We start from the raw sequence: 913,945 nt of genomic DNA, 5'->3' as shown, positions 1-913,945 counted from the left end.
GGATCTTGGCGCGCGGCGTCAGTCCGGAGGACTTGCCCGCCTTGCGGTTTCCGATGAGCACGGCGGCCGCACCATCGACGATGCCGGACGAATTGCCGGCGTGATGGATGTGCTTCACCGCCTCCACTTCCGGATGCGCCTGGATGGCCACGGCATCGAAACCGCCCATGGAGCCCATCAGCTCGAACGAGGCGTTGAGCGCGGCCAGCGACTGCATGTCCGTGCCGGGCCGCATGTGCTCGTCGCGGTCGAGAATGGTAATGCCGTTGACGTCCCGGACCGGGATCACCGAGTTCTTGAAGTAGCCCGCGTCCCAGGCCTTGCCGGCGCGCTTCTGGCTTTCCACCGCGTAGGCGTCGACGTCGTCGCGCGAAAAGCCGTATTTCGTGGCGATCAGATCGGCGGAGACGCCCTGCGGCATGAAGTAGGACGGAAGCGCCACCTGCGGATCGATCGGCCATGCGCCGCCCGACGCGCCGATGCCGATGCGGCTCATGCTCTCCACGCCGCCTGAGATCACCATGTCGTGCTGGCCGGACATGACCTGCGCCGCGCCCGTGTTGACCGCATCGAGGCCCGAGGCGCAGAAGCGGTTGATCTGCATGCCGGGCACGCTGTCTGGATAACCCGCGGCAAACACCGCGGCGCGGGCGATGTCGCCGCCGGCCTCGCCGACCGGATCGACACAGCCGAGGATCACGTCGTCAACAATGCCTGTGTCGAGACCGTTGCGCTCGCGCACCGCCTCAAGCGTTGCCGCGGCCAGGCCCACGGCGGGCACCTCATGCAGTGCACCGTCAGGCTTGCCGCGTCCGCGCGGGGTGCGCACGTGGTCGAAAATATAAGCGTCGGGCATAACAATCTCCCGTGAGTGGACCGCTGCGGCTCAGAGGCTGCGGGCGATCAGGACCTTCATGATCTCGTTCGTGCCGGCATAGATCCGCTGGACGCGGGCGTCCTGGTACATGCGGGCAATCGGATATTCGTTCATGTAGCCATAGCCGCCGTGCAGCTGCAGGCATTCATCGACAATCTTGCACTGCAGATCCGTCAGCCAGTATTTGGCCATCGAGGCGGTGGTCGCGTCGAGCGCGCCCCTGATGTGGCGGTCGATGCAGTCGTTGACGAAGACCCGGCCGATGGTCGCCTCGGTCTTGAGCTCCGCCAGCTTGAACTGGGTGTTCTGGAATTCCAGGACCGTCTTCCCGAAAGCCTTGCGCTGCTTCACGTAGTCGAGCGTCACATCGAGCGCGCGCTCGATCATCGCCATCGCCTGGACGGCAACCAGCAGGCGCTCCTGCGGCAGCTGCTCCATCAACTGATAGAAGCCGCGCCCCTCCTCGGCGCCGATCAGCGCATCGGCCGGCACGCGGACGTCGTCGAAGAACAGTTCCGAGGTATCGTTGCCCTTCAGGCCGATCTTGTCGAGGTTGCGGCCGCGCCGGAACCCTTCGACCTGATCCGTCTCCACCACGAACAGCGACGTGCCTTTCGATCCGGCCGTCGGGTCGGTCTTGGCGACGACGATGATCAGATTGGCAAGCTGGCCGTTGGTGATGAAGGTCTTCTGGCCGTTGATGACGTAGTGGTTGCCATCCTTCTTCGCCGTGGTGCGCACGCCCTGCAGATCGGAGCCGGCGCCCGGCTCCGTCATCGCGATGGCGCCGATGAGTTCGCCGGTGGCGAGTTTCGGCAGCCAGCGGCTTTTCTGCTCCTGCGAGCCGTAATGCAGGATATAGGGAGCGACGATGGCGGAATGCAGGGCGATGCCGAAATGGTCAAAGCCCATATGACCCAGCACATGGGTGATCACGCTTTCATGCGCGAATGTGCCGCCCGCGCCGCCGAATTCCTCGGGCATGGCCGCGCAGAGCAATCCGGCCTCGCCGGCCTTCTCCCAGGCAGCCCGGGTCACGCATCCAGCCTCCACCCAGTCCTCGAAGTCGGGGCGACTTCGCGCTCGAAGAACCTGCGCGAAGCGTCCTCCAGCATGACGAGTTCCTCGTCCATCCACGCGGGGGCCGGCACGTCCAGTGCTGTCATGCGTCTGTTTCCTCCCAAAAACGGTGTATTGGCGCCAAGCGGCGGGCGTCAGAAAGCGTCCGCCGCCAGTTCCATCATGGTGTCGGAACCTGTCGAGATGCGGGCGAGATGTGCCCCGGTCTCGGGCATCAGCCGCTGCATGAAGAACCGGCCCAGCACCAGCTTGGTCTTGAGGAAGTCTTCTTTGCCGGTGCCGCCGTTGGCAAGCTTTTCGTTCGCGGCCTTGGCGATCTGCGCCCACATGTAACCGAGCGCCACCAGACCGAAGAGGTGCATGTAGTCGTTGGACCCGGCGCCGGCGTTGTCCGGTTTGGCCATCGCATTCTGCATGAACCACATGGTGGCCTGCTGCAGATGATCAAGCCCCTGTTTCAGCGGCTTGGTATAGTCGGCCAGCGCCTCATCCTCGGCGTTCTCCTGCAGGAACGTGCCCACTTCATTGAAGAAACTCATGACCGCGCGGCCGCCGTTGGCCGGCAGCTTGCGGCCCACAAGATCCAGCGCCTGGATGCCGTTCGCACCCTCGTAGATCATGGCGATACGGACGTCGCGGACGAACTGCTCCATGCCCCATTCCGCGATATAGCCATGGCCGCCGTACATCTGTTGCGCCATGACCGCATTGTCGAAGCCCTTGTCCGTCAGCACGCCCTTGAGCACCGGCGTCATCAGCCCCATCAGGTCGTCGGCCGCCTGGCGGGTCTTTTCGTCCTCGGAACGGTGAGAGATGTCGCCCTTGAGCGCGGTCCACAGCATCAGCGCGCGCGCCGCCTCATTGAACGACCGGATGGTCATCAGCACGCGGCGCACGTCCGGATGGACGATAATCGGATCCGCGGCCTTGTCCGGTTCCGCGGCGCCTGAAAGCGCGCGGCCCTGGATGCGTTCCCGCGCATAATCGGCGGCGTTCTGGTAGGCGACCTCGGACTGCGCCAGCCCCTGCACGGCAACCCCGAGCCGCGCCTCGTTCATCATGATGAACATGGCGCGCAGGCCCTTGTTTTCCTCGCCCACGAGCCAGCCCGTGGCCCCGTCATAGTTCATGACGCAGGTCGAATTGCCGTGGATGCCCATCTTCTCCTCAAGCGAACCGCAGACGACCGCGTTGCGCGCCCCCAGCGATCCGTCCTCGTTGACGAGCACCTTCGGCACCACGAAAAGCGAAATGCCCTTGGTGCCCTCGGGCGCGCCCTCGATGCGCGCCAGCACCAGATGGACGATATTGTCGGTCAGGTCGTGCTCGCCGGCGGAAATGAAGATCTTGGTACCCGAAATGGCATAGGAACCGTCGGGCTGCGGCACGGCCTTGGTGCGGATAAGACCGAGATCGGTGCCGCAATGCGGTTCCGTCAGGTTCATCGTTCCCGACCATTCGCCGGAGATCATCTTCGGAAGATAGGTCTGCTTCTGGCTATCCGACCCATGAGTGGTCAGCGCCGCGATGGCGCCCTGGGTGAGCCCCGGATACATCGCGAAGGCCATATTGGCCGAGGACATGAACTCACTCATGCTGGCCGCCAGCGTGTGCGGAAGCCCCTGCCCTCCGTATGCCGGATCCGCGGCGAGGCCGATCCAGCCGCCCTCCACATAGGACTTGTATGCCTGCTTGAAGCCCGTGGGCGTTGTCACCGACCCATCGTCGTTCCGCGTGCAGCCCTCGGTATCGCCGACACGGTTGAGCGGCTGCACCACTTCCTCGCAGAAGCGGGCACCCTCGGTCAGAATGGCCTCGACCATGTCCGGCGATGCATCGACAAAGCCGGGCAGATTGTTGTAGCGGTCGAAACCGAGCACGTCGTTCAGAAGAAACAGAACGTCTTGGACTGGAGCGTTGTAGCGGGGCACGGCATTGTCCTCCCTGACATGGCTTGGCCTGCATGGCATCGCCGAATCCGGCGCGGCACTGGCGCCCAATTCAACATGACGTTTGCGTAAACGTCAGCTTTGTAGCGTTATAGGATGTCGCCGCGCCCGCGACAATGGTCTCCTTACGGCATGTCGCGCACAAACGCACGGGCAACAAACCACGGTCCAAAGCACAGCCGGAACAACGGCCTATATTGTCAACGCGGACGCCTACTCGCCCGCTGCTTCCTTCTGCTTCAACATGCCCGACACGATCTGGACCGTGCGTCCGAGTTCGTCGATCGCCTGCTCGATGTCCGACTTCTGTTTCTGCAGCACGCCGATCTGCTCGGAGAATTTGTCGAGCGCAACGCGCAACTGCGTGACCTGACCGTCGCGCAAATCATAGAGATCGAGCATATCGAGGATCTCGTTGAGCGAGAAGCCGACATTCTTGCCCATCAGGACGAGTTTGAGGCGCGCCCGGTCGCGACGCGTGTAAATGCGGGTGAGACCGGCACGACGGGGATTGAGAAGCCCCTTGTCTTCATAAAAGCGCAGGGTGCGCAGGGTAATCCCGAATTCCTTGGCAAGCTCGCCGATGGAAAAACTGGTCTTCTTGCTCGACTTGTCCGACGCGGCCATCGCGGAAACGATGTCGTCGTCCAGCGAAAGAGGGTCGTTCAGAGATAGTGCTTCACTCATGGATCCATTCCGATTGATTGCGCCGGCAGGTCGTTGACCCGAAACCGGGTGCGCGCATCCAGCCGCCGCGACGAGAGCCCGAATTGTGAGGCACGGTCATCGGACGGCAGCACGGCACCAGCTTTTGCCGTCACATAGCTTACGTGAACGTAAACGTCCAGAGCGTGCTCAGAGATTTCCAGCGGGCGGTCGATTTGACGCATCGGGAACCAAGGCGTCTCCTGCGTTCGCGTCCCTTGGCCGCGAGATACTGAAACGCAACAATCAGGCGAAATCGTTAATTTCGATTAACTTGTAATTTCAACAAGATCGCCCTCATTAACTCGACGTTTACCCTGTCTGTTAAAGATTGCTCAACAGAACAAGCCTGCTCAATCACGCCAAAAGCGGCGTCCGATTGGCCAGGAGATGGTGTGCCGACACGTCAGCCGGTCCTATCGGTATTCAGTGGTATAGCGGAGACGCCTCATGTCGTGGAGCGTTCGTGGTGTGGACAATGATGCCCGCGAGTGGGCCCTCGAAGCAGCGCGCGAGGCCGGAGTCCCGGTCGGCGAGTGGCTGAACGGGCTTATCCGCAAGGGCGCGCACGCTCCGCAGCCGCAGGAAGCACCGCGTGCGCATATCCAGGAAAGATCCAGGGAAGCCGTGAGAGCAAAAGAACCTCTTCGAGATCGCGTGGAACGTCTGAGCAATACGGCCACGGCCGCACGTCGCCACGCTCCGGCGGCGCCGCGCGACGCGACGGCCCAGGACGGCGACATGCAGCAAGTCGCGGAAATCGCCCGGGCGCTCGATGATCTGCTTGGCGAGACCCGGGCACGCGGCCGCGCGGCGCCACAACAGCCCGAACCGCGCGACACCGCGCCGCGCAAGCGCACAAACAACGATACCGCTCGCGCCAAGCGCGTTGAACGGGTGCTGGCGACACTGGACAATCTCGACCGCCGCGTTCGCACGCTTGCCGGCGACAGCGCGGCCAGCCCGCAAGCCGCAACGCAGACCCGGGACAGGGCTCGCCCGCACGGCCGACGCCAGGGCCGGCGGCGGCGCCGCGCAAACGGTCGCTGCAATCCGCGATCGACGAGATTTCAGCACGAAAGAACGACCTGCGAGGGCCGCATGATGGTTCCCCGCGACGCGAACGCGCCGAGACACCGCAGACGCGCGGCGGCGGTGACATCGACCAACATTTCAGCGCCCTCGCCGGGCGCATCGACTCGCTTCGCGAACCGCGCGACGCGGAGTTCGACGGCCTGCGAACGGAGATGGCGGATCTGCGCCAGGCGATCGTCAGCCATGAGCGCGGCGGCGCCAGCCGTCGTGACCTCAGCGACATGAACCGGCTCGCTGATCTGGTCGAACGCCTTCATGGAGAAGCCGCCGGCACCGACACCATCGACGCCCTGCGCTCGGAGATCGCGCAACTGCGCGAGGCGGTGATCGACAACAACATCGACGGCACAGTGAAGACGCTCGAGCTTGGCTACGGCCATATCGTCCAGCGGCTTGACGAACTGCGGCGGATGGTCGGAGATCCCCGGATCCTGAACGGGCTGGACGACCGGCTCGTCGATATCGAGAACACGCTGGCGAACCTGCCGAAGCTGAATGAATTTCAAGCTCTCGAAGATCGTCTCGGCAATCTGTCCGACCGCCTCGAACGGGCCGCGAACCAGGGCAGCGGCGTGGACGTGGTGCATCTGGAAAACGAGATCCAGGCGCTGCGGCGGATGATCAGCGAACTCGACGTGCGCGATGTGGTGCGCAGCGTCGATGACCGGCTGCGCGGCGTCGCCGAGCGGATCGGCGAGCTCGAGCATGCGCTGACGCAATCCGGCGATGTCGGCGAACGGATCACCGCGATGGAACAGCGGTTGCCGGAGACCGATGCCTTCGACCGGCTCAACCATCGTCTGGAACGCATCTGCACGATGCTGTCGGAAGATCGCGCCAGCGCGAAACCCGATCGCGTCGACGCGCGTCTGAGCGAAATCGTCGGACGGCTCGACAGCATCGAGCGGCGACCCGCGGACGATACGAAATACGACACGATCCTCGATCTTCTGGCCACGCGTATCGACGCGCTAACGGACAAGCTTGACGCGTTCAACACCAATCCGCCGGGCCTGGACATGCTCGAAGCGGCCGCTCGGCGCATCGATGACGCCGTCGAGCGCGTGTCGGACACGCGCCGCTATGACGATCTGCAGTCGCAGATCGGTGCGCTCGTCACCAGTTTTGACGACAGCGCGCCTTCGGAACACCAGAACGGCGACATAGCCTCGCTGCGCCGCGATGTGGCGGAGCTCCGGCGCGAACTGACGCAGCCCGATCGTCTTGCCGAAATTCTTGAGCCGCAGATCCGGGAGCTGGCGCGCGCGCTGACAAGCGGCGACCGGGTGACGCCCGACGACGCGGCTCTGGCGCGCATCGAGCAACAGATTGCCGTGATCGCGGGGCAGTTGGACGCGACCGAAGATCGCCTGTCCGGGCTCGGTGAAATCGAGGCGGCTCTCGGCCAGATCGGCGGCGCGCTGAGCGACGGCCGGCACTCCGGCGCCGTTGAATCGCCGGGCCATACGGACCAGCGGCATGACGACATTGACGCGTTGCGCGGCGATCTCAGCCGCCTGATGCGGGCCGCCGGCGCCGGATCGCTCGACGCGGATGCGGGCGTCGCCGAAATCCAGTCGGCCCTGAACGCCATTGTCGATCGTTTGTCGATGCTTGAGGACGACGCCGCCGAGGTTCAGGAGCACGCCGGATACGCGATGGCCGGACAGGGCGGACGCGCGGCGCATGTCACCATGCCCGCACAATCCTTCGCGGCCGGCGCAACCGGCGGCGGGCGCGGCGGCAACCAGCCCCCCAGACCCCGATGGAAAGCGCCCTGGAATCGGCGCTCGCCGGCGACCATGCGCGCGCCGCCGGTGACGACGCCTATCTGCCCGCGGATCTGCCACTGGAACCGGGAAGCGGCAAGCCGAACCTGGCCGCGCTGCTGCGCGAACACAGCGACCGCGGCGCCCCGCGCGGCTCTGAGGCGGACGCACCCGAGGGCCCGCGCGACCGCAAGGCCGATTTCATCGCCGCCGCGCGGCGCGCGGCCCAGGCGGCCGCGAGCGAGATCGAAGCCGAGAGACTCGGCTCCAGCGCCGCGCCCGAAGACGGAGCCACTGGAGGCCGCCGCAGCCTCCTGGATCGCCTGAAGGGTGGCGCCTCCAGAAAGGCCGACAGCGCTGAACCGGCAGAGTTCGGTGCGGAGATCGTCGACGAGGCAACCGGACTTGGCGCCGCGACGGACGACAAGCCCAAGAGTCTGCTGCGCCGGGTGCTGCGCTCCAGGCGCCCCATCGTGCTTGCCGCGGCGGCCGTCATCCTGGCGATCGGCGCGCTTAAAATGGCCACGCCGGAACGCATTGATCAGATCACGAGCCTGATCGCCAAGCCAGCCAGCATGATGTCTGCGACGACCGCTCCGCAAAAGGCGTCCCCGACCGCGATTGCGCCCACGACAGCCTCGCCCGCGGAGCCGGTGCGTGACCCCGCAGGCCCGCGAACCTCAGCGCCACCCAGCCAATCAACGGCGAGATCAGACACCACCGGAACCGTGCTGCCGGACGCCGTCGCCTCCCGGCCCGACGACCAGATCGCCTTCCAGCCGCCATTGGCGGCCCGGGTCGCTTCAAGACGACCCCGCCTTCCGTGGCGGAGAGTTTTTCTGCCGGGCCCGCCCGGCCCAGCGTGATGGCAAGCATCGCGCCGGACGCCGCGACCCGCGCATTCGCGCCGCCGCAGGTCGCCATGGCGACGGCATCGCCCAGCCTGGAAGCGACGATCGGCAGCCCACAGGATTCCTCCGAGCACGATCTGGGACTTTCCGCGCCGATGCCGGAAGAGGCGGTCGGCCCGCTGAGCCTTCGTCTTGCCGCGGCCAACGGCAATCCGCGTGCGCAATTTGAAATCGCCGCCCGCTACACCGAAGGACGCGGCGTCCTCGCCGATCAGGTCAAGGCCGCGGAATGGTACGCCCGGGCCGCGGAGGGCGGCCTGGCACCGGCCCAATACCGCCTTGGAAGCCTGTACGAAAAGGGCCGCGGCGTTAGCCGCGACACAGACAAGGCGCGCGAGTGGTACATCCGCGCAGCAGACCAGGGCAACGCCAAGGCCATGCACAATCTCGCCGTGCTCTACGCCGCGGGCGGTGTCGATGCGCCGGACTTCGCCAAGGCGACGCAATGGTTCAAGAAAGCCTCGCGTTTGGGCGTCCGCGACAGCCAGTACAATCTCGGCATCCTCTATGCGCGCGGCTTCGGCGTCGGCCAGGACATGATCGAATCCTACCGCTGGTTCACGCTGGCCGCCCAACAGGGTGACGCCGACGCCTCCGCCAAGCGTGACGAAATCGCCAAGAAAATGAGCCCGCAGGATCTCTCCGCGGCCAGACTTCTGGTCAGCACCTGGGTTGCGGAACCTGTCGCGGAGGAAACCAACACCGTGACGTTGGATCCGCAGTGGACGGGTGGCGCGGCTGTGAAACAGGCGAACGCGGTTTCGGACGAACTGGTCTTGCAGGCCCAGCTTCTCCTGGGCGAACTGGGCTTTGACACAGGCCCGGCGGACGGGATGAGCGGTCCCAAGACTCGCGATGCCGTGCGGGCTTTCCAGAAGCAATCCGGCATGCCGGTGACAGGGGTCATCGACCGCAAACTGATCCAGGTGCTGGGTGGTCGCGCCATCTGACGCAACCGGCCTTGAACGAGCGTCCCAACGGCTTGCAACATGGAAACGGCGGGCGTTGCCGGGACACGACATGCCGACGCCAACACATTGATGGCCATCGACTTTCGCATGTCGAGATGACAGTGTAACAGGCGTGTCGCTCAACGGCCTCGCATGGTGCCGCTACCGGTCGTTCGCGGCGCCGGCGCAGCCAATGCAAAGCATGTTACGTCGGGCCGTTGACACAGATGTTTGTCAGGCGCTTTATCCCGCCAGACCGCCAGTACCGAAGCGCGGAGCGCATGCTCCGCAATGCCGAGCCCCGGATAGCGCCGTTGCAGATCTACCTGCCCATCGCCGAAATGCCTGTCAACATGTTCATGGTTCTGGGCATGGGCGGCGCCGTCGGGTTCCTCTCGGGACTGTTCGGCATCGGTGGCGGGTTCCTGCTGACGCCGCTGCTGATTTTCACCGGCATTTCACCCGCCGTGGCCGTCGCCTCCGTCACGGCGCAGATCGTCGCCTCCTCATCATCCGGCGCATTGACCTACTGGCGGCGAAAATCGATCGATTTCAAGCTCGCCTCGGTGCTGCTGGTTGCGGGCATCGTCGGATCAGGGGTCGGCGTCTGGCTGTTCACCCTGCTGAGCCAGATGGGGCAGCTCGATCTCGTCATCTCGATCTCCTACGTTTCCTTTCTCGGCCTGATCGGCGGCCTGATGCTGATTGAATCGATGCGCGCCATCATGCGCGCGCGCGCTGGAACCCAACTCGCCCTTCGCAGACCGGGCCAGCACAACTGGATCCACGGGCTTCCGTTCAAGATGCGGTTTCGCCGCTCCAGGCTCTATGTCAGCGTCATTCCGATCATCGTGCTTGGGGCGACCATCGGCTTTCTCGGATCCGTGCTGGGCATCGGTGGCGGCTTCATCATGGTGCCCGCGCTGATCTATCTGCTGCGGGTTCCCACGAACGTGGTGATCGGCACCTCGCTGGTACAGATCCTTTTCACAATGGCCGCGGCCACCATTCTTCACGCGATAAACAACCAGTCGGTGGATGCCGTCCTGGCGCTGACGCTGATGATCGGCGGCGTGATGGGTGCCCAACTGGGCGCGCAAATGGGACAGAAGCTGCGCGGCGAGCAATTGCGTGCCCTGCTGGCGCTGGTGGTCCTTGCGGTCGGTGTCCGCTTCGCGGTCGATCTGGTGATCATGCCGGACGAATTGTTTTCCCTGGCCGTCCGGGCGGAGGCGCGCCAGTGACCGTCCGCAGCACGATCATGCCGTTGCTTCAGGCCGCCGCGCTCGGCGCGGGCTTCGGGTCCGCGATCCCTGCTGCCGACGCGGAAACCCTGGTAACCGCCCTCTCCGCGCCAAAAGTCAGCATCACATCGAATTTCACCGGCACGGAAATTGTCGTCTTCGGCGTGGTTGAACGCGATGCGCGCACCGTATCGCGCCCCGATCCATACGACATCGTGGTCGTGGCGACCGGCACACCCGAGGATGTGGTAACGCGGCGCAAGGAGCGGCTGTTCGGCGTCTGGGTCAACCGCAACTCCCTGACCTTCCTCGACGTGCCCTCGTTTTATTCGCTGCACGGGTCGCGGCCGCTGGAGTCGATCGCCTCCCCGGCCGTGCTCAAACGCCGGCAGATCGGCGTCGACAACCTCATCCTGCCCGCCGCCATCGGCCAGCGCGAGCAACTCGTCTTCTCGCGGTCCTATCGCGACGCCTTTATCCGCCTCAAGCTGAAAAGCGGTCTCTACACCGAGGAATCCGGCAAAGTGGAGTTCCTGAGCGATGCGCTCTTCAGGACCACGATTCCCCTTCCGGCCAATGTGCCCGACGGCGCGTACACGGTGACAATTCATCTGTTTCGCGGCGGCGCGCTGCTTGCAAGCCAGGAGCAGGAACTGACCATCGCCAAGAGCGGCTTCGAGCAGATCACCTACACGCTGGCGCACAGCCAGTCGCTGCTCTACGGCATCGGCTGTGTGCTGATCGCCATGTTCACAGGATGGCTCGCGGGCGTCGTGTTCCGCCGCGACTGACACCGCCGGGCGAGCCCGGGCCGCTGCGCATCTCCGGTCAGGAAACGGCGCGGCTCAAGAAGCCAGTCTTGTCCTGAAATGCAGCCGCACTCCCCACGCGAAAATCCGCGCGGCCTCGCGCCCCGGAAGCCCGATCGTGCCGTACTGCGGTCGGGTATGGCTGCTCAGTCGCCACGCAGCTTGCGGGCCGCAATCGGATACAGGCGATCATCGCCCAGCAGATAGGCCGTGAAACCATCGTCGGCGAAAAGCCCGCTCCACGCATCATCGAGAACGTTCAATCCCCCGGTCAGGGATCCAAACGCCGGCAGCACCAGCCGGGCGCCGTCGGATGCGAAACACGGACGGCGGACCGAGCGCCCGTGGCGGCGGATCCGTCCGAAGGGGTGCAAATGGCCCGCGACCTCGCCCATCACAAGCTCGGCGCTCGGCTCGTGCCGGAAGGTCAGCGAGCGAATTGTCAGCGTATGCGCGTGATCGCCGAACACGCCATTGCTCGCCTTCGGATCATGGTTGCCGGTCATCCAGATCCACTCGCGGCCAAGCTGCAGCATGGCAAGCTGGACCTGCTGATTGATCGGCATGCGCGCGGCGCCCTCCTCGTCATGGAAGCTGTCGCCAAGCGCAATGACCCGGGCGGGATCGAACGTGTCGACAAGATCCGCCAGTCTGTCCAGCGTCACCGCCGTGTCATAGGGCGGCAGAAACACGCCGTGCCTGGCGAACGACGAGCCTTTCTCGAAGTGCAGATCGGCGACAACAAGCGTGCGCTCCGCCTCCCACCACAGCGTGCCCGAGGAGTGCAGGCCGAGATCCTCGCCGGCGACGGAAACGCCCAGCAGTTCTCCCTTGCGCCTGGCACTGCCGCGCCGCGGGAAAATGCGGTTGGGATCAATATGCGTCGGTTCAACCGAGAATGCGGGGAAAGGGTCGGTGGACGGCTGCTGGCTCGCGCCGGTTTCGCCATCAGAGGGCAAATCGACAGCCCGTGCCGCGGCTGATTGCATCTTTCCAAGCCTGAACACGCTGCTACCACTCCATTGCCTCGCGAACGAGGTCATCGACGGATTCGGCGAGAAGCGCTTCCTGCGCTTCACCGAAAATGGGCTCACGACCGATTTCCAACATCACCGGCACCGCGAGAGGAGATACGCAACTCAGCGGAGTATGAGTGATTCGCCCGCGAATGCGACGAAGAAAATCGTTCAGGCGTGCAATGTCCAGCAACCCGGAGGCGGCATCCGCCCAAGTTGCGCGCAACAGGATATGGTCGGGCTCATGGGCGCGCAGCACGTCGTAGATCAGATCGGCGGAAATCGTCACCTGCCGGCCGGACTTCTCGGCTCCCGGAAACCGCCGCTCGATCAATCCTCCGATGATCGCGCAATTGCGGAAACTGCGCTTCATAAGATTGGATTCCGCGAGCCATGCGTCGAGATCGTCCCCCAGCATGTCCTCGTCGAACAATGCATCCAGCGAAAGCCGGCCGCTGCCGATCTGCAGACCGAGATCCGACAGTCCCCACACGGCCAGCGCATAGTCGCTGGCGACGAACCCCATCGGCTTCGCGCCGGCGCGTTCCAGCCGGCGGGTGAGCAGCATGCCGAGTGTCTGATGCGCCAGCCGTCCTTCGAAGGGATAGCAGACGAGATAGTGTTTGTTGGCGCGCGGATAGGTCTCCACCAACAAGCCGTCGCTGCCGGGAAGTGTGGATTTCTCACGCTGCACCTCCAGCCACTCGCGCACCTGATCGGGAAGTTCCGTCCAGCGCTCGGGCTGCGCGATCGTCTCGCGGACGCGCGCCGCGAGATAGGTCGACAGGGGAAACTTTCCGCCCTGATAGGACGGGATCTTCGGCGCCTCCGCATGCGCGCGCGACACGAAGACCTCGTTTTCCTTCAAGGCCTCGAACCGCAAGATCTCGCCTGCGAAAATAAACGTGTCGCCGGGCGCCAATTGCTCGATGAACCACTCCTCGATGTCGCCCAGCTTACGCCCGCCACGGCCAACCGGCGTGCGCCGTCCTTGCGCGGCCGAGCGCACCAGCCGCACCTTGAGCATGGGCGCTTCCACGATGGTGCCCACGTTGAGCCGGTAACTTTGCGCAAAGCGTGGATGAGCAATGCGCCACAGCCCTTCGGGCGTGCGCTTCAGTCTTGCGTACCGGTCATAGCTCTTCAGCGCATAGCCGCCGGTTGCGGCGAAATCGAGCACGCGGTCGAACGTCTCGCGGTCCAGCGCGCGATAGCTTTCGGTGGAGACCACCTCGCCAAACAGCGCGTCCGCGTCGAAGGGTTCCGCGCAGGCCGAACCCAGAACATGCTGCGCCAGAACATCCAGCCCGCCCGCGCGAAGCGCCGGCGTATCCTGCGCGCCGTCGCGCGAGGCCTCGAGCGCAGCCCGGCATTCGAGCACCTCGAACCGGTTGGCCGGCACCAGCAACGCCTTGGAGGGTTCATCCATGCGGTGGTTGGCGCGGCCGATCCGTTGCGCCAGACGGCTCGCTCCCTTGGGCGCGCCGACGTTGATGACGAGATCGATGTCGCCCCAGTCAACGCCCAGGTCCAGCGAGGACGTGCAGACAACGGCGCGCAAGGCGCCCGCCGTCATCGCCGCCTCGACCTTGCGCCTCTGGCCGGCGTCAAGCGATCCGTGATGCAATGCAATGGGCAGATTGGCGTCGTTGATCCGCCACAGATCCTGAAACAGTCTCTCCGCCTGCGAGCGCGTGTTGACGAAGACAAGCGTGGTGCGGTGCGCCTGCAGCGCCGCATAGATGTCACCCAGCGCATAGGCGGCCGAATGCCCCGCCCAGGGAATGCGTTCCTCAGAGTCCAGAATGGAAATGTCGGGCGCGGCTCCGCCCGTCACCGTGACGAGATCCGCCAGTTGGCGATCCCCGCCCTGCTGACGAACCAGATAGGCGCGCAGATCGTCCGGCTCAGCCACCGTCGCGGACAGGCCGATGGTCCGCATGCGCGGCGCGAAGCGGCGCAGCCGCGCCAGGCCCAATGCGAGCAGATCACCGCGCTTGGAGGTGACCAGCGCATGCAGCTCATCGAGAACGACCGTCTCCAGGTCTTCGAAAAACCGCGCAGCCCCCTTGGCCGCGATCAGCAGGGCAAGCTGTTCGGGCGTGGTCAGCAGGATATCCGGCGGCGCGATCTTCTGGCGCTGGCGCTTGTGGCCCGGCGTGTCGCCGGTGCGCGTCTCCACCATCACATTGAGATCCATTTCCGCGACCGGAGTCTCCAGGTTGCGGGCGATATCGACGGCCAGCGCCTTCAGCGGCGAGATGTAAAGCGTGTGGACGCCGCGGCGCACGGGCTCGCCGGGCCGGCGTTTGCCGCGCCCGCTGAGCGCCGTCAGGCTGGGCAGGAATCCCGCAAGCGTCTTGCCGGCCCCCGTGGGCGCGATCAGCAAGACGGAACGTCCGTCACGGGCCTTGCGCAGCAGTTCAATCTGATGCGGACGCGGCGACCATCCGCGCGCGGCAAACCATTCCGCGAACCGGGGCGGCAACACATCCGTCTCTGCCCCGGCTGCGGGAGCAACCGGCGGGATCGGTGTTTCAACATCCATCACCGCACGCTAAGCCCCTTGTTGGGGAAATAAAATGGCGAAGCCGACGCCCAGGCGCTGTCCGCCTGGTGCCGGGTTTGTGGACGCGGCATCGTCCCGACCAGAAAACGTTTCCGATTTGCCCGCGTTTGATTCAAGCTGGCGGCCAACGGACAAAACCCGATGCGCGCGCCCTTCGTGCAGACACGGTCGGGACCGAGTGAAAAGCACTTTATGACAACAAACACCGATGAAATCGCGATCCGCGACCTTTTCGACACCTATGCTGCGGCCTTCGACGATTTTGATGCCGAGGCCATCGCCGGGCTGTTCGCCTATCCCACGGTCATCTGGCAATTCGACCGCGGCAACATGTTCGACACCGACGAGGATCTGATCGAGAACATCGAGGCTCTCCTGGCCGTTCTCGATTCAGAGGGCGTGGTGCACTCGGAATATGTCGTGGAGTCGCTCTCGATCTCCGGGCCGACCGCGCTGGTCGCTGTGTCCTGGGCGCAGGAACGCTCCAACGGCGACGTGGCGCTGGCCTTCACATGTCACTATCATCTGGTCAACATCGACGAAGAATGGACTATCGCCTCGATCTTCAACGTCAACGCACCGGAGACCTGAAGCCCGTCCTGCGCGTCACGCCGCCGCCAGCGCGTCCGCCTCGTTCAGAACCGCGCCAACATCCATGTGATACGGCAATTCCCGGTTGAGATGATGCCACGCGCCCTCAACCGGGATATGCGGCGTCCCGCGGCGCGAGTTCAGACCGCCGAACCAGTCGATGCTGCCCAGGAACTGGGCCGTGTTGTTGAAACCCCGGGGAACTCGACGACGGCGCCGGTGGTGATGAGCTGAATCGCGCCGGCCGCCTCGCGCCGCTCTGGGAGATCGAGAAGCGCCAGGGCCTCCATCGCAAAGGCAATGCTCAGGCATCCCTTGCTGTGGCCGAGGATCGTCTTGATGGTCCGCTCTTCATCCAGCAGCAATTGCAGCAGCGCGTCAGAATCCGGGCTCGAGGCAATCCTGCGCGCCGCCCTTTCGGCCTTGACCTCGCTGCGGACCTCCTGCCGCTCCAGCAGCCGCTGGGCCGTCTGCGCATTGGCAGACGTCGCGGTGTTGAACAGACTGAGCAGGCTGTTGGCCGCTCCGAGCACAAACCAGCCGCCCAGCGCCTCGCCCAACAGATCGGCCGCGCCATAGCCCGCAATGATGGCCCCGACCGGCTCGCCGTAGTGATCCGCGAGATTGCGCGCGAGCGCCGCCGCGCCGACATCGGAGCTGCCGACACCGGCAATCGAGAAACGCGACAGCAGTTTGCCGGGAGCGGCCCGGAGAGCGGAGTAATCCTCGTATTTGACGATCCCGGTGCTGTCGTCATTGCCGCGCGGCCGCACGACCAGAATCGAGCCTTCGATGTTGGTCTCGCGCACCAGCAGATCGAACTCGGGCGTGGTCAAAGACCCCACGTCGTAAAACAGCCAGTCCAGCGCCGTGTTGCGCTGCTTGGCCGCCATCGACAAGGGCAGCGTCACCGCAGCAACCGCTTGTGGCATCGTCTCCGGCACACCGACAGCGGCGGGTGCCATTGCGAGCGCCTTGGTCTTGAGTGGGTTCACCGGCGCGGTGGAGTATGGAACGGGAGTCTTCAACTGCGATTTCGGCATCGCGTGCACACCTTCTGCTGCACCCTGGCGCAACGACCGCGCAGGAAAATCAATCGAGAATGAAAAAAGATCAGCCAAGCGACAATGATCAAATCCTAGCATGCGGCAGCGCACAAATCATGCTTGAACTAGCGGCAAATTGACCGGAAATAGCGCAATGCCATCGAGAAATACCAATGTGAACGCCCCCGCAACGCATCACGCGCGGGCGAACTGCCGAAATAGCTGGCGCAATGGGGGACAGGCTCCCTATCTATAGAGCACACAACTTTTGAAAACGATGCGGCCGCAACGTGCCGCCGGCCGCCCTGCTCCACTGAAACGGAAGACAACAGATGCGCCAGGATACCCTTTATCGCTTTTTCGGCGGCTCGCCCGGCCGGGTCCTGCTGCGGCTTGTGTTTATTTCCTTTGTCGTCGGCATCATCCTGTCGGCCATCGACCTGAATCCGCTGGAGCTCATCAACTGGGCGCGAGACATCGTTGTGCGCATCTGGAACATGGGATTTGAGGCCATCGAGCGCGTCGGCGGCTATTTCCTCCTGGGCGCCATCATCGTGTTTCCGCTGTGGCTGCTGTCGCGTTTCCTCAAGATGGGCCGCGGTGAGCAGTAGCCGAAACGGGCCCTCAGGCGATTTCCTTGCGATCGCATGAAACGGGTCGCCGCTCGTGCGTCCCTCCGTCACGCTTGCGTCATTCCACAACGGAGAAGGCGCGACATGACACGACTGAATGGAAAGAGCATCATCATCACGGGCGCCAGCAGCGGCATCGGTCATGCGGCCGCGCTGCTGTTTGCGGAAAATGGCGGACGGCTTGTGCTCGGAGCACGCCGACAGGCGGAACTCGACGCCTTGGTGGCCGAGATTCGCCGCAAGGACGGCACGGCGATCGCCCTGGCCGGCGACGTTCGCGATGAAACCTATGCCAAAGCCCTGGTCGACCTCGCCCAACAGACCTACGGCGGACTGGACGCGGCGTTCAACAACGCAGGAACGCTGGGTGAAATGGGCGCGGCCCCCGATCTGACGCTTGAAGGCTGGGAGGATACGCTGCGCACCAACCTGACCAGCGCCTTCCTCGCCGCCCACTGCCAGATCCCGGCGCTTCTCAAGGAAGGTGGCGGCGCACTGCTGTTCACGTCGTCATTCGTCGGCAGCACCGTTGGCTTTCCCGGCATGGCCGCTTATGCCGCCAGCAAGGCCGGGATCGCAGGTCTGGCCATGACTCTGGCGGCCGAATTCGGCCCCCAGGGCATCCGGGTCAACACGCTGCTTCCCGGCGGTACCGACACGGACATGGGACGCGTTGTCGCCAACACGCCGGAGACACAGGCGTTCGTGCAGGGTCTGCACGCCCTGAAGCGCACCGCGCAGCCGGCCGAGATTGCCCAGGCGGCGCTGTTTCTGCTGTCCGACGACGCCAGCTTTGTGACTGGTCAGCAGATTCTGGCCGACGGCGGCGTGTCGATCACGCGTACGTGAGACGACAACGGCACGAGATCGCTACCCCGGAACAATCGGCTGAATTGGCGTCTCCTGCGCTTCCATGAGGCCCTTGAAATCGTGCAGTCCCAGGGTGGCGATCGTGTTGAAATCGCCGTCGAGCAACTCGTAGATCATCCCGTCGGTACCGCGATTGCTGAAATACACAATCGCATCGACGTCGCCGCCGCCTTCCGTGTGCGCAACGCCGCCGGCCGGGCGCGCAACATAACTCCCGACGGGGCGCGTCTCCATCAGGTCGCCGTTTGCGGCATAGATGCGCAATTCGCCCTGGATGACGAACGTCCGGTAGTCCGCGTGGTGATTGTGCAATATGACCCGCTGATTGGCGTCGAACTTGAACAACACGTCGACGATCTTCGCGTCAACGTCGACACTCAGCACATGGTAGGACGCGTGATCGACGCCCTCCAGTTGGTACCAGCGAATATTGCTGTCATCGAAACCCAGCTTCGTCATTACGACCCTCCCGCTTCTCATTTTCTTGAATTATGTTACGCTTCGAAGGTCTCGACTTGCCATTTGGCGCCAAATTTATGCAATTTCATTGATACGAAAGTACTATAGTGGGGCGGGAAAAGGGTTTTACGCGAGCCAGCGCGCTCGGACCGATCGCCGATCTTGTTGAACACCACGGCGGGAAGATCAGGCGCGTGTTCGACCGGGTCGACCTACCCGTGGGCATCCTCGATACACCCGACCTTCCGTTGCCCCTGTCCGAACAATTCAAGGTACTGCAAAGCGCGGGCCGCGAGACCGGCGATCCCTACTTCGGCGCCCGCCTCGGGCGACTGGTGCGCATCGAAAATCTCAGCGCCTTCGGCAAGTGGGTCAGCGAGGCGCCGACGGCCGCCGCCGCGATCGACCGCTCCAACCGCGGCCTGAACCGCTATTTGCAGACCGGAACGAACCTGCTGCTGGAAACAGACGGCGACCGGGCCCGCTGGTCGATCGAGTTCCTGGATCCGGGGTTCGAAGGCCGCTTTCAGAACGAGCTGCTTGGCGTCAGCTACCTCATCGATGTGGTCCGCTGCTTCCTCGGGCGCACGTGGACGCCGGATCTGGTGCGGGTGACCGGCACCCGTCACGGCCAGGCGGCCGTCCTGGAACATATCTTCGAGGCCCCGGTGCTTGCGGGGAGCCGTGTGCCCACGATTGAATTCCCCGCGAGACTGCTGGGCACGCACAAGGCCGCATCATGGGCTCTGCCGCACGACGACCAGTCTTTCTCATGCGAGGAACGGCAAATCCCGAACACCGCCGACCCCTCCAGCGAGGTGTCAGCCATGATCTCGATCGCCATGCTCAACAGCTATCCCCGGATCGACTGGGTCGCCCGAAAACTCGGACTGACGCGCCGGACCCTGCAACGGCGGCTCGGCACGCACGGAACGACGTTTTCCCGGTTGCTTGACGAGCAGCTGCAGGAGAAGGCGGCCCGGATGCTTCAGGATCGCGACCGGCAGATCACCGACATCGCCTTGGAGCTGGGCTACAGCGAACTGGCCCATTTCAGCCGGGCGTTCGCGAAATGGTCCGGCGTATCGCCGGCGCTGTACCGGAAACTGGACGCGCGCACGGACGCATGAGCTCCGCCCGGTCGCCTCGCGTCAGACGAATTCCGCCGCCACGCGATGCAACGTCGCGTGACGGCGGGCCAACAGGTCGACATCGTTCGAATAACCGCCGCCAAGGACGCCCGCGAGCGCAATGCCGCGCTCGCGCACCGCGCCGATAACGGTGCGGTCGCGTTCGGTCAGGCCTTCATCGCTCAGGGCCAGACGGCCCAGTCTGTCATCCGCGTGTGGGTCGACTCCGGCATTGAAGAACACGATATCGGGCGCCGCGGCCTCGATGATCACCGGCAGGGCCAGGCGCAGGATTTCCATATAACCTGCGTCCTGCGTGGCATCAGGTAATGCAATGTCGCGGCTCGATGGGTGCTTGCGGACCGGATAGTTCTTCTCGGCGTGCATGGAGAAGGTGAAGACGCTGTCGTCGCCGGCAAAGATCTCCGCCGTCCCGTCGCCCTGGTGCACGTCGAGATCGATGACCAGCGCCCGCTCGATCTCGCCGCATGCCTGCAACTGGCGGATCGCCACCGCCACATCGTTGAAGACGCAGAACCCCGCCCCTTGCGCCCGCCGGGCGTGATGGCTGCCACCGGCGGTGTTGCAGGCAATCCCGTGCTGGAGCGCCAATTGTCCGGCAAGCACCGATCCCGCACAGGCGCTGCGGGCGCGCAACGACACCTGATCGGTGACCGGCAAGCCGATCTCACGCGATATTCGCGGATCGACCGCCGCGGCGAACACCTGCCGCACATAGCCGGGCTCATGCACGGCAGCAATCCACTCGGCAGGCGCGGGCACCGGCACATGAAAGGTACCCGGAGCGGCCAGCCCCTCCTCCATGAGGACCTGCGCGAGACGGCGGAACTTGCCCATGGGAAAGCGATGGCCGCCAGGCAGCTCCGCGTGAAAATCCGGGGAATGAACAATTGGCAGCGCCATCGGACCATCCTGCCCGAACGCCCGCGAGACGCAAGCGGAGCCGCACGCTGTGAAAACGTTTTGAGCGGTCGCGCCGGGACACCAATGCAAAGTAATTGATGGCGTGCATCTGCGGATGCGGTTAAGGAAGTGCCATGCGCATTTCGAATACTCGCACATGAGCGCTTATTTGAGAAGCGAGAGTCGGGCTCTATGACTCCGATCAATCCACTAGTGTATGGCGAAGCTATCAATGATTTGGACCGCAAAAATTCTACTAATGGCGCGACTGAACTTCAGAAATATTATCTTTATATTGGTGCTAGTTCCTGTTTGTTCTTTCGCGCAGACGCCGCAGCAGCATCGAGAATTACTCGAATCACTCGACCTGAGTGACCGAGATCCAAAACTGTCAGCTAGAATCGTTTGGGATCAGAAACAGCTAATTCAGAACTGCCAAAAAAACTTTGAGCAAGGTGATTGCAATGATATTACTTATCAGTTCATTCAGGGGCCTTATTTGCGGAATGGCAGGAAATATAAAGTAGATATTAGTTTTCTTCCTAATCCGCTTGTAAATATACTTTCTTCTGCGTCAATAGAAAATCGTTACAAAAGCAAAAAATTAAACTGTGATGATGAAACCCTAACAAATTTGGCGGAGTGGGCGGAACAAATATTTGTTAAAAATGAAACAAATGGGTTGCTGATAACGTATTTGTCGCCGAGTGATTCTTGGTTTTACTGTTTCCATATAGATGTGAGATCCAGGGTCTTCGACGAGGATCGTGGCGGGATTCGTCTTGAGCATCGAGTTTTCTGGATCTGGCGGCGAGGAAAAATTATCGGCGAAGTGGCGTGCAGCACGCTATACTCCAGAAATTTTTCCATACAAATATTCCCTCAGTGCACGATGGAATTACACTTCGCAAACGGCAACTATCAAATGTCTATTGGGCCATTTCCTGCGATCAATATTCGTTGGATGCTGGGCAATCTTTCCACGCTCACGCGCCGTTTCTGGGAGCGCACTGGTCTCGATGTCGAGGCATTTATGATCGAACGAGATCAATTTTATGGCGCCGCGGTCATCAATGACGATGCGGCGATGGCCGTATCACTGATTGAGGAAGAAACAAAATGGCCGTTATCGCTCAAGAAGTGATAAATCAAGCACGACATTTAAACAGCATTGGAAATTACGTTGAGGCCTACCGGGCTCTTGGTCGCGCGGGCGATAATTATGCTTTTGCCGCCGCAAATATTATTGATGATATCAATGATGTTTATCAGGGAACAGTGAAAAGGCTATGGGAGACCGTTCGGCCTGGCAGTGTTGAGAAGTATTGGAGCTCTGTCGCTGGGCAACATCAGTTAAACTGTATTAGGTCCATTCCCATAAAATTGGACCGACTGGCACGCAAACGGCAATATGCGCCTGGGAAAGACCTGCGGAGCGATGCTGCCGCATTGGTCAAAGGTCCTCACGACGACGCTTGCCGCCGTTTGCGCGCCCGGCGGATCAGGCAATCCATCAACGCCGCTGCAAACCTATAAAGGCCAACGGGGGTTTCCGCAGGTTCGCGCCTTGTATCCGAACCACCCCGTGACGAACGGTGCGTTCCGTTTTATGGATCTGGACACTAGACTTCAACCGCATTGACCGGCTGTTGATTCCTGCAGCGCTTCACTCTCTCCGAGACATCTTGATGACCGAACGCCGCCGCGCCGTGCGCGCTTTTGACGTGAGCAACCGCGACGTGCTGGCGCTGGCCATCCCGATGACGCTCGCCTATCTGTCGACGCCGATCCTCGGCGTGGTCGACACCGCCGTGATCGGGCAGCTCGGCTCGGCCGCGCTGGTCGGCGGCATCGCGGTCGGCGGCATTCTCTTCGATCTCGTCTTCACCACCTTCAATTTCCTGCGCTCGGGCACCACGGGGCTGACGGCACAGGCGTATGGCAGCGGAGAGACCCGGGAGATCAAGGCGGGCCTCTTGCGCGCGCTGATCATCGCCGGCGTGCTCGGCCTCGCCACCATCGCGCTGCAGATCCCGATGATCGAGGTCGGCCTGAGGCTTCTGGGCGGCAGCGATGCCGTGCAGGAGGCGACGCGCAGCTATTTCGGCATCCGCATCTATTCGGCGCCCTTCACGCTGGCCAATTACGCCATTCTCGGCTGGCTGCTGGGTCAGGGACGCGCCAAGACGGGACTGCTGATCCAGACGTGGCTCAACGGCATCAACATCGTGCTCAGCATCGTCTTCGTCATGGGGCTGAGCTGGGGCGTGGCCGGTGTGGCGCTGGCAACGGTGATCAGCGAGATCGCAACGGTGGCCTTCGGCGGGCTGTTCGTCTGGCACACGTTCGCCAAGGGTCCGATGCCCTCACGCGCCAGGGTGTTCAACCGCACACGGATCCTCAAGATGGTGGCGGTCAACCGCGACATCATGATCCGCTCCTTCTCGCTGCTCTTCGCCTTCGCCTTCTTCACGGCGCGCGGCGCGGCGCAGGGCGACGTGGTGCTGGCGGCCAACGCCATCCTGGAGAAATTCTTCATCGTTGGCGGCTATTTCCTCGACGGCTTCGCCACCGCAGCCGAAACCATCGTCGGGCGCGCCATCGGCGGGCGCCACCGCCCCGCCTTTGATCGCGCCGTGAAGCTGACCGTACTGTGGGGCTTCGTCCTGGCCGGAGCTGCGGCGGTGGTGTTCTGGTACGGCGGACCGTGGCTGATCGATCTCATGACCACCCATGAGGGCACCCGTGAGACCGCCCGCGTCTATCTCGTCTGGGCGGCGCTGACGCCGCTTGCCGGCGTGCTGGCCTTCGAGATGGACGGCGTGTTCATCGGCGCGACCTGGTCGCGCGACATGCGCAACATGATGCTGCTGTCGCTCGTCGCCTATCTGGCAACCTATGCCGTGGCCTTCCCGCTTTGGGGAAACCACGGCCTATGGCTGTCGCTGGAAGTACTGCTCGGCATCCGCGGCCTGTCGCTCGCCTTCATGAGCCGCGTGCGGGCCCGCGAGGTCTTCGCCGCCTGATAGGCTGTGTCAGTCGCCGATGGTGGTGTTCATGATCGCGAACAGGATGTCTTCGCGCGGCGTGTAATCGAAGGCTTCGAATTCGAAGCGCGTGGGCGCGGTCTTCTTCAGGTCCCCCTTGAAGCACAAGGTAATGAGGTTCTTCGGGTGGCCCTTGTCGAGGGTCAGGTGAAAGCGGCCGATCGGGCCGGCCCAATTGGCGCCGGGTTTCAGCGCATAGCCGACCTCGCTGATCAGCCGGTATTCCTGCTTGCGCCCCGCCACCCGGTTCAGGCTGCGCCATTCGCCGGCGGACGCGCAGTAGCGCGCGCGGTACCAGCTCTCGAAATTGTCCACCTCCGGCGTGAAGAAGAAGCTGCCCGCCACCGGCTTGTAGCTGTGCGAGACCTCGACCGTGCGTCGGGCCGGAAAGATCGCTTCCCAGACGAAGGAGATCCGCGTCGTCCAGTCAGGCCGGCCATCCGCCGACAGCAGCCCGAGTTCCGCAAGGCGGGCCATGCGCGCTTCGGCCTCCGGTGTGCCGGTCTCGATGTCGTCGCCCCAGGCGGAGGAATAGGGCGCCAGCGGAAAGCCTTCGCGCCGGAAAATGTCGGTGATCGGCCGTCCGTCGGCGCCTATGATCTCGACGATCTCGCGCGTCACCACCGGCCGGCCGTCGATGCTGGTGGCGAAATTGATGAAGCGGGTGCTCTCGGCCTGCTCCGGCCAGGTGCCGTAGACGTTGCGCGCGTCGACATCGGGCAGCGGAAACGCCATTTGCACGGTCACGTCGCGATCGGTGATGTTTTCGAAGACGTAGTCGACGTCGATCCGCTCGGCGGAGACATAGAGGCCCTCGCTGGCGATGCGCACCGCATCTGTCGTCCCCAGCACGACGCCACCTGCAACGATGCTGGCGGAGCTGTCGTTGGCCAGCGCCGGCAGGACAGACACAAGTCCCGCAGCCACAATGATTGCCGAACTGGCGGCGCGCAAATCGATCATTCCTGCTTGCTCCTCAGGTCACGTGATTGAGGTTCCAGACCTAAGCAGCCGAGGTTACAGAATTGTAAGCACGTCTTCCGGCGGCCGGCCGAGCGCCGCCTTGCCATTGTTGATGACCACGGGGCGCTCGATGAGGATCGGGTGCGCCGCCATCGCCGCAATCAGCGCGTCCGCGTCCGCAACATCCTTGAGCCCGAGCTCCTTGTAGACGGCCTCGCCGGTGCGCATCAGGGCGCGCGGCGCAATCCCGAGCATGCCCAGAACGGCGCGAATCTCGGCCTCCGACGGCACGTCCTTCAGATATTCGACGATCTCCGGCTCGACGCCGCGATCACGCAGCAATTGTAACGTCTGACGCGACTTGGAGCAGCGCGGATTGTGCCAGATGGTGAGGCCCATCATGCTGCTCCCGAGAAGTCGACCGGCGCATCCGCCCAGGCGTCGACGTTGCTTCCAACCGCCTGTGACAGGCTTTCGAGACCATGTTCATCAAGCTTTGCCGCGAGATGGTCGAGGATGCGCCCGATCAGGCCCGGCCCCTCGTAGATCAGTCCGGTGTAGAGCTGCAGCAGGGTGGCGCCTGCCGTGATCTTGGTCCAGGCTGTCTCACCTGAGTCCACGCCGCCGACGCCGATGATCGGCAGGTCCGGACCGACATGCTTGCGCGCCTTGGCCAGCACCACCGTGGATCGCCGGAACAGCGGGCGGCCGGACAAGCCACCGGCCTCCGCTGAGAGCCTCTTGTCTGTAAGGCCGGTGCGGGTGATCGTCGTGTTGGAAATGATCAATCCATCGACCCGCGCGGCGAGCACCTCCTCGCAGATCCCCGCGATGCCGTCATCATCGACGTCGGGCGCGATCTTCAGCAGCACCGGCACCGAATGGCCGAGTTCGCCCGCCTTCGCATCCCGCGCCTGCATCACCCGGCCGAGCAGCTCCTTCAGGGCCGCACGCCCCTGAAGGTCCCGCAATCCCGGGGTGTTGGGCGAGGATACGTTCACCGTGAAATAAGACGCCAGATCCGCGAAGGCCTCGATGCCGGCCACATAGTCGGCGGCGCGGTCGGCCGTATCCTTGTTGGCGCCCACGTTGACGCCGATGATGCCGCCGCGCCCCTTGCGCGCCTCAAGCCGGGTGCGCAGCACCGCATGGCCTTCGTTGTTGAAGCCAAGCCGGTTGACGACGCCGTGATCGGCGATCGCGCGAAACACCCGCGGACGGGGATTGCCCGCCTGGGGCCGCGGCGTCACGGTACCGATCTCGGTGGAGCCGAAGCCCATCCGCAAGACGGCGTCAGGCACCTCGCCGTTCTTGTCGAAACCGGCGGCCAACCCCACCGGGTTGGCGAAATCGAGACCGAACACGCGCTGCGCCAGACGCGGGTCGACGCGCGGCGGGCACATGGGAACGACACCGCTTGCGAGCGCCCTGACGGTCAGCCCGTGCGCGGTTTCCGCATCAAGATTGAACAGCGCCTTGCGGCCGAGCGCATTCACCAGCCCGCCGATCATGCGCCCAGCTCCGGGAACGTGTGAACGCCGGAGGCGTTGACCGGCAGCGGCTTGACCCACAGCGCCTTTGCGGGGTCGAGCGGAGCGTAAAGATGCGGAAACAGCGCTCCGCCGCGAGAGGGTTCCCATTTCAATGCTGCACCCAGTGCGTCGCTCTCCAGCGCCACCAGGACCAGCCCGTCCTGTCCCGCGAAATGCTTGGCGGCGGTCTCGACGGCCTGCTCGCCGGTTGAGAAATGAATGAACCCGTCCGCCAGATCGACCGGCGCGCCGTCGAACCGCCCTGCGGCAACCGCCTCGTCCCACATGTCCTTGGGGCAAATCTTGTAGATCAGCGTCACCGGGCCACTCCGATATTTTCAATGCCCTCTCTTCGCCCAGCGGCGGGGAACAAGCAAGCCCGGCGCACGGAATTGGCATGCGCCGCCACAACCGAATATAACCGTGTCGAGGTCGACCAGGGAGCCCGCCTTCATGCCGCGCGCAGGCAAAGCTGTTGTTTTCGGAGCGCTCGTGCTCGCCGCCGGGGCGGCGCTGCTCCTGGCGCGCGCGCCCGAGACGCCCGCGCCTCAGCAGAACACCCCGGAAGAGCCCAAGGCTTCCGCGATCGGACAACCAGCGTCCCTCGATCTCACCCCGCAAACGGCCGGGTTCGGCGAGACAGTCTCGCCGGCGCGCCGCGATGTGACGCCCGAGAGCATGACCAAGGGCCCAACCGTGACCGGCCCCCTGGTGCGCATCGAAGACGCCAAGCCAGAACGGCCCAAGCGCCCGCCGCCGCCGAAGACCATGCGGCTTCATCCCGTGGTGGTGGTGGATGGCGGCACCCTGCGTCACGATCAGATGACGGTGCAGTTGGCGGGCGTGCGGCCATTGGCGCTCGACGCGCGATGCGGCGGCGGTGATGGCTGGCCCTGCGGACGCCTGGCGCGGACGGCGCTGCGACGGCTGATCCGCGGCCGCTCCGTGTCATGCGAACGCGAAGACGGCACGGCGATGACGGGCGCATTGGTCACGGCGCGCTGCCGCATCATCCGGCGCGACATCTCCGACTGGCTGATCGAACAGGGTTGGGCGACGCCAGCGGATGACGCCAACGATGCCGCGGCAAGATTGCTGGCGGCGGCGCGCGAAGCCGGACGCGGACAATGGCGCGTGAAACAGCTCGCCGCGGAGGAGACCACGCCCCTGCCCGATCCGGCGCAAACGACGCTCGAGGGCGTCGATCTCGATGTGCCTGAGATTGAAGGATCGCCTTTCGATTTCGGCGGCATCGAACCGGCGACGGAGCGTCCGGTCGTGCAACTGCCGATCCCCGGACTGCCGCCATCCCAATGGGGCGTGCCCGATCCCATTGAAACACGGCCCGGCAGCCTCCGCCCCGGCGGCCTCAATCCGGCGGGATCGGTTCAACCGGGCGCGGCGCTTCCGACCCTGCGCCTGCCGCAATAGCCGCGTATTGCCATCACGGCGTGCGGACAATACACACCCCTCATGACATTTTCCCTGCCGCGCGCAACTACGCGCCCTTCCGGCCTTGCCCTCACCGGCGCCTTCATGGGGCTCGGGTCCAGGGGCTATTTCCAGGCCATCGAGCGGCTGCCGGTGGCGCTCGCCGCGCTGATGGCCATCGTCGTTGCCGCGAAAGCCTGAACGCTGTCGAACCGGAGCGGCACTCAAGCGGCGGGATCGGTGTCCATATGCGCGGCGATATGCGCCGCCCAGCCCGCGAACCCCTTCTCGGAAGGGTGGAAGCCGTCGGGGGCGAAATCCTCGGGCGTCAGCCCAATCATGCGCGGGATCACCATCGCGCCGCGTTCGGGGCACAGGCCGCCGGCGATGCGGTTCACCATCTGCGCGCGGATTTCCAGGATATCGGCGATGGGACGGGGCAGCGCCGGCACCTCCGTCATGCGCAGGATCTGCGTCCAGTAGATCGCGGCCTCCGGAAACCGTGCGCGCAAGGCGAACAGCAGGCCGCCGAAGCCCTTGCTCCAGCGCCGCGCGGAATTGAAATTCTTGGTGTCGTTGACCCCGACCGTGATCAACACGTGGGTCCAGCCGCCGTCTTCCAGATGCGGCGCCACATGATCACGCAACTGCTCCGCGGTGGCGCCGTTAAAGCCTGCGGCGCGGTAGAACACCGGCCGGCCGCTGGCCCGGTTGAGCTCCAGCGCCACGCGGGCGGCAACGCCGTCCTCCATGCGCGCGATGCCCACCGCGGCCGCGGACGATTCCCCCACCACGAGAAGCCGGATTTCGGCGCCCGCTCCGGCAAAGCGCCCCGACAGCGCGCCGCGGGCGGGCAGCAGGCGCGGCGTGCGCAGCCGCACGCCGATGCCCTGCACGGCATAGACGGGAAAGGCCAGCCACGATGCCATCGCGGCCAGCCTTGCGAACCGGCCGCCTTCCGCCGGGCCGCGCATGCGCCTAGCCAAGCTCGCCGGCGAGACACTTGGCGATTAGCGCCCGGGTCTCGTCGATGCCGTAGAGCGCCACGAAGGAGCCGAAGCGCGGCCCCTTTTCCTGGCCCAGCAGCAGCTGGTAGAGCGAGGAGAACCAGACGACCGAAACGCCGGGACCGCCGTCCGGCCCCGTCTTCTTTGGATCCTGGTAGCGCTCAATCGCCCGCGCCACGTCCAGGATCGCGTCCTGGATGGTCGCGCCGTCCGCATCGGCGGGCAGCGAGGCCAGCTTGGCGTCCAGATCGCTCAACGCCTGGCGCTCGACCTCGTCGGGCTGCTTGAAGGTCTTCGCCGGCATGACGAAATCGTCGAAATAGCGGATCGCGTAGCCGACCAGCCTGTCCAGCTCCGGATTCGTTTCAGGCGTCTCGCCAGGCGCGTAGCGCGAGATGAAGGCCCACAGAACATCCTTGTTTTCCGCGTTGGAGGCGGAGACGAGGTTGAGCAGCATGGCGAAGGGCACCGGCATGTCGATCGCCGGCACATTGCCCGAATGAATGTGCCACACCGGGTTGCCGAGCTGCTGCTCGACCGGCTGGTCCGGGTACTTCTGCGCGAAGGTGAAATACTCGTCCGCCGCCTTCGGGATCACGTCGAAATACAGCTTCTTGGCGCTTCTGGGCTTCTGGAACATGTACAGCGACAAACTCTCCGGCGAGGCATACGTCAGCCACTCGTCGATGGTCAGGCCGTTGCCCTTCGACTTGGAGATCTTCTCGCCGTTTTCGTCCAGGAACAGTTCGTAGACGAAATGGTCCGGCGCCGTGCCGCCCAGGATCTCGCAGATCCGGTCGTAGATCGGTGCGTTCGCGAGATGATCCTTGCCGAACATCTCGAAGTCGACATCGAGCGCTGCCCAGCGCGCGCCGAAATCGGGCTTCCACTGCAGCTTCACGTTGCCGCCGGTGATCGGAAGCGTCATGTCGCGGCCGTCCTCGCCTTCGAAAGTGACGGTCCCGTCCTTGGCGTTGACCTCTTTCATCGGCACGTAGAGCACCCGGCCCGACGTCGGAGAGATCGGCAAAAACGGGCTGTAGGTCGCCTGGCGCTCGGCGCCCAGGGTCGGCAGCATCACATCCATGATCGCCTGATACTTCTCCGCGGCCTTCAGCAGAATCGCATCGAACTTGCCCGCCTTGTAATACTCGGTCGCACTGGCGAACTCGTAGTCAAAGCCGAAGGTGTCGAGGAAACGGCGCAACATGGCGTTGTTGTGCGCGCCGAAGCTGTCGTACTCACCCTCGAACGGGTTGGGTACGGCGCTCAGCGGCTTGTGCAGATGCGGCTCGAGAAAGCTCTTGTCCGGCACATTGTCCGGGATCTTGCGCATACCGTCCATGTCGTCGGAAAAGCACAGAAGCCGGGTGGGAAACCTGTCTTCCGTGAGAACGCGAAAGGCATGGCGCACCATGGTCGTGCGGGCGACCTCGCCGAACGTCCCGATATGCGGCAACCCCGACGGACCGTAGCCGGTTTCAAACAGAACCGTCTTGCCGTCCGCGCGTTTCTCCACCCGTTTGACCAGCTTGCGCGCCTCTTCAAACGGCCAGGCCTTGGAGGTCTTGGCTGCGGCGGTGATCTCAGGCGACAAGTCGAGCGGCGGCAGGGATTGCACGGTCATGATATTCAGTTCCGAATACAGGGATACGCGCGCTTCCTGCGCGCCGCCGGACACTAGAGCGCTTCCTCGCCAAATGGAACCAGTCTGCGGCGATGAATTTCACCAACGATCAGGAGGGTCGGCGATCGGCATATCGCCGGCATCGCGGCGACGAGCGTGGCGTCGATTGACGGCATGCGCCGGCCAATACCCGCGTATGGTCGCCCCATTCGCTTGCGGTGCGGCAGGCAAGTCCCTACGTTTCGCAACGTTGTTCCATCCACGCGCGAGAAGCACACCCTCATGACCGAGACAATTTCCCATCACCACGCCTTGATCTACACCATGGTGACGATATCCGCGGCCGACCGTACGATGACGGATTCCGAACTGCTGACGATCGGAGATCTGGTGCAGACCCTGCCGGTGTTCCGGGATTTCGAGAGCGAAGCGCTGGTCGAAACCGCGGAAAACTGCGGCGACATGCTGCAGGGTGACGACGGACTGGACGCCGTGCTCGATCTCATCGCCAACTCGCTGCCCAGGAAGCTTTACGATACGGCCTATGCGCTCGCCGTGGAGGTCGCCGCAGCCGATCTGCACGTGGAGCAGGAGGAGTTGCGCTTCCTCCAGTTGCTGCGCGACAAGCTCGATCTCGACAAGCTAACCGTTGCCGCCATCGAGCACAGCGCGCGGGTGCGTCACCGGGTCGCCTAAGACGCGCTCACATCCGCCAGAATTGCGGGATGAACAGCACCAGGACGGTGAACAGTTCCAGCCGTCCCAGCAACATGCCGAACGACAGCAGCCATTTGGCGGTGTCGTTCAGGGGCTGAAAATTGCCAGCCGGGCCGATGATTTCTCCAAGGCCCGGACCGACATTGGAAATTGCCGTTGCGGCGCCGGAGATCGCGGTCAAATCGTCCAGACCGGTCATGTTGAGCGCGATCGCCAGCGCGGCAAAGCAGAAGATGTAGAGAAACACGAAGCTCTGGACGGCGGCGATGACGTTGTCGCCCAATTGCCGGCCATTGAACCGCGGCACGAAGACGCCATTGGGATAGATCGTGCGGTTGAGGTGCTGGGCGAGGTTCGCGAAAACCACCTGGATGCGGAAGACCTTGATGCCGCATGACGTGGATCCGGCGCAGCCGCCAATGAACATCACCACGAAAAACAGTCCAGCCGAGAACGGTCCCCAGGCGTTGTAATCCGCATTGGCGTAGCCGGTGCCGGTCATGATCGAGACGACGTTGAAGGCCGCGTAGCGCAGCCCGTCGAGCCCGTCATGCACCCCGGTGGCATGCTCGTAGAGCCAGATCGTGAGAATGAAGCCGGCCAGCAGGATGAAGAACATCCGCACCTGCGAGTCGCGAAACAGCGATCCGGGCTCCCCCTGCAGGGTCTTGATATAGAGCATGAACGGCAGCGAGCCGCCGCACATGAAGACGATGGCGATCCAGTCAATGAACGCGCTGTCGAAGTGCCCGATCGACGCATCCTTCGACGAGAACCCGCCAGTCGCGACCGTGGTCATCGCATGCATGATGGCGTCGGTCAGTTGCATTCCGGCGATGTAGTACAGCGCGGCACAAAGGGTGGTCAGTGCGATGAAGATCAGCGTCATGATGCCGGAAATCTGAGTGGCGCGCGGCAGGATCTTCTCGGGCGCGTCGAAGGCCTCCGCCTTGAAAAGCTGCATGCCGCCGACACGCAGCATCGGCAGCACGGAGATCGCCATGACGATGATACCGAGGCCGCCCAGCCACTGCAGGATGGCGCGCCAGAACAGCACGCCCGGCGGCGCGTAATCGAGCCCGACGATCACGGTCGCGCCGGTGGTGGTCAGCCCGGACATCGCTTCGAAGAAGGCATCCGTGTAGCTCGGCACGATGCCGGACCACAACAGCGGCAACGCCCCGAAGGCCGACAGCGCCACCCAGACGGAGGCCGTCATGACAAAGGCCTGCCGAAGGGTCAGCTCCGCCGGGGCACCGCGTGATCCCGCCCACAGGCTGCCGCCGACCATCATGGTCAGAAGGGACGACGCGGCGAAAATGCGCCAGTCATCGTTCGCAGCGGCCAGATCGACGATTGCCGGCACCATCATGGCGCAGCCGAGCGTGGCCAGCAGAACGCCGATCACCAGCAGGATCGGCCTGAAATCGAACAATGCGGCGCCTCTCGAATCGGGTGTTCCGCACGACCATGCGCGCGGCCGCGACTTTCAACCGGGACGCACCTTGCGTCAATCGCTCTGCCACGGGAATGATGTGTTCCGCGGCACGCGTTGGGCGCGGCTGCACGGACTGCGGCATAGGCGAGCCCGCGCCGGTGCGATGCGGCGGCCGTGGCGAGGTGTTAGTTCAGGACCCGGGGAGCGTCGGGCAAATCGAGGGAGAAGGCCGGAATATCCACCGAGAAGGCCTCGCCGTCCGCGCCTTCCATCTGATAGGAACCGATCATGAAGCCCGATGCGGTGGCCAGCGGACAGCCGGAGGTATACTCGAAGCGCTCTCCCGGCTCCAGCCGCGGCTCTTCGCCGACAACGCCTGCGCCGCGCACTTCTTCCACGCGCCCCAGCGCGTCGGTGATTTTCCAGTGCCGCGCGCGCAACTGCACGGGCTCGGTCCCCTGATTGACGATCTCGACCGTGTAAGCCCAGAAATAGTGGTTTTCCGCGGGTGCGGATTCGTCTTCCAGATACACCGGTTCGACGGTGACTTGTATCCCGCGGGTGAGCGAACGGTACATGCGCCTATCCTGAACTTCCTGCCGGCCGGATACGGGCGGCCTCCCCGGCTGTCGCCCGTCGAGCCATCGGAACCCGGCGAGCCATCGTGCAGACAGGCGCGCGGTGAACCACAAGACGCGCCGTCATATCGACAGCGGCACTACCGCGACGCCGCCCCGGCGTCAATGGCAACCTGCACAAGACAGCCGCCGCATTGACGCCGGGGCTCCGATCGGGCGAGTGTGGCGCGATTTCGAGGCACCCGCCGATCCCCCGGACACGTTGAAGCCAATCCGCCATGCTCGACCGCCACGCGCGCAAACTGATCGATCCGCCGCTCAACGTTGCGGGACGCGGCCTCGCGGCGATGGGCATCGGCGCCAACACCGTGACGTCCGCAGGGCTTGTCCTGGGCCTGGGCGCGGCACTGGCGATTGTGTATGGGCACATGCTGATCGGCCTGGCGCTGATCATCGCCAGCCGTCTCGCCGACGGGCTGGACGGCGCCATCGCGCGCGCCAGCAAAACGACCGATCTCGGCGGCTTTCTCGACATCACGTTCGATTTCTTCTTCTACGCCGCCGTGCCACTGGCCTTTCTGATCCACGATCCTCAGGCCAACGCGCTTGCGGGCGCGGTGCTGCTGGCAAGCTTCTACGCCAGCGGCACGACGTTCCTGGCATTTGCCGTGATGGCGGAAAAGCGCGGCATGGCGACATCGTCGCAGGGCATCAAGTCGCTTTACTATCTCGGCGGCCTGGCCGAGGGCACGGAGACCATCGCGGCCTTCGTGCTGATGTGCCTGTGGCCTGCGTCGTTTGCCATGATCGCCTGGGTATTCGCGGGCCTGTGTTTCCTGAGCGCCGCCACGCGCGTGATCAACGTCGCCTATATCCTGACGCGACGATGAGCGGCCCTACCCGCGCAGCTTGCTCGCCATCACCGAGATGGTCTGCACGTAGACCTTGGCCCGGTTCCATTTGAACAGCACGTCATAGTTGGCCGAGCCAGGCTCCCAGGACTGGCCACGCCGCCAGCCATACTGCTTGAGATAGTTGGCGGTGGAGGCCAACACGTCGGGCACGGACCGGATCAGGTCGCGGCGGCCGTTGCCGTCATAGTCGACGGCATATTTCACGTAGGACGAGGCCAGGAACTGGGTCTGCCCCAGTTCCCCCGCCCAGGCGCCCTTCATGTTGGCCGGCGCCATGTCGCCGCGCTGGACAATCGTCAGCGCGCTCATCAGCTCGTTGGTGAAGAAGTCGGAGCGCCGGCAGTCGTAGGCCAGCGTGGCCAGCGAGCGGATCGCCGGCATGCTGCCGGAATTGCGTCCGAAGCCGGTCTCCAGACCCCAGATCGCCACGATGACCTCGGCCGGGACGCCGTATTGGCGCTCGATGCTGTCGAACAGCCGCCTGTTGCTGGCCATCAACGCGCGGCCGCGCTTGATCATCGCGTTGTCGACGCGGCGCTTATAGAACTGGTCGAAACTCAGCTTGAAGGATTTCTGCGAGCGGTCGAGCTTGATCACCCGGGGGTTGTAGCTGACTCCCTTGAGCGCCGCGTTGACGGTGCGCTGGGATATGCCTTGCGCCACGGCCTGGCGTTTGAAATCCGCCAGCCAGGCATTGAACCCGCCTGGTCCGTTGCCGCAGCTCGCCGCCGCGGCCGGCCCAACACATCCCAATACGGCCGCCAGCGCCGCCCCCGCAATCAGTCGCGCAATCCGCATGGCAATTCTCCCGACCTGCAATCAATCCGCTACAACCCGCCACAAAGCGGCGCAAGGATCAATCTATTGCAGGCCGGAAAAATCACGCAACGGCATTTCTCACGATACGGTTACTCAGGCTGTCTCGAGGCTCGCGCCGCGATGCAGTGTCACGGACTGACCCAACGCCTTGTCGAGATCCGCGATCAGATCATCCGGATCCTCGAGCCCGACGGACAGGCGCAGCATGCCGCCGGATATGCCCAGTTCCGCCCGCGCCTCTTCCTTGAGGCTCTGGTGCGTGGTCGTCGCCGGATGGCAGATCAGGCTCTTGGCGTCGCCGAGATTGTTCGAGATCTTGATGATGTCCACGCCGTTGCAGGCCGCGAAGGCCGCGGGCTTGCCGCCTGCGAGTTCGAAGGCGATGAGCGTCGAGCCGCCGGTCATCTGCTTGCGGGCGACCGAGGCCTGCGGATGGTCGTCCCGGCCGGGATAGATCAGCCGGGCGACGCCTTGGTGTCCGGCGAGATAATCCGCGATCATCGCGGCCGTCGCGGTCTGGCGCTCGACGCGCAGCGGCAGCGTCTCGAGACCCTTCAGCATCACCCAGGCGTTGAAGGGGCTCAGGCTCGGACCCGTGTGCTTGAACAGCGGATGCACCTTTTCCTCGATCCACTCCTCATCGGAGAGGATCACGCCGCCCAGACACCGGCCCTGACCGTCAATGTGCTTGGTGGCGGAGTAGATCACAACGTCCGCGCCCAGCTTGAGCGGCGACTGCCACAGGGGCGTGGCAAAGACGTTATCGACGATAAGCCGCGCGCCAACTACATGCGCGATGTCGGCAACGGCCGCGATGTCGATGATCTCGAGCGTCGGATTGGTCGGGGATTCCAGAAACAGCGCCGTGGTATTGGGCCTGACGGCCGCCTTCCACTGCTCGAGGTCGGTGCCATCGACCAGCGTGGCCTCGACGCCGAAGGTCGGCAAGAGGGTCTCGATGATGTAGCGGCAGGAGCCGAAGAGCGCCTTGGCGGCGACCACATGATCGCCCGCCTTCACGGCGGCCATGATCGCGGTGTTCACGGCGGCCATGCCGCTGGCGGTGCCGCGCGCGGCCTCGGCGCCCTCCAGCAGGCACATGCGCTCCTCGAACATCGCAACGGTGGGGTTGGCATAGCGTGAATAGATGAAGCCCTCGTCCTCGCCCTTGAAGCGGGCTTCCGCCGCTTCCGCGCTGTCGTAGACGAACCCTTGCGTCAGAAACATGGCTTCGGAGGTCTCGCCGAAGGGAGACCGCGTGATTCCGCCGTGCACCAGCGTCGTCGCCGGGCGCCAAGTCCTGTCCTGATATCCGCTCATCGTCAGCTCCAAAAACAAAAAAACCCGGCCATAGACGGCCGGGGTTTTTAGCTCCCGACCTTTTAGCGACTTGTTTAACGTGGCTGCAAGCCGGCCGGCCCAAATTACCACGGATCACCTTCTGATTACGGCAACTGATCCTTGGCGTCAATGCGCGGATCGGCTAGATCATCCTGCATCGGGACGGAGTCGCCCGCACGCGAACGAGTTGCCCAAGCCTACTCGCTTGACGCATCTTGTCCATGCCTTGCCGGATTCGGTCCCTTGCCGGGATCATCGGGCCGGTGCGGCGGGACGAGGCAACCAAAAGACAGGATGACCATGACGGGCGAGCCGATCGGCATACTTCCGGCGCACAGCATCGAAGCTCTTTTTGCGACCGGAGGCATTGCAGCCGGCCGGCCGCGCGACGCAGACCAGATCCAGCCCGCCAGCCTGGATCTCAGGTTGGGGCAGGTCGCCTGGCGAGTTCGCGCCAGCTTTCTGCCCGGTCCCGGCAATTCGGTCGAGAGCAAGCTCGAGCGGCTGAAGCTGCACGAGGTGGACCTGAGCGGCGGCGCCGTTCTGGAAACCGGCTGCGTCTATATCGTGCCGCTGCTCGAAGGACTGGCCCTGCCCTCGGACCTTTCCGCGACCACCAATCCGAAAAGCTCCACCGGCCGGCTCGATGTGTTCACCCGCGTGATCACCGACGAGGGCCGTGAGTTCGACACGGTGGCTCCGGGCTACACCGGACCGCTCTACGCCGAGATCAGCCCCAAGACGTTTCCCGTGCTGGTGCGCACGGGCTCGCGTCTTTCGCAGATCCGCTTCCGCCGTGGCCACGCCCTGATTTCCGACAGTGAACTCGTCGGCATCGACACGGAATCCGCCCTGGTGGATGGCGGCGCCGCGCGCATCGGCGGCGGCGTGCAGCTGTCGATCGATCTGGCCGGCATGGGCGACGACAGGCTCGTCGGCTACCGCGCCAAGCGCCACACCGGCGTCATTGACATGGACGTCAAGGGCGCGCTCGATCCGCTCGACTTCTGGGAACCCATCCGCCGGCGGGGAGACGCCTCGCTGATCCTCGACCCGAACGAGTTCTACATTCTGGTCTCCAACGAGGCCGTGCACGTGCCGCCGGATTTCGCGGCCGAAATGGTGCCCTTCGATCCCCTGGTCGGCGAGTTCCGGGTACATTACGCCGGCTTCTTCGATCCGGGCTTCGGCCATTCCGCCATTGGCGGGGAAGGCTCGCGCGCGGTGCTCGAAGTCCGCTCGCACGACGTGCCCTTCATTCTCGACCATGGCCAGACCATCGGCCGGCTGGTCTACGAACGCATGTGCGAGCGCCCAGGACGCTCTACGGCGAAGGCATCGGCTCGAACTACCAGGGTCAGGCGCTAAAACTGTCGAAGCACTTCAAACCCATCGGCTGAGCCCGCAAAGATGGCACTTCAGACCATCACCACCGAATGCCTTGGTGAACTCGAGGACCGCAAGTCGCGGTTTCTGGCCTCTCTCGTTCCCATTGCCGCCTTTGACGCACGGCTTTCCGAGCTGCGTGCCGAGCATCGCAAGGCCAACCATCATGTGACGGCCTTCCGGCGGATGATGGACGACGGCAGGATCGAGGAAGGCGCCAGGGACGACGGCGAGCCGGCGGGAACGTCCGGAATGCCATGTCTCAAGGTGCTGCAGGGCGCGGAGCTGGTCGATGTCGGCGTGATCATCGTGCGTTATTTCGGCGGTGTGAAGCTCGGCGGCGGCGGGCTGGCGCGCGCCTATTCGGGTGCCGTTCAGAACGCCATCGAACGGTCCGACCGTCGGCCGTGGCTTCGCATGGGCCGCAAGACCGTCACTGCCGGCTTCAACGAGTCATCCGCATTGGAGCAGCGCGCCGCCCAGGCGGGGCTCACCATCGAGGCGCGTGTCTTCGACGAGACCGGCGTTTCATTGACCCTGAGCGGCCCAGCCGACATGCTGGGGACCTTCTGAGCCCGCATTGCGTCGTTCCTGGCCGAAGGGAACGAACCGGCCATTCGGGCCGTTTATCGGGCGGCAGGTGCCGGCGGGCGCGGGAAAGGGTGGCGGGACGATGCAGGGGCGAACGCAGCATGAGTGACGAGCCAAAAGACGCACCCCGCCCATCCATGCCGGAATCCGGGCGCGCGCCGCACGCGCCCGGGGACTATGGATCCATGGATGACGCGCCGGGCGAGACCCTGGCGGAAGTGGCGGCGCATGCCGCCCCGGAGCCCGAGGACGTCGCCTCGCCGTCCGAACACGACCTGCGCACGGCCATGAGGGAACAGGATCGCGGACGCTACGCCGACCGCCCCTCCGCCATTCCCTGGCGGGGCTGGTTCGACGTCACCTGGCGTGTCTATCTGCAGCTGTCGCATGACCACGTCATGCTGGTGGCCGCCGGCGCCACCTTTTATTTCCTGCTGGCGCTTTTCCCCGGTCTCGCCGCCTTCGTGGCGCTCTACGGCATTGTCGCGGATCCTGCCACCGTCATCCAGCACATCGACCTGTTCAGCGGTTTCGCGCCCACCGGCGGCATCGATCTCATCCGCGACCAGCTCACATCCCTTGCCCGGCAGAGCGACAACACGCTGTCCTATGCGTTTCTCACCGGTCTCGCCGTCTCGATCTGGAGTGTCAACAACGCCATAAAGGCTCTGTTTGAGGCGATGAATATCGCATTTAACGAGCGCGAAAAGCGCAGCTTTCTCGTCGTGAACCTGCTGTCGCTTTGCTTCAGTTTCGCCGCGATGGGCTTGGGCATCCTGCTGATCTTCTCGGTCGGCATCGTGCCTCCCGTGCTGGCCCTGATCTCGCTGGAGGGCACGGCGCCCTATCTGCTGGCGCTGCTGCGCTGGCCGGTGGTGCTGGGCCTTGTCGGTATCGGCATCATCCTGCTGTATCGCTACGGACCCAGCCGGGAGCCCGCCAAATGGCGCTGGCTGACCTGGGGCGCGGGCTTTGCGACGCTGATCTGGCTTGCCATGTCCATCGGGTTTTCGCTCTACATCGAGAACTTCGCCAACTACAACGCGACCTATGGAACATTTGGCGCAGTGATCGGCCTGATGGTCTGGGTGTGGCTGTCGGTCATCATCCTGATCGTCGGCGCGGAAATCGACGCCGAGATCGAGCACCAGACAGCGATCGATTCCACCGTTGGCGATCCCAAGCCCATGGGCCAGCGCGGCGCCATGGTCGCCGACACGGTGGGCGCCTCGTTCAACCGCCACGACTGACCATCCGCTTCGTCCGCGCGGCCTATCCCGTCGCGCCGTCTTTCCCTCTGACTTCCTCGCGCAGCGCGGCGACTTCCACACGCAACGCCTTGACCTCCTGCAGCACCAATCCCGTCTCGTCATGGATCGCCTGCCGGTCCGCTTCGGCGATATGATCGTGCTCCTCCTGCATGGCGGAGACGATGATGCCGATGAACAGGTTGAGCACGGTGAAGGCGGTGGCGAGGATGAACGGCAGGAAGAAGATCCAGGCGAACGGAAACGCCTCCATCACCGGACGCACGATGCCCATCGACCAGCTTTCCAGCGTCATGATCTGGAAGAGCGTGTAGGCGGATGCGCCCAGCGAGCCAAACCATTCGGGAAAGGCGGCGCCGTAGAGATTCGTCGCCATGACCGAAAAGACATAGAAAACCAATGTCATCAACAGGACGATCGAGCCCATCCCGGGCAGCGCGTTGATCAGCCCGCCGACGACCCTCTGCAGTGAGGGCACCGAGGAAATCAGCCGCAACACGCGCAGGATTCGCAGCGCGCGCAGCACCGAGAGACCGCCCGCGGCCGGCAACAGGGCAATGGTCACGACGATAAAGTCGAACAGGCTCCACGGACGGCGAAAAAAGCCCAGACCGTAGGCATAGATGCGCACCGCGATCTCCGCGACAAAGATCGCAAGCACTGTGTGATCGATCGCGGTGAGAATTCCGCCGAATGCGGTCACGACCGTCTCGCTGGTTTCCAGTCCCAGCGTCACCGCGTTGAGCACGATGATCGAGATGATCGTGATTTCCCACTGGCGCGACTGAACGAGCGCCCTCAGTTTTTCCCGCATGGCCGATAGAGTCCCTTCGCCACCCCTGACAAGCACCCGTGCAAGATGGCCGATTTACCGGTGCATTCAAGAGAGCATCGCGCAACTGCACAGAATACGGCGGCCGGCACCCGCAATGGCGCTTGACAGAGCATGTCGGCGCGCGGGAAATAGGACCCTGATGCGGGTGTAGCTCAATGGTAGAGCAGAAGCTTCCCAAGCTTAAGACGAGAGTTCGATTCTCTTCACCCGCTCCAATTATTTCAATGGCTTACGCTGATAATCCGAAAACGACTATTTCCCGGGGAAGCAATAGGGAAGCACGCCAGCCAACCTTTTCGGCGGCAGAAAGGCCAGTCCCTATAACGCCACAGAACCCGCTAGACCCTGAAACCACCTTATCCAATTCATCTAGTTTCTCTAAATTAACGGCGCGGGCCTCTGGCATACTCATCCCCAAAAATGAAAATAGTTACAAATGAATCCTTTTTCATAGCTTCTTTTAATTTTTCACTTGATGCCTCCAAAATAAAAACATCATCTTTTTCAAAAAAGCAATATAAGTTACATACAAACACATAGAAATAAGTATTAGAGACAAGACTACATATACAAACGCCATATCTCCAACGGGAATTCCTCGCGGACTAAATTCGAGTTCGCCCCTGAAAAACGTCCTCACCCCAAACGTTAGAAGCCCCAATATTGCGAGCCCCGGGACGGAATAGTATATTACAAATCTAACGTTCACCTTCTCCTCTATTTTTGAATAAAAAATATACGCTACGGCCAATAAAATAAAATTAAACAAAAAACAAAAAATTAAAATAGCCGTAATATAACAATAGTATACTACATATTTTTGTGCAAATTCATATTCTGATATCGATATCAAATAATTATAATCTATTTTTAATTTTGTCCAGTATTCAAAAACTTTAAATTCAACCAAATAATCAAATACATTATTTGATTTTAAAATATCATATAAAAAAGCTTCAAATAAAAAAGTGGAAACAACTAATACGACAAAAGTCGAATAGAATGCAATTTTTGTAGAAAATACCACAAATCTAGATGTTCTAACCTGATCTTTTTTAAGTTCTTTTTTACTATTAAAAATACCAGCCATAATTACACAAACTTCCGCTATTCCATTACTTGACAAAAATTTTTACAATCATCGCCAGTAATAACTACATCCTATACACCCGCGCGGCGCGTTCGCATCTTATTCAAGACCACTCTCCAAGAGCATGTCCAGATCACTCAGGTCCGAACGTGCCCGTCGCCAGCGCGTCCAGCTTGTCCAGAAGCACGTTGTTGCGCTGGAACGCGCTGCGCCCCATGGTTCGCCAACCGCCGTTCCACGCGCCGCTTTGCAGTCGCCGCGCCTCTTCCATCGCGCCGCTCAGGCGCGCGCGTCCCAGAGAATCGGGTTTTGCAAACCCCGCACGAACCTGGCCCGCCGCAATGTCCGCCTCACCGGCGAAACACTGGTACCGGATATCCTCCCGCCCATAAAAGATCGCGCGGCACCGAAGATCCTGTCCGGAAATCGCCTGTTTGAGCGCCGCGCGCGCCATCAGTCCGCAGGGATATTTCGCCAAGAACCGGTCCATGCAGATGTCGTCCGGCGCAATGCCGTTCACGAAGGCCAGACGCACCGGGACCTGGCGGTTCAGAAACGTGTCCGAACCGGTGACGACATAGGGCGGCTGGAACGACAATTCCCGCCCGACGATCGAATAGGGCGGACGCGGCGGCGCGAGGGCACCGGGCGGCACCGCGCGTGCCAGCGGCCCCGATGCGGCCGGATCATGCTCTTGCGGCGCGGCGACGGGAACTGCCGCCCTCATGCGGACCTGTTTCGCCTCGCGCAGGATCTGCTCGCCATAGAGATAGGAGCCGACATTGAACGCGATAACCAGCACAATCAGGCCGGCATAGACGCGCGTCGCGCGGCGCCCAAGCCGGTCGCGCAGCGGCGCGATGGCGTCCCGGCCCACCGTTGCCGCGCGCCGCATCGCAGTGCGAAGTCTTTCAACCATCAAGACCGCGGTCGGCGCCATCACAGAGACACTCCAACATGCACGACACGCCCCTCCGACGCCGCACCGCCAGGGGGTATGGCGTCCAGCGCGTCTGCCCGCGCAGATGGGCGCGGACCTGGCATGGCCGGCCGCTCACCCATAACAGGCACGCGCGGCCGTGTCGCGCCTCCACCCGGGATAACGGTGTGGCGATGTCGCACCGACCGCCCATCCTCCCGGATCACCGCACTCTGTATCTCAAATTCGGCGACACCATGGGCGGCGGCGAAAGGCGAAGGCGCTCCTGGATTCGGGGGGCCGCGCGGCCGTTTCCGCATCGGCGTGCAAGATGGCGGACATGCACGTCATGTCAGCGGGCATCCGCACGCCCCCCGAACGTGGATACACAGAAAAAATTTACCTTTTATTCTTGGTTAAGAGGATCTTAACCGCATGATGGCCTTGTGTGGGTGACGTTGCAAAATGCAATTCAGGCGTCGGTTCCGGCTCGACGGATAACGTTAACGGCGCTCGCGGGACCGTGTTGGGCGCCGCGAACAACACGCCGGAGGCACGGCACACCGAACCGGGAACCGGCACTGCCACTTGTTTTTGCCACGTTTATGGCATTGCATGGTGACATTCGGTGACGTGAATACAGGCTGCGCACAAGTTGGACCGGCCTTGATATTTGACCGGTTAATTAAAAGCTGGGTTCCGGGACGTTTCCATCATGAATATCGTGCTTCTCATGTTCCTGGCGTTAGCCCTTCCGGTCGGCCTGTACCTGTCGATCGGCGCCTTGTATTTCATCTCCTGGACGAGCGATCTCATCGAGAACCAGGACAAGCGGGTCGCGCGTGTTCTGCTGGCAGGCATCGCGTCTCTGTTCTGGCCGCTGTCGGTCACCGCGACCTCCGCCGGCTTGTCGCTTGCCGCCGTCGCCCGCCGCAGCAAGACCACCGGGACGAAGATCTGAACTCTGCGCGCTCCGGAAAGTGAGCGCGGCAGGCTTCCCGGCGCATGTTCGGTCACCACGGAACAAGCCATCCGCGGATACGGCCCAGACGCCGCAGTAACCTGGCGCGCACGGGGACCCTTGGTACGCGTCGCGCTGGATCCGGCGGATGCGACGCCGGACGCGTTTTCGCCACGCCATGGGTTGTCTTGCGCCAGTGGCAGGGCCGAATGACCAGCTCTGCCGCCGCGATGGCGAGCGCGGCGCTCATCAGCAGCCAGTAGAACGGCAGTCCGGCCATCTCCCGCCAGCCAAAGCGCAGGGCCCTTTCCCGCGCCGCGCGCCTGATCGCAAGATAGAACCCGCCATACCCCAGGACGATGCACGTCAGGCCGATGCCAAGCACGAGGTCACCGATAATTCCGTCGCTCGACGGCCTCCACGCACCATCCCCCGCATAGAGCCCCACAAGCATCAGAAACGTCGGGTGCGCCGCCAGCGTCAACAGCGTTCCGGCGAAAATTCCTGCAATCACGACGGCATTCACGGCTCCGGCGTTCTTTATGAAATGAACCGGTTGGCGCATGTGAACCACCCATGTCTGCAACCAGCCCTTGTGCCAGCGGATCCGCTGATGGCACCAGGCGCGGAGATCGAGCGGCGCCTCCTCCCAGGTCGTCGAATCCAGAAATCCCACTCGCCAGCCGCTGCGGATCAGCCGGATACCGAGATCCAGGTCCTCGGTCACATTGTATGGATCCCAGCCGCCGCAGGCCCGCAGGGCGTCGGCACGAACATGATTCGAGGTTCCCCCCAGCCGGACAGGCAGGTGCAGCGCCGCCATCCACGGCAGCAGGACGTCGAATTGCAGCGCATATTCCAGGGCGAAATGCCGGGTAAAAAAGCTCTCGTCCGCGTGATCGACCGCCAACCGCGCCTGAAGGCAGCCGAGATCCGACGGAGCCGCTGCGAAGGTTGCGGCAGCCTTGCGAAGCTGGTCCGGTTCCGGCCTGTCCTCAGCATCATAGACGGTGATCAGGTCACCGTGTGCACAGGTGAGCGCGTGCGCGAGCGCCTTGGGCTTGGTGCGCGGGCCGAACGGTGGCACCACGCAGACTTCAAAGGGAGGCCGAAGGCCGGCCGCGTGAAGCGCGGCGTGCGTGCCAAAGTCATCCGCCTCGACGATCATCACGATTTGCAGGCGCTCCGCCGGATAGTCGAGTCGGCGGAGCACCTGCACCAGATCGCCGATGACCGCTTCCTCCCGGTAGAGCGGCACGAGCACACTGTAGCGCGGCAAGGCCGATGACGGTTGCCTTGGGAGCGGGAGCCTCGACGCTGGCCGCGGGGCTGCCGCGGCGGCGATCGTTCGTGCCGCGCCGGCGGCAATGAAAAGCGACCCGGAGGCGACAGACAGCGCGTTGAGCCCGGCGGCCGCATCAAGCCAGCCGATACAACCGGCACCGGCGGCCGCGCCGCCGATTGCCAGTTTCTGCGCCCGGGTGAACAGAAATGCAGCCGACGCCAGCGGCCGTTCGGCCTGCAGCGCCTGCACGGCGCCCTGGCAGACACGAACCGATTCAAGAGCCTGAGGCGTTGTGACCGACACCCGCGAGCGCACCTGCGGGTGGCGCGCCACATAAACGATCACCTCCGCCACACACGCCGGTCCGGGCGCAAGGGCCGCGTGAATCTCCGGACCAGCGTGTTCGACCGCCAGAACGGCCAGGCGCCCCTCCTCGACATTGGGCAGATACCCCTTGCCGCGAGGGTCAGGAACCAGATCCGATATCTCCACGTAGCGAACGCGCAGTTCCTCGGCGAGCCAGCGATAATAGGTCTCGGCCGCCAGGCAGCGTTCGGCGAGCAACACCTCGCCCGGCGCACGACCGGAACGGGCGGCCACATCGGTTGCGCGAATGGCATCCCGGCGCGGCAAGCCGCGGGCAACGAGAAACCGGACGTCGAGGGGTAGCGTGGAAGCGCGGCGAACGGACGGCGTGGCGCCGTTCACGGGCTCTGCCAATAGACCGGGGGAGTTCGGATATTTCCGATTCAGAACGCTGCGGCGCATGGCGAGGCGGCGACGCAACGCCTCAGTGGGTGCCAGAACGGACTCCTGCGGGCTCGCGACGGCCGGACTCTTCGCCAGGCCATCATCCCGGGATTTGCGTTTCAACGGCTTTCCCCCGTCACCGGTCTCGCCTATTGTCGATCCGGTGCCCCAGCAAACTGATTTGATCGATATGCCCCGCGCGACGGATGGCTACGCAGGTTCTGACGACGTGATCCAATTCCTTTCGAAAGCCGCCTCTGCCTCAATCGCGACGCTGGCGGCATTGTCATTCGCTTTTTTTACAACGTCATATTTTTCCGTCGCCAAGGCTGCCGACGTCAATACGTCAGAAGTGACACCGAACATCCCCAACTACTGGAGCCCCCACGTCCGGACCGAACGGCCGGCAACGAACCTGCGGCGGATCCGGTTCCTGACCAGCGACGACTTCCCGCCGTTCAGCTTCCGCGACCCGGCCGGACGCATCACCGGTTTCAATGTCGATCTGGCACGCGCCATCTGCGAGGAACTGGACGTTGCTTGCACGCTGCGGGTGAAACCGTTCGATGCGCTCGTCGAAACGCTGAACCGCGATGAGGGCGATGCGATCATCGCCGGCCTGTCGACCGGCGATCCTGCCCATGCGGACCTCGCTTTCACCGAGAGCTATTTGAAATTCCCCGCCCGCTTCGCTCAGCGCAGAGCCGACGCCGGCCCGATCACACCTGAAAATTTCGCCGGTAAATGGATTTCCGTGGTCGAAGGCACGCAGCATGAAGCGTTCGTGAGGCGCTTTTTCACCGGAAGCCTCATCGCCAGCTACCCCGATGCAGAAAAGGCGCGCGCGGCGCTGCGCAACGGCGACGTCGATGCCCATTTCGGCGACGGCCTGTCGCTCAGTTTCTGGCTGCAGGGGAGCCAGTCACGCGACTGCTGCGCGTTCTCGGAAGGCGCGTGGATCGAGCCGAACTACTTTGCGAACGGGCTGGCCATCGCCGTGCGCAAGGACACGGACGATCTCAGGGACGCGATCAACTTCGCCCTGCAGCAAATCCATGCACGCGGCCGATACGCGGAACTGTATCTGCGCTACTTCCCGATCAGCTTTTATTGACCGGCGGCAGATCGGCGGCGGGCGCCGCCTCGCGGCGCGCGCTCTTGCGGAAGGGCACCGTCAGGCACCAGGCCAGACCGGTCGGCGCGTCGCCGCGTTCCTCCGCCAGGCCGATGTCCATGCCCTCGTGCCCGAGCGCCGGCTGCGCAACATAGGTGCCGAACATCCGGTCCCAGATCGCCAGATTGAAACCGTAGTTGGAATCGGTCTCACGCCGCTGCACCGAGTGATGCACCCGGTGCATGTCCGGCGTCACGATCACCAGGCGCAGCACCCCGTCGAGCCACAGCGGCAGGCGGCAATTGGCGTGATTGAACATCGCCGCGCCATTGAGCACCGCCTCGAACACCAGCACCGCCAGGGCCGGCGCTCCCAGCGCCACCACGATCCCGGCCTTGACGAGCATCGACAGGACGATCTCGACGGGATGAAACCGCAACGCCGTGGTCACGTCGATATCCGGATCGCCATGGTGCATCCGGTGAATGCGCCACAACAGGGGCACCTTGTGAAACACCAGATGCTCCAGCCAGATCACGAAATCCAGCGCGACGAACGACAGGATCCCGGCGACCCAGGGCGAGATCCCGAGCGCGGGAAGCAGGCCATAACCTCGCTCCGCCGCCCAAAGCGCGGTTCCCACGGCCGCCATCGGAAAGACGACGCGCAAGACAAGCGAGTCGATCAGCACGATCCCCAGGTTGGTCGGCCAGCGCCGAACGCGGCCGAAGCGCTGCGCGCGGCGGGGCGCCAGCAGTTCGAAGGCCGCCATGGCAATGAAGACGCCGGCGAATATCACCAGTCGGATCGTCGCTTCACTCATCGGAATTCTTCACTGCCTGCCATCGCGCGGTTGCGCCGCCTGTCCTGTGGCACTATCGCATGACGGATGAGATCACCATGACACACCGTGTCACTTGCCCGTGACCGGGGCAAGAACTCCGCAACGGAACGCGCCGATGACCGATTTTCTCTGGACCCGCCCCGAGGGTGCGCCCGCTGCGACGCTGCTGCTGGCGCATGGCGCGGGTGCCGCGATGGATTCGCCCTTCATGAACCGCTTTGCCGCAACGGCCGCAAGTCTGGGGCTCGCGGTTGCGCGCTTTGAGTTTCCCTACATGGCGGAGCGCCGCGCCACCGGCAAGAAGCGTCCGCCGCCGCGTGCCGACAAGCTGATTGACGCCTATCTCGCGGCAATTTCCGACCTCGGGACCGATATCGCGGGTCCGCTTCTCATCGGCGGCAAGTCGATGGGCGGCCGCATCGCGGTGATGTGCGCGGGCGACCCCGCGCTGGACAAACGCGTCGCCGGCGTCGTCTGCCTTGGCTATCCGTTCCACCCGCAGGGCAAGCCGGAAGAACTGCGGCTGGAGCCGCTGCGCGGAGCCACCCTGCCCTGCCTGATCGCCCAGGGCGAGCGCGACCCCTTCGGCACGCCGGAGGAGATCGCGACCTACGACCTTCCCGCTCACGTGCGGCTGGTGGTTCTCGAAGACGGCAGCCACGACCTCGCCCCGCGCGGGAGATCGCCGGCGACATGGGACGGCAACATGCGCCAGGCGGCCGAAGCCGCGCGTGCGTTTGCGGAAGATTTGCCGTCCGCTCCCGCCTGAGCGCCAGGCAAAAATTTCATTCCGCCGGCAGCGTCGGCCGTGGTTCGGCCGGCGCGCGGCTGTGGCCGTAGATGGAGCGGTAGAGGCCCGCGATGTCGCCGCCGACACCCAGCAGCGCCGGGATCAGGAACAGAACCAGCAATGTGGCGATGCCCAGTCCGAAGACGATGGTGATCGCCATCGGCAACAGGAAGCGCGCCTGGATGCTTTGTTCGAAGATCAGCGGCAACAACCCGCCGATGGTCGTCAGCGAGGTCAGCAGCACCGCCCGCAAGCGGTCCTGACTGGCGCCGACAGCCGCCCCTTCAAGGCTTTCGCCTTCCCCCTGGCGTTCGTCGAAGCGGCTCACCAGGATGATGCTGTCATTGACCAGGATGCCGGCAAGACCGAGAAGCCCGATGAGACTGAGAATGGTCAGCTTGAATCCCAGCAGGTAGTGGCCGAACACCGCGCCGACGATGCCGAAGGGGATGATCGCCATCACCGCCAGCGGGCTGAAGTAGCTGGCGAAGACCCACGCAAGGATCAGGTAGATGCACCCCAGCGCGATCATCGTGCCGATCTTCAGGTCGTAGAAGGACTTCTTGCGCTCCTCCGCCCGTCCCGAGAACTTGTAGTCGACCCCGTTGCGTGCCGCGATATCGGCGAGCGGGCCGGCTTGCAGCTTCTGCACGATGGCCTCGTTCGACGTCACATCGAAATCCACATCCGCGGTGACGCTGACCGACGTCTTGCCGTTGGTGCGCAGGATCGCCGAAAAGCCCTGGCGGTCGAGGAGCGTGACCACCTCGCCAAGGGGCACGTATTCGCCGGTCTCGGCCCGCAACCCGAGATCACGCAAGGCGCTCGCTCCGGTTCCGTCTGTCAGGACCTGCCGCACGCGAATGGCGATTTCCTCGTCGCCGGCCGCGAACCGCCGTGCGACATTGCCCTGCAGCGCGTTGCGGATCTGGCGGCCGACGCTGTCGACCGTGAACCCCAGCGCGCGCCCGCGCGGCGTCAACTCCATGACCACCTCGGGCTTGCCGTAGGGCAGGTCGTCGGCCACGCCGGAGACCCCCGGATAGCCCGACAGCAGCTCCTGCACCTCCAGCGCCGCTGTCTTCAGACGTGCCGCGGGCGCATTCTGAAGCTGGATGTCCAGATCGCGACCCGGGGGCCGCCGCGGCGTTCGAAAATCGCGACGCGGCGGATGCCGGCGATGTCCGGCAAGGCCGAGCGCCACGCCTTGACGATATCGGGCGAGCGGACACTGCGCGCCTCGGACGCCGTCAGCTGGACGTCAATGCCGGCAACATTGTCGCCCTTGTTGCGTCCCGCCTCACCGAGCGTCACGTAGGACGCGACGATCAGATCCTGCGGGTCGTCCTTCGTCAGGCTCTTTTCCGCCGAGCGCAACGCCGCCTCGATCGCCTTGAGGCCGGACACTGCTTCGTCTTCGGGAATGCCGGCGTTGAAATAGACCGTGGCGCGCAGGTTCTCCGCTTCCGGCGAGGGGAAGAGCACGAAGCCGACGCGCCCACCCACAAAAAAGCCGAACGCCAGGATCAGCGAAGCCGCCGCGATCGACAGCGTCACGTAGCGCCAGCGAAACGATGCCGTGACCAGCGCGCGGAACGGGCCGTCACGAAACCGCGCGAATCCCGCGTCGAATGCCGAGCGGAACCAGCCGCTTTCCCCGTCGAGGCATCCTTGCTTTTGCGTCCCCACAACAAGAAAAAGCCGAATTCGATCAATCCACCCACCGCGAAGGCCGCGATGATGACGGCGGCGTCGAAACCGATTTCGCCGAGCGAGGCCTTCCAGGCGCGCAACAGATCCGCCGGCGCATCCAGGTATGGAACGACCTCGATGTCGGGTCGCGTCGCCAGGCCCATGGTGAAGAGCGCCAGCGCGGCCGCGATGATACCCTGCCGCCACCAGGACCAGACCGCGCGCGGCCGGGGTTTGAGCGAATGCGCCAGATGACCCGGCAGCACGAGGAAACATTCAATCAGGCTGGCAATCAGCACCGCGACCACGACCAGCGGGATGGCCGACATGATCTGGCCGATGACGTCACGCACCAGGAGGATCGGCATGAAGGCGGCGACGGTGGTAAGGCTCGCGGCCACCACCGGCGCGACCATGCGGCCGGCGCCGTTTTCCGCCGCGTCCTCCGCGCTGTCGCCAAGGGCGAAGCGCGTGGCGGTATGCTCGCCCACGACGATGGCATCGTCGACGATGATGCCCAGCATCATGATCAGCGCGAACAGCGACATCATGTTGATGGTCTGGCCGGTCATCCACATCACGCCGACCGTCGCCATCATGGCGACCGGAATACCCGCCGCCACCCACAGCGCGATGCGGGCGTTGAGGAACACGTAGAGCACCAGCACCACCAGAATGAGGCCCGATAGGCCATTCTCCAGCAGCAGATTGATGCGTCCCATCAGCACGTCGGCGCGGATTTCGTATTTGACGATTTTAAGGGAGGCAGGCAGTTGCGGGCGGATTTCCTCGAGATAGGTGTCGAGGATCTCGGCGGTCTTCAACGTGTCCGCCGAGACCGCGCGCGATATCGTCAGCTCGATGGCCCGTTCGCCGTCGGAGAAACCCCGCGTCTGGTCCTTGTCGAATTCACGCGTCACCGTACCGATGTCGCGAACGCGGATCTTCTCCCCTGTCGGAAACGTCTTGACGTCGATGCGGCCGATATCCTCGGGCCGCTTTCCTTCCGATAGCGTGCGGATCTGCTTTTCCACCGCCCCTTCGAGATTGCCTGACGGCAGGTCGCGGGTGTTTTCCGCGATGCTCTCGGAAACGCCGGCCACCGTCAGATCGAGGCGACGCATCTCGCGCTCGGGGATCTGCACCACGTATTCCTCGTCGCGCATTCCCGAAAAGGTCACCTGATCAATGCCGCGCGCGATCAGATCATCGCGGATCTTGCGCGCAAAAACCTTCAGCGCATCTTCGGAAAACGACCCCGTCAACGCAATGCGCGCCACCCGGTCATAGAACTCGCGAAACGCCACGGTGGGCGTTTCCGCATCCTCCGGCAACGTGGTCACACCGGTAACCGCTTGCTCCACGTCGGACAGCGCCTTTTGCATGTCGGCGGTCTGGGTGAATTCGAGCTGGATCGTCGCCGAGCCCTCGCGGGCGTAAGACAGGACCTCGTCGACGCCGTCGATGAAGCGCACCGCGGGCTCCAGCGCCTGCAGGATGTTGGCCTCGCCATCCTCGGCGCTGGCGCCCGGCCAGATGACCGAGATCGTGATGCGGTTGGTCTTGATGGTCGGAAAGAACTGCGTATTGAGCTGAGCCAGGCCATAGGCGCCAAACAGGATCAGCATCGCCATGACCAGATTGGCGGCATTGGGGTGGCGGACGAAGAAGCCGGCCACGCTGGTGACACGGTCGAACCGCTTCACGACGCGTTCTCCTTGCCGCCGGCTTTGGCGCCGTCCCCGGCCTTGCCGTCCGGACGCTTGCCACGCACAACCGGCGCGCCTTCCTCGCGCACCAGGAGGCCCTCGCCGGCCTCGGCGATCTGCGTCAGCAACACCCGGTCGCCCGATGCTATATCGCCGCGCAGGATGACATCGCCGCCGTCATAGGCGACCACGGCCACGTCGCGGCGCACCAGACGCCCGTCTTTCTCGACAAAGAGATGGTCGCCGTTGTAGAGCGCCGTCTCGGGGAAACGCACGACGTTCTCATAGGCGCGGTCGGGCACCTTGAGCTCGACGAAGGCGCCCGGCCGCAAGGCGCCCTGCGCGGCGTCGCCATGGATGCGGGCGTAGACATCGACGCCGCCGCGCTGGGACGCCACATCGGCGCCCACCCGGTCGATCGTCGCCCTGTAGACCACGGGCTCGGTCCCAAGATGCCACTGAACCTCGACCTCGCGGCCCGAAAGGGTTCCGCTTTCACCGATCAGCCGTCCGTACTGGCTGTCCGACAGGGTAAAGCGGGCTTCCAGCGCATCGCGATCGTAGAGAATGGCAATGACGTCGTTGACGCCGACCAGCCGGCCGGCTTCCGCCGCCTCGGTGCGCACGATGGCGTCGAAAGGCGCAACGAGCACCGTGTCCTTGAGATTGCGCTCGGCCTGGCTGACGCGCCACTGCAGACGCTGGATCACCGCGCGTTGCTGCTCCACCTTGGCTTCGGCGACAGCCAAAGCGTTGCGCCCCTGCTCGAGTTGCTGGTGGCGCTGGCTGACAATCAGCCGGCGATCGTCGAGCGTGCGCTCCGTCACCGATCCGCCGGACAGCAGTTGCTGGGCGCGTTCCAGATCGCGCCGGGCGAATGTCAGTTGTTCGTCGGCGCGCGCGACATTGTCACGCGCGGAGCTCACCCCGCCTTCAAGCTCGACGAGATGGGCGCGCGCCTCCTGCAGATTGGCCCGCGCCTCGACCAGAGCGCCCTTATAGGCGAAGGGATCGATCTCGACGAGCGCCGCGCCGGCATCGACGGCCGCGCCCTCGCGCAGATTGTCGTTGAGGGAAACGATTTCGCCGGCCACCAGCGCGCGCATCTCGACCGTCCGCGCGGCGACCACCTCGCCATACAGCGACAACGTGGGACGTTCGGTGGTCAACACCGCGGGTGCCGTGCGCACCACATAGACTGTTTCCCGCGGCGGTCTGGTGGGAATTTCGGGCTTGCTGGCAACCAGGGACTTGTACCCGGCAACCGCGCCGGCGAGGATGCCCGCGGCAATCACGGACTGCACAACGGCGCGCAGCACGACAACGGACGCCCGGCGGCCGGAATGACGCTTGCGCGTCGCGCCACCGGGTTCCTGCCCGGCCAGGTCAGCCTGATCGGCAGCGGAGGACGGGTCTTTCACAGTCTCGACCGACTTAAGCACTGATGCGGTTCTCCACTCACGGGCGACAGGTCAGCCGGCGACACACGTCCGGAAACAGGCACGCGCCCGGCCTCTTATGCGCAACAGACCGCAGCAGCGACGCATTGGGTTGACCAAAACGCGCTGCATCGGCACCTGTTCCCGACAGGCGCGCCGCAGCATGGACTCAGCCTGCGAAGACGACGTCCTTCAAGCACACCAATCGGTCAGCTTTGCGGCGTCACCGGAACCCACGCCGTTCACTGGGCCGCAAGAGCGCAAAATACGCAACTTACAATACTGTAATCTTTACTGGAAACAGCGCAATTGGGGGGCGCGGCGCACCTTCAGCACCGTCCCGTGGCCGACAGGAGACGACCGATCACAGCCGCCATCGTCACTCGAAGTCAGCCGGATCGAAATGATAGGTGGCGTTGCAGAACTCGCAGGTGACCTCGATCTGGCTTCCCACGGTCATGTGGTCGCGGTCGTCCTTGGAGAAGCCGCGCAGCATCTGCGAAACACCGTCGCGCGAGCATCGGCAGCGGTCAACCAGCGCCTGGGGCTCGAAGATCCGCACGCCATGCTCGTGAAACAGCCGGTAGAGAATCCGCTCGGCCGCCATGTCCGGATCAGTCAGTTCCACATCCTTGACCGTGGCGACCAGCGCCTCCGCTTCCACCCAGGCGTCGTCCGCATCCGCGTCATCGAGCTCGACCCCTTCCGGCAGATCTCCCGGATGCAGATCGGGAAGCCGCATGCGCTCCTCGGAATCGGGCAGAAACTGCACGATCACGCCGCCAGCGCGCCAGGAATGATGCGGCGGCTCACCCGGGCGGCGCGCCAGCATCTCGCCCACAGCCAGGCGGACGCGGGTCGGAATCTGTTCCGAGCGTGCGAAATACTCGTGCGCCACATCCTCCAGCGATCCGCCGTCGAGCGCGACGAGGCCCTGATACCGGCTCGTGTTCTCGCCCTGGTCGACGGTCATCGCCAGATGTCCCTTGCCGAGCAGATCGGCCGGAGCAATGCGGTCTTCGGCGATGGCCTGATCGAGAGCCGCGGCATCGAATTGCGCGCAGGCGCGCATGCGGTCGGGCGTTTCGAAATCCACCACCAGCATCGACACCGGGCCGTCGCTTTGCGTCTGCAGGATGAAGCGTCCGTCGAACTTCAGCGAGGTGCCCAGCAGGACGGTCAGCACAACCGCCTCGCCGAGCAGGCGCGACACGGGCGCGGGATAGTCGTGACGGTCGAGGATCGTGTCGAGCGCCGGTCCGAGATAGACCACGCGGCCGCGCACATCCAGCGGCTCGACCGAAAACGGCAGAACCGCGTCATCGCCGGCCAGCGCCGGCGGCGCTGCCTTCAGTTCATTCTTCATGCTTCCGACAAGGCTCCCAGGCACCACGTCAGGATGCCCTTCTGGGCGTGAAGCCGGTTCTCCGCCTCGTCGAATACCACTGACTGCGGGCCATCCATCACGCTGGCTGTTACTTCCTCGCCCCGGTGGGCGGGCAGACAATGCATGAATATGGCATCGGATTTTGCTTTTTCCATGATCCGGTCATTGACCTGATAGGGCGCGAGCATGTTGTGACGCGCAATGTTCTCGTCGTCGCCCATCGACACCCAGCAATCGGTGACCACGCAATCCGCGTCCTCCGCCGCCTCTTCGGCGCTCGCCGCCAGCACGATGTTGGCGCCCGCAGCGCGCGCCTTGCGCACCACGTCAGGATCCGCCGGCAGTTCCGGCGGCGTCGCGACACGCAATTCGAAATCGAAACGCTGCGCAGCGTGCATCCAGGAATTCAGCACATTGTTGGTGTCGCCGCTCCAGGCGATCCGGCGGCCGGCAATCGGCCCCTTCTTCTCCTCGAACGTCAGCACATCCGCCATCAACTGACAGGGATGCGACTCCTTTGTCAGGCCGTTGATGACCGGCACTGTGGCATTCGCCGCGAGTTCGGTGAGCGCGTCATGGTCCAGAATACGGATCATGATCGCATCCACATAGCGCGACAGCACCCGCGCCGTGTCGGCGATGGTCTCGCCGCGTCCGAGCTGCATCTCCGCGCCCGTCAGCATCAGGGTCTCGCCACCGAGTTCGCGCATGCCGACGTCGAACGAAATGCGCGTGCGCGTCGACGGCTGCTCGAAGATCATCGCCAGCACCTTGCCGGCCAGCGGGCCTTCGCCGCGCCGCACGCCGTTGCGCATGCCCTTCAGCCGCCGGGACTCGTCCAGGATTCTCGCCAGCTCGTCACTCGGCACATCGGACAGATCGAGAAAATCACGCACGCCACCGCTCTTCATTGCCCGCCGGCCCCCGCCCGGCCGCCGCGGTCGCTTCAAGCGCGGTCGCGGCCTGATCCAGCCGCTGGGCGGCCATGTCGATTTCATCGTCGCTGACGGTCAGCGGCGGCAGCAGACGCACCACGTTGTCGCCGGCCGGAACGGTCAGCAAGCCCAACTCCCGCGCCTTGACGACGATCTCGCCCGCCGGCATCCGGCAGCGAATACCCAGCATCAGCCCCTCGCCGCGCACCAGTTCGAAGACGTCGGGATGCGCGTCGATCACACCGGCGATCTTCTGCTTCAGCGCCAGTCCAAGCCGGCTGACGCGGTCCAGAAAGCCCTCTTCCAGGATCACGTCGAGAACCGCGTTGCCCACGGCCATGGCCAGCGGATTGCCGCCAAACGTCGTGCCGTGGGTCCCGGCGGTCATTCCCGATGCGGCCTCGACCGTCGCCAGACAGGCGCCAACGGGGAAGCCGCCGCCAAGACCCTTGGCGATGCCCATGATATCGGGCGTGACGCCCGACCATTCATGCGCGAAAAGCTTGCCCGTGCGGCCCAGACCGGTCTGGATCTCGTCGAAGATCAGCATAAGGCCCTTGTCGTCGCACAGTCTGCGCAATTCGCGCAGAAAGCCATGCGAGACCGGGCGGATACCGCCCTCGCCCTGGATCGGCTCGATCAGGATCGCCGCCGTCTCATCGGTAATGGCCGCCTTCAGCGCATCCATGTCCTCGAGCGGAACCTGCGTGAAGCCCGGCGCCTTGGGACCAAAACCCTCGAGATATTTCGCCTGTCCGCCGGCCGCGATGGTGGCGATGGTGCGTCCGTGGAACGCGCCTTCAAAGGTAATGATGCCATAGCGCTCGGGCGCGCCTTCGGCGAACTGGTAGCGGCGGGCCGTCTTGATGGACATTTCCATCGCCTCGGCGCCGGAATTCGTGAAGAACACCTTCTCGGCGAAGCTTGCCGCGCACAGGCGCGCGCCAAGCGTTTCCTGACCCGCGACGGTGTAGAGGTTGGAGACATGCCACAGGCGCGCCGCCTGCTCCTGCAGGGCGCTGACCAGATGCGGATGCGCATGCCCAAGCGAGTTCACCGCGATGCCGGCGGCAAAATCCAGGTAGCGCTGACCATCGGAGGTTTCGAGCCAGCAGCCCTCGCCCCTGACGAAGGTCAGTTTGCTGCGCGCGTAAGTGTCAAACAGCGCTGAGGCGCTCATCGACTTTTCCCAAGAAACACAGGCCAAAAACAAAGCGTGCCGCCAAGGATGGCGGCACGTCGGAGGGTCTCTATATACACTGCGGGGATGGTATCGTGTCAATGCTTGGCCGCGCCGCGCAGCATGCCCTGAAAACGGCGGAATACAGCCGCTCAATTCTGGGGAAAACTACGGATTACAGCCCTCTTCGCATGTGCGAGGGTTGCCTGGCAGACACGTGATATTGTATGGTTGTGTCTATCAGATACGACATATCGTGTTGCAGACCCCGTTCGTATACAACTCGTTAACAGATACGGGCGTCGGTGACGGCCCGCAGGCCATGTATTGCCGGTGCATAGCGGCGAACCGGTGGAGTTGAAAACTTATGTCTTGGACAACAGAACGCGTCGACCTCCTCAAAAAATTGTGGGCCGAAGGTCTCAGCGCCAGCCAGATTGCGGCGGAGCTTGGCGGTGTTACCCGCAATGCTGTGATTGGCAAGGTTCACCGGCTTGGGCTGTCGGGCCGGGCAAAATCCACGAACACGGCTGCGAAACCGCGCCGGCCGCGTGCCGCCCCGGCGACGCCCGCACGTCCCACCGCATCGCAGCCTCGGAGCGTCGGCGCGACCGCGCTGAAGATCGAGGAAGCCCCGGCCGAGGCAATCGAAACCAAGCCGGCGCCGGTGCATGAGCTGGTAATCCCGGTCGAGGAACGCGCCTCGATCCTGCAGCTCAACGAGCGCACCTGCAAGTGGCCGATCGGCGATCCGTCGACCGACGATTTCTACTTCTGTGGCCGGCAGTCGGATTCCGGTGCGCCCTATTGCGCCCACCACTGCCGCATCGCCTATCAGCCGGCGAACGAGCGCCGTCACAAGCGCGCCGCCGCACGCGCCTGACACGGGCGCACTCTACCGACGCAATCAAGGTCAGTGACCGACACCTGAGGTGAAGGTCCGATGCAATGAAAAGGCCGGCCCCACAAAGGCCGGCCATTTTGTTTCCAGCAGCGGCTTCCAGCCCGAGCGTCAGCCCGATGCGAACTGATCGTTAAAGGCATAGCCGGAACCGCGCACGGTGCGGATCGGATCCTTGGCGCGTCCCTTGTTGATCGCCTTGCGCAGCCGCCCGACATGCACGTCGACCGTTCGCTCGTCGACATAGACATCGTGGCCCCAGACCCCGTCGAGCAGCTGCTCGCGGGAAAACACCCGGCCGGGCGCCTGCATCAGATACTCCAGCAGCCGGAACTCGGTCGGCCCCAGATGGATCTCACGCGAGGCGCGGTGCACCCGGTGGGTCTCGCGATCCAGCTCGATATCGCCGGAGCGCAACAGGCTCGAGACCACTTCCGGCTTGGAGCGGCGCAGGATCGCCCGCACCCGCGCCATCAGTTCGGGGATCGAGAACGGTTTGACGACATAATCATCGGCGCCCGTCGACAGGCCCCGGATACGCTCAGCCTCCTCGCCGCGCGCCGTGAGCATGATCACCGGCAGCCGTTCGGTTTCCTCGCGCGCCCTCAGCCGGCGGCACAACTCGATGCCGGACAGGCCGGGCAGCATCCAGTCAAGCAACAGCAGATCCGGCTGGGTTTCACGCAAACGCAGCTCCGCCTCGTCACCCCGTGCACTCGTCTCGACGGTATATCCCTCGGATTCAAGGTTATACTGAAGAAGCAACCTGAGCGGCTCTTCATCCTCAACGACCAGAACCTTCGGCATTCCCAATCGCTCCTGATTGTTTCACTTCGATAGCTGGCTACATTTCCGCCGCGCCGAATGCCCGCCGGCAGTGGATGCCCCTTCCGGGGATGACATCCTCGCTGCGTCGGCGTTCATTGCGGCCGCGGTCCGCGCCCTAGCCTTCCGCCGGATTGTCCGCCAGAGACAGCTCGTCGGTGCGCGGACGATCGTCGGCAAGCTGTTCGCCAGTGACGATGTAGTGGACGTTTTCGGCAATATTGGTCGCGTGATCACCGATACGCTCAATGTTCTTGGCGCAGAACAGAAGATGGGCGCACAAGGAGATATTGCGCGGATCTTCCATCATGTAGGTCAGCAACTCGCGAAATAGAGACGTATAGAGCGTGTCGATCTCGTCGTCGCGCTGACGCACGATCGCGGCGGTCTCGATATCGCGCTGCATGTAGGCGTCGAGCACGCTCTTGAGCTGCGCCAGCGCCAGTTCCGCCATGTGCTCGACGCCGAGCGCCAGCTGCTTGGAATGGAACTGGCCGCCGATGGCGATCACCCGCTTGGCGATGTTCTTGGCCAGGTCTCCGACGCGCTCCAGTTCGTTGCACGTGCGCAACGCGGAGACGATCACGCGCAGATCCTGGGCGACCGGCTGGCGGCGGGCGATCAGAAGGACGGCCTGCTCCTCGATCTGCTGCTGCAGCAGATCGAGGCGCCGGTCGCTCAGGATCACCTGCTGCGCCAGTTCACCGTCCATCCGCACCAGGGTGGTGATCGCATCCGCGACGATGTTTTCCGCCAATCCGCCCATTTCGGCGATCTGGCCCGTCAGCGCTTTCAGCTCCTGATCGTAGGCCGATACAATATGCTCCGACATGGATTGCTCCCGTATCCCGCGCCTGGTGCGGGCGAAAAATCAGCCGAAACGGCCGGTGATGTAGTCCTGGGTCCGCTTGTCCTGCGGGTTGGTGAAGATATCGTCCGTCGGACCTTCCTCCACCAGGGTGCCCAGATGGAAAAACGCCGTGCGCTGCGACACGCGCGCGGCCTGCTGCATCGAGTGCGTCACGATGACGATCGTGTAGTTCTCGCGCAATTCGTCGATCAGCTCCTCCACGCGTGCCGTGGCGATCGGGTCGAGCGCCGAGCACGGCTCGTCCATCAGGATCACCTCCGGGCTCACCGCGATGGCGCGCGCGATGCACAGGCGCTGCTGCTGGCCGCCGGACAGGCCCGTGCCCGGCTCGTCGAGCCGGTCCTTGACCTCCTCGAACAGGCCCGCCTTGCGCAGGCTGGTGACCACAATCTCTTCCATTTCCGTCTTGGTGCGCGCGAGGCCATGGATTCGCGGACCGTAGGCGACGTTCTCGAAGATCGACTTGGGGAACGGGTTGGGCTTCTGGAACACCATGCCGACGCTGGCGCGCAGCTCGACGACGTCGATCTTGGGATCGTAGACGTCCTCGCCCTGCAGGGTGATCTTGCCGGTTACGCGACAGCCCTCAATGGTGTCGTTCATGCGGTTAAGACAGCGCAGGAACGTCGACTTGCCGCAACCGGACGGACCGATCAGCGCCGTGACCTCGTTTTCGCGCACGTCCAGATTGACGTCGAACAGCGCTTGCTTGTCGCCGTAGAAGACGCAGACATCGGTGCCGCGCATCTTCACGACCGGAGTCACGATCTGCGGGTCCACGATCGTCCCGGGGACCGTTTCCATCATCTTGTTCACCAAATCACTCCTTCATGCCCCGGTGCCCGTCTACGTCCGCGTGTCGAACGGCCAGGCACGTCGCATTGTCGGTTCGCGCGCCGGACCACCGGCGGGCGACCGCGGTTTACCATCTGCGCTCGAACCGGCGCCTCAACAGGATGGCGGTAATGTTCATGACCGCAAGGAACATCAACAGAATGATGATCGCGCCCGATGTGCGCTCGACGAAGGCGCGCTCCGCCTCGTTGGCCCACATGAAGATCTGCACCGGCAAGGCGGTGGCGGGCTGAAGCGGAGATCCCGGATAGTCCGCGACGAAGGCCACCATGCCGATCAGCAGCAGCGGCGCCGTCTCGCCGAGCGCCTGCGCCAGCCCGATAATCGTGCCGGTCAGCACGCCGGGGGCGGCCAGCGGCAGCACATGGTGAAACACCATCTGCATCTTGGAGGCGCCGATCCCCAGGGCGGCGGCGCGGATCGACGGCGGCACAGCCTTCAGCGCGGCGCGCGTGGCGATGATGATCGTCGGCAGGGTCATCAGCGTCAGCACCAGGCCGCCGACCAGCGGAGCCGAGCGCGGCAGACCGGCGAAATTGATGAACACCGCCAGACCGAGCAGGCCGTAGACGATCGAGGGCACCGCCGCGAGGTTGTTGATGTTGACCTCGATCAGGTCGGTCCAGCGGTTCTTCGGCGCGAATTCCTCCAGATAGATCGAGGCGGCGACGCCGATCGGCAGGGCCAGAACCAGAACGATCATCATCATGTAGAACGAACCGATCATCGCAACGCCCATTCCGGCCATCTCGGGCCGGCTTGATGCGCCGTTGAAGAAGATGCCGGAGTTGAACCGCTTCTGAAGGGTTCCCTCATCGGCGAGCTTGTTCATCCAGGCGACCTGAAGATCATCCACCTTGCGCCGCGACTCGTCGACCGAGAGGTCGAACTGGCCCTTGAAGGCGGAATCGACATCCGCGTTGGCGAGAATCCACAGTGTGCGCGTCTGCCCGATGATCGAGGGATTTTCGAGCACCATGTCGCGCAACTGCGTGCGGGCACCGCCGGAGATCATGCCCGACAGGCGCCGCGAGATCGTGCGGTCCTTGGGATCCACGCCGAGTTCACGGGCCAGCGCCTGCACAACAAGCGCCGGATAGTTGGCCATCAGCAGCACCTTGGGATCACTCACGCGTTTGTCGCGCGGATCGATCACCGACTTGTCGAAATGGATCGTGAGCTCCATTTCCGTCTGCTGAAAGGCGGTGTAGCCCTTCGAGACGACCGTATACATCAGCGTCGCCAGGAACCCCAGGCCGATGAGAACGGCGGCCAGACCATAGGCCTTGAAGCGGCGTTCGGCGGCGTAACGGCGCTTGATGCCGATGTCGCGCCACGGCTTGCGCTGCGCGGGAGTCGCGTCCATCGCGGCCATGTCCGTCATTCGTACTGCTCCCGGTATTTGCGCACGATGTACAGCGCATAGATGTTCAGCCCCAGCGTCATGACGAAGAGCGTCAGGCCCAGAGCGAAGGCGACCAGCGTCTGGGGTGTGTCGAATTCCAGATCGCCGGTCAACTGGTTGACGATCTTGACGGTCACGGTCGTCATCGGCTCGAAGGGATTGATCGACAGGCGGGCCGCCACCCCGGCGGCCAGCACCACGATCATGGTCTCGCCGACGGCGCGCGACGCGGTGAGCAGCAGCGCGCCGACGATGCCGGGCAGTGCCGCCGGCAGGATCACCCGGCGCATGGTCTCCGAGCGCGTGGCTCCCAGCCCCAGAGATCCGTCCCGCATGGAGCGCGGGACCGCGGTGATGATGTCATCCGACAGCGACGAGACGAAGGGGATCAGCATGATGCCCATGACGACACCCGCCGTCAGCACGCTCTGCGCCTGAATGAAGCTTGAGACGTTGCCCGTCACCAGACCGTTGAGCTCGGCGCTGAGATCGCGCAGCAGCGGCCCGACCGTCACCAGGGCGAAGAAGCCATAGACGATGGTGGGGATGCCGGCCAGCACCTCGATCAGAGGCTTGGCCGTCGCGCGGAACTTCGAGCCTGCGTATTCGGCCATGTAGGTGGCGGCGAAAAGCCCGATGGGCACCGCGAACAACATGGCGACCACGGCGATGTAAATCGTGCCGGCGAGCAAGGGGATCAGACCGAACTGGCCGTCCGTCGAGGTGGTGCCAACGGTTGCGGCGAAGCGGGGATCCCATACGGTTCCGAAGAAGAACTCCATCGGCGGCACCGAGGAGAAGAACTGAATGGTTTCCGACAGCATCGACAGCACGATGCCGATGGTGGTCAGGATGGCGATCGCGGAGGCGGAAATCAGCGCGACGAGGATCGCGCGTTCAACCGTGTTGCGGGCGCGCACAGCCGGCCGGATGCGCCACAGGCTGTAGGCCATGCCCAGTCCGGAGAGCGCAATCACGACGATCGACATCCACATCTGACTGACGTCAGACAGCGCGTTGAGCTTGACCGCCGAGACGATCATGTAGTCCTCGCCGTCGCCGGCGAGAGGCACACCCTTGTCTGCCAGCATCGGACGCACTGCCGAAAAACCCGCCCTGATGCGGGTTGTCTCGGTCTCGTTGAGCAGCCGCAGGCCGCGGGCGATCGATTCGACCATGCCCATGGACAGACGCTGCGTCGATTCCGATTCCGTCGATTTCACCGCTTCGGGAAAACTGTCGCGAACGGCCTGGTGAACCACGATCGGCGAGATCACAAGCCAGGCGGCAAGCATCGCAATACCCGGCAGCGCGGTCCACAGCATGGCGTAGGCGCCATAGTAGCCTTCGCGGGAATGCAGGAGCCGTGCATTGCCGTTGACACGCCGCATCGCGATAAACCGGCCAAGCACGAAGGCGGCGGCGGCGAGGGCCAGAACGATCGTCAGGAGGGTCGTCGTGGTCATGGATGTCCTGCCGGCATTCTCCCGGGACGGGAGATTGAAACACACTGTCGCAAACAAGATACGGGCGCGGCGGAACCCCGCCGCGCCCGAAAAGCCAGATTACATGGTCTTGCCGGCTTCGAAGTCGTTGCGCGTGGCTTCACGCTCGGCATCGGGGGCCGGGACGAGGCCATAGTTGGCGAGCGGGGAGTCCGGACCGGTCATCTGCTCGGAGATGAAGAACTCCACGTATTCCTTGAGGCCCGGGATCACGCCCAGGTGAGCCTTCTTGACGTAGAACTGCAGCGGACGCGACACCGGATATTCGCCCTTGGCGATCGTCTCGACCGTCGGCGTGACGCCGCTCATCGTGGCGACCTTCAGCTTGTCGGCGTTGTTCTCGTAGAACGACAGGCCGAACACGCCCATGCCGGTCTTGTTGGCGTCGATGCGCGCCAGCGTCTCGGTGTAGTCGCCGTCAATGTCGACAGCCATGCCGTCCTTGCGGACCGCCATGCAATCCTTGCCGGCAGCCTTCTTGTCCATTCCGGAAGCAATGCGGACTTCCAGATCACCGGCCACTTCACAACCTGCCGCGAGAACCTTCTCTTCGAAGACTTCACGGGTGCCGTGCTTTTCGCCGGGAATGAAGGCCGCGATTTTCCAGGCCGGGAAATCCGGGTTCACTTCGTTCCACATCGTGTAGGGGTTGTCGACCAGCTTGCCGTCGACGACGACCTTGGCCGCCAGACCCTTGTAGAGATCAACCGGCTCGAGGGCGAAGTCCGGGCCGTTCACGTCCGTGGCGAAGACGATGCCGTCATAGCCGATGCGGATTTCCTGGATGTCGGTCACGCCGGCAGCCTTGCACGCTTCGACTTCGCTGTCCTTGATGCGGCGCGAGGCATTCGCGACGTCGATGGTGTCGGGGCCGACGCCCTTGCAGAATTCCTTCAGGCCAGCCGACGAACCACCGGATTCAACGACCGGCGTCTTGAAGTCGGAAAAGGTCTCGCCGAAATTCTCGGCAACGATCTTGGCATACGGGAGCACGGTCGACGAACCGGCGATCTGGACCTGGTCGCGCGCCTGGGCCTGGCCGGCGGCGGAGATCATGAGGGCGCCGATGGCGACGCTGGCGAGAGTGATGCTTTTCACGGGTGTTCTCCATATTTCACGTGATCGAGAAAGCTTGTGTCGCGGTATCAGATGGGTCTGCGGGACCACAGAAGCGCTGCTGCGCGTCCACCCGGGACGGAAACCGCACGCTCATGCGGCCCGCCGGTTCTATGATGACGACATAACGTTGGTGTGACGCCGTATCACCTCTGAATTCATTGAGTATTTCCATTCAGCGCAGCGGGGATTCCCGATCTTGCAGTACCCCGGAAGCTGACCGCGGCCCTTACTTGATACCTTTGCTGGGCGTGCGATTTCGTCCTCTCACGCCACAGTGCCCGTCCCGCCTTTGCGGCCCGTGGTCTTGTGTGGGCTCAGCGGGAACGAGGCGACACTAGTCGCCCGTTGTGTGAGTTATATGACGGTTCAATCTCAGTTTTGTGACATTACAACCATTTGATAAATAACGTTTAATTATCAACAGCCGCGTCTCGCGCCATGCCGGAGCGAGCGCGCCTCCGCCGCCGCCAACACCGGAATACGGTGTGGCGAGTCCGCCCAAGCCGCGTAAGTCCGTAAAGAGGGGCGGCCACCGACTGCCCTCGCGGCCGCCGGTTGATCGCTACATGCCCATCGCAGTCAGGGATTCGGCCGCCGCGCGGGACTGGGCCCGTTTATCGTCCGGCAGTGGAATCAGGCCCTTGCCGGCGAGATATCCGGTGTAGCTCCAGGCCGCTTCAGACGTGAATTCCGCAACATATTCCATGATCCCGGGAATCACGCCCACGTGCTGCTTCTTGATGTAGAAATAGAGCGGACGCGACACCGGGTACTTGGCATCGGCGATATTGGCGAAATTCGGCTCGACGCCGCCGATCGTGGCGCCCTTGATCATGCGGGAATTCTGATCGAGATAGGAAAAGCCGAATATCCCGAGGACGTGCGGATTGGATTCCAGCTTGTGCACGATCAGCGTGTCGTTCTCGCCGGCCTCGATGTAGACGCCGTCCTCACGCATCTCCATGCAGCCATCGCCGTCGATCGTCACCGCCTGCGCGTCGGCCGCCGCCTGGCAGCCGGCCTCCATCGCCAATTCCTCGAAGGCGTCGCGGGTTCCGGAGGTGGGCGGCGGACCGATGACCTCGATCTTCTCGCCCGGCAGGGCGGGATCGATGTCGGACCATTTGCGATAGGGATTTGCAACCAACTTGCCTTCAAGCGGCACCACCTTGGCCAGCGCCAGAAAGATCTGTTCCAGCGTCAAGTCGAACGCAGGCCCGTCGGCCGAGTTGGCCAACACGATGCCGTCAAACCCGATCGTGACCTCGACCGGTGTCACCCCATTGGCCATGCAGGCCTCGAGTTCCGACGTCTTCATGCGCCGCGACGCATTGGAAATATCCGGAGTGCCCTCGCCGACGCCGCTGCAAAACAGCTTGAGCCCGCCACCGGATCCGGTCGATTCCACGACGGGTATCTTGAAACGGGAATCCTGGCCGAATTGCTCGGCAACGGCCATGGAGAACGGAAACACCGTCGACGATCCGACGATCTGCAACTGGTCGCGCGCCTGGGCACCCCCCATGGACAACGTGCCGGCCACGATCAGCGCCACGGCGCTCGCGAAGGTCTTGCTCTGCATCTGCCCTCTTTCTGGGTGTGCGGACAAGCCCGTGTCGCCACATCGTCGCCGCCTTTGTCCGGACCGGGGCGCGGACTTGCGCGGCGCCCCGGCGGCGGAAGGATGCCCGCCGCCCGACATCCAGACTTCTATGGCGTATTCGTTGCGGTTTTACGACACCCGATCGGTTGATCAGGACACAATCGCGTCAGGAGACAGGCTGGGAGCCGGTATCCTCGACGGCCTTGATGTGAACCGTGAAGGCGGCCCCGCTGCCCGGAGTGCTGACAATCTCGAGCCGCGCGCGGTGGCGGTTGAGAATGTGCTTGACGATGGCGAGCCCAAGCCCGGTGCCCTTCATTTCCCGGCTCATCGCGTCATCGACCCGATAAAAGCGCTCCGTCAGGCGCGGAAGATGCTTTGAGGCGATCCCCGGACCCCAATCGCGCACGGTCAGCAGCCACTCGCCAGGCCCGTTGGGCGCGGGCGCATGACGGGCGGAAATCTCCACGCGTTCGCCGTCAGCGCCGTATTTGAGGGCGTTTTCCGTCAAGTTCCCGAGCACCTGCACGAGTTCGTCGCGTTCGCCCGCCGCCAGCATCGGCGTGCTCGGCAGATTGACCTCGAGACGCACGCCCAACTCACGCGCCAGCGGCGTCATGGCGTCGATCACGCTGCGCGCGACATCGTTGAGATCGACGCGCGCATCAGGCCGCAAATTCGCCTTCAGCTCGATTCGCGACAGCGACAGCAGATCGTCGATCAGCCGCGCCATGCGCTCGGCCTGCTCGAGCATGATCTTGAGAAAACGCTCGCGCGCCGCGGGATCATCGCGCGCGGGACCCTGGAGGGTCTCGATGAAGCCGGTGAGCGAGGCCAGCGGCGTGCGCAGTTCATGACTTGCATTGGCCACGAAATCCGCCCGCATGCGTTCCAGGCGATGCTGTTCGGTCAGATCCAGCACGGACACCAGCACGAAGTCCGGCTTGCCGCCGTCGCGCAGCGGGCTCGATGGCAACCGCATCGGCGCCATGTGCGCCTCGTACCAGGACTCGGTGGGCACCTTCTCGGTCCAGGCGATGCGCTCCGTCGCGCCGCCGCCGCTCACCCGGTCCAGGCCCTCCAGAAGAGACGGCGCGCGCAAGGCGAACGACAGCGGATCCCCCGGCGTGATCGTACCGAAGCGTTTCGCCGCGAGAGCGTTCATATAGCGTGTGACACCGCGACGATCGACGATGAAACAGGGATGCGGCAGAGCGTCGACGATCACCTTCATTCCGGTTTCCGGCCAAACGAAACCCTTGCTCGGCGCATTCGTCGAGAGCTTCATCGCGCGGCGGCGCTGGGGCGCGAACGCCGCGACGAGCACGATCACACCCAGAGCCATCAAGGCGTGGCGCGGCGGCACCTCATGCAGACTGACAGCCGCTGTCAGCAGCGCGGCGACACAGGCCAGCAGCCAGCGCTGATGCTCCAGCCGCCGCCATGTGGCGTGCCAGCCGCCCTGTTCGCGCCGCTCCCCGTTCGTCCTGTTCACGTCGTCGGTCATGAGGTCCAGCAGTCTTCAATCATTCGGCGGCCTGCAGGAATCACCGGCCGTCTCAAAGTCGGTCGATCATAATACCAACTGCCGCCAGGAATGACCCATTTCGTAGGGTCACACCGATTGGTACGGCAAGGCGCGCCAAAGCGGCAAACCGGCGGGTCGGGGGACACTGTTGGTATCACATGGATCGTGACAGGGACGCGACGCCGCGTGAGCGCAGCGTCGGGAGCGTGGCCTCACGAAGCAGCCGCGGCCGGCGGCGCACTGCCCGCACTGCTCAAATCGCGGGCAACCTGCAGGAAGGCCTCGATCACCCTGCGGCGCGACTGAATCTCGAGGCAAAAGACGTTCTCGACCATCGCAGTCGTGAGATCGTCGATCGGAATCCGTTTCACACCGTTGGCGCGCGAGCTGCCGCCTTCAAAGATGAACCCGATACCAATGCCGCAATTCACCCCTTCGAGCACCGCCTCGCGCGTCTCCAGGATCAAAGAGGGGACGATAGTGATGCCCTGCGCCTGCAGCGCCTCGTCGAGCAGCCGCTGGCCAACCGACGCTCCGGTCCGGAAAATCACCGAGTGGCCGATCAGATCTTTGAGCGCGATCGACCGACGGCCGGCCAGCGGATGATGCTCCGGCACCATCGCCATCAGACGGTGGGCGCGAAAGGGCACCGATACAAACCGCTCCGCCTGGGGACTTTCCATCAGGATCGCGACATCGGCCTTGCGCTTCTCAATGGCCTGGAGAACTTGGGATCCGTTGCCAAAATTGGCGATGATACGCACGCTGGGATAACGCTCATGAAACTCGCTGAGCAATTCCATGGTGATCCGCGGCGCGGCGCTGATCACACGAATCTCGCCCTTGTCGAGATCATGATAGGCCGCGAGGATCTCCTCTGCGTCACGCTCAACGTCGTCGACCATCTCGGTGGTCGCAAACAGCGCCAGAGCCAGATCGCTCAACGTCAGCGTCTTGGAACTGCGTTCGAACAGCCGCACCCCATAGGTGTCTTCGATCGCCTTGATCTGGGCGGTTACAGCCGGCTGCGACACGCCGAGTTGCTTCGCGGCATTGGTGAAGCTTCCCTCCCGCACGACGGCGTTAAAGGCGCGTATCTGGGCGTATGTGAGGGACATTGACGAATTCTGGTCCGTGTTCACGGTTATTTGATGGCGTGCCGTCGTTCTGTTGTTGCCATGAGCGTAAACAGTCATGTGTGGCATGTCACGTATTTCTGACAGTGCGGCTCATGATTAATCCGCCAGCCGTCGCGAGGCCGAGCGATTCCGTTGGCGGAACGCGCCAGCCACGGCCCATCGGACGAGCGTTACATTCGCGTTACATGTCAGAAGTCGGATGCGGGTCCTGCGTCGGTTTGCTCCTGCGCAAGCATGCCGCGGCGCCGCGTCAACACCCCGTAGCGCGGCGCGAACAACATCGCCATGGTCTGGAACGCTCCCGCGACAAGCGCGATCATGCCCGCTGCCGACACGCTTGCGTCATAGCCCAGCCACAGCGGCCCGAAGGCAGCCAGAACGTAGCCCAGCACACCGCTTGATGCGGCAACGGCGGCGCTGATCCACAATTGCCACGCCAGACTGTCGGTCAAGAGCCGGGCCGTGGCGGCCGGGCAGATGAACATGGCGATGACGAGGATCGAACCGACCGCATCGAAGGCCGCCACGGCGGCCACGGCCGTCATCACGACAAGCACGAACCCGATGCCGCGTGAGGAAAACCCCAGGCTGTCGGCAAGGGCGGGATCGAAGCTGGTGATCTTGAGTTCCTTGAAGAACCCCGTGACGAACGCGATGATCAGCAGCGTGACCACGGCGAGCCGCTGCACGGCTGGCGGCATATCGGCGAGTTTCGCGGGATCAAGCAGATCCGACCACCGCTCGCCACTCAACCAGATGGCGCTTTCCAGATTGCCGTAAAGCGCGTGCTCCACATCGATGTGAACGCTGCTGGTGTTGCTCTGCTCCAGCAGCACGACGCCGGCGGCGAACATGGTGGTGAAGACGACGCCCATGGCCGCGCCCGGTTCGACGTTGCCGATGCGGCGTATCAGTTCGATCAGCGCCACGGAGACAATGGCCGCGGCGGCGGCGCCGAGCATCATCGGCCAGGTTGCCGTGGTCCCGGAGAGCAGAAACCCCACCACAATGCCCGGCAGCACCACGTGGCTTATGGCGTCGCCCATAAGGCTCTGCCGGCGCAGCACCAGATAGTTGCCCAGAAGGCCGCAGGAGATCGCCGCCAGCATGCCCAGCAGGATCGACGGGAGATCGTATTGCAGGAAGATGTCCAGGGTCATGCCAACGCTCCTCCCCTCGGTCCGCGCGGGCCGGGCGCACCCGCCGCCGCGGGCGCCAGCTTGTGTTCCAGCTCGCTGACGAGATCGCGCGGCAGCACGTCGTCAATGGGCTTCAGCGACCAGTCCGCAAGCGCGTGCGCGTCTTCGGGATAGTCCTCCCGGTACCGGTTCCACAGCGCCTGATCGCGGCTCATGCGGCCGCCGGCGGACAAGCCTTCCGGCGTCGGGCTGCCGTCGCCGCGCAGAAAGCCGCGCCGGCCCAGAACGCGAATGGTCAGCGGATCGAACACCGGCTCGCCGCGCGCAAGCGCCAGCAGCCCCTGACGCTCGTGCACCACGCGCTGAAAGCGGCGATGACGCAGAATTGCGGCGACCAATCCGTAGACGGGAGAAACCAGCATTGAGACGAGGAACAGGAAAAACAGCACCAGGACGATGACGCCGCCTGTGGGCAGGTTCGGCGCGATTGATGAGATCGCGGCCCCCACATAGCTGCCCGCCGCGCCGATACCGGATGAGATCGCCACCATCGCGGGCAGCCGGTCGGTCCAGAAGCGCGCCGCGACAGGCGGAATGATCGCCAGCGCGATGATCAGCACCAGGCCCACGGTTTTCAGCCCGATGACGACGACGGCGAGCAGCAGACCCAGCATGAGCAGATCGATCCGGCGCACGGACCAGCCGCGCGCCTGCGCATAGTCGGCATCGAAACAGACCAGACTGAACTGCTTCATGAAGGCCAGCGCCGCCAGTGCCACGCAGGCCGCCGCGGCGGCGATCATCAGCGCCTCGCCCTTCAGCATGCCGGCCGTCGCCCCCAGCAGAAAGCCCTCCAGCCCCGCCTGGCCGGAGACGTCCATCTCCTGGATGACCGTCAGCAGCACCATGCCGAGCGCGAAGAAAGTCGACAGCACGGTGCCGATCGCCGTGTCCTCGCTCAGACGCGTGTTGTTGCGGATCCAATCGACCGCCAGAACCCCGAGACCGGCGCTCATTGCGGCGCCCATCAGCATCAGGGGCAAGTTCCGGCCGTCGCCGAACAGCGCGACACCGGCCATGAAGCCGATGGCCACGCCGGGCAGCGTCGCATGGCTCATGGCGTCCGCCAGCAGCGAACGCTTGCGCAACAGAACGAACACGCCAATGGCGCCGGCGGCGGCGCCCAGAAGCCCCGCGCCAACGCAGACGAGCGTCGTGTTGTAACCGGCGGACAGAAAAAGTGCTTGCAGGATGGCGGGCATGGCTGGACCGTCGCCGCTTAACGCAGCGACGCCTCCTCAAGCGCCAGAAGCTGGCTGCCCGCTAGGCGTCCGCCGTAGGCTTTCTGCAGGTTCTCGGCCGTAAAGACGTCGGCCACCGGGCCTGACGCGATGGCCTGCCCGTTGAGAATGAGCACCTCGTCGAAATAGAGCGGCACGGTTTCCAGATCGTGATGCACCACGAGAACCGTCTTTCCCGCGTCGATCAGAAGCCGCATCACGTCGACGATGGCGCGCTCGGTGGCCGCGTCGACGCCGGCGAAGGGCTCGTCCATCAGGTAGATCGAGGCGCCCTGCGCCAGCGCGCGCGAGAGAAAGACCCGCTGCTGCTGACCGCCGGAGAGCTGGCCGATCTGCCGGTCCGCGAAATCCGCCATGCCGACCTGATCGAGATAGCCACGCGCGCGGTCGCGATGCCGGCGGCCCGGCCAGCGGAACCAGCCGATCTCGCCATAAAGGCCCATGGTAACCACATCGAGTGCGGTCGCGGGAAAATCCCAGTCGACGGAGGAGCGCTGCGGCACATAGCCGATCAGCCGCCGCTGGCGGGAAACCGACTCGCCAAAGACGGCAACTTCACCGGCAAGACGCGGAATCAGTCCCAACGCCGCCTTGAGGAACGTCGACTTTCCCGCGCCGTTGGGGCCGACAATCGCGATCAGCTTGCCGTCGGTGGCCGTGAACGACACGTTCCACAGCACCGGCTTGCGGTGATAGGCAACCGTCAGGCCACTGACCGCAAGCGGACTCGCCGGGTCGAGTTGCGCGACACGCTGACCGTGGTCGGCAACGACATGCAGGGCTTCATTCATGAGCGGTATCCAGACACGGAAGTGTTGCGGGCGGCGGACATCGGCGCGCGGATCTCGACACGATCAACTGCCCGCGCCAAGCCGGCCCAACCGGCCCGCGAGCGGCGCGGTGCCGCCGAGCGAACGGACGATCAGCGTGGCGTTGTGGTCGAGCATGCCGAGGTAGGTGCCCTCGTAGGAGCCGGGCTGCCCCATGGCGTCGGAGAACAGCTGCCCGCCGACCACGACCGTGTGACCGCGCGCCTGGGCTCCTTCGACCAGGGCGCGCACATTGCGTTCGGAGACGGAGGACTCCACAAAGACCGCCTTCACATTGCGGGCGACAATCAGATCGACAATCGTTTCGATGCGCCGCAGGCCCGCCTCGCTCTGGGTGGAAATGCCCTGAATGCCGACAACCTTGAAGCCATAGGCGCGGCCGAAATAGCTGAAGGCGTCATGCGCCGTCACGACGATCCGTTCCTCCTCGGGAACGGTGGCGGAGATGGCGCGGATATAGTCCGACAGCTCAGCCATCTCGGCGCGGTAGGCTTTCGCGTTGGCTTCATAGTCGGCGCGGTTGGCGGGATCGATCTCGATCATCGCGTCGCGGGCCTCGGCCACAACCCTGCTCCACAGATCGACATCCATCCAGATGTGCGGGTCGAAGCGTTCGGAATACTCCAGATGCGCCAGCAGTTCCTTGCGCGGCAGCCGTTCACCCAGCGCGATCACCGGCTTGCGGGTCGCCAGCTTGAGCAGAAGGTCTTCCAGCTGCGCTTCCAGATACAGACCGTTGTAGAAGATCACGTCGGCGCGCCCGAGCTTCACCACATCCGACCGCGTCTGGCGATAGCCGTGCGGGTCGACACCGGAGCCGATCAGCGCCTCCACCGTTGCGTGCTCACCGGCGATCCGCTGGATGGCGTCGCCGATCATGCCGACGGTGGTGACGATGTTGAGCGGCTTTCCGGCCGCATGCGCCGACAATCCGGGGGCGGATGCGGATAGAAGAACGGCCAGCCCGAGGACGGGCAGTTTTCCGACGCCCGACAGCAGACGTGAAAACAAGTGAGCCAGCCGCGAAACCAACATTACGTATCTCCTGTTCAAACGAGCGGCCGAAGACGGCATTGCACCGTGCGCCGCAACCGGACACGCCAACGTTTAATGCGAATAATTCGCAATTGCAAGAAACATTCGCGGCTTGGAGCGATTGGATCGTCACAGAGACCCGCCGCCGCGGCTTCCGGAACCGCCCGGCGGCCGTTCGCGGTGCCCAAACGCAAACGGCCGCGCACGAGGCGCGGCCGTTCAATCGATTTGTTCCGCTTCGGCGGGATATCAGCCCTTGATGCGGCTGATCAGCGCCCAGACGGCGGGCACGCCGCAGGCGGCCAGGGCAATCTTGGCCAGATCGCCATAGATGAAGGGATACAGGCCCCACTCGAGAATCGGCTTGTCCCAACCGAACAGCATTCCGAGCCAGGCGATGCCCAGCGCGAAGAGAACGGCATCGGCAACCAGCATCGCCGCGCCAAGCTTGAGGACAGACGTCGGACCCACTCGCTCGGCGACATAGCCGACGATGAACGCCGCGACGACGTAGCCGGCGAGATAACCGCCCGTGCCGCCCAACATGTAAGCGAGGCCGATTCCCTTCTCCGGCGTTCCGACGAAGACCGGCAGGCCCAGCGCGCCCTCGGCGAGAAAGACGAGCATGGTCGCGACCGCAAGGCGTGAACCATAGGCGGCGGAAATCGCCATCACGGCGAAGGTGCCCAGGTTCATCGGCACGGGAAAGAACGGCACCTGGATTTTCGAGGCCACGGTCATCAGCACCGAGCCGACCAGCGCCAGCACCACGAAGCGCACAGCCTGCTGAGCCGATGTCTGCGAAGCCGATGTCCGGGGCCAGAGGGCGTCAGCCAGGGTGCGGCCGGGAAGCGTAAGAGCACTCATCAGTTTCTCCGTTATTCTGTCGCGAAAGCTGCGGCATGCAGCGTGGCGCACGGCGGATGGCGAAAACGTCGCAGTCGGTATACTTGCCACGCGATGAGCAAGCAACCACATCGTCGGCAACCGCGCGCACCGAAGGACACGGATTTGGCACAACCCCTCGTTCACGACCGGAGCTTCGAGCCGCACCATGGCGACGCCGTGCGCCTGACGCCGCTGGTGCGCCGGCTGACCGCGCCCAACGCCGGGCCCTTCACCTTCCACGGCACCAACAGCTATCTGGTTGGCGACAAGACGCTGGCGGTCATCGATCCGGGTCCCGACGACGCCACTCATGTGGAGGCGATTCTGCGCGCCGCGGGCACCGCCCCGATCAGCCACATCGTCGTCACCCACACCCATCGCGACCATTCTCCCGGCGCACGCCTCCTGCAGCGGCTCACCGGCGCGCCGATCGTGGGCGCCGGACCGCATCGCGCCGCGCGGCTGCTGTCGTCGGGAGAGGTCAATGTACTGGACGCGAGCGGCGACACCGAACACCAGCCCGATCAGGAACTCGGCCATGGCGCCACGCTCAGGGGCGACGGCTGGACACTGGAAGCCGTCGCCACGCCCGGCCACACCGCCAATCATCTCGCTTTTGCGCTTGGCGAGGAAAACCTGCTGTTTTCCGGCGACCACGTGATGGCCTGGTCAACATCCATCGTCGCCCCGCCCGACGGGTCGATGGCCGATTACATGGCATCGCTGGAGATGCTGATCGGGCGCGACGAGCGTCGCTACCTGCCCGGACACGGTGGACCCGTCGAGGATCCCCAGACCTATCTGCAGGCGCTCAAGGCGCATCGGCAGGGTCGCGAGAAATCGGTGCTCGACCGCCTGGCGGCCGGCGACGAGACGATCGCCGCCATGGTGGCCACGGTCTACCGCGACGTCCCGCAGGCGCTGCATCCGGCCGCCAGCCTGTCTCTCTTCGCCCACGTGGAGGACTTGGTCGCACGCGGACTGGTTGGCTGCGAGGGACCACCGGAACTTGCCAGCCGTTACCGGCTGGCGTGAACGCGGCCCCTACCCGCTGACGGCGTTCGGCTTTGCCGCCGGCATTGGAACGCCCGGCTCGTCCGGCGCCTCTGTATCGTCAGGCGCGGCGTCTTCCTCGGGCGGCTCCAGCGTTCCGTAGGCTTCGGTCAACACGGTATCGAGGCTTTCCAGAAACGATCGGATGCGCCGCGCGTTGGCGCCCAGATCATGCACGCCGTATCGCGACGCGGAGCGCAGATCGAGCCGGCTGCCAATGCGGTCGGGGCGGATTCGGATGGTCATGTCGTCGACGAAACCAACGAACAGCGTGCGCGCCTCGATCCACATCTGCGCCGAATCGTCGTTCATCGCGGGTTTCAAATCGCGCACGATGGTCCAGCCCCGATCCGCCAACACCTGACGCACGGCGGCGTCAAGCTCCGCCGTGCCGATGGGAAACCGCCGCGGCACGATGTCCGGATAGGCGGCACGCTGCAGTTCGAACCCGGCCTTGCGTCCGGCATCGTCCGCGGGCGCGTTCCCACCCGATGCATCGATCGGCCGCAGCAGACGCGGCGGATCCGCGACGTCGGTGGATACGTCATTGAGGCGCGGATACTGGACGACCGCGTAGGTCGCGAGCAGCGCCGGAGTCAGGGCAATGCCGCCGTAGATGATCCCGCGCAGCGCCTCGGACGTCCCCAGACCGCCGTTTTGCCAAATCATGCTCAGAGCGCCGACACCTGTCAGCACCGCGACCAGCGCCAAAACGAAACCGGCCGCAAGCACCGTGTAAAGCGTCGGCGTGTCAAGGAACTCCATGCGATGCAGCAAGCCGCCGATAAGCAGCACCGGCACGCTGACGACGCCGGTCCAGCGGCTCGTCTGCGCGGCGAAAGACCGCCGGATGGGCAGGCGCTTGTGCATGGCGATCCACACTGGTGTCAGCGGCTCGAAAGACCGGGCCGGGCGCAATGGTGGTCCGGCGACCTCTTCATCGCCTGCCATATCATGCGAAAGCCCCGCGTGAACAGCCGGGAATGGGATTTACGCCGGCGCGTCAAACGGGCAGCGTGTAGTCCGCAAACTGCTCGCGCAGGCGCGTCTTCTGGATCTTGCCGGTGGCGGTATGCGGAATTTCCTCGACGAAGATCACGTCGTCGGGCATCCACCAGTTCGCGATCTTGCCCTTCATGAAGGCCAGAAGGTCCTCGCGCGTCGGCTCGGAGCCTTCACGCGGCACGACCACCAGCAGCGGCCGCTCGTCCCACTTTGGATGCGCCACACCGATCACCGCGGCCTCCGCGACATCGGGATGGCCGACGGCCAGATTCTCCAGATCGATGGTGGAGATCCACTCGCCGCCGGACTTGATCACGTCCTTGGCGCGATCGGTGATCTGCATGTAGCCGTAGGCGTCGATGTGCGCGACGTCGCCGGTGTCGAAGAAACCGTCGTCGTCCAGCACCTCGCCACCCTCACCCTTGAAATACGATTTCGTCACCGCCGGGCCGCGCACCTTGAGCCGCCCGAAGGTCTTGCCGTCCCACGGCAGCTCCTTGCCGGCGTCATCGGTGATCTTCATTTCCACGAGAAATGGCGGATGGCCCTGTTTCTGCTGGATATCCAGCCGCGCATCGCCCTCCAGCGCATCGTATTCCGGCTTCAGTGAACAGACCGAGCCGAGCGGGCTCATTTCGGTCATGCCCCAGGCGTGCATGACCCTGACGTCGTAGACGTTCTCGAACTTCACCAGCATGGCGCGCGGACACGCCGAGCCGCCGATCACCACCCGGTCGAGATAGGGCAGCTTCTTGCCGCTCTGTTCCAGATACTGCAGCAGCATCAACCAGATGGTGGGAACGGCGGCGGTGCAGGAAACCTTTTCGCTGTCCAGCAGCTCCCAGATCGCCTCCCCGTCCATGCGCGCGCCGGGCATGATCAACGCGGCCCCCGACATGGGCGCGGAGAAGGCCAGCGACCAGCCGTTGGCATGGAACAGCGGCACGACCGGCATCACCCGGTCGCGCGAGGAAAGATTGAGCATGTCCGGCTGACCGGCGGCCATGGCGTGCAGCACGTTCGACCGGTGCGAATAGACCACGCCCTTGGGATCGCCCGTGGTGCCGGAGGTGTAGCAGATGCCGGCGGCGGTGTTCTCGTCAAAGGTCTTCCAGGCGAAGTCGCCATCCGCTTCCGCCAGCCACTCCTCGTAGGGCGCCACATCGGGAAGCGAGGTCTGCGGCATATGGGCGGCGTCGGTCAGCACGATGACCTGCTCGATGGTTTCCAACTGATCCCAGATCTTCTCGACGATCGGAATGAAGGTGAGATCGACGAACAGCAGACGATCGCCGGCGTGATTGATGATCCAGGCGATCTGGTCGGGAAAAAGCCGCGGGTTGACGGTATGGTAGATGGCGCCGATGCCCATCAGGCCATACCAGACTTCCATGTGCCGCGCGGTGTTCCATGCCAGGGTCGCGCAGCGGTCGCCGAGCCTGATGCCACGGTGCTCGAGCCGCTGGGCCAGCCGCAGCGCGCGCCGGCGCATCTCGGCATAGGTCGTGCGGTGAATCGGCCCCTCGACCGTACGCGACACGACTTCCCGCCCGGCGTGAAATGTGGCTGCGTGATCAAGTATCCGGCTGCAGACAAGCGGCCAATCCTGCATCAGACCGAGCATCGGCGGTATCCTCCCAGATCCGTTTCAAGGCCCTCGATGCGGCCGGCTCACCGACAGCCGCCAGTCGGCGGGGATCGCTCAAGGGCATTGTGTTTGTTGCCGGAATTAAAGTCGACGGCGTGCAGCGTGTAAAGCGAAGCTTCAGGGAATCCGCGGGCAGCGCACCGCCGGGCGTTCGCTTCACGCATGGTGGCCGGATTGGGGGATACATGGATGCGGGAGTGCATATAACTGTGATAAGAGCGCCTGCCAAATGCCCCGCCAAACACATATTTGCGGCCCCAATGCTCCGAAACCGCTACGATTCCGCCGTTCCTGGGCCGGTCCCGGAAAATTACAAGCTGTTGTCGAATGTGATTGGCCTGAGAATTTCGTTATGCAATCCTGAAAACGTCACATTTGATTATAATTACTTGAATGTGCAAAGGCAAAGCCGGGCACCCATGCTTGGAACCGATCCAAGGTATCTGGGCTTCGGGAGATGGTTTTGCAGGCCGCGTCAGCGGTCAAACGTGTGTCCGGCAGCGTGGGAAGAAGCAGCGTTGGCACACGACATGAGGCGCGTTTGATACCGCCGCGCGGTGGGAGACCCGCAGGCGGGCAATCGGGCCTCGATAATGCCCATGAGTGGGCACACCCGACATGACCGGACAGGAAGCCGGCATGTCACGCAATGAGTTGAGACAATGCAGAAATCAAGTGACGGCAGCCAATCCAAGGCCGAGGAAAAGCCGGATCTCGATAAGCTCTACAAGCCGGTCGGCATTCAGGCGGTAACCGCCGCCGCGTATTGCCAGAAGACCCGTGATGCGCAGAAGCGCAAAGTGAAGAGCGGCAGCTAGGCGAGGTCCGGTCGGATCGGATCGATGCGACCGACGAGCCCGTGCTGGATGCTTTGATTCTCGAGTGATGTCCCCTCGATGGGCGGCTTTGCATTGATGCAAGGCATCCCAAGGCGACAGATGTGGCCCGGCTTGCGGCGTCGCATCATGCGGATTTGCCGCGTGAGAATCGCTCTGGATCTACCCTGAACAACGCATGGTGTGGGCGGCGTGACCGTATGGTTCCGCCGGCGGGTGGTGCTTGGCTTGTGCCCGGGGTCGTGCCGTGAGTCCGCTTCGGCGCCCGTGCGCGGGCTTACAGGATATCCGAAAGCAACCGGCCTGCCAGCGTCCACATGATGGCGCAGATCGCCCCGTCGAGCACGCGCCAGGCAAGCGGACGCGCGAAAACCGGCGCGAGCAGCCGCGCGCCGTAGCCCAGCGCGAAGAACCAGGCAAACGATGCGGCGACAGCGCCGCCACCGAAGGCCAGTCGCCCGGCGTCGCCGTAGCGCGCCGACAGGCCGCCGATCAGCACGACCGTATCCAGATACACATGCGGATTGGCCCAGGTCAGCGTCAGGCAGGTCAGCGCCGCAGGCGCCCAGCCCGTCGGCCCGCCGCCAGCACCGGACAGCACGCCGGGATGCACCGCGCGGCGCAACGCCAGCGCGCCATAGACAAGCAGAAACGCCGCTCCCGCGAGCGTCACCAGCGGCAGCAGCGACGGCGCGCCGCGCACCAGCGAACCCAGGCCCGCGACGCCGGCTGCGATCAGCAGCGCGTCCGATGCGGCGCAGATCAGCACCAGCAGCAGCACATGCTGGCGCAGCAGTCCCTGGCGCAGCAGGAAGGCGTTTTGCGCGCCGATCGCGATGATCAGGCTGGCGCCCAGGAAAAAGCCGGCGATCGCCGGTTGGAAGATCGGGAGATTCATGCGGGATCAGCGTCCAGTGTACGGCAATGCGGTCTCGCGCCGGCAAGGCGCCTACGGATAGAGCCGCTCGGTGCGCCAGGCGTCGCCGGCGTGATCGCGCGTGAAGCGGATGCGGTCGTGCAGCCGGAACGGACGGTCCTGCCAGAACTCGATCGCCAGCGGCACCAGGCGGAAGCCCGACCAATGCGCCGGGCGCGGAATGTCGCCGATGCCGAATTTGGCGGTGTATTTGGCGACTTGCTTTTCCAGCGCGAAGCGGCTTTCCAGCGGCCGCGACTGTTTGGAGGCCCAGGCGCCGATGCGGCTGCCGCGCGGGCGCGAGGCGTAATAGGCATCGGCCTCGGCGTCCGACACCGGCGTCACCAGCCCGCGCACCCGGACGGAGCGGCGCAGCGACTTCCAGTGGAAGCACAATGCAGCCTTGCCGGCACTGAGGATCTCCTCGCCCTTCTGGCTCTCGAAATTCGTGTAGAAGACAAAACCTTCCTCGTCCGCCTGCTTGAGCAGAACCATGCGCACATTGGGCATGCCGCCCGCATCGACCGTGGCCAGCGCCATCGCCGTGGGGTCGTTCACTTCCGCGCCTTCCGCTTCCGCAAGCCACTCGGCAAACACAAGGAACGGCTCGCTGGCGACCGTGAAATCATCCTTTGTTAAGGCTTTTGGCGGATTATCGGGGGTATCGGACATCAGGGCTTTTTTTCCGGTTTTCGAGCGTATTGGCGTAAACAGGTTGGCAGAGAATGAACCGATCCTCTCCGACGTCTTATAACCACTGGCGCGGATTGCGCCAGTATCGGTGCGCCCTCTCCGGGCTCGCGATCGCCGCCCTTGCCGCCGGCGCACTGGCCGGTTGCGCCGGAATCGCGATTCCTCTTGGAGGGGCCGCGGGCACGAGCGACGTCAACGCCCCCATCGATCTCACCGGCAACATCGGCAACACCGCCGATCTGGACGTCACCTTGAGTGACCGCCGGCGGATTGTCGAGGCGCTGCCGGAGAACCCCGCAGACGCGGAGACCATGGTGCCGCTGGCCTGGGCCAATCCCGAGACCGGCAACCGGGGCACGATCACCGAGCTTTTCGAGGCGGACCCGGCGGGAAACCGTGGTTGCGCGCGCTTCACCACCTCCGCCAACACCATCGAGGGGCTGCGCAACTACACCGGCATGGCCTGCCCGGACAGTTTCAACAAGTGGCACGTTACGGTGCTCGAGCCGGCCGGCTCGTAATCCCGGCCCCGGATTTCCGCGCGATTCCAGGCGCCTTGCCGCGCGCATGCGTCGCCGCATTGCCGCCGAAAGGCCGGGCCGCACCGGCATATGACCGCACCCACTGGCATTTTTTCCCCAATGGCCCCATATCTGGTGCAAATTTGCGCCCGGTACGCGGCGCGTCATCCAGACAACGGTTCCGACAATGCGAAATCCTTATGAGGTTCTCGGCGTCTCGCCCACGGCGTCCGAGGCGGAAATCAAGCGAGCCTTTCGCACCCTGGCTAAGAAGTACCACCCGGACCAGAACGCCGGGAACGATCAGGCGCAGCAGAAATTCTCCGAAGCCAATCAGGCCTATGAGATCCTTGGCGACAAGGAGAAACGCGCGCAGTTCGACCGCGGCGCGATCGATGCCGAGGGCAAGGAAAAGTTCCAGGGATTTGAAGGCTTTGGGGGCTTCGGTGGCGGCGGGGCGCAGAGCACGCGCAGCCACCGCTTCTCGACCGCCGGGGGGCCCGGCGGCGGCGGGTTCGAGGACATCCTCAGCGACATTCTGGGCGGCTTCGCCGGCGGTGGCGCCCGGGCGCATCCCGGCGGACAGCGCACAAGCGCTCAGCCGCGGCCGCGCGGGGAAGACATCACCCTGCTGGCCCGCGTCACGCTCGACGACATGGTCCACCGCGGCAAGGCGCGGGTAACGCTGCCCAGCGGCAAGACGGTGGATGTAAAAATCCCCGCGGGCACCCAGCCCGGCGAACAAATTCGCCTGAAAGGCCAAGGGCATGCGAGCCCGGTGGGCGGCCAGCCCGGTGACGCGATGGTGGAGATCGCGCTCGCCCGCCACCCGCTGTTCACCCCCGATGGCACCAACCTGCGGCTCAATCTGCCGGTGACGCTGTATGAGGCGGTGCTCGGGGCAAGGTGCGCGTGCCGACGCTGGAAGGCCCGGTTGAATTGAACATTCCCGCCAATTCCAGCGGGGGCAAGACCCTGCGCCTGAAGGGCAAGGGCATGCCGGACAAGGACGGCGGCCGCGGCGACCTGATGGTCAGCCTGCGCATCGCCCTGCCGGAGAAGCCGGACGCCGATCTCGACGCCCTGATGCGGGTCTGGAAGGAAACCAAACCCTATAATCCGCGCGGATCGGACTACGAATAAGCCTTTGATCGCCTGACGGTACGGACAGGACACCTTGGGTAACCGGGCCCGCGCAACGTGGGCGCCGGCAAGGGCGCGCGGGGCTCCCGCGCGCCTTTTTGCATTCCGGGGACCGATTTCCGGATGGATTCCGCGCCGAATTGCCCTAAGGTGATCCACGCAACTGCGACGACTATTTTCAGTCTATTTGCCGCGTTTTCGAGTCCGATTTGACTGTTTTTCGACTGTTTTTTGAATCAATTTGCGGAGATGCCCGATGCGCCACCCCGCCCGTCTTCACATCCGTCTCGCCGTCCACCCGACACGCCGCCACAACACCGGCCACCCCTCCGGCGGAATCGCAGCGGGACGCCTTGTCCCCGGCCTTGTGACACTGCTCGCGTTGCTGGCCTTCGCCGCGCCGCTGTCGCCCGCCCGGGCACAAGTGGGCAGCCGCGCGGTGATCGAGCCGCCCTCGGCCGAGCTGAGGACGCTGGCGCCGCCCGAGCGCCTCGATACGGACGCGCCGCTGGCCAAGCGGCAGCCGCAGGCCATCGCCCCGCAAGCCCTCTCCCCGCTTGCGCCGATGAGCAACGAAGGCCGCGGGCCAGGAACGGAAGTCTTCTACGATCTCGCCATCACATACACCCAAGGCACGCTCTACAACCCCGCCACCGGCCACAATGACGCGGTGAATCTGCGCTCCTATGTCGGCGATGTGACCAGCCAGACCGTGCCTTTCGTCGGACCGCGGGTCGACATCTGGCCCGGCGAGACCTTTCGCCTGACGCTGCGCAACCAGCTGCCCGCCGACGACCCTTCCTGCGCCTTGAGCATGGGCGATCCGAACATCCCGCACTGCTTCAACACCACCAACATGCACACGCACGGACTGTGGGTGAGCCCGACCGGCAACAGCGACAACGTGCTGCTGTCGGTCAAGCCGGGCGTCGACTTCCAGTACGAATACAACATCCCGTCCGACCATCCCGCCGGCACCTTCTGGTACCACTCGCACCTGCACGGCTCCACCGCGCTGCAGGTCTCCTCCGGCATGGCCGGCGCGCTGGTGATCCACGGCGACCGGTTGCCCCAGGCGCTTCCCGGCGGCGGCGTCGAGACCGGCGACATCGACACGCTGCTGCGCAGCCCGCAAGGCACGCCGTTTCGCGACCGGCTGGTGCTGTTCCAGCAGATCGCCTACGCCTGCCGCAACGCCGACGGCGCCATCAAGACCAATCCCGACGGCACCTGGAAATGCGATCCCGGCGATGTCGGCACCATCGAGGGCTATGACCAGTTCGGCCCGCCGGCCTGGAACGCATCCGGGCGCTACACCTCGATCAACGGCGTCGTCGAGCCGACGTTCAAGGGCGCCGTCGCCGGCCAGGTGGAACGCTGGCGGCTGGTGCACGCAGGCGTGCGCGACACCATCAACGTGCGGTTCCGCAAGCTGGAACCCTCCGCAACAGTGCTCGCCTACAACGCGGTGTCCTCCGACGCGCGGCAGGATTTCGTCGACGCGAACTGCAAGGGCGCGCCCTTGCCGGAAATGGTCATGGCGTCCGACGGGCTGACGCGTGGAAAAATTCTCGAGCAGCAGGACACGGTGCTGCAGCCGGGCTACCGGCAGGACCTTTTGATGGTGTTTCCCGAGCCCGGCACCTACTGCATCATCGACGGCGAGCTGGAGGCGGAGGAGACCGTCAACAGCCAGGAACACGGCCGCGAGCTGCTCGGCTACGTCGAGGTGGCCGCCTCGGGCGCGCCGTCCGGAGAGCCGGCGAACGTCGTGGTGCAACGCGCGCTGGTGACGGCCGCGCAAACCTTCATGCCGCCGGACGTGCGTGCATCCGTGGTGGCGGATCTCGAGGACGGGCTGAAGCTCTCCGCCTTCATCGATCAGCCGGACATTGCGGAGAACGAGGTGACCGGCCAGCAGACGCTCGGCTTCCGCATCTTCGTCGCGGGCCTTGAGGCCGATTCACCCGTGCAGTTCGAGATCGGCGAGCTGGGCCAGGATTTCTCCGGCAACACGGTGCTGTGGAACGCCGCGCCCTACGCGCCCGACCGCATCGACCGCACGTTGATGCTCGACGGCGTGGACGAATGGACGCTGACGTCGTTCACCGGCGGCCACCCGTTCCACATCCACGTCAATCCGTTCCAGATCGTCTCGATCACGGACGCCTCGGGCGCGGACGTGAGCGTCGCGGGCTCGAACAGCCAATACGCCGGGCTCAAGGGGGTCTGGAAGGACACGCTGTTCATCGAGCAGGGCGTGACGTTTACGACCCGCACCCGCTACCGCCGCTACATCGGCGAATTCGTCCTTCATTGCCACATCCTCGATCACGAGGACCAGGGCATGATGCAGAACATCAGCATCGCGATTCCCGACGGCTCCGGCGGGGTTGCGGCCATGGGGCACCAGTGAGGGGGGGAAGTGGGCGTATTCCGCTTTAAAGCGTGAAGCATAATTCTCAGTGTATTTTATGATATCAATTCGGCAATGATGATTTAGCTCAACAAAAATCGGAACTAAAATTTCCTAACTCAGAGCAACTTCAGTCTATATTGAATTTTTCATATCATAGCCGAGCATCTAAATTTCGCAATGGATTGAAGAAATGACATCGCTGCAAATCCTACAAATTCTCGACAAACGGTGCGCAACGAAACGTCCAATGAAAAATCCATTCCCGGGAGAAAAGCGTGCTTGAAGAACTTGCTTTGCAGTATTCAGAAATTCCGGACGATCAGGTACGCGCACTTAGCTATGGCTTCGTGATTCTTGGCGGGATCATCGGTGGCGTTACCGATCGATCAGTCACCGAGATAATGCGCGCCACTTACTTCGCTTTGTCAGGCCTGATTTTCCTCTGCGTGTCCGCTGTGACTTTCATCGGAATGGACTTAATCGTGCAGTCGATTATCGGCGGCTTCTTCTGGATCATCATCGGCCTTGAAATGCTCGCCTCAATGTTTGGCGGGTTCTTTCTGGCGCGTATCTCCGCCGCGCGCTCACGTGACGCCTATGGGCATGGCCGGATGGGCGCGCTAGGCTTTATTCCGATAGCGAACTTATGGGCTACTACTGAGCGCCTCGAAGAGCGAGGTATCGGTCAACCGCGTGCCGACGATCCCCCTACTGACAGGCGGCCTTGGCGTCGCTTCAGGTTTCGTCTTGCTTACCGCGGGCATGAGCCTTTCGAATTATGCGCAGGTCGAAGGGATACGCCGCGTTGAGGCGGCAGCAGCGGCGGGCGCCTTCAACCAGGCGTTGCTCGACCGCACCCTCACGACAATGGCTGCACAAGTAACAACACCGCGGGTAGTAGACAAGACGACGACCTTGCTGCGGATTGAGGCACAAGACGCGGAACTGAAATATATCTACGAGATGGATCCGCCTATGGATTTCTTGTCCGCGGGCATGCGCGTGAAGGTACAACAGCATAACTGCACCCTTGATGGTCTAATTGACATCATCGACGCAGGTGCGGTGATCACGCACCTCTATCTGCGCAAGGACGGCAGCGAAATCGGAGACATTCCGGTTACGCGGCAGGTTTGCGAGAGATAAACTGCTAGCTTTTGCGCTTGCCCCACTGGGCAGCAATCTTGGCCAAGACGCCATAGACCCGCTTCACCTGGGCCTTCGAACGACAGCACTCGATGACCGCCAGAGCCATTTCCTCTCGACGCAAAGGTGCCAGACGGGCATTCTTGTGAATGTTCATTCGGGTCCTGCGCGAAGCGCTGAAGCTTGGTAACTCAGGGCTCCTCGGCCCGGCCCGAAGGGACAACCTCCTGAGAGGCCACAAATAGCCCCCTCCACTCCCCCGCGATCACAAAAAAGCCGGACAGAGCAGCAAGTTTTTTTGTTGTCAACATCCAAATCTAACCTTACGGTACCTATCCAAATTTATTTCACATAACTCGGAATTATGGGTATGAGCCCATTGATGACAGATCACATCGCCGGTCGAAAATGTGCTCTCTACAATGAACTGAGCCATATGACACCGTATTACCTCCATCACGCATCGCCAGAAGAGATAAATGCCAAAAGCGAAGCGATATTCCACCTGAATAATATTAAATTGCTTTGCTTGTATTTCGATAAGATTTTCATACCAATTGAAAACATTCTAAGCTTTGCTAACAGGCGTAACATGCTAGTCGTTCAGCAAGTTGTCACGAGCGACCAGTTTAAACAGTTACTCGAATTAGGCATCGTCAATCTCTGCGGGTGGGGTGCTAACGATTCGGGAACGATGCTTGAAAAAGGCTTTAGCTATGCAACCAAAGAATACGCCCACCTAAAAGAAGACAAATATCTCAAAAGAGTGGAGAGCATTGCCCGGATAAATCCGCTTGTTACAAGAGACTCGTCTCGCTTCGATATCGGTCATGATCGTTTTTTGTTAGAGACATTATCCCTGCTTGACAATCCCATCTACCGATCGAATTTAGAAAATGGAGCTGGTTTTGTACGGCAATTCTACAATTCCTATAGTTATATTGGATCGCTCGAGTTCTATAAATGGATGGACAGCAATAACCTCGCCGAGGACTTATCCTCCGCCTTCTACAAATCGTACTACCGAGCCTGGCAGGATTATTGCTATCAAAACTACGCTCCCGTCATAACGGTGAATTCTGAGCGGATCAGGTATTCATACGGCGAAATAAACATTGGGAGCGAGGACAATCCCGTCTTCGTGAAGGCAATGCTCTATTCGCCCGCCATTTTCATGAGATTTCTGGACTGGCAGTTGGGTCGCGATGTGTCGAGAAAGCTGATACGTCTTAGTCCAACAAACATCCAAACAATAAGAAATGGGGATGGTGCATGGCACCGCTTCAAGGACAAATATCACAGTTGCGTTGAGGCCTCATCGGACATTTTTGATTTGGAGAAGGAGGTGTGGCACCTGCGCCATGAACTCGATGAGGAAAGTACAAAACTAATTCTAAACTCCCTGTTTGAAAACCGAATTCACAAACTTGGAAGGTCAGGAATAGTTGACATAATTAGCCTCTTAAGCCTCCCCCTATCTTGGCTCGCGCATGTTTTTAATCCCGCAGCAATTCTTGCTTTCGTGTTAAGCCATCTTTTTAAAAAGACAGCATCAGCTCCTTTTTCCAAAGAAGCTGTTCCCTTCTACAAAAAGGCAAATTACCTGGCCCGGTCTGCCGCCGCTATGCCGGCAGTATGACCAAGTGTTCGTTTTCCACAAATGATGACGCCTGAGCTTCGTAAAAAAACGCATCCTCGTCGATGAACTGAGAGCTTATGTAGCGAATAACTTCGTCAGAACAGTGGCCATGAGCCATCTCGACCGAATTTGCGTGTGTTTCCCTCATGAACTGAATTTGTTGCCTGGAAAATGGATGCGTATTGATGTATGACCAAATAGAGCTACAGGATTTCGCACCGGAGATCTCATTTGAAATACCGTGCAATGCGCCACCAACAAATTTGTTTATTTTCCCAGTCGGACGAACAATAAGCTCTTTCCTTACAGCCTCGATCAACTCGCCATGCAGTCTTTTATCAATCGGATTGTAGACTGATGTAGTCATGTCGAAATCCTTAATAATTAACAAGGAACCCGCCGAAAGGTTCTGATACAAATGTTCTATTGTTGACTTTAGATTTTCCTGATAAGAAAGGCAATTAAATAGTATGATTTTATTGAAGTATTTAAAATTTTTAGCGAACTGAAATATGTCGCTATTCACAATTTCCCAGTTGTCAAAGAAGCCCCTTTGGAGATTTTCCCTTGCGATCGACGTTAATTCGGGATCGTGATCCAGGCCAACGACTTTCCCGGCAGTTCCAACCATTCTCAGGAAGTATTCCATATAGAAACCAATGCCACACCCAAGATCCAGTACGCGGTCTCCAGGGAATATCGGCAACGATGCAACATAGCGCAATACTTGAGGGGACTTGGATAGATAGTGATTAATCAACCAGTCTGATGATGCAAAGGCTTGCCCAGTGGAAGCTGACGCTGAAGCTTTTTGCATACCCATAATTCCGAGTTATCAATGTTTCTTCCTCCTCATACCCCCACCCGTGCCACCACGTCCGCGCGTTCGAGGGCTTGGCGGAGGCTGATGTCGGTCACGTGGGTGTAGATTTCCGTTGTCGAGATGGTCGAGTGGCCCAGGAGCCGCTGCACGTAGCGGATGTCGATGCCCTCCTCGAGCAGGATCGTCGCCGCGGTGTGGCGGAAGCGGTGCGGGGTCAGGCGCTGGGAGAAGGCGAGCCCCTCGCCAAGCTTGCGCAGCCGGATGCGCAAGGCCTGCGGCGTCAGCGGCCGGCCGCGCGCGTTGCGCAGCAGCAGATCGTCGGGCACCACCAGGCGCATGCGGCGGCCGACATAGGCGCGCAGCGCCGCCGACAGCCCCGCATTGGCCAGAAACACCGTGCGGTCGCGCGAGCCCTTGCCCGACACATTGATGATCGTGCAGTCGGGATCGAGATCCTTCAACCGGATCGCCGTCAACTCGCCGACCCGGATGCCGGTGGCCAGCATCAGGCACACGGCGAGATAGGTGGTCGCGCGCCAGTCGCATGGGTCTTGCCCGGCGCCGCCGGCCTCCGCCATGGCCCGATCGGGCCCAGCTCCCACGGCGCCGGCGACCTCACGCACCTGCTGGCGCGACAGGGCGCGCGGCAGGCGCTTGGGGATGCGCACCACGATTGCGGTGTCGTCAAACGGCGACCGCGGCAGCGCCCGGCCTTCCTTCGCCCACTTGAAGAATGCCTTCAGGCAGGCGATCCGCCGCCGCACGGTCGCCGGGCTCAATTCCCTCTCCTCGCGCAGCCAGCGCACATAGGCGCCCATCAGTTCGCCGGAAAAATCGCGCTCCGTCTGCAGCCCGACAAAGACACGAAACTCCGTGAGATCCTGCGCATAGGCATCCAGCGTGTTGGACGACAGCGATTTTATGTCCCGGCAATAATCCACGAACCGCGCGCACTGCGCCGCGAGATCGAACGCCCCCATGATGTCCCCTCAGTATATTTGACATATCAGGGATAGCGGCCCGCGCTTAATCAATTGCTGTCAGACGGGTGCCTGCAATGCGCCTCGGCCATTTGCGCTGGCCGCGCGTACGGCGCCTTCGGCAAGTCTAGCGCTGGGTCCCGGATCTGCGCGGCAGCACTGCGTGCTGCAGCGCGTCCGGGATGACATCGGGAGAACACCTCAGCACCACGGCTGGCGGCGGCCGGTCCAGGGGCGGGCGAGGCCTTCGGCCACCAGCGTGTCGCCGAGCGAGCGGCCGTCGCGCATCAGCACGCGGAGCTTGCGGCCGTAGCGGTCCTCGTCGCGGCCCGGCCACGCCCGCATCCGGAACGGGCCGGCGTTGACCAGCTCGATCATGCGGCTGGTGGCGCGGTCGCCGAGCGCCTTTTCCGCCGCGCAGCGCGGGCGGCCGACCTCCGGCGTGTCGATGTCGGCGACGCGGATTTTCACGCCGCCGCTCCACAGCGTGTCGCCGTCCACCACGCAGTTGACGCGGATGGGTCCGGAGCAATGGCCGTAGGCCACGACAGGCGCAACGGAGACCGCGCCGAGCCCGGCAGCCACCGGGCCCTCCCCCATCACATGGTAGGCGGCCACGCCGATACCGATCACGATGACAACGGCGGATTTGATCCGGGCGCGCAAGCCCTTGCCCGGTTTGCCGCGCCGGGGCTTGAAGGTGATGATCCTGGACATGCGCTCTCCCTGTTGCGCGCAGGATGGAGGGAGAGCGTTTCGGTTCGCCTAACGCATGCGGGATCGTTCCGGATCCGCGGCGCACCACCGGGGTACCGCGCCCGGGACGCCACAGCGCGGTTGACTCGCTGGCTCTGTACCGATAGGTACAATACTAGACCAATCGGTACAGTTGAGGTTTTTCATGACAGCGCGCCCGCCCCTGCCGCCGTTCGACGATGCCAGTGCCGCGCAGAAGGCGCGCGCGGCGGAGGATGCGTGGAACACCCGCGATCCCGAACGCGTGTCGCTCGCCTACACACTCGACAGCACCTGGCGCAACCGCGACAGGTTTCTCACCGGCCGGGCGGAGATCGTCGCGTTTCTCACCGAGAAGTGGCGCAAGGAGCAGGACTACCGGCTGATCAAGGAGGTCTGGGCGCATGCCGGCAACCGCATCGCCGTGCGCTTCGCCTACGAGTGGCACGACGATGACGGCCGCTGGTTCCGCTCCTACGGCAACGAGAACTGGGAGTTTTCCGGGGACGGATTGATGCGCCAGCGCCACGCCAGCATCAACGATCTGGCGATCGCCGAGCACGAACGGAAATTCCGCTGGCCGCAGGGCCCCGCCCGGACGACCATCCCGGCCTGAGCGCGCTGGGGCTGTAACCCCATGCCCCGCCTGATCACCGAACGCGCCGATGTGATCCCAGGCTCGCGGAGGTGTTTCGCGAGCACGGCTATGAGGGCGCGTCGCTGACGCGCCTGGGGTCGGCCAGCGGGCTCGGCAAGGGCAGCCTGTATCACTTCTTTCCCGGCGGGAAGGACGAGATGGCCGAAGCGGTTCTGGCCGAGATCGACGGCTGGTTCGAGGCCAACGTCTTCGCGCTGCTGGAGACTGGCGGCGCGGACGGCATCAGCGCCATGTTCGACGCGGTGGAGACCTATTTTCACTCCGGCCGCCGGGTGTGCCTCGTCGGCGCGTTCGCGCTTTGCGACACGCGCGACCGCTTCAGAGGCGCCATCGCCGGCTATTTCGCCCGCTGGACAGACGCGCTGGAGGGCGCCCTCGCCCGCACCGGCAACGCGGATGCGACAGGCCTCGCCGAGGAGATCGTCGGCGGCATCCAGGGCGCGCTGGTGCTGGCCCGCGCGGCCGACGATCCGGCGATCTTTTCCCGCACGCTGGAGCGGCTGCGCGTGCGGGCTCAAGACATGTAAAGCGGCATCAGCGCGGGCCAAGATGATCGCGGGCCGAGCCCACGTCCCGCTCCAGATCATCGGTAATGTGCAGCCAGGCCAGTTTTTCGCCCGCATGCGCATGACGCGCGGGCGGATACGCATCCGCCTGGTCAAGCAATCCCACGCCGATATAGACCATGCCGGGCAGATAGTCGTAGCGGCCCGCGAGAGGCGAGCCGCAGCTGCCGCAGAAGCTGCGCGTGACTCCCGGGTTGGTGTTGACGACGCGCCCCTCGTCGGGCGCGAACGTCACCTCTTCGCAGCGGAAAGCCGCAAACGCCGCAACCGGCGCGCCCGTGACACGCCGGCAGTCCGCGCAGTGGCAATAGGCAACGAAGCTCGGCGGCGCGGACGCGTGAAAGGTCGTGACGCCGCAATAGCAACGGCCCGTCACGGGTGCTTCGGTGCAGCTTGTCGCGGTCCGGTCGCTCACAGCCCCTACCCCTTCACGGGCCCCAGATCCACCGGCGGGACGCTGTCGTCGGGGACGAAGAAATCGCGCATCAGGCCGACCGAGGGTCGACGCGGTAGCGGTCGAAATCGGTCACCCCATGCTCGGACATGAAGGTGTCGTCGATCAGGAAATTGCCGGTGAAGCTGTCCGAGGGCTGCTCGAAGATCATGTGGGCGGCATCGGCGAGGATCTCCGGCGTGCGGCTGGCCTGCATCATCTTGTCGCCGCCGAGCAGGTTCTTTACCGCCGCCGTGGCGATCGTCGTGCGCGGCCACAGCGCGTTGACGGCGATCTTCTTGGAGCGCAGCTCGCCCGCCAGCCCCAGCACCACCAGGCTCATGCCGTATTTGGCGATGGAATAGGGCATGTGGCCAGCGAACCATTTGGGGTTCATGTCCAGCGGCGGCGACAGGGTGATGATGTGCGGGTTCTCAGCCTTCTCCAGATACGGAATGGCGTGCTTGCAGCACACCATGGTGCCGCGGGTGTTGATCTGGTGCATCAGATCGAACCGCTTCATGTCGGTCTGCTGAAGCGGCGTGAGCTGGATCGCGGAGGCGTTGTTGACGAGAATGTCGATACCGCCGAAGACTTCGGCCGTCTTGGCGAGCGCCGCCTTCACCGCCTCCTCGTCACGCACGTCGACCACCAGCGGCAGCGCCTTGCCGCCGGCCTTCTCGATGGCCTCGGCGGCGGTATAGATGGTGCCTTCGAGTTTCGGATGCGGCTCGGCGGTCTTGGCCGCAATCGCCACATTGGCGCCGTCGCGCGCGGCGCGCAGGCCGATCGCCAGACCGATGCCGCGCGAGGCGCCGGTGATGAACAGGGTCTTTCCGCTCAGGGTCATGCGATGCTCCGTTCCTGTCTTGCGTGCCGCGCCCGGTTTTGGGGGCGCTGGTCACGGTCACCTCTCCCTGAGGGAGAGGGAGTGAGCGCTCAGCCCTTGGCCTTGCCCATGAAGGCCTGAAACGCCGCCTTGGCTTCGTCCGATCCCAACCGGTCGCGAAACGCCTCGGCTTCCGCGTCGATGCGTTTGAGGATCGCGTCGGTGTCGCCGCGCATGAAGGTGCGGGCGATCGTCAGCGCCTCGGCCGGTTTGGCAGCGATGGCTTGCGCGCAGGCCATGGCCTGCGCCTCCAGCGCGTCCTCGTCCACCACGTGATTGACGATACCCGCCTCGCGCGCCCGCGCGGCGTCAAAGCCCGCCCCAGGCACAGAAGCTCGAAGGCGCGGGCGTGGCCCATCAGGCCCGGCGCGATCAGGCTTGAGGCGGCTTCGGGCACCAGCCCGAGATCGAGGAACGGCGTGCGGAAGCTCGAGCGCGGGCTGCAGAACACCATGTCGCAATGCAGAAGCATCGTCGTGCCGACGCCGATCGCCAGCCCGTCGACGGCGGCGACCACGGGGGTTTTCGAGGCGGCGATGGCCTTGAGAAACCGGATCACCGAGGTGCCCAGACCCTCCCCGGTCATGGCGACCTGCAAGAAGTCGCCGATGTCGTTGCCGGCCGAAAAGGCGCCCGGCACGCCGCAGATCAGGCTGACGCGGATATCGCCGGAGGCGTCGGCGGCCTCCAGCGCGCCGGCCATGAGATCGTACATGGCGCGGGTGAGCGCGTTCTTCTTTTCGGGCCGGTTCATGCGGATGGTCTGCACGCCATCGCGGATGTCGACGTCAATCATTGCGTGGCTCCTCCTCACGCGCCGCAAGGCGCGGTGTTGCTCTCACGCCCGGAAGGCGGCCTCGGCGGCGAGCACGGCGGCGGCACCTTGCGTGACGCTGGCCCGCAGGCTGGCGGTCTCACCGATCAGGTTCTCGGCGAAGAAGCGGGCGGTGAGAATGCGCGCCTCATCGGCGGGCGCGCCCTGCGCGGTGCTGGCAAGCGCGCCCCTGGCGAGCAGCGCGCCGCCCGCCGCCAGGCCGAAGAGCCGCAGGTACGGCGTCGCGCCGGCCAGCGCCTCGCCCATGCGGCCGTCCTCAAGCGCGGCCAGCAGCCAGTCGGTCGCCGCCTCCAGATCATCGAGCGCGCCGGACACACGCTCGCCCATCTGGCCGAAGTCGGCGCGGTTGGAGCCCTTGGCGGCTTCCGCCGACGCGCGCAGCTCGGCAATCAGCCGCGCACCTGCCCGCCGCCGGACAGCGGCAGCTTGCGGGTGACCAGATCGATGGCCTGAATGCCGTTGGTGCCCTCGTAGATGGGCGCGATGCGCGCGTCGCGCAGGAACTGGGCGGCGCCGGTTTCCTCGATGTAGCCCATGCCGCCGTGCACCTGCACGCCGATGGAGGCGGCTTCCACGCCGATGTCGGTGGGCACCGCCTTGGCGAGCGGCGTCCACAGCCCGGCGCGCTCGCTCCAGTGGCGCTTGTCCTCGCCGTGCGACAGGCGCGCCATGTCGATGGCTTGGGCGCAGGAGAAACAGATGGCGCGGGCGATCTGGGTCAGCGCGCGCATGGTCAGCAGATTGCGGCGCACGTCGGGATGGGCCGCGATCGGGCTCATGCCATCGGACGGTTCGCCCGCCGCGCGGCCCTGACGGCGGTCGAGCGCATAGGCCAGCGCATGCTGGTAGGCGGCTTCGGCAACGCCCAGGCCCTGGATGCCAACGGCCAGCCGCGCGTTGTTCATCATCGTGAACATGCAGGCGAGCCCACGGTTTTCCTCGCCCACCAGCCAACCGGTCGCACCACCCTCGTCGCCGAACACCATGGTGCAGGTGGGCGAGCCGTGGATGCCGAGCTTGTGCTCGATGCCGGCGCAGCGCACGTCGTTGCGCGCGCCCAGCGAGCCATCGGCATTGACCAGGAATTTCGGCACCACGAAGAGCGAGATGCCGCGCGTGCCGGCGGGCGCATCCGGCAGGCGGGCGAGAACCAGATGCACGATGTTGTCGGTGAGATCGTGTTCGCCGTAGGTGATGAAGATCTTCTGCCCGAAGATGCGGTAGGTGCCGTCGTCGTTGCGCTCGGCGCGCGCCCGCAAGGCATTGAGATCGGAGCCGGCCTGCGGCTCGGTCAGGTTCATCGTGCCCATCCACTCGCCGGAGACGAGTTTCGCCAGATAGGTGTCCTGAAGCTCGGCGCTGCCGTGGGTGTGCAGGGCCTCGATGGCGCCGGCGGTCAGCGTCGGGCCGATGGCAAACGCCATGGACCCGGAATTCCACATCTCCAGCGCCGCGGCCTGCAGCATCATCGGCAGGCCCTGCCCGCCGTGGGATTGAGGCGCGTTGAGCCCGTTCCAGCCGCCTTCGATCCAGGCGCGATAGGCCTCGCGCCAGCCCGGAGGCGTGGTTACCGCGCCATCCTTGAGCGGCGTGCCGTGCGTGTCCGCGCCCCTGTTCAGCGGCGCGATTTCCTCCGCGACGAAGCGTCCCGCCTCCTCCAGAATGGCGCTCACCAGATCGTCGCCGAGGCCCAGATCCGGCGCCTGGGCAAGAACCTCGTCCAGTCCCGCGACATGCTTGAGGACGAACGCGATCTCGGTCACAGGAGCACGATACATCAGCCAATTCCTCCCAATCGCGCATTGTTCGGAAGCCTGTGTCCGGCGGCGGACGCACCCGCCCGCGGGACAGAAATCGCTCCGGCGCTTGACGCGCGCGCTCATTGTCCGCAAAACGCCGAAGAGACGGCAATCGTCGCGACAGTAGCGCTCATAACGTTTACGTCAATCGTGTCGCTACGGCACCCGGGATGCGCCGATCCTCCTGCCCGCTTTCGGCACGCGCCTGAAGGCCAAAGACGACTGAGACCCTGCATGGCCGTGTGGCGCCTTGACCCCCTGAGCGAAGACCTCGAAAGCGACGACGGCTTCCGCCGCGCCGTGGCGCTGATCCTGGCGGGCGAACCGGTCGCCGTACCGACGGAGACCGTCTACGGGCTGGCCGCCGACGCCACGAACGCCCGGGCCTGCGCGAAGATCTTCGCCGCCAAGGATCGGCCGCGCTTCAATCCGCTGATCAGCCATGTGGCGGATCAGGCCGCCGCGGAGGCACTCGGGATCTTCGACGACCGGGCGCGGTTGCTGGCGCGCGCCTTCTGGCCTGGACCGCTGACCCTCGTGGTGCCCAAACGTCCCGACGCCGCGATCAGCGATCTGGCGACGGCCGGGCTCGACAGCGTCGGCCTGCGCGTGCCCGATTCCCCCATCATGCAGGCCTTGGCCGCCGCCACTGGCCGGCCGCTGGCCGCCCCCAGCGCCAACCGCTCGGGCCGCATCAGTCCCACGACCGCGCAGGCGGTGGCGGACGACCTCGGCGACCGGGTGGCGCTGGTGCTGGACGCCGGGCCGACCAGGGTGGGCGTGGAATCCACCATCGTCTCGCTGACCGACGACACGCCGCGGCTGTTGCGGCCCGGCGGCATTGCCCGCGCCGACATCGAGCGCCTGCTGGGCTGCCCCCTCGCCGCACCCCTGCCCGAAACCGAAGACGGCGCGCGGCCCCTGGCGCCGGGCATGCTGGCGTCTCACTACGCGCCGAACGCGCGGGTGCGGCTCGATGCCGAGGCGGTTGCACCCGGCGAGGCCCTGCTCGCCTTCGGCCCGACCCTGCTGCCGGGCGCGGAGGCGGCCCGCCGGATCGAGAATCTCAGCACGCGAGGTGATCTTGTGGAGGCGGCGGCCGGTCTCTTCGCCAAGCTGCGGCTGCTCGACGCCTCGGGCGCCGCGACCATCGCCGTGATGCCGATCCCGAAATCCGGGCTGGGCGAGGCGATCAACGACCGGCTTTCACGTGCCGCCGCGCCGCGCGCCGGCTAGCTCCCCACGTTTCTCCCGGCGGACGCCGCGGATTCCGGGTGATTCGCCGGAACGGACCGCGCCCAGACGCCAGAAGCCGAGACCTGGCGTGCCCGGAGGTATAAGCCGAATCACTTACATGGCAGGAATTGTACAAAAGGGCGTTCTACGCAATACAGAAACTACCCTTAAGTATAACTAGGTAAGTCATTGCGAAAACACGCCTTTTATTCAAAATATTACTGTAATTTACTGGAAATCGGCGATCAGATGGGGTACTCAGAAGGCTGGAAAACCTGGTGATGCGGTGGACCTCCCAAATCGAGCGACTTCCTCCCAATCGCTCGCAACTTTCCGGCGGCGGCACACGATGTGTCAGCCGCCTTTTTTTTGTGCCACGCCCATCGGAGCCCTCCTGCCAAGGCGCGGCGCGGCGCGCCTGACCGGACAAACCGATTTAGCTCCATCATGCGGGTCATTGCTGGCGAGCATTGGGATGAGCATTGACACGCACAAGCCCGCGGCGTCTCATCGTGCGAGCGAAACGCACAGATGAGATCCGCCTTGGCCACCCTGCTGCTGCACCATCCCTGTTTTCTCGATCACCTGACCCCGCCGGGACATCCCGAACGCCCCGACCGAATGCGTGCAGTGGACCGCATTCTGGAAGCGGAGCGATTCCAGACGCTGGAGCGCGAGACCGCGCCGCTGGGCGACATCGACATCGCCCTGCTCGCTCATCCCGCTTCGCATGTGGACACGATCCGCGAACACATCCCCACAAGCGGCATCGTCCAGCTCGACGGCGACACATCGGTGTCACCGGGAAGCTGGGAGGCCATGCAGCGCGCCATCGGCGCCAGCACCCAGGCGGTGGACGAAGTGCTCGCCGGCAAGGTCAACAACGCCTTCTGCGCCATCCGCCCGCCCGGTCATCATGCGGAAACCGCGCACGCCATGGGCTTTTGCCTGTTCAACACGATCGCCATCGCCGCGCGCTACGCCCAGCGCAAACATGGGGTTGACCGGATCGCGATCGTCGATTTCGACGTGCACCATGGCAACGGCACCCAGGACATCTTCTGGAACGATCCCAGCGTGCTCTATTGCTCCACGCACCAGATGCCGCTGTTTCCCGGCACCGGCGCAACCAGCGAGACCGGCGTGGGAAACATCGTCAATGCGCCGCTGCACGCGGGCGACGGCAGCGCGGAGTTCCGCGAGGCGATGGACATCGCCATCCTGCCGCGCATCGACGCCTTCGCGCCCGAACTGATCCTGATCTCGGCCGGTTTTGACGCGCATTTCCGCGATCCACTCGCCAGTATCAATCTTGTCGAGGGCGATTATGCCTGGATCACGAAGAAACTGATGGATCTTGCCGACAAGCATTGCAACGGACGCCTGGTGTCGCTGCTGGAAGGTGGCTACGACCTGGAAGGCCTGGCGAAATCCGCGGCAACCCACATATCCACGCTGATGAACGCCTGAGACACGCGGCTGCCATGCCTGCCGCGGGTTGTGCCTTGACGCCGCCCGCCGGGCATCGGAGTCTGGCGGACGAGATTCCCTTGACCGATCGCGCAGACCGCGCGCTCAAGCATGTGACGGACGATGACCGAAACCACCGCCGACGACGTTTCCAACCTGAGCTTTGAGGATGCCTTGCGGCAACTGGAAACCATCGTCCAGCAGCTGGAACAGGGCAACGTTCCGCTTGAGAAGAGCATCGAGATCTACGAGCGCGGCGAGATCCTGCGCAAGCATTGCGACACGTTGCTGAAAGTGGCGGAGACCAAGGTCGAAAAGATCCGCCGCGGCCAGGACGGCGGCGTCGTCGGCACCGAGCCGCTCGACGTCGACTGACCGGCTTCGCACCCCATCATTTGTCTGTTCCTGACAGGACTTGTCTGCCCCCGAGAGGGTCCGGCGCTGGCGGCGCGCGTCCGGAGTCCGGCTGTGGCCGAGAGCGTGCCGCGGCGGTCCTTCCTGCCGATTGTTCTTCACAGATCCACAATGCGCGCTTACTCTGCGGCACAGACGCCCGCACCGGCCGGCACAAAGGAGACGTCCGCCGGGCCGCGGGCGCTCACGGCGGATTTCCGGCAATCTGGATTGGAAACAAGGCGCGTGCGCCGAGCGCCTGGGGAGATCGCTGCGAAACCGGGTGAATCGGGGGCCCGCGCAAAACAGCGGTGACTCGGATGCATAAGTCGGGCATTGTGAAATGATGATTTTAAATCATGAATCGCTTCTTCCGACCATGGTCCCTGCTGCCGTGCCACGCCGCCCCGCAAGGCCGTCCGCGGCGCCCTCGCCGCTTCCCCGCCATACGCTCTGAGAACAGCGACAATCACAGGAAACGACGCTGCCGCAATCGACCGAAACACTGATTTCCGAGATCTACGAGGCGGCTCTGGAGCCGGACGGCTGGCGTCCCGTGCTGACCAAAATCAGTGACCAGCTCAATGGCGCCGCGATCATCGCCGACGTGCGCGCCCATCCCACCGCAGCGCCCCTGGCGCTGTTTCCCGTGCGCTTCGATGTCGAGCGGCTTCTGGTTTCCGTTCAGGACTTCGGCGAACCCGGAGACAACCCCTCGCTGGATCACGCCCGCGGCGGGTCCACCGTCGGCACCTTCTTCGACCGGCGCGAGATCATGGACGACGTGGCCTTCGAGCGCAGCGCGGTCAGCCGCGCGGTGCTGTTTCCGCAAGGGCTCTACGAGGCCACCGCCTGCGCTCTGGACCGGCGGCCGGACCGGCTGAGCGTCATGGCGCTGGCGCGCGGGCGCAACAAGGGCGCCTTCTCCAGCGACGAGGTCGGTTATCTGCACAGTCTGTCGGGGCACCTCAGGCGCGCGCTCGAGCTGACCGCCCGGGCGCAGGAATGGCAGATCGCCAACCACTATCTCGATCAGATCATCGAATCCCTGCCGCATGGCGCGATTGCCGTGGACGAGCACTGGCGGGTGCTGGGCGCCAATGAATCCGCCCGCGCGCTGTTGTCGCAAGGCGCCGTGTTCGACTATCAGACCAACCGGATTTCCCTGCCCGATCCGCCGAGCAGCAGAAGCTGCTCGCCGCGATGGCCGGCGCGACGGCCTTTGCCGGCCAGCCGGCGCGCGATTCCGGCCATTGCATCATCCATGGCCGCAATCCGCCGGACACCCGCCATCAGATCTCGGTGCTGCGCTGCGACCGGCCGACGACGGCGCATGCCGCCGGCGGGACGATTTTCCTGCTGACGATCCGGCCGATGGCCACGCTCGGCCCCAACGTCGAGCTGCTGATCCGCGACTGCTTCTCGCTGACCCGCAGCGAGGCGCGGCTGGCGGCCAGTCTGGCGCGCTCGGGCACGCTGGAGGAAACGCTCGGCGATCTGTCGATCACCCGCAACACGGCCAAGACGCACCTGCGGCGAATCTTCACCAAGACCGCCACCCGCAACCAGGTCGAACTGGTGCGGCTGATCGCGGCGCTGCAATCGGTCTGACACCGGCGCGGCACAAGCGGCCTTGGGACTACTACCACCTGATAGAAATCCGAATTGCGGTACGACGGACGGATTCCGTAAAAATGACGAAGTGTGAGTCTCGATAATGGGGAAAATCCGCGGAATCGCGCCGCCGCGCGGCGGCGAGGGCACCTGCGGAAGATGCGCGCGCGCCATAAAAAAGGGCCGCGAATACTCGCGGCCCAAGTCGATCACTGTGCACGTGGCCCCATCGACCACCGGGATTTTGTATCTCTTCCGGCCACGAAAATCATCACCCGATCGGGTGACGAAACGAAAAAAATGCGTGACATCGCAAAAAACCGTCACAATTCAGGCTGCCTGTAAGGGGATACCGACCGAACGCGGCAATCGGCAACGCGAATTGCACCCCCAGCACACTGGTGTAAGCCTTGCGGCACAAGACGAACCCAAGCGCGATCGCACCTGTGACATGACGTTGCCCGACACTCCGCTTCTCGACACGATCCAGACTCCCGAACACTTGCGCACGCTGAGCGACGGCCAGTTGGCCCAGCTCGCAGCCGAATTGCGCGCGGAGATGATCGACGCCGTCTCGGTCACCGGCGGCCACCTGGGCGCGGGCCTGGGCGTCGTCGAGTTGACGGTCGCGCTGCACTCGGTGTTCAAGACGCCCGAGGACCGGCTGATCTGGGATGTCGGCCACCAGTGCTACCCGCACAAGATCCTCACCGGCCGGCGCGACCGCATCCGCACCCTGCGCCAGGCGGGCGGGCTTTCCGGCTTCACCAAGCGCACCGAATCCGAATACGACCCCTTCGGCGCGGCGCATTCCTCCACCTCGATTTCCGCCGGCCTGGGCATGGCGGTGGCCAGCGAGCTGGACGCGCGCGACAACCGCGTCATCGCGGTGATCGGCGACGGCGCCATGTCCGCCGGCATGGCCTATGAGGCGATGAACAACGCCGGCGCGCGCCACTCGCGGCTGATCGTGATTCTCAACGACAACGACATGTCGATCGCCCGCCGGTGGGCGCCATGTCCGCCTATCTCGCCCGCCTCGTCTCCGGGCGCGCCTATCATTCGCTGCGCGAGGTGGCCAAGCAGGTCGCCAAGGCGCTGCCCGATCCGCTGCAGAAGGGCGCAGCCCGCGCCGAGGAATTCGCCCGCGGCTTCCTCACCGGCGGCACGCTGTTCGAGGAGCTGGGCTTTTATTACGTCGGGCCGATCGACGGCCACAATCTCGACCACCTGCTGCCCGTGCTGCGCAACGTGCGCGACAGTCCCGGCGGGCCGGTGCTGGTGCATGTGGTCACCCAGAAGGGCAAGGGCTACGCCCCGGCGGAAAGCTCATCCGACAAGTACCACGGCGTCGCCAAGTTCGACGTGGTCACCGGCCAGCAGGCCAAGCCCACGCCGAACGCGCCGAGCTACACCAAGGTGTTTGGCCAGAGCCTGATCCAGGAGGCGGAAGCGGACGAGAAGATCGTCGCCGTGACCGCCGCCATGCCCTCGGGCACCGGCATCGACCTGTTCGGCGAGGTCTTCCCCGAGCGCACGTTTGACGTCGGCATCGCCGAGCAGCACGCGGTGACCTTTGCCGCCGGCATGGCGACGGAGGGCTACAAACCGTTCGTGGCGATCTATTCCACCTTCCTGCAGCGCGCCTACGACCAGGTGGTGCACGACGTGGCCATCCAGGGGCTGCCGGTGCGCTTCCCCATCGACCGCGCCGGGCTGGTGGGCGCCGACGGGCCGACGCACGCGGGCGCCTTCGACGTCGCCTATCTCTCCTGCCTGCCCGGCTTCACCGTCATGGCGGCGGCCGACGAGGCGGAACTCAAGCATATGGTGGCGACCGCCGCCGCCTACGACGACGGCCCGATCGCGTTCCGGTATCCGCGCGGCGAGGGCGTCGGCGTCGACCTGCCCGAGCGCGGCGTCCCGCTGGAGATCGGCCGCGGCCGAGTCATCCGCGAGGGAAGCACCATCGCGCTTCTGTCCTTCGGCACGCGGCTGGCGCATTGCCTGGAGGCGGCGGAGACGCTGGAAAGTTTCGGCCTGTCGACCACGGTCGCCGACGCGCGCTTCGCCAAGCCGCTCGACGAGGCGCTGATCGGCCGGCTGGCGCGCGAGCACGAGGTGCTGATCACCATCGAGGAAGGCTCCGTCGGCGGCTTCGGCAGCCACGTGCTGCAGTTCCTCGCAGACAGCGCGCTGCTCGACGGCAAACTCCGCGTCCGCGCCATGGTGCTGCCGGACAGTTTTATCGACCAGGACAAGCCCGACGCCATGTACGCGCTCGCCGGCCTGAACGCCAACGGCATCGTCACCAAGGTGTTCGAGGCGCTGGGACGGGACACCGCGGAGATCGTCCGGCTGGCGTGAGGGGAGAGGCAGTGGGCTCAAGAGCACTGGCTTCCGTGCTTCACATATTCAATCAACACGTTGAACTGACACCGGCTGTCCTCATGATGCGTTAGTAGTTATCTATCGAGCGGATAGCTGAACTTAGAAGCACCCGAAGTGGTGATCACTCTGCACCTTATTTGAAGAGCTCCGAGCTAGAATTGCACTCTCTGAAAGAGCCCGTTCCGCGTCGGGCGATTTCCCTGCCAAGGCACTACTTGTGCCCACCAATGTCGTTCAAGTGATCGCGTCCACTAAACAATTGACAGTTTTCGTGCACGTGATCCATGGAAAATCACGGCTTAAACTGCACTCGTCGACTGAACGATGAGTGAGATGTTAGCGCTGGTCGTTGACTACTAGACAGCCTGCCTTTCGAACTCGGCCAGCATCTCACGACCGAACTCATCGATCGTCACGTAGTCCTGCAGCAGCTGCGCGTGGAACACGGCACGCGGAGATTTTTCGGTGACGGAATGGGTCATCCAAGGCCGCCAGATGCCCAATCCGCGCTGCTGGGCCTGCAGCTTGTCGTAGAGCCCCAAGTCAAGCTCTCGGATGGCATCTCCACTGGCTTTTTCGAGCTCGTTGTACTTTTCGACAACCTCGGGGAAACGATGTAGGGCGGGATGTACAAGGGTATGCGGTGTGCGAGGCTATCGCGGAAGCCCTTCAGGTGCTTGTCCACCCAGTCCTGTCGCTTCTCCAAGTATGCAACAAACTCTTTGCTGAACGATGCGCGAACGTCCCTGCGCTTTGGCCCGAGGCCGACCTCCAGCGGCCCGAGTTCTTTGCCACGTGCGTTTAGAACGGGCTTCTCGCAGACCCAAATCCACGCCAGGTTGTCAAGACACCCGAAAGCGTTCAACACGAACGCCTGGATCATGAGAGTGGCATCGACGACAGTGTCCCTGTCAGGGATCGTGTCGAGCTCAGGAGGTAGTTTTTCGAACACCACGTCGATCGCGCGGACCATTGTGCCAAGGCGCCTGGAGAATCCGTAGCACGCGAACTCGTGACCCCGTTCGGTGCGGTATTTCCGAGCTAGGAAGCGGGCTCTGAGATCGGCGAATTGCCGGTGCATTTCCTCGCGGCCAGCATGAAGCTTCGCGATGTCTTCGCCTTGAAATATTGAGCCATGGGTCCACCTCTTGGCTATTCGCTAACAGACACCGGAAGCGGCCAAACCGTTTCCGGCCCTAGAGACGCCAAACCCGGTTCACGTGTCCGTGATGTGCAGAAAATATCAGCGGCCCGCCATCCGCACTACCCTTGAGGACATCATGGGCATCACCAAGATCAAATAAAACAGATGCAACTTCAACGACGGGCTGCCAGTCACTTTCCGTTTCGCGCGGATGGTCGGCGACGTCCTGACAATGGGATCGGCGAAAAGACAGGAGAGGCAGCCCTTCAAATTTTATGTATGAGGTCGCCTATTCGGCAAGCCATGCGGTCAATTCGTTAATGTGGACTGCGAAGTCGCGCGCCATGTCAGGCCCGCCTTTGTGATTGATGCCGATGACATTCTGATGGGCATCTAGAAGCGGGCCGCCCGACATTCCTGAGCGATTTTTTGCGTGACCTCGATCAGTTTGCACGCCACTTTTCATCGGGAGCGAACTGACCGTTCCTGACCGGATATTGAGCTTGTCCCCCGGTCCATAGCCCGGATAGCCGAGCGCGATCGTCGGAGCATCCTCGACGATGATTTGGCCGGAGCCCACCAGCTCAAAAATATTCGGTCTCAGGAAGTGCGGCTCGAGCAGTGCGAGGTCGCGATGCTCGTGCCGCTTGATCACCTTTACCTTGAAGCTGTTGGAAGATTTGCTCGGATGGTAGATCTCGACCGTCTCGACATTCTCGACGCAATGAGCTGCGTCACGAGACCGGCGTCTTCAGAAAGAAACAGGTGCCTTGTGTGCCGGCATCGCCATCATGCTCGACAAGCCATAACGCGCGGTTGCGCATCTCGATCGCGGTCGGCTTCACCTTTAGCGGGCTCTCGGGAAAGCATTGGTTTGAAACGCAGCATGATGCTGCGCACCAGAGGATCGGTCGGTCCCTTGATGAAGCCGAGCCACGAGATCTTGCCGCAAGATGATCGGCAAGCCTCGTGCAGCCGCCATATCGGTCTGAAATCTGGCCTGCGCGTCCTTGATCCCCAACGTCTCCACCGAGTGGAGTGCGGCACGCAGATTGCGCACATAGCGGCGATCTACGTTGATGAGCTCGTTGATCTTGAGGCCGGTGACTATGCGACGCGCATGACGATCGCATAGTGCGCCTTGTCCGGATTGATCGCGAAGCCGTTGCTGGTAACCGCCTGGAGAAGGTTCGCCGCCAGCGCCTCGGGCGCGAAGCGACCCGAAGACGGGATCGCGGCCTCGAAAAGCCCGGCGGGCGGTTGGTAGGTCGAGAAGGTGATGTCGTCGGCGTAGCGCGTGTAGATCGCGCGTGCGGCCTTCGCGATCTGTAGAAGGACCGTGTCGAGCCGGTAGCAGATCATGTTCGACAGAACCGGGCTGGTCGGCGCGCCCTGGGGCAGATGCCCATTGTAGCAGCAGAGCCGCGCAACGATCTCCGAAACGCGACGATCGACGCCAAGCGCTCGCAACACGCCCCGTATCCGGTTCTCCGTGATCGACGGGAAGAAGTCCTTCAGATCGAGATTGACCACATAGCGCCGGTTTATGTGCGCCTCGGCATTTGACCTGACCGAACGGTCTGGTACGAAGCCATGGACGGGGTTGCGAACGCGATAGAGCTGATCGAGGAGCGGTGCCAATTTCCGTTGCAGCATCTTGAGCCGATTATCGGGGGCGGTGATGAGCCGCAGCTTTCCCGAGCCTTTGGCGATCGAGAACTTCTTGTACATGGCCGCGCGATACCACCAGATCTTCTTTAGTTCTTTGGGCGAAACGTCGAGATGGGCCAGCAAGGTGGCTTCGCTGGCGAGTTCCGCCGGAATGGCGATCGGGATGTGCTTGCCAAAGATCTGAGTGAGCGATGGCAACGAGGTCTTCCTTCCAATCACGCCAGGGCGCACATCAGGTCATCCAGCGCACATGATATGTAGAGACATTCGCTCGTAAGCCGCAGTTTCACAGCCCGTATGCGAAGGAAGACCCCGTTGGGAGCGTTGATACCAGAAGCGATCTGGCTTTTCCAGAGCGGGCGCCCGAGACCGGGGCGGATTTAGGATGCAGTTAGGTCCTAATCGTGGTGGGGCTGCTGGCGTGATCGTCGCCGATCCTTCGAGACGCCGTCTTCGTCGGCTCCTCAGGATGACGTCATCGTTTTGATGTTTCTCCATGATTGTTCCCTGCTCGACGTCGGCGGGGACGCGCGCCGCCGGGCGCATTGCAGCCCGCAATGGTGCAAACCAAGCCCGGAACGGCCTCGCGCGGGCCGCCCCGGATCTGCGAAGCGGCACTGCATGCCGCATCGCGTCCGGGGTGAAGGGAACGCGTACCAAGATGTTGCGGTGACGCCGGTGGCCCGATCGAATGCGACCCTTCGAGACGGCGCTTTGCGCCTCATCAGGGTGACGTTCTCGTGTTGATTTTTATTGCAATCGACACCGGTCGAGCCTCAGGACAGCCGGTTTCGACGACGAGGGTCCCGCATGGCGGTTCCGGGACGCCGCCACCCATTCAACGTCACCCTGAGGAGCCGTCGAAGACGGCGTCTCGAAGGGCCGGCCGCATCATTGCGCGATGACGTGGCCACAGGCCGCACCCGCCGATCGGTCCCCCGCCGCTTCCGCAACACAGGCGCGTCGCGGGCACCCGTTTTTTACCTCTCCGGCACTCCCCCGATTGACACCTGCGGCGACGCGGCACAAGGTCGCGAACGGGGCCGTAATTCCGCCTCCTTCGGGCACGATGTCAGGGCCTGACCGATCACCCGCCGATTTTCCGGCGGGCGCCGCATGTGCGGACCACCCCAAGAGCGCCGGATGTTCTGATGCAGTCAGAGCGGCGCTCTCGTTTTTTGTTTGCGCGCCGGACCGATCCCGAACAGCCTTTGGGTCCGCTGCCGCAGAACGCCCGCGAAGAGGCCATGGCAAAGACCCTGAACCCGATTGCAGCCCTGCTGCTGTCCGTCGCCCTGATGCTGCTCGGCCACGGTCTGCAGGGAACCCTGCTGCCGGTGCGCGCCGACCTGGAGGGCTTTTCCGAGCTCGCCGTCGGCGCGATGTCCTCGGCCTATTTCGCGGGCTTCGTCGTCGGCTGCGTGGTCGCGCCTTACGCCATCCTGCGCGCCGGCCACATCCGCGCCTTCGCGGCGCTGGTGTCGATCGGCTCGGCCAGCGCGCTGCTCTACGCGGTCATTCCCGATCCCGTCGCCTGGGCGCTGATCCGCTGCATCTACGGCTTCACGCTGGCCGGCTTCTACATGATCGTGGAAAGCTGGCTCAACGAGCGCGCCACCAACGCCAACCGCGGCGCGCTGATGTCCACCTACATCATCATCAACATGGCCGCCATCATGGCGGGCCAACTGGTGCTGACGGCGGTCGACCCGTCGGGCTTCACCGCCTTCGTGCTGGCGTCGGTTGCCGTGTCGCTGGCCGTGGTGCCGATCTCCATGACGCGCTCCGAGCAGCCGGCGCCGATCACCTTCGTGCGCTTCCGGCCGCTGGAACTCTACCGCACCTCGCCCGCCGCCATGGTCGGCTGTCTGCTGATCGGCATCGCCAATGGCACCACCTGGACGCTGGCGCCGCTGTATGCGCGCCAGATCGGCCTGAGTACCGACCAGGCCGCCTATTTCGCCTCCGCCATCATTTTCGGCGGCGTGCTGGCGCAATGGCCCATCGGCCGCCTGTCGGACCGCATGGACCGGCGCTATGTGCTCATCGGTCTGTGCGGCGTGACCGGGCTCGTCGCCACGCTGATCGCGGTCGTCGCGCCGAGCACCGCAATCATGGCCATCGGCATGGCGGCGCTGGTGGGCTTCACCGCGCAGCCGGCCTATTCGATCGCAGCCGCCCACGCCTACGATCACGTGGAGGCCGACGGCTTCGTGGAAACCTCCTCAGGGCTCCTGCTGGCCAACGGCATCGGCTCGACCATCGGCCCGATCACGGCCGCCGTGATGATGGGAATGATGGGTCCCAGCGGCATGTTCGTGATGATCGCCGTGGTCGAGTTCGCGCTGGCCGGCTACATCATCTACCGCCTGACCGTGCGCCAGGCGCCCTTGCAGAGCACACGCACCGACTTCGATCTGGCCGCGACCTCGCAGGTTGGCGGCGTGCTGACGCCAGAGCTCTACGACGAGAGCGATCCGGATGTGGTGATGTCGGATGGGCCACACTACGAGCCGGAACCGCTGGACGCCGGACAGGTGGCCGAGGCGTGGGAAACCGAGGGCGAGGCGCTGGCCGACAGCATCGGCGACGAGGAACATCCCGAACCGGTGCGGCCGCAGCCAGACTAGAGCGTTTCCTTGTTAAATGGGATCGATTCTGTTGGTCCAAACCGGGTCGATCCGCGAGGAAACGGGCGAACGGCGTAGCCCATGCTACGGCGGAGGCCGTTGACGCGGCGGACGGCCGGTTTCGACCAACCCTTTGGGCGGGATGAATTTTCCCGATTATCGGCGAGGCCCGTCTCGGCCATATCCGCGATATGCCCTTCGCCAATCCTCTTGATCCTCGACAAAATTCATCTCCGCAGAATGGTTCCATTTGACAAGGAAACGCTCTAGCACGCCGCCGGCCGCGTGGCGGCAAATGCGCGCATTGCCCCGGCCCCTCTCGACGCCGGACGAGGCCTGCGGCATAGTCGCGCCGTGATGACACGCACCATGAGCCTGCTCGCCGGACTGCGGCGCGAACGCGGCCCGCTCGCCACCCTGGCGGCGGTGGCCATGCTGGCGCGCGTGGTGCTGGGTGCGCTGGGCATCGCGGCGATGCCGTCCGCGGCCATATCCGCCGTTCCCGTCATCTGTACGAGTTCCGCGTCCGCGCCGGTCTCCCATCCGTCCGGGATCCCCGGCCCCGCGCATCTCGCCGACTGCCCCTGCGGCCATGTCTGCCCGCACGGCGGCACGCCGGTGGCCGACGCCGGGCGCCTGGCGCCCGCCCTCACCCATCCCGCACCTCGCGCGCTGGGCGCCCTCGTCCCGCCGGACGACGCACGCCCCGATACCGCGCGGCGCGCCCGCGGGCTTTCCATCCGCGCGCCGCCGGCCGCCTGAACCTCCCAACGATCCCGATGCCTCTTTCCGGCCCCGACGGCCGGCACGACGGGGCACTCATTGATGTGATATCGCGCATCCCAGCGGCAGGCCGAACGGCACGCGGGACAGGCGCATGGAGTTCAGAATGAAAATCGCAGTTGCGCGCGCAAGCGCCCTTCTTCTCACCCTTTCCGCGATCGCCGTTGCGATCCTGCCCGCGCGCGCCGACGACGCCATCATGGTCGGCGCGATCAAGCTGGAGACGCCGTGGACCCGGGCGACGCCCGGCGCCGCCAAGGCGGGCGGCGGCTTCATGACCATCACCAACACGGGCACGGAGCCAGACCGCCTGGTCACCGGCGCCTCGCCGCGCGCGGCCAAGGTCGAGTTCCACGAGATGTCGGTCAACGACGGCATCATGGTGATGCGCGAGGTGGACGGCGGCATCGAGATCCCGGCCGGCGCAACGGTGGAACTGAAGCCCGGCGGCACCCATGTGATGTACATGGGCATCGAAAGCCCGTTCAAGATGGGTGAGACCGTGCCCACCACGCTGACGTTCGAGAAGGCCGGCACCATTGACGTGGACTTCTCGGTCGAGAAGATCGGCGCCAAGACGCCCGCGATGGGCCATGATGGCCACGGCATGACGCAGGATGCCCCCGAGACGGGCGACGGCGAACACAAGATGGCGAAGTGACAATGAACGCGACGAAGATCATTCGTTACGGTGCGTGGGCGGCGGTTGCCGCCCTCGTGGCCGGGATTGGCGCAATCACCTTCTCCGATTACCGCGACAAGCTGGCCGGCACCTCGGCGGAGCTGCTGTCGCCGGTGAATTCGGTCGGCGGGCCGTTCACGATGGTGAACGGCGCGGGCGAGCCGGTCGATGAGACGATGTTCATCGGCAAGCCGACGGTGTTGTTCTTCGGCTTCACCTCCTGCCCCGACGTGTGCCCCACGACGCTGGCCGAGGTGCAAAGCTGGATCGACAAACTGGGAGCGGACGCGAACAAACTGAACTACGCCTTCGTCACGGTGGACCCCGAACGCGATACGCCCGAGATCATGTCCTCCTACGTCGCGGCCTTCGACGACCGCATCAAGGCGCTGACCGGCTCGCCCACCCAGGTGGCCGATATGCTGAAGACCTACCGGGTCTACGCGCGCCGGGTGGAGCAGGACGATGGCGGCTACACCATGGATCACACCGCCGGCGTCTACCTGATGAACAAGGACAACCGCTTTGTCGGCACCATCGCCTATGGCGAGAACCCCGACGTGGCGATGGAGAAACTGAAGCGGCTGATAAGCTCCGCGGAAAGCTGAGTGACGCTGCGGCATCGCCGATATGGCCGTGCTGCGGCCGATGCTGTAGGATTGCGGCGCAACCGCTGATGAGAGAGCAATGCCCAACGCCCCAACGATCGCGATCACCGCTGCTGTCGGCATGACGCTGCTGGCGACGCTCGGGCTTTGGGCGCGCTACGGCGAGGTGATTTTCACCGATATCGCGCTCGCCGCGCTGGGCGGCTGCCTTTTCTGAAATCAGCCCTGTTGCAGGGGGCCGCGGGCGCTTGCGGGAAAACGACCGATAGCCGCGGGCCGCGCGCTCGTGTATTCCCCATCCCAATCGCCAACTTCCAATATCCGCGGACCGGCCTTCCGGCCGCCGCAGCAAGGTCCCGCATGTCCGAAACCGTCACCATTGCCTCGCTCGCCCATCGCGGCGACGGCGTCTGCGAAACCGCCTCCGGTCCGCTCTATGTGCCGTTCACCCTGCCCGGCGAGGTGGTGCGGGTGGAAGGCCAAGGCGAGCGGGCGCGGCTTCTGGGCATCGAGACGCCGAGCGCCGACCGGGTGACGCCGCCGTGCAGACATTTCGGCACCTGCGGCGGCTGCGCGCTGCAGCACATGGAGCACTCCGCCTATGCCGCATGGAAGCGCGCGCAGGTGACCGCGGCGCTTGAATCGCGGGGCTGCAGGCCACCGTCGAACCGATGGTCGCGGCCGAGCCCGGCTCGCGCAGGCGCGCGGTGTTTGCCGCGGCCCGCGCCGGCGGCCGGGTGCTGGTGGGTTATCACGAACGCGCCAGCAGCAAGCTGGTGCAGGTGGAGCAATGCGCCGTCGTCACGCCCGCGATTGCCGCGGCGCTGCCGCTGTTGCGCCGGCTGGGCGAGCTGGCTGCCCCAAGCGCGGCGAGTTGCGCCTCACCGTGCTGGACACCCAGGCCGGGCTCGACGTGACCATCGACGGCGCGGGCAAGGGAGCGGCAAAACTGTTCCCGAAACTCGGCCAGGTGGCGTTCGAGGCGGATCTGGCGCGGCTGAGCGTCGACGGCGAAGTGGTGATCGAGGCCCGTCCTCCCGCGCTCAACATGGATGGCGTCGCCGCGGTGCCCGCGCCGGGCGGTTTCACCCAGGCCTCCGCGCAGGCCGAAGCGGCGATGGCCGAGCGGGTGCTCGAAGCGTTCGATGGCGCGCGGCAGGTGGTCGATCTCTACTGCGGGCTGGGCACCTTCGCGCTCCGGATCGCGCGGACCACGCCGGTGCACGCGGTGGAAAACGACCGCGCCGCGCTCAAGGCGCTCGACGCGGCGTGGCGCCGGGCCAAGGGGCTGAAAGCCGTCAGCCATGAGGCGCGCGATCTGGCGCGGCGTCCGCTGATGAAGGACGAACTGGAGAAATTCGACGCCGCCGTCTTCGATCCGCCGCGCGCCGGCGCGCGCGCGCAGGCCGAGATGCTGGCCGCCTCCGCCATCAAGACCATCGCCGCGGTTTCCTGCAATCCGGCGACGCTGGCGCGCGATCTGCGCATTCTGGTGGACGGCGGCTACACGATCAAATCCGTGTTGCCGGTGGACCAGTTCCTGTTTTCACCCCACATTGAGGTTGTCGTTATCCTGAAACGGGAGTGAGCCATGCCTCAAGCCGGGCGTGATGACAATCGGCCCGCCGGTCTGCAGACCTGGATGCGGCGCGCCCGCTTCGGCGTCAGCCAGGGCGCGCGGATGGCCTGGTACGGCGCGCATGGCGAGGCCATGAAGCGGATCGCGGCGCGCACCGCCCGCACGCTTCCCGGCGAGCCGCCCAGGATCCGTCAGCCGGAGACGCCGCCGCCCTCCCAGCACCGCATGCTGGCCGACATCGCAAGACTGCTGGCGCGCGATCTGGCCAATGTGGAGGCCGGGCTCTATCCGATGCCCGCGCCGATGCCGTTCGACGAACCCGGCGGGTTTGCAAGCCTGCTCCGGCGCAGCGCGCGGTTCCTGCGCGACGTGCCCGAGGTCACCCGCCGCCGGCGCGAGGAGGCGCATCAGGAGGCGTCCGCCAAGGATCGCGCCCTGCCGCGCTACTACCAGCAGAACTTCCATTTTCAGACCGACGGCTGGTTGTCGGACGACTCCGCCGAGATCTACGATTTTCAGGTCGAGGTGCTGTTCACGGGCGCGGCCGCCGCCATGCGCCGGCAGGCGCTGGTGCCGCTGGCCGAGATGATGCGCGCCCGCGACCAGAGGAATCTGGCCTACGCCGATATCGCCTGCGGCACCGGCGGATTACTGCGCGACGTGACCCGCGCATGGCCCCGCCTGCCGGCGCTGGGCATCGATCTGTCGGAACCCTATCTGCGCCGCGCCCGCGCGAACGTACCCTCGCGACGCGCGCGTTTTGCAGTCGCCCAGGCCGAAGACCTGCCGCTGACCGACGCCAGCCTGGATGCGGCCTCCTCCGTCTATCTGTTCCACGAGCTGCCCCCAAAGGTGCGTCGGCAGGTGGCGGCGGAGATCGCCCGGGTACTGAAGCCCGGCGGGCTGTTCATCCTCACCGACAGCCTGCAGACCGGCGACGATCCGGACTACGACGGGCTGCTGGAGATCTTTCCCCAGCTCTTCCACGAGCCTTATTACACGTCCTATCTCACGGAGGATTTCGACGCGCTCTTCGCCGAGCACGGCCTGACGCGCGAGGACAGCCGCACCGCATTTGTTTCCAAGGTGAGCGTGTTCCGGAAGGGGTGACGGGGGCGGAACATCTTGCGCGCCGCAAGACGCACTGCGCATGTCATCCCGGCCGCAGCGAAGCGAAGAGCCGGCAACTGTGTTGTTGAGTGTGTCATGCGTGGAACGGGACACCGTCTCTTAGGATGGCGTTTGCGGTGACGAGGATTTTTCTGGCCAGCGCGATCATGGTGACCTTGAAGGGTTTTCCGCGATCGACCAGGGCCCGGGCATAGGCCTTGAAACGCGAGTTGGAGCGCGCCGCGGTGACGGCGGCCATGTAGAGGGCGTCGCGCACCCGCTTGCGCCCACCCTTGATCGCGCGGTGGCCCCGGAAACGGCCGCTGTCGACATTGAAGGGCGCAAGACCCGCAAGCGCCGCGATCGCCTTGGGCGATGTGGTGCCGAGCTCACGCATCAGCGCGATCAGCGTCGTGGCGGCGACCGGGCCGATACCGGGAATGGAGCGCAGCAGCCTTTCCATCCCCGCGAACGTCGCATTGGCCCGGATGAGGGCGGCGCGCTCGGCCTCCACAGCGGCGATCTCCTCATTCAGCCAGGCAAGGTGGCGCTCCAGGCTCGACCGCTCGCACTCATGGGCCTCGGCAAGACGAAGCTTTTCCTGCTGGCGAATGGCGACCAACTGGTCGCGGCGCTTGTGTACGCCGGAGAGCCGGTCACGCGCCTCGTCGGCCGCCGGCGTGGCCTGCGGATCGAGGCACTGCCCCATGGCGGCGAGCATGCGGGCGTCGATGGCATCCGTCTTGGCGATGAGGCCGAGTGAGCGGGCAAAGTCGCGGGCACGGGAGGGATTGACCCGGGCAAAGCGCAGCGCGTGTCCGGCCAACGCCCGGGCAAGCGTGCGGTCAAAGCGGCCCGTCGCCTCGAAGACGACGAAGAGCTGACGCTCACCAAGGCCTGCGAGCCATGCCTCGATGGCCTCGGCCGTGTTGTCAACGCGCCGATGGGTGTCGTAAAGCCCATCAAAAATATCGAGATGATGCTTGGAAACATCGATTCCAATGAAGCCAGGGTGTATCCTCATGGCGCCTGTCCCTGTGCTGCGAGGTCCGGTTGCGGCGGCCTCGATCAACTGTTCAGGTTTGGATCTGTCTGCGCGGGCGGGGATCCGTGCCGGTTCTCGGTCTGCAAAACCTGGGACCCAACGATCTCCCGTCCGCACCCATTCTGACACATCGACAATACACAGGGACCCAGTAGCCGACGGCCTCGGCGATGTCGCAGAGACATTGCAACAGCGCGTCGCGACGGCATCGGCAAGAATCGAAAATCTACTGTTTACTGGGTCCCGGGTCTCGCGAGCGCTCGCCCGGGATGACACCGAGTGGGGTTACGCGCTTCCCTCACCCCCTGCCCTCTGCGCCGCGCTCCGCATGTCATCCCCGACTTGATCGGGGACCCACTATGCCCCTCCACGGGCAATGGCGGCAGCGTGCCTTTGCCCCACCACGTGTCACCCCGGACGCAATGCGGCGCATCGTGCCGCTTTGCAGATCCGGGCCGGATGGAACGTCCCGGGTCTGCGGAGCATCACTGCGTGCTGCACCGCGCCCGGGATGACCACCAGAGGTAATTCCTCTCCTCAGGCCCCTGCCCTCTGCGCCGCGCGCCTCTTGTAGTCCGCGCCGGCCATCGACAGGCCGCCGTCGCCGCCGTCGATGAAGTGGATGTGGCGGCCGTCGGCAATGTCGGTGACGAAGCAGGTCATCAGCGCCGCATCGGACACGTGCAGCCCGTAGACGAGCCGCCCGGCATCATAGGCCTGCGCGAGATAGCGCGTGAGCGCGTCGAGCTGGGCGGGAGACAGATCCAGCACCAGGCGCAGGGAATCGTCGAGCTTGCGGTGATCGGTGTTGCGGCTGAGCTCATCGAGATAGCGTTTGGCTTCGAACGGCCCGATGCGCAGCCCGGTCATGTAGCCCCAGAGAAATCCGAAACTCTGCAGAACCACCCGGACCGCGCTGGGAACAAGCCCTTGCGCGGCGGCCAGCAGCCGGATTTCCTGCGCGAGCGACGATGGGCGCAACCGGAATTTCAGCTCCGTGGGCTGCACCAGCGCATCCTCGGGCGCTTCCGACAGCGGGTTGAAGCCGGTCGCCTCCTGGATCTCCGCCAGAATGCTGGAAAGGTAGAGATCGGCCGAGGGCCGCAGGATGAGCGAGACGATGCGGCCCCGGCGCGAGGGCACCGGGTCCCAGCGGCACGACAGGCCTTCCAGCAATGGGGCCGCGTGGACCGGCCGCTCAATCCTGAAGGGCGCCTGCAAGGCCGGGTCCTTGAGAATCCGGTCGGCCAATTCGAGCCCGCCGCCCACCGCCATGGCGAGAAAATTACCCGGGCTGAGCGCGTATTTGCGCAGCCGCACATCGGTGCCTTGAGCGCGCAGATGCGCCACCGGAATGGCCGCATGGCGCAATTCCAGATCCATGTCGCGCGCCGCCATGTCCGCGACGCCGGCAAGCGCGTCCGCCCCGGCCTGAGCGTCCCTGGCGGGCACCAGAAGCACCGCGCCGTCGCCGCCGAAGATGAAGGGAATGCGGTCGCGCCCGAGTTTGTTGAGCACCGCGGAGATGACGGCCGCGCCGACCAGGTTGACCTGCTTGTAGCGGCCCGCCTTCACCGCCTCGCCGGAGCGCACGATGTCGGCGACCAGCACCACCCAGTCGGTTGGCACGGGCTCGTAGGCGGCCAGTTCGCCGAGCGCGGAGAGTTTCGCAAAGCTCTTCAGCTCGAGATAAAAATCATCGCTTGGCATGCTTCGCCGGTCTCCCCGTGGGGCACGACCATACCGTGGAACAGGCGCGGCCGGTATTGACCTCCTCGTGAGGAGGAGCTCTTGTGGGTCCTACCGTCCTGACCGAATCGCGCGGCGAACCCATGTAAGCGATCCGTGGCGAGCCAGAATACCTGTGAGAAACCGCAAAGCCTTTCGAAGCTTTCGGCAGTTGGCGTCGCCCCCTCGCTTGTTGATACGGTCTGGCCGCATCAGCCTGGCATCGACGGTCGGGAGCCGGGACATTGAGAGCAAGGGCCTTGGAGTAATGAGTGCGTTTTCGCCAAATCATTTTCGCCATCTGCTGCAGAGGTTCGATTTCTACAAATTTGGATAATAAGAATTGTATCAATTGAACATACACGCATAGATAAAGTTTTGTATTTCAAAGTATCATTATGAAACTTGAAAAAACTGCATTCACTTTGATCTCTTTGGTGGCTTGGATGCTTCCGATATTGGTGGCTTTTGCATTTTCCGAACGATATTCGTTTGATCGATTTTTCGTTCTATTTTTGATTGTTTTTCCGGCGAGCCCGGTTTTGTTTGTTCTGTTTTTTGTTTCTCTATTTAAATATTCACGGTGGATGTGGCTTCCAATTCCTCCCTTCTTGTTCTTTCTTGTTGTTTTAGTGAGATGGAACTCTGCTTAGTAGAAGAATTTTTAATTTTATAATTCTATCGATTGAACAATATCAAAGAGCGAATGCGGGAGCTTTCGGCAACTTTTCTCAAATCAACACTACGAAGCAATTGGCTGATTGATACGGAGGCATTGGGACTTGCGCGCGAAAGGAACGGCAGGTGACTCGACCGATTTTCGCGCTGCCAATGCCGTGCCTCGGGCTATACACGAGTGCGGCATTGGCAACCGTCTGCGACAAGGAAGGCTGCCGGCTTCGGTTGACCAACAAGGCGGAAATAGCCCCCTTTCGTCATGGTCTGGCTTGTCCAGATCATCCATAAGTCCTTGAAATCATGGATCCTCGGCACAAGGCCGAGGATGACGATCGAGGGGCATGAGCGTTGTCGTCACGCTCAAGCCGTCGGCCCGAAAGACCGGCGGCTCCCCGCCGCGCGGCCTAAGCGGCGATGACCGTGTCGGCCGGCACGTAGTCCAGCCCCAGCGCCTCGGACACCGCCTTGTAGGTGATCTTGCCGCCGTGTGCGTTGAGGCCGGCCTTCAGATGCGGGTCGTCCGCCAGTGCCTTCCTCCAGCTCTTGTTGGCCAGCGCGCTGACGAAGGGAAGCGTCGCATTGGCCAGCGCGAAGGTGGAGGTGCGCGCAACCCCGCCGGGCATGTTGGCGACGCAATAGTGCACGATGCCGTCGACCACATAGGTGGGATCGGAATGGGTGGTGGCCTTGCTGGTCTCGGTGCAGCCGCCCTGGTCGATCGCCACGTCGACGATGGCCGCGCCCCGGCGCATGGTCGCCAGCATGTCGCGGGTGATCAGCTTCGGCGCCGAGGCGCCGGGGATCAGCACCGTGCCGATGACCAGCTCGGCGTGCGCAACGAGTTCCTCCAAGGTGTGCTTGTTGGAATAGGCGGTCTTCACGGCCGTGCCGAACTGCATGTTCAACCTGCGCAGCACGTCGCCGGAACGGTCGACCACGGTGACATTGGCGCCCATGCCGATGGCCATCTGCGCCGCGTGGGAGCCGGCGACGCCGCCGCCCAGGATCAGCACATCCGCGGGCGGCACGCCGGGAACGCCGCCCAGCAGCATGCCGCAGCCGCCCATCGCGTTCTCCAGGCAATGGGCGCCGGCCTGCACCGCCATGCGGCCGGCGACTTCCGACATGGGCATCAGCAGCGGCAGCCCGCCCGAGGCGCTGGTCACCGTCTCATAGGCGATGCAGGTGGCGCCGGAGTTGAGCAAATCCGTGGTCTGGTCGGGATCGGGGGCCAGATGCAGATAGGTGAAGAGGATCTGGTCGGCGCGCAGCCGGGCGCGCTCGACGGCCTGCGGCTCCTTCACCTTGACGATCATCTCGGACGCCGCAAAGACCGCTTCCGCGTCGGGGGCGATTTTCGCGCCCGCCGCCTCATAGGCCGCGTCATCCAGACCCGCGCCCAGGCCGGCGGATGTCTCGATCAGCACCTCGTGGCCCTGCAGCACCAGTTCGCGGACGCCTGCCGGGATGATCGCCACGCGGTCTTCGAAATTCTTGATTTCCTTCGGTACACCAATGCGCATGTCAGCTGACTCCAGTCCTGTTCCCTGTACGGCAGATTGGCGCGTCTGTTTCGCAATTTCCTCGCAATTTATGGTGTTGCGGGGCATCAAATTCGCATAATCTGCGACGATATTGAACTTCAGTGGCAGAAAATTCGAAATGAAATTCGATTCCCGCGACCGGGCCATCCTCAACGCGCTGCAGAAGAACGGCCGGCTGACCAACGCGGAGCTGGCCGAGAAAGCCAACCTCTCGCCCTCGGCGTGCCTCAGGCGCACGCGCATGCTGGAGGATGCGGGCGTCATCGCCGGTTATACCATGCTGCTCAACGCCAAGGCAGTCGGGCTTTCCGGTACCGCCTTCGTGCAGGTGACGCTGGAGAGCCAGGGCCGCGAGGAACTCGACCGCTTCGAGCGCGCCGTCGCCGACATTCCGGAAATCATGGAGTGCTACCTGCTCGCCGGCCAGCACGACTACATGCTGCGGATCGCCTATCGCGACGCGGAGGACCTCGAACGCCTGCACAAGGACACGCTCACCAGCCTGCCCGGCGTCGACCGCGTGCAATCGACGCTGACGCTGAGAACGGTCAAGCGGACCACGCGCATGCCGGTGTGAGAACGGCAGGCCCGCCACATGACGTGTCGCGGATGTCTCCCTGAGGGCCCATCGGCCAAAACACTTGCCGCCTCAAGGATACTTGCCTAGGGTCAGCATTCGGGAGAGTGGGGGATCGGCATGACCGTCGGCAGACCGTCGTTCCTTATCGCTTTGCTGATGACACTGACCGTTTGCTGGCTCATCGCAAGCGTTGGGACTGCGCGCGCGGAGTGTATCTATGGCGCATGGTCCGACAGCGCCGGCAACACCTATTATTGCCCGCCCGATTGCGGCGGGAACCCGGAATGCGGCAGCACCACGCCTCCGCCGCCTCCCGACGACTGTTACAAGACCTGTCCCGACGGATCCAAGATCCGGTGCAACCGGCAATGCGCCACGGTCCGGAGACCCCGAAACCCACCGGTCGTCTGCTATGGCGGCACCGTGCGTCGCGGCAACAAATGCTACTGCCCCGCGGGCCAGACATGGAGCAACGCGGAGAACCGCTGCGTCAAACCCGTCGTCTGCTACGGCGGCACGATCCGCCGCGGCGACAAATGCTATTGCCCCGCCGGCCAGAAGTGGAGCAACGCCGTGGACCGCTGCATTTCATCGGTTGCCTGCTCCGGCGGCAGAGTGCGGCGCGGCGACACGTGCTCGTGCCCGGAGGGTCAGACATGGAGCAGCGGCTGGAACCGCTGCGTCAAGGCCGTCGTCTGCTACGGCGGCACCGTGCGACGCGGCGACAAATGCTATTGCCCGCAGGGCCAGAAGTGGAGCAACGCCGAGGACCGCTGCATTTCTCCCCCATCCACGGCCGAGACGACGCCACCGAATAAAACGGAACCGCTGACGCCAGGGTCCGCGATGCCCGGATTGCTCAGCGGCGCCCCGGACTACGAGGCCAAGTATGCGGACTATCAGACACGCCGAGCGGACATAAAGCGGCGGTTGTTCGAAATATCGCGTTTGAGAAACCAATGCCGGGACAGGCTTCCCGCCTGCTCGCAATCGGGAGCGGCCTATGACGAGCAAGAGGCGATCCGGCGCCGCGACCGCCAGTACTCTTTGTGGGGGGAAGCGAGTTACTACATTCCCTGGAGCGAAAGCCTGAGCGACGTGCCGCCGGAGCTGGAGCGCGATATAGGAACATGGGGCGGCATCAAGGTGTTCGGCTACGGCGGCGACAAGCTCTGGATCTGGCTAAAGGGGAACGTGAAGAATTTCGGCTCCACGCCGGAAGGCGGCGACGGGCTGGCGCGGCAGGGCTGGCAGAAGGCGTACGACGACAACCAGGGCTTTCAACCGTGATGCGCGGGCCTCGCGGATGGCGTGTGTGAGGGGGCTAGTGCTTGAAGCAGTTCTCGCGATGCCACTTCAGAAAATGGGGATGAGGCCGCTCCGAGAGACGCTCGGGTGCAAGCGCGTGACCCGTCTTGTTCATCAAGGATCTGACGGACTGCACATCATTGACCTGCCGGGAGATCATGATCTCCAAATCATCCCTCAAGCTGATCAAGCCGCGATCGAACATCCAATGCGCGGTTCCGGACAGGGCGATTCCGTTGTTCACGATATCCGGGCCATTGGCTTCGACCGGCTTGATGTGGGCGGCATCGACCTCTGCCCGGCCGCCGCCATTGATCAGCTTCAGACCGGTGATGGCGCATCGTTTGTCATACGCGCGCAGGATGACGCTTCGAAACACACGGTCCCGGACGACCCGCGACGAAAGAAATTGAACACGGTCACGCGTTTCGTCGAACCGGAAGGGCGCCTGCTCTTCTTCGAGCCCTTGCATTGAGCCGGCATCGTCAACACGGGGCAGCAATGGTTCTTCGGCCTCAAGGCCAAGTGCGAGAATTCTGTTGAAGTCGGTTCGTGAAAGCGGGCGCACGGCGGACTGCGCACGCCCCGAAATGCGTCCCTCTTCATTGAGCAGGCCGTGCTCCACAAGCTCGCCAGACTCACTGAAAGGAACCGGAGAGGAAAACTCCAGGTAGCTCCCGGCCTCGATCAACGCGAGATACATTCCGGGTGCAGACGGATCAGTAATCACCTGCGCAACTTTGGCGACGGCGAAATACCCTCGCGTTTCCAATGCTTTTCGAGGTTCGTAGTAGATAATCCAGTCGCCTAAACAGGCTTCGACACGCCTCAAATACTGGCTGGGGAATTGATACCGCTCAGCCGGGCTGTCGTCGTAGATCGAATCTGAGCGATGAATGAAAACCCCGAACCCCATGCGTTTCCTATAGCACGCAGCTCGTGAGTGCGCACCGGCTACTTCCACCGGCGGGACGTGCCACACGGTCGCGATCGCGAACAATCTCTCGGCCCGTCATTGCCCGGCTTCGTCCGGGCAATCCAATCCAGGGTGCGGCAAGAGGGTCGCGAACGAGGGCGCAAAAGCCCTCGCCTCTATTCTTCCGTTGTCGCGCGCAGAGTGGATGCCCCGGACTTCGCCGGGGCATGACGGGAGAGATGCCTTCCCCCGACAAAACGCCCGCCGGATTGCTCCGGCGGGCGCTTGATACCTTTTTCGGATCCCTGGCTTATCCCTCGTAGGAAATCCGATACACCACATTGGCGAAATCGTCGGTGAGGATCAGCGAGCCGTCGGGGAGCTGGTCGATATCCACCGGGCGGCCGATGGCGGAGCCGTTGTCGAGCCAGCCCTCGGCGAAGACCTCCTTGCCGGTCGCATTGCCGTCGTCATCGAAGGTGATGCGCATGATGCGGTAGCCGTCGGGCACCGTGCGGTTCCACGAGCCGTGCTGGGCGACGAAGGCGTCGTTCTTGTACTCAGCGGGGAACTGCTCGCCGGTGTAGAAATGGATGCCGAGGTTGGCGGTGTGGGCGCCGAACTCGATCACCGGCGGCACCACATTGGCCGGCGGATCCTTTTCCTCCATCCCCTGAAGACGGACGTCCTTGCCGCCGAAGAAGGGGAAACCAAAGTGGGCGCCCACTTCGGTCACCGCGTTCAGCTCGTCGGGCGGAATGTCGTCGCCCATGCCGTCGGCGCCATTGTCGGTGAAATACAACGCGCCGGTGACCGGGTTCCAGTCGAAGCCGACCGAGTTGCGCACGCCGGAGGCGACCGTCTCGACGTTGGAGCCGTCCGGATCCATGCGGAAGATCGTACCTTCCATGCCCTTGGGCTCGCAGATGTTGCAGGGCGAGCCGATCGAGACATAGAGCTTCTTGTCCGGACCGAACTTGATGTAGCGCCAGCCGTGCAGGAACTCGTTGGGCAGATCCGCCTTCACGTCAAGCAGCGGCTCGAGCGGCAGGGCGGTGTCGAATTCCGCCGGCACCGGCCATTTGACGATCTTGTCCTGCAGCCCGACGTAGAGCTGCGAGTCCTGGCAGGCGACCCCGTTGGGCACGTTCAGCCCCTCGGCGCGCTGCAGTACCTCGTCGGCCACGCCGTCCTGGTTGGTGTCGCGCAAACTGTGGATCGTGCCGTGCCGCGAGCCGATGTAGATCGTGTTGAGCGGCTTGCACACGGTGATCGAACGCGGCTTGGGCAGTTCGGCGAAAACCTCGATCTTGAACCCCGCCGGCAGCTTGATCTTCGACAGGATGCCGTCGAAATCCGCCGCAAGCGTTGTCGTCGGCAGCATCAAAGCGGATGCCAGCATCGCGGCGGGCACAAGGCTCCGCCTGACAAGATGTTTCATGGTCGTTCCTCCCAGTGGGCGTCACGTGCCCCGCGGGCCGCGCCGCCTCATTTAAAATTGAACCTCACGCGATCTTCGCTGCGCGCCGGGTATCTTCCGGCTTCCCGAAGGGTAGCGCCCCGCAAGGCGAATTCAATTAATAAAACCGCTGGTTCGCACACCTGTGTCCGCATAGCGAACGCACTGTGGAATTGATCATTTTCATGGCGCTCCGCGCCTGCGATCTTGCCGCCTCCGGGCCGCGCTGTAATAGTCCAGCCACATGCCCGCGATACGGTTTGCGCGCGCAGTCAGGATCACCATGCCGCCCTTCTTGATTTTCATTCGCCACGGCGAGACGGCGTGGAACGCCGAAGGCCGCTTGCAGGGCCAACGCGACATCCCGCTGAACGATCTGGGCCGCGATCAGGCCCGGCGCAACGGACGGGTGCTCAAAAGCTATCTCGCCTCCATCGGCCGCGATGCGGAGACGTTTGACTGGGTGGCCTCGCCGCTTTCGCGGGCGCGCGACACCATGGAGCTGGTGCGAGAACACGCCCGTCTCGATCCGGCGCGCTATGTCTGTGACGACCGGCTGAAGGAAATCACCTTCGGCGCCTGGGAAGGCTCCACCATGAAGGAGCTGAAGGCGCGCGACCGGCCGTCGGTTATGGCGCGCAAGGCCGACAAGTGGCGCTTCGTGCCGCCCGAAGGCGAAAGCTACGAGATGCTGTCCGCCCGCATCGAGATCTGGCGCGACAGTCTTGAGCGCGACACGGTGGTGGTGGCGCACGGCGGCATCAGCCGCGTGCTGCGCGGGCTGGTCTTCGGCACCCCCAGCCGTCTGGTCCCGGTGCTGCACGTGCCGCAGGACCGGTTTCTGGTCATCCGCAACGGCATCGGCGCCTGGCTGTAGCAGCCTCGCCGGGGTCCGCCAGCGCGGACACCTCAACCGATTTTCCGGCTGGTGTTTTGCGGCGCGGGCTCGTAAGCCGGTGCTTGCCGGCTCCGTGCCGGCGCCTGCATGGTTTACCGGATGCCGAGCTTCCCGGCGCGCATCCGATGCGTTCCCGCCATGGAAGGACTGGACCATTTCCGCGCGTCTGAACCTTGTCATCTTTCCCATCGGCTGGCTGCTGATCGTCATCGCGCTTTCCGAAATGGCGCTGGGCGCGATCTCGGCGATGTTTCTCGACGGCGAGGCGGTGACGCTGATGGTCGCCTCGGCCGGCACCTTCCTGTTCGGCCTGGGCATCATCACCACCACCGCGCCCGAGGAATTCGGGATGGATTTCCGCCAGGCCACGCTGTTTGTCGTGCTGGCCTGGATCGCGCTGCCGGTCGTGGCGACGCTGCCGCTGGTGCTGCCGCCGATGAACATGCCGTTTGCCGATGCGCTGTTTGAAACCGTCTCCGCCATCACAACCACCGGCTCCACCGTGCTGAGCGGGCTCGACGAGCTGCCCCAGACCATCCTGCTGTGGCGCTCGCTGCTGCAATGGATCGGCGGCATCGGCATCATCGGCATGGCGCTGGTGATCTTCCCGTTCCTGCGCATCGGCGGCATGCAGCTGTTTCGGCTGGAATCGTCTGATCAGTCGGAAAAGCTGTTCTACCGGTCCGGCCAGCTCGCGGGCGCCATCATGGTGGTCTACGGCCTGATCACCCTTGCCTGCATCCTGGCCTACAGGTTTGGCGGCATGAGCTGGTTCGACGCCATCAACCACGCGCTGACGACCGTTTGCACCGGGGGGTTTTCGACCCACGACGCCTCCATGGGCTATTTCGACAGCGCGGTCATCAACTGGACCGCCGTCGTCTTCATGACGGCCTCGGGCATTCCGTTTCTCACCTACCTGCGGCTCGCGCGCGGCCATCACCGGCTGGGACGCCGGGCCAACTGGCTGGAAACCCAGGTTTTTGCGTTTCTCGCCTTCATCACGAGCGCCACTCTGGGCATCGCCTGGTGGCTGACGGTGTTCGACCACGTGCCCTTCGGCAAGGCGCTGGGACAGGTGGCCTTCCACGTCGTCTCAACCGTCACCACCACCGGCTTCGCCGTCACCGACTATCTCGCCTGGGGGACGCCGGTCGCCGGTATGTTCTTCCTTCTAACCTTCGTCGGCGGCTGCACCGGCTCGACCGCCGGCGGCATCAAGATCTTCCGCTTCCAGCTTCTCGCCCGCATGATCGGCCAGCACCTCAGCCAGCAGGCCTATCCGCACGCCATCGTCACGCCGCGCTATGGCGCGCGAAAGCTGTCGGACGAGGAAATCGCCTCCATCGCCAGCTTCATCTTCCTGTATTTTCTCACCTGGCTTGGCGTGGCACTGCTTCTGCAGATGACCGGCATCGACCCCATGACGGCGCTGTCGGGCTCGATCACGGCGCTGGCCAACGTCGGCCCGGGCATCGGCAACGTCATCGGACCGGCGGGCAATTTCGCCTCCCTGCCCGAACTCGCCAAATACATCCTCGCCGCCGCCATGATCATCGGCCGGTTGGAAATCATGACCGTCTTCGTGCTGCTGATCCCGGCGTTTTACCGCTAGCCGGTGCTGCGCGAGCCTCAATTGCGCTCGTGAAAAATACTGACTAGGCTCTGCGCACGAATTTTTGGGGGTTCACATGAAATTTGGCATTTTTGCTTTTGTCTTTTTGTCCTTTCTATTCTCGCAAGCCGCCTTGGCTGAAACCTACAGCCGCACGGTGAAACCGGGGCGGACATCCGCGGTTGGCGGATATTCTGTGGTGCACAGCGACACCTGCCTGAACGGGCCGTTGCCGCGCTACCGGATCAAGACGGCCCCGGAACACGGAAAGGTCGAATTCCGCAAGGAAACGTGGAAATTCAGAAACAAGTCCAGCCGATGCGACGGCAAGCCGGTCAAGGGGCTCGTGATCTACTACACCCCGAACAAGGGCTTTCGTGGCAAGGACAGTTTCAAAGTGGAAAACAGCCGCCTGCGCTATTCAAACGGCACACTGAGAGTCTCGACGACCAGCGTCTACGACATCACCGTGAAATAACACAGGCGGCCAAAGCGCTTCCTGCCAACAACAGTCAGATGCATCGCCGGCGTTTCGGCGGTCGTCTGATTATCCAACCGGGGCCTCGCTTACGCCCGTTTTTGTTGACCTGGTTTTTCATTGGTTGGTGCTGGGCTGAATTTTCGTCTAGAACGCGACGATCACGCATGTCCGTTCGACCCAGTCAGCCAGAGTTCCCATGTCCCACAATTCCTTCGGCCACCTGTTTCGATTCACCACCTGGGGCGAGAGCCACGGGCCGGCGCTCGGCTGCGTCGTCGACGGCTGCCCGCCGCTGATCCCGCTCGACGAGACCGACATCCAGGGCTGGATGGACAAGCGCAGGCCGGGGCAGTCGAAATACACCACCCAGCGCAAGGAGCCGGACCAGGTGAAAATCCTGTCCGGCGTGATGGTGGATGAGGACGGGGTGCAGAAGACCACCGGCACGCCGATCTCGCTGATGATCGAGAATGTCGACCAGCGCTCGAAGGACTATTCCGAGATCAAGGAACGCTACCGGCCGGGCCACGCCGACTACACCTATGACGCCAAATACGGCATCCGCGACTATCGCGGCGGCGGACGCTCATCCGCGCGCGAAACGGCCGCGCGTGTTGCGGCCGGCGCGGTGGCGCGCAAGGTGATCGCGCCGATGCAGGTGCGGGGCGCTCTGGTGCAGATCGGCCCGCACAAGATCAACCGCGACAACTGGGACTGGCTTGAGACGGCCAACAACCCGTTCTTCTGCCCCGACAAGGAGGCGGCAAGCCTCTGGGCGGACTATCTCGACGGCATCCGCAAGTCCGGCTCGTCCGTTGGCGCCGTGGTCGAGGTCGTCGCCGAGGGCGTGCCGCCGGGCCTGGGCGCGCCGGTCTACGGCAAGCTCGATCAGGACATCGCCTCGGCGATGATGTCGATCAACGCGGTCAAGGGCGTGGAGATCGGCAACGGTTTTGAGGCGGCGGCGCTGACGGGCGAGAAAAACGCCGACGAGATGCGCATCGGCCAGGGCAAGGTGCCGCTGTTTCTCTCCAACAACGCCGGCGGCGTGCTCGGCGGCATCTCCTCCGGCGAACCCGTCGTCTGCCGCTTCGCCGTCAAGCCGACGTCGTCGATCCTCACCCCGCGCCAGTCGATCACCCGCTCGGGCGAAGAGGTCGAGGTGATGACCAAGGGCCGCCACGACCCCTGCGTCGGAATCCGCGCCGTGCCCGTGGGCGAGGCGATGATGGCGCTGGTGCTGGCCGATCATTTCCTGCGCCATCGCGGCCAGGTGGGCTGAAGCCTCTCCGGAACTCCAAAGCCGACTGCTTCGGACACGCGCGGCGCCGCGCGATGGTGCGCGCGCTCGTCAGTATCCCGCTACGTCAATTTTGGCCATTGCGGAGGGCTCGGCTTCGCTGGTACCGTCGTCGCGGATGGCCTGCGGCCCTTTATTCGCCGCGCCGCCGTCAGCAAGAGCACGCCGCATGTTCGCACATGCCGCCTGCACCCAATGCCATCTGTATTGATTGACTGATTTGCATCGCGCGCCGGGCGCCTCGGATTGGAGGCATCACCCATGCAAGCCACCGGCTGTCCTCGGCGCGAAATATTGAGGGACACCATGCGCCACAGAGTCCGCGCGGCCGCGCGCCTCGCATTTCTCGCCGCCATCGCCACGACGATCTCCGGTTCGCCATCCTGGGCACAGGCCGACGGCCGGCAGTACACGCCGCCCGACTACGTCTTCAGCCCCGACATTCCGCACGACATGGTCACCCATGACGTCGGCGCGATCGGCTTCCAGCCGTTTGTCGACATTCTCGCCTGGGACACATTCATCGCGCTGAACTGGCCGGTGCCGCGGCCGATCACCGAGCGCGGCGTGCCCGACCGGCAGAACGTCATTGGCGGGTTCCTGTCCGGCCCCGGCGAGGGCGGCGGGCCGACCGCCCTGCCGACAGGGCCGACCGTGTGGGAGACCTTCAAGGACACCAACGACATCTATCTCGATCCGCCGGTGGCCCCCAGTTCCTTCGACACGCCGGAAAGCATTCCGCCGCAGTGCCAGTCTCTGGCCGCGGAGTATCCGGAAGCCGCCAGGCGCACGCTGACCATGACCTCGAAGTTCGGCGAGCTGCTGACCTCCATCGTGCAGGCGGACGGCAACCGGCTGGTCGACCAGAACGGCGAGAACGTCTGGTATGAGGTCAAGCTGAACCGCGTCTATTACGACTATGTCGTGGACAACAAATTCTATGTCAGCACCAACCAGAGCGGCAAGACGATCGCCTTTCCCGCATCCTCAAACACCACATCGCAGCCCGGCACGGTCAAGGTGAAGGCGGCGTGGAAGATGATGGGCGGGACCGGGTCCAAACAGCCCGACGACCCGAAGAAATTCTACACCACCGAGGCGCTGGTGCTCGATCCCGACACGCAGGTCTGCTCGAAGCAGCTTCTGGGGCTGGTCGGCCTGCACGTGGTGATGAAGACCGAGCAACTGCCGCAATGGATGTGGGCGACGTTCGAGCATGTGGACAACGCGCCGGACCAGACGGCGGGACCGGCGGCCGGACAGCAGTACAATTTCTACAACGCGGCCTGCACTTCTTGCACCGTCAACGAGCCGCCGGCGAAAAGCAGCCAGGAGCCCACGCAAGTGATGCGCGTCGTCCCCGTCGACACCGTCGCGGCCGGCGACAACACGCTGTATCAGGCGGCGCTGGTCACCTTGCGCGCCGACAACGTCTGGCAGAACTACGAGCTGGTCAACGCCCAGTGGGGCGCCTCGCCGACGCCGATCGGCACCCCCAACCAGCCCAAATATCTCGCCAACACGACGCTGGAGACCTACCTGCAGGACGCCGCGGAGCCGAACGGCTGCATCAATTGCCACGGCAAGTTCGCCGGCCAGACCGATCTCGACTTCCAGCTCACCAACGCCTATCCGCGCGCCTCCACGACGGCGTCGCAAGAGGTCATGGAGTTGCTGAGCCTTCCCGGCGTCGCGACGCCGCAATAGGGCGTTTCACTCCTCGGCGGAGGCACCCGCATCCGCCCCCTCTCCCGTGGGGAGAGGGCTGGGGTGAGGGATCAAAGCTCTTGGCTTCACGGAGAACCTGACGCCCCTCACCCGGCGCATGCGCGCCGACCTCTCCCACAGGGAGAGGTTAAGGAAAGGCGCTGCCAACAAATAGCGAGACAGTTCGTCTGCGAACGCCTCCCCTTTCAGTGCCACTGAAAACCCCTTTACGCGTGCCCGGCGATGCGTGTAGAAAGCCGCCATGCGACTTGATGATTGGCTTGCCCGCTCCAAGGAAACCCGCTCCGCCTTCGCGCGCCGCACCGGCCTCTCGCCGGCAGCGATCACCGCGCTGTGCAACGACCCGAACGTGTGGATTTCACGCGAGACGGGTTGCCGCATCGCGCAGGCGACGGGTGGCGCCGTCACTCCCAACGATTTCCTCGGGCTCGCCCCAGCAAAGGATTCCGACATGCAGCAGTCCCGCGTCGCCGACGCCATCCGCGCGTTCGAGCGTGGCGAGATCGTCGTCGTCACCGATGACGACGACCGCGAGAACGAGGGCGACCTGATCGTCGCCGCCTGCCATGCGACGGCGGAGAAGATGGCCTTCATCGTCCGCCACACCTCCGGCATCGTCTGCGCGCCGATCACCCGGGAGAACGCCCACCGGCTGCGTCTCGATCCGATGGTCAGCGCCAACGACGCGCCGCATGCCACCGCGTTCACGATCTCCATCGACTACAAGCACGACACCACCACCGGCATTTCGGCCGAAGACCGGGTGGCGACGGTGCGCGCCATGGCCAACCCCAACGCGGGCGCCGCCGATTTCGTGCGGCCTGGGCATATCTTCCCGCTGATCGCCAAGGATGGCGGCGTGCTGATGCGCTCTGGCCATACGGAGGCCGCCGTGGATCTGTGCCGGTTGGCGGAGCTGCCCGAGATCGGCGTGATCAGCGAGCTGGTCAACGACGACGGCACGGTCAAGCGCGGCCCGCAGGTGGCCAGCTTTGCCGAGGAGCACGGCCTGAAGATGGTCTCCGTGGCCGATCTGATCGCCTGGCGCCAGCGCAAGGAAAAGCTTGTCGAGCGCGTCTATGAGCAGTCGATCGAAACCATCGCCGGCCCCGCCTATGCGATCACCTATTCCACGCCCTACGATCCGATGGACCATCTGGCCATCGTCTACGGCGATATTCTCGACGGCCGTCACGTGCCGGTGCGGCTGCACCTGGAATCGGTGATCGACGATGTTTTCGGCAGGACCCAGCCGCTGGACACCATCATGCGCGGGCTGGCCGAACGCGGACGCGGCGTGGTCGTCTATCTGCGCGAGGGTTCGGTCGGCGTCGCGCGCCAGTCGCGCCGCGCGCGCGAGGAAATCGACAGCGACCGCGAGGAGCACGTCTCGGCGCAGAAGCGCGCGGAAAGCTGGCGCGAGGTTGGCCTGGGCGCGCAGATCCTGAAGGATCTCGGCGTGTCCTCGATCCTCCTTCTCTCCTCGCGCGAGCGCCACTATGTTGGCCTCGAGGGTTTCGGCATCGACATCGAGACGACCGAGATCATCGACGGGTAAGCGGCAAAACGGGGGACGATGGACATGCGCGATCCCTGGGCGGACGAGACGGAAGGGCCCAGGCCCTTCGCCATCGGCTATCGCAAAGGCACGGGCGAAGGCCTGGTCTATGGCGGCCTGTTCGTGGCCGGCCTGGGCGGTGTGGCTGTCGCCACCGGCTCCGGCCCGGCGTTTCTCGTGCTCATTGCCGCAGGTCTGCTCGCCACCTTCCACTACTATCCGCTGGTGGAGGCCGGCCGCCCCAAACTCGGCGCCAACGCCGGCGGGCTGTTCATCGAGGGCATCGGCTTCATCGACTGGGCCGAGATCGCCGACCTCGAGCTCTACCGCACCTCGGTGCGCTCCATCGTGCTGAGCAATCTCATCGTCACCCTGACGCGGCCCCTCGAGGACGCCGTGGTCAAACGCGAGGCGCAGCCGGTGTGGCGGATGCTGATGGCGCGCTGCTACACGCGCAAGACGCCCACCCGCATCGAGGTGCCGCTGCACACGATGCAGGGCGACGCCGAGGAAATCCTCGCCCTCCTGCGCGCCTATCGCCCGGCGCGCTGAGCGCCCGGACAGGATTTCGATGCGGAGGCTTCGCGCGCCGCCCGGACCCGCGCAGAAAGCGTTCCAACACACCGCCCATCCTTCGAGACGGCGCTGCCGCGCCTCCTCAGGATGAGGTCCATCGTGTTGATGTTTCATTGGAAAGCGACACGCACCGCCTCATCAGCTGCACCCACCGCCTCATCCTGAGGAGGGCCGCAAGGCCCGTCTCGAAGGATGGGCCGCGTGCTCGATTGTCCCGTCTCCACCGCCCCAACAAAAAGGCCGCGCATCACCCGATGCGCGGCCTTTTCCATTCAAACCGTGAGCCGGGTCACTTCACCACGGAGATGTCCGGCGCGTCGACGGCCTTCATGCCAACGATGTGATAGCCTGAGTCCACGTGCTGGATCTCGCCGGTGATGCCGCGCGACAGATCGCTGAGCAGGAACAGGGCCGCGTCGCCCACCTCTTCCACCGTGGTGGTGCGGCGCAGCGGCGAGTTGTACTCGTTCCACTTCAGGATATAGCGGAAATCGCCGATGCCCGACGCCGCCAGCGTCTTGATGGGCCGGCGGAAATGGCGTTGACGCGAATCCGCTGCTTGCCGAGATCCTCGGCCAGATAGCGCACGCTCGCCTCCAGCGCCGCCTTGGCGACGCCCATGACGTTGTAGTTGGGCATGACCTTCTCGGCGCCGTAGTAGGTCAGCGTGAGCATGGAGCCGCCGTCCGTCATCAGCTTTTCCGCGCGCTGCGCGATGGCCGTGAAGGAATAGCAGGAGATCTGCATGGTCATCGCGAAATTATCCGGAGACGTATCCACGTAACGGCCGGTCAGTTCGTCCTTGTCGGAAAAGCCGATGGCATGGACGACGAAATCGATCTTGCCCCACTTCTCCTTCAACGTGTCGAAGACGGCATCGATGGTCGATTCGTCGGTCACATCGCAATGGCCGACGACGAAACCGTCCAGCTTCTCGGCCAGCGGCTCGACGCGCTTCTTCAGCGCATCGCCCTGATACGTCAGCGCGACTTCGGCCCCGGCGTTCTTGAGAGCCGAGGCGATGCCCCAGGCAATCGACCGGTTGTTCGCGACGCCCAGAATGAGCCCGCGCTTGCCGTCCATAAGTCCACGCACTTCCGACATCTGTCTCTCCAGCCGAATCCCAACGCCTGGTCAAGCCCCTCGCGACCGGCGGTCTGCTATGGCACAGCGTCCTGCATCCTTCAAGCCGAAGCGGTTTTTCAATCCCGCATCGCGGATCACAAACATCGTAGCGGCGTAAGACTCCGTGATTTATAAGTGGCTCCCATGAGCAAGCATCTTCACGCCCCAAACGCCGAACTGATCGCGCGCTTCGCCGCGATCGTCGGTCCGAATCATGCCCTGACCAATGCGCAGGACATCGAGCCCTACCTCATCGAATGGCGCGATCTCTACGCCGGCAAATCACCGCTGGTCCTGCGCCCCGGCAACGCCGAGGAAGTGGCCGCCATCGTGCGGCTGGCCAATGACAACGGCGTCGGCGTGGTGCCGCAGGGCGGCAACACCGGCCTGGTCGGCGGCCAGACGCCGGACGACAGCGGCAAGCAGATCGTGATTTCTCTGTCGCGGCTGAACACCATCCGTGAGGTCGATGCCACCGGCAACACCATGACGGTGGACGCGGGCGTGGTGCTGGAGAAGATCCACGACGCGGCGGACGCCTGCGACCGGATCTTTCCGCTGACGCTGGGATCGCAGGGCTCGTGCCAGATCGGCGGAAATCTCTCCACCAACGCCGGCGGCACCGCGGTTCTGGCCTATGGCAACACGCGCGACATGGTGCTGGGCGTGGAAGTGGTGCTGGCCTCCGGCGAGATCTGGAACGGCTTGCGCAAGCTGCGCAAGGACAACACGGGCTACGACCTCAAGCAGCTGTTTCTCGGTTCCGAGGGCACGCTGGGCATCATCACCGCGGTCACGCTGAAGCTGTTTCCCAAGCCCAAGGCCCAGGAAGTGGCCTTCGCCGGGCTGGACAGCCCCGCCGCCGCGCTGAACCTGTTCAACCTCGCGCGCACCCGCGCGGGCTCCATGCTCACCGGCTTCGAGCTGATGCCGCGTATCGGCATCGAGTACGATCTGGCGCATCTGGAAGGCGCGCGCGACCCGCTGATGATGCCGCATCCGTGGTACGTGCTGATGGAGCTCTCCTCGGGCACCGATATGGAGGCGGCGCGCGCGCTGATGGAGCTGATCTTCGAGGACGCGTTCGAGGCGGGCCTGGTGAAAGACGCTGCGCTCGCGGAAAGCGTCGCCCACCGGCGCGATTTCTGGCACCTGCGCCACGGCCTGTCGGAGGTGCAGAAGCAGGAAGGCGGCTCCATCAAGCACGATGTCTCCGTGCCGGTCGCCAACATCCCGGAGTTTCTCGACGAGGCGCTCGCGGCGGTCGAAAAGGCCGTGCCGGGCTGCCGTCCGGTGCCGTTCGGCCACATGGGCGACGGCAACATCCACTTCAACGTCTCCCAGCCCATCGGCGCCGACCGCGAGGAATTCCTCGACAAATGGTACGACATGAACGCGGTGGTGCATGACATCGTGCTCAAGTACGGCGGATCGATCTCGGCCGAACACGGAATCGGCCGGCTCAAGCAGCCGCTGCTGCCGGGGGTGAAGAGCGCCGTCGAGATGGATCTGATGCGCAAGGTCAAGGCCGCGCTGGACCCCAACGGGATCCTCAATCCCGGCAAGGTGCTCTGAGACGCGACATCTTCGAGGCGGACGACGATGGACAAGGATCTGTTCGAAAAGGGCCTGGAAATGCGCCGCGCAACGCTGGGGGCGGAGTATGTCGATGCCAATCTGGCCAAGGCGGACGATTTCACCCGCCCCTTCCAGGAGGCCATGACGCAATGGTGCTGGGGGTTCGGCTGGGGCGACGACGCGATTCCGCCGAAAACCCGCAGCCTGATGAACCTCGCCATGCTCGGCGCGCTGGGCCGCATGCACGAATGGGAAACCCATTGCCGCGGCGCGCTCAACAACGGCTGCACGAAGGAAGAGATCCGCGCCGCCGTGCACGCCGTCGGCATCTACGCCGGCGTGCCGCTGGCGCTGGAATGCTTTCGCGTGGCGCGCAAGGTTCTTGAGGAAGCCGGGGAAATTTAGCCCGCAACGCTGCCGACGCGGGAAATCTCTGGCTCCCGGCCGCCGCGCCAGACCATCCGCCACAGCCCGCCCTGGGTGACGTTCTGCACACAAATCGGCTTGAAGCACGCAAGGCAGGTTCCGCCGGGGTTGCGCAGGGATGGATAGACGATCCCGTTTGAATCGCGGGCGCGCAGATCCGCCGCGAGCCCCTGCCCTTGCGGATAACCGATGCCGGGATCGGGATGCAGAATACCCTCACCGGCAGGCAGACCGCGCGCGTCATGGAACGGCCCGATGAAATCGGCAAGAAGCTCGGCGTAGTCGGTCTCGTTGACGAAGCAGTTCGTGGCTTCAAGCTCGCGCGTCAGGTGAAACGCCACTTCCGCCTGCGCCGTCTCCACCTCGAAACTCGCGTACCACGCGCCGCGCTGGGGGCCGTTGAAACGGTTGCCGGTGGCGCGCGTGTAGCAGAAGGCGGCGTTGACGTAGGTCCAGCCGTATTGCGTCTGGCTTTGCGTCAACAGCTCCGCCGGATCGACATCGAGCGCGACCTGATGGTGCTGGGCGCGGGCGCGCGCGCTGGTGAGCATTTCCAGATTGGCGATCGCCGCGAGCTCCGCCTCGTCATCGACAAGTTCCGCGAGTACCGGCGGTTTCAGCCGGCCGCTCGTCACCAGCCTCACCGTGCGCATCTGCGCGACCTGGGCAACCGGGAGCGGCATCAGACCCCGCCGCGCAAGGCGTCCAGATGGTGACGCACATCCATCATCGCGGGAATGCCGCCCGCACGCATGACTTGCACCGGCGTCTGGCCGCCAAACAGCGCTCCGGTATTCACGCGTTTGGCCCATTCGTCGGCAAGCGGCTTGGAGAACACCAGATTGAGGCTCTTGAACATGCCCAGAAGCAGGCTCATGCGGGTCAACTGATCCTGATTGAGCCGGAACTGCTCCGGGTGCTGGCGGATGCGGCTCCATTGCTTCGCCGAGATGCACAGAAGATCCGCGATCTCGGTTTGCGTCACGCCCCAGGCGTCGGCCAGCCGCGCCATCGCCTTGACGTAGGCCCGCTTGTGCGCGGCCTGGGCGTCATCGTTCAGATCGGAGATTTCGGCGCGAGCGGCGGGCATGGGCGGTTTCCGCTGGGCATGAGACATGGACATTTGTCTATCATACCTGGTGACATTTGTCCACTTATCAAGCCCTGTGCTGCCCGAGCCTGGCGAGCACCAGGTGACCGGGCACCGGAGTGCCCTCTTCCAGGCGCACCGTGATGTCGTCCATGGCGAGAATGAAAAAGCCGTTGGCCTCCAGAACCGTGCGCACATAGTCCGCCGCATGGGCGAAGCGCTGCTTGGCGCCCACGGTGTAGGACCTGCCGCCGAAATCGACCTCGCCCAGCGTCTCGGTGGAGAAGCCGAACAATCCGCCGGGGGTCAGCCGCGCCGCCGCGCCATTGATAATCGGCTCGATGCGGCCGAGGTAGGGAAACACGTCGGTGGCGACGATCAGGTCCCAACTGGGGCGCGAGCCGTCCTCCTCCTCGAACTCCTCGAGAAACGACACCGCCTCGCCGGTGTAGAGATCCTCGTAGACGCCCCGGTCGTAGGCGGTCTCCACCATGCGCTCGGACAGATCCGCGCCGGTAATGTGATCCGCGATGTCACGCAGCGCCGCGCCGGAAAGCCCGGTGCCGCAGCCCAGATCCAGCACGCGCCTATGAATGCCGGGCGCGTGGAGCTCCAGCATGGCGCGCATGAGCCCCGGCACGCCGTAGCCGAGCTGACCGACGAGGATGTCGTCAAAGGCGTCGGCGTGCTGGTCGAACAGCGTCGCGACATAGGCGTCGGGCATTTTTTCAGGCGCCTCGCCCAGCCCGAGCGCCGCCAGCCGGATCGAGACGCCGCCGTGATCGGCCGGGTCGATCGCCAGCGCCTGGCGATAGGCGCACGCCGCCTCATCAGGCCTTCCCGCCTTCTCCGCCGCGAGACCCCGGTTGTAGGCCTCGGCCAGCGCCTCCTCGTCGAAATCGTGGTCCGCGGCCGCGTCAAGCTCGGGGGGCGTTTCCGGCATGGTTCAACTCGCATGGGCCCCGGGATCCGTCGCCGGGAGCATTGAAAATCTGGCGCCTTGATAGAGACGATCGGTGCAAAAGGACAGCGCAAAGGATCGAACGGGACGTCCGGCCTCAGAACAGATCGAACTGATCGTTCGCCGTCTTGCGCGCCTGCCGCACAGGCTTCGGCGGAGCGTCCGGTTCGGGATCCACCGGCGTCAGGATGTCGGGATCGTCGTTGGCGACCTTGTTCACCCGCGACGAGATGGGGGTGGCGGCGAAGAGGTCGTCGGGCGCCGGTTTCAACATCTGCGCCGCTTCCTTGGCGCTGACATCCGCGGTGTCCAGCCAGCGGTCGAAATCGGCGGGATCGATCACCACCGGCATGCGGTCGTGGATGGGCGCGACGGTGGCGTTCGCCTGCGTGGTGAGGAAGGCCGCCGTCTCGATTTCACTGCCGTCCGCGCCCATCCAGTCGCACCACAGCCCCGCGAACCCCACGAGACCGCCGTCCTTCGGCGCGATCCAGTAGGCCTGCTTCGCCCCGCCGGGGCCGCGCCGCCATTCGTAGAAGCCGTTGGCGGGAATGAGACAGCGGTGATGGCGCATGGAGCCGCGAAACGCCGGCTTCACCAGCGCCGTCTCCGAGCGCGCGTTGATCAGCAGCGGCAGTGTGGAGGGATCCTTGGCCCAGCCGGGAATCAGTCCCCAGCGCACCAGCGCGAAATGCCGCGCGCCGTGCTGCGCGCGGACGATGGCGATCGGCTGGGTGGGCGCGATGTTGTAGCGCGGCGGGAAGTTCGGCTGCTCGCCATACAGAAAGCGCGCCCGCACGTCCGTGGGGCTGTCTTTCAGGGAATAGCGTCCACACATGGCTCGTTCACCGGATTCAACATGGATAATTCTTACAGGTCGTCGGCGGACACACCGGCGTTACGCAACACCCTCGAGGGGTCCACTTTGACGGGTAATCAATTGGCAATACAACAGCCTTATGGTGATTTGAAGTCATTCAGGAGAGACGCATTCGCATGTCCGATCTTGTGGACACAATCGGGGTCGGAGAGTTGAGCGCCGAAAGGCTCGCTCACGCCAACATCAATCCCACCACCGGACTCGCGACCGACTACCTGAATCACTTCAACGAAGTCATCATGCTGTTCGACCTGCTGCCGGCCATGCCGGACTGCACGGCAGACGTGCTCGCATGGCGTCCGCGCACCTATCAGGAGCACTTCCAGTGCTCGGGGTTCACGGAAAAGGCGCTCGCGGTGCGCGCCTATGAAGCCGCGCCGCAGGCGGCCCGCGCGACCTTCGACACGCTGATCACCGAGGTCGAGCGCGAGGTCATCGCCACCCAGGAACAGCTCTCCGAACTCGATCCCGCCGCCACCAATGATATCGCCATCACCGCCCAGCGCGCGTGCAACCGGCTGAAGCCGCTGCTTGCCTCCGCCGGCGGCGTGATCCATGGTCACGACGTCAGCGCGCAGATCGAAATCGAGGCGGAAGTCGAATCCTCACAGGAAGACATCGACGCGCTGTTCGCGTAGTTCCGGTTCGCCGAGACGCTCTTTCCGCCGCACCGGGCCGACATTCGGATACCCATGACGCCTCCTGACCCGCGCGCCTTTCCCGACCGTCCGTTCGTTGGCGTCAGCGCCGCGTGCTGCCGCGATGGCACGATCCTGCTGGTCAAACGCGGCAAGCCGCCCTACCGGGGCGCCTGGAGCCTGCCCGGCGGGCTTGTGGAACTCGGCGAAACGCTGCATCAGGCTGCGCTGCGCGAACTGGCCGAGGAAACGGGGCTTTCGGGCGAGATCGTCGACTTTCTGGAAGCCTTCGACATGATCAGCCGCGACGCGGCGGGCCGCATCGAGCGGCATTTCGTGCTCACCGTTTTCGTCGTGCGCCCCGGCGCGGGCGAGGCGATCGCCGCCGATGACGCGGAGGCGGTGATGTGGGCCGACACCGCGGCCCTCGCCGCGCTGGACGCCGCCGACGCCATGACGCCGGGCACCGCGGAGCGGGCGCGCCGCGCCATCGCCCTGTCGCGACGCTGAGCGTGCCCGCACGGTGCCGCACCATTCGGGGGATCGCGGCTCCGCGGATGTCATCAGCGCTTGAAAGGCCGCGGGCCTGCGCCCATTATCCCGCCATGACCCGCACCCGCTTCGTTCTCGTTGCCGCAATGATCGCCGTGCTTGCCGCACCCGGCGCGCGGCATTCGCATGCGCAGAGCAACAACGAACAGCCGCCCTACGAAGACGACCTGATGCGGCTTTCCGAGGTGCTGGGCGCGATCCACTATCTGCGCGCGCTGTGCGGGGCGACCGATGGCACCGTCTGGCGGGACCGGATGAACGCGCTCCTTGAGGTCGAGGCCGATGAGCCGGCGCGGCGGCACAAGCTGGTCGACCGGTTCAACCGCGGCTACCGCAGCTTCGCCTCGGTCTATCGCGAATGCACGCCGTCGGCGCGCAGCTCCACCGAGCGCTACATGACCGAAGGCCAGGCTCTGGCGGACGAGATCGCCACCCGCTACAGCCGCTGACGCGCCGGATGGCGCAGCATCCTTCCGCTTGGCCGGAAGTGCCGCGAAAGATTTCCCCCGAAAAACGCAACAGGCGCCGCGGTACCCCGGTCAGGGGGCCAAAGACCACGGCTTTCCGCCAAATACGACCTAAGCGTTAACCTCTTCTGTCAAATTTTTCATTGGTTATTAACACTTGCTAAACGTTCCCGATGCGCAAGGCGCTCAATGCATGATAGGTTTTGATTCGGAGATGGGGAGGTCCCGAAAAGAGTTCGGGAACCAGACAGCGGCGGTTTTTTTTATGATCAGCGATAAAGACGACGACGTCACCTGGGAAGAGACTGAAGAACGTGCTCAGGCGGAAGACGAACGCCGGATGGCCATGAGCTATATCAGCGACGCCTGGGCCGATGCCATTGCGGATGGCATCGATGCCGACGCGGTCGCCCAGGCAGCCCTGTTCACGGCGCTGATCGACCTGGTCGCCGCCTATGGCGAGACCGCCGTCGCAGAGCTGGCGGAGGCCTTGCCGCAGCGCATCCTGCAGGGCGAATATACGGTCAACCGCACGCTGCAGTAGACCCGGCACGAGCCGACACGAACGCCATTTCCGGCGCCGCATCGCGGCGCCGTTTCTGTTTCACCGACGGCTGTTCCGCTCAGCGCGCCAGCGCATAGGCCAGTTGAGCCAGCACCACGGCGCCGAAGACGATCAGGGCCGCGCCGGCGATCCGGTTGATGCGTTCCAGCCAGGCGTCCGTCGCCCGGTCACGCAGCCGCGTCGCGATGCCCGCCACGGTCACCCACCACAGCACGCCGCCCGCGATCACGCCGAGGACCAGCATCACCGCCGCCGCCGCGTCGTCGCCATCCGGCGCAAGCGGACCGAGCGCGCCGATCAGCGCGACCGAGCCCAGCGCCGCGCCGGGGTTGGTGATGGTCATGGCGAAGGCTGTCAGCAGGCCTGAAAGCCGCCCCGTTCCGCCGCCGCCGCCGTCGTCGAGATGCGGGTGCATGCGCCAGGTCAGCGCGCCAAAGACGAGCAGCAGCACGCCGCCCACCGCCTGGATCAGCATGTGATGCCCGGAAATGAACTGCGACACGGCGCTCACGCCGAAGGCGGCCGCGCCCGCGAACAGCGCGTCGGCGATGGCCGCGCCCGCGCCGGCGAACAGCCCGTTGAAAAACCCGAACCGCAACGCCCGCTGGATCGCCATCACGTTGACCGGGCCGACGGGCGCGGAAATGGCGATGCCGATGGCCATGCCGGTCGCAAAAAGTGTTGGATCGATCAAGCCGTCAGCCCCTTGCACATACAGTCCGTTTTCCGGTGGCGCCCGCACCCAGCCATACGCAATGGCCGGACGCGCGACAACTGCCCGCGATCAAACTTTATTGCTTGGATATCAAGCCCGCACGTCACATGTGTCCATCTGTGGTTATGCCAACGGCGGATGGCGCTGTATGATGCCGCCACACAATCGCACACCGGGCCCAGCGCCCGGCTCCGCCCGCAAACGGCACGACGCCCGGAGACCGAAATGCAAGACCGCATGCCGAAGACGACCGCCCTGCCGCCGCAAGACGCTGTCGGACAGCCGCGCTGGCTCTTGCCGCAAGGCGCCGGGCGGGCGCTCGCGGGAGCTCTCGCGGGTGTGCTGATCATCAGCGCCGGCGCACCGGCCTCGGCGGCCGCGGTGAAGACCGAAAGCATTCTCGTGGAGCCGGAAACACCCGACCCGGCGACCGGCGCCCAGGAGCTGGAGGTCTCGCCGCCGCAGGAGGCGCCCGACGCGGAGGTCGAGGCACCGGTTGTCTATTATGGCGACATAGACCTGCCGAAACCCGTGCAGCGGATGCGCGCGCAGATGCTGGACGCGGCCGCCAGCGGCGACATCGAACGATTGCGCCCGGTGCTGGAAGCCAATGAAGTGATGCCGACGCTGAGTTTCGGCAGCATCGACGATCCGATCGCCTTCCTCAAGCAATCCTCCGGCGACGACGAGGGCCGGGAGCTGCTCGCCATCCTCATCGAGGTTCTGGAAGCCGGCTGGGTGCATGTGGACGCCGGCACCCCGCAGGAAATGTACATCTGGCCCTATTTCGCGCGCTATCCGCTCGACAAGCTGGACGCGCGGCAGATGGTCGAGATGTACAAGCTGCTCACCGCCGCCGACTACGAGGACATGAAGAGCTTCGGCGCCTACATCTTTTACCGCGTCGGCATCGGTCCCGACGGCACATTGCATTATTTCGTCGCCGGCGACTGAGTGCCCGAAGGCAGGGGGCCGGCCCGTGCAGGCTCCGGGTACGTGGGTGCCCGCCTTGCTCCCAGCCACTTTCTCCCCTATCCCAAACGGGTAACCAGAAGCATGGAGGCGGCGGCATCATGGCGGACGGCACTATCTGCGAACTCGGCGACCGGGGCGTGATCCGTGTCAGCGGCGAGGACGCGCAGGCGTTCCTGCAAGGGCTGGTAACCTGCGACATCGACACGCTCGAATCCGGTGCCTACGGCGCGCTGCTGACGCCGCAGGGCAGGATCATCTTCGACTTTCTCATCACCATGAGCAGCGATTTCGGCCGCAAGCGCTATCTGCTGGACCTCGACGCGGGCAGCGCCGCGGCGGCGGCCAAGCGCCTCGCCATGTACAAGCTGCGGGCCAAGGTGGAGGTTGCCGACGTTTCCGACACGCTGTGCGTGATCGCCGCCTGGGGGGATGTGGACGGCGCGACCCTGCCACCGCATGCGGTGCCCGATCCGCGCCTTGCCGCGTTAGGCCTGCGCGCCGTCGTGGCGCGCGACGATGCCGACGCGATCATCAAGGCCTCGGGGCTGACCGTCGGCGAGACATCCGATTATCACGCCCACAGGGTGTCGCTGGGGGTGCCGCACGGCGGCAGCGATTTCGCCTTCGACCAGACATTCCCGCATGACGCTGACATGGACGGGCTCAACGGCGTCGCCTTCAAGAAGGGCTGCTACGTGGGCCAGGAAGTGGTCTCGCGCGTCCACCATCGCGGCACGGCGCGGCGCAGGATCGTCCAGGCAGCGGGCGCGGGCGCCTTGCCCGGCGCGGGCACCGACATCATGGCAAACGGCAAGTCCATCGGCACGCTCGGGTCCACCGACGGCGCCAACGGGCTGGCGCTGGTGCGCATCGACCGCGCGGCCGAGGCGCAGGCCGCGGGCGTCCCGATCCTTGCCGACGGCGTCGCGCTGACCCTCAGCCTGCCCGCATGGGCCAATTTCACCTGGCCCGAGGCCGGAGACGAAGCCCCGTGATTGCCGTCCTGTTCATGCGGAGCCGGTCCTGATGGCTGCGGATCGTGTGTCGGCGGGAGCGCGTGCCTGGCAGCGGATGCTGTCGGGCCGCCGGCTTGACCTGCTCGATCCCTCGCCGCTCGACGTGGAGATCGCCGACATCGCGCACGGGCTGGCCCGCGTCGCGCGCTGGAATGGCCAGACACTCGGCGAACACGCGTTTTCCGTCGCCCAGCACTGCATCGTGGTGGAGGATCTGGCGGTGCGGATGGATCCGGGGCTGGAGCCGCGCTGGCGGCTGGCAGTGCTGTTGCACGACGCGCCGGAATACGTCATCGGCGACATGATCTCGCCGTTCAAGACCGTGCTCGGCGGCGACTACAAGGCCGTGGAGGAGCGGCTGCAGCGGGCCATCCACCTGCGCTTCGGCCTGCCGGCCGTGCTGCCGCAGAAGATCAAGAAACTGGCCAAGCGCGCCGATCTCGTCTCCGCCTATTTCGAAGCCATCGAGCTCGCCGGATTTGACGACAAGGAGGCAGGCAGGCTGTTCGGCCGTCCGCGCGGTTTCGATGCCGACGCCCATGGCCGGCTGCGGCTTGGCCTGGAACCCTGGCCCGTGGCGCTGGCGCAGGCCCGGTTTCTCGACCGTTTCGGCGAGCTCGACGCCCTGCTGCAGCAAGCGCATGCAAAATGATACGATCGCGGGGTGGCGATTTCACGTTCCGGCCCTAGATTTGCTTGGGCACTGACCCAACGCCGCACCACAGAACCGCCTGCGTCAGGCGCAACAACCGGATCGCCATGCTTCACGTCTGCTCCCTCTCGCGCCTGCATGAGACCGTCGAACGCACCGGCGCGCGGCATCTGCTGACTCTCATCAACGAGAACACGCCGGTGGAACGGCCGGCGCGGATCGCCGAGGAAAACCATCTGTTTCTCGGCTTCAACGATATCCTGTCGCCGCTTCCCGGCATGGTGCCGCCAAGCGAGATCCACGTGATTTCGCTGCTGCGTTTCGTGCTGAACTGGGACGCCACCACGCCGCTGGTGGTGCATTGCTTCGCCGGGATCAGCCGCTCGACGGCGGCGGCCTATATCACCGCCTGCGCCCGCAATCCCGACCTGGATGAGGAAACGATCGCCCAGGCGCTGCGCGCCGCCTCCCCGTCCGCGACGCCCAATGCCCGGCTGGTTCACCTGGCCGACGACCTGCTGGGCCGCGAGGGGCGCATGGTGGCCGCGATCGGCCGCATCGGCCGCGGCGCGGACGCCTATGAGGGCGAGCCGTTTGAGCTGTACTTCGGTTCGGCGGAGTGACGCCGCAATGAACGAAGATACGACGCGGGCCATCGAAATCGGCCTCAACGCCGTCATCGTGTCCGTGCTCGGCCCCGCGCCCATGGTGCTCGTGGTCGGCAGCGGCGCGCGCGAGGCGCTGCCCTTCGGCCCCTTCGATCCATTACGCCACCGCACCTTCGAGATCGGCCTGCGCTCCTGGGTGGAGGCGCAGACCGCGCTCAACATCGGCCATGTGGAGCAGCTCTACACCTTCGGCGACCGCGGCCGGCACTCGCAGCCCGACGATGCCCGCGCGCATGTGGTCTCCGTCGGCTATCTGGCGCTGACGCGGCAAAGCCCGGAATCCGAGGAGGCGCTGACCATGGCCAACGCCAACTGGCGGCCCTGGTACGGCTATTTTCCATGGGAGGACTGGCGCGATGGCCGGCCGGACATGCTCGACGCGTTCATCCTGCCCGCGCTGGAGCAATGGACCACGGCGGGCGGACCGGGTCCCGACGCGCGGCGCGGCCAGCGGCGCAAGGACCGGCTGCGGCTGTCGTTCGGCGGCGACGGCAGCCCGTGGGACGAGGAGCGCGTGCTGGAGCGCTACGAACTGCTCTACGAGGCGGGCCTGCTGGAAGAAGCGCGCCGCGACGGGCGGCCTTGCGTGCTCGACACGCCGATCGCGCTGGGCCATCCGATGCAGTTCGACCACCGGCGGATCCTCGCCACCGCGATTTCGCGGCTGCGCGGCAAGCTGAAATACCGCCCCGTGGTGTTCGAGCTGATGCCGCCCGAATTCACGCTGACCGAGCTGCAGGGCACAGTGGAGGCGATTTCCGGCCGCCACCTGCACAAGCAGAATTTCCGCCGCCTTGTGGAGACGGCCGAACTGGTGGAACCGACCGGCGCGGCCTCCACCAGCACAGGCGGCCGTCCGGCGGCGCTGTTCCGCTTCCGCCGCGAGATCCTGCGCGAGCGCCCCGCGCCCGGGCTCAGGGTCGGAGGGCGGTAAAGCGCCCTTTTATTTAGGACTGGCGGCCGTTCTTCCCGGCAATGCCCCGCGCGGCGTCTTCCGCCTCCCCCAGAAGCTGCCACAGCAGCGCCAGCCGATCCGCGCCCATACCGCGCGCCATCGCGCTTTCCGCCCGCCGCCAGTGCCCCGCCGCCCGGCCATAGACCGCGCGGCCCTCCTCCGTCAGCCGCTGCGCGCGCATCCGCGCATCCCCGCCGTCCACCGGCCCGATCCAGCCCAGCGCCTGCATGCGCTCCAGCGTGCGCGTCATGGTGGTGCGCTCGGTGCCCAGGGAGTCGGCCAGCGCGGTGATGCCGCTGTCGCCGTCCCGCGCCAGCGCCGCAAGGATGGAAAACTGCACGATGGTCACCCCGCTGGGCTCCAGCGCGGCGTCATACAGGCGCGTCACCCGGCGGTCGGCGCGCCGCAGCCGGTAGCAGGTGCATTTCAGATCCTCAACCATGGGCATACTCGCGAAACGGGGTGGTGGCGCGTGATGAAATACGTGTTGGTACACGTAATTCTTGTGATACCATCGCTTGCGGATCACAATGCCAGAAATTGAGTGTATCAGCACCTAAAACATGAGGGACGGACATGGATGGCGCAAGCGAACGGACATACGGCGTGGTGTCGCCCGGGGATGCCGCCGGCAAGACCGGGCTCGAGGTGCTGCAGGGTATCATCGACGCCAGGCTACCCGCCCCGCCCATCGCCCGCACGCTGAGCTTCGCGCTCAGGGAGGCCGAGCACGGCCGCGCGGTCTTCGCCGGCACGCCGACGTTCGACAGCTACAACCCGCTTGGCACCGTGCACGGCGGCTGGACGGCGACGCTGCTGGATTCGGCCCTCGCCTGCGCGGTGCATTCGACACTGGCGGCCGGCGAGGGATACACCACCATGGAGTTCAAGGTGAACTGCGTCCGCCCGATCACCGAAGCGACGGGCGAGCTCGTCTGCGAGGGCCGGATCATTCACCGCGGCCGCCGCATGGCGACGTCGGAGGCGAGCCTGCGCGATGCCGACGGCACGCTCTACGCCCATGGCACGGAAACCTGCATGATTTTTCCCGCGCCATGACGCGCGATTGCTGCAGCACGGCTTGCGGTTTATGCGCGAACGGTTTCTTGTGAGCCGTCGATCATGACAGCTATTCGAACCGGACGGGCACCGCATTGGACAGCATCTTTGTCTTCGCCATCCTTTTCCTGCTGGCCCTGGTGCTGTGCGCGATCCTGGGGTTTGTCGCCTGGCTGCGCAGCGGCGATCTGCGCGATCGCATCAACAGGCTTGAAGCCGAGGTAGCGAAGCTGAAGGCCGCGCCGCCGGCCGCCAGCGCGCAGGCCGCGGCACCGCGCGAAGCGCCTTCCGGACCGCCACGCGAGACGTCCGCTGAACCCCCTCGATAAAAGCCGCCCCCGCGAGGAAGCAGTCCCCGCGCGCGCGGCAGCCGCATCGGTGCCGGGCGTGCGCAGTGAGGCTGCCTCGGAGCCGCCTGCGCCGCCCTCGCCGCCTGCCGCGCCCAAACGCGCCTTCGAGGAACGCTTCGGGGCGAGTTGGACGGTGTGGATCGGCGGCATCGCCCTGGTCTTCGGCGGCATTTTCCTGGTGCGCTATTCCATTGAAAGCGGCCTGCTGACGCCGCTGGCGCGCGTGCTCTGCGGCGCGGCCCTTGCGCTGGCGCTGATTGGCGCGGGCGAATGGACCCGCCGCGGCGCGGGCGGCATCGCCGCCAATACGGCCGGGCGGGCCTATATCCCCGGCGTGCTGACGCTGGCGGGCATCACCACGGCATTCGCCAGCGTCTTCGCCGCGCACGCGCTTTACGATCTGATCGGCCCGGCCACGGCCTTCGTGCTCCTGGGCAGCGTGGCGCTGCTGACGCTGGCGGCCTCCGTGCTGCACGGCCCCGCCGTGGCGAGCTTCGGCCTCATCGCCTGCTACGTCGTGCCGTTCCTGGTCACATCCGATGAGCCGGCCGTGCTGCCGCTGGCCTTCTACGGCCTGTTCGTGACGCTCGCCACCTATGGCGTCGCGCGCATCCGCCGCTGGCGCTGGCTGGCGATCGCGGGCGCCGGCGGCGCGGTGTTCTGGGCGCATGTGCTGGCCTTTGCCTCGGGTCCGGCGGATGCCGGAAACCTGGCGCTCTACGATCTGGCGGTGCTGGGCATCGCGGCCTTCATCTTCGTCGTCAGCCTGCATCCGCGCGATGCCAGCGACGCGCGCGCGACGCCGGACTGGCTGGCGGCGGGCGTGCTCGCGGCCCATGCCTTGCCCGTCTTGTATCTGCTGCAGATCGATTCATTCGGGACGCTCTCCGTCGCCACCCTGGTGATCGCCTGCGCGGCGCTGCTGGTCATCGCCAGCGAATGGCCGGCTGCCGCCGGCGCGGCGCTGGGGCAGCGGCGCTCGGCGCGCTCGCCTATCTCACCTGGGACGTGCCGCTGTCTCCCGACATCCTGGCCGACGACATCGCCGGAGACCCGCGCCTGCTCAACGCCCTGCAGAACCCGCAGACGGACAGCTTCCTGCGCTTCGGCACGGGCTTCGCGGCGCTGTTTGCCGCCGCCGGCATTCTCGGTTCCCTGCGTTCGGCCGGCCGCTGGGCGCTGGCCGCCGCCGGCACCGCCACGCCGCTTGTCATCCTCGCCATCGCCTATCTGCGCACGGACATATTCGAGCTGGAAACGCTGTTCGGTTCCGTGGCGCTGGCCATGGCGGCGGGCTTCGCCGCGCTGACCGCTCTGCTGGAGACCCGGCTCGCCCAGGACGCGCGCCACCGCGACGCGGCCATCGCGGCCTACGCCATCGCCTCCATCGCGGCACTGGTCGGCGGCATGGCGATCCTGCTCGAGCACGGCTGGCTGGTCGTCGGCCTGGCGCTGCTCACCACGGCGATCGCCTGGGTGGAGACACGCAAGCCCCTGCCCGTGCTGCGCTGGCTGGCCGTCGCTGTCGCCGCCCTGTGCTGCGAGATGGTGCTGCGCGAGCCCAGCATCGCGGGCGATGCGCTCGGCACCACGCCGGTGTTCAACTGGCTGCTCTACGGCTACGGCGTGCCCGCGCTCGCCTTCGGGCTGACGGCCTGGCTGCTGGGCCACCGCGCCCGCGACCTGCCGCAGCAGATCTTTGAAGCGCTGACGATCGTCTTCACGCTGGCCACCATCGGCGTGCTGATCCACCACGCCATGAACGGCGGCGATTTTTACGCCGACGCGGACACACTGCGCGAGCAGAGCCTCTATACGCTGCTGGCGCTGGCCGGCGCGCTGGGGCTGCAGCACCTGCACGGCAAGACCGGCGGTGTGGTGATCGACGCCGCAGCGACGCTGCTCGGCGCGCTCGGCATGCTCGGCATCGCCGCCGTGCATCTGGTGCTGTTCAACCCGCTGTTCAGCGGCGAGCCGATCGGCTCGAACGCAATCTTCAACCTGCTGATCCCGGCCTATCTGCTGCCCGCGATCCTCTGCGGTGCGCTGGCGGCATTGTCACGCGGCAAGCGGCCCGCCTGGTACGTCAAGATCGCCGCGACGCTTGCCGTGGCGCTGGCCTTCGCCTGGATCAATCTCGAGGTGCGCGCGCTGTTCCACCGGCCGCGGCTCGATCTCGGCGACGTGCTGGATGCGGAGCTCTATGCCTATTCCGCCGTCTGGCTGATCCTCGGCATCGCCCTGCTGCTGGCGGGTTTCCGCACCGGATCGCGGCTGCTGCGCAATGCCTCCGCCGCTCTGGTGGCGCTGACCATCGTCAAGGTGTTCGTCATCGACATGGACGGCCTCACCGGCATCTGGCGCGCGCTCTCCTTCCTCGGCCTCGGCGTGGTGCTGATCGGCATCGGCGCGCTGTATCAGCGACTTTTGAAGGGCGCGGCGACGGCGGAGTGAAGGGGGCACCTGAAATGATTTGGAATGTAGATTCCGAGGGCGCTCAGTGTTTGCGCAACTGCTCAATCAAGGCCAGATTTTTCGCCAACTCTTCTTGCGCGACGGCCAGATAGTGCGACGCTCCGGAAGCGGCAAAAACCTCCACCGCGCCACGATGAGCTGCCACTGCATTTTCCACAAATGCGCGGTCTCCGCTGCGCTTGCCGAGTATCCTCAATACGATCCCGAGATTGGTTTGCGTCATCGCCCAGTCGATGGGCAAACGTGACAGGGCACGTTCCTCAAGGGCCATGCGATAGGCAGCCACGGCCTCCTCCAAGTGAACCAAACCACTTTCGCGTACGCCTAACTCTGTAAGAGCGCTGCCCAAATTGTCATGTGTCGATGCCCAGCGGAGAGGCGCAACCGAGCGAGTGAACTCCCCGAGAGCCCGACGATGAGCAGCAGCAGCCTGTTCCAATAAGGCTATTTCACCTGCTCGTGCTCCGAGACTCTTAAGAGCATTTCCGAGATTGTTCTGCGTCATCGCCCAGTCGAGCGGTACGCGCTCGCGAGTCAGCTCCCCAAGCGCCGCGCGGAAGGCTGCCACCGCCGCCTCAAGCGGCGCCGTCCCGCTCTCGCGGGCACCGATTGTCCGAAGCGCAGCGCCGAGATTGTTCTGCGTCATCGCCCAGTCGAGCGGTACGCGCTCGCGGGTCTGCTCCTCCAGCGCCGCGCGATAGGCCTCCACCGCCTCCTCCAGCCGCGCCGTCCCGCTCTCGCGTTCGCCAAGGCGCGTGAGCGCATTGCCGAGATTGCTCTGCGTCATCGACCAGGCCAAGGGCACACGCTCGCGAGTGCGCTCCGTGAGCGCAGAGCGATAGGCCGCAACCGCCTCTTCAAGCCGGACTGTTCCACTTTCTCGCGCGCCGAGAGTCTGAAGCACATTGCCAAGATTGTTCTGCGTCATTGCCCAGGCCAGTGGCACGCGCTCGCGGGTTTGCACCTTTAGCGCCAAGCGATAGGCCGCTACCGCCTCTTCAAGCCGCGCTGTCCCGCCCGCGCGTTCACCGAGAGTCTGAAGCGCGTTGCCAAGATTGTTCTGCGTCATCGCCCAGTCCAGCGGCACCCGCTCGCGGGATTGCTCCTTGAGTGCCAAGCGATAAGCCGCCACCGCCTCGTCCAGCCGCGCCGTGTCGCTCGCACGCTCACCAAGGCTTAAGAGCGAATTGCCGAGATTCATCTGTGTCATCGCCCAGTCCAGCGGCGCGCGGTCGCGAGTCCGCTCCTCAAGAGCCGCACGATAGGCTGCAACCGCCTCCTCCAGCCGCGCCGTCCCACTCTCGCGGTTGCCAAGCACGTGCAACGTGGTGCCGAGATCATTCAAGGCAATGCCCGTTTCTTGTGAACCGACCGCCAGGTCTTGTGAGCGCCGCGCCAGCTCGATCGCGACTTCCAGATCGAAATTCAGGCCCTTGTCACGGCCGCGAACTTTCCATTCGCTCCATTTGGCGCGCAGGGCCTGAAAACGATCGGCGGCCTTATGCTGCAAGCCGACCATGCGGACGATGCGGTTGGCAGCGGAGGCGGGGTCGCGGCGCAGGATGTCCTGGTTGAGGCCGGCCTGCAAAAGCTTCAACCCGCTCTGATCCGCCGCCTGCCGGCGTTCGGCCTCCTCGCGCTGCCACTGCGCGAAGGCCTCATCCGCCTCATGCGCCGCCGCGTCATAGTCGCCCGCATTGGATTTCTCCGCGATGCGGGCCAGAACTGTATCAACGAAATCGCCCGTGTTGCTCCCGCGCCGTCCTTCCGCCGCGACCTCGATGGCGATTTCGACCGCGCGCTCCAGCTCGGCCATGGCGGCGTCCGCGTCCGAAACGGCCGCATCGACGCGCCGCGCCAACTCGATAATCGCCTTGGGATCGATGCCCGCCTCTTCGGCGCGGGCCGTGTCGCCGCGTTGGGCGAGTTGTTCGAGCATGCGTCGCATGCCCTCGTTCTGCGCAATCACGCGCTCCAACATGCGCCCATGGTCGTCCTGCGTCTGCGCAATCGCATCTTGCCCATCACCTAGAGCCGCGATGTCTGCCTCCAGCTTTGCCAGTCCCAGCGCCGCACGCAATTCGCGAACGGTCTCGACTTCCGTGAGAAAACCGCTGTCGTTGCCGGTCCAGCGTTGGAAACAGAACAAGCCGCCGGTGACAAGAACGAGGGCCAATGCATAGAGCGCGCAGCGGCGGCACATGCCCGCCCAGGACTGGCGCACCACTCCGGCAGCAACGAGAAGCACGGCCAACGTAACCGCAAGGAGAGCGGCGTAGCCCGCGACGGGGCCAATGGCGGAAAAGAAGTCGCTGGCAAGACCAACCAAGGCGCTGGCCGTCCCGGCCCACGCGGCATGGCGCCTCCATTCGCGGCGGAGCTTTACGCGATCGAAAAAAGTGGATGAAGACGCGACCGCCGAACTCGAGGCGCCAGAAACTGACGAGTCTTTACCCGCCCTTTTGGCGGAGGCAACCGTTGCGCTTTTGCCGGTTTCTAGGGGGCCGCTGACGTTCATGGAAGGCCTCGCCGTTTCTCTAGCGGCACCTTAGCCCGGATCTCCCCTCGCGAAAACCGACAAGGAGACCGCTATGGCGAAGCGGCCCTCACCCCATGTCCACCACCAGCCGCCCCCGGATCTTGCCGTCGAGGATGGCGGAGGCGTTGTCGATGATGTCGTCGAAACCGATGTGGGTGGTCATCTCGGCGAGCTTGGCCATGTCGAGATCCGCAACCAGCCGGTCGTAGGCCTCAATGCGCCGCGGCTTGGGCGCCATGACGGAATCCACGCCCAGAAGCGACACGCCGCGCAGGATGAAGGGGGCGACGGAGGACGGCAGGTCCATGCCCTGCGCCAGCCCGCAGGCGGCCACCGCCCCGCCGTACTGCGTCTGCGCCAGAACGTTGGCGAGCGTGTGCGATCCCGCGACATCGATGCCGCCGGCCCAGCGCTCCTTGCCCATCGGCCGGCCGGGTTCGGACAGCTCCGCCCGGTCGATGATGTCCGAGGCGCCGAGATCCCTGAGATAGGCCTCTTCCGAGGCGCGGCCCGTGGAGGCGATGACGGTGTAGCCGAGTTTTGACAGCACCGCGATGGCGACCGAGCCGACACCGCCCGCAGCCCCCGTGACCACGACCGGACCCTTGTCCGGCGTCACGCCGGCGCGCTCCAGCGCCAGCACGCAGAGCATCGCCGTATAACCCGCCGTGCCGATGGCCATGGCCTCAGCCCCCGTCAGCCCCTTGGGCAGCGGGATCAGCCAGTCGCCGGAAAGCCGCGCCATGCCGGCATAGGCGCCCATGTGGGTCTCGCCGACGCCCCAGCCGTTGAGCAGCACCGCGTCGCCGGGTTTGAATTCGGCGCGGGTCGAGGCGGTGACCGTGCCGGCGAGATCGATGCCGGGGATCATCGGGAAGCGCCGCACCACGGGGCTCCTGCCCGTGACCGCCAGCCCGTCCTTGTAGTTCACCGTGGTGTGCCCGACCCGCACGGTGACGTCGCCGTCCATCAGATCGTCGAGCGTGATCTCGCGGACCGCCGCCGGGTTCTGCTTCTTCTCACCCTCGTCTTTGGTGATCCAGATGGCCTTGAAACGGTCCACGGCGGCGCCTCCCTTTTGATGCTGCGGCTTGTGATGCCTTGGGAGCATTTGTCGCAAAGGCGGCAAGCCGGGGCAAGGGCAGTCCCGGCCGATCGTCTACTCCGCCGGCATCAGGCGGGCGACGGGGCTGTCCTTGATCGGCAGGTGCACCACCGCGGCAAACGCCGCCAGCGCCACGCCGAGCCACCAGACCACGTCGTAGGATCCGGTGCGGTCGTAGAGAAGGCCGCCGAGCCAGACGCCGAGGAATGAGCCGATCTGGTGCGAGAAGAAGGCGAAGCCGAACAGGGTCGCCATGTAGCGCGGGCCGAACATCACCGCGATCAGGCCCGAGGTCGGCGGCACGGTCGACAGCCACAGGAAGCCGATGGTGGCGGAGAACGCCAGCACGGTGACCGGGGTGACCGGCAGCAGCACGAACAGCATGATGACCACGCCGCGCGCCGCATAAATCGCCGCCAGCATCAGCTGCTTGGGCAGCCGCCCGCCGAGCGCGCCGGAAACCAGCGAACCGACGATGTTGAACAGGCCGATCAGCGCGATGGCCCAGCCGCCCCAGCTCGGGTCGAGCCCCTTGTCGACGATGAAGGCCGGCAGGTGGACCGTGATGAAGGCGACGTGGAAGCCGCAGACGAAGAAGCCGGCGACCAGCAGCAGGTAGCTGCGGTAGCCGAAGGCCTCGGTGAGCGCCTCGACCATCGACTGGTCCTTCTCGCCCGGGCGCACGGCGTGCGGCGCGGGCTTGCCCTTCAGCGCCATGGCGAAGAGCGGCAGCACCAGCATGAGCCCGCCGAGCAGCACCAGCGCCTGCTGCCAGCCGTAGTTGGAGATCAGCGCCTGACCCAGCGGCGCGAACAGGAACTGGCCGAAGGAGCCGGCCGCGGTGCCGATGCCGAAGGCGATCGAGCGCTGCGCCGGCGTGACGATGCGGCCGAAGGCGGCCAGCACGATGGAGAAGGAACAGGCGGCCAGCGCGATGCCGATGCCGACGCCGGCGGAGAGATGCAGCCACAGCGGCGACGGCGCCCAGCTCATCGCGAACAGCGACAGCGCATAGAGCACACCGCCGCCGGCCAGCACGCGTCCGGTGCCGTAGCGGTCGGCGAGCGCGCCGGCGATCGGCTGGCCGATGCCCCACAGCAGGTTCTGGACCGCGATCGACAGGGCGAAGATCTCGCGCGTCCAGCCCTTGGCCTCGGTCATCGGCGCGAGAAACAGCCCCATCGCCGAGCGCGGGCCAAAGGAGATGGTGGCGATGACACAGCCGCAAAGGATGATGAACGGAACAGAGCGCCAGAAGGGCACCGCGGAACCTGTTTCAGCCTGAGGCGTTGAATCGGACACGGGGCGGATCTCCCTGAGGGGCTGTAGCGTTTGGAAGCTGAGGGGAATTCTATAAGCGCACCGAAGCATCACGAACAATGAATCTTCTTCACGCTATGCATCACAATCACTTATACATTCGCCCCGCCGGTCGCCTCGGCTGCCGGCGTTGCGGCAGCGGATCGCGCCACGCCCCGTCTGCGGCGGGACCGGATGCCGGCAAATAGATTTTTTAATTCCGCACTGGCAATCACGGCGCAAAACCCCTATAAAACTCCTTGTGAGCATAAGGGAACCACGCAGCCGGCACGACGCCGGTTATTCTAATACCCCTGTTATGCTCAAAATGAGCATATATCGGAAGGACGACAGTCATGGCGATGCTCAACGGACTGACCGAGACCCAGACGAGCCGCAAAACGGAGCGTACGTTCCCGCCCGTCGCGATGCCGTCGCTGGAATACACGCCGGAAGTCGCCGCCGAGACCGCTGACGTCTACGAGAAGGTCAAGCACATCATCCCGGCCATCGAGTGGCCCGCCTATGCGCCCTATATCTCGGCCATCAACAAGCTGAAGAAGGAGCGCAACGCGGTCATCCTCGCGCACAACTACATGACGCCGGAAATCTTCCACGGGGTCGCCGACATCATGGGCGACAGCCTGCAGCTTGCCAAGGAGGCGGCCAAGTCGGAAGCCGACGTCATCGTCCAGTGCGGCGTGCACTTCATGGCCGAGACCTCCAAGCTGCTCAACCCCGACAAGACCATCCTGATCCCGGACATGGACGCGGGCTGCTCGCTGGCGGAATCCATCACAGCGGAGGATGTGCGGGGCCTGCGGGCGAAATATCCCGGCGTGCCGATCGTCACCTATGTGAACACCTCGGCCGCGGTGAAGGCGGAGTGCGACATCTGCTGCACCTCGTCCAATGCGGTTGCCGTAGTGGAATCCATGGGCAGCGACCGGGTGCTGCTGATCCCCGACCAGTATCTGGCGAAGAACGTCGCCGCCCAGACGGACGTCGAGATTCTCACCTGGGCCGGCGCCTGCGAGGTGCATGAGCGCTTCACGGGCACGGAGATGCGCGAGTACCGCGAAAGCGATCCGGGCGTGAAGATCATCGCGCATCCCGAATGCCCGCCCGACGTGGTGGCCGAAGCCGATTTCACCGGCTCCACGGCCGGCATGATCGACTGGGTGAAGACCAATCTTCCCGAAAAGGTGCTGCTGGTCACGGAGTGCTCGATGGCCGACAACATCGCCTCGGAAACCCCGAGCGTGAACTACGTGCGTCCGTGCAACCTGTGCCCGCACATGAAGCGCATCACGCTGCCGAAGATCCTCGACAGCCTGATCCACATGCGCGATGCGGTGACCGTCGACCCGGCGATTGCGCAGAAGGCGCGCCGGTCGGTCGAACGCATGATCAATCTGCAGAGCTAGGCTTGATGCCGGCCTGACGCAAACACAGCCACGCCGCGCGGGTCGCCCGCGCGGCGGAGCCGCCCCCCGCAACCTCATCGAGGCAGCCCCATGACGGGTGATCTCTCTCCCTCGCGCCCCTCCAGCGGCGTCGACGACGTCGTGATCCTGGGTGGCGGGCTCGCGGGCCTGTTCTGCGCACTCAAGCTCAGCCCGCGCCCGGTGACCGTGCTGACCGCCGCCCCCATCGGCGAGGGCGCATCCTCGGCCTGGGCGCAGGGCGGCATTGCCGCGGCCATCTCCCAAGGCGACACCGCGGCGAAACACGCAGCCGACACGATCGCCGTGGGCGGCGGCATCGTCGACGAGAAGATCGCGCGGATGATGACCAGCGAGGCGCCCGCGCGCATCGAGGACCTGCTGTCCTACGGCGTGCCGTTCGACAAGGATCTTGAAGGCAAGCTGACGCTGGGCCGAGAGGCGGCGCATTCCGAACGGCGCATCGTGCGGGTGCGCGGCGACATGGCCGGACGCGCCATCATGGACGCGCTGATCGCCGCCGTGCGCGCGACACCGTCAATCCGCGTGCTGGAAGGCTTTTCCGGCGAGGCGCTGCTGCACGAGGGCAGCCACGTCACCGGCATCCTGGCGCGCAAGGCCGGCGACGGCGCGATCGCCTTTCCGGCCCGGGCCGTGGTGCTGGCCTCAGGCGGCATCGGCCATCTCTACGCGGTGACCACCAATCCCGGCGAGGCCAACGGCCAGGGGCTGGCTATGGCGGCGCGCGCGGGCGCCGTGATCGCCGACGCGGAATTCGTGCAGTTCCACCCCACCGCCATCGACATCGGCAAGGACCCCGCGCCGCTGGCCACCGAGGCGCTGCGCGGCGAAGGCTCGTGGCTTGTCAATCGCGCCGGCGAGCGCTTCATGATGAAGATCCATCCGCTCGCGGAACTGGCGCCGCGCGACATCGTCGCCCGCGCCATCCATCAGGAGGTGCTCAGCGGCCGCGGTGCCTTCCTCGACACGCGCCAGGCCATCGGCGCGTCGTTCGCGGACCGCTTCCCCACCGTCTACGCCACCTGCCGCGCGGCTGGGCTGGATCCGGCGCGCGATCTCATTCCCGTGTGCCCCGCCGAGCACTATCACATGGGCGGCGTGATGACCGACGCGCAGGGCCGCACCAGCCTCGACGGGCTGTGGGCGGCCGGCGAGGTCGCCTCCACCGGCGCGCATGGCGCCAACCGGCTGGCGTCGAACTCGCTGCTGGAGGCAGTCGTCTTCGCCGCCCGCATCGCCGAGGACATCCAGGGCCTGATGCCGACGCCGAAGACCGCCGCATGGGCGGCCTTGCCCGCGGCCGACGAGGCGGCGGCCCTGACGGAACCCGACGCCGCCGCCGTGGCGACGCTGCGCCGAACGCTTGCCGATCACGTGGGCGTCGTACGCAACGAGGACGATCTTCTGGCGGCGCTGGCGACGCTCGAGGGGCTGGGCGCAGCCAACCGGCACCCGGGCCTCGCCAACATGATCGCCGCCGCCAAGATCATCACCTCGGCCGCGCTGCGCCGCAAGGAGAGCCGAGGCGCGCACATGCGCTCCGACTACCCGGACGAAGACCCTGCCCGCGCGCGGCGCAGCTTCATGACCCTGAGCGAGGCGGAAGCCGACGCCCGCGCCGCCGCTGAAACGCTTTGCGCCAACAGGACACCCGCCTGATGAACCGACGCATCCCCGATCTGGCCCGCCTCGTGGTCGACGACGCCGTGAAAGCCGCGCTGCTGGAGGACTGGGGGCGCGCGGGTGACATCACCACCCAGGCGACCATTCCCGCCGACGCGCGCGCCTCCGCCGTCATCGCCGCGCGCAAGCCGGGCCGCCTGGCAGGCCTCGATTTCGTGGAAAGCGCCTGCCGGCTCACCGATCCGGCCATTCGCGTCGAGCGGCTTGCCAACGACGGCGATCCGCTTGCGCCGGGCACGCTGGTCGCCCGGCTCACCGGCCCCGCGCGCGCCATCCTGTCGGCGGAACGCGTCGGGCTGAACTATCTGGGCCACCTGTCGGGCATCGCCACGGCCACCGCGTTGTTCGCCGAGCGCATCGCCCACACCAGGGCGCGCATCGTGTGCACCCGCAAGACAACGCCGGGCCTGCGGGCTTTTGAAAAATACGCCGTGCGTTGCGGCGGCGGCGCCAACCACCGCTTCGGCCTCGATGACGCGGTGCTGATCAAGGACAATCACATCGCGGTCGCCGGCGGCGTCACCGAAGCGATCGAAGCGGCCAAGGCATTTGCCGGACATCTTGTGAAGATCGAGGTGGAGGTCGATACGCTGGAGCAGTTGCGCGAGGCGATGGACGCGGGCCCCGACGTGGTGCTGCTCGACAACATGGGACCGGAATCCCTGCGCACCGCGGTGGACATCGTCGCGGGCCGGGCGCTGACCGAAGCATCCGGCGGCGTCACTCTGGACACCGTTCAGGCGATCGCCGAAGCGGGCGTGGATCTGGTCTCCTCGGGCTGGATCACCCATTCCGCCCCGACGCTGGATCTCGGGCTCGATATCGAGATCGGCTGAGCGGTTCCCCGATACCGCTCAGGCCACGACCGCCTGTCCATCAAGGCCGCAGACCCGGTTGCGGCCCGTGTTCTTGGCGAGATACAGAGCCTTGTCCGCCTCACGCAACAGCGCGTCGAGCATTTCCTCGCGGTCATCCGCCCCATGCACGCCGGCGCTGACGGTGCAGCTGATGGTGGCGTTTTCCCAGTCGACGCTTTCCCCCTCGAAGCGGGTGCGGATGCGCTCGGCCACACGCAGCGCATCCTCGCTCCGGCTGCCGGGCAACACCACGGCAAATTCCTCGCCGCCGATGCGCGCCGCGACGTCGCTTGCGCGCAGCACCTGCTGGCAGATCGCGGTGAAGCGGCGCAGCACCTCGTCGCCCAGCGCGTGCCCGTGCAGATCGTTGATCGCCTTGAAGTGATCAAGATCGAAAACGATCACCGCCGTGCTGCGCGGCGACCGGGCCCGGCCGTAGAGTTCATCGAGCGCCCGGCGATTCAGCAGACCCGTCAGAGCGTCCGTGCGCGACTCGATGCGGTGATCGCGCGCCAGCCGCTCCTGGTTGATCGCCAATGACAGGGCGCCGATGCCGGTCACCGCGAAGATGCAGATGATCGCGTTCAGCACCTCGGCCCAGTTTTCCGGCGCGCCCTGCAAATGCAAGGGCGTCTCGATGGCGATCATTACCGCGCAGGACACAAACGACGCGGCGGTGACCAGATACAGGCCGATGAGCCAGGAAAGCGAGGAGAGCTTCTCGCCCCGCGCCAGCCAGTACTGATGGGCCGAAGCCGCCAAGAACGCCGCGGTCGAGAGATTGGCGAGGATGTACATCACGCCATCCAGATCGAGGAAATAGAGCGTGACGTCCACCGCCGAGAGCGCGCTGCCCATCATCAACATTGCCCGCAACGGCAGCGCGCCGCTCCGGAACAGACACGCCGCGCCCCAGCAAATCACCATGCCGACGGCCAGAAGGACACAGGGAATAACGTTGGGAATACTGGTTTCGTCCGCGGCGTATGCGCCGTAGCCCACGATCGCGCCGACAAACACAAATGTCGACATCGCCCAGACCAGCAGGAATCCATCCCGCCGGTTGGCCAGCCACGACACCGCCAAGGTGAGGCTCATCGCGCCGCAGCCGACCGCGAGGGCCAACAGAAGGGAGCTGTATTCCAGCATCGGGCCTGCCAATTGTGACGAGAGGGGAATGCCCTATCACACGGCGTCGCAAAGGCGAAGACACTACGTCGCAGCGAGATGACCAAATTGTTAGCACGCACGACGGCCGCATACGGCTGACAGCCGCACACCAATTCGGGCCGCGCCCCCGCAAAGGCGCCAACGCGTGGAATCATTGTGAAAATTCGCCGAAAACGCCATGTTTCAGCGCAAATTCCGCATCCCGCGCCGGCTTCTGGCGTTCATTCGCAGTATTCGGCCTCTTTTGCGCGCGGCGCTCTCGGCGGCGCGGTCAATTGTCGCAGGGTCACCGTGAAGACCGGCCGCGATGTGACACGTGTTCGGCTTTCGCGGTTCGGCCGAATCAGCTCCAGCCGCCGCCATATGTCTTGTAGAACACATGGGTGCCGACCTTGCTCAGCTTTTCCATCGTGCGGGCCCAGCGCGGCTTCACGTAGGTGGCGTGATAGTGGGTCGAGGCGCCGATGCGCTTCATCCAGCGCTTGCCGGCGACGATCTCGCGCGCCAGCTTCTGCGCCAGCTCCCAGGATTCCTTGACCGAGGTGCGGTCGCGGATGCGGTCGCAGGCGAAGGAGAATTGACAGGCGTTGCGCTTGTGGCGGTTCTGGTAGACGACCTTGCAGATGGTGTCGGGATAGGCGGGGTTCTTCACCCGGTTGATCACCACTTGGCCGACGGCGACCTGCCCGTCGACGGATTCGCCCCGCGCCTCGAAATAGATCGCCTCGGCGAGGCAGCGCTGCTCGCTGGCTTTCAGCGCGCTGACCGGCAGAGGATTGGTAACCCACCAATGGGGATTTTCGCGGTCAACGGCCTGCTGCTCGGGCGTCGGACCCGGCGGCACGCCGAACAGGGCGGCAAACGGCAGCGCGGTGTCAGCCACCGCGTTCGGCGCGTAGGCGGAGACCAGCGAGAAGCCGGCGGCCGCGGCGCTGCGCGCCATCATCATCTTGTCCAAATCGAGAGGCTTGCCGGTCGCCTTGCCCTCGGCGTTATACGCCATGGCCGTGCCATCGGTGGCGCCGGTATAGGGCTGCGGCTGCACGAAGGCGACGCGCGGCAGATCGCGGCCCAGTTCAGGACCGATCAGGCTGGCCATCGCATACAATGACCCGGCGGACATCTCGACCATCTGGCGGTCGGGCGCCATGGATACGAGCCGGTTGCTCTTGGCGGCACGGTTGACACGCACCTCATCGGGCATGACGACGGCGGTCTTGCCGATCACCTTGGCATCGAGACCACGCACGATCGTGTCGCGGGCTCCTGGCTCGAGACTGGCGACCTTGAACGCGGCGGCGCCGCTTGCGCCACCCTGCCTGAATGTCATGGTCTGCGCATGAGCGGATCCGGTTCCCGCGTCCTCGATGGAGCGCATCCATCGCGCGCTCGGGTCCTGCCCGTCCTCGACCAGACTCATCACATCCTGATAGGCCACGCGGTCGGGAAACCCGAAATATAACGAGATCGCTACAAGACTTGTCTTCAACGCCACGCGTGGTGCGCGGCGAAGACGCCAGGATCCATGGCCGGACATAGCCATCTACTCCACTACTGAACCTATTCGGCAAGCGCCGATACGCGGTGCCGCTGGAATGCCGTCCCCCAACGCGCATCCCGATTAAGCCGCCTTAACCTTGAAAGAGCGTTAATCGCGCGCAGAAAGGCGGAATTCGGACAGCCGGCCGGCCCGTAGGGTCCAATCACGGTAAAAATGCGCCTGTGGAAAACATGTGGATAGCTGCGCAAAGAGTCGGAAAATCAGGGCTCTGCGCGCCGGCCGCGTAAATACAAATCGATGTAAAAGAGGCAAAAAACCCGTCCGAAACGTGTTTTTCGCCCTCTTTTTCAGAAACCGGCGAAAAGTGCCGTTACTGGATCTTCGAGAAATCCGCGACTGTGCGTGTCGCCTCGCGGATTTCATTGAGAAGCTTCAGGCGGTTTTCACGCACCAGGGCGTCCTCGGCATTGACGAGAATGTCGTCGAAGAAGCGATCCACGGGCCCGCGCAGGCGCGCCAGCGCCGTCATCGCGGCCCCGAAATCCTCCGCCGCCACCGCATCGCGGGCGTCGGCGCGGGCGCTCTCGATGGCGGCGGCCAGGTCGATTTCCGCCTGTTCCGTCAGGTGATCAGCGTGCGGCCGGCCGTCATAGGCGCGTCCATCCTTCTTTTCCTCGATGCGCAGGATGTTGACCGCGCGCTTGTAGCCCGCGAGCAGCGAGGCGCCGTCCTCGGTCTCGAGGAATTTTCCCAGCGCCTCGACGCGGCGGGCGACCATCAAGAGATCGTCCTGGCCGGGAAGCGCGAAGATCGCGTCGACCAGATCGTGCCGCGCGCCCTCGTCGCGCAGCTGACCCTTCAGCCGATCGGCGAAGAATGAGAGAAGATCGTCGGCTTCCGCGAAGCCGGAACGCGCCTTGCCCGCGAGATCGTGCAGCGGCAGCCGCAACCCGTTCACCAGAATGATCCGGATGACGCCGAGCGCGGCGCGGCGCAGCGCGTAAGGATCCTTGGAGCCGGTGGGTTTCTCATTGATCGCCCAGAAGCCTGTCAAAAGATCAAGCTTGTCGGCGAGCGCCACAGCAATGGCCACCGGATCGGTCGGCACGTCGTCGGACGGGCCCTGCGGCTTGTAGTGCATCTCGATGGCGTTGGCGACCGACGCGTCCTCGCCCTGAAGGGCTGCGTAGGTGCGGCCCATCAGCCCCTGCACTTCCGGGAACTCGAAGACCATGTGGGAAACCAGATCGGCCTTGGCGAGCCGGGCGGCGCGCTTGGCCATGGCCGCATCCGCGCCGACCAGCGGCGCGATCGCCGCCGACAGCGCCTCGAGCCGCGCAACGCGCTCGGCCTGGGTGCCGAGTTTTTCGTGAAACACGATGCTGTCCAGCTTCGGCAGATTGTCCTCGAGCTTCGTCTTCAGGTCCGTGTCCCAGAAGAATTTCGCATCCGACAGCCGCGCGCGGATCACCTTCTCGTTGCCGGAGATGATCTCCTTGCCGCCGTCCGACGCCTCCAGGTTGGCGATCAGCACGAAGCGGTTGGCAAGGCGCCCGCTCTTCGGGTCGCGCATCACGAAGCATTTCTGGTTGGCGCGGATGGTCGCCCGGATGACCTCGTCCGGCACGGCGAGAAAGCTCTCATCGAAGGACCCCACGAGCACCACCGGCCATTCGACCAGCCCCGCGACCTCTTCCAGAAGGCCCTCGTCCTCGACCAGTTCCAGCCCCAGCGCCAGCGCGTGATCGCGCGCGTCATGGAGGATAATGTCCTTGCGGCGATCGGCGTCGAGCACGACCTTCGCCTTCTCAAGGCTGGCGGCATAATCGGCGAAGCGCCGCACGGTGATCGCGCCGGGCGCCATGAAGCGGTGGCCGCGGGTGGTGTTGCCCGACGCGACGCCCTCGATCGCCACGTCGATGACCTCCGGCTCCTCGGTTTCCGGACCGAAGGTGCACAGCACCGAATGCAGCGGCCGCACCCAGCGCAGCGCGCCTGAATCGCGCGATGCCTCGCCCCAGCGCATCGCCTTGGGCCAGGGGAATTTCCTCACCGCATCGGCGACGATCTCGGCGATCACGCCCGTCGCCTCGCGGCCCGGCTTGTTGATCACGGCGACGTAGAAATCGCCCTTCTTGGGATCGCTGGAAATCGTCGCCTGATCGATGGAGGCAAGCCCCGCGCCGCGCAGGAATCCCTCAAGCGCCTTTTCCGGCGCGCCGACGCGCGGCCCCTTGCGCTCGTCCTTCGTGTCGGGCGAGCGGGCCGGGACGCCGGCGACCTGCAGCGCCAGACGGCGCGGCGTGGCGAAGGCCTTGGCGCCCTCGTAGACGAGGCCCGCCTCCACCAGAGCGTCGGTGACAAGCTTCTTCAGATCCTCGCCGGCACGGCGTTGCATGCGCGCGGGGATTTCCTCGCAAAACAGTTCGAGGAGAAGATCGGGCATCGGTCACTCGCTTTCGAGGGCTGGACATTCGAAGACTTCGCGTCTGTCGGTTAGCAAGTCCAACGGCAATTGTCACGCCCAATGCACACGCCGTCGCATCGCCCGGCCGAGCGGCCGCCTACCAGCCGCCGCCGCCACCGCCACCGCCGCCGCCGCCGGAACTGCCGCCACCGCTGGAGAAGCCGGAGCTGGAGGATTTCGGGGTCGGCAGGGACGAGGTGAAGGACCGGGACATGTCATGCACCGTGTCGGTCATGGTGCGCCCGAAGGTGGACGGCTCGAAACTGCGGCCGTGATACCAGACCGGCGCATAGGCGACCGCGCCCGCGGCCGAGGCCGCCGCGAGCCAGGACGCGAACGCCTCCGACCAGGGCTTCTCCGCCTTGAGCGCCACCGCGTAAGGCAGCAGGGTCTCGAACCGGCTCGGCGACATGGCGGGCGCGCCGGCCATGTTCATGCGATCGGTTTCCGCCACCGACAGATAGAGCTTCAGTCCCTCGATCTGGTCCATGAGGCCGCGTCCCACCTTCGTGGGCGCGCTGAGCAGCACGAAGAACAGCGCATCAAGCGCCACCAGCATCACAATCGTGAAGGAAAGCACCAGATTGATCTCGAGCTCGGCAAGAAGATCCACCATCGAGAGGGCGAATCCGCTGGCGAACACGACGCCAAACATGAACGCCAGGACGACCTGGACGACGCCCATCGGGCCGCGGGCGCGCGACCGGATATTGAGGATCTTGTAGGCGAGAAACGACATGATTCCAACGAGGACGAAGACGGGGAAGATGAAGACGATGTCGTCTTCGGCGAAATCCCCCGCGACCAGCAGCACAATGAGAGCGACGATGCTGAGCGCGATCCCGCCCAGGGCGTGACGGGTGTTGCTGCGGAAGAACTTGTTGCGGTTCTCGGTCGTGATCGCGTCGCGGAAGGCCGAGCCGAGCGCGCTGACCGATGTGCCGTTGGCCTTGCTCAGCGTCAGCGGTTCCCCGCCCAGGTGCTCCATGATCGTCTGCTCGCCCTTGGGCAGCCCGGTGAGCGGACCCGCTTGAGCCACGGGCGTCAGCGTCAGATCGCCGTCGAGATCCTCGAGCACCAGGTGGCCCTTGACCGCCAGATCGATGCAGGCGGCCGACAGCGCCTCCCAGCCGCCGCCGGACAGTCCCTTGAAGTGGATGTAGTTGGCGAGCGCCGGCGAGACGCCGTCAGGCGCCGAGAACAGCGGAATGATCGTGCCCTTCTCGGGATCGCGCCCGACGCGGCGCCATGCCCGCAGGTAATAGGCCGCGACGACCAGGATGGCCGCCAGCGCCTTGATCGCGTTGCCGTTGTCGAGCCAGAAGGCTTCCGACTGAGCGGCGCTCTCGTCGAACACGCCCTTGGGCACGGCGACGACGATCGTCAGCCCTTCGGAGCGCCCCAGCGGGCGGGTGGTGGCGAAGGCGATGCTGCGGCCGCCGGATTCCTCGCGCGCCTCCCAGTCGGTTCCCCGCGCGCCGAAAGCTCCCGTATAGGCGGTCCATCGGGTCGCCCGCGCGCCCTCGGGAAGGGTGACGAGGGCCGAGGCCCGGTCGATGGCGAAATCCCACTCGTTGCCGGTGACGTTCCAGTAGATCTCGTCGTGGTCGTCGAAGAAGCGGATCTGGCGGGTGGTGTCGTAGGTGAGCGTGTAGGTGTAGGTGCCGCGAGCGAGAAAGACGTCCGCGTCGCCGATGTAGATGCGCACGCCGCTGCCGCCGTAGTTGGTCGTATACGGCTCGGCTTCGCCGTCGCGCTCGACGCTGACGATCTCGAAGCCGACCTTGTGGCGCTTGCCGTCGTCGCCGGTCGCATACAGCGGAAAGTCGCGGTAGATGCCGCGCTTGATCTTGTTGCCTTCGGCGGTGACCTCGATGACCTCGGTGACGCGCAAGGTGCCTGAGGCATGCGCCTCGATGGTGCTGTCGTAGGAAAGAATGCGCTCCTCGGCATGCGCCGGGACCGCGAGAAGCACGAAGGCCGCCAGCGCGGCAAGGGTCCGGATGATCACGGCGCTATCCCCCGAAGCCGACCTTGGGGACGGCGCGTTCGGTCGCATCCTCGATCTCGAAATACTCGGCCTGTTCAAAGCCGAACTGGTTCGCCACCAGATTCGAGGGAAAGGATTCCACCATCACGTTGAGATCGCGCGCCGCACCATTGTAGTAGCGCCGCGACATCTGCAACTCGTGCTCGACCTTCTCCAGCGCCTGCTGCAGCTCGAGGAAATTCTGGCTCGCCTTGAGATCGGGATAGTTTTCCGAGACCGCCAGGAGCCGGCCCAGCGCCTGCCCCAGCATGCCCTCGGCCTGGGCGCGGGCCGCCACGTCGCCCTCGGGCACGGAACCGACGCGCGCGCGCATCTCGGTCACCGCCGTCAGCGTGTCACGCTCATGCGTCATGTAGCCCTTCACCGCCTCCACCAGATTGGGGATCAGGTCGAAACGCCGCTTGAGCTGCACGTCGATGCCGCTCCAGCCCTCGCGCATCATCTGGCGGGTCTTCACCAGCCGGTTGTAGAGCGAGATGACATAGAGGCCGGCAAGAACGACGGCGGCCAGAACAATCCAGGTGGTCATAGGCAAGGGCTCCCGCATGCCATCGAACAATATGGCGCGACGCTAGCGGGAGGTGCGGGAAATGTCACGCGGCACGAAGGGCAAACCGCGTTTTCAGCGCGTCGCCTCCGCGCCGCCGCCAACCGTCTGCAAATACGCCGCGCCGCAGGCTTTCGACAGTTCGCGCACGCGCAGGATATAGGACTGGCGCTCGGTGACCGAGATCACGCCGCGCGCGTCCAGCAGGTTGAACACGTGGGATGCCTTGATGCACTGGTCGTAGGCCGGCAGCACCAGCTTGTGGATGCCGTCGCCGGCCTCTTCCATGGCGCTCGCGCCGAACTCGAGCAGGCGCTTGCACTCTTCCTCGGCGTCGCGGAAATGCTGAAACAGCATGTCGGTGTTGGCGTACTCGAAGTTGTGCCGCGAGTATTCCTGCTCGGCCTGCAAAAACACATCGCCATAGGTGACCCTGGCGTCGCCCTCCAGCCCGTTGTAGTTGAGATCATAGACGTTATCGACGCCCTGCACGTACATGGCCAGGCGCTCGAGCCCGTAGGTCAGCTCACCCGCCACCGGCGAACACTCGAAGCCCGCGACCTGCTGGAAATAGGTGAACTGCGAGACCTCCATGCCGTCGCACCAGCATTCCCAGCCCAGGCCCCAGGCGCCCAGTGTCGGGCTTTCCCAGTCGTCCTCGACAAAGCGGATATCGTGCAGGTTGGCGTCGATGCCGATGGCCTTGAGGCTGGCGAGATAGAGATCCTGCAGCTCGGGCGGCGACGGCTTCAGGATCGCCTGGAACTGGTAGTAGTGCTGCAGCCGGTTGGGGTTCTCGCCGTAGCGGCCGTCGGTGGGGCGGCGCGAGGGCTGCACATAGGCCGCCTTCCAGGGTTTTGGGCCGAGCGCGCGCAGCGTGGTGGCGGGATGGAACGTGCCCGCGCCGACTTCCATGTCATAGGGCTGCAGGATCACGCAGCCCTGATCCGCCCAGAACCGCTGCAGGGTCAGGATAAGCCCCTGAAACGAGCGCTCGGGACGAAGGTGGGCGGGCTCATTCGCCAAACGGTCGGGCGCCATGGAAATCAGGTCCTTCGGGGCAGTCGCGCACTGCGCGTTGATTGTCCGGGATGCGGGCGCGCGGACCCTATCGGCGGGGCCGGGTGCGGTCAAGATCGGCGAGGGGTTCAGAGAGGGCGATGGGAAAAGGACAAAGGCCGCCGCTGCCGTCCATCCTTCGAGACAGCGCGTCGCGCTTCCTCAGGATGGCGTCGAATGAGTGGCCGGTTTTCCATATCTCTCAACACGACAACTTCATCCTGAGGAGCCTGCCCGGCAGACGTCTCGAAGGATGGGTACAGGCATGGGACATCAGCCGCGCGGTTCGTCGTCGCCCGCGCCGGGCTTGTACTTGCCGGTCACCGGATCGCGCTGGAGATCCACCCCGCTCCGCGCCTTCTCGCGCGCGGCCTTGGACAGCTTGCGCGCCACGCGGTCGCTTTCCCGGTTGTAGAGCTTGAGCGCCAGGTAGAACGCACCGAGAATCGCCGCCAGAACGGCCAGTTTTCCAATCACGTCGCTGTCCTTACAAACCAAACCGCGCCCAAAGCGCGCGCGCTTCCAGTGCCGATATGATATCCGCGGAGAGACCGTCGCGCCCGCCCATCAGCGCCTCCAGGCCGACGCCGGCCTTGCGCGGGAAGAAGCTGCGCTCGCCGCCGATCAGCCGCAGCTTCACGTCCTTGCCGAATTTTTCGCGCGCGGTGGAGCGCAGATCGCCGATGGCGTCGACAAGTCCCCTGTCGCGTCCCGCCTCGCCGGCCCAGAACAGCCCGGAGAACAATTCGTCGTCCTCCCGCAGCCGCTCCCCGCGCCGGGTGCGCACCATGTCGATGAAGACCTCGTGGATCTCGTGCTGCAGGGCTTTCAGGTGCGCCACATCGCCTTCCACCTCCGGGCGGAAGGGATCGAGGATGGCCTTGCGGGTGCCCGAGGTGTGGACCCGGCGCTCGACGCCGATCTTGTCCAGCAGATCGACAAAGCCGAAGCCGGCGGAAACCACGCCGATGGAGCCGACGACCGAGGAGGGATCGGCGATGATCTCATCGCCCGCCAGCGCGATCATGTAGCCGCCGGACGCCGCCACGTCCTCGACGAAGACCAGCACCTGCTTCTCGTGCTCCTCGGCCAGCGCGCGGATGCGCTGATAGATCAGCCGCGACTGGACCGGCGAGCCGCCCGGCGAATTGACGATCAGCGCCACCGCCGGCGCCTTCTTGAAGGCGAACGCCTTGTCCAGATTGTTGGCGACGCTGGACAGCGAAAGGCCGGGGCGCAGCGGTGTCGCCATGCCGATGGCGCCCTGCAGGCGCACCACGGGGAGGACCGGCGCGGGATTGCCGAGTTTACCGGGAAGATATCTGCGCACGGCGTTGAACATGGTCATCCAGTCAGGAAATGGGAATTGGCGTTCAAACATATGCCCGATCGCGCGCTTTTCAATTGCCAGGCCGCCGCATTCAGGAGGCGGGCGCCTGCGCGAGCCGGGCCTGGATCGCCAGAAGGTCCTGCCAGACGGGCTTCTTGTAGGCCGGGTTGGCCAGCAGATCGGAGACGCGCAGGGTCGCCATGGCCGGTATCTGGCGGGATTCGACGACAAAGGCGTGCCACTGCCCGCGTTCCTTGAGCACCGGGCCGCGCAGGCCCAGCAGGAGCTTCGCCGCCACGCCGCCCATGCAGACCAGCACGTCCGGATTGCACAGGGCGATCTGCCGGCGGATGAACGGCGCGCAGATGTCCGCCTCGATCGCGCTCGGCTCGCGGCCGCCCGGCGGCCGCCACGGCACCGTGTTGGCGAGATAGACGCTGGAGCGGTCCAGCGCGATGGCCGCCAGCATCCTGTCGAGCAACTGGCCCGCCGGACCGGTGAACGGCCTGCCCTCGATGTCGTCCTCGCGCTCCGGCGCGCCGCCGACGACCATCACCCGTGCCGCCGGATTGCCGTCGGCGAACACCAGCGATTTTGCCGTGGTGCGCAGGCCGCAGCCGGTGAACTGCGCCACCGCGTCTCGCAGGTCGGCCAGGCTCGCCGCGCCCTCGGCCAAAGCGCGTGCGGCGTCGATCGCCTCGTCCCCATGCAGCTCGGCGAAACCGCGCACCGGCTGGTCCGGCAGATGATGCAGCGACGGTTGCGGCGGCGCGGGACGTTGCGGGGCCGCCGGCTGAGAGGGTTGGGTCGCGGACGGCCGAGACGGCTGAGACGGGGCGAACGAGGGCTTCAGGCCCTGCGCCGCAGCCGGCGGCGCGGGCGCTGGTTGCGCGGGACGGGCCGCGCGCGCCTTGCTCGCCTGCTCGGCCGTCTCGGCGAAGCGGTCGACGGGCGTCTCCTCGAGCGCGCAATCCACCCCCGCCGCGACATAGAAATCCAGCAGGGCGTCGAGCGTCCGGGGGTCGGGGGCGTGCTGTGTATCCATCGCGCCCATTCATGACCCAGCGCGCGCGGCGGCGCAAGCGCGCCTTTGGCGCAGGCCGGCACGCGCAAAAGCGCGGTCCGGGCGAAAGGCGCGCATTGCGGCATCCGCAACGGTGTTTTAGACATGCACGTAACAACGGATTGGGAGACGCCCGCAGTGGGCGGACCGATGGGAGACGAGATGACCGACACACAGCCCGACGCGACCGATCTTCCCGAACGCGAGAGCATGGAATTCGACGTGGTGATCGTGGGCGCCGGCCCGGCGGGGCTTTCGGCCGCGATTCGCCTCAAGCAGCTGGCCAATGACGCGGGCCAGGAGCTGTCCGTGGTGGTGCTGGAAAAGGGCTCGGAAGTCGGCGCGCATATTCTCTCGGGCGCCGTGGTCGATCCCATCGGCCTCGACCGGCTGCTCCCCGACTGGCGCGAGGATGAGGCCGCGCCGCTCAAGACCCAGGTCACCGAGGACAAGTTCATGGTGCTGGGGCCCGCCGCCTCCCTCACCCTGCCCAACTTCATGATGCCGCCCTTGATGAACAATCACGGCAACTACATCGTCTCGCTGGGCAACGTCTGCCGCTGGCTGGCCGAGCGCGCGGAAGCGCTGGGCGTGGAGATCTACCCCGGCTTCACCGCATCGGAAGTGCTGTACGACGAGGCGGGCAACGTCATCGGCGTCGCCACCGGCGACATGGGCGTGACGCGCGAGGGCGTCCCCGGCCCAGCTACACCCGCGGCATGGCGCTTCTGGGCAAATACACCTTCATCGGTGAAGGCGCGCGCGGCTCCCTCGCCCTGAAGCTGATCGAAAAATTCAAGCTGGACGAGGGCTGCGAGCCGCCGAAGTTCGGCATCGGGCTGAAGGAGCTGTGGGACGTCGACCCCGCCAAGCACCGGCTCGGCCGGGTGCAGCATTCGTTTGGCTGGCCGCTGGACGGCAAGACCGGCGGCGGCTCCTTCCTCTATCACCTGGAGGGCAACCAGGTGGCCGTCGGCTTCGTGCTGCATCTCAACTACGAAAACCCCTATCTCTCGCCGTTCGAGGAATTCCAGCGCTTCAAGACGCATCCCGCAATCAAGGATGTGTTTGAGGGCGGCAAGCGGATTTCCTACGGCGCGCGCGCCATCACCGAGGGCGGCTGGCAGTCGGTGCCGAAACTCTCGTTCCCCGGCGGCGTCTTGATGGGCTGTTCGGCCGGGCTTGTGAACGTGCCGCGCATCAAGGGATCGCACAACGCCGTGCTGTCGGGCATGCTGGCGGCGGAGAAGGCCTTCGCGGCGCTCTCAGCCGGCCGCGCCAACGACGAGCTTGTCGAGTACAACGACGCGTGGCGCGCGGGCCCCATCGGCAAGGACCTGAAGACCGTGCGCAACGTCAAGCCTCTGTGGTCGCGCTTCGGCACGGTCGCCGGCATCATGCTCGGCGGGCTGGACATGTGGACCAACACGCTGCTTGGCTTCTCGTTCTTCGGCACCTTGGGCCACGGCAAGCCGGATTCCGCCACACTGAAGCCCGCCGCCAACTTCAAGCCCATCGCCTACCCCAAGCCCGACGGCGTCATCTCCTTCGACAAGCTGTCGTCCGTGTTCCTGTCCAACACCAACCACGAGGAGGACCAGCCGGTCCACCTCAAGGTGGCGGACATGGAGCGGCAGAAGGAGATCGAGCACGACGTCTTCGCGGGCCCCTCCGCGCGCTACTGCCCGGCCGGCGTCTACGAGTGGATCGAGGAAGGGGCGGACGCGCCGAAATTCCAGATCAACGCCCAGAACTGCGTCCACTGCAAGACCTGCGACATCAAGGACCCCAACATCACCTGGACCGTCCCCGAAGGCGCCGGCGGGCCGAACTATCCTAATATGTGAGGGGGCTTCCTCGGAATAATAGGCAAAGGCGGTCTCGCGAGGGACCGCCTTTTTTGTTTCGCACTTTCCAATAGCTGGTTTTGACCCATATCGGTCATTCGTTTCATTGCGTTCAATAGCGTGAATGGATCGAGGACAGCTACGTAAAAAAGCCAACTCGGAGCCAATAAATCAAGCGGACAACTTTTGCTCGAGCTGAGAAATTTCTCATCAAGTAGTGGGGTTACAAACTGCCACGGCACAAACACCTCATGCGAACCGAAGACAAATGGTAGGACTTCATATGGGCTAAAATTAATCGTTAAGCCACGGTCATCGAAATTATATTGCGAGGCGAGATTCCAAGTGTTCTTTCTATCCTCGAATGTATCTACAATGAATTCATCAAGTCCGTTACCGTCGAACATCGCGAGAAGAACTTTCTTGCAATATTCCACAAGCCGAAATGCCTTCTCGTCGTCATGACTAAGCATGTCTTTGATCGAGGAAAATCCAAACTCAGGCCCGAGAAAATTCATGGTTGCAATGCCATGGCTAGGATGCGCGCCTCCCATAAATTGGTAGAATGAATTCCGCACTGAAATGAATTCGCCATGACGGAAAAATTCCTGCATCGAAAATTCCCAGTCATATGGAGTATTGAAGTCCTTTATCCGCGCCTTGTCGTCGTTATCTATCCGGTTAAAGTCGGCAACCGCATCGACGAAACCGCCGAGGGCTTCTGAAGCAAGACGCGCATTAACAAAGTCCCAATAGACGCCATCAAAGGGATACTGAATGTAATCTGATGAAACGTCATAGAACTCTGTCGAAACCGACGACTCAACGCGCGACGGATGGGCGACGGCTCCTGTGGCGTTGACTTCCTCAATGACTGTCGTCTTCTCCGGTGCAATACTTGGAACAGCACCGGCGAGTTGAGCTTTCCGCTTCGCAATGGCTTGCGTAATTAGTTCTCGCCACGAATCTTTGAAGTAGTCGATGTATTGGAAGCGCAGAAGTTCTGCAGGCATCCTCAAGTCATCTAGCCGCAGGAATACAACGTAGATAGCTCCGATTGGCTGGTCTTCCACTAGCTTGAGCGTCTGCTTGATCTCTCGATTTACCACGCCGGGTCGCTCTAATATTTCGGCAGAAACTAGGTGGACGACGAAGTCAGCACTCTGTTGCGCGGCTGCTCGTTCCCGGTCCCAATCATCGCCCCCCACCAGCGATTCCTTGTCGAACCAGACGTCGTCGTTCACGCCTATTAGGTACGAATACACCTCGCGTGCCGTCTCATAGTGCTCAGAAGCGTAACCAAGAAAAATCTTCACGGTCGGCCCTTTTTACCATTCGCTGCGCAACGCAACCTTAAGCGACGCACATACAAAATAGAAGTCCGCGCATTAGTAGGTACCCTTCCTGCCACCGTTCTTGAAGGCAAACATATGCAAGACACACATGATGTCATCCCCGACTTGCTCGGGGATCTACTATGCCGTTCGAAACGCATGGCAGCTAGGTGGGATTCAGAGCGCCATCCGCGCGCTTCACTACGGCCTCAACAAGCTGGAATCAGAGTGGATCCCCGATCAAGTCGGGGATGACATCGAGAGAACGGCCAACGCAGGGACACCGGCAACAAGCCACGGCGATAGGCCGCAGACATCGCCTTTTTTGTCTGAAACATGTGCGGCGCAGCGCCGGCCCTACCTCCCGGGAACGTCATCCTGAGGTGCGAGGCGGAGCCGAGCCTCGAAGGATCGGCGGCTTGTTCCGTGGCCGATGCTTCGAGACGCCGTCTTCGACGGCTCCTCAGCAGGACGTTCGGTGCGGGGCGAAGGCGCGCGTCACGTCACTCCGGACCCCGCACGTCGCAATGCGCTGTGTCCACACAGCTCGAAGTCACGATGAAGGGACAGGCGCGCCATAAATGACGGCCGCCAGCGTCAAGTCTCAAAACGCGTGCTCCCAATCCCGGCCTCGATAGAACACTCGGAGAATGGTGACATGTGTGTCATCGACACTGAAAGCGATCGTCGCGTTGCGCTCAAAGCCGACGATGCGCAGGCCTGGGCGGATGTCATTGCGGGCTTGTCCACGCTCAGAGGCCAGATCCAGCCCCTGACAGAAACCTTCCAGTCGCTCAATATATACCATGGCGGTCAAAGCATCGGCCGCCTCCGCGATCCAATCGTAAAGCGCAAACAGATCATCGCGCGCTTCGGGCGCGAATTGGACAGCCCTCTGCTTCACATGGCTTCCCCAAGATGGGCTTCCTCAAAGCGGCCTTCGTCAGGTGCCTTGCTTGAGCCGGTCGGCGTGGCGCGCGCGCAGCTGCTCGAAAACCGACTTCGCGGACAGACCGCGCTCCGGATCGGCCCGCATGGCGTCATAGGCGGGGGCGACTTCGTCCCGCAGCCATTTCTCCACAGCCGCATCGCGCTCCTGCAGGGCGCGCAAGCCCGCCCGCACGACCTCGCTTGCCGACCCGTAGAGACCGGAGGCGACGAGGCCGTCAATATAGGCGGCGTGTTCGGCGGGTAGGCTGACGGTGCGCTTTTCGACGGTCGACATGATAGAGGCTCCCTCGAGAGCCATCTTATCATGCAGTATGACACTTTCATACCACATGATAGACGCTGACGAGCGCACAGCCGACGGCGAACCGCCGAAGCCCACCTCCCGGGAACGTCATCCTGAGGCGCGAGGCGGAGCCGAGCCTCGAAGGATCGGCGGCTTGTTTCGTGGCCGATGCTTCGAGACGCCGTCCTCGACGGCTCCTCAGCATGACGTTCGGTGTGGGGCGAAGAGCGCGCCAGTCCCCTCTCCCATGGGGAGAGGGTTAGGGACTAGATGCCGCCGCAAGCAAAGCAGCATCGACGGAATTCTAAATGCTTCGGCGATAACTGCAGCCATCAGACCGTCATTGCGGCGAAAGCCGGAATCCATGCCGCCATGCCGCCATGCAGCCATGCAGCCACGCGGCGATGCTGTGGCGGTTTCCGCGACGCCTCCGTACTGCGGAACGATACGCGATCACCACCCGTTCCGGGTCCTATCGGCATGGATGCCGGGTCAAGCCCGGCATGACGACTGTTGGTATTCTTGGGAGCCCCGTCTCGTTCCCCTCCCCACCGGGGAGAGGAAGCGTTCGGCCCGTTCCCCTACTCCACACTTCTTTCCGCCGTCTGCGCCTCGACGGAGGCAAACGCCGACATGTTGACCACGCCGCGCGAGGTGACAGACGGCGTGAGGATGTGCGCGGGCTTGGCCGCGCCCAGCAGGATCGGGCCGACGTGCAGCGCGTCGCTCATGACCTTGAGCAGGTTGAGCGCGATGTTGGCGGCGTCCAGCGTCGGGAACACCAGCAGGTTGGCGCGGCCCTCGAGCTTGGAGTTGGGCATGACGCGCGCGCGCAGTTCCTCGGACAAGGCGCTGTCGCCGTGCATCTCGCCGTCGACCTCCAGGTCCGGCACCATCTCCCACAGCATCTGCGCCGCTTCGCGCATCTTCATCGCCGAGGCGGTGTCGCGCGACCCGAAGTTCGAATAGGACAGCAGCGCCACCTTGGGCTCGATGCCGAAGCGGCGGATGTGGCGCGCGGCCAGCATCGTCATCTCGGCGATCTCAATGGCGGACGGGTTCTCGCTCACATAGGTGTCGGTGAGGAAATAGGCGCCCTTGGAGTTGATAAGCAGCGACATGGTCGACAGGTCGTGCACCCCCGGCGCCTGGCCGATGATGTCGCGGATGTTCTGCAGGTAACGCGAGAAGCGGCCGTCGAGACCGCACATCAGCACGTCGGCGTCGCCACGCTTGACCGCCAGCGCGCCGATCACGGTCGGGTTGCCGCGCACCATGCGCCGCGCGCCTTCCGGCGTCACGCCCTTGCGGCCGACGCATTCCAGTAGTTCGTCGACATAATCGCGGTAACGCGGATCGTCCTGCGGATCAACGACCTCGAAATCCGCGCCGGGACGGATCTTCAGGCCGAAGCGCTCGCAGCGCGCCTCGAGCACCGCCGGGCGGCCGATGAGGATCGGGAGGGCCAGCCCGTCCTCGATCATCACCTGGGCGGCGCGCAGCACGCGCTCGTCCTCGCCATCGGCGTAGATCACCCGCCTGGGGTTGGCCTTGGCGGCGGCGATGATCGGTTTCATCACCAGGCCGGAGCGGAACACGAAGCGGTTGAGCCGGTCGTGATAGGCCTCGAAATCCTCGATCGGCCGGGTCGCGACACCCGATTCCATCGCGGCGCGGGCGACGGCGGGGGCGATGCGCAGGATCAGCCGCTGGTCAAACGGCGAGGGGATCAGATAGCCCGCGCCGAACATCAGCGATTCGCCGCCGTAGGCCTGGGCGACCACGTCGGAGGGCTCCTCCTTGGCGAGCGCCGCGATGGCCTCCACCGCGGCGAGCTTCATTTCCTCGTTGATGGTCGTCGCGCCCACGTCCAGCGCGCCGCGGAAGATGTAGGGGAAGCACAGGACGTTGTTGACCTGATTGGGGAAGTCGGAACGCCCGGTGCACATCATCACGTCGTCGCGCACCTCGTTGGCGACGTCGGGCATGATTTCCGGATAGGGGTTGGCCAGCGCCATGATCAACGGCTTGGGCGCCATCTTCGCCACCATCTCCGGCTTCAGCACGCCGCCGGCGGAGACGCCGAGAAACACGTCCGCGCCGTCGATCAGCTCGGTCAGCGTGCGCTTGTCGGTGTCCTGCGCGAAGGCCGCCTTCCACTCGTCCATGAGGATCTCGCGGCCGGTGTAGACGCAGCCCTCGATATCGGTGAGCCAGATGTTCTCGCGCTTGGCGCCAAGCGCGATCAGCAGGTTGAGGCAGGCCAGTGCGGCGGCGCCGGCGCCCGAGGTGACGATCTTGACGCTCTCGATGTCCTTGCCGGCGAATTCCAGCGCGTTGCGCACCGCGGCTGCGACGATGATCGCGGTGCCGTGCTGGTCGTCATGGAACACCGGAATGTTCATGCGCTCGCGCAGCTGCGCCTCGATCTGGAAACACTCCGGCGCCTTGATGTCCTCAAGGTTGATGCCGCCAAACGTCGGCTCCAGCGCCGCCACGACATTGACCATCAGGTCGACGTCCATGGCGTCCACCTCGATGTCGAACACATCGATGCCGGCGAATTTCTTGAATAGAACCGCCTTGCCTTCCATCACGGGCTTGGAGGCCAGCGGGCCGATGGCGCCAAGACCCAGCACGGCCGTGCCGTTGGTGACCACGCCGACCAGATTGGCGCGCGCGGTGTAATCCGCGGCAAGCGCCGGATCGCGGGCGATCTCCGTGCATGGAGCGGCCACGCCGGGCGTGTAGGCCAGCGCCAGGTCGCGCTGGTTGCCCAGCGGCTTGGTGGCCTGAATCTCCAGTTTTCCGGGGCGGGGATAGCGGTGGTAGAACAGCGCCGCTTCATCAAGCTCGCTGGTTTTCTTCGGGGTGTCGTTCATGCAAATCGGCCGATGGTGTTGATATGTTCGGAGGGGACACTAGACCATCATCTCTCCGCAATCGACCTTCGTCTTATTCCAATTGCGCGTAACATTATTTCGTTGCCGGCATGCCGCCCCGCTCGTGAGCGGCGCGCGCGCATCGTGCCGCCGGGCGCGTGCCGGCCGGCCGTCACGGGCCTTCGAACATCTCGCCGTCGCGCCAGTGATCGCCGCGCGCGGCGCGGTGGCCGGCGCGCATCAGCGTGCGCAGCAGGATGGTGAGCACCATGGCGTTGAGCGCGTGCCACATGAAATGGGTGCCGATGGGAAACTGCCCGCACATCGGCTGGTCCAGCGTGCGGAAAGTCAGCGAAATCGCGAACAGAATGCCCGCCACGAACAACCCGTTGGCCGCCTTCACGTCGCGCCGCACGCAAAGCAGCCCCACGCCGAAGATCGCCAGCAGCGCCGGCAGGTATCCCGCCGACGAGCCGACGACCGGCGCCAGCAGCCTGATCAGAATGGAGCCGGCAAGGGCGAAGGCCACTGTAGCCGCCAGGCCATGGCGGAGCGGCAGGCCGAGAAACCGCGTCATCGCGAGGTGAAAGTAGCCGAAGATGAAGAGACTGATGGGGATGATGTCGAGAAGCTCGGCCCCGCGCGTCGCGTAGGTGTGAAAGGCGAACGACCCGCAGCCGACCGCCACCACGACCACGATCAGCGCCAGCACAGGCCAGTCCTTGCGCGGCAGACGGAGCCACAGCAGCAGGGAGACCAGCGCCGAAATCAGGAACGCGGCGTTGGAAATCGCGTTCGCCGGCTCCGCCCAGAAACTCGCGTCCAGGCGCTCGCAATATTGATTGACCTGCTGCGCAAAATCCATCCGGCCCTCATCCCCTGCCCGGCCCGGGCGCCGCCCTGATCGGGCCACGCCCAACGGGCTTTCCCGCCCCCTTGCGATCGCGGGCTGAACCGTAGGGTCGGCGCCGCCGCGAAACAAGGCCAAATGCCGCAACGGAATCGCTCATTCTCACAAGCGTGCGGCCGGTCGCCGGAACGGTCGCGGGAAACGATCGCGCCGCGAGCGAACCGTGGCGCCGATCCCGGCCTTGATCCTCCGTCCTTCACCGGTGCCGGGGCCGGTGCCGCGGCGATTGCCGCCGGTCGCCGGCGCGTCGTAGACTGCGCGCGACCCGGACCGAAACCCCGGCCGCGCCAGACGATTCCCGTGCACGAGAGACATCATGAACCGCATCGACGAGAGCCGCCCCTTCGTCCCGCTGAAAATCGCCGTGCTTACGGTTTCCGACACCCGCTCGCTGGAGGAGGACCGGTCAGGCTCGACGCTCGCCGCGCGCGTCGAGGAGGCGGGCCACACGCTTGCCGACCGGCGGATCGTCACCGACGACATCGCCCGCATCCAGGGCGCGGTGCGCGGCTGGATCAATGATCCGGCCATCGACGTGGTGATCACCACCGGCGGCACCGGGTTCACCGGCCGCGACGTGACGCCGGAGGCCGTCGAGCCGCTGTTCGAAAAGCACATGGACGGGTTCTCCGCCGTCTTTCACCGCATCTCCTACGACAAGATCGGCACCTCGACGATCCAGTCGCGCGCCACCGGCGGCGTTGCGGGCGCGACCTACATCTTCGTGCTGCCCGGCTCGCCCGGCGCCTGCAAGGACGCCTGGGACGGCATTCTCAAGGCGCAGCTCGACTACCGTCACATGCCGTGCAACTTCGTGGAAATCCTGCCGCGGCTCGACGAGCACCTCAAGCGCGGCAAGCTGCGCGAGGCGTGAGGCCCGCCCTGCGGCGGGAGTCGATCACGAAAATGTTGGCCAGCATGGCCGCTTGCGTCATTCGCCCGCGCCCCTGCGTGGATTATCCTGCCTGATCCACGGAGGTAGGATCATGCACGACACACCCATCACCAAGACACCGGTCACCGCGGCCCTCACCCGGCGGCGCACGCTGCAGCTCGCAACAGGCCTGCTCGCCGCCCCGTTCATTCTGCGCGCCGGCCCCGTTCGCGCCGCCGCTCCCATGCTGGGCGCGACACGCCCCAGCGTGAACCGGTTCAAGCTCGGCGACTTCGAGATCACCACGGCCGCCGACGGCGGCATCACGCTTGACGGACCGCACCCGATCTTCGGCCAGGACCAGGACGCGGCGGCCGTGCAGGCGCTGGCGGAGGAAAATCACCTGCCTCCGACAAAAATGGAAATCCAGTTCAACCCGGTGATCGTCAACACCGGCTCGGAACTGGTCATCCTGGATACCGGCAACGGCGCGGCGCGACGGCCCAACGCCGGCAATTTCGTCGCCGCCCTGCAACAGGCGGGATACGCGCCCGATCAGGTCGACGTGGTGGTAATCACCCACATGCATCCCGACCACATCGGCGGGCTGATGGAGAACGGCAGCCCCGCCTTCCCCAATGCACGCTATGTGACGGGCCGTCAGGAATACGATTTCTGGGCCGCGCCGGACCGGCTTTCCGGACCCACCGAGGGCGCGGCCAAGCTGGTGCAGGCGAACGTGGTGCCGCTGGCGGAGAAGATGACGTTCCTGGAGCCCGGCGGCGACGTCGTGTCGGGCATCACCGCCGTGGAGGCCTACGGCCACACGCCCGGCCACATGGCCTATCACATCGAGAGCGGCGGCAAGCGGCTGCTGGTGTGGGCGGATACCGCCAACCACTTCGTGGTCTCCGTGCAGCGGCCGGACTGGCACGTGCGCTTCGACATGGACAAGGAACGCGCCGGGGCGACCCGCAAGAAACTGTTCGACATGGCGGCGGCCGACGGCATCCCCGTGACCGGCTATCACATGCCGTTCCCCGCCGTGGGTTATCTCGAAGCCAAGGACGGTGCCTACCGCTGGGTGCCCTCGGCATACGAGCTGTTCCTCTAGGTCATGAATGGTCCGGCGGCGGGTGCCCGCGGGCATCCGCCGCCGGGTAAGCGGCACGCGCCGGCGCCGCTGATCAGGCAGGAGGCGTTACGGTCCAGACGAAGACGCCGCCCGGGATCTGCTCGAGCTGACTGACGTAGTTCGGAGTGCTTCCATGCAGCTCCAGCTTGCCGCCGCTGTCGAACCAGAACTGCTGCCCCTCGGCCTCGATCGTCGGCAGGCTCGGGATAATGGTGAACTGGCCCTGTTTGCCGCTGCATCCATGCCCATCGGTCCGCGCGAAGGCTATTCCGTGAGATTGCGACCGGGGCGCAACACGAACGACGGATCCCCGCGTTGGCTGATCGCAGCAGTTCCACCATTCATCATAGGGAATCCAGTATGCGATGTACCACTGGGAATTGTTCGATATTACCAAAGTACCTGAATCAGACACCCTGACCTCCTTAAGTATAAATATAAAATCTAACTATATTTACATTACTTCTTTAAGTAATTTTTGAATTATACAGTGTTTTTTTGAATTGTATCTCGCATATTTTGTCATAAATTTTTTTAATTACATATCAAACGGGATACAAAGGCGCCGACCGCCGCCGGTCCCGGCGCCAGCGGGTCTGATCGCGGCGCGATCGCCAAAACTGTGACATAAATCAACGAATGGCATGACGGTCGGCTGCTATTGATACAAGGGCGCACAGTGTATGTACGCATCGGTCCGGCCCGGAGTGCTTGATTTCGCCCCATTCGGATCGCTTCATGAGCGTCCGGCTTTCGCCGTTCGACTGTTTTTTCCAGTTCGCTCCGCAATGACCGGACACGTAATCCGGCCGCGGGTGCCAACCGCTGATTTGGTAACGGAGAGTTCTATGAATATTCGTCAATTGGCACGACGGCTTCTTGTTCCGGGCCTGTTTGGGCTCGCCCTCGCCGTCGCCCCCGCGTCGGCTTCCACTGTCCCCGCGTCCCAGTCAGGCATTGCGGCTGTGGGCGCCACCACCGTGACGCCGCCAATGCTGGCTGCCGCGGCGGCGACGCCCCTTGTTCTGGCCCAGTACTACGAGCCGTGGCCACGCTACCGCCGTCCGCGCTGGGACCGTCCGCGCTATCGCCGCCCGCCGCCGCGGCGCGATTACCGGCCGCGCCGCGCCGGCAGCCGCCATGTGCGCTGGTGCCTGAACCGCTACCGGTCCTACAACCCGCGCACGGACCAGTATCTGGGATACGACGGGCGCTACCACTACTGCCGCAGCCCGTTCCGCTGAGCCGCGCACCAACGCGACCAGGACACGACCGCGCCCGGATGAGCCCGCTCCTCCGGGCGTTTTCCACGCTCATGCTGTCAGGGAAGCGCCGCTCAGCGTGAGGTGCCGCACAGCCGGCCGATGAGCGGGGACGGCACGCGCAGCCAGAACAGCATCGGCCGAAGCGCCGCGCGCAGGGCCGCGCCAAAACCGCGCTCGGCCTCCCGAGCGACGCTTCTGGTCTCCGCCCGCACGCCCAGATGCACGATGCGCCGGCGGCCGAGGCGGCGCACGAAATCGGCGTCCGCCATCACCTCAAGCGGCCTGTGGCCGCCAAGCCGGTCGTACAATTGGCGCGACAGGACCAGCCCCTGATTGGCATAGCCGATGCCGAAGACGATGCTGCGGGTGCAGGCCCACCATTCCTTCAGCCGGGCGGTCCAACCGAGTTCATCGACGGCATAGCGGAAGCGCCCCGCAACAGTGTCGGCGCGCGCCGAGCGTTCCGCCCGTTCGACGAAACCCGCCACTTCATGGTGCCAGCCAGCCTCCAGAATACAATCGGGCTCCAGAAACATCAGCCAGGTGCCGCGCTTGGCCGCTGCGGCGCCGGCGGCCAGCTGTCCGCCGCGCCCGCCGGACACCACCACCCAGCGGCAACCGGCGCCGTCCGCGATCGCCTCCGTCGCATCAGTCGAACCGGCGTCAGCGACAATCACTTCCCTGACGATGCCGTCGGCCGCGGCAGGCACAAGCGCCGCCAGCACCTCGACGAGCGTGGCTTCTGAATTTCGGGTCGGGATCACAACTGCAAACATGCTTGATAAATACAGCTTTTTCCGCCGCAATGCGAGATCACCAAAAGTCCATGGCCCCACGCGGCAAATGTTCTTGATATGTTCTCATCTCGGACGTATCCTCGGGCCATGGAACACACACCCGCACCCACAGCCGATTCTCCAGCGTCGTGGCCCCCTGCGTCCGGCGAGGCGCACGACACCGTGGTCGGCGTACAGATCGATCCCGACCGGCGGCGCGGACGCGCCGCGGGCACGAACATCTCCGGCCGCTTCGAGAACGAGATCCGCGAGGATTTCGACGACGGCTGGGAGGGGCTCGCCGATCTCCCGGCGCTGAAGACGGAGGTGCAGATCGAGGCGGCGCGCCGGATCATCACCCGCAACGACTCGCCCGACATCTCGTTTGACCGCTCGATCAATCCCTACCGCGGCTGCGAGCATGGCTGCATCTATTGCTTCGCCCGCCCCAGCCACGCCTACATGGGCCTGTCGCCGGGGCTGGATTTCGAGAGCCGGCTTTTCGCCAAGCCCAATGCGGCGGGACTTCTGGAACGCGAGCTGTCGGCGCCGGGCTACCGGCCGAAGACCATCGCCATCGGCACCAACACCGATCCCTACCAGCCGATCGAGCGCGACTATCGCATCATGCGCCAGGTGCTGGAGGTGCTGGATGCGGCCAACCATCCCGTGGGCATCGTCACCAAGTCGGCCACGGTGCTGCGCGATCTCGACATTCTCTCGTCGATGGCCGAGCGCGGGCTGGTGAAGGTGGCGCTGTCGGTGACGACGCTGGACCGCAAGCTGGCGCGCGCGATGGAGCCGCGTGCCTCCGCGCCGATGAAGCGGCTGGAGGCCATCGCCCGGCTGGCGGAGGCGGGCGTTCCGGCCTCCGTCATGGTCGCGCCGATCATTCCGGCGCTCAACGACGCGGAGATCGAGCCGATCCTGCAGGCGGCCTATGACAGGGGCGCGCGCGAGGCGGGTTATGTGCTGCTGCGGCTGCCGCGCGAGGTCAGCGGGCTGTTCAAGGACTGGCTGGCGCGCAATTATCCCGACCGATACCGCCACGTGATCTCGGTGCTGCGCTCCATGCGCGGCGGCAAGGACTATGACGCCAACTGGTCGAGCCGGATGACCGGCACCGGCCCCTACGCCTGGCAGATCGGCCGCCGCTTCGAGCTCGCCTCCAGGCGCCTGGGATTCAACAAGCGCCGGCTGCGGCTCACGTGCGATGCCTTCGTCCCGCCGCTCAAAGCCGCGGAACAGCTCAGCCTGTTCTGACGCGGCGCGCATCCGCGCGAGAATCGCCGTATCATGGCGTTCCCTCATCAGCCGGATCGCTCAGCCGTGCCACGCGCCAAGAAACCCGCCGCGAAACCGGCCTCTGTTGCGAAGAAGCGCGGCTTTTCGCTGCCGCTCTTGCCTGACCTTTCCCTGGAAGGCGCGTTCGCGCGGCAACTGGGCAACGATGGCGCCCGGATCGCCGGCGTCGATGAGGCGGGACGCGGGCCCTGGGCCGGACCGGTGGTCACCGCCGCGGTGATCCTCGATCCCAATGCCATTCCCCATGGCCTGAACGATTCCAAGAAGCTCAGCGAGGCGGAGCGCGAGCGGCTGTATGGGGAGATCTGCGCGGTCGCGGACGTCGGCATCTCGATGGCTTCGGTCCGCCGCATCGATGCGACCGACATTCGCGCGGCGACCCTGTGGGCCATGCGCCGCGCCGTCGGGGCCTTGCCCGAAGCCCCTTACGGCGTTCTGGTCGATGGCCGCGACGTGCCGCCAGGGCTGATCTGTCCGGGTCAGCATGTCATCAAGGGGACGTGCGCTCCCTGTCGATCGCCGCGGCCTCCATCGTCGCCAAGGTCACCCGTGACCGGCTGATGCTGCGGCTTGCGGACCTGTTTCCCGCCTATGGCTACGAGCGCCACAAGGGTTACGGCACCGCGGCGCACGCCGAGGCGCTGGACGCCCATGGGGTCACCGCGCACCATCGCCAGAGCTTCCGCCCCATCCGCGACCGTCTGGAGCGGGCCTGAGCGGGAGCCCAGACAAAAAAGGCCGCCCCGGAGGGCGGCCTTTTCATTCACTCGCGACTGAAACCGGATGTCAGTTCAGCGCGCCCTTGATTTCGGCGATGCCGTCGGCGATGAGCTTGTCGGCCGCCGCATCCGTCACCTTGGCGGTGAGAATCTTCTCGGCCGCCAAGACGGCGACGTCGGCTGCGCGAGCCCGGACCTCGGCGATCGCCTGGCTTTCGGCCTGGGCGATCTTCGATTCCGCGGCCTTGGTCCGGCGCGCGATCATCTCCTCGAGGGCGGCGTTGGTTTCCGCCGTCAGGATTTCGGCCTCGCGCTTGGCTTCGGCGATGATCGCCTCCGCCTCGCCCTCGGCCTCCTGGCGCTTGCGCTGATAGTCGGCCAGCAGCGACTGCGCTTCCTCGCGCAGGCGGCGGGCTTCGTCGAGCTCGTCCCTGATGGCGTCGGCGCGCGAGTCGAGCGCGCCGGTGATCTTGCCCGGAACCTTGGCCCAGACGATCACGCCGAAGAACAGGATCAGTGCAACCAGAGCGAAGAATGTCGCGTCCATGACGTGCGTCCTCAGTTCATGCTGGCTTTGACGGCCTTGGCCGTGTCAGCCTTCGTCGGGGCCTTGCCGAGCAACGCCTCGACCAGCGCCGAGGTGGTCTCGGTGGCGATTTCGCCAACCTGCGCGAGCGCCGCGGTCTTGATCGTGGAGATCCGCTCCTCGGCCGCGCTCAGCTTGCCCGCGAGATCGGCTTCCACGGCGGTCCGCTTGGCGGTGACCTCGGCGGAGAGTTTGTCACGGCTGGTCTGGGCGATGCCGTGCGCCTTGTTGCGCGCTTCCGCCAGAGCCTGCTCGTAGGCGGCGATCGCCGCGTCCGTCTCGTGCTTCAGCCGCTCGGCTTCGGCGAGGTCCCCGGCGATCCGGTCGCTCCGGTCCTCCAGAATACCGCCGATGCGCGGCAGAACCATCTTGGCCATGATGTAGTAGAACAGGCCGAAGGTGATCGCCAGCCACAGAAGCTGCGAGGGAAATGTCGTGGCGTCGAACGGCGGAAAGGCACCCTTTGCGCCCTCGCCGCCATGCGGCACCTGAATTTCGGTGTTATGGGTCTCAGCCGCCATATACGCCTCCAGATACCTGATGGGTCCGACCCGGAAACAGGCCCGCGCGGGGTTCAGACCCCGTCACGAACCCTGCGGGCCTGCGCGATCCGGGCGCGGCGCCTGCCCCGGTGGTCTGGAGCAGGCGAACGGCGCCCGGAGGCGCCGCCACCGGTGTCGCGTCAATTGACCGTTTGCGATTAGACCGCGAACAGCAGGAGAAGAGCGACGAGCAGCGAGAAGATGCCGAGAGCTTCGGTCACGGCGAAGCCGAAGATCAGGCGGCCGAACTGGCCGTCGGCCGCGGACGGGTTGCGCAGGGCGCCCGCCAGATAGCTGCCGAAGATGTTACCCAGGCCGATGCCCGCGCCGCCCATGCCGAGACATGCGATACCGGCGCCGATGTACTTTGCTGCTTCTGCTTCCATGACGATGACTCCTTGGTAGATCGTTCGATCGATTGACGTGTTTGTGAAATCAGCCGGGTGGCCGGCGATGAGGTGTTCCTAGTGGCCCGGATGCAGCGCATCGTTGAGATACATGCAGGTCAGCACCGTGAAGACGTAGGCCTGCAGGAACGCAACGAGGAACTCCAGTGCCGTGAGGCCCACGACCATGGCCAGCGGCAGGACCGCTCCGCCAATGCCGAGGGCGCCCATTCCGCCCAAGCTCACCACGAAGCCGGCGAACACCTTCAACGTGATGTGTCCGGCAAGCATGTTGGCGAAGAGACGAACCGAGAGGCTGATGGGGCGCGAGAGGAAGGAAATCACCTCGATCAGCGTCACCAGCGGAATCAGAAGCGCGGGAACGCCTTCTGGTACGAACAGTTTGAAGAAGCCGAAGCCGTGCTTGCCCACGCCGTAGACCACCACCGTCAGGATCACCGACATGGCAAGCGCGAATGTCACGATCAGATGGCTGGTCACGGTGAAGAAATACGGGAACATGCCGATGAGATTGGCGATCAGCACGAACATGAACAGCGAGAACACGAAGGGAAAGAACTTCATGCCTTCGCTGCCCGCCGAGCTTCGCAGCGTGCTGGCGACGAACTCGTAGCTCATCTCCGCCAGCGACTGCCACCGGGTCGGCACGAGGCCACGGCCGCTCGTCGCCAGGACGAGAAACGCCGTGCTCACGGCCACCACCGCCACCATGAACAGGGAGGAGTTGGTGAAGGAGAAGTCGAGACCGCCGATTTCCACCGGGAAAATCTTGGTGATCTGAAACTGATGTATCGGATCGTTCGCCACCGGGTCAGCCCCTTGTGCTGGCTCGTTATGATGCGCCGAGGCGCGGTGTGTCAGTCTAAGTCGCGCCGAGTCTCATCAGCGGTGTCGCGGGCGGGGCCCGCACGATCATCGTCGGCCGCCCGAATCTTGTGTTCAGCCATCAAGCCCGCTGAACGCAACACATTCAGGACGCCGGCAACGAAGCCCAGAAGAAGGAACACGATCAGCCCCCACGGCGACGTGCCCAAAAACTGATCGGCGAACCAGCCGAGCCCGCCGCCCACCAGCACGCCCGCGACGAACTCCGTCGACAGACGCATCGCCTGGGCGAACCCCTGGGCATCGCTGGTGCGCGCCTTTTTCCGCTCGACCTCTTCGTCGATGCGGCGGCGCTCATCCAGCGACCGGTTCAACTGTTCCCGCCGCTCGGACAGGGTGTCCTTCGGATCCATTCGCGTATCCTCGCCTTTCCGGCCAACACAACCGTGTTCATGCGCCTTGCGCATTCCCACCGTCAACGCCGGAAAACCGGGAAACGTTCAACGCCCCGAAAGCCGGGCGCACCATAGTTGCCGCCCCGGCTGGTGTCAAGAAGCCTCAGATCACTATTAAGCTATTGAAACTAAACAGAAATCATCGGCGCAAAGCCCATCCGCCGCAGGTTATGCCACGCTTTGCGCGGCATGTCCATGCGACCTTGGAATGGCGGTGGGGATTCGCATCGCGGCGCGGCGACGGAGCTGTGGATAGAAACGCGCCGCGCGCCTATACCGCGTCGAGGATGCGTTCCGCCACTTCCAGATCGACGGAAACAAGCTGCGAGACGCCGCGCTCGGCCATGGTGACGCCATACAGCCGGTTCATCCGCGCCATGGTGATGGGGTTGTGGGTGATCACCACGAAGCGCGTGTCGGTGAGCTTGGCCATTTCATCGAGCAGATCGCAATAGCGCTCGACATTGGCGTCATCGAGCGGCGCGTCCACCTCGTCGAGCACGCAGATCGGCGCGGGATTGGTCAGAAACACCGCGAAAATCAGCGCCATGGCGGTGAGCGCCTGCTCGCCGCCGGACAACAGCGTCATGGTCTGCGGCTTTTTGCCCGGGGGGCGCGCGACGATTTCCAGCCCCGCCTCCAACGGATCGTCCGAATCGACCAGTTGCAACTCGGCCATGCCGCCGCCGAACAGATGCGTGAACAGCCGCTGGAAATGCTCGTTGACCACCTCGAAGGACGCCAGCAGCCGCTCGCGCGCCTCGCGGTTGAGATTGGCGATGCCGGTGCGCAACCGGCGGATGGCCTCGATCAGATCGTCGCGGTCGGTGATCAGCGCCTCGCGCTGCTCGGAGACTTCCGTCATCTCGTCCTCGGCGCGCAGGTTGACCCCGCCGAGCCGCTCGCGCTCGACCCGGTAGCGCTCCAGCCGTCGCTCGCTGGCGTCGAGATCGGGCAGCGGCGCGCCCTCCTTCAGTCCGGCGATCTCGCGCAGGGCGCCCGGCGGCACCTCCAGTGCCTCCTCGATGCGCGCCTCCACGTCGGCCATGCGCGCCTTGGCGGCTTCCGCGCGCTCCTCGGCCCGCACCTTGCCCTCGCGGGCCGACGACAGGCCTTCCAGCGCGTCCTTGGCGGCCCGGTCGGCGTCGCGCAGCAGGGTCTCGGCAACCGCCAGCGCGTCGTCAGCCTCCACGCGCGCGTCTTCCGCCTTGGCGATTTCACCGATCAGCGCGCGGCGCTTTTCCTCGATGTCCCCTGGCGCTTCCTGAAGGGCGGCGATTTCCTCCGCCGCCTCTTCCTGACGTTCGCGCAGCACGCTCAGATGGCGTTCGGCGTTGGCGGCGCGCTCGATCCAGCTCTTGCGTTCACGCGCAATCGCCTCGACGCGGCGCTGCCGCATCTCGTGCTCGCGGGACAGCCCGTCGCGGGTGGCGCGGATCTCGGAGACGGCCGCGCGTTCCTCGGCCACCGCCCCGCGCATGCGGGCGATGGCGTCCTCCAGACCGGAGGCGTCGGGAATCGCCTCCAGAGCCGCGCGCGCCTCGGCGAGCGCCTCGCCGGCCTCCTCGAGCTCCGGCAGGATGCGCTGCTGGCTGTCCTCAAGCGCGCCCTGGCGGGCGATCAGCTGGGCCACCGCGCGCTCCACCTCGGCCAGCGCGTTGCGCGCGTCCGACACCCGCCGCTGCGCCTCGCGCACCTCACCGCGGGTCGCCTGCTCGGCTTCGGAGGCCACGCGCACGGCACCTTGCGCGTTTTCCAGGGCCACGCGGCAGTCCTCGACCTCCCCGGCCATCGCCTGGATGCGGTCCTCGATCTCGATCAGCCTGTTACGCTGGGCCAGCCGCTGGGCGGCCGGCGTCGGCGCTTCGGCGGCGACGGTGAAGCCGTCCCAACGCCACAGATCGCCCTCGCGCGCCACCAGACGCTGACCCGGCTTCAACAGCGCCTGCAGCCGCGGGCCGTCGGCGCGATCCACCAGACCGATCTGGCGCAGCCTGCGGCGCAGCGCGGCGGGCGCGTCCACATGATCGGCCAGCGCCTCGACGCCGTCGGGCAGCGTGGGATCATCCGCGCCGGGGTGTTCCGCGCCCCAGTGCACCGGGGCCTCGGAACTCAGCGGCGCGTCCAGATCCTCGCCGAAGGCCGCGCCAAGGGCCGCCTCAAAGCCGGTCGCCACCGACACGCTGTCAACCGCCGGCGGCCATTGGCCGCCCGACGCCACGTCAAGAATGCTCTTGAGCGCCTTGGCCTCGCTCTGCAGCCCGCTCAGCCGCCGCTCGGCGTCCGTCAGCGGCCCGCGCGCGCTCTGCTCGGCCTCGCGCGCGGCGCGGGTCGCGGCTTCCGCCACATCCACCCGCTCCTCCGCCATCGCGAGGGCTTCTTCCATCGCCTCGAGACCGGCGCGTTTTTCCTCCACATCATGGGCGCTGGAGATGCGCTCGCGCACCGCCTCCAGCTCACGCACGATCTCGCCGGCCTGCTGCTTGAAGCGCTCCACGCGGCCCGCAAGCTCGCCCACGGCGCGCTGAAGCTGGTTGCGCTGGGCGGAGAGCCCCGCATTCTCCTCGGTCTTCTCCGCGAGCCGCGCCTCGCTGTCGGCCAGACGCCCCTGCGCCTCTTCGAGCTTCGCCTCGACTTCCCCGGTGCGCGCCTGGACGCTTTCGTTCTCTTGCTTGAGTTGCGCTTCTTCCACGTCGAGCGCGGCGAGCAGCTCGACGTTCTCCGCGCCCATGCGCTCCTCGCGCTCGAGATCCTGCGCCAACTGGTTGCGGCGCTGCTCCAGATCGCGCAGCCGCTCGCGAATGCGCCGGTCCTCGGCGTCCAGCTCGTTGCGCGCCAGCACCAGCCGCTGCAGCGCAGCGCCGGCGCGCGCGGACGCATCGCGCAGTTGCGGCACCTGATGGGCGGCGATCGCCTGATCCTTGGCGGTCTGCGCCTGAGCCGATGCCACCTCGTTGACCCGCGACAGCGCCTCGCCGAGCTGCGTCTGCGCCTGCGCCATGGCGCCCTGCGCCTCCTGCCAGCGCAGATAGAGGATCGCGGCTTCCGCCTGGCGGATGTCGGCGGAGAGATTGCGGTAGCGGCTCGCCTGGCGCGCCTGGCGCTTGAGCCCTTCGAGCTGGCCGTCGATCTGGACCAGCACATCTTCCAGGCGCTCGAGATTGGTCTCCGCCGCGCGCAGGCGCAATTCCGCCTCGTGCCGGCGCGAGTGCAGGCCGGAGATGCCGGCGGCCTCTTCGAGGATCTGACGGCGTGCGGTGGGCTTGGCGGCGATCAGCTCGCCGATGCGCCCCTGGCCGACAAGCGCCGGCGAGCGCGCGCCGGTGGAGGCGTCAGCGAACAGAAGCTGCACGTCCCGGGCACGCACGTCCTTGGCGTTGATCTTGTAGGCGGAGCCGGCCTCGCGCTCGATGCGGCGGGAAATCTCCAGCGCGTCGTCGTCGTTGAAGCCGGCAGGCGCCTTGCGCTCGGAATTGTCGAGAAACAGGGTGACTTCGGCGGTGTTGCGCGCCGGACGGTTCAGGGAACCGGAGAAGATCACGTCGTCCATGCCGGACGCGCGCATGTTCTTGTAGGAATTCTCGCCCATGACCCAGCGCATGGCCTCGACGAGATTCGACTTGCCGCAGCCGTTGGGGCCGACGACGCCGGTCAACCCGTCGCGGATGTGGAATTCCGTCGGCTCCACGAAGGACTTGAAGCCCAGAAGGCGCAGCTTGGAAAATTTCATCGCGGCGTGCCCGCCCCGCGGCTTGCAGGGCACAGGTCCGCCCGGGCGCATACCCGAAAGCCGTCCGGCGGGCCGGCCATTCGCATGGCGGCCACGCCGGTTGTGCAGAAGCTAGCCGAGGATCTTGTCCAGCTCTTCAACAGAGAGCGCCCCGCGATGCTGTTCGCCGTTGATGAAGAAGGTCGGCGTCGAGTTCACCCCGAACTCGGTGTTCGCCCGATCTCTCACCCAATTCAGTCCATCCAGAATTTCCTGATTCTTCAGGCATTCTTCAAAGGTTTTTTCGCTGAAGCCGATCTGCTTGGCCATGCTCTTGAGAGCGTCAAGCGGGTTCTGCGTGAACGCCCAATTCTTCTGCTGCTCGAAGAACAAGTCAATCGCACTGAAATACTTGTCTTCAGGCGCGCAGCGCGCCAGCATTGCCGCCGCAAAGGCAAGATTGTCAAGGGGGAAATCACGGAATATGAAGTAAACCTTACCCGTATCTACGTATTCTTTCTTGAGATGCGGGAACGAAGCGGTGTGAAAGTTGCGGCAGTGACCGCAGGTCAGCGACGCATACTCGATCACCGTGTTCGGAGCACTGGGATCGCCCAGGGTCTTCTCGCCGAGCGGCCCGGCTTCGCCGAGGGCTTCGACGTCGAAACTTTTTGCCCAGGAAAGCGTCGGGACGCTCACGAGCGCGGCGCAAAGCGCGGTGGCGGCGGAGCCTTCTAGAAAATCTCTGCGTGAAAGTCGCACGAATCCCATCCTGTTCTAAACCAACCCGTTTCAGTCCGTCCGGCTCCGCCAGATGCAGCGGTCCGGACCACGATCGCGATCACGCCACTTGGGCCGCAACTTGCGGCGTCATTGTGGCCTGCGCGCCCGGGCACGCAACTGTGATCCGGTGCGTGGCCTGCGCGCGCGGAAACAGTCCCCGCCGCGATTGATGGCACGTTCAGCCGCGCTTGGAAAGAACCGCGCGCCCAAGCCGCGCCAGCGCGTCGTGCAGCTTCTCGTTCTCGACGCCCGCGATGGTGCCATCCAGCCGCGCCTGCTCCGCCGCGTCGAGCGGACGCGGCACGGTGGGTGCCCGGCGCTTCTTCCGGGTCAGCGGCTTCTGCACGATCTTGATGCGGCCGACCGCCGCCCAGCCGAAGAACATGTTGATTCGCTCGACCACCTGCGGCAGCTCATGGGCGAGATAGAGCCCCGTCGGGCCGTCGGTGCGCACCACCAGGGTCGCGGGCTCCACCGCGCCGTCGGACGCGCCTTCCCTGCGCCGTGGCCAACTCAGCGTGTCGGGCTGCGTGGTCTCGGCATAGCGGTCGCCGACGATATCGGGCCAGTTGGCGATGAGATCGGCCGTGGCGAAGCCGCGCTTGCGGCACGCGGCTTCGATCGCGGGACCGATCAGATCGGCCAGCGGGCGTCCCTCGCGGCGTTTGAACGGCTTGGCCATGGCCTGCGTCGTCACTCTGCACGTGCGGGGCCAATGCGCGCGCGCCCCGCGATCCTCAATCAATAGCGCCGGACGGCCGCCGTGTCTGCATGCCGTCCCCGCTCCATCCCCGCTATCCTCAAACATTCCGGTGATTTGGTGGCCGATCGCGCACGCCCGCTCTTGCAATTGGCGGCGCGGGCCGGACACTGCTGCTATGGACGCCCGAATCCCGACAACCTCCCGCCCCGAACCCGCACCACAGGCACGCGATCTGCTGGCGTGGTACGACCGACACGCCCGCGCCCTGCCGTGGCGGGTGCCGCCGCAAGAGCGCGCCCACGGCGTGGTCGCCGATCCCTACCGGATCTGGCTGTCGGAGATCATGCTGCAGCAGACCACCGTTGCCGCCGTCAAAAGCTATTTCGAGAAGTTCGTAGGCCTCTGGCCGACGGTCGCCGATCTGGCGGCGGTCGGCGAGGAGGACGTCATGAAGGCCTGGGCGGGGCTGGGCTACTACTCCCGCGCGCGCAACCTCAAGAAATGCGCCGACGCAGTCGTGGCAAGGCACGACGGACGCTTCCCCGAGACCGAGGCCGCGCTGCAGGATCTGCCCGGCATCGGCGCGTATACGTCCGCCGCGATTGCCACCATCGCCTTTGATCAGCCGGCCATCGTGGTCGACGGCAATGTGGAGCGGGTGATTTCCCGGCTGTTCGAGGTGGAAACCCCACTGCCGGCGGCCAAGCCGGAGATCAAGGCGCTGACCGCGACAATCGCCCCGCGGGAACGGCCCGGAGACTTCGCCCAGGCCATGATGGATCTGGGCGCAACCATTTGCACGCCCAAACGGCCGGCCTGCAGCCTGTGCCCGTGGAACGATGCCTGCGCGGCGTTTGCGGCGGGGACCGCGGAAACATTCCCGCGCAAGATGCCGAAGAAGCAGAAGCCGACGCGTTCGGGCGCCGCCTTCGTGGCGGTGCGCGCAGACGGCGCCGTGCTGCTGCGCCGCCGCCCGCCGGAAGGCCTGCTCGGCGGCATGAGCGAGGTGCCGGGCACGCCCTGGGCGGAGGATTTTGCCGCGCCGGAAGCCGCGGCGCACGCGCCGCTTGACGCCCGCTGGGCCCTGCGCACGGGACCGGTGAAGCACACGTTCACCCATTTCCATCTGCTGCTCGACGTCTATCACGCCGAGTTGCCGCACGCCGTCCCCGCGCCCGACGGCCACTGGTGGTCGGCGCGCGACGATCTCGACGGCGAGGCCCTGCCCACCGTGATGCGCAAGGCGGTGGCGGCGGGACTGGGCAAGACCCTCAAGGCGCGGTGAGGAAACGCGTTTGGCCGTCCTCTGATGGTCGAGGAATCCGCATTGGGCTCGCAATCACCTCTCCCATGGGGAGAGGTCGGCGCGAATGCGCCGGGTGAGAGGTGACAATCTCTCCGCATCCTTGAGAGCCTGAAACCCCTCACCCCAACCCTCGCCCTGAGGGAGAGGCGGCGATCGCCGCGAACCCTTGTGCAATCGCCCCGCCCTCATCGGCCAGCCAGGCATATCGCGCCGCCGGCCGGGTGATCAGCGCCTTTGCGGTTCCAGTGCTGCGGCGGATTTCGCGAGCCGCACCAGGGTCACGAACTCGCCGCGATAGTTGAACGGGTCCGCGCCGCGCGCACCCTGCGCCAGCGCGATCACGTCGTCGTAGGAGTAGCTGCCGGTGTATTGGCCGCCGCGCAGGATCTGCCCGAAGGCCGCGACGGCGGCGGCGAAGCGCGCGTCCTGCGGCGCGTCCTCGAGCGCCCCGGCTTCCAGGCTCCGCGTCACCGGCGTCTCGATCAACTTGCTGGTATCCTCACCGGGCAGCTTGTAGCGAATTTTCAGATATCCGAATTCGTCCGCTGCCGTAGCGGGCGCCGCCGGCTTCGCGTCCTGATAGCGCAGCGGCTCGACCAGCCCGCCCTCCGAGCCCACCGGCGTGAACTCGTAGAGCGCCGTCACCGTGTGGCCCGCGCCGATGTCGCCGGCGTCCACCTTGTCGTTGTTGAAGTCGCTGCGCGCCAGCTGCCGGGTCTCGTAGCCGATCAGCCGGTAGTCGCTCACCGCGGCCGGATTGAACTCGAGCTGCAGCTTGACGTCCTTGGCGATGGTGAACAGCGTCGAACCCGCCTCCTCGACCAGCACCTTGCGCGCCTCGCCGAGCGTGTCGATGTAGGCGGCGTTGCCGTTGCCGTTCTGCGCCAGCGCCTGCATCAGCTCATCGTTGTAGTTGCCGCGGCCGAACCCCAGCACCGACAGCGACACGCCGGAGGCGCGCTTGCGCTCGACGAAATCCTTCAGCGCCTCCGGATCGCTGATACCGACGTTGAAATCGCCATCTGTCGCCAGGATCACCCGGTTCACCCCATCCGCATCAAACTGGCTTCCGGCGAGCTGATAGGCCTGGCGGATGCCTTCGGCTCCGGCCGTCGATCCGCCCGAGGACAGCCGGTCGAGCGCGGCGAGGATCGCCGCCTTGTCCGAGGCCCTGGTCGGCTCCAGCACCGTGCCCGCGCTGCCCGCATAGGTGACGATCGAGACGGTGTCGTCGGGCTTGAGCGATCCGACCAGCAGACGGAAGGCGTTGCGCAGCAGCGGCAGCTTGTCCGGCGCGTTCATCGAACCGGACGTATCGATGAGGAACACCAGATTGGCGTGCGGCGTGGCGCCGACCGGGATCTCATAGCCCTTGATGCCGATGCGCAGCAGCTTTGTCGCGTCGTTCCACGGCGTCGGCAGGATGGCGAGATCGGCGCGGAACGGCGCGCCGGCGTCATCGGGCGCCGGATAGTCGTAGTCGAAGTAGTTCACCATCTCCTCGATGCGCACGGCGTCCTTGGGCGGCAGCACGCCCCGGTTCAGCGATGACCGGACGAAGGCATAGGACGCCGTGTCGACGTCGACGGAGAAGGTCGAGACCGGATCGTCGGCCACCTGGCGGACCGGATTGGCGGTGATCTCGGAAAAGCGGTCGCGGCCCTGATCCTGATACACCGGCGGCATCTGGTCCTGCGGCATCGCCAGGTGCGTGGCGCCGCCCTGCGGCACCATGGACCGGTCGAGCAGCATCGGCGCGGGCGGCGCGGCATCGAACATCGGCTCGGCGGCCACCTGCGGAGCGGGAGCACTGGCGGACGGCGCGTCCGCTTCCGACGTGGTCTGCGACACGGCGTCCTGCGTGACAGGCGCGCGTTCCTCGCGCAGCCGCGCCAGATCCGTGGACTTGAACGCCTCCGCATCGCCGCGCGCTTCCGGCCGTTCGACGCGAGATTTCTCGACGCCCGGCGCGTTCTGCGGCATCCAATCCGCCACCTGCTGACGCACGGGCGCGAGATTGAGAGCGAGGGCAAGGGCGGCGAGGCTGACGCCGCCCGCAAGCATTGGGCCAAGCCGTGGCCGGATATGTGTCATGATCGGTCTCCTGAATGTGTCGAGCAAAGCCCAACCCCATTCCCTGAGACGCCTGCGGGACGCCGATCCTTGGGCCTCCGCGTGATTTTTTTCAAAGGCCGTCATCGCGGCGCGCATCGCAGCGTCGCGCGCGGCCTCGCGCGGCGGCGGCACGTCCTGCCCGAAGGCGGTCTTGGCTCTGTCCAGTTCGTCGCTCATGCGTCCACCAGGGCCTTCAGTTTCTTGCGCAGCTCATGCATGCGCCACGAGACGGTCGATTCCTTGACCATGAGGATTTCCGCCGCCTGGGCGTGGCTGAGATCCTCGGCCAGCACGAGAATCGCGGTCTCGCGCAAATCGCCGCCGATCCGCTCCAGCGCGTCGTACAGCCAGGCGAGTTCGCGGGCGGCCTGTGTCGCCTCGCCGCGGGCAAGCTCCGCCATCTCGCCGTAGGCCCGGTGCGCCCGCGCGGCATTGACGCCGCTGCGGTGGCGGTCGCGCGCGGCATTGACCACCACCCGGTACAGCCAGGTGGTGAAGCGCGCCTCGCCCTTGAACGAACGCAGCTTGGCCGGCAGGGCGATGCAGATGTCCTGCGCCAGATCCTCCGCGTCCGGACGGACTCCGGTGAAGCGGTAGGCCAGGCGATAGACAGTATCGTAGTGCCGCTCCAGCAGATGCTGGAACGCCTCCCCGTCGCCGTCCGCCGCCCGCCGGGCCAGCGCATTGTCATCCGCTCTCATGTGCATGCCGATTCATTGGACGCCGCACAGTGGCAAATCCTTGGCGCGACCTGAAGAATATTTTGGGCCGATCATGCGCGCGGCCCGCGCGCCGGCCCGGGCGCGCGTACGATTTGTGTTGCAATTTTCCGCGCATTGCCCGATTGGCGATCAGCTTTGTTGCCGTTGCGGAGACTTCGGCCATGTTCACGCATTCGATCCCCGCGCTTTTCACCCCTGCCGAGGCTTCGGAAATCATCCGATTGGGCGAGCAGAGCCGCGCCGCCAGGGGCGGGCTCGTCGGCGGCGTGCATCACCACAACATCCGCCGCGCCGAGATCGCCTGGCTCGATGACACGGGCGACGCCGCCTGGGTGATGCGGCGCATTGTCGAGAGCGTCGCCGAGGCCAACCGCGCCGTGTTCCACTTCGACATCGAGGAGTTCAAGGAGCGGCTGCAGGTGGCCAGCTACGACGAGAGCGACGAAGGCCACTACGACTGGCATTCGGACATCGGCGACGGCCCCATCGCCCGGACCCGCAAGCTGACGATCGTCGTGCAGCTCTCCGAGCCCGATGCCTATGACGGCGGCGCGCTGGAAATCAATCTCGGCGGCGCCTCGCTGGCGGCCGATCGCGAGGCTGGCGCGGCGACGCTGTTCGCCTCCTTCATGCTCCATCGGGTGGTGCCCGTCACCCGCGGAAAGCGCGCCTCGCTCACCTGCTGGTGCCACGGGCCGGAATTCCGCTGAACTGCCTGAGCGCGCCGACGCCGGCAACCTCGCTTTTTGCGCGCCTTTGCGGTAAGGTTACGTAAGGTAATTTTACGGAGCAGGGCCATGGCGGGACTTGACGGCCGCGCGGAATGCCTGGAGCTGCTGATCGCGTTTCTGCAGGAGCGCGGATTTGCCGGCGAGGACGAGGAACCCGTCGAGATCGACGACGGTGACACCAAGAAGGGCGACGGCCGCAAAGACGGCGGTGGCAAGAAACCCGCGCCGAAGGACGACAAGCCGGTCGTTGTCAAAGAACGCAAGGTCACCCGCGAGGAAATCGAACAGATCGCCCGGGCGCTGCAGCAGCTGGTCAACCGCGCAAACCGGGAGCGCGGCGGCGCCTGCTGCGACAACATGCTGGTTCCGGTCGTCTCCGGCATCACGGTGCAGCGCAAGCTTGCCAACGGCACCTTCGAAACGCCCGTGAACGGCCTTTTCGACGTCGGCGACACCATCACCGTTGGCTGCGACATCCTCGCCTGCCCTCCACTCGACATTCACGTCCACCTGATCGAACTTTCCGACCAATCGAGCACGCGCGTCCTGTCGCTCGCCGGGGTTACGCGCGGCGCCGATCTCGCCGCCGACCAGCGCCATCCCAACGACCCCGGCTCGCACCGCTTCTCCAAGGAAATCGACCTGTCGCAGACGCGGTTTTCGATTTCCGCGAGCCCCGCCGGCATGGCGCTGTCGGTCTCGGTGCGCGATGTCTGCAAACGGGTCGCGACCGCCACGCTTCCGCTGACATTTGTGGATTTCAGCTGATGCCCGACGCCTTCACTCTCAACACGGCCAAGCCCGAGGCCCTGAAGGAGCTGCCGAAGATGACGCCGGCGCGGCTCGCGGCGCTGCTGGAAGGCCGGCCGTTCCACTCAGCGCGCGCGCTGATGAAATTCGCGTCGCTCGATGCCGGTACGCTGAAACTCTGGGCCGCCAAGGGCCTCGCCTTCGACTTTGCGAAAGGCCCGTTGTCCCCATCACCGAAGAAACCATCGCGGCGCTTGTCGCCGGCACCCCGCTGACAGCGCCGGGCGCGGCCCTCGACGCGGAGCTGATCCGCTGCCTGACACTGCTCTGCGCGCCGCCGCCCCCGGCCTGCTGCGACCGCGTCACCACCGTCACCGTCGGCCCGCCGATCAACATGCAGCGCAAGCTCGTCAACGGCCGCTACGAGTCGCCGGTCAACCAGACCTTCGACGCCGCCGACGTGGTGCGCATCGGTTTCCAGTTCGTCGCCTGTCTGCCCGTCGACATCCGCATCCGTTTCACCCGCATCCACGACCGCGACGAGAGCGAAATCCGCTCCATCGACAAGAAAGGCGTGGGAGGCAACGTGGCCGGCGACGACGGACAGATCGTCAACATAAAGGACGACATTTACCAGTTCGCCATCGAGGATGTGGATCTCGACGCGGAGCTCTTCGTCTTCAACGAGCCGCCGCGCGCCTATCTGCTGACCGTGCTCGTGCGCGACGCCTGCGGCCGCATCGGACTGGGCGCCGCCCGCTTCACCCTGACGAACTTTGGCTAGATCGGACGCCCCGGCGCACGGATAGGACCGCAACGCTTCGGTCACGTTCCGTCATCGCGCCGTTGCGCGCCACCGCGCATCTGCTCTACGCTTCGTGAAGACGCCAAGCTGGTCGGGCGATGTATTGAGAGACCCGTCCAGTCTATTGTATTGCCCGATGGAACTGGACCTCGTCATGATGCGTGGTGCGATTGCTTTTGCCGTGTTGCTCACGAGCCTTGCCCTTCCCGCGGACAGCCGGGCGCAGTCCGTGCCGGCAGCCAGCATTCCGCCACTGCCCACGACGCCAGGTCCCTCCACCCCGCTGCTGGCGGCCTGGACCCAATTCGTCAACGATCGGGCGCTCGGCACGAAGGCGGAAAACGTCATTCAGGCCCGCTTCGTGGTGCTGGGCGATCTGGCTGACTGCTCGGGCTACGTGGTGAAGGACGCGCTGTCGGGCGCTCCCGGCCTGCCGACCGCGTTGCGCGGCCACATGCATGGCGTCGACCCGGCAACCGGCAACCCGATCACCGTCAGCGTGTGCACCGCCTCCCTGCCCGCCTACCTGTCGAGCGTCAGCATCAACAGCACCACGGCCGGGCGGATGACGGTCTATCCCTCGGGCCAGGGCGCGGTGCTGCCGGGGCCGGCGGCCATGAGCCAGAAGCCGGCGCTCACGGGCGTGGTGCTGGCGGACACCGGCTGCCGCGGAAAATACACCGGCGGCGGCGCTCGCGCCTATCAGGATTGCCAAACCGACTGGGGTCTGCCGCGCGTCATCGGCGACGCGGTCAAGCAGAACCCCGCCTTCGTGCTGCACGGCGGCGACTATCACTATTTCTTCGAGGACGCGTCCGCTTTCTGGGACGCCGACGACGGCCGCGACCGCTTCGAATACTGGTTGCAGGAGTTCCTGATCCCCGCCCATCCGCTGCTGATGCGCGCTCCGTGGGTGCTGGGACGCGGCAACCACGAACGCTGCATCGAGCAGCGCTGGTTCGGCGAAGGCTGGCACGTGCTCTTCGCCAACACCACTCTGACCAACGACAGGGACGAGCCGGTCCGCCCCTGCTACGATCCGGACCCCAACCACGCGGAATGGGTGACCCCGACGTGGGCCGTGGATCTCGGCGTGCCCGGAGGCGCGGCGCCCTGGCGCGTGGTGGTGATCGATTCCGACCAGCCGTATCTCTCCGCCTACGGCTTCACGCAGGCCGGCGCCCTGACGTCGGCGCACGGGCGCGACGCGCTGTGGCTGTCGCATTATCCCCCGTCAAGATGGTCTACTACGAGCGAAATCCCGATTTCGGCGACTACCGCATCAAGGAGGCCGCGGCCGGCGCCATGGATTGCGATGCTCCCTTTGCGTGCCGCCCGAAACTCGTTCTCGCCGGCCACCAGCATCTCTACCAGCACATTTCCTGGGACGATCCGGCGACCGCCGCCACGCTGCCTCAGGTGATCATCGCGGGCCACGGCGGCACCAAGCTCGACGCCAACGGCCTGCCCGGCTACAGCCGCGGCTCCATGGCCTCAATCACCTGCACGCAGACATTCCCCGACCAATTGCCCGACCGGCGCCATTCCCGCTTCGGTTTCGGCTCGGGCGAGACGGCGACGCTGGCGACCGCCAGCCAGTACGGCTACCTGCTCATCACCCGCAACCCGGCGGCTCCCGCGGGCTGGGACCTCGCTCCAATGTGGCTGGGTCCGGCGCCCGCCTTTCCGAAAGCGTCTGTGTCCTGCGACGGAACGAACATCCGCTAAGCGAAACAACGGGGACGCGCGGTCCCCGTCGCCCGGTCATCGCGCAGGCGGCGCGCCGGTGTGACGTCGCGCAATCCTGGAATGGCGGTTGAATACGCATTCCTACGCTTCGCAAGTCCGCGCGCATCGTTTGTATTGGCTGGGAGGCGCCCGTATCATCGGATTTTGTTCCCTCCCCGACCGAAGGTCATTGAGACATTTTGCCAGCGACACACACGCCAGACCCAAGCAACCGATCGCGCGAGGCGCCCGGTCAACGTGCCGAAACATGGGTGCCGGCCGGCGTTGGCCTTGTGTTCTTCATCCTGGTCGGCGTGCTGTGGATGTCCTTCGACAAGCAGAGCGAACGCGCCTTGCGCGAACTGGTGCAATCGGAAGCCCGGCAACACGCCGCGCTGATCGCCGCGGACGTCGACAGCCGCCTGCCGGCGCTGCAACGGATCGTCAATCGCTGGCAGGTCCGCGGCGGCACGCCCAAGGCCGAATTCACGGCGGACGCGGGCGATTACATCGCCGATATGCCGGGCTTCCAGGCGATCGGCTGGACGGACGACAGCTTGCACGTGCGCTGGATTGTCCCGACAAAGGGCAACGAGCAGGTCCTGGGCCTCAACCTCGGCCTTGAGGAAAAGCGGCGCCACGCCCTCGAAGCGGCGCGAGACAACCGGGTCCCGGCCATGGCCGGTCCGGTCGACCTCGTTCAGGGCGGCAAGAGTTTCGTGATCTACTTCCCGATCTACACGGATGGCCGCTTCGACGGCTTCCTCGGGGCCGCCTTCAAGATGCAGCCCTGGCTGGACTTCATCTTCAAGCCGCGCGAGGGACGCGACGACATCACCATCGCCATCAGCATCGACGGCACCCGCGTCCATGAACAGTCCGGCGTGTCGAACGAGCGGTTCGCGGAGTGGAAAGCGGCCGCGGAGATACGGATGCTGGAGCACACCCTGACGGTCGAGGCGCAGCCGACCGCCGCCTTTTTCGCGGCGAACGATTCGAGGCTTCCCGAGTGGTCTGTCGCCATCGGCCTGCTGCTGACGGTGCTCACCACGATCATGAGCCGGATGGTGTTCCGCCTCCGCAACGAAGTCGGCGAACGCAATCGGGCGGAACAGGCGCTGCGCCTCGCCCAGACGCATCTGGAGGAAAAGGTCGAAGAGCGGACGGCGGAGCTGAACGAGGAGATCAAGGAGCGCAAGCATCTCGAAAACCAGTTGCTGCGTTCCCAGCGCATGGAGGCGATCGGCCAGTTGACCGGCGGCATCGCGCACGACTTCAACAACCTGCTGAGCGTCATGATCGGCAACGCGGAGCTGTTGCGCGACACGCCCGGGCTCGATGACGACGCAAGGCGCAACCTGGAGTCGATCGTCCGGGCGGTGGGACGCGGCGCCTCGCTCACCAACCGCCTTCTGGCGTTCTCCCGCCAGCAGACCCTGTCGCCGCGCCCCACCGCGATCAACGCGCTGGTGGTCGGGCTCGAGGAGATGCTCAGGCGCACGCTCGGCGAGACGATCGAGCTGCAAAGCCGGCTGGACGCTGGTGTTTACGACGCGCTGATCGACAAGCACCAGTTCGAGGACGCGCTGGTCAATCTTGTGCTGAACGCGCGCGACGCGATGCCGGGCGGCGGCATCCTGACCATCGAGACCGCCAATGCCCGCCTCGACGAGGCCTATGCCGCGCGCAACGACGAGGTGACGCCGGGCGACTACGTGGTGGTCAGCGTCAGCGACACCGGTTCGGGCATGACGCCGGAGGTTTTGAACCGGGCGTTCGAACCGTTTTTCACCACCAAGGATGTCGGCGCGGGCAGCGGCCTCGGCCTGAGCATGGTCTACGGCTTCGCGAAACAGTCCAACGGCCACATCACGGTCGACAGCGACAGCGGCTACGGGACCACTGTCCGGCTGTATCTGCCGCGCTCGCGGGCCGCCAGCGCCCGCGAGCGCGTTGCGGACAACATCCCGGAACCGGAGCCGGGCTCCGAGCGCATCCTGGTGGTCGAGGACGATCCGGACGTGCGCGACATCCCGACAACCCTGCTGCGCAACCAGGGGTATGAGGTCGTCGAGGCCGGCGACGGCGCGGAGGCGATCCGGCACCTGCGAGCCGACCGCCCGTTCGACCTGCTGTTCACCGACGTGGTGCTGCCCGGCGGCATGAGCGGCGCGGAAATCGCCGAGGCGGCCGAGCGGATCCAGCCGGGCATCCGGATCCTGTTCACCACCGGCTATGCCGAGAGCGCGCTGGACCACAACGGCCAATCAGCCTCCGGCAAGGTGATCGTCCACAAGCCCTACCGCCGCCAGGACCTGCTCGAAAAGATCCGCGCCTGCCTCGACGCGACGGAGTGAGGGGAAAGAGTGTTGCGTGGCGCGCCGGCTTCCGGGGCGGAACGCCACACCCGCCGCCGTCATGCCACGGCGAAGCCCGGGGCATCCACTCTGCGTGCGGCAGCCAAAAGGCAGACGGATGGAAACTGGACTGTAATCCTCAGCGCAATCACAAAAGCCTCAGCAAGCGGGAATTCAGAGTGGATTGCCCGGACGGTGCCGGGCAATGACGCGTGGAGGGCTCTGCGGGCCCCCTCGATGTCACCCCCGACTTGATCGGGGCCCACTATGCCGTGCCGTGGTGTGCGGCGCTCTCGGTGGCAACCGATCATGGAACCGCGCCTGAACCCCGCACACGCGGCCCGCTCCGCGCATCCTGTTCAAGACCAGCGCAAATGGCGCGGCAGAGTGGATCCCCGGTCGAGCCGGGGATGACAATCGGTGGGTGGGGAGAGGACTGTGCCCGCGACCGGCGACACCTCTTTCCTCTCCCCCCTCACTGAAACGCCGTCTCGGCGAAGCTCCTGAGCTTGCGTGAATGCAGCCGCTCGCGCGGCATGGCGCGGAGTTTTTCCATGGCGCGGATGCCGATTTCCAGATGCTGGGCGACCTGGCGCTTGTAGAATTCGGTGGCCATGCCGGGCAGCTTCAGCTCGCCGTGCAGCGGCTTGTCGGAAACGCAGAGCAGCGTTCCGTAGGGCACGCGGAAGCGGAAGCCGTTGGCGGCGATGGTGGCCGATTCCATGTCGAGTGCGATGGCGCGCGACTGGGAGAAGCGGCGCACCGGCTCGCGGTGGTCCCTGAGCTCCCAGTTGCGGTTGTCGATCGAGGCGACGGTGCCGGTGCGCATGACGCGCTTGAGCTCGTAGCCCTCGAAACCCGTGACCTCCGCCACCGCCTGCTCCAGCGCCACCTGGACCTCTGCCAGCGGCGGAATCGGAACCCAGGGCGGCAGGTCGTCGTCGAGCACATGATCCTCGCGCACATAGCCGTGCGCCAGCACGTAGTCGCCAAGCTGCTGGGTGTTTCTCAACCCCGCGCAGTGGCCCAGCATCAGCCAGGCGTGCGGGCGCAGCACGGCGATATGATCGGTGATCGTCTTGGCGTTCGACGGCCCCACGCCGATGTTGACCATGGTGATGCCCGAGCCCTTGGGCCCCACCAGGTGATAGGCCGGCATCTGCGGCAGGCGCGCGGGCGCCACCCCGTGGCTGGGGTCCGTGTCCCCCGCCTTCGTCATGACGTTGCCGGGCTCGATGAAGGCCTCGTAGCCCGCCGAGCCGGAGCCCGGCGCCAGCAGCGTATGCGCCAGGCGGCAGAATTCGTCGATGTAGAACTGGTAGTTGGTGAAAAGCACGAAATTCTGAAAATGCTCGGGCGCGGTGGCGGTGTAATGCTGCAGCCGGTGCAGGGAATAGTCGACGCGCGGCGCGGTGAACGGCGCCAGCGGCTGGTCGGCGCCCGGCGGCACTTCGAAGGTGCCGTTGGCGATCGCGTCGTCCATGACGGAAAGCTCGGGCACGTCGAAAATGTCCTGCAGCGGCCGGTCGAACCCATCGATGATCGCCCCGTCCACATGCGCGCCGTCGAAGAAGGCGAAATGCAGCGGGATCGGCTGATCGGATTCCCCACCGTCACCGGCACGTCGTGGTTGCGAATCAGCTGCTCGATCTGCTCGCACAGATAGTCCTTGAAGAGATCCGGCCGGGTGATGGTGATGGAATGCTGCCCGGGGCCGGAGACGAACCCGTAGGACAGGCGCGAATCAAGCCGCGCGTGGGTCAGCGTCGACATCCGCACCTCCGGGTAGAAGGCGCGCACGCGGGAGCTGGGCATGTCGCCCGTGGCCAGCGCCTGAAAGCTGTCGCGCAGGAAGGCGGTGTTGCGGTCGAAAATCTCGGCAATCCGCGCCACCGCCGCATTCGCGTCGCGAAAGGCTTCCGCCGCGATCGGCTCGGGCGACTTTACGAACTGCGAGGCCAGTTGCGCGGGCAGGGTGAGGCGCTCGGTCAAATCGGTTCTCCGGATTGGGCGGACAGGGCCGCACGGCGTTCAGCGTCCGCCCGCGCCCCCCATCCGTCAAGCCTTGCGTCGCGCCTCATGCACCCACGTTGTGAAGATTGCGGTCTTCACCATGAAACCGATTTTGTGAAACCCGGCTTTGGAGAGAGGGGCATGCGGACATTCGACGAGATTTTCGAGCTGGCGGCGGAGCGGCATGGCGGCGCGGAGGCGCTGGAGGGCATGCTCGCGGAGCAAAAGCCCAAGAGCGAAGCCGAGCTTGCCGCCATTCCCGACGATCGATGGCTGTCGATGTTCTCCAAATGCGTGTTCCAGGCGGGGTTCAACTGGAAGGTCATCGAGCAGAAGTGGCCCGGCATGGAAGAGGCCTTTGGCGGCTTTGATACGGCCCGCTGCGCCATGCTGTCGGACGATGACGTCGACGCGCTGCTCAACGACACGCGAATCGTGCGCAACGCGCAGAAGGTGATGGCGGTGCGCGGCAACGCGTTCCTGCTGCGCCAGCTCGCCGCCGAACACGGCAGCGCGGCTGCGGTCTTCGCAAGCTGGCCGGTCTCCGACACCATCGGCCTTCTGGAGATGCTGAAGACGCGCGGCGCGCGGCTGGGCGGCAACACGGCGCAGATGGCGCTCAGGTTCATGGGCCGCGACACCTTCATTCTCTCCAAATCGGTGATCGCGGCGCTGAATCGCGAGGAGGTCATCGGCGCGGCGGTTTTTTCCAAACGCGCTATGCAGGCCGTGCAGACCGCGTTTAATGAATGGATGAAACAGTCCGGCCGCTCGATGAGCGAGATCAGCCGCACGCTCGCCTTCTCCGTCGACGAATAGCCGCGCGCGAACCGCGAGACGCGTCCACGTTTCGCGCCGAATTCCGTGCCGCGCGCCGGTCCCCGCCGGACCCGGGCGGCGTCATCGGCGGACGTCCACGCCTGACCGGACAAGTCTTAACGCATTCGCTGATTGTGTTAAGACTGGTAAACAAAGCATTGATTCAAAAACACATTTATCGTTTCGATCTTAACTCCCGGTTTACCTACATCGGTAACTATAACGCTCGTAATTGCGTAAGGTTTTGCGTCGCAATGAGTACACAGCGTATAGGGGCGCCGGCAACGGCGTCCCGCCCTTCCCAAGAGCCTTCGTGGCTCAATGCCATTCTCGCCGGCGACTGCGTTGCCGAGCTGGAAAGGTTACCAACGAACTCCGTCGACGTGGTGTTCGCGGACCCGCCCTACAATCTTCAGTTGGGTGGCGATCTGCATCGCCCCGACCAGTCGAAGGTCGACGCGTGCGACGACCACTGGGACCAGTTCGACAGTTTCGAGGCCTATGACGCCTTCACGCGAGCCTGGCTTCTCGCCGTGCGCCGGGTGCTGAAGCCGACCGGCTCGATCTGGGTGATCGGCTCCTATCACAACATTTTCCGCGTCGGCGCGATGATGCAGAACCTCGGGTTCTGGTTGCTCAACGACGTGATCTGGCTGAAGTCGAACCCGATGCCGAACTTTCGCGGCAAGCGGTTCACCAACGCCCATGAGACGATGATCTGGGCGTCGCCGAACAAGGACGGCAAGGCCAAGAGCTACACCTTCAACTACGAGGCCATGAAGGCGTTCAACGACGACCTTCAGATGCGCTCGGACTGGAACCTGCCGATCTGCAACGGCGGCGAACGGCTGAAGAACGGCGACGGCGACAAGGTGCACCCCACCCAGAAGCCGGAAAGCCTGCTCTACCGGGTGCTGCTGTCCTCGTCCAACCCCGGCGACGTGGTGCTCGATCCCTTCTTCGGAACCGGCACGACGGGTGCGGTGGCCAAGAAGCTCGGCCGCAACTATGTCGGCGTGGAGCGCGAACAGGACTACCGCGAGGCCGCCCGGGCACGCATCAGTGCCATCACCATGGGCGAGGGTTTCGCGCTGGAAACCGCCAAAAGCAAACGCTCCGAACCCCGCGTGCCGTTCGGAACACTTCTGGAAAACGGTCTTCTCGACGTGGGCGCGGAGCTGAGCTGCTCCAAGGGCCGCCGCAAGGCGACCGTGCGCGCCGACGGCTCGCTGGTTTCCTGCGAGCAGACCGGCAACCACACCGGCTCGATCCACAAGGTCGGCGCGCTGGTGCAGGGTCTGGACGCCTGCAACGGCTGGACCTTCTGGCACTATCAGGGCGCCAACGGCCGCGAGCCCATCGACGCCCTGCGCCAGATCGTCCGCGACGGCATGGCGCGCTAGAGCTTTCAAAGACCCCGCGACAGCGCCTCCGGTTGGAAACGGCCGGGGCGCTTCGCGTTTGGGCGGCCTTGCGGCTCCCGGCCCGCTACCCCAGAAAATCACTCGCCAGCAGCGCAAGGCAACTGATGAATCCGGCCGCCGGCACGAAGGCGGGCACGGTGAAGGCGCCTTGCGGGGCCGCCTCGCCGCGCCACTTCATGAGCCACAACGACGCATTGACCAGCGCGAAGGTGGCGAGCGCGATGCGCGAGGTCCATTCCGCCAGATCTCCCAGCGGCAGCGCCAGCGCCAGCACCAGCACAATGCCAATGATCACCAGCGTCGCGTTGAGCGGCGTGCGGGTGCGCGCGTTGACCGCGCCCAGGGCGGCCGGCAGCCGCTTTTGCCGCGCCAGCCCGTACAGCACCCGGGCGGCCATGATGATCTGGATGATCACCCCGTTCAGCGTCGCGACGATCGCCACCGCGGTGATCGCGGCGGGCGAGGCGCCGGTGATCGTGCCGAAGACAAGGCTCAGCGGCGCGCGCGACGCCGCCAGCTCCTCGATCGGCACCGACAGCACCGCGACGCTGGCCACCGCCATGTAGATCGTGGTGGTGATCACCAGTGTCAGGAAGATCGCCCAGGGCAGCGTGCGGCCCGGGTTCTTCACTTCTTCCGCCAGATTGACGATGTCCTCGAAACCGATGAAGGCGAAAAACGCCAGCAGCGATGCGCCGGCGATGGCGCTCAAGGCCACCGTGTCGGTGAAATCGGGAACGATGCGCGGCAGATCGTCGACCAGTTGCGGATGCGCGCCGAAACCGATCGCCACCAGCGCGAGCAGCGCGCCCACCTCGATCAGCGTGAAGATCGAGGCGAAGGTCACCGATTCCAATATTCCCCAGGCGGCGATCGCGCCCATGCCGAGGATCAGGAGCGTCGCCAGCAGCGGGTCGGGCCAGGCCAGGAACTCGCGCACATAGCCGGTGCTGCCCACCGCGATGGCCGCCGAGGACACCGTGCCCATGGCGATCACCATCAGGCCGACGATCAGCGCGAGCCTGTCGCTGCGAAAGCCTGCGCGCACGTAGGCCGCCTCACCCGCGCTCACCGGCAGCCGGGTGGAGAACTCGGCGAACGACGCGGCCGAAAAGCCCACCACGACGGCCGAGATCAGAAAGGCCACCGGCGCATGCACGCCCGCGCGTCCGGCGGTCGCCCCAGCAGCACGTAAATTCCGGCGCCGATCGTGACGCCAATCCCGTAGAGCACCACCAGCGGCAGCGACAACGCGCGTTTGAGTTCGTAATCCGGCATGAAGAAAGCCCCCGAGAGACACGCCGCCAGCAGGCCCGCCCGGGGCGCGGCGTCAAGGAGGCAGATCAAAGGGCGTCACCGGCTTCTGGATCTTCCGCCGTGATCAACGCCACGTTTAGTTTCCGACGTCATCCCGGCGAAAGCCCCGTGCGGCACGATAAAGAGCGCGTCGACGGATCCGGAAACCCGGAGAAAAGCCGCAGCAGGCGCTTCCTTACCCTGATGAGCAGCCAGATGCGGCGCAACCGCCTGATGAATAGAACAGGTGCCCTGCGGGCGACTCCCTCCTGGGTTCCGGATCACGTGATGCGGCCTTCGCCGCACACGGTCCGGAATGACGTTGAGAGATGAAGGCCCACGCCGGGACACGGTGGTCGGAGACGCGCCCTGCAATCCCTCACGCCAGCGTCGCCAGGTTGGATTTCACCGCCACGTTGGTGGCATCCAGGTTGGGCTCGCCGCTCACCGGCACCCGGAACTTCAACGAAACATCGGGGCCGAACACCAGGCAATGGGTGGAGCCGCCGAAATGGAACATGCCGAGCGGATCGCCCTTGCTCAGCACGTCGCCCGGCTTCACCTGGATCTGGCAGCTCGACACCTCGGCCATGCCGACGGCGACGAAGGCCATCAGGCCGATGCCCGGGTCCGTCGCGCGGATGAAGATGACGGCCCGGGTGGCCACCGAGGTGATGAAGGGCTGCGAGGCGTTGGGCGCCGACGGATCGGGATCGGGGCTATGCACGCCCTCGCTCATGCTTTCCAGATAATAGCTGCCGTTGATCACGAAGGCGTCCTCGACGGTGCCGTCGACGGGCGCATTCCAGCGGTGGTAGCTCAGCGCGCTGAGGAAGGCCTGATAGACCGAGCCGCCCTGAAAATGCGCCGCCTTCGGGTGGAATCCGAGCATGTTGTTCAGCGAATAGGGCTGCCCCTTCAGCCAGAAGCGGTCCGACAGGCCCACATTGGTCACGACTTGCAGCGGCGCGGATTCGCACGCGCTGACGACCGGCGCGTCGCCTACCGGCCGCACGCCGGGCTGGAACTCGCGGGTGAAGAAATCGTCCCACGACGCAAACCCCAGATAGACCGGATCGTTGGGATCCGGCACCTGAAAAATCTCGGTGAACGACTTGCTCAGGCAATCCGCACTTCCGCCCGACGGCTGGCAGGCGACCGCGATCATCTGCGCCTTGGCGTCGTCGCTGAGCCAGGCGACGACAGGCGGATCGGATTTGGGGTCGCTTTCCGCCAGCACATACCGCGACGCCTCGGAGGTGAGGAACGCGCTCCAGTGCCGCAGCACGGGCTGGAAGGCGCGGTTGAACAGCTCCGAGGAGAACACCGTGTAGCCCGCGCCGGTGCCCATCGGCCAGTCGAGCAGCGCGTTGATCGGAAAGCCCACCAGCCCCAGCGCCTCTCCCTTAGCATCGACATAAAACTCCGGCGCCGTGGTCATGATGGCGTTGAGCAGCCCCAAAAACTCCGGCCAGCTTGTCACCGAGGGCTGGCCCAGCGGGTTTTCCGGATCATAGTCGTAGCCCTCGACGAACATCACCTGCGTCAGCGCCGCCAGCGTGGGCGTGCTGGCGACCAGATTCTGCAGGTCCTTGATCGGCGGGATGTAGTCCGCCGGGTCGGCCTTTGGCCTTGAGCGCAGCTTTTCGACGAATTTGCGGATGAGTTCGGGATCGGACGGAAGCCATCCGCCCACGCGCCGCTTGTTGGATCGTGCCATGATGGGGTGCTCCGGTTGCCCGCCGGGACCACGCTCAATGCGCGTGCCGCGTCCACGAGGCGGACGGGATGAAAACACTTTTGGTCAATGATCCGAGTGTGCCACAGGCTGACGTTGCGTCAAAATACTGCAGAAGTGAGGGCGGCAGATGCAGGATGCCCGTCACGTCATTTCGGGATGCGGGTCCCAAGGCGATGCATGTCGGCATGGAAGAAGTCCGGCAAGACGACGCAGAACGCATTCACCGCCACTTTTGCGGCATGCCAGACCTCCCCGATTGTCATCCCGGGCGAGCATGGCGAGACCCAGTAACCGCAGGGTTCTCGCCCCTGCCACAGGCTTTCTGCCGCACTGATGCGCCTGCCCGGCGCATCCGCCAGCGGCATCGTTTACTGGGTCCCGGCTTTCCGCTGCGCTCCAGCCGGGATGACATGTAAGGATGGAGCGACGCTCCGAAAACGCCGCGCCCGGTTACCCCCCGTCCGCAGACCCACCATCGTCATCCCGGGCGCGGTGCGGCACGCAGTGCTGCTCCGCAGACCCGGGACCGGCAACCTCCATGCCATCGCCGGCTTCATCCCCCGTGTCATCCCGGCCTCCGGAGCCGGGATCCAGCAACAACAGGCCTCAGGACCGGTGCGCCGCCCGCCACGCACGCAGACGTCATCACCCGGCGCAGTCCGGGTGATCCACTCACGCCTGCCGCCAGCACCGCGCTCAACGTCCGGGCGCGGGTACACGTGTCCGATGGCATTGGGTTGCACGGACTGCACCCTCCCGGCCGTCATCCCGGGCGCGGTGCAGCGTGAAACGATGCGCCGCAGACCCGGGACCGGCGATCCGGTCATGCGCCCCGGATCTGCAAAGCGGCACGATGCGCCGCAATGCGTCCGGGGTGACATCGCCAGGTGCCGTCAGCCCCAAACGACGGAATAAGACCCTACTCCGCCGCCTGCGGGCTCACCTCCGCCGGTTGCGGCTTCTCCCATTTCAATGTCGGCTGAGCGATCCCATCACGTAACGGTGAGGACGGTTTATCGCCCGCGCCGCTTGGCACGGCTCAAAATTCTTCGCAAGCGCGCTATATTCGGATGACGGTCTCCTCCGGAGAGAACAGCCATCACCCTATGTGCCATAGGAGATATCTCGATGACCGCCGACCTGCTCACCCGCCGCACGCTGCTCGCCGCCGCTGTGGTGACCGCGGGTTCCGGGCTCCTTGTGCCCGCCCGCGCGAAAGGTCTTGCCCCAACGCAGTCGATGCGGGGCGGTTCCAACAACTACCTGCCCGGCGCGCCGATCGTGAATCGGATCGGCGAAGGAGGATTCTGGATGTCGGGCACCGTGCGTCGCGCGGGCGATGGCGCCCCGCTTGCTGGTCAACGTATCCAGATCTGGGCGCATACAACCGAAGGGCACGAGCGCGACCCGCACAGCCATGGGGCGACGCTCACCGACGCGGACGGAAGGTTCCGCCTCGAGATGCCGCAGATCGTCCCGGCCTTCGGCCAGCCGCATGGCCATCTCGCCTATGACAGCGGCGATTTTGAAACCGTCTTCCTGCGTCCCGTGATGAGCAGTTCGCGCGAGACCAGCCTTGAGGCGCATTTCGTCCTTCAGCCGGCGTGAGCGCGCCGAAAACCATGAGCCGGGCCGCAACAATCCTGACCTGGACCGCCCTTGCGGCCGTCCTTGCGGTGCCCATTGCCTTCGCTGCCGCAAGCCCGCTGCTTCAGTGGCGCGATCCTGTCTATATCGCGGGCGGGTTCGCAGGGGTGACCGCAATGGCGTTCCTGCTCGTCCAGCCTTTGCTGGTGGGCGGGACCCTGCCTGGCCTCGCTGCCCGCGCGGGCGGCGGGTGCATCGCTGGATCGGGAGCTGTCTGGTCGCGGCGGTGATCATCCACGTCGCGGGTCTTTGGATCACCAGTCCGCCCGACGTGGTCGACGTTCTCCTCTTCAGATCGCCAACGCCGTTCTCCGTCTGGGGCGCGATCGCCATGTGGGCTGTCTTCGCGGCAGCAAGCCTCGCCGCGTTGCGCAAGCGCCTGCAACCGCGCACCTGGCGCCTTGCTCACACGACCCTTGCGGCGACGGCCGTCTCGGGAAGCGTGGTCCACGCCATCCTGATAGAGGGGACGATGGAGACCGTGTCGAAGGCGGCGCTCTGCTTGGCTGTCGTCGCAGCGACCGTGAAGGTGGTCGCCGACCTGAAAGTCTGGACGATCAGAGCGCGCCGGGAACCGTCACGGTGAAGCGTATACTGGCAACATAACCCCGGCCACAAGGCCCAATAAAGCCAGCTATCCGAAGACAAAAGCGCCCCCTATCGGCGCCCAACGGCCGCGTCTGACCCGAAGCGGTCATTGGCCCTTTGAAGGCCGAATGGAAGGACGGTTATCAGCTCCAGCAGACTAATCACTGACCAAATGATCGAGACCGTCCAATTAAGAGGCGAAAGGGTCCCGGCGACTTTGTGCAACAGAGCCTGTTTCCTGCCTGCGAGGCGCACAGTGCGCCCTCTTAATATTGCCCAACCCAATAGGGGTCTACGGTGAAGCGTGGGAAAAAAGGCTCCCCGCGCACGTTGTTCATCAGGTCCCAATACATGGACTCGATCAGCGGGTTAGTAATGTCAGACGGTACATCATATTCGTACATTTGCGCGCCCGAGCAAACAACGGTCGGCCGATAGGCACGCCGGAATTCGGGCGTCAAATACTCGTAGATGCCCCAGCGGATGTTGTTAAGGAAGCAGGCGATGAAGGTCGCGGGATAGCAGGGAAAGATATGGTCTTGGAACCATTCTTGGAACTCCGGCACGACAAGATAGGCCTGCCCTTCGTCGATGTCGGTGCCATTATCGCTGAGTACCGTGCGAATGTCTTTCACGACCCTATCTAAGCGCGTAATGCCATGCTTCGAAATGTTACCGCAAATCTTGAGGTAGGTCATTCTCTTAACCCGGATCGGGCCATTGCGATCTATGGCGGGTAGCCACACCTCCTCGACATTAGTACATCCGTCCAGCCATACGGCGAACGCGTTGAGTGGCGTCGCCAATGCTGATGAATCTTGTCCAAGTTGAGGGTCTTTAGCGACGGCATCTAGAAGGCCGAGATAGGTCTTTCCGAGGCTGCCCTCGCCGTTCGGCTTGGATAGTCCGAGCGTCCCATCATTCGGCAATGAAAGGAAGTCAGCGAGGATGATCAGAAAGAGTTTGCAAGCTTCGCGCGACGTGAAATTGAGGATCGCGTCCTCGATTTTATGCCCTTTCTCAAAATGAGCATAGTGGACCATCGAGTCGATTAGGTCCCGCACGGCCGCTAGGATTACGACTTCTTTGTCGAGGGCAGAGTAGTGTTTAGCTTTCATGGCATGATTGTAGTCCCTCGCAACGATCTGACAATCATAGTCCTATGCATAAGATCGCCCGTGGAAATCTTGAACAGGCTAGTTGTCCGGCGACTCCACGACGCTCTCAAATTTTCTATTGAACGTCCCCTCTTGGCGCAAAGCAGCCAAACATTGCTGAATAGCGGGCACAGCGCAGCAAAAACCCGAGCTGGATGACAAAGCTCATACCCCTCGATCGTCATCCTCGGCCTTGTGCCGAGGATCCATGTTTTCAATGGCTTGTGGATGGTCGGGACAAGCCCGACCATGACGAAGGCCGGATTTCCCGGCTTTATCAGCAGCCTCACCCCGGCCAGATCGACCGGGGCTCTCGTCATTTCAGTGTGCTGAAGTGTCCTACTCCGCCGCCTGCGGGCTCACCTCCGCGGGCTCCGGCTTCACCCATTTCAGCACCGGCTTTCGCGCCGCCGCCGTCTCGTTCAGGCGGCGTCGCGGGGCGTGGTAGGGCGCGCCGGTGAAGCGCGCCGCATCGCCATTCTTCGCCGCCATCACCAGATCGCGCATGGTGGCGATGAACAGATCCATCGAGGCGAGACTTTCGGATTCCGTCGGCTCGATCAGCATCGCGCCATGTACCACCAGCGGGAAATACATGGTCATGGGGTGATAGCCCTCGTCGATCATGGCCTTGGCGAAATCCAGCGTGGTGACGCCGGTGCCTTTGAGGAAACTGTCGTCAAACAGCACCTCATGCATGTAGGCGCGCTCGCCGAACGGCAGGCTCATCAGGTCCTGCAGCCCGACGCGGATGTAGTTGGCGTTGAGCACCGCGTCCTCGGAGGCCTGTCTCAAACCGTCCGCGCCGTGGCTGAGCATGTAGGAGAGCGCGCGGATGAACATGCCCATCTGGCCGTGAAACGCCGTCATGCGGCCGAACGGCGTGTCGCCCGCCGCCTTGGCGTGCTTGCGCGTCTCGATGAACTCCGAGCCGTCTTGCGTGAATTTCACGTAAGGCACCGGCGCAAACGGCGCCAGCGCCTCGGACAGCACCACCGGACCCGCGCCCGGTCCGCCGCCGCCGTGCGGCGTGGAGAACGTCTTGTGCAGGTTGATGTGCATGGCGTCGACGCCGAGATCCCCGGGCTTCGCCTTGCCGACGATGGCGTTGAAATTCGCCCCGTCGCAATAGAAGTAGGCGCCGGCCTCATGCACCGCGTCGGCGATTTCCCGGACGTCGCGCTCGAACAGCCCGCAGGTGTTGGGATTGGTCAGCATGATCGCGGCGACATCGTCGGAGAGCAGATAGCGCACGGCGCGCGGATCCACGGTGCCGTCGTCGCGCGCCGGGATCTCGACAACCTTGTAGCCCAGCAGCGCCGCCGTCGCCGGGTTGGTGCCATGGGCGGATTGCGGCACCAGGACGATCGAGCGTTCCTCGCCGCGCGCCTTCAGCGCCGACTTGATGGCCATCATGCCGCACAGCTCGCCGTGCGCGCCGGCCTTGGGGCTCATGGCGACGGACGCCATGCCGGTCTCCACCAGCAGCCAGTGGCCGAGTTCCGCGATCAGGTCGACCGCGCCCTTGACGGTTGAAAGCGGCTGCAGCGGATGGGCGTCAGCGAATCCCGGCAGCCGGGCCATCTTCTCGTTCAGCCGCGGGTTGTGCTTCATGGTGCAGGAGCCCAATGGGTAGAGCCCCATGTCGATGGCGAAGTTCTTCTGGCTGAGCCGCACGTAGTGGCGCATGGCTTCGGGCTCTGTCAGCCCCGGCAGGCCAATGGGCGTGGAGCGCCGGTGCGCACCCAGCCGCGGCTTGAAATCCAGCGGCACGTCGATGTCGACGCCGGTCACGTCCTCGCGGCCGGTCTCGAAGATCAGCGCCTCCTCCAGCATCAGCGCCTTGTTGCCGGTGAACGTCTCATGCGCGGTGATCGGGCCCGCATCGCCCGGAGTGGAGGGGCGGCCTTGGGTGTTCATGGTCATGCCAGCACCTCCTTGAGCGCGTGCGCATAAGCCGCGCGGTCCTCGTCCGTGTTGATTTCCGTCGCCGCCACCACGATCAGATCCTCGACGCCCTTGGCCACCGGCTCGACGCGGGAGACGGGCACGCCGCCCATCACGCCCTTCTCCGCGAGCGCGTTGATCACGGCGTTGGCCGATTTGCCGGACACCCGGATGGTGAATTCATTGAAGAAGCTCTCGTTGAGCAGCTCCACGCCGTCGATGGCATCGAGCATCTCCGCCAGCTTCACCGCCGCCGCGTGGTTGGCGAGCGCCAGTTGCTCGAGCCCGGTCTGGCCCAGCAGTGTCATGTGGATGGAAAACGCGAGCTGGCACAGCCCGGCGTTGGTGCAGATGTTCGAGGTCGCCTTGTCGCGGCGGATGTGCTGCTCGCGGGTCGAAAGCGTCAGGACGAAGCCGCGCTTGCCGTCGGCATCCACCGTCTCGCCGCACAGCCGTCCCGGCATCTGGCGGACGTATTTCTGCTTGGTGGCGAAGAGCCCCACGTAGGGTCCGCCAAACGTCAGCGGGTTGCCCAGCGACTGGCCCTCGCCCACCACGATGTCCGCGCCCTGGCTGCCCGGCGGCTCGATCAGCCCCAGCGACACCACTTCGGTGAACACGGCTATGAGCAGCGCGCCGCAGGCCTGCGCCTTCTCGGCGATCGGCTTGAGATCGATGAGCTGGCCGTAGAATGACGGCGACTGCACGACGACGCAGGAGGTCTCCTCGTCGATCTGGCTGAGAATGTCTTCCGTGCCCATCGGGTCCGCCGGCAGGGAGACGACCGTGTCGCCCGCCAGATCGGCGGTGGTGCGCACCACCGCGCGGTAATGCGGGTGCAGCCCGCCCGAGAGCACCGCCTTGGAGCGCTTGGTGATCCGGTGCGCCATCAGCACCGCTTCCGAGGTGCCCGTGGAGCCGTCGTACATCGAGGCGTTGGCCACATCCATGGCCGTCAGATTGGCGACTTGGGTCTGGAACTCGAACAGCGCCTGCAGGGTGCCTTGCGTGATCTCCGGCTGATAGGGCGTGTAGGAGGTCAGGAACTCCGAGCGCTGGATCAGGTGATCGACAGAGGCCGGCACGTGATGCTTGTAGGCGCCCGCGCCGATGAAAAACGGCACCGAGCCGGCGGCGACGTTCTTCGCGGCCATGGCGGAGAGATGCCGCTCCACCGCCAGTTCGCTCTTGCGCCGCGGCAGATCGAGCAGACCGTCGATCCGGGCGGCCTTGGGGATGTCGGCGAAAAGATCGTCGATGGAGCCGACGCCGATGCGGTCGAGCATGTCGCCGCGCTCCTGGTCGGTCAGCGGAAGATAGCGCATGGGCTTTGTTCCCGAGTTCTAGGTGTCGCCGATCACGGCACATTCGATTGGCATCAACTTTGCCGCCCCTCGATCGTCATCCCCGCCGGAGCGCAAGCGGAGAGCGGGGACCCACTCTGATCCCGGCACGCAAAAGGACTGGCGATACGCGCAATCATTCCCGCGCGAACAGCCTCTCGCGCCGGTCGCTCGGCATAGTGGGCCCCGATCAAACCGGGGATGACGGCGGAGAACAGTCAGATCGCGCAGGGTGCTCGCACGTTCTGATGTCTCCTTCGACGGTATCCGTCATCCCGGCTCAGCGCTTCTCCGCGGCCGGGATGACATCCATTTTCAAGTCCCCGCCCTACAGCGTCTCCACGAACGCCTTGTAGGCGGCCTCGTCCATCAGGCCCTCGAGTTCCGAGGTATTGGCGATTGTCATCTTAATGAACCAGGCAGCCCCTTCCGGGTCCTCGTTGACCTTGGCCGGCGCGTCGGCCAGCGCGCCGTTGGCTTCCGTCACCTCGCCGGTGATCGGCGCGAAGACTTCCGACGCCGCCTTCACCGATTCCACCACCGCTGCCTCGTCGCCCTGGGCAAGCGCCTTGCCGGCATCGGGCAGCTCGACGAAGACGACGTCGCCGAGCTGGCTCTGCGCGTAGTCGGTGATGCCGATGGTGGCGGTGGCGCCGTCAACGGCGATCCATTCGTGGTCCTTGGAATAGTAGGTTGTCATCTGATGGTTCCCTGGAAGAACGCCGGTCGTCCGGCCGAAGTCATGCTGGTTTTCGGTGGTAGCGGTGCGGCACGAAGGGCATCGCGCTCACGGTGGCGGGCAGTTCGCGGCCGCGCACAAGCAGCAGCACATGGGTGCCTTCCACGGCGTGCAGCGGGTCGACATACCCCATGGCGACCGGTCCGCCGACGCTGGGCGCGAAGCCGCCGGAGGTGAGCACCCCGATGCGGTCGCCGCCGAGCGATTGTATTTCCGCGCCCTCGCGCGCCGGGGCCTTGCCCTGCAGCCGCAGGCCGACGCGCTTGCGCGACGGTCCGCCGGACAATTCGCGCAGGATGCGGGCGGAGCCGGGGAAATCGCCGGCCTCGCGGCGGCGCTTGTGCAGCACGAAGGGGATGTCGCCTTCCACCGGCGAGGTGGTCTCGTCGAGATCGTGGCCGTAAAGGCACAGGCCGGCTTCCAGCCGCAGGCTGTCGCGCGCGCCCAGGCCCACCGGCGAAACCGCGTCGTGGCTGAGCAGCGCGCGGGCCATCGCCTCGGCCGCGCCGGCCTTTACCGAAATCTCGAAACCGTCCTCGCCGGTATAGCCCGAACGGCTCACCTGGCAGTCGATGCCGTCGAATTCGAGGGTCGCGGCGCTCATGAAGTCCATGCCGGCGGCGCCGGGCACATGTTTGGCCAGCGCGTCCGCCGCCTTCGGCCCTGGATGGCGATCAGCGCGCGGTCCTCGACGACCTCCAGCGCGATGCCGTCGGGCAGGCTCTTGCGGATGACGTCGTAATCCACCGCCTTGCGCGCGGCGTTGACCACCAGGAACAGCCGGCCGTCATTCTCCTCGCCTGCAGGCCGCGTCACCATCAGGTCGTCGATGATGCCGCCTTTCGCGTTGAGCAGCACGGTGTAGCGGATCCGGCCGGGACTGATGCCGATGATGTCGGAGGGAACCAGGGTCTCGAGCGCCCGCGCCGTGGTCTCGTGATCCGGACCAACCAACCACGCCTGACCCATGTGGGAGACGTCGAACAGCCCCGCGCCCTCGCGGGTCGCGGCGTGCTCCTTGAGGATGCCGGCGGGGTACTGCACGGGCATGTCGTAGCCGGCGAAGCCCACCATACGGGCGCCGAGTTCGAGATGCAGCTCATGCAGGGGCGTGGTCAGAAGCGGGCCGCTTGCGGCGGATTCGGCCATGTGGCGTTCCTCGATCAGAGTCCGGGCGGTGATCTGGACAACCCTGTCCAGTCACGCCCCCTCTGTCCGAGAACCTGAGAGATTCCTGAGGCGATGGCCGCACCATCGCCCGCAGTTACTCCTTCGGTGTGCCGGTTCCCGGCTGGGGGAACGCAACCGCTTTCCAGAGTGTCGCTTGGCCGTGCGGTCCTGGGTGCCTGAGAGTTTCCGGGGCGGTTGCTCCTTCGGCGCCGGGGGATTCTCCCGGTCTCTCCCGCCTGGCCATTTTCCCGCGGGCTCCATGAACGAGCCCGCGAAAATGTCGATTCGCGACGATTGATCGACCAATTCATTGTGCGGCTGGCGCACGCGTACTGTCAATCGTGCTGCACTGCATTCAATGAAAAACGCAATGCAGCGCAGATCCGGTTACCGGCGCTTGCGGCCGGCCTCCTCGTCAAAGCCGATGTAGATGCGCGAGGCGCCGGCGGCCGGAACCGTGATCGAGTCGACCACGGTGTTCCAGGCCTGCGTGCCGCTTGCCGCGGTCATCGCGACCGCCACCGGCACCAGCTCCGAAGCCAGCACGGCGTCCTCGTCGCCGGTCACCGCGATGCGCAACGGCAGGTCCACCGCGCCATCGACGCCGGCCGGACCGCTCACCACGCGGCCGATGACACCCACCTTGATGGTCACCATGTCGCCGGAGTGGAAGCACTCGCGCGCCCACTCGCGGATCGTCGCCTGATACCGCAGCCCGCTCGGATCGTCCTCCTGGCCGCGCGCATAGACCGTCAGCAGGTGGGAATCGCCGCGCACCTCGACCTGCGGGCAGAATTTCTGCCTCTCGAACAGCGTCGGATCGACCGGCTTGTTCTCCTCGGCGATCTTGCCGCCGGAAAAATCGCCCGTCAGGAAGGGATTGCCCGCGCCCGGCGGTCCGTCGGAGGAACCGCAGGCGCCCAACAGCAACAGCCCCGCCAGCGCGCCGGCGCGCGCCGCGGCGCGTCCACGCATCCCCGGCATCGAGATATTTCTACGCATCGACCAAACACTCTCCTGCTGGTTCTCGCCTCGTCTATATCAGCCCAGCCGCCGCTTGGCGACCGTTGCAGGCGCCACACGTCCGCCTCATAGAGCCTTCAGGGTCCGCCGCGAACCCCGGCGCCCACGCCGTCCGCGACCGCACGCCCCTTGACAGGAGGCGGCGGCGTTCCTCTATTGCCAGAAAATCCTGATGCCGGAGCCGTCCATGTCCACGACCAGCGCGACCAAACCGCCGCTCACGGTGCTTCTGTGCGCCCCGCGCGGCTTTTGCGCCGGCGTCGACAGGGCCATCCAGATCGTCGAGCTGGCGCTGGAGAAATACGGCCCGCCGGTCTACGTGCGCCACGAGATCGTCCACAACAAGTTCGTGGTCGAAAGCCTGCGCGCCAAGGGCGCGGTTTTCGTCGAGGAACTGCACGAGATCGACCAGCCGGACCGGCCGGTGATCTTCTCCGCGCACGGGGTGCCGAAATCCGTGCCTGAGGACGCCCGGGCGCGCAACATGTTCTTTCTCGACGCCACCTGCCCGCTGGTCTCCAAGGTGCACAAGGAAGCCCAGATCCACCACAAGCGCGAGCGCGACATCGTGCTGATCGGCCATGCCGGACATCCGGAGGTGATCGGCACCATGGGCCAGTTGCCGCCGGGCACGGTGACGCTGATCGAGACCGTGGAGGACGCACGCGCTTACGAGCCGAAGGATCCGGCGAACCTCGCCTGGATCACCCAGACGACGCTGTCGGTGGACGACACCCGCGACATCATCGAGGTGCTGCGCGCGCGGTTTCCCTCAATCGCCAGCCCGCACAAGGAAGACATCTGCTACGCCACCACCAACCGCCAGGAAGCGGTAAAAGCCGTGGCGCCGAGCGCCGACGCGATGATCGTGGTGGGCGCGCCGAACTCGTCGAATTCGCAGCGGCTGCGCGAGGTGGCGGAGCGCTCCGGCTGCGCCACGGCGGTGCTTTTGCAACGCGCGCATGACATCGACTGGGCGGATTTCGACGGCATCTCCACGCTGGCGATCACCGCGGGCGCCTCGGCGCCGGAAGTGCTGGTGGAGGAAATCATCGACGCCTTCGCGACCCGCTTTGACGTCAGCGTGGAAAGCGTCCGCACCGCAGACGAGACCGTGTCCTTCAATCTGCCGCGCCAGCTGCGCCCAGATGCGGCGGAGTAGCCGCAGCCGAATGACCGAAAAGCCGGGTACCCGATAACATGGCTGTCTACACGGAAGTCCCCGACGACGAGCTCGCCGCCTTCGTCGCCCGATACGGCATCGGCGCGGTGCTGTCGTGCAAGGGCATCGCGGAAGGTGTCGAGAACTCGAATTTCCTGCTCCACACCGAGCGCGGCTATTTCATCCTGACGCTCTACGAGAAACGCGTCGATCCCGCCGACCTGCCGTTCTTCGTCGGCCTCATGGACCATCTCGCCGAGAACGGCATCTCCTGCCCGACGCCGCTGAAGACGGCGCAAGGCGAGGCTCTGGGCACGCTCGCGGGACGTCCCGCCGCCATGGTCACCTTCCTCGACGGGCTCTCTTTGAAGCGGCCCGGACCGGAGCATTGCGCCGAGCTCGGCCAGGCGATGGCGCGGATGCACCTGGCGGGACAGAGTTTCGGCATGCGGCGCGCCAACGCCCTGTCGGTAGACGCCTGGCGGCCGCTCTACGGCCAGTCGCGCGACCGCGCCGACGAGGTGCGTCCCGGGCTCGGACGCGAGATCGAGGCGGAGCTCGATGTGCTGGAGGCCGCCTGGCCGCGGGACCTGCCGAGCGGCGTCATCCACGCGGATCTTTTCCCCGACAACGTCTTCTTCATCAAAGGCACGCTATCAGGGATCATCGACTTCTACTTCGCCTGCACCGATGCCCTGGCCTATGACGTCGCCATCAGCCTCAACGCCTGGTGCTTCGAGGCCGACATGTCGTTCAACGTGACCAAGGCGCGCGCGCTTCTGGGCGGCTACGCCCGCGTGCGCCCCTTCTCGGAAGCCGAATTCGAGGCGCTGCCGCTGCTGGCGCGCGGCGCCGCGCTGCGCTTCATGCTGACCCGGCTCTACGACTGGCTGAGCGTGCCCGAGGGCGCCCTGGTGACGCCCAAGGACCCGCTCGAATACATCAAGAAACTGCGGTTTCACCAATCCGTGGCCAGCACCCGCGACTACGGCCTGAACCCCATGGGCGCCCCTGCATGACCGACACCGTGACGATCTACACCGATGGCGCCTGCTCGGGCAATCCGGGGCCCGGCGGCTGGGGCGCGGTGCTGCGGTTCGGCGACAACCAGCGCGAGCTGCACGGCGGCGAGGCCGAGACCACCAACAACCGCATGGAGCTGACCGCGGCGATCGAGTCGCTCAACGCGCTCAAGCGCCCCTGCTCGGTCGATCTCTACACCGACAGCGTCTACGTGCGCGACGGCATCACCAAGTGGCTGCACGGCTGGAAGCGCAACGGCTGGAAGACCGCCGCCAGGAAGCCGGTGAAGAACGTCGAGCTGTGGCAGGCGCTGGAGGAGGCGAAGGCCCGGCACGAGGTGCGCTGGCACTGGGTGAAGGGCCACGCCGGCCATCCCGAGAACGAACTCGCCGACCAGCTCGCGCGCGACGGCATGGAGCCCTTCAAGGCGCGGCGGCGCACGGGCGGCGGCGCCTGATGGCTCTTGAGCTCTCCAACTGCGCGGCCACGGCCGCCCCTGCGCCCGGCCCGCGGGATGGGAACGAGGTTTCCGGTGACGCGCGAAAAATCCTGATCATCGCCAATCCGACGGCCGGCGGCTTTCGCGCGGCCGTCCTCGACCGCATCGCGGCCGCGCTGCGCGGCGACGGCCGCGCCGTGGAGCTGCATCTCACAAGCCGCGCCGGCGAGATCGGCGAAATCTGTTCCAACCCCAATCTCGCCGTCGACATTGTGGTTGTGGCCGGCGGCGACGGCTCGGTCAACGAGGCGCTGACCGGGTTCGAGGCCATCGTCGCTCCGCCCGCGCTGGCCGTGGTGCCGTTTGGCACCGCCAACGTGCTGGCCTGCGAGCTGAGCCTGCCGCGCCGCGCCGACGCCATCGCGCGGATGATCCTGCGCCGCCGCACGCGGCCGCTGCACTATGGCACGGCAAACGGCCGGCCCTTCGTGCTGATGGCCTCCTGCGGCTTCGACGCGGAAGTCGTGCACGCGGTGCCGCTGAAGCTCAAACGCCGGCTCGGCAAGGCCGCCTATGTGCTGAGCGCGTTCAAGGTGGTGGTCGGACGGCCGAGGCGCGACATCGCCGTCGAGATCGACGGCGAGACGCTGCGCTGCCGGCTCGCGGTGGTGGCCAACAGCTCGCATTACGGCGGGCCCTTCGTGCTGTGTCCGCAGGCGGGCGCAACCCGCGAGGGGCTGCACCTGATCGCGCTGATGAACGACAGTTTTCCGGCCCTGGTCCGCGTCGGCATCGCCTTGCTGCGCGGGCGGCTGTCGCGCGCCCGCGACGTGGTCATGCGGCCGGTGACCCACGCCGTGCTGCGCGCCGACGAACCGGTCGCGGCGCAGATCGACGGCGATCCCTTCGGCACCACGCCGATCGAGGTCGCCCCCGCCGCCCGCGCGCTGACGATCATCGTTCCCTGAATTCGGACGCGGTCGGCGGCTCAGATCTCGTCGGGACCGGTCTGCTTTTCCAGGAGCTTTTCGGCGTCCGGAGCGGACATGGGCTGGCCGTAGAGAAAGCCCTGGGCGTATTCGCAGCCCATCTGGAACAGCTCCAGCGCGTCTGAATCGGTCTCGGCCCCTTCCGCCACCACCTGCATGCCCAGATCATGCGCCAGGCCGACGATGGAGCGCAGGATCACGGGACGCGCGCTCTTGCCGTCGCCGCGCACGAACGACTGGTCCACCTTGATGGTGTCGAAGGGGAAGCGCTGCAGGTAGCTCAGGCTGGAGTAGCCGGTGCCGAAATCGTCCAGCGACAGGCCCGCGCCCAGATCGCGGATGCGGGCCAGCACGCGCGCGGAATACTCCGGGTTTTCCATGATCAGCGACTCGGTCACCTCGAGCTTCAAGGTGCCCGGCGCGACGGCGGAGCGCGACAGCACGGACTTCACGTCGTTGACCAGCTCCTGGCGCAGCAGCTGGCGCGAGGAGACGTTGACGGAGGCGAACAGCCTCTGGTGCCCCGGCAGCCGCTGCTGCCAGTCCGAGAGCTGATGGGCGGCGCGTTCCAGCACATAGACGCCCAGGTCATGGATCAGGCCGTTGTCCTCGGCCGCCGGGATGAACTCCGCCGGACCGATGCGGCCGCGCTCGGGATGATCCCAGCGCACCAACGCCTCGAAACCCGAAATCGTCCCGTCCATCAGCCGCACGATCGGCTGGTAGACGATGAACAGCTCCTGCCGGTCGATCGCGGCGCGCAGGTCGTGCTCCATGATGTCGCGGTCATTGGGGGTGTGCTTCAGCGTGGCGCGGAACGCCTCGATCCGGTCGCCGCCCAGCTTCTTGGCCTGATACATGGCGATTTCGGCGTCATGCACCACGTCGCCCGCGTCGCGGTACTGCTCCTCGCCGATGGCCACGCCGATGGACCCGGTGACCATGATCTCGCTGTCGCCGAAGAGGATCGGCGCGCGCAGCCCGCGGCGCAGGTTGTCGCCGAAGGCGGCGATGCGGTCGGCCTGCTGCTCGGACAGCAGCACGACGCCGAACTGGTCGCCGGCCAGACGGCACAGCGAGTCCTGCGGCTTGAGCTGGCGGCCTATGCGCCGCGCCACCGTCAGCAGGACGCTGTCTCCCACGGCGATGCCATGGGTGTCATTGATGGTCTTGAAGTCGTCGAGATCGAACAGCACCGCGGTGGGGCGGCCGGAGCCGTCGGCGCGGTTGCGCGTCAGCGCGGCGTTGAAGCGGTCGTGAAAGATCTGCCGGTTGGGCAGGCCGGTGAGATTGTCCTTGATGGAATCATGCAGCATCCGCTCTTCGGCGGTCCGCTGCTCGGTGACGTCGTGCAGCGTGCCGACGCAGCGCACCACCTCGCCGTCGGAGCCCAGGATGGGCCGCGCGCGCAACAGGAACCAGCGGAAATAGCCGTCGGCGGCGCGCAGCCGGAACGTCTGGGTGATGCGGCCGCGGCGCTGGTCGACCACCGCGTCGAGCGTCGCGCGAAAGCGGTCACGGTCCTGCGGGTGGATGACGTCGAGCCAGTCGCGCGCCGGCCCTTCCAGCGTGCCGTATTTCAGGCTGAGCAGTTCCTCGACCTCGCCGCCGGTAAAAATCCGGTCGCGATCGACGTCCCAGTCCCAGACCATGTCGCCGCAGCCGGTCATGGCCAGCGCCCGGCGGTCGACGTCGTCGATCACCCCATGCGCCAGCGCGCCGCCCGCAAACGCGTGCTGCAGCACCGTGAAGCCCAGCAGCAGCACGATCAGCACGATGCCGCCGTCGATGGCCGGCTGCACCAGATCGTTGTTGAGCCGCCCCGTCACCGTCAGCCCCGCCGCCACCAGCCACGCAAGCAGCAGGAACCAGCTCGGGATCAGCATGATGGCGCGGTCATAGCGCTTGGAGGCCAGATACAGGATGACGCCGAAACCGACGACACCAATCACGCCCAGGGAAATCCGGGCGATGCCCGCGGCGATCGAGGGGTCGGCCACGGCGACGCCGAACAGACCCAGCAGCAGCACCAGCGCCGCCAGCGCGGCGTGGCTGAAATGGATGTGCCAGCGGTTGAGGTTGAGATAGGCGTAGAGGAACACGATCAGGCTGGCGGCCAGAATCACCTCCGCGCCCGCGCGATAGAGCTGGCCGGCCCCGGCGTTGAGCCCGAACACCCGGCTCCAGAACCCGAAGTCGATGCACAGATAGCCCAGCACCGTCCATGCGAGCACCGCCGTGGCGGGAAACAGCATGGTCCCCTTGATCACCACGATGATGGTGAGAAACAGCGCCAGCAGGCCTGAAATGCCCAGCACGATGCCCTTGTAGAGCGTGTAGGCGTTGACGCTCTCCTTGTAGACATCCGGCTGCCACAGATAGAGCTGCGGCAGGTTGGAGGTGCGCAGCTCCGCCACATAGGTGACGACCGCGCCCGGATCGAGCGTGATCAGAAACAGATCCGCTTCATTGGAGCGCTCGCGTTCCGGCGCGATGCCCTGGCTGGGGGTCAGCGAGGCGATCCGCGAGGTGCCGAGATCCGGCCACAGGATGCGCGACCCGGCCAGCCGGTAGAACGGCGCCACCAGCAGCCTGTCGATCTGTTCGTCGGAGGGATTGGAGAGCGAGAAGACCACCCAGTCGGTATTCTCCCCGTCACGCGAGGCCACCTCGATGCGGCGGACGATGCCGTCGATGCCGGGAGCGGTGGAAAACTGCAGGCGTGCGCCGTGGTTGAGATAGCGGTCGACCGATTGCGTCAGGTCCACTGCGTCCGCGTCCAGGGGCACGGGGATGGAATCGATCGCCCGCGCCGCCGTGGATGACAGGATCAGGACCGTGAACAGCGCGGCCAATACATACCCGAAACGATGCACCAGTGACTCCAGTGGGGACGCAAGCAGTGGCGGAAGCAGTACCGGCTGGACGGTCATCTCACAAGAGGTGTTTCGCCACCTGTCGCGAGATGGACCATATTCGCCGGACCCGGGAGCAACCGCCCCGCCTCACGGAGTTGCGGTCGCGGCTTGTACGAGGCCCGTAATGCCCGTTCATTTTTGGTGAAATTACGCCCTGACCGGCAAAATCCGAAAAATAGCCGGGACCGGCGCGGCGCTCCGCGCGGCCAGGCGGCACCCCTTACTTCAGCGGCTGGACGACGCCGTTCCGGGGAAGCGCGGCATTGCTCAGGGTGGCGGCGGCGGCGTCCTCCGCAAGCCGCGCGAACAGGACGTGATCCTGCCATTGCCCGGCTATCTTCAGATAGCCGCGCGCGTAGCCTTCCTGGGTGAAGCCGGCCTTTTGCAGCAGACCGATGGAGGCCTGGTTCTGCGGCAGGCAGGCGGCCTCGCAGCGGTGCAGCCGCAGTCCGTCGAAGATAAACGGAACGATCACCGACACCGCCTCGCTCATGTAGCCGTTGCGCGCGTGCGGCTGGCCGATCCAGTAGCCCAGCGAACACGACTGGGTAACGCCACGGCGGATTGACGACAGCGTCACCCCGCCGAGCAGAATGTCGCCGGCCGCCTTGAACACGAAGAAGGTATAGCTGCGGTCGCTGCGCTGCTCGTGCAGATAGCGGCGCAGGCGGCGGCGGAAGGCGGAACGGGTGAGATCGTCCTCGGGCCAGCTCGGTTCCCAGGGGGTGAGAAAGTCGCGCGACAGGGCGCGCAGCGCGGACCAGGACGGATAATCGCCGATGACCGGTGCCCGCATGTACAGACGTTGAGACCGCAGAACCGGGCTCTGTTCGCTGACCCCGATGGTGCCGAAAAACGCCATCGCCTTCCCTTTTCGCCAATCAGGCCATCAGGCTCAGATCGCTGCGCACCCCCAGCCGCTCGGAAATCTCGGCCGCGCTCATCACCTTGGCAACCGGCCCCACAGCGGTCAGGCTCGGCGTGCCGGAGCGGAAAATCTCGGCCGCCACGCGGCGCACGTCCTCCGCGCCGACCGCGTCGATCCTGGCCACGATCTCCTCGCTGGTGAGACAGCGGCCGTAAATCATCATCTGCCGGGCGATCTGGCCGGCGCGCGCCGCCGGACTCTCCATCGCCATCATCAGCGAAGCGCGGATGTGCGCGCGCGATCGCGCCACCTCCGCCTCATCGATGGCGTCCCCGGCGCGGATCAGTTCGTCGAGCACCACCGGCATCAGTTCGGACAGATCGTCCGCGCCCGTCGCCGCGTGCACCGCGAACAGTCCGGTGTCGGAAAACGCCCAGTGCAGCGCATAGATGGCATAGCACAAACCGCGGGTTTCGCGCACCTCCTGGAACAGCCGCGAGGACATGCCGCCGCCCAGGACCGAGGCCAGGATCTGGGCCGCGTAATAGTCCGCGTGCCCGTAGGGGCGGCCCTCGAAGGCCAGCAGCACCTGCGCTTCCATCAGCTCGCGGCTCTTGCACACGTGGCCGCCGATATAGCGCGCCTCGCCCGAATGGGCGACGGGCGTGCCGGAGAAGCACGCGAATTTCTCCTCGGCGAGCGCGACGATGGCGTCGTGGTCGACCTTGCCGGCCGCCGAGAGGATCATGTTGGGCGCGCGGTAATGGGCGGCGAGGTAATCGCGCACGCCTTGCGCCGTGAACCCCTTCACCGTCTCCGGCGTGCCCAGGATGCTGCGGCCCAGCGGCTGTCCCGGCCAGGCGGTCTCCTGCATCAGGTCGAAGGCCCAGTCCTCGGGCGAATCCTGCGCGGCTCCGATTTCCTGCAGGATCACGTGCTGCTCGCGCCGCAATTCCTCGGGGTCGACGGTCGGATCGCCGAGAATATCGGCGAGAAGATCGACCGCCAGCGGCACGTCGTCGGCCAGCACGCGCGCGTAATAGGCGGTGTGCTCGACGGAGGTCGACGCATTCAGCTCGCCGCCCACCGCCTCGATTTCCTCGGCGATGGAGCGCGCGGAGCGCCGGCTGGTGCCCTTGAAGGCCATGTGTTCGAGAAGATGGGTGATCCCGTGCTGGTCGGGGCCTCGTTGCGCGACCCCACGTGCACCCAAACGCCCAGCGCGGCCGTCTCCAGATGCGGCATGCGGTCGGTGACGACCGTAAGCCCGTTGGCAAGACGGCTGACGCGTACGTTCATTCTGTGGACCTCTTCGGTTTCAACTCGAACTCTCGACGATTACACGCTTTCAACGGCGCGGGCGCGTTCTTCGACCAGCGCCTCGATCGCCGCCTGATCATTGGCGACGACGCTAAAGGACTCTTCGCGTTCCATCAAATCCCCCAGCCAGTCCGGCAAGTGCGCATCGACGCCGCAGGCCTGTTTGACCGCGGCGGGGAATTTCGCCGGATGGGCCGTGGCGAGCACCACCATCGGCGCGCCGGTTTCCTCGGCCTGCTCGGCGACGTGCACGCCCACGGCCGTATGCGGGTCGAGCAGATAGCCGGCCTCCGCATGGGTCCGCGCGATGGTCGCGGCGACCGCATCCTCGTCGGCGCGCGCGGCGGAGAACAACCCGCGGATCTGCGCCAGGCCGGCGGGCTCGATCTCGAAGGCGCCGCTTTGCGACAGCCCGTCCATCTTGCGCTTCACCGCGGCGCCGTCGCGGCCGCAGACCTCGAACAACAGGCGCTCGAAATTTGACGAAATCTGGATGTCCATCGACGGCGAGCTGGTCGCCTCGACGCCGCGCATCTCGTAGCGGCCGCTCTCCAGCGTGCGCGCCAGGATGTCGTTGACGTTCGTGGCGATCACCAGCCGTTCGACCGGCAGACCCATCTTGGCCGCCACGAAGCCCGCGAAGACATCGCCGAAATTGCCCGTCGGCACCGTGAAGGCCACGGGACGGTGCGGCGCGCCGAGCGCCACGCCGGCGACGAAATAATAGACCACCTGCGCCATGATGCGCGCCCAGTTGATCGAGTTGACGCCCGCCAGTCCCACCCGGTCGCGGAAGGAGAAATGATTGAACATCCCCTTCACCATCGCCTGGCAGTCGTCGAAGTTGCCCTCGACCGCCAGCGCATGCACGTTGGCGTCGCGCACGGTGGTCATCTGGTGCTGCTGCACCGGAGAGACGCGGCCATGCGGAAACAGGATGAAGATGTCGGTGCGCGCGCGGCCCTTGAAGGCCTCGATCGCCGCCCCGCCCGTGTCGCCCGATGTGGCGCCGACGATGGTGGCGCGCTGGCCGCGCGCGCTCAACACGTGGTCCATCAGCCGCCCCAGCAGCTGCATCGCCACGTCCTTGAAGGCCAGCGTCGGGCCGTGGAACAGCTCCAGCACGAAGCGGTTGGGCGCCAGTTGCACCAGCGGCGTCACCGCCGGGTGGCGGAAGCCGGCGTAGGTGTCGCGGATCATGTCGCGCAGCACATCCGGCTCGATGGAGTCGCCGACGAACGGGCTGATCACCTCGAAGGCGACCTCGTGATAGGGGCGTCCGGCGAAGCCGGCGATGGCCGCGGCCGACAGCTGCGGCCACTCGGCGGGCACATACAGCCCGCCGTCACGCGCGAGGCCGCTCAACAAGACGTCGGAAAAATCCAGCTCGGGCGCGGTGCCGCGCGTGCTCACATATTTCAAGCCGCCGGTTCCTCTGCTACGGCCGCCGCGCATCTGCGGGTGGTCCAGTTCGGCGCGCGCACACTACCCATGAAGCCTGCCAGCGGCAAGCGTCGCTCTTGGCGGGTTTTGCAGACGGGATCGCCGGAGACGAGAGGCGCGCCTCACGCGTGGCCGGCCTCGCTCGACAGCATGCCCGGCGCGATGCCCATCTTGCGCAGGGCGTTGTCGTATTTGCCGTCAAGATCGGGACCGAAGATCAGCCCCGGGTCGGCGGGACAGTTCAGCCAACCGTTGGCCTGGATCTCGCTTTCGAGCTGGCCGGCGCCCCACCCCGCGTAGCCCAGGGCGAGCAGCGCGTTGCGCGGCCCGTCGCCGTCGACGATGGCCTTGAGGATCTCCACCGTCGCGGTCAGGCAGACGTTCTCCTGGATCGGCAATGTCGAGTTCTCGATGAAATAGTCGGGCGAATGCAGCACGAAGCCGCGGCCGGTCTCCACCGGCCCGCCGCGGTGCACCTGAATCTCGTCGATGCCGGAGGGCAGCAGGATCGCCTGGTCGTCGGAGATGATGTCGAGCTGCTGCAGCAGATCGGGGAAGGAAATATTGCCGGCGGGCTGATTGAGGACGATCCCCATGGCCCCATCGGCGGAATGAGCGCAGACGTATATGACCGAGCGGTCGAACCGGCTGTCCGCCATGCCGGGCATGGCGATCAGCAGCTGACCGTCGAGATACCTGCGCGCGGTGTCGGCGTGCATGGACATGGGCATATCCGCTTCGATCGTTTCATTTCTCCCCGGATGCACCAGCTTAGCGCTTGATTGAGCGTTTGTTAACGGCTGACAATGTCGCCAATGCCCGCACCTCACGCAGAAATGAGGATCATACGGGCTGACGCGGCCTCGCGCAGGGCGTAGAAGCAGCATCATGCAGAACAAATCCTCGCTTGTCGCACCCTCTTCCGCCTTGCCGGGCTCGGCATTGCTCGCGGCACTCGTGCTGATCGGGACGGCCGCGACGCCGGCGCTCGCCGGGTCCACCTCCTGGCGCGGCTCCATGGGCGGCGAAATCCGGCTGATCTCGGCGGGAGGCCCGCCGGCCGCCGACGGCACCCTGCAGGCCGGGCTGGAGCTGCGGCTGAAACCCGGCTGGAAGACATACTGGCGCTTTCCCGGCGACAGCGGCATCGGCACCAGCGCGGATTTCTCTACGTCGGTCAACCTGGCTTCGGCGGATCTCGCCTTCCCCGCACCCGAACGGCAGTTCGACGGATTCTCCACGTCGATCGGCTACACGGGGTCGGTGGTGCTGCCGCTGGCCGTGCGGCCTCATGACCCCGCCAAGCCGTTGCTGCTCAACGTCACCGTGACCTATGGCGTCTGCGCCGAGGTCTGTGTGCCGCTGCAGGACGAACTCAGCCTGGTGATGTCCGCCGGCGGGCCCGCGGACCCGGACGCCGCCGCGCAAATCGACGAAGCGCGCGCCCGTGTGCCGCGGCCGGCCACGGCGGACGATCCGCTGTCGGTGCGCGCGGTGACGGTCGGTCAAGCGCGGCCCCGCGTCCTCACCTTCTCCGCCGCGCTGAGCGATTCCTCCGCGCCCGCCGAACTGTTTGTCGAGGGGCCGGAGAATTCCTATCTGACGGTGCCCGATCCCGCCGGCACGCGCGATGGCCTCGCCCAGTGGACGCTGCCGCTCGACGGGCTGGTGTATGCGGGCGACAGCGCGTCGCTGCGGCTGACGCTGATCAACGGCGAAAAGGCCGTCGATCAGACCTGGATCCTGTCATCGGAAGAGCTGCAATAGGAGGATCACGTCCGCCATGCCGGTGCGCGAGACAGTGTGTTTCGCCGACGCGGCGGTTGAACTTTTCCCCTTTCACCCCCTATGTGAGGCTTGCAGCCGGCGCAAACGGCGCGCACCAGACACAATGCGACAGACGGCAAGCCGGGCGGAGCCCTCCGCCCCGCCGCGCGTCATCCAGAGGAGATCTACTCATGACAATTCAGGTTGGCGATCGTCTGCCCGACGCCACGTTCAAGATCACCACGGCCGACGGACCGGCCGAGACCACCACCCAGGAGGTCTTCGGCGGCAAGAAGGCGATCCTGTTCGCCGTGCCGGGCGCCTTCACGCCCACGTGCCACAAGAATCACCTGCCCGGATTCCTGGAGAACCTCGACACCTTCAAGGGCAAGGGCATCGACACGATCGCTGTGGTTTCAGTCAATGACGTCTTCGTCATGGACGCCTGGGCGGAGGCCACCGGCGGCAAGGGCAAACTGGTGTTTCTCGCCGACGGCAGCGCGGAGTTCACCAAGGCCGTCGGCCTGGAACTGGACGCCACGGCGGGCGGACTCGGGATCCGTTCCAAGCGCTACGCGATGGTCGTCGAGGACGGCGTGGTCAAGGCGCTCAACGTCGAGGACCAGCCCGGTCAGGCCGTCGCGTCCTCCGCCGCGGCGCTGCTCGCACTCGTCTGAGCAATCCGGCAATCCATCACAGCGGACGGGGACCTTCGGTCCCCGTTTTGCTTTGTACATCCGCTTGGTCCGGTCGTAGGCGACGACCCGAACACGCCCAGCAAGGCAATGGCCACGCCGTACCATGTCAGTGCGTAGCCGAGGTGCGGGTTGTTGAAGCGCACCATGGTCTCGCCGGGCTGCGGCAGGGCGCCTTCGCTGGCGTGGCTGGCGCGCAGGTCGACCGTGAACGGCGCGACCCTGGCGGCGTCCAGCCCGAAGGCCATGGCCATCTCGGACGGATCGCGCACGAACCAGACGTTCTTCTCCGGTTCGGCGTCGGGCGTGAACGTCTGCGCGGGTTCCGCGCGGCGGATGGTGCCGTCGATCTCGACAGTCCCCTCCGGCGCGGCGCTGCCCGGCCGCGAGGCGGGTTCCTTGCGCGCATCGGGCACGAAGCCGCGGTTGACGAAGACGAACCAGCCCGCCTCCGTCTGGAACGGCGAGACGATCCAATAGCCCGGGCCGCCATAGGCGCCGCGCGGATTGGCCAGCGCCGTGTACACGTGCAACTCGCCAGGCAGATAGTGGCCGGAGAAGCCCACACGCAGGTAGTCGATGTCCTCGACGGTCTGGCCGGCCCAGCGCTCGGGTCCCGGCGGCGGAACGGCCGCCGCATCCAAGCGCGCGTCCACGCGCGCGATCAGCGCTTCCTTCCAGGCGAGCCTGCGCATCTGCCAGTTGCCAAGCGTCAGCAGCACGACGAAGACGATCAGCACAAGGATGCCGGGAATGACCAGCGCGCGCGCCGCGCGGGCGGCGGGATCCTTCGGCCAGCGGTCGATCTTAGTCTTCTTCGCCAAGACGGCCCTCCCGGGCGTTGTGCTTGTACTGCAGCGCGATCATCAGCGCCTTCAGCGGCCGCAGCATGCCAAGCGACAGCACGATCGTCAGCGGCAGCCACAGCACCATGTGCAGCCAGATCGGCGGCATGTACTTGATCTCGACCACCATGGCGCAGGCGACCACGATGAAGCCGACGATCATGATGATGAACACCGCCGGGCCGTCGCCTGAATCGATGAACTCGAAATCCAGCCCGCAGTTGGAGCACCGCTTGGCGGTCTTGAGGAAACCGGCAAACAGCCGCCCCTGGCCGCAGCGCGGACAGGTGCACCCGAGCGCGGTGGACAGCGGCGACTGCGGGGCGTAGAGCGCCTTGTCGTGATCGGTCATCGCGCTGTCTCCTTGCTGCGGGCACATACAATTCGGGCGGCACTTGGACAATCCGTCCCCGCGACGCTGAGCATCGCGGCGACAGACGCCTCAGGCCGCCCGAACGGGACTCTTAGTGGGCGGCGGGTGCGCCCGCGCCCCAGACGTAGACGGCCACGAAGAGGAACAGCCACACGACGTCGACGAAGTGCCAGTACCAGGCGGCGGCCTCGAAGCCGAAGTGCTGCTTGGGCGTGAAGTCGCCCTTCATCGCGCGGAGCAGGCAGATGGCCAGGAAGATGGTGCCGACGATCACGTGGAAACCGTGGAAGCCGGTCGCCATGAAGAAGGTCGCGCCGTAGATGTTGCCCGAGAAACCGAAGGCGGCGTGGCTGTACTCGTAGGCCTGGCAGAGCGAGAAGATCACGCCGAGGATCACGGTCAGCGCGAGGCCCCACTTCAGGCCCTGGCGGTCGTCGTGCAGCAGCGCGTGGTGCGCCCAGGTCACCGTGGTGCCCGAGGTCAGCAGGATCAGCGTGTTGAGCAGCGGCAGGTGCCACGGATCGAAGGTCTCGATGCCCACCGGCGGCCAGTGACCGCCTGTGGCTTCCACGCGGGCGAACTGGATCGCCTCGCCGGCATAGAGCGAGGCGTCGAAATAGGCCCAGAACCATGCCACGAAGAACATCACCTCGGAGGCGATGAACATGATCATGCCGTAGCGCAGGTGAAGTTGCACGACGCGCGTGTGGTCGCCGGCGTGCGCCTCGCGGATGGTGTCACGCCACCAGCCGTACATGGTGTAGAGCACCAGCAGCATGCCGACCGTGAAGATGCCCCAGCCGGCCAGGTTCATGCCGAACAGCACGAATTCCTCGCCGCGGGTGTGGCGGAACAGGCCAACGGCGCCGATCGCCGTGATGAACGCGCCCATCGAGCCCAGGAAAGGCCAAGGGCTGGGGTCTACGAGATGATAGTCGTGGTTCTTGGTATGGGCTTCGGCCATGGCTTGCTCCCCGAGCTCCCTTGCTGCCGGGACGGTTGGCACCGTCCGGGTCTTAAAGTTTATTCGGCTCGGCGTTGCCGCCGACCGCCGCGATGGGTTGTTCCGGCAGATCCGCCGGGAAGAACGTGTAGGACAAAGTGATCGTCTTCACGCTCTTCAGATCAGGATCGTTGTCCATTTCGGGATCAACGAAAAACACGACGGGCATATCCTTCTTCTCGCCGGACTTTAACACCTGCTCGGTGAAGCAGAAGCAGTCCAGCTTGTTGAAGTAGGCGCCCGCCTGAAACGGGGTGACATTGAAGGTCGCGGTGCCCGCGGTCGCGTGCGCCGAGGTGTTTTCCGCCGCGTAGGCGACCTGCGCGACTTCGCCCATTTTCAGCACGATGTGGCGCTGTTCGGGCTTGAAGTCCCACGGCAGGCTGTTGCCCACGTTGCCGTCAAACCGCACCTCGATCGTGCGTTCGATGACCTTCACCGGCGCGCTCTCCGCGCGCTGGGTGGTGCCCGCGTATCCGGTCACCCGGCAAAACAGCTGGTAGAGCGGCACCGCGGCATAGGCCGCGCCCACCATGCAGCCGACGAAGACCACACAGGCGAGCGCCAGCGTCCGGTTGCCCCGGGCGGCGGATGTCTGCCTGTTGTCCTTGCGTTCGTCCTGCATCGGTCTTCGCTCTTGCTCTGCCGGAAGGCCCGCCCTACAGCGGCCGGTCCAGGATGTTGACGCCCAGCTTCACCACGGTGATCACGTAGAACAGCACCACCATGCCGGCAAGCGCCAGGCCGATCGCCACATTGCGCGAACGGCGGCGCTTCTGCTGCTCGTCGGTCAGCCGGATCCCATCGTTGCTCATCGCCATCGTCCTTACAGTCCTGGTGCGATCGCCGTCCATCCGGCCACATGCTCGACGAGCAGCAGCGCGAACAGGGCGAACAGATAGACGAGAGAGAACATGAACAGCCGCACGGATGCCTTGTGCGCCACGGCGCCCTCGCGCTTGCGCCACACGTCGAAGGCCAGCCACACGAAGACCGCGCCCAGGACCACGGCGCTCGCGCCATACAGCCAGCCGGCGAAGCCGAGCAGCGTCGGCGCCAGGCCGATCGGCGCCAGCAGCACCGAATACAGCAGGATCTGGTTGCGCGTCACCGTGTCCCCGCAGACCACCGGCAGCATCGGAATTCCGGCTGCCTTGTAGTCGGCCGACTTGAACAGCGCCAGCGCCCAGAAATGCGGCGGCGTCCACATGAAGATGATGAGAAACAGCGTGATGCTCTCGATCGAAACGGTGCCGGTGACCGCCGCCCAGCCGATCATCGGGGCAGCGCGCCGGCCGCCCGCCGATGACGATGTTCTGCGGCGTCGAGCGCTTCAGCCACATGGTGTAGACCACCACGTAGAAGAAGATCGTGAAGGCCAGCAGCCCGGCGGACAGCCAGTTGACGGCAATCCCAAGGGTCACGACGGAGCCGATCGACAGGGTCATGCCGAAGGCGAAGGCCTCTTCCGGCGTGACGCGGCCCGACGGGATCGGCCGGCCGCGGGTGCGCGACATGACGGCGTCGATGTCCGCGTCGTACCACATGTTCAGCGCGCCCGAGGCGCCCGCGCCGATGGCGATGCACAGCAGCGCAATGGCGGCGAGGACCGGGTGCAGCGCGCCCGGCGCCAGCACCAGGCCGACGAGGGCGGTGAAGATCACCAGGGACATGACGCGCGGCTTCAGCAGGGCGAAGAAATCGCCCACCGTGCCGGTGCCTCCGGTCCAGGCGGTCTGGGACACCGCGGTATCGTGGCGCTCGACGAGCGACATGCGTTCGGCCTTGTCTCAAGCGCCCCGCGGATAGCGCGGGGCATGGGTCTTTCGGTGCGCGACCGGCGCCGGAGAAGTCCGGCGCCGGTCACAATCGGTTGGACGCGAGCGCCTACTTGATGCGCGGCAGCGTCTCGAACTGGTGGAACGGCGGCGGAGAGGACAGGGTCCATTCCAGCGTCGTCGCGCCCTCGCCCCACGGGTTGTCGCCCGCGATGCGCTTCTTCATGAAGGCTTCCACGACGCAGACCAGGAAGATGATCACGCCGAAGGCCGAGATGTAGGAGCCGATCGACGAGACGTAGTTCCAGCCCGCGAAGGCGTCGGGATAGTCGACGTAGCGGCGCGGCATGCCGGCGAGCCCGAGGAAATGCTGCGGGAAGAACACCAGGTTCACGCCGATGAAGGTCACCCAGAAGTGCGACTTGGCGAGGAACGAGTTGTACATGTAGCCGAACATTTTCGGGAACCAGTAGTACCAGCCGCCGAACACCGCGAAGACCGCGCCCAGCGACAGCACGTAGTGGAAGTGGGCCACCACGAAATACGTGTCATGCAGCGAGCGGTCGAGACCGGCGTTGGCCAGCTGAACGCCGGTCACACCGCCGACGGTGAACAGGAAGATGAAGCCGATCGCCCAGAGCATCGGCGTGCGGAAGGTGATCGAGCCACCCCACATCGTCGCGATCCAGGAGAAGATCTTCACGCCGGTCGGCACCGCGATCACCATGGTGGCGAAGACGAAGTAGGCCTGCGTGTCGACATCCAGGCCGACCGTGTACATGTGGTGCGCCCACACGATGAAGCCGACCACGCCGATGGCGACCATGGCGTAGGCCATGCCGAGATAGCCGAAGATCGGCTTCTTGGAGAAGGTCGAGATGATGTGGCTGACGATGCCGAAGGCCGGAAGGATCAGGATGTAGACCTCCGGGTGACCGAAGAACCAGAACAGGTGCTGGAACAGGATCGGGTCGCCGCCGCCTTCGGGCGCGAAGAAGGTCGTGCCGAAGTTGCGGTCCGTCAGCAGCATGGTGATGGCGCCGGCCAGAACGGGCAGCGACAGCAGCAGCAGGAAGGCGGTGACCAGCACCGACCATGCAAACAGCGGCATCTTGTGCAGCGTCATGCCCGGCGCGCGCATGTTGAAGATGGTGGTGATGAAGTTGATCGCGCCGAGGATCGACGACGCGCCGGCGAGGTGCAGCGACAGGATCGCCAGATCCATGGCGGGGCCCGGCTGGCCCGAGGTCGACAGCGGCGGATAGATCGTCCAGCCGCCGCCCACGCCCATGCCGCCCGGAGGGCCTTCGACGAACATCGACAGCGCCAGCAGCGTGATCGCCGGCGGCAGCAGCCAGAAGGAGATGTTGTTCATCCGCGGGAACGCCATGTCCGGCGCGCCGATCATGATCGGCACGAACCAGTTGGCGAAGCCGCCGATCAGCGCGGGCATGACCATGAAGAAGATCATGATCAGGCCGTGCGCCGTGGTGAACACGTTGAACATATGCGGATCGGCGAAGATCTGCATGCCCGGCTCCTGCAGCTCCGCGCGCATGGCGACGGACAGGAAACCACCCAGGATCCCCGCGCAGATCGCGAAGATCAGGTACATCGTGCCGATGTCCTTGTGGTTGGTCGAGTAGATATAGCGCCGCCAGCCGGTCGGATGGGCGTGAGCGCCGTGGGCGTCGGAAGCCGCCATGTGTATCTCCCTGGTATCGTGGCCGGGCCGGCGCCAAGGTGCCTGCGCCTTAATCGGCCTCTCGCATGGGTTTGTCTGCTGCGTCGACTAGCGGTTTGCGACCGTCAAGGTCGCCGCACCGGTCGCGGCGGTCTGGTTTCTCGCATCGGCGTCGATCATCGACGCCAGGAGCGCATTGGCTGCGTCCATGTCGTCCTTCGCGGCCTCGACCCAGGAGGTGAACTGCTCCTTGGTGACGACGCGGATGGCGATCGGCATGAAGGCGTGATCCTTGCCGCAAAGCTCCGAGCACTGGCCGTAGTAGACGCCGGTGCCGTCGGCGCGGAACCAGGTCTCGTTCAGGCGGCCGGGGATGGCGTCCACCTTGACGCCGAAAGCCGGCATCGCGAAGGCGTGGATCACATCGGCCGCGGTCACCTGGACGCGAACGTTGGTGTCGACCGGAACGACGAGCTGGTTGTCGACCGACAGCAGACGCGGAACCTGCTTCTCGGTCTGGCCGCGCGCCGCCATGCGCTCCGCGCGGTCCTCGTCGGTCAGCATCAGGCTGTCGAAGGAGACGTCTTCCATGCCGTCCTCGGCGTACTCGTAACCCCAGTACCACTGGTAGCCGGTCGCCTTGATGGTCAGCTCGGTCTCGGGCAGCACCAGCTCCTTGTAGAGCAGACGGAACGACGGCACCGCGATCACCACCAGGATGAGGATCGGGACGACCGTCCACAGAACCTCGATCAACGTGTTATGCGTGGTGCGCGACGGCGTCGGATTGGCTTTCGCGTTGAAGCGGACGATGCAGATGCCCAGCAGCGCCGTCACGAGCAGCACGATCGGGATCACGATCCACAGCGTGAAGTTGTTGAAGTACGTGATGTCGTGCATGACTTCGGTGGCCGCCGGCTGGAAGCCGATCTGCCAATCTTCCGGCTGCGCGGCCGACGCGGCGCTCACGCCTGCGCCCAGCAGCGCGGCCAACCCGCCGACGCCGGTTTTGGCCATACCCATCAAACGATCGAGCGGATTCGTCACCTTGTAGCGCTCCCTTTCATCTCCCGCGCCCCTGCGGGATGAATCGCGTTGCCTGCGCCCTGCCATACACCGATTTTTCCGGCGCGGCGAGCGGCAGGCAGTATCAAGACCTGGTTCGGGGCGGCATATTAGGCGCAAACACAATTCACCGGCACCCGATAAACCGTACCGGGCGGCGATGTGCCGCACCCAATGCACCTTCCCCAACGAGAGACCGCGCAGCTTCGGCGGACGCGTGTTTCTCCTGATTTCGGCGCACAAAAACCACAAGCGGCAGCCGTTCGCAATCCCGCATTCGCACTATGGCGTAAGGAATACGGATGACAGGCCGTGACACCGCCGCAATTCCGCCATCTCATGCGATAAGCAAGAGCACGGGATTGGCAAACGGAGCCCGAGTCGGGCAATGTCTGCTCGAACGTCGGCCGTCGGGCCGGCAACGATTCGCTCGCCCGAGCCAGAGCGTCCCGGCAAGCGCCAACCGGCGCCCCACCGGCGCCCAAGTTCGAAAAGCGCTCCCGTATCACGAGAGCTCGGTCGCCGGGCTCCTGCATCGCATCGGAGGTTGATGTGCCCACCCTGACTTCACGCCTGGCTGCCCTGGGCATGGCGGCTCTCCTGCCGATCGGCATGGCGGCTCCCGCAGCGGCCCAGGGCGCGGTGCGCGCCTCGCACGGCGACTGGCAGATCCGTTGCGACACGCCGCCCGGCGCGGCGGGCGAGCAATGCGCCCTGATCCAGAACGTGACCGCTGAGGACCGCGAGAACGTGGGGCTTTCGGTGATCGTGCTGAAAACGGCCGACAAGGAAGCCAAGATCCTGCGGGTGCTGGCGCCGCTCGGCGTGCTGCTGCCCTTCGGCCTGGGTCTCAAGGTGGATGGGGCGGACATCGGCCGCGCCGGCTTCGTGCGCTGCCTTCCCAACGGCTGCATCGCCGAAGTGATCCTGCAGGACGAATTGCTGGACAAGATGAAGACCGGCAAGCTTGCCACCTTCATCATCTTCCAGACGCCCGAGGAAGGCATCGGCATCCCGATTTCGCTGAATGGCTTTCCCGCCGGCTACGACGCCCTGGAATAGGCGGGCGTGACGGCGGCTTCACTGCCGCCCGGGACGCCGCGCGCTCAAGCCCTGCGGCGCGCGTGCGCCGCGAAATCCACAAAAATCACAGTGCCTTCGCCCGCGCCGGGGAACCGGTGCGGGCGTTGCCGCCATGTTGCCCGTCAGACGCCGCCCGCGCGGCGTCGCGCTGCGCAAGCGCCGCCTTGACGCTGGCGATCCGGTCGCGCTCCATCGCCGCCAGCAGCGCGGGATGCATGCCCTCGCCGCGCGCCGCCGCCATGGCATGAAAATCCGACCAGCCCATGCCGGCGCTCGTCAGCGGCGCATGGCCGCCCGTCTTGACGCCTGTCCGCTGTCCGGGCTCGAAACCTCGATCGTCGCTCACGGATAGATCTCCTGTGCGCAGGCCGACGGCGCGCGCGGGGAATCGCGCGCCGTCCATGCCTGATCTGCGCCGGGCGATCCCTGGGGGCGTCCGCTCCCGGGAGGAAGAGAGGACAGGAGCGCATCGGCTGCATCCAATTAACATGAATGATATACTCAAGTTTAAAAAAATCAAGCTGGGACGATGCCCTACGCGCTGCCCCGGCGCGGGGAATCACGGCATCGCCCGCGGCTCCGGCAAATCGCGAGGGTGAAATTTCCCGCAAACACCCTATTATATGAGTCACAACCCCGAGCAATCGACCTGCAGTGGCGGCACGCACGCCCACGCGGCCTCATCGAGCCCCAGCGAACGGACCCATCATGAGCGATCAGACCCCCACCCTTGCGGCGCCAATCGACCTTCTCGAGGCATCCGGCATGGGCGAGGCCACGGCCCGCCGGCTCACCGCCGACGCGCTCGCCGGCGCCGACGACGGCGAGCTGTTTCTCGAATACCGCCAGTCCGAGGGTCTCGCCTGGGACAACGGCCGTCTGAAATCCGCGAGTTTCGACACCACGCAGGGATTCGGCCTGCGCGCGGTGGCCGGTGAGGCCGCGGGCTACGCGCATTCGGGCGAGATATCCGAGGCCGCGCTCAAGCGCGCAGCCGATGCCGTCTCCGCCGTCACCTCCGGCCATTCCGGCACCTATGCGGCGGCGCCCGCGCGCACCAACGCCGCGCTCTACGGCGACGAGAACCCGCTCGGCGCGCCGACATTCGAGGAAAAGGTCAAGCTGCTCGCCGAGATCGACGCCCACGCCCGCGCGCTCGATCCGCGCGTGCGCCAGGTCTCCGTCTCGCTCGCGGGCACCTGGCAGGTGGTCGACATCCTGCGCGCCGACGGCCACCGGGTGCGCGACGTGCGCCCGCTGGTGCGCTTCAACGTCTCGATCGTCGCCGGCGAGGGCGACCGGCAGGAATCGGGTTCGCACGGCATGGGCGGGCGCGAGGGCTATGGCGGTTTCATCACGCCGGACAACTGGCATTACGCCGTCGACGAGGCGCTGCGCCAGGCGCTGGTCAATCTTGACGCGGTCGCGGCGCCCGCCGGCGAGATGGACGTTGTGCTCGGCGCCGGCTGGCCCGGCATTCTCCTGCACGAGGCCGTCGGCCACGGGCTGGAGGGCGATTTCAACCGCAAGAAGACGTCTGCCTTCGCCGGCCTGATGGGCCAGCAGGTGGCCTCCAAGGGCGTGACCGTGGTCGACGACGGCACCTTGGGCGGCAGGCGGGGCTCCCTCAACGTGGACGACGAAGGCACGCCCACGTCGGAAACCGTGCTGATCGAGGACGGCAAGCTGGTGGGCTACATGCAGGACCGGCAGAACGCCCGGCTGATGGGCATGCAGCCGACCGGCAACGGCCGCCGCCAGTCGTTCGCCCACATCCCCATGCCGCGCATGACCAACACCATCATGAAATCCGGCGCGCATGATCCGGCCGAGATCCTCGCCTCGGTGAAGAACGGGCTCTACGCCGTCTCCTTCGGCGGCGGCCAGGTCGACATCACGTCAGGCAAATTCGTGTTCTCCTGCACCGAGGCCTATCGCATCGAGAACGGCAGGATCGGCGCGCCGGTCAAGGGCGCCATGCTGATCGGCAACGGCCCGGACGCGCTCACCCGCGTGCCGATGATCGGCAACGACATGAAGCTCGATCCCGGCATCGGCACCTGCGGCAAGCAGGGCCAGGGCGTGCCCGTCGGCGTCGGCCAGCCGACCCTGCGCATCAACGCGCTGACGGTGGGCGGCACGGCCGCCTGAGGCCGCCCGCCTCCGCCTCTTCCCGTATCCGTCCCTCTCCCATGGGGAGAGGGCCAGGGTGAGGGGATCAAATCTCTCAGGCGTACGGTAAGGCCGGCTCCCCTCACCCGGCGCTTTCGCGCCGACCTCTCCCCATGGGAGAGGTATTCCAGGTGGCATATTTGCATGAATTGCCCCATGCGCCCGCCGTGCCTTCATGGCCACGGCCGCCTCCCGACGCCTTGACCATGACGTCATGGCTTCTATGTAAGAAGAAATGGCGCGCACCCGGGGTCACGCAACCGCGATCTCACGGGGTGTGCGGATGGGACCAAACGCGCGGGTCGGCGATCACTCAGCCGTTCGCGGCACGCCATGGCGTGTCGCCACCGAACCGGCCCCCGTCCCTCCACGCGACACCCATGGCAGCCATCGGCGGCCTCGCCGCCTGACACCGGCCGCCTGACACCGGGAGGCACGAGGCATGGCGATCTCTTTCGTAATCTTCGACATGGACGGGGTGCTCTACGACAAGCGCGACGGCGTCCGCCTGCGGGCCCTGTCGGAGCTGTCCGGCCGTTCCCCTGAGGAAATCGACCAGGCGATCTTCCGCTCCGACTTCGAGGCGGGCGCGGAAGCCGGACACCCCGCCACCGGCGTGGAGTATCTCGACGGCTTTTCCCGCCGCCTCGGCGTAGAGCTTGACCGGGAGACCTGGATCCGCATCCGCCGCGCGATGGTGGCGCCGAAACCGCGCCTCTTTTCGCTGGCGCGGCGGCTGATGAAACACGTCGACGTGGCCATGCTGACCAACAATCCGATCTTGCTCAAGGAGACGATCACGGAATGCGCGCCCGAGGTCGTCGCCCTGTTCGGGGCCTCGGCCCATGTCTCGGCGGAATTCAGCGCCCGCAAGCCCGATGCCGCCGTCTATCACAAGATCTGCGCGCTGCACGGTCACACGCCTGAAAACACCGTGATGGTCGATGATTCGAGACGCAACGTGCGCGGCGCGATCCGCGCCGGCCTCAACGGCGTGCTGTTCACAAACCCGATCGCGCTGGAAACCGAGCTTGTCCGCAAGGGTCTGCGCACCGGCGGCCGCGGCCCCGGCGCCCTTGCCCGGCATGTCCGGTCGCCCGTCAGGTCCACCATGGGCCAGCGCCGGACGCACCCCGCCCCGCCCTCGTCACAGACGGCGCGCGTCGCGGGGCCGCTTGCGAATAAACTTTGAAAAGCAGTTTGTCTATTCGGAGCCGTCGACGGGTTCTTTCAAGAGTTCCCGTTTGACTTCGGACCAGACGGCCCGCGCTTTCTCTTTCTCTTTCTCTCTGTTCTCTTTGGTTCCAAATTGCAAATCCGATAGCGCACCCGTCCAGGCCGCAGCCGCCGTTGACGAGGGATCGAGCCCGCTTCCCCACACGAACAACCTAAAGGTTCTCTTGGAAAGGCGACCACCCGCGCGAAAGCCGGTTGAAGACGGACGAACGCCCAGATATTTCAAGGCCTTGAGAAGATCGCGGCGCGCATCCTCGCCGCGTCCAATCTCCAGTTCCGCAAAGGCCCGGGAGATGAACATGTCGGCAACCCGGCCGCGATTCTCAGGTATCCGGTCAAATACCGTCAACGCGACATCACACCGAAAGATCTTTGCATTCGGCGACAGATCATCATTTGCGCAAGGTATGCTGAAGAAAATACCCACTGCCATTACAGTCATTAATAAAACAATACACAATACAATAAGTGCGTATTTCGAATACCGGATATAGTCTCGCAGCCGCGGTGCGAAACTGTCTTCGTATTTGGATCCGTATTCCGACGCCATAAACTCGATGCCCAATGCGAAGAGAACCGTCCACATAGACGGATAGAAATCGCAAGCTACAGATGCCCGGCGTCAGTGCAAGCACTGTCTGTATCGCCAAGCCGCGTACGAATACGCTTTGAGAAATACTTCCCCAACGTCATTATGTCCGCATGTCGAATATTGTACCGAAATCTCATTCTGACGCAGGGTGATTGTCATGACATATAAGCATATCGTCGCGATTGCTTCGTTCCTTCATAAGACGTCAATCCAGCGTTTTTTGCTGCTTCGATTTTATGTACTGCCGACCAAAGCCCGCTTTTCCCCTTAGTTCCATCATCAAATTCTTCCGGAAGCCAGTTAAAATCGATATTATCTCGAAGCTCCAATCCATAATTAAAAGAGTCTAGGTTCTTTATGATATTGTGATCAGCATAGTCTTTGTATAGATAGTCGTAATACTCTTGTTGTGTAATAGCACCTGGACTACGCGGGTCCGCATTGTTCAATATAAACTTTGACCCTTGCGACCGCTGACCGTCAAACGACGCGGTGAGACCGTCAGCAAGAAAAACTGGAGCTTATTAATTTCACTATCGAGGTCCAAAGCCGTTATTCCGGCTCTAAAATTGCCATTTCCATCAAGAAATTCTTCGCCAATATCATCGGGAATTTCATCAATCATCTGCGAATAGGCAGCGTGGGATCCTATATGGACTGCGTCCGGATCGGCAGCTTGAGCTATTTCCATAACTTGGGCGGCAGAGCCCTTTTGGGGTAGTATAAGAAGACTGCGGCCATCCGCATCTTGATCGTAGCCGATCGAACTGTTTCGAAGGGCATCCAACACGGCATGCCCTTGGAGCTCATTCGGAATCAAATGGTGAACTTGAAAATCCGTGGACATGTCTCGCTCCAAAATTCAAAAAAGAACGTCGCTGTTTTCAGTGAGCCAAGGCTTCATACCCCGCTCAAGGCCGTGTTTAGATTCCCAATCAAGAGTGGGCTGGATGTTGTCTTCCGCCACCCAAGGTCCCTCGACTTCCTCGCAAGGATCCGCCCTGAAGTATTTGAGCTTCATCTTCTTCATCCGGCTATGAAGTTCATCCGAGACGAAAATGCCCGCGGCTCGAATGCGGAATCCGCACCAAACGTGGCGCCCGGCAATGGTCGGCCTGCTCAGGACTTTCTTGAGCCGCCACCGCACATTCACGCGCGGACATTCCGCCGGCTCATCGAGCTTCAGCCAAGTGACTTCGGATTGTTTGACGAGAAGACTGTCGAAGGAAACGGTACAGTTGAAGATAAAATATTCTTCTTCAACTCTTTCGCCATTCTTGTAGTAAAGCTCGAGCGGAAAGAATTGATGCACGCCGGGCTCGAATTCTTCTACTAAATCGCGAAAGCGCGAGCTCACCGCATTGAGACCGGGCATTGCAAAAATGTCCGGAAGGGTCTTTTTGCCTTTCGTTTCCCGGAAGCGCGTCGGTAGACGCCGAGGACCGACCGGAAGTCCAAGGCTCAAGCCGAAACGAAACTTGTCTTTTGGTTCGTCTTCGAACTCGAATATTGGTTCGCGGCTATTGAAATCGAGTTTGATCCAACAGGCCATCACCCCCTCCCGCGTTTGCCGAAGGGCGCGCGCTTGCGGCCATTGCAGGGCGCTGCGGAGTAAGGTGTTCCGCCCATTCCTGGAAGAGGTGGAGAGGCTGGCGCGTTTCTCTCGTAAGTCAGTTGCAGCACACGGCCGGAAAAATGCGCGCTCCGATCCTTGAAATGCACGCGGATTGTTTCTGATGGACTTTGTCCGAGCGTGTCGCCATCCTTCAAGACGGCGCCTTTCACCAGCAGATAGCCGATCGTGCCGTAGATCCGCTGGGCGATATCCAGCGGCTGCAAGGGCGCAGGAAGGAACTCGATTTCCATTCCAAAGAAAGCCCGCGCGCCCTCCGTCTCTGCACCTAAACTTTCCCCTTCCCTTTGATCCAAAAGAGGTTCACCCAATCTTCGACGGGAAGGTTCTTGTTTGTGATCGTCTCAGCGGCATTCCGATAAGATTCCGGGGAAATCATCAGTTGCCCGGTCGCCCAATAAACGCCAAGCCCACCAGCCGTTTGCAGGCAGGCGGCTGTGACAAGGGTGGTTGCCACCGCGAAGTGCAACGCCTGCTCGTGGTCCCTGGGCAGATCCAGACAGCCGACAATCACATGCGCAGAATGCCCGGCAACGGCTTCCGGCGCACCGGGCCAACCGATCGATGTTGTGGCAGGACGATCCAATGTCCCTCCCGGCACAGGCTCTGCCTTTGCGATGATACTGATTTTAACTCCGCCGAATTCGACAATTGCGGGCTGATCGCCCACCTCGCCTCGAAGAACGCTGGCGGACATGCCTATAGGACCAGCCAGTTCCTTCACGCGCGCGACTATAGCCTCGGCGTCGATGCGCTGGTGCTGGGGGAGAAGTACAAAACTGAAAAATCGGTCAGACATTTGGGGACCTTTTGCGGTGCTGTTGCTGTAATTCGTGTACACCAGCAAGCCGCTGGCGTCTCAAATCTTTAATTCGGAACACTACTCCTCTCACCCCAACACCTTTGCGCCTTGCCTTTCTTTCCTTGACCGCCTCCCCCACCCTTGCCGCCTGCGGGCCCGGCGAACGCAGCGTGAGCTTCGTCAACCAGTGCGTCCAGCAGGTCTGGATCGGGGTGACGGGCGGCGCGGGAGATGCCTGCGGCGCCAAGAACAGCTGCCCGACCGGTCAGGCCTGCAACACCAACAACAACACCTGCTACTACACGCTCGGCACTCCGGCGGCGGGCGGCTACGGCCTGGCCGCGAAAACCGGCACCGCCGAATTCTGCGTGCCGGCGCAAACCGGCGCGACCCAATGGAGCGGCAACGTGTTTGGCCGCACGGGCTGCGATGCCTCGGGCAACAATTGCCAGACCGGCGAATGCGGCGGCAGCCCCTGCCCGCCGGGCCAGGGCGGCAACCCGCCGGTGACCCAGGCCGAATTCACCCTGCAGACCACCGCGTCCGACTTCTATGACGTGGAGATCATCAACGGCTTCAACCTGCCGATGGAGATGAAGCCCACCGGCGGCGCACCCTACAAGAGCGTGCCGGACAATCCCTACACCTGCGGAAATCCCGGCGGCGTGACGCCGCTCAACGACACGCTGACCGGCTGCACCTGGACATTCGACACCACCGTCGGCGGCACGGACTATGCGAGTTATCTGCGCATGGTCGCGCCGGCCGATCCGCAGACCGCCTGCACCGCCGATTCCGATTGCTCCGGCGGCGCGCTGTGCGGCCTCGTGCAGCAGGGCGCGAGTCTCAGCCGGATGTGCGGCAGTGAGATCGGCTGGTGGAGCGGCGATCAGGTCTGCGGCGTCGATCCGACCTTCGGCGCGCCGTTCAACTGCGGCCAGGCGGTCCCGGCCGCCAACGGCGCCTTCGGCACCGTCGCCAATCTGTTCGGCTGCGTGCTCGACAAGACCGGCAAGCCCGCCGCCCAGTCGTGCTACACCGACGGCGCGTCGGACACCTGCTGCGGCTGCCCCAACTGGCCCTACCCGACCGACGACGGCAAGACCTGCCAGGCGATCAATTCCGCCTGGACCACCAGCGTCCAGCCCTGGGTGAGCTTCCTCAAGAACGCCTGCCCAACGGCCTACTCCTATCCATACGACGACAAGACCAGCACCTTCACCTGCCAGTCGCAGGCGGCCACCAACGCGGTCGACTACACCATTACCTATTGTCCCGGCTGAGCCGGAGCGGGCGCCTGTCGCCCCGGCCGATGAGGGGCGGCGCAATGGCTTTGACAAGAAGGGGCTTCGGGAATAGGAGGATCGCAGCCTGTTGCGATCCTCATCCCCGGAGTGTTTCATGACCGCCCTGACGCCCTTCCACCTCGCCTTCCCCGTGCACGACATGGACGCCGCGCGCGCGTTCTACGTCGACGTCATCGGCTGCGGCACCGGCCGCGAGGACCCCGGCCACTGGCTCGATCTCGACATGTTCGGCCATCAGGTCGTGGCGCATTACAAGGAAGGCATGGAAACCGGCATCGCCATTCGCAACGCGGTCGACGGCGACGCCGTGCCGGTGCCGCATTTCGGCTGCGTGCTGGCCATGTCCGACTGGGAAGCCCTGCGCGACCGGCTCGTGGCGCGCGGCGACATCACCTGGATCATCGAGCCGCGCGTGCGCTTCGCCGGCAAGCCCGGCGAGCAGGCCACCATGTTCGTGCTCGACCCCTCCGGCAACGCGCTCGAGTTCAAGGCCTTCGCCGACATGAGCCAACTCTTCGCCACGTAACTGTGCGTTCCGGCTCGCCGGACCATCCTTCATACCCGATTGTCATCCCGGCTGTAGCGAAGCGGAAAGCCGGGACCCAGTAAACGGCGGCCAAGCGGCTCTTGCCCTCATGCCGCTGCCGCCACAATCAAATTGCAGGCATCAATGGCTGCTGGGTCTCGCGTTGCTCGCCCGGGATGACATTGAAGGGTGTGGTGGCGCGGAGTGGACGGCGTCCGTGCGCAAGGCGCGCGCCCTGCCCTCACACCCTCCACACCATGCCAATAAAATAACCTAGCGAAGCCAGCGCGATACGTTACTCTGGACGGGCACCCGCACCGAGAGAGTCACGCCCGATGGCCAGCGCCGCAGCGCCACCGTTCATGCTTGAATCCATCGCCCTTCTGGGGGCGGCGGTCATCGCCGTGCCGCTGGCCAAGCGGCTGGGGCTTGGCGCGGTGCTCGGCTATCTCGCCGCCGGAATCGCCATCGGCCCCTTCGGCGCGCGGCTGGTCGCCAACGCGGAAAGCATCCTGGCGACGGCGGAGCTGGGCGTCGTGCTGCTGCTCTTCGTCATCGGCCTCGAGCTCAAGCCGGCGCGCCTGTGGCGGATGCGCCGCGACATCTTCGGCCTCGGCGCGGCGCAGGTCGCGCTCACCGGCATCATTTTGGCGCTCATGGCGCTGCCGCTGATCAACGACTGGCGCGTGGCGCTGGTCGCCGGCTTCGGCATGGCGCTGTCGTCCACCGCCTTCGCGCTGCAGATGCTGCAGGAGCGCGGCCAGCTTTCGACCAGCTACGGCCAGCGCGCCTTCGCCATCCTGCTGTTTCAGGATATCGCCATCGTGCCGCTTCTGGCCGGCGTGGCGCTTCTGGCCCCGCCGGCGAGGGCGAGGCCGCGTCGCTGTGGCGCGACACCGCCATTCCGTTCGCCGCGGTCGCCGCCGTGGTGATCACCGGACGCTACCTGCTCAACCCGCTGTTTTCGTTTCTCGCCAAATGGGGCGCGCGCGAAGTCATGCTGATCGCGGCGCTCCTGGTGGCGCTGGGCAGCGCGGCCATCATGCATCTGGCCGGGCTGTCGATGGCGCTGGGCGCCTTCATCGCCGGCGTGCTGCTGGCCGAATCCTCCTTCCGCCCCACGCTGGAAGCCGATATCGAGCCCTTCCGCTCGCTGCTGATGGGCCTGTTCTTCATGGCCGTCGGCATGGCGTTCGATCTCGGCGCCGTGCTCGACGCCTGGCCGCTGATCGCGCTCGGCGTGGTCGTGGTGATGAGCGTCAAGGGCGCCCTGCTGTGGGCGCTGACGCGGATTTTCGGCGCCACCAATTCCGATGCGCTGCGCATTTCGGTCACTCTGCCGCAAGGCGGCGAATTCGCCTTCGTGCTGTTCAGCGCGGCGGTCGCCGCCAATCTGATGGACGAGACCTGGGCCACCCAGTTCACCGCGATCGTCATCCTCACCATGGTGATGACCCCGGTGGGCGCCGCCGCCTTCGACCGGCTCGCCGCACGCCTGCGCGAACGCGGCATCGCCCCGCAGGTGATGGACAGTTTCGAGGAGGCCAAATCGTCGGTGCTGGTCTCCGGCTTCGGCCGTTTCGGCATGATGGCGGCGCAGATGCTGACCTCCGAAGGCATCGAGATCATCGCCATCGACAACCGCCCCGAGCGCATCGAATACGCCCGCAAGCTCGGCTACAAGGTCTATTACGGCGACACCACCCGGGCCGACGTGCTGCGCGCCGCCGGTGCCGCGGACGCCGCCATCATCGCCCTGTGCATCGAGCGCGACGATGTCATGAACCGCGCCGTCACCATGATCCGCTCCGAGTTTCCCAAGGCGCGCATTTTCTGCCGCGCCACCGACCGCGCGCACGCCATCGACCTGACGCGCCAGCAGGTCGATTTCCACATCCGCGAGACGTTTGAATCCGGAATCGTCTTCGGCCGCGCGGCGCTGGCCGCCCTCGACATCCCCACCGACCGGATCAACGCCATCGAGGAAGACGTCCGCCACCGCGACGAGGAACGCCTGCAACTGCAGCTCCGCGACGGCTATTTCGCCGGCGCCGATTTTCTGCACGCAAAGACACCGCGCAAGGAGCCGAGCAAGACGGAGGTGTGAGGGAGCTGGTGGCACAGCTCATATCCATCGTTCGTCATCCTCGGCCTTGTGCCGAGGATCCATGTTTTCAATGGCTTATGGATGGTCGGGACAAGCCCGACCATGACGAAACTTCGGTTTCTATGGCTTTATCAGCAGTCTGGTGTGAGAGTTTTCCTTCCCATCACCCTTGATGTCGTCCTCGGTCTCTCGAAGCTCGCCCCCTACTCCGCCGCCACCGCCTCTTCGCGCCATTCCTGTGTGGCCTGGCGCAGGATCAGGACCGACGACCACAGAAACAGCCCGGCCATGCCCAGCGCGACGAGAATATCCGGCCAGCCGCTCTGGCTCGCCCAGACGCCGGAAGCCGCCAGCATGACGACCACATTGCCAATCGCGTCGTTGCGCGAGCACAGCCACACGGAGCGCACGTTGGCGTCGCCGTTGCGGTAGGCCATCAGCAGGCCGACGCTGGCGAGATTGGCGACGAGCGCCGCAAACCCCACGGCCCCCATCACGGCGGCTTCCGGCACGCCCGGGCCGAGCACCTGCCACAGGGTTGAGCCGAACACCCACAGCGCCATGACGCCGAGACTGACGCCCTTGGCCAGCGCCGCCATGCTGCGCACGCGCACGCTGCGGCCCAGCACCCACAGGCTGATGCCGTAGGTCAGCGTGTCTCCGAAGAAGTCCAGGGCATCCGCCTGCAGCGCCTGGGAGCGCGCGGCGACGCCGGCGGTCATCTCCACAAAGAACATCACGGCATTGATGACGATCACCAGCCACAGAACCTGGCGATAGCGGCGCGTCAGTCCCTCGAAGCGCACCTCGTGATTGCAGCATCCAGCCATTTTTCGTCTCCGTGCCCTTGCCTCTTGCGTCGTGAGAACCAACCTACAAGCTACAGCCGCTGTAGCTTCAAGAGGATTCTTCAACATGTCCGGAACAGCCCAGCCGGCGCCAAAAGCCTATTCCATCGGCGATCTGGCGCGCGCCACCGACACGCGGGTGAACACCATCCGCTTCTACGAGCAGCGCGGGCTGCTGCCCGAGCCGCCGCGCTCGGACGGCGGCCAGCGGCGCTACGACCGCGCGCATCTCGACCGCCTCGCCTTCATCCGGCACGGCCGCGCGCTGGGGTTCTCGCTCGACGCCATCGCCGAGCTTCTGGCGCTCAGCGACGATCCGGACGCGCCCTGCGCGCAGGCCGACCAGATCGCGCGCGGCCATCTGGCGGCGGTGGAAAAGCGCATCAGCCAGTTGCAGGCGCTGCACAGCGAACTCACCCGCATCACCCGGGCCTGCCAGGGCGGCAGCATCGGCGACTGCCGCATCATCGAGGCCCTGTCGGACTGAGGCGGGCCCGCCGGGCAATTCGCGCGCCGGGACTGGAAATGCCCCGCCCCAGGGCCTATTGTCCGGCTGAACCGGACCGCCGCACGCCGGCATCGGCTGTCACCCCAGGAAGCAGAACCAAGAAGCAACGCGCATGAACCGCTATGAAGCTCCCAAGCCGGGCGGCGAGGCCCGCATCCGCTATCTCGACGGCGATTTCTCCGTGCTGTCGCCGGGCACCTTCGTGCGCTGCGCGGTCACCGGCCAGCCGATCCCGCTCGACGAGCTGAAATACTGGAGCGTCGAGCGCCAGGAAGCCTACGTCGACGCCCACGCCGCCATCAAGCGGCACGAGGAAGTCCAGGGCTGAAGCGTCCGCACCTTGCGCGCGACGACCTTGTAAATGTCATCCCGGGCGCGCAACGCGGGACCCGGTAACCATTGAGATTCCGGCTCTTGCCAAAGCGTCTCGTCTCGCTGGAGCGATCTTGACGTCATCTGTCAAACGCCGTCGGCTACTGGGTCCCGGCTTTCCGCTGCGCTGCAGCCGGGATGACAATCCCTGTAACGCATTCGAGCAAAGCCTCTCGTAAATTTTACCTATATCCGAAAAGCCGCTATGATTGGTCATGGTGCGGAGCCACGACTACTTCACCTATATTCTCGCCAGCAAGATCGGCGGCACGCTCTATGTTGGCGTTACCAATGACCTGATCCGTCGCGTCTCCGAGCATCGCGAGGGCACGGCGAGTCGGTTCACAGCGAAATATGGCGTGCATCGCCTCGTCTTTTTCGAACACCACACGTCCGTCGACCAGGCGATCGCACGCGAAAAGCAGATCAAGCGTTGGAAACGCGCGTGGAAAATCCAGCTCATCGAGGCGCGCAATCCCAACTGGGACGATCTGTATCCCGCCCTCGCCTGAGAAGCCAAACTTCGGCACATCCCACTGCTGTCATCCCGGGCGAGCAAAGCGAGACCCGGGACCCAGTAACCATTGAATTCCGCGCCCGTGCCGAAGCGTCTCGCCACGCTGGGGCGATCTCGACGTGACCAGTCCAACGCCGTCGGCTACTGGGTCCCGGCTTTCCGCTGCGCTGCAGCCGGGATGACAGCGTGGGTTGGCGAAAATCGCTCCCCCGCACCCTCCTACCGGAAGGCGTGGGTGCGGATCGCTTGCGCGGCGAGGGTGACCAGGCGCTGTTCGTCGCGCGGCACCATGTCGACGCTGAGCACCCGTGAGGAGCCCGTCAGCCAGCGCAGCAGCTCGCTGTCGTCCGCCTGCAGCCGCAGCATGTCCTTGGCCGTGGTCACCGGCAGCAGATCGTGCTTTTCCGCCAGCGTCAGAATGTCCTTGGCGTCTTCGGCGGTGAACGGATGGTGGTCGGGATAGCTGCGGGTCTGCACCACCTCGGCGCCCGCCTCCTCCAGCGTCTTGAAGAATTTTTCCGGCCGGCCGATGCCCGCGAACGCCAGCACCCGGCGGCCGTCGATATCCGGATTGGGCGCGGGGTCAGGTCGCCGCGCAGGATCGGCATGGCCCGGCGCGCCGCCCGGCGCACCATGGCCTCGCCCGGCTTGCCCTCGCCGATCACCAGAAGCGCATCCGCCCGGGCAATCTGGACGGCAAGCGGTGCGCGCAGCGGGCCCGCCGGGATCACCATGCCGTTGCCGACGCCCGCAGCCCCGTCCACGACGATGATCGACAGATCCTTGACGAGCGAAGGGTTCTGGAACCCGTCGTCCATCAGGATCACGTCGGCGTCCTGCTCGGCGGCGAAGGCCGCGCCGGCCACCCGGTCCGCCGCGACAATGGTTGGCGCCGCCTCGGCCAGCAGCAGCGCCTCATCGCCCACCTCGGCCGCCGTGTGCGTGTCCGCATCCACCAGCAGCGGGCCTGTCCGCGTGCCGCCATAGCCGCGCGTCAGGATCACCGGGCGATGCCCCTCGTGCCACAGCAGCCGCGCCAGCGCGATCACCGTCGGCGTCTTTCCCGCGCCGCCGGCCACCACATTGCCGATGCAGATGACCGGCAGGCGGCTGCGCGCGGGCGCGCCGCGGCTCATGCGCCGCCGGGCTATGACGCCGTAGATCCAGCCGATGGGCGCCAGCAGCAAAGCGCTCGGCCCGGGCCAGGATTTCCACCAGAACTTCGGCGCCCGCCTCATGTCCGCCCCCGGTCTCGCCGGCGGCGCGCGTGTCCTTGGCGGCCGTCTCGGCCGCCGCGTCTGACGCCGTGAAGATCGGATCGAGCGCCGCGATCACCCGCGTCAGCGCGCCCTGCCCGTCGGCCACGGCGCTGCGCGCGGCGTCCGCCATGGCCGCGCGGGCCTTCGGATCGCCGACAAGCCGCGTGAGCGTGCGGCCGAGGTCGTCCTCTCCCGCCGCCACATGGGCGCCGCCGGCGGCCTCGAGCACCTCGTAGATTCTCTTGAAATTGCGCGTGCTGGGGCCGCAGGCGATGGCGCAGCCCAGTTGCGCCGGCTCGATCGGGTTGTGGCCACCCTTGGGCACCAGCGAGCCGCCGACGAAGGCGACCTGCGCCAGCCGGTAGAAGAGCCCCATCTCGCCCATGGTGTCGGCCACATAGACGCCGGTCGCCTTGCGGATGGCGTGGCCGAGCGAGCGCTGCGACACGTCATGGCCGGCCTGCGCGAAAATGTCGCCCACCGCGCGGCCGCGGTGCGGATGGCGCGGCGCGCAGACCAGCAGCAGATCAGGGAAGGTTTCGCGCAGGGCGGCGTGCAGCCGGGCAACGATCTCCTCCTCACCCTCATGGGTGCTGGCGGCGAACCACACGGGCCGGCCGCCGATCACGGCGCGCAACCCCGAGAGCTGGTCCGCATCGACGCTCAGCATCGGCACGTCGAACTTGAGATTGCCCGCCACCCGCACATCCGCGACGCCAAGCCGCGTGAACCGCTCCGCGTCGCCAGCCGACTGCGCCAGGCACAGATCCAGCGCGCCGAACACGCAGGCCGCCGAGGAGCCCAGCCGCCGCCAGCCGTGAAACGAACTCTCCGACATGCGGCCGTTGACGATCACGGTCGGAATGGCGCGGCGGCGCAGCCGGGTCAGCGTCGCCGGCCAGATCTCGGATTCCACCGCGATCGCCGCCGTCGGCCGCCAGTGATCGAGAAACCGGTCGATCGCCGGCATCACGTCGAAAGGGAAATACTGGTGGATGGCGCCGCGCGGCAGCCGCGCCGCGGCCACATTGGCCGAGGTGACGGTGCCGGTGGTCAGCAGCACGGTCAGCCCGCGTCCGGCGATCCAGTCGATCAGCGGCAGCACCGCGTTGGTCTCGCCGACGCTTGCCGCATGCACCCACACCAAAGGCCCCTCGGGGCGCACATGGGCCGTACGGCCGAAGCGTTCGTCGCGGCGCGCGGGCTCTTCCTTGCCGCGGCGCACGCGCCAGGCATAGATGCCCGAGAGCAACGGCAGCGCCAGCCGCCCGCCCCAGCCATAGGCCGCAAGCAGCACGCCGCCCGACACGGGCATGCCGGACGCCGGCGTGCCGGAGCCGCTGCCGGCCGGTCCGGCCCGCTGCGGCCGGTCTGCGTTTGCGTCAGTCATGCCACTTCGGCCATGCCCATCTCCGGCCACCTTCGCCACCGGACATGGCGTAGGCCCGTTCGGTCGCCCGATCAAGCCCCGCTTCCACCGCAAGACGCGCCTCTTCCAGCGCCGCGTCATCGGCGTCCGCCGGAACGCGGATCGGCTCGCCGATGGTCAGCCCCACCGTTCCGAACGGCAGATTGATGCTCGCGCTGTCCCAGCTGTCGAGATCGATGTGCAGGCTGGAGGCGATCGCCACGGGCACGATCGGACAGCCGGAATGCTTGGCCAGTTGCACGATGCCCGGCCCCGCGATCCGCGCCGGGCCCTTGGGCACGTCCGCCGTCAGCCCCACCGAGGCGCCGTCGCGCAGCACGCTGAGGCATTCGAGAAATCCGCGCATGCCGCCGCGCTTGCGCATCTGGTGGGCGTTGCGGCCGCCCGAGGCGCGAATCAGCCCCATGCCCAGCCGGCGCGCGGCAATGGCGTTGATCTCGCCGTCGGCGGAGCGCGAGATCATCACCCGCATGTCCCATTCGCGCAGGCGCCCAAGCGGCACCATGAAATGCTGGCCGTGCCACATGGCGATGATCACGGGCAGCTCGTTGCCCAGCCGCTCGTAGAGATCCGGCGGGTCGATCACCAGGCGCGAGGTCTTGCGCACCAACAGCAGATAATAGGCAAGGAAGGTTCCGGCAGCCTTGAGGGCGAACGGATGCCGCCCGACGTGCTTCAGCATGCCGCCTCCTCGGTCGGCGCCTCCGCGGCGGGCTCCAGCACGCCGCTTTCGGTGAACTGCGCGGCATGCAGGCTGGCGTAGAGCCCCTTGCGGGCCAGCAGCTCGTCGTGCGACCCGACCTCGACCACCCGGCCGGCGTCCATCACGCAGATCTTGTCGGCCTTCTTCACCGTCGACAGCCTGTGCGCGATCATCAGCACGGTGCGGCCCTGCAGCAGCGTGTCCATGGCATCCTGCACCTTGGCCTCGGCGGCCGCGTCCAGCGCGCTCGTCGGCTCGTCGAGCAGGATGATCGGCGCGTTCTTCAGGATCGCGCGGGCGAAGGCGATGCGCTGCTTCTGGCCGCCCGACAGCCGGTTTCCGTCCTCGCCCGCTTCCGTGTCGAAGCCCTTCGGCAGGGCTGCGATGAATTCGGAGGCGGCAGCGGCCTGCGCGGCCTCCTCCAGATCCTCCTGGCTGGCGTCGGGCGATCCGTAGCGGATGTTGCCGCCCACCGTATCGTCGAAAATCACCGGATCCTGGGTCAGCAGCGCGCTGGCGCGGCGCACGCTCGACAGCGTGTGGTCGCGGATGTCCTCACCGTCGATCAGCACGCGGCCGGATTCCGGATCGAAGAACCGCGGCACCAGGTTGAGCACCGTGGACTTGCCGGCGCCGGACGGGCCGACCAGCGCCACGCGCGATCCGGCGGGGATCTCGAGCGAGAAATCGATGAGCACCGGCTTGCCCGGTTCATAGGCATAGGTGACGTTCTCAAAGGTGATCGCGCCGCCCGGCGCGGCCAGTGGCGTGGCGTCCGGCGGCGTCTGCACCATGCTCTTGCGGTCGAGGATCTCGTAGACACGGTTGGCCGCGATCACGCCCTCCATCAAGGTGTTGTGCAGCGAGGCCAGTGACTTGAACGGCTGATAGACCAGCATGGCGGCGGTCATGAACCCCATGAAATCGCCCAGCGTCAGCCCGCCGTGAATGCCCTGCCAGCCGCCGTAGAAGATGGCGCCGGCAAAGCCGATGCCCGACAGGCCTTCCGTGATCGGACCCGTGGCGGCGCGGGTGCGCTGGGTCTGCATGCCGTACTCGAACGTGCGCTCGATGATCGTCTCGGCGCGCTCCAGCTCGCGGGTTTCCTGATCGTAGGCCTTGACCACGCGGATGCCCGCCAGCGTCTGCGCGACGATGCGGCCGAGATCGCCCACACCCTGCAGCGAGCGGTTGACCGACTGCTTCATGCGCTTGCGCTGGAACCGCAGCAGCCAGCCGCCCAGCGGCATGACAATCAGCAGCAGCAGCGTCAGCAGCCAGTCCATGTAGAGCATGGAGGCGACGAGGAAGAAGACCGACAGCAGGTTCTTGACCATGGCCGTCAGGGTCGAGGCGGCGGCCGAGCGCACCAGGCCCACATCGTTCATGAACACGGAGACGAAGCGGCCGGAGTGGGTGCCGTGCAGCCAGCCCAGGTCGGCCAGCGCCAGCGTCTCGAACAGCTGCTTTTGCAGATCGGTGGTCACCCGGCCCGCGATAAAGGCCTCGGTCACCCGCGAGACGTATTCCGCCGCCGAGCGGACCGCCATCACCACGATGACGATCAGCGGCAGCATGTAGAGCATGGAGGTGTTCTTGCCGACGAAAATCTGGTCGGCGGCGTTCTTCATCAGGAACGGCAGCGCGCCGGTGGTGGCGGCGACGAAGGTCATCGTCACCAGGGCGACGCTCAGCACCTTCCAGTGCGGCGCCACGTGCTCCTTGAAGATGCGCCGCACGGTTTCCGGCACGTGATAATCGGCGCCGATGTAGCGGTCGTCCTCGGCATCCTTGCGGATGTTGTCGGTCAGAATGTTCCTCAAGGAGGTCGTGCCTCGCCTTTGCTCGGATCCTGTCGCGGCGAACCAAAGCCGTTCCGCCGCCGAGATTACGCGTCAATGTAACTGGCGGGCCACCGTATCCGGAGCGGATTTCCGCCCGGCGCGCGACACCGTCGCCGCGCGAAGCTTTCGCGAAGATGGCGCGCGGCGCAAGACCCGCTGGCGCAACGGCCGCAAACGCGCGGCCGCGCGGGTGTCATGCGGCGTCGGTTTCGGGATCGAGCAGCCGGTGCATGTGGACGATGAAATAGCGCATGTGCGCGTTGTCGACGCTGCCCTGCGCCTTCGCCTTCCAGGCGGCGTAGGCGGTGGCGTAGTTGGGATAGATGCCGACGATGTCGAGCGCGTCGAGATCCTTGAACTCGACGCCGCTCACGCTGGTGAGCTCTCCGCCGAACACAAGATGCAGAAGCTGCTTGCCTGTTTCCTGTCCGCTCATGACCGTCCTGTCTTGTCTTTGTAAAGCCCGTCCGCGCGACGGGCTCTGTGTCTTGCCTGCCGCGGCGCCGGCCGGGAGGAGCCAGGGCGCCGAGCGTGCGCGACGCTGCGTCTAAGCCGCCTCAACCGCGCGATGGACCAGGGCGCCGAGCCCCTTTTGCAGCGCGGCCGGAGCCGCGATCAGCGCCGGATGCCGGATGCTCGGCTGATTGTAGACCAGCGGCTCCCCATCAAGCGCGGTGAGCCGCCCGCCCGCTTCGTGCACCAAAAGATCCGCCGCCGCAAGATCCCAGTCGTGCGCGTTGGCGCGCGCGATGGCCGCGTCGCACCGTCCCGCGGCCACCAGCGCGATGCGCAGGGCCAGCGAGGGCACGACGATTCCGGGCGCCACGCCGGCATCCCGGAAGGCCTCGTGCCGGGTGATCATCCGGGGACCCGCGATCTCGGCACCCTCGAGATCGGTGCGCGCGCTGACGCGCGCCTCCGCGTCGTTCAGCGTTGCGCCGCCGCCGGCCACCGCCAGATACATATCATCGCGCGCGGGGCAATAGACCGCGGCCGCGATCGGCCGGCCCGCCTCCACCACCGCGATGCACACCGTCCAGTTCTTGTCGCCGGCGATGAAGCCGCGGGTACCGTCGATCGGGTCGACGATGAACACGCGGTCGCTGGAAAACCGCGAGCGGTCGTCCGCCGCCTCTTCCGACAGCCAGCCGTAATCAGGCCGCGCGCCGCGCAGCCGCTCGGCCAGCAGCGCGTCCACCGCCATGTCGGCTTCGGTCACGGGCGAATCATTGGCCTTGGACCAGACCTTCGGGTCCTTGCGGAAATAGCTCAGCGCCAGCGCGCCCGCCTCGAGCGCCGCCTGCCGGATCACGGCGAGATCCTCCTGCGCGGTTGTGAGCGTGATGGCGGGCTCAGCGTCCTGCAAGGGTCAGTCCTTCAATGGCGATCGAGGGGGTCGAGGTCGAGAAGCGGTCGTCGAGATCGCTGGCCGGGCGCAGCCGCGCGAACATGTCGATCAGATTGCCGGCAACCGTCACCTCGCTGACCGGGTAGGTCAGCTCGCCGTTCTCGATCCAGAATCCCGACACGCCGCGGCTGTAGTCGCCGGTCAGCCCGTTGACGCCGTGGCCGATCAGGTCGGTGACATAGATGCCCTCGCCGATCTCGCGCAGCAGATCCTCCGGCGCGATCTCGCCGGGTGCCAGCGTGAGGTTGGTGGAGCCGGGCGAGGTGCCCGAGCCGCCGCGCGAGGCGCGGCCGTTGGTGATGAGCCCCAGTTCGCGCGCCACGGGGCTGTCGAGGAACCAGCACCGCAGGATGCCGTCCTCGACCATGGTCAGCGGCGCCACGGCCACGCCCTCGCCGTCGAAGGCGCGCGAGCCGAGCGCGCGCGGCCGCAGCGGATCGTCGGTGATCGTGATGCCGGGCGCGAAGATCCGCTGGTCCATCTTGGACTTGAGGAAGCTCGTACCGCGGGCGATCGACGCGCCGTTGATGGCGCCGGCGAAATGGCCCAGCAGCGAGCGCGCCGCGCGCGGCTCGTAAAAGACGTTCGTGGTCCGCGTGGTGATCTTTTGCGGGTTCAGCCGGCGCACCGCGCGTTCGCCCGCGCGCCGGCCGACGGCGGAAGGATCGTCGAGATCGGCGCGGTGGGTGCGGTGATCGAAGTCGTAGTCGCGCTCCATCAAGGTGCCCTCGCCGGCCACCGCCGTGGCGGAGAAGCCGCTGCGCGACACCATATAGGAGCCGGTGAAGCCGCCGCTGGTCGCCAGCACGACGCCGGCCAGCCCCCAGGACGCCGATGCCCCGCCGGACTTGCTGACGCCGGAGACGTCCAGCGCCGCCGCCTCGCAGGCCAGCGCAACATCGCGCAGCATGTCCGCGTCCACCGGCGTCTCATCCACCAGGTCGAGCTCGGGAAAGGTTCTTGCCAGCAGCGCGGGGTCGGCCAGCCCTGCGAAACGGTCCGGCGGCGCGACGCGGGCCATGGCCACGGCGCGCTCGGCGAGCGTCGCGGGATCATCAAACACGTTGGCCGAGACGCTGGCCTGGCTTTGGCCAATGAACACCCGCAGCGTGAAGTCGTCGGACTCGGACCGGTTGGTTTCCTCGACCACGCCGTTGCGCACATCGACGCCCAGGGAGACCCCGGTGATGGCGACGGCGTCGGCGGCGTCGGCTCCGGCGGCCCGGGCGGCTTCAACGAGCCGGGCGGCCTGCGCCTCGAGCGCGGCCTGGTCAATATGTGCGGTCATGCGGGCGCAATCCAATCGATGGAAGACAGTTTCTCACAAGTGGCGCCGGGCTTCACGGAAGGACATGACCGCTCGGCGCGTCTGGGGCGCCACGGCAGGCGGCGCTCAGCCACTGTGTAGGACGCGCCGCGCCGCATCACAAGACCGGGCGAGCACCGGGGTCCGCGCGGGACGAAGGCGGGCTGTCGGGAAAGCCGCGGACCCGCCTGGTCATAATTCCCTAACCCTTTTCAAACTCACACAAATTTAACCAGCCTTCTTAAGCAGATTCCCATTTTGCGCCTGTAATGTCTCCCCATTCACGAGATCCGGCGCACACAAGACCGGTTCCGATGGAGAGGCAAATTGAGGCGTCAAACAGCAACCTGCGGAGCCACTTCCGCGGGGCCGGGTCCGTGCGAGCGGCTCGACCCCCAGAAACTTCCCTCGCGCTTCACGCTGCCCGTCACCACGGGCGGCGTGGACGCGGCGGATGTGTACCTTGATCGCAAGACCGCCATCATAGCACGGCGGACGGACGCGCCCGGCGCAAGCGTCACGCAAAGCGTCAGCGTGCCGTTCTCCAGCTTTCGCGGCGTCGCGGCGCGGGTCGAACCCGCCGCGGTGCCCGGCGAGATCCGCGTCACGCTCGAGCTGTTGCATTCCGACCCGCGGCTGTCGCTGGCGCTGATGCAGGCCGACTGTATGGACGATGTGGTCGCCGACTGGCAGGCCTGGTCGCGCCAGTTCGGCGTGCCGCTTCTGCTGATCGAGCAAGACGGCCGCATTCGCGAAATCGCGGGCGCGGCCAACCGCGCCCAGATCGGGCGGCCGGGACCCCGGCGGCGTTCTTCAGTACTGCGTGAACGCCGCCCCCGGTTTCTCATCCGCCGCCGCACCGGCCACACCAACCCGATGCCGCTGCACGCCGGCGAGCGCGAGATCATAGCCCGCACGTAAGGGCCGGGGATAACAATTCCGAGCGCGTCAAACAAAGCATCCGCCGACCCGGAAAACCGGGCGGCGGATTTTTTGGTTTCCGCTGACCGAGGCGCGCTGAAGACCAAGCCGGACACCCGGCGGTTCGCGGAAAACCCGGCCCTTCCCGGGCGTCGTCGACGCGGCTTGCGTCCGCCATCGCGCCTGTGCCAGAACGCCGGGACGCGCGCCTTCACGCGGCGTCGCGGATCGCATGTGGCCGAAAGCCGGACGTTCTCTTCCCAAACAAGCCCTGTCGAAGGCTCGCCGATGAAATCCCCCGCCCCCCGGGACCTGCCCCCGCGCCAGCGGTATCGGCCGCTGCTTCACCGTTTCTGGCGCCGTCTGGTTGATCACGGCAAGAAGCCGGTCAGATATTTGCGTCAGTTAAGGCGCATGAGCCGGGCGGGATTGGGGATCGCGCTCGGCATGCTCGACTACCCGGCCGCCTGGGTCGGCTGGTTCAGACCGCGTGACGAACTGGCCGCGGCCGTCGCGGAGCTTCTGATGGTCGGCTTTTACGGCAAGACCGCCGCATCGCCTTCGGCCCGCCTGCTCGCCCGGCAGGTGCGCCGGGGGAAATCGGGGGCGTCTTCTTCGTGACCCAGAACGTCGGCACGACCGGAGAGGTAACCGGCCTGCTGCGTCTGTTTCGCGGAGGCCGGTTGCCGCCACTGCTGGCCGTCGACCATGAGGGAGGCAGAGTGCAGCGGTTGAAGAACGCGCAAGGCTTTACCCGCCTACCCGCGGCGCGCAACCTCGCCGAAACGATGTCGCCTGCGGAGGCGCGCCCGCTGTACGCTCAGGCGGGACGCGAACTGGCCGCGATGGGGTTCAACGTCAATTTCGGACCGGTGCTGGATGTCGATGAGCCTTCCAACCCGGCGATCGGGGCCTCCCGGCGCGCCTACGGGACCGACCCCGAGCGTATCGCGGCCTATGCGCAAGCCTTCACCGAAGCGTTCGCGAGCGCCGGAATCCTCTGCGCGGCCAAACACTTCCCCGGCCATGGCCGCTCGGTCAGCGACAGCCATACCGGTGTGGCCGACATTTCCGCGACCTGGAGCGAGGCGGAACTGGAGCCGTTCGCGCGCCTGCTCGCCTCCCCGCATCCGCCGCCCATGGTGATGACGGGCCACCTCCGGCTCGATCCGGTGGCGCCCGATGGCCGGCCGGCAACCGTCTCCGCGCCGATCGTAACCGGCTTGCTGCGCGAGCGCCTGGGCTACACGGGCGTCGTTGTGACGGACGATCTGGACATGGGCGCCGTCAGCCGTCTCATGAACCGGCAGGAGGCGATCGTCCAGGCGATCGCCGCGGGCAATGACCTGCTCATGATCAAGAACCTCTTCGATTACGACCCCCTGCTGCCGCAACGCGCGGTGCGCTCGGTCCGCTCAGCCATCGCCCGCGGGCTCCTGAGCAAGGCGCAGGTCCTGGCCGCCGCCGAGCGCGTCCGCGCGATCCGCCGGCAGGCGCACCGGCACGCGGCCGCAGAGGAATAGATCTCGCCAGGGCGAGCAGCGCGGCGCCTTCGGACGCCGCCGTATCCCACCGCCTTCTGGACCGCCGCCGACCACAGCACTCCGGCACGCCTGCGCTGATGCGGCCCGACGGCCAGGCGATGTGGCGGCCGACAGGCAGGCCTGGTCGCGCCGGTTCGGCGTGCCGCTGCTGCTGATCGAGCCGGACGGCCGCATCCGTGACATCGCGGGCGCGGCCAACCGCGCCCAGATCGGGCGGCCGGGACCCCGGCGGCGTTCTTCAGTACTGCGTGAACGCCGCCCCCGGTTTCTCATCCGCCGCCGCACCGGCCACACCAACCCGATGCCGCTGCACGCCGGCGAGCGCGAGATCATAGCCCGCACGTAAGTGCCGGGGATAACAATTCCGAGCGCGTCAAACAAACCATCCGCCGACCCGGAAAACCGGGCGGCGGATTTTTTGTGCGGGGGAGGGACGGCCCGCCGGGTCGCCGTGGCCTGCAAACCGGTTTTCCCTACGACGTCATCCAAACCGGTGCCGTTCAGCCGCCTGTCATCCCGGGTCTCGCGGTGCTCGCCCGGGATGACAGTCGGGATGCGATCAGGAGACCGATGGTCAACGACAGGCTCGGTTACCAAGTTCAGCCGCCGATCGTCAGAGTTTTCCTATCGGACCTTCTAAGACGCCCTCACCTCACGCCTCAAACTCCCGTGCAAACCCGCCGATCAGCGCCGTGTAGGTGACGCCCAGCGGATCGAGCGCCGCCGCACTTCCCTGTCGCGTGCCTCTACTCGCCTCGCGGTCGTTGATCGCCCCATGGTTTGATCCTGCACGAAAATAGAACGGAAGAAAGTATAACTGGGCAGACGATGGGCTCGTCAACTAGCGACAATATTTTTGATATCGAAGAATTCTATCAACTGCCGCTTCTGGCATGCCTTTGTTAAATATAAATGAAATATAAGACGCTTTAGCTTCAATAAATATTTCTCCAGTACATGAATACAAAGAAACTAAACTTCGAATATTATTCGATTTTAAAAACTCATCGGCATCTGAACTATACGCATTCAATTCATAAGAGCGTGGCGTTATTGGCGGACCTTTAGGATAGGGGCGCCGCAGCTCAGAGCTATGCTTTTCAACGATTTTCGAAACTTCCTTCCGCTTTTCTGCAATCTCATTCCGAAATCTAAATATTAATACCTTAGATCTCGAGGTTTTACCTTGCATAATCTCCGCAACCTCCCGAAGATTCATTATCGTCTTGCTCTTCATCGCCTGAACGTATGACTTACATTCTTTTCGAAAATGATCAACTACCTCAAATTCACAGTTCCCTACTGATACTGAAAACTTTGAGATGCCAAAACTAAATAAATTTTCGCGCATATCCCTCTCAATATTTCTTTCCAGCACCAAAATATCATTTGCACTTACATGCCAAGATCCATAATGTTTGTTGCCCAATAGTCCAAAAAAATACGCAGACGTAATAATTATTAATATAAAACCTACCAGAATAGCTATTGTTCGAATATTCACTCAGGAATCACCAATTCACGATTTAAAAGCAACATGTTTTATACCGACTCTTGCCATGCCCATCGGCCGCCGCGCCTCACCCCTCAAAATCCCGTGCAAACCCGCCGATGGGCGCCATGTAGGTGACGCCCAGCGGATCGAGCGCCGCGCGCACTTCGTCGTCGGGCGATCCGTAGACGACGAACCGCTCCGGCTTGGCCAGAGCGAAGAAGCGTTCGGCGTAGGTGTGGCCGAAGGTGGTGAGATGGACCATGGTGGCGGCGGAGTCCGCGTAGCGTTCGTAGATGTGGACCGTGCCGCCGTCGGCGCTTGCCGACCATTCGTAGATCAGCGCGCCGGGCTCGTTGGTCTTGGTCGCCTCGACCATCTCGCTCATCAGCGTCTTGAGGTCGTCGAGCTTGCCGTCGGTGACCGACAGTTCGAGAATCCAGTCGACGTGATCCGCCATGCGCCTCATCCCTTCCGGCTTGTCCCCGCCAAGCGGGAGTTCTGACATTGCGGAATGAGACTATGGGGCCGATCCCTGTTGCGCAACTCGGCCGATTTCCGGTATCGCGCGGCCCGGTCGAAAGCCGATTCAAATTCCATTCAAAAAACATTCGAAATCGACGCAACAAAGCTGCGAATTCGATGAATTTTGACAGCCGCAGTTGATTGGCTTGTCAAAGATTTCCGATCATCGCGTCGGCGACCAGACCCGTAAAGACGATCCAGCCGTAACCGCGGTTGGCCTTGAACAGTTTCAGGCACTGGTCCGGCTCGTCGATGTCGAGCACGACGATCTGCCAGCCCAGGTGCAGGGCGCCTGCGGCAAGGCCTAAGAAGGCCAGCGGTCCGGTGTCGGCCAGGGTTGCGGCCAGCGCGAAAAAGCATGTCGCGCCAATGTACAAGAGCACGAGCGCGGGCTTGGTCCAGTCGCCAAACAGCCGTGCCGTGGAGCGCACGCCGACCAGCGCGTCGTCCTCCTTGTCCTGATGCGCGTAGATGGTGTCGTAGCCGATGGTCCACAGGATTCCGCCGCAGTAGAGCGCCAGCGGCGGCCAGCCGAGACGGCCGAATTCCGCCGCCCAGCCCATCAGCGCGCCCCAGGTGAACGCCAGACCCAGCACGAACTGCGGCCAGTCGGTCACCCGCTTCATGAAGGGATAGACGGCGACGACGGCGAGCGAGGCGATACCGAGAAAAATCGTGAAACTGTTGAACGACAGCAGCACCGCGAGGCCGACAAGCGACTGCAATACAAGAAAGAATGCCGCCTGAAACACGCTCACCTGGCCGCTCGGGATGGGGCGCGAACGGGTCCGCTCGACCGAGCCGTCGAGGTTGCGGTCGACGATGTCGTTGTAGGTGCAGCCCGCCCCGCGCATGGCGATCGCGCCGATCATGAACAGCGCCAGATGGGTGGGTTCGGGATACAGGCGCCCCGCCGCGCCCGAGGCCAGCGCCACCGACCACCAGCACGGCCACAGCAGCAGCCACCAGCCGATCGGCCGGTCCCAGCGCGCAAGCCGGGCAAAGGGTTTCAGCCAGTTCGGCGCGAACCGGTCGACCCAGTTTCCCTTCACGGCGTCGGCGACGCTGCCGTCCGGTGTCGTCTGCATGGCGGTCCCAGGTATCCCGAAAATGGAAGCCCTTCCCGTCGCGCGGATCGCGGCCTGCGTCAAGAGCCTTGCGAAAACGAGACGGCGTCGTTTGCATGAACCGGCACTCGTGCTAGACCGCGCGGCAACCGAATTCCTGCGACGGGGCATCCCATGAACGTCTTGCTGATCGGCTCCGGCGGCCGCGAACATGCGCTGGCCTGGGCGATGTCCAGATCCACGCAACTGGACACGCTTTACGCCGCCCCGGGCAACGCCGGCATCAACCAATTGGCGACACAGGCGGATCTGGATATCGCCGACCACGCGGGAATCGCGCAATTCTGCCGCGACAAGGCGATCGGCCTGGTGGTCGTCGGCCCGGAAGCGCCGCTGGTGGCGGGCCTCGTCGATGATCTCGCGGCGGCCGGCATCAAGGCCTTCGGCCCCAATGCGGCGGCGGCCCAGCTCGAGGGCTCGAAGGGCTTCACCAAGGATCTCTGCGCCAAATACACCATCCCGACCGGCGCCTATGGCCGCTTCAGCGATGCGGAGTCCGCCAAGGCCTACGTCCGCGAACGCGGCGCGCCGATCGTCGTGAAGGCCGACGGACTGGCCGCCGGCAAGGGTGTGGTCGTCGCCATGGAACTCGCCGAGGCGCTGGAGGCGGTCGACGCCTGCTTTGACGGCAGCTTTGGCGCGGCGGGCGCGGAAGTCGTGGTCGAGGAGTTTTTGGACGGCGAGGAGGCCAGCTTCTTCGCCATCTGCGACGGCGAGACCGCGCTGCCGCTGGCCACCGCCCAGGACCACAAGCGCGTCTTCGACGGCGACGCGGGCCCCAACACCGGCGGCATGGGCGCCTATTCGCCGGCCCCGTGATGGACGAGGCGATGGTGGCGCGGACCATGGCCGAGATCATCGAGCCGACCATGCGCGGCATGGCGGCGGACGGCCACCCGTTCAAGGGCGTGCTGTTCGCCGGATTGATGATCACCGACAAGGGCCCGCAACTCATTGAATACAATGTCCGTTTCGGCGATCCGGAATGCCAGGTGCTGATGATGCGGCTGAAGGACGATATCCTGCTGCTGATGCAGGGATCGGTCGACGGCACCTTGAAAAACATGAGCGCGCGCTGGCGCGACGAGGCCGCACTGACCGTGGTCATGGCCGCCAACGGCTATCCGGGATCTTACGAGAAGGGCACGGAAATCAAGGGCCTGGACGAGGCCGCAACCGATCCGGATGTCGAGATCTTCCATGCCGGCACGAAGGCCGACGGCGCGCGGATCCTCGCCAGCGGCGGCCGGGTGCTCAACGTCACCGCGCTCGGAGCATCCGTCACCGAGGCGCAGAAAAAGGCCTACGCCGCGGTCGACAAGCTCGACTGGCCGCAAGGCTTCTGCCGCCGCGACATCGGCTGGCGCGCCGTGGAACGCGAAGCTGGCGAATAGGCAGCTTTGAACAGGATTGAGAACGCCATGATGCTCCCCGATCTGTTTCCCGGCTTCGACACGCGCATGATCGCGGGCGACGGCGCCAATTTGCATGTGCGCATCGGTGGCGAAGGGCCGCCGCTGGTGCTGCTGCACGGCTATCCGCAGTGCGGCGTCATGTGGCACCGGATCGCCGGGGATCTGGCAAAGCGTTTCACAGTGATCATTCCCGACCTGCGCGGCTACGGGCAGAGCTCGGTGCCGAAGTCGTCGCGTGGCGAGGGCTATTCCAAGCGGGCGATGGGCAACGACATCGCCGCGATGATGACCCGGCTGGGTCACGATACCTTCGCGCTGGCGGGCCATGACCGTGGCGGCCGCGTCGCCTACCGGATGGCCTTCGATCATCCCGGGCGGCTGACGAAAGTCGCCGTCCTCGACATCCTGCCGACCTACGACTACTGGACGCAGATGGACTGGATTTCGGGCCTGCGGATGTATCACTGGCTGTTCCTGGCCCAGCCCGAGCCCCTGCCGGAGACGCTGATCAGCGGCGCGTCGCGGCTCTATCTCGAGCACACGCTGGCGGCCTGGACGGAGACCAAGAGCCTCGCCGCCTTCGACCCCCGCGCGCTGGAACACTACCGCGCCTTCTTCGACGAACCCGACCGTATTCATGCCTGTTGCGAGGACTATCGCGCCGGCGCGACCATCGACATGGAACTGGATACGGCGGATCGCGCGGCGAGCCGCACGATCGACGTGCCGCTGCTGGCGATCTGGGGCGCGCGCGGACTTTCGCCGCAGGGCGCCGCGCCGCTCGACGTCTGGCGGCAATGGGCGCCCGGCGCGCAAGGCGTGGGAGTGGGCGCCGGTCACTTCGTCGCCGAGGAAAGCCCGGACGGCACGCTGAAAGCCTTGCAGGAATTTCTCGCCTAGGGAGCATTCCCGTCTTGCATTCGCCGCAGTGCACCCGACATGATCCGGACAGGTTTTCACGCCAGTGCCGCTTGCCGCAAGGCGCATGCGCCCACCCCTGAAAGCCGTCTGTGCATGCTCTCCGGCTTGAAAGGCTGAAAACCATGGCTTCTCCGCGCATCGGCATTGCATTGGGCGGCGGCGGCGCGCGCGGCCTTGCGCACATCCCCGTGCTCGAAGCGCTGGACGAGATGGGCGTCAAGCCGGTCGCCATCGCCGGCACCTCGATCGGCGCGATCATCGGCGCGGGCTACGCGGGCGGTCTCACGGGCGCGGATCTTCGCACGATCGCCGTGGACACCTTCCGCAAGCGCACCGAAGCGCTGGGCAAGGTATGGAAGCTTCGACCGCGCAAATTCTCCGACCTGTTCGCCGGCGGCGGGCTGGCGCAATTCGATGCCGCCCGGGTTCTCGAGATTTTCGCCGGCCCCTCGATCCCGCGCGATTTCGACGCGTTGCAGATCCCGCTGACCGTCGTGGCGACCGATTTCTACGAGTGCACCGAGGTGATCATCCGCTCGGGCGACTTGCACCGCGCGGTGGCCGCCTCCATCGCCATTCCCGTGGTGTTCAAGCCCCTGACGTTCGAGGGCCGCGTGCTCATCGACGGCGGCGTGGTCAATCCGCTGCCCTTCGACACACTGCCGGCGGGTCTCGATGCGGTGATCGCGGTCGACGTGGTCGGCTCGCCCAACCGGCGGCACGGCCGCGCCCTGCCGACCGCCAGCGACTCGATCTTCGGCGCGACGCAGATCCTGATGCAGACGATCACCGCGGAAAAGCTCAAGACCCGCCATCCGGACATCCTGATCAAGCCGGCGATCAACGCCTTCCGCGTGCTGAACTTCCTCAAGGCGGAGGAAATTCTGGCGGCTTCGGAGCCGGTGAAGGACGAGTTGAAGCGCAAGCTGGAAAAAACGCTCAAGAGCCTGGAAGCGGCGTGAGCCGGCCGGCCTGAAGCGCGGTCAACGCCGCCCCTTGAAGAACGCCGTGAGAATCTCCGCTGCCCGGCTTTCACCGATGCCCGAATAGACCTCCGGCGCGTGGTGGCAGATGGCGCTTTCGAAATAGCGCGTGCCGTGCTCCACCGCCCCGCCCTTCACATCGCCCGCGCCGAAATACAGCCTGCGAATGCGGGCGAAGGATATCGCGCCCGCGCACATCGGGCACGGCTCGAGCGTCACATAGAGATCGCAATCGATCAGCCGCTCTGAGTCAATCGTCCGCGCGGCCTCGCGGATCGCCAGCACTTCCGCGTGCGCGGTCGGATCCTTGAGCTCCAGCGTGCGGTTGCCCGCCGCTGCGATCACCACGCCGTCGCGCACCACCACGGCGCCGACCGGCACCTCGCCGCGCGCGGCCGCCGCCTGCGCCTCGGCAAGGGCCGCACTCATGAAACTGTCGGAGGTAACCCCATTCTTGGAATGAGACGTCATCGACGGGCCTTGGCTGGGATGGCAATCACGGGCGCAGGCCCGCGATCTACACTATGACGTTTTGTCAAGAATTGACGGTGGACTGTCAATCTGGCGGCATCTTCCAGGCCCCGAAAAAAGCGTCCTGCCCGCCAGCAGACCCGCCATCGCAAGACGGCCGGAGCAACGGCCCTATTCCAGTTCGCCGGGCGATGGCCCGACGACAAAGCGGGGGCCTGTGCCGCTGCGTGCCGCACGATCCTCCGGATTGTAGAGGGCGCAACTTTCCAGCGACAGGCACCCGCAACCAATACAGCCGTCGAGGCGGTCCCGCAGCCGGGTGAGCGTTTCAATCTTGCGGTCCAATTGGTGCCTGAACGTCTTGCTGATGCGCGTCCAATCCGCCTTCGTCGGAGATCTGCCGTCAGGCAGGCCTTTCAGATACCCCGCGATCTCCGCAATCGTGAACCCGAGTTCCTGCGCGATCAGCACGAAGGACAAACGCCGGATGTCGGAGCGCAGGAAGCGGCGCTGGCCGCCCGCGTTGCGCGCAGGTGTCACAAGCCCCTTGGTCTCATAGAACCGGATCGCGGAAACCGACAGACCGGTGCGATCCGCCAGATCCCCAATCGCCAACAAATCAGAGCCTTTTCTTGCCGGCACTTTTTCTCTCCGAAAACCTTGACCTCAACTTAAGTTCAGGAATTACGTTAAGGGCCTCTTCAAGTCAAACAGGAGGACGGCCCATGGCCACCGCATTCTTGGAACACGTCAACATCACCGTTTCAGACCCGGTCAAAACCGCGGAGAATCTTGAGAAACTGTTCGGCTGGCATATCCGCTGGCAGGGCGAGGCCAAAGACAACGGCTGGACGGTTCATGTCGGCAACGACACGTCCTATGTTGCCGTTTACTCCGTGGGCCAGCCAAAGGCGCCAGCGGAGACCAGCTACCACACCCGCGGCGGACTGAACCATGTCGGCGTCGTCGTCGAGGATCTGCAGGCCGCGGAAAACCGGGTCAAGGAGATGGGATATGTGCCTCATAGCCATGCCGACTACGAGCCGGGGCAGCGCTTCTACTTTGACGGCGACGACGGCATCGAGTTCGAAGTGATCAGCTACTCCTAAGGCTCCCGTTCGGGCGCGCCGGTCTCACCGTCCCGCCGCGCCCGAACCGGTCCTCATACACCCTGTGCGCGCGATTTTGCATTCACGGCTGCGCATCCGCATCAATTCCGTTTCCGGATACGCGCGTTCCTGCTATCACCCGCAGTATGTCAAAAGACCGTTCAAGACCGCCGGCGTCCACAGACGCCAGGGCGGGCCAGTCGCGCGAGCGGCCGGCCTCCAAACCAACCAGAGGCGCAAGGCCTTCGGGCAATGCCGGGCCGCGTGCAAACAAAGCCGACGCGGCGCAGACAGCCGCTGCGCCATCAGCCGCGGCGGGCAAGGGCGAGCGCATCGCCAAGGTGATGGCGCGCGCCGGGCTATGCTCGCGCCGCGACGCGGAGGCCTGGATCGCCGCCGGCCGGGTCGAGCTCAACGGCCAGAAGCTGGAGACGCCCGCCGTCACGGTCACCGAGCGCGACAAGGTCGTCGTCGACGGCAATCCGCTGCCGGTCAAGGAACGCACCCGGCTGTGGCTGTTCAACAAGCCCAAGGGCCAGGTCACGACCAACAAGGATCCGGAAGGCCGCCGCACCATCTTCGACCGGCTGCCCAAGGACATGCCTCGGGTGATGACCATCGGGCGACTCGACATCAACACCGAAGGGTTGCTGCTGCTGACCAACGACGGCGGTCTGGCGCGGATGCTGGAACTGCCCGCCACCGGCTGGCTGCGCCGCTACAAGGTGCGCGCGCACGGCCGGATCGCGCAGGCCGAGCTGGACAAGCTCGCCGACGGCGTCGCGATCGACGGCGTCTTCTACGGCGCCATGGAGGCGACGATGGATCGCGAGCAGGGCACCAACATCTGGCTGACGCTGGGCCTGCGCGAAGGCAAGAACCGCGAAGTCAAACGCGTGCTGGAGCATCTGGGTCTGTCGGTCAACCGGCTGATCCGCCTGTCCTTCGGCCCGTTCCAGTTGGCCGATCTCGCCGAGGGCGAGGTCCGGGAGATCCGCGGGCGGGTGCTGCGCGACCAGCTGGGCGAAAAACTCGCCCAGGATGCCGGCGTCGATTTCGATGCGCCGATCGCCCAGCGCGCGGAAGAGAAACCAAAGGCGGAACCGGTGAAACAACCACGCGGACACAAGCCCCGATCCGGGGGAGAGCGCACCAAGTCGGGCGCCGATGGCGGCTTCGTCAGCGCCAAGGCCGGCAAGCTCGCCACCGACAAGCGCGAGGCGTCAGACGACAAGCGCAAGGCCGGACGGGCCGCCGAGCGCGCCGCCAGCAAGGCCCGCATCGTCGACCGCATCGCCGCCGCGCGTGCCGGCGCGCGCGCCAAGGGCACCGCGACGAAACGGCCCGGCGGCACAAAGCCCGCCGCGGCTCCGCGTGCCGCCCGTCCGCCGCGCGACGCCCGCGACGACAAACCCGCCAAGGCCGGATCCCGGGGCCCGGCGCTCGATCTGCGCCGCGCCAACGACGATGGCCCGCCGCGCTCGGCGGAGGGACGCAACCGGCCCGAGGGCCCGGCACGCGACAAGGTGCGGTCCGCGCCGCGCAGCCGCGCCTCCGGTCCTGCCGAGAGCCGCGCCCAGCGCAGCCCGCATCGTTCCGACGACGAGCGCGCACCGCGCGCCGGTGGCCGTGGCAGACCTGAGGGTGCGAAACGCGACGGCGCGCCGCCGAAATCCGGCTCACGCGGACGTCCCGAGGGCGCCGGACAGCGCGCCGCGTCGCGCAATCCGCGCCGATCCGAGGACGAGGGCGGCGCCGGACGTGGCAGGCCAGCCGGCCCGAAGCGTGATGGTGCGCCGTCGAAATCCGCGCCGCGCGGCCGCAACAGCGGACCGGGCGGCAAACCCGCCGCGCGCGGCCCGCGCAAGCCCGGCGGCGATCGCCCGTCCGGCGGCAAGCCGCGGTCGCGGGGTCCCAAGGCGTGAGGCGCGACGCATGAGGCCCGACTCATGAGGATTGTCGCCGGGCGCTTCAAGGGCGCGGCCCTCGCCGCGCCGAAGGGATCGGCCACCCGGCCCACGTCCGACCGGCTGCGCGAAACGATCTTCAATATCCTGGCGCACGGGCTCGACGTGAAACTTGACGGCATGCGCGTGCTCGATCTGTTCGCGGGCACCGGTGCGCTGGGGCTGGAGGCGCTCAGCCGCGGGGCCGGCTTCTGCACCTTCATCGAGGAAGCGGCCGAGCCGCGCGGCCTGATCCGCCGCAACATCGAGACGATGGGGCTGACGGGGGCCACGAAACTGTTCCGCCGCGACGCCACGAAGCTCGGAGAGGCGGGAACCGTCGCTCCGTTCGACGTGGTCTTTGCCGATCCGCCTTATCGCAAGGGCCTCGGCGAGAAGGCCCTGGCCTCGGCAGCGGCTGGCGGCTGGCTGAAGCCCGGCGCGCTGTGCGTTCTGGAGGAAGACGCCAAGGCGGAGATCACCCTCCCCGACGGCTTCGAGCTGCTGGACGAACGGGTGAGCGGCGACAGCAAGGTGCTTTTCCTGCGAGCCCCATGACCGACCTCCTGATTCTCGCCGGCCTGTTCTCGAGCGCCTTTCTCGCGGCAACGCTGGTGCCGGGATCGTCCGAAGCCCTGCTTGCAGGGCTCGTCGTCTCCGGCAAGACGAACCTGTGGCTCCTGCTCGCCGTCGCCACCGTTGGCAACGTGCTCGGATCGCTCGTCAATTGGCTCTGCGGCCGGTTCCTGGCGCGGTTCCGGGACCGCCGCTGGTTTCCCGTTTCCACACGGCGCTACGATCAGGCGTCGGCCTGGTACGCGCGTTTCGGCCTGTGGTCATTGCTGTTTGCCTGGGTGCCGATCGCCGGCGATCCCCTGACGGTCATCGCCGGCGCCTTGCGGGTCCCGCTTGTACCGTTTCTCGTTCTTGTCACGATCGGAAAACTGGCGCGCTACAGCCTTGTTCTGGCTGTCGCGCTCGCCTGGCTTGGAAACAGCGGCGCACACTAAATCATGTTTCGCATTGCGATTCCGTTCACCGATACCACATGACAGGCTGCTCGCCTTCCGGTACCAAACGACACTCCTCATCCCGCCCTTTTCAAAACGATATCCGGTCCATGACGCCCATCATTTCCATATCCGGTCTCTCCAAGACCTATTCCGGCGGTTTTCAGGCCCTGAAGAACGTCGATCTCGATATCCGCCGCGGCGAGATCCTGGCGCTGCTGGGGCCCAACGGCGCCGGCAAGACCACCCTGATCAGCATCATCTGCGGCATCGTCAATCCCTCCACGGGCACGGTGCTGGCCGATGGTCATGATATCGTGCGCGACTACCGCGCGGCGCGCTCGAAGATCGGGCTGGTGCCGCAGGAACTGACCACGGATGCCTTCGAGACGGTGCTCGCTACCGTCACGTTTTCGCGCGGGCTGTTCGGCAAGGGCCGCAACCCGGCGCATATTGAGAAGATCCTCAAAGAGCTGTCGCTGTGGGACAAGCGCGATTCCAAGCTGATGACGCTGTCGGGCGGCATGAAACGCCGGGTGATGATCGCCAAGGCGCTGTCGCACGAGCCTGACATCCTGTTTCTCGATGAGCCGACCGCCGGCGTCGATGTGGAGCTGCGCCGCGACATGTGGCAGGTGGTGCGCGAGCTCAGGACGAGCGGCGTTACCATCATCCTCACCACCCACTACATCGAGGAAGCCGAGGAAATGGCCGACCGCATCGCCGTCATCAACAACGGCGAGATCATGCTGGTGGAGGACAAGGCGGAGCTGATGCGCAAGCTGGGCCGCAAGCAACTGACCCTTGTGCTGCAGGAACCGATCACGGCCGTCCCGGAGAGCCTCAGCGACCGGGCGCTGGAGCTCAGCGAGGACGGCGAACAGCTCGTCTACACCTACGACACGCAGAGCGAGCGCACCGGCATCACCGCGCTGCTCTCCGAGCTCAGTGACGCGGGCATCCGCCTGAAGGACCTGCAGACCAAACAGAGCTCCCTGGAAGAAATCTTCGTCAATCTGTTGAGAGAGACACGATGAATTTTCATGCTGTGCGCGCAATCTACACCTACGAGATGGCTCGCACCTGGCGCACCCTGCTGCAAAGCATCGTCTCGCCGGTGATTTCCACCTCGCTGTACTTCATCGTCTTCGGCGCCGCCATCGGCTCGCGCATCGACGAGATCAACGGCGTCAGCTACGGGGCGTTCATCGTGCCGGGGCTGGTGATGTTGTCGCTGCTCACCCAGAGCATTTCCAACGCTTCCTTCGGCATCTACTTCCCGAAATTCGTCGGCACCATCTACGAACTGCTGTCCGCGCCGGTCTCCGCATTCGAGGTGGTGCTCAGCTATGTGGGCGCCGCGGCGACGAAATCGGTGATCCTGGGACTGATCATCCTCGCCACCGCCACGCTGTTCGTCGACCTGCACATCGCCCATCCGATCGTGATGCTGGTGTTTCTGGTGCTCACGGCGGTGACGTTCTCGCTGTTCGGATTCATCATCGGCATCTGGGCCGACAACTTCGAAAAGCTGCAGCTGGTGCCGCTGCTGATCGTCACCCCGCTGACGTTTCTCGGCGGCAGCTTCTATTCCATCGACATGCTGCCGCCGGTCTGGCGGACGATCACGCTGTTCAACCCGGTCGTCTACCTGATCAGCGGCTTTCGCTGGAGCTTCTTCGGCACCGCCGACGTGGACGTCGCCGTCAGCCTCGGCATGACCATGATGTTCCTGACGGTCTGCATGGGCATCGTGTGGTGGATCTTCAAAAGCGGATGGCGACTAAAGTCGTAGACAAACAGGCAATTTTGATGTATATTTGATAAATAAACATTCCTGAAAACACTCAAGCGGAATGTAGTTGTGATCCTATGACTATGTTTGTGTTTTAAGATCAAATCGAAATACGATTTGATTATCACAAGATATCGAATTTTTTCTAAGCCACACACGCAATTCGGGGACCAAGAACGAGGCGTCGGTACCATCATGTTTGCCAAGAGCCCGCCTGCACTGAGCAACAGAATCATGATCGTCGACGACGACGAGGATGACATCTATCTCATGGACAGGGCGATCTGCAGGCTCGAAGAGAGTGGCGATTTCAATATTGATCTCAAACTGGTGCTGAGCGGCTCCGAGGCCGTCGGCGAGATCGATCGCGGCCTGGTTGGCCACATTTTGCCTGACAAGATCTTCCTTGACCTCAACATGCCGGGCGTCAGTGGCTTCGATGTGCTGCGCCACTGCAAGGAGCACGAAATTCTCGACAAGGTCGCCGTCGTCGTCATCACGACCGCTTCCGATCAGGAAACGCACCAGGCAGCCCTTGATTGCGGCGCGACGTGCGTGCGTGTGAAGCCGCACAGCTTCCAGGAACTGTCCGACCTGTTCGCCGACCTGCTCGACATCAAGCAATGTCCCGCGACGTGAGCCGATCGCGAGGTGTTCTTCCCAAGCGCCCGTTCCGGGCAGCAGGCCATCTGACGCAGAGAAGCAGCGGATAGCGAAAGAGCGCGCCTTGCAAGACAAAGCCGGCAGACAGCATCAATAGTGCCACTACGGACGTCAGCGTGGTTTCACGCTGTATCCCGCACTACTTCCAATATTGACTGATCTCTCTTGTTTATTATATATGATCGTCAAGTGTAAAATACCCTGAGGGTATGCGAATCAGCGGCCAGAGTTCACGCTTCTCCAGAAATAAATGATGTATTTCGGAACGATTGTACAGTAAGAGACAATAAAGCTTGCATACTCCATGGAAAAATCAGCGCCAAACAGAATTATGATCATCGATGACGACGATGACGATATCTACCTCATGAAAAAAGCGATCTGCATACTTCAGAAATCGGCGGAGCTGAATCTCGAGCTGAAGTTCATCAACAGCGGTTCGGCCGCGGTGGGCGAAATCGACCGGGGGTTGCTGGCCGGCGACTTGCCGGGCACGATCTTTCTCGACCTGAACATGCCCGGCGTCAACGGCTTGGACGTGTTGCGCCACTGCACAGCGAACGAGATCATTGACGATGTGCGTATCATCGTGATCACAACGGCTTCCGACTCCCAAACCCATGAAGCCGCGCTCAGCGGCGGCGCCAGGAGCGTCGTGGTCAAGCCTGACAGCTTCAAGGGAATGGTCGAACTGATGGAAGGGCTGCTCGTCTGCCATTGCGGCGGCGGGTGCCATTGAGCGCACGGAGCACGTCCGCCCGCCCGGATGACATGCGCCGACGTCCTATTACGGCAGATGCCCGAAGGCGGGTGCACTATTGTCGATGACATTGTGACGGATGAAGGTCCAGGGCTGCGGCGTTTTGAAATGCCGACGCGCACGTCTCGTGCCGAACACGATCGGCGAGCGAACCTCAACGCTACGCGCGCCCTCTTCATCCCGGCATTCGCCGTGAGACGACCCGGCGCAACGCCTCCCCCAAGGACACCCTTCGAGCCGGATCCGCGCCACCGGCCCGCGGTGACCGTCGCGCGACGGCATCGTCGGCACCCTTGTTCCGCCGGCGCGCCTGGCCTTAGCTTGCGCACCGAAATCGGGAGACCGCAGGGCGCGCAACCCGGACTGTGCCCTCCGGCAACGGTTGATCGCCGGATTGAGGACCAACAGACAGGAGTTCCCCGGGATGTTCGGCAGCATTGAAACCTACTTCGAGACCACGTCATTCCTCGCCCACGGCTACTGTCTCACGTGGCGCAGCGATCTGATCGCCCTGCACGCGGTCTCCGACGCGGTGATCGCCCTGAGCTACTTTATCATACCCGTGGCGATCTTCTATTTCGTCGCGAGGCGACGCGATTTGGCGCACAAGGGGATCTTCTGGCTGTTTGCCGCCTTCATTCTCGCCTGCGCCACCACCCATCTTATCGGCCTCATCACCCTTTGGAATCCCATTTACGGCGTGGAAGGCATCGTCAAGGCGGCGACGGCATCGGTCTCCGCGCTGACCGTGGTCGCCGCATGGGTCGTGATTCCCAAGGCGCTGCTCCTGCCAAGCCCCAGCATGCTGCGCGAAGCCAATCTGAGGCTCATCGAGGAGGTGGACGACCACAGCCGGACCAATCGGGAACTGAGCGAGATCCGCGCCGAACTCGAGTTGCGGGTGGCGGCGAGAACACGGGAACTCGAAGCCAAGGCGGCGGAGCTGGAGACCGCAAACGAAGGCCTCCGTCAGTTCGCCCATATCGCCGCGCACGACCTGCAGGAGCCGCTGCGCAAGATCGCGTCCTACGTCGACCTGCTCGAACACGCGAATGCGGAAAACGACACCGCCGAAGCGGCGCGTTCGATGGAGCGGCTCGGCATCATGTCGAGACGCGCGCTGGCGCTGATCGCGGACGTTCTGCGGTTTTCGAGGCTGAACGATTACACCCCCACCCGCGAGCGCATCCAGCTTCGGGGCGCGATCAATGACGTCGCGGAGTTGTTCGATCAGCAGATAGAGACGCGCGGCGGCACGCTCGATATCGACGTCGAGGAACAGACAGTCGAAGCCGATCCCCTGCTGGTCCAGCAGATATTCCAGAACATCCTCAGCAACGCCGTGAAGTACGTCCCCGAATTCCGTGTTCCGCGGATCCAAATCTCCTCGCGGGAGTTGGACGGAAGCCTGCGCATCACGATCCAGGACAACGGCATCGGCTTCGAGCCGGCGCTGAAGCCAAAGATCTTCGAACCGTTCACGCGGCTGCACGGGCGCAATGTGGCGGATGGCTCCGGAATCGGACTGGCGATCGTCGCGCGCGCCGCCCAGAGGCTCGGTTGGCCGATCGACGTGGAAACCGAGGAGGGAACCGGCACACGCTTCACCCTCGACATTCCCTTGCGCGACCTCACCCCCCTGCACGACGCGCCCGGAGCCTGAGGCCGGCGCGGGGATCAGGCCTCACGGCGCACGGCCTGCGGCGCGACCGCCTCCCAATCCATGGCGCGCGCCTGACGCACGGCACTGGCCACGGGTGGCGAATGCCGCCGTCCGGCGACGGTGACGATCGACAGGGTGCGATAGACCTCCGGCTCGATGATCGGGCGGGCCTCGATGGTGTCAAGCATCGGCAGGAACTCGGGCATGATGGTGCAGCCCAGCTCGGCGGCCACCATCGACTGCACCCAGTCCTCGCGCTCCGACATATAGCTGACGCGGACGCTGTTGTAGGGGCGGGCGATCTCGAGGCGGGCGAAGTTGGAGGGGAACTCGCAATGCAGCCGCTTGATGTAGGCCTCCCCTTCCAGCTCGCGCAGCGGCACGGCTTTCATCGCCTGGAAGCGATGACCGGGCGCAAACGCGATCTGGTAGTACTCGCGGAACAGCGGCTCCGCGCGCAGCCGTTCGGGATAGTCCGGCAGGCTCATGATCGCCACGTCGATCTCGTTGCCCAGCAGGGCGTCGCCGAGTTCCTCGCAATGGCTCTCCCAGATGTGCAGCTCGAGGTCCGGCGCCGCCTGGCGCAGCAGCCGCAAATAGGCCACCAGATGCCGCGCCGGCATGGAGGAGACAATGCCCATCTTGAGACGCGTCTCGGCCCTCGTGTAGTGCGCCGCGGCCTCGACCGCCCGTGCCGTTGCGGCTTCCGCCGCCGAAAGATGCTGATGCATCAGCCGCCCAAGGTCCGTGAGATGAGTCAGGTGGCGCTCGCGGCGGAAAAGCTGCCCACCGAGTTCGTCCTCCAGCTTCTTGATGGCGCGCGTCAGGGTCGGGACCGCGACGCCGAGCGCCTCCGCTGCCCGCGTGAAATTCAGGGTCTCGCAGGATTTCAGGAAATATCGAACCTGATGCAGTTCCACGGCGCCTCCCCGGTTGTATCCCGGAGAGAAACTTACGCTGCGGCAGACGCATCGATCAACAAACGTGCTTGTGAAATTGACGGGTGCGGGGAAGACACCTGCGGCCCGGCGCATGTAGCGCGCCGGGCCGCAGGTGTCGGCGGAGCCGCTTAGCCGCAGCGGGCCGAGGGCTTGAGCTTCGGCGGCACCAGCTTGAAGTCGACCGTGATCGCCGTGGTCCGGTCCTGGTCGGCGCAGGTCTCGATCAGAGGCTCCAGCGTCTTGCTGACGAAAGCCTCCAGCAGGCCGTCGCAGATCGGCTCGGTGACCTCGCCGTCCTCCGCATCGATGACGAGGCAGATGGCGTTGGTCAGGGCGAAGGAGCCAAGTTTGGACATCACCTTGGTCGCGGCGGGATCGGCGGTCAGCGTGCAGTCGACCCCGTCGGGAATGCCGAGGAACTTGTTGACCTTGCACTTGCCGCCGAAGCCCGCGATGCTTTCCACGCCGCTGACGATGTGGCCGCTGCCGTTGCGCAGCGCCCGCGCCACCTGGAACTTCTCGGCCATGCTCAGCTCGGTCGCATCGCCGAGCGCCTGATAGTTGATCTTGTAGCCCGACCCGTCTTCCGCGGGAATGGCGTATTTCGTGGTATCCTGCGCAACTGATCCATGCGTCATCGCAGCGCAAAACGCCACCGAGACGAAGAACTTCCCGATCAATTTCGCCAGATTTACTGTGTAAGTCATCGAACCTCTCCGTTGTTAGAACGATGAGCCGAAAATAAAACTCATCCGGAGGGACCGACAGTCACGCGACAGGCAAGGTTTCGTTGCATGCAACGCAACGCCAGGCGCATTGCACCCGCGCACGCAACGAAAAGGCCCCCGGCATCGCGCGGATGCCGGGGGCCTTGTCATCGATCGAACACGGCCTGGGGCCGGGCGGCCTATGCGCCGCGCGCGTTCCGCGTGCTCTCGATCGCGCGGCGCAGATGCGCGTCGCGGTCGTAGATGTCGGCGAAATATCCCATCTCGCCATCGGCCTGCGGCCAGGCGGTGAAATACGCGACATAGACCGGGATGTTGCCGCCGACGTCATCGGAGTCGTTGCGCCCCTGGGCGATGCGGGAGGCGACATAGTCGGTCGTCTTCCCGAGAACGGCCGCCGCCATCCCCCGCGGATCGGCCAGACGGACGCAGCCGTGGCTGAAGGCGCGCATGTCGCGCTTGAACAGCGCCTTGGCGGGCGTGTCGTGCATGTAGATGTGGTGCTTGTTGGGGAACAGGATTTTCAGTTCGCCCAAGGCGTTGGAACTGCCGGGGCGCTGACGCACGTTGATCGACGACTGCTTGGTCGCAACCGAGTGCCAGTCGACGGCCGCCGAGGAAACCTGACGGCCGGACGGGGTCGTCACCTCGTAGCCGATACGATCAAGATACCCGGGATCCTCGCGCAGCTTCGGCATCATCTCGTTGACGATGATCGAATAGGGCACGCCCCAGTAGGGGTTGTATTCCACCGTCTCGATGGTGTCGTAGAAGAAGTTGGTCTGGTTCGACTTCTTGCCGACGACCACGCGCATGGTCAGCGGGTCGCGGCCCGACTGCAAGTAGGTCGCGGTGAAGGCCGGCTGGTTGATGAAGACGCGGCGGTCGCCGAGCTGGCGCGGCAGCCAGCGGACGCGTTCCATGGCCAGAACCAGCTTCTCGATCTTGTCGTCATTCGATACGCCGACCAGCGCCCGGATGGTGTTGCTGCCCACGACGCCGTCGGCGCTCAGGTTGTTTTCCTTCTGGAAATCCTTCACCAGGGCCACCAGCTCCGGCGTGTACTCGTCGGTGCCGACATAACCCGCAAGCGTCGCGGCATGAGCCTGCTTCAGCGTGTGGGACCCGCGCAGGTGAATGGCGGCGATCACATTGGCCAGTTCGGGATCCGCGCGGCCGGGCTTCAGCAGCGTGCCGTCGGCAATGGTCACGCGGGTGCTGTCGCCGGCGTCACGCAGACGGGCCAGTTCCCGCGCCATCGCCTTGAACTCGGCGTTGTCCGGGTTGTAGGCAACCATCGCCGCGGCGACGTCATCGGCACCGGCGAGTTCCGTGATCGCGGCATCGAGATCGACCGTCTTGCGCGGCAGATCGTGATAGCCCGACAGACGGTCGGCGTCGACACGGCCGCGCCTGGCGTCCAGCATGTAGGTCAGCGCCTTGGCGGAAAGCTCCATCTCGAAGCGCATCGACGCCTTGTGGCGCGCCTGCGCCGCGGTCAGATCGACCCCGCCATTGGCCGAGGCCACCAGCACCGCGCCAGGAAGCGCGACGGCGTAATCGCTCGGGTCGAGCCCCACGTCGCCGGCGCTGGCGAGCGCCGCCATCACGGCCTTGGCGCGGGCGTTGGGGGCATCGTCGGAAACCCAGAGAAAGGCGGGCTCCTCCGCATAATGGGCCTTCACGGCTTTGCCGACCTCGGGAAGCGCGCGCAGCGTGATGTGAGCGAGCTCGCCACGCGCGTCTGCGAAGGCGGCGACCGCCTGCGGCACGACCGGGGCGACCGGCTCGACGACAGCCTGAACGGCGGGCGCGGATACGGCGGGCTGCTCCAGCTCGGCCGGGGTGTCGGCCGCGGCATCGGATACCGCGAGCTCGCCTGCGGGAAGCGTGCCGGTGATCTCGGGAATGGTTTCGCCGGTGGATGAGGCCCCGTCGGCCTGCGGCGCTGCGGACGCATCGGAAGCGGCGTCAGGCGCGGCGTGCAGGGCGGTGTCCACCATGGACACGAAGGCCTGGTCGTCCGCGGCATCGGCCTGCGCGGCCTGCGGCGCGGCGGCCTCTGGCGTGACTGTCTCGGGCGCGGCGGCCAGGGGCTCGGACACCGCCGGCGCAGCGGCCTCGGGCGTTTGCGGCGCGACAGCCTCGGGCGCCACAGCTTCGGGCGCGACAATTTCGGGCTCAGGGGCGACCGCGAGATCCTCGAGGGACACGGTCGTCATGTTGTCCGGCTTGTAGGTGTAGTAGCGCGGGCTGGACACCCGGACGACCGGCGCGGCCTCGCGGACCCGGACCTTCTCCTCGCGGCGCTGATGCTCGCGATAGGCCGGCGTGTTGAAAACGCGATCAAAGAAGCTCACTGCACTGGCCGGGGCCGCCTGCGTGACCAAGGCACAGCTCGCAACCGCACAGATCATGACCGCTTGGCGGCCGCGCATTTTCAAAATCATCATTATTCCACCATCAAGCCGCTATTTCAGACCGGACCGCACTCCGCGCACCCGGCGTTTCCGCAATCAAACCGGTGATTCGCACCCACACTCGATGACCGGCTGCGCGAACTGTAACAGTCGATTCGCGCAAGATCCGGCCCGTGCCCGGCGAAGCGGTTCACAATCCTGTTGAGTGTCTCATTGAAGAGGCAAACAACACGTAGCAATTGTCACTACGGAGCCGCGATTTCACCATTTCGCGGCCGAATGTTGCGGATCAGCAACAAGTTAACGAAACCAGCCGCGCCATCAGTGTTCGCACCCGTGACTTTTCACAAGCGCAGCTCTGCGTAGACAGCCGCCAGCGCGAACCTTCCCGCGCGGATTGTTTCTAACGCCGGCCAAACAGCTTTTCGATGTCGGTCAGTTTCAGCTCGATCCAGGTCGGACGGCCATGATTGCACTGGCCCGACATCGGCGTGGCTTCCATCTCGCGCAACAGCGCGTCCATCTCCTCCGGACGCAGCCGGCGACCCGACCGCACCGATCCGTGACACGCCATCGTCGCGGCGACATGATCAAGCCGCTCGCGCAGCCGGGTCGCCGTGTTCCATTCCGCGATGTCGTCGGCGATATCCTTGACCAGACCGCGAATGTCGATTTCGCCCAGCAGCGCGGGCGTCTCGCGTACCGCCACCGCACCGGGGCCGAAGCCCTCCACCACCAATCCGACGTCGGCGAGTTCCTCCGCCCGGTCGAGCAGCCGGTCGACGTCCTCCTCGGGCAATTCCACCACTTCCGGGATCAGCAGGATCTGCGTGGGCACGCCGTTGGCCGCCAGCGCCTGCTTCAACCGCTCATAGACGAGGCGTTCGTGGGCGGCGTGCTGATCGACGATCACCAGGCCGTCGCGGGTTTGCGAAACGATGTAATTGGCGTGCAGCTGCGCGCGCGGCGCCCCAAGCGGCATGGCCTCGCGGGTCTCGTCCACCGGCATCGCGTTGGCGCGGCCATCGGCCGACGGCATGGCGACGCCACCGAACGCCGCCTGCTCCTCGGCGAGCCCGCCGTATGCGCCATTGGCGCTCTCAAAGTCCACCGGACGGAAGGCGCTGGCACGCCAATCAGCCGATTTCACATATCCCGGCGGCGGGTTCTGCGGATTGACGTAGGCCCCGCCGGTTGCCGCGCCGAAACCGTCGCTCGCCCAGCCACCACCATGCCCGGGACCGTTGGGCGCCTGGCCGTTGGGGCGCGCCAGATCCATAGCCTCCAGACCGCCCGTGGTCGACGACCGGTGCCCGGCCTCCACCAGCGCCCGCTTGATTGAGCCCACGAGCAGCCCGCGCACGAGTTGGCTGTCGCGGAACCTGACATCGGCCTTGGCGGGATGCACGTTGACGTCCACCTGATGCGGATCGAGGTCGATGTCGAGAACCGCCACCGGATGACGGTCGCGGGCCAGCACGTCCGCATAGGCGCCGCGCATGGCGCCGAGCAGCAGCTTGTCGCGCACCGGACGGCCATTGACGAAGAAGAACTGCTGCAACGCATTGGCGCGGTGAAACGTCGGCAGACCCGCGAAGCCGCGCAGGCGGATGCCCTCGCGCTCGGCCTCGATCGGCATGGCGTTGTCGACAAATCCCTTGCCCAGCACCTGGCCTATGCGGGCCAGCCGCGCGTCGGGCCCGGTGGCCGCGGCGAATTCGGTGGCCGAGCGGTCGGAGCCCGACAGCGAGAAGCGGATTTCGGGATGCGCCAGCGCCATGCGCTTGACGATGTCGGTGATGGCGGCGGCTTCCGCGCGATCGGATTTGAGGAACTTCAGCCGCGCCGGCGTGGCGAAGAAGAGATCGTGCACCTCGACGCGGCTGCCCCGGTTCAACCCCGCGGGCACCGGCTCGTGCTTGCGGCCGCCATCCACCGTGATCTCCCAGCCGTGCGGCTCGTCCGCATGCCGCGTGGCGATGGTCAGCCGCGCCACCGCGCCGATGGAGGGCAGCGCCTCGCCGCGAAATCCCAGCGTGCGGATGTCCATCAGGTCGCCTTCGGTCAGCTTGGAGGTGCAATGGCGCTCGATCGCCAGCCGCAGATCGGCTTCGCGCATCCCGAGACCGTCGTCGCTGACCCGCATCAGGGTCTTGCCGCCGGCCGCGGTGACGATCTCGATGCGGGTGGCGCCGGCGTCGATGGCGTTCTCGACCAGCTCCTTGACCACGGAGGCGGGCCGCTCGATGACCTCGCCCGCCGCGATGCGGTTGATGACCGTTTCCGAAAGCTGTCTGACCGTCACGCGTTTCGACCTGGTCTGGAGAGAAAGGCTGCCCTGACCGCACGGCGATGCGGCTGGGGCACATGGTCCACCATCTGGGTCCGCCATTTGGCGATGTCACCAGAGAGCGGCTTGAGCATTCAAGCGCGATCAAGTTTTCCGCCATTTGGTGATTTCACCAAAGGGCGGCTTGATCTATGGTCGCGGCTGCCCGCGAATCCTCCCCGATTATAGCAGATTGCAGAACCGATGAAGTTTGCCGACGAGAGCCTGTTCGTTCCCGGATTGTCCGCGATCGCCGATGGATACAAGGGAATCCTGTGCGACGTGTGGGGCGTGATCCACAACGGACTGGCAGTCCATCAAGGCGCCTATGAGGCGCTGTCGCGCTTCCGCAGCGAGACCGGCGGCCGCGTGGTGCTGATCACCAATGCGCCGCGACCCGCCGGACCGATCCACAAGCAGCTGGCCGAACTGGGGCTGGGACGCGACGCCTATGACGCGATCGTCACCTCGGGCGACGTGACGCGCGCGCTGCTGCTGGGCACCGGCGTGAGCAAGATCATCCATATCGGCCCCGACCGCGACCTGAGCCTTTACGAGGGCACGGGCATCGCGCTTGTCGAGGATCCTGCCGAGGCGGGCATGATCGTCTGCACCGGACTGGTCGACGACATCACCGAGACGCCGGAAGACTATCACGACCGGTTGCGCCGGCTCGCCGGTCACGGGCTGACCATGGTGTGCGCCAATCCCGATATCGTCGTCGAGCGCGGCGACGCGCTGTTCTGGTGCGCGGGCGCGCTGGCGCGCGACTACGCCACCTTCGGCGGCAAGGTCTCCATCCTGGGCAAGCCGTATGCGCCGATTTACGAGACCGCCCTGGCCGAGCTTGCGGCGCTGGTGGGCGAAACCGTACCCCGGGACAAGGTGTTGGCAATCGGCGACGGGCTGCCGACCGACATCAAGGGCGCGTTCGACCAGGACCTCGACGTGCTGTTCGTCACCGCCGGCATTCACACTGCGGATTTCGGAGAGGCGGAGGCGCCCGACCCGGTCAAGGTCAGGGCGCGGCTTGAAGCCGAGGGCCTGAACGTCCGCGCCGCCATGCCGCGCCTGGCATGGTAGCCGCCTGGGCCTTGGCTGTCGTGAGATAGGAATCCACACGAAAAACGGGACCGCACCTGGTGCGGCCCCGTCAGTCCGGTCAGGAACCGGAAATCTGTATCTGCGTGAACGGTCTGGCCGGCCTCAGCCGAACAGCTTGTCGATGTCGCCCTGATCGGATTTCGCCGTGGCGCCGTCGCCATCCGCACTGTCTTCGGACAGCATGGCATCGATATCGTCCTGGGAGACACCTTCACCGGCGGCTTGCGGACCGTGCAGGATCAACTCGCGCGCACGGCGTTCCTCCGCGGTTTCCTCAGCGGTGCCTTCGTCGGCGTCCATGATCTTCAGGCGCTCGACGAAGGCCGTCACACGCTCGTCGATATAGGCCAGCGTGCTGACCACCTTGGAAATCCGTTGTCCGGTGATGTCCTGGAAGGCGCAGGCCTCGAAGATGGTGATCATCTTGTCGCTGACAAGCGCCTGATAGGCCTCGACGTCGTCGGTGTCCGCGGCCATGATTTCTTCCGCGCTCGACATGATCGTGTGGGTGGCGGTTTCGGTCGCCTCCACAATCATGTCCAGCTCGAGACCCGCCTGCGGAATCCGGTTCTGCTTCATGTCGCCGGCGCGCAAGTCGACGATCTCGTTCTTCATGCGCGCGATTTCGTTGGCGATGTCCTCGAGCTCGTGACGCATCGACGGCGCGTGGGAATGGAGGAAATCCTTGAACGTGCCAGCCATGACTTCCGCAAGGCGCATCACGTCGTTCAGCGAAACGTCTTCGCCGCGCGCTTTGTTTTCCTTGAGAAAATCGATCACCTCGCTCAGGTGATCATTGTTCATCGCAGCCATCGTATTAGCCCTCCCCCCAAAGTCGTGGGAATCCGGCGAAACCGCCGGTTCTATTCGTGTGCAAGCGGCACAAAGCGCTCGCACCAGCTTGACGGCATGACAATGAAAGCCGCGCGCCAAATCGCCGCGAACGCCGGTTGAAGGCTCGCGCGCTCGGTGCGCGCCGTCCTACTCGCTGAAGACGGCGTCGATCTTGCCCTTGAGGGTCTGGGCATTGAACGGCTTCACGATATAGTTGTTCACGCCGGCCTTCTTGGCGGCGATCACGTTTTCGGTCTTGGATTCCGCCGTCACCATGATGAACGGCGTCTTGCAGAGTTCCGCGTCCGAGCGCACCTGCTTCAGCAGCTCGTAGCCGGTCATCGGCTCCATGTTCCAGTCGGAAATGACCAGGCCGTACTTGCGCGCTTTCATCTTCTCGAGCGCCTCGGTCCCGTCCGCCGCATCATCGATATCCTCGAAGCCGAGTTGCTTGAGAAGATTCCGGATGATCCGAATCATCGTCTTGTAGTCGTCCACCACGAGGACCGGCATCGTATGATCAAGGGCCATCGTCTACTCCATATGCACTCAGTTGCGCGGCCTTGGCTGATTTCGGCCACGTTCGCGTCTTCGATCCAGAATTATAGAGATCTGCCGGTGCCCGGCCTCCCCACGCCTGAGTGCACATTATGCGACGGGACTAAAAAGACCGTTAATAACGACGAGACCTTCGATTCTTCTTTTCCAATGCACCGAAAGCGTAATTGAGCGGGGCTCTTCGGCAATCTACGGTGCGCTGGAAATTCACTCCTTGCTTGAGGTTTCCACGTATGTCTTTGCCACCCCTGAGAACCCTGTATTATGAAGACCTGAGCGTCGGCATGAGCGAGACCTTGAGCAAAACCGTGCTGTCATCGGACGTGGTGGGCTTTGCCGAAGTTTCGGGCGACCGCAATCCGGTGCACCTTTCGGAGCACTTCGCCGCCACTACCCCGTTCCGCACCCGCATCGCCCACGGCCTGTACACGGCCAGCCTGATTTCGGCAGTGCTCGGGACCCGGCTGCCCGGCCCGGGCGCGATCTATTTGTCCCAGACGCTGAATTTCAAGGCGCCCGTGAGAATCGGCGATGTGGTCACGGTGACCGTCACGATCGCCGAACTCATCGATCGTGGCCGTCGCGCCAAGCTGGCGTGTGTGTGCAAGGTCGGAGACACGGTGGTGCTGGAAGGCGAGGCCGTTGTGAAGGTGCCCGCGCGCGGCGAGGCCGAGACCGACGACTGAGCGGCCGCCAGCCGCCTCGAAGGCCGGACCGCGGGCCGCCGCAATTCCCGCGCTTGACCTTTGCCGTGGAAATCGGCACCGTCCCGCACGATTTTCCAACCACGGGAAACCCCATGCTCAAACCCGCCGCGCCCGCGCCGCAGGCCTTCCAAGCCATCCCTTCGCTTGAAGCCTTCCCCGAGGCGTTGCGCGGCGCGGTTGTCGGCATCGGCAACTTCGACGGCGTGCACCGGGGTCACCAGGCTGTGCTGGAGGTGGTGCGCGAGACGGCAAAGACGCTCTCCCGCCCGGCCATCGCGCTGACCTTCGAGCCGCACCCGCGCACCGTGTTTCGGCCCGACGCACCCGTGTTCCGGCTCACGCCGGAGCATGCGAAGGCCGTGCTGATCGAGAAGGAAGGTCTCGACGGCATTCTGACGCTGCCGTTTGACCGGGCGTTTGCGGGACGCACGGCCGAGGATTTCGTCGACACCATCCTGGTCGGGCGGCTCGGCATCGCCCACGCGGTGACCGGGTATGATTTCCATTTCGGCAAGGCGCGCGCGGGGACGCCGGACTTCCTGCGCGAGGCGGGGGAGGAACGCGGCTTCGGAGTCTCCATCGTCGGCCGGCTCGGCGACGAGGGCGATGAGACGATCTCCTCAAGCCGCATCCGCCAGGCGCTGGCCGACGGCGAGATCGTGCTGGCCAATGCGCTGCTGGGCTATCGCTGGTTCGTCGAAAGCGAGGTCATTGACGGCGAGAAACGCGGCCGCGAACTCGGGTATCCCACCGCCAACATGAAGCTCGCGCCCGAAACCCGGCTCGCCGCCGGCATCTACGCGGTGCGCGTCAACATCGACGGCGTGCTGCACGCCGGGGTCGCCAGTTACGGGCGGCGCCCGATGTTCGACAACGGCGCGCCTCTGCTCGAGGTGCATGTGTTCGACTTTTCCGGCGACCTCTATGGCAAGCGGCTCGGCGTCACCTTCGTCAGCTACCTGCGCGGCGAGGAGACATTCGACTCCCTGGACGCCCTGATCGCGCAGATGGACCGCGACAGCGAGGAGGCGCGCGCCGCGCTGGCCTCCATCCGGCCGCTGTCGCCCCTTGACCAGGCGCTCTACGACCTGCCGCACGCCCGGCAAGCCTGAGCGTGCAGCACACCGTCGCCGCCCGGCCGACCCGGAATGGCGCGGACAATTGCCGCTTTATTCGCAACGCGCACGCTGCTAAACAGCATGCGATGTGGACCGATTTACGCCTTGCCTGCCGCACGATGGCCGCGGCGCTTGCACGAATTACCGGCCCGGCCTCCGAGTGACGCGCGATTTCCCCGCGCCGCGGAGGACCGGGACGAACCCGACCCGCGTGGGGCCCGGCCTTCCGGCCGCTCCCGCATCCGATCATGCCCTATCGACCGTTGAGCATGCGACAGCGCATCCGATCCCGATGACCTCCATGACCCAACGCGTCCAACCCGTCCGGCGGCACTTTTCATGAGCGACACGACACCCGATACGACCACCGAGCAGGCGGCGCGCGACTATTCGCAGACGCTGTTCCTGCCCCAGACCGACTACCCGATGCGCGCGGGCCTTCCCAAGAAGGAGCCAGAAATCCTGGCGCGCTGGAAGGAAATGGACCTCTACAGGCGCATGCGCGAGGCATCCGCCGGCAAGCCGAAGTTCCTGCTGCACGACGGCCCTCCTTACGCCAACGGCAACATCCACATCGGCCATGCGCTGAACAAGACGCTGAAGGACATCGTCACCCGCTCGATGCAGATGATGGGCTGGGACAGCAACTATGTGCCCGGCTGGGACTGCCACGGCCTGCCGATCGAATGGAAGATCGAGGAGCAGTACCGCGCCAAGGGCCGCGACAAGGACCAGGTGCCCATCAACGAGTTCCGCCAGGAATGCCGGGAGTTCGCCGAGCACTGGATCGGCGTGCAGCGCGAGGAATTCCAGCGGCTGGGCATCGAGGGTGACTGGGACAACCCCTATCTGACCATGCGCTTTGAGTCCGAGGCGGTGATCGCCTCGGAGCTGATGAAGTTCGCCACCTCCGGCCAGCTCTATCGCGGCTCCAAGCCGGTGATGTGGTCGGTGGTGGAAAAGACCGCACTGGCGGAAGCCGAGATCGAGTATCACGACTATCAGTCGGACATGATCTGGGTGAAGTTCCCGGTCAACGGGTCCGGACCGCTGGGCGATGCATCCATCGTCATCTGGACCACGACACCCTGGACGATCCCCGGCAACCGCGCGATCTCCTATTCCGACCGCATCGACTACGGCCTCTACGAGGTCACAGCGGCGGAGAATGATTTCGGCCCGCAGCCGGGCGAAAAGCTGATCTTCGCCGACAGCTTGGCGAACGAGTGCGCCGAGAAGGCAAAGATCACGCTGGAGCGCGCGCGCACCGTCACGGCGAACGAATTGGCCGCCCTCACCTGCGCGCATCCGCTGGCCGATCTCGGCTACACCTTCGACGTCCCCCTGCTTCCCGGCGACCACGTGACGGCGGACACGGGCACGGGCTTCGTGCACACGGCGCCGGGCCACGGCACGGACGATTTCGAGGTCTGGATGGACAATGCGCGGGCGCTCGAGGCGCGCGGCATCTCCCCGGCCATCCCCTTCACTGTGGATGACGCGGGCTATTTCACCAAGGACGCGCCGGGCTTCGGGCCGGACTCCGAGGACGGTGCGGCCCAGGTCATCACCCACAAGGGCGACAAGGGCAACGCCAACGAGCGCGTCATCAAGGCGCTGATCGCAGCCAACGCCCTGTTCGCGCGCGGCCGGCTGAAGCATCAGTACCCGCATTCCTGGCGCTCCAAGAAGCCGGTGATCTTCCGCAACACGCCGCAGTGGTTCGTCTACATGGACCGCGATCTCGAAGGCCCGGGCGATACGCTGCGCGCCCGCGCGCTCACCGCCATCGACGAAACGCGCTTCGTGCCGGCGTCCGGCCAGAAGCGGCTGCGCGGCATGATCGAGAACCGGCCCGACTGGGTGCTGTCACGCCAGCGCGCCTGGGGCGTGCCGATCACCGTCTTCGTCAACAAGGAGACCGGCGAGGTCCTCAAGGACGTCACGGTCAACGCGGCCATCCACAACGCCTTCGCCGCCGAGGGCGCTGACGCCTGGTTCGCCGAGGGCGCCAAGGAACGGTTCCTGGGCAATGCCTACAATCCGGAGGAATGGAACAAGGTCGACGACATTCTCGACGTGTGGTTCGATTCCGGCTCCACCCACGCCTTCTGCCTGGAAAAACGCGAGGACCTCATGCCGAAGCGCAAGCGCGACGGCGGCGAGGACTACGTTCTCTATCTGGAAGGCTCCGACCAGCATCGCGGCTGGTTCCACTCATCGCTGCTGGAATCCTGCGGCACGCGCGGCCATGCCCCGTTTGACGCGGTGCTGACGCATGGCTTCACCATGGCCGAGGACGGCCGCAAGATGTCGAAATCGCTGGGCAACCAGACGTTTCCGCAGGACATCATCAAGCAGTATGGCGCCGACATCCTGCGCCTTTGGGTCTCGTCGTCCGACTACGCCGACGACCAGCGCATCGGGCCGGAGATCCTGAAGACCAACGCCGACGCCTACCGCAAGATGCGCAACACGCTGCGCTGGATGCTCGGCTCGCTCGCCCATTACACCGGCGAGGAGGTCGCCATGGCCGACATGCCGGAGCTGGAGCGGCTGATGCTGCACCGGCTGGCCGAGCTCGATGCCGTGGTGCGCAAGGGATACGAGGATTTCGACTTCAAGCGGGTGTTCTCGCAGGTCTTCAACTTCATGACGCTGGATCTCTCCGCCTTCTATTTCGATATCCGCAAGGACACGCTGTATTGCGATCCGGTGTCCTCGGCGCGCCGCAAGGCGTCGCTGATGGTCATCGAGAAGCTCTTCGGCGCCGTGGTCACCTGGCTGGCGCCGCTGATGCCCTTCACCATGGAAGAGACATGGACGTCGCGCTACGGCGAGGACTCGGGCTCGGTGCACCTGCAGCAGTTCCCGGCGTTTCCCGCGGACTGGCGCGACGATGCGCTGGCGGCGCGCTGGACGAAGATCCGCACCGTGCGCCGCGTCGTTACCGGCGCGCTGGAGATCGAGCGGCGCGAAAAGCGAATCGGTTCCTCGCTCGAGGCGCATCCGCAGGTCTACATCAGTGACGCCGATCTGCTGGCCGCACTCGAAGGCCGGGACATGGCGGACATCTGCATCACCAGCCAGTTGACCGTCATCGAAGGCGAGGCGCCCGAGGGCGCATTCACGCTGGACGACGTGCAATCCGTCGGTGTCGTCCCGGCGCTCGCCGAGGGCCGCAAATGCGCCCGCTCGTGGAAGATCCTGCCCGAGGTCGGAACCATCGCGGATTATCCCGACGTCACCCCGCGCGACGCCGAGGCGCTGCGCGAGTGGGACGCACGCCACGGCTGACCATGAGCAGGAGCACGCGCGCATGACCCGCCGTTTGTGGGGACCCTTCAGCCCGGCGGTGGCGTGGATCACGCTGGCCGGGCTGATCGCGGACCAGGCGTCGAAGCTGTGGCTGCTGCACGGCTATGGGCTGGCGGAGCGCGGCGGCGTCGCGCTGGCACCGTTCCTGGATATCGTTCTGGTCTGGAATCGCGGCATTTCCTACGGTCTGTTCCAGCAGGACGGCGATGCCGGCCGCTGGGCTCTGGCGGGTTTCACCGTGGTGGCTTCCGTCGGCATTTGGATCTGGAGCGTGCACGCGGAAACCCGGCTGCAGGCCCTCGGTCTCGCCCTGATCCTCGGCGGCGCCATCGGCAATGGCATCGACCGGCTCGCCTACGGCGCTGTCGCGGACTTCGTGCATTTCCACGTGGGCGACTTCTCGTGGTATGTGTTCAATCTGGCCGATGCATGGATCGTTGCAGGCGTCGCGGCGCTCCTGTATGACTGGGCTTTCGGCGGCCCGAAAATTGCCGCAAAATAAGCGTCCTGTCGGGCGGATCGGTGACTGACCCGGACATTCGGGGAGGCGCCACGGCCCGATATGCGGTTGCCGCGATGCATATGAGTGGCGTCGCGGATCAATCACATGCACGAACGCCGCCGCCAGGCATGCAGACAAGGATTCAGACCCGTGCCGAGTTTCCGACCGCGTACCATTGCCCGTCTTGTCCTGATCTCCGGCGTCGCCGCCGGATTGAGCGGCTGCATGTCCGGCGGGCAGGACGGCTTCTACGGCAACGGCTCGGAAGCCCCTGACGTCGCCGCGGTGAAGCGGGTGATGACCGGAATCGGCCTGATGGATCCCCAGGCGCAGCCGATCGACTACAAGCCGCGCGCGCCGCTTGCCGTGCCGCCGTCGACGACCACCCTTCCCGATCCGCAGGCCGATGTGGCCAATGCGGAAAACCTGCCCGCCAACTGGCCGCGCAACAAGGATGCCGAGCTTCTCGCCTTGCAGCGTTCGCGTCAGGCGACGGGCGGCGAGGCTCTGCGCGAGGCCAATCGTGGTCCCGACCGGTTGAGTGTCGAGGAACTTCAGGCCGGCACGCGCGCAAGCTCGCGGCCGGCGCGCACCGCGGAACAGCAAAAAGCCGCGATCCAGGGCATGAAGGACAATCCCAACAACCGTCTGACACCGACCCAGTTGCGCACGCAGAAGCTGATCAAGCCTGAAACAGCCTCACTGCTGGGTCCCGACGGCAAGCCGACACGCCGCTATCTCGTCGAACCGCCGATCGAATACAGCACGCCCGCCGATTCCGCCCCGCTCGCGCTTCCGAAGGTAGTTGAGGGGCCGAAGAAGCATTGGATGGACGAGCGCAAGGACAGCGGGCCGAAATAGCCCGCGCCACCGCCGCCCCGCGCACGTTTTTCATGCACGCGCGACGCTGCTCCGCCTGAGATCTCAGGCGGGAGCGCTGGCGGACGCCACCGCGCATGTTTCGCCGGGAATCGCGCGTACCGGCTTTGCCCGCCGCCGGTGTCCAACAAACACCTACATTACGCATTTTTCATAAAACTCCGCCCGCAAAGGGCCTATATCCTTGTCTAGGTCATGCCTCGACCTCCGGTGAATTCAGCAAGGAGCCCCTTCGTGTCCGATTTCCCGATGAAACTCGCCGCCCTGGCGGTCAGCAGCCTCGTGGCGCTGCCGTTTTCCGCGCTGCCCGCGCGCGCCGAGACCCCTCCTCCGACCAGCAAGTGATGATCGGCGCGAACGCCGTCACGGCGATGCTGGACAACGGTCTCGAGGTGGTCGTGATCCCCGACCGCCGCGCACCGGTCGTGACCCACATGATCTGGTACAAAGTGGGCGCCGCCGACGAGCCGCCAGGCCGCTCGGGCATCGCCCATTTTCTCGAGCATCTGATGTTCAAGGGCACGACCAACCATCCGGGCAACGAATTTTCCACCAAGGTCGCTGAAATCGGCGGTCAGGAAAACGCCTTCACCTCGGCTGACTACACCGCCTACTTCCAGCGCGTGGCCAAGGAGCATCTGGGCCTGATGATGGCGTTTGAGGCCGACCGGATGGAGAACCTGATCCTGACGGAAGAGGTCGTGGCGCCCGAGCGCCAGGTCGTTCTGGAAGAACGCGCGCAGCGGGTGGACAACGATCCCGGCGCGCGGCTTGGCGAGACGATGGACGCCATGCTCTACGTCAACCACCCCTACGGCACTCCGGTCATCGGCTGGGAAGACGAGATCAAGGCGCTGAGCGCCAAGAGCGCCATTGAGTATTACGATCGCTACTACACGCCGAACAACGCAGTCCTGGTGGTCGCGGGCGACGTCGAGCCGGACGCGGTGATCGCTCTGGCGAAGGAAACCTACGGCAAGGTCGCCCGGCGCGCCGAGCCGCCGCAGCGCATCCGCCCCGCGGAACCCGTGCTGTATGGCGCACGCATCGTGCGGCTGGCCGATGAACAGGTGCGCCAGCCGAGCATCCGCGAAGCGTGGCTGGTGCCCAGCTACGCCAACGCCGAACCCGGCGAGGCCGAAGCCATCGACCTGCTCGCGGACATTCTGGGAAGCGGCGCCACCAGCCGCATGTACCGCAAGCTCGTCGTCGAGGACAAGCTAGCGACCAGCGCGGGAGGCTGGTACCAGAGCTCCGGCATCGACCAGACCCGATTCATGGTCTACGGCGTGCCGCATGACGGGGTGACGCTTGAGGATCTGCGCGACGGCATGCGCGCCGTCATCGCCGACATCGCCGAAAACGGCGTGACCACCGAGGAGCTCGACAGGGCGAAGCGCAAGGTGCTCGCCAGCGCCATCTACTCGCAGGACAGCCAGTCATCCCTGGCGCGGATCTTCGGCACCTCGCTGACCACCGGCAACACCGTGGCCGACGTGCAGCAGTGGCCCGAGCGCATCCAGCAGGTCACCGCCGAGCAGGTGCAGGCCGCTGCCAAGAAATATCTCACCGGTGACGACTCCGTGACCGCCTATCTCACAGGCAAGCCGGCCAAGGACGGGAACAAATCATAATGAAACATTCTGGTCCCAAATCCCGCGCACTGGCGCTTCAATCCGGTGCCGGTGCACTTCAGCGCACACTTCTCTCGATCTTGCTGCTGGCAACGCTTGCGGCCGTGTGGCTCCTGCTGGCCGCCCCCGCGCGCGCGACCGAAATCCAGCGCGTGGTGAGTCCCGGCGGCATCGAGGCATGGTTGGTCGAGGAACACGCCATCCCGCTGATCTCTGTGCAGATCGGCTTTACCGGCGGCGGCACGCAGGATCCGCCGGGCAAGGAGGGTCTTGCGCGGCTGATGGCCAGCCTTCTCGACGAAGGGGCCGGCGATATGGATTCGCAAGCCTTCCAGACGCAGCTTGAGGATCTGTCCATCGAGCTGGGTTTCAGCGCCGCAAGTGACAGCTTCACCGGCAGCCTGAAGACCCTGTCGATCAACCGCGACGTCGCCTTCGACATGATGCGGCTGGCGCTGAGCGAACCCCGGTTCGACCCGGATCCGATCGATCGCATGCGCCGCCAGGCGATTTCCGGGTTGCGGCAGGAAGAGCGCGATCCCGACGCCATCGCGGGCCGCCTGTGGTTCGCCACGGCCTTTCCCGACCATCCCTACGGCCGCCCCACCAAGGGCACCGAGGAAAGTCTGGACACCGTGACCCGCGACGATCTCGTGACGATTCACGCCCGAATGATCGCCCGCGAGACGCTGAAGATCGCCGTCGTCGGCGCCATCGACGCCAAGACACTCGGCCCCCTGCTCGACAAGACCTTCGGGGCGCTTCCGGAGAAAGCGGAGCTGACGCCGGTTGCCGACGTCATTCCGCGAGGCGGCCAGCATGAAACCGTCGCCATGGATGTGCCGCAGACGGTCATTCGCTTCGGCCTGCCCGGCCTGAAGCGGGCCGATCCGGACTTCATCCCCGCCTTCATCATGAACCACATCCTTGGCGGCGGCTCGTTCTCATCGCGGCTCTACGAGGAGGTGCGCGAGAAACGCGGCCTGGCCTATTCGGTGTGGACCTATCTCGCGCCCTATGATCATTCCGGCGTGCTGATGGGCGGCACCGCGACGCGGGCGGACAATGCGGAAAAAACCCTCGAGGTGATCAGCCAGGAATTGCGGCGGATGGCCGAGGAAGGCCCGACCGCGGAGGAACTGGCCAAGGCGAAGAGTTATCTCACAGGATCCTATGCGCTGCGTTTCGACACGTCGGACAAGATCGCGGGCCAACTCGTGGGCATCCAGATGGAAGGTCTCGGCATCGACTATATCGACAAGCGCAACGGGCTGATTGACGCGGTGACGCTCGACGACGTGAAGCGGATAGCGGCCGAACTTCTGGACGCCAAGCCGCCCACGATCGTCACTGTGGGCCGTGCGGCGTCTTAGAAACCGAGAATCACGGCGCCGAAAACGCAAAAGGCTTCGCGGTATCCGCAGGGCCTTTTTGCTTTCGTGACAAAGTCGAAAATCCCTCCATTCGTCATGGTCTGGCTTGTCCCGACCATCCATAAGCCGTTGAAAATCATGGATCCTCGGCACAAGGCCGAGGATGACGACCGAGAGGTAAGAGCCAGTTCATCAAGCTCGGACCCCGCGGCTGTCGCGGGGCGTTTTGCGTATCCGTCGTGTCGGGAGGTGCGTGATCAGCTGGCGACGCGCTTGCGGTCGGCAGGCGGCTGCGCGCCGCCCTGCACCACGTCCGAGCGCACCGGGCGCGGCGGCGAGAACAGGAATCCCTGACCAAAATGAATGCCGAAGTCGAGCAGCTCGATGACCTGCGCCTCGGTCTCGATCTGGTCGGCAATCAGTTGAACGCCATAGCGCGCGAGCAGACTGGACACATCCTCGGGATGGATATCGCCCGTGTCCGTCGGAATGCGTCCGAGCAGCCTGTCGGCGGAAATCTTGGCATAGTGAAAGCCGCGCTCGTTCAGGGCGCGGAAATTCGTACGCAGGTTGGTCACCTGGTCGACGGAGAACTGGAAGCCGAGATTGGCCAGTGCCGCCAGGCTTTCGTTCTCCACCGCGCCCATCTCCTCGACGGCGGCCTGGGTGAACTCAAACACCATGTATTCCGCCAGCGTCTGATTCTTCTGCATGAAGTCGATGAAGCCGGGGAAGAAATTGTCGTCGACCAGCGTCGACGGCGAGACGTTGCAGAACAGGCCGACGGAGCGGTTGCGCGTCGACAGGCGGCGCAGGACCTGCACCGAGCGCAGCAGCAGGGTGTTGTCGATGCCGGGCATCAATCCGTTGCGCTCGGCGATCTCGATGTAATCCGCCGGCAGCATGATCTCGCCGTCGTCCGCGCGCAGCCGCGTCAAGGCTTCGTAGAATCGCACCTGGCGCTGGGGCAGGGAAACGATCGGCTGCAGATACAGATCGATCCGGCTGGCATCGATGGCGCTCCGGACGGCCTCGCGCAGCGCCGCATCGGCGGCGGCATTGCGCGATTTGGGTGCGCCGGCGCCGTTGGACCACAGCTTGCCGTCGGGCTGTTCCCAGCCATTGGCGGCACCCGGGGCGACGGAATTCGGCGCATAGCCGTGGCTGCCCGGGAATGCGGGCCGGTCCAGATCGTTTCTGGGCGCCGCCAGGCTGGCTTGCGGCTGGCCGTGATAATCGTTCTGGGGGTGATGCGCGATCTGGGGCGCCTCAACGATCTGCGTCTCCAGATCGGCGACGGTTTCCGCGATCTGCTTGACCAGCGTACCGAGAACCTCGATCTCCACATACATCGGCTCGATTTCGGCGCGGGCGCGATTGGGAAATCCGTTCTCGATGGCGGTCAGCCTGCGTTCGAGATTCTGCAGTTCCTGATCGATCTGGCCGATGCCACCGTCGAGCATATCGGAGCGATGCCGGGCCTCATTGCGATCGCGCGAGCGCATGACCATGATGTTGACCAGAAACTCGGCGACCAGAATGGCAGTGCCAATGATCACCGCGGCCCCGAGATCCGTGCCGACCTGAAAATACAGGACAGCACTGACCGAGCCGGCGATCACCACCATGCACAGACCTATGAAGAGCGAGGAAAACCAGGCCATATTTGCGTCAAGTACCCGTGCGCCGCCGAATCGATAGTATTGAGCGGGAATTCTGCCTTAAACTATAACGATATCCCAATGCCCGCCGTTGTCGATCAGGCAAAATAGCCAAAAATCAACGGATATCGCGAACAGGCTTCGTTTTTCGAAGCCCGGCCCAATAACCGTGTCCGGCTGGCCCGGCAGCGCCGGTGCGCTTTTCCCCGGTACTGTTATCAGGCGGCGGGCGTGGTTACAAAGCGTTCGTCGGATACAAGCCGCCCATCGACCAAATGCACCCCGCGATGCATCCGCGCCGCCATTTCCACATCATGGGTGACGGCGATCACGGTCTTGCCGCGCTCCTCGACGATTTGCCTGAGGATATCGAACACCTGCTCGGACGACTTGCTGTCCAGGCTCCCGGTCGGCTCGTCGGCGAGGATCAGCGGCGGTTCGTTGGCCAGCGCGCGGGCCACGGCAACCCGCTGACGCTGGCCGCCGGACAGCTGGTCGGGCTGCTTGTGCCGATGATCGGCCAGGCCGAGGGCGTCGAGCAGCTCGTCGGCGCGGCTGCGCATGGCTCCCTCTCCAACGCGCGCCAGCCGGCGCATCGGGATCATCACATTCTCCCGGATCGAGAATTCAGGCAGCAGAAAATGAAACTGAAAAACAAAGCCGAGAGTTTCCAGCCGCATTTGCGCCCGGTCCCTTTCGCTCATTTCCTGCGTGCGCTGCCCCGCAATCAGCACCTCGCCGGCGCTCGGTCTGTCGAGCAGCCCCAACAGGTACAAGAGCGACGACTTGCCCGACCCGGACGGGCCGGTAATCGCCACATACTCCCCCGGGCCGACGCTCAGGTTGATATCGGCCACCAGCGTGACGGGCACGATGCCCGACAGCACGCGGGTCACGCCGCGCGCCTCCAGCAGCAGGTCCGGATGACCCGCGGCGCGATTGGCGTGCTCATCCATCAGGTCGCCCCCCGGATGATGTCGACCGGGTTGAGCCGCGCCGCCCGGCGCGCAGGCAGATAGCCGGCGATGCCGGCGGAAGCCAGCGCGAAGCCCGATGCGATCAGATAGTGCGTGATGGTGAAATAGATCGGCAGGAAGGTGCTGTCGGTGGTGCCGGGGATCTGGAACTGCACCGTGCTCAGCGCCAGGCACAGCACATAGCCGAGCGCCCAGCCGAACAGCGACCCGGCCGCGCCGATCATCAGGCCCTCGAAGACGAACATGTACTGCATGTCGGTCTCATAGAACCCGAGCGACTTCAAAATGGCGATGTCGCGGGCCTTCTCGTGCACGATGGTGGCAACGATGTTGAAGATGCCGAAGCCCGCGACCAGCAGGATCGCGCCGACAACCGTGTACATGATCAGGTTGCGGATCACGAAGGCCTCCTGGAGACTCTTGTTGGCCTCCTGCCACGACACCGCCTTGTAGCCGATCTGGCGCTCGATGCGCGCGGCGATGGCTTCGGCGTCGTTGACATTTGAGAGCCGGATATTGAGGCGGTTGATGACGTTCGGCCGCTCGAACAGGATCTGCGCCGCCTTGAGCGGCACATAGCCGATCGTGTCGTTGGTCTGGGCGAGCGAGGAGTGAAACAGCCCGACGATCTTGTAGCGTTTGACCAGGCCGCCGGCCGACGTCACGGTGACGGTGTCGCCGAACTCGGCACCGAGTTTCCTGGTCATGCCGTCGCCCACGACAATCCCGCTGGCCGTCGACTCGAGATTGAAAAAGCTGCCCTGGACGACGTCGTCGGCGATCTTCGAGACCGCCATCTCCGCGCGCGGCTGAATTCCGGTCAGCGTCACCGCGACGTCCTTGCCACCGTAGCGCACCACGGCCTGACCGCTGAGCGCGGGCGAAAACACCCCGTCCACCCAGCTCTCCAAACCCGCACGCACCGCGACAGGATTGCGGATGCCGCGACGGTCATCATCGACGCGCAGGCCGGAAAACGCAACCGCGTCATAGAGTTCCTGCGCGGGCTGACGCGGCGGATTGCGCTCCTCGTCGGTTACCTGGACGTGCGGGATCGCATCGATCAACTGGCTGACGAAATCACGCTGCGAACCTTCCATCAGCGAGGCCATGGCGATGGAAAAGCCGACGCCCAGCATGACACCAAGGATCGATACCACGGTCTGACGAAGCCGTCCCCGGACATGGGTCATGGCGATGCGCAACAACAGGTTCATGGCGGTTCCCCGTCGGGCCCTTCAGATTCAGACGGCAGCTGTTTCAGCGGGTATGGCATGTCACCCCGGTTCGGGCGCCTCCACGCGCACCTTCTGGCCCGCTTTCAGGCCCTGGATCAGCGGCGATACGATCCGTGTCCCGTCTTCCACGCCCTCCAGCACCTCGACCGTCTCGGTGCCGCGAATACCGATGCGCAAGCTGCGCTCCTCCAGCCGGCCGTCGGAGCCGACCACGAAGATCCGGTCGCCGTTGACGGCGGCCAGCGGGACCAGCAACACATCCTGCTTGGTGCGGGTAATGATATTGACGTCCACCGACATGCCGATCAGCAGCGGCGTATCCTCGGGCTGGTCCAGATAGACGCGGTAGGTCTTGAGCACGGGGTCGCCCTTCGGCGTGATGCGCGACACCGTCGCGCCGAGCCGATTGTCGGGGAAGGCGTCCGCGCGCAGCCACGCCTGCTGGCCGACGACGACCTTGGGGATGTCCTCCTCGTTGACCTCCGAGACGATCTGCAGGGGCGACGGCTCGCCGACCCAGAACAGTACGGTTCCCGGCTCAGCCACCTCGCCCACTTCGCCGTCGCGGCGCAGAACGACGCCGTCGAGCGGGGCGCGCAGCTCGTAGTTGTCGAGTTGCGCCTTCTGCGCGGCGACAAGCGCCACGGCGCGCTGCACGTCATTGAGCGCCCTGTCGTAGGCTTGGCGGGAAATGATGCGCCGCTCGATCAGTCCTTCGGCGCGCTCGCGCTCGGCCTGGGCGAAGTCCGCGCGCGCCTCAAGTTCGGCGAGTGTCGCCCTGGCGCCGCTGTCGTCGAGCTTGCCGAGCACGTCGCCCGCCTTCACGCTGTCGCCCTCGCACCGGCACATCTCGACGATCCGCTCGCGCACGATGCTGGTCACCTTGGCCCAGCGGCGCGGTTCCACGACGCCGGTCGCGTAAACCACGTCCGCGGCGCTGCCGCGCGCCGGCGTCACGACGCTCACCGCATCCGGGCGCGCGTACCACCACCACGCGCCGCCCGCGCCAGCCGCAAGAACCGCCGCAACGACCATGTATCTTGCAATCCGCATTGCCGAAACCGCGCCCCCATTGCCGAGGCGTTCGCGCGCCTCGCCGCCTGATACTGTCAGAACCGACAGTCCATGCCACCGCACACCTGCCCACAAGTGCTGTTTTCAACACGAAGACGGCGCTGGTATGGTGATCTGTGTCAATATTCGACCGCGTTTCTGCAAAAGACTATCCGAATGTCCGGCAAGGTGTCCTATGGTTCGGTTCACACGGCCCCATGAAGAGCCGAGGAGTAGACAGTGACCGGGGGAACAGCGAACACGGGATGCAATCCCGAGCACCGTGCGATGAGGCTGCGGTTCGTACCCAACTCGACAGAATTCTCGAAAGTCAGGCCTTTGCCGGATCGCCCCAGTTGCGTGCTTTTCTCGGCTATGTCGTCGACCAGCGGCTGAAGGGCAACGAAAGCCGGATCAAGGGGTACACGATTGCCGTGGAAGCGCTTGGGCGCGCCAGCTCGTTCGATCCCGCCGCCGACCCGATCATCCGCGTGGAGGCGGCGCGGCTGCGCCGGCTGATCAGCGACTATTACGCCGGTCCGGGCGCCAATGACCCCGTGCTCATCGATGTGCCGAAAGGCGGGTATGTTCCGGTATTCCAATATCGCGAGGCGGCCTCCGCGCCGGCCGACGCCCCTGCGCCGCAGAACAGCGGGCGCAAGCGCGTGGCGCTGGCCGCATTGGCCGCAAGCGCGCTGCTCGCGGCAAGCCTGGCGGTGTTTCTGCTCCTGCCGCAGTTCAATCAGCCCGGCGGTGAGCCGCCGGGTCCGGACGAAGTGCTCACCCGGTCTGACGGCGGGACCGGCGGCAACGCGACGGTCACTGCGGGCGGCGTATCCGACGCCGCGGCGCCTGCCGATTCGCAGACCGCCGGCGCGCCCGGCGCACCGGCGCATCCACCGCTCTTCAAGGGAGATCTGCCACGCATCTATGTGGCCGATATCGCGGTCGATGGCGCCCTGCCGCAGCCGGCCGTCTTCTCTCCCGCCAAGGTGCACGACAATCTCGCGGCCGCCTTGCGGCTGTTTTCCGAGGTGGAACTGAGCGAGACGGCGAACGAGGCCGATTATCGCGTCGAGGGCCGCGCCAGCTTCACCGGCGACAACGTCTTTCTCAGCTTCATCCTGGTCTACGCCCCGAGCACGAAATCGTCTGGTCGGCTCTGTTCGATCTGACATACGACCGCAATGCCGCGGATCTGGCGGAAGACCGGATCGTGCGCAACATCGCCAGCGCCATTGCCCGGCCGTATGGCGTGATCTTCAACCACGCGGCCAGCCATCGCGACGATCCATCCCAGGTCTCGGAAGGATTTCGCTGCGTGTTGCTGACCTTCCATTCCCAGCGCCGTTTCGCGCCCGACATCAACGCCCGCGGGCGCGACTGCCTGACCTCGCTGGCGGGCAACCAGGCCGATTTCGCCCCGGCGCGCGCCTTGCTTCCGATGCTGTATGTCGACAATGCGCGCTTCGGCGCGAAAAGCGACCAGGAACGCGAGGCGTCGCTGGCGCAAGCCTTCGTGCTGGCCAAACACGCGGTCTCCGCGGCGCCCGACAGCGCGCGCGCCTATCAGGCGCTGCAATCGGTGCTGCTGTTTCTAGGGCGCAGCGACGAGGCGCTGGAGGCCGGCCGGCACGCGCGCGAGCTCAATCCTTACGACACCGACATCATGGCCACCCACGCCAGCACGCTGATCATGCTGGGCGACGCCGACCCGGGGCTCACCTTGATGCAACAGGCGCGCCGCATGAGCCCGGGGCACCCCGCCTGGTACAACACGATGATCGTTTTCGCGGCCTGTGGCAAAGGCGACATGGAGCTCGCCCGCAGGGAAGTAGCCCTGATCGAGCACGACGACACGCTGTCGGGACTTCTGGCGCGGATCCTCGTCGCGCACGGCGAAGGCGACACGGCGCGGCGGCGGGCGCTTGCGAAGAAGCTCGTCAGCCAGCACCCGGAGTTCGGCACCGATCCCAAGGCCATGCTGCACCGGATCTTCCCGGCGTCGTCCTTGAACAGGCAGTTGCTCGCCGCCCTCAACGCTTCGGGCGCCACGTCCGAAGAGTAACACCACCCACGTCCTCCCAAACGACGACACGCCCACGAATCAATCATGCCGCGCCGGTATCGGCGCGGCATGTCCAATTTGTCGATCAACCTGTTGCGCTGTCAGGGATACGGTCTTCAAACCACAGCTCTCTGACGGATCTCAATCTAGCGCGCCAAACGCAGCTTGCTGATTTCCTTGGCGATGTTCTGGAACGCCACCAGCAGTTCGGCATCCGAGTCCGACTGATAGGCCATCTCCGGCGTGGTCGCGCAATCACGCAGCATGTTGCGCGTGACCGTGTCGCTGATCTGGAAGGCGATCGTGTAGACCTCGATCTCGCCGTCCGCCTTGGCGTTGGCGCAGGCCTCTCCGGTCCGCGTGTCCATCACATCCGTCACATCGCCATTGTTGTTGTAGTCGATGCCCGTCCGGTTCTCCGGCACGTAGCCATAGGCATTGTACTTGGAGATGTTCGGGTTCCTGTCGTTCCACTCGTAGGTGTTCGCGCCATCGGTCATGACGATCATGATGCGCCGGTGGCCGGGATTGGCGGGATCGTTCATCGCGCGGCCCTCGGTAAACGGCGCCTGCGGCGAAATCGCCCGCCATCCCCACATCACACCCTGATGGATGTTGGTGTAGCCATCGGCGACCATGGCGTCGATCGCGGCGTCGACCGTATCCTTGCTGGTGGTCAACGGCGTGACCTGCTGCGTCTTGCAGCCATAGTTGGGACCCCGGCTCACGCCATTGTCCCAGGAGCTGAAGGAGGCGCCATCGTATTTGCACATCCGCTGCTGCTTCGCGGTATGGGCGTCCGCACCCAGGCCCGATACGCTGGTGGTGCAGGTGCCGCCATCGTCGTCGATCCAGCTGTTGGAATAGCTGTAGGAGCGGTAGTTGTCGTAGCGAATGTAACCGCCCTCGTCCGGCTCGTCGGGCGCGAACTCGGGCACGAACAGCGTCTCGGGAACCGCATCGCTAGCTTCCGTGTCCCGCACATCATAGGGATACGGACGCGCCTCGACACATCCCTGCCAGCTGACGCCGGAGATCTGGTTGAAGAGATCCAGGCGCGGCGTGTTGGTGGCCATGTTGTTGCCGTTGACCGGCGACAGGCCGTTCACGTCGATCCAGGCGGCGTCCGCCTTGTCGGCGCCGACGTTGACGAAGGCGGTGAACGGAACCAGACCGATCTTCACGCGATCTGGGACCGGGCTTGTGGCGTTCACGGCCAGCAATGTCGCCGTCAGGTCTTTCGCCGCCTCTTTCAAGGTGGTGATTTTCGTGCCGCCCATGGAACCCGAATTGTCGAGGACCATGACGACATCGAAGCTGGCGTCACCGACGATTGTCTCGGATTGCACGACAAAGTTGAGAGCGTCGATGCCGACCAGCGGGGTGAAGGCGGTGCCGACGCTGACTTCGGCAGTCACGTTGACCGCCCCATCCGCGTTGCGACTGGCGGAGAAGTCGGCAATCGTGCCGCTGCGGACATTGAAGTTCGCTTCGAACTCCGCGCGGGCCGCGGCCGTCATCGCGTCGTTCGTGATCGACGCGTACGCCTGGGTGTTGATGGCGAGCGCGGCGGAATCCACCGCTATCTGCGCACGCTGTTTGGCCGAGACGACTTGCGACATGTCAATGCCCGCACCGACGGCGAAAACCACCGGAACGATCGTAAGTCCGAAAAGAATCGCGATATTGCCGCGATCGTCTTTGCGGAATTTTGCCAAAATCGGGGCGAACATCTGATTGAACATCGTAGGAAGCTCCATGTGGCCGGAAACACCAGCTCAACTTCCCCAATCAATACCAGCATTTTTTGTTAACGCACCCCGATCCCGGCACTCTCCTTTCCAAGTTGTTTATGCGAATTCTTTAGTTTATTAAAATTTTCATCAATATTTCCGACAAATACTTCGTACAAGTCCGTACCTCAGGCGGAAATCAACGAACTTGGGCCGCAAAGCCAAGCAATCAAACGAAGTCAAACGAATTGGAAAGCCCCCGGTTTCGGCCATCACAGCGCGCGATGCGATGCGGTTTGCGAAATTCCGCTTCGCAATTCCAAAACGGTGCCTGCGGGTCCTCTTTTGTAGCAAGGTCCTGTTAACCACGGACGCAAGTGAACGTGCACCGCCTATTCCCAGGACGCCAATACGAATTGCATTTCGCGATGCGCCGGTCCGCCGCATTGTCGCTTTATGCGAGCGGCCCCGACACGCACCGCGGCACCAACGCGCACATCCTCGCCTTCCGGCATCGCGCCCCAGCTCCACACCACGCGCGCTTTTCGCCATCCACCGCATTGACAAAAGCGCGGGCCGAAACTACATCGGGGCAGCAGTTAGCACTCACCTTCAATGAGTGCTAACAATGCACCAGGGACATCCCTGCACCCGTATTCCGGCATCACCAATGGCAGCGCCGCCCAAGAGGGGCGCTCCAGGAGAGGAAAGAGCCAGATATGACATTCCGTCCGCTACACGACCGTGTCGTCATCCGCCGCGTTGATTCCGAAGAGAAGACCGCCGGCGGCATCATCATTCCCGACACCGCCAAGGAAAAGCCGCAGGAAGGCGAAGTCGTTTCCGTGGGCCCGGGCGCACGTGACGACGCCGGCAAGCTCGTCGCCCTCGACGTCAAGGCCGGCGACCGCGTCCTGTTCGGCAAATGGTCGGGCACCGAGGTCAAGATCGACGGTGAAGACCTGCTCATCATGAAAGAATCCGACATCATGGGCGTGATCGCTTAACAGCGGGCGCCCCTTTCGGATCCTTTTCGTACCAACAGTTTTTAGAGAGAAGTCAACATGGCTGCTAAAGAAGTCAAGTTCTCGACAGATGCCCGCGACCGCATGTTGCGCGGCGTGGACATCCTGGCCAACGCCGTCAAGGTGACGCTCGGCCCCAAGGGCCGCAACGTCGTCATCGACAAGGCTTTCGGCGCTCCCCGCATCACCAAGGACGGCGTCACCGTCGCCAAGGAAATCGAGCTTGAAGACAAGTTCGAGAACATGGGCGCACAGATGCTGCGCGAAGTCGCTTCGAAGACGAACGACATCGCTGGCGACGGCACCACCACCGCCACCGTTCTGGCCCAGTCGATCGTGCGTGAAGGCGTCAAGGCCGTCGCCGCCGGCATGAACCCGATGGACCTGAAGCGCGGCGTCGACATGGCCGTTACCGAAGTCGTCAAGGACCTGACGGCACGCTCCAAGAAGATCTCCACCTCGGCCGAAGTCGCCCAGGTCGGCACGATCTCCGCGAACGGCGCCAAGGAAATCGGCGACATGATCGCCGAGGCCATGCAGAAGGTCGGCAACGAGGGTGTCATCACCGTCGAGGAAGCCAAGACCGCCGAGACCGAGCTTGAAGTCGTCGAAGGCATGCAGTTCGATCGCGGCTATCTGTCGCCGTACTTCGTGACCAACGCCGACAAGATGCTCGCCGATCTGGAAAAGCCCTACATTCTCCTGCACGAGAAGAAGCTTTCCAACCTGCAGGCGATGCTGCCGATTCTGGAATCGGTCGTTCAGTCCTCGCGTCCGCTGCTGATCATCGCCGAAGACGTCGAAGGCGAGGCCCTGGCCACGCTCGTCGTCAACAAGCTGCGTGGCGGCCTGAAGATCGCCGCCGTCAAGGCGCCGGGCTTCGGCGATCGCCGCAAGGCCATGCTGGAAGACATCGCCATCCTGACGGGCGGCACGGTGATTTCCGAGGATCTCGGCATCAAGCTCGAGAACGTCACCATCGACATGCTCGGCACCGCCGAGAAGGTTTCCATCACCAAGGAAACCACCACGATCGTTGACGGCGCCGGCGAGAAGGCCGACATCCAGGGCCGCGTCGGCCAGATCAAGGCGCAGATCGAGGAAACCACCTCCGACTACGACCGCGAGAAGCTCCAGGAGCGCCTCGCCAAGCTCGCCGGCGGCGTTGCCGTCCTGCGCGTCGGCGGTGCGACCGAAGTCGAAGTGAAGGAAAAGAAGGACCGCGTCGACGATGCGCTGAACGCGACCCGCGCGGCCGTGGAAGAAGGCATCGTGACGGGTGGCGGCACGGCGCTGCTGCGCGCCAAGGGTGCGGTCTCCAAGCTCACCTCCGACAATCCCGACATCATGGCCGGCATCAAGATCGTGCTGCGCGCGCTTGAAGCCCCGATCCGCCAGATCGCCGACAATTCCGGCGTTGAAGGCTCGATCGTCGTCGGCAAGCTGATGGAGAGCGACGACAGCCTCGGCTTCGACGCTCAGAACGAGACCTACGTGAACATGATCGAGGCCGGCATCATCGATCCGACCAAGGTCGTGCGCACGGCGATCCAGGACGCGGCATCCATTGCCGGCCTGCTGATCACCACCGAAGCCATGGTTGCAGAGCTCCCCAAGAAGGAAGCTCCGGGCGGCGGCGGCATGCCGGGCGGCGGCATGGGCGGCATGGACTTCTAGGAAGTCCTGTCCATCGCGAAATCGAAAGGGCGGTCCTCGGGCCGCCCTTTTTGTTTTCCGCTCGCGTTCCCATTGCGGTACGCGTTTGATAAGTCACATCGAGAAACACGAGCCAGCGAACGGCGGGACCCGGCATGAGCGACGACACGCGCGAGCGCCTCGAAAAACTGGAAACCGAGGTCGCCCACCAGGCGCACACGATTGACGAACTGAACGGCGTCGTCACCGAACAGGCGCGCCAGATCGAACGGCTGAACCGGCGCATGACCGCGCTCGTGGAGCACGTCGAGGAATTGAACGATCTCGGTGATGGCAACGTGCCCGTGACAAAACCGCCGCACTACTGAGCGGCTGACGGATCCGGCGCGCACGCCAAAAGGGGCGGCCCTAGAGCCACCCCTTCGCGGCAGGCGCGCAGGGCCGCATGATCAACGCCCCAAGCGCTTCGGATTTGTGCCGACGCCGGTTTCAGCTCCGGCGCTTTATTTCGCGACGCATTCGGCGACGTTTTCGATCGTGCACTCGTCGAGCCCGGTGTAGAGCGGGTCCTCAACCTGGTTGCCGGAAATCAGGTCGATCATCACGCTGGGCGCGCGATAGCCCATCTCGAAGGGCCGCTGGCCGATCTGCACGTGACTGCGCCCGTCCTTGAGCGCCTGCATCTGCGGCGGCAGCGTGTCGCCGGCGACGATGATCAGGTCGCGCGCCTCGAGCTTGTCCATCACCTGATCGGTAACCTGGGCATAGGCCTGCGGCGCGAATTGCGCCCAGCCGCCCACCAGGATGAAGGCATCGAGATCCGGGTTGGCCGTGAATGTGTCGGCCATCTGCTGATTGGCCAGATCGATCTGGTCGTTGGTGAACACGGGGCACCCCGAGATCTCCGTCCAGCCGTTCTGACCGTCGAGCCGGTCCACATCCTTGGTGCCGGCGATGGTGTCGCGGAACCCCGCCGCGCGGGCGTTGATGTTGTCGGCGGCGACATTGCCGAGCTGCAGGCAGACCGTGCCGCCGGCCGGTTTCAGCTTGGCCGCATACTCGGCCATCTTGACGCCCATCAGGTAGTTGTCGGTGCCCAGATAGGTGGCCCGCAGGGACCGGTCGGCTTCGACAAAGTCGGCGTCGATGGTCATCACGGGGATGTCGGGAGCCCGCTGGCGGATCAGATTGCCCATGGCCGGCGCGTTGGATGGCGATATGGCAATGGCCGAAACGCCGCGGGTCAGCAGGTCGTCGACGATCTGCACTTCCCCCGCCTCATCGGCGCTGGAGGCCGGCCCCGTATAGAGGCAGGTGTACTCGCTGTCGGGATTTTCGGCCTGCCACTTCTGGCAGCCGAGATTGATCTGCTCGAAGAATGGATTGTCCAGACCCTTGACGACGATCGCCAGGATCTTCTTGTCCTGCGCCGCGGCGGCGCCTGCTGTCAACGCCAGCAGGCACACTGCAGCGAACAGTGCGAATGCCCGTTTCATGTCTTCCTCCCTGGTGCGGACGGTGGTGGTCATCAATCCCGCAACCGTCTTTTGGTATTCGGCTCTTGATGGCCACGGCCTTGCCTGGCCGTTTGTCCGGGAGCGCCGGGCCGGATCCATCCGTCGCACAGCCGCACCCGGGCATCATTCATCCAGCCCCGCCAAAGCTCCAACCGGACGCCTTCCGCAGGGTCATGCATGAAAGATGTCAATTCTTTCTCGATATCGCTAGTATTAATAATAATACTATTATGAAGTTGCCGCGTCAACGACGCTGGCTTTGGAAAAGCGTGCTGCAAAAGCTTTTCAAATCAAATGCATGAATGCGGAAATGCTTATTTAAAATCGGGGAAAGAGGGCGACATGGCGCTTCTGGAGCTTATCGGGATTTCAAAGCATTTCGGCGCCATCCGGGCGCTCGAGAATGTCTCCATGGCGCTGGCGGGCGGCGAGGTCGTCGGCCTTGTCGGAGACAATGGCGCGGGCAAGTCGACGCTGGTGAAGATCATCGCCGGCAATTTCCGCCCGTCTTCCGGCGAGATCCGCATCGACAACACCCCCACCCATTTCCACGACCCCAAGGACGCGCGCGAACACGGCGTTGAGATCGTCTATCAGGATCTGGCGCTGTGCGACAATCTCACCGCGGCGGCCAACATCTTTCTGGGCCGCGAAGCGAAGCGGCGCTTCGGGCCCGTGTCCATCCTCGACTACGGCGCGATGAACCGGCACGCCGCCGCGCTGTTCGCCGAGCTGAAATCGGAAACCCGGCCGCGCGATCTGGTCAAGCGCATGTCGGGCGGCCAGCGCCAGGCGGTAGCGATCGCCCGGACCCGGCTGTCGAACCCGAACATCGTGCTGATGGACGAGCCGACCGCGGCGATCAGCGTGCGCCAGGTGGCCGAAGTCCTCAACCTGATCCGCCGGCTCAAGGATCAGAAAATCGGCGTGGTGCTGATCAGTCACCGGCTGCCCGATGTGTTCGAGGTTTGCGACAGGCTGGTGGTGCTGCGGCGCGGCCTCAAGGTCGCGGACAAGCGCATTTCCGACAGCTCGCCCGAGGAAGTCACGGGACTGATCACCGGAGCCATCGAGCGGGCTTGAGGCCCGAGAGGGAGGATCAACATGGCGACGCAGCTCGAGGACGCAATCCGGCAACGATCGCATGCCAACTGGCTGAGCTGGCTGGCCGGCCGGCAGACGGTCTGGGTGACGCTGGCGGCCGTGCTGTGCTGTTTGGCGCTGGCGGTGGCAACGGACACGTTCGCGACGGAACGCAACCTGTTCAACGTGACGCGCAACTTCGCCTTCGTCGCCATCATCGCCATCGGCATGACCGCCGTCATCATCACCGGCGGCATCGATCTGTCGGTCGGCTCCACCGTCGTGGTCTCCGCCATCATCACCGGCGTGGTCATGGCGGCCGGCCACCCGATCTGGATCGCCTTCGCCCTGGCGATCAGCGCCTCGCTCTGCATCGGACTGGTCAACGGCCTGCTGATCGCCGTGGTCGGCATGCCGCCGTTCGTCGTCACGCTCGGCATGCTGTCGGTGGCGCGCAGCCTCGCCATGGTGCTGTCCAACAACAAGATGATCTATCAGTTCGGCCCCGACCAGCCGCTGCTGCTGTACCTTGGCGGCGGCTCGACCTACGGCGTTCCCAACCCGGTCATCGTGCTCCTCGCGCTGACGCTGTTCACAGGATTCGCCTTCCGGTGGACGCAATGGGGCCGGCACGTCTTCGCGATCGGCGGCAACGAGCGCGCCGCGGTGCTCACCGGCATTCCGGTGAAACGGATCAAGATCTCGGTCTACATGTTTTCCGCGCTTACCGCGGGAATCACGGGCGCGCTGGAAGTCGGATGGCTCGGCGGCGTGACCACCAATCTCGGTCAGGGCATGGAGCTGACGGTGATCGCCGCGGCCGTGATCGGCGGCGCGAATCTCGCCGGCGGTTCGGGCACGGCATTCGGCGCGGTCGTCGGCGCGGCGCTGATCGAGGTGATCCGCAACAGCCTCATCCTGCTCGGCATCTCCACCTTCTGGCAAGGATCCTTCGTCGGCAGCTTCATCATTCTGGCCGTCGCCTTCGACCGGCTCAGGCGCCGCGACAACGGGAGCTGAGCGGCGCTATTCGTCTGGCACAGGACGCGGACGGCCGCTGCCGTCGACCGCCACATAGGAAAAGCTCGCCTGGATGACCTTCTCGCGGTGGGTGGATTGGGCCCGCAGCGCCCAGGCTTCCACATGCACGCGCGCCGAGGTGCGGCCGACGGTCTCGAGTTCTGTGTAGACGCAAAGGACGTCGCCGACCTTGACCGGCCGGATGAAGTGCATGGCGTCCACCGCCACGGTCACGACGCGGCCCTTGGCGCGCTGGGCGGCGCAAAGCCCGCCCGCGATATCCATTTGCGACATCACCCAGCCACCGAAAATGTCGCCTTCGGGATTGGTGTCCGCCGGCATCGCAAGCGTTCTTGTCGTCAAATCTCCGCGCGGCTCGTCGCTCATGTCCCCATACACTCCGTTTCTTTGTTCTTCGCGCCTGCTTATAATCATTCGCGATTGAAGGTGTATCGGGCGCGCTCGCTGCCCGCAACCCGTCCGCTCCGCTCAGACGCCCGTGCGTCGGCACCGGTGTCTCGCAAGGATTGCCAAGGACTTGACATGGCTGCTCCTTCACCGCAATTTCGCGACCATCTGTTTGACCTCCTGGCGCCGCTGGGCGCGCTCGACACGCGCCGCATGTTCAGCGGCTACAGCCTGCGATGCCGGGGAACGCATTTCGCCATGATCATGCGCGAGCGGCTGTATCTGGTGGCCGACGAGACCCTGCGGCAACGGCTGATCGATGAAGGCGGGGAGATCTTCTCCTATGAAAAGCAGGGCAAACGGGTGAACGTGCCCCGCCTGGTGCATGTGCCCGACGACATGCTGGACGATGGCGACACCTTGCTTGAATACGCACAAGCGGCGCTCGACGTCGCATTGCGCGGCTAGCATGCCTCCGGGCAGGGCCCTGGATTTCATCGCCCGCGCGGTTGATATGGCGGGCGTATCCGCTACGGTCCGCTCATAAGATCAACGATCCGAAGAGCGCCCCATGGAATCCCAATTGCTGCAAACCAAGGACCTCGTCGCCGCCCAGGTGGTCGCGGTGGCCGAAATGCTGACCACCCACGGCCTCAGCGTGATTTACGCCATCATCATGCTGGTCGTCGGCTGGACGGCCGCCGGGATGATCGGCCGCGCCGTCCGCTCGGCGCTCCGGCGCACAGCGCGCGTGGACGAGACCATCACCGTCTTCGCCGCGTCCACCGCCCACTATTTCGTGCTGGCGGTGGTAATCATCTCCGTGCTGCAGCTCTTCGGTTTCCAAACCACCAGCCTGATCGCCGTCTTGGGCGCCGCGTCGCTCGCCATCGGCCTGGCGATGCAAGGCACCCTGTCGAATGTGGCAGCGGGCGTGATGCTGCTGATCTTCCGCCCTTTCCGTGTCGGCGACTATGTCGAGGTGGCCGGGGAAGCGGGAACGGTCAAGTCCCTGTCGCTGTTTCTCACCGAACTGGCGACCCCGGACAACGTGCAGATCATCGTGCCAAACAGCGAGGCCTGGGGCGCATCCGTGCGCAACTATTCGGCTCATCCGACACGGCGCGTGGATATCACCATCGGCATCAGCTACGAGGACGACATGGATGCCGCCATCGCCACGTTCCGCCAGACGATCGGCGCCGACGCGCGCATCCACGCCATGCCGGAGCCCTTTGTCGCGATCACCAATCTGGGCGACAGCGCGGTCGACGTGACGCTGCGGGTGTGGTGCGCGGCCCCCGACTACTGGGCGCTGAAATTCGATCTCATCAAGCGGCTCAAGGAAGCCCTCGATACGGCCGGAATCTCGATCCCCTACCCGCATATGCAACTGGTGCAGCAAAACGCCGAGAAGCCGGATTCGACGGCCTGACCGGAAAAGGCCGCCGCCTCACACGGCGGAGGCCCGCTCCAGCTTGCCGCGGTCCTCGATGCAGTAGTAGCCGGAAATGCGGCTGATCGTACCCGCGCGCTTCCAGTCGTTCAGCACGCGGCTGACGTTCTCGCGCGCGGCCCCCGCCATGTTGGCGATGTCACCCTGCGAGAGCTTGTAGTTGATCAGCAGCCGGCCGCCGTCCAGCGGCTTGCCGAAAATCTCGGCAAGCTGCAACAGCGTCTGCGCGACACGACCGGGCAATGGCAGGAAGGAGCGCGCCGCGAGCACGTCGTTGGCCTGGCGCAACCGCCCGCCGACGATCTTCAGCATGTGCCTGTAGACCGCCGGATTGGCATCGGCGAAACGCTCGAACGCGCTGCGGTCGACGAAGGAAAGCTTTGACGTCTTCAAGGCGCTCACGGTGGCCGACCGCGGGCGGCCGTCCAGCAATGCCAATTCACCCACGATATGCCCCGGGCCCAGAACGGCCAGCAGTTGCTCGTCGCCTTCCACCGACAGCATCGACACCTTCAGCGAGCCTTCAAGCACCAGGTAACAGCCGTTGCCGGGATCGCCGGTCTCGAACAGCGTGGTGCCGGCCTTGATCGGCATTGTATGCGCCAGGGCGAACAGTTTTTGCGCCAGGCCCGGGTCCAGTCCCTGCAGCGAGAAACTCTTCTCCAGGAATTCCGCGACTTCGTCCATGCGGCGGGTGTCTCCAGCGCTCGTGGCTGCCGGAAAAACTCCGGCGCCCGCAACTGTGCCGCATTGCGCGCCCTGTGAGAAGTGAGAATGGCCACCATCGGGTGCAGCGATGTGTGTGGACCGGTTGCAGACCTCCCGGTCACCGTCCGGCAAACGCCAAACGGATGCCGAGCAGACCGAACGTGGCCGCAAACGACCGCCGCAGCCACACCATCACGGACGGCCGCGAGACGACATAGCGGCGCGCCAGTGAGGCACATAGGCCATAGCCCACGAAAACCACGAAGGTCAGCGCCATGAACGTTGCCGCGAGCAAGAGCAGCAGCCCCATCGGATTGGAAGCGCCCGCGGGAATGAACTGCGGCAGGAAAGCGAGGAAGAACAGCGACAGCTTGGGGTTCAGGGCGTTCAGCAACACCGCGTCCAGAATGATCCGGCCGGGCGCGATCTTGCGCGCGTCGCCCGAGACCGCCAGTGCGCCGCCTTCACGCAGCATGCTCCAGGCCATGTAGAACAGATAGGCCACGCCGAGATACTTGATCACCTGGAAGGCGATGGCGCTTGTGTGCAGCAAGGCGGCGAGCCCGAGAATACTGGCGAGCACCGTCGGCACGATGCCCAGCGTACAGCCGAACGCGGCGATGACGCTCGCACGCCCGCCTTGGCCAAGCCCCACCGAGAGTGTGTAGAGCACACCGGTCCCGGGCAGCAGCACCACGACGATCGATGTGAGAAGAAATTCAATGCTCATGCCATGCCCTTCGCACTGGGAACGCGGCGGCGATGCGCGCTCCTCGTCTGTTCCGCTTCCGGGAGAGATGCGACCGCTCTGTCCATCGCCCGCAGGGATCCCACCTTACGGCCGGTCGCCGCCGCCTGACAATCCGCAACGGATCATGGAACAGTTCCCTCGTGCACGGCACTTTCGGTGCATTGTTCACGTTTGACAGACGATCCGTCCCGGCTTGCATGCCTTTCGCCGGATCGCGCGGGACCTATGTTGATGGCAACAGTCCAATCGAAGGAGAGATCTCCATGACCCATCCCGTCAACGGCTTGCATCACGTCACCGCCATCGCCTCGTCGCCGCAGGGCAATCTTGACTTTTACGCCAAGGTGCTCGGCCTGCGTTTCGTCAAGAAGACTGTGAATTTCGATGATCCCGACACGTACCATCTCTACTACGGCGACGAGCAGGGCCGCGCCGGATCGGTGATGACCTTCTTTCCGTGGATGGATCTGCCGCGCGGCCGCGCGGGCACCGGCGAGGTGGGCATCACCCAGTTCTCCGTGCCCAAGGGATCGCTGGACTTCTGGGCGCGACGGCTCGAAGCACACGGCACGAAGCCGGACCTGCGCGAGACGGTCCTGGGTGACGACCGGATTGTGTTCGACGATCCCGACGGCACCCGGCTCGCCCTGGTTGAGCGAACGGATGACGATCGCGCGCCGTGGCTGGCGGAAGGCATCGGCGAAGACGCGGCTATTCGCGGCTTTTTCGGCGTCACGCTGGTTCTCCATGAGACGGAGCCCACGGCGACGATCCTGACCGACCTGATGAACTATCGCGAGACCCACCGCGACGGCGCCCTAACGCGGCTGCGCAGCAACGGCGACAGTGCCGCCGGCATCGTCGATATCATCGCGGCGCCCAATCTCTCGCCCGCCCGCCAGGGCGCGGGCCGGGTGCATCATGTGGCCTTCAGCGTGCCGACCATCGCCGACCAGAGCGCGATCCGCGAGAAGCTCGCGGCAGCCGGAATCGGCGTGACGCCGCAGATCGACCGCGACTACTTCATGGCGATCTATTTCCGCACGCCGGGCGGCGTGCTGTTCGAGATCGCCACCGAAGAGCCGGGCTTCACCGTCGACGAGCCGCTGGAAAACCTCGGTCAGTCGCTGCGGCTGCCCTCCCAGCACGAGCCCTTGCGCGCAAGGCTCGAACGCAACCTGCCGCCGCTGACCGTGTGAGACCAATCATGACCCTCGACCGCTATCAACACGTCGCCCTGAACCTTCAGGGCGACGATCCGCGCACGCTGATCATGCTGCATGGCACCGGCGGGACGGCGGAGGATTTCGCGCGCCTTGGCGCCATGATCGCGCCGGAGGCCGCCGTGCTGTCGCTCGCCGGCAATGTCGATGAGAACGGCATGGCGCGCTTCTTCCGCCGCACGGGCGAGGGCGTCTATGACATGGACGATCTGGCAAGGCGGACGCACGAGCTTGATGCCTTCCTGGAGGCCGTCCTGGCGAAGCACGGCCGGGATCCGGCCAAGGCCATCGGCATCGGTTACTCCAATGGGGCCAACATTCTGGCGAACCTGCTGTTCACGAACCCGGCGCGGCTTGGCGCGTATGCGCTCATGCACCCGCTGATTCCGTTCACACCGGCGCCAAACGCCGCGCTTGCGGAATCACAGGTGCTGATCACCGCCGGCGCCCACGACCCGATCTGTCCGCCCGCGCTGACGGACGGGCTGATCGACTGGCTACAATCGCAAGGCAGTACGGTGGAGCAACTTGTCCATCGCGGCGGCCATGAATTGCGGCAGGAGGAAATCGACAGGCTTGCCGTCTGGATCGCAAAGCCCGAAGCCTAGACCCTAGAAAAGAAACCGTTCCTTCTCGGTCAGGGCGAGCAGGAACCGGTGCCCCTTGAGATAGGCGAGCTGTGCCTCGCGCAGCTCGACGGCCTCGACGGACTCGATCCGGCGCAAGCGGTCGTCGCCGTTGCCCGGGCGGCACCAGACACACGTGTTGTCGGGCTCGCCGTCGAGCGTCGACCAGTAGAATTTCTGCAGCGCGTCCTCATCCAGGCTCGCCGGCATTTCGGCGCTGCCGGGATTGCTGGCGCCACCAAGCTTGGCGATGCGCCGCGCCTGCCTGCGGCATCCCCAGCGCCGGGGCTGATGGAACATCACCGCCAATCCCTGCGATATCGGGTCCTCCAGCGCGTCGACCACCAGACGCGCCACACCCGCCCTGCGGTCAAGCGCGTCGTGCAATGTGACGAATTCCGGTTGCTCGCCATAAAGTTCAGTGAAACGGTCGAATTGCGCGCGGATTTCCTGCCCCAGGATTTCGTCCGGAAGCAGGCCGAAACGGCCGCGCCGCGAATAATAGCCCGGCGACGGGAAGCGGCTCGCGAAGATCTTCCGGGCGTTGGCCGAGAGCGGCTCGAAGGCGCCGCTGAGCACCAGGGTCACTCCAACCGCCGTGCGCCCGCCGGCCTGTTCCACGCATTCGCGCAAGGGCAGAAACTCGCGCGACCACAAATCGGAAACAACCAGGCACCCCACTGCCGACATCCGGTGGGCGGACACCAGCGCGCGGATCGAGCGATCGACACCGAAGGCCAGACCATAGTCGCTCGCCGTCAACACGATGCGCTTCATGGTCATGCCGTCAGTCTCCCCGCCCCGGACGCGCCGCGGATCACACGCGCGCGGCGCCTTCCTCGATACGTCAATTCGCAAACACAGGAAAGAGCGGATCGAGCGGCGATGCCGCAGCACCCTCAACGCGATAGACGCGGATTTCCTCAAGCGCCACGCCCCGCACGCGCCGCACCAGCACGGTGAGCGGCGTCACATCGGCGAACCGATCACGGAGGGTTAGGGAGGCATCGCGCCGCGCGACCGACACATAGAGCGCGGGCTTGCGCAGCAACGCGGGATCGGGTTCCGGCGCCATCACGTAGCGGATGCGCTCGGTCAGCGAGACCACCGGCAGGTTGTTGTGCCGCAGGGCGAAGGCCAGTTGCCCCGTCATGCCGTAGGACGTGGTCGCGACCCAGGACGCGTTGTTTTCCGTGCCGAGCGTCACGAGTTGGGAGGCGATGTCCTCCCAGCCGCGGATCTGGAAACTCGGGTCCTTGCGCGCGGCCGCGCCGCTCAGCGGCCAGACGGCGTGCACGTAGAAGACGAGCGACAACCCGACGCCGACGGGCACGGCGGCATTGCGGCAGATGCGGATGATCCTGCCGATGACGCTGCGGGGCGCATCGACGCCCGCAGCCATGCCGGCGGCCACCAGAACGGCGGCGGGCAGCAGCGGCGCCGGCCAGTTGGCCTGAACCCGGGCGTGGAAAGCGTGCACGACGAGATAGGCGAGAAAAGGCGCCGTGGTCAGCAGCAGCAGGGAGGCGACCGGCTCGCGCCTGAGCGCCGTGCGCTTGGCGGCGCAGCCGAAGCCGACCAGCGCGGGGATTGCGACCAGCGGATTGAGCAGGCCTATTTCCGCGCCGATGAATTCGAAGATGTATTTGAAGGTCCAGCCGTGCGGCACGGCGCGGCCGAACTGCTTGACGAAGGAGGCCCATTCGTAGGCCGCGTTCCACCACACCACCGGCAGGCAGATGAGCACCGCGACCAGCCCGCCCGCCCAGAGCTGCCAGGTGGCGAAGGACCGGCGCGCCTGCGGAACCCAGACGAGCCACAGCACGATACCGACGCCCAGGAACAGCACCGAATATTTCGAAATAAGGCCGAGGCCCGCGAAGAATCCGACCGCCAGCCACCAGTTGGCGTTGTCCGAATGCAGAAACTCGGCCAGCGCCCAGAGGGTCAGCCCCCAGAACAGCACCGAGGGCGCATCCGGTGTGGTGATCAGGCTGCCGATGCCGATCAGGAACGTGGCGTTGAAGAACAGCACCGCCCAGCCGGCGGCGCGCGCGCCATAGAGCAGCGAGGCCGTGCGCCAGATCGCCAGCGATCCGAAGGCCGCCGCGAGAATGCCGATGAGCCGCGTGCCCAGCGCCGTGTCTCCGGCGACCAGATGCCCCAGCGCCACCCACCAGCCGACCATCGGCGGATGGTCGAAATAACCCCACGCGGGATTGAGGCCCCAGAGACGGTAATAGGCCTCGTCCTCGGACAGGCCCGAGAAGCCGCCGGCCAGCAGCCGCGCCAGCGTCAGCGCGAGAACGAAGAGCACCAGCGCGCCGGGGCGCAACCAGATGGGCATCGGCTGTACGCCTTGCGGGTCGCGACCGGTCATCGGGCGGTCCCTTACTTGCGGCGCCAGGTGAGCACGGAGCTCGCGACGTAATTCCACACCGCGCCCATGGCCGCACCGGCGGTGCCCGCCATCCACCACGACGGGTCCATGCCGTAGATCCAGCTCGCCACGCCGACGTTGGCGACGACGCCGACCGAGCACACGACGTAGAAGCTGAGCAGCCCCTTGACCGCGGAGAGGCCCGTGAGCCGCCGGTCGCGATAGGTCAGCTGGTTGTTGAGGAAGAAGTTCCAGGTCATCGCCACGAAGGTGGCGAGCGTCTGGGCGTAGTCGAAGGGCAGTGTGATCAGCCCCGCGCGCAAGGACGCCAGATGGACGATAACGCCGGAGGCGCCCACCATGCCGAACATCAGGAAGCGCACCGAGACCAGATCGCGGGTCAGCTTGGAGACCAGCAGGCCGAGATATTCCAGCGTCACCAGCGTGTCGAGCTTGCTCTCGCCATGCAGTCTTTCGCGGAACACGAAGGGAAGCTCCTTGATGCGCAGGCTTCCCTCGGCGCTGGCCGCGATGTCGAGCATGATCTTGAAACCCTGCGCGGAGAGCTTCGGCGCCACGGCGTCGACCATCTCGCGGCGGATCATGAAGAAGCCGCTCATCGGGTCGGTCAGTTCCACGCCGAGGAGCTTTCTCGCCAGCGCATTGGCGACGCCCGAGCCCCAGGCCCGCGTCGCCGACAGTCCGGTGCCGACGTCCCCGCCCTCAACGAACCGGCTGGCGACGACAAGGTCTGCCTCACCGGCGTCGAGCACGGCGACCATGCGCGGCAGCAGGCTTTCGTCGTGCTGCAGGTCCGCGTCCATCACGGCGACATAGGGAGCGGCGCTCGACAGCATGCCCTCGACGCAGGCGCCCGAAAGGCCGCGGCGTCCGAACCGGTGGATGCAGCGTATGCGCGGGTCCGTCAGCGCGATGCGCTTGACCTCGGACGCCGTGCCGTCGGGCGAGTTGTCGTCGACGAAGATCGCCTCCCAGGCATGACCGCCAAGCGCGGCGTCGAGCTTGGCGACCACCGGTGCGATGTTGTCTCGCTCATTGAAGGTGGGCAGGACGACAGTCAGCCGCGGCGCGTGCGCGGCCCGAGGCGCCGGGTCCGTGGCGGGCGCCTCAGCGGCCATCGAGGCATCCGACGGACCACGGGATTGAAGATCGGTAGGCTGCATGGGTAATCCGTTTATCGCGGCCGGACCCGGTCCGGTTGCCGGGCGATCCGCGCTCGGGCGGACCATAGACAAACGCCCCCGTTTTGCAACCACGCGGCGCGCCACGTCGCGGATCCGGGCGGCCTGAGACGCATCGCCGCGCCCAAGCGCTTTCGGGGCCGGGGGCATCGCAATCGACGGCCGGAGCACCTACATTCGCATGTCACAGTTTTCCGGATTCCGCGATGTTTCCCATCCGCCCCGCCGTCCAACGCGAACCGCTGCACGCCTCCATCACGGCGGAGCAGATTTCCACGCTGGTCGACACGTTCTATTCCCGTATCCGCGCCCACCCGCGCCTCGGCCCGATCTTCGCGGCACGCGTTGGCGACGACTGGACACCGCATCTGGACAAGATGAAGAGCTTCTGGCGCTCGGTGCTGCTGAAAACCGGAGAATACAAGGGAAAGCCGGTCCCGACCCACTTCGCGATGAAAGAGGTGGAGCCTGAGGATTTCCGCATCTGGCTGGACCTCTTCAGGACAACCGCGCTTGAGATCTTCGACGATCCTGAAGCCGCGAGGCTGGCGCACGCCCAGGCGAAGCGCATCGCCCAGAGCCTGTGGATGGCCATGTTCGCCACGCCCTTCGACCGCACGCCGGACTATCTGACCGAGAACGGCTGACCGGCGCTTCCCCCTCGGTCAATCGCACCAAAGTGCCATTTGTGCGCAAGGCGATCTGCGCGAAACTCCGCCCGACAAAACGCGTCCGCATCCAGCGGACGCCTTCGTGTTTTTGACGTGTCATCCGACGCGTTCTCCGGGAGGACCTCGCATGAAAGCCCGCACGCTCGCCCTCTTGCGGTACAAGCCATCGCCGGCGCTGGCCTTCGGCCTGATCGTCCTGCTCGCCGCGTTGCTGGCGCTGCCGGCCGCCGCGCATGGGCCGACGCGCAAGAAGGTCACCGAGACCATCGAGATCGACGCCCCGGCGGATGTGGTCTGGGCGCGGATCGGCGACTTCCAGGACATGTCGTGGCACCCGGCCGTGCAGAGCCAGACCGGCGAAGGCGGCAACGCGATCGATGCCACCCGCGTGCTCGATCTGGGCAACGGCGCGACCATCGACGAGGTGCTGTACAAATATTCGGCCGACAAGATGTCCTATTCCTACCGCATCACGAAGGTCGACGTGGCCGTGCTGCCGGTCACCAACTATTCCTCGCGTCTGACGGTGAAGCCGATTGATGACACGCACACGAAGGTGGAATGGCGCGGCGCGTTCTATCGCGGCTACCCCAACAATGACCCGCCCGAGAATCTCAACGACGCCGCCGCCATCGCGGCCGTGACCGCCGTCTACCGCGGCGGTCTGGATGCGCTGAAGGCGGAGCTGGAAGCCGGACAGTGAGGGTGGCGCATTGCTTGGCCGAGTTGCGCCAGGATGCCGCAACAGAGTTGATGACGCTTTTGGACCACCCAACCGTCCACAGTCATCCCGCGCTTGACGCGGGATCCATGCCGTGATGGATCATTTCGGGCACGGGTCCGGAACCGCCAAGGCGCGGCGCCTCCCGACAGGATTTCCGGGTCTCCCCATCACGGCATGGATCCCGGCTTTCGCCGGGATGACGGCTGGGATTGCTCTCAGGACCACCCTCCTCACCCTCCTCCTCGCCCTCCTCGCCTCGCCGGTCCTCGCCGGCGACGTCGCGCTGGTCACCAACCAGTCCGACGAAACCCTGTCGCTGATCGACCTCGATGCCATGCAAAGCGTGGCGACGATCGATATCGGCGGTGCGCCGGCGGGCATCGCGGTCTCGCCGGACGGCGCGCACGCCTATGTCACCAGCCCTGAAGGCAAATATCTTTCCATCATCGATATCGACGCGCGCGCGGTCGAGGCGCGCATCGCGCTTGCCGGCGGGCCGCTGGGCGTCGCGGCGCATCCCGACGGCATCCACGTGCTGGTGGCGGACTGGTTCGAGCACCGGCTGTTCGTCGTCGATGTTGCGGCCCGGAAAATCACTGCCACGATCCCCGTCGGCAAATCGCCCTCGGGCATCGCCGTGTCGCGCGACGGCGCGCTGATCGTCAGCGCCGACAGGGACGACGACCAGATCTCACTGATCAATGGGAAAACCTTCAAGCCGCTGGGCACGATAAAAGTCGGCGTTCGTCCCTTCGGCGTGACGCTGAATGATGATGCCAGCCGGGCCTATACCGCGGACGTCGGCTCCAACACGCTGAGCGTCGTGGATCTGGCCACGCGCGCCGTCATCGCCAGCATCCCCACCGGGGAGCGTCCGTATGCGGTGGCTTTAGCCCAAGGCAAAGGCTTCACGACGGATCAATACGCCGGCACGCTCACCGTCTTCGATCTGGAAACGCATGATGTGCTCGCCACGCTGGAGAGCGGCGAATACCCCGAAGGCATCGCCACCGACGGCCGCTTCGTCTACGTCGCCAACTGGTTCGACAATCAGCTCGCCAAATTCGACGCCGTGACGCTGGAGAGGGTGGCCGAGGCGGAAACCGGCGACGGACCGAGGGCCTTCGGGCTGTTCATCGCGCGGCAATAGGTACACCGGCCGCTTCCCGCTCCGGCATCACCGGTGCTAGGATGACGGTTCCTTCAACACGATGTTGCCGCCTGAGGTTTTCCATGAAGTCTTTGCTCCTGACGGTATCGGTGCTGCTCCTGTCGACCGGCCTCAGCGCCGCCCAGAGCTTCAACTGCCGCTATGCCAAGCTGCCCGCCGAAGTCGCCATCTGCCAGGACCCGGAGCTGAGCGATCTCGACAGCCGGATGGCCGCGCTCTACTTCAGCCTGCCGCCCCGGGTCCGCAGCTATGAAAGCCGACCGCAGAAGGCGTGGCTCTCCCGGCGCAACCGCTGCGGCTACAACGCACGATGCATTGCCGACGCCTACGACGACCGGATCTACGAACTTCGCAACTATTGAGGCCACGCGCCTGCATTGCGCCGCCGCCGCGCGCCTTGCCCTCGGCACCGCTTTCGTCTAGGAAACGGCGGCCCGCCAAGCCTTGGCGGGCGCATGTTTTTTCGCGTGAAATCACCAGCGGGCAGTCCGGGCAAATGGCCAAGATCAAGAAACAGAAAATGAAAGCCCGCCTGCCGCGCGGCTTCGCCGATCGATCGGCCGCCGACATTCGCGCCACCGAGGAAATGGTCGCGAAAATCCGCGCCGTCTACGAGCTTTACGGCTTCGATCCGGTCGAGACGCCGATTTTTGAATACACCGACTGTCTTGGCAAATTCCTGCCCGATCAGGACCGGCCCAACGAGGGCGTGTTCTCCGTGCAGGACGATGACGAGCAGTGGATGAGCCTGCGCTACGACCTGACCGCGCCGCTGGCGCGTCACGTGGCGGAGAACATCAACGAGATCCAGCTGCCGTTCCGCAGCTACCGCGCCGGCTGGGTGTTCCGCAACGAGAAGCCCGGCCCGGGCCGCTTCCGCCAGTTCATGCAGTTCGACGCCGACACCGTCGGCGCGCCCGGCGTCCAGGCGGACGCCGAGATGTGCATGATGATGGCCGACACGATGGAAGCCCTGGGCATCGCCCGCGGCGACTACGTCATTCGCGTCAACAACCGCAAGGTGCTGGATGGCGTGATGGAAGCCATCGGGCTGGGCGGCGAGGAGAATGCGGGACGGCGGCTAACGGTGCTGCGGGCCATCGATAAGTTGGATAAGTTTGAGTGGTCGGAAGTCGCCAAGTTGCTAGGCGAAGGCCGTAAAGACGACAGCGGCGATTTCACGCCCGGAGCAAAGCTATCTGAGAATGCAATCTCAGAGCTTCATATGTTCCTTTATTCAGTACGGGCGACCAATCCCGGACGTATCGAAAACGCTGAACAGGTATTATTTGGCGGCCCATACGATTCAATTATCCAGAATTCTGGCGCATTCGAGAACATCGCAGCTTTTGCAAGCGATGACGACACATTTTCTCTTCTTGGTTTGATGGTATCACCTTTTAATGTCAACGAGCGTTTTGCTTCTGGCGCCCACGAACTTCTGAGCATATTTCTTGCGACGAAGATCGCAAACTACGGCCCAGATCGCATCCGCATCGATCCCTCCGTCGTGCGCGGCCTCGAATACTACACCGGCCCGGTCTACGAGGCGGAACTGCTGTTCGACGTCACCAACGAGAAGGGCGAGAAGGTCCAGTTCGGCTCGGTCGGCGGCGGCGGGCGCTACGACGGGCTGGTGAAACGCTTCACGGGCCAGGACGTGCCGGCGACGGGCTTTTCCATCGGCGTCTCGCGGCTGATGACGGCGCTGAAGAACCTCGGCAAGCTCGGCGTCGAAGAGGTCGTCGCTCCCGTGCTGGTCACCGTCATGGACGGCAACGAGTCTGACGCCATGGCGCGCTACCAGGGCTTCGTGCAGGCGCTGCGCGCGGCCGGCATCCGCGCGGAACTGTATCAGGGCAACTGGAAGAAGTTCGGCAACCAGCTCAAATACGCCGACAAGCGCGGCTGCCCGGTCGCCATCATCCAGGGCGGCGACGAGCGCGCGCTTGGGCAGATCCAGATCAAGGATCTGATCGAGGGCAAGCGGCTGTCGGAGGGAATCGAGGACAACGCCGCCTGGCGCGAAAGCCGCTCGGCGCAGGTCGTGGTCGCGGAAGCCGAACTGGTGGAGACCGTGCGGAAAATTCTGGACGATCAGGCCGCCGAGCGCGCTGCCGCCAACGGCAATGGGGGCTGACATGAGCATGGCGGATGAACGGTTCGAAACGCTGGCGCCGCTGTTTGCCGAGCGCGGCCATGCCGTGATCGCGCCGCCGATCCTGCAGCCGGCCGACATCTTTCTCGATCTCGTCGGCGAGGACATCCGCCGCCGGCTTTTCCTGACCAGCGGCCAGGACGGCGTGGACCTGTGCCTGCGGCCCGACTTCACCATTCCGGTTGCCCGCGCCCACCTGGATTCGGGCGAAGCCGATCGTCGGGCCGCCTATTGCTATTCGGGCCTGGTGTTTCGCCAGCGCTCCGGCGAATTGGGCGAGATCGCGCAGGCGGGCGCCGAGTGCATCGGCCGCGCCGACCGTTTTGCCGCCGACGCCGACATGCTGGCCCTCGCCGTCGACGCGGTGAAAGCGCTGGGCTGCGCGCGCCCCGCCATCCGCATCGGCGACGAGGCGCTGTTCACGGCGCTGCTCGAGGCGCTCGGCCTGCCGCAGGTGTGGCGGCGGCGGCTGCGCGATCTGTTCGGCGAGCGCTCGCGGCTCGACCACGCGATTGCGCGCATGGCCGGCGGCGGCGCGCCGCGCGACGAACGGCTGGGCTTTCTGGCAGCACTCGAAGGTTCGAACCCCGACGCCGCGCACGCGATTGTCGAGGACCTGCTGTCGATCGCCGGGATCTCCACCGTCGGCGGGCGCACGGCGGGCGAAATCGCCGACCGGTTTCTGGAGCAGGCAGCGCTTTCCTCTGGCGCCGGCGCGGGTCCGCAGGTGGCGGCGGCATTGAGCCGCTTCCTTGATATTTCAGGTGCGCCGGAACAGGCAGCCGACGCGCTGGACGCCTTCGCGCGTGACGAAAAACTGGATCTGGCGGCACCGATTGCCGATTTCCGCCAGCGCACGGCGCTGATCGCGGCGCGCGGCATCGATGTGGGCGCGGTGACCTTCGCGGCCGATTTCGGCCGCCGTCTCGATTATTACACCGGCTTCGTGTTCGAGCTGCACGGCGAACCCGGCGAGCCGCAGCCGCTTGCGGGCGGCGGTCGCTACGACCGGCTGCTGGCACTGCTGGGCGCGGGCCAGGACGTGCCGGCCGTGGGCTTTTCCATCTGGCTGGACCGGATCACTTCTGGAGCAGGCGCATGAGCGAGCGGCTTATCATCGCGATCCCCTCCAAGGGCCGGTTGCAGGAAAACACCGAGAGCTTCTTCGCGCGCGCAGGCCTCAGCGTCCAGCGTCCGGGCGGCGACCGCAACTATCGCGGCCGCATCAAGGGGCTGGACGATGTCGAGATCGCGTTTCTCTCGGCGTCCGAGATCTCGCGCGAGATTGCCGCGGGCACCGTGCACATGGGCATCACCGGGCTCGACCTGGTGCATGAGACCATCTCCCGGCCGGCCGAGCAGACCCACCTTGTGGCGGCTCTCGGGTTTGGTTCCGCGGACGTGGTCGTCGCCGTGCCCAAATCCTGGATCGACGTCGCGACGATGGCCGATCTCGCCGACGTGGCCTCGGACTTCCGGGGACGGCACGGGCGCCGGCTGCGGATCGCCACCAAATACGTCAACCTGACGCGGCAGTTCTTCGCCGAGCACGGCATCGTCGACTACCGCATCGTCGAATCCGCCGGCGCCACCGAGGGTGCTCCGGCGGCGGGGGCGGCGGAGCTGATCGTCGACATCACCACGACCGGCTCGACGCTTGCCGCCAACGACCTGAAGATCCTCGACGACGGCGTCATGCTGAGGAGCCAGGCGCATCTCGTCGCCTCGATGACCGGGCACTGGAGCGGCACGGCGCTCTCCGCCGCGCGCGCCATCCTCGACCGCATCGCGGCGGAGGAACGGGCGCGTCAGGTCAAGGAGATCCGCGCGCTGGTCGCTGACCCGGAAGCCACCGCGCAGCTTGCCATCGAAAGCTACGGCTGCACCGCACCCATGGGCGCGCCCTCAGGCCAGCCGCTGGTGCTGCATTGCCCGGCGCGCGACGTGGCCGATTGCGCGACGTTCCTGCGCGACCGCGGCGCATCGCACGTCAGCGTGGCGACGCTGGATTATGTCTTCGAGACGACCAACCCGCTCTACGACCCGCTGGCCGCGCGCATCGACGCCGGCTGAGCCGGCTGCCCGATGGGAACGCTGCCATGGACCTGATGCATCTGGGCGCCGTCGCGCTGTCGAAGGCCATCGCCGCGCGCGAGATCTCCTGCCGCGAGCTGATGGCGGCGACGCTCGCGCGCATCGGGCGGCTCAACCCGCAGATCAACGCGATCATCAGCCTGCGCGACGGCGATGCGCTGCTGGCCGAGGCCGACGCATGCGACGCGGAACTGGCGCGGGGCCGGTCGCGCGGCTGGATGCACGGCTGGATGCACGGCATGCCGCAGGCAATCAAGGATCTCGCGCTGACAAAGGGGCTGCGCACGACCTTCGGCACGCCGCTGTTCAAGGATTTTGTGCCTTCGGAGGATTCCATCCACGTGGCCCGAGTGCGCGACGCTGGCGCGATCCTCATCGGCAAGACCAACACGCCGGAATTCGGCCTCGGCTCGCACACCTACAACCCGCTGTTCGGCGCCACCCGCAATCCCTTTGATCCGACCAAGAGCGCCGGCGGCTCCTCCGGCGGGGCCGCGGCGGCGCTGGCCGCGCGGCTGCTGCCGGTTGCCGACGGCTCCGACATGATGGGCTCGCTGCGCAATCCCGCCGCCTACAACAATGTCGTCGGCTTCCGCCCTCCTACGGTCGCGTGCCCGCCGGCCCCTCGCCAGAGGTCTATTTGCACGACCTGTCGACCAACGGACCGATGGGCCGTTCGGTGGCCGATGTCGCCGCCCTGTTCGCCACCCAGGCCGGCTACGATCCGCGCAGCCCGCAATCGCTGCCCGGCGACGGCTCGGAATTCTCCACGCTCGCGCGCTGCGAACCCAAGGGCCTGCGCATCGGCTGGCTCAGCGATCTCGGCGGCCACCTGCCGTTCGAGCCAGGGGTTCTGGAGCTGTGCGAAGCGGCGCTTGGCGCCTTCACCGATCTCGGCTGCACCGTGGACCACGCCGCCACCGGCTTCGACATGGAGCGGGTCTGGCGCAGCTGGGTCACCCTGCGCCATGCGCTGGTGGCGGGAGACCAGCGCGCCGCTTACGACGATGTGGCCAAGCGCGCGCTGCTCAAGCCCGCGGCCATCTGGGAGATCGAGAGCGGTCGCGCGCTTTCCGCCGCCGATATCTTCACGGCATCGAGCGACCGCAGCGCCTGGTATCGCGCGGTCTCAAGACTGTTCGAGACATACGACTGTCTGGTGCTGCCCTCGGCGCAACTGTTTCCCTTCGACGTGACGCTGGACTGGCCGCACGAGATCGCGGGCCGGACGATGGACACCTATCATCGCTGGATGGAGGTGGTGGTGCCCGCGAGCCTGCTCGGCCTGCCCACCCTGGCGCTGCCTGCGGGCTTTTCCGCGAGCGGATTGCCGATGGGGTTCCAGCTGATCGGCCGGCCGCGCGCCGACGCGCAGGTATTGAGTCTGGGCGCCACTTATGAAGCGGCCACCGACTGGCTCACGCGCATGCCGGCGCTGGCGGACGATTGAGAAAGCGCTCGCCGTCGCGGCGATGCCTCCCGGCCTTTCGCGGATTGGGCGGCACTTGACGTCGCGCCCATCGACACGTTGCCCAAATCACCGGCATGATCGTCACGCAGTCGTCAAATCGAATTGATTTGCACGGATGCGGGGGCCGGCTCATGTGATAGCCAGCATTTTTGTCAATGATTTTTGGGGATCATCTTCATGCCGTCGACCGCAGCAACACACGACCGTTCGCATATGGTTCCGCCGCTGACCGCGGCAACCTTCATCACCATCATCCTCGCCGGCATCTTCGCCGATGGCGCCTGGGAGATCTGGGCGCGGTTCATCACGCCGTTCTGGGTCGGCGGTCCGCTGGAACCCGCGGCCCTCGTCCAAGGCGTCTTCGGACTGTCGAGCCGGTTTGCCGCGGAAGTGATCCATCTCGTCGTCGGCGTGGTGTTCTACCCGATCGGCTATCTCTACATCGCGCGGCCCATCGCCCGGGTCGTCACCCCGTTCCTGCCGTGGTGGATCGTCGGCCTGGGCTTCGGCGTCGGGCTGTGGGTCTTCGCGCTCTACATCATGGCGCATCTGTTCGCCGGCCAGCCGCCATTCCTCGGCTTCATCACGCTGACCTGGGCCTCGCTCGTCGGCCACCTGATCTTCGGCCTCGTCTGCGCCACCGTGGTACGCTGGCGCGAGGGCGGGTTCTGAGGCAGGTCCAAGCGAGCAGCCCATCCTTCGAGACGCCTGCTCACACAGGCTCCTCAGGATGAGGTCGAACAAGTTGGTTTTTACAAACCTATCAACACGATCATCCTCATCCTGAGGAGGCGCAAAGCGCCGTCTCGAAGGATCGGCGCCTCACCGAGAGCCGTTGCGGGCCCCTACTCCCGCGCGTCCGAGTAGCGCTGCTCTTCGTCGTAATAGGCGTCGAAGCCCACGTGGCGGCGCAGCTCGGCGAAGGGCAGCAGCATCTGGTCGGGATGCCGCCCGGCTTTCATTTCTGACAAGGCCTCGGTCATCGCCCTGGTTGCGGCGGAGAGCAGCGTCAGCGGATAGGCGGCGATGCGGTAGCCGATTTCTTCCAGTGCCAAAGGCGGCAGGGCCGGTGTTTCGCCGCCTTCAACGATATTCGCCATGTGTACGCCGGGAACCTCGCGGCAGATGCGTTCCATCTCCTCGCGCGATTCGGGCGCCTCAATGAACAGGATATCCGCGCCCGCCGCCTTGAAGGCCGCGGCGCGCTCCAGCGCCTCATCCAGCCCGTGACCGTGCCGGGCATCGGTGCGCGCCAGAATCAGAATGTCGCCGCCCTCCTCACGCGCGTCCACCGCCGCCTTGATGCGGTCGACGGCCTGGACCCGGTCGACCACCAGCTTGCCCTTGGTGTGGCCGCAGCGCTTGGGCGCCACCTGGTCCTCGATCATGATCGCGGCCATGCCGGCCTGCGCGTAGCCCTTCACCGTGCGCTTGACGTTGAGCGCGTTGCCGTAGCCGGTATCGCCGTCGCCGATCACCGGGATCGACGTCGCCGCCACGACGTTGCGCGCCGTATCCACCATCTCGCCGTAGGAAATCAGCCCGGTGTCGGGCGCGCCCAGCCGCGCGGCGGAGACCGCGAAGCCCGACATGAAGGTGAGATCAAAGCCCGCGTCGCCGATCAACTTGGCGGAGAGCCCGTCAAAGCAACACGGCATCACGCGGAGCGTCGGCTGGCTCAGCAGCGCGCGCAGACGGGCAGCAGGGGAATCGGTCATTGAACATTCTTTCGGTTTCGAACGTTTCGGCGGATTCACGCAGGCCGGCGCCCATCACATCTTGAACGGGATCCACAGCACGATGTCAGGGAAGGCGAAGATCAGGCCGACGGTAACCAGCATCAGCACCAGGAAGGGCCAGACACCGATCGACACCTCGCCGATACTGGCGCGGCCGACCGCCTGGATGACATAGAGGTTGAGGCCCACGGGCGGCGTGATCAGCGCGCATTCGACCATGACGACGAAGAACACGCCGAACCAGATCGGATCCACCCCCAGTGCAGCCAGTGATCCGGCCAGCACCGGCACCATGATCAGCATCATCGACAGCGCTTCCATCACCAGGCCCATCACCAGCAACACGGCGCCGACGAGCAACACGAACACAACCGCGCTGTCGACATTGGCCGACAGCGCCATCGAGATGTCCTGCGGGATGCGATAGAGCGTGATCGCCTTGCCGAACACCTTGGCGCCGGCGACGATCAGCAGGATCGCCACCGAGGTGGTCATGGCCTCGAGCGTGGCATCGCGCAGGCCCGCCCAGGTCAATGTGCGCAACACGAGGCCGGTCACGACCAGCGCGCCAAGAAAGCCGATCGCCGCGGCCTCCGTCGGCGTGAACATGCCGCCGTAGATGCCGACGATGACGAACAGCGCCAGCGCGATGGTCGGCAGCGCCCGCAGCAGCGTGCTGCCACGCTCGGCCCAACCGGCCTTCGGGCTCGGCATGCATCTGCCGGAAAAACGCGCGTAGAGCATGGCATAGACGATGAACAGGCCCATCAACAGCAGGCCGGGACCGATGCCGGCCAGAAACAGCTTGATGATCGATTCCTCGGTGATCACGCCGTAGACGATCATCGGAATCGATGGCGGAATCAGGATGCCGAGCGTGCCGCCGGCCGCCAGCAGGCCGAGCACGAATTTGCGCGGGTAACCGCGCGCCGTCATCTCCGGAATCGCCACGGTGCCGATGGTGGCGGCGGTGGCGACGGAGGAGCCGGAAATCGCCGCGAACAGCCCGCACGACAGGATCGTCGCCACCGCCAGCCCGCCCGGCCAGTGGCCGACCCAGGCCTGCACGGCGGCGAAGAGATCGCGTCCAACCCCGCCCTTCAGCAGCACATTGGACATCAGCAGGAAAAGCGGCACTGCGATGAGCACGAAACTGTCGAGCGTCGACAACAGCCCCTGCGGCGCCATCAGCGGCGAGAAGCCGCCGACGATCAGCAGGATCAGGCCAAGCCCGCCCAGCGCGAAGGCGACGGGAACGCCGGCGAGCAGGACGCCGAACAGGGACGCGAGAATCAGGGTGGTGGTCATCGCGTCCTCAATGGGCAACGTCAGCGGGATCGGAGATCGGCGCCGGGCCGTGCAGGGCGACCTGCAGGATCTCGGCGAGCGCCTGCAGGCACAGCAGCGCACAGCCGACGGGCACCGCGGCCTCCATCCAGACGATCGGGATATCGAGCATGGAGCCGGTGGTGCGGCCGCGCTCAAACGAATCGAACGCCAGCGGCGTTCCGTACCAGACCACCGCGGCAGCGAAGCCGCCGATGAACAGCAGGGCCAGGATTTCCTGCAGTTGCCGGCCGCGATGGGGCAGCCGGTCGGTCAGGATGGTGATGCGGATGTGCTGGCGCCGGTGCAGCAGGATGGCGGCCGCGGCGAAAGTGCCCCAGACGAGCAGCAGCCGCGACAGTTCCTCCGCCCAGATGGTCGGCGCCGTGAAGAGATATCGGGCGAAGACCTCGTAGCCGAGCATCAGCCCGATCGCGAAATACGCCACCGCCGCCGCGACGCCGAGCGCGGCCGACAGGCGGTCGAGGAGTTGGATCATGGACACACTCTTGTCTGGCGGCACGGGCCGGTCTTGTCTGGCGGCACGGCCGGTGGCGGGCGATGGCTTGTACTTGAGAGTTGCGGGCGCGAAGGCCGGTCGGGCGGAGAAGGGCCGGAACCGGGCGCGGGCCCGGCTCCGGCCGTCATGCTCAGTCGCGCAGCGCTTGCGCCGCGTCGAGCACCTGTTTGCCAAGATCGCCGGACGCCTTGAGATATTCGTCAAAGACGGGCTGGGCGGCGGCCTGCCAGGCCGCGAGTTCGTCCGCGGTCGGCGTGTAGATGGTCATGCCGTTCTGCTCGGCCTCGGCGAAGGCGTCGGCCTCGATCTTGGACATGGCGTCACGCACGGTCGTCTCCGCCGTCAGCGCCGCCTGCTGGATCCAGGCGCGGTGCTGTTCCGGCAGGCCCTGCCAGAAGGTCTCGTTGATGACGACGATGAACTCGATGTCGGCGTTGTTGGTCACGGTGATGGTGTCCATCACCTCCCACAGGCGGCGGCTGTGCACGCCGGAAACGCCGGTCATGCCCACATCGACGGTGCCGCGCTGATAGGCGAGATACTGCTCGGAGCCGGAGATCAGCGTCGGCGCGCCGCCGGCCGCCTCGATCCACTGGCCGAGCGTCTTGCCGAAGACGCGCGCCTTCTTGCCCACGAGATCGGCCGGCGTCTTGATCGGGCCGCCCTTGGACAGCAGGATCACGCCGCCATAGGCCTGCCACCACAGCACGCGGCTGCCGGTTCCCAGGATCGCCTCGTCGAGAGGCCCGCGCACCGGGCTGCCCGGCGCAACCGCCTTGCGCACCAGGTCCTCGGAATTGAAGGTAAACGGCGTGTAGAAGATGTCGACCGCGGGCACGTCGCCCACGTAGCGGGTCAGCGAAGCGACGCCCATCTCGATGGCGCCGGAGCCCACCGCCTGCGGCACTTCCTTGTCCTTGTAAAGCTGCGCGGAATCGTAGATCTCGACCGCGACGTCGCCGCCCGACAGCTTCTCCACCTCGTCCTTGAACACCAGAAGGTTCTGGCCAAGGTGGCTCTTCATCGGCAGCTGCAGCGTGATGCGCAGCGTCGTCTTCTCGGCAAAGGCGGCAGTGGCGGACAGCGACAGCGCAAGCGCTGCGGCGCCGGCGAGAGCCAGACGGGTCAGTTTCATCGGTGTTCCTCCCAGAACGTTACTCGGGTTATGTTGGACCCTCAGGTCGCGCACGCTTGCCGTGCGTCGGCGGAGGGCAAGACTAGACCGGCCCGAGCAGCGCTTGCAATCGCGGATCTGCCGACGCCCCGACAAAAAACACCAACGACCACAGGATGCTGGTCGGTCTACTGGCCAGAACCCGTGTGGCGGGTGATCTTTGCAAGTTCCCGGGCCCAGGCAATGTGCCGGGAGGCCGAGGTCCGCGCCGGAATGCCCTGCTCCACCATCTCGCGCGCCTTCTCCGCGCGCGCGGAATCCCGATCCTGTCCCTCGGGACCGAACAAGTAGACCCCACCCGCCCCGTAGGCGAGATACTTGAGCCGTTCGAGGACCCTTGCCAGATCCACGTCGATGAGATCGATCTCGGTGGAGCCGGCTTTCAGATGGAAGGAAGCCTTCCAGGTCTTGGCACTAATCTCGACCTTCTCGATCGCGAATTTGGGTTTTGAGGCTTTCGCCTGAGCGTCCAGCGCGCCGAGAACCTCCTTGTCGAACTCGGCTTCCGGGATCTTCCGGCCCGCAAGCGGCGCTGTCGCCTTTTCAAAGAATTCCGCGACTTCCCCTGCTGCGCGGTTGGCGGCGGAGCGGTCCTTCGCACCGGGAACGGGGGCTTGGTAACCGCTCACCACCTTGCCGTCATTGAGGCCATGGAGCACGGCATCGGACAGACCGGTTCCAGTCAATGCATCGAGCGTTGCAATATCGAGACGCGAAAGCGTCGCGGACGCGCGCATCAGATCTTCGCCCGGCAACTCCGGTTTTGAGACACACGCCGGGCAGGCAATCGCCAGAGAGCCCGTGGCGCCGGCCCGAGACAAAAGCGTGTACAAAGCGTCCGACAGTTTTTCCGGTTCAGGCAGATCCTCACCTGCAGCGCGGCCATATTCTTCCAAGATCCGCCTGACGCCGGGCAAAACTTCGTCAAGATTTTTCGGAGGCGGGACCGTGGAGGGATTGGTCTTGATGACGCGTGTGAACAGCAAGCCGCCAACTTCATTCAACCATTTGAGCGGCACCGCGCCCGCAGGTGCTGTCCACACGGCCGCCGCCCCCAGGGCTGCGGCCAGCACCACACGAACCAGGGTCTTTGCCGCGCTCCGCCTGAACCGTTGCGCCATGTCTCCACCTCCCCACATGCCTGGCCTTGCATCCGAATGCGCGTGAGAGCTTACAGGACGGTGCGGCATTTCAGCAATCGCCACGAGGCTGTGGCCCTCAGCCCGGCCGTTTGAACGCCGTCCGTTCCGCCTCGACCGGCTCGCGGCAGCAACAGCCTTCGAGGTGATCGTTGACCAGGCCCATCGCCTGCATGAAGGCGTAGACAGTGGTCGGGCCTACGAAGGACCAGCCGCGCTTCTTCAAGTCCTTGGACAGCCGGGTGGACTCATCGGTCTTGGTCAGCGTCATCGCCGCCGCCTTGTCGAGACGCGCCGGACGGCTCGCAGGGTCGGGCTCAAAGGACCAGAAAAAAGCGCCGAGCGAGCCGTATTCGTCGGCCAGTTCCACCGCATGCCGGGCATTGTTGATGGTCGAGACGATCTTGCCGCGATGACGGATGATGCCGGCGTCCTGCACCAGCCGCTCCACGTCCGCGTCGCCGAAGCGCGCGACCTCGACAAAATCGAAATCCGCGAAGGCGGCGCGGAAATTCTCGCGCTTGCGCAGGATCGTCAGCCACGACAGGCCCGACTGGAAGCCTTCCAGGCAGATCTTCTCGAACAGCCGCCGGTCGTCGTCCACCGGCCGCCCCCACTCGGTGTCGTGGTAGGCGCAATAGTCCTCGAGCCCGCCATGCCAGGCGCATCGCACCTTGCCATCCGGTCCGCTCAGCAATCCATCCCCGGCCATGAAGTCCTCCGCGATATCCGTTCCCTTTTTGTTCATTAACACGCGCACGCCTTCGAGAAAAGGGCGAGATTGGCAGCAGGGAGGGCATCATTTCAAGCAGAGCCGCCAACGCAAAAAATCCAGGCCTTGGGAGACCCGGACTTGCCGATTGGACGACTGTTGCCTCAAGAACCGACGGGCTGGGCCGGTCAGGCGAACAGGGCGTCGATGTCGTCCTGGGACGCGACATTGATGTCGTCTTCGAGCGCGGGACCGTTAAGCAAAGCTTCGTCGCCGGAACGCTCCGCCTTCTTGTCGATCGCGACGTCATTGAACGATTCAATACCACCCCAGATATCCATCATCCGGATGATGCGTTCCTCGATGAAGGAGAACGCGCGCACGACCTTGGTGATCCGCTGCCCGGTCAGATCCTGGAAGTTGCAGGCCTCGAAGATCTCCAGGACGCGCTCCTGGATTTCCTGCGCGATGGTTTCGTCGTCACCGGTCAGGTTCTTGGCGAGCATGCCCGCGCGTTCATCGACATATTCGGCGGCCGACAGAATCGATTCCGTGGCGGTTTCCGTGCCGATCACGACCGCATCAAGTTCATTGGTGACGCGCTGCATCTCGTCGCCCTCAAAGCCGCTGTGATGCAGCGTGGCGATTTCATGCTTGGTGCGGTTGATGGCTTCGTAGATTTCGTCGAGTTCGGTCTTGAGCTTGACGGCCTGCGCGAGCTCCTGCTTGTAGTTCTCAAGCACGTGCTCGCCCATTTCCTGGGTCGGCTGCACAAGTCCCTTCAGCTCACCGAGCGCCTTCATGAGCTCGGCGTGCCGCTCCTGGGCCGCCAGGTCATCCTTGACCGCCACATCCTCGCCGCCACGCGCGGCGCCGCGCAATTGAGCTTCGATTCGGAAGAGTTTTTTTGTTGCCGTCATGGATGCGTCCGGTAGCGTTCGTGTCCAGCACACGCTAGGGCGCGGGGCATTAAAGAACTGTTCCCAAAATCCATTTTGCGGAAGCGCTGGCGTTGATTACCGCTAAGTCAGGGAAAATTGTGCAGTTACCCTTAAATCGGTGGCGGTCTTGCCAAGCCCCTGAAATTTGGCAAAGTTTCAGATGCATCCGCATAACGCGGCCGCGTCCGACACCGACGCCGTCGACCAACTGGGCCTGAGACCGAAATGCGAGAAGCGGATGGCGCTGTGCGGCGCCACGATTGCTCAGCCGGATGCAGGCAAGCGGCGCGCGCGCAACGCTGGTTCGTGTGCGCTTGCGCCGGCTTCGCCCTGCTGGTGTGCGCCGGCGCACAGGGCCACGCCGGGACCTTCACCAACCGGGAGCTGACCGAGGGCTTCGTACGCACCGTGTTCGGGCTGGAATACCGCACTTGGAGCTGGCAACCCTATCTGGTGAAAAAATACACCGGACCGGTGCGCTTCTACGTGCACAACCTTTCCAAGGCCAACCGGCTGCCGATGGCGCACCGTTTCCTGCTCGAGATCGGAAACAAGATCGATGGCCTGCAGACAACGATCGCGCGCTCGGCCGCTCAGGCGAATTTCCACGTCTATATTGTCGACCGGCCGCAATATGCGGAAACCGTCCAGAACCACATTTACGATGATCCGAGCGCCGACGCGCCGGGACGCTGCCTGGTGCGGGTGATGTCCGACAAGAGCGGCATCAGCCGCTCCGCCGCCGTGATCGTGTCCGATGAGGGCGAATTCCTGTTCCGGCGTTGCCTGATCGAGGAAGTGCTGCAGGGCCTGGGCCCGATGAACGACGACGAGTCGCTGGAACACAGCGTCTTCAACGACAGCTCCCGGCATGCCCGCTTCACGGAATTCGACCGCTATATTCTCAACATGCTCTACGACTCGCGCATCATGCCGGGGATGAACGCCAAGGCCGCGCGGGACGTGTTGCCCGCGGTCATCCGCGACACCCGCAAACGCCTGCGCTGATCCCGACGTCGCGAGCGATGGCGGCTGCCGCACCCCCAAGTAGAAGAGTTCGAAATCTGTGAATACAGGTTTCCATTCGACTTTTTCTTGACGGCATTTGAAACATGAATGGTTCTACCTGCAGTTTCCATTCGATACATATTTCATAAACCATTCATCGAAACCAAGCGCTAACCACCACATCAATTTGCAATCACGGTTACGCGGCGATTCACCATTTCCTTCAGGTCACGCGACTAGGGTTTGTCCCGATCAAACGACAGTCATTGCGCTCATTGCCATCAGTCGCGAGTAACCCGATGAACAGATCCTTTTCCGCGCTTCTGGCCGCGGTCTGCCTTGCGGCGGCCGCGACGCCGGTCACCGCCTTCGCCGAAAGCTCCTTTCGCGCGCCGCCGCCGCCGCTGGTCCTCAGCCCGGACCTCACCGGTCCGTGGGTGATGAAGCTCGACACCTCGCGCAGAACGCCGCGGGTCAGCCTGCCGGCACCGCGCGGCTTCCGTCACGCCGCCCTGCCCGGCGACACCCGGGCGGAACGCCCCCGCGCGGCACAGCAAAAGAGCAAGTCGCCGCCGCCGATGGACCCGGCCTTCCTGCCCACCGTCGTCGACTATCGCGGCGGGCAAGCTCCCGGCACCGTGATCATCGACACGCCGGCGCGCTATCTCTATCTCGTCGAATCCGGCGGCAAGGCGCGGCGCTACGGCGTCGGCGTGGGCCGTCCGGGCTTCGAATGGGCAGGCACCCACACCGTGACCCGCAAGGCCGAATGGCCGGACTGGCGGCCGCCGGCGGAGATGCGTCAGCGCCAGCCTGGACTTCCCGCGTTCATGCCCGGCGGACCATCCAATCCGCTCGGCGCCCGCGCCATGTATCTCGGCAGCACGCTGTACCGCATCCACGGCTCCAACCAGCCGTGGAGCATTGGCCGCGCGGTCTCCTCGGGCTGCATCCGCATGCGCAACGAGGACGCGATCGATCTTTACGCACGGGTGCAGGTGGGCACCAAGGTCATCGTCCAATAGTTGTCTCGAAACAAAATTCCCAAACGCAATCAAGCCGGGCCATTGCGCCCGGCTTTTTTTTCGCCAGGCACGGCAAACTGCTTTTTGGCCGGACAAATATTTGACAATGAATACCAATCATAATAGTTGAATTTGTACGGCCAACCGGTCGAACGTTGCCCACGCCAGGGATTTTGGCGGACCCTCTGACGTTTCGACTGACCGATGTCGGGCACAGCTATTCGAAACTCGCCCGCAGGCTGGAGCAAAACGCGATGAGTCCAATTTCCGACGCTGGCTATACTCCGGCAGCCGTCGATATCAGGGATGCCCTGGACGGAATTCTCGCTTCGGACAACTTCGCCAGGTCCCCGAAAATCAGCCGGCTGCTGAGCTATCTCGTCGACAAGCAGATCGAGGGCGATGCGGAGAGCCTCAAGGAAGTCGCCATCGCGACGAGCGTTTTCAACCAGCAACAGGGCTTCAACCCGCGCACCAATCCCATCGTCCGGGTGAACGCCTCACGCCTGCGCAACCTGTTGCGTCTCTACTACGCGGATCCCGGCGTCGATTGCGACGTGCGCATCACGCTGCCCGACGTGGGGTACGCGCCGATTTTCGCGAAGGCGCCGCCGCAAGAAGAGACGAAAGGCGAGCTGACGGAGGAAGATCATGGTGCCGGCCAGCCGCAGCCTGCGGCGGCCGGGTCCGCGGCCGTCCGGAACTCTGCCGAGCCCGATGCGCCCGGGGCGAACGAGGCGCGGCCGCGCAATGCGGGGTGGCGTGAACGGTCGACTCGGATCGGCAAGGTTCTCGGCATGCCGTCCTCGGTCGCTTTCGTGGTTGCCAATCTCATCATCGCCTGCGTGTTCGCCGTGCTTCTCAATCGCGCGGGAACAACACAAGGCGACTATCTGATCAGCGTGCCGAACACGCTTGAGGAAGCGATCCCGCCATCCTCACTGATCATGCTGTGCAGTCAGGAGTCGGAGCCTGCCGCACGTTATCCTGTGAGGATCGGCGAGCGCACGGTGTTCTGCCGTCCGCTGAAGCTGCGACAAACCCTCCTGAGCGTCGATCCGGCCTGAGCCGCGCCCGGCCTGCGCTTCACGACCCCGCAATCAAGACACCCTCGCCGATGCGACGGCGCGGGCGAAATCTTCCGCCGCCGCTCGCGGATCCTCCGCCGCGCAAATCGCCGAGACGACCGCAACCCCATCGGCCCCCGCCCGCATGATCTCCGCCGTGTGTCCCGCCTTGATGCCGCCGATGGCCACAGCAGGCAGCGCGATTTTCGGCCTGAACGTGGCGAAACCCTCCACGCCCATGGCGGGACCCGCGTTGGTCTTCGTCTGCGTGCCAAAGACCGGGCCGATGCCGACATAGTCGACCGGACCCAGATCCGAGTTCGCAAGCTCCCCATCCGATCCGACCGACAGACCAAGGATCGCATCGCGACCGATGAGCGTGCGCACGTCGGCAGGCCTCATGTCGCTCTGGCCCACATGCACCCCATGCGCACCGGACGCCAGCGCCACATCAATGCGGTCATTGACGATCAGCGGCACGTTGAAGGGCGCAAGGGCGGCGACCAGCGCGCGCGCGCTGTCGACGAGTTGCCGGGTGGACGCATCGGGATCGCGCAACTGGACGAGCGTCGCCCCGCCACGCGCCGCGGCCACGGCCGTCTCCACCACGCCGCGCGCGCCGCACAGCCTTGTGTCCGTGACCAGATAGACGGACAGGTCGAACGCATGGGCCATCAGGAGCCTTCCGTGATCAAAACATGGGCCGCCAGCATCCCGGCGGTTGACGCATGAAGCGCGTTGCAGAGTTTGGCCGGCAGATCGCCGGGGCCGTCGCTCGCCGCGGCGGCGGCAGCTCCGGCCGCGCCATAAACCGCAAGCGCCGCGACCGTCGCCGCCAGCGGATCTTCACCAGCAGCGAGAAAGGCGCCGCACAGCGCGCTGAGCGAGCAGCCCAGACCGGTCGACAGCGGCATCATGGGATCGCCGCCGGTCACAGCGATGATGCGCGCGCCATCGGTGGCGTAATCGGTCTCGCCGGTCACCGCGACGATGCTGCCGGTGGCGAGGCTGAGCGCCCGCGCGGCATCCAGCGCCGCATCCGAGCCGACCGTGCTGTCGACACCCTTGGGCGCCGCGCCCGAGGCGCCCGCCAGCGCCATGATTTCCGACGCGTTGCCGCGGATGAGCGTCGGCTTCAGGGCCGCCAACCGCGTGGCAACCTCCGTGCGATAGGCCGTCGCGCCGCAGCCGACCGGATCGAGCACCCAGGGTTTCCCGGCTTTCGATGCAGCCGCCCCGCAGGCCTCCATGGCCTCGACCCAGCGCGGCGACAGCGTTCCGATGTTGGCGACCAGCGCGGACGAGATGCCGAGAAACTCCTCGGCCTCCTCCACCGCGTGCACCATGGCGGGCGAGGCGCCGGCGGCGAGCAGCACGTTGGCGGAGATCGTCATGACCACATAGTTGGTGATGTTGTGCACCAGCGGCGCCTTGGCGCGCATGGCCTGATGCATGGCAAAGGCGGCATCCGTTGAGAATTGGGGGGACGGCATCAGGCGGTTCCTCGCGTTGGCCGGCGAGAAACGGCATGCATGGCTTTTGCGACAAACACCAAGGCCTCAATCCCTCCGCCGGCATGATCCGGATCAGGTTCGACGGGTTGGCAAGCCTCTCAGCCGGCAGATCCGCCGGCACCCCGTTGAGTGGAGGAGAGTGTAGGGGAGCGCATGGTCCGGGTGCAAGGGGGCTTCCGGACCGAAGCAGTTTTCCGTCACCTTGCATCTGATGGCGGGAAAGGGCGGGAAGGGGAACTTCGCTGTACGCCAGCTGTGTTAGCGACTGAACAGGGCAAGCCTACATTCCAGAAGGTAGGGCCAAAAAGATTCTTAATTTAGTTAGCTGAGAGGATTTACCTGCCAGTGACTCGATCTAGGTGGTTCTTAAGATAGAATAACCAGTCACGCTCTCCCACCTTTTGATTTCTCTGTATCCACGCGTTTTCTGAAAAAATGCGAATTCATAGGCTATCCGCAATATTTTGGCTAAGTCTTCACGACCAACATCTGTATTGAATCTATTGGTGCTGCCAAACCGACGACGGAACGCCCTGCCGAGCACCACTACACAGTCATGTCCGTTCGCTAGATTACGACTGCCATTGTTTCTAATGCAACTCCGCACAGCGGTTTCTATGGCGGCCAGGTCGGGCAACTCATCTCGGACGGATCGGCCAACGACATATCGAACCGTTTGGACGATGCAAAATTCCGGACTGTTCGTATCAACGAATTTATACTTCATATCCTTGAACTTGAGTTTCCATCTGTTTTGCGCAGATAATAACCGCAGTGCGCCCGTGGCTTGCGACCACTGAAGAACCAATTCTGATGGCGACGTATTTTCTCGGTCTATTTCTGCGGCGATGCGATCAGTGTGCCCAAACTCCTCCAGAACTTTCCCGAGAGCTTCAGAGCATATTATTTGTGTTTCTATGTCATTCTCATCAGTAAAAACAATGGACCCATTATATTCTGAGTAACCAACGATATCTGAATAATCTCGATCACAATAACCAAGAATTTGGGTTTGTTGTAGTTCAGAAAGAATGCTAATAGACTCAAATAGATTTTTCCATCCGATACAAACAACAATTGAACATTGTTTTTTATCTGAAAAATTTGCAAACATACTAGCGTCTGAGCTTCCCTCAACCAATAAAAAGCTACCACTGTGGGACGCTTTCTCTAACATGATTTGGTTAGCCAGTGTTTGACCGGTGATCTCGTCTTTTACACTACTCATTGCTAGATCCTACGAGGCTAAGTCCTGGACGAGATCCCACTTATCATTAATGATTTGTGGAGAATGTGTAGCTATAACAAAAGTCATATGTTTTAGTCTTTGTATTTTTTGGATATCCGAAATAAATCGTTTTTGCCATCCAACATGCAGTGAAAGCTCCGGCTCGTCGATCAAAATCAATGAACCATCTTTCACTTTGAACAGCAGTTCATAGATAAGAACCAGTTCATGCTGCTCCCCCGATGAAAGTTCTGAAAGTGGGATTTTTGTGTCTGTATCTTGGTCTCGAATCTCGATTCCGCTCTGCTTACTAAAGTCAATTCGCTTGAATGAAAAATGCTCATCAATTATTTGTTTAAAAAGTCGGATTTTTTCATATATATCATCAAAAATTCTTAACTTATTTTCAGTATTTACAATATATATCGAAAGAAACTTCCTGAGAACTTCTTGTTGGAAAATATCGCTAGGTTGAATAGGTTCACTTATAGTCTCACCAATCAAACCAACCTCTACAAGTCTATCGCGTTTTTTACTTAATTCGCTTAGGCGCGCGCGAATTTGATCTTCACCATCTACGATCTGCAAAGTGTCTTGAGTAGGCCTATCTGAAAAAACGTCGATGATACGTTTTGGGAAAGACTCATCAAGTTTTTGGGATTCATTTGCATATTCTGTAAGTATGTTGCCGATGCGCTCGGACAAATCTTCTGCATCTTCGTCAACTACAGAAGAGTACTTAGAGTATCGGCCTCTGTTTCGAAATCTCGGATCTTCTTCGGACTCCAAAGAGAGAAGGCGCTGCGTCTCGATCAAATGCGTGTCAGCAGCCCCAATAGCCTCCGTAAGCCATGTCGGTGTCTTCGTGTGGGCCGCATACCCTTCTGGCAGCAAGTGCCCGTATTTTTCGAGAACCTCGTTCGTACTGAGAACCTCTCCAAGAGTAACATCAAGCCAACGGCCTGCCCCGACTCTGTCAACCGGAAGGTGTCGATCGATGTATGAAATGGCACGCGGAGATGCGCTTGGCTTAACATCATAGAATTCTTCGTCATGACCAAAACCAGAACTACGGATTGTAACAACTAATTTTTCCTCTGCATCTTCAACCGGTTCTTCAACATCATCTTTGATGACTTTTCTTGATTCTCTGGAAATCGAAATTCTTTTGCCGCTTGCGAAGCAAATTACAATTTCTTGAAAATCAAGTTTCCAAAAAAAATGTAGGCGTCGATTGAAGAAAGCATCAAGAATTCGGATCAACATTGTTTTACCGTAGCCGTTCGGAGCGGTAATAATTGTAAGATCGCTTAATGGATTGAACTCGATCAGGTGGTTGAATCTCCCGAAAAGTCCCGTTACTTTAAGTGAGGCCACCTGTTCAAGAGGTTCGCTCCCAGTTTTCGTCATAAATATCTCCCGAATAGGTTGGCATCTCAAACGGACGGCGCTTCGTCCTTTTTGCCAACGCCAGATCCCCGAGTGGATATGTCCTTTTTATCTTCGATAATGCTCCATTAGGCAAGCTTTGCCCTACACAGAGTGGCGCAAGTCCAACAGCAGCTGGATTGCCCCGCAGCGGAATTTCGGTTGATCTGTCCACTTAACCTTCTTTCCGTGCTATTTATGGGAAGGAGGAATTCGCCATGGGACGATCATCGACAGCAAGGAAATCGGAGCCGCGTGATTCTGCCAGCAAGCTCGCGCAGCAGCGACGTCCGGTCTCCGGCGACACGACACGCTTTCCTCCCCTACCGCCCCGCCAGCGCTCCCGGCTTCGGCCCGCCGTAGACCCAGTCCAGCAGCTCCGCCGTGTGCACGATGGGAATGTCGGTGCCGCCGGCGATCTGGGTCATGCAGCCGATGTTGCCGGTGGCGATGCAATCCGGTGTGGTCTTCTCGATGTTGGCGACCTTGCGGTCGCGAAGCCTGCGGGCGAGATCGGGCTGCAGGATGTTGTAGGTGCCGGCGGAACCGCAGCACAGGTGCCCCTCGGGCACATCCTTGACGGTGAAGCCTGCGGCGGTGAGCAGCGCCTTTGGCTCGCGGGTGATCTTCTGGCCGTGCTGCATCGAGCAGGCGGAATGATAGGCAACGGTGAGCGGATGCGGGCGCACCGGCGCCCCGAGATCGAGGGTTGAGAGAAACTCCGTGATGTCCTTGGTCAGCGCCGAGACGCGCGCCGCCTTGTCCGCATAGGCCGGGTCGTCGCGCAGCATGAAGCCATAGTCCTTCACCGTGGTGCCGCAGCCAGACGCGGTGATCAGAATGGCGTCGAGACCTTTTCCGTCTTCCGGGGCGCCCTCGATCTCGGCCATCCAGGCGTCGATGTTTTTGCGCGCGGCATCCAGCGCGTCATGCTCGCGACCCATGTGGTGGACCAGCGCGCCGCAGCAGCCCTCGCCTTTCGGCAGCACCACCTCGACATTGGCGCGGTTGAGCAGCCGGATCGTGGCGTCGTTGATGGTGGGCGCCAGCACCGGCTGGGCGCAGCCCGAGAGCACCGCCACGCGGGCGCGCCTGTGCGATGCGGCGGCGAATGTCGCGGGGCCGGGGTATTGCGCGGGCGGCGCGGATCTTGTCGGCGCCAGCTCCAGCATGGCGGCCATCCGCCTGAAAGGTCCGCCGAGCAGGCGCAGCAGCGGCGCCAGCGGCTTGGCGAGGAACGCGCCCGTCAGCGCCAGCCGGAACCGGCCGGGATGCGGCAGCACATAGGCCAGCACCGACCGGATCAGCCGGTCGGCAACCGGACGCGTGTAGGTCGCCTCGATGTGCGTGCGGGCGTGATCGACCAGATGCATGTAGTTGACGCCCGAGGGACAGGTGGTCATGCACGACAGGCACGACAGACACCGGTCGATGTGGCGCACAGTGCGCGCGTCGGCCGCGCGGTCGTTTTCCAGCATCTCCTTGATCAGGTAGATGCGGCCTCTGGGTGAGTCGAGCTCGTCGCCGAGCATCTGGAAGGTCGGACAGGTCGCCGTGCAGAAGCCGCAGTGGACGCATTTGCGCAGGATCTTCTCGGATTCCGCGACTGCCGGATCGGCGAGCTGGGCGAGGGTAAAATGTGTCTGCATGGACGGGTGTCCGGCCTTCCTGAAGCTGTCAGCCCTGTCGGGCGGTCGAGGGTGTCAGGCTCAGATGAGCCAGGTCATATCAGCCACGTCTGGGGATCGGCGATCGCCTCGCGCCGGCTGGCCGCCTGCAGGCCCTTGATGCAGCGGATGATCATCCACACCGCGACAGCGATCATCAGGATGAAGCCGATGCCGATCACCGCCAGCGCCACGCAGATCAGACTGTAGAGCAGGCCGATCCAGAAGGTGCGGATCTGGTAGGTGTAGTGGCTCTGCGTCCAGGCGGGGCCCTTGCCGCGGTTCAGATAGGCGAAGACGAGGCCGATGAGCGCGGTCAATCCGACCACGAATGCGGCGAGATAGAGGATGTAGACCAGGGTGACGTTGTTGCCGCCCGGCTCCAGATAGCTGTTGGCGCCGCCTTCCGATTGCATGCTCATTTCGAAACTCTCCCTGCTGTAAAACGAAACCCGCGGCTCCAAATGCGCCTCCGCGCGCTGGCTCATGACCCCCGAGTCAGTTCCACAATCCTCACACCCCGCAACCATGCGGCCCGGATTGAGGATGCCTTGTGGATCGAATTGCTGTTTCAGCCGCTTGCCGAGCAGCGCAAGCGCGGCCTCCTGCGGCTGGAACACGGCAACCGCTGCCCTGACCGCGGCCGGCGCGCGAATCAGCGTCGCGTGTCCATGAGCCCCCACGGCCCCGCGCACCACGTCGGCATGCGCCTCGCCGCCGTCGGGCACCATCAGCCAGATCAAGCCGCCGGCCCAGTCGTAGTAGGCATGGCAATCGACGCTAGAGCGGATGCGCCCGAGCACCGCCGGCGCCTCGCTCGGGGTCACCGACAGCTTCCACACCGGATCGGACGATCCCGCGAAAGCGGTCACGTCGCGGATCGCGCGCCAGATCACCGCCGACGGTGCGGCGTCGACACGCTCGACAGATCCGAAGGGCGCCAGCAGCGCGCTCAACGCTTCGGCGCGATAGTCGACCGACGGCCTGATGCCTTCCAGCCGCAGCAGCGTCACGGCATGTCCGCCGCCCGGCATGTCCACGCCAAACCGTCCAGCGGTATCGGCGGGTACATGCGCGGCCGCCGAGACTTCCGCAGAGGAGCCCATCCCGGCTGCCAGCGCGTCGACGGCGCGCGCATCATCGAGACCCGTGAGCGCAATCGTTGCCTGGGTTTCCGCCTTCGGCAGCACCTTGAAGGTGACCTCGCTGGCCACCGCCAGCGTGCCCCAGGAACCCGCGATGGCCTTGGACAGATCATAGCCCGTGACGTTCTTGACCACGCGGCCGCCGGACTTGAAGACCTCGCCACGGCCGGAGACAGCCTGTACGCCCAGGACGTGATCGCGCGCGGCGCCCGCCTTGATGCGCCGGGGCCCTGCGAGATTGGTGGCATAGAGCCCGCCCAGCGTACCGCGCCCGGCACGCTCGCCCAGCAGCAAACCGTAGTCCATCGGCTCAAACGCCAGTTCCTGATTGTGTTCGGCGAGCAGCGTCTCGATCTCGGCGAGCGGCGTGCCGGCCCTGGCCGTCAGCACCAGTTCATCCGGCTCATACAGCGTCACACCGGACAGATCGCCGAGATCCACCATGTGGCCCGCCTGCGTCGGCCTGCCGAGCGCGGCCTTGGATCCATGCCCGCGAATCTCCAGCGGCTGCTCCTCCGCCACCGCCCAGGCCACCGCCTCGCGCAGTTCCTCCGCCGTCCGCGGCTTGAAATTCTCTGCCATTGCCGGGACCTTCTAGAACCGCGGAATATCGGGGAAGGGCAGCTTGCCCTTGTGGATGTGCATGCGGCCGAGCTCGGCGCAGCGGCGCAACTGCGGAAACACCTTGCCGGGATTGAGAAGCTGTTTCTCGTCGAAGGCGCATTTGACGCGCATCTGCTGCGCCAGATCCACCTCGTTGAACATCTCCGGCATCAGGTCGCGTTTCTCCACGCCCACGCCATGCTCGCCGGTGAGCACGCCGCCGACCTCGACGCAGAGCCGCAGGATGTCCGAGCCGAAGTCTTCCGCCTTCTCGAGTTCGCCGGGCACATTGGCGTCATAGAGAATGAGCGGATGCAGATTGCCGTCGCCCGCGTGAAACACGTTGGCGACGGCCAATCCGTAGTGCTCGGAAAGCTCGCGCATCCGCGCCAGGACCCTGGGCAGGGCCTTGCGCGGGATGGTGCCGTCCATGCAGTAGTAGTCGGGCGAGATGCGGCCGACGGCGGGGAACGCCGCCTTGCGCCCCGCCCAGAAGGTGTTGCGCTCCTCCTCGGAGGTGGAGACGCGCAGATAGGTCGATTTGTTCGCCCTGGCGATTTCCTCGACGCGTTCCAGCAGATGATCCACCTCGGCCTCGGGGCCGTCCAGTTCGACGATCAGCAGCGCCTCGGCGTCGAGCGGATAGCCCGCGTTGACGAAGGCCTCGGCGGCGTGGATCGCCGGCTTGTCCATCATCTCCATGCCGCCGGGAATGATGCCGGCCGCGATGACATCGGCCACGCACTGGCCGCCGTCCTCGCTGGACGCGAAGCCCACCAGCAGCGCGCGCGCGGTTTCCGGCTTGCGCAGGATGCGTACGGTGACCTCGGTGACAACGCCGAGCAGGCCTTCCGAGCCGGTCATCAGCGCCAGCATGTCGTAGCCCTCGGAGTCCAGGTGCTTGCCGCCCATGCGGATCACCTCTCCGGTGATCAGCACCACTTCGAGACCCAGGACGTTGTTGGTCGTCAGCCCGTACTTGAGCGAGTGCACGCCGCCGGAATTCTCCGCGATGTTGCCGCCGATGGAACAGGCGATCTGCGAGGAGGGATCGGGCGCGTAATAGAAACCTTCATGCTCGACCGCACGCGTGATGCCGAGATTGGTAACGCCGGGCTGGACGACCACCGCGCGGTTGGCGAAATCGATCTCAAGCACCTGATTGAACTTCATCATCGACATCAGCACGCCGTCGGCCAGCGGCAGCGCGCCGCCGGACAGCGAGGTGCCCGCGCCCCGCGGCACGACCTTGACGTCGTTCTCATAGCAATAGCGCAGAACGCGCGAGACCTGATCGACCGTTTCGGGAAGCACGACGACGAACGGCAACTGCCGGTAGGCGGTCAGCCCGTCGCTCTCATAGGGACGCATTTCGGTCTCGCCCGAAATCACGCCCTCGCCCGGGACGATGGCCGACAAGGCGCGCACGATCTCGTCGCGCCGCTCCAGTGTCGCCGCATCCGGTTTCGGCATCATCAGGCCCGACATGGCGTTCTCCCGCATTTCGCGCTGTTCAGGTTTTTGTTGTTCATATATTCCATTTCGTTGAAAGTAGGAAACCTGCCGTCGACGACAAGCGAGCCGAAAACGCCCTGCTTCCAACGTCCCGGCGCGGACTATGGCAAATCGGACCGGGGGCCTGTATGCCGCCTCTGGACGAATTATTGTTTCCGGAAGATTGAAAATGAATAGCTTCTCGGACATGGAAATCTTCGCACGCGTCGTCACCGCCGGCAGCATGTCGGCCGCGGGACGCGAAATGGGGCTGTCGCCGGCCGTGGTCTCCAAGAGGCTGCGCCGGCTCGAGGATCGCCTCGGCACACGGCTTCTGCAGCGGACCACGCGGCAAATCGCGCTGACCGAAGCGGGACAGGGCTATTTCGACCGCGTCGTCGCCATTCTCGCCTCGATGGAAGAGGCGGAAGCCTTCGTCTCGCGCCGCTCGGCGCTGGCGCGCGGCACGCTGAAGGTCGCAGCCCCCACCTCCTTCGGCCGCATGCATATCGCACCGCATCTGGGACCCTTTCTCGACGCCAATCCTGACCTCAGCGTCAATCTGGAACTCTCCGACGAATTTGTCGACATCGTCGGCGAAGGTTACGATGTGGCGATCCGCATCGCCGAACTTTCCGATTCCAGTCTCGTCGCCCGGCGGCTTGCCCGCAACCATCGCATTCTGTGCGCCAGCCCGTCCTATCTGGAAAAGAACGGCGAACCGGACTCGATCGACGCGCTGAGCGGCCACGTGTGCCTTGCCGCCGCCAACCAGGATCCCTGGCGGCTGGACGGACCCAATGGACAAATCGTCATTCGCGCCACCGGACGGCTGTCGACGAACTCCAGCGAGGTCGTGCGCGAGGCGCTGATCGCCGGCGCCGGCATTGCGCTGCGGTCGACGTGGGACGTCGGCGAGGAATTGCGCGACGGCCGGCTGAAGATCATCCTGCCGGAATTCCGCGCCTCCAAACACGTCGGCATCTACGCCGTCTATCCCAGCCGGCGTTTCCTCCCGGCCAAGGTTCGGGTGTTCATCGACTATCTGGCGCAGCTCTACGGCCCCGATCCCTATTGGGACGACGGGCTGGCCGATTTGCTCGCCCTGCCGCCGGTTGCCGCCGCGGGGTGACGCCGTCAACGGCCATGTTGGACTCTTCAGCGACCGCGGCCGCGTCGTGCTGCAAGGAGCGCCTCGCCGCGCGATGCAAGGCGCTGTCCCGAAAGCGCGTCGCCGCGCAGAAACGAGCAAGGATCGGCCGGAAACAGACAATGAGAACGGGCAACCGGTGCCCGCCGTTGGCATAATTTTGCCATATAGGTCATAAGGTTTATTGTTCCGCGACATATGGTCTGGTTTTCATTTGCCAAGCGCCTTGCGAGACTGCGCGCGAATTGCAGTCGCCAAAACGGGCCTGACCTGGAATGAATGGGAGAGACAGAATGAAGCGTTTGATCCTCATAGCCGGCGCCGCCCTCCTGGCGAGCACGGCCGCGAGCCTCGCCGATGGAGACGTCGACAAGGGTGAAAAAGTCTTCCGGAAATGCAAAGCCTGCCATGCGGTTGGCGAAGATGCGAAGAACAAGGTCGGACCCGAGCTGAACGGCATCATCGGACGCGTGGTCGCCAGCGTCGAGGATTACAAGTATTCCAGCGCGATGACCGAGTTCGGCGCCGACGGCAAGGTGTGGGACGCGGAGACGCTGACGGCCTATCTGCACAAGCCCAAGGACGTTGTCCCGAAGACCAAGATGGCCTTCGCTGGCCTGAAGAAGGACGACGACATCGAAGACGTCCTCGCCTATCTCGGCCAGTTCAATGCCGACGGCACGATGAAATAGCGCGCCTGTTCCGCGAAACACGCGGAGCGATCGCCATACGACGACACCGAAGCCGGGCGCCGCGCCCGGCTTTTTCGTGCGCGGCTTTTGTGTCAGGGCCCTATTCGTCGGCCTCGTCATGATGGCGGCGAATGCGCCGGACAAGCCACCAGATCACCAGCAGCACCAGCGGCACGGCCGCCGCCGTGAGGATGCCCGCGTCATAGGGCAGCCCAAGCTCCTTGCCGCCCTTGGCGACGTAGCCGATGAGCCCGACCACATAATAGCTGATCGCGGCCACCGACAGGCCCTCGACTGTCTGCTGCAGCCGCAGCTGCAGCCGCGCGCGCCGGTTCATGGCCTCCAGCAGATCGCGGTTCTGGCGCTCGAGTTCGACGTCGACGCGCGTACGCAGCAAGGTCGCGGCGCGCGCCAGCTTGCGCGACAGGGCGTTCTGCCGCTCCTCGGTCGTCTCGCAGGTCCGCATCGCCGGGCGGAGCCGGCGCGCCAGGAACCCGCGCCACGAATTGCAGCCCGGCAGGGCCACATCGCCCAGTGCCGCAAGCCGCAGGGTGACGATCTCGTCGTAGGCCCGGCTGGCGCCAAACCGGTAGCCGCTTGCGGCGGACCCCGCCTCCACTTCGGCCGCCATCTGCGAAAGTTCGTGCAGCAGCGCCTGGTTGGCGTCGAGTCCGGTGCTCTCCAGGATCTCCGAGGCGATGGTCGCGAGACTGCTTTCGGTGGCGCTGATCTGCGGCGCGAGGCGCTGGGCCTCCGGCAGGCCAAGCAGCGCCAGCGTGCGGTAGGTCTCCACCTCCAAGAGCCGCTGGCACACGGAGCCGATCCCCTGGGGGGCGTCGCCGGTGTCGACAACCAGAATCCGCGTGCGTCCGTCGCCGTCCTGTCGAAAGTCGGTCGCCGCCACCGCCGCTCCCGCATCGACCTGGGACGCGGCGAGACTCGTCATGTCGAACAGCCCGGCAAAGTCGATCGGCTCCCCGGCCTTCCCGGCGATCAGATCGAGGCGCGCGGCCACCAGCAGCGGGCCGGGCGCGCGGAATTTCGTGCCGAACGGTGTGTTGGCCGGCAGAGGCCCGAATACCCCGGACCCGGCTGCGGGCGCGCCGTCCCACGTATAGGTGGTGAATTCCGCGTGGCGCTCCCAGCGCAACAACCCACCGGCGAAAGCCACCGTGAAGTGACGCTCGCCGCGGCTCGGACCGCCGACCCCCTGCGCCTGGCAAAAGCCCTTGAACCACTCGCGGTCCACCTGGGCGGCCGCGTCATCGGTGGCAAACCCATAGTGCAGGAAGACGCGCGGCGTCTGCACAAGCTGGAAGGGCCGCGCGTGCATCTCGCCAAGCACCATCTGCCGCAGGGGATGCGGCGCAAACAGTTCGCCGTTGGACGGAGTGGTGCCGGCGTCGGCCGACTCGCCGCCAGGCGCGGATCCAGACGCTTCGCGCGCCGCGGTGTTTGCTGGTTCGTTCATGCGGCGATTGTGATGCAGGACCAGCGCCCTGTCACGCCTGACAATGCGACGCATGGCGCGGCAGCCGTACAGGCCGGCCGCGACGCCCCGGGAGACCGGCATCCCTTGCCCCGCATCGGGCCGGCTCATGACGCGGGCGGCGCACTCTACACACAGATGTTATTTTGCCCGTACCGTTGAAACTGCTTTCGGCCAGACGCAACAATGCGGCGCGGGCCCGGCGTCGGCGATGCCTCCCGCTGTCCTCACGACTCGCATCGGCGCGCCTGCGCGGCGGGAACCAGACCATCCCGAGAGGCCGTTCGCTCACCGGCTCGGCCACCGCTCCCGAGCTGCGCGCGGCGCTCGCGGCAAGCTCGCGAAGGAGGCCTGAAGCGACGAACGCCAATCTTCATAAATGAGATTCCGCGCAGCTTGCACCTGCCTAATCCCCTGCCCGCAAACGACAAGCGACCGCTTGTACATAGACCCGCGTATTCGTGCGTGCGATCGCGGCGCGGTACCGGCCTACACATGCGCGCGCGCCGCCGGATCCCGGCACCTGACCCGCGCGACGCTGCCGCGGAAACCCCGAATGCCGCCACAAGCACGGCGTGTGCTCGCCACGCGCCGCAATGCAATATTCACTCGCACTTGCAGCATTCGATGCATTTCATGCGACGGCTGCATGCGCCACATCTGCGGCAGATGCAGAATCGATATGACGCGCTGCACCAAAACGCGCGCACGCACTTGTCCTTACGCAGTGATGGTGCTTAGGTTTCAATGTTTAACATTGAGGGCGCTGCGAAAAGGCGCCGGTTTAAACGGGAGGAAATCATGACTGAAACTCTGAACCGGAGGCGGTTTCTGAAAGGCAGCGCGCTTGCTGCGACGGCTACCGCCGGCACGCTCGCCGCGCCTGCGATCGCGCGGGCAGAACCAACCGTACTGAAAATGCAGGCCGCCTGGGCGGCGGCATCTTCCTCGAAAACGCCAAGTCCTATGTAGACCGGGTTCATGCCATGGCCGGCAAGGATCTCAAGATCGACCTTCTGTCCGTGGATTCTGTCGTCAAGACCAGCCAGATGCAGGACGCGGTTCACCGCGGCGTTCTCGATGCCGCGCACTACGTGCCGGCCTACTGGTATTCCAAGTCCAAGACCGCATCGCTGTTCGGCACCGGCCCCTGCTTCGGCTGGTCCTCGCAGGAAGTGCTGGGCTGGGTCAACTATGGCGGCGGACAGGAACTCTTCGATGAGCTGATGGGCTCGCTCGGCCTCAACATCGTGTCCTTCTTCAACAGCCCGATGCCGGCGCAGCCGCTCGGCTGGTTCAAGGAAGAGATCAAGAGCGTCGACCAGTTGAAGGGCCTGAAGTACCGCACCGTGGGCCTCGCGGCAGACGTTCTGCTGGAAATGGGCATGTCGGTCGTGCAGCTTCCCGGCGGCGAAATTCAGCCGGCCATGAAGTCCGGCCTGATCGACGCGGCCGAATTCAACAACCCGACCTCGGACCGCGACTTCGGCATGCAGGACGTCTCCAAGTTCTATCACCTGGCCTCGTTCCACCAGAGCCAGGAATTCTTTGAGGTCACCTTCAACAAGCGCAAGTTCGAAGCCCTGCCGGAAGAGCAGCGGGCGATCCTCAAATATGCGTCCGAGGCCGAGAACTCCAACTTCTACTGGCACAACACCAAGCGCTACGCGGACGACCTCAACACCCTGCAGGAAGAGCAGGGCGTGCAAGTGTTCCGCACGCCGGACGACGTCATGGCGGCCCAGCTGGATGCCTGGGACGTGGTCGTCGACCGGATCTCCGGCGAGGATCCGTTCTTTGCCAAGGTGATCGAGTCGCAGAAGGCCTACGCCAAGAACGTGATGGGCTACCTGAACCTCAACCAGCCGGACTACAAGCTCGCCTACAAGCACTACTTCGGCTGATCTGGAAGAACAAAACCAAGAAAAGACGGGGGCCGCCGACAGGCCCCGTCCCCATAGTGCTGCAAGGGAAGAAGCAGACGTGAACAAGATCATTTATGCGATCGAGGGCCTGAGCGTCTGGGTGGGACGCGCCTTCGGATGGTGCATCCTTATCCTGACATTCTCCGTGTCCTACGAGGTCTTCGTCCGATACGTGCTGAACGCGCCGACCGTCTGGGCCTTCGACATGATGGTCCAGATGTATGGCGCGCTGTTCCTGATGGCGGGACCTTACGCCCTGGCGCAGGATGCCCATGTGCGCGGCGACGTGCTGTACCGGCTGTTCCCCGTGCGCTGGCAGGCGCGGATCGACTTCCTTCTCTACCTGCTGTTCTTCTTCCCCGGCATGCTGGCGCTGTTCTGGTACGGCATGGAAATCGCCTCCGACAGCTGGCGCTACAAGGAGGTCAGCTGGAACAGCCCCGCCCGCATCCAGATCTACTTCTTCAAGACCCTGATCCCGGTCGCCGGAGGGTTGCTGATCCTTCAGGGAGTGGCCGAGCTTCTGCGCTGCTGGAAGGCCATGAAATCCGGCGTCTGGATTGAACGGCTGGACGACGTCCGCGAGACCGAGGACCTGCTCGCGGACTCCGACATCCCGAAGAAAATCATCGGCTGATCAGACACAGCAACGCAACGACGAGAGACGACGATGACAAACCCTGAAGTCGCCATTTTCATGCTGTGCCTGTTCATTGTACTGGTACTGCTCGGCTTTCCGATCGCCTTCACCCTGATCGCCATGGGCGTCGGTTTCGGCTACTACGCCTACTACCAGGGCGGCGTGGAAACCTTCTCCGACATCTTCAACAACAATATCTTCTACCTGCTGAACCAGAACACCTACTCGGTGATGGAGAACGACACGCTCGTCGCCATTCCATTGTTCTTGTTCATGGGCTACGTGGTGGAACGCGCCAACATCGTCGACCGGCTGTTCTTCTCGCTCTACATGGCGGCGCGGAACCTTCCAGGCTCGCTGGCGATCGCCGCACTGCTGACCTGCGCGGTGTTCTCGACCGCGTCGGGCATCGTCGGCGCGGTGGTCACCCTGATGGGCCTGCTCGCCTATCCCGCCATGGCCAACGCCAACTACAACAAGAGCTTCGCCTCGGGCGTGATCTGCGCCGGCGGCACGCTGGGCATCCTCATCCCGCCGTCGATCATGCTGATCGTCTATGCGGCAATCGCCGATCTGTCGCCGTTGCGGCTCTATGCGGCGGCGGTGTTTCCGGGGCTGATGCTCGCCGGCCTCTATATCCTCTACGTGATCATCCGGGCCACATTGACCCCCTCCATCGCGCCCAAGCCGCGCGCCGAGGACGTGCCGCCCATTGGCAAGATCTATCTCGACCTGCTGGTCTCCTTCGTGCCGCTGACCATGCTGATCATGCTGGTGCTCGGGTCGATTCTCGGCGGGCTGGCGACGCCGGCGGAGGCCGCGGCCATGGGCGCGCTCGGCGGGCTGTTCCTGGCCACGCTCTATCTCGGACCGGTGGAGCAGGTGCTGAAGCGAAATGTGACGCTCAAGGATCCGACCATGGCCGCCTTCGCGGTGGCCGCCTTCCTCATCTTCTACACGCAGGTCGAAAATCCGGCGCTCTGGCAGATCGTGGTCATTCCCGTGCTCGGCGCCCTGTTCGGCCTCTGGCTCGCCTGCCTGCGCTTCGCCTACAAGAGCGTGTGGAAGAAGCTGACCGAAAGCGTCTTCCTCACCGCCAAGGCCACCGCCATGGTGTGCTGGCTGTTCGTCGGCTCCTGGACCTTCGCCTCGGTGTTCTCCTATCTCGGCGGACACGACCTGATCTCGGACTGGGTCATCGGCATGGATCTGGAGCCCTGGCAGTTCCTGATCATGGCGCAGCTGATCATCTTCGTGCTCGGCTGGCCGCTGGAATGGTCGGAAATTCTGATCATCTTCGTGCCGATCTTCCTGCCGATGCTCGATACATTCGGCATCAATCCGTATTTCTTCGCCATGCTGGTGGCGCTCAACCTGCAGACCTCGTTCCTGACGCCGCCCATGGCGATGTCGGCCTATTACCTGAAGGGGGTGCTGAAGAAGCAGATCGAGCTGATCGAGATCTTCAAGGGGATCCTGCCGTATCTGGCCATTGTCATCCTGTCGATGGTCCTGATGCACGAATTCCCGGCCATCGCGCTGTGGTTGCCCGACTACCTGTTCGGCGTCTACGTTCCGTGATTGACATGGACATGACACCCGACACACAGACGCCGAATGCGCTTTCGGCCACGGAGGCCGCCCGGAAGATCCGGGACGGCCTCCTCACCTCGGAATCTCTCGTGCAGGCATGCCTTGCCCGCATCAAAGAGACCGACGGACAGATCAAGGCCTGGGCGCAGCTCGATCCCGAGCGTGCCCTCGCCCAGGCGCGGGAGATGGACGAGATCCGCCGCGCCGGCCGGCCGATGGGAGCGCTGCACGGCGTGCCCGTCGGGCTGAAGGACATCATCGACACGGCGGACTTTCCAACCGAACGCGGCACGCCGATCTTTGCGGGCCGCGAAAGCGGCGCCGATGCCACGATCGTCGAGCGGCTGCGCGACGCCGGCGCCGTCGTCCTCGGCAAGACGGTGACCACCGAACTGGCCTTCCTGCATCCCGCGCAAACCCGCAACCCGCACAACACGGAGCACACGCCGGGCGGCTCCTCCAGCGGATCGGCCGCAGCCGTCGCCGCCTTCCACGTGCCACTGGCAGTGGGCACGCAGACCAACGGCTCGGTGATCCGTCCGGCCTCCTTCTGCGGCGTGCACGGCTTCAAGCCGACGCGCGGCGTGATCGCGCGCACCGGCCTGCTGCAGACCTCGCAATCCCTGGATCAGGTGGGCGTCTTCGGCCGCACGCTGGAGGACGTGGCGCTGCTCACAGATGCGATCTCCGGCTACGACCAGCGCGACGCGCTCAGCTACCCGCGCCCCCGGCCGCACATGCTCGAAGGCTGCCGGGCCGAGGTGCCTGTGGAACCCTCGCTCGCCTGGTTCGACCTTCCCTTCGCCGACCGGCTCACGGCGGACGGCGCGGCCGCGCTCAACGAAGTGGTCGAGGCGCTGGGCGCGCGCGTCGAACGCCTGCCCTCGCCGCCGGCCTTCGCCGGCCTCGTCGAGGTCCAGCGGGTCATCCACGAATACGAGATCTGCCGTCACCTGAGGGAGGTCTTCGAGGCGCATTGGGACCGGATCAGTCCCTCTCTGCAACCGGTGATCGAGCGCGCCCGCGGCATCCCCGACGCGCAATACGAGGACGCGCTGGGGACCATGCAGGCGGCGCGGGATTTCTTTTCCGTGTTCTTCCACGACTATGACGCGGTGATCGCGCCCAGCGCCACAGGCGAGGCGCCCCCTGTCTCGGCCGGAGGCACGGGCGACCCCGTGTTCTGCACGATCTGGACGCTGGCGGGCCTGCCCTGTGTGTCCCTGCCGCTGCTGGTGGGAAGCCGCGGCTTGCCGATCGGCGTGCAACTGATCGGCACCTATGAGGCCGACGACCGCCTGCTGCGGACCGCGCGCTGGGTCGTGGACGCCCTGCAGCAGGCCGAGGGCTGAACGGCGCGTGACATTTTGCGAGACAGGCCCCAGGGGGCCGTTGCTTGAGGAGCATCGATGATGTTTGGGAAGACGACAAAACTGCTGTGCGGGCTGATCGGCACCATCCTGCTGTGCATCTTCGTGATCGGCCTGGCGCAGAGCATTTCGTCCGGCTTCGCCGGCTTCAAGGGCGGACTCCCCTTCTGGGTGATCATCCTCTTCGTGCTGGCCCTGGCGATCTACGATTTCTATGAGGAATGCATCCTGGGCAAGACGTGGAACAAAAATGGCGAACGCTAAGCCCGCCGTCTGGATCCCGCGGGTCCTGTCGCAGGCGACTCTGGAACGCGCCGCGCGCGACTATGAGGTCATCCTCAACGAGGCGGACACGCTCTCCAGCGCCGAGGACATCGTCGCCATGAGCGCCCGCGTCGACGCAATGATCCCGTGCCATTCGGAAATCTTTTCCGCCGATGTCGCGGCCCGGCTGGATCCGCGCCTGAAGATCATCGCCAACCATTCGGTCGGGGTCGATCACTGCGATCTCGCGGCGCTGAAGGCGCGCGGCGTCACGGTCACCAACACGCCCGATGTGCTGTCCGATGCGACCGCCGAAATCGCCATTCTGTTGATGCTGGGCGCCGCGCGCCGCGCCGTGGAGGGCGACCGCATCGTGCGCTCGGGCGGCTGGTCGATCTGGAGCCCGTCCTTCATGGTGGGCAAGCAGGTCAGCGGCTCGCGGCTCACCATCGTCGGCATGGGCCGCGTCGGCCAGGCCGTGGCGCGCAATGCCCGCGGCTTCGGCATGGAAGTCCACTACCACAATCGCCGCCGGCTGGACGCCGGCAAGGAGCACGGCGCCATCTTCCACGACACGCTGGAAGGCGCGCTCGGCGTCGCCGATTTCCTGTCGCTGCACTGCCCCGCAACGGCCGAGACCAAAGGGCTGATGAACGCGGAGACCTTTGCGCTGCTCCCCGATGGCGCGGTCGTGGTGAACACCGCGCGCGGCGCGCTGATCGACGAGGACGCGCTGATTGCGGCGCTGGAGAGCGGCAAGGTGTCCGCGGCGGGTCTCGACTGCTTCGTCAGCGAACCCGGCGGCAATCCGGCTTTCGCCGCGTACGACACTATCTTCATGCTGCCGCATATCGGCAGCGCGACGGTGCGCACGCGCGACGCCATGGGCTTCCGCGCCCTCGACAATCTCGACGCCTTCTTCCGGGGCGAGGTGCCGCGCGACAGCCTCTAGCCGACCATCGGCCGTCCACCGGACGCCCATGACCACCCAAAACGGCGGACCTCAACAGGGACCGCCGTTGCCGCTTCGCGACACTGTGAAACCGCTGCGGGAAGTGGATAAATAAATTGACCAGAAAAGCGCGACCCCCTAGCCTGCCGTTCAAAGCAGCGGAACAATCCGCGCGGACGACAGGGAGAGGCGCGCAATGACAACGCGCATGCTGGCATCTATTTTCACAATTGTTAGGCGCCCGGCGGTGGATTCATCCGCATCAGCGCTCATTTCCAGATAAAGCTCCAAAAATGGAGTTTTTTTCATGACATTCAACAAGATCAGCCACAGCCGCACCGCCGACGCGGTGGTGGAGCAGATCGAGCGGCTCATCCTGCAAGGCATTCTGCGGCCCGGCGCGCGCCTGCCGGCCGAACGTGAATTGGCAAAAAAAGTTGACGTCTCTCGGCCGATCTTGCGTGACGCGCTGAAGATCCTCGATGAACGCGGCCTACTGACCAGCCGGCACGGCGAAGGCACCTTCGTGGCCGACGTGATCGGAACCGTGTTCTCCGAGCCGGTGGTCAACCTGATCCGCCGGCATCCGCCGGCCATCGCCGATTACCTCGAATACCGCAAGGAAGTGGAGAGCATGACGGCCGGATTCGCCGCCCAGCGCGCAACCGAAGCCGACAAGCTGATCCTGACCCGGTTGTTCTGCGCCATGGAAGCGGCGCACGAGCACGAGAATTTCTCCGAAGAGGCCGCGCTCGACGTGGAGTTCCACCACGCGATTGGAGAATGCGCGCACAACATCGTTCTGCTGCACACGCTACGCGCCTGCTACCAGCTTCTTGCCGACGGGGTGTTCTACAGCCGCGAGTATCTCTACGGCTACCCCGGCGCGCGCGACCGGCTGCTCGAGCAGCACCGCTCGATCTTCGAGGCCGTGGTCGGCGGCGACGCCGGAGCCGCGCGCAAGGCCGCGTCCGACCACATCGCCTATGTCGAGAGCATCATGCGCGAGGTGCAGCGCGCCGGCCAGTGGCATGAGGTCTCGGAGATGCGGCTGCAGCAATTCAGCGAAGACGACAGACCGATCGTCGCCCAGCGCAAGGCGGCCAAGGCCGCCAGACGCCCCGCACCGCGCCCGAAACGGGACAAACAGGAAAAAGTCGCGTTATGAGCGTTCAATCCGCATCCCCCAGGGTCGCCCTGTTCGTGACCTGCCTGGTCGATCTGTTCCGGCCGTCGGTCGGATTTGCAGCCGTCAAGTTGCTGGAGGACGCGGGCTGCGATGTCTCGGTTCCGAAGGCGCAGACGTGCTGCGGCCAGCCGGCCTACAATTCCGGCGACATGGAGGACGCGCGCGCCATCGCCAAGGCGACGATCAAGGCGTTCGAGGGATATGACTATATCGTGGCGCCTTCGGGCTCCTGCTCGGGCATGCTGATGAAGCATTACCCGGAGCTGTTTGAGGCGGGCAGCACGTGGCGGACCCGGGCCGAGGCGTTTTCGGACCGCGTGCACGAGCTTGTCAGCTTCCTCACCGACGTCCTGAAGGTCGAGTCGGTCGAGGCGCAGTTTCCCGGCACGCTGACCTATCACGACAGCTGTTCGGGACTTCGCGAACTCGGCATCCAGGCGCAACCGCGCAAGCTGCTCGGCAGCGTCGAGGGTCTGGAACTCAAGGAGATGCCCGACCCGGACGTCTGCTGCGGCTTCGGCGGCACCTTCTGCGTCAAATACGCCGACATATCCAACACCATCGTGTCCAAGAAGACCAAGGCCATCCGCGCCTCGGGCGCGGGCACGCTTGCCGCCGGCGACCTGGGCTGTCTGATGAACATGGCCGGCAAGCTGAAGCGCGAGGGATCCGCGATCCAGGTCCGTCATGTGGCCGAAGTGCTGGCCGGAATGACCGACGAACCCCCGATCGGCGAAAAGCGGCGCTGACACCCGAGCAGTTGGAGGAGGACGCCGCAATGCAGATCACGTCGCCACGGTTCAAGGACAACGCGCGCGACGCGCTGGCCGACACGCAGTTGCAAAGGGCGCTTTCCAACGTCGAGCACAATTTCATCGACAAGCGCCGGATCGTCGCCGACGCGCTGCCCGAGTTCGAGGCTCTGCGCGACAGCGCGCGCGACATCAAGAACCACACGCTGGCGCATATGGACCTCTATCTCGAGGAATACGAGAGCAAGGTCACAGCCTCCGGCGGACATGTGCACTGGGCGGAGACCGCAGGCGACGCCTGCCAGATAATCCTCGGCATCTGCCGCGAGGAAAAGGCGCGGACCGTCACCAAGGGCAAGTCGATCGTCACCGAGGAAATCGGCCTCAACGCCTTCCTCGAGGAGAACGGCATCACCCCGGTGGAGACCGATCTCGGCGAATACATCATCCAGTTGCGCGGCGAGGCGCCGAGCCACATCATCGCGCCGGCGGTGCATGTGAACCAGAGCCAGGTGGAGGAAGACTTCCGCCGCGTGCACACGCATCTGCCCGAAGGCCGCGACCTCAGCGAACCGACAACCCTGCTCAACGAGGCCCGCGGCGTGCTGCGGCAGAAATATTTCGACGCCGATGTGGGCATCACCGGCGCCAATTTCCTGATCGCGGAAACCGGTTCCTCGGTGATCGTCACCAACGAGGGCAACGGCGATCTGACCCAGACGCTGCCGCGCGTGCACATCGTTGTGGCGACGCTGGAAAAGGTGACCCCGACGCTGGAGGACGTCAGCCAGATCCTGCGGGTTCTGGCGCGCTCCGCGACCGGCCAGGACATGTCGGTCTACACGACCTTCTCGACGGGACCGAAGCGGGCGGCCGATCCCGACGGGCCGGAGGAATACCACGTGGTGATCCTCGACAACGGCCGCTCCGGCATGCTCGGCACGGAATACCAGGACATGCTGCGCTGCATCCGCTGCGGCGCCTGCATGAACCATTGTCCCGTCTATCACGCCATTGGCGGACACGCCTACGGCTGGGTCTATCCGGGGCCGATGGGTGCCGTGCTCACGCCGTCGCTGATGGGTATCGACAAGGCCGGACACCTGCCCAACGCCTCCACCTTCTGCGGCCGCTGCGAGAGCGTGTGCCCCATGCGCATTCCCTTGCCGAAGATGATGCGGCACTGGCGGACCCGCGAATTCGAACGCCACCTGCAGCCCTCCGCGGCCCGCTACGGACTGGGCCTTTGGGCGTTTTTCGCAAGGCGCCCGGCGCTCTACCAGTTGGCGACACGCCTGGCGATCGGAGTGCTGGCAATGCTGGGCGCACGGCGAGGGCGATTCTCCAGCCTGCCGATGGCCGGTGGCTGGACGCGGCACCGGGACCTGCCGGCGCCCCAGGGCGCGACATTCCAGCAGCTCTGGTCCCGGCGCGAGAAGACCAGACGGAGAAACGCGGCATGAGCGGGCGCGACGCGATTTTCAGACGACTGCGGACCTCGCTGGAGGTCGGTGATGACGACAGCGCGCGCCGCCAGGCGGTGCGGACACGACTGACGGATGCGCCCAAGGGACTGATCCCCAAACGCGGCCAGCTGCCATTGGATGAGCGCGTCGCGCTGTTTTGCAAGATGGCCGAAGCGGTCCAGTCGACGGTCCAGCGCGTGCCGGACGCATCGGCCGTGCCTCACGCGGTGGCGGAGCTCCTGCGCACCAGAAACCTGCCGTCGTCCGTCCGCATGGGCGCCGACCCGCTCCTGCGGGCCATGCCGTGGGCCGACGTCTCCACCCTGCAGGTCCTCGAGGGCCGCTCTCACGGCGACGACATTGCGACCGTCTCGCATGCCATCGGCGGCATTGCCGAAACCGGCACCCTGGTCCTGCATTCCGGAGTGGACAATCCGACTACTTTGAATTTTCTGCCGGAAATCCACATTATTGTGATTAGGATCACAGACATTGCCGGCGATATGGAGTGCATCTGGGAGGGGTTGCGCAAGCAATTCAGCAAGGGGGGCATGCCACGGGTGGTCAACATGATCACCGGGCCGTCTCGCTCCGCCGACATCGAACAGAAACTCATCCTGGGGGCCCATGGACCGCGGTCACTGCATGTGATCATCACAGAAAATTGACCCCCGGATCCGACAGGCATCCGGCTGCGCAGGACGATGCGGAAACGATCTGTCGCAACGCCTTCATGCCGCGCGCGGCAGCGCGCGATGCGGTCGGGCGCACGGCGCTTCGACATTTTTGATCGCTGCGTCGTTGCTGCGCGGCACAAGTGTAAACGCCGAAGACACCACAGCGCAATAATTGTCCAAAACAGCAATATGTACGGACATTTTCTGATATCCTTTCGAAGAGAAGGAACTCCGTTGCGCTTTCACAGGCACCCAGGGAGGAAGTCTTCGCCGTCATGAGATTCCAACAGGAAACCTGCATTGACCCTGTGGCCTTTTGGGATCGACCTCTCTACGTAGGGGCGCAATTCAACGGATATTTTCGGAAGCAGGAACGTTTTCGCAAAAATCAGGCCAGCGCCGCGTGGCGCTTGCGGTGCGTGCGATTCTGCCACGCCAGTCATTTGAGGTTCCGGTCACGCAAGGAATTGTGCCCGGACGAAACATCAAAATGCCCTATCTATCGGACCACTATGAGCAACGATCAACAAACGGTCCGTCACAGTGCACGCCACGGGACACACCGAAATGGATAAACGACTTCTGGTCGTCGACGACGAGATCGAGTTCGGAGAAATAATCGAGAGGATCGCAACAAAACTGGGTTTTGACGTCTGCAAGACCACCCGTCCCTCGGAATTCCGCAAAATGTACGATCAGTTCGACCCGACGCATATCTTCATGGACGTGATCATGCCGGAGATGGATGGGGTCGAGCTTGTGCAATGGCTGTCGCAACGCGGCTGCAAGGCCAAGGTCGTGATCATGTCCGGATCCAGCGCCAGCTACATCAACTCGACCCGCGCCATTGCCGCTGATACCGACCTCAACATCGTCGCCACACTCGCCAAGCCGTGCAAGGTCGCGGCCATTCGCAGCGTGCTGTCGGACTAGGTCATGGACTCATAAACAGAGTCGATATGGTGGCGACGCACGACGAGCCGACTGGTCGGGACGCCGGAGGTCCATGCCCCGCCGCCGGTCCGGCGCCGCACCGCTGCAAATGTCGGCGGGCAAGGCTTGTGAATTCCGGAAACTTGCGATTACATTCACAGACAAGAATATTTTGACCCTGAGCACCGCTCAGCGTCGCCGCGCCGATTCAGGGAGCCGGTCATGTTCACACGTCGTCATCTCATGGGCGTCGCCGCGGGCGGCGCAGCAGCCCTCGCACTGCCGCTGAAAATCGCGCGCGCCGCCGCGGCCGAACTCGGCGACGACGGGCTTTATCATCAGGACTGGTTTGTTCAGAGCTTTCTCGAACTGGAGGCCGATCTCACGGAAGCCGCCGAGGCCGGCAAGCATTTCGCCGTGATGTGGGAGCAGGCCGGCTGCCCGTTTTGCCGCAAGACCCATGAGATCAATCTGGCGCGCCCCGACATCGCCGATTACCTCAAGGAAAACTTCGCCATTGTGCAGCTCAACCTGTTCGGCGCCCGCGAGGTCACCGACTTCGACGGCGAAACCGACGAGGAGCGCGCCATCGCCCGGCGCTGGGCGGTCAACTTCACGCCAACCATCCAGTTCTTCCCCAACGATCCGGCCGAGGTGGCCGGCAAGGACGGCCGCACGGCCGAACTCGCCCGCATCCAGGGCTACCTGCCGCCGTTCTATTTCTATCATTTCTTCGAATGGATCCGGTCCGGAGCGCAGGCGGAAACCGGGTTCCAGCGTTACTCCAACGACAAGGTCAAGGAGTACGCGGACAAGGGCGTCACGCCGCAGGACTGGGTGCTGAAATAGGACCGGCCATGCCGCTGCAGAACCGGGTGACGCCGTTTGGCGAGATCGTCGCGCATGAGGCGCGCGGCACCCTGTTCGGCAACCGCGGCGGCCGCATTCACGACCCGCGAACACGCGCGCTGAGCTCCCGCCGCTGGGCGTCGCGACGGTGGATCTGCTGCCTGCTCGCCTTCAAAGGGCGTCGCCGCGCGGTGATGGGCACAGGCTACACGGAGCTGTTCTTCCTCGATGAGGTGACGGCACTGGCCGCCGGCCACCGGCCGTGTTTCGAGTGCCGCCGCAGGGACGCTGCCGCCTTCGCGCGATCCTGGGCCGCGGCACAGGGTCTCGACGCACCTCCGAAAGCCGATGAGATGGACAGGGTCCTGCATGACGAGCGCCGGCAGGACGCCCGCGCGCGGCCGCTCGATGCCGCCGCCGTCGCCCGCCTGCCCGACGGCGCGATGATCGCGACGCCAACGGACGATGCAGCCGGCACATCCTTCGCCCTGCGTGGCCCGCAGGCGTTTCCCTGGTCGCCCGACGGCTACGGCGCACCACGCCCGCGCGCCAAGATCGCCTCTGCCTGGCTGCTGACGCCACCGGTGACATGCGCCGCACTCAAAGCGGGCTTCCGCCCGCTGTGGCACCCGAGCGGGCAGGCATAGCTCAAAAGCCCGCGCGAAGGACGGCCCGCGCCTCCATTCACCACAAAAATTGATCGATTCGATTAGAAACATTCTCTGGACGGAATGATGGAACGCGCAGATCCTTGACACGCGGCACCGATGCCCGCCGGCCGGGCCTGCGTCGCCACGCACCCGCTCAAGACCATTCAGACCGGCAGTGTTCCGGGTCGCCTCGAAAGCTTCGACGTTCCATGACGATTGCCACCGAAACCACGTCCGCCACCCGCCACCTGGCGCTGTCCTCCGCGCGGACATCGGCGATGATGCCCGTCGACTTCGGTCTCTATGCACTGGTGCTGTTTTCGTGGGGCACCAGTTGGCTGGCGCTGAAGATGCAAGTCGGCGTCGTGGCGCCCGAGGTCTCGGTGTTCTGGCGCTTCCTGTTCGCAGCAACCTTGATGATGACATGGGCGATGGTCTCGCGACGGCGGCTGCGGTTCGCGGTCGGCGACCATCTGCGCTTCGCGGGCCTCGGCGGGATGATCTTCTCGACCAACTTCGTGCTGTTCTACTACGGCGCGCTTCATCTGCCCTCCGGCCTGCTGTCGGTGGTGTTCTCGCTCACCTCGATCATCAATCTGCTCCTCGCGGCCGTGATTTTCCGCCAGGGCATTTCCCGGCGGGTGCTGATCGGAGGCATTCTGGGAGCTTGCGGCATCGCACTGATGTTCTGGCCGCAGATCGCCGGCACCCGCATCAATCACGACGCCCTCGTCGGCCTGGGATTTTGCGCCGCCGGCACCGTGTCCTTCTGCCTGGGCAATATGCTGTCGGCGTCGAATCAGGCGCGCGGGCTGCCCGTCGTCTCCGCAAACGCCTGGGGGATGGTCTATGGCGCGGCGTTTCTGGCGGTCTTCGCCAGGATCAAGGGCGACGCCTTCATCATGGAACTGACCCCGGCCTACATCGGCGGGCTTGTCTGGCTGGTGGTGTTTTCCACCGTCCTCGCCTTTGCCTGCTATCTGACCCTGCTCGGACGCATCGGTTCGGCACGCGCCGGATACGCCACCGTGATGTTTCCGATCGTGGCTCTGGCGATCTCCACGGTCGTGGAGGGTTATCAATGGACCCCTGGCGCGCTCGCCGGCCTGCTGTGCGTGCTCGCTGGCAATCTGTTCGTGCTCACGCGCGGACGAGACGTGCGACAACGGCCCGCCGGCTCTTAGAGCGTTTCCTTGTTAAATGGAATCAATTCTGTTGGTCCAAACCGGTTCGATCCGCGAGGAAACGGGCGAACGGCGTAGCCCATGCTACGGCGGAGGCCGTTGACGCGGCGGACGGCCGGTTTCGACCAACCCTTTGGGCGGGATGAATTTTCCCGATTATCGGCGAGGCCCGTCTCGGCCATATCCGCGATATGCCCTTCGCCAATCCTCTTGATCCTCGACAAAATTCGTCTCCGCAGAATGGTTCCATTTAACAAGGAAACGCTCTAGCCGGCAACGCGGCCGCCGGCATCGCCATCGCGCAGCCAAAACATGCCGCGCCGGCAATGCAGATGCAGCGCGTTGTGGTTTTACCTACAAGCAAAACCTTATGACTTGCGTCAAATTTCGATATTGAAAACTTTAACTCACGCTTAACTCGGCATTTATAGTGTGGCACGGCACTCAGCGTCAAACCATTGCAGATAATACAATATCGAGTTGCGTAAAATGAATGCGGTAGTGAGCTGTATTACTGACAGCCATATCCTGTGGGTACTGGCCATCGCAGTGATTGTATGCGTCGCCGGAACATGGACGACGCTGGTTTTGCTCAGCCAATCCGACAGGGAAAACGGATCGCAGCGACTCGGCTGGTATTTTCTGACCTCTGTGGCTGCCGGCGCTTCAAGCTGGTGCACGCATTTCATTGCGATGATCGCCTACACCCCCAATGTCCCGGTGAGTTTTGATCCCATTCTGACGGCTGTCTCGCTGCTGATCGTCATTGCCGGCACCAATGTCGGCCTCCTCATTGCGACGAGCCGCGCGATCCCCTGCACCGCGACTCTGGGCGGCGGGATCATCGGCGCGTCCATCGCCGCCATGCACTACACCGGCATGGCGGGCTATCATGTCGTCGGCATCGTGGAATGGAACCAGTCCTACGTGATCGCCTCGGTGATCCTGGGGGTCGTCTTCAGCGCGGCCGCATTGGAGGTCGCCCTGCGCCACGAGAGCGGATCGAGCAGACAGCTTGCAAGCGCTCTCCTGCTGACCGCCATTCTCAGCCTGCACTTCACGGGGATGACCGCAATTCGGATCACGCCCATGGCGTTCACCGAGGAGATCAGCGATCCGGCGGCCGTTCAGGCGCTGGCGTTCGCGGTCGCGACCGTCGCGCTGATCGTCTTCGGCACCGGACTGACCAGCCACCGGATCGATGCCCGCGCGCACTCGGAGTCCCGTCGGCAACTGCACAAGCTGGCGCATTGCGATACGCTGACCGGGCTGCCGAACCGGGCGGGCTTCAAGGACTGTCTCGATCACAGCCTGACGTTGGCGGACGAAGAGCGCCGAAAGATCGCACTGATATCGATTGACCTGGACGGCTTCAAGGAGATCAACGATGCCCATGGGCATCGTTTCGGCGACGAGGTGCTGCGTGTTGTGGCGCGGCGGATCGAAACGTCGCTTGGCAGCGACGGCCAGGCCGCCCGGCTGGGCGGAGATGAATTCGCCGTCATCCGCTATTTCGATGACCGCGCCGAGCTTGGCGACTATGTCCAGCGGCTCGGCGACCTCCTGGCCGCGCCTATCCAGATCAACGGCTCGGACATTGCCACGGGCGCCAGTCTCGGCATCTGCACCTATCCCGACCACGCCGATTGCAACGAAAGCCTGGTCAACAACGCGGATCTGGCGATGCAATGCGCCAAGCCCGACACGGCGGAGAAGATATCCTTCTACAATCCGTCGATGGGCGAAACACACCGCAGCCGCAGGGTTCTGGTCACGGACCTGCGCCGCGCCATCGCCAACAACGAACTGAAGGTCCACTATCAGGTGCAGGCCTCCATCACGACCGGCGAGATCCGTGGCTTCGAGGCTCTGCTGCGCTGGAATCATCCGCTTTATGGCAACATTCCGCCGTCCACATTCATTCCGATGGCCGAGGAAACAGGCCTCATCCTGCCGATCGGCGAATGGGTCTTGCGGCAGGCCTGCGCGGATGCGGCGAGATGGCCGCTGCCGTGCAAACTGGCGGTCAACCTCTCGCAGGTGCAGTTCACCCACGCGGACCTGCCGAAACTGGTGCACGAAATATTGTGGGAGACCGGGCTTCCGGCGCACCGGCTGGAGCTGGAGCTGACCGAAACCGCGATCATGCAGGACAGGGGCCGGGCGCTGCACACGTTGCGCCGGATCAGAAACATCGGCGTTTCAATCGCGCTGGACGACTTCGGAACCGGCTACTCCTCGCTGGAAATCCTGAGCGCGTTCCCCTTCGACAAGATCAAGCTCGATTGTTCGTTCATGGCCAATATCGAAACGAGCCGGCAGTCGAAGGCGATCCTGCGGGCAATTCTGGCGCTCGGGCACGGCATCGACATCCCGGTCCTTGCCGAGGGCGTCGAAACCCGCTCGCAGCTTGCAATCCTTCAGGCCGAAGGATGCGACGAGGCCCAGGGCTATCTGTTCGCGCGCCCGGCTGCGACTCCGGTGTTTGAGTCTTTTGGCGACCTGACCGGCCCCGCGCAGGACAATGAAAACGTTCCGATGGATCCGTCGCCGCCCGACAGCGGCGCTCACCAAAAGCGCCGCACGTCCACCGGGGCGTAGCGCCGGCACGGAAAGAAAACCGGCCGCCCTATTCCGCCGCCATCTGCATCGAGATATTGCCGATCGACGCGACGATGTGGTCACACAAGGCGTTGTGCACAGACTCGGTCGCGCGCGCGGATCGCAGCAGCGCGATGTCGCATACGGGGAGCGGCGGCATGCCGTCGCGCTCATCGAAGGTGCGCAGGCCCGGCCGCAGGGCGCTTTCCGGCATCACCGTGACGGCGAGCCCCGCGCGCGCGGCACTGGAAAGCACCGCTGAATTGCCGCTGGTGTAGGCCACGCAATAGGGACGGGCGATGCCGTCCAGCGCATCCATGGCGCCCTTGCGCCAGGCGCAAGGCTCGCTGGCCAGCGCCAGCCGCAACACCTCGTCGTCCTGCAGGCACCGGTCGGATGCCCCCACCCAGTGCAACTGTTCACGCCGGATGATGTCCCCCTGGCCGAACGTGTCCTCGCACGAGGTCACGATGCCGATGTCGAGTTCGCCGCGGCTGACCCTCTCGGCGACGCTGACGCTGCCGAAACACTCCACCACCACCTCGATGGACGGATTGATGCGGGCGAAACCCGACAGCATCTGCGGCAGCAGCCGCTCGGCATAGTCATCCGGCAGACCGAGGGAGATCCGTCCGACCAGGTCCGGATCGGAAAAGGCGGACAGTGTCTCATCGTTGAGCCGGATCAGGCGCCGCGCGTATTCCTGCAACCTGTGGCCGTTCTCGGTCAGCCGCGACTGGCGCCCGTCGCGCGCGAAAATCGGCTGGCCGACGCGCTCCTCAAGCCGGCGCATCTGCATCGAGACAGCCGACTGCGTCTTGTTCACGGCCTCCGCGGCGCGGGTGAAGCTGCCCAGTTCGGCGATGGCAACAAAGGTTCGAAGCTGATCGATATCAAGGGCATAGGCCATATGAAGCGGCTCCCGGAAAGGCGCATTTCGCCATACATAACAAATTGCGATGATTATACATTAAAAACATTCGTTGGATAGATCAATACATATCTCCCATAGTCCATACATCGACATGCCGTTGCTGATTTCGCGGCATGAAACGTACTCGACAAAGGCCTAACGGACTTGCCGCGGCAACGCGGCGCATACAACGGGCGGAGTCTTGACCTCCGCGCCGAACGCTGGAGGTTTGCCATGAACTCGACCCTTTGCCCCGACCAACATTCCTTGCGCACATCAAAGGTGAGTCTGCCGGCTCTGGCGGTTCATCTCGCCCGCCACATCGTCGCACGGATCACGGCGGGCGTGGCGCATGTTGTCAACCAACGCGGCAAGCGCCGCCGGATAGGCTCGTTGCGGCGGCTCGATGCGCGTCAGCTCCAGGACATCGGGCTGACGCATGGCGACGTCGAATACGCCTTGTCCCGTCCGCGGACGGAAGATCCGTCGCAGATCCTGCAACGGCTGACGCAGGAACGGCGGCGGGCCGAACGCGCCATGATGCGCGAGAACGTGGTCGGCCTGCGCGCGGAAAGGCGGCGGATGACCGGCCGGCCCGCAGGCATCGCGCAGTACAGGAGTCCGGGTGATGTTTGAGACGCACAGAGGCACTGCCCGCAATCCCGTGGAGCGCGGACGGCACACGCTCGCGGCATTCGGGCTGCAGCGCGATCGCGCCGCCATCGCGGCCTACGTTGCCTACGCAACGACAATGACGCGGCCCCGCCCCGTGCGCCGCGATGAGATATCCCTACGGCGCCACGCGTAGGCATGCCGCCACCGGTTCGATCAGAGGCGCAAGCATCCGAACGAATCGGTGGCTGCCAGTCCCTTCGGGCTTCGGCCCTCGCCGCATCACTCCGCCGCCAGGGGCACGGACATGTTGTCGAGCGACGATACGATATGCTCGGCGAGCGCATCGATGAGCCGTGTGCTTTGGTGCCACGACCGGAGAATGGCGATTTCGCACGTTGGCAGCTTGGGAAATCCGTCGCTTTCCGACAACACGCGCATGCCGGTGCGCAGAGCCGATTCCGGCAGCACCGACACCGCCAGACCGGCCATCACCGCGGCGCTCACGCCGGCCGAGCTCCAGCTCGAGTAGAGCACGCGGTAATCGCGCCCCATCTCCTCGAGCGAGGCCTGCGCGGCATGGCGCCAGTCGCAGGTCGACCGGCCCAGCGCCAGCGGCAGCGGGACCTCCTCATGGGCGCAGTGACGCGCCGAGGCGACCCACAGCAGCGGCTCGCGCCGCACCACCTCCTCCGATCCGCGCCCCTTTTCACGCATGTAGGTGATGATGGCGATGTCGAGCCGGTTGGCCTTCAGGTCCTCGACCAGCAATGGCGTCGGCGCGCAGGTCACAGCCACTTCGGCCCGCGGATTGGAGCGCGAGAATCGGGCCATGATCTCCGGCAGGAAACGGTCGGCATAATCGTCCGGCGTGCCGAGACGGACGTGTCCGGCAAGTTCGGTGTCGTCGAACGCCGACAAGGTCTCGTCATTCAACTGCACGAGCCGCTGGGCATATTGCCGCAACCGCTCGCCATCCTCGGTCAGCCGGGACTGCCGGCCGCTGCGGGCGAAGATCGGCCGTCCGATACGTTCCTCGAGCCGACGCATCTGCATGGACACCGCGGATTGGGTTTTGTTCACGATTCCAGCGGCCTGGGTGAAGCTGCCTGTTTCCGTGATGGCCAGGAACGTCCGCAGTTGATCCAGATCGAGCATTCCGGCCATTGAGATGATCCATAACAATTTACGATCAATTCCATCAGAAACATTCGTTTGATCAATTGTAAAAGGCAAGCGATTATCGTGTTGCTTTCTGAACATCCGCAACTGCCGGAGCGATCCGGCCAACCTTCTTGCATGACTTGATCCGACGGACCCGCGTGTCCCTCGGTGGGTTTTGCTTGCCTTGGAGCTTCTCGTCCCGACTCCCATCGGGTACGGCGGCCCCGAATCTCTAGAACCGCACATGTCTTTTGCACCGGCGCCATTGGCTCCCGGTTGCAACGCTATCCAGGAAAGGATGCTGTTATGTTCACGCACACCACCACACCCACGCTGCCCTGCGGATCACCTTTGCCGCGGCCTCGGCTGGCCGTGCGGTGGTGCGTTTCGTGACGACAGCCCACAAACGCCATCGCAATCGCATTGCCTTGCGCCAACTGCTGACCTGGAACGACTACATGCTGACCGACATCGGCATCACGCGCGACGACATCCGTTGCGCGCTGGCATCGGGCTCCCGGATCGAGCCGACACGGCGCCTTCAGGTGATGGCTGTGGAACGGCGCGTCATCGCAATGGAGGATGCCCGCCGCCGGCGTGATGCGATTGGCGTCGACGGCGTCTCGCTCGCCCGCGCCGGCATGCGGCGCAACCGCGACACCGAAAAGGCATAGTCGATGGACGGCGACGCACATTCTGATGATGCGCGGGGGTCCCTGCGCATCCAAGACTGCATCAACGCCGTCTGCCCGTGGTCCGGCAACCCTGTCGATGCGGAATCGCTGACGCTTTATCGCGGACACGTGGTGGGATTTTGCAACACCGGTTGCCGCGACAAGTTTGACGCGGCAACCGGCGTCTTTGAAGCGGCGCTTGCCGCGCGCGGCGCCCGGGGTACCGGCTGCTGAAGACCGTCCTCCCGGGAATGCCTCCTGGCCCGGCTGACTTGCTCAGCCACACCTTCAGCCCGCTGCTCCCCCGGCAGCGGGCTTTTTTTGCGCGTGACCGTGGGCCTTGCCCCGGAGCAAATCCAGGATAAGTGGATACCGGTTATCGGTCCGGACTTGCGCCAAAACAAGGACTTAGAGCAAAGATCCGATTCTGTGAGAAACGGATCTGCTCTAGCCGGCCTTGCCCGACGCGAAGGTCTCGAAGAGTTTTTCGAAGGCCCGCACCTGGCTTTCCTGGATGCCGCGGCTGGCCGTGAAGAGGTCCCCCAGAGTGGCGTCCCCCGGTGTGCCGTCGGCCGCGGCTTCGTCCGCGGTGTGTTCGTCCGTCCCGTCCTGTGCTGCATCGTCTCCCTTCGCGGCGGCCGGCTCGGGCGTCCTTGCCCCGGCGCGCTCCTGCGCGGCGGCGTCCCCGGACGGCACGGTGCCTGCGAAGCCGGCAAAGAAGGCGTTCATCGCGTCGGCGAACGGCGCCATCATCTCGGCCGCCGTCGGCGGCGGCTTCGGCCGCCCCCTGGCGTAACCGGCCATGAAGGCGTCGAGCCAGTCGCGCGCCGGACCGACCGCGAAATTCCGCGCCTGCGATCCAATCATCATCGTGGCGGCCACCGGCATCATTTCGGACAAGGCATCCCGACCAAGGCCCGTGCTTGCCGCCACCTGATCCAGCACCGCCTTGCGGATCGCATCATTGGGAAACAGCAGGCCGACGAGGGCGTCGCCGCCGGGAAAGGCCGTTGAACCGGCCCCGAGCCCGGAGCGCGCGAAACCGGGGCGCCGTAGCCCGGGGACGCAAAGGCCGACATGAGCGCCTGCAAACCGTCCGGACTGCCCGCGGAATGCCTGACGCCGGCCCAGAATGCCGGCATCAATCCGGACATGGCGCGCTCCACGTCCGCTTCGTTCATCCCGAACCGTTCCCGCGTCTCCACCAGCAGGGCCACGGGATCGAAAGGCATGGGAAACGGAGGGTTGGTCATGAACTGATCCTGATTGATGGTATGCCATGATCCGGTGCTTCGCCGGTGTGGTCAATTGGCTTGTCCCGCTCGGCGCGCCTGGGTCACGGAAACAGCCCCCGAATACGCCGGAAAGCGCGGTTCTGCTGCCCTCGCGCACGCCGAGCCGGCGGGCAGAAGTCTTCACCAAAACTTTACCCAGTCGTCCGTTTCCTCACGATACGTAAACTTCTGATTGGGGTCTTGCTATAAGTCTATGTGACGAGCGTTCATAGCGAGTCTCTTGATGTCAAAACTGTCGATACGCCATCGCCTCAACATCATCGTATCCGTGCTTCTGGCGCTGATTTTCGTCGCGCTGGGCATCATCGGCTATGACGTGCGGACGGCGATTGGCGACATCAAGCAGGAACAGACGCGGCTGGACAGGCTGCAAACCGTATGGCCCGTTGTCCTGGCCGCGGCCCGCTCGCCCGGCGACCGGCAGCCGGCCCTGACGCTCGCCGAGGCGGCGATTGCCCGCACCACTGGCTCGCCGCCGCTGAAGCCGCTTGAGCCGCTTCTCAGCAAGATCCTCGAGCAGCCCGACACGCTGTCGATCCTCAAGCTGGCGCGCGACGAGCTTCCCCAGATCGCCTTCCACAGGCTCACCGACACCGGCGCCAACTGGAGCGAGCTCGAGATCACCCGGCTGCTGTCCATCCAGATTCCGGAGTTCATCTGGCGGCTGGCCAATCTGCACAACAACGCGCACGGGCTGGCCGCAAGCCGGAGACTCGGCCCCGGCGACCGCATGCAGTTCCTCGTTAACGCCGGCCAGTTCAAGGCATCCGCCGACACCATCGATGCGAACATGCGCAAACTCGCGGCCGCCGCGCCCGGCACCAGCGCACTCTCAGCCGCCAGCGCGCGCTACGGCTCTGCGAATGGCGCATTTCAAACCACCGCCGCCAAACTGGCCTGGACGATCAACGCGACGGAGGCACCGAAGCCGTTCAACACACGCGCCATCGACCGGGGCTACGATGATTTCATTGCCGTGACCGCCGATGTCTGGGACAGCGCGCTTGAGCACGTGTCGACCCATGTGGACTCGCGGCTGAACGCCCGGTTCCGGACCATGCTGGCCGTCACCGCCACGGCGCTGCTGTTCACCGGTCTCGCGCTGTGGTTTGCCATTTCCCTGTCGGATTCGATCGTCCGCGCCATCGACAAGCTGGAAACCAGCATCCGCACCCTGGCCGACAGTGTCGAGGGCGACGCCCACACGACCACCGTGCCCGAGGTCGATGGCAAAACCGAACTGGCCCGCATCGCCAAGGCCGTTGTCTACTACCGCGACCGCGTCACGGACCGGATCGCGGACGCGCTGCAGGATGAAAAACGCCGCGAGCTTGAATTGCTGTTCGAGCGGAATCCCGTGCCGATGTTCATCCGGGACCCGGTCACCGACCGCATCCTCAACGTCAACCAGACCGCGGTCGACCATTACGGCTATTCGCACACGGAATTCCGCAAGCTGTCCTTGCAGGACCTCAGGCCCGCCGGATTTGAGCAGGAACCGAGCGAGAGCTATGACGGCTCGACCGTGCACCGCCACCGCAAGGCCAACGGCGAGACCGTCGAGGTGATCGTCTTCGAGCGCACCATCGGCCTCGACGGACAAAACGTGCAGTTCGCGGCGATCGTCGACATCACCGAACGCCGGCGGGCGGAAAACCGCCTGTCGTTCCTGGCCCACTACGACGCCCTGACCAGCCTCGCCAACCGCGTGTTGCTGCACAAGCATCTGGGCGAGGAAATCGAGCTGAGCGCAGCCGATCCAGCGCATACATTCTCGCTGCTGTGCCTCGATCTCGACCGGTTCAAGAACGTCAACGACACCCTTGGCCACGATGCCGGCGACCAGGTGCTGAAGGCGGTGGCCGATCGTCTGTGCAAGCTGGTCGGCCCCAAGGACACCGTCTCACGGCTGGGCGGCGACGAATTCACCATCCTGCTCAAGGGACCCATCGGTCCGGACAAGGCCGAACATCTGGCGGAACGGATCTGCCAGACGATGGCCCAGCCGTTTTACGTGGGCGGTTCCCGGGTCATTCTCGGCGCCAGCGTCGGCATCAGCCACCATCCGTGCGACGCCACGGACAACGACGCGCTGATGAAGCACGCCGATCTCGCGCTCAACCGCGCGAAGGCGAACGGTCGCGGCTCCTATTGCGTCTTCGAAGTCGCGATGGACGAGGATCTGCGCAAGCGCCAGGCGCTGGAAGGCGACTTGCGCGACGCGTTGACCCTGTCGCGCTTCGAGCTCTACTACCAGCCGCTGGTCAACATCAGCACGAACACGATTTCCGGCTTCGAGGCCCTGTTGCGCTGGCACGATCCCGAGCGCGGCATGGTGTCGCCGACCGAATTCATTCCCATCGCCGAGGATGTGGGCCTGATCGAGGCGATCGGCACCTGGGTGCTCAACCAAGCCTGCCATGAAGTCGCCTCCTGGTCGAGCACGGTCAAGGTGGCCGTCAACGTGTCCTCGTACCAGTTCCGCGACGGACAACTGGTCGATGTCGTCAAGGCGGCACTCGATTCATCGGGGCTCGATCCGCAGAGACTGGAACTGGAAATCACCGAGAGCGTGCTGCTGGCCGACAGCGAAACCACGCTGGAAACCTTGCACCGGATCCGCAAGTTCGGCGTCCGCATCGCCATGGACGATTTTGGCACGGGTTACTCGAGCCTGAGCTACCTTCGATCCTTCCCCTTCGACAAGGTCAAGATCGACCGTTCCTTCGTCGGCGACCTGGGCAACACGGCGGAAGCGGATGCCATCGTGCGCGCCATTGCCGGGCTGAGCAGTGAGCTGGGCATGATGACGACCGCCGAAGGCATCGAGACCCATGAGCAACTGCTGCACGTCCAGGCGCATGGCTGCACGGAGGCGCAGGGTTTCCTGACCGGCCGGCCGGTGCCCGCGTCGGTGGCGCGCGAACTCGGCACGGCTCATACCGACGACCTGCGCGCCATTCTGGAACGCATGAAAAAACCCGACCATCCGCCGCTCATGGCGTTCACCGCCGACTGACCGACCGCGATCGGCTGTGGTTCACACGCCGCCGCTTCAGTAGGCGTATTCCTTGAACACCCGCGTGATGTCGCGGTTCCACTCGCCTTCGTACTTGCGCAGCATGTGCTCGGCCGGCGTCATGCCGGAGGCGACCGTCTCCTCGACCGCATCCAGGTGCACGGTCTCGTCGAAACCGCCTTCATTCAAACGCCCGCGGCGCTTCAGCCCCTCGCGCGACAGAGCCACCGCCTCGCGGGCGATCTCGTGCACCGAGTGGTTGCGAAACACCGTCTTGAGCGCGGTCTTGGGAACCCCGTCGCGCAGCGCCTCGCGCTCCTGCGCGCTCCAGTCCTTGACCAGCTCCCAGGCCTGGTCCAGCACGCCGTCGTCATACAGCAGACCGACCCAGAAGGCCGGCAGCGCGCAGATACGGCGCCAAGGACCCGCGTCCGCGCCGCGCATCTCGATGTAGCGCTTGAGCCGCACGTCGGGAAACACCGTGCCGAGATGATTGTTCCAGTCGCCCAGCGTCGGCCGGGCGTCCGGCACGCGGCCTTCGAGACTGCCCGCCATGAACTGGCGGAAGGTCGTGTCGGTGGCGTCGAAATAGGTGCCGCCGCGCTTGACGAAATACATCGGCACATCGAGCGCCCATTCGACATAATCGGAAAAGCCGAAGCCCTCGTCGAACGCCATCGGCAGCAGGCCCGCGCGGTTGTTGTCGGTATCGCGCCAGATCTCGGCGCGGTAGCTGAGAAAGCCGTTCGGCTTGCCGTCGGTGAAGGGCGAGTTGGCGAAGATGGCGGTCGCGATCGGCTGCAGCGCCAGGCCGACACGCATCTTCTTGGCCATGTCGGCCTCGCTGGAGAAGTCCAGATTCACCTGCACCGTCGAGGTGCGGTACATCATGTCCAGTCCCTTGCTGCCGACCTTCGGCATGTAGTTGGTCATGATCTCGTAGCGCGACTTCGGCATGCGTGGCATCTCGGCCAGCGTCCATGTCGGCGCCATGCCCAGACCGAGGAAACCGACGCCCAGCGGCTCGGCAATCTGGCGCACCTGGGCCAGATGCGCATTGGTCTCGCGACACGTCTGATGCAGATTGTCGACCGGCGCGCCGGAAAGCTCGAACTGGCCGCCCGGCTCGATCGAGATCGCGCCGCCGCCGACCGGGTCGGCAAGGCCGATGATGTTGCCCGCGTCCTCGATTCGCTCCCAGCCGAGCAGTCCCTCCATGCCTTCCAGCACGGTTTTGACACCCCGGTTTCCGTTATACGGGATCGGTGTCAGGTCCTTGGTGAAGAAGCCGAATTTCTCGTGCTCGGTGCCGATGCGGAAATCTTCCGGACCCTTGCAGCCTTCGCTCAGGGTGGCGGCCAGCTCGGTGGCCGTCGCAATCGGCGTGGTATCGATGGTGTCGCGTGCCATTAGGGTTCCTTGGCGGGATTAGGCGCGCACAATAACGAGCGATGCGAACTGGCTCAAACACGAAATATCGCTCGTGCAAAGGTTGAACACTGTGTCAGCAAATCGTGATCGTGCCGGTCTCCGCTGCTTCGCCTATCGTCCTATCGTCAGGCGTGGTGTGAAACTACTGGTCATTGGTGCCACGGATCACCGCCAATCGCCGGCGACCGCCTGGACGACCGCAAGTGCCGCCACGGCCGCGGTATCGGCGCGCAGGATCCGCGGGCCAAGCGGGATCGGCGTGACAAAGCTCTGGGCGCGCAGCAGGCTGCGCTCGTCTTCGGAAAACCCGCCTTCGGGGCCGATCAGCACCGCAAGGGGCCCGCGTTCCAGCGCCGAAAGGGCCGCCAGCGGATTCTGGCCCGCCTCGCCTTCGTCGCAGAAGATCAGCCGCCGGCCCGGATCGCTTTCCGCCCATCCCGCGATGATGTCCTCGAGCGCCACGGGATCGCGCACCTGGGGCACCGTGAGCACGCCGCACTGCTCGCACGCCTCGATGACGTTGGCCTGCATGCGGTCGAGCTTGACGCGCCCGGTCTGCGTATGCCGGGTGATCACCGGCTGCAACAGCCCCGCGCCCATCTCCACCGCCTTTTGCGCCATGTAGTCGACGCGCGCCTGCTTCAGCGGCGCGAACAGGTAGGTCAGATCGGGATGCGGCGTCTGCTCGCGGGTCTGCTCGGCAGGCACCAGCGCGCAGGCCTTGCGGCCGAGCTCACTGATTTCCGCGCGCCACTCGCCGTCGCGGCCATTGAACACCAGCACGCTGGCGCCGGCCTTCAGGCGCAGCACATTGAGCAGGTAGTTGGCCTGCGCACGCGCCACCGGCAGCGCAACCCCGGTGCTCAGATCCTGTTCGACGAAGAGACGGTGCATTCGGAACTCGTATCGGGACATGGCCGGGGCGTCGTGGTCCGCATCTGACGTGTGACTTGCGCCCCCGACCTAACCATTGGCCGGCGAGGAAACAAGCACGAGACGCGCTTACGGTGTCATTTTCCCGAAAGCGGGCGCGCCGGCCCCTTGACCGGAACGGGCGAACGGGCCACCACTTGGCAACCGCAGGGAGCATACCTTGGCCGAAACGCCGTCCAACATCGCCGAATACTCCGTCACCGAAGTCTCCTTCGCCATCAAGCGCACGATCGAGGACGGGTTTGGCTATGTGCGGGTGCGCGGCGAGCTGGGGCGGATCTCCCGGCCCGGCTCGGGCCATATCTATCTGGACCTGAAAGACGACAAGTCGGTGCTCTCCGGCGTTATCTGGCGCGGCTCCGCCGGCAAGCTGAAGATCCAGCCCGAACAGGGGCTGGAGGTCATCGCCACCGGCAAGATCACCACGTTCCCCGGCCAGTCGAAGTACCAGATGATCATCGACTCCATCGAGCCGGCCGGCGTCGGCGCTTTGATGGCGCTGCTCGAGGAACGCAAGAAGAAGCTTACCGCCGAGGGCCTGTTCGATCCGGCGCGCAAGCAGCTGCTGCCCAGCCTGCCGAAGGTCATCGGCGTGGTCACCTCGCCCACGGGCGCCGTCATCCGCGATATCCTGCACCGGATCTCCGACCGCTTCCCGGTGCACGTTCTGGTCTGGCCCGTGCGCGTGCAGGGCGAGAGCTGCGGTGACGAGGTCGCCGCCGGAATTCGCGGCTTCAACGCGCTTGCACCGGGCGGCCCCGTGCCCCGGCCGGACCTTCTGATCGTCGCGCGCGGCGGCGGCTCGCTGGAGGACCTTTGGGGCTTCAACGACGAGCAGGTTGTGCGGGCTGCGGCCGAAAGCGCCATTCCGCTGATTTCCGCCGTCGGCCATGAAACCGACTGGACGCTGATCGACTACGCCGCCGACGTGCGTGCGCCGACACCCACGGGCGCCGCCGAGATGGCCGTGCCCGTGCGCGCCGAACTGATCAGCCTCGTCGACGATCTCGCCCGGCGCAACGGCACGGGCCTTTTGCGGCTGCTGCAGAGCCGGCGCACGGAACTGCGCGCGGCAGCCGCCGCTCTTCCCGCCCGCGCGATCTGCTCGCCCTGCCGCGCCAGCGCTACGACATGGCGGCCGGCCGGCTGGGCCAGTCGCTGCGGATCAACACCCAGACCCACAGGGGCCGCTATCAGGCTGCCGGCGGACGGCTGTCGATCAACGCGGTGGAAAACGGCGTGCGCCAGGCGCGCGAACGGATGACGGCGCTGGAGGACCGCGGCAAGCGCGCCTTCGCCGTCAACATCGACGCCAAGCGGCCCCGCCTCGACGGCCTGTCGAAATTGCTCTCCACCCTGTCCTACAAGAGCGTGCTGGATCGCGGCTACGCCTTGGTGCGCGGCGGCGACGGCACGCCACTGTTCCGCGCCGGCGACGTGAACCCGGGCATGGCGCTGAGCATCGAATTCGCGGGCGAGGAAGTCGTCCACGCGGTCGCGACAGGCAGCGGCCCTGATGCCATAAAGGCCGGTACGCCCCAGCCGAAGGCCGCCCGCAAGCCGGCGCCGAAAGCCCCGCCGCGAGCAGCCGCGAAACCCGACACCCAGGGCAGCCTGTTCTAGGGAGGCCGTCCTCCCTGGTGCGCGCCCGACGTTTCCCCCAGCCGGAGTCCTCAGCCATGACCCACCGTGTCCGTTTGCTTCTGCCGTTCCTCGCAATGCTCTGCGCGATGCTCGCCCCGCTGGCGCCGCCCGCGCTCGCCGCCGAACAGGATGCTGAATGGGGACCCGTCCACAAACTGGTGCTGCAGATCAGCGACAGCAATCCGGAAAAAATGACCTCTGTGCTGAACGTGGCGGCCAACGTCTCGCGCCACTATTCCGAGATCGGCGAGGAGGTGGAGATCCGCATCGTCGCGTTCAACGACGGGCTGGACATGCTGCGCGCGGACAGATCCCCCGTATTGGATCGCCTGAAAAGCTTTGAGCAAAGCATGCCCAACGTCCGCTTCAACGCCTGCGGCAACACCATCGACAGCATCACCCGGGCCGAGGGCAAGGCTCCGCCCATTGTGGAATCCGCGACCACCGTTCAGGCCGCCGTGGTGACCCTGATCGAGCTCAGCGAGGACGGCTGGACGATCGTCCGCCCCTGAACCTCGCCGGGTCGGCTTCAGGGAGCCTCCGCGCGCCGAGCGGCACGGAGGGCGCGCAATCGCGTGCATGTGACTTCTCATTCACATATTCGCATGTCATGATGCTTTCCTTCTTGGGAGGGAAACACATGCGAAAAACAATGCTTGCCTGTCTCTGCGCGATGGTGCTCGGAGCCGCTGCCTTTGCATCCGCACCGGCGAATGCCGCGGACGGGGTGCATCATCTCGCGCTGCAAATCAGCGACAACGACCCGCAGAAGATGAACACCGTTCTGAACGTCGCGGCCAATGTGGCGCGCCACTACGGCGATCTGGGCGAGGAAGTCGAGATCCAGGTCGTGGCTTTCAATCTGGGCCTGCACATGCTGCGCGCCGACACGTCGCCGGTACAGGAACGCCTGAAGGGCTTTGCCCAAAGCATGCCGAACGTCACCTTCGATGCCTGCAGCAACACACTCAGGGGCATGACCAAGGCCGAAGGCAAGGAACCGCCATTGGTGAGCAATGCGGTCAAGGTCCCGTCCGGCGCGGTGACGCTCATCGAACTCGATGAGGCTGGCTGGACCATTCTGCGCCCGTAACGCGCATCGTTTGAAACTGAAAAGGCGGACCGCTCGCGCGGCCCGCCTTTTTTGATTCCTCCGGGACCAGTGTCCGAGGTCACATCAGCGACGGCAGCCAGGTGATGATCGCCGGGAATGCCAGCAGGCCGGCGATGGTCACGATGTCGGCGAGGAAGAACGGCACGCAGCCGCGGAACACTTCCTGCACCGGAATGTCCGGCCGCACGCCGGCCACCACGAAGCAGTTCAGCCCGATGGGTGGCGTGATCAGACAGAGCTCGGCCATTTTCACCACCAGGATGCCAAACCAGATCGAGCAGGCCTCGCCCGACATGCCCATGGTGCTGTCGGCGGCCGAGACGAACTCGCCGCCGTTGAGCGCCATCACCGCCGGATAGACCACCGGCAGCGTCAGAACCAGCATGCCGATGGCGTCGATGAACATGCCCAGCACCGCGTAGGCGCACAGGATCAGCACCATGGTCAGCATCGGCGAATGCGGCAGCGAGACAATGTAGTCGCGAAACGCGTCCGGCAGGCCGGCGAAGCCGAGGAACCGCACATAGACCAGCACGCCCCAGATCAGCGTGAAGATCATCACCGTCAGCTTGGCCGCCTCGTGCAAGGCCATGCCCAGCTGCTTGAAGCGCATGCCCTTGTAGATTGCGGTCAGCAGCACGACGAAGGCGCCAAGCGCGCCGGCTTCCGTCGGCGTGGCGAAGCCGTAGTAGAGCGAGCTGAAGATGATCACCACCACCGCGACAATGGGCAGCGTTCCGGGCACGGATTCGAACCGCTGCATCCATGTAAAGCCCCGCACCGGCGGCGCATCGCCGCGCCAGGCGGCCATGCCGACGATGATCAGCACATAGATGAACGCCGAATAGATGCCCGGCAGAAAACCGGCGATCAGCAGCTTGCCGACCGATTGCTCGACCAGGATGGCGTAGATCACCAGGATGGCGCTGGGCGGGATCAGCGAGGCGAGCGTGCCGCCCGCCGCCACGACGGCGGCGGCAAGGCGCGGCGAATAGCCGACCGCCAGCATTTCCGGGATCGCCACGCGGGCGAAAACGGCGGCGGTCGCCACACTGGCCCCGACACGGCGGCGAAGCCGGCGGTGGCGAAGACCGTGCCGACCGCCATGCCGCCCGGCAGCCAGCCGAGCCAGCGCTTGGCGGCCTCGAACAGCTGCGTGGTCAGCCCCGCGTAGAAGGCGAGAAAGCCGATCAGGATGAAGGTCGGCAGCACCGACAGCGAATAGGTGACGGACTTGGAATGCGGCACCGTGCCGGCCATCTTGATCGCGGTGACAATGCCGCGCTCAAATCCCAGCTTCATGGAAAAGATGACGATCAGCCCGACCATGCCGACAAAGGCCGCGGCGAAGGCCACGCGCACGCCGATCACGACGAGCACCAGCATGACGCCGGTCATCAGCAATCCGACTTCAAACGGCGTCATGAACGCGTCTCCCCATTCGCATCCGCGTCGAATTCATCGCCGAAGGTTTCCTCGATTTCATGCCGGGCGGTTTCCTCGACATTGAGGATCACCGGCACGTCGATCGGCGTGCGCTGGGGATCGATGACGAGCCGCAGGTAGCCGTAGAGCTGCATCAGCAGGCGCAGGGCCAGCAGGCTCAGCGCCACCGGCACGATCAGTTTCGACGGCCAGGTCGCCAGGCCGATGTCGATGGTCGAATCGCCGATCTGCCAGGCGCGCAGGAAATGGAACCACGAGCCGATGATCAGGCCGACGACGATCGCCAGCACGATGGTGACGCCGGCCATCTCGGCCAGCCACAAGGCCCGGCCGCGGAACGTGCCAAGCACGATCTCCATGCGGATGTGGCCTCCGACGCGCTGGCAATAGGCGATCCCGAAAAACGTGAAGATCGCCATCCCCTGTTCGGTGATGTCGATGAAGCCGGGGATCGGCATATTGAACAGCGTGCGTCCGAAAATCTGCGCAACAGCCAGCAGCATCAATCCGAGAATACTGGCGGCGGCGATGAGGTTGAATGCGTCCTCGACCTTGGCGAGGGCGCCGCTGAACATCCGATAGCTAGGCGCTTCGGAGGCGTCAGCCTGCCGATGGGGGTGATCATATGTCTGGTTCGCCTGGAAAAGGGCCCCCGGCGCGGCGCGCGCCGGGGGCGTTTATACTGCTCAGCGGCGGCCCTGAGCGGGCCGCGATGCTCAGTCGTTGATGGTCGACGTCACCAGGTCGAGGAGTTCCTGACCGGGAATGCCCTGGGACTCCATGTCGGCGACCCATTCCTTCCAGATCGGCGCGGCTTTTTCCTGCATCGCGGCAAGATCGGCGTCGCTGAACTTCACCTGAGTGATGTTGCGCTTCTCGAGATCCGGCCACCAGCGGTCATAGACCTTGGCGTAGGTGTCGAGATAATGCTGCACGGCCGGCTCGGCCGACTCGTCCAGCGCCTTGCGGAAATCATCCGGCAGGGCTTCATAGGCATCGGTGTTCACGACGACCGGGCACTGGACGGTGCCGGGGCTCATGTTGGAGGTCCACCAGGTGCCGACTTCCACCGTCTTGAACGCCAGATGGGCGTGCGGCGCGAAGGATGCGGCGCGCACGGTGCCCGATTCCATCATCTGGTATGTCTCGGAGGCCGTCACCGTCGTCGGCACGGCGCCCAGAGCCGACATCAGCCTGCCGATGCCGCCGAGCGCGCGCACGCGCATGCCCTCGAAATCCTTGGTCGAGGTCGGGACGTCGCCATTGCCGAGGAAATTGTACTGCGGCATCGGCGAGGGCATCAGCACCTGGGCGTTCCAGCGCGCCAGGTCCTTCTTGACGGCGGGATGGTCGTACACCGCCATGCTGACCTTGATTTCCATGTCCAGGTCCTGCACGCCGAGCAGCGGCAGCTCCAGCACGGTCAGCGTCGGGTTCTTGTCGGCATGATACGAGGCGCAGATCTGTGCCATCTCGAAGGCGCCGATGGCGATGCCGTCGAGGTTCTCACGCGACTTGGACAACGCCTCGCCGTAGGCCAACTTGATCTCGAACTTGCCGCCGGTCTTTTCCGCGACCTTCTCGGCCAGATATTCGATGTGCTCGGTGAAGGCGCGGCGCTTGCCCCAGACCGACACGTTCCACGTCACGTCGGCCGCGAAGGCTTCGGACGCGAAGGCGAAAGCGAGAGCGGCGACGGAGACGCTCGTCGCCAGCTTGCTGACTTTGATCATAGTTTATCCTCCCAGGATTCAATTTGTGACCAGCATCCTCCAGTCGCGGCAACCCGTGGTCACCCAGGTCGCGCGGCCCTATGGCTCGGCATTTTGTAACATGCAAAATCCTTTTTGCGCGCGGAACTTGGCGATTGGTTCAAAATTCTAACCACGGCTGTGGGCAAATTGAAGCTGTCGCAATGAATGTGCCGGGCCTCGCCGCGATGACGACAGGCCGGGGCGACCGGGCGCACGCTTTGGGATGCGCATTCGCCCAGGCCGCCGGCTGCCGCGTCCGGGGCCGCCTGTCGTTGAGCACGGCGGGCGGCTGCGGCGTGACAAGATCGCGCGAAAAAGTTACCGGTAGGCAGCGCGGACAATGCCGGTCTCGCGCCGCCAGAGGACGCCGCCATGGATTTCGCGCTCACCGAAGAACAGCAGATGATCGCCGACACGGCGAAGCGGATCGCCGGCGACCGGCTGGCGCCGCTTGCCGAGACGCTCGATTCCGGAGGCGGACGCGAGGCCTTCCTCGGCAACCTGCGGCATCTGGCGCAAAACGGCTTCATGGGGCTCAACGTCTCCGCCGAATACGGCGGCACGGAAGCCGGCAGCACGGCGTTCGCGCTGACCATCGAGGCGCTGGCGGGCGCCTGCGCGTCCACCGCCGTGACCACGTCGGTCACCAACATGGTCGGAGAGGTGATCCAGGCGGTCGGCTCGCGTGAACAGAAATCCGCCTATCTGCCCAAACTCTGCGACGGCACCTATCCGGCCGGCGGCTTCTGCCTCACCGAATCCGGCGCCGGATCGGACCCTCGTCGATGAAAACCCGCGCGGCGATGGACGGCAACGAGTGGGTGCTCAACGGCTCGAAGCTCTACATCACGTCCGGCGAATACGCCGGGGTCTTCGTGGTGTGGGCGGTCACCGACCCCGACGCGCCCAAGGGCAAGGGCATCTCGTGCTTTCTGGTGGAATCCGGCACGCCGGGGCTGGTGATCGGCAAGGCGGAAAAGAAGATGGGCCAGGCCGGCTCCGTCACCAACGAGGTGGTGTTTCAGGACTGCCGCATTCCCGCATCGGCGCTGATGGGCAAATTGAACGACGGCTTCCGCATCGCCGTGGGCGAACTCGCCGGCGGGCGCATCGGCATCGCCGCGCTGGCGCTCGGCGTGGCGCGCGCGGCCATGGATGCCGCCAAGGCCTACGTCAAGGAGCGCCAGCAGTTCGGCAAGGCCATCGCCGACATGCAGGGCATCCAGTGGATGATCGCCGACCGCGAGACCGAGCTTGAGGCCGCCCGCCTGCTGATCCTGCAGGCCGCGTGGCTCAAGGAGCACGGCAAGCCGTTCGTCCGCGAGGCGTCGATGGCGAAACTCTTTGCCTCCGAAGCCGCGCAGAAGGCCACCTACACCGCGCTGCAGATGCACGGCGGCGCCGGCTACATCCGCGACTATCCGCTGGAACGCTACGCGCGCGACGCCCGCATCACCACCATCTACGAAGGCACGAGCGAGATCCAGCGCCTGATCATCGCCCGCGAGGTGATGAAGGCGGTCTGAGGGGATTCGACCCGGTTCCGGCACCAAGCGCGCTGCCGCCATATTGCCAGCGGCGCGGCCGTCACCTAACGTCATGGGTCATTGTGTTTGAGTGATTTCAGGGACTGCCGTGATGATGTGGCTGCACGGTTCCGGGGAGCGCATGCGCGGATTTTCAATGATCGCTTTTGCCCGCGTGGTCTGCGCCGCGCTGATGCTGACGCTCGCCACATCGACCGTCTTCGCCCAAGATCCCGATCCCGTCGCGGCGCTGGCGGCCGCCGCCGATCCGCTTGACGAGTGGGACATCGCGATGAGCACCGGCGCGGCGGCGGGCTATGTGCCGGACACGGCGTGCGCACTGTGCCACGACGACAAGGCGCAGTCATTCAAGGCCATGGGCATGGCCAAGAGTTTCTATCGGCCCTCGCCCGACAAGATCATCGAGGATTTCGAGAACAACCACTACTACCACGCGCCGACGGACCGGCACTACGAGATGGAGCTGCGCGGGCAGGACTACTGGTTCCGCCGCTACCAGATCGCGGACGACGGCGCGCGCATCAATCTGTTCGAGCAGAAGGTCGACTGGATCCTCGGCTCCGGCCACCATACCAGAGTCTACATCTTCCGCACCAACGACGGCATGATGTTCCAGCTACCGCTGGCGTGGTATTCGCAAGACGGCAAGTGGGGCATGGGTCCCGGCTTCGAGACCCTGCCGCATCCCGGCGTGACGCGCACGGTGAAGCGGCAGTGCATGTTCTGCCACAACGCCTTCCCGGACGTGGCCTCGGGCAGCGACGCTTACGCGATGCCCGAGCATTTTCCAGAAGACCTGCCCGAAGGCATCGGCTGCCAGCGCTGTCATGGTCCGGGCGCCGAGCATGCTGGCCTGGCGCTTCAGGACGAGGCGCCGCTCGCAGCGATCCGCGCGGCGATCGTCAACCCGTCGAAGCTGCCGCGCGAGAAGCTCTACAGCATCTGCTACGGCTGCCACATGCAGCCCATCGTCGCCGTGCCCGGCGTGCGCCGCTTCGGCCGCGATGCCTATTCGTTCCGTCCCGGCGAGGATCTCAGGGATTTCGTCGCCCAGATGGACGTGGAGGCGACCAATCGCCCGCGCCGGGAGCGCTTCGAGATCAACCACCATCCCTACCGGCTGGAACAGAGCACCTGCTTCATCAAGAGCGAAGGCAAGCTGGGCTGCCTCACCTGCCACGATCCGCACGTCAAGATCACGCCTGATCAGCGCGCCGGCCATTATCGCGCCGCCTGCCTCACCTGCCACGCAACCGACGGCGCCGGCCTGCCGCTGGCCACCACGGCGGCCCGGACGCCACCTCGACTCATCCGGCGATCGCGGCGGATGCCGATTGCACCAGCTGCCACATGCCCGCGCGGCGGACGCAGGACGTGATCGAGGTGGTCATGACCGACCACAAGATCGTGCGCGATCCCGGCCCCGATGATCTCACCGCCCCCATTGCCAAGGAGACCACCGAAGTCGCGGAAGTCTTTCTGCAGGACCCGCACAACGGCCTCGATGCCACCCAGCAGGTGATCTACAAGGCCACCGCCGTGCTGCGCCACACCAGCGGCGGCGCGGATTACGCCGCCGATGCGCTGGCCGCCAAGCTGGAGGCGAGCGCCGATCCGCATTTCGAGCCGTGGCTGGAGCTGGCGCGCAGCCAGATCCGGCGCGGGCTGTTCGACGAGGGCCTCGATACGCTGCTGCAGGCTGAGCTTCGCAAGCCGGGTCACCCGAAGATCCTCGAGTATCGCGCCGTCGCCACCTTCAGCAAGGGCGAGCGCGCCCGCGCCATCGCGCTGATGCGACAGTTGCTTGACAAGTTCCCTGACCTCGCCGGCCAGCGCTTCATCCTTGCCGAAATGCTGCAGCGCGTGGGCAATGAGGAAGAGGCCGTGGCGCAGGCCCGCGAGGCGATCGGCGGCAGGCACACCCTGTGGCCCGCCTGGCACCTTTTGGGCGAGATCGCGCAATCGCGCGGCGAACTCGAACAGGCGGCCGACGCCTTCAAGACGGCCCTGGCAATCAAACCGGATTCCGCGCTCACACAAAAGGCGCTGTCAGCCACGCTAACCAAACTCGGCCGCGCCGGAGAGGCCGCGCGCTACCGGACCAGGGCCCCGGAATAACCGGCCGCTCGCGCGGCCGCGACAGACCGAATACGCGTTTCCATTTCGAGTTTTTCGACCGGCGGCGGCAGCCGGAATTGAATTGACACCGGCCTATTGAGCCGTCGCCCCAACAAGGGGAGTGCTTGATGTGACTAAGAAACCGACCAAACCGAAAAAGCCGACGAAGGCGGAGAAAGCCAAGGCCCGCAAGGCTCAGCATGAGGCGGAAGCTCTGTCGAGCAGATGCTTCTGGGGAGGCCTTGGGCTTTCGGTGCTCGGCGTCGGAGCCGCCTTCCTGTCGGCGGGGGCTGGCGCTTCCATCGCCATTGGAGGCATCGGCACGGTGGCGCTGTCCGAGGCGGCCGACATGGCCGCCAAGGCGGCCAAGAAAACCGCCGACGATCCACCGGTGCCCCACCCGCATCAAGGCGAACCGTTCCGCATACGCCCGCGCGACATGACGCTCTTCATCGGCGACGCGGATGCGCAAACCGCCGCGGCCATCCGCGCCACCGCTGCGGCTCTGGATCATCTTGAGGCCTATGCCGAATCCGTTCTGCGCGCGGCGCATGCGGCGGATACTGACGCCCTTGACGATCTGAACCTGCAGCTGCGCACAATCGCCTACTACGGCGGCGGCCTCACCGGCAGCCTGGAGACGCTGAACGCCGCCCTGGCGCCGATGGCGGCGCTGTTCGACGTCCACACCCTCGCGCCGAAACATATCCGCGCCTACGTGTCCGGCCTTGAGGCCGAGGGGTTGACGCCGGATGTGCTTGCCGCGGCAACCAAGGGTCTGCGAATGTCGGAAGACGAAATTGCCGCCTATCGCAAGCGCGCTGCCACGATCGATCCCGAACGCGATCTCGATGCAGTCGCAACCGGCGTCAAGTCGCTTCGCGCGCAGGTCCCGGTCTTCAACGCCGCTGCCCGCGAATTCACGGAAGCCTTCGCGCTTGATATCGTCTGACGGGACGCAATTCCTCCGGCGCGCTTCGGAGCAGCATCCTGGCCGCAAGAACCGGATGCGCGCCGGGGATCCCGCGGTGCCAGGCCCGCGTCCGCGCCATCCTTCGCAAAACTCCGGATGCGTGACTTGATCGTTATCAATGTTGACCGGGAAAGGCTGCCGCATTGTCTGGTGGGACCCGCGATTGCGGGCCGCTTCAAGAGAGGGTGGAGACGACAATGGCATTGAAAGACATCATCACGCTGGTGGATCTGAACGGTCCGCGCCACGCCATCAAGGTGGCGCTGGAGCTGGCGCAGACGACGGATGCGCATGTGACCGGCCTCGCGCTGGCCTTCGATCCGGTCATCCCCGGCTTCATTTCCGCGCCGATGCCGTCCAACTATCTGGATGTGGCCCGCGAGCAAGCGATGGAGGCGGCGAGCAGCGCGCTGGAGACTTTCAAGGAATCGGCCAAACGCGCCGGCGTCCATTGGGAGGCCCGCACCGCCAACATCGTTTCCGGCGGCGCCGCCGATCCGTTCATCGCCCAGGCGCGGATTTCGGACCTCATCATCATGGGGCAGGACGATGGCAAGGTCAGCGAACCGATGCGCGAGATGCTGATCGAAGCCGCGATGTTCGAGAGCGGCGTGCCGGTGATGCTGGTGCCGTATATCGGCACGCCGTCATTTTCCACCGATCACGTGATGATCGCCTGGGACGGCAGCCGCACCGCCATGCGCGCCGTGCACGCGGCGTTGCCGGTGCTCAAACTGGCCAAGAAGGTCAGCGTGGTGATCGTCGACAAGGGACAGGCGCGCGCCGGGGAGCCGGGTGCGGATCTTGCGACCTATCTCAGCCGGCACGGGCTGCAGGTGACCATCGAAACCATCAGCAGGCCGCAGACGAAGGTCGCCGACGCGCTGTTGAACTTCATCTCCGACAATGCGGTGAACCTTGTGGTTATGGGCGGATACGGCCACAGCCGGATGCGCGAATTCGTGCTCGGCGGCGTGACCCGCAGCATGCTGACCTCGATGACCGTGCCGGTGTTGATGGCGCATTGAGCCAGACCGCGCCGCGCGATCGAACGCGGCGCAAGACAAGCATCCAGGGGCGCGCCCGCAACGGCGCGCCCCTGTTTCGTTTTCGGATAATGGGAACCGGCGCGGGCCCGCCGCCGCGAGGGGGTCCGCGTCAACCCTCATCTGTTTGACGACTTGATAGTTTTCATCAAGCGAGCATGATACTGGTTCGGACGTGCGTTCCCTCTCTTCCGACGTGAGCGCGACGCGCTGCAACCGCTGGCCAACGGAGCCGGGAACCGATGACGATCCGGAATCTGGACGGCCTGCTGCGGCCGACCTCCATTGCCCTTGTCGGGCCCAATACCATCGGCAAGGCCGCGCTGACATGCCTGCTCGACCGCATCGCGGACAGCGGTTATCTGGCTCCGGTCACCCTTGTGGGCTTTGGCGAGGATGCGCATGGCGCCTTCCAGACGCAAGCATCGCTGTCCGATCTCAAACGGATGCCTGATCTGGCCATCCTGGTTTGCGGTCCGGAACCGGCGGCCGAATTGATCGCGCAACTCGGCGCCGGCGGCACCCGCGCCGCGCTGCTGATTTCCGGCGAATACGAGACCTGGCCGCAAGATGTGCTCACCGCCGTCCTCAAGGCGGCACAGCCCACCACGTTGCGCCTCGTCGGACCGGGCAGCATTGGCGTCGCCTCGCCCGACCATACGCTTCAGGCACATCTCGCCGTGAGCGCGGCGCCCGCCGGCAACCTGGCGCTGGTGGCGCGCTCGGGCGCCATCATCAACGCCACGCTTGCCTGGGCCTCCGGCCACGGCGTCGGCTTCTCGCATATGGTCTCCTTGGGTGAACGCGTCGATGTGGACGCCGCCGACCTGCTCGACTGGTTCGCCGCCGACACCGCCACGACCGCCGTGCTGGTGCATATGGAGGCGATCGCCAACGCCCGCAAATTCCTCTCCGCCGCCCGCGCCGTGGCCCGCACCAAGCCCATCGTCGTCATTCGCTCCGGCACAAGCACGGACACCCACGGATTGGGCCAGACGCACGCCGGCCGGCTCGCCAATGTGGACGCCGTCTACGAAGCCGTGTTCCGGCGCGCCGGCATGCTGCGTGTCGACGGACTCGACGAGATGTTCGACGCGGTGGAAACCATCACCCGGCTGCGGCCGACCACCGGCCGGCGGCTGGCGATCGTCTCCAACGGACTGGCGCTGGCCACGATGACGGCCGACGCGCTGCGCGCGCAGGAGGGTCTGCTGGCGGCGCCCGGCAAGGAGACCCTGGAAACCATCGAAGCCTGTGTCGCCGGTGAGGGACAGGCGAGCAATCCGGTCGTGCTGAGCAGTGCCGCAACCGGTGACGCCTATGAGACGGTCATCGCGGCGCTGCTCGCGGATCGCGCGGTGGACGGGGTGCTGATCGTCGCCGCCCCGACAGCGCTTGCGCCCATCACCACCACCGCGAAATCGATCGCCAAGGCGGCGCAGACCGCGCATATGCGGCCGCTGCAGCGCAAGGCGGTGCTCGGCGCGATGATCACCAGCGACGCCCAGGCCCGGCGCATCCTGGAAGCGGCGGGAGTGCCGTGTTCGCGTTCGCCCGCGGAAGCTGTGCGCGCCTTCATGTATCTCGCGCGATACGCGGAGGCCAAGAAGCAGTTGATGGCCAACCCGCCCAGCGTGCAGAGCGACTTCACGCCCGAGCCCGGCAAGGTGCGCGCCATCGTCGCGCAGGCGCTGGCCGCGAAACGCGCGTGGCTGACGCCGACGGAATGCTATGACGTGCTGGCCGCCTACGGGATTGCCTGTGTGGATACGATCCTCGCCTCCACCGCGGAGGAAGCCATGGAAGCGGCGCGGATTCTGTTCCAGTCCACCGACGACTGCACGGTCAAGATTTCCTCGCCGGACCTGCCGTTCGCCCCGGAGACCGATGGCATCGTGGTCGGACTGCGCAGCGAAGAAGCGGTGCGCGACGCGGCGCAGAAGCTGCTCGATCACTATGCCAAGACCCATCCCGACGCGACGCTGACGGGCGTCATCGTGCAGCCCACGGCGTCCAAGCGGCCCGGCACGGACCTCTTCGCGGGTCTCGCCGACGATCCGGTGTTCGGCCCGATCATCGTCACCGGTCAGGGCGGCGAGGCTGTCGAGGTCACTGGCGATTTCGCGCTGGATCTGGCGCCGCTGGATCTCAATCTGGCCCGCGCGCTGTTCGAGCGCACTCGCGTCTCGGGTCTGTACCGCGACCCGAAGAACCGGGCGAAGGCGGAAATGGTCGCCCTCACCCTGGTCAAGCTGTCGCAGATCGCGGTGGATATCCCCGAGATCCGCGAGATGGACCTCAACCCGTTCCGCGTCGACATCAACGGCGTGCTGGTTCAGGACGTCCGCATCAATGTCGCGCGCCCCGCCGCCGTTCCGGGCCGGCTGGCCAACTCCCGCCTGGCGATCCGGCCCTACCCGAAGGAATGGGAGCAGACGCTGGACCTGAAGGACGGGTCGCATGTCTTCGTGCGACCGGTGCGTTCCGAGGATGAAAACCTCTTCAAGGCCTTTTTTGAGAAGGTCAGTGCCGAGGACCTGCGGCTGCGCTTCTTCGCCCCGGTGCGCGATTTCAGCCACGCCTTCCTCGCGCGGCTCACCCAGCTCGACTATTCCCGCGCGATGGCGTTCGCGGCCTTCGACACGCCGGACGGCGAGCTTCTGGGCGCTGTCCGGCTGCATGCCGACCCCGATCACAAAAGCGGCGAATACGCGATTCTGGTGCAGTCATCCCTGAAAGGTAAGGGCTTGGGCTGGGCGCTGATGAATCTGATCATCCGCTATGCGGCGGCCGACGGCATCGAGACGATCACGGGCGAGGTCTTGAAGGAAAACACCACGATGCTGGAAATGTGCAAGACGCTGGGCTTTTCCATTCACTCCACGCCCGGCGACGAAACGGTCGTGACCGTCACCCTGCCCGTCTCCGCGGCGGCCCCCGAGGCCGGCAAGACCGCGGCCAAATCCGTCAAGACGGCGTCCTGAGATACTCCCGACAGGGTCGTTCCGCGCCGCAGAAGTCCGTTTGGTGCTCGCCGACCAATCGGAAATCGAACTCCTCATAGAGCCTGCGGGCCTCTTCGGGGTCCTGAAATGTCGACAGGCGGCAGCTTGCGAAACCTGCCCGATCGACGTGGTCCATCGCGGCGGCCAGCATCCTGCGGCCAACGCCCCGGCCCGGCGAATCGACGATGAACCACCGCAATTCGGCCTGGTTCTCCGTCCCGCGCACATCGCCGCTGTCGATAACGATCGATCCGGAAATCCGGTCGTCCTCAAGGGCAGCCAGAACGAAGTCGCGCTGCGGATTGAAGGATTCGAAAAACGTTCCCAGATCCTGCGCCAACCGTGCTTCGAAACCCTGCTGGAAGTTCCAGCTCCGCGCGAAATACCGTGCATGCATCTCGATGATGCGGCCTATCAATCCGGGCCGCCAGCCGGATTCCAAAACCAGAATTGACTCCATTGCGTCCCCTTCCCCCTCGAGCCCGCATGCCGCGAAGCGACCGCGCACACAGGCACGATGCCCTGTCAAGCCGCGGCAGAAAGGCGTCGTGCCCGGCGCGCGCAACAGAGGCGATTCTTGTACGGACACCCTATGCGTGGGCGCCGCATCGATATATATGACAATAGTTTAATCAACAATTGGCGTGCAAGCCTCGGGACAGATCACGGTTAAGCATTGCTCAAGGCGGCGTCGCGCAACTGGCTCAAAGAGGCTGCGGGCGTGATGGCCTCAGGGTCCAGCAGCAGGTGCAGCAGCGCCGGCTTGCCGCTCGCCTTCGCCTGTTCGAATGCCGGACCGAACGCCTCGGTTTCCCGCACGGTGGAAGCATGCATCCCATAGGCGCGCGCCAGCGCCGCGAAATCAGGGTTGTCCAGCTTCGTCGCGGAGACACGGCCCGGATAGGTCTTCTCCTGGTGCATGCGGATGGTGCCATACATGCCGTTGTCGACCAGCACGACAATGATCGCGGCACCCTCCTGCGCGGCCGTGCCCAGTTCCTGCATCGTCATCTGGATGCAGCCGTCTCCCGCGAAACACACCACCGTGCGGCCGGGATGCTTGAGCTTCGCCGCGATGGCGGCGGGCAGCCCATAGCCCATCGAGCCGCTGGTGGGCGCAAGCTGCGTGCCGTGGCGGCGAAAGCGGTGGAACCGGTGCAGCCACGTGGCGTAATTGCCCGCCCCGTTGGTCATGATCGCATCATCATCCAGCGCCCCGCGCAGGAACGTCATCACGCCCCCCATCTGCAAGTCGCCCGGCGTCTGTGGCGGCGTGTCCGTCCAGGCGAGATAGTCCGCATGTGCGTCCGTCGCGCGCCCGGCCCAGCTAATCTGCGCGGGCGGCTGCAGTCCCTCGAGCGCCGCGGTGAACCCTTCCGCGCCCGCCTGGATCGCCAGATCGGGACGGTAGACGCGTCCGAGTTCCTCCGCGCCGGGATGCACGTGCACAAGACTGGTTCCGGGATCCGGAATGCCCAGCAGGTCGTAGGATTGGCTCGGCACCTCGGACATGCGGGCGCCGATGAGCAGCAGCAGATCCGCCTCGCGCACCCGTTTCACCAGCTTGGGATTGATGCCCAGGCCGATGTCGCCCGCGTAGTTGGGGTGCTCGTGATCGAACAGCATCTGGCGGCGGAAGGAACAGCCGACCGGCAGATCGAAGCGTTCGGCGAAGCGGCGCACCCGATCGACCGCGGCCTGCGACCAGCCGCCGCCGCCCAGGACGACGAAGGGATTTTTCGCCGCCCAGAGGCGCTTCTGAAGATCCGCCATCTGGGTGAGCCCGGGATAGCCTTCCACCGCGTTCACATACCCGGGCGGCGCCACGTCGGCGGTCGCGATCAGCATGTCCTCGGGAAGGGCAAGCACCACGGGACCCGGCCGGCCCGAACAGGCCACGTGATAGGCCCGGGAGATCATTTCCGGGATGCGGTCGGGCGTCTCGATCTCGGCCACCCATTTGGCGATGCGGCCGAACATCTGCACGTAGTCGACTTCCTGGAAGGCGTCGCGGCCGCGCATGCCGCGGTCGATCTGCCCGATGAACAGGATCATCGGCGTGGAATCCTGCTGGGCGATGTGCACCCCGGCCGCGGCGTTCGTCGCGCCGGGCCCGCGCGTGACCATGCAGATGCCGGGACGGTTGGTCATCTTGCCCCAGGCTTCCGCCATCATCGCGGCGCCGCCTTCCTGGCGGCAGACGGTGACCGGGATCGACGCGTCATGCAGCCCGTCGAGCACGGCGAGATAGCTCTCGCCCGGAACACAGAAAACCCGCTCCGCGCCCTGCGCTTCCAGCGCCTCGACCACCAGCTTGCCGCCACTGCGCGCCGTCATCGCCATTGTCATCTCTCTATGCAAAACAAAACCCGGCCACGCGGGCACCGCCAATACGGCCATTCGAATCCGGCGCGATCATAGGACGTTGGGCGCAGCCCGCCAGCGCAAAAAAGGCCGCACCGGGAGGTGCGACCTTCAAGGATGGCGGCATAGTCGCAAACCGTCGCGCGGGACGCGGTTCAACTCTTGCCGATCTTGATCTTCTTTTCCTTCTGCGCCACTTCGGCCGGCTTGGGAATGTGAACGCTCAGCACGCCCTTGTCGAAATCCGCCTGAACCTTGTCGCTGTCGGGTTCGAACGGCAGGGAAATGGTGCGGCGAAACGCGCCGTAGCTGCGCTCGCTGACGTGGACATCCTTGTCCTTGGTTTCCTTTTCCTGCTTCTTCTCACCCTTGATCGTCAGGTAGTGGTCGTTGATCGAGACGTCGATATCGGACTCGGCGACGCCCGGCAGTTCAGCGGTGACATCCACGCCACCATCGGTTTCCGTGACTTCGATGGCCGGCATCTTGCCTCCGAACATCTCGGCGCCGGGCAGGCCGCGTTTCGTGAAATCGTCGAACAAGCGGTCGATTTCCTTGTGAAGAGATGAAAACGGCTTGTCCTCTCCACCCCACAGAGTGGGAATTACTGAACGCATCGCAATTACCTCCTATTACCATGGCGAGCACAACACATTCGCCATTTCTCAAGAAGGATACACGGCCCGCCCCCTTGTAACTTTGACGAGGGTCAAAGGGAAAGGTTACAGGTCCCACGGCCGAGCAATTCCAGAGTTTCCCCACGGGAATTCAGGCGTCCTGCACCGTAACAACCTGAAAGGGATGCAGTTCGCCGTCCTCGTCACGGATCGACACATATTCGCCGGGCCTGAACGCGTGGGACGCGAAACGGTATCCGGCCTCATCGTCCTCATCGCCGCCGATGTCGTAGTGGAATGCCCACGAACCGCCCGGCCGATGCATGAGATGGCCAATATCCTCCTCCTCGTCGCCCAGAAGCGGCGCACCCGGCAATGATCGCGCACCTTCTTCCAGGCGGCAGCGTCAATGTGGCCATCGTCGGACAACGGCGCGGCGAACTCGTAGCCGTGCCGGCTCGAGCCGTTGGGATACTCATGGGTGCGGGCCAGATTCAGGCGGATCTTCTTCAGCCCCAGCGTTGCGCTCATAATGGGTGGTCTCCTCAACCATTCGTTGATGCCAGGCATTCGGGCACACCAGGCGTATTGGGCTATCGGGCATACTGGATGTCCGGGCCGGTCGGAGTGCCGGACCGAGTGTGATGCCGGGCCCGTTGACACACTTCGGTCGGGTTACCGCCGTCTCATTGCCGCCGGTGCGATGCCCGATCGCCACGGCATCCGAATCCGACGGACCGTTCTGCACTTTCCCAATGCTGCGGGAACTTGTTGGCGGCAACATGGCCTTGCGCAGACTGACAGAACTGGCCGGGCGGACATTGACTAATGTCAACGCCGACAGGCCATCGACCCGCCACACTGCATGGCCAATCCCTCAGTTGCGATTTCACGACAAGCCCCGGAAGGCCTCAAAACATTGCCCCGTTCCGACTCGCAAACCGAGGTTCTTGAGCTGCTTGCCGAACCCGCGACCCACGGCGCGGACGGCCCCGTCACACGCATCGACACCCACGCGTCCGTGGTGTTTCTCGCGGGCTCAAGCGCGCTGAAGCTCAAGCGCGCGGTGACATTCCCGTTTCTCGACTATTCGACACTGGAGAAGCGCAAAAAGGCGTGCGAGACGGAAATCGCCGTGAACAAGGACAATGCGCCGACGATCTATCGCGGCGTGGTGCCGGTGACGCGCGAAGACGACGGCCGGCTGGCCATCGGCGGCGCTGGAGAACCGGTCGAGTGGCTGGTGCGCATGCGCCGCTTCGATGAAACGATGACCCTGGACCACGTCGCGGAGTCCGGTCCGCTGGATGACAGCATGGTCATCGCGCTTGCGGAGACGTTTGCGCAGGCGCACGCCCGCGCGCCACGCATGCCGGCGGAACCGTGGATCGACGATCTGGAAGACTACATCTGTCAGAACAAGACCGCGTTCCTGGCCGAGCCGGACCTGTACGAGCCGAATCGCGTGCGCATGCTCAGCGCCGAGGCGCATGCGATCCATGCGCGGATCAAGCCGTTGCTGCGGCAGCGCGGACGGATGGGCTTCATCCGCCGCTGTCACGGCGATGGGCATCTGGGCAACATCGTGCTGATCGACGGAAAACCGGTTCTGTTCGACGCCATCGAATTCGACGACCGGGTGGCCACCGGCGACGTGCTTTACGATCTCGCCTTCGTGCTGATGGACCTGTGGGACCGCGGCCACCGGCGCAACGCGAACCTGCTGCTCAATCATTACCTGCTTGTCACGCACAAGATCTCGGATCTTGAGGATATGGGCGCGCTTCCCTTTTATCTGATGATGCGGGCGGCGATCCGCTCGAAGGTCACGGCGGCGCGGCTTGCCCATATCGAGGGCGACGCCCGGCGCGCCGCGCGCGCCGAAGCTGTCCGGCACTTCGAGTTCGGCGAACGTTACCTGGAGCCCGCCACACCCGTTCTGATCGCCATAGGGGGCCTGTCGGGGACCGGAAAGACCACGCTCGCGCACGCCATCGCGCCGGACCTGGGCCACCCGCCCGGCGCGATCGTCCTGCGGTCCGATGAGGAGCGCAAGATCATGTTCGGGCTTGATCCGACCGACGCGCTGCCGCCGGAGGCCTACAGCCAGCAGGTGTCCGGGGAGGTCTATTCGCGGGTTGCGGAGAAGGCCCGCGCCGCGCTTGCCGCCGGGCACAGCGTGATCGCGGATTCCGTGTTCGCCCATCCCGCGGCGCGCGATGCGATCGCCGCCGTCGCCCGGGCCGCCTCGGCGGAGTTTCGCGGCTACTGGCTGGAAGCGCAGCCCACGACGCTGTTTGAACGCGTCGCCGGACGCCATGGCGATGCGTCCGATGCCGATGTCTCGGTGGTCAAGCACCAGTTGGGCTACCGCCTTGGCGCCATCAGCTGGACGCGCATCGACGCCGCCGGCGGGCCTGAGACGACGCGCGATGCAGTTGAGGAGGATCTCAGGGCGCTGCGGGCGCAACCCGCCCGTGTGCCGAATCCGGCGCGCGCGGACATTCGGGCCGCCCATCGGGATCCGGAGAAAAACCCCGAATAGGCCCGTTCCCGCTAAAATCCGAAATGCCGCAACAGGGCGGCGGCCGCAAGGCCAGCGATGACGGCCACGAGATCGCGGCGGACGATCGCCATCGCAAGCGCGGTGACGAGCATGCAGATCGAGGCGGGGATTCCCTTTTGCAGAGCCACAGGCACGATGGTCGCGACGATCAGTGCGCCGGGCAGCGCCTGAAGTCCGCGCCGCAGCCGGTCCGTCATCGGCAGGCGCCCCATCAGCCAGTAGCCGCCCGCGCGCATCGAGAAGGTCACCAGCCCCATGGCCGCGAAAGCGGCGAGCGCCGCCATGTCGACGGAAAGCACGTTACCGTTCATCGGCGAAGGCCCCCACCAGCGCACCGGCAAGCGCTCCGGCGATGATGAACCAGTAGCCGCCGGCCAATTGCCACACGACGACCGACACCACGGCGGCGACGCCCCAGGGCGCGGCCTGTGCCCGCCCCTTCCACAATGGCACCAGCAAGGCCGTGAAAAACGCCGGCATCACCAGATCGAGCCCCCAGGCCTCGGGATGGGCGACCAGCGCGCCCAGCACGTGGCCGGGAATCGTGCCCAGCACCCAGGCGGCATACAACAGCGCCGCGGATCCGAGATAGATCCCCCAATCGCGCCCGCCCCCGGCATGATAGCGCATCGACAGCAGCCAGCCCGGATCGGTGACAATGCCCAGCGCGGGATAGACCTGCCACACGGGCAACGCCGAGAACCACGGCCGCAGGCTGGCGCCAATGAGGATCATGCGCAGGTTCACCGCCGCCGCCACGCCGACCATCGTCACGATCAGCGGCAGGCCGAGCGGTTCGCTCCAGACTTCCAGCGCCACGAATTGCGACGCGCCGGCATAGACCATCACGTTCATCAAGGTGATTTCGGCCAGCGACAGCCCCTTGAGCGCGGCGAAAGCGCCAAGCGCCGCCGCATAGGTGATGACGCCGGGCAGCAGCGGCGACGCCAGACGCGCGCCCAGCGCCATACCGGCGAGAGTGAGCGGCGGACGGGGCTGGGTCATGACGGTCCGAAGTTTTGAGTGGGAACGGGGCGCCGGGAGGACACCCGTTGCGTCAACTGGTTCAGCGCCTCCATCCGAAACAGGGATCGGGCCCGAACAGGAATCGGGACGGGGCGCAAGATCCGGCCGCGCGCCTTCCGGCCCGGCGTCAGGGTCCCGAAGGAGGATCTTGTCTGAAGGAAATGGTACCGCCTCCCCGAATTGAACGGGGACCTCTAGATCCACAATCTAGCGCTCTAACCAACTGAGCTAAGGCGGCCCGGAAGTGGGCGGACATTATGGAGAAACGATTCCGATTTCAAGGGGTAAGACCGGTATGCACAGCCCACCGGAGAAAAATCGAAATTGAACCCAAAAAGCAGACACGCCCGCGGCCAAAGGCCCGGGCGTGCCGGTTGATTTCGTTGCCTTGCGCGGTCCGCGCCAGGCGATCAGGCGGCCTTGATGTCCTTGAACATCTTCTCGACGGCGTCCTTGACCGGCTCGCCGGCGTCGCTTGCCATCTTCGCGGCGAGTTCCTGAATGTCCTTGGTCTGGCCGGAAAGCGCCTCGAACTGCTTGCGCGCATAAGACGTCTGCAGCTCGATCGCCTGCGACAGCGTCTTCACGCCGAACATGTCGCGCATGAACGAGTAGGCCGCATCGGTGTTCGACTTGGCGGCTTCGAGCGCGCGCAGGTTCAACTCGACCATGCCCTGGCGGCTGGTCTCGTAGCTGTCCTCGATGAGGTCGGTCGACTCTTCGGCCGCCGAACGCATGCGGTCATAGGCCTCACGGAACTGCTCGACGCCCTTTTCCGCGATCTCGCGGACGGCGGCGGGAACTTCCATCGTCGGCATGTCCATCTTGGGCAGAGTGAATGCCGAAAATTCGGCGCCCGACGTCGATTCGCCAGTCTTCTTGGCGCGGGTCTTCGGAGCGGCGGTGGTCTTCGTCTCGGTCTTCGCGGTGGTCATAATGTCATCTCCAATGGAAAGGCTGAAGGCTCCGGACCGGATGTTCCGGGGTAGAAGGCTCCAGCACTCGATAACCGGCCAGTGTCCAGCGCGGCGGTGCGTCCGCCCTGCGCCTCCTGACCGGGCGCCCCTTCGGAGCGCGCGTCGGCCGCAATCGGCCTGAATTCCAATACCGGGAAGATAGCACATATATATTGCATTGCAACAACTTTATTGCAGTGCACAAAAATCAAATAGATAACGGCGGAATGCGACCGCTTCTCACCGTGGTCCGCATCGATCCCGCCCTGAGCCGCGGCAATGTAGCGGACAATCTGGCAATCCGTGTGACGTCCGCCGGAGCGACGCGGGAGGGTCAAGCGGCCCGGGTCCGGGCCGCTTCTTCGCAGGGAGCCGTTCGCGACTCAGCTCTTCGAGGCCGGCTTGGTCGCATCGCTGGCCGCCTTGGTCGCGGTTTCGCTGAACTCGCGGGCCTGCTCGCCCAGGATTTCCATCTGCGACTTGAGAAACTCGCTCTGCAGTTTCATGATTTCCTGCACATCGTTGGCGCGCACGATGTTCTGGGCCAGCGCGAAGGCCGCGCCGATATGCTCTTCGGCATAATCCAGCGCCTTCTTGTTCATGTCGCGGGCGCCGCTCTGCACCGCGTTGGTCGAGCCGTCCATGGTGCTCACGGCCTTTTGCGAGGCCTCGATGAACGAATCGAAGGCCTTGCGCGCCTGATCGACGCTCTTGTCGGCGAAGTCGCGCATCTGCTCCGGAATTTCGAACGGGGGCGTTGTGCCAGCCATTTGGCTCTCCTCAACTGTTTCAACGGGTGCCATTCTAGCACGGGATCATCGCGCCAAACGCGAAAAAAACATCATCGGAATCAATATGCTAGAGTTGCCATTCCAGCGTCCTGGTGGACCGCCGCAACCCCCGCCTGTTCCGCGTGTTGTACGCAGTCTACCAGACATTTGTGCGACAGTGCGAGCGCGCAGCGCATGCCCGCGGATCCGACGCCGAACCGGAAACCGGCATCTCGCGGCGCACCGGTCTTGACGGTCGCGAGGCGCGGCGGTGCGCGAACACCAGCCTTGCGCGGAACGATCCGCCATGAAATGGAACCAGTTGCCGCGCTAGAGATGTGTCGCGAGACCGAGACAGACAAGCTTCGGATTGCAGAAAATTCGGATGTCCCAATTAACCAATCGACAAACGAGCAAGGCTAATCTGCCATCCGTTCGTGGACGATGTGGCCCATTCAAGATATTAACAAGCTATTAAGCGTATGCAACGGGGCTCCGGACGGCCGCGTTATCGGTTCGGACGTATTTGCAGCGGAGTTCGACACACCATGGACGGACACAACCGTGTCTATCTCGATATTTGCACCCTGGATGCGGTTGCTCCGCTTCTGGGCGATGCACGTCCGGCCTGGGTGTGGTCGGGCGACGGCCGCACGATTCTGTGGTCCAACGCCGCCGGCGCGCAATTCTTCCGCGCCGCGTCGATGGACACGCTGCTGAAGCGGCCCCTGCCCGATTCCGCTCCCGCCCGCGCCCACCTTCAGCGCATCGCCGCCAGCGGCGCGTCCGACCGCGACGCCATCGGCCGCCTGCGCTTCTATCTCGGCCCCAACATGGTCGTGGTGACGACGCTCGGCCGCCGCCTCAGCCTGCCCGATGGCGGGGATGCCGCCCTGATCGTCGCCATCGATGCCGCCAGCACGGCGTCCGATGCGCCGCTGCAGGCGCTTTGCGGCCTGCTCGCCTCCGACACCACCGCCGCATTCCTGATCGGCTCCGCGGACGCGGGCGAGGGCGGCGTCATCGCCAAGGCCGGAGCGCTTGCCCCGCCGCGACCGACCAGCATCGTGCCCGACGCGGACTCCGAGGACGGCGGCGCCATGGACGCGAGCGCCGAGATCGACGGCGCGCGCCATGCCGCGCGCATCGCCCATCTGGGCGACGGTGCCGGCGCCGATTTCCTGCTGCTGGTCAGCACCCAACCGCTGCCGGCCACAGACACGGCCGCCGCTGCGCTCGACGCGCCCATCGACGACGCCACCGGGACGCAGCCGGGGACGATGGTCCCGGTGAGGCGGCCGAAACCGCGCGGATCGAAGCCGCGCAGGGCGAATCCGCCACGCCCGGCATCTCCTCCGCTGATACCCCTTCGGAAATGGATGACGCGGCGGAATCAGAGCCGAGGGCACGGCCGAGCCTGGCCGAGGCTGTGGCCGCGAAACAGGCGTCGGAAACCGAAGCCGCGGAGCAGATCGCTGCGGAACAGCCGGCGGAGGACGCGCCGCGCCGCGCCGCGCGAACCGTGGCAACCTCGCGGTTTCCGAAAAACTTCTTCCCTTGGCGTCGGCTGGTGCAAGCCAATGAGCCCGCGGTCACGCCCGTGGTCACGGAAGGCAGCGCCAACGAGAACGGCGCGCCGGCTGCGTCGCGGTCGCAGACATCTCTCGACGAAAAGATCGTCGCCGAGGTCATGGCCGCGAAAAAGGCGCTCCAGGACGAGGATGAGCGGGCCGTGGAAAGCGAGCGTGCGCCGCTCATCAATGGCGCGTTGCGGAACGGCGTCACCGACTTCGATGAGTTCTCCGGCGCTGCCGGCGAGACATCCGAGACGTCCGAAGCCGCGGAAACCGAAACGGACGAGACCGGGACGGACGGTTCTGAGCCACAGGGGCTTGCGGTTGCAGCAGCCGGGGTTGAAGAGCAAGAGACGCCGGTTTCCGGTCCCGGGGAACCCGAGGCTGCGCCCGAAGCTATCGCAGACGATTTGCTCGCGGCGTCCGGCGAGATGCACGAGACCGTTGAGAGCGACGCAATCCAGCACGACGCAGATGACACGCACGATGGCGCCCTCGAGACCGCCGAGGCCGCCATGCCGCACGATGACACCGCGCCTGACGCGGACGTCCCGCATGTGGACGCGACCGGGAGCAGCATGTCCGAACAAGAGACCGTCGCCATCGCCCAAGACCCCTCCGACGTATCCGACACGACCGCTCCGGAGACCGGCGATACGCCCGTCGACGCCATGGCCACCGGTATCGACGACGGCAAGACTGAAACTGAAACTGAAACTGAAACTGAAACTGAAACTGAAACTGAAACTGAAACTGAAACTGAAACTGAAACTGAAACTGAGGCTGAGGCTGAGGCTGAGGCCGCCGCCAGCGACCGCTTTGTCTTTCCCGGCTACACGCCGCCGGTGCGCTTCGTGTGGCAGATGGACGCCGAACGACGCTTCACCTCGGTGTCGCCTGAGCTCGCGCAGGTCCTGGGCGGCGTCTCCACGGACATCGTCGGCCAGACATGGAGCGAGGTCGCCGACCGGCTTGGAATCGACGCCGACGGACGCATCGCCAAGTCGCTTGAGCGCCGCGACACCTGGAGCGGACTGACCGTCGACTGGCCCGTCACCGACAATCCGATCGCCGTTCCCGTCGATCTCGCCGCCCTGCCGGCGTTCGACCGCAACCGCGTGTTCGAAGGCTATCGCGGCTTTGGCGTCTGCCGTCCGGGCGACGCCATGCCGATGGCGTCGCAGGAAGCGGCCGTCATCTCCGACGTGCCCACGCCGGATCCGTCTGAACCGGACGACACGGTGAACACCGTTACAGACGCCGAGACGCATGCTGCCGAGGCTGGCGCCGCATCGGACTCCGCGCCAGATGTGGCCGCGACGCCCGAAACTCCGACGGACGAACCGGTGGCCATCGCATCCTTGATCGCCGCAACGCCGGCGATCGCGGCCCCGGACTCCGACCTCGATGGCCCCCGCATCCCGGTTGAAGCCGTCGAGACCACGGACACCGAAACGCTTGCGGCGGCAGCTCTTGTGACCGGGACCGCACAGACTGAGCCTGCTGAGGCCGCTGAGCCCGAGATTGCTGAGCCCGAAACCGCTGAGCCCGAGGCCGCCGAAACTGCGGACATCGAGGCATCCGGGGCCAGTGACACGCCTGCGGAGCGGCAGGGCGATGCGCCGGACACGGACGGCGCCACAGAGGAAGCCCCGGCGGCGAATGACGAACCGCGCGCCTCCACAGCGACCATCGTGCATCTCGCCGACCAGCCGTCGGCCATCCGCGGCTTGATCAGCGTGCCCGCCTATCCGGGTCTGTTTGCCTCCATCGACACATCGGCCTCCGAGGCGGACAACGACACGATGGAGCCCGTGGCCTTCGGTCTGCCGGAAGCGGCCAACGCGGATGTCTGGGAAGCGCCGGTCGATCCGGAACCGGAGGAAGCGCCCGAACCGCGCCTGGCCGGCGAGAGCCTCGCCACGGTCGAGGGCGTTGATATTGACGCGGAAGTGCTCACCGGGGAGACGATCACCGTCGAGGACGAGCCTGCCGGGACCGAAGCGCGTCCGCTCGGTGCGAGCGGCGCATTCGGCGCCGACAACGCCCTGCACGAGGTCACGCCGCTGCTGCCCTTCGTGCGCCCCGCAGAGAAGACCGCGAACCCGCGCGCGACACCGGTCGAGAATGCGCCGGCCAAACCGTCGGGCGGCGCCGCGGATGAGACCCCGGCCGCGACCGGCAACGGCGAGAGCTTTGCCGAAACCGTCATCCGCCTCGCCGAGCGTCAGCCCAATGCGCCGGAAGCGCTGCTGACCAAGCCCGAGCGGGAAGCCTTCCGCAAGATCGCCGAAGCCCTGGGCAACCGGATCGAGGACACCAACCGCAAGACGCCGCGGCCGACGGCGCCCAGCGATGCGGACGAGGGCCTCGCGACGACGGCCGGCACGGTCCCCCCGCAAGACCTGCCGCAAGATGAGCCGTCGGCTGACGATGCGGCGCCCGGCGGCACGGTGGCCGACGATGCCGTCGTCGCTCCCGCAGAGAAAGTGGCGGCGGACGTCCTCGTCATCGAGGAAGCCGTGGAAACAGCGGCGGACGCGGAGAGGCCCGTCAACGCGCCGATCCCCATGCCCATCGCCGCGCGCCCGACCGCGCGGTCGGCGGATGTCACGCAAAGCCGCGTCTCCGGCGCCGACGATGTGTCGATCCATCCCCGGCTGCTCGACCGGTTGCCCATCGGCGTCGCCATCGTGCGCGGCCGCGACGTGGTCTATGCCAACAACACGCTGATGAACCTGCTCGGTTACGCCGATCTCGGCGCGCTCACCGAAGCGGGCGGCCTGGAATCGATCTTCGCCGAGCCGGAGGAATGGCCCCCTGTCGCGGGACCCGATGAGGAAGTCGAGCGGACGCTGCGGGTGCAACTGTCCGACGGCAGCCTGCGGCCCGTGGATGCGCACATGCATTCCGTGCCCTGGCAGGGCGCGCGGGCGCTGATGATCTCATTGCGCGACAAGCGCGACCCCTCGCGCGAAACCGCCATCGACCGATTGCACGAAGCCAAGGCGGCGCTTGCGCGGGCCGAGGACCGCGTCGCCGAAATGGACGCTATTCTGGACACTGCGACGGACGGCGTTCTGGTGCTCGCCACCGACGGCCGGATCCTCAAGGCCAGCCGCTCCGCGCAGGCGCTTTTCGGCGTCGACGACGCGGACATGACCGGCAAGTCGCTGACCGATTTCCTGGCGCCGGAAAGCCATCGCGGCGCCCTGGACTATCTTGACGGGCTGCTGGTCAACGGCGTGGCCAGCGTGCTCAACGATGGCCGCGAGGTCATCGGACAGGTGCCGGGCGGTGGATTGACGCCGCTGTTCATGACCGTGGGACGCATCGGCGACACCGACGACGACACGAAGTTCTGCGCCGTGTTGCGCGACATCACCCAGTGGAAGAAGGCCGAGGAAGAACTCACCCGCGCCAAGAAACAGGCGGAAAACGCCAGCTCCCAGAAGTCCGACTTCCTGGCCAAGATCAGCCACGAAATCCGCACGCCGCTGAACGCCATCATCGGCTTCTCGGAGGTTATGATCGAGGAACGATTCGGCGCCATCGGCAACGAGCGCTACAAGGACTACCTCAGCGACATCCACAACTCCGGCTCGCATCTTCTGAGCCTGGTCAACGACCTGCTGGATCTGTCCAAGGTGGAGGCCGGAAAGCTCGATCTCAGCTTCGAGGCGGTGCCCGTGAACGAGTTGATCAGCGACTGCGTCGCCCTGATGCAGCCGCAGGCCAACCGCGAGCGGATCATCATCCGCACCAGCTTGCCCGCGTCGGTGCCCAACATCGTCGCGGATCAGCGGTCCTTGCGCCAGATCGTGCTCAATCTGCTGTCCAACGCCATCAAGTTCAACCAGCCGGGCGGCCAGGTCATCATGTCCACGGCGCTGGAGCCCAACGGCGTGGTGGTGCTGCGCGTGCGCGATACCGGCATCGGCATGTCCGCCAAGGACATCAAGGCGGCGCTGGAGCCGTTCCGGCAATTGCACACCGCGAGGCTGGGCGGCGGCACCGGTCTGGGACTGCCGCTGACCAAGGCGCTGGTGGAGGCCAACAGGGCGCATTTCTCCATCGACTCCACGCCCGCGCACGGAACCCTGGTGGAAATCACCTTTCCCTCCCAGCGCGTTCTGGCGGAATAGCCGCGGCCCGCGTGAGTGGGACCGCCGTGCGGGGCGCGTCAATCCGACGCGGGCCGCGCTGCATGTGCCCCATCCGCGCACCGCGGTGGAGGTAACCGGCGGAATTGCAACGCGGATTTGTCCTCCCTCGCGGCTAATACTTGCATCTTATAGTTTGGAATAATTCTAACCTATTGGAATATAACGCGGAATTGATATCCCGATCTTGCATTCGGCCGACCCGCGCGCAATATTATGATGGTTACATTCAAGAAAGCTAACCTTACGGCAGAGCCTTGACCTCTGCCTGATGGAGAAACAAATGACATTCCAGCCGTGCACGGCGCGCCGCGCTGTATCCCTGTTCTCCGGCGCGGGCCTCGTCGCCCTCGCCGCACTCTGCACCGCCTCGAGCAGCCCCGCGCTCGCCGATGGCGAGGTCAATATCTATTCCTATCGGCAGCCCTATCTGATCGAGCCGCTGCTGGACGCCTTCACCAAGGAAACCGGCATCGCGACGAACATCGTCTACGCCTCCAAGGGTCTTGGCGAACGCATCAAGGCGGAAGGCGAGAACTCCCCGGCGGACCTGCTGCTCAGCGTCGATATCGGCCGCGTGGACGGCGCCAAGGACCTCGGCATCACCCAGCCGATCGACGACCCGGCGATCAACGCCAACATCCCCCCCAGTACCGCGATCCGGAAGGCAACTGGTTCGGCCTGACGACGCGCGCGCGCGTCATCTACGCCTCCAAGGAGCGCGTGGCCCAGGACAGCATCACCTACGCCGAGCTGGCCGATCCGAAGTGGAAGGGCCGCATCTGCACGCGGTCCGGCCAGCACGACTACACCATCGGCCTGATCGCCTCGATCATCGCGCATGAAGGCGCGGAAAAGGCCGAGGAGTGGCTCGCCGCGGTGAAGGAAAACCTCGCCCGCAAGCCCACGGGCAACGACCGCGCCCAGGTCCAGGCGATCTTTTCGGGCGAATGCGACATCGCGCTCGGAAACACCTACTACATGGGCAAGATGCAGACGAACGACAAAGAGCCGGAGCAGAAGGACTGGGCCAATTCCGTGCGCATCCTGTTCCCCGACGCGGACGACCGCGGCACGCATGTGAACATCTCGGCGATGATGCTCACCAAGCATGCGCCCAACAAGGAAAACGCCATCAAGCTGATGGAATTCCTGACGTCGGACGAGGCCCAGCACATCTACGCCGAGGTCAACTTCGAATATCCGGTGAAGCCCGGTGTGGCGCCGAGCGACCGCGTCGCCTCCTGGGGCGCGCTGAAAGCCGATGAGATGCCGCTGATCGAAATCGCCAAGCACCGCAAGACGGCCAGCGAGCTGGTCGACAAGGTCGGCTTCAACGACGGCCCGTCGAGCTGAGCCTGGGACAGCCATGCCGGGTGGCGTTTACGCAACCGGCACCTTTGCGATATAGCGAATAGACCTCGAGCGCCGCGCTTTTATTCCGAAAGCGCGGCGTCTTCTTATCATCATCGGAACCAGATGACGCTCGCAACAGCCTCCCCGGACAACGACACGAAAACCGGCGTGCCCTGCGCGAAGGGGCGCGGCGAATTCGGATGGCTGATCGCGGTCGGGGCGGTCACGGCGCTTGTGCTCGCACCGATCATCACCCTGGTGATCCTGGCGATGCGCCCGGCGGGCGATATCTGGCCGCATCTGATCTCCACCGTCCTGCCGCGCTCGATCGCAACCACGGCGCTGCTGATGCTCGGCGTCGGCACGATGACGAGCATTATCGGCGTCGGCACCGCCTGGCTCGTCACCATGTGCCGCTTTCCCGGACGGCGGCTGTTCGACTGGGCGCTGCTGGTGCCGCTCAGCGTTCCCACATACATCATCGCCTATGCCTACGTCGAAATCCTCGACTACACGGGACCGGTGCAGACGGCGCTGCGCACGCTGTTTGGCTATCACACCTCGCGCGACTACTGGTTTCCGGAAATCCGCTCGCTCGGCGGCGCGGCGATCGTCATGGGGCTGGTGCTCTATCCTTACGTGTACCTGACCACGCGAGCGACCTTCATGATGCAGTCCTCGTGCATCCTGGACGTGTCGCGCACGCTCGGCGCGGGACCGCTGCGCCTGTTCTTCCGCGTCGCGCTGCCGCTGGCGCGCCCGGCCGTTGCCGTGGGCGTGTCGCTGGCGCTGATGGAATGCCTCAACGACATCGGCGCGGTGGAGTTTTTCGGCGTCCAGACGCTGACCTTCTCCGTCTACGACACCTGGCTGAACCGCGGCAGCCTGCCCGGCGCCGCCCAGATGGCCTGCGCCATGCTGGTGGTGGTCTTCGCGCTGCTGTGGGCGGAGCGCTACGCCCGCCGGCACCAGCGTTTCCATCTGACCTCGAGCCGCTACCGGCCGCTTCCCGGATATCGGCTCAGCCCGCCGCTCGCCGCGCTCGCCGTCATCGCCTGCGCGCTGCCCGTGCTGCTTGGCTTCGTGTTTCCCGCCCTGCTGCTGGCGGATTTCGCGAGCCGCCGCCTGGGACAGCTTGTGGACCCGGACTTCCTCTCGGCCATCACCAACAGCCTGCTGCTGGCAGCCATCGCGGCGATTGCCACGGTCGCGGTCGGCGTCACGCTGGCCTATGCGCAGCGCATCCGTCCCACGCCGCTGCTGCAGGGTGCTGCGCGGCTGGCGTCCATCGGCTATGCGGTGCCCGGGACCATCCTGGCGGTCGGCATCCTGATCCCGCTCGCCGCCTTCGACAACATGGTCGACGGGCTGTCGCGCCAGGCGTTCGGCATCGCCACCGGCCTCATGCTGACCGGATCGGGCGCCGCCCTCGTCTACGCCTATGTCACGCGCTTCCTCGCGGTCTCCTACGGCTCGATCGAATCCGGCTTCGGCAAGATCAGCCCGCATCTGGACATGGTCGCGCGCACGCTGGGGCGCACGCCGCTGCGCACGCTGACCGAGGTCAACCTGCCGATCATCAAGCCGGTGATGCTGTCCGCCGCCCTGCTGGTCTTCGTCGACTGCATGAAGGAGCTGCCGGCAACGATCCTGCTCAGGCCGTTCAACTTCGAGACCCTGTCGACCACGGTCTACACCGCCGCCTCGCAGGAGGTGTTCGAGGACGCCGCCTTGCCGGCGCTGGCCATCGTGCTCGTCGGCCTGATCCCGGTGATCCTGCTGGCCAGCACCAGCGCCTCCACGTACCGGACCAAACCGTCAAGCCGCGGCGGCAACTGACCGCGCCGCTTGCCGTCCGGATCCCACCTGACAAAAATCAATGCCGGCGCGCCGGCACGCGGGCATACTTGATGCCAGTGGGACACACGGCGGCGGAATGATCACGCGCGGACGGCCCAGACGAAGACACATCGCCAAGGACATACCGCCGATGACGCCGAAGCAGACCCAATTCAATCTCTGGTACGCATTTGCGGCCCTGATGCTGCTGTTCACGTTCCAGAGCTGGTGGATCGCCAACACCACCATCGAGCAGATCCCCTATTCGCGCTTCGAGGAATTGCTCAAACAGGGCAAGATCGGCGACATCACCGTCAAGCAGAACACCATCGAGGGCGCCTTCACGGACGCCGCCGAAGCCGATCACAAGTATTTCGTCACCACCCGGGTCGACAAGGATCTGGCGGAGCTGCTGACGAAATACGGCGTCACCTATCGTGGCGCGCTGGAGTCCACGCTGCTGCGCGATCTGCTGTCATGGATCGTCCCGGTGGCGCTGATTTTCGCCCTGTGGATGTTCGTCTTCCGGCGCGTCGCCGAAAAGCAGGGGCTCGGCGGCCTCATGACCGTCGGCAAGTCCAAGGCCAAGGTGTTCGTCGAGACCGGCATCGAGGTGACCTTCAAGGATGTGGCGGGCGTCGACGAGGCCAAGCGCGAGCTTCAGGAGGTTGTCGCCTTTCTGCGCAACCGCGAGGAGTATGGCCGCCTCGGGGCTCGTATTCCAAAGGGCATCCTGCTTGTCGGCCCTCCCGGCACCGGCAAGACCCTGCTGGCGCGCGCCGTGGCCGGCGAGGCGGGCGTACCCTTCTTTTCGATTTCGGGCTCGGAGTTCGTCGAGATGTTCGTCGGTGTCGGCGCGGCCCGGGTGCGCGACCTGTTCGAGCAGGCGCGCAAGCAGGCCCCTGCGATCATCTTCATCGACGAGTTGGACGCGCTCGGCCGTGCCCGCATGGCCGTCTCAATGGGCGGCAGCGACGAAAAGGAGCAGACGCTCAATCAGTTGCTGTCGGAACTCGACGGCTTCGACCCTTCCGTCGGCATCATCCTGCTGGCCGCCACCAACCGGCCGGAAATCCTCGATCCCGCGCTGTTGCGCGCCGGCCGCTTCGACCGGCAGGTGCTCGTCGACCGCCCAGACAAGATCGGCCGCCGCCAGATCCTCGATGTGCACATCCGCAAGATCAAGGCCGCGCCCGATCTCGATCTGGACAAGGTGGCGCAGATCACCGCGGGGTTCTCGGGTGCGGATCTCGCCAATCTCGTCAACGAGGCAGCGCTGCTCGCCACCCGGCGCGGCGGCAGCGCGGTGACCGATGACGACTTCACCCAGGCGGTGGAACGCGTGGTCGCCGGCATCGAGAAGAAAAGCCGTGTGCTGTCGGACCGCGAAAGACGCACCGTCGCCTATCACGAGATGGGGCACGCGCTCGTCGCCGCGAACCTCGATGGCGTCGATCCGGTGCACAAGGTGTCGATCATCCCGCGCGGCATCGGCGCGCTGGGCTACACCATGCAGCGGCCGACTGAGGACCGCTTCCTGCTGACGGTCACGGATCTCGAGAACCGGCTCCGGGTCCTGATGGGCGGCCGGGCGGCGGAGACCATCGCCATCGGCGAAATCTCGACGGGGCGGCGGACGATCTGCAGCAGGCGACCGAGGTCGCGCACGAGATGATCGCCCGCTACGGCATGGACCCGGAGCTCGGCAACCGGGTCTATTCGACGCCGCGGCAAAGCCCCTACGGGCAGCCCATGATGGAACAGAAGGAAATATCCGAGGACACGGCGCGGGAAATCGATCTGGCCGTGCGCGCGCGCGTCGAGCGGGCGTTCGCGGACGCCATCGGCATTCTCGAGGCGCGTCGCGCCACGCTGGACAAGGGCGCCCGGCTGCTGCTGGAAAAGGAAACGCTGACGGACCAGGACTTTCCCGAAATCGGCCCGCGCAAGCGCGACAAACCGGCCGCATGACGCAGGGCCCTTAAGTCCGGTATCGGCGACCCGCCGCGATCACGCCACCGCGCGCGGGCACACCGCATCCAGGTTGGACACGTCGCCCAGCGTTTTGGCCATCGCGCCGCCTTTTACAGCCACCAGGATGGCCCTCAGCTCCCTGGCGGCGTGTTGCGCCATCCACAGCTCGAACGCCTCCGCCGTCATCGGCCTGCCGAACAGGAAGCCCTGAACGTGGCGGCAGCCATGGCTGGTGACGAACGCCAGCTGCTCCGGCGTCTCCACGCCCTCGGCCACGCTCTCGTAACCAAGACTGCGCGCCATCGCCAGAATCGTCTGGACGATGACCATGGCGCTCTTGTCGACGCCAATGCCGGCGGTGAACGTGCGGTCGATCTTGAAGGCGTCGAACGGCAGCCGGGTCAGATGCGCCAGGCTGGAATATCCGGTTCCGAAATCATCGATGGCGAAGCGGATGCCGCCCCCGCGCATCGCGTCGACGGCGCGCGCCACCAGTTCCGTATTCGCCATCGCCATGGACTCGGTCAGTTCCAGCTCAAGCAGATGCGCCGGAAGCCCGGTTCTCTCGACGATCTCGAGAACCGTCTCGGCAAAACCGTCGGCGAGGAACTGCGCCTGGGAAATATTGACCGCAACCCGCAGGTTGCCGCCAGCGCGCGCCCATATCGCGCCCTGCCGGCATGCGGTCTCCAGCACCCATGCGCCGATCTCGACAATCAGGCCCGTTTCCTCGGCGATGTCCATGAAGGTGCCCGGCGCCAGCACGCCCCGCACCGGATGGTGCCAGCGCAACAGCGCCTCGACCCCGACCACCGTCCCGCCGGCCGCGTCGATCTGCGGCTGATAGTAGAGCTCGAACTCGTGGTGCGCCATGGCGGTGCGGAGTTCGCCCTCCATGCGCACCCGGTCGGACGCGATGCGGTCGAACTCCGCGTCGTAGTAGCGGAAGCCTGACCCGCCGCCGTTCTTGGCCTGGTACATGGCGATATCGGCGTTCTTCAAAAGGCCCGTGCAGGTCGTGGCGTCGGAGGGATAGGCCGCGATGCCGATCGAGGCGCCCACCACGATGGAGACACCCGCGATATCGATCGGCGCTGCCACGGCGCGGACGATATTGACCGCAAAGTCGCCCGCCGCGGAGACGCGTATGCGCCCGGGCAGCAGAACCGCGAACTCGTCACCACCCAGCCGCGCCACGACGGGCTGCTCCGGAAGCCGGCCCGTCGCCAGGACCGCGCCGGATCGCCCCGCCGACAGCACGGGGCCGTCCGCAATGCCCAGCTCACGTGTGATGCGCCCGGCGATTTCCAGCAGCAATCGGTCGCCGACGTCATGGCCGTAGGTGTCATTGACGCGCTTGAACCGGTCGAGATCGATGAACAGCACCGCGAGCGCCTCCCCGGTCTGTCCCGCGGCCGTGATCGCCGCTTCAAGCTCCTGGCGGAAGCGCTCGCGGTTGAACAGCTTGGTGACGTCATCGACGAAAGCCAGCCAGTGGATGTGTTCCAGGTTCTCGCGGATCCGATGCACCATGTCGCGATAGGCCCGCGCGAGAACGCCGATCTCGTCGCGCCGGTCGACGGGAAACGGCGCGTCGAAGTCGCCGGCGCTGACGCGGTGCGCGGTCTGGGTCAGGTGCCGCACCGGTTTGAGAAAGCCGTTGCCGAAATGGAAGGTGATCGGCATGGCGATGGCCAGCAGGAACACCGCGATCACCGCGTTGCGCTGCCAGATCGTCCAGATCACCGTCCCCGCTTCCGGCCGGACAATGCCGATGAAGGCGGCGCCGAGAATCTCGCCGCCGTGCGCCCGGATAGCCACGGAGATCTCGATCAGGTCGCCCGCCAGACGGAAGGTCTGCTTGCCGGTTTCCAGAACCCGCGCCATGTCGGCGGGCATCTCGGAGGCGTCGAAGTAGCTGGTGGCGGGGTTGCCGTCGACCGAGATATTGCGCGCCGGATCGAACACCTGGACGTGGCGCACCAGCGGATCGGCGACGATGCTTTCGAGCTCCTGCTCGAGGATCAGATAATGATGGTTGGTCAGATGCGGAACGGCCAGACGGCTCACCGTCACCGCAACCGCGGATGCCCGGTCCAGCGCCTTCTTTTCCTCGTCGCGCAGATCGAGGTAGCTGGCGGCCATGATCATCACAATCGTCAACCCGCAAAACAGGCTGACGACGAGAAGAATGAAGCGGACTCGCAAGCTCGCGGTCAACAGCCGCATCTCGTTCAGCCACGACTGGCCGGCTGTCTTGTCCCTACCGCGCACGCCCAACTCCCAGGCCATTCCATGTTCTGGGAAATACTTACAGCCGAAGAGTGTTTACAGGGTGTTGATGCGGTGCGCCAAAACAGATCTTTCCATTGAAAAAACAGTCATTTAGCCGCCTAACTCAGGTGCGCCGCGCACAAACCGGACCCGATAGCAGCACTTTTTCAAGGCGATGGCCGTGCCCGCGCCTCACGACGCCAGTTCGGGCAGGTCCCGGAACAGATCCAGCGCCTCGGGATTGGCGAGCGCCTCCTTGTTCTTGACCGCGCGCCCATGCACCACGTCGCGCACGGCAAGCTCGGTGATCTTGCCCGACTTGGTGCGCGGAATGTCGCTCACCGCCACGATGCGGGCAGGCACGTGGCGGGGCGATGCGCCGGTACGGATCGCGGTCTTGATGCGCTTTTGCAGATCCTCGTCGAGGCGCACGCCGTCGGCGAGCCGCACGAACAGCACCACGCGGCAATCGTTGTCCCAGTCCTGGCCGATGGCCAGCGCCTCGATCACCTCGGGCAGGCGTTCGACCTGGTTGTAGATCTCCGCCGTGCCGATGCGCACGCCGCCGGGGTTGAGGGTTGCGTCCGAGCGCCCATGGATGATGATGCCTCCGTGCGGCGTCCACTCGGCGAAATCGCCATGGCACCAGACGTTGTCGAAGCGCGAGAAATAGGCCTCGCGATATTTGACGTCGCCCGCGTCGTTCCAGAACATGACCGGCATGCTGGGGAACGGCTTGGCGCAGACCAGTTCGCCCTTCCCGCTGCGCAGCGGCGTGCCGTCGTCGTCCCACACGTCCATCGCCATGCCGAGGCCCGGGCCCTGGATCTCGCCCTTGTAGACGGGCTTTCCGGGCACTCCGAGCACGAAGCAGCCGGCAATGTCCGTGCCGCCGGAAATCGACGCCAGATGCACGTCCGCCTTGATCCCCTGATAGACGAAATCAAAATTCTCCGGCGCCAGCGGAGAGCCGGTGGAGGTCAGCGTGCGCACGGTTGAAAGATCATGCGTCTCGATGGGCTTCAGGCCGGCGTTGCGCACCGCATCGATGAATTTGGCCGAGGTGCCGAACAGCGTCATGCGCTCGTCGCGGGCGTAGTCGAACAGCACGTTGCCGTCCGGCGCGAACGGCGATCCGTCATAGAGCAGCAGGGTCAGGCCGGACGCGAGTCCCGAGACCAGCCAGTTCCACATCATCCAGCCGCAGGTGGTGAAATAGAACAGCCGGTCGCCGGGCTTCAGATCGCAATGCAGGCGCTGCTCCTTCAGGTGCATCAGCAGCGTGCCGCCTGCGGAATGGACGATGCACTTGGGGATGCCCGTGGTGCCGGACGAAAACAGGATATACAGCGGATGCGTGGAGGGAAGCCGCTCGAATGTCAGCTCCGAGGGCGCATAAGGCTCGACGAAGGCGCCGAACGAGACCCCGTTCGCGAGCGTCGCCGCGGTCGCGTCCGCCGTGCCGAGGTAGGGCACCACGAGCACGTGCCGGACGGATGGAAGCTGCGGCACGATCTCCGCCAGCTTTTCGGCGATGTCGATGCGCTTGCCGTTGTACCAGTAGCCGTCGCAGGCAATGAACACCTTCGGTTCGATCTGGCCGAAGCGGTCGACGACGCCCGTGCTGCCGAAGTCCGGCGAGCACGACGACCAGATCGCGCCCAGCGACGTGGCGGCGAGCATCGCGATGATCGTATCGGGCATGTTGGGCATCATCGCCGCAACGCGATCGCCCTCACCCACGCCGGCCGCCTTGAAGGCCTGCTGCAGGCGCGAGACCTGGGCGCGCAGATCGGCGCGGCTCAGGCGGCGCTCAACCTTGTCCTCGCCGCGAAACACCAGCGCGTCGCCGTCGCCTGTGCGCTGCAGAAGGTTCTCCGCGAAGTTCAGCCGCGCATCGGGGAAGAACACCGCGCCCGGCATCGCTTCGCCGTTTTCCACAAGCCGCTCGCCCTTGTCGCCGACAACGCCGCAGAAATCCCAGATCGCGTTCCAGAACGGCCCGCGCTCCTCGATCGACCAGGCGTGCAGCGCGTCGTAGTCGGCAAACGCCCGTCCGGCGCGCTCCGCGGCAAACGCCATGAAAGCCTGCATTTGCGAGGCGTCGATCCGCTCTTTCGACGGAGTCCACAGCGGCTGTGCGTCGCTCATTCGGTCAGTTCCCCCTACGCCACCAGCTCAAGAACCCACACTCCCGGCACTGGCATACTTGTTCACGCACCCGAAACGCGTACCCACAACCGCTTGCGTGGCTGCGGCGGCACGCGTGCGCGGATGCGCTCCCGCGTGTCAATCTTGGCGGTCAGTGGTATTACCCGTATGCTTGTTGCAGCATTCATGTCCGGCCACGTTCCCGATAGCATTGTCGCGGCGGCCGGACAAGCAACAGCCGGGCGGCGGGATTTTTTCGCCGCCCGGGACAGCCGCCTGATCCCGCATGGGCTGGCGGATGGCGCTCAGGCGGTGTAGCAAGCACGAGGCGAAGCCGGCGTCGGCCGCTCGCAGGCCGGACATTCCGGCGCAATCCGCCGGCCGGACATCAGGGCGCGAACGGTCGCCCGCCGCATGGACGCAGAGACATTTGGCTTTGAGACCTGGACCATTGTTGAAACGCGGGCTGATCGCCTCGGCCGTTGCCATCCTTTTCGTGGCGGCGCTGTTCGCCGCCGTGCCGCTGCTCGTCTCCACCGACATCGCCCGCGATCGCATCGCAGCGATCCTGTCGCAGTGGCTGGGTGCGAATGTCGTCGTCGGCGGCGAACCGCAGCTCATGCTGGTGCCGAAGCTGCACGTGGTGCTGCCCGACGTCCGCACGGAAAATTCCGCGCTTGGCCTCACCGCGACGATTGACGGCATCGAGGCGGATCTCGACCTTGTCGCCCTGCTGCAGGGCCGGATCGAACCGACACGTTTCACGTTGCGCAGGCCGCTCGTGCAGATATCCGCGCAGAGCGTCGCCCGGACCTTCGCCTTTCCGGCGGCCGGCGACGCGGCTGCCGGAGAGCTCCGGCCTGCGGGTGCCGCGCGCATGCTGACGGTCCACGACGGGGTGCTCACGCTGACGCGGGACGACGGACCGGCACAGCATTTCGACGGCATCAACGCGGCTCTCTCGTGGCCCGGCTCCACGGGTGCGGCGAGCCTTTCGGGCGCCATGCGGTGGCGCCAGCAGGACATCGAGCTGCGCGCCAGCCTGACCGACGCGGCGAGCCTTGTGGGCGACGGCGCCGGAAGCTTCAACCTGACGCTGGCCTCCAGCGCCCTGCGGGCGAGCTTCGCCGGCACGGTTTCGGGCGGCGCCACCGTGCAGGCTGACGGCGCGCTGAGCGTGACCGCGCCCAACCTGCGCCGGGTGCTCGCCTGGGCCGGCCAGGACCTGGGCGACGGCGCCACGCTGGGCGCCTTCTCAATCGAAGGCGCCGCGCGGGTCGGCAACGGCGGGCTCGTGCTCTCCCCGGCGGCGCTTGAGCTCGACGGCAACGAGGCGGAAGGCGCGATCGCGCTCACCTGGAACGGGGACGTTCCGTCCGTCAAGGGCACGCTGGCGTCCGAAACGATCGATCTCACCGGTTATGTGAGCGAGCTGATGCGCGCGACCAGCGACCTCGGTCCCGACGCCATCGCCCTGTCGCCGCGCGCCCTGTCCGCGGCGGATGTCGACTTGCAGATCTCCGCCCAGCGCATTCACATCGGCGAGACCCGGATCGGCCAGACGGCCGTGTCGCTGCTGGTGCAAGACGGCAATATGGCGATGGAGGTCGGCGAGGCGATGGTCTACGGCGGCCATGTCACCGCGCGGCTCTCCGCCAAGGCCCAGTCTCGATCGTCCGGTTCGGGCTCCAGCCTCGCGGTGCATCTGGAAACCAAGGCGAAGGGGCTGGTGCTCGGAGCGCTGCCGCTCGCCGATTGGCCCGTTCGCCCCACCGCGGGCGCGGCCGATATCTCGCTGAACGCCGGCGGCGCCGGCGCGACGCTCGCGGAGCTGCTGGCAACGCTGGGCGGCGACATCCGCGTCACGGCCACGGATCCCGTGCTCACCGGCATGGATCTCGCCAATGTGATCGAGACGTTTGCCGGTGGCGATCCGGCGAAGAGCAATGGCAGTACGGTCTTCACGACCGCCGCCGCCGCCGGCACCATCGACAGCGGTGTGCTGAGCGTCACCGGACTTTCCGCCGAAGGGCCGACAGCGCTTGTCAGCGCCAGCGGGCGCGCCTCGCTCGAGGACTTCAGCATCAGCATGAACGGGGTCGCCAGCCGCCCGTCAACCGGCGATACGCCGGGCACCGAACTGCCGTTCCTCATTCGCGGGCCCCTGTCCGCGCCGCAGTTCCTGCCCGATCTCAACAAGTTGATCGACACGGCCACGCCCAGTCTCGCGAATTAGGCGATGCCGCGTCTTGCCGGTGGAGCCGGACTCCTGGCGCGCGATCGATTGCGCCCAGCGCTCCCGCATTGGCCGAACGCACACTTGCCCTGACGGCGGCGCGGCGGTAACTAGTGACCTGATCCTAAATCATCGCAAGAGTTTTCCGGGGAGTTCGAGGTGGCCAAATCCATATCGCCGCCGGCCAAAGGCACACTTCGGGCCATCCGTATTTTTTACGAGCTGCCCGAAGAAGCGCTGGATATGCTGGAAAGCAAGTGCCGCTGGTCGACCTACGATGCCGGCGACGAAATCGTGCCCTATCTCGACGATCGCGACGACGTCTACTTCCTGCTCAAGGGCAAGGCGCGCGTCATGATCTATTCGGTGTCGGGCAAGGTCGTGGGCTTTCGCGACATCGAGCCCGGCCATCCCTTCGGCGAATACGCCGCCATCGACAAGCTGCCGCGGTCGGCGCGGGTCGAGGCGCGCGAACCGATGCTGGTGGCGCGCCTGTCGGCCAATGATTTCTGGACAGTCATGCGGTCGCAGCCGCGCGTCATGGAAGCCATGATGGTGCATCTGGTCGCCCAGGTGCGGCTGCTGACGGCGCGGGTCTTCGAATTCTCCACGCTGGCGGTCAACAATCGCATCCAGGCGGAACTGCTGCGGCTTGCCGGCAATCCCGAGCCCGGCTCCGGTCCGGCGATGATCTCCCCCTGCCCCAAGCACGCCGAGATCGCGGTTCTTGTGAGCACCCACCGCGAGGCGGTGACGCGCGAGATCAGCCGGCTGGCCAAGATGGGCGTCATCGAACGGCTGGAAGGGCACAACCTGCGCATCCGCGATGTGGATCGCCTGGTGCAGATGGTGCAGGACGCCACCGGCGAGTAACCGCCTTGCCACCCCCGGCGCAACACGCGCTTTCGAGCCTGTATCGCGCGCGGCGCGCCCAATCCGCCGCCTTGCCCTCAGTTTCGCCATGATGACGGTGTGATGGTCGCGCACTCCTGAACGCGCCATGCTCCGCCGTGCATTCAACCCCGGCGCACCCTGTTGGCGGCCAAGTCTGTATTGGGCCCATGACCACTGTCCCTGTGATCGAGAAGAGCGCCGTCTCCACGCGTCCATCGCGCGGCGGGTGGCGTCACGCTCTCGCGCTCGTCTCGATGGCCCTGCTGATCGCGGGTTGCGCGTCCGGGCGCCCCGTTACGGGCGCGCTGATCGCCAGCCAGGACAGCGCGCCGGGCGCGGTGGAGCACACGATCTTCATTGCCACGACGCGCGCGCGCGACGACAGCAAGGGAACCTATTTCTCGGGCGAACGCATCGAACCGGGCGATGACGGCGCCGCACTCGATTTCGCCAGCGCCACGGTCTCGGTGCCGCCCGGGCATGTGCCCGGCGCGATCGAATGGCCGAACGCGCCGCCGGGGGATCCGGCAAAGGATTTCGTCACCCGATCGGCCGGCTACATCGACAACGCTGATGCGTTTCAGGCCGCGCTGAAGTCCGAGCTCGCTGGCCGCAAGGGCGAGGCGCGCGACATCGTGGTGTTTGTTCACGGCTTCAACACGCTGTTTGCCGAAGGCGTCTATCGCATGGCGCAGAGCGTGAACGACACCGGGTTCAAGGGCGTGCCGGTGCTGTTCACCTGGGCCTCGCGCGGCAATCTGCTCGACTATGTCTACGACAACAACAGCGCCACGGCGGCGCGCGACGCGCTGGAACAGACCCTGCGCATCGCCAGCGCCAGCGGCGCGGGCAAGGTGCATGTCCTCGCCCATTCCATGGGAAACTGGGTCACGCTGGAGGCCTTGCGCCAGGCGGAGATCGGTGGACACGGCACCTTCGGCGGCAAGCTCGGCCAGGTGGTGCTGGCATCACCCGATATCGATGTCGACGTGTTCAAGGCCCAGGTGCGCCGGCTCGACAGCGCGAAATCGGAAATGTCCTTGCTGGTATCGACCGACGACCGCGCGCTCGATCTGTCCAGCCGCATCGCCGGCGGCAAGCCCCGGCTGGGCAGCTACATCAAGGACAAGGAAATCGCGGCGCTCGGCATCACGGTCTTCGATCTGACCGCCGTGCGGACGCCCGACAAACTGCGTCATGGCAAATACGCGGAAGTGCCCGGACTGGCGCAGTTGATCAGCACCCGTCTGGCGGCCGGCGACCAGCTCGCGGTGGCGCGCACCGGCTTCTCCGACCGGGTCGGCCAGTTCGGCACATCGCTGGGCGGCTTCGTCGGCGCCACGGCGGGAATCGTGATCACCACGCCGGCCATGGTGCTCGGCGCGCCCGCCGCGCTGCTCGGCCGCCGCTAGACCAATCACCCCTCGATCAGCGCGAAGCGGTCCACGTCGAAGAGGCCGAAATCGGTGATCTTGAGATGCGGGATCACCGGCAGCGGCAGGAACGCCACCTGCAGGAACGGCTCGGGCAGCGTGCAGCCCAGCGCCTTCGCCGCCTCGCGCAAGCGCTCCAGCCGCTCCCTGACGTGCTCGAACGGCCGGTCGGACATCAGCCCCGCGATGGGCAGCGCCAGTTCCGCCGCGATCTTGCCGCCGTCGGCCACCGCGAAGCCGCCGCGCAGCGCGATCAGCCGGTTGACCGCCAGCGCCATGTCCGCCTCGTCCACGCCGACCACGCAGATGTTGTGGCTGTCATGCCCCACCGACGACGCGATGGCGCCGCGCGTCAGCCCGAAGCCCGAAACAAAGCCCCGGCCGATGTTGTCGTTGACCCCGTGGCGCGCCACCACCGCCACCTTCACCGCGTCCTGCGCCGGATCGCATTGGACCGCGCCGCCGTCCACCGGCAGGCGCATGGTCAGGTGCTCGGTGAGGATCAGTCCCGCCTTGACGCCGATCACCGGCGTCTGCGCGCCGCCTTGCGGCACAATGAAATCCGCAGCCGAAATCTCCCGCGAGCGCACGCTGTCCAGTCCCACCGGGGCCACATCGCCGCGCGCCTCAAACAGCGCCGCTTCGACCGGACGCCCCGCGCTGATCACCGAATGAACAGTGCATGTCTCGAGATCGTCCAGCAACACGATGTCGGCGCGCCAGCCCGGCGCGATCTGGCCGCGGTCGCGCAGCCCGAAGGCCATGGCGGCCGACCAGCTCGCCGCGCGGTAGACGTGATGGACGGGCACGCCGCGCGCCTTGGCGCTGACGATCAGCCGGCCGATCATGTAGTCGAGATGGCCCTGCTCGCCGATGTCGAGCGGATTGCGGTCGTCGGTGCACAGGCACAGGAACGACGAGGTGTTTTCGTCGAGAACCTCCGCCAGCGCCTCCAGATCCTTGGACACCGAGCCCTCGCGGATCAGCACCACCATGCCCTTGGCGAGCTTCTCGCGCGCCTCCGCCGCCGTCGTCGCCTCGTGATCGGTGCGGATGCCGGCCGCCAGATAGCCGTTCAGCGCCTTGCCCGAGAGCAGCGGCGCGTGGCCGTCGATGTGGCCGTCCTGGAACGCCGCGAGCTTGTCCAGCGCCACCGGATCGCCCGCCAGCACGCCGGGAAAATTCATGAATTCCGCCAGGCCGATCACCTTGGGATGATCGCGAAAGGGCAGCAGATCCTCGATCTCCAGCCGCGCGCCCGATGTCTCGAACTCGGTCGCCGGCACGCAGGAGGAGAGCTGCACGCGCAGATCCATGACGGTCTCATCGCTGCTTTCGAGAAAATAGCGGATGCCCTCCGCGCCCAGCACATTGGCGATCTCGTGCGGATCGCAGATCGCCGTCGTCACCCCGTGCGGCAGCACGCAGCGGTCGAACTCATGCGGCGTCACCAGCGAGGATTCCACATGCAGGTGCGTGTCGATGAACCCCGGCACCGCAACCCGCCCGCCGCCGTCGATCTCGCGCGCGCCCTCGTACTCCGCGTGGGTGCCGACGATGCGGTCGCCGACGATAGCGATGTCGCAGGGCGTCAGCGATCCGTCGATAACCGACAGCAGCCGCACGTTCCTGACCACCAGATCGGCCGGGACCGCGCCCGCGCCCGCGTCGATCGCCCGTTTCAACATTTCATGATTCACGCAGATCATCCTTTCGCCAGCTCATGATTTCGGAACACCCAGTTCCTTAGCCAGCTCTGTAATACGCCGCTGTCAAAAAGAACAGGATCCGTATAAGGTGCCGCCCGATTGCGGATCAACAGTCAACGGATCAGTCTTGCATGGACATCAGCGGCAAGGAAGCGGAACTCAAGGTCGAACTCGGACCGGAAGATCTCGCGCTTTTGCGAAAACATCCCGTCCTGCGCACGCTGGCGACGGGCCCGGCGACAACCCGCAGCTTGCGCTCCATCTATTTCGACACCGCCGGCCAGGCGCTGCACGCGCACAGGATATCGCTGCGCGTGCGCCGCGTCGACGGTGCCTGGATCCAGACGGTCAAGCAGGGCGTGGGGCTCAGCGGCGGGCTGTCGACGCCCAGGGAATGCGAGGTGCCGGTGGATGGTCCCGAACCGGCGCTCGACGCGATCGCCGACGAGACCATGCGCGCGGGCGTGCTGGCGCTGGTGAAGAGCGCGCCGCTGGTGCCCTTGTTCGAAACCCGCATGCGCCGCACCCAGCGCGACCTGAAGACGCCGGACGGCGATCTGGTGGAGCTGGCGTTCGACGTGGGCGAGATCGTCGCCGGCGAGGCGTCCCGCCCGCTGTGCGAGGTGGAGCTGGAGCTCAAGGACGGCGCGCTGAGCGCGCTGTTCGAGGTCGCCCGCAGCCTGTTTTCCGATGTGACGATCCGGTTTTCAAAACTGTCCAAGGCACAGCGCGGATACGCGCTGGCCGCCGGGCTGCCCGACGCGCCGCTCGCGCCGTCGGCCGGCGCGCTGCCCGCGCTCAAGCCGAAGATGGGGGCGGAACGAGCCTTGCGCGCGACCTTGCGCGCCTGCGCGGAGCAGATCGCCGACAACCGCGCCGTGATTCTGGCGAGCGACGACCCGGAAGGCGCGCACCAGCTGCGCGTCGGCCTCAGGCGGTTGCGCAGCGCGCTGAAAACCTTCCATCCGCTGATCGAGAGCCCGGCCACGGAGCATCTGGACGCCCAGGCGCGGCATTTCGCGGGCATCGCCGGACGTTTGCGCGATCTCGACGTGCTGCTGGCGGACATCCTCGCCCCGGTCAGGGACAGGACGCCCGACCGCGACGGGCTGAAAATGCTGGAGCTGATGCTGGAGGACCACCGCAAGGCGGCGCGCGCCGAGGTGCGCGCGGCGCTCTCCGGCGGCGCCTTCAACGGCTTCCTGCTCGATCTCGGCGCCTACACCGAGACGCGGAGCTGGCGCGCGCGCACCGGCGCCGTCCAGTCGGTGGGGCTGGCGCAGCAACTCTCAGCCGCGCGCAAGGAGCCGGTGCGCGATTTCGCCGCCCGCGCGCTCGACGCCCGCTGGGCGCATGCCGAAAAGCGCGCCAGGCATCTCGAAAGCCTCACCATCGAGGAGCGCCACGCCCTGCGCCGCAGCCTGAAAAAGCTGCGCTACGCCACGGAATTCTTCGCCGCCCTGTATCCGGCGAAACCCACCCAACGCTTTCTCAAGCAATTGAAAAAGCTTCAGGATCTCTTCGGCTATCTCAACGACGTCGCCATGGCCGAGCGCCTGCCCGCGATGCTGCCCGACCCCGCGCCCACGCCCATGACGCTCGCCGCCGGCCACACCATCGGCTGGCACCAGGCCCACGCGGATCATGCATGGGAAGACGTGCAGAAAAGGTGGGAGAAGCTGTGCGGGACGGAGAGATTTTGGTGAGGGGGGCATTCACGTGATTTGAAACAAGAAAAATTTTCGAACGAATAATTCACGTCATTCATACAGATGAAGTAAATATCAAATGCTTGTGCTCCCCGATTGTATCTATAGGATCGCAACATAATTTGCCGCACAAGGACTGTCCAGATCCAACTGGAGAACCCTCGCGACGCAACGTTTTCGATCGAGTTAAGGCAATGAATAAAAAGATTTTTAGAAATGTCATCATTGACGAACCGACTGCGGAAGACCTTTTCCATGGAAAAGGTCACGAAAGAACCGCTGTTTCACTCGCAAAAACGATACGAAGTTTTGACGACAAAGACCGTGCGATAGGACTGGATGGGCCGTGGGGCAGCGGTAAATCCAGCGTGGTGGAAATAGCAGCACGACATCTCGAGAACACAAGAGAATTCAACGATGTACGTCACTACTTTTTTACTTTTGACATCTGGAAGTCGCAAGGCGCAGGTTTCCGCAGATCGTTCCTTGAGCACTTCGTGTCATGGGCCAGGGAAAATTTCCCGCAAAAACGGACGGCGTTGAATGAAATCGAAAAGGAGATCCATGGAAAAACACGAGAAATTCAAACTAATAGTCAGCCTATACTAGATTGGTTTGGGATTTTTGTCCTATTTTTTCTTCCATTTTTCCCAATATACTACTTTTGGTCGAAGAGCGTATTTGACGATTTGAATAAAATCGGCGAATTACATAAATTTTTATGGTCAACTCCGTTCATACTGCTGTCTCTTTTTGCTGGCGTGGCAATTATCGTAGCATTGATAAAATATTTTGGTGCCCGAGGGAGCAAAAATGAGCTGGACTTTAAAGCGTCTATATCCCGAGTCTTATTGATCAGTTCCAAGCAACATCAAGATCACAAGGTAACTCAGAGGGTCAGGGAAATTGACCCAAACGACTATGAGTTTCATCAAACCCTTAGAGAAATTTTGGGCGTCATACAATCGCGCGAATCAAAGGTTGTCATGGTCTTGGACAACATTGATCGTCTTCCCAAGAAGGAGATTAGGGACTATTGGGCACTTGTCAGATCAATTTTTTCCCGGACCCATCAGGCGACCAACGCCGACCCCCAAAAAACCATTACAGCCATTGTCCCATATGACCGGACGCTCATTGAGAGCAACGTCAACGAAGCGGATGTGAATGGAGAAAGCGCCGAGCTTCAGCCTTTGACGAGGCTGGCGTCGCGGGAGCTCTTCTCTAAAACATTTGACGAGGTTCTGACGGTATCTCCTCCCGTGCTGTCTAATGCTCGTGATTTCTTTACCGAGAAATTAAATATTGCGCTTCCGGAACAGGCATCAAAGGACGCTGTATTCAGAACCTATCGCATTTTCTGCGAGCTATTACGCAATGAAGGCGGAACAACGACTCCCCGACAAGTTGTGTCGTTTGTGAATGACCTTAGTGGCCTATTCGTTTTACACGAAGGACATTTCCCACTACCGACCGTAGCGGCGTATCTCGCGCACCACGATCTAATTAGCGATTATCCTAATAAGCTCACCGACATCGCAAACCTTGATAGCAAGATTGTCGAATTGGCATCAGACCCAATGTTGCCACGCAACCTCGCTGCAATGGTCTTTAACGTCGATGCACAGTTGGCTTACCAAATTCTTCTGGACGATGAGATAGCTGGCGCTGCGGTGGCAAGCAAATCAGAAGAATTGGCGGAGATTTCCAAATCCGCTGGCTTCGACCTGCGTGTTGATGATGTAGTAAGGTCAAACTTGGATGAATGGCTTTCTACCGGTGACTACCGAACCGTAATAGTAAATTTTTCTGAAATTCTTCCGTATTACGAAGAAGATGCGAAACCGCATATTATTGCGGCGCTAGTTGAAAGCTTCTCTAGAGTTGAGAATTTTAAAATTATCAAAGATGAATACGAACCTTACTTGACACTATTTGAAATTGCGGACCGCGAAGACCGGCCCGCTTTACTGACGAGCTATCTTCGGGCTGCATTTTCCGGGGCAAACGCTCCTAAAGAGCCAACCTTTGAGACAGGTCAGGATTTTGCGAAGTTTCTTTCAATTACGAAGACGCGACTGGAAGAAATCGGCCTTGGCGAAACTTTGCAAGAGCAGCTTGGTAGCTATACGCCGAATTCATCCGCAGATTTTCTCTATGGACTAGGTGTGAGTATTTCTGACGCCGGTTTTTCCTTCCAGGATTTCAAGGATGTCAGAATAGACCTGCCTGATGAAACAGACTTTTTTGAAAGCGTAGCAACGGAAGATCCGAGCGTAGCGAAACAGGCATTTGTGCAATTTAAGTATGCCGACCTGCTAGTCGACGAAAAATGGATATCGGTGGCCAATGCATGTTTAACGGCTTGCACTGATGAGACAGAGGACGAAGAAAGACTGGCAGACCTGCTGGACGTGGTCTGCTTTTCTTGGCGGTCACTTCCTGAAAAGAGACGCACTGAAATTAGGTTCCCACAAGCGCTGTCGAATGGACACTTTTTCCGAAAATTGGGCTCAGGTCAGACGGAAGCTAGTGAGAAATCAATCTCAAGTGCATTCTTTCTGGCCGGCCAGACACTCCTTGGAACAAGCCTTGAGAACCCGACAAAGCTCGACCCAAATGGGCAGGCGGTCGCGGATGTTTCAGAGGAATTCACTGCATTCAACAAACTACTATTGGGCGAATCAAAATTAAGTGTAGCGCAAGCTACAATCGTTGCCTCCAGAGCCAAGGAAGCCTTCAAGTTTGCAAACCCTTGGGTCGCTTTCGGTGAGAACAATCCCGACCATAATGCAGTTAGGCAAGTAGTTAAACAAGCCTTCTCGTTTGGAAACCCACCGCATCTCGCTTTGCGCGGATTGACTTCGCATTTTACGTATCTCCAAAATCTGCTCGGAGATGATGAATTTGTCTCTATGTTGGGCCAGTATAAGTCGAAAATTGATGACGGCCAGATTTCAAACATAGACCTTGATCAGATACCGGCAGGGTTTTTGACCGCGACCAATCGAGCTGAGGGAAATTGCTGGGTTAAATTTCAAGAACATGTCGAATCTAAACTAAAGGACATCGATAACGCGGATTGGCCTGATCATTTTGCAGAAATGGATCATGCGGCACGGCTGTTGGTCGAAAAGCTTTCCACCTCCGGCTGTGCCCTAGACAGCGCGAGCTTTCGGGACCCATTGCTTCAGATAATTTTCGATATATTGTCTGGAACGGTAGCGCCAGATGCAAACGAAGGCGCAATAGATGTTTTGATGTCAGGAATTGATAAAAACTATCATGCAGACATCTGTCGGACAATTCGGGAGAAAATGACCGGCGTAACGGCTCGTTCTCTCGACAATTCTGTTTTTCTTTTTCCCAAACTTCTTGTGGATCTCGTTCAGCGGGGTGATCGGATTAAGAAGGCCGAGAAGGACAATCTCGTTCGGCAAATTCTGTGCCCCGCGTTAGAAGGACGGAACCGTGCAGTTCTCGATATCTTTGTTAGGCTCGGGTACGCACGAATCTCAGACTTTATGAGATCGTCAGACGAGAGTACAAATGATCGTCTTCAAGGTGCGTGGAAATCATTCTCGGGGTCAGACGAAGATCGCGACTGGATCAGATCAGTTGGAGAAGCAATTTTAGGCAAAAGACGAACTAAGACATTTTGGGAAGCCGTGCTTGGAACGTAATCAACAACGAATATGAGTGCTCGTTGCCTCTCATTCACCTCATCCGCAAACGACAATCGCTCTCCGCCCTTCCCAACCTATTAGCCATCCCCCTCCCAAATCCGTGCTAAACACTCTCCGCCCAATTGCTTGGGAGATTCCAAAGGCCATGCCCCCGCGCCGCACGCACGAGACCGCCGTCGGCAAGCACCTGCTCGCGCCCAGCCGCACATAAATCGGGTTACGGGAACCCCAGAACCCTCCGCCGTCATCACCCGGCGAAGTCCGGGTGACCCTGCGCGCGGCAGCCAAAAGGCCAACGGGTGAGTGCAAGGCCGTCGTGCCTCACCGCAAGAGCCTCAGCAAGCGGAAACCGGATTGGATTGCCCGGACGGAGCCTGTGCCCGCGGAGTGCCGTGCAATGACGGCGGGGCCGGACGCCACGAAATCGAAATAAGGCGAAGACAGGGGGCCTTCATGCCGCGCCACCCGCGCAGGCCCTCCTCCTAAATCCCTGCGGAACCCTCTCCAAACATCCCTGCTTCAGAGAGCCCCATCGCCATGCTCCGACGCACCAGACCGTCAACAAGGCTCGCCGGCCTCGCGTCTGTCGCCGATCCTTCGAGACGGGCCTTCGGCCCTCCTCAGGATGATGTTATCGTAGTGATGGCGCCGTGAACTGCGCCCTGCCACCGGGCTTGCAGCCCGCCGCTTCGGCGTTCGCATGGCATTGCTTGCACGGCTAACTCTCTAAAAATATAGGCGCGATGGCGCCCCCCTCAACGTCATCCTGAGGTGCCCGCGCCAGCGGGCCTCGAAGGATCGGCGGCGCGGCCACACTCACGCCCAGCAGCACTTAAACCGAGTTTGGGGAACTCCAGCCCCATCCGCCGTCATCACCACCGCATGCCACGCGCCCCAAATCCATGCTAAACCTTCTCCAAACATCCCTGCATCGGAGATCCCCCATGGCCATGCCCCCGCGCCGCACGCATCAGACCGCCGTCGACAAGGCCGAGGCCCTGTTCAAGACCGCCACGACGAAACCGGTGCCGCCGGCGCCCGAGATCAAGCGCAACGTCATTCCGGCGGGCCGCGAGGCCGTGACGCTGAAGATCGACAACGACGTGCTGGCCCACTTCCAGGAGGACGGCCCCGGCTGGCAGGACCGCATCAACGCCGCCCTGCGCCAGGCCGCCGGGCTGGAGTAGGGCCGCGGGCGCTCATCGTGCGTCCGCGCGTTCCAGCCGTGCCTTCATCATCGGATGAAACAGGCAGGCGTAGGCTGCGGTGAACCCCTCGTCCACCACCAGCGCGACGCTTTCATGCGCGCCGATGATGCCGGTGTCCCAGCTGCCGTCATCGGCGCTTGCCGTATGCGCGACAAGGTCGCGGTTGCGCCAGACGACCGTGTCGCCCGGCCGCACGTCAAGCCGCTCCGGCACGAAGCGGAAATCGACGATGTCGACGCTGTGCGTCGCCGGCGGCCGCTGCCCCGCCGCCGCGCCCGCGGGCGCCGCGAAGGCCGTGGCGGCCGCAGCCGCCACGGTCGCCGCCAGCAGGAATGCCCGCGCCACGGGCCTCATTGCTTCACCTGCTCCACCATCGCCGACGCATGCTGCTGATGCGCCTGGAAAATCTTCAGGCCCGCCTCGAACAGCGTCTTGACCTCGGCGTTCTCGATGTTGGGGATGAAGGCGTTTTCGACGAGATCGTTGACGGCCTGGTGATAGGCAAGCTCGTTTTCGGCATAGGCGGCGTCGAACGCCGGACCGCGCAGCCTGCTCAGTTCGTCGATCTTTTCGTCCGCGCCCTGCGCCAGGCTCTGGCTCAGGAAATTGTCCTGCGGCTCGGCATTCAGTTTCTTCAGCAGGGCGAGCGCCTGCTCGTTGACCGCGGAATGGTCGCGGATCATCGTCTGCGCGAAATCGCGGATTTCCGGGGTCTGCGAAAGCGCCAGCGCCAGATGCGCGTAGCGAATGTCGATGGTGTCGGCCACATAGGCGACGTGGGCGATCTGCAGATCGTTGAGATCCGCCGGGGACTCCGCCTCGGCCGGTCCCTGTACCAGCACGGCGCCCAGCAGCGCCACGGCATGCAGCATGGTGATCTTCATGGTCGGTTCCTCGTGTTCACCCGGCCGCCGCGCGGAATGTCGGCGCCGGTGTGAATTGCATTGAACCGCAATGTTTCTGGTTTATGAATTACAGAAAATGCAATAAACTTGATCGATCGTACATCTCGTCCCTCTGAAGTCCGGCTTCATGTATGATGGCAATCGACGATTGGCTCCCCAGCCCCCGGTGAGACGCACATGGATCCGTTGAGCGACATCCTCTCGCACATGCAGCTCGCGGGAACCCTGTATTTCCGAACGTCGTTCACCTCGCCGTGGAGCGTCCGCGTGCCCGCCTACGCGAACGTGGCGCGCTTTCATTTCGCCCACAAGGGCCGCTGCCTGGTGCGGATCGACCCGCAACAGCCGCCCGTGCACCTCGACCAGGGCGACCTGCTGATCATCATGCGCGGCGCGGCGCACACGCTGTATTGCGATCCGTCAACGGAAAATCAGGCGGTGCTGCTCGATCAGGTCGTCGAGGATTCCGGCTTCACCGGCAGGGGCGCGCTGGTCTACGGCGAGCCGGGCACCGATCACGAAACCCAGCTGATCTGCGGCCATTTCACCTTCGCCGAGGCGGCGCGGCATCCGCTCATCGATGCGCTCGAGCCGTCCATCCATATCAGGAACTACGGCGAGGCGGCGGGCGCGTGGATGGAGAACACGCTGAAAGTCATCGGCCATGAAACCGGCCGCGACCAGCTCGGCGGCGACCTCATCGCCATCAAGATGTCGGAGATCATCTTCGCGCAGGCGCTGCGCGCCCACCTGCGCGCCGCGGGCGCCGCCACCCCGGTCCTGGCCGGCTTCGCCGACCCGAGCATCGCCCGGGCCCTTGCGGCCATCCACGGCGCGCCCGGTGAGGCCTGGACGCTGGACAAGCTGGCGCGCGTGGCGGGCATGTCGCGCACCGCCTTCGCCAACCGCTTCACGAGCCGCGTGACCATGACGCCGCTCGGCTATCTCACCCACTGGCGCATGCAGATCGCGCGGCGGCAGTTGACGCAGTCGCGCGCGCCGATCATCGAGATCGCGGAACAGGTCGGCTACCGGTCGGAAGCGGCGTTCGGCCGGGTGTTCAAGAAACACCACGCCAAGGCGCCCGCCACCTATCGCCGGATGGCGCAGGAAGACAATTGACCGTCTCGCGGCGGCCCTCCGGCAGGCCCCGCCTCACTTCACGATGGTGATCTTCTCCGCCGCCCGGGTCACCGCCGTGTAGTACCAGCGCGCGCGGTGCTCGCGGAAGGCGAAGCTCTCGTTGAACAGCACCACGTCGTCCCACTGCGAGCCCTGCGCCTTGTGCACGGTCATGGCGTAACCGAAGTCGAATTCGTCCGAGCGCCGGCGCAGCGCGTAAGGCAGGTCGTCCGCCCCCTCCTTGAACAGCTCCGGCAGGATCGAGGCGCGCACGCGCAGCTTGCCGCCGCCCTCTTCCGGCGCGAGGTCATACTGCAGCTTGTTGCGCTTGGGCGGATGCAGCGCCTTGACCTGCCACAGCCCGCCGTTGAGCAGCCCCTTGGTCTTGTCGTTGCGCAGGCACACCAGCTTCTCGCCCACCTCCGGCATCTGGGATGAAAAGCCCATCAGCTCGCGGATGCGGGTGTTGTAGAGCCGCCGCGTGCGGTTCATGCCCACCAGCACCTGGTCGGCCTCGAGGATCGCGTCGGCGTCGATCTCCTTGCGCCGGATCACCCGGCTGTCGCCATAGCTGCCGAAATCCAGCTCGCCGCCCTCGCGGATGTCCATCGACATGCGGATGATCGGGTTGTCGGCCGCCTGGCGGTGCACCTCGGTGAGCATGATGTCGGGCTCGGCCTCGGTGAAAAAGCCGCCGCCCTTCACAGGCGGCAGCTGCGCCGGGTCGCCCAGCACCAGCACCGGCGTGCCGAAGGACAGAAGGTCGCGGCCCAGTTCCTCGTCCACCATCGAGCATTCGTCGATGATGATCAGCTTGGCGTTGGCCGCCTCGCTCTCGCGGTTGATGGCGAACGTCGGGCCTTCCTCGTCGTCGCCGCCGCCGCGCGGCCGGTAGATCAGCGAGTGGATCGTCGAGGCGCCGGCGCAGCCCTTGCCGCGCAGCACATAGGCCGCCTTTCCGGTAAACGCGCCGAAGGCCACGTCGCCGTCCACCGCTTCCGCGATGTGGCGCGCCAGCGTGGTCTTGCCGGTGCCAGCATAGCCGAACATCCGGAAAACCTGGCTCGACCCGGACTTCAGCCAGGAGGCGACATCCACCAGCGCCTTGTCCTGCTGCGGCGACCAATCCATGCAGGCGGTTCCTTCTCGCGAATCCATGCGTTCTCGACACCGCACAGGTACACGCTCGCGGCCCAAATCACAAAGGCCCCGCTGCGCGCCCGAGCGGGAACCCTTCCGCCGGCGCGTCACGCAACTGTGACGCCGCCTTCAATTGACACGAGGAACGCGCTGACAGACCGTCTCGGCGAATGAGACCACCCGGAAATCCAGCGAAGGGAGATCGGCCATGGCGTCCCGCGCCGCCGCGCACACGCGGCATTCGGCAAGCCTTGCTGCCTTGCTGTTCCTGCTCTTGCCGCTGCTCACGGTGGCCCCCGCCATGGCCTGTGGTCCGGACACCGACTGTATCGTGCCCGACGGCACCTACCGCATCCGCATGCCCGAGAGCTGGAATGGGCAGAGCCAGGTCGGCGCGATCGTCTTTCTACATGGCTGGAAAGGCACGGCCGCCGGCGAGATGCGCAATGGCCACCTGGCGAAGGTCGTCTCGGACATGGGCCTGGCGCTGATCGCGCCGCAGGGGGCGGAAAAATCCTGGTCGTTTCCCGGCAGCCCACGCCAGCGCCGCGACGACATCGCCTTCATGAATTCCGTGCTTGACGACGCCATCGCCGAGCATTCCATCGCGCCGGAGCGGATCATGGCCTCGGGCTTTTCGGTCGGCGGCTCGATGGTCTGGTATCTCGCGTGCTACATGGGCGAGCGCTTCGCCGGCTTCGCACCTGTCGCCGGCGCCTTCTGGGAGCCGCAGCCGGTTTCCTGCCCCGGTCCCGAGCCCTATCTGTTCCATGTGCACGGCACCGCCGACAAGACCGTGCCCATGCAGGGCCGGGCGATCGGCACCATGGCGCGCCAGGGCGACGTCGGCGTCGGGTTCGAGATGTGGTTCGACAAGGGGAGTTGCGGCGCGGAAGTGCCCGAGGAAAGCGCCAAGGGCACGCTGGTGTGCGAGCGCCGGGTCAACTGCGCGGGCAAGGTGATCGAGCTGTGCCTGCACCCCGGCGGCCACAAGTTCGACGCCGCCTGGCTCAAGCGCGCCTGGACGGAGCTGGCCGAGCTGAAGGGCTGGAACGTGGCGAAATATATCCAACCAAATTGATGTTGGTATTCAACACATGCAACGGCACGAATAAAACGAGCGCATTTCGCGCCAGACTGCAATCACAACTCCTGCCATGACGATATAACATGCAAAGAACCGCGCGCCATTCGCGACGTGATAGGCATTGCAATTCCCGAGATGCTTGAGGCACCAAAATGACAGATCGGCTCTTTGACTTCTGGTCCAAGATCCCGCGAGATGCTTGTTGCCACCCCGAAGACGCCACTGTCCTTGGACGCGCTCCACATCACTTCCAGGCGGACTGCCTTCCTGCAGCGTATTGGGGGCCGCTCATCACGGCACCCATCGTCCTGCTGTTCCTCTCGCCAGGCTTCACAGCGTCAGACGTCGACCACGCCCAGTCCGAAGAAGGCAGATCCCTCTATGAAAGGCAGCGAACTGGCGCGGCCAACCTGCCGAATGAGGAAGAATATCCAGCCGCTTATGGCTGGTGGAATGCCGTCACCCGGCAGTTCGGCGTCGACTGGTCAACACTGCGAAAGTCGGTCGCCTTTCTCAACCTAGGCGCATACAAATCCAAGCAATTTCATGATCCGCATATGCTGAGCGCGCTACCGTCCAGTCGGGTCACCCTTGCATGGGCGCAAGCAATCCTCTTTCCGCAGGCCGAAGCCGGAGAGCGCCTCGTCATCTGCTTACGATCTGCGAAATACTGGGGTCTTGCCACAAAAGAAGACGGCCCCTTCGGCGACGCGCTCTACGCACCACCCCACACACGGGCAGGAGTCATGCTTCGAACACCACTGCGGGATCGAATTACCGCCGAGTTCCGGAGGCGCCTGAATGGATAGCCTGGAGAGGCTTTTGGCAAATAGTGCAAATGATTGTCGACCACAGATAATCCGTTCGAGGCTAGCCTCGAGAAACGCGCATATGTGTATCTTCCCCGCCCTTCCATGCTTCACTCGCCAAAACCGCCAAGGGGACGTTTCATGACCGGTGCCGATATCATCGCCGCCTCGCTCAAGGTCGCCGGCTGCTCCACCGCCTTCGGCATTCCCGGCGGCGAGGTGCTGGCGCTCGTCGATGCCATGAGCCTCGCCGGCATCCGCTTCGTGCTCACCAAGCACGAGAACGCCGCCGGCTTCATGGCGGAAGGCGCCTGGCACGCCGAGGCCACAGACAGCAATGACGCCGCGCCGGGCATCCTGGTGGCCACCCTCGGCCCCGGCATGGCCAATGCGGTCAATGTGGTCGCCAACGCGCATCAGGAGCGCGTGCCGATGATCTTTCTCACCGGCTGCGTCGATGAGGCGGAGGCCGAGACCTACACCCACCAGGTGTTCGACCATCAGGCCGTGCTGCGCCCCATCGTCAAGGCGAGCTTTCGCGCAAGCGCGGGCGCGCTGGCGCCGATGATGCAAAAGGCGCTGGCGCTGGCGTGCGAGGGCCAGCCCGGGCCGGTGCATATCGACCTGCCGATCTCGGTCGCCGAAGGCAGGACAACCGAGGTCCCGCCCGCGCGCATCGCGCCGCCTCCATCGCTTCGAGACACGCCGGCAGCCGGACTCGACGAAACCCGCGCGTTGCTCGCAGCCGCCAATCGTCCGCTGGTGATCGCCGGCGTCGACGCGCTCAACGAAGGCGCGGGCGATGCCATCGCAGAGTTCTGCAAGGCAGCAGGCGCGCCGCTGATCACTACCTACAAGGCCAAGGGGCTGATGGACGAGAGCCACGCGCTTGCGCTCGGCGGCGCGGGGCTGTCCCCCAAGGCGGACCGGATCCTGCTGCCACTGGTGGAGGCATCGGATTTCATCCTGCTCGCCGGTTACGATCCGATCGAGATGCGCACCGGCTGGCGCAATCCTTGGAGCGTGGAGACGAACGTGGTCGAGATCGCCTCGGTGCCCCGCACCCACGGCATGCATACGGTCAGCCACACGCTCACGGGCGGCGTGGCGCCAACGCTCAAGGCGCTCGCTCAAGGCATCGCGTCGCGCCCGGGTTGGTCAGACGGAGAACCCGGGCGCGCGCGCACGGACCTTGAAAATGCGTTCGCGGCGGAAGACGCCGGCTGGGGTCCGGCCACGGTCTTCCACGCCCTGCGCGAAGCCCTGCCCAAGACCACCGTTGCGACAGCCGACAGCGGCGCGCACCGCATCCTGCTCAGCCAGATCTGGCGCGTGGCAAAACCTCGCCAGTTGCTGCAATCCGCCGCCCTGTGCACCATGGGCTGCGCCGTGCCGCTGGCGGCCGGTTACAAATACAAGCGTCCGGACACCCCCGTGGTCGCCTTTGTCGGCGACGCGGGTCTGGAGATGGGCCTGGGCGAACTCGCGACCCTGCGCGATCTCAATCTGCCGGTGATCATCGTGGTTCTGGTCGACGCCAGCCTGGCGCTCATCGAGCTGAAGCAGCGCTCGTCGCAGCGCGCCAACGCCGGTGTGGATTTCGGCGAGAGCGATTTTCCCGCCATCGCCAAGGCGCTGGGAGGGCACGGTGTCTGGATCGGGGATACGGACACGCTGCGTCGCGAGGCGGACGCCGCCCTTGCCCGCGACAGCTTCACCGTGCTTGCCTGCCGCATCGGCCGCAAGGCCTATGACGGCACGTTCTAGCTCCCGCTTTGGTGTCGCGCGCGCCCTGGAGCGCCGCGCCGCTCAATGCCGGCACGGCCCGTTTCCTCACCATACTCCCCTTGTCGGCGCACCAGTATACGTTTTCCAAATTGCGAATATTCAATGAAACGTCGATTTCAATTCATCATTACTATATGAAGATTCAAGGATAGACCGGATCCAAATATAACTCTCCTTATAATTCAATGTAACAGCATTTATCTCTTAATGCTTACTCAACGATTTCACCTTAGGACCAGGGACACCACGGATCCGCGAGAGAACACCATGCGCATTTTTGCAATGAACAACGAGAATTCGGCCACGATCGCAGCCATGAGCAAGTCTCAGGCGCTCATCGAGTTCGCGTTGGACGGAACCATCCTGACGGCCAACGAGAATTTTCTCCAGGCAATGGGGTACGCGCTCGAGGAAATTCGCGGCAAGCATCACAGCCTCTTCGTGGAAGCGGATGAGCGCGACAGCGCCGCCTACAAAGAGTTTTGGGCCAACCTCAACAAGGGCGAGTTCCAGTCCGCGGAATTCAAACGCATCGGCAAGGGCGGCAAGGTCGTCTGGATTCAGGCGTCCTACAATCCGCTGATCGGCCGCAACGGCAAGCCGTTCAAGATCATCAAATTCGCCACCGACATCACCGCGCAAAAGCTGCGCAACATCGACTATGAGGGCCAGTTCGCGGCGATCGGCCAGTCGCAGGCCGTGATCTCCTTCGGGATGGACGGCACCATTCGCGTTGCCAACGAGAACTTCCTCAACGCCATGGGCTACGAGGCCTCCGAGGTGGAAGGCAAGAACCACTCGATGTTCGTCGAGCCCGCCTACCGCGAAAGCGTGGATTACAAGAAATTCTGGGATGCGCTGCGAAACGGCGAATTCCAGCAAGGCGAATTCAAGCGTATCGGCAAGGCCGGGCGCGAGGTCTGGATCCAGGCCACCTACAGCCCGATCTGCGGCATCGACGGCAAGCCCTTCAAGGTGGTGAAATACGCCACCGACCGGACACAGCAAGTCAAGGATCGATTGCGCCGGGCCAGCGTCCAGAAGACCATCGACGCCGACCTGACGGCCGTGGCAGAGGCTGTGTCGCTGGCGAACCAGCAGGCGGAGAGCGTCGCTGCGGCCTCAACACAGACCTCATCGAACGTGCAGGCGGTTGCCGCGGGCGCCGAAGAGCTGGCGGCTTCCGTGAGCGAGATCAGCCGCCAGGTCAGCCAGGCGCTGGACATCTCGAAGACTGCTGTGGATCAGGCGGGCCATACCAATACGATCATCTCCGGTCTCGCCACATCGGCCAGCACCATCGGCGAGGTCGTCGAGCTGATCAATTCGATTGCCGAGCAGACCAACCTTCTCGCGCTCAACGCCACCATCGAGGCAGCGCGCGCGGGCGAAGCCGGCAGGGGCTTTGCGGTTGTGGCCTCCGAGGTCAAGGAACTTGCGAGCCAGACGTCCAGGGCGACGGAAGAGATCGGTCAACAGATCACGGGGGTTCAGGGAACCACCCGGGAAGCGGTCTCCGCCATCGAGGCCATCACCAAAACCATTTCGACCGTCAACGAGATCTCCGCCGCCATTGCTACAGCCGTGGAGGAACAGGATTCCGTCAGCCGCGAAATGTCGGCCAACATGCAAACGGCTGCCGACGGCGTCGCAACGATCAACGTCAGCATCAACGAAATCGCCCGGTCAACCCGGACGGTGGATGAGGCCGCGACCAAGGTGCGCGAAGCGTCACGCTCGCTCGGCTGACACGCCGGGCCGCGCGCCGCCCATTCCGCTCAGCCGAGCGCGTCAAACAGCAGCTTGACCGCCAGCAGCCCGAGGAACCCCAGGATCAGCCTGTCGAAGACCGCGGGCGACAGGCGGCGCGCCAGCATGCCGCCCAGCGGCATGGCGAGGAAGATCGGCACCACGGCGGCCAGGCTCATCAGCCCCAGTTTCACCGTGATCAGCCCCGCCCAGGCGAGCGCGGGAATCTGCACCGCCACGAACAGCATGAACAGCAGCGACACGGTGGCGATGAAGGTCGGACGGCCCAGTTGCAGCGCGTTGAGAAACGTCAGGCTGACAGGGGCGGAAATGCCCGAGGCGCCCTGCAGGATGCCGCTCAAAAACCCCGCCGGGGTCGCAAGCCGGATGCCCGCGGGCATGGAGAGCTTCCAGTGCGGCCGCGCCAGGCGGAAGGCGATGTAGAGAATCACCACGATCGAGACGCCCACCGACAGGGTTTCGGAACGCAGCGCGGTGAGCATCCAGGTGCCCAGCGACACACCCGCGATTCCGGCCGCGACGAACGGCAGCAGAAAGCGGTTTTCCGGAAGCTCCCTGCGGTAGAGCCACAACTGCCAGCCGTTGGCGAAAAGATTGGGCAGCAGTAGCAGCACGACGGCGGTCTGCACATCAAAGAACGCGGCGAGCGCCGGAACCGCAAGAACCGGCGCGCCCGCGCCGGTTGCGCCCTTGAGCATCCCGCCAAGCGCGAGACACAGGACGACGAGCATCACTTCGAAAATCATGGAAGGTCATCACAAGGCGGGAACGAGGCGGCTGAGCCGCGGGCTTCGCGGGAGTCGCGCAGCCTGTCCCCGGTATACAGAAGAATCCTCGCTTCAGGTAGAGGCCTTGCCCGCACCTTTCACGATAGGGTCGCGCGCGCCGCGAAATCCGTAGCCAATGGTCAGGGTGCGATCGCCCGCTGCGCGATGGCCTCGAAGATCGCGTCGAGATCTTCGGCGAGCGCCTTCAGCTCCGCGCCGCCCTCCTCCATATAGGGCGCGAAGACATGGCTGGGTGTCTTGTACGACAGCGTCGCAGAGCCGGCCTCGTCCTCGGTAACGTAGAAGCGGATCGGCGCCTCGATGCCCGCGGCCACGCTGGCCTTGAGCATGCGGCGGGCGAAGTCGTTGCGGTAGACGCCGAGCACACGGTTGCCCGGGATCTCGATCCCCTGCCCCCGCGCGCCGTCGGACGCGCTTGCCTGGGTCACCAGCCCCATCTTCTCCGCCATGATCGCGGCGGTGAGCCGGTCGACCAGCGCCTGGTAGGCAAACGGCGTAGGATGGACCGTCCAGCCCTCGCGGGCCGACAGCGGCCCGGCGGTCGCGAAAGGCGCCGCGCACAGGCCGAAGATCATCGCGAAAAGGACAAGACGGAGGCGCATGAAACCTTCTACCGGCTGGCTACGCAGGGCACGACCCGCCCGGCGTCGGGCCGGCTGAGGGGTCGCGCACAAGTTTATTCGAAGCTGCGCGACGCTCCGCTCACAGGGGCATCACGTTTTGGTGCTCGTCCGAGATGCGCGGATGCCGCGCTAGCCCATGTCCAGCGCCCGGCGGATGCGGGTGCCCAGCAGCGATCCGGCGAAGCCGAAGGCGAACCAGAACCAGCCGTGCACGCTGCCTGAAACGATGCCGCCGAGATAGGCGCCGATGTTGCAGCCGAACGCCAGCCGCGCGCCGTAGCCCATCAACAGCCCGCCGGCGATCGCGGTGGCCACGCCGATGCGGTCGATGGACAGCGTCGGCCTGTACTTGCCCGCGAGCGCCGCCGCCGCCATCGCGCCGGCCATGATGGTGAAGTTCATCACCGAGGTGGCGTCCGCGAAGACCGAGCGCTCGAGCGCGCCCGTCTGCCACTTCCAGTATTCCCATGTCTCCACCGGGACGCCGACGCTGCCGGCGATCTTGGCGCCCCACAGCGCGAAGCCCGAGGTGATGCCCCAGGGCCGGCCCAGCACCAGGAAGGTGGCGATGGAAACGCCCGCGATCATCACCGCGCCGAGCAGCATCGACCAGGGTCCGCGCAGCAGCGATCCCGTGTCGCGCGTGACCTCAAGCGCCCCGTGGGCGCGGCGTTCCAGCACCACCGAGCCCAAGGCGATGAGCGCCAGCACGCCGGCGGTGAGCGCGAAGGCTCCGGCCGCGCCGAACTGCGTGACCAGCGAGATGCCTGGCACCGCGGGGAGGGAATTCCAGTAGCCCATATGCGCGGTGGCGATCACCGAGCCCGCGATGAAGGCCGCCAGCGTGATCATCATGCGGCTCGATCCGCCGCCCGCGGTGAACAGCGTGCCCGAGCCGCAGCCCCCGCCCAGTTGCATGCCGAGACCGAACATGAAGGCGCCCAAGGCGGCCGACACGCCGAAGGGAAACACGAAGCCGCCGATGCGCAATCCGAGGTCCGCGCCGTACTGCAGCAGCGGGAAGGAGATCGCCGCGACAAGCACGATCAGCACGAACTGCGCGCGCAGACCCGCGCCGCGCCGCTCGGTAACCATGCGCCGCCAGCCGGCGGTGAAACCGAAGCTGGCGTGATACAGCGCGAAGCCCGCGACACCCCCGATCAGCCCGGCAAGAGCGAGTTGGGAACCGCCATTGCTCCAGGCCGCCGCGACAACGGCGATCATCGCCGTAAATGACACGGCCAGCACACGATTTTGTGTGTTGCTTGTAATCATGGGCCTCACGATTTTCTCACGGAAGGGGCCGCGCGCGGGCGCACGGCGGCGGCTTCCCCTATAGATGGTTTTCACCTCCACGAAAACCACCCTCCTGGCGATTGCTGCCATGCGCGGGGCGCCATGCTCGAGATCGTTGGCGCCGGGATATCCCGGTGCGGGAGATCGGTGTGTGGGGCTCACCGCAAGGCACGAAGACCATTCCGCCGAAAGGGCGAGTGCATGACATTGCGAGACCAGTTCGGGTACCCCGTCTCCCTGCAGGGCGGCTCAACGGACGCCAGCCCGACAGACCGCCGCGCGGCGCTTGCCGCCTGGAACAAGACAGTTTTGGCCTTCCTCGCCCATTCCCGTCAGGCGCCGGGCCACCTGCAGGACGTGCTGCGGCTGGCCCCCGGCTTCGCCATGGCCTCCGCCTGCCAGGGGCTTTTCTGCCTGCTGCAGGCGCGGCGCGAACTGGTGGCCAGCGCCCACGCCGCGCTGGGCCGGGCGCAAGCGGCCGGACGCGGCGCCAACACCCGCGAGAAGGCCTATGTCGACGCGCTGGAACTGTGGCTCGCGGGTCAGCCGATGGCGGCGGCCAACGCCCTGGACGCGGCGCTCATGCGCCATCCCGCCGACGCGCTGGCGCTGAAGCTGTCGCACGCGATCCGCTTCATGCACGGCGACATCATTGGCATGCGCGCCTCGCTGGAACGCGTCATGAAGACCTATACACCCGACCACCCCGCCTACGGCTATGTTCAGGGCTGTTACGCCTTCGCGCTGGAGGAAAGCGGCGACTACGGCTGCGCCGAACGCATCGGGCGCATGGCGGTGGAACACACGCCCGACGACGCCTGGGGTGTGCACGCGGTGGCGCATGTCTTCGAGATGACCGGCGACACCGAACGCGGCGTCGGCTGGCTGACTGCCAATCCCGGCGGCTGGGCGCATTGCAACAATTTCGGCTATCACATGTGGTGGCATCTGGCATTGATGCGGCTCGAGCGCGGCGAGACCGACGCCGTGCTCGAGCTCTACGACACCCGTATCCGGCTTGAGCACACCGACGACTACCGCGACATCTCCAACGCCGCATCGCTGCTCAGCCGGCTGGAGATGGAGGGCGTGGACGTCGGCGGGCGCTGGGAGGAACTGGCGGAGCTCTCCAGCGGACGCACCGAGGACGGCTGCCTGGTCTTCGCCGACCTGCACTACATGCTGGCGCTGGTGGGCGGCGATCGCGAGGACGCCATGCGCGCCATGCTCGGGCGGCTGCGCGAAGACGCGGCGCGCGGCAGTTCGGAAATGGACAGCATCGCGCGCACCGCGGGCGTGCCCAGCGCATTGGGCCTGCAGGCGTTTCGCAACGGCGACTATGACCAGGCCTACCGCGCGCTGATGCGTGCCCGGCCCAACCTGCAGCGCATCGGCGGCAGTCACGCGCAGCGCGACGTCTTCGAGCAGATCACCGCCGAGGCGGCGCTGCGTGCCGGCCATCTTGACGATGCGCGCAGGCTTCTGGACGAGCGCCAGGTGCGGCGCGGCGGGCGCGACGGGTTCGCCACCCGGCGGCTGGCCTTGCTGGAAGGTCTGGCGGGAGACGGGTTGGCGCCCACGGGCACGTGAGCGCCCGGACAGTTCATGAAAGGGTGGACAACCAGCAGCGCCACCATGCGCCCGCGCGCCGGCCCTAAATTCGCCATCCTCTGGCAAATATCTGTCGCGCCATGTTATTTTGCCACGTGCCGCGCCGCGTGCACCCCTCTTTGAGTTGAAAGCACCGCCCCGTGATGACGACCGCGCGCCCTTCGCCTGTGTCACCCTCCGCCGCGACCCGGCCCCGCGACCCGCGGCTGGATTTCTTCCGCGGGCTGGGCATGTTCATCATTTTCATCGCCCACCTGCCCAACAACACCTGGACCCTGTGGATCCCGGCGCGTTTCGGGTTCTCCGATGCGACGGAAATCTTCGTCTTCTGTTCCGGCATGGCCTCGGCCATCGCGTTCGGCAAGATTTTCGATGATCGCGGCTGGTGGATGGGGGCTGCGCGCATCGCGCATCGCGTGTGGCAGGTCTACTGGGCGCACATCGGGCTGTTCTTCGTCATCGCGGCCATTCTGGCGGCCGTCAGCGCCTCCGGGTGGGTCGGGGCGGACTATGTCGGCCAGTTGAACCTGTGGCCGTTCTTCGAGAACGCCGTGCCCAATCTGCCGGCTCTGCTGACGCTCACCTATGTGCCGAACTACTTCGACATCCTGCCGATGTATCTGGTGATCCTCGCCATGCTGCCCCTCGTGATGGGCATCGCACGCCTCGGTCCGTTCTATGCCGGCGCCTTCGTCGTCACCCTTTGGCTGGCGGCCGGTTTCGGCTATCTGGACCTGCCGGCGGAACCGTGGTCGGACCGCACCTGGTTCTTCAATCCCTTTGCCTGGCAACTGGTGTTCTTCACCGGCTTCGCCTTCATGATCGGCTGGCTGCCCGCCCCGCGCGTCGACCGCGTTCTGATCGCGCTGGCCATCGTGATCGTCATCGCGACGATCCCCTTCGCCTATTTCCGCATCCTTGGCGCCTATCCGGCGCTGCTGGAGTTCAACCGCTCGATCACGCCGCTCATCGACAAGACCCATTTCGGCATCCTGCGCTACGTGCATTTCCTGGCGCTCGCCTATCTGGCATGGATCGCCGCCGGCGAGCACGGCCACCGGCTGGTGGCGGGCGGCGCGTGGGGCAAGTTCGTGGCCATCGTGCGCAAGGTCGGCCAGCAGTCGCTCGCCGTGTTCCTCACCAGCCTCGTCGTGGCGCAGTCGCTGGCGATCCTCCGCGACGAGCTCGGCCGCACGCCGCTCACGAACGCGCTCACCAACTGCATCGGCTTCGCCATTCTCATCGCCACCGCCTACACGGTCGCCTGGTTCAAGAGCCAGCCATGGCGGCGGCGGGCGAAACCCGTGGCAAGCGGCGTGAAAGCCGACACGCAGGCCCGGACCATCAACCGCAGCACAAGCCCGGCCGCGGCCGAATAGACGGCGATATTTCTGTGAAGGCCAGCGACACAAGGCGATGCCGAGTGGATGCTCGGGACAAACTCTGGCATGACGAAATCTGTTGTCTGTCAGTGGCTTACGCCACACCCTCGTCATCCGCGGCCTTGTGCCGGGGATCCATCGCGCACCAGACCGCGAGCCCGTCCCTCAAAAAACCGCACCACCCGCGACTGTCACCCCGGCCCCCGAGCCGGGGCCCACTATGCCGATCGGCGAACGCCGAGCCTCGGAGTGGGCCGCCAAGCGTCCCCACAAGCCCACAAGAGCCTCAACAAGCGGAATTCAGAGTGAGCCCCGGGTCAAGCCCGGGGTGACAATCGAGGAGGTGGGGGCGCAGAAAAACGTTCATCGCGCCTCAAGGACGCGCCTGTCATCCACCGGCCCAAACATGTCACGTGTCAGGTGACGCTTGACACATGCCACGAGAGTCCCTTCGTATCGAACCGGACCTGGAGGACTACCATGGCTCTTAGGATGCATCCGTCGCTGGCCGTTCACGTAGGAGACTGGCTCAAGACCGAGATCGTCGAGCCTGCGGGCATCAGCGTCACGGCGCTTGCGCAGCATCTGGGTGTGTCGCGGCAGACCCTGAGCACGCTTCTGAATGGAAATGCCGGCCTGTCCGCCGACATGGCAATCCGGTTTGAAAAGGCGTTCGGCTTGAAGGCTGAAACTCTCTTAAGGATGCAAACGGCATACGAGCTCGCGCAGGCCCGCAGGAACGAGGCTCACATCAAGGTCAAGCCGTTCGCGACAGCGGCCTGACCGGTCACCACGAGCTTCGCGGCGGCAGGGCGCACCGGATGTCGCGCCCCTGCGGTCCTCGCAGCGCGCGCCGGACAGCAAGCCCGTCCCTCAAAAAAATCATCACCACCCGCGATTGTCACCCCGGCCCCCGAGCCGGGGCCCACTATGCCGATCGGCGAACGCCGTCATCGGAGTGGGCCGCCAAGCGCCCCGCCAGCCACAAGAGCCTCAACAAGCGGAATTCAGAGTGGGCCCCGGGTCAAGCCCGGGGTGACAATCGAGGAGGTGCGCGTTCCCTCACCCCGCCTTCACGGGTACCGGCTCGGCCAACTCCGGAATCCCGTCCAGCGCCTCGTCGCGCAGGCGCGGCGGCAGGGCGTCCAGATGCAGCGCCTGCAGCTCCATCGGCGGGGCGGTTTCCTCGGGCAGGCGCCACAGGCCGCAGGCGAGGAATGCGCGCCCCACGGCGCCGTTCGCGGTGATCACGGCGAAGGGCACGGCGATCAGCGGACCGATGATGACGGGAAGTGCGGGCAGCAGCGCCGGCATGGCGTGCGCCGCGAACCACACCACCCCGATGCCGCCAAACAGCGCCTGCGGCCACAGCCGCCGCGCCGCGTGCGTCATCGAGACCGCATGCGCGTCGCGCGCCTGCGCGCTCCAGCCGATCTTGCGGCCGAAGGGCAGCCCCGCCAGAAACACCGTATGCGCGATCGCCATCACCGGCGCCAGCAGCATCGAGAAGACGACCTCTCCCAGAGAACTCAGCAGAACACGGGCCGCGCCGCCGTAGGATACGCGCGCCGTCCTGTCGGCCAGGATATGGGTGATGGTGGCGATCTTCGGCGCGAACACCATGCTCATGACGATGGAGAACAGCACCAGACCGCGCGACGTGTCGAACGTCTCCAGCGGCTTGTCCGCCAGCACCATGATGCCGGCGCTCAGCGTCATGAAGCCGACCCAGGCGGGCGAGCCGAGAAACATCAAGATCGCCAGCGCCAGTTGCATCCGGCCAACGGGCTTGAGCCCCGGCATGGCCAGCAGCCGCCAGTACTGCATGTTGCCCTGGCACCAGCGCAGATCGCGGCGGATGAACTCCAGAAGATCCGGCGGGTTCTCCTCGAAGCTGCCGTCCTCCTCGGGCACCACCCGCACCTCGAAACCGGCGCGGCGCATCATCACCGCTTCCACCTGATCGTGGCTGAGGATCGGGCCCGAGAGTGCGCCCTTGCCGGGGATGTCGGGCAGCGCGCACTGTGTGATGAAGGGCTTCAGCCGGATCAGCGCGTTGTGCCCCCAGTAGGGACCGCAGTCCGCCTGCCACCAGGCGCTGCCCAGCGTGTAAGAGCGCATGCCCATCCGCATGCCGAACTGGAAGACGCGGGCGAAGGCGCTGATCGTCGGCAGCCCGACGACGAGACTCTGGGCAATGCCGAGATTGGCGTCGCTCTGCATCAGCCGCACCAGCCTGGCGATGGCGCGCGCGGTCATGAAGCTGTCGGCATCCAGCACCAGCGCATAATCGTGGGCATCGCCCCAGCGCTCGCAGAAGTCGCGGATGTTGCCGGCCTTGAAACCGGTGTTTTCCGTCCGCCGGCGGTAGGTAATCTCGAAGGCGCCGCCCCAGCGCGCCTTGAGATCCGCGACCATCGCCTCTTCCGCCAAGGCGACGTCGTCCCACGAGGTGTCGCTGAGAACGTAGAGCGCGAATGCTCCCTCGTGCCCGGCGCGCGCCAGCCCCTCCAGCATCGCCTCGAGATTGCGGTGGATGCGGGCGGTGTCCTCGTTGCGGATGCAGCTCAGGATCGCGGTGCGTGTGGTGATCTCCGCCACCGGCAGCACCCGGGCCAGCGCCGGGTTGACGGCTTCCGCCGCATTGCGCGTCGCGCGCAGCAGCACGAGCCCCAGCAGGGCGTTCCAGAAACCGATGACCATCCACGGAAGGGTTATGATGAAGAGCGCCAGCATGACGGCCTCGGCGCCCGTGAGCCCGCCGGGTGACAGGGTGTAGGCCATCAGGGCCGCGAGCCCCGCGACGCATCCGGCCACGAGCCCCGCGAACAGGTGTCTGCGGCGCGCGACCGGCAAATTGACAAGGACGCGTGCAATGGTGCTATCGGGAATGGCTTGATACTTCATACAATAACCGGAACTGTGCGGGTCCCTCGGACCACGACTGAAAACGCCCTGACGCCGCTCTGCCGAACAGGCTCGGCGAGGGAGTCAGAGAACGGGAAGGCGGCAAAGGTGTGACGACAGGCAATGGCAGTGATGAGGCATCCGGCGCGGATGCGCTGTGGTACACCGGCGCCGGGTGCGCCGCAATACGCCATGAGACGCTGGGGCCGCTGGCGCCTGGGCATCTGCGCGTCGAGGCGCTGTACAGCGGCATCAGCCGGGGCACGGAAAGCCTGGTCTTCAACGGCCATGTGCCGGCGAGCGAATTCCAGCGCATGCGCGCGCCGTTCCAGGCCGGCGACTTCCCCTTCCCGGTGAAATACGGCTACGCCTGCGTCGGCCGGATTGCCGCCGGCCCCGACGCCGGCGCTTTGCTGCCCGGCCAAACTGTGTTCGTGCTGCATCCCCATCAGACCCTGTTCGATATCCCCGCAGACGCAGCACATATCGTGCCGGATCACATCCCGTCAAAACGGGCGGTTCTCAGTGCAAACATGGAAACCGCACTTAATGCCCTGTGGGACGGCGGACTAGCGCCGGGCGATCACATTGCCGTGGTTGGCGGCGGAGTCATCGGCGCCCTGACCGCCTGGCTGGCCTCGCGCACCCCGGGAACCCGGGTGACGCTGATCGACAAAAACCCGGAGAAAGCGCGCATCGCCCGCAAACTCGGCCTTGCCTTCGCGGAGCCTGAAAACACACGCGGGGATAACGATTTAGTGATACACGCCAGCGCGTCGGAAGCCGGTCTGGAGACCGCGATCGGACTGTGCGGCATGGAGGCGACGCTGGTGGAAATGAGCTGGTATGGCGAAAGGCGCGTCACAATCGGCCTCGGCGGGGCGTTTCACGCACGCCGTCTGAGGCTCATCTCCAGCCAGGTCGGGCAGATCCCGCCCGCCCGGCGGCCGCGCTGGGACCATGCCCGCAGGCTGGCCACCGCCATCCGCCTGCTTGACGACCCGTGCCTGGATGCGCTCTTGGAGGAACCGGTCGCATTCGCCGATCTGCCGCACTGCCTGCCGCGGGTGCTCGCGCCGGACGCCGCAACCCTGTGCCAGGTGGTGCGCTATCCGGCCGCAGCACCCGTTGCCTGTGACATAAGCTGAACCCGAGACCATCAGGAGCCTGCCCGTGTTTGCCGTCGAAGTCCGTGACCACATCATGATCGCCCACTCGTTTTCCGGCGCGCTGTTCGGCCCCGCGCAAGCGCTGCACGGGGCGACCTTCGTCATCGACGCCGCCTTCATGGCCTCGGCGCTGGACGCCAACGGCGTGGTCATCGACATCGGCCGCGCGCATGAGGCGCTGAAAGCCATCATCGAGCCGCTGAACTACAAGAACCTCGACGCGGTGCCCGAGTTCGCGGGCCGGAACACCACCACGGAATTCCTGACCAAGCACATCCATGACGGCCTGGCCGCCGCGGCGCGTGCCGATGCGCTCGGCCGCCCCGGCATGGAGATCGCGGCAATCCGCGTGACGCTCTCGGAAAGCCATGTGGCCCGCGCCTGGTACGAGGGGCCCGTCGCCCAGTGACGCCGCACCGCCTCACCTTCGCCTATCCCGGAGACCTCGACACGCCGACCGGCGGCTACGGCTATGCCCGGCGAATGATCGGCGGCCTGCGCGCGCTCGGCTGGCATGTCGAGGCGCTGCCGCTGGGCGACCCGCATGCTGACCGGGACGCGAAGGCGCGGGCGCTGTCCTTGCTGCGAAGCGTCCCGCACGACACGCCGCTGGTGATCGACGGGCTGGCCTTCGGCATTCTTCCCGACGAAGCCGAGGCGCTTTCGCGCGAGCGTGCGATCATCGCGCTGGTGCATCATCCGCTGGCGCTGGAAACCGGGCTCGATGCGGCCCAACAGGCGGCGCTGCGCGACAGCGAGACGCGCAGCCTCAAAGCCGCCCGCGCCGTGATCGTCTCAAGCCCCGCCACGGCGGAGGAGCTTGTCCGCGATTTCGGCGTCGCGCGCAGCAAGATCACCGTTGTCGTGCCCGGGACCGACCGCGCGCCTCTCGCCGCCCCCCGCGCGCATGACGGCATCGTGCGGCTGGTCAGCGTCGGATCGCTGGTGCCGCGCAAGGGGCACGACGTGCTGATCAAGGCGCTGGCGGCCCTGCGCGCCCTGCCGTGGCGACTGGACATCGCCGGCGGCGACCGGCTCGATCCGGGCCACGCGAATCTGTTGCGTGACATGGTCGCCACCGAAGGGCTTGGCGGCCGCGTCACGCTGCGCGGAGCCCTGTCGGCCGCGGATCTCGACGCGCTCTATGCGCAAGCCGATGTCTTCGTGCTGGCGACCCGCTACGAGGGATACGGCATGGCCTTTGCCGAGGCCACCGTGCGCGGGCTGCCGATCGTCGCCACGGGCGCGGGCGCCGTGGCCCAGACTATCGCGCCGGGCACCGGCCTGCTGTATGACCCGTTTGACACGGAGGGCTTTGGCGACGGTCTGCGGCGGATGATCGGGGATGCGGATCTTCGCGCCCGATGCGCCGCGGCCTCCCGCGATGCGGCGCACGGCTTTCCCGATTGGGAGGCCACGGCCGCGCTGTTCGCCAAGGCCGTCGAGAACGCCACACCCAAGATCCCCGCCGATGAGGATGCTTCATGAGCGGTTTTTCCACCGAATGGCTCAGCCTGCGCGAGCCGCTGGACGCCCGCGCCCGCAACCCCGGCATTCTGGCCAGCGCCGCCGCCCTTTGCGCGCAAATCCCCGCGCCGCGCATCACCGATCTGGCGTCGGGCACCGGCTCCACCCTTCGCGCCATGCAACCGGTGCTGCCGGCGGATCAGATCTGGCGGCTCACCGACCACGACCGGACGCTCGTCGCGGCCGCCCATGCCCGGGCGCAGGCTGAGTTCCCGGAGCTGGCCGTCGAAACCCTGCAGGTGGATCTGGCGCATGGCGTCGAGCCGCTGCTGGACGATCCAGTCGACCTGTTGACCACGTCGGCGTTTCTCGATCTCGTGTCCGCCGAGTGGCTGGACGGTCTCGTCGCCGCCGTCGCCGCGCGCCGCGTCCCCTTCTACGCCGCGCTCACCTACGACGGGCGCATCAGTTGTCACCCGGAGCATCCGCTGGACGAAACGGTCCGCGGCGCCGTCAACAAGCATCAGTATGGCGACAAGGGTTTTGGCCCGGCGCTCGGCCCGCGCGCGGTGCTGCAGGCGGTCAAGCGTTTCGAGGCGGCCGGTTTTTCGGTCGCCTTCGCACCGTCGGACTGGGACGCGGAGCCGGCGGACACGGCGTTTCAGGAGGCGCTGGTGCGCGGCTGGGCGCAAGCCGCGCTGGACATGGGTATCCCCGCGGGCGACGCAGCGGACTGGCAAGCCGCCCGGCTCGCGGCGATCACCGGCGGGACTTCCCGCATCATCGTCAGCCACCACGATTTTCTCGCCGTCCCGGCCTGACGCGCAACACATCGTTTTTGCCGCAAGTCACTGACATTGCGGCATTCCCACGCGCCCATCCGTTCGCTACAGTGGCCGCCGGGATAGGGGAAAGACCATGACTGAGACACAGACACCGGCCTACACGGCCACCGCGCGCTTTTTGCACTGGCTGACCGCCGCATGCGTGTTGAGCATGATCCCGGCGGGGCTTGCCATGCTGCGGATCAGCGGCGGGCCGATGCAGAATTTTCTGTTCGATTTCCATCGGTCCATGGGCGTGGTCCTGTTCGTGATCACCGTGGTGCGGCTGATCCACCGGATCAACCACCGGCCCGCGCCGCTGCCCGCCGGCATGCCGATGATCCAGAAGTTCGCCGCCCATGCGGTGCACACCGTGCTCTACGTCATCCTTCTGGCGAGCCCGATCGTCGGCTGGATCGGTACCTCCGCCTTTGGCGCGCCGATCAAGGTGTTCTGGACGGTCACGCTGCCGCCCATCGTCGCCAAGGACAAGGCGACCGCCGATCTGTTCCTCGGCCTGCACCAGTATCTCGGTTGGATCATGACGGCCGCCGTTTTGATGCACATCGGCGCGGCGCTGTATCATCAGTTCGTCGTGCGCGACGACCTGATCTCACGGATGGTTCGAGGGTAGCGATCCCACAGGCCGGTCATAGGGCGTCTCGGGCGCCTTTCGGCGGCGCTCGCGTTCGGCCTGCTTGCGCCGCTGCTCCGCCTCGCGCAGCTTGTCCTGATTGGCGTCGCGCGTCCGGCTCTGGTCTTCCAGCAGCCGGTTGAGCGAATCCCGCTGCTTCAGGAACCCGTCTGTGTTGCTCGGCGCGCGCGGCACCACGGGCAGCGGAACCACGACCTGCGCCTGCGCGGCACAGGCCAGAAGAGCTGCAACGATCACGGTGAGAGAAGCGGTGGCGCGTCTGGTCATGCCCTGAATATGGGGCCGCGCCCTCCCCCGTACCAGCCCCGTGCGGCTCACGACGCGGCGCGCAGTTTCGCCTGGCGCTCCAGTCCGGCGACCAGATCGTTGAAGCCGCCACCCTGGATGATGACGTGATCGGTGAGCGCGCGCTGGGCGGCCTCCGCGTCCTCGGCGGCGATCGCCTCCACCACCTGCCGATGCTCGACCAGCGACTGGCGCATGCGGCCGCGCACCCGCAACTGCAGCCGGCGATAGGGTTTCAGCCGCCGGTGCAGCGTCATCGCCTGGCCGGTGAGAAAGCTGTTACCGCAGGCGCGGTAGATCACATGGTGGAAGCGCTCGTTCTCATAGTAGTAGGCGTCCGCGTCGCCCCCCTCGAAGGCGCTTTCGCACGCTTCCATCGCCTCGCGCAGCGCCGCCAGATCCTCGGAGGAGATCCGCCGCGCCGTCAGCCGGCCGCACATGCCCTCCAGTTCCGCCATCACCTCGAACATCTCGATGATCTCGTTGATGCCGGCGCTGCGCACGAAGGCGCCGCGGCGCGGCTTCAACTCCAGGAGGCCGGAGGCCGAGAGCTGCTGGAACGCCTCGCGGATCGGCGTGCGCGACACCTTGAACCGCTCGGCCAGCTTCACTTCGTCCAGCCGCGCGCCGGGCGCATGCACGCCGGTGACGATTTCCTGTTCCAGCTGATCGCGCAGCCGGTCGGCCATACGGCCCGACAGGTGTTCGGGCAGGGCCTCCGGCGCACGGTCCTCCGCGCGCTCCGGCACGGTGTCTGACATCTGATTCGGCTGGCGATCGGCCATGCGATTCCCCGCTTCAAGGCAACGGACCTGCATAGCACACATTCTTGTATACAAAAACCTTGACTCTGTGTGCATAGGAAGGCCCTATTCAAGCCTCGATTAAAACAACATGCCGGCATGTCCGGTGGGAGGAAACAATGTTCAAAACGATAGTCATCGCGGCTGTCGCCGGCTCAATGGCCAGCGCGGCGTTCGCCGAAACCACACTGAAGGCCTCGCACCAGTGGCCGGGCGGCAAGGGCGACGTGCGCGACGAAATGGTCCAGATCCTCGCCCGTGAGGTCGAGAAGGCCGACGTCGATCTGAAGATCCAGGTCTATCCGGGCAAGTCGCTGTTCAAGCCGACCGAGCAGTGGGGCGCCATGGTCAAGGGCCAGCTCGACATCTCCGCCTTCCCGCTCGACTACGCCTCCGGCCGTCACCCGCAGTTCTCGGCCACCCTGATGCCGGGCCTGGTGCGCAACCATGACCGCGCGCAGCGGCTGAACGATTCGCCGTTCATGGACGACATCAAGCAGATCATCAACGACGCCGGCGTGGTGGTGCTGGCCGACGCATGGCTGGCGGGCGCCTTCGCCTCCAAGACCAAATGCATCACCTCGCCTGAGACGATGAAGGGCCAGGTCACCCGCGCTGCGGGTCCGGCCTTCGAGCAGATGCTGGTGGGCGCGGGCGCCTCCATCGCCTCCATGCCGTCGTCGGAAATCTATACCGGCCTGCAGACCGGCGTGCTCGACGCCGCCAATACCTCGTCGGGCTCCTTCGTCTCCTACCGCATCTACGAGCAGGCCACCTGCCTGACCAAGCCGGGCGCCAACGCCCTGTGGTTCATGTATGAGCCGATCCTGATGTCCAAGCAGAGCTGGGATGCACTCAATGCCGACCAGCAGAAGGCGCTGATGGACGCAGGCAAGGTCGCGCAGGACTATTTCGTCGGCGAAGCCAAGAAGCTCGACGACAAGCTGGTCGACGTCTACGAGAAGGCCGGCGTGGAAATCGTCGAAATGTCCGCCGACGACTACAACGCCTGGCTCGATATCGCCAAGGCCACCTCCTACAAGAACTTCGCGGAGAAGGTTCCCGGCGGTGAAGAGCTGATCAACAAGGCTCTGGCGGTCGAATAAGCCGCACATCCGGCCCCATTGGCCCGCTCCGGGCCGCCCGCGCGGCGGTCCGGAGCCTCTCTTTCCTCACATCAATGGTCCCCGTGGCGCGCCGTTGGCTGAAGCCGTGGCGCACGTGAAAAAAGACATGCCCGCATGAAGGCCTATATCCAGATCATCTCGGCGCTTTCGCGCGCGCTCGGCCTTGCCGCGATCCTGCTCGTCGCCTCCGCGGCGCTGGTCGTCTCCTACATGGTGTTCATCCGCTACGTGTTGAACGGCTCCACGGTCTGGCAGACCGAGTACGTCACCTTTTCGCTGGTCGCCGCCACCTTCCTCGGCTCGCCTTTCGTGCTTCTGGAAAAGGGTCACGTGAACGTCGACATCGTGCCCAATGCCATGCCGCATCCCGTGCGCCTGATCATGAACGTCGTGGCCGGCCTGTTCGGCCTCGCCTTCTGCGCGCTGCTGGCCTACTCCGGCTGGACCTATTTCGAGGAAGCCTGGAGCGGCGGCTGGACCACCGAAACCGTCTGGAAACTGCCGCTGTGGATCCCGCTGGCGCCGCTGCCGCTCGGCATCGGCGTCCTGTGCCTGCAGTATGTCGCCGAAATTCTCAAGCTGTGGGGGGATCCCGAATGAGCCCGCTGATGTACGGCCTCTTCGTTCTCGCGGCGCTGATGTCGCTGCTCGCCATCGGCACGCCCATCGCCTTCGCGCTGGGGTTTGTGTCCATCGCCGCGCTGATCCTCGTCGACGGCTGGGGCAGCCTGTCGATCCTCGGCGAAACCTTCTTCGGCGGCCTGGCCTCCTTCGGCCTCGTCTCCATCCCGATGTTCATCCTGATGGGCGCCTCGGTCGCTTCCTCGCCCGCCGGCAAGGACCTCTACGAGGCGCTCGACCGCTGGCTCAACCGCGTGCCGGGCGGGCTGGTGCTGTCCAACCTCGGCGCCTGCTCGATCTTCGCGGCGCTGTCCGGCTCCTCGCCCGCCACCTGTGCCGCCATCGGCAAGATGGGCATCCCGGAGATGACATCGCGCGGCTATCCGAAGGAAATCGCCGCGGGCTCCATCGCCGCCGGCGGCACGCTGGGCATTCTCATTCCCCCGTCGATCACCATGATCGTCTATGGCATCGCCACGGAAACCTCCATCGGCCGGCTGTTCCTCGCCGGCGTGGTTCCCGGCATGATGCTGACGGCACTGTTCATGGCCTGGACCATCTATTCCTGCCATCGCCGTGGCGTCGGCCTCAGCGCGCTGAGCGAGCGCTTCACCTTCAAGCAGCGCTTCGAGGTGTTGCCGCGCGTGCTGCCGTTCCTCGCCATCATCGTCGGCATCCTCTTCGTGCTCTACGGCGGCGTCGCGACCCCGTCGGAGGCCGCCGGCGTCGGCGCGCTGTTCTGCATCATCCTGGTGATGGTGATCTACCGCATCTGGCGGCTGTCCAGCCTGACGGCGGTGTTCCGCGACACGCTGAAGGAAAGCGTCATGATCATGATGATCATCGGCGCCTCGGAGCTCTTCTCCTACGCCCTGTCGTCGATGTTCATCACCCAGTCGATCGCCGAGTGGATCGGCAATCTCGACGTCAACAGGTGGGTCCTGATGGCGGTGATCAACGTCTTCTTGCTGTTTGCCGGCTTCTTCCTGCCGCCGGTGGCCGTCATCCTGATGACCGCGCCGATCCTGCTGCCGATCATCCTGCAGGCGGGCTTCGATCCCTACTGGTTCGCCGTCATCCTGACCATCAACATGGAAATCGGCCTGATCACGCCGCCCGTGGGACTGAACCTTTATGTCATCAACGGCATTGCGCCCGACATATCGCTGGCCCAGATATTGAGGGGGTCCATCCCCTATGTGCTGTGCATGGTGGTCGGCATTCTCCTCTTGTGCCTGGTCCCCGGCATTGCCACCTGGTTGCCCGTCTACGTCATGGGACCCGCCTTATGACACGAGTAAGCATGCTTCAGGATCTGCTTTCGGCGCTCGTGACCCGCGGCGCGCGGCTGATGGACCAGCGCGCCGAGGCGAAGACCGCCGCGGACCTGGAACTGTTGTGCGACGCCCTGCTGTCGTCGCGCGGCGAGGCGTCGGGCGTGGCGCTGGCCGCGCAGATCCTCGACGGTTTCAGCACGCTCGACGAGACCGAGCGGGCCACCTTCTTCGCCATGCTCACCGAGCGCTTCGATCCGGATCCCGCCCGCGCCATTCTCGCCGCGCAGGATTTCGCCCAGGAGCGCTCCGCGCGCACCCTGGGCGAGCTGATCGCCGCCTCCGAGCCGCCGCGCCAGGAGCTGATGCGTCGGCTCAATCTGGCGCCCGGCGGCACCGCCGCCCTGGTCGGCATGCGCGAGGCGTTGCTGTCCTATCTCGGCGAACATCCGGAATTCGCCCGGCTGGACGCGGATTTCCAGCACCTGTTCCAGTCGTGGTTCAACCGCGGCTTTCTGGTGCTGCGGCCCATCGACTGGGCCAGCCCGGCGCATATCCTGGACAAGATCATTGCCTATGAGGCCGTGCACGAGATCGGCAACTGGGACGAGCTGCGCCGCCGCCTGCGTCCCGCCGACCGCCGCTGCTTCGGCTTCTTCCATCCCTCCATGCCCGACGAGCCGCTGATCTTCGTGGAAGTGGCGCTGACGCAAGCCATCCCGGATTCGATCCAGGACCTTTTGGCGGACGACCGCGAGATCCTCAGCCCCGACAAGGCGACGACGGCGGTGTTCTACTCGATCTCCAACTGCCAGCAGGGACTGCGCGGCGTCTCCTTCGGCTCCTTCCTGATCAAGCAGGTGGCGCAGGATCTGACGCGCGAGATCCCGGCGCTGAAAACCTTTGTCACCCTGTCGCCCGCGCCGGGCTTCATACGCTGGCTCAAGGGCGTGGCAGCCGACGGCGCGGAGGATTCGCAAGCGGCCCGCGCGCTGGACGCCATCGCCGAACCGCTGTGGCATCTCGACGAAGCGAAAGCCGACGCCGCCAGGGAGTTGCTGCTGCCGCTTGCCGCGGAATATTTCCTCGCCGCCAAGCGGCCCGACGGCCAGCCCGTCGACGCCGTCGCCCGCTTCCACCTGGGCAATGGCGCAACCCTGCGGCAGATCAACTGGCTGGGCGACACCTCGCCCAAGGGGTTCGCGCAATCGGCCGGCATCATGGTCAACTATCTCTATGACCTCGCCGAGGTCGAAGCCAATCACGAAGCATACGCGGCGCGGCGCGAAGTGAAGGCGGCGAAGCCCGTGCGCGGCTTGCTACGCACCTCGGAAAAGCGTGCGGCGCGGAAGGACACGGTATGACGAATATTCTCTTCGACGCCCTGCTGGGGCAGCCGCGCGAGCCCGCGAAAGCCTTCCTTCGCATGGCCGACGGCACCGAAATCAGCTACGCCGCCATGCAGGCGCTGACCGGAAAGATCGCGGGGGCCCTCGTGGCGCTGGGCGTCAAGCCCGGCGACCGCGTCGCGGTGCAGGTGGAGAAATCGCCGCAGGCACTGGCGCTCTATCTGGCGACCGTGCGCGCCGGCGGCGTCTTCCTGCCGCTCAACACCGCCTACACCGCCCATGAGATCGCCTATTTCGTCGGCGACGCGGAGCCCGCGCTGGTCGTCTGCGATCCGCGCACCGAAAACGAGATCGCCCCGATTGCGAAAAGAGCCGGCGCCGCGCTGAAGACGCTCGCCGGAGACGGCTCCGGCAGCCTGATGGCGCTGGCCGAGGGCCAGCCCGAGGATTTCGCCACCGTGGAGCGCACCGGCTCCGACCTCGCCGCGATCCTCTACACCTCAGGCACCACCGGCCGCTCCAAGGGCGCCATGCTCAGCCACGACAATCTTCTGTCCAACACGCTGACGCTGGTCGACGAATGGCGCTTCACCGCGGACGACGTTCTGCTGCACGTGCTGCCGATCTTCCACACGCACGGGCTCTTCGTGGCCACCAACATCGTTCTGGCGGCCGGCGCGACGGCGATCTTCCTGCCGAAATTCGACGCCGACGAGGTCATCCGCCTGCTGCCCGCCTCCACCGCGATGATGGGGGTGCCGACCTTCTATACCCGGCTTCTCGGACGGCCCGACTTCAACCGCGATCTGGTCGCGCACATGCGGCTGTTTACTTCGGGCTCGGCGCCGCTTCTGGCGGAAACGCACGTGGAATTCGAGGACCGCACCGGCCACCGGATCCTCGAGCGCTACGGCATGACCGAAACCAACATGAACACCTCGAACCCCTACGACGGCGACCGCCGCGCCGGCACCGTCGGCTTTCCGCTGCCCGGGGTTTCGATCCGCATCGCCGATCCGGACACCGGCAAGGAAGTCGCCCGGGGCGAGATCGGCTCCATCGAGGTCAAGGGCCCCAACGTGTTCCAGGGCTACTGGCGCATGCCGGAGAAGACGGCCTCGGAATTCCGCACTGATGGCTTCTTCATCACCGGCGATCTGGGCAAGATCGACGCGGACGGCTACCTGCATATCGTCGGCCGCGCCAAGGACCTGATCATCTCCGGCGGCTACAACATCTACCCCAAGGAAATCGAGCTGATCCTCGACGATCTGCCCGGCGTGGTGGAATCCGCGGTCATCGGCGTGCCGCATCCGGATTTCGGCGAGGGCGTCGTCGGCGTCATCGTGCCCGAGAAGGGCGCGGACATCACAGAAGCCGGCGTGCAGGAGGCAATCCGCGACCAGCTCGCCCGCTTCAAGCAGCCCAAGCGCGTGTTCTTCGTCGACAGCCTGCCGCGCAATACCATGGGCAAGGTGCAGAAAAACCTGCTGCGCGACGAACACACGGCACTCTTCGCATCGGACCAGAAAGCCGGCTGATCATCTTTGCACCCCGCCCCCATGGCGCGGGGCGGCGGAGATGCTATACCGGCGCTCCCTGAAGCCGGTGCCCGATCCATGAGCGAAACAACGTCCTCTCCCACCGTGGCCATCATCGGCGCGGGTCCCGCCGGACTGATTGCGGCGGAGACGCTGGCGCGCGCCAGCGTGACCGTCTCCGTCTATGACGCCATGCCCTCGCCGGCGCGAAAATTCCTGATGGCCGGGCGCGGCGGGCTGAATCTCACCCATTCCGAGGAGCTCGACACCTTCCTCACCCACTATGGCGATGCGCGCGCCGTCCTCGAGCCGATGATCCGCGCCTTCGGCCCCGATGCTCTGCGGCAATGGTGCGAGGATCTGGGCGAGGAAACCTTCGTGGGATCGTCAAAGCGCGTGTTTCCGAAATCCATGAAAGCCTCGCCGCTGCTGCGCGCCTGGCTCAAGCGACTTGGGGATCTCGGCGTCACGCTGCATCCTCGCCACCGCTGGACCGGCTGGAACGACGGCGCGCTGACGTTCGAAACGCCGGACGGACCGGTTGCCCGCACCGCCGACGCAACGCTTCTGGCGCTGGGCGGCGCGAGCTGGCCGCGCTTGGGCTCCACCGGCGCCTGGACCGCAATCCTCGCCGCCCACGACGTGCCGGTCACGCCGCTCGCGCCCGCCAACTGCGGCTTCGACGTCGCCTGGTCGGACGTGTTTTCCGAGCGCTTTGCCGGCCGGCCGCTCAAGACCGTTACCGTGAGCTTCGATGGTCGCGCCGTGCGCGGCGACGCGATGATCACGGCGCACGGCATCGAGGGCGGCGCGGTCTATGCGCTCTCGGCGCCCTTGCGCGAGGCCATCGCGCGCGACGGTCCGGTGCCGCTCGCCGTGGATCTCCGCCCCGACATGTCCCTCGATGCCCTGATCGCGCGGCTGTCCCGCCCGCGCGGAAAGCAGTCGCAGACCGCTTTCCTGCGCAAGGCCGCGGGGCTGGCGCCCGAAGCCATCGGATTGCTGCGCGAGGCCGCGGGCAAGGATCTGCCCACCGAGCCTGAGGCGCTGGCGCGGCTCGTCAAGTCCGCGACGCTCACCCTCACCGCAACCCGCCCCATCGATCGCGCGATTTCCAGCGCCGGCGGCGTGTCGCGTGCGGCCGTCGACTCCGCTCTCATGCTGCGCACCATGGAGGGCGTCTTCGTGGCCGGTGAGATGCTGGATTGGGAAGCGCCCACAGGCGGTTACCTGCTGCAGGCGTGTTTCTCGACCGGCGTCACGGCCGCGCAGGGCATGCTGAGTTTCATGAAAGGTACTGCGCCGCAGCAATAGCGGGCCGCCACATTCATGCTGCGCTGCAGCATTCGACATGGGGCGCAGCATGGCCCCTCATCCGGCCTTGCTGGCCACCTTCTCCCCAAGGGGAGAAGGGAAGGCTGCCCCCTCCGAGCCCACAACCGCATTCTGCGCCTGCCGTCTCCGCCCCCTCTCCCTTCAGGGAGAGGGCCGGGGTGAGGGCCTTGCGCCACGCACCGATGCCGGCCGAGCGCATTCCCGCGCAAGCAGCCCTCATCCGCCCGCCTACCACTCGCCTTCGGTCGGAATGTTCAGCACCTTGCCGCAATGCTTGCAGTGCACGGCGTCCGGATCGTGCCGCGACAGCCCGCAGTCGGAGCAGGTGTGGACCACCTTGGCGGGGCGGAAGATCGTCTGCACGAGGCGCAGAAACAGCCCTACGCCGAACACCATGATCAGCACCGTCAGCGCCCGGCCCACCGAGTCCGTCATGGTGATATCGCCAAACCCGGTGGTGGTCAGCGTGGTCACGGTGAAATACAGCGCGTCGAGATAGTTGTTGATCGCCGGATTGCGGTGACCTTCCAGCACGAAAACCACGGCGGTGACGACAAACACGAAGACGAACAGGTTGATCGCCGAATGGACCATTTCCTCGTTGCGGCGGAACCAGGCCGAATGCTCGCGGAACTCGCGCAGCACATGATAGGAGCGCAGAAGCCGCAGCATGCGCACGACGCGCAGGAAACCCAGGTTGCCGATGAAGGCGGAGGCCAGCAGAGAAGCGATGACCACCAGATCGGCGATCGCGGTGAATTCCAGCGCCGCCCGCCATCGCCGGCGGCGATCATCAGCCGCGCGGCATAGTCGGCCAACAGCACCGCCGCGATGGCGTAGTCGATGGCATGAATCGCCGCGCCGGACTCCATCAGCGAGGAGACGATGAAATACAGGATGGTGACCACGTCGAAGGCCAGCAGAAACACCCGGAACGCCTTGGCGGTGGCGTCGTCGCCGTAATACAGCCGGGTCAGCTTCCGCTTCAGGCCGCGCTTCTCGTCCGATGTCGTCACGGATATCTCCTCTTGCGGCGCTTCGGCCTCGCGCGCGCCCGGATCGCGCCGGGCCGCCGTCGTGTTTCCGTCGGCGCGGCCGCGCTCACGCGTCCGGTTTCGCCGCCATGACGACCTCCACCGGACCGCGCACATGGATGTCGCTTTGCGGATAGGGGAATTCGACGCCGTTGTCCTTTAGCGCATACCACAGCGCCATCAGAACCGCGCCCTTCACGTTGACAACGCCCTTCGATGGATCATCGATCCAGAAGCGCAGCAGAAAATCCACCGAGGAGTCGCCGAAGGCGGTCAGATGGCACACCGGCGCCGGCGTCTTTTGCACCCGCGCGACGCCCGCCGCCGCCTTCGCGGCGATCTCGCGCACCGAAGCCGGGTCCGCGTCGTAGCTGACGCCGAAGGGCACGTCGAGGCGCACCTTCTCGTCGGAATAGGTCCAGTTGATCACCTGCCCGGTGATCAGGTCCTCGTTGGGGATCAGGTATTCCCGGCCGTCGCGGGTGACCACCGAGACGTAGCGCGCCCCAGCGAGGTGATCGCGCCATAGGTCTCCCCCAGCGTGATCACGTCGCCCGGCTTGATCGACTTGTCGAGCAGCAGGATGACGCCGGACACCAGGTTGGAGACCACCTTCTGCAGGCCGAAGCCGAGACCGATGCCCACCGCGCCGGAAAACACCGTGATCGTCGTCAGGTCGAAGCCGATGGACTGCAGCCCCATGACAAACGCCGTGGTGAACAGCCCGATGCGCACGAACTTGCCGGCCAGAACCCGCATCGACGGCGACATGTCCTCGACCTGCGCCACGCGGCGCTCGGTGACGCGGCTGAGATAGGCCGCGCCCCACAGGAGGATCGAAAGGGTGACCACCGCCTTGATGACCAGCAGCAGCGAAATCCGCAGATCGCCCACGGTGATCGCCGCCGCATCCATCACGCGGACGGCGAACGGCATCAGGTCGAGAATGGAAAGCGCGGCGAAGATCCAGGCGCCCAGCGCCACGGTGCGGGCGGCCAACGGATTGCGGATGACGCGCGAGGAAATCGAGATCACCAGCCATACGGCCGACAGATTGCCGACCACCAGCAGCAGGTAGCTCCAGCTCGGCCAGGCCACCGAGCGCATGGCAAGAACCGCGATCCAAACCAGGATCACGAAGAAGATCAGCCGCAGCCGCCGCAGCACCAGGATCAGGAACCGCAGCCGCTTCATGGAGGTCTCGATCGAGCGCACCCAGCGCTCGAACCGCGGCTCGACGAATTCGGCGCCGAAATGCGCCAGCGCGAAGGCGGAGATCAGGATCAAGATCTGCAGCAGCCCCGACGGCTGGCCCAGGGCGCGCACGGACAGGAACACATGGCGCAGCGTCGTCTCGATCGCCGCCAGAAAGTCCGTCCATGTCTCCATTCAGCTTCCTCCGCGCCCGGTTCCGCCGCGCCCTGAATCCGCCGGGGCGAACCCGTGTGGCGCGGCATGCAGCATAGCGCGAAGAGTATCCGCCTGTCAGTGCTTGTGGTTTTCATCCTCCAGCGCGCGGCGCAGCCGCCGGATGACCACGCCGCGGGCCTTCTCGTCGGCGGCCTTGTCCAGCGCCTCGCGGATATCGATCAGAAGCTGGGCGGCATCGTTGTGCCAGTCGAGACGGCTGCCGGCCTCCGGCGCGATCCGGCGGGCGACCGCATGCGGTCTTCGGCCCGCGCCGAGCAAATCGACCTCATCGTCGATGCCAGGCACGATGACCGTGTCGCGCGCGCTTCCCCGCGCCACCAGCGCCTCACGCAGGGCCTCGCTGCTCTCAGCGTCGCCGTGGGTGAGATAAAGCGCCCGATGGATCGGCGCGCGCTCCTCGATCCAGTCGATCAGTTCGCCATGATCGGCGTGGCCGGAGTAGACGTCGATTTCCCGGATGCGGGCGCGCACCTGAATCACGTCGCCCTGGATCGTGACCTGCTTGGCGCCGTCCACCAACAGCCGGCCGAGCGTTCCCGGCGCCTGATAGCCGACGATCAGCACGGTGCAATCGGCCCGCCACAGATGGTTCCTCAGATGGTGGCGGATGCGGCCGGCGTCGCACATGCCCGACGCCGCCATGATGATCGCGCCGCTGTGGATGCGGTTGATCGCCTTGCTCTCGTCCACCGTCTCGGTGAAGTGGATGTTGGGATTGTCGATGAGATGCGGTTGCTCGCGCAGCCCCTCCAGCTCGGAGGCGTGACGCTCGAACGTCTCCGTCGCCTTGATCGCCATCGGGCTGTCGAGGAAGACCGGCGCGGGGCCGATGTCGCCCGCGTCCTGCGCCAGGCTCAGATCGGCCAGCAACTCCTGGGTGCGCTCGACCGCGAAGCTGGGGATCAGCAGGTTGCCGCCGGCCAGCAGCGCTTCGCGCACCTCGCGCGCCAGGATCGAGCGGCGCTCCGCCGCCGAGTGGCGCGCACGCGGCCGGCCGCCGTAGGTCGACTCGCAGACCACGAAGTCGAAGTCGCTTGAGGCCTCCGGATCGGGATGGAACAGTTTCTGGTCCGGTCCGATGTCGCCGGAAAACAGCATCCGCAGCTTGGGCGGATCCTCGCGGCCGGTCTCCAGTTCCAGCTCGATGGAGGCCGAGCCCAGAATATGCCCGGCGTTCCAGTACCGCACGCGCACCCCCGGCGCCACCTCGCGCCAGACCTCGTATTCTATGGTCTCGAAACGCTCCTGGCAGGCATAGGCATCGCGTTGCGTGTAGATCGGCGTCACCACCGGCCGGCCGCGGCGCTGGTTGCGCCGGTTGAGCTGCTCGACCTCCATTTCCTGGATGAAACCGCTGTCGGGCAGCATGAAGGCCAGCAGATCGCGCGTGCCGCGGGTCATATGCACCGGTCCGCGAAAGCCGTCGCGGTAGAGCTTCGGCAGCAGCCCCGAATGGTCGATATGCGCATGGGTCTGCAGCACGAAATCGATGCCCGATGGCGTGAACGGGAATTTCTCGTAGTTCAGCGCGCGCAGGGTTTTGGGCCCCTGGAACATGCCGCAGTCGACGAGAAACCGCGCCGTCGGCGTCTGCAGCCAGTAACACGAGCCGGTGACGGTGCGCGCCGCGCCGCAAAACCGCATGGAAAGGGTCATGAGATGTTCCCGATCTGGACACCGCGATGAATCGCGGACACCCGACCATGCCCCAAAACCAAACCCGCGTCTTGATCGCGATCAAGGGGCGGGAAATCAAGCGTCTTGAGCGCTCAACGTCCACCCGCGCACCCCGCTACAGGCGCCGGCGCGCAAATTGGCAATTTGACAGGCCAGCGCGATGGCATACATTGTCCGACAAACGCTTATTCCTCGGCTGAGATGATGATCCCATGACCAGCAGCGCGCGATTTTCCATGAGGCTCGAGCCGGAACTCAAGGCTTGGCTTGAGCAGGAAGCGAAACGGCAGGACCGCAGCGCGGGCTATATCGCCGCGCGAGCCATTGCCGCGCAAAAGGTGCGCAGCGAGGCCCGTCACCGGGTGATTGCCGAGGCGATCGCGGAGGCGGACAAGGGAATCTTTGTCTCCGAGGAAGCGATGAACGCCTGGGTGGCGTCTTGGGACACGGACATGGAACTCCCGGAGCCGCAGCCCGATATCGTTCCTGAGCCTTCCGGTCGATGAAGATCAGATATCTCCAATCCTGCGTTGCGGACGTCCAGTGGATGCGCCGCTATTACCAATCCGTCTTTCCCGAAGGTTCGATCAACGCCCGACGGCCTTACGAGGCCGCGACAATCGCGCTGAAAGCGAATCCCTCCATCGGCCATCCGATCGAACGCACCGAAGACGTGCGCGCGTATCCCATTCCGCGAACACCTTTCAGTTTCATCTACCGCGTGAATGGCGACGTCATCGAGGTGCTTCGTATTCTGGACGAACGCTCCGGGGACAGCGGCATGAGCGGATAGGTTCCCGTTAAGCCAGCGCACGGCGATCGCCCCCCATTCCCCCAAAGCCCCGCCTTGGCTAGTGTCTCATCGCCCCGATTCACTCAGACAGAGCTCCGCCCATGACCCTCACCATCCGCCCGATGACCCGCGACAATCTCGAGACCGCGATCGAGTGGGCCTATGAGGAAGGCTGGAACCCGGGGCTGGACGACGCGGAGGCGTTTTTCGCGACCGACCCGGACGGGTTTCTCATGGGGTATCTCGGCGAGGAGCCGGTGACCGCGATTTCCGTCGTCGCCTATGATGAGGGCTTCGGCTTTCTCGGCTTCTACCTCTGCCATCCGGAGCATCGCGGCAAGGGCTATGGCTGGGCCACGTGGGCTGCCGGCATCGAGCGGCTGGGCAACCGCACCATCGGGCTCGACGGGGTGGCGGCGCAGCAGGCGAACTATGAGAAATCCGGCTTCAAGCTTGCGCATCGCGACATCCGCCACGGCGGTATCTCCATCGCCGACGTGCCGATGGACCCGCGCCTGACGGTCATTGGCCGCGGCATTTATCCCTCCATCCGCGACTACGACCGCCCGCTGTTTCCCGCCCCGCGCGAAACCTTTCTCAAGCGCTGGGTGCAGGCGGGGCACGCCACCCGGCGCGGCATGGCGCTCATCGAGGACGGCGCCGTCACAGGCTACGGCGTGCTTCGCGCCTGCCGCGCGGGTTTCAAGATCGGGCCGCTGTTCGCGGACACGGACGGGGGCGCCGACGTGCTGTTTCGCGGCCTCGCCGGCACGGTGAAGGGCCAGGAGATCTATCTCGACGTGCCCGAGCCCAACGAGGCCGCACTGGCGCTCGCCGAGCGCTACGAGCTGTCGCCGGAATTCATCACCGCGCGCATGTACAAGCCGGGCGGGACGTCTGGCACGAGCGGCCTCCCGGATCTGCCGCTGGAGAAAATCTTCGGCATCACGACGATGGAGCTGGGCTAGGGGCCGGCCCCGCGTGCGCGGCCGATGCGTGGAGACGGGCGCTTCGCAGCAGGGCATTTTGAGGGCCGGGCGCGTTGGGCTCGAAAGCACCTCTCCCATGGGGAGAGGGGGCGGATGCGGCGGGCTTGTGCCGGGGGATCGACACGCAGGCGGCCGATCCTTCGAGACGGGCCTGTCGGCCCTCCTCAGGATGAGGTTCTTTTTGTTGCTATTTTTTTAAATAAATCAACATGATAGACCTCATCCTGAGGAGGCGCGAAGCGCCGTCTCGAAGGATCGGCACCAGGCTCAACGGGTGGCCAAGTCAAGTCCGCAACTCTCCCTCAAGAGTAACATGGGCGGCTCGGTGGATCTTTTTGCGGTCGGTGACAATCAGACCGGCGCATGATCCGAGCGCTCGATTGCCTCGCGTGTCCGCCATCCCCGCCGCCATGTGGATTGCATCGGCCCCTGCCGGAGATTGTTTTTTATGCTAAGTACCCTTGCGTCATTTCATTATTCGGAGATTTTCATGCACACGTTGAAAAGGGCCGCCGCGGCGGCAATCTCTCTCTCGGTCCTGGCCACCGCACCCGCGCTCGCGCAGACGCCCTATATCGGACAGGTCGAGACCTTCAGCTTCGATTTCTGTCCGGAAGGGTGGATGCAGGCCAACGGGCAATTGCTGGCCGTTTCGAACCCCAATTACCAGAAGCTGTTTTCGCTCATCGGCACCCTGTATGGCGGGGACGGCACCACAGTCTTCGCGCTTCCCGACCTGCGCGGCCGCGTGCCGATCTCCGCCGGCCAGGGCCCCGATCTGAGCACCTACCGGGTTGGCGAAAGCGGCGGCGAGGAGGCCGTCACGCTGACGACGGAAACCATGCCCAGGCATACGCACAGCGCCTCGGTGCAGATCAATGTGCCCGCGCAACCGCTCGTAACCAAGCAGAGCAGCGGCCAGCCCGTCAACGGCCCGAGCGGGAAAACCAATGACGAGCCGGTTGCGGTTCGACCTGCCGGCGGCGACCAGCCGCATGAAAACCGCATGCCCTACCTCGCGCTGACATACTGCGTGAATATCGAAGGAACGTATCCGAAACGCGACTGACGGCGGGCACAAGAAGGGAAATGACGGTGTTTTGAAATATCCCAAAAGACCAATGTCATCCCTGCGCAAGCAGGGACCCAGTAAACGATGGCGCCCGCGCCGTCGCGCTGCGATCAGCGACCACGGTTACTGGGTCCCGGCATTCCGCTACGCTTCAGCCGGGATGACATCGCATGATCATTGGGAAATCGCGTCTTTGCTCACACACCTTGGAGCAAACCGAGAATAACCGGGCACGACTTGTCTCTCCGAATGTGCCCTACCCCGCCCGTCGACCAGTCCGTCCGGCGTCAGCTCGATGCCGCTCAGCCGTCGGTCGAGATGTTTGGCGCGCCATGACAACAGCCGCTCGGCCATTGCGATGCGGGTTTCGGCATGCGCCGGATCGGCCGCGAGATTGACGAGTTCGCCGGGATCGTCCCGCAGATCGAAGAGCAGCGGCGGCAGGGCGGCGAAATGGACGTATTTCCATCTCTCCGTGCGCACCACGGCCATGGAGCAGGCGTCCATCTCCAACCCGAGCGCGTCTTGCGCGGCGCCACTCGCCACCTCGCGGAAATCGTACTCCCAGAACACCGCGTCGCGCGGCGAGGGCAGTCCCTCCAGCGCCGGCACCAGTGAGCATCCGTCGAGGTGCGCCGGGGCATCGAGCCCGGCGGCGGCCATGAGGGTTGGGAAAATATCCACCGATTCCGAAAACCCCTCCACGCAAGCGCCGAAGCTTTCCGGCCTTGCGGGATCGCGGATGATCAGCGGGACGTGATAGCTCTGCTCGTGGAAGCCGAATTTGCCCAGCGTCCAGTGATCGCCCATCATCTCGCCGTGGTCGGAGGTGAGCACGAACAGCGTGTTGTCCCAGTCGCCGCGCGCTTTCAGCCCCGCGACGATGCGGCCGATCTGCCGGTCGACCTCCGAGATCATGCCCCAGTAGGTGGCGCGCAACTGGCGGAAATCGGCCTCCGTCCAATCGCAGACCAGCCCGTCGCCCGCGCCGATCACATAATGCTGCGAACGCTTCTGCCCGCCGATCCAGTAGTCCACCAGCGGATGGCTGGCCCGCTCCGCCTCGAGCGTCTCCGCGCGGATGAAATCCGGGCCCTCGGCCGGATCGTACATCGTGTTGAAGGGCTCGGGCACGACGAACGGCGGATGCGGCCTGAGGAACGAGATATGCGCGCACCACGGCTTGCCCGCGCGCAGCTCGGAGTGCTGCTCGTCGAGCCAGCGCAGGAACTCGTCGGTGAGGAACGCGGTCTCCGTCTCGTCCTGGCTGTAGCGCGAGGGCGCCGACGTCGGCCGGTCGCCTGGGCTGCCTTGCGGCAGATACATCTGCCACGGATCGGACGGCACCTCATGGCCGCGCGCCTTCAGCCAGGAGAGCCACGGGCCCACGTCCTCGGGCAGCCGCAGACGCACGGAGAAGCCCGGCAGGATGCCCTCGTAGCTGCGCAGCCACGGATCATCGCCGCTGGTGGTCCTGGGGTCGATCGCCTGGTCGGTGTAGCCAAACAGCGTCGGATCGTAGCCCGCGCGGCGCAGCGCCAGCGCGATGTTGTCGTGCCGCCCATCCAGCGGCGTACCGTTGCGCACCACCCGGTTGGTCATCTGGTAGAGCCCGGTGTAGAGGCAGGCGCGCGACGGGCCGCACGGCGAGGCCTGGGCGTAGTGGCGGGCGAACGTCGTCGCCTCGCTTGCCAGCGCGTCCACATGCGGCGTTCTCACCACCGGATGGCCGGCAACGCCCAGACAGTCGCCGCGCCACTGGTCCGCGGTGATCAACACGATATTCGGCCGCATGCAGCCCCCCTTTGCGCATATGCTCTCTTCGTAGGTACGAGCCTTGACAGTATGGTGACAGCGCACGCTAATCTGGATGATTGCCGTCGTCATTCAACTGTCACGAAATTATAACGAGCGCGTCACAGGACGCCGGTATTCCCACACGGGATTTCACCTAGGGAGACACCCATGTCACTTTCTCGCCGTTCCATTCTCCAAGGCACCGCCGCCGCCGTTCTGGCGTCGCCGGCCATTCTTCGCGCGCAGGATGCGCTCGCCTCTTCCGGCACCGTGAATGTCTTCGCCTGGGGCGACTACATCCAGCAGAACATGATCGACAAGTTCCAGGGCGACACCGGAATCACCATCAACCTGTCGACCTTCGGATCCAACGATGAAGCCGTCCAGAAGCTCAAGGCCGCCGGCGGCAAGGGCTTCGACGTGATCTACCCGAGCGTCACCAACGGGCCGCAGTATTATCCCGACGATCTGCTGCAGCCGGTGGACGAGGACAAGCTGGCGCTCGACAAGCTGATCCCCTCGATGCTGCGCGACAGCGTCCAGCTCGGCGCCACCTACCGCGGCAAGCGCATGCTGCTGCCCTTCGACTGGGGCACCGAGGCCATCACCTTTGACAGCGCCGCCATGCCGATGAGCGACTCCGACGTCTCCTATGGCGCCATGTGGAGCAAGGACGCCAACGGCAAGGCCACCTTCCGCCAGAAGTCCGGCATGGTCGGCGTCGGCCTGTATCTGGACTCCATCGGCGAGGTGAAGTCCGACCGCATGCTCGACGTCTACAAGTCCGAGGACGAAGCCCGCCGCGTCTACGGCGCGGCCGCCGATTTCATCATCGCGCACAAGGCCAATGTCGCGGCCTTCTGGAACAATGCGACGGAAGCCACCAACGCCTTCAAGCAGGCGGGCGCGGCCATCGGCCAGACCTGGGACACGACGGGCCTGCTGCTCAACCGCGAGGATGCGAAGTACAAGTACCGCATGCCCAAGGAAGGCGGCATCACCTGGATGGACTCCATGGGCATCCCGTCGGGCGCGGAGAACGTCGAGCAGGCCTACGCCTTCATCAACGCGATGCTGGATCCGGAAATGGCCGGCATGTTCTCCAAGAACACCGGCTACAACTCCGCCGTGCTCGGTGCCGCCGATCATGCCGGCGACGAGTACAAGGCGCAGTTCAACGAGGTCTACAACGCCGACAACCTCGCCAACCTGTGGTGGTGGCAGGCGGATCAGCCGTGGACTTCTCCGGTCGTCGGCGAGTTCGTGGACAAGATCACCAACTCCTAGAAAAACAAGACCCAGGCTCATGACGAAGGAAGGGACGCGTGGAAGCGCGCCCCACTTCCACCTCTCCCATGGGGAGAGGTCGGACCGAAGGTCCGGGTGAGGGGATCAGGGCTCCCGAGGATACGGACAGCCCTCATCCCCTCACCCTAGCCCTCTCCCCATGGGAGAGGGAACGCGGCTGCGCCGCGGGGGCCCTCCCGATGTCATGTCTCAGGCACTCTGTGACGGAGAAAGAAGGCAATGCACGGCCAGGACGTAACGCTTGATGGCGTGTCGATGAAATTCGGCGACTTCACCGCCGTGCACCCCACGGACCTGACCATCGCGGCGGGCCAGTTCTTTTCCATTCTCGGCCCTCGGGCTGCGGCAAGACAACCATCCTGCGCATGGTCTCGGGCTTCTTGCAGCCGACCACGGGCACGATCTCCATCGGCGGCAAGCCGATGACCGGCATCGGCCCGAACAAGCGCCCCACGGCGCTGATCTTCCAAAATCTGGCGCTGTTTCCGCTGATGAGCATCTGGGAAAACGTCGCCTTCGGGCTGGAGGCGCGCGGCATGCCCAAACGCCAGCGCCGGGCGCGTGCCGAGGAACTGCTGGCGCTCGTAGCGCTGGACGGCCAGGCGGAGAAGACGCCGGGCGAGCTTTCCGGCGGCCAGCGCCAGCGCGTCGCCGTCGCCCGCGCGCTGGCCGTGGAGCCCGCCGTGCTGCTGCTCGACGAGCCGCTGTCGGCGCTCGATCTCAAGCTGCGCCAGCACATGCGCGCGGAGCTCAAGGAAATCCAGCGCAAGACCGGCGTCACCTTCATCTACATCACCCACGACCAGGGCGAGGCGCTGACCATGTCCGACAGCATCGCCGTGATGAACGCCGGGCGCATCGAGCAGGTGGCGAGTTCCGACGAGATCTACGAGAACCCCGCCTCGCCGTTTGTCGCCACCTTCGTGGGCGAACAGAACGTCTTCAGGGGACGCATCACCGGCAAGGCCAACGGGATGGCGCAAGTGGAGACCCCCTTGGGCACCTTCACCGGCCAGACCCGCGGCACGCTCACCGAGGGCGCCGAGGCAATGATCTTCATCCGCCCCGAGCGGCTGGGGCTGGCGGCCGGCGCGCAGAGCTTTGAAAACACCTTGTCCGCCGATCTGGAGCGCCGCGATCTGGAGGGCGCCTTCGTCAACCTGTTCATGCGCGCCGATGACACCCGCGTCTCCATGCACATGACCAACGCCGGCGAGGCGGGCCGCAATCTCAGCGGACGGCAAACCATCGGCTTTAATTCCGACGACGCGATCGTCATGCCGGCGGGAGACCTCGCCCGTGACTAGCCTGATCAAGAGTTACGGACGCGGGCTGACGGCCGTCTTCACGCTGCTGACGCTGGCGTGGATCTTCGGGCTGATCCTTCTGCCGCAGATCCGCATGATCGAGCGCGCCTTCATTTATGAGGATCGCGGCGGCGAAGCGGCCCAGCTCACCACCGAGATCAACAGCCTTTACGAGCGCGTCTTCACCATCGATCAGCGGCTGAAGGCGCTTGAGACGGCGTCCGATGGGCCAGCCCCCGCCACGCCGGGTCTGCCGGCGCCGGGCTTTTCACCCTCGCCCAGCCTCGCGCCGTCACCATCCATGCCGGCCACGCCCTCCTTCGGTCCCTCACCCGGCCTCGTGCCGTCGCCGTCTGCCGGGACAGGCGCGATCGACGTCGCGGCCTTGCGCGCCGAGAAGGCGGAGATCGAGGCGCGGCTCGAGACGCTGGAAGCACAGGAGAAGGCCAGCGCGGCCGATGGCGGTGTCGACGCCTCCTATTCGGTGAAGAATTTCACCTCGATGAGCGGGTTGCACCTTAAGATCTTCGTCTCCTCGCTGGGCTACGCCTTCTGCGTGACGCTGCTGTCCTTCCTGGTCTGCTATCCGGTCGCCTATGCGGTGGCCACCACCAAATCCAGGGAACGTGTCGGACTGATCATGCTCGGCCTCGTCATCCCCTACGCCATCAACGAGCTTTTGCGCATCTTCGCCTGGGTGATGATCCTGGAAAAGCAGGGCATCCTGAACGCGCTGCTCGACGCGCTGGGGCTGATCGACATGTCCGCCGGCGAGGGCTACCGCTTCGTGGCGTCCAACGGCGCGGTGTTCACCGTGATGATGTACACCTACGTGCTGTTCATGGTGTTTCCGATCTACAACACCATCGACACGCTGGACAAGAACCAGATCGAGGCGGCGCGGGATCTGGGCGCCTCCACCTGGCGCATCCACTGGCGCGTGGTGCTGCCGCACGCCAAGCCCGGCATCGCGGTCGGCGCCATCATGACCTTCATGCTGTCCGCCGGCTCCATCGCCGCGCCCGAGATCGTCGGCCGGGGCCTGCATCCCGACTGGTTCTCCCAAGTGATCTACCGCCAGTTCTTCGAGGCCGACAGCTGGAACCAGGGCTCCGCCTATTCTGTGGCGCTGCTGGTCGCCTGCATTGCCTTCGTGCTCATCAACATGGCGGTGTTCCGCGTCGGCATCCGGGAGATCGCCAAATGAGCATCGCCGACACCCCGGTCATGGCGCAGCCCGACACCGCCCGCGCGAAGCCCGCGCGCGACTGGTCGCAGGCCGTGCTCAACGGCTACATGATGGTGTTCTTCGCCTACATGTTCCTGCCGCTGATCTTCATGGTCATCGCCGCCTTCAACGCCTCGCCCACGCCCTCGGTCACCGACTGGCAGGGTTTCACGCTCGACTGGTTCAGGAAGCTGCCCGATGATGCGCGCTTCATCCAGGGGCTGTTTCATTCCCTGTTCATCGCCGCCGGCGTCATCGTCATCGCGATTCCGCTGGGGCTGTCGGGCGCGCTGCTGCTCACCCGGCTTGAGACCCGCGGCACCACGGTGCTCTACACGCTGCTGGTCTCGCCCATCCTGACGCCAGGCATCGTGCTGGGCGTCACCACGATGATCTTCTGGCGCGACACCTTTGGCGTCGAAGCCGGGCTGTTCACCGCCATGGCCGCGCAAGCCTCGTTCATCGCGTCCTACTGCATGCTGATGTTCATGGCGCGGCTGCAGCGCCAGGAGCGCACCCAGGAGGAAGCGGCGCTGGATCTCGGCGCCTCGCCGTGGCTCGTCTTCCGCCGCATCACGCTGCCGTTCATGATGCCGACCATCGCCACCGCCTCCGTCCTCGCCCTGCTGCAGTCGATCGAGAACTACAACACCACGTTCTTTGCCATCGGCGGCTCCTGGACGCTGGTCACGGAAATCGGCGCGCGCATGCGCTTCGGCCTCTCCCCCATGGTCAACGCCATCGGCGTCATCTTCGTCGTCCTCACCATCGTCGCGGCGACCTCCTGGGTGCTGCTCAAGCGGAAGAAGTGACGGCACGTGATTGCCTTGCCCCCTCTCCCATGGGGAGAGGGCTGGGGTGAGCATCTGTGTTTCAGGTCAAGTGTATTTTGGGGTCCACAGTCTGTCCTCCTTGAGCAGGGTGTTGGCGAGGATGATGAGCTTTCGCATGACGGCGGTGAGGGCGACCTTGGGTTTTTTGGCGTTGTCGCGCAGGCGTTTGTAGAAGACGGCGAGGTCGGGATTGTACCTGGCGGCGGACAGCGCTGCCCAATAGAGCGCGCGGCGGGGCATGGCGCGGCCGCCCCTGATGTGGCGCGGCCCCCGGATGTCGCCGCTGTCGTTGGCGAGGGGGCGACGCCGGCCAGGCTGGCGCAGGCGTGGCGGTCGAGCTGGCCGAGCTCGGACATGTCGGCGATCAGCACGGCGGCGACGGTGGCGCCGATGCCGGGGATCGAGGTGAGGATGGCCTGGCGCCGCGCCAGCCCCGGATCGTCGGTGATGCGGCGCCCGATCTCGCGGGCCAGCCGCGCGATGTGCCTGTCGAGGCCGGCCAGCCGCCGCCTGAGCTCGGCCTTGAGGACGGCGACGTGGCTGGCCGTCAGCCGGTTGGCGAGCGCGGTGCGCTCCTGGGTCGCGGCGGCGCGCGCATGCACCAGCTCCCGCAGGTCCTCGAGCGCTTCGGGCGCCGGCGGCGTGGCCTGGGGGGCCAGCGTCGCGCCGAGGATCGCCAGCATTTTCGCGTCGACGCGGTCGGTCTTGGCGCGGCTGCCGAGGACTTCGGCGAACAGCCGCGCGCGCAGCGGGTTGACGACCGCCACCGGCCAGCCGGCCTGGGCCAGCGAGCGGTGGACGAGCCGATGGTAGCTGGCCGTCGGCTCCAGCACGACGCGCGCGACGTCGTGTCGGGCCAGCAGCCGCTTCAGCCGGCTCACGCCGTCGCGGTCGTTGGCGAGCCTCAGGCCGTGCCCGAGGGGATGCAGGTGGATGTCGAGATGGTCTTTACAGACGTCGATGCCGACGTAGACTGGCTGTGCGCTGGGTGTTTGCGGCTGGATCTGGCCTTGCATGCGGGTCTGGCTCCCAATCATCTGTTCAGAACAGGCGCAAAGGGATCGGCGGACCAGGCTCACCCGCGGGTCTTGACCAAGGGGATCGCGGCCCCGTCGATCCGGCCGCGTGCGGATGGCCATGCCCCCCGCCTTCCCGGCCCACCTCGCCCGTGCTATGCCGCTGAGACGCATCAAACGCGAGCCGCGCCCCATGAAACTCATCTGCCGCTGCCTGCCCGGCTATGAGACCCTGCTGCCCAGGCCGGTGGCGGCGTCCAGGGCCCTGCCGGACTGGCTGCGCGCCATGCCGGCGCAGGCGCAAAGCGAGACACTGGGCGGGGCGGAGGTGCGCACGCTGAAGCAGTGCCCGCCGGTGCTCGACGCCATGCAGGCCGGGATCATCTTTCCGCTCGCCGCCGACGTGACGGTGGAGGGTGGCCAGTTCTCCTGGGACTGGGATCCGCCGGCGCCACATACCGTCCATGAGGCAGCGCGCCTCACCCGCTCGCCCATCGGCGTGCATGCGCCCGAACAGGCGCAAGGCGCGCCGTTTGCCATGCCCGACGGTCAGTTCGTCATCAAATTCAACAATTTCTGGACGGTCGAGGCGCCGGAAGGCTGGTCGCTGCTGATCAGCCACCCGTTCAACCGCGAGGACCTGCCGTTCCGCACGCTGGCCGGCCTCGTCGACGTCGACACATTCTGCAACGGCTTTGTGCATTTTCCGGCGCTGTGGACCGACCCGGATTTTTCCGGCGTGCTGAAGGCCGGCACCCCCGTCGCCCAGGCGGTGCCGGTCCGGCGCGAGGCGCTGGAACTCGACTTCGAGGCGATGGACGCGGAGCATCTCGCCGCACACATCGAGATCCAGGACGGGTTGCAGGCCGACCCCGGCCTCTACCGCAAGAATTTCCGCGCCAAGCGGGAGAAGTAGCGGCGCATCCGCCCTGACCGGACGTTTCCCGCCCACGCCCACATCCCCCCGGACCTCATCCTGAGGAAGCCGCGAAGCGGCTGTCTCGAAGGATGGGCCGCACGCCAAGAACCAGCCGCCCATCCTTCGAGACGGGCCATGCGGCCCCCTCGAGGCATGAGGTCCCGGGTTGAACGGGACACGCCGACGCCCCGCCGCATCCGCCCCCTCTCCCACAGGGAGAGGGTTGGGGTGGGGATCAAGCCTCTCGGGATACGGTGAGTCCGGTTCCCCTCACTTTGCCAGGTCTGGCGTCGTCTGCTCCTCGGCCCGAACCACGGATCTGCCCATGCCGGCCTTCATGGCCGAGGCGACGTCGTCCAGGATCGCATCATATGGATTGTCCGAAGCCTGGGGCGATGGAGTCGACGATATTGGCTTCTGCGCAGTGTTGCGGGGCGCCGGGAGGTTTTCGACGAGCGCCCGGGTCGCAGGATCATTGTCGCTGAGGATCGCGAGGCCACCTCCGGTGGCGACCGGAGCAAGGTGCGGGCCGTGCGGGCCTTCATCCCTGCGCGGATCGATCAGGGCGCGGAGCGTATCGGCATTGGCCGGTCTCGCACCGCCGACTGTGGTACGGCCCGCGCCGGATCCCATCGCCACGGCCATACTATCCATCATGGCTGCATAGGGATCGTCCGGGGCCTTGAGGGTTGCCTCGTAGGGCGTGGGCCTCTGCGGCTCGCTGCCGAGCGTCGGGAGATCGCCGAAGAGCGCCCGGGTCGCAGAATCGTCATCGCTGACGATCGCGAGGCCGGCTCCGGTGGCGACCGGAGACAGCGGCGTGCGGGGCGAGCGACGACGCGCGTTCACAGAATCGAGGTATAATTGCGACTTGAGTTTCGTGAGATGCGTGAGGACGGCGCGCGTGGCGGCGTCGAGCGCCGGCCCTGCGCCGAAGCCGCCCGGCGTCCCGTCCCACCAATGTCCCGTATCATTGGGCGCGAGCAGTCCGTCGATACGGCCTTGCACGCTTGCCATGCGCTTTCCGAGGAGCGTGTCGTGCGGTCTTGCGGCCAAAAGATCTCTCAGGATGTCATGCGTGCTGTCGTAATCGATGAGTGCGTGCTCCGCTTGCCCCAACGCCTGGGCCCAGGACCCCATTGAAAAATAATAGGCCGACAATCCGCGTTCGTATCCGTCGTGCGCAGGGGCGATCCTGTCCAAATGCGAGGCGCCCTGAAACAGGCCGTAAGAAAGCTTTGCGTGCGCCGCTGCATATCGCCCATTCGGCATCGCATACACGATCGTTTCCAGCACCATGAGAAGATCATACTCAAGGGCGACATTGCGCTGGTCAGCGGCCGTCAGCCGCAGGAGAATCTTGTAGGCATTAATGTGACTTAGGAGCGCCGGAGACTTCAGACCGAGGTCCGCAAGGGCGTCGCCCAGCGCCACAAGGCCATGCGCCTTGTCCAGGTCGCTGATCGCTGTCATCTCCGGCAGATTGGCCGGCGAGTAAAGCCCTGACGCGGCTTCCTGTCGCCGCGTCGCGCCGCCGTCCTGTAGACGGGTCGCGTTCTCGGCCACGTTCGGCGTTCCCGCGCCCGGCCCGTCACTGGCGGACATCGTCTCACGCGCATTGCCGCTCGCGTCCGCGCGCCGGCTGACGTTCTGGGCGGAAGCAACTGTCGATCCGAAAATACCGATCAGAAAAAGCAAAAATATCCGCTTCACGAATGTCTCCCCGTCAGATGAAAAGCCCGGTCGCAGCGTCAATCATCACGTGCCGGATTCAAACAGAGGCAATGGAACAAGTATACAGTCCAGCCTCCTGGACCATAGGTATTTCTCGGTGGGCGTCGTTGTGTCTCCGCGCGATGGCCCGACTGCCCGCCCTCCGAGCGCGGCGCAAGCGCGCACCCGAGACGAGCACCGGCCGCATCCGCTCCCTCTCCCATGGCGAGAGGGGGCTGGCCCGCCCATCACCCTCCTTCGTCATCCCGTGCGCGGCGCAGCGCAAAGCGCTGCTCCGCAGACACGGGACCCACGCCGCGATCTCACCGCCCGATCAGCGGCGTCCGGTCGAGACGTCACGCAGTCCCGCGACAACCTCCCGCGCCGCCGCGTCACGGCATGGATCCCGGCTTTCCGCTGCGCTGCAGCCGGGATGACGGTGGCGGGATCTGTGAGCTGTCAGCAGGCCCTGCCAGTTGCAGCAGCCCGAGCCGGGGCTCCCCCAACACACACAAACTCCGGCACCCGCCCTCAACCGCCCAGAGTGCTCGCATTCAGCGGCACGCGGCCTTTGGAGCCTTGCGTCATCAGCTTGACGATGAGCGGCCGCAGGGCCGGCGCATCGCGGTAGAGCGGGCGGAGGATCGCGTCGGCCTCCGCCAGCAGGCCGAGATCTCGCAGCGCCTCGGCGCGCACCAGCAACAAATCCGGCGTCTTCTGGGATACCGCGTCGCAGTCCGCAAGCGCCTCCGCCGCCCGGCCGAGCCGCAACAGCAGCCGCGCCCGGTTGAGCCGCGCATCCGTGTCTTCGGGAAACCGCGCCAGGTAAGTGGTGAAGGCGTCAAGCGCCGCCTCGAGCAGGCCCGAATCCATCGAGCATGCCGCCTGCTCGAACAGCGCGCCCTGATGCGCCGGCTCCAGCGCCAATGCCGCGCCGATGGCCGCCAGCGCCTCGTCGAGGCGGCCCTGATGTTTCAGCACCAATGCGAGATTGTAGTGCAGCGAGGCGTTGCGGGGATTGGTTTTCAGAAGCAGCCCGAGCGCGGCTTCCGCCGCGGGCCAGTCCTGACCTTGCGCCGCGCGCGCGAAGTCGGCTGCCGGATCGGCGATCGGGGCGGTATCCGGGCGCGGCTTGCCCCCGCCCCCTGTACCCGGTCTGCTGCGGACGCGGCCTCCCGACTTGTTCCCGCTCCTGCTCACGATCGCCCCTCGTTCTGGTTCCCGCCGCCCCTGTGCGGGCGGCATGCCGATTGATTCAAATTTGAATCGAATTTCATTCAAATTCTTCTCGAAATCCTCTCAACAAACACGCAAATGGCGAGAAAATTGAAAGCCCCTTTTGCGGTTGGCTCGTCAAATGTGGCATTGTTCATTGTGGAGCGGCGCGTCCGGCTCCACAATGGCCCCGGCCGGCGGTGCATTGCGACCGCCGGAGAGACCGCGCCTGAGGGCGCGGGCATCGCCGCAGCCCGTTTCCGCGCGGCATTTCTTTTATGTTTTCATGCGTTTGACCTGATCATGGAGCAACGCTCATGTTTTATCTGACACCAGAAGAACGTGTGACCGGCAAGAAGGTGTTCGCCTTTCTCTACGGCGCGATTGTGTATGCCGGCGTATGGGGAATCCTTCTGTATATCGTTGGTTTCGTTGGCAATTTTTTCGGACCCCTGCTCGATTCCGAATGGGCCGACGTGATCCCCTTCAAGTCCATCGACATGGGCAAGCAGGAGCCCTTGTGGCTGGCGCTGACCATCAATTTTCTGCTGCTGGCCATTCTCGCGACCCAGCATTCGGTCATGCCGCGCAAGTTCTGGAAGCGCTTCATCACCCGGATCGTCACCAAGCATCTGGAACGCAGCACCTATGTGATCTTCGCTATCTGCGCGTTATCGTTGCTGATTTGGCAATGGCGGCCGATCACCATCACGGTCTGGCAGTTCGAGAATCCGGTTCTTGTCTGGGGGCTGAATGCGATTTCCGTCGGCGGCTGGCTGCTGGTGCTCTACGCCACCTTCCAGGTCGGCCACTGGAAGATTTTCGGCGTCGCCCAGGTCATGGATTACATCCAGGACAAGCCCTACACCAATCGCAAGGACCCGACGCTGACGCCGGAGTTCTATAAGGCCAGCTGGCCGAAAAGCGACGTCGGCGTGTGGAATTATTCGAGGCATCCGGACTTTCTGGGCTTCATCATCGCCTTCTGGGCCACGCCTCACATGACGGTAGGGCACCTGCAGTTCGCGCTCACGCTGACGCTCTACATCATGCTCGGCATCTTCCTGCTGGAGCGCAACATGGTCGAACTCTACGGCGCGCCCTTCAAGGCCTATCTGGCGGCGCGCAACAAGCTCATTCCCGGCCGGCCGCGCACGGAGAAATGAGGCGCCGCCCGGCGGACTCGCAAAACGCTCTTGAAATCATGGCCTTGGTCGATGTCCCGGCCCCGCAGCGGAACCGTTGCGGGGCCGGATCGTCTGCACGCATCCTCCCCCGCATGTCCCTGCGAACCGGCGCCGGCGCCCAGCGCGCGCCATAAGCGGCCCTTATGGCGGCTATCGGCATTTCGTGTTTTTTCAGGCCTCCGCTTTTGCCTATGGTGCGGTGTGCCGCAGGTCGAATGGTAAAATCGACACTTGTATACGACGGTATGCAACTGTACTTTGCGGTGAAATTGCCACGCTGCCTCAGCCAGGAGGATCCAATGCCGTCCCAGCCGTTAGATGCGGACGTTCTCGTTATCGGGGCGGCAACGCGGCCCTCTGCGCGGCCATTGCGGCTGCGCGCGAAGGCGCCAGCGTGCTGGTCGTGGAAGCCGCGCCGGAGTTCTATCGCGGCGGCAACACGCGCCATACCCGCAACATGCGCTGCGCCCATGACGCCGCCACCGACACGTTGACAGGCCCCTACGATGAGGACGAATTCTGGGACGATCTGTATCGCGTGACCGAGGGCCACACCGACGAGCCGCTGGCCCGCCACATGATCCACCTGTCGAAGGACATGCTGGGCTGGATCGCCGAGCAGGGCGTGCGGTTCCAGCCGTCGCTCGGCGGCACGCTCAGCCTGGGCCGCACCAATTCGTTCTTCCTTGGCGGCGGACGCGCGATGCTCAACGCACTCTATCTGACGGCGGAAAAGCTTGGCGTCACCGTCATCTACGACGCGCCGGTGACCGATCTGGATGTCGAGACCGAAACCGGCCGTTTCCGCTCCGCGACCATCACCAGGGACGGCGAAGAGATTTTGGTCACGGCGCGCGCGCTGGTCGCGGCGTCGGGCGGCTTCGAGGCCAACATCGACTGGCTGAAGGAAGGCTGGGGCGAGCGCGCCGAAAACTTCCTGATCCGCGGCACGCCGTACAACCGCGGCGACGTGCTGAAGATGCTCCTGGATCGCGGCATCGAGGCGATCGGCGATCCGACCCAGTGCCACGCGGTGGCGATCGACGCGCGCGCGCCGAAGTTCGATGGCGGCATCATCACCCGGCTCGACTGCGTCGTCTTCGGCATGGTGGTCAACAAGCACGCCCAGCGCTTCTACGACGAGGGCGAGGACTTCTGGCCCAAGCGCTACGCCATCTGGGGCCGCCTCGTCGCGGCCCAGCCGGACCAGATCGCCTATATCGTCTTCGACGCCAAGTCATTGAAAATGTTCATGCCGTCACTGTTCCCGCCGATCCAGGCCAACAGTATCAATGAGCTGGCGGAGAAGCTCGAGCTGCCCGTCGAGGCGTTCGAGAAGACCGTGTCGGACTTCAACACCGCCGTCCGCCCGGGCACCTTCGACCACACCGAACTCGACGACTGCCACACGGAAGGTCTCGAGCCGCAGAAGAGCCATTGGGCCCGGCGCATCGAGGATGCGCCGTTTTACGCCTATCCGGTGCGCCCCGGCATCACCTTCACCTACCTCGGCACCCGCGTCGACCAAGACGCGCGCATGCAGCTTGCCGCAGGCGGCGGCGCAGAAAACATGTTCGCAGCCGGCGAGATCATGGCCGGAAACGTGCTCGGACGCGGCTACGCCGCCGGCATCGGCATGACGATTGGCAGCGTTTTCGGACGCATCGCGGGAGAAAGGGCGGCCCAGAATGCACGCAACTGACCATCTGAAAGAAGCCGAGCGTCTGATGACGGTCTGCAACTCCTGCCGCTACTGCGAGGGCCTGTGCGCCATGTTTCCGGCCATGGAGCTGCGCCGCAGCTTCGCCGACGCCGATCTGAACTATCTCGCCAACCTCTGCCACGGCTGCGGCGCGTGCTATGTGGACTGCCAGTTCTCGCCACCGCATGAGTTCAACGTCAACGTGCCGCAGGTGCTCGCCAAGGTGCGCACCGGCTCCTACAAGAGCTACGCCTGGCCGAAGGCCTTCCAGCCGATGTTCGACCGCAACGGCCTGGCGATCGCCATCGTCGCGGCGATCAGCGTCGCGGCCTTCATTCTCGGCTTCACGCTCTGGCACGGCGCCGAGGTGTTGAGCACCGACAGCGGCCAGTTCTACCAATTGATGCCGCACAACACGATGGCGCTGCTGTTCGGCGGCGTGGCGCTCTACGCGCTCTTCGCCATGGCCATGGGCTTTGCCACCTTCTGGAAGGAAATCGGAGCCAACAGCGTGCACGCCGCTTCCGGCGGATCGCTGTGGCAGGCGACCAAGGACGCGGCCGGGCTGCGCTATCTCGATGGCGGCGGCGTCGGCTGCTACAACGAGGACGAGAAGCCGACCGACAACCGCCGGCTGTTCCATCACCTGACATTCTACGGCTTCATGCTGTGCTTCGCCGCCACCACCACGGGCACGCTCTACCACTACCTGCTCGACTGGCCCGCGCCCTACGCCTGGAACGAACTGCCGAAACTCTTCGGCATTCCCGGCGGCATCGGCCTGGTGATCGGCCCCATCGGCCTCATGCACGCCAAGCTCAAGCGCATTCCGGACATGACGGATCCGGCGAAGTTCGGCATGGAGACCGCCTTCCTGGCCATGATGTTCGCCACAGGCCTGACGGGGCTCGTGCTGATGGTGGCCCGCGAGACCCCCGCCATGGGCGTCACGCTGGCGGTGCATCTGGGCGTCGTCTTCGCCCTGTTCCTGACCATGCCCTACGGCAAGTTCGTGCACGGCTTCTACCGCTTCGGGGCGCTCGCGCTCTATGCGGCGGAACGCAAGGCCGAGCAGCCGGCGACGGTCGCGGGATAGACGGCACACGGACAATGCGCCGATATATCGAATGTTTGGGCGTTCATTGCCTGAATATCAATGTCATCCCTGCGAAAGCAGGGACCCAGTAGCCGACGCGGCCTGCGATACGGCTTAAACCGGGAGCATGGCGTCTACTGGGTCCCGGGCCTCGCCGTGCTCGCCCGGGATGACATCCAACTTTGTTTCACACACAAAAAACCCGCCGCCGATCCAGAAGGACCGGCGGCGGGTTTTTCACAGGTCCGCCTGGACCGTCGAAAGATCAGACCATGCCGCCGTTCGGCTGGACAATCTGGCCGTGCACCCAGGACGCCTTGTCGGAGGCGAGGAAGGCAATCACGGCGGCGACCTCCTCGGGCTGGCCGACGCGGTTGAACGGGCTCATACCGGCGGAGCGGCTGACCGCCGCCTCGTCCTTGCCGGCGCGGAACAGATCGGTGTCCACCGGACCCGGCGCCACCGCGTTGACGCGAATGCCGCGGCCGGCGAGTTCCTTGGACATGGAGCGGATCAGGCATTCGACCGCGCCCTTGGACGCGGTGTAGGCGCCACCGCCGGGCACCGCGACGCGCACCATTGAGGTGGTGGTGGCGATGATCGTGCCGCCGTCGGCCACGTTGCGCGCCGCCTGCTGCAGGATGTTGAAGGCGCCGACGATGTTGACCTCGACCAGCTTGCGGAAATTATCCGGGTCGAACTGGGCGATCGGTCCCGGCGGCACGTTGATGCCGGCATTGGCGATGACGCTGGTCGGCGCCGCGCCGAAATCCCTGGCGACATCGGCGAAGACCTGTTCCACCTCGGCCGGATTGCAGATGTCGACCTTGTAGGCGCGGGTGCCGGCGGCGATGTCCTTCGGCGGATTGGCGACGTAGGTGAAGGCCACCTCGAAGCCGTCGGCTACGAGCGCCGCGACGGTGGCGGCGCCGATGCCGCGCGATCCGCCGAATACGAGTGCGATTTTCTGAGCCATGGAGTATCCTTGATCGTCTGTCGCGACCGGGCGATGGCGCCGGTCACTGCGTCGAAATGGTGATGATCCGCTCTTCCGTCATTTCATGCACGGTGTAGTGCGGGCCTTCGCGGCCAAAGCCGCTGTCCTTCGAGCCGCCGTAGGGCATCATGTCGACCCGCGAGCTCGATGTTTCATTGATGTGCACGCCGCCAACCTCCAGCCGCCGGGCGGCCGAAAGCGCGTCCTGCAGGCGGTTGGTGAAGATCCCGGTCGCAAGCCCATAGGGGGTCGTGTTGACCCGCGTGATGGCCTCGTCGAGCGTCGAATAGGGCACCAGGCAGACGACAGGGCCGAAAATCTCGCAGCAGCCGACCTGCATCGTGTCATTGATGTCGGTGAGCAGCGTCGGCGGCAGCACCGCGCCCTGACGCGTGCCGCCGACAAGGCGCCTGGCGCCCTTGGCGATGGCCTCGTCGATCCAGCCCTCGATGCGGATGGCTTCCTTTTCGCTGATCATCGGGCCGACGACCGTGCCGTCGTTGCGCGGATCGCCGAAGGACAGCGCCGAGACCATGTCGACAAGCCGCGCCTGCACGGTGTCCATGATCGCGTCCTGCACCAGCAGGATCTGCACCGAGGTGCAGACCTGGCCCGCCTTGCGGTACCCGGCGCCGACGATCTTCGGCAGCGCGCGGTCGAGGTCGGCGTCGTCGCACAGGATGGTGAAGGCAATGGAGCCCAGTTCCATCTGCGTGCGGCGCAGACCCGCCGCCTGCTGGATGCTGCGGCCCACCTCCGTGCTGCCGGTGAAGGCAAAGAAACGCACGCGCTCGTCCGCCAGCAGGCTGCGCGCCACATCGCCACCGCCATGCACCAGAGACAGAAAGCCCTTCGGCATGCCCGCCTCGAGCAGAACCTCGCACAGGATCTGCGCCGTGATCGGCGTATTGCTGGACGGCTTTAGGATCACCGCATTGCCGGCGGCGAACGCCGGCGCGATCTTGTGCGTCACCGTGTTGAGCGGCGAGTTGAACGGCGTAATGGCGACGACCACGCCCAGCGGTACGCGCAACGTGAACGCCACGCGGCCCGCCTGCCCCGGCGCGCCGGAAAGCGGGATCACATCGCCTGCCAACCTGCGCGCCTCTTCCGCCGAAAGCTTCAGGGTCTGGACGCAGCGCTTGACCTCGCCCGACGCATCCGAGGCGGTGAATCCCGCCTCCGCCTGCATGGCGCGCACCAGGTCATCGATGCGCTGCTCAATCAGAACAGCCGCGCGTTCGAGCACGAGACCGCGGTCATAGGGCGACGGCGCACCGGCGCGAAACGCGGCGTCGGCGACGTCGATGGTCCTGGCAACCTGCGCCGCGCTCGCCGAGGCGATGGTGGCGAAAGGCTGAAGGCTGTATTTGTCCAGCACGTCGAACGGCGCGCCGTCCCCTTGCGTCCAGGTTCCGCCGATCAGCAGCGGATAGGCGTTCGTCACGTCCGGCTCCTCGAATGTTGTGGCATTGATGTCGGTCACGATGCCGTCCTTTTCAGCTGAAATCAGAGCCAGAGAATTTCCTTGCGGTAGTCCAGATCGGCCAGCAGCGCTTCCGCCGGCCCCTCGTGGAACACCGCGCCGCGCTCCAGCGCGAAAACCCGATCGGCCAGCGCCAGCACCAGATCCAGATTGTGCTCCACGATCAGGATCGGCAGTTCCCGGCGTAGCTGGTCGAAAACCGTGAAGAGCTCCTCGACGATCGCCGGGGCCAGGCCCTCGAAGGGCTCGTCGAGCAGCAGCAGGCTGACGTTGCCCGACAGGGCGCGCCCCACGGCCAGCATCTGCTGCTCCCCGCCGGACAGATAATCGGCCGGGGTGTTGAAACGCTCGCGCAGCCTGGGGAACATCTCCAGGATATGCTCCTCGCTCCAGGCGACGCCGCGGCTGCCGTCGGTGTCCCGCGCAATGCGGCCGAGCGCGAGATTGTCGGCGACGCTCATGCCGGAGAACACACCGCGTCCCTGCGGCACGTAGCCGACGCCGAGGCGGGCTATGTCGGGGGCGGCCATGCCGGCGAGTTCATGGCCTGAAAACAGGATGCTGCCGGACGCCGCCGGCACGAGACCGGAAAGGCTCTTGAGCAGGGTCGACTTGCCCGCGCCGTTGCGGCCCAGAAGCGCCACGATCTCACCCTCGCGGATGTTGAGCGAGGCGTCGTTGAGGATGTGGCTCTTGCCGTAGAAGGTGTTGAGCTTGTCGACCTGCAGCACCGGCGGGGCGGTTTCGTCGCGGCCGGTGACGCGGCCAGTGACCGGAGGCGTCCCGGTGCCGGTGTAGATCTCCTGCACCTTGCGGTCGGCGCGCACCTCATCCGGCGAGCCCGACATCAGCACGGAGCCCTGGTTCATCACCGTGACCTCGTGCGACAGAGCCAGAACGCGATCGAGATCGTGCTCGACAATGAGCACCGGGATGTTGTCCGCAACCCGCTCCACGAGGCTGGAAACTCGCTCGCGTTCAGCCGCCGCAAGGCCGGCGAGAGGCTCGTCGAGCAGCAACACCTGCGGCTTGCAGGCGAGCGCAATGCCAAGATCGACCAGACGCTGGCCGCCATAGGACAGATCGCCGCTCTTGATGTCCTCGATGCCTTCGAGCCCGAGGAACTTCATCAGTTCCGCCGTCTGAGCATGAATGTCATCGAAGCTGTCGGCGTCCCGCCAGATGTTGTAACGGCTCGCGTGCTGGGCCTGGATCGAAAGGCGCAGGTTCTCGTAGATCGTGAGCCCGTCAAACAGATTGGTGATCTGGAACGAGCGCGCCAGACCTCTTCCGGTGATCTGGTTCGGCGACAGACCACTGATGGTCTTGCCGTTCAACCGCACGGTTCCCGCGTTGGGCTCGAACATGCCGGAGATCAGATTGAACGTGGTGGTCTTGCCCGCGCCATTGGGTCCGATCAGCGCATGAATCCGTCCGCTGTTGACCTGAAGCGCGACGTTGTCGACCGCCCGGAAGCCTCCGAAATTCTTGACGATGCCGTCGACTTCCAGCACCGGTCCGGTGCTGGGTTCAGGCGACAGGAACCCGGGCAGTGGCAAGCCGTCATAGATCTTGCGGCGGCTCATGGCGGCGGCTTCCTCCGGCGGCGGCCGCAGCCAGCGCTTCACGAGCCCCCAGATGCCGACCAGCCCGCCGGGCGAGAACATCACGAAGGCCACGAAGATCAGCCCGAACCAGAACAGCCAGTTGCCCGTCCAGATGGAGAACATCTCGCGGAAGACGATGTAGAAGACGACGCCGATCGCCGGGCCGAGGATGTTGTGCATCCCGCCGATGACAACCATCGCCAGCAGTTCGCCGGACATCTCCACCGAGGTCGCTTCCGCCGTGACGAGATAATGCTGGAACCCCGAGAGCGCACCGGCCAATGCGGTGATCATCGACGACAGCACGAAGACGCCCAGCTTGTAGCGCTGCACCGAATAGCCCTGGAACGTCGCGCGCTCCTGGTTTTCGCGGATGGCGACCAGCACATGGCCGAAGGGCGAGCGGGTGACGCGCAACAGCACGTAGAGCACGCCGAGAGCGACAACGGCGACAAAGGCGTAGTAGGCCACAGCATTGTCGAGATCGATGCCAAACAATGTGCCACGCTGCAATCCGCCAAGCCCGTCCTCGCCGCCGGTCATCGCCGTCCAGCGGAACGAGATCGTGTAGGTCAGCGCGGACAGGGCCAGGGTCATCAGCGCGAAATAGACCCCGCGCCGGCGCAGCATCAGCGCGCCGACGACCGCCGACACCAGGCCGACAAAGACCATGGCGAAGAGGATCGGAACGATGATCTGGTCGTTGAACCAGGTGCGCTGGGCGATGGCCGCGGCATAGGCGCCGACGCCAAACCAGGCGCCGTGGCCGAAGGACACCAGGCCGGTGTATCCCATCATCATGTTGAGCCCGAGCACGGCGATCGTGAGAAACACCACGACGGTCGCCGTGTTCACCGTCAAGCCGATCAGCGGCATCAGCACAGGCAGCAGGATCAGCGCCACGGCTCCGATCAGAAGCGGCTGGTATTTTGCAAGCGGGGACACGGTCATTTTTCGAATTTCTCTATGGATTCGCCGAGCAGTCCGCGCGGCCGCAACAGCAGCACCAGGAACATCAGCACGTACATGGACGCCTCTCCGGCGGCCGGAACGAAGTGGATGGTGATGCCGCGGACGACGCCGACCAGCAGGGCCGCGGCGATGACGCCCCAGAAACTGCCGAGACCGCCAATGATCACGACGACGAAGGCGACCGTGATGATCTCCGAGCCCATCGCGGGATGCACGATGGTGATCGGCGCGAACAGCGCCCCGCCCAGAGCAGCGATGCCGACGCCGAGCGCGACCACGGTCGACATATACGGCTGCAGCCGGATACCCAGCGCGGCGACCATGTCCGGTTGCTGGATGCCGGCGCGCACGACGCGGCCGAAGGACGACTTGTTGAGCAGCAGCCAGATGCCGGTCAGCACCACCGCGACGATGGCGAGCATCAGCAGCCGGTACTTGGAGAACAGGAAATCGCCGACGATGACCGGGCCGCGGATCTCGGCGGGCATCGACGCGGGAAGCGGGGCCGCGCCCCAGATCATGCGGATCGCCTGTTCGGCGACCATCGCGAGCCCGAAGGTGACCAGAAGGCTGAGAATGGGATCTTCGCGGTAGAACCGCCGCAGGATGAAGCGTTCGAAGAACAGGCCGAGAAACCCGACCAGAATCGGCGATATGATGATCGACGGCGCGAAACCGGTGTACCGGCCAACGGTGACGGCGAGATAGGCGCCCAACGCGTAGAAGGCGCCATGCGCCAGGTTGACGATGCCGCCGACGCTGAAGATCAGCGACAGGCCGAGCGCGATCAGCAGGTAATAGCCACCGAGCACAAGTCCGTTGACCACCTGCTCAAGCAAGAAGACGATTTGCATTGTCAATCCAGTTTTGGAAGGCGCTGCCGCATGACGCGGCAGCGCTGAGACACGGATGCGCCCGACGGCGCGACTGTGCGGCCGGTTAGAGCGTACAGCCGTTCTGTTCGACGGTCGGGAAGATCACCTCAAGATCTTCGTCCGGATCGGGAACCGCATCGCCGAGAACGATCATGTCGTGCTCGTTTTCCGCGTTTCCGTCGACCGTGAAGGCGTAGGCATCCTGGATCAGCTGATGATCGCCCTTGCGGAAGTAGCCCTCGCGGCCCTTCAGCAGGTCGAACTTGGCGCCCGATTCCAGATACTCGATGAGATCGGGTGTCGCCGCGGACTTCGTGTCGCCCATCGCCTTGGCCATGATGTTCATGGCGACATAGGAGATCCAGGAGTGGTTCTCCGGCAGCTTGCCGTAGGCCTCCTTGAACGAGGACACGTAAGCGCGGGTGCCGTCCGTATCGACCGTGTCGTACCACGGGGTCGGCCAGGTTCCGCTGAGGTTACCGACGCCGGCAGCCCAGGCGTCCGCGGTGTTCAGGTTGAAGCCGACGGTCGGGAACGGCAGGCCGAATTCGGCGTACTGCTTGACGAAATTCGTCACCTGATTGCCCGCCAGGTTCAGGCAGACCACGTCCGGCTGGGTCTGGCGCACCTTGATCAGGAATGGGCTGAAGTCGGTGACATCGGTGGCAACCAGCTCGTCGGCGACGAGCGTGGCGTTGTTGGCGTCGAAGAAATTCTTCGCCGCCGAGAGAAGGTCGTGGCCGAAGACGTAATCGGCCGTCAGCGTCATGAACTTCTTGCCGTCGACCATGCCCTCGCGCTTCAGCGCGCCGCCGACCGCATTGACCATCACCGTGTTGGGGATGTCGGTGCAGAACATATACTTGTTGCAGCTCTTGCCGCGCAGCACGTCCGAGCGCGGTCCGACCGCGATGAACAGCTTCTCGTTGCGCGCCGCGACCTGGGAAATCGCCAAAGCGGAGGCCGAGCTGATCTCGCCGATCAGAAAATCGACGTTGTCGCGCTCGATCATGCGCTGGGCCTTGGTGGTGGCCGTGTCCGGATTGATCGAGTCCTCGCTGATCATGTCCAGCATCTTGCCGTTCACGCCGCCGGCATCGTTGATCTGGTCAACGGCGAGCTGGATGCCGAGCGTGGCGTATTCGCCGAGCGCGCCGAGAAACCCGGTCTTCGGCGTCAGATGGCCGATCTTGATGACGTCGGACTGCGCCCGCAAGATGTTGGGAAACCCCAGCGTCGTCGTCGCTGCCAGCCCGGCGGCGCCGAATTTCATGGCGCTGCGGCGGCTGAACTGTCCCGCGGTGTTGCCCAATTCGGGCGTATCTTTCTTCATGTCGTATCCTCCCTTGATCGTCAGTCGCGCGGGTCGCCTTGTGCTTCTTGTCATTTGCGCGATGAATGCGGCCAGCCCCCATGGGCGGACGAATGGCCGCTGTGGGCCGACTGTAGAAAGGCGTTGGCCTGAGCGGAAATACGAAATAGAGAGATTGGCTATAAGCTGGACTTATAGCCAGCGGTATGATCAGGTCGCGCGCCATGGACATCAGACAACTTCGCTACTTCGTGCAGATCGTGGAATGCGGCAGCCTGTCAAAGGCCTCGCGGCAATTGCACGTCGCCCAGCCGGCGCTCAGCCAGCAGATCGCCAAGCTTGAAGACCAGATCGGCAAGCCGCTGCTGCACCGCTCGTCGAAGGGCGTCAGCCCGACGGAAAACGGCCAGGCGCTGTATCATCACGCGCAATACATGCTGCGTCAGCTTGATCAGGCGCTGTCGATCGCCCGCAGCGGATCGGGCGCCATCGAGGGCATGGTGACCATCGGCCTGCCCGCGACCACCGTGGCGGCCATCGGCCTGCCGCTGGTGCGGCGGATCCGCGAACGCTATCCGAGCATCCTGCTGAATGTGGTCGAGGCGATGAGCGGTCATATCGGCCAGCTCATCCGGCTCGGACAGCTCGACCTCGCCGTGCTGTTCAGCGGCGACGTGGCGCCGGATCTGGTCATCGAGCCGTTGCTGATCGAAGAGCTTTTCGTGATGCTGCCCAAACACAGCAAACTGGTGCCGCCGCGCCGCAAATGCCTCAGCGTCAGCGAGGCCGCGGCCCTGCCGCTGATCCTGCCCACCAGCTCCCACGGCCTGCGTCAGCGCATCGTCGCGGAATTCGAGAACAAGGGGCTGACGACCAATGTCGTCGCCGAGATCGATTCCCTGTCGCTGCTGATGAACTGCGTCTACGACGACATCGGCGCGACGATCAAGCCGACGGGCGCCATCATGCACGAGGCGGCACGCGGCCGGAAATGGCGCGCCCTGTCCTTCTCCGACGTGCGCTTCCGGCGCCGCAATTTCCTCTACTCGCTGCCCGAGGACCGGTTGACCACCGCCGGCGCCATTGTCGCGGCAGAGCTGAAGGAGACCGTGCGCGAACTGCTCGAGAGCAACGAATGGTCGGGCTTCGAGACGATCGTGCCCGCGCAGACCCTGCCGCATGGGGTCGCCGCGGAATAGGCGGCGGCGTGGCTTTGGTGCTGACTAAAGCGCGTTCGCCAGCCGTTCGTCGCGCTGGCGGACGACCTCGCGCCGCTTGGTGGCAAGCGAGGCGATGATCACGCCGATGGTCACCAGCACCACCAGCACCGTGCACACCGCATTGATCTCGGGCGTGACGCCAAGGCGCACCTGGCTGTAGATCTTCATCGGCAGGGTGGTGGCGCCGGGGCCCGTCGTGAAGCTGGCAACCACCAGATCATCGAGCGACAGGGTGAACGCCAGCATCCAGCCGGCGACGACTCCCGGCAGGATCAGCGGCAGCGTGATCAGGAAGAAGGTCTTTACCGGCGGGCAGCCCAGATCGAGCGAGGCTTCCTCGAGCGAACGGTCAAACCCCACGAGGCGCGACTGCACGACGACGGCGACATAGCACATGGAAAAGGTGATATGAGCCAGCGTCACGGTCCAGAAGCCCCGGTCCTGCCCCATGGAGACAAACAGCAGGAGCAGCGACAGACCGAGGATCACGTCGGGCATCACCAGCGGCGCATAGACCATGCCTGAAAACAGCGAGCGCCCCAGAAACCGGCCCGCGCGCGCCAGCACCAGCGCCGCAAGCGTCCCCAGGATCGTGGCGATGGTCGCCGAGGCCGCGGCGACCCGCAGCGTGACCCAGGCCGAGTCGAGAAGCTGCTGATTGCTCAGCATCTCGACGTACCACTTGGTGGAGAAGCCGCCCCACACCGTGACAAGCCGCGACTCGTTGAAGGAGAAGATGACCAGCAGCACGATCGGCAGATAGAGGAAGGAGAACCCCAGCACGATCGAGGTGATGTTGAACCAGCTCGGTCCCTTGTTCATGAGCGGAACTCGTCCTGCAATGCGATGGAGCTGCGGATCACCGCGGAGTGCCGCGCATGACGTGCCTTGCTCCCCTCTCCCCCTTGAGGGGAGATGTCCCCGAAGGGGACAGAGGGGGTGAGCCACGAACTCTGAGCCTGCCGCTTCCCCCCTCTGTCGGCTGCGCCGAAATCTCCCCCTCAAGGGGGGAGAGGGACAAACGGGCCATACGGGTCCTCATTTGTCGCGCTCCGCAAGCTTCTGCTGCTGGTTCTGGAACAGGACGATCGGCACCACCAGAAGCAGCAGCAGCACCACGGCCACGGCGGAGGAGACCGGCCAGTCCCGGTTGGCGAAGAATTCCACCCACAATGTCTTGCCGATCATCAGCGTTTCCGATCCGCCGAGCAGGTCGGGAATGACGAACTCGCCCACCGCCGGAATGAACACCAGAAAACATCCGGCGATGACGCCGGGCATCGACAGCGGAACCGTGATTTTCCAAAACGCTTTCCAGGGCGGACAGCCGAGGTCCTCGGCCGCCTCGAGCAAGGCGCCGTCGAGCCTTTCCAGCGTCGCGAACAGCGGCAGGACGAGAAACGGCAGATACGAATAGACGATGCCGACGTAGACGGCCGTGTTGGTGTTCAGGATGATCAGCGGCTCGTCGATGACGCCCAGCCACAAGAGCAACTGGTTCAGCAGGCCCTCGTTCTTGAGGATGCCGATCCACGCATAGACGCGGATGAGGAACGACGTCCAGAACGGCAGGATCACCAGCATCAGCAGCGTCGGCCGCCATTCACGCGGCGCCCGCGCCATGCCATAGGCCAGCGGGTAGCCGATGAGCAGCGTGATCAGCGTCGAGATTCCGGCGATCCGCACACTGGAGAGATAGGATCTCCAGTAGAGGTCATCCTCCGTCAGCCAGACATAGTTTTCCAGCGAGAATGCCGAGAACGCATCGCGAATGCTCTGCCAGCCCTCCGCCAGATCGATGGTCGGCAGATAGGGCGGCATGGCGACCGCGATCTGCGACAGGGAGATCTTGACGACGATCACGAAGGGCACGAGGAAGAAAAACAGCAGAAAGGCGAAGGGCACCGAAATCAGCGCCCATCGGCCGAGAAACCGTGCGCGCAGGGCCAGCAATGTGGATTTCATCTCGCCCCCCTCACCGCGTCAGGATGATGCCGGCGTCCGCGCTCCAGGAAAGCCGGATGCGGTCGTCCCATGAAATCGGCCGCTCGACAAGCCGGGTCGCGTTGGCGACCGTCGAGCGCAGCGTCTCGCGCTCGGCGATGCGGCAGTGATAGGTCGAAACATCGCCGAAGTAGGCGATATCCCAGACTTCGCCGGAGACGGCGTTCACGCCCGGGACGACGGCCTCGTCCGGCGTCACCGTGCTGATGGCAATCTTTTCGGGCCGGATCGCGAACCACACCGTGTCGCCGGCCTTGGCGTCTGTTGACTGCGAGACCCGCAGGTCGACCGGCAACGAGGCGCCCTTGAGCGTCGTGCCGGATCCCGAGGTCTCGGTCACCGTCGCCTCGATGAGATTGATGTCGCCGATGAAGTCGGCGACGAAGCGGGAGTTCGGGCCCTCGTAGATCTCCGAGGGCGGCGCCACCTGAACGAGGCCGCCCGCGTCCATCACCGCGATGCGGTCGGCAACCGTCATCGCCTCTTCCTGGTCGTGGGTGACGATCACGAAGGTCATGCCCAGGTCGCATTGCAGATCCGTCAACTCGAACTGGGTTTCCTCGCGCAGCTTCTTGTCGAGCGCCGCGAGCGGCTCATCAAGCAGCAAGACCTTGGGGCGCTTGGCGAGCGAGCGGGCCAGCGCCACACGCTGGCGCTGGCCGCCGGAGAGCTGGTGCGGCTTGCGCTTGGCGAAGGGCTCAAGCTTCACCAGCCGCAGCATTTCCGCGACCCGCTCAGCAATTTCGTCCTTGGAGAGATCATCCTGTTTCAGCCCGAAGGCGATGTTGTTCTCCACCGTCATATGCGGAAACAGCGCATAGGACTGGAACATCATGTTCACCGGGCGCCGGTAGGGCGGCACACCGGTAAGCGACTGGCCTTCGAGCAGGATCTCGCCCTCGGTGGGCGCCTCGAAGCCGGCCAGCATGCGCATCAGGGTGGTCTTGCCGCAGCCAGAGCCCCCGAGCAGCGCGAAAAACTCGCGCTCATAGATTGTCAGCGACAGATTGTCGACGGCCGTGAACGTTCCGAAACGCTTGGTCACGTTCCGGAACTCGATGAAGGGCCGCGCCTGCGGGTCCTCCCAAGGGGCGAATGTTCGCCGGATCGGTCCGATCGGTTTCTTGCTCAACGTTACCCCCGCAACAACGACGCCCACGCCTGGTGGCCTTATCAATCGACACGATCCGGGCGATCAAAAAGGCCCGGGCAGATCGTCTGCCCGGGCCGTGCCGATCGATCAGGTTCCGCTCTTCACCTTCGTCCAGACGCGGTTCTGGATCCGGCTGACCTTGGGCGGCTTGGTCGAGACGGTGTAAAGCTTCTTCACCGTCTCATCGGTCGGATAGATGGCCGGATCCTCGAGCACTTCCTTGTCGAGCAGCGGCTGGCTGTCCTTGTTGCCGTTGGCGTAGAAGACGTAGTTGGAGGCCTTGGCGATGACCTCAGGGCGCATGATGTAGTTGAGGAACTCATGCGCCTCTTCGACATGCTTGGCGTCGGCCGGGATCGCCATGTTGTCGAACCACATCAGCGCGCCTTCCTTGGGGATGGAGTATTCCACCGTCACGCCGTTGTCGGCTTCGGCCGCGCGGTCACGCGCCTGCAGCACATCGCCGGACCAGCCGACGGCGAGGCAGATGTCGCCATTGGCCAGCGCGTTGATGTATTCGGACGAATGGAACTTGCGGATATAGGGGCTGATCGAAGCCAGCAGCTCGCCGGCCTTCTCGATGTCCTCCGTGGCGTTGGAATCCGGATCGAGGCCGAGGTAGTTGAGCGCCGAAGGGATCATCTCTTCCGGCGTGTCCAGCACGAAGATGCCGCAATCGGCGAACTTCGAGACCACGTCCTTGTTGTAGATCATGTCCCAGCTGTCGACGGGGGCGTCGGGCATGATTTCCTTGACCTTCCCGACGTTGTAGCCGATGCCGGTGGTGCCCCACATGTAGTTGATGGCGTGCTCATTGCCCGGGTCGTATTTGAGAAGGCGCTGCTCGATGTCCTTCCACATGTGCTCCAGATTCGGCAGCTTGGACTTGTCGAGCTTCTGGAACACGCCGGCCGAGATCTGGCGGCCGAGGAAGGTGCCCGTGGGCACCACGATGTCGTAGCCCGTGCCGCCGGCGAGCAGCTTGGTCTCCAGCACCTCGTTGGAATCGAAGACGTCGTAGACGACCTTGATGCCGGTCTCCTTGGTGAAGTCCTCAAGGATCGACTCGTCGATATAGTCCGACCAGTTGAAGACATTGACGATACGCTCCTGCGCCATGGCGGGCGCCGTGAACGGCGCCAGCGCCGACCCTGTCAGAGCGGCGATCGCCACCGCGGTTGAAAAGACAATGCCTCGCATTTTCATGCTCCCAATCTCAGCCTGGTGATGTTTATTGCGCCAGGCTTTCGCTTGCGAAAGCCCACCTCATGGCCCGACATGAGGTTAAAGGCGAACCCTCTCGTTCACAACGTCTCTGCCCGGCATGATTGCTCTTGTTCGCAGGGAATCCGCTGCATGCGTCACAGATATGTTTCCCGTTCCAGATTCGATATCTCGCGCCCGAATGACGCCAGTTCCTCGCGCTTGATCGCCGTCAGCGTCTTGTGCATGTCCTCGCCGACGGCCTCCTTCATGCGCTCGGAATCCTCAAACGCATCGATCGCCTCGTCCATCCAGGGCGTCAGGCGCTTGGCCTTCACCTCATAGGCATTGCCCTTGGTCGGCGGCGGCGGATCCTGCTTCTTGTCCAGACCCTCGAGGATGCCCGCCAGAATGCCGGTCAGCGCGAGATAGGGGTTCGCGTCGGCGCCTGCGATGCGATGCTCGATCCGCCGCGATCCTGGATCTCCGGCCGGAACCCGCACGGCGACCGAGCGGTTGTCGTGCCCCCATGTCAGCGACGTGGGCGCATAGGACCCCGGCTGCATGCGGCGGAAACCGTTGAAGGTCGAAATATACAGAAGCAAAGACTCCTGCATCGTGTCCAGCAACCCGTTGATGGCGTGGCCCAGCCGCCGCTCACCGTCTTCGGGATGCGCGAAGATGTTGCCCGAGGCGTTCTCCAGGCTGACGTGTGCATGCATGCCGTTGCCCGGCCATTCGACAAAGGGCTTGGCCATGAAGGATGCCTTCAGCCCGTGCTTGCGCGCGACGCCGATCACCAGCCGGCGCAGCAGCACCGCGTCGTCGGCGGCGGCCAGCGGATCGGTGCGGTGGTGCAGGTTGAGCTCGAACTGGCCGGGGCGGCCTCTGAGACGGCGGCGTCGGCGGCGATCTCCTGCTGTTCCGCGCCGCGGCGGATCTCGTCGACCAGCGGCTGCAAGGCTTCGAGATCAGACAGCGCGTACATGTTCTGCCGCGCCGGCCCCAGATGCGTGGAGAACAGCGGCCGCGGCGGCTTGCCGTCCGATCCGCTGTCCTCGAAGAGATAGAATTCCAGCTCGAACGCCGCGGTCGCGGTGACGTCGTGGGCGGCCAGCCTGTCGCACATGCGCGCCAGCACGTGGCGCGGGTCGATGGGGAACGGCTTGCCCTCGCGGTCGTACATCGACAGCAGCACCTGGGCGGTCTTGCGCTCGGCCCAGGGCACCAGTTGCAGCGTGTCCAGCATCGGCCAGCAGATGGCGTCCATGTCGCCGGTCTCGATGTGCAGACCGGTTTCCTCGACCTCGCGGCCCCAGACGTCGAGGCCGAACAGCGAGAAGGGCAGCGCAACGCCGCTCTTGAAGATCTTCGGCAAGCCCGAACCGGGCAGCCACTTGCCGCGCAGCACGCCGTTGGTGTCGGGCAGGATCACTTCAAGCGTGTCGAGATCAGGATTCTCGGCACAAAACCGGTCGACGATGTCGCGCTCGACGGCGTCGGGTCCGTTGAAGCGGCGACCGGGAGAGCCCTTTGCGACGGTGGTCACCTGGGTCATCGCGCGTCCCCGCGGACCATGCTCGCAACGCCGGCGTTCCTGCGGCCAGTGCTCGGGCGGCCACTACTCAGGCGGCCAGTGCTCCGGCGGATAAAATGCTCCAACGCGTGCTCCAGTTCGTGCATTGCGGAAGGCAAGCGCACCGGCGGACCGGCGCTGGTCCCGCCACACCGGCAAACCGCGACCATGCGATTGCTGTTTGGGCCGAAATGTGATCACGTTATGGGGTTGACTGTCAACTGGGCCGAACCGTTCCGTGACCAAGACCCCGCCAAATGACACCATGTCGGCCGCGACCGATGAAGGCCCGGAGCCGGAAGGTCACGCCCGAAACGATCAGCCGTCCGACGGGCACGCCACGGCACAGCCCGCCGGGACCCAGCGCGCGGTGACGCGCGATCGCGTGGAATCCAGCGTGCGCGAAGCGCTGCTCACCGGACGGTTCATTCCCGGCAACCCGGTCACCTTGCGCGGTCTGGCGGCGGAACTGGGTGTCAGCCCCATGCCGGTGCGCGAGGCCGTGCGCGCGCTGGCCGCGGCCCACGCGCTCGACATGCAGCCCAACGGACGCATCCGCGTGCCGCGCATGACGGCGCAACGCTTTGACGAGTTGCTGCATGCCCGCATTCTGCTGGAACCGCATGTCGCGGCGCTGGCGCTGGACGCGCTGGACAAGGCGGCAGCCGCCGATCTGACCCAGATCGACGACGCCATTGACGAAAGCCTGCGCACCGGCGACGTCGAAAGCTACATGCGGCTCAATCACGCCTTCCACTTCCGCATCTACCGCGCGGCCGGCTCCGAGGTGGTGCTGCCGCTTGTGGAAACCGTCTGGCTGCAGTTCGCCCCGTTCATGCGCACCGTTTACGGGCGGGTCGGGACGTTTGTCGTCCAGGACATGCACAAGGAAGCCATCGCCGCGATCCGGCGCAACGATCGCGAAGGCCTGCGCCACGCCATTGAATGCGATATAAGGGACGGCATGGGCATCATCGGCCACAGTGTGTTGGGCAAACCGGATGATGCGGCCTGACGCGCCGGGGGGCGTTGTTCGCGGCAGGCAGGCGGAGACGCGTCCCAACACGGATTGACACTCCGCGAAATGTGATCACAATTTACGGCAAGGCGCATGCCGCCGTACCCAGGAGCCAACGTGAGCGAGACAATGGACAGCCAGGGCGCCCAGGAATATTCCCGCGGAGTCGCCAACGAGGATGAAGCGCGCACGTGGCTGCGCTCGCGCGGCATCGAGGACATCGAATGCATCGTGCCGGATCTCGCCGGCGTGGCGCGCGGCAAGATGATGCCGACGGAGAAATTCTTCTCCGGCCCGGTGATGACCATGCCGGCGTCGATCTTCGCGCAGACGATCTCGGGCGACTATCCGCCCGACGACGACCGCTTCCAGCATAATCCCACGGACGGCGATCTGTCGTTCAAGCCTGACTATTCGACCCTGTCAGTGGTGCCTTGGGAGACCGATCCGACCGCGCAACTGATCCACGACACCTTCACGCGCAGCGGCGAGGAAATGGAAACCGCGCCGCGCAACGTGCTCAAGCGCGTTCTGCGGCGCTACGAGAAACACGGCTGGCAGCCGATCGTCGCGCCCGAGATCGAGTTCTATCTGGTCAAGCCCAACAAGGACCCCGACTATCCGCTGGAGCCGCCGATCGGCCGCTCCGGACGCCCCGAGGTCGGCCGTCAGTCCTATTCGATCTCCGCGCTCAACGAGTTCGACGACCTCATCGACGACATCTACGACCTGTCGGCAGCGCAGGGACTGGAAATCGACACGCTGATCCATGAGGAGGGTGCTGCGCAGATGGAGATCAACCTGCGTCACGGCGAGCCGCTGGAGCTCGCCGACCAGGTTTTCCTGTTCAAGCGCACGATCCGCGAGGCGGCGCTCAGGCACAACATCTACGCCACCTTCATGGCCAAACCGATGTCCAACCAGCCCGGCTCGGCGATGCATATCCATCAGTCGGTTCTCGACAAGGAGACCGGCCGCAATATCTTCTCCGATGCGCACGGCGAGCCGACGCCCGAATTCATGAGCTTTATCGCCGGTCATCAGGAATTCCTGTCGAAGGCGACCTGCATCCTGGCGCCCTATGTGAACTCCTATCGCCGCTTCACCCGCAACACGACCTCGCCGGTCAACCTGTTCTGGGGACCGGACAACCGCACCGTCGGCCTGCGCGTTCCCGATTCCGGGCCCGCCGCGCGGCGGCTTGAAAACCGTGTGCCCTCGTCGGACGCCAACCCCTATCTCGCTATCGCCGCCTCGCTGGCATGCGGACTTCTCGGCATCGAGCAGAAGCTGCAGCCGGACAATCCGCGCAGCAGCTATTCCTCCGACATCCAGCACGCGCTGCCGCGCGGTATCCTAGAGGCCGTGGCGCTGTTCGAGAACTGCGACGAGATGAAAGACGTGTTCGGCGAGCGCTTCGTCGCCACCTACCGCGCCATCAAGCAGGAAGAATACGAGACGTTCATGAGCGTGATCAGCCCCTGGGAACGCGAGTATCTGCTGCTGAACGTCTGATGCCACGCACGAACCCGTCCGGGCCGCGCCAAACGGACCGGCCCGCAGAACCGGCAAGGCAAGGCCCGCCAGCGCGAGCCGGCGACGCCAGTCCGTCCGCCGTCCCGGTATCCAATTTCACGCAATACGCCGTCCCTGGAGAGCCTCATGAACGTTGTGTCCAACATTCATCCCACAAGCGCCCTGCGCGAGAGCGACGCGAAACACCACCTGCATCCGTTCTCCGACCACAAGGCGCTGAACGCCGAAGGCAGCCGGGTCATCGTCAAGGGAGAGGGTTGCTGGATTTGGGATTCCGACGGCAACCGGATTCTCGACGGCATGGCCGGGCTGTGGTGTTCGCAAATCGGTCACGGCCGCAAGGAAATCGCCGATGTCGTGCATGCCCAGATGTGCGAACTGGAGTACTACAACACCTTCTTCAAGACCACGCACCCGCCGGTGGTGGCGCTGGCGCAGAAGCTCAGCGAACTGGCGCCGGCACACCTCAATCATGTGTTCTTCACGAATTCGGGCTCGGAGGCCAACGACACGGTGCTGCGCATGGCGCGCACCTATTGGGCGCTGCAGGGCAAGCCCGAGAAGTCGGTGATCATCTCGCGCCACAACGCCTATCACGGCTCGACGCTGGCGGGCGCCGCGCTCGGCGGCATGGGCGGCATGCACCAGCAGGCCGGCACCGTTCCCGGCATCCATCACATCGCCCAGCCCTACTGGTATGGCGAGGGCGGCGACATGGATGAGGACGCTTTCGGCCTGTGGGCGGCGCGCGAGCTTGAAATGGCGATCGATGCCCTGGGCGAGGACAAGGTCGCGGCCTTCATCGCCGAGCCGATCCAGGGCGCCGGCGGCGTGATCATTCCGCCGGCCACCTACTGGCCGGAAATCTCCCGCATTTGCAGGGAACGCGACATCCTGCTGGTCGCCGACGAGGTGATCTGCGGGTTCGGCCGGCTCGGAACATGGTTCGGCTCCGACCATTTCGGCATCACACCGGACCTGATGCCGATCGCAAAGGGCCTGTCGTCGGGTTATCTGCCGATCGGCGGCGTCATGGTGGCCGACCGGGTGGCCGATGTGATCATCAACAAGGCGGGTGAATTCTATCACGGCTTCACCTATTCCGGGCACCCCGCCTGCTGCGCGGCGGCGCTCGAGAACCTGCGCATCATGGAAGAGGAAAAACTCGTCGAGCGCGTGCGCGACGACATCGGACCCTATCTGCAGGCGAAGTGGAAAGAGCTGATCGGTCACCCCTTGGTGGGCGACGCGCGCATGGTCGGCCTGATCGGAGCGCTGGAACTGTCCCCGGGCGGGCGCGGCGCGACATTCGATCCCGTGGGAAGCGTCGGCACCCTGTGCCGCGACCATTCCTTCGCCAACGGGCTGGTAATGCGCGCGGTGCGCGACAGCATGATCATCGCGCCGCCGCTGGTGCTCAGCCACGAGGAAGCGGACGAGTTGGTGCGCATCACCGAGAAGACCCTCGACGACACCCTTGCGGATCTGAAGAAGCAGGGCCGCGTCTAGACCATGAGCGCCTCCGCCGGGCAACACGCACCCTCCCTCTATGCCGCCAGCGCCAAGGGCGACACCCCGCGCCCCGCGCTGCAGGACGCCACGCGGGCGGACGTCTGCGTGGTCGGAGGCGGCTTCACCGGCATCTCCACCGCCCTGCATCTGGCGGAACGCGGCTATTCGGTCATCGTGCTGGAAGCGGAACGGATCGGCTGGGGCGCGTCGGGCCGCAACGGCGGACAGTTGCACTCCGGCCAGCGCCGCGATCAGGACTGGCTGGAGAAGCGCTGCGGAATGGAGACCGCCCGGCGTTTCTGGAGCATGGCCGAAGAGGCCAAGGCTCTCGTCAAAGACCGCATCGCCAAACACGCCATTGACTGCGACTGGATGCCGGGACTGATTCACGCCGTGCACAAGCCCGGCTGGGTCGCAGAGGAGCAGGAGGCGGCCGAACGGCTGTCGCGCGACTACGGCTATGACGAAATCTCGATGCTCGATCGAGACGCGCTGGCGAGCGCCATCGGCACCGATGTCTATCACGGCGGCTACCGGGACGCGGGCGCGGGGCATCTGCACCCGCTGAACTTCGTCCTCGGCATGGCACGGGCGGCGGAAGACGCCGGCGTACGCATTTTCGAAACTTCCGGCGTCACAAAGATCGGTGACGGGTCCCCGGCGATCGTCACGACCGCGCAAGGCGAAGTGCAGGCCGATACCGTCGTGCTTGCGGCCAACGGCTATCTCGCGGGACTGGAGCCGGCCACCGAAGCGCGCGTCATGCCGATCAACAATTTCATTCTCGCGACCGAGCCGCTCAGCGAAGCGGAGGCGGATGCGCTCATTCCCGGCCGCGAAGCGGCATCGGATTCGCGCTTCGTGGTCCACTACTGGCGGCTCACGGCCGACCGGCGCATGGTGTTTGGCGGCGGTGAAACCTATTCGAGCCGGTTCCCCGCCGACATCGCGGCTTTCGTGCGCAACCATATGCTGAAGATCTATCCCCAGCTGTCGCAAGCGCGCATCGAATACGCCTGGGGCGGCACGCTGGCGGTAACCACAAACCGCATGCCCTATTTCCGGCGGCCGCGCAAAGGCCTCTATGTCGCCTGTGGCTATTCCGGACACGGGGTCGCGACCGCCAATTTCGCGGGCCGGGTCATCGCCGACGCGGTGGCAGGCGACGCCGAACGCTTCGACGTCTTCGAAAGCCTGCCGATGCGGCCGTTCCCCGGCGGCACCCTGCTGCGCTGGCCGACGTTGGCGCTGGCCATGAGCTGGTTCGCGCTGCGCGACAGGCTTTGACGCCCGATTTGCCTTGATCACACCGGCCTTCCGGCGCGCAAATCGCCGCGCAAGCGCCCGTCGAGGCGCCGCCCACGGCAGGCGCGATTTCCAGGGACCGGAAGCGGCTTTTGGTGGCGGCGGGAACATGCCCGTTTTTTCCCCATCGCCTCCGCGCGCCGCATTTCATCCTCTTTACAACACCTTACGGTGATTTCCCGCCTTTTCCTTAGTATGTTGTGTATTGATAAATTTTGCCACGTTAACCCAAGGGTAATTCATTAGGGTAATTACCAGAGTAATTCTACGGACATCGCTACGTTATTCGCCACTTTCCGCCAACGCGGCACAAGCCGCTGCGGCACCATCGCTCGAGGTGTGAATTTCAGTATGGAAACCATCCTGCTTGTCGAAGACACAAGCTTTTTTGAGAAGGCCGTCACGCGGCTTTTCAGGAAAACCGATGGTTTCAAGCTCATTGTCGCAAAGACCTATCGCGAGGCGCAACGCATTCTTGAGGATGGTGGCAACGAGATTTTCGTCGCCCTTGTCGATCTGACACTGCCCGACACCAACGACATCGAGATTGTCGATCTGACAGTCTCCTCCCGGATTCCCACAATCGTCTTCTCAAGCCGCTACGACGAGGGTCTCCGCACCAGGATCCTCGAAAAGGGCGTGGTCGATTATGTGCTCAAGGACAGTCCCGCGAGCCTCGGCTATCTCAAGGCGCTGGTACACCGGCTGCGCAAGAACCGGTCCGTGAGCACGCTGGTCGTCGACGACAGCACCACGCAACTGAGGATGATCGCGGAACGGCTCAAGAGACTGCAACTGACCGTGCATACTGCGAGCTGCGGGACGGACGCGCTCGCCGTCCTCAAGCGCGATCCCGCCATCCGCCTCGTGGTGCTCGACTACATCATGCCGAATATGGACGGCATCCAGTTACTGAAGGAAATTCGTCACCTGCGCGGAACCGACGGCCTCGCCGTCATGGGGCTGTCGAGTTGCCAGAATCCGACCAGCATGGCGCGGTTCCTGAAATTCGGCGCCAACGACTTTCTGTCGAAATCCTGCTCTCCGGAGGAGTTCATGCTCCGCGTCGGACAGAACCTGGACACGATCGACCGGATCTCCGAACTCACGGACGCAGCCAACCGCGATGCCATGACGGGGCTTCGCAACCGGCGCTTCCTTTTCGACGCAGGCCGGAAGGTCTTCGACGTCTGCCGCAAGAACGGCAGACCCGCCACGGTCACGCTGATCGACATCGACTGTTTCAAGCAGATCAACGATCGCTTCGGGCACGAGGCGGGCGACAGCATCATCAAGCTGCTGGCCGACGATCTGCGTGAGGCCGGGCCCGCCGATGTGATCGCCGTGCGGCAGGGTGGCGATGAATTCTGCCTGCTGATGCCCGACTGCAGTCAGGTGGAAGCAATCGAACGCTGCCAGCGCCTGCACGACCGCTTCGCCAGGCGCAAGCTGGATTATCGCAGTGCCGAGGTGCCTATATCACTGAGCATCGGCGTGGCTTCCGGCGTCGAGGCGGATCTGGACGAGGCAATCCGGGTTGCGGACGCGCATCTGTATGACGCCAAGAACCAGGGCCGCAATCGCCTGGCCGCCGCGGACTACAGCCGGACGCTCACCATCGGCACAGCGGCCGCCGCATCCGCCGCGCTTCCGGCCTGACACGGCAACGCCGGCGGCCCGTATTGGCGCTGGCGAACCGCTCAGGCGGGTTTGCGCGCCCAGGGCCGCGTTCCGGCGGGAACTTCCGCCACGGTTCCCACGGGCTGGTAGTAGAGCGTGACCTCCGGCATCGTGCCGTCCTCAAGCGCGGACCGCGTGGGTTCGTTGCCGACGTCGAAGGCGTCGACACCGCAGCGTCGCATCAGCGGAATCTGATCCAGCAGCACATCGCCAATCGCCCGGATCTCGCCGGTGTAGCCGAAATCCTCGCGTAGCAGACGGGCGGACGAAAATCCCCGGCCGTCGGTGAACTTCGGAAAGTCGACGGCAATCGCGGAGAACCGGCCGACATCGGCTTCGATGTCCTCGACATTGTCGCCGGCGCGGATCACCACGCCAAGCGGCGCGTTGCGACCCGCCAGCGCATCGCGCTCCGCCGTCCAGCGGCCCAGCGAGACGAAGGCCGCCCCTTCCGCGGGCACATCGGCATCATCGTCCAGCAGGACCCAATCGTCAGCCTCGAAGCGGCCGTTTCTGAATACGTCACTCATCGCTCAAATCCCGCTGCCGTCCGCTTCCTGCCCGTGAGTGGGAAGATGTATGCCGCACTCGACTTTCTCCGTGCCGCGCCAGCGGCCGGCGCGCGCATCCTCGCCCGGACGCACCCGCTCGGTGCAGGGCATGCAGCCGATCGACAGAAAACCCTGCGCCACCAGAGGATGGGGCGGCAGATCGTGCTTCAGGGCATAGGCCTTTACCTCCTCCGCCGACCAGTTGGCCAGGGGATTGACCTTGATGCGCTCGCCGTCGGCCTCAAACAGCGTCAGCTGCGCGCGCGTCGCGCTCTGGAAGCGCTTGCGTCCGGTGATCCAGGCGTCAAACCCTTCCAGCGCGCGCTCGAGCGGCAGCACCTTGCGGATGTGGCAGCAGCGGTCGGTGTCGCGCATCCACAGTCCGCCATCCGCGTCGGCCGCGGCAACGTCGCCTGCGTCGGGCACGATGGTGCGCACATCGGACAGACCAAACCGCGTCGTGAGCATGTCGCGATAGCGCTTGGTCTCGCCGAACAGCTTCTGCGTGTCGACGAACAGGATCGGCGCCGCCTTGTCCGCCTGTGAAATCAGGTGCAGGAGCACCGACGATTCCGCGCCAAAACTGGAGACCAGCGCGATGCGGCCGGGATAGACCTCGTGCAGCAGCGCGTCGAGCATCGCCACGGTGCCAAGCCCTTCGTAGGTCGCGTTCAGGGCCCGCGCCTCGGCGTGGACTGCGTTTTCGGGATCGAATGCGACGGCTGCGGCGTCAAGCGGAGCCATAAAGCGCCTCCTTGAAGGGTTGATCCCCGACGCGCCGGTAAGCGGTCAGGAATGGTTCGCCATCGCTCTCGCGCACCTTCAGATAGGTGTCGACGACCGTCTCCACGGCGTCGACGACCTTGTCGCCGGCAAAGCCGCGGCCGATGATGTTGCCGATGGAGGAGTTCTCGTCCGCCGACCCGCCGAGCGTGATCTGATAGAGCTCCTCGCCCTTCCGGTCGACGCCGAGAATGCCGATGTGGCCAACGTGGTGATGGCCGCAGGCGTTGATGCAGCCCGAGATCTTGATCTTCAGGTCGCCGATGTCCCGCTGCCGCGCGTCATCGCCGAAACGCTCGGAAATCTCCTGGGCAATGGGGATCGAGCGCGCGGTGGCCAGCGCGCAATAGTCCATCCCCGGGCAGGCGATGATATCGGTGACCAGCCCGACATTGGCATCGGCCAGCTCGATTGCGGCCAGCGCGTCGTAGACGGCCGCAAGATCTCCAAGCGCCACATGGGGCAGCACGAGGTTCTGCTCGTGGCTGACGCGGATCTCGTCGTGGCCATGGCGTTCGGCCAGATCGGCGATCGCATCCATCTGGGCGGCGCTGGCGTCTCCGGGGACACCGCCGATGGGCTTGAGCGACACGGTCACGGACACATAGCCCGGGACCTTGTGCGGATGCGTGTTGCGCTTCACCCAGGCGTTGAAGCTCGGGTTGGCGGCGCGCCTGGCCTCGAGCGCGGGGCTGACCGCCGGCGCCGCGTCCATCGCGGGCAGCGCGAAATAGGCCTCGATGCGGCGCACTTCCTCGTCCGGCAGCTTCAGGATGCCGTGCCGGATCTTCTCGAACTCCGCCTCGATATCCTTGCGCAGCTCGTCGATGCCGGTCTCATGAACCAGGATCTTGATGCGCGCCTTGTACTTGTTGTCGCGGCGCCCGTAGCGGTTGTAGACGCGCAGGATCGCTTCCGAATAGGCCAGCAGGTCCTCTTCGGGCAGAAAATCGCGCACCTGTTTCGCGATCATCGGCGTACGCCCCTGCCCGCCGCCGACATAGACGACAAAGCCGATCTCACCAGAGTCGTTGCGCGTCAGTTGCAGACCGATGTCGTGCACCTGAATGGCCGCGCGGTCGTGCGGCGCGCCGGTGACGGCGAACTTGAACTTGCGCGGCAGAAACGAGAATTCCGGGTGCAGTGACGACCACTGCCGCAGAATCTCGGCGTAGGGCCGCGGATCGGCGATCTCGTCGGCGGCTGCGCCCGCGAAATGGTCCGTCGTGATGTTGCGGATGCAGTTGCCCGAGGTCTGGATGGCGTGCATCTCGACTTCGGCGAGCTCGGAGAGGATCGCCGGCACGTCGTCCAGCCGCGGCCAGTTGTACTGGATGTTCTGCCGGGTGGTGAAATGGCCGTATCCGCGGTCATAGGTGCGCGCGATATGCGCCAGCTTGCGCATCTGCGCGCCCGACATGGTGCCATAGGGCACGGCGACGCGGAGCATGTAGGCATGCAGCTGCAGGTAAACGCCGTTCATCAGGCGCAGCGGCTTGAACTGATCCTCGGTCAGATCGCCCGCGAGCCGCCGGCGCACCTGATCGGAGAACTGGGAAACGCGCTGAGACACAAACTCGGCGTCGAATTCATCGTAACGATACATAGCAACGCTCCTGTTTGTTATGCCGCGCCGCGCGAGCGGACGGCTTGCTTGCCAAGATCGGCGCGGATGGTCGGACCCTTGGCGCGGATTTTCTCACGCAGCTTCACGGGCACGATCGCGCCGTCCTCCAGGCTGACGTCGATCTCATAGGGCTCGACGATGAGCCGGTCCTTCACCGCGGCGGCAGCGAACTCGAGCGCCCTGGCGACCGCATCCTTGTCATCCAGAATCTGAGCGGCCTCGACGGTTTCAACCCACTGCCCGCCTGTTCCAAGCCAGACGACCTCGCCGTCTCCAAGGCGGTTCGCGGTAACGATCTGCGACATTCTCTTCCTCATGCGGCGACGGAGACGGACCGGGAGGCGATCGCCCCGGAGGTCTGCGCGAAAAACGGTTTGGCATTGCGAAGAGCGGCTTCGGCCACGACCTCGCCGATAACGATCAGAACCGGGCCAGAGACATCGTCACGCGCAGCGAGTCCCTCAAGATCACGCAGAACGCCGGCATAGACGGTCTCGTCAGTCCGTGCGGCGTTCTCGATCGCGGCCACCGGCGTCTGCGGCGACAGACCCGCTTTGATGAGCCGGGTGGCGACCTTGGCGGCCACGCTGCGGCCCATGTAGACGGCCACGGTGGATCCGGTCAGCGCCAGTTGCGCCCAGCCAGGCAGCGTTTCGCCCGCCTGGTCGTGACCGGTGGCGAAGACCACCGACGAAGCGACGCCGCGCAGGGTCAGCGGAATTTCGGCGGAGGCCGCGGCGGCGAGCGCCGCGGTGATGCCCGGCACGATCTCATAGGCAATCGAGGCCCCGCGAAGGGCCGCGATTTCCTCGCCGGCGCGGCCGAAAATCATCGGATCGCCGGATTTCAGGCGCACCACGCGGCGGCCCGCGCGCGCCTCGCGCACAAGAATGTCGTTGATTTCGCTCTGTGTGTACGAATGCGCGCCCTTGGCCTTGCCGACGCACAGACGCTCGGCGTCCCGCCGGCCCATGGCGACAACGGCGTCGGGTACCAGTTGATCATGCACGATGATGTCGGCTTCCTGCAGCACCCGCTGGGCGCGCAGGGTCAACAGGTCTTCCGCGCCCGGACCGGCGCCGACGATCCAGACGTAGCCGTCCTCGTCCCGCGCGCCGTTCAACAGGCGCTGGGCATCGGACCGGGCCCGGTCGGGACGGCCGGCGTGCATGTTGTCGGCGACGGAGCCGGAAAAGAACGACGCCCAGAACCGGCGGCGCGCGGGAGCATCGGTGATCACGCTCGACACGGCGTCACGAAGGCTTTCGGCCAGATGCGCCAGATCGCCTGTCGCACTGGGCAGCATCGCCTCGATGCGCGCGCGGATATGGCGCGACAGCACGGGCCCGACACCGGTGGAGGTGACGGCCACCGCGACAGGCGCGCGGTTGACCAGCGCGCCTGTGTAGAAATCGCAAAGCTCGGGGCGGTCGACGGCGTTGACGGGAATGCCCGCGGCACGCGCGGCCTCGACAACGGCGCGATCCTTCGCCTCGTCCTCCTGCGCGGAAAAGACAAGCGCCGCGCCCTCGAGATGGACCGGGTCGAACGGCACGGCGATGTGCGAGGCGCCGCGCGCGCGGATATCGGCAGCCAGTCCCGGCTCTACATGAGGCGCGACCACCACCAGATCCGCGTTGGTCTCCGACAGCAGCCGAAGCTTGGCGGCCGCTTCCTCGCCGCCGCCGACGATCAGCACCCGCCGGCCCGCGACCTTGTGAAAGGCCGGGAAGACGTCGAGCTTGCGGTTCTGCGCCGCCTTGGCCGTGGTGGCCGCGTCTCGATAGTGTGCCGGTTGCCTGCTCATCGGGCGTACTCCGCCTTTTCAAAACTACGCTCCAACAGGTAGTACGGCGGCGGTCAAAACGCCGGGCATCGGATTTCAAGTTTCGCGGCAATTGGAGAAAAACCATCCGTCCGTGCGCACTCACACGCCAAAACCTCGAAATCCCGCGCCTTTTCGGCACGGGATCGGGCCGGCAAGTCGGGGAGGCGCGCGCGTGTCACATGATCGGCGAAGCGGAGGAAAGCCGGGCGGCACAGCAGTTCGGGAACCGGCGGCGGCACGACGCAGGTGCGTCAAAAGCGAGGAGCAAGGCGTCAGACGGTTGAGCGAGCCTCGCCGGAACGTCCGCTGGTTGGACTGGCCTGCTTCAGCGCCTGCAGCACCGAGATTGTGTTGGCGACCGCAGCACTGCCCATGTTGAAGATGCCGCCCAGATCGGGGCCGCTCGACTGCATGCCGCCGGCCTCACCCGCGGACTCCATGACGGTGATCCGGTGACAGTCGGGCACCATCCCACCGGCCCCGGTACTTTCCGCCGGCACCCGGATCGCGCCGCAGTGCGGGGCGCATCTCACCCTTCGAATTGATGTTTTGTATACAAGAAAATTGACTTCGTACGCAATAGATGCTCACGATAATGCAAGCCGGGTTGAACCGGGCTATTTGGAGGGAACAGATTCATGAAAAAAACAACCATCGCGATCAGCCTGCTGACAGCTGTCCTGCTGTCGGGAACCGCGTTCGCGCGCGTTGTCGACTTCAAGATCCAGTCGTCGGAAGCGGCCTTTGACGGAACCACGTTCGGCACCGCCGGCAGCTACGAACGGATCGATGCCGTCGCGACCTTCGCAGTTGATCCTTCGGAGCCCGGGAACGCCGCGATTGTCGATATCGGCAAGGCACCGCGCAATGACAAGGGAGAGGTCGTCTTCAGCACCGAGGTCTCGATCCTGAGGCCGGCGGAAACGGCCAATCGGTCGTCCCTGCTGTTTTACGAGGTACCCAATCGCGGGCGCAACCTGAGCTTCATGCTGCTCAACCGGTCGGGATCCACAGGCATTCCCGCGGCCGCAAAGGATGCCGGCGACGGCTTTCTCATGAAGCGCGGCGACACGGTGGTTTGGAGCGGTTGGCAGGCGGATCTGCCAGACAGCGCCATCAATCTGCACCTTCCGATACTGGAGGGCGTCACCGGCCGATCGCGCGAACAGGTCATCTTCGACAAGCCCGGTGAGACCGGCACAACCAAACTGGCCTATCCGGCGGCCGACATCGATCCCGCAATGGCGACGCTAACCGTGCGCGCGAAAGAGGCCGACGCGCCGCAGACGCCGGACGGTTTGAGCTTCAAGTATCTCAGCCCGACAGAAATCGAGATCACCCGTCCGGCTACCGCCGATGCCGGCGCGATTTATGAATTCATCTATCCGGCCAAGGACTCGGTGCCCGCTGGCCTCGCCTTCGCCGCGACCCGCGATCTGGTCTCGTTTCTGCGCGGCAACCCTGGCCACGACGCCACCAATCCGCTCGGCGGCATCGACCACACCGTGGCGATGGGCATTTCGCAGTCCGGCCGCTTCCTGCGCGATCTGATCTATCAGGGTTTCAACGCCGACGAGAGCGGCCAGCGTGTGTTCGACGGGGCCATGGCCCACATCGCCGGCTCCCGCAAGACCTTCACCAACTACCGCTTCGCGCAGCCGGGCCGCTATTCCCGCCAGCACGAGGACCACGACTATCCGGGCGATCAGTTCCCGTTCACCTACGCCGAGACGACCGATCCGCTGACAAACCGCCGCGACAGCGTGCTCGCCGCCTGCAGAGCGAGCGACACCTGTCCGAAGATCATACAGACGGACACCTCGACCGAGTTCTGGCAGGCCCGCGCCTACCTGCTGACGACATCGCCCGAGGGGCGGCCACTGACCATGCCCGACGACGTCCGGCTGTATTTCATTGCCGGCGCGCCGCACTTCAACAGCTGGACGGCACAATCCAAGGAAGACGCGGTCTGCGCCAACCCGACCAATCCGCTCAGCGCCGCTCCGGTAATGCGCGCGCTCTATGCGGCCATGGAGAGCTGGGTGGCCGATGGCATCGAGCCGCCGGCCAGCCGCTATCCGAGCCTCACCGACGAGACACTGGTCGCGCTGGCGGATCTGAAGCTGCCGAAGATCAGCGGCACTGTCGCCGAGCCGACGTTCAACGAACTGCGGGTGATGAACCATTCCACGCAACCGCCGCTGCGCGGCCAGGCCTATCCGGCCTACGTGCCTTCGGTTGACCGGGACGGAATCCCGCTTGGCGGTGTGCGCCTGCCGTTCGTGGCCGCGCCGCTGGGCACCTACGCCGGCTGGAACCTGCGCAAGGCCGGCTACAGTGAGGGCGAACTCTGCAGCCTGACCGGCAGCTACCAGCCGTTCCCGAATGAGGCCAGCGACAACGATAGCCGCACGCCGATCGCGGCGCGCTATGCGAACAAGGCGGCCTATGTCGACGCGGTCAAGGCAGCCGCAGACGGACTTGTCGCAGACCGGTTGATGCTCGCCGACGACGTCGGCTACGTGCTCGAGCGCGCCACCACGGACGCCACCATGCTGCCGTAACCCCCGGCATCGGCCGGGACAACAAAACGCCCGCCGGCATCCCCGGCGGGCGTCATCGATTCAAACCTGTCCGCAGCCTACTTCAGCGCCTGCAGCACCGAGACGTAATTGGCGACCGCAGCGCCGCCCATGTTGAAGATGCCGCCGAGCTCGGGGCTGCTCAACTGCATGTCGCCGGCCTCGCCCGCGAGCTGCATGGCGGTGATCACGTGCATGGAGACGCCGGTGGCGCCGATCGGGTGCCCCTTGGCCTTCAGCCCGCCGGAGACATTGACCGGCAGCTTGCCGTCGGGCCGGGTCCATCCTTCCTTCAGCGCGATGGCGCCCTGGCCTTCCGGGGTCAGGCCCATGGCCTCGTATTCGATCAGCTCGGCGATCGTGAAACAGTCGTGGGTTTCCACGAACGACAGATCATCCAGCGTGATGCCGGCCGATTGCAGCGCGCGCGCCCAGGCCACAGAACAGCCCTCGAACTTCAGAATGTCGCGCTTGGACATGGGCAGGAAATCCTGCGCGTGCGCGGTTGCGCGAAAGCCGATGGCCTTCTTCATGCCCATGGCGGTCTGCATGTCGGTGAGCACCAGCGCGGCAGCGCCGTCGGAGACCAGCGAGCAGTCGGTGCGCTTCAAGGGACCGGCGACAAAAGGATTTTTCTCGCTCTCCATGCGGCAGAAATCGTAGCCCAGGTCCTTGCGCATCTGCGCGAAAGGGTTCTTGACGCCGTTGGCGTGGTTCTTCGCGGCGATCGCGGCCAGCGCATCAGACTGATCGCCGTATTTCTGGAAATAGCTCTGGGCGATCTTGCCGAAGACGCCGGCGAAACCGGCGGGAATTTCCCCATCTTCCGGCAGATAGGAGGCCTTCAGCAGGTTCTTTCCAATTTCCGGACCCGGCGTCGTGGTCATCTGCTCGACGCCGACGACAAGGACGACGCGCGCGGTCTTGGCCGCAATCGATTTCACCCCCTGATGGACGGCGGCGGAGCCGGTGGCGCAGGCATTCTCGACCCGTGTCGCCGGCTTGAAACGCAGCGCATCGTCCGCCTGCAGCACCAAAGCGGCGGTGAAATCCTGCGCCGAGAACCCGGCGTTGAAATGCCCCAGCACGATCTCGTCGACATCGCCCGGCGCGATGCCTGCGTCGGCGATGGCGGCGCTCGCCGCCTTGACGATCAGGCTCTCGACCGTTTCCTCCGCGTGCCTGCCGAAAGGCAGATGCGACCAGCCGACGATTGCAGCACTCATGCACGTTCTCCCATCAATTCTCTTTCGGCACGAAGACCGGCCATCCATGCCAAGCCGTCCTCGGTGCGGCCGCGCGGGCGGTACTCGGCGGCGATGGCGCCAGCATAGCCCAGCCGATCCAGTTCCCGAAACAGATAGGGATAGCAAAGCTCGCCGTCATCGGGTTCGCCGCGATCTGGAACGGCGGCGATCTGCACATGGCCGATGAGGGGCTGGTGTTTCGCGAACCGCCGGGTCACATCGCCCTCGGTGATCTGCACATGATAGGCGTCGAACATCATCATCACGTTCTCCGCGCCCACGGCATTGATGATCCGCGCCGCCTGATCGGTGTGGGTGAGCGCGTAGCCAGGCACGTCGCGCCCATTGATCGGTTCGATCAGCAGCGTGACCTTGAGCGCAGCCGCGCGGCGCGCCGCAATCCGTAGATTGTCGATGAACAGCGGCTCGGCGCGGGCGGGGTCTTGCGGCACGCCCGCCATCACGTGCACCATCGGAATGTTAAGCGCTCCGGCATAGTCCAGCGCCTGCTCCAGGGTCTGGGTAAAATCCGCCCCGCGACCCTCGACAGCGGCAAGGCCGAATTCCCCGGCCGCGCTGCTGCCGGGCCAGGTGTTCAGTCCGCGCAATGGCAACCCGCTGTCGGCAATGGCCGCGCGCAGGTCCGCATGCGTGTGCTCGTAGGGCCAGTGACACTCGACCGCGTCGAAGCCGGCCCGGCGCGCCGCATCAAAGCGCTCGAGAAACGGCACCTCGGTGAACAGAAACGCAATATTGGCGACAAGCATGAAGGCTCCGGACAAGACGGACGCGACTGGCGACACCTAGGAATCGCGCGTGGAGGTTCAAGCCAACCAGCATTCCTCAGCGCAGACAACTGTTTCCCGCGCGCCGTCCTGGCCGCTTATTCCAACGACATGACGATCTTGCCCGTATGGCCGCCCGCTTTCATCAACGCGAAGGCCTGGCGATGGTCCTCAAGAGGCACGATCGCATGGATATGCGGGCGCAGACCATGGACCTCGATGGCGCGCAGCATGTCGGCCATCGCGGCGCGCGATCCGACCGTCACGCCTTGCAGCCGCACCTGGCGCATCACCGCCAACGGCAGGTTCAAGGGTGCCGTGGCGCCCGAAACGACCCCGATCATCGCAACCGTGCCGCCGACGCGCACGGCGCGCAACGATTGCTCCAGCGTGGCGGCGCCGCCGATTTCGACCACCAGATCGAACCCGTCGGGCGCCAGCGCCGCGCGCGCCGGCTTCGCCCAGGCCGGAGTCTCCTGGTAGTTGATCACGTGGTCGGGCTGCAGATGCGCAACGCTCTCCAGCTTCTCGTTCGATGAAGACACCAGAACCGTACGGGCGCCCATGATCCTGGCGAACTGCAGCGCGAAGAGCGCCACCCCGCCGGACCCCTGCACCAGCACCGCCGCGCCCGGTTTGACGGTCTCCGCGTCCGCAACCGCGCTCCAGGCGGTGATCGCCGCGCAGGGCAGACACGCGGCTTCGGCCAGACTCAGGTGATCCGGCACCGGCAACAGTGCCGATTCGTCAAAGCATACGAATTCGGCCGCCACGCCCTCCTTGTCGCCTCCGCCACGGCTGCCGCTGAGCAAGCCCGGCGCCGCGGTCCCGCCCGCCCAGTTCTCCATGAAGAGATTGACGACCCGGTCTCCGGGCTTGAGGTCCACAACGCCGGGGCCGACGGACGTCACCACGCCCGCGCAATCGGAGACCGGCACCGCCGGCAGCCTCGCCCTTGGATTGTAGCTTCCCTCGACGAACAGGAGATCACGATAGTTCAGCGATACGGCGCCGACGCGCACGCAGACCTGACCGTGTCCGGGCGCCGGCTCGTCGCACGCGACAAGCGACAGGCCATCAAAACCAAATGTGTTTTCCAGGACAAGTTTGCGCATCCGATCTCCCCATCACAGAAGGATACGAACCACAGCTCGTCACCCCGGCACAAGCCCCGGCGCGGCACGAAACGGTCGGGAAGGCGCCGCGCGAATGCGGCGCGCCTTCACCGCCCGTTCCCGTTTCTGTGCGAAAGGATGGAAAAGGCGCCCGGAGGGCAACTGGTGCGGATGTACAGGAACAGCTTGCCATCGGACGTGTAGCATCGCCGGCGGATGATCACCGTCCCGGCGAGGGACCCGTTCGCGCCGTTGGCGTCCTTGTGCGCATCCATGGTGATTTCCTGCGCCGCATTGCCGTTCTGCATGCCGTATGCCTCGGCAAGTGTCAGCGGGACGGAATGAATCGCACGCGCAAGTCCCGAAAAGAAACCTGTATGGGCCACACCGGCATAGAGCGTGGCGGGCGCCAGGTCCTGACGCGCCTCCTCGTCGGGACAGGCGAAGTGCCCGTGCACCTCGATCAGACGGGTTCCCGGGTCGCACTCCAGCCACTGCGCAAGCTGGTCGCTGGCGGCAATCGGCCGTGTGGTTTTCACATGCAAGTTCCAGTTGCATGGCGATGCCAGAAACGCGCTGAGGCGATGCAGCGTTTCGCCGTCGGCGTCCACTGGAACGGTGGCCGTTACCTCACTGCCGCGTCCCTGCCGTGAAACAATCAAACGGCGCGCGCGTAACTCGCGCAGCGCGTGCCGTATCGTATGACGGCTCATCCCGAAACGCGCGGCCAGTTCTGTTTCGGTCGGCAATAGGGTGCCGACTGGATAGGAGCCGTCATGAACATGGCGGGCTATCGTGTCGGCGACGAAGCGATATTTCGGGTCCTTACCCTGCATAAATGTTCACATCTTCAAAACGATTGAGCCGCTGTTTGTCTCTGGAAACCTCGTGCGCATCGCGACATGCGACCAGCGCGAGGCCAAGGTGTCCGCCCATGCGGCGTCCACGGCACCCCCATATCGGGTTACTTGACACGGTTACCAACGCAAATTCGACCCGGTATTGACCCATAACGTCTCGCAAAACCACTGATACACGGTCCGTCAGAAGTCCATTACACACGGAAGCGCCTGCGAAACTATGAACGGTTTTATCGACATTTGATACAAGGTAACAAACCTACCTTTAACGCACGCGACTGTGAGTGCATCCCTGTGTCCACAATGCAACTGTGCATCCCGATACCGCCCACCTCCCGTTGCATGGCCGCCGTAACCTGCTGAGCGCTCTTCCGGCACTCTCAACCACCCGTCTCCACCCCGGCCGACACGATGGCCGTGTACCGGGATGCGAGGGCCAAACGGCTCGCGGTATCGCCCCGCCGCGGCCCGCCCCTTGAGGAAAAGAATCTGGCCGCCGGCGCCGCAGCGGCCTTGCGATCCGGCAGCGCTGCGGCTACATCCCGATGCCATGGCGCCACCCCTTCTCACCCTGCAGACCATCGGCCTGACATTCGGCGGCACCGCGCTGCTGGAGAGCGCCGAATTGTCCGTGTCGGCCAACGAACGGCTTTGCCTCGTCGGGCGCAACGGCTCGGGAAAATCGACATTCCTGAAAATCGCCGCCGGCCTCGTCGAGCCGGACCGCGGAAAACGCTTCGTTCAACCCGGTACGACCATCCGCTACCTGCCGCAGGAACCCGATCTCGAGGGCTTCGACACGGTGCTGTCCTATGTGGAAGACGGCATGATGCCGGGCGACGACCACTACCGCGCGGCCTATCTGCTCGGAGAGCTCGGCCTGTCGGGAACCGAGGATCCCGCGACCCTGTCGGGCGGCGAGGCGCGGCGCGCGGCGCTGGCGCGCGCCATGGCGCCGGATCCGGACATCCTGCTGCTGGACGAGCCGACCAACCACCTGGACCTTCCCGCCATCGAATGGCTGGAAAACGAGTTGCGCGGCATGCGCAGCGCGCTGGTGCTGATCAGCCATGATCGGCGTTTCCTGGAAACCCTCTCCAAGACAACCGTCTGGCTGGAGCGCGGCGTCACAAGGCGCATGGACAAGAGTTTCGCGCACTTCGAAGCCTGGCGCGACGAGGTGCTGGAGCAGGAAGAGCTCGACCGTCACAAGCTCGACCGCAAGATCGTCGCCGAGGAGCACTGGGTGCGCTACGGCGTCACCGCGCGGCGCAAGCGCAACCAGGGCCGCATGCGCGCCCTGCAGGACCTGCGCAACGAGCGCCGCGACCAGCGCAAGGTGACCGGCAGCGTCAAGATGACGGTCTCGGAAGGCGCAACCTCGGGACGGCTCGTGGCCAAGACCAAGGCCGTGTCGAAGGCCTATGACGGTCGGCCGATCGTCGAGGACCTGTCGATGATCATCCAGCGCGGCGACCGGCTTGGCATCGTCGGACCCAACGGCGCCGGCAAGACGACACTGCTGCGCCTGCTGACGGGCGATCTCGAGCCAGACGCGGGAACCGTCAAGCTCGGTACCAATCTCGCGATGGTGTCGCTCGACCAGCGCCGCGCCAGCCTCGATCCCCAGTGGACGCTCAGCGAGGCGCTGACCGACGGACGCGGCGACATGGTGGAGGTCGCCGGCCAGCAGAAGCACGTCATCGCCTACATGAAGGATTTCCTGTTCGCGCCCGAACAGGCCCGCACGCCGATCAGCGCGCTGTCGGGCGGGGAACGCGGACGGCTGATGCTGGCGCGGGCGCTGGCGCAGCCTTCAAACCTGCTGGTGCTCGACGAGCCGACCAACGATCTTGATCTCGAGACGCTGGATCTGCTGCAGGAGACCATCGCCAATTATCCCGGCACGGTCATTCTGGTCAGCCATGACCGCGATTTCCTCGACCGCACCGCGACCTCCGTGCTGGCCGGCGACGGCGACGGGCGCTGGATCGAATACGCCGGCGGATACTCCGACATGGTCGCCCAGCGCGGCTCCGGCGTCACCGCGCGCGACGCTGGCGAGCCCGCGGGAAAGCCCGCGAAGAAGCAGGGCAACGACAAGGCGCCCCCCAAGCCGGACAAGCAAAAGCTGTCCTTCAAGGACAGCCATGCGCTGAAGACCCTGCCCAAGCGCATGGAAGAGCTCTCCACCGAGATTGCCCGGCACCAGAAGACGCTGGCCGACCCGGGTTTCTACGCGCGCGATCCGGAAAGATTTGCCAAGCTTTCCAGCGATCTGGAAGCGCGCGCGGCCGAGCTCGCGGCGACCGAGGAACGCTGGCTGGAGCTGGAAATGCTGCGCGAGGAACTGGAGGGATCAGCGTGATCTCGCTGCGCCGCCCATGACCGAGATCTTCGTCGATGCGGACGCCTGCCCGGTCAAGGATGAAGTCGTGCGCGTCGGCGAACGGCACGGGCTGGTGATGCATTTCGTCTCCAACCAGTGGATGCGGCTCGACGACAGCCCCCTGGTGAAACGCGTCATCGTGCCCGACGGCCCCGACATGGCCGACGACTGGATCGTCGAACACATTGCCGGCGCCGACGTCGCCATCACCACCGACATTCCGCTGGCCGCCCGATGCATGGAAAAGGCCGCGCGGGTTCTCGGCCCCACCGGCAAGCCCTTCACCGAGGACAGCATCGGCATGGCGCTGGCCATGCGCGAGTTGCACCAGCAGTTGCGCGACAGCGGCGAGATGATGGGCGGCAACCGCGGCTTCACCCGTCAGGACCGCTCGCGCTTCCTCAGCGCGCTGGAAAACATGGTGCAGGCGGCCAAACGGGGATAACCCGTTGCCGGAACGCCGGCTTCAAAGACTCCGCCCGGCGGCCGCGCCCGACGACCAGGCCCACTGGAAATTGTAGCCTCCAAGATGGCCGGTCACGTCGACGCATTCGCCGATGAAATACAGCCCCGGCACATCCTTCGCCTGCATGGTCTTCGAGGACAGGCCGGCGGTGTCGACCCCACCAAGCGTCACCTCCGCCGTGCGGTAACCTTCCGTGCCGCTGGGCAGCACGCGCCAGGCGTTGACCGCATCCGCGACGGCTTTCAGCTTCTTGTCCGAGAGATCCGCCATGCGAATGGGCACGCTTTTCGCCGCACCGGGAGCGCCGGCCTCCGCGGGCCTGCCCAAGCCGCTGTCGAGCGCCACCCGTTCCGCCAGCCGGCGCGGCAGCACGGCGCTCAGGACCGTGTGAAGCTCCTGCCGGCCATTGGCGCCGCGCGCCGCTTTCAGCTCGTCAAAGACGTCCCTGCGCGGCGCGAGATCGATCCGCACCTCCTGCCCCTCGCGCCAATAGGACGAGATCTGCAGGATCGACGGTCCTGACAAGCCGCGGTGGGTGAACAGAAGCGCCTCGTCAAATCCTGTCTTGCCGATGGCGACGCGCGCATCGACCGAGACGCCGGAGAGGTCGCTGGTCATCTCCAACAGGCCGCCCTGGAACATCAGCGGCACGAGGCCCGCCCGGGTCGGCAGCACGTTCAGACCGAACTGCCGCGCCAGATCATAGGCAAATCCTGTCGCCCCATTTTCGGGATCGACTTGCCGCCCGTCGCCACGACGAGATTCGCGCAGGTCAGCGCCCCCTTGTCGGTCGCGATCCGAAAGCCGCCATCGCTCTTCTCGACCGCGCCTATTGTCGTCGACAGCTGGATGCGGACCCCGGCGGCGTTGCATTCGTCGAGCAGCATGGCGATGACCTGGAGCGCGGAGCCGTCGCAAAAAAGCTGCCCCAGCGCCTTTTCATGAAACGCGATGGAATAGCGGTTCACCAGCGCGATGAAATCATGCTGCGTGTAGCCCTTCAGCGCGGACACACAGAAACGCGGATTGGCGGACAAGAACGCCTCGCGCCGGGTGTTGACGTTGGTGAAGTTGCAGCGCCCTCCACCGGAAATACGAATCTTTTCCGCCGGCTTTTTTGCGTGATCCAGCACCAGAACGGACCGCCCCCGCTTGCCCGCCTTGATCGCGCACATCAGCCCGGCTGCGCCCGCGCCCAGCACGATGGCGTCGAAATGGCCCATTGTCGTTCTCCATGACACACCGCTGCGGATGGCATCCAGGCGGCCGGTTTCCCGCAGGAACTGCAGATCACGCGTCGCAAGCAGCGCTTGCCCCGCCCGCGTTCACGGGTGGTAACGGCGCATAGCACCCGGTGCGCGAAACGGCCACCAAAAGCATGCGCTCTGCCGCCATGACGATGCAAAGGATTGCACCGGACGGCTCCCTTCGCCGCCCGCCGTATGACCGCACGCCATCACCGGAGAATTGTGAGATTTACCACATACGCGTTCCGGCGCGGGTCCGATAGTTGGCGCGAGGCTGCGGATTTCAGGTGCAGCACGGCCGCATTCAGGATTGCGAGGCGGCTGGACGGACCGATTGCGGCGAATCGGCTGAGCGGATGTTTTCCTCCGGCGGGACCCGGCTGTTCGAAGGAGCCTGATGCTTGCACCAAGAGACCTGGAGCACCTGACCGGATCCGAAGGAATGGTATGACACGGAGCACAATCGCGTGCTTTTTCATCGGCCCGCCGCTTGCCGTTGCGCGGGTTGGCAGTGGACGCACGCCGCTGGACAATTTCTCCCTTCATCGCAACACACAGGGAGTGGGGCATCGGCATGCCGTGGCTCCCGGCAGCACCGAGATCAAACCGGCGCTGACGCTGGATATGGACGAAGACGGTACGCTGTTCAGCTACATGCCGCGGGCCGTGCGGTTCAAGGCGCTGAACAAGGACGGAAAACTCGCCTTCCGGCCCGTCTGCCCCTGGTTCGAATTATGGTGCGAGGAGGTGGACTCCGACGGCACGCGGCGGCGGCGGCCTGTGCGTCCCGGAGACTTTCCGTCCGGCCACGGCGGCGTGGGATGGGATATCGAGCTTGGCAACCGCCGCGCCTGGGCGGTGACGCGAAGCCGGGGCGACATCGTACGATCCGGGCGGATTGCCATCGAACCGAACAACACCCGGCCGCATTCCGTGCCAGGCTGGTCGCAGGATGGCACCAACGCCGAGCCGCCGCTGGTGAGCGCGGACAAGCCGATCCTGCTTGGATCGCTGCGCGCCGCGCGGCCACATTCCGAATTCGGGTTTCGCGCGCGGTTTTCTCCGCCGCCGGGTCACACGTACGGGCCGAGCGATCTCGCCAGCCGGCTGGAAAGGCATGAAAGCGACAAGACGGGCCTTCATCCGGCGCCCGCATGGCGCCATCTGGCCATTCTGAGGGAGGGCATGCGCGAGCGTTTCCTGATCCTCAACCCGCAATCCCACTGGTGCGGAGGGCGGCTTGAGATGCCCGAAGACGATGCGGCGCGATCCGGCGCCGGATCATTGGTCGGCGGCCTGGTGGATGCCGATGCGCCCACGGGCCATCTCCACGCGCGCAGGCTGGGATTGCTGGACGACATGTCCGACGGGGTCATCGGATGCTCCTTCGACTACGGCGGCAAGGCGCATCGCGTCTGCGCCCGTGTTCTGGTTGGTCCTCCCGATTTTTGCCCGGATCAACGCCCGGCCTTGTCGCTTGCCGATCTGCTGCGCGACAGGGCGTATCAGGCCGACCGGACCTTGCTGCGCCGCTGCCATGGCGCCGACGGCGAACCGGGCACGGCCCTGACGGCGGCCATCACCGAGGAAATTCAGGCCCTGTTCGAAGGCTTCTTCATGCATGACGCGCGAGCCGGGCAGGACATGGCGCCCCGCGACTTCAAGAGCCTGGTCAATGCGCCGCCAAACGAGGTGACCGGCCAGCCGGCGTATGGCAACAGCTTCAACAAGATTCCGGTGACCTTGCCGGGATCAAACACAACGCCGATGCATCTCACCCGATGGCAATACGACCTGCTGGAACTCTGGATCAAGCGGCTGGAGAGTGCCTCCCTGGCATCCGCCCGCGCGATGGGAGAGACGCGGCATGACGCGTAACCCGCGGTATCCCGATCAGCCATCGCCGATGCATGCGGAGCTTTCCATCTCGGGAAACCCACCGAGCAGCCTGCCGCATTCCTGCGCGGCGGGCCCGGTGAGCGGACAGGTTGCCGGGCAATTGTTCGACGAGCGCGTTCTCGACGATCATTTCTTCCCCGGCCTGGTGTTCGAGTTTCACGACACGACCGCCCGGCGCCTGGGCGGCCGCCCGGATCTGCCTTATCTGCGCGCCCTCGAACCGCGAAACCCGATGGAGAGATCGCCGCCGGACCCGGAGAGCCCGAACGATGAGCGCTGCGGCCCCGGCGGGTTGACGCAGGCCGATATCGCTGGAGAAGCCATTGTTCTGTGCGCCCTGACGGTGGCGGAAACCGACCATGACTTCCGCTTCCACAGCTGGACGGGTGCCGACCGCAACATCGCGGAGGAAGCGGCCGACGCCATCCGCAGCATGCAATCCGGCCTGCCGACCCGGATTCTGCTGATGCACGAGGATCTGCTGCAGCCACGCGGGCAGGCGGCGGTCACCGCCGCGCTCAATGCCTATACCGGCGGGGCGTTCATGTCCGACCGGGTGGAGCGACGCGGAAACGCCTTTCAATGGGCCGTGCTCACACAGACGTCCCGAACCTTCGTGCATCCCGTATCCGGCCTTGTCGGCTTCGAGGGGCCGGAGGAGGCACCGGTATCGATCCTCCATGCCGGCGATTTGCAGCGCCGGCTCGCGACACCCTGGCAAGCCGGCTACAGCCGCAATTCGGATGCCTTCGCCGACCTGCGCGGCAGCGGTGATTTCGATTGCGTGTCCTTCGTCAACACGTGGGAAACCAGCCCGGTCATCGTGGATGCGAATCCGCGGACCGCCGAGGAGACAGAGGACCGAGGGAACAACGAAGCCGACCCAAAATGACTCGTGGCACGCAGCCGGAAAGTCGTATGTACATTTCAACCTTGGTAACAGAGCGCCAAATTGTGATTATTGTCACATCCATCCGCAACGTTGCGTACTAAAGTATGTCTCAGGCGTCCCCGGCACCCTTTTTCATCACCAAGACCTTTTCAACTCCCTAGTCTGCCGGGGCGCCCCTTTTCCATAAACCGCGCCTCAACCGCGAAATCCCAACTGCACGGACAGCGTTTCCGCGCACCTGCGCAGCACGGATGCATGCGCTTCGATTACCGTATCCGACAGACGCCAGACCGGTCCTGAAATGCCGATCGCACCGGCGCAGCGGCCGGTGAAGTCGCGCACAGGCACGGCGATGCAGCGAACGTCCGCGTCGAATTCACGCCTGTCATGGGCGAGCCCGGTCCGGGCAATCTCGTCGAGTTCGCGCCGCAAGGCATCCAGATCGGTGATCGTATGCGGCGTGAAGGCGCGCAGGTTCAGGGATGCGAGCGCGCGTTCGCGCTCCTCGGGCTGCATGAAGGCGAACAGCAGCTTGCCGATTGCGGTGGCGTGCGCGGGGCGCGTGGCGCCGGCGCGGCCGGACAGCTGCAGCATCCCGGTCGCCTCGGTGCGGGCCACAACGGTGATTTCGTGATGCGCGCGAACCGCCAGATGCGACGCTTCGCCGGTTTCCTCGCTCAGCATCTCCAGCACCGGCGTCGCCAGAGCCAGCAGCGCGCTTTCGTCAAGCGCCCCGGCCGCCAGCGCGAACAGATGCGCGCCGATGCTGTACTTCTTGGTCTCGGCCGACTGGCTCAGAAAACCGAGATTGACCAGCGTGCGGATCAGATGAAAGGCTGTGGATGTGTGCAGGCCGAGCCGCACGCTCAACTCCGCGAGCGTGATGCCCTTGGGATGTTCGGCGACCGCATCGAGAATCGCGGCGGCGCGCTCCAGGGACTGGATGCCGCCGCCGCTTACCGGTGCATCCCCGCCGGAGCGGCTGATTTCGGCCGCCCCACCTTCCTCGCCGCTTTCGGCTTGTCAGCCTGTTCAAGTGCCATGGCCCGCGCGCCGGAGCGCTCCTATTCGTCCTTGATCGGCGTGGTGACCACGATGAACGTGAGATCGCCCAGCCCGGTGTTCTGTATCGAGTGCCAGATGCCGGGCGGCAGGAAGATCACGTCGTGCTTGCGCACCACGCGGCTCACTCCGTCGATATCCATCAAGCCCTCTCCATCGAGCACATGATAGACCTGCTCTTGCACCTTGTGCACATGGTTCTCGACATAAGCCATCGGCTGATATGTGGAAATCCGGTAGTCGAGCTGGCGCGACCCGGTGGTTTCCGGGTGCACCAGCGCCTTCGACAGGGCGCCGCCGAAGTGACCCGGGAACTGCTGCCAGGGCTCTTCGGCGATGTTGCGGATCGAAGCCTTGTAGTCGTCGCTCATGGTTTTCTCCGAATGCGTGTTCATCACGCGACTGCGTTGTTGGTATCAGGGATCTTGGCGCGGACCGCTCAGGGCCGCCACGGGCCGCCGAACGCCGGTTCCTTCGGCGGGATCGGCGGCAGTTCCCAGGCGCCGGTTGCCGGCGGGCGGATGTCGGCATCCACATGCACGTCGATCAGCGCGGGACGGTTCGAGGCGACGGCCTGCTGCAGAACACCGGCGAAATCCTGCGAGCGGGTGACGGTGTAGCCGTCGACGCCCGCCGCCTTGGCCCAGGCGGCGAAATCCGGGTTGTAGGGCTTCTGGTTGTCGCCCTGGTAGAAGGCGGTGCCGTATTCGCGGCCGTCGAAATAGGCGTACTGCAGGTCGCGGATCGCGCCCCAGGCGAAATTGTTCCACACCACCCACACGACCGGGATGTTGTATTCCACCGCCGTGCACAGCACGTGCGGCACCATGGTGAAGCCACCGTCGCCGCAGATGGAGACACAGACCTTGTCGGGGCGGCGAGCTTGGCGCCGAGGATCGAGCTGGGCCCGAACCCCATGCCCGAATAGCCCCAGGTGTTGAGCATGGTGCGCGGCTGACGCGCCTCCCAGAACTGCATGAACCAGTTGTGGTGAATGCCGGAGTCCAGCGAGATGATCGCGTCGTCGGGCAGCACCTTGCGGCAATCGGCAACAATCCTCTCGGGACGGATCGGCGAGGAATGGGTCTCGAAGCCCGGCTTGACGAAGGCGTCCCACTCCGCCTTCCAGCCCTTGATGTCCGCATGCCAGCTCGCGAGCCGCGGCGCGCCATCAATGTTGCGCGCATCAAGCTCGGACATGATCTGCCGCAAAAACGCCTTCGCATCGGCGAGAATGCCGAGATCGGGGCAGTAGTTGCGGCCTATTTCCGCGTGATCCACGTCCACATGGATGAGCTTGGTCGAGGGGAAATTCCACGAGTAGCCCGGTTTCCACGACGAGGCCGAGCGATCATCGAAACGCGCGCCGATGGCCAGCACCAGATCGGTGTGACGGCCGGCCTGGTTGGACTGATAAGCGCCGTTACGGCCGATGAAGCCGAGCGACAGCGGGTCGCTCATGTCGATGCAGCCCATGCCGTTGGGCGAGCTGATCACCGGGATCGACAGGCGCCGGGCCAGCGCGACCAGTTCCTCCGAGGCTTCCGAGAGCGTCACGCCATGACCGATGAAGATCACCGGACGCTCCGCCGCAAGCAGCCAGTCGACCGTCTTGCGGACATCGTCCTGGCTGGCGCCGGAGCGGCGGCTCAAAAAGCCGTTCCACACCGGTTCCTCGGTCACGTCGGCGCTTTCCATGAACAGATTGTAGGGCACGTCGAGATTGACCGGGCCCGGACGGCCGCTGGTCATGGTCTGCGCGGCCTGACGCATGGCGAGCGGCAGCATCTCGACCCGGGTGGGCTGGAAGCTGCGCTTGACCACCGGCTTGATGACGTTGTTGAAATCCGCCTGGTGGTGCTGGTTGAGCTCCTGGAACGGACCACGGTTGAACTGCGAGGTCGGCACGTTGGCGGTGATCGAGAAGATGGCGGAGGAATCCGTCTGGGCGACCGCCAGCCCCATGATCAGGTTGGCCGAACCCGGGCCGGTCGACGTCAGGGTCGCCGCTGGCTTGTGGCTGACGCGGAAGAAGCCGTCCGCCATATGCGCCGCCGTCTGCTCATGGCGCGGGGAGACCAGCTTGACCTCGTCCTTCACGTCATAGAGCGAATCCAGCAACCCGACGTTGCCGTGGCCGCAGATGCCGAACACATAGGGGATCTCTTCCTTGACCAGGAATTCCGCGATGAGATCGCCGCCTTTTTTCTGAACCATCGTGTCTCTTGTCCCGTTGGGGCCTCTGGTCGGGCCCGATTTCAAAGTGAATGCGCCGCAGTCAGGCGGATGCCCGGTCCCGTGTGGTTTCGGTTGTGTGCTGCGCCGCGATCCAGCCGAAAGTCATGGCCTGCCCCAGTTGTCCGCCCGCGCCGGGGTATTCGCCGCCGAAAGCCGACTGCATGTCGTTGCCGCACACATAGAGCCCGGGGATCACGTCGCCCGAGGCCCGCAGCACCCGCGCCTTCGGGTCGGCCATCAGTCCTCGGCTGGTGCCCAGCGGCGTGGGATAGACGGCGACCGCATAGAACGGCGGCTTGGCGATCGGTCCCAGGCAGGGGTTCGGTCCGTGCGCCGGATCGCCGTTGCCGCGCTCGTAGATCGTCTCGCCCCGACGAAAATCCGCGTCCACGCCGGTTCTCGCGAAGCCGTTGAAGCGTTCCACGGTCGCGCCCAGCGTATCGGCGGGAACGCCGATCTTTTGCGCCAGCGCGGAGAGCGACGCCCCTTCAAGCAGGTAGCCTTCGGCCACATAGCGGCGCAGCGACGGCGTGCGGGGGCGGATGACGCCCAGGCCGTAGCGGCGGATGAAGCCGCGGTCGCACACCAGCCACGCGGGAATGCACGGGGTCTCGCCATGGGCGCCATACATGCCGCGGCAGAACTCGTGATAGGAGACGGCCTCGTTGACGAAGCGCCTGCCGGCGCTGTCCACCGCGATCAGCCCGGGCTTGGCGCGATCGAGCACGATGTGCGGGTAAACCGCCGTGCTGCCGTCCTTGCGCCGATAAAGGGAACTGGGGAACCACTGCGCGTTGTCCAGCCCGTCCGGGCCCAGCGCGCCTCCCGCAGCCATGCCGAGCGCGATCGAGCTGCCGTCACACCCCGGGGCCGCGGGCGTGTGCTCCGGCGTCGGCTTGGGCAGGTGCTGCGCCCGCATGACCGGGCTTGCCGGAAAGCCGCCGCCCGCCAGCACAACGCCGCGCCGGGTATTCAGCCGAACCGCGTGGCCACCCCGTTCCACATCGATGGCGACGATGCGTCCGCCTTCCTCGACAAGGCGTCGGGGCCGGACATCGGTCCAGATGCTCACGCCGCGATCCTTGAGCGCCATCATGAGGCGGGCAACCAACGCGTTTCCAAGAACCAATCGGGTCCCGCGGCGGTGTTTCAGGCGATCGACCAGGTAGCGCGCAACCAGCCGCAGGCCCAGCCACGCGGAGCGCGGGGAGCGATCCGCGCGCAACAACGCCGCGCCCTCGCCTCGGGTGACCATCATGCCACCGAACAGCATCAGTTCCGGCAACGGGCTGGCGAGACGGGAAAAATCATCTCCCAGCAGGCGCCCGTCGAAGGCTTGTGGCTCCAGCGGGCGGCCGCCGCGCGCCGCACCGGAAACATCCTGCCGGTAGTCCGGCGCGCTCATGAAGGGCTTGAAGCGCAAGCCTCCGCGAACCTCCAGATCACGCAGCATGGCGGGCGCGGTTTCGATGAAGGCGCGCCAGAGCCGGGTATCGCCCCGGTTTCCGACAAGCGCTGAAAGGTAGCGTTCGGATTCGGCCGCATCGTCATGGATGCCAGCGTCGCGCATGTGATGATTGTCAGGCACCCAGACCGTGCCGGAAGACCGCGCGCTGGTGCCGCCGATGACGGGCGCATGCTCGAGCACGAGAGCGCGCAGCCCCAGAAGCGATGCCGTGAGCGCCGCGGTCAGGCCGCCTGCGCCGCTGCCGACGACGATCAGGTCATAGGCATCCACACCGGGCGTTTCCGCCGGGGCTGCCGTGCCCGTTCCCGGCGTGGCCGGTGCCTGATCGTCTGCTCCGTGCACGTCTGCATGCCTCCCAACCGCAGGGTCGAATTATTTTTGTCAATATGAACTGGATTTTTGTAATGTCAAATAATTCGGCTCGCACTCATGAAAAGCCGCGCGGAGACCCGCCGCGCGCAACGCGCACGTGATCCCGCCGGCATCGGCCGACTTTGCTTGTGATTGCAGGAAGTTGGAGCGTATTTGAACAGAGCGGCCGGGCCGGGTCGAGACACACAGGGCGGTGGCGCGCATGGTTCTCGGCGGCCTTCGCCGAAAGTCGCCGCGCCCGCCCGTTTGGTGGAGTCGCCACGTTGCCGGCCGGAAGGGTCGGGGAAATCAATGGTGTCAACACGGCTCCGGCCGCCACGCACTTGACGCGCGTGCTCCTGGAGCCGGGCAAGGCCGGCCGTGAGATTGCGTATCGCGCCCTTTGCGCGCTTGTAAATGTGCCGTGAAAAATTCAGACCAGCGCGGCAAACAACACGAACCACAGCAAGCCGTTTGCCCGCAGCAGTGCCAAAAGCGCCCCGCGCCCTTGCCTGAAAGGCAATCAATCCAATGATTTAATTGAGATAATGGTGCACCGGGGAGGGACAAATCAATTTAAAAATATCAATGCATTAGCGCCCCGCACCCGCCCCCAGTGGCGCCTTATGCAATATTGAAGGCGTTGAGCTATTCGGCGTGAACCCCGCCCCTTCCAGTGCCGCCGCGATCCGCTGTTTAACCGGGTCGTTGGCGGATTCCATCCTTCTGTTTCTCCGGCCAGGTTCAGTTGGTAGCGCGTGTATCGGCGCTCCCCTTTTCGGATCTTAGAAGGAAGGATGCTTTCGAAATACAAGTGCGCGACACTGGCGTGTGTAAGCGGAGGAAGATCCTTGATTACGTTGAGCCCACCAAGAAAGCGCTCCCTTCCCGCTTTCACCTTACCGGAAGGCGACGCCTAGAAATGGACGGTTTTCAACAATGCTGAGAGAGCGACGACCCGCTGGGGCTCCGCCCCCGGACCCCCGAAGAGACGATGTAAAGAAACAAGATTAAATCGTCCTGGAGAGGCGGAAGCCGAGGTTTTCGCTCCGGATGACCGGCTGGAGCCAGAGGCGATTCGCGGAGCGAAGGCCCCCCGGATCGAAATTCGAGGAACCGCCGCGGAGAACCCGATCGGCCGAAGCCGCGTCTTTCGATGAGAGAAGGCGCGGCGTGCCATCCGTTGGTAGTCCGGCGTAACTGTCGATGTAAACGTCCTGCACCCATTCCCAGACGTTGCCGTGAACGTCGTGCAATCCCCAAGGATTGGGCGCATTCAGGCTGCCGACCGGGATTGTCTTTTTCCGGTATTCGCCTTTGGCACCATCGCCATAAACATCGTCTCCATTGTAGTTCGCCTGCTCCGTCGAAATCGTTTTCCCGATCCAGAACGGTGTCGTCGTCCGGGCCCGTGCCGCATATTCCCACTGTGCTTCCGATGGCAGTCCGTAGGGGCCGTTCTCGTCCCCAACCAGTTTCTTGTTCAGCCATGCCACATAGGATTGTGCGTCTTCCCAGGAAACCTTGATCACCGGTTGATCGCCCCGACCCCACACGTCGTCTGCCGCATCCATATTGCAGCCACCATCGGCAACGCAAGCGTCCCATTGCGCGAAGGTCACCTCCGTCTTACCGATCGCGAAACGTTGAGTAAACGTCACCTTGACCTGTGAGCCCCCGGGACCGGGCGTGTCGTCTTCGTCATCGCTGCGCTGATCCTCCGACTGAGGCGATCCCATCATGAAGTTGCCAACTGGGACCACGATCATTTCCGGAGCATATGTTCCGTCCGGAAGCTGCTCTCGAAGAACGGCCAGATCAGGAAGCGTGGCCGGATCGGACCAAGCGATAATGCGCGTATTGCCGTCGGGCCCCACTTGAGAGCTTTGGTACAATGTTACCGTTGGCACTTTCGCAAGTTCCGAAGTTGGTATAGCGACTGTGAGTGGGAGTTCCTCTGCCCGCATCCGAATAGCTTCGCGCGGAGCATTAGCGTCCAATTCCGTACGTCGAACGTCGGCGCTCGCTCCTACTACCGACCAAAACTGACGCTGGAGATCCGTCCATGAGATCAACGCGGCAGTGGCGAACAGCAGAAGACACGCGGCACCTCCACCGGAAGCCCACAGTAACGCATTGAGAGACCGAGATTTTTCGTGCTCAACGGGCCCAAGCTTAACCGATGGCGTGGAATTGTGCCCGCATAGGGCTGCCTGAATGGCCCTCTCCACCTCGACCCATTCCGGATCCCGCAGGCCTTCTTCCAGAATCTCCCGCGCCTGCCGCGCCGTATAGGACGCCTCGCCAGCGTCCAGCATCTTCCGAAGTTCGGCCACCGCCCCCAACCGTCCGAACTTGCTGCCTTCAAGCAGTTCCTTGCGCAATTCGTCCGGCACCGGCACCCGCACCTCCGGGTTCCGCGCGACGACCAGCTCGCCGCTGCCGCCGGAGATCCAGCGCTGCGGGTCCATCGGCATGTTGCGCTCGAGCACCCGGGCCCGGGTGTAGTGGTAGAGCGCGTCGATGGTGATCGTGTCGCTCTGCGGCGCGGCGTCCCCGGTTTTCAGGCCTTGCACGAAGCATTCGGTAAAGATCGAGCGCGGCCGGGCGTCCGGGTCGCCCTCGCGCAACTGGCCAGCTTCAAAAGCGAATTCCGTCGCCGTGCAGGCGGACAAGATATAGTGGCCCCTGCCTTCGGTATCGAACGTCTGTGCCGTTACCGCGGGTTCATTCGCGCCGCGTTTGGCGCCGCCCATGAAAGCGCCGCTGTGGCAGCAATCGAGGACAACGATCTGCGCTTCGGCATGCGATGCCCGCATGCGCTTGCGAACAAATTCAGCCTCAAGAGAACCGATGCTGGGCGTGCGTGCGTCGGAATTGTGTAAGCTCAGGTGAAGAGCGCCGTCCGTGTCGATCAGGCCGTGGCCGGTGTAGTAGAGAAACAGCAGGTCATCCGGGGCACGTTCATCGAACAGCTGATGCAAAGCCCTCTGCACCGCGACGAGCTCGCTGTTGAACAGCACCTCGGCGGACGAGAACGCACCTATCTTTGAAGCCAACAACGTCTCGCGCAGCGCATAGACGTCGTCCTTCGGCGCGAGCAACCGCGACAAGCGCTCGTCCTGAAAGAAATCCATTCCGATGAGAAGGGCATGCTTCTCGCCCACGCGTCACGCCTCAAAGCTATTTCTTGAACAAATTACGACCCGCAGCCAATACTGGACATCAGACATTACTGGAGGCGGGGATGGCAATCCTAAAATACGATACACCTGACGGAGAGATCCTTATCGAGGTTCCGGACGAAGACGCTCAAGCGTCATCAACACGGACGAAGGGGTTCGTTCCCGCCGGAGGGGCTGCGGCGGCCAAAGCCGCCCTCGACGAGGGCTCGTTCGAGGCCGCCATCACACGGGTCAAAGCTGCCGGCAATGCACTGTCGGAAACCATCGCCGGCATCGAGCTCACACCGGAGACAGCCGAACTGGAACTGACGTTGAAGTTCGTAGGCGGCGCAGGCGTGGTCTTCGCGTCGGCAAGCGCCGAGGCGCAGATGAAAGTCAAGCTGGTCTGGAAACCAAAGCCGAAGGCGGCAACCACAACATGACGCATCCGGCCGTCATGCCCGCGATCGCAAAGGGCGAGAACGCGGCTGGTGACCTTGCCGGGAAGGCCATGGCGCTTTGGCATCAATGAAGTTGATAATTGGCGGCGCATTGTGCACTCTAAACAAGAAATTGTTTTTACCGAAAGGGCCAAAGGATGCGTTGGGTACATTTTTCGGATTTCCACACTGGAAAGCATTGCGATGCATTCGTCGAGTCCATAGCCTTTGAACGATGCCTAGCGTTGGTCAAAAATCAACTTAAGCAAGGTTGGATTCCAAATGTATTTTTTGTCACTGGTGACATCAGCCAAAGTGGCAAGAAAGAGCAATTTGAAAGATATCGTCTAGAATTTCACGAGCCCCTTGTTTCTCTAATGGCCGATCAAAAGCAACGTGGGTGGTTAAACAAGATATTCTATATTCCAGGGAATCACGATGTTGATCGCGATGCAGACAGGTACACTAGATCACAGATACTTGATCCGACGCAGGACCTCAGGCCATCGAAAATTTCTAGCGGCAACCGAAGGGACTGCTTGAAAAGATTTGCGTTCTATTCGGATTTCGTTCGAAGGCCGGACGTGCAAGGAAATGACTGGTTAAATTCTGATAGTGCATATCACCTGGACGAAATTGATTTCGAAAAGCAAAAATACAGCATTGTGGCACTAAATACATCGTGGTTGTGCCAGGGCAGTGCAGATCAGGGAGAAGCAGATTTTGGTAAACTGTTCGTAGGCAAAGACATTTTAGAACATGCTCTCGGGCGGGCTCGGCGAGATTCAATTAAGTTGGTCTTAGGACACCATCCAATCAGCCATTTGGAAGATGCTGAGCAAGGTAAAATATCTAAGATCCTTTCAGAGCACGGTGTTCTCTATCTTCACGGACACAGGCACAAGAGTACTGTGAGCCAAACGACACATCATGGTAGCAATGCCTTACACATTCAAAGTGGGGCAGCATTCCAAGCACACGATGACGAACACTACGCAAATGGCGTCCTGTTTGGGGAGGTGGATCCGGAGCGTTTGTCGGTTTCACTCCAGGCGAAAGAGTGGCGTGATAATTGGGTGGATGCACCACAATGGTTTGATCCTGATGCAAAGGATAGAAAGCGCCCAGATTGGTATACATTTAATATATCAGGAAATGTATCAATCGAGAAAACCAAAACAACGCTCTCTAGTTTCGACCAACTCGATAAAGCTCTCGGTATAAATAAGGCGAATGTGAACTCAGAAGTTGACCCTGCATCTCCGAAGAGCGCGGGTGAAATCGAAGAGCCTGTTGTCGGTCCAAAGTTCCACCAGCTTTTAGACTCATGCTATTCTGAAAATCTCGTGGCCCTAAAAATGTTACGAAACATGGGGGAGATAAAATCGCGTGATGACTGGACGCTAACTGACCTACAAAACAAGTTCTTGGAAGAAATTCCAAAAATTCAATCTCCATTCCAAGATATAATCTTGGCCGGAGGAACATCGTCGGGTAAAACGACCCTTGCGGAGGCGGCGTTTGGGCTGGCAAAACCGTACGGTATAGAAACAGCGCGGATTATTTATGTTGCACCAACGAGAGCTCTTGCACAAGAGAGATACAGAGTCTGGAAACCTCTGTACAAAAATATTTCTAGAAACGCACTAAGAGCCAAGAGTGTGATCCTCTCTACTGGTGAGGACCACACTGATGATGGCGCGCTTTCGCGGGGCGATTTCTTTGTTGCATGCCTTGTTTACGAAAAGGCCAACGTGCTTTTGTCAATGTCTCCCGATTATCTAAGAAAAATCAATCTTGTAATAATCGATGAGCTGCACATGATCGAAAACCTGCATCGCGGATGTGTGCTTGAATCGTTGTTAGCGAAAATAAAATATGAGAAAGAGCGCCGCTCGACGTCCCTGGATGCGAACAATCCACTGCGTATCATTGGCGTGACTACAGACAATGTGAGTGAGACAGCCCTTAAAACGATGTTCACACACTTTGACAGCCATTCCCTGGGTGAATATCCACCTATAATCTCTCGATCAAATGTTCGGCCAAAGTCAGTAGACTTCAACTTTTTGCTTCTTGGGTCGAACGACACACGCACATATACAATAATTCCGTTCAAAAGTTTTGCGCGTGACGAGTTGACGTATTTGGAACCTGCAGAAATGAAGGCTAACGCCAGCCGGTTATCGCAACTTGAGGCGCTAATACCGATGGCAGGCATTGAGAACAAATCCGAAGGCAAGAAGGATGAGTATCTCAAAGTGGTGCGGGAATTTGTGGTTGATTGGATGTATTCAAATCCATCTGGGCACAGGCTCCTTATCTTTTCCCATACCAAAGACATCGGGCTTGAAATCTCAAGGTATGTTCGTGGAGGTATTAAACGTTCGCATACTCTGGCAGGATGGGACCCATCTCTGAGTGAACTGACGGAGCTGGCTGCAACGGTCGACAAGCAAGAAATGTCAATCAGCGGCGATGAATTAAAATTGGCAATCACAAGCGGTGTACTTTTGCACAACGCCTCGATAGCTCCCAGACTTCGTCATGCAATCGAGGATTATATTTCTAAGCCTATTGACGCTGATGTCAGATCGGAAATCATAATTGCAACAGAAACACTGAGCTACGGTGTCAACCTTCAGGTCGACGACGTATTCTTTGGATCACTTGTCTTCCCATCGAGTGAACGACGACCTTCGGATGGGCGAGGAGATAAGAGACTATCAACGAATGCATTTTTCAACATGGCTGGGAGAGCTGGAAGATTAAACCAATCCTCTTCTAGAGCGAATGTAGTAATATTCGTCTCGAAATCGCGTGGCGACTCTTGCGCACGCATTATTAATGAATACTTCGGAGGCGTGCCTGAGGTTACCAGTAGACTATTTGACGGAAAAGACGTGAACGCAACTCGATCGATTCAAGCTGGCGAAGAACCTAAGCACGCGGCTCCCGAAATTATTACATATCCTTTTGTTCGATCAGTTTTGGACGGCATGCGCTTCTTAGGAGGTACGCCAGGTCGAAATGGAGTTCAAAAACGAGCGGGAGCCACAGAAACAGAATTGGTCAACAAATACCTAAAACGGACGCTATTTTGGCAGCAGAAAGCTGATAATTCAAAATTATTGGATCTTGCCACTGCGGCCACGGGATTCACAATTTTAGGATGTCAATCTGATGATCTCATGCTAATCGAACCATACCTTGGGCGACCTCGCCTCACCAAGTTGGGGGCTTCAGTAATAGATACTGGAACTGAGATCGAAACCGTCCTGCCGTTGCGGCGATCTATGAGAGCCATGTTTAAGTCCTGGAAGGATGCATCCGAAAGGCCAATGCCCTTCATACTGGCGTTGTTGCCGATTATTGTGCAGGAGGAAACTCATCGAAGAGTAATAGAAAACTGTCCTGAAGTGGGATTTGTCGGAGACTGGAACGCCGACAGAAACTTGCGTGATTTGTCAGAGCGAATTGCGATAATGCTTTGTAGCGAAGTACCAGGGGAAGAAGACTCACAGAAGTCTTTTGAAACAGTTCTCAAGGAGTTTCGCAATTGGAGTGTAAAGAATCAACCTCTGAATCACCTTCAGGCCAGGTATCCGGAAGGTATCCATGACGCTTGTATGCGAATATTCCTAGGATTATTGCATTGGATTAGTGGCGCGCCAGCCTCAAACGCTTTAATCGTAATGCAACAGATTTATGACGCTCAGGCGATCAAATCTTCCAAAATTTCTTTAGACATTATGAGCTTCGCGGATGGACTGACTTGGAAAATTCTTTTTGCTTCAGAATTGTTGAATTCAATGAAGTCTGATTACTCAGGTCCAGTTCAGCGCTTTGACGCCGCTCGGCTTTCACATCGTGTTAGACTAGGATGCGTCGAGGACTCGATTCCGATGCTGTTTAAAAAGCAGGATCAGGAGTTTTTGCTATCTAGACAAGAAGCGCGCCGAATTTTCGACAAAGGAGTGCGAAGTTCGGACGTAGCTCTGGGAACGGCCGAGTTTGGAACAATGTTTCCGTTAGATCGTCAGGTTGCAGTCCGAGATCGAGTTCGCGAGTTCGTGAACTACCAGATATCGGAATTGGCTTTCACTTTTTCCTCCGGTCTTGGTGCAAGTGCTGCTGAGGCAGTTTCCAAGAAGTATTGGGAATTCGCGGTAGCGAAGATCGCGGCGCTTACAGTCGGTGGTGAACATCATGATGCGGGCGCGGTTTGGGAACATGGGGCCGTCGCAACCCTTCTGAAAGACCCGGATTTCGATGAGCCGGATGAGGCTGGAGTGGGGATAGGACTAACGTCGACAATGGGCGCCCTGAGAGTCGACGTATTCGCGGCGGGAGACCGTGAGACAGATCAGGAACCGCGCGAGAGGACTTGTTTGACCTCGTTGGTGGCATTTTTCGGCGATCCGTCCGATGAAATTCCGGAGGTCGCTGGTGTTCAGGTGATTGTTGATTTTCCTTGGTTGGTTGGTGCGAACAATGCGGTCGCGCAGCAAAATCTTAGGATCTCGCCTGCCTCTTATGGAGTATTGCTTGGCTTTTTAACGCGGAACCTTTTCGTTGACCCCGCTGGAGCGATTGAGGCCGTTCGAGCGGCGTCTTCTGGTAAGGTTCTCGCAGCTAGGGCACTAATGAATGAGATTTTCCCGTATTTAAAGGAAGACACGCCAGATGCGCTCATTGATGGTTGGGTGAGGTACATGGAGTTGAGCGACATCGCTTAGGAATCTACCTTTATAGTCAATTTTTAAAGAGCTTTGTGAGGGTCCGCTTTGGTTGGTCCTTGCTACTCGTATAGTCAGCATTGAGCGGTTCGCGACCGTTTATTCGCCACGCAGCAATAGATAATTTGGGCTCGAAGCGGTCCTTCGCTGCACCGAGCACTAACGACGGCATTGGTCCGAAATCGACTCATGGCCAACGACGGCTTCTTGTGCCTTTCTGCCGTGCCGGCACGAACCAGCGATGTCCGGAACTGCCCCCAAAGCAGTCATGAGAGCGAACTGGATAACTGCGACTATTTGTGCGGGCACGCCGAAGCCAAAAACCTCTAGCGGCGGGCCCTCAGAGGCGCGACCTTGGCGCCACCCGCCCAACCTCAAATCAACAGCCGCGGCAGCGCCCGCGGTCCGGTAATGATCAATTCACCGAACTCCTTCGGCGCCTCGCGCTGGATCGAGTAACTGACATCCACCGCCGTCAGCTCGAACGCGGCGAAGATCTCACGGATCTCCGGGCAATCGTTGATCGTCAGGATGAAGTGTCCCTTGATCTCTGCCAACTGCGCGGCCAGACGCGCGAAATCATCCCTCGTAAACATGCCGGCGCCGTAGTCGGTCTCACAGCCAAAGTACGGCGGATCGATAAAGAACAGTGTGTGAGGGCGATCATAGGTCTTGATGAAGCGATCGAACGGCAGCGCCTCGATCACGACGCCAGCGAGCCGCTCGTGGATGGATTCAAGCAGCGGCACGATCCGCGTGATGTCGAACAGCGCCGGCGCACCCGCTCGCGTCCCAAACGTGCGCCCCGAAACCTTGCCGGCATAGGCGGTGCGCTGGAGATAGAGGAAGCGTGCCGCGCGTTCGAGATCGGTCAGGGTCGACGGGTCAATATTGGTCAGGCGCTCGAACTCGCGCCGCGTCGTCAGCTGGAAGCGGAGCATTTCGACAAAGGCCACGTAGTGGCGTTGCAGGATGCGGAAGAACGTCGAGACATCGCCCGAGAGGTCATTGATGACTTCGGCCTTCGGTGCGCTCGGCCGGCGCAGGAACACACCGCCCATGCCGACGAAGGGCTCGGCATAGAGCTCATGCGGCACGGTGGAGATGAGATCAATCAGGCGGACCGCGAGCTTTGATTTGCCGCCGATATAACCGGCGGCCGGCGGGACGGGATTCACGTCGCGCATTTCAGTGAGGATTGACATTGGGGCTGTTGCCTCCTGCTATTCCCTCGCTGCAGCAGCGGCGGGGATGGCGGAAAGCTAGTTGCGTCGGGCAGGGTTCGGGTTGGCACTTTGACCCCTGTGGTCCGGAACCGAGATGTTCCGGGCTCCCCGCTCCTGGCGGGGATCGTCAGCCCGGCATGAACCGGGCTGAGAATCATTTGATGGTCTTGTCTGGGATTTGGTGTCGCCGCACAGCGCCAGCTCGCTGTGCGCGCCCACTCGCGAGGTCTACGGGGCTGACACCAGCAAGTTTCCCCAGATCATTTCCGTACCCCGCGAATGATCGCCGCGACCCGGTCCGCAAGCTCCAGCGGATCGCGTGACGCGCGGATGGCGAAGGCCACCCAATTGCGCCCCGTCACGGCCAGAACACCGGCGACCGCGTGCCCCCAGGACTCCGACAGCGACAGAAGGTCGAGCAACGGCTCGCAGAACACGGCCGCCGCCAGGACGCCGCAGACAAAGGTCATGATGCGGCCCGGCCAGCCCATGTCCCGCTGGGCCAACGCGCCGGTCAACGCGAAGGCGGCGATGACCAGCCATTTCATCGGTACGGCTTTGACGATCCCGTCCAGGTTCTCAATCATGGCTGCCCCCGCATCGCTTTTTCAGGATCCGGTTGTTGCCGGCCTGGTCGAGCACGTATTGCCGCTCCTGCGGCGACAGTGCGCGGCGCGGCCGGCCACGCTCATCGAGCCACCGGTGCTTCAAGTCCGCCGGCGCCTGGGTGACGCGCAGATCGCACGACGCGTCGAGTGTGTTTGAGGGTTGGCCTGGATCAGAGATCCCCAGACAGGTCCCCAGGATCATCAGCCCGAAGATGCATCCGCTCATTCTCCGCATCCTTTCTGAGAGTTTCCCGCTCGCGTCTCGCCTGGATCTCGGCGTCCTTACGGCCGAGATCCGTAAGCGCCCGATCGCGCCGCCAATCGGCCGCCAGGTCGCGCGCGAGACCAAGCAGCCAACCGGCTGCCTGGCTCGCGAGCCATTTGGCGAAGATCACAGCGTGGGGCTCGCGCCGGCAGCAAACGTCCCGCCAACAGCGCCGTCACCATTGAGATCAAAGCCCAGCCGGGCTTCCAGCATGTCCATGAGCCGGTCCCGGTCGATCCCGAAATGCGCAAGCGCCTGCGGCACGGCTACGATGGCATACTCGGCCGCGTGCTCGATGATGGCCGACTGCACATTGATGCGGACGCCGCCGGCGAGCGCATCGCGTGCCCAGCTTTGGCCGTAACCGACGGCCTGATACAGCGCCTGGTCGATGACCGAGCGCTGTTGTGCATCGATGTTGAGATTGAGCGCACGGGCGATGCGCGTGACCAGATAGCCGCCGGTGGCAACCAGGGCGCTGCCGAGAACGGCAAACGCCGGCTCGATCAGTGGCGAGAAATCAATCAAGCCGTCAGTCGCGGCGGACGCGGGAACAGTGGCGATCAGGCAAAGCGCGGCCACTGCCGCACCAAAAAGGCGCATCATCATGTCAGTCTCCAGATTTTCAGGGTTGAGGAAGGTGTGCGGCCGCTCAGGCCGCGGAAAGCGCGGTTATGGCCTGCTGCAGGTGCCGCAGGGCCGTCTCGATATCGGGCGGCGGGTTGTGGGCGGGGATCGCCTGGTAGGGCGGGAGATCCGACAAGGCGCGATCCATTTCAATGCGTGTTTGCTCGCCGACCTTGCCGTCCACGACAATGCCGCGGTCGTTTTGGAATTCGATCGTCACCAGCTCGATCGTGTGATCGAAGGTATCGCCCTGCGGCACGCCGAAGCGGTGGCCGATCTTCCGGCGGTACGAGGCGAGCCGCTCGCGCCAGGCGCGCACGGCCGGACCGCTGTCACCACGCGCGAGCACGCCGTTGTCACTGGTGGACGGCTGCGCCTTTGGCACACGGCCGGCGCCGAACAGATGGCCGTACTCAGCACGCGCATCAAACGACGGACAGGCCTTGGCCGCGTAGTCGTTGTGGCCGCTCACCTTGGTGATGCCGAAGCGATCGCGCAGATCGACCAGCTCGGCCAGCAGCGCCGCCTTCTGGGTCAGCGTTCGCGTGTCCTTCGCGGTTTTTCCGTCAGTCGCCACGCCGCCAACGTAGGTCACTCCGATCGTGCCCGTGTTGTGGCTGGCGACATGCGCGCCGATGTTTTCCAGCGGGCGGCCCTGCCATCGCTCGCCCTTGATGCCGATGACGCGATGATAGCCGATGCCCGACCAACCGCGCGCCCGGTGCCAGGCGTCGATGTCCGCAACGCTCACCGGCCGGCCCTCCGGCGTGGCCGTGCAATGCACGATGATTTCCGAAACTGGACGCATTGAGTTCTCCTTTTGCGCACAAAAAAACCGGCGCGCGGGCCGGTGTGGGTCAATTTGAGTTGGTGAAGGCGGGCGGGTTTTGAGAGCTTACTAAAATTCGCTATTAGCTATTTTCCATTTACAGAAATTAGCTATATGCTATCATTCCTCCATGAAACAGATCGCCTACAGCAAGGGCGCGACCAGGACCTTGAGCCGGATGCCGGCCAACGTCGCGCGCAATATCCGCTCCAAGATCGAGCAATACGCGAGCACTCCTGAAAGCCTTGCCGGCAACGTGAAGACGCTCAAGGGCATGGACGGCATCTTTCGCCTGCGCGTCGGCGACTGGCGGGTGATCTTCTCAGAGGCCGGCGACGTCATCGCCATCATCAGGATCGCGCCGCGCGGCGGCGCCTACAACTAGGAGCGAGAGCTATGTCCGAACAGATCATCACCACTCCCGCGGGCGAGCGCCTCGTCGTGCTGCCCGAGGACGAATATCTCGCCATGCGCGAAGCGCTGGACGACCGCGCGGATATCGAGGCCGTGCGCGCGTTTGAGCACAAGCTCGCCGCTGGCGAGGAGGAGCTTATCCCGGCCGAATTCGTCAACCGCATCCTCGACGGCGAGAACAAGGTGCGCGTCTGGCGCGATTATCGCGGGCTTACTGCCCGTGACCTCGCTGCCGCCGCCGGCCTGAGTGCTGCCTATGTCTCCGAGATCGAGACGAACAAGAAGGACGGGAGCGTCGCCGCGCTGAAGGCGATCGCCGCAGCGCTACGCGCCGACCTCGACGACATCGCCTGACAGCCTGCCTATTTCCGCGACTTGGCGGCGATCTCCGTCAGATAGCCCTGCGGCTTGGAAAACCGATGCGTCGCGGTCTCGATGACCAGCTTCTCACCATCGAGGCCCGGACGGACGCCTTCAAACACCAAAGGCGCGCCGGCGCGGATCGACGTGTCGCCGGGCACGGTGACCGACGCAGACAATCCGCCACGCATCAGCTCGCGCGCCTTGGCCTCCGCCGCCTTATCGGCTTCCGCAATGCTTGCGAAGGGTTCGGGGATCCTAAACGTCGCCTCCCCTTTCGGATCCGCATCGACGCCGACCTCGGTCCGCTTGGCCTTGTCGCGGTCCTGGTAGTAGGCGACGACCTTTTTGAACTTGCCCCGATCGGCAAACTGAAACCGGCAGCTGCCTGTGATCATACGCTGCGGCGCGATCGTGACGATGGCAAGCGCCGCGCCGCTCGCAGACGTGCCTGTTCCCTTGGCGGAGAACACCAGACGGCCGTCCTTGACGGTGAACAGCGCGTTGTGCCGGCCTGCCAGGCGCTCCAGGAAGTGCATGTCGGATTCGTCCTGCTGGCCGAGCCAGTCATAGACATGGCTCCCGATGGAGCCGGTGATCACCGGCGTCAGACCATTTTCATCCGCGAGCTGCTTGACGATATCGCTCAGCGATTTTCGGTCCCAATGCCGCTCCTTGCGCTCCTTCAGCTTGCCGTCGCGCAGATCGGCCGCGCGGCCGGTGATGCGTAGCGCATAGGGCAGACAGTTGCCCGACACTTCATCGACGACAAAAGCCCCCATATCGCGCACGCGGGTCTCGACATAGCCCAGTTGCACCCGGATCACGGCGCCGCGACGCGGCAATGCGAGATAGTCCGGCGGCCCATCCGCCAGCTCGATCGCGACGCTGTCCGAGCGCTTGCCGTCGCGGTCGGTGATGACCAGCGAGACCAGCCGCTCGTAGAAGGCGCCGGCGACGGGCTTGCCGTCGACGGTCACAATGACTTTGGGATGCATCGGCTAGTCCCACAGTTTTACGAGATCAATGGCCGGTGCCTCGACATCGAGATCGGGAGCCGTGACCGCCGTTCCAAGCGGCAGTACGACGCCGAGCGCGGCAAGGCCGGGGTTGGCGGCAAGCATGGCCTCGGTCGCCCTATCGGTGCGGCTGTAAGCGCGCAGCGCCACCAGGTCGACCGTGTCGCCGGTCGTGGATCGCAGGATCTCGGTCATGGATATTCCTTGAAGTTCAGGCGAAGAGCGACACGAACGAATTGAATGCTGAGGGCGACGGCGAGCCCGTGTAGCGCAGCAGCTTGATCACATAGGCGTTGCGGCGTGGTGCCCCGAAGGCGTCGTGAAACCCGCGATCCTCATCGATCCCCTGGATCGTGTGGTAGCCAAAGACCCGGCCACCCAGGGACACGAGCATCAACGGCACGCCGACGAGCGCCGCGGCGCGCAAACCATCGAGGCTGGCGCCACCGCCGAACTCTTCGGGAAACAGCACGCCCTTGATCGAGACTTCATCCTCGCCCGGGCCCGTCCATTGCTGCGCGTCCAGACGTTGGGCCACCGCAACCTTGGCCCAGGGCGTCGACAGCCGTCGCGCAACATCAGTGTAAGAAAATCCCAGCGCTTGGAAGGCAAACGCCCCAGCGCCATTCCCGTCGGTCCCGACATGTGGCCTCGCCTCTTGTTGATCAGTCCGCATAGGTTTCGCGAAGGGCGTCACCAACCGCGGCCCCCGTCGCCCGGCCGACCTCGCTGCCGATCGCGTGAGGGTCGGCCGAAGATGTTGCATGCACCGTCACCGAGACGGGCACGCTCAAGGTTGGCGGATTGGTCACCCGCACGTCCTGCGTGCCCAGTGGCCGCACGATGGCCTCGATCGGCTGTCCCATCAGCTTGACGTCGGACGGGCCCAGGCGCCCACCAGAAAGCGCACCACCACGCGATGACGGCAGCGAGGCGACATAGGCCTCGCTGCGGCGGAAGGCGAGCGGCGCGTTGATGAAGCCGTCACCGGTTTGCGCGCCTTTGTCCGCCCGCGAAACCCTCCGAATCCGCCAAGCGTATAATCGCCACGCGGAATGACCGGCACACCGGAGCCTGTCCGGTTGCGGCGCTGCGCGTCCGCGATCAGATCCTTGTTTTTGGCGTTGGGATCGGATTTCGCAGCCGCCCACATCCCAAATGCCGTGGCACCCGTGAGTGCCGCCGCACCTGCGCCGAGCGGATTGGCAAGCAGGCCCGACAGCAGGCCGGTTTTGGCTGCGGCGCCCGTAGCGGCACCGGCGCCGAGCGCCTTTGCGCCGGTGAGAACGGTCTTCAATCCGCGATAGGCAGCCGTCGCACCGCGACCCAGCTTGAACAACTCAGCGCCGAGCATGCCGACGCCGGCTGCGGAGACAGCCCAGTCCACAGCGCTCATTTCACCACCGGAGCTTGCCAGTTGCGACAGCCCCGCCGCAATGACGCCAAAGCGCACGAGGCGGCTTCCCAAACCAAGGGCTGCCAAGGCTCCTGAAAACCGCAGCAGCTTGGCCGCGGTCAGGCCGAGCACCACGGCCCCGCCCAATGTCATCGCTCCGCCGAGCTTGGACAGGCCCGCGCCGGCGGAGGCCATCGCCACGCCGGCGCCCTGCCCGCCAGTGAAGGCATCAAAAGCCGAGCGGAAATTCCGGCCGATCTCCATGAACCGATTGGAGATGCGCCCCAACCGGTCGGTGTCCTGCTCAAAACTCTCCAGCTGGCCGAAGATGCTGGTTTCCAGCCAATCCGCAAAGCTTGATGCCGCACCACCCGCGTCGGTGAAGCCCAGGCCCGCGGCCAGGCCATCCAATCCGGCCTTGATCTTGTCAAACACCGTTACGCGTTGATCGAGCGTGTCGAAAATCCCGCTGATGCGCTCGGCCGCCGCGCCCAGCGGCCCGGCCGCCATGTTGCCGAGCCGGATGCCGATCGCCTTGAGGTGATTGCCCAGCCGGCGGATACGGCCGATATCTGTGGCAACCTTATTGGAATACTCCGCCTGCACCGATCCGGCGATCCGCGCCTCTTCGCCTGCGAGCTGAAAGGCTTGGGCCAACAGCTTCGGGTTCTTCATCAGCTTGCCGAAATCGTCGGAAAAATCCTGCCCGAACAGATCCTGCATGGCCCGGGCGCCATCGGAATCCTTGTTCAGCGATTCAAACAGCTGCCGCATCGCCTGAGGGCCGTTCTCCTTCTTCAGCTTGGACCACTGCTTGAACGAAAGGCCGATGGATTTGAACGCCCGTTCGATCTTCGGCCCGCCCTTCACCATCTTGTTGGAGAACGCGTTGAGACCGCGCGCGGCAGTTTCCGGCACGACCCCGGCGGCCGTCATCGCAGCCCCCACCGCCGCCATCTGTTCCGGCAGCAGGTTGAGCACGTCGGCCGCACCGGCCGCGCGGTTTGTAAAATTCAGGATCTCACTGGCCTTGGCCGCCATGTTGTTCGACAGCAGGTTCGTCGCATCGGCGAGATGCTCCAGCCGTTGCTGATTGAGCTGATAGACGTTGCCGAGCTTGGCGAATGTGCTGCCGGTCTCTCCCGCCGCCATGTCGAAGGCGACCGACGCCTTGGCCGTGTAGTTGGTGAAACGTCCAAGCCGCTCCATGGCGATGCCGGCCTGGCCGGCTTCCGCCATGATCTCGGCAAGCCCGCCGGCGGAGATACCAGACAGGCTCGTCGACATTTTGAGGATCTGATCACGCAACGCGGCCAGGCCGCCGGTGTCGTATCGATCACCTTGCGGACCTCGGCGAACTTGTCCTCAAAGTTGAACGACGCCCCCAGCGTGTTGCGGAAACCGATATAGGCTCCGCTCAGTGCCACCAGCCGCCGCGTCATAGCAGTGACGCCGGCTGTCGCCTGCTGGCCGACGAGCCCAGACTGCATCCGCCGCCCTGCCCGGACAACCGGTTGAGCATGCCGAACAGGCCCCGGCCCTTGCCGGTGAGCCGGTCGTCGAGGCCAACGCGCAAGGTGGAATTGAGAACGGCCATGTCAGCTTTCCGGGTTTCCGCCGATCATCCGCGCGGCGATCTCATGCCAGGCGAGCGCCTCATCAGGCGGCATCGCCAGGACCTGCGGCAGGGGCGTGTGCAGCACATGCGCGATCAGCGCCGCGATCTCGCGCCAACGCCGGCGCGAGATCGTATGAGCGAAGCGGCGAACTACCCGTTCGCCTTGAAGAAGTTTCCCGTGAGCGGTTCCACCTTCTCCAGGATCGCATCCAGATCGACAGCCTTGATCTTGCGCACGAGTTCCTCGGTCTGCCCGGACAGCGCCGCCAGCAGCAGGATCGTCTTGGCGACGCCACCGGCGGCGGCGTCCGTCACCGCCAGATCGCCGAGCGACGCCTCATGGAAGGTCATGCTCGTGACCGTCTTGCCTTCGTGCTCAATGGGTTTGGAAAGGGAGATGGATACGTCAGTCATGGTCAGCACCTGTGCTCAGAAATGAAATGTGGGAGGGGCAGCGCGCGGTCGGCTCAGCTCAACAGCAGCGCGCCGCGAATGTCGCCGGTCTGGGAGACGCCGCCGACCGAGATGCCGAAGGGATCAACCTCGAGCAGTTCCTCGCCGTCGACCTCGAGCTTGTAGTAGCGCAGCGAAATCGGGTGATCGCTCTCCCCGACCTCACCGGGCTTCCAGGAGCCGGGATCATGGCTCTTGAGAAAGCCGCGCATATAGGCGACAGCCGGGTGAACGGTGCCGTCTTCGTCGACCAGAGCGCCGGTGGCCATGAAGGCCTTCTCGACGCCGGCCTTGAGGCCGACCAGCTTGATCACCTGCGGATCGAAAGCCGTCAGCTTGAAGCCGGCTTCCATTTTCTCAAAACCGAGCTTGACCTCGATCGGCATGATCATGCCGGCGTTGCGAAGCTCTTCGACTTTCTCGGTGGGCACGGGAAGCGTGATTTCCGAGGCCTGGCCAATCTTCGAATGCGTGTCGACGAAGATCGTGCAGTCGCGCAGGATGTAGCGCGGCAATTCCGACATGATGGGTGATCCTCACAGGATCAGCGCGCGCGCAACCAATGATGGTTGAACGTGGATAGGCTGATCGGATATGGAAATTTTGGGCAATAAGCCCGGCGTTGATGATGCGACGCGTCGCGCGCGGCGCTTTAGGCAGCCGTGAGAGCGCCGCCCTCGATCTCGCTAACGACATCGGCGATCAGCCGGTCGTAGTAGAGGATGTTGCGGTAGGCGATGATGCGGATGTCTTCCATCGGCGCCGGCGGTTCAAATTCCACCGAAAAAGTGATCCGGCCTTGCGCCAGCTCACTCGCCTCATTGAGATCCTGATCGATCCACATCTTGCCGCCAAGGATCGCGCCTTCTGCCCGCAACGTGCGCAGGAAGGCGTTACCGCTCTCGATGGCCAGTTTCAGATTGGCCTTGGAAAACGGCCGGTCGACGAACTCCAGGAACGCCGCCTCAAGAGCCTCATTGATGAAGTCGGCCGTGCGCACGACGGAGAAGAACTTCCACAGGCTTTCCGAACCGCAGCCGCGGTTACCCCACGTCCGGAACCCCGTGCCGTCGATGTTGACGATCGTGGCGACATCATTCTCGTTGAGATAGTCGGTCTGGTCGCCATAGGAGACCGGCCGGTTGATGCCGGCGATGCCGTTGATCGGCTTGTTCGATTCCGACCACCAGAAGCCGCGCTCGCGGTCCATGCGCGCCTGCACGCCGACAAAATAGGGTGCGGCCGGCATCGGCACATAGGCATCAAACACGCTATCCCAGACCAGCACGCGCGGGTCGACCACCTTGATGCGGCGGGAGTTGAGAAGCCCGCGGTAGATCGTGGCGGCCTCATCCGTCGTGTCCGGGCCGTCGACCCAGGCCACGGCCTTGAGCTTGTCCAGAACGCCGGCGAGCTCGACCACCACCGGGTTGGCGACAGCGCCAATGGTGGCCGTCGCGGTGGCAAGCGTTCCGGACGCATCGGTGATCGTCACTGTGGCGTCGGAATAGCCCGCGCCGTGGCGCGTGACGACAAGGCCGGTGAGAATACCACCGGCGACGATCGCCTTGGCCTCGGCACCCGCGCCGGCTCCCGCATCCGTGATGGTCACCGTCGGGTTGTCCGAATAGCCTGTGCCGCCGGCGGTAACCTGCAGGGCCTGGATCCCGTCAGCCGGCGTACCGCCGGTGTAGCCGGGCGCGCAAATCAGACGCGGCTTGATCGACAGCGTCGAGCGGGCCTTGAGGAAGGCGTGCACGCCGGTCATGGTCGCGGGATCGCCGACCAGGTTGCTCATGGTGTCCGCGGTGTCCTCACCGTCTTCGACCCGAACGATCACCATGTATGTGCCGATCTGCGCGTTGACCGCGTCGACGGCGTCCTTCAGCGTGCCCGCCGCGCCGAGTTTGGCGGCCTTCGCGAATTGCTGTCCCTTGAGCAGAACGGGTGTGTTGAGCGGAAACGCGTCGGCATCCGCATCAGCGGCTGTGCCGATGATCCCGACGACGGCCGACTGCGCGGTGCGGATCAGGACGGGCGTTTCCGCGGACTGCGAAATCCGCGTGCCGTGGTGAAAGGCGATGTCCGCCATTGCTGTCTCCTTGAGATATGAAAAAACCCGCCGTGTGGCGGGTCGGAAATTGCGGAACAGATCCGCATCACGCTTGGATTGATCGCGCGTTACAGCGCCGCGATGAACGCAGCCTCAACGCCGGCAAGATCGACGACGCCTTCCTCGTCGATCAAGGCGGATACGCTCGCCTCGGCGGCAAAGCAGGTGTTGACGTGCGCAAGCGCCGCATCCGACATGCCAACGATACCGGCGGCGTCCAGCGGGAAGAACCCGTTTGCCGCCTTCCAGGTCGTCGCAAAACCCGGGTCAGTCATAGCCGCGACGCGGGCGGCGAGAATTTTTGCCTGACTGTCGCGGTCCGTGGAGATTTCCATCGAGCCGACCGTGACTCCCGCGACCTCGCGGTCATAACGGATCGACGCGAGATGCGCCTCGAGGTCTTCGGCCAATGGCGCCGGGTCGCCCCATGCCGAGCCGTTCCAGATCTGACGGCCGTCCACCGGTGCGATACCCGTATCTGTGCAGCCATCCGGCATCAGGGCATCGACATAGGTGCCGGCGAAAGTGCCGTCCGGGCGCGCCGCGTAGCGGACTGTCTGGATCATAGCCATGCCCTCACGATGTATCTCCAATTTGCAGCGGCAAACGATGCCGGGTTGCTTACGGGTGACGACTTGTTCTTCCCATAGAAAATCGAACCGGTAATGATATCGACCGAAGTGGCGCTCACGGTGAATGAAACGCCGTTGTTTGTGACCTCAACGCCGCCCGTGGTCTCAATGGGCACCTCTTCGCCAACGGCATATCCGTTCTGTGCGATCTTGCAGATCAGCCAGACGTGCACCTCCTTCGGCTTCACTCCGAGGCCATGGCTAACGACGGCCACGGAAAGCATCGTTATCGTCAGTTCAGCGCTCTCATAGTCCGGTTCGCGAGGCGCCAGCGCCTCGATCGCGGCCTTGGTCAGCGCCGCATCCATGATGCCGGTACCGGTACCGGCCTGCGCCTGCGGCGTGGTCGCCTTAACCACCGACAGCGTCCGGTTGGCGCCTAGGTCACCGCCGCCGGTCAGGCCGGCGCCCGCCGAGATCGTCCGGCTGGCCAGGGCCTTTGCATCAAGCGTGGCCTGCAGGCTGGTGATGTTGGCGATCGTGTGCGCGTGGCTGTTATCCCCGACCGTCATCGGGATGGTGACATTCGCGCTACCGTCGAAGGCAATGCTGCCCGTGGCATCGCCCGAAAGGCTGATCGTGCGCGGTGTCGCAAGCGTTGCGGCCGTGGCCGCATCGATGCCGCTGCCGGCGCCGTCGACCGTCTTCAGCTTGGCCAGCACGTCCGCCGCCGTATAGCTCGCCGCCGGCAGCTTGGTCGCCAGCGACGCCATGATCGCGGCGATGTCACTGTCGTTGTCGGTGAGCGCGGCGGCCAGCTCCGCGATCGTATCGAGGGCCGCCGCCGGCGCGCCGCCCAGAAGTGCCGCGATCTGCGCATCGACATAGGACGTCGCCGCGCGGTCGGAAATCGCCGCCGCGATATCAGACGCAATCTGCGCCGCCGTGCGCCCATCCGTGATTCCATAGCCTGACAGCGTCGTCGGCTTGCCCGTCAGATCACCAAAAGCGTGCGTGTGGCCGGTATCCGACTTGCCCGCGAGCCCGGTCGTCAGGTCGGCTGCGGACGCCTTGGCGTCCAGCGCGGTCTTCACAGAACCAAGCACCGCCTGGATGGTGCCGCCGGCAAGCCCCGTGATCGCCGTGCTCGTAATCTTGTCGGCGGAATAGTCGCCGAGTTGCGCCGTGATATTGCCCGTGCGGCCGAAGATCGTCGTGACCTCGGAGCCGACCGGAACATAGGCGACCGTCCAGCCCGAGCCGTCATAGATTTTCTTGTTGCCATCGATCGAGTTCCAGTACTCCGCGCCGGCGACAAGCGCATCGCCGTTGAGGTCTGTCACCGGATCGGACGGGAACGCGCCGAGATAGGTTTGGGACTGACTGGCAAAAATCCCTTCAAGCGTGCCGATCGCGGTTTCCGAGCGGTCGGCGTCATCGGAGACCGAAACCGCGAACGCGGCGACCTCGTCCGCCTTCAAGACAGTGAGCCCGGCTTTCTCAACGGAGAGCCCCGCCGCGCCCAGCGCGCTTTCCTTGTCGGCGTTGACGATGTCGACGGCCGCGAGAACCGTCGCGATGGCCTCGGCCGTGTCCGATGGGGATGCGGCCGTGACCGTCCATGCGCCGTGCTCGCCCGTCCCGGAGATCCGATCGATGTCGACCGTCAGCTCACCCGTGCCGCTGTCGTAGGAGACGACCTCGCCCAGCATCGCCGCGATCGGGCTGGTCATCCGATAGATGGCGACATAGGCGGGTGCGGCGAAGCGCAGCCGCTGGCCTTCATCGATGACAAAAGTCTTGCCGCCGGTTGAGACAGCGTGTTCGGTGGCGCTGGTCGCACGCAGCATCGCGCCGACATCGGCGATCTCATAGACCTCGTTGATCAGCGGCAGCAGGACCTCATTCGCCTTGTCGCGAAAGACCGTCCGGCCTTCCTCGATCACGGCGTCGAGCGTCGATTTCTGATCCTCGACGCCCGATGTCCGGGCGTCGAGATCCTTGAACCGGCGGTTCCAGAAGGCCGGATCGCCGAGATTGTCGCCGCGCTTGACGCGGTAGTCTTCAAAGCGTGACGGCATGGGAGGTCCCTTAGGTCACATACTCATAAACGGGATTCCCTTGGCGCGAGGGTTCTGATTCACTGACCACCATCAATGGAGGTCAGGATGGCTCGCTTCGATCTGACGGATTTCGAGTGGTCTGTGATACAGCCGCTTCTGCCGACAAAGGTGCGTGGGGTCCCGCGCGCCGATGACCGCAAGGTGCTGAACGGCATCTTCTGGCGGCTGCGCACGGGAGCGCCTTGGGCCGACATTCCGGCGCGCTATGGCCCGTACACGACCTGCGTCAACCGCTTCAACCGCTGGCGCAAGGCCGGTCATTGGGCACGCATTCTTGAAGCGGTATCAGATGCTTACGACGGTGACGTGCAGATGATCGACTCGTCATCGATCCGCGTTCACCAGCATGCCGCCAACGGCCAAAAAAAGAGGAGCGATCCCGTTGCATGGGTCGCTCGCGCGGCGGCCTGACCACCAAGATCCATGCGCTCGTCGACGCCGAGGGCCGGCCGATCCGCCTCAAGCTGACCGAAGGCCAGGCCCACGACGGACGCTCGGCCACCGACATGTTCGAAACGCTCAAGGCCGGTCACATCCTGCTCGCCGACCGCGCCTATGACAGCGATGCCTTGCGCGCCGAAATGGCCGCGCGGGGCGCATGGGCCAACATCCGCGCCATGCCGAACCGCGTCAAAACCTTCCCCTTCAGCGCCTGGGTTTATCGACAACGCAACGCCGTCGAGCGTTTCTTTAGCAAACTCAAACACTTCAGGGCCATTGCCACACGATACGACAAGCGCGACGACAATTTTCTCGCGTCAGTCCAACTCGCTTCAATCCGCATATGGTTGCGAACTTATGAGTCGGTCACCTAGACCGGGGTGGCGGACTTGATCGCGTCGGCGGGAAGCTCAGTGAGGACGCGACCCTTGATCACGTATGTTCCGGACGGCCGCAGGACGGTTTTCTTGTGGGTCACGACGCGCGCGACCCGGGTCTCGTAGTCGGTCGCTGCCTCAAAGACCCGCGCCGGTTCAGTGCTCTTTTTCGGGCTCATGTGGGGTGTCCTTAAAATTCCACGTCGACGCGTTCTTCGATGTGGAAGAGGTCGAGGGCGGTTGTGGTCGTGCCGGAAGCCTCGATCTGGAAGCTGGCAACGGGAGCGTCGAGATTGAACGTCATCGTGCGCTTCAGGCGATTGCCGGGAAGCGCTTCGTCCGCGACGACATCGGGCATCTCGTCACCGCCGTCCGTTTTCAGGATCGCGGTGAACGTGTGGTAGTCGGCATTCCAGTGGCCGAGCTCCCATTGGATCCGGACCGTGTCGGAGGCGGAGGCGAGAACGCGGGGCGTTGAGATGTGCTTGAACGCCGTGCGCGGCCGCTCGACACTGACCTGCGATCCGCTCAGCGCGATACCCGCATGAAGATCCGGCGTCCCCTGGAAAACGACCTGTAACGGCAACAGCGGCGGCAGTCCGACGAGCGCATTTGGTGTGATCGACGCCAATGGCACCCATCCGCTGGCAAGCTGAACCTGGAACGTCAGGTCACAGGCGTCGGGCGTTATCATCGCGGCGAGCAGATCGATGCCGGCGATGCCGCCATCAAGATTGAGCGGCTGCATGTCGACCGCGACACGTGACGCCGAGAATTTTGCAAACCGCAGCCCGAACATCATGTCCTTGCTGATATCGCCCGCAAAATAAGCCCCATCGGTCGAATAGAAGAACGTGCCGGCGAGATATTCCCCGCCGTCGGCCATGCCGATGTAGTGGTTGCCCTGTGTGGTGAGGACGACCGCGTAGCGCTTGCCGGCGGTGAGATAGGTCGGCGTGAAGGCGACCGTCGTGGCGCTCGGGTATTGCTTGAGGTCGAGAAAATCGACCGTGACCTGCTGAACGGCGGCGGACAGGTCCGGCGTGCCGGAGGGGGTCAGTTCGCAGATCGTCAGATGCACGTTGCCGCTGGTTCCCCGGCGCGTGAAGTAGAGATCCACGCCCGTCAGCCAGCCAGCCTGGCTGTTCAAAAACGTCTGCGCGATCTGGGCACCGTTGAGCGTGTGATTGTTGGCGACAACCGTCCAGTAGGGTTCCTCGACCGAGTCGACCCAATACTGCTTGAGGCGGATCCAATCGTGCGCATAGACGTTGCCGGAGATGACTTCGAAGGTCTCGCCCGCACGCGTGAAGATTTTGGTGATAGGGTCGTATTGACCCGAGCGCCACCAGGCCGAGTTGGTGCAATACTCATAAATCTGCCCCCAGCGGACGCGCTGCCGGGTCATGGTCTTCTCAACCACCGTGTAGGACGTCTGCGTGTACTGCGTGATCGATTGCTCACCGACATAGCCGGTGACCGACAGCCGCAGTTGGGACGCGAATTTCGGCAGCAACAATCCGTTGGTCAGGGTCACCTGTGCATTGATCGAGGAAAACAGCGCCAGCTCGGAGACGTTCTTGTTCGCCGGGGCGAAGCGCACGCCCTCTTCGACCTTGGCGAGAAACTCAAGATCGTCGGTATCGCTCTCATCCGTGTCGAGATAGCGGTCGGCGCCATAGTCGGAATAATCGTCCGGAAGTCCCTGCAACTCCTTCAGCCTAGCTACGTCCGCGGCGACGGCAAACAGGTCTTCCATGCCGACCCGGCCCGTCTGTCCATTGGACAGATTGGCGACGTCGGTCGCAATCGTCGAGATGCGCGGCTCGGCGAGCGCCTTCCAGCCTTCGACGTCGTCGAGCCGTTCGTCGTTGCGGCGCGCCGACGACAGGTCGTTCGCGGTGTTGTAGACGATCTCCTCGATGCCGGTCGGCGACAGGATCACATAGGCCACGGCAATGCGATCGAGCGGGATGGTCGGTGCCTGCGGGTCGCCGCTTTCCACGCCGCCGATGGTGCCGATATTGGCAATCCGCGCGCGCTCCATATTGACCTGCCGCGCCTCGGTCTCTTCCGTCTCCAGATTGACGACATAGTCGCGATACGCAGGCGACTGGTCGATCGTCGTTCCCCAGGCGACAATTGCCACCATCCGCTTGTTGGCGACCGGCTGGTATTCGACCAGGTCGCGGGTCTGGATTGCGCGTGCGGCGTACATCTTGCCGGCCGCGAAGTAGACGCCGGGCTGGATGGTCACATCAAACGTGCCCGAGGCGGCGACAGCAAAGCCCGCATAGGCCTGACCATCGTGGATCGCGTATTTGACGAGCGCATCGACGCCGGCCTGCATGAAGCCCTGAATGTCCATGAAGTCGGACGCCGGGACTTCCTGAAAATCGTTGATGATGACCTGACGGTCCATGGTGTGCTCCTCAAGCTCGGGTCATGTGGCCGGCAAGGATGTCTTGCCCGGCAAACAGGGGTTGTCCGGCCTCAAAGGGCCGATAGGTCCGCGTGTCGATCAGGATCTTGTCAGACAGGCGCTTCGCGGCGCGCATGGCAGCGAAGGCCTCGCCCAGGCGGGTCTTGTCGACGGAAGCGGCGAATGCGCCCGCCGGCCGCGCGCCTGCGAACCAGCCATTGCGCAACCCCTTGCCCGGCATCGACGTTTTCAGCTCGGCCGTGTGCGCCGGCATGGCCAAGCGGGTGAGGCTGGCGAACGCCGTCGACTTGCGCGGTTCGGCGGGAGCCAGATCGTCGGCGATCGGGATCCGCTCAAAAATCCGCTGGCGCGCCGAAGACACGCCGGCAAAGCGATGCCAGGCGTTGGCATGGGAGAACCATGCACGCCCGATCGGCATCGGATCCGAGCCAATCGCCGGCAAGATGCCGTTGCCCGTGCCGGCGGGCCGCAGCGGGTTTGCCAATGCCGAATCATCGATGCCGGGATCGGCCGCGATCCTCGCCACCGTCTTCGCAGCCGATGTGGCCAGCGCGAACCGTCCCACCACGCGTCCGGCCGCGGCGCGCACGCCGAGCGCACGATGCAGGATCACGCATCGCACGCCCTCAACATCGGTCGCGATGCCAACTTCGGTCTCGACACCATCGCGAATGAACACCGCGCGCGGCCGCTTGCGCACCGTCGCACCCGATGCGAGCGCGAAGCGGCGCGACAAGAAGAACGGCTGCACCGCGCCACCGGCGATGATCCCGCGACTGCGCAACGCGCGCGCCGTCGAGCGATAGACCTTGATCACCGGCAAGGCGTCCAGCCAGGCGCGGCGCTGCTCCAGCGTGTCCGATCCACCGGCGAAGAATTTCTCCGGCGGCCGGTGTAAGCCCAGGATCTCTGCGCCCGCCATTGCCGCGTAAGCCTCTATGCCGGCCAACGTTCCTTTCAGCCGGTGGTGTCGCACAGCGTTGCGGATCACCGAGCGCTTCTTCGCCTCGTCCCAATCGCCATTCCAGAAATCGACCGAGAAGGCGGCGGCGAGATGCGGCAGGAAGGCCACCGGGCAGGTGTCCGGGTTCCACAAATCCTTGAGCGGTGCCGGAATATCGAGGACGCGCGCGCCAACGCGTTCAAGCGCCCGCTCAAGCGGGGTCGCGTTTGACGGCAGGACGATCGTGCGTGCCGCAATCACGGCAGAACCTCGACGGTGACCGTGATGCCGGCACACCAAAAAGCTTCATCGCTGGCGGCAGTCAGATCCGCGATCGGCGATGCGACCGACACGCTCTGGACGTTGGCGACATGCGCGGCGGCGACGATCGCGCTGACATTGACCGCCTGGCCGACCTCATGACGCGCCGCCGCCAAGGCAGAAAGTGCTGACATGGCGGCCGCGCGCAGCACGTCCGGATCGGGACCGGACGGCACCCTGAGTGTGACCGCGATTTCATAGGGCGTGATGGTTGCCGGCTTGACCGTCACAGCATCCGTCAGTGGACGGATATCATCTTGCATCAGCCGCGCGCGTACCGCGCCGACCACCTCGTTTGACGCCGTCCCGTCCCCCGTATTCGACAGCACCGCAACCACGACGTGACCCGGCTGCGGCACGCCAAGACCGACACCCTTGACCAAAGGATGCGCCGCGCGCGCATGGTATTCATAAGCGCCCGCCGGCCCGGCGGTTGAGAACGCCTCAAGCGCCAGAAGCACCCGCGCACGAAACGCCGTATCCGGCTCATTCGTTTGCCGCGCGGTTCCAAACAACGCCGCCAGGTGGTCAAGATCCGTGCCCGTCGCATGTGTGATCAAAACGGTCTTGGCGGCGTCGTTCACCCGGGCGCGTAACAGCAGCTCAAAATAGCCTTCCGCCTGCTGCGCGATGCGCAAAGGATCGGTTTCCAGAGCGCCGACGTCGAAGGCGGGATAGAGCTCAACGAGCTTGGCCAGCCGCGCGGCGATGATCGCCTCATAGTCGAGCGTCTCGATAACATCGGGCGCTGCAAGTGTCGCCAGATCGGGAGCGGTGAAACGGCTCATTGCGACACCACCACGCGCGTCTGCGCATCCTCTTGCACATTGAAATCGCCGAGATGGCCGCGCGGAAAATAAGTCCCGCTCAGCACAAGCAAGATGCCGCCCTCAGCCCCGGCTGCCGCTATGGCCACCCGGTCAAGGCTAAACCGCGGCTCCCAACGATTGAGCGCTGTCGCTGCGGCCACAAACATCGCCAACACCACGCGGTCACTGATCGGCGCATCAACCAGGCTCATCAGGTCTGAACCAAAGTCACGCCGCATCACCCTTGCGCCGATGCGCGTCGTCAGGATTGTCGCAATCGATTGTGCGACGTGCGGCCAGCCAGACAGCGTTACGCCCGCTGAGGCGTCAACGCCGGTGGAGCCGGCCAAGGCCTAGCCCTCGGCCGGCTCGGGGGCCGCCTTGCGGCTTGCCTTGGCCGGCGTACCGGCAACGGCGTCGCTCGGCTTGGAGGCAACAGTCTTCGGCGCGATCTTGCCCTCGATCAGGAGATATTTGGCCTGCGCATCCGTCAGCGCGATCGTCTCGCCGACGTCCTTCCAGGCGCCCGCGAAAAAGCCGGCGATAGCGACGTCATAGGATCTGCGGTGCATGTCTTATTCCCTTCAATCTGCCGCGAACACTCGCGACGAGCCTTCCACGATCGGCCACATCCCGGCCGAAGAACCGGCGCCGACGAGAACGTTGTCACCCAGGCGGGCGACCTTGGGTCCGCCCTCGCCGCCCAAATGCACGGCGTCCGAATTGATCACCGCTTTCGGTGTGTCGATTTTGACCAGCGCGTCGGCGATCTCGATCCGCACGCTGCCCTTGGTAATCACGGCCTCCGGCCCGTCGTGCGGGCGCGGATTGGCGGTCGATGGCACCGACATGTCGATCTCGCCATCAGTCAGATCGCCGTTCTCGGATGACACCGTCACCTGCTGGCCGACGGATGGTGGAATGTGGCTCTTGATGTCGCCGGCGGCGACTTCCTTCCAAGGCATCCAAGGGCTGACGAAGGGCACGCCGTCCGGTTCCGACAGCATCACCCGCGCAAGTCCCTTGGCATGATCGACCTCGCTCACCGTGCCGGTGCGCTTGGCGTTACGGCCGCGTCGCTCCAGTTCCGCAATGCGTCGATAAAGATCCACGATCTGATCCGGCAGGCTCATGCCGCACCTGGAGAAGGTTCAACGGGCGCCGGCTCGACCAGTGTCGGCTCAGCAAAATCAGGGGCCGCCGCTTCGGCTCCCACTGGTGGCGTGATCGAAAGGCCGCGGGCTTCACCAAGCGACAGGCCGCGCTGCGCTTGCACGGTCTTCCAGGCGGACATGCCCGCATCCTCCCCGACCACGGTCCGGATCACCTGCGCCAGATAGGCGACTTCAGGATCCGCCTCGATCAAGGCAAGGGCTGTGGGCCAGATCCCGCTCAAGGCCACGCCGAAGGCCGGGTCGCGCAAGGTCGCGCAGGACAAGACGATCTGCCGTCCGGCGAACCGCGGCCCGTCTTGGGCCTTCGCGCCGCGCTGCATCTCGATCGAGCGCACGCTCGTGACCATTCCGCGCCACAGATCTGCCCAGTCATTGTTCGGATCCATCAGGGCGCTGAGCGCCTGGCGCTGGATCACATCGAGCGTCAGCTCAAGACCGGCGTCGGTCACCGGCATACCCTGTTCTGTCACTTCCCGACCATGCTCATCACGCACGCACATTTGCGCCGTGATGCCGATCTCGAGCACCAAAGACATGTCGGTGCTGCCGGCCAGCAGATCCTTGCCTTGAGGCGAGGTCCTGGTCTCATCGACATAGACCGAGATAAACGGCTGGCGTTCGTTCTCGGCCGCCGCGTCGATTGGCGCGATCTCGCTGTCGCGCACGGCGGCACCCGCCCAGGTGGCGCCACCGAGCGCCTTGACGGTGGCAAGCCGCACCAGAAGTCGAACAAGGCTCATGATTTGAACGCCAATTGAAAGACCAGCCGATTGCGCTGATCGCGGTCCAGCCGCGCCACTTCGAAACGCGGCTCGCTGTTGCGATCCAACGCCACGATCTGATCGCCCTTGAGGATGGTCCGGGCCAGCGGATAGCTGTCCGGATCGACATGCAGCTCGGCCGCTCCGCCGGCGATCAGCACCGACCACGACTTCGAGCCGGCGCCGCCGAGATCGTCCTCGCCGCCATGGTTGCGCAGATGCGCGATCTCCAGCGTGAAGGGCGCTCGGTCCGGATCAGCAACCGCGCCCTGATACTGGCTCTTGCGCATCGGTTCGACGCGAAACGTCTCGCCGAATTCAGCGTCGATCGCCCGGCGCGCGAACGCCAGGCGGGTTTTCCATGGGCCGGCCATCTTGGTCAGTCCGCCCCGGTCGGCAGCATGCCCCCCGGTGCCAGCGGCAAGGTCTCAGGCGGATCGTCTGGCTCATTGACCAAGGGCTTTTCAACGGCCGCCGGTTTGGCCCCTGCCCGCTCGGCGAAACGATCGCCGATCAGGCTGAGGCCATAGGCCACCGGCACAGACACCGGTTCATGCGGTCCAACCCGGACGTCGGCTGATTTGCCCAATACCGCGCCCGGGATGATCAGGCCGCGCGGCGACGAGATGCGGATTTTCTTCTCTGCCATTGAATCACCCTCAGGTCAGCGTGAGCTTGCGCAGGGAGCCGGGGCGCGTGCAGAGCGAGATCGCATTCATCTGCACGTCCAGCTCACGCCCCTTGCCGTTCCGCATGGCGTACTGCTTGGCATAGAAGGGCAGCCCTTGCGTGTTGACCGTCTCTTCGTAGTCGGCCGGCGCGAAGCGGGTGATGAAGAGATCGGAGACACCCTTCGGGATCACGCGTGCCTCATTGGCGGCGATATAGGGCGCACCAAGATCGGAGGTCGCCTTCGCACCGGTGCGGTACCGTTCCCACGTCGCTCCGCCATACTCGAACGTGTCCGGCACGTCCTGGCGCAGCACCGCGGCGCCGGTGTTGTAGAGGAAGGTGTCGCGCACCGACTTGTGCCGCCACAGGGCCTTGTGGAAGTCGCGGCCGGTGAAGACGTGGATGCCGTCATAGGGCTCGTCCAGCTCGTCTTCCATGGCATAGATGACGTCCTGCCACAGACCGCCGACATCACTCGCCTCGACATCCAGCTCCAGCGAGATCGGTGCGGGAACAGCAAGACCAAACCGCGCATAGAGATCATGAAGGACCTTGCCGGACTTGGACGTGACGATGCCCTTGATCGCACCGACACGCTGATGCTCCAGCGTCATGGTCAGATCGGCCGCATGGCGCTGCGCCTTGCGCTCAATCCGTTCGATGAGAGTTTCCAGGCGATCCTCGGTGCCGAAGGCGCGCACGTTCTGGACTTCATCGGCTTTCACCGCATCGTTGCGCTCGTAGTGGTCGACCTCGAAGGGAATGCGGTTGCGCTTCTCGTCACCAGTCGTCTCGCCGGCGCCGCCGCGCACACTCGGCTCAACGAGCGCCAGCCTGCCTTCGCGTTCTTCGATCGAGAGCACGGTGGTTGTGACGCCGTCCTCGTCAAAGATCCCGGTCGCCGAGACCTGTCCCGGACGGTAGGGCTGTTTGTTGACCGCGGCGGTCAGCGATTCCAGCGTGAAACCGTCCGCGTCCCAAATATCGTTTCCAGGCATGTGTCGCCCTCCTATCGAGCCTTGATGCCGACAGCGCGCAGCTGCTCGACCTTGATTGCGATTTTTGTCGCGTCATCGACCGAGGCGTCGAAGACGAGCATCGGTTCCTTGACCTCGGCGTCCCCGTCGACCACCACCGCCTCGACATCGCTGTCGGTGGCGTCGACCCCATAGCCAAGGATCGCGGTGGCGATCTCCGCCCCCTCGATGTCCACGACCTCGGCATTGGGCGAGGTGATGAACTTGCCGCTCGCGGTGATCCGGCCGAGCACCGTGCCAGACTCGAGACGGCCAGCGCCGCTGGCGATCGTGATCGTGTCGAGCGAGCGCTTGCCCGATGCCAGCGAGAGAACAAAGCCCAGGTCGCGGGCGCCCTCGGTTTTAATGTCCATGGCCTAGGCCTCCTTCAGGGCACGGCGACGCAGCGCATAGATCTCGCCGCTGCTGAACGCCTTGGGCTTTTCGGATCGCTGGCCGGGCACGCCCTGGCCAGCGGCAGCCATGCGGCGCTGCTCATAGGCCTGCGCATCGGTGCCGCCAGTCACGTCGGTTTCGTTCTCAGTGGCCGCGGTTTCCTTCGACGCGGCGGCGAGAATTTTCACCGCGTCGTCCGCAGACATCTCCGTCTCAAAGGCGAGATGTTCGGCGAGCGCCGCGCGGCCCTTGGCCTCATCGCAGGCCGTGATCGCCTTGATCCGGGCGTGCGCCTCGGACCGGGCGGAAGCGCTCGCCTCCGCCTTGATCTTTGCAACAGCGGCGTCATCCTCCGCCTTCGGTTTCTCCGTCATCTCGATCTCCTGTTTGCGGGGATGGGCGGCGCCTGCCGCTGCCTCCGTGCGGGCCTCTTCCAAGGACCAGCGTTTCTTCTTCGCCAGCGCGACCAGGCGCTGCGGTGCATGGGCATAGGTGCGGTAATCGAAGGCCGCGAAGGCCTTGGCCTTGGCGGTCCCTGCCGAGGTCGCGAAGCCGCGCGCGACAGCCTCCTCGCCGGTCAGCCACAGCTCGTCGCGCATCTCGATGCGCAAGCCTTCCTCGTCCTCAGCCGTCACGTCGGCGTAGATGCCGGCCATCAGGGCTGCGAGCTTGTCGAGAATGGATTTTGATTTCTCATGATCGGCGGCCGTGCCCATCGTTGCGCGCGACGGATCGTGGATCATCATCAGCGCGCCCGACAGCATCACGCGATCGTCGCCCGCCATGGCGATGATCGAGGCGGACGAGGCCGCGATCGCGTCGACCTGCACCGTCACGTGGCCCTTGTGCGCGACAAGCGCGTTGTAGATGGCGACCCCATCGTCGACATAGCCGCCGGCGGAATTGAGCCGCACCACGATATCGGTGCCGCGCCCCGCTTCCGCGAGCGCATCCAGGACCTCGCGGGCCGTAAAACCCTCATCCCACAGGTTATCCCCGACGAACCCGTAAAGAACGAGCTCGCCCTCGGGCGACACGGAAACTGGCATGTGAACTCTCCTAGTCCCAACGGATCCGGCGCGCATAGCGTCGGCGTGGGCGGCGACCTGTCGTCGCCACTGAGCACGCGCCTTCAAAGCGCGCGATTTCGCGATCCAGCAGCTTCAGGTTGGCAGCCGAATAGCGGACCTCTTCCTCGCCGAAGCGAACCGTCTCAGCCTGGCCGCCCGCGGCGATCTGCAACCGCAGCGCCCTCAAGGTCTCGGCAACGGCACACGGATCGCTTGTGTCGAGCGTGCGGTCCTGGATCTTGATCACCGTCATGCGGCCGCCCCTGGCTGATCGTCTGTGCCGGAACCGGAGCTGGTGCCGGATCCACCATCCGCCTGGTCAGAGGCGGAATGGTTGCGGTCGAACGGGCTGCGCATGCCGGCGTCGACGTACCGCTGATGCTCGCGCCGCCGCATCTCAAAAAGCTCGTCCGGATCGATGCCCAGATCCGCAGCCTCGATCTGAATGGCCGAGGTGCCGTTGGAAATCCGCTCGCTTGCCGCCTTGGCACTCTTCAGGTCATCGGCCGAAGGCTTGGCCGGTCCCTGCCACTGCGCCCAGGTCACCCGCTCACGGTTGGCGGCAAACGCCCGATAGCCGCCCTTGAAGGGGATCCGACCCTCGCCGATTTCCTCATCAAACCAGTTCTCATAGACCTGTTGGTTGATGGGTGCTGCGATCCGCTCGCGACGACGCATCACCACCGGCCAGATCGAGGAATTCTCCATGCGCACCGAGGAATAGGTCGCGCTCGTGTGGTCCATCGTCAGCCCGCCGTAGGTGATGCCGATGGCCCGCGCCATGTCTCGGCCAAGTGCTGCGGAAAACGGCAGATACTGGTTGCCCGGCGTGCCCGCCGTCTTGATGTCGAAGGTCTCGCCCGGCGCCAGATGCGACACTTGCGGATCGCTGCCGACCGTCAACCGGCTGTCGGCAGCGCGCTCCAAGCTGCCGCTGAGATAATCAACGAACTCGCCGACATATTTGGACCCGCCATCGGCATCCTTGAGCGCTTCCAGCGCCTCGAACGCGTCGGCCGACGGCTGCTCGCTGGTGAGCACAGCCGCGAAGATCGTCTGCAGGATCGCGGTTTGCAGCGTCGCGTCGTCCAGCATTTCGTGCTGGATGTGCTTGCGGATCGCCGACGTCAGCACCGAGATCCCGCGCACGTCCGTCGCATCAACCGGATCGAAGATGTGCATGAAGGCCGCGCGGCCATCCGCATCGCGCGCCGGGTAGCGCCGCTTGCGAAAGCTGCCCGGGTCGCGATCCTGCAACAGATATCCAACCGCCCGCCCGTTTTCGTCGTGATAGACGCCCTGATGCAGTCCCTCGAATTCACTGGTGTCCTGCACAAGTCGAGGCGGCGGCACCAGACAGAGTTTCGAGCCCGTCGTGATGCCGTACCGCCGCCGCTCGGCTGCCGGCATATAGTCGAGCACCCCGGTCACTTCGCCATAGGCGATGTGCCAGCGCAGACCGATGTCGACCAGCTGCGGCAGCGTGAACTTGCCGCGGAAGTCGCACTCGGCCGGGTTCCACGCAAAGCGCTTCCAGCGCTGCTTGATGAGCCGGACGAAGGCGGTCGTCTCCGCCTCGTCGTATCCAAGGCCTGTGAGGTCCGGTTGCGGATTGAGCGTCAACTCAATGCCGACCGTGTCCGCCAACACCTGGTCGACGGCGCCCTTCAGCCGGCCGGAGTTCTGGATCAAGTCGTTTGCCAGGGCCGCGGCGCGCCGCCACGACCGGCCGATATCGTCGCGGCTCTCGGCCAGTACCGGCTGACGCGCCTGGATGACACCCGACGTGGTATCGCGCAAATAGCGCGCCTGTGGCCGGGCAGCCGCGCGCTGTCCGCCAGCTGCCCGATCAGGGCGCCGGTTGAAGAGGCCACCAAAAATGCTCATCGATGAGCCCACTTGCTGCGGCGCGATGCCTTGATCTCGCCTGAAGACTTGTTCGCCGTCCTGGCCTTGTCCGGCACGACAGCGGCCGGCCGGTCCATAAGGTCTTCAATGTCGAGCTGTTCACCAGTTGGCGCCGGGGTTTCGCGCGCGGCTTCCAGCGCGTCCCACACAGTGTCCGGCATGCCGCGAATGCCAAAACGCATCGCCGCGGCTTCTGCCTGGTTCATCGTGTCGAGCGCCTCATTGGCCTGCGCTGGATCTTTCTCCCAGCGGAATTCCTCAAACCCGTCCCGCGTTCGCTTGCCGACCCGGCGCTCGGCCGTCAGCTGGCGAAAATATTCATCCTCAAGCCCACGCGGCAGGGCCACATAGCCGGTCTCCAGCGGATCGATCTTCTTGGCGTTGCGATAAAACGCCATCTTCAGGACAGACGCGTTGAACGAATAAAACCGCTTGGAATAGCGCAGCACCTTGCCCGTGCGCCGGTTGCGCTCTTTCTTTACCCGCTCCAGCAGCGGTGCCGTGTCGCGGTTGTTGCCGCGCACCATGATCACACGGGACGCCGGGTGCCGTTTGACCCAATCCCAGACGTCTTCCGTCCAGGCGTTGCCGTCGATCGCGACCTTGTCGGCCACGATCTGATGACCGGCCTCGTTCATCCACGCCTGCGCGACCAGGCCGTCGAGACTGGCCTGGCACTGGCTTTCCGCGATGTGACCGGGAATGACGCCATAGTCGATGACGAAACGGTTCTTGTGCCGCCCCCAGCCAACCACCTGCCACTCCACGCGGTCGGTCTGGCAATCGATGCCGAGCGTGATGACCAGGGCGCCGGACGGGATCCGCCCGCGGTCGTAATGCGCCTCGGCCGCGCGGTCGCGCAACTCCTCCCAGGGCGGTGCCTCGCCTTGCGCCTGGTAGGCCTCACCGACCACATCATTCAGAAACGTCTGCTCGCTCGCCGGATCGCCCTTGGCCTTCAGCCAGGAGCGCGCGATGCGCTCCCAGCTTTGCAGGATCGAATAGGCCGACCAGATCCAAAACGAGCGATGCTCGCGCCGCGCGCGCGGATTGTGCGCCCGCCATTCCAGCTCGCGCAGCATCTGCGCGCGGTGATGCTCCTCGATGACGCCGCCGCACTCCGGTCCCTCGCAGACAAAGCAAGCCGCTTCCGGCTTTTCCTCATCGAGGTTCTCCAGCATGTTCGACCAGACCAGCACCTGCATGTGCCCGCAGTGCGGACAAGGCACGTAAGGGTGCTCCTCGCTGCCGGCCTCAAAATTGCGGGTGATGCGGCACCCCGGCATGATCATCGGCGTCGAGATTTTCGCGATCTTCGCGAACTCATGCGCCTGAGAACGACTGTCGGCTTGCGTCTCCGGATCGCCGGCGGAATTGATCTCCCATTTCGACAGATCGTCCTGGACCTGCCGTTTCATCGTCACCTGGCTGAGCGAAGCGGGCGAATTGGCGCCCGAGATCTGGATCGCGCCGCGCCCGTCGACCCTTTCCTTGTAGAGAACCGAGTCCAGACCATCGCGCGAGCGCATCGGAAACAGCTTGCGTAGCGCCGTGGTGCCCTTGAGCATCGGCACGAGTTTCATCTTCGACCAGCGCTGCGCGTTGCCGTCGGTCGGATGCACATAGAGGAAATCACCCGGGTCCATGGCGATCGACCCGCCGGTAAAGATGTTCGCCAGCACCGTGCCGCCAAGCTGCGCCGACTTCTTCACCGTCACCACCCGGCATGGATCGTCCGGTGACATCGCCCGCAGAATCTCATCGAAGTACGGAAACAGCGCCCGATTGTACGGTCCCGGATAAGGGCTCTCACGCTCGGAAAAGACGATGTTGGCTTCCGCCCAGGCGAGATAGTCGACCGGCGGCGGGGGATTGAGGATTTCAGCCATGACATCGGCCGCCAACCATTCAGCATTGGCGGTCTCGACGATCATGGATGTCATGGCTCAGCTCTCAGCCTCGATTCTGGTCGATAGTGTTTCCGGCATTTCTTCCTGCCGACGTCGTGTCTGCTCGCTCGCCCTGTCACGAAGGTTGCGGAACTCCGCGCGCAACAGGTGCAGCACGTCGCGCTGCGGGACACTGAACTTTGCGGCCACTGCCGATGCGATATCGGCAAGCGACCCTTCAAACACCTGAAGCATGCCCGCGGCAACCGACGCCATTTGCGCGCGCGCGGCAACGGTCTCGGTCAACCGGCCCTTGCGCGCCTCTTCCTCTTCCGCCGCCTTGCGGTTGCGATACTGGGCCTCGCGAAGCTTCTCGCGCTTGAGCTGCGCCTCGACCGAGACGTCTTCCTCAGGCTCGCGCGGCTCAAACACCCGGGCGGGCTGGGCGGCCGGCATCGCCATCAGCGGCACCTGCGGCTCCAGCCGCGTCGTGATGCCATTGCCAAGTCGCTGGCTGATATCGAGCCGGAGCTTCAGCTGACGGCAGGCCTGCTCGACCCGCACCTTGGCGCTACGCCCCGAGCCGTCAAAGGCATCCGCCGTCAGCTTGCCCTCGGTGATGTATTGCGACACCCGCCCAGGCGTGACGTTGATCAGCTTGGCGAACTCGCCTTTCGAGACGAGGGTCTCTTGGGCAAGGGGCTCGCTCACGTTCCAAACCTCGTGTTGTTTAGCCCGGCTGTTTAGCTCTTTAGGCTTCGAGTTTCGTGTCAGACTGGCGCAATCCCGCGCGGCCGCGCCCCCGCAGGAGGCTCGGGCGGAAACGGTCCCTAAATCTGGGGGAGGCCCGGGCCTCGCCCGCCGGCCGCTGGCCTCAGCTGGCCGTGCCCTTCATCAAGCGGCGGATCTCATGTTCGATCTTCGGCGGCAGTTCGCGCGCCACGGTCTCGACAAAAGCCGCACGGCTCGCGTCCTTGACGATCTCGCGCGGGATCGCCGGGCCGAACAGCTTTGCGATTGGAAACCGCGCCGCACCCGCGCGCTTGAAGACGTGGCCACCGAGCTTACCGGCGCTCAACCCAAAGGTGCTGGCGAAGACACGGCGGATGCCCCAGGGCGCCGCCGAGACGCCTTTGGCGATCTGGCGCGCCTTGAACTCTTTCAGGCTGATATGACCGCCGCGCGAGATGATCAGATATTCCAGCGCGGAATAATTCGCCCGCACGCGCCGCAAGCCGCCCTTGGCCTCGGTCTGCTTCTGCGACAGCCCGACCTGCTTGGCGACCGTGCGCTTTGTGGCGGTATAGGTCTTGTCGCCGGCCTTGTTGATGCCGCGGCGAAAGGCATGGCGCGCCTTGCCCGGCTCGAGGTTCTTGGCGGCAGCCGTGAGACGAGCCATGCCGTCGCCTTGCCATGTGAAGGTGACAGCCGCCATCGGATCCGCCCCACAAAAAAGCCGGCGCGGGCTGTTCGCCCCGCCGGCTCTTTAGTCGCTCAACAACCTAATTTAGCCTGTTGGTTGTGCGTCAAGTCCAACTCCCAAGTCAAGCGAGCGAGCCACCGTCGACCCACCTGCCCTGTCAGCATTTTGCCTCGACGCATCGTCTTCCCCGCCGGTCATCTCCTCGATCAGCCCCGCCAGCCCCATTCCCAGCCATGGCGAGAACGGTGCCTTCGGCCCTGTCACCGCGTGGCTTGCCAACTTCGGCCGCAGCAAAGCCGAAAGAAACGTCAGCGCGAACCACCAGTCGCGATAGGTCGCCCAGGCATGGGCCACGACTTCCAGCGATGGGCGCAGTTCCAGATCGCAGCGATGCGGCACGTCCCGCAAACCTCGTTGCCCGCGCTCAACCAGCTTGACCACCTCCGGCTTGCCGTTGGCCCCGATAAAGGGGCGCAACTCCGGCTCATAATCCCAATCCGGCCGCGTGCCCGCCATGCCGTAGCCCAGAACCAGCCGACGCTCGTGCGCATCCATCCCGCGCAGGGCGTCGCCGACCAACACCGCGTCCGGGTGCATGGCGCCCTTCCCGTTCGCGCGTCCAAACGTGTCGACCATGGTGCCCAGCTGCAGGATCGTCTCAACGCTGTGCCAGCTCGACCGCAGCCCCTCCGGCCCATAGGCGCCTTCCGACAGATCGTGGCCTACCGCCTGATCGCGCAACGCCCAATGCACCAGATCCTCAATGTCGATTGATTTCATCGCATGCCGCTCCATGGTTTTGTCGCCTCTTTGCAAAATCGAGCTCCGGTCCAACCTGTCCAACCTTGACCAACCTTAAAAAACAAAGGTTGGACGCGTTTTCGCTAGCAATCTCAAAGGCCTGCAATCCAAGTCCAACCTGTCCAACCTATTTCACCGTCGGGGGAGAACAGGGCGGAAGGGGTGCAATGCCTTTTCGCGCGCACGCGTGCGCGGGGCGTCAAAATAGGTTGGACAGGTTGGGCAGGTTGGTCATCGCATTGATACAATTTATGTATTCGGGTCCAACCTTGGGAATGCGAGGTTGGGAAGGTTGGACCGGTCAGGCCCTGTACCCCACATGTCCTGTCTCCCCGCGTCGCTGAACTGTGGATCCATCCCGTCATCGTGGCCGTCGTCATCTTCGTCACTGGGCCAGTCGACCTTTTGTCCAAGCGCCGCCTGGAACGCCTCCCGGCACTGGGTGAGCGACGGGAACTCGTAGCACCAGGCACGCCCGCCTCCGATGTCGTCGTCCATTCGCTTGGTCACCCGCACGTCGGGCAGCAGCTTTTGCAGCTTCATGCCGAACACGGTCTGTTCCGAACGGCGCTTCACGCCCACCTTGTCGGAGACCTCAAGGTAGTAATCGAACAGCTTCTCCTTGCGGATCAGCCCGCCCGGCGGCCAACCGTTCGCGCCCTTCACCAGATTGCCTTCCCAGAGCCTTTCAAACAGGAAGGACTCGACATGATCGAGCGAGCGGATTTTTTGCTCCAGCAGGCTGTTCGTTTTGGGGATTTTGCGCAGGTTGACCGCATCCACATCGAAGGCGAGCAGATCGGCCAGGAGCGCCGCGCGCCCGCCGCTGTTGAGTTCCGCGAACATCTCCTTGAAGTAGCCGTGGTCTTCCTTGGCGGTCGGCGCCACGTCGAGAACGCAAAAGCGCCGCTCGTCCTTGCCCGCGGGCACCACCCAATCCTCATTCGAGGTCATGATCAGCCGCACGTAATTGTCGATGCGGAAGGGATCGACGCCCTTGCTCTCGATCATCTGCGTCTTGGATGTCACCAGCCCCTTGAGCCGGCCTTCCGCCGCCTTGTCGCCGGCCCAGACCGCTTCCTCCGCCTGCAGCAGCAGACACGCCGCCATATGGGCATTGAACTGGCCGGTGATGTAGCGCGGGTCATCGACCATGAAGTAGTGCTGCTCGATCAGAGAGCCCATCACCTCACCGAGCACCGTCTTGCCGGTGCCCATCAATCCGCGCACCACCAGGGCTGTGCCAATGCGCTCCCGCGGCCGCTGGATCAGATGCGCGAACCATCCAAACACCCAGGCGAAGAGCTGGTCGTCGCCGCCGCAGATGTTGGTGAACACGTGATCGCGAAAGATGGCATAGCTGCCGGCCTGCGCATCCGGCACAAGGGCGAAGCCGCGCCACAGGTTGAGATATCCTGGCGTCCCGACCGCGCCGTCATGATTGGGAAAGAACTCAATGCCATCGAACTGTCGCCGGTCCCGGTCCGTCTCCCAGCGCTTCGACCAGGTGATCGTCTTGATCTTTGAATCGTGCAGGATCTGCGTGAACCGGTTGGCGTAGAGCGCGCGGAACGCCTCGATCTGGATAATCCGCACCCGGTCCTCGATCGGCGCATCGGGCTTGTCGCGCACCATCACCGCTTTGGAGCCCACAAGCGCCAGCGCCCATTCCTCATTCAACCGCTCAACCGAGTATCCCCAGTGCTGCGGCTGCTTGGCGGCGCCAGAGTCCTCGGGAGCGCCAAGGTCGTCCGCGTCACCGTCAGAGATGCCGCTCGGTCTGTCAGCAAAGCCCGCGGGCTGGCCAAAGTCATAGGCCTCGGCCGCGTCGATGCGCGAGACGATTGCGCCATAGGCTTCATGGATGTCGCTCATGCCCCCACCAATTCGCTTTCCGCGTCCGCTCGCTTGCGCGGCCTGCGCAATGGATCATTAAAATCCTCATCGTCATCCGCCCAGGCGCTGCGGATCGTGCGGCCCGGTTGCATCCAGCGCTTTGCCGCCCGCATGTGGACCTGTTCGGCCGTAAAACGATCGCTGTCGCCATCGCCCAGCATCAAGGCCTCGATGATCGTCTCAGGAAGCATGAGCGCCCGTTCATCATCTGGATGCGGCTCAGGACCCGGCACCCGCGAGGCACGTACCTGGCCGGAGCTCGTCGTCACGGTCATGGTTGGATGCTTCACCGTGGCCACCGCCTTGCCGCCCAGGTGCTGCAGGTCGACCGAGGCCGCGTAGCCGGTCGTTGCAAGCCTCCCCTGCCCGCGTACGCGCAGCTCCGCCTGCCACACCGAGCGCACCGTCTCGATCCCCTCGCCGATCACCAGCCGCTGAAACGCCTGACCATAGCGACGCGGGTCATGCAGCAGGATCCAGCCGCGCTTCTTCGAGCCGCGGATTTTCTTGGCCGGCAGATCTTCACCGGTGACCGGATGCGCGAGGCTGAGCTTCTCGCCGGGTCGGTCCTTGTCGAACCAGGTCATATGAACGCCGAGGAACCGGCCATCCGGGCCCGTGATCGCGGCCAGCATCGCCGGGCCGGAATAGATCAACACAGGCCTCTCGCCCTTGCTTGATGGCGGCAGCCAATAAGGACACTCGTGCAGATAGCGCAGCGGCGCGTCTTCCGGCGCACTGAGGCCCCGCCCGTGGAAATAGACAAGATTGCCCGGCGAGGTGACGAAGCCGCGCCCGGCTTTCCAGATCCGGTAGGCCTTGCGCCGCTCTTCCTCGCGAAAGGCGTTCTCGGCTTTCTCGCTTGCCGCTTGGTGTGCTGCGCGCTCCGCTTGCCGCCGCACCTCGTCTGCCGGGTCCGGCGGCGGCGCATCCGCCCGCCCGCCGAGCAGTTCAACCGCTTCGACAAAGGACAGCCCGTGCCGTTCCATGAGGTACGTGATGCCGTCGCCGGCCGCACCACAGCCAAAGCACTTGTAGGTGCCGCGCCGGTCATCGACATGGAAGCTTGCCGTGCGCTCGGCATGGAAGGGGCAGCACGCCCAATGATCGCCCGCGGAAAAGTTGGACTTGGATGCATCCCAACTCACATCGCGACCGACGGTTTGCGAGATCGGGATCGCCTTGATGCGATCGAGTTCTGACGCCGAGAAGCTCATTGCCACCTCCCCGCAATCCGCGCCTGTCTCGGAGCTTTCTCCCTCGACCCGCTGGGAGCGACCTCACCGCGTTGGCGCTGTGCGACCGCCACGCAAAGCCGACCGAGCCGGCACTTCATCCAGCGGTTTTCCGCCTCCAAAAAATTGGTGTAGTCGGCTTCCGCATCGGTCCGCTCCCACCGTCGGCGCGCGCGCTCCATCGCCATCGCGAGGGCGCCTTCCTCAAAACTCGTCAGCATGGCTCGCCCTCCCCTTCCATTCCATCAGGATCGACCAGGCGCCGTGGTGCGTGCCGTGCAGATCGTCGGCGACCACCCAGCCCGCAGCCAGGAAGTGAACGAAGTCCGTCAGCAGGACGTATTGCAGCCAGCGGATCATGGGCGGGCCTCGGCGCTGGTCTCTCCGCGTTTCACATGGGGTTCATGTGAAACATCCATGCGCTCCTGAAAGCTCGGCATGCGGATCGACGCCAGCAGCACGCCGGTGACCGACAGGACCGCCACGAGGCTCTGATCATCGATCGTCTGTCCGGTCAGGATCTTGCGGATCGTGGAGACCGATACGCCGCACGCTTTGGCGGCGTCCGCGCGGCTCAACCCGCGTGTCTTCATCCAACCGGCAAGCCGATAGGCAAAGGCCGCGCGGTCGATCACCGGCTCACGGCGCGGCGCACGTAAATCGGAAACGCGCTCAACGTGAACACCAACCCGCGCCGCATGCGCCTTGATCCCGTGAGCGACGGCCGCATGATCTGAAAGCCCAAGTTCCGCGGCAATCGTTGCAAGTGGCAGGTCTGTCTCGGTGAATAGCGCAAAGGCCGCGTGATGCCGCGCCGCCACCGCGCGCGCGCCACGGTTGGCGCCGTCTTGCGCAGGAATGTCTCGCGCCGCCATGTCGCGTTCCAGGGCGATGCGATGAAGGATCGAATGCACGCTCATGATCCGCGCCTCCAATGGCTGGCGCGGTTTTCGAATGCCTGCGGCGGCAATCCGTTCCACTCGGCAAGGCGCGTGAACACGTCACGCTTCAAGGGCGCGGCTCGTTCAGACGCCTCAAGCTCAACCTTGGTCACACCGGCGGCTTTTGCAGCCGTTGCCGTGCTGAGCCCCAGGTGCGCCCGGCGCGCGCTTGTGAACAGTTTCATGATCGACCGCGGGCCAAGCCCATTTGAAGACGGATTGCTCACCACAGTTCCTCCAGGATCGGCACCACGTGCCGCTGACCATCGTCCGGCAGACTGTCCAGTTCGGCCTCGGCCATTGCCAGCAGACCGCGCAGCCGGCCGATCTCAGTGCGATCGAGCCGCGGCCCGGTGCCGTCGCGCGGCAGGCAGAGCCGCACGTATTCGGCGCCCGTTTCCAGCCGGACGGCATGTGCGCCGATGAAGGGTTCACTGCGCATCGCGATACCGTTCGGTGATTTGGACAGTGCGCCCGGATCGGGTTTCGACAAGGCTCAGCACGCCTTTGACGGCGAGCCGGCTGGCCAGAACCGCCGTGACCGAGCGGGACACCGCGCTCACGGTCGCCAGGCGATCAATGGAGACCGGACCCGCTTGCGCCTCAGTTGCGACCAGACGCAAAAGCGCGCGTTCATCGCCGCCCATCGGCGGCAATGCATCCAACGGCCAAACCGCCGTGACATAGCCTTGCGGCGTCGCGTGAAACGCCACCTGTCTGGAGATGACCAGTTCGATCAGAACGGTGGCGGCGGCACGCATTCGCAATCCGTGCGCCGCAATCAAGACGGCGGCCGTGATGCCGCCCGGATGGACCGCATAGAGATCGGCCAGTCCCGCCAGGACGGAGTGCGCATTGCGTTCGAGCGCGCGACGCGGCGCCCTTTGATCGGTGAGGATGCGGGGCCTCATTCGGACACCCGCTCATCTTCGTGGCGCTCGATCGCGGACCGCACAGTCGCGCGCGCCGTCTGCCCCGCGGGGCCGACACGGTGCGCGCTGTACCAACAAGCAATCTCACCCACCGACCACTGCAGCTCGTGGCGCAGGTCGTGAAACAGCGCGTCGCGAGCCTTCACAGTTGATCCAGGCTTTTCACGGCCAAAAATCTCGATAATCGAGACGCCAAATCGGATCTGCATCCGAACGATCAACGCCAGGACCTCAGGCTCGCTCGTATCGAAGGTCGGCACTTGATCCCAAATCGAAACCGCACCGAGTTCGCGCAAGATTGTATTCACGTCACCAAACGACACGGCTCCGTGCACCAGGCGCATCCGTGCCAACAACGCCGCGCAGCCGGCACGTCCACGCTCTTCGCGGACAAGCTCAGGGTCCTCCGCGAATGCCGACTGAAAGAGATCGGCGATCGTCGCGGCAAACCACTCATCGACATGTCGCAACGCGAGATCGAGATCAAATTGCAGAACCGGTTCGAATTGGCGTGCGGCGCTCATGACAGGCCTCGCGGGCTGGAGAGGTCAGGCGCCCCGGTCGGGCGGGAGGAAAACCCGCCGGGGCGCTGCGCAAGGCGCGGCCGCGAGAGGCCGCGGACATCGCATTGCAGGTTCCTGCCGGTCGCCGCCGTTGACGTGGCGCACTCGGCGTCGTGTTCAGAGAAATGCGGGGCGCAGCTACTCATGCGCCTGCCCTTGCCGGCTCGGCATCGGTCTCTTCGAGCTGCTGAAGATGCATGTCGACGGCGGCCAGCGCCTCGATCGCTTCCTTGACCTCGCGCCGCAATTCCATTCCGCGGGCTTCCGCCGCGGTGATCGTGCCGCCTGTTGACAAGGCCTCACACAGCCGCGACACCGCCTGGCCGGCCTCACGCGCCACATCACCAATCTCGCGCGCCCAATCGGAACCAGCGCCCACCGCAGGCAGCGGCACATAGACGCCGCCGGAAAGCCGGCACAGCTCCACAAGCGCCACAGGTCCGCCGTCGAGCGTCAGGTCGAGCAGGACATCAACCGGGCATTGGATGTCGCGATAACGATCGTTGGCGGTATTCGCATAGTCGGACAGCGTCTGCGGTCCGACGCGGGTGATCGATGCGGCCGATTCCTGCCCGGCGCAGGCCTTCACCTGGCGCTTCATCGCAAGCTTGAGCGCATTGCGTTGGTGATCCGTGGAAGCGCGCGCGAGCTTCATGCCGAACCCTCCGCATTTGCGGTTGGGTTGCGGGGTGCATTGGAAAGATCGATTTGCAAAAGTTGCATTGTCGTCGCTTCGCATTCCGACTGATACAGATCGGGTCGGAGCATCTGCCGAGCGATACCCGTGAGCCGCTCAATCTCGAGAACGCGCTCAGCCGGAACCCGGTGATCTTCCCAGCGTTTGACTGTGGAGCGATGGACGCCGAGCGGATGACCGATCTGGCTAAGGCTCCATCCCCTTGCCGAGCGGAACTGCTTCAATGCATTCAGGTGCTGTGTCATGGGGCGCATCGTTGCGATAAACGCAATTTCCTGTCAAGGAATTTGTTGCGTTTATCGCTACCGACAGAAAGTTGTGGATGATGTATCTGTTGTGCATGCCGCAACCGCCGAGAATCCACACCAACAAATCATCACGCCGCGTGCACTACATTGCAGAGTGGGCGGAGAAGCGCGGCATGCGACAGTCGGACATCGCGCGCGACTTGGAGGTCGAGCGAAGCACGGTTAAACGCTGGTTCGATGGCGCGGTTCCCACCAAGCAGGATCACCTTGAGCGGCTATCCGAACTGCTCGGTACAGACGACATTTCGGCCCTGTTTCGCCATCCCGATGACGACTGGATTGCACGCTTTCTCCGCGATCGTAGCGAAGACGAGTTGGATCGGATCATCCAGACCCTGAAAGCGGCCTTCCCACGTGACGACCCTAAAACCGCAAACGGTGGAAAATAGCGCGTCACATTTGGGACGAAGTGAAGTCAACTTTACCTCTCCAGGTTCGACAAGAACCGTGTTTCTACAGCGCCGATTGCACCCCTGATGCTGGCCATGGTTGTGGCTATATCGTCGGAATCAGATCCGCACGAAATTTGTTGCGTTTTTAGCAATTTCTAACTTGACTGATTTGTTGCTATTAGAGCAACATCACCGATATCACGGGAGACCGATATGTCGGACACGAATATTCGCCTACTCGAAGTTCTAAAGGCGGAGGCTGCGGCCGCCGAAGCTGCTGTGGCCCACATCGAAATCGAGATTGAACGTCTCACCTGCCAAACAAAAGACGCCAAGATGGTTGGGCGCCACGGCACACAGCACGGGGCCTCAGAATAACCATGGCCGGACGCCCTGCCTTAGTCAAACAAGCCGACATCGCGCGCGCAGTCAAAGGTGCCCGCAATGGCGGACTCGACGTGTCCGGTGTCGAAATTCGCAAAGACGGCACGATTGTCGTCCTGTTCGGTACACCGGAAAAACCGACAGAACCCCAACACGACATCAGACTGTAACGAGCGGCATGACCAGACGCCTCCCCTACGTACAACGAGAGACTTCCCGCCACGGCCGCGTGACTTGGTATTTTCGGCGCGGCAAAGGAGCTCGACAGCGGCTGCCGGGAAAACATGGATCCCCTGAATTCACGGTCGCCTACAACGCAGCGCTCGCCGGCTTAGCTGCCAAGGCTCCTGCGCAACCGCGAGCGAAACACGGCACGCTGGCTTGGTTGTTTCAGTCCTACAAGGCAAGCGCCGCTTTTGCCGCCCTGGCGCCATCTACGCGTCGCGTACGGGCCAATCTGATGGACGGGATCTCCAAACGCGCAGGCCCGAATGCCCTGATTGTCGACATCACACCCGCCGTGATCCGCCGCGGTCGCGAGGACCGCGCTGACCGTCCTGGTGCCGCGAACAATTTCCTAAAGACGCTGCGCGCAGTTTTCGGCTGGGCGTTTGAATCTGAGCTTGTTGACGCCGACCCGACCCGATCGATCAAGTTGTTGGCCGAGAGCAAAACAGGCTTCCGCACATGGACGCCCAGCGAAATAGAGCAATATCAATCGCATTGGCCCCTCGGCACCAAGGCACGACTAGCGCTTGATCTGCTCGCATTTACCGGGCTGCGACGATCAGACATTGTTCGCCTGGGCTGCCAGCACGTCAGGAATGGTGCGCTTCAGATCACGGCACAAAAGAACGGTGAACTTATTACGCTACCGATTTTGCCAGCGCTACAAGCCTCGATCGAGGCCACCAGCACTGGTGATACGGTGTTTCTTGTAACCGAGTTCGGAAAGCCGTTCTCGGCAGCAGGGTTTGGCAACTGGTTCCGCAAAAAGTGCGAGGCTGCAGGCGTTACGGGCTCGGCGCATGGGATGCGTAAAGCAGCCGCTACTCTCGCAGCCGAGCAAGGAGCAACGACGTCGGAGCTTATGGCGGTATTCGGATGGAGTTCATCCAAGATGGCAGAACTGTACACACGAGCCGCGGATCGCAAGAGGTTGGCCATGCAAGCTGGCGCTAAATTGGCGCGCGAACATAAAGCAGAATAGAGCCCAGAAAACTCCACAAGCGACCATTGCGACAAGCCAGCTCCCGGCGCATTCGAAACCTTCTGGTCGGAGGGCCTGCGCCGACACTTTCGGACCATAACGGCAGGTCGGTAGCATTCCGCATAATGACCGCTTTGCGCCCCCGTTTTCGCCATTCCCGTTGCCGTTTGCTGATCCCGAAACCGGCCGCTCGTTCAGACGCAGGTCGGTTGGTCTGTTAAATCCAGCTATGGGACTGTTCTGACGGGCCATTTAGGTAAATTCGCCGGTGCGAAGATATGTTGTAGCAGGAATTGCGACGTCGCCTCGTCACGGATATGCGCCGTCTCGAAAACGTGTTCCATCTCGGGAAGGAAGCTCGATTGGCGCAGATCGCCCTCTCCGGCAATCTTAAGATCTTCACGGCGGGCTCGGATCGCGGTCTGAACTGCGGTGATTGCGAGATCGACGCGACTGTCAAGAACATAGCCCAGCATGCCGCCATGACGGACTTGATCGCCGTATTGTCGAGCCACAAAGCGGAACATGCCTTGGGTAACGTATTCTGTACCTAAGGTACGCCGTCGGCCGTGGTTGGTGACGTTGAGGCGTTTACACTCCAAACAGAAGTAGAAGGCCTCGTGCGGAATCATTGGTGAAAACGTGATGTCCATTCGACCTTGATCCTGACCTGCGGCTGGATCGAGCTCTACGATTTGAATGTCGATGCGAAACGGCAAGCTGGCACTGGTTCGGTTCTTACGCAGAGCTCGGCAAAGCGCTTCGGTTGTCGAATCTTCGAGCGCATCCGGTGAAAGGGACGGCATTTCGTCCCACGTGGAGAGGATAAGGCGAAGAATGTCGGGCACCTGGGAGTCGATTAAATCCAGCCAGGCCGTCGGGTTGCCTCCGAAGCTCATGGACGGGCTTGACCCGGGTAGGTCAGCAGCGTCCCCGCGATTTCATCAGCGTCGTTCAGGGCCGAGGATTGCGTCCAGTATCGGCATGCGTCCGGCTTGACGATGTAAAGGCTTAGACCATCAAAAACCATCAACCCCCGTACAAAATCGAGAGTCCGCTTGGTGCTGGGGAAAGCCTTTTGCAGCCTGTCGATGGTTGTCAGGACATCCATGTCATCGACCGTGATGGCGGGCGCGGGCGGCCTCTGCGCTTCTGTCCGTTCGATAACCGTCATCGCGAGACCGAGCTTCTGGGAGCGCACGACCCGCCCAATGACCGCATCAGCGCGCGACCACTGACCTAGTGTCGCGCAAAGCCGTTTATTATACGCTGCCAGCACTTCATCAGTCGCCGGCGTCATCGTTGGGACGCCGACCCGTGATCGGGTCGGCTGCACGCTGGGAATGATGACGTTTATGGCATCGTCGATCAGCAGCCGCTCCGAAGGCTGCACGCCAAAATACTGATCGACGAGTGGCTCTATCGCCCGCGTTGCGTCGACGACGGCGTTGTTGCGGACAAGATAATTCATCGAGGCCACGCCGATTGCGTCGTCGATAATCTTGACAACCTGTTCCACAATGGCGCGCGCAGCCACCGGGTCCTCATGGCCATCGGGCAGGATCATTGGCAATCGGAGGATTTCCTGGACGTGGACCTCCGGGCGGTAAATGCCCCAGTTGGAGGAAGTGTGAAACATGAGGTATTTGGCGAGCGAGGTTCGCAGATAAGCCGCGAGGAAGATGAGCAAGTCGCGATCTTCCTGCGGACCATGAATCCCCCGCACCGCATGCCGGAAGCTGACGTCGAAGTCGGCGTAAGCGATCCGCTGAAAGCCCTTGGTGATGAGGACATGTGGCGCACGAAAAATCTCAGTGTTCGTGTTTGACCGGCTCCTGACTAGGACTTCGTCGTCAGGAAGGGCGATCGCGTCCTCCGGTAGCGCGAACAAGTCAATGGCCGGGTGCGTGGCCTTGATGAAGTGTCGCGATGGGAGCTTGAGGCGCTTGGCGCGCTTCGGATCATCATTCTTTCCGGCCGGCTGAAAGCCTTCAGCTCGAACCCAGCGCTTTTCACCCGGCTCTTCGGAGGGCAGCCTCACAAGGTCGCGCAGACGGGGTTGCAGCAGCATTCGATCGATGAAGCGTAGATCCCGCGGAGAGCCCCAGAAACTCTGGCTCCACAGTTGCGGGGCGTCCGGCCCGTCAAGATCCGAGAGGAGCTTGTCGAGCCGGATGGAGCGGCGGTCAGCAGAGCCGATGACGATCACCTCGGCCTGTGTGGTGGTCCAGCTGGCCTTGGGCGTAAGATACTCAATCACATCTCGTTTCGGATCTCCCGCATGCGCCCGATAATTGACGACTAGCGCCGGATGGATCGCCTCACTGAACAGGAACAACCGAAGGTCAGCGAGATTCAGAACCCGCTCGATAGCGTGCTCTTCAACCCATTTTCGTTGGAAGCGCACCGCTGCGGGGCTGTGGTTGAATAAAACGCCATGCGGAAGCACGAAGGAAATTCGTCCTTCGTGCGACACATGCTCCACTGCCTTCCAAACGAAGGCCGCCGCGATTTGACTATCAGGGAGTGGCTTTTCAGCGCGGGCGCACCACAACCCGGCGTGAGTCTTCGCCCCAGCCGTGCTCCCCCAGGGAGGATTGCCAATGATGAGGTCGACATCCCTCGGAAAATCCTGATCGTCGAAGAAGTCGGCGCAACGTATCGTCCGGGGTTCTCCGGCCTGCTGAGGGCCGCCAGGATTGGCGGGTTCGGCGATCAGGCGCGGCAGCGCGCGCCCCTTTTCCTGCAGACCTTGGATGTCACGGGGCGACAGCTGATCCAGATAGGCGAGGTAGAGGCTAAACGCGGCGATCCGGCAGGCCGTGCCGTTGATGTCGACTCCGAACAGGTTGTGCTGAAGAATCCGGCTCAGCTCCTGCGCACGGCGGTCGTTGCGCGCTCCCGGGTTAGCCCGCTTCCATTCCTCCGCGATCCGATTGAACAGGCCAACCAAAAAAATCCCCGACCCGCATGCCGGATCCAGAAACCGCTTACCGAGGAGCGAGCCGATGCCTTCAAGCGCGGAATCCAGCACGATTTCGGCCAGGAAGCGTGGCGTGTAGAAGGCCCCGTCCTCCTGATCCTCGGCCTTGAGGAAATGCTCGTAGATCGCGCTGATGGTTTCGATCGGAATGTACTGGAAATCATAAGGCCAGAACGACAGCTGTCCAGTTCGGACCTGAGTGCCTTGGAAGAAGGCATCGAGGATCGCCAAGTGATTGTTCGAAACCAGGCGCGCCTCGACGTCGATATTGTCGCTGAACAGGTCGCCATTGAAGTCTTGGCTGAGCTGTCTGAATACCTTAAAAAGACCCTCCTTCGCTTGGGAAAGCGGCCTCTGGGCAAGCACATCTCGCAAGTGCCTCGCCGGACTTAAACCAAGATCCTTCAGATACCGATGGCCGACGACGCCTCTATCGAAAAGATAGCACGTGAAGACGAGTCGGCAGAGCAGAGCGTCGAGGACATCAATCGGTATTGCGTCGGGCACTCCTTCGCTGAGTTTGGTGCGGACGTCGCCGAGGTTGGACAGGAGGTCACGATCGACGCGTTTGCTGGCGTCGAACGAGCGGGAGTGTTCCCGAAAGAACGCGCCGGACTCGATGGCAAGAAGGAACTCCGGAATGGCAGTGGTCAATTGCTCGAGCGTCGTAATGAGCGAGGGGGCGACCGTGCCGATATCTTCACGGCGGACCGGTCGCGACATGCCAGAGTAGATCTCCGCGCGTCCGCCTGATATCAACACCAAAACCGGCGCACCACCGTGATTCCAGAACGTTTTGTGGGCTGCGAGCACTTCATCCAAATCAAAGCTCTCGACAAGCTTGAAGAAGACGACCGGGGCGTCGTCCGTGCAGAAAACGCCATCGAGTTCGAGAAGCTCGAATGCATGCCGGATAACGTGCGCTTGCGGGGTTGCAGGCGTCACCTCATCGGGAGAAAGAAAGAGGCTAGGAAAGTGCGCGTGGTTTATTCCGGCGCTCTTATGCCATCCGCCGGTCGGCTGAACCGTCATTACCGTTGCTCGCTGGCTGCGGAGCGCGCTTTTCGGGACCCATCCAATTCAAAAGCCCAAACAGATGCGAGGCGTCGCGCGGTGATGGAATACCCCCTGCTACGCAAAAAGCTGACATCGCGATTGATCGTCGCCTCGGAAACGCCGAGCGCCTTTGCAAGGGCTGCAGCCGAATGCCCGCCAGCCTCAATAAGCGCCAGCAGAGCTTCATGTCTTCTTGCGATAGCTAAATTCCGATCGTACCGCACGCCTTCCCCTCAAATCTGTCATGAATTGATAGACACGCTGAGCCGGGAAGGCAAGAACATTCGGAGAACGATGGCACTGTGTTCGCGCCATCACTATTCCGATCTGCCAAGGTCAGATCGCGTCGTTCGGCTTAGCTCCCTAAGCTTACTAGAGACGAACGCGGGCAAACTGGCCTATCTTGACGTCGGGAGCGCGGACTTCATAGATCCGCCAAATACGGCAGGGCCATTGCCAGCAAGCTGTGCCTGAGTCAGCTTGACCAGCATCATTCACCTTCGAGGCGCTCCTGCACTTCCGTCACGAAGCGCGACGAGTTGTGCTGCCCGTACATGAGATGAATTTCATGCCTCGCGCGTGTGAAGCCGACATAGAAGAGGCGTCGGGCTTCGCGGACGTCGTTCTCCGTAGCATTGTTGCGCGGCAACCGGCCTTCCTCCGCACCAAACAGGATCACTACATCGAATTCGCGCCCCTTGGCGCTGTGCAACGTCGAAAGATTGATGCGGTCGAGGCCGATGCCGATTCCGGCGAACTCGGCTAACGGAAAATCATCGACATCGCCGACGGGACCGATACGCGCGAGGAAGTCGTTCAGTGTGCAGTATTCGTCAGCGAGCGATCGGGCGAGATCGACCTGCGATCGAATAATGTCATCGCGCAGAGCTGTCAGCCAATCATAGAGGCCGAGCGACTCGTCCCGCCGATCCCATAACGCTGCGGTGAGATCGCGCTGGAAAGCGAGCCGCTTATCCTCATCGGCTATGGCTTCATAAAAAAGCCTGGTGCCTTCGCTCACCACGCGAGACAGCCGAGGCGTCCCTGATCGCCAGCCTCCGCAGCACCACATGGCACATTGCTCCAGCCATCGCATCAGCCTGCTGCCGCGCGGATACAGCGCGTTGCCGTCGGTCCGTATCACCGAGTAGCCATATTCCGCAGCCGCGTTGGCGACATCATCGCCGAGGAATGCCGCAGGATACAGCACCGCGATCTCGCCAAGAATAATGTCGGGCCGACGCTCGCGGATTTCCGGGATCAGCTCTTCGATGAGATATCGTGCCTGCCCGGCATAGCCACCTGTGCAGGGGTGAAAGTAGATCGTCCCTTCATGGGCATCCTCGGGCGCCTTGTAGCCCCGCTCCTCTCCGAGCGCATATTCGGACGCACTGACGATCCGCGATCCGCAGCGATAGTTAAGACCTAGTCGCACCGTCTCGACGTCCTCGCGCTCGGAAAGCCGCCGCAGCAGCTCTGGCGTCGCGCCGGTGAAGCCATAGATTGACTGATCGACATCGCCTACCGCGAACAACCGCATGCCCGCGCTGAAGCAGAGGCCCATCACCATACCGTGGAGCGCGAGACCCAAGTCCTGATACTCGTCGACGGCGAGGATCGGATATTTCGCCACCATCGCCGTTCGAAGCCATTTGTTCGCGGCAAGGGCACGCACTGCGAGGAGCGGCATGTCGTCAAAATCGATTAGCCCGAGTGCGCGAAGTTCGGCCTCATATGCTTCGACGAGCCCACTGAGCTGCGGATCGAGCGTCTTCCATTCCGGCCGCTCGCGGTTGAGGAACCGGCGCCGATGACGGCCGAGCCGCATCTCCCAGTCCTGCGGGTTCTCCGGCCCACCGATGACCTTGGCGTGAGCGGCGACCAAGGCGGCTCGAGTTTGCTGCCGACTCGCTACCGTGAATTCGTCGGGCAGGCCCAGCCCGGCCACCTTGGCGTAGGGCAGCAGAATTTGTGTGAGTGAGAATGAGTGGACAGTTCCGATAAAGACGCGACCGCCGGGTGTGATGCCGAGCGCGTCCAACCTGTTTTCGAGCTCGCGCGTGCATTCGTTATTGTAGGTGATACAGGCAATACCGCGCGGCTCGTCCACATCCTCGCTGAGCAATCTGGCGAGCTTGACCGTGAGCGTTTTGGTCTTGCCGCTGCCAGGACCAGCCAACAGCACGCAATGCCCAGTTGATTCATAAGCCTGCCACTGCTTCTCGTTGGGACGCAGATCCTCTGCCGCCCTGAGATAGAGCGCCCGATTAAACGAGACCGATGACATGATTGATCGCATCCGCAATGTAATCGGGCACAAGCTTGCCGGGTGCGCGCGTCGCCAATCTTTGCGCGAACCGGCCCTTGCCCATCTGCTCGATCATCTTGAGCAGTTCGTCAGCGTCAAAATCCTTCGGCTTCGCTTCCCACGCGTCGAGGATCGCTTTGCGCTCGGCGCTGAAGTTATGCTCGCGGAGTGTGTCGATCATCTCCTGAGCATAGCCGCCGTCGAACAGCTCCGTCTCGAGCGTGCTCCAGTTCACGAAGATGCTGGACTTCTCGATTTCGGCGAATGTCTCGCTCCAGGTCGTCTTGTCCTTTATGGCTTTGATCACCGCGTCGGTGTCGTCACCGCCAGCGGCCTCGTCGATGATCCGAATGAGCTTGAGCGCCCGATTGTAGGCGCGGGGTTTCTCGTCGACTTCGTCATAATCGGTGATGACGGAGAACGGGATGCCGAGGGCACAAAGCAGCTTCACGTAGGGCTGGAAGTTGGTCCCGGCGACTGAACAGACCGACACACCATGCTCGTCGAGCGAGATGTCCATATCCTTGGCAAATGCTGGGATCAGAAACCGCTCCGCGTCGCCTTCGACGAGAATGACACCGCGCGCGAAGACCATCTCCGCTCGGGTGACATCAAGATATCGCTCAAGATCTTCGGTGTCGGTTTTGGTGAAGTCCGCTTCGGCGGTCGAATATCCCATCGTTCCCTCGTTGGACTGCGACCGGAGAAGCAGGAGCGACTCCAGCGGGGCGACGCTTGCGATATGCGGCGAGTGGGTGGTCAGAATGACCGAGAGCGGCCCTGCGGCGTCCCTGTTATCGTCGCCATCGGTACCGTTTTCGCCATCGACGATCGTCTCAAACAGATGTTTATAGACTAGGCGCTGAAGATGCGGATGGAGGTGCGCCTCCGGCTCTTCGATCGCGAGAAAAGAGTGGTCACGCTTGTTGGCAGCGATCAAGCGCTGAAGATCGAGCAGCTTTAGCGTGAGGAAGATGAGATTTGCCGAGCCGAGGCTGGCGTCGGCGACGCCGCGTCGCCCCTCATCAATCAGCAACCGAATCTGCCGATTGATTCGTGTGGCGTCGGTCGCGCTGAATCCAAGCGATGTATGCACATCCTGCTTCGGTCCGGCCATTGCCAGAAACAGCTCTGCGATACTGGCTTCGAGCGTCTTCACCTCGTCGAAGTCGATCGCCGCAGCGCTTGCCTCCGCGATCTTGTCTCCGATTTCCTTGAGCGCATCCTTGTCGATGCCGATGAACGCATCTTCGACGAGGGACGAAGCGGTGACCGGCGCCAAGCCGCAAGATCGCCCTCGGCGTCCCGAAGCGCCGGCAGCAGGTCCATCGTGATGCGGCGCCGAAGATCATGGCCGAAGCGCTTGGCTTCATCCTCGCCACCGAAGCAGACGAATGAGAAATCGTCGTCACTAGCGGGAGCGCGATCGAGGCCAGGCTGAGCGCGCAATTGATAGGTAAGACGGACTGTATCCGGGTCGTCGTCGAGGCGGTAGTCGGTCAGTACCGCCAGGACGTCGAGGTCTTCCTCAAAATCCTTGATCTCCACCGAGATGGTGATGGTGGTGTCGGCGGTAATCTCCTCCAGCCCGTCCCAGAAGTCAGCGAGACCGAGCTGCCGGCTGCTATCGGGCAGTGAGGGGTCGAAGATCAAGCGCAGGCCAAAGAGCAGATTGCTCTTTCCGACGCGGTTCTCACCGACAATGACGATGTTGCCGCCAAGTGCGACATCAAGGTCGAGGAAGTTGCGAAAATTCTCAATCCTGATTCGCGACAGATACATCTTGCCCGCTCCATTAACCTCGGACTGCGGTCTATATCCTAAACGGTAACAGCTGAGCACGATTTCGTCTTATTCGATGCGATTTTCTGCAAGTGTCGGCACACCGGTTGCCCTGAGAGCAACTGGCCTTGGCAACCTGTGGAAGCCATCAGTCGGCTTTCGGCCAGGCTCTGCCAATGAACTCTGCCCACGTTTCACTCAGCAGAATGACGTACTCGGGGTCGGCTGCGAAACGGCAACTTTCCGCGCAGCGCTGCCAACACCGAACTGTCTGGAATCGGCCCCTTTGCGGCCCTTCGGCGTACCTTCAAGATGTTGCGGTGCAGCCCGTCAATGCAGCCATTCGCTGCGCGTGCTGAACGAGGAAGGGGTCGGATGTCGGCAGTGCGGACAAAGCAACCAAGGTGAAAGGCCAAATGTATCCGATCTGCGACGTGGGTCACATTGCCGGTTTGTGGCAGATCCGGACATGAAGGCAACCAGACGACATTGAAGAGTCACCTCAAGCCGACATTTGGGATATATGCCGCGAACGACCATTCTTGCACCGATGCGGACAAACGCCATACTGTTTAAGCAAAAAAGCTCAGAAACGAACGCTTACCAACCCTGACATTGCCCGATGCGGTCAAGCAGTGGTCGCTGACCTCGCTGCGGGAGCGGTTCATCAAGACCGGCGCACGACTGGTGCGCCGCGCCCGCTATGCCGTCTTCCAGATGGCCGAGGCTAGTCTTTGCCGGCGTGCTCGGCCTGATCAATGGTCTGCGTGGGCCGCCGATAGTTAGGGCCCCGCATAACCGGCACTGCCGCCAGATCGTCGGTACACGGCGTTGGTGAAGGCACCGCCGCGTCCGGAGTTCACAAAATCACGCTCCTTGCGGTATCGGCCGACCCACGTTGCTCTATCCGGCGCCGGCAAAGACCATCCGAACGGGCAGCAGTGGCGACTCCCGGGTTGACCGTCGTTTTCAGTCACGGCATCGTCGACGAAGGGAATACAAATGGGGAAACCCAGCTTACCATTGTCATAGATGAAAGACGAAGTAATTGAACAATTAAGCACCACAAGCGCTTCAGCGCATAAATGATAATTTGACCTAAGAATTTTTTTACTTGGGGCTATGAATGAGCAGTCAATCATCAACAATTCTAACTCCCTCTCAGATCTGTGCTTTTGGCGCGGGTTATGTAAAGGTGACAGAAAATATCGGTGCCAGAGACCGGTTCACGTCAGAAATATTGCACTCGATCCTTTTCAATGGGCCGATATCTGTAGATGCTCCCAGCGACTTTCTTGAAAACCTTGGCCTTTCTCAATTTATTGAAGAAGGATTGTTGTTTCCTCGGCAGCTTTCATACGCAGATCCAACGATAAAGCGACTTACCGCTGCCTATGATATGGCTTGGAACGGTTATAGGAAATTGGAAGAACACCCAAAGCATGCTCCAGTAGTTCCTTATGAGTATATTGGAAAAAAGATAATATATGATGAAGTCGAATTGTCTGCCATATATTCTGACATTGAGTTTGGTGTGGCACAAATTGAGCAGACCATTAACCCGATAGTTAAAGGTCTATTTGAGATATTTGGATATCATTTTATACAGAGTATTGAAATGTTCCACAGCATTGCACAGGGTGTTTTGCGCGATAGAGGAGTATTGGAAATAAGTTTGGAAGAATTATACTCAAATGATATTTGGCGTGATCTAGGTCTTTACATTCAGTCGCCAGAGCAAACGCAAAAAGAGTTTTCTGATTTACCTTTTACGCCAAATGATCTTAGAGAGGTCAGTCAAGATTTTTGGAGTCTATACTCAGAAGTTCGCGGCTTCGAAGATTACCTCACTTCGTTTTTCCAAGTAACAATGAATCCTAATCCTGCATCTAACATTAGAACACGAACGTATTTTAAAACAATATTTGATTTACACAACGCAATGAAATTCGCCCAAGACGGTCGAGGGGTGCTATTTCTACCATTTGATACTGAGGCCGACGACGAAGATGACCAAGAGATTATTTCAATAAACCCAGACTTGGTTAGAACCTACAAACTTTATCTCTCTGAACGCAATCTGATACCCCGGATACAAAGAATAGAGGACGTATTAAGACTTAGAGAAGACAAGGGACTGAAGCCGTTAATAGAGAATCTGAAGATTTGGAACGAATTAGAAATTGAGGGGGACAACAAAGTGATTGAGCAAATAAGAAACGACATAGATGCCGCTACGCGTGAGTTGAAATGGATAAGTACGGAGAAAACAGTTGGTCAAGTGGTTGGCTGGGCAAGCCTGCCTGTTGGGCTTGTTGACATGCTTTTGATGACACCATTTTCGCTAATCGCCGGTGGCGTCGGCGTTGCTATTGATAGAGACGCTGCAAGGCGTGCAGGCAAAATGAAGTGGTTAAGTTTCGGATGTGATAGCTAGTACTGAGGCAATCATTATCATGCTAACGCACGGCGCCGTTGGTGCCTCTATCGGGTGGCTGAGTTCCTAACTTCCTGCGCAAGCCCCACCGCTTGGCGGCCGGTGGCGAAAAGCGCTTTATAAGGCTCCGCTTCTAGCGCATGGTGGACATTGAAGCGGACCGCAGCGAAGGTCTGCCATCCGCCCACACCGGCCGCTTGTCTTGCGCAGCGAACGTCTCCCTTTTCATCTGCAGTCAACTACGCCCGTCGCCGATCGCGCGGCGAACTACACGATGACGCCATTGTTCTCACGACCCAACTTATCCCCGGTCTCCGACCGCATGTGACACTTTCCCGGCGCCGAGAATGGCGCGAACAAGGGAGGTTAGCATGACGAAGAGAATCGGAACGTTGACCAAACAGGAAACACGGCATTTGGTCGATTGTGCGAATGAACCCGAGTTTTCAAATGCGCTTCGGGCAATCATGAGCATGCCTCGAGCTCAGTGGCCCAACGTCACCTTGATCTGCACTCCGATCGACAAATGGCCCAACAGATGGCCTAACTGACGGCCGACGAGGCGGGGAGGTTATCGCCTCCCCGCCTACCTGTGTTAGCTTTCCATTTTCGAAACAATCGGAGGTCCGGCGATGCAATCGCATATCCCGAGAAGCGCTTGAAAGAGGCCACACAGCGCTTTCGCGATGCCGATCCATGCATGGCAAAGCTGTTGGACATTATGGAGGTCACAGACGCCGCGCGCGCCGATATCCTGGACGTCGAGGGATATCTGGAGAAACCTGCCCGGCCCATGCCGTGGTATCGGCGGTTTCTCAGGCTATCGCGGGACTGACGGGACGATGTCGTTGAGACCGAGAAAATGCCCAACAGCGACAGATTCGCAGAACGCGCTGTTCTAAAACATGCTGTCAAAATTTCAGGTCAGCTGGGCGTGCTAAACGAACTAGCGCAAAACTTTTGCCCCGCACCCTGTGCCAAAAGTACCCCGCACCTTTGCCCAAAAGGCAATAAATTCAATAATTTAGTTAAGGTGATGGTGCACCGGGGAGGATTCGAACCCCGACCCCAGATTCGTAGGCGGAAGCAAAATGCTGAAAACGCAGCATTAAACCGCAATATTGGGCAAAACTCGCCCCAACGAAATCAAGGGATAGGAGCCGGAATACAAACCCAATTGCGGACGAAATGCGCACCCTCGCGTATGCTATTCGGCGCATCGGCTCGCGTCGTTTTGCGAACCCCGAAACCATCCTGATCGAGAAGCACGAAGCCTCCGACCGTCTGCTCACGCTCGCGACGCGACTGGAGGCGGCCGATGCCTGACAAAGCCTCGCCAGAGATCGAGGAAGCCTATGCCAGCATCGTGGCACGCATCGATGCCGCGAAGGCGTACGACGAGCAGAAGAACGACGAGCAGCGGCAGCGAGTGCTGGCATCTCCAGGCGTCATTTCGATCGAAACGCTCCAGGGCAAACCCATCCCGTCCCGACGCTGGTGCATTCCCGACTGGATACCGGATAGACAGGTGACCTCGATCTATGGCGATGGCGGCACCGGCAAGTCGCTGCTCGCCATGCAACTCGCCACGGCTTGCGCACTGGGCTCCCCATGGCTGGGAATGGACGTCAACTCGCGCAAAGTCCTCTACGTGTCATGCGAAGACGATTGCGACGAGATGATGCGGCGGCAGGATCTGATCAACCGAAATCAGAGTGTCCATTTCCGCGACTTCGAGGGGCGGCTTGTTTGGCTCGATAGGTCGAATTCCGAAAATCCCGAGATGATGAGTTTCGAGCCGGGAAAGCGCGGCGTAGTGACCGGTTTCGGCCGTGAGGTCGAAGTCATGGCCGAGGCCGTTGGCGCGCAACTGATCATCATCGACACGCTGGCCGATGTGTTCGGCGGTAACGAGATTGACCGGTCGCATGTTCGCCAGTTCATCGGCTTTCTGAGGCGCTTGGCCCGCAAGATAGACGGCGCTGTCGTCTTCCTCGCGCATCCGAGCGCGGCCGGAATGAAAGACCGGGGTTACTCCGGTTCCACTGCCTGGCGCGGTTCGGTCCGATCGATGCTGACGTTCGAGTTTCCCGAAGCCGATACAGACGAGCCGTCAAACCCGGATCTGCGCGTCCTCACCCGACGCAAGTCGAATTACGCGGCCTCTGGGACGGTCCTGGAGCTGCGCTACGCGGCCGGCACGTTCCTCGCTTCGTCAAAGGCCGGACCGGAGCCGCTGCTCGATCAATTGAGTGAGGATGGCATTTTCATCCGCGCGTTGCGCAAGTGCCTGGACGCTGGCGAATGCCCCACCACGGCACGCAACAGGGGCCAAGAATACGCGCCGAAGCTGGTGAAGCGGATCTGCAGGAGGGACACCGAGAACATCTCTGTGCAGCGTCTAGAAGCCGCGATGAACAGGTTGCTTGATAGCGGTGAAATCATCCGCCAAAGGCACTGGAAAAGCGGCACACCATTGACCCCAAAAGACTACGACGTGAGCACCTGGAGACAGCCCAAAAAGTGACCCGCGCAAGCAACATCAGCACCGTTAGTCACCCACTAACCCATTGAAATCATTGACACCACCAATACAAACACCAGCACCGTTAGTCGAGTGGCAAGCCATTGATTTCATTGAACTATCACAAACACCACCAATACCCTCTCCCTAAAGGGAGAGGTGGGCCGCCTGATGGCGCGCCCCACCTTTTGCTGCCGAGGACAGGGGCAATCGCGGGTCCTTCCCGGCCCGCCCCAGAGCGGGGACGTAGCCGCCCGACATTTCGATCACTACAGGATTTTTACGAGGGGTTCCACACCGTGGCAAGTGCTGCCGAAATCGTCGGGCTGAAACAAAACCTGTTCGGGGAAGTCGATCCGGACTCACGCTTCGTCAGCGATCTTGCCGAGGCCGGATTGCAGGTCGATGCGGTGACCCTCGCCCGCCTGGTCAATCTCAGCGATCGCAAGGTCCGCGATCTGGCACAACGCGGCATCATGGTCCGGCTGGCGCATGACCGTTACGACCTCGCCGAAAGCCTCGCTAGCTATGCCACCCACCTGCGCGAGATGGCCGCCGGACGCGGTGCCGAGCAACCGCAAGTCGGCCTCACGGCCGAGCGGGCCAGGCTGGCGAAGGAACAGGCCGACACAGCGGCGCTTAAAAACGCGGCGATGCGAAAAGAATTGGTCGCGGTGACGGACGTCGAGCACGCCTGGTGCGACGTGCTGCGCAAGGTCCGCGCCGGCATCCTCGCCACACCGGAACGGCTTCGCTCAACCCTGCCACACCTCGCCAGCACCGATATCGAAGCCCTCGACACTGAGTTGCGACGCACTCTGGAAACCCTCGCCGATGACCATGCCTGACGCCCTGATCGAGATCCGCCGCAACGCGCTCGCCGCCCTTCGTCCGCCGCCAAAGATGCGGCTGTCGGACTGGATCGAATCCCACGTCCAGCTGCCGAGCGACGTTTCCAGCATTCCCGGCCCGGTTCGATTGTGGGCATTCCAACGCGAAATTGCCGACGCGATCGGCGACTCGACGATCGAGCGCGTCACCCTGGTCAAGCCGGTGCGCGTCGGCTTCTCGACCCTCCTGACCGGCGCACTCGCCAGCTTCGTCGCCAACGATCCGGCACCGATCCTGTCGCTGCTGCCGACCGAAGCAGATTGCCGTGACTACGTGGTCAGCGATATCGAACCGATTTTTTCCGCCTCGCCGACGCTGACCGGCCTGATCGTTGACGACAACGATCCGAGCGGCCGCAACACGCTGCTGTCGCGGCGTTTCCCTGGCGGCTCGCTCAAGATCGTCGCGGCAAAGGCACCGCGCAATCTTCGCCGGCACAACGTGCGCATTCTGTTCATCGATGAAGCGGACGGCATGGACAACGGCGCGGAGGGCAGCCCGATCCTGCTCGCCGAAAAGCGCACGCTCAGCTTCGCCAACCGCAAGATCGTCGTCGGCTCGACACCGGTCTATGAGGAAACCAGCCACGTGCTGCGCGCCTATGCGCTCTCCGACATGCGGGTTTTCGAAGTGGCTTGCCCGGATTGCGGTGATTTTCACGAAATCGCATGGCGCGATATCCAGTGGCCGGAGGGCGCGCCGGCGGCGGCGCACTACGTCTGCCCATCCTGCGGCAGCGTGGTCGAGGAACGGCACAAGCCGCAAATGGTCTCAGGAGGCCGCTGGCGTGCGACACGGCCCGAAGTGACCGAGCATGCCGGCTTTCGCCTCAACGCGCTGATATCACCCCTCGCAAACGCTTCTTGGGGTGCATTGGCGCGCGAGTTCCTGGACGCGAAGGACGATCCGGAGCGATTGCAGGTGTTCGTCAACACGATCCTCGGCCAGGGATGGCAGGCCGAAGGCGGAGAACTGGACGATGCGGCACTTGCCAGCCGGGCCGAAAGTTTCTCGACCGAGGCGCTGCCCGAGGCCGTGCTTGCCATCACGGCGGGCGTGGACGTGCAGCGCGATCGGCTTGAGATCACCTATGTCGGCTGGAGCCAGGACAGCGAGGCCTTCGTGCTGGGCCATAGCGTCGTCTGGGGACTGCCCGACGACAACGCCACATGGTCGGAACTCGACGACGTGTTGAAATCGCGTTTTCCGCACCCGCTGGGCGGCAAGCTGGGACTCGACGCGGTGGCGATCGACAGCGGCGACGGCGAGACAATGGAGGCGGTCTACGCCTTCGCCTTTCCCCGCGCCGGCCGAAAGGTGCTGGCGATCAAGGGTGCTGCCGGCAACCGGCCATGGATCGAGAAATCAAAGAGCCGGACGAAGGGCGGCTGGCTTTGGATCGTCGGCGTGGACGGCTTGAAAAGCCACCTGGTGGCGCGGCTGGCGAGTGGTCGCTCGATCCGATTCTCGCAAAGCCTGCCGGCGTCCTGGTTCGAGCAACTGGCGAGCGAGCGCGTTGTGGTCCGTTACAGCCGAGGGCAGCCGACCCGCCGGTTCGAACGTATCCCCGGCCGGCGCGCCGAGGCGCTGGATTGCGTCGTCTACGCCTTTGCAGCACGGCAAATCGTCAATGTGAACTGGGACCAGCGGGCGGAGGATCTGCGGCACGGAGTGGAAAGCAATGGGCCGAAGGTGGATTCTATTATCAGGTCGCCGTGGCTACGCTAACAACTCTTCCTAAAAGCCACCCTTGGAGCTCTATCGACATAGTACTAAACAAACATATTTAATATATATCGCGCCTTAGTTATATTTATAATTTACGAGCTATCCTCATCAATTTTTTCTACATTTTTATAATCTATATCTTTATAAGTCTGATTTTTGTAAACGGCTATAATTACGAACAATCCAAACAAAATACAGCAAATACTGAATAATTTAACGCAAATTCCAATTACGCTATTATCAATGTAGTATATTGACGAGTAAATTAAATATACAGCAGCCCCCAAAAGTGGCGTAAAAATTGTGACCAAAAAACCAAAGGTGATAATAACGCTTACTAATAATGAAGCTCCTTGAGGGTTTATTGAGTTTGTATCATAAATATTGAAATCAGCCCTAAATAATTTGTGAATAAAAAATTGCGGTTCATATGCCGCTTTTACTAAATCTGGGTCAACCACACCATATTCAGATTTTTTTATGATTATCTGATCTATCAAAGCAGAGTAAATATCCTCGTTCACAAAAGCAAAAACTAAAAAAAGCGCATTAAATGAACAGTATGGGACTAAAATGTACAGAATTCCTGGTATCTCTTTAATAGAAATGCCAATTCCGGGAACTTTTATATCACCACCATTTACTATAAGATATATTATAAATATACTGATTACCATTGTTTTCGCAAAAATATCCCTCTGCTTAGTCCAATATACTTTGTTTTTTAACACACCTTTCAAATACTCTTCATCAAATAATTTTGTATCTCTTGTATTCTCGATCCTCACCTCTCTGCCAAATAGAATTCTAGCCCTCACAGCGGGAGACAAACTAACTAAAGAAATATTTTTACTATTCGTTTCCATGAGAAATACCTTTAGAAAAATTTCGTAAAGCGCACAATTTTCTGCATTTAGCCAAGCTTATTCTCTTGTACTCCAAAAAAGCAACGCTTTCTAACCAGTCATTTGCACACCAATTAGGTCTGAGTAAGTTTTTTTTCCAATCTCACGCCCGGTCCGCCACCATTTCCAGAAATGAACTCGACGCCAGCAGTTTCCAGTGCTGTGCGGATTGCGTTGAGATTGTTTTTCACGGGATTGCTCCTACCCGTTTCGAAGTTTCGAACGGTACTCAATCCTACAGAAGCGGCTTGCGCGAGTTGTGCCTGCGACCAATCAATGAGGCCTCGTGCAGCTCGACATTGCGCTGGCAATAAAGGGCAACTTTTTTCGTTATTCATAACGCTTATCGCTTGACTCGAATTGATCGAACGGTTTAGCTTCATCTCACGTATTTTAGTTATGTATCACAGGAGCCGCGAATGGACACCCATTTTCGCGATCGGGAGAACTTTGTCCCGATCTGGATGACGGTCGTGCCGGAGACACGGCAAAAGATCGAAGCCGCGATCGAGCAGTTGATTGCGCTTCTCGATCACGTTGACGGGGATCCATGCCTTGAGGATACCCAAGACGACGAGCCGGCTTTGGGGTGGCCGGAAGGCTCAACAGCCCATGTTCTGCGGTCCGCGCCCGGCGATCCGGATGAGGAATGCGAAGACGATATGGACTTCGAGGACGAGGACCTCTGCCTTTTCGGTCCGAACCATAACCGCTGGTTCCGGTGAACCATGACCGATCAATCAAATTCCGCCGGTCTTTCCCGCCGCGCCGTGCTCGGCGCTCTGCCTGTCGTCGCCCTGCCGGCGGCGGCTCTGCCTGCCATGGCCTCCCCGTCGAAACCGTCGCCTTCCACGCCCGCGAATTGAAGCAAGCGATGGATGCAGCCACCTCGGACACCGGCAGCCGCTGGTTTGTCGGGCTGGGCGGCACGCCGGGCGAGCGATGCTCGTTCGTCCAGGTCGTGCGTTTTGATCGGGTCCTGGACGAGGGAACGTTTGTTGAGCGAACGCGCCACATTTTGCCCCGCGAAGACGCCGGCGTCCTGTGAACAACTCCGGGTCTGACAAGGCGATTCGAGAAATTGGTGACACGCAGGTGGGTCCTAGATGCCCTACCTTGTTGACCTCACGCGGTGGAATTGACATGGTACACGCAACCACGAAAAGGAGACTGATTTGCTTACCCGTGCCCAGTTCCTCGCCCTGACCAAACTCAACATCGACGATCTCAACAACACCAACCGTCGCGGCATGCTCCCTTTGAAAACCGCGAGTACTCCGCGTTCAATGCATTGATCACAAACGTGATGATGAACTTCCACGCTTCGCCCGACGGCCACGGCATGAGCATGGAACTGGCCCGCAATATCGTGCGCGCCGCCATTCCTGCTATCGAAGAGCAAATGCCGCTCATCCGCGACACCAGCGCGGTGTTCCGCTTGGATGAAGGCTTTAAGTCGGTCTTCATCGGACGGCTTACCGTCGGCGCCTTTCAGGGTGGTCCTATCGCGTTTTGCGGCACGGGCGCCGATCTGGCGCAGTTGACGACCGACGGTGCGGACATCCTCGGCATCATGCTGAGCAACATCACGGCCGCCGCCGCCGTCCTGCGTCAACGCGCCGAGCGTGCGGGCATCGACCTGGCGGTTGAGCTTTGGGGCAACGCCGGATGACCGTCCGCTCCACTCTCGCCCGTCTGTTCCAGCGCTCCGCGCCGGCCCTTGAGGCTGGCGGCGGGGGACGCCGTTGGCGCGACAGCGGCACGCTCGCCAATGCCGGCAGCGTGCATGCGCTGGCCTCTACCGTCGCAACCCGCGCCCTGCACTACGCCCTCAACAATCCGACGGGCGTGCGCATGCTGGAAAGCCTCGCCACCAACGTGGCGGGCGACGGCATCAAGCCGCGTTCCGAACATGAGGACGAAGCGACCCGGCGCATTCTGCACCGCCGCTTCAAAGCCTGGACGGACGAAGCCGACGCGGGCGGACTGACCGACTTCTACGGCCTCCAGCAACTTGCCATTCGCGACCTTGCCACCTTTGGTGAAGCCTTGTTCCTGCTTCTCGGCCACCCCGACACGGGCGCGCCGCAGCTTCGCCGGCTGCACCCGGAACAGTTGGACCGCTCCAAAACCCAATCTCTCATCAACGGCGGCGCGATCCACCAGGGCGTCGAGTTTGATGCCGCCGGCCGGGTTGCCGCCTACTGGCTTCGTCGGGCAGCGCCCGGCGATGCGCTCGCCGGCCTTCCGCACGCGCCCGTGCGGATGCCGGCGGGCGACGTCATTCATCTGTTCCGGCCCTGATCCCCGGACAGGTTCGTGGGCTGTCGTGGTTCGCTCCTATCCTCGTGCCGGCCCGCGAACTCGACAGCCTCATGGACGCCATGCTGGTGCGCGCCCGCGTGGCGGCGCTGCACGCGGGCTTCATCACCGAGCCGGACGGCACGCCGCCATACGATGGGGAACGGACCGACGGCACGCTCCAAGCCGGCCTTGAACCCGGCGCGCTGATCAACCTGCCGCTCGGCAAGCACATCGAATTCCCCGACGCACCCGACCAGGGCGGTGCCGGCGCGTTGATGGATACGACGTTCCGCATGATCGCCGCCGGCATGGGCGTCACCTACGAACAGGCGACCGGCGACTATTCCCACACCAACTATTCCAGCGCCCGCGCGGCACTGATGGAGTTCCGCCGCTTCTGTCAGGCTATCCAGCACCATGTCCTGGTCTTCGGCCTTTGCCGGCCAGTGTGGCGTCAGTTCATCCGTGCCGAAGTTCTGGCGGGCACGATCCCGGCGGCGAGCTATCAGGCGGACCGCTCGACCTTCGAGGCGGTCAAGTGGCTTCCCCCGCCTGGGCATGGGTCGATCCGGAAAGCGACGCGAAGGCGGCGAAGATCGCGCTTGATGCGCGGCTTCGGTCTCGCTCGGAAATCATCGCCGAACGCGGCTACGACGCGGAAGACGTGGACGCCGAGATCGCGGCGGATGCGGCGCGCCTGTCGGGCCTCGGCATCTCTATGGAGACAGCGCAATGAATGCACCGGTGACGATCCGCGCGGGCTTCACGCCCGCCTCCGTCGATGACGACACCCGCACCGTCGAATTGGTCGCCTCGACCGGCGCCGGCGTTGAGCGGCGTGATATCGCCGGCCCCTTTGTCGAGGTGCTGGAAGTCTCCGCGACCTCTATCGACCTGTCGCGGCTTGAAGGCATGCCGCTTCTCGACAGTCACCGGCAGGACGGCCTGGACAACGTGCTGGGCGTGGTGCGCGCCGTGCGCTTCGACGCCGGCAGCCTGATCGTCAAGGTTCAAGTCTCTCCCCGGCACGATGCCTTCTGGCAGGACATCAAGGCGGGGATCATCCGAAACGTGAGTGTCGGCTATCTGCCCAAGACATGGCGAGACGGCAAGGATGCGGCGGGCGCACGCATCCGAACCGTCACCGCTTGGGAGCTACGCGAAGTCAGCCTTGTGCCGGTGGGAGCCGACCCCGCCGCACGAACCCGAGGACATGAAATGCCCCCCGAAATCGAAACCCCGCAAGCGCCCCCGATCGACACCCGCGCGGTGGTCAATCAGGAAATCCGCGCGCTCGCCACGACATTCACGCTCGGCGCCGATTGGGCGAACGGGCTGATCGATCGCGGCGCCTCCGATGACGAGGCACGGGCGGCGGCGCTGGAGGAGATGCGCACCCGTCAGAGCGATACGCCCACGGCCCGCAGCACCAACATGCAGCACCACGACGACCCGGCCACCATCGCCACCCGCATGGGCGAGGCGGTTTATGCCACGCGCGTCAATCCCGGCCATGCCCTATCTGAGCCGGCACGCGCCTATGCCAGCATGACGACGCTGGACATGGCGCGCGACTGCCTCCAGCGCGCCGGTGTCTCGACCACGGCCTTCAACCCGGCCGAGACGATCACGCGGGCGCTCAACACAACCAGCGACTTCCCCGTGATCTTCGCCGACACCGCCAACCGGGTGATGCGGGCGAGCTATCAGGCGGCACCCTCGCCGATCAAACAGCTGGGGCGGCAGACGACGCACAAGGACTTCCGCGCCAAGACCAAGGTGCAGGCGGCCGACCTCGCCAAGCTGGAGAAGGTCAACGAGCACGGCGAGTACAAGCATTCCGGTTTTGTCGAGGCCAAGGAAACTTACGCCATCGGCACTTATGGAACGATCGTCGGCCTCTCCCGGCAAGCGCTGGTCAATGACGATCTCGGCGCCTTCACCGATATGGCCGGCAAGCTCGGCGCGGCGGCGTCCCAATTCGAGGCGCAGTTTCTGGTGGATCTTCTGGTCAAGGCCAATGGCCTCGGCCCGAGCATGGAAGACGGCAAGACAGTGTTCCATGCAGATCACGGCAACCTTGCTGCAGTCGGCGCGGGCATCTCGGTTGACGCGTTGTCAGCGGCCCGTCTCGCTATGCGCCGTCAGAAGGGCATCAACGGCCAGCCGATCGCGATCGCGCCCAAGTACCTGCTGCTGCCGCCGGAACTGGAGACGGCGGCGGAAACCATCCTCGCCAGCATCCAGCCGAACAAGACGGAAGACGTGAACCCCTTCGGCGGCAAGCTCACGCCGCTGATCGAGGCACGGTTGACCGATCCGGCCCGCTGGTACATCGCCGCCGACCCGGCCACCGTCGAGGGGCTGGAATACGCCTACCTGCAAGGCTCGGAAGGTCCGCAGACCGACAGCCGCGCGGGCTTTGAAGTGGACGGCGTGGAGGTGAAGGTCCGGCTCGACTTCGGGGCGTCGTTCCTCGACTGGCGCGGTTGGTACATGAACCCGGGCGAGTGAGGTTCTAGCCATGGCGGAAACTCTTGAGGGGCTGCAAGCCCGCCTCGAAAAGCTTCACGTGGCCCGCGACAGCGGCACACACAGCGTGCGCTTCGGCGAGGAGGAAGTCCGCTACCGGACCGACACAGAACTCGCCTCGGCGATCGCCGCCCTGGAACGCCGGATCACGGCGCTCCAGGGACGCAAGCCGGTCCGGACCGTCTACATCAATTCCACCAAGGGACTTTGAGACATGAAGAACTTCATTCAGGCCGGTGGGACGATCACCGCAACCGCGCCGGTGGGTGGCGCCACCTCCGGCGCCGGCGTGCTGATCGATCACCTGTTCGGGGTTGCCGCCATCACGGCAGCCGAAGGTGACGACGTGGAACTGGTCACCGAAGGCGTGTTCGACATTGCCAAGGAAGCCGGCGCTTCGATGACGGCCGGCGCGCCGGCTTATTGGGACGCCGCCGCCAAACAGGCAACGCCGACGGCCACCGACAACGTGCGTATCGGCACGGCGATTGTGGCTTCTGGCGCGGGCGATCCGACTGCCCGCGTCAAGCTGTTGGGCCACGCCCTTTAGACACAAGTGCCAGGCGGCGCGGTCCCGCCTTGAGCGGTTGCCCGATGCAGCTGGGTTCGCCCAGGGCAACCGCAGGCCGCAAATTCAATTGGAGACTGGTCAATGGCGAGAAAATTGATTTTCAGGCAGGGCGACGTGACCAGGGTGGCAAAGGGACTTCGCGCGGCGGGCCTCGGCGTTACCCGCGTCGAGATGGAGCCCGATGGGAAGATCGTGCTCCTGACCGGTAGCGATGAACCCACGGAAGCGGTGGCCCCGTTCGATATTTGGAAGAGGCAAAAAGATGCGCGTCCGGCTTAAGGGCATCAACACTGTGACGAAGCGGCGGGCAGACGGCACCAAAGCCGTCTACCGCTATCACCGCGCGACCGGCCATCCACTGCCGGGAGAACCGGGTTCGCCCGAATTCCTAGCGGCGATACACGAGGCGGAAAAGATCGGCCTCGATCGGCACGCAGGAACAGTGATCGGCCTCATTCGCGACTTCACCCTGTCCCCGGAATTCGACAACCGGGCGGACAGCACCAAGCGCGAATACCGCCGCATCCTGACGAAGGTCGAAGCCGAGTTTGGGGACATGCCGATCGCGGTCTTGAATGACCCTCGCGTTCGTCGGGAATTTCTGGAATGGCGCGCAAAACTCGCGCGATCCTCTGGCCTGCGCGAAGCCGATAACCGGCTATCGATCATTTCCGCTATGCTGTCGTGGGCAAAGGAAAACGGCCACGTTGACCATAACCATGTGATCGGCTTCAAACGGCTCTACAAGGCGAACCGGTCCGAAGCCATCTGGTTGCCGCAGCACATCAAAGCCTTTTGCGAGGACGCACCCGTGGACCTTCAGCGGGCATTGATCCTCGCGCTCCACACCGGCCAGCGCCAAGGCGACCTTCTGCGATTGTCCTGGACGAACTTTGACGGCCGATGCCTCGACATTCGCCAGAGCAAGACCGGCGCGCGTGTCGTGGTGCCATGCACCAAGGCGCTCAAAGCGATGCTGGACAGCCTGCCGCGCGATTCGGTTGTGATCCTGACCACGAAAACGGGAAGGCCCTGGACGGCCTATAATTTTCGCCATGCTTGGAAAGCGGCGGCCGACAAGGCTGGCATCACTGGGCTGCACTTCCACGACCTACGCGGCACGGCCGTGACAATGCTCGCAGAAGCCGGATGCACATTGCCGGAAATCGCCGCGATCACAGGCCATTCGCTGCGAACAGTGAGCACAATTTTGGAGAAGTATCTTGCGCTGACCCGGCCGCTTGCGGAGCAGGCGATAGCCCGGTTGGAGAACAAAAACGAGACAGCTTTTGCAAACCAACTGCAAACCATGACCTCGCAGGGCGAGAAGGAGGCAGCTAAGTGATTGAAAAGATTGGTGCACCGGGGAGGATTCGAACCCCCGACCCCCAGATTCGTAGTCTGGTGCTCTATCCAGCTGAGCTACCGGTGCATTCTTCGGCGTCATGTGAGCCGATGCGTCGGGTGGAGAACCCGCCGCGTGTTCGCAGCCGCGACCGGCTTGCCAACAGGGCGCTACTCCTACTGCCTCCTTTGGGCGAATGCAAGAGCTTGCCGGCGTATTTCTGCGCGCCCGCGAAAAGCCCTTCGCTGCCTGTGGAAAGCGCCGGCGCCGCCCGCCCGTAGGGTGCCCGTTTCAGCCATGGAATCGCGAATCCCTGCCACCGACGGATCCGCGTGCGCAGCCCTCGGCTTGGGCGACGGGGTCCCTTTTCCATGCCGGTACGGTCAGGAAACTGGTTCCCCACAGAACAGCTGCGGGAGAGAGACACCGTTGTTCTTTGATCGCGGGAGCTGGCGTCGGTCCTTCACCGGTGCTGCCGCAACCCCATGCAACCGCGCGAAGATACCGACAAGCCGTCAATGCCCTTCGGCCGCATACGGAGAGGCATGTATCAAGAGCGCGCGGAGCGGGCGGCGCGCGCGTGCTCGGACCGCGCCTGGGCGATGTCGACGGGCCTGTCGGGCAGGGAAATGCGGAAGGTGGCGCCCACGCCGGTGTCTTCCAGCACCACGGTCCCGCCATGGGCGCGCACCAGCTCCGCGGCAATGGCCAGCCCCAGCCCCGTCCCGCCGGGCCGCGCGGATCCCTGGAAGGCGCGGAACAGATGGGCGCGCGCACGCTCCGGCACCCCGGGCCCGGTATCGGCGACCCGGATGGTGGCGACCGTGCCCTGGCGCTCCGCTTCCACCACCAGGCGCTTGACGACCGCCGCATTGCTCTCGCCCTGCAGCGCCTGCACGGAATTGCGGCACAGGTTCATCAACACGCGGAAGATCTGCTCCGGATCCGCATCGACCTCCATGTCCGCGGCGACCCGATTCTCCCACTGGATCTCGGCACTCTCCACCAGACCCAACACCTGGCCGACATCCTCGACAATCGCGCGCAGGCGCACCAGGCGGCGCTTGGGCGGCGCTTCCTGCGCCCGGCCGTAGGCCATCACGGCACGCGTATAGTCGACGGCCCGGTCGAGGGTCGAGACGATCTTCGGCGCCAGCCGGCGCGCCAGAGGATCGGGGCTGGTTTCCAGCCGCTCGAGAAACAGCTGGGCGGAAGCCAGGAGATTGCGCAGGTCGTGGTTGATCTTGGAGACCGCAAGCCCGAGATCCGCGAGCCGGCGCTGCTGGTGCAGCGTCTGGCCCAGCGTGGTCTGCATGGCCGACAGCCGGACTTCCGCATCGCCGATTTCATCGGCCCGCCCGGACGGCACGATCCGGCGTTCCGGATCCTCCGGCGCTTCCGCGAACCGCGCCATGTTGGCGATCAGCCGCTGCAAGGGGCGCACGAAGAGCCACCGCAGGCTGATGTAGACCAGCGAGGCCGTGATCACCGAGATCACCAGGGACAGAGCGAGAATCCGGCCGGCAAACGCCAGCATTTCGTGCCGCAGCGGCGCCTCCGGCATGACAATCTCGATCTGACCGGACGTGCCCATCTGCGCCGAGCCGACAAGGCGAATCATCCGCCCCTCACCGTTGAACAGCGTGTCGAAAGCCTGCCAGATCGCGAGTGAGGGGTTCATGCCCGTCATGTCGATGTGCCGGTCGACCTGCGGCGGCATCTCGCTCATGGCGATCAGCCGCCGCGTCGGCCCGTCGTTGAGCGCAATCGCCACCGCATCGGTGGAGGCCAGCAGCCGCGCCTGCAGCGCCTTGGAAACCACGTCGGTCTCCGCCAGCACGGCCGCGGCGACGCCGGCCGTCGTCAGCTTGTCGGCAAGCCAGGTGTTGCGGAAATTGGCGACCGAGGGCACGAAGATCAGGATTTCGCTGAGCATCACGAACGAGATCGTCAGCACCAGCAGCTTGGCCGACAGGCCGACGTGACGGCGCGCCGGCTGCGCGTCAGCGCCCTCTTCCGTCGTGACCAGGGATCCCTTGTCAGCCCGTCTGTCGCTGCCCGTGTCGCTCATATGCAGCCAACCAATCTTCGGCCCGAAAACAACCACGCCTCACGATACCACAACTCAAGACCGCTTTGGGATCATCCGAAAACGCGCAAAAAGCGGATCAGCCGCCGCAGCCACGGATTGGCGAGGCTCGGCGTGTAAAAGCCGATCGCGGCGCGCTTGCCGATTTCCGCCATGGTCGGATAGGGCGAAATGAACCCGGTGAACGCCTTGATCTTCATTTTTTGCGACACCGCCAGCGCCCACATGTTGATGATCTCGCCGGCATTGGCGCCCGCAATGGCGGCGCCAAGAATGCGTCCGCGGGAATCGGTGATCACCTTGATGCTCCCCTCGGTGCGCCGCTCCGCCCGGGCCCGGTCGTTTTCCGCATATGCCGAGCTCAGCACGCGAATGTCGGAATGGCGCGCCCGCGCCTCCGCCTCGCTGAGACCCGCGGAGGCAAGTTCCGGATCGGTGAAGGTGACCCAGGGAATGATGCCGCGGTTCTCATGCACCGGCATGCGAAACAGGATCGAGCGGATCACCAGCCCGGCGTGGTAGCCCGCCACATGGGTGAACTGCAGCCCGCCCGCCTCCTCGCCGGCCGCCACGTCACCGATTGCATAAACGCGCCGGTTGGAGGTGCGCAGGCCCCGGTCGACGATGATGCCGCGCCGGTCGTGGATGATGCCGGCCGCGTCCAGATCGAGCCCGGCCAGGTTCGGTCGCCGGCCCGTGGCGACCAGCAGATGCGATCCCTCAATCGCGGCTTCTGCCGGAGCGTCATCACTCTCCACATGCACGGCGACGCCGGCGCCGCGCTGCTCGACACGCGCCACCTTTGCGCCCTCTCGGATGTCGATACCCTCGGCACGCAGCCGCTCGAGGACGATACCCGCGAGATCCGGGTCGTCCTTGCCCAGCGCCTTCATGGCCTCCAGCACCGTGACGCGCGCGCCAAGCCGGCGAAACGCCTGCGCCAGTTCCATGCCAATGGGACCGCCGCCGATGATCACCAGATGTCCGGGGCACTCGGTCAGGTCGAAGATCGTCTCGTTGGTGAGATACGAGACGTCATCCAGTCCGGGGATCGGCGGCACCATGGGAGAGGCGCCGGTGGCGATCACGAACCGGCGCGCGCGAATCGTGTGCCCGCCCGCGGATACGGTTCGCGCGTCGACAAAACGCGCCTCGTCCTGCAGCACACGCACGCCGAGGCCCTCGAAACGCTCGACCGAATCATGCGGCGCGATGCTGGCGATGACCTCATGTACGTGCGCGTGGACGCGGGCGAAGTCCACCTGAGGATCGCCCGCGTTGACACCGAAGGCCGCCGCCTCGCGGATGCCGTGGGCATGTTTGGCCGCCGCGACCAGCGCCTTGGAGGGAACGCAGCCATAGTTGAGACAGTCGCCCCCCATCTTGCCCTTTTCCACCAGCACCACATCGACGCCGAAGGCGACCGCGGCGGCGGCGACACTCAGCCCGCCGGAACCCGCCCCGATCACACAGATGTCAGGCGTCAGCAGGGTGCCGGAAGAAGACGGGGAACGATCGGTCATGGGAGCTCGATATTGTGGTGGCGGGAACATTCGGCTGCGTCCTGGCGGCAGATCAGGCCCGCGCTGCGGCTGCGGAAGACGATCGAAGCGGTATCACGCATCCCCGTCCGGTGCGGCGACGCCTGCCCGCCCACGCAGTTTCTTGAGGACAATGGGCAGCAGCGAGACGACGCCAAGCAACGCGAAGGCCACGATGAGTTCGCGGGTCACCAGCGCCGAGGGATCGATGGTGCAGGTTCCGGCCGATGCACAGCCGGGATTGGCCCTCTCCTGCGCCGCGATGACGCTGTCCAGCCCCGCGCCGATGAACGAATACGCGTAGGTGCCGGGGATAATGCCGAAGAAGGTCGCGATGGCGTAAGTGCGCAGCGGCACATGAAAGATCGCCGGTGCAATATTGACCAGCCAGAACGGAAACACCGGTGTCAGCCGCAGGAACAACAAGTAGCTGAAGGCGTTTTCGCGAAAACCGCCGGAAAGACGCGCCATGAATGGACCCGCGCGCTCTTTCAGGGATGCCCCGAGCGACGTCCGGGCGGCCAGGAAAATCACCGAGGCGCCAATGGTCGCCGCAACCGCCGTAAGGCTGCCGCCGATGAACCAGCCGAACAGAAAGCCGCCGGCAATCGTCATCAGCGACGCGCCGGGGAACGACAACGCCACGAGCACCACATACAGGGCGCAATAGACGACGATGGAAAGAGCGAAATGCGCGCTCACGAATGCGATCAGGAGGTCGCGGTGCATGATCAGGGCGGACATGGAGATGTAGTCGTGCCAGCCGAGGGCATAGCCGATCGCCATCAGGGCGACGATGACGCCGGCCACGCCCCAGCGCTTCACATGGTGCATTGCCCGCGCGACTTGGCCTGTGCCGTTTCCATTCGCGCCATGTCCCGATCCACATTCGCCATGCAGGCTCCAGTCGTGCTTGAACGCGCCGTCAGCCGGAACCGCTCGCGCCGGAACCGCAATCGCCGGCAGGTTCTCCGGCCAGCCTATCCGAACAGGGAGCGTTGACGAATGCAATCCTTGTTCAGGCCCTCGTACGGCGCTATACGCGCCCTCGGGCACCTGGTGTCCGACACGAAGAGGGCCGCGACGCACTGAACCCTGCGCGCCACGTGTCCGGCAGACCCGGCCTTGCGGCCTCAGCCCAGGGCCACATCGTCAGACCCGATGGCGCAGACCTTTCCGAGCGGTGTTCCAAAGCCTATGTAGGCCCGGGATGACTCGATTGCGCAGAAATTTCCGCGCTTTCACCCCGAATTGAAACCGCGCGACCCGGCGGTCACCCCCCTGTGAACAGCGATCTCATCGCGCCTTGATGGTGATTTTCATGGCCAAACGCGTTGACTTAAACCAGCCTCACTCGTATAAGCGCGCTCGATTGGGATCCGTTGTCCGGCATGTCTTCTCAGTGAGGGACCTCTCGGGTTTTTGAGGTCTGCGCCCCGGAGAGGCACTCGGGGGTGCACGTTGGCGCATCCCCAGCACAGATTCGAAGCACACATTCGACAGCCAAGGGCCGCGGTTTCCGCGGTGAAAGATCATGAAGCGTACTTTCCAGCCGAGCCGCCTCGTGCGCGCTCGCCGTCACGGTTTCCGGGCTCGCATGGCCACCAAGAACGGCCGTGAAGTCATCGCGCGTCGCCGCTCCAAGGGCCGCAAGCGCCTCTCGGCCTAGAGCATCGGTCACGAAAGCGGCAACGGTTTTGTGACGGATGACCGCTCAGGGCTCGACGGCAGGTTGCTTCTGGTTCGCTGCTGCGGCGCACGGAGCCGCCGGCCTGACGGCCCTTTGCTGCCGGATCGCGCCCGAAGGCCCATGCCAGAGCGGAGACGCATCCATGTCGCTATCCCGCCGCCGCGTCCCATGAAGACGTTGAAAAAGCGTTCCGAGTTTCTTGCCGTCGCCAAGGGCGTGCGGGCTGCTCGGCGCGCTTTTGTGCTTCAGAGCAAGTGCGATCCGGACAGCACCTGCGAGCCGCGCGTCGGCTACACGGTGACCAAGCGCACCGGAAACTCGCCGGAACGCAACCGCATTCGCCGTCGCTTGCGCGCCGCCATCGCCGCAGTGGGCGCCGATGCCGCAAGGCCTGGCTGCGACTACGTCCTTGTCGGACGGCGCGCCGCACTCGATATATCATTCTCCGAACTGAAGAAGGATCTGGCCGCGGGCTTCAAGCGCGTGCATAACGGTCCTGACACGCCGAAGACCCCGGGCCACGCGGCACGCGGATCGCGGCAACCAGCAACAACCGCAGGCCGCAACGCGGTCGGTCCAGACCCCCGATGAGACCCCAGTATGCCCGATAGCCGGAACTACATTGTCGCGATTGTCCTGTCTCTTGTCGTGCTTCTCGGCTGGCAGTATTTCATCGTGCAGCCGAAGGTCGAAGAACAGCGGCGTCAGGATGAGATCGCCCAGACGGCGGCCCAGAGCCAGACGGCGCAGTCTCAGAGCCCCCAGACGCCCAGCGCCCCTGGCGCACCCGGAACGGCGCCCGTACCCGGCGCGACGGGGCTTCCCTCGCTCGCGGGTGGCGTCACAGTGCCCGCAAGCCGAGACACCGTGATCGCGGCCAGCAGCCGCGTCGCCATCCAGACCGAAAGCCTGAACGGCTCGATCAATCTCACCGGCGGCCGCATCGACGACCTGCATCTCGTGAAATACCACGAGGAGGTCGATCCGGGCAGCCCGACCATCACGCTGCTGTCGCCCTCGGGCAGCGCGTCGCCCTATTACGCAAACGTCAACTGGACGGGCGACCCGGGCGCACCGGTCACATTGCCGACCCCAACCACCGTTTGGACGCAGGACGGCACGGGCGCGCTGACGGCGGAAAACCCGGTGACGATCAGCTGGGACAACGGCGAAGGCCTGATCTTCAAGCGCACGATTTCGCTCGACAAGGACTACATGTTCAACATCGAACAGTCGGTCGAGAACGCCACGGACGCGGATGTCCGGCTCTATCCCTACGGCCTGATTTCGCGGCACGGCAAGCCGCACACCACGGGCTTCTACATTCTGCATGAAGGCATGATCGGCGTCTTCGGCGAGGAAGGCCTCAAGGAAGTCGACTACGACGATGTTGAGGAAACGGGCGAGGTGCGTCCCGGAAAAGCCGCTTCCGGCTGGCTCGGCATCACCGACAAGTACTGGGCAACCGCGCTGGTGCCCGCTGATGGGGGCGAATTCCAGGGCCGTTTTTCCTACGGCAAGGCGGCCGAGAGCTTCCAGGCTGACTATCTCGGTGACGTCGTCGTGGCTCCGGCGGGTGGCAGCGCCAAGTCGACGACGCGGCTGTTCGCCGGCGCCAAGCAGGTCGATATCATCGACGGCTACCAGGACGAATACGGCATCCACAATTTCGAGCTGATGATCGACTGGGGCTGGTTCCACTTCATCACCAAGCCGATGTTCTTCATGATCGACTGGTTCTACAAGCTGGTTGGCAACTTCGGCGTCGCCATCCTGCTGTCCACCGTCGTCGTCAAGCTGATCTTCTTCCCGCTCGCCAACAAGTCCTACGTCTCGATGAGCCGGATGAAGCTGGTGCAGCCGCAGATGATCGAGATCCGCGAGCGCCACAAGGACGACAAGGCCAAGCAGCAGCAGGCCATGATGGAGCTGTACAAGAAGGAAAAGATCAATCCGCTGGCCGGCTGCCTGCCGGTCGTGGTGCAGATCCCCGTCTTCTTCGCGCTCTACAAGGTGCTGTTCGTCTCCATCGAGATGCGGCATGCCCCGTTCTTCGGGTGGATCAAGGATCTCTCCGCGCCCGATCCGACCTCGATCTTCACGCTGTTCGGCCTCATCCCCTGGGATGCGCCGAGCTTCCTGATGATCGGCATCTGGCCGCTGATCATGGGTGTCACCATGTTCGTCCAGATGAAGATGAACCCGGCGCCGACCGAGCCCGCGCAGCAGATGATCTTCAACTGGATGCCGGTGATGTTCACCTTCATGCTGGGCACGTTCCCGGCGGGTCTGGTGATCTACTGGGCGTGGAACAACTCGCTGTCGATCCTGCAGCAATATGTCATCATGCGCCGCCAGGGCGTGAAGGTGGAGCTGTTCGACAACATCAAGTCGATGTTCGCGAAGAAATCCAAGACCGAGAGCAGCTAGCACGCGCAGCCGCGCAGCCGCTTCGCCTCTCGAACGCAAACGGACCGGACCGGCGGCTTGTCAGCCCCGGACCGGTCTTTTGCGTGAAGGCCCCGGCGAACAGGACCGAGCACCCCGGTCCGGCTGACGACGACGGATCGAGTTTGAAGGCAAGACAATGAGCGACATGAAACCCGACGCAGCGACGGCCGAGCAGGCCCGCCAGACGGCCTTGCTGGAAGCCGGGCGGCTGCTGTTCGCCCGCGCCTGGGATTTCGTGATCTCCGTCAGCGATTTCGACCAGCTGCCCGAACCCGCCGGCGTCGAGGTCGCCTTCGCAGGGCGCTCCAACGTCGGCAAATCGAGCCTGATCAACGCGCTCACCGGTCGCAAGGCCCTGGCGCGGACCTCCAACACCCCCGGCCGCACCCAGCTTCTCAACTTCTTCCGCCCGCCGGAAGTGGCCGTCACCATTGTCGACATGCCCGGTTACGGATACGCGGAAGCGCCGAAGAAGACCGTTGAAGCCTGGACGGCGCTGATTTTCAGCTATCTTCGCGGCCGGCCGAACCTGCGCCGCGTCTTCGTGCTCGTCGATGCGCGTCACGGACTGAAAGGCAACGACCTGGGCGCCATGACCGAGCTGGACACCGCCGCGGTGATCTACCAGATCGTGCTGACCAAGGCCGACAAGGTGAAACCGCCCGCGCTTGAGAAAATCCGCCAGCAGACGGCGGAGATGATCGCCAAGCGCCCCGCCGCGCATCCGGAGATCCTCGAGACGTCGAGCGAAAAGGGAGCGGGAATCGCGGAATTGCGCGCCGTGATCGCCGAACTCGCGGGCCTGGGCGACTGACACGCCGCCCGTGGCGCGCGCGTCCGGGAAATTTGTTGCGCCCAAACGCCGCACGGTATTTGAGCCGCTGCGCCAAAACCGCTATAGACCCCGGATCGTCGCAGTCGCGGCTCCTGGCCAGGTATGAAAATGTCCTCTGACAACGCCGCTTCTCCGCAACAGAATTCCCAGATGCGCGCCACCATCATTTCCGAAGCGCTGCCCTACATGCAGCGCTACGATCAGCGCACGGTCGTGGTGAAATACGGCGGCCACGCCATGGGCGATCCGGAACTGGCGAAGGCCTTCGCCCGCGACATCACCCTGCTGCGCCAATCGGGCGTGCATCCGGTGGTGGTGCATGGCGGCGGGCCGCAGATCGGCTCCATGCTGGATCGCCTCGGCATCAAGAGCGAATTCCGCGCCGGCCTGCGGGTAACCGACAAGGCCACCGTGGAAATCGTCGAAATGGTGCTGGCCGGCGGCATCAACAAGGACATCGTCAACACCATCAATGCGGAGGGCGGACGCGCGGTTGGCCTGTGCGGCAAGGACGGCCGCATGGTCATCGTGGAGAAGCTCACCCGCACCATGATCGACCCGGATTCCAACATCGAGAAGATCGTCGATCTCGGCTTTGTCGGCGAACCCAAGCATGTCGACCCGACCGTGCTGAAGCTGGTGCTCAAGGAAGACCTGATACCGGTGATCGCGCCCGTGGCGCCGGGCGAGGACGGTGAAACCTACAACGTCAACGCCGACACCTTCGCCGGCGCCATCGCCGGATCACTGAACGCAAAACGCCTGATGTTCCTCACCGACGTTCCCGGCGTGCTCGACGGCGACGGCAATCTGATCAAGAAGCTGACCATCGCCCAGGCGCGCGCGATGATCGCCGACGGCACCATTTCCGGCGGCATGATCCCCAAGGTGGAGACCTGCATCGACGCGCTCAACCAGGGCGTGGAGGGCGTCGTGATCCTCAACGGCAAGGTGCCGCACGCGGTGCTGCTGGAACTGTTCACCGAAGGCGGTGCGGGCACGTTGATCACGCACTGAACGACGCCGCAAACGCCGCTGCGTTTCGAAAGCCCGCCCTCCGGCGGGCTTTTTTCGTGACGGCGGACGCCAGGCCGCGACCCGCTGTTTGCGCATGATCAATGCCGGGCCGGCGGTTACGCCCTTTACTGCGGAAATCGCAGGAGGCGGCGCAGGACGCAGAACGTCACGTGTCACCCCACGCACCAAAGCGCGCCGAGGGGCCTTGTTCGACATGATCTCACCGCCATCCACCGGTACCGCAGGCAAGCTCGCGCCCGACGCCCTCTACCGGCGCTGCGTGCTCGGGCAGTTTTCCTTCAAGACGACGGAAGAACTTGCGGATGTGCCACGACTCGTCGGGCAGGACCGCGCATTCTCCTCGATCGACTTCGGCACCCGCATCAGACGGCACGGCTACAATCTCTTCGTCATCGGCACGCCGCGGCTCGGCCGCCACACCTCCGTCAGCCAACTGCTCGAGGAGCGTGCGCGAGCCGAGAAGCCTCCCGGTGAATGGGTCTATGTCCACAATTTCGCCGTGCCGGATTGCCCGCAGGCGCTGGAACTGCCGTATGGCAGGGCGCTGGCCTTTCGCGATGCGATGGAAGAACTGATCGACGATCTCCGCTCGGCGCTGGCCGCCGTTTTCGAAAGCGAGGACTACCAGAACCGCCGCAACGCCATCGACGAGGCGTTCCACCAGCACCAGGAGGAAGGCTTCGCGGTCCTGAAGGAGAAGGCGGACGCCGCCGGCGTCGCCATCCTGAAGACGCCGATGGGATTCGCGCTGGCGCCGATGAAGGACGGCTCGGTGATCCCGCCGGAGACGTTCAATGCGCTGCCCGAGGAGGAGCGCGAAGGCTACAAGGAAAAGATCCAGACGCTGCAGGCGGAACTCGAGGCGATCCTCAAGTCGATCCCCAATTGGGACAAGGAGCGCCGCTCCAGTCTGCGCGATCTCAACCGCGAAATCGCCATGCAGGCGGTGGGGCAGTCCATCGCCGAGATGGTGGCCCGTTTCTCGGACCTGCCGGTCGTCCTCGATCACCTGGAGCGGGTAAAACAGGATCTGTCGGAGAATGTCGACATGTTCGTCGGCGGCAGCGACGACGGCGGCCAGGGTGGGCTGATGGAGCTCTTCAACGGCGGCTTCGACCGCTATCTGGTCAACGTTCTGGTGCCGCGCGAGGACGGCGATGCGTCCGCGCCGGTCGTCACGCTCGACAATCCGACCATGCTCAACCTTGTCGGCCGGGTCGAGCATGTGCCGCAGCAAGGCGCGCTGATCACCAACTTCCTGCTGGTCAAGGCCGGTGCCCTGCACCGGGCGAACGGCGGCTACCTCGTCCTCGACGCGCGCCAGGTGCTCGGCCAGCCGCTGGCCTGGGACGCCCTGAAGCGCGCGCTGAAGGCCCGCCGCATCGCTATCGAAAGCCCGGCCGACTATTTCGGCGGCATCAGCACCATCTCTCTGCGGCCCGAGCCCGTGCCCCTGGAGGTCAAGGTGGTGATGATCGGCGAACGCTGGCTGTATCACCTGCTGTGCGCCATCGACCCCGAGACCCGCGAGCTGTTCAAAGTCGTCGCGGATTTCGAGGACGATATCGATCGCGACGACGCGGCCACCGGCGACTTCGCGTGCTTTCTCGCCACCGCGTGCCGCCAGAATGCATTGCTGCATCTCGATCCCGGCGGCGTCGGGCGGGTTGTCGAGCACGCCTCCCGGCTGGCCGAGGACGCGCACAAGCTGACGCTTGAAGTCGGCGCCATCAGCGACCTGTTGAGCGAAGCGGATTTCTGGGCGCGCGAGGACGGCGCGTCGGTCATCACCGCGACGGCGGTGCAACGTGCGATCGACGAGCAGGAACACCGCGTGGGGCGGCTTCGCGAACGGATGCAGGAATACATCCTGCGCGATATCGCGCGCATCGAGACCACGGGGAGTCAGACCGGCCAGATCAACGGCCTCAGCGTGATCATGCTCGGCGCGATTCGCTTCGGCCGCCCTTCGCGGATCACGGCGCGCGTGCGCATGGGCACCGGCAAACTCGTCGACATCGAGCGCGAAGTGGAACTTGGCGGCCCGCTGCACTCGAAAGGCGTCATGATTCTGTCGGGCTATCTTTCCGGCCGCTATGCTCTGGAAGACCCCATGTCGCTCGCGGCGACACTTGTGTTCGAGCAATCCTACGGCGGCGTGGACGGCGACAGCGCGTCGGCCGCCGAACTGTTCACCCTGCTGTCCAGTCTTTCCGAAACACCCTTGCGCCAGGATCTGGCGGTGACCGGCTCTGTGGACCAGCGCGGACAGATTCAGGCCATCGGCGGAGCAAACGACAAGATCGAGGGATTCTTCGACATCTGCAAGGCGCGCGGACTGACGGGCCAGCAGGGCGTGATCATTCCCAGGAGCAACGTCCAGCATCTGATGCTGCGCGCCGACGTGGTCGAGGCCTGCGAGGCGGGACAATTCGCTGTCTATGCGATTGAGACCATCGACGAGGGCATGGCGCTGCTCACCGGATTGCCGGCCGGCGAACGCGGGGCGGACGGCACCTTCCCGCAGGACAGCGTGAACCGGCGGGTCGAGGACCGATTGAAGGGCTTCGCGGACAAGCGTCGGACCTTCGCGAAGGCCGGGTCCGCGGGCGAGGACAGCGGGAAGGCGGACAATGACTGAGCGACAGCCCGGATACACGCGCCTGGTGTTCGGATTTGCCGCCGGCTCCGGCAGCGACCGCTTGCTGGCGGAAGCCGCCGAAATCGCCAGTTGGCTGGGTCTGGAACTGCTCGCGATGACCGTTGAGGACGAAGCCGTCGCGACCCTGGGGGCGCATCCGGGCGCCGCATGGCTGTCGCGCTCCGGCGCGCCGCAACCCCCGGGCATCAGCGAGGCGATGGCGCGCGAGACCCGCACTGCCACAAGCGCCCTGCGGCGGCGGCTCGAACACGAGGCGGCCCGCGTCAAGCTGACATGGAGCTTCCAGACACTGCGCGGGAGCGCCGAAACGGTGATCGCGCAGACCGTGCGCCAGTCCGACATCGTCGTCTATTGCGAGCCGCCGTCGCCCCTGGAACGGGACGCCTTTCCCGAGCGCAACCTGTGGCGGGCCGTCGAGCGCTCTCCGGGCGCGGCGCTGTATCGTCCCGGCCGGCCGCTACCCAATCGCTCGGGCGTGGTCGCGGTTACAGCGTCCGGCGCATCGCGGGCGCCAGTGGAAGCGGTTGCCCAACAGCTTGCCCGGGCGACGCACGAGCCGCTGCATCATCTCGCAGGCATCGCGGACTGGCGCGCCCTGCCGCAGCAATGGGATCACAACCCGCCGCGTCTCATCGTGCTGGCGCGGGGGACCATGGGCCTTCTGGACAGCGACGCCATCGCGCAAGCCGCGCGTCACCTGCGCGTGCCGCTTCTGGTGCTGGAGGAAGCGCCGCAGGCGGTATGACCCCGATCAGGGCTTCGCGGCGAGACCGCCGTTCAGGTCCTCCTCCGCGTAGTGGCCGGCGATGATGGCCCAGGCCTCCTCGGCCGTGTCCACATAGGTGATCAGATCGAGATCCTCGGCGGAGATCGTCCCTTCGTCGACAAGCGCCTGGAAATTGACGATCCGCTCCCAGAAGCTCCTTCCGAACAACAGGATCGGCATCGGCTCGATCTTGCCGGTCTGCGTCAGCGTCAGCGTCTCGAACAGCTCGTCGAGGGTTCCCAACCCGCCGGGAAAGCAGACCAGCGCCTTGGCGCGCAGCAGGAAGTGCATCTTGCGCATGCCGAAATAGTGAAACTGGAAGCACAGATCCGGCGTCACATAAGGGTTGGGATCCTGCTCGTGCGGCAGCACGATGTTGAGCCCGATGGAATGCATGCCGACGTCGCTGGCGCCGCGGTTGGCCGCCTCCATGATCCCCGGCCCGCCGCCTGACACCACCACGAACTCGCATCCGCCATGTTGCGCCGAGACGCGGGACACAAGCGTCGCGAAGCGCCGCGCCTCCTTGTAGAATTTCGACTTGCGCTCCAGCGCGCGACCGGGCGCGCCACCGATTGCACTCTTCTTGCCCGGCTCGGGAATACGCGCCGAACCGAAAATGACGACGGTCGACTTGATGCCGCGCTCGCGCAGGGTGAGATCCGCCTTGGCGAACTCGAGCTGCAGACGCAGCGCCCGCATCTCGTCGCGCAGCATCAGGTCGCGATCATCGAAGGCCAGCCGATAGGTCGGCGAACGCGTCTGCGGGCTTTCGACAGTCCGCGCCGAAGCCTCGACATCTGCCTTTGAGCTCACGTAGCTCAGCGGGTGGTCGTCGTCCGGTGTGTCAGGCATAGGTGCTCTCGCCGATTGCAGATGATCTAGCCATAGCGGAGAGTGGGCTCGGGCGACAAGTATGAGCGCTTCGATCGTGATCCCTCGTGCCCGCGCACGGGCCGGGGCCCCGGGGTACCCTGATTGACGCAGTACCACCAAGCCACTACATCCCGGTCTCCATGTGACCGACAGCGCTGGCCCATACCGGGCCGTGGTCGCCGCAACGCGAGTCCTTCTTCATGACGGCAAGCTCCTTCCGCTCCGTCGACGAGTGGATCTTCGATCTCGACAACACGCTGTACCCGGCGCACACGAACCTGTTTGCCCAGATCGACGTGAAGATCACCAACTATGTGCAGCGGTTGATCGGTCTCAGTCACGACGACGCGCGCACCCTGCAGAAGGGCTACTACCAGCGCTACGGCACGACGTTGCGCGGACTGATGCTGGAGCACGACATCAAGCCGGACGCCTTCCTGGAGTTCGTGCACGACATCGACCACTCGGCGCTGCTGCCCGACCCGCGGCTCGGGGACGCCATCGCGCGGCTGCCCGGCCGCAAGTTCATCATGACCAACGGCACGCGCAAGCACGCCGAAAGCGTCGCCGCCAAGCTCGGCATCACGGATCATTTCAGCGACATCTTCGGAATCGTCGAGGCGGATCTGCTGCCCAAGCCGCATCGCGAGACCTACGATCTCTTCCTCACGCGCAACGGCATCCACCCCGGCCGCGCCGCCATGTTTGAGGACCTGGCGCGCAACCTGGAGGTGCCTGGCGCGCTGGGCATGCGCACCGTGCTCATCGTGCCCGACGGCACACGGGAGGTGTTTCGCGAGGCCTGGGAGCTCGAGAACAGCTCGGCCGCCCACATCGAGCATGTGACCGACGATCTGACTCAATTCCTCGAAGATCTTATGCCGCAATTCGCCTGAGCGGTCCCGCGCGGTCCAATGTCCCCGCGGAACTGACGTTTACACCCAGCCGCCGTCGACCACATAGGTCTGGTTGGTGCAGGCGCCGGCTTCGTCAGAGGCGAAGAACAGAACTGACTTGGCGATGTCGGCCGGCACCAGCTTGCGCTTCAGACACTGGCGGGTCATCAGTTCCTTCTCGCCTTCCTCGTCCAGCCACAGCTCGATCTGGCGTTCGGTCATGATCCAGCCTGGCGCGACAGACACCACCCGGATGCCAAATTCGCCGAGATCGCGCGCCAGCGCCCGGGTCAGGCCGACGACGGCCGATTTCGACGTGGTGTAGCCGGGCATGTTGCCCTGACCGATCATCCAGGACACCGAGCCCATGTTGATGATCGCGCCCCGGCCGGCAGCCTTCATGTCCGGCGCCACGGCCTGCGCGCAGAAGAACTGGTGCTTGAGATTGACCGCGATCCGGTCGTCCCAGTACTCCGGCGTTACCTCGTCGATTGCGTGGCGCTGGTCATGGGCGGCGTTGTTGACGAGAATGGTGATTGGTCCCAGCGCCTCGCGGATCCGGCCGATGGCGGCCTGCGTTGCGGGAATATCCTTCAGGTCGCACTGCTCGAAATGAACCGTGCCGCCCTCGGCGCGGATCTTGTCGACCAGCGCCTTGGACGCCTCCTCCGCGATGTCGATGAAACCGACCTTCGCGCCTTGCGCGATGAAATGCTCAACAATCGACTCGCCGATTCCGCTGCCACCGCCGGTGACCAGCACGGTGCGGTCCTTTAGGCTCGAATAAATCGCTCCGGGCGTCATGCGCTTCCCCTCTCCTTGATCGATCGTGATTTATTTTGGTGCCCAAAATAAACCCGATCGCGCCGCGAAAAAAGGGAAAATTTGCACGACGCCTCATCGGCGCGGCGGCGAAGGCTACTTGGTGCCGTACATCCGGTCGCCCGCGTCGCCAAGACCGGGCACGATGTAGCCGTGATCGTTGAGCTTCTGGTCGATGGACGCCGTGAAAATCGGCACATCCGGATGCGCCTCGTTGAATTTCGCGATGCCCTCGGGTGCCGCCAGCAGGCAGACAAAGCGCAGATTGTGCGCGCCGCGCTCCTTGAGGCGCTCGACGGCGGCGATGGCGGAATTGGCGGTCGCCAGCATCGGGTCAACGACGATGACCAGCCGGTCCTCCATGTCCTGCGGTGCCTTGAAGTAATATTCCACCGGCGTCAGCGTCTCGGGATCGCGATACAGGCCGATATGCGCGACACGGGCGGAGGGCACCAGATCCAGCATGCCTTCCAGCAGGCCGTTGCCTGCGCGCAGGATCGACGCGAAGACCAGCTTCTTGCCGGCCAGCGCCGGCGACTGAATCTCCGCCAGCGGGGTTTCGATGGTGACGCTGGTGAGCTTCAGATCGCGGGTGACCTCGTAGCACATCAGCAGCGAGATCTCGCGCAACAGCCGCCGGAAGCCCTGCGTCGAGGTTTCCTTGTTGCGCATGATCGTGAGCTTGTGCTGGACAAGCGGATGGTCGATGACGGTTGCGCCGGCCATGTGCGGATCTCCTTGAGGTGAATGTATCGCTCACACCGCCTGGCGGCGATCGAACCCGTATCAGATTACCGTGCCGTCGGTCGCAATCCCAAGCGGCGGGCGGCCCGCATCGCGCTTTTCCAACGCAATCTTGCGTGCCAGCGGCACCGTGCCACCCTGCATCACGCAGGCGAGCGGCAGCTCATGGGCATCCAGTTCGGCCAGAGCGCGAACCCGAGCGGCCAGACGATCAAGCAGCGCCACGGTCAACGCGCGCCACTCCAGCACGAAGGCGGCACCCGCGTCCCACGCAATCGACAGCGCATCGGGATCGCGCGGAACCAGGACGCCGGCATCGACAAAGAGACCGCCGTGGACCAGATCGGCAAGCCCGGTCAGTCCGTCAAAGTCATCCACCGCGACGCCGGCCCACAAAAGCGGCTCGACCAGCGACAGGACAAGCGCCTGCGCCATCGTGTGCAAGGGGACGAGATCCCCGTTCGCACCGCCGGTCAATGTCTCGGTATAACGCCATGTGTCGCCGAGCGGGATGCCGTCGACCGCCACCCGCTCCGGCCAGATCGGCGCCAGCGCATCGAGAATGACCGCGAGAATATGGTCAGCGGCGAGCGGCGCGTCGCCCTCGTCAATCAGCGCGTCGAACAGGCATCCGGGGCGCAGATCACTGCCTGCGGAAAATAGCGTATCGCGCAGGGCGACCGCCTCGCCGAGACGCCGCAGCAGAGCACAGCGCCCCTCGAAACCCGCCAGTTCATTGCCCTCGCCATGCTGCAAACCGGAGGCCAGTTCTTCGTCACCGAGCCGCGCCAGAGCGGTCGCGTCGGCGCGCAGCGGATCGACGGGATCAGCGGAAAACAAGCCGGCCGCCAGCATGGCAAGCGACGCGATCGCCAGCCCCGTAGCGCCTCGATAGACCTCGCCGGTCGCGGCCTCGCGGTAGCACCAGTGCCGCCCCGGATCGGCCCGAGGATCGCGGAGACGAAGGCCAGATCGAATGCCGCGCGCCCCATGTCGCGCACATCGTCCCATTGGCGATAGGCGCCCAGCATCGCCCAGCGGTCGCGGCCGCCCGCCTCGAATGCCCGCCAGCAGGCGTAAAACGGCGTGCCCCTCTCATCCGAGGTCTCGGACAGCATCTCGACAAGGCGCGCCGCGAGACCGTCCAGAACAGGCATGTTCAGCGTGAAATGCCCGAGTGTGCCTGCCAGCGCCCGGTCGAACATCGCATCGGCTCGCTGGCGCACGGCGCTGGCGGAGAGCAGCGCGCCGGCCGCGCCGGAAACCGTGTCGTTTGCTTCGTTCGTCATCATCTCGCCGATCGTGTGGAAGTCTCAAAACGGCGTCTTGCGCGCCCGAACGGGAATAGACCTTCGCTCCGCCCGCCTCAAGTGCCGGTGCCGGGCACTCAGGAAGCTTGCGCGACCGCGGCGGCCAGCGTTTCGCGCAGCTCCGTCTTTGTCGCTTCATCGCAGAAGGCCGCGCCGATGGCTGTGCGGGTGATGGCAAAGAGATCCGCGGCGCCCCAGCCGTGCGCCTGGGCAACGGTTGCGTATTCCCGCACGACACTGGTGTCGAAAAACGGCGGGTCGTCGGAGTTCAGCGTCACCGCCACCCCCGCGTCACGCAAGCGCGCAACCGGATGCGCCTCATATCCATCATAAAGCCCAGCGCGACGTTCGAGGCGGGGCAGACTTCCAGCACGATGCCCTCGTCCGCCAGACGCGCCACAAGCGCTGGCTCTTCGATGGCCCGAACGCCATGGCCAAGACGCGTCACGCCGAAATGATCGAGCGCGTCGCGCACGCTGCCGGGTCCGCCGAACTCACCCGCATGCGCCGTCAGCCCCAACCCGGCCTCGCGCGCCATCGCGAACGCCGGCGCGAAATCGACAGCCACGCCATGACGTTCATCGCCGGCAAGGCCAAAGCCGGTTACCAGCGCATGGGGATGGGCGATGACGGTGGCCGCCGCCCGCTGCACGGCCTCCGCGCCGAGATGCCGCACGCCGACGGCAATCATCCGCGCCTCGATGCCGCAGTCCTCCTTGGCTTGCAGGACCCCCTCGGCCAGCCCCTCCACGTAGGAGGCATAGCCAAGGCCCGCCGCCATCGCGTGATCGGGAGAGATGAAGATCTCGCCGTAGATCATGCCCTCTCGCGCGCATTGAGTGAAATGGGCATACGAGAGCGCGGCATAGTCCTGCGGTGTGCGAAAGACCGAACTGGCCAGATCATAGGCGGCGAGAAACGACGTGAAATCGTGCCACTGGTAGCCGCCCCCATCGTCAAACAGGCCCGTGACGTCAATGCCGTGCCTCTGCGCCAGTTCGCGCACCAGATCGGGCGGAGCAGCGCCTTCGATATGGCAATGCAGTTCCGCGGTGGGCAGCATCAGCTGACCCCGCGCATCGGCATGTCGCGCTTGATCCAGTTGTCCTGTGACCATGTCGCCGCGCCATCCACCATGTGCAGCGCATAGGCGTGACGCGACCGCGGCGAGCGGTTGGGCGCGGAGCGGTGCGGCACAAGTCCATGCAGCACCACGAGCGTGCCCTTTGGCGCGATCAGCGGCGCGTGCATGTCCTCCGGCGCCATGGGCGTGTCGTCGAGCACCTCCATCACCAGATCGCCGCGATCGTCATAGTGGAAACGCTTGCGCAGAGGCCCCTTGTGCCCGCCCGGCACGCCATAGAGACCGCCATTGGTGTCGTCCGCGTCCTCGAGCGCGAACCAGAAGCCGGTACATGTCATCGGATCGGTGTGCAGGAAGCTTGAATCCTGGTGGCAGTTCACTTCGCCGCCAATATGCGGCGGCTTGAAGATATACATCGACTGGGCAAGTTTCGGATCAACCAGTCCCAGGTCGGCGGCCACCTTGGCCAGTTTCGGAGTGTGCGAAAAGCCCTCGAACACCGGATCGAGATCGTGCAGCGCGTGGCCGACCTTGTTCAGCGCGGCATGCTTGTCCTTGACGAGATCACCGGCCTCGTCGAAGGCCTCTTCCTCGAAGAAGAAGCGGATCTTGTCCCCGGAGCCGCGGAAGTAATCGTCGCGGGCGTGCGACTGCGCGGTGGTGGAGAACACCGTGGAGACGCTCTGCGGATCGAAGTCATCGATCAGCGCCGTCATCCTGTGGCGCAGGGCATCGCAGGCCGCCGGTGCGACAAATCCCTCGAGCACCAGAAATCCGTCGTCATCGTAGGCCTGCTGCATTTCTTGCGTCAGGTGCCCGTCGCGGGTTGCCTGGAATGAACGCGCGCGCATGTTGCTTCTCACTTTCCGTTCAGAAAACTCGTGCCGTATTTGCCGGCCGCGATACCCAGATGCGCGGCAATGCTCTCGCCGATATCGGCGAACGTCTCGCGTCCACCGATCGCGCCGGGCCTGATGTCCGGACCGAAGGCGAGAACCGGTACATGCTCGCGGGTATGATCGGTGCCTTCCCAAGTCGGATCGCAGCCATGATCGGCGGTGAGAATGACGAGATCGCCGGGTTCCAGCCTGGCCTGGATTTCCGGCAGACGCCGGTCGAATTCCTCCAGCGCGGCGGCATAGCCCGGCACGTCGCGGCGGTGGCCGAAAAGCATGTCGAAGTCGACGAAATTGGTGAACACGAGATCGCCGTCTTGCGCCTCGTTCATGGCCTTCAGCGTCGCGTCGTGCAGCGCCGCGTTGCCGGTGGCCTTGTGCAGCTTCGTGATGCCCTGGTGCGCGAAGATGTCGGAAATCTTGCCCACCGCGATGACCGCGCGTCCCTGCGCCTTCAGCCTGTCGAGCAGCGTCGGCTCGGGCGGCAGCACGGAGTAGTCGCGGCGGTTGCCGGTGCGCACGAAGGTCTCGGCCGTCTCGCCGACGAAGGGCCGGGCGATCACCCGCCCGATGTTGTATTCGTCGACAAGCTCGCGGCAGATCTCGCAGAGCGCGTAGAGGCGGTCCAGGCCGAAATGCGTCTCGTGCGCGGCGATCTGAACCACGGAATCCGCCGAGGTGTAGAAGATCGGCTTGCCTGTGCGGATGTGCTCCTCGCCCAGCTCGGCGATGATCTCGGTGCCGGACGCATGCTTGTTGCCGAGCACGCCGGGAAGCTCCGCCCGCCGCATGGCCTCGTCGATGAACGCCTGCGGGAAGCACGGCACGGTATGCGGAAAATAGCCCCAGTCGAACGTTACCGGCACGCCGGCGATTTCCCAATGGCCCGACGGTGTGTCCTTGCCGTTGGAAACCTCGCACGCATACCCCCACAGGCCCTCCGGATCCCCTGAGAAATCCAGCCCCGGCGCCCGGGTTCCCGTCGAGGCGCGCGATGCTGCGCCCAGACCGAGACGATCCAGATTGGGCAGATGCAGCGGTCCCGCGCGCAGCCCGTCGCGGTCGCCTTCGCCGCGCGTGCAGGCCTGCGCGATATGACCCAGCGTGTCGGAACCGGCGTCACCAAAGGCTTCGGCATCGCCCGCGGCGCCGATGCCGAAGGAGTCGAGCACCATCAGGAAAGCGCGCGCCATTGTTTCCATCCTCGTTGAATGTTCCCTGATCGAGCGTCCCTCGCAGGGAACCCGCCGTGCTTGTTGAAGGCCGCCGGCTTTATTTGCTTCTTGTGGCGCGATCAGGGCGCGATACGCGCCTTGATCACGGCATTGTCGGGCACATCGCCGCCGATCGCATAGGCGGCCTTCAACGCCGCCTCGCCGCGCGCGGCCGCATCCTCGTCGCGCGCGTGCACCACGCCGACCGGCATGGCGTCGGGCCCCACCGGATGACCGAGACCGGCGAGTGCCGAATAGCCCACCGAATGATCGATGACATCGCTGGCCGCCCGACGCCCGCCGCCCAATTCCACCACGCCGATGCCGATCGCGCGCGTGTCGATAGCGCTGATCAGCCCGGGAGTGTCGGGATAGACCTCGCGGACAACCGGAGCCTCGGGCAAATAGGTCTCCGCCTTCTCCACGAAATCGGCAGGACCGCCCAGCGCCGACACCATCCGGCCGAAGATCTCCGCCGCCGCACCGCTCTCGAACGCAAGGCGCATGCGGTCGCCGCCCTCTTCCGCGTCCCGCACCAGACCACCGTTCGCCAGGAGTTCGCCGCCCAGCGCGACGGTCACATCGAACAGGCGATTGTCGATCTCCGCCCCCGTCAGAAAATCGACCGCGTTGCGCATTTCCACCGCATTGCCGGCGGCGGACGCCAGCGGCTCGTTCATGTCGGTGATCAGCGCCGTGGTCTTGAGGCCCGCGCCATTGGCCACCAGCACCAGGCTCTCGGCCAGCGCACGCGCCTCATCTTCGGTCGCCATGAAGGCGCCGGAACCGCATTTGACGTCGAGCACCAGCGACTGAAGCCCGGCGGCGAGTTTCTTCGACAGGATCGAGGCGGTGATCAGGTCGAGGCTCTCCACCGTCGCCGTCACGTCGCGGATGCCGTAGAAGCGCTTGTCGGCCGGAGCCAGATCGCCGGTCTGGCCGATGATGGCGCAGCCGACATCGCGCACGACCTTGCGAAACATCGCGTTGTCCGGCTGGGTCTGGTAGCCGGGAATGCTGTCGAACTTGTCGAGCGTGCCGCCGGTGTGCCCAAGACCCCGCCCGGAGATCATCGGCACAGCGGCGCCGCAGGCGGCCAGCGCCGGCGCCAGCATCAGCGAGACATTGTCGCCCACGCCGCCGGTGGAGTGCTTGTCGAGCACGGGGCGATCGAGGTCCGACCAGTCGAGCACCGTGCCGGAATCGCGCATCGCCAGTGTCAGCGCCACGCGCTCCTCGACGCTCAGGCCGTTGAAGAACACCGCCATGGCGAGCGCCGCGACCTGTCCCTCCGTCACGGAACCCTCGGTGAGGCCTTTTACAAAGAAGGCGATTTGTTCGCTTGTCAGGCTCTTGCCGTCGCGCTTGATCCGGATGATTTCCTGGGGCAGCACGGCTCAGTACCCTTGCCGGCGGACACGGCGTCGCCGCCATCCAGTACCATTGCGAGCGCATCGAGCAATCCGCTGGCGCCAAAGCGGAAATGCTCCGGACTGACCCAATCGGCGCCCAAAATCTCATCGGCAAGCGCCAGATAGACACCCGCATCGGCAACCGTGCGGATACCGCCGGCCGGCTTGAAGCCGACGTTGCGATCCATGTCGGCAATGGTCTCGAGCATGATTTTCGCCGCTTCCGGCGTCGCATTGACGGCGACCTTTCCCGTGGAGGTCTTGATGAAATCCGCGCCCGCCGAAATCGCCAGCTCGGACGCTTCCCGGATCACGTCCGGATCCTCCAGTATTCCGGTCTCCAGAATCACCTTCAGACGCGCCGGCGCCGGAATGGCCGCCTTCACGCGGACAATCTGTGTCTCCGCATAGCCCTTGCGGCTGTCGAGAAAGGCCCGATAGGGCATCACCAGATCGATCTCGTCCGCACCATCCTCAAGCGCTTGACGCGCTTCCGCGACAACGGCAGCCGTGTCCTCGCCGCCTTCCGGAAAATTCACCACCGTTGCGATGCGCACGCCGGTGCCCACGAGAAGGCTTCTGGCCTGTTGGACAAAGCGCGGCCAGATGCAGACGGCCGCCACGGGACCGTGCGGGGTCACCGCGCGACCGCACAGAACCTCGATGTCGGCGGCGCTGCACCCGTCGTCGAGATTGGTCAGATCGAGCAGCGGAAGAGCGCGCGCGGCGATCACGCAGGCGTCGGTGTCAGCCATATCGGGTCTCATCATCCGTATCAGTGTTGCGTTGCGGACAACGCGAGGGGCATCGGTCGCATACCGGGCCGGAACGTGGGTCTACTTGAACGCCGGGTTGTCCAGATCGGCCAGCAGGCCGCGCACGAGCGTTTTCAGCCGCCCCACGCCGACCAGACCCATTTCCTTGGTCTCCGCGTGCGACAGGCTTTCCTGCATGCCGGCGGCCAGATTGGTAATTGTCGAGATCGCCGCCACCCGCATCCCGAGATAGCGCGCCAGGATCACTTCGGGAACCGTCGACATGCCGACAGCGTCCGCGCCGAGCGTCCGCGCCATGCGGATTTCCGCCGGCGTCTCAAAGGACGGACCGGAGAACCAGGCGTAGACGCCCTCGGCCAGTTCCATGTCATTGGTGGCCGCAACGCGCATCAGGCGCTCGCGCAGACCCGGGTCATAGGCCTGGCTCATGTCGAGAAAACGCGCGTCGCTTTCTTCTCCGATCAGCGGATTGACGCCGGAGAAATTGATGTGATCGCTGATCAGCATCGGCGATCCGGGCGTCACTTCGGCGCGCAGGGAGCCGGCCGCGTTGGTGGCGAGAAAGATCTCGCAGCCCAGTTCCTTGAGCATTTCAATCGGCGTGCGCATCACCGCCGCGTTGCCGTTCTCATAGAAGTGCGCGCGGCCCGAAAGCACCACCACGTCCTGACCGGCAAGCCGGCCGGCGACGACCTCGCTGGAATGCGAGGAGACGCTGGAGACCGGAAAGTCGGGCAGATGCGTGTAGGAAATGCGTGCGGCGTCCTCAACCTCATCCGCCAGGGTGCCCAGTCCTGAGCCGAGCACCAGGCCGACGCGGTAGTCGCCGTCGCGCGCGGCGCGCACCATCTCGGCGCACTGGCTGCCGAAACCGCTCATGAACCATCTCCAAACTCGAAGCTCGCGGGCAACAATTCGCCCAGCGTGAAGCTCTTGCGCAGGCCCTCATGCCCGGCGATATGCACTTGGGTATCGGGACTTGCGAACTCCGACAGCCGCTGGCGGCACCCGCCGCAGGGCGTACACAGGCGCTCGCCGTCGGCCATCACCAGAACCTCGATGATCGTCCGGCTGCCGCCTTCCGATATCATCCTGCCCAGGGCGGTGGTCTCCGCGCACCAGCCCTCGGGATAGCTTGCGTTCTCGACGTTGCAGCCCGCATGCACCAAACCGTCGTCGCAGCGGATGGCGGCGCCCACTTGAAACCGGGAATAAGGCGCATGCGCCCGCGCCCGCGCGGCGCTTGCCGCCGCAAACAGTTCTTCCAGCGCGCTCATGTGCGCTCCTTGACGTAGGCCACGCCGCCCGCCTTGGGCGGCACCGCGCGGCCGATGAATCCGGCCAGCAAGGTGACCGTGAGGACATAGGGAAGCGCTTGGAAGACCTGCACCGGGATCTGGCCGATGCCGGGCAGCGACTGGCCCTGCAGGCGGATGGCGACCGCATCGAGAAACCCGAACAGAAGGCAGGCGAACATGGCCGGGACCGGCTTCCACTTGGCGAAGATCAGCGCCGCCAGGGCGATGAAGCCCTTACCCGCGGTCATGTCGCGGATGAATCCGGCCGACTGGGCAATCGCCAGGTAGGAACCGGCGAGGCCGCACAGCAGACCGCAGCACATGACCGCGCGGTAGCGCAGCCACACCACCGAGATGCCCGCCGTGTCGACCGCCGCCGGGTTCTCGCCCACCGCGCGCAAACGCAAGCCGAAGCGGGTGCGGAACAGAATCCACCACGACAGCGGCACCGTGAGGAAGGCGGCGTAGACAAGGATGTTGTGCCCCGAGAGAAGTTCGGAATAGAGCAGCCCCAGCACCGGCACATCGCGGAGGGCGTCGGCGCCTGGGAAGACGATGTTCTGGAAGCGGCCGTCAACGCTCAGAGACGGCGTGCGCCCGCCTTGATGGAACCAGGTCTGGCCCAGAAGCGTGGTCAGGCCGAGCGCCAGAAAATTGATGGCGACGCCCGAAACGATCTGGTTGCCGCGATGGGTGATACAGGCGAATCCGTGCACCAAAGCCAGCGCCACGGACGCGGCAATCGCTGCGAAAAGACCCAGCCAGGCATTCCCTGTAACTCCGGCCGCCGCGCCCGCCGCGAAAGCCGCCGCCAGCATCTTTCCCTCAAGCCCGATGTCGAAGACCCCGGACCGCTCGGAGTACAAGCCCGCAAGACACGCGAACAGCAGCGGCGTGGACAGCCGGATGGTGGAATCCAGCGTGAGGATCAGGGTTTCAAACATCGCCGCCTCCTCACTCCGCCGCTGGCACGGGCTTGCGCCCGATCGTTGCGAACAGGTTCGCCAGTGTCGGGCGGAACATATGCTCCAGCGCGCCCGCGAACAGGATCACCAGTCCCTGGATGACAATGATCATGTCGCGGGTGATGGCCGGCTTCTCGAACGCCAGCTCGGCGCCGCCCTGATACAGCATTCCGAACAGCACCGAGGCGAAGAGGATGCCGACCGGGTGAGCCCGCCCCATCAGCGCCACCGCGATGCCGACAAAGCCATAGCCCGCCGTGAACTCGATCAAAAGCCTGCTTTGTGATCCCATCACTTCGTTGATCGCCATCAGCCCCGCCAATCCGCCGGAAATGAGCATGGCGATGACCGTGATGCGCATCGGCGAGATGCCGGCATAGACGGCGGCGGTGGGATTGGCGCCAAAGGTGCGGATCGCATAGCCGAGTTTGGTACGCCAGATCAGCACCCAGACAAAAAAGCACGCCGCCAGCGCCAGACCGAAGGCAAGGTTGAGCGGCGCCTGACCGAGATCGAGTGACGGCCACAATTCGCGGATCAGGGGCAGCCGGCCTCCCGTATCGAATGTGCGGGTTTCCGGCTGCATGCTGGCGGCCGGCGCGAGCACGTTGACCAGCAGATAGACCATCAGCGACGCGGCAATGAAGTTGAACATGATCGTGGTGATGACGATGTGGCTGCCGCGTTTGGCCTGCAGCCAGGCCGGGATCAGCGCCCATGCGGCGCCGAACAGCGCGCCGCCGGCAACCGCCACGGGAAAGGTCACCCACCATGGAACATAATGGTCGAGCGTCAGGCAGGCCAGCGCGACGCCGAGGCCGCCGACATAGGCCTGTCCCTCGCCGCCGATGTTGAACAGTCCGGCATGAAAGGCCACCGCCACGGCTAGACCGGTGAACATGAAGTTGGTGGCGTAAAACAGCGTGAACCCCACGCCCTCGCCGAAGCCGAGAGATCCCCAGAGAAGAATCCTCACCGCCTCGAGCGGGTTCTCGCCGATCATCAGGACGACGAGGCCCGAGATGAGAAACGCCACGGCGACGTTGATCGCGGGCAACAGGCCGTAGTCGACCCATCGCGGCAACTGTCCGTCGATCATTCGGCCGCCTCCTGTTCGATGCCGGCCATCATCAGCCCGAGCTCGCGTTCGCTGGCGTCCGCCGAGCGCTCGCCCACGAGACGGCCGTCGAACATCACCAGCACCTTGTCGGAAAGCATGCGGATCTCGTCGAGCTCGACGGACACGAGCAGGATGCCCTTGCCCGCGTCGCGCAACTCGATCAGCCGCTTGTGAATGAATTCGATGGCGCCGATGTCGACCCCGCGCGTCGGCTGGCCGACCAGCAGCACCACGGGATCGCGTTCGATTTCCCGCGCCAGCACGATCTTCTGCTGGTTGCCGCCCGAAAAGCTCGCGGTCCGCAACAGGCAGCTCGGCGGGCGGATATCGTATTTCTCGATCTTTTCACGCGCGTCGTCGCGCATCGCGTCGATATCGAGAAAAATCCCTTCCCCGTATTTCGGGTCGTCCTGATAGCCCAGCACGGCGTTCTCGTATTCCGCGAAGGCGTTCACCAGCCCCATGCGGTGGCGGTCCTCGGGCACATGCCCGACGCCGGCGGCGCGCATGCGGGCGGGATCGCAGTCACCGTCCGAGGTGACGTCGCGGCCATCGACACGGATGCAGCCGCTCACCGCTCGGCGAATGCCCGCGATCGCTTCGAGCAATTCCGACTGGCCGTTGCCGGACACGCCCGCGATGCCCACGATCTCACCCGCGCGCACCGTGAACGACACATCATCGACCCGCGTGACGCCGCGTGTGTCGCGCACGGTCAGGCCCTCGACTTCCAGCACCGGACGGCCGGGATGCGCGGGACCCTTGTCGATATCGAGCAACACGTGACGGCCGACCATCAGTTCGGCGAGCCGTTCCGGGGTCGTTTCGGATGTCTTGTGCGTCGCCACCATGGCGCCGCGGCGCATCACCGAGACCGTGTCGGTCGCCGCCATGATCTCGCGCAGCTTGTGGGTGATCAGCAGCACGGTCTTGCCCTGCTCGCGCAGCACCCTGAGGATGCGGAACAGATGATCCGCCTCCGGCGGGGTCAGCACGCCGGTCGGCTCATCAAGAATCAGGATCTCGGCGCCGCGAAACAGCGCTTTCAGGATCTCCACCCGCTGCTGGGCGCCGACGGGAAGCTGACCCACCTCGGCATCGACATCGACCTTCAGATCATAGTCGTCGGCAAGCCGTTGCAGCTCCTTGCGGGCATGCGCCATTCCCCTGGCGAGCGTCATGCCGCCCTCTGCCCCCAGGACGACATTTTCCAGCACCGTGAAATTGTCCACCAGCATGAAGTGCTGATGGACCATGCCGATGCCGGAGGCGATCGCGGCGCGAGAATCGTTGAGAACGACCGGCTTGCCGTTGATGCGGATCTGGCCCCGGTCGGCCTGGTAGAAGCCATAGAGGATCGACATCAGCGTCGACTTGCCCGCGCCGTTCTCGCCGACAATGCCATGGATCGTGCCCTTGGCGACCACCAGATCGATATCGCGATTGGCGCGCACCGCGCCGAAGCTCTTGTCGATGCCGATCAGCTCGATGGCCGGTGTCATGGACGGATTCCTGGGTGAGCGATGCGACGCTTGCCTGGCATGGTCACTCCAACGGACACGGGCCGTCGGCGACGACATCATGCACCTTGATCGTGCCGTTTGAAATATCCGCAACCGCAGTGTCGGCGGCGGCCTTCATGGCGGGTGTGACGAGCGACGCGTTGTTGTCGTCAAGCACCCAGTCCATGCCGCCGTCGGCGACGCCCAGAACGCGGACCCCGGGCTTGAAGTCGCCGGCCACTGCGGATTGGAAACTGCTGTAGACGGCATTGTCGACGCGCTTGCGGATGGAGGTCAGAACCTGACCCGGATGCAGGCCGTTCTGGTTGGAATCGGTTCCGATCCCGAGCACGCCCTTGTCGGCGGCCGCCTGCAGCACGCCGATGCCGGTGCCGCCCGCCGCCTGGATGATCACGTCCGCGCCGCGGCCGATTTGCGACAAGGCGAGTTCCGCGCCGCGCGCCGGATCGGCGAAGGCGGCCGGTGTGTCGCCCGTCATGTTGTAGATGACCTTGACGGCGGGGTTTGTCGCCGCGGCGCCCTGCCGGTATCCGCACAGGAACCGGCGGATGATGGGAACGTCCATGCCGCCGACAAAACCGATGGTGCCGGATTTCGACGCCATGGCCGCCAGCACGCCCGCGACATAGGCGCCCTCGTGTTCCTTGAACACATAGGAAGCGACATTCGGCGCATCGACGATCATGTCGACAATGGCGAAGCCGACATCGGGAAAGCCGGCGGCCGCCTCGGCCACGGCGCCGGCCTGATTGAAGCCGATGGCGACGATGGGCGCATGACCGCGGCCGGCGAAGTTGCGCAGAGCCTGAAGGCTTTGGGCGTCGCGCAGGATTTCGAACTCCCGCACCGCAATGCCCGTCTCATTGGTGAACCGCGTGACACCGGCGAAAGCGGACTCATTGAAAGACCCGTCGGCCTTGCCGCCGACCGAATAGACGATGGCGGGCTTGAACGCCGCGGTGTCGTTTTCCGCCGCATTGGCGGGAAACGCGATCGCCGCTGTCAGCGCGGCAAGCCCAAGAGCCCAGGTTTTCATTGCCAGCACCATGTTGTCCGCACAGTCGCGACGGAGACGCCCATCGGGCCTTCCGGTCGCCAGATCCCGCGCGGTGCAGAGCGCACCGCGCGGGGCTCAGATCACATCGGGCAGGACTTGTCCGCCATATAGTCGTGAACCGCGATCTTGCCGGAGACGATGTCCGCGGTGGCGCTCTCGACCGCCGCCTTCATCTCGGGCGTGATCAGGTCCTTGTTGTTGTCGTCGAACGCCCAGCCCACACCACCCTCGGCGAGACCGAGAACCTGGATTCCGGCGCTCCAGTTGCCCTTGGCCGCGTCCTCGAACGCCGTGTAGACGGCGACATCGACGCGCTTGAGCATGGAGGTCAGCACGGAGCCGGGGTGCAACGCGTTCTGGTTGCTGTCGACGCCGATCCCGAGCTTTCCGGCGTCGGCGGCGGCCTGCAGCACACCGATGCCGGTGCCGCCGGCGGCGTGATAGATCACGTCGGCGCCACGGTTGAACTGCGACATGGCGAGTTCGCCGCCCTTGACGGGATCATTCCACGCAGCGCCCGTGGTGCCCGTCATGTTCTGGAAGACTTCGGCATTCGGATTGGTGGCCTTGACGCCCTGCACATAGCCGCAAGCGAACTTGCTGATCAGCGGAATATCCATGCCGCCGACAAAGCCGACCTTGCCGGTCTTCGACGCCATGGCGGCGAGCATGCCGACCAGATAGGAGCCTTCATGCTCCTTGAAGACGATCGAGCGGACGTTCGGCAGGTCGACCACCATGTCGACAATGGCGAACTGCGTGTCGGGGAATTCCTTGGCGACCTTTTCCACGGCCTGCGCATAGGAGAAGCCGATCGCGACGATCGGGCTCATGCCGCGGCGGGCAAAATTGCGCAGTCCCTGTTCACGCTGGCTGTCGTTCAGGATCTCGAAGTCGCGGTACTCGGTACCGGTGTCCACCTTGTATTTTTCCGCGCCGTTGTAGGCGCTCTCGTTGAACGACTTGTCGAATTTTCCGCCCATGTCATAGACGACGGCAGGCTGTTCCGCCGCCATGGCCGCCGACGACATCACTGCGAGCGCCGCGGCGCCCATCAGGTTCACGATCGATTTCATCCTGCTCTCCATCGTTCCGGACGCCACGTTCCCCCGGGCGCCATCGATTGAACTTCTTTTCGAACGGTCATGCTTCCGCCGCGCCTAGGCAGATTGCGGCAGTTTCTCCGCGGCCGCCGAGGCGAGGCTTTGCGCCAGCGTCTCGTCGACCACAAGATCTGTGATCACTCCGGTGCGCAGGGCCGACAGGGTGGCGGCGGCCTTCGAGACGCCGCCCGCCAGCGCCAGCACGCGCGCGCCCTGTACATCCTCGAACGGCAAGCCCACCGCCTGTTCACCCAGATGCACGGGCACCACCGCGCCACTGATGTCGATGAACCGGCCCATCAAATCACCCACCGCGCCACCGGTGCGCAGCGCCACCTGTTCCTCGGGGAGATCAGGCCCATGCGCACGAGATGGCCTTCATTTTCCAGCGAACCGATGCCAACGACAAACGTATCGGAACGCCGCGCCCTTACCAGCAGCTCCTGCACGCTCGGCTGGCTGAGAAACATGTCCTTTTCGGCGACCGTGGCCGCCAGATAGGGCACAGGCAGATAGTAGCCTTCGCCGCCGGTGCGCTCGACCATATGCTGCACGACATCATAGGGGTTCGCGGAGAGCTTGCGCGTGAGACTGCCGGAAATCGAGACGATTGCCAGGTCTTCACGCGCGACCCGCGGCATGGCCATCACCGCGGCCTTGAGCGTGCGCCCCATGCCGACGCCGATCTGTTTGATGTCGCCGGTGCCCAGCATTCCCGCGAGCAGATTGCCGGCCGCCGCGCCGACGCTGCGGATCGCGGCCTCTTCGCCCGCAGCACCTTGGGAGATATCGGGCGCGACAATGCAGTTGTTGAGACCGAAGGCGCGCGCGAGCTTCTCTTCCAGTTCGAGACATTCCAGAGGGCGGCCTTCGATCTGGAAACGGACATAGCCGTTGCGCTGCGCATGGGCGATCAACCGGTGCACCTTGGCGGGGGAAACCCCGAGACGGGTCGCGATGTCACCTTGCGTGCAGCCGCCGACGAAGGACATCCATGCCGCGCGAATGGCGAGATACGTGGTCCAGTCCTCGCGTCCGTTCATTGTGCTCGCCCGTTCATCGTTGCCGCGCCGTCATTGGGGCAGTCCGTTCATCCTCGCCACGTGGCATCCTGCCCCGACGGATCGGTCAACTGTTGTGCAGACCGGCCACGCCGCCGGCGCCCCTGCCGCCTCATGCCGGGATCCCGGATGGAGGCCCGGCACGGCAGCCCTGCCGGCTTGCGATCACCGCAAGACATTGAACCTGCAGGGTCGCGCGCGCCCGACGCGCCGGTCGGACGCGCGTTGTCCGAAAGGGCCGCGGACCGCCGGAAGGCTGCAAGAGCATGCATCGAGCATCGCCCGGTATTGGCATGGTATTTGCTCTAACCTTCGGTATGGCGACCCAACCGATCCACCGCACCACGGAGGCATGAAAATATATTCATCGGCCGAGATTTCTTTCATCAAACCCATCACGAATGGGTGACGTGGTCAAGGGCCGACTGACTGAATTGCACTGACGATGCGTTGCAGCGGCCTCCGGGATCCTGGGCGCGCGCGCGTATACACGCGGCACTTGCTATTAATCCGCAATTGAATCTTCGTTCGTAGTGCTACATATGCATCGCTCTTCCAAATTAACTTAAAATTAATTATCAAGTATCAAGATTATATTCGTATTTGACCGACTTCACTGTTGGGAGCCTTGGCCGTAAGGTCTTGGCTAAGTTCGAATAGTCGATCATATACTTACGCCAAACGCCGAAATAGAAAATCTACTTATGAACACACGTTCGGTAGGTCTCTATCAAGGCATGGATGGCAGGACGGGCCAAAATCGATCCAGCACCTTGCGCGTAGCGCCGCCCTCCCAGGCTGCAGGTGACCGGATGATCAGGCTGTCGATCCCGCGTGCATAAAGGACCGTGCCGATGCGTCGCGTTCAACAAGTAACAAAAACAGCCATCGCCGCCGTAGCGGCCGCGGTGATCGCCCTCCCCGCGAGCGCCGCGAGCCCGGTCAACTACGACCCGGCGGCGGAAGTCGACGTGGAGTTGATCCTCGCCGTCGACATTTCCCAGTCCATGGACGACGACGAGCAGACCATTCAGCGCAAGGGCTACGTTTCCGCCCTGACCTCTCCGGAAGTGCTGGAAGCCATCCGCATCGGCCCCACGGGACGCATTGCCGTGGCCTATGTCGAATGGGGCGGCGACGGCGAACAATACATTGTTGCCGACTGGCAGATCATCGACGGACCGGACACCGCCGCCGTCTTCGCCTCCAAGGTCGCCGAGGCGCCGCTGCGCCAGGTGCAGCGCACCTCCATCACGTCGGCGCTCAGCTTCTCGGTGGCGATGATCGACGACAACCAGTACTTCGGCCTGCGCCGCGTGATCGACATGTCCGGCGACGGGCCCAACAACCAGGGCGGGCAGGTCACCCAGGCGCGCGATCTCGCTCTGACCAAGGGCATCACCATCAACGGCCTGCCGTTGATGATGAAGGGCACGGGCACCGGCTGGTATCACATGCCGAATCTCGACCACTACTACGAGGACTGCGTCATCGGCGGCCCGGGCGCCTTCACGATCCCCGTGCATTCCAAAGATTCCTTCGCAGACGCCATCCGCATGAAACTGGTGCTGGAAGTGGCAGGGCTCTCGCCCAACCCGGCCAACGGGCGCGACACCGTGATGTTCGCCAAGGGCCGCCGAATGGTTCCGTGCGACCTGTTCAACTGAATACGGTCCCGGATTGTCGTTTGACCGATTGGGGCGGGCGTCCGCCCGCACCGATCGGCCGCTCAAAGAAGTGTCCCTCCCCGCTTCTTTGTTTCCTGGCTGCGGCACTCCGGTGCCGCAGCCTTTTTTTGCGATCACAGTTGTGACAGCGCGCGGTCTTTCTGTCTTTGCGCCGGCGGCGCGCTCTGCCAAACTGCCCTTGGGTGAGGGGAGCGAATCGCGATCGTCCGGACGGTCTTCGGCCAGGTCGCGCTGTTGGACGTAGAGCCATGCGCCAATATCCCGCCCGCCAGTATCCCGCCCGGCAATTCAGCACCGCCTTCGCGGCACTCCTTCTCGCTGTCGGGATCATCCTTCCAGCCATCCCCTCGGCAAAGGCCGAAGAGGTCGATCTCGCCCTGGTACTGGCCGTGGACGTCTCCTATTCGATGGACGAGGACGAACAGCGGCTGCAGCGGCTGGGCTACATCAACGCCATCACCTCGCCGCAGGTGCTTCAAGCCATCGGCACCGGGCTCACCGGCAAGATCGCACTCGCCTACGTGGAATGGGGCGGCGCCACGTCGCAACACACGCTGGTCGACTGGCAGGTGGTCTCCGACCGCGCCTCGGCGGAGCGGTTCGCCTCGGATCTGGCGCGCGCCTCGCAGCAAAGGGTCTTCCGCACCTCGATCAGCGGCGGCCTGTTCTATTCCGCCAGCATGTTCGGCAGACTGCCGCACACGGCCCTGCGCAAGGTGATCGACATCTCCGGCGACGGCCCCAACAACCAGGGATCGCCGGTGCATTTCGCCCGCGACGAGATCGTCGCGGCCGGTGTCTCCATCAACGGCTTGCCGCTTATGCTCAAGCGGATGACGTCGGGCTGGTACGACATCGAAAACCTGGACGCGTACTACAAGCAATGCGTCATCGGCGGCCCCGGATCGTTCGCGATCCCCGTGCGCGACATCGCCGCCTTCGCCGAAGCCGTGCGCATGAAACTGGTGCTGGAGATCGCCGGACTGACGCCGTCCGCCCCCGATACCGGCGTTCCCGGCAGCGCCCCGCCGGTGCGCAACGCCGCCTTCGATCCTGAATTCTGCCTGATCGGCGAGCGGCTGTGGCAAAAACGCATGCGCGATCGCGAGTGGGACTGACAGCGCGCGACCGGCAAAAGCCATTGAAATCTGCCGCCAGCGATTGAAAGCCGGGCGATTTCTTGCCATTCAGGAGAGGCCGCCCGCTTGAGGCCGGCGCAGCGCGAATGGAAGCCCATGACCGAACATCCCACCGTCGCCCTCGTCGCCCATGACGCGAAGAAGGCCAGTCTTGTCGAATTCGCCAAGACCCACGCCAAGCGATTGAGCGGTTTTCGGATCGTTGCGACGGGGACAACCGGTGCGCGGGTCAAGGAAGCATGTCCCGAACTCGACGTGGTGCCGGTCAAGAGCGGCCCGCTGGGCGGCGACCAGCAGATCGGCGCGATGATCGCCGAAGGAAAGCTGACCGCGCTGATCTTCTTCGCCGATCCACTGACCACCATGCCGCATGATGTGGACGTGAAGGCCTTGATGCGGCTGGCGCTGGTCTATGATCTTCCAATGGCCCTCAATTCGGCGACGGCCGAATATGTCATCGACGCGCTCGCCGAAAGCGCGCCCGGTACCAGGCGGCGTGCGGACATGGCCGCGGGACATCAATGATCACATCGACGAGTCATCAGGCGGCATGGCGGTATCCGGTTCTCATCGCCGATATCGGCGGCACCAACGCGCGCTTTGCCCTGCTGGTCGACGCCCATGCCGCCCTGCCCGAAGCGGTGGTGGTGACCACCGAGCAGTACGCGGGCCTCGGCGAGGCCCTGTCGGATGCCGTGCTGGCCCGCACCTCGCTGCGGCCGCGCACCGCGATCATCGCGATGGCGGGGCCGATCACCGGCGACCGCATTCACCTCACCAATGCTCCCTGGATCATCGAGCCCCGCGCGCTGATCGAGGCGCTCGGCCTCGAGACCGTCATCCTGCTCAACGATTTCGAAGCCCAGGCCCTCGCGCTTCCCGGCTTCGGTGAGGACGATCTGCAGCAGATCGGCGGCGGCGGCGTCGTGCCGCATGCCGCGAAAGTGGTCATCGGCCCGGGCACCGGGCTTGGGGCGGGCGCACTGATCCATGCCGCCGACCGCTGGATTCCCGTGCCCGGTGAAGGCGGCCACGTCGAGCTCGGCCCATTGACGGACGAGGAATACGCGCTTTGGCCGCATATCGAACGCAACGGGACCGGCAAGAACGCACGCATCGGCGCGGAACAGATCCTGAGCGGCCATGGAATGGTGCGGCTCGCGCGCGCATGCGCCGCCCTCAAAGGCGTGCCGCAGCCCTTCGCAAGCCCGCGCGATATTGTCGAGGCTGCCGAGAAGGGCGACCCGCTGGCGACGCAGACGCTGGAGCATTTCTCCATGGCGCTTGGCCGCATCGCCGGCGACATGGCGCTGATCTTCATGGCCTTGGGCGGCGTCTACCTCGCCGGCGGCATCCCTCCGCGCATCGCCAGGGCTCTCGACAGCGGGGCCTTCCGCCAGGCTTTCGAGGCCAAGGCGCCGCATGAGGCGATCATGGCGGACATCGCCACCTTCATCGTGCACCATCCGCAGGCGGCTCTTGACGGGCTGGCGTCCTTCGCACGCACGCCGAGCCGCTTCGCCGTCGATCTCATCGACCGGATGTGGCGCGCCGCGTGATGCTGCCCATCGACGCCATTCTACCAGACCTGTTGACGGCGCTCGAACAGGCACCCAACGCCGTGCTCGTCGCCCAGCCGGGCGCCGGCAAGACCACCCGCGTGCCGCTCGCGCTGCTGGATGCCTCCTGGCGGGCGGATGGAAAAATCATCGTGCTTGAGCCGCGCCGGCTCGCAGCGCGGGCGGCCGCCCGTCGCATGGCGGAGACGCTGGGCGAGCCCGTCGGGCAGACGGTCGGCTACCGCGTGCGCATGGAGACAAAGGTGTCCCGCGCCACCCGCATCGAGGTGGTCACCGAAGGTGTCTTCACCCGGCTGATCCTCGAGGATCCGGAGCTTTCGGGCGTCGCCTGCGTGTTGTTCGACGAATTCCACGAACGCAGCCTCGAAGGCGATCTCGGACTGGCGCTGGCGCTGGACGCGCAAGGCGCGCTGCGCGAGGACATCCGTCTCGTCGCCATGTCCGCGACCATCGATTCAGCCCGCGTGGCGGGCCTGCTCAAAGGTGCGCCGGTGATCGAGAGCGAAGGCCGCACCTTTCCCGTCGCGACGCGCTATCTCGGACGCGACGCCAATGCGCGCGTCGAGGACCAGATGACCCGCGCGATCCTCAAGGCGCTTGATGAGGAAACCGGCTCGGTGCTTGCCTTCCTGCCCGGCCAGGCCGAGATCCGGCGCACCGCGGAACGGCTTGAGGGAAAACTGGACGCCCGGACGGATCTCGCCCCGCTCTATGGCGCGCTGACGGGCAAGGAACAGGACGCGGCGATCCGCCCAAGCCCGGCGGGACGGCGCAAGGTGGTCCTGGCCACCTCCATCGCCGAGACCTCGCTGACAATCGAGGGCGTGAGCGTGGTCATTGATGCAGGGCTTGCCCGTGTGCCGCGCTACGAACCGGCAACCGGGCTGACGCGGCTTGAAACCGTGCGCGCGGCGCGCTCCTCCGTCGATCAGCGGCGCGGCCGCGCGGGCCGCACCGAGCCCGGTGTCTGCTACCGGCTGTGGGACGAGGCGCAAACCGCGGCCCTGCCCGCGCACGAGCGGCCGCAGATTCTGGAAGCCGACCTTGCGGGACTGGTGCTGGATCTGGCGCAATGGGGCACGGCGGACCCGTCGCAACTCGCCTGGCTCGATCCGCCACCCGCCGCCGCTTGGGCCGAGGCGACCGAGCTTCTGCGCGAACTCGACGCCATCGACGCGCAAGGCCGCATCACCGGCGAAGGCAAGGCGCTGGCCGGCCTTCCGCTGCATCCGCGCATTGGACACATGATCCGCCGGGCGATCCGCGAGGGGCACGGCGCGCTGGCGGCCAATATCGCGGTCCTGCTGGGAGAGCGGGGCCTGGGCGGCACATCCACGGATCTGCGCGACCGGCTGCGCGGCTTGCGGCGCGACAAGGGTCAACGCGCCAGAGACGCGAAAGCCATGGCCGCGCGCTGGCTCAAGCAGGCGGGCGGAAAAGAGACCCGTCAACCGGGCGAGGAAGAACACGCCGGTCTTGTCCTGGCGCGCGCCTATCCGGACCGGGTGGCGCAGGCGCGCGGAGCCCATGGCGCCTTCCGGCTGGCCAACGGGCGTGGGGCGTTGCTCTCGGAGACCGACGCGTTGGCGCGCGCGCCTTACCTCAGCATCGCCGAGGTGCAGGGCAGCGCGAAAGCGGCGCGCATTCTCCTGGCGGCGCCCATTTCACGCGAGGACATCGAGAGCGAGTTCGCCTCCCACATCCAGGACACGGAATCCGTATCCCTCGACCCGTCGGGGGGATGGTGCAGGCGCGGCGGCAGCGCCGGCTCGGCAAACTCGTGCTCGCGGAACAGCCGCTATCCAATCCCGATCCGGAACGGGTGAAGGAAGCTCTGGTGGAGGCCATCCGCAACCGGGGGCTGGACGCGCTGCCCTGGTCGAACGACCTGAAGCGCTACCGGGCGCGGATCGGATATCTTCACGCATCCCTCGGCGCGCCGTGGCCCGACGTCTCAAGCGCGCATCTTCTCGCAACGCTTGACGCGTGGCTGGGGCCCTATCTGGCGGGCAAGAAATCGCTCAAGGAGATCGCCTCCGGCGACGTGAAAACCGCGCTCGACGGCTTGCTGCCGTGGGACCGCCGCCAAGAGCTGGACGCCCTCGTCCCGAGCCATTTCCAGGCTCCCACGGGATCGCGGGTACCGATCGACTATGCGGCCGATCCGGGACCGCGCATCGCCATCCGCGTGCAGGAGCTCTTCGGCCTCGACCGCCATCCGTCCGTCGCGGGCGGCAAGATCCCGCTGCTGGTCGAACTGCTGTCCCCCGCCCAGCGGCCGATCCAGTTGACCCGGGACCTGCCGGGCTTCTGGCGCGGCTCCTGGTCGGATGTGAAAGCCGAGATGAAGGGTCGTTACCCCAAGCACCCCTGGCCCGACGATCCCACCCAGGCGGAAGCGACGCGGCGCGTCAAGCCGCGTGGCCAATGACCATCCTATTCCTCCGAAAGCGCCAGCAGGCTGGCGTTGCCGCCGGCGGCGGCCGTGTTGATCGACACCACCTGTTCCAGCGCGAACCGCGGCAGATAGCCCGGTCCGCCCGCCTTGGGGCCCGTGCCCGACAGGCCGGAGCCGCCGAACGGCTGGGTGCCGACCACCGCGCCGATGGTGTTGCGGTTGACGTAGACGTTGCCCACCGGAAGCCGGTCGACGACCTGCTGCACCGTGGTGTCGATGCGGCTGTGCACACCCAGCGTCAGGCCGAAGCCGGTGCTTGCGATCGTCTCCAGCACCGCGCCGAGCTTGGCAGGCTGGTAGCGCACCACATGCAGCACGGGCCCGAAGACCTCCTCCTCCAGCGCCTCCGCGCGGTCGAGTTCGATCACATGCGGCGCGACCCAGGTGCCGCCCGAAAGCGTGCCCTGAGGCGTCGCGCCGGCGTAGACCACTTTCTGCGTCTTGCCCATGGTCGCGATGTGCGCCTCCAGCCGCGCCTTGGCCTCGGCGTCGATGACCGGGCCGATGTCGGTGGCCGGATCGCGCGGATCGCCCAGCGTCAGCATGCGGGCGGCGCCGGCGATCATCTCGATCATCTTGTCGGCCACCTCGTCCTGCACGAACAGCAGCCGCAGGGCCGAACAGCGCTGGCCGGCGGAGCGGAACGCCGACATCACCACGTCGTCGGTAACCTGCTCGGGCAGGGCCGTCGCGTCCACCACCATGGCGTTGATGCCGCCGGTCTCCGCGATCAAGGGCACAATCGCCCCGTCCTTCGCCGCCAGCGCCCGGTTGATGGCCCAGGCCGTCTGCGTGCTGCCGGTGAACGCGACGCCCGCCACGCGCGGATCGTTGACCAGCGCCGCGCCAATGCGGCCGTCTCCGGGCAACAGTTGCAGCGCGTTCACGGGCACGCCCGCCTCATGCAGCAGCTTGACCATCTCAAACGCGATCAGCGGCGTCTGCTCGGCCGGCTTGGCGATCACCGCGTTGCCCGCGACGAGCGCCGCAACCACCTGACCGGTGAAGATCGCGAGGGGGAAATTCCATGGCGAGATGCAGATGAAGGTGCCCCGGCCGCGATAGCGGAAACGGTTCTCCTCGCCGGTGGGGCCGGGCATCAGGGTGCCGGCGCCGAACAACCCGCGCGCCTCGGCGGCATAATAGCGGCAGAAGTCCACCGCCTCGCGGATCTCCGCCAGCCCGTCGGGCAGCGTCTTGCCCGCCTCCAGCGCCAGCAGCGCCATCAGCCGGTCGCGGTGTTCCTCGATCAGGTCGCCCGCGCGCTCCAGCGCCTGCGCGCGATCGCCCACCGGCCGGCGCGACCAGTCGCGAAACCCTTGCCCGGCGATGTTGAATGCCGTCTCCACTTCGTCTTCGCGCGCCTCGGTGACGGTGCCCGCGACCGTCGTACCGTCGACCGGGGAGCGAACCGGATGGGCGACGCCGCGCCCCGGCTTGCCGCCGATCAGCGGCACGGCTTGCGGCGACGGACCATCGTTCTTGGCCATGCCGGAAAGCAGCGCATCGCGCTCCGCCTGATAGCCGAACTCGAGGCCTTCTGAGTTACGCCGCGCGCCATAGAGAGCGCCCGGCAGCGGCACGGCGCTGTGGCGGGCGTGGTCGCCCCCGTCGAGCGCCATGTCGGGATGCTCCAACAGCTTGGAGACCGGATAGGCGGGATCGCCGACCACCGCGACGAAGGAGGAATTGGCGCCGTTCTCGAGCAGGCGGCGCACCAGATAGGCCAGCAGGTCGCGATGGCCGCCCACCGGCGCATAGATGCGGCAGGGGTGTCCGTCCTTCTCGGTAACCGCGCGGTAGAGCGACTCGCCCATGCCGTGCAGGCGCTGGAACTCGAACTCCTTCGACCCGGCCGACAATTCCAGCACCTGCGCGACCGTCACCGCATTGTGGGTCGCGAACTGCGGGAAGATGTGCCGGCCCGCCGCAAACAGCCGCTTGGCGCAGGCCGCGTAGTTCAGATCCGTGGCCGCCTTGCGGGTGAACACGGGGAAATCGGCCAAGCCGCGCTCCTGCGCGCGCTTGATTTCCGTATCCCAATAGGCGCCCTTCACCAGCCTGAGGCTGATGCGCCGGTTGCCGGAGGCGGCCAGATCGCGCACCCAGTCGATGACCGCGCCGGAGCGCTTCTGGTAGGCCTGGACGGCGAGGCCGAAGCCGTCCCAATCGGCCAGCGCCGGATCGCGCAGGGTCGCGGCGAGAACGTCGAGGGAGATTTCCAGCCGGTCGGCCTCTTCCGCATCGACCGTGAAATTCAGATCCTTCGCCTTGGCAAGGGCGGCAAGCTCCGCGAGCCTCGGGGCCAGTTCGCGCACCAGCCCCTCGCCCTTCACCGCCTCAAAGCGCGGATGCAGCGCGGAAAGCTTGACCGAGATGCCGGGCCGCTGGTGCAGTTCCTTGCCCTTGGCCTTGCGGCCGATCGCCTTGATGGCGTCCGCGTAGGAAGCGAAATAGCGCTCCGCGTCCTCGGCCGTGCGCGCGCCCTCTCCCAGCATGTCGTAGGAGTAGCTGTAGCCCTTGCTTTCCTGCCCCTTGGCGCGATCCAGCGCCGAGGAGATCGTCTGGCCGAGCACGAACTGGTGACCGAGGATCTTCATGGCCTGGCGCGTCGCCGTGCGCAGGGCCGGCATGCCCATCCGCTTGACCAGGCTCGCCATGATGGTCTCGGGCGTGTCGCCGGGATGCAGCAGCCGCGCGGTGATGCCCAGCGCCCAGGAGGAGGCGGAGACCAGCCATGTGTCGGACTTGGCCTGATGATCGGAGAATTGCGCCGCCGCGAGCTTGTCCTCGATGAGCTTGTCCGTGGTCGCCGCGTCCGGAACCCGGAGAAGCGCCTCGGCCAGCACCATCAGCGCCAGGCCCTCGCGGGTCGACAGACCATATTCGCGCAGAAAATCCTCGACCCCGCCCAGCCCGCTGCGGGTGTTGCGGATCGCCTCGATGTAGCGCCCGGCGGTCTCGGCGATGCGCGCCTGGGCGCTTTCATTCAGGCGGGTGTCGGCCAGCAGCTGGCGAACCATGGCCTCGTCGGCGGGTGCAAAGGGCGCGCGAAAACGCGGCGTGGCGGCGGCATCCGATACTGCGTGCGGCGGAACATTTCTCACGACAAGGTCCTTTCTCACTCGACATTCGCCAAGATAACCGGTTTGTGGTAGAGATATTCGCCGAAGTTGGCCGTACGAACCGGGAAATATCTGGAAATGGATGATCTGATCGCGCTTTTCGCGGATTTGGACAAGTTGGACCGCAAGATCCTGGCCAACCTGCAGACGGACGGACGCATCACCACCACCCAGTTGGCGGAGCGCATCGGCCTGTCGCCCACGGCGACGGCCGAGCGCGTCAAGCGGCTGACCCGGGACAAGTATATCCTGGGGTTCGGCGCCCGTCTGGACGCGAAGAAAATAGGACTGGGGCTGCTGGTGTTCGTCGAGGTCAAGCTGGAGCGCACCACACCGGATGTCTTCGACGCCTTCGCCAAGGCGGTCGACCGCTCGCCGGAGGTCCTCGAGTGCCACATGGTGGCCGGGGCTTCGACTACCTGATCAAGAGCCGCGTCGCCGACATGGCCGCCTACCGGAAATTCCTCGCGGAAACCGTGCAGGCTTTGCCGGGCGTGCGCGAGACCCATACCTACGCGGTGATGGAAGAGGTCAAATGCACGGACAATCTGCCGATCTGATCTGATCGGGCCAAACCGGCCGGTCTTGCCCCGCGTTCAGGATGCCTGGGCACACGCAGGTCTCACACAGCTGTGTGTTGACGGCCAGTCGCACAAAATCGCAAGACATGTCAGTATGATACTTGGCGGGCCGTGGACCGGTGGCGCTTGCGGAAGAAGGCTGCATCCATGAACATTCCAAAGACACCCGGGCGCTCAAGAACCCGGATTGCCTCATCACTCGCCGCGGCGCTCGCGGTCCTTGGCTGCCTTGCCGGCCCGGCACTTGCCGCCGATCCCGCCGACTGGGACTCGCTGCGCAGCGAGGCGCGCGGCCAGACGGTGTATTTTCACGCCTGGGGCGGCGAGCCGCGGATCAACGACTACATCGCCTGGGCCGCCGGAGTTCTGCGGGACCGCGACGGGGTGACGCTGAAACAGGTCAAGGTCGATGACACCGGCAATGTGGTCAGCCGGGTGCTGGCGGAAAAGACCGCCGGGATCGACACCGGTGGTGCGGTCGATCTGGTGTGGATCAACGGCGAGAATTTCGCCGCCATGAAGCGCGAGGGCCTGTTGCTGGACACGGGCTGGGCCGACAAGCTGCCGAACTGGCGTTTTGTGGATGTCGCCGGCAAGCCGAGCGTCGCCAATGATTTCACCGTGCCCACCGAGGGGCTGGAAGCCCCCTGGGGCATGGCGCAACTGGTGTTCATGCATGATACCGCGCGGCTGACAGAGCCGCCGCGCTCCGCCGCGGCCCTGCTGGAATGGGCCAGGGCCAATCCCGGCCGCTTCACCTATCCGCAGCCACCCGACTACATCGGCACCACCTTCCTCAAACAGGCGCTCTACGAGCTGGCGCCCGACCCCTCAGTTCTCATGCTGCCTGCGACAGACGAGAATTTCGACACGGTCACGGCCCCGCTGCTCGCCTATCTCGACGCGCTGCACTCCGTCTTGTGGCGTTCGGGCCGGGTGTTTCCGCAAAACGGCAACGCGCTACGCCAGTTGCTCGCCGACGGCGAGATCGACATCGCGATGAGCTTCAACCCGGCCGCGGCCTCCAATGCGATCGCCAACAAGGAACTGCCCGACAGCGTGCGCACGTTCGTTTTCGACGGAGGCACCATCGGCAACACCCATTTTGTAGCGATACCCTTCAACGCCAACGCCACCGCCGGCGCCATGGTCACGGCCAATTTCCTGATGTCGCCGCTGGCCCAGGCGCACAAGCAGGATCCGGCCATCTGGGGCGATCCCACCGTGCTGGCGGTGGATGCTCTTGCCCCTGAGGACAAGGCCCGCTTCGACGCGCTGGACCTGGGCATCGCCACCTTGAGCCCGGCCGAGCTGGGCCGAACGCTGCCCGAGCCACACGCCAGCTGGATGACCCGGCTGGAGCAGGTCTGGCTCGGCCGCTACGGCGCCGGCTAGCTCATGAACCCATAGACAGGCGACCCGACCGGATGCTGCGCCTCTTCCCTGCCGTGACCGCCGCCGTGCTGATCGGCCCGGTCGTGGCCGGGCTCGCCGGCGTCGCGCTGCCCGCCTTCGGCTATTTTCCGGCGCTTGGCGGAACGGCGCTCACCCTTGATGCCTGGCGGGCGCTGCTGGAGGCGCCCGGAATCTGGCGATCCGCGTGGCTCAGCCTGTGGGTGGCGCTGGCAACCTCCGCCATATCGCTCGGCATCGTGCTCGGCTTTGTCGCCGGCTGGAGCGGCAGCCGCCTGTTTTCCGTGCTCCATCGCCTGCTATCGCCGCTGCTGTCGGTGCCACATGCGGCGGCCGCCTTCGGGCTCGCCTTTCTCATCGCTCCCTCGGGCTGGATCATGCGCTTGCTGTCCCCTGGGCGACGGGCCTGGACCGCCCGCCGGACGTGCTGATCATCCACGATCCCCTGGGTCTTGCGATGATGCTCGGTCTGATCGCCAAGGAAGTGCCGTTCCTGTTTCTGATGGTGCTGGCCGCCTTGCCGCAGACCGACGCCGAGAGACTGATGCGGGTTTCAGGCAGCTTCGGATACGGCCGGATCTCCGGCTGGATGAAAATCGTGCTGCCGCGGATCTATCCGAAAATCCGTCTGCCCGTGCTCGCGGTGATCGTCTATGCGTCCTCGGTGGTCGATGTGGCGCTGATCCTCGGTCCAACGCGCCCGCCGACGCTCGCGGTCCAGCTCACGCGCTGGATGAACGATCCCGATCTGGCGATGCGTTTTCAGGCTTCCGCCGGCGCCATGCTGCAACTGGGCGTCACGGCTGCGGCCATCATCCTGTGGCTCGCGGGCGAACGGCTTGTCGCCCGGCTCGCGGGCAGCATGCTCGCCGACGGGCGGCGCTACCCGAGGGACATCGGCCCGCGTGCGCTCATGGCCTGCGCCACGGCGCTTCTGGCAGCACTGGTGATCGGCGGCGTTCTGGCGCTGGTGCCCTGGTCTTTCGCGGGGCTGTGGTCCTTTCCCGATCCGCTGCCGCGCGCCATGACGCTTGCCAACTGGAGCCAGGCCCTGCCGCAGGCCGGCGCGGCGATCGCGACCACGCTGTCAGTGGGTCTCGGCGCGCTCGCCTGTGCCACGATCCTGACCATCGGATGTCTCGAGAACGAACTTCGGACCTCCCGCCCGATCAGCCGCCGCGCCCTGGTCCTCGTCTACGCGCCCCTTCTGGTGCCGCAGGTGGCCTTCCTGTTCGGCCTGCAATTCCTGTTTCTCGTCAGCGGCGTCGGCAGCCGCTGGATCGCGCTTGTGGCCGCGCACTTCCTCTTCGTGCTGCCCTACATGTTTTTGTCGCTCGGCGATCCCTGGCGCGCCTGGGACATGCGCTACGCCCACGTCGCGGCGGGCCTTGGCGCGGGCCCCGCGCGCATCTTCTGGCGCATTCGCCTGCCGATGATGCTGCGCCCCATTCTGACGGCAGCCGCGGTGGGCTTTGCCGTGTCCGTCAGCCAGTACCTGCCGACGCTGCTGATCGGCGGCGGGCGCTGGGCGACGGTGACCACCGAAGCCGTCGCGCTGGCCTCGGGCGGCAACCGGCGGCTGATCGCGATCTACGCGCTGATCCAGATGGCATTGCCGTTCTTCGGTTTCGCCATCGCGCTGGGTGTCCCCGCACTGCTCTACCGCAACCGCGCCGCCATGAGGCACAGCGAATGACCCTGTACCGCGCGCCCAATGATGCCGCCGGCCTGACCCTGCGCAACGTCCGCATCGCGAGGGGAGAGCGGCAGCTCCTGCACATCGATGCGCACATCGCGCCGGGCGAGGCGCTGACGGTCATGGGCGAGAGCGGCTCGGGGAAATCAACCCTGCTCGCCTATATCGGCGGGTTTCTCGCGCCCGCCTTCAGCGCGTCCGGGCAGGTGCTGCTCGACGGCGAGGACGTGTCCCTCCTGCCCGCCAACCGGCGCCACGTCGGCCTGCTGTTTCAGGACGACTTGCTGTTTCCGCATATGTCGGTGGTGCAGAATCTGATGTTCGCCATCCCGGAGGGCGGGGCGCGCGGCAAACGGCGCGCGCTGGCCGTCAGCGCTCTGGCCGATGTGTCCCTGACCGGGTGCGAAGACCGCGATCCCGCGACCCTGTCAGGGGGCCAGCGGGCGCGGGTCGCCTTGATGCGCGTGTTGCTGTCGCGGCCGCGCGCGCTGCTGCTGGACGAACCCTTCTCCAAGCTCGACATGGCGTTGCGCGACCAGGTCCGGGAGCTGGTATTCACCATGGCGCGGGCGCGCAACCTGCCGATGCTGCTCGTCACCCATGACATCCGGGATGCGGAAGCCGCCGGCGGCGCCCGCGTGGATCTCGACGCCCCTGACAGGGCACGAAAAAAGGCGGCCGAAGATTCTCCGGCCGCCTCGTGAATTGCTGCAAGCGCGGCCGGGAACACCCGGCGCGCCTTACTCGGCTTCGTTGGCCGGAACCGCCTGCGTCTGCATGTAGTTTGCGACGCCGATCGATTCCAGCAGCTCGAGCTGGGTCTCGAGGTAGTCGATATGACCTTCCTCGTCCGCCATCAGCTCTTCGAACAGCTTCATGGTCACGTAGTCGCCCTTGTCGTGGCAGACCTCGCGGGATTCCTTGTAGAGGGCGCGGGCGCTGTATTCGCCGGCAAGGTCGCACTCCAGGACTTCCTTGATGTTCTGGCCGATACGCAGAGGGTCGAGGCTTTGCATGTTCGGATGGCCTTCGAGGAAGATGATGCGCTGCACGAGCTTGTCGGCGTGCTGCATTTCCTCGATCGATTCCTCCCGTTCCTTGGCGGCGAAACGGGCAAAACCCAATCCTCGGTCAGCCGGTAATGAACCCAGTACTGGTTCACGGCCGTCATCTCATGGCGCAACGCCTTGTTGAGATATTCGATGACCTCGGGTTCACCTTTCATGTGAAGGACTCCTTAGATTTGCGGCGTGTGTGGCGATCTACCTGTTCAACTGGCGATCCTTGGCGGAGCCGGCGTGCGCGCACGCGTTGTCGCGCGTGTCGTCTTCGCGCCCGCTCTGCATCTCATGTATCACTTTCACGACCAGCGGGAAACAATTGCCGCACCGCGGCCGGCAGCCGAGCCGCTTGAAAACGCCGCCGGGAGTGACGATGCGTCCGCCGGGCGTGTCGCGAATTTCACTCGCCGCGCGCGCCAGGTCCTTGTCGCTCAACACATTGCAGGAACAGATGATCATTCGTTGAATGCCTACAGAATCACATTTGGCTCGGGGACCCTTCTCGGCCCACCTGGCTTGATTGCCTGACCCGGCGCACTTGGCAGTCTTGCATTCCCGACATACATGCAGGCCATGCTGACCAAACGTACATGGCGGTCATTGCGGGGATACGATACGGTGACACGCCACTTGGTTGAAAACCGCCAACAACTTCCCACCATTCGACAGCGCCGTGTCCTCCGGGACACGAAGCCCCTAGAAGAATGACAAGGCACACGCGATGAGCGACCTCGATACAGATACCGGTCCGCGCAAGGTGATCGTCCTCACAGGCGCAAGCCGTGGCATCGGTCACGCCACCGTGAAGCGGTTTTCCGCCTCCGGCTGGCGCGTCATCACGTGTTCACGCTTCGCCTTCTCCGACAAGTGCCCCTGGCCCTCCGGTCCCGAGGATCACATCCAGCTTGACCTGTCAGACGCCGACAATCTTGGCGCCGCCGTCGAGGACATCCGCAGACGTCTGGAGGCAGAAGGATCAAAGTTGAATGCACTTGTCAACAATGCTGCGATCAGCCCGAAGAACGAAAGCGGTGAACGGCTGGATTCTCTCAACACTCCCATGGACCTGTGGCGGGACGTGTTCCAGGTGAATTTTTTCGCGCCCATCATGCTGGCCCGCGGATTGTTCCACGAGTTGAAGGCCGCGGGCGGATCGATCGTCAACGTCACCTCGATCGCCGGCCTCCGTGTCCACCCATTCGCGGGCACCGCCTATGCGACATCCAAGGCGGCACTGGCCTCACTGACGCGCGAAATGGCGGCTGACTTCGGCCCGCACGGCGTGCGCGTCAACGCCATCGCTCCAGGCGAGATCGACACCTCGATCCTCTCGCCGGGCACCGAGAACATGATCCAGGACATTCCGCTTCGCCGCCTGGGCAGGCCGGAGGAGGTCGCCGAGACGATCCACTTCCTGTGCACGTCTCCGAGTTCCTACGTCACCGGCGCCGAGATCCACATCAACGGCGGCCAGCACGTCTGAGGAGCCGTGCGCCCTTGGCGTCTCACGGTCATTCAGCACGCCATCCGTTGCGGCACTTCGGATCAACGCACGGTTTCCGCGAGCTCATGCGCCGGACTGCGCCGCTATTTAAATAGAACAGGCAGTTTAACTTAAGTAATACTCCTTATATGCCCATCTATATTTCACCATTCCAATTTACAATCATAGATAATTTACGTTTTGTGCGCACAACATGAGAAAAGAACTCCTTGTGAGGTATACTCATGCGTTGGAATATTGGTGCCAGGCTCAGCGTTCTGGTCGTCGCCTGTTCGTTCGGGGCTATCATTCTGGCCGCCATCTTGGTGTTTCAGCAGCGTTCCACGCTCTATGAGCAACGCGGGTCGGAACTCAAGCACATCACGCAAACGGTCATAAGCATCCTGAAGGTCAACCATGATGCCGCCACGTCAGGCCTCATGACAGAGGATGAGGCCAAGACGCGCGCGGCGGATACCATTCGGCAACTGCGGTATTCGGGCTCTGAATATTTCTGGGTCAACGACTACAATGCGAAGGTCGTCCTGCACGGCGTCAAGCCGGAACTCGAAGGCAAAGACCTCACCGACATGGTGGATGTCAACGGAAAGCGCATCTTTTCCGAGTTCGTGGCGATCGTTAAGGCCAATGGCTCGGGGCTTGTCGATTACTACTGGCCCAAGGCTGGAAGCGATGTCCCGGTTGCCAAGATCTCCTATGTCGAGGGCTTCCAGCCCTGGCAGTGGATCGTTGGCACTGGCGTCTATGTCGACGACCTGGAGGCCATCTTCTGGAACCAGGTCTACACCTTGCTGATGCTCGCGCTTCCGGTCGTCATCGTCCTCGGCTTCGCGGCGCGCCTGCTTGTTCGCTCCATTACCAAACCTCTGGGACATCTGAGCGCGGTCATGGACGACCTGCGCGAGGGCAGGACCGACATGGAGATCGCCGAGATCGGCCGCACGGACGAGATCGGCGAGATGGCGCGCGCCGTCGACGTGTTCCGCACCAACGCGATCGCGCAGGCGCGCCTGGAAGACGAACAGGCGGCGGGGCTTGTCGCCCGCGAGGAGCGCCAGCAGCGCATCGAGTCTCTGATAGACGCCTTCCGATCCACCTCGCAGGATCTGCTCGGCGCGGTGGATACGACAAATACCAGCCTGGAAGCGACCGCTCGGGCGCTGGACAGCGTCGCCTCCTCAAGCGCCACGCAGGCCCAGGACGCCGCGGGCGCATCGGAAGAAGCCTCCGACAACGTCCAGTCGGTCGCAAGTGCCGCAGAGGAACTCGCCTCGTCGATCTCCGAGATCTCGCAGCAGGTCAGCCGCACCACGGCCATCGTCAATCAGGCGACGCATGCGGCGCAATCCTCCAACGAGAAGGTCGCCAGCCTCGCCACAGCCGCCTCCAAGATCGGCGATGTGGTCTCGCTGATTCAAGCGATCGCGGAACAGACCAACCTGCTGGCGCTCAACGCCACCATCGAGGCGGCGCGGGCCGGCGAGATGGGCAAGGGCTTTGCCGTCGTTGCTGCGGAAGTGAAGGAACTGGCGACCCAGACGTCGAAGGCGACGGAGGAAATCGGCACCCAGATCTCGGCGATCCAGTCGTCAACCGCACAGGCTGTCGATGCGATCGGCGGCATCACCAAAACGATGGACGACGTCAACGAATACACGGGCGCCATCGCGGCGGCGGTTGAGGAACAGGGAGCCGCAACCAACGAGATCAGCCGCAATATCCAGAGCGCGGCGTCGCGCACCCAGACGGTGGTGGGCAGCATCTCCGAGCTCGACAAGGCCGTGAAGGAAACCAACCGCTCGGCCGAGTCCGTGCTGACGGCGACCGCGGATGCGTCCGAGAACACACAGCGCTTCCGTGAGGAGATCGCCACCTTCCTCCGCGATGTCGCCGCCGCCTGACAGCGATGCCGTGAGCGCGGCGCCGCAAACCGCCGAGCCACGGCGCATCCCGCGCGTGCCCAACCGGCACACCCGGGGTGCGCGCCCTTGGGCATGTCACGCGCTCATGAGCCGCGGCCGCGGTGTTTCGGGTCTCTTCCCGGATCCACACCAACCCTCCGGCGCGCTGCAACCCGTCTCCGCGATGCGATTCAAGCATATACCCGCGGCCGGGCTTCAATGGCCGCGTCGGCGTTCTCCGCATGCGAAAACGCCGCAATGCCGCTCCCTTTTCAGACGTCCGTGCGCCTGAATGGACCGTCTCGCGTTACATGATCCACCTTGACAACAGTTCCTGCGTAACACGGCAAACACTTTCATACGCGCATTTGAAAGTGTTCCTTTACAATCAATTAAATATTGTCGCAGTTGAACTACTGTGCATCACCGAAGTCATGCCACTTCAGGTGGAGCCTAGATTGGAACAGTCATGAAATTCAACGTTTCACGCCTGCGTATCTCGACCGCGATGACAGTCGTCTCCGTGATCATGATCGCCGCATCCATTTCCGCAATTGGTCTTGTCGTCTATTCCATCATTTCCGACAAGGTTCGCGAGCAGGCGACAGATGGCCAGAACGCCAGCCTCCGTGTCGCCGCCACCATTCTCGAGCGCACCGTCGACGGCGTAAACGTAAGCTGGGGCAAGGATGGCAACGTCGAAAAGATCGTCGTCGATCAATTCCCGGATTTTGAAGAACACAGCATGATCGACACCGTCGGCCGCATGACCGGCGAAACCGCGACCGTGTTCCAATGGGACCCCGAGAGCCGTGATTTCTGGCGCAAGACGACCAACATCGTCAAACCCGACGGCAAGCGCGCCGTGGGCACCCCCCTGGGGCAGAAGGGCGCCGTCTACCCGGTCCTCACCGGTGGCAAGACATTCCGCGGCGAGGCGGTGATCCTGGGGCTGCCGTATTACACCATCTACCAGCCGATCTTCTCCAAGGCCGGCGAGGTCACGGGTATCCTCTACGCCGGGGTGAAGAAAGACGAGATCAACGCCATCATCGGCGAGATCCTCGGCAAGCTCGCCTTCGCCTTCGTCATCGTTCTCGCGGTTTCCGGCACCCTCAGCGTGTTCATCTCCCGCATTCTTCTCAAGCCGCTGCCGGTGCTCTCCGCGATCACCCAGAAGATCGCGAACGACGATTTTGAAGCCGACCTGCCCTACACCGAACGCAGTGACGAGATCGGTGAACTTGCGAAATCGGTGCGCACCTTCCAGCAACGGGGACTGGAGCGCGTCGCAATCGCCGCGGAGCAAGCCAGCGACCGCGCCGCCAGCGAGCAACGCCAGAAGCGCACCGAGCAGCTCATCGACGGTTTCCGCAACACGGTTCAGGGAATGATCGACTCCGTCGAGGAGACGGCGCACGGCATGGAAGAGACCGCCCGCGCGCTGACCGACATTGCGCGCGAGAGCGCCGGCCAGGCCAGTGAGACGGCCGCCGCCAGCGAGGAAGCCACCGGTAACGTCGAGACGGTCGCAAGTGCCGCTGAGGAACTCTCCTCCTCGATCTCCGAAATCAGCCGCCAGGTCGGCCAGACAACGGAAATCGTCGGCCGGGCGACGATCGGCGCCCAGTCCACCAACGAGAAGATTTCCTCGCTGGCCAACGCGGCCAACAAGATCGGCGAGGTCATTGGCCTGATCCAAGACATCGCCGAGCAGACCAATCTGCTGGCGCTGAACGCCACCATCGAGGCCGCGCGCGCCGGAGAGATGGGCAAGGGGTTCGCGGTCGTGGCGTCGGAAGTGAAGGAGCTGGCCACCCAGACGTCAAAGGCCACCGAGGAAATCGGCGCGCAGATCGCCGCGATCCAGAGCTCCACAACGGAAGCCGTGGAAGCCATTGGCGAGATCACGCGCACCATGGACGAGGTCAATGGCTACACCTCGGCGATCGCCAGCGCGGTCCAGGAGCAGGGAGCGGCGACGGTCGACATCTCGCGCAACGTGCAGCAGGCCGCCCAGGGCACGGTCGCGGTGACCGGCAACATGGCCACGCTGTCACAGGCGGTCGCCCAGACCAACGCATCGGCGGAAGACGTACTCAACGCGTCGACGGCGGTGACCGGCAAGACCGACCAGTTGCGGCAGGAAATCAACCACTTCCTGCAGGAAGTCAGCGCCGCGTGACGCGACCGGGCAGCCCCGGCGGGGCTTGTCGCGACCAACACTGACAATGGGAGGGCGCTTCGGCGCCCTTTCCGCGCGCGCATGGATGAAGATCGCCGCGCCGCGTTCATCGCGCGAAATTCCCCTTCGTTAGATTTCTCCTTTTTTCAATACTCTACATTACTCATGCTACTTTTGTCGAATACACTCCCAAAAACATCATGACCAACGTCGATTTCCGATATCCAGACAATGTAATATTAGAAAATTTACCAAGTCTTTACTCGCAATTGTTCAAATCCTCCCAACCAAAACAATTGAATCGGGTCCGGAAATGCACACCGTGAGAAATGCACTCGCCAACCTTCCATTCGGCGCCAAGATCGGTGGCGGCTTCGCCCTGGTTGTCGCGCTCTCCGTCATCCTCGGCCTGAGCGGGACCTTCGCGATCATGACGCTCAACGAGCGCATGGGTCTCACGGCACGCACCACGGGCATCATCACGCAGTTGCAGAAGGTTTCCGCAAGCCGCGAAGTCTTTCTGAAATCCCGTGACGCGGCGGCCGCGGTCACCGTCCAGGACAATGTCGACGCGTTGCAGCGCCAGCTTGGCGACATGCGCGACATGGCCCAGACGCAGGAGGTTCAAAGCCTTCTCACCAGCGCGATGGGCTCGGTCGATGGCCTCAAGTCCAACTTCGTTGATGTGACCGGAAATCTGGAGCAGCAAGCCGAGCAGCTCGCCGCGCTCCTCGCCGCGTCCACCCGCCTCGAAGGCGCCGCGAAGTCCATCAACACCGCGGTGGAAGCCGAACGCGAGGCTTCCTCCACGCAACTCCTGGAAAACACGTCCCTGCTGACCAAGGCCGATGCGCTCGGCCGGGAAATCACTCAGCTCCTGGACGACGCGAAATCAATTCAGAGCCGCTTCGCCGCCTCCACCAGCGGCCCGGAGCTTGTCGAGACCATCGCGCTCGCCAAGACATTGGCCGACGCCACCGGCGCGCTGGCGGCGGACGCCTTGAACGACACGCAACGCGGTGAAATCGACGGCGTCGCCTCCCAGGCGGCCGCGCTTGCCGCGAAACTGGAAGAACTGGCGACGACGACGGATTTCATGAAGCTCTTTGGCCTTCGGAGCGCAGTGAAGGACCTGGCGGCGGCGGCGGTCGAGCAGGTCGGCGCCCAGCGCGCCCGCACCTATGCGATCGCCGACGATATCCGCGCCACGACCCGCGCTCTTGGCGCCCAGCAGGCATCCATCAGCAAACTGGCGTCGGATTCGGTGGCTTTCATCAATCAGACCCTCGACGCAAAGTCCGAAACCTTTGCCTATCTCGGGGATTTGCAGGGCCATGAGGCCGAACGGGTCGCCGCCGCGATCGACGCGCTGAGCGTGTCCGCGAACACACTCAAGAGCGACGGCAAGGCCATCGAGAGCCTGGCAGAGGCAACGAACAGCATCGACGGTGTTATCGCCGACTACCGCCAGGTTTTCGACGGAATGGTCGCCACAAGACAGGCCCTGGCCGAAAAGCAGCTCGCGCTCGACAAGCTGTCCGGCGCCGTGAGCACCGGCATATCGTCTATTGCGGCAACCGAGGGCGCCGCCGCGGCAGCAGCCGGCGACGCCGCTCTGCTGAGGATTGCCGTCGTTCTGATCGCGGCGATTTCGCTCAGCTGCGCGATCGCTTTCTTCCTCGCGCGGGCCATTTCCCGACCGGTCCGTGCACTGACGGCGACCATGGAGCGGCTTGCGCAGGGCGACACGGAGCTTGAGATCGCCGGAACGCAACGCGGAGACGAAATCGGCGGCATGAGCCGCGCCGTCCAGGTGTTCCGCGACAACGCGATCGACCGTCGCAGGCTTGCCGAAAACCAGCAGCGCGAACAAGACGCGGAAGCGGCGCGCCAGACGCGCGTGACCACGCTGATCACCGGCTTCCGCTCCACCATTCAGGACCTGCTGAGCTCTGTTTCGGGCAGCGTCTCGGATATGGAGAAGACGGCCGGCACCTTGTCCGAGATCGCCACCCAGGCGGCGGCTCAAACCAGCGAGGCCGCCGACGCCTCCGAACTGGCCAACGCCAACGTCCAGACCGTCGCCAGCGCCGCGGAAGAACTCTCCTCCTCGATCCAGGAAATCAGCCGCCAGGTCGGCCAGACCACCGAGATCGTCAGCACGGCGACCACAGGCGCGAAGGAAACCAACGCCAAGGTCTCCTCGCTGGCAGCGGCGGCCAACAAGATCGGCGAGGTCATCAGCCTCATTCAGGACATCGCCGAACAGACCAACCTTCTGGCGCTCAACGCCACCATCGAGGCGGCGCGCGCCGGCGAGATGGGCAAGGGGTTTGCGGTCGTCGCCTCGGAAGTGAAGGTTCTGGCGACCCAGACGTCCAGGGCCACCGAGGAGATCGGCGCACAGGTGGCCGCGATTCAGGCCTCGACCTCCGACGCGGTGGATGCCATCGGCGCAATCACCGCGACCATGGACGAGGTCAACCAGTACACCGGCGCCATCGCCGCGGCTGTTGAGCAACAGGGCGCGGCAACCGGTGAGATCAGCCGCAGCGTCCAGGACGCCACCCGCGGCACGACCTCGGTGAGCCAGAATATGAAGACGCTCGCCGACGCCGTCGCACAGACGAGCAGTTCGGTGACAACGGTGCATTCGGCCACCACCGACGTCTCCCGCAAGACCGAGGACCTGCGCAGCGAAATCGATCGCTTCCTGCGCGAAGTCACCGCGGCCTGATTGCTGTCGCTTTTCTGGGAAGCCCCGGCATCGCCGGGCGCTTCCCGGACAAACGGCAGGAACCTCCCCCAACAGATCTTGTGACATGAAGCCGGATGCCGTGCGGACGCGCGCGTCCGGCACTCTCCGTTGCCCGGAGCCGTCGCTTGCCGGACCGGCAGCCGCGGTTCTCCGGAGACGGCCAGTCGGACCATCGAGCCGTCCCCCGTCATAAATATCAATAAATGCATATTTCAATGTCTTAATTTACGAATACTTCGATTCACAATCGATTAACTGTTCAAATCTATAATGCTACCAATATAAAATTTACTTGAACGCCAACAGGTTGATATCGTAAGAATCTATACATGACTCTTGCGATTACATGACTCAACCTTTGGAACCGATAGTAAAAAATGGAATCCATTAATTGGCAGGACCTGCCACCGGAGCAAATAGATGCCTGTACATACCCTACGGTTCAAGGGATTGGCTGCGGTCGGCGCATTCATCATCGCAATGGTCGCTGGCACGACCGCCATGCACTTTCTGGCCAAGAACTCGCAACAGCACGCGGCCGACATGATCGAGGAGTCGCAGATCATCGCGGGACCGATGCTCGATCTGACGCGGGCGATGGACGCGCTGGAATACGATGTGGTGCAGGTACAGCAGTGGCTGACCGGTATTTCCGCCACCCGCGGACTTGGCGGGCTGGACGACGGCTTTGCCAAAGCGGAGAAATACGCCGGCAAGTTCCATGAGGCGATCGGCGAGGCCCGGACGTCGGCAACGGACGCGGGAATGAGCGAGCTCACCGCGCAGCTGCTTTCCGTCGAAGAACGCTTCAACCCGTATTATGAGACCGGCAAGCGGATGGCCCAGGCCTATATCGACGGCGGGCCGGAGGTCGGAAACAAGCTGATGGGAGAGTTCAACGCCACGGCGGAATCCCTTCACAAGGCCTTGGATGAGGTCCACCAGATTCAGATCGGGCGCCTGAAAGAGGACCGCGTGCGTCTGGTGGAACTGAGCGCAAGCTATCTGGAGAGCCGTTCACTGGAGACGACCGGCGCCTTGATCATCGGCGTGTTCACGATTCTGGCCGCGGCCGCCGCGGGCGCTTTCCTCGTGCGCGGCATGCTCGCTCCGCTGTCGCGCGCCACTGCTTCGATCGAGGAGGTGGCCGAAGGAAACTATGACACCGACATCGAAGTCGCGGAGCGCAGCGATGAAATCGGGCAGATCGGCAAGGCTCTGATTGTGCTGCGCGACGGTGCGCGCGAGCGCCGCCAGCTCGCGGCCGAGCGGGTCGCCGACGCGGATGCCCGCGCAGAGCGTATCCGCGAGCGCGAGAAGATTGTCGTGGCGTTCCAGGACACGGTGAAGGGCCTGCTGGCCTCCGTCGGCACCAACATGGAATCGATGCAGTCGACCGCCAGCAGCCTGACGCGCCTGGCGAGCGACACCTCCAGCCGCACGAGCGACGCGGCGCGCGCCTCCGAGAGTGCCTCGCAAAACGTCCAGACGGTGGCCTCGGCCTCCGAGGAACTGTCCGCGTCGATCACCGAGATCTCCGGACAGATCAGCAAGACCACCGAAATCGTCGACAGGGCGACACGCGGCGCGCGTGCCTCGAACGAGAAGATTGCAAGTCTGGCGCAGGCGGCGAGCAAGATCGGCGAGGTTGTCGGACTCATTCAGGACATCGCCGAGCAGACCAACCTGCTGGCGCTGAATGCCACCATCGAAGCGGCACGCGCCGGCGAGATGGGCAAGGGGTTCGCGGTCGTCGCGGCGGAAGTCAAGGAACTGGCAAACCAGACCTCCAAGGCGACCGACGAAATCGGCTCGCAAATCGCCGCAATCCAGGGGTCGACGGGCGAGGCGGTCGACGTGATTCAGGAAATCGCCCAGATCATGGAAGAGGTCAATTCCTACACAAGCGCCATCGCGGCGGCCGTGGAGGAACAGGGAGCGGCAACCAACGAGATCAGCCGCAACGTGCAGCAGGCCGCGCAGGGCACGGACGAGGTGTCGACGAATGTCGCCAACGTGAATGCGGCCGTCGACGAAACCAGCAACGCCGCCGTCAAGGTGGACGAGGCCGCAACGGAAGTCGCCCGCGACACGGACCGGCTGCGCGGCACGATCGAGCGTTTCATCAAGGACTTCGCCGCCTGATCATCCGGTCATTTCTTGCGACCGGCCGCATCAGGCCGCGCGCGCCGGACCGGGCCGTGCGGAGCGACGAACAGAAGCAAGAAGGGCGGGGAATTTCCCCGCCCTTTTTCATGTCTCGCGCCGTACCGGTGTCAGGCGGCGGCAACCGCGCGCTTGGCCATCACGGTCACCAGATTGGAGCGGTATTCGGCCGATCCGTGGATGTCGCCGAGAAGGCCCGAGGCATCCACCGTGATACCAGCCACCGCATCCGGCGACCAATTGGACGCCAGCGCCTGCTCCATCGCGGTCGCGCGGAACACGCCATCCGCGCCAGCGCCGGTTACCGCGACACGCGGTGAACCGTCCGCCGTCTTGGCGACGAAGACGCCGGCCATGGCATAGCGCGAGGCCGGGTTGGGGAACTTGCAATAGGCGGAGGTCTGCGGCACCGGAATGCGCACGTGGGTGATGATCTCGTCGTCGTCGAGCGCGGTTTCGAACATGCCGGTGAAGAAATCCCCGGCCGCGATCTCGCGCTTCGTGGTGATGACGGTCGCATCGAGCCCCAGCAGAGCGGCGGGATAGTCCGCGGCCGGGTCGTTGTTGGCGACCGATCCGCCGATGGTGCCCGAGTGGCGCACATGCGGATCGCCGATCATCCCGGCAAGCGCCGCGAGGCCCGGAATGTCACCCTTGATGCTGGGATTGGTGGCGACTTCCGCGTGCCGCACGCCAGCGCCGATAACATAGGCGTTGCCCACCTTCTCGATGCCGCGCAACTCTTCGATGCGAGAGATATCGACCAGGTCCGACGGCGCCGCCAGACGCTGCTTCATGGTGGGGATCAGGGTCTGGCCGCCTGCGAGGATCTTCGGATCATCGCTCTGCGCGAGCAGGCCTGCCGCGTCCGCCAGCGAGCCTGCCCGGTGGTAGTGTGTCTCGTACATCCGTCATTCCTTCCCATTTCGCTCCGCGGCGCGCTGCGGAACACGCTGTGCCACCGCATATCGGCCGTCTCGGAGCAAACCGCATTGGATCGCTTCGAGTGCGCGGGCATGCCTGAAACCGGGACCTCCGGCAGGCGCGCCCGCGCCTTCAGTGTTTCCGGCCGTCCACCCGCACGGGTGACGGCCCGCAACCGTTATTCCGCCGCCTGCTGCAGACCCGTTTGCGCCAGACGCCAGACCTTCTCCGCCGTCGCCGGCATGGGCAGATCCTCGGACCCCAGCGCATCGGTCAACGCGTTGATGAGCGCCGGAGGCGAGCCGATGGCGCCGGCCTCGCCGCAGCCCTTGATGCCGAGCGGGTTGCCCGGGCACAGGGTTTCGGTGGTCATCACGTTGAACGACGGCAGATCGTCGGCGCGCGGCATGCAGTAGTCCATGTAGGACGCGGTGGTCAGCTGACCGCTCTCGCCGTCATAGACACAGCCTTCCAGCAAGGCCTGACCGATGCCCTGCGCCAGGCCGCCGTGCACCTGCCCCTCGACGATCATCGGATTGATGACCTTGCCGAAGTCGTCGGCCGCCACGAAGTTGACGATCTGTGTCTTGCCGGTGTCCGGATCGACCTCGACCTCACAGATGTAGCAGCCGGCCGGGAAGGTGAAGTTGGTGGGATCGTAGAACGCCCCTTCCTTCAGCCCCGGCTCCATGCCCTCGGGCAGATTGTGCGCCGTGTAGGCGGCCAGCGAGACCTCGGTCATCGACAGCTTCTTGTCGGTGCCCGCCACCTTGAACTCGCCGCCCTCGATGACGATGTCGGCCTCCGCCGCCTCCATCAGGTGAGCGGCGATCTTCTTCGCCTTGGCCTCGACCTTGTCGAGCGCCTTGACGATGGCCGACATGCCGACCGCGCCGGAGCGCGAGCCGTAGGTGCCCATGCCGAACTGCACCTTGTCGGTGTCGCCGTGGACGATCTGCACGGTGTCGACGCCGACGCCGAGACGGTCCGAGACCACCTGCGCGAACGTCGTCTCATGGCCCTGGCCGTGGCTGTGCGAGCCGGTCAGAACCTCGATGGTGCCGATCGGGTTGACCCGCACCTCGGCGGATTCCCACAGCCCCACACCGGCGCCGAGCGAGCCCACCGCCTGGCTGGGCGCGATGCCGCAAGCCTCGATGTAGCAGGAGACGCCGATGCCGCGCAGCTTGCCGCGGCGGGCGGCTTCCGCCTTGCGCGCCGGAAAGCCCGCGTAGTCGATGGCGGCGGTGGCCGCGCTCACCGAGGCCTCGTAGTCGCCCGCGTCGTAGCACATGATGACGGGCGTCTGATGCGGGAACTCGCGGATGAAGTTCTTGCGCCGCAGCTCAATCGGATCCAGCCCCTGCTCGCGGGCGGAGATCTCCATCATCCGCTCCAGCAGGAACGTGGCCTCGGGCCGTCCCGCGCCGCGATAGGCATCCACCGGCGTGGTGTTGGTGTAGACCGCCTTCACGTTGGCGTGGATCGCCGGGATGTCGTACTGACCCGACAGCAGCGTCGCATAGAGATAGGTGGGCACGGCGGAGGAGAACAGCGACATGTAGGCGCCGAAATTCGCCGTCGTCTTGACCCGCAGCCCGAGGATCTTGTTGTTGGCGTCAAACGCCATTTCCGCGCTGCTGGTGTGGTCGCGGCCGTGCGCGTCGGTGAGGAAGGCTTCGGTGCGGTCCGACACCCATTTCACCGGACGCCGCGTCCGTTTGGACGCCCACAGGCAGACCATTTCCTCAGGGTAGACATAGATTTTGGAGCCGAAGCCGCCGCCCACGTCGGGCGCGATCACACGCAGCTTGTGCTCGGGCGCGATGTTGTAGAAGGCGGAGAGGATCAGCCGCGCCGCGTGCGGATTCTGCGACGTGGTCCAAAGCGTGAAATGCTCTTCGGCGACATCATAGTCGGCCACCGCCGCGCGCGGCTCCATCGGGTTGGGAATCAGCCGGTTGTTGGTGAGATCGAGTTTCGTGACATGGGCGGCGCCCTGGAAGGCCGCGTCGGTCGCCGTCTCGTCGCCGATTTCCCAATCGTAGATGAGATTGCCTTCGGCTTCGGGGTGCAGTTGCGGTGCGCCGGGGGCCAGCGCGTGCGCCGTGGTCACCACGGCCGGCAGAACCTCCCAGTCGACCACGACGGCTTCCGCCGCGTCGCGCGCCTGCGCCTGGGTATCGGCGATCACCACGGCCACCGACTGGCCCACGAAGCGCACCACATCGGCGGCGAGCGCCGACCAGGCGCCCATCTTCATCGGCGTGCCGTCCTTGGAGTGGATCATCCAGCCGCAGATCAGGTTGCCGATCGCATCACCGGCAAGATCGGCGCCGGTCAGCACCGCTTCGACGCCCGGCATGGCGAGCGCGGCCTCGCTGTCGATCGAGCGGACCTTCGCATGCGCGTGCGGGCTGCGGACGAAGGCCGCCTGCGCCATGCGCGGCAACGTCATGTCGTCGGTGTATTTGCCGTGTCCCGTGATGAACCGCTTGTCTTCCTTGCGGATGACACGGGCACCAATACCTTCAGCTCCCATTTCTCGTCTCCTCCGACCGTTCCCTCGCCCGCGGCCCTTTTCAGGTCTCTTCGGACACTCTGGTCAATGCATATGTTTTATGAAATCCGCTCTATTCGGCAGCCTCCGAAAGCCCGCTCGCCATCTCGTCGGCGGCGGCTTTGATCGCCTTGACGATGTTGTGGTAGCCGGTGCAGCGGCAGATGTTGCCCTCGAGTTCGTGGCGGATCGTCGCCTCGTCGAGCTTGCCGCCATGCCGGTTGATCATGTCCACGGCGGCCATGATCATGCCCGGCGTGCAGAACCCGCACTGCAGGCCGTGATGCTCGCGGAACGCCGCCTGCACCGGGTGCAGCTCGTCGCCAGAGGCCAGACCCTCGATGGTCAGCACCTCGCCGCCGTCCGCCTGCGCGGCCAGCATGGTGCAGGATTTCACCGCCTTGCCGTCCACATGCACGACGCAGGCGCCGCACTGCGACGTGTCGCAGCCGACGTGGGTGCCCGTGAGGCCTTGCGTCTCGCGCAGGAAGTTCACCAGCAGGGTACGGTCCTCGACAGTCGCCGAGACCGGCTTGCCGTTCACGGTCATTGATACTGTTGCCATCAGCTTCCTCCCATCTTTTCCAAGGCCGGCGTCCTGCGGGGCGCCGGTGAATTTCTACATATTTGCAATGAGTATCACCGCGATCAGGGCGGCAAGAGCGATGAAGCCCCACATCATGGGGCCGCCAAGGGTCCCCTTGCCGGCTTCCACCTCGAGCTTTTCCTCGACATCGCGGAACGCGTCTTCAGCGGCATGAGTCGCGCCGGACAGGGAATCCATCGCCGACTCGCCTGCGCTCTCTTCCTGTCTGGCCTCGGCTTCGGCTCCGCCCACGACCTCGGAGAACTTGCCGAAGAATTCCTCGGCCATCTTGCGGGCCGTGGAATCGATCAGCCGCGAGCCCAGTTGCGCCAGCTTTCCGCCGACCTGAGCCTTCGCCTCATACGTCAGAATGGTGCCGTCGCCGTCCTCGGCGAGATGCACGTCGGCGCCGCCCTTTGCGAAACCGGCAACACCGCCCTTGCCCTCGCCGACGATGGAATAGCCTTCCGGCGGATTGAGGTTCTCAAGCGTCACGTCGCCCTTGAACTTCGCCTTGACCGGCCCGACCTTGGCGGTCACCGTGGCGCTCATATGGGTGTCGGATGTTTTCTCCAGAGACTCGCAGCCGGGGATGCAGGCCTTGAGGATGTCAGGATCGTTCAGGGCTTCCCAGACCTTTTGGCGCGGCGCGGGAATGCGGTACTCGCCCTTCATGTCCATGTGGGACGCTCTCCTTATGGATTGATTTTTCGTCTCCCCGCAGACTAGCCGCGCCGCTCGCCGGCGAAAAGGCAAAAGTGCCAAAGGTCCGTTCGCGCTCGCCCGTCAGCCACTTTTGCGCGCATCCACCGTGACCGCAACTGTACCAAATGGCTAGTCTCGCGGCGGCTCTGACAAGGCCGACGCAGGAGCGATCGCACGGGCCAATGCCCGCACGATCATTGACCGCACGGGCCGCACGGCCTAATCCACCGCGAGACAAACCTTGAGAGAGCGACCTTGGCCAAAAAGCCGTCCCGCAAGAACACCAGCACGCGCAAGCCAAAGGAAGGCGGCGCGAAGACCCGCACGCCGAGAACCGCGAAGGCGGACGGCCGGACGCGCGACGAAAAACCGCGCTCCAAGCCCTCACCGCGCAAGGTCGCGTCCCCCGCCCGCCAGGAATGGCCCGCGCCGCGCGACAAGGCTCCGGCTACCGCCGTCCGTCCCGCGCGTCCGCGACCGCAGGGGCCGCACCTGCTTCAGGAACGCTGGCCGGTGATGCTGGAAACCGCGGGCTGGGAGGACTACGCGCTGCTCGACATGGGCGATGGCGAGAAGCTCGAACGCTACGGCTCCTACACCATCCGCCGGCCCGAGCCGCAGGCCATGGGCGCCCGGCGGCTGTCCGAAAGCCGCTGGGAGAATGCGGACGCGGCCTTTACCGGCGATGTGGAGGAAGAAGGCCCCGGCCGCTGGCGGTTCGGCCGCGAACTGCCCGAGACCTGGCCCATGGCCTATGGCCCGGCAACCTTCAACGGCCGCTTCATGTCCTTCCGCCACGTCGGCGTCTTCCCCGAGCAGGCCAGCCACTGGGACTGGGTGAGCGAGAAGATTGCGGCCGCGCACGCCGCGCGCCACCGCCCTCCGGTAAAAGTGCTCAACCTGTTCGGCTACACCGGCCTCGCCTCGCTGCTGCCCGCCTCCATCGGCGCGGAAGTCACCCACGTGGACGCCTCGAAGAAGGCCATCGGCTGGGCGCGGGAGAACCAGGAACTATCCGGTCTCGGAGACAAGCCGATCCGCTGGATCTGCGAGGACGCGATGAAGTTCATCGCGCGGGAGGTGCGCCGCGGAAATTCCTATGACGGCGTGATCCTCGATCCGCCGAAGTTCGGCCGGGGACCCAGCGGCGAGGTCTGGAACCTGTTCGACGACTTGCCCGAGATGCTGGATCTCGCCCGCGCCGTCCTCTCCGACACGCCGGTCTTCGCGCTGATGTCGATCTACGCCATCCGCGCGTCGTTCCTGTCAGGGCACGAGCTGATGGCCGACGTGTTCCACGACCTGCCCGGCACGCTGGAATCCGGCGAGCTGGTCATCCGCGAGCGGCCCGACGATCCGGCCACCGGCGAGCACTGGCCCGCGCGCGCCCTGTCCACATCCCTGTTCAGCCGCTGGAGCGCTGCATGAGCCCGCGTCCGCCCCATACCGATGCCGCCTCGCAGGCCGGCCCCGCCAAACCGGGTCAGGTCAAGAGCATCACCAGCGTCTCCAACCCGATGATCAAGGAGATCCGGGCGCTCGCCACCCAGCGCAAGCGGCGCAAGGAGGCGGGACTGTTTGTGGCCGAAGGCCTCAAGCTGATCACCGACGCGATGCAGGCCGACTGGCCGATCCGCACCCTGGTGTTCGGCGCCGAGGTGCGCGAGCAGCCGATGGTGGCCCAGGCCGCCGCCAAGGCGCGGGCGCGCGGCGCCACGGTGCTCGACGTGAACCGCGCCGTGCTCACCGCCATCACCCGGCGCGACAACCCGCAGATGGTGGTCGGCGTCTTCGAGCAGCAGTGGTTCGACACCGAGCGCATCGATCCAGCGCGCGGTCCTCTGTGGATCGGGCTGGACACCATCCGTGATCCCGGCAATCTCGGCACGATCATTCGCACGGCCGATGCCGTGGGCGCCGACGGCATCATCCTGATCGGCGACACCACGGACCCCTTCGCGGTGGAAGCCGTGCGCGCGACCATGGGCTCGATCTTCCACATGCCGATCGCCCGCATGACGCGTGAGACCTTCCTCAAATGGCGCAAGAGCTGGCCGGGCGCCGTGATCGGCACCCATCTGGAAGGCTCGATCGACTACCGCAAGGCGGCCTACACGGACCCGACCCTGCTGCTGATGGGAACGGAGCAATCCGGCCTGCCCGAGGAAATGACCGCGGCCTGCACGCAACTGGTGCGCATTCCCCAGGCGGGCCAGGCGGACAGCCTCAACCTGGCGGTGGCCACCGGCGTCATGCTCTACGAGATCCGCCGCGACAAGCTGGTTCTGGAGGGATAACGATGCGTCTGTTCGTGTTCGGAATGGGATATTCGTCGCGCGCCTTCGTTGAGCGCACCCGCGAGCAATGGTCGTGGATCGGCGGCACCACGCGCTCGCCCGAGAAGGCGGACGCCCTGCGTGCCGACGGGATCGAGCCGTTTCTCTTCGACGGCACCGAGCGCAGCGACGCCCTCGCCGAGGCGCTCGCCTCCGCCACCCATGTGCTGGTCTCCATCGCGCCGGGCGAGCATGGCGATCCGGTGCTGGCGCAGTACCGCGTCGACCTCTCGGCCCTCGTGTCCAAATGGATCGGCTATCTCTCGACCGTCGGAGTCTATGGCGATCACGACGGGGCCTGGGTCGATGAGGAGACGCCGGTCAAACCGGTCTCGGAGCGTTCGGTCCGGCGCGTTGCGGCGGAAAACGCCTGGCTCGCGTTTTCCGGGGAAACGGGAATCCCGGTCGGCATCTTCCGGCTGTCGGGCATCTACGGCCCCGGCCGCAACGCCTTCGTCAATCTGGACAAGGGCACGGCCCGCCGGCTGGTGAAACCGGGCCAGGTGTTCAACCGCATCCATGTGGACGACATCGCCGGCGCGCTGGAAGCAGCCATCGCGGCGCCCGCCACACGCCTCTACAACGTCACCGATGACGAGCCCGCGCCGCCGCAGGACGTGGTGGAATTCGCCGCCAGGCTTATGGGCGTGCCCTGCCCGCCCGAGACCGATTTCGCCACCGCCGATCTTTCGCCCATGGCGCGGTCCTTCTACGGCGAGAACAAGCGGGTCTCCAATGCGCGCGTGAAGCAGGAACTCGGATACAGCTTCCGGCACCCGACATACCGCGAGGCGCTCACCGCGCTGCTGGAGAGCGGCTGGAGGTAAGCCATTACCCCTTGCCGCAGCGTTCTCCTGTCGGCTAGAAGATTTGCACCTTTGTATTTCGCGGATTGATTGCATGAACAGCTTTGCCCGGCTGGCCTTGATTGCGCTCGCACTGCCACTGTTGTCGTCCTGCGCGTCCCTGACGCCGGAGCAATGCGAAACCGGCAACTGGCGCACGATCGGCCTGAGCGACGGCGCGGAAGGGCGGCCCCTGTCCCGGCTCGACGATCACCGCGAGGCCTGCGGCAAGGTCGGGATCAGCATCGACACCGGCGCCTATATGGCGGGCCGGGACGAGGGCCTGACGCGCTATTGCACGCCCGTCTCCGGCTTCTCCGTCGGCAGCAACGGCCGCGCGAACGGCAATGTCTGCCCGGCCGAGCTGGCGGGCGGCTTTGAAGCGGGATACGTGCTGGGCTCGGAACTGCATGCCGCGCAGTCCGCCTTGACACAGGCCGAGAATGCTCTGCGCCGGGCGGAAAGCGCCGAGAGCGCAACCGAGGACCGCATGCGCGACTTGCGCGCCGCCATGGTCAGCGAACAGGATCGCGACAAGCGCAGGGCGATCGGCGACGAGCTGCGGCGGTTGCGCGACACGGCCCGCGACCAGCAACGCCAGGTGCGCCGCGCCGACCGCGAACGGCGCGATCGCCAGCACCACCTGGATATCGTGCGCGAAGACTCCTTCGCCCAATTGCGGCTTCTGGCGCCGGGCTGGGCCCCCGGTAGCCGGACCCGGGACCTTTGCCCGAACAAGACTGGCCGCTGGAGCGCAAGCGCGATAGCGTTCTCCCTGTGCCCGAAGAGGCAACGGGAGGATATACATGGCGCATATCGATCCGCTGGCGCGCGACGCGGTTCCGGAATTCAAGGAACGCTTCGATCATTATGAGAACACGCGCGGCTTTATTCCCAATTCCATTCTGACCATGCAGCGCCGTCCGGCGATCGCCGCCGCCTTCATGGCGCTCAACAAGGCGGTTCTCTACGAGGGAACGGTGCCGGAAGAGCTGAAGATGCTGGTCAGCCTGATCGCCAGCCAGGCTGCGGGCTGCCGCTACTGCCAGGCGCACATGGCGAACCTCTCCAGCATATACACCGCATCCGATGCCAAGATTCGGGCTGTGTGGGAGTTCGAGACCAGCGATCTGTTCAGCGAGGCGGAACGCGCGGCGCTGCGGCTGGCCTACAAGGCGTCAATCATTCCCAACGACACCGGCGAGGCGGATTTCGATGCGCTGAAGGCGCATTTCGACGACGGCCAGATCGTTGAGATCGTCGGCACGATCGCGCTGTTTGGCTATCTCAACCGCTGGAACGACACCATGGCGACCGATCTTGAGCAACACGCCCGCACGCTTGCTGAGCGTGTCCTGACGCCAGTTGCCTGGGATGCGGGCAAACACGGCGGCGGATGACCCCTGCTCAATACCCCGGCAGCACCAGGACCTTGGGCAGTTGCGGCAGCGTGTTCTGGGAAATCGTGATCGTCGGCGTCTGGCTGAGTTCCACGTCGAACACCTCGCCCATGGCGGAGACGAACTGGCTCAGCCGGCCAGGCCCAAAGGCATGCATCGGGATCAGCAGGCTGGCGCGCACGCGCTTGGCGATGTCGATCATGCCCGCGTGCCCCATGGTGTAGGTGCCGTCCACCGGCACGAACAGCACGTCGAGGCGGCCGATCATCGCGTAGTGCGCATCCGTCAGCCGGTGGTGCAGATGGCCGAGATGGCCGAGGCACAGCCCGGCGATCTCGAAAATGAAGATCGAGTTGCCGTCCACCTCCATGATGCCGAAGTCGTTGCGAATGTCGGTCGGCACGTTGCGGATCAGCACGTCATCCACCACCAGCCGGTGCTTCGCCGCGCCACCGTCCGGGTTCCAGCCGCGCAGCACGTATTCGATCTCCGGATCGGGAAAGGCCGTGTAGTGCGAGGAATGGGCATGGTTCATGGTGACGACGCGCGGCACGCCCTCGATGCCGGCATAGCCGTTGTAGTCTGTGGCGATCGTCACCCCGCCGCCGCTCTCGATGCGGAAGGTGGAGTGGCCGACATAGGTGATGCGCACGTCATGCGGCGACAGGGCACCGGTCGCGGCCATGACGACGGGCGCCCGGTAGGGAGGCTGGGGCGCCGAGGCCATCGCCAGGCATTGGCTGACCGGCGCCCGCGCCAGCGGATCCTGCGCCTGCACGCGCAGCGGCGCGGCCGATCCGGTCTGAACCGCCAAGACGCACCATGCGGCGGCAAGAACAACAAGGCGGGCTGATGGACGCGGCATGCGCGGTTCTCCCTCCGGACGCTCCATGCCGGTCAAGATTAACGGGCGCTTGCCGCACTGCAAGAGGCGTTGGGCGAGGCGCACGCACATATGCGTGAGGGCGCGCGTCAACGTCAAAGGCGTGGCGCGCGGGCGCTCGGCGCCCGGAATCTGGCCGCCCTCGGGTCCTGCCCGCCTGACCGCATCGGCGTCGTCACCGCACCGGATTCACTCCGATGTTGCGAGGCAATGCCCGTCTCACCCTCAATTGCAGGCGGCGACGCACTTTTGGTATTCGCTCTGGCAGATCGCCGTCGGCTGGTAGCGCGCTTCCTGACGCGCGGTGCAGGCGGCCCGCGCCTGGGTGCACTGGCGCTTGCATTGCGCGCCGGAGGCCTGCGCCATGAGGAGCGGCGAAAGCGTCATGGTGCGCGTGCTCTGCTGCGGCGCGCTCATCGGCGCTACCTCTGGCGAAGCGGGGGCCTGCGCGGCGAATGCCGGCGCGGCCGAAAGTCCCGCGATGACGGCGGCCAGAAGCGCCGCCTTGGAAAACCTGCTGTTCACGATCCCCTCCTGTGTCTGCCACTGCGGTCCCGTACCGGGAATACCGTTGCCCAAGCGTCAAGACTAGAGACACGAAAGCGCCGGGCAAGCATAGGCTGGCCCGGCGTTGTAAACTCGTTGTGATCGGAAAGATGCGCGCGAAGAAAGACGAGGCGCCGGAATGCCGCCTAGTCGTCCATCTTCAGCGCCTGGATGAAGGCTTCCTGCGGGATCTCGACCCGGCCGAACTGCCTCATCTTCTTCTTGCCGGCCTTCTGCTTGTCCAGAAGCTTGCGCTTGCGCGTGGCGTCGCCGCCGTAGCACTTGGCCGTCACGTCCTTGCGCATCGCCGAGAGCGTCTCGCGCGCGATCACCTTGCCGCCGATCGCCGCCTGGATCGGGATCTTGAACATGTGCCGCGGGATCAGCTCTTTCAGCTTCTCGACCATCGCCCGGCCGCGCCGCTCCGCCTGGGAACGGTGAACGAGCATCGACAGCGCGTCGACCGGCTCGTCGTTGACCAGAACCGACATCTTGACCAGATCGCCGGCGACATAGCCGGTGATCTGATAGTCAAAGGAGGCATAGCCCTTGGAGATGGATTTCAGCCGATCGTAGAAATCGAACACCACCTCGTTGAGCGGCAGATCATAGGTGACCATGGCGCGCGAGCCGACGTAGGACAGGTCCACCTGGCGGCCGCGACGGTCCTGGCACAGCTTGAGAATGCTGCCGAGATAGTCGTCCGGCGTCATGATCGAGGCGCGGATCCACGGCTCGCGGACCTCGGCGATCTTCACCACATCGGGCATGTCGGCGGGATTGTGCAGCTCGATCTCGGTGCCGTCGGTCATGCTCATCTGGTAGACGACCGAGGGCGCTGTGGCGATGAGATCGAGGTTGAACTCGCGTTCCAGCCGTTCCTGGATGATCTCCAGGTGCAGCAGGCCGAGAAAGCCGCAGCGGAAACCGAAGCCCAGGGCGGCGGAGGATTCCATCTCGTAGGAGAAGCTGGCGTCGTTCAGCCGCAGCCGGCCGACGGCGGCGCGCAAATCCTCGAAATCCGCCGCATCGACGGGAAACAGCCCGCAGAACACCACCGGCTGCGCCGGCTTGAAGCCCGGCAGGGCTTGCGCGCACGGCTTGCGGTCGTCGGTGATCGTGTCGCCGACACGGGTATCGGCCACTTCCTTGATGGATCCGGTGATGACGCCGATCTCGCCCGGCTCCAACTGCTCCTTCAACAGGAATTTCGGAGTCATGACACCGACCCGGTCGATGTCGTAGACCGCGCCCGTGCCCATCATCTGCACGCGCTGACCCTTTTTCAGCGTCCCGTCGATGATCCGCACCAGCACCATCACGCCGAGATAGGCGTCGTACCAGCTGTCGACCAGCAACGCCTTCAGCGGACCCTGCGGGTCGCCCTCGGGAGGCGGCAACCGCGTGACGATGGCTTCCAGCACATTCTCCACGCCAAGACCGGTCTTGGCGGAGATCATCACGGCGTCGGACGCGTCGAGGCCGATGACCTCCTCGATCTGTTCCTTGATGCGCTCGGGCTCGGCGGCGGGAAGATCCACCTTGTTGAGCACCGGCACGATCTCGTGGTTGTTGTCGAGCGCCTGATAGACGTTGGCGAGCGTCTGCGCCTCCACGCCCTGGGACGCGTCGACCACCAGCAGCGAGCCCTCGCAGGCCGCCAGCGAGCGGGACACCTCATAGGCGAAGTCGACGTGGCCCGGCGTGTCGATCAGGTTGAGCGTGTACTGCTTGCCGTCCTTGGCGTTGTAGATCAGCCGGACGGTCTGCGCCTTGATCGTGATTCCGCGCTCGCGCTCGATGTCCATCGAGTCGAGAACCTGCTCCTTCATTTCGCGCTCGGAGACGGTGCCGGTCATCTGGATGAGCCGGTCCGCCAATGTCGACTTGCCGTGGTCGATGTGCGCGACGATGGAGAAATTGCGGATGTGGTCGAGTTTCTGGGTCGTCATGAGCGCTCAGATAGCATCGGGGCGATGTCTGGGAAAGGGGAAAGAACTCCGGCGTTTGGATTTACGGCGCCGGGTGCACGGCGGCCGCTTGCATCGTGTCTTTCAAGATGGTGCAAACGAACGGGCCCGCATGAACCAAGTGGCATGACGGCGATTGCGCCCTGCGCAAATTCGGCAATTCCTCGTGCAGCACCCGACGGCGCGCCCCCGAGGCTGCGCTTGCCGAGCAAATCGTCGCGAGGCTCGGGGCGCTCCCGTCGCGAACCGGCTACCGCGCCTTCAGCACGTCCACGCAATCCGAAGGCAAGGCCGCAAGCGTCATCGGCGGCTTGGGCTTGTGCGGCTTGGCGCCGGGCTTGGGAACCCAGGGTTCGTCGGACATCCAGTAGTCCAGCGGCTTGCCGCAGCCGTCGCCGGCCGGCGGCGGATTCTGGTTTTTGCAACTGGCGTTGCCCGGCTCGCATTTCAGGCGCACGTGGAAATGATAGTGATGCCCCCACCACGGACGGATCACCCGCAGCCAGGAGCGGTCGCCGGTCTCGAACGCGCACAGCGCCTTCTTGATGCCCGGCGACACGAAGATGCGCGCCACACGGCTGTCCTGCGCGGCGCGGCGGATCAGCCGGGCGTGCCTGTCGGTGAACTTTTTCGGATCCACCGTGCGGTCGGCGCCGGTGACATTGAGCGGCCCGCGCAGCATGGAGACCGCCGAGACGTTCTCGCGCTCCGCCGCGCTCATCACGTGATCGGGCGCCTGCTTGAGCCAGATGTCCGCGTCCAGCCCGATCTGGTGGCTGGCGTGGCCCGAAAGCATCGGGCCGCCGCGCGGCTGCGCCATGTCGCCGACCATCAGCCCCCGCCAGCCGAGTTTGCGCGCATCGCCCGCGAGATCCTGAAGATAGTCGATCAGCCGGGGCTGCCCCAGAAGCGGTTGCGCGACAGGCGCATCACCTGCCATCCGGGCCCGTTTGCCGGCAGCGCCACGCCGCCGGCCTGACAGCCCTTCGCGTAGGAGCCGATGGCCCGCGGCGCAAGCGGCGCGGGTCCGTCGGCATGACCGAAATACTGCTTTGCCGGGGCACTCATGCTCAGCGTGAGTTGCTGCGCGGCGGGTTTTGCGGATGGCACCTCGGACAGTGGTTCGGCGAATGTTTCCGGAGCCGCCGGCTTGGCTCGAGGCAGGGCGTCCTGCGCCCACACGGGCGACATCAGCGCCCCGGCAAGCCAACCGGCAAACACGACCGCACCGGCAGTGCGCGCCGACCGGGACGCAAGCCCTGTCATCCATCGTCCGACATCCGCAATCATCGCTATCCCATCCTTCTGAGCGGAATCAAACAGTGCCATGAGGCCGTGGAGCACCTCAAGGCGGCAATCCGGCATGCGCGCCCGCGGGTCGCCATCTCCGCATCACCCGCCCCGACGGCGAACCGGTGCTCGCAGCGATCGGCCCGCCTATGCGCCGTCCGGCCGCATGACGCCGATGCCGAATTCGACGAGCGCCGGGATCAGCCGCAAATCGATATCCTGCGGCCGCGACAGGCGGTGATCGCCGTCCTTGACCAGGGTCACCGAGACATCGTCACTGGGAAGCCGGGCGACGAGTTCCATCGCATGCGTCCAGGGCACATCGGCATCCTGCATGCCCTGCAGGATGTGCACCGGACAGCCCGGCTCGATCGAACCGCCCATCAGCAAATTGTTGCGGCCATCCTCGATCAGCCCGCGGGTGATCACATAGGGCTCATCGTATTCCGAGGGCCGCTCGTAACGGCCCGTCCGCATCAGTTCGTTGCGAACCTCTTCGGGGAAGCCCTTCCACATCAGCTCTTCGGTAAAATCGGCCGCCGGCGCGATCAGGATCAGTCCGGCGAGGTTGCCGTTGCCGCGGCTCTTCAGCGCGCGGGCCAGCAGCAGCGCCAGCCATCCTCCCATCGAGGAGCCGACCGCGACGGTCGGACCGTCACAGACCGTCTCGAAGACGGCGATGGTTTCCTCGAGCCAGCGCGAAATCGTGCCCTCTTCGAAGGCGCCGCCCGATTCGCCGTGGCCGGAATAATCGAACCGCGTCATCGCGTGGCCGCTAGCGCGCACCCATTCGGCGATGGCCACCGCCTTGGAGCCGACCATGTCGGACTTGAAGCCCGACAACCACAGAACGCCGGGCGTCTTCGCAGGATCCGCGGCCGCGTCATGCCGCACGGCGATCTCGCGCGCGGCATTTCCCGCGCCGACGGTTATGAATTGCGGATCGCGCTCGCTCATTTAAAAGGTCTCCGAAGGAAATCGCGTCACCGGCCGCTTCGGTGATCTCCCTTTTGTGATGCCACGCCAATCCGGTGAAGGAAACCCCGTGCCCCCGCTTACACCCGTGACGATCCTGCAGATCGCGCCCGAACTGGATACCGGCGGCGTGGAGCGCACGGCGGTTGATGTGGCGCGCGCCTGTGTCTCGCACGGCTGGCGGGCGCTGGTGGCGAGCCAGGGCGGGCGACTGGTCGCGGAACTGGAACAGGCCGGCGGCGAGCATGTCACCCTGCCGCTGGCCTCCAAGAACCCCTTGACCATTCTTGCGAACGCCCGCGCGCTCGTAAACCTCATCCGGTCGCGCAACGTCTCGCTGGTCCATGCCCGCTCGCGCGCTCCGGCCTGGTCGGCGCTGATCGCGGCGCGGGTCACCGGGGTTCCGTTCGTCACCACGTATCACGGCGCCTACAACCAGAAGAGCGCTCTGAAGGGTCTCTACAATTCGGTGATGGCGCGCGCCGATACGGTGATCGCCAATTCGCATTTCACCAAGCGGCTGATCGCCGAGCGCCATGCGTGCGCCGGCGACCGCGTCACGGTGATTCACCGCGGCAGCGATGTCACGGGTTTCGCGCGCGCCGCCATCTCCGATGACCGCCTCGACGCCCTGCGCGCCGCCTGGGGACTTGGTGGCCATGAGCGGGTGATCCTGCAGATGGCCCGCATCACCCCGTGGAAAGGCCAGCCGGTGACCATCGACGCCTTCGCGCGGCTTGATCCGGCCGCGCACGGCGACTGCGTTCTCATTCTCGCCGGCGACGCGCAGGGCCGCGGCGGCTATCTCGACGCCCTGCGGGCGCGCATCGAGAGCCATGGACTGGGCGAGCGCGTGCGGCTGACGGGCCATTGCGCGGACGTGCCGGCGGCGATGGCCCTCGCCTGCGTGGTGGCGGTGTCCTCGGTGGAGCCGGAAGCCTTCGGCCGCGCGGCGGTGGAGGCCCAGCTCGCCGGCGCGCCGGTGGTGGTCAGCGATCTGGGAGCCGTGCCGGAAACCGTGCTGGCGCCGCCGCAGGTGACGGCGGAGCAACGCACCGGATGGCGCGTGCCGCCCGGCGATCCCGGGGCTCTTGCCGCGGCGCTTGACGAAGCGCTGTCGCTTGATGAGAGCGCGCGAAAGGCGCTGACGGATCGCGCCCGGGCGCATGCCGCGGAGCATTTTTCCCTGCATGCCATGTGCGCGGCGACGCTCGCCGTTTACGAAGACCTCATACCTGCGGTGTAACCAGAGCACCTGAGCGCCGTTCTTCGGTTGACTCGCCGGCGTTTTCAACGGATTCTTGCGCGGGCTTCAAAAGCCGCCTAGATAGGGCGAGCAGATACGCCGTCGTGCCTTTCCCTGCCCTTGGTCCCGACCCCGTCTTGGCCGCTGTGATCGGGAACAATATGGGCGCGGCGGAGTTTTTGTTTTGAAGCATGCGTGCTGAAATCTGCCTGTTCCGGCGCGACAGCCGGGCTTGGCATTCGGGCGCAATCATCAATTTCAGAGGAGATACCGACCATTCGCCGTCCGTTTCGTGCTCCGCCGCCTCCAAGGACGGGCCGCGCACCAACCAGGAAATTCGCGTTCCTGAAGTCCAGCTGATCGATCACGAAGGTGAAAACCGCGGGATCGTCGCTATCGAGGAAGCCATGGGAATCGCCACCGAGGCGGGTCTCGACCTCGTTGAAATTCAGCCGAACGCAAAACCGCCGGTCTGCAAGATCCTTGATTACGGGCGGTTCAAGTACCAGGCCCAGAAAAAGGCTGCCGAGACGCGCAAGCGTCAGAAGACCTACGAAATCAAAGAAATCAAGATGCGCCCCAACATCGACACGCACGATTACGACGTGAAGATGCGCAACATGGGCCGCTTCTTTGAGGACGGCGACAAGGTCAAGGTGACATTGCGCTTCCGTGGCCGCGAGATGGCCCACCAGGATCTTGGCTACAAGCTGTTGCAGAAGGTCAAGACCGAGGTTGCCGAGGTCGCCAAGTGCGAATCCGAGCCCAAGCTCGAAGGCCGCCAGATGGTGATGCTGCTGGCGCCGATCCAGCGTTAAGCCCGCACCGCGGCAACCATACGAATTTCCGATGCCCGGCATTTTTGCCGGGCATTTTGTTTTGCGGACGTTTCCTGCGGAAAACAGGGCATTTCACGCCTTGCGTTTGCCGCCCATCGCCCCTATAACCCGGCGGTTCCGAGCCGCCCGGCGCGATACAACGGGCATGCCGAGGCGGCTCCTCATGCATCCGGCAAGACAAGCGCTTCGATAAAGAAGTGCGACAAGAAAGGACGCGAAATGCCCAAGTTGAAGACTAAGTCCGGCGCTAAGAAGCGCTTCAAGGTGACTTCGAGCGGCAAGATCAAAGTCGCCCAGGCAGGTAAGCGCCACGGCATGATCAAGCGGACGAAGAAATTCATCCGCAACGCGCGCGGCACCACGGTCCTTTGTGACCAGGATGCCCGTATCGTCAAAAAATTCCTCCCCTACGCGTAATCGTAGCGGTCCAATCCGAGGAGATCATCCATGTCGCGTGTTACCCGGGGCGTCACGTCGCACGCCCGCCACAAGAAGACGATCAAGGCAGCCAAGGGCTACTACGGTCGCCGCAAGAATACGATTCGCATCGCCAAACAGGCGGTGGAGAAGGCCGGCCAGTACGCCTACCGCGACCGCAAGGTCCGCAAGCGCAACTTCCGCGCCCTTTGGATCCAGCGCATCAACGCTGCGACCCGCGAGCACGGCCTGACCTACGGCAGCTTCATCAATGGCCTGAACAAGGCCGGCGTCGAAGTCGACCGCAAGGTCCTCTCCGATCTCGCCATTCACCAGCCGGACGCCTTCAAGGCTCTGGTCGAGAAGGCGCAGGGCGCGCTGGCGTAAGCCACACGCATCTGGACGAATGAAAAAGGGGCGTGCCTGCCGGGCGCGCCCTTTTTGTTTGGCTCCCGCCTCCCTATCTTGAGGAGCCCGCACACCGACAGAGCCCCTCCATGCACCTCTCCGTTCTCGATCTCGCCTTCATCCGCGAAGGCGGCACAGCCGCCGAGGCGCTTGCCAATTCGCTCGATCTGGCCCGCCACGTCGAGGCGTGGGGCTACAAGCGCTTCTGGCTGGCCGAGCATCACAACATGACCGGCATCGCCAGCGCCGCCACCTCCGTGGTCATCGGCCACATCGCGGCCGGCACCAGGACAATCCGCGTCGGCGCCGGCGGCATCATGCTGCCCAATCACGCGCCGATGATCATCGCCGAGCAGTTCGGCACGCTGGAGACGCTCTATCCGGGCCGTATCGATCTGGGCCTGGGCCGGGCGCCGGGCACCGATCAGGCCACCTTGCGCGCCCTGCGCCGCTCCTATGAAAGCGCGGAAAGCTTTCCGCAGGACGTCTACGAGCTTCAGGCCCTTCTCGCGCCGGCGGGTCCCGGCCAGACCATCCGCGCGGTGCCAGGCGTGGGCACCAACGTGCCGCTGTGGATCCTCGGCTCGTCGCTGTTCGGCGCCAAGCTCGCCGCCGTCCTCGGACTGCCTTACGCCTTTGCGTCGCATTTCGCGCCCGACGCGCTGGAGCAGGCGCTGTCGGTCTACCGCTCGGAATTCCAGCCCTCCGAGCAGCTTTCGAAACCGCACGCGATGGTCGCGGTGAACGTCGTCGCTGCGGACACCGACGCGGAAGGCGTCCGCCTGGCCACCTCGCTGCAGCAGCGGTTCACCGACATGTTCCGCGGAACGCGCGGCCTGCTGCCGCCGCCCATCGACGACATCGACACCTATTGGTCGGCCGCGGAGAAGGCGCGCGTCTCCTCGATGATGCGGTGCTCCTTCATCGGCTCGCGCGACACGGTGGCAAGCGGGCTGGAGGAGTTCAACGCGCGGCTCCAGCCGGACGAACTGATCGTCGCCTCTGCCATCTTCGATCACGCCGCCCGGCTGCGCTCGTACGAAATCCTGGGCGAGATCGCGCGGCAAGACTGACCGATCTCGATCACTCGGGCGCGACAAAGGCCTGCGAGATTTCGCGAAACACCGGCAGGGCCTCACAGCGGTCCGCGTGGGAGGCGAGATGTGGGGTTCGGGTGGCGTCGAACAGCTCCGGGCTGGTGTCGCGCAGGAACCGCAAGGCGCAGGCGACGGCGATATCGGCATGGCCGATATCCGCACCGAACCAGTAGTCCCCGGTGCGCCCGGCGCGATCGACCTCGAGAGCCTGCAACACATCGGCAATCTGGCGGTGGCAGCGGGCGACCCACACCGTCGACGCCTCGCTGCGCAGCACCCGCTCATACACAAGAGAAATGGCCTTGTCGGCCAGCCCGCAGGCAAGCGCCATCGTCTTCAGCGCCTGACGCCGCGCGATGCCCTTTGGAGCGATCAGCGGCCGGCCGCCGCCCGCGATCTCGTCCAGATAGTCGAGGATCGCGGTGCTCTCGATCAGCGCCTCGCCGTCGTCGAGCACCAGCGTCGGCACCCGCACCACCGGGTTGTAGACTGCCAGCTTTTCCGCGTCGCCAAAAGCCGACCAGGGGCGATGCTCGAAGTCGAGCCCGTAAAGCCGCATCGCAATGGCCACGCGCCGGGTGAATGGAGAATCGAACTGGCCAATGAGGATCATGCGGGACTCCGATCTGCGGACGCGCTGCACCGGGCGAGCGATTGATCGCCATCAAGGCGCAAGCGCCGGTCGATTGCCACAGATATTTTCGTGAAGCGGTCAAAGACGATTCGTCACGCCGCAAGGGTGCGGCGGATCCGAACGCGCGGCTTGAGCCGGCCCGCCCAACCGGCTAAACCCGCTACACGCATTGCGCACACAGGGACGCCCAGATGGACAATCTCAAAGCCGAGCTTCTGCGCGGGCTGTGGTACGTCGCGACCGTCGGGTCCGAGGTCAAACCCGGCCGGACCATCGCGAAAAAACTGATGGGCGAACCGGTGATGATCGGCCGCGACGCCAGGGGCCGCGTCTTCGCGCTCACCGACATCTGCCCGCACCGCGGCATCCCGCTGTCATACGGCACGTTCGATGGCGACACCGTGCAGTGCTGCTACCACGGCTGGCGCTTCGACACCGCCGGCACCTGCACCGAGATCCCCTCGACGCATGAATACCAGACCATCGACCTTTCCCGCATCAACTGCGGCGCCTATGCGTGCCGCGAGCAGCAGGGGCTGATCTGGATCTATTTCCCCGAAAATGGTGAGAAGCCGGAAGACGGCCGCCAGCCGGAACCGCCGATGCTGCCGGACTTCGGCGTCGATGACGCACCGAAGATCGCCATCATGCAGCCCTTCGTCTGCTCGGTGGATCACGCGGCGCTCGGGCTGATGGATCCCACCCACGCCGCCTTCGTGCACACCTCGTGGTGGTTCAAGAAGAACGCCACCAGGCTGCGCGCCAAGGTCAAGGAGTTCGCCCCCTCCGAGCTTGGCTGGGCGATGGTGCGCCACAAGCTGCCGCCGCAGAACATCGCCTACCGCTGGCTCCTGGGCGACAACGTGACGACCGAGATCATCTACCGGCTGCCCGGCCTGCGCATCGAGCACATCAAGGGCGACAAGCATTCCGTCGTCGGCCTGACGACCATCACGCCGGTTTCCGAGGACGAAACGGAAGTCCGCCAGATCTTCTGGGCCACCATGCCCTGGGTCGCGCCCTTCAAGCCGCTGATCCGCCACCTGATGAACGTGTTCCTCGGCCAGGACCGCCGCGTGGTGATCCAGCAGCGCGAGGGGCTCGTCTACAACCCCAAGCTGATGCTGATCAACGACGCGGACACGCAAGGCCGCTGGTGGATGCAGCTCAAGCGCGAATGGGCGGCGTCCGGCGAGGCCAAGCGGCCGTTTGAGAACCCCGTCAAGGCCAAGACCCTGCGCTGGATGAGCTGAGGCGCGCGCGGCGAGACCACCTTTCGCGCCTTTGCGGCGCGCGCGCTCTGGAAACCGCCCGCATTTCTGCTAAAAGACCCCTCGCCGAACACGCGCGGCGCGCCGCCATAAGACAACGCTGGTACCCATGTCCGAACTTGATACGCCCGACACTTCCATGCTCGACGCGCTGGAATCCGACCTTGCCGCCAAAATCGACGCCGCCGCGGACGAGGGGGCGCTCGACGAGGTGCGCGTCGCGGCCCTTGGCAAGAAGGGCGCGATTTCCGAGAAGATGAAGACGCTCGGCAAGATGACGCCGGAAGAGCGCCAGATCTTAGGCCCGGCGCTGAACGGGCTGAAGGCCCGCGTCACCGACGCGATTGCGGCGCGCAAAAGCGTGCTGAAGGAACAGGCGCTGGAAGCGCGGCTTTCGTCCGAGACCGTCGACGTCACATTGCCGGTGCGTCCCGGCCCTTCGACAGAGGGCCGCATTCATCCGGTCAGCCAGGTGATCGACGAATTGACCGCGATCTTCGCCGACATGGGCTTTTCCATCGCCGAGGGTCCGGACATCGAGACGGACGAGACCAATTTCACCGCGCTGAACTTCCCCGAGGGCCATCCCGCGCGCGAAATGCACGACACGTTCTTCTTCCCCGAGAAGGAAGACGGCGGGCGACTGCTGCTGCGCACCCACACCTCCACCGTGCAGATCCATATGATGCGCGAGCAGGAGCCGCCGCTGCGCGTCATCATCCCCGGGCGCACCTACCGCTGCGATTCGGATCAGACGCACACGCCGATGTTCCATCAGGTCGAGGGCCTGGTCATCGACAAGGGCAGCCACATCGGTCACCTGAAGTGGATCCTCGAGGAATTCTGCAAGGCGTTCTTCGAGGTCGATGAGATCAAGATGCGCTTCCGCCCCTCCTTCTTCCCCTTCACCGAACCGTCGATGGAAGTCGACATCGGCTGCTCGTTTGCGGGCGGCGAGGTGAAGATCGGCGAGGGCGACGACTGGCTGGAGATCCTCGGCTGCGGCATGGTGCATCCCAACGTGCTGCGCAACTGCGGGCTGGACCCGGACGTCTACCAGGGGTTCGCCTGGGGCATGGGTATCGATCGCATCGCCATGCTGAAATACGGCATGCCGGACCTGCGCGCCTTCTTCGACGCGGACCTGCGCTGGATCAAGCACTACGGCTTCCGCCCGCTCGACATGCCGACCCTGTTCGGCGGCCTGAGCGCGTAAGCCAGGCACGCCCGGCCCGACGTGCCGGACTCTCCGTCGTCATCCTCGGCCTTGTGCCGAGGATCCACGGCGGCAAGGCACGAACAAGATGGATCCTCGGCACAAGCCCGAGGATGACGAAACGGCGGGTCAAGCCCGAGGATGACGAAAAGGAACGGTCCGAGAGGATGTGGAGAGCGGGCGAGGGCTTATGACGGGCTTCGTCTATATCGTCGCATCGAAGGCACGAGGAACGCTATACACCGGCGTCACCTCGGACCTTGCTCGTCGGGCCTATGAACATCGCGAAGGCCTGATCCCGGGGTTCACGAAGAAATATGGATGCAAGATGCTGGTCTGGTACGAAGAGCATTTCAACGTCACTGATGCCATCCAGCGGGAAAAATCGGTAAAGCGCTACTATCGCCAATGGAAGATCAATCTTATCGAGGCAACCAACCCGCAATGGGACGATCTTTACGAGACGCTGGCGTAACGCCGGATACCGGCCGAGACGTGCCAGGCTCTCCGTCGTCATCCTCGGCCTTGTGCCGAGGATCCATGGCGGCACGGGGGGACAAGATGGATCCTCGGCACAAGGCCGAGGATGACGATCGAGTTCGAAGCGGCGACCGATTCCGGCTCACACTATCGAATTGCCTATACCGTGCGTATCGCTCCACTGACAGCGCCGCGACCCAAATTGGAATGTTCCCATGAAATTCACCCTCTCCTGGCTCAAGGACCACCTGGAAACCGACGCCACACTCGGCGAGATCGTCGACATGCTGACGATGATCGGCCTGGAAGTGGAAGACGTGGCCGATCCGGCGAAGAAGCTGGCGCCGTTCCGCATCGCCAAGGTCGTCTCAGCCACCCAGCATCCCAACGCCGACCGGCTGAAGGTGCTCAGCGTCGACACCGGCGAGGGCGCCCCGCTGCAGGTCGTCTGCGGCGCTCCGAACGCGCGCGAAGGCCTTGTCGGCGTCTTCGCCAAGCCCGGCGACTATGTACCGGGCCTCGACGTGACGCTGTCGGTCGGCAAGATCCGCGACGTGGAGAGCTTCGGCATGATGTGCTCCGAGCGCGAGCTCGAGCTCTCCGACGAGCACGACGGCATCATCGACCTGCCGGCGGACGCGCCCGTGGGCGAAGCCTACGCCGCCTGGGCGGGGCTGGATGATCCGGTGATCGAGATCGGCATCACGCCGAACCGCTCCGACTGCCTCGGCGTGCACGGCATCGCCCGTGATCTGGCCGCCGCCGGCCTCGGCAAGCTCAAGGAGCACCGGCCCAGGCAGATCGCCGGCGAGGGACCGTGCCCCGTTTCCGTGGCGCTGGATTTCGGCGGCACGAAGCCGTTGTGCCCGGCCTTCGGTCTGCGGCAGGTCTCCGGCGTGAAAAACGGCGCGTCGCCCAAATGGATGCAGCAGCGGCTGATTGCCATCGGCCTGCGCCCGATCAATGCGCTCGTCGACATCACCAACTACATGACGTTTGACCGCGGCCGTCCGCTGCATGTCTTCGACGCCGCCAAGGTGACGGGCCACCTCACCGTGCGCCGCGGCCAGCCGGGCGAAACGATCCTGGCGCTCGACGGCAAGGAATACGCGGTCGACGACACCATGTGCGTGATCGCCGATGACAACACGCTCGATTCCATCGGCGGCATCATGGGCGGCGAACATACCGGCTGCGACGAGACGACCACCGACGTGCTGATCGAATCGGCGCTGTGGGACCCGATCAACATCGCCCAGACCGGCCGCAAGCTGGGGCTCAACTCCGACGCGCGCTACCGCTTCGAGCGCGGCGTTGACCCCGCCTTCATGCTGCCGGGCCTGGAAGAGGCAACCCAGCATGTGCTCGACATCTGCGGCGGCACGGCAAGCCAGGTCACCACCGCGGGCGCGGTGCCGGAAGTCGAGATGATCATCGATTTCCCGGTGACGGAAGTGAAGCGCCTGTCGGGGCTGGAGATCTCCGCCACCGAAATCAAGGTCATGCTGACGCGGCTTGGCTTCTGGGTATCGGGCGCGGGCAGCACCTGGAAGGTCGCCCCGCCGAGCTGGCGGCCCGACATCCACGGCAAGGCCGATCTGGTGGAAGAGGTGATGCGCATCGTCGGCGTCGACAAGATCCCGTCGACGCCGCTGCCGCGCATGGGCAGCGTCGCCGCCCAGGTTCTGACCACCGGCCAGGTCCGCCGCAACAAGGCGCGCCGGGCGCTCGCCGTGCGCGGACTGAATGAAGCCGTCACCTGGTCCTTCCTGCCCAAGGCGCATGCGGAAGCCTTCGGCGGCGGACAGCCGGAGATCGCGCTGGCCAATCCGATTTCCGCCGACATGTCCGACATGCGCCCCAGCCTGCTGCCGGGCCTGCTGTCGGCCGCCCAGCGCAACGCCGATCGCGGCTACGGCGACGTGGCGCTGTTCGAGGTCGGTCAGGTGTTTGCCGGCGACAAACCCTCCGACCAGACCATGGTCGCCACCGGCGTACGCCGGGGCACCGCCGTGCTGACCGGTTCGGGCCGTCACTGGTCGGGCGCCGCGGATCCCGTCAACGTGTTTGACGCCAAGGCCGACGCGATGGCGGCGCTCGAGGCCATCGGCGCGCCGGTGTCCAACCTGCAGGTCTTCACCGATGCGCCGGCGTGGTTCCATCCGGGCCGCTCGGGCATGCTGAAGCTCGGCCCGAAGAACGCGCTCGCCGCCTTCGGCGAGATCCATCCGCGCGTTCTCGAAATTCTCGACATCGAGGGCCCGGTGGTCGGCTTCGAGGTCTATCTCGACGCCGTGCCGCAGCCCAAGGGCAAGGCGTCGCGTTCCAAGGGCGCGCTGAATGTCGCCGATCTGATGCCGGTGAAGCGCGACTTCGCCTTCGTCGTCGACGGCGACACCCAGGCGGAAAAGATCCTCAAGGCGGCGCGCGGCGCGGAAAAGAAACTGATCAGCGACGTCAACGTCTTCGACGTCTATGAGGGCAAGGGTGTGCCGGAAGGCAAGAAGTCCATCGCCATCGACGTGACGCTGCAGCCCACGGAAAAGACGCTGACGGATGACGAAATCGAGGCCGTTGCGGCCCGGATCATCGCCGGCGTCGAAAAAGCCACCGGCGGCACGCTGCGCAGCTAGATGTGGAGCCTCAAGAGGTTGTCCTCGGTTAGATCGAGTCGACTGATCGGTGTTTTGGATTTTAGGCTGCCATGTGGCCGGTGCCAATTGTAGCGGTGTAGCCAGATCGGCAGTTCGGCTGCGCGATGGCGTGACGTTGGGTAGGCGATGGCATAGGCCCATTCCCGCAACGCGGTCTGTATGAAGCGTTCGGCCTTGCCGTTTGTCTTGGGCGTGTAGGGTCGGGTGCGGATGTGCTTGAGGCCGAGATCGCGGCAGGCTTTTGCGAAGGCTTTCGATTTGTAGCAGGCGCCATTGTCGGTCATGACGCGGGTGACGGTGACGCCCAGGCTCTCGTAATAGGCGAGCGCGGCGCGCAGGAAAGCGACCGCACTGTGTTTCTTCTCGTCGGGCAAGATCTGGCTGAAGGCGATGCGCGAGGCATCGTCGATGCAGACATGGACAAACTCCCAGCCGACACCGCGGCTGTTGGACTGGCCGGTGCGATCGCCGGTGATGCGGTGGCCGACGCGGTCGAACCGACCGAGTTTCTTGATGTCGATGTGGATCAACTCGCCCGGATGCTGGCGTTCATAGCGGCGCACCGGTTCGGCCGGATCGAGGTCCTTGAGCCGGGAGAGGCCTGCCCGCCGCAGCGCCCGGCTGACGGTGGCCGGTGACACGCCGACCTCCCGAGCGATGTGCTTACCTGTCCAGCGCTGACGGCGCAGGGCGATGATGCGTTCACAGAGGAGCGGATCGGTTGCGCTGGGCATCCGGCCTGGCCGAGAGGAGCGGTCGACCATGCCGGCCGGGCCTTCCGCCCTGTAGCGTTCGGCCCACCGGGCAACGATCTTGGCCGACACGCCATAGACCCGCGCCGCCTGGGCCCGGGAAAGACGACCTTCAATGACCGCTTGGGCCATCTCCCCTCGACGCAACGGTGTCAGGCGGGCATTCTTGTGGATGTTCATTCGGACCCTCCGATGCGTGCTGAAGCGTGGTAACTCCAGTCTCCTCGGTCAGGTCCGAATGGACAACCTGTTGAAAGCTCACAGCTAGAGCGCTTCCGTATCCGCCCCCTCTCCCTCAGGGAGAGGGTCGGGGTGAGGGGCTGTGATCCTTCAGCGTCACGGCGAGCCCTGCTCACCCGGGCGTGGAGCCTGTCCTTGGGCTGGCCACAGGCCAGACCCGAGGGCCCGACCTCTCCCCATGGGAGAGGTGATCCCGCGCAGCATTGCTACTCTTCCCCAATCAACACCGCCTTGATCAGCCCGCGCAGGGAGTTGCCCGCGTAGATCGCGTCAGCACTCACAAAGTCCTCCAGCCGCAGATCCGCCTCCACAGCCCGGCCGGTGTCCAGCAGCGCCTCGCGCAGAATACCGGGCAGCAGCCCGTGTCCGAGCGCTGGCGTCAGCAGACTGCCGTCCTTGCGGATGAACAGGTTGGTGAAGCTGCCCTCGGTGACCAAGCCGTCCGCGTTGAGAAACAGCGCCTCATCGCAGCCGGTGAGCCCCTGCAGGCGGACGCGCTCGTCGTCGTAATGCGCCCGGCGCGTGGTCTTGTGGAACAGGAACCGGTTGCCGGCATCCATGCGCTCGGGCGAGACCGCCAACCGCCAGGGGTTTTCGCTGGTTGCCGCAAGCGGCGCATCGGTGATGTCGAACGTTCCGCTCTCGGCGAGTTCCAGGCGCACCCGGCGCGGCGCATCGAAAGTGTCCGCGCGGGCCGCCAGCGCCGCCTCGATCGCCGGCAACGGACATCGGAACCCGAAATACTGCGCCGATCGCTGCAGTCGCGCCATGTGACGGCCTTGCAGCATATAGCCGTGCTGCGGGTCGAACCCCATGGTCTCGATAAGCCCGAACGGCGGGTCCTCACCGGTAAGGAAAGCCAGCTTCAGGTGACATTCGTCGTATTCGTCGTCGGCGTCGGAATCGAACACCACGCCGGAGCCGGTGCCGATCTCGCCGGTTCCGTCGGGGCGCAGCGTCAGCGTGCGGATGGCGACGTTGAAGCGGAAATCGCCGCCGGGGCGGATATGACCGATGGCGCCGGTGTAAACACCGCGCGGGCTGGTCTCCAGATCGTCGATGATGGCTTGCGCGCTGAGCTTCGGCGCGCCGGTGATCGAGCCGCACGGATAGAGCGCGGCAAAGACATCGGCGAAGCCGGTCTGCGGATTGAGCTGTCCACGCACGGTGGTCACCATCTGGTGCAGGCTGCGATAGCGCTCCACCTCAAATTTCTTCGAAATCCGCACGCTGCCCGGGCGGCTGATGCGCGACAGATCGTTGCGCATCAGATCGACGATCATCAGGTTCTCGGCCTGCGACTTCACGTCGGCGGCCAGCCAGCGGGCGATCTCCGTGTCCGCTTCCGCGTTCACTCCGCGCGGTGCGGTGCCCTTCATCGGCTTGGTGGTGAGCTGGTCGCCGGCGCGCTCCAGAAACAGCTCCGGTGACAGCGACAAGATCGTCGCGCCTTGCGTCGCGACCAGCGCCGCATAGCTGACCGGCTGGCGGCGCAGCAGCTCGAGAAACAGCCCCGCCGCGCTGCCCGAATGAGTGAAGCGGGCGCGCAGGGTCAGATTGGCCTGGTAGATGTCGCCGCTCGCCAGATGCCGCCGCACCTGCTCAAACGCCTTGCGGTAGGCCGCTCGGTCCATCTCGAAGCGCAAGCCGTGCACATGGCCGGCCGCGCCGCCCGAGGCGTTCTCGAGCCACCGCCGCGCCTCCGCCGCCGACAACGTCCGCGGCGCGTCATAGGCGCCGAACCACAGCAGCGGAGAGCCGTCCAGACGGGCGGGCAGGCGCGCGCGCAGCTTGTGCTCGAAGACATGGCCCATCTCGTAGGCGCAGAATCCGGCCAGATGCAGCCCGCCGTCCGACAACGCCTCGATGCGCGCCAGCGCGGCGGCCACCTCGCCCGGATCATTCGTGGTGACGATCTCGCGCGGGCCCTCGAACAGCAAGGCCTCCGCCCCGGTCAGGGCGTCGACCAGCAAGACGGTCCCTGCGGTGGGCGGGCACAGGTTCACGGCGCTTCCTTGAGGGCTCGAAAAGACTGAGGTCACTCAATCGATGTAGCGCGGACCGGCCCGCGCCGCAACGGCTGGTATACCAGCAACGTCAGTACCACAGCCCCATGCCACGGGCGCGAAAACGCGGCCTGCCGAGGCTCGGCACGATCGAGCGGCCAACGCGCGGCACGCCCCCTCCAGCGGAGCGGACAGGTCACCGCGCGGCGTCAACTCCATGATCCGCCGCACACGCTCTTCGGTCTTGGGGTGGCTGCGCAGCAGCGAGGGATCGGGCAACCGTCCGCCGGGCAGCGCCATCGCTTCCCACATGCGCCCCTCGGCGCGCTCAAGCTTCACCAGCGCTCCCGCAAGTCCCTTCGGGTCGCCGGTCAGCAGCACCGCGTCCAGATCGGCGTCATATTCACGGGTTCGCGACAGTGCCAGTTGCAGCAGGCCGCCGATCGTCGGCGCCACCATCAGCAACCCGATCCCGACCCATGGCACGCCGTTGCCCTGAATCAGGGCCGGCAGATTAAACAAGACCAGAAGAATACCCAGCGTCGACATGGTGCTGGTCATCCGCGACACCACGTCCGCCAGCGCCATGACGCGGATGTCGCCATTGGCGATATGGCTCATTTCATGCGCGATGACGCCCGCGAATTCACGCAAGGTAAGACCGCGCAGCAGCCCGTCGGTCACGCAGATCACCGGCGACTCGCGATTGCCCACGGCGAAGGCGTTCATCATCCGGCTCGGCACCACGTAGAGTTCCGGCACGGCGGGCAGAGCCGCGCGGCGGGCCAGGATATTGACGACGCGGTGACCGTCCACAAACACGGTCTCGGGCAACGGCCGGGCGCGGTAGAGCCGCAGCACCATCTTGGGCGACATATGCGTGGCCAGATACAGGCTCAATGCGCCGCCCAGCGAAACCCAGACGACGCCTTGCGGGCCCGCCAGCGCCCAGGCGCACAGCGCGAGCAGCATCAGGCTGCCACCGGCCAGCAGCCAGGTGTGCAGGGTGTTCATGAGTTTGCGGCGGCGGTGAAGGCCGGCCTGGGTCTCGGTCTGAATCATCACCTGATGCATATAGGCACCGCAACGCGGCTTCGCATCCCTTGTCTGCGCATCGGCCGCGCGCGCAACAAGAAAACGGCCGGACTCTCGGGTCCGGCCGTTCGTTCATTCCCAATCCGCTGAAGACGGACGATCAGGCGGCGACGTCCTTGAGGAAGGCCTCGACGGCTGTGTTGAGTGCCTGGGCCTGCTTGGAGACATCGGAGGCGGCCGTCTGCACGTTGGCGGCCGATTCGGTGGTCTCGCCCACCGCAGCCTGAAGGCCGGAAACATTCGCCGCCACCTGGCCGGTGCCGTCGGCGGCCTCCGCCACGTTGCGCGAGATGTCGCTGGTCGCCGCGCCCTGCTGCTCCACGGCGGCGGCGATCGCGGCCGTGTACTTGTTGACCTCGTCCATCGTCTCGGTGATCGCGCCGATCGCATCCACCGCATCACTGGTCGAGGCCTGGATCGCAGCCACCTGGGCGCCGATTTCTTCCGTCGCCTTGGACGTCTGGGTCGCCAGCTCCTTCACTTCCGCCGCAACGACCGCGAAGCCCTTGCCCATCTCTCCGGCCCGCGCGGCCTCGATGGTGGCGTTCAGCGCCAGCAGATTGGTCTGCTCGGCAATATCCTGGATCAGGCCGATGACTTCGCCGATCTTGTTTGCGCCGTCGGCGAGGCCCGCGACCTTCTGGTTGGACGCGCGCGCGCCCTGGGTCGCCTTGTTGACGATCTGCGTCGTCTGCTCCACCTGCCGCGCGATCTCGCTGATCGAGGCGGACAGTTCCTCCGCGGCGCTCGCCACCGTCTGCACGTTGGAAGAGGCCTGTTCGGAGATGGCAGCCGTGTCGCTGGCCCGCAGCTGCGTGCTGTCGGCGACGCCGGACAGCACGTCGGCGGTGGAGCGCATCAGCTCCGCCGCACCACCAATTCCTGCCAGCATCGTCTGAACCTCGCCCCGGAACGTCACAATCCGCTCGGCGATGCGGTCCTGCTTGACGCGCTCGTCACGGCCGCGCTGCTCTTCGGTCTTCAACAACGCGTCGGTCTCCGCGCGGGCGACTTCGGCCGCGGTGCTCGTCATCTGGGATGAGGCAAAGGCCTTTCCGAGCCGGTCGACCAGCCACACCAGCACGGCGAACTGCACAACCAGGATCACGGCGTGCATGACGACGCGCAGGAAGCTGGTGCCTTCGGGAAAAACGGCGTAGGGCAGCAGGAAGTTGAACGCCAGATGATGCACCGCCACCACGGCCGTGTAGGCGGCCAGAGCCCGCCAGTCGACCCAACCCGCGATCATCGCAAGCGCTGCAAAGAAATACATGTGGCCGTCGAGCTGGAAGCTGCCGGCCGAGCTGAGGCTGCCGGTACTCAGCGAAAACACAAGAAGGCAGACCATCGCGGCCATCGAGACCGACGACACCAGACGCGTCAGAACGCCGCTTCCGGCGCGAAGCCAGGCAAAGGTCGTGGCGCCGGCGAGCCCGGCGGCAAACAGTCCCGCAATCAGCGGCGGGACGCCTTCATAGATAATTGCCGCGCCCAGAACGACCGGAACATTGGCCCAAATGAACACCACGAATGCGCGTGCGAACTGAACACGCAGCTCTTCCAGACTGTTGCCGCCCTCGGTCATTTCCACCCCATCCGTCATTCAAGTCATCCTCTTTCCGCCACGCAACCGCCCGCGACAATCGGGTTCGCGACAATCCAGGCTCCGGCCGCATACAAGCGGTCTGCGAAACCGGGTTCTTCAGATGTCGCCAGAAACACCCAATTGGCGCTGCCGGTCCGCATGAAACGACCATTGGCCGCGGCGATTATGCTCATGGGCCCCGATTCGGACGCCCAGGGGGGCACGAAGACGGCCACAGCCCCGCGCGCCGGCGGAACCAGCGCCACGGCCGTAAGACCGATGCCGACCGCCACCACGAACAAGGCAAAGAAAACACAGTCACTGCGCCGCAATCATCCGCTCCAGAAGCGTTGCGCCCCTTCGTCCGCGACAAAGGCAGGCGGGCAGATACTGGCAAAAGTTACTTAACGGAGATCTAATGCGCCGCCGCGCGGCAAAGAATTTCCACGGCTGCCGGACGTCCATTATTCAAATACTTGTTTAAGATTAATTATCCCGTTGAAATCTCTATGGATCTGACATCAATCCGGACAAGTATCGCTTAGAGCGTTTCCTTGCCTCGCGGCAGACCTCGGCAAAACAACGGAGCATAGGCGTGAGCCTGCTGAAGGCGCGCGCATGCGGCGCACGGCGGTTGCCCGAGCAGCGCGCACGATCCCGGGACACGCGGTCCCGGATCGGCGTTAGCTAAAGGGCGCCGGCCGCGCTGACGCCCGTGGGCGCCGGGCAGGATACGCCGGTACCGCCAAGTCCACAGTAACCCGCCGGGTTCTTCGCCAGATACTGCTGGTGTTCGTCCTCGGCGAAGTAGAACGGCGGCATCCGCGCGATCTCGGTGGTCACGGCCCCACGGCCGGCCGCTTTCAGCGCCGCCTCATAGGCCTGGCGGGAGGCCAGCGCGAGCTCAAGCTGCGCGTCATCGGCGCAATAGATCGCCGAGCGATACTGCGTGCCGCGGTCGTTGCCCTGGCGCATGCCCTGGGTCGGATCGTGCCCCTCCCAGAATGTCTGCAGCAGCGAGGCAAACGGGACCGCCTGCGGATCGAACACCACCAGCACGGCCTCGGTGTGACCGGTGCCGCCCGAGCAGACCTCGCGATAGGTGGGATTGGGCGTCACTCCGCCGGCATAGCCGACGGCGGTCACATGCACGCCCGGACGCTGCCAGAATATCCGCTCCGCACCCCAGAAGCAGCCCATGCCGAAGAGCACCGTCTGCGCGCCCCCGGGATAGGGGCCGGCCAGCGGATGACCGCTGACCACATGCAGACCCGGCGTCATGATCGCTTCGTCGCGCCCGGGCAAGGCGGTCTCTGCCGTGGGCAGCGTGTCCTTGGCTGACAGGAAATTGAGCGAAAACATCGAAGCCTCCTGTTGAATGGCGAAACATCGGGCGCGGCCGGTTCAAGGATCCGGCGGCAAGGGCCGAGGCCGAACGCGACAAGGCGGCACACAAGACCCGCACCGAGACACGCGCTCCGCGCGAAACGCCTCAGATCCGGCTCAGGCGGACACGCCGGCGGCGGCGGCCGCGCGAGCCGAGCCAGACGAACAATGCCCCCAGCACGCCCGCAACCAGCCAGGTTGGCAGCAGCAGCACCCACTGGATCACCGGATCCCACAACAGCGGGCTCACATGGCGCTGGATGCCGGCCTGGGCGGCGTTGAGGCTTTGCGGGGCAAGCTGGAACCAGTGCTGGCCGAGCGGCGTCAGCGTAAGCTCAGAGGCCGCGATGGTCTTTGTGCCGTCGATGGCCGCCGCGACAACCGCCACCGCCACGAGCCACAAACCGATCACCCGAACAACAAACGAAATCATAGGATCTCTCGCACCTCTGGCAGGACAGGCGAATCGCCGCCGATATTAGAAACTGCGGCGCGCGGTGTCGCCCTCATAAACGATCACCGGCCGGACCAAATCCAGTCCATCCGTGCGCCCGCCAACAGGATTTCCCCATCTGTGTCAGCTTTGCGGACGCTCTCGGGATCGCCGCGAAAGCGCCGGATGCCGCGCTATTTCGCACGATAGATAGGCCTGCCGAAAGCCCCATGCAACACACCGCCGCCTCACGATCACGTCAGCGCCCGCGCCCCCTTGCGCTCGCCCGCCGGATCGCTATATTGCGCCTCCCAGTGGCACCTTTTGGTGTCTTGCGGAGAGGTGGCCGAGTGGTCGAAGGCGCACGCCTGGAAAGTGTGTAGGCGGGTGACCGTCTCCAGGGTTCGAATCCCTGTCTCTCCGCCATTTCCTGACTTTGGGCTCAGCTCCAGTCGGGGCTTGAACAAGCTCAGGCGGCTGTTCGCCTTGCGAACCCTGCGGGTTCGAACTCCCCCCAATGACCCGCCACTGCCGCCGATCGCGCGACATGACTTCCCGGTGTATCTTCGCCGCCTATCATTCTTTGACAGGCTGATCGCTGGTGGATTTTCCGCGGGAACCGAATTGTCCCCTCTCCGGGCGATAAGGTCGCTTTCCTGACCATCTTCAAGTCTGAGCAAGCCGGAGATGTGCAAGCTGATATTGCCGCGCGGCGTCAGAGATCCGGCGCGGTTGGGCGCCCGCGGTAACCCTGCAACTCGGCCTCCAGGCGCGCGATCCGCGCGTCGCGCTCGGCAAGCATCGCCGCCACGTGTGCCGCGTCGATCCGCTGGGGAATGTGCTGGCGGCAATTCACGTCCCAGGCCGTGATGGAGAAGACAATCGCCCGCTCGGGCCGGCCCTTGCCACCCTCGGCGCGCAGACGGGCTACGAGATCGGGGGCGTCCTCCACCACCCGGGCTGTGCCCCAGAGTTTCACCCGCCGCGCCCGCTCATAGTCGATCAGGAACAGGAAGGCCTGGGGATTTTCCGAGAGGTTGCCGAGCGTTATGTACTGCCTGTTGCCGGCAAGATCGGCGAAGCCGAGCTGTCGGTCCCCCAGCACTTTCAAGAAGCCCGCCGGTCCGCCGCGGTGCTGGATGTAGGGCTGCCCCGCCGCATTCGCGGTGCCGAGGAAGACGCTGGTTTGCTCACCGATAAACTGCGCGAGGTCCGGCGTGATCCGGTCCAGCCAGGGGCGCTGCGCCTCCATCCGCGCATAGGCCTCGCGCGAGCCCTTGGTTGCCTGGATTGCTTTCACCGCCGGCGAGAAGGCTACGTCGCTGGGCGTGTCTGGACCCTGCACCATGGTCACAGCCCCAACGTGCTCAATGAGGGGTGATCATCGGGGCGGCGACCCTGCGGCCAGTGAAAGAGCCGCTCTGACTCGTCAATGGCGACATCGTTGATGCTGGCATGGCGGACAGCCATCGGCCCGTTGTCATCAAGTTCCCAGCTTTCGTTGCCGCAGGCGCGGAACCACTGGCCGGTATCATCACGCCATTCACAGGCGAAACGCACGGCACTCCGGTTGCCCTCGAAAGCCCAGAGTTCCTTGATCGAGCGATACTCCCGTTCCGTCCGCCATTTCTCGGCAAGGAAGGCAACGATCTCCGAACGGCCGTCCAGGAAGATGGTGCGGTTGCGCGAGCGACTCTCCCGCGTGCAGGCGCGCGAGACGGCCTCGGGATCGCGGCTGTTCCAAGCGTCCTCGACCAGGCGCGCCTTGTGGGCGGCGGTCTCATCAGTGAATGGGGGAAACGGGGGCGGCTCATCTCCGGCTCCTTCGATGTTGAACGGCGGCGGGCGCAGGTCCCGCCGCCGAAGGGCAAGGCTCAGGCGGCGACGCCTTCGGCCACGGGGAAGTCGATTTCAGTCCGGGCCACCTCGTTGAGGTAGTTGGTCCAGATGTTGAGCGCGACGTGCTGCACGATTTCGATGATCTGCGCATCGTCGTAGCCGGCGGCGCGGACATCGCCGAGGTCGGCGTCTGAGACATGGCCGCGCCTCTCGGCGACCTTCACCGCGAAGACCACCGCGGCATTGGCCTTGGCGTCGGTCGACCGGCCCTTACGATTGGCAGCCATTTCTTCGGGCGACAGCTTGGCCAGGTTCGCGCCGAGATAGGTATGGGCCGACAGGCAATAGCCGCAGCCGTTGTATTCGGCGATCGCCAGTGCGATCCGCTCACGGGTGGCGGCCGGCAGGCGGCCCTTCCCGAGCGCGCCGAAGAGACCGAGATAGCCTTCCAGCGCGGCCGGGCTTTGGGCTGCGAGGCGGAACAGGTTCGGGGCGCTGCCGAGCTGCTTGCTGACCTGTTCCAGAAGCGGCCGGGAGGCCTCGGGGGCGGCTTCGATCGTGGCGGGAATATCAATGCGGGACATGGCAGTCTCCTTGGGGTTGGTTTCGATAATGCCAACATAGAGGGTTCCAATTCCCGCATGCAGAGCATACTTTTGAGAGCCATCCTCTCGGAAATTGGAAACATGGCCGACCGCCTCGACTCCATGTCCATCCTCATTGCCGCCGTGGATGCCGGCAGCCTCTCGGCCGGTGCGCGCGAACTTGGGATGCCCCTCGCCACGGTCAGCCGAAGAGTTGCGGAACTGGAGGAAAAGCTCCGCACTCAGCTCCTGTTACGGTCTGTAAGGGGGCTGGCGCTGACCGAAGCCGGAACGGTCTATGTCGCGGCGTGTCGGCGCATACTGGAGCAGGTGGCGGAAGCGGAACGCACCGCTGCCGGTGAATACAGCACACCCCGGGGGCTGCTGACCCTGACTTCGCCAATTGTCTTCGGACGCCTGCACATGGTGCCCGTGCTCGCGGACTTCCTGAAGGCCTACCCGGACGTCGACGTCAAGTTGGAACAGAGCGACCGTCTGGTCAGCCTTCACGAAGAGCAGATCGATGCGGCGATCCGCATCGGCCACTTGCCAGACAGCAGCCTCAGGGCGCGCCGGCTCGGGGAGGTGCGATGGGTGGTCTGCGCCAGTCCGGCTTACTTGGCGGCGCGGGGCCGGCCGGAGCGCGCCGAAGACCTTGCGCATCACGATTGCATCACCTTCGAGAACCTGATGTCTGCCGACCGGTGGCGGTTCGGCAACGGGCGGGATGACAGGCAGGTACGAATCCGGTCGCGGCTGATTGTCAACACGGCGGAAGCCGCCATCGATGCGGCCGAGGCCGGGCTCGGCATCGCGCGGGTCCTGTCCTATCAGGTGGCCGGCGCGGTGGCTGCAGGGCGCCTTGCGATCGCTCTCGAAACCGAAGAGCCAGAGGCTTGGCCGGTCAGCATTCTCTATGGGGGCGGTCTCGTCCCCCAAAAGCTCCGCGCCTTTATCGATTTCGCGGGCCCTCGCCTGAGTTCCGTGCTGTCGAAAGGCGTCGGCCAAGTGTGGACGTCATCCTAGAGCGTTTCCTTGGCACATGCGCCCATCTCCATTCCGCAAGGCTTGCCACTTCCCAACGTCGCGCTGGCGGATCCGGAACTGGATCAGGTCCGGTAAAACAAGGCCCATGCTGCGGTGAACGCGAACGCGGCGCGCGTGCCTCGCTCGCCGGCTCTGGCGCGGGCAGGCCGCCCTACCGCAGCAGGCGCTGGACCTTGTGCTTGAGGCCGCCCTGGGGCTTGTCGCCCAGCGCCCGCAGGCCGCCGAGCTGCTTGCGGAACTCGTCGGTGACGTCGTTCGCCTCGCGGAAGTCGCGCACCACATGCGGCGTGATCAGGATCAGCAGCTCGGTGCGCTTCTGCGTGTCTTCCTTCTGGCGGAACAGATTGCCGATCAGCGGCACATCCCCCAGAATCGGCACCTGCGACTTGGTGACGTCGGCGCGCTGCTGGATCAGTCCGCCCAGCGCCAGGCTGTCGCCATCGTTGACCACCACGGTCGTGGTCACCTTGCGCTGGCGAATGGTGGGGGAATCGATGCCCGACGTCGTCGTCTTGACCACGTCGGAGACCTCCTGCTCGATGTCGAGGATCACCCGGCCGCTGTCGTTCACCCGCGGCACCACCGTGAGGATGATGCCGGTGTCGCGCAGTTCGATGGTGTTGATGGTGGTGTTGATGGCGGTGGTGTCGACGGCCTGCTGGGTGGCGATCGGCACCTGATCGCCGATGCGCAGCACCGCCTTGCGGTTGTCCAGCACCATCAGGTTCGGCGAGGAGATGATGTTCACGTCGGTGATCGAGGAGAGCGCACTGAGCGCCACCGCCGACTGGCCGCCGGAGAACAGGAACGAGAAACCGGGAAAATTGTGCCCGATGGCGCTGCCGGTCGCATCGGACAATCCGAGGGAGAAATTGCCGCTCTCGAAGAACCAGCGCAGTCCGAACTTGAGCTGATCGGTCAACGTCACTTCCGCGATGGTGGCTTCCAGCAGCACCTGGTTGGGCAGTGAGTCCATCTGCCTGAGCATGGTCAGGATGGCGTTGTATTCGTCGGGCGTGGCGTAGATCAGGATGGCGTTGTTGGCCTCGTCCGCCACGACGCGCACGGCCTGGCCGCCCAGCGCCCGGTTCTGCGTCAGCTCCGCGGCCGACAGGCTGGCGCCCTGCGGTGTGGCGGGCGTCACGGCGCCGAAACTCGGCGTGGAGCGCCCCAAACCGCTGCTGCCCAGCCCCGTGCCGGACAACGACGGCGTATTGCCGTTCGCCGAAGCCGCCGTCTCGAAGGCGCCGTCCACCCGGGTCACCGGCTGGGTCGTGACCTGGAACCCGGTGCCGTTGCCGTCCGCCAGAATGGTCTCCAGCAGGCTCGCGAGTTCCGACGCCTCGCGGTTCTGGATCGAATAGACGAACAGCTGGCGCTTGGTGCCGCCGGCGATCCGGTCGAGCCGCGACACCCACTGCTGCGCCTGCTTGAGGTAGCGCGGGCGCGCCGAAATCACCAGGATCGACGACAGCCGCTTGTTGGGTACGAAGCGCACCAGTCCCTTCAGCGCGCCGCCGTCCTCCGTGGCGAAGATGGTCTCGAGCTCGGTGACCAGAGCGTCCGGCTCGGCGTTCTTGATCGGCAGCAGCGCGAACGACATGCCCTTCATCTGGTCGATGTCGAACAGATTGACCGCGTCCAGGGCCGTGGCCATCTCGCGCCGGTTGCCCGCCAGCAGCAGGATGTTGCGCCGGGTGTCGACGTGCAACACCTTGTCCTCGCCGACGATCGGCTTGAGCAATCGCGCCATTTCCTCGGCGGACACATAGTCCAGCGGCACGATTTTCACCGACTGACCAATGCCCTCGGGAAGCGCCGAGCGGTTGATGTTGCCGTCCACCGGCAGGGCGCCGCGATCGGACGCCGGCACGATACGCACCACATCGTCACGCTCCACCAGGGCGGCGCCGTTGAAGGCCAGCAGCGTGTTGAAGGTGCTCAAAAGCGCCTTCTTGTCGATGGCGTTGGTGGTCTGGATGGTGATCTTGCCGCTCACGCGCGGGTCGATGATGTAGTTGCGCTGCAGGATGTCGCTGATCACGACCTTGGCGGCCGCCTCGATGCTGGCTTCCACAAGGTTCAGATGCACCCGCTCGTCGTCGGCCACCTCGAAAGGCTGATTCTGGGCGGTCCCGACGAACTCACCGGTTCCGGGGAAAAGCTGCGCGTCCGACGAGGTGGCCGGGGTCGTATGACGGCTCACGGAATTGGTGGGAAGAAACGCGCGGCTGAATCCGCTCGGCGAGACGGAACCACGCGCAGCGCCCCCGTCCTCCGACACTCCCATCAGGCCTTCCGCGCAACCACCCAGCAAGACGGCCGACGTCAACAAAATGCCACTGAAAAATCGGACAGATACCCGCAAACCCACCGTCATACCGATTCTTTATTTTCGCCTGGTTTTGGGAAAAATCGCCAGCGTTTCCGGCCTCCACGCACTCCAGCACGGAACAGGCGCAAACACTACACCAGATGCCGTGTCCGGGCCGATTTAATTTGCGATAACACGTACAAACGACCCCGGATGGTGGTACTTTCGCCGAGGGCTTTCCAGCATGGGGCGGCCGGCATTCGCGACGCCATCAAAACGCCGTCACCACGCAAGGCGGCAGCGGTCCCGCCAGATCGCGCAAAGTCATTCCCGGACGGCCGCCGCGGCCGGTGGAAGCAGCGCGCATCCCCTGCCCGCGCCAGCGCAGCGGGCGATAGGGACGGGGGTCTTCCGGATCGAGATGCACGATCGTCTCCAGCCGGTAGCCACGCTGCGCGGAAATCCGGGCGACGACGTTCACCGCGAACACGCGGTCGGTGGGCAGGGAGCCGAAGAACGAGGCGCCGGGCGGATCGATCGCCGCGAGCCGGGCGCGCAAGGCGGGCGCCACATTCTCCTGCGCCAGCCCCGTGTAGCCGCTGTACAGCGTCAGATGCGGAGACACAGCCGTATAGAGTTCGGCGCCGACGCCGGGCAGCGCCGCCAGTTCCTCCACCAGCCGGAACGGCGTCGCCGTGCGCCGCGCGACCACGGCCGAGGTGATCGCGGCGGCCTCGTCGGCCGTGGCGAAGACGCCGAGCACGGCGCGCAAGAGGTCCGGCGAGACCTCGTTCAGATCGAGTTGCCCCGCCGCATCCTGGATCGAGATCGCGAGCGCCCCCTCGCCCTCAAGGCCGCAAAGGAACGGCGTCGCGTCGGCCTTGACGCGCCGTGCCGCGCCTTCGGGCCGCGCCAGATCGCCGAGCAGGCGAGCCACCGCGATCTCCACTCCGGCCTCCGCCAGCAACGCGCCCCGGGCCGCCTGTATCGTGTTCGAGACCCGCGCGGTGCGATTGTTCACCACCGCCGTGAACCCGATGGTAATGCTTGCAAGCAGCGCCAGACTTAATACAACCGTGAGAATGGAAAAGCCGCCCGTGCGCCCCGCGCGCGACCGAAGGGCAGGCAAACGCGCCGTGTCCGGAGCGCCGCGAGCAGGGTTTTTGGGCGAAACAGGCGAGGCATGGGGTCCCGGGAATTCCAGCATGGCTGTGGATGTGTCTAATAGCAGAAAACGCAAGCCGGTTGGAACGGCGGCGCTTTTTGGCGGGCTATTCGCCGTGATGGCGGGCGCGGCCTGGATCACCGGCGGCGCGATGCCGGTCGCGGCGGTGATCGCGGGCGGCGTGCTGGGCGGGCTGCTGGTGTTCGGCGCGGTGATCGACAGCCACAAGCTCTACATCCCCGACCGCGTCAGCCTCGGGCTGTTTCCGCTGGGGCTCCTCGCCACCTGGCACTTTGATCCGGCGGCAGTCTGGATCCATGCGCTGGGCGGATTGACCGCGGGGCTGTTCCTGTTGGGCTGCGATCTTGCCTACCGCCGGCTGCGCGGCCGCTCGGGCATCGGCATGGGCGACGCGAAACTCTTCGCCTCGGCGGGCGCCTGGGTCGGCCCGGCCGCCCTGCCCGGCGTGCTGCTGATCGGCTGTCTTTCGGCGATCGCCCTGTTGCTCGTCCGCCGGATGGAGGGCGACAGCCGGGCGCTGTCGCGCCGCCTCGCCTTCGGCCCGCATCTGTCGCTCGGGCTGTGGGCAATATGGCTGTTCGGCCCGCTGTCGTGGGTATAGCGCGGGAGAGCAAACCCGTGGCACGCTCACAAACCCGCTGTTGCGGCCGCAAAAATGTCATTACCGTGCGGCACGCATGTTTTCATAACTGGTTTGTCGGAGTTGTTTCGTGTTGAGAGCCATCAGATCCGGAACGGGGCGCAAGCGGTCCTCAAGACGCGGCTTCAGCCTGCTCGAGGTGCTGGTCGTCCTGGCGATCATCGCGCTTGTCGCCAGCGTCATCGGCCCGCGCGCCATCTCCTTCTTCAGCCGCGCGAAATCGAAGACCGCCAGCCTGCAGATCCTGGAGATCGAGAACGCGCTGGAGCTCTACTTCCTCGACACCGGCCGCTACCCGGCCGAGAACACCGGCCTTGCCGCCCTTGTCGAGGCGCCGCCGGCGGAAACCCGCTGGAACGGGCCCTATCTGAAAAAGAGCTCCGCGCTGACCGACCCGTGGGGCCGGCCCTACCGTTACCGCTATCCCGGCCAGTTCTCCGAATTCGACCTCTACACGCTGGGCCGCGACGGCTCGGACGGCGGCAGCGGCGAGGACACCGACATCACCAACTGGTAGCGGCCCGCTCAATGCAGCCTCGGCCGGATGCTCAGGGTGTGGCTTTCGGTCCGCGCGCCCTCAGCGAGAGTCAGCGTCATCTCGACGATCCGCGGCAATTGCGGCTGGCCGCTCCAGGAGTCGCGCCAGCGGGTCGAGTCGCCGTCGAGCATGCGGCCGAAATAGCGAAACCGGATCGCCTGCACGCCGTCGAGCAGCCTGAGCGGCCGCTTCTGCTCCGCCGATGCGGGCGCGAACATCGGCGCGAAGGACACCGTCAGCGCCGTCTCGCCGGGCAGCCGCTCGACGCTCAGCATATAGGGCTGATCGGGACCATCGGCGCCCGTGGGCTGAAACGACGCGAAGCTGACCCGGTCGGGCCGTCCGTCAAACGGGCTCGGCTGTTCGTCCTCGTCGAGATCCGGCGACGGGATCACCAGCGCCTGGGCGATCTGACGGCGCAGATAGTCCATCGCCGCCAGTTGCCGCCCGCTTTGCGAGATCACCGCCGAGCGCTCCCACACCCGGCGGCCGAACGTCATCGATCCCGAGACAATCGTCGCCAGCAACCCCAGCACCGCGATGCCGATGAGCAATTCCAGCAGGGCGAAGCCGGCCCGGCGCCGTTTGCGCGCCACGCCAGCCGCGCCGGCCTTGGAGATCGTGCGGGTCATGGCGGATCCCGCTGCAGCCGCATCGCGCTGAGCGCCAGCACCGGGCGGGCGGGGTCGGTCTTGCGGAAGGCGGCGATCTCGATGCGGTACAGGCTCGCCTGCGGGTCGCCGGGCGATGCATCCGCCAGTGCAACCTTGCCGATGCGCAGCGTCCGGCCGAACGTCTCATCCATCGACGCCGTATCCGTCCCCACAGCGAGCGCGGGTCCCGTTGCCAGCCGGTCGAGCTCCGATTGCAGCAGCTCCAGCGCCCCGGCCACATGCTCGGCGCGTTCCACGCCACGCGCGCCCGCGCCCACCGTGCGGTAGACCATCGCCAGCATCATCGCCAGGATCGCGAAGGCCACGACGGACTCCAGCAACGCGAAGCCGCGCCTGCGGGTCTTGCGACGGAAAGGGGAAACACGCTGCGCCATCGTCAGAACGCCAGGTCGTTGACGCTGAGCACCGCGTCCATGATCACCAGGATGAACGAGCCCACGCCCAGGCCGATCAGCAGGGTGAGCACCGGCGGCACAAGCTGGAACACCAGCGCCACCTGCCGGGTGGATTCCTCCTCCAGCGTCTTGGCCACATGGTTGAGCATATCGGGAAGCGTGCCGGTCTCCTCGCCGATGCGGATCAGCCGCTTGGCCAGCATGGGAAAATGCGCGGCCGCGTCGATGCTGTCGGCCAGCCGTTCGCCGTCGCGCAGATCGGCGATGGCGCGCGCCACCAGATCCCGCGAGGCATGGCTCTTGAGAGCACCGGCGGTCGCCTCCAGGGAATGCACCAGAGAAACGCCGTTGCGCAGCATGATACCCAGCGTCTTGGCGAAATGCGCCACTTCCACATTGGCCTTCAACGAGCCGATCAGAGGCGTGGCGAAGATCATGCGTTCGACGGCGCGCTGCACGGAGACCTGGCGCCACGCCCGCGCGGCGACCACAACGCAGAGCGCCAGCCCGATCAGCAGGGCGGCCCAGTTCTCGGTCACGAAGAGACGGGCCCCCGTCACCAGGGCGATGGCCGCGGGCAACTCCTTGCCGGAGTTCTCGAACAGCGGCGTGATCGCCGGGATCAGCACCGAGGAGATCACGAACAGCACCACCAGCGAGGTCACGAAGAGGATCGCCGGGTAGAGCAGGCCGGAGCGGATGCGGCTGCGAATCGTCTGCTCGTGCTCGATCTGCTCGGCCAGATCGCCCAGCACCACGCCCAGCGAGCCCGATCTCTCGCCGGCGACCACCATGGAGCGGTAGTAGGCGGGCGAAAATCCCGGCGCCTTCTCCAGCGCCTCGGACAGCGCCGCGCCGTTCAGGATCGCCTTGCGGATACCCTCGAGAATCCGCCGGGGCTTGGCCTTCTTCTCGTTTTCCAGGGTGATCGCCACCGCATCGATCAGCGGCACATGAGAGGCCAGCAGACTCGCCATCATGCGGGTGAAGCGGGCCAGGAAAACCCGGTCGTAGCGCGTCTTCGCGGGTTGGCGGCCACCGCTGGCGGACGCCGGATCCGCGCCGGCGGAAATCTCGACGGGAATCATCTGGCGCTCGCGCAGCGAGGCGAAGACGGCGGCCTCCGAGACCGCCTCCAGGCTCCCGGAGACCAGCGTGCCCTGCGGCGAATAGGCCTTGAACTGAAATTCAGCCATCTGTCGTGAAATCCGTACCCCTTACCCGCGCCGTCCGGCGATGCTGATCACTTCCTCAAGCGACGTGCGTCCCTGCTGGGCCACCTCCAGCCCGTGATCGATCAGTTGCGGATTGCCCGAGGCCTCCGCCGCGCGCGAGATTGCGTCCTCGCCGCCGCCGGCCAGAATGCGTTCGCGCACCGGGCCGTCGATCATCAGCAGTTCCGAGATCACCGTGCGGCCCGCGTATCCCGTGCCCCGGCACGCGTCGCACCCCACCGGCCGCCGGAAGCCGCCGCCCTGCTCTCCCACCTTGCCGCGGAGCGCCGGCGGCAGGGCGGAGGCTTCCAGCGGCGCGCTGCACTGATCACACAAGGTGCGCACCAGACGCTGCGACAGCACCGCGCGGACGCAGGCCGCCACCAGATAGGGCGCGGTGCCCATCTCGATCAGCCGGGTGATGGCGGCGGCGGCGGAATTGGTATGCAGCGTGGAGAGCACCAGATGGCCGGTGAGCGAGGCGCGAATGGCGATCTCCGCCGTCTCCAGATCGCGGATCTCGCCGATCATGATGATGTCGGGGTCCTGGCGCAGGATCGAGCGCAGGGCGCTGGCGAAATCGAGGCCGATCTCGGGCTGCACCTGCACCTGGTTGATGCCCGGAAGCTGATACTCGACCGGATCCTCGACCGAAACCAGCTTGCGCTCGCGCGCGTTGAGCTGGCGCAGCGCGGTATACAGCGTCGTGGTCTTGCCGCTGCCGGTCGGACCGGTGACCAGAAAGATGCCGTTCGGGTCCGACAGGACATCGCCGAGCTTGGCCTGGATGTCCTTGGAGAACCCCAGCTTGTCCCAGTTGAGGTTCGCTTCCTCGCGCCGCAGCAGCCGGATCACGGTGCTCTCGCCGTGCACGGTCGGCAGGGTGGAGATGCGCAGATCGACGTTGCGGCCGCGGATGGTCACCGACACCCGGCCGTCCTGCGGCACGCGGCGTTCCGTGATGTCCATGCGCGCCATGATCTTGACGCGCGAGATCACGGCGGCGCGCGCGCCCGGCTCGATTCTCTCCACCTCCTGCAGATAGCCGTCGATGCGGAAACGCACCTGCAGCCCGTACTGGTCCGGCTCCAGATGCACGTCGGAGGCTTCGCGCTCCAGCGCCTGCGACAGGATGCTGTTGACCCGCTGAATGGTCGGGCCGTCGCTTGCCAGCGCCTTCAGGTGCTCCACGTCGCTGTCGTTGGCGTGGGCCTCATGCGCCGCGCTGCCGCCGTCCTGGTGCACCGACACGGAGCTTTCATAAAGCTGCTTGAGAAGCTCGGCGATCTGCTTGCGGGTAGCCGCCACGATCCGGATCTCGGCGTCCAGCAGATATTCGATCGCCGAGATCGCCGCCTTGTCGAGCGGGTCCGCCATGGCGACCCACAGCTCCTCGCCTTCGAGCCGCACCGGCACCACCGAATTGGCGGCGAGAAACGTTTGCGTCAGGAGGTCGGCGAGAATCGGCTCATCCGGCTGCTGCATTTCCGAAAGCAGGGGGATCTCCAGCCACTTCGACCAGAAGGTGGCCAGTTGCTCGTCGCTCAGCAGCCCCAGCTCGGTGAGCACCGTGTCGAAGCCGGCCTTGGTCTCTCCATAGGCCCTGCGCGCACGGGCGACGGCTGCCTGATCGAGCATCTCCATTTCCAGGAGCGCCGCCGACATGCTATCTATAAACGCCTCGCGGCTTGCGCCGAATTGCTGCACGAAAGACATACTCCGAAACCCATTGTCCGGCCCCACGCAAGGGCCCGATTTGCATCCGTAGTCGCCAGTAAAACACAACGCCCATGCTCCGACTAACCGACAATTCCTCTTTTCCAGTTTTGTGGCGCGCGGCCGGCCGGTTCTGGACGTGGTGGCGCGGGGAGCTCGCCCAGTGCGCCGCCCCGCTTGCCGCCTCGCGCCTGGGCCGGCTGCTGTCTCGCGGAGCCAAGCACGGCGTGCGCGTGGACGTCTCGAAGGGCGCCGGAGACGCAGGCCCGTTTCACGCCGCGCTTGATGCGCCCTCATGGAACCTGCTGCATACGCGGCTGAAAGCGGCCGGCAAGGAGCGCGAACCGCTCACGGTGCATCTGGGCGCGGATCTCTATCTCTCGCGCATCGCCTCCTACCCGGCCGGGGCGCAGGCGAACCTGGACACGATCGTCGATCTGGACGTCGAGAAATCCACCCCTTCAATCCCGATACAGCCCTGTGGAAATGGCGCATCCTGGACAGGGCTGGCGGCCAGTTGCGCGTCGAGACGGTGATCCTGCGCCGCAACCACATCCTGACCATCCTCAATCTCGCCGGCGAAGCGGGTGTTGAGATCTCCGAACTCGCCGCCGCCGGCGCCACGCCGTTGCGGCTGCTCAAGCTGACCACGGCGGCCGACCGCAGGCAAACGTTCTGGCGCCGCGTCAACGCGGGGCTCGCGGCCACTGTCGTGCTGCTGGCGCTGGGTGCCGCGGGCACCGCCTACCAGCAGCGCGCCTCGGCCTATGAGGCGCTCGACGCGCGGGTCACGCAAGCCAAAACCCGGGCGCTGCGGCTGCGCAAGGCGCAGGCCGATGCCGAGGCGCAATTCGAGACCAACGCGCTGCTGCAGCGCGAGAAGGCGCGCTCGCCGTCGCTCGCCGGCGTCTGGAACGCGCTGTCGGAAACGCTGCCCTCGGGCGTCTGGCTGACCGAGATGCAGATCAGCGGGCGCAGCGGCCGGATCAGCGGCTTTGCCGACAGCGCCGCGCCGCTGATCGAGAAGCTCGAGACGCTTGACCAGCTCTCCGGCGTCTCCTTCGTCAGCCCGGTCACCATGAATCCTGACGACCGCAGCGAGCGCTTCGACATCTCGTTCACACTGGAGACGAACGATGGTTGACGCGCCTTTGACACGCGGACCAGGAGAGTCTCCGGACTTCGGGGTCTTGCGGTCCCATGCCCCTTCCTTGCGCCATTCCCTCGGCGTGCTGCCGGGCCGCGTGGCCGCGCTCGCCCTGCTTGCCGGGCTGGTGGCGAGCCTGATCCTCTTCATCGCCATCCCCGCCTACGACAGCTATGCGGCGCTCGGCGCGCAGATCGAGACCGCGCGGGTGAATCTTGGCCGCTTCCAGGCCATCATCTCCGGTCAGGCGCCCGCCGCATCCATGGATTCCGGCGAATGGGAAGGTCAGGCGTGGGACGGCCAGAGCGAGTCGATCGTCGCCGCGAATGTGCAGGCATTCATTCAGACCCAGGCGCGCGACAACAATGTCTCCGTCATCAGCGTCTCGCCGCTGCAGGCCCGCCCGTTCGAGAAATTCCGCACCATCGGCCTGCGCATCGAGTGCGAGGGCGAGATCGGCGCGGTCCGCGACCTGATCGGCGCGCTCGAGAACCACAAGCCGTTCATCTTCATCGCCGGCCTCGACCTGCGCCGCCAGTTGATCTTCGGCGAACGCATGCCGGGACAGAAGCTGCCGCTGTCCTTGCGGCTCGACGTCCACGTGCCGCTGAAGGTCGCGGAGGAGGACGGGTGATGCGACCGCGCCTTCTGCCTCCCATACCGTCGCTGGCGCTCTGCGGCCTGCTGGCGCTGACCGCCGCGGGCTTTGCCCAACTGCTGCGGCATCAGGTCGACATTTCGCCCCTGCGCGGCAGCGCCGCGAACAGTCAATCCCCCGCGCCCGAAGACCGCAGTCTGCCGGACTGGGACGCGCCCGATCCCGCCACGCTGACCGCCATTGTCGAACGGCCGCTGTTCATCGAGGGCCGCACCATGCCCGGTGACATCGTGGCAGACGTTGCGCCCGAGCCGCTCGAACAGGCCCCCGAACCGGTAATCGAAGAGGTGGCGCCGCCGCCGCCACCGCCGCTGGACTACGGTCTCGTCGGCGTGATGATCGCCGGCGGTGAGAAAAAGGCGCTGCTGGCGCATACCGCGACCGGCGTGCAGGTCTGGGTGGGGCTTTTTGACAAGCTCGCGTCCTGGTCAGTCACCGAGATCGCCAGCAACCGTGTCGTTCTGACCTACAAGGACGTCACCCGCAAGCTGGCGCTCTACCCGACCGACTGAGCCGCCTTGTCGCGGAGAATGCCGGGTCGGCCCGTCAGCTTTCCACCGTCAGCTGGATGCGTTCGGCCGCGAAGCGGCTGTGCGATACCTGGATCGGCACGCCCTCGCCGTCCACATTGACAATATCGTTCACCAGCACCGGCGCGCCGGGCGCGAGCTTCAGCCAACGCGCCTCCTCCGGCTCGGCAAGCCGGGCGGAAATGTCGGTGCGCTGGCGCGTGTAATCTTCAAGTCCGTGCGCGGCCAGCGCCATGGTCACCGAGCCGGTTTCCGCATAGCGGCTCACCAGGTCGGGAAAGCGCTCGGCGGAAAACCAGCTCGTTGACAGCGAGATCGGCACCCCGTCGGCAACCCGCAGGGTCTCCAGCCGGTGCACGGATTCGCCAGGCCTGAGCCGCAGCTTTTCCACCAGCCATGGGCTTGCCGTCTCGCGGCTTGAGGAAATCAGCCGGCCGCCTGGCGAGCGCGCCTGACGCCCGATGATTTCCGAAAACCGGGTCCGCGAGGCGATCGGATAGCTGATCGGAACGCTCTCGACGAAGGTGCCGCGGCCCTGCCGCGCCGCCAGCAGACCTTCCGCCGCAAGCTCCGCGACGGCCCGGCGCAGGGTATGGCGGTTGACGCCGAAGCGTTCGGCGAGCGCCGATTCCGCCGGCAGCCGTGATCCTTGCGCCCAGACGCCGGCGCGGATATCCGCCTTCAGCCGCTCGGCGATCTGCCGCCACAGCGCCACGCCGCCCGCCCGTTCCATCGCGAACCCGGCCGGCTCGGCGTGAAGGCCCGGCGTCTCTTCCCCGTCTCCCGAAAGCGTCATCTGCTGTCATCGCTCCGTCATGCTTGCCCGATAGGAATAGCACTCTAAAATATGGTTGTATAGATCACTAGACAATGTAGTGTGACATACAGCCACGAAGATCACCAATACGCCCGGACGCGGCCTCATGCGAGAGCGCAGGGCGCACTGGTTGCCTGACCACCGTTTCGAGGAGCCTGTCCATGACCCGCCAGGAAGCGATGACCCTGCTCGCACGCGCACCCACCGAAAGCCTGCGCGGCGCCTGGGAAACCTGGAGCGATCCGCCGGCGGCGGAAATGCTGCGCGGCCCGGAAAGCGGCATGATCATGCTGCGCGGACGCATCGGCGGCGGCGGCGCGCCCTTCAATCTGGGCGAAACCACGGTCTCGCGCGCCACCGTGCGGTTAGACAGCGGCGAAGTCGGTTTCTCCTGCGTGCTGGGCCGCGATCTGGAGAAGGCGCGACTTGCCGCGGTCTTCGACGGCTTGTGGCAGCGTCCCGAACATCGCAAGGCCGTGGAAGCCGCGCTGCTCGCCCCGCTCGCCAGATCGCTTGAGGAGGCCGACCGGCAAACCCGCGAGGAGGCGGCGGCCACAAAGGTCAACTTCTTCACCATGGTGCGCGGAGAAGACGAATGACCGCATCCGCCCAGAGCTTCACCGGCGGATTCAGTGCGCCGGTCTTCGATTCCCAGGCCACCTTCCGCGCGGTGCTGGATGCGCTGGCCCGCCCGGGCATGATCGTGCCGCTGGCGGCCCGCACCCATCCACCCAAGCCGCTGCCGCCGCTCGCCGCCGACATTCTGTGCGCGCTCGCCGATCAGGACACGCCGGTGCTGTTCAGCGCCGCCCCGGGCGGCTCAACCGTCGTCGCCGACTGGCTGCGGTTTCAGACCGGAGCGCCGGTCACAAATGATGCGGGCGCGGCCAGCTTCGCGGTCGCCGCCGATCTCAAGCACCTGCCCGCGTTGTCGCAGTTCCCGCAGGGCACGCCCGAATATCCCGACCGCTCCACAACGATCATCGTGCCGCTTTCGAGCCTCACCGGCGGCGACCCGGTGACGCTCAGCGGACCCGGCATCAAGGGTACGCGGACCTTCGCGCCCAAGGGCCTGTCCGCCGGCTTCTGGGAACAGGCCGCGGCCAACCACGCGCAATACCCGCGAGGCGTGGACCTGATCTTCGTGAGCGCCATCGCCATCGCGGCCCTGCCGCGCTCCACCACCATCGGAAAAGGCGAGGCCTGAGCCATGTATGTTGCCGTCAAGGGTGGCGAGACCGCCATCCGCAACGCCCACCGCCAGCTTGCCGACAAGCGGCGCGGCGATCGCACCCTTCCCGATATCACGCTGGAGCAGATCACCAGCCAGCTCTCACTGGCCGTCGACCGGGTGATGGCGGAAGGCTCGCTGTATGACCGCGATCTTGCGGCTCTCGCCCTCAAGCAGGCGCGCGGCGACATGATCGAGGCGATCTTCCTGCTGCGCGCCTACCGCACCACAGCGCCGCGCTTTGGCTTTTCCGAGCCGCTCGACACCGCGAAGATGATCGCCGAACGGCGCATCTCGGCCACGTTCAAGGACCTGCCGGGCGGGCAACTGCTGGGGCCGACGTTCGATTACACCCATCGGCTGCTCGACCCGTCGCTGGGACAGGATACGGATACGCCGGAGCCGCTGCGCGCCGAGCCCGACGCGGAGGCCGCCATTCCCCGCGTCACCGACCTGCTCGGCCACGAGGGCCTGATCGAGGGCGACGGCGAGCCCGATCCCGACGCCGAGGTCGGCGACCTGACGCGCGAGCCGCTGTCGTTTCCGGCCGATCGCGATCTGCGGCTTCAGGCGCTGGCGCGCGGCGACGAGGGTTTTCTGCTGGGGCTGGGCTACTCCACCCAGCGCGGCTATTCGCGCACCCATCCCTTCGTCGGCGAGATCCGCGTCGGCGAGGTCGAGGTGGAGGTCGAGATCCCGGAGCTGGGCTTCACCGTCTCCATCGGCCGCATCCAGGTGACCGAGTGCCAGATGGTCACCCAGTTCACCGGATCGGCCAAGGCCCAGCCGCAGTTCACCCGCGGCTACGGCCTGGTGTTCGGCCACTCCGAGCGCAAGGCCATGGCCATGTCACTGGTCGACCGGGCGCTGCGCGCGGACGAATTCGGCGAGGACCGGGTGGCCCCCGCGCAGGACGAGGAATTCGTGCTCTCGCATTCCGACAACGTGCAGTCGACCGGATTCGTCGAGCACCTGAAGCTGCCGCACTACGTCGACTTCCAGGCGGAACTCGATCTGGTGCGGCGCATGCGCGCCGAACACGACGCGCGATTGAAGACGCAGGCGACCGGCACGCAGGAGGCGGCTGAATGACCGACATGAGCCAGACAGAAACCCGACTGACGGGCACCGAACAGACCGCCTCCGGACCGGTCTACAATTTCGCCTATCTCGACGAGCAGACCAAGCGGATGATCCGCCGCGCGCTGCTGAAAGCCGTGGCGATCCCCGGCTACCAGGTGCCGTTCGCCAGCCGCGAAATGCCCATGCCCTACGGCTGGGGCACCGGCGGCGTGCAGGTCACCGCCGCGGTGCTCGGCCCCGAGGATACGCTGAAGGTTATCGACCAGGGCGCGGACGACACCACCAATGCGGTGGCGATTCGCGGCTTCTTCGAGAAAACCGCCCGGGTGAAGACCACGACGGCGACGGCCGAGGCGACGATCATCCAGACCCGCCACCGCATTCCGGAAGCGAAACTCACCGCCAGCCAGATCCTCGTCTACCAGGTGCCGATCCCCGAGCCGCTGCGCTTCCTGGAGCCGCGCGAGACCGAGACCCGCAAGATGCACGCGCTCGAGGAATACGGGCTGATGCATGTCAAGCTCTACGAGGACATCGCCCGGCACGGCCACATCGCCACCACCTACGCCTATCCGGTCAACGTCGCCGGGCGCTACGTGATGGATCCCTCGCCGATCCCGAAGTTCGACAATCCGAAGATGAACGACTGCGAGGCGCTGCAGCTCTTCGGCGCGGGCCGCGAGAAACGCATCTACGCCATCCCGCCGCACACTTCCGTGGTCAGCCTCGATTTCGAGGATCATCCCTTCGAGATCCAGGAGTTCTCGGAGCCCTGCGCCCTGTGCCACGCCACCGGCGTCTATCTCGACGAGGTGATCCTGGATGACGCGGGCGGGCGGATGTTCGTCTGCTCCGACACCGACTATTGCGAGGGCCGCCGCGCCGACGGGCATGGCCCCAGGGAGGCCGCCGTTGCCGGCTTCCCGGTCACAGATACCAAGGAGGCCTCCGCATGAGCCCCTCGTCCCAAGTCCCGGCGGCGACCATCGACGACCTGCCGCTGTTGCGCGCCTCCGGCTTGAGCAAATTCTACGGCGACCGCATCGGTTGCCGCGACGCCTCCCTGGCGCTCTGGCCCGGCGAGGTCCTGGCGATCGTCGGCGAGAGCGGCTCGGGCAAGACGACGCTGCTCAACTGTCTCGCCACCCGGCTGACGCCCACCGCCGGCTGCGTCGAATACCGCATGCGCGACGGCACCGTGCGCGATCTCTACCGCATGTCGGAAGCCGAGCGCCGCATCCTGATGCGCACCGACTGGGGCTTCGTGCACCAGAACCCCATCGACGGATTGCGCATGAGCGTGTCCGCCGGCGCCAATGTCGGCGAACGGCTGATGGCGGTGGGCGCGCGCCACTACGGCAACATCCGCAAGGAAGCGATGAGCTGGCTGGAGCGCGTCGAGATCACCACCGACCGGATCGACGATCCGCCGCGAAGCTTCTCCGGCGGCATGCGCCAGCGGCTGCAGATCGCCCGCAATCTGGTGACCAATCCGCGGCTGATCTTCATGGACGAGCCCACCGGCGGCCTCGACGTCTCGGTGCAGGCGCGGCTTCTGGATCTTCTGCGCCAGCTTGTGGCCGATCTCGGCCTGGCGGTCGTCATCGTCACCCACGACCTCGCCGTCGCCCGCCTTCTGTCGCACCGCATGATGGTGATGAAGGAGGGCCGCATCATCGAGGCGGGCCTCACCGATCGCGTTCTCGACGATCCGCGCGAGCCCTACACCCAGCTTCTCGTTTCCTCCATCCTGCAGGTCTGACCATGCCCGCCCGTCTCATCCTCACCGACGTCGGCAAGTGCTTCACCATGCATTTGCGCGGCGGCATGCAGATCCCGGTCGTCTCCGGCGTCTCCTTTTCGCTCGGCAGCGGCGAATGCGTCGTCCTCGGCGGCCCCTCCGGCATCGGCAAGAGCTCGATCCTGAAGATGATCTACGGCAACTACGGCACCGACCAGGGCCAGATCATCCTCTCCACCGACGACCGCGGGCTGATCGACATCGCTTCCGCCGACCCGCGCACCATTCATGCGCTGCGGGCGCGGACCATCGGCTACGTGTCGCAGTTCCTGCGTGTCGTGCCGCGCGTCTCCGCCCGCGACGTGGTCGCCGAGCCGCTGGTGACCCAGGGCGCGAACCGCGATACGGCCTACGCCCGCGCCGAAGATCTGCTCCAGCGCCTCAATGTGCCCAGGGCGCTTTGGGAGTTGCCCCCGGCGACGTTCTCGGGCGGCGAGCAGCAGCGCATCAACGTGGCGCGCGGCTTCATCTCCGATCACGCCATCCTGCTGCTCGACGAGCCGACCGCCTCGCTGGACGCGGAGAACCGGGCCGTCGTCGTCTCGCTGATCAACGAGAAGAAGGCCGCCGGGGTCGCCATACTCGGCATCTTCCACGACCACGACGTACGCGAGGTCGTCGCCGACCGGGTCATCGACGTCGCCGCCTTCTCCCGGCGCTCGGAGACCGCGGCATGAGCAAGCTGTCGGAAACACCCCTCATCCATGAGACGGCGGAGATCACCGCCACGACACTCGGGATCTACACCGAGGTTTCCGAGCGCTGCGTGATCACCGAGAGCAGCGTCAGCGACTATTCCTACCTGATGCAGGACTGCCAGGTCTGGGCGGCGGATATCGGCAAGTTCGCGAATATCGCCAGCCACGTGCGTCTCAACGCCACCAACCACCCGATGCAGCGCGCGACGCTGCATCACTTCACCTACCGCGCGGGCGATTATTTCGACGACGCCGAAAACGAGCCCGACTTCTTCGCCGCGCGCCGGGCCAATCGCGTCACCATCGGCCACGACACCTGGATCGGCCACGGCGCCACCGTGCTGCCGGGCGTCACCGTCGGCAACGGCGCGGTGGTGGCCGCCGGCGCCGTCGTCAGCAAGGACGTCGCGCCCTACGCGATTGTCGGCGGCGTCGCCGCCAAGCCGATCAAGCGCCGCTTCTCGCCGGACATCGCCGACCGGCTGGAGGCGCTTGCCTGGTGGAACTGGGATCACGCGCGCCTGCGCGCCGCGCTGGATGATTTCAGAAACCTCCCCATCGAGGCGTTTCTGGAGCGTCACGAAGAGTCATCGCCCTCCGGGCATGATGTTCGGCGGCTAAAAAAAGCCGATGTCACCCAACTGTCACGAAAGCGAAATACGGGCGCAACACAGACACGGTACGCACGAGCATCAACCGAGGGATTGCTTATGACCGCCGTGAAGATCGATGCGCTTTCCAAGAGCTTTGGCCGCAAGCTGGCCGTCAACGATGTTTCCCTGACGATTCCGGCGGGCGAAATGGTGGCTCTGATCGGCGCGTCGGGATCGGGCAAGTCGACCCTGATCCGGCACATCGCCGGGCTGGAGCGCGGAGACGCGGGCACCATCTCCATCGCCGGCCAGACGATCCAGGTCAACGGCAGGCTGTCGGGCGAAGCGCGTGAGATCCGCCGGCAGATTGGCGTCGTCTTCCAGCAGTTCAACCTGGTCAACCGCCTGTCGGTGCTGACCAATGTGCTGATCGGCTTCCTCGGACAGATCAGCACGTTCCGCGGCACCTTCGGCATGTTCACCGGATCGGAAAAACAAGCCGCCATGCGGGCGCTGGCCCGCGTCGGCATCGCCGACACGGCGCGCCAGCGCGCCTCGACGCTGTCGGGCGGCCAGAAGCAGCGCGCCGCCATCGCCCGGGCGCTCGTGCAGGGCGCAAAGCTGATGCTCGCCGACGAGCCGATCGCCTCGCTCGATCCGGCCTCCGCCAAGCGCGTCATGGAAATCCTCGCCGGGATCAACCGCGAGGACGGCCTGACCATTGTCGTCTCCCTGCACCAGGTGGAATACGCCCGCCGCTACTGCCCGCGCGCCATCGCCATGAAGGACGGCGGCATCGTCTATGACGGCCCATCGGTGGCGCTGACCAACGACTTTCTCAAGGAGCTGTATGGCGAGGCGTCGGAAGAACTGATCCTTCCCGATGCGCCCGTATCCGACGCTCCAGCTTCCGGTCAGCCCGTCTACCGGCCGGCGATCGTAACCGCATCCGGCGCCCAGGCGCTGGCAACCGCCTGAACCACAGCGTCAGGCCCCTCCCGGTCCCCCGCTGAATCGATGCTGGTTCAGCGAAGGATTCCGACCGGTTTTTTGATGCCGGACCGGCCTTGAAGCGTCCGAAGGACGCGGGCCGCCCCGGTTCGCACATGGAGAATACGATGAACGCGATCATGAAGGGCGCCGCCGCGGCCGCGCTTGCTCTCTCGCTCACCACGGCCGCCCAGGCCGAGATGACCGAGCTCAACTTCGGCATCATTTCCACCGAGTCGCAGCAGAACCTGAAGACCCAGTGGAACCCGTTCCTGGCCGAGATGGAAAAAGAGACCGGCCTGAAGGTCAACGCCTTCTTCGCCTCCGACTATGCCGGCGTCATCGAGGGCATGCGGTTTGGCAAGGTGCAGGTCGCCTGGTTCGGCAACAAGTCTGCCATGGAAGCCGTCGACCGTTCGGGCGGCGAAGTCTTCGCCCAGACCGTCGACGTCGAGGGCAACCCCGGCTACTGGTCGCTGCTGCTGGCCCACAAGGACAGCCCGATCAACTCGCTCGAGGACGTGCTGAAGTGCGACGGCACGCTCAACTTCGGCATCGGCGATCCGAACTCCACCTCGGGCTTCCTGGTCCCCACCACCTTCGTCTTCGCCAAGAACAACGTCGACCCGAAGAAATGCTTCAAGACGGTCCGCAACGCCAACCATGAGACCAACGCGATGGCGGTTGCCAACCAGCAGGTCGACGTGGCGACGAACAACACCGAGAACCTGTCGCGCATCGAGAAGAACAATCCCGAAGCCTTCAAGAACATCAAGATCGTCTGGAAGTCGCCGCTGATCCCGTCCGACCCGATCGTGTGGAAGAACGACCTCGACGAAGTCGCCAAGGCGAAGGTCTACAAGTTCTTCATGAGCTACGGCCGCATCGGCACGCCGGAAGCCGTCGCCAAGGCCCGCGAGATCCTCGCCGGTCTGCAGTGGGCGCCGTTCAAGCCCTCTTCCGACGCGCAGCTCTACCCGATCCGCGTGCTGGCGATCTCCAAGGACATCTTCAAGATCCAGGCCGACGAGAAGATGCCGGCTGCAGAGAAGACCGCCAAGCTCAAGGAGCTGGAAGCCGAGAAGAGCAAGATCGAAGCCCTGATGGCCGCCGTGCCGCAGGTCTGATCCTCAGTCATCTTCCCCCTGACGGCGGCGCGCTCTCGCGCCGCCGTTTTCACAGAACCCGCCGGACAAGACCATGACCACGCACTCCCCCGCCCACACGATCCCGGTTCCGCCGAAGGAGCTCACGCGGACTCTGTTCAGCTATGCGCTTTGGGGCGCGCTGATCGTGGGACTGCTGTGGAGCTGGGCGCCGGCGGAAATGAGCCGCTTCACCTATCTCTACACCGACGCCGGCAACATGGGCGAATACGCCTCGGCGTTCCTGTCGCCCAACTTCCGCGACTGGGAATATTATCTCGAGGAAATGATCCTCACGGTGCAGATCGCCCTGTGGGGCACGGTGCTCGCCGTGATCGTCGGCATTCCGTTTGCGCTGCTGTCGTCCTCCAACATCGCGCCGGCGTGGATCGTGCAGCCCGTGCGCCGGCTGATGGACGCCTGCCGCGCCATCAACGAGCTGGTCTTCGCCGTGCTCTTCGTCGTCGCCGTGGGCCTGGGCCCCTTCGCCGGCGTCATGGCGCTCTTCGTGCACAACACCGGCATCGTCGCGAAACTGTTCTCCGAGGCCGTCGAGGCCATCGATCCCTATCCCGTGGAAGGCATCCGCGCCACCGGCGCCTCCAAGCTGCAGGAGATCATCTTCGGCGTGGTGCCGCAGGTGCTGCCGCTGTGGATCTCCTTCTCGCTCTACCGGTTTGAGACCAACGTGCGCTCTGCGACCGTGCTGGGCATTGTCGGTGCCGGCGGAATCGGACAAATCATGTTCGAATCCATCCGCGGTTTCTACTATGCTGAAACGGCCGCCATTCTGATCATCGTCGTCGTCACGGTGACGATCGTCGATCTGATATCGCAGCAGCTGCGCAAGCTGGCGATCTGACGCTGCCGCTTGCGCGCCTTCATCCTTGCCGGCCCCTCCCGGACCGGCGCTCGCATGCGGACCCCATCCGCGGACTGACGAACCCGATGCGCACCGCCCTGTATTTCACGCCGCGACGCGACCACCCGCTGTTGCATGCCGCCGTCGACTGGCTCGGCCGCGACGCCTATGGCGAACGCGTCCCGTCGGGTCCCGATCTTGACGGTTCCGGTCCAGACACGCTCACAACCGAGGATTGGGCGAAGGTCACCGCGGCCCCGCGCCGCTATGGCTTCCACGCCACCGTCAAGGCGCCGTTCCGGCTGGCGCGCGGCAAGTCCGTGGCCGAGCTGGATGCGGCGCTCTCCGCCTACTGCCTGGAGACCGCGCCCGTGATCCTGCCGGGGCTGCGGCTCTCGCGGCTCGGATCCTTCTTCGCGCTGGTGCCCTCGGAACCCTCGGCACACCTGCAGGCGTTTGCCGGCGAGGCCGTGCGGGCGTTCGAGCCGTTTCGCGCGGAGTTGAGCGACGCGGAGATCGCCCGGCGGGAGAAAGCGAGTCTCACGCAGACGCAGCGCAAGAACATCCGCGACTGGGGCTATCCTTACGTCTTCGACGACTTCCGCTTCCACATGACGCTCACGGGCCCCGTGCCCGAGGCCGACCAGCCGCGCGTCGAAGCGGCGCTGCGCACGCACTTCCACGCGTTTCTCGGCGAGGAAGGCACCAGCGCGCCATTTGCCGTCGACACCCTGGCGCTGTTCGTCGAACCGGAAGACGGCGCCGATTTCACCATATTTTCCGCGCATGACCTGCGCTGCCCGTAACCCCTGCCGCCCCCGGCATACAGTCAAGGCCCGACAGATCCGATGAGTGAGACGATATTCAGAAACGCCCGCCTGGTGTTGGCCGACACCGTCATCCACGGCGACCTCTGCGTGCGCGACGGGGTGATCGCGGCGATTGACACCGCGAGCCCCGGCGCCGGCGAGGACATGCAAGGCGACTGGCTGGTCCCCGGCCTCATCGAGCTGCACACCGATCACCTGGAGTGCCACTACGCGCCGCGCCCCGGCGTGCGCTGGAACCCGCTCGCCGCCGTGCAGGCGCATGACGCGCAGATCGCCGCGTCGGGCATCACCACCGTGTTCGACGCCCTGCGCGTCGGCATGGACGAGGACTCTCGCGTCACCTCCGCCGACATGCGGCTACTGGCCGACGCCATCGAATTCGCCCAGACGTCGGACCGTCTGCGCGCCGACCACTTCATTCACCTGCGCTGCGAGGTGTCTTCGCCCGACGCGCTCGAGGGCTTTCATCTCTTCGACGACGACGAGCGCGTCAGGCTCGCCTCGCTGATGGATCACACGCCCGGACAGCGCCAGTTTGTCAGCCTCGACGCCTACAAGATCTACTACCAGGGCAAGACCGGCATGTCGGACGCCGAATTCGAGGCCTTCTCCGCCATGCGGATGGCCCAGGCCGGCAAATATTCCGACGCCAACCGCGCCGCGATCTCGAGCCAGTGCCACGAGCGCGGCATCGTGCTCGCCAGCCATGACGACGCCACTCAGGCGCATGTCGACGAGGCAGTGGGCCAGGGCATCGCGGTCGCCGAATTCCCCACCACGCTGGACGCCGCCCGCGCCTCGCACAAGGCGGGCATGAAGGTGCTGATGGGCGCGCCCAACGTGGTGCGCGGCGGCTCGCATTCCGGCAATGTGGCGGCGCGCAAACTGGCCGAGGCCGGTCTGCTCGATGTGCTGTCGTCCGACTACGTGCCCTTCTCGCTGCTGCAATCCGCCTTCATGCTGGCGGAAACCGTCGAAGGCATCTCGGTCAACGCGGCGATCAACATGGTCACGAAGACGCCGGCGGAAGCCGTCGGGCTCGAGGACCGCGGCATGATCGCCGTGGGACGCCGCGCGGATCTGGTGCGGGTGCGCACCGACGGCGACGTGCCGCTGATCCGCTCGGTCTGGCGCGAAGGCCGGCGGGTGTCGTGATGGCGCGCGCGGAGCCATCCCCGGAGGCGGGCGGCACCTTCGTCGCCGTCGTCGGGCCCAGCGGCGTCGGCAAGGACAGCCTGCTCGCCTATGCGGCGGAACGGCTCGGCTCGGATCCGCGATTCGTCTTCGTCCGCCGCATCGTCACGCGCGCGGCCACCGCCGATCTCGAGGATCACGACAGCGTGACGCCGGAGGCCTTCGCGGATGACGCGAACGCCGGCCGCTTCGCGCTGCACTGGCAGGCGCACGGCCTGGGCTACGCCCTGCCCGGCGGCCTTCGCGACGATCTCGCGCAAGGCCGCGTGGTGATCGCCAACATCTCGCGCGGCAGCATCACGGCGGCGCGCGCGCAGTTCGAAAACTGCCGCATCGTCTCGATCACCGCGCCGCGCGAGGTTCTCGCCGCCCGCCTCGCCGGCCGCGGCCGCGAGAGCGCGGAGGATGTCGCGGCCCGTCTGGCCCGCGCGGCCCAACCCATCGCCGGTGACGATGTCTGCACGCTCGACAACGGCGGCGCGCTTGCCGACGCCGGCGAGGCGCTGGTGGATCTGCTGACCCGCTACGCCGGGTAGCACGCCGAAGTCTCGTTTCACCCGCGATCGCCACAACGGGCGGCCACAAGGAGCCTTGCATGGACACCATCGACACCCTGGACCAGCTCGAGGCGATCTACGGCACGCCGGTGGACGCCTCGATCGTCAAGGAAGTGCCCCGCGTCACCGACCAGTATCGGGCGTTCATCGAGGCGGCGCCCTTCGTGGCGCTCGCCACCGCCGGGCCCGAGGGGCTGGACTGCTCGCCGCGCGGCGATCTGCCCGGCTTCGTACGCATCCACGACGACAAGACGCTGATGATCCCCGACCGGGCCGGCAACAACCGCGTCGACTCGCTGCGCAACATCGTCCGCGATCCGCGCGTGGGGCTGCTGTTCATGATTCCGGGCTCGGGCACCACAATCCGCTGCAACGGCCGCGCCGTGCTCTCCACGCAGCCGGAGCTGCTCGCTTCCTTCGCGGTCAACGACAAGCCGCCGCGCAGCGTCATCGTGGTCTCCATCGAGACGCTCTACTTCCAGTGCGCCCGCGCCATCGTGCGCGCAAGGCTGTGGGACGCGCAGGCTCAGGTGGATCCCAAGAGCCTGCCGACCGCCGGCCAGATTCTCGCCGCGCTCAGCGAGGGCCGCGTCGGCGGCGAGGCCTACGACAAGGCCTGGCCCGCCCGCGCCGCCAAGACGCTGTGGTAAGGGACCCGCGGTCCTGAAAGACGCGCAGTGTACGGCGGCCCCTTGGTGTTGGCGGTTGCCCCCGAAATCGTCATCAATCCTGCGCCCTCGCCACCCCTTCGATGTCATCCCGGCCTCCGAGCCGGGATCCAATATACCGTTCAACGAATACTGCGGCATGGCTTCGTTCGCGGGCGTCTCCACCAGCCCATAGGCGCCATCGCAAGCGGATATCAGAGTAGGCCCCGGCTCGGAGGCCGGGGTGACGATCATCGTGGGACATGCGCTGACGTCGAGCCGTTACAGGATCGTCCGATCCATCATGAAGCCCCGTCCGCCTCCCCCCACTCCGCCCGCACATCGGCCTCCGTCTCCGTCGCCTCGCGCGCATTCCTTAGCCGCCTAAGCTTCTCCTTCGGCAACAGCCGCGACAGCGCCCAGACAGCCGCGCCGCGCACCTCCGCCGCGCCGTCATCGAGCAGTGCTGCGACCGGCTGCGCGAGCGCCTCGGATCCCGAATTACCCGCCGCGATCAGCACGTTGCGCAGGAATCGGTCGCGGCCGATGCGCTTGATTGGTGAGCCGGCAAACTGTTTTCGGAATCCCGCGTCGTCGAGACCGAGAAAACCGGCCAGCGCGGGCAGCTTCAGGTCGTCGCGGGCGTGCAGTTTCGCCTCATGTGCTTCGGCGGCAAACTTGTTCCACGGACAGACCGCCAGGCAATCGTCGCAGCCGTAGATCCGGTTGCCCATGGCTTCGCGGAATTCCAGCGGGATCGGCCCCTTGTGCTCGATGGTGAGATAGGAGATGCAGCGCCGCGCATCCAACCGGTAGGGCGCGGGGAAGGCGTCCGTGGGACAGGCATCCAAACACGCCCGGCAGGAGCCGCAGTGATCGGCCTCCGGCGCATCGGCGGGCAGGTCAAGCGTGGTGAAGATGGCGCCGAGAAACAGCCACGAACCCAGCTCGCGCGACACAAGATTGGTGTGCTTGCCCTGCCAGCCGAGCCCCGCGGCCTCCGCCAGCGGCTTTTCCATCACCGGTGCCGTGTCCACGAACACCTTCACGTCCAGCGGCGCCGCGCCGGGTTCCGCCGCCGCCGAGGCGCGGGCCGCAATCTGGCCCGCCAAGGTCTTCAGCCTGCCCTTGATGATGTCGTGATAGTCGCGGTTGCGGGCGTAGACCGAGATCCCGGCGCGGTCGGGATGCGCCAGGTGCTCCAGCGGATCGCCGTCGGGCCCGTAGTTCATGCCCAGCATGATCACCGAGCGCACCTCGGGCCACAGCGCGCGCGGGCTGGCGCGCCGCTCCGCCGTCTCCGCCATCCACTCCATGCTGGCGTGATGGCCGTCGCTGAGAAACTGCCTGAGCCTGGGAGCGGCCTGCGGAATCGCGTCAGCCGAGGTGACGCGGCAGGCATCGAATCCGAGCGCCCCGGCGCGCGCGGCGATCTCGGCCTTCAGCCTTTCGGCCTTCTGCGTGCCAGCGTCCCGCGTCATCGGTTCTTTCGATCAGCCGCGCCGCCCGGGCGGCGGGTTTCAAAAATCCAGATCCTCATAGCTCGCGGAAGGCTTCATGCCGCGGATCTTCTCCGCCAGCAGCGGCCGGAAGCTCGGCCGCGACTTCATGCGTGCGTACCACGCCTTGGCGTTCTCATCCGTGTCCCATGGCACCTCGCCGAGATAATCGGCGCAGGACAGCTCGGCTGCGGCCGCGAAATCCGCGAAGCTCAGCCGGTCGCCGCCCAGCCAGCGGCGCGAGGCCGCCAGATAGCCGATGTAGCGCAGATGCGAGCCCATGTTGGCGCGCGCCGCGCGCAGCATGGTCGAATCAGGCGCTCCGCCCCCCGCTTCGCGCGGCATCTCCTGCTTGTAGACCTTCTCGCGCACGAAGGGGCCGACCACCTCGTTGTCGAACTTGGTCAGGAACCAGTCGACCAGGCGGCGGACCTCCGCGCGCCGTCCCGCGTTGTCGGGCAAGAGCCGCTTCTCCGGCGTCATGTAGCCGCGCGTCTCGTCGAGATACTCCATGAGCACGCCCGCGCCGCAGATCGCCGGGCCGTCGTTTTCCACAACCACCGGTACGGTGCCGGCCGGATTGACGAGCAGGAACTCGCGCCGCCGCTCCCACGGCTGCTCCAGCCGCGGATCGACATGAACCTCATATTCGGCGAGCACCAGGCGGGCGAACCGCGAGGCCGGCGAAAAAGGGTGATGATAAAGAACCAGCATGCGTGTTTTATTTCCGTCCACCGGTCACAAAGCGCCCTCAAATGCGCGGGAGGGATTCCGCCCGCGCGCAAAGCGCTTTAGTGTGTCGCGCAGCCTTCAGGCTCCCAAGCCCTGACCACCGACCCAAGCCATCGCCCCCAAGCCACGACCCTGTCGCTGAATAGACCGCGACGCGGTGCGAGACAAGAAGGGTGCGAGACAACATCGCCACGGATGCGGTATCACCTGTCCCGCCCGACACGCACAATGGATCGTTCCCCATGGAAGCACAAACGATTGCCGAAGCGCTGATCCTCGGCCTTGTCGAGGGGCTGACGGAGTTCATTCCCGTCTCCTCCACCGGCCATATCCTGCTGCTGGGGCATTTCATCGGCTTCGACAATCCCGGCAAGACATTCGAGGTGCTGATCCAGCTCGGCGCGATCCTCGCCATCCTGTCGGTCTATTTCGCCCGTCTGCTCAACATTCTCCTGGCGCTGCCGCGCGATCCGCGCACGCAGCGTTTCGTCGCCGGCATCCTGCTGGCCTTCCTGCCCGCCGCCGTCATCGGCTTCTTCGCGCACGGGTTCATCAAGACCGTGCTGTTTGAATCGCCCCAGCTGATCTGCACCACGCTGCTGGTCGGCGGAATCATCCTGCTGATCATCGACCGGCTGCCGCTGAAGCCGCGTTATGACGAGATCACCGATTATCCGCTGTCGCTGTGCTTCAAGATCGGCTGCTGCCAGGTGCTCGCCATGGTGCCCGGCGTCTCGCGCTCGGGCGCGACGATCGGCGGCGCGCTGCTGCTGGGCACCGACAAGCGCTCGGCGGCGGAATTCTCGTTCTTCCTCGCCATGCCGACGATGACCGGCGCCTTCGCGCTGGATCTTTACAAGAACTACGACATTCTCAGCGCCGACGACGTGGCGGTGATCTCGATCGGCTTCGTCACCGCGTTTCTCGCCGGCGTCGCCGTGGTGCGCTGGCTGCTGGGCTATGTCGCCCAGCACGGCTTCGCGCTGTTCGCCTGGTGGCGGATCCTCGTCGGCACGCTCGGCTTCGCGGGGCTTTACTTCCTCGGCTGAGCGCGGCGTCGGCTGGCCTCACACGATCGGATGCGCGTCGTACTGACCGTGCTCGCGGAAGCGCCACAGGTAGCTCGGCAGGATCGCGGCCATCGTGTCGGGCTGGATGCCCAGGCCGTCGAGCGTCAGCCCCGCCTCGCGCGCCGCACTGGACACCACGTTGTCGTGCTCCAGCATCCGCACCTGGTCCAGCGTCAGCGGCGCGCCGGGCAGGCGCTGGGCGACGCGGCCGATCATCCGGGCGGCGGCGAACGGCACAGGCAGCAGCAGGCGCTTGCGGCCGATGATCTCGAGCATCAGCTCCAGGCATTCGCGGAAGGACTTCACCTGCGGGCCGCCCAGCTCATAGGTCGCGCCCGCCCTCGCCTCACCCTCGACCGCCCGCGCGATGGCTTCCGCCACATCGCCGACAAACACCGGCTGGAATTTCGTCTCGCCGCCGCCGATCAGCGGCAGCGCCGGCGACATCCGCGCCATGCCGGCGAAGCGGTTGAAGAAATCGTCCTCGGGACCGAAGACGATGGAGGGCCGCATGATCACCGCGGCTTTCAGCGTCTCGCGCACCGCCGCCTCGCCGGCCGCCTTCGACCGCGCGTAGCCCGAATTGGACTGCGCGTCCGCGCCGATGGCCGACAGATGCACCACATTGGCAATGCCCGCGCCGCGCGCGGCTTCCGCCACAGCGCCCGCGCCGAACGCATGCACCGCGTCAAACGTCTGCTTGCCGCTTTGCGCCAGCACGCCGACGAGATTGATCACCGCGTCCGCGCCGTCCACCGCCTGGTCCACCGACCAGCGGTAGCGCAGGTTGGCCTGCACGGGCTGGATCTGGCCGACGCCGCCCATCGGCTGCAGGAAACCCGCCAGATCGGGGCGGCGCACCGCCACCCGGATCCGCCAGCCGCGCTGGGCCAGCGCGCGCACCACATGGCGGCCGACAAAGCCGGATCCGCCGAACACCGTCGCCAGTTTGCCGTTGAGTGCCGTGGTCATGGCCTGCCGTTCCTCGTCAAGTGCCCGTCCGCGCGCAAATCGCGCCGGGACGCGTTGCGCGCCGCGGGAGGGCGCACCGCGCGCCCAACCCCTTGAAAGCCTTCTGCTCGTTCTCATACCGCCTCGGCGCGGCGCTGTGAAGAGCGCTCGAAAACCGATCGCCTTGCGTGTGGCGGTGGAAAAGCGGAATGCCGCTTGAGAGTCGATTGACAAGCTCCCGCGCGCCCCGTAAACATCGCCGCCATCGGCCCAGGTGGCGGAACTGGTAGACGCGCTAGCTTCAGGTGCTAGTTCTCGAAAGGGAGTGGAGGTTCGAGTCCTCTCCTGGGCACCAAATCACTGCTTCGGATGTTCCAGTTCATCCGGATATCTCCAAGAAAAGCCCGGTTCGCCGGGCTTTTTTTGTGTCTGGATTCTCCTCTTTCCGACGCCTGCCGCGCCGCCGCACACACCATTGCGCGCGCCAGGCTTGATCTGGCGCGGCGTCTTGCGGGCCTGGGCACTCTTCCCCCGTTTGCATCGCTCGCCCGTTCTGGCGTACACAGCCTGTCAAAGCGCGGCCTGCGCGCCGTTCCACATTGCGAGACATCCATGACCATCCGGCTGCACAAGGGCGATCTGCCCGATCTTTCCGCCTATGCCGCCACCAATGCTGTGGCGGTGGACACCGAGACCATGGGGCTGAACCCCAAGCGCGACCGGCTGTGCGTGGTGCAGCTGTCGCCCGGCGACGGCACGGTGGACGTGGTGCAGATCGCCAAGGGCCAGACGGCCGCGCCGAACCTCGAGAAGCTGCTCAGCGACCCATCGATAACCGTGATCTTCCATTTCGCCCGCTTCGACGTGGCAGCACTTTCCGCCGGGCTGGGCATCTCGACGACGCCGATCTGGTGCACCAAGATCGCCTCGCGTCTGGTGCGCACCTACACGGACCGGCACGGGCTCAAGGATCTGACGCGCGAGCTGCTCGGCGTGGATCTGTCCAAGCAGCAGCAGAGCTCGGACTGGGGCGCGGACGATCTCACCGAGGCGCAGCTCACCTATGCGGCGTCGGACGTGCTGCATCTGCACGGGCTTCGCGAAAAACTCACGGTGATGCTGGAGCGCGAGGGTCGCCTGGACCTGGCGCAGGCGTGTTTCGACTTCCTGCCCGCCCGCGCGCGGCTCGATCTCGAGGGCTGGCCGGACATCGACATCCTCGCCCATTCGTAAGCCGTGTCCGCTCGCAGGAAGGCCGGAGCCCTCGCGCCCTGGTCCCCGGCCGCGCGCGGTTCTGCGGGAAATATTGCACGACAGGCGCTCGCACTTCGCTCATAAAGCGCCATATGGTGGTTTTGCACCCCCGGCCGAGGGCGCCCTTGCGCTTGCCCGGGACCGCCATGGCGGATTGAGCGGACACGACAGATGACGCACGGCACCATGCCCGGAGCACACGACATGCCCGCGCCGGATCTGCCCTTTCTCGGGCGGGAGCCGGGACGGACGGCGCCGCGTGCGTCCGGACGCGCGCGGCTGACGGGCTGGCGCGGCCATTCGGCGGCGCATCTGGCGCGCCAGCGCAAGGCCGCCCGGCGCCATTCCCGCCGGGTGCGGATCATGAAAATGCTGCTGCCGGCGATCAGCGGCCTGCTGGTGCTGGGCGTCGTCGGCGCCACCGCGCTGCAGAGCCTGCTGCCGGGGCTGGACCTCGGCCAGATCGGCCTGACCGGCGACGGCAGCATCGTCATGAACAACCCCAAGCTGTCGGGCCATGACGGCGAGCGCTCCTATCAGGTCTCCGCGCGGCGCGCGACACAGAACCTGTTCACCCCCAAGATCATCCAGCTGGAAGAGATCACCGCCCGGCTGAAGCTCTCGGCCACCGAATGGGCGGCGATCACCGCCGCGCATGGCACCTACGACAGCGGCGCGGAACAGCTCGCGCTCGACGACGGCATTGAAATCGAATGGAGCCGCGGCTATCAGGCGACGCTGAGCGCCGCGACCATCGATCTGAAGACCGGCGCCATCCTGTCCGACGATTCCATCGACATCTCGTCTCGACACGGCCACTTTCGCGCCGGCAAGATCGACGTGGACCAGGAGGGCACAACGGTGCGCTTTTCCAACGGCATCTCGATGAAGCTGCAACCGACGGCGCTGGACAAGGACTTCATGTCGACGTCCCCCGGCCAGGAAACCGCACCCGCCACGGAGACCGCTCAATGACGCCCATGACCCTCGCAGCCCGGCCCGCGGCCATGCGGCGCGGCGCGCTGCTTCTGGCGCTCGCGCTGGCGGGTGCGCTCGCATGTCTGATCCCGGGCGCGCAGGCGCAGACGTTTTCCAACGCGTTTGCCGGCTTCGGCTCCAACGCCAAGGACCCCATCGAGATCGAGGCGCGCGAACTGGAGGTGCACGACCAGAGCCATATGGCGGAATTCGCCGGCGACGTGGTGGTGCGCCAGGGCGAGGCGACGCTGAAGACCGAGCGGCTGAAGGTCTTTTACGCCGGCTCGGCCACCGGCGACGCCGTCCAGAGCCGCATCTCGCGGCTCGAGGCCAGCGGCACCGTCTATATTTCCTCGCGCGACCAGACCGCCACCGGCGACAGCGCCACCTTCGACATGGACAAGGAACGCCTGGTGCTCACCGGCCGCAAGGTGGTGCTCAGCCAGGGGCCGAACATCGTCGTCGGCAGCAAGCTGACGGTCAACCTGAAGACCGGCAAGGTGGATCTCGAGGCGCCCGCCAAGGGCCGCGTGAAGGTGCTGATCACCCCCAACAGCTTCCGCCAGCCGCCGCCGTCCAACTGATCGGTCCCCTGCCACAGCCGTTTGAGGCGCGCCGCCGCGGCCCGGCGTGTGATCCGCGCACCTCGACAGCGCGCGCGGAAGTCTCTAGATCAGTCTGCAAGACCATGGTACGGCCCGCCCGGAACGCCTGATCCCGGCCGCGGCCCTCACAGCCTTCGCGAGATCCGCCACAGTGAAACTGTTTCCCTTCCCCGGTTCCCGGGCCTCACGCTCAGGGACATCCCGCTCCCCGGCCAGCGGATCAGGCAACGGCTCGGCCGCGCCCGGCGCGCATCAGGGCGCGGAGCGGGACATCGAGGGCGAAGGCGCGCTGGTCATCGAGGGCATCGCCAAGAGCTACCGCCGGCGCAAGGTCGTCAAGCATGTCAGCCTGTCGGTGCGCCGCGGCGAGGCCGTGGGCCTGCTGGGGCCCAACGGCGCGGGCAAGACCACCGTCTTCTACATGATCACCGGGCTGATCCAGCCCGACCACGGCACCATCCATCTCGACGGCTTCGACATCACCCGGCTGCCCATGTACCGCCGCGCGCGGCTGGGCATCGGCTATCTGCCGCAGGAAGCCTCGATCTTTCGCGGCCTCAACGTGGAGCAGAATATTCGCGCCGTGCTCGAGGTGGTGGAGCCCGACCGGGCCCGCCGCGAGCATGAGCTCGACGAGCTGCTGGGCGAGTTCGGCGTGTCGCACCTGCGCAAGTCGCCCTCGATCGCGCTGTCGGGCGGCGAGCGGCGGCGCGTGGAAATCGCCCGCGCGCTGGCCAGCCGGCCGTCGTTCATCCTGCTCGACGAGCCCTTCGCCGGCATCGATCCCATCGCGGTCGGCGACATCCAGGAACTGGTGCATCACCTGACCGCGCGCGGCATCGGCGTGCTGATCACCGATCACAACGTGCGCGAGACGCTGGGGCTGATCGACCGCGCCTACATCATCGCCGCCGGCGAGGTGCTGACCGAGGGCCTGCCGCGCGACATCGTCGACAACCCCGACGTGCGCCGCCTCTATCTGGGTGAACAATTTACGTTGTAGCGGGGATTCGGAATCACTCTTTACGCTTTGATGCATTATTTGCGATAACCTGTAGGCAAGAATCGGACCAGATCGCAGGGACGCGTCGACGCCATATGGCCATCTCACCGAGATTAGAGGTACGTCAAAGCCAGTCGCTGGTGATGACACCGCAGCTGATGCAGGCGATCAAGCTGCTGCAGCTGTCGAATCTCGACCTCATCGCCTATGTCGACACCGAGCTGGAGCGCAATCCGCTTCTGGAGCGCGGCGAGGCCGAGGACGGCGCGCCCGCCGAGGCGTCCGGCGTGGATCGGGAGGCCGGTTCCGAGGCGGACCATGATGCCCCGGCCGGCGATCAGAACGCGGCGACCGGCGAGGCGGGCGAGAGCTTTGCGAACACCGCGGAGATGGATGGCGGCGGCGACCAGAACGCCGCCGACTGGCTGGAAGCCCAGCTCGAAAAAGACCCGTCCGGCATCGCCGACAAGCTGGACACCGATTTCAGCAACGTCTTTCCCGAGGACACGCCCGGCGGCAAGGGCGACGCGGGTCCGCAGGGCGGCGATCCCTGGCAGACCACCTCGTCGCGCGGATCGGGATCGGGCGAGGACTACAATCTGGAATCCTTCGTCGCCGCCGAACAGTCGCTGGCGGGATATCTTTCCGAACAGATGGTGCTGGCGGTCCAGCGTCCCGAAGACCGGCTGATCGCCCAGAACCTGATCGACAATGTCGATGAGGCAGGCTACCTGCGCGCGGATCTGACGGAGATTGCCGAAAAGCTCGGCGCCACGCCGGACGCGGTCGAAGCGGTGCTGGGTGTCCTGCAGACGCTGGATCCCACCGGCGTCTTCGCGCGCGATCTGACCGAATGCCTGACGCTGCAGCTCAAGGAGCGCAACCGCTACGATCCGGCCATGCAGGTGCTGATCGAGAATCTCGAGCTGCTGGCCCGGCGCGACTTCGATCCGCTGAAGAAGCTGTGCGGCGTCGATGACGAGGATCTGTCGGAGATGATCGCCGAGATCCGCGCGCTCGATCCGCGCCCCGGCAGCGCCTTCGGCTCGCTGCTGATCCAGCCGGTGGTGCCCGACGTGGTGATCCGCGCGGCGTCGACCGGCGGCTGGAACATCGAGCTGAACAGCGAGAACCTGCCCAAGGTGCTGATCAACCGCACCTACTACGCCAGCGTCGCCAGGAACGCGCGCGGCGAGCACGACAAGGCCTATCTCGTCGACTGCCTGCAGACCGCCAACTGGCTGGTCAAGAGCCTCGACCAGCGGGCCAAGACGATCCTCAAGGTGGCCACCGAGATCGTGCGCCAGCAGGACGCCTTCCTGACCCATGGCGTGCGCTATCTGCGGCCGCTCAACCTGCGCACCGTGGCCGACGCCATCGGCATGCACGAGTCCACGGTTTCCCGCGTCACCTCGAACAAGTACATGGCGACGCCGCGCGGGATTTTCGAGTTCAAGTATTTCTTCACCTCGTCGATCGCCTCTTCCGAAGGCGGCGACGCGCACTCCGCGGAATCCGTGCGCCACCGCATCAGGCAGTTGATCGACGAGGAACCACCCAGCGCCATTCTGTCCGACGACACGATCGTCAAGTTACTGAAGGAGGCCGGTATCGACATAGCAAGGCGTACGGTTGCAAAGTACCGCGAGGCGATGCGCATTCCCTCCTCCGTCCAAAGGCGGCGGGAAAAACGGGCATTCGCCTAGATCATCCGCGGCACTACGCATCCGCGGCGCAGCCCGATGTGATTGACTTACGTGCGCTTGAGTCTTAGAAGACCGGGCCTGACCGACGTCGGTGTCCCGGTATGGCGCACATATCGGAAACTGGGCATGCACGGCATGCCATGACGCAATAGGGGCGCCCCGTCCTGCGACGGGACCGCCCTTGTCAGACCGGAGCACACCGGGCCGCGGCATCGCGGAAACCGCGTGTTGATTCCGGCATGACCCACGTTTGCGTTGGGAAAACTCAGAGGTTCCTATGACTTTGCGGATTTCGGGAAAGAACGTCGATGTGGGCGACGCGATGCGCGTCCATGCACAGGAACGCATCGACGACGCGCTGTCGAAGTATTTTGACGGGGGCTATGACGGCACCGTCACGCTCGGGCGCGAGGGCTCCGGTTACCGCGCCGAATGCAAGATCCACCTGGACACCGGCGTGGTGCTGCAAACCTCGGCCGATTCCCAGGATCCGCGCGTCAGCTTCGATCAGGCGGCCGACCGGATCGAAAAGCGCCTGCGCCGCTACAAGCGCAAGCTGAAGGACCATCACAACGGCGACAAGGGCGCCGACGCCTTCGCCGCCACCGCCTATGTCATCGCCTCTCCGGAGGACGACGAGGAACTGGAAGAGAATTTCAATCCGATTGTGATCGCCGAGACGCCGGAGCGGGTCAAGACGCTGACCGTCGGCATGGCGGTCATGGAAATGGACCTCACCGAAGTTCCGCTGATCATGTTCCGCAACGCGGGCAACGGCGGCCTCAACGTCGTCTACCGGCGGTCCGACGGCAACATCGGCTGGATCGACCCGTCCCTGGTAGCCCAGGGAACCAACAACGCGTGAAAAACGTTGAGTCCGGACGCACCTGCGTCCGGGCTCCGCGCGCCGACCACCGGGACCGTCCGCGGCCGGGGATCACGGCGCCTCCGAGGCCCGATCGGGCCCGTCACGCAGCCAATGGGCATTTGCAATGGATCTGAGCGACCTCATCACCGCCGACGCCATCGTCCCGGCATTGAAGGTGAACAGCAAGAAGCAGGTGATCCAGGAACTGGCCGGCAAGGCAGCCTCGATCACCGGACTTCCCGAACGCGATATCTTCGACACGCTGCTGCAGCGCGAACGTCTCGGCTCCACGGGCGTCGGACACGGCATCGCCATCCCGCATGGCAAGCCCGTCGCGCTCGACCGGCTCGTCGGCGTCTTCGCCCGGCTCGACCGGCCGATCGACTTCGACGCGCTGGACGACCAGCCGGTGGATCTGGTTTTCGTGCTTCTGGCGCCCGAGGGCGCGGGCGCGGATCATCTCAAGGCGCTGGCCCGTATCGCGCGGCAGTTGCGCGATCCCAGCATCGCCGCCAAGCTGCGCGCCAGCACTGACACGGACGCGATCTACGCGCTTCTGACGCAGAACCTCAATTCCAACGCCGCCTGACGGCGGCGGCGAGCCTGTGGTTGTCGCCTTTAGAGGACACATCCCTCGATTGGCTATCCGCGAAGGGCCCGGCGAGCTGAGCCAGTGCGGGCTGCTCAGCCGAGCCCGAAGACAAAATCATCAATTTCGAAAACGTTTTCCAGCATTTCGCGGGGAACGAATTCTCCCTCATAGCCGTCGCCGTACTCGTAGATGAATTTCCTGGGACTAAGAAACAGGCCCCATTGAAACTGGTACCAGTCACGCGTCTCGACCGTCGAATGCGGCACGAGCACCAGGAACATCGGTACGTAAATGGGCTTTCCCTTCACCAATTCCGGCAACTTCAATTCAAATTTGCTCGGCTTGGTGTCGCCTACCGCCAAGGTGCACGGCCGCTCCGGGAAGCTATAAAGACATCCATTCTCAATTTTTGTGTAGTTGATGCTAAAGTGGGATATTCCCCGAAACGTTTCGTCGAGATCAAAGCGATCAAAAACCATCTTCGAAGACTTTATTGGCGCCCCACCCTCATTTTTGAGCATTATCCCAACAACATATAATTGATAGTAATCAATAGACGCACATTCTCCACTCTCGATGCGTATGTTGCACTCGCCGGCCTGTGCCAGCTTCCTGTTCTCCGATTCGACAAAGCCACGCATCTGCTCGTCGGTCGGTCCGCCCTGCCGAAGCACGGCGTTTTCAATGAAAACCGAGTCGAAAATTTCGTTGACTCGCTGGCGTTCAACGAGCCCCACAGCAAATGCCGCATAGCTGTTCACGACCTGCGGCGGTGCGGGGGCTTCTGCCCAAAACAGACCCAAAGCCTTTTCGGTCACACCAAGGGCATTTGAGACATTGCCCAGCAGGAACGCCATCAATCCGAGTATCCAGATCGGTTCAAACTTCATTCTGCTAAAAAGGCCACTCATCGCGTCAAGCCACCGTGCGCTGTCACCATTGAGCGACGGCTAAAATACCAGACTGGCTGGCACTCGACCAGAATTCATGAACCAGTCGATGGCTCCGCCTCACACGAGAAACGGGTAGCCGCCTTCCAGCTTCAAGAGCGCGATCTTGGTCTCGAGCCCGCCCGCGCCGGAATAGCCGCCCAGGCCTTGCGCCGAGAGCACCCGGTGGCACGGGATGATGACGGGAATCGGATTGGCGCCGCAGGCCTGGCCGACCGGCTGGCCGCAGGTGCCCAGCGCCGCGGCGATCTCGCCATAGGTTCGCGTCTGGCCATAGGGAATGGCCGACATGGCCGCGAAGACCTGCTGGTGGAACGCCGCGCCTCTGGGCGCGAGCGGCAGGTCGAAGGCCTTCAGTGTTCCGGAAAAATAGGCTTTGAGCTGGCCGAGCGCCTCGACAAGCAGAGGCGTGCGCGCGCCTTCGTCCTCGCCCGACCAGTCAAGCGCGACGATGGCATCGTCGCGCGCGCTTACCGCCAGCCGCCCGACGGGCGTGTCCAGCGTCGCTACAGGCATGGCATGTGCCTCGCGTCAGACATTCCCATCGGACCGCGGTTTGGCTAGAGCAAATCCAGGATAAGTGGATACCGGTTATCCGTCCGGATTTGCTCCAAAACAAAGACTTAGAGCAACGATCCGATTCTGTAAGAAACGGATCTGCTCTAGTGGACGCTGACCGTGGTCAGCTCGGCTTCCATTGCGTTGGCGATGACCGCATCGCGGCTGTCGGCCAGCATGATCGGCGAGCCGTCGGCGCTGAGCAGCGCCCACAGCTTCATGCCGCCGATCATCTGCGGCGCATTGGGGAACATGTTCTTGACGTCCTCGGAGCGGACTTCGCGGATGTATGCGATGTCACCATCACCCAAATGAGCGAATGTCTCCGCATCGACGCGGTTTACTTCATCGTGCACCATGGTGATCCCTTTTGTTGTGCGGCCTGCCAAATGGTTGCGCAGTTCCGCCGGCGCCTGTGCGCCCAACGATGCCGTCAGTCGTGCGTGCTGATGTCGATCTTGCGCACGATGCGTGCGGGTTCCGGACGGGCAAGGTCGATGGAGAGCAGACCGTCCTTGAGATCGGCGCCGAGAATCTCGATGCCTTCCGCCAAGACGAACGCGCGCTGGAACTGCCGCGCGGCGATGCCGCGATGCAGATACTGCCGCTCGCCGTTGTCGTCGCTCTGGCAGCCCCGGATCACCAGCTGGTTCTCCTCGGCGCTGACATCGAGCTGATCGCGCGTGAATCCCGCAACGGCCAGCGTGATGCGCAGCATCTCGCCAGTGACGCCGTCCGCACGCGGCAGGCGCTCGATATTGTAGGGCGGGTAGCCGTCATTCGCGGCTTTGGAAACCCGGTCCAGCACCCGCTCGATATCATCGAATCCGAGCAGCAACGGGCTGGAGAACGCCGATAGACGCGACATCGTCAAAGTCCTTTTCAAGCGACCTTGAAGGTCCGGACCCGAGACGTCCTCTTGCGACGCGCCTCATGTGGCATCCGGTCGGACCCGTTGGGGGTCCGCTTCCTCCCCAATATGGGCAAGTCGGTTTGCGGCTTCAAGCGAACAGGTGATTTATCCCGCCTGCGCGATGACGTGGGCGAAGGAGCCCATCACGGTGCCGGCGCGCAGTCCGATGGTGCCCAGATACTGGCCTTGCGCGTCGGTGGCGGCGAACAGCCGCTCCGTCTCGCGCCCGTCCGTACCCTCGCGCAGGATCGAGGCGTAGTGGAATTCATGGGCGCTGAGCGGATGCGCCCAGGGCGCGACCGAGCCCAGCGGCGTCAGCCGACGGTAGCCCAGATGCAGCTTGCGGCTGGCGAAACTCGTCTCCAGCGGCAGCAGCCCCGCCATGGCGTGGCGCGCGCCCTCCGCATCCACCAGCCCCTCGCCCAGCACCATGTAGCCGCCGCACTCGCCATAGACGCGGGTGCGGGCGCGCGCCGCCATGCACAGCCGGCTGAGGAACGTCCGCGCCGCGGCGATGCGGCCGGCGTGCAGTTCCGGATAGCCGCCGGGCAGATAGATCGCGTCGGCGTCCTCGGCGGGCGGCTCGTCGGCAAGCGGCGAGAAGAACGTGAGCTCCGCGCCGGCGCGGCGCCAGCCGTCGAGCAGATGCGGATAGGCAAAGGCGAAGGCGTCGTCGCGGGCGATGGCGATGCGCTGGCCCAGCGGCGCCAGCCCGTGGCCGCGTTCCGACCGCGGCAGCGTGCTCGGCGCGGGCTTTGCGAGCGGCCGCGCCACCTCCGCCAGCCGGTCGAGATCGAGCGCTGCGTCCACCGCGTCCGCCGCCGCTTCGAGAAATCCCTCGAGATCCGCATGCTCGCCCGCCTGCACCAACCCCAGGTGGCGTTCGGGCAGCGACAGCGCCTGGGAGCGCGGCACGGCGCCCAGAACCTCGACGCCGATATCCTCCAGCGCGCCGCGCAGCATCGCCTCGTGCCGGGTGCTGCCGATGCGGTTGAGCAGCACGCCGGCGAGCGTCAGTCCGGGGCGATGATCACGGAAACCCCGCACCAGCGCGCCGACGGACTGCGCCTGTTTCGCCGCATCCACCACCAGCACCACCGGCGCATCGAGCGTCATCGCCAGATCGGCGGTGGTGCCCGAGCCGTCGGCCGCGCCGTCGAACAGCCCCATGACGCCCTCGATGATCAGCAGATCGCGGCCCCGCGCCTGCCGCCCGGCGAGATCGAACAGCGTGCCCTCGCCCATGCCCCAGGCGTCGAGATTGACGCATGGCGCGCCGCTGGCCGCTTCATGATATCTGGGATCGATGTAGTCCGGCCCTGCCTTGGCCGACGCCACCTTGCGGCCCGCGCGGGCGTAGGCGCGCAGCAGGGCCAACGTCAGCACCGTCTTGCCGGAGCCGGACGCCGGTGCTGCCATGACCAGCGCCCTTGCGTTTCCCGTCTGCGCGCTCATCCCGCCTGCGACGCGTCGTTGCGGGCCAGCGGATCCGCGTCCAGCACGCGGCCTTCCAGCGCGCCGAGCCAGTCGAGGCCCGCGCGTAGACGCACGACGCCGCCCACGCAGACGATCGCCGGGGGCTCGAGATCCGACGCCGCCACATCGCTTGCCGCGCGTGCCAGTGTGGTCTCCAGAACCTGCTGGTCGGGCAGCGAGGCGCGGGTGATCACCGCCACCGGCTCGTCCGCGCTGCGGCCGCCCCTGATCAGTTCCTGCGCGATCTGCTCGAGATGCTTCATCGCCATGTACATGACGATCACCGGCGTCGCCCGGGCGATCGCCGCCCAGTCGAAGGCGCTCGGCGTCAGCCCGCTCTGGTCGTGTCCGGTGAGCAGGGTCACGGACTGGTTCACGTCGCGGTGGGTGAGCGGGATGCCCGCATAGGCCATGCCGCCGATGCCGGCGGTGACGCCGGGAATGATGCGGAAGGGAATCTTGGCCGCCACCAGCGCCAGCGCCTCCTCGCCCCCCGGCCGAAGACGAAGGGATCGCCGCCCTTCAGCCGCAGAACCCGTTTACCCGAGCGCGCCAGCTCGATCAGCCGGAGCGAGATGTCGCGCTGCTTGGGCGAGGGCTTGCCGCCGCGCTTGCCGGCGTATTCGGTCAACGCTCCCGGCTTGACCCAGTCCAGAATGCGCGTGTCGACGAGCGCGTCATAGACCACCACATCCGCCTGGCGCAGGCCGTTGAGCGTGTGCAGCGTCACCAGCCCCGGATCGCCGGGGCCGGCGCCGGCCAGCCACACCCAGCCCGGCTCGAAGTCGGGCAGGAAGCCGCCGGACGGCGGCGCGAGCGGATCGGATTGCGGTGGGGCGGATTCGTCTGTCATGTTCCGGTTTTACGCTGTCGCGCGCGCGCCGCCAAGGCCGCCCGGCACAGCGCCCCGATTGCGCGCTTGGCCCTCGCATCGCGCGAGGTTGCCGCCTATAAAGACGGCATGAACCAGGCCGCCCCTTCCGAGCTGCGCCGGGGCTGGACCACCGGCGCCTGCGCCACAGCCGCCACCAAGGCAGCCTTCGAGGCCTTGCTGTGCGGCCGGTTTCCCGATCCCGTGACGATCACCCTGCCGCGCGGCGAGCAGCCGTCGTTCGCGCTGGCGACGGAAGAGACAGGCGACGGCTGGTGCAGCGCCGGCATCGTCAAGGATGCGGGCGACGATCCGGATGTCACCCACGGCGCGCTGGTCTCCGCCCGGGTAGGGCTTTTGCCGCCGGGTTCCGGCGTGGTGTTCAAGGCTGGCGAGGGCGTCGGCACGGTCACCAAACCCGGACTGCCGATCCCGCCGGGCGAGCCCGCCATCAACCCCGTGCCGCGAACGATGATGACGGAGGTGGTCGCCGAAGTCGCCCAGCGGCTCGGCGCCAGGGGCGACGTGGAGATCACCATCTCGATCGCCGATGGCGCGCGGCTGGCGCAAAAGACCATGAACCCCCGGCTGGGGATCCTCGGCGGCCTCTCGGTGCTCGGCACCACCGGCATCGTGCGGCCGTTTTCCTGCGCCGCCTGGATCGCCTCCATCCATCGCGGCATCGACGTGGCCCGCGCCACGGGCCTCACCCATGTGGCGGGCGCCACCGGCGCCACGTCGGAAGCCGCGGTGCGCGCCCATCACGGCCTGCCCGAGGAGGCGCTGCTCGACATGGGCGACTTCGTCGGCGGCACATTGAAGTACCTTCGCCAGCACCCCGTGGCCCGCGTCACCATCGCGGGCGGCCCGGGAAAGATCACCAAGCTGGCGCAGGGCCATCTGGATCTGCATTCCAAACGCGGCCAGGTCGATTTGAACGCGCTCGCCGACCTCCTGCGGTCCAACGGCGCCGATCCGCGCCTTGTCGATCTCGCGCGCGGCGCCAACACCGCCAAGCAGGTGTTCGACGCCTGCGAAAAGGCCTCAATGCCGCTCGGCGACATTATCGCGGCCCGGGCGCTGACGACCGTGCGCCACGTGCTGCGCGACGCGCCCATCCAGGCCGACGTGCTGGTCATCGACCGCGCGGGAACCCCAATCGGCCATGCCCAGGAGCAAACGGCCGAAAACCAGACGAATGAGTGACCGATGAATGAACCGCTGAAGATCCTGCTGCTGGCCGGCACCCGCGAAGCCCGCCTGCTGGCCGCCCGGCTCAAGGATGACGGCCGGGTCCGCGTCACCGCGTCGCTCGCCGGCGTCACCAGCGCCCCCGCCGGCCTCGGCGTGGAGACCCGCAGCGGCGGCTTCGGCGGCGTCGAGGGACTGGTTGACTATCTGCGCGCGGGGAAATCGCCGCGCTGATCGACGCGACGCACCCCTTCGCCGCCCGGATGACGCGCCACGCCGCCGAGGCCTGCGCCGTCACGGGCACGAAACTGCTGCGGCTGCAGCGCCCGGCCTGGCAGCCGCTGCCGGAGGATGAGTGGAAACTGGTCGCGGATGCCGCGGCAGCCGCCGCCGCGCTGCCCGCCGGCGCCCGCGCCTTCCTCGCGATCGGCAAGACCGATCTCGCCGCCTTCTCGGCGCGCGCCGATGTCTCCTTCACGATGCGGATGATCGATCCGCCGGAGCCGGACGCGGAGATGCCGAAAGGAAAAGTCCTGCTGGCGCCACCGGGAGAAAACACCCGCGACGAGGCGGCGTTGCTGCGCGCGCACAGGATTTCCGTGCTCGTCGCCAAGAACAGCGGCGGCAAGGCGGGAGCCGCCAAGCTCGCCGCCGCCCGAGCCCTCGGCCTGCCGGTGGTGATGATCGACCGGCCCGAGCTGCCGGTCATGGAAACCGTGGCGAATGTGGAAGAAGCCTGCGCCTGGGTCGCGCGCCTGGCGCAGGAGTGACCGGGCTACCGCTCCGCGCCGGCGCTCTCGTGTTCGGCCAGCGCCTTGATGCCGGCGATCGAGAACGTCGTCACGTGCCGCGCGAAGGCGCGGATTTTCGCGCCGGGCACCACATAGCCCTCCTCGCTGCGGTGATCGAGCTGGCTGAGCATCATCAGGGCCCGGCACTGGCTGACAATGCTGGTGCAGCACAGCTGCACGTTGTCCGGGCTCAGGCCGCCGCCGGCGATCCGCTGGATCACGTCGAGGAAATGCTGCTGCGTCGATCGCAGCGCGGCGTCGCGCAGATCATCGACATGGCCGCTCGGCTGGGTGACCTCGAAGCGGATGAGCCGTTCGAGCTGGTCGCCACCGAGCAGCCAGGTCAGCCGGTCGACCACATAGCCGTAGAGCAAGTCGTCCGCGGCGATCTCGCTGCGTGGCGGCGTCGCCGCGCCGCCCTCCTCATAGGTCTTCAGCACTTGGCTCCACACTTCGCGGTAGAGCTTTTCCTTGTTGCCGAAATGATAGTTCACCGCGGCGATGTTGGCCTGCGCGACGTCACAGATGTCGGCGACGGTGGTGTCGCGAAATCCCTTGATTGAGAAAATTTCACAAGCAGCCTGAAGCAGCCTGTCACGAGTCGAGGCGGTTCTTTTGTATTGTGGCATTGGCGATCCGGGAATAGTCCGCCGGCGCGATGGCACCGTGCACGATTATGTTTATTCTTGTGAATATTTCACACACCTGGATCTTCTTTCCTGCCAAGGAGAAGAACCAACTGCACTGATATCAAGATAAATCGTATCAAGTTATCGAGGCAACGCCACAAAAATGTCCCGGACACCATGGATCAACTGGAACAAGCGCATTTGATATAGTAAATAATACCAATGATACTCACCATATTTTTGCAATGCACAAATCAACTGGTGTGGAATTCCTCGATTCGGCGCGCCGCTTCGCGCATCAGCGGCAGCACATCGCGAATCAGCGCCTCGCGCGTGATTCGCGCCGCCTGAGTGGAGATGTTGAGCCCGGCGAAGGCGCGGCCGGCGCGGTCGCGCAGCGGCACGGCGATGGAACACAGGCCCAGCTCAAGCTCCTGATCGACGATCGCATATCCGTTGACCCGGGCGCTTTCGATCTCGCGAAACAACGCGTCGCGATCGGTGATCGTGTGCTCGGTGTAGCGCCGGATCTGCGCGCCCTCCAGAAACCCGTGCAGCGCGGTTGCCGACATGTTCGACAGCAGCACCCGCCCCATGGAGGTGACCAGCGCCGGCAGCCGCGTGCCGATGGTGATGTTGACCGACATGATCCGCTTGCCCGCGACACGCGCCACATAGACCACATCGTCGCCGTCGAGCACGGCGGCCGAACAGGACTCGTTGAGCTGGCGCGACAGCTCCTGCATCGCCGGCTCGGCGTTCTGCCAGATCGGCCGGTTGGAGAGATAGGAGACGCCCAGCGACAGCACCTTCGGCGTGAGAATGAACAGCCTGCGGTCCTGGCGCACGAATCCCAGCTCCAGAAGCGTCAGCAGGAAGCGCCGCGCGGTGGCCCGCGTCAGGCCGATGCGCCCGGCGACGTCGGTCAGCGTCAGACCGTCCGGCGCCTCGCCCAGCGCCTGCAGCACCTTCAGCCCGCGCTCCAGCGACCCCACGAATTCACGCCCGCGCCCGGCCGGCGCGGCGGCCTCGTCTTCCGTGTGTGCCATGACCGTCTTTCCCATTTCCGTTGCGCGCGCCGCAAGCGTCTGTCCCGCCCGCCGGGGGCTCTTGACAGACCTTCCGGTTGGGAGCAAAAAGTATCGCAGTACGAATTTTAGTTCGCATCACGAACTTTTGCAACAGGGATTGCCGGTCCCCAAGCCGGCCGATCAGGGAGCACACGGACCGACATGGCACGGATCATGACGCTGAAGGAGGCCGTCGCGGACTTGGTGCGCGATGGCGACACAGTGGCGATGGAGGGGTTCACCCACCTCATTCCCTACGCCGCCGGGCACGAAGTCATCCGCCAGAAACGCACCGGGCTGACCATCATCCGCATGACGCCGGACATTCTCTACGACCAGCTGATCGGCATGGGCTGCGTCGACAAGATCGTGTTCTCCTGGGGCGGCAACCCGGGCGTCGGCTCGCTGCACCGCATGCGCGACGCGGTGGAAAAGCAGTGGCCCAAGCCGCTGGCCATCGAGGAGCACAGCCACGCCGCCATGGCCAACGCCTATGAAGCCGGCGCGAGCGGCCTGCCTTGTGCGATTTTCCGCGGCTATCGCGGCGTCGATCTGGTGGACGTCAATCCCAACATCAAGTCGATCACCTGCCCCTTCACCGGCGAGACGCTGGCCGCCGTACCCTCGATCCGGCCCGATGTCACGATCATCCACGCCAACAAGGCGGACCGCGCCGGCAACGTGCTGATCGAAGGCATCGTCGGCGTGCAGAAGGAGGCGGTGCTGGCCGCCAAGCGCTCCATCGTCACCGTCGAGGAGATCGTCGACGAGCTGAACCCGCCGTCGCCGAATTCCACGGTGCTTCCGGGCTGGACGGTCTCCGCCGTCGTCGCCGTTCCCGGCGGCGCGCACCCCTCCTACGTGCACGGCGCCTATGAGCGCGACAATGCCTTTTACAAGCGCTGGGACGACATCGCCCGCGAACGCGACAGCTTCCAGGAATGGATGCGCGCCAACGTGCTCGAGAAGGGCCCCGAGGCCTATGCCGTCTATGCGACAAAGAAAGCGTGAGGGAGGTCACCATGGACTACACGTCAACCGAAATGATGACCGTCGCCGCCGCCCGCGCGCTCGGCAATGACGACGTCTGCTTCGTCGGCATCGGCCTGCCGTCGGCCGCCTGCAACCTGGCGCGGCTCACCCACGCGCCGGACATCACGCTCATCTATGAATCGGGCACCATCGCCACCAAACCCGAAGTCCTGCCGCTGTCGATCGGCGACGGCGAGCTGTGCGAGACCGCGCTGACCACCGTCTCCGTGCCGGAGATGTTCCGCTACTGGCTGCAGGGCGGCCGTATTTCCATCGGCTTTCTCGGCGGCGCGCAGATCGACAAGCACGGCAACATCAACTCCACCGTCATCGGCCCGTACGACGACCCGAAGGTCCGCCTTCCGGGCGGCGGCGGCGCGCCGGAGATCGCCACCTCGGCGGAACAGATCTTCGTGGTCATGAAGCAGGGCCCGCGCGGCTTCGTCGACAAGCTGTCGTTCCGCACCTCGCTCGGTCACGGCGAAGGCTATGACGACCGCCAGAAGAAGGGCGTCACCACCAAGGGCCCGGGCCTGATCGTCACCGACCTGTGCATCATGAAGCCGGACCCGGTGAGCAAGGAATTCAAGGTCGTCTCCATCCACCCCGGCATCACCCGCGAGCAGATCGTGGCGGCCACCGGCTGGCCGATCCAGTTCGCCGACACGGTGGAGGAGACCGTGGTGCCGACGTCCGTGGAGCTCGAGGCTCTGCGCGCGCTCAATGCCCGCACCGCCGCCGCGCACGGCGATCAGGCGTAGGGGACACAGAAATTCCCCTCACCCCAACCCTCTCCCCGTCGGGGAGAGGGGCGGCTGCCGGACGCCCTAGGCGACCCCGCACGGCCTGTCCTTCTCCCCCTGGGGAGAAGGTGGCCTGAAAGGCCGGATGAGGGGGCATCCGTGACGACGTCGCCTGACCGGGCTACCTTGCCAACCCATTGCCCAACGAGGCCTGAGAGAAACCATGACCGACGCATATATCTGCGACTACGTCCGCACCCCGATCGGCCGCTTCGGCGGCTCCTTGAGCGCCGTGCGCGCGGACGACCTGGCGGCCGTCCCGCTGAAGGCGCTGATGGAACGCAATCCTTCCGTTGACTTCGGCGCCGTGGACGACGTCATCTTCGGTTGCGCCAACCAGGCCGGCGAGGACAACCGCAACGTGGCGCGCATGGCGCTGTTGCTGGCGGGGCTGCCCCTCGAGGTCACCGGCACCACCATCAACCGGCTGTGCGGCTCCGGCATGGACGCGACGCTCGCCGCCTCGCGCATGATCAAAGCGGGCGAGGCGGATCTGGTCATCGCCGGCGGCGTTGAATCCATGTCGCGCGCGCCCTTCGTGATGCCCAAGGCGACCAGCGCCTTTTCGCGCAACGCCGAGATCTACGACACCACCATCGGCTGGCGCTTCGTCAATCCCTTGATGAAGAAGCAGTATGGCGTCGACAGCATGCCGGAGACCGGCGAAAACGTCGCCGCCGACTTCAACATCTCCCGAACGGATCAGGACGCGTTTGCCGTGCGCTCGCAGGACAAGGCCGTCGCCGCTCAGGCCAATGGCCGGCTGGCGAAGGAAATCGTCCCCGTCACCATTCCGCAGCGCAAGGGCGATCCGATCGTCGTCGACACCGACGAGCATCCGCGCGCCGGAACGACCGTCGAGACGCTCGCCAGGCTCGGCACGCCGTTCCGCGAGAACGGTTCCGTGACGGCGGGCAACGCCTCGGGCGTCAACGACGGCGCGGCGGCTCTGCTGATCGCCTCTGAAGCGGCTGTGAAGAAATACGGCCTGACGCCGATCGCGAGGATCTCCGGCGGCGCCACCGCCGGGGTCGCACCCCGCATCATGGGCTTCGGCCCCGCGCCTGCGACGAAGAAGCTGATGGCACGGCTCGGTCTTGCGATCACCGACTTCGACGTCATCGAGCTGAACGAGGCCTTCGCGTCGCAGGGCATCGCCGTGCTGCGCGAGCTCGGCGTGGCCGAGGACGCCGATTTCGTCAATCCCAACGGCGGCGCCATCGCGCTTGGCCATCCGCTCGGCATGTCGGGCGCGCGCATCGTCGGCACCGCGGCGCTGGAACTGCAGATGCGCGGCGCCAAACGCGCGCTCTCGACCATGTGCATCGGCGTCGGCCAGGGCATCGCCTGCGCGATTGAAGCCGTCTGATCGTTTCACGGTCGAACCAAAAAGCCGCGGCTCCCAAAGGGTCGCGGCTTTTTGCGTGGAGATCGGCAAAGGCTCCGGAGAACGGCTGACCCGTGCGGCGTTGCATCCCGACGGTCGTCCGCTGTACGATTTAAGCGGGAAATCGCAGCTGTTTTCGCGAGCCAGGATGGGCACAGGCAGGAAACAATCATGGTCCAGCGCACGTTCACCGTGAAATCTCTTTGGGATGAGGAGGCGGGTGTCTTCTATTGCGAAAGCGATATAGAGGGCCTGCATATCGAGGCTGCGACCCTTGATGAATTCGAGGAAATCCTCAATGCGACAGCACCGGAACTGATTGTCGCCAATCATTTCAGCGAGGCGGAGCTCGCCGCCACACCGCTGAAGGATCTGGTGCCCACAATCCTCTGGCAGCGCCCCGACAAGGCGCCCGCGGCGGCCTGAAGTGCCGGCGGGATATTACAAGACAATCACCGATATCCTTCACGACCTCGGCTTTCGCTACATTCAAAACGCCAAAGGATCGCACGAGAAATGGCGGTCGGAGACGAGCGGAAAGATCCTTCTCGTCCCCCGCACTCTTAAAAGCCGGCATACGGCGAATGCCATCCTGAAAAGCGCCGGCTACAAGGGAAAAATATAAGCCCCCTACCGCTTCAGCACGCCCGTCGTGACATAGCGCAGCACCTCAACGACCTGTTCCGGTGTCTCGGCCACGGCCAGCGCCGCGCCGTCGACCTCCTTGAGCGGATGGGTCAGATCGGGTGCGTGATTGATGATCAGCGGCTTGCCGAGCGCCGCCGCATAGCCCGCGTCGAACGCGGCGTTCCACTGCTTGTACTTGTCACCGAAGCGCACCACCACGATGTCGGATTTCTCGATCAAGGTGCGGGTGCGGATGGCGTTGACCTGCGCGCCCTTGTGGTCCTTCCAGAACGGTTTTTCCTCCTCGCCGAGCGTCACGACGCCGCAGTCGTCGCTGGCCGGATGGTCGGTCACGGGGGCGGCGAAGCGCACCGGCAGGCCCGCCTCCTTGGCCCCGTCCATGATGCGTTCGCGCCAGTCGGTGTGGATTTCTCCCGACAGATAGATCAGCCAGTCCTGCACGGCGGTTCTCCCCTTGCGATGGTGTGTTTGATGCTCGTGGGAATAGCACGCGGGCACGCGCGGGATCGAGAGCCACACGGCAAAACTGCTTTGCCGCGCGCATGGCTCGTCTTACGGCGCGGGCGCCACGCGCTTGAACACGCCGGTGGCGGTCGCCACGATATCGCCGGCCTCATCGATGATCTCGCCCTCGGCGAACAATGTCTTGAAGCCGCCGCCGTTGACGCGCCCGGTGGCGCGGATGGTGCCATGCGCCGCGGGCTTCATGAAATTGGTGGTCAGCGAGACGGTGACCACGCCCGTGCTGGCGTCGTCGGCCAGATGGCGCGAGCAGGCGTAGCCGAGCGCGGAATCCAGCAGCATGGCGATGATGCCGCCGTGCAGCACGCCGCGCCTGTTGCGGTGATGATCCGCGATCGGCAGGTCGATTTCCGTGCGCTCGGCATAGACCCGCGCGCCATACCCCATGTGCCGCATGACGGCGGAATCGCATTCGATCACCAGCGCGCCATCGTGCTCCCGATCGCCTGCTCCCGCATCGCCGGTTTCGCCGCCTGCCTGCATGCCCTCGTGCTCCCTTGTGGTCCCGGGCCGGGCCCGCCCCGGAAAACCCTCAACGCGGCCTCTACCAAATAGAATTGTCCGCGTCGACCGCCCCGCCACGCAAGCCCCGGCGTCCAACCGCGGGCATGAGGGACCATGCTGCATGCCCTATGGGCAGTTTTCTCTATCGAATCCGCCCGATCTCCGGTAGCCTTGCCGACAATCACCGCAGAACCAACGGGATACCTGCATGACCCGCGATACTGCCGACTCCTGCAACGTTCTCATCGTTCAGCCGCGATTTTCGGTCAGCTCGTTCTGGAACTACCAGGCGACCTGCGCCATGATGGGCGCCAAATATCCCGCGCCGCCGCTTGGCCTGATCACCATCGCCGCCATGGTGCCCGAAAGCTGGACCGTCCGGCTTGTCGACTGGAACACCCAGGAGCTCGAGGACGCCGACATCGACTGGGCCGATCTGGTGATGACCGGCGGCATGCTGCCGCAGCAGCCCTCGACGCTGGCGATCATTGACCGCGCCCGCGACCGCGGCGTGCCCGTCATCGTCGGCGGTCCCGACGCGACCACCAGCACCGACCTCTACGAACGGGCGGACTTCATTCTCACCGGCGAAGCGGAAGGGATCTTCGACGATTTCATCGCGGCCTGGCGCGCGGGGGAACGATCCGGGCGCTTCAACGCGGAAAAGTTCAAGGCCGACGTCACCACGACGCCGATCCCGCGCTTCGATCTGCTGAATTTCAAGAATTACACCCAGATCTGCGTCCAGTTCTCCCGCGGCTGCCCCTTCACCTGCGAGTTCTGCGACATCATCGAGATCTACGGCCGCAATCCGCGCGCCAAGAACAACGACCAGATGCTGGCGGAACTGCAGGCGCTTTACGAACTCGGTTATCGCGGCAATGTCGATTTCGTCGACGACAATCTGATCGGCAACAAGAAGGCGGTGAAAGCCTTCCTGCCGCATCTGATCGAATGGCAGAAGCAGCGGAACTATCCCTTCGCCTTCTCCACCGAGGCCTCGCTCAACCTCGCCGACGACCCGGCGCTGCTCGGCATGATGCGCGACGCGGGCTTCTTCACCGTCTTCATCGGCATCGAGAGCCCGGATTCCGATGTCCTGGTGGCGACGCGCAAGAAGCAGAACACCCGGCGCGACATCGCCGCCAGCGTGCACAAGGTCTATGAGGCCGGCATTTTCGTGCTCGCGGGCTTCATCGTCGGCTTCGACGAGGAAAAGGGCAGCGTCGCCGATCCGATCAGCGAGCTGATCGAAGAGGCCGCCATTCCGGTCTCCATGGCGGGTCTGCTGTTCGCCCTGCCGGAAACCCAGCTCACCCGGCGCCTGGCGGCGGCGGGACGGCTGCATCCGGGGCACGAGAATTCCGACGGCGACCTGGGCGATCAATGCACCTCGGGGCTGAATTTCGACACGCTGCGCCCGCGCGCCGAAATCCTGGCTGACTATCGCGCGATCATCGACCGGATCTATGCGCCCGAGAACTACATGCGCCGCGTGCGCCGGGTGGTCGAGCTGCTCGACATGTCGGGTCCCAACGGCGACCTGCCGCGCGGCCGCATCGTCAAGGACGTCACGGATTTCCTGAAAATCGCCTGGCACCTCTCCGTCAAGCGGCCGGAGCACAGAAAGCCGTTCTGGTCGCTGATCTGGCATTGCCTGCGCCGCAACCCGCGCGCCATCAACGCCGCGCTGGTCATGTATGCGCTCTACGTGCATCTCGGCCCGTTCTCACGCTACGTGGTCGGCGAGATCGACAAGCAGATCGCGGATGTGGAATCCGGCGTGTGGCAACGCCCCATGCTGGAAGCCGCGCAGTAATTTTCATCCCTGGGGGACGCGACGAGACTTCCCGATCGGGAAGAATTGTGGCTCCGAACGATAATTTTACCGATCGGGAAGAATTTGCTACTATTCATGGATCCTTCCCGATCGGGAAGGCGTTCATCTCGTGCCCGGCGCTCCCATGACCGATGCCTTCATCAAGACCGCCGCCGACCTCGGCCGCCTGATCCGCGAGGCGCGGCAGACCCGCGGCTGGACACAGGCCGACCTTGCCGCCCGCTGCGGCACCGGCGAACGGTTCATCGTCGAGCTGGAGAACGGTAAGCCGACCGCCCAGCTCGGCAAGGCGCTGGTGGCCGCGCGCGAGGTCGGACTGAAGCTCGCCAGTCACGCATCCACCCCGACGGCGGCGTCCCGGGACCCCGACGACGCGCTCGACTTCCTGCCGAGGTTCGAGTAGCCGCCATGATCCCCCTGTTTTACGAGGACATGCCGGTGGCGGCGATCGAGACGCAGCGCGGGCCGCGGCTGCGCTACGATCCCTCTTGGACGCGGCGTCCCGCGGCTTTCCCCATATCCCTTGCCCTGCCCTTCTCTGACGCCCCTTATCCACCCGAGCGCTTCTTGCCATGGCTCGCCAACCTGCTGCCCGAAAGCCATCTGGCCGAAATCGGCCAGCAGCTCAAGCTGGCGCCACAGGACATCCTCGGTCTGCTCGAGGTGATCGGGCGCGACACCGCCGGGGCGCTCTCCATCGGCGTCCCGCGCAAGCCCGGCGAACATTTTAAGCCGGTCGCCAGCGAGGCCGCGCTTGAACGCATCATCGAGGAGCTGCCGCAAAAGCCCTTTCTCGTCGGTACGCACGGCGTCTCCATGTCGCTCGCCGGCGTGCAGGACAAGCTGCCCGTCCATGTCGACGATCATCGCATCGCCATTCCCATCGATGGCACGCCCTCCACGCATATTCTCAAACCGGATGCCGCGCGGCTTGCCGGCAGCGTGCAGAACGAGGCCTTCTGCATGACGCTTGCGCGGCTGTGCGGGCTGGATGCGGCATCCGTCACGACCGGGACGGCCGGCACGCGCTCCTATCTTCTTGCGAAACGCTACGACCGGATCAAGGCGGGCGGGGAGACCAGGCGCATCCACCAGGAGGACTTCTGCCAGCTCCTGGGCATCTATCCGTCCCGCAAATACGAGCGCGGCAGCGCGCTTGCAGGCCCCGGTCCCGGTCTCAAGGACATGTTCGGCGCGGTGGAGGCGCACGTCTCACCGGGCGCCCGGCTGGCGCTTCTCGACGGTGTGATCTTCAACGCCCTGATCGCCAACACCGATTCGCACGCGAAGAATTATTCCGTTCTCATCGGCGCCGGCGGGAGCGCGAAACTCGCGCCGCTCTACGACCTCATGTGCGCCGCCGTCTATCCCCATGTCGACCGCATGCTGCCACAGCGAATCGGCAGCCGGACCGATCCGGCCGATCTCAACCGTGAAGACTGGGAAGCCCTCGCACAGGAAGCCGGGCTCAGTCCCGCGAGAACACTGTCGCGCATAGGCGAACTGGCTGAGCGCATCGAAACCCATGCGGAAGAGGCCGAGGCCATCGTCGCCGAAATGCCGGCGGGCGGCCACCCCATGCTGCCGACGATTTGCTTCGAGGTCCGCAAACGCAGCCAACGCATCGCGCGCCAGGCGGTGTGATCCGCTCCGCGCGCGGTCGCACTATTGTCATGGAACAATCGGTTCCGTGGGCCGTTTGCATCATGCCGCGAAACTGAACGGTTCGTTCAGCGCGCATTCAGGCGAGGGCTCCTAAAACGGATCTCGTCACCAACGGAGTATCCACAGTGAACACGCGCAACAGATTGATCGCAGCCCTGATCGCCACCACGGTCGCCCTCGGCTCAGCCGCTGCTCCGGCGTTCGCGGCAGGCCCCGACTGGAAGCGGGACCAGGATTCCTCCAGGAAGACATTCATGGGGCAGCGCTTCGAGCCCAACAAGCGCCATGATGACAAGCGCGACGCCCGGCACGACAGCCGGCGCGCCGACGAACGCTACAAGAAGCCGTCCTGGCGGCACAAAGGCGGCAGGATGGCCGGCCACCGCCATGCCGCCCGGGTCGACTACCGCAAGCATCACCTGCGCCAGCCGCCGAAGGGCTACCACTGGGTGAAGAGCGACGACACCTTCGTGATGATCGCCATTTCCACCGGCATCATCGCGTCGATCATCGCCGCCAACCGGTAGGACTCCTCTGTCTCGTGATGAATCATCCGCCCCCTCTCCCATGGGGAGAGGGTTGGGGTGAGGGGATTAAAGCTCTCAGAGATATGGAGAGTCCTATTCCCCTCACCCGGGCGTGGAGCCTGTCCTTGGGCTGGCCACAGGCCAGACCCGAGGGGCCGACCTCTCCCCATGGGAGAGGTGACTGGGACAGTACCCTGGCCATTGGGGCCCCCGCGCCGCGTGCGCTCAGGAGGCCTTCTTCTTCGGCCTGAGCACGTGCACGTGGTCGGCGTCATAGAGCGCGCTGTCGCGGAAATCCGCGTCCGGCCGCAGTGCCCGGCCCACGAAGATCAGCGCCGTGCGGGTGATCTTGGACGCGCGGATCTTCTTGCGGATGTCGGCAAGCGTGCCGCGGATGAAGGCCTGGTCGGGCCAGCCGACGCGATAGGCAACGATCACCGGGCAATCCGCACCATAGAGCGGCGTCAGCTGCTTCTCGATCTCGCCCACGTTGCGCACCGACAGGTGGATCGCCAATGTTGCGCCGGATTTCCCAAGCGTCGTCAGATCCTCGCCCTCGGGCATGGAGGACGACTTCATTGCCGTGCGCGTGACGATGATCGTCTGCGCCACTTCCGGGATCGTCAGTTCCAGCTTCAGGGCTGCTGCGGCGGCGGCAAACGCCGGCACGCCCGGGGTGACGTCGTAGGGAATGCCCAGCGCGTCCAGCCGGCGCATCTGCTCGGCGATCGCGCCGTAGATCGACGGATCACCGGAATGCACCCGCGCCACATCGTGGCCTGCGGCGTGCGCCGCCTCGATCTCCGCGATGATGTCCTCGAGCGTCATCGGCGCCGTATCCACCACGCGCGCGCCCTCGGGCGCGGCCTGCACGATGGCCTCGGGCACCAGCGAGCCGGCATAGAGGCACACCGGGCAGGCCTGGATCAGCTTCAGCCCGCGCACGGTGATGAGATCGGGATCGCCCGGTCCCGCGCCGATGAAGTGTACCGTCATTCGTCAATCCCTTCCGCCAGAGCGGGCTCAAGTTTCTTCGCGTAGCCGCGCGGCGTGTAGACATAGGGCGTCCGGCCGGCGCGCTGAATCGCGCGTGTGGCGGAGGACCCCACCAGCACCACCGTCAGCATGTCGACCTCGTCCACCGTCAGCGCCTCCAGCGTGGTCACCCGCAGCGTCTCTTCCGCGCGGCCGAGATTGACGCCCAGCACCACCGGCGTGTCGGCCGGGCGGTGCTCGAGCAGGATGTCGCGCGCGCGGGCCAGTTGCGTGCGACGGCGTTTGGAGACGGGATTGTAGAAGGCGACGATGAAATCGCCCACGGCCGCCGCCCTCAGCCTTTGCTCGATGGTCTCCCACGGCGTCAGCAGGTCCGACAGCGAGATGGTGCAGAAGTCGTGACCCAGCGGTGCGCCGATGCGCGAGGCTGCGGCCTGCAGCGCCGAGATCCCGGGCGTGCCGACGATCTCCACCCGCCGGGCCGCATCCGAAATCCCGCCCTTGCCGGGATCGCGGTCCACCAGCTCATAGGCCAGCGCGCCCATGGCGTAGATGCCCGCGTCGCCCGAGGAGATCAGCGCCACAGTGCGGCCCTTGCCCGCGAGCTCCAGCGCGAAGCGCACGCGTTCCTCTTCCGCGCCCAACGGGAACACATGGCGTTCGGTGTTCATGATCAGCGGCGCGATCAGATCGAGATACAGCCCGTAGCCGACCACGCTCTCGGCCTCGGCGATCAGCGCGCCGGCTTCCGGTGTGCGCCAGGCGTCCTTGCCCGGGCCGATGCCGACGATGGAAAGCTTGCCGCGCGCCCGGCCGATGCTCTCCACATCGAGCGGCTGGGGCGCGCGCGCGATCGCCACGGTGGCGTTGGCCGACTTGCGTTTCGCCACCACCAGGGCGCCCCCAGCTCCAACCGCCGCCAGCGCCGCGCCCTCGCTCACCCCGTGGCAGCCGACTTCCGCAAACACAACGTCGGAGGGGTTGGCGAGACGGGGCGTCTCACGCTCCAGCGCCGCCGCGTCGAAGACCCGCAACGGCGCATCCAACGCCTTGGCCAGTTCCGCCATCGCCAGTTCGTCCGCCTTGAGATCCAGCGAGACGACGGCGCCCACGGCGCCGGCCGCAAGCCCGGCCTCCTCCAGCGCGCCCATCACCAGATCGCGCAGTTCGGAGGCCGCGCAGCCGCGCGCGCAGCCCACGCCCACCGCGAGATGCCGCGGATGATAGACCAGCGTCTTCTCATCGCCCGGCGTGGCCGCATCGGTAACCACCAGCCGGATCGCGGCGTCCGCGCTCTTTGCGAATGTCGCCTGTCGCAGCCAGTCAGCCTCGCCCTCGATCCTCGCCGCCTCGCCCGCCAGCAGCGCCGCCATCACCGGCTTGGCATCCGCCGGGTTTGCCAGCCGGTAGCCTTCGGGCGGCGCATCCAGCACAACGCCGAAGACCGTGTCCCCGGCGGTGGTGATCGCCGCATGGCCGCCGAGCGCGCCGGCAAGGACGCGCGCCAGATCGTTGGCGCCGTGATGGCCGCCGATCAGCGGCACGATGCTGGCGCCGTCCTCGGAGACCGCGACCACCGGGCTGTCGAGATGCTTGTCGCCGAGCGCCGCGCCCAACGCACGGATGAGAATGCCGGCAGCGCAGATGCCGATGATCGGCGTGTGGGCCACAAACAGCGCGCGGATATGCGCCATCGTGTCGTCAAAGGTCACGTCGGCGCCTTCGACGCGTCCGGCGAGCCCGTGGATCGCCCCGCCGGTGACCGCCTGGATGCGCCGTGCGGTGGCGAGGGCGACCGGATTCAGGACGAGGATTGCTGCGTGAGCTCTAGGCTCCAAGGCTCGTCTCCCTTGTAGATGAGGATCATGGAAAAATAGGGCGCGGCGTCCGGCGCGATATCGCTCAGACGTCCGGCCTTCTGGGTGTCCAGCGTGGCGCGCTCCACATAGCCGGCGCTCTCCGTCAGCCCCAGCTCATGCAGAATGCCGCGCACCTTCGGCAAATGCCGGCCGAGCTTGATGATGGCGGCCGCGTCGCAGCTCGCAAGCCGCGCGCGCAGCGCGCTTTCCGGCAGCGTCGCCGGAATCACCGAGAGCTGGTCGTTGCGCGCCGCCAGCGGCCGGCGCAGCGCCGCGGCACAGGCCGTCATCGAGGTGACGCCGGGCACGATCTCGCTCGGATAGCGGTCGGCGAGCCGCTCGAACAGATACATGAAGGAGCCGTAGAAGAACGGGTCGCCCTCGCACAGCACCACCACGTCGCGGCCCGCATCCAGGTGCCCGGCGATGGCGCGCGCCGCCCCGTCGTAGACCTCCTGCGCGGGGAAACGCTCGCTGCGCATCGGCACGACGATCGGGATTTCGGTCGTGCCCGCCGGGATGAAATCCGCCGCGATGGAACGGGCGAAACTCTCGCCCGTGTCGGGCGCCGGATAGGCGATGACGGACGCGCCGGTGATCAGCCGGTGCGCCTTCAGCGTCATCAGCTCCGGATCCCCGGCCCCACGCCCACGCCGATGAGTCTGCCGGTCATGCGAGGCCTCCGTGATCCTCATCCCGAGGAGGCCCGAAGGGCCGTCTCAGGATGAGGACTGGTGTGTTGAAACGGCGCATAGGACGAACCGGACACGGAGCGTCGGGAAGCCCTGCGCGCGGGCGCAACCGCGCCCGCCGGATCGGGAAACCGGTCTCTCCATCGTCATCCTCGGGCTTGGCCCGAGGACCCATCTTGTTCGTCCCACCCGTCGCATGGATCCTCGGGACAGGCCCGAGGATGACGAACGTCGCAACGTTGGGAATCCCGCCACACACACGAATGTCATCCCGGCCCGCGAGCCGCCGCAACCACTCTCGCCGGACGGGAACACCGATCTCTCCATCGTCATCCTCGGGCTTGGCCCGAGGACCCATCTTGTCCGCGCCACCCGTCGCATGGATCCTCGGGACAGGCCCGAGGATGACGAACGTCGCAACGTTGGGAATCCCGCCACACACACGACTGTCATCCCGGGCGAGCGCATGCGAGACCCGGGACCCAGTAATCACCAGTGCTGCCGCTCTTGCGCGATGCGCGCCATTTACGCGCCCAGCGACAAACGCCTGGCTCTCCACGTGTTGAAAACGCGAGAAAGTCCAAGGGCGGCGCTGCCGCGCCGGCTGATGCCCTGGGTCCCAGATCTGGCCATGCGGCTGCGCCGCAGACCGTCCGGGATGACATCCATGGTGCGCCATCCCCCTCATGCCGCGTGCTCCTTGGTGATCGCCCATTGCGTCACGGGCATCATCGGCCGCCAGCCGGTCAGACCGCCCACGGGGGAGGCGCGGGAGATGGCGATCCGCGTCAGCGCGCCGCCGTGGCGCCGGTGCAGCGCCAGCAGCCGCGCTTCGCTTTCCAGCGTCACCGCGTTGGCGACCAGCCGGCCGCCGGGCTTCAGCGCCGCCCACGCCGCCTCGAACACTCCCTCCGCCGTCAGACCGCCGCCGATGAAGATGGCGTCGGGCGCGGGCAGGCTATCCAGCGCGTCCGGCGCCGCACCCTCGCGGATCTCCAGCCCCGGCACGCCGAGCGCCAGGGCGTTCTCCGCCATCATCGCCCGGCGCTCGGCCAGCGGCTCAATCGCGACGGCATGCGCGTTTCGCGCCGCGCGCATCCATTCAATCGCCACCGAGCCGCAGCCCGCGCCGATGTCCCACAGAAGCGCGCCGGGGACCGGCTGCAGACGCGCCAGCGTGACGGCGCGCACCTCGCGCTTGGTCATCTTGCCGTCGTGCCGGAACGCCTCGTCGGGCAGGCCCGGCACCCGCGGCCGGACGGCCAGACCGGGATCGGCAAGACAGTCGATGGCGAGCGTGTTGAAATCGGCGATCGTCTCGCGCCACGCCCGCGCCGTCGCCTCGACAATCCGTTCCCGGTCGCCGCCCATATGCTCCAGCGCCACCAGGCGGCTTCCGCCATATCCATCGGCCGTGAGAATGTCGGCAACTTCCCGCACCGTGTCGCCGTTGCTGGTCAGCGCAATGATCCTCACCCCCGGCGCGAGAAATCCGCGCAGCGTCTCGACGGGCCTGCCGTGCAGCGAGATCGTCTCCACATCCTGCAGCGGCCAGCGCAAACGGGCCGCCGCCAACTGGAAGGCGGACGGAGCGGGCAGCACGCGCATCTCACCCGCATCGAAATGCCGGGCCAGCGTCGCGCCGATGCCGTACCACTGCGGATCTCCGGTGGCGAGCACCGCCACGGGCCGGCCGCGCAGGGCGTCGAGCTCCTCGTAGACGGCGGAAAACGGGCTCGGCCAGGTCTTCTGTTTGCCGCCCAGATTTTCAACGATCTCGAAATGCCGCGCGCCGCCATAGACCACTTCGGCCGCCTCCAGCGCGGCCCGCGCGGCGTCGGACAAAAATCCGTCCTCGGCAATGCCGACCAGCGTGAGCCAGGGGGTCATGGCTGACGCCCCCTTTGTCCGTCACCCGGTAGGGACGCCGTGGTTTTGGCGGGTCCAGCTCGCGCGGCGTCTGGTCGTTCACCGCCTCGCGCATGCCGCGCGCCCGCTCCGGCATCGCCTCGCCCTCAGGCGTGCCCTGCGACAGGAACCCGCGCGAGCGCAAGGGCTGTCCGCCTGCCGCTTTCACCGCGGATTTCACGCCCGGCCGCGCGCGATCGGTCTTTTTCACTGTGCGTCCTCCGGCAGTCCTGCGGCGAGCGCGTTGACCGCCGCCGCGGCAATCGCCGATCCGCCGCGCCGGCCCGCAAGCGTCACAAAGGGCACGCCGCGCGGATTGCCCGCCAGTTCCGCCTTGGATTCGGATGCGCCGACGAAGCCGACGGGAAAGCCGAGGATCGCCGCCGGCCTCGGCCAGCCGTCATCCAGCCGCTCGAGCAGATGATAGAGCGCGGTCGGCGCATTGCCGATGGCCACCACCGCGCCCTCGATCCTGTCCCGCCACAGCTCCACGCTTGCTGCGGATCGCGTGGTACCGAGGCTCTTCGCCAGATCCGGCACACGCGGGTCATCAAGCAGGCACAGCACCGCGTTGCCCGCCGGCAGGTAGCGGCGGATGACGCCCGAGGCCACCATCGTTGCGTCGCAGAGCACCGGCGCGCCATGGATCAATGCCTCACGTCCGCGCGCCATCACGTCGTTCGAGAACGCCAGATCGCTCGCCACATCGACCATGCCGCAGGCGTGAATCAGCCGGATGGCCAGCGGATGCAGATCCTCGGGCAGCCGCTCCAGCCGCGCCTCGGCGCGCACGGTGGCGAATGACGCGCGATAAATCGCCGCCGGATCGCGCTCATAGGCCAGCGTATTTTTCACAGTGGATACTGAGCGCTGATTGCCGCTCGGACTCCCTAATAAAGACCCGTCCCACTTAACTCCGAATATCCAGCCCTCTTCAGTTGTTACCTTTTGATATTCCAAATCCGGAAGCTTAAGCTCAAAATATTCAGACAATTCATTTTTTGAATCTGACTCTGAAAAAAGCATGGCCAATTGTTCGACTTGCCACTGATCCGGAATAACGCCTTCTGGCGGACGGCCGACGATCGACGGATAAATTTCGACGCAAACGCATTGAGAAAAATTCTTTGAAAACGGCCAAACAGAAATCTTATTAGACAATCTTTCGCTAGAAAGTAACTTTCCTAGAGAAGACATTCCTGTAATCGATTGACCACCAACGCTACCCGCCCCTGAAAGCTTCCACACCTCTTGTGCCTTCGGAACAAGAGCTTCAACATACCTCTTCGAGTTTGGGTATCGTTGGCCATATCCACCCGGACGGGTCTTCGATAGGCCGTCGTAGTGGTGTTGGTGCGGGCAGCCCCAGTACGGTCCCAATCCATCAAAACGTGCAAGATTGGCCGATGCCGCTAGCGCGTAGCGATTGTTTTCATTGCTCGTGACGTCGTCCTCTAAGTTGTCCGCAAAATACTTCCAAAGAACCTGCCAATCGGCCTCGCCCGTTATTTGGCGAGCTGCCCCGGCGGGATAACCAAATGGAAAGTCGAAACCAATAAGAATGCGGCGGTTGGCTTCCAATTCCATCGCCAGAAGGTCCTCGAGTTCCTCAATTGCTTGCCCTCGAGTGCGTGGATTATTTGTTCTTGAGGCCTCTACCCTGACACCATCACGCCGGACTAGAGACCACCAGATACTATCCTTCCCGCGTTTCGGCGACGATGCTGCGCTCCAGTCGACCATCACATAACTGTCGAACAACGATCCATGCGGATCGGAGCATGCAACACCTAACGTCACCCCTTCTTCTCCATGCTTATCGGCCCCAGCGGGTGGTCCGCGTGCGGATAGGGCGGGTGATGGTGCCCATGGTCGTGCCCATGATCATGCCCGTGCCCATGGTCGTGCCCGTGATCATCATCGTGGTGATGCGCGGCGGCGCGGACCTTGTCCTCGCAGGCGCCGGTGCAGATCTCGTCGCACAGCTGGCACTCGGCCTCCGCGCCCAGCCCCTCCACGTGATGGTGGTGGCTTTCCTGCGCCAGGCCGATGTCGGCCTCGAACCCCAGCACCTGCTCGCGGTACTTGCACATCTGGCAATTCATCAGGTTGGCGCCCTGCAGGATCTCGGTGACCCGGTCCGCCATGGTGTCGATCACCTGCGGATGGTCATTGAGATAGCCCGCCTTGATGAATTCGATCCCGGGATGCTTGGCCGCGACGTCGTCGGTGGCCGAATAGATCCGCTGCACCAGCACGCCGGTGAACAGGAAATACGGAAACACAATGATGCGGCGGTAGCCGAGCTTGGCCGCGTGCTCCAGGCCGGGGGCGACCAGCGGGAAGGTCACGCCGGAATAGGAGGTTTCCGCCCAGCCGAACCCCATGCCTTCCCACAGCAGCCGGGTGATCTTGGCGACGTTGGAGTTGGCGTCGGGGTCCGATGCCCCGCGTCCCACCACCATCAGCAGCGTCTCGTGCGCCGGAACGTCGCCGCCCGCCGCCTCCAGCGCCTCGCGCACCCGGTCGCCCGCGGCGCGCACCATGCGCATGTCCACCGCCAGCTCGCGGCCGTAGTTGATCGCCATCTCCGGATGCTGCGCCTGATAGGTGTTGAGCACGCTCGGGATGTCGTTCTTGGCGTGGCCGGCGGCAAACAGCATGCCCGGCACCGCCAGCACCCGCGTGCAGCCGGCCTCGCGCAGCCGGTCGAGACCGTCCTTGATCACCGGATTGGCGAATTCCAGATAGCCGTATTCCACCGGCCAGTCGGGAAAGCGCGCGCGCAGCCCTTCGGCCAGTTGCGCGAACTGCTTGACGGCGCCCTTGTTGCGGCTGCCATGGCCGCAGATCATCAGGCCCAGTTTTTCGGACATATGCTTCAGCCCCGAGCCGCGTCGGCGCCGGCTTCGGCATCAGCCTCGGACTGTGAGCCTTCGTCCCGCGCGCGCTTGCGCCGGCCCTTCAGCGCCATGACGCCGGCAACCGCGGCCGCGCCCGCAAGCGCCGCAACCCCCACCCAGTGGGAGTGGCCGGCGACATCGCCCAGATGGCCCACGTGAGCGCGTGCCGCACCGGGCAGCGCGGCGGTGGAAAGCATCAGGACAGGAACAAGGATTCGTAGGGCCATATCAGGCCTCCCGCGTTGTTTCGTTCAAACGACAGCGAGTGAGACCGACAGGTCAGCGGGCGCGCCGGGTTTTCCCCTTCGCGCCGCCGGACAGCTCCGGAATAGGCCCCCTGCTTGGGTCGGCCGCACCGGACTCGCTTTCAGCCCCTCATCGGGACGCCATCCATTTGGCCGCACGCTACCGAAAGGCACTCGCGGGATCAATCATCAATACAGGCAATCGCCGCGACATCGCGCCCGGTCCCGGACACCGCCAAAATGCGCGGCGGTCGGTTGCCGGTGGCCGCGCGCTGCTGCATACAGGGCTTGCGCGGATTGTCTGTTGCCGCGCCGGGCAGAACCGCAACGGGAATCATCATGTCACTGCGCGTCATCTTCATGGGCACGCCGGAGTTTTCCGTGCCCACGCTTCTGGAAATCGTCGGCCACGGGCATGAGGTCGTCGCCTGCTACACCCAGCCGCCGCGCCCCGCCGGACGCGGCATGGAGGAACGGCGCTCGCCGGTGCACGAGCAGGCGAACGCCTTCGGCATTCCCGTCTACACGCCCACCACGCTGAAATCGCCCATGGAGCGCCAGGCGTTCCTGTCGCATCACGCCGATGTCGCCGTCGTCGTCGCCTACGGGCTGCTGCTGCCGCCGGAAATCCTGCGCTCGCCCGAGCACGGCTGTCTCAACCTGCACGCCTCGCTGCTGCCGCGCTGGCGCGGCGCGGCTCCCATCAACCGCGCCATCATGGCGGGCGACGCGGAGACCGGCGTCGAGGTGATGCAGATGGCCGAAGGGCTGGACACCGGGCCGGTCTGCATGGCCGAGAAGATCGCCATCGGCCCGGACATGACCGCGGGCGATCTGCACGACAAGCTGGCCCGGCTCGGCGCAGACCTGATGGGCCGGGCGCTGGCGGCCCTGTCTCGCGGTGCGCTCCATGCGATCGAGCAATCCGGGGAAGGCGTCACCTACGCCAAAAAGATCACCAAGACGGAGACCCGGGTCGACTGGTCGCGTCCGGCGGCGGACGTCCACAACCACATCCGCGGCCTGTCGCCGTTCCCCGGCGCCTGGTGCGAGATGCCGCGCGGCGACGCCAGCGAACGCGTCAAGCTGCTGCGTTCCACGCTGGTGCCCGCCGACGATCCCGTCTCCGACGCCGCGGCCGATGCGGCGCCGGGCGAAATCCTCGACGACGCGCTAGCGATCGCCTGCGGCGACGGCGCGGCGGTGCGGCTCGTGCGGGTGCAGCGCGCCGGAAAGACGGCCACGCCGGCAGACGAGTTCCTGCGCGGCGCCAGGCTGCGTCCCGGTTTGGTGCTGGTGTGAGCCGTCTCATGCGTGACGGTTCGCAATGACCGAGAGCTTTACCCTGCGCGCCCCGAGCGCCGATGAGCACGCGGCCATCGCCACGCTGCTCACCGCGGCCTTCCAGGGCCCCGACGAGGCCCGGCTGGTGGATCTGTTGCGGCGCTCCGGCGCCATGCTGCTGGAACGCGTGGCGGTCGACGGCGCCGCCCTTCTCGGCCACATCGCCTTCAGCCGCGTGACGGTCACCGACGGCGACGACACGGTCCGCATCGCCGCTCTCGCCCCGCTCGCCGTGCGCCCCGATCTGCAGCGCCGCGGCATCGGCTCGGCGCTGGTTCGGGATGGTCTCAAGGAGTTGCGGACGCGCGGCGAGGATCTCGCCGTCGTGGTCGGCGACACGGCCTATTATCCGCGTTTCGGGTTTTCCACCGAACTTGCAAGGCAGGTCTCCTGCTCCTGGTCGGGTCCGGCCTTCATGGCCATGGCGCTGGCGCCGGACGCGGACCGGCATCTGCCGGTGAGCGTTGCCTTCGCGGAGCCGTTCGCGCTGTTTGAATGAGCCTCAAACGGACCCGCAAATGATTCGATTTGCCGCCAAAGTCCGCAATCCCGCGCTTCAGTCCCGGGAAACAAGATTTAACCTTTTGAAATCAAAGCGATATCAACCCCACCTTGCCGGGTATTCGCCTTCAGGTAGCCTCACAGAATGGCGAACGTCGAATACCGCATGGGGCTGCTGATCGCCGCACCGCTGATTCTGGTTTTCCTGGCCGGGCTCACGGCCGGGATCGTCACGGCGTTCCTCATCTGCAACATCCCGCTGCTCAAGCGCGTGCACGACCAGGGCCGCACCATCACGTTCGCGCTCACCGCGGCTTTGTCGCTCAGCGTGCTGGTGTTTCTCGGCTCGGTGCTCTCCGGCGTGATCCTGCAGAACGGCTACTGGGGCCAGACCGCCTATGTGCCGGAGGCCTTTCCCGGCTTCCTGCTGCCGCACATGGTCGAATTCTTCATCCTGATGCTGGTGCCGCTCGTTCTGGCGCTGACCACCTTCGGCGCGCTGCGCGAGGCGTCTGAACTGGTCCAGCGCATCGTCGTGCCAATGGTGTTTCTCATCACCTTCATCGTCGTCCTGTCGGCCACCAAGGCCTGGGAAAGCTATCGGGTGATCTCCGCGCAGTTCGAAGCCGGTCCCTTCATCGACACCACCTTGCAGATGATCACGGCGGAATGCGCCAGCATTCTTGCGGCCTTCACGGCATTGGCCGACTTCGCCATCGGGCCGGACGCGGATGCGGGACTGTTCGGCGGCATGTTCGACGCCATCGGCGGCCGCGTCGACTTCATCTGGGACGCGGTGAAGAGCGCCGGCGGCAACCAGTTCGTGCTGGCCGAGGCATTTCCGGAGATTTTCGCGGTGTCGTCGGTGCTGGCCTTGCTGTATATGGTGCTGCGCTGGCCGTTCACGGCGTTTTCCAGCGCCGAGGAATAGCGCTCGGCTTTTCCCAGACACACTGCACGGACACGGCCCACGGTGCCTCGTTACAAGCTTATCATCGAATACGACGGCACCCATTTTGTCGGCTGGCAGCGCCAGGAAAACGGCATGGGCGTGCAGCAGGTGATCGAGGAAGCGATCACCGGCTTCACCGGCCAGGACGTGCGCATTCGCGGCGCGGGGCGGACGGACGCGGGCGTGCACGCCACCGGCCAGGTGGCGCATGTGGATCTCGCGCGCGACTGGAAAGCCGACACCGTGCGCGATGCGCTCAACGCGCATCTCAGGGCCCACCGGGTGGCCATCCTCTCGGCGCAAGCCGTCGGCGAGGGTTTCGACGCCCGCTTCTCCGCCACCGCGCGCCACTATCTCTACAGGCTCATTGACCGCCGCGCGCCGCTGGCGCTGGAGAAGAACCACGCCTGGCACGTCCCTCGCCGGCTGGATCCCGACGCCATGCACGCCGCCGCGCAGGTGTTTCTCGGCACGCACGATTTCACCACCTTCCGCGCCACCCAGTGCCAGGCGAACAGTCCGGTGAAAACGCTCGACTCCTTTTCCGTCATCCGCGCCAGCCCCGGCCCGGATCGCGACGAGATCCACTTGATCTGTACCGCGCGCTCGTTCCTGCACAATCAGGTGCGCTCGATGGTCGGCTCGCTGAAGATGGTGGGCGAAGGCAAATGGACGGCGCGGGATCTGGCGGAGGCGCTGGCCGCCGCCGACCGCACGGCGTGCGGCCCCGTCGCCCCGCCCGATGGGCTGTATCTGACGCGCGTGGATTATTGAGGGCAGCGCGGCTCGGGAAATGGCCGATCAGGCGGTGTCAGCCAAAGCCGCCACCGACACAGCCGGCGAGCAGCAGACCCAGCGATGCGAGCGTGAAAATAAGATGCGGTTTCATGAGCTTACTTTCCGTTTGCCGGATTAGAAATGATAGTTGATCCCAAAACGGGCGATATGGTTGTTGGATCCGCCCACCACGTTCACGCCGCCGGCGTTGATCGTCTCCTTCGGCACGCCGACATAGAGATATTCCAGTCTCGCAGACCAGCGCTCGTTGATCTTGCCCTCAAGCCCGGCGCCGGCGGTAAAGCCGGTGATGATGCTGTCGCCACTGCCAAAGCCCGTGCGCTTCGCAACGGCATGAGTGAAGGCAATACCTGCGGTGGCATAGGCAAGGTAGCGGCTGAAGGCGTAACCGGCCCGCAACCGCGCTGTCGCCATCCAGTCTTCCGTGAAACTTCCGGGGGCGGCGCTGCCCTTGATGTCGAGCAGCGAGAAATCGGCTTCTGCGCCAACGACCCAGTTGCCGCTGAACTGATGATTGTAACCAAGCTGCGCGCCGCCGATCACGCTGCCGGAATAGCCGGTGGGACCTGCGCTGGCGGGAATGTCGTTTGAAAAATTTGCGCGGCCATAACCGATGTGGCCGCCGGCATAGAGCCCCGTCCAGGTGTAAACGGGCGCGGGGCTATAGTAGCTTGGCGTACCCCTGCTCGGATCCGCCGCGACGCTCGGCCCAACGAGGGCACAGGCAAATAAAATTCCGGCGACCGTTCCACGCATCGAAAAGCTCCTGTGTCTGAACAACACATGCCATCCGAAGCGATTGTGCCTTGCCAAGACAATCTCGTTCCCTCGGGAAACGCCCCGAATGTTCCCTGGCGTCACAATGACATGACCCGCCGCGGCCGCGCAAGAAAATTACCGGTCATGGAGTGTGGCCTGGAGCGTTTCCTTGTTAAATGGAACCATTCTGCGGAGATGAATTTTGTCGAGGATCAAGAGGGTTGGCGAAGGGCATATCGCGGATATGGCCGAGACGGGCCTCGCCGATAATCGGGAAAATTCATCCCGCCCAAAGGGTTGGTCGAAACCGCTGACCAATCCTTCCCCGGCGACCGCAGCTTCGGCGTCAGATCCCGATCGCGCGATTCACCGCCGTGCCGATCAGGAAGCTCAGCAGCGTGTCGAGCACCACGAGACCGATGGCGAGGCTCACGGTGGCATTGAGCGCCGCGCGGGCGACGACATAGCGGTAGCGCAGCACGAAGCCCACGGCGATCAGCGTCAGGACCATCGTCAGGCCGGCGTTGATCATGCCGAAATTGTACAGCAGCGCCGGCACCATGTAGGGCAGGATGGCAATCGCGCTGGTCCAGTTGCGCGCGACGATGTAGCCCACATAACGGTGCGAGATCGCCAGCGGCCGCGCCAGCAGCGCCATGATGACCGGGTAGCAGATCCAATCGAGCACGAAGCCGATGGCCTTGGCCAGCACGTAGGCGCGCTCCGAGAACGTGCCCTCGAGGAGAATCACTTCCTCGGCGATGATGCGCTGCTCGGCGATCACGGTGACGGCGTAGGGCACGATGAGCAGCACGATGACGCCAAACGAGCGCCAGAACCCCTCGATGGACACGTCGAAGCCGCGCATCGCGTGCGGCCGCCCCTTGAACAGGTCCCACGACGCGGCCAGCGACCGGCGGGTTTCCTCAACACTCGGGATCATGCCGCACTCCTTCAATCCCCGATGCCGGATTCAATCCCCGAGCCGGACGCCGCATTGCCGCGCGGATCAGGCGGCGAAGACGCGCGCCAGATAGCGCGCGTAGATCGCCGCGAGCCGGTCGAGATCCTTGATCTCGACGCATTCGTCGACCTTGTGCATGGTCTTGCCCACCAGACCGAATTCCACCACCGGGCAATAATCCTTGATGAACCGCGCGTCCGATGTGCCGCCGCCGGTGGACAACGCCGGCCGGCGCCCGGTCTCCGCCTCCACCGCGTCGCTCAGCGCCGCGATCAGCTCCGCGTCGCTGGTCAGGAAACTGTCGCTGCCGTCCGCCCTGAAGGCCAGCTCATAGTCGAGATCGCCGAGGCTGGCGGCGGCCGCGGCCAGTGTTTCGCGCAGCCGGTGCATCAGCGTCTCGCGCGTCCAGACGTCGTTGAAGCGGATGTTGAAGCGTGCCTCGATGCGCTCCGGCGTCACGTTGAAGGCCGGATTGCCCACATCCACGCTGACGATTTCCAGGTTGGATGGTTCGAAGCGGTCATTGCCGTCGTCCAGGTGCAGCGCCTCGAGCGCGCCCAGCAGGCTCAGCATGCCCGGCACCGGATTCTTCGCCAGATGCGGATAGGCCACGTGGCCCTGCACGCCGGTGACCGTGAGCGTGCCCGACAGCGATCCGCGCCGCCCCACCTTGATGGCGTCGCCCAGCGCCTCCGGATTGGTCGGCTCGCCGACGATGCAGGCGTCGAAGACCTCGCCGCGCTCGGCGCACCATTGCATCAGCTTGACGGTGCCGTTGACCGCCGGGCCTTCCTCGTCGCCGGTGATCAGAAACGAGATCGCGCCGGAAAATGCGTCGCCCGCGGTCCTGGCGAAGTCGATTGCCGCGGCGGCGAAAGCGGCGACCCCGCCCTTCATGTCCACCGTGCCGCGCCCGTAGAGCACGCCGTCGATGATCTCGCCGGCGAACGGTTCGTGGCTCCAGCTCGCCGGGTCTCCCGCCGGCACCACGTCGGTGTGCCCGGCGAAGGCCACATGCGGATGACCGGAACCGAACTTGGCGAAAAGGTTTTCCACATCCGGCGTGCCGGGTTCGGAAAACACCACCCGGTGCACGGCGAAGCCGGCCTGCGCCAGCAGGGCCTCCAGATGCGCCAGCGCGCCGCCTTCCGCCGGCGTCACGCTGGGACAGCGGACGAGATCGCGGGCGATGCGCACGGGCGGGCTGAGGTCGGTGTCACGAGTCATGCTGTGCCATGTGTCGGTTGCGGCGTCATCCGCTCGGCTGGGAGCCGCGCGGCGCGTCTAGTCGGGACGATCGGAAGGGCCGCTTGGACCGCGGCGCGGCGGGCGGCTGTTGGGCGCAGGGCCGTAGCGGTTGGGGCCGGGCTGGCCAGCGCCGATGCCCATGAAGATGACAAAGGGGATGGAGATCAGCGGCAGCATGGTCAGCAGGCTGAGAAAGCCCGTCAGGCCGCGGTCGTGACAGCGCTTGGCGACCAGCGCGATCATCACCCACTGCAGTCCGAAGGCGAGGATCTCGAGCAGCGTGCCTTGCTCGTCCATGCGCAGCACCATGTCGCCATCCGGGCCGGTCTCGATCACCGCCGTGCGCACCATGACGCTGGCGATGGTCGCCAGCAAGAAGAAGACCACACCCAGCCCCAGCCAGTAGGGCTCGCGGGAAATGCGTCCGCGCGGGCTGAAAAACACCCAGGCGAGTTCGCCGATGCTGGCGTCGGACGAGGGGGAGCGCGGTGGCATGTGCTGTTCGGCCTTGCTGGAATGACAAAGAAAGTCGGGTCACGGTGCAACGCGGTCCGGCGGACCGGCACGCGTCGCAAAACATGCTCGCGTGATACCTATTGCGCGTCCGGCCCGGACTCAAGGGCGTTTTCTGACGCAGGCACGGGCCGCGGCCGCGGCGCGGCTGCGCGCGGCGGTGCCGCCGGGCCCGCATCGGGGCGCTTTCGCCCTCCCGCGCCAGCGGATCCGGCCCATAGCGGTTGGGACCGCGCACGCCGCGTTGCACCCCGAGATAGAGCTGCAGCATGGCGGCCAGCAGCGCCAGACCGCCCAGCGCCAGCAACGGCGTCAGCGCCGCCAGCGCGCCCAGCGCGCCCTCGAGCGACATGGCGGCGATCGGACAGAACACCAGCCGGGTGACCACCGGCGCCGCCACATAGGGCGCCACGACGGCCAGCGCCAGCAGACCGGACAGACCCACGTCGTGCAGCCGTTTGGCGACATAGGCATAGCCCATCCAGCCAACCACGAGAATGGTTATTCCCAGCGCCGCGAAATAGGCTGTTCCGGTGATGCCGGTCGCGTCCATCGCGCAAAGCGTGCCGTCGTGCAGGCGGAACGCGGTGGCGCTGACCGCGACCATCAGCGTCACGATCGCCAGCGCCTTCCAGTAGTCGCGCCGGCCGATGCGTCCGCGCGCCGTCGTCAATAGCTGTTCCACCGTCATGCGACTCGTTTCCCTGGGCACCCGGCTTGCGCGGATGCCCGCGCGCGTTCGCGCCGTTGTGATCGCGGGCGGATTTGCGATGCGCGCCAAACCTGTCGCAGCGCGGCTGCGGCGTCAAGCCGCCTGCCCGCAAGCGTTCGCCACCGTTTCCCCCAGCCAGTCGAACGCCGCGCGCACGGATGGGCGGTCCTTGAGATCCTCATGCACCACCAGCCACACCGGGCGTTCGGCGCGCACCGTCTCATCGATCACATGCAGCAAGGGCGCGGCGCGAATCATCCAGTCCGGCAGCATGGCCGCCCCCAGGCCCGCCTCCACCGCCGCGCGCAGGCCCGTCAACGTGCCGATGCGCGCCAGCGGCGGACCGTCGAAGCGCCCGGCCAGGGCGCGGATTTCCGGCAGGCCATCGAGATCGCGGTCATAGGCGAGATACCCCGGCGCCCCGCCGTCAAGGCGGCCGGCAAGGCGAAACTGGATCATGCCGATGCGGCGCGCCACCAGCTTGCCGCGCTCGGGCCGTGCCAGGCGGATGGAAATATCCGCCTCGCGCCGCGCGAGACTCGCGACGTCGTTGGAGCCGACCAGTTCCAGCACGATGCCCGGATGGCGGGCGGCGAAATCCGGCAGGGCCGGGGCGATCAGCCGCTCGATCACCGCCAGAACCGCGCTCACCCGCACCGTGGCGCCGGACGCCTCTCCGCTCCCCGACACCGCCTCCAGCGCGCGTTCCATGGCCTCCGCCGCCGCGACGATCGCCCGGCCCGAGGCATTGGGAACGAGTTTGCGGTCCGCGCGGCGGAACAGCGTCGCCCCAACCGAGGCCTCCAATGCCGCCAGCCGGCGGGCGATGGTGGTCTCGTTGACGCCGAGATGACGGGCGGCGGCGGCCAGCGTGCCGCGCTGCGCCAGCAGCAGCACCAGATGGTGATCGTCCCAACTCAACATACCTGCATTTTCGCAGGTCTGGACGGCGATTGCGAGGTGTTTTGACTGCGAATTCGCAGGACTATGCTGCGCGCCGAGACAATCGGATCTCGTGTACCAGCGGTTGCTGGTCTTGTAACTGGAGATCGCCGCATGCCCGATGCCCCCAAAACCCTGCGCGCCATGGCCGGCGCGCCCGCCTGGCAGCATCCCGGCGCCGGCGAAGCCGCCGTCGTGCTGATCGACGCGCAGCGCGAATACACCATCGGCGCGCTGCCGCTGCACGGGGTCACCCCGGCGCTTGCCGAAATCAGCCGGCTGCGGGCGCGCGCCAGCGCGATGGGCCTGCCGGTGATCCATGTGCGTCATGCAGGCGCGCCGGGCGGACTGTTTGACCTCGACGGCCCCGGCGGAGCCTTCTGCGACGAGGCCGTGCCGCGCGACGGCGAGGCCGTCATCGACAAGAGCCTGCCCAACGCCTTCGCTGGTACCGATCTCGCCGCCCGCCTGGAAGCGCTCGGCATCCGCCGCATTGTCGTCGCCGGCTTCATGACGCACATGTGCGTCTCCTCCACCGTGCGCGCGGCGCTGGATCTGGGATTCTCCTCGGCCGTGATCGGGAGCGCCTGCGCCACCCGCGCGCTGCCCACCCCGCACAACGGCCCCATTGCGGCCGCGGACCTGCACCGCGCCTCGCTCGCCGCCCTGTCCGACCGCTTCGCCGATATCCTGCGCACCTCCGCGGAAATTTAGGCGGCGCACGAAAAAAGGCCGCGTCCCAACGGGACACGGCCTTAAACATCCGGCTTGCGGCGGTGATCAGTCGCGCAGCAGATCGTTGATCGAGGTCTTCGAGCGCGTCTGCGCGTCCACCCGCTTGACGATGACCGCGCAATAAAGCCCCGGCCCCGGCGTGCCGTCCGGCAGCGGCTTGCCCGCAATCGTGCCCGGCACCACGACCGAATAGGGCGGCACCTTGCCGATATGGATCTCGCCGGTGGCGCGGTCGATGATCTTGGTGGAGGCGGAGATGAACACGCCCATCGACAGCACGGAGCCCTCGCCGACGATCACGCCCTCGACGACTTCCGAGCGCGCGCCGATGAAGCAGTTGTCCTCGATGATCACGGGACCCGCCTGCAGCGGCTCCAGCACGCCGCCGATGCCGACGCCGCCCGACAGGTGCACGTCGCGGCCGATCTGCGCGCAGGAGCCGACGGTCGCCCAGGTGTCGACCATCGTGTTCTCGCCCACATAGGCGCCAAGATTGATGAACGACGGCATCACGACGACGCCCGGCGCGATATAGGCGGAGCGGCGCACGGTGCAGTTGGGCACGGCGCGGAAGGCGGCGGCCTCGAATTCGGAGGCGCCCCAGCCGTCGAATTTCGACGGCACCTTGTCCCACCACACGGCGTCGCCCGGGCCGCCCTTGATGACCTCCATCGGATTGAGACGGAACGACAGCAGCACGGCCTTCTTCAGCCACTGGTTGACGACCCAGGTGCCGTCGCGCTTCTCGGCCACGCGCGCAATGCCCTTGTCGAGCATGTCGAGCGCCGCGCCCACGCTGTCGCGGATCTCGCCGGTGGTGGTCGTGTCGATGTTGGCGCGATCATCAAACGCGGCGTCGATGATGGTCTCGAGCCTGGCGAGGTCGGTGGTGCTCATGGGTGCTCCGGCAAACGCGGTCTGTGAAATGGTCGCGCGGAGAAAACCCGCCCCGCGCGCGAAGTCAAGACGGCAGTCCGGGCCACAAGCCGCAAGCGCCGCATCCGCGGCATATGCTGCCGATCCGCGTCAGACCGCATCGCATGGATCCGCCGGCCTCGCGTGCGGCGGGCCTATCGCGGCGGCGTGCCGCCTGATACAGAAAGCCTCTTTCCGCGCCTCCCTCACGAGACCTTTCATGGAACTGTGGATCCCGATCACCATCGCCGCGGCGTTCTGCCAGAACCTGCGCTCGGCGCTGCAAAAGCATCTCAAGGGCAAGCTCGGCACCACGGGCGCCACCTTCGTGCGCTTCGGCTACGGCTTTCCGTTTGCCAGCCTCTATGTGGCGGCGCTGCATTTCGGCGCGGGCTATCCGCTGCCCGAGTCCAACATTCCCTTCGCGCTCGCCGGCATGGCCGGCGGTCTGGCGCAGATCTTCGCCACCTTCCTGCTGGTGCACCTGTTTTCCTACCGCAACTTCGCGGTCGGCACGGCCTATTCCAAGACCGAACCCGTGCAGGCGGCGATTTTCGGGCTTGTGCTGCTGGGCGAGACCGTAACCCTGCCCGCCGTCGGCGCGATCCTCATCGGGGTCATCGGCGTGATCACCATTTCGATGGCGCGCACGCCGCTGACCATGCGCGCGCTGGTCACCTCGCTGACCGGCCGCCCGGCGCTCATCGGCCTGGCGTCCGCCGCCTGCTTCGGCATCTCGGCGGTGTGCTACCGCTATGCCTCGCTGTCGCTGGGCGGGCCGAACTTCGTCATGCAGGCGGCCTACACGCTGGGCTTCGTCACCGTGTTCCAGACCGCGGCCATGCTGCTGTGGATGCGCAAGTACGAGCCCGAACAGCTCATCGCCAGCATCGAGCACTGGCGGACGGCCGTGTGGGTCGGGCTGGTCGGCGTGCTGGGGTCGGCCGGCTGGTTCACCGCCATGACGCTGCAGAAGGTGGCCTATGTGCGCATGCTGGCGCAGGTGGAACTGATCTTCACCTTCGCCGCCGCCTGGTTCATTTTCCGCGAGAAGAGCAACCGCTGGGAGGTGCTGGGCTGTGTGCTGATCGTCGCCAGCATTATCGGATTGCTGATGGGGCGGTGAGTCAGCCCCGGCCGCGATAGGGGGGCACGCCCTGGTCGGGGATCCAGACGCTCTTGGGGGCTTCGCCCGACTGCCAGAACACGTCGATGGGGATGCCGCCGCGCGGGTACCAGTAGCCGCCGATGCGCAGCCAGCGGGGCTCGAGCAGCTCGACGATGCGGCGGCCGATCTTCACCGTGCAGTCCTCGTGAAACGCGCCGTGGTTGCGGTAGCTGGTGAGATAGAGTTTCAGCGATTTGGATTCCACCAGCCACTGGTCCGGCACGTAGTCGATGACCAGATGGGCGAAATCCGGCTGGCCGGTGACCGGGCACAGCGAGGTGAATTCGGGGCACACAAAACGGGTGACGAAATCCACGTCGGCCTGCGGATTGGGAACCCGGTCGAGCGGCGCGGTCTCGGGATCGGTCGGGATCTCGACGGGACGGCCCAGGGCCGTGGTGTGCGCGTAGATATCGTTGGACATGGCGGCATTCCGTCTGCGGAAAATCGTGGCCCGGCGCCTTGGCCGGGGATTCCGCGGGACCATTGGCGAATTCCTGCCCAAGCGCAAGTCCGCAGAAGAGCCAAGCGCGGGCGGCGCCAGGGCGGAATGCTGGCGGCGACCGCCGCCAGCCTCGACTACTTCACCAGCTCGATCGCCTCGCTCTGGCCGCCGTCACAGGTGTAACAGCATTCCTCGCAGCCTTCCTTGTCGCCCTTGCCCGAGCCCCAATAGGTGCTGCTTTCGTTCTTGACCCAGGCGCCGTAGCAAATGTCCTCGCCCGCGTCGCATTTGAGCGTGTAGGTATGCTCGTCGTAATCGTCGATGACGTAGACCTTGCCCTTGCCCGGCCAGACATGCTTGCGGCTCTGCGAGTAGAACTCCAGCTCGATGGTGTTCGGATGCTGGCTCGTGATGGTCCATGTCAGCGTTTCGGCCGGTGCCGCGCCGGCGGACATCGTGACAGCCGGCCCTGCCACCAGCGCCATAAAGCCAAGCGTTTTCAGAACTTTCATGACAACCCCCAGTCGTCGTGCGGCATGATCGCCGAAGCGATCTAGACAGCGCTTCTCAGCGGCTGGCAAGAGGATCATGCGGCGATCTTGCGGTAACCGGGGGCGGCTCAAGGATTGAGCACGATCACCTGCGTCTCGCCGCCGTCGCAGGTGTAGCAACAACTGCGGCAGCGGTTGCGGTTGTTGGCGCCCACGCCCCAGTAGCTGCGCTTGCGGTTGCGCACCCAGGCGCCGTAGCAGATCTGTTCACCCGGCCGGCACGACAGCCGGTAGGTGTGGGTGTCATAGTCCTTGATGACATAGACCTGCCCGTCGCCGGGCCAGGAGACGCTGCGCCCCTGCGAATAGAACTCCAGGCTGACGACCTTCGGATGCTCGCTGCGGATCTGCCAGGTCAGCGTTTCCGCGCGCGCGACGGATGCCGAAGCCATGACCGCCTGCAGCACCGCGAGCCCGATGAAGATGAATTTCGCAAGCGACGTCACGATTGCCCCCGATCAATGCCACGATTCCCCGGCCCGAATATAAACAAGGGCGCGTTCGCCTTGGCAAGGGGCGCGCGCGCCCGGTCGTCATCGCGTGCCGGAGTCGCTGCGGCCTGCCGCCGCAGGCGGTGATACGGCTTGGCAAGGCGCGGGCGGGTTTGCTATGACTGAAACAGTTTAGAATAATTCCAAACGGGATCGCATCATGCTGAGCCGCATCTTTCGCGTCGGCCGCCGGCCCTTCTCAAGCCTGTCGGAACAGGAAATCCTGGCGCTGGCGATATCCTCCGAGGAGGACGACGCGCGCATCTACCGCGCCTACGCGGACGGTTTGCGGGCGGATTACCCGCAATCGGCGAAAATCTTTGACGGCATGGCGGAGGAGGAAGACGCCCACCGCCGCCGGCTGATCGAACAGCACCGCAAGCGCTTCGGCGAGACGATTCCGCTGATCAGGCGCGAGCACGTGCGCGGCTACTACGAGCGCAAGCCCGATTGGCTGGTCCGCCCGCTGGGGCTCGACAAGGTGCGTCCGATGGCCGAGCAGATGGAGGATCAGGCCTACCGCTTCTATCTCGAGGCCGCGCAGCAGACCTCCGACGCCTCCACCCGCACGCTGCTGGGCGATCTGGCGCGGGCGGAAAAGGCGCACGGCTCGCTGGCCCGGCGGCTGGGCGAGACCCACGCGCCGCAAGACGTACGCGCCCAGGAACGCTCAGACGAGCGGCGCCAGTTCATTCTCACCTATGTGCAGCCGGGGCTTGCCGGGCTGATGGACGGATCGGTGTCGACGCTGGCGCCGATCTTCGCCGCCGCCTTCGCCACCCAGGACACCTGGCAGACGTTCCTCGTCGGCCTGTCGGCCGCCATCGGCGCGGGCATCTCCATGGGCTTCACCGAGGCCGCGCATGACGACGGCAAGCTGTCGGGCCGCGGCTCGCCGCTCAAGCGCGGGCTCGCCTCCGGCATCATGACCGCTGTGGGCGGGCTGGGCCACGCGCTGCCCTATCTGATTCCGGACTTCTGGACGGCCACCAGCGTCGCCGCGATCATCGTCTTTGTCGAATTGTGGGCCATCGCCTGGATCCAGAACCGCTACATGGAGACGCCCTTCCTGCGCGCCGCGTTCCAGGTGGTGCTGGGCGGGTCGCTGGTGTTCGCCGCCGGCGTGCTGATCGGCAACGCCTAGGCGAAACGCGCCGGGGCAGGGCCGAAATCGCCGTCCGCGGCTTGGCTTTCAAAGGGCAACAGGCTATGAACCGCCCATCACATGGACCCGGGTGAGATCCCGGGTGGCTCTTCCGGCCGCCGATCCGCCGGACAACCCAAGACATTCATTCTGAACAACCGCGGCGGATCCCCGCCGGGACGACAGGACTTTGGGCTGTTTATGATTTCCTTCTCGCACTACAAGAATCAATGGACGGGCAACATCCGCGCCGATCTGCTGTCGGGTCTCGTCGTGGCGCTCGCCCTGATCCCGGAGGCGATCGCCTTCTCCATCATCGCCGGCGTCGATCCGAAGATCGGGCTTTACGCCTCCTTCTCCATCGCCGTGATCATCGCCATCACCGGGGGCCGTCCGGGCATGATTTCCGCGGCCACCGCCGCGACCGCCGTTCTGATGGTCACGCTGGTCAAGGACCACGGGCTGCAATACCTGCTCGCCGCCACGGTGCTGGCCGGCATGCTGCAGGTCGGCGCGGGTTTTCTGAAACTCGGCTCGGTGATGCGCTTCGTGTCCCGGTCGGTAATCACCGGCTTCGTCAACGCGCTGGCGATCCTGATCTTTCTGGCCCAGGTTCCGGAACTGGATCCCACGCGCGTGCCGCCGCTGACCTTCGCGCTCGTCGCCGCCGGACTGGCGATCATCTACCTGTTCCCGCGCGTCACAAAGGTCATCCCCTCGCCGCTGGTGACCATCATCGTGCTGACCGGCCTGACGCTGCTGTTCGGCTGGGACGTGCGCACCGTCGGTGACATGGGCGAACTTCCGGACACGCTGCCGGTCTTCCTGATCCCGGACATTCCGCTGACCTTCGAGACGCTGCGGATCATCTTCCCCTATGCGCTCGCCGTCGCGGTGGTCGGCCTTCTGGAAAGCCTGATGACCCAGCAGATCGTGGACGATCTCACCGACACGTCCTCAGACCGCAACCAGGAATGCGTCGGCCAGGGGATCGCCAACATGGCGACCGGCTTCATCGGCGGCATGGCCGGCTGCGCGATGATCGGCCAGTCGATGATCAACGTGAAGACCGGCGGGCGCGGGCGGCTGTCCACCTTCGCGGCCGGCGCCTTCCTGCTGTTCATGGTCGTCGTTCTCGGCGACCTGGTGGGCCGGATCCCCATGGCGGCCCTGGTGTCGATCATGATCATGGTCTCCATCGGGACGTTCTCCTGGAGCTCGATCAAGAACCTGAAGGACCACCCCAGATCCTCGTCCATCGTCATGCTGGCGACGGTCTTCTTCGTCGTCTACACCCACAACCTGGCGATCGGCGTGCTCGTCGGCGTGCTGCTGTCGGGGCTGTTCTTCGCCTGGAAGATCTCGCAGATCTTCCGCGTGACGACGACGATCACCCCGGACGGACGCCACCGGACCTACCGGGTCGAGGGGCAATTGTTCTTCGCCTCGGCGGAGGACTTCATGAAGGCGTTCGATTTCAAGGAAGCGCCGGAAAAGGTCACCATCGACGTCGGACGGGCGCACATCTGGGATATCTCGTCGGTCGCGGCGCTCGACATGGCGGTGCTGAAGTTCCGCCGCGAAGGCGCAGAGGTCGACATCATCGGCATGAACGAGGCGTCGGAAACCATCGTCGACAGGCTTGCAATTCACGACAAGCCCGGCGCCATGGACACGCTGATGGGGCACTAGGGAGTCAAGAATGACCACGGGAACGTTGATTGCCTTGGTGGATGGTTCGACATATTCCACCAGCGTCTGCCACTACGCCGCCTGGATCGCGACCCGGGTCGGGGCGATGGTGAAGATCTATCACGTGATCGGGCGGCGCGAGGGCGTCGACCAGCAGGACCTGAGCGGCGCCATCCAGCTCGGCGCCCGGTCTCATCTGCTCGCGGAGCTCAGCGAACTCGACGCCAAGCGCGCCAAGCTCGCCCAGGCCCAGGGCCGCGCGATCCTCGAGGACGCGCGGGCGATCGTCGCCAGCGACAGCGTCCGGGTCGAGACCCGGCTGCGGCAGGGCGATCTCGTCGAGACGCTGCTCGCCAAGGAAGACACCGGCGACATGATCGTGATCGGCAAGCGCGGCGAAGCCGCGGACTTCGCCAGGCTGCATCTGGGGTCGAACCTGGAACGGGTCGTGCGATCGAGCCACAAGCCGGTGTTTGTCGCCAACCGCGAGTTCAAGCCGATCACCAAGGTGCTGATCGCATTTGACGGCGGACACTCCGCGCTGAGAGCCGTGGATTTTCTGGCGCGGACCAGGCTGCTGGAAGGGTTGCCCGTCACCCTGGCGTTTTCGGGTGTGGAAACCCCCGACGTCCGCAAGAGCCTCGAGAACGCCAGGGCGACCCTGGCGGCGGGCGGTTTCGACGCGGAGATCGTCATCGAGACCGGCAAGCCCGAAGCCACGCTGGGCCGTCTGGTCGAGGAGCAGGGCTTCGATCTGCTCGTCATGGGCGCCTACGGGCACTCCCGCATCCGCAGCCTGATCATCGGCTCGACCACGTCCGACATGATCCGCACCTGCAAGGTGCCTGTCCTGCTGATGCGCTGAAGCGCGGGACGGGCGCGGCGATCCCGTCCGGGCGTCCGGCGTGAGGGCTACGATCCCCTGCTGAGGGGCAGCAGCGGCGCGCGCATGACCTCATCGTCGGAAGAGCCGTCGAGGCTCTCCCCGTGGTCCGCCGCGTCGCCGGTCTCCTCGCCCAGCTCGAGCGCCTCGATGCGCTGGCCGCGCTTGGAGATTTTGCCCGACGAGATCAGGATCTGCTCGATGTCCTTGTTGGCCTGGCCAAAGTGCTGCTGCAGTTTCAGCACGCGCTCGTCCAGCCGGTCGACGTCGCCGAGCATGGTGCGCACCTCTTCCTGGACGACATGGGCGAGTTCGCGCATGCGCGCATCCTTGAGGATCGACTGGATCACCTGGATCGACAGCATCAGCAGCGACGGCGAGACGATGACGATTCGGGCGCGGTGGGCCTTCTGCACCAGATCATCGAAATTCTCATGCAGCTCGGCGAAGATCGATTCCGACGGCACGAACATGAACGCCGTGTCCTGGGTCTCGCCGGCGATCAGGTAGCGCTCGCGGATATCGGCGACGTGCTTGGCGATGTCGCGGCGGAACTGGGTCTGCGCGATCTTCCTGTCCTCGGCGTCTTGCGCGTCGCGGATGCGGTTGAAGGCCTCCAGCGGGAATTTCGCGTCGATCACCAGCGGATGCGCGTCGCCCGGCATGTGGATGATGCAGTCCGGTCGGCTGTTGTTGGTCAGCGCCGCCTGGAACGCATAGGCGCCGTTTGGCAGCGCGTCCTGGACGATCGCCTCCATGCGGCCCTGGCCGAAGGCCCCGCGGGTCTGCTTGTTGGACAGGATATGCTGCAGCTCGACAACCTGTCCGGACAAATCCGTGATGTTCTTCTGCGCCCGGTCGATCACCACAAGCCGCTCATGCAGGGTGCGCAGGCCCTCCTGGGTGTTCTGGGTGGTCGTGGCCATGGTCTGGCCGAGTTTGTGGCCCATGCCGTCGAGCCGTTCATTGACGCCGCGCATCATGTCGGACTGACGGGTGGAAAACACCTCGGCCATGGTCTGCATGCGGCCCGTCATCTCCGCCTGGGTTTTCAGCATGGCGCCGAGCTGAGCTTCCAGCTCGCGCGCGTGCGCCTCCGCCGCGGCTTGCGTCGCGGCGCGGCCGCGCGACAGCCGCAAGAGCAGGACAAACAGCACCACCAGCAGCAACAGTCCGCAGACACCGGCGACAAGCGTCACCTCGCCAAGCGTGACCCAACGGCCGGAGAGCTGAAACAGCGGATCATTGAACGATGTGACCATGAAACAAACATAGAACGATTCGCACGGTCAGCGGGAGCCGCCAAGTTGCAGCTGGCAGTCAATAAATCGCCGGTTTCAATGGTCGGGGCGGTACGTTGTGTGGTAGTCGATTTGCCGATCGCGCTTGGAAGTTGGCAGAAATCTGTTTTCGGATGTCGAAGATGTTGCTCGAGTATCTCTCCATTTTTTTCTATTCCGCATTTCGCCATGTATCTTTTCAAGGTTCGGCGGGTCTTTTTGTGACCATTTGGCCGGTCATCGTCGTTGTGGCGCTTGCGATGACAATGAAGAAGCTGACCGGCCGTGGCCTCATGATAACGACATGGCTTATTGCGCTTGCCATCCCGATCCTTGGTTATGGCACGGGTGGCTACGCCTTTCATATCGTCTCGATGGGTATCGAGGAGCGTATCCGCGCAGTGGTCCAGCTTGCGGCGGTGCTCATCGTTCCTCTTTCGGCGTTGCTCTGGATTGCCCGGTCAATGCGTTCGGGCGATCAAGGCATTGCGTCGTCGAGCACGCCCCTTGGTTTCACGTCCGCGGGTCGCTTGCTTTGGCCGATCGGAATTCTGTTGGTTGCTTGGAGTAACTTCGCGGTTTTGGCTTGGGCGGTCTTCGGCATGACGGATGCCTTGGCATACGGAAGCACCGATAAGGTCTTTGTAGCTGAGGTCGGCATGACCCTCGCAACATGGGCCGTAATCATAACGCCGTCTGCGATCCTTGGGGCATTCTTGGAGCAATTTCCAGCACCTGTTTTTCGCAGGGTGGCGGTGATCATCATGACGCTTCCCTGGATTGTCCAGATCCCGTTCACGCTGATGCATGCGGGGGCAATCAAGGCGCTGACTTTCGGTTGGCGACCATAGTGTCATCTTGTTATTCGGTGTCGCTCACCGGCGCTTTAGAGCCTCGATCTTGGTCGCGTCGTATTTTTGCAAGACGGCACGCATCTTTTCCAGACTATGTTTCAGTTTTGCACGCAGCCTCAGCCAGCCACCCCTCTGTCCGGGTAAACGTCACCTTCCCCGTGCCCGTGCCCGCATCCCGGTGCCTGACGACAATCTCGACATCGCGGTTGAACAGGGTCAGGAACCTGAGCAGGCGCTCGACGGAGTATTCGCGAAACTGGCCGTTCAGCATCCGCGAGACTTCCGGTTGGGAAATACCCATGAGCGCGCCGGCGGCCTTCTGGGTCAGCTTGCGGGCTTCGATGATGTCCTCGATCTCGCTGACGATGCGCGCCTTGAGCTGGTGGGTTTCCGCGTCGGGATATCCCATCTCCGCAAAAACATTGCGGCCGCCCGCCTTGATCTGGTCCTGGCTCATGCTTCCGGCGCCCGTTTTGGTGGGTTGTTCGCGTAATCCTCTTGCGCCAGCCGCAGCCGCCGCGTGATCAGATCCAAATCCGGTTTGGGCGTGGCGATGCCCTTCCTGGATTTCTTCTTGAACGCGTGCAGGACATAGAGAACGTCAGCGAAGTTTACGGTGTAGACCGCGCGAAACGTGTCGCCGTCATGGTTCGCGATGATCTCGATGGCTCCGCCTTGCGCGCCCTTCAGCTTTTTCGAATGCCGCGGCACCTTGCCTTCCTGCGCCCGGTGCAGAGAATAACCGACCCTGTCGTGCACCTGCTGCGGGAACGTCATGTAGTCGTCGTAGCTGGAGCCGACCCAGCGAAGTTCCTTCAGCGAGCGGCGTTTCGCTTCCATAACAGAATTATGAGTAATCACTCATGCGGTGTCAAATCGCCTCTGCGGCAGGGTTGGCGAGGAGACGCGGGTCCCTATGACAGCGCGGCGCGCCGGTCCGGTGTCTTGGCGAGCCAGGCCTCGATGGCTTCGGCCGGCATGGCGCGCGCCAGCAGGTAGCCCTGGGCTGTGCGGCAGCCGAGCATGCGCAGCGCGTCCGACTGCCCCTCCGTCTCCACCCCCTCGACGACGACCTCGATGGACAGCGCCTGGCCCATGCCGACGAGGGCGGCGATGAGCGCCTGGTTCTTGCGGTTCCGCGCGATGTCCGCAACAAAGCTGCGGTCGATCTTCAGCCGGGCGACCGGCAGGGTCATCAGATAGGCCAGCGAGGAGTGTCCGACGCCGAAATCGTCGATGACGATCCGGAAGCCGGCGGCCTGCAGCGCCGCGAGCTCCGCGCCGGCGGTCTCGGTGTCCAGCAGCGCCTCCTCGGTGATCTCCACCTCGATGCGTTCGGGATTCGCGCCACAGGCCGCAACCACCTCGGCCAGCAAGGCGGACAACGAATAGGTGGTGATCTCCGACGGCGACACGTTGATCGCCACGCAGGCCTCCGGCAGGCCCATCTCCGGCAACCGCAGGCTGAAGGCGGCGGCCTGTTTCGCCACATGGCGCGTCAGGTGCTCCGACATGTACAGCATTTCGGCGGTGCGCACGATTTCCTGCGGCGAGACCGGCCCGATGTCCGGGTCGCTCCAGCGGATCAGCGCCTCGAAGCCGACAATCGCCTTGCTGGCGAGCGTGAACTGCGGCTGGAAGTGAACCGCGATCCGCCCGTCCTCAAGCGCGGCGGCGAACGCCAGCTCGATCTGCTTCTGGCGCTCCAGCCTGCGCCGGATCTCGGGATTGAACACGCACAGCCGGCGGCGGCCCTGATCCTTGGCGGCATAGAGCGCGATGTCCGCGCAGGCGAACAGCGCGTCCGGTTGCGTTGCGTGGTCGGGCATATGCGCCAGCCCGACGCTGCAGCCGATGGTGACCGGGCGGTCGCCGAGGTCGATCGGCTCGCCGGCCGCCTTCAGGATGGCGTCGCCGATGCCGCTTGCCCGTCGCGCCGCGTCCTCACCCTTCAGCACAACGCAGAACTCGTCGCCGCCCAGCCGCGCAACCAGATCATCCGGGCCGGCGAGGCCGGAGAGGCGCCGCGCGAAGGCGACGAGGACCGTGTCGCCGGCGGTGTGCCCGAGCGTGTCGTTGATGGACTTGAAGCGATCCAGATCGCAGACCAGAAGCACCACGGCCGCGCCATTGGCGCGCGCCGCCGCAATGGCGCGGGGAAGCTCGCGGTTGAAGGCCGCGCGGTTGCCCAGTCCGGTCAGCGGATCGACAGTGGCCAGCACCTCGAGCCGTGTATTGGACTGACGGATCTCGGAGTTGGCCAACGCCAGCGACCGGGCAAGCGCATGCGCCTCGATGCGATCGACCTGGCTGGCGATAAAGTGCCGCTCGGAAGAGATGCTGGCGCGGATCATCATCACCATCAGCAGCACGACGTTGACGGCCACGATGACGCTGACCATGCTGCCCGCGAGAAGCAGCGCCAATATCGAAGACAGCAGCGCCGGCACCATGAAGGCGACCGCCGCGCGGAAATACGTCGGGCTCTGAATGATGGCGCCGGCGGAAATGCCGCCCAGGATGAAGATCAGAAAGGCGTTGCCGCCGTCGCCGGAGATGCCGTTGCCCAGAAACGGCACCATCGCCCACAGGCTGCCGCCAATGAAGGCGCCGCCCGTCATCGTGCGAAAGGTCCGCTCGGGCTCGCGCAGGGCCAGCGCCTCGCGCCGCGCGCGGGCCGCGAAGGCGAGCCGCAGTCCGTTGACCAGCAGCAGCACCGCGATCCAGGTGCCGACGTCGCGCCCGGGAGACTCCAGCCACAGAATGCCCGCCGTCGTCAGCCCGATAAAACAGTTGGCGATCAGCGTCAGCGCCGCGCCGTCGACAAGTGACGTCGCCTGGGCCTGCCTGATCTTGTCAGACATGTCCGGATCGTGTGCGTTCGCGGGTGTCTGATCACGTTTCGGCATCGGCTCTCCGCCTGCGGGGCGCCGCTTGCAAGGCGCCCAGTATTGGTAACTTTTCACAGGCATAATAATTTTGGATTAATGGTCACTCCACGTTATATGTACTAATACGTAGCCTAGTCCTGGCCGCCACCCCTGCGTAACAAGCGGCATCTACTTGACGCGATCATTGCGACCCGAGATACAGCCCCGCGTTTGCCTTGAAGGCGTCGGCGGTGAACCGCATGAAGCGACGGATGCGCTCCACATGCTTCAGATCCGGGTGGGTCAGGATCCAGATGTCGAAATAGCGCGACGGCTCGAAGCCGGGAACGCGGACAAGCGCCGGGTCGGGATCGCCGAGATAACACGGCATGCGGCCGATGCCGAGGCCCGCGCGGGTGGCGGCGTGCAGCGTGATCATGTCGTCGCAGTCCACCGACGTGTAGGCGTTGGGGAAACGCTCGCGGATCTCCCTGGGCGGCGCCTTGCCCCACCACTTGAAGGCCACGCAGGCGATTTTCGCCGGATCGGCGTTTTTCGAGAACGCCTCCTCGTGCGCCCGCACGAAGGCCCTGGAGGCGTAAAACATCCGGTTCTGGCCCGTCGCCAGACGGCCGAACAGGCTCTCGTCCGGCCGGTCGGTGATGCGCACCGCCACATCCGCCTCCCGCCGCTGCAAACTGATGATGTCGTTGGCGGCGATCATCGTCAGCTCGATGCCGGGATGGCGTTCGGCGAATCGGGCGACGACCTCGGCCAGACCGGTCTGGAAGATGAGCTGCGCCGCGGTGATCCGCAGCGGCCCTTCGAGGTCCGCGTCCTGCGCGGTGATGCGGGTGTCGAGCGCCAGGAATTCGCTCTCGATCCGCTTGGCGGCCTCCATGGCTTCCGTGCCCGCCGGCGTCGCGGCCAATCCCTCCGGCAGGCGCTCGAACAGCCGCGTGCCCAGAGACGCTTCCAGAGCGGATATCCGCCGCGACACGGTGGAATGGTTGACGCCGAGCGTCCGCGCCGCCCCCGACAACCCGCCGGCGCGGGCCACCGCGAGTACGAATTTCAGATCGTCCCACTTGTCCATCATCCGTGCATTATTGCACAGAGTGGTTTCAATTATGTGTTATTTTGCTCAGACGCCGCAGGCCTTACGATCCCTCCGTTCGCAACCGAATGGAGAGAGATCGATGAGTGTCCAGGCCCTTGTTCTGATCCGCGTGACCGATGCCGAAACCTTCGCCCGATACCGCGAGGTGGGCGGCGAGGGGATCGCCCGCCACGGAGGCCGCATGGTGGCGCGGGACCCCGATCCGGTGGTGCTGGAAGCCCCCGGTGAACCGCCCGCGCTTGCCGTGCTGCTGAGCTTTCCGAGCCTCGATGCGGCGCAGAGCTGGCGCTCCGATCCGTCGCTGGCGCATGTGCACGCCCTGCGCAACGCCGGCGCGCAATCGACCATCGTCATCCTGCCGACGGAAAGCTGACCCGCGAGGAGCGGCGGACGGGCCGCCAGCGGCGCGCGGGAGCCGAAACCGCGCGCGGGCGTACCGATTTCGGCCGGAGTGACCTTGTCACGGCAACCTGAAACCTGCGAAAAGGGGCTTCAACGAGAACAACCTGATCGAGGTCGCCCAATGCCCCCGTATCGTTCACGCACATCCACGCATGGCCGCAACATGGCCGGCGCGCGCAGCCTGTGGCGCGCCACGGGCATGAAGGACGGCGATTTCGGCAAGCCGATCGTCGCGGTGGTCAACTCCTTCACCCAGTTCGTGCCCGGTCACGTGCACCTGAAGGATCTCGGCCAGCTTGTCGCGCGCGAGATCGAGAAGGCGGGCGGCATCGCCAAGGAATTCAACACCATCGCGGTCGATGACGGCATCGCCATGGGGCACGATGGCATGCTCTACTCCTTGCCCTCGCGCGAGATCATCGCCGACAGCGTGGAATACATGGTCAACGGCCACTGCGCCGACGCCATGGTCTGCATCTCCAACTGCGACAAGATCACCCCGGGCATGCTGATGGCCGCCATGCGGCTGAACATCCCCGTCGTCTTCGTCTCCGGCGGGCCGATGGAAGCGGGCAAGGTGGTGCTGGAGAACGGCGTCGCCAAGTCCGTCGATCTGATCGACGCGATGATCCTCGCCGCCGACGACAGCGTCTCGGACGCCGACGTGATGACCATGGAGCAGAACGCCTGTCCGACCTGCGGCTCCTGCTCGGGCATGTTCACGGCGAACTCCATGAACTGCCTGACGGAGGCGCTCGGCCTGGCGCTGCCGGGCAACGGCTCGACGCTGGCCACCCACAAGGACCGCGAGCGGCTGTTCGTGGAGGCCGGCCACCTGATCGTCGATCTGGCCAAGCGCTATTACGAGCAGGACGACGCCAGCGCGCTGCCGCGCAACATCGCGACCTTCGCGGCGTTCGAGAACGCCATGACGCTCGACATCTCCATGGGCGGCTCCACCAACACGGTGCTGCATCTGCTCGCCGCCTCTTATGAGGGCGAAGTCGGCTTCACCATGGACGACATCGACAGGCTGTCGCGCAAGGTGCCCGTGCTGTGCAAGGTCGCGCCCGCAGTGGAGAACATCCACATGGAGGACGTGCATCGCGCCGGCGGCATTTTCGCCATTCTCGGCGAGCTCGACCGCGCCGGCCTGCTCGACAGTTCGCTGCCGACGATCCATTCCGCCTCGCTCAAGGAAGGGCTGGCGCGCTGGGACATCGCCCAGACCAACTCCGAGGCCGTGCACACGTTCTACTCGGCCGCCCCCGGCGGCGTGCCGACCCAGACCGCGTTTTCCCAGGAACGCCGCTACGAGGAGGGCGTCGATCTGGACCGCAAGTCCGGCGTCATCCGTTCGAAGGAGAACGCCTATTCCAAGGACGGCGGGCTGGCGGTGCTGTTCGGCAACATCGCGCTCGACGGCTGCATCGTGAAGACGGCGGGCGTCGACGAATCGATCCTGAAGTTCACCGGCCCTGCCCGCATCTTCGAGAGCCAGGATTCCGCCGTCTCCGCGATCCTCACCGGCAAGGTGCACGAGGGCGACGTGGTGCTGATCCGTTACGAGGGTCCGCGCGGCGGCCCCGGCATGCAGGAAATGCTCTATCCGACCAGCTATCTGAAATCCAAGGGCCTGGGCAAGGTCTGCGCGCTGGTCACCGACGGACGCTTTTCGGGCGGTTCCTCGGGCCTGTCCATCGGCCACTGCTCGCCGGAAGCGGCCGAAGGCGGCGCCATCGGCCTGGTGGAAGAAGGCGACACGATCGTCATCGACATCCCCAACCGGGTAATGAAGGTGGATCTGCCCGACAGCGTGCTGGCCGAGCGCCGCACCGCGATGGAAGCCAGGGGCGCGGACGCGTGGAAGCCTATGGAGAAACGCAAGCGCAAGATCACCACCGCGCTGCGCGCCTACGCCGCGCTGACCACCTCCGCCGCCAGGGGCGCCGTGCGCGAGGTGAACTGAGCGGCGCGTCCGGCACCTCACGCTCCGTGTCATCCCGTGCGCGGCGCGGCGCGCAGTGCCGCACCGCAGACGCGGGATCCATGCCGTACTGTCGCCTCGCGGGGAGGCTGTCGGGCGCAGTAATCCGCCTGCCGCGAAACTCGCCACCATTGCCCGTGCCGGAAGATCACGGCATGGGTCCCTGTGTATTGTCGATGTGTCAGAATGGGTGCGGACGGGAGATCGTTGGGTCCCAGGTTTTGCAGACCGAGAACCGGCACGGATCCCCGCCCGCGCAGACAGATCCAAACCTGAACAGTTGATCGAGGCCGCCGCAACCGGACCTCGCAGCACAGGGACAGGCGCCATGAGGATACACCCTGGCTTCATTGGAATCGATGTTTCCAAGCATCATCTCGATATTTTTGATGGGCTTTACGACACCCATCGGCGCGTTGACAACACGGCCGAGGCCATCGAGGCATGGCTCGCAGGCCTTGGTGAGCGTCAGCTCTTCGTCGTCTTCGAGGCGACGGGCCGCTTTGACCGCACGCTTGCCCGGGCGTTGGCCGGACACGCGCTGCGCTTTGCCCGGGTCAATCCCTCCCGTGCCCGCGACTTTGCCCGCTCACTCGGCCTCATCGCCAAGACGGATGCCATCGACGCCCGCATGCTCGCCGCCATGGGCAGTGCCTCGATCCGCAGGCCACGCCGGCGGCCGACGAGGCGCGTGACCGGCTCTCCGGCGTACACAAGCGCCGCGACCAGTTGGTCGCCATTCGCCAGCAGGAAAAGCTTCGTCTTGCCGAGGCCCATGAGTGCGAGCGGTCGAGCCTGGAGCGCCACCTTGCCTGGCTGAATGAGGAGATCGCCGCTGTGGAGGCCGAGCGCGCCGCCCTCATCCGGGCCAATGCGACGTTCGCGGGATGGAAAGGCTGCTGCGCTCCATTCCCGGTATCGGCCCGGTCGCCGCCACGACGCTGATCGCGCTGATGCGTGAGCTCGGCACCACATCGCCCAAGGCGATCGCGGCGCTTGCGGGTCTTGCGCCCTTCAATGTCGACAGCGGCCGTTTCCGGGGCCACCGCGCGATCAAGGGTGGGCGCAAGCGGGTGCGCGACGCCCTCTACATGGCCGCCGTCACCGCGGCGCGCTCCAACTCGCGTTTCAAGGCCTATGCCCGGGCCCTGGTCGATCGCGGAAAACCCTTCAAGGTCACCATGATCGCGCTGGCCAGAAAAATCCTCGTCACCGCAAACGCCATCCTAAGAGACGGTGTCCCGTTCCACGCATGACACACTCAACAACACAGTTGCCGGATCTGCGCGGCAGCATTGCATGCTGCAGCGCGTCCGGGATGACGACGTGTGGTTTGTCGCTGGTGCGTCCGGCGCATCACGCCCCGCCGCGTCACCCGCGGTTGAGCAGCATCAGCTCCACGCGCTTGAGCTCGCGCAGGATGCGGTCCGCCTGCATCTGCGGCGCGAGGCTGAGCTTCAGGGTGGTGGCCGCCAGCATCAGGACGGCGGCCGAAAGGCCCCATTTGAGCGCCGGCAGAACCTCCGTGGCGCCAAAAAACCGCACGGCGCACCAGACGCCGCCGAGAAACATCGCGCCCTGGACCACCATGATCACCCAGGTGACCCAGCCGAGCCGGCCCCGGAACTGGTTGAGCCCCAGCGCGAAATAGCCCAGTTCCTTCGTATCCTCGAGCAGCGCCCGGTCCTCGCTCTTGAGCGCCTCTTCGATCAGCTTGTCGATCTTATCCATCCGAGTTTCCTTTCAGTTGGCCTTCCAGCCGGTCCCGCAACAGCGCGCGGGCCTTCATCAGCCGCGTCTTGACCGTGCCGACGGGAATATCGAGCGCGATGGCGACCTCCGTGACGCGCATGTCCTCGAGATAAAACAACGCAACGGTCGCCCGCTGCTCGGCCGAGAGGGTTTTGAGGGCGGCATGAACCGCGTCCCTGTCGGGCTGCGCCGGATCGCGGGCCGGTTCAAAGTGTTCCGCCTCGCTCGCATAGTCCCTGGCGATCGCCCGGGTCTTCTGCCGGCTCCGGATATCGGCGGCGACGCGGCGCGAGACGATGCGCAGCGCCCAGGGAAGGAACGCGGTCTCGTCCTTCAGGCTCTGAAGACCGCGGATAATCTGGACCCAGGCGTCCTGCACGATGTCGCGCGCCGCCTCCCGGTCGCCCGACAGCCGCACGGCATGGGCGTACAGCCGCGGTCCGCGCAACGCGACCAGCCGCGCCAGAGCCTGCCGGCCGCCCCTCCGGGCGTCCAGCACCAGAAGCGCTTCCAGTGCTTGAACCTTGCGTCGCGGATCCGCAGTCATTGTCACCTCTGAGGGCCATGGGTCATCACGATAGGTGCGCGCGGGGACGAGAATGGTTCATTCGGGAAGGAAAAACCCCATGCCCTTCCGAGATCCCAAGCGCTGCGGGCGCTTGTGGTCTTGCGACGGACTTCGTCTGACGGATTTGGCGGGTGAAGCCTCCGGCGCAGTATTGGCGTGGACTTGTGAGATATCTTGCAGACGCGTTAGAATTCAGGAATTGCAGATCGTGCGACAGGAGTTTTTCCATGGCCAAGTCGACGAACATTGGATCGAGCACATTCAATCTTGATACGCCCATTGCAGGCGGCAACAAATTGCAGCTCCCTGACGGATACAAGGGGCACACGAGGCACGGCGCACAAACCTCGTTCACGTCCACTCGAAAAGCGGTCCATCGTGGGCGAGAGATTCTGGTTCGCACCAGCTATCGTATCGACATCGATGGCGAGCCGCTCACAATCCATACCAGTGTGGCAAACGACGGAAGCGTTCGGTGTCACGGATTGCCGAACTACTCGTTCGCGTCCGCGGTCGATCTCGCCAGGGCGATCATCGATGCTTCTCTTCTGGCCTTTGAGCCTCAGGACGAGCTTAGCGACGGAGCCCCCAATGATGCGGGAGGGCACGGGTGATGACCGTTGTTCGCGAAAATATCTTCGTCAACACCACTGTTCGGGATCGGTTCCTGGAAGGGGTTCGCCTGCTCGATCAGCCCAATTCCGGTATCCGGGCGAGCGACTTGCGCGATTTCCTGCAAGCCAACAATCTTCCCCTCGGCATACGGGGCATAGACCAGGAACTCTCCATCTACGACATTTTCGTCTTCTGGCACTTGTTGGCGATGTCGATCCAGCTTTCGGTGGGCAATGCGGCGCATGGTGGTCCGATTTTCCTGCCATGGCATCGGATGTACATGATCCGCCTGGAAGAGTTTCTGCAGCAAGTCTTGGACGAGCCGGAGTTCGGTCTTCCGTATTGGGATTGGGCTGCAGACGGACATCTGCCGGTGCGGCAGCAGTGGAGGGCGGAATTGTGGACGCCCGACTATCTCGGCGAGGCACGCGGCGCGGTGAGATCCGGACCGATGGGTGAGATCCGCGTGCGATTGGTCCAGGATGCGCGCAACGGGAATCTGGTTTCAGTGACGCCTCGGCCGCTGCAACGCGCTGCAGGGCTTAATCCCGATGTTGCAAGCTTGCCCCGCCAGCCCGATGTCGACGCGGCGCAGGCACAGCCCCTGTATGATCAACCGCCTTGGAACAGGAGCGTGGTCGGGCACCGCAACATTCTCGAAGGCTGGATAAACGGGCCTCAGTTGCACAATCGCGTGCATGTCTGGGTCGGGGGCGACATGGCGCCGGGAACCTCGCCCAACGACCCCGTGTTCTTCCTGAACCACTGCAACGTCGACCGGCTCTGGGAACAATGGATGGCGCACAAGGGCAGGAATTACGAGCCAAAGCCCAACAGGGGGCCGAGCGGCCACAGACTCGACGATGTCATGGTGGCCATCATTGGTCAGGCCCTCACACCGCAGGGTGTTCTCGACCCCGCTCAGTGGTACGCCTATGACAGTTTGTTGATTGCATAGGCGAAAGGTCCGGGCGCGTTTCCCGGGCCTGTTCCCTGCGGCGGCCGCGCGCGCACATTGCGCAGAATTCCGGTAACCCGCGCATCCCCCGATTGACCAAACCGCGTCAATCTCCTATCTGAGCGCCATGACGAAACGCGACATCATCATTCTGCCCGACGCGCAGCTGCGCAGGGTCTCCGAGCCCATCAAGACGGTCGACGCCGGCATTCGCCAGCTCGCCGACGACATGCTGGAGACCATGTACGAGGCGCCGGGCATCGGGCTGGCGGCGATCCAGATCGCCGTGCCCAAACGCCTGCTGGTGCTCGACGTCTCCAAGGACGACGCGCCCAAGGAGCCGATGGTCGTCATCAATCCGGAAATCGTCTGGGAATCGGAAGAAAGATCCGTCTACCAGGAAGGCTGCCTGTCGATCCCCGATTTCTACGAGGATGTGGAGCGGCCCGAGCGCGTCCGCGTGACCTTCCTCGATCGCGAGGGAAAACCGTGCGAGCTTGAGGCCGACGGCATTCTGGCCACCTGCCTGCAGCACGAGATCGATCATCTCAACGGCGTGCTGTTCATCGATCACATCTCCAAGCTCAAACGCGACCGCGTGGTGACCAAGTTCACCAAACAGGCCCGCGCCAACGCCCGGCTCGACAAGCAGCGCAAGCTCGCCTAGAGCAAATCCAGGATAAGTGGATACCGGTTATCCGTCCGGATTTGCGCCAAAACAAGGACATAGAGCAAAGATCCGATTCTGTAAGAAACGGATCTGCTCTAGGACGCGTGCTTGCCCGGCGATGGCCGAAACCGCCATTCCGTTCAGCCCTTCGCGTGGCTCTCCAGCGCATCTCGCAGGGTCGTGATCTCGCGTTGCAGGCGGCGCAGATCATCGAGCCCCATGCCCGTGGCCGCCGCCATGCAGCCGGGGACCGGTTCCGCGTCCTGCTTCAGCGCGCGGCCCTGCGTGGTCAGCGTGACCCGCACCTGGCGTTCGTCCCCAGCGTCGCGGCGGCGCGCCACATGGCCCATCGTCTCCAGCCGCTTGATCAGCGGCGTCAGCGTGCTCGATTCCAGATGCAGGCGCGCGCCGAGCCCGCCGACAGTCTGATCGTCCTGCTCCCAAAGAGCCACCATCACCAGATACTGCGGATAGGTCAGGCCGAGCTTTTCGAGCAACGGCTTGTAGGCGCGGTTGAAGGCGTGACCGGCGGAATAGATCGCAAAGCACAGATGATCGCCGAGCCTGAGGTAGTCACCCGGCGCGGCGCCCGTTTGCGGATCCGCGGCATTCGTCCGTGCGTCGGTGGGGCTGTCAGCCATGCCTGTCTCCTAAGGAATCGCCTATTTAAATCGTGCGCGATGCAATCGCAAGCGGTTGACATCCGTCTTCCGGTTTTCTAATTATATCGTGCACGATTTAATCGTCCACAATATTCTTGTCCCGCCGGCCGGCGTGCCGGCACCCATCAAAGGAGCATCCCATGCCCGTGAACGTTGTCTATTCCACCTCCTCGCGCGCCACCGGCGGCCGCGACGGCTCCTCGAAAAGCCTCGACGGCGCGCTGGACGTGAAACTCGTCACGCCGAAGGAAATGGGCGGCCCCGGCGGCGAGGGCGTCAATCCCGAGCAGCTTTTCGCCACCGGCTATGCGGCGTGCTTTCTCGGCGCGATGAAATTCGTCGCCTCCAAGGGCAGTGTGAAAGTGCCGGCCGATGCCACCGTCACCGCCACCGTGGGCATCGGCCCGCGCTCGGAAGGCGGCTTCGGGCTGGAGATCGCCCTTGCGGTTTCGCTTCCGGGCGTCGAGACGGCGGCGGCCGAGAAACTGGTCGCCGAGGCGCATCAGGTCTGCCCCTATTCCAACGCCACGCGCAACAACATCGACGTCGCTCTCAGCATCGTCGAGTGAGTTGTCCGCCTTCCACCCCGCCGGTCGTTCCGGCGGGTGTCGCCCGAGCGACGGCGCATCGGGTCCTTTCGCGCTCAAATCGAAATCCAGTTCAAATCCAATTCAAATCCATCTCGAATTCTTCTCTACAACCCTGCTAATTCCTGGAAATTTGACAGCCCAATTCGAGCAGGCCGCGATGCCGCGCGCCGCACCGCGATTGCGGTGGCAAAACCGCGCGAATTGCGTCACAAGAGACCCTTGCCGCTGCAAAGGATCCCAAGATGACGGTGCTGATCGCGATCAAGGGCTGGGAGCCCGACACCTGGACAAGCCGCCTCACAGCGCTGCTTCCCGATCACGACGTGCGGCTGTATCCCGATGAAACCGTTGATCTTTCCAAGGTGCGCTACCTGTTCGCCTGGAAGCCGCCGGCCGAGATCATCGGCAGGCTGACCGGTCTGGAGGCGATCTTTTCGCTCGGCGCCGGCGTTGATCATCTGATGCGGATGCCCGATCTGCCGGACGTGCCGATCGTGCGCATCGTCGACCCGGACCTCACCATGCGCATGACCGAATGGGTCACGCTGCAGGTGCTTGCCCACCATCGCCGCCAGCGGCTGTACGCGCGCCAGCAGGCCCGCGGCATCTGGAAATCCCACAGCCAGCCGCCGGCTTCCGCCGTGCGTGTCGGCATCATGGGGCTGGGCGTGCTGGGACAGGATGCTGCGCAAGTGCTTGCCCGCATTGGCTTTCAGGTTGCCGGCTGGAGCCGCACGGAAAAGCGGATGGAGGGCGTCGAGACGTATTGCGGCGCTGACGGGCTCGACGATTTCCTCGCCCGCACCGACATTCTGGTCAATCTTCTTCCCCTGACGCCGGAAACAACCGGCATCCTCAACCAGGGCCTGTTCAACAAGCTCGCCCACGATGGCGCCGGGCATTTCGGCGAGGATGGACCGGCGCTGATCAACGCCGGACGCGGCGGATCGCAGGTCGAAGCCGACATCGTCAAGGCGGTTTCCAACGGCACGCTTTCCGCCGCGACCCTCGATGTATTCGAGACCGAGCCGCTGCCGAAAGCCTCGCCGTTGTGGCAGGATCCGCTGATCACCGTGACCCCGCATATCGCCGCCGAATCCGATCCCGACGCGCTGTCGCGCTACGTCGCCGCCCAGATCCGCGCCCATGAGGCGGGCGAGGGCTCAGCAATCTGGTCGACAGATCAGTGGGTTATTGATCAACGGGTGTTGCAGCCCCAGACGCGGATTTCGCATCCGGGCGCGCGCGAGTCGCACTCGTCGAACGCGGTGTACTCGGCCGCGTCGCGGGTCGGCCCGACACCCCAGCCATAGGCGCCGTTGGGCGCGGACGCATAGGCGCCGCAGCCGTTCTTGAAGCGCACCACGATCGAGCAGCCGCGGCCGCACTCCTGCAGCGCGCGCCGGTCCGCGTCGCGCGGGTTGTTGAAATCATGGGAATAACCGAAGGCGCCGGTGTCCGCGCGATAGGCGAGCGACCCATGCCGCTCGGCCGCAGCGGCGGCCGCTACCAGAACAGCGAGAGCGGCAAGCATGCCGAGCGATTTCATCAGAATTTTCATGTGGCTCCCCTTCCATTCAGCCCAAAGGCCAAACCTCGCGGGAAATCCTTAAAATTTGCCAATCGCCCGCGGTTTGCAACCCGATCAGGAGAGTCGTTTTATCGCGGTCATCGCGCCGAACTCAAGCGCCGCGATCCGCGCGATCGCCGCGGCAACCGGCTCGCGTGCCACCGTCATGGTGTTGCCATTGGCGTGCAGCAGCGTCGCGGCGTCGCTCATGATGCCCACGTGGCCCTTCCAGAAGAGCAGGTCGCCGCGCAGCAAGGCAGGCAATCCACCTGAAATATCAAGCGCTTCGCCCAGATCGCGTTGCTGCATGTCGCTGTCGCGCGGCGCCTTGATACCGCTTGCCGCCAGCGCAAGCTGCACCAGCGCCGAGCAGTCGAGTCCCAGGCTCGAGCGCCCGCCCCACAGATAGGGCGTGCCGAGGAATTCCTCCGCCACGGCCACCCAGTCCGGCGCCGTCTGATCCAGCGGCGCCAGATGATTTGCGATCATCGCGGAACCGTCCGCCAGCAACGCGTAGCGCGTGCCGCGTGTCTCGCTCTCGCCCACCACAGTGACCTGTGACTGCATGGACAGACAACCCCGCGCGGGAAACCGCAGATCGGCTCCGGGATACAAGAAGCTGCGCAGAGTCATGATCTTATGGGTGGGCGCGGTATCCGAAGGCGCCAGAGCATCCGCCTGAAGCCAGCCGACATAGCCGTCGGTTTCCGCCTGCACCCATGCCCAGCCACCCGCGGTCTCATAAAGCGTCACGGCCTCCCCGAACAGCAACTCGGTCTCGATGGAAAGCTCCGCGCGAGGCTCGCGGCGCAGGGGGACAATCGGCGCTGCGACCCGCCGCGGCTCGCCCGCAACAAAGCGCGCCGCCTCCACCTGACCTTGCAGATGGGCGGCCGCCAGGTCCGGGCGCCAGGCAGTCACACGGCGGTCAAGCATCACAGCCTCAGCTCCGCGGCCTTTTCGACCACAAGATCGGCCAGCCGCTCCAGGTGCAGCGCGCCTTCGACGGTGCGCAGGATCACCACATTCCGGCGATCCGCATCGTCGCGGCGGCGGTCGAGCAGCTTCATCCGGCCCATGGTGTCGAGCGCGCGGGTGATCGCCGGCTTGGTGACGCCGAGCTTCTTGGCCAGCCCGCGCACGGAATGCGGCGGCGGCTCGAGATAGACGGTGAGCAGGATCGTCGTCTGCCGGGCCGTCAGGTCCTGGTCGCCGTCCTTGACCAGCGCCAACGTGACGTCGTGCCACAGTTTCAGCGCCTGGCTGGGGCGGATTTCAATCGGCATGGCTGCGGCCTTCAACGGAAAAAACAACGTCAAAATAGCGCTATTTCGTTTCGGTTCCGTTATAGACCGGCCGCAATCGCTCCATCAAGTAAGGAGCCGCACGCATGGCCGAACACCGCCATGCGCGGGTTATCCATGGCCGCCTCTTCGGGTCAGGCCGCGTAGCGGTCCTTGAGCAGTGCGTAAAGCGCGCGGATGCCCTGCGCCTCGCCGCCCAGCGGACGCCCCGGCTTGGGCGCCGGGTTCCAGCCGTAGATGTCCAGATGCACCCAGGCTTCGGCTTTCTCGACAAAGCGGGCCAAAAACAGCGCCGCGGTGATCGAGCCACCGAAGGGACCGCTGGAGATGTGGTTGATGTCCGCGACCTTGGACTCCAGCATGGCCGCATAGGGCTTCCACAGCGGCATCCGCCACAAGGGATCGGTGACGGCCTCACCCTTGGCGGCGAAGCCGTCCGCGAAGCCCTCGTCATCGGTGTAGAACGGCGACAGCTCAGGGCCGAGCGCCACGCGGGCCGCGCCCGTCAGCGTCGCCATGTCGATCAGCAGCTCGGGGCTTTCCTCATCGGCCAGCGCCAGCGCGTCGGCCAGCACAAGCCGGCCTTCCGCGTCGGTGTTGCCGATCTCCACGCTCAGGCCCTTGCGGCTGGGAAGAATGTCGCCGGGACGGAACGCATTGCCGGCAATGGCGTTTTCCACCGCCGGGATCAGAACGCGCAGATGCAGCTTGAGGCCCGACGCCATGATCATCGAGGCGAGGCCCAGCACATTGGCCGCCCCGCCCATGTCCTTCTTCATCAGCAGCATGCTCGAAGACGGCTTGATATCAAGACCGCCGGTGTCAAACACGACACCCTTGCCCACCAGCGTCACACGCGGATGGGCGGCGTTGCCCCAGCGCATGTCGATGAGACGCGGCGCGCGTGTGCTGGCCTTGCCAACCGCGTGAATCATCGGGAAATTCGCCTCAAGCAGCTCCTCACCGACGGTCACTTTGAACTCCGCGCCGTGGCGCCTGGCGAGTTCCCCGGCCGCCGCGGCCAGTTCCTCCGGACCGAGATCGTTGGCCGGACGGTTGATCAGATCCCGCGCCAGATAGACGCCGGAAACGATCCGTCCGAGTTCGTCAAGATCAACCTCCCCGGGCACCGCGAGCTGGGCCGCCGGTTCGTCGCCGTTGGCCTTGTATTGCGTGAAGCGGTAGGCGCCGAGCGCGAAGGCCAGACAGGCGGCGAAGGGATCAGCAAAACCGCTGGCCAGGCGGTAGATCCCCGCGGGAAGAGCCGTCGCCAGATTGGCCGCGCCAAGCGGGGCACCGTTGCCCTCGCCAAGCCCGAAGAGCGCCGCGCTCACCTGGCCGTCCTCGCCCGGCACCGCGAGCACGGCGCCCGATTCCGCCTTGAAGCGGTTAGCCACGACCCAGCCGCTGGCGCTGGTTGGCAATTCCGTCAGCACGCCCTGCAGCGTCTGCGGCGACACCGCGTAAACGGGAACGGCGTCGGTTGCGGCGGCGGACGGCAGCAGGGCTTCGATCACGGAAGCATCTCCTCGGTGAATGTCTGGCTGTTTCGCGGATCGGCGGTGGCGTGGAGGCCCGGTCCGGAATCGCAGATTAGAGAGGCGGTTGCGCCAAGGCAATGGCCGCGCGCAGCCGCGAATTGCCCGTAAACGCCGCCAATTCGCGGCGCTTAACCAAGCATTAGGGTTAACGAACTATTTCTGATGGTACCCAATCAACGCGTTCGACAATCGGAGCGCTCCATGAGCGAATTCACCGCCCCCGTCCGCGCCGCCGGCTGCGCACCACGACGATCATCGCCTCGCTTGCGGCCGTCATGATGCTCACGAGCTGCGCCTCCAAGAACCGGTCGGTCACCACCCACGCGCCGGCCGGCCAATTCTATGCGCAAGGCAGCCCCGAAGCCCGCAAGATCGTGGACTACTGGGGCAAGCGTTACGACGCGGACCAGAAGGACCGCGCCAACGTTCTCAACTATGCAGCCGCGCTGCGCCGCAACGGCCAGATCGACCAGGCGATGGCGGTGCTGCAGCGTGGCATGGTCAGCAACCGCAACGACCGCGAACTCGCGGCCGCCTACGGCAAGATCCTGGCGATGAACGGCCGGTTCGACGAAGCGCTGAACGTCATACAGTCCGCCCATTCGGCCGACCAGCCCGACTGGCGGTTGCTGTCGGCCGAGGCCGCAGTGCACGACCAGCTCGGCGACCACAATTCGGCGCGGCAGATCTACGTTAAGGCGCTGAAGATCGCGCCGCAGGAACCCTCGATCCTCAACAACTACGCCTTGTCCTATGTGCTCACCGGTGAGCTCGACAGGGCGGAGAAGATCCTGCGCGACGCGACAGCGCTGTCGACCGCCGACGCGCGCGTGCGTCAGAATCTGGCGCTGGTGCTGGGCCTGCAGGGCCGCTTCGCGGATGCGGAGAAAATGGCGCGGGCGGATCTCGAACCCGAGCAGGCGGACGCCAACATCGCCTACCTCAAGCACATGCTGAGCCAGCGCAACACCTGGCAGGACATCCAGGCCAAGGACGGCGAGAAGAAGCAAAGCTGAGCGAGAGCGAACGCGCAAAAGACAGAAAAGGCGCTGTTGCGGTCCGCAACGGCGCCTTTTTCGTGTCCCGTGTGACCCCGCGAAGCCGCGCGCCCCGCGTGAGGCTACAGCCGCATCGCCTGGATGATCGCGGGCCCATGATCACGCCGAACAGCACCGGCAGAAAGAAGATGATCATCGGCACGGTCAGCTTCGGCGGCAGGGCCGCGGCCTTTTGCTCGGCCGCCTGCATGCGCTGGTCGCGGTTTTCGTCCGCCATCACCCGGAGCGAGCTGCCCAGCGGCGTGCCGTAGCGCTCCGCCTGGATCAGCGCGGTGGTCACCGACTTGACGCCCTCCAGCCCGGTGCGCCCGGCGAGATTCTCGTAAGCCGTGCGCCGCTCCTGGAGATACGACAGCTCCGCGTTGGTCAGCGCCAGTTCCTCGGCGAGCGGAACCGACTGAGCGCCGATTTCCTCGGCCACCTTCTTCAAGGCCGCTTCCACCGACATGCCGGATTCCACGCAGATCAGCATCAGATCGAGCGCGTCGGGCCAGGCGAGACGGATCGAGTGCTGACGGTTCTGTGTGCGATTCTTGACATAGAGGTTCGGCAGATAGAAGCCGATCATCGCCACGACCAGCGACGCCGACAGCTTGATGCCGGTGGGGTGCTCGGTATTGACGAGAACGAAGAAATACATGAGCGCCGCGCCGAACAATATGATCGGCACCACGAGGCGCGCAAACAGATACATGTAGAGCGCCTGCTGGCCGCGCAAGCCTGCGACGCGCAGCTTGGCCATCGTCGATTCATCGGCCAGCGCGTTCTTGAGGTTGAGCCGGTCGACGACGCTGCGCAGGTTCTGTTTGGGCTGGTTCCGGAGCGAGACCCTCGGCTTCTCCGCGATCTGCATGCGCGCGCGCTGGCGCGCGCGCATTTCCTGGCGCTCCGTGGCCACCGATTTCATGCGCCTTTGCAGCGTATCGCGCTCGAACGCCGGCATGACCAGCGTGAAGACCGTGGCCGACACCGCCAGCACGGTGAACACGGCGATCAGCACCTGTTCGTCGAGCAGCAAGTCCATGAGACCATCCATTGCCTGCTCTCCGTCAGATATCGAAGTTGATCATGCGCTTCATCACCATGACGCCGCAGAACATCCAGGCGGCGCTGACGCCGAGAATGATCTTGCCCATCGGCTCGGTGAACAGCAGCATGATGTACCCCGGCGAGGTGAGATAGATCAGAAGCGTCACGACCACCGGCAACGAGCCGATGATACCCGCCGACGCCTTGGCTTCGGTACTCACGGCCTTGATCTTGCCGCGCATCTTCTTGCGCTCGCGCAGCACCCGCGACAGGTTGCCCAACGCCTCGGACAGATTGCCGCCGGCCTGCTGCTGAATGGCGATGACGATGGCGAAAAAATTGGCCTCCGGCAGCGGGATGCGTTCCGGCAGACGCTGCACCGCCTCGGTCAGCGGCACGCCCATGGCCTGCGCTTCGATGATGCGGCGGAATTCGCTCCGCACAGGCTCGCTGGCCTCCATGGAGATGATCTTCAGACAATCGCCCAACGGCAGACCCGCCTTGACACCACGCACGATCACATCGACCGCGTTCGGCATCTCGTTGATGAAACGGTCCATCCGGCGCTTGCGGCGAAAGTCGATGTACCAGCGCGGCAGCCCCAGCATTCCGACCAGACCGATCGCGGCGACGATCATCAGCGGCAGGCCCTTGAGAAGCGCCAGCGCCGTGACGACCAGGCCCGTGGCCGCGCTGATGGCGAGAAACTTGTTGCGGCTCCAGCCGAGGCCGGCCTGCTGGATGCGCAGCGACAGCGGCGGGTTCTTGCCTTTGCGGGCCTGCTGCTTCTGCTTGCTCTCGATATCCTTCAGAGTGTCCTGAATGGATCTGCGCCGCTTGTCCGCGTCCTGCATCGTGCGCCGTTCGGCGGCCACCACGGTGCGCGGAATGCTGATCTGCGCCATGCGCTTGTCGCGCTTCTGGTCACCGGAGATCTTCGGCTGCAGCAACGCATAGAGAAAGCCGCCGGTGCACAGGATGACGAGAACGACGACGGCAATGACGGTGACTTGCGGTGTAAACATCGGTGTTTCCCGAACCCGGCCCTAGGCCTCGGCCCTTTCGTTGACCTCGGCGGCGTCGAGCGCCTCGGCAAGGCGGCCCTCCTCACCGAAGTAGCGCGCCTGTTCCCAGAATTTCGGCCGGCCGATGCTGGTCGACTTGTGCCGGCCGATGATGCGGCCGTTGGCGTCCTCGCCCATCATCTCGTAGAGGAACACATCCTGGGTGACGATGACGTCGCCTTCCATGCCGATCACCTCGGTGATGTGGGTGATGCGGCGAGAGCCGTCGCGCAGGCGGGCGGCCTGGACGACGACGTCGACGGAGGCGACGATCATTTCGCGGATGGTACGCGATGGCAGCGCGTAGCCGCCCATGGTGATCATCGATTCGAGCCGCGACAAGGCCTCGCGCGGGGTGTTGGCGTGCAACGTTCCCATGGAGCCGTCGTGACCGGTGTTCATGGCCTGAAGCAGATCGAAGGCCTCGGGACCACGCACCTCGCCGACGATGATCCGCTCGGGACGCATACGCAGGCAGTTCTTGACCAAATCGCGCATGGTCACCTGGCCCTCGCCTTCCAGGTTCGGCGGGCGGGTTTCCAGACGCACCACGTGCGGCTGCTGCAGCTGCAGTTCGGCCGCATCCTCGCAGGTGATGATCCGCTCGGTCTCGTCGATGAACTGCGTCATGCAGTTCAGAAGCGTGGTCTTTCCCGAGCCCGTGCCGCCCGAGATCAGCACGTTGCAGCGTGACCGGCCGATCACCTGCAGCACTGTCGAGCCTTCCTTGGTGATCGAGCCGAAGGTGACAAGCTGATCAAGCGTCAGCTTGTCCTTCTTGAACTTACGAATGGTCAGCGCCGGTCCGTCGATGGCGAGCGGCGGCGCGATGACGTTGACGCGCGAGCCGTCGGGAAGCCGCGCGTCGCAAATCGGGCTTGCCTCGTCGACGCGGCGGCCGACCTGGCTGACGATCCGCTGGCAGATATTCATCAGCTGCTGGTTGTCGCGGAAGCGGACCGCCGTGGGCTGCACCTTGCCGTCGGTTTCGATGTAGATCATGGACGCGCCGTTGACCATGATATCGGCGATGTCGTCGCGCGCCAGAAGCGGCTCAAGCGGACCATAGCCGAGCACGTCGTTGCAGATGTCGTCGAGCAGATCCTCCTGCTCGGCGATGGACATGACGACGTTCTTCAGCGAGATGATATCATTGACGATATCGCGGATTTCCTCGCGCGCCGACTCCGGGTCCAGCTTGGCGAGCTGCGACAGATCGATGGTGTCGATCAGCGCCGAGAATATCGAGGTCTTGGTGTCGTAATAGTCTTCGCTGCGCGGCTTGGGCGCATCGGAGACGGGTCGCGCGGGCTTGACGGCGGGAGCAGGCTTGTCCGCAAGCACCGGTTTGTCGACGGGCACGGCCGCCTTCGGCGCGGGCTTGGGCGCGGATTCGCGCGCCTGCACGGAGGGCGTGGTCTCGAATTTGGGCTCGGGCGCGGCCGCTCCGCCCTTCGCTCCAGTATTGCCGCGTTTGCCAAACATCGTAATCCGTTCCCCGCGCGTCGCGGTTCCTGACTCATACACATCTTGCCACCCAGGTGGCCTCATCAGCCCGACCGCGATCTCCAGGAACAGAGCAGTCCCAGACGCCGCCGGCGGATGCTTTACTTACGGCCGCGCAAGCGCGCCAGCAGCGGCGACAGCTTGGAGCGTTTCGGCTTTTGGACGCCTCCCCGGCCCGTGACCCGCTGCGATATCGTGTCAATCAGCGCGCCGACCGGATGCTTGGCGTCGAGCTCGGAGACCATCTGTCCGTTGTTCGCCGCCGTGCCGAACAGATGCGGCTCGAAGGGAATGTCGGCGATGATGTCGAGCTCCAGCGCCGCGGCGAAGTCGCCCGGGGTGATCTCCGGCCGCTTGGCGATGCCGACCTTGTTCAGCACCAGTTGCGGCGCCGCGTCGTTGGGACGAAGCTGCTTGAGCTTGTCGATCAGGTTCTTGCAGTTGCGCAGGTTCGCAAGATCCGGCTCCGCCACGATGATGATCTCGTCGGCGCCGGCGAGGGTGCTCTGCACCCAGCCCGACCACTGATGCGGCACGTCGAGGACCACGTTCGGCACCCCTGGCGCATCAAATCGACCATCTGGGCGAACGACTCCTCGTCGAAATCGTAGGTCCGGTCGAGCACGGCCGGGGCCGCGAGGATGCTGAGATGCTCCGTGCACTTGGAAAGCAGACGGTCGAGCAGCATGTCGTCGAGACGCTCCGGCGCGGAGATCGCCTCCAGAACGCCCTGCAGCGGATCCTGATTGAAATCGAGCCCCGCGGTGCCGAACGGCAGATCGAGATCGGCGAGGATGACGTCGCTTTCAAAACCGCGGGCGATCGCCCAGGAGACGTTGTGGGCGATGGTCGAGGCGCCGCAGCCGCCCTTCGCGCCAACGAACGCGATGGTGCGGCCAAGCGGATCCTTGCCCGGTTCGCCGTACAGGTCGCCGACCATGGCGATCACGCCATAGAGCGAGACGGGAGCGACCAGATACTCGCTGACGCCGCGGCGGATCAGGTCGCGATACAGCTCGATGTCATTGGTGTGGCCGATCACCACGACCTTGGTGCCGGAATCGCAGACTTCCGCAAGATCCTCGAGCGCCTCGCGCAGAGCATCCGCCGGGCCGCGGTTTTCGAGAATGATGAGGTTGGGTGTCGGCGCCGAGCGATAGAAGTCGATCGCCGCGGCAACGCCCCCATGTGCACCTTGGTGTGGGCCTTGCTCATGCGGCGGTCCGCGCCGGCATCCTCGATCGCCTGCGCGACGTCGTGCGTTTCGCAGAACGCCTGCATCGAGATGCGCGGCACCGCGTGCATCTCCTGAGTCGCCTGCGGATTGTGCGCCGCGTCCGCGCGGCCCGCACCGTCATCGATGATGTCCGCCGCGTCGTCTTCCGCCGGGGACGCTTCGTACGCCAACTCGTTCATCTTCACGCCTCCCTAGTTTCCAACATCGCTAACCTTGGCGCCAACGCCTTCCGCATATTTACCGCTCGGCGAGACGCCTTCGCGGTATTTGCCCTGCACCGTGTCGCGACGGCTGCGATCAGCCGGGCCCTCGGCGCGCGGATGCAGCAGATCCGCCGGATTGTCGATCATCGCGGCGAGATTGGACTGCGTCGCGCAGCCGAAATCGGCGTAATCCTCATTCGCCCCGTTGGAGGCGAGGTTGTCCGTCCAGCGGCCGCAGGCATGAACCGATGCCTTGACCCGCGAATAGGCGATGCGCAGGGGCGCCACCACGCGCGGATCGCCGACCGGATAGGAGCGGATGTGCACGCGATGCCCGGCGAACCCGGCGCGCAACAGAACGCGGCGCACCTCGCCAGCGATGGAATGAGCGCCCGCCTCGTTGCGCGATCCCGACGGCACGAGAATCTCGGCGTCGCCGCTGCCTTCCTGGCGCGCCTCGCGGGCAAAACCCTCGACGGACTCGCGCATCTGCCGCGAGAGGCTTCGGGTTTCAGCGCCCACCGGAATGTCGAAGGTTTCGGCCGCTTCGGAAATTACGATCGGATGGCGCAGCTTGTAGTCGTGCCGGGCGACGTTTTCCGCGGTGGGCACACTCTGGCATCCGGCCAGCGCCGCCGCGAGGCCTCCGGCCACGAAGAGCGCCCGCAGCGGACCGCCCGCAAGGCCATCGCGCGTGCGCAATCGCGCGCCAACACCGTTTCGCCGATCTGTCATCGAGGTGTCCTCACTCATAGATAAAGCCGATCTGACCCTGATACGACCCGTCCGGTTTCGCACCGGTGACCCGATAGACCTTGTTTAGCCGATTGAGAAAAAATCCGGCGGCATCGTGCGGCGGCGCCATGTTCTGGTCGGCGCGGGTCAGCTTGTTCGCCGCCACGGGCTTGACCAGATACGGGTCACGAAAACGACGAGTTCCGTCTGGTTGCGCCGGAATTCGCGACTCTTGAACAGGTTGCCGAGAATCGGCAGCTGCATCAGGCCCGGCAGGCCGCTGAGGTTCTGCGAGTAGTTGTCACGCATCAGGCCGGCCATCACCAGGGATCCGCCCGAGGGCAGCTCGACGGTGGATTCCGCGCGCCGCACCTTCAGTGCGGAAATTGTCAGCGAGCCGATGTCGACCGCGCCGTCGGTGGTCAACTCGCTGACCTCGGTCTTGATGCGCAGGCTGATGCGTCCGCCGGACAAGACGATCGGGGTAAAGTCGAGCCCCACACCGAAGGGCTTGAACTCGACAGAAACCACGCCGTCCGATTGAGAGGTCGGGATCGGGAACTCGCCGCCGACCAGAAAGCTGGCGTTTTCACCCGAAATCGCGGTGACCGTGGGCTCCGCGAGGGTGCGCACCACGCCGTCCTCCTGCAGCGCGCTGAGCACGGCGTTGATCTGCGTGGCGCCCTTGGAGAACCCAAGGCCCGCGACCGCGTTGTCCACGAGATTGCCGGTGTAGGTGGCGGTGTAGGGGCCCGCACCGACCGAGATGTTCTGGAAATCGATGCCGAGCTGCTTGATCAGGCTGCGCTCGACCTCGGAGATGGTCACCTTCAGATAGACCTGCTCCTTGCCGAGAACGGTCAGCATGTTGATGACCTTGGCCTCCGCGCCACCGGCAAAGCCATTCGCGATCTCGACGGCCCGGGAGGCATCGAGCGGCGAGGGAACCGTGCCGCTCAGCAGGATGGTTCCATTGACGTTTTCCGCAGCGATATCGCCATTGGGCACAAGCCGCTGCAACAGCCGGTTCAGATCACTGGTGTCCTGGGAAACGGAGATGTCGAAGCTGGCCAGCTGGCGGCCGCCGGCGCCGAACAGGAACAGGTTGGCCTGACCGGCCTTGACGCCGAGCACGAAAATACGCCGGTTGGTGCGCATGACCGCGTCCGCGACGGTGGGATCGGACACCAGAACGTCGCGCACGTCTTCGCCAAGCTCGATCACAACGGACCGGCCGAGCCCGACCGACAGGCCACGGTTGGTCACGCGTTCACCGGCCACGACCCGCACCTGCTTGGGAAAGCCTGTGTCGGCGGCGGCAGGAACGTTCGACGTTCCAAGCGCAACGACGCAAAGCATCGCCGCTGCCAGAAATCCTTTCAGAACGGTTCCACGGACCATCGGGTACTCCTTCGTGCGGGCTCGTCGCCGCATTCTCAATTAGCGCCGTGTCGTTGTTTGCGAGACCACACCGTATTTGACGAAACGCATTCCGCCCTGGCTCGTTTCCGGTTCATTGCCGCCTGCGATGGCGTCCTCGGCACTTCGCAGCACCAGCGACAACGTCCCCGCCTGACCCGCCTGCACGATGATCTCGGCCTGCTTCGGCGTCAGTTCGACGGTTGCCGTGCGGCTCGGCGGCAGCGACTTCTTCTCCTGTTCGCCGGCGGTAATCGTATCGATCGCCAGCACGCGGACATTTTCGAGAATCGTCTCACTGGGCGCGCTGCCGTTGCGGCGGCTCGAGCGGCTGAGAATCACGTCGACGCGGTCGTCGGGCAGTATGAAGCCACCGGCCGTGGTGACCGCCTCAACGGTGATGGCGACGGCGCGCATGCCCTTGGGCAGCATCGCCGACATGAAGCCGCTGTCGGTCTGGATGAGGCGCTCTTCGCGGATCGGCTCACCGGAATAGACCCGCGCACGGGCAATGCGGCCCTTGAGTTCGTCCACGGCCTCCGGACGCACCGTCCTGGTGATGAACCCATCACTCACCGCGTCCTTGGGCCAGGCCTGCCAGGACACATCCCCGTCCTGCAGCCGCGAACCCAGCACGATATCCTTGGAAGCGACGAGAACGGCCTCGGTGGTGACCGCCGGCCCACTGCGTATCACCTCGACGGTTTGCGGCGGCTGGTTGACGAGATTCGTTACCATACGCGCTGCGACCAATCCCGCAGCCAACGCCACACCCAAAACGGCAACACGCGCCAGTTTCATACCCTTGACTCACTTTCAACGCCCGACGACATGCCGGTCTTATTGTCAACGCAAGTTTCAGGGACAAATCGATAAAACAAGGTTAACAATGGATGATGAATTGCGATAAATAAATACTTAACGTTTATGGCAAGACATCCGGATCCGCCGCACAACAATTCATTAATGCATATTAATTTCAGGTTAAAAGACATCGATTCCGACAATAACATCGGTTAAACAGTTAAATTCTAAATTATTTCAATTCATCAACACTGTCTTCAAACGTCAGGTCGACACAATTAACCCTTGTGCCAACGATGCCGACAGGCGCCCGACAAATCGACAACCGCCAGCGATGCGGCACGCAATTGTGCGCAACCGTCTGGTGGGACGCCGAGCCCCGAGATGCTGGTCACCGCTGAAAACCCGCATGCAGCAACCAATGCGCCCAAGGCGCCCGGTCTGCCCGCAGACACAAAAAAGCGCGCGGCCACAGGCCGCGCGCTGTATCGGGTCAGCAGGAAACGCAATCCCGTGACAATGTCGTTGCGCAGCCTACTCGGCGGCCGCCTTGAGCGTCGGCGCGGCATCGCGGACGCTGGGATCCACGTAGTCCTCAAACTTCGCAAAATTATCAATGAACATCTGCACCAGCCGGGCCGCCTGCTCATCGTATGCGGCCTGATCCGGCCACGTGGCGCGCGGATCGAGGATCGCCGTATCGACATCGGGCACGGCGACCGGAACGCTGAAGCCGAAGTTCGGGTCGATGCGGAACTCGACGTCGTTGAGCGAGCCGTTGAGCGCCGCGGTCAGCAGCGTGCGCGTCGCCTTGATCGGCATACGCGAGCCAACGCCGTAGGCGCCGCCCGTCCAGCCGGTGTTCACCAGCCAGCAATCGACGTTGTTCTTAGCGATGAGATCCCGCAGCAGATTGCCGTATTCCGACGGATGACGCGGCAGGAACGGCGCGCCAAAGCATGTCGAGAAGGTGGCCTGCGAGCCTTCCACGCCCTTTTCCGTTCCGGCGACCTTTGCCGTGTAGCCGGAAAGAAACGTGTACATGGCCTGGGCAGGGGTCAGCTTGGCGATCGGCGGCATCACGCCAAAGGCGTCCGCCGTCAGCATGATGATGTTCCTGGGCGGCGGCGCAAGGCCCTTGGGGTCGGCGTTGGGGATGAAGTGCATCGGGTAGGCGCAGCGGGCGTTTTCCGTCTTCGACGCGTCGTCGAAATCGGGCATCCGGGTCTCCGGATCCAGCACCACGTTTTCCAGCACCGTGCCGAAACGCTCGGTCGTGGCGTAGATTTCCGGCTCCGCCTCACGCGACAGGTTGATCGTCTTGGCGTAGCAGCCGCCTTCGAAATTGAAGGTCCCCGTCTCGCTCCAGCCGTGCTCGTCGTCGCCGATCAGCGTGCGGTTCGGATCGGCCGACAGCGTGGTCTTGCCGGTGCCCGACAGACCGAAAAAGATCGCCGTATCGCCGTCATCGCCGACATTCGCCGAGCAGTGCATCGGCATGACGCCCTTGGGCGGCAGCAGGAAGTTGAGGATCGTGAACACCGACTTCTTCATCTCGCCGGCGTATTCGGAGTTGCCGACCAGAACCAGCTTCTTGGAGAAGTTCACCGCGATGATCGTTTCCGAGCGGCAGTTGTGGCGCGCCGGATCCGCGCGGAAGCTCGGCAGATCGATGATGGTGTATTCGGGGTCGAAATCCGGCAGCTCCGAACGGTCGGGGCGGCGCAGAAGATTGCGGATGAAAATGTTGTGCCAGGCGTATTCGCTGTAGATCCGCGTCGAGATCCGGTGCGCGGGATCCGCGCCGCCATACAGATCCTGCGCGAACAGTTCGCGGCCCTTGGCGTGCTCGATGAAGTCGGCGTAAAGCAGATCGAACTGCTCTTCGCTCATCATCTGGTTGTTGTCCCACCAGACGACGTCACGGGTCATGTCGTCGCAAACGACGTATTTGTCCCGCGGCGACCGGCCGGTGTGAACACCGGTATCGGCGACAAACGCCCCGCCGGCGACAATCTCGCCCTCGCCACGTCGGATCGCTTCCTCGTAAAGCTTCGGCTCGAGCAGGTTCCAGTGCACGCCAGAAAGACCGGTCAGGCCCACTGTTTCCGCGCCCTTGGCTGCGTTGCGAAGTCCTGTTTCTTTCATTGCGGAGACACCCCAATTCGACCGCTTGTTGTTTCACCGGCGGGATTGTTCTTGTGCTCGGGCTAGACCATGAACCAGGCCCGGCCGCCGGGTCGCGCGACGTTAGTTGATCACGCCCGGCGGAACAAGACGCCGCCAGGCGCTAATTCGGGAGCTAAATCGATTTAAAGCGTTTTTCGCTGAATTCCGCGCTCGCGCGCCCTCTTCGCGAGCGCCACGAGACGGAGGCGCACCGCTTGCGCATCGTTTGCCGGTTCATCAAAAACCATGCGCCGGACACCCGCCTCGCCGACGAGATCGATCCCCTCTGGATCACATCCGGTGATGCGCCAATTCCCGTCCGGCGCGCCCAGAAGTTTGGTCGCGTAAAGCGCCAGCGCATCGGCGTGATCGTCGTTCATGTGCTCGACGATACCGGGCTCGGCAGCCATCAGCGCTTCGGCGCCGGCAAGATCGAGCAGCAGCCCGGAGGCGGCCACCGTATGGATGCGGCCGAACCCCGCCACCAGATGCGCATCGCGAACCTCGAGCCGATAGAAGCTGAAATCCTTGAAGCCGGAATAGCCCTCCGCCTCCGGGTGGCGGGCCAGGAAGCGGCGGCGGATCCGCTCGTCCGCGCACGCGGCCAGGGCGCCGTTGATCGAGACGCGCGCATCCTGCATCGGATCGGCGATGTCCTGGGCGCACAGCAGCAGGCTGGCGCGCGGCTCCGCCTGAATGTTTCGGGTATGCACCGCCAGGTCCGAAAGGAGCAGAAGCGGCGTGCCATCGGTATCGCAGGCAACAACAACAAGAGACGCGAAGGGAGCGCCGTGATCGGCGGCCACGGTCGCCAGCGAGCCGCTTTTCGCCGTGCGCAGGATGCGCCGGGCGGTGGCGACGGGATCGAAGGCGGCGGCCTGATCGGCGGGTTCGAACTCGGTTTCGGGCATCTCGGAACGGGTCCTGTTTTTCATAAGGATTAAGGAGGGCCCGGCTGGCGAAAGACTGGCTTGGGCGGCATTGCCTTGCCCTGAGTGCCCGATCGGGGGACGACGGAGGCAATTTCACGCGGCGGCGGAAAACCGGATGACGGACCGGCGGCAAACAAGTAGCATCCGGCGTTTCGTCGAGGCGCGCAATCCGCATCCGGCTTGCCGGCGTCCGATTTCCCCTGTTGGCTCGACCCGGGTTGCCATGTCCACCGATCTGAACACGCCGCACACGCCCGGCATGCCGGACGCTCCCGCGCCGCTGCGCTATCACATCACGCGCACCCTGTTCTTCGCCCTGCCGATCATTGTATCGCGGACCGCGCTTCTCGTCATGTTCACCATCGACACCATCATGACCGGCTGGTCGGGCGGCAACGAGCTCGCCTATCTGGGACTGGGTGTCGCGTTCCAGTTGACCTTGATGCTGATCGGCATCGGCGCGTTACAGGCAACGGTGGTGCTGATCGCCCAGGCGGTGGGCGCGGGAAGACCGGAGGCCGCGGGCAGGGTCTTGCGCGCGGGGCTGGCGCACGGGTTGCTGTTCGGCGTGGCGATCATCGTCTGGTCGCTGCTTGGCGAGCGGTTCTACACATTCATGGGACAGACGCCGGAGCTTGCGCGCGGCGCGGCCGGCGTGTCCCTCGCCTTCGCCTGCGGCATACCCGGCATTCTCGCGTTCACGGCCTTCAGCCTGTTTCTCGAAGCCACAGGCCGCCCGAAAGCCTCCATGGTCGTGATGCTGTTCGCCAATGTCGCCAACTTCGGGCTGAACGGCGTCGTGGTGCTCGGCTGGGGCGGGTTCATGGAACCCGCCGGCGCTCAAGGAGCGGTCGCCGTCTCCTCCGCGCTGCGCACCCTCGCGGCCGTGATGCTCGGCATATATGTGGTGATCATCGCGATGGATCACGACGTGCATGACATCCTTGCCCCGCCGCGGCGCTGGATCTCCGAGATGCTGCGGCTCGGCGGCGAGACCGGGCGCACGATCCGCAGGCTCGGGCTGCCCATGGGCATCGCCCAGGGCGTGGAAAGCGCCGCCTTCGCCACGGTGGTGTTTCTGGCGGGCCTGCTCGGGCCCGACGCGCTGGCCGCCTATCAGATCGCCATGGCGCTGATGTCGCTTGTCTTCATGATGGCGATCGGCATGGCGGGAGCGACCTCGATCCGCGTCGGCCGCGCGATCGGCCGCGCCAACGCGGGCAATGTCGTGCGCGCGGGCTGGTCGGGTGTCGGCATCGGGGTGGTGCTCACCGTGCCCGCCTCCATCCTGTTCTGGACCGCGCCCGAGGCGGTTGCCGGCGTGTTCACGCAGCAGCCGGAGGTGCTTGCGCACGCGGTGGACGCCGTCTGGTTCATCGGCTGGATCATCGCCGCGGATGCGACGATGGCGATCAGCATGGGTGCGCTGCGCGGCGCAGGCGACGTGTGGGTTCCCACCGGATTGCAGGTGGCGGCCTTCTGGCTCGCCGGGGTGCCCACGGCATGGGTCCTCGCCCTGCATCTGGACATCGGCCCGGTGGGCCTTCTGGCGGGCACAGGCACCGGCATTCTGGTGTCAATCATCCTGATGCTGCGGCGCTGGATGCGGGTGTCGGGACATTTCGCACGCGCCCTGCCGGCGGCCGTCTGATCCGGATCCGCCCCAGGTCATGACCTAAAGGCCGGCCACAATCTCCGACGCCAGGGCTTTCTCGTGCGGGAGAACCTCGCGCAGCGATTCACGCGCGACATAGCGAAAGGGTTTCCCGGTTTCCAGATCCTTGTACCCTGCCTGTCCAAACCGCTTGAGAAGACCGTCGTATTGCGCGGCATACCGCTGCTCGACCATTCGGCGTTCGGTCTCGCTCAAAAAGCCGAGATTGGCGAGACCCGGTGTCCCGGTCCATCGATCACGCAACGCCTGATGCGCCCGCGTCATGGCCGCGGCCAGATCCTCGAGAGGCCGATCCTTCATCCGGCGCTTCACGTCCAGCAGCACCCGCAAGCTCGTCTCATCGGCGGCAGGGTTGGGGTCCACCGAGAAATCGGACGCAACGCTCCGCGGAGACAGTCCCCGCTTTTCCGCGCCAATCCAGTCAAGAAACGTGCCGATGACGTCCGTCCGGTGCGTATAGGGACGCACGGTGATCGTCGGATCGCCACCGTGCGTCCGCCACCGCGCAACGTGGGTTTCGATGTCCAGAAAGTTTGCCAGGCGATCGTTCTCAATGGAAAACGTATCGATGTCGGTGATCGTGACGCGATGCGCCTTGATCACTTGATTGAAGAAGGAATTGATCCAGTCGACCGGATGGCGCACGTACAACAGCAGGTTCAGCGTCCCCATCACGGCAAGATCCCGGATGAGACGACCCTCGACGAGATAGGCGGTCTCTTCGGAAAACAGCGGTGATCGGCTGCCGCCGCTTGCGGATTGCAGAATGGCCGGGAGCGACCTCGGCGGCGTTGCGTCTTCTCCTGGGCCGGCGGCAAGGGCGTCTTGCGGATTGAGGCGGCAATGTCGCGAAAATCCGGCACATAGTGCAGGCCGGCAGAGCCAAGGGCGGCGTGATTGTTCCGGAGAACGGTTTGCAAGGCGGTCGAACCGGTCTTCGGCATGCCCAAATGGATAAATATGTCCATCACCTGACCTTCCGCATACACGCGCGCCGCACCAGGTTCGTTGCATTGGCATCGTCGAGACAATCGCCAGAGCCCGCGCGCCCTGCCGGCGGCCGTCTGAGGCGGGAACCGCCCAATATCATGCCGTTTTGGACCCGATGTGGTACCGTGCCTTAATTTGCCCCATATGCCTCGGCAAACGCCGACGTAAGGCCTTATTGTCGAGACTACAGAAAGACAGGCATCAACATGGCGACAATTGCTCTGGTCGACGACGACCGCAACATTCTGACGTCGGTATCCATTGCGCTGGAATCGGAGGGCTACCGCGTCCAGACCTTCACCGACGGCGCCTCGGCGCTCGACGGACTTGTGGGCGAAACGGCGGACCTGGCCATCCTCGACATCAAGATGCCGCGCATGGACGGCATGGAACTGCTCCGCCGCCTGCGGCAGAGCAGCGACATGCCGGTGATCTTCCTGACGTCGAAGGACGACGAGATCGACGAGCTCTTCGGCCTGAAGATGGGCGCCGACGATTTCATCCGCAAACCGTTCTCGCAGCGGCTGCTGGTGGAGCGCGTGCGCGCCGTGTTGCGCCGCTTCCAGCCGCGCGACGCCAGCGCGCCAAAGAGCGACGACGACAAGTCTTTAGAACGCGGCCAGCTGGTGATGGACCAGGAGCGCCACACCTGCACCTGGCAGGGCGAACCGGTCACCCTGACCGTGACCGAATTCCTGATCCTCTACTCGCTCGCCCAGCGCCCCGGCGTGGTGAAGAGCCGCAATGCGCTGATGGATGCGGCTTACGATGATCAGGTCTACGTTGACGACCGCACGATCGACAGCCACATCAAGAGGCTGCGCAAGAAGTTCAAGGTCGTCGACGACAATTTCGACAAGATCGAAACCCTGTATGGTGTCGGCTACCGCTTCCGCGAAGGGTGACGTGCGGCCTGACGGAAATCCGGCGGGCTTGTCCGGCGTCAAGAAGGCCACGGGAACCACGATGGCGATCGATACGCAGACGGGTGCTGCGAAGGGCGATGCGACGCGCCGGGTCAGCCGGCTGCGCGCCCGCCGCCGCATTCTCGCGCGCATCAGCGGCCTGTTCGGCACCTATATCTTTTCGTCGCTGACCCGGCGCATCGTCGTTCTCAATCTCGCGGCGCTGATCGCGCTGGCCTCCGGCATTCTCTATCTCAACCAGTTCCGCGCCGGCCTGATCGAGGCGCGGGTCCAGAGCCTGCTGATCCAGGGCGAGATCATCGCCGGCGCCATCGCGGCGTCGGCCACCGTGGATACCGACGCCATCACCGTCGATCCCGAGCGGCTGCTGGAGCTGCAGGCGGGCGAAAGCCTGTCGCCGGTGGACGACGACACCCGCGCGCTCGAGTTTCCGATCAATCCCGAACGCGTCGCGCCGGTGCTGCGCCGGCTGATTTCGCCGACCAAGACGCGGGCGCGAATCTACGATTCCGACGGCACGCTGATCCTCGATTCGCGGCATCTGTATGCGCGCGGCCAGATCCTGCGCTACGACCTGCCGCCGACAGAACCCGAAGAACCGAGCCTGGCGGACACCTTGTGGCGCAAGCTCAATTTGTGGCTGCGCCGCGGCGACCTGCCTTTGTACGAGGAACGCGCCGGCGGCAACGGCCAGACCTATCCGGAAGTGACCGCGGCGCTGGGCGGCTCGCCCGCCTCCATCGTGCGGGTTTCGGAAAAGGGCGAGATGATCGTCTCCGTCGCCGTGCCGGTGCAGCGCTTCCGCGCCGTCCTCGGAACCCTGCTGCTGTCCACCCAGGGCGGCGACATCGACGCGATCGTGCGCGCCGAACGGGTCGCCATCCTGCGGGTGTTCCTGGTCTCCGCGCTTGTCACCACGGTGCTTTCGGTGCTGCTGGCCGGCACGATTGCCGGTCCAGTGCGGCGGCTGGCGGCGGCGGCCGAGCGCGTGCGGCGCGGCGTCAAGTCGCGGCAGGAGATTCCTGACTTCGCCGACCGCCAGGACGAGATCGGCCACCTGGCGCGCGCCCTGCGCGAGATGACCAACGCGCTCTACGGACGCATGGACGCCATCGAACAGTTCGCCGCCGATGTGGCGCATGAGTTGAAAAACCCGCTGACCTCGCTGCGCAGCGCTGTGGAAACCCTGCCGCTGGCGCGCAACGACGAAAGCCGAACGCGGCTGCTCGACGTCATCCAGCACGACGTGCGCCGTCTCGACCGGCTGATCTCCGACATCTCCGACGCCTCGCGGCTCGATGCGGAGCTTTCGCGCGCCGACGCGGCGCCCGTCGACATCGCCCGGCTGCTGACCACCATCGTGTCGATCGCGCGCGAGACCAAACCCGCCGGCAGCCCGGACATCGAGCTGGTGGTCGAGAAGGCTAGGGGCGACAAGGCCTATCAGATCATGGGCGACGACGGCCGGCTGGGACAGGTGATCAACAACCTGCTCGACAATGCGCGCTCGTTCTCGCCACCCGACGGCACCGTCAAGGTCACCGCGAAACGCAGCGGGCGCGAGATCATCATTACCGTCGAGGACGAAGGTCCGGGAATCCGGCCCGACGTCGCCGAGCGGATCTTCGAGCGCTTCTATACGGACCGCCCCGACGGAGAGGACTTTGGCAACAACTCGGGCCTCGGCCTGTCGATATCACGCCAGATCGTCGAGGCCCATCGCGGCACCATCGACGCCACCAATCGCGTCGCGACCGACGCGGCGGGCGACCAACGAATCCTCGGCGCGCGCTTCACCGTGCGGCTGCCGGTCGGAAGCGCGTCGTGAGCCCTGCAGCGGAGGGCCGGGGACACCCGGAAACCGTCCATGCCGGCTGCGTGGTCCTGGGCTCCGCGGGCGTTCTGATCCGCGGCCCCTCCGGCAGCGGCAAATCCGCCCTCGCCATCGCGCTGATCGAGGCCTGGCGGCTGCGAGGACTGTACTCCGCACTGGTGAGCGACGACCGGGTGCACCTCGCACTGCCTAACGATCGCCTGATCGCCTCCGCGCCTGAGACCATCAGCGGATTGATCGAGCAGCACGGCCGCGGGATCAGAAGCCTTCCCGACTTACCTCGCGTCGTCGTTCGGCTTATTGTCGATCTGCTGCCGCGAGAAACCATTGACCGGATGCCTGAGCCCGCCGCGCTGATGGTGGCTGTGAGCGGCGTGCTGAACGCGTGCGACACGATGGCCGGGGCGACGGACGGCGGGGGCGCAAGCCGGCCGCGGATGCCGCCACAGGGAGCATCATGGTGTCCCGGCAGCCGGTCCCGTGCCGCGACATCACGATCGCGATACCGCTCGTTCAGGCGGCACTGCATGATCTCGACGGGCAATCCGTCCGGTTTTTCACCTGAATTCCGTCGGATTTCCCTTGCACTGCGTCAAAGGCTGGCCAAGATGGGCGCTTGCGCGCAGGGCATTGCCTGGCGCCACGAATTCGAGCCGCGCGAAGCCTTGCCTCGTGGCGGCGGGGAAGCCGTTCCGAAGTCCATCGGGCGCGGGACCGGCGACCGGACAAGCAAACTGGAAAGTTAGCGGATAAACATGATCGGACTCGTCCTCGTTACCCACGGCCGGCTGGCGGAGGAATTCAAGGCCGCGCTGGAGCATGTCGTGGGCCCTCAGGAAATGGTCGAAACCATCTCCATCGGGCCCGATGACGACATGGAAAAGCGCAGGCAGGACATTCTGACCGCGGTCGAGCGGGTCAATCAGGGCAGCGGCGTGGTGCTGCTGACGGACATGTTCGGCGGGACGCCCTCCAATCTCGCCATCTCGGTGATGGACGACAAGGCCATCGAAGTCGTCGCCGGCGTCAATCTGCCGATGCTGATCAAACTGGCCAGCATCCGCGCCGACATCGGGCTGACCGAGGCGGTGGAGGAAGCGCGCAAGGCCGGGCGCAAGTATATTTCCGTCGCCAGTCAGGTGTTGTCGGGACAGTGAGGGATATCGCCACGCCGCAAACCAGCCTCGAACGCAAGCTGACCATCGTCAACCGCCGCGGCCTGCATGCGCGCGCGTCCGCGAAGCTTGTGAAACTGGTTGAGCAGTTCGACGCCGAAATCACCGTCTCGCGCGACGGGCACACGGTCGGAGGCACATCGATCATGGGATTGATGATGCTGGCCGCCAGCCCCGGCTGCTGCATCCACGTGGAAGCCAGCGGACCGGAAGCCGAAGCCGCCATGGACGCGGTTGCGGATCTCGTCGAGGACGGCTTCGGCGAAAAAGACTGAGCACGCGCTCATGCGACGCCCTGCGTCGCACATTTGACAAATTCCATTGCGTTTCCAGCCGCATTGCCCAACCCTGCGGCCTGATCTGCGCCGCGCGCCTCAGAGGCGGGCGGTTGTTCCCCGTGTTCGATGATATCCGGTTGAACGCGGGCGCCCCAGCGGTCGTTGAAGCATCAAGAGGAAACCAATGCCGTCAGTCGCCGCCGATCGCCGTCTCGCCACCGCCCGCAAGCTATGTGCGCATCTTCATGACATTTTGGGTCTCGAATTCGCAATCGAGCTTTGGGACGGCACGCGCGTTCCGCAAGGCGCACCCGACGACGGGTTGCGCGTCGCAATTTCGCAATCCGCCCTGCCACGCCTGTTGCGCCGGCCGTCCGCCAAGACCCTGATCGATCTCTATATGCAGGGGGCAATCGATCTGCGCGGCGGCAGCCTGTTCGACTTCGCCGAAAAGCGCCCCAAGGTGCGCAGCCGCGAGATCCGCAAGCGGCTGAACAAAACGCTGCTTGCCAAAAGCGTTCTCGCCTTCCTGTTCGCCCCGGGCAGCGCAACCGACGCGAACACCGGCAAGGATGCCGGTGACGCGGCGACCCGCGGCCAGGGCAGCGACCAGAAGGATATCGCTTTTCACTACGATGTTTCCAACGCCTTCTACCGCCTCTTTCTCGATCCCGAGATGGTCTACACCTGCGGTTATTTCACCGACTGGGACAACGATATCGCGACCGCGCAAGCCGACAAGCTGGACATGATCTGCCGCAAGCTGCGGCTAAAACCGGGCGACCGGCTGCTGGACATCGGCTGCGGCTGGGGTGCGCTGATCTGCCATGCGGCCGAGCACCATGGCGTCACCGCACTCGGGTCACCTTGTCGCAGGAGCAACTGGCGCTGGCGCGCAAGACGATCGCCGCGCGCGGGCTGCAGGACAAGGTGTCGGTGGAGCTGAAGGACTATCGCTTGCTGGAGGGCGAGAGCTTCGACAAGATCTCCTCCATCGGCATGTTCGAGCATGTCGGCATCGACAATCACGACGACTACTACAGCGCGGTGCACAGGCTGCTCAAGCCGCGCGGGCTGTACCTCCACCATGCAATCACCCGGCGCGGAAAAAAGAGCGAGAAGGCCTTTCGCCGCAAACGCGCCGAATACCGCTCGATGGTGCGCTATATTTTTCCCGGCGCCGAGGTCGACCACATCGGCATGACTGTAACCAACCTTGAGGCGCACGGCTTCGAAGTGCACGACGTCGAAGGCTGGCGCGAGCACTATGCGCGCACCACGCGGCTGTGGGCCGAACGGCTGATCGCCAACGCCGACGCAGCGATCGCGGAAACCGACGAGGCGCGCTTTCGCCTGTGGGTTCTTTATCTCAGCGGTGTATCGCTGGCTTTCGAGCGCGGCACGTTGTCGATCTTCCAGACGCTGTCGTCCAAACGTGCCAAGGGCGCCTCCGGCCTGCCGCCGACGCGCGCGGACCTGTACCGTCAGGATACGCACTCGACCTGATATAAAGAAATCTTTATGTCTTTATTGCCGGATCGGGCGCGGCACGCTATAACCCCGTCAGGTCCGGCGGATACGGCGGACCATACCGATTTATCGCCGGCCGGCGGAGAGCGACGCTCACCCGCCGCCACATGGCGATCTCACTTCTGTGCGCGCGCCAGCCAAGCTGCCGGATCCTGGATCCCGGCGGATGAACGGCGTCACCGACGAACCACGACGGGATACACTTCATGACAACCGCCACCGATTACATCGTCAAGGACATCAGCCTGGCCGACTGGGGCCGGACTGAAATCGAGATTGCAGAACACGAGATGCCGGGCCTGATGGCCTGCCGTGAAGAGTTTGGCAATACGAAGCCGCTGAAGGGCGCACGGATCGCGGGCTCCCTGCACATGACGATCCAGACGGCTGTGCTGATTGAGACATTGGTTGCTTTGGGCGCTGAAGTGCGCTGGGCGTCGTGCAACATCTATTCCACGCAGGATCAGGCTGCCGCGGCAATCGCCGCCACTGGCGTTCCGGTCTTCGCGATCAAGGGCGAGACGCTGGAAGAATACTGGGACTACGCAGACAAGATCTTCGACTTCCCCGATGGCGCGAACATGATCCTCGATGATGGCGGCGATGCGACGCTCTACATCCTCATGGGTGCGCGTGTCGAAGCCGGCGAGACGAATCTCATCGAAAATCCGACCTCCGAGGAAGAAGAGTACCTCTTTGCCCAGATAAAGAAGCGCATGGCCGCGAACCCGGGTTGGTTCACGAAGCAGCGCGACTTGATCCGCGGTGTTTCAGAAGAAACCACAACCGGCGTCATGCGTCTTTATGAAATGCAGAAGAAGGGCGGCCTGCCGTTCCCGGCGATCAACGTCAACGACAGTGTCACCAAGTCCAAGTTCGACAACCGTTATGGCTGCCGTGAGTCGCTCGTCGACGGCATTCGCCGCGGCACCGATGTCATGATGTCCGGCAAGGTTGCGGTTGTTTGCGGCTATGGCGATGTGGGCAAGGGCTCCGCTCAGTCTCTGGCGGGCGCCGGCGCCCGCGTGATCGTCACCGAGATCGATCCGATCTGCGCTCTCCAGGCCTCCATGGACGGCTTTGAAGTCAAGACAATGGAACAGGTCCTGCCGGAAGGGGACATTTATGTCACCGCGACCGGCAACAAGGACATCATCACCTTCGAGCACATGCAGGGCATGAAGGACATGGCGATCGTCTGTAACATCGGTCACTTCGACAATGAGATTCAGGTCGCGGCCCTGAAGAACACCAAGCGTCGCCCGGTCAAGGACCAGGTGGACTTGTATGAGTTCCCCGATGGCAAGCGCATGATCCTGTTGTCCCAGGGCCGTCTGGTGAACCTCGGCAATGCCACCGGTCACCCGAGCTTCGTGATGTCGGCCTCCTTCACCAACCAGGTGCTGGCGCAGATCGAGCTCTTCTCCAAGGGCGAGAACTACGAGAACCAGGTCTACGTGCTGCCCAAGCATCTCGACGAGAAGGTCGCGCGGCTGCATCTGGAGAAGCTCGGCGCCACGCTCACGGTGCTTTCCGACGAGCAGTCCGCCTATCTCGGCATCGACAAGACCGGCCCGTTCAAGAGCGACCTCTACAAGTACTGATCGGGTTGGTGCGTAGCCGCACCATGTTATCCACCGTTTGATCAGGTCTTGCGGGACTCCGCGAGGCCAAGGGTTGACTCCACGGGGCGCGTCAGATGGCGCGCCCCGTCTGTTTTTAAGGAAAGCTACTCTTCTTCACGATTCGCAAACGCGTTATGGTTAAGCGAATCAGACGTTCAGCGTGAGGCACCGCGGCGTTTGGCTTCGTTTTTTCACAAGCCTCCAGTGGCGGAGGGGACCAACCAGATGCCGGCATTCGGCGGAAAACGCGCGCGTTCCAACGCAGCGTGGCAGAGAAGGATTCTGTCAGGCACCAGCCTTGCGACGTTGTTGGCAACGACGCAAGCCGCGGACGCCGCACAGCTCTCGCTCAGTGCCTATGGTCTCACGTCCTTCCAGGTCGCCTGGTTCAGCGCCTTGTTCGGCGCCGTCGCGTTTGGCGTGGCCAACGCGGTTGTTCTGATGCGCAGCCGGCGCCGGTTCCAGGCGCTGACCAACAAGTTCAAGATCGAAAACGCCGATTTGAAACTGCGCCTCGACCGGTTCGAGTCGCTGCTGGACACCGACGACCAGCGGCTGGTGATCTGGGACGGCCGCAGCAGCGATCCCCTGGTCATCGGCGGGCTGGATCCGGCTTGCGGCGCCCCGCGCGGCGCGCAAGGGCTGCTGGCGTTCGGCAACTGGCTGGAGCCAGGCTCCGCCGCGCAACTCGAAGCCGACGTCGATGCCTTGCGCCAGAACGGTCAGGCCTTCACACGCACGTTGCCCACCCGCAGCGGCGGATCGGTGGAAGCCAGCGGGCGGACGGCCGGCGGATGGGCCGTGCTGCGATTGCGCGACTTGTCCGGCGAACGGCTGGCGCAGGCGCGGCTCGCCGAGAGCCATGCGCGGCTTGAGCAGCAGATCGCGACCGTACGCACCTTGCTGAACGAGCTGCCGGGGCCTGTCTGGCTGCGCGACGCGGACGGCAACATGAACTGGGTCAACAAGGCCTACGCGGATGCCGTGGAAGCGAAAGACCCCGAGGCGGCCGTGCAGGACAAGGCCGAGTTCCTCGACGCGGCAGGCCGCAAGGCGCTAAGCGCCAACCGCGCCGCCGGCGACAGTTTCCAGGCGCGCATGCCGATCATCTCCGCCGGAGAACGCCGGGTCTTCGACGTCATTGACGTTTCCGGCGCCGCCGGCAGCGCCGGCATGGCAATCGACATCAACGAAATGGAACAGGTGCGCGAGGAGCTCAAGCGCACCGTCGAGTTCCACGCCCGCACGCTCGACCAGCTCGCCACGGCGGTGGCGATCTTCGGCCCCGACCGGCGGCTGCAGTTCCACAACGCCGCGTTCCAGACCCTGTTCGGTCTCGACTCATCCTTCCTGGAAGGCGGCCCGGCGAACGGCGCCGTGCTCGACGCCATGCGCGCCGCCCGCAAGCTGCCCGAGCAGGCGGACTATCGCGACTGGCGCCGCAAGCATCTGGAAGCCTACCAGTCGCTCGAGCCCGACGATTTCTGGTGGCACCTGCCGGACGGGCAAACCTTGCGCGTGGTCGCCAATCCACACGCCCAGGGCGGCGTCACCTACATCTACGAGAACGTCACGGAACGGCTTGAGCTTGAGAGCCGCTACAACGCGCTGACACGTGTTCAGGGCGAGACGCTGGACCATCTGTCGGAAGCCGTGGCGGTGTTCGGCTCCGACGGCCGCCTGCGCCTGCACAATCCCGCCTTTGGCGCGATCTGGCAGCTCAGCGCCGAGGATCTGGCGGACAGCCCGCATATCTCGACCATTGTCGGCATCTGCTCTCGCCTGCATCCCGAGCCGGACACATGGAAGGACCTCACCACCTCGGTCACCGGCCTTGCGGAGAACCGCAGCCGCACCGCGGGCCGCATGGAACGCCCCGACGGCAACGTCATCGACTACGCCACCGTGCCGCTGCCCGACGGTGGCACGCTGATCGCCTTCGTCAACGCCACCGATACAGTCAACGTGGAACGCGCCCTGCGCGACAAGAACGATGCGCTGCGCGAGGCCGACCAGCTCAAGAACACCTTCATCCAGCAGGTGTCCTACGAGCTGCGTTCGCCGCTGACCAACATCATCGGCTTTGCCCAGTTGCTGTCGGATTCCAAGTTCGGCGACCTGACCGGCAAGCAGGCGGAATACACCAACTACATCATGTCGTCGTCGTCGGCGCTGCTGGCGATCATCAATGACATTCTCGATCTCGCGACCATCGACGCCGGCATCATGGAGCTGGATCTCGGCGAGGTCGACATCGCGGCCGCCGTCGACGGCGCGGTCGAGGGCGTCAAGGACCGGCTGGTGGAAGCCGACATCGAGCTGCGCGCCGACGTCCCTGATGACATCGGCGTTCTGATCGCCGACGAACGCCGGCTGCGCCAGGTGCTGTTCAACCTGATTTCCAACGCCCTGCGCTTCTCAGAGAAGGGCGGCGTCGTGGAACTGACCTGCACGCGCACGGCTAACGATTTGCGCTTTGTCGTGCGCGATCATGGCTGCGGCATCTCCGAGGAACACCTTCAGGAAGTCTTCAGCCGGTTCGTCGGCCACACCTCCGGCTCCCGGCGGCGCGGCGCGGGCCTGGGTCTGGCCATCGTCAAGAGCTTCGTCGAGCTGCACGGCGGCACCGTCGAGATCCAGTCGCAGGAAGGCGTCGGCACCACCGTCATCTGCAGGTTCCCCATACAAACGCGGATCCCGGAGCGCGAGGCCGCCGAGTAGCGGAGACTGTCAGTGGCCGCTTCCCTCACCATCGACCTCCCGGACGAGGCGGCGACGCGCCGGCTCGCCGAGGACCTGGCGCTCATCCTGCGCCCGGGCGATGTCGTCGCCCTGCACGGCGATCTGGGCGCCGGAAAATCGACGCTGGCACGCGCCGTGCTGCGCGCGCTCGCCGATGATCCGGACCTCGAGGTTCCCAGCCCCACCTTCACGCTGGTGCAGGCCTATGCGTTCCCGCGCCTGACGGTCTCCCACTTCGATCTTTACCGCATCGAACATGAAGACGAACTCGAGGAGCTCGGGTTCGAGGAGGCGGCAAGCGAGGGCGCGGCGCTGGTCGAATGGCCGCAACGTGCCGAAAGCGCCCTGCCCGCCGACACGCTGCTGCTGAGCCTGTCCGCGGGCGCCACTGCGGACTCGCGCGTCGCGCGCCTCGACTGGCAGACGGGCGACTGGGAGGCGCGGCTTGGTCGCACGCTGCGGATCCGGCGCTTTCTCGACGAGGCGGGCTGGACGCGCGCTACACGGCGCTTCCTGCTTGGCGACGCCTCGACGCGGTCGTACGAGCGGATTGCGCGGGCCGGCCGGCACGCGATCCTGATGAACGCGCCGCAGAGGGCCGACGGCCCGCCGGTGCGTGACGGCAAGCCCTACAGCCAGATCGCCCATCTGGCCGAGGACGTGCGCGCCTTCGTCGGTATCGGCGAGGGCCTTCGCGCGCGCGGCTTCCACGCGCCGGAGCTCTTCGCCCACGACATGGCGCACGGCCTGCTGTTGCTCGAGGACCTGGGCGCTGAGGCGATCGTTGCCGACGGCGCGCCGCTGCTTGAGCGTTATGCGGCGGCCATCGATCTGCTGGCGGAACTTCACACCCATGACTGGCCGGACGTGACGCCGCTGCCGGGTGGCGGCACCTACCGGGTTCCCGCCTATGACGCCGGCGCCCTGTCGATCGAGGCCGAGCTTTATCTCGACTGGTATGTGCCCGACGTCACCGGCGGACCCGTGCCCACGGAGGCGGCGGCCGAGTTCAAGACGCTGTGGGCGGCGCAGTTCGAGACACTGGCGCGATCGGAAACAACCTGGGTTCTGCGCGACTTCCACTCGCCCAACCTGATCTGGCGGCCGCAGGGCTCCGGCACGGACCGGCTGGCGCTGATCGACTATCAGGACACGGTGATCGGCCCCACCGCCTATGACGTCGCCTCGCTGGCGCAGGACGCGCGCGTGACCATCCCGCATGACCAGGAGCAGGAACTGGTCGCCCGCTATGTATCGCTGCGCCGGGCGCAGGCCGCGGGCTTCGACGCGGACGCGTTTCGCCGCGATTATGCGGTGCTGTCGGCCCATCGGGCGACCAAGATCCTGGGCATTTTCGTGCGGCTGGACAAACGCGACGGCAAGCCGGGCTACCGCAAGCATATCCCCAGATTGCGCGACTATCTGGCCCGTTCGCTGGAACATCCCGCACTGGCTGACATAAAGCGCTGGTATCAGCGGCACGGGCCGGCGCAGTAGCGCCCGGCGGGGCATCGTCCACAGGTGGCGCGTTGACCGGCACGGCCAGCGACCCCACGTGCACAGCCGACTGAGACCACACAGACGATCCGGATGGACAAGAACCGATGACAGTGACGCGCCCGACACGGGCAATGGTGCTGGCCGCAGGCCTGGGCACGAGAATGCGACCGATCACCGAAACACTGCCCAAGCCGCTCGTTCCGGTGGCGGGAAAGCCGCTGCTCGACTATGCGCTCGACCGGCTTGCAAGCGCCGGCGTGCAATCCGTGGTGGTCAACGTGCATCACCTCGCCGATCAGGTGGAACGTCATGTGGCGGGGCGCACAGCACCCGCCGTGATCCTTTCCGACGAGCGCGCCGCGCTGCTGGAGACCGGCGGCGGCGTGACCAAGGCCCTGCCGCATCTGGGCGAGGAGCCGTTCCTGCTGCTCAATTCCGACAGCTTCTGGATCGAGGGCATGCGGCCCAATCTGGAAGTGCTGGCCGAGCGCTGGGACGACGGCGAGATGGACGGGCTGCTGCTGCTCGCCTCCACGGTCAACAGCGTCGGCTATGACGGCACGGGCGATTTCGAGATGGAAAGCGGCGGCCGGCTGTCGCGGCGCGTCGATCGCGAGGTGACGCCGTTCGTCTATTCCGGCGTCGCCATGCTGCATCCGCGTCTGTTCGAGGGCGCGCCCGAGGGCGCCTTCTCGCTCAACCTGCTGTTCGACCGGGCCATCGAGGCGGGGCGGCTTTACGGCGTTCGCATGGACGGAATCTGGCTTCACGTCGGCACGCCGCAGGCGATCGGCGAGGCGGAGGAAGCCATCGGCGACAGCGCGCTGTAGGATAGGCCCGGGATTCGCCAGACGGGGGAGCGGGCGCGACAATGACGGATACTCGGCCGGCGGCACGGCTCTTCACGATCCCCAGTGGTGCTGCGTTTCTCGACACGCTGGTCGACTCGCTGCTGAGCGGCGAACTCGTCCCCGGTTTCGATCCGGCGCGCGACCCACTGGCGCTGGCCGACGCCACCATCTTCGTGCCCACCCGCCGCGCGGCGCGCACATTGCGCGAGAGTTTTCGCCTGGCGCTGGGCGGCAGTGCCGCGCTGCTGCCGCGCATCCGTCCGCTGGGCGGCGCCGACGAGGACGAGGTGCTGCTGCGCGGCGAGCCGGATGCGGAACCCTTGGCCCCGGCGATCTCCGGGCTCGAACGCCGCCTCGCCATGACCCGGCTGATCCTCGGCTGGGCCGGCCACGTGCGTCGCGAAGTCCTCAAGCTCGGACCCGACGAACCGATGGCGGTGCCCGCCTCTCCCGCCGACGCCGCCTGGCTCGCCGCCGATTTGCTGTCGCTGATGGACCAGATCGAAACGGAAGAAGCCGACTGGCAGGCGATCCAGGCGCTGGTGCCCGACGATTTCTCCCGCTACTGGCAGATCACTCTGGATTTCCTGAAGATCGCCACCGAGGCCTGGCCCGCCTATCTGGCCGAACGCGGCGCTATGGACCCCAACGCCAGGCGCTCGGCCCTGATTCGTCGCGAGGCGGCGCGCTTTGCGCAAGATCCTCCGAGCGGGCCGGTGATCGTCGCCGGCTCCACCGGCTCCGTGCCAGCCACCGCCGATCTCATCAAGGTGGTGGCACATCTGCATCAGGGCGCGGTGATCCTGCCGGGGCTCGATCAGACGATGCCAGACGACGTGTGGGACGCGCTTGGCGGGGCAGCCAATCCCGATCGCCCCGCCGTGCCCGGCCATCCGCAATACGGCCTCAAGCAGTTGCTCTCGCATTTGCGCGCCAGCCGCGCAGATGTTTCCGAACTGTCCGGCTCGGTCGCCGAACACCTGCGCGATCGCGAGCGGATCGTGGCCGAAAGCCTGCGTCCCGCCGAAACCACGGACGGCTGGCAGGCCTTCTTCAAGGAGCCCGTCGCGGCGCGCGCGGGCGCGGCCTTCGCCGATGTCGATCTGATCGAAGCGCGCAACGAGGTGGAGGAAGCGCTGGCGCTCGCCATGGCGCTGCGCGAGGCGGTGGAAAACGACAGGACAGCGGCGCTGGTAACACCCGATCGGACGCTGGCGCGCCGGGTGGCGGGCGAAATGCGCCGCTGGGGCCTGGAGGTCGATGATTCCGCCGGCCGGCCGCTGGACCAGACGCCGCCCGCGATGCTCGCCCGGCTCACGGCTCAGGCGGCGCTTGGCGGACTCGAACCGGTGGCGCTTCTGGCGCTTCTCAAGCATCCGCTCACGCGCCTCGGCCTGCCCGCCGCCGACATCCGCGAGACGGCGCGGGCGCTGGAACGCGCCGTGCTGCGCGGCCCACGCCCGCAGGACGGGACGCATGGCCTGCTGGCGGCGATCGATGCGGCCGAGCATGCACTCTCCACCGCCGCTCACGTGCCGCGCTGGCGGCGCATGAAGGAGGAGGACTGGGCGCGCATCCGCGACTTGGCGCAGCGCCTCGCCGCCGCGCTGCAGCCGCTGGAAGCGCTCGGCCGGCAGCCGGGCATTGTGGCCGTGGCACCGCTCGCCGAAGCCCATGCGGAAGCCTTGAAGGCGGTGGCGCGCGACGAGACAGGATCCGATCTGGCGCTGTTCTCACTGGAGGCCGGCGAGGCGCTGGCCAAGGCGATGACGGGCATCATGGAGGCGCGCGATGTGGGCCTCGAGATCCCGGCCGCGGACTGGCCGAGCGTGTTTGACGCGCTGATCGCCGGAAGCCCCGTGCATGGCGGTGTGGCGGCCGATCCGCGCATTCACATCTGGGGGCCCCTAGAAGCGCGCCTGCACCGGCCGGATATCCTGATCCTGGCCGGGCTCAACGAGGGCAGTTGGCCCGCCACGACCCGCAACGATCCTTGGCTCAACCGGCCGATGAAACGCGACGTCGGACTGGAGCCGCCCGAGCGGCGCGTCGGTCTCGCGGCGCATGATTTCGCGCAAGGCATGGGTGCGGACCGCGTGGTGCTATCGCGCTCGCGACGCAGCGGCGGCGCACCGACGGTCGCCTCGCGCTGGCTGCAGCGGGTGCTGACGGTTGCGGGCTCCGACGTGGCCGACGCCGCACGCGCCCGCGGCACGCGCTACACGGATTGGGCGCGCGCGCTCGACCGCGCCGCAGGGCCGCCCCGGCCCGCAGCCCGGCCCAATCCCAAGCCACCGGTCGCCGCCCGGCCGGAGCAGATTTCCATCACCTCGGTGGAGACCTGGATCCGCGATCCTTACGCGATCTTCGCCAAGCGCATTCTTGGGCTCGACCCGGTCGATCCGCTGGCCGCGAGCCCGGGGGCGGCGGATCGCGGCACGATCATCCATGACACGCTGGCGGATTTCCTCGCCGAATGCTCCGGCCCCTATGACGCGGGGGCGCGCGACCGGCTCATCACACTTGGCCGGGAGCAGTTCCGCGATCTGGAAGCCTTCCCGGAGGTGCATGCACTGTGGTGGCCGCGCTTCCTGCGCATCGCCGACTGGTTCATCGGCTTCGAGGCCGCGCGCAACCCACGCGTCTCGCGCCGGCACCTGGAGGTCGCGGGCAGCATTTCGCTGCCGCGCCGCGACGGGGTGTTTCGGCTCACCGGCCGCGCCGACCGCATCGACGAGATGACCGACGGCTCGCTCGCGGCCATCGACTACAAGACCGGCGGCGCCCCGACCAGGAAGGAAGTCGCAACCCTGTTCGCACCGCAACTGCCATTGGAAGCGGCCATGCTGCGGCTGGGCGGCTTTGAGGGCATCGATCCGGCGCGACCCGTCTCCGAACTCGCCTATGTGGTGCTGCGCGGCGGATCGACGCCGGGCGACTACGCCCCGCGCAATCCCGAAGAAGGCGGTATCGGCGATCTGGCCGACAACGCGCTGGCCCGGCTGGCGGGACTGATTGCCGCCTACGACGATGAGGCCCAGGGCTATCTGTCGCGCGCGCGGCCGAAATTCGAGGGCAATGTGGACGGCGACTATGATCATCTCGCCCGCGTGCAGGAATGGTCGCTGGGTGGCGACGACGAGGAGACCGCGTGATGGATATCCCCGTCCAGACCCGGCACAGCCAGGAGCGCGCCTCGCATCCGCAGGCTTCCGCCTGGGTGAGCGCCAACGCCGGTTCCGGCAAGACCTTCGTGCTTGCCCGCCGCGTGGTGCGGCTGCTTCTGGCGGGCACCGATCCGGCGCGCCTGCTGTGCCTTACCTTCACCAAGGCGGCGGCGGCCGAGATGGCCAGCCGCGTCTTCACCATTCTGTCGAGCTGGACCGCGCTCGACGACGAGCAGCTTGCCGACGCCATCAAGGACATGGGCGAGGCGCGGCCCGACCGGCGCCGGCTTGCCCGCGCGCGCCGGCTGTTCGCCGCCGCCCTTGAGACGCCGGGCGGACTGAAGATCCAGACCATCCACGGGTTCTGCGAAAGCCTGCTGCACCAGTTCCCGCTGGAGGCCAATGTCGCGGGGCATTTCACCGTGCTCGACGAGCGGGTGCAGCGCGAGCTGATGGCCCAGGCGCGCGCGCGGGTGCTGCACCGCGCCGCCGAGGAAACCGAGGCGCCGCTGGGCCGCGCCCTGCGCACGCTGATCGATCTGTTTTCCGACGCCAAGGTGGAAAGCGCGGTCTCCGAGATCATCAACCGGCGCGACGATCTCTACCGTTGGATCATCGAGGCGGGGACGCTGGAGACGGCGCTCGGCCAGCTTGCCGGCGCTTTTGGCGTGGCGCCGGGGGAGGGCATCGCGGCGCTGGAGGCGGATATTCTCGATGCCGCGCTGATCGAGCCGGAGCGCCGTCGCGCCATCGCCGAGGCCTTTCGCGCCGGCGGCAAGACGGACGCAACGAAAGCCGAGGCTCTGGACATGTCCGTGCTGGGCGCGGACGCGGCGACCCGCAGGGCGGCGTACCTGTCGGTGTTCTTCACCAAGTCCGGCGATCCCTACAAGGCGATGGCGACCAAGAAGATCAATGAGACCTACCCGGACATCATCGATCTCATGCAGCGCGAATGCGACCGGCTGCAGGCGTTGCTTGAACACCGTAAGGCGGTGGCGACCGTGGAGGGCACCGTCGCGCTGATTCATCTGGCGGACGCTGTGCTGCAGGGCTACGAGCGCGACAAGCGCCGCCGCGGCATGCTCGATTTCGAGGATCTGGTGGTCAAGACCGCAAATCTTCTGTCGAACGCCGCCGCCGCCCAATGGGTGCAATACAAGCTCGACCAGGGGCTGGATCACATTCTCGTCGACGAGGCCCAGGACACCAGCCCGCGCCAATGGCAGGTGATCAAGGCACTGGCGGAGGAGTTCTTTTCCGGAGAAGGCGCGCGGCCCGGCATCCGCACGGTGTTTGCCGTGGGTGATGAGAAACAGTCGATCTATTCCTTCCAGGGTGCGGTGCCCGCCTATTTTGCCGAGATGCGCCGCTTCTTTGACGCCCGCGCCCGAAACGCGCAAGCGACCTTCCACGACGTGCGGCTGACTCTGTCGTTCCGCTCGACGCCCGACGTGCTCGGCGCGGTCGATCAGGTGTTCGCCGACCCCGCGACCCGCGCCGGGCTGTCCCAGGACAACGATGCCACCGTGCACGAGGCGGTGCGCCGCAACGATCCCGGACTGGTCGAGATCTGGCCGCTGCTGGCGCCCGAGGAGGCGGACGCCGACGACGACTGGATGGCGCCTCTCGACCGCGCCGGCCCCGGCAGCCCGATGATCCGCACGGCGGAGCGCATCGCCGAACAGATTCTCGAGTGGACGCGGACGGGCGACGCCGGACCGGGCGACATTCTCGTGCTGCTGCGCAAGCGCGGCGGTTTCGTCGAGGCGCTGAACCGGGCGCTGAAGAGCCGCGACATTCCGGTCGCGGGCTCGGACCGGTTGGTGCTCAACGAGCACATCGCGGTCAAGGACCTTGTGGCTCTGGGCCGCTTCATCCTGCTGGCCGAAGACGATCTGTCCCTGGCGGCGCTGCTCAAGAGCCCGTTGTTCGGGCTCGACGACGACGATCTGTTCAAGATCGCCCACAAGCGGCCCGCGACCCTGTGGCGGGCGCTGGGCCGGGCGGCGCGCGAGGAGCCGAAATTCCGCGTCGCTTACGAGCAGCTGGAGCGCTGGCGCGCGCGCGCCGACTTCGTGCCGCCCTACGAGTTCTTCGCCCGCGTGCTCGGCCCCGACGGCGGGCGGCGGCGGATGCGCGAACGGCTGGGGCTGGAAGTCGACGACGTGCTGGACGAATTCCTGTCGCTGACGCTGGCCTACGAGAGCACCGGCGTTCCGGGACTGGAAGGCTTCCTCGCCTGGCTGACCGCCGCGCCCACCCAGGTGAAGCGCGAGATGGACGCGGCGGCGGGCGCGGTGCGCATCATGACGGTGCACGGCGCCAAGGGGCTGGAGGCGCCGGTGGTGTTTCTCGTCGATACCGGCGCCAAACCCGTGCACTCAAGCCACGACCCTGCGGTGTTGCCCCGCGCGCTGGACGACAATCCGCTCTCCGCCCCCGCGCTCGTCTGGCTGCCGGTCAAGGCGGAGCGCACCCAGTGGCATCACGACGCGCTTCAGGCGGTTCACGCCCGGGCGGGCGAGGAATACCGCCGGCTTCTGTATGTGGCGATGACCCGGGCGCGCGACCGGCTGGTGGTCTGCGGCTGGCGGCCGGCGCGCGGCGCGTCCGACGACTGCTGGCACGCGCTGGTGGAGCGCGGCCTCCGACCGGGCGCCCGCGAGATCCGCGACGCGGAGGGCGAACTCCGCGCCCTGCACTGGCAGCGGCCCGGGGCCTCGATGCATGCCGCCGCGGCCTCCGGGAGCGAGGCCCGCACGGCCGCGCCCGACACCGTTCTGCCGGATTGGGCGCGCGCCGCCGTGCCCGCGGTCGAGGCCCCCGCAGGCTCGCGCCCTCGCGCGCGCGCGATTTGCTGGCGGATGCGGACGGGATGGAGGAGCCGGAACCGCGCCACGCGCTGGATGCGGCGCTGCAGCCCGACCAGTGGGGCCTGGTGCGCGGGCGGCTGGTGCACCGGCTGCTGCAGACCCTGCCCGATGTCGCTGTGGACGAACGCCGGGCCGCGGCGGCGCGTTATCTCGACGCGGCGCTGGACGGCGCCTTCGCGGAGCGGCGCGAGCAGTTGGTCTCCGAGGTTTTCGGGGTTCTCGACGATCCGCGGTTCGGGGCGCTGTTCTCGAACCGCGCGCGCGCCGAGGTGCCCATCGTGGGCTCCCTGCAAGGTGCGCATGGGACGACCTTCGCGGTGTCGGGCCAGATCGACCGGCTCGTCGTGAGCGAGGAGGCCGTGCTCATCGTCGACTACAAGACGAATGCGCGCCCGCCGCAGGCGCTGGACGCCGTGCCAGCCGAGTATATCGCCCAGCTCGCTGTCTACCGGCGGCTGTTGCGCGACCTTTATCCCGACAAGCCGGTGCGCGCGGTGCTATTGTGGACGGCGACCCATGCCTGATGGAGGTTCCCGCCGCGCGGCTGGAATCCCTTGCCTCCGCAATCGCCGGTGACGAGGATACAGTTGCTTGACGGTGGGCAGTTGCGTTCCTACGTTCTGCATCAACTGATGGCGCGGACTCCCGGCGCCGGTTCAGAGACACTGATATTCCGGGCATCAACCCGAAACCGTTGAGAGGTTCAACATGACGACCGTTACAGTCAGCGACGCGTCTTTCGATGCCGATGTGCTGAAGTCCTCCGAGCCCGTCGTGGTCGATTTCTGGGCCGAATGGTGCGGCCCGTGCAAGATGATCGCCCCCGCGCTGGAAGAGATTTCCAACGAGATGGAAGGCAAGGTGAAGGTCGTCAAGCTCAACATCGACGAGAATCAGGCGACCGCCATCAAGTTCGGCGTGCGCTCGATTCCGACACTGATTCTGTTCAAGGACGGCCAGCCGGCGGCAACACAGGTGGGCGCGGCCCCGAAGGGCAAGCTGCTCGATTGGGTCAACGCCTCGATCTGACGATCACCGGCCTTCGACGTTCAGACCCTGGCCGCACGCGGCCGGGGTCTTGTCGTTTTTTCGGATCTCCCTTGCGACCAGTTGGCGTTCGACATGCCGCGCAGGGGTGTCCCGGTCTTGATTTTCGGACCAAAAAGCCTCAAATGCGCGTCGTGGCAGGCGCGCCCGCGGTGTTGCCGTTGCGTGCAGGGCTCTGGACGACGGGTCCATGCACAAGCAGGCGCGGCGCAGGCGCCGCAGACGATTTTCGATCAATCTGACGTTCACGGGATCACGATGACGGACGAGACCGACAAGATGGAAGCCGGATACGAGCCGGACACTGAACAGGCCGAGACGCCTTCAGCGGACGACTCCGGCGCAGGCGGGATCAGTGTCGAGGAAGCGGTGGAAGCGCTCGTGCGCGAAAACGCCGACCTCAAGGATCAGACCCTGCGCACGCTGGCGGAAATGGAAAACCTGCGCCGGCGTACCGAGCGCGAGGTCCGCGACGCCAAGCAATACGCGGTGGCGAGCTTCGCCCGCGACATGCTGACGGTGAGCGACAATCTGTCCCGCGCGCTGGAGGCGCTGCCGGCCGAGACCCGCGAATCCGCCGACGAAGGGCTGAAGGCGCTGATCGACGGCATCGGCATGACCGAGCGCGAGATGCTCAACCAGCTCGAGAAGCATGGCGTGCGGCCTATCAATCCGGAAGGCGAGAAATTCGACCCGAACTTCCATCAGGCGATGTTCGAAGTGCCCAACGCCGACGTGCCCAATGGCACCGTGGTGCAGGTTGTACAGACCGGCTACGTGATCGGCGAGCGGGTGCTGCGCCCGGCCATGGTCGGCGTCGCCAAGGGCGCGCCGAAGCCGGCACCCCGTCCGGTCTCCGGTGATCCCGGACAGACAGTCGACAAGACCGCCTGAGCATCGCGCTCACGGGCATGATATGACAGGGCGCCGGCGCAATCCGGCGCCTTTTTTATGCGGGGGTGGAGCATGCTGCAGATTCTGGATTTTGTCGGCGTTGCCGTCTTCGCGATTTCCGGCGGCATCGCGGCCTCGCGGCTGAAGCTCGACATCCTCGCCTTCATCCTGTTCGCGACATTCACCGGCATCGGCGGCGGCACGTTGCGCGACCTGCTGCTGGGCGCCCCGGTGTTCTGGGTTGCCGACCAGACCTACCTGATCGTCTGCCTCGGAATTGGTGTGGCCACCTGGTATCTCGCTCATCTGGGCGAGGCCTGGGGCAAGCCGTTGCGCTGGGCCGACGCGGTGGGGCTGGCGTGTTACAGCGTGATGGGCGCCGCGAAGACCATGGCGCTGACCGGCCAGCCGGTCGTGGCGGTGTTCATGGGGGTGGCGACGGCGAGTTTCGGCGGTGTCATTCGCGACACGATCGCCGGACAGCCAAGCGCCATCATCAAGTCCGAGCTCTATCTGACCGCCGCGTTCGTCGGCGCGTCGTGCTTCGTCGGACTCGTGGCGGCCGAAGCCCCGCCATGGTCGGCGGCGGTCGTTGGAGCGCTGGCGGCCTTTGTCCTGCGCGGCGGCTCGATCCAGTGGGGCTGGTCGCTGCCGGGCTATCGCGCGCCCGGCAGTTGACCCCATTCAGCCAAGACGCGCCCGCGCGCGGTCTGGCTATTGGCGGGTCTCAGGAGTGGTTGAACCACCCTGCACGCCCTTGAGCGCATTGCCGAAGATCGCCGCCGCACCCGCCAAGCCGCTGTCGCTGCCCCCGCTAACGACGGTGTTGGGCACCAGCTTGCCGACAAGAGCCACCAGTTCGGGCTTGCGTTCCAGCGACGCGAGCAGCTTTTCGAGCGCCTGCAGCAGCGCGACCCGGTCCTTGCCGAGGACTTCGGCCTGGGCCAGCTGACCGCGGGCGAGCTCTTCCAGGAACTGGCGCTCGGCACGGCCAAGCGCCGCGCGCTCCGCCTCACGCTGACCGGCGACCTTCACAGCAATCTGCGCTTCCACGAGACGCGGCTGTTCGTTCGCGGTGGCGCGCGCCTGCTCGGTCTCGATACGCTTGTTCTGCGCCTGGGTTTCGCGTTCATAGGCATTGGAAAGCTGATCGGCGAGTTGCACGCGCAGCCGCGATACCAGCAGTTCCGGCGGAATCGCCGGCTCGCCGATGCGGATCTCGCGGATCGCGACGCCCGCCTTGCGGCCTTCCACCTTGATCAGCAGTTCGATGGTTTCCTCGAGCGCCGTGCGGTTCTCGATCAGGTCGAGCACCCGGGTCGGACGCGTCTCATATTGCGGCGGCTCCATGAGCGTGCCGTCGGGATTGCGCAGCGGCACCCGCACGGAGGACCCCGCGACGTTGCGCACGATCGAGCGGATCGCGGGCGTGAGAATGCGGTTCTCGATCTCGATCAGGCCGCCGACCGAGCCGACGACAATCGGAGCGTTGTCCGGCGCCACCTGAACCAGCGCACGCAACTCGACCGGAATGTCCCAGCCCTCGACCTTGACGAAGACCGCGTTGTCGGCGGCGTTTTCCGGGACGGGCTCCACCACCTGACGCTCGGTCTGCTTGATGTTGCCCTGCTGATCAACCGACAGATCGATGATCCGCTTGGTATAGCCGCCCTTGTATTCCCAGGTCTGCACGCGCGTATCAACCAGAGTGACCTCATAAGCGTGCAGATTGAGGTAATAGGCACCGGGGAACAGCGATTCCTTCCAGATGCCGGCGCAACCGCGCGGCACCAGCGGCACGGACAGGGCGTCGCGCGCGGTCTCTGATGCTGAGACCTCCTCGCCGACGCAATTGGTGCCGGGCTCGGACACGTTCGACTTGACCACGCCGACGTGGCCGGCGGGAATGACGGTCGCCGTCGTCGTGTCATCCACGCGGACATCGAAAAGATAATGATTGATGCGGTAGCGCCCGGGCTTCAGGACGGTCTCCTGCGGTCCGCGATAGCCACCGTCGGTGCCGAGAAAGTTCTCCGCCACCAGCATGGCGCCGATGCGGGAATCGTCGATAGCGGGCGCGATGAACATGCCGTCAGGCATCGGCTTGCCATCCAGCGCGGTGAGCTGACCATAGTAGCCCTCCGGCACGGTGACCACGGGGAAACTCTCGACGTCATAGAGAACGCGGACGAAGGGAATGAAATGAAAGCCGGGACCGAGAATGCGGGCCTGCGGACCCTTCTCGCCGGCCACAGCGACAATGCGCCCCGGGGGCAATTCCTCGAACGCATAGATCCGCTTGAGATGGCCGACCTCATCGGCATCGACCGACACAAAGGACGACGACGCCAGCAGCAAAGCGCCGAAGCCGGCAAGCACAAGGCCCGCCAGGCGACTTGCGAGGAACCGGCGGAACGCATTTGCGCCCGCGGGCAAGCTCGGCGGCCGGATCAGTATCAGGATTCCGGCGACGCCACAGACGAGCCCAAGGAAAATTCCGAACATGTCGATGCCTCTGATTTCAAAAATGCTTCGTGAAAATCATCGAGACAGTACCGGCTCCAAGTTTCGAAATTGTTGCGCAGTTCACATTTCGCCGCAACCGCGGCGAGGTCATCGGGCGCGGTTGGCCCGGCACGGAACCGGACCAACGGCCTCGAACAATCGCCCCGCCGGTGCGTCAGACGGCGTCCACCACCTTGGCGAGCTTGTCGCGCACGGTGACAGCCACCTCACGCACCTCGGCGTTGTCGATCATGCTCATGGCGGCGGCGGGATCCATCGCCGAGATCTCGATGCCCTCGGCGCCCTTGTCCTGGACCACGACGTTGCACGGCAGCAGCACGCCGACCTTGTCCTCGGCGCTGAGCGCGCGATGGGCGAGGCCGGGGTTGCAGGCGCCGAGGATCAGATAGGGTCGAAAATCGACATCGATCTTGCTCTTCAGCGTTTTCTTGACGTCGATTTCCGTCAGCACGCCGAACCCCTCATCCTTGAGGGCCTGGGTCGTGCGTGCGACGACATCGTCGAAATCACCGGAAACGGTGCGGCTGATGTGATAGCTCATCGAAAACCTCGCGAAAGAATTTCAGGTATACGCGAGTGTCTTCGCAGCCCGATGCGGCCGCATTGCGACTGGTCAAACGTCAGGTTTTCAGGAACACCAGAATGGCGGCCGCCAGATCCTCGATGGCCGTCCCCACCGACTTGAAGACCGTGATCTGGTCATAGAAGCGCCGGCCGGCCTTCTCACCACGGCACAGCTCGAACAGATCCGCCGTGACGTCGGCCTCGGTGATCACGCCGTCGGCCAGCGGCTGGGTGAGATCGCCACCTTCCTCCAACGCCCCCGCGCGCGTGTCGACGAAGATCCGCGCCTTGCGCATGACCGCGTCGTCGCTTTCACGCATGGCCGGGGTGAAGGCGCCAACCAGATCGAGGTGCGCGCCGGGGCTCAGCCAGTCGCCCATGACCAGCGGCGTCCTGGACAGTGTCGCGCAGGAGATCACATCGGCGCCACGCACCCCGCCTTCCAGATCGCTGGTCGCGCGCACAGTGAGCCCGTCGAGCCCGTTCATGGACCGGGCGAGACGTTCGGCGCGCTCCCGGCTGCGGTTCCACACCAGCACATCGCGGATTGGCCGGACGCTGGAATGGGCGCGCATGAGATAGGGCGCCAGCGCGCCGGCGCCCACCAGCATCAGCTTGGACGCGTCCTCGCGCGCCAGATAGCTCGCCGCCAGCCCTGAGGCGGCGGCCGTGCGCCACAGCGTCAGCGCCTGGCCGTCCATCACAGCCAGCGTCTCGCCGTTGCGGCCCGACAGCAGCAGATAGACCCCTTGCACCGTCGGCGATCCGACCTCCGCGTTGTCCGGAAATACCGAGACAACCTTGACGCCGATGTAGCCGCGGTCGGAATGCGCCTGTTTCGTGAAATCGTTCCACGCCGGCATCAGGAGCAACGCAGCGTCCGAGCCATTGGTGCGTTCGATGGTGTGGTGGTGGCGGACCGGGGTCTCGATGTCGGACCGGAAGGCGCTGCGCAAGGTTTCCACGAGATCGCGGAACGTGAGAATGCCGTTGATTTGCGGGGCGGTGACGACTCGCATCGGCGCGCCAGTTTCAGGCGGCGCGCCGACTGTCGGGCGCCGGCAGGCCCGGCACTCCGCTGCCTTGGGCGATATCCTTCAGACGATCCGCCTCATGGCGCAGTCTCTCCGCCTCGCGCCGCTTGTCACGGGCCTGGCGGCGCCATTTGCGCTGCTTCACCCAGGCGCCGGCGCCACCGAGCATGATGCCGGCGAAGAGCGCGCCGAACAGCAGCCAGAACAGCGGCGCCTCGATGGCGAACGCCGGAGCCTCGGGAGCGAAGGGATCGAGCGACAGCACCACCGCCTGCCGGTTGGCCACGGCGAGGATAATCACGACGATCGCTGGCGGCACGAGAAGAATGATCTTGAGAATTCGTTTCAGCACCGCTTCGCACACCCGCTTGATTGTTTCCAGTTCGGCGCCAGACTCCCCGGCACGCACTCCGCGCGCCAGACGTCCGCCGAAACGGCGATCAGCCGGTCCGCGGACGGCCGGGAAGACGCCCTAGTCGCTGTTGAGCCGCTCGCGCATTTCCTTGCCGGTCTTGAAGAACGGCACATATTTTTCCGTGACATCGACTTTCTGGCCGGTTCTGGGATTGCGGCCCAGCCGTGCGGGACGGTTCTTCACCGAGAACGCGCCGAAGCCGCGCAACTCGACCCGATCGCCGTGCATCAGCGCAGCAACCACCTCGTCAAGGATTGCATTGACGATATTTTCAACGTCGCGTTGGTAGAGATGCGGGTTCTGCTCAGCAATCCTTTGAACCAGCTCGGATTTTATCATTCGCCGGCCCCCCGGTATTGGTTGCGTTTCCTACCCCGCGAGCGTGCCAAACCGATACAAGACCGTCAAGCATTTGCGCCTCGGGAAAGAGCATTTTGGCGATCGTACTTTGGCCGAAGAGTGTCGCCACCACGGATTGTCCGACAAATCCAGCCACAGCCTCGCCCAGCGGCAAGCCCGGCAAGCCATCCTCGACCTTCCAGTCGAGCACCGGCAGATCCTCGTCGAGGTGCTTCTCGTCAACCAGCCACTGCTTGGCCGTCTCCTCACCGCCGATCGCGTCGATGAGATTGAGTTCGCGCGCCTGGTGGCCGGTGTAGATGCTGCCGTCAGCCAGACGCAGGGCCGCGCTCCTGTCCATGCCGCGGCGATCGGCCACCACATCGACGAACCAATCATAGGAATCCGACACCAGCGACGCCAGCATGGCGCGGCTTTCCGGCGAAATCGGTTTGTAGAACGTCGGCTCGGCCTTCATCGGCGAGCTTTTCACGGCGTCCATGTTGACGCCGATGGTCTCCAGCAGCTTCTCGGCGTCGCCGAACTGGAACAGCACCCCGATAGAGCCGGTGATGGCGTTGCGCCGCGCAACGACATGGTCCGCAGCGATGGCGATCATGTAGCCGGCGGACGCGCCGACCGTACCGATATGCGCGACGACAGGTTTCTTTTCGCTGAACGCGCGCAAGGCCTCGAGCAGGCCTTCACCACCGGACGTCGAGCCGCCGGGACTGTTGATCGAGAGGATGAGGCCCTTGACGGCAGGGTCTTCGGCCATGCGGCTGATCATTTTCAGCCGCTTTTGGTCATCGAGAATGACACCGTTGACCGCCAGGCGCGCGATATGCGCATGCGCCCGCGCCCGGGGGTCGAACTGTTGCATGAACAGCCCGATCAGGGCGCCCGCGAGCACCAAAACGGCCGCTACACGCCAGAAAGTCAGTTTGCGCCTGAGCCGGCGCCGATCGACAAGTACGTCGGCATCTAGCGTCATGAATTCCCTCGCTTCGACAGCGGAGCAGCATCAGCCGGAGCGGTATCAGGCGACGCCGGTGGCGGCAAGGTAAAATGGAATTCCGCCACCACATTGGTATATCAAAAGAAAATCGCTGTGCCGTCAAGCGACGATGGGTTGCAAGCGTGGACCAATCGTAAATCGGACAGGGTAGGAACTGCCAAAGCGGACGAGAAACGGCGATCGGCGGTCATCCAGTATCCTGTGCTTGCGCGGTCCGCGGACCATCAAACGCAAAAAGCCCGGGCCAGCAGGCCCGGGCTTTCAATATGCGCCGGACCCGCGCAAGCGGGTCCGGAAGTCCGATCAGACAAGCCGATCAGGCGTCGTCTTCGTCCTCGCCGCGGGCCTTGAGAGCCGCGCCGAGAATGTCGCCGAGCGATGCGCCGGCGTCCGAAGAACCGTACTGTGCGACCGCTTCCTTCTCCTCGGCGATTTCAAGCGCCTTGATGGAGAGCTGGATGCGGCGGGTCTTCTTGTCGAACTGCGTGATACGCGCGTCGACCTTCTGACCGACGGAGAAGCGCTCGGGGCGCTGCTCGGAACGATCGCGCGACAGATCGGCGCGACGGATGAAAGCCGTCATGTCGCTGTCGGCGAGCTTCACCTCAAGGCCGTTTTCCTTGACCTCGACGATCTCGCAGGTCACCACGGCGCCCTTGCGCATTTCGCCGGCGGCCCCTTCGAAGGGATCGCCTTCAAGCTGCTTGATGCCGAGCGAGATCCGCTCCTTGTCGACGTCCACATCGAGAACGACGGCCTTGACGGTGTCGCCCTTCTTGTATTCCTCGATGACCACTTCGCCGGGACGGTTCCAGTCGAGATCCGACAGGTGAACCATGCCGTCGACGTCTCCGTCGAGGCCGATGAACAGGCCGAACTCGGTCTTGTTCTTGACTTCGCCTTCGACTTCGGTGCCCGCGGTGAACTTCTCGGCGAAGGCCTCCCACGGATTCTGAAGCGTCTGCTTGAGGCCGAGCGAGATGCGGCGCTTGACCGGGTCCACCTCGAGCACCATCACATCGACCTCCTGAGAGGTGGCGACGATCTTGCCCGGATGGATGTTCTTCTTGGTCCAGCTCATCTCGGAAACGTGGATCAGGCCCTCGATGCCCGGCTCCAGTTCCACGAACGCGCCGTAGTCGGTGATGTTCGTGACGCGACCGGTGAACTTGGCGCCGATCGGGTACTTGGCTTCGATACCCTCCCACGGATCCGCTTCCAGCTGCTTCATGCCGAGCGAGATACGGTGGGTTTCCTGGTTGACGCGGATGATCTGCACCTTGACCGTCTGGCCAATGGAGAGAACCTCGGTCGGATGATTGATACGGCGCCATGCGATGTCGGTGACGTGCAGCAGGCCATCGATGCCGCCCAGGTCGACGAACGCACCGTAGTCGGTGATGTTCTTGACGACGCCTTCGACGGTCTGACCTTCTTCCAGGCTCTGGACGAGCTCGGAGCGCTGCTCTGCGCGGGTCTCTTCGAGGACCACACGGCGCGAGACAACGATGTTGCCGCGGCGCTTGTCCATCTTCAGGATCTGGAACGGCTGCGGCGTGTGCATCAGGGGGCCGACGTCGCGGACAGGGCGGATGTCGACCTGGCTGCGCGGCAGGAAGGCCACGGCGCCGTCGAGATCCACGGTGAAGCCACCCTTGACCTGGTTGAAGATCTGGCCGGTGACCTTTTCGCCCTTCTCGAAGGACACTTCCAGGCGAACCCAGCTCTCTTCGCGGCGGGCCTTGTCGCGCGACAGAACGGCTTCACCGAGCGCGTTCTCTACGCGCTCCAGATAAACTTCGACTTCGTCGCCAATGTTCAGCTCGCCGTCGCGAGCCCGGGCGCCGAATTCCTTGAGCGGCACGCGACCTTCGACCTTCAGGCCGACGTCGATCACCGCGAGATCTTTTTCGAAAGCGATTACCGTCCCCTTGACGACGGATCCTTCCTGCATCTCGGATCCACCAAAGGCTTCGTCGAGCATTGCCGCGAAATCATCGGTGGTGGGGTTCATTGCAGTCATTGAAACTCCATAAGCCATCACTGGCTGGCGCCGGCGGTTTGTGTTGCACTGTGCCTTACGCGTTCACCCGGTCCCGATCGGACGACCGCCTGAAAAAACAGGCAGGCCGGCGCATTCGGGCAAACGGAAGGCCGTTTTGTTCCAAAGGCCGCCGCATCACGAGGTGCGTCGATACCGGCATCCCATCGAGGGACCCTCCGGCGTCATCCGCGACATCGTGCCCGCGTTCCTCAAAAACACGGGGCGCGCAAGCGGTTTGAAATGCCAAAAAGGCACGTCTCAAAGCGTGCTCCCCGGCGGCCATTGCTGACGCGTCGCGGGACCCCGCTTGAGGGCGTGCCCGTTCCCTGGCAAGTCAAATGCTGTCGATGATATCCACAGCCTTACGGAACGCGGTTTCTATATCCATTTCCGACGTATCGAGCAAGTGGGCATCTGCCGTTTGTTTCAAGGGCGCGACGGCCCGCCCGGCGTCGCGGGCGTCCCGCTTGACGAGATCGGCGAGAATGGCGTCGAAATCGGCCGCCTTCCCGCGCGCCGCAAGCTCGTCGGTGCGGCGCCGCGCGCGCACCTGGGCGGACGCCGTGACAAACAGCTTCACGTCGGCATCCGGGCAGATCACGGTGCCGATGTCGCGGCCGTCGAGAACGGCGCCGGTGGCCGCGAAGTCGCGCTGCAGCTTCAAGAGCGCGGCGCGCACGGCGGGCATCACCGCCACCTTTGAAGCCGCCTCTCCCACCTCGTGCGCGGACAGCATGTCGCGATCCAGTGCGCCGGTGTCGAGTCCGCTCGCGACCTCCGCCGCCGTCGCCTCGTCATCGAGCGGGAGACCGCGGTTGAGCAGTTCCGCCGCCACCGCGCGATACAAGAGCCCCGTATCGAGATGCTTGAGCCCGAGATGCGCCGCCAGCCGGCGCGCGAGCGTTCCCTTGCCGGAGGCGGCCGGGCCGTCGATGGCGATGATCATCTTGCGCGCGCTCCCGGTCATGCGGCGCCCGGGGTCTCGATATTGCCGCCAAGGCTTTCAAAAAGCTGCGTGAAGCCGGGAAAACTGGTGGCGATTGGGGCACCGTCGTCGACGGTGACGGGCGCCTGCGCGGCCAGACCCAGCACCAGGAAGCTCATGGCGATGCGGTGGTCGAGGTGGGTGACGACCGTGCCGCCGCCGGGCACGGTGCTCGCCCCGCGCACCAGCAATGTGTCCGCCCCTTCCTCGTGATCGATGCCGTTGGCCTTCAGGCCGGCGGCGACCGCGGAAAGCCTGTCGCTCTCCTTGACGCGCAACTCCTCGAGCCCCAGCATCACGGTCTCGCCTTGCGCGAAAGCGGCGGCGATGGCGAGAACCGGATACTCGTCGATCATCGAAGGCGCGCGGTCCGCGGGAACGGTCACACCCTTGAGAACCCCATGCCGGACGCGGATGTCGCCGAGGCGTTCGCCGCCGGTCTCGCGCTCATTGAGGATCTCGAGATCGGCGCCCATTTCCCTCAGCGTCGTGAACAGGCCGGTGCGGTGCGGGTTGAGCAGTACGTCGCGAACAGTGACCTCTGAGCCCGGCGTGATCAGGGCGGCGACGATCGGGAAGGCGGCCGAACTCGGATCGCAGGGCACCGTGATGTCCTGGGGCGTCAGTTCCGGCTGGCCGGTCAGCCGGATGACGCGTTCCCCCGCCTCGTTCTGCGTGGTCACAATGTCCGCGCCGAAGCCCGACAGCATGCGCTCGGTGTGATCGCGGGTCGGCACCGGTTCGATCACCGTGGTGACGCCGGGCGCGTTGAGGCCGGCGATCAGCACCGCCGACTTGACCTGGGCTGAAGGGACCGGAACGCGGTAGCTCAGCGGCATGGCGGTTTCCGGGCCGCGCAGGGTCAGCGGCAGGCGGTCGCCCGCGCGCGCCAGCACCTGGGTCCCCATCTGGCGCAATGGATCGAGCACCCGGCCCATGGGCCGCTTGGACAGCGACGCGTCACCGATGAAGGTCGCCGTGATCGGATGGCTGCCGACCATGCCCATGACCAGCCGGGCGCCGGTGCCGGCGTTGCCAAAATCAAGCGCGTTTTCAGGCTCACGCAGCGCGCCGACGCCAACGCCGCGCACATGCCACACGCCGTCGTCGCTCCTGTGCACGCTGGCGCCCAGGGCACGCATCGCGTCGCCGGTGTGATGCACGTCCTCCGATTCCAGCAGACCCGAAATCCGCGTCTCGCCCACCGCGAGCGCGCCGAACATCAGCGCGCGGTGCGAGATCGACTTGTCTCCCGGCACGCGAACCTCGCCCTTGAGTGGCTGGCCGGAGTGCGAAATCATCGGGGAAGCGGCTTGTACGGTCATTGCGTTAGGAACCATCGGTTACATCGGGCAGGGCGTTCAGAAAGGCGCGTGTCGCGGAGTGGGGTTTCGCAAACAAGACCCTATTTGAAAAAAGCTTTTCCGGTACGCCGGCGGCCGGAAAAGCGGCTGTGGCCTGAGTGGGGCGGCTGACTTTTCGACGCCCGCGATTCAACGGGAGCGCAAGTTGATCTAGCATGTCGTTCCTGCGGGGTCATCTTGCGGACGGTGAAAAATGCGCGGATGGGTTTTTTACGCTTTGACAGGACGACGCCCGCACGGTTATTGGGACGACGCTTTTTGAAGTAACAGGTTAGGCAGGACTGAAATCGTGACGAAACCGGACCTCGGGACCAAGCATCTGTGCCCTGGCTGCGGCACGAAATTCTATGACCTCAAGCGAACGCCGATCACCTGCCCGAAATGCGGCACAGTGGTGAGCCTCGCTGTGGCGAAAGGCTCAGGCGGACGGGCCGCGAAGGCGGCGGCGGCGGTGGAACCCGAAGCCACCGAGGATTTGGTGGTCGCCAAGGAGGAGAACGTCGAAATCGTCTCCCTTGAGGATGCCGACGCCGAGCAGATCAGCTCCAAGAAGAGCGTCATAGACGATGACGACGATGTGGACGACGTTGAGGACGTCGACGATATCGACGACGACGCGGCCGATGACGACACCTTCCTGGAAGACGACGAGGACGACGACGCCGTGCCCGATATCGTCGTCGTGCGCGAAACCGACGAAGACCTCTGATTGTCCACAGGCGGGGCGCCACAAAGGCGTTGACACCCACTTGACTTCCCGGCGGGCGGGGCTATGTTCCGCCCGCACAACGGCTCCGGGGCCGTACCCAACATCCGGAAACAGTGGGGCCATAGCTCAGTTGGGAGAGCGCTTGCATGGCATGCAAGAGGTCGGCGGTTCGATTCCGCCTGGCTCCACCAAATCTTCCCCGCGACTATTTTAACATTCCGAAAAGCCGCGTGTTTTCCGCGACATCGTCGGCCTGCGCGCTGGCTGTGCCGGCAGGCGGGCCGGATGTCTCGTGACGGCTGGTTCAAACGAACTTGCGGAACATCTTCATCTGGTCGAACAGGCCTTCCAGCGTCTTCATGCGGTCCTTGGTCTCCGACCATGTGTCGTTCTGCACCGCGGCGATCAGCGCCTCGAGGATGAACATCGTCACCACCGAGGAATCCCACGCCGAGGGCGCCTCGATGCGGCAATGGAAGGCGTGAGTGGCATGGGCGGCGGCCGGCGAGCCCCACTGATCGGTGAACAGCACCAGCGTCACGCCCCGCTCCCTGGCCATTTCCGCGAGCCGCTGGATGTCGTGCTCGTAGCGGCGGATATCGAAGGCGATCAGCACGTCTCCGGGCTTCATGTTCAGCACGTAATGCGGCCAGGTGTTCGCGTTCGGCGGCAGCAGCACCATCGCGCCGCGGATCATCTGCAGATGCGTGAAAAAGTAGTCCGCCAGCGACCGGGTGATCCGCCCGCCGGCCACGTAGACGCAGCGCTCGCGATCCGCAAGCAGCCGCGCCACGGAATCAAACTCCTCGCAACTGATCTGGTGCAACGTCTGGCGCATGTTGTCCATCACCACATCCGCGAAGCGGTTGAGAATGTGGGTGTCCGGCGCGCCCTGCGCCCAGCGGTCATGTTTGGCGATGGGGTTGGAGAGGGTGTCTTCCAGCTCGGACCGCAGTTTCGCCTGCAACTCGGGAAATCCGCCAAAACCCAGCTTGCGCGCCATGCGCGCCACCGTCGGGGTCGAGACGCCCGATGTCTCGGCAACAGTCGTGATGCTGCCCAGACCCGAGACCGGATAGTTTTCCAGCATCACGTTGGCAAGCTGGCGCTCGGCACGCGTGAGCGTGTCGAATTTTCCGCGTATGCGTTCCGCCACGGTCTGATCTTGCGCAGTCTCCATTCCCCGGCATTCCTTTCCGCGCCATTCGGACGAGTCCGCAATTCTAAACACGACTGAAGAGAATTCGCCAGCAAAGGCGCTTCAGAAAAATATCGTTCAGAAAGCGCCTTGACAGCCGCGTTGTGTCTGAAAAGATATCTTCAGAATGAGCGAGGGGCGGGCTGGTGCCGACAGGGGCGAATTCCGAGGCGATATCCGGGGCGACAACAGAAGCGCATGCGCCGGTGACTGAGGCCGGCCAAGGCGCATCCGGACCTGCGCGGGTTGTCGACGAGATCAATCTTTCGGGCGCCGGCGACGTTCTGCTGATCTGCGAGCACGCCTCCAACCACATCCCGCCCGCGCTTTTCAACCTTGGACTCACCGACGATCTGCTGCGCAGCCACATCGCCTGGGACCCGGGCGCGCTCCCGGTCGCGGTCGCCCTGTCAAAAGCGCTCGACGCACCGCTGCTCGCCCACCGCCTCTCGCGCCTGGTCTACGACTGCAACCGGCCGCCAGAGGCCGAAAGCGCGGTGCCCGCGATCAGCGAGATCCACCCTATTCCCGGCAATGCCAATCTGGCGCCGGAGGACCGTGAGGCGCGCGTCGCGCTGTGTTACACGCCCTTCCGCAACGCCCTGCGCGCGGCGATCGACCGTCGCATCGCGATGGAACGTCCCCCGGTTCTGGTGACCATCCACTCGTTTACGCCGGTCTATCGCGGCGAGCGGCGCGACGTGGAAATCGGTATCCTTCATCATGACGCCGACAGCCGCCTAGCCGACGCCATGCTCGACGCCGCCGCCTCGGACACGCGGTTCGACGTGCGCCGCAACGCACCCTATGGACAGAGCGACGGCGTGATGCACACGCTGCACGAACATGGGGTTTCGCACGGCCTGTTGAATGTCATGATCGAGATCCGCAATGATCTGATCGCAGCGACAGACGCGCAGATCGACGTTGCGCAGTGGCTCGCCGCACGCCTCCGCGCCGCCCTGGACAATATGGGCGGCGAGCGGCCGCGAGCACAGGAACACGGGCTTAGCAATGCCGCAGGCGATCAAAACCTTTGTGCGCTGGGTGGACGCGATCAATCACCGGATCGGCCGCATCACCATGTATCTGATTTTCGCGATGATGGGCGTGCTGCTGTGGTCGTCGATCTCAAAGACGTTTTTCACGCCGACGCTATGGACGCTTGAGACCGCGCAGTTCCTGATGGTCGCCTACTACATCGTCGGCGGGCCCTATTCGATCCAGCTCGGCTCCAATGTGCGCATGGATCTCTTCTACGGCGACTGGTCGCACAAGACCAAGGCCTGCGTCGATGCCGTCACGGTGTTCTTCCTGCTCTATTTTCTCGGCGTGCTGCTCTACGGCGGGCTGGGCTCCACCGCCTATTCGCTGGGCTATTGGGGAGACGAACCGCTGGTGTTCTTCGGCGGCCTGATCAAGGCATTCTTCACCGGCGGCTTCGACGCGGCCGGCGAGGTGATCGGACGGATGGAGCAGAGCCCGACCGCCTGGCGGCCGCTGCTGTGGCCCATCAAATCCGTGATGTGCTTCGGTCTGATCATGATGATCCTGCAAGCCTTTGCCGAGTTCTTGAGGGACATTGGCCGAATCCGCGGAGAAGAGCTCTGATGTCCCATGAGATGATCGCCCTCTTCATGTTCGCGACCATGATGCTGATGCTGCTCACCGGCCAGCGGGTGTTCGGCGCCATCGGCTTCGTCGGCGCTGTGGCGGGCGTCCTGCTGTGGGGCGTCGGCGGAGTCGACATCCCTTTCTCCGCCGCCATGAAGCTGATGAAATGGTATCCGCTGCTCACTCTGCCGATGTTCATCTTCATGGGCTACGTGCTGTCGGAATCCAAGATCGCCGATGATCTGTACAAGATGTTCCACGTGTGGATGGGGCCGGTGCGCGGCGGGCTCGCCATCGGCACCATCGGGCTGATGGTGCTGATCTCCGCCATGAATGGCCTGTCGGTGGCCGGTATGGCCATCGGCGCCACCATCGCCCTGCCGGAACTGCTCAAGCGCGGCTACGACAAGATCATGGTCACCGGCGTCATCCAGGCCGGCTCGTCGCTGGGCATCCTGGTGCCGCCGTCGGTGGTGCTGGTGCTCTACGCGATGATCGCGCGCCAGCCGGTGGGCCAGTTGTGGCTCGCCGGCGTGATGCCCGGGCTGATGATGGCCGGGCTGTTCATTGTCTACATCTACGTCCGCTGCCGGCTGCAGCCGCACCTCGGTCCCGTGCTGCCCGAGGAGGAGCGCCAGGTTTCGCTTGCGGAAAAACTGCGTCTGCTGCGCGCGGGCCTGCTGCCGCTGGTGATCTTCGCGACCATGATGGTGCCCTTCGTCAACGGCTGGACCTCGCTGGTGGAAAGCTCCGCCATCGGCGCGCTCACCGCCTTTCTCGCCGCCATCGTCAAAGGACGGATGACGCGCGCGGTCTTCGAGGTCTCCGTGCGCCAGACGCTGGCGATCTCATGCATGTTCATGTGGATCATCCTGGCGGCCTTGGGGTTCGGCGCCATCTTCGATGGCCTGGGCGCGGTCAACGCCATCGACAGCCTGTTCACCCAGCAGCTCGGTTTGAACCCCTGGATGATCCTCATCCTGATGCAGCTGTCGTTCCTGATCATGGGCACGTTTCTCGACGACACGGCGATGCTGGTCATCGTCGCACCGCTCTACGTGCCTCTGGTCGAGGGTCTCGGCTTCGATCTCATCTGGTACGGCGTGCTCTACACGATCACCACCCAGATCGCCTACATGACGCCGCCGTTCGGCTACAATCTGTTCCTGATGCGCGCCATGGCGCCTCCGGAAATCGGTCTCGGCGACATCTACCGGTCCATCATCCCTTTTGCGCTGGTCATGGTGCTGGCGCTGACGCTGGTGATGATGTTTCCGCAGATCGCCCTCTGGCTGCCCGACCTCGTTTACGGGAAATAACGCGAGACCGCCGCGGCCTTGGCGCCGCGACACGAGCACGGGAGACTATGCGCTAGCGGGACAGGACAAGACTGACAAACAGCGGCCCATCCCGCGCATACAAGAACGACAAGACGAACACGTCGCACATCTGAGCAACCACCAATAGGGGACTATTCAGCATGACCAACAGACGCGATTTCCTCAAGAACGCCGGCATCGCGGGCGTTGCCGCCGCCGGCGCCACCACGCTCGCCGCTCCCGCCGTGCACGGCCAGGCGCCGATCAAGTGGCGCCTGCAGACCTACGCCGGTCCGGCCCTGGCCGAACACGTCATCAAGCCGCACATCGACGCCTTCAACCAGGCCGCCAACGGCCAGATGGAGATCGAGCTCTATTTCGCCGATCAGCTGGTGCCCACCGGCGAGTTGTTCCGCGCCATGCAGAAGGGCACCATCGACGCGGTGCAGTCCGATGACGACTCCATGGCCTCGCCGACCGAGGTCACCGTTTTCGGCGGCTACTTCCCCTTCGCCTCGCGCTATTCCCTCGACGTGCCGGTGCTGTTCAACCAGTACGGGCTGAAGGAAATCTGGGAAGAGGAATATGCCAAGGTCGGCGTCAAGCACATCTCCGCCGGCTCCTGGGATCCGTGCCACTTCGCCACCAAGGATCCGATCAACTCGCTTGCGGACCTGAAGGGCAAGCGCGTCTTCACCTTCCCGACCGCCGGCCGCTTCATGGCGCAGTTCGGCGTCGTGCCGGTCACCCTGCCGTGGGAAGACATCGAGGTCGCGGTGCAGACCGGCGAGCTTGACGGCATCGCCTGGTCGGGCATCACCGAGGATTACACGGTGGGCTGGGCCGACGTGACCAACTACTTCCTCACCAACAACATCTCGGGCGCCTGGGCCGGCTCCTTCTTCGCCAACATGGACCGCTGGAACGAGCTGCCCGATCACCTCAAGACCATGCTGCAGCTCGCCATGGATGCGTCGCACTACTATCGCCAGTGGTGGTACTGGGGCGGCGAGGCGTCCTTGCGCGTCGAGGGCACCAAGATGAAGCTGACCACCATTCCGGACGCGGAATGGGCCACGGTCGAGGACGCCGCGGTCAAGTTCTGGGACGAGATCGCCGCCGAATCCGAGACCAAGAAGAAGGTCGTGGACATCTTCAAGAAGTACAACGCCGACATGCAGAAGGCCGGACGCCCGTATCGCTACGGCTGATCCATCCGCATCGCAGACGTGAGGCGGCACCCGGGGCGCAGATGTCCCGGGTGCCAACCTTCTGTTTCCGGCTCGCGCGGCCGGCCGTCCAGCTCCCAATTTTCGGAAGATCGTCCCATGGCAGGCAAATTGACATTCGAGGCGTTGAAACAGGCCGTCGCCGACGGCGAGATCGACACCGTTCTCGCGGTCCAGGTCGACATGCAGGGCCGGCTCATGGGCAAACGGTTCCAGGCGGAGTTCTTCGTCGACAGCGCCTGGAAGGAGACCCACAGCTGCAACTACCTGCTGGCCACCGACATGGAGATGAACACCGTCGAGGGCTACAAGGCGACCAGCTGGGAGGCGGGCTACGGCGACTACACGATGAAGCCGGACCTCGACACGTTACGGCTGATTCCGTGGCTGGAAGGCACGGCGCTGGTGCTGTGCGACATGCTCGACCACGCCACCCACGAGGAAGTGCCGCATTCGCCGCGCGCCATCCTGAAGAAGCAGATCAAGCGGCTGGAAGCCATGGGCATGAAGCCCTTCATGGCAACCGAGCTGGAATTCTTCGTGTTCCGGGAAAGCTTCGAGGAAGCCGAGGCCAAGGGCCATCGCGGCCTGACGCCGATCAGCGCCTACAACGAGGACTACCACATCTTCCAGACCACCAAGGAAGAGGAGCTGATGCGCGCCATCCGCAACGGATTGAACGGCGCGGACATTCCGGTGGAGAACTCCAAGGGCGAGGCGGAGGCCGGCCAGGCGGAAATCAACGTGCGCTACGCCGAGGCGCTGACGATGGCCGACCGCCACGTGATCATCAAGAACGGCTGCAAGGAGATCGCCTGGGCCAAGGGCCGCGCGGTCAGTTTCCTCGCCAAATGGCACTACGAGCGGGCGGGAAATTCCTCTCACATCCACCAGTCCCTGTGGTCGCTCGACGGAAAGCCGCTGTTCTTTGATGAGACCGCCGAGCACGGCATGTCGGATCTGATGCGCAAATACATGGCGGGGCTTTTGAGCCACGCCAGCGAGATCACCTATTTCCTGGCGCCCTACATCAATTCCTACAAGCGATTCCAGGCCGGCACCTTCGCGCCGACAAAGGCCATCTGGTCGATGGACAACCGCACCGCCGGCTACCGCGTCTGCGGCGCCGGCAGCAAGGCGGTGCGCGTGGAATGCCGCGTCGGCGGCGCCGACCTCAATCCCTACCTCGCCATGGCGGCGCTGATCGCCGCCGGCATCGCGGGCATCGAGAACGACTGGGAACTGGAGCCCGCCTTCGTCGGCGACGCCTACGGCGGCCGGGACATCCGCGAAATCCCGTCGACGCTGCGCGACGCCACAGCCGTACTGAACGGTTCAAGCATGTTGCGCGCGGCGTTTGGCGACGATGTCATCGACCACTATGTGCACGCCGCAAAGTGGGAGCAGACCGAATACGACCGCCGCATCACCGACTGGGAAGTCGCGCGCGGCTTTGAGAGAGCCTGACCATGAGCAAGATGATCCAGTGCATATCCCCCATCGACGGCTCCGTATACGCGGAGCGCCCCGCGCTCAGCCTGGACGAGGCCCGCACTGCCTGCGCGGCAGCCCGCAGCGCGCAAAAGGCCTGGGCGGCGCGGCCGCTTAATGAACGCATCGCGCTTGTGGAGGCCGGCGTCAAACGGCTCGGCGAGATGAACGACGAGATCGTTCCCGAACTGGCGCACATGATGGGCCGCCCGACCCGCTACGGCGGCGAATTCGGCGGCGTCAACGAGCGCACCGCCTATATGGCGAGCATCGCCGAAGAGGCGCTCGCGCCGATCGTCATCGAGAACTCGGATGCCTTCGAGCGCCGCATCATCCGCGAGCCGCATGGCGTGGTCTTCGTCATCGCGCCATGGAACTACCCCTACATGACGGCGATCAACACGGTCTCGCCGGCGCTGATCGCCGGCAACGCCGTAGTGCTGAAACACGCCACGCAGACGCTGCTCGTGGGCGAGCGCATGGCGCGCGCCTTTTCGGAAGCCGGGCTTCCTGAAGGGCTGTTCGTCAATCTGTTTCTCGACCATGCGACCACCGAGGCGCTGATCGGCGAGCGCCAGTTCAACTTCATCAATTTCACTGGCTCCGTGGGCGGCGGACGCGCCATCGAGCGCGCGGCGGCGGGCACCTTCACCGGCCTGGGGCTGGAACTCGGCGGCAAGGACCCGGGCTACGTGATGGAGGACGCGGATCTGGACGCGGCCGTCGCCACGCTCGTCGATGGCGCCATGTTCAATTCCGGCCAGTGCTGCTGCGGCATCGAGCGGATCTATGTGAACGAGACGCTCTACGACGCCTTCGTGGAAAAGGCCGTCGCCCTTGTCGCCAAATACAGGCTCGGCAACCCGCTCGATCCCGAGACCACGCTCGGCCCCATGGCCAATGTGCGCTTTGCAGCGGAAGTGCGCGCCCAGACGGCGGAAGCCATCGCCGATGGCGCAACCCCGATGATCGATCCGGTGCTGTTTCCTGAAGACGACGGCGGCGCTTACCTGATGCCGCAGATCCTCACAGGCGTCACCCACGACATGCGCGTCATGCGCGACGAGAGTTTTGGACCTGTTGTCGGCATCATGAAGGTGTCGAACGATGAAGAGGCCATCGCACTGATGAACGACTGCGAATTCGGCCTCACCGCCTCGCTGTGGACCAAAGACGCCGGCCGCGCGTCCGCCATCGGCGCGCGGCTCGAAACCGGCACGGTGTTCATGAACCGCGCCGATTATCTCGATCCCGCCCTGTGCTGGACCGGCTGCAAGAACACCGGGCGCGGCGGCGCGCTGTCGGTGATCGGCTTCCAGAACCTGACCCGCCCGAAATCCTACCACCTGAAGAAAGCCTGAACCGATGAATCTCGTCGCCAACTGGAGCTATCCGACCGCCATCCGCTTCGGCGCGGGCCGGATCAAGGAACTGGGCGAAGCCTGTCGCGCCGCCGGCATGCGCAAGCCGCTGCTGGTCACCGACAAGGGGCTGGCGGGGCTGCCGATCACCCAGGCAGCATTGGACCTGCTCGACGCCGAAGGTCTCGGCCGGGCGATGTTCTCCGAGGTCGATCCCAACCCCAACGAGATCAACCTCGCAGCGGGCATCGACGTCTACAAGGCCGGTGGCCACGACGGCGTCATCGCCTTCGGCGGCGGCTCGGGCCTGGATCTGGGCAAGCTGGTCGCCTTCATGGCCGGCCAGACCCGTCCCGTCTGGGACTTCGAGGACATCGGCGACTGGTGGACCCGCGCCGACGCCTCGGCGATCGCGCCCATCGTCGCGGTGCCAACGACCGCCGGCACGGGTTCGGAAGTCGGCCGCGCGGGCGTGCTGACCAACTCCGACACCCATGTGAAGAAGATCATCTTCCATCCCAAGCTGCTGCCCGCCGTCGTCATCTGCGATCCGGAACTGACCGTCGGCATGCCAATGGCAATCACCGCAGGCACCGGCATGGACGCCTTCGCCCATTGCCTGGAAGCCTATTCCAGCCCGTTCTATCATCCGATGAGCCAGGGCATCGCCCTGGAAGGCATGCGTCTGGTGAAGGATTATCTGCCGCGCGCCTTCGCCGACGGCTCCGACATCGAGGCCCGGGCGCAGATGATGTCGGCCGCCGCCATGGGCGCCACCGCGTTCCAGAAGGGTCTTGGCGCCGTGCACGCGCTCTCGCACCCCATCGGCGCGCTCTACAACACCCACCACGGCACCACCAACGCCATCGTCATCCCGCCGGTGCTGACCTTCAACCGCCCCGCGATCGAGCAGCGCATCGAGCGAGCCGCCGCCTACCTGGACATAAAAGGCGGCTTTGACGGCTTCTATGCCTATGTGGAACAGCTCAACGCGGAGCTGGGCATTCCGAAGAAGCTCGGCGACATCGGCGTCGGCACCGACAAGATCGACGCGATGGCCGCCATGGCCATCGAGGATCCCAGCGCCGGTGGCAATCCGGTGGAACTGACGCTGGAGGCTGCCAAGGCGCTGTTCATCGCCAGCATCTGAGCAAACCGGCCGCCGGGTTCCACGGAGCACCCTGCGGTCGCACCTTCCCCGCCTGGCCGTCAGCGCACGCCCCTTTCAAGCCCATGCCCTCGTCCTATATGCTGAGGGAAATACCATGGCAGCGGAGGATGGCATGAGCGAGGCCCCGGGCGAAGCAATCGACACGCACGACGTGCTGTTGACGGCGCAGGATTGGCGCAAGGCCGGACGCGAGGTGGCGCTGGCCACAGTGATGGAGACCTGGGGCTCCGCGCCGCGTCCCACCGGCAGCCATCTGGTGATCGACGGCGAAGGCAATTTCGAAGGTTCCGTGTCCGGCGGCTGCGTCGAGGGCGCGGTGGTCGGCGAGGCCATCGACGTCATCGAAAGCGGCGCGGCGAAAATGCTGGAATTCGGCGTCGCCGACGAGACCGCATGGCGGGTCGGACTGTCCTGCGGCGGGCGCATCCGCGTCTACGTCGAGAAGGTGGCCTGACCATGCAGCTTGCGCTTCTCGAACAGCTCAATGCGGAACGCGCCGCGCGCCGCGGCTGCATTCTCATCACCGATGTGACGACCGGCGCGCAACGCCTGGTGCGCGAGGCCGATCCGTGGGCCGACGACCCGCTGCACGAGGAACTGGACCGACGCTTCCGCTCCGGCAAATCCGGCATGATCGAGGACGCGGCCGACAACCGGCTGTTCCTTGGCGTGGAAGTGCCGCCGCCGCGCATCCTGGTAATCGGCGCGGTGCATATCTCACAGGCGCTGGCGCCGATCGCCGCGATCGCCGGCTTCGACGTCACCATCATCGATCCGCGCACCGCGTTTGCCACACCCGAACGTTTCCCCGGCACGCCGCTGTTTGCGCAATGGCCGGACGAAGTGCTGGGGGCGGAGGTGACGCTCGACCGCTACACGGCGCTCGTCGCCGTCACCCATGATCCCAAGATCGACGATTTTCCCTTAAAAAGCGCGCTGGAAGCCGATTGCTTCTATGTCGGTGCGCTCGGCAGCCGCAAGACGCATGCGACTCGAGTCGAGCGGCTGAAGGACGGGCTGTCGAGCGAGCAGATCGATCGCATCCATGCTCCGATCGGCCTCGACATCGGCGCCGCCAGCCCGGCCGAAATCGCCGTCGCGGTCATGGCGCAGATCATCGAGGACCTGCGCAAGAGCGGCCGCGCCTCGGCGGGCGTTGCGCGCGAGGCGGCCGCGTGACGTTCGGCGAACGCCCGTTGCGCGACTGCCTTAACGGCATTCTCGCCCATTCCTTCAAGACCGACGGCCTCGCGCTCAGGAAGGGCACGCGGCTGACGGCGGAGCACATCGCGCGCCTGCAAGCGGCCTCCGTCGGGTCCCTGACGGTGGCCATGCTGGAGGCGAGTGATGTGCCCGAGGACGAGGCCGCGCGGCGCATCGCGGCGGCGATCGGCGGCGATACCGTAGAGGTCGAACGCGCCTTCACCGGCCGCGCCAACCTGTTTGCCGCCAAAGCCGGCGTCCTCTGCGTCGACAGCGCCGCCATCGACGCGCTCAACCGCATCGATCCGGCGATCACCTTCGCCTGCCTGCCGCAGCATGCCGCCGTCGAGGCGGGGCGGATGGTCGGCACGGTCAAGATCATTCCCTATGGCGTCGCGGGGGATCTGGTGGAGCGGGCACTGGAGACGGTCGGCAAACAGCAGGACGGGCTATCGCTGCTCCGCGTCGCGCCCTACCGTCCGCTGAAGACCGCCATCATCTCGACGACGCTTCCCAGCCTGAAACCGAAGACCATCGACAAGACGCTGAGCGTCACGCGGGACCGGCTCAAGCCCGCCGGCGCGGAGATCGTGGCGGACCTGCGCGTGCCGCACACGGCGGAGGCAACGGCCGCCGCGCTGCGCGAGGCCAAGGCCGGCGGCGCGGAACTGCTGATCGTCTTCGGGGCGTCGGCCAACGTGGATCGCGGCGATGTGGTGCCCTCGGCCATCGAAGCGGCGGGAGGACACGTCACGCACTTCGGCATGCCGGTGGATCCGGGCAATCTGCTGGTGCTGGGCGATCTGGACGGCACGCCGGTCATCGGCGCGCCAGGATGCGCCCGCAGCCCGCGTGAAAACGGCTTTGACTGGGTGCTGCAGAGAACGCTCGCCGGCCTCGAGGTCAGCGCCGCCGATCTGACCGGCATGGGTGTCGGAGGATTGCTGATGGAAATCGTCTCCCGCCCGCAGCCGCGCGAAGAGGCTCCGCGTGCAACCGCGGCCCCGCGCCCCGACGTTGCGGCCATTGTCCTGGCGGCGGGCCGCTCCACCCGCATGGGCGGGCCCAACAAGCTTCTGGCGACCATCGGCGGCGAACCGCTGGTGCGCATCGCCGCGCGCGCGGCGCTCGAATCGCGCGCCGGACCCGTGACCGTGGTGACGGGGCACATGCGCGATCAGGTGGAAGCGGCGCTTGAGGACCTCGATGTACGCTTCGTGCACAACGAAGACTATCGCGAAGGCCTGTCGACGTCCCTGAAGACCGGTATCAAGGCCCTGCCCGCCTCCGCCGACGCGGCGATCGTGCTGCTCGCCGACATGCCGCGCATCACGCCGCAAACCATCGACCGGCTGGTTGCCGCCTACGACCCGGCCGCAGGCGCACTCATCGTGGTGCCCACGGTGAAGGGCAAACGCGGCAATCCGGTGCTCTGGTCACGCCGCTACTTCGACGCCCTGCTGGCGATCAAGGGCGACGTCGGCGCGCGGCATCTGATCGGCGACAATCCTGAAGCCGTCGTCGAGATCGAACTCGACGACACGATCCGGCTGGATCTGGACACGCCGCAGGCGCTCGAGGCCGCCGGAGGGGTTCTCCCAAACGCTTGACGTTGCCGTGCTGTTGCCGCGTAATAGCGGGGTCTCGCACGCAGGCGGGGGGTGGTGCTGTCTCGCCAAGCCCGTTTGCGCCCGCGCGCATGCAGGGAGGGCATCATGTTGCTGACGCGCAGAAAGATTCTGGAGGCAGGCGGCGCCTTGCTCGCCGGCGCAGCATTGTCGCAATCCGCATTGGCGAACACCGCATCCAAATGGTTCGCCGGAGCAGCGGATGACGCGGGATTTATCTACCGGCTGACGAATTTCAAGGTGATCAAGCCGCAGTGGCGGCGGCAGATGGTGAAATATTTCTCGCCGGAACCGCCGGGAACGGTGGTCGTCGATACCCGCAATCATTTCCTCTACTGGATCTGGGAAAACAACACCGCGCTGCGTTATGGGGTTGGCGTCGGACGCGAAGGTTTCCAGTGGTTCGGACACGCCCGCATCGACCGCAAGGCCCTGTGGCCGCGCTGGGTGCCGCCGCCGGAAATGCTGGAACGCAGCCCTGACCTGCCCAAGCTTGTTGAAGGCGGTTCGCCCGAAAATCCGCTGGGACCGCGCGCGTTGTATCTCTACCGGGACGGACGCGACCTGGGATACCGGCTGCACGGCACGCTGGAACCCTGGAGCATCGGTAACGATGTCTCGTCGGGCTGCATCCGCATGTTCCCCGAGGACGTTGTCGATCTGTACCAGCGCTGCCCGATCGGCACGCGCGTTCTGGTGCTCGAGCATCTGGGCGGCTCCACCGCCAATGTCAGCGCCGGCTGAGCCTGGGCACCGCACCGCTTTCCGGGGGAACCGAATGAAGCCGAGCCGACACTCCAGGCGGACAGGCGCCGCACGTGCCTGCACCGCGTCTGTGGCGCTGGTCGTCCTGTTTCTTATCGCGGGCTGCGCCAGCGTGGACAGCATCGCGGTGATCCCCGACGTGACCAACGCGCCGGCGCAGGGATTCGAGAAGGTGGCTTCCGGCAGCGAGCAGGATTTCATCCTGCACGTGGGCCGGCGCACCTATTTCACCGAGAAGTCGGCGGAGCTTGACGACACCGCGAAACGCACGCTCGACGCGCAGGCGCGCTGGCTGCAGGGTCACCCGCGCTGGTTCGTCAAGCTGCAGGGCCATGCCGACGATCCCGGCAACGAGGATGCCAACCGCGAGATCTCGCAACGGCGCGCCGAAGCCGTGATGAGCTATCTGATCTCCCAAGGCGTGCCGCAGAGTCGCCTTTGGGCGAAGGGCTACGGCCGCGAGCGTCTGGTGCGCAACTGCGCGGATATCGAGTGCAAGGCACAGAACAGGCGGGTCGTTTCCAACCTCCGGCTGCAGAAGGACGAGTCTGCGCCGGATTGGGGCAGCCGGCGCATCCAGTATTAACCAGTGCACGGCACGCATGGCGGCTATGATGTCGCACCCATTGCATGCGGCCTTGCGGCTGGTTATCTGTACGGTGCAGACTATCGCAGGCTACTACTTCGCGCCTGCGTTCATGATCCGCCGCCCAGAGCCCCATCGGTTCTCCCTCCGGTCAGCCGGATGGTGGAGCGCCGGGTTCCTTGAGATCGTTTTATTTCCTGCACCCGGACTGTCGCGCCGGCGTCCCACGTGAACGGCGCCAGGGCAATCGCCGGATGCATGAAATGAAACGGTCGCGGCGCTGATTGATGGTCGCACAGTCAAGACCCTTGCGAATGCGCGGTGCGGCTCCGGCTGCCGTCGCGCGTTCGGACATGATCAGGACCGAACGATGAAAACGACGCCGACGAATATGACGAATCTTCCGCGCAGCGGACAATGCAAATGGGTTGAAGGCAGCGGCAGCAGCGCGGACAGCTATGTCTTCCCGTGCCAGAACCGCGTCGAGGCCGGTGTTTCCTATTGCCAGGAGCATCACGCGCTTGTCTACATCGCTCCGGACGAGCGCCGGCGCTCGCGCGGCGGCAACACCGGCTTCAAGCGCATCGCCGCCTGACGCCGTCCGCTTTCAGAGCGATTGAGTACGAAAAAACCCGGCGGAAATTCCGCCGGGTTTTTTTCGATGTCCGTATTCAGGCCGGGGCCGTTCAGAGCGTCGCGAGCGCCGCCTGGACTTCCTTGAGCTGGCCGATCTTGTGCTGCGCAGCCGTGCGCGCCGCATCGTCGGAGGCGTCCGCCAGGTCTTCCTCTGCGTCCTTGATCTCGGCTGCGATCACGTCGGCCTTGAGATCTTCCGCTGGAACGGCACGCTCGGCCAGGATCGTCAGGCCATTCGGGCCGGTGTCGGCAAAGCCGCCCTGCACGAAGATCTTCGACGCGGATCCGTCCGTGTGCTTTACCTCGATGAATCCCGGACGGATCGTCGACATAAGCGGCGCGTGATGCGCCAGCACGCCGAAATCACCGTCGGAGCCGGGAACGACGACCTCTTCGACCGCCTCTGAGATCAGAAGGCGCTCCGGAGAGACAAGTTCGAACTGAAAGGCTTCCGCCATGATCGGCCTCGTTGCTTCGCATGCGGCGCGGCACGGGCATCAGCCCTGCGCGCCTTCTGTCAGGATTGGCCGACGCATGGCCGGCGACCAAGGCGCACACCTTGCGGGCGCGCGCCTCGGCAACATTCGGATCAGGCGGCTTCGGCAGCCAGACGCTGGGCCTTCTCGACCGCTTCCTCGATGGAACCGACCATGTAGAAGGCCGCTTCCGGCAGATGATCGTAGTCGCCATCGCAAAGGCCCTTAAAGCCCTTGATGGTATCGGCGAGATCAACCAGCTTGCCCGGCGAACCGGTGAACACCTCAGCCACGAAGAACGGCTGCGACAGGAAACGCTCGATCTTGCGGGCGCGCGCGACCGCGATCTTGTCTTCTTCCGAAAGCTCGTCCATGCCAAGGATCGCGATGATGTCCTGAAGCGCCTTGTAGCGCTGCAGCACTTCCTGGACGCGGCGGGCAACGCCGTAATGCTCATCGCCGATGATGCGGGCGTCGAGCATGCGCGAGGTCGAGTCAAGCGGATCCACGGCCGGGTAGATGCCCTTCTCGGCGATCGAGCGGTTGAGAACCGTCGTTGCGTCCAGATGGGCGAATGTCGATGCCGGAGCCGGATCGGTCAAGTCATCGGCGGGCACGTAAACGGCCTGCACCGAGGTGATCGATCCCTTGTTGGTGGTCGTGATGCGCTCCTGCATCGTGCCCATGTCGGTGGCCAGCGTCGGCTGGTAACCCACGGCGGACGGGATGCGGCCCAGCAGAGCCGACACTTCGGAACCGGCCTGGGTAAAGCGGAAGATGTTGTCGACGAAGAACAGCACGTCCTGGCCCTGGTCGCGGAAATGCTCGGCGACGGTGAGGCCGGACAGGGCAACGCGCGCGCGGGCGCCGGGGGCTCGTTCATCTGGCCGTAGACGAGAGCGGCCTTGGAGCCTTCGCCGCCGCCTTCCTTGTTCACGCCGGACTCGATCATTTCCCAGTAGAGGTCGTTGCCCTCACGGGTGCGCTCACCCACGCCGGCGAAAACGGAATAGCCGCCATGCGCCTTGGCGATGTTGTTGATCAGTTCCATGATCAGCACGGTCTTGCCAACGCCGGCGCCGCCGAACAGGCCGATCTTGCCGCCCTTGGCGTAGGGCGCCAGCAGGTCGACGACCTTGATGCCGGTGACCAGGATTTCCGATTCCGTCGACTGCTCGACGTAGGCTGGCGCGGGCTGGTGAATGCCGCGGCGGCCTTCAGCCTCGATGGGGCCTGCTTCGTCGACCGGCTCGCCGATGACGTTCATGATGCGGCCGAGCGTTCCTGCGCCCACCGGGATCATGATCGATTCGCCCGTGTCCTTCACTTCCTGCCCGCGAACGAGGCCTTCGGTGGAGTCCATGGCGATCGTGCGCACGGTGTTCTCGCCCAAATGCTGCGCCACTTCGAGAACAAGGCGGTTGCCCTGATTCTCGGTCTCGAGCGCATTCAGAATCTGCGGCAGGTCACCATCGAACTGGACGTCGACGACGGCGCCGATGACCTGGGTGACCCGTCCGACCTTGATGTCAGCCATCACACTGTTCCTCGTCTCAAATCCGTCAGAGCGCTTCCGCGCCCGAGATAATTTCGATCAGCTCCTTGGTGATCTGAGCCTGACGCTGGCGATTGTAGCTCATCGTCAGCTTGTCGATCATCTCACCGGCATTGCGTGTCGCATTGTCCATCGCGGACATGCGCGCGCCCTGCTCCGAAGCGGCGTTTTCAAGGAGCGCCCTGAAGATCTGAACCGAAATGTTGCGGGGCAGCAGATCGTTCAGGATCTCGCCTTCTTCCGGTTCATAGTCATAGATCGCGCCATCCAGGTCGGCAGCTCCCGGACCGGCCGCGATATCGGCCGGAACGATCTGCTGGACCGTCGGGACCTGGCTGATCACCGACTGGAAGCGCGCGTAGAACAGAGTGCAGACGTCGAAGGCGCCTTCGTCGAACATCGCCAGAACACGCTTGCCGATCGCGTCCGCGTCGCCAAAGCGCAGATTCTTGACACTGCGAAGATCGACCGTATCGATCACGTATTTGCCCATATCGCGTTTCAGCGCGTCGAAGCCCTTCTTGCCGACGCAGAGGATCTTGACCTCTTTGCCCTGAGCGAGAAGCTTGCGCGCATGTTCGCGCGCCAGCTTGGCGATCGACGAGTTGAAGCCACCGCACAGCCCGCGTTCGGCGGTACAGACAACGAGCAGGTGAACCTGGTCGTTGCCTGTTCCGACCATCAGCTTGTGGGCGTCGTCGCGGCCATCAAAAGCCCCGGCGAGATTGGCGAGCACCGCATCCATGCGCTCGGCATAGGGCCGGGCGGCGACGGCGGCTTCCTGCGCACGGCGCAGTTTCGCTGCCGCCACCATTTGCATGGCTTTGGTGATCTTTTGCGTCGCCTTCACGGAGGCGATGCGATTTCGTAAGTCCTTCAGGCTCGGCATGGCCGCTCCCGTTCCCGGTTCCGGTCAGCTACGCGAAACGTCACGCAGCAAAGGTCTTGGCGAATGCCTCGACGGCGGCCTTGAGCCGGCCCGTGAGGTCATCGTTCAACGCTTTCTTCTCCCAGATTTCAGCCAGGAGATCAGCGTGTTCGCCACGCAGGTTGAGAAGCAGTCCCTGCTCGAAATCACCCACCTTGTTGACGGGGATGGTGTCGAGGTAACCGTTCACGCCGGCATAAATGACGGCAACCTGCTCTTCGGTCTTCAGCGGCGAGAACTGCGGCTGCTTGAGCAGCTCGGTCAGTCGCGCACCGCGGTTCAGCAGACGCTGGGTCGTGGCGTCGAGGTCGGAGCCGAACTGGGCAAAGGCCGCCATTTCGCGGTACTGGGCCAGTTCGCCCTTGATCGGGCCGGCAACCTGCTTCATCGCCTTGATCTGAGCCGACGAGCCCACACGCGACACCGACAGACCGACGTTCACCGCCGGCCGGATGCCCTGGAAGAACAGATCCGTCTCCAGGAAGATCTGGCCGTCGGTGATCGAGATCACGTTGGTCGGGATGTAGGCGGAGACGTCGTTGGCTTGCGTCTCGATGACCGGCAGAGCCGTCAGCGAGCCAGCGCCCAGCGAATCGTTAAGCTTGGCCGAACGCTCCAGAAGGCGCGAGTGCAGATAGAAGACGTCGCCCGGATAGGCTTCGCGGCCCGGCGGGCGGCGCAGCAGCAGGGACATCTGGCGATAGGCCACGGCCTGCTTGGAGAGATCGTCATACGCGATCACGGCGTGAGCCGAGTTGTCGCGGAAGAATTCGCCCATGGCGCAGCCGGTGAACGGCGCCAGGTACTGCATCGGGGCCGGATCGGAAGCCGTGGCGGCGACGATGATCGAATACTCGAGCGCGCCGGCTTCTTCCAGGGCCTTCACGAACTGCGCAACCGTGGAGCGCTTCTGGCCGATGGCGACATAGATGCAATAGAGCTTGGCATCTTCGTCGTCGCCGGCGTGCAGCGCTTTCTGGTTGAGGAACGTGTCCAGGATGACGGCGGTCTTGCCGGTCTGGCGATCGCCGATGATCAGCTCGCGCTGTCCACGGCCGATCGGGATCAGCGCATCGATGGCCTTCAGGCCGGTCGACATCGGCTCATGAACCGACTTGCGCGGCAGAATGCCCGGCGCCTTGACGTCCACGCGACGGCGTTCGGACGACTCGATCGGGCCCTTGCCGTCGATCGGGTTGCCGAGGCCGTCAACGACGCGGCCCAGAAGACCCCTGCCGACGGGAACGTCCACGATGGCGCCGGTCCGCTTGACCGTGTCGCCTTCCTTGATGCCCCGATCGTCACCGAACAGCACGACACCGACGTTGTCGGTCTCGAGGTTCAGCGCCATGCCCTGGACGCCGCCAGGGAATTCGACCATTTCACCGGCCTGGACATTGTCCAGTCCGTAAACGCGCGCAATACCGTCACCGACGGAGAGCACCTGACCTACCTCGGAAACTTCGGCTTCCTTGCCGAAATTCTTGATCTGGTCCTTGAGGATGGCGGAGATTTCCGCGGCCCGAATATCCATCAGCCGACCTCTTTCATCGAGTGATTGAGAGAATTGAGCTTGGTCCGCAGCGACGTATCGATCATACGGCTGCCGACCTTGACGACGAGACCACCGATCAACGCAGGATCGACGGTCGGATTGATTTTCACGTCCTTGCCGGTGGATGCCTTGAGCGCCTTTTTCAGGGCGGCCAGATTGGCATCGGACAAGGGCTGTGCCGACACGACATCGGCAGTCACTTCGCCGCGATCGGCGGCGGCGAGCGCATGAAAGCTTGCGAGCATCGAGGGAAGCGCGAACAGACGGCGATTGTCCGCCACCAGGAAGACAAAGTTGGCAACGAGACCGCCGATACCGGCTTTCCCGAGCACGGCCTTCATCGCGCCAACCTGATCATCGGTGCCGAAAACAGGGCTGCGCACGAGGCGCATCAGATCCGAGCTTTCGTTCAGCATCGCCTCAAGACGAGAGATGTCGGCCTCCGTCGCCTCGACCGCCTTTTCCTCGCGGGCGAGGTCGAAAAGCGCAGAGGCGTATCGGGTCGCGACACCTGAGACTTGGGATACGTTGTCTGTCACCGGGTTCGTGCTCTCTCAAGACGCGCACCAAGGCCTTATCGTGTGAAATACTCACCAAATAAGACCTTGGAATTATTGGATATTTATGGACGCAGCCAGTTCAAGCCGCAACTGCATCCCGAATGTCGGGCTTCGCATAGCACAGGGATCACGGGTGCGCAACATCACCGACCCGCGGCAAGGACGCTTTCCCACGGTGTTTGGGTGCGAAACCGGCAAAACTACCACCAAAGGATAAGGCGCAGCGCTCCGCAAGCCCGATCTGGCCGCCGTTCGCCATGTGACGCCCGGCGCGTGAAGCAGGCCCGATGGCGCCGGACCGAATGCGGCTACATGAAACTTTGCGGGTCGATGTCGATCTGGGCGCGCAGCGATCCGCGCGCCTTGGGCGCCACGGCCAGCCAGCCGCGCAGGTAGGCCTGCAGATCGATCTTGCGGTCGGCCTGGATGAGAATCCGGAAGCGGTGGCGGCCGCGCACCAGCGCGAGCGGCGCATCCGCCGGCCCAAGCACCGCGACGCGATTGTCACGCGGGGCGGCCTGCGCGAAGGCGCGGGCATAGGCGTTGGCCTGCGCCCGATCCTCGCCTGAGATGACGATTCCCGCAAGACGGCCGAACGGCGGCAGCCCGGCGAGCCGTCTGGCTTCAATCTCGGCGCTGTAGAAAGCGTCCCGGTCACCCGACAACATCGCCTGGATCACCGGGTGCTCGGGCGCATAGCTTTGCAGTATCCCATGGCCGCCGCCGCCGATACGCCCGGCGCGTCCGGTCACCTGGGCAAGCAATTGGAAGGTGCGCTCGGCGGCACGGGGATCGCCATGCGCCAGCCCGAGGTCCGCGTCGACCACGCCGACCAGCGTCATCATCGGGAAATTATGCCCCTTGGCGACAAGCTGCGTGCCGATGACGATGTCCACGCCGCCCTCCTCGACCAACTTCAGCTCCTGGCGCATGCGCTCCGGTCCGCCGAGATTGTCCGAGGACAGCACCAGGGCGCGCGCGTCGGGGAAAAGAGCGCGCACTTCCTCGGCGATTCGCTCCACGCCGGGGCCGCAGGCCACCAGCGAGTCGGCGGCGCCGCATTCCGGGCAGACATCGGGCTTGCGCTCCTGATGGCCGCAGTGGTGACACACGAGCTGACCGCGGAACCGGTGCTCGACCAGCCAGGTGGAGCAATTGTCGCACTGGAAGCGATGGCCGCAGGCGCGGCAGAGCGTCAGCGGCGCGTAGCCGCGCCGGTTGAGAAACAGCAGCGCCTGCGCGCCTTTCTCGATGGTCGCCTTCAGGGCGTCGACCAGCGTCGGCGCCAGCCAGCGCCCGCGTTCGGGACCATGGCTGCGCATGTCGACGGGTTCGATGCGCGGCATTTCCGCGCCCGTGGCGCGCTCGCTGAGCACAATGCGCCGGTAACGGCCGACATCCGCATTGACCCGGCTTTCGATCGCCGGCGTCGCCGACGACAGCACCACGGGAAAATCCGCCAGATGGCCGCGCACCACCGCCATGTCGCGCGCCGAATAGGGCACCCGGTCATCCTGCTTGAAGGCGGTGTCATGCTCTTCGTCCACGATGATCAGCCCGAGCGTCTTGAAGGGCAGGAAAAGCGCCGAGCGCGCGCCGACGACCACCTGAACGGTGCCGTCCGCCACCCCGCGCCAGACGCGCGCGCGCTGCTTGGGCGCGAGATCGGAGTGCCATTCCGCCGGTCTTCCGCCAAAACGCGCCTCGAAGCGTTCGAGAAACTGCGCGGTCAGGGAAATCTCCGGCAACAGTATCAACGCCTGCTTGCCCGCTTTCAGCACCTCCGCCACCGCCTCGAAATAGACTTCCGTCTTGCCCGAGCCGGTGACGCCGTCAATGAGCGTGACGGAATAGCCGCCCTTTGCGGAGGCGCGCAGCGCCTCGGCCGCCTCCTGCTGCGCCGGCGTCAACTCGCGCCCCGGCTTGTCCGGATCCAGCGCCGCGAGCGGCGAGGCCGCCGGCATGGCGACGATCTCCAGCGCGCCGAGTTTCACAAGCCCGCCCACGACCGCGGAGCTGACGCCCGCCTGATGGGTGAGCTCCGCCCGGTTCCAGGCCTGACCATCCGACGCCAGTTCCAGCACCCGCTCGCGCGCCGCCGTCATGCGCTCGGGCACCACGGTGCCGACGCGAATGCCCTTGACCGGCGGCTCGGGCTCCAGCGCGTCCCGAAGCCGCACCACCATGCGCAGCACCAGGCCGGGCGGCGACAGCGTCCAGTTGGCGACCCAGTCGATGAACCGGCGCATGTCGTCGTCAAGCGGCGGCGCGTCATATACATGCGCGATGTCGCGCAGGCGTTTGGACGCAACCGCGCCATCGGCCTCGCCATCCCAGACCGCACCGATGACCTCGCGCGGGCCGACCGGAACGCGCACGATGGACCCCGGACGCACCGTCATGCCCGGCGGCACCCGGTAGGACCACGGGCCGTCCACCGCGACCGGCACCAGAACGGGAACGACGAGAGGCTTGTCCGACAACACGGGGTCCAACGATCTTGAGGCCTGAGAATCCGGCGCACCGGCGAAACACGATCAGCGTGCCTCCGCCGAACGGTCTAGCGTACAAAGCCTGCCTACCGCAAAGCACGGAAACGATTTCCCTTGCCTGGCGCGAGGCGGCGTCATCCCCGGAACGCAACTTTCGCGCAAATCGGCGCGGTCATTTGCGCAACTGAACACGAATTTCGCGCGAATTCGGGGTGCGATTCGCGTCGCATTACTATAAAGAAACGCCGAAAGCGTCCGCCATCGGGCGGCCGGCATTTTCAGGCCCGGACCTTGAATCCGGACACAGACCTTCAGGAGCGACCGACCCCATGAAATTCTTCGTCGATACCGCCGACGTCACGGAAATCCGTGAAATGGCCGAAACCGGCCTTCTCGATGGCGTCACCACCAACCCCTCGCTGATCCTCAAGTCGGGCCGCGACGTGCGTGAGGTGATCACCGAGATCTGCGGTCTGACCGACGGCCCGGTGTCGGCGGAAGTGGTGGCGCTGGAAGCCTCCGCGATGATCGCGGAAGGACGCGAGCTTGCGAAGATCGCGAGGAACATCGCCATCAAGCTGCCAATGACCTGGGATGGCCTGAAGGCCTGCAAGACGCTGACCGGTGAGGGCCACATGGTCAATGTCACCCTGTGTTTCTCCGCCAACCAGGCGCTGTTGGCCGCCAAGGCCGGCGCGACCTTCATCTCGCCGTTCATCGGCCGGCTGGATGATCTCGGCGTCGACGGCATGGAGCTGATCGCCGAGATCCGCGCCATCTACGACAATTACGATTTCGAGACCGAAATCCTCGCCGCCTCGATCCGTTCGGCCGACCACGTCAAGCAGAGCGCGATTGCAGGCGCCGACGTAGCAACCGTGCCGCCGGCCGTGCTCAAGAGCCTGGTCAACCACGCGCTCACCGACAAGGGCCTGCAGCAGTTCATGGACGACTGGGCGAAGACCGGCCAGAAGATCCTGTAATCCAAGCATCTGCAAACGCGATGAAAGGGCGTCCCGCGGGGCGCCCTTTTTTGTTGCGCCGTATCGTCCCTCGCGGCACAGTTCTACTCGGCGCTCCGGTCGGCGCCGCCTCTGTCCGCGGAAAGGGCTGCGCCCGCGACCTGACAAAGCGACGACTTCGCGCCTCGACACCCACTCGTTCTGGCTGGCGGACACAGATACATCGAGATTGGGTCCATTCATGTCCGAAAATCCCGTCCTCAGCGACGACGAACGCCCGCTTTCCCTCCCCCAGCAGAAGAAACAGGCCAAGGAGCTTCGCGACGGCATGCGCGCAGGAACTCCCGCCGCGCTCGACCGATTCCGGCGTCATCATCCCAAGGCATCCGAACTCGCCCCGGCAGACATGCCCGAGCGGTTCTCCGCGCTTGCTGACGCGCAGCTCGTGATCGCGCGCGAACTGGGGGTGCAGAGCTGGCCGCGACTGGTGCATCACATCGCCCGCATGGACGACGCGCGACGCGCAATCGCGCGCAACGCACCGGCTCCGGATGGCGCCCGCGCGACCCTGCACGTGCGCTGCGGCTCCGACATCCGTGAAGGCCTGCGCGCGGCAGGATTCTCGGGAGAGTTTCTGGAGTACTCCGACCCGCTCTGCCAGGGCCCTTTGGTCCGGCCCGCGAATGACCTCGATCCAGTCTATTTCGATCTGCGTGCGACATTCATCGACACGCACGACATCGGCCCCGGGCCGGGCTGGCAGCAGGTGCGCGCCAGCATGATCGACCAGCAGCAACGGCTGATGGCAGCCGGCAGCTTCGACGAGATCGTCCTGTGGTTCGAGCATGATTCCTACGACCAATTGCTGCTCGCCCGTGCGCTCGACGTGCTCGGACGGCATGCGGGCGACACGCCCGTGTCGATCGTCAGCTTGGACAGCTTTCCCGGCATCGAACGGTTCAACGGCCTGGGTCATCTCTCGCCCGTGGCGCTGCGTCGGATCTTCTCGGACCGGCAGCCCGTCACGGCCCCCATGGTTGCGGCCGGGACGGCTGTCTGGGAGACGCTTTGCGGACCCTCGCCTCTGCCACTGCATGCAATCGCGACGCGCCGCGCATTGCCCGGCCTGCCCTATATGGCGAGAGCCTTGATACGCCATCTTTCGGAGCTGCCCGGCAGTCGCGACGGCCTGTCGCTCACCGAGAGACTGACGCTCGATATCCTGCGTGACGGCCCCAAACGCGGCGGCCACATCTTTCGCGCGCTGGTGCTTGAACGCGAGCCGCTGACGTTTCTTGGTGATCTGATGTTCTGGTCCATCTTGGCGGGCCTGCTCGATGCCGACGACCCGGCGCTGGAGGTGATCGATGGCGGCCGGAATGATCCGGCGTCCGCGACATTCGCACTCACCGCAATCGGCGAGGCGCTTGCGATCGGAATGCGCGACTTCGGCTGTTGCGGGCCTGTCGCCCGTTGGGTCGGCGGAACCCGGTGCTTTTCGGATCCGGACTGGCGATGGGACCCGGTCCAACAAATACCGGTTGCGATCCCCGCGCGGCTTTGAGACTCTCGACGCAACCGCCGCTGAATCACCCGGAAGCCGGACAGATCCGCTCGATGACCGCACCCGCCCCCCTCGTCATCGCCACGCCCGCCCTGATGCGGCTGGTGTCCGACTGGCTCGACCATCTGGGATCGGAGCGGCGGCTCGCCGACAAGACCCTGGTCGCCTACGATCGCGACGTGCGGCAGTTCCTCTCCTTCCTGACGCTGCACAACGGCGGTGCGCCCGGACCCGAAGCGCTCGGCGCGCTGCTGCCCGCCGACATCCGCGCGTTCTTCGCAAGCCGCCGGCGCGAGGGGATCAGCGGCGAAAGCCTGGCCCGCGGGCTGGCGGGGCTGCGGTCGTTTCTCGGCTATCTGGAGCGCCAGGGGCTGGCCAATGCGGCCGCGGCGCGGGCCGTGCGGGCGCCGCGGCGCAAGAAGAGCTTGCCCAAGCCCGTGTCGGCGGAGGCCGCACGCAGGATGGTCGACGCGGAGGAGGCGCTCGACGAAGAACCCTGGATCGGCGTGCGCAACGCCGCCGTGCTGACGCTTCTCTACGGCTGCGGGCTGCGCATTTCCGAGGCGCTGTCGCTGACCCGGGCACAGGCGCCGGAACCCGGCGTCGAGGTCATCCGCGTCACCGGCAAGGGCGGCAAGCAGCGGATCGTCCCCGTGCTGCCCATCGTCAGCGAGGCGGTGGCCGCCTACATCGCCCTGTGCCCCTACCCGCTGGCCGCGGACGGCGCACTGTTTCGCGGCGCGCGCGGCGGACCGCTGTCCCCGCGCATCATCCAGCTTGCAGTGCAAAGGCTGCGCGGCGCGCTCAACCTGCCGGACACCGCCACACCGCATGCGTTGCGGCACTCCTTCGCCACGCACCTTCTTTCAGGCGGCGGCGATCTCAGGACCATTCAGGAACTGCTCGGCCACGCCAGCCTGTCGACCACGCAAGTCTACACGGATGTGGAAACGGAGCGCCTTCTGCAAGTGTACAAGCAGGCTCATCCACGCGCTTGACGCGCCTTAACTTGGTCCAGTTTTCAACATAACTACGATTTGAATCGATTGTGATTTATCGCTTTCTCGCTTCCAATAGATAAACGGCGCCGACAATTTTCGCCGCATAAAAGGGCGACGTCTGTGCCCGATCGCACAATTTACCAATGCTTCATTTCAATCTGTAACAATGCACGAGAGCTGGAGGCACAACGCCTGAAAGGAGGGCCTTCATGACGAAAGCTTCCTCATTCAAATCGCAGGCAGTCGGCATTTTCGCCCTCGTCTTCGCCGTCGTCGCCATTGGCGGCACGACGCTGGCCGTGGTCTATGAACGAGCGAGCAACCCGGAGTTCAACGCGTGTTACGCCCCGGAGACCGGGGTGTGGCGCAACCGGAATGCGCGGTCGGGCGACGTCAGCCGGATCGAGGTGGAAACCGAGTGCCAGGACAACCGTCTGGTGCATCGCACGCGGACCTTCACCAAATGCGCGCCGCGCGATTGCACCTGGGGCTGGACGAAAGGTATCCGGGCAGGCAATGGCCGTTTCCAGGCCATCTACACCACCTATTCGGCGCACCGTTTCGTTGAGCTGGCCGTCAACGACAGCCGCATGGACGCCTACGTGGAAAACGATTTCCACGACCCGCGCAAGAAGCGCGAGCGGCAGTCCTTCACGCTTCGCCGCGCCGACTGATACCAGCGATTGCGAAGAATGACGCGGCGGCGCACGCGGTGGCCCGTGCGCGGCCCTTTGCGGATGGTTTCCGTTACGGTATGCTGACGACGGCTGAGGGATCGCGCGCCCAGACGACGCATAGCGTGACGGGCGCGATACCGCGCGCAGGGTCCCAGGATCAGCGCAGCCACATCAGCAGGAGATTCACATGTCCCGCAAGATTGCAACGTTTGGCCTGGCATCGGTTTTCGCGCTTGCCGCCTCCGCCGCCTTCGCCTGCCCCTTCATGAAGCAGGATCAGGTGACCCAGGCGCCCATGTCACCCATCGCAAGCGTCGAGGAGCCCATGTCCAGCGCGCTTGCCACAAACGATCTGGAGACGCTGCCGCAGGTCGAGGCCGCGACAGACGACAAGACCGACGAATAGGGCCTGAAAGGAGCAAAAGCCCGGGCGCACGTCCCGGGCTTTTGTGAGTCCACGCGATTGATTGCGCGCCTTGCGGCGCGCGATCACATATGGATCGGTTTGCCGTAGGTCGCCATGGCAGCCTCGCGCACAGCTTCCGACTGGGTCGGGTGCGCGTGGCAGGTACGCGCGAGATCCTCGGATGAACCACCGAACTCCATCAGCACCACCGCTTCGTGGATCATCTCGCCGGCGCCCGCGCCGACGATATGCGCGCCCAGAACGCGGTCGGTTGCGGCATCCGCCAGGATCTTCACGAACCCGTCCGTATGACCCATGGCCCGGGCGCGTCCGTTGGCCGTGAAGGGGAACTTGCCTGCCTTGTATTTGACGCCGGCAGCCTTCAGCTCCTCTTCCGTTTTGCCCACGGATGCGACTTCCGGCATCGTGTAGACCACTCCCGGGATGACGTCGTAATTCACGTGGCCGGCCTGACCGGACAGGATCTCGGCCAAAGCCGCGCCCTCGTCCTCGGCCTTGTGCGCCAGCATCGGACCCGCGATCACGTCGCCAATGGCGTAAATGCCGTCCACATTGGTCTTGTAGTGCGCGTCGGTCTTCACCCGGCCGCGCTCGTCCAGCGCAACCCCGACCTCTTCAAGGCCGAGCCCGTGCACGTAGGGGCGACGGCCGATGGCGACGAGCACCACATCGGCCTCCAGGGTCTCGGCAGCCGCTTCGCCGGCGGCCGGCTCGACGACAACCTCGAGCGTCTTGCCAGATTTTTTGACGCCGGCGACCTTGGACGACAGCTTGAAGATGATGCCCTGCTTGGCCAGCATGCGCTGGAACTGCTTGGCGACATCGTTGTCCATGCCCGGCAGGATACGATCGAGGTATTCGACCACGGTCACCTCGGCGCCGAGACGGCGCCAGACAGAGCCCAGCTCCAAACCGATCACACCCGCGCCGACGACGATCATCTTGCCAGGAACCTTGTCGAGTTCCAGCGCGCCGGTGGAGGAGACGATTTGCTTCTCGTCGATTTCGACGCCCGGCAGCGGCGTCACATCGGACCCCGTGGCGATGACGATGTTCTTCGCCTCGAGAACCTGCGTCTTACCGTCCTCAAGCGCGACCTCAACCTTGCCTTTGCCAACAATCTTGCCGGTGCCCTGGAAGGCCTCGATCTTGTTCTTCTTGAACAGGAAGCCGACGCCGGAGGTGTTGGCGTCCACGACCTGCGTCTTGTGGCCCATCATTGCCTTCAGATCGAGCTTCGGCTTGCCGACCTTGATTCCGAACCCTTCGAAGGCGTGGCCGGCTTCCTCGAACAGCTCCGAGGTGTGCAGCAGCGCCTTGGACGGGATGCAGCCGACGTTCAGGCAGGTTCCACCATGACTGGCGCGCTTCTCGACAACGGCGACCTTCTGGCCGAGCTGGGCCGCCTTGATGGCGCACACATAGCCACCGGGGCCGGAGCCGATGACGACGAGATCATATTGGGACATTGCAGTCGCCTTTTGCTATTCGGACGCGGCCCTTGGCCGCGCGGATCATTATCTCGGGATCAGTCGCTCGGAGGCGAGGCCCTTGCTCCAGGTCCCGTTCAGGGTCCCGTCGGTGTTCACCACATAGGTCACCGGATCGGCCTGGCCCCAGTCGATGACCAGCACGTTGCCGACGAAGCCGCCCTCGCCGCGGTAGACATCACGGCCGATTTCCCAACGAAAATAGACGTCATCGCCGCGCACCGTGATGAAAACGCGGCCGCGATAAGGCGTGCCATTCGGGTTGCGGCCATCCACGCTGTACTCGCCCTCGAGCCAGCGGATATCGCGGGCGGCAAGCACCAGTCCACCCGCAGTGGTGGCCGGCGTACCGGGTATGGCCATCGCCGCGCCCGCCGGCGCGCCCGGCAAGGTGCCGGATGCGGCGGCGGGGAGGAGTGCGACGGCCAGTGCGGCCGCCATGACGAATGCGCGACCGCGTCTTGCTGATACGACGACCATTGCCATCCTCCGAAATGCGCCTTGACTGTTGTCAGAGATCCAGCACGAGACGCTGGATGTCTTCCAGGCTTTCCTTGACGCGCACAAGGAAGGTCACCGCTTCCTTGCCGTCGACGATACGGTGATCGTAGCTCAGCGCCAGATACATCATCGGGCGGATCTTGATCTCGCCGCCAACCGCCATCGGACGGTCCTGGATCTTGTGCATGCCCAGGATACCGGACTGCGGCGCGTTGAGGATCGGCGTCGACATCAGCGAACCGTAGACGCCGCCGTTGGAGATCGTGAAGGTGCCGCCCTGCATATCAGCCATGCCGAGCTTGCCGTCGCGCGCCTTGCGGCCGAGATTGGCGATTTCCTTCTCGATCTCGGCGATCGTCATCTGGTCGGCGTCACGCACCACCGGCACCACGAGGCCCTTCTCCGTGCCGACCGCCACGCCGATGTGGCAGAAGTTCTTGTAGATGATATCGGTGCCGTCGACTTCGCCGTTGACCGCCGGGATTTCCTTCAGCGCATGGCAGACGGCCTTGGTGAAGAAACCCATGAAGCCCAGCTTCACGCCGTGCTTCTTTTCGAACAGGTCCTTGTATTGCTTGCGCAATTCCATCACCGGCCCCATGTCCACCTCGTTGAAGGTGGTCAGCATGGCGGCGGTGTTCTGCGCGTCCTTCAGCCGCTTGGCGATGGTCTGGCGCAGCTTGGTCATGCGCACGCGTTCCTCGCGCGGACCGTCTTCCACGGCCACCGGGGCGCGAACGGACGCGGCCGGAGCCGAGGGCGCGCTCGTGCCCGCCTCGATCGCCGCCATCACGTCGCCCTTGAGAACCTGACCGCGTTTGCCGGTGCCTTCGACGGCTGCGGCGCTGACGCCCTGCTCGGCCATCAGCTTGCGGGCCGCCGGCGCCGGGGGCATGTCGGCTCCGCCTTCAGCCGGAGCCGCCGGAGCCGCGGCGGGCTTGGAGGCAGGCTCAGCCGGAGCGGATGCGGCAGGGGAGGACGCGCCGGAACCTTCCTTCAGCATGCCCAGAAGCGCGCCAACCTCAACGGTGACGCCCTCTTCGACGACGATGCTCTCCAGCACGCCTGCGGAGGGGGCAGGCACCTCGATGGTCACCTTGTCGGTCTCAAGCTCGACCAGCGGCTCGTCGGCCGCTATCGCATCGCCGGGCTTCTTGTACCACTGCGCGATGGTGGCTTCGGTCACGGATTCGCCCAGCGTGGGCACGCGGATTTCCGTTGCCATGATCCTCGTCTCTTCGCTTTGCAGCCTTGCTGCTGTGTGAATTCAATAGTCGTGTGTCAGTGGCACCCGACCGAGCTGCGGGAACCAGGGCCCGCACCCCATCGGGACGCGAGCCATTGATCAACCTTCCGCGAAGGCTTCGGCCAGGAATGCCTGGAGCTGCGCCTGATGCTTGGACATGAGGCCCGTGGCCGTGGCCGCGGCGGCCGGGCGACCGACGTAGCGGGGACGTTTGTGCTCCGCGTCGATCTGCGTCAGCACCCATTCGATGTAGGGCTGGACATGATACCACGAGCCCATGTTCTTGGGCTCTTCCTGACACCACACCACATCGGCATTCTTGAAGCGGCCGAGTTCGTGCACCAGAGCCTTGGTCGGGAACGGGTAGAGTTGTTCGACGCGCAGCAGATAGACGTCGTTCAGACCCAGCTTTTCGCGCTCTTCCTGCAAATCGAAATAGACCTTGCCGGTGCAAAGCACGACGCGACGGATCTTGTCGTCCTTGGCGAGCTTGATGCCTTCTTCGGGATGCAGTTCCGCGTCGTCCCACAGGAGACGATGGAAGCTCGAATCCGGCCCCAGTTCCTCCAGCGTCGACACGCAACGCTTGTGGCGCAGCAGCGACTTCGGCGTCATCAGGATCAGCGGCTTGCGGAAGTCCCGGTTCATCTGACGGCGCAGGATGTGGAAATAGTTGGCCGGCGTCGAGCAGTAGGCGACCTGCATGTTGTCCTCTGCGCACATCTGCAGATAGCGCTCCAGACGGGCGGAGGAATGCTCCGGACCCTGGCCCTCGTAGCCGTGCGGCAGCAGGCAGACGAGGCCCGACATGCGCAGCCACTTGCGCTCGCCCGACGACAGGAACTGATCGAAGATCACCTGCGCGCCGTTGGCGAAGTCGCCGAACTGCGCTTCCCACAGGGTCAGCGCGTTGGGCTCGGCCAGGGTGTAGCCGTACTCGAAGCCGAGCACCGCTTCCTCCGACAGCATCGAGTTGATGACCTCGTAGCGCTCCTGGTCCTTGCTCAGGTTGGCGAGCGGGATGTAGCGATCCTCGGTCTCCTGATCGTAGAGCACGGAATGGCGCTGCGAGAAGGTACCGCGTTCCACGTCCTGCCCCGACAGGCGCACCTTGTGGCCGTCCATCAGCAGCGAACCGAAGGCGAAAGCTTCCGCTGTGGCCCAGTCGATGTTCTTGCCCGTCTCCAGCATCTTGGCGCGATTGGCGAGGAAGCGGCGGATGGTGCGGTGGGCGTTGAAACCCTCCGGCACCGACGAGAGCTTTTCGCCGATGTGCCGCAGCATGTCCATCGGGATGCCGGTCTGGCCGCGGCGCGGGTCGTCGAAGTCGACCGCCTGCTTGAAGCCTGTCCAGCGCCCGTCCAGCCAGTCCGCCTTGTTGGGCATGTAGGACTGACCGGCCTCGAACTCCTCGTCGATGGTCGCGCGCCGGTTGGCGCGCATGGAATCCAGTTCCTCGCCCGTAATGATGCCTTGAGCGATCAGCTTGTCGGCGTAGATCTGCAGCGTCGTGGGATGCTGGCGGATCTTGGCGTACATGATCGGCTGGGTAAACGCCGGCTCGTCGCCCTCGTTGTGGCCGAAGCGGCGGTAGCAGAACATGTCGATGACGACGGGCTTGCCGAACGCCTGACGGAACTCGGTTGCGATCTTGGCCGCGAAGACCACCGCTTCCGGATCGTCGCCGTTCACATGAAAGATCGGCGCCTCGATCATCTTCGCCACATCGGACGGATACGGCGAGGAGCGCGAGAAGCGCGGATTCGTCGTAAACCCGATCTGGTTGTTGATGATGAAGTGGATCGAGCCGCCGGTGCGATGCCCACGCAGGGCCGAAAGGCCGAAGCATTCCGCGACAACGCCCTGGCCGGCAAACGCCGCATCGCCGTGCAGAAGCAACGGCAGCACCTTGGATCGATCGACGTCGACCGTTTCCACCCACTTGCCGTCGACCGTGGAATGCTGGTCCTGCTTGGCCCGCGCCTTGCCCAGCACCACCGGATTGACGATTTCCAGGTGCGAGGGATTGGCGGTCAGCGACAGATGCACGTTGTTGCCGTCGAACTCCCGGTCCGACGAGGCGCCGAGGTGATACTTCACATCGCCCGAGCCTTCCACGTCGTCGGGCGTGAACGACCCACCCTTGAACTCGTGAAAGATGGCGCGCAACGGCTTGCCCATCACCTGGGAGAGCACGTTGAGGCGGCCGCGGTGGGCCATGCCGAGGACGATTTCCTTCAGGCCGAGCTGGCCGCCGCGCTTGATGATCTGCTCCAGCGCGGGCAGCAGCGCCTCACCGCCATCAAGGCCGAAGCGCTTGGTGCCGGTGTATTTCACGTCCAGGAACTTCTCGAAGCCCTCGGCCTCGATCAGCTTGTTGAGGATGGCGCGCTTGCCTTCCGGCGTGAAGGTGACCTGCTTGTCGGGGCCTTCGATGCGCTCCTGGATCCAGGCCTTCTCCGCCGGATCGGAAATGTGCATGAACTCGACGCCCAGCGTCGAGCAATAGGTGCGCTTGAGGATCTCGAGCATCTCGCGGATGGTCGCGAACTCGAGCCCCAGCACGTGGTCGAGGAAGATCTTGCGGTCCCAGTCGGCGTCGGTGAAGCCGTAGGTGACCGGATGCAGCTCGACGTGATCCTTGGGCGGCTCGAGCTTCAGCGGGTCGAGATCCGCATGCAGGTGGCCGCGCATGCGGTAGGCGCGGATCATCATCAGGGCGCGCACGGAATCGCGCGTGGCCTGCTGCACCTGCGCCTCGGACATCTCGTTGCCCTTGGCCGCCGCCTTGCCCTTGATCTTGTCGCCGATCGCCGCTTCCGTCGCCGGCCAGTCACCGTCCAGCGCGGAAATCAGATCGCCGGAATCGGGCCTGGGCCAGTCGGCGCGCTTCCAGGAGGCGCCCTTCGCCTGCTTGAGAACGTCATCGGGCGCGTCCTTCAGCTTGGAGAAGAAATCCTGCCACTCCGCGTCAAGGGAACCGGGATCCGTCTGATAGCGCGCATAGAGTTCTTCGATATAGGCTGCGTTGGCGCCGTAGAGGAACGACGTCAGTGCGAAAGCTTCGTTCGCGTCCTGCCGTGCCATTGTTTTGTCAGCGGGAGATCAGCCCCCGCCCCGCTCGCAAATGGCGCGGTATCAAACCGCGCCGGACTGAATTCTGAGGACGCAGTCGCACCCCCGCCAAGTGGATGTGCGGCCGCGTACGGCCGCACTCAGTTTAAAACGTCTTAACCGTTATAGACGCCAAAGCCTTAATCAGCCCTTGAGAACCTCGACGAGGGTCTCGCCGAGTTTCGCAGGCGACGGCGACACGCGGATGCCTGCGGCTTCCATCGCCTCGATCTTGTCTTCCGCGCCGCCCTTACCGCCGGAAATCACAGCACCGGCATGACCCATGGTGCGGCCCGGAGGCGCCGTACGGCCGGCGATGAAGCCCGCCATCGGCTTGGAACGGCCCTTCTTCGCCTCATCCGCGATGAACTGAGCTGCTTCTTCCTCGGCCGACCCGCCGATCTCGCCGATCATGATGATCGACTTGGTGTCGTCGTCGGCCAGGAACATCTCAAGAACATCGATGAACTCGGTGCCCTTGACCGGATCGCCGCCGATGCCGACGGCTGTTGTCTGACCGAGGCCGGCGTTGGTGGTCTGGAACACCGCTTCATAGGTGAGCGTTCCCGAGCGCGAGACAATACCCACCGAGCCCTTGTTGAAGATGGAGCCCGGCATGATGCCGATCTTGCACTCGTCGGGTGTCAGGATTCCCGGGCAGTTCGGACCGAGAAGCCGCGAGTTGGACTTCTCGAGCCGCGCCTTCACCTTGACCATGTCCATCACCGGAATGCCTTCAGTGATACAGACGATGAAGGGGATCTCGGCGTCGATGGCTTCGATGATCGCCGCACCCGCGCCTGCGGGCGGAACGTAGATCACGGAGGCGTCGGCGCCGGTGCGGTCCCTGGCTTCCGCCACCGATGCGAAGATCGGCAGCTTGGCTTCCGATCCGTTCACGTTGCCGGTCCAGAACTCGCCGCCCTTCTTGGGATGCGTGCCCGCCACCATCTGCGTGCCGTGATAGGCCAGCGCCTGCTCGGTGTGGAAGGTACCCGTCTTGCCGGTCAGGCCCTGAACGATGACCTTGGTGTTTTTATTGACGAGAATCGACATTTACGAGGCCTCCTTGACGGCAGCAACGATCTTCTGGGCGGCATCGTCGAGGTCGTCGGCCGCAATCACGTTGAGGCCGCTTTCGTTGATGATTGTCTTGCCGAGATCGACGTTGGTGCCTTCCAGGCGCACCACGAGCGGCACCTGCAGGCCGACTTTCTTCACGGCCTCGACCACGCCCTGGGCGATGATGTCGCAGCGCATGATGCCGCCGAAGATGTTGACGAGAATGCCCTTCACGTTCGGATCGGCGGTGATGATCTGGAACGCGGCCGTCACCTTCTCCGTGGTGGCGCCGCCACCGACGTCGAGGAAGTTGGCCGGCTCCGCCCCGTAGAGCTTGATGATGTCCATGGTCGCCATGGCCAGGCCCGCGCCGTTGACCATGCAGCCGATCTCGCCGTCAAGCGCGACATAGGCGAGGTCGTATTTGGACGCCTCGATCTCCTTGGCGTCCTCTTCGGTCAGATCGCGCAGCGCCACCACATCCTCGTGACGGAACAGCGCGTTGCCGTCAAACGAGACCTTGGCGTCGAGAACGCGCAGTCCGCCGCCGCCGCCGAGCGTGATCAGCGGATTGATCTCCAGCAGGCTCATGTCCTTTTCGACAAAGGCCTTGTAGAGGATCGGGAACAGCTTCATGCCGTCGGCGCGGGAGACGTCGTCGAGCTCCAGCGCGTCGCAGAGCTTGGCCGCGTCGGCCTCCGTGACACCGGTTTCCGGGTCGATCGGCAGGTTGTGGATCTTCTCCGGCGTCGCTTCCGCGACGGCCTCGATGTCCATGCCGCCCTCGGTGGAGACCACGAAGGCCACCTGGCCGCAGGTGCGGTCGACGAGCAGCGAGAGATAGAGCTCGCGGTCGATGTTGGCGCCGTCCTCGATGTAGAGACGGTTCACGACCTTGCCGGCGGGGCCGGTCTGCTTGGTCACCAGCGTGTGGCCGAGCATTTCCTTGGCGTTGGCGACCACCTCGTCGATTGACTTGGCGAGACGCACGCCGCCTGCCGCGTCAGGGCCGAGTTCGGTGAACTTGCCCTTGCCGCGACCGCCCGCGTGGATCTGGGATTTGACAACGTAGACCGGTCCGGGCAGCGCCTTCGCTGCCGCTTCCGCCTCCCCAGCGGAAAAGATCGGAATGCCTTCGGCGACAGGCGCGCCATAGCTCTTCAGAAGCGCCTTGGCCTGGTATTCATGTATATTCATGCTCGGTGTCCCCCGAGTGGATTTCGGTACTGGTGATGAGAAAAAGGGGAGACTGATCCCCCCTTTTCCGATCCGTGCCTCAGGCTAGTGCCGGCTGGATTTTCTTGCAGGCCTCCACGAGGCCGTCGACGGAGGCGACCGATTTCTCGAACATCGCCTTCTCGTCGGAGGTGAGATCGATTTCGATTACACGCTCAACTCCACCGGCGCCGATCACGGTCGGGACGCCGACATACATGTCGCTCAGGCCATACTGGCCGTCCAGGTGCGCGGCGCAGGGCAGCACGCGCTTTTTGTCCTTGAGATAGGATTCCGCCATCATGATGGCGGCCGCGGCCGGCGCATAGAAGGCCGAACCGGTTTTCAGCAGACCGACGATTTCGGCGCCGCCGTCACGGGTGCGCTGAACGATTTCCTCCAGGCGCTCCTTGGTGCACCAGCCCATCTTGACCAGATCCGTCAGCGGCACGCCGGCGACTGTGGAATAACGGGTGAGCGGCACCATGGTATCGCCGTGGCCGCCGAGCACGAAGGCGGTGACGTCCTCGACGGAAACGTCGAATTCGGCCGCCAGGAAGTAGCGGAAGCGCGCGCTGTCTAGCACGCCGGCCATGCCGACGACCTTGTTGGCGGGCAGGCCGGAGAACTTCTGCAGCGCCCAGACCATCGCATCCAGCGGGTTGGTGATGCAGATGATGAAGGCGTCGGGGGCGTATTTCTTGATGCCCGCGCCAACCTGCTCCATCACCTTGAGGTTGATCTCGAGCAGATCGTCGCGGCTCATGCCCGGCTTGCGCGGCACGCCGGCGGTGACGATCACAACGTCGGAACCGGCGATGGCTTCGTAGGTGTTGGTGCCGGCGAGCTTCGCGTCGAAGCCGTCGACCGGCGATGATTCCGCGAGATCCAGGGCCTTGCCCTGCGGTACGCCTTCGGCAATGTCGAAGAGAACGATGTCACCAAGCTCTTTGAGGCCGGCGAGATGAGCGAGCGTGCCGCCGATCTGGCCAGCGCCGATCAGCGAGATCTTGTTCCGCGCCATATTCGTTGGTTTCCCTTTACGTAAACTGCACCTGCGGCCATAGATCATATGGTCGCGGTGTCACTACTCTGTTTACCCGTCAGGTGCAAGGTGTGCACCGCCAGATAAGGCTTTCAAGTGGCAAAAAATGCCGGCATTTTCACAAATTGAATGAATCGCGTCCAAATTCAGTCGCGCGATTCGCCAGCCAGATACGCTTCCGAGCGCATCTCGATCAGCCGCGACGCGGTGCGGTCGAATTCGAAGCTCTCGACCCCTGAAGATGCATGGTAAAGTTCAGTGGGCTCGGCCGCCGCCGACACCACGAGCTTGATCCGGTTGTCGTAGAGTGCGTCGATCAGATTGATGAACCGCTTGGCCTCGTTGCGGTTGTGCATCTCAAGCACCGGAATGCGGTCGATCATCAGCGTGTGATAAGCGTGCGCCAGACGCAGATAGTCCGCGGCACCCAGCGGTTTGGCGCACAGCTCGTCAAAGGTGAACCGCGCCACACCCGCGGCCGTCCGCGGCACCTCGATCCAGCGGCCCCTAGCCTCGAGCCTTTCGGCGCGCGCCGTCGCATGATTGGTCAGCCGGCCCCACAGGCGATCCATCTCGGCGTCCGCGGCTGCGTCCAGCGGCGTCACATAGACGGGATTGCCGGCCAGCTTCTCCAGCCGGAAGTCGGTGCGCGCATCCAGACGCAGCACTTCGACCCGCTGCTGCAGGAGCTCGACGAACGGCATGAAATGGCTCCGGTTGAGCCCGTTGGTATAGAGGTCTTTCGGCTCGACATTGGAGGTCGCGACGACGACAACGCCGGCGTCGAACAAGCGCGTGAACAGCCGCCCCAGCAGCATGGCGTCGGCAATGTCGGTGACGGAAAACTCGTCGAAGCACAACAGCCGCGTTTCCTCGGCGATCTGCGCCGCAACGGGCGGAATCGGGTCATCGCCCTTCAGCGCGCCGGACTTGATTAGCTGACGCACCGCGTGGACCCGCTCGTGCACGTCGGCCATGAATTCGTGGAAATGCACCCGCCGCTTGCGCTGCACGACAGCGAGATTGAAGAACAAGTCCATCAGCATGGTCTTGCCGCGGCCCACCGAACCCCAGATGTAGAGCCCGCGCAGCTTGTCGCGCGGCGGTTGGTTCTTGTTGAACAGCCAGCCCAGCGCGCTCTTCTTGGACGCCAGGCGCCGCTTGGAAAGCTCCAAATTCAGCGCATCGAGTCGCGCGATCACTGCCAACTGGGCTGGATCGGCCTCGACCTCTCCGGCGGTGACGAGGGTGTCGTAGTGCTCGCGAACGCTCCGGGTGAGCGGCAATGCTTGAGACATATCGGATTCCGGCTGGTCCGGGAGGACGCAGGCCCTTCGCGTTGAGGCAGACGCTTGCGGGAGGTGCTCCGGCACGGGGAGAGCTGTCAACGTCTATGCGGCTCGGTGATTCCACCTTGCCGCCCGTTGATCTAATGCATTTCTGCGGCGTTGAAAACCTGCCCGGGCCGGAAGGTCGGGCGGGACGGACATATCGGAGGGGCTCGATACGCGGATCGCGCGAAGGCCACCACAGAATCAGCTGATGAGCAGCACCGGCTCCAGCCCGGCCTGACGGTCGACGACCGCGGCGGCCCGGGCGACCAGCCAGCATTCGTCCTCGTTCGTCAGGTCCGCCTTGCGGCCGCGCCCATCAACCAGGATCCAGGCCTGGCCCGGCGTCGCCGCATCGACGCCGATATAATCGGCCTGGCGCATCGCCGCCTCGATCTCTTGGATCCCGGGCTCCCCGAGCCCCGGCACTGCCATGCCCGGCGGCGCGGAGTGGCCGTTGTAACCATTGACAGAGGCCGTCTCGAGCCGGCGCAACAAGGCATCGAGATCGGGAACGGCCGCCACCAGGACGCCGTGCTCTTCACCGGTAAAAATGTGGAAGCGGCACAGGGCCGGCACACTGGCCGCCTGAGGGAAGCGCCAGTGCTCGCCATCCTTGTGCGCGATGCCGACGTCAGTCCAGTCGATACGCGCCGACAGGTTGACGGTCTTCCGGCTGGCGTCCAGCACCTTGCGCAAGGCCTTGGGCATGCCACCGTCATCATCCGCGCGGATCTGCTGCTTTGGCTGAGCGGGCCGCGCCCGCGCCGCGGGCATACCGACCCCTTTGCGCCGGAATGTCACCTGGCGCCGGGAGATTTCCACCGACTCCACCCGCCAGCCGGCGGTGAGCCAAGCCTCCTGATGCACAAGAAGCCCGCCCGAATTGGCCCACCATGTCCGATGCTCGGTCGCACTGGCAGGCAGAGGCCCGCCGAGAATCTCTTCGATCTCGCTGAAACTCGGTGTCCACTCAATGTCCTGCAGCGCCGCGAGGTGCCGCTTCAAGGGATCGTATTTCGCCATTGTGGTCACATTTCCAAATGAACGTGACCATCGTTACATTTCCCGATACACAGGTCCAGCGGTCAAATCGCCGGACCCGCAGTTTGCCGCCGCTCCCTAACGGTAGAAGGCGATGGACTGGCCGACCGCCGTCTGGCCGTTAAACCGTTCCGGAGCGCTCTTGTAGAGATGCGCCAGAACGGCGCCCGAGGAATCCTTCAGCACGACCTGGGCGCCGTTCAGGTCCCACGCGGCGATCTGGCCCAACGGGCCCGCCGAGCAGCCACGCGTGCTGGCGCGATAGCCGCCGCTCCAGGTTGTCAGGTTCATGAACAGCTTGCATGTTTCTCCGCTCGCGGTGACGGTCCAGCCGCCCAGGACTTCGGTGCGTCCGAGCTGCGCGGCGCCCGCCGGCGCCGCCGTCGCGACCTGCGCCCCACCGGCGGGACCGCCGTCCTGAGCGGGATCGCCGGCGAGCGCCGGGTCACCGGCATTGGGGCCTGTGGCATAGGGGTCTTGCCCATAGGGACCACCCGGAGGGTTCTGCGATGGATCCGGCGTCAGCACCAGCGGCTGCAAAGAACCACCGTCAGCGACCGGCTGGGCGGGCACGGCCGGCAGCGGGTCCACCCGCGGACCGTAGTTGAGCCGCTGACAGCCGCCGACCAACGCCGTCACGCCGATGACGATCGCAACGACTGCGTTTCTGGTCATACCGTATCGCTCCTAATATCGATGTCCGCTCCAATATTAACCATGAATCCTAACAAAGGCTTCAGGATTGCGGAGGACGGCCGGCAATGATGCCCAAATGCGGCGCAATCGGGTTCGATGGGCCGAAATTCGCGTCTTGAGCGAAATATGAGACGCGGCGACGCGTCAGGCCGACTGCGGATTTGCCAGAAACCGCTGCACGGCCAGGCGAATGCGCCGAAACTGCTCATCCACGGGCAGCGCGGCGGATGCGGCGTCCGCCACCTCCCACAGGCAGTGCCGCGGCGCGCCGGTCCAGCACGGCTGGTGATCGCCATCGACCTCCTCGCTCAAGGCAATGACCATGTCGACGGCGGGTGCATGCGGAAGGGCAAATATGTCCCATGACTTGGGCGCCAGGACGTCGGTCTGAAAGCCCTCGCGGCGCAACAGCCTGTCGACGCCGGGATGAAGCCTGTCGGCGGGCATCCGGCCAGCGCTGAAGGCCCGGACCCTGCCCTTGCCGGCCGCGTTCATGCAGGCTTCCGCCATGGGCCCGAGCACCGCGTTGTCGGGACACACGAACAAAATGGTTTTCTGCGACATACCGCCTCCTCCCGGGCGCCGGATCAGATCGGCGGCTCGGCTCGTCGTTCCGGACAACAAGTCCGCAACAGTGTTCCAGCACGCCGACTCGGACGGGCGGTCCGATGGCCTCAGCGCACTGCGTACGGGCGTGATATAGGGCTGTGTGCCGACGCGGATGTGACAACGGGATGGTATTTTCGAGGCAACGTGAAAAAGCTGTCAAAAGGCTGAGATACTTGATGAAATGAGATTCTCCGCGATCGCGGCGCCACGGTGCGCAGGGCCGCGCGAAAGCTTTCGGTCGGGCGCGTCGCGGACCCAGGAACCCATCCGGCGATTGATTATTGATTTTCTTTGTGATTATTCACAGGCAAGAGCACGCAAGATGATCCATGCGCCCGGGATGACATGAAGCCTACCATCGACAAATCGACGGCGATCCTCAACGCGGCGGCCAGACGGTTTCGCCGCGACGGCTTCACCAAGACCTCGCTTGCCGACATCGCCGCGGACTGCTCGATCTCGATGGCGCATATCTACAATTTCTACGACAGCAAGATCGCGCTCGCCTGCGCGGTCGTGGAAGGCGCGGTCGAGGAGATCATCGCGACTATCGAGATGGGCATCGCTCAGGAAGCTCCGGCCACGGAGCAGATGACCCAGGCGCTGTTGCTGGAATTCGACACCACCTACCGGTTTTCCGAGAACAACACAGGATTCCTCAGCTGTCTCAACGCGGTGTCGGAAAAGCGCGCCGAGTTCTGGGGCAACCTGCTGCGCCGCTTGCGCGGGCCGCTGACCGCGATCCTGCGCAACGGCCGCGACACCGGCGTGTTTCCCTTGCGCGATCCGGCGCGCACCGCCGAACTGGTGCAGACCGCCATGATGCCGTTCCGCTTCCCGCAACGGCTCGGCCCGACGCGGCAGGCGCGGTTGCGCGCCGACTGCTTCGGCGTGGTGGAACTGCTGGTCTATGGGGTGACCGGCCGTTAGGCGTCGCCATGCGGGCGGACATCAAGAGGCTCGTATCCGAGACTGATTTTTAATTCAGATAATCAGCGACTGACCGTCCGCCTTGTCACCCTGGCAGGTGGCAGACGGCCTCGATGTTGCGGCCATCAGGATCAAGCACAAACGCCCCGTAGTAATGCTCGTGATAATGCGGGCGCAGGCCCGGCGCGCCGTTGTCGCGCCCGCCGGCGGCCATCGCGGCTGTGTAGAACGCATCCACCGTCGGGCGGTCAAACACGGTGAAGGCCACGTGCACAGGCCCGCTCAGGGGCGTCTCGCTCGGACCGATCCAGAATTCCGGATGCTCGCGGCCATAGCCCAGCACACCGCCAGCCTCGGGCACCTCCATCAGCAGTTTGATGCCCATCGGGGCAAAAGCCGCATCATAAAAGGCGCGCGACACATCAAGGTCGGACACCGCGAAACCAATATGATCAAGTATTCCCACGCCAGCCTCCCCGGCTCTGTCCCAAGTTCACCGACTACGATCCCTCGTGCGCGATGCCCTGGAACGCCTGGTCGCCCCAGACCGCCCGCACCCGCGCGTCGCGGCCGCAACCCTCGCGGTAGCCCTTATAGGCATATGCGCGAGTCACATAACCGAAGCGCGACAAGACACGTTCCTCGCTCTTGTAATAGCCCTGATGATAGTCCTCCGCCGGCCAGAAGGCCGAAGCCTGTTCCACCGGGGTGACGATTTCCTTGCCCAGCGACATCTGGGCGGCGTCGATGGCGGCGCGCGCGGCCTTGGCCTGGGCCTCATCGAGCGCGTAGATGGCGGTTGAATAGGAGAACCCGCGGTCGCAGAACTGGCCGCCCGCATCGGTCACATCGACAGAGCGCAAGAAGATGTCGACCAGCTTGCGATAGCTGACCACGGCCGGATCGAACTCGATCTTCACCACCTCGCGGTGGCCGCCGTCGTCATATGTCTTGTAGGTTGGGTTCTTGGTCGTGCCCCGGAATATCCCGAGACCGTCTCGCTGACACCGGCGACATGATCGAAATCGGATTCCACGCACCAGAAGCAGCCTCCGGCGAAAATCGCGGTTGCGGCTGAGGCGGGCGCAATGGCGAGACCGGACAGCGAGCCGGTCAGGGCGAGGATGGCGGCGAAAACATATGAACGCATGGGGATCTCCGAAAAACTGTCAGCGATTCACATAGGCTCTTTCGCGCGCACCGTCACCCGTCGGCGTCCCCGCCTCGCGCGAGTGTGATGCGACGTGAAATCCCATGAAGAGCCGGACGGCCGACGACTACTCCGCAGCCACGCCCTCCAACGGCGCATCCACAGGCGCGGGTGCGCCACCCGACCAATCGACGTTGCGAGTCGCCAGCATGGTCGCGGCAAGCGCGACAAAGGCGACGATGGCGCCGGCGAGAAGCGCGTAGTCCTGGTCGTTGAGGATCAGATAGAGCACGCCGTAGACAACCGTCAGCGCGGCGGCCGTGATCGCGCCCGAGGCCCGGCTGCCGGTGGCGCTCCCGACGTAGGCACCGACCAGCGTAGTGGTCGCCAGAAAGGCGATCAGATAGGCCCAGGCGAAGCCCACCTGCTCGGTAAGGGCCAGCAGCAGGACGAAGAAGACGACCAGGGCGAAGCCGACCAGCAGGTACTGGATCCAGTGCAGCCGCCAGCCCGAGCGCAGTTCCAGGACAAATACCGCCATGAACGTCAGGCCGAAGAACGCGACGGCGTATTTCAGCGCCCGGGCCACGGTCTGATAGATGCTGAGCGGATCAACGAAATTGACCTCGATGGACGCGTCGATCGGCAGGGCCTCCGCGACAATGGAGCTTGCGACGCCGCGCGCCAGATAGGGCACCGACCAGCGGGCGGAAAAGCCGTCATCGCGGATGTCACGCGTGTCGGGCAGATACCGTCCCGCAAAGCCGGGGTGGGGCCAGTCCGACGTCATCGCGAGCGTTGTCGACTGTCCGGCGGGCGCAAAGGAGATGGCGCGCGACCCGTTGAGCGCCAGCGTCGTGGCGAAGGAGAACCCACCGCGCCATTCGCTCTCGCTCACCGGCAGGTGGATGGCCGATCCCCGGGACCCGCGTCCTGCCCGCTCGTTGCCGCCCGGACCAGGTGCGAAGGGGCGCGGCGCGCCGCCGTTGATGCGCATGGCCACGTCATTCTTGATCGCCCGCACATCGCCGATGCCGATCACAACGAAGGCCTCCATCGGCAACAGGGTCACCGCGCCTTCCGCCGACAGGCTGTCGGGGTCGATGGTGGCCGGCGCGAACCGGCCCTTCAGGTCGATCGCGCCGCGAAACACAGGCAGCTTGAAGATTGACCGGTGCCGTTCCTCCACCCGGGCGTCCGCCGTGATGTCGAGACTTTCGGGAAACAGGAAAACGGTGCTGCGGCTCACCCGGAACCGGGGTTCATCGTTTTTCCCCGTGTCGGCAAGCGGGATGCGCGTCACGAACGGTACCGCCAGGACAGGGCCGACCACCGATTGCTGCTGCCCCCAGGCATTGGCGATGTCGTTGCCGACCTCACGCGCCCGGTCCGCCCGCTCTTCCACCAATCCCCAGACCAGCATCGTCGGCACCAGCAGGAGTAGGGTGAGGCAGCCGATTGCGATGAATTTCGTGGCGGGCAGGCGCGTGATGCGCTCCACCGCCGCATTCCCCTTGACGGTCATCCCCAACCTCCGCTTTGATCCCTGAAACATCCAAGGATAGTGGGAGGTCTCCGGCTAAATTGCGGGGGAACCGTGATCGTTTCGGGCCAAATTCGGGCCAACCCGGGCGGGGTCGCCCACAGAGACAAGAAGACCGCCCCTGCGGACGGCCTTTCGCATGTCATCGCGGTGCGCGAACCGGGTGCTAGAGCAGCGTTTCCTTGTTAAATGGGATCGATTCTGTTGGTCCAAACCGGTTCGATCCGCGAGGAAACGGGCGAACGGCGTAGCCCATGCTACGGCGGGGGCCGTTGACGCGGCGGACGGCCGGTTTCGACCAACCCTTTGGGCGGGATGAATTTTCCCGATTATCGGCGAGGCCCGTCTCGGCCATATCCGCGATATGCCCTTCGCCAATCCTCTTGATCCTCGACAAAACTCATCTCCGCAGAATGGTTCCATTTAACAAGGAAACGCTCTAGACCCGCCGCTCAACCATCATCTTCTTGATCTCGGCGATCGCCTTGGCCGGGTTGAGACCCTTCGGGCAGGCCTGGCTGCAGTTCATGATCGTGTGGCAGCGGTACAGGCGGAAGGGGTCTTCGAGATTGTCCAGGCGCTCGCCGGTGGCCTCGTCGCGGCTGTCGATCAGCCAGCGGTAGGCCTGCAGCAGGATGGCCGGGCCAAGATAGCGGTCGCCGTTCCACCAGTAGCTGGGGCAGGAGGTGGAGCAGCAGGCGCAGAGAATGCACTCGTAGAGCCCGTCGAGCTTGGCGCGGTCCTCGTGGCTCTGCAGCCATTCCTTCTGCGGCTCGGGCGTCACCGTCTTCAGCCAGGGCTCGATGGAGCGGTGCTGGGAGTAGAAGTGGGTGAGGTCCGGCACCAGGTCCTTGACCACCGGCATGTGCGGCAGCGGGTAGATCTTGACCGTCCCCTTGATCTCGTCGAGCCCCTTGGTGCACGCGAGCGTGTTGGTGCCGTCGATGTTCATGGCGCAGGAGCCGCAGATGCCCTCGCGGCAGGAGCGGCGGAAGGTCAGCGTGGGGTCGATCTTGTTCTTGATGTAGATCAGCCCGTCGAGCACCATCGGGCCGCAGTCGTCCTGATCGACGAAATAAGTATCGACATTCGGATTGGCGCCATCGTCCGGGTTCCAGCGGTAAATCCGGTACTCGCGGACATCCGTCGCGCCCGCCGGCTTGTCCCAGACCTTGCCCTCGCCCACCTTGGAATTCTTGGGAAGCGTCAGCTGAACCATTTCGTCGCTCCGCGTTGCGGCCCCGCTCGCAAGCCGGGCCCTGTCGGTCTCAGTCCGTGAGGACGAAAAACCCGTTGTCTTGCGTTTCGCCCACGCACCGGTAGCCCGAGGCCTCCAGGAAGGAGAGGCAGTCCTCGGCCCAATGCGCCTGGCAGTTTGTTTCCAGCATCACGGCGCGCGGCCAGAAAGCCTTCTCGCGCGCCCGCAGATACGGCAGAAGAACCCGGTCCTCGAACCCCTCGACGTCGATCTTCAGCACGTCGGGGCGGTCGATACCGGCGTCAGCCAGAAGGTCCGCCAGCGGTCGCACCGCAACCTCGAGCGGCCGCCAGTCGCCGGCCCATTCGCCCTGCGTCAGATCCTCGACCAGCGTGGCGAAGCCGCAATTCGACGGCTCGTGCCACAGGGTCAACGTGCTCTCGGCCTCACCCGCGGCGCTCTCGACCAACCGGATCGCGCCGGGCGGGCGCTCGCTGGCGTTTGCCGCAATGTTGAATGCAAGCTTGGATGCGGTCGCCGGATTGGCTTCCACCGCCAGCACGCGCGCGCCGCGTTGCGCGGCGAACAGGGCATAGGCGCCGATGTTCGCCCCCACGTCGACAAACGTCACGCCCGCATCGAGATAAGGCGCCAGCATGGCGTGCTCGGCCTTTTCCGGCAGCCGCCCCTTGGACAGCATCTTGCGGTCGTCATAGTTCTGGGCCGGATAGATCCGGAAGCGCAGGCCCTCGATTTCCGTATCATAAGGCCCGCTGAACAGCCGTGAGACGAGCCCGCGCAGCCGCTTGCGCAGGCCCGCCGACAGATCGTGCCGGTCCGCCAGCTTCCAGGCAAAATGGACCAGACCCTCGGCACGGTAGGTGCCGAAGGGGCTCGATGTGTCAGGCATGATCGCGGCGCTTGTCACGGGCTGGATCCGGTTTGCCAATCATGACGCGGCCGGGCTGAAGGGCCCGGGCGCGGCATGGCTCAATAGACGCGCGCTTTCGGCGCGATTTTCTTCGGGTCGATACCGCCGTCCGCGAGCTTGGTCAGCGGTTCGGTGACCACCGGACGGTAGTCGAGCGACACATCGCCGTTCTCCGCGACGCGCGCCAGCGTGTGCTTGCGCCAGTTGACGTCGTCACGGCCGGCGAATGGACCGTCCTTGTAATCCTCGCGGGCGTGCGCGCCACGGCTCTCCTTGCGCGCTTCCGCGCCATAGACCGTGGTGATCGCGTTGGCCATCAGGTTTTCCAGCTCCAGCGTCTCCACCAGATCGGAATTCCAGATCATCGAGCGGTCGGTGACCTTGACGTCGGTCAGCTCGCCCCAGATCGCGGAAATCCGCTTGCAGCCCTGCTCCAGGCTTTCCTGGGTGCGGAACACCGCGGCGTCGTCCTGCATGGCGCGCTGCATCTTCTCGCGCAGTTCGGCCGTCGGGATCGAGCCGTTGGCGTGACGCAGCCGGTCGAAGCGCTGCATGATCTTGTCGCACGACGCCTCGTTCGGTGTGGGCACGGGTGATTTCGGATCCACGACCTCGGCCGCGCGGATGGCGGCGGCGCGGCCGAACACCACCAGATCGGTCAGCGAGTTGGAGCCGAGCCGGTTGGCGCCGTGCACGCTCGCGCAGCCCGCCTCGCCCACGGCCATCAGGCCCGGCTGGATGCGGTCGGGATTGTCGGAGTCGGCGTTGAGCACCTCGCCCCAGTAGTTGGTCGGGATGCCGCCCATGTTGTAGTGAACCGTCGGCAGCACGGGAATCGGCTCGCGGGTCAGATCGACGCCGGCGAAAATCTTCGCCGATTCGGAAATGCCCGGAAGCCGTTCGTGCAGCAGCGCCGGATCAAGATGATCCAGATGCAGGAAGATGTGGTCCTTGTTCGGGCCAACGCCGCGGCCTTCGCGGATTTCCAGCGTCATGCAGCGCGAGACCACGTCGCGCGAGGCCAGATCCTTGGCCGACGGCGCGTAGCGCTCCATGAAGCGCTCGCCCTCGGAATTGACCAGATAGCCGCCTTCGCCGCGTGCGCCTTCGGTGATCAGGCAGCCCGAACCGTAGATGCCGGTGGGGTGGAACTGCACGAACTCCATGTCCTGCAGCGGAAGGCCCGCGCGCGCGACCATGCCGCCGCCGTCACCCGTACAGGTGTGCGCGGAGGTTGCGGAGAAATAGGCACGGCCGTAGCCGCCGGTCGCCAGAACCACCATCTTGGCGGAGAAGCGATGGATCGTGCCGTCGTCGAGGTTCCAGGCGATGACACCCTGGCAAACGCCGTCGTCCGACATGATCAGGTCGAGCGCGAAATACTCGATGTAGAACTCGGCGTTGTGCTTGAGCGACTGGCCATAGAGCGTGTGCAGGATGGCGTGACCGGTGCGGTCGGCGGCAGCACAGGTGCGCTGCACCGGGGGGCCGTCGCCGAAATTCTGCATGTGGCCGCCGAAGGGGCGCTGGTAGATCTTGCCTTCCTCGTTGCGCGAGAATGGCACGCCGTAATGCTCGAGCTCATAGACGGCCTTGGGCGCTTCGCGGGCGAGATACTCCATGGCGTCGGTGTCGCCGAGCCAGTCGGAACCCTTCACCGTGTCGTACATGTGCCACTGCCAGCTGTCCGGCGTCATGTTGACGAGCGATGCCGCGATGCCGCCCTGCGCTGCGACGGTGTGCGAGCGGGTCGGGAACACCTTGGAGATGCAGGCGGTCTTCAGGCCGCGTTCGGCCATGCCGAGGGTTGCGCGCAGGCCCGCGCCGCCGGCTCCGACGACCACGACGTCGAATTCGTGATCGACATATTCATAGGCATGGCCGCCCGCAGACGGACCACTGTTCGCGTTCGATGCTGCCATGCGTTCAGCTCCCGACGCTGATTTTGACGACCGCGAAGACCGAGGCGAGCCCGATGATCGCGCAAAAGAAGGTGTTGGCCATCAGCCAGATGACCCGCGCCAGTTCACCGGGCACATAGTCCTCGATGATGATCTGCATGCCGAGCTTCATGTGATAGATGCCAGCCAGCAGAACGAGCAGCACGGCGATGGCAACCAGCGGCGAGCCGATGAACGACCGCGCGGTCTCGTAGTCAGCGCCTTGCAGCATCACCAGAACGACGATGAAGAAGACGATCAGCGGAATATTGGCCACCGCGGTCACCCGCTGGCGCCAGAAATGCTCGGTGCCGTCCTTTGCAGACCCGAGGCCGCGGACCTTGCCCAGGGGCGTACGCATGCTCATGGTGTCTCTCCTGTGGCTCAGCGAACCGCGTAGCCGATGATCCAAAGCAGGATCGTCAGCACCACGGAGCCGATGACGGTTGCAAGCGCCAGCTTCTCGCGGGTGCCCTTTTCGAGGCCGCGACCGGTGTCCCAGACCAGATGGCGCATGCCGCCGATCATGTGGAACGTCAGCGCCCAGGTGAACCCGAAGAGCACGAGGCGACCCAGGATCGAGCCGAAGATCTCGCTGACGAAATCATAGTAGGCGGGCCCGCTGGCGATGGCGATGAGCCACCAGGCCACAAGCACGGTACCGACGTAGAGCGCCGATCCCGTAATGCGGTGCAGGATGGACGTGACCATCGTGAGGATGGGCTTGTAGATTTGCAGATGGGGCGACAGGGGCCTTGCGGCCTTGGCGTCGACTTCCGACATTTGGCGATCCCTTCCAGCTTACGTAAACGTAAGCAAAACCAAGGATTATTTCGTCGCCGTTCTAGGCCCAAACGGCGGCGGCGTCAAAACAGGAATACCCTATTTCCGCCTCACGCCTCAATTTTTCACTATCTGGCAGGCGTTGAGGTCCGTTTGAAGGCCGTTTCGCGCCGTTTCCCGGCAAATCGATCGCACCATGCGGCGCGGCAAAAAACCACCGCCGAATCGTCAAACTGAAGATTTCACGATTGTTCAACGCCATTGAGGCGGGCTGGAATGCCCCTTCAGTCACCGCAACGCAGCGACAATATCGGTGCGCCGCAGCATGAAATCGGGCGCGACCGCGGGTCGCGGGCTCAGACGGCCGCGGCCATCGTCCGCGCCCGAACACGCTTGTACAGGTGCACCATGAAGACGGTGGCGAAGATCGGCGTCAGCAGGTTGAGGATCGGAATCGCCAGCACGCCCGCGATCAACAGCCCGCCCAGGAGAACCGTGCCGCCATGCGCCTTGCGCAGCCGCTTGGCGGCCGCCTCGTCGACATCGCGCATGGCGGCGAACTGGAAGAATTCCCGTCCGAGCAGGTAGCCGTTGACGAGAAAGAAGGCGACGATGTTGATGCCGGGCACCAACAGCAGGATCAGCGCGATCAGGTTGCCCAGGATCACCACGCCGGCGAATTTCACCGCAAGCCACAACGAGGGAATCAGCGCCATGGGCTTGCCCGGCGGGTCAGCCGGATAATCCTGGCTCTCGACAAGATCCGCGACTTCGTCCTGAAACAGGCCCGCGAAAATCGCGCTGACAGGTGCGATCAGGAAACCCAGACCGATGAGGGCGCCGATGCCGGTGAGGATGCCGATCACCGTCTCCAGCCACGGATAGCTGGTGAAATCAATGAAATAGACGACCGTCCCCTGGATCGCCATCCACACGACGATCAGCAGCGCCACCGTGATGCCGAGCGACTTCCACAGGATCGCGCGAAACGGTGGCGACAGCACTTGGGAAAAGGAGCGGGTGGCGAGGGACAGCATGGCGATGCGGGCTCCTGTGGCTTGGCGAAACGTGCCGGACCGCTGACATAGGGGAGAGGGCGTACGGCCGCAAGACGCGGCCGCTGGTGGGATCTCTCAGACCTCGCCGTCGACGAAGGCCTTCATCAGGATGTGGGCGATGGCCATGGGCGGCGGCGCGATCAGGCCGTCGGGGTGCGTGCGTGGCAGCATCAGGGCCACGTCGTCGCGGTGGAACCATCGGCAATCGTCGAGCTCGGTCGCGTCCATGGTGATCCCCGTGGTCAGCGCTTCGACAATGCAGCCGATCATCAGCGAGGCGGGAAACGGCCAGGGCTGGCTGGCATAATAGCTCACCCGGCCCGCACGGATTCCGGCCTCCTCCCAGGTTTCGCGCCGCACCGCCGCCTCGATCGTCTCGCCCGGCTCAATGAAGCCCGCAAGCGCCGAATACATGCCCTCGACAAAACGCGGCTGGCGTCCGAGCAGGCAACGGTCGCCGTCGACCGTCAGCATGATGGCGACGGGATCGGTGCGCGGAAAATGCAGACCACCGCACGAGGGGCAGTCGCGCCGGTAGCCGCCCTGGGTCAGGATGCTCCTGGTGCCGCAGCGCGAGCAAAACCGGTGCGTCTGGTGCCAGTGCAGCAGCGAGCGCCCCTGCGCCAGAAGCCCCACGTCACCGGCGGGCATCTGGCCGTCCACCGCCAGCGAACGCAGATCGATGAGTTTCAGCGCCCCCGCGGCCTCCACGCTCTCCTCGGCCGTCTCGCCGAGTGGAATCCCGGCGGAGAAAAAGGCCGGCCCGTCGCGGCTGCCGAGAAACGGACAGTCGTCAAAATCGGCCTGCAGAGCCTCCGCGAGCGCTCGCGCATGTCCGATCCGAAGCGACTCGCCGATGCCGATCACCGGACGGTCGCCGCAGAACAGCAGGAAACGGGCCGCCTCGCCATCGCGTGCCGCCGCGATCCAGGCGGCATCCTCGCGCTTGTCCGCCAGCCTGTCGATGTCGTTTGCGGCAAAGCCAAGCAGGACCGAGGGATCGGAGGGATGCGCGAAGCTCATGGTGTGAAAACTTTCCCGGCCTGTCTCAGAAAGCGCGCCTGCTGGAGGCGGAGGGATTCGGTGCGGCGAGGCTATCGCGGCACCTCGCGGGATGCAAAGCGGCGCGGGCTCAGTCCAGCGCCCGTCGCAGGGCCCCAATCATCTCGCCGCGCGCTTCCGGCGATCGGGCCTGCGCCTCGCCCACGCCCCACACGGGCCCCGGCCAGGCCGGATCGTCGTTGAATCGCGCGATCACATGCACATGCAGTTGCGCCACCATGTTGCCCAGCGCGCCGACATTCAGCTTGTCGCAGCCGGTGATCGCCTTCAATGCGGAGGAGACCTGCGCGATCTCGGCCATCAATTGTGTGCGATCAGCCGCGTCCAGATCGATGATTTCGATGAGATTGGGCTTTCGCGGCACCAGGAGCAGCCACGGATAGCGCGCGTCACCTGACAGCCGCAGCGTGCTCAACGGCAGATCCAGGACGAAGGCGCTGTCGGTCTCAAGCCAGGGATCGAGTGAAAAGCCATCGGGTTCGGACATGCGGTTCCTCGAATGTTTGCGGTATCTCCAAAGCGCGACGGAGTCGGCTCCTCGGTGCGAGCGGCGGTGCGCGCCGTTTCGGGCAAAACTGTGCAGGAATCCGGCGCTTGCGACATTCGCCCGGATTGGCCCTTGCCAACGCCCCTCCTAATCCTGATATAACGGGCTCGGGAGGTTGGCTAGTGGACGCGCCACTCGCCAACCGGGTCAGGTCCGGAAGGAAGCAGCCCCAACGAGTATCGGCACGGGTCACCGTGTCCAACCTCCCACCTCCATTCGGCGCGCGGCGCGCCACAGTCAAACGGCTTACCACAAGCCGGGGCTCACAGGCCGCCGCAGGCCGGGCCGCGGCGGAATTGGCCGCTTTGCACGGCGGCCCGAACGGGGCGTCATGGACGGCAATCTCCACAATGACGACCAGCCTGACGGCACGCTGAACGATCCCGTTCAGCCGAGTCTCATCCCCACGCCCGACGCGACCAAGGATGACGGCGCCTACCGCGTTCTCGCCCGCAAATACCGCCCGCGCGATTTTACCGACCTGATCGGCCAGGAGCCGATGGTGCGCACCCTGTCCAATGCGTTCGAGACCGGGCGCATCGCCCAGGCCTGGATGCTGACCGGCGTGCGCGGTGTCGGCAAGACGACCACGGCGCGGATTCTGGCGCGCGCCCTCAACTACGAGATCCCCGGCGAGATCGACCAGCCGACCATCGCGCTCGAACGGCTGGGCATCCATTGCCAGGCGATCATGGACGGCGGCCACATCGACGTCATCGAGATGGACGCCGCCTCGCACACCGGCATCGACGACATTCGCGAGATCACCGATGCGGCGCGCTACCGGCCCGTTTCCGCGCGCTACAAAGTCTACATCATCGATGAGGTGCACATGCTGTCGAAGGCGGCCTTCAACGGGCTGCTGAAGACGCTCGAAGAGCCGCCCGAGCACGTGAAATTCATCTTCGCCACCACGGAAATCCGCAAGGTTCCGGTGACGGTGCTGTCGCGCTGCCAGCGCTTCGATTTGCGCCGCGTGGAAGCCGAAACGCTGGTCAAGCACCTGCGGCGGATTTCGGATTCCGAGAAGGTGGCGATCGAGGACGAGGCGCTTGCCATGGTGGCGCGTGCGGCCGAGGGCTCCGTGCGCGATTCACTGTCGCTGCTCGACCAGGCCATGGCGCATGGCGCGGGCACGATCACCGCCGACGAGTTGCGCGGCATGCTGGGACTGGCCGACCGCGCCCGGGTGATCGATCTGTTCGAACACGTGATGAAGGGCGATGCGGCCGCGGCCCTCGATGGGTTGCGCGAACAATACGATGTGGGCGCCGACCCGGCCGTGATCATGAGCGATCTCGCGGAATTCGTGCATCTGGTGACCCGCCTCAAGGTGGTGCCCGATGCCGGCAACGACACCTCTGTCACCGAGACCGAGCGCACGCGCGGCAAGGCTTTTGCCGAGGCGCTGTCGATGCGCGTGCTGGGCCGGGCGTGGCAGATGCTGCTCAAGGCGGTGGGCGAGGTACAGACCGCGCCCAAGCCGCTGGCGGCCGCCGACATGGCGCTGATCCGCCTGTGCTACGCCGCCGACCTGCCCACGCCCGACGACGCCCTGCGTCAGTTGCGCGGCACGCAGCAGGCTGCCCCTGCCGCGCCCGCTGGCGGCGGCCCCGCCGCAGGTGGCGGCGGACAGCCGGGCGGACATGCGCAACAGGCGCCGGCGCAACAATCCGCCCCGCCGGCCGGCGCACCATCCATGTCGGCACTCCAACAAGGCGCACCGCGGCTGCAGGCCATCACGGGCGGCCAGCAGGCCGCGCACCAGCCCAAGCATGTGCCCCAGCCGGAGCCTCAGACAGCGCAATCCCCACCCGAGCCTGCGCTCAGCGACGTCCCGTCCGAGACCACGCTCACCATCGGCACGCTGGAAGACGTGGCCGCGCTGGCGGCGCAAAACCGCGACATCTCCTTGAAATTCGCCATAGAGCGGCAAATCCGGCTGATCGCCATCCAGCCGGGCCGGCTCGACATCGCCATCGACAAGGGCGCGGCCGCTGATCTCGCGGGCGTGCTCGGCCGCAAGCTGAGCGACTGGACCGGACAACGCTGGCTTGTCGCCGTCAGCCGCGCCGAACCCGGCGCGCAGACGATCCATGAGCGCCGCGAGGCCGATCAGGCGCAGCTTGTCACCGACGCCCGCGCCAATCCGGCCGTCTCCGCCGTGCTCGACGCCTTTCCCGGCTCGGAAATCGTCGATGTGCGGGTTCTCGAGGGCGAAGACACAGATGTTCTTGATGCGTCTCCCGACGACGAGACGGACGACGACGACTGATATCAGAAAGCCGCGGAGCCGCATCGCCTCTTCCCGGCGCGGACTCTGGATTTCAACGCAAACGCGCCCATATCCGGCTGCGTGTTCCACCCACCCTCCGGCGCGTGCCAGGCCGCGACCCGGACAGATCCAACGAGGCGCCCCGATGGATTTCATGAAGATGATGAAGCAGGCCAAGCAGATGCAAGAGCAGATGGGCTCGCTTCAGGAGGAGGTCGCGGCCATCGAGGTCACTGGCGCCTCCGGCGGCGGCATGGTCGTCGTCACGCTGAACGGCAAGGGCACCATGCAGAGCCTGAAGATCGACCCCTCGCTCGCCAAGGCCGACGAAGTCGAGATCCTCGAGGATCTGATCATCGCCGCGCACAATGACGCCAAGGCCAAGGCGGAGGCCGCGATGGCCGAAAAGACCCAGGAGATGATGAGCGGTCTCGGTCTGCCCGCAGGCATGAAGCTGCCGTTTTGATCCGCCCTTCGCGCCGGGACATTCCATGAGCACGCGCAGGGTCACAGGACCGGAGATCGAGCGGCTGATCCAGTTGCTGGCCAAGCTTCCGGGGCTGGGGCCACGCTCGGCGCGCCGCGCGGCGCTGCAGCTGATCCAGAAGAAGGAACAGTTGCTGGTGCCGCTGGCCGAAGCCATGGGCGTGGCCGTTCAAAGCGTCGGCGTCTGCGCAACATGCGGCAACATCGACACCAGCGATCCTTGCACCGTCTGTGCCGATCCGCGCCGCGACGCGCGCACGATTGTCGTCGTGGAGGATGTTTCGGATCTGTGGGCGCTGGAACGCGCAGCCGCGATCAACGCGCGCTATCATGTGCTCGGCGGCACCCTGTCGCCGCTCGACGGCATCGGGCCGGAGGATCTGACAATCGACGCGCTGGTGGCGCGGGTAAAGGCCGGCGGCGTGGACGAAGTGATCCTGGCGGTGAACGCCACCATGGAGGGCCAGACGACCGCGCATTACGTCACAGACCAGCTCGCTGGCCTCGGTGCGAAGATTTCCCGGCTTGCGCATGGCGTGCCGGTCGGCGGCGAATTGGACTACCTCGACGAAGGAACGCTCAGCGCCGCCATCCGCTCCAGAACCCCGTTCTGATAACCGCAGCCTGATGGCGTTGACCGGAGCTATTCGCTGACCAGGCCTTCGCCCACGGCCTCGAGGCGGAAGGCCGCGGCCATCAGCGCCTTGGTGTAGTCGGTCCGCGGCGCGTCGAAAATCCTGTCCGACGTGCCGGATTCCACCACCTTGCCCTGGCGCATGACGATCACGTCGTTGGCGAGCGCGCGCACCACCTTCAGATCGTGGCTGATGAACAGATAGGCCAGGTCGTGCTTCTTCTGCAGGTCGCGCAGCAGATCGACCACCTGCGCCTGCACGCTCATGTCCAGCGCCGAGGTCGGCTCGTCGAGCATGACGAATTTCGGCTCCAGAACCATGGCCCGAGCCACCGAGATGCGCTGACGCTGGCCGCCGGAGAATTCATGCGGATAGCGGTGCATGGTCGCGGGATCAATGCCGACCTCGTCCAGCGCGGCGGCGACCTTGCGGTCGCGCTCCTGCTTTGACAGATGCGGCATGTGGATGCCCAGGCCTTCGGCGACGATCTCGGCGATCGACATGCGTGGGCTCAACGAGCCGAAGGGATCTTGGAAGACCACCTGCATGTCGCGGCGCAGCGGCCGCATGTCGCGCCAGGATTTCTCCTGGATGTCCTTGCCGAAAAACGCGATGCGACCTTTTGAGGAAATCATCCGCAGGATCGCCAGCCCGAGCGTGGTCTTGCCCGAGCCGCTCTCGCCCACCACACCCAGCGTTTGGCCCTCGCGCACCCGCACGTCGATGCCGTCCACCGCCTTGATGTGATCGACGGTGCGGCGCAGGAAGCCGCGCTTGACCGGGAACCAGACCTTCAGATCGTCCGCCTCCACGACGATGGGGCGCTCCATGTCGCGTTTCGGCGGTGTGCCCTTCGGTTCCGCCGCCAGCAGATGACGCGTGTAGGCGTGCTGCGGATTGGTGAAAATCCCCTCGACCGGTCCTTGTTCAACGATCTCGCCGTCGGTCATCACGCAAACCCGGTCGGCGGTCTTGCGCACGATCCCGAGGTCATGGGTGATGAACAGCATGGCCATGCCGCGTTCGCCCTGCAGATCCTTCAGCAGCTTCAGGATCTGCGCCTGCACGGTCACGTCGAGCGCGGTGGTCGGCTCATCGGCGATCAACAGGTCCGGTTCATTCGCAAGCGCCATGGCGATCATCACGCGCTGGCGCTGGCCGCCGGAAAGCTGATGCGGATAGGAGGCGAGCCGGGTCTCCGGATCGCGGATGCCGACCTGGTCGAGCAGTTCGAGCACCCGCGCGCGCGCCGCCTTGTCGCCCATGCCCCGGTGCAGCTTGAGAATTTCCGACACCTGCCGCTCAACGCTGTGCAACGGGTTGAGCGAGGTCATCGGCTCCTGGAAGATCATCGAGATGTCGTTGCCGCGCACCGCGCGCAACGCCGGTTCCCGGGCGTTGAGCAGATTCTCGCCGTTGAACAGAATCTCGCCATTCGGATGCGAGGCGGCCGGATAGGGCAGCAGCTTCAGGATCGACAGGGCGGTGACCGATTTTCCCGACCCGGACTCGCCCACCAGCGCCAGCGTTTCCCCCTTGCGAATGTCAAAGGAGACGTTCCTGACCGCATGGGTTGTGAAATCGGCCTGCGTGAAGTCCACGTCGAGGTTGCGGATCGAAAGGAGAGGGTCATTCATCTGCTTGGAGTCGTTCATCGCCCGCCTCACTTGAACGTCTTGCGCGGGTCGAAGGCGTCGCGCACCGCCTCGCCGATGAAGATCAACAGGCTGAGCATCACCGAGATCACCAGGAAGCCCGAGAACCCCAGCCAGGGCGCCTGCAGGTTGTTCTTGCCCTGGGCCAGCAGTTCGCCCAGCGACGGCGAGCCCGGCGGCAGCCCGAAGCCGAGAAAGTCCAGCGCCGTCAGCGTCGAGATCGAGCCGTTGAGGATGAACGGCATGAAGGTCAGCGTCGCCACCATGGCGTTGGGCAGCAGATGCCGGAACATGATGGCGCGGTTGGACACGCCCAGCGCCCGCGCGGCGTTCACATATTCGAAATTGCGGCCGCGCAGGAATTCCGCGCGCACCACGCCCACCAGCGCCACCCAGGAGAACGCCAGCAGAATTCCGCACAGGATCCAGAAGTTCGGCGTCAGAATACTGGCGATGATCAGGATCAGATAGAGCGTCGGAATCGACGTCCAGATCTCGATGAAGCGCTGGAAAAGAAGATCGATCCAGCCGCCATAGTACCCTTGCACCGCGCCGGCCGAGACGCCGATGATCGACGAGAGAACCGTCAGCGTCAGCCCAAACAGCACCGACAGCCGGAAGCCGTAGATCAGCCGCGCCACCACGTCACGACCCTGATCGTCGGTGCCGACCCAGTTCCAGTTGCCCAGCGTGCAGCCGCTGTCCGCCACCCCTTGCGGATAGCGCTGGCAGCGCGTCTCCTTGTCCAACATCCACGACGGCGGCGCGGGCGCCGGCACCGGGAGTTCGTTGTTCACCGTGTTGTAGGAGTATCGGATCGGCGGCCAGACCATCCAGCCGTTGCTCTCGACCTCCTCCTTGATGAAGGGGTCGCGGTAATCGGTCACCGCGAGAAAGCCGCCGAATTTCTCTTCCGGATAGTCGACGAAGATCGGCGTGAGCAGCTCGCCCTTGTAGGAAATCAGGATCGGTTTGTCGTTGGCGATGAATTCCGCGACCAGCGACAGCGCGAAGAGCACCAGAAAGATCCACAACGACCAGTAGCCGCGCCGGTTGGCGCGGAAGTTCGTGAGCCGGCGGCGGTTCATCGGCGACAGCTTGAATTTCTCGCGCGGTGGCTGCTCCTCGGCCGGCAATGGATTGATGGTCTCATATCCTTGGTCGGAAAGATCTTTTTCGAGACGCATGTCGGCTGTCATGGCTCAGACCTCCCGGCTTTCGAAATCGATCCGGGGATCGATCCAGGTGTAGGTGAGGTCGGAAATCAATCCGACCAGCAGCCCCATCAGCGAGAAGATGAACAAGGTCGCGAAGATCACCGGATAGTCGCGGTTGATTACCGACTCAAAACCCAAAAGCCCCAGCCCGTCGAGCGAGAAGATCGTCTCGATCAGCAGCGATCCCGCGAAGAACGACGAGATGAAGGCGCCGGGGAAGCCCGCCACGATGATCAGCATGGCATTGCGGAACACATGCCGGTACAGCACCTCGCGCTCGCTCAGCCCCTTGGCGCGGGCCGTCACCACATATTGCTTGCGGATCTCATCAAGGAAGGAATTCTTGGTCAGCAGTGTCGTGGTGGCAAACGCCGACAGCGCCATCGCGGTCAGCGGCAGCGCCAGGTGCCAGAAGTAATCGAGAATCTTTTCGCCCCACGACAGCGTGTCCCAATTGTCCGAGAACAGCCCGCGCAAGGGGAACCAGTCGAAGAACGAGCCGCCGGCGAAGAGCACGATCAGCAGCACAGCGAACAGGAAGCCCGGAATCGCATAGCCCACGACGATCACCGCCGAGGTCCAGACATCAAAACGGCTACCGTCGGTCACCGCCTTGCGTATCCCAAGCGGGATCGAAATCAGATAGGAGATCAGCGTCATCCAGAGCCCGAGCGAAATCGACACGGGCATCTTCTCGATCACCAGATCGACCACCGCGATGTCGCGAAAATAACTCTCGCCGAAATCGAAGCGGGCGTAGTTCCACAGCATCCGCCCGAAGCGCTCCAGCGGCGGCTTGTCGAAGCCGAACTGCTTCTCCAGATCCTTGATGAACTCCGGATCCAGGCCTTGCGCGCCGCGATATTTGGAGCTCGATTCCGCACCGCCGCCCTGGCTGGCGCTCTGGCCGCCGCCGAGATCGCCGCTGCCGCCGGAAATCCGCGCGGTGGCGGAGACATCGGTGCCCGTGAGCTGGGCAATGACCTTCTCCACCGGCCCGCCCGGCGCAAACTGGATGATCACGAAGTTGACCGCCATGATGCCGATGATCGTCGGGATCATCAGAAGCAGCCGTCGCAGGATGTAGGCGCCCATGGTCTGTTCTCAGTCCGTCTGCATCGGCGTGTGTTCGCCCGGAACCCGCTCATTGGCGAAAACCAACCGATTCCAACAAGCTATAGCATCATTAACGCGCGCGTCACCATCGTCGCAGGAGCGATAATGGAACATCGTTCTAGTCGAACGTCGCGGCTTTGGTCCCGTCGGACCACCAGGTGGTTTCCACGGGAAACCCGTAGCGCGGTTTCTCCGGAGGAAATCCGAAGCGGTCCCAATAGGCCACCGCGTGGCTGGCCTTGTACCAGTTGGGCACCCAGTAGTGCGACGCGCGCAGCACCCGGTCCAGCACCTTGCACGCGATGGTCATCGCCTCGCGGCTATCGGCGTGAATGATCTTTTCAATAAGCGCGTCAACGGCCGGATCGCTGATACCGGCGAGATTGTTGCTGCCCGGGCGCCCGGCCGCATCCGATCCCCAGAACTGCCGGATGCCCTCGCCGGGCGTCGCCTCCATGGCATAGCGCCGGCCCACGGCATCGAAATCGAAATCGTTGAGCCGCGACTGATATTGTGCTGAATCGACCACCCGGAAGGTCGCCTCCACACCGATCAGGCGGAGGTTCTTCACATAGGGCAGGATCACCCGCTCGAAGCTCGGCGAATTGGACAGGAACTCCACCGTCAGCGGCGTCCCGGATGCCGAGACCAGCGTCTGGCCCTCGCGTATCCAGCCGGCGTCACGCAGCAGCTCCGTCGCGCGGCGAAACAAAGCACGATCCTGGCCCGAGCCATCGGAGACGGGCGCGCGCCAGACCTCGCCGAACACGTCTGCGGAAAGCTGGCCGCGCAACGGTTCCAGCAGCGTCAGTTCTTCAGCCGAGGGCACGCCGTGGGCCATCATCTCGGAATTCTGGAAGAAGGAATTGGTGCGCTCGTAGAGCCCGTAGAACAGGTTCTGATTTGTCCACTCGAAATCGAACGCCAGGCCGATAGCCTCCCGGGTGCGCGGATCTGAAAATTTATCCCGCCGGGTGTTGAAGAACCAGCCCTGCGCTCCGGCGGGCCGGTCGTCGGGAAACGTCGTCTTGATCACGCGCCCGTCGCGCACGGCGGGGAAATCATACTCCGTCGCCCAGCTCTTGGAGACGAACTCCTCGTAGAACGTCAGCTTGCCCTTCTTCATCGCCTCGAAGGCGATTTGCCGGTCGCGGAAGAACTCGATGCGGATGACGTCGAAATTGAAGGCGCCGCGGGCGACGGGGAGATCGCGCGCCCACCAGTCCTCCACGCGCTCGTAGTCGATGGTGCGGCCCTGCTCGAAGGCGCCGACCCGGTAGGGTCCGGAGCCCAGCGGCGGCTCCATCGTGGTCTTGGTGAAATCCTGGGTCTCGTAGTAGCGCCTGGAGAAGACCGGCAGACCGGCGACGACCATCGGCAGTTGCCGGGTCTGCTTGCCGGAAAAGGCCACCTCGACCACCTCGGACGAAAGTGCCTCGGCCGAGACCATCTCGGTGATCGTCTGGCTGATCAGCGGATGCCCCTTTTCCTTCAGCAACATCAGAGTGAAGGCCACGTCCTCGGCCACAAGCGGCGTACCGTCGTGAAAGCGCGCCTCGGGCCGAAGATGGAAGCGATAGCGGTTGCCGTCGTCCGACACGCTGACGGAGCGCGCCAACAGCCCGTAGACCGCGTCCGGCTCATCCAACGCGCGCACCATCAGGCTGTCGAAACACAGCTCCATGCGCGGCGGCGCGTCGCCCTTGAGAATGAACGAATTGAGCGTGTTGAAGGTCTGTGGGTTCTGGTTGTAGGCCCAGGAGGGCGCGGTGAAGGCAATCCGACCGCCCTTGGGCGCGTCCGGGACCAGATAGTCGAAGTGCGTGAAATCGGCGCCGTATTTCAGATCTCCGAACACCGACAGGCCATGGTGCTCCGCGCCGTTGCGCGAGACGGCGCGGGCGAAGCGGGGCATCAGCGTCGTAGCAAGCGGCGCCAGCGCGGACGCCGCGGCCATGCGCAGGACTGAGCGCCGGGAGAACCCTCCAGCGCTCATCTCTGCGGCCCCACCCGGGCGGCCTTGGCCTCGTCCCACCACCAGATCTCGGGGAACCCGTGGGTGTATTCCGGGATATTCTCTGGGTGGCCGAAGCGATCCCAGCGTGCCGTGCGGCTGACGTCGAGATACCACTGCGGGATCACGAAATGGTGCGCCAGCAGCACCCGGTCGAGCGCATGGGTGGCGGCGACCAGCTCGTCGCGATCCTTGGCGAAAATCACCTTGTCGATCAGCGCGTCGACGCCCTTGTCACGGATGCCGGCATAGTTGCGCGATTGCGGACGGTCGGCGGAATCCGACCCCCAGAACTCGCGCTGCTCATTGCCCGGCGATAGGGACTGTCCCCAACCCAGCGTCGTCATGTCGAAGTCACGCCCGCGCACGCGGTTGATGTATTGCGGCGTGTCGAGAACCCGCAGAGTCATCGTGATGCCGATGCGCTCGAGATTGCTGGCGTAGGGCAGGACATAGCGCTCGGCTCCCGGATCCTGCGCGATGAACTCGATCTCAAAGGGCTCGCCCGTCTTGACGTTGACCATCTTGCGGCCCTTCAACTCCCAGCCAGCCTGCTTGAGCAGGCCCACCGCCTTGCGCAGGTTGTCACGCAGTTTCTGCGGATCGCCGTTGACCGGATTGACGTATGGCGTGATGAACACCTCCGGCGGCACCAGATCGCGCACGCTCTCCAGGATCTTGAGCTCCTTGCCTTGCGGCAGGCCAGTCGCGGCCAACTCCGTTCCGGCGAAATAGGAATCGATGCGCTTGTACTGGCCAAAGAACGTCGTGCGGTTGGCGTTTTCGAAATCGAACGCCAGGTTCAGCGCCTCGCGCACGCGGGGATCGGAAAATTTTTCGCGCCGCAAGTTCGGCACAAAGGCCTGCATGATGCCGCGCGCCTTGTCAGGGAACATCTCCAGGATCACCCGGCCGTCGTGGACGGCGGGAAAATCATAGCCTGTCGCCCAGTTCTTGGCGCTGTTCTCCGCGCGGAAATCGTATTGGTCGCCCTTGAAGGCTTCCAGCAGTACGGTCGCGTCGCGATAGGAGTCGTAGCGGATCTCGTCGAAATTGTTGGTGCCCACGCGCACCGGCAGATCGGCGGCCCAATAATCCTGCACCCGCTCGTAGGTGATCTGGCGATTGGCATCGAACTCCTTGATGCGATAGGCGCCCGACCCCAGCGGTGGTTCCAGCGTGCCCTCGGCGATGCTGCGCTTCTCGCCGTTGGGTGCCGTTCCTTCCCACCAGTGCTTGGGCAGGATCTGCAACTGCCCCATAATGTGCGGCAGCTCGCGGTTTCCGGTCACGTCGAAGGTGAAGCGCACGGCGTCATCGCCTACAGCCTCGGCCTTGACCACGTTGCGGTAGTAAAAGCGGTGCGCCGGGCTCAGCTCGACCTGCTTGTCGAAGCTCCAGGTCACGTCGGCCACCGTGATCGGTTCGCCGTCGTGCCAACGTGCTTCGGGCCGCAGACGGAACTCGACCCAGCCGAAATCCTCGGGATAGCGCATGGCGGAAGCGATCACGCCGTATTCGGCGCTGATATCGGCCTCGTCGAGCGCAAGGTCCATCAGGCTGTCGTAGATCAGCGCCGAGCCGGGCGCCGCGTTACCCTTGGGCAGCACCGGATTGAACGTGTCGAAGCCGCCGGATGTCGACAACCGCACCAGCCCGCCCTTAGGCGCATCGGGATTGACGTAATCGAAATGGGTGACGTCGGGGCCGTATTTCGGCGTGCCGGTCAGCGCGGTGGCGTGGCGCCATTGCGGCTCATCCGCCCAGACGGCGGATGACAACAGGCACAGCGCCATGATCAGAGTGCTTCGCAGTCCAGGCGTGTTCATGAATCCTCCGGATGTCGATCCGGCTTGAGACACTTCCCCATATCAGGACTCATGTCCACCGCGCGTCCGCAATCGCCGCATCACTGCGAATTAATTAACGGTGATTTCGCGGCAAAACAGCGGCAAACACAAAAAAGGCCGGACACGAATGCCCGGCCTTTGTTATTTCGACGGCTTGAAGACTTATTGCGCGGGAGCCTCGGCAGGCGCCTCGGTGGCCGGAGCTTCTGCGGCGGGCGCTTCAGCGTCCGTTTCTGCCGGGGCCACTTCAGACTCCACCGCGGGCAGCGGCTCCGGGTTTGCGGCCAGCGTGCGCATATAGGCCAGTAGATCGGCCCGATCGTCGGCCTTCTTCAGGCCCGCAAAGCCCATCTTCGTACCCGGGACAGCGTCCTTCGGCTTCTCGAGGAAGTGATCGAGATTTTCGAAACTCCAGACATGATCCGCGCCGTACTCAACCATCGCGGTGGAATAGTCAAAGCCCGGGTGAGTACCCGGCGTGCGGGAAACAGTCTCGTAGAGGTTCGGACCGACCTTGTTGGCACCGCCCTGCTCGAACGTATGACAGGCGGCGCACTTCTTGGCCACCTTCTCGCCGTTGGCGGCATCCGCGCTGGCCAGCAGCGTACCGATCGGCACAACCTCTTCAGCCGGCTCGGCCGCGGCTTCGGCGGCCCCATCGCCCGTATCCGCGACCTCGATCACGTAACCCGGCGTCTCGGGCGCTTCAGAATGGAAGATAATGTCCGAGGAGACCCCGAGCGCCATGACGATGAGAAGGGAGAGCAAGACCGCGCCGGCAATCTTGTTCAACTCGAAACTGTCCATGCTATCCGGCTCCACTTGGCATTCGGTTGGCGATCAGGCGCTTTGTCGCGCTGTGCTGGAGCGAATAGCGTGCGCGTTGCGCGGCGCGCACGGCCCGTCTCCCCCAGCCGATGTGTCTGGCCCGGCATTTCCGTCCGCGCGCGGTCCAATCCGGCGTTCGCGGCCAACGGTTGCCTGCCTGAGGCCTTTATTCGAAGTCGCCGGAAACTACAAATTTTTTGACGCGGCTGTCCATAGGTATAAAACACCCAGTTCATACAATGTCCGGCTTGGGTCCGCCCAGGAGGCTGCGCGCGCGTCGCCTCCGGCCATTGCAGCTTTTGCCGATCCGCCCCGGCCATGGAGTTCAACGCCCCGCATGCCCGCGTCTTCCACCGCATCAATGCCCGAGCGCGCGCTGAGCGCACTGGTTGTAATCCCGGCAAGAATGGCCTCCAGCCGCCTGCCCGACAAGCCTCTGGCGGAGATCGCCGGGGAGCCGATGATCGTGCATGTCTGGCGCCAGGCGAGCATTGCCGCCATCGGACCGGTCGTGGTCGCAGCCGACGATGCGCGAATTGTCGCAGCGGTGCATGCGGCGGGCGGTCAGGCCGTGCTGACAAGATCCGACCACGAATCGGGATCCGACCGGGTGTATGAGGCCGCGCTCAAGACCGATCCCGATGGCCGCCACCCGGTGATCCTCAATCTGCAGGGCGACGTGCCGCTGATCGATCCCGATGCGATCCGCGCGGCGTTTGCGCCGCTCATCGATCCAAAGGTGGACATCGGCACCATCATGACCGAGATCCGCAACGACGAAGATCGCAACGATCCCGGCTTCGTCAAGGCGGTGACCACGCCGGTTGAGGGTCCTATATCGGGCAGGCACAGGGCGCTTTACTTCACCCGCGCCACGGCGCCGGCGGGCGACGGGCCGCTGTATCAGCACATCGGCGTCTACGCCTACCGGCGCGCCGCGCTGGAACGGTTCGTCTCGCTGCCGCCTTCGGCTTTGGAGAAACGCGAGAAGCTGGAACAGCTGCGGGCGCTGGAAGACGGCATGCGCATCGATGTGACGCTGGTGGCGAGCACGCCGATGGATGTGAACACGCCCGAGGACCTGGCCCGCGTGCGCAAGGTCATCGAGGCAGGCAAGGTCAACGTCTGATAGAACGGCGGACAGGATGCCCGCGACGCGCGGGACATCCCCTGAGCGGCAAACAGAGAAGAGAAGACTATGAAGAAGATCGTCTACCAGGGCGAGCCGGGAGCCAACTCCCACATGGCCTGCCATGACGCCTATCCCGATTTTGAGGCGATGCCCTGCGCGACGTTCGAAGACTGCTTCGCGGCACTCGAGGAAGGTCGCGCCGACCTCGGCATGATCCCGGTGGAAAACTCTGTCGCCGGGCGCGTCGCGGACATTCACCATCTGCTGCCGCGCTCCGAGCTGCACATCATCGGCGAATACTTCATGCCGATCCGTTTCCAGCTCATGGCGCCCAAGGGGGCGACGCTGGCGGGTCTCAAGAGCGTGCAGAGCCACGTGATGGCGCTGGGCCAGTGCCGCAAGCTGATTCGCGCGCGCAAGCTCGAGGCGGTGATCGGCGCGGACACCGCCGGTTCCGCGCGGCAGATCGCGGAACGCGGCGATCTGACCGCCGCGGCGCTGGCGCCGGAACTTGCCGCACGCACCTACGGGCTGGAGATCCTGGCGCGCGACGTGGAGGATGAGGCGCACAACACCACACGCTTCTTGATACTCTCGCGCGACAACCTGCACGCGGCCAACAACGGGCAGCCGGTCATCACCACGCTGGTGTTCCGCGTGCGCAACGTGCCTGCGGCGCTGTACAAGGGCCTGGGCGGTTTCGCGACCAATGGCGTCAACATGACCAAGCTGGAATCCTATCAGCTCGAGGGCCAGTTCTTCGCCTCCATGTTCTATGCCGACGTGGAAGGCCACCCGGACGACAGGAACGTGGGACTGGCGCTTGAGGAACTGGCGTTCTTCTCCGCGGAACTGAAAGTGCTCGGCGTCTACCGCGCCAGCCCGTTCCGTGAAAAGATCCGCGAACCGGAAGCCAACCGCGCGCTACGCCCGACACCCAAGCTCTGACGTGAACAGGCGACGCCCGGCATCGGACGCCGCCTTCTGACTTCACCCTTTTGTTTTTCGACCCATGGACCCCCTCCGCATGACCGATTTGAAATTCGACGTCCTGGGCATCGGCAACGCGATTGCCGACGTCTTCGCCCACATCGAATCCGACTTCCTCGTCAACGAGAACCTGATCAAGGGCTCGATGCGGCTGATCGACACCGAGGAAGCCACGCGGCTTTACGGCAAGATGGGTTCGGCGGTGCGGATGTCCGGCGGCTCGGCCGGCAACACCATCGCGGGTCTCGCCTCGCTGGGCGGGCAGGCGGCCTATATCGGCAAGGTCGCGGACGACGAACTGGGCGAGGCCTATGGCCACGACATGCGCGGCATCGGCGCGCATTTCGCCACAGCGCCGCTGAAGAACAGCAGCCCCACGGCGCGCTCGATGATTCTCATCACGCCGGACGGCGAGCGCACCATGAACACCTATCTGGGCGCCTGCACGGAACTGACGCCGGACGACATCGACCCGCAGGTCGTGGGCGCCTCGGCCATCACCTACATGGAAGGCTACTTGTGGGATCCGCCGGCGGCCAAAGAGGCGTTCCGCCGCGCCATGCGGCTTGCCCATGACGCGGGCCGGCAGACCGCGCTGACCCTGTCGGACAGCTTCTGCGTCGACCGCTACCGCGACGAGTTCCTCGGTCTGGTCAAGGACGGTTCCGTCGACATCCTGTTCGCCAACGAGCACGAGCTGCGCGCCCTCTACCAGACGGCCGACCTGGACACCGCCATCAACGCTGTGCGGGAGGACGCGAAACTCGCGGTCGTCACCTTGGGCGAGAAGGGCTCGCTGAGCGTCACGCGCGAGGAAACCCACCACGTGCACGCCGCGCCCGTCGACAACGTCGTCGACCTCACCGGGGCGGGTGATCTCTTCGCCTCGGGCTTCCTCTACGGGCTTGCGCGCGACTACGACCTGCCGCGCTGCGCCTCCCTCGGCGGTCTTGCCGCGGCCGAAGTGATCTCCCATGTCGGCGCACGTCCAGAAAGATCACTGAAGGACCTGGCCCTACAGAACGGTTTCGAAATCTGAGCGCACCGCGCCTTGGAAGCAGAACGGCGGCCCTGGGGCCGCCGTTTTCGTATACGGCTCGACGCGCGGCTGCTCAGGCAGCCAGGTCCTCGACGCTCTTCACCGAACCGTCCTCATTGAGACGGTAAATGATCGGCGCTCCGGTGCCGAGTTCGCGCTTGAGAATTTCCTCCGGGCTGAGGTTCTCCAGCTGCATGATCAGGGCGCGCAGCGAATTGCCGTGCGCGACGACCAGCGTCTTCTCGCCCTTGAGCACCCGCGGCAGGATCTCGCTGTCGTAGTAGGGCAGGACGCGTTCGGCGGTCATCTTCAGGCTCTCGCCGCCCGGCGGTGGCACGTCGAAGGAGCGGCGCCAAATATGCACCTGCTCCTCACCGAATTTTTCCCGCGCATCATCCTTGTTCAACCCGGTCAGATCGCCGTAGTCGCGTTCATTGAGCTTCTGGTCGCGGATGGTCTTGAGATCCGTCTGACCGAGTTCCTCGAGAATCAGCTTCAGCGTGCGCTGGGCACGGCCGAGATCCGAGGTGAAGGCGATGTCGAACGACATGCCCAAATCCTTGAGCTTGCGTCCAGCCGCGATCGCCTCCGCGACGCCCTTCTCGGTCAGGTCGGGATCCTTCCAGCCGGTGAAAAGATTCTTCAGGTTCCACTCGCTCTGGCCGTGACGGACCAGCACCAGAAGACGTTCCATGCGGTACTCCATGCGCTATCCCGTGCCCCGGACGCCGCGAACGGGTGGCCAGGAGCGGAGGGACGGAAAAATCAGTCTTTCAGACCGAGCACGTCGGCCATCGTGAACAGGCCGGGCTTGCCGCCGCGGCCCCACAGCGCCGCCTTGACCGCGCCGCGGGCGAAGATCGCCCGGTCGCCGGCCAGATGGGACAGCTCGATGCGCTCGCCCTCGCCCGCAAAGATCACCGTATGATCGCCGATGACGGAGCCGCCGCGCAGGGCCGCGAAGCCGATGTCGCCCACCGGGCGCGGACCCGTGACGCCGTCACGCGTGCGCACCGAGCGCTGGTCGAGATCGATCTCGCGCCCCTCGGCCGCCGCCTGACCCAGCAGCAGCGCGGTGCCGGACGGCGCGTCGACCTTGTGGCGATGGTGCATCTCGGCGATCTCGATGTCGAAATCCTCGTCCAGCGCGCGCGCCGCCTGACGCACCAGCCCGGCCAGCAGATTGACGCCGAGGCTCATGTTGCCGGACTTGACGATGGTTGCGTGCCGGGCGGCGGCGGCGATTTTCGCGTCGTCCTCGGGCGCGCAGCCGGTGGTGCCGATCACGTGCACGATGCGCGCCTGTGCGGTCAGTTCGGCATAGGCGACGGTGGCTACGGGCACGGTGAAGTCCAGCACCCCTCGCAGGCCACGAAGGCCTCCAGCGGATCGTCGGTGACCGGCACGTCCAGCGCACCAATGCCCGCGAGCGTGCCTGCGTCCTGGCCGAGAAACTCCGAGCCCTCGCGCTCGATGGCGGCGGCGATCATGGCGCCGGGGATTTCGGACACGGCGCGGATCAGCGCGCGGCCCATGCGCCCGGAGGCTCCAACGACGGCTAGACGCATATCAGACATGACGGCTCCCACGGCTTTCCTTGCGGGCGATATAACAGGCGAAAGGGCGGTGGCAAAGAGGCAACGGCGCGCAAACCGCCCGCAAACGCAAAAGGCCGGAGCAGATGCCCCGGCCTTTCGCGATTGGTTTGGATCGAAACAGGTTCAGTCCTGCTTGATCTCTTCGCCGGTCTCCTGATCGACGACCTTCATCGACAGGCGCACCTTGCCGCGATCGTCGAAGCCGAGCAGCTTGACCTTGACCTTGTCGCCTTCCTTGACGACGTCGGTGGTCTTGGCGACCTTCTGCGGGGCGAGCTGGGAGATATGAACCAGGCCGTCCTTGGGGCCGAAGAAGTTCACGAAGGCGCCGAAATCGACGGTCTTCACGACGGTGCCGTCGTAGACCATGCCGACTTCCGGCTCGGCCGCGATCGAGTTGATCCAGTTGATCGCCGCCTGGATGGCCTTGGCGTCCGAAGACGCGACCTTGATCGTGCCGTCGTCGGCGATATCGATCTTGGCGCCGGTCTTCTCGACGATCTCGCGGATGACCTTGCCGCCCGAGCCGATCACTTCACGGATCTTGTCGACCGCGATCTTGACCACCTCGATGCGCGGGGCGTGCTCGCCGAGCTCCGGACGGGCCTCGGTGAGCGCACCGGCCATCTCGTTGAGGATGTGGATGCGGCCGTCGCGGGCCTGGCCGAGAGCGATCTTCATGATCTCCTCGGTGATGCCCTGGATCTTGATGTCCATCTGCAACGCGGTGATGCCGTCGGAGGAACCCGCAACCTTGAAGTCCATGTCGCCGAGGTGATCTTCGTCGCCGAGGATGTCGGACAGGACGGCGAAGCGCTCGCCCTCCTTGATCAGGCCCATGGCGATGCCGGCGACAGGTCCCTTCAGCGGAACGCCGGCGTCCATCAGCGACAGCGAAGTGCCGCAGACGGTGGCCATGGAGGACGAACCGTTCGATTCGGTCACTTCCGAGACGACGCGCAGCGTGTAGGGGAACTCATGGTGCGGCGGCAGCATCGGACGCACGGCGCGCCATGCCAGCTTGCCATGGCCGATTTCGCGGCGCCCCGGGGAGCCCATGCGGCCCGCTTCACCGACCGAATACGGCGGGAAGTTGTAGTGCAGCATGAAGGGCTCCTTGTAGGTGCCCGTCAGTGCGTCGACGAACTGCTCGTCGTCGCCGGTGCCAAGAGTCGCCACGGCAAGCGCCTGCGTTTCGCCGCGCGTGAACAGGGCGGAGCCGTGGGCGCGCGGCAGGATGCCGACCTCGGAGACGATCGGGCGAACGGTCTTCACGTCGCGGCCATCGATGCGGGTGCCTTCGTCCAGGATCTGGCCGCGAACGGTTTCCGCTTCCAGCTTCTTGAACATGCCGCCGACCAGCGCCGGCGTCGGCGCCTCGTCGTCGCCTTCCGGGCACAGCGTTTCGATGGCCTTGGCGCGCACGGCGTCAACGGCGGCCTTGCGCTCGCCCTTCTCGGCGATCTTGTAGGCCGCGGTCATCTCGGTGCCGGCGATTTCCTTCACCTTGGCAAAGAGTTCGGAGTTGTCGACGACGATGTGCTCGCGCGGCTCCTTGGCGGCCTTCTCGGCAAGACGGATGCAGGCGTCGATGACCGGCTGATAGGCGTTGTGACCGAACATCACGGCGCCGAGCATGATGTCCTCGGAAAGCTCCTTGGCTTCCGATTCCACCATCAGCACGGCGTCGCCGGTACCGGCGACAATCAGGTCCAGCGCGCTCTCCGGCATTTCGTCAACCTGCGGGTTGAGAACGTATTCGCCATTGATGTAGCCGACGCGGCAACCGCCGATCGGGCCCATGAAGGGCGTGCCGGACAGGGTCAGCGCGGCGGAAGCGCCAACAAGCGCGACGATGTCGGGGTTGTTTTCCAGATCGTGGCTGAGAACCGTCAGGATGACCTGAGTCTCGCACTTGTAGCCGGCTGCGAACAGCGGACGGATCGGACGGTCGATGAGACGCGAGGTGAGCGTCTCGTTTTCGGAGGGGCGTCCCTCGCGCTTGAAGAAGCCACCGGGGATCTTGCCGGCCGCGAAGGCCTTTTCCTGGTAGTTCACGGTAAGCGGGAAGAAGTCGAGGTGCGGCTTGGGCTGCTTGGCGGAGACGACGGTGGCAAGCACCTTGGTCTCGCCGTAGGTGACCATCACGGCGCCGTCGGCCTGGCGGGCGATCTTGCCGGTTTCGAGAATCAGCGGGCGCCCGCCCCACTCGATTTCTTCGCGTTGAATATCAAACATATGGCTGTCCTTTCCAGGAATTCCTGGGATGTTCTCGGATCAGCACGATAAGCCACGGGCAAGACGGCAAGACGTTTTCGATTCTCGTTGGTGAAGACGAAAACATCCGGCGATCCTGCCCCATGGCTCTCCTGCGGTTCCTGAATAAAAGCGCAGCGGGCCGGGCCCGCCGCGCTGGGTCGTTCTAGCGACGCAGGCCGAGACGCTTGATCAGATCCTGATAGCGTGCCGGGTCGTTCGCATTGACGTAGTCGAGGAGGCGACGGCGCTGACTGACCATCTTCAGAAGGCCGCGGCGGGAGTGATTGTCCTTGCCGTGGATCTTGAAGTGCTCCGTGAGGTTGGAAATCCGCTCGGAAAGAACGGCAACCTGGACTTCCGGAGATCCGGTATCGCCTTCCTTGGTGGCGAATTCCTTGATCAGTTCCTGCTTACGCTCAGCTGTAATCGACATCGGGGTTCCTTATATCTTGCGGCGGCCAGGGCGATGCGCCCGCGAACCGCCTGATGTTTTAGGGAGGACTGGGATACGCTCCGCCGGAGACGCGTCTTCGCCCGGACGTGATGTGCTGGCCAGTGCCGGGATGTCGTCCAGCACGGTCGCAATCACGCCGCCGTCACTCGGATTGCCCGCTCAAACACGGTGGTTCTCGCGGACAAGGGATCCGAGCGTCGGATGCGCGCGGAATATGGAGAAATTCCGCGCGAATATCCAGTTGTTTCTACCTGAGGTCGCTCAGAGGCTTAATCGCATTCCAGGAAGGCGCGGAACACCCAGCCCGAGATCTCCCGCGCGCCGCTGTCAACACTGCGCACGCGGGCCCAGGGACGGTCCTTGTCGTCATAGGCGATGTCGAGCATCTCGACGCGCGCGCCGGTGCGCAGCCGGCCCGCATCGCCGCCAGAGGGCGTCGCGCGCACCGTCAGCGCGCCACGGGTGGGATCCACAACGACACAGCGCCGGACGGCCTGCGATGCGGCATCAGCCGCCGTCGCCGCGACGAGGGCCGCAATGAGCGCGGTCAGGGCAAGAACAGGGGCGTTGATCATGGCGAAATCATACGCTGTGACGTTAAGGCACTCAACAGCCGCAACCAGGCTTTCCGGCCTGTCCACGCGGGCGGATGCGCCGTGGGAAACAGGCTAGAGGTTGAACACCCGCTTGGGCTTCATCTCCCGCGCTCGACCTCGCAGATGGCCACCAGCCGGCCCTGCGCCGTCGCGTAGACATCGCCGGAAAGCACGGGCGCGTCGCGGCCCCGCAGGATCACGCCCTGGCCATGGCGCAGCCGCGCCTCGTCGTTCAGCGACACCGGAATTTCCATCAGGCTTTCCAGCGCGGTCTCGATCGGCGCCAGATCACTGATGACATCGGCAATGTCCGCCGCCTCGTCCGCCATTTGGCGCAGCTCGGTCAAGGTGATCATGTCATCCTCGCCAAACGGCCCCACCAAGAGGCGCCGCAGAGTGGTCACGTGTCCGCAGGTGCCCAGGCGGCGGCCCATGTCGCGGGCGAGCGCACGCACGTAGGTGCCCTTGCCGCACTCGGTTTCAAACACCGCCGTGTCGGCATCGGGACAGTCGACCAGCTCCAGCCGGTGCACGTCAATCTCGCGCGCCGCGAGTTCCACCGTTTCGCCTTCGCGCGCAAGATCATAGGCGCGCGCGCCATCCACCTTGATGGCGGAGAACTGCGGCGGCACCTGTTCGATCACACCGGTGAACTCGGGCAGAACCTCGCGAATCGCCTCCGCGTCGGGGCGCACGTCACTGGTCGCGGTGACCGCGCCTTCGGTATCATCGGTGGCCGTTTGCGCACCCCAGGTCACCGTGAACCGGTACACCTTGCGGCCATCCATGATGTAGGGAACCGTCTTGGTCGCCTCGCCGAAGGCCAAGGGCAAACAGCCCGACGCCAGCGGGTCGAGCGTGCCGGCGTGTCCCGCCTTCTGGGGATTGAGGATGCGCTTGACGCGCGTGAGCGCGTCCGTCGAAGTCAGGCCGACCGGCTTGTCCAGCACAAGCCAGCCGTTGACGACGTTACGGTTCTTCTTGCCGCGTTGCCCCGCCATGATGCTTTCAATCGTGTGTGTGAGTCAGATGATGCGAAAGGCGCGGATGTGCCGATCAGCTGTCGCCGCGGTCGTCGTCGCCAATCACACCCGCGTCGTGCAGCAGCCGGTCGATGCGATCGTCATCGTCATACCGGGTGTCGAGCTTGAAATGCAGTTCGGGCATGTATTTCATTGTCAGGCGGCGGGCGATCTGGCCGCGCAGCCACTTGGCGTTGCTCTGCAGCGCCTTGACGACCGCCTCGCCGCCCACGCCGCCCAGCGGCATGATCAGCACGGTCGCGTGCTTGAGATCGGGGGACATGCGCACCTCGGGCACGGTGACGACGGTCGTCTCCAGCACGGGATCGCGCACGTCGCCGCGCGACAGAATATCCGACAGATCCTTGCGCACGAGCTCGCCCACGCGCAGCTGACGCTGCGAGGGCATGCCCTGACGACCATCCGAGAACCGGCTCATGATTGCGACTTTCAGTGGATCGGGAGGCCGCCGGGCGGGAACTTCCCGCGGCACGCGCCCGATGGCACGAGGGTGACGCGCGATGTCACGCGATCACATGTCGTCCGGCCGCCGCGAGCCTAAAGGGCCTGCGGCGGCACGGGTTTGCATTACAGCGTGCGGGCGATCTCTTCGACGCGGAAGCACTCGATGACGTCGCCGGGACGCATGTCCTGGTACGACACGAAGTTCATGCCGCATTCCTGACCGGAGGTGACCTGCTTGACCTCGTCCTTGAAGCGCTTGAGCGTGCCAAGCTTGCCTTCGTGGACGACGATGTCGTCGCGGATCAGGCGGACGTGCGCGCCACGTTCCACCACACCTTCGGTAACCAGACAGCCCGCGATCTTGCCGACCTTCGAGATGTCGAAGATCTCGAGGATCTTGGCGTTGCCGAGGAAGGTCTCGCGAAGCTCCGGAGACAGCAGGCCGGACATCGCCGCCTTCACGTCGTCAACCAGATCGTAGATGACGCTGTAGTAGCGGATCTCGATGCCGGCTGCTTCGGCCGCTTCACGCGCCTGGCTGTTGGCACGCACGTTGAACGCCAGGATCGGAGCGCCCGACGCTTGCGCCAGCGTCACGTCGCTTTCGGTAATGCCGCCAACGCCCGCATGAACGATCCGGGCGGCGACTTCGTCGGTGCCCAGGCCCTCCAGCGCGCCGGAGATCGCCTCCACCGAGCCCTGGACGTCGCCCTTGATCAGGATCACGAACTCCTTGCGACCAACCGTCTGCAAATCCGTCATCATCTGTTCGAGCGATCCGCGTGCCGAACCGGCATGCAGCGCGTCGCGCTTCATGCGCTGACGGTACTCGGCGATTTCGCGGGCACGGGACTCGTTTTCCACGACGGCGACCATGTCGCCGGCTTCCGGTGTCGACTGGAAGCCCAGGATCTCGACCGGCTTGGACGGGCCGGCCTCGTCGACCTGGTTGCCGTATTCGTCGAGCAGCGCGCGAACGCGACCCCAGGCGCTGCCGGCGACCATGATGTCACCAATGCGCAGGGTTCCGCGCTGAACCAGCACCGTGGCGACGGAACCGCGGCCCTTGTCGAGCTGTGCCTCGACGACGATGCCTTCGGCCGAACGGTTCGGATTGGCCCGCAGTTCGAGAACCTCGCTCTGCAGAAGGATGGCTTCCAGCAGCTTGTCGAGATTGGTCTTCTTGAGTGCGGACACCTCGACTTCGAGAACGTCGCCACCCATCGATTCAACGACCAGCGATTCCTGCAGCAACTCGGTGCGCACCCGGTTGGGATCCGCACCCGGCTTGTCGATCTTGTTGATCGCCACGATGATCGGCACATCAGCCGCCCGTGCGTGGGCAATCGCCTCCTTCGTCTGCGGCATGACGCCATCGTCGGCGGCCACCACCAGGATCACCAGATCGGTAGCCTTGGCGCCGCGGGCACGCATCTGCGTAAACGCCGCATGGCCGGGCGTATCGATAAAGGTGATCCTCTGGCCGTTCTGCTCGACCTGATAGGCGCCGATATGCTGGGTGATGCCACCGGCCTCGCCCTTCACGACATTGGATTCGCGGAACGCGTCGAGCAGCGAGGTCTTGCCGTGGTCGACGTGGCCCATGATGGTCACTACCGGCGGACGCGGCTGCAAATCGGCTTCGGCGTCGGGTTCGGAGAAAACACCGACCTCAACGTCCGCTTCCGACACGCGTCGGACCGTGTGACCAAGTTCCTCGGCAATCAGCTGCGCCATGTCAGCGTCAATGACGTCGTCGGCCTTCAGCATCTGACCCTGCTTCATCAACATCTTGATGACGTCGACGGAGCGCTCGGTCATCCGGTTGGCAAGTTCCTGAATGGTGATCTGATCCGGCAGCTGAACTTCGCGCATGACCTTCTCGCGCACCACCTTCTGGCCGGCGCGCTTTTCCTTTTCGCGGCGGCGGCGCAGGGCGGCGAGCGAACGACCGCGCTGGCTTTCTTCGGCGAAAGCGCTGGTGATCGTCAGTTTCGATTTGCGCCGGTCGTCGGTGCGCGGGGCCGCCTTCTCTGGCACCGGCTTGACGCGCTTGGCAGCGCGCAGCGCCATCGGCTTCTTGTCGTCCGCGCCAACACTGCGACGCGCCGGACCATCGTCCAGGCCGCTGCGGCGGGCTGCTTGCGCGGCCAGTTCCTCGGGCGTGATCGCGGGGCCGCTCGGTGCGGCCGGCTTCGGCCGCGCGGCTTCCTCGGCTTCCTTCGCCTTCTCGGCCTTGGCTTCCTCGACCGCGCGCACGGCGGCTTCCGCCTCTTCCTTCACGCGGGCTTCGGCCTCGGCCTTCAGCCGCGCCTCGTCCTCGATCTTGCGGCGCGCGTCATCGACAGCGCGCTGCTTGGCCTGTTCGACGGCAAGCTTGCGCTCCTCGACATCCCGGACCTGCGCTTCGCGCAACGCCATGGCGCGGGCCTTGGCCTCATCGGCTGTCAGCGTGCGCAACACCGCACCGCCGCGCTTCTGCTGGGCCGGGGCGGGGCGCTTGGCGCCGCCGTTGCGATCGCGATCGGACCGCTCGGGCCGCGCTGCCACCTTGGGCCGCGCCACTGCCTTGGGCGCCTGCGGCGCAGGTTCCGCAGCCCGCTCTTCGGGTTGCCCGGGCGTCACCGCCCGCCGTTTTTTCTTCTCAACGACAACCTGCTTCGAGCGCCCATGGGAGAAGCTCTGCCGAACAGTTCCCTGCTCGACGCTACGCGGCACGGAAAGCGTCTGCTTCCGCTCCATGGAAATCGTTTTGTCGCCGGTGTCTTTTGTGTCGCTCATTCTGCCTTCAAGTCCTGCGCCGCAGCTTTGTCCGCGCCGTTGCGGGTCGCCGCTGCGGAATCTGCCCGAAATCCTGCCAGCACGCGTTCGCGTGCCATGAAACTCTCGCTCGTCCGGCCTGCGAGCAATGCAGCATGTATCACATTTGCCCTGCCCAATGCCAAACTCAATTGGGACGAACTTAACGAGCGGATGACCGGTGGCCCGCTCGCTCTTCCAAACCGCGCCGCCGAGAGGGCGGCAAGCTTGCGTATTCCGTCGTCGGACGCATCCGACGCATGGATCAGCACTCCGGCCTCACCGCGCTTCAGCGCGGCCTCGACCTTGGCGAAACCCACCACCATCTGACCCGCCTTGCGGATCAGACCGAGATTGCCAAGCGCGGCCTTCTCGAGCAGGCCTTCGATCCTGTCGGCCAGGCCCGGCGCCACATGGGCGTCGGCCTTGAACGCGCGGCCGAAAACCTTCTTGCGTTCAGCCGTCTCGACCGCCGTTCGCGTCGCGGTGACCCATACACCGCGCCCCGGCAGGACCCGCTTGAGGTCCGGCACGACGGAACCGTCGGGCGCCAGGACGAAGCGGATCAGCTCATCCACCGGCCGCGTCTCGCGCGTTACCGCGCATTGCCGCTCGCCGGACTCGCCGCGCTTCGTCATGACACGCACCGCCGGAGCCGAACCGCTCAGGCGCTTTCCTCGTCAACGGAGCGCAGGATCACGGGCTCGATGGCCACAGCGGACGTCTCTTCATCGTCCTCATAGCCGTCCGCGTCGTCCGCTTCGTAAGCCTCGTCGTCCTCGACTTCCTCGACGACCAGGTCCTCGGCGGTGATCCAGCCGGCGGCGACACGCGCCGCCATGATCATTGTCTCGGCTTCCTGACGCGAAATGTCAAATTCGCTCAGAGCGCCAACGTGACGGGTTACTTCCCCGTCCTTGCGCTCGGACCAGCCGATCAGGTCGTCAGTGGCACAGCCGGCGAGATCCTCGATGCTGCGGATCTCGTTCTTGCCCAGCGCGACCATCATGGCCGTCGTGATTCCGTCGATGGTGCGCAGCTCGTCCAGCACGCCGAGTTCCTTGCGCTCAGCGTCGTACCGGGCTTCCTGCTCCTCGAGGTGTTCGCGGCCACGCGCCTGGATCTCCTCAGCAGTCTCCAGATCGAAGCCCTCGATGGAGGCGACTTCCTCAGGGTCCACATAGGCGACTTCCTCGACGGACGCAAATCCCTCGGACGCCAGAAGCTGACCAACCATCTCGTCGACGTTCAGCGCTTCCATGAAGAGTTGCGAGCGTTCGGCGAATTCCTTCTGGCGGCGTTCGCTCTCGTCGGCTTCCGTCATGATGTCGATATCCCAGCCGGTGAGCTGGGACGCAAGACGCACGTTCTGGCCGCGACGGCCGATCGCCAGCGACAGCTGCTCGTCGGGAACCACCACCTCGATGCGCTGGGCATCCTCGTCCAGAACCACCTTGGCGACTTCCGCCGGCTGCAGCGCGTTGACGATGAAGGTCGCCGGATCGGCGGACCAGGGAATGATGTCGATCTTCTCGCCCTGCAGTTCGCCGACGACGGCCTGCACACGGCTGCCGCGCATACCCACACACGCGCCGACCGGATCGATCGAGGCGTCGTTGGAGATGACGGCGATCTTGGCGCGCGATCCGGGATCGCGGGCAACCGAGCGGATCTCGATGATGCCGTCGTAGATCTCCGGCACTTCCTGGGCAAACAGCTTGGCCATGAACTGCGGGTGCGTGCGCGACAGGAAGATCTGCGGACCGCGCTGCTCGCGGCGCACGTCGTAGATATAGGCGCGGATGCGGTCGCCGGTGCGGAAGGTCTCGCGCGGGATCAGTTCGTCGCGGCGCACGATCGCCTCGGCGCGGCCCATGTCGACGATCACATTGCCATATTCGACGCGCTTGATGACACCGGAGCAGATCTCTCCGATGCGGTCCTTGTATTCGTCGTACTGGCGGTCACGCTCGGCTTCACGCACCTTCTGGACGATCACCTGCTTGGCGGACTGGGCCGCGATGCGGCCGAAATCGAGCGGCGGCAGCGGCTCGGAGATATAATCGCCGAGCTGCGCTTCCGGATTGCGCTCCAGCGCCTGATCGAGGCCGATCTCCGTTGACGTGTTCTCGACCTCTTCCACAACCTGCAGCAGGCGCGACAGGCGGATCTCGCCGGACTTGGGATTAATCTCGGCCTTGACGTTCGTCTCCGATCCGTACCGCGAGCGGGCGGCTTTCTGGATCGCGTCTTCCATGGCCTCGATGACGATCTCTCGATCAATCACCTTTTCACGGGCCACGGCATCCGCGATTTGCAAAAGTTCCAGACGGTTCGCACTGATAGCCATCGTCGTCACTCCTCCAACGCGCGCTGCGCGCGCGGTCGGTCCTTCCTCTCAAGGCATGGTCGACAGACCAGACCCCAACGCATGGATTGCCGGGCAGATCCGGAGCGATATCCGGAACCGTGTCTCCCGGACCCGTTCTAGTTGTCCGCGTGACCCTCGGCGCCAGGCACCTTGCCGGAGCGCAATGCCGCGTCGATCAAGTCATCCGTCAAAACAAGCCGCGCCTCGGCGATATCGCCGATCTGCAGCCAGAAAGTGTCCGGGGCATCGGCCTTGGCATCCGGGATCCGGATCCCCGCCGTGCCGTCGCGCATGCCCAGCAGCACGCCGCGAAAGCGCTTGCGCCCGTCGTGCATCACCGACATCTCGACCTTGGCCTCGTGACCGGACCAGCGCTCGAAATCCGAAGCCCGGACGAGCGGCCGGTCGATGCCGGGAGAAGACAGTTCCAGATGGTAGGCGTCGCCGACCGGATCGTCCACATCGAGCACCGGCGAAAGCGCGCGGCTGATTTCCTCGCAGCCCTCGACCGTCATGGTGCCGTCGGGCCGCTCGGCCATGATCTGCACCGTGCAGCCGTTCTGGCCTGTGACGCGCACGCGCACCAGCTGATAGCCAAGATCGTCGATGACCGGCTCGGCAATTGCCGCGATCCGGGCGTCGAGTCCCTGTTCCGTGATCAAGCGCGGTTCACGAACCGACATGTGGCATCCTTGATGCTACGGGTGATACCCGGGATTGACCGCGCGTCCATGGCGCCGGAGGAAACCCGCCTCATCCGAGGCCCGGCCCGTTCCGTTCCGCGACGATGACGCAGCGCGGTCGTCTTTTATCCGGCCCGTTCACGGGCCGCCTGTCTTCGGGTAACAAAAAAGGCGGGTCCCGCCGGGACCCACCCTCAAACTGCCCTTAGATAGGCCGATGAGAATTTGAACTTGGCGTGAATATAGTCGAAAGGCGCGCCAGTTCAAGCCCGCAGTTGCGCGGGTCCGACAATTGACCGGTTTACGGCGCTCTCAGATACGCCGGAAGGTCAGATAGGCCGGGGTGCGGCCCTCGCGGATCGCCTTGGCCTCGTAGCGGGTGCCCGGCCAGCCCTCCCACGGCGTTTGCCAGTCGGCAGCCGCCGCGTCGCGCCACTCGAACGCCGGATGGGCATGCAGGTGCTGCAGCGTCCAGTTCACATAGCTCTCGATGTCGCTGGCGAACCGGAACTCCGCGCCCGGGCGCAGCGCGCGCGCCAGTCTGTCGAGGTTGCGCGGCCCGACAAAGCGCCGCTTCCAGTGGCGCTTCTTGGGCCACGGATCGGGGTAGAGCAGATAGGCCAGATCGACCGAGGCTTCGGGCAACTGGTCAAGCAGGAGCCCTGCGTCGTCGTTGAGCAGCCGCACGTTGTCCAGCGCCTGCTCTGCCACCCGCGATACGGCCTTCGCCATTCCGTTGACGAAGGGCTCGCAGCCGATACAGCCGACCTGGGGGTTTTCGCCCGCCCGATGGATCAGGTGCTCGCCGCCGCCGAAGCCGATTTCCAGCCAGACCGCGTCGACGTCAGCTGAAAACAGCCCGCGCAGGTCGCCTTCGATCGGGCTGGAGACATCGATCTCCAACTGAGGCAGCAACTCCCGCATCAGAGCGGTCTGGCGGGCCCGCAACGGCTTGCCCTTGCGCCGCCCGAACAGCGCGGTCTTTTTATGTTCGCTCATGCTCGTACAATAATACCAACGGCGATCAGCCAAAAGCCGGCCCCATGGGGCCGGCTGTCGGATCAATGCGGCGGCCCGTCGGCGCGCCGCTACACAAAGCGACTGCGCGTCAGGAAATGATGCCGCGGAGCGCGTCGACCAGATCGGTCTTTTCCCACGAGAAGCCGCCGTCGGCCTCCGGCTCGCGCCCAAAGTGACCATAGGCCGCGGTGCGGGCGTAAATCGGCTTGTTGAGCTGCAAATGCTCGCGGATCCCGCGCGGCGTCAGGTTCATGACCTCGCGCAGACCGGATTCCAGCTTCGCCTCGTCGACTCGCCCGGTGCCGTGCAGGTCCACATAGACCGACAGGGGCTCGGCGACGCCGATGGCATAGGAAAGCTGAATGGTGCAGCGGTCCGCCAGATCGGCGGCGACCACGTTCTTGGCCAGATAGCGCGAGGCGTAGGCGGCCGACCGGTCAACCTTGGTGGGATCCTTGCCGGAGAAGGCGCCGCCGCCATGCGGAGCCGCGCCGCCGTAGGTGTCGACAATGATCTTGCGGCCGGTCAACCCGCAGTCGCCGTCCGGTCCGCCGATGACGAACTTGCCGGTCGGGTTGACGTGCCATGCGGTCTCGCTGGAAATCCAGCCGTCCGGCAGGCAGTCGGTAATGTAGGGCGTGACCATCGCCTTGATGTCGTCGGAGGTCAGCGTCTCATCGAGATGCTGGGTCGACAGGACGATCGAGGTGATGCCCATGGGCTTGCCGTCGGCGTAGCGCACCGTGACCTGGCTCTTGGCATCCGGGCCGAGCGCCGGCTCCTTGCCCGACTTGCGGGCTTCGGCGAGCACGCGCAAGATCTTGTGCGAAAACAGGATCGGCGCCGGCATCAGTTCCGGCGTTTCGCGGCAGGCGTAACCGAACATGATGCCCTGGTCGCCCGCGCCCTCGTCCTTGTTGTTGGCCGCGTCAACGCCCTGGGCGATGTCGGCGGATTGCGCGTGCAGATACACGTCGATCTTCGCCGTTTCCCAATGGAAACCGTCCTGCTCGTAGCCGATGTCCTTGATGGCCATGCGTGCCTTGTGCGCGAGAAGGTCGTGGCTGATCTCGGCCGGGCCGCGGGTTTCCCCCGCGATTACGACGCGGTTCGTCGTCGCCAGCGTTTCGCAAGCCACACGCGCTTCGGGGAGTCGTGACAGAAACGCATCGACGACGGTGTCGGAGATCCGGTCACACACTTTGTCCGGATGTCCCTCGGACACGGATTCACTTGTGAAGAGATAGTCTTGGCGGGCCACGGTCACGGTCCTTCTGGGAAACAGTCGATTTTGCGAAAAGAAACGGCGGGAGATGTCGCAATCCGCCGCCGCGCAGAAATTGCAGGTTGCAGGGTTTCCCGTGAAGGTCAAGCCTTTAGGGTGCGAACAATGTCTTCGCCAGCGGCGCGCGCCGACGCCGCGGCGCGCGGGCGAACCGCGGAAAAAGCCGGCTTTGAAAGCCGTCGCCGCCAACGTGCGGCACATGCCCGCCGCCCCGCGCCCGACTAGGTATCCTCACCCGCGAGAGCGCGCACCAGATCCACGATGCGCTTGCGCACCTTGGGCTCCTCGATGCGCACAAAGGCCTTGTTCAGCGACAGGCCTTCCGCGCTGGAGAGAAAATTCACCACATAGCTCGCCGGCTGAGCCTCGCCGAAACCCGGCGAATCCGCCTGGTTTCCGGGTGCATCCTCGAACAGGAAGGAGACCGGAACATTCAGCACCGTGGAAATGTGATGCAGACGGCTGGCGCCGATGCGGTTGGTGCCCTTTTCATACTTCTGGATCTGCTGGAACGTGATGCCCAGGTGCTCCCCGAGCTTTTCCTGCGACATACCGAGCATCATCCGGCGCAAGCGGACACGGCTGCCCACATGGACATCAATGGGGTTGGGTGTCTTCTTTGTCGGCATTGTCCGCCCGCGCTTTCCTGTTTCGCCCTGTGAACACGCCGCGCGCCGTGCGGCGCGGGTATCCGCAATTGAACGGAGAGTGCCGGATAATGCCCGTACGCGCACCACTCCGTCAATTGGAGCGGGAAAAACGCACGTTGCGCGGGTGCCGTGGGCAAGAGATCAGCCCTCGGATCCGCTCACTCCATGCGCCCGGCGCTGTCGTGGCGGGCCGTGAAAATGCGGCCGCCAAGCAGCACGCCCAATGCCAGCAGCAGCATCGCGCCCAGCGGCATATCGCCCAGCCGCGCATAGACGGTCGGTGGATCCGCCTCTGGAAGCGGCGCGTCGAGGATCCCGGTGTTTCCCAACGCGAGGCTGCCGCGGATGCGCCCGCGGGCATCGATTACCGCCGAAATGCCCGTGTTGGCGGCGCGCACCACAGGAAGGCCTTCTTCCACCGCGCGCAACCGCGCCCGGTGTAGATGCTGATACGGACCGATACTTTCGCCGAACCACGCGTCGTTGGTGACATTGAGCATCCAGCCGGGACGAGCCCCGTCGCGGCCCACCACATTGCCGGGAAAAGCGATCTCGTAGCAGATCAGCGGGGAAAACGCCGGCGCCGGAGAGGCGGTCATCGGGCGCCGCCGGTACCCTGGCGAAAAGCCGCCCGGCGTCTTGGTGAGATTCTCGAGACCGAGCGACTCCAGAAGCCCGCGCAATGGCAGATATTCACCGAACGGCACCAGATGCACCTTGTCGTAAGCGTCGCGGATGGTGCCGTCGCCGGCGATCACGTAGATGCTGTTGAAGAATGCGCGCGCGCCCCCCGCGCCCTCAGCGCGCAGCGCGCCGGTGATCAGGGTCGTCTCCTCCGGCAGCAGGGCGGCGATGGCGGCGAGCGCCTCCGGTTCCTCGGTCAGCAGGAAGGGAAACACCGACTCCGGCCAGATCAGATGGGTGATCCCGTCCAAGCCGTTGGCGTCAGGCCCGGATTCGTTTCCATCACCGGAAGCCGCGCCATCGGCCCCGACGCTCAATGACAAATAGCTCTCGAAGATCCACTGGCGGTTCTCCGGTACCCACTTGTCGCCCTGGGCGATCGCCGGCTGCACCAGACGCAGACGCACGCCGGCAACATCCTCGCTGCCCGGACCCGCAAGACGCACCGCCCCATAGCCCAGAAGCCCGGCGAAGAGCAGCGCCACCGCAACGGGGAAGGCAAAACGTCCGCGGTCGGATTGCGGCAGCGGATCGGTGATCACCGCCGGACACGCGAAGATCAGAACCGCCAGGAACGACAGCCCGTAGACACCAACCAGCGCCGCGGGTTGCATCATCAGGGTGTTGGCGGCGAAACCGTCGCCCAGCGCGTTCCACGGAAACCCTGTCAGCACATGCCCGCGCAACCATTCCACCAGCGCGAGACCTATGGCCAACGCCACGATCCTGCGCCAGTCGTCCGACCAGAACGTTGCCGCGAGCGCACAGCCAAGCCCCAGAACAGCGCCAGGCCGGCCGGCATGATGAGAACGGCAAACGGCATCATCCAGCCGAAATCCTCGGCCTCCACAAGGAAGGCGCCGCCGATCCACCAAAGTCCCGCGAGGAAGTAGCCGAAGCCGAACAGCCAGCCGACGAGGGCAGCCGCGCGCATGCGGGCCGGCAGCGCCTGCCGGCTTTGCGACAGCGCGCCGTCGAGCAGCCACACCAGCGCCGGCAGGGCCACCCAAAGCACCGGAAAGGCGCTCACCGGCGCCTGCGCCAGCGCCGCAAGCGCACCAAAGCCCAGCGCAAACGCGGCGCGCCGCCGCCCCAGCTCAGAACAAGCGTATCAGCGAAGCGCTGCAACATCTGGACGGGAACCGAATCACATGGTGAATATCGCCCTGACAATGCGGGGCGGAGAAGATCGGATCAACGGATTTGGTTACCTATGACCGATTGCCGGATACGGGCTCCTCGGCGGAGCCAGCAGCATGTTCAGCCGCGAACCGGGCACGCGCTAGGCGGCGTCCTGAGGTTCCGCCGCGGCGCGCTTCGGCCGCCTCCGGGCCTCTGGATTGACCCGATCATGCCGCTTGCGGGTAATCCGCAGCCGCTTGATGCGGCGCGGATCCGCGTCGAGGATCTCGAACTCGAAGCCCGGCAGGCTGCGCGCGGAAATCAGCTCGCCGCGCACCGGAACCCGGCCCACCAGCGTGAACAGAAGTCCACCCAGCGTATCGACTTCCTCGGCCATGTCTCCGATGTCGAAATCCGCGCCCAGTTCTTCTTCCGCGTCCTCGACCGTGACGCGCGCATCCGCCACCCAGCGACCATCGCTCTGGATGGTGATCATCGGCTCTTCGTCCTCGTCGTGTTCATCCTCGATATCGCCGACGACGGTCTCCACAAGGTCTTCCAGCGACACCAGCCCGTCGGTGCCGCCATATTCGTCGATCACCAGCGCCATCTGCACGCGCGATGCCTGCATCTTCGCCATCAAATCGGCCGCGGGCATCGAAGGGGGCACGAACAGCACGGGACGGATCAGCTTGAGTTCCGACAAAGGCCTGGTGACGTCGATCCGCCGTGGCTCGAAAACCGCGGCGCCATCGTCCGCCAGGTCGCCTGCCGGCTCGCCGCCATCGTCTTGCGCGGACTGAACGCCTGTGTCGATCAACGCGTCGGAGAAAAACCCCAGCAGGTCCTTGATGTGCACCATGCCCCGCGGGTCGTCGAGCGTCTCGTTGTAGACGGGCATGCGCGAGTGACCGGATTCGTGGAAGATTTCCAAGAGTTTGCCCAGCGGCACGCTTGCATCGACCGCATCGATGTCGGCACGCGGAATCATCACATCCTCGATGCGCACCTCGCGCAGCCGCAGGATATTGCTCAGCAGAACGCGCTCCTCGGGCGAGAAGGTGGCGTCCATGCCCTCATCATAGGCCAGCACGCTTTCGAGGTTTTCGCGCAGCGTGCCGTTCTTGCGCAACTGCAGCGCGCCGGTCATCCGCGCCCACCATCCCTGCCGGGCGCATGCCGGATCGGCAGCGACGCCCTCGTCGGATTGCGAGGCCCCAGATTCTGAGGTGCCTGGGGCGCCGGTACTCTGGGCGGGTTCTTCCGGTTCGGACATCGCGCGCGCCCTGGTTTTCAGGCTTTGACCGGCGCGGTCCCGTGTGTCGCGGCCGTGGCTTTCACGGCTATGGCTATCAATGTCGGTCATTGCTTCAAACAGCCCCGCAGGGCCGGTCACGATCCTCAATCAAACGGCCCCTCGTAGGGGTCCGGAATTTGTAATCTGGCAAGTATGCGCCGCTCGAGACTTTCCATCCGCTCGGCATCTTCCTCTATCTGGTGATCATATCCAAAAAGGTGAAGGATTCCGTGCACAATAAGATGGCTTAGATGGTTTTCGAACGGCTTGTCACCTTCTTTCGCCTCGCGTTCGACCGTCTCCAGGGCGAAAACGATGTCGCCCAGCAGCGGACCA

The 913,945-nt window shown here is 64.8% G+C and carries 823 protein-coding genes, 6 tRNA genes, 1 other RNA gene, 49 pseudogenes, 3 riboswitches and 1 other annotated feature (2 of these 883 running past the window's edge); of the genes and pseudogenes, 414 read left to right on the top strand and 465 right to left on the bottom strand.

Annotation, left to right across the window (positions count from 1 at the left end; all coding sequences use genetic code 11):
- From D1F64_RS05850 to D1F64_RS05830, 5 genes and pseudogenes are all read right to left on the bottom strand, one after another.
- Nucleotides 1-856, bottom strand: the 5' portion of a protein-coding gene (locus tag D1F64_RS05850; RefSeq protein WP_117411657.1) for an acetyl-CoA C-acetyltransferase. Its footprint begins 353 nt before the window's first position; only the first 856 of its 1,209 coding nucleotides appear in the window; it begins with the start codon at nt 854-856; its stop codon lies beyond the left edge, outside the window.
- A 30-nt stretch (nt 857-886) separates the two neighbouring features.
- Nucleotides 887-1,992, bottom strand: a pseudogene (locus D1F64_RS05845) (acyl-CoA dehydrogenase family protein).
- Between the two features lie 99 nt (nt 1,993-2,091).
- Nucleotides 2,092-3,888 (bottom strand): acyl-CoA dehydrogenase C-terminal domain-containing protein, encoded by a 1,797-nt coding sequence (locus D1F64_RS05840; protein ID WP_117411656.1) that lies wholly within the window; start codon nt 3,886-3,888, stop codon nt 2,092-2,094.
- A gap of 231 nt (nt 3,889-4,119) precedes the next feature.
- Nucleotides 4,120-4,593: a MerR family DNA-binding transcriptional regulator gene (locus D1F64_RS05835; protein ID WP_117411655.1), complete on the bottom strand. Its 474-nt coding sequence runs from the start codon at nt 4,591-4,593 to the stop codon at nt 4,120-4,122.
- A complete protein-coding gene (locus tag D1F64_RS05830; RefSeq protein WP_117411654.1) occupies nt 4,590-4,796 on the bottom strand; it encodes a hypothetical protein in 207 nt (68 codons plus the stop codon). The genes D1F64_RS05835 and D1F64_RS05830 overlap by 4 nt, the downstream gene beginning before the upstream one ends.
- A gap of 265 nt (nt 4,797-5,061) precedes the next feature.
- On the opposite strand from D1F64_RS05830, the gene D1F64_RS23135 reads away from it, so the two are divergent.
- The 5 genes from D1F64_RS23135 to D1F64_RS05795 all read left to right on the top strand — a co-directional run bounded on the left by D1F64_RS23135 (nt 5,062) and on the right by D1F64_RS05795 (nt 11,371).
- On the top strand, nt 5,062-5,931 hold the full coding sequence (locus tag D1F64_RS23135) for a hypothetical protein (RefSeq protein ID WP_162901330.1): 870 nt from the start codon (nt 5,062-5,064) through the stop codon (nt 5,929-5,931).
- A complete protein-coding gene (locus D1F64_RS23130) occupies nt 5,859-7,802 on the top strand; it encodes a hypothetical protein (protein ID WP_162901329.1) in 1,944 nt (647 codons plus the stop codon). Before D1F64_RS23135 ends, D1F64_RS23130 begins: the two co-directional genes overlap by 73 nt.
- A gap of 538 nt (nt 7,803-8,340) precedes the next feature.
- Complete coding sequence (locus D1F64_RS05805; protein WP_117411649.1) at nt 8,341-9,336, top strand: SEL1-like repeat protein; 996 nt, start codon at nt 8,341-8,343, stop codon at nt 9,334-9,336.
- Between the two features lie 314 nt (nt 9,337-9,650).
- Nucleotides 9,651-10,580: a sulfite exporter TauE/SafE family protein gene (locus D1F64_RS05800; protein ID WP_117411648.1), complete on the top strand. Its 930-nt coding sequence runs from the start codon at nt 9,651-9,653 to the stop codon at nt 10,578-10,580.
- Complete coding sequence (locus D1F64_RS05795) at nt 10,577-11,371, top strand: TIGR02186 family protein (protein WP_205470668.1); 795 nt, start codon at nt 10,577-10,579, stop codon at nt 11,369-11,371. The genes D1F64_RS05800 and D1F64_RS05795 overlap by 4 nt, the downstream gene beginning before the upstream one ends.
- 164 nt (nt 11,372-11,535) lie before the next feature.
- Here the strand turns inward: D1F64_RS05795 and pdeM are convergent, their stop codons facing one another.
- Entirely contained in the window at nt 11,536-12,378 is an 843-nt protein-coding gene (gene pdeM, locus D1F64_RS05790; RefSeq protein WP_117411647.1) for a ligase-associated DNA damage response endonuclease PdeM, read from the bottom strand.
- A gap of 22 nt (nt 12,379-12,400) precedes the next feature.
- On the bottom strand, nt 12,401-14,953 hold the full coding sequence (locus D1F64_RS05785; protein ID WP_117411646.1) for a ligase-associated DNA damage response DEXH box helicase: 2,553 nt from the start codon (nt 14,951-14,953) through the stop codon (nt 12,401-12,403).
- 213 nt (nt 14,954-15,166) lie between these two features.
- On the opposite strand from D1F64_RS05785, the gene D1F64_RS05780 reads away from it, so the two are divergent.
- Nucleotides 15,167-15,565, top strand: a complete 399-nt coding sequence (locus tag D1F64_RS05780) for a nuclear transport factor 2 family protein (protein WP_205470667.1) — start codon at nt 15,167-15,169, stop codon at nt 15,563-15,565.
- Between the two features lie 140 nt (nt 15,566-15,705).
- Here the strand turns inward: D1F64_RS05780 and D1F64_RS05775 are convergent, their stop codons facing one another.
- Entirely contained in the window at nt 15,706-16,710 is a 1,005-nt protein-coding gene (locus tag D1F64_RS05775; protein ID WP_162901328.1) for a hypothetical protein, read from the bottom strand.
- A gap of 233 nt (nt 16,711-16,943) precedes the next feature.
- Here D1F64_RS05775 and D1F64_RS05770 point away from each other — a divergent pair, with 233 nt between their 5' ends.
- Both D1F64_RS05770 and D1F64_RS05765 read left to right on the top strand, forming a co-directional pair.
- Complete coding sequence (locus D1F64_RS05770; RefSeq protein WP_117411643.1) at nt 16,944-17,222, top strand: DUF6460 domain-containing protein; 279 nt, start codon at nt 16,944-16,946, stop codon at nt 17,220-17,222.
- Nucleotides 17,223-17,327: 105 nt separating this feature from the next.
- Nucleotides 17,328-18,092 carry an SDR family oxidoreductase gene (locus D1F64_RS05765; RefSeq protein ID WP_117411642.1) on the top strand — a complete coding sequence of 255 codons (765 nt, stop codon included), beginning with the start codon at nt 17,328-17,330 and terminating at the stop codon, nt 18,090-18,092.
- Nucleotides 18,093-18,113: 21 nt separating this feature from the next.
- Here the strand turns inward: D1F64_RS05765 and D1F64_RS05760 are convergent, their stop codons facing one another.
- Nucleotides 18,114-18,572 (bottom strand): DUF4437 domain-containing protein, encoded by a 459-nt coding sequence (locus D1F64_RS05760; protein ID WP_117411641.1) that lies wholly within the window; start codon nt 18,570-18,572, stop codon nt 18,114-18,116.
- 194 nt (nt 18,573-18,766) lie between these two features.
- Between D1F64_RS05760 and D1F64_RS05755 the strand changes: the two genes are divergently transcribed.
- Entirely contained in the window at nt 18,767-19,702 is a 936-nt protein-coding gene (locus D1F64_RS05755) for an AraC family transcriptional regulator (protein ID WP_162901327.1), read from the top strand.
- A gap of 21 nt (nt 19,703-19,723) precedes the next feature.
- Here the strand turns inward: D1F64_RS05755 and D1F64_RS05750 are convergent, their stop codons facing one another.
- Nucleotides 19,724-20,626, bottom strand: a complete 903-nt coding sequence (locus tag D1F64_RS05750) for a histone deacetylase (RefSeq protein ID WP_117411639.1) — start codon at nt 20,624-20,626, stop codon at nt 19,724-19,726.
- A gap of 232 nt (nt 20,627-20,858) precedes the next feature.
- On the opposite strand from D1F64_RS05750, the gene D1F64_RS23125 reads away from it, so the two are divergent.
- The 3 genes from D1F64_RS23125 (at nt 20,859) to D1F64_RS05740 (ending at nt 23,652) form a co-directional block, all read left to right on the top strand.
- Entirely contained in the window at nt 20,859-21,770 is a 912-nt protein-coding gene (locus tag D1F64_RS23125; RefSeq protein WP_162901326.1) for a hypothetical protein, read from the top strand.
- Nucleotides 21,746-22,162: a hypothetical protein gene (locus tag D1F64_RS23120; RefSeq protein ID WP_162901325.1), complete on the top strand. Its 417-nt coding sequence runs from the start codon at nt 21,746-21,748 to the stop codon at nt 22,160-22,162. Before D1F64_RS23125 ends, D1F64_RS23120 begins: the two co-directional genes overlap by 25 nt.
- Before the next feature lie 152 nt (nt 22,163-22,314).
- Nucleotides 22,315-23,652, top strand: a complete 1,338-nt coding sequence (locus tag D1F64_RS05740) for an MATE family efflux transporter (RefSeq protein ID WP_117411637.1) — start codon at nt 22,315-22,317, stop codon at nt 23,650-23,652.
- 9 nt (nt 23,653-23,661) lie between these two features.
- Here D1F64_RS05740 and D1F64_RS05735 read toward each other — a convergent pair whose 3' ends face one another.
- Genes D1F64_RS05735 through D1F64_RS05720 form a run of 4 tightly spaced genes read right to left on the bottom strand, consistent with a single transcriptional unit; the run spans nt 23,662 to nt 26,488 of the window.
- Entirely contained in the window at nt 23,662-24,636 is a 975-nt protein-coding gene (locus tag D1F64_RS05735) for a DUF4424 family protein (RefSeq protein ID WP_117411636.1), read from the bottom strand.
- Between the two features lie 54 nt (nt 24,637-24,690).
- Nucleotides 24,691-25,038, bottom strand: a complete 348-nt coding sequence (gene arsC / locus D1F64_RS05730; protein ID WP_248304639.1) for an arsenate reductase (glutaredoxin) — start codon at nt 25,036-25,038, stop codon at nt 24,691-24,693.
- Nucleotides 25,035-26,147, bottom strand: a complete 1,113-nt coding sequence (locus D1F64_RS05725; protein ID WP_117411634.1) for a quinone-dependent dihydroorotate dehydrogenase — start codon at nt 26,145-26,147, stop codon at nt 25,035-25,037. The genes arsC and D1F64_RS05725 overlap by 4 nt, the downstream gene beginning before the upstream one ends.
- Complete coding sequence (locus D1F64_RS05720) at nt 26,144-26,488, bottom strand: DUF952 domain-containing protein (protein ID WP_248304638.1); 345 nt, start codon at nt 26,486-26,488, stop codon at nt 26,144-26,146. The genes D1F64_RS05725 and D1F64_RS05720 overlap by 4 nt, the downstream gene beginning before the upstream one ends.
- 133 nt (nt 26,489-26,621) lie before the next feature.
- Here D1F64_RS05720 and D1F64_RS05715 point away from each other — a divergent pair, with 133 nt between their 5' ends.
- On the top strand, nt 26,622-27,599 hold the full coding sequence (locus D1F64_RS05715; protein WP_117411633.1) for a thermonuclease family protein: 978 nt from the start codon (nt 26,622-26,624) through the stop codon (nt 27,597-27,599).
- 42 nt (nt 27,600-27,641) lie between these two features.
- Nucleotides 27,642-27,800: a hypothetical protein gene (locus D1F64_RS23115; RefSeq protein ID WP_162901324.1), complete on the top strand. Its 159-nt coding sequence runs from the start codon at nt 27,642-27,644 to the stop codon at nt 27,798-27,800.
- Nucleotides 27,801-27,823: 23 nt separating this feature from the next.
- On the opposite strand, the gene D1F64_RS05710 is transcribed toward D1F64_RS23115, so the two are convergent.
- Nucleotides 27,824-28,573, bottom strand: coding sequence for an SGNH/GDSL hydrolase family protein (locus tag D1F64_RS05710; protein ID WP_117411632.1), 750 nt, complete (start codon nt 28,571-28,573; stop codon nt 27,824-27,826).
- Nucleotides 28,574-28,577: 4 nt separating this feature from the next.
- Nucleotides 28,578-30,233 (bottom strand): lysine--tRNA ligase, encoded by a 1,656-nt coding sequence (locus D1F64_RS05705; protein WP_117414453.1) that lies wholly within the window; start codon nt 30,231-30,233, stop codon nt 28,578-28,580.
- Nucleotides 30,234-30,515: 282 nt separating this feature from the next.
- On the opposite strand from D1F64_RS05705, the gene D1F64_RS05700 reads away from it, so the two are divergent.
- Nucleotides 30,516-30,929 carry a tellurite resistance TerB family protein gene (locus D1F64_RS05700; RefSeq protein WP_117411631.1) on the top strand — a complete coding sequence of 138 codons (414 nt, stop codon included), beginning with the start codon at nt 30,516-30,518 and terminating at the stop codon, nt 30,927-30,929.
- Nucleotides 30,930-30,936: 7 nt separating this feature from the next.
- On the opposite strand, the gene D1F64_RS05695 is transcribed toward D1F64_RS05700, so the two are convergent.
- Nucleotides 30,937-32,385, bottom strand: a complete 1,449-nt coding sequence (locus tag D1F64_RS05695; protein WP_248304637.1) for a TrkH family potassium uptake protein — start codon at nt 32,383-32,385, stop codon at nt 30,937-30,939.
- A 188-nt stretch (nt 32,386-32,573) separates the two neighbouring features.
- Nucleotides 32,574-32,966, bottom strand: coding sequence for a Co2+/Mg2+ efflux protein ApaG (gene apaG / locus D1F64_RS05690; RefSeq protein ID WP_117411630.1), 393 nt, complete (start codon nt 32,964-32,966; stop codon nt 32,574-32,576).
- Between the two features lie 278 nt (nt 32,967-33,244).
- On the opposite strand from apaG, the gene D1F64_RS05685 reads away from it, so the two are divergent.
- Nucleotides 33,245-33,856 (top strand): CDP-alcohol phosphatidyltransferase family protein, encoded by a 612-nt coding sequence (locus D1F64_RS05685; RefSeq protein WP_117411629.1) that lies wholly within the window; start codon nt 33,245-33,247, stop codon nt 33,854-33,856.
- A gap of 6 nt (nt 33,857-33,862) precedes the next feature.
- On the opposite strand, the gene D1F64_RS05680 is transcribed toward D1F64_RS05685, so the two are convergent.
- Both D1F64_RS05680 and D1F64_RS05675 read right to left on the bottom strand, forming a co-directional pair.
- Nucleotides 33,863-34,678 (bottom strand): lytic murein transglycosylase, encoded by an 816-nt coding sequence (locus D1F64_RS05680; protein WP_117411628.1) that lies wholly within the window; start codon nt 34,676-34,678, stop codon nt 33,863-33,865.
- Between the two features lie 114 nt (nt 34,679-34,792).
- A complete protein-coding gene (locus D1F64_RS05675) occupies nt 34,793-36,019 on the bottom strand; it encodes an O-succinylhomoserine sulfhydrylase (RefSeq protein WP_117414451.1) in 1,227 nt (408 codons plus the stop codon).
- Nucleotides 36,020-36,061: 42 nt separating this feature from the next.
- A riboswitch (SAM riboswitch) is annotated at nt 36,062-36,140 on the bottom strand.
- Nucleotides 36,141-36,340: 200 nt separating this feature from the next.
- Here D1F64_RS05675 and D1F64_RS05670 point away from each other — a divergent pair.
- From D1F64_RS05670 to D1F64_RS05660, 3 genes and pseudogenes are all read left to right on the top strand, one after another.
- Nucleotides 36,341-37,440 (top strand): annotated as a pseudogene (locus tag D1F64_RS05670) (2'-deoxycytidine 5'-triphosphate deaminase).
- 10 nt (nt 37,441-37,450) lie between these two features.
- The gene (locus D1F64_RS05665) at nt 37,451-37,999 is read left to right on the top strand and encodes a YigZ family protein (RefSeq protein WP_117411627.1); all 549 of its coding nucleotides are present in this window, start codon (nt 37,451-37,453) and stop codon (nt 37,997-37,999) included.
- Nucleotides 38,000-38,202: 203 nt separating this feature from the next.
- Nucleotides 38,203-39,267 (top strand): YihY/virulence factor BrkB family protein, encoded by a 1,065-nt coding sequence (locus D1F64_RS05660; protein WP_248304636.1) that lies wholly within the window; start codon nt 38,203-38,205, stop codon nt 39,265-39,267.
- Nucleotides 39,268-39,289: 22 nt separating this feature from the next.
- On the opposite strand, the gene D1F64_RS05655 is transcribed toward D1F64_RS05660, so the two are convergent.
- Complete coding sequence (locus D1F64_RS05655) at nt 39,290-40,099, bottom strand: ion transporter (RefSeq protein ID WP_117411626.1); 810 nt, start codon at nt 40,097-40,099, stop codon at nt 39,290-39,292.
- A gap of 162 nt (nt 40,100-40,261) precedes the next feature.
- Between D1F64_RS05655 and D1F64_RS05650 the strand changes: the two genes are divergently transcribed.
- Nucleotides 40,262-40,335: transfer RNA gene (locus D1F64_RS05650), tRNA-Gly, on the top strand.
- A 1,008-nt stretch (nt 40,336-41,343) separates the two neighbouring features.
- Here D1F64_RS05650 and D1F64_RS05645 read toward each other — a convergent pair.
- On the bottom strand, nt 41,344-42,129 hold the full coding sequence (locus D1F64_RS05645) for a hypothetical protein (RefSeq protein ID WP_162901323.1): 786 nt from the start codon (nt 42,127-42,129) through the stop codon (nt 41,344-41,346).
- Between the two features lie 715 nt (nt 42,130-42,844).
- On the opposite strand from D1F64_RS05645, the gene D1F64_RS05640 reads away from it, so the two are divergent.
- Nucleotides 42,845-43,090 (top strand): hypothetical protein, encoded by a 246-nt coding sequence (locus D1F64_RS05640; RefSeq protein ID WP_117411624.1) that lies wholly within the window; start codon nt 42,845-42,847, stop codon nt 43,088-43,090.
- Nucleotides 43,091-43,142: 52 nt separating this feature from the next.
- On the opposite strand, the gene D1F64_RS05635 is transcribed toward D1F64_RS05640, so the two are convergent.
- Complete coding sequence (locus D1F64_RS05635; protein WP_117411623.1) at nt 43,143-45,248, bottom strand: glycosyltransferase family 2 protein; 2,106 nt, start codon at nt 45,246-45,248, stop codon at nt 43,143-43,145.
- 67 nt (nt 45,249-45,315) lie between these two features.
- Between D1F64_RS05635 and D1F64_RS05630 the strand changes: the two genes are divergently transcribed.
- Nucleotides 45,316-46,239, top strand: coding sequence for a transporter substrate-binding domain-containing protein (locus D1F64_RS05630; protein ID WP_117414449.1), 924 nt, complete (start codon nt 45,316-45,318; stop codon nt 46,237-46,239).
- Here D1F64_RS05630 and D1F64_RS05625 read toward each other — a convergent pair.
- Entirely contained in the window at nt 46,226-47,062 is an 837-nt protein-coding gene (locus D1F64_RS05625; RefSeq protein ID WP_117411622.1) for a sterol desaturase family protein, read from the bottom strand. The genes D1F64_RS05630 and D1F64_RS05625 overlap by 14 nt on opposite strands.
- A gap of 136 nt (nt 47,063-47,198) precedes the next feature.
- On the opposite strand from D1F64_RS05625, the gene D1F64_RS05620 reads away from it, so the two are divergent.
- The gene (locus tag D1F64_RS05620) at nt 47,199-47,852 is read left to right on the top strand and encodes an alpha/beta family hydrolase (protein WP_117411621.1); all 654 of its coding nucleotides are present in this window, start codon (nt 47,199-47,201) and stop codon (nt 47,850-47,852) included.
- A 16-nt stretch (nt 47,853-47,868) separates the two neighbouring features.
- On the opposite strand, the gene D1F64_RS24305 is transcribed toward D1F64_RS05620, so the two are convergent.
- The 7 genes from D1F64_RS24305 to D1F64_RS05595 all read right to left on the bottom strand — a co-directional run bounded on the left by D1F64_RS24305 (nt 47,869) and on the right by D1F64_RS05595 (nt 56,215).
- Nucleotides 47,869-48,945, bottom strand: a complete 1,077-nt coding sequence (locus D1F64_RS24305) for an efflux RND transporter permease subunit (RefSeq protein WP_248304750.1) — start codon at nt 48,943-48,945, stop codon at nt 47,869-47,871.
- 11 nt (nt 48,946-48,956) lie between these two features.
- A complete protein-coding gene (locus D1F64_RS24300) occupies nt 48,957-49,430 on the bottom strand; it encodes a hypothetical protein (RefSeq protein ID WP_248304635.1) in 474 nt (157 codons plus the stop codon).
- Nucleotides 49,427-51,271 carry an efflux RND transporter permease subunit gene (locus D1F64_RS24295; protein ID WP_248304634.1) on the bottom strand — a complete coding sequence of 615 codons (1,845 nt, stop codon included), beginning with the start codon at nt 51,269-51,271 and terminating at the stop codon, nt 49,427-49,429. The genes D1F64_RS24300 and D1F64_RS24295 overlap by 4 nt, the downstream gene beginning before the upstream one ends.
- On the bottom strand, nt 51,268-52,716 hold the full coding sequence (locus D1F64_RS05610; protein ID WP_162901322.1) for an HlyD family efflux transporter periplasmic adaptor subunit: 1,449 nt from the start codon (nt 52,714-52,716) through the stop codon (nt 51,268-51,270). The genes D1F64_RS24295 and D1F64_RS05610 overlap by 4 nt, the downstream gene beginning before the upstream one ends.
- A gap of 376 nt (nt 52,717-53,092) precedes the next feature.
- Nucleotides 53,093-54,079, bottom strand: a complete 987-nt coding sequence (locus D1F64_RS05605) for an Hsp33 family molecular chaperone (RefSeq protein WP_117411619.1) — start codon at nt 54,077-54,079, stop codon at nt 53,093-53,095.
- A complete protein-coding gene (gene argF / locus D1F64_RS05600; RefSeq protein WP_117411618.1) occupies nt 54,076-55,011 on the bottom strand; it encodes an ornithine carbamoyltransferase in 936 nt (311 codons plus the stop codon). The genes D1F64_RS05605 and argF overlap by 4 nt, the downstream gene beginning before the upstream one ends.
- Nucleotides 54,989-56,215, bottom strand: a complete 1,227-nt coding sequence (locus D1F64_RS05595) for an aspartate aminotransferase family protein (RefSeq protein WP_117411617.1) — start codon at nt 56,213-56,215, stop codon at nt 54,989-54,991. The genes argF and D1F64_RS05595 overlap by 23 nt, the downstream gene beginning before the upstream one ends.
- A 367-nt stretch (nt 56,216-56,582) precedes the next feature.
- Here D1F64_RS05595 and D1F64_RS05590 point away from each other — a divergent pair, with 367 nt between their 5' ends.
- Complete coding sequence (locus D1F64_RS05590) at nt 56,583-57,098, top strand: GcrA family cell cycle regulator (protein WP_117411616.1); 516 nt, start codon at nt 56,583-56,585, stop codon at nt 57,096-57,098.
- A gap of 129 nt (nt 57,099-57,227) precedes the next feature.
- Here the strand turns inward: D1F64_RS05590 and phoB are convergent, their stop codons facing one another.
- The 14 genes from phoB to D1F64_RS05520 form a co-directional block, all read right to left on the bottom strand.
- Complete coding sequence (gene phoB, locus D1F64_RS05585; protein WP_117411615.1) at nt 57,228-57,923, bottom strand: phosphate regulon transcriptional regulator PhoB; 696 nt, start codon at nt 57,921-57,923, stop codon at nt 57,228-57,230.
- A 136-nt stretch (nt 57,924-58,059) separates the two neighbouring features.
- On the bottom strand, nt 58,060-58,773 hold the full coding sequence (gene phoU / locus D1F64_RS05580) for a phosphate signaling complex protein PhoU (RefSeq protein WP_117411614.1): 714 nt from the start codon (nt 58,771-58,773) through the stop codon (nt 58,060-58,062).
- Nucleotides 58,774-58,812: 39 nt separating this feature from the next.
- Nucleotides 58,813-59,559, bottom strand: a complete 747-nt coding sequence (pstB, locus tag D1F64_RS05575) for a phosphate ABC transporter ATP-binding protein PstB (protein WP_248304749.1) — start codon at nt 59,557-59,559, stop codon at nt 58,813-58,815.
- Between the two features lie 175 nt (nt 59,560-59,734).
- Nucleotides 59,735-61,051: a phosphate ABC transporter permease PstA gene (pstA, locus tag D1F64_RS05570; protein ID WP_117411613.1), complete on the bottom strand. Its 1,317-nt coding sequence runs from the start codon at nt 61,049-61,051 to the stop codon at nt 59,735-59,737.
- The gene (gene pstC, locus D1F64_RS05565) at nt 61,048-62,538 is read right to left on the bottom strand and encodes a phosphate ABC transporter permease subunit PstC (protein WP_117411612.1); all 1,491 of its coding nucleotides are present in this window, start codon (nt 62,536-62,538) and stop codon (nt 61,048-61,050) included. The genes pstA and pstC overlap by 4 nt, the downstream gene beginning before the upstream one ends.
- A gap of 99 nt (nt 62,539-62,637) precedes the next feature.
- Nucleotides 62,638-63,633, bottom strand: coding sequence for a substrate-binding domain-containing protein (locus tag D1F64_RS05560; protein ID WP_117414447.1), 996 nt, complete (start codon nt 63,631-63,633; stop codon nt 62,638-62,640).
- 625 nt (nt 63,634-64,258) lie between these two features.
- Nucleotides 64,259-65,278 carry a substrate-binding domain-containing protein gene (locus tag D1F64_RS05555; protein ID WP_117411611.1) on the bottom strand — a complete coding sequence of 340 codons (1,020 nt, stop codon included), beginning with the start codon at nt 65,276-65,278 and terminating at the stop codon, nt 64,259-64,261.
- A 187-nt stretch (nt 65,279-65,465) separates the two neighbouring features.
- Nucleotides 65,466-66,806 carry an ATP-binding protein gene (locus D1F64_RS05550; RefSeq protein ID WP_117411610.1) on the bottom strand — a complete coding sequence of 447 codons (1,341 nt, stop codon included), beginning with the start codon at nt 66,804-66,806 and terminating at the stop codon, nt 65,466-65,468.
- Nucleotides 66,807-67,039: 233 nt separating this feature from the next.
- Nucleotides 67,040-67,945, bottom strand: a complete 906-nt coding sequence (locus D1F64_RS05545) for a LysR substrate-binding domain-containing protein (RefSeq protein WP_162901321.1) — start codon at nt 67,943-67,945, stop codon at nt 67,040-67,042.
- 209 nt (nt 67,946-68,154) lie between these two features.
- Nucleotides 68,155-69,126, bottom strand: coding sequence for a metal ABC transporter permease (locus D1F64_RS05540; protein ID WP_117411608.1), 972 nt, complete (start codon nt 69,124-69,126; stop codon nt 68,155-68,157).
- The gene (locus tag D1F64_RS05535) at nt 69,123-70,367 is read right to left on the bottom strand and encodes a metal ABC transporter permease (RefSeq protein WP_117411607.1); all 1,245 of its coding nucleotides are present in this window, start codon (nt 70,365-70,367) and stop codon (nt 69,123-69,125) included. The genes D1F64_RS05540 and D1F64_RS05535 overlap by 4 nt, the downstream gene beginning before the upstream one ends.
- A gap of 17 nt (nt 70,368-70,384) precedes the next feature.
- The gene (locus D1F64_RS05530) at nt 70,385-71,197 is read right to left on the bottom strand and encodes a metal ABC transporter ATP-binding protein (protein ID WP_117411606.1); all 813 of its coding nucleotides are present in this window, start codon (nt 71,195-71,197) and stop codon (nt 70,385-70,387) included.
- 63 nt (nt 71,198-71,260) lie between these two features.
- A complete protein-coding gene (locus tag D1F64_RS05525; RefSeq protein ID WP_248304633.1) occupies nt 71,261-72,247 on the bottom strand; it encodes a zinc ABC transporter substrate-binding protein in 987 nt (328 codons plus the stop codon).
- 273 nt (nt 72,248-72,520) lie between these two features.
- Nucleotides 72,521-73,138, bottom strand: a complete 618-nt coding sequence (locus D1F64_RS05520; RefSeq protein ID WP_117411604.1) for a biotin transporter BioY — start codon at nt 73,136-73,138, stop codon at nt 72,521-72,523.
- 144 nt (nt 73,139-73,282) lie between these two features.
- Here D1F64_RS05520 and D1F64_RS05515 point away from each other — a divergent pair, with 144 nt between their 5' ends.
- A complete protein-coding gene (locus D1F64_RS05515; RefSeq protein WP_248304632.1) occupies nt 73,283-74,194 on the top strand; it encodes an MBL fold metallo-hydrolase in 912 nt (303 codons plus the stop codon).
- Nucleotides 74,195-74,203: 9 nt separating this feature from the next.
- On the opposite strand, the gene D1F64_RS05510 is transcribed toward D1F64_RS05515, so the two are convergent.
- Nucleotides 74,204-75,163, bottom strand: coding sequence for a DUF1499 domain-containing protein (locus D1F64_RS05510; RefSeq protein ID WP_117411602.1), 960 nt, complete (start codon nt 75,161-75,163; stop codon nt 74,204-74,206).
- Between the two features lie 52 nt (nt 75,164-75,215).
- Entirely contained in the window at nt 75,216-76,841 is a 1,626-nt protein-coding gene (locus D1F64_RS05505; RefSeq protein WP_117411601.1) for a long-chain-fatty-acid--CoA ligase, read from the bottom strand.
- Between the two features lie 686 nt (nt 76,842-77,527).
- Between D1F64_RS05505 and D1F64_RS23110 the strand changes: the two genes are divergently transcribed.
- Nucleotides 77,528-77,683, top strand: coding sequence for a hypothetical protein (locus D1F64_RS23110; RefSeq protein WP_162901320.1), 156 nt, complete (start codon nt 77,528-77,530; stop codon nt 77,681-77,683).
- A 295-nt stretch (nt 77,684-77,978) separates the two neighbouring features.
- Here the strand turns inward: D1F64_RS23110 and D1F64_RS05500 are convergent, their stop codons facing one another.
- Nucleotides 77,979-78,587: a LysE/ArgO family amino acid transporter gene (locus D1F64_RS05500; RefSeq protein ID WP_205470763.1), complete on the bottom strand. Its 609-nt coding sequence runs from the start codon at nt 78,585-78,587 to the stop codon at nt 77,979-77,981.
- A 63-nt stretch (nt 78,588-78,650) separates the two neighbouring features.
- Nucleotides 78,651-79,289, bottom strand: coding sequence for a pyridoxamine 5'-phosphate oxidase (gene pdxH, locus D1F64_RS05495; protein WP_117411599.1), 639 nt, complete (start codon nt 79,287-79,289; stop codon nt 78,651-78,653).
- A 53-nt stretch (nt 79,290-79,342) separates the two neighbouring features.
- Between pdxH and D1F64_RS05490 the strand changes: the two genes are divergently transcribed.
- The 6 genes from D1F64_RS05490 (at nt 79,343) to D1F64_RS05475 (ending at nt 84,539) form a co-directional block, all read left to right on the top strand.
- Nucleotides 79,343-79,831, top strand: a complete 489-nt coding sequence (locus tag D1F64_RS05490; RefSeq protein WP_117411598.1) for an RT0821/Lpp0805 family surface protein — start codon at nt 79,343-79,345, stop codon at nt 79,829-79,831.
- 187 nt (nt 79,832-80,018) lie between these two features.
- Nucleotides 80,019-80,774 (top strand): DnaJ domain-containing protein, encoded by a 756-nt coding sequence (locus D1F64_RS05485; RefSeq protein ID WP_346432302.1) that lies wholly within the window; start codon nt 80,019-80,021, stop codon nt 80,772-80,774.
- Entirely contained in the window at nt 80,771-80,974 is a 204-nt protein-coding gene (locus D1F64_RS25330) for a DnaJ C-terminal domain-containing protein (protein ID WP_346432301.1), read from the top strand. The genes D1F64_RS05485 and D1F64_RS25330 overlap by 4 nt, the downstream gene beginning before the upstream one ends.
- Before the next feature lie 256 nt (nt 80,975-81,230).
- The gene (locus D1F64_RS05480; RefSeq protein WP_117411597.1) at nt 81,231-83,390 is read left to right on the top strand and encodes a multicopper oxidase family protein; all 2,160 of its coding nucleotides are present in this window, start codon (nt 81,231-81,233) and stop codon (nt 83,388-83,390) included.
- Nucleotides 83,391-83,668: 278 nt separating this feature from the next.
- Nucleotides 83,669-84,202 (top strand): hypothetical protein, encoded by a 534-nt coding sequence (locus tag D1F64_RS23105; protein ID WP_162901319.1) that lies wholly within the window; start codon nt 83,669-83,671, stop codon nt 84,200-84,202.
- Nucleotides 84,156-84,539 (top strand): hypothetical protein, encoded by a 384-nt coding sequence (locus D1F64_RS05475; RefSeq protein ID WP_117411596.1) that lies wholly within the window; start codon nt 84,156-84,158, stop codon nt 84,537-84,539. The genes D1F64_RS23105 and D1F64_RS05475 overlap by 47 nt, the downstream gene beginning before the upstream one ends.
- Nucleotides 84,540-84,552: 13 nt before the next feature.
- Here the strand turns inward: D1F64_RS05475 and D1F64_RS05470 are convergent.
- A pseudogene (locus tag D1F64_RS05470) lies at nt 84,553-84,696 on the bottom strand (IS481 family transposase); the annotation flags it as partial.
- A 225-nt stretch (nt 84,697-84,921) separates the two neighbouring features.
- On the opposite strand from D1F64_RS05470, the gene D1F64_RS23100 reads away from it, so the two are divergent.
- Complete coding sequence (locus D1F64_RS23100; protein WP_162901318.1) at nt 84,922-86,178, top strand: hypothetical protein; 1,257 nt, start codon at nt 84,922-84,924, stop codon at nt 86,176-86,178.
- On the opposite strand, the gene D1F64_RS05465 is transcribed toward D1F64_RS23100, so the two are convergent.
- The 3 genes from D1F64_RS05465 to D1F64_RS05455 form a co-directional block, all read right to left on the bottom strand.
- Nucleotides 86,162-86,995 carry a methyltransferase domain-containing protein gene (locus D1F64_RS05465; RefSeq protein ID WP_162901317.1) on the bottom strand — a complete coding sequence of 278 codons (834 nt, stop codon included), beginning with the start codon at nt 86,993-86,995 and terminating at the stop codon, nt 86,162-86,164. The two genes, D1F64_RS23100 and D1F64_RS05465, sit on opposite strands and share 17 nt — an antisense overlap.
- Before the next feature lie 35 nt (nt 86,996-87,030).
- Nucleotides 87,031-87,981, bottom strand: a complete 951-nt coding sequence (locus D1F64_RS05460; RefSeq protein WP_117411594.1) for a tyrosine-type recombinase/integrase — start codon at nt 87,979-87,981, stop codon at nt 87,031-87,033.
- 201 nt (nt 87,982-88,182) lie between these two features.
- Complete coding sequence (locus tag D1F64_RS05455) at nt 88,183-88,698, bottom strand: thermonuclease family protein (RefSeq protein ID WP_248304631.1); 516 nt, start codon at nt 88,696-88,698, stop codon at nt 88,183-88,185.
- 184 nt (nt 88,699-88,882) lie between these two features.
- Here D1F64_RS05455 and D1F64_RS05450 point away from each other — a divergent pair.
- Nucleotides 88,883-89,349, top strand: a pseudogene (locus D1F64_RS05450) (nuclear transport factor 2 family protein).
- 4 nt (nt 89,350-89,353) lie between these two features.
- Nucleotides 89,354-89,901 (top strand): annotated as a pseudogene (locus tag D1F64_RS05445) (TetR/AcrR family transcriptional regulator).
- 7 nt (nt 89,902-89,908) lie between these two features.
- Here D1F64_RS05445 and D1F64_RS05440 read toward each other — a convergent pair.
- The 4 genes and pseudogenes from D1F64_RS05440 to D1F64_RS05425 all read right to left on the bottom strand — a co-directional run bounded on the left by D1F64_RS05440 (nt 89,909) and on the right by D1F64_RS05425 (nt 93,875).
- A complete protein-coding gene (locus D1F64_RS05440) occupies nt 89,909-90,355 on the bottom strand; it encodes a GFA family protein (protein WP_205470665.1) in 447 nt (148 codons plus the stop codon).
- A 5-nt stretch (nt 90,356-90,360) separates the two neighbouring features.
- Nucleotides 90,361-91,223, bottom strand: a pseudogene (locus D1F64_RS05435) (NAD(P)-dependent oxidoreductase).
- Between the two features lie 89 nt (nt 91,224-91,312).
- A pseudogene (locus tag D1F64_RS05430) lies at nt 91,313-92,058 on the bottom strand (crotonase/enoyl-CoA hydratase family protein).
- Nucleotides 92,059-92,100: 42 nt separating this feature from the next.
- Nucleotides 92,101-93,875: pseudogene (locus D1F64_RS05425) on the bottom strand (acyl-CoA dehydrogenase).
- Between the two features lie 255 nt (nt 93,876-94,130).
- Between D1F64_RS05425 and D1F64_RS05420 the strand changes: the two are divergent.
- The 6 genes and pseudogenes from D1F64_RS05420 to dxs all read left to right on the top strand — a co-directional run bounded on the left by D1F64_RS05420 (nt 94,131) and on the right by dxs (nt 100,976).
- Nucleotides 94,131-95,132: an L-threonylcarbamoyladenylate synthase gene (locus D1F64_RS05420; protein ID WP_117411592.1), complete on the top strand. Its 1,002-nt coding sequence runs from the start codon at nt 94,131-94,133 to the stop codon at nt 95,130-95,132.
- Between the two features lie 531 nt (nt 95,133-95,663).
- A complete protein-coding gene (locus D1F64_RS05415; RefSeq protein WP_211200326.1) occupies nt 95,664-96,602 on the top strand; it encodes a histone deacetylase family protein in 939 nt (312 codons plus the stop codon).
- A gap of 123 nt (nt 96,603-96,725) precedes the next feature.
- Nucleotides 96,726-96,977 carry an exodeoxyribonuclease VII small subunit gene (locus D1F64_RS05410; protein ID WP_117411590.1) on the top strand — a complete coding sequence of 84 codons (252 nt, stop codon included), beginning with the start codon at nt 96,726-96,728 and terminating at the stop codon, nt 96,975-96,977.
- Between the two features lie 574 nt (nt 96,978-97,551).
- Nucleotides 97,552-98,358: a PAS domain-containing protein gene (locus tag D1F64_RS05405; protein ID WP_117411589.1), complete on the top strand. Its 807-nt coding sequence runs from the start codon at nt 97,552-97,554 to the stop codon at nt 98,356-98,358.
- A gap of 11 nt (nt 98,359-98,369) precedes the next feature.
- Complete coding sequence (locus D1F64_RS05400) at nt 98,370-98,606, top strand: hypothetical protein (RefSeq protein WP_162901316.1); 237 nt, start codon at nt 98,370-98,372, stop codon at nt 98,604-98,606.
- 454 nt (nt 98,607-99,060) lie between these two features.
- Nucleotides 99,061-100,976: pseudogene (gene dxs / locus D1F64_RS05395) on the top strand (1-deoxy-D-xylulose-5-phosphate synthase).
- 380 nt (nt 100,977-101,356) lie between these two features.
- Here dxs and D1F64_RS25025 read toward each other — a convergent pair.
- From D1F64_RS25025 to D1F64_RS24290, 3 genes are all read right to left on the bottom strand, one after another.
- Nucleotides 101,357-101,482, bottom strand: coding sequence for a hypothetical protein (locus D1F64_RS25025; protein ID WP_256372888.1), 126 nt, complete (start codon nt 101,480-101,482; stop codon nt 101,357-101,359).
- Nucleotides 101,479-101,973: a hypothetical protein gene (locus D1F64_RS05390; RefSeq protein WP_162901315.1), complete on the bottom strand. Its 495-nt coding sequence runs from the start codon at nt 101,971-101,973 to the stop codon at nt 101,479-101,481. Before D1F64_RS05390 ends, D1F64_RS25025 begins: the two co-directional genes overlap by 4 nt.
- 460 nt (nt 101,974-102,433) lie before the next feature.
- Nucleotides 102,434-102,841, bottom strand: a complete 408-nt coding sequence (locus D1F64_RS24290; RefSeq protein WP_248304748.1) for a serine protease — start codon at nt 102,839-102,841, stop codon at nt 102,434-102,436.
- Between the two features lie 189 nt (nt 102,842-103,030).
- Between D1F64_RS24290 and D1F64_RS24285 the strand changes: the two genes are divergently transcribed.
- Entirely contained in the window at nt 103,031-103,279 is a 249-nt protein-coding gene (locus D1F64_RS24285; RefSeq protein WP_248304630.1) for a hypothetical protein, read from the top strand.
- Here the strand turns inward: D1F64_RS24285 and D1F64_RS24280 are convergent.
- A complete protein-coding gene (locus tag D1F64_RS24280; protein WP_248304629.1) occupies nt 103,252-104,046 on the bottom strand; it encodes a reverse transcriptase domain-containing protein in 795 nt (264 codons plus the stop codon). The genes D1F64_RS24285 and D1F64_RS24280 overlap by 28 nt on opposite strands.
- Before the next feature lie 1,016 nt (nt 104,047-105,062).
- Here D1F64_RS24280 and D1F64_RS05375 point away from each other — a divergent pair.
- From D1F64_RS05375 to D1F64_RS05350, 8 genes are all read left to right on the top strand, one after another.
- Nucleotides 105,063-106,445 carry an MFS transporter gene (locus D1F64_RS05375; protein WP_162901314.1) on the top strand — a complete coding sequence of 461 codons (1,383 nt, stop codon included), beginning with the start codon at nt 105,063-105,065 and terminating at the stop codon, nt 106,443-106,445.
- 354 nt (nt 106,446-106,799) lie between these two features.
- The gene (locus D1F64_RS05370; protein WP_162901313.1) at nt 106,800-107,207 is read left to right on the top strand and encodes a hypothetical protein; all 408 of its coding nucleotides are present in this window, start codon (nt 106,800-106,802) and stop codon (nt 107,205-107,207) included.
- 127 nt (nt 107,208-107,334) lie between these two features.
- Nucleotides 107,335-107,889: a copper chaperone PCu(A)C gene (locus tag D1F64_RS05365; RefSeq protein ID WP_117411584.1), complete on the top strand. Its 555-nt coding sequence runs from the start codon at nt 107,335-107,337 to the stop codon at nt 107,887-107,889.
- Between the two features lie 2 nt (nt 107,890-107,891).
- The gene (locus tag D1F64_RS05360) at nt 107,892-108,518 is read left to right on the top strand and encodes an SCO family protein (protein WP_117411583.1); all 627 of its coding nucleotides are present in this window, start codon (nt 107,892-107,894) and stop codon (nt 108,516-108,518) included.
- Between the two features lie 79 nt (nt 108,519-108,597).
- Nucleotides 108,598-108,735 carry a hypothetical protein gene (locus D1F64_RS23095; RefSeq protein ID WP_162901312.1) on the top strand — a complete coding sequence of 46 codons (138 nt, stop codon included), beginning with the start codon at nt 108,598-108,600 and terminating at the stop codon, nt 108,733-108,735.
- 490 nt (nt 108,736-109,225) lie between these two features.
- The gene (locus D1F64_RS25325; RefSeq protein WP_346432300.1) at nt 109,226-109,435 is read left to right on the top strand and encodes a hypothetical protein; all 210 of its coding nucleotides are present in this window, start codon (nt 109,226-109,228) and stop codon (nt 109,433-109,435) included.
- Nucleotides 109,405-110,106, top strand: coding sequence for a methyltransferase (locus tag D1F64_RS25320; protein ID WP_346432299.1), 702 nt, complete (start codon nt 109,405-109,407; stop codon nt 110,104-110,106). The genes D1F64_RS25325 and D1F64_RS25320 overlap by 31 nt, the downstream gene beginning before the upstream one ends.
- Before the next feature lie 3 nt (nt 110,107-110,109).
- Nucleotides 110,110-111,207, top strand: a complete 1,098-nt coding sequence (locus D1F64_RS05350) for a class I SAM-dependent methyltransferase (RefSeq protein ID WP_117411582.1) — start codon at nt 110,110-110,112, stop codon at nt 111,205-111,207.
- Between the two features lie 94 nt (nt 111,208-111,301).
- Here the strand turns inward: D1F64_RS05350 and D1F64_RS05345 are convergent, their stop codons facing one another.
- From D1F64_RS05345 to ald, 3 genes are all read right to left on the bottom strand, one after another.
- Nucleotides 111,302-112,231, bottom strand: coding sequence for an IS110 family transposase (locus D1F64_RS05345; RefSeq protein WP_117411581.1), 930 nt, complete (start codon nt 112,229-112,231; stop codon nt 111,302-111,304).
- Between the two features lie 558 nt (nt 112,232-112,789).
- On the bottom strand, nt 112,790-113,962 hold the full coding sequence (locus D1F64_RS05340; RefSeq protein WP_117411580.1) for a DUF3095 family protein: 1,173 nt from the start codon (nt 113,960-113,962) through the stop codon (nt 112,790-112,792).
- A gap of 1,100 nt (nt 113,963-115,062) precedes the next feature.
- Nucleotides 115,063-116,181 carry an alanine dehydrogenase gene (gene ald / locus D1F64_RS05335; protein WP_117411579.1) on the bottom strand — a complete coding sequence of 373 codons (1,119 nt, stop codon included), beginning with the start codon at nt 116,179-116,181 and terminating at the stop codon, nt 115,063-115,065.
- Nucleotides 116,182-116,320: 139 nt separating this feature from the next.
- On the opposite strand from ald, the gene D1F64_RS05330 reads away from it, so the two are divergent.
- Complete coding sequence (locus D1F64_RS05330) at nt 116,321-116,779, top strand: Lrp/AsnC family transcriptional regulator (protein WP_117411578.1); 459 nt, start codon at nt 116,321-116,323, stop codon at nt 116,777-116,779.
- 426 nt (nt 116,780-117,205) lie between these two features.
- Nucleotides 117,206-118,072, top strand: coding sequence for a hypothetical protein (locus D1F64_RS05325; RefSeq protein ID WP_162901311.1), 867 nt, complete (start codon nt 117,206-117,208; stop codon nt 118,070-118,072).
- Between the two features lie 34 nt (nt 118,073-118,106).
- Here D1F64_RS05325 and D1F64_RS05320 read toward each other — a convergent pair whose 3' ends face one another.
- Both D1F64_RS05320 and D1F64_RS05315 read right to left on the bottom strand, forming a co-directional pair.
- Nucleotides 118,107-119,006 carry an HNH endonuclease gene (locus D1F64_RS05320; protein ID WP_117411576.1) on the bottom strand — a complete coding sequence of 300 codons (900 nt, stop codon included), beginning with the start codon at nt 119,004-119,006 and terminating at the stop codon, nt 118,107-118,109.
- Nucleotides 119,007-119,316: 310 nt separating this feature from the next.
- Nucleotides 119,317-120,447, bottom strand: a complete 1,131-nt coding sequence (locus D1F64_RS05315) for a PQQ-dependent sugar dehydrogenase (protein WP_117411575.1) — start codon at nt 120,445-120,447, stop codon at nt 119,317-119,319.
- A gap of 301 nt (nt 120,448-120,748) precedes the next feature.
- Here D1F64_RS05315 and D1F64_RS05310 point away from each other — a divergent pair, with 301 nt between their 5' ends.
- From D1F64_RS05310 to D1F64_RS05275, 7 genes are all read left to right on the top strand, one after another.
- Nucleotides 120,749-121,342 (top strand): histidine phosphatase family protein, encoded by a 594-nt coding sequence (locus D1F64_RS05310; protein WP_117411574.1) that lies wholly within the window; start codon nt 120,749-120,751, stop codon nt 121,340-121,342.
- A 79-nt stretch (nt 121,343-121,421) separates the two neighbouring features.
- The gene (locus D1F64_RS05305; protein WP_117411573.1) at nt 121,422-122,978 is read left to right on the top strand and encodes a TrkH family potassium uptake protein; all 1,557 of its coding nucleotides are present in this window, start codon (nt 121,422-121,424) and stop codon (nt 122,976-122,978) included.
- Between the two features lie 76 nt (nt 122,979-123,054).
- Entirely contained in the window at nt 123,055-123,456 is a 402-nt protein-coding gene (locus D1F64_RS05300; RefSeq protein ID WP_117411572.1) for a hypothetical protein, read from the top strand.
- 199 nt (nt 123,457-123,655) lie between these two features.
- Nucleotides 123,656-124,741, top strand: a complete 1,086-nt coding sequence (gene aroC, locus D1F64_RS05295) for a chorismate synthase (RefSeq protein WP_117411571.1) — start codon at nt 123,656-123,658, stop codon at nt 124,739-124,741.
- A gap of 324 nt (nt 124,742-125,065) precedes the next feature.
- Complete coding sequence (locus D1F64_RS05290) at nt 125,066-126,466, top strand: hypothetical protein (protein WP_117411570.1); 1,401 nt, start codon at nt 125,066-125,068, stop codon at nt 126,464-126,466.
- Nucleotides 126,467-126,728: 262 nt separating this feature from the next.
- Nucleotides 126,729-128,045, top strand: a complete 1,317-nt coding sequence (gene ribB, locus D1F64_RS05280) for a 3,4-dihydroxy-2-butanone-4-phosphate synthase (RefSeq protein WP_117411568.1) — start codon at nt 126,729-126,731, stop codon at nt 128,043-128,045.
- Between the two features lie 24 nt (nt 128,046-128,069).
- Nucleotides 128,070-128,597, top strand: a complete 528-nt coding sequence (locus D1F64_RS05275) for a hypothetical protein (RefSeq protein WP_162901310.1) — start codon at nt 128,070-128,072, stop codon at nt 128,595-128,597.
- Nucleotides 128,598-128,910: 313 nt separating this feature from the next.
- Here the strand turns inward: D1F64_RS05275 and fabI are convergent.
- A pseudogene (fabI, locus tag D1F64_RS05270) lies at nt 128,911-129,725 on the bottom strand (enoyl-ACP reductase FabI).
- Nucleotides 129,726-129,890: 165 nt separating this feature from the next.
- Here fabI and D1F64_RS05265 point away from each other — a divergent pair.
- Both D1F64_RS05265 and D1F64_RS05260 read left to right on the top strand, forming a co-directional pair.
- On the top strand, nt 129,891-131,321 hold the full coding sequence (locus D1F64_RS05265) for an FAD-binding oxidoreductase (RefSeq protein ID WP_117411566.1): 1,431 nt from the start codon (nt 129,891-129,893) through the stop codon (nt 131,319-131,321).
- 27 nt (nt 131,322-131,348) lie between these two features.
- Nucleotides 131,349-131,729, top strand: a complete 381-nt coding sequence (locus tag D1F64_RS05260; protein ID WP_117411565.1) for a carboxymuconolactone decarboxylase family protein — start codon at nt 131,349-131,351, stop codon at nt 131,727-131,729.
- Here the strand turns inward: D1F64_RS05260 and D1F64_RS05255 are convergent.
- The 4 genes from D1F64_RS05255 to D1F64_RS05240 form a co-directional block, all read right to left on the bottom strand.
- Nucleotides 131,726-132,433, bottom strand: a complete 708-nt coding sequence (locus D1F64_RS05255; protein ID WP_117411564.1) for an RES family NAD+ phosphorylase — start codon at nt 132,431-132,433, stop codon at nt 131,726-131,728. The two genes, D1F64_RS05260 and D1F64_RS05255, sit on opposite strands and share 4 nt — an antisense overlap.
- On the bottom strand, nt 132,433-132,840 hold the full coding sequence (locus tag D1F64_RS24275) for an antitoxin Xre-like helix-turn-helix domain-containing protein (RefSeq protein ID WP_162901309.1): 408 nt from the start codon (nt 132,838-132,840) through the stop codon (nt 132,433-132,435). The genes D1F64_RS05255 and D1F64_RS24275 overlap by 1 nt, the downstream gene beginning before the upstream one ends.
- Nucleotides 132,841-132,907: 67 nt before the next feature.
- Nucleotides 132,908-133,783 carry a methyltransferase gene (locus tag D1F64_RS05245; protein ID WP_117411562.1) on the bottom strand — a complete coding sequence of 292 codons (876 nt, stop codon included), beginning with the start codon at nt 133,781-133,783 and terminating at the stop codon, nt 132,908-132,910.
- Nucleotides 133,784-133,898: 115 nt separating this feature from the next.
- The gene (locus D1F64_RS05240; RefSeq protein WP_117411561.1) at nt 133,899-134,639 is read right to left on the bottom strand and encodes an SOS response-associated peptidase; all 741 of its coding nucleotides are present in this window, start codon (nt 134,637-134,639) and stop codon (nt 133,899-133,901) included.
- A 158-nt stretch (nt 134,640-134,797) separates the two neighbouring features.
- Between D1F64_RS05240 and D1F64_RS05235 the strand changes: the two genes are divergently transcribed.
- The 4 genes from D1F64_RS05235 to D1F64_RS05220 all read left to right on the top strand — a co-directional run bounded on the left by D1F64_RS05235 (nt 134,798) and on the right by D1F64_RS05220 (nt 136,882).
- Nucleotides 134,798-135,319 (top strand): hypothetical protein, encoded by a 522-nt coding sequence (locus D1F64_RS05235; protein WP_117411560.1) that lies wholly within the window; start codon nt 134,798-134,800, stop codon nt 135,317-135,319.
- 54 nt (nt 135,320-135,373) lie between these two features.
- Nucleotides 135,374-135,829 (top strand): NUDIX hydrolase, encoded by a 456-nt coding sequence (locus D1F64_RS05230; RefSeq protein ID WP_117411559.1) that lies wholly within the window; start codon nt 135,374-135,376, stop codon nt 135,827-135,829.
- Nucleotides 135,830-135,876: 47 nt separating this feature from the next.
- The gene (locus tag D1F64_RS05225; protein WP_117411558.1) at nt 135,877-136,320 is read left to right on the top strand and encodes a TIGR02301 family protein; all 444 of its coding nucleotides are present in this window, start codon (nt 135,877-135,879) and stop codon (nt 136,318-136,320) included.
- Between the two features lie 283 nt (nt 136,321-136,603).
- Nucleotides 136,604-136,882 carry a hypothetical protein gene (locus tag D1F64_RS05220; RefSeq protein WP_117411557.1) on the top strand — a complete coding sequence of 93 codons (279 nt, stop codon included), beginning with the start codon at nt 136,604-136,606 and terminating at the stop codon, nt 136,880-136,882.
- A gap of 79 nt (nt 136,883-136,961) precedes the next feature.
- Here D1F64_RS05220 and D1F64_RS05215 read toward each other — a convergent pair whose 3' ends face one another.
- Nucleotides 136,962-137,597: a LysE family transporter gene (locus D1F64_RS05215; RefSeq protein WP_205470664.1), complete on the bottom strand. Its 636-nt coding sequence runs from the start codon at nt 137,595-137,597 to the stop codon at nt 136,962-136,964.
- A gap of 246 nt (nt 137,598-137,843) precedes the next feature.
- Here D1F64_RS05215 and D1F64_RS05210 point away from each other — a divergent pair, with 246 nt between their 5' ends.
- The 5 genes from D1F64_RS05210 to D1F64_RS05190 all read left to right on the top strand — a co-directional run bounded on the left by D1F64_RS05210 (nt 137,844) and on the right by D1F64_RS05190 (nt 141,863).
- Nucleotides 137,844-138,572 carry a hypothetical protein gene (locus D1F64_RS05210; RefSeq protein WP_248304628.1) on the top strand — a complete coding sequence of 243 codons (729 nt, stop codon included), beginning with the start codon at nt 137,844-137,846 and terminating at the stop codon, nt 138,570-138,572.
- 119 nt (nt 138,573-138,691) lie between these two features.
- Nucleotides 138,692-139,588, top strand: coding sequence for a folate-binding protein YgfZ (locus D1F64_RS05205; protein ID WP_117411556.1), 897 nt, complete (start codon nt 138,692-138,694; stop codon nt 139,586-139,588).
- Between the two features lie 31 nt (nt 139,589-139,619).
- Nucleotides 139,620-140,261 carry an HD family hydrolase gene (locus D1F64_RS05200; protein ID WP_117411555.1) on the top strand — a complete coding sequence of 214 codons (642 nt, stop codon included), beginning with the start codon at nt 139,620-139,622 and terminating at the stop codon, nt 140,259-140,261.
- A gap of 107 nt (nt 140,262-140,368) precedes the next feature.
- Nucleotides 140,369-140,884, top strand: a complete 516-nt coding sequence (locus tag D1F64_RS05195; RefSeq protein ID WP_162901308.1) for a tyrosine phosphatase family protein — start codon at nt 140,369-140,371, stop codon at nt 140,882-140,884.
- 7 nt (nt 140,885-140,891) lie between these two features.
- Nucleotides 140,892-141,863, top strand: a complete 972-nt coding sequence (locus D1F64_RS05190) for an NAD regulator (RefSeq protein ID WP_117411554.1) — start codon at nt 140,892-140,894, stop codon at nt 141,861-141,863.
- 13 nt (nt 141,864-141,876) lie between these two features.
- Here the strand turns inward: D1F64_RS05190 and D1F64_RS05185 are convergent, their stop codons facing one another.
- Nucleotides 141,877-142,326, bottom strand: a complete 450-nt coding sequence (locus D1F64_RS05185) for a MarR family winged helix-turn-helix transcriptional regulator (RefSeq protein WP_162901307.1) — start codon at nt 142,324-142,326, stop codon at nt 141,877-141,879.
- Between the two features lie 134 nt (nt 142,327-142,460).
- Between D1F64_RS05185 and D1F64_RS05180 the strand changes: the two genes are divergently transcribed.
- From D1F64_RS05180 to D1F64_RS05165, 4 genes and pseudogenes are all read left to right on the top strand, one after another.
- On the top strand, nt 142,461-142,943 hold the full coding sequence (locus D1F64_RS05180) for a PaaI family thioesterase (RefSeq protein ID WP_117411552.1): 483 nt from the start codon (nt 142,461-142,463) through the stop codon (nt 142,941-142,943).
- Nucleotides 142,944-143,038: 95 nt separating this feature from the next.
- Nucleotides 143,039-143,272, top strand: coding sequence for a hypothetical protein (locus D1F64_RS05175; RefSeq protein ID WP_117411551.1), 234 nt, complete (start codon nt 143,039-143,041; stop codon nt 143,270-143,272).
- A 49-nt stretch (nt 143,273-143,321) separates the two neighbouring features.
- Nucleotides 143,322-144,179, top strand: a pseudogene (locus tag D1F64_RS24270) (DUF2339 domain-containing protein); the annotation flags it as partial.
- A gap of 122 nt (nt 144,180-144,301) precedes the next feature.
- Nucleotides 144,302-145,747 (top strand): DUF2339 domain-containing protein, encoded by a 1,446-nt coding sequence (locus D1F64_RS05165; protein ID WP_162901305.1) that lies wholly within the window; start codon nt 144,302-144,304, stop codon nt 145,745-145,747.
- A gap of 43 nt (nt 145,748-145,790) precedes the next feature.
- Here the strand turns inward: D1F64_RS05165 and D1F64_RS05160 are convergent, their stop codons facing one another.
- The 3 genes from D1F64_RS05160 to D1F64_RS05150 all read right to left on the bottom strand — a co-directional run bounded on the left by D1F64_RS05160 (nt 145,791) and on the right by D1F64_RS05150 (nt 150,714).
- Complete coding sequence (locus tag D1F64_RS05160) at nt 145,791-148,286, bottom strand: tetratricopeptide repeat protein (RefSeq protein WP_248304627.1); 2,496 nt, start codon at nt 148,284-148,286, stop codon at nt 145,791-145,793.
- An 88-nt stretch (nt 148,287-148,374) separates the two neighbouring features.
- Complete coding sequence (locus D1F64_RS05155; protein WP_117411548.1) at nt 148,375-149,418, bottom strand: MDR family oxidoreductase; 1,044 nt, start codon at nt 149,416-149,418, stop codon at nt 148,375-148,377.
- 48 nt (nt 149,419-149,466) lie between these two features.
- Entirely contained in the window at nt 149,467-150,714 is a 1,248-nt protein-coding gene (locus D1F64_RS05150; protein WP_117411547.1) for an MFS transporter, read from the bottom strand.
- 353 nt (nt 150,715-151,067) lie between these two features.
- Here D1F64_RS05150 and nadA point away from each other — a divergent pair, with 353 nt between their 5' ends.
- From nadA to nadC, 3 genes are all read left to right on the top strand, one after another.
- Entirely contained in the window at nt 151,068-152,138 is a 1,071-nt protein-coding gene (nadA, locus tag D1F64_RS05145; protein ID WP_117411546.1) for a quinolinate synthase NadA, read from the top strand.
- Nucleotides 152,139-152,228: 90 nt separating this feature from the next.
- The gene (locus D1F64_RS05140) at nt 152,229-153,836 is read left to right on the top strand and encodes an L-aspartate oxidase (RefSeq protein WP_117411545.1); all 1,608 of its coding nucleotides are present in this window, start codon (nt 152,229-152,231) and stop codon (nt 153,834-153,836) included.
- Entirely contained in the window at nt 153,836-154,696 is an 861-nt protein-coding gene (gene nadC, locus D1F64_RS05135; RefSeq protein WP_117411544.1) for a carboxylating nicotinate-nucleotide diphosphorylase, read from the top strand. Before D1F64_RS05140 ends, nadC begins: the two co-directional genes overlap by 1 nt.
- Nucleotides 154,697-154,714: 18 nt before the next feature.
- Here nadC and D1F64_RS05130 read toward each other — a convergent pair whose 3' ends face one another.
- From D1F64_RS05130 to D1F64_RS05085, 9 genes are all read right to left on the bottom strand, one after another.
- A complete protein-coding gene (locus D1F64_RS05130) occupies nt 154,715-155,866 on the bottom strand; it encodes a GGDEF domain-containing protein (protein ID WP_117411543.1) in 1,152 nt (383 codons plus the stop codon).
- A gap of 364 nt (nt 155,867-156,230) precedes the next feature.
- A complete protein-coding gene (locus tag D1F64_RS05125; protein WP_205470663.1) occupies nt 156,231-157,382 on the bottom strand; it encodes a cell wall hydrolase in 1,152 nt (383 codons plus the stop codon).
- A gap of 376 nt (nt 157,383-157,758) precedes the next feature.
- Nucleotides 157,759-159,834 carry a glycine--tRNA ligase subunit beta gene (glyS, locus tag D1F64_RS05120; protein WP_117411541.1) on the bottom strand — a complete coding sequence of 692 codons (2,076 nt, stop codon included), beginning with the start codon at nt 159,832-159,834 and terminating at the stop codon, nt 157,759-157,761.
- A 118-nt stretch (nt 159,835-159,952) separates the two neighbouring features.
- Nucleotides 159,953-161,863 carry a DUF2207 domain-containing protein gene (locus D1F64_RS05115; protein WP_162901728.1) on the bottom strand — a complete coding sequence of 637 codons (1,911 nt, stop codon included), beginning with the start codon at nt 161,861-161,863 and terminating at the stop codon, nt 159,953-159,955.
- Nucleotides 161,864-161,870: 7 nt separating this feature from the next.
- Entirely contained in the window at nt 161,871-162,434 is a 564-nt protein-coding gene (locus D1F64_RS05110) for a LemA family protein (protein ID WP_117411539.1), read from the bottom strand.
- Nucleotides 162,435-162,527: 93 nt separating this feature from the next.
- Complete coding sequence (locus D1F64_RS05105; protein WP_117411538.1) at nt 162,528-163,493, bottom strand: glycine--tRNA ligase subunit alpha; 966 nt, start codon at nt 163,491-163,493, stop codon at nt 162,528-162,530.
- Nucleotides 163,494-163,784: 291 nt separating this feature from the next.
- On the bottom strand, nt 163,785-163,988 hold the full coding sequence (locus tag D1F64_RS05095) for a hypothetical protein (protein WP_117411536.1): 204 nt from the start codon (nt 163,986-163,988) through the stop codon (nt 163,785-163,787).
- Nucleotides 163,989-163,998: 10 nt separating this feature from the next.
- A complete protein-coding gene (locus D1F64_RS05090; protein WP_117414440.1) occupies nt 163,999-164,853 on the bottom strand; it encodes a S49 family peptidase in 855 nt (284 codons plus the stop codon).
- Nucleotides 164,854-164,932: 79 nt separating this feature from the next.
- Nucleotides 164,933-165,886 carry a uracil-DNA glycosylase gene (locus D1F64_RS05085; RefSeq protein WP_117414439.1) on the bottom strand — a complete coding sequence of 318 codons (954 nt, stop codon included), beginning with the start codon at nt 165,884-165,886 and terminating at the stop codon, nt 164,933-164,935.
- A gap of 180 nt (nt 165,887-166,066) precedes the next feature.
- On the opposite strand from D1F64_RS05085, the pseudogene D1F64_RS05080 reads away from it, so the two are divergent.
- Nucleotides 166,067-167,751 (top strand): annotated as a pseudogene (locus D1F64_RS05080) (electron transfer flavoprotein-ubiquinone oxidoreductase).
- Here D1F64_RS05080 and D1F64_RS05075 read toward each other — a convergent pair.
- The 5 genes from D1F64_RS05075 to D1F64_RS05055 all read right to left on the bottom strand — a co-directional run bounded on the left by D1F64_RS05075 (nt 167,736) and on the right by D1F64_RS05055 (nt 174,066).
- Entirely contained in the window at nt 167,736-169,067 is a 1,332-nt protein-coding gene (locus D1F64_RS05075) for a TIR domain-containing protein (RefSeq protein WP_117411535.1), read from the bottom strand. The pseudogene D1F64_RS05080 and the gene D1F64_RS05075 sit on opposite strands and share 16 nt — an antisense overlap.
- 622 nt (nt 169,068-169,689) lie before the next feature.
- Nucleotides 169,690-169,989, bottom strand: a complete 300-nt coding sequence (locus D1F64_RS05070; protein WP_117411534.1) for a type II toxin-antitoxin system RelE/ParE family toxin — start codon at nt 169,987-169,989, stop codon at nt 169,690-169,692.
- Nucleotides 169,990-170,028: 39 nt separating this feature from the next.
- On the bottom strand, nt 170,029-170,310 hold the full coding sequence (locus D1F64_RS05065) for a type II toxin-antitoxin system ParD family antitoxin (RefSeq protein ID WP_117411533.1): 282 nt from the start codon (nt 170,308-170,310) through the stop codon (nt 170,029-170,031).
- A gap of 590 nt (nt 170,311-170,900) precedes the next feature.
- On the bottom strand, nt 170,901-173,201 hold the full coding sequence (locus D1F64_RS05060) for an NADP-dependent malic enzyme (RefSeq protein WP_117411532.1): 2,301 nt from the start codon (nt 173,199-173,201) through the stop codon (nt 170,901-170,903).
- Nucleotides 173,202-173,373: 172 nt separating this feature from the next.
- Complete coding sequence (locus tag D1F64_RS05055) at nt 173,374-174,066, bottom strand: ceramidase domain-containing protein (RefSeq protein WP_117411531.1); 693 nt, start codon at nt 174,064-174,066, stop codon at nt 173,374-173,376.
- A gap of 361 nt (nt 174,067-174,427) precedes the next feature.
- Between D1F64_RS05055 and moaB the strand changes: the two genes are divergently transcribed.
- Together moaB and D1F64_RS05045 are read left to right on the top strand one after the other, a co-directional pair.
- Nucleotides 174,428-174,985: a molybdenum cofactor biosynthesis protein B gene (gene moaB, locus D1F64_RS05050; protein ID WP_117411530.1), complete on the top strand. Its 558-nt coding sequence runs from the start codon at nt 174,428-174,430 to the stop codon at nt 174,983-174,985.
- A gap of 112 nt (nt 174,986-175,097) precedes the next feature.
- Nucleotides 175,098-176,099 carry an MBL fold metallo-hydrolase gene (locus tag D1F64_RS05045; RefSeq protein ID WP_117411529.1) on the top strand — a complete coding sequence of 334 codons (1,002 nt, stop codon included), beginning with the start codon at nt 175,098-175,100 and terminating at the stop codon, nt 176,097-176,099.
- A gap of 73 nt (nt 176,100-176,172) precedes the next feature.
- Here D1F64_RS05045 and D1F64_RS05040 read toward each other — a convergent pair whose 3' ends face one another.
- Nucleotides 176,173-176,535 carry a hypothetical protein gene (locus D1F64_RS05040; RefSeq protein WP_162901304.1) on the bottom strand — a complete coding sequence of 121 codons (363 nt, stop codon included), beginning with the start codon at nt 176,533-176,535 and terminating at the stop codon, nt 176,173-176,175.
- A 433-nt stretch (nt 176,536-176,968) separates the two neighbouring features.
- Between D1F64_RS05040 and D1F64_RS05035 the strand changes: the two genes are divergently transcribed.
- Nucleotides 176,969-177,364, top strand: a complete 396-nt coding sequence (locus tag D1F64_RS05035; RefSeq protein WP_117411527.1) for a BA14K family protein — start codon at nt 176,969-176,971, stop codon at nt 177,362-177,364.
- A 92-nt stretch (nt 177,365-177,456) separates the two neighbouring features.
- Here D1F64_RS05035 and D1F64_RS05030 read toward each other — a convergent pair whose 3' ends face one another.
- Nucleotides 177,457-178,161 (bottom strand): glycosyltransferase, encoded by a 705-nt coding sequence (locus D1F64_RS05030; protein ID WP_117411526.1) that lies wholly within the window; start codon nt 178,159-178,161, stop codon nt 177,457-177,459.
- Nucleotides 178,162-178,350: 189 nt separating this feature from the next.
- On the opposite strand from D1F64_RS05030, the pseudogene D1F64_RS05025 reads away from it, so the two are divergent.
- Nucleotides 178,351-179,424: pseudogene (locus D1F64_RS05025) on the top strand (PA0069 family radical SAM protein); the annotation flags it as partial.
- 33 nt (nt 179,425-179,457) lie between these two features.
- Nucleotides 179,458-180,182, top strand: a pseudogene (locus D1F64_RS05020) (ribonuclease HII).
- Between the two features lie 70 nt (nt 180,183-180,252).
- On the opposite strand, the gene D1F64_RS05015 reads toward D1F64_RS05020, so the two are convergent.
- The 8 genes from D1F64_RS05015 to D1F64_RS04980 all read right to left on the bottom strand — a co-directional run bounded on the left by D1F64_RS05015 (nt 180,253) and on the right by D1F64_RS04980 (nt 188,174).
- Nucleotides 180,253-180,732 (bottom strand): F0F1 ATP synthase subunit B, encoded by a 480-nt coding sequence (locus tag D1F64_RS05015; RefSeq protein WP_117411524.1) that lies wholly within the window; start codon nt 180,730-180,732, stop codon nt 180,253-180,255.
- Nucleotides 180,733-180,743: 11 nt separating this feature from the next.
- Entirely contained in the window at nt 180,744-181,292 is a 549-nt protein-coding gene (locus tag D1F64_RS05010; RefSeq protein ID WP_117411523.1) for a F0F1 ATP synthase subunit B, read from the bottom strand.
- A gap of 179 nt (nt 181,293-181,471) precedes the next feature.
- Complete coding sequence (locus D1F64_RS05005; protein WP_045648097.1) at nt 181,472-181,699, bottom strand: F0F1 ATP synthase subunit C; 228 nt, start codon at nt 181,697-181,699, stop codon at nt 181,472-181,474.
- Nucleotides 181,700-181,777: 78 nt separating this feature from the next.
- A complete protein-coding gene (locus D1F64_RS05000; protein WP_117411522.1) occupies nt 181,778-182,527 on the bottom strand; it encodes a F0F1 ATP synthase subunit A in 750 nt (249 codons plus the stop codon).
- 50 nt (nt 182,528-182,577) lie between these two features.
- Nucleotides 182,578-182,958, bottom strand: a complete 381-nt coding sequence (locus D1F64_RS04995; protein WP_205470662.1) for an AtpZ/AtpI family protein — start codon at nt 182,956-182,958, stop codon at nt 182,578-182,580.
- 313 nt (nt 182,959-183,271) lie between these two features.
- Nucleotides 183,272-186,730 (bottom strand): chromosome segregation protein SMC, encoded by a 3,459-nt coding sequence (smc, locus tag D1F64_RS04990; protein WP_117414438.1) that lies wholly within the window; start codon nt 186,728-186,730, stop codon nt 183,272-183,274.
- A gap of 111 nt (nt 186,731-186,841) precedes the next feature.
- Entirely contained in the window at nt 186,842-187,471 is a 630-nt protein-coding gene (locus D1F64_RS04985; RefSeq protein WP_117414437.1) for a thioredoxin domain-containing protein, read from the bottom strand.
- Between the two features lie 199 nt (nt 187,472-187,670).
- Nucleotides 187,671-188,174, bottom strand: coding sequence for a DciA family protein (locus D1F64_RS04980; protein ID WP_117411520.1), 504 nt, complete (start codon nt 188,172-188,174; stop codon nt 187,671-187,673).
- A gap of 196 nt (nt 188,175-188,370) precedes the next feature.
- Between D1F64_RS04980 and mutY the strand changes: the two genes are divergently transcribed.
- Nucleotides 188,371-189,480 (top strand): A/G-specific adenine glycosylase, encoded by a 1,110-nt coding sequence (mutY, locus tag D1F64_RS04975; RefSeq protein ID WP_117411519.1) that lies wholly within the window; start codon nt 188,371-188,373, stop codon nt 189,478-189,480.
- 246 nt (nt 189,481-189,726) lie between these two features.
- Here mutY and D1F64_RS04970 read toward each other — a convergent pair whose 3' ends face one another.
- A complete protein-coding gene (locus D1F64_RS04970; RefSeq protein ID WP_346432298.1) occupies nt 189,727-191,595 on the bottom strand; it encodes a VWA domain-containing protein in 1,869 nt (622 codons plus the stop codon).
- 194 nt (nt 191,596-191,789) lie between these two features.
- The gene (locus D1F64_RS04965) at nt 191,790-192,323 is read right to left on the bottom strand and encodes an RNA polymerase sigma factor (protein WP_205470661.1); all 534 of its coding nucleotides are present in this window, start codon (nt 192,321-192,323) and stop codon (nt 191,790-191,792) included.
- Between the two features lie 176 nt (nt 192,324-192,499).
- Between D1F64_RS04965 and D1F64_RS04960 the strand changes: the two genes are divergently transcribed.
- The 7 genes from D1F64_RS04960 (at nt 192,500) to D1F64_RS04930 (ending at nt 198,709) form a co-directional block, all read left to right on the top strand.
- The gene (locus D1F64_RS04960) at nt 192,500-193,048 is read left to right on the top strand and encodes a 2OG-Fe(II) oxygenase (protein ID WP_117414435.1); all 549 of its coding nucleotides are present in this window, start codon (nt 192,500-192,502) and stop codon (nt 193,046-193,048) included.
- A gap of 87 nt (nt 193,049-193,135) precedes the next feature.
- Nucleotides 193,136-193,837 carry a hypothetical protein gene (locus tag D1F64_RS04955; protein ID WP_117411517.1) on the top strand — a complete coding sequence of 234 codons (702 nt, stop codon included), beginning with the start codon at nt 193,136-193,138 and terminating at the stop codon, nt 193,835-193,837.
- The gene (locus D1F64_RS04950; RefSeq protein ID WP_117411516.1) at nt 193,837-194,094 is read left to right on the top strand and encodes a hypothetical protein; all 258 of its coding nucleotides are present in this window, start codon (nt 193,837-193,839) and stop codon (nt 194,092-194,094) included. The genes D1F64_RS04955 and D1F64_RS04950 overlap by 1 nt, the downstream gene beginning before the upstream one ends.
- Before the next feature lie 119 nt (nt 194,095-194,213).
- Complete coding sequence (locus tag D1F64_RS04945) at nt 194,214-194,603, top strand: hypothetical protein (protein WP_117411515.1); 390 nt, start codon at nt 194,214-194,216, stop codon at nt 194,601-194,603.
- A gap of 157 nt (nt 194,604-194,760) precedes the next feature.
- Entirely contained in the window at nt 194,761-196,047 is a 1,287-nt protein-coding gene (locus D1F64_RS04940; protein ID WP_117411514.1) for a metallophosphoesterase, read from the top strand.
- Complete coding sequence (locus tag D1F64_RS04935; RefSeq protein ID WP_117411513.1) at nt 196,044-196,352, top strand: hypothetical protein; 309 nt, start codon at nt 196,044-196,046, stop codon at nt 196,350-196,352. The genes D1F64_RS04940 and D1F64_RS04935 overlap by 4 nt, the downstream gene beginning before the upstream one ends.
- A gap of 272 nt (nt 196,353-196,624) precedes the next feature.
- Nucleotides 196,625-198,709 (top strand): ATP-binding protein, encoded by a 2,085-nt coding sequence (locus D1F64_RS04930; protein ID WP_117411512.1) that lies wholly within the window; start codon nt 196,625-196,627, stop codon nt 198,707-198,709.
- Between the two features lie 475 nt (nt 198,710-199,184).
- On the opposite strand, the pseudogene D1F64_RS04925 reads toward D1F64_RS04930, so the two are convergent.
- Nucleotides 199,185-200,671: pseudogene (locus D1F64_RS04925) on the bottom strand (AMP nucleosidase).
- Between the two features lie 117 nt (nt 200,672-200,788).
- Between D1F64_RS04925 and D1F64_RS25315 the strand changes: the two are divergent.
- A complete protein-coding gene (locus D1F64_RS25315; RefSeq protein WP_346432297.1) occupies nt 200,789-201,541 on the top strand; it encodes a DNA-3-methyladenine glycosylase I in 753 nt (250 codons plus the stop codon).
- Between the two features lie 254 nt (nt 201,542-201,795).
- Nucleotides 201,796-202,944 (top strand): site-specific DNA-methyltransferase, encoded by a 1,149-nt coding sequence (locus tag D1F64_RS04915; protein ID WP_117411510.1) that lies wholly within the window; start codon nt 201,796-201,798, stop codon nt 202,942-202,944.
- A gap of 85 nt (nt 202,945-203,029) precedes the next feature.
- Here D1F64_RS04915 and D1F64_RS04910 read toward each other — a convergent pair whose 3' ends face one another.
- From D1F64_RS04910 to D1F64_RS23090, 4 genes are all read right to left on the bottom strand, one after another.
- On the bottom strand, nt 203,030-204,112 hold the full coding sequence (locus D1F64_RS04910; protein ID WP_248304626.1) for an amino acid permease: 1,083 nt from the start codon (nt 204,110-204,112) through the stop codon (nt 203,030-203,032).
- Nucleotides 204,100-204,243 (bottom strand): hypothetical protein, encoded by a 144-nt coding sequence (locus D1F64_RS24265; RefSeq protein ID WP_248304625.1) that lies wholly within the window; start codon nt 204,241-204,243, stop codon nt 204,100-204,102. The genes D1F64_RS04910 and D1F64_RS24265 overlap by 13 nt, the downstream gene beginning before the upstream one ends.
- Nucleotides 204,244-204,640: 397 nt before the next feature.
- Complete coding sequence (locus tag D1F64_RS04905) at nt 204,641-205,981, bottom strand: phosphatidylserine decarboxylase family protein (protein WP_117411509.1); 1,341 nt, start codon at nt 205,979-205,981, stop codon at nt 204,641-204,643.
- 167 nt (nt 205,982-206,148) lie between these two features.
- Nucleotides 206,149-206,367, bottom strand: a complete 219-nt coding sequence (locus tag D1F64_RS23090) for a hypothetical protein (protein ID WP_162901303.1) — start codon at nt 206,365-206,367, stop codon at nt 206,149-206,151.
- 763 nt (nt 206,368-207,130) lie between these two features.
- On the opposite strand from D1F64_RS23090, the gene D1F64_RS04900 reads away from it, so the two are divergent.
- Together D1F64_RS04900 and D1F64_RS04895 are read left to right on the top strand one after the other, a co-directional pair.
- Entirely contained in the window at nt 207,131-207,610 is a 480-nt protein-coding gene (locus tag D1F64_RS04900; RefSeq protein ID WP_117411508.1) for a twin-arginine translocation pathway signal, read from the top strand.
- Nucleotides 207,611-207,624: 14 nt separating this feature from the next.
- A pseudogene (locus D1F64_RS04895) lies at nt 207,625-208,235 on the top strand (ferric reductase-like transmembrane domain-containing protein).
- A 268-nt stretch (nt 208,236-208,503) separates the two neighbouring features.
- On the opposite strand, the gene D1F64_RS04890 reads toward D1F64_RS04895, so the two are convergent.
- The 6 genes and pseudogenes from D1F64_RS04890 to D1F64_RS04865 form a co-directional block, all read right to left on the bottom strand.
- Entirely contained in the window at nt 208,504-209,355 is an 852-nt protein-coding gene (locus D1F64_RS04890) for a hypothetical protein (RefSeq protein WP_117411507.1), read from the bottom strand.
- Between the two features lie 378 nt (nt 209,356-209,733).
- Complete coding sequence (gcvPB, locus tag D1F64_RS04885) at nt 209,734-211,320, bottom strand: aminomethyl-transferring glycine dehydrogenase subunit GcvPB (RefSeq protein ID WP_117411506.1); 1,587 nt, start codon at nt 211,318-211,320, stop codon at nt 209,734-209,736.
- Nucleotides 211,317-212,666, bottom strand: coding sequence for an aminomethyl-transferring glycine dehydrogenase subunit GcvPA (gene gcvPA / locus D1F64_RS04880; protein ID WP_117411505.1), 1,350 nt, complete (start codon nt 212,664-212,666; stop codon nt 211,317-211,319). Before gcvPA ends, gcvPB begins: the two co-directional genes overlap by 4 nt.
- A 346-nt stretch (nt 212,667-213,012) precedes the next feature.
- Nucleotides 213,013-213,384 carry a glycine cleavage system protein GcvH gene (gene gcvH / locus D1F64_RS04875; RefSeq protein ID WP_117411504.1) on the bottom strand — a complete coding sequence of 124 codons (372 nt, stop codon included), beginning with the start codon at nt 213,382-213,384 and terminating at the stop codon, nt 213,013-213,015.
- Between the two features lie 40 nt (nt 213,385-213,424).
- Nucleotides 213,425-214,572 (bottom strand): annotated as a pseudogene (gene gcvT / locus D1F64_RS04870) (glycine cleavage system aminomethyltransferase GcvT).
- Nucleotides 214,573-214,746: 174 nt separating this feature from the next.
- A riboswitch (glycine riboswitch) is annotated at nt 214,747-214,838 on the bottom strand.
- Between the two features lie 142 nt (nt 214,839-214,980).
- Entirely contained in the window at nt 214,981-215,595 is a 615-nt protein-coding gene (locus D1F64_RS04865) for a hypothetical protein (RefSeq protein ID WP_162901302.1), read from the bottom strand.
- Between the two features lie 208 nt (nt 215,596-215,803).
- Here D1F64_RS04865 and ispH point away from each other — a divergent pair, with 208 nt between their 5' ends.
- From ispH to D1F64_RS04845, 4 genes are read left to right on the top strand one after another with little or no spacing between them, the layout of a single operon-like run.
- On the top strand, nt 215,804-216,778 hold the full coding sequence (gene ispH, locus D1F64_RS04860; protein ID WP_117414434.1) for a 4-hydroxy-3-methylbut-2-enyl diphosphate reductase: 975 nt from the start codon (nt 215,804-215,806) through the stop codon (nt 216,776-216,778).
- A gap of 38 nt (nt 216,779-216,816) precedes the next feature.
- The gene (locus tag D1F64_RS04855) at nt 216,817-217,797 is read left to right on the top strand and encodes a homoserine kinase (RefSeq protein WP_117411502.1); all 981 of its coding nucleotides are present in this window, start codon (nt 216,817-216,819) and stop codon (nt 217,795-217,797) included.
- Nucleotides 217,794-218,258: a ribonuclease HI gene (gene rnhA, locus D1F64_RS04850; protein ID WP_117411501.1), complete on the top strand. Its 465-nt coding sequence runs from the start codon at nt 217,794-217,796 to the stop codon at nt 218,256-218,258. Before D1F64_RS04855 ends, rnhA begins: the two co-directional genes overlap by 4 nt.
- Nucleotides 218,258-219,208: a YegS/Rv2252/BmrU family lipid kinase gene (locus D1F64_RS04845; RefSeq protein WP_117411500.1), complete on the top strand. Its 951-nt coding sequence runs from the start codon at nt 218,258-218,260 to the stop codon at nt 219,206-219,208. The genes rnhA and D1F64_RS04845 overlap by 1 nt, the downstream gene beginning before the upstream one ends.
- 20 nt (nt 219,209-219,228) lie before the next feature.
- On the opposite strand, the gene D1F64_RS04840 is transcribed toward D1F64_RS04845, so the two are convergent.
- The 5 genes and pseudogenes from D1F64_RS04840 to D1F64_RS04820 form a co-directional block, all read right to left on the bottom strand.
- Complete coding sequence (locus tag D1F64_RS04840; RefSeq protein WP_117411499.1) at nt 219,229-222,162, bottom strand: EAL domain-containing protein; 2,934 nt, start codon at nt 222,160-222,162, stop codon at nt 219,229-219,231.
- Between the two features lie 205 nt (nt 222,163-222,367).
- Entirely contained in the window at nt 222,368-223,009 is a 642-nt protein-coding gene (locus tag D1F64_RS04835; RefSeq protein ID WP_117411498.1) for a GNAT family protein, read from the bottom strand.
- Between the two features lie 19 nt (nt 223,010-223,028).
- Nucleotides 223,029-224,314: pseudogene (locus tag D1F64_RS04830) on the bottom strand (pitrilysin family protein).
- 39 nt (nt 224,315-224,353) lie between these two features.
- The gene (gene thrC / locus D1F64_RS04825; RefSeq protein ID WP_117411497.1) at nt 224,354-225,757 is read right to left on the bottom strand and encodes a threonine synthase; all 1,404 of its coding nucleotides are present in this window, start codon (nt 225,755-225,757) and stop codon (nt 224,354-224,356) included.
- A 143-nt stretch (nt 225,758-225,900) separates the two neighbouring features.
- Nucleotides 225,901-226,503: a YqgE/AlgH family protein gene (locus D1F64_RS04820; RefSeq protein WP_117411496.1), complete on the bottom strand. Its 603-nt coding sequence runs from the start codon at nt 226,501-226,503 to the stop codon at nt 225,901-225,903.
- Between the two features lie 163 nt (nt 226,504-226,666).
- Between D1F64_RS04820 and D1F64_RS04815 the strand changes: the two genes are divergently transcribed.
- On the top strand, nt 226,667-227,545 hold the full coding sequence (locus D1F64_RS04815; protein WP_117411495.1) for a protein-disulfide reductase DsbD domain-containing protein: 879 nt from the start codon (nt 226,667-226,669) through the stop codon (nt 227,543-227,545).
- Between the two features lie 191 nt (nt 227,546-227,736).
- Nucleotides 227,737-228,222, top strand: a complete 486-nt coding sequence (locus D1F64_RS04810) for a peroxiredoxin (protein WP_117411494.1) — start codon at nt 227,737-227,739, stop codon at nt 228,220-228,222.
- Here D1F64_RS04810 and D1F64_RS04805 read toward each other — a convergent pair.
- The 8 genes and pseudogenes from D1F64_RS04805 to coxB all read right to left on the bottom strand — a co-directional run bounded on the left by D1F64_RS04805 (nt 228,177) and on the right by coxB (nt 234,946).
- On the bottom strand, nt 228,177-229,064 hold the full coding sequence (locus D1F64_RS04805) for an SURF1 family protein (RefSeq protein WP_117411493.1): 888 nt from the start codon (nt 229,062-229,064) through the stop codon (nt 228,177-228,179). The genes D1F64_RS04810 and D1F64_RS04805 overlap by 46 nt on opposite strands.
- The gene (locus D1F64_RS04800) at nt 229,048-229,437 is read right to left on the bottom strand and encodes a DUF983 domain-containing protein (RefSeq protein WP_117411492.1); all 390 of its coding nucleotides are present in this window, start codon (nt 229,435-229,437) and stop codon (nt 229,048-229,050) included. Before D1F64_RS04800 ends, D1F64_RS04805 begins: the two co-directional genes overlap by 17 nt.
- A 112-nt stretch (nt 229,438-229,549) precedes the next feature.
- Nucleotides 229,550-230,422 (bottom strand): cytochrome c oxidase subunit 3, encoded by an 873-nt coding sequence (locus tag D1F64_RS04795; protein ID WP_117411491.1) that lies wholly within the window; start codon nt 230,420-230,422, stop codon nt 229,550-229,552.
- Nucleotides 230,423-230,474: 52 nt separating this feature from the next.
- The gene (locus D1F64_RS04790; protein WP_117411490.1) at nt 230,475-231,086 is read right to left on the bottom strand and encodes a cytochrome c oxidase assembly protein; all 612 of its coding nucleotides are present in this window, start codon (nt 231,084-231,086) and stop codon (nt 230,475-230,477) included.
- 34 nt (nt 231,087-231,120) lie between these two features.
- Nucleotides 231,121-231,276, bottom strand: coding sequence for a hypothetical protein (locus D1F64_RS23085; protein ID WP_162901301.1), 156 nt, complete (start codon nt 231,274-231,276; stop codon nt 231,121-231,123).
- Nucleotides 231,277-231,287: 11 nt separating this feature from the next.
- Nucleotides 231,288-232,236, bottom strand: a pseudogene (locus D1F64_RS04785) (heme o synthase).
- Nucleotides 232,237-232,348: 112 nt separating this feature from the next.
- The gene (gene ctaD, locus D1F64_RS04780) at nt 232,349-233,944 is read right to left on the bottom strand and encodes a cytochrome c oxidase subunit I (RefSeq protein WP_117411489.1); all 1,596 of its coding nucleotides are present in this window, start codon (nt 233,942-233,944) and stop codon (nt 232,349-232,351) included.
- A gap of 87 nt (nt 233,945-234,031) precedes the next feature.
- Nucleotides 234,032-234,946: a cytochrome c oxidase subunit II gene (coxB, locus tag D1F64_RS04775; RefSeq protein WP_117411488.1), complete on the bottom strand. Its 915-nt coding sequence runs from the start codon at nt 234,944-234,946 to the stop codon at nt 234,032-234,034.
- A 630-nt stretch (nt 234,947-235,576) separates the two neighbouring features.
- Between coxB and D1F64_RS04770 the strand changes: the two genes are divergently transcribed.
- Entirely contained in the window at nt 235,577-236,050 is a 474-nt protein-coding gene (locus tag D1F64_RS04770; RefSeq protein ID WP_117411487.1) for an invasion associated locus B family protein, read from the top strand.
- An 85-nt stretch (nt 236,051-236,135) separates the two neighbouring features.
- Here D1F64_RS04770 and D1F64_RS04765 read toward each other — a convergent pair whose 3' ends face one another.
- Entirely contained in the window at nt 236,136-236,417 is a 282-nt protein-coding gene (locus D1F64_RS04765; protein ID WP_162901300.1) for a hypothetical protein, read from the bottom strand.
- A 419-nt stretch (nt 236,418-236,836) separates the two neighbouring features.
- Between D1F64_RS04765 and tldD the strand changes: the two genes are divergently transcribed.
- Both tldD and D1F64_RS04755 read left to right on the top strand, forming a co-directional pair.
- Nucleotides 236,837-238,222: a metalloprotease TldD gene (gene tldD / locus D1F64_RS04760; RefSeq protein ID WP_205470759.1), complete on the top strand. Its 1,386-nt coding sequence runs from the start codon at nt 236,837-236,839 to the stop codon at nt 238,220-238,222.
- A 463-nt stretch (nt 238,223-238,685) separates the two neighbouring features.
- Nucleotides 238,686-239,435: an HAD-IA family hydrolase gene (locus D1F64_RS04755; RefSeq protein WP_117411484.1), complete on the top strand. Its 750-nt coding sequence runs from the start codon at nt 238,686-238,688 to the stop codon at nt 239,433-239,435.
- A 12-nt stretch (nt 239,436-239,447) separates the two neighbouring features.
- Here D1F64_RS04755 and D1F64_RS04750 read toward each other — a convergent pair whose 3' ends face one another.
- The 6 genes from D1F64_RS04750 to D1F64_RS04730 form a co-directional block, all read right to left on the bottom strand.
- The gene (locus D1F64_RS04750) at nt 239,448-240,044 is read right to left on the bottom strand and encodes a hypothetical protein (protein WP_162901299.1); all 597 of its coding nucleotides are present in this window, start codon (nt 240,042-240,044) and stop codon (nt 239,448-239,450) included.
- 182 nt (nt 240,045-240,226) lie between these two features.
- Complete coding sequence (locus D1F64_RS23080) at nt 240,227-240,520, bottom strand: hypothetical protein (protein ID WP_162901298.1); 294 nt, start codon at nt 240,518-240,520, stop codon at nt 240,227-240,229.
- The gene (locus D1F64_RS04745; RefSeq protein WP_117411482.1) at nt 240,517-240,918 is read right to left on the bottom strand and encodes an AHH domain-containing protein; all 402 of its coding nucleotides are present in this window, start codon (nt 240,916-240,918) and stop codon (nt 240,517-240,519) included. The genes D1F64_RS23080 and D1F64_RS04745 overlap by 4 nt, the downstream gene beginning before the upstream one ends.
- Before the next feature lie 15 nt (nt 240,919-240,933).
- Entirely contained in the window at nt 240,934-241,623 is a 690-nt protein-coding gene (locus D1F64_RS04740; protein ID WP_117411481.1) for a DUF1629 domain-containing protein, read from the bottom strand.
- A complete protein-coding gene (locus D1F64_RS04735) occupies nt 241,623-241,937 on the bottom strand; it encodes a DUF4261 domain-containing protein (RefSeq protein WP_117411480.1) in 315 nt (104 codons plus the stop codon). Before D1F64_RS04735 ends, D1F64_RS04740 begins: the two co-directional genes overlap by 1 nt.
- 35 nt (nt 241,938-241,972) lie before the next feature.
- The gene (locus D1F64_RS04730; RefSeq protein ID WP_162901297.1) at nt 241,973-242,551 is read right to left on the bottom strand and encodes a hypothetical protein; all 579 of its coding nucleotides are present in this window, start codon (nt 242,549-242,551) and stop codon (nt 241,973-241,975) included.
- Nucleotides 242,552-242,676: 125 nt separating this feature from the next.
- Here D1F64_RS04730 and D1F64_RS04725 point away from each other — a divergent pair, with 125 nt between their 5' ends.
- The 4 genes from D1F64_RS04725 (at nt 242,677) to D1F64_RS25015 (ending at nt 246,446) form a co-directional block, all read left to right on the top strand.
- Nucleotides 242,677-243,789, top strand: a complete 1,113-nt coding sequence (locus D1F64_RS04725) for a thaumatin family protein (RefSeq protein WP_162901296.1) — start codon at nt 242,677-242,679, stop codon at nt 243,787-243,789.
- Between the two features lie 118 nt (nt 243,790-243,907).
- Entirely contained in the window at nt 243,908-244,339 is a 432-nt protein-coding gene (locus D1F64_RS04720; protein WP_117411477.1) for a VOC family protein, read from the top strand.
- Nucleotides 244,340-244,674: 335 nt separating this feature from the next.
- Nucleotides 244,675-245,271, top strand: a complete 597-nt coding sequence (locus tag D1F64_RS25020) for a cation:proton antiporter (protein WP_205470659.1) — start codon at nt 244,675-244,677, stop codon at nt 245,269-245,271.
- Entirely contained in the window at nt 245,265-246,446 is a 1,182-nt protein-coding gene (locus D1F64_RS25015) for a cation:proton antiporter (protein ID WP_205470658.1), read from the top strand. Before D1F64_RS25020 ends, D1F64_RS25015 begins: the two co-directional genes overlap by 7 nt.
- Nucleotides 246,447-246,649: 203 nt before the next feature.
- On the opposite strand, the gene D1F64_RS04710 is transcribed toward D1F64_RS25015, so the two are convergent.
- The gene (locus D1F64_RS04710) at nt 246,650-247,276 is read right to left on the bottom strand and encodes a cation transporter (RefSeq protein WP_117411476.1); all 627 of its coding nucleotides are present in this window, start codon (nt 247,274-247,276) and stop codon (nt 246,650-246,652) included.
- A gap of 85 nt (nt 247,277-247,361) precedes the next feature.
- Here D1F64_RS04710 and D1F64_RS04705 point away from each other — a divergent pair, with 85 nt between their 5' ends.
- The 3 genes from D1F64_RS04705 (at nt 247,362) to D1F64_RS04695 (ending at nt 248,686) form a co-directional block, all read left to right on the top strand.
- Nucleotides 247,362-247,781: a helix-turn-helix domain-containing protein gene (locus D1F64_RS04705; protein ID WP_117411475.1), complete on the top strand. Its 420-nt coding sequence runs from the start codon at nt 247,362-247,364 to the stop codon at nt 247,779-247,781.
- 133 nt (nt 247,782-247,914) lie between these two features.
- Nucleotides 247,915-248,130, top strand: a complete 216-nt coding sequence (locus tag D1F64_RS04700) for a DUF2093 domain-containing protein (RefSeq protein WP_117411474.1) — start codon at nt 247,915-247,917, stop codon at nt 248,128-248,130.
- Nucleotides 248,131-248,389: 259 nt separating this feature from the next.
- A complete protein-coding gene (locus D1F64_RS04695) occupies nt 248,390-248,686 on the top strand; it encodes a GIY-YIG nuclease family protein (protein WP_117411473.1) in 297 nt (98 codons plus the stop codon).
- Between the two features lie 224 nt (nt 248,687-248,910).
- On the opposite strand, the pseudogene lpxK reads toward D1F64_RS04695, so the two are convergent.
- From lpxK to D1F64_RS04660, 7 genes and pseudogenes are all read right to left on the bottom strand, one after another.
- Nucleotides 248,911-249,827, bottom strand: a pseudogene (gene lpxK, locus D1F64_RS04690) (tetraacyldisaccharide 4'-kinase).
- Between the two features lie 856 nt (nt 249,828-250,683).
- A pseudogene (locus D1F64_RS24250) lies at nt 250,684-251,265 on the bottom strand (glycosyltransferase N-terminal domain-containing protein); the annotation flags it as partial.
- 67 nt (nt 251,266-251,332) lie between these two features.
- Nucleotides 251,333-252,061: a lysophospholipid acyltransferase family protein gene (locus D1F64_RS04680; protein WP_117411472.1), complete on the bottom strand. Its 729-nt coding sequence runs from the start codon at nt 252,059-252,061 to the stop codon at nt 251,333-251,335.
- Nucleotides 252,055-253,905: an ABC transporter transmembrane domain-containing protein gene (locus tag D1F64_RS04675; protein ID WP_117411471.1), complete on the bottom strand. Its 1,851-nt coding sequence runs from the start codon at nt 253,903-253,905 to the stop codon at nt 252,055-252,057. Before D1F64_RS04675 ends, D1F64_RS04680 begins: the two co-directional genes overlap by 7 nt.
- 214 nt (nt 253,906-254,119) lie before the next feature.
- A complete protein-coding gene (locus D1F64_RS04670; protein ID WP_117411470.1) occupies nt 254,120-254,362 on the bottom strand; it encodes a DUF4170 domain-containing protein in 243 nt (80 codons plus the stop codon).
- 111 nt (nt 254,363-254,473) lie between these two features.
- The gene (locus D1F64_RS04665) at nt 254,474-255,292 is read right to left on the bottom strand and encodes a 3'(2'),5'-bisphosphate nucleotidase CysQ (protein WP_117411469.1); all 819 of its coding nucleotides are present in this window, start codon (nt 255,290-255,292) and stop codon (nt 254,474-254,476) included.
- Complete coding sequence (locus D1F64_RS04660) at nt 255,279-256,622, bottom strand: TldD/PmbA family protein (protein WP_117411468.1); 1,344 nt, start codon at nt 256,620-256,622, stop codon at nt 255,279-255,281. Before D1F64_RS04660 ends, D1F64_RS04665 begins: the two co-directional genes overlap by 14 nt.
- Before the next feature lie 345 nt (nt 256,623-256,967).
- Here D1F64_RS04660 and D1F64_RS04655 point away from each other — a divergent pair, with 345 nt between their 5' ends.
- The 4 genes from D1F64_RS04655 (at nt 256,968) to D1F64_RS04640 (ending at nt 259,451) form a co-directional block, all read left to right on the top strand.
- Nucleotides 256,968-257,561 (top strand): DUF6101 family protein, encoded by a 594-nt coding sequence (locus D1F64_RS04655; protein ID WP_162901295.1) that lies wholly within the window; start codon nt 256,968-256,970, stop codon nt 257,559-257,561.
- Nucleotides 257,562-257,849: 288 nt separating this feature from the next.
- A complete protein-coding gene (locus D1F64_RS23075) occupies nt 257,850-258,182 on the top strand; it encodes a hypothetical protein (RefSeq protein WP_162901294.1) in 333 nt (110 codons plus the stop codon).
- On the top strand, nt 258,179-259,084 hold the full coding sequence (locus D1F64_RS04645) for a glycoside hydrolase family 3 protein (protein ID WP_162901293.1): 906 nt from the start codon (nt 258,179-258,181) through the stop codon (nt 259,082-259,084). The genes D1F64_RS23075 and D1F64_RS04645 overlap by 4 nt, the downstream gene beginning before the upstream one ends.
- Nucleotides 259,085-259,205: 121 nt before the next feature.
- Entirely contained in the window at nt 259,206-259,451 is a 246-nt protein-coding gene (locus D1F64_RS04640; RefSeq protein ID WP_117411464.1) for a DUF6101 family protein, read from the top strand.
- Between the two features lie 495 nt (nt 259,452-259,946).
- Here D1F64_RS04640 and D1F64_RS23070 read toward each other — a convergent pair whose 3' ends face one another.
- The 3 genes from D1F64_RS23070 to ubiA all read right to left on the bottom strand — a co-directional run bounded on the left by D1F64_RS23070 (nt 259,947) and on the right by ubiA (nt 262,210).
- Nucleotides 259,947-260,609 carry a hypothetical protein gene (locus D1F64_RS23070; protein ID WP_162901292.1) on the bottom strand — a complete coding sequence of 221 codons (663 nt, stop codon included), beginning with the start codon at nt 260,607-260,609 and terminating at the stop codon, nt 259,947-259,949.
- Nucleotides 260,610-260,685: 76 nt separating this feature from the next.
- Nucleotides 260,686-261,057, bottom strand: coding sequence for an antibiotic biosynthesis monooxygenase (locus D1F64_RS04635; RefSeq protein WP_117411463.1), 372 nt, complete (start codon nt 261,055-261,057; stop codon nt 260,686-260,688).
- Nucleotides 261,058-261,271: 214 nt separating this feature from the next.
- Nucleotides 261,272-262,210 carry a 4-hydroxybenzoate octaprenyltransferase gene (gene ubiA, locus D1F64_RS04630; RefSeq protein ID WP_117411462.1) on the bottom strand — a complete coding sequence of 313 codons (939 nt, stop codon included), beginning with the start codon at nt 262,208-262,210 and terminating at the stop codon, nt 261,272-261,274.
- 153 nt (nt 262,211-262,363) lie between these two features.
- Here ubiA and purD point away from each other — a divergent pair.
- From purD to D1F64_RS04615, 3 genes and pseudogenes are all read left to right on the top strand, one after another.
- Nucleotides 262,364-263,643, top strand: a pseudogene (gene purD, locus D1F64_RS04625) (phosphoribosylamine--glycine ligase).
- A gap of 27 nt (nt 263,644-263,670) precedes the next feature.
- Nucleotides 263,671-264,564 carry an alpha/beta hydrolase gene (locus D1F64_RS04620; protein ID WP_117411461.1) on the top strand — a complete coding sequence of 298 codons (894 nt, stop codon included), beginning with the start codon at nt 263,671-263,673 and terminating at the stop codon, nt 264,562-264,564.
- A 143-nt stretch (nt 264,565-264,707) separates the two neighbouring features.
- Nucleotides 264,708-265,547, top strand: coding sequence for a patatin-like phospholipase family protein (locus D1F64_RS04615; RefSeq protein WP_117411460.1), 840 nt, complete (start codon nt 264,708-264,710; stop codon nt 265,545-265,547).
- Between the two features lie 21 nt (nt 265,548-265,568).
- Here D1F64_RS04615 and D1F64_RS04610 read toward each other — a convergent pair whose 3' ends face one another.
- Nucleotides 265,569-265,997, bottom strand: coding sequence for a nucleoside deaminase (locus D1F64_RS04610; protein WP_248304624.1), 429 nt, complete (start codon nt 265,995-265,997; stop codon nt 265,569-265,571).
- 213 nt (nt 265,998-266,210) lie between these two features.
- Nucleotides 266,211-266,654: a redox-sensitive transcriptional activator SoxR gene (gene soxR / locus D1F64_RS04605; RefSeq protein WP_248304623.1), complete on the bottom strand. Its 444-nt coding sequence runs from the start codon at nt 266,652-266,654 to the stop codon at nt 266,211-266,213.
- Nucleotides 266,655-266,764: 110 nt separating this feature from the next.
- On the opposite strand from soxR, the gene D1F64_RS04600 reads away from it, so the two are divergent.
- From D1F64_RS04600 to D1F64_RS04560, 9 genes are all read left to right on the top strand, one after another.
- Complete coding sequence (locus D1F64_RS04600; RefSeq protein ID WP_117411457.1) at nt 266,765-267,148, top strand: VOC family protein; 384 nt, start codon at nt 266,765-266,767, stop codon at nt 267,146-267,148.
- A gap of 344 nt (nt 267,149-267,492) precedes the next feature.
- A complete protein-coding gene (locus D1F64_RS04595) occupies nt 267,493-269,073 on the top strand; it encodes a pseudouridine synthase (RefSeq protein WP_346432319.1) in 1,581 nt (526 codons plus the stop codon).
- A gap of 24 nt (nt 269,074-269,097) precedes the next feature.
- The gene (rsmD, locus tag D1F64_RS04590) at nt 269,098-269,652 is read left to right on the top strand and encodes a 16S rRNA (guanine(966)-N(2))-methyltransferase RsmD (protein ID WP_117411455.1); all 555 of its coding nucleotides are present in this window, start codon (nt 269,098-269,100) and stop codon (nt 269,650-269,652) included.
- Nucleotides 269,649-270,104, top strand: coding sequence for a YqaA family protein (locus tag D1F64_RS04585; protein ID WP_117411454.1), 456 nt, complete (start codon nt 269,649-269,651; stop codon nt 270,102-270,104). The genes rsmD and D1F64_RS04585 overlap by 4 nt, the downstream gene beginning before the upstream one ends.
- 110 nt (nt 270,105-270,214) lie before the next feature.
- Nucleotides 270,215-271,141 carry an ABC transporter ATP-binding protein gene (locus D1F64_RS04580; protein WP_117411453.1) on the top strand — a complete coding sequence of 309 codons (927 nt, stop codon included), beginning with the start codon at nt 270,215-270,217 and terminating at the stop codon, nt 271,139-271,141.
- Nucleotides 271,138-271,899 (top strand): ABC transporter permease, encoded by a 762-nt coding sequence (locus D1F64_RS04575; protein ID WP_117411452.1) that lies wholly within the window; start codon nt 271,138-271,140, stop codon nt 271,897-271,899. Before D1F64_RS04580 ends, D1F64_RS04575 begins: the two co-directional genes overlap by 4 nt.
- Before the next feature lie 234 nt (nt 271,900-272,133).
- Nucleotides 272,134-272,538, top strand: a complete 405-nt coding sequence (locus tag D1F64_RS04570; RefSeq protein WP_162901291.1) for a response regulator — start codon at nt 272,134-272,136, stop codon at nt 272,536-272,538.
- Between the two features lie 355 nt (nt 272,539-272,893).
- Nucleotides 272,894-273,301 (top strand): response regulator, encoded by a 408-nt coding sequence (locus D1F64_RS04565; RefSeq protein ID WP_162901290.1) that lies wholly within the window; start codon nt 272,894-272,896, stop codon nt 273,299-273,301.
- A 445-nt stretch (nt 273,302-273,746) separates the two neighbouring features.
- Entirely contained in the window at nt 273,747-274,985 is a 1,239-nt protein-coding gene (locus tag D1F64_RS04560; protein ID WP_117411449.1) for an ATP-binding protein, read from the top strand.
- A gap of 14 nt (nt 274,986-274,999) precedes the next feature.
- Here the strand turns inward: D1F64_RS04560 and D1F64_RS04555 are convergent, their stop codons facing one another.
- From D1F64_RS04555 to mutL, 4 genes are all read right to left on the bottom strand, one after another.
- Nucleotides 275,000-275,905 carry a LysR family transcriptional regulator gene (locus tag D1F64_RS04555; RefSeq protein WP_162901289.1) on the bottom strand — a complete coding sequence of 302 codons (906 nt, stop codon included), beginning with the start codon at nt 275,903-275,905 and terminating at the stop codon, nt 275,000-275,002.
- 149 nt (nt 275,906-276,054) lie between these two features.
- Complete coding sequence (locus D1F64_RS04550; protein WP_162901288.1) at nt 276,055-276,633, bottom strand: hypothetical protein; 579 nt, start codon at nt 276,631-276,633, stop codon at nt 276,055-276,057.
- Nucleotides 276,634-276,833: 200 nt separating this feature from the next.
- Nucleotides 276,834-279,014, bottom strand: a complete 2,181-nt coding sequence (locus D1F64_RS04545) for a L,D-transpeptidase family protein (protein WP_205470657.1) — start codon at nt 279,012-279,014, stop codon at nt 276,834-276,836.
- A 463-nt stretch (nt 279,015-279,477) separates the two neighbouring features.
- On the bottom strand, nt 279,478-281,379 hold the full coding sequence (mutL, locus tag D1F64_RS04540) for a DNA mismatch repair endonuclease MutL (RefSeq protein WP_205470656.1): 1,902 nt from the start codon (nt 281,377-281,379) through the stop codon (nt 279,478-279,480).
- Nucleotides 281,380-281,607: 228 nt separating this feature from the next.
- Between mutL and D1F64_RS04535 the strand changes: the two genes are divergently transcribed.
- Complete coding sequence (locus D1F64_RS04535) at nt 281,608-282,486, top strand: TIGR01459 family HAD-type hydrolase (RefSeq protein ID WP_117411445.1); 879 nt, start codon at nt 281,608-281,610, stop codon at nt 282,484-282,486.
- A gap of 123 nt (nt 282,487-282,609) precedes the next feature.
- Here D1F64_RS04535 and D1F64_RS04530 read toward each other — a convergent pair whose 3' ends face one another.
- Together D1F64_RS04530 and D1F64_RS04525 are read right to left on the bottom strand one after the other, a co-directional pair.
- Nucleotides 282,610-283,320, bottom strand: a complete 711-nt coding sequence (locus D1F64_RS04530) for a protein phosphatase CheZ (RefSeq protein WP_117411444.1) — start codon at nt 283,318-283,320, stop codon at nt 282,610-282,612.
- Nucleotides 283,321-283,488: 168 nt separating this feature from the next.
- Nucleotides 283,489-283,872 (bottom strand): response regulator, encoded by a 384-nt coding sequence (locus tag D1F64_RS04525; protein WP_117411443.1) that lies wholly within the window; start codon nt 283,870-283,872, stop codon nt 283,489-283,491.
- Nucleotides 283,873-284,132: 260 nt separating this feature from the next.
- Between D1F64_RS04525 and D1F64_RS04520 the strand changes: the two genes are divergently transcribed.
- From D1F64_RS04520 to D1F64_RS04490, 8 genes are all read left to right on the top strand, one after another.
- A complete protein-coding gene (locus D1F64_RS04520) occupies nt 284,133-284,585 on the top strand; it encodes a MaoC family dehydratase (protein ID WP_117411442.1) in 453 nt (150 codons plus the stop codon).
- 113 nt (nt 284,586-284,698) lie between these two features.
- On the top strand, nt 284,699-285,718 hold the full coding sequence (locus D1F64_RS04515) for a bifunctional riboflavin kinase/FAD synthetase (protein ID WP_117414432.1): 1,020 nt from the start codon (nt 284,699-284,701) through the stop codon (nt 285,716-285,718).
- 2 nt (nt 285,719-285,720) lie between these two features.
- Nucleotides 285,721-285,888, top strand: a complete 168-nt coding sequence (locus tag D1F64_RS23065; protein WP_162901287.1) for a hypothetical protein — start codon at nt 285,721-285,723, stop codon at nt 285,886-285,888.
- Nucleotides 285,889-286,063: 175 nt separating this feature from the next.
- Nucleotides 286,064-289,021, top strand: coding sequence for an isoleucine--tRNA ligase (gene ileS / locus D1F64_RS04510; RefSeq protein WP_117411441.1), 2,958 nt, complete (start codon nt 286,064-286,066; stop codon nt 289,019-289,021).
- A 22-nt stretch (nt 289,022-289,043) separates the two neighbouring features.
- Nucleotides 289,044-289,544, top strand: coding sequence for a signal peptidase II (lspA, locus tag D1F64_RS04505; protein WP_117411440.1), 501 nt, complete (start codon nt 289,044-289,046; stop codon nt 289,542-289,544).
- A gap of 150 nt (nt 289,545-289,694) precedes the next feature.
- Nucleotides 289,695-290,405 (top strand): hypothetical protein, encoded by a 711-nt coding sequence (locus tag D1F64_RS04500; protein WP_162901286.1) that lies wholly within the window; start codon nt 289,695-289,697, stop codon nt 290,403-290,405.
- Nucleotides 290,406-290,767: 362 nt separating this feature from the next.
- Nucleotides 290,768-292,057, top strand: coding sequence for a pitrilysin family protein (locus tag D1F64_RS04495; RefSeq protein WP_117411438.1), 1,290 nt, complete (start codon nt 290,768-290,770; stop codon nt 292,055-292,057).
- A complete protein-coding gene (locus D1F64_RS04490; RefSeq protein ID WP_117411437.1) occupies nt 292,057-293,430 on the top strand; it encodes a pitrilysin family protein in 1,374 nt (457 codons plus the stop codon). The genes D1F64_RS04495 and D1F64_RS04490 overlap by 1 nt, the downstream gene beginning before the upstream one ends.
- A 257-nt stretch (nt 293,431-293,687) precedes the next feature.
- Here D1F64_RS04490 and D1F64_RS04485 read toward each other — a convergent pair whose 3' ends face one another.
- The 4 genes from D1F64_RS04485 to D1F64_RS04470 form a co-directional block, all read right to left on the bottom strand.
- Complete coding sequence (locus D1F64_RS04485) at nt 293,688-295,094, bottom strand: EAL domain-containing protein (protein WP_117411436.1); 1,407 nt, start codon at nt 295,092-295,094, stop codon at nt 293,688-293,690.
- 215 nt (nt 295,095-295,309) lie between these two features.
- Nucleotides 295,310-296,047, bottom strand: coding sequence for an ABC transporter ATP-binding protein (locus D1F64_RS04480; RefSeq protein WP_117411435.1), 738 nt, complete (start codon nt 296,045-296,047; stop codon nt 295,310-295,312).
- Nucleotides 296,047-297,285 carry an ABC transporter permease gene (locus D1F64_RS04475; RefSeq protein WP_117411434.1) on the bottom strand — a complete coding sequence of 413 codons (1,239 nt, stop codon included), beginning with the start codon at nt 297,283-297,285 and terminating at the stop codon, nt 296,047-296,049. Before D1F64_RS04475 ends, D1F64_RS04480 begins: the two co-directional genes overlap by 1 nt.
- 60 nt (nt 297,286-297,345) lie before the next feature.
- On the bottom strand, nt 297,346-298,359 hold the full coding sequence (locus tag D1F64_RS04470; protein ID WP_117411433.1) for an efflux RND transporter periplasmic adaptor subunit: 1,014 nt from the start codon (nt 298,357-298,359) through the stop codon (nt 297,346-297,348).
- A 356-nt stretch (nt 298,360-298,715) separates the two neighbouring features.
- On the opposite strand from D1F64_RS04470, the gene D1F64_RS04465 reads away from it, so the two are divergent.
- On the top strand, nt 298,716-299,534 hold the full coding sequence (locus D1F64_RS04465) for a hypothetical protein (protein WP_117411432.1): 819 nt from the start codon (nt 298,716-298,718) through the stop codon (nt 299,532-299,534).
- 41 nt (nt 299,535-299,575) lie between these two features.
- The gene (locus tag D1F64_RS04460) at nt 299,576-300,427 is read left to right on the top strand and encodes a hypothetical protein (RefSeq protein WP_117411431.1); all 852 of its coding nucleotides are present in this window, start codon (nt 299,576-299,578) and stop codon (nt 300,425-300,427) included.
- A 146-nt stretch (nt 300,428-300,573) separates the two neighbouring features.
- Here the strand turns inward: D1F64_RS04460 and D1F64_RS04455 are convergent, their stop codons facing one another.
- A complete protein-coding gene (locus D1F64_RS04455) occupies nt 300,574-302,160 on the bottom strand; it encodes a pilus assembly protein TadG-related protein (protein ID WP_248304745.1) in 1,587 nt (528 codons plus the stop codon).
- A gap of 719 nt (nt 302,161-302,879) precedes the next feature.
- On the opposite strand from D1F64_RS04455, the gene groES reads away from it, so the two are divergent.
- The 3 genes from groES to D1F64_RS04440 all read left to right on the top strand — a co-directional run bounded on the left by groES (nt 302,880) and on the right by D1F64_RS04440 (nt 305,209).
- Entirely contained in the window at nt 302,880-303,167 is a 288-nt protein-coding gene (gene groES / locus D1F64_RS04450) for a co-chaperone GroES (RefSeq protein ID WP_117411429.1), read from the top strand.
- A gap of 57 nt (nt 303,168-303,224) precedes the next feature.
- Nucleotides 303,225-304,862 (top strand): chaperonin GroEL, encoded by a 1,638-nt coding sequence (gene groL, locus D1F64_RS04445; RefSeq protein WP_117411428.1) that lies wholly within the window; start codon nt 303,225-303,227, stop codon nt 304,860-304,862.
- Between the two features lie 134 nt (nt 304,863-304,996).
- On the top strand, nt 304,997-305,209 hold the full coding sequence (locus D1F64_RS04440) for a SlyX family protein (protein WP_117411427.1): 213 nt from the start codon (nt 304,997-304,999) through the stop codon (nt 305,207-305,209).
- A gap of 135 nt (nt 305,210-305,344) precedes the next feature.
- Here the strand turns inward: D1F64_RS04440 and D1F64_RS04435 are convergent, their stop codons facing one another.
- The gene (locus D1F64_RS04435; protein ID WP_117414431.1) at nt 305,345-306,337 is read right to left on the bottom strand and encodes a sugar-binding protein; all 993 of its coding nucleotides are present in this window, start codon (nt 306,335-306,337) and stop codon (nt 305,345-305,347) included.
- Nucleotides 306,338-306,700: 363 nt separating this feature from the next.
- Between D1F64_RS04435 and D1F64_RS04430 the strand changes: the two genes are divergently transcribed.
- Together D1F64_RS04430 and D1F64_RS04425 are read left to right on the top strand one after the other, a co-directional pair.
- Nucleotides 306,701-307,441, top strand: coding sequence for an ATP-binding cassette domain-containing protein (locus tag D1F64_RS04430; RefSeq protein WP_117411426.1), 741 nt, complete (start codon nt 306,701-306,703; stop codon nt 307,439-307,441).
- A gap of 21 nt (nt 307,442-307,462) precedes the next feature.
- Entirely contained in the window at nt 307,463-308,461 is a 999-nt protein-coding gene (locus D1F64_RS04425; RefSeq protein WP_117411425.1) for an ABC transporter permease, read from the top strand.
- A 6-nt stretch (nt 308,462-308,467) separates the two neighbouring features.
- Here D1F64_RS04425 and D1F64_RS04420 read toward each other — a convergent pair whose 3' ends face one another.
- Nucleotides 308,468-308,848, bottom strand: coding sequence for an acyl-CoA thioesterase (locus D1F64_RS04420; protein ID WP_248304622.1), 381 nt, complete (start codon nt 308,846-308,848; stop codon nt 308,468-308,470).
- 156 nt (nt 308,849-309,004) lie between these two features.
- Here D1F64_RS04420 and D1F64_RS04415 point away from each other — a divergent pair, with 156 nt between their 5' ends.
- Nucleotides 309,005-309,337 (top strand): TfoX/Sxy family protein, encoded by a 333-nt coding sequence (locus D1F64_RS04415; protein ID WP_117411423.1) that lies wholly within the window; start codon nt 309,005-309,007, stop codon nt 309,335-309,337.
- A gap of 103 nt (nt 309,338-309,440) precedes the next feature.
- Nucleotides 309,441-310,304 carry a mechanosensitive ion channel domain-containing protein gene (locus D1F64_RS04410; protein ID WP_117411422.1) on the top strand — a complete coding sequence of 288 codons (864 nt, stop codon included), beginning with the start codon at nt 309,441-309,443 and terminating at the stop codon, nt 310,302-310,304.
- A gap of 18 nt (nt 310,305-310,322) precedes the next feature.
- Here the strand turns inward: D1F64_RS04410 and D1F64_RS04405 are convergent, their stop codons facing one another.
- Together D1F64_RS04405 and D1F64_RS04400 are read right to left on the bottom strand one after the other, a co-directional pair.
- The gene (locus D1F64_RS04405) at nt 310,323-311,012 is read right to left on the bottom strand and encodes a Crp/Fnr family transcriptional regulator (RefSeq protein ID WP_117411421.1); all 690 of its coding nucleotides are present in this window, start codon (nt 311,010-311,012) and stop codon (nt 310,323-310,325) included.
- A gap of 139 nt (nt 311,013-311,151) precedes the next feature.
- Nucleotides 311,152-311,763 carry a LysE family translocator gene (locus D1F64_RS04400; protein WP_117411420.1) on the bottom strand — a complete coding sequence of 204 codons (612 nt, stop codon included), beginning with the start codon at nt 311,761-311,763 and terminating at the stop codon, nt 311,152-311,154.
- A gap of 284 nt (nt 311,764-312,047) precedes the next feature.
- Between D1F64_RS04400 and D1F64_RS04395 the strand changes: the two genes are divergently transcribed.
- Together D1F64_RS04395 and D1F64_RS04390 are read left to right on the top strand one after the other, a co-directional pair.
- Nucleotides 312,048-312,983 (top strand): ring-cleaving dioxygenase, encoded by a 936-nt coding sequence (locus D1F64_RS04395; RefSeq protein ID WP_117414430.1) that lies wholly within the window; start codon nt 312,048-312,050, stop codon nt 312,981-312,983.
- 8 nt (nt 312,984-312,991) lie between these two features.
- On the top strand, nt 312,992-313,615 hold the full coding sequence (locus tag D1F64_RS04390; protein ID WP_205470655.1) for an alpha/beta hydrolase: 624 nt from the start codon (nt 312,992-312,994) through the stop codon (nt 313,613-313,615).
- Between the two features lie 3 nt (nt 313,616-313,618).
- Here the strand turns inward: D1F64_RS04390 and D1F64_RS04385 are convergent, their stop codons facing one another.
- The 3 genes from D1F64_RS04385 to D1F64_RS04375 all read right to left on the bottom strand — a co-directional run bounded on the left by D1F64_RS04385 (nt 313,619) and on the right by D1F64_RS04375 (nt 317,152).
- Nucleotides 313,619-314,416: a ChbG/HpnK family deacetylase gene (locus tag D1F64_RS04385; protein WP_117411419.1), complete on the bottom strand. Its 798-nt coding sequence runs from the start codon at nt 314,414-314,416 to the stop codon at nt 313,619-313,621.
- Nucleotides 314,417-314,480: 64 nt separating this feature from the next.
- Complete coding sequence (locus D1F64_RS04380; protein ID WP_117411418.1) at nt 314,481-316,013, bottom strand: glycosyltransferase family 39 protein; 1,533 nt, start codon at nt 316,011-316,013, stop codon at nt 314,481-314,483.
- Between the two features lie 11 nt (nt 316,014-316,024).
- On the bottom strand, nt 316,025-317,152 hold the full coding sequence (locus tag D1F64_RS04375) for a glycosyltransferase family 2 protein (protein WP_117411417.1): 1,128 nt from the start codon (nt 317,150-317,152) through the stop codon (nt 316,025-316,027).
- Nucleotides 317,153-317,421: 269 nt separating this feature from the next.
- Between D1F64_RS04375 and D1F64_RS04370 the strand changes: the two genes are divergently transcribed.
- The 10 genes and pseudogenes from D1F64_RS04370 (at nt 317,422) to D1F64_RS04330 (ending at nt 326,176) form a co-directional block, all read left to right on the top strand.
- Entirely contained in the window at nt 317,422-317,862 is a 441-nt protein-coding gene (locus D1F64_RS04370) for a group III truncated hemoglobin (protein ID WP_117411416.1), read from the top strand.
- A gap of 151 nt (nt 317,863-318,013) precedes the next feature.
- Nucleotides 318,014-318,589 (top strand): SRPBCC family protein, encoded by a 576-nt coding sequence (locus tag D1F64_RS04365; RefSeq protein WP_117411415.1) that lies wholly within the window; start codon nt 318,014-318,016, stop codon nt 318,587-318,589.
- A gap of 217 nt (nt 318,590-318,806) precedes the next feature.
- Nucleotides 318,807-319,760: a YncE family protein gene (locus D1F64_RS04360; RefSeq protein ID WP_117414428.1), complete on the top strand. Its 954-nt coding sequence runs from the start codon at nt 318,807-318,809 to the stop codon at nt 319,758-319,760.
- An 83-nt stretch (nt 319,761-319,843) separates the two neighbouring features.
- Complete coding sequence (locus tag D1F64_RS04355) at nt 319,844-320,143, top strand: hypothetical protein (RefSeq protein ID WP_117411414.1); 300 nt, start codon at nt 319,844-319,846, stop codon at nt 320,141-320,143.
- Between the two features lie 134 nt (nt 320,144-320,277).
- Nucleotides 320,278-321,921: a HisS family protein gene (locus D1F64_RS04350; RefSeq protein WP_117411413.1), complete on the top strand. Its 1,644-nt coding sequence runs from the start codon at nt 320,278-320,280 to the stop codon at nt 321,919-321,921.
- Between the two features lie 7 nt (nt 321,922-321,928).
- Nucleotides 321,929-323,041, top strand: coding sequence for an ATP phosphoribosyltransferase regulatory subunit (locus D1F64_RS04345; RefSeq protein WP_117414427.1), 1,113 nt, complete (start codon nt 321,929-321,931; stop codon nt 323,039-323,041).
- Nucleotides 323,038-324,012, top strand: coding sequence for an ATP phosphoribosyltransferase (gene hisG / locus D1F64_RS04340; RefSeq protein ID WP_117411412.1), 975 nt, complete (start codon nt 323,038-323,040; stop codon nt 324,010-324,012). Before D1F64_RS04345 ends, hisG begins: the two co-directional genes overlap by 4 nt.
- A 26-nt stretch (nt 324,013-324,038) precedes the next feature.
- A pseudogene (locus D1F64_RS25310) lies at nt 324,039-324,581 on the top strand (amidase family protein); the annotation flags it as partial.
- 92 nt (nt 324,582-324,673) lie between these two features.
- On the top strand, nt 324,674-325,483 hold the full coding sequence (locus D1F64_RS25305; protein WP_346432296.1) for an amidase family protein: 810 nt from the start codon (nt 324,674-324,676) through the stop codon (nt 325,481-325,483).
- 234 nt (nt 325,484-325,717) lie between these two features.
- Complete coding sequence (locus D1F64_RS04330) at nt 325,718-326,176, top strand: hypothetical protein (protein ID WP_117414426.1); 459 nt, start codon at nt 325,718-325,720, stop codon at nt 326,174-326,176.
- Between the two features lie 173 nt (nt 326,177-326,349).
- Here D1F64_RS04330 and D1F64_RS04325 read toward each other — a convergent pair whose 3' ends face one another.
- From D1F64_RS04325 to D1F64_RS04295, 7 genes are all read right to left on the bottom strand, one after another.
- A complete protein-coding gene (locus D1F64_RS04325; RefSeq protein ID WP_117411411.1) occupies nt 326,350-327,222 on the bottom strand; it encodes an isocitrate lyase/PEP mutase family protein in 873 nt (290 codons plus the stop codon).
- A gap of 54 nt (nt 327,223-327,276) precedes the next feature.
- The gene (locus tag D1F64_RS04320; protein ID WP_117411410.1) at nt 327,277-328,551 is read right to left on the bottom strand and encodes a TRAP transporter large permease; all 1,275 of its coding nucleotides are present in this window, start codon (nt 328,549-328,551) and stop codon (nt 327,277-327,279) included.
- A 7-nt stretch (nt 328,552-328,558) separates the two neighbouring features.
- Complete coding sequence (locus D1F64_RS04315) at nt 328,559-329,068, bottom strand: TRAP transporter small permease (protein ID WP_117411409.1); 510 nt, start codon at nt 329,066-329,068, stop codon at nt 328,559-328,561.
- 151 nt (nt 329,069-329,219) lie between these two features.
- Complete coding sequence (gene dctP, locus D1F64_RS04310; protein WP_205470653.1) at nt 329,220-330,224, bottom strand: TRAP transporter substrate-binding protein DctP; 1,005 nt, start codon at nt 330,222-330,224, stop codon at nt 329,220-329,222.
- Nucleotides 330,225-330,391: 167 nt separating this feature from the next.
- A complete protein-coding gene (locus D1F64_RS04305; RefSeq protein ID WP_162901284.1) occupies nt 330,392-331,339 on the bottom strand; it encodes a hypothetical protein in 948 nt (315 codons plus the stop codon).
- 142 nt (nt 331,340-331,481) lie between these two features.
- Nucleotides 331,482-332,114 (bottom strand): DNA-3-methyladenine glycosylase I, encoded by a 633-nt coding sequence (locus tag D1F64_RS04300; RefSeq protein ID WP_117414424.1) that lies wholly within the window; start codon nt 332,112-332,114, stop codon nt 331,482-331,484.
- 188 nt (nt 332,115-332,302) lie between these two features.
- Nucleotides 332,303-333,034, bottom strand: a complete 732-nt coding sequence (locus D1F64_RS04295) for a protein phosphatase CheZ (RefSeq protein WP_117411407.1) — start codon at nt 333,032-333,034, stop codon at nt 332,303-332,305.
- A gap of 327 nt (nt 333,035-333,361) precedes the next feature.
- Between D1F64_RS04295 and D1F64_RS04290 the strand changes: the two genes are divergently transcribed.
- From D1F64_RS04290 to D1F64_RS04280, 3 genes are all read left to right on the top strand, one after another.
- Nucleotides 333,362-334,063 (top strand): DUF2927 domain-containing protein, encoded by a 702-nt coding sequence (locus D1F64_RS04290; protein WP_205470652.1) that lies wholly within the window; start codon nt 333,362-333,364, stop codon nt 334,061-334,063.
- 299 nt (nt 334,064-334,362) lie between these two features.
- Entirely contained in the window at nt 334,363-335,088 is a 726-nt protein-coding gene (locus D1F64_RS04285; RefSeq protein ID WP_117411405.1) for a L,D-transpeptidase, read from the top strand.
- Between the two features lie 254 nt (nt 335,089-335,342).
- Nucleotides 335,343-336,155, top strand: coding sequence for a hypothetical protein (locus tag D1F64_RS04280; RefSeq protein ID WP_162901283.1), 813 nt, complete (start codon nt 335,343-335,345; stop codon nt 336,153-336,155).
- 33 nt (nt 336,156-336,188) lie between these two features.
- On the opposite strand, the gene thiE is transcribed toward D1F64_RS04280, so the two are convergent.
- The 7 genes and pseudogenes from thiE to D1F64_RS04245 form a co-directional block, all read right to left on the bottom strand.
- A complete protein-coding gene (gene thiE, locus D1F64_RS04275; RefSeq protein WP_117411403.1) occupies nt 336,189-336,830 on the bottom strand; it encodes a thiamine phosphate synthase in 642 nt (213 codons plus the stop codon).
- A complete protein-coding gene (thiM, locus tag D1F64_RS04270; protein ID WP_248304621.1) occupies nt 336,830-337,648 on the bottom strand; it encodes a hydroxyethylthiazole kinase in 819 nt (272 codons plus the stop codon). The genes thiE and thiM overlap by 1 nt, the downstream gene beginning before the upstream one ends.
- A gap of 53 nt (nt 337,649-337,701) precedes the next feature.
- Nucleotides 337,702-337,804: riboswitch (TPP riboswitch) on the bottom strand.
- A gap of 220 nt (nt 337,805-338,024) precedes the next feature.
- Entirely contained in the window at nt 338,025-338,897 is an 873-nt protein-coding gene (locus tag D1F64_RS04265) for a DUF4435 domain-containing protein (RefSeq protein ID WP_117411401.1), read from the bottom strand.
- 9 nt (nt 338,898-338,906) lie between these two features.
- Nucleotides 338,907-340,307 (bottom strand): AAA family ATPase, encoded by a 1,401-nt coding sequence (locus tag D1F64_RS04260; RefSeq protein WP_117411400.1) that lies wholly within the window; start codon nt 340,305-340,307, stop codon nt 338,907-338,909.
- A gap of 341 nt (nt 340,308-340,648) precedes the next feature.
- Nucleotides 340,649-341,974, bottom strand: a complete 1,326-nt coding sequence (glcF, locus tag D1F64_RS04255) for a glycolate oxidase subunit GlcF (protein ID WP_117411399.1) — start codon at nt 341,972-341,974, stop codon at nt 340,649-340,651.
- 545 nt (nt 341,975-342,519) lie between these two features.
- Nucleotides 342,520-343,719, bottom strand: a pseudogene (gene glcE / locus D1F64_RS04250) (glycolate oxidase subunit GlcE); the annotation flags it as partial.
- A 12-nt stretch (nt 343,720-343,731) separates the two neighbouring features.
- On the bottom strand, nt 343,732-345,228 hold the full coding sequence (locus tag D1F64_RS04245) for an FAD-linked oxidase C-terminal domain-containing protein (RefSeq protein ID WP_117414423.1): 1,497 nt from the start codon (nt 345,226-345,228) through the stop codon (nt 343,732-343,734).
- A gap of 196 nt (nt 345,229-345,424) precedes the next feature.
- On the opposite strand from D1F64_RS04245, the gene D1F64_RS04240 reads away from it, so the two are divergent.
- On the top strand, nt 345,425-346,366 hold the full coding sequence (locus D1F64_RS04240) for a LysR family transcriptional regulator (protein ID WP_117411397.1): 942 nt from the start codon (nt 345,425-345,427) through the stop codon (nt 346,364-346,366).
- 311 nt (nt 346,367-346,677) lie between these two features.
- Nucleotides 346,678-347,076 (top strand): cytochrome c family protein, encoded by a 399-nt coding sequence (locus D1F64_RS04235; protein WP_117411396.1) that lies wholly within the window; start codon nt 346,678-346,680, stop codon nt 347,074-347,076.
- 100 nt (nt 347,077-347,176) lie between these two features.
- On the opposite strand, the gene D1F64_RS04230 is transcribed toward D1F64_RS04235, so the two are convergent.
- A complete protein-coding gene (locus D1F64_RS04230; RefSeq protein WP_117414422.1) occupies nt 347,177-348,547 on the bottom strand; it encodes a DUF3422 domain-containing protein in 1,371 nt (456 codons plus the stop codon).
- A gap of 819 nt (nt 348,548-349,366) precedes the next feature.
- Between D1F64_RS04230 and D1F64_RS24245 the strand changes: the two genes are divergently transcribed.
- The 7 genes from D1F64_RS24245 to D1F64_RS04200 all read left to right on the top strand — a co-directional run bounded on the left by D1F64_RS24245 (nt 349,367) and on the right by D1F64_RS04200 (nt 355,309).
- Entirely contained in the window at nt 349,367-349,537 is a 171-nt protein-coding gene (locus D1F64_RS24245) for a twin-arginine translocation signal domain-containing protein (RefSeq protein ID WP_248304620.1), read from the top strand.
- Between the two features lie 14 nt (nt 349,538-349,551).
- Nucleotides 349,552-350,469 carry a TRAP transporter substrate-binding protein gene (locus D1F64_RS04225; protein WP_248304619.1) on the top strand — a complete coding sequence of 306 codons (918 nt, stop codon included), beginning with the start codon at nt 349,552-349,554 and terminating at the stop codon, nt 350,467-350,469.
- A gap of 79 nt (nt 350,470-350,548) precedes the next feature.
- Complete coding sequence (locus D1F64_RS04220) at nt 350,549-351,127, top strand: TRAP transporter small permease subunit (RefSeq protein ID WP_117411395.1); 579 nt, start codon at nt 350,549-350,551, stop codon at nt 351,125-351,127.
- A gap of 33 nt (nt 351,128-351,160) precedes the next feature.
- Nucleotides 351,161-352,711, top strand: coding sequence for a TRAP transporter large permease subunit (locus D1F64_RS04215; RefSeq protein ID WP_117411394.1), 1,551 nt, complete (start codon nt 351,161-351,163; stop codon nt 352,709-352,711).
- Between the two features lie 11 nt (nt 352,712-352,722).
- Nucleotides 352,723-354,075 (top strand): amidase, encoded by a 1,353-nt coding sequence (locus D1F64_RS04210; protein ID WP_117414421.1) that lies wholly within the window; start codon nt 352,723-352,725, stop codon nt 354,073-354,075.
- A gap of 57 nt (nt 354,076-354,132) precedes the next feature.
- Complete coding sequence (locus D1F64_RS04205; RefSeq protein ID WP_248304618.1) at nt 354,133-354,357, top strand: hypothetical protein; 225 nt, start codon at nt 354,133-354,135, stop codon at nt 354,355-354,357.
- Nucleotides 354,344-355,309, top strand: coding sequence for a D-glycerate dehydrogenase (locus D1F64_RS04200; protein WP_117411393.1), 966 nt, complete (start codon nt 354,344-354,346; stop codon nt 355,307-355,309). The genes D1F64_RS04205 and D1F64_RS04200 overlap by 14 nt, the downstream gene beginning before the upstream one ends.
- Before the next feature lie 150 nt (nt 355,310-355,459).
- Here D1F64_RS04200 and D1F64_RS23060 read toward each other — a convergent pair whose 3' ends face one another.
- Nucleotides 355,460-355,627 (bottom strand): hypothetical protein, encoded by a 168-nt coding sequence (locus tag D1F64_RS23060; protein WP_162901282.1) that lies wholly within the window; start codon nt 355,625-355,627, stop codon nt 355,460-355,462.
- Between D1F64_RS23060 and D1F64_RS04195 the strand changes: the two genes are divergently transcribed.
- From D1F64_RS04195 to D1F64_RS04155, 9 genes are all read left to right on the top strand, one after another.
- Complete coding sequence (locus D1F64_RS04195; protein WP_117411392.1) at nt 355,617-356,477, top strand: FCD domain-containing protein; 861 nt, start codon at nt 355,617-355,619, stop codon at nt 356,475-356,477. The two genes, D1F64_RS23060 and D1F64_RS04195, sit on opposite strands and share 11 nt — an antisense overlap.
- Nucleotides 356,474-357,247, top strand: coding sequence for a (Fe-S)-binding protein (locus D1F64_RS04190; protein WP_117411391.1), 774 nt, complete (start codon nt 356,474-356,476; stop codon nt 357,245-357,247). Before D1F64_RS04195 ends, D1F64_RS04190 begins: the two co-directional genes overlap by 4 nt.
- 29 nt (nt 357,248-357,276) lie before the next feature.
- Nucleotides 357,277-358,713, top strand: a complete 1,437-nt coding sequence (locus D1F64_RS04185) for a LutB/LldF family L-lactate oxidation iron-sulfur protein (RefSeq protein ID WP_117414419.1) — start codon at nt 357,277-357,279, stop codon at nt 358,711-358,713.
- Nucleotides 358,710-359,384, top strand: a complete 675-nt coding sequence (locus D1F64_RS04180) for a lactate utilization protein (protein WP_117411390.1) — start codon at nt 358,710-358,712, stop codon at nt 359,382-359,384. The genes D1F64_RS04185 and D1F64_RS04180 overlap by 4 nt, the downstream gene beginning before the upstream one ends.
- A 576-nt stretch (nt 359,385-359,960) precedes the next feature.
- Complete coding sequence (locus tag D1F64_RS04175; protein ID WP_162901281.1) at nt 359,961-360,326, top strand: response regulator; 366 nt, start codon at nt 359,961-359,963, stop codon at nt 360,324-360,326.
- 222 nt (nt 360,327-360,548) lie between these two features.
- Complete coding sequence (locus tag D1F64_RS04170) at nt 360,549-361,175, top strand: thioredoxin family protein (RefSeq protein ID WP_248304617.1); 627 nt, start codon at nt 360,549-360,551, stop codon at nt 361,173-361,175.
- Nucleotides 361,176-361,183: 8 nt separating this feature from the next.
- Nucleotides 361,184-361,822, top strand: coding sequence for a hypothetical protein (locus tag D1F64_RS04165; RefSeq protein ID WP_117411387.1), 639 nt, complete (start codon nt 361,184-361,186; stop codon nt 361,820-361,822).
- A 212-nt stretch (nt 361,823-362,034) separates the two neighbouring features.
- Nucleotides 362,035-363,009 carry a DMT family transporter gene (locus D1F64_RS04160; protein ID WP_248304616.1) on the top strand — a complete coding sequence of 325 codons (975 nt, stop codon included), beginning with the start codon at nt 362,035-362,037 and terminating at the stop codon, nt 363,007-363,009.
- A gap of 501 nt (nt 363,010-363,510) precedes the next feature.
- A complete protein-coding gene (locus D1F64_RS04155) occupies nt 363,511-365,610 on the top strand; it encodes a bifunctional diguanylate cyclase/phosphodiesterase (protein ID WP_162901280.1) in 2,100 nt (699 codons plus the stop codon).
- 28 nt (nt 365,611-365,638) lie between these two features.
- Here the strand turns inward: D1F64_RS04155 and D1F64_RS04150 are convergent, their stop codons facing one another.
- Nucleotides 365,639-366,520 carry a LysR family transcriptional regulator gene (locus D1F64_RS04150; protein WP_117411385.1) on the bottom strand — a complete coding sequence of 294 codons (882 nt, stop codon included), beginning with the start codon at nt 366,518-366,520 and terminating at the stop codon, nt 365,639-365,641.
- Nucleotides 366,521-366,688: 168 nt separating this feature from the next.
- Here D1F64_RS04150 and D1F64_RS04145 point away from each other — a divergent pair, with 168 nt between their 5' ends.
- A complete protein-coding gene (locus tag D1F64_RS04145) occupies nt 366,689-367,159 on the top strand; it encodes a DUF1127 domain-containing protein (RefSeq protein WP_162901279.1) in 471 nt (156 codons plus the stop codon).
- A 258-nt stretch (nt 367,160-367,417) separates the two neighbouring features.
- On the opposite strand, the gene D1F64_RS04140 is transcribed toward D1F64_RS04145, so the two are convergent.
- Nucleotides 367,418-368,293 (bottom strand): LysR substrate-binding domain-containing protein, encoded by an 876-nt coding sequence (locus D1F64_RS04140; RefSeq protein WP_117414417.1) that lies wholly within the window; start codon nt 368,291-368,293, stop codon nt 367,418-367,420.
- A 395-nt stretch (nt 368,294-368,688) separates the two neighbouring features.
- On the opposite strand from D1F64_RS04140, the gene D1F64_RS04135 reads away from it, so the two are divergent.
- A complete protein-coding gene (locus D1F64_RS04135; RefSeq protein ID WP_162901278.1) occupies nt 368,689-368,973 on the top strand; it encodes a DUF1127 domain-containing protein in 285 nt (94 codons plus the stop codon).
- Nucleotides 368,974-368,976: 3 nt separating this feature from the next.
- Entirely contained in the window at nt 368,977-369,207 is a 231-nt protein-coding gene (locus tag D1F64_RS24240; RefSeq protein WP_117411382.1) for a glutathione S-transferase, read from the top strand.
- A gap of 213 nt (nt 369,208-369,420) precedes the next feature.
- On the opposite strand, the gene D1F64_RS23055 is transcribed toward D1F64_RS24240, so the two are convergent.
- Nucleotides 369,421-370,365, bottom strand: coding sequence for a hypothetical protein (locus tag D1F64_RS23055; protein WP_162901277.1), 945 nt, complete (start codon nt 370,363-370,365; stop codon nt 369,421-369,423).
- Between the two features lie 126 nt (nt 370,366-370,491).
- Between D1F64_RS23055 and D1F64_RS04115 the strand changes: the two genes are divergently transcribed.
- Nucleotides 370,492-373,287, top strand: a complete 2,796-nt coding sequence (locus tag D1F64_RS04115; protein ID WP_117411379.1) for an EAL domain-containing protein — start codon at nt 370,492-370,494, stop codon at nt 373,285-373,287.
- Between the two features lie 36 nt (nt 373,288-373,323).
- Here the strand turns inward: D1F64_RS04115 and D1F64_RS04110 are convergent, their stop codons facing one another.
- Together D1F64_RS04110 and D1F64_RS04105 are read right to left on the bottom strand one after the other, a co-directional pair.
- Entirely contained in the window at nt 373,324-374,697 is a 1,374-nt protein-coding gene (locus tag D1F64_RS04110) for a glutamate--cysteine ligase (protein ID WP_117411378.1), read from the bottom strand.
- A 186-nt stretch (nt 374,698-374,883) separates the two neighbouring features.
- Nucleotides 374,884-375,612 (bottom strand): 16S rRNA (uracil(1498)-N(3))-methyltransferase, encoded by a 729-nt coding sequence (locus tag D1F64_RS04105; protein ID WP_248304615.1) that lies wholly within the window; start codon nt 375,610-375,612, stop codon nt 374,884-374,886.
- Nucleotides 375,613-375,811: 199 nt separating this feature from the next.
- Between D1F64_RS04105 and xseA the strand changes: the two are divergent.
- From xseA to D1F64_RS04090, 3 genes and pseudogenes are all read left to right on the top strand, one after another.
- Nucleotides 375,812-377,274: pseudogene (gene xseA / locus D1F64_RS04100) on the top strand (exodeoxyribonuclease VII large subunit).
- A gap of 56 nt (nt 377,275-377,330) precedes the next feature.
- The gene (locus D1F64_RS04095) at nt 377,331-377,807 is read left to right on the top strand and encodes a hypothetical protein (protein WP_205470651.1); all 477 of its coding nucleotides are present in this window, start codon (nt 377,331-377,333) and stop codon (nt 377,805-377,807) included.
- A gap of 128 nt (nt 377,808-377,935) precedes the next feature.
- Entirely contained in the window at nt 377,936-378,388 is a 453-nt protein-coding gene (locus D1F64_RS04090) for a hypothetical protein (RefSeq protein ID WP_248304614.1), read from the top strand.
- Nucleotides 378,389-378,467: 79 nt separating this feature from the next.
- On the opposite strand, the pseudogene D1F64_RS04085 reads toward D1F64_RS04090, so the two are convergent.
- The 3 genes and pseudogenes from D1F64_RS04085 to D1F64_RS04075 form a co-directional block, all read right to left on the bottom strand.
- Nucleotides 378,468-379,795, bottom strand: a pseudogene (locus tag D1F64_RS04085) (TRAP transporter large permease).
- A 35-nt stretch (nt 379,796-379,830) separates the two neighbouring features.
- A complete protein-coding gene (locus tag D1F64_RS04080) occupies nt 379,831-380,430 on the bottom strand; it encodes a TRAP transporter small permease (RefSeq protein WP_117411376.1) in 600 nt (199 codons plus the stop codon).
- 141 nt (nt 380,431-380,571) lie between these two features.
- On the bottom strand, nt 380,572-381,588 hold the full coding sequence (locus D1F64_RS04075; RefSeq protein WP_205470648.1) for a C4-dicarboxylate TRAP transporter substrate-binding protein: 1,017 nt from the start codon (nt 381,586-381,588) through the stop codon (nt 380,572-380,574).
- Between the two features lie 393 nt (nt 381,589-381,981).
- Here D1F64_RS04075 and D1F64_RS24235 point away from each other — a divergent pair, with 393 nt between their 5' ends.
- From D1F64_RS24235 to D1F64_RS04045, 7 genes are all read left to right on the top strand, one after another.
- Nucleotides 381,982-382,398, top strand: coding sequence for an acyl-CoA dehydrogenase family protein (locus D1F64_RS24235; protein WP_248304613.1), 417 nt, complete (start codon nt 381,982-381,984; stop codon nt 382,396-382,398).
- Nucleotides 382,395-383,135, top strand: a complete 741-nt coding sequence (locus tag D1F64_RS24230; RefSeq protein ID WP_248304612.1) for an acyl-CoA dehydrogenase family protein — start codon at nt 382,395-382,397, stop codon at nt 383,133-383,135. The genes D1F64_RS24235 and D1F64_RS24230 overlap by 4 nt, the downstream gene beginning before the upstream one ends.
- 157 nt (nt 383,136-383,292) lie before the next feature.
- A complete protein-coding gene (locus D1F64_RS04065) occupies nt 383,293-384,534 on the top strand; it encodes a cytochrome c3 family protein (RefSeq protein ID WP_162901276.1) in 1,242 nt (413 codons plus the stop codon).
- Complete coding sequence (locus D1F64_RS04060; RefSeq protein ID WP_117411374.1) at nt 384,507-385,274, top strand: tetratricopeptide repeat protein; 768 nt, start codon at nt 384,507-384,509, stop codon at nt 385,272-385,274. The genes D1F64_RS04065 and D1F64_RS04060 overlap by 28 nt, the downstream gene beginning before the upstream one ends.
- Nucleotides 385,275-385,404: 130 nt before the next feature.
- Nucleotides 385,405-386,226 (top strand): hypothetical protein, encoded by an 822-nt coding sequence (locus D1F64_RS04055; RefSeq protein ID WP_162901275.1) that lies wholly within the window; start codon nt 385,405-385,407, stop codon nt 386,224-386,226.
- Nucleotides 386,227-386,444: 218 nt separating this feature from the next.
- Nucleotides 386,445-387,275, top strand: coding sequence for a universal stress protein (locus D1F64_RS04050; protein WP_117411372.1), 831 nt, complete (start codon nt 386,445-386,447; stop codon nt 387,273-387,275).
- A 260-nt stretch (nt 387,276-387,535) separates the two neighbouring features.
- Complete coding sequence (locus D1F64_RS04045; protein WP_117411371.1) at nt 387,536-390,277, top strand: GNAT family N-acetyltransferase; 2,742 nt, start codon at nt 387,536-387,538, stop codon at nt 390,275-390,277.
- Here D1F64_RS04045 and D1F64_RS04040 read toward each other — a convergent pair.
- The 4 genes and pseudogenes from D1F64_RS04040 to D1F64_RS04025 all read right to left on the bottom strand — a co-directional run bounded on the left by D1F64_RS04040 (nt 390,261) and on the right by D1F64_RS04025 (nt 393,810).
- Nucleotides 390,261-390,863: a GNAT family N-acetyltransferase gene (locus tag D1F64_RS04040; protein ID WP_162901274.1), complete on the bottom strand. Its 603-nt coding sequence runs from the start codon at nt 390,861-390,863 to the stop codon at nt 390,261-390,263. The genes D1F64_RS04045 and D1F64_RS04040 overlap by 17 nt on opposite strands.
- A gap of 104 nt (nt 390,864-390,967) precedes the next feature.
- Nucleotides 390,968-392,635 (bottom strand): thiamine pyrophosphate-binding protein, encoded by a 1,668-nt coding sequence (locus D1F64_RS04035; protein WP_205470757.1) that lies wholly within the window; start codon nt 392,633-392,635, stop codon nt 390,968-390,970.
- A 182-nt stretch (nt 392,636-392,817) separates the two neighbouring features.
- On the bottom strand, nt 392,818-393,279 hold the full coding sequence (locus D1F64_RS04030) for an Hsp20/alpha crystallin family protein (protein WP_117411368.1): 462 nt from the start codon (nt 393,277-393,279) through the stop codon (nt 392,818-392,820).
- 151 nt (nt 393,280-393,430) lie between these two features.
- A pseudogene (locus D1F64_RS04025) lies at nt 393,431-393,810 on the bottom strand (hypothetical protein).
- A gap of 388 nt (nt 393,811-394,198) precedes the next feature.
- On the opposite strand from D1F64_RS04025, the gene D1F64_RS04020 reads away from it, so the two are divergent.
- Nucleotides 394,199-395,824: an AAA family ATPase gene (locus D1F64_RS04020; protein WP_248304611.1), complete on the top strand. Its 1,626-nt coding sequence runs from the start codon at nt 394,199-394,201 to the stop codon at nt 395,822-395,824.
- An 11-nt stretch (nt 395,825-395,835) separates the two neighbouring features.
- Here the strand turns inward: D1F64_RS04020 and D1F64_RS04015 are convergent, their stop codons facing one another.
- From D1F64_RS04015 to D1F64_RS03985, 7 genes are all read right to left on the bottom strand, one after another.
- A complete protein-coding gene (locus tag D1F64_RS04015; protein ID WP_205470647.1) occupies nt 395,836-396,156 on the bottom strand; it encodes an AzlD domain-containing protein in 321 nt (106 codons plus the stop codon).
- Nucleotides 396,146-396,850, bottom strand: coding sequence for an AzlC family ABC transporter permease (locus D1F64_RS04010; protein WP_205470646.1), 705 nt, complete (start codon nt 396,848-396,850; stop codon nt 396,146-396,148). Before D1F64_RS04010 ends, D1F64_RS04015 begins: the two co-directional genes overlap by 11 nt.
- 183 nt (nt 396,851-397,033) lie before the next feature.
- A tRNA-His gene (locus D1F64_RS04005) sits at nt 397,034-397,109 on the bottom strand.
- Between the two features lie 172 nt (nt 397,110-397,281).
- Nucleotides 397,282-397,806, bottom strand: a complete 525-nt coding sequence (locus D1F64_RS04000) for a phasin (protein ID WP_117411365.1) — start codon at nt 397,804-397,806, stop codon at nt 397,282-397,284.
- A complete protein-coding gene (locus D1F64_RS23050) occupies nt 397,803-398,165 on the bottom strand; it encodes a hypothetical protein (RefSeq protein ID WP_162901273.1) in 363 nt (120 codons plus the stop codon). Before D1F64_RS23050 ends, D1F64_RS04000 begins: the two co-directional genes overlap by 4 nt.
- 45 nt (nt 398,166-398,210) lie before the next feature.
- On the bottom strand, nt 398,211-398,597 hold the full coding sequence (locus D1F64_RS03995) for a phasin (RefSeq protein WP_117411364.1): 387 nt from the start codon (nt 398,595-398,597) through the stop codon (nt 398,211-398,213).
- A 455-nt stretch (nt 398,598-399,052) separates the two neighbouring features.
- Nucleotides 399,053-399,799: a hypothetical protein gene (locus D1F64_RS03985; RefSeq protein ID WP_162901272.1), complete on the bottom strand. Its 747-nt coding sequence runs from the start codon at nt 399,797-399,799 to the stop codon at nt 399,053-399,055.
- A 173-nt stretch (nt 399,800-399,972) separates the two neighbouring features.
- Between D1F64_RS03985 and D1F64_RS24225 the strand changes: the two genes are divergently transcribed.
- The 4 genes and pseudogenes from D1F64_RS24225 to ftsH all read left to right on the top strand — a co-directional run bounded on the left by D1F64_RS24225 (nt 399,973) and on the right by ftsH (nt 409,500).
- Entirely contained in the window at nt 399,973-404,316 is a 4,344-nt protein-coding gene (locus tag D1F64_RS24225) for an ATP-binding protein (protein WP_248304610.1), read from the top strand.
- Nucleotides 404,317-404,617: 301 nt separating this feature from the next.
- Nucleotides 404,618-405,690, top strand: a pseudogene (locus D1F64_RS03975) (Fe(3+) ABC transporter substrate-binding protein).
- Between the two features lie 123 nt (nt 405,691-405,813).
- Nucleotides 405,814-407,529 carry an iron ABC transporter permease gene (locus tag D1F64_RS03970; RefSeq protein WP_117411361.1) on the top strand — a complete coding sequence of 572 codons (1,716 nt, stop codon included), beginning with the start codon at nt 405,814-405,816 and terminating at the stop codon, nt 407,527-407,529.
- 202 nt (nt 407,530-407,731) lie between these two features.
- Nucleotides 407,732-409,500: pseudogene (gene ftsH, locus D1F64_RS03965) on the top strand (ATP-dependent zinc metalloprotease FtsH).
- Between the two features lie 39 nt (nt 409,501-409,539).
- Here ftsH and D1F64_RS03960 read toward each other — a convergent pair.
- Together D1F64_RS03960 and D1F64_RS03955 are read right to left on the bottom strand one after the other, a co-directional pair.
- A complete protein-coding gene (locus tag D1F64_RS03960; RefSeq protein ID WP_162901271.1) occupies nt 409,540-411,777 on the bottom strand; it encodes a GGDEF domain-containing protein in 2,238 nt (745 codons plus the stop codon).
- Between the two features lie 192 nt (nt 411,778-411,969).
- Nucleotides 411,970-413,928, bottom strand: coding sequence for an acetoacetate--CoA ligase (locus D1F64_RS03955; RefSeq protein ID WP_117411359.1), 1,959 nt, complete (start codon nt 413,926-413,928; stop codon nt 411,970-411,972).
- 454 nt (nt 413,929-414,382) lie between these two features.
- Between D1F64_RS03955 and D1F64_RS03950 the strand changes: the two genes are divergently transcribed.
- From D1F64_RS03950 to D1F64_RS03940, 3 genes are all read left to right on the top strand, one after another.
- A complete protein-coding gene (locus D1F64_RS03950; protein ID WP_117411358.1) occupies nt 414,383-416,164 on the top strand; it encodes an AsmA family protein in 1,782 nt (593 codons plus the stop codon).
- Nucleotides 416,165-416,323: 159 nt separating this feature from the next.
- Nucleotides 416,324-417,037, top strand: a complete 714-nt coding sequence (locus tag D1F64_RS03945; protein ID WP_117411357.1) for a Crp/Fnr family transcriptional regulator — start codon at nt 416,324-416,326, stop codon at nt 417,035-417,037.
- 188 nt (nt 417,038-417,225) lie between these two features.
- Nucleotides 417,226-418,470, top strand: a complete 1,245-nt coding sequence (locus D1F64_RS03940) for an alpha/beta hydrolase (RefSeq protein WP_205470645.1) — start codon at nt 417,226-417,228, stop codon at nt 418,468-418,470.
- A 5-nt stretch (nt 418,471-418,475) separates the two neighbouring features.
- Here the strand turns inward: D1F64_RS03940 and ade are convergent, their stop codons facing one another.
- The gene (gene ade, locus D1F64_RS03935; protein WP_117411356.1) at nt 418,476-420,200 is read right to left on the bottom strand and encodes an adenine deaminase; all 1,725 of its coding nucleotides are present in this window, start codon (nt 420,198-420,200) and stop codon (nt 418,476-418,478) included.
- Nucleotides 420,201-420,331: 131 nt separating this feature from the next.
- Here ade and D1F64_RS03930 point away from each other — a divergent pair, with 131 nt between their 5' ends.
- The 3 genes from D1F64_RS03930 (at nt 420,332) to D1F64_RS03920 (ending at nt 426,782) form a co-directional block, all read left to right on the top strand.
- The gene (locus D1F64_RS03930) at nt 420,332-421,906 is read left to right on the top strand and encodes a CYTH and CHAD domain-containing protein (protein WP_117411355.1); all 1,575 of its coding nucleotides are present in this window, start codon (nt 420,332-420,334) and stop codon (nt 421,904-421,906) included.
- 197 nt (nt 421,907-422,103) lie between these two features.
- A complete protein-coding gene (locus D1F64_RS03925; RefSeq protein ID WP_117411354.1) occupies nt 422,104-425,592 on the top strand; it encodes a P-loop NTPase fold protein in 3,489 nt (1,162 codons plus the stop codon).
- A gap of 947 nt (nt 425,593-426,539) precedes the next feature.
- A complete protein-coding gene (locus D1F64_RS03920) occupies nt 426,540-426,782 on the top strand; it encodes a BrnA antitoxin family protein (protein WP_117411353.1) in 243 nt (80 codons plus the stop codon).
- 12 nt (nt 426,783-426,794) lie between these two features.
- Here D1F64_RS03920 and D1F64_RS03915 read toward each other — a convergent pair whose 3' ends face one another.
- Both D1F64_RS03915 and D1F64_RS03910 read right to left on the bottom strand, forming a co-directional pair.
- Nucleotides 426,795-427,157: a copper-binding protein gene (locus D1F64_RS03915; protein ID WP_117411352.1), complete on the bottom strand. Its 363-nt coding sequence runs from the start codon at nt 427,155-427,157 to the stop codon at nt 426,795-426,797.
- On the bottom strand, nt 427,154-427,687 hold the full coding sequence (locus D1F64_RS03910) for a DUF4142 domain-containing protein (RefSeq protein ID WP_248304609.1): 534 nt from the start codon (nt 427,685-427,687) through the stop codon (nt 427,154-427,156). The genes D1F64_RS03915 and D1F64_RS03910 overlap by 4 nt, the downstream gene beginning before the upstream one ends.
- Nucleotides 427,688-427,885: 198 nt before the next feature.
- Here D1F64_RS03910 and D1F64_RS03905 point away from each other — a divergent pair, with 198 nt between their 5' ends.
- A complete protein-coding gene (locus D1F64_RS03905) occupies nt 427,886-428,830 on the top strand; it encodes an AraC family transcriptional regulator (RefSeq protein ID WP_117411351.1) in 945 nt (314 codons plus the stop codon).
- Between the two features lie 33 nt (nt 428,831-428,863).
- Here D1F64_RS03905 and D1F64_RS03900 read toward each other — a convergent pair whose 3' ends face one another.
- A complete protein-coding gene (locus D1F64_RS03900; RefSeq protein WP_117414409.1) occupies nt 428,864-429,961 on the bottom strand; it encodes an ATP-dependent RecD-like DNA helicase in 1,098 nt (365 codons plus the stop codon).
- 217 nt (nt 429,962-430,178) lie between these two features.
- On the opposite strand from D1F64_RS03900, the gene D1F64_RS03895 reads away from it, so the two are divergent.
- The 4 genes from D1F64_RS03895 to D1F64_RS03885 all read left to right on the top strand — a co-directional run bounded on the left by D1F64_RS03895 (nt 430,179) and on the right by D1F64_RS03885 (nt 435,403).
- Nucleotides 430,179-431,051, top strand: a complete 873-nt coding sequence (locus D1F64_RS03895) for a polyhydroxybutyrate depolymerase (RefSeq protein ID WP_117411350.1) — start codon at nt 430,179-430,181, stop codon at nt 431,049-431,051.
- A gap of 158 nt (nt 431,052-431,209) precedes the next feature.
- Entirely contained in the window at nt 431,210-431,866 is a 657-nt protein-coding gene (locus tag D1F64_RS23040) for a hypothetical protein (protein WP_162901270.1), read from the top strand.
- Between the two features lie 141 nt (nt 431,867-432,007).
- Nucleotides 432,008-433,633, top strand: coding sequence for a thiamine pyrophosphate-binding protein (locus tag D1F64_RS03890; protein WP_117411349.1), 1,626 nt, complete (start codon nt 432,008-432,010; stop codon nt 433,631-433,633).
- A 288-nt stretch (nt 433,634-433,921) separates the two neighbouring features.
- Complete coding sequence (locus D1F64_RS03885) at nt 433,922-435,403, top strand: PAS domain-containing methyl-accepting chemotaxis protein (RefSeq protein WP_117411348.1); 1,482 nt, start codon at nt 433,922-433,924, stop codon at nt 435,401-435,403.
- Nucleotides 435,404-435,432: 29 nt separating this feature from the next.
- Here D1F64_RS03885 and D1F64_RS03880 read toward each other — a convergent pair whose 3' ends face one another.
- From D1F64_RS03880 to D1F64_RS03870, 3 genes are all read right to left on the bottom strand, one after another.
- The gene (locus D1F64_RS03880) at nt 435,433-436,170 is read right to left on the bottom strand and encodes a sulfite exporter TauE/SafE family protein (protein ID WP_117411347.1); all 738 of its coding nucleotides are present in this window, start codon (nt 436,168-436,170) and stop codon (nt 435,433-435,435) included.
- A 161-nt stretch (nt 436,171-436,331) separates the two neighbouring features.
- Nucleotides 436,332-436,814, bottom strand: coding sequence for a DUF302 domain-containing protein (locus D1F64_RS03875; protein ID WP_117411346.1), 483 nt, complete (start codon nt 436,812-436,814; stop codon nt 436,332-436,334).
- Nucleotides 436,815-436,964: 150 nt separating this feature from the next.
- Entirely contained in the window at nt 436,965-438,110 is a 1,146-nt protein-coding gene (locus D1F64_RS03870; RefSeq protein ID WP_117411345.1) for a YeeE/YedE family protein, read from the bottom strand.
- Nucleotides 438,111-438,332: 222 nt separating this feature from the next.
- Between D1F64_RS03870 and D1F64_RS03865 the strand changes: the two genes are divergently transcribed.
- From D1F64_RS03865 to D1F64_RS03855, 3 genes are all read left to right on the top strand, one after another.
- Nucleotides 438,333-439,721: a tetratricopeptide repeat protein gene (locus D1F64_RS03865; protein WP_248304608.1), complete on the top strand. Its 1,389-nt coding sequence runs from the start codon at nt 438,333-438,335 to the stop codon at nt 439,719-439,721.
- Nucleotides 439,722-439,972: 251 nt separating this feature from the next.
- A complete protein-coding gene (locus D1F64_RS03860; protein ID WP_248304743.1) occupies nt 439,973-441,121 on the top strand; it encodes an OpgC domain-containing protein in 1,149 nt (382 codons plus the stop codon).
- A 495-nt stretch (nt 441,122-441,616) separates the two neighbouring features.
- On the top strand, nt 441,617-441,907 hold the full coding sequence (locus D1F64_RS03855) for a HigA family addiction module antitoxin (RefSeq protein ID WP_117411343.1): 291 nt from the start codon (nt 441,617-441,619) through the stop codon (nt 441,905-441,907).
- Between the two features lie 279 nt (nt 441,908-442,186).
- Here the strand turns inward: D1F64_RS03855 and mdoH are convergent, their stop codons facing one another.
- On the bottom strand, nt 442,187-444,031 hold the full coding sequence (gene mdoH, locus D1F64_RS03850) for a glucans biosynthesis glucosyltransferase MdoH (protein ID WP_117411342.1): 1,845 nt from the start codon (nt 444,029-444,031) through the stop codon (nt 442,187-442,189).
- Between the two features lie 110 nt (nt 444,032-444,141).
- On the opposite strand from mdoH, the gene D1F64_RS03845 reads away from it, so the two are divergent.
- From D1F64_RS03845 to D1F64_RS03825, 5 genes are all read left to right on the top strand, one after another.
- Nucleotides 444,142-445,179 (top strand): zinc-binding alcohol dehydrogenase, encoded by a 1,038-nt coding sequence (locus tag D1F64_RS03845; RefSeq protein WP_205470643.1) that lies wholly within the window; start codon nt 444,142-444,144, stop codon nt 445,177-445,179.
- 25 nt (nt 445,180-445,204) lie between these two features.
- Nucleotides 445,205-445,609, top strand: a complete 405-nt coding sequence (locus D1F64_RS03840) for a 6-carboxytetrahydropterin synthase (protein WP_117411341.1) — start codon at nt 445,205-445,207, stop codon at nt 445,607-445,609.
- Nucleotides 445,606-446,688 carry a glycosyltransferase family 4 protein gene (locus tag D1F64_RS03835; RefSeq protein ID WP_248304607.1) on the top strand — a complete coding sequence of 361 codons (1,083 nt, stop codon included), beginning with the start codon at nt 445,606-445,608 and terminating at the stop codon, nt 446,686-446,688. The genes D1F64_RS03840 and D1F64_RS03835 overlap by 4 nt, the downstream gene beginning before the upstream one ends.
- Complete coding sequence (locus D1F64_RS03830) at nt 446,685-447,488, top strand: SAM-dependent methyltransferase (RefSeq protein WP_117411340.1); 804 nt, start codon at nt 446,685-446,687, stop codon at nt 447,486-447,488. The genes D1F64_RS03835 and D1F64_RS03830 overlap by 4 nt, the downstream gene beginning before the upstream one ends.
- A 97-nt stretch (nt 447,489-447,585) precedes the next feature.
- Entirely contained in the window at nt 447,586-448,125 is a 540-nt protein-coding gene (locus tag D1F64_RS03825; protein WP_117411339.1) for a cytochrome b, read from the top strand.
- On the opposite strand, the gene D1F64_RS03820 is transcribed toward D1F64_RS03825, so the two are convergent.
- Nucleotides 448,105-448,413, bottom strand: a complete 309-nt coding sequence (locus D1F64_RS03820) for a hypothetical protein (RefSeq protein ID WP_117411338.1) — start codon at nt 448,411-448,413, stop codon at nt 448,105-448,107. The two genes, D1F64_RS03825 and D1F64_RS03820, sit on opposite strands and share 21 nt — an antisense overlap.
- Before the next feature lie 47 nt (nt 448,414-448,460).
- Nucleotides 448,461-449,120 carry a GntR family transcriptional regulator gene (locus tag D1F64_RS03815; protein ID WP_205470755.1) on the bottom strand — a complete coding sequence of 220 codons (660 nt, stop codon included), beginning with the start codon at nt 449,118-449,120 and terminating at the stop codon, nt 448,461-448,463.
- 233 nt (nt 449,121-449,353) lie between these two features.
- Between D1F64_RS03815 and dctP (D1F64_RS03810) the strand changes: the two genes are divergently transcribed.
- From dctP (D1F64_RS03810) to D1F64_RS03785, 6 genes are all read left to right on the top strand, one after another.
- Nucleotides 449,354-450,340, top strand: coding sequence for a TRAP transporter substrate-binding protein DctP (gene dctP / locus D1F64_RS03810; RefSeq protein ID WP_117411337.1), 987 nt, complete (start codon nt 449,354-449,356; stop codon nt 450,338-450,340).
- Nucleotides 450,341-450,475: 135 nt separating this feature from the next.
- Nucleotides 450,476-450,961, top strand: coding sequence for a TRAP transporter small permease (locus D1F64_RS03805; protein ID WP_117411336.1), 486 nt, complete (start codon nt 450,476-450,478; stop codon nt 450,959-450,961).
- On the top strand, nt 450,958-452,274 hold the full coding sequence (locus D1F64_RS03800; RefSeq protein WP_117411335.1) for a TRAP transporter large permease: 1,317 nt from the start codon (nt 450,958-450,960) through the stop codon (nt 452,272-452,274). The genes D1F64_RS03805 and D1F64_RS03800 overlap by 4 nt, the downstream gene beginning before the upstream one ends.
- A gap of 11 nt (nt 452,275-452,285) precedes the next feature.
- A complete protein-coding gene (locus D1F64_RS03795) occupies nt 452,286-453,620 on the top strand; it encodes a malonyl-CoA decarboxylase (RefSeq protein ID WP_117411334.1) in 1,335 nt (444 codons plus the stop codon).
- Nucleotides 453,617-455,146, top strand: a complete 1,530-nt coding sequence (locus tag D1F64_RS03790; protein WP_117411333.1) for a malonyl-CoA synthase — start codon at nt 453,617-453,619, stop codon at nt 455,144-455,146. The genes D1F64_RS03795 and D1F64_RS03790 overlap by 4 nt, the downstream gene beginning before the upstream one ends.
- Before the next feature lie 78 nt (nt 455,147-455,224).
- Nucleotides 455,225-456,460 (top strand): TIGR03862 family flavoprotein, encoded by a 1,236-nt coding sequence (locus D1F64_RS03785; RefSeq protein WP_117411332.1) that lies wholly within the window; start codon nt 455,225-455,227, stop codon nt 456,458-456,460.
- 249 nt (nt 456,461-456,709) lie between these two features.
- Here the strand turns inward: D1F64_RS03785 and D1F64_RS24220 are convergent, their stop codons facing one another.
- The 4 genes from D1F64_RS24220 to D1F64_RS03765 form a co-directional block, all read right to left on the bottom strand.
- A complete protein-coding gene (locus tag D1F64_RS24220) occupies nt 456,710-457,219 on the bottom strand; it encodes a potassium channel family protein (RefSeq protein WP_248304606.1) in 510 nt (169 codons plus the stop codon).
- 363 nt (nt 457,220-457,582) lie between these two features.
- Nucleotides 457,583-458,005 carry a mechanosensitive ion channel domain-containing protein gene (locus tag D1F64_RS03775; RefSeq protein WP_117411331.1) on the bottom strand — a complete coding sequence of 141 codons (423 nt, stop codon included), beginning with the start codon at nt 458,003-458,005 and terminating at the stop codon, nt 457,583-457,585.
- Nucleotides 457,975-458,904, bottom strand: coding sequence for a mechanosensitive ion channel domain-containing protein (locus D1F64_RS25300; RefSeq protein WP_117411330.1), 930 nt, complete (start codon nt 458,902-458,904; stop codon nt 457,975-457,977). Before D1F64_RS25300 ends, D1F64_RS03775 begins: the two co-directional genes overlap by 31 nt.
- A 96-nt stretch (nt 458,905-459,000) precedes the next feature.
- Nucleotides 459,001-460,602, bottom strand: coding sequence for an MBL fold metallo-hydrolase (locus tag D1F64_RS03765; protein ID WP_117411329.1), 1,602 nt, complete (start codon nt 460,600-460,602; stop codon nt 459,001-459,003).
- A 233-nt stretch (nt 460,603-460,835) separates the two neighbouring features.
- On the opposite strand from D1F64_RS03765, the gene D1F64_RS03760 reads away from it, so the two are divergent.
- The 4 genes from D1F64_RS03760 (at nt 460,836) to D1F64_RS03745 (ending at nt 463,474) form a co-directional block, all read left to right on the top strand.
- Nucleotides 460,836-461,129, top strand: a complete 294-nt coding sequence (locus D1F64_RS03760; protein WP_117411328.1) for a hypothetical protein — start codon at nt 460,836-460,838, stop codon at nt 461,127-461,129.
- Between the two features lie 41 nt (nt 461,130-461,170).
- Complete coding sequence (locus D1F64_RS03755) at nt 461,171-461,416, top strand: type II toxin-antitoxin system RelE/ParE family toxin (protein WP_162901268.1); 246 nt, start codon at nt 461,171-461,173, stop codon at nt 461,414-461,416.
- 101 nt (nt 461,417-461,517) lie between these two features.
- Complete coding sequence (locus D1F64_RS03750; protein ID WP_205470642.1) at nt 461,518-462,384, top strand: GNAT family N-acetyltransferase; 867 nt, start codon at nt 461,518-461,520, stop codon at nt 462,382-462,384.
- Between the two features lie 511 nt (nt 462,385-462,895).
- Complete coding sequence (locus D1F64_RS03745) at nt 462,896-463,474, top strand: tail fiber protein (RefSeq protein ID WP_117411326.1); 579 nt, start codon at nt 462,896-462,898, stop codon at nt 463,472-463,474.
- Nucleotides 463,475-463,651: 177 nt separating this feature from the next.
- Here D1F64_RS03745 and D1F64_RS03740 read toward each other — a convergent pair whose 3' ends face one another.
- Nucleotides 463,652-465,271 (bottom strand): alkaline phosphatase family protein, encoded by a 1,620-nt coding sequence (locus tag D1F64_RS03740; protein ID WP_117411325.1) that lies wholly within the window; start codon nt 465,269-465,271, stop codon nt 463,652-463,654.
- A 171-nt stretch (nt 465,272-465,442) separates the two neighbouring features.
- On the opposite strand from D1F64_RS03740, the gene D1F64_RS03735 reads away from it, so the two are divergent.
- The 4 genes from D1F64_RS03735 to D1F64_RS03720 all read left to right on the top strand — a co-directional run bounded on the left by D1F64_RS03735 (nt 465,443) and on the right by D1F64_RS03720 (nt 469,929).
- Complete coding sequence (locus tag D1F64_RS03735; protein WP_117411324.1) at nt 465,443-466,561, top strand: extracellular solute-binding protein; 1,119 nt, start codon at nt 465,443-465,445, stop codon at nt 466,559-466,561.
- Between the two features lie 401 nt (nt 466,562-466,962).
- A complete protein-coding gene (locus D1F64_RS03730) occupies nt 466,963-467,889 on the top strand; it encodes an ABC transporter ATP-binding protein (RefSeq protein ID WP_248304605.1) in 927 nt (308 codons plus the stop codon).
- Complete coding sequence (locus D1F64_RS03725) at nt 467,882-469,096, top strand: ABC transporter permease (protein ID WP_117411323.1); 1,215 nt, start codon at nt 467,882-467,884, stop codon at nt 469,094-469,096. Before D1F64_RS03730 ends, D1F64_RS03725 begins: the two co-directional genes overlap by 8 nt.
- Nucleotides 469,093-469,929, top strand: a complete 837-nt coding sequence (locus D1F64_RS03720) for an ABC transporter permease (RefSeq protein WP_248304604.1) — start codon at nt 469,093-469,095, stop codon at nt 469,927-469,929. The genes D1F64_RS03725 and D1F64_RS03720 overlap by 4 nt, the downstream gene beginning before the upstream one ends.
- Before the next feature lie 66 nt (nt 469,930-469,995).
- Here the strand turns inward: D1F64_RS03720 and D1F64_RS03715 are convergent.
- Nucleotides 469,996-470,966 (bottom strand): annotated as a pseudogene (locus tag D1F64_RS03715) (IS110 family transposase).
- A gap of 193 nt (nt 470,967-471,159) precedes the next feature.
- Between D1F64_RS03715 and D1F64_RS03710 the strand changes: the two are divergent.
- Nucleotides 471,160-471,882 (top strand): hypothetical protein, encoded by a 723-nt coding sequence (locus D1F64_RS03710; RefSeq protein ID WP_117414402.1) that lies wholly within the window; start codon nt 471,160-471,162, stop codon nt 471,880-471,882.
- A 273-nt stretch (nt 471,883-472,155) separates the two neighbouring features.
- On the opposite strand, the gene D1F64_RS03705 is transcribed toward D1F64_RS03710, so the two are convergent.
- Complete coding sequence (locus tag D1F64_RS03705) at nt 472,156-473,598, bottom strand: hypothetical protein (RefSeq protein WP_162901267.1); 1,443 nt, start codon at nt 473,596-473,598, stop codon at nt 472,156-472,158.
- A 531-nt stretch (nt 473,599-474,129) separates the two neighbouring features.
- Nucleotides 474,130-474,798: a tetratricopeptide repeat protein gene (locus tag D1F64_RS03700; RefSeq protein WP_162901266.1), complete on the bottom strand. Its 669-nt coding sequence runs from the start codon at nt 474,796-474,798 to the stop codon at nt 474,130-474,132.
- Nucleotides 474,799-475,130: 332 nt separating this feature from the next.
- On the opposite strand from D1F64_RS03700, the gene D1F64_RS03695 reads away from it, so the two are divergent.
- From D1F64_RS03695 to tcuB, 3 genes are all read left to right on the top strand, one after another.
- Nucleotides 475,131-475,979, top strand: coding sequence for a DUF1295 domain-containing protein (locus D1F64_RS03695; RefSeq protein ID WP_117411320.1), 849 nt, complete (start codon nt 475,131-475,133; stop codon nt 475,977-475,979).
- Between the two features lie 415 nt (nt 475,980-476,394).
- Nucleotides 476,395-477,702: an FAD-dependent tricarballylate dehydrogenase TcuA gene (gene tcuA / locus D1F64_RS03690; RefSeq protein ID WP_305764471.1), complete on the top strand. Its 1,308-nt coding sequence runs from the start codon at nt 476,395-476,397 to the stop codon at nt 477,700-477,702.
- Nucleotides 477,689-478,798, top strand: coding sequence for a tricarballylate utilization 4Fe-4S protein TcuB (gene tcuB / locus D1F64_RS03685; protein WP_117411319.1), 1,110 nt, complete (start codon nt 477,689-477,691; stop codon nt 478,796-478,798). The genes tcuA and tcuB overlap by 14 nt, the downstream gene beginning before the upstream one ends.
- A 265-nt stretch (nt 478,799-479,063) precedes the next feature.
- Here tcuB and D1F64_RS03680 read toward each other — a convergent pair whose 3' ends face one another.
- From D1F64_RS03680 to D1F64_RS03660, 5 genes are all read right to left on the bottom strand, one after another.
- Nucleotides 479,064-479,774 (bottom strand): SDR family oxidoreductase, encoded by a 711-nt coding sequence (locus tag D1F64_RS03680; protein ID WP_117411318.1) that lies wholly within the window; start codon nt 479,772-479,774, stop codon nt 479,064-479,066.
- A gap of 43 nt (nt 479,775-479,817) precedes the next feature.
- Entirely contained in the window at nt 479,818-481,281 is a 1,464-nt protein-coding gene (locus tag D1F64_RS03675; RefSeq protein WP_248304603.1) for an aldehyde dehydrogenase family protein, read from the bottom strand.
- A 23-nt stretch (nt 481,282-481,304) separates the two neighbouring features.
- Nucleotides 481,305-483,839 (bottom strand): branched-chain amino acid ABC transporter ATP-binding protein/permease, encoded by a 2,535-nt coding sequence (locus tag D1F64_RS03670; RefSeq protein WP_117411316.1) that lies wholly within the window; start codon nt 483,837-483,839, stop codon nt 481,305-481,307.
- Nucleotides 483,836-484,714, bottom strand: coding sequence for a branched-chain amino acid ABC transporter permease (locus D1F64_RS03665; RefSeq protein ID WP_117411315.1), 879 nt, complete (start codon nt 484,712-484,714; stop codon nt 483,836-483,838). The genes D1F64_RS03670 and D1F64_RS03665 overlap by 4 nt, the downstream gene beginning before the upstream one ends.
- Nucleotides 484,715-484,799: 85 nt before the next feature.
- Nucleotides 484,800-486,068, bottom strand: coding sequence for an ABC transporter substrate-binding protein (locus D1F64_RS03660; protein WP_205470641.1), 1,269 nt, complete (start codon nt 486,066-486,068; stop codon nt 484,800-484,802).
- Nucleotides 486,069-486,271: 203 nt separating this feature from the next.
- Between D1F64_RS03660 and D1F64_RS03655 the strand changes: the two genes are divergently transcribed.
- On the top strand, nt 486,272-487,246 hold the full coding sequence (locus tag D1F64_RS03655; RefSeq protein ID WP_117414400.1) for a LysR substrate-binding domain-containing protein: 975 nt from the start codon (nt 486,272-486,274) through the stop codon (nt 487,244-487,246).
- Between the two features lie 24 nt (nt 487,247-487,270).
- On the opposite strand, the gene D1F64_RS03650 is transcribed toward D1F64_RS03655, so the two are convergent.
- The 5 genes and pseudogenes from D1F64_RS03650 to D1F64_RS03630 all read right to left on the bottom strand — a co-directional run bounded on the left by D1F64_RS03650 (nt 487,271) and on the right by D1F64_RS03630 (nt 492,756).
- On the bottom strand, nt 487,271-488,089 hold the full coding sequence (locus D1F64_RS03650; RefSeq protein WP_117411313.1) for an ABC transporter permease subunit: 819 nt from the start codon (nt 488,087-488,089) through the stop codon (nt 487,271-487,273).
- Between the two features lie 216 nt (nt 488,090-488,305).
- A complete protein-coding gene (locus D1F64_RS03645; RefSeq protein ID WP_117411312.1) occupies nt 488,306-489,232 on the bottom strand; it encodes an ABC transporter permease subunit in 927 nt (308 codons plus the stop codon).
- A gap of 10 nt (nt 489,233-489,242) precedes the next feature.
- The gene (locus D1F64_RS03640) at nt 489,243-490,403 is read right to left on the bottom strand and encodes an ABC transporter ATP-binding protein (protein ID WP_117414399.1); all 1,161 of its coding nucleotides are present in this window, start codon (nt 490,401-490,403) and stop codon (nt 489,243-489,245) included.
- Nucleotides 490,404-490,511: 108 nt separating this feature from the next.
- The gene (locus D1F64_RS03635; protein WP_248304741.1) at nt 490,512-491,543 is read right to left on the bottom strand and encodes a polyamine ABC transporter substrate-binding protein; all 1,032 of its coding nucleotides are present in this window, start codon (nt 491,541-491,543) and stop codon (nt 490,512-490,514) included.
- A gap of 242 nt (nt 491,544-491,785) precedes the next feature.
- Nucleotides 491,786-492,756, bottom strand: a pseudogene (locus tag D1F64_RS03630) (glutamine synthetase).
- Between the two features lie 685 nt (nt 492,757-493,441).
- Here D1F64_RS03630 and D1F64_RS03625 point away from each other — a divergent pair.
- The 5 genes from D1F64_RS03625 to D1F64_RS03605 all read left to right on the top strand — a co-directional run bounded on the left by D1F64_RS03625 (nt 493,442) and on the right by D1F64_RS03605 (nt 500,233).
- Nucleotides 493,442-494,218, top strand: a complete 777-nt coding sequence (locus D1F64_RS03625) for a GntR family transcriptional regulator (RefSeq protein WP_205470640.1) — start codon at nt 493,442-493,444, stop codon at nt 494,216-494,218.
- A gap of 132 nt (nt 494,219-494,350) precedes the next feature.
- A complete protein-coding gene (locus tag D1F64_RS03620) occupies nt 494,351-495,736 on the top strand; it encodes a glutamine synthetase family protein (RefSeq protein ID WP_117411310.1) in 1,386 nt (461 codons plus the stop codon).
- A gap of 147 nt (nt 495,737-495,883) precedes the next feature.
- On the top strand, nt 495,884-497,266 hold the full coding sequence (locus tag D1F64_RS03615; protein ID WP_117411309.1) for an aspartate aminotransferase family protein: 1,383 nt from the start codon (nt 495,884-495,886) through the stop codon (nt 497,264-497,266).
- A gap of 3 nt (nt 497,267-497,269) precedes the next feature.
- On the top strand, nt 497,270-498,556 hold the full coding sequence (locus D1F64_RS03610) for an FAD-binding oxidoreductase (protein ID WP_117411308.1): 1,287 nt from the start codon (nt 497,270-497,272) through the stop codon (nt 498,554-498,556).
- A 369-nt stretch (nt 498,557-498,925) separates the two neighbouring features.
- A complete protein-coding gene (locus D1F64_RS03605) occupies nt 498,926-500,233 on the top strand; it encodes a diguanylate cyclase (RefSeq protein ID WP_117411307.1) in 1,308 nt (435 codons plus the stop codon).
- Nucleotides 500,234-500,274: 41 nt separating this feature from the next.
- On the opposite strand, the gene D1F64_RS03600 is transcribed toward D1F64_RS03605, so the two are convergent.
- From D1F64_RS03600 to D1F64_RS03575, 6 genes are all read right to left on the bottom strand, one after another.
- The gene (locus D1F64_RS03600; RefSeq protein WP_117411306.1) at nt 500,275-500,784 is read right to left on the bottom strand and encodes a DUF934 domain-containing protein; all 510 of its coding nucleotides are present in this window, start codon (nt 500,782-500,784) and stop codon (nt 500,275-500,277) included.
- Nucleotides 500,785-500,787: 3 nt separating this feature from the next.
- Nucleotides 500,788-501,549: a phosphoadenylyl-sulfate reductase gene (locus tag D1F64_RS03595; RefSeq protein WP_117411305.1), complete on the bottom strand. Its 762-nt coding sequence runs from the start codon at nt 501,547-501,549 to the stop codon at nt 500,788-500,790.
- Complete coding sequence (locus tag D1F64_RS03590) at nt 501,536-503,194, bottom strand: nitrite/sulfite reductase (protein ID WP_117411304.1); 1,659 nt, start codon at nt 503,192-503,194, stop codon at nt 501,536-501,538. The genes D1F64_RS03595 and D1F64_RS03590 overlap by 14 nt, the downstream gene beginning before the upstream one ends.
- Before the next feature lie 17 nt (nt 503,195-503,211).
- Nucleotides 503,212-503,520 carry a DUF2849 domain-containing protein gene (locus D1F64_RS03585; protein WP_117411303.1) on the bottom strand — a complete coding sequence of 103 codons (309 nt, stop codon included), beginning with the start codon at nt 503,518-503,520 and terminating at the stop codon, nt 503,212-503,214.
- An 8-nt stretch (nt 503,521-503,528) separates the two neighbouring features.
- Nucleotides 503,529-505,022 (bottom strand): siroheme synthase CysG, encoded by a 1,494-nt coding sequence (cysG, locus tag D1F64_RS03580; RefSeq protein ID WP_117411302.1) that lies wholly within the window; start codon nt 505,020-505,022, stop codon nt 503,529-503,531.
- 293 nt (nt 505,023-505,315) lie between these two features.
- Nucleotides 505,316-505,483 (bottom strand): hypothetical protein, encoded by a 168-nt coding sequence (locus D1F64_RS03575; RefSeq protein ID WP_162901265.1) that lies wholly within the window; start codon nt 505,481-505,483, stop codon nt 505,316-505,318.
- A 198-nt stretch (nt 505,484-505,681) separates the two neighbouring features.
- On the opposite strand from D1F64_RS03575, the gene D1F64_RS03570 reads away from it, so the two are divergent.
- The gene (locus D1F64_RS03570; protein WP_117411300.1) at nt 505,682-507,607 is read left to right on the top strand and encodes an alpha/beta hydrolase domain-containing protein; all 1,926 of its coding nucleotides are present in this window, start codon (nt 505,682-505,684) and stop codon (nt 507,605-507,607) included.
- A gap of 77 nt (nt 507,608-507,684) precedes the next feature.
- Here the strand turns inward: D1F64_RS03570 and D1F64_RS03565 are convergent, their stop codons facing one another.
- The 4 genes from D1F64_RS03565 to D1F64_RS03550 all read right to left on the bottom strand — a co-directional run bounded on the left by D1F64_RS03565 (nt 507,685) and on the right by D1F64_RS03550 (nt 511,608).
- Nucleotides 507,685-508,851, bottom strand: coding sequence for an acetyl-CoA acetyltransferase (locus D1F64_RS03565; protein WP_117411299.1), 1,167 nt, complete (start codon nt 508,849-508,851; stop codon nt 507,685-507,687).
- Nucleotides 508,848-509,639 carry a TIM barrel protein gene (locus D1F64_RS03560; protein ID WP_117414397.1) on the bottom strand — a complete coding sequence of 264 codons (792 nt, stop codon included), beginning with the start codon at nt 509,637-509,639 and terminating at the stop codon, nt 508,848-508,850. The genes D1F64_RS03565 and D1F64_RS03560 overlap by 4 nt, the downstream gene beginning before the upstream one ends.
- A gap of 116 nt (nt 509,640-509,755) precedes the next feature.
- Nucleotides 509,756-510,772 (bottom strand): NAD(P)-dependent alcohol dehydrogenase, encoded by a 1,017-nt coding sequence (locus D1F64_RS03555; protein WP_117411298.1) that lies wholly within the window; start codon nt 510,770-510,772, stop codon nt 509,756-509,758.
- Between the two features lie 107 nt (nt 510,773-510,879).
- Nucleotides 510,880-511,608, bottom strand: coding sequence for a GntR family transcriptional regulator (locus D1F64_RS03550; RefSeq protein WP_117411297.1), 729 nt, complete (start codon nt 511,606-511,608; stop codon nt 510,880-510,882).
- A 574-nt stretch (nt 511,609-512,182) separates the two neighbouring features.
- Here D1F64_RS03550 and D1F64_RS03545 point away from each other — a divergent pair.
- Both D1F64_RS03545 and D1F64_RS03540 read left to right on the top strand, forming a co-directional pair.
- Nucleotides 512,183-514,000, top strand: a complete 1,818-nt coding sequence (locus D1F64_RS03545; protein ID WP_117411296.1) for an ATP-binding cassette domain-containing protein — start codon at nt 512,183-512,185, stop codon at nt 513,998-514,000.
- Between the two features lie 16 nt (nt 514,001-514,016).
- Nucleotides 514,017-514,466 (top strand): YaiI/YqxD family protein, encoded by a 450-nt coding sequence (locus D1F64_RS03540; RefSeq protein ID WP_117411295.1) that lies wholly within the window; start codon nt 514,017-514,019, stop codon nt 514,464-514,466.
- Nucleotides 514,467-514,487: 21 nt separating this feature from the next.
- On the opposite strand, the pseudogene D1F64_RS03535 reads toward D1F64_RS03540, so the two are convergent.
- Nucleotides 514,488-515,710: pseudogene (locus D1F64_RS03535) on the bottom strand (NAD(P)/FAD-dependent oxidoreductase).
- Nucleotides 515,711-516,181: 471 nt separating this feature from the next.
- On the opposite strand from D1F64_RS03535, the gene D1F64_RS03530 reads away from it, so the two are divergent.
- Nucleotides 516,182-517,612 carry a hypothetical protein gene (locus tag D1F64_RS03530; protein ID WP_117411294.1) on the top strand — a complete coding sequence of 477 codons (1,431 nt, stop codon included), beginning with the start codon at nt 516,182-516,184 and terminating at the stop codon, nt 517,610-517,612.
- Between the two features lie 121 nt (nt 517,613-517,733).
- Entirely contained in the window at nt 517,734-518,525 is a 792-nt protein-coding gene (locus tag D1F64_RS03525; RefSeq protein WP_162901264.1) for a hypothetical protein, read from the top strand.
- A 195-nt stretch (nt 518,526-518,720) separates the two neighbouring features.
- On the opposite strand, the gene D1F64_RS03520 is transcribed toward D1F64_RS03525, so the two are convergent.
- From D1F64_RS03520 to D1F64_RS03500, 5 genes and pseudogenes are all read right to left on the bottom strand, one after another.
- Nucleotides 518,721-519,410: an IclR family transcriptional regulator gene (locus tag D1F64_RS03520; RefSeq protein ID WP_248304740.1), complete on the bottom strand. Its 690-nt coding sequence runs from the start codon at nt 519,408-519,410 to the stop codon at nt 518,721-518,723.
- Between the two features lie 179 nt (nt 519,411-519,589).
- Nucleotides 519,590-519,958, bottom strand: a complete 369-nt coding sequence (locus D1F64_RS03515) for a cupin domain-containing protein (RefSeq protein WP_117414396.1) — start codon at nt 519,956-519,958, stop codon at nt 519,590-519,592.
- A 68-nt stretch (nt 519,959-520,026) separates the two neighbouring features.
- A pseudogene (locus D1F64_RS03510) lies at nt 520,027-521,804 on the bottom strand (thiamine pyrophosphate-binding protein).
- A 61-nt stretch (nt 521,805-521,865) separates the two neighbouring features.
- Complete coding sequence (locus D1F64_RS03505; protein WP_248304602.1) at nt 521,866-523,635, bottom strand: FAD-dependent oxidoreductase; 1,770 nt, start codon at nt 523,633-523,635, stop codon at nt 521,866-521,868.
- 1,019 nt (nt 523,636-524,654) lie between these two features.
- On the bottom strand, nt 524,655-526,811 hold the full coding sequence (locus D1F64_RS03500; protein ID WP_117411290.1) for an SUMF1/EgtB/PvdO family nonheme iron enzyme: 2,157 nt from the start codon (nt 526,809-526,811) through the stop codon (nt 524,655-524,657).
- A gap of 80 nt (nt 526,812-526,891) precedes the next feature.
- On the opposite strand from D1F64_RS03500, the gene D1F64_RS03495 reads away from it, so the two are divergent.
- Both D1F64_RS03495 and D1F64_RS03490 read left to right on the top strand, forming a co-directional pair.
- Nucleotides 526,892-527,251 carry a CU044_2847 family protein gene (locus D1F64_RS03495; protein WP_117411289.1) on the top strand — a complete coding sequence of 120 codons (360 nt, stop codon included), beginning with the start codon at nt 526,892-526,894 and terminating at the stop codon, nt 527,249-527,251.
- A 155-nt stretch (nt 527,252-527,406) separates the two neighbouring features.
- Entirely contained in the window at nt 527,407-531,987 is a 4,581-nt protein-coding gene (locus D1F64_RS03490) for a DEAD/DEAH box helicase (protein ID WP_117411288.1), read from the top strand.
- Between the two features lie 374 nt (nt 531,988-532,361).
- On the opposite strand, the gene D1F64_RS03485 is transcribed toward D1F64_RS03490, so the two are convergent.
- The 5 genes from D1F64_RS03485 to D1F64_RS03465 form a co-directional block, all read right to left on the bottom strand.
- Nucleotides 532,362-533,192 carry a DNA adenine methylase gene (locus tag D1F64_RS03485; RefSeq protein WP_117411287.1) on the bottom strand — a complete coding sequence of 277 codons (831 nt, stop codon included), beginning with the start codon at nt 533,190-533,192 and terminating at the stop codon, nt 532,362-532,364.
- A 281-nt stretch (nt 533,193-533,473) separates the two neighbouring features.
- Nucleotides 533,474-533,800, bottom strand: coding sequence for a hypothetical protein (locus D1F64_RS03480; RefSeq protein WP_117411286.1), 327 nt, complete (start codon nt 533,798-533,800; stop codon nt 533,474-533,476).
- Nucleotides 533,793-534,047 carry a hypothetical protein gene (locus D1F64_RS03475; RefSeq protein WP_117411285.1) on the bottom strand — a complete coding sequence of 85 codons (255 nt, stop codon included), beginning with the start codon at nt 534,045-534,047 and terminating at the stop codon, nt 533,793-533,795. Before D1F64_RS03475 ends, D1F64_RS03480 begins: the two co-directional genes overlap by 8 nt.
- 165 nt (nt 534,048-534,212) lie before the next feature.
- Entirely contained in the window at nt 534,213-534,695 is a 483-nt protein-coding gene (locus tag D1F64_RS03470; RefSeq protein WP_117411284.1) for a hypothetical protein, read from the bottom strand.
- A gap of 43 nt (nt 534,696-534,738) precedes the next feature.
- Nucleotides 534,739-535,521, bottom strand: a complete 783-nt coding sequence (locus D1F64_RS03465) for a peptidoglycan-binding domain-containing protein (protein ID WP_117411283.1) — start codon at nt 535,519-535,521, stop codon at nt 534,739-534,741.
- A 151-nt stretch (nt 535,522-535,672) separates the two neighbouring features.
- Between D1F64_RS03465 and D1F64_RS03460 the strand changes: the two genes are divergently transcribed.
- Nucleotides 535,673-535,927 carry a type II toxin-antitoxin system RelE/ParE family toxin gene (locus D1F64_RS03460; protein WP_117411282.1) on the top strand — a complete coding sequence of 85 codons (255 nt, stop codon included), beginning with the start codon at nt 535,673-535,675 and terminating at the stop codon, nt 535,925-535,927.
- An 11-nt stretch (nt 535,928-535,938) separates the two neighbouring features.
- Nucleotides 535,939-536,310: a helix-turn-helix domain-containing protein gene (locus tag D1F64_RS03455; RefSeq protein WP_117411281.1), complete on the top strand. Its 372-nt coding sequence runs from the start codon at nt 535,939-535,941 to the stop codon at nt 536,308-536,310.
- 8 nt (nt 536,311-536,318) lie between these two features.
- Here D1F64_RS03455 and D1F64_RS03450 read toward each other — a convergent pair whose 3' ends face one another.
- From D1F64_RS03450 to D1F64_RS03405, 11 genes are all read right to left on the bottom strand, one after another.
- Nucleotides 536,319-537,314: a contractile injection system protein, VgrG/Pvc8 family gene (locus tag D1F64_RS03450; RefSeq protein ID WP_117411280.1), complete on the bottom strand. Its 996-nt coding sequence runs from the start codon at nt 537,312-537,314 to the stop codon at nt 536,319-536,321.
- A gap of 3 nt (nt 537,315-537,317) precedes the next feature.
- A complete protein-coding gene (locus D1F64_RS03445; RefSeq protein WP_117411279.1) occupies nt 537,318-537,530 on the bottom strand; it encodes a tail protein X in 213 nt (70 codons plus the stop codon).
- A 16-nt stretch (nt 537,531-537,546) separates the two neighbouring features.
- Entirely contained in the window at nt 537,547-538,011 is a 465-nt protein-coding gene (locus D1F64_RS03440) for a phage tail protein (protein WP_117411278.1), read from the bottom strand.
- Entirely contained in the window at nt 538,001-538,201 is a 201-nt protein-coding gene (locus tag D1F64_RS03435; protein WP_117411277.1) for a hypothetical protein, read from the bottom strand. The genes D1F64_RS03440 and D1F64_RS03435 overlap by 11 nt, the downstream gene beginning before the upstream one ends.
- Complete coding sequence (locus tag D1F64_RS03430) at nt 538,201-540,018, bottom strand: phage tail tape measure protein (protein ID WP_117411276.1); 1,818 nt, start codon at nt 540,016-540,018, stop codon at nt 538,201-538,203. The genes D1F64_RS03435 and D1F64_RS03430 overlap by 1 nt, the downstream gene beginning before the upstream one ends.
- A gap of 151 nt (nt 540,019-540,169) precedes the next feature.
- The gene (locus tag D1F64_RS23035) at nt 540,170-540,328 is read right to left on the bottom strand and encodes a hypothetical protein (protein ID WP_162901262.1); all 159 of its coding nucleotides are present in this window, start codon (nt 540,326-540,328) and stop codon (nt 540,170-540,172) included.
- A 171-nt stretch (nt 540,329-540,499) separates the two neighbouring features.
- On the bottom strand, nt 540,500-540,763 hold the full coding sequence (locus D1F64_RS03425; protein ID WP_162901261.1) for a phage tail assembly protein: 264 nt from the start codon (nt 540,761-540,763) through the stop codon (nt 540,500-540,502).
- 53 nt (nt 540,764-540,816) lie between these two features.
- Nucleotides 540,817-541,326: a phage major tail tube protein gene (locus D1F64_RS03420; protein ID WP_117411274.1), complete on the bottom strand. Its 510-nt coding sequence runs from the start codon at nt 541,324-541,326 to the stop codon at nt 540,817-540,819.
- A 128-nt stretch (nt 541,327-541,454) separates the two neighbouring features.
- Entirely contained in the window at nt 541,455-542,894 is a 1,440-nt protein-coding gene (locus D1F64_RS03415; protein WP_117411273.1) for a phage tail sheath subtilisin-like domain-containing protein, read from the bottom strand.
- 89 nt (nt 542,895-542,983) lie between these two features.
- Nucleotides 542,984-543,481, bottom strand: coding sequence for a DUF4376 domain-containing protein (locus D1F64_RS03410; RefSeq protein WP_162901260.1), 498 nt, complete (start codon nt 543,479-543,481; stop codon nt 542,984-542,986).
- Entirely contained in the window at nt 543,478-545,568 is a 2,091-nt protein-coding gene (locus D1F64_RS03405; RefSeq protein ID WP_117411271.1) for a hypothetical protein, read from the bottom strand. The genes D1F64_RS03410 and D1F64_RS03405 overlap by 4 nt, the downstream gene beginning before the upstream one ends.
- A gap of 87 nt (nt 545,569-545,655) precedes the next feature.
- Between D1F64_RS03405 and D1F64_RS03400 the strand changes: the two genes are divergently transcribed.
- A protein-coding gene (locus D1F64_RS03400) for an IS5 family transposase (protein ID WP_162901259.1) occupies nt 545,656-546,425 on the top strand; the annotation gives its coding sequence in 2 pieces (ribosomal slippage) (nt 545,656-545,970 and nt 545,973-546,425; 768 coding nt in all).
- On the opposite strand, the gene D1F64_RS03395 is transcribed toward D1F64_RS03400, so the two are convergent.
- The 29 genes from D1F64_RS03395 to D1F64_RS03260 all read right to left on the bottom strand — a co-directional run bounded on the left by D1F64_RS03395 (nt 546,422) and on the right by D1F64_RS03260 (nt 568,564).
- A complete protein-coding gene (locus D1F64_RS03395; RefSeq protein ID WP_117411269.1) occupies nt 546,422-546,607 on the bottom strand; it encodes a hypothetical protein in 186 nt (61 codons plus the stop codon). The two genes, D1F64_RS03400 and D1F64_RS03395, sit on opposite strands and share 4 nt — an antisense overlap.
- A gap of 11 nt (nt 546,608-546,618) precedes the next feature.
- On the bottom strand, nt 546,619-548,850 hold the full coding sequence (locus D1F64_RS03390) for a hypothetical protein (RefSeq protein WP_117411268.1): 2,232 nt from the start codon (nt 548,848-548,850) through the stop codon (nt 546,619-546,621).
- 10 nt (nt 548,851-548,860) lie between these two features.
- Nucleotides 548,861-550,075: a phage tail protein I gene (locus tag D1F64_RS03385; protein WP_162901258.1), complete on the bottom strand. Its 1,215-nt coding sequence runs from the start codon at nt 550,073-550,075 to the stop codon at nt 548,861-548,863.
- Entirely contained in the window at nt 550,072-550,923 is an 852-nt protein-coding gene (locus D1F64_RS03380) for a baseplate J/gp47 family protein (protein WP_117411266.1), read from the bottom strand. The genes D1F64_RS03385 and D1F64_RS03380 overlap by 4 nt, the downstream gene beginning before the upstream one ends.
- A complete protein-coding gene (locus D1F64_RS03375; RefSeq protein ID WP_117411265.1) occupies nt 550,920-551,294 on the bottom strand; it encodes a GPW/gp25 family protein in 375 nt (124 codons plus the stop codon). Before D1F64_RS03375 ends, D1F64_RS03380 begins: the two co-directional genes overlap by 4 nt.
- A 3-nt stretch (nt 551,295-551,297) precedes the next feature.
- On the bottom strand, nt 551,298-551,516 hold the full coding sequence (locus D1F64_RS03370) for a hypothetical protein (protein WP_117411264.1): 219 nt from the start codon (nt 551,514-551,516) through the stop codon (nt 551,298-551,300).
- Between the two features lie 12 nt (nt 551,517-551,528).
- Nucleotides 551,529-552,056 (bottom strand): phage baseplate assembly protein V, encoded by a 528-nt coding sequence (locus D1F64_RS03365; protein WP_248304600.1) that lies wholly within the window; start codon nt 552,054-552,056, stop codon nt 551,529-551,531.
- A 17-nt stretch (nt 552,057-552,073) separates the two neighbouring features.
- On the bottom strand, nt 552,074-552,859 hold the full coding sequence (locus D1F64_RS03360) for a hypothetical protein (protein WP_117411262.1): 786 nt from the start codon (nt 552,857-552,859) through the stop codon (nt 552,074-552,076).
- The gene (locus D1F64_RS03355; protein WP_117411261.1) at nt 552,856-553,254 is read right to left on the bottom strand and encodes a hypothetical protein; all 399 of its coding nucleotides are present in this window, start codon (nt 553,252-553,254) and stop codon (nt 552,856-552,858) included. Before D1F64_RS03355 ends, D1F64_RS03360 begins: the two co-directional genes overlap by 4 nt.
- A gap of 5 nt (nt 553,255-553,259) precedes the next feature.
- Nucleotides 553,260-553,529: a hypothetical protein gene (locus D1F64_RS03350; RefSeq protein WP_117411260.1), complete on the bottom strand. Its 270-nt coding sequence runs from the start codon at nt 553,527-553,529 to the stop codon at nt 553,260-553,262.
- Between the two features lie 10 nt (nt 553,530-553,539).
- Nucleotides 553,540-554,550: a major capsid protein gene (locus D1F64_RS03345; protein WP_117411259.1), complete on the bottom strand. Its 1,011-nt coding sequence runs from the start codon at nt 554,548-554,550 to the stop codon at nt 553,540-553,542.
- A gap of 11 nt (nt 554,551-554,561) precedes the next feature.
- The gene (locus D1F64_RS03340; protein WP_117411258.1) at nt 554,562-554,942 is read right to left on the bottom strand and encodes a head decoration protein; all 381 of its coding nucleotides are present in this window, start codon (nt 554,940-554,942) and stop codon (nt 554,562-554,564) included.
- Nucleotides 554,943-554,945: 3 nt separating this feature from the next.
- Nucleotides 554,946-556,049, bottom strand: coding sequence for a head maturation protease, ClpP-related (locus D1F64_RS03335; protein WP_205470638.1), 1,104 nt, complete (start codon nt 556,047-556,049; stop codon nt 554,946-554,948).
- The gene (locus tag D1F64_RS03330) at nt 556,024-556,287 is read right to left on the bottom strand and encodes a hypothetical protein (protein WP_117411256.1); all 264 of its coding nucleotides are present in this window, start codon (nt 556,285-556,287) and stop codon (nt 556,024-556,026) included. The genes D1F64_RS03335 and D1F64_RS03330 overlap by 26 nt, the downstream gene beginning before the upstream one ends.
- Nucleotides 556,284-557,834 carry a phage portal protein gene (locus D1F64_RS03325; protein WP_248304599.1) on the bottom strand — a complete coding sequence of 517 codons (1,551 nt, stop codon included), beginning with the start codon at nt 557,832-557,834 and terminating at the stop codon, nt 556,284-556,286. Before D1F64_RS03325 ends, D1F64_RS03330 begins: the two co-directional genes overlap by 4 nt.
- Before the next feature lie 83 nt (nt 557,835-557,917).
- A complete protein-coding gene (locus D1F64_RS03320) occupies nt 557,918-559,885 on the bottom strand; it encodes a terminase gpA endonuclease subunit (protein WP_117411254.1) in 1,968 nt (655 codons plus the stop codon).
- Between the two features lie 3 nt (nt 559,886-559,888).
- A complete protein-coding gene (locus tag D1F64_RS03315; protein WP_117411253.1) occupies nt 559,889-560,542 on the bottom strand; it encodes a hypothetical protein in 654 nt (217 codons plus the stop codon).
- A 163-nt stretch (nt 560,543-560,705) separates the two neighbouring features.
- The gene (locus D1F64_RS03310; RefSeq protein WP_162901257.1) at nt 560,706-561,230 is read right to left on the bottom strand and encodes a hypothetical protein; all 525 of its coding nucleotides are present in this window, start codon (nt 561,228-561,230) and stop codon (nt 560,706-560,708) included.
- 108 nt (nt 561,231-561,338) lie between these two features.
- Nucleotides 561,339-562,034 (bottom strand): hypothetical protein, encoded by a 696-nt coding sequence (locus D1F64_RS03305; protein ID WP_162901256.1) that lies wholly within the window; start codon nt 562,032-562,034, stop codon nt 561,339-561,341.
- A gap of 270 nt (nt 562,035-562,304) precedes the next feature.
- On the bottom strand, nt 562,305-563,930 hold the full coding sequence (locus D1F64_RS03300; RefSeq protein WP_117411250.1) for a primase-helicase family protein: 1,626 nt from the start codon (nt 563,928-563,930) through the stop codon (nt 562,305-562,307).
- Entirely contained in the window at nt 563,927-565,168 is a 1,242-nt protein-coding gene (locus tag D1F64_RS03295; protein WP_117411249.1) for a CHC2 zinc finger domain-containing protein, read from the bottom strand. Before D1F64_RS03295 ends, D1F64_RS03300 begins: the two co-directional genes overlap by 4 nt.
- On the bottom strand, nt 565,165-565,407 hold the full coding sequence (locus D1F64_RS03290; RefSeq protein ID WP_117411248.1) for a hypothetical protein: 243 nt from the start codon (nt 565,405-565,407) through the stop codon (nt 565,165-565,167). The genes D1F64_RS03295 and D1F64_RS03290 overlap by 4 nt, the downstream gene beginning before the upstream one ends.
- Complete coding sequence (locus tag D1F64_RS23030) at nt 565,391-565,546, bottom strand: hypothetical protein (protein ID WP_162901255.1); 156 nt, start codon at nt 565,544-565,546, stop codon at nt 565,391-565,393. Before D1F64_RS23030 ends, D1F64_RS03290 begins: the two co-directional genes overlap by 17 nt.
- Nucleotides 565,543-566,007: a helix-turn-helix domain-containing protein gene (locus D1F64_RS03285; RefSeq protein ID WP_162901254.1), complete on the bottom strand. Its 465-nt coding sequence runs from the start codon at nt 566,005-566,007 to the stop codon at nt 565,543-565,545. Before D1F64_RS03285 ends, D1F64_RS23030 begins: the two co-directional genes overlap by 4 nt.
- A gap of 343 nt (nt 566,008-566,350) precedes the next feature.
- Entirely contained in the window at nt 566,351-566,569 is a 219-nt protein-coding gene (locus D1F64_RS03280) for a hypothetical protein (protein ID WP_117411246.1), read from the bottom strand.
- Nucleotides 566,559-567,038 (bottom strand): hypothetical protein, encoded by a 480-nt coding sequence (locus D1F64_RS03275; protein ID WP_117411245.1) that lies wholly within the window; start codon nt 567,036-567,038, stop codon nt 566,559-566,561. Before D1F64_RS03275 ends, D1F64_RS03280 begins: the two co-directional genes overlap by 11 nt.
- Nucleotides 567,035-567,583: a hypothetical protein gene (locus tag D1F64_RS03270; protein ID WP_117411244.1), complete on the bottom strand. Its 549-nt coding sequence runs from the start codon at nt 567,581-567,583 to the stop codon at nt 567,035-567,037. The genes D1F64_RS03275 and D1F64_RS03270 overlap by 4 nt, the downstream gene beginning before the upstream one ends.
- A 181-nt stretch (nt 567,584-567,764) precedes the next feature.
- Entirely contained in the window at nt 567,765-568,277 is a 513-nt protein-coding gene (locus D1F64_RS03265) for a hypothetical protein (RefSeq protein WP_117411243.1), read from the bottom strand.
- Nucleotides 568,274-568,564 (bottom strand): YdaS family helix-turn-helix protein, encoded by a 291-nt coding sequence (locus tag D1F64_RS03260; protein WP_162901253.1) that lies wholly within the window; start codon nt 568,562-568,564, stop codon nt 568,274-568,276. The genes D1F64_RS03265 and D1F64_RS03260 overlap by 4 nt, the downstream gene beginning before the upstream one ends.
- A 77-nt stretch (nt 568,565-568,641) precedes the next feature.
- Here D1F64_RS03260 and D1F64_RS03255 point away from each other — a divergent pair, with 77 nt between their 5' ends.
- From D1F64_RS03255 to D1F64_RS03250, 4 genes are all read left to right on the top strand, one after another.
- Nucleotides 568,642-569,016: a helix-turn-helix transcriptional regulator gene (locus tag D1F64_RS03255; RefSeq protein ID WP_248304598.1), complete on the top strand. Its 375-nt coding sequence runs from the start codon at nt 568,642-568,644 to the stop codon at nt 569,014-569,016.
- A 216-nt stretch (nt 569,017-569,232) separates the two neighbouring features.
- Nucleotides 569,233-569,397: a hypothetical protein gene (locus tag D1F64_RS23025; protein ID WP_162901252.1), complete on the top strand. Its 165-nt coding sequence runs from the start codon at nt 569,233-569,235 to the stop codon at nt 569,395-569,397.
- Nucleotides 569,398-569,399: 2 nt separating this feature from the next.
- Complete coding sequence (locus D1F64_RS23020) at nt 569,400-569,573, top strand: hypothetical protein (RefSeq protein ID WP_162901251.1); 174 nt, start codon at nt 569,400-569,402, stop codon at nt 569,571-569,573.
- Nucleotides 569,574-569,581: 8 nt separating this feature from the next.
- Nucleotides 569,582-570,613, top strand: coding sequence for a tyrosine-type recombinase/integrase (locus tag D1F64_RS03250; RefSeq protein WP_117411241.1), 1,032 nt, complete (start codon nt 569,582-569,584; stop codon nt 570,611-570,613).
- A gap of 227 nt (nt 570,614-570,840) precedes the next feature.
- Here D1F64_RS03250 and D1F64_RS23015 read toward each other — a convergent pair whose 3' ends face one another.
- The 5 genes from D1F64_RS23015 to D1F64_RS24215 all read right to left on the bottom strand — a co-directional run bounded on the left by D1F64_RS23015 (nt 570,841) and on the right by D1F64_RS24215 (nt 578,742).
- On the bottom strand, nt 570,841-571,512 hold the full coding sequence (locus D1F64_RS23015) for a hypothetical protein (protein ID WP_162901250.1): 672 nt from the start codon (nt 571,510-571,512) through the stop codon (nt 570,841-570,843).
- Complete coding sequence (locus tag D1F64_RS03240; RefSeq protein WP_117411239.1) at nt 571,509-574,628, bottom strand: N-6 DNA methylase; 3,120 nt, start codon at nt 574,626-574,628, stop codon at nt 571,509-571,511. Before D1F64_RS03240 ends, D1F64_RS23015 begins: the two co-directional genes overlap by 4 nt.
- A gap of 514 nt (nt 574,629-575,142) precedes the next feature.
- Nucleotides 575,143-576,939 carry an ATP-dependent helicase gene (locus D1F64_RS03230; RefSeq protein WP_117411237.1) on the bottom strand — a complete coding sequence of 599 codons (1,797 nt, stop codon included), beginning with the start codon at nt 576,937-576,939 and terminating at the stop codon, nt 575,143-575,145.
- Nucleotides 576,920-578,134, bottom strand: coding sequence for a TOPRIM nucleotidyl transferase/hydrolase domain-containing protein (locus tag D1F64_RS03225; RefSeq protein WP_248304739.1), 1,215 nt, complete (start codon nt 578,132-578,134; stop codon nt 576,920-576,922). The genes D1F64_RS03230 and D1F64_RS03225 overlap by 20 nt, the downstream gene beginning before the upstream one ends.
- Nucleotides 578,116-578,742 carry an AAA family ATPase gene (locus D1F64_RS24215; RefSeq protein WP_248304597.1) on the bottom strand — a complete coding sequence of 209 codons (627 nt, stop codon included), beginning with the start codon at nt 578,740-578,742 and terminating at the stop codon, nt 578,116-578,118. Before D1F64_RS24215 ends, D1F64_RS03225 begins: the two co-directional genes overlap by 19 nt.
- Before the next feature lie 1,126 nt (nt 578,743-579,868).
- Here D1F64_RS24215 and D1F64_RS23010 point away from each other — a divergent pair.
- The 5 genes from D1F64_RS23010 (at nt 579,869) to D1F64_RS03210 (ending at nt 586,322) form a co-directional block, all read left to right on the top strand.
- Nucleotides 579,869-581,179: a hypothetical protein gene (locus tag D1F64_RS23010; protein WP_162901249.1), complete on the top strand. Its 1,311-nt coding sequence runs from the start codon at nt 579,869-579,871 to the stop codon at nt 581,177-581,179.
- A gap of 1,188 nt (nt 581,180-582,367) precedes the next feature.
- Nucleotides 582,368-582,505, top strand: coding sequence for a hypothetical protein (locus D1F64_RS23005; protein ID WP_162901248.1), 138 nt, complete (start codon nt 582,368-582,370; stop codon nt 582,503-582,505).
- Nucleotides 582,498-583,706, top strand: coding sequence for an AAA family ATPase (locus D1F64_RS03220; RefSeq protein WP_117411236.1), 1,209 nt, complete (start codon nt 582,498-582,500; stop codon nt 583,704-583,706). Before D1F64_RS23005 ends, D1F64_RS03220 begins: the two co-directional genes overlap by 8 nt.
- 296 nt (nt 583,707-584,002) lie before the next feature.
- Nucleotides 584,003-584,551: a hypothetical protein gene (locus D1F64_RS03215; RefSeq protein ID WP_205470636.1), complete on the top strand. Its 549-nt coding sequence runs from the start codon at nt 584,003-584,005 to the stop codon at nt 584,549-584,551.
- Complete coding sequence (locus D1F64_RS03210; RefSeq protein WP_346432295.1) at nt 584,538-586,322, top strand: phage terminase large subunit family protein; 1,785 nt, start codon at nt 584,538-584,540, stop codon at nt 586,320-586,322. The genes D1F64_RS03215 and D1F64_RS03210 overlap by 14 nt, the downstream gene beginning before the upstream one ends.
- A 92-nt stretch (nt 586,323-586,414) precedes the next feature.
- On the opposite strand, the gene D1F64_RS23000 is transcribed toward D1F64_RS03210, so the two are convergent.
- Together D1F64_RS23000 and D1F64_RS25295 are read right to left on the bottom strand one after the other, a co-directional pair.
- Nucleotides 586,415-587,188 carry a hypothetical protein gene (locus tag D1F64_RS23000; RefSeq protein WP_162901247.1) on the bottom strand — a complete coding sequence of 258 codons (774 nt, stop codon included), beginning with the start codon at nt 587,186-587,188 and terminating at the stop codon, nt 586,415-586,417.
- Nucleotides 587,189-587,424: 236 nt separating this feature from the next.
- Nucleotides 587,425-587,565, bottom strand: a pseudogene (locus D1F64_RS25295) (helix-turn-helix transcriptional regulator); the annotation flags it as partial.
- A gap of 81 nt (nt 587,566-587,646) precedes the next feature.
- On the opposite strand from D1F64_RS25295, the gene D1F64_RS03200 reads away from it, so the two are divergent.
- The 10 genes from D1F64_RS03200 (at nt 587,647) to D1F64_RS03165 (ending at nt 593,979) form a co-directional block, all read left to right on the top strand.
- Nucleotides 587,647-587,952 (top strand): hypothetical protein, encoded by a 306-nt coding sequence (locus tag D1F64_RS03200; protein ID WP_117411234.1) that lies wholly within the window; start codon nt 587,647-587,649, stop codon nt 587,950-587,952.
- Nucleotides 587,953-588,101: 149 nt separating this feature from the next.
- Nucleotides 588,102-588,275 carry a hypothetical protein gene (locus D1F64_RS22995; RefSeq protein ID WP_162901246.1) on the top strand — a complete coding sequence of 58 codons (174 nt, stop codon included), beginning with the start codon at nt 588,102-588,104 and terminating at the stop codon, nt 588,273-588,275.
- 255 nt (nt 588,276-588,530) lie between these two features.
- Nucleotides 588,531-588,899 (top strand): hypothetical protein, encoded by a 369-nt coding sequence (locus D1F64_RS03195; protein ID WP_162901245.1) that lies wholly within the window; start codon nt 588,531-588,533, stop codon nt 588,897-588,899.
- A complete protein-coding gene (locus D1F64_RS25010; protein ID WP_205470635.1) occupies nt 588,896-589,531 on the top strand; it encodes a phage portal protein in 636 nt (211 codons plus the stop codon). The genes D1F64_RS03195 and D1F64_RS25010 overlap by 4 nt, the downstream gene beginning before the upstream one ends.
- 44 nt (nt 589,532-589,575) lie before the next feature.
- Nucleotides 589,576-590,316 (top strand): phage portal protein, encoded by a 741-nt coding sequence (locus tag D1F64_RS25005; protein ID WP_256372887.1) that lies wholly within the window; start codon nt 589,576-589,578, stop codon nt 590,314-590,316.
- A complete protein-coding gene (locus D1F64_RS03185; protein WP_117411232.1) occupies nt 590,264-592,045 on the top strand; it encodes a prohead protease/major capsid protein fusion protein in 1,782 nt (593 codons plus the stop codon). The genes D1F64_RS25005 and D1F64_RS03185 overlap by 53 nt, the downstream gene beginning before the upstream one ends.
- A gap of 10 nt (nt 592,046-592,055) precedes the next feature.
- Nucleotides 592,056-592,274 (top strand): hypothetical protein, encoded by a 219-nt coding sequence (locus D1F64_RS03180; protein ID WP_117411231.1) that lies wholly within the window; start codon nt 592,056-592,058, stop codon nt 592,272-592,274.
- Nucleotides 592,275-592,277: 3 nt separating this feature from the next.
- A complete protein-coding gene (locus D1F64_RS03175; protein ID WP_117411230.1) occupies nt 592,278-592,613 on the top strand; it encodes a DUF2190 family protein in 336 nt (111 codons plus the stop codon).
- 102 nt (nt 592,614-592,715) lie between these two features.
- Nucleotides 592,716-592,913 (top strand): hypothetical protein, encoded by a 198-nt coding sequence (locus D1F64_RS03170; RefSeq protein ID WP_117411229.1) that lies wholly within the window; start codon nt 592,716-592,718, stop codon nt 592,911-592,913.
- Nucleotides 592,897-593,979, top strand: a complete 1,083-nt coding sequence (locus D1F64_RS03165; RefSeq protein ID WP_117411228.1) for a site-specific integrase — start codon at nt 592,897-592,899, stop codon at nt 593,977-593,979. The genes D1F64_RS03170 and D1F64_RS03165 overlap by 17 nt, the downstream gene beginning before the upstream one ends.
- Nucleotides 593,980-593,989: 10 nt before the next feature.
- Here D1F64_RS03165 and D1F64_RS03160 read toward each other — a convergent pair.
- The 4 genes from D1F64_RS03160 to D1F64_RS03145 all read right to left on the bottom strand — a co-directional run bounded on the left by D1F64_RS03160 (nt 593,990) and on the right by D1F64_RS03145 (nt 598,443).
- Nucleotides 593,990-594,066, bottom strand: a tRNA-Arg gene (locus D1F64_RS03160).
- Between the two features lie 463 nt (nt 594,067-594,529).
- Nucleotides 594,530-596,050: a HAMP domain-containing sensor histidine kinase gene (locus D1F64_RS03155; protein WP_117411227.1), complete on the bottom strand. Its 1,521-nt coding sequence runs from the start codon at nt 596,048-596,050 to the stop codon at nt 594,530-594,532.
- 71 nt (nt 596,051-596,121) lie between these two features.
- Complete coding sequence (locus D1F64_RS03150) at nt 596,122-597,591, bottom strand: FAD-dependent oxidoreductase (RefSeq protein ID WP_117411226.1); 1,470 nt, start codon at nt 597,589-597,591, stop codon at nt 596,122-596,124.
- 93 nt (nt 597,592-597,684) lie between these two features.
- Nucleotides 597,685-598,443 (bottom strand): TVP38/TMEM64 family protein, encoded by a 759-nt coding sequence (locus D1F64_RS03145; RefSeq protein ID WP_117411225.1) that lies wholly within the window; start codon nt 598,441-598,443, stop codon nt 597,685-597,687.
- A 700-nt stretch (nt 598,444-599,143) separates the two neighbouring features.
- On the opposite strand from D1F64_RS03145, the gene rpmH reads away from it, so the two are divergent.
- The 7 genes from rpmH to D1F64_RS03110 all read left to right on the top strand — a co-directional run bounded on the left by rpmH (nt 599,144) and on the right by D1F64_RS03110 (nt 607,030).
- Nucleotides 599,144-599,278, top strand: coding sequence for a 50S ribosomal protein L34 (rpmH, locus tag D1F64_RS03140; protein WP_117411224.1), 135 nt, complete (start codon nt 599,144-599,146; stop codon nt 599,276-599,278).
- Nucleotides 599,279-599,392: 114 nt separating this feature from the next.
- Nucleotides 599,393-599,890 (top strand): ribonuclease P protein component, encoded by a 498-nt coding sequence (rnpA, locus tag D1F64_RS03135; RefSeq protein ID WP_248304596.1) that lies wholly within the window; start codon nt 599,393-599,395, stop codon nt 599,888-599,890.
- Nucleotides 599,891-599,899: 9 nt separating this feature from the next.
- Nucleotides 599,900-601,729, top strand: a complete 1,830-nt coding sequence (gene yidC / locus D1F64_RS03130; protein ID WP_117411222.1) for a membrane protein insertase YidC — start codon at nt 599,900-599,902, stop codon at nt 601,727-601,729.
- A 157-nt stretch (nt 601,730-601,886) separates the two neighbouring features.
- The gene (gene yihA / locus D1F64_RS03125; protein ID WP_248304595.1) at nt 601,887-602,564 is read left to right on the top strand and encodes a ribosome biogenesis GTP-binding protein YihA/YsxC; all 678 of its coding nucleotides are present in this window, start codon (nt 601,887-601,889) and stop codon (nt 602,562-602,564) included.
- Between the two features lie 171 nt (nt 602,565-602,735).
- Complete coding sequence (gene argB / locus D1F64_RS03120; protein ID WP_248304594.1) at nt 602,736-603,602, top strand: acetylglutamate kinase; 867 nt, start codon at nt 602,736-602,738, stop codon at nt 603,600-603,602.
- 214 nt (nt 603,603-603,816) lie between these two features.
- Nucleotides 603,817-606,264: an AAA family ATPase gene (locus D1F64_RS03115; protein WP_117414391.1), complete on the top strand. Its 2,448-nt coding sequence runs from the start codon at nt 603,817-603,819 to the stop codon at nt 606,262-606,264.
- Nucleotides 606,257-607,030 (top strand): hypothetical protein, encoded by a 774-nt coding sequence (locus D1F64_RS03110; RefSeq protein ID WP_162901244.1) that lies wholly within the window; start codon nt 606,257-606,259, stop codon nt 607,028-607,030. Before D1F64_RS03115 ends, D1F64_RS03110 begins: the two co-directional genes overlap by 8 nt.
- Before the next feature lie 6 nt (nt 607,031-607,036).
- Here the strand turns inward: D1F64_RS03110 and D1F64_RS03105 are convergent, their stop codons facing one another.
- A complete protein-coding gene (locus D1F64_RS03105) occupies nt 607,037-607,906 on the bottom strand; it encodes a TIGR00730 family Rossman fold protein (RefSeq protein WP_117411219.1) in 870 nt (289 codons plus the stop codon).
- 221 nt (nt 607,907-608,127) lie between these two features.
- Between D1F64_RS03105 and D1F64_RS03100 the strand changes: the two genes are divergently transcribed.
- Complete coding sequence (locus tag D1F64_RS03100) at nt 608,128-608,823, top strand: pyrimidine 5'-nucleotidase (RefSeq protein WP_117411218.1); 696 nt, start codon at nt 608,128-608,130, stop codon at nt 608,821-608,823.
- A 39-nt stretch (nt 608,824-608,862) separates the two neighbouring features.
- On the opposite strand, the gene D1F64_RS03095 is transcribed toward D1F64_RS03100, so the two are convergent.
- From D1F64_RS03095 to D1F64_RS03020, 17 genes and pseudogenes are all read right to left on the bottom strand, one after another.
- Complete coding sequence (locus tag D1F64_RS03095) at nt 608,863-609,627, bottom strand: SDR family oxidoreductase (RefSeq protein ID WP_117411217.1); 765 nt, start codon at nt 609,625-609,627, stop codon at nt 608,863-608,865.
- A gap of 114 nt (nt 609,628-609,741) precedes the next feature.
- Nucleotides 609,742-610,371: a uracil phosphoribosyltransferase gene (gene upp, locus D1F64_RS03090; RefSeq protein WP_117411216.1), complete on the bottom strand. Its 630-nt coding sequence runs from the start codon at nt 610,369-610,371 to the stop codon at nt 609,742-609,744.
- 60 nt (nt 610,372-610,431) lie between these two features.
- Nucleotides 610,432-611,400 carry a DUF1688 family protein gene (locus tag D1F64_RS03085; RefSeq protein ID WP_205470634.1) on the bottom strand — a complete coding sequence of 323 codons (969 nt, stop codon included), beginning with the start codon at nt 611,398-611,400 and terminating at the stop codon, nt 610,432-610,434.
- Nucleotides 611,397-611,594, bottom strand: a pseudogene (locus tag D1F64_RS25000) (DUF1688 domain-containing protein); the annotation flags it as partial. The gene D1F64_RS03085 and the pseudogene D1F64_RS25000, both read right to left, overlap by 4 nt.
- A 182-nt stretch (nt 611,595-611,776) precedes the next feature.
- Nucleotides 611,777-612,762 (bottom strand): annotated as a pseudogene (locus D1F64_RS03080) (adenosine deaminase).
- The gene (locus D1F64_RS03075; protein WP_117411215.1) at nt 612,762-613,634 is read right to left on the bottom strand and encodes a phytanoyl-CoA dioxygenase family protein; all 873 of its coding nucleotides are present in this window, start codon (nt 613,632-613,634) and stop codon (nt 612,762-612,764) included. Before D1F64_RS03075 ends, D1F64_RS03080 begins: the two are co-directional and overlap by 1 nt.
- A gap of 8 nt (nt 613,635-613,642) precedes the next feature.
- Nucleotides 613,643-614,872, bottom strand: a complete 1,230-nt coding sequence (locus tag D1F64_RS03070; RefSeq protein ID WP_117414390.1) for a phosphopentomutase — start codon at nt 614,870-614,872, stop codon at nt 613,643-613,645.
- Nucleotides 614,873-614,973: 101 nt separating this feature from the next.
- The gene (deoA, locus tag D1F64_RS03065; RefSeq protein ID WP_117411214.1) at nt 614,974-616,287 is read right to left on the bottom strand and encodes a thymidine phosphorylase; all 1,314 of its coding nucleotides are present in this window, start codon (nt 616,285-616,287) and stop codon (nt 614,974-614,976) included.
- Nucleotides 616,239-617,060 (bottom strand): deoxyribose-phosphate aldolase, encoded by an 822-nt coding sequence (gene deoC / locus D1F64_RS03060; RefSeq protein WP_117411213.1) that lies wholly within the window; start codon nt 617,058-617,060, stop codon nt 616,239-616,241. Before deoC ends, deoA begins: the two co-directional genes overlap by 49 nt.
- An 81-nt stretch (nt 617,061-617,141) precedes the next feature.
- A complete protein-coding gene (locus tag D1F64_RS03055; protein ID WP_117411212.1) occupies nt 617,142-617,960 on the bottom strand; it encodes a purine-nucleoside phosphorylase in 819 nt (272 codons plus the stop codon).
- Nucleotides 617,957-618,358 (bottom strand): cytidine deaminase, encoded by a 402-nt coding sequence (cdd, locus tag D1F64_RS03050; RefSeq protein WP_117411211.1) that lies wholly within the window; start codon nt 618,356-618,358, stop codon nt 617,957-617,959. Before cdd ends, D1F64_RS03055 begins: the two co-directional genes overlap by 4 nt.
- Nucleotides 618,355-619,323: an ABC transporter permease gene (locus D1F64_RS03045; RefSeq protein WP_117411210.1), complete on the bottom strand. Its 969-nt coding sequence runs from the start codon at nt 619,321-619,323 to the stop codon at nt 618,355-618,357. Before D1F64_RS03045 ends, cdd begins: the two co-directional genes overlap by 4 nt.
- 10 nt (nt 619,324-619,333) lie before the next feature.
- Nucleotides 619,334-620,443 (bottom strand): ABC transporter permease, encoded by a 1,110-nt coding sequence (locus D1F64_RS03040; RefSeq protein ID WP_117411209.1) that lies wholly within the window; start codon nt 620,441-620,443, stop codon nt 619,334-619,336.
- Nucleotides 620,440-621,966: an ABC transporter ATP-binding protein gene (locus D1F64_RS03035; protein WP_117411208.1), complete on the bottom strand. Its 1,527-nt coding sequence runs from the start codon at nt 621,964-621,966 to the stop codon at nt 620,440-620,442. Before D1F64_RS03035 ends, D1F64_RS03040 begins: the two co-directional genes overlap by 4 nt.
- Before the next feature lie 43 nt (nt 621,967-622,009).
- Nucleotides 622,010-623,023, bottom strand: coding sequence for a BMP family ABC transporter substrate-binding protein (locus D1F64_RS03030; RefSeq protein WP_117414389.1), 1,014 nt, complete (start codon nt 623,021-623,023; stop codon nt 622,010-622,012).
- A 101-nt stretch (nt 623,024-623,124) separates the two neighbouring features.
- The gene (locus tag D1F64_RS03025) at nt 623,125-624,120 is read right to left on the bottom strand and encodes a BMP family ABC transporter substrate-binding protein (RefSeq protein WP_117411207.1); all 996 of its coding nucleotides are present in this window, start codon (nt 624,118-624,120) and stop codon (nt 623,125-623,127) included.
- Nucleotides 624,121-624,204: 84 nt separating this feature from the next.
- Nucleotides 624,205-625,139, bottom strand: a pseudogene (locus D1F64_RS03020) (sugar-binding domain-containing protein).
- Between the two features lie 923 nt (nt 625,140-626,062).
- Between D1F64_RS03020 and D1F64_RS03015 the strand changes: the two are divergent.
- From D1F64_RS03015 to hrpB, 5 genes and pseudogenes are all read left to right on the top strand, one after another.
- Nucleotides 626,063-626,875: a DUF1194 domain-containing protein gene (locus tag D1F64_RS03015; protein WP_117414388.1), complete on the top strand. Its 813-nt coding sequence runs from the start codon at nt 626,063-626,065 to the stop codon at nt 626,873-626,875.
- A 269-nt stretch (nt 626,876-627,144) separates the two neighbouring features.
- Complete coding sequence (locus D1F64_RS03010; protein WP_117411206.1) at nt 627,145-628,014, top strand: DUF1194 domain-containing protein; 870 nt, start codon at nt 627,145-627,147, stop codon at nt 628,012-628,014.
- A 117-nt stretch (nt 628,015-628,131) separates the two neighbouring features.
- On the top strand, nt 628,132-628,560 hold the full coding sequence (locus tag D1F64_RS03005) for a methylglyoxal synthase (protein WP_117414387.1): 429 nt from the start codon (nt 628,132-628,134) through the stop codon (nt 628,558-628,560).
- A complete protein-coding gene (locus D1F64_RS03000) occupies nt 628,557-629,594 on the top strand; it encodes an ROK family protein (RefSeq protein ID WP_117411205.1) in 1,038 nt (345 codons plus the stop codon). The genes D1F64_RS03005 and D1F64_RS03000 overlap by 4 nt, the downstream gene beginning before the upstream one ends.
- Nucleotides 629,594-632,046 (top strand): annotated as a pseudogene (gene hrpB, locus D1F64_RS02995) (ATP-dependent helicase HrpB). The gene D1F64_RS03000 and the pseudogene hrpB overlap by 1 nt, the downstream one beginning before the upstream one ends.
- A 5-nt stretch (nt 632,047-632,051) precedes the next feature.
- Here hrpB and putA read toward each other — a convergent pair.
- Nucleotides 632,052-635,096: a bifunctional proline dehydrogenase/L-glutamate gamma-semialdehyde dehydrogenase PutA gene (gene putA, locus D1F64_RS02990; RefSeq protein ID WP_248304738.1), complete on the bottom strand. Its 3,045-nt coding sequence runs from the start codon at nt 635,094-635,096 to the stop codon at nt 632,052-632,054.
- Between the two features lie 180 nt (nt 635,097-635,276).
- On the opposite strand from putA, the pseudogene D1F64_RS02985 reads away from it, so the two are divergent.
- From D1F64_RS02985 to D1F64_RS02970, 5 genes and pseudogenes are all read left to right on the top strand, one after another.
- Nucleotides 635,277-635,758: pseudogene (locus D1F64_RS02985) on the top strand (Lrp/AsnC ligand binding domain-containing protein).
- A 168-nt stretch (nt 635,759-635,926) separates the two neighbouring features.
- A complete protein-coding gene (locus D1F64_RS02980) occupies nt 635,927-637,174 on the top strand; it encodes an ABC transporter substrate-binding protein (RefSeq protein WP_117411204.1) in 1,248 nt (415 codons plus the stop codon).
- A 32-nt stretch (nt 637,175-637,206) separates the two neighbouring features.
- Nucleotides 637,207-637,623, top strand: coding sequence for a hypothetical protein (locus D1F64_RS25290; RefSeq protein ID WP_346432294.1), 417 nt, complete (start codon nt 637,207-637,209; stop codon nt 637,621-637,623).
- Nucleotides 637,617-638,888, top strand: coding sequence for an ABC transporter permease subunit (locus D1F64_RS02975; RefSeq protein WP_346432293.1), 1,272 nt, complete (start codon nt 637,617-637,619; stop codon nt 638,886-638,888). Before D1F64_RS25290 ends, D1F64_RS02975 begins: the two co-directional genes overlap by 7 nt.
- Nucleotides 638,885-639,592 carry an ATP-binding cassette domain-containing protein gene (locus D1F64_RS02970; RefSeq protein WP_117411203.1) on the top strand — a complete coding sequence of 236 codons (708 nt, stop codon included), beginning with the start codon at nt 638,885-638,887 and terminating at the stop codon, nt 639,590-639,592. Before D1F64_RS02975 ends, D1F64_RS02970 begins: the two co-directional genes overlap by 4 nt.
- Nucleotides 639,593-639,628: 36 nt before the next feature.
- Here the strand turns inward: D1F64_RS02970 and bfr are convergent.
- Together bfr and D1F64_RS02960 are read right to left on the bottom strand one after the other, a co-directional pair.
- Nucleotides 639,629-640,113 (bottom strand): annotated as a pseudogene (gene bfr / locus D1F64_RS02965) (bacterioferritin).
- Between the two features lie 37 nt (nt 640,114-640,150).
- Nucleotides 640,151-640,387, bottom strand: coding sequence for a hypothetical protein (locus tag D1F64_RS02960; protein WP_248304593.1), 237 nt, complete (start codon nt 640,385-640,387; stop codon nt 640,151-640,153).
- 283 nt (nt 640,388-640,670) lie between these two features.
- Here D1F64_RS02960 and D1F64_RS02955 point away from each other — a divergent pair, with 283 nt between their 5' ends.
- From D1F64_RS02955 to D1F64_RS02935, 5 genes are all read left to right on the top strand, one after another.
- Complete coding sequence (locus D1F64_RS02955; protein ID WP_117411201.1) at nt 640,671-641,432, top strand: SDR family oxidoreductase; 762 nt, start codon at nt 640,671-640,673, stop codon at nt 641,430-641,432.
- A 245-nt stretch (nt 641,433-641,677) separates the two neighbouring features.
- Nucleotides 641,678-643,354 carry a cache domain-containing protein gene (locus D1F64_RS02950; RefSeq protein ID WP_117411200.1) on the top strand — a complete coding sequence of 559 codons (1,677 nt, stop codon included), beginning with the start codon at nt 641,678-641,680 and terminating at the stop codon, nt 643,352-643,354.
- A 469-nt stretch (nt 643,355-643,823) separates the two neighbouring features.
- Nucleotides 643,824-645,539: a Cache 3/Cache 2 fusion domain-containing protein gene (locus D1F64_RS02945; protein WP_117411199.1), complete on the top strand. Its 1,716-nt coding sequence runs from the start codon at nt 643,824-643,826 to the stop codon at nt 645,537-645,539.
- Nucleotides 645,540-645,861: 322 nt separating this feature from the next.
- Entirely contained in the window at nt 645,862-648,276 is a 2,415-nt protein-coding gene (locus tag D1F64_RS02940; protein ID WP_162901243.1) for a HAMP domain-containing methyl-accepting chemotaxis protein, read from the top strand.
- Between the two features lie 441 nt (nt 648,277-648,717).
- Nucleotides 648,718-650,442 carry a HAMP domain-containing methyl-accepting chemotaxis protein gene (locus D1F64_RS02935; protein WP_117411197.1) on the top strand — a complete coding sequence of 575 codons (1,725 nt, stop codon included), beginning with the start codon at nt 648,718-648,720 and terminating at the stop codon, nt 650,440-650,442.
- A gap of 131 nt (nt 650,443-650,573) precedes the next feature.
- On the opposite strand, the gene D1F64_RS02930 is transcribed toward D1F64_RS02935, so the two are convergent.
- From D1F64_RS02930 to D1F64_RS02915, 4 genes are all read right to left on the bottom strand, one after another.
- Complete coding sequence (locus tag D1F64_RS02930) at nt 650,574-651,371, bottom strand: xanthine dehydrogenase family protein subunit M (RefSeq protein ID WP_117411196.1); 798 nt, start codon at nt 651,369-651,371, stop codon at nt 650,574-650,576.
- A gap of 194 nt (nt 651,372-651,565) precedes the next feature.
- Entirely contained in the window at nt 651,566-653,929 is a 2,364-nt protein-coding gene (locus D1F64_RS02925) for a xanthine dehydrogenase family protein molybdopterin-binding subunit (RefSeq protein ID WP_117411195.1), read from the bottom strand.
- Nucleotides 653,930-654,020: 91 nt separating this feature from the next.
- Nucleotides 654,021-654,512, bottom strand: a complete 492-nt coding sequence (locus D1F64_RS02920) for a (2Fe-2S)-binding protein (RefSeq protein ID WP_117411194.1) — start codon at nt 654,510-654,512, stop codon at nt 654,021-654,023.
- 54 nt (nt 654,513-654,566) lie between these two features.
- Nucleotides 654,567-655,214: a carbon monoxide dehydrogenase subunit G gene (locus tag D1F64_RS02915; RefSeq protein WP_117411193.1), complete on the bottom strand. Its 648-nt coding sequence runs from the start codon at nt 655,212-655,214 to the stop codon at nt 654,567-654,569.
- A gap of 279 nt (nt 655,215-655,493) precedes the next feature.
- Between D1F64_RS02915 and D1F64_RS02910 the strand changes: the two genes are divergently transcribed.
- The 5 genes from D1F64_RS02910 to D1F64_RS02890 all read left to right on the top strand — a co-directional run bounded on the left by D1F64_RS02910 (nt 655,494) and on the right by D1F64_RS02890 (nt 659,819).
- Nucleotides 655,494-656,666, top strand: a complete 1,173-nt coding sequence (locus tag D1F64_RS02910; RefSeq protein WP_205470630.1) for a class I SAM-dependent methyltransferase — start codon at nt 655,494-655,496, stop codon at nt 656,664-656,666.
- Nucleotides 656,663-657,535 (top strand): RNA methyltransferase, encoded by an 873-nt coding sequence (locus D1F64_RS02905; RefSeq protein ID WP_117411192.1) that lies wholly within the window; start codon nt 656,663-656,665, stop codon nt 657,533-657,535. Before D1F64_RS02910 ends, D1F64_RS02905 begins: the two co-directional genes overlap by 4 nt.
- A gap of 2 nt (nt 657,536-657,537) precedes the next feature.
- Entirely contained in the window at nt 657,538-658,401 is an 864-nt protein-coding gene (locus tag D1F64_RS02900) for an SDR family oxidoreductase (protein WP_117411191.1), read from the top strand.
- A gap of 73 nt (nt 658,402-658,474) precedes the next feature.
- Nucleotides 658,475-659,293, top strand: coding sequence for a DUF2799 domain-containing protein (locus tag D1F64_RS02895; protein ID WP_117411190.1), 819 nt, complete (start codon nt 658,475-658,477; stop codon nt 659,291-659,293).
- On the top strand, nt 659,226-659,819 hold the full coding sequence (locus D1F64_RS02890) for a carboxymuconolactone decarboxylase family protein (protein ID WP_117411189.1): 594 nt from the start codon (nt 659,226-659,228) through the stop codon (nt 659,817-659,819). The genes D1F64_RS02895 and D1F64_RS02890 overlap by 68 nt, the downstream gene beginning before the upstream one ends.
- A 7-nt stretch (nt 659,820-659,826) precedes the next feature.
- Here the strand turns inward: D1F64_RS02890 and D1F64_RS02885 are convergent, their stop codons facing one another.
- The 5 genes and pseudogenes from D1F64_RS02885 to D1F64_RS02865 form a co-directional block, all read right to left on the bottom strand.
- Nucleotides 659,827-660,684 carry an MBL fold metallo-hydrolase gene (locus tag D1F64_RS02885; protein ID WP_117411188.1) on the bottom strand — a complete coding sequence of 286 codons (858 nt, stop codon included), beginning with the start codon at nt 660,682-660,684 and terminating at the stop codon, nt 659,827-659,829.
- 243 nt (nt 660,685-660,927) lie between these two features.
- Nucleotides 660,928-661,227: a hypothetical protein gene (locus D1F64_RS02880; protein ID WP_117411187.1), complete on the bottom strand. Its 300-nt coding sequence runs from the start codon at nt 661,225-661,227 to the stop codon at nt 660,928-660,930.
- 167 nt (nt 661,228-661,394) lie between these two features.
- Nucleotides 661,395-663,200, bottom strand: coding sequence for a translation elongation factor 4 (lepA, locus tag D1F64_RS02875; RefSeq protein WP_117411186.1), 1,806 nt, complete (start codon nt 663,198-663,200; stop codon nt 661,395-661,397).
- Between the two features lie 268 nt (nt 663,201-663,468).
- Nucleotides 663,469-664,286: pseudogene (gene mepA, locus D1F64_RS02870) on the bottom strand (penicillin-insensitive murein endopeptidase).
- Nucleotides 664,287-664,655: 369 nt separating this feature from the next.
- Nucleotides 664,656-665,465, bottom strand: coding sequence for an alpha/beta hydrolase (locus D1F64_RS02865; RefSeq protein ID WP_117411185.1), 810 nt, complete (start codon nt 665,463-665,465; stop codon nt 664,656-664,658).
- An 88-nt stretch (nt 665,466-665,553) separates the two neighbouring features.
- On the opposite strand from D1F64_RS02865, the gene D1F64_RS02860 reads away from it, so the two are divergent.
- The 5 genes from D1F64_RS02860 (at nt 665,554) to D1F64_RS02840 (ending at nt 669,466) form a co-directional block, all read left to right on the top strand.
- Nucleotides 665,554-666,729 (top strand): glycosyltransferase family 4 protein, encoded by a 1,176-nt coding sequence (locus tag D1F64_RS02860; protein WP_248304592.1) that lies wholly within the window; start codon nt 665,554-665,556, stop codon nt 666,727-666,729.
- Nucleotides 666,730-666,920: 191 nt separating this feature from the next.
- On the top strand, nt 666,921-667,547 hold the full coding sequence (gene infC / locus D1F64_RS02855; RefSeq protein ID WP_117411184.1) for a translation initiation factor IF-3: 627 nt from the start codon (nt 666,921-666,923) through the stop codon (nt 667,545-667,547).
- 240 nt (nt 667,548-667,787) lie between these two features.
- A complete protein-coding gene (gene rpmI / locus D1F64_RS02850; protein ID WP_117411183.1) occupies nt 667,788-667,985 on the top strand; it encodes a 50S ribosomal protein L35 in 198 nt (65 codons plus the stop codon).
- 30 nt (nt 667,986-668,015) lie between these two features.
- Nucleotides 668,016-668,372: a 50S ribosomal protein L20 gene (gene rplT, locus D1F64_RS02845; RefSeq protein WP_117411182.1), complete on the top strand. Its 357-nt coding sequence runs from the start codon at nt 668,016-668,018 to the stop codon at nt 668,370-668,372.
- 110 nt (nt 668,373-668,482) lie between these two features.
- Nucleotides 668,483-669,466 carry an LLM class flavin-dependent oxidoreductase gene (locus D1F64_RS02840; protein ID WP_117411181.1) on the top strand — a complete coding sequence of 328 codons (984 nt, stop codon included), beginning with the start codon at nt 668,483-668,485 and terminating at the stop codon, nt 669,464-669,466.
- Nucleotides 669,467-669,476: 10 nt separating this feature from the next.
- On the opposite strand, the gene D1F64_RS02835 is transcribed toward D1F64_RS02840, so the two are convergent.
- A complete protein-coding gene (locus D1F64_RS02835) occupies nt 669,477-670,103 on the bottom strand; it encodes a glutathione S-transferase family protein (RefSeq protein ID WP_117411180.1) in 627 nt (208 codons plus the stop codon).
- A gap of 212 nt (nt 670,104-670,315) precedes the next feature.
- Here D1F64_RS02835 and D1F64_RS02830 point away from each other — a divergent pair, with 212 nt between their 5' ends.
- The 4 genes from D1F64_RS02830 to pheT all read left to right on the top strand — a co-directional run bounded on the left by D1F64_RS02830 (nt 670,316) and on the right by pheT (nt 675,724).
- Complete coding sequence (locus tag D1F64_RS02830; RefSeq protein ID WP_117411179.1) at nt 670,316-671,377, top strand: aromatic ring-hydroxylating dioxygenase subunit alpha; 1,062 nt, start codon at nt 670,316-670,318, stop codon at nt 671,375-671,377.
- Between the two features lie 127 nt (nt 671,378-671,504).
- Complete coding sequence (gene pheS / locus D1F64_RS02825) at nt 671,505-672,611, top strand: phenylalanine--tRNA ligase subunit alpha (RefSeq protein WP_117411178.1); 1,107 nt, start codon at nt 671,505-671,507, stop codon at nt 672,609-672,611.
- A gap of 190 nt (nt 672,612-672,801) precedes the next feature.
- The gene (locus D1F64_RS02820; RefSeq protein WP_117411177.1) at nt 672,802-673,086 is read left to right on the top strand and encodes a GIY-YIG nuclease family protein; all 285 of its coding nucleotides are present in this window, start codon (nt 672,802-672,804) and stop codon (nt 673,084-673,086) included.
- A gap of 220 nt (nt 673,087-673,306) precedes the next feature.
- Nucleotides 673,307-675,724, top strand: a complete 2,418-nt coding sequence (pheT, locus tag D1F64_RS02815; RefSeq protein WP_117411176.1) for a phenylalanine--tRNA ligase subunit beta — start codon at nt 673,307-673,309, stop codon at nt 675,722-675,724.
- Here pheT and D1F64_RS02810 read toward each other — a convergent pair.
- The 6 genes from D1F64_RS02810 to D1F64_RS02780 form a co-directional block, all read right to left on the bottom strand.
- Nucleotides 675,721-676,677, bottom strand: a complete 957-nt coding sequence (locus D1F64_RS02810) for an IS481 family transposase (protein ID WP_117411175.1) — start codon at nt 676,675-676,677, stop codon at nt 675,721-675,723. The two genes, pheT and D1F64_RS02810, sit on opposite strands and share 4 nt — an antisense overlap.
- Nucleotides 676,678-676,943: 266 nt before the next feature.
- Nucleotides 676,944-678,743: an aminodeoxychorismate synthase component I gene (pabB, locus tag D1F64_RS02805; RefSeq protein ID WP_205470629.1), complete on the bottom strand. Its 1,800-nt coding sequence runs from the start codon at nt 678,741-678,743 to the stop codon at nt 676,944-676,946.
- Between the two features lie 36 nt (nt 678,744-678,779).
- Complete coding sequence (locus tag D1F64_RS02800; protein ID WP_205470628.1) at nt 678,780-679,805, bottom strand: zinc metalloprotease HtpX; 1,026 nt, start codon at nt 679,803-679,805, stop codon at nt 678,780-678,782.
- Between the two features lie 133 nt (nt 679,806-679,938).
- Nucleotides 679,939-681,441: a methyl-accepting chemotaxis protein gene (locus D1F64_RS02795; RefSeq protein ID WP_117411174.1), complete on the bottom strand. Its 1,503-nt coding sequence runs from the start codon at nt 681,439-681,441 to the stop codon at nt 679,939-679,941.
- Nucleotides 681,442-682,110: 669 nt separating this feature from the next.
- Complete coding sequence (gene msrA / locus D1F64_RS02785) at nt 682,111-682,785, bottom strand: peptide-methionine (S)-S-oxide reductase MsrA (RefSeq protein WP_117411172.1); 675 nt, start codon at nt 682,783-682,785, stop codon at nt 682,111-682,113.
- Between the two features lie 130 nt (nt 682,786-682,915).
- Nucleotides 682,916-683,242: a hypothetical protein gene (locus D1F64_RS02780; protein ID WP_117411171.1), complete on the bottom strand. Its 327-nt coding sequence runs from the start codon at nt 683,240-683,242 to the stop codon at nt 682,916-682,918.
- Nucleotides 683,243-683,578: 336 nt separating this feature from the next.
- Between D1F64_RS02780 and D1F64_RS02775 the strand changes: the two genes are divergently transcribed.
- Nucleotides 683,579-683,668: transfer RNA gene (locus D1F64_RS02775), tRNA-Ser, on the top strand.
- A 289-nt stretch (nt 683,669-683,957) separates the two neighbouring features.
- On the opposite strand, the gene D1F64_RS02770 is transcribed toward D1F64_RS02775, so the two are convergent.
- From D1F64_RS02770 to D1F64_RS02760, 3 genes are read right to left on the bottom strand one after another with little or no spacing between them, the layout of a single operon-like run.
- Nucleotides 683,958-684,590: a pyridoxamine 5'-phosphate oxidase family protein gene (locus tag D1F64_RS02770; protein ID WP_117411170.1), complete on the bottom strand. Its 633-nt coding sequence runs from the start codon at nt 684,588-684,590 to the stop codon at nt 683,958-683,960.
- A gap of 2 nt (nt 684,591-684,592) precedes the next feature.
- Nucleotides 684,593-685,072 (bottom strand): DUF1348 family protein, encoded by a 480-nt coding sequence (locus tag D1F64_RS02765; protein ID WP_117411169.1) that lies wholly within the window; start codon nt 685,070-685,072, stop codon nt 684,593-684,595.
- 44 nt (nt 685,073-685,116) lie between these two features.
- Nucleotides 685,117-685,665: a peroxidase-related enzyme gene (locus tag D1F64_RS02760; RefSeq protein WP_117411168.1), complete on the bottom strand. Its 549-nt coding sequence runs from the start codon at nt 685,663-685,665 to the stop codon at nt 685,117-685,119.
- Between the two features lie 102 nt (nt 685,666-685,767).
- On the opposite strand from D1F64_RS02760, the gene D1F64_RS02755 reads away from it, so the two are divergent.
- Nucleotides 685,768-686,691 carry a LysR family transcriptional regulator gene (locus D1F64_RS02755; protein WP_117414382.1) on the top strand — a complete coding sequence of 308 codons (924 nt, stop codon included), beginning with the start codon at nt 685,768-685,770 and terminating at the stop codon, nt 686,689-686,691.
- A 172-nt stretch (nt 686,692-686,863) separates the two neighbouring features.
- Here the strand turns inward: D1F64_RS02755 and gspD are convergent, their stop codons facing one another.
- Together gspD and D1F64_RS02745 are read right to left on the bottom strand one after the other, a co-directional pair.
- Complete coding sequence (gene gspD / locus D1F64_RS02750; protein ID WP_117414381.1) at nt 686,864-689,002, bottom strand: type II secretion system secretin GspD; 2,139 nt, start codon at nt 689,000-689,002, stop codon at nt 686,864-686,866.
- A 295-nt stretch (nt 689,003-689,297) separates the two neighbouring features.
- Nucleotides 689,298-690,155 carry a general secretion pathway protein GspK gene (locus D1F64_RS02745; protein ID WP_162901242.1) on the bottom strand — a complete coding sequence of 286 codons (858 nt, stop codon included), beginning with the start codon at nt 690,153-690,155 and terminating at the stop codon, nt 689,298-689,300.
- Nucleotides 690,156-690,231: 76 nt separating this feature from the next.
- Between D1F64_RS02745 and D1F64_RS02740 the strand changes: the two genes are divergently transcribed.
- A complete protein-coding gene (locus D1F64_RS02740) occupies nt 690,232-690,813 on the top strand; it encodes an A24 family peptidase (protein ID WP_162901241.1) in 582 nt (193 codons plus the stop codon).
- A gap of 112 nt (nt 690,814-690,925) precedes the next feature.
- The gene (gene gspG / locus D1F64_RS02735; RefSeq protein ID WP_205470627.1) at nt 690,926-691,369 is read left to right on the top strand and encodes a type II secretion system major pseudopilin GspG; all 444 of its coding nucleotides are present in this window, start codon (nt 690,926-690,928) and stop codon (nt 691,367-691,369) included.
- Between the two features lie 8 nt (nt 691,370-691,377).
- On the opposite strand, the gene D1F64_RS02730 is transcribed toward gspG, so the two are convergent.
- The 4 genes from D1F64_RS02730 to D1F64_RS02715 all read right to left on the bottom strand — a co-directional run bounded on the left by D1F64_RS02730 (nt 691,378) and on the right by D1F64_RS02715 (nt 695,338).
- Nucleotides 691,378-692,022, bottom strand: a complete 645-nt coding sequence (locus tag D1F64_RS02730; protein ID WP_117411165.1) for a type II secretion system protein GspJ — start codon at nt 692,020-692,022, stop codon at nt 691,378-691,380.
- Nucleotides 692,019-692,369: a hypothetical protein gene (locus D1F64_RS02725; RefSeq protein WP_162901240.1), complete on the bottom strand. Its 351-nt coding sequence runs from the start codon at nt 692,367-692,369 to the stop codon at nt 692,019-692,021. The genes D1F64_RS02730 and D1F64_RS02725 overlap by 4 nt, the downstream gene beginning before the upstream one ends.
- A gap of 71 nt (nt 692,370-692,440) precedes the next feature.
- Nucleotides 692,441-693,655, bottom strand: coding sequence for a type II secretion system F family protein (locus D1F64_RS02720; RefSeq protein ID WP_117411163.1), 1,215 nt, complete (start codon nt 693,653-693,655; stop codon nt 692,441-692,443).
- Between the two features lie 21 nt (nt 693,656-693,676).
- Nucleotides 693,677-695,338 carry a GspE/PulE family protein gene (locus D1F64_RS02715; protein WP_162901239.1) on the bottom strand — a complete coding sequence of 554 codons (1,662 nt, stop codon included), beginning with the start codon at nt 695,336-695,338 and terminating at the stop codon, nt 693,677-693,679.
- A 125-nt stretch (nt 695,339-695,463) separates the two neighbouring features.
- On the opposite strand from D1F64_RS02715, the gene D1F64_RS22990 reads away from it, so the two are divergent.
- The 4 genes from D1F64_RS22990 to D1F64_RS02700 all read left to right on the top strand — a co-directional run bounded on the left by D1F64_RS22990 (nt 695,464) and on the right by D1F64_RS02700 (nt 697,706).
- Nucleotides 695,464-695,925 carry a hypothetical protein gene (locus D1F64_RS22990; protein ID WP_162901238.1) on the top strand — a complete coding sequence of 154 codons (462 nt, stop codon included), beginning with the start codon at nt 695,464-695,466 and terminating at the stop codon, nt 695,923-695,925.
- Nucleotides 695,907-696,533, top strand: coding sequence for a PilN domain-containing protein (locus D1F64_RS02710; RefSeq protein WP_162901237.1), 627 nt, complete (start codon nt 695,907-695,909; stop codon nt 696,531-696,533). The genes D1F64_RS22990 and D1F64_RS02710 overlap by 19 nt, the downstream gene beginning before the upstream one ends.
- Before the next feature lie 67 nt (nt 696,534-696,600).
- The gene (gene gspM, locus D1F64_RS02705) at nt 696,601-697,170 is read left to right on the top strand and encodes a type II secretion system protein GspM (RefSeq protein ID WP_162901236.1); all 570 of its coding nucleotides are present in this window, start codon (nt 696,601-696,603) and stop codon (nt 697,168-697,170) included.
- Nucleotides 697,170-697,706, top strand: coding sequence for a hypothetical protein (locus tag D1F64_RS02700; RefSeq protein WP_117411159.1), 537 nt, complete (start codon nt 697,170-697,172; stop codon nt 697,704-697,706). The genes gspM and D1F64_RS02700 overlap by 1 nt, the downstream gene beginning before the upstream one ends.
- Nucleotides 697,707-697,740: 34 nt before the next feature.
- On the opposite strand, the gene phnF is transcribed toward D1F64_RS02700, so the two are convergent.
- Nucleotides 697,741-698,520: a phosphonate metabolism transcriptional regulator PhnF gene (phnF, locus tag D1F64_RS02695; RefSeq protein WP_248304591.1), complete on the bottom strand. Its 780-nt coding sequence runs from the start codon at nt 698,518-698,520 to the stop codon at nt 697,741-697,743.
- Nucleotides 698,521-698,702: 182 nt separating this feature from the next.
- On the opposite strand from phnF, the gene phnG reads away from it, so the two are divergent.
- From phnG to D1F64_RS02625, 14 genes and pseudogenes are all read left to right on the top strand, one after another.
- Nucleotides 698,703-699,140, top strand: a complete 438-nt coding sequence (gene phnG, locus D1F64_RS02690) for a phosphonate C-P lyase system protein PhnG (RefSeq protein ID WP_117411158.1) — start codon at nt 698,703-698,705, stop codon at nt 699,138-699,140.
- The gene (phnH, locus tag D1F64_RS02685) at nt 699,137-699,748 is read left to right on the top strand and encodes a phosphonate C-P lyase system protein PhnH (RefSeq protein WP_117411157.1); all 612 of its coding nucleotides are present in this window, start codon (nt 699,137-699,139) and stop codon (nt 699,746-699,748) included. Before phnG ends, phnH begins: the two co-directional genes overlap by 4 nt.
- Nucleotides 699,749-699,751: 3 nt before the next feature.
- Entirely contained in the window at nt 699,752-700,864 is a 1,113-nt protein-coding gene (locus tag D1F64_RS02680) for a carbon-phosphorus lyase complex subunit PhnI (RefSeq protein ID WP_117411156.1), read from the top strand.
- 5 nt (nt 700,865-700,869) lie between these two features.
- On the top strand, nt 700,870-701,811 hold the full coding sequence (locus tag D1F64_RS02675) for an alpha-D-ribose 1-methylphosphonate 5-phosphate C-P-lyase PhnJ (RefSeq protein WP_117414378.1): 942 nt from the start codon (nt 700,870-700,872) through the stop codon (nt 701,809-701,811).
- Nucleotides 701,812-701,840: 29 nt separating this feature from the next.
- The gene (phnK, locus tag D1F64_RS02670) at nt 701,841-702,617 is read left to right on the top strand and encodes a phosphonate C-P lyase system protein PhnK (RefSeq protein ID WP_117414377.1); all 777 of its coding nucleotides are present in this window, start codon (nt 701,841-701,843) and stop codon (nt 702,615-702,617) included.
- A gap of 2 nt (nt 702,618-702,619) precedes the next feature.
- A complete protein-coding gene (gene phnL / locus D1F64_RS02665; RefSeq protein ID WP_117411155.1) occupies nt 702,620-703,333 on the top strand; it encodes a phosphonate C-P lyase system protein PhnL in 714 nt (237 codons plus the stop codon).
- Nucleotides 703,330-703,935: pseudogene (locus D1F64_RS02660) on the top strand (DapH/DapD/GlmU-related protein); the annotation flags it as partial. The gene phnL and the pseudogene D1F64_RS02660, both read left to right, overlap by 4 nt.
- 129 nt (nt 703,936-704,064) lie before the next feature.
- Nucleotides 704,065-704,925 (top strand): phosphonate ABC transporter ATP-binding protein, encoded by an 861-nt coding sequence (phnC, locus tag D1F64_RS02655; RefSeq protein ID WP_117414376.1) that lies wholly within the window; start codon nt 704,065-704,067, stop codon nt 704,923-704,925.
- A 140-nt stretch (nt 704,926-705,065) separates the two neighbouring features.
- Nucleotides 705,066-706,064 (top strand): phosphonate ABC transporter substrate-binding protein, encoded by a 999-nt coding sequence (gene phnD / locus D1F64_RS02650; RefSeq protein WP_117414375.1) that lies wholly within the window; start codon nt 705,066-705,068, stop codon nt 706,062-706,064.
- A gap of 73 nt (nt 706,065-706,137) precedes the next feature.
- A complete protein-coding gene (phnE, locus tag D1F64_RS02645) occupies nt 706,138-706,944 on the top strand; it encodes a phosphonate ABC transporter, permease protein PhnE (RefSeq protein WP_117411154.1) in 807 nt (268 codons plus the stop codon).
- 86 nt (nt 706,945-707,030) lie between these two features.
- Complete coding sequence (locus tag D1F64_RS02640) at nt 707,031-707,750, top strand: DUF1045 domain-containing protein (protein ID WP_117411153.1); 720 nt, start codon at nt 707,031-707,033, stop codon at nt 707,748-707,750.
- Between the two features lie 42 nt (nt 707,751-707,792).
- Complete coding sequence (locus tag D1F64_RS02635) at nt 707,793-708,929, top strand: alpha-D-ribose 1-methylphosphonate 5-triphosphate diphosphatase (RefSeq protein ID WP_117411152.1); 1,137 nt, start codon at nt 707,793-707,795, stop codon at nt 708,927-708,929.
- Nucleotides 708,929-709,504, top strand: a complete 576-nt coding sequence (gene phnN / locus D1F64_RS02630) for a phosphonate metabolism protein/1,5-bisphosphokinase (PRPP-forming) PhnN (RefSeq protein WP_117414374.1) — start codon at nt 708,929-708,931, stop codon at nt 709,502-709,504. The genes D1F64_RS02635 and phnN overlap by 1 nt, the downstream gene beginning before the upstream one ends.
- 59 nt (nt 709,505-709,563) lie before the next feature.
- Nucleotides 709,564-710,175 (top strand): pyridoxamine 5'-phosphate oxidase family protein, encoded by a 612-nt coding sequence (locus D1F64_RS02625; protein ID WP_117411151.1) that lies wholly within the window; start codon nt 709,564-709,566, stop codon nt 710,173-710,175.
- Nucleotides 710,176-710,474: 299 nt separating this feature from the next.
- Here the strand turns inward: D1F64_RS02625 and queG are convergent, their stop codons facing one another.
- Nucleotides 710,475-711,653 carry a tRNA epoxyqueuosine(34) reductase QueG gene (gene queG / locus D1F64_RS02620; protein WP_117411150.1) on the bottom strand — a complete coding sequence of 393 codons (1,179 nt, stop codon included), beginning with the start codon at nt 711,651-711,653 and terminating at the stop codon, nt 710,475-710,477.
- A 39-nt stretch (nt 711,654-711,692) separates the two neighbouring features.
- Nucleotides 711,693-712,385, bottom strand: coding sequence for a glutathione S-transferase family protein (locus D1F64_RS02615; protein WP_117411149.1), 693 nt, complete (start codon nt 712,383-712,385; stop codon nt 711,693-711,695).
- Between the two features lie 260 nt (nt 712,386-712,645).
- Between D1F64_RS02615 and D1F64_RS02610 the strand changes: the two genes are divergently transcribed.
- Entirely contained in the window at nt 712,646-713,452 is an 807-nt protein-coding gene (locus tag D1F64_RS02610; protein ID WP_117411148.1) for an undecaprenyl-diphosphate phosphatase, read from the top strand.
- Nucleotides 713,453-713,470: 18 nt separating this feature from the next.
- Here the strand turns inward: D1F64_RS02610 and D1F64_RS02605 are convergent, their stop codons facing one another.
- Nucleotides 713,471-714,445, bottom strand: coding sequence for a complex I NDUFA9 subunit family protein (locus D1F64_RS02605; RefSeq protein ID WP_117411147.1), 975 nt, complete (start codon nt 714,443-714,445; stop codon nt 713,471-713,473).
- A gap of 247 nt (nt 714,446-714,692) precedes the next feature.
- Between D1F64_RS02605 and D1F64_RS02600 the strand changes: the two genes are divergently transcribed.
- From D1F64_RS02600 to ptsN, 8 genes are all read left to right on the top strand, one after another.
- Nucleotides 714,693-714,779 (top strand) — tRNA-Leu (locus D1F64_RS02600).
- 257 nt (nt 714,780-715,036) lie between these two features.
- The gene (locus tag D1F64_RS02595) at nt 715,037-715,657 is read left to right on the top strand and encodes a ribonuclease H-like domain-containing protein (RefSeq protein WP_117411146.1); all 621 of its coding nucleotides are present in this window, start codon (nt 715,037-715,039) and stop codon (nt 715,655-715,657) included.
- Between the two features lie 192 nt (nt 715,658-715,849).
- Nucleotides 715,850-716,653 carry an LPS export ABC transporter periplasmic protein LptC gene (lptC, locus tag D1F64_RS02590; RefSeq protein ID WP_117411145.1) on the top strand — a complete coding sequence of 268 codons (804 nt, stop codon included), beginning with the start codon at nt 715,850-715,852 and terminating at the stop codon, nt 716,651-716,653.
- Nucleotides 716,650-717,240, top strand: a complete 591-nt coding sequence (locus tag D1F64_RS02585) for an LptA/OstA family protein (protein ID WP_205470625.1) — start codon at nt 716,650-716,652, stop codon at nt 717,238-717,240. The genes lptC and D1F64_RS02585 overlap by 4 nt, the downstream gene beginning before the upstream one ends.
- Before the next feature lie 292 nt (nt 717,241-717,532).
- Nucleotides 717,533-718,264, top strand: a complete 732-nt coding sequence (gene lptB, locus D1F64_RS02580) for an LPS export ABC transporter ATP-binding protein (RefSeq protein WP_117414372.1) — start codon at nt 717,533-717,535, stop codon at nt 718,262-718,264.
- A gap of 95 nt (nt 718,265-718,359) precedes the next feature.
- Nucleotides 718,360-719,970, top strand: a complete 1,611-nt coding sequence (rpoN, locus tag D1F64_RS02575; protein ID WP_117411144.1) for an RNA polymerase factor sigma-54 — start codon at nt 718,360-718,362, stop codon at nt 719,968-719,970.
- 277 nt (nt 719,971-720,247) lie between these two features.
- Nucleotides 720,248-720,835 (top strand): ribosome-associated translation inhibitor RaiA, encoded by a 588-nt coding sequence (raiA, locus tag D1F64_RS02570; protein ID WP_117411143.1) that lies wholly within the window; start codon nt 720,248-720,250, stop codon nt 720,833-720,835.
- A gap of 127 nt (nt 720,836-720,962) precedes the next feature.
- Nucleotides 720,963-721,427, top strand: coding sequence for a PTS IIA-like nitrogen regulatory protein PtsN (gene ptsN, locus D1F64_RS02565; protein ID WP_117411142.1), 465 nt, complete (start codon nt 720,963-720,965; stop codon nt 721,425-721,427).
- A 95-nt stretch (nt 721,428-721,522) separates the two neighbouring features.
- Here the strand turns inward: ptsN and D1F64_RS02560 are convergent, their stop codons facing one another.
- The 6 genes and pseudogenes from D1F64_RS02560 to cobA form a co-directional block, all read right to left on the bottom strand.
- Nucleotides 721,523-722,287 carry a hypothetical protein gene (locus tag D1F64_RS02560; RefSeq protein ID WP_162901235.1) on the bottom strand — a complete coding sequence of 255 codons (765 nt, stop codon included), beginning with the start codon at nt 722,285-722,287 and terminating at the stop codon, nt 721,523-721,525.
- Nucleotides 722,288-722,440: 153 nt separating this feature from the next.
- Complete coding sequence (locus D1F64_RS02555) at nt 722,441-722,896, bottom strand: methylated-DNA--[protein]-cysteine S-methyltransferase (RefSeq protein ID WP_117411140.1); 456 nt, start codon at nt 722,894-722,896, stop codon at nt 722,441-722,443.
- Between the two features lie 146 nt (nt 722,897-723,042).
- Complete coding sequence (locus tag D1F64_RS02550) at nt 723,043-723,297, bottom strand: DUF1150 domain-containing protein (protein WP_117414371.1); 255 nt, start codon at nt 723,295-723,297, stop codon at nt 723,043-723,045.
- Nucleotides 723,298-723,371: 74 nt separating this feature from the next.
- Entirely contained in the window at nt 723,372-723,806 is a 435-nt protein-coding gene (locus D1F64_RS02545; protein WP_117411139.1) for an Hsp20 family protein, read from the bottom strand.
- 150 nt (nt 723,807-723,956) lie between these two features.
- Nucleotides 723,957-725,306, bottom strand: a complete 1,350-nt coding sequence (locus D1F64_RS02540) for a cobyrinate a,c-diamide synthase (RefSeq protein WP_117411138.1) — start codon at nt 725,304-725,306, stop codon at nt 723,957-723,959.
- Nucleotides 725,303-726,180 (bottom strand): annotated as a pseudogene (gene cobA, locus D1F64_RS02535) (uroporphyrinogen-III C-methyltransferase). Before cobA ends, D1F64_RS02540 begins: the two are co-directional and overlap by 4 nt.
- 108 nt (nt 726,181-726,288) lie before the next feature.
- Between cobA and D1F64_RS02530 the strand changes: the two are divergent.
- From D1F64_RS02530 to D1F64_RS02525, 3 genes are read left to right on the top strand one after another with little or no spacing between them, the layout of a single operon-like run.
- Nucleotides 726,289-727,404: a cobalt-precorrin-5B (C(1))-methyltransferase gene (locus tag D1F64_RS02530; RefSeq protein WP_117414370.1), complete on the top strand. Its 1,116-nt coding sequence runs from the start codon at nt 726,289-726,291 to the stop codon at nt 727,402-727,404.
- 3 nt (nt 727,405-727,407) lie between these two features.
- On the top strand, nt 727,408-727,623 hold the full coding sequence (locus D1F64_RS24995) for a precorrin-6A/cobalt-precorrin-6A reductase (RefSeq protein ID WP_205470624.1): 216 nt from the start codon (nt 727,408-727,410) through the stop codon (nt 727,621-727,623).
- 29 nt (nt 727,624-727,652) lie between these two features.
- Nucleotides 727,653-728,159 carry a precorrin-6A/cobalt-precorrin-6A reductase gene (locus D1F64_RS02525; protein ID WP_205470750.1) on the top strand — a complete coding sequence of 169 codons (507 nt, stop codon included), beginning with the start codon at nt 727,653-727,655 and terminating at the stop codon, nt 728,157-728,159.
- 5 nt (nt 728,160-728,164) lie between these two features.
- Here D1F64_RS02525 and D1F64_RS02520 read toward each other — a convergent pair whose 3' ends face one another.
- Both D1F64_RS02520 and D1F64_RS02515 read right to left on the bottom strand, forming a co-directional pair.
- Nucleotides 728,165-728,809, bottom strand: coding sequence for a TetR/AcrR family transcriptional regulator (locus D1F64_RS02520; RefSeq protein WP_117411137.1), 645 nt, complete (start codon nt 728,807-728,809; stop codon nt 728,165-728,167).
- Between the two features lie 254 nt (nt 728,810-729,063).
- Nucleotides 729,064-729,858 carry an IclR family transcriptional regulator C-terminal domain-containing protein gene (locus D1F64_RS02515; RefSeq protein WP_117414369.1) on the bottom strand — a complete coding sequence of 265 codons (795 nt, stop codon included), beginning with the start codon at nt 729,856-729,858 and terminating at the stop codon, nt 729,064-729,066.
- Between the two features lie 183 nt (nt 729,859-730,041).
- Between D1F64_RS02515 and D1F64_RS02510 the strand changes: the two genes are divergently transcribed.
- From D1F64_RS02510 to D1F64_RS02495, 4 genes are all read left to right on the top strand, one after another.
- Nucleotides 730,042-730,890 (top strand): CoA transferase subunit A, encoded by an 849-nt coding sequence (locus D1F64_RS02510; RefSeq protein ID WP_117411136.1) that lies wholly within the window; start codon nt 730,042-730,044, stop codon nt 730,888-730,890.
- 11 nt (nt 730,891-730,901) lie between these two features.
- On the top strand, nt 730,902-731,672 hold the full coding sequence (locus D1F64_RS02505; RefSeq protein ID WP_117411135.1) for a CoA-transferase subunit beta: 771 nt from the start codon (nt 730,902-730,904) through the stop codon (nt 731,670-731,672).
- 205 nt (nt 731,673-731,877) lie between these two features.
- The gene (gene pcaF, locus D1F64_RS02500; RefSeq protein WP_117411134.1) at nt 731,878-733,083 is read left to right on the top strand and encodes a 3-oxoadipyl-CoA thiolase; all 1,206 of its coding nucleotides are present in this window, start codon (nt 731,878-731,880) and stop codon (nt 733,081-733,083) included.
- 189 nt (nt 733,084-733,272) lie between these two features.
- Nucleotides 733,273-733,527 (top strand): DUF1902 domain-containing protein, encoded by a 255-nt coding sequence (locus D1F64_RS02495; RefSeq protein ID WP_117411133.1) that lies wholly within the window; start codon nt 733,273-733,275, stop codon nt 733,525-733,527.
- A 204-nt stretch (nt 733,528-733,731) separates the two neighbouring features.
- On the opposite strand, the gene D1F64_RS02485 is transcribed toward D1F64_RS02495, so the two are convergent.
- Both D1F64_RS02485 and D1F64_RS02480 read right to left on the bottom strand, forming a co-directional pair.
- Nucleotides 733,732-734,190, bottom strand: a complete 459-nt coding sequence (locus D1F64_RS02485; RefSeq protein WP_117411132.1) for a YtoQ family protein — start codon at nt 734,188-734,190, stop codon at nt 733,732-733,734.
- A 111-nt stretch (nt 734,191-734,301) separates the two neighbouring features.
- On the bottom strand, nt 734,302-734,754 hold the full coding sequence (locus D1F64_RS02480) for a PaaI family thioesterase (RefSeq protein ID WP_162901234.1): 453 nt from the start codon (nt 734,752-734,754) through the stop codon (nt 734,302-734,304).
- A 229-nt stretch (nt 734,755-734,983) separates the two neighbouring features.
- Here D1F64_RS02480 and D1F64_RS02475 point away from each other — a divergent pair, with 229 nt between their 5' ends.
- The 4 genes from D1F64_RS02475 to D1F64_RS02460 all read left to right on the top strand — a co-directional run bounded on the left by D1F64_RS02475 (nt 734,984) and on the right by D1F64_RS02460 (nt 738,807).
- Entirely contained in the window at nt 734,984-736,594 is a 1,611-nt protein-coding gene (locus D1F64_RS02475; protein ID WP_117411130.1) for a B12-binding domain-containing radical SAM protein, read from the top strand.
- Nucleotides 736,595-736,739: 145 nt separating this feature from the next.
- Nucleotides 736,740-737,018 carry a helix-turn-helix domain-containing protein gene (locus D1F64_RS02470; RefSeq protein WP_117411129.1) on the top strand — a complete coding sequence of 93 codons (279 nt, stop codon included), beginning with the start codon at nt 736,740-736,742 and terminating at the stop codon, nt 737,016-737,018.
- 5 nt (nt 737,019-737,023) lie between these two features.
- The gene (locus D1F64_RS02465) at nt 737,024-738,259 is read left to right on the top strand and encodes a type II toxin-antitoxin system HipA family toxin (RefSeq protein ID WP_117411128.1); all 1,236 of its coding nucleotides are present in this window, start codon (nt 737,024-737,026) and stop codon (nt 738,257-738,259) included.
- A 146-nt stretch (nt 738,260-738,405) separates the two neighbouring features.
- Nucleotides 738,406-738,807 carry an RcnB family protein gene (locus D1F64_RS02460; protein WP_117411127.1) on the top strand — a complete coding sequence of 134 codons (402 nt, stop codon included), beginning with the start codon at nt 738,406-738,408 and terminating at the stop codon, nt 738,805-738,807.
- Between the two features lie 225 nt (nt 738,808-739,032).
- Here D1F64_RS02460 and cobM read toward each other — a convergent pair whose 3' ends face one another.
- The 8 genes from cobM to D1F64_RS22985 form a co-directional block, all read right to left on the bottom strand.
- On the bottom strand, nt 739,033-739,803 hold the full coding sequence (gene cobM, locus D1F64_RS02455; protein WP_117411126.1) for a precorrin-4 C(11)-methyltransferase: 771 nt from the start codon (nt 739,801-739,803) through the stop codon (nt 739,033-739,035).
- Nucleotides 739,800-741,641, bottom strand: coding sequence for a precorrin-3B C(17)-methyltransferase (cobJ, locus tag D1F64_RS02450; RefSeq protein WP_205470622.1), 1,842 nt, complete (start codon nt 741,639-741,641; stop codon nt 739,800-739,802). Before cobJ ends, cobM begins: the two co-directional genes overlap by 4 nt.
- On the bottom strand, nt 741,605-742,285 hold the full coding sequence (cobI, locus tag D1F64_RS02445) for a precorrin-2 C(20)-methyltransferase (protein ID WP_346432292.1): 681 nt from the start codon (nt 742,283-742,285) through the stop codon (nt 741,605-741,607). Before cobI ends, cobJ begins: the two co-directional genes overlap by 37 nt.
- Before the next feature lie 753 nt (nt 742,286-743,038).
- A complete protein-coding gene (gene cbiE / locus D1F64_RS02440; protein ID WP_117411124.1) occupies nt 743,039-744,244 on the bottom strand; it encodes a precorrin-6y C5,15-methyltransferase (decarboxylating) subunit CbiE in 1,206 nt (401 codons plus the stop codon).
- A 225-nt stretch (nt 744,245-744,469) separates the two neighbouring features.
- The gene (locus D1F64_RS24205; protein WP_248304590.1) at nt 744,470-745,849 is read right to left on the bottom strand and encodes a precorrin-8X methylmutase; all 1,380 of its coding nucleotides are present in this window, start codon (nt 745,847-745,849) and stop codon (nt 744,470-744,472) included.
- Between the two features lie 209 nt (nt 745,850-746,058).
- A complete protein-coding gene (locus D1F64_RS02430; protein WP_117411122.1) occupies nt 746,059-747,138 on the bottom strand; it encodes a sirohydrochlorin chelatase in 1,080 nt (359 codons plus the stop codon).
- 5 nt (nt 747,139-747,143) lie between these two features.
- On the bottom strand, nt 747,144-747,392 hold the full coding sequence (locus D1F64_RS02425; protein ID WP_117411121.1) for a DUF6732 family protein: 249 nt from the start codon (nt 747,390-747,392) through the stop codon (nt 747,144-747,146).
- Between the two features lie 200 nt (nt 747,393-747,592).
- Complete coding sequence (locus tag D1F64_RS22985) at nt 747,593-747,772, bottom strand: hypothetical protein (RefSeq protein WP_162901233.1); 180 nt, start codon at nt 747,770-747,772, stop codon at nt 747,593-747,595.
- Between D1F64_RS22985 and fmt the strand changes: the two genes are divergently transcribed.
- The 4 genes from fmt to truA all read left to right on the top strand — a co-directional run bounded on the left by fmt (nt 747,756) and on the right by truA (nt 750,981).
- Entirely contained in the window at nt 747,756-748,712 is a 957-nt protein-coding gene (gene fmt, locus D1F64_RS02420) for a methionyl-tRNA formyltransferase (protein ID WP_205470748.1), read from the top strand. The two genes, D1F64_RS22985 and fmt, sit on opposite strands and share 17 nt — an antisense overlap.
- Before the next feature lie 25 nt (nt 748,713-748,737).
- The gene (locus D1F64_RS02415; protein ID WP_117411119.1) at nt 748,738-749,253 is read left to right on the top strand and encodes an N-acetyltransferase; all 516 of its coding nucleotides are present in this window, start codon (nt 748,738-748,740) and stop codon (nt 749,251-749,253) included.
- A 147-nt stretch (nt 749,254-749,400) separates the two neighbouring features.
- Nucleotides 749,401-750,186, top strand: a complete 786-nt coding sequence (locus tag D1F64_RS02410; protein WP_117411118.1) for a hypothetical protein — start codon at nt 749,401-749,403, stop codon at nt 750,184-750,186.
- 42 nt (nt 750,187-750,228) lie between these two features.
- Entirely contained in the window at nt 750,229-750,981 is a 753-nt protein-coding gene (truA, locus tag D1F64_RS02405) for a tRNA pseudouridine(38-40) synthase TruA (RefSeq protein ID WP_117411117.1), read from the top strand.
- A gap of 138 nt (nt 750,982-751,119) precedes the next feature.
- On the opposite strand, the gene D1F64_RS02400 is transcribed toward truA, so the two are convergent.
- The 4 genes from D1F64_RS02400 to D1F64_RS02385 all read right to left on the bottom strand — a co-directional run bounded on the left by D1F64_RS02400 (nt 751,120) and on the right by D1F64_RS02385 (nt 754,471).
- A complete protein-coding gene (locus D1F64_RS02400; protein WP_117411116.1) occupies nt 751,120-751,761 on the bottom strand; it encodes an outer membrane beta-barrel protein in 642 nt (213 codons plus the stop codon).
- Between the two features lie 349 nt (nt 751,762-752,110).
- Nucleotides 752,111-752,707 (bottom strand): hypothetical protein, encoded by a 597-nt coding sequence (locus tag D1F64_RS02395; protein WP_205470621.1) that lies wholly within the window; start codon nt 752,705-752,707, stop codon nt 752,111-752,113.
- A gap of 66 nt (nt 752,708-752,773) precedes the next feature.
- A complete protein-coding gene (dapE, locus tag D1F64_RS02390) occupies nt 752,774-753,955 on the bottom strand; it encodes a succinyl-diaminopimelate desuccinylase (RefSeq protein WP_117411115.1) in 1,182 nt (393 codons plus the stop codon).
- Between the two features lie 57 nt (nt 753,956-754,012).
- Entirely contained in the window at nt 754,013-754,471 is a 459-nt protein-coding gene (locus D1F64_RS02385; RefSeq protein ID WP_117411114.1) for a DUF805 domain-containing protein, read from the bottom strand.
- 287 nt (nt 754,472-754,758) lie between these two features.
- On the opposite strand from D1F64_RS02385, the gene D1F64_RS24990 reads away from it, so the two are divergent.
- The gene (locus tag D1F64_RS24990) at nt 754,759-754,893 is read left to right on the top strand and encodes a hypothetical protein (protein ID WP_256372886.1); all 135 of its coding nucleotides are present in this window, start codon (nt 754,759-754,761) and stop codon (nt 754,891-754,893) included.
- Nucleotides 754,894-755,294: 401 nt separating this feature from the next.
- On the opposite strand, the gene D1F64_RS02375 is transcribed toward D1F64_RS24990, so the two are convergent.
- Nucleotides 755,295-756,125 (bottom strand): LysR family transcriptional regulator, encoded by an 831-nt coding sequence (locus D1F64_RS02375; RefSeq protein WP_162901232.1) that lies wholly within the window; start codon nt 756,123-756,125, stop codon nt 755,295-755,297.
- Nucleotides 756,126-756,257: 132 nt separating this feature from the next.
- Between D1F64_RS02375 and D1F64_RS02370 the strand changes: the two genes are divergently transcribed.
- Nucleotides 756,258-756,857, top strand: coding sequence for a cysteine hydrolase family protein (locus D1F64_RS02370; RefSeq protein WP_117411112.1), 600 nt, complete (start codon nt 756,258-756,260; stop codon nt 756,855-756,857).
- 66 nt (nt 756,858-756,923) lie between these two features.
- Here D1F64_RS02370 and dapD read toward each other — a convergent pair whose 3' ends face one another.
- Nucleotides 756,924-757,775 (bottom strand): 2,3,4,5-tetrahydropyridine-2,6-dicarboxylate N-succinyltransferase, encoded by an 852-nt coding sequence (gene dapD, locus D1F64_RS02365; RefSeq protein WP_117411111.1) that lies wholly within the window; start codon nt 757,773-757,775, stop codon nt 756,924-756,926.
- 238 nt (nt 757,776-758,013) lie between these two features.
- Here dapD and D1F64_RS02360 point away from each other — a divergent pair, with 238 nt between their 5' ends.
- On the top strand, nt 758,014-758,919 hold the full coding sequence (locus tag D1F64_RS02360; protein WP_117411110.1) for a DMT family transporter: 906 nt from the start codon (nt 758,014-758,016) through the stop codon (nt 758,917-758,919).
- Between the two features lies 1 nt (nt 758,920).
- On the opposite strand, the gene queF is transcribed toward D1F64_RS02360, so the two are convergent.
- The 3 genes from queF to D1F64_RS02345 form a co-directional block, all read right to left on the bottom strand.
- Entirely contained in the window at nt 758,921-759,385 is a 465-nt protein-coding gene (gene queF / locus D1F64_RS02355; protein ID WP_117411109.1) for a preQ(1) synthase, read from the bottom strand.
- Nucleotides 759,386-759,540: 155 nt separating this feature from the next.
- Nucleotides 759,541-759,918, bottom strand: a complete 378-nt coding sequence (locus D1F64_RS02350; RefSeq protein ID WP_205470620.1) for a hypothetical protein — start codon at nt 759,916-759,918, stop codon at nt 759,541-759,543.
- A 107-nt stretch (nt 759,919-760,025) separates the two neighbouring features.
- Nucleotides 760,026-760,403 (bottom strand): hypothetical protein, encoded by a 378-nt coding sequence (locus D1F64_RS02345; RefSeq protein ID WP_248304589.1) that lies wholly within the window; start codon nt 760,401-760,403, stop codon nt 760,026-760,028.
- A 205-nt stretch (nt 760,404-760,608) separates the two neighbouring features.
- Here D1F64_RS02345 and mbfA point away from each other — a divergent pair, with 205 nt between their 5' ends.
- The 3 genes from mbfA to D1F64_RS02330 all read left to right on the top strand — a co-directional run bounded on the left by mbfA (nt 760,609) and on the right by D1F64_RS02330 (nt 764,149).
- On the top strand, nt 760,609-761,592 hold the full coding sequence (mbfA, locus tag D1F64_RS02340; RefSeq protein WP_117411108.1) for an iron exporter MbfA: 984 nt from the start codon (nt 760,609-760,611) through the stop codon (nt 761,590-761,592).
- 80 nt (nt 761,593-761,672) lie between these two features.
- Nucleotides 761,673-761,729: a sequence feature (sul1 is cis-regulatory element that is thought to sense ions involved in sulfur or methionine metabolism; They are found in Alphaproteobacteria), on the top strand.
- 64 nt (nt 761,730-761,793) lie between these two features.
- Complete coding sequence (locus D1F64_RS02335) at nt 761,794-763,284, top strand: SulP family inorganic anion transporter (protein WP_117411107.1); 1,491 nt, start codon at nt 761,794-761,796, stop codon at nt 763,282-763,284.
- A 10-nt stretch (nt 763,285-763,294) separates the two neighbouring features.
- Nucleotides 763,295-764,149: a universal stress protein gene (locus tag D1F64_RS02330; protein ID WP_117411106.1), complete on the top strand. Its 855-nt coding sequence runs from the start codon at nt 763,295-763,297 to the stop codon at nt 764,147-764,149.
- A 47-nt stretch (nt 764,150-764,196) separates the two neighbouring features.
- On the opposite strand, the gene rmuC is transcribed toward D1F64_RS02330, so the two are convergent.
- On the bottom strand, nt 764,197-765,429 hold the full coding sequence (rmuC, locus tag D1F64_RS02325) for a DNA recombination protein RmuC (RefSeq protein WP_117411105.1): 1,233 nt from the start codon (nt 765,427-765,429) through the stop codon (nt 764,197-764,199).
- Nucleotides 765,430-765,590: 161 nt separating this feature from the next.
- Here rmuC and D1F64_RS02320 point away from each other — a divergent pair, with 161 nt between their 5' ends.
- Nucleotides 765,591-766,298, top strand: a complete 708-nt coding sequence (locus D1F64_RS02320; RefSeq protein WP_162901231.1) for a hypothetical protein — start codon at nt 765,591-765,593, stop codon at nt 766,296-766,298.
- Between the two features lie 94 nt (nt 766,299-766,392).
- Here D1F64_RS02320 and D1F64_RS02315 read toward each other — a convergent pair whose 3' ends face one another.
- The 4 genes from D1F64_RS02315 to D1F64_RS02300 form a co-directional block, all read right to left on the bottom strand.
- Nucleotides 766,393-766,758: a helix-turn-helix transcriptional regulator gene (locus D1F64_RS02315; RefSeq protein WP_117411103.1), complete on the bottom strand. Its 366-nt coding sequence runs from the start codon at nt 766,756-766,758 to the stop codon at nt 766,393-766,395.
- Nucleotides 766,755-767,141, bottom strand: coding sequence for a type II toxin-antitoxin system RelE/ParE family toxin (locus D1F64_RS02310; RefSeq protein WP_117411102.1), 387 nt, complete (start codon nt 767,139-767,141; stop codon nt 766,755-766,757). Before D1F64_RS02310 ends, D1F64_RS02315 begins: the two co-directional genes overlap by 4 nt.
- Nucleotides 767,142-767,215: 74 nt before the next feature.
- On the bottom strand, nt 767,216-769,165 hold the full coding sequence (locus tag D1F64_RS02305; RefSeq protein WP_162901230.1) for an EAL domain-containing protein: 1,950 nt from the start codon (nt 769,163-769,165) through the stop codon (nt 767,216-767,218).
- Between the two features lie 208 nt (nt 769,166-769,373).
- Nucleotides 769,374-770,270, bottom strand: a complete 897-nt coding sequence (locus D1F64_RS02300) for a LysR family transcriptional regulator (protein ID WP_205470619.1) — start codon at nt 770,268-770,270, stop codon at nt 769,374-769,376.
- Between the two features lie 100 nt (nt 770,271-770,370).
- Here D1F64_RS02300 and D1F64_RS02295 point away from each other — a divergent pair, with 100 nt between their 5' ends.
- The 4 genes from D1F64_RS02295 (at nt 770,371) to D1F64_RS24195 (ending at nt 773,936) form a co-directional block, all read left to right on the top strand.
- Nucleotides 770,371-770,664, top strand: a complete 294-nt coding sequence (locus D1F64_RS02295; protein WP_117411100.1) for a DUF1330 domain-containing protein — start codon at nt 770,371-770,373, stop codon at nt 770,662-770,664.
- A gap of 150 nt (nt 770,665-770,814) precedes the next feature.
- Entirely contained in the window at nt 770,815-772,662 is a 1,848-nt protein-coding gene (ilvD, locus tag D1F64_RS02290) for a dihydroxy-acid dehydratase (protein WP_117411099.1), read from the top strand.
- Between the two features lie 346 nt (nt 772,663-773,008).
- Nucleotides 773,009-773,500 carry a transposase gene (locus D1F64_RS24200; RefSeq protein ID WP_248304588.1) on the top strand — a complete coding sequence of 164 codons (492 nt, stop codon included), beginning with the start codon at nt 773,009-773,011 and terminating at the stop codon, nt 773,498-773,500.
- Nucleotides 773,501-773,567: 67 nt separating this feature from the next.
- The gene (locus D1F64_RS24195; protein WP_248304587.1) at nt 773,568-773,936 is read left to right on the top strand and encodes a transposase; all 369 of its coding nucleotides are present in this window, start codon (nt 773,568-773,570) and stop codon (nt 773,934-773,936) included.
- A 115-nt stretch (nt 773,937-774,051) separates the two neighbouring features.
- Here the strand turns inward: D1F64_RS24195 and D1F64_RS02280 are convergent, their stop codons facing one another.
- Together D1F64_RS02280 and D1F64_RS02275 are read right to left on the bottom strand one after the other, a co-directional pair.
- Nucleotides 774,052-774,411: a DUF6768 family protein gene (locus D1F64_RS02280; protein WP_117411098.1), complete on the bottom strand. Its 360-nt coding sequence runs from the start codon at nt 774,409-774,411 to the stop codon at nt 774,052-774,054.
- Nucleotides 774,404-774,979, bottom strand: coding sequence for a sigma-70 family RNA polymerase sigma factor (locus D1F64_RS02275; RefSeq protein WP_117411097.1), 576 nt, complete (start codon nt 774,977-774,979; stop codon nt 774,404-774,406). The genes D1F64_RS02280 and D1F64_RS02275 overlap by 8 nt, the downstream gene beginning before the upstream one ends.
- A 248-nt stretch (nt 774,980-775,227) precedes the next feature.
- Between D1F64_RS02275 and D1F64_RS02270 the strand changes: the two genes are divergently transcribed.
- The 3 genes from D1F64_RS02270 to def all read left to right on the top strand — a co-directional run bounded on the left by D1F64_RS02270 (nt 775,228) and on the right by def (nt 777,240).
- Nucleotides 775,228-775,614 (top strand): hypothetical protein, encoded by a 387-nt coding sequence (locus tag D1F64_RS02270; RefSeq protein ID WP_117411096.1) that lies wholly within the window; start codon nt 775,228-775,230, stop codon nt 775,612-775,614.
- On the top strand, nt 775,614-776,573 hold the full coding sequence (locus D1F64_RS02265) for a tyrosinase family protein (RefSeq protein WP_117411095.1): 960 nt from the start codon (nt 775,614-775,616) through the stop codon (nt 776,571-776,573). The genes D1F64_RS02270 and D1F64_RS02265 overlap by 1 nt, the downstream gene beginning before the upstream one ends.
- A 127-nt stretch (nt 776,574-776,700) precedes the next feature.
- Nucleotides 776,701-777,240, top strand: coding sequence for a peptide deformylase (gene def, locus D1F64_RS02260; protein WP_117411094.1), 540 nt, complete (start codon nt 776,701-776,703; stop codon nt 777,238-777,240).
- 143 nt (nt 777,241-777,383) lie between these two features.
- On the opposite strand, the gene D1F64_RS02255 is transcribed toward def, so the two are convergent.
- Nucleotides 777,384-777,884: a MarR family transcriptional regulator gene (locus D1F64_RS02255; RefSeq protein WP_117411093.1), complete on the bottom strand. Its 501-nt coding sequence runs from the start codon at nt 777,882-777,884 to the stop codon at nt 777,384-777,386.
- Between the two features lie 161 nt (nt 777,885-778,045).
- Between D1F64_RS02255 and D1F64_RS02250 the strand changes: the two genes are divergently transcribed.
- Nucleotides 778,046-778,474: an organic hydroperoxide resistance protein gene (locus tag D1F64_RS02250; RefSeq protein ID WP_117411092.1), complete on the top strand. Its 429-nt coding sequence runs from the start codon at nt 778,046-778,048 to the stop codon at nt 778,472-778,474.
- 263 nt (nt 778,475-778,737) lie between these two features.
- Nucleotides 778,738-779,808 carry a glyoxylate/hydroxypyruvate reductase A gene (locus D1F64_RS02245; RefSeq protein ID WP_248304586.1) on the top strand — a complete coding sequence of 357 codons (1,071 nt, stop codon included), beginning with the start codon at nt 778,738-778,740 and terminating at the stop codon, nt 779,806-779,808.
- On the opposite strand, the gene D1F64_RS02240 is transcribed toward D1F64_RS02245, so the two are convergent.
- The 4 genes from D1F64_RS02240 to D1F64_RS02225 form a co-directional block, all read right to left on the bottom strand.
- Entirely contained in the window at nt 779,694-780,056 is a 363-nt protein-coding gene (locus D1F64_RS02240) for a DUF4189 domain-containing protein (protein WP_117411091.1), read from the bottom strand. The two genes, D1F64_RS02245 and D1F64_RS02240, sit on opposite strands and share 115 nt — an antisense overlap.
- Nucleotides 780,057-780,140: 84 nt before the next feature.
- The gene (locus tag D1F64_RS02235; protein WP_117411090.1) at nt 780,141-781,001 is read right to left on the bottom strand and encodes an NlpC/P60 family protein; all 861 of its coding nucleotides are present in this window, start codon (nt 780,999-781,001) and stop codon (nt 780,141-780,143) included.
- Entirely contained in the window at nt 781,001-781,351 is a 351-nt protein-coding gene (locus D1F64_RS02230; protein ID WP_117414362.1) for a MarR family transcriptional regulator, read from the bottom strand. Before D1F64_RS02230 ends, D1F64_RS02235 begins: the two co-directional genes overlap by 1 nt.
- Nucleotides 781,352-781,503: 152 nt before the next feature.
- On the bottom strand, nt 781,504-782,883 hold the full coding sequence (locus tag D1F64_RS02225) for a leucyl aminopeptidase family protein (protein ID WP_117414361.1): 1,380 nt from the start codon (nt 782,881-782,883) through the stop codon (nt 781,504-781,506).
- Between the two features lie 302 nt (nt 782,884-783,185).
- Here D1F64_RS02225 and D1F64_RS02220 point away from each other — a divergent pair, with 302 nt between their 5' ends.
- Nucleotides 783,186-783,926, top strand: coding sequence for a tetratricopeptide repeat protein (locus D1F64_RS02220; protein WP_117411089.1), 741 nt, complete (start codon nt 783,186-783,188; stop codon nt 783,924-783,926).
- Here the strand turns inward: D1F64_RS02220 and D1F64_RS02215 are convergent.
- The 12 genes from D1F64_RS02215 to D1F64_RS02175 all read right to left on the bottom strand — a co-directional run bounded on the left by D1F64_RS02215 (nt 783,853) and on the right by D1F64_RS02175 (nt 794,940).
- Entirely contained in the window at nt 783,853-785,004 is a 1,152-nt protein-coding gene (locus tag D1F64_RS02215) for a type II secretion system F family protein (protein ID WP_117411088.1), read from the bottom strand. The genes D1F64_RS02220 and D1F64_RS02215 overlap by 74 nt on opposite strands.
- Nucleotides 785,005-785,017: 13 nt before the next feature.
- On the bottom strand, nt 785,018-786,022 hold the full coding sequence (locus tag D1F64_RS02210; RefSeq protein WP_117411087.1) for a type II secretion system F family protein: 1,005 nt from the start codon (nt 786,020-786,022) through the stop codon (nt 785,018-785,020).
- Between the two features lie 21 nt (nt 786,023-786,043).
- Complete coding sequence (locus tag D1F64_RS02205) at nt 786,044-787,546, bottom strand: ATPase, T2SS/T4P/T4SS family (RefSeq protein WP_162901229.1); 1,503 nt, start codon at nt 787,544-787,546, stop codon at nt 786,044-786,046.
- Nucleotides 787,547-787,668: 122 nt separating this feature from the next.
- A complete protein-coding gene (locus tag D1F64_RS25285; RefSeq protein ID WP_346432291.1) occupies nt 787,669-788,040 on the bottom strand; it encodes a hypothetical protein in 372 nt (123 codons plus the stop codon).
- Nucleotides 787,995-788,609: a hypothetical protein gene (locus D1F64_RS25280; protein WP_346432290.1), complete on the bottom strand. Its 615-nt coding sequence runs from the start codon at nt 788,607-788,609 to the stop codon at nt 787,995-787,997. The genes D1F64_RS25285 and D1F64_RS25280 overlap by 46 nt, the downstream gene beginning before the upstream one ends.
- On the bottom strand, nt 788,606-788,989 hold the full coding sequence (locus tag D1F64_RS25275; protein ID WP_346432289.1) for a hypothetical protein: 384 nt from the start codon (nt 788,987-788,989) through the stop codon (nt 788,606-788,608). Before D1F64_RS25275 ends, D1F64_RS25280 begins: the two co-directional genes overlap by 4 nt.
- Nucleotides 788,990-788,995: 6 nt before the next feature.
- Nucleotides 788,996-789,742 carry a CpaD family pilus assembly protein gene (locus D1F64_RS02195; RefSeq protein WP_162901228.1) on the bottom strand — a complete coding sequence of 249 codons (747 nt, stop codon included), beginning with the start codon at nt 789,740-789,742 and terminating at the stop codon, nt 788,996-788,998.
- Between the two features lie 10 nt (nt 789,743-789,752).
- Complete coding sequence (locus tag D1F64_RS24190) at nt 789,753-789,908, bottom strand: hypothetical protein (RefSeq protein ID WP_205470618.1); 156 nt, start codon at nt 789,906-789,908, stop codon at nt 789,753-789,755.
- Nucleotides 789,890-791,143, bottom strand: coding sequence for a type II and III secretion system protein family protein (locus D1F64_RS02190; protein WP_205470617.1), 1,254 nt, complete (start codon nt 791,141-791,143; stop codon nt 789,890-789,892). The genes D1F64_RS24190 and D1F64_RS02190 overlap by 19 nt, the downstream gene beginning before the upstream one ends.
- A 39-nt stretch (nt 791,144-791,182) precedes the next feature.
- Complete coding sequence (gene cpaB / locus D1F64_RS02185) at nt 791,183-791,962, bottom strand: Flp pilus assembly protein CpaB (protein ID WP_117411085.1); 780 nt, start codon at nt 791,960-791,962, stop codon at nt 791,183-791,185.
- Between the two features lie 537 nt (nt 791,963-792,499).
- The gene (locus D1F64_RS02180) at nt 792,500-794,113 is read right to left on the bottom strand and encodes a phosphoenolpyruvate carboxykinase (RefSeq protein WP_117411084.1); all 1,614 of its coding nucleotides are present in this window, start codon (nt 794,111-794,113) and stop codon (nt 792,500-792,502) included.
- A 164-nt stretch (nt 794,114-794,277) separates the two neighbouring features.
- Nucleotides 794,278-794,940: a DUF2470 domain-containing protein gene (locus D1F64_RS02175; RefSeq protein ID WP_248304584.1), complete on the bottom strand. Its 663-nt coding sequence runs from the start codon at nt 794,938-794,940 to the stop codon at nt 794,278-794,280.
- 349 nt (nt 794,941-795,289) lie between these two features.
- Between D1F64_RS02175 and D1F64_RS02170 the strand changes: the two genes are divergently transcribed.
- Nucleotides 795,290-796,717 carry an MATE family efflux transporter gene (locus D1F64_RS02170; protein WP_162901227.1) on the top strand — a complete coding sequence of 476 codons (1,428 nt, stop codon included), beginning with the start codon at nt 795,290-795,292 and terminating at the stop codon, nt 796,715-796,717.
- A 24-nt stretch (nt 796,718-796,741) separates the two neighbouring features.
- Here D1F64_RS02170 and D1F64_RS02165 read toward each other — a convergent pair whose 3' ends face one another.
- Nucleotides 796,742-797,755: a hypothetical protein gene (locus D1F64_RS02165; protein WP_162901226.1), complete on the bottom strand. Its 1,014-nt coding sequence runs from the start codon at nt 797,753-797,755 to the stop codon at nt 796,742-796,744.
- Nucleotides 797,756-797,937: 182 nt separating this feature from the next.
- On the opposite strand from D1F64_RS02165, the gene D1F64_RS02155 reads away from it, so the two are divergent.
- The 16 genes and pseudogenes from D1F64_RS02155 to D1F64_RS02085 all read left to right on the top strand — a co-directional run bounded on the left by D1F64_RS02155 (nt 797,938) and on the right by D1F64_RS02085 (nt 818,854).
- Complete coding sequence (locus D1F64_RS02155; RefSeq protein ID WP_117411079.1) at nt 797,938-798,636, top strand: response regulator transcription factor; 699 nt, start codon at nt 797,938-797,940, stop codon at nt 798,634-798,636.
- Between the two features lie 61 nt (nt 798,637-798,697).
- Complete coding sequence (locus D1F64_RS02150; RefSeq protein ID WP_117414359.1) at nt 798,698-800,485, top strand: stimulus-sensing domain-containing protein; 1,788 nt, start codon at nt 798,698-798,700, stop codon at nt 800,483-800,485.
- Entirely contained in the window at nt 800,482-801,237 is a 756-nt protein-coding gene (locus D1F64_RS02145) for an HPr kinase/phosphatase C-terminal domain-containing protein (protein ID WP_117411078.1), read from the top strand. The genes D1F64_RS02150 and D1F64_RS02145 overlap by 4 nt, the downstream gene beginning before the upstream one ends.
- 9 nt (nt 801,238-801,246) lie before the next feature.
- Nucleotides 801,247-801,648, top strand: coding sequence for a PTS sugar transporter subunit IIA (locus tag D1F64_RS02140; protein ID WP_117411077.1), 402 nt, complete (start codon nt 801,247-801,249; stop codon nt 801,646-801,648).
- Nucleotides 801,645-801,941, top strand: coding sequence for an HPr family phosphocarrier protein (locus D1F64_RS02135; protein WP_117411076.1), 297 nt, complete (start codon nt 801,645-801,647; stop codon nt 801,939-801,941). Before D1F64_RS02140 ends, D1F64_RS02135 begins: the two co-directional genes overlap by 4 nt.
- A gap of 187 nt (nt 801,942-802,128) precedes the next feature.
- Nucleotides 802,129-803,450 (top strand): annotated as a pseudogene (locus D1F64_RS02130) (cyclopropane-fatty-acyl-phospholipid synthase family protein).
- A gap of 230 nt (nt 803,451-803,680) precedes the next feature.
- Complete coding sequence (gene ahcY / locus D1F64_RS02125) at nt 803,681-805,078, top strand: adenosylhomocysteinase (protein ID WP_117411075.1); 1,398 nt, start codon at nt 803,681-803,683, stop codon at nt 805,076-805,078.
- A 330-nt stretch (nt 805,079-805,408) separates the two neighbouring features.
- Nucleotides 805,409-807,820 (top strand): PAS domain-containing sensor histidine kinase, encoded by a 2,412-nt coding sequence (locus D1F64_RS02120; protein WP_248304583.1) that lies wholly within the window; start codon nt 805,409-805,411, stop codon nt 807,818-807,820.
- A gap of 12 nt (nt 807,821-807,832) precedes the next feature.
- On the top strand, nt 807,833-809,338 hold the full coding sequence (gene tsaE, locus D1F64_RS02115) for a tRNA (adenosine(37)-N6)-threonylcarbamoyltransferase complex ATPase subunit type 1 TsaE (RefSeq protein ID WP_117411074.1): 1,506 nt from the start codon (nt 807,833-807,835) through the stop codon (nt 809,336-809,338).
- A gap of 107 nt (nt 809,339-809,445) precedes the next feature.
- Nucleotides 809,446-810,171, top strand: coding sequence for a nucleotidyltransferase family protein (locus D1F64_RS02110; RefSeq protein WP_117411073.1), 726 nt, complete (start codon nt 809,446-809,448; stop codon nt 810,169-810,171).
- A gap of 41 nt (nt 810,172-810,212) precedes the next feature.
- Complete coding sequence (gene addB / locus D1F64_RS02105) at nt 810,213-813,347, top strand: double-strand break repair protein AddB (protein ID WP_117411072.1); 3,135 nt, start codon at nt 810,213-810,215, stop codon at nt 813,345-813,347.
- Nucleotides 813,311-816,130, top strand: a pseudogene (addA, locus tag D1F64_RS02100) (double-strand break repair helicase AddA); the annotation flags it as partial. The gene addB and the pseudogene addA, both read left to right, overlap by 37 nt.
- Nucleotides 816,131-816,237: 107 nt before the next feature.
- On the top strand, nt 816,238-816,759 hold the full coding sequence (locus D1F64_RS24185) for a PD-(D/E)XK nuclease family protein (protein ID WP_248304582.1): 522 nt from the start codon (nt 816,238-816,240) through the stop codon (nt 816,757-816,759).
- 184 nt (nt 816,760-816,943) lie between these two features.
- A complete protein-coding gene (trxA, locus tag D1F64_RS02095; protein ID WP_117411071.1) occupies nt 816,944-817,264 on the top strand; it encodes a thioredoxin TrxA in 321 nt (106 codons plus the stop codon).
- A gap of 276 nt (nt 817,265-817,540) precedes the next feature.
- Nucleotides 817,541-818,176 carry a nucleotide exchange factor GrpE gene (grpE, locus tag D1F64_RS02090; RefSeq protein ID WP_117411070.1) on the top strand — a complete coding sequence of 212 codons (636 nt, stop codon included), beginning with the start codon at nt 817,541-817,543 and terminating at the stop codon, nt 818,174-818,176.
- A 72-nt stretch (nt 818,177-818,248) separates the two neighbouring features.
- Nucleotides 818,249-818,854, top strand: coding sequence for a trimeric intracellular cation channel family protein (locus D1F64_RS02085; protein WP_248304581.1), 606 nt, complete (start codon nt 818,249-818,251; stop codon nt 818,852-818,854).
- Between the two features lie 36 nt (nt 818,855-818,890).
- Here D1F64_RS02085 and D1F64_RS02080 read toward each other — a convergent pair whose 3' ends face one another.
- The 9 genes from D1F64_RS02080 to aroA form a co-directional block, all read right to left on the bottom strand.
- Nucleotides 818,891-820,681, bottom strand: a complete 1,791-nt coding sequence (locus D1F64_RS02080; RefSeq protein WP_205470615.1) for a hypothetical protein — start codon at nt 820,679-820,681, stop codon at nt 818,891-818,893.
- 175 nt (nt 820,682-820,856) lie between these two features.
- The gene (locus D1F64_RS02075) at nt 820,857-821,243 is read right to left on the bottom strand and encodes a DUF302 domain-containing protein (protein WP_117411068.1); all 387 of its coding nucleotides are present in this window, start codon (nt 821,241-821,243) and stop codon (nt 820,857-820,859) included.
- A 79-nt stretch (nt 821,244-821,322) separates the two neighbouring features.
- Complete coding sequence (locus tag D1F64_RS02070; RefSeq protein WP_117411067.1) at nt 821,323-822,285, bottom strand: ornithine cyclodeaminase family protein; 963 nt, start codon at nt 822,283-822,285, stop codon at nt 821,323-821,325.
- A gap of 13 nt (nt 822,286-822,298) precedes the next feature.
- Nucleotides 822,299-822,709 (bottom strand): LapA family protein, encoded by a 411-nt coding sequence (locus tag D1F64_RS02065; protein WP_248304580.1) that lies wholly within the window; start codon nt 822,707-822,709, stop codon nt 822,299-822,301.
- 63 nt (nt 822,710-822,772) lie between these two features.
- Nucleotides 822,773-823,054: an integration host factor subunit beta gene (locus D1F64_RS02060; RefSeq protein WP_117411066.1), complete on the bottom strand. Its 282-nt coding sequence runs from the start codon at nt 823,052-823,054 to the stop codon at nt 822,773-822,775.
- Nucleotides 823,020-824,048: a signal peptide peptidase SppA gene (gene sppA / locus D1F64_RS02055; protein ID WP_117411065.1), complete on the bottom strand. Its 1,029-nt coding sequence runs from the start codon at nt 824,046-824,048 to the stop codon at nt 823,020-823,022. The genes D1F64_RS02060 and sppA overlap by 35 nt, the downstream gene beginning before the upstream one ends.
- 340 nt (nt 824,049-824,388) lie before the next feature.
- Nucleotides 824,389-826,095: a 30S ribosomal protein S1 gene (gene rpsA, locus D1F64_RS02050; RefSeq protein WP_117411064.1), complete on the bottom strand. Its 1,707-nt coding sequence runs from the start codon at nt 826,093-826,095 to the stop codon at nt 824,389-824,391.
- A 355-nt stretch (nt 826,096-826,450) separates the two neighbouring features.
- Nucleotides 826,451-827,062 carry a (d)CMP kinase gene (gene cmk, locus D1F64_RS02045; RefSeq protein WP_117414356.1) on the bottom strand — a complete coding sequence of 204 codons (612 nt, stop codon included), beginning with the start codon at nt 827,060-827,062 and terminating at the stop codon, nt 826,451-826,453.
- Between the two features lie 17 nt (nt 827,063-827,079).
- Nucleotides 827,080-828,426, bottom strand: coding sequence for a 3-phosphoshikimate 1-carboxyvinyltransferase (aroA, locus tag D1F64_RS02040; protein ID WP_205470614.1), 1,347 nt, complete (start codon nt 828,424-828,426; stop codon nt 827,080-827,082).
- A 328-nt stretch (nt 828,427-828,754) separates the two neighbouring features.
- On the opposite strand from aroA, the gene D1F64_RS02035 reads away from it, so the two are divergent.
- Entirely contained in the window at nt 828,755-829,174 is a 420-nt protein-coding gene (locus D1F64_RS02035; protein ID WP_117411062.1) for a TIGR02300 family protein, read from the top strand.
- A gap of 115 nt (nt 829,175-829,289) precedes the next feature.
- Nucleotides 829,290-829,365 (top strand) — tRNA-Ala (locus D1F64_RS02030).
- 113 nt (nt 829,366-829,478) lie between these two features.
- On the opposite strand, the gene D1F64_RS02025 is transcribed toward D1F64_RS02030, so the two are convergent.
- Nucleotides 829,479-830,354, bottom strand: a complete 876-nt coding sequence (locus tag D1F64_RS02025; RefSeq protein WP_117411061.1) for a MurR/RpiR family transcriptional regulator — start codon at nt 830,352-830,354, stop codon at nt 829,479-829,481.
- A gap of 224 nt (nt 830,355-830,578) precedes the next feature.
- On the opposite strand from D1F64_RS02025, the gene D1F64_RS02020 reads away from it, so the two are divergent.
- The 13 genes from D1F64_RS02020 to D1F64_RS01960 all read left to right on the top strand — a co-directional run bounded on the left by D1F64_RS02020 (nt 830,579) and on the right by D1F64_RS01960 (nt 843,334).
- Nucleotides 830,579-831,541 (top strand): N-formylglutamate amidohydrolase, encoded by a 963-nt coding sequence (locus D1F64_RS02020; RefSeq protein ID WP_248304579.1) that lies wholly within the window; start codon nt 830,579-830,581, stop codon nt 831,539-831,541.
- Nucleotides 831,456-831,983 (top strand): TRAP transporter small permease subunit, encoded by a 528-nt coding sequence (locus D1F64_RS02015; RefSeq protein WP_248304578.1) that lies wholly within the window; start codon nt 831,456-831,458, stop codon nt 831,981-831,983. Before D1F64_RS02020 ends, D1F64_RS02015 begins: the two co-directional genes overlap by 86 nt.
- A complete protein-coding gene (locus D1F64_RS02010) occupies nt 831,983-833,305 on the top strand; it encodes a TRAP transporter large permease subunit (RefSeq protein ID WP_117411059.1) in 1,323 nt (440 codons plus the stop codon). Before D1F64_RS02015 ends, D1F64_RS02010 begins: the two co-directional genes overlap by 1 nt.
- Before the next feature lie 161 nt (nt 833,306-833,466).
- Nucleotides 833,467-834,516 (top strand): TRAP transporter substrate-binding protein, encoded by a 1,050-nt coding sequence (locus D1F64_RS02005; protein ID WP_117411058.1) that lies wholly within the window; start codon nt 833,467-833,469, stop codon nt 834,514-834,516.
- Between the two features lie 117 nt (nt 834,517-834,633).
- Nucleotides 834,634-836,001 carry a glutamine synthetase family protein gene (locus D1F64_RS02000; RefSeq protein ID WP_117411057.1) on the top strand — a complete coding sequence of 456 codons (1,368 nt, stop codon included), beginning with the start codon at nt 834,634-834,636 and terminating at the stop codon, nt 835,999-836,001.
- A gap of 2 nt (nt 836,002-836,003) precedes the next feature.
- Complete coding sequence (locus D1F64_RS01995) at nt 836,004-837,386, top strand: aldehyde dehydrogenase family protein (protein ID WP_117411056.1); 1,383 nt, start codon at nt 836,004-836,006, stop codon at nt 837,384-837,386.
- A gap of 4 nt (nt 837,387-837,390) precedes the next feature.
- The gene (locus D1F64_RS01990) at nt 837,391-838,536 is read left to right on the top strand and encodes an iron-containing alcohol dehydrogenase (protein WP_117411055.1); all 1,146 of its coding nucleotides are present in this window, start codon (nt 837,391-837,393) and stop codon (nt 838,534-838,536) included.
- A gap of 133 nt (nt 838,537-838,669) precedes the next feature.
- Nucleotides 838,670-839,011: an XdhC family protein gene (locus D1F64_RS01985; protein ID WP_117414355.1), complete on the top strand. Its 342-nt coding sequence runs from the start codon at nt 838,670-838,672 to the stop codon at nt 839,009-839,011.
- Nucleotides 839,012-839,013: 2 nt separating this feature from the next.
- Entirely contained in the window at nt 839,014-839,736 is a 723-nt protein-coding gene (locus D1F64_RS01980) for an XdhC family protein (protein ID WP_117411054.1), read from the top strand.
- Nucleotides 839,733-841,370, top strand: a complete 1,638-nt coding sequence (locus D1F64_RS01975; RefSeq protein WP_117411053.1) for a molybdopterin-binding/glycosyltransferase family 2 protein — start codon at nt 839,733-839,735, stop codon at nt 841,368-841,370. The genes D1F64_RS01980 and D1F64_RS01975 overlap by 4 nt, the downstream gene beginning before the upstream one ends.
- A 105-nt stretch (nt 841,371-841,475) precedes the next feature.
- Nucleotides 841,476-842,132: a L,D-transpeptidase gene (locus D1F64_RS01970; protein ID WP_117411052.1), complete on the top strand. Its 657-nt coding sequence runs from the start codon at nt 841,476-841,478 to the stop codon at nt 842,130-842,132.
- Between the two features lie 34 nt (nt 842,133-842,166).
- The gene (locus D1F64_RS01965; protein ID WP_117411051.1) at nt 842,167-842,739 is read left to right on the top strand and encodes an OmpA family protein; all 573 of its coding nucleotides are present in this window, start codon (nt 842,167-842,169) and stop codon (nt 842,737-842,739) included.
- A 391-nt stretch (nt 842,740-843,130) separates the two neighbouring features.
- On the top strand, nt 843,131-843,334 hold the full coding sequence (locus tag D1F64_RS01960; RefSeq protein ID WP_117414354.1) for a hypothetical protein: 204 nt from the start codon (nt 843,131-843,133) through the stop codon (nt 843,332-843,334).
- 91 nt (nt 843,335-843,425) lie between these two features.
- Here D1F64_RS01960 and D1F64_RS01955 read toward each other — a convergent pair whose 3' ends face one another.
- From D1F64_RS01955 to D1F64_RS01930, 6 genes and pseudogenes are all read right to left on the bottom strand, one after another.
- Entirely contained in the window at nt 843,426-843,833 is a 408-nt protein-coding gene (locus tag D1F64_RS01955) for a F0F1 ATP synthase subunit epsilon (RefSeq protein ID WP_117411050.1), read from the bottom strand.
- A 131-nt stretch (nt 843,834-843,964) separates the two neighbouring features.
- Nucleotides 843,965-845,388, bottom strand: a pseudogene (gene atpD / locus D1F64_RS01950) (F0F1 ATP synthase subunit beta).
- Nucleotides 845,389-845,413: 25 nt separating this feature from the next.
- Entirely contained in the window at nt 845,414-846,295 is an 882-nt protein-coding gene (locus D1F64_RS01945; protein ID WP_117411049.1) for a F0F1 ATP synthase subunit gamma, read from the bottom strand.
- Nucleotides 846,296-846,335: 40 nt separating this feature from the next.
- Nucleotides 846,336-847,868, bottom strand: coding sequence for a F0F1 ATP synthase subunit alpha (atpA, locus tag D1F64_RS01940; protein WP_117411048.1), 1,533 nt, complete (start codon nt 847,866-847,868; stop codon nt 846,336-846,338).
- Nucleotides 847,868-848,428: a F0F1 ATP synthase subunit delta gene (locus D1F64_RS01935; RefSeq protein ID WP_117411047.1), complete on the bottom strand. Its 561-nt coding sequence runs from the start codon at nt 848,426-848,428 to the stop codon at nt 847,868-847,870. The genes atpA and D1F64_RS01935 overlap by 1 nt, the downstream gene beginning before the upstream one ends.
- Before the next feature lie 329 nt (nt 848,429-848,757).
- The gene (locus tag D1F64_RS01930; RefSeq protein ID WP_248304577.1) at nt 848,758-850,932 is read right to left on the bottom strand and encodes a primosomal protein N'; all 2,175 of its coding nucleotides are present in this window, start codon (nt 850,930-850,932) and stop codon (nt 848,758-848,760) included.
- Nucleotides 850,933-851,270: 338 nt separating this feature from the next.
- Between D1F64_RS01930 and fsa the strand changes: the two genes are divergently transcribed.
- The 5 genes from fsa (at nt 851,271) to D1F64_RS01905 (ending at nt 855,551) form a co-directional block, all read left to right on the top strand.
- Complete coding sequence (gene fsa / locus D1F64_RS01925; RefSeq protein ID WP_117411045.1) at nt 851,271-851,924, top strand: fructose-6-phosphate aldolase; 654 nt, start codon at nt 851,271-851,273, stop codon at nt 851,922-851,924.
- Nucleotides 851,925-852,144: 220 nt separating this feature from the next.
- Nucleotides 852,145-853,467, top strand: a complete 1,323-nt coding sequence (locus tag D1F64_RS01920) for a DUF1835 domain-containing protein (RefSeq protein WP_117411044.1) — start codon at nt 852,145-852,147, stop codon at nt 853,465-853,467.
- 53 nt (nt 853,468-853,520) lie between these two features.
- Complete coding sequence (locus tag D1F64_RS01915) at nt 853,521-854,465, top strand: tyrosine recombinase XerC (RefSeq protein WP_117411043.1); 945 nt, start codon at nt 853,521-853,523, stop codon at nt 854,463-854,465.
- Nucleotides 854,466-854,677: 212 nt separating this feature from the next.
- Entirely contained in the window at nt 854,678-855,142 is a 465-nt protein-coding gene (locus D1F64_RS01910) for a hypothetical protein (RefSeq protein ID WP_117411042.1), read from the top strand.
- A 190-nt stretch (nt 855,143-855,332) separates the two neighbouring features.
- Nucleotides 855,333-855,551 carry a hypothetical protein gene (locus D1F64_RS01905; protein ID WP_117411041.1) on the top strand — a complete coding sequence of 73 codons (219 nt, stop codon included), beginning with the start codon at nt 855,333-855,335 and terminating at the stop codon, nt 855,549-855,551.
- An 83-nt stretch (nt 855,552-855,634) separates the two neighbouring features.
- On the opposite strand, the gene lpdA is transcribed toward D1F64_RS01905, so the two are convergent.
- The 11 genes from lpdA to D1F64_RS01850 all read right to left on the bottom strand — a co-directional run bounded on the left by lpdA (nt 855,635) and on the right by D1F64_RS01850 (nt 868,880).
- Nucleotides 855,635-857,041 carry a dihydrolipoyl dehydrogenase gene (gene lpdA / locus D1F64_RS01900; RefSeq protein WP_117411040.1) on the bottom strand — a complete coding sequence of 469 codons (1,407 nt, stop codon included), beginning with the start codon at nt 857,039-857,041 and terminating at the stop codon, nt 855,635-855,637.
- Nucleotides 857,042-857,089: 48 nt separating this feature from the next.
- Nucleotides 857,090-857,542, bottom strand: a complete 453-nt coding sequence (locus D1F64_RS01895; RefSeq protein WP_162901225.1) for a hypothetical protein — start codon at nt 857,540-857,542, stop codon at nt 857,090-857,092.
- A 31-nt stretch (nt 857,543-857,573) separates the two neighbouring features.
- Nucleotides 857,574-858,788 (bottom strand): 2-oxoglutarate dehydrogenase complex dihydrolipoyllysine-residue succinyltransferase, encoded by a 1,215-nt coding sequence (odhB, locus tag D1F64_RS01890; protein WP_117411038.1) that lies wholly within the window; start codon nt 858,786-858,788, stop codon nt 857,574-857,576.
- A 120-nt stretch (nt 858,789-858,908) separates the two neighbouring features.
- The gene (locus D1F64_RS01885; protein WP_117411037.1) at nt 858,909-861,896 is read right to left on the bottom strand and encodes a 2-oxoglutarate dehydrogenase E1 component; all 2,988 of its coding nucleotides are present in this window, start codon (nt 861,894-861,896) and stop codon (nt 858,909-858,911) included.
- Between the two features lie 171 nt (nt 861,897-862,067).
- A complete protein-coding gene (gene sucD, locus D1F64_RS01880; protein ID WP_117411036.1) occupies nt 862,068-862,979 on the bottom strand; it encodes a succinate--CoA ligase subunit alpha in 912 nt (303 codons plus the stop codon).
- Nucleotides 862,980-864,182 (bottom strand): ADP-forming succinate--CoA ligase subunit beta, encoded by a 1,203-nt coding sequence (gene sucC / locus D1F64_RS01875; protein ID WP_117411035.1) that lies wholly within the window; start codon nt 864,180-864,182, stop codon nt 862,980-862,982. It lies immediately after the preceding gene.
- 79 nt (nt 864,183-864,261) lie between these two features.
- A complete protein-coding gene (gene mdh, locus D1F64_RS01870; protein WP_117411034.1) occupies nt 864,262-865,224 on the bottom strand; it encodes a malate dehydrogenase in 963 nt (320 codons plus the stop codon).
- Nucleotides 865,225-865,391: 167 nt separating this feature from the next.
- Nucleotides 865,392-866,543, bottom strand: coding sequence for a cell division protein ZapE (gene zapE, locus D1F64_RS01865; protein WP_117411033.1), 1,152 nt, complete (start codon nt 866,541-866,543; stop codon nt 865,392-865,394).
- Between the two features lie 237 nt (nt 866,544-866,780).
- Nucleotides 866,781-867,602 (bottom strand): hypothetical protein, encoded by an 822-nt coding sequence (locus tag D1F64_RS01860; protein WP_117411032.1) that lies wholly within the window; start codon nt 867,600-867,602, stop codon nt 866,781-866,783.
- 96 nt (nt 867,603-867,698) lie between these two features.
- Nucleotides 867,699-868,295, bottom strand: a complete 597-nt coding sequence (locus D1F64_RS01855) for an AprI/Inh family metalloprotease inhibitor (RefSeq protein WP_117411031.1) — start codon at nt 868,293-868,295, stop codon at nt 867,699-867,701.
- A 165-nt stretch (nt 868,296-868,460) separates the two neighbouring features.
- Entirely contained in the window at nt 868,461-868,880 is a 420-nt protein-coding gene (locus tag D1F64_RS01850) for a low molecular weight phosphatase family protein (RefSeq protein WP_117411030.1), read from the bottom strand.
- A 390-nt stretch (nt 868,881-869,270) separates the two neighbouring features.
- Here D1F64_RS01850 and D1F64_RS01845 point away from each other — a divergent pair, with 390 nt between their 5' ends.
- Nucleotides 869,271-869,855, top strand: coding sequence for a TetR/AcrR family transcriptional regulator (locus tag D1F64_RS01845; RefSeq protein ID WP_117411029.1), 585 nt, complete (start codon nt 869,271-869,273; stop codon nt 869,853-869,855).
- 85 nt (nt 869,856-869,940) lie between these two features.
- Here D1F64_RS01845 and D1F64_RS01840 read toward each other — a convergent pair whose 3' ends face one another.
- The 11 genes and pseudogenes from D1F64_RS01840 to D1F64_RS01790 all read right to left on the bottom strand — a co-directional run bounded on the left by D1F64_RS01840 (nt 869,941) and on the right by D1F64_RS01790 (nt 880,007).
- Complete coding sequence (locus D1F64_RS01840; RefSeq protein WP_117414353.1) at nt 869,941-870,315, bottom strand: VOC family protein; 375 nt, start codon at nt 870,313-870,315, stop codon at nt 869,941-869,943.
- A 40-nt stretch (nt 870,316-870,355) separates the two neighbouring features.
- A pseudogene (gene msrA / locus D1F64_RS01835) lies at nt 870,356-871,005 on the bottom strand (peptide-methionine (S)-S-oxide reductase MsrA).
- Between the two features lie 127 nt (nt 871,006-871,132).
- Nucleotides 871,133-872,530: a cell envelope integrity protein CreD gene (gene creD / locus D1F64_RS01830; RefSeq protein WP_162901224.1), complete on the bottom strand. Its 1,398-nt coding sequence runs from the start codon at nt 872,528-872,530 to the stop codon at nt 871,133-871,135.
- A 457-nt stretch (nt 872,531-872,987) separates the two neighbouring features.
- Complete coding sequence (sdhB, locus tag D1F64_RS01825; protein WP_117411027.1) at nt 872,988-873,767, bottom strand: succinate dehydrogenase iron-sulfur subunit; 780 nt, start codon at nt 873,765-873,767, stop codon at nt 872,988-872,990.
- 49 nt (nt 873,768-873,816) lie between these two features.
- Nucleotides 873,817-874,656 carry an FkbM family methyltransferase gene (locus tag D1F64_RS01820; protein ID WP_117414352.1) on the bottom strand — a complete coding sequence of 280 codons (840 nt, stop codon included), beginning with the start codon at nt 874,654-874,656 and terminating at the stop codon, nt 873,817-873,819.
- A gap of 80 nt (nt 874,657-874,736) precedes the next feature.
- Nucleotides 874,737-876,599: a succinate dehydrogenase flavoprotein subunit gene (sdhA, locus tag D1F64_RS01815; protein WP_117411026.1), complete on the bottom strand. Its 1,863-nt coding sequence runs from the start codon at nt 876,597-876,599 to the stop codon at nt 874,737-874,739.
- A gap of 4 nt (nt 876,600-876,603) precedes the next feature.
- Nucleotides 876,604-876,984 carry a succinate dehydrogenase, hydrophobic membrane anchor protein gene (gene sdhD, locus D1F64_RS01810; protein ID WP_117411025.1) on the bottom strand — a complete coding sequence of 127 codons (381 nt, stop codon included), beginning with the start codon at nt 876,982-876,984 and terminating at the stop codon, nt 876,604-876,606.
- A gap of 17 nt (nt 876,985-877,001) precedes the next feature.
- The gene (sdhC, locus tag D1F64_RS01805) at nt 877,002-877,400 is read right to left on the bottom strand and encodes a succinate dehydrogenase, cytochrome b556 subunit (RefSeq protein WP_117411024.1); all 399 of its coding nucleotides are present in this window, start codon (nt 877,398-877,400) and stop codon (nt 877,002-877,004) included.
- Between the two features lie 356 nt (nt 877,401-877,756).
- The gene (locus D1F64_RS01800) at nt 877,757-878,437 is read right to left on the bottom strand and encodes a sulfate transporter family protein (RefSeq protein WP_117411023.1); all 681 of its coding nucleotides are present in this window, start codon (nt 878,435-878,437) and stop codon (nt 877,757-877,759) included.
- Nucleotides 878,438-878,533: 96 nt separating this feature from the next.
- Nucleotides 878,534-879,481 carry an NAD(+) diphosphatase gene (gene nudC / locus D1F64_RS01795; protein WP_117411022.1) on the bottom strand — a complete coding sequence of 316 codons (948 nt, stop codon included), beginning with the start codon at nt 879,479-879,481 and terminating at the stop codon, nt 878,534-878,536.
- A gap of 109 nt (nt 879,482-879,590) precedes the next feature.
- On the bottom strand, nt 879,591-880,007 hold the full coding sequence (locus D1F64_RS01790; protein WP_117411021.1) for an HIT family protein: 417 nt from the start codon (nt 880,005-880,007) through the stop codon (nt 879,591-879,593).
- 171 nt (nt 880,008-880,178) lie between these two features.
- Between D1F64_RS01790 and ffs the strand changes: the two genes are divergently transcribed.
- From ffs to recR, 4 genes are all read left to right on the top strand, one after another.
- Nucleotides 880,179-880,276: signal recognition particle sRNA small type (gene ffs / locus D1F64_RS01785), an RNA gene on the top strand.
- Nucleotides 880,277-880,398: 122 nt separating this feature from the next.
- A complete protein-coding gene (locus D1F64_RS01780) occupies nt 880,399-882,342 on the top strand; it encodes a DNA polymerase III subunit gamma/tau (protein ID WP_117411020.1) in 1,944 nt (647 codons plus the stop codon).
- 145 nt (nt 882,343-882,487) lie between these two features.
- Entirely contained in the window at nt 882,488-882,808 is a 321-nt protein-coding gene (locus D1F64_RS01775; RefSeq protein ID WP_117411019.1) for a YbaB/EbfC family nucleoid-associated protein, read from the top strand.
- 25 nt (nt 882,809-882,833) lie between these two features.
- Nucleotides 882,834-883,442, top strand: a complete 609-nt coding sequence (recR, locus tag D1F64_RS01770; protein ID WP_117411018.1) for a recombination mediator RecR — start codon at nt 882,834-882,836, stop codon at nt 883,440-883,442.
- 29 nt (nt 883,443-883,471) lie between these two features.
- On the opposite strand, the gene D1F64_RS01765 is transcribed toward recR, so the two are convergent.
- The 6 genes from D1F64_RS01765 to D1F64_RS01740 form a co-directional block, all read right to left on the bottom strand.
- Nucleotides 883,472-885,100, bottom strand: a complete 1,629-nt coding sequence (locus tag D1F64_RS01765) for an ABC transporter ATP-binding protein (protein ID WP_117414351.1) — start codon at nt 885,098-885,100, stop codon at nt 883,472-883,474.
- A gap of 26 nt (nt 885,101-885,126) precedes the next feature.
- On the bottom strand, nt 885,127-886,206 hold the full coding sequence (locus tag D1F64_RS01760; protein WP_248304834.1) for an ABC transporter permease: 1,080 nt from the start codon (nt 886,204-886,206) through the stop codon (nt 885,127-885,129).
- Nucleotides 886,207-886,320: 114 nt separating this feature from the next.
- Nucleotides 886,321-887,430 (bottom strand): microcin C ABC transporter permease YejB, encoded by a 1,110-nt coding sequence (locus D1F64_RS01755; RefSeq protein WP_117411016.1) that lies wholly within the window; start codon nt 887,428-887,430, stop codon nt 886,321-886,323.
- A gap of 139 nt (nt 887,431-887,569) precedes the next feature.
- Nucleotides 887,570-889,447 carry an extracellular solute-binding protein gene (locus tag D1F64_RS01750; RefSeq protein ID WP_205470613.1) on the bottom strand — a complete coding sequence of 626 codons (1,878 nt, stop codon included), beginning with the start codon at nt 889,445-889,447 and terminating at the stop codon, nt 887,570-887,572.
- Nucleotides 889,444-891,261 carry an extracellular solute-binding protein gene (locus D1F64_RS01745; RefSeq protein WP_248304833.1) on the bottom strand — a complete coding sequence of 606 codons (1,818 nt, stop codon included), beginning with the start codon at nt 891,259-891,261 and terminating at the stop codon, nt 889,444-889,446. The genes D1F64_RS01750 and D1F64_RS01745 overlap by 4 nt, the downstream gene beginning before the upstream one ends.
- Before the next feature lie 216 nt (nt 891,262-891,477).
- Nucleotides 891,478-892,122, bottom strand: a complete 645-nt coding sequence (locus D1F64_RS01740) for a cytochrome c family protein (RefSeq protein WP_117411013.1) — start codon at nt 892,120-892,122, stop codon at nt 891,478-891,480.
- Nucleotides 892,123-892,480: 358 nt separating this feature from the next.
- On the opposite strand from D1F64_RS01740, the gene D1F64_RS01735 reads away from it, so the two are divergent.
- The 3 genes from D1F64_RS01735 to D1F64_RS01725 all read left to right on the top strand — a co-directional run bounded on the left by D1F64_RS01735 (nt 892,481) and on the right by D1F64_RS01725 (nt 895,304).
- Complete coding sequence (locus tag D1F64_RS01735) at nt 892,481-893,272, top strand: 3-deoxy-manno-octulosonate cytidylyltransferase (protein ID WP_117411012.1); 792 nt, start codon at nt 892,481-892,483, stop codon at nt 893,270-893,272.
- Nucleotides 893,273-893,341: 69 nt separating this feature from the next.
- A complete protein-coding gene (locus D1F64_RS01730) occupies nt 893,342-894,223 on the top strand; it encodes a prephenate dehydratase (protein WP_117411011.1) in 882 nt (293 codons plus the stop codon).
- Between the two features lie 79 nt (nt 894,224-894,302).
- On the top strand, nt 894,303-895,304 hold the full coding sequence (locus D1F64_RS01725; RefSeq protein WP_117411010.1) for an adenosine kinase: 1,002 nt from the start codon (nt 894,303-894,305) through the stop codon (nt 895,302-895,304).
- 73 nt (nt 895,305-895,377) lie between these two features.
- On the opposite strand, the gene D1F64_RS01720 is transcribed toward D1F64_RS01725, so the two are convergent.
- The 18 genes and pseudogenes from D1F64_RS01720 to ybeY form a co-directional block, all read right to left on the bottom strand.
- Nucleotides 895,378-895,998, bottom strand: a complete 621-nt coding sequence (locus tag D1F64_RS01720; RefSeq protein ID WP_117411009.1) for a 2,3-bisphosphoglycerate-dependent phosphoglycerate mutase — start codon at nt 895,996-895,998, stop codon at nt 895,378-895,380.
- 71 nt (nt 895,999-896,069) lie between these two features.
- Nucleotides 896,070-896,881: pseudogene (gene dapB, locus D1F64_RS01715) on the bottom strand (4-hydroxy-tetrahydrodipicolinate reductase).
- 144 nt (nt 896,882-897,025) lie between these two features.
- Complete coding sequence (pnp, locus tag D1F64_RS01710) at nt 897,026-899,140, bottom strand: polyribonucleotide nucleotidyltransferase (protein WP_117411008.1); 2,115 nt, start codon at nt 899,138-899,140, stop codon at nt 897,026-897,028.
- A gap of 184 nt (nt 899,141-899,324) precedes the next feature.
- The gene (rpsO, locus tag D1F64_RS01705) at nt 899,325-899,594 is read right to left on the bottom strand and encodes a 30S ribosomal protein S15 (protein WP_117411007.1); all 270 of its coding nucleotides are present in this window, start codon (nt 899,592-899,594) and stop codon (nt 899,325-899,327) included.
- Between the two features lie 290 nt (nt 899,595-899,884).
- Nucleotides 899,885-900,190, bottom strand: coding sequence for an SH3 domain-containing protein (locus tag D1F64_RS01700; protein WP_117411006.1), 306 nt, complete (start codon nt 900,188-900,190; stop codon nt 899,885-899,887).
- Nucleotides 900,191-900,283: 93 nt separating this feature from the next.
- Nucleotides 900,284-901,212 (bottom strand): annotated as a pseudogene (gene truB, locus D1F64_RS01695) (tRNA pseudouridine(55) synthase TruB).
- Nucleotides 901,213-901,267: 55 nt separating this feature from the next.
- Complete coding sequence (gene rbfA / locus D1F64_RS01690) at nt 901,268-901,672, bottom strand: 30S ribosome-binding factor RbfA (protein WP_205470612.1); 405 nt, start codon at nt 901,670-901,672, stop codon at nt 901,268-901,270.
- Between the two features lie 149 nt (nt 901,673-901,821).
- On the bottom strand, nt 901,822-904,479 hold the full coding sequence (gene infB / locus D1F64_RS01685) for a translation initiation factor IF-2 (RefSeq protein WP_117411005.1): 2,658 nt from the start codon (nt 904,477-904,479) through the stop codon (nt 901,822-901,824).
- Nucleotides 904,476-905,135: an RNA-binding protein gene (locus tag D1F64_RS01680; RefSeq protein ID WP_117411004.1), complete on the bottom strand. Its 660-nt coding sequence runs from the start codon at nt 905,133-905,135 to the stop codon at nt 904,476-904,478. Before D1F64_RS01680 ends, infB begins: the two co-directional genes overlap by 4 nt.
- A 26-nt stretch (nt 905,136-905,161) precedes the next feature.
- Nucleotides 905,162-906,847 carry a transcription termination factor NusA gene (gene nusA, locus D1F64_RS01675; RefSeq protein WP_117414349.1) on the bottom strand — a complete coding sequence of 562 codons (1,686 nt, stop codon included), beginning with the start codon at nt 906,845-906,847 and terminating at the stop codon, nt 905,162-905,164.
- A 137-nt stretch (nt 906,848-906,984) separates the two neighbouring features.
- Nucleotides 906,985-907,551: a ribosome maturation factor RimP gene (rimP, locus tag D1F64_RS01670; RefSeq protein ID WP_117411003.1), complete on the bottom strand. Its 567-nt coding sequence runs from the start codon at nt 907,549-907,551 to the stop codon at nt 906,985-906,987.
- Nucleotides 907,552-907,863: 312 nt separating this feature from the next.
- Entirely contained in the window at nt 907,864-908,550 is a 687-nt protein-coding gene (locus D1F64_RS01665; protein ID WP_117411002.1) for a tRNA (guanine(46)-N(7))-methyltransferase TrmB, read from the bottom strand.
- Between the two features lie 109 nt (nt 908,551-908,659).
- Complete coding sequence (gene metK, locus D1F64_RS01660) at nt 908,660-909,832, bottom strand: methionine adenosyltransferase (protein WP_117414348.1); 1,173 nt, start codon at nt 909,830-909,832, stop codon at nt 908,660-908,662.
- A 245-nt stretch (nt 909,833-910,077) separates the two neighbouring features.
- A complete protein-coding gene (locus D1F64_RS01655; RefSeq protein WP_117411001.1) occupies nt 910,078-910,485 on the bottom strand; it encodes a helix-turn-helix transcriptional regulator in 408 nt (135 codons plus the stop codon).
- Nucleotides 910,486-910,664: 179 nt separating this feature from the next.
- On the bottom strand, nt 910,665-911,915 hold the full coding sequence (lnt, locus tag D1F64_RS01650) for an apolipoprotein N-acyltransferase (protein WP_346432337.1): 1,251 nt from the start codon (nt 911,913-911,915) through the stop codon (nt 910,665-910,667).
- A complete protein-coding gene (locus D1F64_RS25270; RefSeq protein WP_346432288.1) occupies nt 911,897-912,220 on the bottom strand; it encodes a hypothetical protein in 324 nt (107 codons plus the stop codon). The genes lnt and D1F64_RS25270 overlap by 19 nt, the downstream gene beginning before the upstream one ends.
- A gap of 252 nt (nt 912,221-912,472) precedes the next feature.
- Nucleotides 912,473-913,462, bottom strand: coding sequence for a hemolysin family protein (locus D1F64_RS01645; RefSeq protein ID WP_248304576.1), 990 nt, complete (start codon nt 913,460-913,462; stop codon nt 912,473-912,475).
- 251 nt (nt 913,463-913,713) lie between these two features.
- On the bottom strand, nt 913,714-913,945 hold the 3' end of the coding sequence (gene ybeY, locus D1F64_RS01640; RefSeq protein ID WP_117411000.1) for an rRNA maturation RNase YbeY. It continues 269 nt past the right edge of the window; 232 of the gene's 501 nt are visible here — the last part of the coding sequence; its start codon lies beyond the right edge, outside the window; it ends in the stop codon at nt 913,714-913,716.

Origin of the sequence: Breoghania sp. L-A4 (assembly GCF_003432385.1) — a bacterium.
Classification (GTDB): Bacteria; Pseudomonadota; Alphaproteobacteria; order Rhizobiales; family Stappiaceae; genus Breoghania.
This window is presented reverse-complemented; position numbering and strand designations above follow the sequence as displayed.

Bases quoted from the DNA above. Each gene is read 5' to 3' on its own strand.
- sdhA (WP_117411026.1), bottom strand. From the start codon at position 876,599: ATGGCAGCATCGAACGCGAACAGTGGTCCGTCTGCGGGCGGCCATGCC.
- D1F64_RS02155 (WP_117411079.1), top strand. From the start codon at position 797,938: ATGGCGACAATTGCTCTGGTCGACGACGACCGCAACATTCTGACGTCG.
- D1F64_RS03540 (WP_117411295.1), top strand. From the start codon at position 514,017: ATGACCGAGATCTTCGTCGATGCGGACGCCTGCCCGGTCAAGGATGAA.
- D1F64_RS01945 (WP_117411049.1), bottom strand. From the start codon at position 846,295: ATGCCGAGCCTGAAGGACTTACGAAATCGCATCGCCTCCGTGAAGGCG.
- argB (WP_248304594.1), top strand. From the start codon at position 602,736: ATGCGCGCCACCATCATTTCCGAAGCGCTGCCCTACATGCAGCGCTAC.
- D1F64_RS04440 (WP_117411427.1), top strand. From the start codon at position 304,997: ATGAGCGACGACACGCGCGAGCGCCTCGAAAAACTGGAAACCGAGGTC.
- D1F64_RS01965 (WP_117411051.1), top strand. From the start codon at position 842,167: ATGAAGCCGAGCCGACACTCCAGGCGGACAGGCGCCGCACGTGCCTGC.
- D1F64_RS02110 (WP_117411073.1), top strand. From the start codon at position 809,446: ATGACAGTGACGCGCCCGACACGGGCAATGGTGCTGGCCGCAGGCCTG.
- D1F64_RS02425 (WP_117411121.1), bottom strand. From the start codon at position 747,392: ATGGCCCTACGAATCCTTGTTCCTGTCCTGATGCTTTCCACCGCCGCG.
- D1F64_RS05085 (WP_117414439.1), bottom strand. From the start codon at position 165,886: ATGGATACACAGCACGCCCCCGACCCCCGGACGCTCGACGCCCTGCTG.
- D1F64_RS24230 (WP_248304612.1), top strand. From the start codon at position 382,395: ATGAAAACCCGCGCGGCGATGGACGGCAACGAGTGGGTGCTCAACGGC.
- D1F64_RS01915 (WP_117411043.1), top strand. From the start codon at position 853,521: ATGACCGCACCCGCCCCCCTCGTCATCGCCACGCCCGCCCTGATGCGG.
- D1F64_RS04115 (WP_117411379.1), top strand. From the start codon at position 370,492: ATGTCAAAACTGTCGATACGCCATCGCCTCAACATCATCGTATCCGTG.
- D1F64_RS01970 (WP_117411052.1), top strand. From the start codon at position 841,476: ATGTTGCTGACGCGCAGAAAGATTCTGGAGGCAGGCGGCGCCTTGCTC.
- sucD (WP_117411036.1), bottom strand. From the start codon at position 862,979: ATGTCGATTCTCGTCAATAAAAACACCAAGGTCATCGTTCAGGGCCTG.
- mbfA (WP_117411108.1), top strand. From the start codon at position 760,609: ATGCTGAGCCGCATCTTTCGCGTCGGCCGCCGGCCCTTCTCAAGCCTG.
- upp (WP_117411216.1), bottom strand. From the start codon at position 610,371: ATGGCCGGCGCAACCGTCATCGACCATCCGCTTGTCCAGCACAAGCTC.
- ileS (WP_117411441.1), top strand. From the start codon at position 286,064: ATGAGCGACACGACACCCGATACGACCACCGAGCAGGCGGCGCGCGAC.
- D1F64_RS05660 (WP_248304636.1), top strand. From the start codon at position 38,203: ATGGATGACGCGCCGGGCGAGACCCTGGCGGAAGTGGCGGCGCATGCC.
- D1F64_RS03410 (WP_162901260.1), bottom strand. From the start codon at position 543,481: ATGATCCAGACAGTCCGCTACGCGGCGCGCCCGGACGGCACTTTCGCC.
- D1F64_RS03085 (WP_205470634.1), bottom strand. From the start codon at position 611,400: ATGGGACGATGTGCGCGACATGGGGCGCGCGGCATTCGATCTGGCCTT.
- D1F64_RS02295 (WP_117411100.1), top strand. From the start codon at position 770,371: ATGAGTGTCCAGGCCCTTGTTCTGATCCGCGTGACCGATGCCGAAACC.
- D1F64_RS01765 (WP_117414351.1), bottom strand. From the start codon at position 885,100: ATGAATGACCCTCTCCTTTCGATCCGCAACCTCGACGTGGACTTCACG.
- D1F64_RS05460 (WP_117411594.1), bottom strand. From the start codon at position 87,981: ATGGGGGCGTTCGATCTCGCGGCGCAGTGCGCGCGGTTCGTGGATTAT.
- D1F64_RS02255 (WP_117411093.1), bottom strand. From the start codon at position 777,884: ATGGCTGACAGCCCCACCGACGCACGGACGAATGCCGCGGATCCGCAA.
- aroA (WP_205470614.1), bottom strand. From the start codon at position 828,426: ATGACCGTACAAGCCGCTTCCCCGATGATTTCGCACTCCGGCCAGCCA.
- D1F64_RS05485 (WP_346432302.1), top strand. From the start codon at position 80,019: ATGCGAAATCCTTATGAGGTTCTCGGCGTCTCGCCCACGGCGTCCGAG.
- D1F64_RS04700 (WP_117411474.1), top strand. From the start codon at position 247,915: ATGAACCGCTATGAAGCTCCCAAGCCGGGCGGCGAGGCCCGCATCCGC.
- D1F64_RS03440 (WP_117411278.1), bottom strand. From the start codon at position 538,011: ATGCGGACTGATCAACAAGAGGCGAGGCCACATGTCGGGACCGACGGG.
- D1F64_RS02555 (WP_117411140.1), bottom strand. From the start codon at position 722,896: ATGCCTGTAGCGACGCTGGACACGCCCGTCGGGCGGCTGGCGGTAAGC.
- D1F64_RS04755 (WP_117411484.1), top strand. From the start codon at position 238,686: ATGGCGATCTCTTTCGTAATCTTCGACATGGACGGGGTGCTCTACGAC.
- D1F64_RS04165 (WP_117411387.1), top strand. From the start codon at position 361,184: ATGCCGCTGCAGAACCGGGTGACGCCGTTTGGCGAGATCGTCGCGCAT.
- atpA (WP_117411048.1), bottom strand. From the start codon at position 847,868: ATGGATATTCGGGCCGCGGAAATCTCCGCCATCCTCAAGGACCAGATC.
- D1F64_RS03345 (WP_117411259.1), bottom strand. From the start codon at position 554,550: ATGCCTGGAAACGATATTTGGGACGCGGACGGTTTCACGCTGGAATCG.
- ctaD (WP_117411489.1), bottom strand. From the start codon at position 233,944: ATGGCGGCTTCCGACGCCCACGGCGCTCACGCCCATCCGACCGGCTGG.
- D1F64_RS02275 (WP_117411097.1), bottom strand. From the start codon at position 774,979: ATGACTGCGGATCCGCGACGCAAGGTTCAAGCACTGGAAGCGCTTCTG.
- D1F64_RS04300 (WP_117414424.1), bottom strand. From the start codon at position 332,114: ATGGCCGGGGATGGATTGCTGAGCGGACCGGATGGCAAGGTGCGATGC.
- D1F64_RS04225 (WP_248304619.1), top strand. From the start codon at position 349,552: ATGGCCGGCAAGGATCTCAAGATCGACCTTCTGTCCGTGGATTCTGTC.
- D1F64_RS02305 (WP_162901230.1), bottom strand. From the start codon at position 769,165: ATGTCTGACAAGATCAGGCAGGCCCAGGCGACGTCACTTGTCGACGGC.
- D1F64_RS03655 (WP_117414400.1), top strand. From the start codon at position 486,272: ATGGACATCAGACAACTTCGCTACTTCGTGCAGATCGTGGAATGCGGC.
- D1F64_RS05480 (WP_117411597.1), top strand. From the start codon at position 81,231: ATGCGCCACCCCGCCCGTCTTCACATCCGTCTCGCCGTCCACCCGACA.
- queF (WP_117411109.1), bottom strand. From the start codon at position 759,385: ATGTCCAACGATATCTACGCGCACACCACGGCCCTGGGCCGTCCCGTC.
- ald (WP_117411579.1), bottom strand. From the start codon at position 116,181: ATGCGCATTGGTGTACCGAAGGAAATCAAGAATTTCGAAGACCGCGTG.
- D1F64_RS04435 (WP_117414431.1), bottom strand. From the start codon at position 306,337: ATGAAACGGGCATTCGCACTGTTCGCTGCAGTGTGCCTGCTGGCGTTG.
- D1F64_RS01800 (WP_117411023.1), bottom strand. From the start codon at position 878,437: ATGCTGTCCCTCGCCACCCGCTCCTTTTCCCAAGTGCTGTCGCCACCG.
- D1F64_RS04790 (WP_117411490.1), bottom strand. From the start codon at position 231,086: ATGCAGGACGAACGCAAGGACAACAGGCAGACATCCGCCGCCCGGGGC.
- D1F64_RS03320 (WP_117411254.1), bottom strand. From the start codon at position 559,885: ATGACATCCATGATCGTCGAGACCGCCAATGCTGAATGGTTGGCGGCC.
- D1F64_RS05130 (WP_117411543.1), bottom strand. From the start codon at position 155,866: ATGCTGGAATACAGCTCCCTTCTGTTGGCCCTCGCGGTCGGCTGCGGC.
- mdh (WP_117411034.1), bottom strand. From the start codon at position 865,224: ATGGCGCGGAACAAGATCTCGCTGATCGGCGCTGGCCAGATCGGCGGC.
- D1F64_RS04095 (WP_205470651.1), top strand. From the start codon at position 377,331: ATGACCCACCGTGTCCGTTTGCTTCTGCCGTTCCTCGCAATGCTCTGC.
- D1F64_RS05685 (WP_117411629.1), top strand. From the start codon at position 33,245: ATGCTCGACCGCCACGCGCGCAAACTGATCGATCCGCCGCTCAACGTT.
- D1F64_RS01850 (WP_117411030.1), bottom strand. From the start codon at position 868,880: ATGTCGCAGAAAACCATTTTGTTCGTGTGTCCCGACAACGCGGTGCTC.
- phnF (WP_248304591.1), bottom strand. From the start codon at position 698,520: ATGACGCTTTCGGGAGACGGGGAAGAGACGCCGGGCCTTCACGCCGAG.
- D1F64_RS04170 (WP_248304617.1), top strand. From the start codon at position 360,549: ATGTTCACACGTCGTCATCTCATGGGCGTCGCCGCGGGCGGCGCAGCA.
- D1F64_RS05010 (WP_117411523.1), bottom strand. From the start codon at position 181,292: ATGGCGGCTGAGACCCATAACACCGAAATTCAGGTGCCGCATGGCGGC.
- D1F64_RS02840 (WP_117411181.1), top strand. From the start codon at position 668,483: ATGCACCTCTCCGTTCTCGATCTCGCCTTCATCCGCGAAGGCGGCACA.
- D1F64_RS03420 (WP_117411274.1), bottom strand. From the start codon at position 541,326: ATGTCGGAATTGCCGCGCTACATCCTGCGCGACTGCACGATCTTCGTC.
- thiM (WP_248304621.1), bottom strand. From the start codon at position 337,648: ATGCCGTCCCCCCAATTCTCAACGGATGCCGCCTTTGCCATGCATCAG.
- D1F64_RS01700 (WP_117411006.1), bottom strand. From the start codon at position 900,190: ATGATCAACGCCCCTGTTCTTGCCCTGACCGCGCTCATTGCGGCCCTC.
- D1F64_RS05765 (WP_117411642.1), top strand. From the start codon at position 17,328: ATGACACGACTGAATGGAAAGAGCATCATCATCACGGGCGCCAGCAGC.
- D1F64_RS05180 (WP_117411552.1), top strand. From the start codon at position 142,461: ATGGATGGCGCAAGCGAACGGACATACGGCGTGGTGTCGCCCGGGGAT.
- rnhA (WP_117411501.1), top strand. From the start codon at position 217,794: ATGACCGACACCGTGACGATCTACACCGATGGCGCCTGCTCGGGCAAT.
- D1F64_RS05735 (WP_117411636.1), bottom strand. From the start codon at position 24,636: ATGATCGATTTGCGCGCCGCCAGTTCGGCAATCATTGTGGCTGCGGGA.
- D1F64_RS02360 (WP_117411110.1), top strand. From the start codon at position 758,014: ATGGAACTGTGGATCCCGATCACCATCGCCGCGGCGTTCTGCCAGAAC.
- D1F64_RS04380 (WP_117411418.1), bottom strand. From the start codon at position 316,013: ATGACCGGTCGCGACCCGCAAGGCGTACAGCCGATGCCCATCTGGTTG.
- gspD (WP_117414381.1), bottom strand. From the start codon at position 689,002: ATGGGAGTGTCGGAGGACGGGGGCGCTGCGCGTGGTTCCGTCTCGCCG.
- D1F64_RS02895 (WP_117411190.1), top strand. From the start codon at position 658,475: ATGAACAGCTTTGCCCGGCTGGCCTTGATTGCGCTCGCACTGCCACTG.
- D1F64_RS04420 (WP_248304622.1), bottom strand. From the start codon at position 308,848: ATGAGCGACGAGCCGCGCGGAGATTTGACGACAAGAACGCTTGCGATG.
- D1F64_RS05030 (WP_117411526.1), bottom strand. From the start codon at position 178,161: ATGTTTGCAGTTGTGATCCCGACCCGAAATTCAGAAGCCACGCTCGTC.
- D1F64_RS02625 (WP_117411151.1), top strand. From the start codon at position 709,564: ATGGACACCATCGACACCCTGGACCAGCTCGAGGCGATCTACGGCACG.
- D1F64_RS03425 (WP_162901261.1), bottom strand. From the start codon at position 540,763: ATGACTGACGTATCCATCTCCCTTTCCAAACCCATTGAGCACGAAGGC.
- D1F64_RS03750 (WP_205470642.1), top strand. From the start codon at position 461,518: ATGACCCTCACCATCCGCCCGATGACCCGCGACAATCTCGAGACCGCG.
- D1F64_RS03170 (WP_117411229.1), top strand. From the start codon at position 592,716: ATGGCGAGAAAATTGATTTTCAGGCAGGGCGACGTGACCAGGGTGGCA.
- D1F64_RS02770 (WP_117411170.1), bottom strand. From the start codon at position 684,590: ATGGTGCAGGGTCCAGACACGCCCAGCGACGTAGCCTTCTCGCCGGCG.
- D1F64_RS03260 (WP_162901253.1), bottom strand. From the start codon at position 568,564: ATGACACAGCACCTGAATGCATTGAAGCAGTTCCGCTCGGCAAGGGGA.
- D1F64_RS03755 (WP_162901268.1), top strand. From the start codon at position 461,171: ATGCGCCGCTATTACCAATCCGTCTTTCCCGAAGGTTCGATCAACGCC.
- D1F64_RS03045 (WP_117411210.1), bottom strand. From the start codon at position 619,323: ATGTTTGAAACCCTGATCCTCACGCTGGATTCCACCATCCGGCTGTCC.
- D1F64_RS02385 (WP_117411114.1), bottom strand. From the start codon at position 754,471: ATGCCACCGCGCTCCCCCTCGTCCGACGCCAGCATCGGCGAACTCGCC.
- D1F64_RS04565 (WP_162901290.1), top strand. From the start codon at position 272,894: ATGATCATCGATGACGACGATGACGATATCTACCTCATGAAAAAAGCG.
- D1F64_RS04475 (WP_117411434.1), bottom strand. From the start codon at position 297,285: ATGAACCTGTTGTTGCGCATCGCCATGACCCATGTCCGGGGACGGCTT.
- D1F64_RS03890 (WP_117411349.1), top strand. From the start codon at position 432,008: ATGACCGGTGCCGATATCATCGCCGCCTCGCTCAAGGTCGCCGGCTGC.
- D1F64_RS02525 (WP_205470750.1), top strand. From the start codon at position 727,653: ATGACGCGCCACGCCGCCGAGGCCTGCGCCGTCACGGGCACGAAACTG.
- sdhB (WP_117411027.1), bottom strand. From the start codon at position 873,767: ATGGTTCAGCTGACGCTTCCCAAGAATTCCAAGGTGGGCGAGGGCAAG.
- D1F64_RS25025 (WP_256372888.1), bottom strand. From the start codon at position 101,482: ATGACCCATTCCGTCACCGAAAAATCTCCGCGTGCCGTGTTCCACGCG.
- D1F64_RS04580 (WP_117411453.1), top strand. From the start codon at position 270,215: ATGACGCCCATCATTTCCATATCCGGTCTCTCCAAGACCTATTCCGGC.
- rpmI (WP_117411183.1), top strand. From the start codon at position 667,788: ATGCCCAAGTTGAAGACTAAGTCCGGCGCTAAGAAGCGCTTCAAGGTG.
- D1F64_RS05275 (WP_162901310.1), top strand. From the start codon at position 128,070: ATGCGCGATCCCTGGGCGGACGAGACGGAAGGGCCCAGGCCCTTCGCC.
- D1F64_RS02950 (WP_117411200.1), top strand. From the start codon at position 641,678: ATGCGTTGGAATATTGGTGCCAGGCTCAGCGTTCTGGTCGTCGCCTGT.
- D1F64_RS04620 (WP_117411461.1), top strand. From the start codon at position 263,671: ATGATGCTCCCCGATCTGTTTCCCGGCTTCGACACGCGCATGATCGCG.
- D1F64_RS05140 (WP_117411545.1), top strand. From the start codon at position 152,229: ATGACGGGTGATCTCTCTCCCTCGCGCCCCTCCAGCGGCGTCGACGAC.
- D1F64_RS02890 (WP_117411189.1), top strand. From the start codon at position 659,226: ATGGCGCATATCGATCCGCTGGCGCGCGACGCGGTTCCGGAATTCAAG.
- D1F64_RS05195 (WP_162901308.1), top strand. From the start codon at position 140,369: ATGCTTCACGTCTGCTCCCTCTCGCGCCTGCATGAGACCGTCGAACGC.
- ubiA (WP_117411462.1), bottom strand. From the start codon at position 262,210: ATGCAGACGACACCGGACGGCAGCGTCGCCGACGCCGTGAAGGGAAAC.
- D1F64_RS05710 (WP_117411632.1), bottom strand. From the start codon at position 28,573: ATGCGCGGCCCGGCGGAAGGCGGCCGGTTCGCAAGGCTGGCCGCGATG.
- D1F64_RS05375 (WP_162901314.1), top strand. From the start codon at position 105,063: ATGGCAAAGACCCTGAACCCGATTGCAGCCCTGCTGCTGTCCGTCGCC.
- D1F64_RS05210 (WP_248304628.1), top strand. From the start codon at position 137,844: ATGCAAGACCGCATGCCGAAGACGACCGCCCTGCCGCCGCAAGACGCT.
- moaB (WP_117411530.1), top strand. From the start codon at position 174,428: ATGAACCGCATCGACGAGAGCCGCCCCTTCGTCCCGCTGAAAATCGCC.
- phnE (WP_117411154.1), top strand. From the start codon at position 706,138: ATGACCACGCACTCCCCCGCCCACACGATCCCGGTTCCGCCGAAGGAG.
- D1F64_RS04530 (WP_117411444.1), bottom strand. From the start codon at position 283,320: ATGGCTGCGATGAACAATGATCACCTGAGCGAGGTGATCGATTTTCTC.
- lepA (WP_117411186.1), bottom strand. From the start codon at position 663,200: ATGACGACCCAGAAACTCGACCACATCCGCAATTTCTCCATCGTCGCG.
- D1F64_RS04770 (WP_117411487.1), top strand. From the start codon at position 235,577: ATGGCGGCTCTCCTGCCGATCGGCATGGCGGCTCCCGCAGCGGCCCAG.
- D1F64_RS02005 (WP_117411058.1), top strand. From the start codon at position 833,467: ATGACCAACAGACGCGATTTCCTCAAGAACGCCGGCATCGCGGGCGTT.
- D1F64_RS05750 (WP_117411639.1), bottom strand. From the start codon at position 20,626: ATGGCGCTGCCAATTGTTCATTCCCCGGATTTTCACGCGGAGCTGCCT.
- D1F64_RS05700 (WP_117411631.1), top strand. From the start codon at position 30,516: ATGACCGAGACAATTTCCCATCACCACGCCTTGATCTACACCATGGTG.
- D1F64_RS02320 (WP_162901231.1), top strand. From the start codon at position 765,591: ATGTTGCTCGAGTATCTCTCCATTTTTTTCTATTCCGCATTTCGCCAT.
- D1F64_RS04180 (WP_117411390.1), top strand. From the start codon at position 358,710: ATGAGCGGGCGCGACGCGATTTTCAGACGACTGCGGACCTCGCTGGAG.
- D1F64_RS04060 (WP_117411374.1), top strand. From the start codon at position 384,507: ATGCCCGCGCGGCGGACGCAGGACGTGATCGAGGTGGTCATGACCGAC.
- ilvD (WP_117411099.1), top strand. From the start codon at position 770,815: ATGCCCCCGTATCGTTCACGCACATCCACGCATGGCCGCAACATGGCC.
- D1F64_RS03955 (WP_117411359.1), bottom strand. From the start codon at position 413,928: ATGAGCGACGCACAGCCGCTGTGGACTCCGTCGAAAGAGCGGATCGAC.
- D1F64_RS04945 (WP_117411515.1), top strand. From the start codon at position 194,214: ATGCAGCGCAAGCTCGTCAACGGCCGCTACGAGTCGCCGGTCAACCAG.
- D1F64_RS04950 (WP_117411516.1), top strand. From the start codon at position 193,837: ATGCCCGACGCCTTCACTCTCAACACGGCCAAGCCCGAGGCCCTGAAG.
- D1F64_RS23040 (WP_162901270.1), top strand. From the start codon at position 431,210: ATGACAGATCGGCTCTTTGACTTCTGGTCCAAGATCCCGCGAGATGCT.
- D1F64_RS05090 (WP_117414440.1), bottom strand. From the start codon at position 164,853: ATGTTCAACGCCGTGCGCAGATATCTTCCCGGTAAACTCGGCAATCCC.
- D1F64_RS05035 (WP_117411527.1), top strand. From the start codon at position 176,969: ATGAATATTCGTCAATTGGCACGACGGCTTCTTGTTCCGGGCCTGTTT.
- D1F64_RS04010 (WP_205470646.1), bottom strand. From the start codon at position 396,850: ATGACCCAGCCCCGTCCGCCGCTCACTCTCGCCGGTATGGCGCTGGGC.
- D1F64_RS01855 (WP_117411031.1), bottom strand. From the start codon at position 868,295: ATGACCAGAAACGCAGTCGTTGCGATCGTCATCGGCGTGACGGCGTTG.
- D1F64_RS05775 (WP_162901328.1), bottom strand. From the start codon at position 16,710: ATGCTAGGATTTGATCATTGTCGCTTGGCTGATCTTTTTTCATTCTCG.
- D1F64_RS02140 (WP_117411077.1), top strand. From the start codon at position 801,247: ATGATCGGACTCGTCCTCGTTACCCACGGCCGGCTGGCGGAGGAATTC.
- D1F64_RS03595 (WP_117411305.1), bottom strand. From the start codon at position 501,549: ATGGCTCCGCTTGACGCCGCAGCCGTCGCATTCGATCCCGAAAACGCA.
- D1F64_RS04355 (WP_117411414.1), top strand. From the start codon at position 319,844: ATGAAGTCTTTGCTCCTGACGGTATCGGTGCTGCTCCTGTCGACCGGC.
- pdxH (WP_117411599.1), bottom strand. From the start codon at position 79,289: ATGTCCGATACCCCCGATAATCCGCCAAAAGCCTTAACAAAGGATGAT.
- D1F64_RS03565 (WP_117411299.1), bottom strand. From the start codon at position 508,851: ATGAGTGCTGCAATCGTCGGCTGGTCGCATCTGCCTTTCGGCAGGCAC.
- D1F64_RS05190 (WP_117411554.1), top strand. From the start codon at position 140,892: ATGAACGAAGATACGACGCGGGCCATCGAAATCGGCCTCAACGCCGTC.
- D1F64_RS02235 (WP_117411090.1), bottom strand. From the start codon at position 781,001: ATGCTTGACCGCCGTGTGACTGCCTGGCGCCCGGACCTGGCGGCCGCC.
- D1F64_RS03200 (WP_117411234.1), top strand. From the start codon at position 587,647: ATGGACACCCATTTTCGCGATCGGGAGAACTTTGTCCCGATCTGGATG.
- D1F64_RS04190 (WP_117411391.1), top strand. From the start codon at position 356,474: ATGAGCGTTCAATCCGCATCCCCCAGGGTCGCCCTGTTCGTGACCTGC.
- coxB (WP_117411488.1), bottom strand. From the start codon at position 234,946: ATGGGTATGGCCAAAACCGGCGTCGGCGGGTTGGCCGCGCTGCTGGGC.
- D1F64_RS24225 (WP_248304610.1), top strand. From the start codon at position 399,973: ATGGATGACGCGGCGGAATCAGAGCCGAGGGCACGGCCGAGCCTGGCC.
- D1F64_RS03380 (WP_117411266.1), bottom strand. From the start codon at position 550,923: ATGAGCCGTTTCACCGCTCCCGATCTGGCGACACTTGCAGCGCCCGAT.
- D1F64_RS02315 (WP_117411103.1), bottom strand. From the start codon at position 766,758: ATGAGCCAGGACCAGATCAAGGCGGGCGGCCGCAATGTTTTTGCGGAG.
- D1F64_RS05065 (WP_117411533.1), bottom strand. From the start codon at position 170,310: ATGTCGACCGTCGAAAAGCGCACCGTCAGCCTACCCGCCGAACACGCC.
- raiA (WP_117411143.1), top strand. From the start codon at position 720,248: ATGACTTTGCGGATTTCGGGAAAGAACGTCGATGTGGGCGACGCGATG.
- D1F64_RS04240 (WP_117411397.1), top strand. From the start codon at position 345,425: ATGAATAGCTTCTCGGACATGGAAATCTTCGCACGCGTCGTCACCGCC.
- D1F64_RS02560 (WP_162901235.1), bottom strand. From the start codon at position 722,287: ATGGCGTTCCTGCTGGGCAATGTCTCAAATGCCCTTGGTGTGACCGAA.
- argF (WP_117411618.1), bottom strand. From the start codon at position 55,011: ATGAAGAGCGGTGGCGTGCGTGATTTTCTCGATCTGTCCGATGTGCCG.
- D1F64_RS03110 (WP_162901244.1), top strand. From the start codon at position 606,257: ATGACTGAGCGACAGCCCGGATACACGCGCCTGGTGTTCGGATTTGCC.
- D1F64_RS03920 (WP_117411353.1), top strand. From the start codon at position 426,540: ATGGCCATGCCCCCGCGCCGCACGCATCAGACCGCCGTCGACAAGGCC.
- D1F64_RS04195 (WP_117411392.1), top strand. From the start codon at position 355,617: ATGACATTCAACAAGATCAGCCACAGCCGCACCGCCGACGCGGTGGTG.
- D1F64_RS01750 (WP_205470613.1), bottom strand. From the start codon at position 889,447: ATGAGCGCTGGAGGGTTCTCCCGGCGCTCAGTCCTGCGCATGGCCGCG.
- dctP (WP_117411337.1), top strand. From the start codon at position 449,354: ATGTTCAAAACGATAGTCATCGCGGCTGTCGCCGGCTCAATGGCCAGC.
- D1F64_RS05655 (WP_117411626.1), bottom strand. From the start codon at position 40,099: ATGCGGGAAAAACTGAGGGCGCTCGTTCAGTCGCGCCAGTGGGAAATC.
- D1F64_RS01665 (WP_117411002.1), bottom strand. From the start codon at position 908,550: ATGAGCGAACATAAAAAGACCGCGCTGTTCGGGCGGCGCAAGGGCAAG.
- D1F64_RS04245 (WP_117414423.1), bottom strand. From the start codon at position 345,228: ATGTCGGGCCTGATGATGCCGAAACCGGATGCGGCGACACTGGAGCGG.
- D1F64_RS02015 (WP_248304578.1), top strand. From the start codon at position 831,456: ATGTATCTGATTTTCGCGATGATGGGCGTGCTGCTGTGGTCGTCGATC.
- D1F64_RS04970 (WP_346432298.1), bottom strand. From the start codon at position 191,595: ATGACACATATCCGGCCACGGCTTGGCCCAATGCTTGCGGGCGGCGTC.
- D1F64_RS02335 (WP_117411107.1), top strand. From the start codon at position 761,794: ATGATTTCCTTCTCGCACTACAAGAATCAATGGACGGGCAACATCCGC.
- D1F64_RS04285 (WP_117411405.1), top strand. From the start codon at position 334,363: ATGAACAGATCCTTTTCCGCGCTTCTGGCCGCGGTCTGCCTTGCGGCG.
- D1F64_RS03075 (WP_117411215.1), bottom strand. From the start codon at position 613,634: ATGCGCGCGCGTTCATTCCAGGCAACCCGCGACGGGCACCTGACGCAA.
- D1F64_RS03430 (WP_117411276.1), bottom strand. From the start codon at position 540,018: ATGTCGACGAGCCTGTCTGGTATCTCCGCCGGCGGGCTTGCCGAGATC.
- D1F64_RS03490 (WP_117411288.1), top strand. From the start codon at position 527,407: ATGCGTTGGGTACATTTTTCGGATTTCCACACTGGAAAGCATTGCGAT.
- D1F64_RS03855 (WP_117411343.1), top strand. From the start codon at position 441,617: ATGCATCCGTCGCTGGCCGTTCACGTAGGAGACTGGCTCAAGACCGAG.
- D1F64_RS04365 (WP_117411415.1), top strand. From the start codon at position 318,014: ATGAAAGCCCGCACGCTCGCCCTCTTGCGGTACAAGCCATCGCCGGCG.
- D1F64_RS02350 (WP_205470620.1), bottom strand. From the start codon at position 759,918: ATGAAAGTTCTGAAAACGCTTGGCTTTATGGCGCTGGTGGCAGGGCCG.
- queG (WP_117411150.1), bottom strand. From the start codon at position 711,653: ATGACGCGGGACGCTGGCACGCAGAAGGCCGAAAGGCTGAAGGCCGAG.
- D1F64_RS02540 (WP_117411138.1), bottom strand. From the start codon at position 725,306: ATGAGCGCGCAGACGGGAAACGCAAGGGCGCTGGTCATGGCAGCACCG.
- D1F64_RS03710 (WP_117414402.1), top strand. From the start codon at position 471,160: ATGAAACTCATCTGCCGCTGCCTGCCCGGCTATGAGACCCTGCTGCCC.
- phnG (WP_117411158.1), top strand. From the start codon at position 698,703: ATGACCCGCCAGGAAGCGATGACCCTGCTCGCACGCGCACCCACCGAA.
- D1F64_RS04425 (WP_117411425.1), top strand. From the start codon at position 307,463: ATGGCGACGCAGCTCGAGGACGCAATCCGGCAACGATCGCATGCCAAC.
- addB (WP_117411072.1), top strand. From the start codon at position 810,213: ATGACGGATACTCGGCCGGCGGCACGGCTCTTCACGATCCCCAGTGGT.
- D1F64_RS02080 (WP_205470615.1), bottom strand. From the start codon at position 820,681: ATGTTCGGAATTTTCCTTGGGCTCGTCTGTGGCGTCGCCGGAATCCTG.
- D1F64_RS24245 (WP_248304620.1), top strand. From the start codon at position 349,367: ATGACTGAAACTCTGAACCGGAGGCGGTTTCTGAAAGGCAGCGCGCTT.
- D1F64_RS05555 (WP_117411611.1), bottom strand. From the start codon at position 65,278: ATGCAGAGCAAGACCTTCGCGAGCGCCGTGGCGCTGATCGTGGCCGGC.
- D1F64_RS04915 (WP_117411510.1), top strand. From the start codon at position 201,796: ATGAGTACACAGCGTATAGGGGCGCCGGCAACGGCGTCCCGCCCTTCC.
- D1F64_RS01960 (WP_117414354.1), top strand. From the start codon at position 843,131: ATGACGAATCTTCCGCGCAGCGGACAATGCAAATGGGTTGAAGGCAGC.
- D1F64_RS05605 (WP_117411619.1), bottom strand. From the start codon at position 54,079: ATGAAGAATGAACTGAAGGCAGCGCCGCCGGCGCTGGCCGGCGATGAC.
- D1F64_RS04865 (WP_162901302.1), bottom strand. From the start codon at position 215,595: ATGCGTAGAAATATCTCGATGCCGGGGATGCGTGGACGCGCCGCGGCG.
- D1F64_RS24235 (WP_248304613.1), top strand. From the start codon at position 381,982: ATGGATTTCGCGCTCACCGAAGAACAGCAGATGATCGCCGACACGGCG.
- D1F64_RS05265 (WP_117411566.1), top strand. From the start codon at position 129,891: ATGAGCAAGCATCTTCACGCCCCAAACGCCGAACTGATCGCGCGCTTC.
- D1F64_RS05390 (WP_162901315.1), bottom strand. From the start codon at position 101,973: ATGGTCCGCGCGATCGACGTGGTGTTCGAAAAACTACCTCCTGAGCTC.
- D1F64_RS05230 (WP_117411559.1), top strand. From the start codon at position 135,374: ATGACGCCTCCTGACCCGCGCGCCTTTCCCGACCGTCCGTTCGTTGGC.
- D1F64_RS04110 (WP_117411378.1), bottom strand. From the start codon at position 374,697: ATGGCACGCGACACCATCGATACCACGCCGATTGCGACGGCCACCGAG.
- D1F64_RS03475 (WP_117411285.1), bottom strand. From the start codon at position 534,047: ATGAGCGGATGCATCTTCGGGCTGATGATCCTGGGGACCTGTCTGGGG.
- D1F64_RS04490 (WP_117411437.1), top strand. From the start codon at position 292,057: ATGAAACATTCTGGTCCCAAATCCCGCGCACTGGCGCTTCAATCCGGT.
- D1F64_RS03615 (WP_117411309.1), top strand. From the start codon at position 495,884: ATGAACGTTGTGTCCAACATTCATCCCACAAGCGCCCTGCGCGAGAGC.
- D1F64_RS23025 (WP_162901252.1), top strand. From the start codon at position 569,233: ATGTCGGACACGAATATTCGCCTACTCGAAGTTCTAAAGGCGGAGGCT.
- D1F64_RS03550 (WP_117411297.1), bottom strand. From the start codon at position 511,608: ATGCAGGGTAAGGACCCGAAATATCGCTTCGTCGCCGACACGATAGCC.
- D1F64_RS24265 (WP_248304625.1), bottom strand. From the start codon at position 204,243: ATGCCGGATTACGAACTCAAACGCGCGTTGTCGCTGCCGCTGGTGGTG.
- D1F64_RS05530 (WP_117411606.1), bottom strand. From the start codon at position 71,197: ATGAATGAAGCCCTGCATGTCGTTGCCGACCACGGTCAGCGTGTCGCG.
- D1F64_RS01845 (WP_117411029.1), top strand. From the start codon at position 869,271: ATGAAGCCTACCATCGACAAATCGACGGCGATCCTCAACGCGGCGGCC.
- tldD (WP_205470759.1), top strand. From the start codon at position 236,837: ATGGGCGAGGCCACGGCCCGCCGGCTCACCGCCGACGCGCTCGCCGGC.
- D1F64_RS03390 (WP_117411268.1), bottom strand. From the start codon at position 548,850: ATGGACCGTCAGGTCATCATCAACGATTTTCAGGAAGTCCCGGCGTCC.
- rbfA (WP_205470612.1), bottom strand. From the start codon at position 901,672: ATGAGCCGGTTCTCGGATGGTCGTCAGGGCATGCCCTCGCAGCGTCAG.
- cdd (WP_117411211.1), bottom strand. From the start codon at position 618,358: ATGAGCGCGCTGGAAGAACTGTTTGCGGCGGCAAGCGCCGCGCGGGCG.
- D1F64_RS03940 (WP_205470645.1), top strand. From the start codon at position 417,226: ATGACCACTGTCCCTGTGATCGAGAAGAGCGCCGTCTCCACGCGTCCA.
- D1F64_RS02605 (WP_117411147.1), bottom strand. From the start codon at position 714,445: ATGACCACGGCACTCAACGGCAAACTGGCGACGGTGTTCGGCGGATCC.
- smc (WP_117414438.1), bottom strand. From the start codon at position 186,730: ATGAAATTTTCCAAGCTGCGCCTTCTGGGCTTCAAGTCCTTCGTGGAG.
- D1F64_RS04230 (WP_117414422.1), bottom strand. From the start codon at position 348,547: ATGAACGAACCAGCAAACACCGCGGCGCGCGAAGCGTCTGGATCCGCG.
- D1F64_RS24285 (WP_248304630.1), top strand. From the start codon at position 103,031: ATGATGCTGCGCACCAGAGGATCGGTCGGTCCCTTGATGAAGCCGAGC.
- D1F64_RS02180 (WP_117411084.1), bottom strand. From the start codon at position 794,113: ATGAAAGAAACAGGACTTCGCAACGCAGCCAAGGGCGCGGAAACAGTG.
- D1F64_RS04670 (WP_117411470.1), bottom strand. From the start codon at position 254,362: ATGAGCGGACAGGAAACAGGCAAGCAGCTTCTGCATCTTGTGTTCGGC.
- rpsO (WP_117411007.1), bottom strand. From the start codon at position 899,594: ATGTCGATTACAGCTGAGCGTAAGCAGGAACTGATCAAGGAATTCGCC.
- mdoH (WP_117411342.1), bottom strand. From the start codon at position 444,031: ATGAAGTATCAAGCCATTCCCGATAGCACCATTGCACGCGTCCTTGTC.
- D1F64_RS23010 (WP_162901249.1), top strand. From the start codon at position 579,869: ATGAGCAGTCAATCATCAACAATTCTAACTCCCTCTCAGATCTGTGCT.
- D1F64_RS03645 (WP_117411312.1), bottom strand. From the start codon at position 489,232: ATGAAATCCACATTGCTGGCCCTGCGCGCACGGTTTCTCGGCCGATGG.
- D1F64_RS04615 (WP_117411460.1), top strand. From the start codon at position 264,708: ATGGCTTCTCCGCGCATCGGCATTGCATTGGGCGGCGGCGGCGCGCGC.
- D1F64_RS03310 (WP_162901257.1), bottom strand. From the start codon at position 561,230: ATGGCTCGTCTCACGGCTGCCGCCAAGAACCTCGAGCCGGGCAAGGCG.
- D1F64_RS02250 (WP_117411092.1), top strand. From the start codon at position 778,046: ATGCCCGTGAACGTTGTCTATTCCACCTCCTCGCGCGCCACCGGCGGC.
- D1F64_RS23030 (WP_162901255.1), bottom strand. From the start codon at position 565,546: ATGATCCGCTGGCTGCAATACGTCCTGCTGACGGACTTCGTTCACTTC.
- D1F64_RS03395 (WP_117411269.1), bottom strand. From the start codon at position 546,607: ATGAGCCCGAAAAAGAGCACTGAACCGGCGCGGGTCTTTGAGGCAGCG.
- nadA (WP_117411546.1), top strand. From the start codon at position 151,068: ATGGCGATGCTCAACGGACTGACCGAGACCCAGACGAGCCGCAAAACG.
- fsa (WP_117411045.1), top strand. From the start codon at position 851,271: ATGAAATTCTTCGTCGATACCGCCGACGTCACGGAAATCCGTGAAATG.
- grpE (WP_117411070.1), top strand. From the start codon at position 817,541: ATGACGGACGAGACCGACAAGATGGAAGCCGGATACGAGCCGGACACT.
- D1F64_RS05330 (WP_117411578.1), top strand. From the start codon at position 116,321: ATGAAATTCGATTCCCGCGACCGGGCCATCCTCAACGCGCTGCAGAAG.
- D1F64_RS02215 (WP_117411088.1), bottom strand. From the start codon at position 785,004: ATGGATGGTCTCATGGACTTGCTGCTCGACGAACAGGTGCTGATCGCC.
- def (WP_117411094.1), top strand. From the start codon at position 776,701: ATGACGAAACGCGACATCATCATTCTGCCCGACGCGCAGCTGCGCAGG.
- D1F64_RS05245 (WP_117411562.1), bottom strand. From the start codon at position 133,783: ATGCCGGAAACGCCCCCCGAGCTTGACGCGGCCGCGGACCACGATTTC.
- cobM (WP_117411126.1), bottom strand. From the start codon at position 739,803: ATGACGGTACACTTCATCGGCGCGGGACCGGGCGATCCCGATCTCATC.
- D1F64_RS02480 (WP_162901234.1), bottom strand. From the start codon at position 734,754: ATGCAGGCAGGCGGCGAAACCGGCGATGCGGGAGCAGGCGATCGGGAG.
- D1F64_RS02165 (WP_162901226.1), bottom strand. From the start codon at position 797,755: ATGCAACGAACCTGGTGCGGCGCGCGTGTATGCGGAAGGTCAGGTGAT.
- D1F64_RS01760 (WP_248304834.1), bottom strand. From the start codon at position 886,206: ATGAACCGCCGCCGGCTCACGAACTTCCGCGCCAACCGGCGCGGCTAC.
- D1F64_RS05345 (WP_117411581.1), bottom strand. From the start codon at position 112,231: ATGAGGATACACCCTGGCTTCATTGGAATCGATGTTTCCAAGCATCAT.
- D1F64_RS05400 (WP_162901316.1), top strand. From the start codon at position 98,370: ATGGCCACGCTCGGCCCCAACGTCGAGCTGCTGATCCGCGACTGCTTC.
- D1F64_RS04535 (WP_117411445.1), top strand. From the start codon at position 281,608: ATGAAGTTTGCCGACGAGAGCCTGTTCGTTCCCGGATTGTCCGCGATC.
- rsmD (WP_117411455.1), top strand. From the start codon at position 269,098: ATGAGGATTGTCGCCGGGCGCTTCAAGGGCGCGGCCCTCGCCGCGCCG.
- D1F64_RS23090 (WP_162901303.1), bottom strand. From the start codon at position 206,367: ATGCCGCTGGCGGATGCGCCGGGCAGGCGCATCAGTGCGGCAGAAAGC.
- cysG (WP_117411302.1), bottom strand. From the start codon at position 505,022: ATGAGCAGGCAACCGGCACACTATCGAGACGCGGCCACCACGGCCAAG.
- D1F64_RS05340 (WP_117411580.1), bottom strand. From the start codon at position 113,962: ATGCCAAGCGATGATTTTTATCTCGAGCTGAAGAGCTTTGCGAAACTC.
- D1F64_RS05255 (WP_117411564.1), bottom strand. From the start codon at position 132,433: ATGCCGCTCCCGGTTGCCCAGGTCGCGCAGATGCGCACGGTGAGGCTG.
- D1F64_RS04050 (WP_117411372.1), top strand. From the start codon at position 386,445: ATGGCATTGAAAGACATCATCACGCTGGTGGATCTGAACGGTCCGCGC.
- apaG (WP_117411630.1), bottom strand. From the start codon at position 32,966: ATGTACCGTTCGCTCACCCGCGGGATACAAGTCACCGTCGAACCGGTG.
- D1F64_RS03230 (WP_117411237.1), bottom strand. From the start codon at position 576,939: ATGTCATCGGTCTCGTTTAATCGGGCGCTCTATCTCAGGGCGGCAGAG.
- D1F64_RS03340 (WP_117411258.1), bottom strand. From the start codon at position 554,942: ATGGACATTAAAACCGAGGGCGCCCGCGACCTGGGCTTTGTTCTCTCG.
- D1F64_RS02270 (WP_117411096.1), top strand. From the start codon at position 775,228: ATGGCCAAGTCGACGAACATTGGATCGAGCACATTCAATCTTGATACG.
- D1F64_RS04405 (WP_117411421.1), bottom strand. From the start codon at position 311,012: ATGGACGAAGTCGCGGAATTCCTGGAGAAGAGTTTCTCGCTGCAGGGA.
- D1F64_RS02515 (WP_117414369.1), bottom strand. From the start codon at position 729,858: ATGGCACACACGGAAGACGAGGCCGCCGCGCCGGCCGGGCGCGGGCGT.
- D1F64_RS04280 (WP_162901283.1), top strand. From the start codon at position 335,343: ATGAGTCCAATTTCCGACGCTGGCTATACTCCGGCAGCCGTCGATATC.
- D1F64_RS04015 (WP_205470647.1), bottom strand. From the start codon at position 396,156: ATGAACGGTAACGTGCTTTCCGTCGACATGGCGGCGCTCGCCGCTTTC.
- D1F64_RS02820 (WP_117411177.1), top strand. From the start codon at position 672,802: ATGACGGGCTTCGTCTATATCGTCGCATCGAAGGCACGAGGAACGCTA.
- D1F64_RS03240 (WP_117411239.1), bottom strand. From the start codon at position 574,628: ATGACGGTTCAGCCGACCGGCGGATGGCATAAGAGCGCCGGAATAAAC.
- rpsA (WP_117411064.1), bottom strand. From the start codon at position 826,095: ATGACTGCAATGAACCCCACCACCGATGATTTCGCGGCAATGCTCGAC.
- phoU (WP_117411614.1), bottom strand. From the start codon at position 58,773: ATGTCGGAGCATATTGTATCGGCCTACGATCAGGAGCTGAAAGCGCTG.
- recR (WP_117411018.1), top strand. From the start codon at position 882,834: ATGAGCACGCGCAGGGTCACAGGACCGGAGATCGAGCGGCTGATCCAG.
- D1F64_RS04495 (WP_117411438.1), top strand. From the start codon at position 290,768: ATGATCGGCGCGAACGCCGTCACGGCGATGCTGGACAACGGTCTCGAG.
- D1F64_RS04385 (WP_117411419.1), bottom strand. From the start codon at position 314,416: ATGACCATGAAGCGCATCGTGTTGACGGCGAGCGACTATGGTCTGGCC.
- D1F64_RS04065 (WP_162901276.1), top strand. From the start codon at position 383,293: ATGATCGCTTTTGCCCGCGTGGTCTGCGCCGCGCTGATGCTGACGCTC.
- ahcY (WP_117411075.1), top strand. From the start codon at position 803,681: ATGACAACCGCCACCGATTACATCGTCAAGGACATCAGCCTGGCCGAC.
- D1F64_RS23100 (WP_162901318.1), top strand. From the start codon at position 84,922: ATGACAGATCACATCGCCGGTCGAAAATGTGCTCTCTACAATGAACTG.
- D1F64_RS05455 (WP_248304631.1), bottom strand. From the start codon at position 88,698: ATGTCCAGGATCATCACCTTCAAGCCCCGGCGCGGCAAACCGGGCAAG.
- D1F64_RS05415 (WP_211200326.1), top strand. From the start codon at position 95,664: ATGAGATCCGCCTTGGCCACCCTGCTGCTGCACCATCCCTGTTTTCTC.
- D1F64_RS03695 (WP_117411320.1), top strand. From the start codon at position 475,131: ATGTTTTATCTGACACCAGAAGAACGTGTGACCGGCAAGAAGGTGTTC.
- D1F64_RS03620 (WP_117411310.1), top strand. From the start codon at position 494,351: ATGGACAGCCAGGGCGCCCAGGAATATTCCCGCGGAGTCGCCAACGAG.
- D1F64_RS01860 (WP_117411032.1), bottom strand. From the start codon at position 867,602: ATGGCGAAATACGATCCCTTGAAGCGGCACCTCGCGGCGCTGCAGGAC.
- D1F64_RS04360 (WP_117414428.1), top strand. From the start codon at position 318,807: ATGACGGCTGGGATTGCTCTCAGGACCACCCTCCTCACCCTCCTCCTC.
- D1F64_RS04680 (WP_117411472.1), bottom strand. From the start codon at position 252,061: ATGCTGAAGCACGTCGGGCGGCATCCGTTCGCCCTCAAGGCTGCCGGA.
- D1F64_RS03145 (WP_117411225.1), bottom strand. From the start codon at position 598,443: ATGCACCATGTGAAGCGCTGGGGCGTGGCCGGCGTCATCGTCGCCCTG.
- sdhC (WP_117411024.1), bottom strand. From the start codon at position 877,400: ATGTCGGAAGTCGACGCCAAGGCCGCAAGGCCCCTGTCGCCCCATCTG.
- D1F64_RS03605 (WP_117411307.1), top strand. From the start codon at position 498,926: ATGGAAACCATCCTGCTTGTCGAAGACACAAGCTTTTTTGAGAAGGCC.
- D1F64_RS04315 (WP_117411409.1), bottom strand. From the start codon at position 329,068: ATGATCCAACTCCTCGACCGCCTGTCGGCCGCGCTCGGCGTCGCGGCG.
- D1F64_RS03545 (WP_117411296.1), top strand. From the start codon at position 512,183: ATGGCGCCACCCCTTCTCACCCTGCAGACCATCGGCCTGACATTCGGC.
- D1F64_RS05780 (WP_205470667.1), top strand. From the start codon at position 15,167: ATGACAACAAACACCGATGAAATCGCGATCCGCGACCTTTTCGACACC.
- msrA (WP_117411172.1), bottom strand. From the start codon at position 682,785: ATGTTTTCGCTCAATTTCCTGTCAGCCAAGGACACGCTGCCCACGGCA.
- D1F64_RS02060 (WP_117411066.1), bottom strand. From the start codon at position 823,054: ATGATAAAATCCGAGCTGGTTCAAAGGATTGCTGAGCAGAACCCGCAT.
- D1F64_RS05715 (WP_117411633.1), top strand. From the start codon at position 26,622: ATGCCGCGCGCAGGCAAAGCTGTTGTTTTCGGAGCGCTCGTGCTCGCC.
- D1F64_RS03790 (WP_117411333.1), top strand. From the start codon at position 453,617: ATGACGAATATTCTCTTCGACGCCCTGCTGGGGCAGCCGCGCGAGCCC.
- D1F64_RS04390 (WP_205470655.1), top strand. From the start codon at position 312,992: ATGACCCTCGACCGCTATCAACACGTCGCCCTGAACCTTCAGGGCGAC.
- D1F64_RS04375 (WP_117411417.1), bottom strand. From the start codon at position 317,152: ATGGCCGCTGAGGCGCCCGCCACGGACCCGGCGCCTCGGGCCGCGCAC.
- D1F64_RS05045 (WP_117411529.1), top strand. From the start codon at position 175,098: ATGCACGACACACCCATCACCAAGACACCGGTCACCGCGGCCCTCACC.
- D1F64_RS03280 (WP_117411246.1), bottom strand. From the start codon at position 566,569: ATGCGCAGTGAACCCTTCATCGGCGCACATGCCGTCCGGCTGGAAACG.
- D1F64_RS03290 (WP_117411248.1), bottom strand. From the start codon at position 565,407: ATGCTGACGAGTTTTGAGGAAGGCGCCCTCGCGATGGCGATGGAGCGC.
- D1F64_RS03270 (WP_117411244.1), bottom strand. From the start codon at position 567,583: ATGAGCGCCGCACGCCAATTCGAACCGGTTCTGCAATTTGATCTCGAT.
- D1F64_RS05310 (WP_117411574.1), top strand. From the start codon at position 120,749: ATGCCGCCCTTCTTGATTTTCATTCGCCACGGCGAGACGGCGTGGAAC.
- D1F64_RS23110 (WP_162901320.1), top strand. From the start codon at position 77,528: ATGCAGAAATCAAGTGACGGCAGCCAATCCAAGGCCGAGGAAAAGCCG.
- D1F64_RS03255 (WP_248304598.1), top strand. From the start codon at position 568,642: ATGATGTATCTGTTGTGCATGCCGCAACCGCCGAGAATCCACACCAAC.
- D1F64_RS03820 (WP_117411338.1), bottom strand. From the start codon at position 448,413: ATGACCAGACGCGCCACCGCTTCTCTCACCGTGATCGTTGCAGCTCTT.
- D1F64_RS03680 (WP_117411318.1), bottom strand. From the start codon at position 479,774: ATGGCTCAGAAAATCGCACTCGTATTCGGCGGATCGCGCGGCATCGGC.
- D1F64_RS04595 (WP_346432319.1), top strand. From the start codon at position 267,493: ATGGCGCGCGCCGGGCTATGCTCGCGCCGCGACGCGGAGGCCTGGATC.
- D1F64_RS04215 (WP_117411394.1), top strand. From the start codon at position 351,161: ATGACAAACCCTGAAGTCGCCATTTTCATGCTGTGCCTGTTCATTGTA.
- D1F64_RS02010 (WP_117411059.1), top strand. From the start codon at position 831,983: ATGTCCCATGAGATGATCGCCCTCTTCATGTTCGCGACCATGATGCTG.
- D1F64_RS24240 (WP_117411382.1), top strand. From the start codon at position 368,977: ATGGACGGCGACGCACATTCTGATGATGCGCGGGGGTCCCTGCGCATC.
- D1F64_RS03830 (WP_117411340.1), top strand. From the start codon at position 446,685: ATGAGCGGTTTTTCCACCGAATGGCTCAGCCTGCGCGAGCCGCTGGAC.
- D1F64_RS03585 (WP_117411303.1), bottom strand. From the start codon at position 503,520: ATGTCGCAGATCGTTACCGCGAACCGCCTTGGAGACGGCGAGGTCGTC.
- D1F64_RS04610 (WP_248304624.1), bottom strand. From the start codon at position 265,997: ATGAGTGCGGCCCTTGCCGAGGCGCAGGCGGCGGCCGCGCGCGGCGAG.
- D1F64_RS23035 (WP_162901262.1), bottom strand. From the start codon at position 540,328: ATGGCCGTTCTCAATTCCACCTTGCGCGTTGGCCTCGACGACCGGCTC.
- D1F64_RS23015 (WP_162901250.1), bottom strand. From the start codon at position 571,512: ATGAGCTTCGGAGGCAACCCGACGGCCTGGCTGGATTTAATCGACTCC.
- D1F64_RS02395 (WP_205470621.1), bottom strand. From the start codon at position 752,707: ATGATCCCGAGTGTTGAGGAAACCCGCCGGTCGCTGGCCGCGTCGTGG.
- D1F64_RS03800 (WP_117411335.1), top strand. From the start codon at position 450,958: ATGAGCCCGCTGATGTACGGCCTCTTCGTTCTCGCGGCGCTGATGTCG.
- D1F64_RS03025 (WP_117411207.1), bottom strand. From the start codon at position 624,120: ATGAAATCGATCGTGAACCTGATGGGCGCCGCGGCGCTCGCAGTGATG.
- ade (WP_117411356.1), bottom strand. From the start codon at position 420,200: ATGATCTGCGTGAATCATGAAATGTTGAAACGGGCGATCGACGCGGGC.
- D1F64_RS04525 (WP_117411443.1), bottom strand. From the start codon at position 283,872: ATGGCCCTTGATCATACGATGCCGGTCCTCGTGGTGGACGACTACAAG.
- phnD (WP_117414375.1), top strand. From the start codon at position 705,066: ATGAACGCGATCATGAAGGGCGCCGCCGCGGCCGCGCTTGCTCTCTCG.
- D1F64_RS04815 (WP_117411495.1), top strand. From the start codon at position 226,667: ATGCAGAACAAATCCTCGCTTGTCGCACCCTCTTCCGCCTTGCCGGGC.
- D1F64_RS05830 (WP_117411654.1), bottom strand. From the start codon at position 4,796: ATGCGTCAAATCGACCGCCCGCTGGAAATCTCTGAGCACGCTCTGGAC.
- D1F64_RS02980 (WP_117411204.1), top strand. From the start codon at position 635,927: ATGAACATTCCAAAGACACCCGGGCGCTCAAGAACCCGGATTGCCTCA.
- D1F64_RS03405 (WP_117411271.1), bottom strand. From the start codon at position 545,568: ATGCCGTCACGCTTTGAAGACTACCGCGTCAAGCGCGGCGACAATCTC.
- rimP (WP_117411003.1), bottom strand. From the start codon at position 907,551: ATGTCGGTTCGTGAACCGCGCTTGATCACGGAACAGGGACTCGACGCC.
- D1F64_RS03435 (WP_117411277.1), bottom strand. From the start codon at position 538,201: ATGGGACAGCCGATCGAGGCCATCGTGCGGCCACTGGGCACGCAGGAC.
- D1F64_RS03815 (WP_205470755.1), bottom strand. From the start codon at position 449,120: ATGGCCGACCGGCTGCGCGATCAGCTGGAACAGGAAATCGTCACCGGC.
- tcuB (WP_117411319.1), top strand. From the start codon at position 477,689: ATGCACGCAACTGACCATCTGAAAGAAGCCGAGCGTCTGATGACGGTC.
- dapE (WP_117411115.1), bottom strand. From the start codon at position 753,955: ATGACTCGTGACACCGACCTCAGCCCGCCCGTGCGCATCGCCCGCGAT.
- D1F64_RS02220 (WP_117411089.1), top strand. From the start codon at position 783,186: ATGATGCTCACGAGCTGCGCCTCCAAGAACCGGTCGGTCACCACCCAC.
- D1F64_RS05665 (WP_117411627.1), top strand. From the start codon at position 37,451: ATGGCACTTCAGACCATCACCACCGAATGCCTTGGTGAACTCGAGGAC.
- D1F64_RS04550 (WP_162901288.1), bottom strand. From the start codon at position 276,633: ATGACTTACACAGTAAATCTGGCGAAATTGATCGGGAAGTTCTTCGTC.
- D1F64_RS04820 (WP_117411496.1), bottom strand. From the start codon at position 226,503: ATGTCCATGCACGCCGACACCGCGCGCAGGTATCTCGACGGTCAGCTG.
- D1F64_RS03875 (WP_117411346.1), bottom strand. From the start codon at position 436,814: ATGCGCCTCCGTCTTGTCCTTTTCGCGATGATCTTCGGCCTGTGCGCG.
- D1F64_RS04840 (WP_117411499.1), bottom strand. From the start codon at position 222,162: ATGACCGTCCAGCCGGTACTGCTTCCGCCACTGCTTGCGTCCCCACTG.
- D1F64_RS04515 (WP_117414432.1), top strand. From the start codon at position 284,699: ATGCTCAAACCCGCCGCGCCCGCGCCGCAGGCCTTCCAAGCCATCCCT.
- pstA (WP_117411613.1), bottom strand. From the start codon at position 61,051: ATGACGGACATGGCCGCGATGGACGCGACTCCCGCGCAGCGCAAGCCG.
- D1F64_RS03670 (WP_117411316.1), bottom strand. From the start codon at position 483,839: ATGACCGTGTCCCCGCTTGCAAAATACCAGCCGCTTCTGATCGGAGCC.
- ptsN (WP_117411142.1), top strand. From the start codon at position 720,963: ATGGATCTGAGCGACCTCATCACCGCCGACGCCATCGTCCCGGCATTG.
- D1F64_RS05160 (WP_248304627.1), bottom strand. From the start codon at position 148,286: ATGAACGTCAGCGGCCCCCTAGAAACCGGCAAAAGCGCAACGGTTGCC.
- D1F64_RS03805 (WP_117411336.1), top strand. From the start codon at position 450,476: ATGAAGGCCTATATCCAGATCATCTCGGCGCTTTCGCGCGCGCTCGGC.
- D1F64_RS04030 (WP_117411368.1), bottom strand. From the start codon at position 393,279: ATGCGTTCAGTAATTCCCACTCTGTGGGGTGGAGAGGACAAGCCGTTT.
- lptC (WP_117411145.1), top strand. From the start codon at position 715,850: ATGACGCACGGCACCATGCCCGGAGCACACGACATGCCCGCGCCGGAT.
- D1F64_RS04955 (WP_117411517.1), top strand. From the start codon at position 193,136: ATGGCGGGACTTGACGGCCGCGCGGAATGCCTGGAGCTGCTGATCGCG.
- D1F64_RS25010 (WP_205470635.1), top strand. From the start codon at position 588,896: ATGACCGTCCGCTCCACTCTCGCCCGTCTGTTCCAGCGCTCCGCGCCG.
- D1F64_RS01920 (WP_117411044.1), top strand. From the start codon at position 852,145: ATGTCCGAAAATCCCGTCCTCAGCGACGACGAACGCCCGCTTTCCCTC.
- D1F64_RS05290 (WP_117411570.1), top strand. From the start codon at position 125,066: ATGCGCCACAGAGTCCGCGCGGCCGCGCGCCTCGCATTTCTCGCCGCC.
- D1F64_RS04835 (WP_117411498.1), bottom strand. From the start codon at position 223,009: ATGGCGTTTTTCGGCACCATCGGGGTCAGCGAACAGAGCCCGGTTCTG.
- D1F64_RS23020 (WP_162901251.1), top strand. From the start codon at position 569,400: ATGGCCGGACGCCCTGCCTTAGTCAAACAAGCCGACATCGCGCGCGCA.
- D1F64_RS04415 (WP_117411423.1), top strand. From the start codon at position 309,005: ATGGCTGCTCCTTCACCGCAATTTCGCGACCATCTGTTTGACCTCCTG.
- D1F64_RS04600 (WP_117411457.1), top strand. From the start codon at position 266,765: ATGGCCACCGCATTCTTGGAACACGTCAACATCACCGTTTCAGACCCG.
- D1F64_RS02470 (WP_117411129.1), top strand. From the start codon at position 736,740: ATGACCGATGCCTTCATCAAGACCGCCGCCGACCTCGGCCGCCTGATC.
- D1F64_RS05350 (WP_117411582.1), top strand. From the start codon at position 110,110: ATGCCTCAAGCCGGGCGTGATGACAATCGGCCCGCCGGTCTGCAGACC.
- D1F64_RS03480 (WP_117411286.1), bottom strand. From the start codon at position 533,800: ATGATTGAGAACCTGGACGGGATCGTCAAAGCCGTACCGATGAAATGG.
- D1F64_RS03165 (WP_117411228.1), top strand. From the start codon at position 592,897: ATGCGCGTCCGGCTTAAGGGCATCAACACTGTGACGAAGCGGCGGGCA.
- D1F64_RS02000 (WP_117411057.1), top strand. From the start codon at position 834,634: ATGGCAGGCAAATTGACATTCGAGGCGTTGAAACAGGCCGTCGCCGAC.
- D1F64_RS02800 (WP_205470628.1), bottom strand. From the start codon at position 679,805: ATGATTCAGACCGAGACCCAGGCCGGCCTTCACCGCCGCCGCAAACTC.
- D1F64_RS02730 (WP_117411165.1), bottom strand. From the start codon at position 692,022: ATGACCCGCACGATCTCCAAGGCCGGCGCGGCTGGCGTGGCGCGCAAA.
- D1F64_RS02640 (WP_117411153.1), top strand. From the start codon at position 707,031: ATGCGCACCGCCCTGTATTTCACGCCGCGACGCGACCACCCGCTGTTG.
- odhB (WP_117411038.1), bottom strand. From the start codon at position 858,788: ATGGCAACGGAAATCCGCGTGCCCACGCTGGGCGAATCCGTGACCGAA.
- D1F64_RS04395 (WP_117414430.1), top strand. From the start codon at position 312,048: ATGACCCATCCCGTCAACGGCTTGCATCACGTCACCGCCATCGCCTCG.
- D1F64_RS02530 (WP_117414370.1), top strand. From the start codon at position 726,289: ATGAACCAGGCCGCCCCTTCCGAGCTGCGCCGGGGCTGGACCACCGGC.
- D1F64_RS03220 (WP_117411236.1), top strand. From the start codon at position 582,498: ATGCCTGACAAAGCCTCGCCAGAGATCGAGGAAGCCTATGCCAGCATC.
- D1F64_RS05645 (WP_162901323.1), bottom strand. From the start codon at position 42,129: ATGGTTGAAAGACTTCGCACTGCGATGCGGCGCGCGGCAACGGTGGGC.
- D1F64_RS04035 (WP_205470757.1), bottom strand. From the start codon at position 392,635: ATGACGGCGCGCAGTGGCGGCAAGCTGGTGGTCGAGGCGCTGGAAGCG.
- thiE (WP_117411403.1), bottom strand. From the start codon at position 336,830: ATGGCCCATGCGTTCGACCTGTCCGTCTATCTGGTCACGGACACAAGG.
- D1F64_RS23075 (WP_162901294.1), top strand. From the start codon at position 257,850: ATGAAATCCCCCGCCCCCCGGGACCTGCCCCCGCGCCAGCGGTATCGG.
- pcaF (WP_117411134.1), top strand. From the start codon at position 731,878: ATGACCGACGCATATATCTGCGACTACGTCCGCACCCCGATCGGCCGC.
- D1F64_RS03895 (WP_117411350.1), top strand. From the start codon at position 430,179: ATGGCGTCCCGCGCCGCCGCGCACACGCGGCATTCGGCAAGCCTTGCT.
- D1F64_RS01655 (WP_117411001.1), bottom strand. From the start codon at position 910,485: ATGCCGACAAAGAAGACACCCAACCCCATTGATGTCCATGTGGGCAGC.
- D1F64_RS03330 (WP_117411256.1), bottom strand. From the start codon at position 556,287: ATGACGGTGATCAAGATCCAGGACCGCACGCTCGACACAAGCGATCCG.
- ispH (WP_117414434.1), top strand. From the start codon at position 215,804: ATGTCCACGACCAGCGCGACCAAACCGCCGCTCACGGTGCTTCTGTGC.
- D1F64_RS02585 (WP_205470625.1), top strand. From the start codon at position 716,650: ATGACGCCCATGACCCTCGCAGCCCGGCCCGCGGCCATGCGGCGCGGC.
- D1F64_RS02595 (WP_117411146.1), top strand. From the start codon at position 715,037: ATGACCATCCGGCTGCACAAGGGCGATCTGCCCGATCTTTCCGCCTAT.
- D1F64_RS03635 (WP_248304741.1), bottom strand. From the start codon at position 491,543: ATGGCGCAGGAGCGTATCGTCAATGTCTTCAACTGGTCGGACTATATC.
- phnL (WP_117411155.1), top strand. From the start codon at position 702,620: ATGCCCGCCCGTCTCATCCTCACCGACGTCGGCAAGTGCTTCACCATG.
- D1F64_RS24215 (WP_248304597.1), bottom strand. From the start codon at position 578,742: ATGTATCTGTCGCGAATCAGGATTGAGAATTTTCGCAACTTCCTCGAC.
- D1F64_RS04320 (WP_117411410.1), bottom strand. From the start codon at position 328,551: ATGACCACCACCCTGATTCTCGCGTCCCTGTTCGGCGTCCTGCTCGCC.
- D1F64_RS04160 (WP_248304616.1), top strand. From the start codon at position 362,035: ATGACGATTGCCACCGAAACCACGTCCGCCACCCGCCACCTGGCGCTG.
- D1F64_RS02190 (WP_205470617.1), bottom strand. From the start codon at position 791,143: ATGGTCCGTGGAACCGTTCTGAAAGGATTTCTGGCAGCGGCGATGCTT.
- D1F64_RS03570 (WP_117411300.1), top strand. From the start codon at position 505,682: ATGAAAAAAACAACCATCGCGATCAGCCTGCTGACAGCTGTCCTGCTG.
- D1F64_RS01955 (WP_117411050.1), bottom strand. From the start codon at position 843,833: ATGGCGGAAGCCTTTCAGTTCGAACTTGTCTCTCCGGAGCGCCTTCTG.
- nusA (WP_117414349.1), bottom strand. From the start codon at position 906,847: ATGGCTATCAGTGCGAACCGTCTGGAACTTTTGCAAATCGCGGATGCC.
- D1F64_RS23125 (WP_162901326.1), top strand. From the start codon at position 20,859: ATGATTTGGACCGCAAAAATTCTACTAATGGCGCGACTGAACTTCAGA.
- D1F64_RS03335 (WP_205470638.1), bottom strand. From the start codon at position 556,049: ATGCGCGCCGGATCCGTTGGGACTAGGAGAGTTCACATGCCAGTTTCC.
- D1F64_RS05505 (WP_117411601.1), bottom strand. From the start codon at position 76,841: ATGCTCGGTCTGATGCAGGATTGGCCGCTTGTCTGCAGCCGGATACTT.
- sdhD (WP_117411025.1), bottom strand. From the start codon at position 876,984: ATGAGCATGCGTACGCCCCTGGGCAAGGTCCGCGGCCTCGGGTCTGCA.
- D1F64_RS02610 (WP_117411148.1), top strand. From the start codon at position 712,646: ATGGAAGCACAAACGATTGCCGAAGCGCTGATCCTCGGCCTTGTCGAG.
- D1F64_RS04855 (WP_117411502.1), top strand. From the start codon at position 216,817: ATGGCTGTCTACACGGAAGTCCCCGACGACGAGCTCGCCGCCTTCGTC.
- D1F64_RS02085 (WP_248304581.1), top strand. From the start codon at position 818,249: ATGCTGCAGATTCTGGATTTTGTCGGCGTTGCCGTCTTCGCGATTTCC.
- D1F64_RS05315 (WP_117411575.1), bottom strand. From the start codon at position 120,447: ATGAAACATCTTGTCAGGCGGAGCCTTGTGCCCGCCGCGATGCTGGCA.
- D1F64_RS05740 (WP_117411637.1), top strand. From the start codon at position 22,315: ATGACCGAACGCCGCCGCGCCGTGCGCGCTTTTGACGTGAGCAACCGC.
- D1F64_RS04430 (WP_117411426.1), top strand. From the start codon at position 306,701: ATGGCGCTTCTGGAGCTTATCGGGATTTCAAAGCATTTCGGCGCCATC.
- D1F64_RS02810 (WP_117411175.1), bottom strand. From the start codon at position 676,677: ATGAACATCCACAAGAATGCCCGCCTGACACCGTTGCGTCGAGGGGAG.
- D1F64_RS01910 (WP_117411042.1), top strand. From the start codon at position 854,678: ATGACGAAAGCTTCCTCATTCAAATCGCAGGCAGTCGGCATTTTCGCC.
- D1F64_RS24195 (WP_248304587.1), top strand. From the start codon at position 773,568: ATGGAAAGGCTGCTGCGCTCCATTCCCGGTATCGGCCCGGTCGCCGCC.
- groL (WP_117411428.1), top strand. From the start codon at position 303,225: ATGGCTGCTAAAGAAGTCAAGTTCTCGACAGATGCCCGCGACCGCATG.
- D1F64_RS05625 (WP_117411622.1), bottom strand. From the start codon at position 47,062: ATGAGTGAAGCGACGATCCGACTGGTGATATTCGCCGGCGTCTTCATT.
- D1F64_RS05220 (WP_117411557.1), top strand. From the start codon at position 136,604: ATGATCAGCGATAAAGACGACGACGTCACCTGGGAAGAGACTGAAGAA.
- D1F64_RS01775 (WP_117411019.1), top strand. From the start codon at position 882,488: ATGGATTTCATGAAGATGATGAAGCAGGCCAAGCAGATGCAAGAGCAG.
- D1F64_RS04810 (WP_117411494.1), top strand. From the start codon at position 227,737: ATGACAATTCAGGTTGGCGATCGTCTGCCCGACGCCACGTTCAAGATC.
- D1F64_RS03250 (WP_117411241.1), top strand. From the start codon at position 569,582: ATGACCAGACGCCTCCCCTACGTACAACGAGAGACTTCCCGCCACGGC.
- D1F64_RS04905 (WP_117411509.1), bottom strand. From the start codon at position 205,981: ATGGCACGATCCAACAAGCGGCGCGTGGGCGGATGGCTTCCGTCCGAT.
- D1F64_RS02740 (WP_162901241.1), top strand. From the start codon at position 690,232: ATGGCTGTGGATGTGTCTAATAGCAGAAAACGCAAGCCGGTTGGAACG.
- D1F64_RS05545 (WP_162901321.1), bottom strand. From the start codon at position 67,945: ATGTCCCTCACATACGCCCAGATACGCGCCTTTAACGCCGTCGTGCGG.
- aroC (WP_117411571.1), top strand. From the start codon at position 123,656: ATGTCCCACAATTCCTTCGGCCACCTGTTTCGATTCACCACCTGGGGC.
- D1F64_RS03925 (WP_117411354.1), top strand. From the start codon at position 422,104: ATGAATAAAAAGATTTTTAGAAATGTCATCATTGACGAACCGACTGCG.
- D1F64_RS01820 (WP_117414352.1), bottom strand. From the start codon at position 874,656: ATGCCTGACACATCGAGCCCCTTCGGCACCTACCGTGCCGAGGGTCTG.
- D1F64_RS03295 (WP_117411249.1), bottom strand. From the start codon at position 565,168: ATGAGCTTCTCGGCGTCAGAACTCGATCGCATCAAGGCGATCCCGATC.
- D1F64_RS04080 (WP_117411376.1), bottom strand. From the start codon at position 380,430: ATGTTCAGCGGCGCCCTCGCCAAGGTCGAGGACGCATTCAACCTCATC.
- D1F64_RS02755 (WP_117414382.1), top strand. From the start codon at position 685,768: ATGGCCGACCGCCTCGACTCCATGTCCATCCTCATTGCCGCCGTGGAT.
- D1F64_RS05590 (WP_117411616.1), top strand. From the start codon at position 56,583: ATGTCTTGGACAACAGAACGCGTCGACCTCCTCAAAAAATTGTGGGCC.
- D1F64_RS04400 (WP_117411420.1), bottom strand. From the start codon at position 311,763: ATGAGCATTGAATTTCTTCTCACATCGATCGTCGTGGTGCTGCTGCCC.
- D1F64_RS02410 (WP_117411118.1), top strand. From the start codon at position 749,401: ATGGCGAACGTCGAATACCGCATGGGGCTGCTGATCGCCGCACCGCTG.
- rpoN (WP_117411144.1), top strand. From the start codon at position 718,360: ATGGCCATCTCACCGAGATTAGAGGTACGTCAAAGCCAGTCGCTGGTG.
- glcF (WP_117411399.1), bottom strand. From the start codon at position 341,974: ATGCAGACACATTTTACCCTCGCCCAGCTCGCCGATCCGGCAGTCGCG.
- D1F64_RS02310 (WP_117411102.1), bottom strand. From the start codon at position 767,141: ATGGAAGCGAAACGCCGCTCGCTGAAGGAACTTCGCTGGGTCGGCTCC.
- D1F64_RS04345 (WP_117414427.1), top strand. From the start codon at position 321,929: ATGGCGGATGAACGGTTCGAAACGCTGGCGCCGCTGTTTGCCGAGCGC.
- D1F64_RS04960 (WP_117414435.1), top strand. From the start codon at position 192,500: ATGTTCACGCATTCGATCCCCGCGCTTTTCACCCCTGCCGAGGCTTCG.
- D1F64_RS01995 (WP_117411056.1), top strand. From the start codon at position 836,004: ATGAGCAAGATGATCCAGTGCATATCCCCCATCGACGGCTCCGTATAC.
- D1F64_RS02760 (WP_117411168.1), bottom strand. From the start codon at position 685,665: ATGTCCCGCATTGATATTCCCGCCACGATCGAAGCCGCCCCCGAGGCC.
- D1F64_RS04940 (WP_117411514.1), top strand. From the start codon at position 194,761: ATGGAACTGGACCTCGTCATGATGCGTGGTGCGATTGCTTTTGCCGTG.
- D1F64_RS25020 (WP_205470659.1), top strand. From the start codon at position 244,675: ATGGCCAGCGCCGCAGCGCCACCGTTCATGCTTGAATCCATCGCCCTT.
- D1F64_RS03185 (WP_117411232.1), top strand. From the start codon at position 590,264: ATGAATGCACCGGTGACGATCCGCGCGGGCTTCACGCCCGCCTCCGTC.
- D1F64_RS02615 (WP_117411149.1), bottom strand. From the start codon at position 712,385: ATGCTGGTTCTTTATCATCACCCTTTTTCGCCGGCCTCGCGGTTCGCC.
- rpmH (WP_117411224.1), top strand. From the start codon at position 599,144: ATGAAGCGTACTTTCCAGCCGAGCCGCCTCGTGCGCGCTCGCCGTCAC.
- D1F64_RS03745 (WP_117411326.1), top strand. From the start codon at position 462,896: ATGCACACGTTGAAAAGGGCCGCCGCGGCGGCAATCTCTCTCTCGGTC.
- D1F64_RS05110 (WP_117411539.1), bottom strand. From the start codon at position 162,434: ATGACCACCTGGATTGTTCTGGCCGCCGTCGTTCTTGCCGGCCTCTAT.
- D1F64_RS02915 (WP_117411193.1), bottom strand. From the start codon at position 655,214: ATGGACATGAAGGGCGAGTACCGCATTCCCGCGCCGCGCCAAAAGGTC.
- D1F64_RS04965 (WP_205470661.1), bottom strand. From the start codon at position 192,323: ATGCACATGAGAGCGGATGACAATGCGCTGGCCCGGCGGGCGGCGGAC.
- D1F64_RS23085 (WP_162901301.1), bottom strand. From the start codon at position 231,276: ATGAGCAACGATGGGATCCGGCTGACCGACGAGCAGCAGAAGCGCCGC.
- D1F64_RS05185 (WP_162901307.1), bottom strand. From the start codon at position 142,326: ATGGTTGAGGATCTGAAATGCACCTGCTACCGGCTGCGGCGCGCCGAC.
- D1F64_RS03765 (WP_117411329.1), bottom strand. From the start codon at position 460,602: ATGACCCTTTCCATGCGGTTTTGCGGCGCGGCGCGCACCGTCACCGGC.
- glyS (WP_117411541.1), bottom strand. From the start codon at position 159,834: ATGCCCGATCTTCTCCTCGAACTGTTTTGCGAGGAAATCCCCGCGCGC.
- D1F64_RS24200 (WP_248304588.1), top strand. From the start codon at position 773,009: ATGAGGATACACCCTGGCTTCATTGGAATCGATGTTTCCAAGCATCAT.
- D1F64_RS05005 (WP_045648097.1), bottom strand. From the start codon at position 181,699: ATGGAAGCAGAAGCAGCAAAGTACATCGGCGCCGGTATCGCATGTCTC.
- D1F64_RS04185 (WP_117414419.1), top strand. From the start codon at position 357,277: ATGCAGATCACGTCGCCACGGTTCAAGGACAACGCGCGCGACGCGCTG.
- D1F64_RS22995 (WP_162901246.1), top strand. From the start codon at position 588,102: ATGGATGCAGCCACCTCGGACACCGGCAGCCGCTGGTTTGTCGGGCTG.
- D1F64_RS03795 (WP_117411334.1), top strand. From the start codon at position 452,286: ATGCTTCAGGATCTGCTTTCGGCGCTCGTGACCCGCGGCGCGCGGCTG.
- D1F64_RS05550 (WP_117411610.1), bottom strand. From the start codon at position 66,806: ATGACCGACGACGTGAACAGGACGAACGGGGAGCGGCGCGAACAGGGC.
- trxA (WP_117411071.1), top strand. From the start codon at position 816,944: ATGACGACCGTTACAGTCAGCGACGCGTCTTTCGATGCCGATGTGCTG.
- D1F64_RS24275 (WP_162901309.1), bottom strand. From the start codon at position 132,840: ATGCCCGCCGCTCGCGCCGAAATCTCCGATCTGAACGATGACGCCCAG.
- D1F64_RS02835 (WP_117411180.1), bottom strand. From the start codon at position 670,103: ATGATCCTCATTGGCCAGTTCGATTCTCCATTCACCCGGCGCGTGGCC.
- D1F64_RS04105 (WP_248304615.1), bottom strand. From the start codon at position 375,612: ATGCACCGTCTCTTCGTCGAACAGGATCTGAGCACCGGGGTTGCGCTG.
- D1F64_RS02885 (WP_117411188.1), bottom strand. From the start codon at position 660,684: ATGCCGCGTCCATCAGCCCGCCTTGTTGTTCTTGCCGCCGCATGGTGC.
- D1F64_RS01780 (WP_117411020.1), top strand. From the start codon at position 880,399: ATGGACGGCAATCTCCACAATGACGACCAGCCTGACGGCACGCTGAAC.
- D1F64_RS04720 (WP_117411477.1), top strand. From the start codon at position 243,908: ATGACCGCCCTGACGCCCTTCCACCTCGCCTTCCCCGTGCACGACATG.
- D1F64_RS01790 (WP_117411021.1), bottom strand. From the start codon at position 880,007: ATGTCCGAACCCGATGGCTTTTCACTCGATCCCTGGCTTGAGACCGAC.
- pstC (WP_117411612.1), bottom strand. From the start codon at position 62,538: ATGACCACGACGACCCTCCTGACGATCGTTCTGGCCCTCGCCGCCGCC.
- D1F64_RS02070 (WP_117411067.1), bottom strand. From the start codon at position 822,285: ATGCGAGTCGTCACCGCCCCGCAAATCAACGGCATTCTCACGTTCCGC.
- D1F64_RS04260 (WP_117411400.1), bottom strand. From the start codon at position 340,307: ATGACGAAAACTGGGAGCGAACCTCTTGAACAGGTGGCCTCACTTAAA.
- D1F64_RS02245 (WP_248304586.1), top strand. From the start codon at position 778,738: ATGACGGTGCTGATCGCGATCAAGGGCTGGGAGCCCGACACCTGGACA.
- D1F64_RS01720 (WP_117411009.1), bottom strand. From the start codon at position 895,998: ATGGAACGTCTTCTGGTGCTGGTCCGTCACGGCCAGAGCGAGTGGAAC.
- D1F64_RS04200 (WP_117411393.1), top strand. From the start codon at position 354,344: ATGGCGAACGCTAAGCCCGCCGTCTGGATCCCGCGGGTCCTGTCGCAG.
- nadC (WP_117411544.1), top strand. From the start codon at position 153,836: ATGAACCGACGCATCCCCGATCTGGCCCGCCTCGTGGTCGACGACGCC.
- phnN (WP_117414374.1), top strand. From the start codon at position 708,929: ATGGCGCGCGCGGAGCCATCCCCGGAGGCGGGCGGCACCTTCGTCGCC.
- D1F64_RS03275 (WP_117411245.1), bottom strand. From the start codon at position 567,038: ATGAGGCCCCGCATCCTCACCGATCAAAGGGCGCCGCGTCGCGCGCTC.
- D1F64_RS03360 (WP_117411262.1), bottom strand. From the start codon at position 552,859: ATGAGCCTTGTTCGACTTCTGGTGCGGCTTGCCACCGTCAAGGCGCTC.
- D1F64_RS04480 (WP_117411435.1), bottom strand. From the start codon at position 296,047: ATGGATGAGCACGCCAATCGCGCCGCGGGTCATCCGGACCTGCTGCTG.
- D1F64_RS04980 (WP_117411520.1), bottom strand. From the start codon at position 188,174: ATGGCCAAGCCGTTCAAACGCCGCGAGGGACGCCCGCTGGCCGATCTG.
- groES (WP_117411429.1), top strand. From the start codon at position 302,880: ATGACATTCCGTCCGCTACACGACCGTGTCGTCATCCGCCGCGTTGAT.
- dctP (WP_205470653.1), bottom strand. From the start codon at position 330,224: ATGAAACTGACCCGTCTGGCTCTCGCCGGCGCCGCAGCGCTTGCGCTG.
- D1F64_RS04735 (WP_117411480.1), bottom strand. From the start codon at position 241,937: ATGGAAATCGAGTTCCTTCCTGCGCCCTTGCAGCCGCTGGATATCGCC.
- cbiE (WP_117411124.1), bottom strand. From the start codon at position 744,244: ATGACCCCCTGGCTCACGCTGGTCGGCATTGCCGAGGACGGATTTTTG.
- D1F64_RS03915 (WP_117411352.1), bottom strand. From the start codon at position 427,157: ATGAGGCCCGTGGCGCGGGCATTCCTGCTGGCGGCGACCGTGGCGGCT.
- D1F64_RS05680 (WP_117411628.1), bottom strand. From the start codon at position 34,678: ATGCGGATTGCGCGACTGATTGCGGGGGCGGCGCTGGCGGCCGTATTG.
- D1F64_RS02230 (WP_117414362.1), bottom strand. From the start codon at position 781,351: ATGCCGATTGAAATCCGCCCCAGCCAGGCGCTGAAACTGTGGCACGAC.
- D1F64_RS03735 (WP_117411324.1), top strand. From the start codon at position 465,443: ATGTCACTTTCTCGCCGTTCCATTCTCCAAGGCACCGCCGCCGCCGTT.
- D1F64_RS05155 (WP_117411548.1), bottom strand. From the start codon at position 149,418: ATGCTCCCAAGGCATCACAAGCCGCAGCATCAAAAGGGAGGCGCCGCC.
- D1F64_RS03100 (WP_117411218.1), top strand. From the start codon at position 608,128: ATGACGGCAAGCTCCTTCCGCTCCGTCGACGAGTGGATCTTCGATCTC.
- D1F64_RS02240 (WP_117411091.1), bottom strand. From the start codon at position 780,056: ATGAAAATTCTGATGAAATCGCTCGGCATGCTTGCCGCTCTCGCTGTT.
- rmuC (WP_117411105.1), bottom strand. From the start codon at position 765,429: ATGGTCACATCGTTCAATGATCCGCTGTTTCAGCTCTCCGGCCGTTGG.
- D1F64_RS05300 (WP_117411572.1), top strand. From the start codon at position 123,055: ATGAAATTTGGCATTTTTGCTTTTGTCTTTTTGTCCTTTCTATTCTCG.
- D1F64_RS03055 (WP_117411212.1), bottom strand. From the start codon at position 617,960: ATGAGCGGTTTCGGCAGCCAGTGCGCCGAGATGGTGCGCGCCGCGCGC.
- lspA (WP_117411440.1), top strand. From the start codon at position 289,044: ATGACCCGCCGTTTGTGGGGACCCTTCAGCCCGGCGGTGGCGTGGATC.
- D1F64_RS03760 (WP_117411328.1), top strand. From the start codon at position 460,836: ATGACCAGCAGCGCGCGATTTTCCATGAGGCTCGAGCCGGAACTCAAG.
- D1F64_RS23130 (WP_162901329.1), top strand. From the start codon at position 5,859: ATGGCGGATCTGCGCCAGGCGATCGTCAGCCATGAGCGCGGCGGCGCC.
- phoB (WP_117411615.1), bottom strand. From the start codon at position 57,923: ATGCCGAAGGTTCTGGTCGTTGAGGATGAAGAGCCGCTCAGGTTGCTT.
- gcvPB (WP_117411506.1), bottom strand. From the start codon at position 211,320: ATGACCATGAACACCCAAGGCCGCCCCTCCACTCCGGGCGATGCGGGC.
- D1F64_RS04745 (WP_117411482.1), bottom strand. From the start codon at position 240,918: ATGTCCACGGATTTTCAAGTTCACCATTTGATTCCGAATGAGCTCCAA.
- D1F64_RS04800 (WP_117411492.1), bottom strand. From the start codon at position 229,437: ATGACCGATCACGACAAGGCGCTCTACGCCCCGCAGTCGCCGCTGTCC.
- D1F64_RS05240 (WP_117411561.1), bottom strand. From the start codon at position 134,639: ATGTGTGGACGCTATTCCCTGAAAGACAGCCCCACGGACGTGCGGGCG.
- ribB (WP_117411568.1), top strand. From the start codon at position 126,729: ATGCGACTTGATGATTGGCTTGCCCGCTCCAAGGAAACCCGCTCCGCC.
- D1F64_RS03865 (WP_248304608.1), top strand. From the start codon at position 438,333: ATGACATTGCGAGACCAGTTCGGGTACCCCGTCTCCCTGCAGGGCGGC.
- sppA (WP_117411065.1), bottom strand. From the start codon at position 824,048: ATGACGCTAGATGCCGACGTACTTGTCGATCGGCGCCGGCTCAGGCGC.
- D1F64_RS03460 (WP_117411282.1), top strand. From the start codon at position 535,673: ATGAAACAGATCGCCTACAGCAAGGGCGCGACCAGGACCTTGAGCCGG.
- D1F64_RS04485 (WP_117411436.1), bottom strand. From the start codon at position 295,094: ATGGCCTGGTTTTCCTCGCTCTTCATAGGTCTGTGCATGGTGGTGATC.
- D1F64_RS02945 (WP_117411199.1), top strand. From the start codon at position 643,824: ATGAAATTCAACGTTTCACGCCTGCGTATCTCGACCGCGATGACAGTC.
- D1F64_RS04560 (WP_117411449.1), top strand. From the start codon at position 273,747: ATGTTCGGCAGCATTGAAACCTACTTCGAGACCACGTCATTCCTCGCC.
- D1F64_RS05205 (WP_117411556.1), top strand. From the start codon at position 138,692: ATGGCGGACGGCACTATCTGCGAACTCGGCGACCGGGGCGTGATCCGT.
- D1F64_RS03900 (WP_117414409.1), bottom strand. From the start codon at position 429,961: ATGGATTGGTCGCCGCAGCAGGACAAGGCGCTGGTGGATGTCGCCTCC.
- D1F64_RS24185 (WP_248304582.1), top strand. From the start codon at position 816,238: ATGGAGGAGCCGGAACCGCGCCACGCGCTGGATGCGGCGCTGCAGCCC.
- D1F64_RS04900 (WP_117411508.1), top strand. From the start codon at position 207,131: ATGACCGCCGACCTGCTCACCCGCCGCACGCTGCTCGCCGCCGCTGTG.
- D1F64_RS02370 (WP_117411112.1), top strand. From the start codon at position 756,258: ATGCCCGATGCCCCCAAAACCCTGCGCGCCATGGCCGGCGCGCCCGCC.
- D1F64_RS05835 (WP_117411655.1), bottom strand. From the start codon at position 4,593: ATGAGTGAAGCACTATCTCTGAACGACCCTCTTTCGCTGGACGACGAC.
- D1F64_RS03035 (WP_117411208.1), bottom strand. From the start codon at position 621,966: ATGACACCGGCCATCGAGCTGATCGGCATCGACAAGAGCTTCGGCGCG.
- D1F64_RS04090 (WP_248304614.1), top strand. From the start codon at position 377,936: ATGCGAAAAACAATGCTTGCCTGTCTCTGCGCGATGGTGCTCGGAGCC.
- D1F64_RS04710 (WP_117411476.1), bottom strand. From the start codon at position 247,276: ATGGCTGGATGCTGCAATCACGAGGTGCGCTTCGAGGGACTGACGCGC.
- D1F64_RS02550 (WP_117414371.1), bottom strand. From the start codon at position 723,297: ATGGTGCACGATGAAGTAAACCGCGTCGATGCGGAGACATTCGCTCAT.
- D1F64_RS05705 (WP_117414453.1), bottom strand. From the start codon at position 30,233: ATGACCGTGCAATCCCTGCCGCCGCTCGACTTGTCGCCTGAGATCACC.
- D1F64_RS04795 (WP_117411491.1), bottom strand. From the start codon at position 230,422: ATGGCCGAAGCCCATACCAAGAACCACGACTATCATCTCGTAGACCCC.
- D1F64_RS02430 (WP_117411122.1), bottom strand. From the start codon at position 747,138: ATGTCCGAAAAACTGGGCCTGATGATCTGCGGCCATGGCAGCCGCAAC.
- D1F64_RS05595 (WP_117411617.1), bottom strand. From the start codon at position 56,215: ATGAGCGCCTCAGCGCTGTTTGACACTTACGCGCGCAGCAAACTGACC.
- D1F64_RS02715 (WP_162901239.1), bottom strand. From the start codon at position 695,338: ATGTCGGCGGCGCTCCTGGAAATGGAGATGCTCGATCAGGCAGCCGTC.
- D1F64_RS03970 (WP_117411361.1), top strand. From the start codon at position 405,814: ATGACGCTCGCAACAGCCTCCCCGGACAACGACACGAAAACCGGCGTG.
- D1F64_RS04705 (WP_117411475.1), top strand. From the start codon at position 247,362: ATGTCCGGAACAGCCCAGCCGGCGCCAAAAGCCTATTCCATCGGCGAT.
- D1F64_RS04350 (WP_117411413.1), top strand. From the start codon at position 320,278: ATGGCCAAGATCAAGAAACAGAAAATGAAAGCCCGCCTGCCGCGCGGC.
- D1F64_RS05320 (WP_117411576.1), bottom strand. From the start codon at position 119,006: ATGGGGTTCGGGGTTTTCATTCATCGCTCAGATTCGATCTACGACGAC.
- D1F64_RS03010 (WP_117411206.1), top strand. From the start codon at position 627,145: ATGCGCCAATATCCCGCCCGCCAGTATCCCGCCCGGCAATTCAGCACC.
- D1F64_RS01905 (WP_117411041.1), top strand. From the start codon at position 855,333: ATGTCCCGCAAGATTGCAACGTTTGGCCTGGCATCGGTTTTCGCGCTT.
- D1F64_RS04695 (WP_117411473.1), top strand. From the start codon at position 248,390: ATGGTGCGGAGCCACGACTACTTCACCTATATTCTCGCCAGCAAGATC.
- D1F64_RS03115 (WP_117414391.1), top strand. From the start codon at position 603,817: ATGATCTCACCGCCATCCACCGGTACCGCAGGCAAGCTCGCGCCCGAC.
- D1F64_RS04295 (WP_117411407.1), bottom strand. From the start codon at position 333,034: ATGACGGCAACAAAAAAACTCTTCCGAATCGAAGCTCAATTGCGCGGC.
- D1F64_RS02300 (WP_205470619.1), bottom strand. From the start codon at position 770,270: ATGATGGACAAGTGGGACGATCTGAAATTCGTACTCGCGGTGGCCCGC.
- D1F64_RS04455 (WP_248304745.1), bottom strand. From the start codon at position 302,160: ATGTTCGCCCCGATTTTGGCAAAATTCCGCAAAGACGATCGCGGCAAT.
- D1F64_RS03000 (WP_117411205.1), top strand. From the start codon at position 628,557: ATGATCACATCGACGAGTCATCAGGCGGCATGGCGGTATCCGGTTCTC.
- D1F64_RS02400 (WP_117411116.1), bottom strand. From the start codon at position 751,761: ATGCGTGGAACGGTCGCCGGAATTTTATTTGCCTGTGCCCTCGTTGGG.
- D1F64_RS01990 (WP_117411055.1), top strand. From the start codon at position 837,391: ATGAATCTCGTCGCCAACTGGAGCTATCCGACCGCCATCCGCTTCGGC.
- D1F64_RS05015 (WP_117411524.1), bottom strand. From the start codon at position 180,732: ATGGACGCGACATTCTTCGCTCTGGTTGCACTGATCCTGTTCTTCGGC.
- D1F64_RS23095 (WP_162901312.1), top strand. From the start codon at position 108,598: ATGCCCAACGCCCCAACGATCGCGATCACCGCTGCTGTCGGCATGACG.
- D1F64_RS23135 (WP_162901330.1), top strand. From the start codon at position 5,062: ATGTCGTGGAGCGTTCGTGGTGTGGACAATGATGCCCGCGAGTGGGCC.
- D1F64_RS24205 (WP_248304590.1), bottom strand. From the start codon at position 745,849: ATGGAATTGGAAGCCAACCGCCGCATTCTTATTGGTTTCGACTTTCCA.
- D1F64_RS03155 (WP_117411227.1), bottom strand. From the start codon at position 596,050: ATGAGCGACACGGGCAGCGACAGACGGGCTGACAAGGGATCCCTGGTC.
- D1F64_RS25290 (WP_346432294.1), top strand. From the start codon at position 637,207: ATGCTGCGCCTCTTCCCTGCCGTGACCGCCGCCGTGCTGATCGGCCCG.
- D1F64_RS23120 (WP_162901325.1), top strand. From the start codon at position 21,746: ATGGCCGTTATCGCTCAAGAAGTGATAAATCAAGCACGACATTTAAAC.
- D1F64_RS05805 (WP_117411649.1), top strand. From the start codon at position 8,341: ATGGCAAGCATCGCGCCGGACGCCGCGACCCGCGCATTCGCGCCGCCG.
- D1F64_RS03515 (WP_117414396.1), bottom strand. From the start codon at position 519,958: ATGAGCGACGACTACAAGGCTTCGATCCGCAACATCGCCGAAGAGCCC.
- nudC (WP_117411022.1), bottom strand. From the start codon at position 879,481: ATGAGCTTCGCGCATCCCTCCGATCCCTCGGTCCTGCTTGGCTTTGCC.
- D1F64_RS05465 (WP_162901317.1), bottom strand. From the start codon at position 86,995: ATGCAAAAAGCTTCAGCGTCAGCTTCCACTGGGCAAGCCTTTGCATCA.
- D1F64_RS02475 (WP_117411130.1), top strand. From the start codon at position 734,984: ATGACCCGCGATACTGCCGACTCCTGCAACGTTCTCATCGTTCAGCCG.
- D1F64_RS04740 (WP_117411481.1), bottom strand. From the start codon at position 241,623: ATGGCCTGTTGGATCAAACTCGATTTCAATAGCCGCGAACCAATATTC.
- D1F64_RS02905 (WP_117411192.1), top strand. From the start codon at position 656,663: ATGAGCCCGCGTCCGCCCCATACCGATGCCGCCTCGCAGGCCGGCCCC.
- D1F64_RS04325 (WP_117411411.1), bottom strand. From the start codon at position 327,222: ATGACCGATTCCCCTGCTGCCCGTCTGCGCGCGCTGCTGAGCCAGCCG.
- D1F64_RS24990 (WP_256372886.1), top strand. From the start codon at position 754,759: ATGGCGGCCAGCAGCGCCAGACCGCCCAGCGCCAGCAACGGCGTCAGC.
- deoC (WP_117411213.1), bottom strand. From the start codon at position 617,060: ATGGCTGACACCGACGCCTGCGTGATCGCCGCGCGCGCTCTTCCGCTG.
- D1F64_RS05675 (WP_117414451.1), bottom strand. From the start codon at position 36,019: ATGAGCGGATATCAGGACAGGACTTGGCGCCCGGCGACGACGCTGGTG.
- D1F64_RS02920 (WP_117411194.1), bottom strand. From the start codon at position 654,512: ATGGCAACAGTATCAATGACCGTGAACGGCAAGCCGGTCTCGGCGACT.
- D1F64_RS03575 (WP_162901265.1), bottom strand. From the start codon at position 505,483: ATGGAGTCCGCGGGTGAGGCCGGCGGCATGCAGTCGAGCGGCCCCGAT.
- hisG (WP_117411412.1), top strand. From the start codon at position 323,038: ATGAGCGAGCGGCTTATCATCGCGATCCCCTCCAAGGGCCGGTTGCAG.
- D1F64_RS25300 (WP_117411330.1), bottom strand. From the start codon at position 458,904: ATGGAGACATGGACGGACTTTCTGGCGGCGATCGAGACGACGCTGCGC.
- D1F64_RS02265 (WP_117411095.1), top strand. From the start codon at position 775,614: ATGACCGTTGTTCGCGAAAATATCTTCGTCAACACCACTGTTCGGGAT.
- D1F64_RS01735 (WP_117411012.1), top strand. From the start codon at position 892,481: ATGCCCGCGTCTTCCACCGCATCAATGCCCGAGCGCGCGCTGAGCGCA.
- D1F64_RS04235 (WP_117411396.1), top strand. From the start codon at position 346,678: ATGAAGCGTTTGATCCTCATAGCCGGCGCCGCCCTCCTGGCGAGCACG.
- D1F64_RS02505 (WP_117411135.1), top strand. From the start codon at position 730,902: ATGGACTACACGTCAACCGAAATGATGACCGTCGCCGCCGCCCGCGCG.
- D1F64_RS03930 (WP_117411355.1), top strand. From the start codon at position 420,332: ATGGACATCAGCGGCAAGGAAGCGGAACTCAAGGTCGAACTCGGACCG.
- D1F64_RS04890 (WP_117411507.1), bottom strand. From the start codon at position 209,355: ATGAAAGCTAAACACTACTCTGCCCTCGACAAAGAAGTCGTAATCCTA.
- rplT (WP_117411182.1), top strand. From the start codon at position 668,016: ATGTCGCGTGTTACCCGGGGCGTCACGTCGCACGCCCGCCACAAGAAG.
- D1F64_RS04660 (WP_117411468.1), bottom strand. From the start codon at position 256,622: ATGACCGCACATATTGACCAGGCCGCGCTCGAGGCGCAGGCCGCCCGG.
- D1F64_RS05360 (WP_117411583.1), top strand. From the start codon at position 107,892: ATGAACGCGACGAAGATCATTCGTTACGGTGCGTGGGCGGCGGTTGCC.
- D1F64_RS03105 (WP_117411219.1), bottom strand. From the start codon at position 607,906: ATGCCTGACACACCGGACGACGACCACCCGCTGAGCTACGTGAGCTCA.
- D1F64_RS04150 (WP_117411385.1), bottom strand. From the start codon at position 366,520: ATGGCCTATGCCCTTGATATCGATCAGCTTCGAACCTTTGTTGCCATC.
- D1F64_RS04045 (WP_117411371.1), top strand. From the start codon at position 387,536: ATGACGATCCGGAATCTGGACGGCCTGCTGCGGCCGACCTCCATTGCC.
- D1F64_RS03445 (WP_117411279.1), bottom strand. From the start codon at position 537,530: ATGACCGAGATCCTGCGATCCACGACCGGCGACACGGTCGACCTGGTG.
- creD (WP_162901224.1), bottom strand. From the start codon at position 872,530: ATGACCGTCAAGGGGAATGCGGCGGTGGAGCGCATCACGCGCCTGCCC.
- D1F64_RS03465 (WP_117411283.1), bottom strand. From the start codon at position 535,521: ATGCGTCCAGTTTCGGAAATCATCGTGCATTGCACGGCCACGCCGGAG.
- phnC (WP_117414376.1), top strand. From the start codon at position 704,065: ATGACCGCCGTGAAGATCGATGCGCTTTCCAAGAGCTTTGGCCGCAAG.
- zapE (WP_117411033.1), bottom strand. From the start codon at position 866,543: ATGTCTCAAGCATTGCCGCTCACCCGGAGCGTTCGCGAGCACTACGAC.
- D1F64_RS03720 (WP_248304604.1), top strand. From the start codon at position 469,093: ATGAGCATCGCCGACACCCCGGTCATGGCGCAGCCCGACACCGCCCGC.
- D1F64_RS02170 (WP_162901227.1), top strand. From the start codon at position 795,290: ATGTCCACCGATCTGAACACGCCGCACACGCCCGGCATGCCGGACGCT.
- D1F64_RS05490 (WP_117411598.1), top strand. From the start codon at position 79,343: ATGAACCGATCCTCTCCGACGTCTTATAACCACTGGCGCGGATTGCGC.
- D1F64_RS04370 (WP_117411416.1), top strand. From the start codon at position 317,422: ATGTTTCCCATCCGCCCCGCCGTCCAACGCGAACCGCTGCACGCCTCC.
- D1F64_RS04585 (WP_117411454.1), top strand. From the start codon at position 269,649: ATGACCGACCTCCTGATTCTCGCCGGCCTGTTCTCGAGCGCCTTTCTC.
- D1F64_RS03870 (WP_117411345.1), bottom strand. From the start codon at position 438,110: ATGATTACAAGCAACACACAAAATCGTGTGCTGGCCGTGTCATTTACG.
- D1F64_RS04845 (WP_117411500.1), top strand. From the start codon at position 218,258: ATGGCTCTTGAGCTCTCCAACTGCGCGGCCACGGCCGCCCCTGCGCCC.
- D1F64_RS01885 (WP_117411037.1), bottom strand. From the start codon at position 861,896: ATGGCACGGCAGGACGCGAACGAAGCTTTCGCACTGACGTCGTTCCTC.
- D1F64_RS03860 (WP_248304743.1), top strand. From the start codon at position 439,973: ATGTTCATCATTTTCATCGCCCACCTGCCCAACAACACCTGGACCCTG.
- D1F64_RS03005 (WP_117414387.1), top strand. From the start codon at position 628,132: ATGACCGAACATCCCACCGTCGCCCTCGTCGCCCATGACGCGAAGAAG.
- D1F64_RS03095 (WP_117411217.1), bottom strand. From the start codon at position 609,627: ATGACGCCCGGAGCGATTTATTCGAGCCTAAAGGACCGCACCGTGCTG.
- D1F64_RS23000 (WP_162901247.1), bottom strand. From the start codon at position 587,188: ATGGAAACGAATAGTAAAAATATTTCTTTAGTTAGTTTGTCTCCCGCT.
- D1F64_RS03495 (WP_117411289.1), top strand. From the start codon at position 526,892: ATGGCAATCCTAAAATACGATACACCTGACGGAGAGATCCTTATCGAG.
- D1F64_RS04210 (WP_117414421.1), top strand. From the start codon at position 352,723: ATGACACCCGACACACAGACGCCGAATGCGCTTTCGGCCACGGAGGCC.
- infC (WP_117411184.1), top strand. From the start codon at position 666,921: ATGCGTGCTGAAATCTGCCTGTTCCGGCGCGACAGCCGGGCTTGGCAT.
- D1F64_RS02415 (WP_117411119.1), top strand. From the start codon at position 748,738: ATGACCGAGAGCTTTACCCTGCGCGCCCCGAGCGCCGATGAGCACGCG.
- D1F64_RS01740 (WP_117411013.1), bottom strand. From the start codon at position 892,122: ATGGACAGTTTCGAGTTGAACAAGATTGCCGGCGCGGTCTTGCTCTCC.
- gcvPA (WP_117411505.1), bottom strand. From the start codon at position 212,666: ATGCGCTATCTTCCGCTGACCGACCAGGAGCGCGGCGACATGCTCGAC.
- pnp (WP_117411008.1), bottom strand. From the start codon at position 899,140: ATGTTTGATATTCAACGCGAAGAAATCGAGTGGGGCGGGCGCCCGCTG.
- D1F64_RS02780 (WP_117411171.1), bottom strand. From the start codon at position 683,242: ATGATTTCGTTTGTTGTTCGGGTGATCGGTTTGTGGCTCGTGGCGGTG.
- D1F64_RS02495 (WP_117411133.1), top strand. From the start codon at position 733,273: ATGGTCCAGCGCACGTTCACCGTGAAATCTCTTTGGGATGAGGAGGCG.
- D1F64_RS03485 (WP_117411287.1), bottom strand. From the start codon at position 533,192: ATGTCAATCCTCACTGAAATGCGCGACGTGAATCCCGTCCCGCCGGCC.
- D1F64_RS02935 (WP_117411197.1), top strand. From the start codon at position 648,718: ATGCCTGTACATACCCTACGGTTCAAGGGATTGGCTGCGGTCGGCGCA.
- D1F64_RS04175 (WP_162901281.1), top strand. From the start codon at position 359,961: ATGGATAAACGACTTCTGGTCGTCGACGACGAGATCGAGTTCGGAGAA.
- yidC (WP_117411222.1), top strand. From the start codon at position 599,900: ATGCCCGATAGCCGGAACTACATTGTCGCGATTGTCCTGTCTCTTGTC.
- D1F64_RS02700 (WP_117411159.1), top strand. From the start codon at position 697,170: ATGCGACCGCGCCTTCTGCCTCCCATACCGTCGCTGGCGCTCTGCGGC.
- D1F64_RS03030 (WP_117414389.1), bottom strand. From the start codon at position 623,023: ATGAAAACCTGGGCTCTTGGGCTTGCCGCGCTGACAGCGGCGATCGCG.
- D1F64_RS02330 (WP_117411106.1), top strand. From the start codon at position 763,295: ATGACCACGGGAACGTTGATTGCCTTGGTGGATGGTTCGACATATTCC.
- D1F64_RS04140 (WP_117414417.1), bottom strand. From the start codon at position 368,293: ATGCTCGATCTGGATCAACTGCGGACGTTCCTGGCCATCACGGAAACA.
- D1F64_RS03560 (WP_117414397.1), bottom strand. From the start codon at position 509,639: ATGCTTGTCGCCAATATTGCGTTTCTGTTCACCGAGGTGCCGTTTCTC.
- D1F64_RS02520 (WP_117411137.1), bottom strand. From the start codon at position 728,809: ATGCCACAATACAAAAGAACCGCCTCGACTCGTGACAGGCTGCTTCAG.
- D1F64_RS02210 (WP_117411087.1), bottom strand. From the start codon at position 786,022: ATGTTTACACCGCAAGTCACCGTCATTGCCGTCGTCGTTCTCGTCATC.
- D1F64_RS02150 (WP_117414359.1), top strand. From the start codon at position 798,698: ATGGCGATCGATACGCAGACGGGTGCTGCGAAGGGCGATGCGACGCGC.
- pheT (WP_117411176.1), top strand. From the start codon at position 673,307: ATGAAATTCACCCTCTCCTGGCTCAAGGACCACCTGGAAACCGACGCC.
- pstB (WP_248304749.1), bottom strand. From the start codon at position 59,559: ATGCGCGGCACCGATGTCTGCGTCTTCTACGGCGACAAGCAAGCGCTG.
- mutY (WP_117411519.1), top strand. From the start codon at position 188,371: ATGGACGCCCGAATCCCGACAACCTCCCGCCCCGAACCCGCACCACAG.
- D1F64_RS02970 (WP_117411203.1), top strand. From the start codon at position 638,885: ATGACCCTGTACCGCGCGCCCAATGATGCCGCCGGCCTGACCCTGCGC.
- D1F64_RS05235 (WP_117411560.1), top strand. From the start codon at position 134,798: ATGTCCGATCTTGTGGACACAATCGGGGTCGGAGAGTTGAGCGCCGAA.
- D1F64_RS02545 (WP_117411139.1), bottom strand. From the start codon at position 723,806: ATGTCGCGTCTATCGGCGTTCTCCAGCCCGTTGCTGCTCGGATTCGAT.
- D1F64_RS05420 (WP_117411592.1), top strand. From the start codon at position 94,131: ATGGCCGTGTGGCGCCTTGACCCCCTGAGCGAAGACCTCGAAAGCGAC.
- D1F64_RS03785 (WP_117411332.1), top strand. From the start codon at position 455,225: ATGAGCGAAACAACGTCCTCTCCCACCGTGGCCATCATCGGCGCGGGT.
- D1F64_RS04265 (WP_117411401.1), bottom strand. From the start codon at position 338,897: ATGAGTAGTGTAAAAGACGAGATCACCGGTCAAACACTGGCTAACCAA.
- D1F64_RS01755 (WP_117411016.1), bottom strand. From the start codon at position 887,430: ATGGGCGCCTACATCCTGCGACGGCTGCTTCTGATGATCCCGACGATC.
- D1F64_RS03825 (WP_117411339.1), top strand. From the start codon at position 447,586: ATGACTGAGACACAGACACCGGCCTACACGGCCACCGCGCGCTTTTTG.
- cmk (WP_117414356.1), bottom strand. From the start codon at position 827,062: ATGATCATCGCCATCGACGGCCCGGCCGCCTCCGGCAAGGGAACGCTC.
- D1F64_RS02720 (WP_117411163.1), bottom strand. From the start codon at position 693,655: ATGGCTGAATTTCAGTTCAAGGCCTATTCGCCGCAGGGCACGCTGGTC.
- D1F64_RS03455 (WP_117411281.1), top strand. From the start codon at position 535,939: ATGTCCGAACAGATCATCACCACTCCCGCGGGCGAGCGCCTCGTCGTG.
- D1F64_RS02900 (WP_117411191.1), top strand. From the start codon at position 657,538: ATGCGTCTGTTCGTGTTCGGAATGGGATATTCGTCGCGCGCCTTCGTT.
- D1F64_RS03175 (WP_117411230.1), top strand. From the start codon at position 592,278: ATGAAGAACTTCATTCAGGCCGGTGGGACGATCACCGCAACCGCGCCG.
- D1F64_RS02465 (WP_117411128.1), top strand. From the start codon at position 737,024: ATGATCCCCCTGTTTTACGAGGACATGCCGGTGGCGGCGATCGAGACG.
- D1F64_RS03350 (WP_117411260.1), bottom strand. From the start codon at position 553,529: ATGGCAGAGAAGAAAATCCGCATCTCGTCGCCGCGCGGCCTGATCATC.
- D1F64_RS03355 (WP_117411261.1), bottom strand. From the start codon at position 553,254: ATGGCCGGCCCATGGAAAACCCGCCTGGCGTTCGCGCGCCGGGCGATC.
- D1F64_RS03180 (WP_117411231.1), top strand. From the start codon at position 592,056: ATGGCGGAAACTCTTGAGGGGCTGCAAGCCCGCCTCGAAAAGCTTCAC.
- D1F64_RS04570 (WP_162901291.1), top strand. From the start codon at position 272,134: ATGATCGTCGACGACGACGAGGATGACATCTATCTCATGGACAGGGCG.
- D1F64_RS05630 (WP_117414449.1), top strand. From the start codon at position 45,316: ATGCCCCGCGCGACGGATGGCTACGCAGGTTCTGACGACGTGATCCAA.
- D1F64_RS03415 (WP_117411273.1), bottom strand. From the start codon at position 542,894: ATGGCGGACATCGCCTTTCACCACGGCACGCGGATTTCGCAGTCCGCG.
- D1F64_RS22990 (WP_162901238.1), top strand. From the start codon at position 695,464: ATGCTCCGACTAACCGACAATTCCTCTTTTCCAGTTTTGTGGCGCGCG.
- D1F64_RS02680 (WP_117411156.1), top strand. From the start codon at position 699,752: ATGTATGTTGCCGTCAAGGGTGGCGAGACCGCCATCCGCAACGCCCAC.
- D1F64_RS04635 (WP_117411463.1), bottom strand. From the start codon at position 261,057: ATGGCGGATCACGTCGACTGGATTCTCGAACTGTCGGTCACCGACGGC.
- D1F64_RS04330 (WP_117414426.1), top strand. From the start codon at position 325,718: ATGGTTCCGCCGCTGACCGCGGCAACCTTCATCACCATCATCCTCGCC.
- D1F64_RS23115 (WP_162901324.1), top strand. From the start codon at position 27,642: ATGACATTTTCCCTGCCGCGCGCAACTACGCGCCCTTCCGGCCTTGCC.
- D1F64_RS22985 (WP_162901233.1), bottom strand. From the start codon at position 747,772: ATGAAGATGACGCGCAGTGACATGATGATTCCCGTTGCGGTTCTGCCC.
- D1F64_RS03995 (WP_117411364.1), bottom strand. From the start codon at position 398,597: ATGGCTGGCACAACGCCCCCGTTCGAAATTCCGGAGCAGATGCGCGAC.
- D1F64_RS05640 (WP_117411624.1), top strand. From the start codon at position 42,845: ATGAATATCGTGCTTCTCATGTTCCTGGCGTTAGCCCTTCCGGTCGGC.
- D1F64_RS05475 (WP_117411596.1), top strand. From the start codon at position 84,156: ATGAGCCTTTCGAATTATGCGCAGGTCGAAGGGATACGCCGCGTTGAG.
- D1F64_RS02635 (WP_117411152.1), top strand. From the start codon at position 707,793: ATGAGTGAGACGATATTCAGAAACGCCCGCCTGGTGTTGGCCGACACC.
- D1F64_RS05260 (WP_117411565.1), top strand. From the start codon at position 131,349: ATGGACAAGGATCTGTTCGAAAAGGGCCTGGAAATGCGCCGCGCAACG.
- D1F64_RS03305 (WP_162901256.1), bottom strand. From the start codon at position 562,034: ATGAAATCAATCGACATTGAGGATCTGGTGCATTGGGCGTTGCGCGAT.
- D1F64_RS25315 (WP_346432297.1), top strand. From the start codon at position 200,789: ATGCACCCACGTTGTGAAGATTGCGGTCTTCACCATGAAACCGATTTT.
- D1F64_RS05055 (WP_117411531.1), bottom strand. From the start codon at position 174,066: ATGGATTTTGCGCAGCAGGTCAATCAATATTGCGAGCGCCTGGACGCG.
- D1F64_RS03600 (WP_117411306.1), bottom strand. From the start codon at position 500,784: ATGAGTGACGTATTCAGAAACGGCCGCTTCGAGGCTGACGATTGGGTC.
- D1F64_RS02865 (WP_117411185.1), bottom strand. From the start codon at position 665,465: ATGAGCGAGCGCGATCCGCAATTCATAACCGTCGGCGCGGGAAATGCC.
- D1F64_RS05520 (WP_117411604.1), bottom strand. From the start codon at position 73,138: ATGAGTGCTCTTACGCTTCCCGGCCGCACCCTGGCTGACGCCCTCTGG.
- D1F64_RS03555 (WP_117411298.1), bottom strand. From the start codon at position 510,772: ATGCGCAAACTTGTCCTGGAAAACACATTTGGTTTTGATGGCCTGTCG.
- D1F64_RS03885 (WP_117411348.1), top strand. From the start codon at position 433,922: ATGCGCATTTTTGCAATGAACAACGAGAATTCGGCCACGATCGCAGCC.
- D1F64_RS02795 (WP_117411174.1), bottom strand. From the start codon at position 681,441: ATGACGGATGGGGTGGAAATGACCGAGGGCGGCAACAGTCTGGAAGAG.
- D1F64_RS01895 (WP_162901225.1), bottom strand. From the start codon at position 857,542: ATGGTCGTCGTATCAGCAAGACGCGGTCGCGCATTCGTCATGGCGGCC.
- D1F64_RS03470 (WP_117411284.1), bottom strand. From the start codon at position 534,695: ATGATGATGCGCCTTTTTGGTGCGGCAGTGGCCGCGCTTTGCCTGATC.
- D1F64_RS01745 (WP_248304833.1), bottom strand. From the start codon at position 891,261: ATGGCGCTGTGCCTGTTGTCATCCGCCGTCTGGGCGGATGAGCCGCAA.
- infB (WP_117411005.1), bottom strand. From the start codon at position 904,479: ATGAGCGACACAAAAGACACCGGCGACAAAACGATTTCCATGGAGCGG.
- D1F64_RS03740 (WP_117411325.1), bottom strand. From the start codon at position 465,271: ATGCGGCCGAATATCGTGTTGATCACCGCGGACCAGTGGCGCGGCGAC.
- D1F64_RS04075 (WP_205470648.1), bottom strand. From the start codon at position 381,588: ATGATCAAAGTCAGCAAGCTGGCGACGAGCGTCTCCGTCGCCGCTCTC.
- D1F64_RS03450 (WP_117411280.1), bottom strand. From the start codon at position 537,314: ATGCATCCCAAAGTCATTGTGACCGTCGACGGCAAGCCCGTCGCCGGC.
- D1F64_RS03150 (WP_117411226.1), bottom strand. From the start codon at position 597,591: ATGACCGATCGTTCCCCGTCTTCTTCCGGCACCCTGCTGACGCCTGAC.
- D1F64_RS03300 (WP_117411250.1), bottom strand. From the start codon at position 563,930: ATGAGCGACATCCATGAAGCCTATGGCGCAATCGTCTCGCGCATCGAC.
- D1F64_RS03070 (WP_117414390.1), bottom strand. From the start codon at position 614,872: ATGGCGCGCGCTTTCCTGATGGTGCTCGACTCCTTCGGCATCGGCGCC.
- D1F64_RS02375 (WP_162901232.1), bottom strand. From the start codon at position 756,125: ATGTTGAGTTGGGACGATCACCATCTGGTGCTGCTGCTGGCGCAGCGC.
- D1F64_RS01980 (WP_117411054.1), top strand. From the start codon at position 839,014: ATGCAGCTTGCGCTTCTCGAACAGCTCAATGCGGAACGCGCCGCGCGC.
- D1F64_RS03910 (WP_248304609.1), bottom strand. From the start codon at position 427,687: ATGAAGATCACCATGCTGCATGCCGTGGCGCTGCTGGGCGCCGTGCTG.
- D1F64_RS05725 (WP_117411634.1), bottom strand. From the start codon at position 26,147: ATGATCGGCGGGCTGGTGAATGCGCTCGGCCGCAAGGCGCTGTTCAAT.
- sucC (WP_117411035.1), bottom strand. From the start codon at position 864,182: ATGAATATACATGAATACCAGGCCAAGGCGCTTCTGAAGAGCTATGGC.
- D1F64_RS03265 (WP_117411243.1), bottom strand. From the start codon at position 568,277: ATGAAGCTCGCGCGCGCTTCCACGGATCACCAACGCAATGCGCTCAAG.
- D1F64_RS03370 (WP_117411264.1), bottom strand. From the start codon at position 551,516: ATGCACCGCAGATCCTATGACGTCGCTATCGCCGGCTTTTTCGCGGGC.
- D1F64_RS03040 (WP_117411209.1), bottom strand. From the start codon at position 620,443: ATGATCGACGGACAGTTGCCGCGATGGGTCGACTACGGCCTGTTGCCC.
- D1F64_RS24995 (WP_205470624.1), top strand. From the start codon at position 727,408: ATGAATGAACCGCTGAAGATCCTGCTGCTGGCCGGCACCCGCGAAGCC.
- D1F64_RS02675 (WP_117414378.1), top strand. From the start codon at position 700,870: ATGAGCCAGACAGAAACCCGACTGACGGGCACCGAACAGACCGCCTCC.
- dapD (WP_117411111.1), bottom strand. From the start codon at position 757,775: ATGAGCACCACCGACCTCGCCAGGCTCGAGACCATCATCGACGCCGCG.
- D1F64_RS02930 (WP_117411196.1), bottom strand. From the start codon at position 651,371: ATGTACGAGACACACTACCACCGGGCAGGCTCGCTGGCGGACGCGGCA.
- D1F64_RS01645 (WP_248304576.1), bottom strand. From the start codon at position 913,462: ATGACCGGCGCGCTGCAGTTGCGCAAGAACGGCACGCTGCGCGAAAAC.
- D1F64_RS01985 (WP_117414355.1), top strand. From the start codon at position 838,670: ATGAGCGAGGCCCCGGGCGAAGCAATCGACACGCACGACGTGCTGTTG.
- D1F64_RS05560 (WP_117414447.1), bottom strand. From the start codon at position 63,633: ATGATCTCCGCCGCCGGCCAGGCCCAGGCGCGCGACCAGGTCCAGATC.
- D1F64_RS03210 (WP_346432295.1), top strand. From the start codon at position 584,538: ATGACCATGCCTGACGCCCTGATCGAGATCCGCCGCAACGCGCTCGCC.
- D1F64_RS05105 (WP_117411538.1), bottom strand. From the start codon at position 163,493: ATGGCGCCCGACCGTTTGGCGAATGAGCCCGCCCACCTTCGTCCCGAG.
- D1F64_RS03665 (WP_117411315.1), bottom strand. From the start codon at position 484,714: ATGCAAATCGTCTTCTTGCTTGAGCAGGTGGTCAACGGACTTGTGCTC.
- D1F64_RS03905 (WP_117411351.1), top strand. From the start codon at position 427,886: ATGGATCCGTTGAGCGACATCCTCTCGCACATGCAGCTCGCGGGAACC.
- lpdA (WP_117411040.1), bottom strand. From the start codon at position 857,041: ATGTCCCAATATGATCTCGTCGTCATCGGCTCCGGCCCCGGTGGCTAT.
- phnH (WP_117411157.1), top strand. From the start codon at position 699,137: ATGACCGCATCCGCCCAGAGCTTCACCGGCGGATTCAGTGCGCCGGTC.
- D1F64_RS03530 (WP_117411294.1), top strand. From the start codon at position 516,182: ATGACACGGAGCACAATCGCGTGCTTTTTCATCGGCCCGCCGCTTGCC.
- D1F64_RS04575 (WP_117411452.1), top strand. From the start codon at position 271,138: ATGAATTTTCATGCTGTGCGCGCAATCTACACCTACGAGATGGCTCGC.
- D1F64_RS05540 (WP_117411608.1), bottom strand. From the start codon at position 69,126: ATGACCCTGGACATCTTCCTGCAATACGATCTCCCGTCGATCCTGCTG.
- D1F64_RS04470 (WP_117411433.1), bottom strand. From the start codon at position 298,359: ATGCGGATTGCAAGATACATGGTCGTTGCGGCGGTTCTTGCGGCTGGC.
- D1F64_RS05510 (WP_117411602.1), bottom strand. From the start codon at position 75,163: ATGGCAGGCGATGAAGAGGTCGCCGGACCACCATTGCGCCCGGCCCGG.
- D1F64_RS05760 (WP_117411641.1), bottom strand. From the start codon at position 18,572: ATGACGAAGCTGGGTTTCGATGACAGCAATATTCGCTGGTACCAACTG.
- D1F64_RS05535 (WP_117411607.1), bottom strand. From the start codon at position 70,367: ATGCCCGCCATCCTGCAAGCACTTTTTCTGTCCGCCGGTTACAACACG.
- D1F64_RS02075 (WP_117411068.1), bottom strand. From the start codon at position 821,243: ATGAGCTATCACATCAGCCGCACCGTTTCCGGTGATTTCGACGATGTC.
- D1F64_RS02205 (WP_162901229.1), bottom strand. From the start codon at position 787,546: ATGTTTGGCAAACGCGGCAATACTGGAGCGAAGGGCGGAGCGGCCGCG.
- D1F64_RS04205 (WP_248304618.1), top strand. From the start codon at position 354,133: ATGATGTTTGGGAAGACGACAAAACTGCTGTGCGGGCTGATCGGCACC.
- D1F64_RS04000 (WP_117411365.1), bottom strand. From the start codon at position 397,806: ATGACCACCGCGAAGACCGAGACGAAGACCACCGCCGCTCCGAAGACC.
- D1F64_RS01725 (WP_117411010.1), top strand. From the start codon at position 894,303: ATGACCGATTTGAAATTCGACGTCCTGGGCATCGGCAACGCGATTGCC.
- D1F64_RS05200 (WP_117411555.1), top strand. From the start codon at position 139,620: ATGGCTGCGGATCGTGTGTCGGCGGGAGCGCGTGCCTGGCAGCGGATG.
- D1F64_RS02925 (WP_117411195.1), bottom strand. From the start codon at position 653,929: ATGGGAGCTGAAGGTATTGGTGCCCGTGTCATCCGCAAGGAAGACAAG.
- pheS (WP_117411178.1), top strand. From the start codon at position 671,505: ATGTCCGAACTTGATACGCCCGACACTTCCATGCTCGACGCGCTGGAA.
- D1F64_RS05410 (WP_117411590.1), top strand. From the start codon at position 96,726: ATGACCGAAACCACCGCCGACGACGTTTCCAACCTGAGCTTTGAGGAT.
- D1F64_RS23005 (WP_162901248.1), top strand. From the start codon at position 582,368: ATGCGCACCCTCGCGTATGCTATTCGGCGCATCGGCTCGCGTCGTTTT.
- D1F64_RS01680 (WP_117411004.1), bottom strand. From the start codon at position 905,135: ATGACGAAGCGCGGCGAGTCCGGCGAGCGGCAATGCGCGGTAACGCGC.
- D1F64_RS03650 (WP_117411313.1), bottom strand. From the start codon at position 488,089: ATGAACAAGGGACCGAGCTGGTTCAACATCACCTCGATCGTGCTGGGG.
- D1F64_RS02510 (WP_117411136.1), top strand. From the start codon at position 730,042: ATGGCACGGATCATGACGCTGAAGGAGGCCGTCGCGGACTTGGTGCGC.
- D1F64_RS03015 (WP_117414388.1), top strand. From the start codon at position 626,063: ATGCGTCGCGTTCAACAAGTAACAAAAACAGCCATCGCCGCCGTAGCG.
- yihA (WP_248304595.1), top strand. From the start codon at position 601,887: ATGAGCGACATGAAACCCGACGCAGCGACGGCCGAGCAGGCCCGCCAG.
- D1F64_RS03590 (WP_117411304.1), bottom strand. From the start codon at position 503,194: ATGTATCGTTACGATGAATTCGACGCCGAGTTTGTGTCTCAGCGCGTT.
- D1F64_RS04410 (WP_117411422.1), top strand. From the start codon at position 309,441: ATGGAATCCCAATTGCTGCAAACCAAGGACCTCGTCGCCGCCCAGGTG.
- D1F64_RS02280 (WP_117411098.1), bottom strand. From the start codon at position 774,411: ATGGATAAGATCGACAAGCTGATCGAAGAGGCGCTCAAGAGCGAGGAC.
- D1F64_RS03660 (WP_205470641.1), bottom strand. From the start codon at position 486,068: ATGAAGAAAGATACGCCCGAATTGGGCAACACCGCGGGACAGTTCAGC.
- D1F64_RS04995 (WP_205470662.1), bottom strand. From the start codon at position 182,958: ATGGATCCGAAGGACACCCTGTCCGAGCGGCGGGAACAGTTGAACCGG.
- D1F64_RS02025 (WP_117411061.1), bottom strand. From the start codon at position 830,354: ATGGAGACTGCGCAAGATCAGACCGTGGCGGAACGCATACGCGGAAAA.
- D1F64_RS05225 (WP_117411558.1), top strand. From the start codon at position 135,877: ATGTCATCAGCGCTTGAAAGGCCGCGGGCCTGCGCCCATTATCCCGCC.
- cobI (WP_346432292.1), bottom strand. From the start codon at position 742,285: ATGACGCTGAAGGCGCACCGGCTGATCACCGGCGCGTCCGTCATCGCC.
- D1F64_RS04520 (WP_117411442.1), top strand. From the start codon at position 284,133: ATGTCTTTGCCACCCCTGAGAACCCTGTATTATGAAGACCTGAGCGTC.
- pdeM (WP_117411647.1), bottom strand. From the start codon at position 12,378: ATGCAATCAGCCGCGGCACGGGCTGTCGATTTGCCCTCTGATGGCGAA.
- D1F64_RS02955 (WP_117411201.1), top strand. From the start codon at position 640,671: ATGAGCGACCTCGATACAGATACCGGTCCGCGCAAGGTGATCGTCCTC.
- D1F64_RS05770 (WP_117411643.1), top strand. From the start codon at position 16,944: ATGCGCCAGGATACCCTTTATCGCTTTTTCGGCGGCTCGCCCGGCCGG.
- D1F64_RS03610 (WP_117411308.1), top strand. From the start codon at position 497,270: ATGAGCGCCTCCGCCGGGCAACACGCACCCTCCCTCTATGCCGCCAGC.
- D1F64_RS05365 (WP_117411584.1), top strand. From the start codon at position 107,335: ATGAAAATCGCAGTTGCGCGCGCAAGCGCCCTTCTTCTCACCCTTTCC.
- D1F64_RS05620 (WP_117411621.1), top strand. From the start codon at position 47,199: ATGACCGATTTTCTCTGGACCCGCCCCGAGGGTGCGCCCGCTGCGACG.
- D1F64_RS02830 (WP_117411179.1), top strand. From the start codon at position 670,316: ATGGACAATCTCAAAGCCGAGCTTCTGCGCGGGCTGTGGTACGTCGCG.
- D1F64_RS03880 (WP_117411347.1), bottom strand. From the start codon at position 436,170: ATGATTTTCGAAGTGATGCTCGTCGTCCTGTGTCTCGCGCTTGGCGGG.
- gcvH (WP_117411504.1), bottom strand. From the start codon at position 213,384: ATGACAACCTACTATTCCAAGGACCACGAATGGATCGCCGTTGACGGC.
- arsC (WP_248304639.1), bottom strand. From the start codon at position 25,038: ATGATGGGCCTCACCATCTGGCACAATCCGCGCTGCTCCAAGTCGCGT.
- D1F64_RS05785 (WP_117411646.1), bottom strand. From the start codon at position 14,953: ATGGATGTTGAAACACCGATCCCGCCGGTTGCTCCCGCAGCCGGGGCA.
- D1F64_RS05060 (WP_117411532.1), bottom strand. From the start codon at position 173,201: ATGAACGACACCCCGAAGAAAACCAGCGAGCTTGATGAAGCGGCGCTG.
- D1F64_RS01730 (WP_117411011.1), top strand. From the start codon at position 893,342: ATGAAGAAGATCGTCTACCAGGGCGAGCCGGGAGCCAACTCCCACATG.
- cpaB (WP_117411085.1), bottom strand. From the start codon at position 791,962: ATGAAACTGGCGCGTGTTGCCGTTTTGGGTGTGGCGTTGGCTGCGGGA.
- D1F64_RS02195 (WP_162901228.1), bottom strand. From the start codon at position 789,742: ATGACAGATCGGCGAAACGGTGTTGGCGCGCGATTGCGCACGCGCGAT.
- putA (WP_248304738.1), bottom strand. From the start codon at position 635,096: ATGGTTCGCCAGCTGCTGGCCGACACCCGCCTGAATGAAAGCGCCCAG.